Annotated in this window: 797 protein-coding genes, 7 tRNA genes, 1 other RNA gene, 22 pseudogenes and 2 riboswitches (2 of these 829 cut by a window edge); of the genes and pseudogenes, 428 read left to right on the forward strand and 399 right to left on the reverse strand. The window is 53.7% G+C overall.

Features of this window, described 5'->3' with window-relative positions; translation table 11 throughout:
* The 3 genes from SPI6313_RS10775 to SPI6313_RS10785 all read right to left on the reverse strand — a co-directional run.
* A protein-coding gene (locus SPI6313_RS10775) for an ATP-dependent Clp protease proteolytic subunit (RefSeq protein WP_072621002.1) crosses the window boundary here: on the reverse strand, positions 1-362 show its 5' portion. The gene continues 307 nt to the left of window position 1, outside the view; 362 of the gene's 669 nt are visible here — the first part of the coding sequence; the start codon lies at positions 360-362; the stop codon falls past the left edge of the window.
* Between the two features lie 206 nt (positions 363-568).
* The gene (gene grxC, locus SPI6313_RS10780) at positions 569-838 is read right to left on the reverse strand and encodes a glutaredoxin 3 (protein ID WP_072621003.1); all 270 of its coding nucleotides are present in this window, start codon (positions 836-838) and stop codon (positions 569-571) included.
* Positions 839-907: 69 nt separating this feature from the next.
* Entirely contained in the window at positions 908-2,179 is a 1,272-nt protein-coding gene (locus tag SPI6313_RS10785) for an aspartate aminotransferase family protein (protein WP_072621004.1), read from the reverse strand.
* A gap of 69 nt (positions 2,180-2,248) precedes the next feature.
* On the opposite strand from SPI6313_RS10785, the gene SPI6313_RS10790 reads away from it, so the two are divergent.
* The 4 genes from SPI6313_RS10790 (at position 2,249) to SPI6313_RS10805 (ending at position 7,305) form a co-directional block, all read left to right on the forward strand.
* The gene (locus SPI6313_RS10790) at positions 2,249-3,292 is read left to right on the forward strand and encodes a potassium channel family protein (RefSeq protein WP_072621005.1); all 1,044 of its coding nucleotides are present in this window, start codon (positions 2,249-2,251) and stop codon (positions 3,290-3,292) included.
* Positions 3,293-3,381: 89 nt separating this feature from the next.
* Positions 3,382-4,779 (forward strand): magnesium transporter, encoded by a 1,398-nt coding sequence (mgtE, locus tag SPI6313_RS10795; RefSeq protein ID WP_084668985.1) that lies wholly within the window; start codon positions 3,382-3,384, stop codon positions 4,777-4,779.
* A 99-nt stretch (positions 4,780-4,878) separates the two neighbouring features.
* Positions 4,879-6,396 carry a SagB/ThcOx family dehydrogenase gene (locus SPI6313_RS10800; protein ID WP_072621007.1) on the forward strand — a complete coding sequence of 506 codons (1,518 nt, stop codon included), beginning with the start codon at positions 4,879-4,881 and terminating at the stop codon, positions 6,394-6,396.
* Between the two features lie 6 nt (positions 6,397-6,402).
* Entirely contained in the window at positions 6,403-7,305 is a 903-nt protein-coding gene (locus SPI6313_RS10805) for a cell division protein FtsX (protein WP_072621008.1), read from the forward strand.
* A gap of 213 nt (positions 7,306-7,518) precedes the next feature.
* On the opposite strand, the gene SPI6313_RS10810 is transcribed toward SPI6313_RS10805, so the two are convergent.
* Together SPI6313_RS10810 and SPI6313_RS10815 are read right to left on the reverse strand one after the other, a co-directional pair.
* On the reverse strand, positions 7,519-8,775 hold the full coding sequence (locus SPI6313_RS10810) for a type II toxin-antitoxin system HipA family toxin (protein WP_072621009.1): 1,257 nt from the start codon (positions 8,773-8,775) through the stop codon (positions 7,519-7,521).
* Complete coding sequence (locus SPI6313_RS10815) at positions 8,772-10,394, reverse strand: DUF262 domain-containing protein (RefSeq protein WP_072621010.1); 1,623 nt, start codon at positions 10,392-10,394, stop codon at positions 8,772-8,774. The genes SPI6313_RS10810 and SPI6313_RS10815 overlap by 4 nt, the downstream gene beginning before the upstream one ends.
* 526 nt (positions 10,395-10,920) lie before the next feature.
* Between SPI6313_RS10815 and SPI6313_RS10820 the strand changes: the two genes are divergently transcribed.
* Together SPI6313_RS10820 and acsF are read left to right on the forward strand one after the other, a co-directional pair.
* Entirely contained in the window at positions 10,921-12,105 is a 1,185-nt protein-coding gene (locus tag SPI6313_RS10820; protein WP_072621011.1) for an NAD(P)H-quinone oxidoreductase subunit H, read from the forward strand.
* A gap of 212 nt (positions 12,106-12,317) precedes the next feature.
* Positions 12,318-13,394 carry a magnesium-protoporphyrin IX monomethyl ester (oxidative) cyclase gene (acsF, locus tag SPI6313_RS10825; protein WP_072621012.1) on the forward strand — a complete coding sequence of 359 codons (1,077 nt, stop codon included), beginning with the start codon at positions 12,318-12,320 and terminating at the stop codon, positions 13,392-13,394.
* 97 nt (positions 13,395-13,491) lie between these two features.
* Here acsF and SPI6313_RS10830 read toward each other — a convergent pair whose 3' ends face one another.
* The 4 genes from SPI6313_RS10830 to SPI6313_RS10845 all read right to left on the reverse strand — a co-directional run bounded on the left by SPI6313_RS10830 (position 13,492) and on the right by SPI6313_RS10845 (position 16,505).
* Positions 13,492-15,237, reverse strand: a complete 1,746-nt coding sequence (locus tag SPI6313_RS10830; RefSeq protein WP_072621013.1) for an FAD-dependent oxidoreductase — start codon at positions 15,235-15,237, stop codon at positions 13,492-13,494.
* A 99-nt stretch (positions 15,238-15,336) separates the two neighbouring features.
* Positions 15,337-15,831, reverse strand: coding sequence for a hypothetical protein (locus tag SPI6313_RS10835; protein WP_072621014.1), 495 nt, complete (start codon positions 15,829-15,831; stop codon positions 15,337-15,339).
* A gap of 5 nt (positions 15,832-15,836) precedes the next feature.
* Positions 15,837-16,169, reverse strand: coding sequence for a DUF760 domain-containing protein (locus tag SPI6313_RS10840; protein ID WP_072621015.1), 333 nt, complete (start codon positions 16,167-16,169; stop codon positions 15,837-15,839).
* Between the two features lie 102 nt (positions 16,170-16,271).
* Positions 16,272-16,505, reverse strand: coding sequence for a hypothetical protein (locus SPI6313_RS10845; RefSeq protein ID WP_072621016.1), 234 nt, complete (start codon positions 16,503-16,505; stop codon positions 16,272-16,274).
* 100 nt (positions 16,506-16,605) lie between these two features.
* Here SPI6313_RS10845 and SPI6313_RS10850 point away from each other — a divergent pair, with 100 nt between their 5' ends.
* Positions 16,606-17,079 (forward strand): hypothetical protein, encoded by a 474-nt coding sequence (locus SPI6313_RS10850; RefSeq protein WP_072621017.1) that lies wholly within the window; start codon positions 16,606-16,608, stop codon positions 17,077-17,079.
* A gap of 153 nt (positions 17,080-17,232) precedes the next feature.
* On the opposite strand, the gene SPI6313_RS10855 is transcribed toward SPI6313_RS10850, so the two are convergent.
* The 12 genes and pseudogenes from SPI6313_RS10855 to SPI6313_RS10915 all read right to left on the reverse strand — a co-directional run bounded on the left by SPI6313_RS10855 (position 17,233) and on the right by SPI6313_RS10915 (position 31,535).
* Positions 17,233-17,577: a hypothetical protein gene (locus SPI6313_RS10855; protein ID WP_072623093.1), complete on the reverse strand. Its 345-nt coding sequence runs from the start codon at positions 17,575-17,577 to the stop codon at positions 17,233-17,235.
* A gap of 114 nt (positions 17,578-17,691) precedes the next feature.
* Positions 17,692-18,651 (reverse strand): orange carotenoid protein N-terminal domain-containing protein, encoded by a 960-nt coding sequence (locus SPI6313_RS10860; protein WP_072621018.1) that lies wholly within the window; start codon positions 18,649-18,651, stop codon positions 17,692-17,694.
* A gap of 443 nt (positions 18,652-19,094) precedes the next feature.
* Positions 19,095-21,608, reverse strand: coding sequence for a substrate-binding domain-containing protein (locus tag SPI6313_RS10865; RefSeq protein WP_072621019.1), 2,514 nt, complete (start codon positions 21,606-21,608; stop codon positions 19,095-19,097).
* 426 nt (positions 21,609-22,034) lie between these two features.
* Positions 22,035-23,110, reverse strand: a pseudogene (locus SPI6313_RS22340) (IS630 family transposase).
* 70 nt (positions 23,111-23,180) lie between these two features.
* Positions 23,181-24,143 carry a hypothetical protein gene (locus SPI6313_RS10880; protein ID WP_072623094.1) on the reverse strand — a complete coding sequence of 321 codons (963 nt, stop codon included), beginning with the start codon at positions 24,141-24,143 and terminating at the stop codon, positions 23,181-23,183.
* Between the two features lie 138 nt (positions 24,144-24,281).
* A complete protein-coding gene (locus SPI6313_RS10885) occupies positions 24,282-25,358 on the reverse strand; it encodes a glycosyltransferase family 4 protein (RefSeq protein ID WP_072621020.1) in 1,077 nt (358 codons plus the stop codon).
* A gap of 649 nt (positions 25,359-26,007) precedes the next feature.
* Entirely contained in the window at positions 26,008-26,484 is a 477-nt protein-coding gene (locus SPI6313_RS10890) for a DUF1348 family protein (RefSeq protein ID WP_072621021.1), read from the reverse strand.
* A 95-nt stretch (positions 26,485-26,579) separates the two neighbouring features.
* Positions 26,580-27,023, reverse strand: a complete 444-nt coding sequence (gene cynS, locus SPI6313_RS10895) for a cyanase (RefSeq protein WP_072621022.1) — start codon at positions 27,021-27,023, stop codon at positions 26,580-26,582.
* Positions 27,024-27,082: 59 nt separating this feature from the next.
* Positions 27,083-27,976 carry an ABC transporter ATP-binding protein gene (locus SPI6313_RS10900; RefSeq protein ID WP_072621023.1) on the reverse strand — a complete coding sequence of 298 codons (894 nt, stop codon included), beginning with the start codon at positions 27,974-27,976 and terminating at the stop codon, positions 27,083-27,085.
* Complete coding sequence (ntrB, locus tag SPI6313_RS10905; protein WP_084668987.1) at positions 27,973-28,812, reverse strand: nitrate ABC transporter permease; 840 nt, start codon at positions 28,810-28,812, stop codon at positions 27,973-27,975. The genes SPI6313_RS10900 and ntrB overlap by 4 nt, the downstream gene beginning before the upstream one ends.
* 42 nt (positions 28,813-28,854) lie before the next feature.
* Positions 28,855-30,498, reverse strand: a complete 1,644-nt coding sequence (locus SPI6313_RS10910; protein WP_072621024.1) for an ABC transporter substrate-binding protein — start codon at positions 30,496-30,498, stop codon at positions 28,855-28,857.
* A 248-nt stretch (positions 30,499-30,746) separates the two neighbouring features.
* On the reverse strand, positions 30,747-31,535 hold the full coding sequence (locus tag SPI6313_RS10915; RefSeq protein ID WP_072621025.1) for a response regulator transcription factor: 789 nt from the start codon (positions 31,533-31,535) through the stop codon (positions 30,747-30,749).
* Between the two features lie 496 nt (positions 31,536-32,031).
* On the opposite strand from SPI6313_RS10915, the gene SPI6313_RS10920 reads away from it, so the two are divergent.
* Positions 32,032-33,231: a PAS domain-containing sensor histidine kinase gene (locus SPI6313_RS10920; protein ID WP_072621026.1), complete on the forward strand. Its 1,200-nt coding sequence runs from the start codon at positions 32,032-32,034 to the stop codon at positions 33,229-33,231.
* 104 nt (positions 33,232-33,335) lie between these two features.
* Here SPI6313_RS10920 and SPI6313_RS10925 read toward each other — a convergent pair whose 3' ends face one another.
* Both SPI6313_RS10925 and alr read right to left on the reverse strand, forming a co-directional pair.
* Positions 33,336-34,346, reverse strand: coding sequence for a pentapeptide repeat-containing protein (locus SPI6313_RS10925; RefSeq protein ID WP_072621027.1), 1,011 nt, complete (start codon positions 34,344-34,346; stop codon positions 33,336-33,338).
* Between the two features lie 467 nt (positions 34,347-34,813).
* Complete coding sequence (alr, locus tag SPI6313_RS10930) at positions 34,814-35,974, reverse strand: alanine racemase (RefSeq protein WP_072621028.1); 1,161 nt, start codon at positions 35,972-35,974, stop codon at positions 34,814-34,816.
* A 208-nt stretch (positions 35,975-36,182) separates the two neighbouring features.
* On the opposite strand from alr, the gene SPI6313_RS10935 reads away from it, so the two are divergent.
* From SPI6313_RS10935 to SPI6313_RS10945, 3 genes are all read left to right on the forward strand, one after another.
* Positions 36,183-36,965, forward strand: coding sequence for a response regulator transcription factor (locus SPI6313_RS10935; RefSeq protein ID WP_084668988.1), 783 nt, complete (start codon positions 36,183-36,185; stop codon positions 36,963-36,965).
* A 471-nt stretch (positions 36,966-37,436) separates the two neighbouring features.
* On the forward strand, positions 37,437-38,606 hold the full coding sequence (locus tag SPI6313_RS10940; protein WP_084668989.1) for an RNA-guided endonuclease InsQ/TnpB family protein: 1,170 nt from the start codon (positions 37,437-37,439) through the stop codon (positions 38,604-38,606).
* 14 nt (positions 38,607-38,620) lie between these two features.
* Entirely contained in the window at positions 38,621-38,848 is a 228-nt protein-coding gene (locus tag SPI6313_RS10945) for a hypothetical protein (RefSeq protein WP_072621029.1), read from the forward strand.
* On the opposite strand, the gene mazG is transcribed toward SPI6313_RS10945, so the two are convergent.
* Both mazG and SPI6313_RS25100 read right to left on the reverse strand, forming a co-directional pair.
* Complete coding sequence (gene mazG / locus SPI6313_RS10950) at positions 38,832-39,647, reverse strand: nucleoside triphosphate pyrophosphohydrolase (protein ID WP_072621030.1); 816 nt, start codon at positions 39,645-39,647, stop codon at positions 38,832-38,834. The genes SPI6313_RS10945 and mazG overlap by 17 nt on opposite strands.
* A gap of 420 nt (positions 39,648-40,067) precedes the next feature.
* A pseudogene (locus SPI6313_RS25100) lies at positions 40,068-40,538 on the reverse strand (YebC/PmpR family DNA-binding transcriptional regulator); the annotation flags it as partial.
* Between the two features lie 243 nt (positions 40,539-40,781).
* On the opposite strand from SPI6313_RS25100, the gene SPI6313_RS10960 reads away from it, so the two are divergent.
* Both SPI6313_RS10960 and SPI6313_RS10965 read left to right on the forward strand, forming a co-directional pair.
* Complete coding sequence (locus SPI6313_RS10960; protein WP_072621031.1) at positions 40,782-41,138, forward strand: nucleotidyltransferase domain-containing protein; 357 nt, start codon at positions 40,782-40,784, stop codon at positions 41,136-41,138.
* A gap of 112 nt (positions 41,139-41,250) precedes the next feature.
* On the forward strand, positions 41,251-41,628 hold the full coding sequence (locus tag SPI6313_RS10965) for a HEPN domain-containing protein (protein WP_072621032.1): 378 nt from the start codon (positions 41,251-41,253) through the stop codon (positions 41,626-41,628).
* A 139-nt stretch (positions 41,629-41,767) separates the two neighbouring features.
* Here the strand turns inward: SPI6313_RS10965 and SPI6313_RS10970 are convergent, their stop codons facing one another.
* The 4 genes from SPI6313_RS10970 to SPI6313_RS10985 all read right to left on the reverse strand — a co-directional run bounded on the left by SPI6313_RS10970 (position 41,768) and on the right by SPI6313_RS10985 (position 46,161).
* Positions 41,768-42,346, reverse strand: coding sequence for a Uma2 family endonuclease (locus SPI6313_RS10970; RefSeq protein ID WP_072621033.1), 579 nt, complete (start codon positions 42,344-42,346; stop codon positions 41,768-41,770).
* A 207-nt stretch (positions 42,347-42,553) separates the two neighbouring features.
* On the reverse strand, positions 42,554-44,335 hold the full coding sequence (locus SPI6313_RS10975; protein ID WP_072621034.1) for a bifunctional serine/threonine-protein kinase/formylglycine-generating enzyme family protein: 1,782 nt from the start codon (positions 44,333-44,335) through the stop codon (positions 42,554-42,556).
* A 66-nt stretch (positions 44,336-44,401) separates the two neighbouring features.
* Positions 44,402-45,010: a Uma2 family endonuclease gene (locus SPI6313_RS10980; RefSeq protein WP_072621035.1), complete on the reverse strand. Its 609-nt coding sequence runs from the start codon at positions 45,008-45,010 to the stop codon at positions 44,402-44,404.
* A 68-nt stretch (positions 45,011-45,078) separates the two neighbouring features.
* On the reverse strand, positions 45,079-46,161 hold the full coding sequence (locus SPI6313_RS10985) for a hypothetical protein (protein ID WP_139276614.1): 1,083 nt from the start codon (positions 46,159-46,161) through the stop codon (positions 45,079-45,081).
* Positions 46,162-46,292: 131 nt separating this feature from the next.
* Here SPI6313_RS10985 and speB point away from each other — a divergent pair, with 131 nt between their 5' ends.
* The 5 genes from speB to trpE all read left to right on the forward strand — a co-directional run bounded on the left by speB (position 46,293) and on the right by trpE (position 50,962).
* On the forward strand, positions 46,293-47,195 hold the full coding sequence (gene speB / locus SPI6313_RS10990) for an agmatinase (protein WP_072621037.1): 903 nt from the start codon (positions 46,293-46,295) through the stop codon (positions 47,193-47,195).
* Between the two features lie 86 nt (positions 47,196-47,281).
* Positions 47,282-48,004 (forward strand): UMP kinase, encoded by a 723-nt coding sequence (gene pyrH, locus SPI6313_RS10995; RefSeq protein ID WP_217650572.1) that lies wholly within the window; start codon positions 47,282-47,284, stop codon positions 48,002-48,004.
* Entirely contained in the window at positions 47,991-48,539 is a 549-nt protein-coding gene (gene frr / locus SPI6313_RS11000) for a ribosome recycling factor (RefSeq protein WP_072621039.1), read from the forward strand. The genes pyrH and frr overlap by 14 nt, the downstream gene beginning before the upstream one ends.
* A gap of 126 nt (positions 48,540-48,665) precedes the next feature.
* Complete coding sequence (locus SPI6313_RS11005; protein WP_072621040.1) at positions 48,666-49,334, forward strand: hypothetical protein; 669 nt, start codon at positions 48,666-48,668, stop codon at positions 49,332-49,334.
* A 110-nt stretch (positions 49,335-49,444) separates the two neighbouring features.
* The gene (gene trpE, locus SPI6313_RS11010; protein ID WP_072621041.1) at positions 49,445-50,962 is read left to right on the forward strand and encodes an anthranilate synthase component I; all 1,518 of its coding nucleotides are present in this window, start codon (positions 49,445-49,447) and stop codon (positions 50,960-50,962) included.
* 85 nt (positions 50,963-51,047) lie between these two features.
* Here trpE and SPI6313_RS11015 read toward each other — a convergent pair whose 3' ends face one another.
* Positions 51,048-51,842 carry a Uma2 family endonuclease gene (locus tag SPI6313_RS11015; RefSeq protein WP_072621042.1) on the reverse strand — a complete coding sequence of 265 codons (795 nt, stop codon included), beginning with the start codon at positions 51,840-51,842 and terminating at the stop codon, positions 51,048-51,050.
* 256 nt (positions 51,843-52,098) lie between these two features.
* Between SPI6313_RS11015 and SPI6313_RS11020 the strand changes: the two genes are divergently transcribed.
* Positions 52,099-53,190 carry an AAA family ATPase gene (locus tag SPI6313_RS11020; RefSeq protein WP_217650573.1) on the forward strand — a complete coding sequence of 364 codons (1,092 nt, stop codon included), beginning with the start codon at positions 52,099-52,101 and terminating at the stop codon, positions 53,188-53,190.
* 10 nt (positions 53,191-53,200) lie between these two features.
* Complete coding sequence (locus SPI6313_RS11025; RefSeq protein WP_072621043.1) at positions 53,201-53,902, forward strand: DUF3226 domain-containing protein; 702 nt, start codon at positions 53,201-53,203, stop codon at positions 53,900-53,902.
* Between the two features lie 20 nt (positions 53,903-53,922).
* Here the strand turns inward: SPI6313_RS11025 and SPI6313_RS11030 are convergent, their stop codons facing one another.
* The gene (locus SPI6313_RS11030; RefSeq protein WP_072621044.1) at positions 53,923-54,618 is read right to left on the reverse strand and encodes a MotA/TolQ/ExbB proton channel family protein; all 696 of its coding nucleotides are present in this window, start codon (positions 54,616-54,618) and stop codon (positions 53,923-53,925) included.
* Positions 54,619-54,787: 169 nt separating this feature from the next.
* Here SPI6313_RS11030 and pth point away from each other — a divergent pair, with 169 nt between their 5' ends.
* The 3 genes from pth (at position 54,788) to SPI6313_RS11045 (ending at position 57,018) form a co-directional block, all read left to right on the forward strand.
* Entirely contained in the window at positions 54,788-55,381 is a 594-nt protein-coding gene (gene pth, locus SPI6313_RS11035) for an aminoacyl-tRNA hydrolase (protein ID WP_072621045.1), read from the forward strand.
* Between the two features lie 97 nt (positions 55,382-55,478).
* Positions 55,479-55,934 carry a hypothetical protein gene (locus tag SPI6313_RS11040; protein WP_072621046.1) on the forward strand — a complete coding sequence of 152 codons (456 nt, stop codon included), beginning with the start codon at positions 55,479-55,481 and terminating at the stop codon, positions 55,932-55,934.
* Between the two features lie 370 nt (positions 55,935-56,304).
* The gene (locus tag SPI6313_RS11045) at positions 56,305-57,018 is read left to right on the forward strand and encodes a pentapeptide repeat-containing protein (RefSeq protein WP_072621047.1); all 714 of its coding nucleotides are present in this window, start codon (positions 56,305-56,307) and stop codon (positions 57,016-57,018) included.
* A 132-nt stretch (positions 57,019-57,150) separates the two neighbouring features.
* Here SPI6313_RS11045 and SPI6313_RS11050 read toward each other — a convergent pair whose 3' ends face one another.
* The 4 genes from SPI6313_RS11050 to SPI6313_RS11065 form a co-directional block, all read right to left on the reverse strand.
* Entirely contained in the window at positions 57,151-57,573 is a 423-nt protein-coding gene (locus tag SPI6313_RS11050; protein WP_072621048.1) for a ferredoxin, read from the reverse strand.
* A 3-nt stretch (positions 57,574-57,576) separates the two neighbouring features.
* A complete protein-coding gene (locus SPI6313_RS11055; protein WP_072621049.1) occupies positions 57,577-57,960 on the reverse strand; it encodes a DUF1257 domain-containing protein in 384 nt (127 codons plus the stop codon).
* A gap of 44 nt (positions 57,961-58,004) precedes the next feature.
* Complete coding sequence (locus tag SPI6313_RS11060; protein ID WP_072621050.1) at positions 58,005-58,229, reverse strand: DUF2997 domain-containing protein; 225 nt, start codon at positions 58,227-58,229, stop codon at positions 58,005-58,007.
* A gap of 220 nt (positions 58,230-58,449) precedes the next feature.
* On the reverse strand, positions 58,450-59,190 hold the full coding sequence (locus SPI6313_RS11065; RefSeq protein ID WP_072621051.1) for a creatininase family protein: 741 nt from the start codon (positions 59,188-59,190) through the stop codon (positions 58,450-58,452).
* 251 nt (positions 59,191-59,441) lie between these two features.
* Here SPI6313_RS11065 and SPI6313_RS11070 point away from each other — a divergent pair, with 251 nt between their 5' ends.
* From SPI6313_RS11070 to fldA, 5 genes are all read left to right on the forward strand, one after another.
* Positions 59,442-59,852, forward strand: coding sequence for a RuvC family protein (locus SPI6313_RS11070; RefSeq protein ID WP_072621052.1), 411 nt, complete (start codon positions 59,442-59,444; stop codon positions 59,850-59,852).
* The gene (locus SPI6313_RS11075) at positions 59,834-60,118 is read left to right on the forward strand and encodes a PqqD family protein (RefSeq protein WP_072621053.1); all 285 of its coding nucleotides are present in this window, start codon (positions 59,834-59,836) and stop codon (positions 60,116-60,118) included. The genes SPI6313_RS11070 and SPI6313_RS11075 overlap by 19 nt, the downstream gene beginning before the upstream one ends.
* Positions 60,119-60,193: 75 nt before the next feature.
* Positions 60,194-61,561 (forward strand): 8-oxoguanine deaminase, encoded by a 1,368-nt coding sequence (locus tag SPI6313_RS11080; RefSeq protein WP_072621054.1) that lies wholly within the window; start codon positions 60,194-60,196, stop codon positions 61,559-61,561.
* A gap of 368 nt (positions 61,562-61,929) precedes the next feature.
* Positions 61,930-62,958, forward strand: coding sequence for a chlorophyll a/b binding light-harvesting protein (locus SPI6313_RS11085; protein WP_072621055.1), 1,029 nt, complete (start codon positions 61,930-61,932; stop codon positions 62,956-62,958).
* A gap of 133 nt (positions 62,959-63,091) precedes the next feature.
* Positions 63,092-63,604, forward strand: coding sequence for a flavodoxin FldA (fldA, locus tag SPI6313_RS11090; RefSeq protein WP_072621056.1), 513 nt, complete (start codon positions 63,092-63,094; stop codon positions 63,602-63,604).
* Between the two features lie 268 nt (positions 63,605-63,872).
* On the opposite strand, the gene SPI6313_RS11095 is transcribed toward fldA, so the two are convergent.
* From SPI6313_RS11095 to SPI6313_RS24765, 3 genes are all read right to left on the reverse strand, one after another.
* Positions 63,873-65,525, reverse strand: coding sequence for an iron uptake porin (locus tag SPI6313_RS11095; RefSeq protein WP_072621057.1), 1,653 nt, complete (start codon positions 65,523-65,525; stop codon positions 63,873-63,875).
* A gap of 103 nt (positions 65,526-65,628) precedes the next feature.
* Positions 65,629-66,396, reverse strand: a complete 768-nt coding sequence (locus SPI6313_RS11100) for a hypothetical protein (RefSeq protein WP_072621058.1) — start codon at positions 66,394-66,396, stop codon at positions 65,629-65,631.
* A 6-nt stretch (positions 66,397-66,402) separates the two neighbouring features.
* The gene (locus tag SPI6313_RS24765) at positions 66,403-66,525 is read right to left on the reverse strand and encodes a hypothetical protein (protein ID WP_281248388.1); all 123 of its coding nucleotides are present in this window, start codon (positions 66,523-66,525) and stop codon (positions 66,403-66,405) included.
* A 44-nt stretch (positions 66,526-66,569) separates the two neighbouring features.
* On the opposite strand from SPI6313_RS24765, the gene SPI6313_RS11105 reads away from it, so the two are divergent.
* The 5 genes from SPI6313_RS11105 (at position 66,570) to SPI6313_RS11125 (ending at position 70,894) form a co-directional block, all read left to right on the forward strand.
* The gene (locus SPI6313_RS11105; protein ID WP_072623097.1) at positions 66,570-67,496 is read left to right on the forward strand and encodes an Rpn family recombination-promoting nuclease/putative transposase; all 927 of its coding nucleotides are present in this window, start codon (positions 66,570-66,572) and stop codon (positions 67,494-67,496) included.
* A gap of 89 nt (positions 67,497-67,585) precedes the next feature.
* Entirely contained in the window at positions 67,586-68,485 is a 900-nt protein-coding gene (locus SPI6313_RS11110) for an Rpn family recombination-promoting nuclease/putative transposase (protein ID WP_072623098.1), read from the forward strand.
* Between the two features lie 313 nt (positions 68,486-68,798).
* Positions 68,799-69,032: a hypothetical protein gene (locus SPI6313_RS11115; protein ID WP_072623099.1), complete on the forward strand. Its 234-nt coding sequence runs from the start codon at positions 68,799-68,801 to the stop codon at positions 69,030-69,032.
* Positions 69,029-69,484 (forward strand): HNH endonuclease, encoded by a 456-nt coding sequence (locus tag SPI6313_RS11120; RefSeq protein WP_072621059.1) that lies wholly within the window; start codon positions 69,029-69,031, stop codon positions 69,482-69,484. The genes SPI6313_RS11115 and SPI6313_RS11120 overlap by 4 nt, the downstream gene beginning before the upstream one ends.
* 219 nt (positions 69,485-69,703) lie before the next feature.
* Positions 69,704-70,894: an RNA-guided endonuclease InsQ/TnpB family protein gene (locus tag SPI6313_RS11125; RefSeq protein ID WP_072621060.1), complete on the forward strand. Its 1,191-nt coding sequence runs from the start codon at positions 69,704-69,706 to the stop codon at positions 70,892-70,894.
* A gap of 55 nt (positions 70,895-70,949) precedes the next feature.
* Here SPI6313_RS11125 and SPI6313_RS22915 read toward each other — a convergent pair whose 3' ends face one another.
* Complete coding sequence (locus SPI6313_RS22915) at positions 70,950-71,267, reverse strand: hypothetical protein (RefSeq protein ID WP_139276615.1); 318 nt, start codon at positions 71,265-71,267, stop codon at positions 70,950-70,952.
* 637 nt (positions 71,268-71,904) lie between these two features.
* Between SPI6313_RS22915 and SPI6313_RS11130 the strand changes: the two genes are divergently transcribed.
* Positions 71,905-73,680: an iron uptake porin gene (locus SPI6313_RS11130; protein WP_084668990.1), complete on the forward strand. Its 1,776-nt coding sequence runs from the start codon at positions 71,905-71,907 to the stop codon at positions 73,678-73,680.
* A gap of 54 nt (positions 73,681-73,734) precedes the next feature.
* On the opposite strand, the gene SPI6313_RS11135 is transcribed toward SPI6313_RS11130, so the two are convergent.
* Positions 73,735-74,034 carry a (2Fe-2S) ferredoxin domain-containing protein gene (locus SPI6313_RS11135; protein WP_072621061.1) on the reverse strand — a complete coding sequence of 100 codons (300 nt, stop codon included), beginning with the start codon at positions 74,032-74,034 and terminating at the stop codon, positions 73,735-73,737.
* 149 nt (positions 74,035-74,183) lie between these two features.
* Positions 74,184-74,642 carry a molybdenum cofactor biosynthesis protein MoaE gene (locus SPI6313_RS11140; protein ID WP_072621062.1) on the reverse strand — a complete coding sequence of 153 codons (459 nt, stop codon included), beginning with the start codon at positions 74,640-74,642 and terminating at the stop codon, positions 74,184-74,186.
* A gap of 376 nt (positions 74,643-75,018) precedes the next feature.
* Here SPI6313_RS11140 and SPI6313_RS11145 point away from each other — a divergent pair, with 376 nt between their 5' ends.
* The 4 genes from SPI6313_RS11145 (at position 75,019) to SPI6313_RS11160 (ending at position 78,921) form a co-directional block, all read left to right on the forward strand.
* Positions 75,019-76,005 carry a protein kinase domain-containing protein gene (locus SPI6313_RS11145; protein WP_072621063.1) on the forward strand — a complete coding sequence of 329 codons (987 nt, stop codon included), beginning with the start codon at positions 75,019-75,021 and terminating at the stop codon, positions 76,003-76,005.
* 58 nt (positions 76,006-76,063) lie between these two features.
* Positions 76,064-76,753, forward strand: a complete 690-nt coding sequence (locus tag SPI6313_RS11150) for a cyclic nucleotide-binding domain-containing protein (protein WP_072621064.1) — start codon at positions 76,064-76,066, stop codon at positions 76,751-76,753.
* Between the two features lie 27 nt (positions 76,754-76,780).
* Positions 76,781-78,088: a DUF58 domain-containing protein gene (locus tag SPI6313_RS11155; RefSeq protein ID WP_072623101.1), complete on the forward strand. Its 1,308-nt coding sequence runs from the start codon at positions 76,781-76,783 to the stop codon at positions 78,086-78,088.
* Between the two features lie 233 nt (positions 78,089-78,321).
* Entirely contained in the window at positions 78,322-78,921 is a 600-nt protein-coding gene (locus SPI6313_RS11160) for a GDYXXLXY domain-containing protein (RefSeq protein WP_072621065.1), read from the forward strand.
* A gap of 35 nt (positions 78,922-78,956) precedes the next feature.
* Here the strand turns inward: SPI6313_RS11160 and SPI6313_RS11165 are convergent, their stop codons facing one another.
* Complete coding sequence (locus tag SPI6313_RS11165) at positions 78,957-80,051, reverse strand: sensor histidine kinase (RefSeq protein ID WP_072621066.1); 1,095 nt, start codon at positions 80,049-80,051, stop codon at positions 78,957-78,959.
* Positions 80,052-80,115: 64 nt separating this feature from the next.
* Between SPI6313_RS11165 and SPI6313_RS11170 the strand changes: the two genes are divergently transcribed.
* A complete protein-coding gene (locus tag SPI6313_RS11170) occupies positions 80,116-80,760 on the forward strand; it encodes a hypothetical protein (protein ID WP_072621067.1) in 645 nt (214 codons plus the stop codon).
* A gap of 92 nt (positions 80,761-80,852) precedes the next feature.
* Here SPI6313_RS11170 and SPI6313_RS11175 read toward each other — a convergent pair whose 3' ends face one another.
* The 4 genes from SPI6313_RS11175 to SPI6313_RS11190 form a co-directional block, all read right to left on the reverse strand.
* Entirely contained in the window at positions 80,853-81,068 is a 216-nt protein-coding gene (locus SPI6313_RS11175) for a hypothetical protein (RefSeq protein ID WP_072623102.1), read from the reverse strand.
* Between the two features lie 68 nt (positions 81,069-81,136).
* Positions 81,137-81,454 carry a hypothetical protein gene (locus SPI6313_RS11180; RefSeq protein ID WP_139276617.1) on the reverse strand — a complete coding sequence of 106 codons (318 nt, stop codon included), beginning with the start codon at positions 81,452-81,454 and terminating at the stop codon, positions 81,137-81,139.
* A 290-nt stretch (positions 81,455-81,744) separates the two neighbouring features.
* Positions 81,745-84,363, reverse strand: a complete 2,619-nt coding sequence (cphA, locus tag SPI6313_RS11185; protein ID WP_072621069.1) for a cyanophycin synthetase — start codon at positions 84,361-84,363, stop codon at positions 81,745-81,747.
* A gap of 134 nt (positions 84,364-84,497) precedes the next feature.
* Positions 84,498-85,364: a cyanophycinase gene (locus SPI6313_RS11190; protein WP_072621070.1), complete on the reverse strand. Its 867-nt coding sequence runs from the start codon at positions 85,362-85,364 to the stop codon at positions 84,498-84,500.
* Positions 85,365-85,445: 81 nt separating this feature from the next.
* Here SPI6313_RS11190 and trmD point away from each other — a divergent pair, with 81 nt between their 5' ends.
* From trmD to SPI6313_RS11215, 5 genes are all read left to right on the forward strand, one after another.
* Positions 85,446-86,174 (forward strand): tRNA (guanosine(37)-N1)-methyltransferase TrmD, encoded by a 729-nt coding sequence (gene trmD / locus SPI6313_RS11195; protein WP_072621071.1) that lies wholly within the window; start codon positions 85,446-85,448, stop codon positions 86,172-86,174.
* A 124-nt stretch (positions 86,175-86,298) separates the two neighbouring features.
* Positions 86,299-87,468, forward strand: coding sequence for an RNA-guided endonuclease InsQ/TnpB family protein (locus tag SPI6313_RS11200; RefSeq protein WP_084668993.1), 1,170 nt, complete (start codon positions 86,299-86,301; stop codon positions 87,466-87,468).
* A 122-nt stretch (positions 87,469-87,590) separates the two neighbouring features.
* A complete protein-coding gene (locus SPI6313_RS11205) occupies positions 87,591-88,367 on the forward strand; it encodes a DUF3747 domain-containing protein (protein WP_072621072.1) in 777 nt (258 codons plus the stop codon).
* 86 nt (positions 88,368-88,453) lie between these two features.
* Entirely contained in the window at positions 88,454-89,380 is a 927-nt protein-coding gene (crtE, locus tag SPI6313_RS11210) for a geranylgeranyl diphosphate synthase CrtE (RefSeq protein ID WP_072621073.1), read from the forward strand.
* A gap of 17 nt (positions 89,381-89,397) precedes the next feature.
* The gene (locus tag SPI6313_RS11215) at positions 89,398-89,862 is read left to right on the forward strand and encodes a divergent PAP2 family protein (protein WP_072621074.1); all 465 of its coding nucleotides are present in this window, start codon (positions 89,398-89,400) and stop codon (positions 89,860-89,862) included.
* 53 nt (positions 89,863-89,915) lie between these two features.
* Here SPI6313_RS11215 and SPI6313_RS11220 read toward each other — a convergent pair whose 3' ends face one another.
* The 3 genes from SPI6313_RS11220 to SPI6313_RS11230 form a co-directional block, all read right to left on the reverse strand.
* On the reverse strand, positions 89,916-90,593 hold the full coding sequence (locus tag SPI6313_RS11220) for a hypothetical protein (protein ID WP_072621075.1): 678 nt from the start codon (positions 90,591-90,593) through the stop codon (positions 89,916-89,918).
* A 139-nt stretch (positions 90,594-90,732) separates the two neighbouring features.
* Positions 90,733-91,917 (reverse strand): aldo/keto reductase, encoded by a 1,185-nt coding sequence (locus SPI6313_RS11225; RefSeq protein ID WP_072621076.1) that lies wholly within the window; start codon positions 91,915-91,917, stop codon positions 90,733-90,735.
* A gap of 250 nt (positions 91,918-92,167) precedes the next feature.
* The gene (locus SPI6313_RS11230; protein WP_072621077.1) at positions 92,168-93,208 is read right to left on the reverse strand and encodes a tetratricopeptide repeat protein; all 1,041 of its coding nucleotides are present in this window, start codon (positions 93,206-93,208) and stop codon (positions 92,168-92,170) included.
* Between the two features lie 62 nt (positions 93,209-93,270).
* Between SPI6313_RS11230 and SPI6313_RS11235 the strand changes: the two genes are divergently transcribed.
* From SPI6313_RS11235 to SPI6313_RS11255, 4 genes are all read left to right on the forward strand, one after another.
* Positions 93,271-94,395: an RNA-guided endonuclease InsQ/TnpB family protein gene (locus tag SPI6313_RS11235; RefSeq protein WP_072621078.1), complete on the forward strand. Its 1,125-nt coding sequence runs from the start codon at positions 93,271-93,273 to the stop codon at positions 94,393-94,395.
* Positions 94,396-95,149: 754 nt separating this feature from the next.
* Positions 95,150-95,647 (forward strand): HNH endonuclease, encoded by a 498-nt coding sequence (locus SPI6313_RS11245; RefSeq protein WP_072623103.1) that lies wholly within the window; start codon positions 95,150-95,152, stop codon positions 95,645-95,647.
* Positions 95,648-95,729: 82 nt separating this feature from the next.
* Complete coding sequence (locus SPI6313_RS11250; RefSeq protein ID WP_072621080.1) at positions 95,730-100,262, forward strand: ankyrin repeat domain-containing protein; 4,533 nt, start codon at positions 95,730-95,732, stop codon at positions 100,260-100,262.
* A gap of 139 nt (positions 100,263-100,401) precedes the next feature.
* Positions 100,402-101,109 carry an HAD family hydrolase gene (locus SPI6313_RS11255; protein ID WP_072621081.1) on the forward strand — a complete coding sequence of 236 codons (708 nt, stop codon included), beginning with the start codon at positions 100,402-100,404 and terminating at the stop codon, positions 101,107-101,109.
* Here SPI6313_RS11255 and SPI6313_RS11260 read toward each other — a convergent pair.
* A complete protein-coding gene (locus SPI6313_RS11260) occupies positions 101,101-101,721 on the reverse strand; it encodes a CPP1-like family protein (protein WP_072621082.1) in 621 nt (206 codons plus the stop codon). The genes SPI6313_RS11255 and SPI6313_RS11260 overlap by 9 nt on opposite strands.
* Positions 101,722-102,028: 307 nt before the next feature.
* Here SPI6313_RS11260 and SPI6313_RS11265 point away from each other — a divergent pair, with 307 nt between their 5' ends.
* Positions 102,029-102,748 (forward strand): response regulator transcription factor, encoded by a 720-nt coding sequence (locus SPI6313_RS11265; RefSeq protein WP_072621083.1) that lies wholly within the window; start codon positions 102,029-102,031, stop codon positions 102,746-102,748.
* Between the two features lie 212 nt (positions 102,749-102,960).
* Positions 102,961-103,275, forward strand: a pseudogene (locus SPI6313_RS11270) (RNA-guided endonuclease TnpB family protein); the annotation flags it as partial.
* 7 nt (positions 103,276-103,282) lie between these two features.
* Here SPI6313_RS11270 and SPI6313_RS22345 read toward each other — a convergent pair.
* Positions 103,283-104,108 (reverse strand): IS1 family transposase gene (locus tag SPI6313_RS22345; RefSeq protein WP_139276619.1). Its coding sequence is split into 2 segments (ribosomal slippage): positions 103,283-103,760 and positions 103,759-104,108, totalling 828 coding nucleotides; the frame shifts between segments, so codons are not numbered across the junction.
* Between the two features lie 68 nt (positions 104,109-104,176).
* On the opposite strand from SPI6313_RS22345, the pseudogene SPI6313_RS11285 reads away from it, so the two are divergent.
* Positions 104,177-104,992, forward strand: a pseudogene (locus SPI6313_RS11285) (RNA-guided endonuclease InsQ/TnpB family protein); the annotation flags it as partial.
* Between the two features lie 65 nt (positions 104,993-105,057).
* Here the strand turns inward: SPI6313_RS11285 and SPI6313_RS11290 are convergent.
* Positions 105,058-105,678: a TetR/AcrR family transcriptional regulator gene (locus SPI6313_RS11290; RefSeq protein WP_072621086.1), complete on the reverse strand. Its 621-nt coding sequence runs from the start codon at positions 105,676-105,678 to the stop codon at positions 105,058-105,060.
* A gap of 123 nt (positions 105,679-105,801) precedes the next feature.
* Between SPI6313_RS11290 and SPI6313_RS11295 the strand changes: the two genes are divergently transcribed.
* Positions 105,802-106,986 (forward strand): HlyD family efflux transporter periplasmic adaptor subunit, encoded by a 1,185-nt coding sequence (locus SPI6313_RS11295; RefSeq protein ID WP_072621087.1) that lies wholly within the window; start codon positions 105,802-105,804, stop codon positions 106,984-106,986.
* Positions 106,987-107,096: 110 nt separating this feature from the next.
* Here the strand turns inward: SPI6313_RS11295 and SPI6313_RS25380 are convergent, their stop codons facing one another.
* Positions 107,097-107,297: a hypothetical protein gene (locus tag SPI6313_RS25380; RefSeq protein WP_072621088.1), complete on the reverse strand. Its 201-nt coding sequence runs from the start codon at positions 107,295-107,297 to the stop codon at positions 107,097-107,099.
* A 27-nt stretch (positions 107,298-107,324) separates the two neighbouring features.
* Here SPI6313_RS25380 and devC point away from each other — a divergent pair, with 27 nt between their 5' ends.
* The 3 genes from devC to SPI6313_RS11315 all read left to right on the forward strand — a co-directional run bounded on the left by devC (position 107,325) and on the right by SPI6313_RS11315 (position 110,599).
* Positions 107,325-108,491 carry an ABC transporter permease DevC gene (gene devC / locus SPI6313_RS11305; protein ID WP_072621089.1) on the forward strand — a complete coding sequence of 389 codons (1,167 nt, stop codon included), beginning with the start codon at positions 107,325-107,327 and terminating at the stop codon, positions 108,489-108,491.
* Between the two features lie 13 nt (positions 108,492-108,504).
* Positions 108,505-109,239 (forward strand): DevA family ABC transporter ATP-binding protein, encoded by a 735-nt coding sequence (locus SPI6313_RS11310; protein WP_072621090.1) that lies wholly within the window; start codon positions 108,505-108,507, stop codon positions 109,237-109,239.
* A gap of 97 nt (positions 109,240-109,336) precedes the next feature.
* Complete coding sequence (locus SPI6313_RS11315; RefSeq protein ID WP_084669197.1) at positions 109,337-110,599, forward strand: eCIS core domain-containing protein; 1,263 nt, start codon at positions 109,337-109,339, stop codon at positions 110,597-110,599.
* 28 nt (positions 110,600-110,627) lie between these two features.
* Here SPI6313_RS11315 and SPI6313_RS11320 read toward each other — a convergent pair whose 3' ends face one another.
* Positions 110,628-112,616: an ATP-binding protein gene (locus SPI6313_RS11320; RefSeq protein ID WP_072621092.1), complete on the reverse strand. Its 1,989-nt coding sequence runs from the start codon at positions 112,614-112,616 to the stop codon at positions 110,628-110,630.
* 424 nt (positions 112,617-113,040) lie between these two features.
* Positions 113,041-116,328, reverse strand: coding sequence for an EAL domain-containing protein (locus SPI6313_RS11325; RefSeq protein WP_072621093.1), 3,288 nt, complete (start codon positions 116,326-116,328; stop codon positions 113,041-113,043).
* A gap of 1,065 nt (positions 116,329-117,393) precedes the next feature.
* On the opposite strand from SPI6313_RS11325, the gene SPI6313_RS11330 reads away from it, so the two are divergent.
* From SPI6313_RS11330 to SPI6313_RS11350, 5 genes are all read left to right on the forward strand, one after another.
* Complete coding sequence (locus SPI6313_RS11330; RefSeq protein ID WP_072621094.1) at positions 117,394-118,776, forward strand: aldehyde dehydrogenase; 1,383 nt, start codon at positions 117,394-117,396, stop codon at positions 118,774-118,776.
* A gap of 120 nt (positions 118,777-118,896) precedes the next feature.
* A complete protein-coding gene (locus SPI6313_RS24770) occupies positions 118,897-120,579 on the forward strand; it encodes a tetratricopeptide repeat-containing S1 family peptidase (RefSeq protein ID WP_072621095.1) in 1,683 nt (560 codons plus the stop codon).
* Between the two features lie 204 nt (positions 120,580-120,783).
* Complete coding sequence (locus SPI6313_RS11340) at positions 120,784-120,954, forward strand: ribbon-helix-helix domain-containing protein (protein WP_072621096.1); 171 nt, start codon at positions 120,784-120,786, stop codon at positions 120,952-120,954.
* A gap of 109 nt (positions 120,955-121,063) precedes the next feature.
* A complete protein-coding gene (locus SPI6313_RS11345; RefSeq protein WP_072621097.1) occupies positions 121,064-121,288 on the forward strand; it encodes a DUF433 domain-containing protein in 225 nt (74 codons plus the stop codon).
* Positions 121,285-121,617 (forward strand): DUF5615 family PIN-like protein, encoded by a 333-nt coding sequence (locus tag SPI6313_RS11350; RefSeq protein WP_072621098.1) that lies wholly within the window; start codon positions 121,285-121,287, stop codon positions 121,615-121,617. Before SPI6313_RS11345 ends, SPI6313_RS11350 begins: the two co-directional genes overlap by 4 nt.
* Before the next feature lie 258 nt (positions 121,618-121,875).
* Here SPI6313_RS11350 and SPI6313_RS11355 read toward each other — a convergent pair whose 3' ends face one another.
* Positions 121,876-122,445: a COP23 domain-containing protein gene (locus SPI6313_RS11355; protein ID WP_072621099.1), complete on the reverse strand. Its 570-nt coding sequence runs from the start codon at positions 122,443-122,445 to the stop codon at positions 121,876-121,878.
* A 247-nt stretch (positions 122,446-122,692) separates the two neighbouring features.
* Here SPI6313_RS11355 and SPI6313_RS11360 point away from each other — a divergent pair, with 247 nt between their 5' ends.
* Together SPI6313_RS11360 and SPI6313_RS11365 are read left to right on the forward strand one after the other, a co-directional pair.
* Positions 122,693-123,175, forward strand: a complete 483-nt coding sequence (locus tag SPI6313_RS11360; protein ID WP_072623104.1) for a GNAT family N-acetyltransferase — start codon at positions 122,693-122,695, stop codon at positions 123,173-123,175.
* A 9-nt stretch (positions 123,176-123,184) separates the two neighbouring features.
* Positions 123,185-124,801 carry a serine/threonine protein kinase gene (locus tag SPI6313_RS11365; RefSeq protein WP_072621100.1) on the forward strand — a complete coding sequence of 539 codons (1,617 nt, stop codon included), beginning with the start codon at positions 123,185-123,187 and terminating at the stop codon, positions 124,799-124,801.
* 250 nt (positions 124,802-125,051) lie between these two features.
* Here SPI6313_RS11365 and fabI read toward each other — a convergent pair whose 3' ends face one another.
* Positions 125,052-125,831, reverse strand: a complete 780-nt coding sequence (fabI, locus tag SPI6313_RS11370; protein ID WP_072621101.1) for an enoyl-ACP reductase FabI — start codon at positions 125,829-125,831, stop codon at positions 125,052-125,054.
* A gap of 128 nt (positions 125,832-125,959) precedes the next feature.
* Between fabI and SPI6313_RS11375 the strand changes: the two genes are divergently transcribed.
* Positions 125,960-127,111, forward strand: a complete 1,152-nt coding sequence (locus SPI6313_RS11375) for a S1 family serine peptidase (protein ID WP_072621102.1) — start codon at positions 125,960-125,962, stop codon at positions 127,109-127,111.
* A 23-nt stretch (positions 127,112-127,134) separates the two neighbouring features.
* On the opposite strand, the gene SPI6313_RS11380 is transcribed toward SPI6313_RS11375, so the two are convergent.
* The gene (locus tag SPI6313_RS11380) at positions 127,135-127,860 is read right to left on the reverse strand and encodes a 2-phosphosulfolactate phosphatase family protein (protein ID WP_072621103.1); all 726 of its coding nucleotides are present in this window, start codon (positions 127,858-127,860) and stop codon (positions 127,135-127,137) included.
* A gap of 201 nt (positions 127,861-128,061) precedes the next feature.
* Here SPI6313_RS11380 and ftsH point away from each other — a divergent pair, with 201 nt between their 5' ends.
* The 3 genes from ftsH (at position 128,062) to SPI6313_RS11395 (ending at position 135,424) form a co-directional block, all read left to right on the forward strand.
* Positions 128,062-129,960, forward strand: coding sequence for an ATP-dependent zinc metalloprotease FtsH (ftsH, locus tag SPI6313_RS11385; protein WP_072621104.1), 1,899 nt, complete (start codon positions 128,062-128,064; stop codon positions 129,958-129,960).
* Positions 129,961-130,132: 172 nt separating this feature from the next.
* Positions 130,133-131,482 (forward strand): cytochrome P450, encoded by a 1,350-nt coding sequence (locus SPI6313_RS11390; protein WP_072621105.1) that lies wholly within the window; start codon positions 130,133-130,135, stop codon positions 131,480-131,482.
* Between the two features lie 321 nt (positions 131,483-131,803).
* Positions 131,804-135,424, forward strand: coding sequence for a PAS domain-containing protein (locus SPI6313_RS11395; RefSeq protein WP_139276620.1), 3,621 nt, complete (start codon positions 131,804-131,806; stop codon positions 135,422-135,424).
* A gap of 22 nt (positions 135,425-135,446) precedes the next feature.
* Here the strand turns inward: SPI6313_RS11395 and SPI6313_RS11400 are convergent, their stop codons facing one another.
* A complete protein-coding gene (locus tag SPI6313_RS11400; RefSeq protein ID WP_072621107.1) occupies positions 135,447-137,459 on the reverse strand; it encodes an alpha-amylase family glycosyl hydrolase in 2,013 nt (670 codons plus the stop codon).
* Between the two features lie 75 nt (positions 137,460-137,534).
* Positions 137,535-138,221, reverse strand: coding sequence for a riboflavin synthase (locus SPI6313_RS11405; RefSeq protein ID WP_072621108.1), 687 nt, complete (start codon positions 138,219-138,221; stop codon positions 137,535-137,537).
* Positions 138,222-138,390: 169 nt separating this feature from the next.
* On the opposite strand from SPI6313_RS11405, the gene SPI6313_RS11410 reads away from it, so the two are divergent.
* The gene (locus tag SPI6313_RS11410; RefSeq protein ID WP_072621109.1) at positions 138,391-139,758 is read left to right on the forward strand and encodes an AAA family ATPase; all 1,368 of its coding nucleotides are present in this window, start codon (positions 138,391-138,393) and stop codon (positions 139,756-139,758) included.
* Positions 139,745-140,383: an HNH endonuclease family protein gene (locus SPI6313_RS11415; RefSeq protein WP_072621110.1), complete on the forward strand. Its 639-nt coding sequence runs from the start codon at positions 139,745-139,747 to the stop codon at positions 140,381-140,383. Before SPI6313_RS11410 ends, SPI6313_RS11415 begins: the two co-directional genes overlap by 14 nt.
* On the opposite strand, the gene SPI6313_RS11420 is transcribed toward SPI6313_RS11415, so the two are convergent.
* The gene (locus tag SPI6313_RS11420; protein ID WP_072621111.1) at positions 140,380-141,051 is read right to left on the reverse strand and encodes a cysteine hydrolase family protein; all 672 of its coding nucleotides are present in this window, start codon (positions 141,049-141,051) and stop codon (positions 140,380-140,382) included. The genes SPI6313_RS11415 and SPI6313_RS11420 overlap by 4 nt on opposite strands.
* 82 nt (positions 141,052-141,133) lie before the next feature.
* Between SPI6313_RS11420 and SPI6313_RS11425 the strand changes: the two genes are divergently transcribed.
* Positions 141,134-142,213 (forward strand): tocopherol cyclase family protein, encoded by a 1,080-nt coding sequence (locus SPI6313_RS11425; protein ID WP_072621112.1) that lies wholly within the window; start codon positions 141,134-141,136, stop codon positions 142,211-142,213.
* A gap of 158 nt (positions 142,214-142,371) precedes the next feature.
* Here the strand turns inward: SPI6313_RS11425 and SPI6313_RS11430 are convergent, their stop codons facing one another.
* The 4 genes from SPI6313_RS11430 to SPI6313_RS11445 form a co-directional block, all read right to left on the reverse strand.
* The gene (locus tag SPI6313_RS11430) at positions 142,372-144,333 is read right to left on the reverse strand and encodes a bifunctional aldolase/short-chain dehydrogenase (RefSeq protein ID WP_072623105.1); all 1,962 of its coding nucleotides are present in this window, start codon (positions 144,331-144,333) and stop codon (positions 142,372-142,374) included.
* 142 nt (positions 144,334-144,475) lie between these two features.
* Complete coding sequence (locus SPI6313_RS11435; RefSeq protein WP_072621113.1) at positions 144,476-144,682, reverse strand: DUF2283 domain-containing protein; 207 nt, start codon at positions 144,680-144,682, stop codon at positions 144,476-144,478.
* Complete coding sequence (locus SPI6313_RS11440) at positions 144,679-144,939, reverse strand: DUF4258 domain-containing protein (protein WP_072621114.1); 261 nt, start codon at positions 144,937-144,939, stop codon at positions 144,679-144,681. Before SPI6313_RS11440 ends, SPI6313_RS11435 begins: the two co-directional genes overlap by 4 nt.
* 12 nt (positions 144,940-144,951) lie before the next feature.
* On the reverse strand, positions 144,952-147,318 hold the full coding sequence (locus SPI6313_RS11445; RefSeq protein WP_072621115.1) for an AAA family ATPase: 2,367 nt from the start codon (positions 147,316-147,318) through the stop codon (positions 144,952-144,954).
* Between the two features lie 154 nt (positions 147,319-147,472).
* Here SPI6313_RS11445 and SPI6313_RS23535 point away from each other — a divergent pair, with 154 nt between their 5' ends.
* From SPI6313_RS23535 to SPI6313_RS11465, 4 genes are all read left to right on the forward strand, one after another.
* A complete protein-coding gene (locus tag SPI6313_RS23535; protein ID WP_175551121.1) occupies positions 147,473-147,616 on the forward strand; it encodes a hypothetical protein in 144 nt (47 codons plus the stop codon).
* Between the two features lie 137 nt (positions 147,617-147,753).
* Positions 147,754-148,065: a hypothetical protein gene (locus SPI6313_RS11455; protein ID WP_072621117.1), complete on the forward strand. Its 312-nt coding sequence runs from the start codon at positions 147,754-147,756 to the stop codon at positions 148,063-148,065.
* Between the two features lie 72 nt (positions 148,066-148,137).
* Entirely contained in the window at positions 148,138-148,368 is a 231-nt protein-coding gene (locus SPI6313_RS11460; protein ID WP_072621118.1) for a DUF4327 family protein, read from the forward strand.
* Between the two features lie 34 nt (positions 148,369-148,402).
* Positions 148,403-148,627 carry an NfeD family protein gene (locus SPI6313_RS11465; RefSeq protein WP_072621119.1) on the forward strand — a complete coding sequence of 75 codons (225 nt, stop codon included), beginning with the start codon at positions 148,403-148,405 and terminating at the stop codon, positions 148,625-148,627.
* Positions 148,628-148,757: 130 nt separating this feature from the next.
* Here SPI6313_RS11465 and glmM read toward each other — a convergent pair whose 3' ends face one another.
* Entirely contained in the window at positions 148,758-150,218 is a 1,461-nt protein-coding gene (gene glmM, locus SPI6313_RS11470) for a phosphoglucosamine mutase (protein ID WP_072621120.1), read from the reverse strand.
* 184 nt (positions 150,219-150,402) lie between these two features.
* A complete protein-coding gene (locus SPI6313_RS11475) occupies positions 150,403-150,681 on the reverse strand; it encodes a DUF7734 family protein (protein ID WP_072621121.1) in 279 nt (92 codons plus the stop codon).
* A 131-nt stretch (positions 150,682-150,812) separates the two neighbouring features.
* On the opposite strand from SPI6313_RS11475, the gene SPI6313_RS11480 reads away from it, so the two are divergent.
* The 10 genes from SPI6313_RS11480 (at position 150,813) to SPI6313_RS11520 (ending at position 159,771) form a co-directional block, all read left to right on the forward strand.
* Positions 150,813-151,043 carry a type II toxin-antitoxin system CcdA family antitoxin gene (locus tag SPI6313_RS11480; RefSeq protein ID WP_072621122.1) on the forward strand — a complete coding sequence of 77 codons (231 nt, stop codon included), beginning with the start codon at positions 150,813-150,815 and terminating at the stop codon, positions 151,041-151,043.
* A 116-nt stretch (positions 151,044-151,159) separates the two neighbouring features.
* Complete coding sequence (locus SPI6313_RS11485) at positions 151,160-152,890, forward strand: GAF domain-containing hybrid sensor histidine kinase/response regulator (RefSeq protein ID WP_072621123.1); 1,731 nt, start codon at positions 151,160-151,162, stop codon at positions 152,888-152,890.
* Positions 152,891-152,986: 96 nt separating this feature from the next.
* Positions 152,987-153,157 (forward strand): hypothetical protein, encoded by a 171-nt coding sequence (locus SPI6313_RS23540; protein ID WP_175551122.1) that lies wholly within the window; start codon positions 152,987-152,989, stop codon positions 153,155-153,157.
* A 70-nt stretch (positions 153,158-153,227) separates the two neighbouring features.
* A complete protein-coding gene (locus SPI6313_RS11490) occupies positions 153,228-154,283 on the forward strand; it encodes an acyl-CoA dehydrogenase family protein (RefSeq protein WP_139276621.1) in 1,056 nt (351 codons plus the stop codon).
* 47 nt (positions 154,284-154,330) lie between these two features.
* Positions 154,331-154,897, forward strand: coding sequence for a Uma2 family endonuclease (locus SPI6313_RS11495; protein WP_072621125.1), 567 nt, complete (start codon positions 154,331-154,333; stop codon positions 154,895-154,897).
* A 57-nt stretch (positions 154,898-154,954) separates the two neighbouring features.
* Positions 154,955-155,980, forward strand: a complete 1,026-nt coding sequence (locus SPI6313_RS11500) for an ABC transporter permease (RefSeq protein WP_072621126.1) — start codon at positions 154,955-154,957, stop codon at positions 155,978-155,980.
* 219 nt (positions 155,981-156,199) lie between these two features.
* Entirely contained in the window at positions 156,200-157,156 is a 957-nt protein-coding gene (locus SPI6313_RS11505; RefSeq protein ID WP_072621127.1) for an SPOR domain-containing protein, read from the forward strand.
* Between the two features lie 50 nt (positions 157,157-157,206).
* Positions 157,207-157,863 (forward strand): PspA/IM30 family protein, encoded by a 657-nt coding sequence (locus SPI6313_RS11510; RefSeq protein ID WP_072621128.1) that lies wholly within the window; start codon positions 157,207-157,209, stop codon positions 157,861-157,863.
* A gap of 76 nt (positions 157,864-157,939) precedes the next feature.
* On the forward strand, positions 157,940-158,977 hold the full coding sequence (locus tag SPI6313_RS11515; RefSeq protein ID WP_072621129.1) for an ABC transporter ATP-binding protein: 1,038 nt from the start codon (positions 157,940-157,942) through the stop codon (positions 158,975-158,977).
* Positions 158,974-159,771 (forward strand): ABC transporter permease, encoded by a 798-nt coding sequence (locus tag SPI6313_RS11520; protein ID WP_072621130.1) that lies wholly within the window; start codon positions 158,974-158,976, stop codon positions 159,769-159,771. Before SPI6313_RS11515 ends, SPI6313_RS11520 begins: the two co-directional genes overlap by 4 nt.
* Positions 159,772-159,817: 46 nt before the next feature.
* Here SPI6313_RS11520 and amt read toward each other — a convergent pair whose 3' ends face one another.
* Complete coding sequence (gene amt / locus SPI6313_RS11525; RefSeq protein WP_245788719.1) at positions 159,818-162,454, reverse strand: ammonium transporter; 2,637 nt, start codon at positions 162,452-162,454, stop codon at positions 159,818-159,820.
* A gap of 476 nt (positions 162,455-162,930) precedes the next feature.
* Positions 162,931-163,578 carry an ATP phosphoribosyltransferase gene (gene hisG, locus SPI6313_RS11530; RefSeq protein ID WP_072621132.1) on the reverse strand — a complete coding sequence of 216 codons (648 nt, stop codon included), beginning with the start codon at positions 163,576-163,578 and terminating at the stop codon, positions 162,931-162,933.
* A 117-nt stretch (positions 163,579-163,695) separates the two neighbouring features.
* On the opposite strand from hisG, the gene rppA (SPI6313_RS11535) reads away from it, so the two are divergent.
* Positions 163,696-164,373, forward strand: a complete 678-nt coding sequence (rppA, locus tag SPI6313_RS11535) for a two-component system response regulator RppA (protein ID WP_072621133.1) — start codon at positions 163,696-163,698, stop codon at positions 164,371-164,373.
* Positions 164,374-164,680: 307 nt separating this feature from the next.
* Positions 164,681-167,506 carry a sensor domain-containing protein gene (locus tag SPI6313_RS11540; protein ID WP_072621134.1) on the forward strand — a complete coding sequence of 942 codons (2,826 nt, stop codon included), beginning with the start codon at positions 164,681-164,683 and terminating at the stop codon, positions 167,504-167,506.
* An 11-nt stretch (positions 167,507-167,517) separates the two neighbouring features.
* Here the strand turns inward: SPI6313_RS11540 and SPI6313_RS11545 are convergent, their stop codons facing one another.
* The 3 genes from SPI6313_RS11545 to map form a co-directional block, all read right to left on the reverse strand.
* The gene (locus SPI6313_RS11545) at positions 167,518-168,108 is read right to left on the reverse strand and encodes a chromophore lyase CpcT/CpeT (protein ID WP_072621135.1); all 591 of its coding nucleotides are present in this window, start codon (positions 168,106-168,108) and stop codon (positions 167,518-167,520) included.
* Positions 168,109-168,112: 4 nt separating this feature from the next.
* Complete coding sequence (locus SPI6313_RS11550) at positions 168,113-169,264, reverse strand: esterase-like activity of phytase family protein (protein WP_072621136.1); 1,152 nt, start codon at positions 169,262-169,264, stop codon at positions 168,113-168,115.
* Positions 169,265-169,333: 69 nt separating this feature from the next.
* Complete coding sequence (gene map, locus SPI6313_RS11555; RefSeq protein ID WP_072621137.1) at positions 169,334-170,167, reverse strand: type I methionyl aminopeptidase; 834 nt, start codon at positions 170,165-170,167, stop codon at positions 169,334-169,336.
* 151 nt (positions 170,168-170,318) lie between these two features.
* On the opposite strand from map, the gene SPI6313_RS11560 reads away from it, so the two are divergent.
* Positions 170,319-171,446, forward strand: coding sequence for a hypothetical protein (locus SPI6313_RS11560; RefSeq protein ID WP_072621138.1), 1,128 nt, complete (start codon positions 170,319-170,321; stop codon positions 171,444-171,446).
* Here the strand turns inward: SPI6313_RS11560 and SPI6313_RS11565 are convergent.
* Together SPI6313_RS11565 and SPI6313_RS11570 are read right to left on the reverse strand one after the other, a co-directional pair.
* Entirely contained in the window at positions 171,443-172,237 is a 795-nt protein-coding gene (locus SPI6313_RS11565; RefSeq protein WP_139276622.1) for an ABC transporter permease, read from the reverse strand. The genes SPI6313_RS11560 and SPI6313_RS11565 overlap by 4 nt on opposite strands.
* Positions 172,234-175,194 carry a UPF0182 family protein gene (locus SPI6313_RS11570; protein ID WP_072621139.1) on the reverse strand — a complete coding sequence of 987 codons (2,961 nt, stop codon included), beginning with the start codon at positions 175,192-175,194 and terminating at the stop codon, positions 172,234-172,236. The genes SPI6313_RS11565 and SPI6313_RS11570 overlap by 4 nt, the downstream gene beginning before the upstream one ends.
* Before the next feature lie 94 nt (positions 175,195-175,288).
* Here SPI6313_RS11570 and SPI6313_RS11575 point away from each other — a divergent pair, with 94 nt between their 5' ends.
* Both SPI6313_RS11575 and hrcA read left to right on the forward strand, forming a co-directional pair.
* A complete protein-coding gene (locus SPI6313_RS11575) occupies positions 175,289-175,642 on the forward strand; it encodes a rhodanese-like domain-containing protein (protein ID WP_072623107.1) in 354 nt (117 codons plus the stop codon).
* A 65-nt stretch (positions 175,643-175,707) separates the two neighbouring features.
* The gene (gene hrcA / locus SPI6313_RS11580; RefSeq protein WP_072621140.1) at positions 175,708-176,802 is read left to right on the forward strand and encodes a heat-inducible transcriptional repressor HrcA; all 1,095 of its coding nucleotides are present in this window, start codon (positions 175,708-175,710) and stop codon (positions 176,800-176,802) included.
* Between the two features lie 130 nt (positions 176,803-176,932).
* Here hrcA and SPI6313_RS11585 read toward each other — a convergent pair whose 3' ends face one another.
* Both SPI6313_RS11585 and SPI6313_RS11590 read right to left on the reverse strand, forming a co-directional pair.
* Positions 176,933-177,343, reverse strand: coding sequence for a DUF4278 domain-containing protein (locus tag SPI6313_RS11585; RefSeq protein WP_072621141.1), 411 nt, complete (start codon positions 177,341-177,343; stop codon positions 176,933-176,935).
* 90 nt (positions 177,344-177,433) lie between these two features.
* Positions 177,434-177,616, reverse strand: a complete 183-nt coding sequence (locus tag SPI6313_RS11590; RefSeq protein WP_072621142.1) for a DUF4278 domain-containing protein — start codon at positions 177,614-177,616, stop codon at positions 177,434-177,436.
* A gap of 214 nt (positions 177,617-177,830) precedes the next feature.
* On the opposite strand from SPI6313_RS11590, the gene SPI6313_RS11595 reads away from it, so the two are divergent.
* Positions 177,831-178,259 carry a VOC family protein gene (locus SPI6313_RS11595; RefSeq protein WP_072621143.1) on the forward strand — a complete coding sequence of 143 codons (429 nt, stop codon included), beginning with the start codon at positions 177,831-177,833 and terminating at the stop codon, positions 178,257-178,259.
* Between the two features lie 227 nt (positions 178,260-178,486).
* On the opposite strand, the gene SPI6313_RS11600 is transcribed toward SPI6313_RS11595, so the two are convergent.
* Both SPI6313_RS11600 and SPI6313_RS11605 read right to left on the reverse strand, forming a co-directional pair.
* Complete coding sequence (locus tag SPI6313_RS11600; protein ID WP_072621144.1) at positions 178,487-179,119, reverse strand: hypothetical protein; 633 nt, start codon at positions 179,117-179,119, stop codon at positions 178,487-178,489.
* 53 nt (positions 179,120-179,172) lie between these two features.
* The gene (locus SPI6313_RS11605) at positions 179,173-179,967 is read right to left on the reverse strand and encodes a type 1 glutamine amidotransferase (RefSeq protein WP_072621145.1); all 795 of its coding nucleotides are present in this window, start codon (positions 179,965-179,967) and stop codon (positions 179,173-179,175) included.
* A 311-nt stretch (positions 179,968-180,278) separates the two neighbouring features.
* Here SPI6313_RS11605 and SPI6313_RS11610 point away from each other — a divergent pair, with 311 nt between their 5' ends.
* The 7 genes from SPI6313_RS11610 to SPI6313_RS11640 all read left to right on the forward strand — a co-directional run bounded on the left by SPI6313_RS11610 (position 180,279) and on the right by SPI6313_RS11640 (position 187,403).
* Positions 180,279-180,974: a response regulator transcription factor gene (locus SPI6313_RS11610; protein WP_072621146.1), complete on the forward strand. Its 696-nt coding sequence runs from the start codon at positions 180,279-180,281 to the stop codon at positions 180,972-180,974.
* A gap of 207 nt (positions 180,975-181,181) precedes the next feature.
* Entirely contained in the window at positions 181,182-181,538 is a 357-nt protein-coding gene (locus tag SPI6313_RS11615; RefSeq protein ID WP_084668995.1) for a CZB domain-containing protein, read from the forward strand.
* Between the two features lie 65 nt (positions 181,539-181,603).
* Complete coding sequence (gene rarD / locus SPI6313_RS11620; protein WP_072621147.1) at positions 181,604-182,515, forward strand: EamA family transporter RarD; 912 nt, start codon at positions 181,604-181,606, stop codon at positions 182,513-182,515.
* Between the two features lie 120 nt (positions 182,516-182,635).
* A complete protein-coding gene (locus tag SPI6313_RS11625; protein ID WP_072621148.1) occupies positions 182,636-183,520 on the forward strand; it encodes a ParA family protein in 885 nt (294 codons plus the stop codon).
* 149 nt (positions 183,521-183,669) lie between these two features.
* Positions 183,670-184,560, forward strand: coding sequence for a ParA family protein (locus tag SPI6313_RS11630; RefSeq protein WP_072621149.1), 891 nt, complete (start codon positions 183,670-183,672; stop codon positions 184,558-184,560).
* Between the two features lie 306 nt (positions 184,561-184,866).
* Positions 184,867-186,123 (forward strand): Zn-dependent hydrolase, encoded by a 1,257-nt coding sequence (locus SPI6313_RS11635; RefSeq protein ID WP_072621150.1) that lies wholly within the window; start codon positions 184,867-184,869, stop codon positions 186,121-186,123.
* Between the two features lie 59 nt (positions 186,124-186,182).
* Positions 186,183-187,403 (forward strand): M20 metallopeptidase family protein, encoded by a 1,221-nt coding sequence (locus SPI6313_RS11640; protein ID WP_072621151.1) that lies wholly within the window; start codon positions 186,183-186,185, stop codon positions 187,401-187,403.
* Here the strand turns inward: SPI6313_RS11640 and SPI6313_RS11645 are convergent.
* The 5 genes from SPI6313_RS11645 to SPI6313_RS11665 all read right to left on the reverse strand — a co-directional run bounded on the left by SPI6313_RS11645 (position 187,359) and on the right by SPI6313_RS11665 (position 193,211).
* A complete protein-coding gene (locus SPI6313_RS11645) occupies positions 187,359-189,377 on the reverse strand; it encodes a GAF domain-containing sensor histidine kinase (protein WP_217650578.1) in 2,019 nt (672 codons plus the stop codon). The genes SPI6313_RS11640 and SPI6313_RS11645 overlap by 45 nt on opposite strands.
* A 677-nt stretch (positions 189,378-190,054) precedes the next feature.
* Positions 190,055-190,693, reverse strand: coding sequence for a class I SAM-dependent methyltransferase (locus SPI6313_RS11650; RefSeq protein ID WP_072621153.1), 639 nt, complete (start codon positions 190,691-190,693; stop codon positions 190,055-190,057).
* A complete protein-coding gene (locus SPI6313_RS11655) occupies positions 190,690-191,850 on the reverse strand; it encodes a nucleotidyltransferase family protein (RefSeq protein ID WP_072621154.1) in 1,161 nt (386 codons plus the stop codon). The genes SPI6313_RS11650 and SPI6313_RS11655 overlap by 4 nt, the downstream gene beginning before the upstream one ends.
* A 70-nt stretch (positions 191,851-191,920) precedes the next feature.
* Positions 191,921-192,676: a segregation/condensation protein A gene (locus SPI6313_RS11660; RefSeq protein WP_072621155.1), complete on the reverse strand. Its 756-nt coding sequence runs from the start codon at positions 192,674-192,676 to the stop codon at positions 191,921-191,923.
* Positions 192,677-192,767: 91 nt separating this feature from the next.
* Positions 192,768-193,211 carry a KTSC domain-containing protein gene (locus SPI6313_RS11665; protein ID WP_217650579.1) on the reverse strand — a complete coding sequence of 148 codons (444 nt, stop codon included), beginning with the start codon at positions 193,209-193,211 and terminating at the stop codon, positions 192,768-192,770.
* A gap of 135 nt (positions 193,212-193,346) precedes the next feature.
* On the opposite strand from SPI6313_RS11665, the gene SPI6313_RS11670 reads away from it, so the two are divergent.
* On the forward strand, positions 193,347-194,714 hold the full coding sequence (locus SPI6313_RS11670) for a YcjF family protein (protein ID WP_072621156.1): 1,368 nt from the start codon (positions 193,347-193,349) through the stop codon (positions 194,712-194,714).
* Between the two features lie 30 nt (positions 194,715-194,744).
* On the opposite strand, the gene pheT is transcribed toward SPI6313_RS11670, so the two are convergent.
* On the reverse strand, positions 194,745-197,159 hold the full coding sequence (gene pheT, locus SPI6313_RS11675; protein WP_072621157.1) for a phenylalanine--tRNA ligase subunit beta: 2,415 nt from the start codon (positions 197,157-197,159) through the stop codon (positions 194,745-194,747).
* Between the two features lie 495 nt (positions 197,160-197,654).
* Between pheT and SPI6313_RS11680 the strand changes: the two genes are divergently transcribed.
* Positions 197,655-199,292 carry a serine/threonine-protein kinase gene (locus tag SPI6313_RS11680; protein ID WP_072621158.1) on the forward strand — a complete coding sequence of 546 codons (1,638 nt, stop codon included), beginning with the start codon at positions 197,655-197,657 and terminating at the stop codon, positions 199,290-199,292.
* A 45-nt stretch (positions 199,293-199,337) separates the two neighbouring features.
* Complete coding sequence (locus tag SPI6313_RS11685) at positions 199,338-199,964, forward strand: tetratricopeptide repeat protein (protein ID WP_072621159.1); 627 nt, start codon at positions 199,338-199,340, stop codon at positions 199,962-199,964.
* 155 nt (positions 199,965-200,119) lie between these two features.
* Here the strand turns inward: SPI6313_RS11685 and SPI6313_RS11690 are convergent, their stop codons facing one another.
* Positions 200,120-200,977: a fructosamine kinase family protein gene (locus SPI6313_RS11690; RefSeq protein ID WP_072621160.1), complete on the reverse strand. Its 858-nt coding sequence runs from the start codon at positions 200,975-200,977 to the stop codon at positions 200,120-200,122.
* 38 nt (positions 200,978-201,015) lie between these two features.
* On the opposite strand from SPI6313_RS11690, the gene SPI6313_RS24775 reads away from it, so the two are divergent.
* Positions 201,016-201,147, forward strand: coding sequence for a hypothetical protein (locus SPI6313_RS24775; protein ID WP_281248390.1), 132 nt, complete (start codon positions 201,016-201,018; stop codon positions 201,145-201,147).
* Here SPI6313_RS24775 and clpP read toward each other — a convergent pair.
* From clpP to SPI6313_RS11715, 5 genes are all read right to left on the reverse strand, one after another.
* Complete coding sequence (gene clpP, locus SPI6313_RS11695; protein ID WP_072621161.1) at positions 201,135-201,731, reverse strand: ATP-dependent Clp endopeptidase proteolytic subunit ClpP; 597 nt, start codon at positions 201,729-201,731, stop codon at positions 201,135-201,137. The two genes, SPI6313_RS24775 and clpP, sit on opposite strands and share 13 nt — an antisense overlap.
* A 77-nt stretch (positions 201,732-201,808) precedes the next feature.
* Entirely contained in the window at positions 201,809-202,741 is a 933-nt protein-coding gene (locus SPI6313_RS11700; protein WP_072621162.1) for a hypothetical protein, read from the reverse strand.
* 615 nt (positions 202,742-203,356) lie between these two features.
* A complete protein-coding gene (locus tag SPI6313_RS11705; protein WP_072621163.1) occupies positions 203,357-204,442 on the reverse strand; it encodes an ATP-dependent 6-phosphofructokinase in 1,086 nt (361 codons plus the stop codon).
* 110 nt (positions 204,443-204,552) lie between these two features.
* Positions 204,553-205,059 (reverse strand): gamma-glutamylcyclotransferase, encoded by a 507-nt coding sequence (locus tag SPI6313_RS11710; RefSeq protein ID WP_072621164.1) that lies wholly within the window; start codon positions 205,057-205,059, stop codon positions 204,553-204,555.
* Between the two features lie 110 nt (positions 205,060-205,169).
* Positions 205,170-206,381 (reverse strand): glycosyltransferase family 4 protein, encoded by a 1,212-nt coding sequence (locus SPI6313_RS11715; RefSeq protein WP_072621165.1) that lies wholly within the window; start codon positions 206,379-206,381, stop codon positions 205,170-205,172.
* A gap of 45 nt (positions 206,382-206,426) precedes the next feature.
* On the opposite strand from SPI6313_RS11715, the gene SPI6313_RS11720 reads away from it, so the two are divergent.
* Positions 206,427-207,371: a glycosyltransferase family 2 protein gene (locus SPI6313_RS11720; protein WP_072621166.1), complete on the forward strand. Its 945-nt coding sequence runs from the start codon at positions 206,427-206,429 to the stop codon at positions 207,369-207,371.
* 1 nt (position 207,372) lies between these two features.
* Here the strand turns inward: SPI6313_RS11720 and SPI6313_RS23545 are convergent, their stop codons facing one another.
* Complete coding sequence (locus tag SPI6313_RS23545; RefSeq protein WP_175551123.1) at positions 207,373-207,516, reverse strand: hypothetical protein; 144 nt, start codon at positions 207,514-207,516, stop codon at positions 207,373-207,375.
* Between the two features lie 43 nt (positions 207,517-207,559).
* Here SPI6313_RS23545 and SPI6313_RS11725 point away from each other — a divergent pair, with 43 nt between their 5' ends.
* Both SPI6313_RS11725 and SPI6313_RS11730 read left to right on the forward strand, forming a co-directional pair.
* Positions 207,560-208,336 carry an LmeA family phospholipid-binding protein gene (locus SPI6313_RS11725; protein ID WP_072621167.1) on the forward strand — a complete coding sequence of 259 codons (777 nt, stop codon included), beginning with the start codon at positions 207,560-207,562 and terminating at the stop codon, positions 208,334-208,336.
* Between the two features lie 20 nt (positions 208,337-208,356).
* Complete coding sequence (locus SPI6313_RS11730; protein ID WP_072621168.1) at positions 208,357-209,079, forward strand: GerMN domain-containing protein; 723 nt, start codon at positions 208,357-208,359, stop codon at positions 209,077-209,079.
* A gap of 29 nt (positions 209,080-209,108) precedes the next feature.
* Here SPI6313_RS11730 and SPI6313_RS11735 read toward each other — a convergent pair whose 3' ends face one another.
* The 5 genes from SPI6313_RS11735 to petM form a co-directional block, all read right to left on the reverse strand.
* Positions 209,109-210,641 carry a CHAT domain-containing protein gene (locus SPI6313_RS11735; protein WP_072621169.1) on the reverse strand — a complete coding sequence of 511 codons (1,533 nt, stop codon included), beginning with the start codon at positions 210,639-210,641 and terminating at the stop codon, positions 209,109-209,111.
* A gap of 35 nt (positions 210,642-210,676) precedes the next feature.
* The gene (locus SPI6313_RS11740; protein ID WP_139276623.1) at positions 210,677-211,582 is read right to left on the reverse strand and encodes a hypothetical protein; all 906 of its coding nucleotides are present in this window, start codon (positions 211,580-211,582) and stop codon (positions 210,677-210,679) included.
* A 149-nt stretch (positions 211,583-211,731) separates the two neighbouring features.
* A complete protein-coding gene (gene thyD / locus SPI6313_RS11745) occupies positions 211,732-212,655 on the reverse strand; it encodes a thylakoid membrane protein ThyD (RefSeq protein ID WP_072621171.1) in 924 nt (307 codons plus the stop codon).
* A 100-nt stretch (positions 212,656-212,755) separates the two neighbouring features.
* On the reverse strand, positions 212,756-213,124 hold the full coding sequence (gene psb28 / locus SPI6313_RS11750) for a photosystem II reaction center protein Psb28 (RefSeq protein ID WP_072621172.1): 369 nt from the start codon (positions 213,122-213,124) through the stop codon (positions 212,756-212,758).
* A 140-nt stretch (positions 213,125-213,264) separates the two neighbouring features.
* Positions 213,265-213,378, reverse strand: a complete 114-nt coding sequence (gene petM, locus SPI6313_RS11755) for a cytochrome b6-f complex subunit PetM (RefSeq protein WP_072621173.1) — start codon at positions 213,376-213,378, stop codon at positions 213,265-213,267.
* 110 nt (positions 213,379-213,488) lie between these two features.
* Between petM and pdxA the strand changes: the two genes are divergently transcribed.
* Positions 213,489-214,505: a 4-hydroxythreonine-4-phosphate dehydrogenase PdxA gene (pdxA, locus tag SPI6313_RS11760; protein WP_072621174.1), complete on the forward strand. Its 1,017-nt coding sequence runs from the start codon at positions 213,489-213,491 to the stop codon at positions 214,503-214,505.
* Here pdxA and SPI6313_RS11765 read toward each other — a convergent pair.
* Entirely contained in the window at positions 214,493-215,497 is a 1,005-nt protein-coding gene (locus SPI6313_RS11765) for a glycerate kinase (RefSeq protein ID WP_072621175.1), read from the reverse strand. The genes pdxA and SPI6313_RS11765 overlap by 13 nt on opposite strands.
* Positions 215,498-215,703: 206 nt before the next feature.
* On the opposite strand from SPI6313_RS11765, the gene SPI6313_RS11770 reads away from it, so the two are divergent.
* Entirely contained in the window at positions 215,704-217,053 is a 1,350-nt protein-coding gene (locus SPI6313_RS11770; protein ID WP_072621176.1) for a proton extrusion protein PcxA, read from the forward strand.
* Positions 217,054-217,112: 59 nt separating this feature from the next.
* Complete coding sequence (locus tag SPI6313_RS11775) at positions 217,113-218,807, forward strand: AIPR family protein (protein WP_072621177.1); 1,695 nt, start codon at positions 217,113-217,115, stop codon at positions 218,805-218,807.
* Here the strand turns inward: SPI6313_RS11775 and sodX are convergent.
* The 5 genes from sodX to SPI6313_RS11800 form a co-directional block, all read right to left on the reverse strand.
* Complete coding sequence (sodX, locus tag SPI6313_RS11780; RefSeq protein ID WP_072621178.1) at positions 218,788-219,144, reverse strand: nickel-type superoxide dismutase maturation protease; 357 nt, start codon at positions 219,142-219,144, stop codon at positions 218,788-218,790. The genes SPI6313_RS11775 and sodX overlap by 20 nt on opposite strands.
* A gap of 114 nt (positions 219,145-219,258) precedes the next feature.
* Entirely contained in the window at positions 219,259-219,720 is a 462-nt protein-coding gene (gene sodN / locus SPI6313_RS11785; RefSeq protein ID WP_072621179.1) for a superoxide dismutase, Ni, read from the reverse strand.
* Positions 219,721-219,870: 150 nt separating this feature from the next.
* Positions 219,871-221,493, reverse strand: a complete 1,623-nt coding sequence (locus tag SPI6313_RS11790) for a D-Ala-D-Ala carboxypeptidase family metallohydrolase (RefSeq protein ID WP_072621180.1) — start codon at positions 221,491-221,493, stop codon at positions 219,871-219,873.
* A 229-nt stretch (positions 221,494-221,722) separates the two neighbouring features.
* A complete protein-coding gene (locus SPI6313_RS11795) occupies positions 221,723-223,294 on the reverse strand; it encodes an NAD(P)H-quinone oxidoreductase subunit N (RefSeq protein ID WP_072621181.1) in 1,572 nt (523 codons plus the stop codon).
* Between the two features lie 243 nt (positions 223,295-223,537).
* Entirely contained in the window at positions 223,538-224,923 is a 1,386-nt protein-coding gene (locus SPI6313_RS11800) for an N-acetylmuramoyl-L-alanine amidase (protein ID WP_072621182.1), read from the reverse strand.
* 166 nt (positions 224,924-225,089) lie between these two features.
* On the opposite strand from SPI6313_RS11800, the gene SPI6313_RS11805 reads away from it, so the two are divergent.
* The 3 genes from SPI6313_RS11805 (at position 225,090) to SPI6313_RS11815 (ending at position 227,836) form a co-directional block, all read left to right on the forward strand.
* Complete coding sequence (locus tag SPI6313_RS11805; protein ID WP_072621183.1) at positions 225,090-226,295, forward strand: ABC transporter ATP-binding protein; 1,206 nt, start codon at positions 225,090-225,092, stop codon at positions 226,293-226,295.
* Positions 226,296-226,570: 275 nt separating this feature from the next.
* The gene (locus tag SPI6313_RS11810; RefSeq protein WP_072623110.1) at positions 226,571-226,777 is read left to right on the forward strand and encodes a glycogen debranching protein; all 207 of its coding nucleotides are present in this window, start codon (positions 226,571-226,573) and stop codon (positions 226,775-226,777) included.
* Between the two features lie 105 nt (positions 226,778-226,882).
* Positions 226,883-227,836 carry an alpha-E domain-containing protein gene (locus tag SPI6313_RS11815; protein WP_072621184.1) on the forward strand — a complete coding sequence of 318 codons (954 nt, stop codon included), beginning with the start codon at positions 226,883-226,885 and terminating at the stop codon, positions 227,834-227,836.
* Positions 227,837-227,915: 79 nt separating this feature from the next.
* Here the strand turns inward: SPI6313_RS11815 and SPI6313_RS11820 are convergent, their stop codons facing one another.
* Positions 227,916-228,791: an Npun_R2479 family HD domain-containing metalloprotein gene (locus SPI6313_RS11820; RefSeq protein WP_072621185.1), complete on the reverse strand. Its 876-nt coding sequence runs from the start codon at positions 228,789-228,791 to the stop codon at positions 227,916-227,918.
* Positions 228,792-229,237: 446 nt separating this feature from the next.
* Positions 229,238-229,453, reverse strand: coding sequence for a hypothetical protein (locus SPI6313_RS11825; protein ID WP_139276760.1), 216 nt, complete (start codon positions 229,451-229,453; stop codon positions 229,238-229,240).
* Positions 229,454-229,662: 209 nt separating this feature from the next.
* On the opposite strand from SPI6313_RS11825, the gene SPI6313_RS11830 reads away from it, so the two are divergent.
* Positions 229,663-231,609: an ABC1 kinase family protein gene (locus tag SPI6313_RS11830; protein WP_072621186.1), complete on the forward strand. Its 1,947-nt coding sequence runs from the start codon at positions 229,663-229,665 to the stop codon at positions 231,607-231,609.
* Between the two features lie 58 nt (positions 231,610-231,667).
* Here the strand turns inward: SPI6313_RS11830 and SPI6313_RS11835 are convergent, their stop codons facing one another.
* Both SPI6313_RS11835 and SPI6313_RS11840 read right to left on the reverse strand, forming a co-directional pair.
* Positions 231,668-232,078, reverse strand: a complete 411-nt coding sequence (locus SPI6313_RS11835; RefSeq protein ID WP_072621187.1) for a site-specific integrase — start codon at positions 232,076-232,078, stop codon at positions 231,668-231,670.
* A 347-nt stretch (positions 232,079-232,425) separates the two neighbouring features.
* Positions 232,426-233,004: a Uma2 family endonuclease gene (locus SPI6313_RS11840; protein WP_072621188.1), complete on the reverse strand. Its 579-nt coding sequence runs from the start codon at positions 233,002-233,004 to the stop codon at positions 232,426-232,428.
* Positions 233,005-233,248: 244 nt separating this feature from the next.
* On the opposite strand from SPI6313_RS11840, the gene SPI6313_RS11845 reads away from it, so the two are divergent.
* On the forward strand, positions 233,249-233,494 hold the full coding sequence (locus SPI6313_RS11845; RefSeq protein WP_072621189.1) for a UPF0175 family protein: 246 nt from the start codon (positions 233,249-233,251) through the stop codon (positions 233,492-233,494).
* Positions 233,491-233,988, forward strand: coding sequence for a PIN domain-containing protein (locus tag SPI6313_RS11850; RefSeq protein ID WP_072621190.1), 498 nt, complete (start codon positions 233,491-233,493; stop codon positions 233,986-233,988). Before SPI6313_RS11845 ends, SPI6313_RS11850 begins: the two co-directional genes overlap by 4 nt.
* A 254-nt stretch (positions 233,989-234,242) precedes the next feature.
* Here the strand turns inward: SPI6313_RS11850 and SPI6313_RS11855 are convergent, their stop codons facing one another.
* Complete coding sequence (locus SPI6313_RS11855; protein WP_072621191.1) at positions 234,243-236,816, reverse strand: MinD/ParA family ATP-binding protein; 2,574 nt, start codon at positions 236,814-236,816, stop codon at positions 234,243-234,245.
* A 719-nt stretch (positions 236,817-237,535) separates the two neighbouring features.
* On the opposite strand from SPI6313_RS11855, the gene SPI6313_RS11865 reads away from it, so the two are divergent.
* On the forward strand, positions 237,536-238,510 hold the full coding sequence (locus tag SPI6313_RS11865; RefSeq protein ID WP_072621192.1) for an integron integrase: 975 nt from the start codon (positions 237,536-237,538) through the stop codon (positions 238,508-238,510).
* Between the two features lie 39 nt (positions 238,511-238,549).
* Here SPI6313_RS11865 and SPI6313_RS24780 read toward each other — a convergent pair.
* A pseudogene (locus SPI6313_RS24780) lies at positions 238,550-238,750 on the reverse strand (Uma2 family endonuclease); the annotation flags it as partial.
* Positions 238,751-238,927: 177 nt separating this feature from the next.
* Here SPI6313_RS24780 and SPI6313_RS24015 point away from each other — a divergent pair.
* Complete coding sequence (locus tag SPI6313_RS24015; protein WP_217650582.1) at positions 238,928-240,052, forward strand: transposase; 1,125 nt, start codon at positions 238,928-238,930, stop codon at positions 240,050-240,052.
* 20 nt (positions 240,053-240,072) lie between these two features.
* Here SPI6313_RS24015 and SPI6313_RS11880 read toward each other — a convergent pair.
* Positions 240,073-240,492 (reverse strand): annotated as a pseudogene (locus tag SPI6313_RS11880) (Uma2 family endonuclease); the annotation flags it as partial.
* Positions 240,493-240,543: 51 nt separating this feature from the next.
* Positions 240,544-242,553 (reverse strand): amylo-alpha-1,6-glucosidase, encoded by a 2,010-nt coding sequence (locus tag SPI6313_RS11885; protein WP_072621193.1) that lies wholly within the window; start codon positions 242,551-242,553, stop codon positions 240,544-240,546.
* A 230-nt stretch (positions 242,554-242,783) separates the two neighbouring features.
* Between SPI6313_RS11885 and SPI6313_RS22930 the strand changes: the two genes are divergently transcribed.
* A complete protein-coding gene (locus SPI6313_RS22930) occupies positions 242,784-243,278 on the forward strand; it encodes a PPC domain-containing protein (protein WP_072621194.1) in 495 nt (164 codons plus the stop codon).
* 15 nt (positions 243,279-243,293) lie between these two features.
* A complete protein-coding gene (locus SPI6313_RS11895) occupies positions 243,294-243,764 on the forward strand; it encodes a M67 family metallopeptidase (RefSeq protein ID WP_072621195.1) in 471 nt (156 codons plus the stop codon).
* On the opposite strand, the gene menD is transcribed toward SPI6313_RS11895, so the two are convergent.
* Together menD and SPI6313_RS11905 are read right to left on the reverse strand one after the other, a co-directional pair.
* The gene (gene menD / locus SPI6313_RS11900; protein ID WP_072621196.1) at positions 243,761-245,527 is read right to left on the reverse strand and encodes a 2-succinyl-5-enolpyruvyl-6-hydroxy-3-cyclohexene-1-carboxylic-acid synthase; all 1,767 of its coding nucleotides are present in this window, start codon (positions 245,525-245,527) and stop codon (positions 243,761-243,763) included. The genes SPI6313_RS11895 and menD overlap by 4 nt on opposite strands.
* Positions 245,528-245,530: 3 nt before the next feature.
* The gene (locus tag SPI6313_RS11905) at positions 245,531-246,433 is read right to left on the reverse strand and encodes a tetratricopeptide repeat protein (protein WP_245788726.1); all 903 of its coding nucleotides are present in this window, start codon (positions 246,431-246,433) and stop codon (positions 245,531-245,533) included.
* A 588-nt stretch (positions 246,434-247,021) separates the two neighbouring features.
* Here SPI6313_RS11905 and SPI6313_RS11910 point away from each other — a divergent pair.
* Positions 247,022-247,891 carry a hypothetical protein gene (locus SPI6313_RS11910; protein ID WP_072621198.1) on the forward strand — a complete coding sequence of 290 codons (870 nt, stop codon included), beginning with the start codon at positions 247,022-247,024 and terminating at the stop codon, positions 247,889-247,891.
* Between the two features lie 288 nt (positions 247,892-248,179).
* On the opposite strand, the gene SPI6313_RS11915 is transcribed toward SPI6313_RS11910, so the two are convergent.
* From SPI6313_RS11915 to SPI6313_RS11960, 10 genes are all read right to left on the reverse strand, one after another.
* Positions 248,180-248,299: a photosystem II reaction center protein J gene (locus SPI6313_RS11915; RefSeq protein WP_072621199.1), complete on the reverse strand. Its 120-nt coding sequence runs from the start codon at positions 248,297-248,299 to the stop codon at positions 248,180-248,182.
* Positions 248,300-248,335: 36 nt separating this feature from the next.
* Positions 248,336-248,455: a photosystem II reaction center protein PsbL gene (gene psbL, locus SPI6313_RS11920; protein WP_072621200.1), complete on the reverse strand. Its 120-nt coding sequence runs from the start codon at positions 248,453-248,455 to the stop codon at positions 248,336-248,338.
* 9 nt (positions 248,456-248,464) lie between these two features.
* Complete coding sequence (gene psbF / locus SPI6313_RS11925) at positions 248,465-248,599, reverse strand: cytochrome b559 subunit beta (RefSeq protein ID WP_072621201.1); 135 nt, start codon at positions 248,597-248,599, stop codon at positions 248,465-248,467.
* Between the two features lie 35 nt (positions 248,600-248,634).
* A complete protein-coding gene (psbE, locus tag SPI6313_RS11930; RefSeq protein WP_072621202.1) occupies positions 248,635-248,880 on the reverse strand; it encodes a cytochrome b559 subunit alpha in 246 nt (81 codons plus the stop codon).
* Positions 248,881-248,966: 86 nt separating this feature from the next.
* Entirely contained in the window at positions 248,967-249,980 is a 1,014-nt protein-coding gene (locus SPI6313_RS11935) for a photosynthesis system II assembly factor Ycf48 (protein WP_072621203.1), read from the reverse strand.
* Between the two features lie 38 nt (positions 249,981-250,018).
* Positions 250,019-250,399, reverse strand: coding sequence for a rubredoxin (locus tag SPI6313_RS11940; protein WP_072621204.1), 381 nt, complete (start codon positions 250,397-250,399; stop codon positions 250,019-250,021).
* A 117-nt stretch (positions 250,400-250,516) separates the two neighbouring features.
* Positions 250,517-252,520, reverse strand: coding sequence for a DICT sensory domain-containing protein (locus tag SPI6313_RS11945; protein WP_072621205.1), 2,004 nt, complete (start codon positions 252,518-252,520; stop codon positions 250,517-250,519).
* Positions 252,521-252,678: 158 nt separating this feature from the next.
* The gene (gene ribBA / locus SPI6313_RS11950) at positions 252,679-254,340 is read right to left on the reverse strand and encodes a bifunctional 3,4-dihydroxy-2-butanone-4-phosphate synthase/GTP cyclohydrolase II (protein WP_217650583.1); all 1,662 of its coding nucleotides are present in this window, start codon (positions 254,338-254,340) and stop codon (positions 252,679-252,681) included.
* A gap of 156 nt (positions 254,341-254,496) precedes the next feature.
* Positions 254,497-255,084 (reverse strand): Uma2 family endonuclease, encoded by a 588-nt coding sequence (locus tag SPI6313_RS11955; protein WP_072621206.1) that lies wholly within the window; start codon positions 255,082-255,084, stop codon positions 254,497-254,499.
* 283 nt (positions 255,085-255,367) lie between these two features.
* Positions 255,368-255,440, reverse strand: a tRNA-His gene (locus SPI6313_RS11960).
* Positions 255,441-255,584: 144 nt separating this feature from the next.
* Between SPI6313_RS11960 and SPI6313_RS11965 the strand changes: the two genes are divergently transcribed.
* The gene (locus SPI6313_RS11965) at positions 255,585-255,974 is read left to right on the forward strand and encodes a DUF4359 domain-containing protein (RefSeq protein WP_072621207.1); all 390 of its coding nucleotides are present in this window, start codon (positions 255,585-255,587) and stop codon (positions 255,972-255,974) included.
* A 4-nt stretch (positions 255,975-255,978) separates the two neighbouring features.
* On the opposite strand, the gene SPI6313_RS11970 is transcribed toward SPI6313_RS11965, so the two are convergent.
* On the reverse strand, positions 255,979-257,229 hold the full coding sequence (locus SPI6313_RS11970; protein WP_072621208.1) for an ArnT family glycosyltransferase: 1,251 nt from the start codon (positions 257,227-257,229) through the stop codon (positions 255,979-255,981).
* Between the two features lie 494 nt (positions 257,230-257,723).
* Here SPI6313_RS11970 and nifJ point away from each other — a divergent pair, with 494 nt between their 5' ends.
* From nifJ to SPI6313_RS12010, 8 genes are all read left to right on the forward strand, one after another.
* Complete coding sequence (gene nifJ, locus SPI6313_RS11975; protein WP_072621209.1) at positions 257,724-261,302, forward strand: pyruvate:ferredoxin (flavodoxin) oxidoreductase; 3,579 nt, start codon at positions 257,724-257,726, stop codon at positions 261,300-261,302.
* Between the two features lie 135 nt (positions 261,303-261,437).
* Positions 261,438-262,454, forward strand: a complete 1,017-nt coding sequence (locus SPI6313_RS11980) for a dihydroorotate dehydrogenase-like protein (RefSeq protein WP_072621210.1) — start codon at positions 261,438-261,440, stop codon at positions 262,452-262,454.
* Between the two features lie 404 nt (positions 262,455-262,858).
* Positions 262,859-264,199, forward strand: a complete 1,341-nt coding sequence (aroA, locus tag SPI6313_RS11985; RefSeq protein WP_072621211.1) for a 3-phosphoshikimate 1-carboxyvinyltransferase — start codon at positions 262,859-262,861, stop codon at positions 264,197-264,199.
* 86 nt (positions 264,200-264,285) lie between these two features.
* Positions 264,286-265,194, forward strand: coding sequence for a DMT family transporter (locus SPI6313_RS11990; RefSeq protein ID WP_072621212.1), 909 nt, complete (start codon positions 264,286-264,288; stop codon positions 265,192-265,194).
* Between the two features lie 67 nt (positions 265,195-265,261).
* On the forward strand, positions 265,262-265,771 hold the full coding sequence (locus SPI6313_RS11995) for an RNase A-like domain-containing protein (protein WP_072621213.1): 510 nt from the start codon (positions 265,262-265,264) through the stop codon (positions 265,769-265,771).
* A 2-nt stretch (positions 265,772-265,773) separates the two neighbouring features.
* Complete coding sequence (locus tag SPI6313_RS12000) at positions 265,774-266,070, forward strand: hypothetical protein (protein WP_072621214.1); 297 nt, start codon at positions 265,774-265,776, stop codon at positions 266,068-266,070.
* A gap of 125 nt (positions 266,071-266,195) precedes the next feature.
* Positions 266,196-267,320, forward strand: a complete 1,125-nt coding sequence (locus SPI6313_RS12005; RefSeq protein WP_072621215.1) for an RNA-guided endonuclease InsQ/TnpB family protein — start codon at positions 266,196-266,198, stop codon at positions 267,318-267,320.
* A gap of 220 nt (positions 267,321-267,540) precedes the next feature.
* Entirely contained in the window at positions 267,541-268,029 is a 489-nt protein-coding gene (locus SPI6313_RS12010; RefSeq protein ID WP_072621216.1) for a hypothetical protein, read from the forward strand.
* A 159-nt stretch (positions 268,030-268,188) separates the two neighbouring features.
* On the opposite strand, the gene SPI6313_RS12015 is transcribed toward SPI6313_RS12010, so the two are convergent.
* The 8 genes from SPI6313_RS12015 to SPI6313_RS12050 form a co-directional block, all read right to left on the reverse strand.
* Entirely contained in the window at positions 268,189-268,524 is a 336-nt protein-coding gene (locus tag SPI6313_RS12015; protein WP_072621217.1) for a RuBisCO small subunit-like domain-containing protein, read from the reverse strand.
* A gap of 48 nt (positions 268,525-268,572) precedes the next feature.
* Positions 268,573-268,947, reverse strand: coding sequence for a RuBisCO chaperone RbcX (gene rcbX, locus SPI6313_RS12020; protein ID WP_072621218.1), 375 nt, complete (start codon positions 268,945-268,947; stop codon positions 268,573-268,575).
* A 93-nt stretch (positions 268,948-269,040) separates the two neighbouring features.
* On the reverse strand, positions 269,041-270,453 hold the full coding sequence (locus tag SPI6313_RS12025) for a form I ribulose bisphosphate carboxylase large subunit (protein ID WP_072621219.1): 1,413 nt from the start codon (positions 270,451-270,453) through the stop codon (positions 269,041-269,043).
* 610 nt (positions 270,454-271,063) lie between these two features.
* Complete coding sequence (gene ccmN, locus SPI6313_RS12030; protein WP_072621220.1) at positions 271,064-271,741, reverse strand: beta-carboxysome scaffolding protein CcmN; 678 nt, start codon at positions 271,739-271,741, stop codon at positions 271,064-271,066.
* A 64-nt stretch (positions 271,742-271,805) separates the two neighbouring features.
* Positions 271,806-273,803 carry a beta-carboxysome scaffolding protein CcmM gene (ccmM, locus tag SPI6313_RS12035; protein WP_072621221.1) on the reverse strand — a complete coding sequence of 666 codons (1,998 nt, stop codon included), beginning with the start codon at positions 273,801-273,803 and terminating at the stop codon, positions 271,806-271,808.
* Positions 273,804-273,870: 67 nt separating this feature from the next.
* A complete protein-coding gene (gene ccmL / locus SPI6313_RS12040) occupies positions 273,871-274,179 on the reverse strand; it encodes a beta-carboxysome shell vertex protein CcmL (protein ID WP_072621222.1) in 309 nt (102 codons plus the stop codon).
* Position 274,180: 1 nt separating this feature from the next.
* Positions 274,181-274,516, reverse strand: coding sequence for a carbon dioxide-concentrating mechanism protein CcmK (locus SPI6313_RS12045; RefSeq protein WP_072621223.1), 336 nt, complete (start codon positions 274,514-274,516; stop codon positions 274,181-274,183).
* A 71-nt stretch (positions 274,517-274,587) separates the two neighbouring features.
* Positions 274,588-274,899 carry a carbon dioxide-concentrating mechanism protein CcmK gene (locus SPI6313_RS12050; protein ID WP_072621224.1) on the reverse strand — a complete coding sequence of 104 codons (312 nt, stop codon included), beginning with the start codon at positions 274,897-274,899 and terminating at the stop codon, positions 274,588-274,590.
* Between the two features lie 857 nt (positions 274,900-275,756).
* On the opposite strand from SPI6313_RS12050, the gene SPI6313_RS12055 reads away from it, so the two are divergent.
* From SPI6313_RS12055 to SPI6313_RS12065, 3 genes are read left to right on the forward strand one after another with little or no spacing between them, the layout of a single operon-like run.
* Positions 275,757-277,661 carry an NAD(P)H-quinone oxidoreductase subunit F gene (locus SPI6313_RS12055; protein ID WP_072621225.1) on the forward strand — a complete coding sequence of 635 codons (1,905 nt, stop codon included), beginning with the start codon at positions 275,757-275,759 and terminating at the stop codon, positions 277,659-277,661.
* A gap of 42 nt (positions 277,662-277,703) precedes the next feature.
* Positions 277,704-279,248, forward strand: coding sequence for an NADH-quinone oxidoreductase subunit M (locus SPI6313_RS12060; RefSeq protein ID WP_084669199.1), 1,545 nt, complete (start codon positions 277,704-277,706; stop codon positions 279,246-279,248).
* Positions 279,249-279,252: 4 nt separating this feature from the next.
* Positions 279,253-280,380 (forward strand): CO2 hydration protein, encoded by a 1,128-nt coding sequence (locus SPI6313_RS12065; RefSeq protein ID WP_072621226.1) that lies wholly within the window; start codon positions 279,253-279,255, stop codon positions 280,378-280,380.
* An 11-nt stretch (positions 280,381-280,391) separates the two neighbouring features.
* Here SPI6313_RS12065 and SPI6313_RS12070 read toward each other — a convergent pair whose 3' ends face one another.
* The 4 genes from SPI6313_RS12070 to SPI6313_RS12085 form a co-directional block, all read right to left on the reverse strand.
* Positions 280,392-281,402 carry a ParA family protein gene (locus tag SPI6313_RS12070; protein ID WP_072621227.1) on the reverse strand — a complete coding sequence of 337 codons (1,011 nt, stop codon included), beginning with the start codon at positions 281,400-281,402 and terminating at the stop codon, positions 280,392-280,394.
* Positions 281,399-282,070 (reverse strand): ATP-binding protein, encoded by a 672-nt coding sequence (locus SPI6313_RS12075; RefSeq protein ID WP_245788731.1) that lies wholly within the window; start codon positions 282,068-282,070, stop codon positions 281,399-281,401. The genes SPI6313_RS12070 and SPI6313_RS12075 overlap by 4 nt, the downstream gene beginning before the upstream one ends.
* Positions 282,071-282,231: 161 nt before the next feature.
* Complete coding sequence (locus SPI6313_RS12080) at positions 282,232-282,813, reverse strand: AlbA family DNA-binding domain-containing protein (protein ID WP_217650584.1); 582 nt, start codon at positions 282,811-282,813, stop codon at positions 282,232-282,234.
* Positions 282,814-282,861: 48 nt separating this feature from the next.
* Complete coding sequence (locus tag SPI6313_RS12085; protein ID WP_245788733.1) at positions 282,862-284,043, reverse strand: GNAT family N-acetyltransferase; 1,182 nt, start codon at positions 284,041-284,043, stop codon at positions 282,862-282,864.
* Positions 284,044-284,170: 127 nt separating this feature from the next.
* Between SPI6313_RS12085 and psbP the strand changes: the two genes are divergently transcribed.
* Together psbP and SPI6313_RS12095 are read left to right on the forward strand one after the other, a co-directional pair.
* Positions 284,171-284,716, forward strand: coding sequence for a photosystem II reaction center PsbP (gene psbP, locus SPI6313_RS12090; RefSeq protein WP_072621229.1), 546 nt, complete (start codon positions 284,171-284,173; stop codon positions 284,714-284,716).
* A gap of 7 nt (positions 284,717-284,723) precedes the next feature.
* The gene (locus SPI6313_RS12095) at positions 284,724-286,502 is read left to right on the forward strand and encodes an ABC transporter ATP-binding protein (RefSeq protein WP_245788998.1); all 1,779 of its coding nucleotides are present in this window, start codon (positions 284,724-284,726) and stop codon (positions 286,500-286,502) included.
* A 327-nt stretch (positions 286,503-286,829) separates the two neighbouring features.
* Here SPI6313_RS12095 and SPI6313_RS12100 read toward each other — a convergent pair whose 3' ends face one another.
* Entirely contained in the window at positions 286,830-287,954 is a 1,125-nt protein-coding gene (locus SPI6313_RS12100) for an RNA-guided endonuclease InsQ/TnpB family protein (protein ID WP_072621231.1), read from the reverse strand.
* Between the two features lie 406 nt (positions 287,955-288,360).
* On the opposite strand from SPI6313_RS12100, the gene SPI6313_RS12105 reads away from it, so the two are divergent.
* Positions 288,361-291,360, forward strand: coding sequence for a CHAT domain-containing protein (locus SPI6313_RS12105; RefSeq protein ID WP_217650585.1), 3,000 nt, complete (start codon positions 288,361-288,363; stop codon positions 291,358-291,360).
* 148 nt (positions 291,361-291,508) lie between these two features.
* Positions 291,509-292,675: a pyridoxal phosphate-dependent aminotransferase gene (locus SPI6313_RS12110; RefSeq protein ID WP_072621233.1), complete on the forward strand. Its 1,167-nt coding sequence runs from the start codon at positions 291,509-291,511 to the stop codon at positions 292,673-292,675.
* A 24-nt stretch (positions 292,676-292,699) separates the two neighbouring features.
* Here SPI6313_RS12110 and SPI6313_RS12115 read toward each other — a convergent pair whose 3' ends face one another.
* The 4 genes and pseudogenes from SPI6313_RS12115 to SPI6313_RS12130 form a co-directional block, all read right to left on the reverse strand.
* Positions 292,700-294,565: an ArnT family glycosyltransferase gene (locus SPI6313_RS12115; protein WP_072621234.1), complete on the reverse strand. Its 1,866-nt coding sequence runs from the start codon at positions 294,563-294,565 to the stop codon at positions 292,700-292,702.
* Positions 294,566-294,622: 57 nt separating this feature from the next.
* Positions 294,623-295,789: pseudogene (locus SPI6313_RS25105) on the reverse strand (RRXRR domain-containing protein).
* Between the two features lie 305 nt (positions 295,790-296,094).
* Positions 296,095-297,405 (reverse strand): hybrid sensor histidine kinase/response regulator, encoded by a 1,311-nt coding sequence (locus SPI6313_RS12125; RefSeq protein ID WP_084669000.1) that lies wholly within the window; start codon positions 297,403-297,405, stop codon positions 296,095-296,097.
* A gap of 100 nt (positions 297,406-297,505) precedes the next feature.
* Positions 297,506-300,919 (reverse strand): GAF domain-containing protein, encoded by a 3,414-nt coding sequence (locus tag SPI6313_RS12130; protein ID WP_139276628.1) that lies wholly within the window; start codon positions 300,917-300,919, stop codon positions 297,506-297,508.
* 1,606 nt (positions 300,920-302,525) lie between these two features.
* Here SPI6313_RS12130 and carB point away from each other — a divergent pair.
* Complete coding sequence (carB, locus tag SPI6313_RS12135) at positions 302,526-305,768, forward strand: carbamoyl-phosphate synthase large subunit (protein WP_072621236.1); 3,243 nt, start codon at positions 302,526-302,528, stop codon at positions 305,766-305,768.
* A gap of 122 nt (positions 305,769-305,890) precedes the next feature.
* Here the strand turns inward: carB and SPI6313_RS12140 are convergent, their stop codons facing one another.
* Positions 305,891-306,097 (reverse strand): hypothetical protein, encoded by a 207-nt coding sequence (locus tag SPI6313_RS12140; RefSeq protein ID WP_072621237.1) that lies wholly within the window; start codon positions 306,095-306,097, stop codon positions 305,891-305,893.
* Between the two features lie 358 nt (positions 306,098-306,455).
* A tRNA-Arg gene (locus SPI6313_RS12145) sits at positions 306,456-306,529 on the reverse strand.
* Between the two features lie 66 nt (positions 306,530-306,595).
* On the opposite strand from SPI6313_RS12145, the gene moaC reads away from it, so the two are divergent.
* The 4 genes from moaC to coaBC all read left to right on the forward strand — a co-directional run bounded on the left by moaC (position 306,596) and on the right by coaBC (position 309,026).
* A complete protein-coding gene (gene moaC / locus SPI6313_RS12150; protein ID WP_072621238.1) occupies positions 306,596-307,090 on the forward strand; it encodes a cyclic pyranopterin monophosphate synthase MoaC in 495 nt (164 codons plus the stop codon).
* Between the two features lie 53 nt (positions 307,091-307,143).
* The gene (gene gatC, locus SPI6313_RS12155; RefSeq protein WP_072621239.1) at positions 307,144-307,443 is read left to right on the forward strand and encodes an Asp-tRNA(Asn)/Glu-tRNA(Gln) amidotransferase subunit GatC; all 300 of its coding nucleotides are present in this window, start codon (positions 307,144-307,146) and stop codon (positions 307,441-307,443) included.
* Between the two features lie 161 nt (positions 307,444-307,604).
* Positions 307,605-307,817: a protein IsiD gene (gene isiD / locus SPI6313_RS12160; RefSeq protein WP_072623116.1), complete on the forward strand. Its 213-nt coding sequence runs from the start codon at positions 307,605-307,607 to the stop codon at positions 307,815-307,817.
* A gap of 3 nt (positions 307,818-307,820) precedes the next feature.
* Positions 307,821-309,026 carry a bifunctional phosphopantothenoylcysteine decarboxylase/phosphopantothenate--cysteine ligase CoaBC gene (coaBC, locus tag SPI6313_RS12165; protein ID WP_072621240.1) on the forward strand — a complete coding sequence of 402 codons (1,206 nt, stop codon included), beginning with the start codon at positions 307,821-307,823 and terminating at the stop codon, positions 309,024-309,026.
* On the opposite strand, the gene SPI6313_RS23555 is transcribed toward coaBC, so the two are convergent.
* Positions 309,003-309,158 carry a hypothetical protein gene (locus SPI6313_RS23555; protein ID WP_175551127.1) on the reverse strand — a complete coding sequence of 52 codons (156 nt, stop codon included), beginning with the start codon at positions 309,156-309,158 and terminating at the stop codon, positions 309,003-309,005. The two genes, coaBC and SPI6313_RS23555, sit on opposite strands and share 24 nt — an antisense overlap.
* Before the next feature lie 117 nt (positions 309,159-309,275).
* Between SPI6313_RS23555 and SPI6313_RS12170 the strand changes: the two genes are divergently transcribed.
* The 7 genes from SPI6313_RS12170 (at position 309,276) to SPI6313_RS12200 (ending at position 316,847) form a co-directional block, all read left to right on the forward strand.
* Positions 309,276-310,133 (forward strand): NACHT domain-containing protein, encoded by an 858-nt coding sequence (locus SPI6313_RS12170; protein ID WP_072621241.1) that lies wholly within the window; start codon positions 309,276-309,278, stop codon positions 310,131-310,133.
* 14 nt (positions 310,134-310,147) lie between these two features.
* On the forward strand, positions 310,148-312,757 hold the full coding sequence (locus SPI6313_RS12175; protein WP_175551128.1) for a HEAT repeat domain-containing protein: 2,610 nt from the start codon (positions 310,148-310,150) through the stop codon (positions 312,755-312,757).
* Entirely contained in the window at positions 312,754-313,023 is a 270-nt protein-coding gene (locus tag SPI6313_RS12180; protein WP_072621243.1) for a UPF0175 family protein, read from the forward strand. The genes SPI6313_RS12175 and SPI6313_RS12180 overlap by 4 nt, the downstream gene beginning before the upstream one ends.
* The gene (locus tag SPI6313_RS12185; RefSeq protein WP_072621244.1) at positions 313,007-313,444 is read left to right on the forward strand and encodes a PIN domain-containing protein; all 438 of its coding nucleotides are present in this window, start codon (positions 313,007-313,009) and stop codon (positions 313,442-313,444) included. Before SPI6313_RS12180 ends, SPI6313_RS12185 begins: the two co-directional genes overlap by 17 nt.
* A 37-nt stretch (positions 313,445-313,481) precedes the next feature.
* Entirely contained in the window at positions 313,482-313,871 is a 390-nt protein-coding gene (locus SPI6313_RS12190; protein ID WP_072621245.1) for a hypothetical protein, read from the forward strand.
* Between the two features lie 256 nt (positions 313,872-314,127).
* Positions 314,128-315,837 carry an urease subunit alpha gene (ureC, locus tag SPI6313_RS12195; protein ID WP_072621246.1) on the forward strand — a complete coding sequence of 570 codons (1,710 nt, stop codon included), beginning with the start codon at positions 314,128-314,130 and terminating at the stop codon, positions 315,835-315,837.
* Between the two features lie 185 nt (positions 315,838-316,022).
* The gene (locus tag SPI6313_RS12200; RefSeq protein ID WP_072621247.1) at positions 316,023-316,847 is read left to right on the forward strand and encodes a sterol desaturase family protein; all 825 of its coding nucleotides are present in this window, start codon (positions 316,023-316,025) and stop codon (positions 316,845-316,847) included.
* A 13-nt stretch (positions 316,848-316,860) separates the two neighbouring features.
* Here the strand turns inward: SPI6313_RS12200 and SPI6313_RS12205 are convergent, their stop codons facing one another.
* Together SPI6313_RS12205 and SPI6313_RS12210 are read right to left on the reverse strand one after the other, a co-directional pair.
* A complete protein-coding gene (locus tag SPI6313_RS12205) occupies positions 316,861-317,697 on the reverse strand; it encodes an SWIM zinc finger family protein (RefSeq protein WP_072621248.1) in 837 nt (278 codons plus the stop codon).
* Between the two features lie 90 nt (positions 317,698-317,787).
* Positions 317,788-320,940 carry a DEAD/DEAH box helicase gene (locus SPI6313_RS12210; RefSeq protein WP_072621249.1) on the reverse strand — a complete coding sequence of 1,051 codons (3,153 nt, stop codon included), beginning with the start codon at positions 320,938-320,940 and terminating at the stop codon, positions 317,788-317,790.
* A 330-nt stretch (positions 320,941-321,270) separates the two neighbouring features.
* Between SPI6313_RS12210 and SPI6313_RS12215 the strand changes: the two genes are divergently transcribed.
* A complete protein-coding gene (locus tag SPI6313_RS12215) occupies positions 321,271-322,185 on the forward strand; it encodes a TIGR04168 family protein (protein ID WP_072621250.1) in 915 nt (304 codons plus the stop codon).
* Between the two features lie 13 nt (positions 322,186-322,198).
* Positions 322,199-322,283, forward strand: a tRNA-Ser gene (locus tag SPI6313_RS12220).
* A 188-nt stretch (positions 322,284-322,471) separates the two neighbouring features.
* Here SPI6313_RS12220 and trpA read toward each other — a convergent pair.
* From trpA to SPI6313_RS12235, 3 genes are all read right to left on the reverse strand, one after another.
* The gene (trpA, locus tag SPI6313_RS12225) at positions 322,472-323,266 is read right to left on the reverse strand and encodes a tryptophan synthase subunit alpha (RefSeq protein ID WP_072621251.1); all 795 of its coding nucleotides are present in this window, start codon (positions 323,264-323,266) and stop codon (positions 322,472-322,474) included.
* 82 nt (positions 323,267-323,348) lie between these two features.
* A tRNA-Ala gene (locus SPI6313_RS12230) sits at positions 323,349-323,421 on the reverse strand.
* 36 nt (positions 323,422-323,457) lie between these two features.
* Complete coding sequence (locus SPI6313_RS12235; protein ID WP_072621252.1) at positions 323,458-324,177, reverse strand: HAD family hydrolase; 720 nt, start codon at positions 324,175-324,177, stop codon at positions 323,458-323,460.
* 121 nt (positions 324,178-324,298) lie between these two features.
* Here SPI6313_RS12235 and SPI6313_RS12240 point away from each other — a divergent pair, with 121 nt between their 5' ends.
* From SPI6313_RS12240 to SPI6313_RS12255, 4 genes and pseudogenes are all read left to right on the forward strand, one after another.
* Complete coding sequence (locus tag SPI6313_RS12240) at positions 324,299-326,587, forward strand: heavy metal translocating P-type ATPase (RefSeq protein ID WP_072621253.1); 2,289 nt, start codon at positions 324,299-324,301, stop codon at positions 326,585-326,587.
* Positions 326,588-327,340: 753 nt separating this feature from the next.
* On the forward strand, positions 327,341-328,324 hold the full coding sequence (locus tag SPI6313_RS12245) for a PAS domain-containing protein (protein ID WP_175551129.1): 984 nt from the start codon (positions 327,341-327,343) through the stop codon (positions 328,322-328,324).
* An 85-nt stretch (positions 328,325-328,409) separates the two neighbouring features.
* A pseudogene (locus SPI6313_RS23560) lies at positions 328,410-329,533 on the forward strand (RNA-guided endonuclease InsQ/TnpB family protein).
* A 34-nt stretch (positions 329,534-329,567) separates the two neighbouring features.
* Positions 329,568-330,053: pseudogene (locus tag SPI6313_RS12255) on the forward strand (transaldolase family protein); the annotation flags it as partial.
* Here the strand turns inward: SPI6313_RS12255 and SPI6313_RS12260 are convergent.
* A complete protein-coding gene (locus tag SPI6313_RS12260; protein WP_139276762.1) occupies positions 330,050-330,409 on the reverse strand; it encodes an ArsR/SmtB family transcription factor in 360 nt (119 codons plus the stop codon). The pseudogene SPI6313_RS12255 and the gene SPI6313_RS12260 overlap by 4 nt on opposite strands.
* Positions 330,410-330,528: 119 nt before the next feature.
* Between SPI6313_RS12260 and SPI6313_RS12265 the strand changes: the two genes are divergently transcribed.
* The 11 genes from SPI6313_RS12265 (at position 330,529) to SPI6313_RS12320 (ending at position 341,457) form a co-directional block, all read left to right on the forward strand.
* Positions 330,529-331,218, forward strand: coding sequence for an MBL fold metallo-hydrolase (locus tag SPI6313_RS12265; RefSeq protein WP_072621255.1), 690 nt, complete (start codon positions 330,529-330,531; stop codon positions 331,216-331,218).
* 48 nt (positions 331,219-331,266) lie between these two features.
* Positions 331,267-331,806 (forward strand): rhodanese-like domain-containing protein, encoded by a 540-nt coding sequence (locus SPI6313_RS12270; RefSeq protein WP_072621256.1) that lies wholly within the window; start codon positions 331,267-331,269, stop codon positions 331,804-331,806.
* 961 nt (positions 331,807-332,767) lie between these two features.
* Positions 332,768-333,277: a bidirectional hydrogenase complex protein HoxE gene (gene hoxE, locus SPI6313_RS12280; protein ID WP_072621258.1), complete on the forward strand. Its 510-nt coding sequence runs from the start codon at positions 332,768-332,770 to the stop codon at positions 333,275-333,277.
* A gap of 12 nt (positions 333,278-333,289) precedes the next feature.
* A complete protein-coding gene (locus SPI6313_RS12285) occupies positions 333,290-334,915 on the forward strand; it encodes a NuoF family protein (protein ID WP_072621259.1) in 1,626 nt (541 codons plus the stop codon).
* Positions 334,916-334,963: 48 nt separating this feature from the next.
* The gene (hcp, locus tag SPI6313_RS12290) at positions 334,964-336,610 is read left to right on the forward strand and encodes a hydroxylamine reductase (protein WP_072621260.1); all 1,647 of its coding nucleotides are present in this window, start codon (positions 334,964-334,966) and stop codon (positions 336,608-336,610) included.
* Positions 336,611-336,674: 64 nt separating this feature from the next.
* A complete protein-coding gene (locus tag SPI6313_RS12295; protein ID WP_072623118.1) occupies positions 336,675-337,493 on the forward strand; it encodes a DUF6920 family protein in 819 nt (272 codons plus the stop codon).
* A gap of 95 nt (positions 337,494-337,588) precedes the next feature.
* Entirely contained in the window at positions 337,589-338,305 is a 717-nt protein-coding gene (gene hoxU / locus SPI6313_RS12300) for a bidirectional hydrogenase complex protein HoxU (RefSeq protein WP_072621261.1), read from the forward strand.
* A 66-nt stretch (positions 338,306-338,371) separates the two neighbouring features.
* Positions 338,372-338,776 (forward strand): hypothetical protein, encoded by a 405-nt coding sequence (locus SPI6313_RS12305; RefSeq protein WP_139276630.1) that lies wholly within the window; start codon positions 338,372-338,374, stop codon positions 338,774-338,776.
* A gap of 41 nt (positions 338,777-338,817) precedes the next feature.
* On the forward strand, positions 338,818-339,366 hold the full coding sequence (locus SPI6313_RS12310; RefSeq protein ID WP_072621263.1) for an NADH-quinone oxidoreductase subunit B family protein: 549 nt from the start codon (positions 338,818-338,820) through the stop codon (positions 339,364-339,366).
* A gap of 55 nt (positions 339,367-339,421) precedes the next feature.
* The gene (locus tag SPI6313_RS12315; RefSeq protein WP_072621264.1) at positions 339,422-339,958 is read left to right on the forward strand and encodes a YbjN domain-containing protein; all 537 of its coding nucleotides are present in this window, start codon (positions 339,422-339,424) and stop codon (positions 339,956-339,958) included.
* Positions 339,959-340,032: 74 nt separating this feature from the next.
* Positions 340,033-341,457 carry a Ni/Fe hydrogenase subunit alpha gene (locus tag SPI6313_RS12320; protein WP_072621265.1) on the forward strand — a complete coding sequence of 475 codons (1,425 nt, stop codon included), beginning with the start codon at positions 340,033-340,035 and terminating at the stop codon, positions 341,455-341,457.
* A gap of 180 nt (positions 341,458-341,637) precedes the next feature.
* Here SPI6313_RS12320 and SPI6313_RS12325 read toward each other — a convergent pair whose 3' ends face one another.
* From SPI6313_RS12325 to SPI6313_RS12340, 4 genes and pseudogenes are all read right to left on the reverse strand, one after another.
* Complete coding sequence (locus tag SPI6313_RS12325) at positions 341,638-342,324, reverse strand: response regulator (protein WP_072621266.1); 687 nt, start codon at positions 342,322-342,324, stop codon at positions 341,638-341,640.
* 63 nt (positions 342,325-342,387) lie between these two features.
* Positions 342,388-343,053 (reverse strand): annotated as a pseudogene (locus SPI6313_RS12330) (sensor histidine kinase); the annotation flags it as partial.
* A gap of 173 nt (positions 343,054-343,226) precedes the next feature.
* Entirely contained in the window at positions 343,227-344,351 is a 1,125-nt protein-coding gene (locus SPI6313_RS12335) for a BtaA family protein (RefSeq protein ID WP_072621267.1), read from the reverse strand.
* Positions 344,352-344,363: 12 nt separating this feature from the next.
* Positions 344,364-344,846: a 2TM domain-containing protein gene (locus SPI6313_RS12340; RefSeq protein ID WP_072621268.1), complete on the reverse strand. Its 483-nt coding sequence runs from the start codon at positions 344,844-344,846 to the stop codon at positions 344,364-344,366.
* Between the two features lie 589 nt (positions 344,847-345,435).
* On the opposite strand from SPI6313_RS12340, the gene SPI6313_RS24025 reads away from it, so the two are divergent.
* Both SPI6313_RS24025 and SPI6313_RS12350 read left to right on the forward strand, forming a co-directional pair.
* Positions 345,436-347,346: an RICIN domain-containing protein gene (locus SPI6313_RS24025; protein WP_072621269.1), complete on the forward strand. Its 1,911-nt coding sequence runs from the start codon at positions 345,436-345,438 to the stop codon at positions 347,344-347,346.
* A 239-nt stretch (positions 347,347-347,585) separates the two neighbouring features.
* A complete protein-coding gene (locus tag SPI6313_RS12350) occupies positions 347,586-349,349 on the forward strand; it encodes an ABC transporter ATP-binding protein (RefSeq protein ID WP_217650591.1) in 1,764 nt (587 codons plus the stop codon).
* Between the two features lie 514 nt (positions 349,350-349,863).
* Here SPI6313_RS12350 and gcvT read toward each other — a convergent pair.
* The 3 genes from gcvT to SPI6313_RS12365 form a co-directional block, all read right to left on the reverse strand.
* A complete protein-coding gene (gcvT, locus tag SPI6313_RS12355; RefSeq protein WP_072621271.1) occupies positions 349,864-350,991 on the reverse strand; it encodes a glycine cleavage system aminomethyltransferase GcvT in 1,128 nt (375 codons plus the stop codon).
* An 88-nt stretch (positions 350,992-351,079) separates the two neighbouring features.
* Complete coding sequence (locus tag SPI6313_RS12360; RefSeq protein ID WP_072621272.1) at positions 351,080-351,565, reverse strand: acyl-CoA thioesterase; 486 nt, start codon at positions 351,563-351,565, stop codon at positions 351,080-351,082.
* 125 nt (positions 351,566-351,690) lie between these two features.
* Entirely contained in the window at positions 351,691-352,233 is a 543-nt protein-coding gene (locus SPI6313_RS12365; protein WP_139276631.1) for a hypothetical protein, read from the reverse strand.
* Positions 352,234-352,418: 185 nt separating this feature from the next.
* Between SPI6313_RS12365 and SPI6313_RS23565 the strand changes: the two genes are divergently transcribed.
* Together SPI6313_RS23565 and fusA are read left to right on the forward strand one after the other, a co-directional pair.
* Positions 352,419-352,568, forward strand: a complete 150-nt coding sequence (locus SPI6313_RS23565; protein WP_175551130.1) for a hypothetical protein — start codon at positions 352,419-352,421, stop codon at positions 352,566-352,568.
* Between the two features lie 329 nt (positions 352,569-352,897).
* Positions 352,898-354,988, forward strand: coding sequence for an elongation factor G (gene fusA / locus SPI6313_RS12370; protein WP_072621274.1), 2,091 nt, complete (start codon positions 352,898-352,900; stop codon positions 354,986-354,988).
* 80 nt (positions 354,989-355,068) lie between these two features.
* On the opposite strand, the gene SPI6313_RS12375 is transcribed toward fusA, so the two are convergent.
* Positions 355,069-355,854: a Uma2 family endonuclease gene (locus SPI6313_RS12375; protein WP_072621275.1), complete on the reverse strand. Its 786-nt coding sequence runs from the start codon at positions 355,852-355,854 to the stop codon at positions 355,069-355,071.
* A 122-nt stretch (positions 355,855-355,976) separates the two neighbouring features.
* Positions 355,977-356,374, reverse strand: a transfer-messenger RNA (tmRNA) gene (ssrA, locus tag SPI6313_RS12380).
* Positions 356,375-356,475: 101 nt separating this feature from the next.
* Here ssrA and SPI6313_RS12385 point away from each other — a divergent pair.
* The 4 genes from SPI6313_RS12385 to SPI6313_RS12400 all read left to right on the forward strand — a co-directional run bounded on the left by SPI6313_RS12385 (position 356,476) and on the right by SPI6313_RS12400 (position 360,301).
* Positions 356,476-357,672 (forward strand): serine hydrolase domain-containing protein, encoded by a 1,197-nt coding sequence (locus tag SPI6313_RS12385; protein ID WP_175551131.1) that lies wholly within the window; start codon positions 356,476-356,478, stop codon positions 357,670-357,672.
* Between the two features lie 526 nt (positions 357,673-358,198).
* A complete protein-coding gene (locus tag SPI6313_RS12390) occupies positions 358,199-358,855 on the forward strand; it encodes an XAC2610-related protein (protein WP_139276632.1) in 657 nt (218 codons plus the stop codon).
* 28 nt (positions 358,856-358,883) lie between these two features.
* Positions 358,884-359,108: a hypothetical protein gene (locus SPI6313_RS12395; protein WP_072621278.1), complete on the forward strand. Its 225-nt coding sequence runs from the start codon at positions 358,884-358,886 to the stop codon at positions 359,106-359,108.
* Positions 359,109-359,173: 65 nt separating this feature from the next.
* The gene (locus tag SPI6313_RS12400; protein WP_072621279.1) at positions 359,174-360,301 is read left to right on the forward strand and encodes an acyltransferase family protein; all 1,128 of its coding nucleotides are present in this window, start codon (positions 359,174-359,176) and stop codon (positions 360,299-360,301) included.
* Here SPI6313_RS12400 and SPI6313_RS12405 read toward each other — a convergent pair.
* The 4 genes from SPI6313_RS12405 to SPI6313_RS12420 form a co-directional block, all read right to left on the reverse strand.
* A complete protein-coding gene (locus SPI6313_RS12405; protein ID WP_072621280.1) occupies positions 360,296-361,606 on the reverse strand; it encodes a recombinase family protein in 1,311 nt (436 codons plus the stop codon). The two genes, SPI6313_RS12400 and SPI6313_RS12405, sit on opposite strands and share 6 nt — an antisense overlap.
* The gene (locus SPI6313_RS12410) at positions 361,603-362,511 is read right to left on the reverse strand and encodes an alpha/beta fold hydrolase (RefSeq protein WP_072621281.1); all 909 of its coding nucleotides are present in this window, start codon (positions 362,509-362,511) and stop codon (positions 361,603-361,605) included. Before SPI6313_RS12410 ends, SPI6313_RS12405 begins: the two co-directional genes overlap by 4 nt.
* Before the next feature lie 80 nt (positions 362,512-362,591).
* Positions 362,592-363,935, reverse strand: a complete 1,344-nt coding sequence (locus tag SPI6313_RS12415; protein WP_217650592.1) for a serine hydrolase — start codon at positions 363,933-363,935, stop codon at positions 362,592-362,594.
* Between the two features lie 67 nt (positions 363,936-364,002).
* Positions 364,003-364,410 (reverse strand): response regulator, encoded by a 408-nt coding sequence (locus SPI6313_RS12420; protein WP_072621283.1) that lies wholly within the window; start codon positions 364,408-364,410, stop codon positions 364,003-364,005.
* Positions 364,411-364,551: 141 nt separating this feature from the next.
* On the opposite strand from SPI6313_RS12420, the gene SPI6313_RS12425 reads away from it, so the two are divergent.
* The 5 genes from SPI6313_RS12425 (at position 364,552) to rsmG (ending at position 372,973) form a co-directional block, all read left to right on the forward strand.
* Positions 364,552-367,092 (forward strand): DNA gyrase/topoisomerase IV subunit A, encoded by a 2,541-nt coding sequence (locus tag SPI6313_RS12425; RefSeq protein WP_072621284.1) that lies wholly within the window; start codon positions 364,552-364,554, stop codon positions 367,090-367,092.
* A gap of 142 nt (positions 367,093-367,234) precedes the next feature.
* Complete coding sequence (gene argC, locus SPI6313_RS12430) at positions 367,235-368,290, forward strand: N-acetyl-gamma-glutamyl-phosphate reductase (protein WP_072621285.1); 1,056 nt, start codon at positions 367,235-367,237, stop codon at positions 368,288-368,290.
* Positions 368,290-370,992 carry a CBS domain-containing protein gene (locus SPI6313_RS12435; RefSeq protein ID WP_072621286.1) on the forward strand — a complete coding sequence of 901 codons (2,703 nt, stop codon included), beginning with the start codon at positions 368,290-368,292 and terminating at the stop codon, positions 370,990-370,992. The genes argC and SPI6313_RS12435 overlap by 1 nt, the downstream gene beginning before the upstream one ends.
* 45 nt (positions 370,993-371,037) lie before the next feature.
* Positions 371,038-372,222: a serine/threonine-protein kinase gene (locus SPI6313_RS12440; RefSeq protein ID WP_072621287.1), complete on the forward strand. Its 1,185-nt coding sequence runs from the start codon at positions 371,038-371,040 to the stop codon at positions 372,220-372,222.
* The gene (gene rsmG / locus SPI6313_RS12445) at positions 372,215-372,973 is read left to right on the forward strand and encodes a 16S rRNA (guanine(527)-N(7))-methyltransferase RsmG (RefSeq protein WP_072621288.1); all 759 of its coding nucleotides are present in this window, start codon (positions 372,215-372,217) and stop codon (positions 372,971-372,973) included. The genes SPI6313_RS12440 and rsmG overlap by 8 nt, the downstream gene beginning before the upstream one ends.
* 89 nt (positions 372,974-373,062) lie before the next feature.
* Here the strand turns inward: rsmG and SPI6313_RS12450 are convergent, their stop codons facing one another.
* Positions 373,063-373,548 (reverse strand): hypothetical protein, encoded by a 486-nt coding sequence (locus tag SPI6313_RS12450; RefSeq protein WP_072621289.1) that lies wholly within the window; start codon positions 373,546-373,548, stop codon positions 373,063-373,065.
* Positions 373,549-373,584: 36 nt separating this feature from the next.
* Positions 373,585-374,010 (reverse strand): hypothetical protein, encoded by a 426-nt coding sequence (locus SPI6313_RS12455; protein WP_072621290.1) that lies wholly within the window; start codon positions 374,008-374,010, stop codon positions 373,585-373,587.
* 246 nt (positions 374,011-374,256) lie between these two features.
* On the opposite strand from SPI6313_RS12455, the gene SPI6313_RS12460 reads away from it, so the two are divergent.
* On the forward strand, positions 374,257-374,676 hold the full coding sequence (locus tag SPI6313_RS12460) for a hypothetical protein (RefSeq protein WP_072621291.1): 420 nt from the start codon (positions 374,257-374,259) through the stop codon (positions 374,674-374,676).
* Positions 374,677-374,730: 54 nt separating this feature from the next.
* Here the strand turns inward: SPI6313_RS12460 and SPI6313_RS12465 are convergent, their stop codons facing one another.
* Positions 374,731-374,979, reverse strand: coding sequence for a type II toxin-antitoxin system RelE/ParE family toxin (locus tag SPI6313_RS12465; protein ID WP_217650593.1), 249 nt, complete (start codon positions 374,977-374,979; stop codon positions 374,731-374,733).
* A gap of 382 nt (positions 374,980-375,361) precedes the next feature.
* Between SPI6313_RS12465 and SPI6313_RS24790 the strand changes: the two genes are divergently transcribed.
* The 4 genes from SPI6313_RS24790 (at position 375,362) to SPI6313_RS12485 (ending at position 377,200) form a co-directional block, all read left to right on the forward strand.
* Positions 375,362-375,493 (forward strand): hypothetical protein, encoded by a 132-nt coding sequence (locus tag SPI6313_RS24790; protein WP_281248396.1) that lies wholly within the window; start codon positions 375,362-375,364, stop codon positions 375,491-375,493.
* A 26-nt stretch (positions 375,494-375,519) separates the two neighbouring features.
* On the forward strand, positions 375,520-375,855 hold the full coding sequence (locus tag SPI6313_RS12475; protein WP_139276633.1) for a type II toxin-antitoxin system HicB family antitoxin: 336 nt from the start codon (positions 375,520-375,522) through the stop codon (positions 375,853-375,855).
* On the forward strand, positions 375,852-376,274 hold the full coding sequence (locus SPI6313_RS12480; protein ID WP_072621293.1) for a type II toxin-antitoxin system VapC family toxin: 423 nt from the start codon (positions 375,852-375,854) through the stop codon (positions 376,272-376,274). The genes SPI6313_RS12475 and SPI6313_RS12480 overlap by 4 nt, the downstream gene beginning before the upstream one ends.
* A 428-nt stretch (positions 376,275-376,702) precedes the next feature.
* The gene (locus SPI6313_RS12485; RefSeq protein ID WP_175551132.1) at positions 376,703-377,200 is read left to right on the forward strand and encodes a tetratricopeptide repeat protein; all 498 of its coding nucleotides are present in this window, start codon (positions 376,703-376,705) and stop codon (positions 377,198-377,200) included.
* Here the strand turns inward: SPI6313_RS12485 and SPI6313_RS12490 are convergent.
* A pseudogene (locus SPI6313_RS12490) lies at positions 377,104-377,367 on the reverse strand (IS66 family transposase); the annotation flags it as partial. The gene SPI6313_RS12485 and the pseudogene SPI6313_RS12490 sit on opposite strands and share 97 nt — an antisense overlap.
* Positions 377,368-377,378: 11 nt before the next feature.
* On the reverse strand, positions 377,379-378,206 hold the full coding sequence (locus SPI6313_RS22355) for an IS1 family transposase (protein WP_084668882.1): 828 nt from the start codon (positions 378,204-378,206) through the stop codon (positions 377,379-377,381).
* A gap of 72 nt (positions 378,207-378,278) precedes the next feature.
* Between SPI6313_RS22355 and SPI6313_RS12500 the strand changes: the two are divergent.
* Positions 378,279-379,283, forward strand: a pseudogene (locus SPI6313_RS12500) (CHAT domain-containing protein); the annotation flags it as partial.
* An 82-nt stretch (positions 379,284-379,365) separates the two neighbouring features.
* On the opposite strand, the gene SPI6313_RS12505 reads toward SPI6313_RS12500, so the two are convergent.
* On the reverse strand, positions 379,366-380,850 hold the full coding sequence (locus tag SPI6313_RS12505; protein WP_139276634.1) for a hypothetical protein: 1,485 nt from the start codon (positions 380,848-380,850) through the stop codon (positions 379,366-379,368).
* 94 nt (positions 380,851-380,944) lie between these two features.
* Between SPI6313_RS12505 and SPI6313_RS12510 the strand changes: the two genes are divergently transcribed.
* The 4 genes from SPI6313_RS12510 to SPI6313_RS12525 all read left to right on the forward strand — a co-directional run bounded on the left by SPI6313_RS12510 (position 380,945) and on the right by SPI6313_RS12525 (position 384,383).
* A complete protein-coding gene (locus SPI6313_RS12510) occupies positions 380,945-381,370 on the forward strand; it encodes a hypothetical protein (RefSeq protein WP_139276635.1) in 426 nt (141 codons plus the stop codon).
* A 63-nt stretch (positions 381,371-381,433) separates the two neighbouring features.
* Entirely contained in the window at positions 381,434-383,719 is a 2,286-nt protein-coding gene (locus SPI6313_RS12515; RefSeq protein ID WP_072621299.1) for an ATP-binding protein, read from the forward strand.
* Positions 383,707-384,033 (forward strand): hypothetical protein, encoded by a 327-nt coding sequence (locus SPI6313_RS12520; protein ID WP_217650595.1) that lies wholly within the window; start codon positions 383,707-383,709, stop codon positions 384,031-384,033. Before SPI6313_RS12515 ends, SPI6313_RS12520 begins: the two co-directional genes overlap by 13 nt.
* A 2-nt stretch (positions 384,034-384,035) precedes the next feature.
* Complete coding sequence (locus SPI6313_RS12525) at positions 384,036-384,383, forward strand: type II toxin-antitoxin system PemK/MazF family toxin (protein WP_072621300.1); 348 nt, start codon at positions 384,036-384,038, stop codon at positions 384,381-384,383.
* An 82-nt stretch (positions 384,384-384,465) separates the two neighbouring features.
* Here the strand turns inward: SPI6313_RS12525 and SPI6313_RS12530 are convergent, their stop codons facing one another.
* Positions 384,466-384,693 (reverse strand): type II toxin-antitoxin system HicA family toxin, encoded by a 228-nt coding sequence (locus tag SPI6313_RS12530; RefSeq protein ID WP_072621301.1) that lies wholly within the window; start codon positions 384,691-384,693, stop codon positions 384,466-384,468.
* Positions 384,690-384,890, reverse strand: a complete 201-nt coding sequence (locus SPI6313_RS12535; protein ID WP_072621302.1) for a type II toxin-antitoxin system HicB family antitoxin — start codon at positions 384,888-384,890, stop codon at positions 384,690-384,692. The genes SPI6313_RS12530 and SPI6313_RS12535 overlap by 4 nt, the downstream gene beginning before the upstream one ends.
* 279 nt (positions 384,891-385,169) lie before the next feature.
* Between SPI6313_RS12535 and rlmN the strand changes: the two genes are divergently transcribed.
* From rlmN to SPI6313_RS12595, 12 genes are all read left to right on the forward strand, one after another.
* Entirely contained in the window at positions 385,170-386,195 is a 1,026-nt protein-coding gene (rlmN, locus tag SPI6313_RS12540; protein ID WP_072621303.1) for a dual-specificity RNA methyltransferase RlmN, read from the forward strand.
* Positions 386,196-386,245: 50 nt separating this feature from the next.
* Entirely contained in the window at positions 386,246-387,760 is a 1,515-nt protein-coding gene (locus SPI6313_RS12545; RefSeq protein WP_072621304.1) for a CPBP family intramembrane glutamic endopeptidase, read from the forward strand.
* The gene (locus SPI6313_RS12550; protein WP_072621305.1) at positions 387,757-388,554 is read left to right on the forward strand and encodes an HAD family hydrolase; all 798 of its coding nucleotides are present in this window, start codon (positions 387,757-387,759) and stop codon (positions 388,552-388,554) included. Before SPI6313_RS12545 ends, SPI6313_RS12550 begins: the two co-directional genes overlap by 4 nt.
* A gap of 308 nt (positions 388,555-388,862) precedes the next feature.
* The gene (gene rpmI, locus SPI6313_RS12555) at positions 388,863-389,063 is read left to right on the forward strand and encodes a 50S ribosomal protein L35 (RefSeq protein WP_072621306.1); all 201 of its coding nucleotides are present in this window, start codon (positions 388,863-388,865) and stop codon (positions 389,061-389,063) included.
* Positions 389,064-389,115: 52 nt separating this feature from the next.
* Positions 389,116-389,463 carry a 50S ribosomal protein L20 gene (gene rplT, locus SPI6313_RS12560; RefSeq protein WP_072621307.1) on the forward strand — a complete coding sequence of 116 codons (348 nt, stop codon included), beginning with the start codon at positions 389,116-389,118 and terminating at the stop codon, positions 389,461-389,463.
* Positions 389,464-390,051: 588 nt separating this feature from the next.
* Positions 390,052-391,113, forward strand: coding sequence for a DUF3326 domain-containing protein (locus tag SPI6313_RS12565; RefSeq protein ID WP_072621308.1), 1,062 nt, complete (start codon positions 390,052-390,054; stop codon positions 391,111-391,113).
* On the forward strand, positions 391,110-391,703 hold the full coding sequence (locus tag SPI6313_RS12570) for a CPBP family intramembrane glutamic endopeptidase (RefSeq protein ID WP_072621309.1): 594 nt from the start codon (positions 391,110-391,112) through the stop codon (positions 391,701-391,703). Before SPI6313_RS12565 ends, SPI6313_RS12570 begins: the two co-directional genes overlap by 4 nt.
* 137 nt (positions 391,704-391,840) lie before the next feature.
* Positions 391,841-392,968: a calcium/proton exchanger gene (cax, locus tag SPI6313_RS12575; RefSeq protein WP_072621310.1), complete on the forward strand. Its 1,128-nt coding sequence runs from the start codon at positions 391,841-391,843 to the stop codon at positions 392,966-392,968.
* Positions 392,969-393,270: 302 nt separating this feature from the next.
* A complete protein-coding gene (locus tag SPI6313_RS12580) occupies positions 393,271-397,485 on the forward strand; it encodes a DEAD/DEAH box helicase (RefSeq protein WP_072621311.1) in 4,215 nt (1,404 codons plus the stop codon).
* A gap of 28 nt (positions 397,486-397,513) precedes the next feature.
* Complete coding sequence (locus tag SPI6313_RS12585; RefSeq protein WP_084669010.1) at positions 397,514-398,248, forward strand: lysophospholipid acyltransferase family protein; 735 nt, start codon at positions 397,514-397,516, stop codon at positions 398,246-398,248.
* Positions 398,249-398,275: 27 nt separating this feature from the next.
* A complete protein-coding gene (locus SPI6313_RS12590) occupies positions 398,276-399,094 on the forward strand; it encodes an alpha/beta fold hydrolase (RefSeq protein ID WP_072621312.1) in 819 nt (272 codons plus the stop codon).
* A gap of 148 nt (positions 399,095-399,242) precedes the next feature.
* Positions 399,243-400,367 (forward strand): RNA-guided endonuclease InsQ/TnpB family protein, encoded by a 1,125-nt coding sequence (locus tag SPI6313_RS12595; RefSeq protein ID WP_072621313.1) that lies wholly within the window; start codon positions 399,243-399,245, stop codon positions 400,365-400,367.
* Between the two features lie 104 nt (positions 400,368-400,471).
* Here SPI6313_RS12595 and SPI6313_RS12600 read toward each other — a convergent pair whose 3' ends face one another.
* The 6 genes from SPI6313_RS12600 to SPI6313_RS12625 all read right to left on the reverse strand — a co-directional run bounded on the left by SPI6313_RS12600 (position 400,472) and on the right by SPI6313_RS12625 (position 405,418).
* A complete protein-coding gene (locus SPI6313_RS12600) occupies positions 400,472-400,996 on the reverse strand; it encodes an SLOG cluster 4 domain-containing protein (protein ID WP_072621314.1) in 525 nt (174 codons plus the stop codon).
* Positions 400,993-401,772 (reverse strand): MBL fold metallo-hydrolase, encoded by a 780-nt coding sequence (locus tag SPI6313_RS12605; protein WP_217650597.1) that lies wholly within the window; start codon positions 401,770-401,772, stop codon positions 400,993-400,995. Before SPI6313_RS12605 ends, SPI6313_RS12600 begins: the two co-directional genes overlap by 4 nt.
* A gap of 238 nt (positions 401,773-402,010) precedes the next feature.
* On the reverse strand, positions 402,011-402,982 hold the full coding sequence (locus SPI6313_RS12610; RefSeq protein ID WP_072621315.1) for a GDP-mannose 4,6-dehydratase: 972 nt from the start codon (positions 402,980-402,982) through the stop codon (positions 402,011-402,013).
* Between the two features lie 99 nt (positions 402,983-403,081).
* Positions 403,082-403,402, reverse strand: a complete 321-nt coding sequence (locus SPI6313_RS12615) for a DUF6679 family protein (RefSeq protein WP_072621316.1) — start codon at positions 403,400-403,402, stop codon at positions 403,082-403,084.
* A gap of 328 nt (positions 403,403-403,730) precedes the next feature.
* Complete coding sequence (locus SPI6313_RS12620; protein WP_072621317.1) at positions 403,731-404,654, reverse strand: alpha/beta fold hydrolase; 924 nt, start codon at positions 404,652-404,654, stop codon at positions 403,731-403,733.
* A 44-nt stretch (positions 404,655-404,698) separates the two neighbouring features.
* Positions 404,699-405,418 carry a hypothetical protein gene (locus SPI6313_RS12625; protein ID WP_072621318.1) on the reverse strand — a complete coding sequence of 240 codons (720 nt, stop codon included), beginning with the start codon at positions 405,416-405,418 and terminating at the stop codon, positions 404,699-404,701.
* Between the two features lie 411 nt (positions 405,419-405,829).
* On the opposite strand from SPI6313_RS12625, the gene SPI6313_RS12630 reads away from it, so the two are divergent.
* The 6 genes from SPI6313_RS12630 (at position 405,830) to SPI6313_RS12655 (ending at position 410,198) form a co-directional block, all read left to right on the forward strand.
* The gene (locus SPI6313_RS12630; RefSeq protein ID WP_072621319.1) at positions 405,830-406,342 is read left to right on the forward strand and encodes a GNAT family N-acetyltransferase; all 513 of its coding nucleotides are present in this window, start codon (positions 405,830-405,832) and stop codon (positions 406,340-406,342) included.
* 74 nt (positions 406,343-406,416) lie between these two features.
* A tRNA-Pro gene (locus tag SPI6313_RS12635) sits at positions 406,417-406,490 on the forward strand.
* A gap of 346 nt (positions 406,491-406,836) precedes the next feature.
* Positions 406,837-407,586, forward strand: a complete 750-nt coding sequence (locus SPI6313_RS12640) for a Tic22 family protein (RefSeq protein WP_175551133.1) — start codon at positions 406,837-406,839, stop codon at positions 407,584-407,586.
* A 14-nt stretch (positions 407,587-407,600) separates the two neighbouring features.
* Positions 407,601-408,488, forward strand: a complete 888-nt coding sequence (gene prmC / locus SPI6313_RS12645; RefSeq protein ID WP_072621321.1) for a peptide chain release factor N(5)-glutamine methyltransferase — start codon at positions 407,601-407,603, stop codon at positions 408,486-408,488.
* Positions 408,489-408,787: 299 nt separating this feature from the next.
* Positions 408,788-409,381, forward strand: coding sequence for an L-threonylcarbamoyladenylate synthase (locus SPI6313_RS12650; RefSeq protein WP_072621322.1), 594 nt, complete (start codon positions 408,788-408,790; stop codon positions 409,379-409,381).
* A gap of 10 nt (positions 409,382-409,391) precedes the next feature.
* Positions 409,392-410,198, forward strand: coding sequence for a sensor histidine kinase (locus SPI6313_RS12655; protein ID WP_072621323.1), 807 nt, complete (start codon positions 409,392-409,394; stop codon positions 410,196-410,198).
* A gap of 34 nt (positions 410,199-410,232) precedes the next feature.
* Here SPI6313_RS12655 and SPI6313_RS12660 read toward each other — a convergent pair whose 3' ends face one another.
* The 3 genes from SPI6313_RS12660 to SPI6313_RS12670 are packed head-to-tail and all read right to left on the reverse strand — an operon-like array spanning position 410,233 to position 412,771.
* Positions 410,233-411,381 carry a beta-ketoacyl-ACP synthase gene (locus SPI6313_RS12660; protein WP_072621324.1) on the reverse strand — a complete coding sequence of 383 codons (1,149 nt, stop codon included), beginning with the start codon at positions 411,379-411,381 and terminating at the stop codon, positions 410,233-410,235.
* Between the two features lie 6 nt (positions 411,382-411,387).
* Positions 411,388-412,188 (reverse strand): peptidylprolyl isomerase, encoded by an 801-nt coding sequence (locus SPI6313_RS12665; protein WP_072621325.1) that lies wholly within the window; start codon positions 412,186-412,188, stop codon positions 411,388-411,390.
* Between the two features lie 16 nt (positions 412,189-412,204).
* Entirely contained in the window at positions 412,205-412,771 is a 567-nt protein-coding gene (locus SPI6313_RS12670; protein WP_072621326.1) for a photosystem I assembly protein Ycf4, read from the reverse strand.
* Positions 412,772-413,262: 491 nt separating this feature from the next.
* Here SPI6313_RS12670 and psbD (SPI6313_RS12675) point away from each other — a divergent pair, with 491 nt between their 5' ends.
* The 3 genes from psbD (SPI6313_RS12675) to gpmI all read left to right on the forward strand — a co-directional run bounded on the left by psbD (SPI6313_RS12675) (position 413,263) and on the right by gpmI (position 417,446).
* On the forward strand, positions 413,263-414,318 hold the full coding sequence (psbD, locus tag SPI6313_RS12675) for a photosystem II D2 protein (photosystem q(a) protein) (RefSeq protein WP_072621327.1): 1,056 nt from the start codon (positions 413,263-413,265) through the stop codon (positions 414,316-414,318).
* On the forward strand, positions 414,302-415,687 hold the full coding sequence (psbC, locus tag SPI6313_RS12680; protein WP_072621328.1) for a photosystem II reaction center protein CP43: 1,386 nt from the start codon (positions 414,302-414,304) through the stop codon (positions 415,685-415,687). Before psbD (SPI6313_RS12675) ends, psbC begins: the two co-directional genes overlap by 17 nt.
* Positions 415,688-415,847: 160 nt before the next feature.
* Complete coding sequence (gpmI, locus tag SPI6313_RS12685; protein WP_072621329.1) at positions 415,848-417,446, forward strand: 2,3-bisphosphoglycerate-independent phosphoglycerate mutase; 1,599 nt, start codon at positions 415,848-415,850, stop codon at positions 417,444-417,446.
* Positions 417,447-417,930: 484 nt separating this feature from the next.
* Here gpmI and larB read toward each other — a convergent pair whose 3' ends face one another.
* The 8 genes from larB to rpsT form a co-directional block, all read right to left on the reverse strand.
* Entirely contained in the window at positions 417,931-418,740 is an 810-nt protein-coding gene (larB, locus tag SPI6313_RS12690; RefSeq protein ID WP_072621330.1) for a nickel pincer cofactor biosynthesis protein LarB, read from the reverse strand.
* A 103-nt stretch (positions 418,741-418,843) separates the two neighbouring features.
* The gene (locus SPI6313_RS12695; RefSeq protein WP_084669201.1) at positions 418,844-419,716 is read right to left on the reverse strand and encodes an undecaprenyl-diphosphate phosphatase; all 873 of its coding nucleotides are present in this window, start codon (positions 419,714-419,716) and stop codon (positions 418,844-418,846) included.
* A gap of 121 nt (positions 419,717-419,837) precedes the next feature.
* Positions 419,838-420,182 carry a metal-sensing transcriptional repressor gene (locus SPI6313_RS12700; RefSeq protein ID WP_084669012.1) on the reverse strand — a complete coding sequence of 115 codons (345 nt, stop codon included), beginning with the start codon at positions 420,180-420,182 and terminating at the stop codon, positions 419,838-419,840.
* A 57-nt stretch (positions 420,183-420,239) separates the two neighbouring features.
* A complete protein-coding gene (locus SPI6313_RS12705) occupies positions 420,240-424,181 on the reverse strand; it encodes a DNA-directed RNA polymerase subunit beta' (protein ID WP_072621331.1) in 3,942 nt (1,313 codons plus the stop codon).
* A 91-nt stretch (positions 424,182-424,272) separates the two neighbouring features.
* Positions 424,273-426,231, reverse strand: coding sequence for a DNA-directed RNA polymerase subunit gamma (locus SPI6313_RS12710; RefSeq protein WP_072621332.1), 1,959 nt, complete (start codon positions 426,229-426,231; stop codon positions 424,273-424,275).
* Between the two features lie 76 nt (positions 426,232-426,307).
* Positions 426,308-429,637: a DNA-directed RNA polymerase subunit beta gene (gene rpoB / locus SPI6313_RS12715; RefSeq protein ID WP_072621333.1), complete on the reverse strand. Its 3,330-nt coding sequence runs from the start codon at positions 429,635-429,637 to the stop codon at positions 426,308-426,310.
* 129 nt (positions 429,638-429,766) lie between these two features.
* Positions 429,767-430,561: a TatD family hydrolase gene (locus SPI6313_RS12720; RefSeq protein ID WP_072621334.1), complete on the reverse strand. Its 795-nt coding sequence runs from the start codon at positions 430,559-430,561 to the stop codon at positions 429,767-429,769.
* 123 nt (positions 430,562-430,684) lie between these two features.
* A complete protein-coding gene (gene rpsT, locus SPI6313_RS12725) occupies positions 430,685-430,984 on the reverse strand; it encodes a 30S ribosomal protein S20 (protein WP_072621335.1) in 300 nt (99 codons plus the stop codon).
* Between the two features lie 267 nt (positions 430,985-431,251).
* Between rpsT and hisD the strand changes: the two genes are divergently transcribed.
* Together hisD and SPI6313_RS12735 are read left to right on the forward strand one after the other, a co-directional pair.
* Positions 431,252-432,562 (forward strand): histidinol dehydrogenase, encoded by a 1,311-nt coding sequence (hisD, locus tag SPI6313_RS12730; RefSeq protein ID WP_072621336.1) that lies wholly within the window; start codon positions 431,252-431,254, stop codon positions 432,560-432,562.
* Between the two features lie 298 nt (positions 432,563-432,860).
* On the forward strand, positions 432,861-435,008 hold the full coding sequence (locus SPI6313_RS12735) for an adenylate/guanylate cyclase domain-containing protein (protein ID WP_072621337.1): 2,148 nt from the start codon (positions 432,861-432,863) through the stop codon (positions 435,006-435,008).
* A 68-nt stretch (positions 435,009-435,076) separates the two neighbouring features.
* On the opposite strand, the gene rnc is transcribed toward SPI6313_RS12735, so the two are convergent.
* From rnc to metG, 6 genes are all read right to left on the reverse strand, one after another.
* The gene (rnc, locus tag SPI6313_RS12740; protein ID WP_072621338.1) at positions 435,077-435,796 is read right to left on the reverse strand and encodes a ribonuclease III; all 720 of its coding nucleotides are present in this window, start codon (positions 435,794-435,796) and stop codon (positions 435,077-435,079) included.
* Positions 435,797-435,905: 109 nt separating this feature from the next.
* Positions 435,906-436,694, reverse strand: coding sequence for a hypothetical protein (locus tag SPI6313_RS12745; RefSeq protein WP_072621339.1), 789 nt, complete (start codon positions 436,692-436,694; stop codon positions 435,906-435,908).
* Positions 436,695-436,842: 148 nt separating this feature from the next.
* Positions 436,843-437,892 (reverse strand): cysteine hydrolase family protein, encoded by a 1,050-nt coding sequence (locus tag SPI6313_RS12750; RefSeq protein ID WP_072621340.1) that lies wholly within the window; start codon positions 437,890-437,892, stop codon positions 436,843-436,845.
* Between the two features lie 276 nt (positions 437,893-438,168).
* Positions 438,169-439,311, reverse strand: coding sequence for an LPS export ABC transporter periplasmic protein LptC (gene lptC / locus SPI6313_RS12755; RefSeq protein ID WP_245789001.1), 1,143 nt, complete (start codon positions 439,309-439,311; stop codon positions 438,169-438,171).
* A 22-nt stretch (positions 439,312-439,333) separates the two neighbouring features.
* Complete coding sequence (locus tag SPI6313_RS12760) at positions 439,334-439,984, reverse strand: LabA-like NYN domain-containing protein (protein WP_084669014.1); 651 nt, start codon at positions 439,982-439,984, stop codon at positions 439,334-439,336.
* A 217-nt stretch (positions 439,985-440,201) separates the two neighbouring features.
* A complete protein-coding gene (gene metG / locus SPI6313_RS12765; protein ID WP_072621342.1) occupies positions 440,202-441,803 on the reverse strand; it encodes a methionine--tRNA ligase in 1,602 nt (533 codons plus the stop codon).
* 364 nt (positions 441,804-442,167) lie between these two features.
* On the opposite strand from metG, the gene purD reads away from it, so the two are divergent.
* From purD to SPI6313_RS12785, 5 genes are all read left to right on the forward strand, one after another.
* Positions 442,168-443,553, forward strand: a complete 1,386-nt coding sequence (purD, locus tag SPI6313_RS12770) for a phosphoribosylamine--glycine ligase (RefSeq protein WP_072621343.1) — start codon at positions 442,168-442,170, stop codon at positions 443,551-443,553.
* Positions 443,554-443,641: 88 nt separating this feature from the next.
* Entirely contained in the window at positions 443,642-445,648 is a 2,007-nt protein-coding gene (gene nblS, locus SPI6313_RS12775; RefSeq protein WP_072621344.1) for a two-component system sensor histidine kinase NblS, read from the forward strand.
* 355 nt (positions 445,649-446,003) lie between these two features.
* Entirely contained in the window at positions 446,004-446,177 is a 174-nt protein-coding gene (locus tag SPI6313_RS23570) for a hypothetical protein (RefSeq protein ID WP_175551135.1), read from the forward strand.
* On the forward strand, positions 446,170-448,851 hold the full coding sequence (gene adhE / locus SPI6313_RS12780) for a bifunctional acetaldehyde-CoA/alcohol dehydrogenase (RefSeq protein ID WP_072621345.1): 2,682 nt from the start codon (positions 446,170-446,172) through the stop codon (positions 448,849-448,851). Before SPI6313_RS23570 ends, adhE begins: the two co-directional genes overlap by 8 nt.
* Before the next feature lie 284 nt (positions 448,852-449,135).
* Positions 449,136-450,854, forward strand: a complete 1,719-nt coding sequence (locus SPI6313_RS12785; protein ID WP_217650598.1) for a putative bifunctional diguanylate cyclase/phosphodiesterase — start codon at positions 449,136-449,138, stop codon at positions 450,852-450,854.
* Here SPI6313_RS12785 and SPI6313_RS12790 read toward each other — a convergent pair.
* Complete coding sequence (locus SPI6313_RS12790; protein WP_072621347.1) at positions 450,838-451,530, reverse strand: NUDIX hydrolase; 693 nt, start codon at positions 451,528-451,530, stop codon at positions 450,838-450,840. The two genes, SPI6313_RS12785 and SPI6313_RS12790, sit on opposite strands and share 17 nt — an antisense overlap.
* A gap of 231 nt (positions 451,531-451,761) precedes the next feature.
* Between SPI6313_RS12790 and SPI6313_RS12795 the strand changes: the two genes are divergently transcribed.
* Together SPI6313_RS12795 and SPI6313_RS12800 are read left to right on the forward strand one after the other, a co-directional pair.
* Positions 451,762-452,961: an ABC transporter substrate-binding protein gene (locus SPI6313_RS12795; protein WP_072621348.1), complete on the forward strand. Its 1,200-nt coding sequence runs from the start codon at positions 451,762-451,764 to the stop codon at positions 452,959-452,961.
* Between the two features lie 77 nt (positions 452,962-453,038).
* On the forward strand, positions 453,039-455,084 hold the full coding sequence (locus SPI6313_RS12800) for a HAMP domain-containing histidine kinase (protein WP_072621349.1): 2,046 nt from the start codon (positions 453,039-453,041) through the stop codon (positions 455,082-455,084).
* On the opposite strand, the gene SPI6313_RS12805 is transcribed toward SPI6313_RS12800, so the two are convergent.
* On the reverse strand, positions 455,081-455,569 hold the full coding sequence (locus tag SPI6313_RS12805; RefSeq protein WP_245788753.1) for an SAM-dependent methyltransferase: 489 nt from the start codon (positions 455,567-455,569) through the stop codon (positions 455,081-455,083). The two genes, SPI6313_RS12800 and SPI6313_RS12805, sit on opposite strands and share 4 nt — an antisense overlap.
* A gap of 103 nt (positions 455,570-455,672) precedes the next feature.
* A complete protein-coding gene (locus SPI6313_RS12810) occupies positions 455,673-456,641 on the reverse strand; it encodes an NF038130 family PEP-CTERM protein (protein WP_072621351.1) in 969 nt (322 codons plus the stop codon).
* A 410-nt stretch (positions 456,642-457,051) separates the two neighbouring features.
* Between SPI6313_RS12810 and SPI6313_RS12815 the strand changes: the two genes are divergently transcribed.
* On the forward strand, positions 457,052-458,176 hold the full coding sequence (locus tag SPI6313_RS12815) for an RNA-guided endonuclease InsQ/TnpB family protein (RefSeq protein ID WP_072621352.1): 1,125 nt from the start codon (positions 457,052-457,054) through the stop codon (positions 458,174-458,176).
* A gap of 233 nt (positions 458,177-458,409) precedes the next feature.
* Here the strand turns inward: SPI6313_RS12815 and gatB are convergent, their stop codons facing one another.
* A complete protein-coding gene (gatB, locus tag SPI6313_RS12820) occupies positions 458,410-459,897 on the reverse strand; it encodes an Asp-tRNA(Asn)/Glu-tRNA(Gln) amidotransferase subunit GatB (protein WP_072621353.1) in 1,488 nt (495 codons plus the stop codon).
* Positions 459,898-460,004: 107 nt separating this feature from the next.
* On the opposite strand from gatB, the gene SPI6313_RS12825 reads away from it, so the two are divergent.
* Positions 460,005-460,703, forward strand: coding sequence for a hypothetical protein (locus tag SPI6313_RS12825; RefSeq protein WP_072621354.1), 699 nt, complete (start codon positions 460,005-460,007; stop codon positions 460,701-460,703).
* A 25-nt stretch (positions 460,704-460,728) separates the two neighbouring features.
* On the opposite strand, the gene SPI6313_RS12830 is transcribed toward SPI6313_RS12825, so the two are convergent.
* Together SPI6313_RS12830 and crtO are read right to left on the reverse strand one after the other, a co-directional pair.
* Entirely contained in the window at positions 460,729-461,148 is a 420-nt protein-coding gene (locus SPI6313_RS12830; protein WP_139276636.1) for a hypothetical protein, read from the reverse strand.
* Positions 461,149-461,238: 90 nt separating this feature from the next.
* Entirely contained in the window at positions 461,239-462,939 is a 1,701-nt protein-coding gene (crtO, locus tag SPI6313_RS12835) for a beta-carotene ketolase CrtO (RefSeq protein WP_072621356.1), read from the reverse strand.
* Positions 462,940-463,245: 306 nt separating this feature from the next.
* Here crtO and SPI6313_RS12840 point away from each other — a divergent pair, with 306 nt between their 5' ends.
* Positions 463,246-463,581 carry an STAS domain-containing protein gene (locus tag SPI6313_RS12840; RefSeq protein ID WP_072621357.1) on the forward strand — a complete coding sequence of 112 codons (336 nt, stop codon included), beginning with the start codon at positions 463,246-463,248 and terminating at the stop codon, positions 463,579-463,581.
* A gap of 21 nt (positions 463,582-463,602) precedes the next feature.
* Here SPI6313_RS12840 and SPI6313_RS12845 read toward each other — a convergent pair whose 3' ends face one another.
* The gene (locus SPI6313_RS12845; RefSeq protein WP_072621358.1) at positions 463,603-464,745 is read right to left on the reverse strand and encodes a PP2C family protein-serine/threonine phosphatase; all 1,143 of its coding nucleotides are present in this window, start codon (positions 464,743-464,745) and stop codon (positions 463,603-463,605) included.
* A gap of 670 nt (positions 464,746-465,415) precedes the next feature.
* On the opposite strand from SPI6313_RS12845, the gene SPI6313_RS12850 reads away from it, so the two are divergent.
* The 3 genes from SPI6313_RS12850 (at position 465,416) to labA (ending at position 467,497) form a co-directional block, all read left to right on the forward strand.
* Positions 465,416-465,853, forward strand: a complete 438-nt coding sequence (locus tag SPI6313_RS12850; RefSeq protein ID WP_072621359.1) for an ATP-binding protein — start codon at positions 465,416-465,418, stop codon at positions 465,851-465,853.
* A gap of 58 nt (positions 465,854-465,911) precedes the next feature.
* Positions 465,912-466,724, forward strand: coding sequence for a sulfurtransferase (locus tag SPI6313_RS12855; protein ID WP_072621360.1), 813 nt, complete (start codon positions 465,912-465,914; stop codon positions 466,722-466,724).
* Between the two features lie 254 nt (positions 466,725-466,978).
* Positions 466,979-467,497, forward strand: a complete 519-nt coding sequence (gene labA, locus SPI6313_RS12860; RefSeq protein WP_072621361.1) for a low amplitude/bright protein LabA — start codon at positions 466,979-466,981, stop codon at positions 467,495-467,497.
* Between the two features lie 25 nt (positions 467,498-467,522).
* Here the strand turns inward: labA and SPI6313_RS12865 are convergent, their stop codons facing one another.
* Both SPI6313_RS12865 and SPI6313_RS12870 read right to left on the reverse strand, forming a co-directional pair.
* Positions 467,523-469,370 carry a WD40 repeat domain-containing protein gene (locus SPI6313_RS12865; protein ID WP_072621362.1) on the reverse strand — a complete coding sequence of 616 codons (1,848 nt, stop codon included), beginning with the start codon at positions 469,368-469,370 and terminating at the stop codon, positions 467,523-467,525.
* A 56-nt stretch (positions 469,371-469,426) separates the two neighbouring features.
* Complete coding sequence (locus SPI6313_RS12870) at positions 469,427-471,325, reverse strand: adenylate/guanylate cyclase domain-containing protein (protein ID WP_084669202.1); 1,899 nt, start codon at positions 471,323-471,325, stop codon at positions 469,427-469,429.
* Positions 471,326-471,545: 220 nt separating this feature from the next.
* Here SPI6313_RS12870 and SPI6313_RS12875 point away from each other — a divergent pair, with 220 nt between their 5' ends.
* Positions 471,546-472,493, forward strand: coding sequence for an aldo/keto reductase (locus tag SPI6313_RS12875; RefSeq protein ID WP_072621364.1), 948 nt, complete (start codon positions 471,546-471,548; stop codon positions 472,491-472,493).
* 70 nt (positions 472,494-472,563) lie between these two features.
* Here the strand turns inward: SPI6313_RS12875 and priA are convergent, their stop codons facing one another.
* Positions 472,564-475,134 (reverse strand): primosomal protein N', encoded by a 2,571-nt coding sequence (priA, locus tag SPI6313_RS12880; protein ID WP_072621365.1) that lies wholly within the window; start codon positions 475,132-475,134, stop codon positions 472,564-472,566.
* A gap of 609 nt (positions 475,135-475,743) precedes the next feature.
* Here priA and SPI6313_RS12885 point away from each other — a divergent pair.
* On the forward strand, positions 475,744-476,868 hold the full coding sequence (locus SPI6313_RS12885; RefSeq protein WP_072621366.1) for an RpoD/SigA family RNA polymerase sigma factor: 1,125 nt from the start codon (positions 475,744-475,746) through the stop codon (positions 476,866-476,868).
* A gap of 142 nt (positions 476,869-477,010) precedes the next feature.
* Here the strand turns inward: SPI6313_RS12885 and sufR are convergent, their stop codons facing one another.
* Positions 477,011-477,670 carry an iron-sulfur cluster biosynthesis transcriptional regulator SufR gene (sufR, locus tag SPI6313_RS12890; RefSeq protein WP_072621367.1) on the reverse strand — a complete coding sequence of 220 codons (660 nt, stop codon included), beginning with the start codon at positions 477,668-477,670 and terminating at the stop codon, positions 477,011-477,013.
* Between the two features lie 348 nt (positions 477,671-478,018).
* Here sufR and sufB point away from each other — a divergent pair, with 348 nt between their 5' ends.
* The 5 genes from sufB (at position 478,019) to SPI6313_RS12915 (ending at position 484,347) form a co-directional block, all read left to right on the forward strand.
* Positions 478,019-479,464: a Fe-S cluster assembly protein SufB gene (gene sufB, locus SPI6313_RS12895; RefSeq protein WP_072621368.1), complete on the forward strand. Its 1,446-nt coding sequence runs from the start codon at positions 478,019-478,021 to the stop codon at positions 479,462-479,464.
* 127 nt (positions 479,465-479,591) lie between these two features.
* On the forward strand, positions 479,592-480,383 hold the full coding sequence (gene sufC, locus SPI6313_RS12900; protein WP_072621369.1) for a Fe-S cluster assembly ATPase SufC: 792 nt from the start codon (positions 479,592-479,594) through the stop codon (positions 480,381-480,383).
* A 26-nt stretch (positions 480,384-480,409) separates the two neighbouring features.
* Complete coding sequence (gene sufD / locus SPI6313_RS12905) at positions 480,410-481,741, forward strand: Fe-S cluster assembly protein SufD (protein ID WP_245788755.1); 1,332 nt, start codon at positions 480,410-480,412, stop codon at positions 481,739-481,741.
* 41 nt (positions 481,742-481,782) lie between these two features.
* Positions 481,783-483,045: a SufS family cysteine desulfurase gene (locus SPI6313_RS12910; protein WP_072621371.1), complete on the forward strand. Its 1,263-nt coding sequence runs from the start codon at positions 481,783-481,785 to the stop codon at positions 483,043-483,045.
* 192 nt (positions 483,046-483,237) lie between these two features.
* Positions 483,238-484,347, forward strand: a complete 1,110-nt coding sequence (locus SPI6313_RS12915) for a tetratricopeptide repeat protein (RefSeq protein WP_072621372.1) — start codon at positions 483,238-483,240, stop codon at positions 484,345-484,347.
* 262 nt (positions 484,348-484,609) lie between these two features.
* On the opposite strand, the gene SPI6313_RS12920 is transcribed toward SPI6313_RS12915, so the two are convergent.
* The 3 genes from SPI6313_RS12920 to SPI6313_RS12930 are packed head-to-tail and all read right to left on the reverse strand — an operon-like array spanning position 484,610 to position 486,296.
* The gene (locus SPI6313_RS12920) at positions 484,610-485,383 is read right to left on the reverse strand and encodes a lipoyl protein ligase domain-containing protein (RefSeq protein WP_245788757.1); all 774 of its coding nucleotides are present in this window, start codon (positions 485,381-485,383) and stop codon (positions 484,610-484,612) included.
* A 3-nt stretch (positions 485,384-485,386) separates the two neighbouring features.
* The gene (locus tag SPI6313_RS12925) at positions 485,387-485,845 is read right to left on the reverse strand and encodes a YbjN domain-containing protein (RefSeq protein ID WP_072621374.1); all 459 of its coding nucleotides are present in this window, start codon (positions 485,843-485,845) and stop codon (positions 485,387-485,389) included.
* A gap of 49 nt (positions 485,846-485,894) precedes the next feature.
* Positions 485,895-486,296 carry a RidA family protein gene (locus SPI6313_RS12930; protein WP_072621375.1) on the reverse strand — a complete coding sequence of 134 codons (402 nt, stop codon included), beginning with the start codon at positions 486,294-486,296 and terminating at the stop codon, positions 485,895-485,897.
* A 400-nt stretch (positions 486,297-486,696) separates the two neighbouring features.
* On the opposite strand from SPI6313_RS12930, the gene SPI6313_RS12935 reads away from it, so the two are divergent.
* Positions 486,697-487,158 (forward strand): hypothetical protein, encoded by a 462-nt coding sequence (locus SPI6313_RS12935; RefSeq protein WP_217650600.1) that lies wholly within the window; start codon positions 486,697-486,699, stop codon positions 487,156-487,158.
* 115 nt (positions 487,159-487,273) lie between these two features.
* Here SPI6313_RS12935 and SPI6313_RS12940 read toward each other — a convergent pair whose 3' ends face one another.
* Positions 487,274-488,269: a nucleoside hydrolase gene (locus SPI6313_RS12940; RefSeq protein WP_072621377.1), complete on the reverse strand. Its 996-nt coding sequence runs from the start codon at positions 488,267-488,269 to the stop codon at positions 487,274-487,276.
* 419 nt (positions 488,270-488,688) lie between these two features.
* Here SPI6313_RS12940 and SPI6313_RS12945 point away from each other — a divergent pair, with 419 nt between their 5' ends.
* Positions 488,689-489,063 (forward strand): group I truncated hemoglobin, encoded by a 375-nt coding sequence (locus tag SPI6313_RS12945; RefSeq protein WP_072621378.1) that lies wholly within the window; start codon positions 488,689-488,691, stop codon positions 489,061-489,063.
* A gap of 199 nt (positions 489,064-489,262) precedes the next feature.
* Here the strand turns inward: SPI6313_RS12945 and SPI6313_RS12950 are convergent, their stop codons facing one another.
* From SPI6313_RS12950 to hmpF, 11 genes are all read right to left on the reverse strand, one after another.
* On the reverse strand, positions 489,263-491,155 hold the full coding sequence (locus SPI6313_RS12950) for a flotillin family protein (protein WP_072621379.1): 1,893 nt from the start codon (positions 491,153-491,155) through the stop codon (positions 489,263-489,265).
* Between the two features lie 6 nt (positions 491,156-491,161).
* Positions 491,162-491,884, reverse strand: coding sequence for an OB-fold-containig protein (locus SPI6313_RS12955; RefSeq protein WP_217650601.1), 723 nt, complete (start codon positions 491,882-491,884; stop codon positions 491,162-491,164).
* A gap of 252 nt (positions 491,885-492,136) precedes the next feature.
* Positions 492,137-492,916, reverse strand: coding sequence for an HpsJ-like protein, cyanoexosortase A-associated (gene hpsJ-A, locus SPI6313_RS12960; RefSeq protein WP_072621380.1), 780 nt, complete (start codon positions 492,914-492,916; stop codon positions 492,137-492,139).
* Positions 492,917-492,973: 57 nt separating this feature from the next.
* Positions 492,974-493,648: a cyanoexosortase A system-associated protein gene (locus SPI6313_RS12965; protein ID WP_072621381.1), complete on the reverse strand. Its 675-nt coding sequence runs from the start codon at positions 493,646-493,648 to the stop codon at positions 492,974-492,976.
* Entirely contained in the window at positions 493,645-494,493 is an 849-nt protein-coding gene (crtA, locus tag SPI6313_RS12970) for a cyanoexosortase A (protein WP_072621382.1), read from the reverse strand. Before crtA ends, SPI6313_RS12965 begins: the two co-directional genes overlap by 4 nt.
* Before the next feature lie 246 nt (positions 494,494-494,739).
* On the reverse strand, positions 494,740-495,516 hold the full coding sequence (locus SPI6313_RS12975) for a cistern family PEP-CTERM protein (RefSeq protein WP_072621383.1): 777 nt from the start codon (positions 495,514-495,516) through the stop codon (positions 494,740-494,742).
* 434 nt (positions 495,517-495,950) lie between these two features.
* The gene (locus tag SPI6313_RS12980) at positions 495,951-496,595 is read right to left on the reverse strand and encodes an S-layer homology domain-containing protein (RefSeq protein ID WP_175551136.1); all 645 of its coding nucleotides are present in this window, start codon (positions 496,593-496,595) and stop codon (positions 495,951-495,953) included.
* A 218-nt stretch (positions 496,596-496,813) separates the two neighbouring features.
* Entirely contained in the window at positions 496,814-497,995 is a 1,182-nt protein-coding gene (locus tag SPI6313_RS12985) for an NAD(P)/FAD-dependent oxidoreductase (RefSeq protein ID WP_072621385.1), read from the reverse strand.
* Between the two features lie 154 nt (positions 497,996-498,149).
* Positions 498,150-499,544: an AtzE family amidohydrolase gene (locus SPI6313_RS12990; protein WP_072621386.1), complete on the reverse strand. Its 1,395-nt coding sequence runs from the start codon at positions 499,542-499,544 to the stop codon at positions 498,150-498,152.
* The gene (locus tag SPI6313_RS12995; RefSeq protein ID WP_072621387.1) at positions 499,541-499,729 is read right to left on the reverse strand and encodes a DUF4089 domain-containing protein; all 189 of its coding nucleotides are present in this window, start codon (positions 499,727-499,729) and stop codon (positions 499,541-499,543) included. The genes SPI6313_RS12990 and SPI6313_RS12995 overlap by 4 nt, the downstream gene beginning before the upstream one ends.
* Positions 499,730-499,783: 54 nt before the next feature.
* The gene (gene hmpF / locus SPI6313_RS13000; RefSeq protein ID WP_072621388.1) at positions 499,784-501,553 is read right to left on the reverse strand and encodes a pilus motility taxis protein HmpF; all 1,770 of its coding nucleotides are present in this window, start codon (positions 501,551-501,553) and stop codon (positions 499,784-499,786) included.
* Positions 501,554-501,915: 362 nt separating this feature from the next.
* Here hmpF and SPI6313_RS13005 point away from each other — a divergent pair, with 362 nt between their 5' ends.
* From SPI6313_RS13005 to SPI6313_RS13025, 5 genes are all read left to right on the forward strand, one after another.
* Complete coding sequence (locus SPI6313_RS13005; RefSeq protein ID WP_072621389.1) at positions 501,916-502,998, forward strand: response regulator; 1,083 nt, start codon at positions 501,916-501,918, stop codon at positions 502,996-502,998.
* 160 nt (positions 502,999-503,158) lie between these two features.
* On the forward strand, positions 503,159-503,527 hold the full coding sequence (locus SPI6313_RS13010; RefSeq protein ID WP_072621390.1) for a response regulator transcription factor: 369 nt from the start codon (positions 503,159-503,161) through the stop codon (positions 503,525-503,527).
* Positions 503,528-503,594: 67 nt separating this feature from the next.
* The gene (locus SPI6313_RS13015; protein ID WP_072621391.1) at positions 503,595-504,128 is read left to right on the forward strand and encodes a chemotaxis protein CheW; all 534 of its coding nucleotides are present in this window, start codon (positions 503,595-503,597) and stop codon (positions 504,126-504,128) included.
* Between the two features lie 83 nt (positions 504,129-504,211).
* Positions 504,212-507,139 (forward strand): methyl-accepting chemotaxis protein, encoded by a 2,928-nt coding sequence (locus tag SPI6313_RS13020; protein WP_072621392.1) that lies wholly within the window; start codon positions 504,212-504,214, stop codon positions 507,137-507,139.
* 8 nt (positions 507,140-507,147) lie between these two features.
* Positions 507,148-507,942 carry an MlaE family lipid ABC transporter permease subunit gene (locus SPI6313_RS13025; RefSeq protein WP_072621393.1) on the forward strand — a complete coding sequence of 265 codons (795 nt, stop codon included), beginning with the start codon at positions 507,148-507,150 and terminating at the stop codon, positions 507,940-507,942.
* 22 nt (positions 507,943-507,964) lie between these two features.
* On the opposite strand, the gene SPI6313_RS13030 is transcribed toward SPI6313_RS13025, so the two are convergent.
* Both SPI6313_RS13030 and SPI6313_RS13035 read right to left on the reverse strand, forming a co-directional pair.
* On the reverse strand, positions 507,965-508,207 hold the full coding sequence (locus SPI6313_RS13030) for a hypothetical protein (protein WP_072621394.1): 243 nt from the start codon (positions 508,205-508,207) through the stop codon (positions 507,965-507,967).
* Positions 508,208-508,222: 15 nt separating this feature from the next.
* Positions 508,223-508,444 carry a DUF167 domain-containing protein gene (locus SPI6313_RS13035; RefSeq protein WP_072621395.1) on the reverse strand — a complete coding sequence of 74 codons (222 nt, stop codon included), beginning with the start codon at positions 508,442-508,444 and terminating at the stop codon, positions 508,223-508,225.
* 99 nt (positions 508,445-508,543) lie between these two features.
* Here SPI6313_RS13035 and hypD point away from each other — a divergent pair, with 99 nt between their 5' ends.
* Both hypD and lipA read left to right on the forward strand, forming a co-directional pair.
* Positions 508,544-509,653, forward strand: a complete 1,110-nt coding sequence (gene hypD / locus SPI6313_RS13040; protein WP_072621396.1) for a hydrogenase formation protein HypD — start codon at positions 508,544-508,546, stop codon at positions 509,651-509,653.
* Positions 509,654-509,781: 128 nt separating this feature from the next.
* Positions 509,782-510,717, forward strand: a complete 936-nt coding sequence (gene lipA / locus SPI6313_RS13045; RefSeq protein WP_072621397.1) for a lipoyl synthase — start codon at positions 509,782-509,784, stop codon at positions 510,715-510,717.
* A gap of 87 nt (positions 510,718-510,804) precedes the next feature.
* Here the strand turns inward: lipA and cysK are convergent, their stop codons facing one another.
* The 5 genes from cysK to psbD (SPI6313_RS13070) all read right to left on the reverse strand — a co-directional run bounded on the left by cysK (position 510,805) and on the right by psbD (SPI6313_RS13070) (position 516,410).
* The gene (gene cysK, locus SPI6313_RS13050; protein WP_072623126.1) at positions 510,805-511,773 is read right to left on the reverse strand and encodes a cysteine synthase A; all 969 of its coding nucleotides are present in this window, start codon (positions 511,771-511,773) and stop codon (positions 510,805-510,807) included.
* Between the two features lie 20 nt (positions 511,774-511,793).
* On the reverse strand, positions 511,794-512,225 hold the full coding sequence (locus tag SPI6313_RS13055; protein ID WP_072621398.1) for an RrF2 family transcriptional regulator: 432 nt from the start codon (positions 512,223-512,225) through the stop codon (positions 511,794-511,796).
* A 385-nt stretch (positions 512,226-512,610) separates the two neighbouring features.
* Entirely contained in the window at positions 512,611-514,332 is a 1,722-nt protein-coding gene (locus SPI6313_RS13060) for an iron uptake porin (RefSeq protein ID WP_072621399.1), read from the reverse strand.
* Between the two features lie 264 nt (positions 514,333-514,596).
* Complete coding sequence (locus SPI6313_RS13065; protein WP_072621400.1) at positions 514,597-514,878, reverse strand: 4a-hydroxytetrahydrobiopterin dehydratase; 282 nt, start codon at positions 514,876-514,878, stop codon at positions 514,597-514,599.
* Between the two features lie 476 nt (positions 514,879-515,354).
* Positions 515,355-516,410: a photosystem II D2 protein (photosystem q(a) protein) gene (gene psbD, locus SPI6313_RS13070; RefSeq protein ID WP_072621327.1), complete on the reverse strand. Its 1,056-nt coding sequence runs from the start codon at positions 516,408-516,410 to the stop codon at positions 515,355-515,357.
* Positions 516,411-516,757: 347 nt separating this feature from the next.
* Between psbD (SPI6313_RS13070) and SPI6313_RS13080 the strand changes: the two genes are divergently transcribed.
* From SPI6313_RS13080 to SPI6313_RS13100, 5 genes are all read left to right on the forward strand, one after another.
* Positions 516,758-517,030, forward strand: coding sequence for a UPF0367 protein family (locus SPI6313_RS13080; RefSeq protein ID WP_072621402.1), 273 nt, complete (start codon positions 516,758-516,760; stop codon positions 517,028-517,030).
* Positions 517,027-517,707, forward strand: coding sequence for an energy-coupling factor ABC transporter ATP-binding protein (locus SPI6313_RS13085; protein ID WP_072621403.1), 681 nt, complete (start codon positions 517,027-517,029; stop codon positions 517,705-517,707). The genes SPI6313_RS13080 and SPI6313_RS13085 overlap by 4 nt, the downstream gene beginning before the upstream one ends.
* A gap of 81 nt (positions 517,708-517,788) precedes the next feature.
* Positions 517,789-518,814 carry an ABC transporter ATP-binding protein gene (locus tag SPI6313_RS13090; RefSeq protein ID WP_072621404.1) on the forward strand — a complete coding sequence of 342 codons (1,026 nt, stop codon included), beginning with the start codon at positions 517,789-517,791 and terminating at the stop codon, positions 518,812-518,814.
* A gap of 84 nt (positions 518,815-518,898) precedes the next feature.
* A complete protein-coding gene (locus SPI6313_RS13095) occupies positions 518,899-519,777 on the forward strand; it encodes an ABC transporter permease (protein WP_072621405.1) in 879 nt (292 codons plus the stop codon).
* Between the two features lie 90 nt (positions 519,778-519,867).
* A complete protein-coding gene (locus SPI6313_RS13100; protein ID WP_139276764.1) occupies positions 519,868-520,371 on the forward strand; it encodes a DUF427 domain-containing protein in 504 nt (167 codons plus the stop codon).
* Between the two features lie 106 nt (positions 520,372-520,477).
* Here SPI6313_RS13100 and SPI6313_RS13105 read toward each other — a convergent pair whose 3' ends face one another.
* On the reverse strand, positions 520,478-521,995 hold the full coding sequence (locus SPI6313_RS13105) for an iron uptake porin (protein ID WP_245788766.1): 1,518 nt from the start codon (positions 521,993-521,995) through the stop codon (positions 520,478-520,480).
* Between the two features lie 615 nt (positions 521,996-522,610).
* Between SPI6313_RS13105 and SPI6313_RS13110 the strand changes: the two genes are divergently transcribed.
* Positions 522,611-523,762 carry a HetZ-related protein 2 gene (locus SPI6313_RS13110; protein WP_072621408.1) on the forward strand — a complete coding sequence of 384 codons (1,152 nt, stop codon included), beginning with the start codon at positions 522,611-522,613 and terminating at the stop codon, positions 523,760-523,762.
* Positions 523,763-523,804: 42 nt separating this feature from the next.
* Here SPI6313_RS13110 and SPI6313_RS13115 read toward each other — a convergent pair whose 3' ends face one another.
* Positions 523,805-525,001 (reverse strand): response regulator, encoded by a 1,197-nt coding sequence (locus SPI6313_RS13115; protein ID WP_072621409.1) that lies wholly within the window; start codon positions 524,999-525,001, stop codon positions 523,805-523,807.
* Between the two features lie 161 nt (positions 525,002-525,162).
* Entirely contained in the window at positions 525,163-525,834 is a 672-nt protein-coding gene (gene lipB, locus SPI6313_RS13120; protein ID WP_072621410.1) for a lipoyl(octanoyl) transferase LipB, read from the reverse strand.
* Positions 525,835-526,257: 423 nt separating this feature from the next.
* Between lipB and hpf the strand changes: the two genes are divergently transcribed.
* Positions 526,258-526,884 (forward strand): ribosome hibernation-promoting factor, HPF/YfiA family, encoded by a 627-nt coding sequence (gene hpf, locus SPI6313_RS13125; RefSeq protein ID WP_072621411.1) that lies wholly within the window; start codon positions 526,258-526,260, stop codon positions 526,882-526,884.
* 118 nt (positions 526,885-527,002) lie between these two features.
* On the opposite strand, the gene malQ is transcribed toward hpf, so the two are convergent.
* The 8 genes from malQ to SPI6313_RS13170 all read right to left on the reverse strand — a co-directional run bounded on the left by malQ (position 527,003) and on the right by SPI6313_RS13170 (position 537,258).
* Complete coding sequence (gene malQ, locus SPI6313_RS13130) at positions 527,003-528,505, reverse strand: 4-alpha-glucanotransferase (RefSeq protein WP_072621412.1); 1,503 nt, start codon at positions 528,503-528,505, stop codon at positions 527,003-527,005.
* Between the two features lie 141 nt (positions 528,506-528,646).
* The gene (gene nuoK, locus SPI6313_RS13135; RefSeq protein WP_072621413.1) at positions 528,647-528,958 is read right to left on the reverse strand and encodes an NADH-quinone oxidoreductase subunit NuoK; all 312 of its coding nucleotides are present in this window, start codon (positions 528,956-528,958) and stop codon (positions 528,647-528,649) included.
* A 48-nt stretch (positions 528,959-529,006) separates the two neighbouring features.
* Complete coding sequence (locus SPI6313_RS13140; protein ID WP_072621414.1) at positions 529,007-529,603, reverse strand: NADH-quinone oxidoreductase subunit J; 597 nt, start codon at positions 529,601-529,603, stop codon at positions 529,007-529,009.
* 86 nt (positions 529,604-529,689) lie between these two features.
* Positions 529,690-530,295 (reverse strand): NAD(P)H-quinone oxidoreductase subunit I, encoded by a 606-nt coding sequence (gene ndhI, locus SPI6313_RS13145; RefSeq protein WP_072621415.1) that lies wholly within the window; start codon positions 530,293-530,295, stop codon positions 529,690-529,692.
* Between the two features lie 26 nt (positions 530,296-530,321).
* On the reverse strand, positions 530,322-531,440 hold the full coding sequence (gene nuoH / locus SPI6313_RS13150) for an NADH-quinone oxidoreductase subunit NuoH (protein ID WP_072621416.1): 1,119 nt from the start codon (positions 531,438-531,440) through the stop codon (positions 530,322-530,324).
* 161 nt (positions 531,441-531,601) lie between these two features.
* On the reverse strand, positions 531,602-532,852 hold the full coding sequence (locus tag SPI6313_RS13155; protein ID WP_072621417.1) for a response regulator: 1,251 nt from the start codon (positions 532,850-532,852) through the stop codon (positions 531,602-531,604).
* A gap of 430 nt (positions 532,853-533,282) precedes the next feature.
* Positions 533,283-534,111 (reverse strand): IS1 family transposase gene (locus SPI6313_RS22360; protein ID WP_139276489.1). Its coding sequence is split into 2 segments (ribosomal slippage): positions 533,283-533,759 and positions 533,761-534,111, totalling 828 coding nucleotides; the frame shifts between segments, so codons are not numbered across the junction.
* A 726-nt stretch (positions 534,112-534,837) separates the two neighbouring features.
* Complete coding sequence (locus tag SPI6313_RS13170) at positions 534,838-537,258, reverse strand: response regulator (protein ID WP_072621418.1); 2,421 nt, start codon at positions 537,256-537,258, stop codon at positions 534,838-534,840.
* Between the two features lie 5 nt (positions 537,259-537,263).
* Here SPI6313_RS13170 and SPI6313_RS13175 point away from each other — a divergent pair, with 5 nt between their 5' ends.
* The 6 genes from SPI6313_RS13175 to SPI6313_RS13200 all read left to right on the forward strand — a co-directional run bounded on the left by SPI6313_RS13175 (position 537,264) and on the right by SPI6313_RS13200 (position 544,768).
* Positions 537,264-537,476: a hypothetical protein gene (locus tag SPI6313_RS13175; RefSeq protein WP_072621419.1), complete on the forward strand. Its 213-nt coding sequence runs from the start codon at positions 537,264-537,266 to the stop codon at positions 537,474-537,476.
* A gap of 49 nt (positions 537,477-537,525) precedes the next feature.
* Positions 537,526-538,086, forward strand: a complete 561-nt coding sequence (locus SPI6313_RS13180) for a hypothetical protein (protein ID WP_139276638.1) — start codon at positions 537,526-537,528, stop codon at positions 538,084-538,086.
* Positions 538,087-538,135: 49 nt separating this feature from the next.
* The gene (locus tag SPI6313_RS13185; protein WP_217650602.1) at positions 538,136-539,065 is read left to right on the forward strand and encodes a UbiA family prenyltransferase; all 930 of its coding nucleotides are present in this window, start codon (positions 538,136-538,138) and stop codon (positions 539,063-539,065) included.
* Positions 539,038-541,767 (forward strand): PEP/pyruvate-binding domain-containing protein, encoded by a 2,730-nt coding sequence (locus tag SPI6313_RS13190; protein WP_245788767.1) that lies wholly within the window; start codon positions 539,038-539,040, stop codon positions 541,765-541,767. Before SPI6313_RS13185 ends, SPI6313_RS13190 begins: the two co-directional genes overlap by 28 nt.
* Before the next feature lie 283 nt (positions 541,768-542,050).
* Complete coding sequence (locus SPI6313_RS13195) at positions 542,051-543,598, forward strand: bifunctional pantoate--beta-alanine ligase/(d)CMP kinase (RefSeq protein ID WP_072621422.1); 1,548 nt, start codon at positions 542,051-542,053, stop codon at positions 543,596-543,598.
* 243 nt (positions 543,599-543,841) lie between these two features.
* A complete protein-coding gene (locus SPI6313_RS13200) occupies positions 543,842-544,768 on the forward strand; it encodes a polysaccharide deacetylase family protein (protein WP_245788769.1) in 927 nt (308 codons plus the stop codon).
* Between the two features lie 73 nt (positions 544,769-544,841).
* Here SPI6313_RS13200 and SPI6313_RS13205 read toward each other — a convergent pair whose 3' ends face one another.
* The 5 genes from SPI6313_RS13205 to glpD form a co-directional block, all read right to left on the reverse strand.
* Positions 544,842-545,174 carry a hypothetical protein gene (locus SPI6313_RS13205; protein WP_072621424.1) on the reverse strand — a complete coding sequence of 111 codons (333 nt, stop codon included), beginning with the start codon at positions 545,172-545,174 and terminating at the stop codon, positions 544,842-544,844.
* A 37-nt stretch (positions 545,175-545,211) separates the two neighbouring features.
* Complete coding sequence (locus SPI6313_RS13210) at positions 545,212-545,640, reverse strand: hypothetical protein (RefSeq protein WP_084669020.1); 429 nt, start codon at positions 545,638-545,640, stop codon at positions 545,212-545,214.
* Positions 545,641-545,736: 96 nt separating this feature from the next.
* Entirely contained in the window at positions 545,737-546,201 is a 465-nt protein-coding gene (locus tag SPI6313_RS13215; protein WP_072621425.1) for a hypothetical protein, read from the reverse strand.
* A gap of 210 nt (positions 546,202-546,411) precedes the next feature.
* Positions 546,412-546,834, reverse strand: a complete 423-nt coding sequence (locus SPI6313_RS13220; protein WP_072621426.1) for a DUF4332 domain-containing protein — start codon at positions 546,832-546,834, stop codon at positions 546,412-546,414.
* 49 nt (positions 546,835-546,883) lie between these two features.
* On the reverse strand, positions 546,884-548,548 hold the full coding sequence (gene glpD, locus SPI6313_RS13225; protein WP_072621427.1) for a glycerol-3-phosphate dehydrogenase: 1,665 nt from the start codon (positions 548,546-548,548) through the stop codon (positions 546,884-546,886).
* Between the two features lie 255 nt (positions 548,549-548,803).
* On the opposite strand from glpD, the gene SPI6313_RS13230 reads away from it, so the two are divergent.
* Entirely contained in the window at positions 548,804-549,955 is a 1,152-nt protein-coding gene (locus tag SPI6313_RS13230) for a hypothetical protein (protein WP_139276640.1), read from the forward strand.
* Here SPI6313_RS13230 and SPI6313_RS13235 read toward each other — a convergent pair.
* Together SPI6313_RS13235 and SPI6313_RS13240 are read right to left on the reverse strand one after the other, a co-directional pair.
* Positions 549,952-551,862: an MASE1 domain-containing protein gene (locus tag SPI6313_RS13235; RefSeq protein WP_072621429.1), complete on the reverse strand. Its 1,911-nt coding sequence runs from the start codon at positions 551,860-551,862 to the stop codon at positions 549,952-549,954. The genes SPI6313_RS13230 and SPI6313_RS13235 overlap by 4 nt on opposite strands.
* A gap of 224 nt (positions 551,863-552,086) precedes the next feature.
* Positions 552,087-552,833, reverse strand: a complete 747-nt coding sequence (locus tag SPI6313_RS13240; protein WP_072621430.1) for an HAD family hydrolase — start codon at positions 552,831-552,833, stop codon at positions 552,087-552,089.
* A 109-nt stretch (positions 552,834-552,942) separates the two neighbouring features.
* Here SPI6313_RS13240 and hemE point away from each other — a divergent pair, with 109 nt between their 5' ends.
* The 3 genes from hemE to SPI6313_RS13255 all read left to right on the forward strand — a co-directional run bounded on the left by hemE (position 552,943) and on the right by SPI6313_RS13255 (position 556,645).
* On the forward strand, positions 552,943-554,004 hold the full coding sequence (gene hemE / locus SPI6313_RS13245; RefSeq protein ID WP_072621431.1) for a uroporphyrinogen decarboxylase: 1,062 nt from the start codon (positions 552,943-552,945) through the stop codon (positions 554,002-554,004).
* A 92-nt stretch (positions 554,005-554,096) separates the two neighbouring features.
* Positions 554,097-555,269, forward strand: coding sequence for an NAD-dependent epimerase/dehydratase family protein (locus SPI6313_RS13250; protein ID WP_245788772.1), 1,173 nt, complete (start codon positions 554,097-554,099; stop codon positions 555,267-555,269).
* Positions 555,270-555,478: 209 nt separating this feature from the next.
* On the forward strand, positions 555,479-556,645 hold the full coding sequence (locus SPI6313_RS13255; RefSeq protein WP_072621432.1) for an RRXRR domain-containing protein: 1,167 nt from the start codon (positions 555,479-555,481) through the stop codon (positions 556,643-556,645).
* 130 nt (positions 556,646-556,775) lie between these two features.
* Here the strand turns inward: SPI6313_RS13255 and codA are convergent, their stop codons facing one another.
* Complete coding sequence (gene codA / locus SPI6313_RS13260; protein WP_072621433.1) at positions 556,776-558,032, reverse strand: cytosine deaminase; 1,257 nt, start codon at positions 558,030-558,032, stop codon at positions 556,776-556,778.
* 143 nt (positions 558,033-558,175) lie between these two features.
* Entirely contained in the window at positions 558,176-558,766 is a 591-nt protein-coding gene (locus SPI6313_RS13265; protein ID WP_072621434.1) for a hypothetical protein, read from the reverse strand.
* A gap of 204 nt (positions 558,767-558,970) precedes the next feature.
* Here SPI6313_RS13265 and SPI6313_RS13270 point away from each other — a divergent pair, with 204 nt between their 5' ends.
* Positions 558,971-559,666 carry an ATP-dependent Zn protease gene (locus SPI6313_RS13270; protein WP_217650603.1) on the forward strand — a complete coding sequence of 232 codons (696 nt, stop codon included), beginning with the start codon at positions 558,971-558,973 and terminating at the stop codon, positions 559,664-559,666.
* Here SPI6313_RS13270 and SPI6313_RS13275 read toward each other — a convergent pair.
* Together SPI6313_RS13275 and SPI6313_RS13280 are read right to left on the reverse strand one after the other, a co-directional pair.
* Complete coding sequence (locus SPI6313_RS13275) at positions 559,652-560,761, reverse strand: NAD(P)/FAD-dependent oxidoreductase (protein ID WP_072621435.1); 1,110 nt, start codon at positions 560,759-560,761, stop codon at positions 559,652-559,654. The genes SPI6313_RS13270 and SPI6313_RS13275 overlap by 15 nt on opposite strands.
* Positions 560,762-560,912: 151 nt before the next feature.
* Positions 560,913-561,812: a peptidoglycan-binding protein gene (locus SPI6313_RS13280; RefSeq protein ID WP_072621436.1), complete on the reverse strand. Its 900-nt coding sequence runs from the start codon at positions 561,810-561,812 to the stop codon at positions 560,913-560,915.
* A 131-nt stretch (positions 561,813-561,943) separates the two neighbouring features.
* On the opposite strand from SPI6313_RS13280, the gene SPI6313_RS13285 reads away from it, so the two are divergent.
* Positions 561,944-562,738: a Tab2 family RNA-binding protein gene (locus SPI6313_RS13285; RefSeq protein WP_072621437.1), complete on the forward strand. Its 795-nt coding sequence runs from the start codon at positions 561,944-561,946 to the stop codon at positions 562,736-562,738.
* Positions 562,739-562,905: 167 nt separating this feature from the next.
* Here SPI6313_RS13285 and SPI6313_RS13290 read toward each other — a convergent pair whose 3' ends face one another.
* Entirely contained in the window at positions 562,906-564,024 is a 1,119-nt protein-coding gene (locus SPI6313_RS13290; protein WP_072621438.1) for a hypothetical protein, read from the reverse strand.
* 370 nt (positions 564,025-564,394) lie between these two features.
* Between SPI6313_RS13290 and SPI6313_RS13295 the strand changes: the two genes are divergently transcribed.
* From SPI6313_RS13295 to dnaB, 3 genes are read left to right on the forward strand one after another with little or no spacing between them, the layout of a single operon-like run.
* Complete coding sequence (locus SPI6313_RS13295) at positions 564,395-567,631, forward strand: valine--tRNA ligase (RefSeq protein ID WP_072621439.1); 3,237 nt, start codon at positions 564,395-564,397, stop codon at positions 567,629-567,631.
* A gap of 33 nt (positions 567,632-567,664) precedes the next feature.
* Positions 567,665-568,114 carry a hypothetical protein gene (locus SPI6313_RS13300; protein WP_072621440.1) on the forward strand — a complete coding sequence of 150 codons (450 nt, stop codon included), beginning with the start codon at positions 567,665-567,667 and terminating at the stop codon, positions 568,112-568,114.
* A gap of 36 nt (positions 568,115-568,150) precedes the next feature.
* Entirely contained in the window at positions 568,151-570,832 is a 2,682-nt protein-coding gene (gene dnaB / locus SPI6313_RS13305; protein ID WP_072621441.1) for a replicative DNA helicase, read from the forward strand.
* Between the two features lie 37 nt (positions 570,833-570,869).
* On the opposite strand, the gene SPI6313_RS13310 is transcribed toward dnaB, so the two are convergent.
* From SPI6313_RS13310 to SPI6313_RS13320, 3 genes are all read right to left on the reverse strand, one after another.
* A complete protein-coding gene (locus SPI6313_RS13310; protein ID WP_072623131.1) occupies positions 570,870-572,213 on the reverse strand; it encodes a cytochrome c biogenesis protein in 1,344 nt (447 codons plus the stop codon).
* A gap of 87 nt (positions 572,214-572,300) precedes the next feature.
* Complete coding sequence (cobO, locus tag SPI6313_RS13315; protein ID WP_072621442.1) at positions 572,301-572,915, reverse strand: cob(I)yrinic acid a,c-diamide adenosyltransferase; 615 nt, start codon at positions 572,913-572,915, stop codon at positions 572,301-572,303.
* Positions 572,912-573,625: an LmeA family phospholipid-binding protein gene (locus SPI6313_RS13320; RefSeq protein ID WP_072621443.1), complete on the reverse strand. Its 714-nt coding sequence runs from the start codon at positions 573,623-573,625 to the stop codon at positions 572,912-572,914. Before SPI6313_RS13320 ends, cobO begins: the two co-directional genes overlap by 4 nt.
* A gap of 199 nt (positions 573,626-573,824) precedes the next feature.
* Here SPI6313_RS13320 and SPI6313_RS13325 point away from each other — a divergent pair, with 199 nt between their 5' ends.
* A complete protein-coding gene (locus SPI6313_RS13325) occupies positions 573,825-574,622 on the forward strand; it encodes a pseudouridine synthase (protein ID WP_072621444.1) in 798 nt (265 codons plus the stop codon).
* Positions 574,616-575,425, forward strand: coding sequence for a helix-turn-helix domain-containing protein (locus SPI6313_RS13330; RefSeq protein WP_072621445.1), 810 nt, complete (start codon positions 574,616-574,618; stop codon positions 575,423-575,425). Before SPI6313_RS13325 ends, SPI6313_RS13330 begins: the two co-directional genes overlap by 7 nt.
* A gap of 43 nt (positions 575,426-575,468) precedes the next feature.
* Here SPI6313_RS13330 and dnaG read toward each other — a convergent pair whose 3' ends face one another.
* Complete coding sequence (gene dnaG / locus SPI6313_RS13335) at positions 575,469-577,427, reverse strand: DNA primase (RefSeq protein WP_072623132.1); 1,959 nt, start codon at positions 577,425-577,427, stop codon at positions 575,469-575,471.
* Between the two features lie 130 nt (positions 577,428-577,557).
* Here dnaG and tftA point away from each other — a divergent pair, with 130 nt between their 5' ends.
* Positions 577,558-578,907, forward strand: a complete 1,350-nt coding sequence (gene tftA / locus SPI6313_RS13340) for a hormogonium tapered terminus morphoprotein TftA (RefSeq protein ID WP_072621446.1) — start codon at positions 577,558-577,560, stop codon at positions 578,905-578,907.
* A 44-nt stretch (positions 578,908-578,951) separates the two neighbouring features.
* Here tftA and SPI6313_RS13345 read toward each other — a convergent pair whose 3' ends face one another.
* Positions 578,952-579,860, reverse strand: coding sequence for a methylenetetrahydrofolate reductase (locus SPI6313_RS13345; RefSeq protein ID WP_072621447.1), 909 nt, complete (start codon positions 579,858-579,860; stop codon positions 578,952-578,954).
* 70 nt (positions 579,861-579,930) lie between these two features.
* Positions 579,931-580,941 carry a tryptophan--tRNA ligase gene (gene trpS, locus SPI6313_RS13350; RefSeq protein ID WP_072621448.1) on the reverse strand — a complete coding sequence of 337 codons (1,011 nt, stop codon included), beginning with the start codon at positions 580,939-580,941 and terminating at the stop codon, positions 579,931-579,933.
* 302 nt (positions 580,942-581,243) lie between these two features.
* Between trpS and purB the strand changes: the two genes are divergently transcribed.
* Positions 581,244-582,539, forward strand: coding sequence for an adenylosuccinate lyase (purB, locus tag SPI6313_RS13355; RefSeq protein ID WP_072623133.1), 1,296 nt, complete (start codon positions 581,244-581,246; stop codon positions 582,537-582,539).
* A gap of 42 nt (positions 582,540-582,581) precedes the next feature.
* On the opposite strand, the gene SPI6313_RS13360 is transcribed toward purB, so the two are convergent.
* The 3 genes from SPI6313_RS13360 to SPI6313_RS13370 form a co-directional block, all read right to left on the reverse strand.
* Entirely contained in the window at positions 582,582-583,049 is a 468-nt protein-coding gene (locus tag SPI6313_RS13360) for a PIN domain-containing protein (protein WP_072621449.1), read from the reverse strand.
* Positions 583,046-583,312, reverse strand: a complete 267-nt coding sequence (locus tag SPI6313_RS13365; RefSeq protein WP_072621450.1) for a UPF0175 family protein — start codon at positions 583,310-583,312, stop codon at positions 583,046-583,048. Before SPI6313_RS13365 ends, SPI6313_RS13360 begins: the two co-directional genes overlap by 4 nt.
* Before the next feature lie 105 nt (positions 583,313-583,417).
* Entirely contained in the window at positions 583,418-583,573 is a 156-nt protein-coding gene (locus tag SPI6313_RS13370) for a PCP reductase family protein (protein WP_072621451.1), read from the reverse strand.
* Positions 583,574-583,829: 256 nt separating this feature from the next.
* Here SPI6313_RS13370 and SPI6313_RS13375 point away from each other — a divergent pair, with 256 nt between their 5' ends.
* Positions 583,830-584,177 carry a type II toxin-antitoxin system RelE/ParE family toxin gene (locus SPI6313_RS13375; protein WP_072621452.1) on the forward strand — a complete coding sequence of 116 codons (348 nt, stop codon included), beginning with the start codon at positions 583,830-583,832 and terminating at the stop codon, positions 584,175-584,177.
* A complete protein-coding gene (locus SPI6313_RS13380) occupies positions 584,174-584,467 on the forward strand; it encodes an XRE family transcriptional regulator (RefSeq protein ID WP_072621453.1) in 294 nt (97 codons plus the stop codon). The genes SPI6313_RS13375 and SPI6313_RS13380 overlap by 4 nt, the downstream gene beginning before the upstream one ends.
* Before the next feature lie 2 nt (positions 584,468-584,469).
* On the opposite strand, the gene dusA is transcribed toward SPI6313_RS13380, so the two are convergent.
* Positions 584,470-585,456 (reverse strand): tRNA dihydrouridine(20/20a) synthase DusA, encoded by a 987-nt coding sequence (dusA, locus tag SPI6313_RS13385; RefSeq protein WP_072621454.1) that lies wholly within the window; start codon positions 585,454-585,456, stop codon positions 584,470-584,472.
* 122 nt (positions 585,457-585,578) lie between these two features.
* Here dusA and SPI6313_RS13390 point away from each other — a divergent pair, with 122 nt between their 5' ends.
* The 5 genes from SPI6313_RS13390 to SPI6313_RS13415 all read left to right on the forward strand — a co-directional run bounded on the left by SPI6313_RS13390 (position 585,579) and on the right by SPI6313_RS13415 (position 589,385).
* Positions 585,579-585,785, forward strand: a complete 207-nt coding sequence (locus SPI6313_RS13390; RefSeq protein ID WP_139276765.1) for a Uma2 family endonuclease — start codon at positions 585,579-585,581, stop codon at positions 585,783-585,785.
* Positions 585,786-585,824: 39 nt separating this feature from the next.
* Positions 585,825-586,954, forward strand: a protein-coding gene (locus SPI6313_RS22365; RefSeq protein WP_139276586.1) for an IS630 family transposase whose coding sequence is annotated in 2 segments (ribosomal slippage) — positions 585,825-586,242 and positions 586,242-586,954 — 1,131 coding nt in all. Because the reading frame shifts where the segments join, the coding sequence is not laid out codon by codon here.
* A gap of 34 nt (positions 586,955-586,988) precedes the next feature.
* Positions 586,989-587,405 (forward strand): Uma2 family endonuclease, encoded by a 417-nt coding sequence (locus SPI6313_RS13405; protein WP_245788774.1) that lies wholly within the window; start codon positions 586,989-586,991, stop codon positions 587,403-587,405.
* A 153-nt stretch (positions 587,406-587,558) separates the two neighbouring features.
* Positions 587,559-588,794, forward strand: coding sequence for an LL-diaminopimelate aminotransferase (locus SPI6313_RS13410; RefSeq protein WP_072621457.1), 1,236 nt, complete (start codon positions 587,559-587,561; stop codon positions 588,792-588,794).
* 132 nt (positions 588,795-588,926) lie between these two features.
* Positions 588,927-589,385, forward strand: coding sequence for a DUF2214 family protein (locus SPI6313_RS13415; protein WP_072621458.1), 459 nt, complete (start codon positions 588,927-588,929; stop codon positions 589,383-589,385).
* A 177-nt stretch (positions 589,386-589,562) separates the two neighbouring features.
* Here SPI6313_RS13415 and pyk read toward each other — a convergent pair whose 3' ends face one another.
* Positions 589,563-590,975: a pyruvate kinase gene (gene pyk / locus SPI6313_RS13420; protein WP_072621459.1), complete on the reverse strand. Its 1,413-nt coding sequence runs from the start codon at positions 590,973-590,975 to the stop codon at positions 589,563-589,565.
* Between the two features lie 245 nt (positions 590,976-591,220).
* Here pyk and SPI6313_RS25110 point away from each other — a divergent pair, with 245 nt between their 5' ends.
* Together SPI6313_RS25110 and SPI6313_RS25115 are read left to right on the forward strand one after the other, a co-directional pair.
* Positions 591,221-592,090 carry a response regulator gene (locus SPI6313_RS25110; protein WP_072621460.1) on the forward strand — a complete coding sequence of 290 codons (870 nt, stop codon included), beginning with the start codon at positions 591,221-591,223 and terminating at the stop codon, positions 592,088-592,090.
* 653 nt (positions 592,091-592,743) lie between these two features.
* The gene (locus tag SPI6313_RS25115; protein ID WP_342751671.1) at positions 592,744-593,358 is read left to right on the forward strand and encodes a WD40 repeat domain-containing protein; all 615 of its coding nucleotides are present in this window, start codon (positions 592,744-592,746) and stop codon (positions 593,356-593,358) included.
* Between the two features lie 17 nt (positions 593,359-593,375).
* Here SPI6313_RS25115 and SPI6313_RS13435 read toward each other — a convergent pair whose 3' ends face one another.
* From SPI6313_RS13435 to SPI6313_RS13445, 3 genes are all read right to left on the reverse strand, one after another.
* Entirely contained in the window at positions 593,376-594,449 is a 1,074-nt protein-coding gene (locus SPI6313_RS13435; RefSeq protein ID WP_072621462.1) for a hypothetical protein, read from the reverse strand.
* A gap of 183 nt (positions 594,450-594,632) precedes the next feature.
* Positions 594,633-595,112: a tRNA (adenosine(37)-N6)-threonylcarbamoyltransferase complex ATPase subunit type 1 TsaE gene (tsaE, locus tag SPI6313_RS13440; RefSeq protein ID WP_072621463.1), complete on the reverse strand. Its 480-nt coding sequence runs from the start codon at positions 595,110-595,112 to the stop codon at positions 594,633-594,635.
* An 88-nt stretch (positions 595,113-595,200) separates the two neighbouring features.
* Positions 595,201-596,616 (reverse strand): gluconeogenesis factor YvcK family protein, encoded by a 1,416-nt coding sequence (locus tag SPI6313_RS13445; protein WP_072621464.1) that lies wholly within the window; start codon positions 596,614-596,616, stop codon positions 595,201-595,203.
* A gap of 173 nt (positions 596,617-596,789) precedes the next feature.
* Here SPI6313_RS13445 and ruvC point away from each other — a divergent pair, with 173 nt between their 5' ends.
* Positions 596,790-597,293: a crossover junction endodeoxyribonuclease RuvC gene (ruvC, locus tag SPI6313_RS13450; protein WP_072621465.1), complete on the forward strand. Its 504-nt coding sequence runs from the start codon at positions 596,790-596,792 to the stop codon at positions 597,291-597,293.
* Between the two features lie 211 nt (positions 597,294-597,504).
* Here the strand turns inward: ruvC and SPI6313_RS13455 are convergent, their stop codons facing one another.
* On the reverse strand, positions 597,505-597,897 hold the full coding sequence (locus tag SPI6313_RS13455; RefSeq protein ID WP_217650605.1) for a hypothetical protein: 393 nt from the start codon (positions 597,895-597,897) through the stop codon (positions 597,505-597,507).
* Positions 597,898-598,105: 208 nt separating this feature from the next.
* Between SPI6313_RS13455 and SPI6313_RS13460 the strand changes: the two genes are divergently transcribed.
* Both SPI6313_RS13460 and SPI6313_RS13465 read left to right on the forward strand, forming a co-directional pair.
* Positions 598,106-599,776: a CTP synthase gene (locus SPI6313_RS13460; RefSeq protein WP_072621466.1), complete on the forward strand. Its 1,671-nt coding sequence runs from the start codon at positions 598,106-598,108 to the stop codon at positions 599,774-599,776.
* A gap of 30 nt (positions 599,777-599,806) precedes the next feature.
* Positions 599,807-600,241, forward strand: a complete 435-nt coding sequence (locus SPI6313_RS13465; protein WP_072621467.1) for a hypothetical protein — start codon at positions 599,807-599,809, stop codon at positions 600,239-600,241.
* On the opposite strand, the gene cobM is transcribed toward SPI6313_RS13465, so the two are convergent.
* The 4 genes from cobM to SPI6313_RS13485 form a co-directional block, all read right to left on the reverse strand.
* On the reverse strand, positions 600,238-601,029 hold the full coding sequence (cobM, locus tag SPI6313_RS13470) for a precorrin-4 C(11)-methyltransferase (protein WP_072621468.1): 792 nt from the start codon (positions 601,027-601,029) through the stop codon (positions 600,238-600,240). The genes SPI6313_RS13465 and cobM overlap by 4 nt on opposite strands.
* Positions 601,030-601,378: 349 nt before the next feature.
* Positions 601,379-602,341: a protochlorophyllide reductase gene (locus tag SPI6313_RS13475; protein ID WP_072621469.1), complete on the reverse strand. Its 963-nt coding sequence runs from the start codon at positions 602,339-602,341 to the stop codon at positions 601,379-601,381.
* 152 nt (positions 602,342-602,493) lie between these two features.
* Positions 602,494-603,240 carry a D-Ala-D-Ala carboxypeptidase family metallohydrolase gene (locus SPI6313_RS13480; protein WP_072621470.1) on the reverse strand — a complete coding sequence of 249 codons (747 nt, stop codon included), beginning with the start codon at positions 603,238-603,240 and terminating at the stop codon, positions 602,494-602,496.
* 181 nt (positions 603,241-603,421) lie between these two features.
* Positions 603,422-604,417: an RNA-guided endonuclease InsQ/TnpB family protein gene (locus SPI6313_RS13485; protein ID WP_072621471.1), complete on the reverse strand. Its 996-nt coding sequence runs from the start codon at positions 604,415-604,417 to the stop codon at positions 603,422-603,424.
* A 35-nt stretch (positions 604,418-604,452) separates the two neighbouring features.
* Here SPI6313_RS13485 and tnpA point away from each other — a divergent pair, with 35 nt between their 5' ends.
* On the forward strand, positions 604,453-604,869 hold the full coding sequence (gene tnpA, locus SPI6313_RS13490) for an IS200/IS605 family transposase (protein WP_425443092.1): 417 nt from the start codon (positions 604,453-604,455) through the stop codon (positions 604,867-604,869).
* Between the two features lie 295 nt (positions 604,870-605,164).
* Here tnpA and treS read toward each other — a convergent pair whose 3' ends face one another.
* Positions 605,165-608,512: a maltose alpha-D-glucosyltransferase gene (gene treS / locus SPI6313_RS13495; RefSeq protein WP_072623136.1), complete on the reverse strand. Its 3,348-nt coding sequence runs from the start codon at positions 608,510-608,512 to the stop codon at positions 605,165-605,167.
* A gap of 294 nt (positions 608,513-608,806) precedes the next feature.
* Here treS and SPI6313_RS13500 point away from each other — a divergent pair, with 294 nt between their 5' ends.
* Positions 608,807-609,802 (forward strand): aldo/keto reductase, encoded by a 996-nt coding sequence (locus tag SPI6313_RS13500; protein WP_072621472.1) that lies wholly within the window; start codon positions 608,807-608,809, stop codon positions 609,800-609,802.
* A 200-nt stretch (positions 609,803-610,002) separates the two neighbouring features.
* Here the strand turns inward: SPI6313_RS13500 and rppB are convergent, their stop codons facing one another.
* On the reverse strand, positions 610,003-611,373 hold the full coding sequence (rppB, locus tag SPI6313_RS13505; RefSeq protein ID WP_072623137.1) for a two-component system sensor histidine kinase RppB: 1,371 nt from the start codon (positions 611,371-611,373) through the stop codon (positions 610,003-610,005).
* Positions 611,370-612,065 (reverse strand): two-component system response regulator RppA, encoded by a 696-nt coding sequence (gene rppA / locus SPI6313_RS13510; protein WP_072621473.1) that lies wholly within the window; start codon positions 612,063-612,065, stop codon positions 611,370-611,372. Before rppA (SPI6313_RS13510) ends, rppB begins: the two co-directional genes overlap by 4 nt.
* Positions 612,066-612,219: 154 nt before the next feature.
* Between rppA (SPI6313_RS13510) and SPI6313_RS22960 the strand changes: the two genes are divergently transcribed.
* The 4 genes from SPI6313_RS22960 (at position 612,220) to arsH (ending at position 616,511) form a co-directional block, all read left to right on the forward strand.
* Positions 612,220-612,420, forward strand: a complete 201-nt coding sequence (locus tag SPI6313_RS22960; protein WP_139276641.1) for a hypothetical protein — start codon at positions 612,220-612,222, stop codon at positions 612,418-612,420.
* A 180-nt stretch (positions 612,421-612,600) separates the two neighbouring features.
* Positions 612,601-614,574: a copper resistance system multicopper oxidase gene (locus SPI6313_RS13515; RefSeq protein ID WP_072621474.1), complete on the forward strand. Its 1,974-nt coding sequence runs from the start codon at positions 612,601-612,603 to the stop codon at positions 614,572-614,574.
* Entirely contained in the window at positions 614,571-615,431 is an 861-nt protein-coding gene (locus tag SPI6313_RS13520) for a copper resistance protein B (RefSeq protein WP_084669022.1), read from the forward strand. The genes SPI6313_RS13515 and SPI6313_RS13520 overlap by 4 nt, the downstream gene beginning before the upstream one ends.
* A 477-nt stretch (positions 615,432-615,908) precedes the next feature.
* Positions 615,909-616,511 carry an arsenical resistance protein ArsH gene (gene arsH, locus SPI6313_RS13525; protein WP_072621476.1) on the forward strand — a complete coding sequence of 201 codons (603 nt, stop codon included), beginning with the start codon at positions 615,909-615,911 and terminating at the stop codon, positions 616,509-616,511.
* Positions 616,512-616,587: 76 nt separating this feature from the next.
* On the opposite strand, the gene SPI6313_RS13530 is transcribed toward arsH, so the two are convergent.
* The 3 genes from SPI6313_RS13530 to SPI6313_RS13540 all read right to left on the reverse strand — a co-directional run bounded on the left by SPI6313_RS13530 (position 616,588) and on the right by SPI6313_RS13540 (position 619,681).
* Positions 616,588-617,700, reverse strand: a complete 1,113-nt coding sequence (locus SPI6313_RS13530) for a mechanosensitive ion channel family protein (protein WP_072621477.1) — start codon at positions 617,698-617,700, stop codon at positions 616,588-616,590.
* A 3-nt stretch (positions 617,701-617,703) separates the two neighbouring features.
* Positions 617,704-618,804, reverse strand: coding sequence for a mechanosensitive ion channel family protein (locus tag SPI6313_RS13535; RefSeq protein WP_072621478.1), 1,101 nt, complete (start codon positions 618,802-618,804; stop codon positions 617,704-617,706).
* A gap of 229 nt (positions 618,805-619,033) precedes the next feature.
* The gene (locus SPI6313_RS13540; protein WP_072621479.1) at positions 619,034-619,681 is read right to left on the reverse strand and encodes a methyltransferase domain-containing protein; all 648 of its coding nucleotides are present in this window, start codon (positions 619,679-619,681) and stop codon (positions 619,034-619,036) included.
* Positions 619,682-619,738: 57 nt separating this feature from the next.
* Between SPI6313_RS13540 and SPI6313_RS13545 the strand changes: the two genes are divergently transcribed.
* Positions 619,739-620,623, forward strand: coding sequence for an alpha/beta fold hydrolase (locus SPI6313_RS13545; RefSeq protein WP_072621480.1), 885 nt, complete (start codon positions 619,739-619,741; stop codon positions 620,621-620,623).
* A gap of 115 nt (positions 620,624-620,738) precedes the next feature.
* Here SPI6313_RS13545 and SPI6313_RS13550 read toward each other — a convergent pair whose 3' ends face one another.
* A complete protein-coding gene (locus tag SPI6313_RS13550) occupies positions 620,739-621,152 on the reverse strand; it encodes a hypothetical protein (RefSeq protein WP_245788780.1) in 414 nt (137 codons plus the stop codon).
* Between the two features lie 166 nt (positions 621,153-621,318).
* Positions 621,319-621,460, forward strand: a riboswitch (cobalamin riboswitch).
* A 60-nt stretch (positions 621,461-621,520) separates the two neighbouring features.
* On the opposite strand from SPI6313_RS13550, the gene SPI6313_RS13555 reads away from it, so the two are divergent.
* From SPI6313_RS13555 to galE, 5 genes are all read left to right on the forward strand, one after another.
* Positions 621,521-622,162 carry a HupE/UreJ family protein gene (locus tag SPI6313_RS13555; RefSeq protein WP_072621482.1) on the forward strand — a complete coding sequence of 214 codons (642 nt, stop codon included), beginning with the start codon at positions 621,521-621,523 and terminating at the stop codon, positions 622,160-622,162.
* 111 nt (positions 622,163-622,273) lie between these two features.
* Positions 622,274-623,311 (forward strand): cobalamin biosynthesis protein CobW, encoded by a 1,038-nt coding sequence (cobW, locus tag SPI6313_RS13560; protein ID WP_072623138.1) that lies wholly within the window; start codon positions 622,274-622,276, stop codon positions 623,309-623,311.
* A 56-nt stretch (positions 623,312-623,367) separates the two neighbouring features.
* Complete coding sequence (gene dcm, locus SPI6313_RS13565) at positions 623,368-624,723, forward strand: DNA (cytosine-5-)-methyltransferase (RefSeq protein WP_072621483.1); 1,356 nt, start codon at positions 623,368-623,370, stop codon at positions 624,721-624,723.
* A 167-nt stretch (positions 624,724-624,890) separates the two neighbouring features.
* Positions 624,891-625,379, forward strand: a complete 489-nt coding sequence (locus SPI6313_RS13570) for a TdeIII family type II restriction endonuclease (RefSeq protein WP_281248406.1) — start codon at positions 624,891-624,893, stop codon at positions 625,377-625,379.
* Between the two features lie 109 nt (positions 625,380-625,488).
* Positions 625,489-626,487, forward strand: coding sequence for a UDP-glucose 4-epimerase GalE (gene galE / locus SPI6313_RS13575; protein WP_072621485.1), 999 nt, complete (start codon positions 625,489-625,491; stop codon positions 626,485-626,487).
* Between the two features lie 133 nt (positions 626,488-626,620).
* Here the strand turns inward: galE and SPI6313_RS13580 are convergent, their stop codons facing one another.
* The 5 genes and pseudogenes from SPI6313_RS13580 to SPI6313_RS25390 all read right to left on the reverse strand — a co-directional run.
* Positions 626,621-628,183 carry a mucoidy inhibitor MuiA family protein gene (locus tag SPI6313_RS13580; protein WP_072621486.1) on the reverse strand — a complete coding sequence of 521 codons (1,563 nt, stop codon included), beginning with the start codon at positions 628,181-628,183 and terminating at the stop codon, positions 626,621-626,623.
* A 9-nt stretch (positions 628,184-628,192) separates the two neighbouring features.
* The gene (locus SPI6313_RS13585; protein ID WP_072621487.1) at positions 628,193-629,548 is read right to left on the reverse strand and encodes a tetratricopeptide repeat protein; all 1,356 of its coding nucleotides are present in this window, start codon (positions 629,546-629,548) and stop codon (positions 628,193-628,195) included.
* 2 nt (positions 629,549-629,550) lie between these two features.
* Positions 629,551-631,119 (reverse strand): rhomboid family intramembrane serine protease, encoded by a 1,569-nt coding sequence (locus SPI6313_RS13590; protein WP_072621488.1) that lies wholly within the window; start codon positions 631,117-631,119, stop codon positions 629,551-629,553.
* Between the two features lie 55 nt (positions 631,120-631,174).
* A complete protein-coding gene (locus SPI6313_RS25385) occupies positions 631,175-631,630 on the reverse strand; it encodes a sensor histidine kinase (RefSeq protein ID WP_425443127.1) in 456 nt (151 codons plus the stop codon).
* Between the two features lie 477 nt (positions 631,631-632,107).
* Positions 632,108-632,467, reverse strand: a pseudogene (locus SPI6313_RS25390) (response regulator); the annotation flags it as partial.
* Positions 632,468-632,751: 284 nt separating this feature from the next.
* Between SPI6313_RS25390 and SPI6313_RS23575 the strand changes: the two are divergent.
* Positions 632,752-633,978 (forward strand): transposase, encoded by a 1,227-nt coding sequence (locus SPI6313_RS23575; RefSeq protein WP_175551102.1) that lies wholly within the window; start codon positions 632,752-632,754, stop codon positions 633,976-633,978.
* A gap of 134 nt (positions 633,979-634,112) precedes the next feature.
* On the opposite strand, the gene modB is transcribed toward SPI6313_RS23575, so the two are convergent.
* A complete protein-coding gene (gene modB / locus SPI6313_RS24795; protein WP_072621490.1) occupies positions 634,113-635,900 on the reverse strand; it encodes a molybdate ABC transporter permease subunit in 1,788 nt (595 codons plus the stop codon).
* Entirely contained in the window at positions 635,897-636,667 is a 771-nt protein-coding gene (gene modA / locus SPI6313_RS13610; protein ID WP_084669023.1) for a molybdate ABC transporter substrate-binding protein, read from the reverse strand. Before modA ends, modB begins: the two co-directional genes overlap by 4 nt.
* Positions 636,668-636,956: 289 nt before the next feature.
* On the opposite strand from modA, the gene SPI6313_RS13615 reads away from it, so the two are divergent.
* From SPI6313_RS13615 to SPI6313_RS13625, 3 genes are all read left to right on the forward strand, one after another.
* Positions 636,957-638,030, forward strand: a complete 1,074-nt coding sequence (locus SPI6313_RS13615; RefSeq protein ID WP_245788784.1) for a glycosyltransferase family 4 protein — start codon at positions 636,957-636,959, stop codon at positions 638,028-638,030.
* 126 nt (positions 638,031-638,156) lie between these two features.
* Entirely contained in the window at positions 638,157-638,447 is a 291-nt protein-coding gene (locus SPI6313_RS23580; RefSeq protein ID WP_072621492.1) for a Uma2 family endonuclease, read from the forward strand.
* Positions 638,448-638,781: 334 nt separating this feature from the next.
* Positions 638,782-639,891 (forward strand): trypsin-like serine protease, encoded by a 1,110-nt coding sequence (locus tag SPI6313_RS13625; protein ID WP_084669024.1) that lies wholly within the window; start codon positions 638,782-638,784, stop codon positions 639,889-639,891.
* A gap of 38 nt (positions 639,892-639,929) precedes the next feature.
* On the opposite strand, the gene SPI6313_RS13630 is transcribed toward SPI6313_RS13625, so the two are convergent.
* The gene (locus tag SPI6313_RS13630) at positions 639,930-641,696 is read right to left on the reverse strand and encodes a M61 family metallopeptidase (protein ID WP_072621494.1); all 1,767 of its coding nucleotides are present in this window, start codon (positions 641,694-641,696) and stop codon (positions 639,930-639,932) included.
* 222 nt (positions 641,697-641,918) lie between these two features.
* Here SPI6313_RS13630 and SPI6313_RS13635 point away from each other — a divergent pair, with 222 nt between their 5' ends.
* The gene (locus SPI6313_RS13635; RefSeq protein WP_072621495.1) at positions 641,919-642,293 is read left to right on the forward strand and encodes a DUF1499 domain-containing protein; all 375 of its coding nucleotides are present in this window, start codon (positions 641,919-641,921) and stop codon (positions 642,291-642,293) included.
* Between the two features lie 264 nt (positions 642,294-642,557).
* The gene (locus tag SPI6313_RS13640) at positions 642,558-643,997 is read left to right on the forward strand and encodes a polysaccharide biosynthesis/export family protein (RefSeq protein WP_175551140.1); all 1,440 of its coding nucleotides are present in this window, start codon (positions 642,558-642,560) and stop codon (positions 643,995-643,997) included.
* Positions 643,998-644,317: 320 nt separating this feature from the next.
* On the opposite strand, the gene SPI6313_RS13645 is transcribed toward SPI6313_RS13640, so the two are convergent.
* A complete protein-coding gene (locus tag SPI6313_RS13645) occupies positions 644,318-645,181 on the reverse strand; it encodes a universal stress protein (RefSeq protein ID WP_072621496.1) in 864 nt (287 codons plus the stop codon).
* A 22-nt stretch (positions 645,182-645,203) separates the two neighbouring features.
* Positions 645,204-646,685, reverse strand: coding sequence for a SulP family inorganic anion transporter (locus SPI6313_RS13650; RefSeq protein ID WP_072621497.1), 1,482 nt, complete (start codon positions 646,683-646,685; stop codon positions 645,204-645,206).
* A gap of 179 nt (positions 646,686-646,864) precedes the next feature.
* Here SPI6313_RS13650 and SPI6313_RS22970 point away from each other — a divergent pair, with 179 nt between their 5' ends.
* From SPI6313_RS22970 to SPI6313_RS13670, 4 genes are all read left to right on the forward strand, one after another.
* Positions 646,865-647,233 (forward strand): hypothetical protein, encoded by a 369-nt coding sequence (locus SPI6313_RS22970; RefSeq protein ID WP_072621498.1) that lies wholly within the window; start codon positions 646,865-646,867, stop codon positions 647,231-647,233.
* The gene (locus SPI6313_RS13660) at positions 647,188-649,953 is read left to right on the forward strand and encodes a CHAT domain-containing protein (RefSeq protein ID WP_084669026.1); all 2,766 of its coding nucleotides are present in this window, start codon (positions 647,188-647,190) and stop codon (positions 649,951-649,953) included. Before SPI6313_RS22970 ends, SPI6313_RS13660 begins: the two co-directional genes overlap by 46 nt.
* Positions 649,954-650,053: 100 nt before the next feature.
* The gene (locus tag SPI6313_RS13665) at positions 650,054-650,320 is read left to right on the forward strand and encodes a YciI family protein (RefSeq protein ID WP_072621499.1); all 267 of its coding nucleotides are present in this window, start codon (positions 650,054-650,056) and stop codon (positions 650,318-650,320) included.
* Between the two features lie 149 nt (positions 650,321-650,469).
* Positions 650,470-650,793 (forward strand): hypothetical protein, encoded by a 324-nt coding sequence (locus tag SPI6313_RS13670; protein WP_072621500.1) that lies wholly within the window; start codon positions 650,470-650,472, stop codon positions 650,791-650,793.
* A 619-nt stretch (positions 650,794-651,412) separates the two neighbouring features.
* On the opposite strand, the gene SPI6313_RS13675 is transcribed toward SPI6313_RS13670, so the two are convergent.
* The 3 genes from SPI6313_RS13675 to SPI6313_RS23585 all read right to left on the reverse strand — a co-directional run bounded on the left by SPI6313_RS13675 (position 651,413) and on the right by SPI6313_RS23585 (position 652,910).
* A complete protein-coding gene (locus tag SPI6313_RS13675; protein ID WP_072621501.1) occupies positions 651,413-651,793 on the reverse strand; it encodes a hypothetical protein in 381 nt (126 codons plus the stop codon).
* 185 nt (positions 651,794-651,978) lie between these two features.
* On the reverse strand, positions 651,979-652,497 hold the full coding sequence (locus SPI6313_RS13680) for a hypothetical protein (RefSeq protein ID WP_072621502.1): 519 nt from the start codon (positions 652,495-652,497) through the stop codon (positions 651,979-651,981).
* Between the two features lie 239 nt (positions 652,498-652,736).
* Positions 652,737-652,910: a hypothetical protein gene (locus tag SPI6313_RS23585; RefSeq protein ID WP_175551141.1), complete on the reverse strand. Its 174-nt coding sequence runs from the start codon at positions 652,908-652,910 to the stop codon at positions 652,737-652,739.
* A gap of 35 nt (positions 652,911-652,945) precedes the next feature.
* On the opposite strand from SPI6313_RS23585, the gene SPI6313_RS13685 reads away from it, so the two are divergent.
* Entirely contained in the window at positions 652,946-653,905 is a 960-nt protein-coding gene (locus SPI6313_RS13685; protein ID WP_072621503.1) for a ribonuclease Z, read from the forward strand.
* A 365-nt stretch (positions 653,906-654,270) separates the two neighbouring features.
* Here SPI6313_RS13685 and SPI6313_RS13690 read toward each other — a convergent pair whose 3' ends face one another.
* Entirely contained in the window at positions 654,271-654,798 is a 528-nt protein-coding gene (locus tag SPI6313_RS13690) for a phosphoribosyltransferase (RefSeq protein ID WP_072621504.1), read from the reverse strand.
* A 100-nt stretch (positions 654,799-654,898) separates the two neighbouring features.
* On the opposite strand from SPI6313_RS13690, the gene SPI6313_RS13695 reads away from it, so the two are divergent.
* Both SPI6313_RS13695 and nfi read left to right on the forward strand, forming a co-directional pair.
* Entirely contained in the window at positions 654,899-656,584 is a 1,686-nt protein-coding gene (locus SPI6313_RS13695) for an MFS transporter (RefSeq protein ID WP_072621505.1), read from the forward strand.
* Between the two features lie 2 nt (positions 656,585-656,586).
* Positions 656,587-657,249 carry a deoxyribonuclease V gene (gene nfi / locus SPI6313_RS13700; RefSeq protein WP_072621506.1) on the forward strand — a complete coding sequence of 221 codons (663 nt, stop codon included), beginning with the start codon at positions 656,587-656,589 and terminating at the stop codon, positions 657,247-657,249.
* Positions 657,250-657,263: 14 nt separating this feature from the next.
* Here nfi and SPI6313_RS13705 read toward each other — a convergent pair whose 3' ends face one another.
* The 7 genes from SPI6313_RS13705 to SPI6313_RS22370 all read right to left on the reverse strand — a co-directional run bounded on the left by SPI6313_RS13705 (position 657,264) and on the right by SPI6313_RS22370 (position 664,176).
* Positions 657,264-657,674 carry a hypothetical protein gene (locus SPI6313_RS13705; RefSeq protein WP_072621507.1) on the reverse strand — a complete coding sequence of 137 codons (411 nt, stop codon included), beginning with the start codon at positions 657,672-657,674 and terminating at the stop codon, positions 657,264-657,266.
* A 191-nt stretch (positions 657,675-657,865) separates the two neighbouring features.
* Entirely contained in the window at positions 657,866-659,137 is a 1,272-nt protein-coding gene (dcm, locus tag SPI6313_RS13710; RefSeq protein ID WP_072621508.1) for a DNA (cytosine-5-)-methyltransferase, read from the reverse strand.
* Between the two features lie 12 nt (positions 659,138-659,149).
* Positions 659,150-659,323: a hypothetical protein gene (locus SPI6313_RS25395; protein ID WP_425443093.1), complete on the reverse strand. Its 174-nt coding sequence runs from the start codon at positions 659,321-659,323 to the stop codon at positions 659,150-659,152.
* 385 nt (positions 659,324-659,708) lie between these two features.
* Positions 659,709-660,872: a glycosyltransferase family 4 protein gene (locus tag SPI6313_RS13715; RefSeq protein WP_072621509.1), complete on the reverse strand. Its 1,164-nt coding sequence runs from the start codon at positions 660,870-660,872 to the stop codon at positions 659,709-659,711.
* Between the two features lie 51 nt (positions 660,873-660,923).
* Complete coding sequence (locus SPI6313_RS13720; protein ID WP_084669027.1) at positions 660,924-662,324, reverse strand: MFS transporter; 1,401 nt, start codon at positions 662,322-662,324, stop codon at positions 660,924-660,926.
* A gap of 156 nt (positions 662,325-662,480) precedes the next feature.
* A complete protein-coding gene (gene recO / locus SPI6313_RS13725) occupies positions 662,481-663,278 on the reverse strand; it encodes a DNA repair protein RecO (protein ID WP_072621510.1) in 798 nt (265 codons plus the stop codon).
* 34 nt (positions 663,279-663,312) lie between these two features.
* Positions 663,313-664,176 (reverse strand): outer membrane beta-barrel protein, encoded by an 864-nt coding sequence (locus SPI6313_RS22370; RefSeq protein WP_084669028.1) that lies wholly within the window; start codon positions 664,174-664,176, stop codon positions 663,313-663,315.
* 278 nt (positions 664,177-664,454) lie between these two features.
* On the opposite strand from SPI6313_RS22370, the gene SPI6313_RS13735 reads away from it, so the two are divergent.
* A complete protein-coding gene (locus tag SPI6313_RS13735) occupies positions 664,455-664,781 on the forward strand; it encodes a hypothetical protein (RefSeq protein WP_072621511.1) in 327 nt (108 codons plus the stop codon).
* Positions 664,782-664,922: 141 nt separating this feature from the next.
* On the opposite strand, the gene SPI6313_RS13740 is transcribed toward SPI6313_RS13735, so the two are convergent.
* Positions 664,923-666,869: an ATP-binding protein gene (locus SPI6313_RS13740; RefSeq protein ID WP_072621512.1), complete on the reverse strand. Its 1,947-nt coding sequence runs from the start codon at positions 666,867-666,869 to the stop codon at positions 664,923-664,925.
* Between the two features lie 154 nt (positions 666,870-667,023).
* On the opposite strand from SPI6313_RS13740, the gene SPI6313_RS13745 reads away from it, so the two are divergent.
* Positions 667,024-667,680, forward strand: a complete 657-nt coding sequence (locus SPI6313_RS13745; RefSeq protein WP_072621513.1) for a RibD family protein — start codon at positions 667,024-667,026, stop codon at positions 667,678-667,680.
* Here the strand turns inward: SPI6313_RS13745 and rimM are convergent.
* Positions 667,677-668,207 (reverse strand): ribosome maturation factor RimM, encoded by a 531-nt coding sequence (rimM, locus tag SPI6313_RS13750; RefSeq protein WP_072621514.1) that lies wholly within the window; start codon positions 668,205-668,207, stop codon positions 667,677-667,679. The two genes, SPI6313_RS13745 and rimM, sit on opposite strands and share 4 nt — an antisense overlap.
* A gap of 325 nt (positions 668,208-668,532) precedes the next feature.
* On the opposite strand from rimM, the gene ggpS reads away from it, so the two are divergent.
* The 7 genes and pseudogenes from ggpS to SPI6313_RS13790 all read left to right on the forward strand — a co-directional run bounded on the left by ggpS (position 668,533) and on the right by SPI6313_RS13790 (position 676,302).
* Positions 668,533-670,041, forward strand: a complete 1,509-nt coding sequence (ggpS, locus tag SPI6313_RS13755; RefSeq protein ID WP_072621515.1) for a glucosylglycerol-phosphate synthase — start codon at positions 668,533-668,535, stop codon at positions 670,039-670,041.
* A gap of 190 nt (positions 670,042-670,231) precedes the next feature.
* A complete protein-coding gene (locus tag SPI6313_RS13760) occupies positions 670,232-671,278 on the forward strand; it encodes an amidohydrolase family protein (protein ID WP_072621516.1) in 1,047 nt (348 codons plus the stop codon).
* Between the two features lie 108 nt (positions 671,279-671,386).
* Complete coding sequence (locus tag SPI6313_RS13765; protein ID WP_072621517.1) at positions 671,387-673,366, forward strand: CHAT domain-containing protein; 1,980 nt, start codon at positions 671,387-671,389, stop codon at positions 673,364-673,366.
* A 105-nt stretch (positions 673,367-673,471) separates the two neighbouring features.
* Positions 673,472-673,669, forward strand: a pseudogene (locus SPI6313_RS25120) (type II toxin-antitoxin system antitoxin SocA domain-containing protein); the annotation flags it as partial.
* A 66-nt stretch (positions 673,670-673,735) separates the two neighbouring features.
* Positions 673,736-675,187, forward strand: coding sequence for an IS66 family transposase (gene tnpC, locus SPI6313_RS13775; protein WP_072621518.1), 1,452 nt, complete (start codon positions 673,736-673,738; stop codon positions 675,185-675,187).
* A 17-nt stretch (positions 675,188-675,204) separates the two neighbouring features.
* On the forward strand, positions 675,205-675,486 hold the full coding sequence (locus tag SPI6313_RS13780; RefSeq protein ID WP_072621519.1) for a hypothetical protein: 282 nt from the start codon (positions 675,205-675,207) through the stop codon (positions 675,484-675,486).
* A gap of 510 nt (positions 675,487-675,996) precedes the next feature.
* Entirely contained in the window at positions 675,997-676,302 is a 306-nt protein-coding gene (locus SPI6313_RS13790; RefSeq protein ID WP_139276643.1) for a type II toxin-antitoxin system PemK/MazF family toxin, read from the forward strand.
* A 217-nt stretch (positions 676,303-676,519) separates the two neighbouring features.
* Here the strand turns inward: SPI6313_RS13790 and SPI6313_RS13795 are convergent, their stop codons facing one another.
* The gene (locus SPI6313_RS13795; protein WP_072621520.1) at positions 676,520-677,068 is read right to left on the reverse strand and encodes an NUDIX hydrolase; all 549 of its coding nucleotides are present in this window, start codon (positions 677,066-677,068) and stop codon (positions 676,520-676,522) included.
* Positions 677,069-677,135: 67 nt separating this feature from the next.
* On the reverse strand, positions 677,136-677,627 hold the full coding sequence (gene folK, locus SPI6313_RS13800; RefSeq protein WP_072621521.1) for a 2-amino-4-hydroxy-6-hydroxymethyldihydropteridine diphosphokinase: 492 nt from the start codon (positions 677,625-677,627) through the stop codon (positions 677,136-677,138).
* A 278-nt stretch (positions 677,628-677,905) separates the two neighbouring features.
* Between folK and SPI6313_RS13805 the strand changes: the two genes are divergently transcribed.
* The 5 genes and pseudogenes from SPI6313_RS13805 to SPI6313_RS13825 all read left to right on the forward strand — a co-directional run bounded on the left by SPI6313_RS13805 (position 677,906) and on the right by SPI6313_RS13825 (position 686,251).
* On the forward strand, positions 677,906-678,832 hold the full coding sequence (locus tag SPI6313_RS13805; protein ID WP_072623144.1) for an AEC family transporter: 927 nt from the start codon (positions 677,906-677,908) through the stop codon (positions 678,830-678,832).
* 630 nt (positions 678,833-679,462) lie between these two features.
* Positions 679,463-680,915, forward strand: a pseudogene (tnpC, locus tag SPI6313_RS13810) (IS66 family transposase).
* A gap of 99 nt (positions 680,916-681,014) precedes the next feature.
* Positions 681,015-682,742 carry an ATP-binding protein gene (locus tag SPI6313_RS13815; RefSeq protein WP_084669029.1) on the forward strand — a complete coding sequence of 576 codons (1,728 nt, stop codon included), beginning with the start codon at positions 681,015-681,017 and terminating at the stop codon, positions 682,740-682,742.
* Positions 682,743-682,826: 84 nt separating this feature from the next.
* The gene (locus tag SPI6313_RS13820) at positions 682,827-685,829 is read left to right on the forward strand and encodes a response regulator (RefSeq protein WP_072621523.1); all 3,003 of its coding nucleotides are present in this window, start codon (positions 682,827-682,829) and stop codon (positions 685,827-685,829) included.
* 47 nt (positions 685,830-685,876) lie between these two features.
* Positions 685,877-686,251, forward strand: coding sequence for a response regulator (locus tag SPI6313_RS13825; protein ID WP_072621524.1), 375 nt, complete (start codon positions 685,877-685,879; stop codon positions 686,249-686,251).
* A 251-nt stretch (positions 686,252-686,502) separates the two neighbouring features.
* Here SPI6313_RS13825 and SPI6313_RS13830 read toward each other — a convergent pair.
* Together SPI6313_RS13830 and mnmG are read right to left on the reverse strand one after the other, a co-directional pair.
* Positions 686,503-686,769: pseudogene (locus SPI6313_RS13830) on the reverse strand (AAA family ATPase); the annotation flags it as partial.
* 3 nt (positions 686,770-686,772) lie between these two features.
* Positions 686,773-688,695: a tRNA uridine-5-carboxymethylaminomethyl(34) synthesis enzyme MnmG gene (gene mnmG, locus SPI6313_RS13835; protein WP_072621525.1), complete on the reverse strand. Its 1,923-nt coding sequence runs from the start codon at positions 688,693-688,695 to the stop codon at positions 686,773-686,775.
* 150 nt (positions 688,696-688,845) lie between these two features.
* On the opposite strand from mnmG, the gene SPI6313_RS13840 reads away from it, so the two are divergent.
* From SPI6313_RS13840 to SPI6313_RS13845, 3 genes are read left to right on the forward strand one after another with little or no spacing between them, the layout of a single operon-like run.
* On the forward strand, positions 688,846-689,124 hold the full coding sequence (locus tag SPI6313_RS13840; protein ID WP_139276644.1) for a hypothetical protein: 279 nt from the start codon (positions 688,846-688,848) through the stop codon (positions 689,122-689,124).
* 18 nt (positions 689,125-689,142) lie between these two features.
* On the forward strand, positions 689,143-689,340 hold the full coding sequence (locus tag SPI6313_RS22980) for a hypothetical protein (RefSeq protein WP_139276645.1): 198 nt from the start codon (positions 689,143-689,145) through the stop codon (positions 689,338-689,340).
* A 45-nt stretch (positions 689,341-689,385) separates the two neighbouring features.
* Positions 689,386-689,616: an HNH endonuclease gene (locus SPI6313_RS13845; protein WP_072621527.1), complete on the forward strand. Its 231-nt coding sequence runs from the start codon at positions 689,386-689,388 to the stop codon at positions 689,614-689,616.
* A 311-nt stretch (positions 689,617-689,927) separates the two neighbouring features.
* Here SPI6313_RS13845 and SPI6313_RS13850 read toward each other — a convergent pair whose 3' ends face one another.
* The 3 genes from SPI6313_RS13850 to SPI6313_RS13860 form a co-directional block, all read right to left on the reverse strand.
* Entirely contained in the window at positions 689,928-690,821 is an 894-nt protein-coding gene (locus SPI6313_RS13850) for a PDDEXK family nuclease (protein WP_139276646.1), read from the reverse strand.
* Positions 690,822-690,871: 50 nt separating this feature from the next.
* The gene (locus SPI6313_RS13855; protein ID WP_072623146.1) at positions 690,872-691,945 is read right to left on the reverse strand and encodes a RuBisCO accumulation factor 1; all 1,074 of its coding nucleotides are present in this window, start codon (positions 691,943-691,945) and stop codon (positions 690,872-690,874) included.
* Between the two features lie 63 nt (positions 691,946-692,008).
* Positions 692,009-692,626 (reverse strand): hypothetical protein, encoded by a 618-nt coding sequence (locus tag SPI6313_RS13860; protein ID WP_072621528.1) that lies wholly within the window; start codon positions 692,624-692,626, stop codon positions 692,009-692,011.
* 208 nt (positions 692,627-692,834) lie between these two features.
* Here SPI6313_RS13860 and SPI6313_RS13865 point away from each other — a divergent pair, with 208 nt between their 5' ends.
* A complete protein-coding gene (locus tag SPI6313_RS13865; RefSeq protein ID WP_072621529.1) occupies positions 692,835-693,413 on the forward strand; it encodes a DUF2854 domain-containing protein in 579 nt (192 codons plus the stop codon).
* On the opposite strand, the gene SPI6313_RS13870 is transcribed toward SPI6313_RS13865, so the two are convergent.
* From SPI6313_RS13870 to SPI6313_RS24470, 4 genes are all read right to left on the reverse strand, one after another.
* Positions 693,410-695,215, reverse strand: a complete 1,806-nt coding sequence (locus tag SPI6313_RS13870) for a serine/threonine-protein kinase (protein WP_072621530.1) — start codon at positions 695,213-695,215, stop codon at positions 693,410-693,412. The two genes, SPI6313_RS13865 and SPI6313_RS13870, sit on opposite strands and share 4 nt — an antisense overlap.
* Before the next feature lie 54 nt (positions 695,216-695,269).
* Complete coding sequence (locus SPI6313_RS13875) at positions 695,270-695,650, reverse strand: response regulator (protein ID WP_072621531.1); 381 nt, start codon at positions 695,648-695,650, stop codon at positions 695,270-695,272.
* Positions 695,651-696,127: 477 nt separating this feature from the next.
* Positions 696,128-697,189, reverse strand: coding sequence for a mannose-1-phosphate guanylyltransferase (locus SPI6313_RS13880; protein ID WP_072621532.1), 1,062 nt, complete (start codon positions 697,187-697,189; stop codon positions 696,128-696,130).
* Between the two features lie 285 nt (positions 697,190-697,474).
* On the reverse strand, positions 697,475-697,618 hold the full coding sequence (locus tag SPI6313_RS24470) for a hypothetical protein (RefSeq protein WP_245788787.1): 144 nt from the start codon (positions 697,616-697,618) through the stop codon (positions 697,475-697,477).
* On the opposite strand from SPI6313_RS24470, the gene SPI6313_RS13885 reads away from it, so the two are divergent.
* Positions 697,617-698,870, forward strand: coding sequence for an LCP family protein (locus SPI6313_RS13885; protein WP_245788789.1), 1,254 nt, complete (start codon positions 697,617-697,619; stop codon positions 698,868-698,870). The two genes, SPI6313_RS24470 and SPI6313_RS13885, sit on opposite strands and share 2 nt — an antisense overlap.
* Positions 698,867-699,391 (forward strand): pentapeptide repeat-containing protein, encoded by a 525-nt coding sequence (locus SPI6313_RS13890; protein ID WP_072621534.1) that lies wholly within the window; start codon positions 698,867-698,869, stop codon positions 699,389-699,391. Before SPI6313_RS13885 ends, SPI6313_RS13890 begins: the two co-directional genes overlap by 4 nt.
* 354 nt (positions 699,392-699,745) lie before the next feature.
* On the opposite strand, the gene SPI6313_RS13895 is transcribed toward SPI6313_RS13890, so the two are convergent.
* The 3 genes from SPI6313_RS13895 to SPI6313_RS13905 all read right to left on the reverse strand — a co-directional run bounded on the left by SPI6313_RS13895 (position 699,746) and on the right by SPI6313_RS13905 (position 703,577).
* Positions 699,746-701,998 (reverse strand): CHASE2 domain-containing protein, encoded by a 2,253-nt coding sequence (locus SPI6313_RS13895; RefSeq protein ID WP_072621535.1) that lies wholly within the window; start codon positions 701,996-701,998, stop codon positions 699,746-699,748.
* 93 nt (positions 701,999-702,091) lie between these two features.
* Entirely contained in the window at positions 702,092-703,000 is a 909-nt protein-coding gene (locus SPI6313_RS13900; protein ID WP_072621536.1) for a DUF928 domain-containing protein, read from the reverse strand.
* Positions 703,001-703,148: 148 nt separating this feature from the next.
* On the reverse strand, positions 703,149-703,577 hold the full coding sequence (locus SPI6313_RS13905) for a VOC family protein (protein WP_072621537.1): 429 nt from the start codon (positions 703,575-703,577) through the stop codon (positions 703,149-703,151).
* Positions 703,578-703,619: 42 nt separating this feature from the next.
* Here SPI6313_RS13905 and SPI6313_RS13910 point away from each other — a divergent pair, with 42 nt between their 5' ends.
* Positions 703,620-704,138, forward strand: a complete 519-nt coding sequence (locus tag SPI6313_RS13910; protein WP_072621538.1) for a GNAT family N-acetyltransferase — start codon at positions 703,620-703,622, stop codon at positions 704,136-704,138.
* 36 nt (positions 704,139-704,174) lie between these two features.
* Here the strand turns inward: SPI6313_RS13910 and SPI6313_RS13915 are convergent, their stop codons facing one another.
* On the reverse strand, positions 704,175-705,650 hold the full coding sequence (locus SPI6313_RS13915; protein WP_175551142.1) for a polysaccharide deacetylase family protein: 1,476 nt from the start codon (positions 705,648-705,650) through the stop codon (positions 704,175-704,177).
* Between the two features lie 231 nt (positions 705,651-705,881).
* A complete protein-coding gene (locus tag SPI6313_RS13920; protein ID WP_072621539.1) occupies positions 705,882-707,891 on the reverse strand; it encodes a serine/threonine-protein kinase in 2,010 nt (669 codons plus the stop codon).
* Between the two features lie 265 nt (positions 707,892-708,156).
* Here SPI6313_RS13920 and SPI6313_RS13925 point away from each other — a divergent pair, with 265 nt between their 5' ends.
* Positions 708,157-708,789: a Uma2 family endonuclease gene (locus SPI6313_RS13925; protein ID WP_072621540.1), complete on the forward strand. Its 633-nt coding sequence runs from the start codon at positions 708,157-708,159 to the stop codon at positions 708,787-708,789.
* A 75-nt stretch (positions 708,790-708,864) separates the two neighbouring features.
* Here SPI6313_RS13925 and treY read toward each other — a convergent pair whose 3' ends face one another.
* The 5 genes from treY to SPI6313_RS13950 all read right to left on the reverse strand — a co-directional run bounded on the left by treY (position 708,865) and on the right by SPI6313_RS13950 (position 716,410).
* A complete protein-coding gene (treY, locus tag SPI6313_RS13930; RefSeq protein ID WP_072621541.1) occupies positions 708,865-711,723 on the reverse strand; it encodes a malto-oligosyltrehalose synthase in 2,859 nt (952 codons plus the stop codon).
* Positions 711,724-711,776: 53 nt separating this feature from the next.
* Positions 711,777-713,591 carry a malto-oligosyltrehalose trehalohydrolase gene (gene treZ, locus SPI6313_RS13935; RefSeq protein ID WP_072621542.1) on the reverse strand — a complete coding sequence of 605 codons (1,815 nt, stop codon included), beginning with the start codon at positions 713,589-713,591 and terminating at the stop codon, positions 711,777-711,779.
* A 159-nt stretch (positions 713,592-713,750) separates the two neighbouring features.
* Entirely contained in the window at positions 713,751-714,629 is an 879-nt protein-coding gene (locus tag SPI6313_RS13940; protein ID WP_072621543.1) for a hypothetical protein, read from the reverse strand.
* A gap of 185 nt (positions 714,630-714,814) precedes the next feature.
* A complete protein-coding gene (locus SPI6313_RS13945) occupies positions 714,815-715,315 on the reverse strand; it encodes a cupin domain-containing protein (RefSeq protein WP_217650610.1) in 501 nt (166 codons plus the stop codon).
* Between the two features lie 177 nt (positions 715,316-715,492).
* The gene (locus SPI6313_RS13950) at positions 715,493-716,410 is read right to left on the reverse strand and encodes a sulfotransferase family protein (protein ID WP_072621544.1); all 918 of its coding nucleotides are present in this window, start codon (positions 716,408-716,410) and stop codon (positions 715,493-715,495) included.
* 189 nt (positions 716,411-716,599) lie between these two features.
* Here SPI6313_RS13950 and htpG point away from each other — a divergent pair, with 189 nt between their 5' ends.
* Positions 716,600-718,546 carry a molecular chaperone HtpG gene (gene htpG / locus SPI6313_RS13955; protein ID WP_072621545.1) on the forward strand — a complete coding sequence of 649 codons (1,947 nt, stop codon included), beginning with the start codon at positions 716,600-716,602 and terminating at the stop codon, positions 718,544-718,546.
* Positions 718,547-718,649: 103 nt separating this feature from the next.
* On the opposite strand, the gene SPI6313_RS25400 is transcribed toward htpG, so the two are convergent.
* Positions 718,650-721,493: an NACHT domain-containing protein gene (locus SPI6313_RS25400; protein WP_072623149.1), complete on the reverse strand. Its 2,844-nt coding sequence runs from the start codon at positions 721,491-721,493 to the stop codon at positions 718,650-718,652.
* Between the two features lie 259 nt (positions 721,494-721,752).
* Here SPI6313_RS25400 and SPI6313_RS23590 point away from each other — a divergent pair.
* Positions 721,753-721,881 (forward strand) — tRNA-OTHER (locus tag SPI6313_RS23590).
* Positions 721,882-722,318: 437 nt separating this feature from the next.
* Positions 722,319-723,914 (forward strand): TROVE domain-containing protein, encoded by a 1,596-nt coding sequence (locus SPI6313_RS13965; protein WP_072621546.1) that lies wholly within the window; start codon positions 722,319-722,321, stop codon positions 723,912-723,914.
* Between the two features lie 353 nt (positions 723,915-724,267).
* Here the strand turns inward: SPI6313_RS13965 and cheB are convergent, their stop codons facing one another.
* From cheB to SPI6313_RS14000, 7 genes are read right to left on the reverse strand one after another with little or no spacing between them, the layout of a single operon-like run.
* On the reverse strand, positions 724,268-725,317 hold the full coding sequence (gene cheB, locus SPI6313_RS13970) for a chemotaxis-specific protein-glutamate methyltransferase CheB (RefSeq protein ID WP_072621547.1): 1,050 nt from the start codon (positions 725,315-725,317) through the stop codon (positions 724,268-724,270).
* On the reverse strand, positions 725,304-726,146 hold the full coding sequence (locus SPI6313_RS13975; protein WP_072621548.1) for a CheR family methyltransferase: 843 nt from the start codon (positions 726,144-726,146) through the stop codon (positions 725,304-725,306). Before SPI6313_RS13975 ends, cheB begins: the two co-directional genes overlap by 14 nt.
* A 17-nt stretch (positions 726,147-726,163) precedes the next feature.
* Complete coding sequence (locus tag SPI6313_RS13980) at positions 726,164-729,310, reverse strand: HEAT repeat domain-containing protein (RefSeq protein ID WP_072621549.1); 3,147 nt, start codon at positions 729,308-729,310, stop codon at positions 726,164-726,166.
* Between the two features lie 48 nt (positions 729,311-729,358).
* A complete protein-coding gene (locus SPI6313_RS13985; RefSeq protein WP_072621550.1) occupies positions 729,359-731,395 on the reverse strand; it encodes a methyl-accepting chemotaxis protein in 2,037 nt (678 codons plus the stop codon).
* Positions 731,364-731,825 (reverse strand): chemotaxis protein CheW, encoded by a 462-nt coding sequence (locus SPI6313_RS13990; protein WP_072621551.1) that lies wholly within the window; start codon positions 731,823-731,825, stop codon positions 731,364-731,366. Before SPI6313_RS13990 ends, SPI6313_RS13985 begins: the two co-directional genes overlap by 32 nt.
* On the reverse strand, positions 731,822-733,819 hold the full coding sequence (locus tag SPI6313_RS13995) for a chemotaxis protein CheA (RefSeq protein ID WP_084669033.1): 1,998 nt from the start codon (positions 733,817-733,819) through the stop codon (positions 731,822-731,824). The genes SPI6313_RS13990 and SPI6313_RS13995 overlap by 4 nt, the downstream gene beginning before the upstream one ends.
* A 12-nt stretch (positions 733,820-733,831) precedes the next feature.
* The gene (locus SPI6313_RS14000; protein ID WP_072621553.1) at positions 733,832-734,203 is read right to left on the reverse strand and encodes a response regulator; all 372 of its coding nucleotides are present in this window, start codon (positions 734,201-734,203) and stop codon (positions 733,832-733,834) included.
* Positions 734,204-734,496: 293 nt separating this feature from the next.
* Here SPI6313_RS14000 and SPI6313_RS25140 point away from each other — a divergent pair.
* Positions 734,497-734,794: pseudogene (locus tag SPI6313_RS25140) on the forward strand (hypothetical protein); the annotation flags it as partial.
* A gap of 52 nt (positions 734,795-734,846) precedes the next feature.
* Here the strand turns inward: SPI6313_RS25140 and SPI6313_RS14005 are convergent.
* On the reverse strand, positions 734,847-739,574 hold the full coding sequence (locus SPI6313_RS14005) for a PAS domain S-box protein (RefSeq protein ID WP_084669034.1): 4,728 nt from the start codon (positions 739,572-739,574) through the stop codon (positions 734,847-734,849).
* Between the two features lie 632 nt (positions 739,575-740,206).
* Positions 740,207-741,109, reverse strand: a pseudogene (locus SPI6313_RS22375) (IS630 family transposase).
* Here SPI6313_RS22375 and cas5d point away from each other — a divergent pair.
* The 10 genes from cas5d (at position 741,100) to SPI6313_RS14065 (ending at position 758,961) form a co-directional block, all read left to right on the forward strand.
* The gene (gene cas5d / locus SPI6313_RS14020; protein WP_084669035.1) at positions 741,100-741,543 is read left to right on the forward strand and encodes a type I-D CRISPR-associated protein Cas5/Csc1; all 444 of its coding nucleotides are present in this window, start codon (positions 741,100-741,102) and stop codon (positions 741,541-741,543) included. The pseudogene SPI6313_RS22375 and the gene cas5d overlap by 10 nt on opposite strands.
* Positions 741,533-742,318, forward strand: coding sequence for a CRISPR system precrRNA processing endoribonuclease RAMP protein Cas6 (cas6, locus tag SPI6313_RS14025; RefSeq protein WP_139276647.1), 786 nt, complete (start codon positions 741,533-741,535; stop codon positions 742,316-742,318). Before cas5d ends, cas6 begins: the two co-directional genes overlap by 11 nt.
* Before the next feature lie 282 nt (positions 742,319-742,600).
* Positions 742,601-744,322 (forward strand): diflavin flavoprotein, encoded by a 1,722-nt coding sequence (locus SPI6313_RS14030; RefSeq protein WP_072621558.1) that lies wholly within the window; start codon positions 742,601-742,603, stop codon positions 744,320-744,322.
* Positions 744,323-744,331: 9 nt separating this feature from the next.
* Entirely contained in the window at positions 744,332-745,429 is a 1,098-nt protein-coding gene (locus SPI6313_RS14035) for a TIGR03032 family protein (RefSeq protein ID WP_072621559.1), read from the forward strand.
* Between the two features lie 142 nt (positions 745,430-745,571).
* Positions 745,572-747,560 (forward strand): DUF4114 domain-containing protein, encoded by a 1,989-nt coding sequence (locus tag SPI6313_RS14040; protein ID WP_072621560.1) that lies wholly within the window; start codon positions 745,572-745,574, stop codon positions 747,558-747,560.
* Positions 747,560-748,327 carry a biotin--[acetyl-CoA-carboxylase] ligase gene (locus tag SPI6313_RS14045; RefSeq protein ID WP_217650611.1) on the forward strand — a complete coding sequence of 256 codons (768 nt, stop codon included), beginning with the start codon at positions 747,560-747,562 and terminating at the stop codon, positions 748,325-748,327. The genes SPI6313_RS14040 and SPI6313_RS14045 overlap by 1 nt, the downstream gene beginning before the upstream one ends.
* A gap of 202 nt (positions 748,328-748,529) precedes the next feature.
* A complete protein-coding gene (locus SPI6313_RS24030; protein ID WP_217650612.1) occupies positions 748,530-750,008 on the forward strand; it encodes a M23 family metallopeptidase in 1,479 nt (492 codons plus the stop codon).
* Between the two features lie 174 nt (positions 750,009-750,182).
* Positions 750,183-755,945: a translocation/assembly module TamB domain-containing protein gene (locus SPI6313_RS14055; protein WP_072621562.1), complete on the forward strand. Its 5,763-nt coding sequence runs from the start codon at positions 750,183-750,185 to the stop codon at positions 755,943-755,945.
* 426 nt (positions 755,946-756,371) lie between these two features.
* Entirely contained in the window at positions 756,372-758,060 is a 1,689-nt protein-coding gene (locus SPI6313_RS14060) for a sensor histidine kinase (protein ID WP_072621563.1), read from the forward strand.
* A gap of 73 nt (positions 758,061-758,133) precedes the next feature.
* Positions 758,134-758,961, forward strand: a complete 828-nt coding sequence (locus tag SPI6313_RS14065) for an ABC transporter substrate-binding protein (RefSeq protein ID WP_084669036.1) — start codon at positions 758,134-758,136, stop codon at positions 758,959-758,961.
* 87 nt (positions 758,962-759,048) lie between these two features.
* On the opposite strand, the gene argS is transcribed toward SPI6313_RS14065, so the two are convergent.
* From argS to SPI6313_RS14080, 3 genes are all read right to left on the reverse strand, one after another.
* Positions 759,049-761,103, reverse strand: a complete 2,055-nt coding sequence (gene argS / locus SPI6313_RS14070; protein WP_072621564.1) for an arginine--tRNA ligase — start codon at positions 761,101-761,103, stop codon at positions 759,049-759,051.
* A 100-nt stretch (positions 761,104-761,203) separates the two neighbouring features.
* The gene (locus SPI6313_RS14075; RefSeq protein ID WP_072621565.1) at positions 761,204-761,932 is read right to left on the reverse strand and encodes a cytochrome b/b6 domain-containing protein; all 729 of its coding nucleotides are present in this window, start codon (positions 761,930-761,932) and stop codon (positions 761,204-761,206) included.
* 106 nt (positions 761,933-762,038) lie between these two features.
* Complete coding sequence (locus SPI6313_RS14080) at positions 762,039-762,590, reverse strand: Npun_F5560 family protein (RefSeq protein ID WP_072621566.1); 552 nt, start codon at positions 762,588-762,590, stop codon at positions 762,039-762,041.
* Between the two features lie 117 nt (positions 762,591-762,707).
* On the opposite strand from SPI6313_RS14080, the gene SPI6313_RS14085 reads away from it, so the two are divergent.
* Together SPI6313_RS14085 and SPI6313_RS14090 are read left to right on the forward strand one after the other, a co-directional pair.
* Complete coding sequence (locus SPI6313_RS14085; protein WP_072621567.1) at positions 762,708-762,926, forward strand: DUF1049 domain-containing protein; 219 nt, start codon at positions 762,708-762,710, stop codon at positions 762,924-762,926.
* A gap of 15 nt (positions 762,927-762,941) precedes the next feature.
* Positions 762,942-763,697, forward strand: coding sequence for a hypothetical protein (locus SPI6313_RS14090; protein WP_072621568.1), 756 nt, complete (start codon positions 762,942-762,944; stop codon positions 763,695-763,697).
* On the opposite strand, the gene SPI6313_RS14095 is transcribed toward SPI6313_RS14090, so the two are convergent.
* From SPI6313_RS14095 to SPI6313_RS14135, 9 genes are all read right to left on the reverse strand, one after another.
* On the reverse strand, positions 763,694-764,335 hold the full coding sequence (locus SPI6313_RS14095; RefSeq protein ID WP_072621569.1) for an LON peptidase substrate-binding domain-containing protein: 642 nt from the start codon (positions 764,333-764,335) through the stop codon (positions 763,694-763,696). The two genes, SPI6313_RS14090 and SPI6313_RS14095, sit on opposite strands and share 4 nt — an antisense overlap.
* A 105-nt stretch (positions 764,336-764,440) precedes the next feature.
* A complete protein-coding gene (locus SPI6313_RS14100) occupies positions 764,441-765,076 on the reverse strand; it encodes a C-phycocyanin alpha-cysteine-84 phycocyanobilin lyase subunit CpcF (protein ID WP_072621570.1) in 636 nt (211 codons plus the stop codon).
* Entirely contained in the window at positions 765,073-765,885 is an 813-nt protein-coding gene (locus tag SPI6313_RS14105; protein WP_175551223.1) for a C-phycocyanin alpha-cysteine-84 phycocyanobilin lyase subunit CpcE, read from the reverse strand. The genes SPI6313_RS14100 and SPI6313_RS14105 overlap by 4 nt, the downstream gene beginning before the upstream one ends.
* A gap of 21 nt (positions 765,886-765,906) precedes the next feature.
* Complete coding sequence (locus SPI6313_RS14110; protein WP_072621572.1) at positions 765,907-766,182, reverse strand: rod-capping linker protein CpcD; 276 nt, start codon at positions 766,180-766,182, stop codon at positions 765,907-765,909.
* Positions 766,183-766,361: 179 nt separating this feature from the next.
* A complete protein-coding gene (locus SPI6313_RS14115) occupies positions 766,362-767,216 on the reverse strand; it encodes a phycobilisome linker polypeptide (RefSeq protein WP_072621573.1) in 855 nt (284 codons plus the stop codon).
* 116 nt (positions 767,217-767,332) lie between these two features.
* Positions 767,333-767,821 (reverse strand): C-phycocyanin subunit alpha, encoded by a 489-nt coding sequence (cpcA, locus tag SPI6313_RS14120; RefSeq protein WP_072621574.1) that lies wholly within the window; start codon positions 767,819-767,821, stop codon positions 767,333-767,335.
* A 104-nt stretch (positions 767,822-767,925) separates the two neighbouring features.
* On the reverse strand, positions 767,926-768,444 hold the full coding sequence (locus SPI6313_RS14125) for a C-phycocyanin subunit beta (RefSeq protein WP_072621575.1): 519 nt from the start codon (positions 768,442-768,444) through the stop codon (positions 767,926-767,928).
* A gap of 533 nt (positions 768,445-768,977) precedes the next feature.
* The gene (locus SPI6313_RS14130; RefSeq protein WP_084669207.1) at positions 768,978-769,994 is read right to left on the reverse strand and encodes a succinylglutamate desuccinylase/aspartoacylase family protein; all 1,017 of its coding nucleotides are present in this window, start codon (positions 769,992-769,994) and stop codon (positions 768,978-768,980) included.
* 359 nt (positions 769,995-770,353) lie between these two features.
* Positions 770,354-772,042 carry a M14 family metallopeptidase gene (locus tag SPI6313_RS14135; protein WP_072621576.1) on the reverse strand — a complete coding sequence of 563 codons (1,689 nt, stop codon included), beginning with the start codon at positions 772,040-772,042 and terminating at the stop codon, positions 770,354-770,356.
* Between the two features lie 344 nt (positions 772,043-772,386).
* On the opposite strand from SPI6313_RS14135, the gene SPI6313_RS14140 reads away from it, so the two are divergent.
* A complete protein-coding gene (locus SPI6313_RS14140; protein WP_084669037.1) occupies positions 772,387-774,555 on the forward strand; it encodes an ATP-binding protein in 2,169 nt (722 codons plus the stop codon).
* Positions 774,556-774,744: 189 nt separating this feature from the next.
* Positions 774,745-776,169 carry a diguanylate cyclase domain-containing protein gene (locus SPI6313_RS14150; protein WP_072621578.1) on the forward strand — a complete coding sequence of 475 codons (1,425 nt, stop codon included), beginning with the start codon at positions 774,745-774,747 and terminating at the stop codon, positions 776,167-776,169.
* Between the two features lie 2 nt (positions 776,170-776,171).
* On the opposite strand, the gene SPI6313_RS14155 is transcribed toward SPI6313_RS14150, so the two are convergent.
* Together SPI6313_RS14155 and rpaB are read right to left on the reverse strand one after the other, a co-directional pair.
* On the reverse strand, positions 776,172-776,825 hold the full coding sequence (locus tag SPI6313_RS14155; protein WP_072621579.1) for a cofactor assembly of complex C subunit B: 654 nt from the start codon (positions 776,823-776,825) through the stop codon (positions 776,172-776,174).
* Between the two features lie 13 nt (positions 776,826-776,838).
* Positions 776,839-777,567, reverse strand: coding sequence for a response regulator transcription factor RpaB (gene rpaB / locus SPI6313_RS14160; RefSeq protein WP_072621580.1), 729 nt, complete (start codon positions 777,565-777,567; stop codon positions 776,839-776,841).
* Between the two features lie 327 nt (positions 777,568-777,894).
* On the opposite strand from rpaB, the gene radA reads away from it, so the two are divergent.
* A complete protein-coding gene (gene radA / locus SPI6313_RS14165) occupies positions 777,895-779,364 on the forward strand; it encodes a DNA repair protein RadA (RefSeq protein ID WP_072621581.1) in 1,470 nt (489 codons plus the stop codon).
* A gap of 103 nt (positions 779,365-779,467) precedes the next feature.
* On the opposite strand, the gene SPI6313_RS14170 is transcribed toward radA, so the two are convergent.
* A complete protein-coding gene (locus tag SPI6313_RS14170) occupies positions 779,468-780,052 on the reverse strand; it encodes a Spy/CpxP family protein refolding chaperone (protein ID WP_072623154.1) in 585 nt (194 codons plus the stop codon).
* Positions 780,053-780,254: 202 nt separating this feature from the next.
* Between SPI6313_RS14170 and era the strand changes: the two genes are divergently transcribed.
* On the forward strand, positions 780,255-781,202 hold the full coding sequence (gene era, locus SPI6313_RS14175; protein ID WP_072621582.1) for a GTPase Era: 948 nt from the start codon (positions 780,255-780,257) through the stop codon (positions 781,200-781,202).
* A 224-nt stretch (positions 781,203-781,426) separates the two neighbouring features.
* On the opposite strand, the gene SPI6313_RS14180 is transcribed toward era, so the two are convergent.
* Together SPI6313_RS14180 and SPI6313_RS24475 are read right to left on the reverse strand one after the other, a co-directional pair.
* A complete protein-coding gene (locus tag SPI6313_RS14180) occupies positions 781,427-781,705 on the reverse strand; it encodes a TMEM165/GDT1 family protein (RefSeq protein ID WP_072621583.1) in 279 nt (92 codons plus the stop codon).
* 26 nt (positions 781,706-781,731) lie between these two features.
* Positions 781,732-782,100, reverse strand: coding sequence for a TMEM165/GDT1 family protein (locus tag SPI6313_RS24475; RefSeq protein WP_072621584.1), 369 nt, complete (start codon positions 782,098-782,100; stop codon positions 781,732-781,734).
* A gap of 90 nt (positions 782,101-782,190) precedes the next feature.
* On the opposite strand from SPI6313_RS24475, the gene SPI6313_RS14190 reads away from it, so the two are divergent.
* Positions 782,191-782,523 carry a hypothetical protein gene (locus SPI6313_RS14190; protein ID WP_072621585.1) on the forward strand — a complete coding sequence of 111 codons (333 nt, stop codon included), beginning with the start codon at positions 782,191-782,193 and terminating at the stop codon, positions 782,521-782,523.
* A 57-nt stretch (positions 782,524-782,580) separates the two neighbouring features.
* Here the strand turns inward: SPI6313_RS14190 and rpsN are convergent, their stop codons facing one another.
* Together rpsN and SPI6313_RS14200 are read right to left on the reverse strand one after the other, a co-directional pair.
* Positions 782,581-782,883 (reverse strand): 30S ribosomal protein S14, encoded by a 303-nt coding sequence (gene rpsN, locus SPI6313_RS14195; protein WP_072621586.1) that lies wholly within the window; start codon positions 782,881-782,883, stop codon positions 782,581-782,583.
* A gap of 38 nt (positions 782,884-782,921) precedes the next feature.
* Complete coding sequence (locus SPI6313_RS14200) at positions 782,922-783,644, reverse strand: pantothenate kinase (protein WP_072621587.1); 723 nt, start codon at positions 783,642-783,644, stop codon at positions 782,922-782,924.
* Between the two features lie 30 nt (positions 783,645-783,674).
* Here SPI6313_RS14200 and SPI6313_RS14205 point away from each other — a divergent pair, with 30 nt between their 5' ends.
* Positions 783,675-784,163 carry a GNAT family N-acetyltransferase gene (locus SPI6313_RS14205; protein WP_072621588.1) on the forward strand — a complete coding sequence of 163 codons (489 nt, stop codon included), beginning with the start codon at positions 783,675-783,677 and terminating at the stop codon, positions 784,161-784,163.
* A gap of 279 nt (positions 784,164-784,442) precedes the next feature.
* Here SPI6313_RS14205 and SPI6313_RS14210 read toward each other — a convergent pair whose 3' ends face one another.
* Both SPI6313_RS14210 and SPI6313_RS14215 read right to left on the reverse strand, forming a co-directional pair.
* Positions 784,443-785,072: a hypothetical protein gene (locus SPI6313_RS14210; protein ID WP_072621589.1), complete on the reverse strand. Its 630-nt coding sequence runs from the start codon at positions 785,070-785,072 to the stop codon at positions 784,443-784,445.
* A 221-nt stretch (positions 785,073-785,293) separates the two neighbouring features.
* Positions 785,294-786,499 (reverse strand): phosphoglycerate kinase, encoded by a 1,206-nt coding sequence (locus tag SPI6313_RS14215; RefSeq protein ID WP_072621590.1) that lies wholly within the window; start codon positions 786,497-786,499, stop codon positions 785,294-785,296.
* 142 nt (positions 786,500-786,641) lie between these two features.
* Here SPI6313_RS14215 and SPI6313_RS14220 point away from each other — a divergent pair, with 142 nt between their 5' ends.
* The 5 genes and pseudogenes from SPI6313_RS14220 (at position 786,642) to SPI6313_RS14240 (ending at position 788,749) form a co-directional block, all read left to right on the forward strand.
* A complete protein-coding gene (locus tag SPI6313_RS14220) occupies positions 786,642-787,052 on the forward strand; it encodes a universal stress protein (protein ID WP_072621591.1) in 411 nt (136 codons plus the stop codon).
* A 152-nt stretch (positions 787,053-787,204) separates the two neighbouring features.
* Positions 787,205-787,275: transfer RNA gene (locus SPI6313_RS14225), tRNA-Gly, on the forward strand.
* A gap of 182 nt (positions 787,276-787,457) precedes the next feature.
* Positions 787,458-788,114, forward strand: a pseudogene (locus tag SPI6313_RS14230) (IS1 family transposase); the annotation flags it as partial.
* 200 nt (positions 788,115-788,314) lie between these two features.
* Positions 788,315-788,509 (forward strand): hypothetical protein, encoded by a 195-nt coding sequence (locus SPI6313_RS23595; protein WP_072620593.1) that lies wholly within the window; start codon positions 788,315-788,317, stop codon positions 788,507-788,509.
* Positions 788,510-788,551: 42 nt separating this feature from the next.
* On the forward strand, positions 788,552-788,749 hold the full coding sequence (locus SPI6313_RS14240) for a hypothetical protein (protein ID WP_072621592.1): 198 nt from the start codon (positions 788,552-788,554) through the stop codon (positions 788,747-788,749).
* 209 nt (positions 788,750-788,958) lie between these two features.
* Here SPI6313_RS14240 and dxs read toward each other — a convergent pair whose 3' ends face one another.
* On the reverse strand, positions 788,959-790,869 hold the full coding sequence (gene dxs / locus SPI6313_RS14245) for a 1-deoxy-D-xylulose-5-phosphate synthase (RefSeq protein WP_072621593.1): 1,911 nt from the start codon (positions 790,867-790,869) through the stop codon (positions 788,959-788,961).
* Positions 790,870-791,179: 310 nt separating this feature from the next.
* Positions 791,180-792,205 (reverse strand): phosphoribosylformylglycinamidine cyclo-ligase, encoded by a 1,026-nt coding sequence (purM, locus tag SPI6313_RS14250; protein ID WP_072621594.1) that lies wholly within the window; start codon positions 792,203-792,205, stop codon positions 791,180-791,182.
* Positions 792,206-792,573: 368 nt separating this feature from the next.
* On the opposite strand from purM, the gene SPI6313_RS14255 reads away from it, so the two are divergent.
* From SPI6313_RS14255 to SPI6313_RS14270, 3 genes are all read left to right on the forward strand, one after another.
* Positions 792,574-793,512: a septal ring lytic transglycosylase RlpA family protein gene (locus SPI6313_RS14255; protein WP_072621595.1), complete on the forward strand. Its 939-nt coding sequence runs from the start codon at positions 792,574-792,576 to the stop codon at positions 793,510-793,512.
* A 1,119-nt stretch (positions 793,513-794,631) separates the two neighbouring features.
* Positions 794,632-795,498 (forward strand): DUF928 domain-containing protein, encoded by an 867-nt coding sequence (locus tag SPI6313_RS14265; protein ID WP_084669039.1) that lies wholly within the window; start codon positions 794,632-794,634, stop codon positions 795,496-795,498.
* 338 nt (positions 795,499-795,836) lie between these two features.
* Positions 795,837-799,457: a CHAT domain-containing protein gene (locus tag SPI6313_RS14270; protein ID WP_175551145.1), complete on the forward strand. Its 3,621-nt coding sequence runs from the start codon at positions 795,837-795,839 to the stop codon at positions 799,455-799,457.
* Between the two features lie 23 nt (positions 799,458-799,480).
* On the opposite strand, the gene SPI6313_RS14275 is transcribed toward SPI6313_RS14270, so the two are convergent.
* Complete coding sequence (locus tag SPI6313_RS14275) at positions 799,481-800,179, reverse strand: 4'-phosphopantetheinyl transferase family protein (RefSeq protein WP_072621599.1); 699 nt, start codon at positions 800,177-800,179, stop codon at positions 799,481-799,483.
* Positions 800,179-800,871 carry a Bax inhibitor-1/YccA family protein gene (locus SPI6313_RS14280; RefSeq protein WP_072621600.1) on the reverse strand — a complete coding sequence of 231 codons (693 nt, stop codon included), beginning with the start codon at positions 800,869-800,871 and terminating at the stop codon, positions 800,179-800,181. Before SPI6313_RS14280 ends, SPI6313_RS14275 begins: the two co-directional genes overlap by 1 nt.
* Positions 800,872-801,022: 151 nt before the next feature.
* On the opposite strand from SPI6313_RS14280, the gene SPI6313_RS14285 reads away from it, so the two are divergent.
* Entirely contained in the window at positions 801,023-802,288 is a 1,266-nt protein-coding gene (locus tag SPI6313_RS14285; RefSeq protein ID WP_072621601.1) for a tetratricopeptide repeat protein, read from the forward strand.
* A gap of 179 nt (positions 802,289-802,467) precedes the next feature.
* On the opposite strand, the gene SPI6313_RS14290 is transcribed toward SPI6313_RS14285, so the two are convergent.
* Positions 802,468-804,090 (reverse strand): DUF2079 domain-containing protein, encoded by a 1,623-nt coding sequence (locus tag SPI6313_RS14290; protein WP_072621602.1) that lies wholly within the window; start codon positions 804,088-804,090, stop codon positions 802,468-802,470.
* A 315-nt stretch (positions 804,091-804,405) separates the two neighbouring features.
* On the opposite strand from SPI6313_RS14290, the gene SPI6313_RS14295 reads away from it, so the two are divergent.
* Entirely contained in the window at positions 804,406-804,627 is a 222-nt protein-coding gene (locus SPI6313_RS14295; RefSeq protein WP_072621603.1) for a ferredoxin-thioredoxin reductase variable chain, read from the forward strand.
* Positions 804,628-804,742: 115 nt separating this feature from the next.
* On the opposite strand, the gene SPI6313_RS14300 is transcribed toward SPI6313_RS14295, so the two are convergent.
* Positions 804,743-804,964 carry a hypothetical protein gene (locus tag SPI6313_RS14300; protein ID WP_072621604.1) on the reverse strand — a complete coding sequence of 74 codons (222 nt, stop codon included), beginning with the start codon at positions 804,962-804,964 and terminating at the stop codon, positions 804,743-804,745.
* Positions 804,965-805,122: 158 nt separating this feature from the next.
* Here SPI6313_RS14300 and SPI6313_RS14305 point away from each other — a divergent pair, with 158 nt between their 5' ends.
* Positions 805,123-805,713, forward strand: coding sequence for a Uma2 family endonuclease (locus SPI6313_RS14305; protein WP_072621605.1), 591 nt, complete (start codon positions 805,123-805,125; stop codon positions 805,711-805,713).
* Between the two features lie 37 nt (positions 805,714-805,750).
* On the opposite strand, the gene SPI6313_RS14310 is transcribed toward SPI6313_RS14305, so the two are convergent.
* The 9 genes and pseudogenes from SPI6313_RS14310 to SPI6313_RS14350 form a co-directional block, all read right to left on the reverse strand.
* Positions 805,751-806,440, reverse strand: coding sequence for a Uma2 family endonuclease (locus SPI6313_RS14310; RefSeq protein ID WP_072621606.1), 690 nt, complete (start codon positions 806,438-806,440; stop codon positions 805,751-805,753).
* A gap of 13 nt (positions 806,441-806,453) precedes the next feature.
* On the reverse strand, positions 806,454-807,692 hold the full coding sequence (locus SPI6313_RS14315) for a DUF4365 domain-containing protein (protein WP_072621607.1): 1,239 nt from the start codon (positions 807,690-807,692) through the stop codon (positions 806,454-806,456).
* Between the two features lie 297 nt (positions 807,693-807,989).
* Positions 807,990-808,604, reverse strand: coding sequence for a Uma2 family endonuclease (locus SPI6313_RS14320; RefSeq protein WP_072621608.1), 615 nt, complete (start codon positions 808,602-808,604; stop codon positions 807,990-807,992).
* 42 nt (positions 808,605-808,646) lie between these two features.
* Complete coding sequence (locus tag SPI6313_RS14325) at positions 808,647-810,014, reverse strand: aromatic ring-hydroxylating dioxygenase subunit alpha (protein WP_072621609.1); 1,368 nt, start codon at positions 810,012-810,014, stop codon at positions 808,647-808,649.
* A 284-nt stretch (positions 810,015-810,298) separates the two neighbouring features.
* Positions 810,299-810,535 (reverse strand): annotated as a pseudogene (locus SPI6313_RS14330) (transposase); the annotation flags it as partial.
* 349 nt (positions 810,536-810,884) lie between these two features.
* Entirely contained in the window at positions 810,885-811,949 is a 1,065-nt protein-coding gene (locus tag SPI6313_RS23605) for a transposase (RefSeq protein WP_217650614.1), read from the reverse strand.
* 134 nt (positions 811,950-812,083) lie between these two features.
* Positions 812,084-812,275 (reverse strand): transposase, encoded by a 192-nt coding sequence (locus SPI6313_RS14340; protein ID WP_072621611.1) that lies wholly within the window; start codon positions 812,273-812,275, stop codon positions 812,084-812,086.
* 224 nt (positions 812,276-812,499) lie between these two features.
* The gene (locus SPI6313_RS14345) at positions 812,500-812,949 is read right to left on the reverse strand and encodes a helix-turn-helix domain-containing protein (protein WP_072621612.1); all 450 of its coding nucleotides are present in this window, start codon (positions 812,947-812,949) and stop codon (positions 812,500-812,502) included.
* A gap of 37 nt (positions 812,950-812,986) precedes the next feature.
* Entirely contained in the window at positions 812,987-813,199 is a 213-nt protein-coding gene (locus tag SPI6313_RS14350) for a PDDEXK family nuclease (RefSeq protein WP_072621613.1), read from the reverse strand.
* 275 nt (positions 813,200-813,474) lie between these two features.
* Here SPI6313_RS14350 and SPI6313_RS14355 point away from each other — a divergent pair, with 275 nt between their 5' ends.
* Both SPI6313_RS14355 and SPI6313_RS14360 read left to right on the forward strand, forming a co-directional pair.
* A complete protein-coding gene (locus SPI6313_RS14355) occupies positions 813,475-814,422 on the forward strand; it encodes a trypsin-like serine peptidase (protein ID WP_072621614.1) in 948 nt (315 codons plus the stop codon).
* A 126-nt stretch (positions 814,423-814,548) separates the two neighbouring features.
* Complete coding sequence (locus SPI6313_RS14360) at positions 814,549-816,744, forward strand: phosphoketolase family protein (protein ID WP_072621615.1); 2,196 nt, start codon at positions 814,549-814,551, stop codon at positions 816,742-816,744.
* A 380-nt stretch (positions 816,745-817,124) separates the two neighbouring features.
* On the opposite strand, the gene SPI6313_RS14365 is transcribed toward SPI6313_RS14360, so the two are convergent.
* On the reverse strand, positions 817,125-818,351 hold the full coding sequence (locus tag SPI6313_RS14365; RefSeq protein WP_072621616.1) for a WD40 repeat domain-containing protein: 1,227 nt from the start codon (positions 818,349-818,351) through the stop codon (positions 817,125-817,127).
* Between the two features lie 176 nt (positions 818,352-818,527).
* Here SPI6313_RS14365 and SPI6313_RS14370 point away from each other — a divergent pair, with 176 nt between their 5' ends.
* Positions 818,528-820,309 (forward strand): M48 family metalloprotease, encoded by a 1,782-nt coding sequence (locus SPI6313_RS14370; RefSeq protein WP_072621617.1) that lies wholly within the window; start codon positions 818,528-818,530, stop codon positions 820,307-820,309.
* Between the two features lie 187 nt (positions 820,310-820,496).
* On the opposite strand, the gene murA is transcribed toward SPI6313_RS14370, so the two are convergent.
* A complete protein-coding gene (murA, locus tag SPI6313_RS14375) occupies positions 820,497-821,801 on the reverse strand; it encodes a UDP-N-acetylglucosamine 1-carboxyvinyltransferase (protein ID WP_072623155.1) in 1,305 nt (434 codons plus the stop codon).
* A gap of 110 nt (positions 821,802-821,911) precedes the next feature.
* Positions 821,912-822,082 carry a hypothetical protein gene (locus SPI6313_RS24040; RefSeq protein ID WP_217650615.1) on the reverse strand — a complete coding sequence of 57 codons (171 nt, stop codon included), beginning with the start codon at positions 822,080-822,082 and terminating at the stop codon, positions 821,912-821,914.
* Between the two features lie 492 nt (positions 822,083-822,574).
* Between SPI6313_RS24040 and SPI6313_RS14380 the strand changes: the two genes are divergently transcribed.
* The gene (locus SPI6313_RS14380; RefSeq protein ID WP_072621618.1) at positions 822,575-824,848 is read left to right on the forward strand and encodes a putative PEP-binding protein; all 2,274 of its coding nucleotides are present in this window, start codon (positions 822,575-822,577) and stop codon (positions 824,846-824,848) included.
* Between the two features lie 4 nt (positions 824,849-824,852).
* On the opposite strand, the gene SPI6313_RS14385 is transcribed toward SPI6313_RS14380, so the two are convergent.
* From SPI6313_RS14385 to ndhN, 4 genes are all read right to left on the reverse strand, one after another.
* Entirely contained in the window at positions 824,853-825,599 is a 747-nt protein-coding gene (locus tag SPI6313_RS14385; RefSeq protein WP_072621619.1) for a DUF1995 family protein, read from the reverse strand.
* Between the two features lie 218 nt (positions 825,600-825,817).
* Positions 825,818-826,393, reverse strand: a complete 576-nt coding sequence (locus tag SPI6313_RS14390; RefSeq protein ID WP_072621620.1) for a thioredoxin family protein — start codon at positions 826,391-826,393, stop codon at positions 825,818-825,820.
* A gap of 368 nt (positions 826,394-826,761) precedes the next feature.
* Entirely contained in the window at positions 826,762-827,481 is a 720-nt protein-coding gene (locus SPI6313_RS14395) for a salt stress protein, Slr1339 family (protein WP_139276649.1), read from the reverse strand.
* Between the two features lie 118 nt (positions 827,482-827,599).
* Positions 827,600-828,073 (reverse strand): NAD(P)H-quinone oxidoreductase subunit N, encoded by a 474-nt coding sequence (ndhN, locus tag SPI6313_RS14400; protein WP_072621622.1) that lies wholly within the window; start codon positions 828,071-828,073, stop codon positions 827,600-827,602.
* A 617-nt stretch (positions 828,074-828,690) separates the two neighbouring features.
* Between ndhN and rplC the strand changes: the two genes are divergently transcribed.
* The 31 genes from rplC to prfA all read left to right on the forward strand — a co-directional run bounded on the left by rplC (position 828,691) and on the right by prfA (position 846,059).
* Positions 828,691-829,326: a 50S ribosomal protein L3 gene (rplC, locus tag SPI6313_RS14405; RefSeq protein ID WP_072621623.1), complete on the forward strand. Its 636-nt coding sequence runs from the start codon at positions 828,691-828,693 to the stop codon at positions 829,324-829,326.
* Positions 829,327-829,365: 39 nt separating this feature from the next.
* Positions 829,366-829,998 carry a 50S ribosomal protein L4 gene (rplD, locus tag SPI6313_RS14410; RefSeq protein WP_072621624.1) on the forward strand — a complete coding sequence of 211 codons (633 nt, stop codon included), beginning with the start codon at positions 829,366-829,368 and terminating at the stop codon, positions 829,996-829,998.
* A complete protein-coding gene (locus SPI6313_RS14415; protein WP_072621625.1) occupies positions 829,991-830,293 on the forward strand; it encodes a 50S ribosomal protein L23 in 303 nt (100 codons plus the stop codon). The genes rplD and SPI6313_RS14415 overlap by 8 nt, the downstream gene beginning before the upstream one ends.
* Before the next feature lie 57 nt (positions 830,294-830,350).
* Positions 830,351-831,181, forward strand: a complete 831-nt coding sequence (gene rplB, locus SPI6313_RS14420; protein ID WP_072621626.1) for a 50S ribosomal protein L2 — start codon at positions 830,351-830,353, stop codon at positions 831,179-831,181.
* A 40-nt stretch (positions 831,182-831,221) separates the two neighbouring features.
* Positions 831,222-831,500: a 30S ribosomal protein S19 gene (gene rpsS, locus SPI6313_RS14425; RefSeq protein ID WP_072621627.1), complete on the forward strand. Its 279-nt coding sequence runs from the start codon at positions 831,222-831,224 to the stop codon at positions 831,498-831,500.
* 12 nt (positions 831,501-831,512) lie between these two features.
* Entirely contained in the window at positions 831,513-831,875 is a 363-nt protein-coding gene (rplV, locus tag SPI6313_RS14430) for a 50S ribosomal protein L22 (RefSeq protein ID WP_072621628.1), read from the forward strand.
* Between the two features lie 13 nt (positions 831,876-831,888).
* Positions 831,889-832,611, forward strand: coding sequence for a 30S ribosomal protein S3 (rpsC, locus tag SPI6313_RS14435; protein WP_072621629.1), 723 nt, complete (start codon positions 831,889-831,891; stop codon positions 832,609-832,611).
* 53 nt (positions 832,612-832,664) lie between these two features.
* Positions 832,665-833,084, forward strand: a complete 420-nt coding sequence (rplP, locus tag SPI6313_RS14440) for a 50S ribosomal protein L16 (protein ID WP_072621630.1) — start codon at positions 832,665-832,667, stop codon at positions 833,082-833,084.
* 2 nt (positions 833,085-833,086) lie between these two features.
* Positions 833,087-833,317: a 50S ribosomal protein L29 gene (rpmC, locus tag SPI6313_RS14445; RefSeq protein ID WP_072621631.1), complete on the forward strand. Its 231-nt coding sequence runs from the start codon at positions 833,087-833,089 to the stop codon at positions 833,315-833,317.
* A gap of 6 nt (positions 833,318-833,323) precedes the next feature.
* The gene (gene rpsQ, locus SPI6313_RS14450; RefSeq protein ID WP_072621632.1) at positions 833,324-833,572 is read left to right on the forward strand and encodes a 30S ribosomal protein S17; all 249 of its coding nucleotides are present in this window, start codon (positions 833,324-833,326) and stop codon (positions 833,570-833,572) included.
* A 26-nt stretch (positions 833,573-833,598) separates the two neighbouring features.
* Complete coding sequence (gene rplN / locus SPI6313_RS14455; protein ID WP_072621633.1) at positions 833,599-833,967, forward strand: 50S ribosomal protein L14; 369 nt, start codon at positions 833,599-833,601, stop codon at positions 833,965-833,967.
* Positions 833,968-834,321, forward strand: a complete 354-nt coding sequence (gene rplX, locus SPI6313_RS14460) for a 50S ribosomal protein L24 (RefSeq protein WP_072621634.1) — start codon at positions 833,968-833,970, stop codon at positions 834,319-834,321.
* A gap of 52 nt (positions 834,322-834,373) precedes the next feature.
* Complete coding sequence (gene rplE, locus SPI6313_RS14465) at positions 834,374-834,919, forward strand: 50S ribosomal protein L5 (RefSeq protein WP_072621635.1); 546 nt, start codon at positions 834,374-834,376, stop codon at positions 834,917-834,919.
* Between the two features lie 32 nt (positions 834,920-834,951).
* Complete coding sequence (gene rpsH, locus SPI6313_RS14470) at positions 834,952-835,353, forward strand: 30S ribosomal protein S8 (RefSeq protein WP_072621636.1); 402 nt, start codon at positions 834,952-834,954, stop codon at positions 835,351-835,353.
* Between the two features lie 35 nt (positions 835,354-835,388).
* On the forward strand, positions 835,389-835,931 hold the full coding sequence (gene rplF / locus SPI6313_RS14475) for a 50S ribosomal protein L6 (protein WP_072621637.1): 543 nt from the start codon (positions 835,389-835,391) through the stop codon (positions 835,929-835,931).
* A gap of 3 nt (positions 835,932-835,934) precedes the next feature.
* Positions 835,935-836,297: a 50S ribosomal protein L18 gene (gene rplR / locus SPI6313_RS14480; protein WP_072621638.1), complete on the forward strand. Its 363-nt coding sequence runs from the start codon at positions 835,935-835,937 to the stop codon at positions 836,295-836,297.
* A gap of 29 nt (positions 836,298-836,326) precedes the next feature.
* The gene (gene rpsE, locus SPI6313_RS14485; RefSeq protein WP_072621639.1) at positions 836,327-836,851 is read left to right on the forward strand and encodes a 30S ribosomal protein S5; all 525 of its coding nucleotides are present in this window, start codon (positions 836,327-836,329) and stop codon (positions 836,849-836,851) included.
* Between the two features lie 44 nt (positions 836,852-836,895).
* A complete protein-coding gene (rplO, locus tag SPI6313_RS14490; RefSeq protein ID WP_072621640.1) occupies positions 836,896-837,345 on the forward strand; it encodes a 50S ribosomal protein L15 in 450 nt (149 codons plus the stop codon).
* A 112-nt stretch (positions 837,346-837,457) separates the two neighbouring features.
* Positions 837,458-838,792 carry a preprotein translocase subunit SecY gene (gene secY / locus SPI6313_RS14495; RefSeq protein ID WP_072621641.1) on the forward strand — a complete coding sequence of 445 codons (1,335 nt, stop codon included), beginning with the start codon at positions 837,458-837,460 and terminating at the stop codon, positions 838,790-838,792.
* 64 nt (positions 838,793-838,856) lie between these two features.
* Complete coding sequence (locus SPI6313_RS14500) at positions 838,857-839,411, forward strand: adenylate kinase (protein WP_072621642.1); 555 nt, start codon at positions 838,857-838,859, stop codon at positions 839,409-839,411.
* A gap of 141 nt (positions 839,412-839,552) precedes the next feature.
* The gene (gene infA, locus SPI6313_RS14505; protein WP_006276978.1) at positions 839,553-839,777 is read left to right on the forward strand and encodes a translation initiation factor IF-1; all 225 of its coding nucleotides are present in this window, start codon (positions 839,553-839,555) and stop codon (positions 839,775-839,777) included.
* 83 nt (positions 839,778-839,860) lie between these two features.
* Positions 839,861-839,974 (forward strand): 50S ribosomal protein L36, encoded by a 114-nt coding sequence (gene rpmJ, locus SPI6313_RS14510; RefSeq protein WP_015178722.1) that lies wholly within the window; start codon positions 839,861-839,863, stop codon positions 839,972-839,974.
* Positions 839,975-840,044: 70 nt separating this feature from the next.
* Complete coding sequence (rpsM, locus tag SPI6313_RS14515; RefSeq protein WP_072621643.1) at positions 840,045-840,422, forward strand: 30S ribosomal protein S13; 378 nt, start codon at positions 840,045-840,047, stop codon at positions 840,420-840,422.
* Between the two features lie 75 nt (positions 840,423-840,497).
* Positions 840,498-840,890, forward strand: coding sequence for a 30S ribosomal protein S11 (gene rpsK, locus SPI6313_RS14520; protein ID WP_072621644.1), 393 nt, complete (start codon positions 840,498-840,500; stop codon positions 840,888-840,890).
* 58 nt (positions 840,891-840,948) lie between these two features.
* On the forward strand, positions 840,949-841,890 hold the full coding sequence (locus tag SPI6313_RS14525) for a DNA-directed RNA polymerase subunit alpha (protein WP_072621645.1): 942 nt from the start codon (positions 840,949-840,951) through the stop codon (positions 841,888-841,890).
* 53 nt (positions 841,891-841,943) lie between these two features.
* Positions 841,944-842,303, forward strand: a complete 360-nt coding sequence (rplQ, locus tag SPI6313_RS14530) for a 50S ribosomal protein L17 (RefSeq protein WP_072621646.1) — start codon at positions 841,944-841,946, stop codon at positions 842,301-842,303.
* Positions 842,304-842,309: 6 nt separating this feature from the next.
* Positions 842,310-843,140, forward strand: a complete 831-nt coding sequence (truA, locus tag SPI6313_RS14535; protein ID WP_072621647.1) for a tRNA pseudouridine(38-40) synthase TruA — start codon at positions 842,310-842,312, stop codon at positions 843,138-843,140.
* A gap of 21 nt (positions 843,141-843,161) precedes the next feature.
* Entirely contained in the window at positions 843,162-843,605 is a 444-nt protein-coding gene (rplM, locus tag SPI6313_RS14540) for a 50S ribosomal protein L13 (RefSeq protein ID WP_072621648.1), read from the forward strand.
* 13 nt (positions 843,606-843,618) lie between these two features.
* Positions 843,619-844,026, forward strand: a complete 408-nt coding sequence (gene rpsI / locus SPI6313_RS14545; RefSeq protein ID WP_072621649.1) for a 30S ribosomal protein S9 — start codon at positions 843,619-843,621, stop codon at positions 844,024-844,026.
* Between the two features lie 45 nt (positions 844,027-844,071).
* A complete protein-coding gene (gene rpmE / locus SPI6313_RS14550; protein ID WP_072621650.1) occupies positions 844,072-844,320 on the forward strand; it encodes a 50S ribosomal protein L31 in 249 nt (82 codons plus the stop codon).
* Positions 844,321-844,952: 632 nt separating this feature from the next.
* A complete protein-coding gene (gene prfA / locus SPI6313_RS14555; protein WP_072621651.1) occupies positions 844,953-846,059 on the forward strand; it encodes a peptide chain release factor 1 in 1,107 nt (368 codons plus the stop codon).
* Here prfA and SPI6313_RS14560 read toward each other — a convergent pair.
* Positions 846,056-846,865 (reverse strand): hypothetical protein, encoded by an 810-nt coding sequence (locus tag SPI6313_RS14560; protein ID WP_245789003.1) that lies wholly within the window; start codon positions 846,863-846,865, stop codon positions 846,056-846,058. The two genes, prfA and SPI6313_RS14560, sit on opposite strands and share 4 nt — an antisense overlap.
* Positions 846,866-846,984: 119 nt before the next feature.
* Here SPI6313_RS14560 and SPI6313_RS14565 point away from each other — a divergent pair, with 119 nt between their 5' ends.
* Both SPI6313_RS14565 and fmt read left to right on the forward strand, forming a co-directional pair.
* Positions 846,985-847,782: an OmpA family protein gene (locus SPI6313_RS14565; protein ID WP_139276650.1), complete on the forward strand. Its 798-nt coding sequence runs from the start codon at positions 846,985-846,987 to the stop codon at positions 847,780-847,782.
* 17 nt (positions 847,783-847,799) lie between these two features.
* On the forward strand, positions 847,800-848,798 hold the full coding sequence (fmt, locus tag SPI6313_RS14570; RefSeq protein ID WP_072621654.1) for a methionyl-tRNA formyltransferase: 999 nt from the start codon (positions 847,800-847,802) through the stop codon (positions 848,796-848,798).
* Positions 848,799-849,055: 257 nt separating this feature from the next.
* Here fmt and SPI6313_RS14575 read toward each other — a convergent pair whose 3' ends face one another.
* Positions 849,056-849,523: a hypothetical protein gene (locus tag SPI6313_RS14575; RefSeq protein WP_072621655.1), complete on the reverse strand. Its 468-nt coding sequence runs from the start codon at positions 849,521-849,523 to the stop codon at positions 849,056-849,058.
* Positions 849,524-849,697: 174 nt separating this feature from the next.
* On the opposite strand from SPI6313_RS14575, the gene hetZ reads away from it, so the two are divergent.
* A complete protein-coding gene (gene hetZ, locus SPI6313_RS14580; protein ID WP_175551147.1) occupies positions 849,698-850,816 on the forward strand; it encodes a heterocyst differentiation protein HetZ in 1,119 nt (372 codons plus the stop codon).
* A 16-nt stretch (positions 850,817-850,832) separates the two neighbouring features.
* Complete coding sequence (locus tag SPI6313_RS14585) at positions 850,833-851,927, forward strand: hypothetical protein (protein ID WP_139276652.1); 1,095 nt, start codon at positions 850,833-850,835, stop codon at positions 851,925-851,927.
* A gap of 291 nt (positions 851,928-852,218) precedes the next feature.
* On the opposite strand, the gene gor is transcribed toward SPI6313_RS14585, so the two are convergent.
* The 3 genes from gor to SPI6313_RS14600 all read right to left on the reverse strand — a co-directional run bounded on the left by gor (position 852,219) and on the right by SPI6313_RS14600 (position 855,593).
* Positions 852,219-853,571, reverse strand: coding sequence for a glutathione-disulfide reductase (gor, locus tag SPI6313_RS14590; RefSeq protein ID WP_072621658.1), 1,353 nt, complete (start codon positions 853,569-853,571; stop codon positions 852,219-852,221).
* 136 nt (positions 853,572-853,707) lie between these two features.
* Positions 853,708-855,189, reverse strand: a complete 1,482-nt coding sequence (gene cobQ / locus SPI6313_RS14595; protein ID WP_072621659.1) for a cobyric acid synthase CobQ — start codon at positions 855,187-855,189, stop codon at positions 853,708-853,710.
* Positions 855,190-855,197: 8 nt separating this feature from the next.
* The gene (locus tag SPI6313_RS14600; protein WP_072621660.1) at positions 855,198-855,593 is read right to left on the reverse strand and encodes an Npun_F0494 family protein; all 396 of its coding nucleotides are present in this window, start codon (positions 855,591-855,593) and stop codon (positions 855,198-855,200) included.
* A 132-nt stretch (positions 855,594-855,725) separates the two neighbouring features.
* On the opposite strand from SPI6313_RS14600, the gene SPI6313_RS14605 reads away from it, so the two are divergent.
* Positions 855,726-856,160 carry a peroxiredoxin gene (locus SPI6313_RS14605; protein ID WP_072621661.1) on the forward strand — a complete coding sequence of 145 codons (435 nt, stop codon included), beginning with the start codon at positions 855,726-855,728 and terminating at the stop codon, positions 856,158-856,160.
* An 89-nt stretch (positions 856,161-856,249) separates the two neighbouring features.
* On the opposite strand, the gene SPI6313_RS14610 is transcribed toward SPI6313_RS14605, so the two are convergent.
* Positions 856,250-856,591 (reverse strand): hypothetical protein, encoded by a 342-nt coding sequence (locus tag SPI6313_RS14610; RefSeq protein WP_072621662.1) that lies wholly within the window; start codon positions 856,589-856,591, stop codon positions 856,250-856,252.
* A gap of 245 nt (positions 856,592-856,836) precedes the next feature.
* Here SPI6313_RS14610 and rpsU point away from each other — a divergent pair, with 245 nt between their 5' ends.
* Positions 856,837-857,016, forward strand: coding sequence for a 30S ribosomal protein S21 (gene rpsU, locus SPI6313_RS14615; RefSeq protein ID WP_072621663.1), 180 nt, complete (start codon positions 856,837-856,839; stop codon positions 857,014-857,016).
* A 161-nt stretch (positions 857,017-857,177) separates the two neighbouring features.
* Here rpsU and SPI6313_RS14620 read toward each other — a convergent pair whose 3' ends face one another.
* Positions 857,178-857,702: a thylakoid membrane photosystem I accumulation factor gene (locus SPI6313_RS14620; protein ID WP_175551148.1), complete on the reverse strand. Its 525-nt coding sequence runs from the start codon at positions 857,700-857,702 to the stop codon at positions 857,178-857,180.
* Positions 857,703-857,945: 243 nt separating this feature from the next.
* Here SPI6313_RS14620 and SPI6313_RS14625 point away from each other — a divergent pair, with 243 nt between their 5' ends.
* From SPI6313_RS14625 to SPI6313_RS14645, 5 genes are all read left to right on the forward strand, one after another.
* Positions 857,946-858,590, forward strand: a complete 645-nt coding sequence (locus tag SPI6313_RS14625) for a hypothetical protein (RefSeq protein ID WP_072621665.1) — start codon at positions 857,946-857,948, stop codon at positions 858,588-858,590.
* A gap of 435 nt (positions 858,591-859,025) precedes the next feature.
* The gene (locus SPI6313_RS14630; RefSeq protein ID WP_217650616.1) at positions 859,026-861,074 is read left to right on the forward strand and encodes an OmpA family protein; all 2,049 of its coding nucleotides are present in this window, start codon (positions 859,026-859,028) and stop codon (positions 861,072-861,074) included.
* Between the two features lie 20 nt (positions 861,075-861,094).
* Positions 861,095-861,619, forward strand: a complete 525-nt coding sequence (locus SPI6313_RS14635; RefSeq protein ID WP_072621667.1) for a Rab family GTPase — start codon at positions 861,095-861,097, stop codon at positions 861,617-861,619.
* Between the two features lie 128 nt (positions 861,620-861,747).
* The gene (locus tag SPI6313_RS14640) at positions 861,748-863,151 is read left to right on the forward strand and encodes a PAS domain-containing sensor histidine kinase (RefSeq protein ID WP_175551149.1); all 1,404 of its coding nucleotides are present in this window, start codon (positions 861,748-861,750) and stop codon (positions 863,149-863,151) included.
* Positions 863,139-863,750, forward strand: coding sequence for a TIGR04282 family arsenosugar biosynthesis glycosyltransferase (locus SPI6313_RS14645; protein ID WP_072621669.1), 612 nt, complete (start codon positions 863,139-863,141; stop codon positions 863,748-863,750). The genes SPI6313_RS14640 and SPI6313_RS14645 overlap by 13 nt, the downstream gene beginning before the upstream one ends.
* 17 nt (positions 863,751-863,767) lie before the next feature.
* Here SPI6313_RS14645 and SPI6313_RS14650 read toward each other — a convergent pair whose 3' ends face one another.
* Together SPI6313_RS14650 and SPI6313_RS14655 are read right to left on the reverse strand one after the other, a co-directional pair.
* Positions 863,768-864,757 (reverse strand): Gfo/Idh/MocA family protein, encoded by a 990-nt coding sequence (locus SPI6313_RS14650; RefSeq protein WP_072621670.1) that lies wholly within the window; start codon positions 864,755-864,757, stop codon positions 863,768-863,770.
* A 200-nt stretch (positions 864,758-864,957) separates the two neighbouring features.
* Positions 864,958-865,137, reverse strand: a complete 180-nt coding sequence (locus SPI6313_RS14655) for a hypothetical protein (protein ID WP_072621671.1) — start codon at positions 865,135-865,137, stop codon at positions 864,958-864,960.
* Positions 865,138-865,580: 443 nt separating this feature from the next.
* Here SPI6313_RS14655 and argJ point away from each other — a divergent pair, with 443 nt between their 5' ends.
* Together argJ and SPI6313_RS14665 are read left to right on the forward strand one after the other, a co-directional pair.
* The gene (gene argJ, locus SPI6313_RS14660; RefSeq protein ID WP_072621672.1) at positions 865,581-866,849 is read left to right on the forward strand and encodes a bifunctional ornithine acetyltransferase/N-acetylglutamate synthase; all 1,269 of its coding nucleotides are present in this window, start codon (positions 865,581-865,583) and stop codon (positions 866,847-866,849) included.
* 360 nt (positions 866,850-867,209) lie between these two features.
* Positions 867,210-868,022, forward strand: a complete 813-nt coding sequence (locus SPI6313_RS14665) for a creatininase family protein (RefSeq protein WP_072623156.1) — start codon at positions 867,210-867,212, stop codon at positions 868,020-868,022.
* Between the two features lie 140 nt (positions 868,023-868,162).
* Here SPI6313_RS14665 and SPI6313_RS14670 read toward each other — a convergent pair whose 3' ends face one another.
* Positions 868,163-868,354 (reverse strand): DUF2949 domain-containing protein, encoded by a 192-nt coding sequence (locus tag SPI6313_RS14670; protein WP_072621673.1) that lies wholly within the window; start codon positions 868,352-868,354, stop codon positions 868,163-868,165.
* Between the two features lie 67 nt (positions 868,355-868,421).
* A complete protein-coding gene (locus SPI6313_RS14675; RefSeq protein WP_245788794.1) occupies positions 868,422-868,586 on the reverse strand; it encodes a hypothetical protein in 165 nt (54 codons plus the stop codon).
* A 286-nt stretch (positions 868,587-868,872) separates the two neighbouring features.
* Positions 868,873-868,996: riboswitch (Glutamine riboswitch) on the forward strand.
* A gap of 55 nt (positions 868,997-869,051) precedes the next feature.
* On the opposite strand from SPI6313_RS14675, the gene SPI6313_RS14680 reads away from it, so the two are divergent.
* Positions 869,052-869,270, forward strand: coding sequence for a hypothetical protein (locus SPI6313_RS14680; RefSeq protein ID WP_084669043.1), 219 nt, complete (start codon positions 869,052-869,054; stop codon positions 869,268-869,270).
* Positions 869,271-869,356: 86 nt separating this feature from the next.
* Here SPI6313_RS14680 and gloB read toward each other — a convergent pair whose 3' ends face one another.
* Positions 869,357-870,130, reverse strand: coding sequence for a hydroxyacylglutathione hydrolase (gene gloB, locus SPI6313_RS14685; protein WP_072621675.1), 774 nt, complete (start codon positions 870,128-870,130; stop codon positions 869,357-869,359).
* Positions 870,131-870,164: 34 nt separating this feature from the next.
* Here gloB and SPI6313_RS14690 point away from each other — a divergent pair, with 34 nt between their 5' ends.
* Positions 870,165-870,371, forward strand: coding sequence for a hypothetical protein (locus tag SPI6313_RS14690; RefSeq protein WP_072621676.1), 207 nt, complete (start codon positions 870,165-870,167; stop codon positions 870,369-870,371).
* A gap of 103 nt (positions 870,372-870,474) precedes the next feature.
* A pseudogene (locus SPI6313_RS14695) lies at positions 870,475-871,248 on the forward strand (polyprenol monophosphomannose synthase); the annotation flags it as partial.
* A 396-nt stretch (positions 871,249-871,644) separates the two neighbouring features.
* On the opposite strand, the gene SPI6313_RS14700 reads toward SPI6313_RS14695, so the two are convergent.
* The 3 genes from SPI6313_RS14700 to SPI6313_RS14710 all read right to left on the reverse strand — a co-directional run bounded on the left by SPI6313_RS14700 (position 871,645) and on the right by SPI6313_RS14710 (position 880,789).
* Positions 871,645-872,712 carry an ABC transporter permease gene (locus SPI6313_RS14700; RefSeq protein ID WP_072621678.1) on the reverse strand — a complete coding sequence of 356 codons (1,068 nt, stop codon included), beginning with the start codon at positions 872,710-872,712 and terminating at the stop codon, positions 871,645-871,647.
* Positions 872,713-872,863: 151 nt separating this feature from the next.
* Positions 872,864-877,942, reverse strand: a complete 5,079-nt coding sequence (locus SPI6313_RS14705) for a diguanylate cyclase domain-containing protein (RefSeq protein ID WP_072621679.1) — start codon at positions 877,940-877,942, stop codon at positions 872,864-872,866.
* A gap of 93 nt (positions 877,943-878,035) precedes the next feature.
* Positions 878,036-880,789, reverse strand: a complete 2,754-nt coding sequence (locus tag SPI6313_RS14710; protein WP_072621680.1) for a bifunctional acetate--CoA ligase family protein/GNAT family N-acetyltransferase — start codon at positions 880,787-880,789, stop codon at positions 878,036-878,038.
* A gap of 894 nt (positions 880,790-881,683) precedes the next feature.
* On the opposite strand from SPI6313_RS14710, the gene SPI6313_RS14715 reads away from it, so the two are divergent.
* A complete protein-coding gene (locus tag SPI6313_RS14715) occupies positions 881,684-885,007 on the forward strand; it encodes an ATP-binding protein (protein WP_175551150.1) in 3,324 nt (1,107 codons plus the stop codon).
* Positions 885,008-885,070: 63 nt separating this feature from the next.
* Here the strand turns inward: SPI6313_RS14715 and SPI6313_RS14720 are convergent, their stop codons facing one another.
* The 4 genes from SPI6313_RS14720 to SPI6313_RS14735 form a co-directional block, all read right to left on the reverse strand.
* Positions 885,071-885,976 carry a D-Ala-D-Ala carboxypeptidase family metallohydrolase gene (locus SPI6313_RS14720; protein WP_072621682.1) on the reverse strand — a complete coding sequence of 302 codons (906 nt, stop codon included), beginning with the start codon at positions 885,974-885,976 and terminating at the stop codon, positions 885,071-885,073.
* A gap of 850 nt (positions 885,977-886,826) precedes the next feature.
* Positions 886,827-887,027, reverse strand: coding sequence for a hypothetical protein (locus SPI6313_RS14725; protein ID WP_072621683.1), 201 nt, complete (start codon positions 887,025-887,027; stop codon positions 886,827-886,829).
* Complete coding sequence (locus SPI6313_RS14730) at positions 887,020-887,286, reverse strand: BrnT family toxin (protein WP_072621684.1); 267 nt, start codon at positions 887,284-887,286, stop codon at positions 887,020-887,022. The genes SPI6313_RS14725 and SPI6313_RS14730 overlap by 8 nt, the downstream gene beginning before the upstream one ends.
* A gap of 103 nt (positions 887,287-887,389) precedes the next feature.
* The gene (locus tag SPI6313_RS14735) at positions 887,390-888,382 is read right to left on the reverse strand and encodes a GntR family transcriptional regulator (RefSeq protein WP_072621685.1); all 993 of its coding nucleotides are present in this window, start codon (positions 888,380-888,382) and stop codon (positions 887,390-887,392) included.
* Positions 888,383-888,472: 90 nt separating this feature from the next.
* On the opposite strand from SPI6313_RS14735, the gene SPI6313_RS14740 reads away from it, so the two are divergent.
* Complete coding sequence (locus tag SPI6313_RS14740) at positions 888,473-889,225, forward strand: dienelactone hydrolase family protein (protein WP_072621686.1); 753 nt, start codon at positions 888,473-888,475, stop codon at positions 889,223-889,225.
* The gene (locus tag SPI6313_RS14745; protein WP_084669045.1) at positions 889,222-890,223 is read left to right on the forward strand and encodes a S1 RNA-binding domain-containing protein; all 1,002 of its coding nucleotides are present in this window, start codon (positions 889,222-889,224) and stop codon (positions 890,221-890,223) included. Before SPI6313_RS14740 ends, SPI6313_RS14745 begins: the two co-directional genes overlap by 4 nt.
* Positions 890,224-890,312: 89 nt before the next feature.
* Here SPI6313_RS14745 and SPI6313_RS14750 read toward each other — a convergent pair whose 3' ends face one another.
* The gene (locus tag SPI6313_RS14750) at positions 890,313-891,845 is read right to left on the reverse strand and encodes a methyl-accepting chemotaxis protein (protein ID WP_072621688.1); all 1,533 of its coding nucleotides are present in this window, start codon (positions 891,843-891,845) and stop codon (positions 890,313-890,315) included.
* A 342-nt stretch (positions 891,846-892,187) separates the two neighbouring features.
* Between SPI6313_RS14750 and SPI6313_RS14755 the strand changes: the two genes are divergently transcribed.
* The 5 genes and pseudogenes from SPI6313_RS14755 to SPI6313_RS14780 all read left to right on the forward strand — a co-directional run bounded on the left by SPI6313_RS14755 (position 892,188) and on the right by SPI6313_RS14780 (position 897,908).
* Positions 892,188-893,444, forward strand: coding sequence for an ABC transporter ATP-binding protein (locus SPI6313_RS14755; RefSeq protein WP_072621689.1), 1,257 nt, complete (start codon positions 892,188-892,190; stop codon positions 893,442-893,444).
* A 312-nt stretch (positions 893,445-893,756) separates the two neighbouring features.
* Positions 893,757-894,832, forward strand: a pseudogene (locus tag SPI6313_RS22385) (IS630 family transposase).
* 11 nt (positions 894,833-894,843) lie between these two features.
* Complete coding sequence (locus SPI6313_RS14770) at positions 894,844-895,578, forward strand: class I SAM-dependent methyltransferase (RefSeq protein WP_072621692.1); 735 nt, start codon at positions 894,844-894,846, stop codon at positions 895,576-895,578.
* A 166-nt stretch (positions 895,579-895,744) separates the two neighbouring features.
* The gene (locus tag SPI6313_RS14775) at positions 895,745-896,659 is read left to right on the forward strand and encodes a class I SAM-dependent methyltransferase (RefSeq protein WP_072621693.1); all 915 of its coding nucleotides are present in this window, start codon (positions 895,745-895,747) and stop codon (positions 896,657-896,659) included.
* 7 nt (positions 896,660-896,666) lie between these two features.
* Complete coding sequence (locus SPI6313_RS14780) at positions 896,667-897,908, forward strand: glycosyltransferase family 4 protein (protein WP_072621694.1); 1,242 nt, start codon at positions 896,667-896,669, stop codon at positions 897,906-897,908.
* Here the strand turns inward: SPI6313_RS14780 and SPI6313_RS14785 are convergent.
* On the reverse strand, positions 897,889-898,089 hold the full coding sequence (locus tag SPI6313_RS14785) for a hypothetical protein (RefSeq protein ID WP_072623158.1): 201 nt from the start codon (positions 898,087-898,089) through the stop codon (positions 897,889-897,891). The genes SPI6313_RS14780 and SPI6313_RS14785 overlap by 20 nt on opposite strands.
* 74 nt (positions 898,090-898,163) lie before the next feature.
* Positions 898,164-902,504, reverse strand: a complete 4,341-nt coding sequence (locus SPI6313_RS14790; RefSeq protein WP_072621695.1) for a helicase domain-containing protein — start codon at positions 902,502-902,504, stop codon at positions 898,164-898,166.
* A 956-nt stretch (positions 902,505-903,460) separates the two neighbouring features.
* Here SPI6313_RS14790 and SPI6313_RS14795 point away from each other — a divergent pair.
* From SPI6313_RS14795 to SPI6313_RS14815, 5 genes are all read left to right on the forward strand, one after another.
* Positions 903,461-904,096 (forward strand): hypothetical protein, encoded by a 636-nt coding sequence (locus SPI6313_RS14795; protein ID WP_072621696.1) that lies wholly within the window; start codon positions 903,461-903,463, stop codon positions 904,094-904,096.
* A gap of 39 nt (positions 904,097-904,135) precedes the next feature.
* Positions 904,136-905,224 carry a DUF1822 family protein gene (locus tag SPI6313_RS14800; RefSeq protein ID WP_072621697.1) on the forward strand — a complete coding sequence of 363 codons (1,089 nt, stop codon included), beginning with the start codon at positions 904,136-904,138 and terminating at the stop codon, positions 905,222-905,224.
* A gap of 24 nt (positions 905,225-905,248) precedes the next feature.
* Positions 905,249-907,084 (forward strand): CHAT domain-containing tetratricopeptide repeat protein, encoded by a 1,836-nt coding sequence (locus SPI6313_RS14805; RefSeq protein WP_072621698.1) that lies wholly within the window; start codon positions 905,249-905,251, stop codon positions 907,082-907,084.
* A 240-nt stretch (positions 907,085-907,324) separates the two neighbouring features.
* Positions 907,325-908,089 carry a phosphate/phosphite/phosphonate ABC transporter substrate-binding protein gene (locus SPI6313_RS14810; protein WP_175551152.1) on the forward strand — a complete coding sequence of 255 codons (765 nt, stop codon included), beginning with the start codon at positions 907,325-907,327 and terminating at the stop codon, positions 908,087-908,089.
* A gap of 195 nt (positions 908,090-908,284) precedes the next feature.
* Positions 908,285-908,479: a hypothetical protein gene (locus tag SPI6313_RS14815; protein ID WP_072621700.1), complete on the forward strand. Its 195-nt coding sequence runs from the start codon at positions 908,285-908,287 to the stop codon at positions 908,477-908,479.
* 17 nt (positions 908,480-908,496) lie between these two features.
* Here the strand turns inward: SPI6313_RS14815 and SPI6313_RS14820 are convergent, their stop codons facing one another.
* The gene (locus SPI6313_RS14820; protein ID WP_072621701.1) at positions 908,497-909,009 is read right to left on the reverse strand and encodes a TIGR02652 family protein; all 513 of its coding nucleotides are present in this window, start codon (positions 909,007-909,009) and stop codon (positions 908,497-908,499) included.
* Between the two features lie 234 nt (positions 909,010-909,243).
* Between SPI6313_RS14820 and SPI6313_RS14825 the strand changes: the two genes are divergently transcribed.
* A complete protein-coding gene (locus tag SPI6313_RS14825) occupies positions 909,244-909,744 on the forward strand; it encodes a hypothetical protein (RefSeq protein ID WP_072621702.1) in 501 nt (166 codons plus the stop codon).
* 2 nt (positions 909,745-909,746) lie between these two features.
* Here SPI6313_RS14825 and SPI6313_RS14830 read toward each other — a convergent pair whose 3' ends face one another.
* Complete coding sequence (locus SPI6313_RS14830; RefSeq protein ID WP_072621703.1) at positions 909,747-910,538, reverse strand: LmeA family phospholipid-binding protein; 792 nt, start codon at positions 910,536-910,538, stop codon at positions 909,747-909,749.
* A gap of 972 nt (positions 910,539-911,510) precedes the next feature.
* Between SPI6313_RS14830 and rpsB the strand changes: the two genes are divergently transcribed.
* The 6 genes from rpsB to SPI6313_RS14860 all read left to right on the forward strand — a co-directional run bounded on the left by rpsB (position 911,511) and on the right by SPI6313_RS14860 (position 919,487).
* Positions 911,511-912,344 carry a 30S ribosomal protein S2 gene (gene rpsB / locus SPI6313_RS14835; RefSeq protein WP_072621704.1) on the forward strand — a complete coding sequence of 278 codons (834 nt, stop codon included), beginning with the start codon at positions 911,511-911,513 and terminating at the stop codon, positions 912,342-912,344.
* Positions 912,345-912,641: 297 nt separating this feature from the next.
* Entirely contained in the window at positions 912,642-913,409 is a 768-nt protein-coding gene (gene tsf, locus SPI6313_RS14840) for a translation elongation factor Ts (RefSeq protein ID WP_084669048.1), read from the forward strand.
* A 109-nt stretch (positions 913,410-913,518) separates the two neighbouring features.
* Positions 913,519-914,559, forward strand: coding sequence for a hypothetical protein (locus tag SPI6313_RS14845; RefSeq protein ID WP_072621705.1), 1,041 nt, complete (start codon positions 913,519-913,521; stop codon positions 914,557-914,559).
* A gap of 180 nt (positions 914,560-914,739) precedes the next feature.
* Positions 914,740-915,075 carry a hypothetical protein gene (locus SPI6313_RS14850; protein ID WP_217650619.1) on the forward strand — a complete coding sequence of 112 codons (336 nt, stop codon included), beginning with the start codon at positions 914,740-914,742 and terminating at the stop codon, positions 915,073-915,075.
* A gap of 8 nt (positions 915,076-915,083) precedes the next feature.
* Positions 915,084-916,340, forward strand: a complete 1,257-nt coding sequence (locus tag SPI6313_RS14855; protein ID WP_072621707.1) for a glutamate-5-semialdehyde dehydrogenase — start codon at positions 915,084-915,086, stop codon at positions 916,338-916,340.
* Positions 916,341-919,487, forward strand: coding sequence for an alpha-mannosidase (locus tag SPI6313_RS14860; RefSeq protein ID WP_217650620.1), 3,147 nt, complete (start codon positions 916,341-916,343; stop codon positions 919,485-919,487).
* Between the two features lie 41 nt (positions 919,488-919,528).
* On the opposite strand, the gene psbN is transcribed toward SPI6313_RS14860, so the two are convergent.
* Positions 919,529-919,660, reverse strand: coding sequence for a photosystem II protein N (psbN, locus tag SPI6313_RS14865; protein WP_072621708.1), 132 nt, complete (start codon positions 919,658-919,660; stop codon positions 919,529-919,531).
* Positions 919,661-919,905: 245 nt separating this feature from the next.
* Between psbN and psbH the strand changes: the two genes are divergently transcribed.
* Positions 919,906-920,109 (forward strand): photosystem II reaction center phosphoprotein PsbH, encoded by a 204-nt coding sequence (psbH, locus tag SPI6313_RS14870; RefSeq protein ID WP_072621709.1) that lies wholly within the window; start codon positions 919,906-919,908, stop codon positions 920,107-920,109.
* Positions 920,110-920,202: 93 nt separating this feature from the next.
* On the forward strand, positions 920,203-920,526 hold the full coding sequence (locus SPI6313_RS14875) for a TatA/E family twin arginine-targeting protein translocase (protein WP_072621710.1): 324 nt from the start codon (positions 920,203-920,205) through the stop codon (positions 920,524-920,526).
* Positions 920,527-920,671: 145 nt separating this feature from the next.
* Here the strand turns inward: SPI6313_RS14875 and SPI6313_RS14880 are convergent, their stop codons facing one another.
* Entirely contained in the window at positions 920,672-921,919 is a 1,248-nt protein-coding gene (locus SPI6313_RS14880) for a WD40 domain-containing protein (RefSeq protein WP_139276656.1), read from the reverse strand.
* A gap of 43 nt (positions 921,920-921,962) precedes the next feature.
* On the reverse strand, positions 921,963-922,746 hold the 3' portion of the coding sequence (locus SPI6313_RS14885) for a DUF790 family protein (protein WP_072623161.1). Its footprint extends 452 nt past the window's final position; 784 of the gene's 1,236 nt are visible here — the last part of the coding sequence; the start codon falls outside the window, past its right edge — the gene reads right to left on this strand; the stop codon is at positions 921,963-921,965.

Genomic DNA, 922,746 nt, shown 5'->3' on the forward strand with positions numbered 1-922,746 from the left:
AACGCAGCCATGGATGCAGAAAATCCCATACTGACGGTCACAATATCCGCTTGAACTGACTGCATTGCGTCATAAATTGCCAAACCCGCGTAGACTGATCCTCCCGGAGAATTGATGTAGAGATAAATATCTTTCTCTGGATTTTCTCCATCTAATTCAAGGAGCCGAGAAATAATTAAATCAGCCGTTCCATCGCTAATGCCACCACTTAAAAAAATCACTCTGTCTGTGATTGACTCTTCATCCTCTACCTCGTCACAGGGTTCATTGTCATCAGGCTGAGCGGTGATCGGGGAAGGGGTGAAGGGCGATCGCTCGGTCGAAGGATGGATGCTCGTTTTTCCCTCACTGGGTGTATTCATCAATAGACTCAGTACAACGCTGAAAATCGCGACGAACGGTAGTTGTTTCCCCATGTTCAAAGATGCTCCATGCTACTTATCTAGCTATTATAAAGTGCTTCTTGGAGCGAAATTTGCTCAGGGGTTACGAAGCAAGCATGATCCAAGCTTAAAACTCTCTGATGTTGTGATCAGAGAGTTTTAAGGGGTTATGATGTCAACCTGGATTATGCAGCTAATTGCTCAAGGCGGGCATCGAGTTCGCCGGTGGCTTCGAGGTCATAGAGATCATCGCAGCCGCCGATATGCTCGTTATTGATGAAAATTTGCGGCAGGGAGCGGCGGCCGTTGGCCCGGTCGGACATTTGATCACGGGCGATCGCATCCCCATCAATGCAATATTCGGTGTATTCAACCCTTTTTTGATCCAGGAGTCGCTTCGCCTGAATACAGAACGGGCAACTGCTCCAGGTGTAGATTTCAATGTTGGGAGCCATGGCAAAGTTGGTAAATCGTGAAGTTATGTTACAAGCTACTGTAATTTTAACGAATTTTGGGCCCACTTCCTAGGCGAGAACGGCGGCGATCGCCCGTTCAAACGCCGTGCCTGCCTCCTCTATTTCCTCCGCAGAAATGATCAACGGCGGCACAAAGCGCACCACCTTCGGCCCCGCCGGAACAAGGAGTAACCCCTCATCCATCGCGGCTTTGACGAGATCAATTGAGGTGATCTCACGTTCGGCGTTTAATTCAATCCCGTTGATCAACCCCCAGCCGCGCACCTCCACGAAGAGATCGGGGTGTTGATTGGTGATGGCGCGGAGGGTTTTGCGCAGTTGTTCGCCACGGGCTTGGGCGTTTTGGAGTAGGCCTTCAGCACTGATGGTTTCCGCCACGGCGAGGCCAGCGGCGCAGGCGAAGGGGTTGCCGCCGAAGGTGCTGGCGTGGTTACCGGGGCCGAAGCGATCGCAACTGCTCTTACACATCATCGCGCCGATGGGAATGCCTCCCGCGAGGCCCTTGGCACTGGTGAAGATATCCGGTTCAATCCCCAGATTTTCATAGCCCCAGAGTTTACCGGTGCGGCCCATGCCCACCTGCACCTCATCCAAGATCAAGAGCAAGCCGTTATCATCACAAATCTTGCGCACCCGCAGGAAATATTCTAAATCCCCCGGCCGCACACCGCCCTCGCCTTGCAACGGTTCGAGCATGATCGCCCCAACTCGGCGGTTACCTTCGTCGATGTCACCGATCGCATGTTCTAACGCTTCAATATCGTTGTAGGACACATATGCAAACCCCGGCAACAGTGGATCAAAGCCTTTTTGGTATTTTTCTTGACCGGTGGCGGTGACCGTGGCGATCGTCCGGCCATGGAAACTGGCTTTAGCAGTCAGAATCACCGGGTATTGAATATCTTGCACATCGTGGGCGTATTTCCGCGCCAGCTTAATCGCCGCTTCGTTGGCTTCTGCGCCAGAATTGCAGAAGAAGACGCGATCGGCGCAGGAATTATCCACAATCCATTGCGCGAGTTGGCCTTGCTCCCGGATATAGTACAGATTGGACACATGATGGAGCTTTTTGATTTGCTGCGTCACTGCTTTGACCAGGGCCGGATGGGCGTGGCCGAGGGTGCAAGTGGCGATGCCTGCGACACAATCTAGATAAGCGTTGCCATCGGTATCCCAAACCCGACAGCCCTCGCCCCGATCAAGCGTAATGGGAAATCGACCGTAGGTGGTCATCACCACCTGATCAAACTGTTCAGGACTGAAGGCAGAGGGTTCCGTGCTGATGGGGATTGGGGCTTGGAGGAGGGTTTCTGGACTCACAAGGATACTCCTGAATGATCACAAACATGGCTTCTTTATAAGAATGGTAGTCCGAAAATTCGTCCTTGCATGAACACCGAGCAAAACTATCAACGTCTCAAGACACAATTACTCGTCGGAATTGCGGGCCTGGGGGGGATTTTCCTGCTGGGAACAGTGTGGTATGCCATGGTGGAGGGCTGGTCTTGGACGGATGCGGCCTATATGACGATGATCACCCTGTCAACGGTGGGGTTTTCGGAGATTGAACCCCTGGGGCAGGAGTCGCGTTTGTTCACGATCGCCCTCATCTTCCTCGGTGTCTTAAATATTGGCTATATTGTCAATCGCTTTACGGAAGCCGTCATTCAGGGCTATTTTCAAGACAGACTCCGCCAACGCCAACGCCAACGCTTGATCGAAACACTCCACGACCATTACATTCTCTGCGGCTATGGGCGCACGGGCCACCAGATTGCGCTGGAATTTGCCGCTGAACAGATTCCCTTTGTGGTTGTGGATTTGCAACCGGAGGCGATCGCCGAAGCCCAGGCCGATGGCCACATGGCGATGCAGGGGGATGCAACCCTGGATGATTGCTTGATTACGGCGGGGATTGAGCGGGCGTTATGTTTGGTGGCGGCGTTACAGTCCGATGCGGAAAATCTCTACACGGTGCTGTCGGCGAAGACGTTGAATCCGAATCTGAGGGCGATCGCCCGTGCCAACACGGAAGAGGCCGTGAAAAAACTGCGGCGGGCCGGGGCGGATGCGGTGGTGTCTCCCTACGTGACCGGGGGGCGACGGTTAGCGGCGGCGGCCCTGCGGCCGCGGGTGATGGATTTCGTGGATGGGATTATTACCGGCACGAATCGCTCGTTTTATCTGGATGAATTTCTCCTCGACCCCAACCAATGCCCCTGTGTGGGAAAAACCCTGAGCGAGACAAATCTACGGGGCCAAACCGGGGCGCTCGTGTTGGCCATTCGCCGCGCTGATGGGACGCTCCTCGGTGGCCCCATGGGAGACACCTATCTCCACGCTAATGATTTGTTGATCTGTATGGGCACATCGGAGCAATTGCGGCAACTGTCGCGCCTGTTGGCGGTGTCGCGGCCCTACTGGTTAAAGTGAGGGCGATCGCGCAGAATCCCCCGAATCGGTTAAATGATCTGAAGTCAGCTTAAGATAGATGACAAATCATCATGATTTGAGCCTGAATTTTGGTTGATAGTAACCCCGTCCAAACCATTCCCCGCTACGAGTTGCGTCAGCTAGTGCGATCGCAGCTCCAAATGCTCTTAGAACAAGGGAATTTACAAGGAGCGAAGGCCCTCCTGGTGCCGGTGCAACCCGTGGACATTGCCGAAGCGATCGAAGGGTTGCCCGAATCCATGCAGGTGATTGCCTTTCGGCTCCTGTCCAAGGATGAAGCGATCGAAGTTTACGAACATTTAGATTCCTCGATTCAACAGGCCCTAATCCAAGAATTTAAACGCCAAGAAGTGATCGACATCGTGGATCACATGTCCCCCGACGATCGCGCCCGTCTTTTTGATGAACTCCCCGCCAAAGTTGTGCGCCAACTCCTCGCCGAACTCAGCCCCAAGGAACGCCAAGCCACCGCCCTCCTCTTGGGCTACGAAGAAGACACCGCCGGGCGGATCATGACCCCCGAATACATTTCCCTCAAAGAAAATCTCACCGTTACCCAAACCCTCGATCGCATCCGCACCCTCGCCAACGCCTCCGAATTAATCTATTACCTCTACGTCACCGACAGTTCCCGCCGCCTCACCGGGATTGTCTCCCTGCGGGACTTGGTGATCTCCTCGCCAGAGAAAACCCTAGGGGACATCATGACCCGCGATGTGGTCAGCATGACGACGGAAATGGATCAAGAAGAAGTGGCGCGACTGATCCAACGCTACGACCTCCTTGCCTTGCCGGTGGTGGATAAAGAGCAGCGGCTCGTGGGGGTGGTGACGGTGGATGATGTGATCGACATCCTCGAACGGGAAGCCACGGAAGATATCTATGCGATCGGGGGGGTGCAGGCAGAGGGGGATAATTATTTTCAGACGAATTTGATCACGGTGGCGCGGCGGCGGGTGTTTTGGCTATTGGTGTTGTTGGGGACGAATACGGTGACGGGGTTGATTATTCAAACCCAAGGGGCGGCGTTGGAGGTGACAGGGCAAGCGATCGCGATCGCCGCCTTCATTCCCCTCCTCACCGGCACGGGCGGCAACATCGGCGCACAATCGTCTACCGTCGTCATTCGGGGTCTCAACACCGACGAACTGCGGGCCCTCGGCCCTTTGCAGGTAATTCTCCGTGAAGCCATGGCCGGATTATTGTTAGGGGCATCCTTAGGCACCTTAGCCACCCTCTGGGCCCATTTTTTGATGGGAAAAACCTTGGCCGTTGCGGGCGCAGTGGGCAGCAGTTTAGTGGTAATTTCCCTGCTAGCCTCGGTGTCGGGGTCTGCTTTACCGTTTCTCTTTCGCTCCCTCAAGCTAGACCCTGCCTTGATGTCGGCCCCCTTCATCACCACAGCAGTTGATGTCTTGGGGGTATTGATTTACTTTAATATTGCTCGTTGGATTTTGATGGGTTAGCGTTTGGGGCAACGCTTCCGTTAGGCTATGTCATCCCCTCGTCTTCTGTTATGGCCGAGTCTGAATCTCTTCTATTCATGCTTTGATTGCAGCTAAACTATGGACTCCTTCGCTATCCACTATCACGAACGCACCAAATATAATCCGGAAACCATTACCCAACGCAGTAAACGCATCAATTTCGCCAATCAACCGTCTCCCTTCAAAGACTACAAAGTCGGGCAACGCTATGACCTCAAACCCTACCTCAAAGGCTCGGCTCCGGACAGGGCTGATCCCGATGGGGCGGTGTGGTGGCGGTTGTCGCAATTGCTTTTTCGTAGCTATGGGATTACGGCGAAAATGGTGACCTTGGTGGGGCCACCGTTGTATTTGCGATCGGCTCCGTCGGCGGGGGGACTCTATCCGGCGGAGGTGTATCTACTCTCGAAGGGAACGCCGCAACTGCCGGCGGGTTTGTATAACTATCAATCGAGCGATCATTCGTTGATTCGTTTCTGGGATCAACAGGTGTGGCCGGAGTTGCAGCGGGTGTGTTTTGAGCATCCGGTGTTGGCGGTGACGGACTATGCGATCGTCACGTCAGCGATTTTTTACCGCTCCGCTTGGCGTTATGAAGACCGGGCCTATCGGCGGATTTTCCTTGATACGGGGCATCTGTTGGGCAATTTAGAATTGGCGGGAGCGTTGACGGGCTTTCGTCCCTACCTGATTACGGGGTTTCAAGACCAGGCGATTAATGAGTTGATGTATTTTGATGGGGCGTTGGAGGGGGTGTTGACGGTGGTGCCGCTGGTGGATGAGCGCGATCGCCCGTCCCCCGTTGCCTCCCCCTTTGTGGCCCTGCCCTCCCCCATTCACGACAGCTATGCCCCGGTTGATGATGGCGAACTGCTCTACTACCTTCACCGCGCCACGATCATCCACACCCAAGCCGACCCCGATCCGGAAGTGGTGACGAATCCGGATGACAAGTACAATTTTCCCTTTTGTTTGAAAATCAGCATGGCTACGGAGCCGATTGATTTTGGTCCCAATCTCCAAAGCCTTGCCCAGGCCATGGCCAAGCGCCGCTCGACTCGCACCTACACTGGGGCGGATTTAAGCCTTGAAGAATTGCGATCGCTCCTCCATTTCACCTATCAACCCCAGGATTACCAAAGCCAAGGCCTCGACCCCTCTCCGGACTATTGCGATCGCAACTTGCTCGAAACCTTCGTGGTCGTCTCTGGGGTGGATGGTCTCGATGCCGGCTGTTATTACTACGCCCCCAAAGCCCAGGAATTGCGCCAAATTCGCTTTAAAAACTTCCGCCGCGAGTTGCATTTTCTCTGCCTTGGACAAGACCTGGGGCGCGATGCCGGGGCGGTGGTGTTTCACACCGTAGACTTGAAGCGGGCGGTGCAAAAATACGGCGATCGCGCCTATCGCTACCTCCACCTCGACGCAGGACACCTGGGGCAACGGCTCAATTTGGCCGCGATCGCCCTCGATCTGGGGGTCAGTGGCATCGGTGGCTTTTTCGATGACCAAGTCAACGATGTTCTCGGTATTCCCCCCGAAGAAGCCGTCGTCTACATCACCACCCTTGGCCGTCCCCGCTCCCGCGATCAATAACCGCCCATGCTTGCCAACCTCACCAAACTCACCTATCTCCTCCGCGAAACCTGGGCCGGATTGCAGCGGGGCGGCTGGATGAACGGCGCAGCGATTAGCACCGTGACGGTGTTGCTCTTTCTCTTTGGCCTCTGTTTGCAAACCTCCTGGCAACTGGATGCCCTCTTTGACCATTTCGGGACGCAGCTAGAGGTGTCGGTATATCTAGAACCGGAGGTGGCGGGGGCGGAACTCCTGCCGACCGTGGAAACCCTGCCGACGGTGGAGGCGGTGCGGTTGGTGACGAAAGAAGAGGCCTGGGATTCCCTGCTGACGGAATTGGGGGTGAGCGATCGCACCCTCGCCACCCAGCAACTCGAAGGCAATCCCCTCGTGGATGAATTGAAAGTCACGGTGATCAATACCACCGTGATCCCCGCTGTGGTGCAGCAGTTGCAGGGGTTAGAGGGCGTGGATCGGGCGGTATATATCAACGAAGCCAGCGAACGATTTCGGCAAATTCAGCGGGGCTTAAATTGGGTCAGCATCGCGATTACGGTGGTGTTATCGTTAACAGCGATCGCCGTGATCACCACCACCCTCAACCTGATCGCCCTCGCCCGGCAGAATGAACTGGAAATCATGCAACTCGTCGGCGCAACCAAGGCCTGGATTCTCTTACCCTTCGTGCTTCACGGTATTTTCTTCGGGGCCGTGGGGGGTGCGATCGCCCTCCTCCTGATCACCCTCCTACGCACCCTGATCCAAGAAATTCTCATGGCCCAAACCGGCTTCCTCCGCTTCCTCGCCGAAGGATTCACGATCAACGCCGTTCAGCACAGCCTCCTCTCCCTCGTCGTCCTCAGTCTCGGCATCTCCATCGGCACCGCTGGCAGCCTCTTCGCCATCCGCCGCGTCTCATTCCGTTGACCCCCGCCTTGCGATGGGTTCGGCGCGATCGTATCCCCACAAACATTCAGCGGTCTAACGGTCGCGCTCACCGGACGCAGATAACCTTTGCAACTCAGCCAAACGTATTGGTACGTTCCGGTGCAGCGCGGTTGTTAGGGGACATCAGTTTATAAGAAACATTAGATCCAATTGCATTAAAATTTTACACAGAAGTAGAATTCATTCTGCTCTTTATGTAGGCCACTTCATTTGAAGCACATACGGGCGCAATAGCGGCACTCGCCCCCAGAAATCCTGAAGGTGTTGTAAATGAGGTAGAGGAAGTAAGGTCGAGGCTGGTGAGTTATTCCACGCATCTACTAATTGAACTAACGTTTCTTGAACCGTTTCAGTCGTCTTGATTGGATCAGCGCCAGCACGTTCAGCAAGTGACTCGAACCGTCTCAGTTCTAAAGCAAACCAGTTTTTCGTACCTGCCAGCTTAAGAGCAAGCTCAGATTTCACCTCTGGCCATGCAACCGTACATACCTGATCGTACATCGGTGCAAGACTTGGAGATTGCTTATCTAAATATATCAGTGACCAATTTTTCAAATGAGCGTCTGCATTTCCAGAAGCAATAACAAATGTAAGCCGACGGATGAATTCATCGTATGCATCATTACCAAGAAGTTGTTTAATTAATCCAGCACACTGTTCATATTTTAGGTGGTCATACTTAAGTTCAGGTCGCAAGTTAGCAATCTGAGCAAAGTCTTCTTGGTGAATGCGGAGTCCCTCTCGTCTGTCGTACCGACGAATCACAAAAACACGCTCCCCAAAGTCAGTATGCCTTCTCAGAGAAGCATTAACTGTTTTGGCATCTTGCAAGTGACATTCTGGTACATCAAACCCAGCAGATATTGCCCACTGCATAATGGCATATTCATTCTCGACCGTAAATGGAAAGCGTGTTGAGCCTAATTTGACAATCCATTCACCATCTTGATCCCTTGCAGGCAGTGTGATTCTCTCTGGATCGCGTAAAACAGAGAATTTCATTTGAACACCAGCTAACGAAAATCGAAGTCCAAGTTCCTTATTTTTCTGGACATTCTCATCATTTTCTACAGAAACAGGGACTTCTAAGTCTTCTTGAACTAGTAAGTCATCTTCATCTACACGAAGTATTTCTACTGCACCAGGTAAGTCACACCCCACAGCCTCCAGTAAAGCTAGATCGTCACTGGGATTAACTCCCAAATTTTTTTCAATAAGATCCCGTAATGCACCATGCTCCGGAATTAAATTAGCAAAAAATGAAGGGAGAGAACGATTTTTACCATAGTAAGTACGAAACAAATCGTCTTCAAAAGACTGGCTTAGTACTGGGCGATCTAACATGGACAAATAAGATTCAGTGAAGCGAAACGCGATCTGTCCATTGGTAGTCTGACTCAGATAGCCAATTATTTTTCCATGGAGACTGACTCCTAATGTAACTGTCATTCCTCTTCTCCTGTTTGTTGCAAGATATAGTTAATACTTGGTCGATCACTCATGTCCCAAGCCGCCAAGCGTGAGCTAAAAGAATCAACTGTCTCTATAAGGAGTTTGCCACGGCATGATAAAAATTCATCAAACTTTCCATCCCTGAGAAGTTCAGCAGCATTTCGATTAACGCAGTGTGATTTAAGTATTTCTGAATCCGGTCCCTCTCTATTAATGAGATCAATAAGCTCTTTTCGGACTCCTTTAACAATAGGGGGCAGAAGAATCCGATTTGATGCTTCAGTACCAACTGAGATAATTTTACGGAAGGCATTGAGATCATATTCTTCAATTAATTCAGCAATATCAATAGGCTTTTCATTTTCAGGATGAAGTGGATGAAGTGAACTTAAAGCTACAAGAATAATTCGGCTATCTGCTGCACGAGCATCAAATTTTTGGGGCAAGGTATAATCTAGCCCTTTTGTACGAGGGATCTGGACTAACAGCTTTTGCATGGTTTTTTCTGGTTCATTGCCTTCGATAGCATCTAGGCTGTGTCGAAGTAAAGTTCTTTCATCAACCGACTTTATTCCCAATAGAGTTCGCCACGTCCACCGAACAAGTAAGGTTATTGTTCTACTATTAGGTTCTGGATAGAGACCAAAAAACTTCGTAAGAACAAAGAACGGAAGTGAACGTGGTAGTAATCTAAGATGAGGAATTTCAGCGTGTGTTTTGAGAAAAATTAGTACTTGCCTAAGTGCAGGTAACGCCTCGCTGACTGCATCACGAAGTATCTCAGGATCTCGACGATAATGCTCTGAAATGCTTCGGGTAGCATCTAGACCTTTGAAAGCCATAATGGCAGAAAGCAGTTGATCTTCCGAAGGTCGCCCGATACCAAGAGCCTTCAATTCATCTGCTAAACCGCTAAGGGTAGATGGCTCATCCGACTTTCGTCCAAAAAGTGCATCATGAATGTCCTGCCATTTCATCTTCTTACCCGAATCATTGATTCGGTAAAAGATATCTCGAAGAAGCTTCTCGTCTCCTGTTTCAACAACATAAAGTGGAATTTCGTATTGACGAATTCGTGCTCCAGCGTCAAAAACGGACTTTCGCAGTTCTGAATCTTTAGCATGCTTCCAATTAAAGACCCACTCGCTTAAGGTCGATGCATCTAATAACTGTGTAACAGGTACCCATGTTGAGGAAAAAACACCACTTCTGGGTGGAACATGAAATATTTGCTCTTTAGCATCAAAGTAAAGAACCCAAGGATCATCAGGAGTTGCTGGCATTTCTTTATCACGTGCCAATCCAGCAGCAAGCGCAGTCAAACGTTGTTGTCCATCGACAACCCATAATGCTGAATTTGACTCTGGTGCATCGACTCTAACAGAACCATATCGTATGACAGAAGCAGGAGCATACGCTCTTCTCATCAAAAAAGAGCCAACAGGATACCCTTGATAGATGCTGTCAAAAAACAATTTCACGTCCCCTGATTCCCATCGGAGTGGGCGCTGAAAATCGGGAACTCGTATTAAGCCACGCTTAATTTCGCGAATTAATGCCTCAACCGTAAAAGTCTCTGCTTGGAGATGAAGCCGTTTTTTTTCTGATGCGGTCATAATTTCCCAGAAAGATCCTCAATTAAAGCGACTGTTGAGGTTCGTTTGTACTCTATATAGCTGTATTATATAAGTTTTACCTCAGCAGGTGGTAGGTTTCACATTCTGAGAAGGAATGACCGAGCTTAGTGTCACCCTAACTATGTATTAGACCGCGATCGCAGGATAACTCCCCTCAGCAGGGTGTTGTCAAGTATGTGCGATCTAACTCCGATACTATGGGTGATTCCAGCGATCGCAAGATAACACCCCCCTATGGGGATTTCTACCGCAATCAGAGTCAGTGCGATGAAAACACCACAGCAGCAGCCCAAGCGCCTCGACTGCGTCGGAACCACCGGCAGCCTCTTCGCCATCCGCCGAGTATCATTTCGATAAGGCATTCAAATCACCCAACACCCCGCCTCAATGGCCATCAAACGGATCGCAAGGCCCAGAGCTTTCTATAATGGTCAAAGCATACACCGACTAAAACATCGGGGTTACCGCCCCGCATCGCACATCAACAGAGGGAAACCGCCGATCTATGGCACAGATAGAAACCAGAACCGAACCCATGGTCTTGAACATGGGGCCACACCATCCCTCGATGCACGGCGTTCTACGACTCATCGTCACCCTCGACGGGGAAGACGTTCTCGACTGTGAACCCGTGATCGGCTACCTCCATCGAGGGATGGAAAAAATCGCCGAAAACCGTTCCACCGTGATGTTTGTCCCCTACGTCAGCCGTTGGGACTACGCCGCCGGAATGTTCAACGAGGCGATCACCGTCAACGCACCGGAAAAACTCGCGGATATTGAAGTCCCCAAGCGGGCGCAATATATTCGCGTCATCATGCTCGAACTCAATCGCATCGCCAACCACCTCCTGTGGCTTGGTCCCTTCCTCGCAGACGTGGGTGCACAAACCCCCTTCTTCTACATCTTCCGCGAACGAGAATTAATCTACGACCTGTGGGAAGCCGCCAGCGGAGCACGGTTGATCAATAACAACTATTTCCGCGTCGGTGGCGTTGCCGTCGATCTGCCCTACGGTTGGCTGGATAAATGTATCGACTTTTGCGATTACTTCCTGCCCAAAGTGGATGAATATGAAAAGTTGATCACCAATAACCCCATTTTCCGCCGCCGCATCGAAGGCGTGGGCACCATTGGCCGCGATGAAGCGATCAACTGGGGTCTGTCGGGGCCGATGTTGCGCGGTTCCGGGGTGAAGTGGGATCTGCGCAAGGTGGATCACTACGAATGTTACGACGATTTTGACTGGGATATCCAATGGGAAACCAGCGGCGACTGTATGGCGCGGTATCTGGTGCGGATTCGGGAAATGCGTGAGTCGGTGAAAATCATTCGCCAAGCCTGCGCCGGGATTCCGGGCGGCCCCTACGAGAACCTGGAAGCGAAACGGATGATGGAAGGCCGCAAGTCCGAATGGAACGGCTTTGATTATCAATACGTGGCGAAAAAAGTGGCTCCGACCTTTAAGATTCCGTCGGGTGAGCATTATGTCCGCCTCGAAAGTGGCAAGGGCGAACTGGGTGTGTATATTGTCGGCAATGACAATATCTTTCCCTGGCGTTTTAAGGTGCGTCCGCCCGATTTCAATAACTTGCAAATTCTGCCCCAACTCCTGAAGGGGGTGAAAGTTGCGGATATTATGGCGATTTTGGGCAGTATTGACGTGATTATGGGATCGGTGGATCGCTAGCTAGACCCTCTCCTCCCCTCGTGCCGTGGCAGAACCATGACCTGAGGGGAGAAGAGCGATCGCACCGCCTTAAGTAACAGTTCGTTACATTTAGTGAATGAGTAATTAACCCCACTCAAAAGCCTTGTTACACTGAAACACAGCCCACGGGCCGCCTAGACCTGCCCATCCTAGGTCATCTCACCAAACATTAGCATTTCTCGTTTAATACTATGGTAGCGACCGCTGAACAAGCCAAATTTGATGAAATCCGTCCGGGGGTAAAATCTCCCGCCAAAGAAACGATTCTCACGCCTCGGTTTTACACCACAGACTTCGACGAAATGGCCAAGATGGATCTATCCGTCAACGAAGACGAATTAAGAGCCATCATCGAAGAATTTCGCACTGACTATAATCAAAAGCACTTCGTTCGTGATGATCAATTTGCCCAATCGTGGGATCATATCGACGGTGCGCAACGCCAATTATTTATTGAATTTTTAGAACGGTCTTGTACCGCTGAATTTTCTGGGTTCTTACTTTATAAAGAATTGGGCCGTCGTCTCAAGACCAAAAACCCCCTCTTGGCCGAAGGCTTCACGCTGATGTCGCGGGACGAAGCACGTCATGCGGGTTTCCTCAATAAAGCGATGTCTGATTTTAATTTGTCGCTGGATTTGGGCTTTTTGACCAAGAGCCGTAGCTATACCTTCTTTAAGCCGAAGTTCATTTTCTACGCGACTTATTTGTCGGAGAAAATCGGCTATTGGCGTTATATCACGATCTATCGTCACCTTGAACAACACCCAGAGGATCGCATCTATCCGATTTTCAATTTCTTTGAAAATTGGTGTCAAGATGAAAACCGCCACGGCGATTTCTTTGATGCCTTGATGCGGGCGCAACCGAGCATTCTCAACGATTGGAAGGCGAAACTGTGGTGCCGGTTCTTTTTGTTGTCGGTGTTTGCGACGATGTATCTCAATGATATTCAACGCAAGGACTTTTACGCGGCGTTGGGTTTGGATGCGCGTGAATACGATAAGCATGTGATCGAGAAAACCAACGAGACGGCGGCGCGGGTGTTCCCGGTGATGCTGGATGTGAAGAATCCGACGTTCTACGAGTCCTTGGAAATCTGCGTCAAGAATAACGAGAAGTTGACGGCGATCGCAGCATCTAACGCCTCTGGTGTGGTTAAGTTCTTCAAGAAACTCCCCCACTACATCAGCAATGGCGTGCAGTTGGCGAAGCTCTACTTCATGAAGCCGATTGATTCTCTCCAAGCCATGGGTGCGGTGCGTTAAGCTCACGACTCGAACTATCACCAGGGAAACAAGGGGCTTTGGCCCCTTACCTGCATTTCAAACGGGGCATGATTGCGATCATGCCCTGTTTTGTGGTTTAGGGGCGATCGAGTTTTTCGACGACAATCCAGCGGCCGGAGGGGTTGCAGCGGCCCCAGAGGTGGACGGATTGGCCGGAGTTGAGGGTTTGTAGTTTGGCTTTGACTTCGGGGCGGGTGGTGATCACTTGCCAGGTTTGGCCCGCGTGGGTGAGGTGATATTGGTGGGGGGCGGTGATGGTGATGGGGGCGGCGATCGCTTCTCCTGCTTCAACTTCACTCGTAAATGCTGAGTCAATCGGCGCGTTACCATCAGCGGGATAAGCATCGGGCTGGTCGAGGTAATGGCGTTGCCAGTGGCCCCAATGGGGATGATTGGGGGGGAGATTGAATAGAGGAACAACGGCAGCGGGGGCGATCGCATCTCCGATCAACGCCTCTTGCAGCGATCGCACCGCCAACTCCACCGGATCACAACCCCGCTCAACACAGAGCGCCGCCGCCATCCCCGCCGCTTGTCCAATCCCCATCACCATTGGCTGTAAGCGGGTCGAACCGTTGGCAATGTGAGACACGGAAATATTTTTTTCACAGACCAAGAGGCCCCGCACCTGCTCCGGCACGATCGCACCGTAGGGAATCGTAAACGGTGTCCCCGTCCAACGTCCGCCCCACTGGATCGATTTCGGTTGGAGGGGAAAGTCAAAACCGGGGTAGTGATGATCATTGGCATAGTTGCCGAAGGCGATCGCTTGCACTTGATCCTGAGCTATTGGTAGAGCCGCGACAGATTCCCCCGCTTGGGGCAAAATATCCGCCTCGGTGATCGTCGTGAGTCCCCGGAGGCGGCGGCTTTCGCGGTAGTAGGGTTGGAGGGCGAGGGCGGGGTTGTTGGGATTGGGGAAAGCGTGAGCGGCGAGGCCGTAGCGATCGCCCAGTTCCGCCTGAATATGGTGGGCAAAGGCGAGGCTCATGGCCTGGGCTGCGCGGCCAAATTCAGCGCGGGCGGTATCGGATGCGATCAATCGCTCTAACCCAACACCGTAATCATTGCCCTGAATCGGCCAGTTGAGCATGAACTGACCCCCCGGCAAGCGGCCATAATCGAGGAAATGCGACCCGCCGTAGTTCGCCCACGCTCCCCTGAAACTGTCGAAATCCACCCCAGTCGGGCAGGGAATCGCGGGGGCGGTCTGGTTTGCGCCGTAGTCTTGGAGATAGGCGACCCAGGTGGGAGATTGAACGGGATAGCGATCGGTGAGGTCGTTCCACGCCGGGGGCGCACTGGGTTCGTTAAATTCCGATTGCAATTCCCAGCCCCAGCGGTGGGGAACGTCTCCCAAGGCGAGGAGATCGCCGAGTTCTGTCCCGTCGAGGGTGATGGAGGCGGTGATCCGATAGTCAGGAAAATTGACGGCAGTGATGCGATCGCCCTTCCGTTCCACCCCCGTCGGTTCCTGGCCGCGAATCCAATGCAAATTCGGCAACGCCGCCACCCAATCCGCAAAAATCGCCGCCCCGATCCGGGGTTCATAACTAAACAGACTCACCCAACTGTGATCGAGTCCCCCCGGTTGGCGATCGCGCAACGCTGCTAAATACGCCCCCCATAACCCCGTTTGCCAGGCCGTCAACTCATGGCCATCGGGAACCGAAACCCCCGCCGCCGTCAGCATTCCCCCCAACCAATCCCCCGCACTAACGAGAATTGTGTTTGCTCCCCGTCGCGCCGCCTGAATCGCCGCACAGGTTCCCCCCGTACCGCCCCCCACCACCAACAGATCTGCCGTTAACTGCTCTCTCATCGCTCTCTCAAAATCTCCAATCCTGAACCCTAACACCAAAAAAGGCGCGAATCATCGCACCTTCTTCAATTTCAGCCTCAATTGTAGAGCGATCGCCCCTTAAAAATTGGTCAATTCGTCGTTTTCGTCGTAATAAAACGGACGCACGCGGGCAGTAAACCCAGAGGCTTTAAACTGCTTGAGTTGTAACGGGGGCTTTTGGCGAGCGTCAACGGTGATCCGCACTTCAAACGTACTTTTTCCGGGGGGAACTTCCGGAATTAAACCCACACGAGTCCGGTTTTGAAAGACAGAATTACCATTGCGGTCATAAATGCGCCCGAATACATCCGCATCGATGACGTATTTATTGGTGGAGTTGGTAGCAGTGCCGGTGATGATGTAGCAACTGGCGGCCTCGCTGCCCATACTGGTCACCGCCCCTTCGGAGAATTCGGCGGGGCATTCGTGATAACTGAGATCGGACAGGTCAACGCTAGTGAGGGCGATCGCTTCCGGGGCGATCGCGCCACTTACCCCCAGGGCAATCAACAACACACCACAGACCGAAAGCAGCGATCGCAGCCACGGCCGCAAAAATTGGCGCAAATTCATAAGGGTTAATCTCCGTGCAGGGTTCCGGTATTGTCGAGCGACGCATCAAGTTCCATCCGCTGCTCCATGCGCCGTAAAAAATAGCCTGTCATCATCGCCGAAGCCAACAGATTGGCCATATTTTCCCGGTCTGTGACGATTTGCACATTAAAGTCTTCCGCAGGCAGTAAACCCACCAATCCTTGCACATTGTGGGTAATAATTTGTCTGACTTCCGATGTTGCCGACTGCGCTACCTGCTCTAGAACTTCAGGACGTTGCTGCTTGAGATACTGCAACAGCAGATTAATGTCGGCTTCGTCCGTGTCGAAGTTAAAGAGGTTGGGGTCTAATACCATCAGGTTTGATTCTAAGAATGGGGTGACTTCTTGGTTCTACTTTGACATATTCCCGGTGTGGATGGCAAAGCAGCCACAGGGGGGGGTTATCCTCCGCAGAGGCTAGTCTTGGGGAGGCTGGCGGGGGTCAGGGGGTGAGGCGCGACCCTGATGCAGCCAGGGGAGACGAGGGCGATCGCCAGCCATAACGGACGATGGTTGCAATGCTTGGGTTGGTTTTGCCGACTCGAATTGCATGACCCTGGTCTCGATGGAGGGCAAATCTTGCCCGCAGTATAGCATCATCAGGGTCATCCTGTGGGAGGCGATCGCGATCGCCCCCGTCTCCTCATCCATTCGCGATCGGGGTCGTGTTTTGCAGCTGGGATCAAGGAGGGTCAAAATAGTAGAGGGCTGCCCACAGCGCAGCCTGTGAAATGTTGAGGGTTATATCCTGATGTCGTTATCCCCTGCCCAAATCGCCCAGATCCACGCCGAAATCGATGCGCTGACCGATCCGTCCAGTCACCGCTACGGACAATTATTGCAATGGCAGACTGTCCTAAACCCAGTTTGGCACTATGGCATTGGCTTATCGGATACCCATATTTTCGACACGGGCGGCTTATTACGTCCGTTTGAAAGTCGCAACGGAACACGGGTTTTAGGGATTGATTCCCTAGGGTTTTCGCCAGAGGACACCATTGAACGTGCGAAACAGGCTCTGATCGTGTTTGCAGCTTGGAATTACAATCTTTTGGGCTGGAACTGTGAGCACCTGGGGCGACTGATTGCCACGGATCAGCCCCGCTGTTATCAGAGCCGTCCGCTATGGTGGCTCTGTAATCTAACACCGACGGGCGACCATAAAACAGCCCACCGCATTTTTCGCGATCACTTGCGCCAGGTTGATCCGAATCTGTTACGTTGAGGGGCTGATTCTTTGCGATCGGGCTTGCATGGAATCCGCATCATCATTGAGCCGCTAGGGAGTGAGACGCTCCCACTCCAGTCAGATCAAAGACGTGAAGGCGTGCGGGCATCTTGGCCGCTCGTGGACTGTTTGGCGCTCACCGCTGCCGGTTCACAGCGATAGTGTCATGAGGGCCGAGATCTTGGCCAGTTTGTTGGCTTCAAGGCCGGCCAGTTCATCTAGGTTTAACCAGCCTTCTTGGATCAGTCGAGCAAATAAAAAGATCAGCGCATCGTATTGATCCTCATATTTGCCGTCTAGATCATGGCGGCGGGCACTTAAAAAATCGTGTAAATTCCAGAGGGTTTCCAGGGATGAAATCGCACTGGCCGTGTCTCGGACATAGGCGAGTAGGGCGGCAACTTCCCGTTCACGGGCGCGATCGCAGGCATGACGCGCAATCTCTTGTTCTGTGGGTGACCACTGGTGTTCTTGTGGGGGGGTTGTGGGGGGCATGACGGGAATGATGTACATGAAATCCGAAACACTAAGCGGCGGGGCGTGAATGCTGGTGCGATCGCACTAGCACACCAGCATCCCGCCCAGAAGCCTAGTTCAGAAAAAAGAGACTTAACGCACCAAGTTGAGTAATTCTTGGGGTGACGCTAACAGATCGATCGCCACAAAAAAGATGTTGTTTTGGGAATCCAACAAAAACCGCCACGCCATATTCATGCCCACACTGGCCCCAAACCAAGGCGTTTGCACTTTTCCGGTCACCTTAACCTGGGTATAGCCATTTTCTGCGGGTTCAGAAACGCCACGTTCCGGGAGCAATTGCAAGTTTTGGCATTCTTCCTTAAAAAAGCGCAAGATCGCATCGGTGCCAACAATCGGTTTTTGAAACGGAGGTTGCAGCGCCCCATCGGGCAAAAACAATTTAATATTGGCATCGAAGTCATTAGCGTTCATGTTGTCCATGTACATGAGCACGACTGGATTATCAATACCGTCAATTTTGACCCGTGTCCGCTGGGACATTTCCTTCGGCGGTGCGACGGGTTCAGTCACCGGAGTGTAGCTGCCGAGTTTGCTGGTGTCATAGCCCATATCAACCACGGTATTGCGTAACACGGTAATCTGCTGACCGGGATCTAAACTCCGAATCGTTTGGAGCACAGCAGAAGCATTGGCCGAAAGTTTATAGTCTTTGGGAATCGGAGCGACAATCCCTTGATCCATCCATTCGCCCAGACGATACCAAAACCCCAGTTTGATATTGGCTGACCAGATGGCATAGGTTCGACCGATCGGGGTATCAGCGCGATTCGTCAGGTCGCACATCACCTGAGTTTGTTCGAGGGTGGTCATCTGCCGAATTTCGTTTAAGGTCGATTCAGCAAACTGCATATTGGCCGCACCGGGAGCCGCGACGGTAATGCTTTTTCCCATTTCCAAATAGGCAAACCAAATTAAGGCTAATTGATCTTCTGCACTGAGTTGATTAAACCGCGCAATGGTGGCGGGAACCATATCAGCAGTGAGGGTATTCGGAAAGATTCCGCGAGCGGATTCAATGGTAAATGACATCGTTAAATACTCCTAGAAGAATGTGAGTGGATACTGAACTGAGTGAATTGAAGCCACAACGCGATCGCGTGGCTGTCGCTTGCCCGAATTGATTCAGGAGCTAACACGATATTCAATTGTTAATCCACGCCCTCAGAATATGGGCAGGGTGAAGCGTATCGAGAGCTTCAGGGTTTTAGTGTCTTTTGATGGTCTTGATTCGTGACTTCACCCTTGGATGATAACTTAAGAGCCATGTCCGAAAAGTGGTTTTTCCCACCTTAGGAACATGGAATTCTGCCGATGTTGCATCTGTAATTGATTATACCAGGGGGTGCTGGCTTCAGTCTGGAAACCGAAAAGAGGCTGACAATTGCGATCGGCTGATCTGAGTCGTTTTGTTCTCGTGTTGAGGCTCAGTCGGGAAGACGTGCCGGTATTTTGCAGTGCCGAGGGGAGGGGGGTTAACGCACTGTGGGCAGGATGGCTTCGGGGGGTTGGTTGGCGTTGATGTCGATTTCGCGCAAGGGAACGAGGCCGGCATCCTGGAGGAGGAGTTGGGCTTCGTCGGTGCGGAGGAGGTCGGCGAAGGTTTCGCCGATGGGGGCGCGGCGGTTGTCGCGGGGATAGATCAGGGCGATGGGGTAGGAGAGGGGGTATTGTTCGCCTCGGATGGCGGGGATGTTGGTTTTGTAGCTGCCTTTGTCATTGCAGAGGTCGGTGCCGGGGGTGATGGGGTTGCTGTTTTTGTCGAGGAGGGGGGAGACGGGAGCAGATAGGCCTGCTGTGAGGGCGAGGGGATAGACGGAACATTGACCAAAGATGCGACTGAGGCTGCCGAAGGCGATCGCACCAATATCGCGTTCTTCAAAATCTTGGAGCACGGCATTGAGGGTGCGGAAGGTGGAGAGGCGGGTGATGTCGGTGTTGATCGTGCTGGTGCGGGTGCGTTGGGTGGCGAGGCGGCGGAAGGTGTCGATGGAGTCTTGATCGCGGAGGATCTGGGTTTCAAAAATTTTCACGGCTTCTTCGTCGGCGGGAATGTAGAGTTTGACGGGCAGATCGGGGCCGCCCAATTCATTCCAGTTGATGATTTCGCCGGTGTAGAGACGACGCAGATCATCGATAGAGAGTGCGCCGTTGAGTTGGGTGGGGAGGCTGCGATCGCGCGTCTCATAACTAAACGCCACATAGACAGCGATCGCATCATAGGCCACCCGCGAAAACCACAAATCCGCCGGCAGGTCTTGAATCAGGCTACTAATCGCAAACTCAGCATCCTGTTGTTGCACTTGCCGGAGGGCCTCACTGGCGGACGGTTGCGGTCGATAATCAAGCAAAAATCGATCAATCTCGACTAATTCTCCATCCGCCTCATCCGTGGGGGGTGGGGTTGCCGCCGCCGGATCGGGTGCTGCCGGGGTAGGGTCGTCTTCTGAGGGGGGATTGATGCGATCGGCAAGAATTTCCCCTAAGCTTTTGCCCTTAACGATCAGGTTTTGCTGTTGCCAAATATAGGTCCAAATCCCAGGTTGCTCACCGGTAAAGATGTATTCACCATTGGGAAACCCATCCACCTGCTCAATACAACAGACCACCGGCCGGGGAGGGGCTTCGGAGGTTTGCTGCCGTCGAAACCACCACACCAACAGCGCAATCAGCGCCAACCCCAACACCCCACCGAGCATCCACCACGCGATCGGGGGGATTTGGCGTTTGGGTTTGGGTTCGGTGGCTTCCCCTTCGGGCTTGACGGCGTGGGGCACATCATCGGGCAAGGTGATTTTCAACAGGGCCTGACGGGCCAAACTGGCCGATTCAAACGGCAGGGAATTTAACCCCAACAGCGACAGGACAAAGTAACGGAAGGGTTGGGGCAAATTCGGCGGCCAATTGTCCCCAAAGGCGGGGTCGAGGGGTTGGCGGGTTTCGGGGTCAAATTGCCGACCGGCCATGAGATAGAAGGCCACATGACCTAAATCGCGCAGGTCGGTTTCCACAGAGGGTTCTTTGGGTTCGAGGAGGGGGGGTTCAAAGATGTTTTCCCAGAGGGCGGGGTCGCTGAGGTAGACGTAGAAGCCTTGGAAGGTGGGAACGATCAGGACGCTATCAATGGAGATGTTGCCGTGATGGATGCCGGGGTGGATGATGCCGGAGGGAAGGCGGTATTTTTGGCCGTGGAGGCCTTCAAGGGTTTGGAGCATTTGGAGGAGGACGGTGCGCACTTGGGCGGCGGACATGGGCCCGGTAGCGGTGAGGTATTGGGTGAGGGTGGGGAAGGTGTCGAGGGTTCCGTCGGTGACGAGATAGGCGCGGTTTTCCCCCAGGGGGGCGATCGCATCACTGGGGCTGACGACCCGCAAATCCTGATGGCGACCATCGGCGAGGTGAATGCCGGTCACTTGGTTGAAGCGATCGCGCCGCTTGACGACGTCTTGGGGGGTAAAGTAGCGATCGGGCAGAAGAAATTCTTTAATCACCACCGGCTGGCGATCGCTCAAATCAATGCCATGGTACAACCGCCCCCAGTTACGCACTTTTAAAAAAGCTTCAAATTGATACTGCCCGCGCCGCCCCTGAAGCCGGGTTTCCGGGGGGATCAGGGTGGGAAAGGTGCAGCGCAGGCATGCCGTCGCGCCGGGATTTTCCGCTAGGGTTTGGGCAGGCCATTCACAGGCGAAGGGGTTACCGTGGACACAACGATAGGCGGAATAGAGGGGCGGCGGCGGCGCGATAATCTCAGCCTCGACAGCTTGAGCATCGGTCATCTGCTCAGCCAAGGTGGTGAGAATTTCCTCTTTCACCTGGGGGAATTCTGGCAACGGCAGCGAGATACTTTCGAGCACACTGGGCACAATCCAGCGGTAGCGAGGCGGCAGGAAACTAAAGGCGCGATAGGAGGCTTGGGAGACGAGGATGTTGATGCGATCGCTCGCCCCTGACATCTCCCGATTTTTAATCTCGTTTAAAATACTCATCCCACCTTCCCGTTGTGCAATAGCCACAGTACCCTCGATTTTGCCACAGGATCGAGAGACAGAGCGAAGATTGACGGTGGAATTATTACAACCCAGAACCTAGCCTGCCATAATTCATAAGCAGATTGAATCGATAGACAAGTCGTGTCGTTTGGTCATCTTAACTCCCTCAAAACATATCGCTCACCTGAGTACAGGACAAAAGTTGAAATGTACGACGGAATCTTGATTTTGATGGGGTGGGAGCAGCCTGCTCCCTATTTTGTCTGAATCCCAGCGGGCTACAGACTATGGATTTTGATGGAGCGTGTTGAGTTTTGCGATTGTTCCACCCAACCTACAAAATCATCAGGGTTTCAGCCAAAGCCTGATTTTTTGTCCTGTACTCAGATCTTTCCCTAAGTAGCTCAGGCAAGAAAGAGTGAACTATGTAACAGAATATTGAGGTTGTCGCAGATTGACATATTCAGTGGAGTGAGCGTTTTGTTGTGCCCGAGCATCAAGTCCAAAAATGACCTCACAAGCCAACTCCTTCTCTGACTCAAACATCTGACCAACCAACTCATCTCGCTTGAGATGCTGCCACTCCAACTCAATAGGATTCATCTCTGAACAGTAGGGGGGCAGGAAGAAAAGATAAAGCCCCTGAGCTTGCCAAGTAGCAATCTGGGCTTGAACAAGCTTGCTGGTATGAATGGAGCCGTTGTCCAGCACAATGACCCTTATCCGTCCGGTTTTCGAGAGGATGTCAGCGGCACTCTGGGCTTGCTGGTTCATCAAGGCGATGAAGTCATCGCTCTTAAAGCTGCCTAAAACCAGAGAGTAGATGAAGGTGACCAATGGCTGCCACAAACCGATGATGCTGAGCCTCTTGCCTCGCTTGCGAGTCTGCTCCTGTCGTTTTTGCTCACCTCGGAAGTAATCGCTGTAACTGGCGGCACTCCATAAACAACTGCCGGATTCGTCGCCGTAGAGCAAGTCAATCTCCCCTGCTGCCGCAGAGAGTTCGAGCATCTCTAAGTCTGCTTGCTTAATCGCCCGCGTTGCTGGGTCTTGGCGCTCTCGGTGACTCTGACGTGTCCGCTTCCATATCACCCCCTTTTTTTGAGCACCTGACGCAGATGGTCTGGGCTCAAGGTAATGCCTCTGTATCGTTTGAGTTTCTTGGCTAACTGTACGCTGTTATAGGTTCGCTTTTCTTCACGCAAACAGGTTTCTAGGTACACCATGTCGGCTTCTGTCCAGGTGCTCTTTTTTCCTCTTCCTGGTGCATCCCAGAGTCCGCCTAAGCCCTTTTCCTGCCAACGTTTGAACGTTTTCCTCACTGTCCCTACATTCCAGTGCAAGTGTTGGGCTATCTTTTCGACGTACCATCCTTGATGGCTGAGTCTCAGAGCTTCTGCACGGTCTTTGACTCTCTGTATTACTGTGGTTGCTTTCCTTAGCTCCCACAGGGTTCTTTCTTCCTCTGGGCTTAGAAATACTCTCATCCTTGCTCCCATAAGTACACCTGTTCTTTATACTCACTCTTTACATCTCTCAATCTACCTCTCTTTTTCTACCCTGGCCTACTTACTTTCTGAGCACTACCCTTAAGATATACTTTCTGAAAAGATATAATTTTCGTGCCACCTTTGCAGGAAAACTGCGATCTGAAAGGCGAAAGAAACGCAAATTTTCGTATTCGTAGTCTACAACAATATCTTGCGGATGAGACACTGGGACATCCATCGCATAGACAGGTAAATTTGCCCTGATGTCAGTTTTCGTACTTGTATTAGTAGACTCTTGATCAAAACCAACATTAGAAATCAAGTTCCTTGATGGAACAATAGACACCATAGAACTTCTCAATCCCAAAAATAACATTTGATAGTCCCATGCATTATTTCTTTTTTCATAGGTTTCATTAAACGATTTTTCGTACATTTTAAATCTTTTCGGATTTTTGAGATTTTCCTTGACTTTATCTCGTTCTTCACTATCTTCCCACAACTTCATATCCACATCATACATTTGCCAAACCCTCTGCCAAGATGCCCACCCCCACGGTGAAAAATGATTGGAATAGAAATAGCTGTGACGTTTAGGTTTCCATTGCGTTAAATGATTAGTGCCGCAAATGGCTAAAACCCTATCTTCGTAACGATACTTTTGCAAAAGCGCCTGTGAAAAATGAAAGAAAGATGGATGGGGCAAGCAGTCATCTTCTAGGATTATGGATTCTTCGCATATGCTAAAAACCCATGAAAGTCCCGTTTCAATCCTGTTTCTACAACCTAAATTGATATCAGAGAAGTTCTTCAAAACTTCACAGTTCCAATCTACCGTGTCAATCAGGGCACGAGTCTTTTCGCACCGTTCAGTTTCTCCTGGACGATCGAGTCTAGGGCCATCAGCAATCACTAAAAGCTTTCGAGGTCTAGCCTTTCTGATTGCCTCAAGTATAGTTCTTGTTTTCTCTGGACGATTGAAGATAATCAGAGTGATGGGTGTTGTTAACTCCCAAGATTTTGGCGTTTCAGTATCAACCATCTTTTCAGTTTCCAGAAGCAAAATATTTACACAATCCATTAACTAAGCTGATCAGCATCTAAACTGCATGTCAATGAGCCTGAAGCCCTTGCTTTAAGGGGATCGCCCTGGAAATTTAAATGGCGATTAGCTTAATCCTTAACTGTCATAGGCAGCAATTGTCTGCTGCGCTACAGAATCCCACCCCCAGATCTTCGCTCGTTCTAAATTATGATTTCCCATAGCCAGAATAACGTCACGCTGATCAACGGCTGCTTGCATCGAGTGGCAAAGCGCATGGGGATCGCTTTGCTCAAACAAAAAAGCACCCGTTTTACCCGGTACATCTTTAAAGAATCCAATTTTTGGGGCTATACAAGCACGTCCAAAAGACATGGCCAAAACTGCGACACTAGAAGTCGTAAAGACCTTATAGGGAACAGTAACGACATCGCAAGCATTCAAATAAAATTGAATATCTTCATCCGGAATATAATCCCCTATAAACAGAACATTATTCATGTTCTTGAGTTGAGTCATGATTTCCTCAACAAGCCCTTGTTCTCCTCCTGGTTTTCCTGCAATGATCAAATAAGATTCTTGAATATTTAACTGCTTGAAAGCATGAATAGCATCTAGTATTCCTTTGTATCTGTATAATCCTCCAAGCAATAGGAAAACGAATTGATCAGGCTGAATACCTAGCCTCTCCCTCGATTCAAGAGGGTTAGTGTTATTTTCATAGTAATCAATGAAATTTCCATGGTAGATTGTGAAAACTTTTTTTTCTCGCGCCTTACTGAGAGAAAAGTCTTTTATGATCTCATGTTTTGTTGCTTCACTATGAACAATAAAACCATGAAGACAGATACCAATGAGCTTCGAGTGGTATTTGGGGATATCACCTGAATCTGTGCCTAGTTTATCTTGCCATTCATGGACAGTCCAGATTGTCTTAATACCTAGCAATCGTAGAATTATGATCTGGGTAATAAAGATCAGAAGCTTAATGAGTTTGGTTAAGGGCGATCGCGCTCGAATGAAAGGTAGGAGTGCATGAAGATGCAAAATATCTGGACGAACCTGTAGAACCTTGAAAATAAAAAATGTTTGCCAGGAATCTTCGTGAACTACGCAGCCATTTTGCTTGATGTGGTTTACTAACAATTCCCGGTAAGGGTTGCTGAACCATTCAAATAAAAATACAACACTGGGCTTTTTTGCTGTTGAAATCATACTTAACCTCGGCAATTGAGTTCACACGTTCTACATTAAGAGTAAACTAACAGGATATGCTCATGATGCTGGGGGCGAGAGGCAGGTTTGTTCCAGTCTAATTGAGTCCAGTATATGGTAGGAATCTTAGGGCAGGGCAAAAAACTCAAAATGGATGTCGGAAGGGTGTTTGCGGGAAATCAGCAAACCGCCACTAAACCCTTAGACAAGCCTGTTTGAGAACAACTGCAACCTCACGATGGCATGGAGCGAGGCTGCTCATTGATCGCGCTGTTCCTGATGGTATGATGCCGGAATTTCGCAGGTTGACACAGAATTCAAGAGTGACCGGGTGATAGTGCTCAACTGTCGATTTCCCTCCCCCTTATGATGGAGGTTAACTATATTAATCCGGATTAATCCGGTCATTGAAAAAGGCTCTAAACCTCTAGCGAGCATCTTGCTCGCCGGGTTGACTGACAAAATTAGCCAGGTCTTGGCAAGTCCTCACCCTAGCCCTCGCCCTCTGGGCAAGGGCTATCAACTTTTGTCAGTCAACCAGGATGCTCGCATTACGGAATTACCGGATTATTTCCTTAAGTTTCATAGTAAGGGGGCTGCCGGTTTCCCGAAGGGTTGATGTGAAGGGGCGACGCTTGCGACCGTAGCACTATGCCGGGGAGTTGATCAGGCCGGGGTGATTGTCGGGGCGGGGGGCGGTGGTGTCCCAATGGAAGCGGCGATCGCTCTCGGCAATGGGGCGATCGTTGATGCTGGCTTCGCGGCGACGCATCAGGCCCGCCTCGTCAAATTCCCAGTTTTCATTGCCGTAGGCCCGATACCATTGCCCCGCGTCGTCGTGCCATTCGTATTGAAAGCGTACTGCGATTCGGTTGTCGCCAAAGGCCCACAGTTCCTTGGCGAGGCGATAGTCTAATTCTTTGTCCCATTTGCGGCGCAGAAATTCCCGAATCGCAGCGCGGCCTTGGAAAATTTCCGCCCGGTTGCGCCAAAAACTGTCTTCGGTGTAGGCGAGGGCGACCCGCTCCACATCGCGGCTATTCCAGGCATTTTCGGCCATGCGCACTTTGGCGATCGCAATCTCACGGGTAAAGGGGGGGACGAGTTGAGCAGGGGTGAGGGTCATCGGTTGAAGTCCAAACAAGATAGAGAAAAAAAGGGACTGTCAGCGATCGCTAACAGTCAGACCAAATCAGGAGATTAAGATTGCAACGCAGCGAGCTACCACTTCTTGTAGGGCAGGAACTTACCGCACATGATGATTTTGACGCGATCGCCCTTGGGGTCTTCTTCTTTTTCCACATCCAAGGTGAAATCGATCGCACTCATGATGCCATCACCAAACTTCTCATGCACCACCGTTTTCAACGGCATGCCATACACCTGCATAATTTCATAGAGACGATAAATCAGGGGATCAGTGGGAATCACCGGCTCCAACGAGCCTTTCAGCGGGCATTCCGTCAGCGGTTCAATCAGCGACGCATCAGCCCCGATCGCTTCAACGATTTTCGTCGCCTCTTCCACCGAAGCACTGGCTTGGCGATAGACCACCGACGCGATCCACACCTCATCACAGCCCAGCTTCGCTTCCAAATCCGCAAAGCTCAAGCCAGCGGCTTTCTTGGCAGCCAACAATTTTTCCGTCACGTCAGAAATTGCCATAATTCAAAAAAATCCTCTTCATAGGGTATTCACAACAGATCACGCAGGAACGTACCGCATTAACGGCCCCGCACCCGCGCTTCTTCCACGGCACGAGTCTCGCGGAACAGATGGCTTTCCATCTCCGCCTTGAGATCGTGGTAGGCCGGATGTTGATCCAGGGTTTCCCGGTTCCGGGGGCGGGGGAAGGGCACATCGAGAATTTCATCCACCCGGGCCGCAGGCCCCCGCGTCATCATGATGATCCGATCGGACAGGAGCAGGGCTTCTTCAATACTGTGGGTAATCATGATTACCGTCTTGCGCTGCTGTTCCCAAATCCGTTCGATCTCATCCTGGAGAAAGCCCCGCGTCAGGGCATCGAGGGCCCCAAAGGGTTCATCCATCAGGAGCATTTGCGGGCTAATGGCCAAAGCGCGGGCAATGCCCACCCGTTGGCGCATCCCCCCGGAAATTTCGTGGGGGTGTTTCTTTTCCGCCCCCACAAGGCCCACGAGTTGGATATGTTCGGTAACGGTGCGTTGAATGTCGCGGGGCGATCGCTTCGGATACACCGTCTCCACCGCAAACCGGATATTCTCCTCCACCGTCATCCAAGGCATCAGGGCATAGTTTTGAAACACCATGCCGCGATCGGGCCCCGGCCCCTGAATGGGGTGATTGTTGAGCAGAATTTGACCCTCGGTGGTAGACGATAGCCCCGCGATCATGTTGAGCAGCGTGGACTTGCCACAGCCCGACGGGCCGATAATCGTTACGAAGGTATTGGGTTCAATATCCAGGCTGATATTCTCGATCGCCACAAAATCTTTGGACGTTTTGCGCGAGAGTTTACTAAAGATATCCTGCTTACCGGGAAACACCTTAGTAACATTGCGGATTGAAAGCTGGGCCGTCGGCGACCCGCCATCCATGGGTGTAACTTTATCAAGATTCAACGGCGTAGCACTCATGAGTTTCGACCAAATGTGACAAACTTTTCAGCAGCGGCAAACAGGCTATCGAGCAGCAAACCCACCAGCCCAATAATGAAAATCGCCACCAAAATATTGGGGATATAGAGGTTATTCCACTCATTCCAAATGAAATAGCCTAACCCCGTCCCCAGCAGCATTTCCGCCGCCACAATCACCAGCCAGGCAATCCCCATACTGATCCGCAAACCAGCGAGAATATTCGGCAAAGCCGCCGGAATAATCACCTTGAAGATCGTGCGCAACCGGGACGCGCCTAGGGTTTCCGCCACCTCTAGATATTCCTTGTTGACATTCGCCACCCCAAAGGAGGTGTTAATCAACGTTGGCCAAATGCTAGAGATGAAGATAATGAACACCCCGGTTTGCTCCGAATCCCGGAGGATATAGAGTCCTAAGGGCAGCCACGCCAGGGGTGAAATCGGCTTGAGCAGTTGAATGTAGGCGTTAAAGCCTTTGTTGGCAACAGGGGAAATGCCAATCAAAATGCCCAGGGGAACCGCCACGAGAGATGCGAGTAGATACCCGATCGCTACCCGTCGCAGACTAATCAACAGATTCCAACCAATGCCGAGATCATTGGGGCCATTGTTGAAAAATGGATTCGTGATCCACCACCAGAGTTCCTCGATGGTTTTGGTGGCCGTGGGAACGCCTTTCGTGAAGAGACCATTGCGAGCGCCAAACTCCCAAAAGAGGAGAAAGACAATGAGCGATCCCACAAACAGCAGGAAGGCGCGGACATTTTCACTCAAGCCGGGTGAGTCTAACGCACCTTTTTTGCTTGACCGGGCTTTTGATTGACTGCTTGCCATAGTTGAAATAAACCTCCGAAGTGAATGGATAAGCCGCCTAATTTACACGCCGTATTCGTCGATTTGCTCTTGCACGTAGGTTTCCGGATCAGCGGGATCGAAGGTGTCAAACTTTAATTCTTCGATGCGGTAGATCTCGGACGGCGGCGATTGACCCAGTTCTTCGGCGAGTTCGCGGGCGAGGTCGGTTAAGAATACGTCTGTGCCGACGGTGTCATAGCCGGTTTCGGGGATGACTTTGGGGGCGAGGTCGTCGCCTTGGAGATCCCAGCGCACGAGTTGTGAGGAAATCCAGTTGGCGAAGCTCTGCCAAGGATAGGGGTCAAAGTCGATGCGATCGGGGATGCTCAGGGTGTTGCCGTTGCCATCTTCAAAGTCCCCGGTGAGAACCGCTTGCACCACTTCGACGGGCTGGTTGAGGAAGGCGCGATCGGAAATCGCTTCGGCAATTTCGATCCGGTTGGCGGGGTCGCTGGCGTAACCGGCGGCCTCGATGATCGCTTTATTGAGGGCGCGGAAGGTGTTGGGGTTGGTTTCGATCCATTCGTCGCTGGCGGCAAAGGCACAGCAGGGATGACCGGGCCACAGTTCTTTCGTGAGCATGTGGATGAAGCCGGCTCCTTCATAAACTGCGCGTTGGTTAAAGGGATCGGGCATTAGATAAGCGTCAATGTCCCCGGCGATCAGTTGGGCGATGCTGTCCGGTGGGGGAACGGGGCGAATTTGCACATCTACATCGGGATCGATGCCGCCGGTGGCGAGGTAGTAGCGCAGCAGCAGGTTGTGCATCGAGTAGGGGAACGGTACACCGATGGTGAAGCCTTTGAAGTCGGCGGGGCCGTTGATGTTTCCTTTGTGGCGTTCGGCGATGGTGATCGCTTGGCCGTTGATGTTTTCAATGCTGGCGAGTTTGACCCCGAAGGCGGCGGAACCGAGGCCGAGGGTCATGGCGATGGGCATGGGGGCGAGCATATGGTAGGCATCGAGTTCGCCCGCGATCGCAGAATCCCGCACCGCCCCCCAACTGGGCATTTTCACCACTTCGGCGTTAAACCCATACTTTTCATAAAATCCCAGCGGTTCCGACATAATAATCGGCGTGGCGCAGGTAATGGGAATAAAGCCAATGCGCAGGTCGGTTTTTTCCAGATTACTGGTATCGACGGGTTCCGCGTCATCCTCCGTTGGAGCATCGCTCGAACCACCATCCCCGCAACTCGCAAGGCTCACCAACGCCGCCCCGATCGCCATGTTGCGCAGGAACTCGCGGCGGGTGGGTTGCCCATTGCGAATTGCATCCCCGAAAAATTGACCCGCTTGGGGGCCAAAGGCCGCTGCGAAGGCATTATCTAATCCCCCCGCTTGGCGACAGAGATCCAAAATAAGTTTTTCGCGCTTCGGGCTACCGCGTCCCACTCGTTTGAGCAAAAGCGTCTTCCGAAGTTCATGGGCATTCACTGTATCAGCGGCCCGCAGTTGATTTTCTTTATAAATCCCCATTTTGACCAGATCATCGACCATCTCGATGGGATCTTGGGGCATTGTTTGCATAAATTCCCAGTGGTCAAAACTGGAATGTTGCTGTCCGCAAACAGTGCAAAGCGATTGCAAGTTAGACAGCGTTCCATAACGCCCAGGCGAGCGCGTTAAATTACTCAGTACGTTCTGTGCCGAATTCAAAACCATAGCGAATGTTCACCTACAACCAAAATTACCGAAAACTCAACAAACAGGATCAGAATTGGCCATTAATATTGTTGGGTAATTTAACAGGAATTCCGGGGGATGGCATTGGATTTTATTCGGAGAAAATTAGGACTTTCTTTGTGGATGTTTAATATTCCGAGAAACAGGAGATTTGTGTTAAATGAGATACAGAATTCATCCTAAATATCTGCGTTAATAGAGTGCTATTTTATAATCCTTCTCTCCAATTAAGGGTTAATCTGCTGTCGCCAGCGGAGCGGAGAAAGTCCGTGAATCTGTCGAAATTGGCGGGTAAAGTAGCTTGCATCAGCATAGCCACAGGCATCGGCAATTTTACGAATGGATTGACTAGTGGTGCGCAGCAGTTTGCAGGCTTGGGTCATGCGCCGCTCAATGATCCACTGTTTAACGGTGCGTCCGGTTTGTTTTTGGACGAGATGGGTGAGATAGGCAGGAGAATAGCCAGCGGCTTGGGCGACATCTTCGAGGTGAATGGCTTGGCTGTAGTGGGTTTCGATGAATTGAAAGACGGATTGGAGTTGGGAATAGTCGGGGAAGATGGGGTCGGTGGCTGGGTTGTCTGGGGAGGGGAAGGGGTCGCGATAGGGGGCGGGTTGGGGCGATCGCCCGTAGAGTTTGCCGAGGTCTTCTTGGCGTTTGAGGCGTGTGGCGATCGCGGCTAAAAATTGCTCTACCGTACAGGGTTTAGTCAGGTAATCATCCGCCCCCAACTCCATGCCCTGACGGAGATCCGCCATGGCCACTTTAGCCGTTAAGAAAATGAAGGGAATGATCGCCGTATCTGGGGATGATCGCAAATTAGCCAACACCGCATAGCCATCCATATCCGGCATAATGATGTCACAGACAATCAAATCCGGCCGACATTGGTGAGCGAGCTGAATCCCTTCGGCACCGTTGCGCGCACCATGGGCTTCAAAGCCTTCAAATTGCAAAGACTTTAGGAAAATATTTCGGGTTTGGGTTTCGTCTTCAATAACAAGGATGGTCTTCATTTTGAGTTCAAGACATTCATGGGATGTGCGATGGTAATTTTGAGCCTACGTTAACGGGAGAGGTTCAACGCCCAAAACTATCGTCACCGATCAACTCTGAATGCACAGCGTCGTCCACCATTCATGACAGAGAAATTCAGGAGAGAAAACACCCCCAAACGGGTCTTCTTACCGGCCAACTGTCCCTGCGTTTATCTCTCTCCAGACTCCTCCTCAACTGCCAATAAGGCGCAGCTTGTCGAGATGATGTTGAGACTGTGCAGTGAGCAGACTCCGGCGATCGCGATCGCCACATTGACAATTTCACCCTCATTTAACGTGCAATTAAGAACCACAAAATGTAATAGATTATACTTTCCTGAACAAAAATCAGGGGTACTTTCACAACGCATCTTGCACCTGAGGGAGATTTCCGCCCTTAATATCTAAAAAATGACTCAATTCGCCCAATCAGGCTATTGACGATCCGCACCACAATTTCTCTTGGCTGTTCATTATGTCTGTCCCCCCCTCGAAACCTGTTGCTCAGGAACTCCAAGAACTTCGCCGTCAACATCAACTGATTTTGAATGCCGTCGGGGAAGGGGTCTATGGCCTTGACCTCGATGGCAATGTCACCTTTGTGAACCCCGCCGCCGCTGTAATGATTGATTGGCCCATTGATGAACTGATTGGCAAGTCCATGCATAAGGTGCTGCACCATTCCTACGCCGATGGGCAAACCTATCCCCGCGAAGCCTGCCCCATCTATGCTGCCTTACAAGACGGCAGCACCCACCGCGTCACCAGTGAAGTGTTTTGGCGCAAGGATGGGACGAGTTTTCCCGTGGAATATATCAGTACGCCGATGCGGGATGAAGCGGGGCAGTTGATTGGGGCGGTGGTGACCTTTCGCGATATCACGCAGCGACGCTGGGCAGAAGACATCTTGCAACGCACCAATGAAGAGTTGGAATTACAAGTGCAACAGCGCACGGCGAAGCTGCGCCAGGCGAACCAACAATTGCGGGAATTGAACGAGGTGCGATCGCGCTTCATCACCATGGTCTGCCACGAATTCCGCAACCCCCTCAACAACATCGCCCTCTCCGTCTCCTCCCTCCAACGCTACGACAGCCAACTCACCCCCACCGAAAAAGCCGACTACCTCACCACCATCACCGGCAATGTCGAGCGCATGACCCAGATGATTGACGATATCCTCGTCATCGGCAAAATCGAAGCCAACGTCCTCGAAGTCAAACCCCAACCCATCGATCTCGTCGAATTTTGCAGCCACATGCTCCGGGAACGGGAAAATCTTCGCTTACCCGTCCCGATCGAATTCAGATGCCAAAGCCGCCAACTCATCGCCCACCTTGATCCCCGTCTCGTCCGCTCCATCGTTGAAAATCTGCTCTCCAACGCCCTCCGCTACACCCCACCCCATCAAAAAATCTGGCTCAAATTAACCAAACGCCATCAACAGGTGATTCTCACCGTTAAGGACGAAGGCATCGGTATTTCTCCTGACGATCAAGCCCATTTATTTGAACCCTTTCACCGAGGGGCTAATGTCAGCAATATTCCCGGCACGGGTTTAGGATTGAGTATTGTGCAGCAGTTTGTGCAATTGCAACAGGGCACAATCAAAGTCAAAAGCTGCGTCAATCGTGGCACAACCTTTACGGTGCGATTGCCCACGACCTTATCCTAACCCCAGACCCAAACGCGCCGGATCGGGCTGCTCTGTGCATGGGTGCGATCGCAGGGCACAGGAGCACCGCGCAAAAAGCCCATCGAGCCAGTCCCCAGAGCGGTTTAGATCCCGGAATACAACGACCCATCCGGCATCGTTGCCCCCAGTAAACAGGCATCCCGGAGGTCTGTCCCGGTTAACTTCGCATCCCGTAAGCTTGCACCCCGGAGATCTGCCCCTTGGAGACAAGCACCATCTAAATTTGCACCCCACAGGTAAGCACCCCGCAAATTCGCCCCGGTTAAATCTGCCCCGGAGAAATTGACAAGATTTAAATTGGTATCTTGCAAATCGGCATTGGTGAGGAGAGCGTCCCGGAGATTGGCCTTCATCAGATCGGCTTTGATCATCTGACTACCCCGCAGATCGGCTTGGCTGCAATCTGCCTGCTTCATCATTGCGCCCTCTAATTGAATGCGCCGCATGACGCTGTCGCTGAAATCCGCTCCGGTTAATTCTGCATTTTGTAACTGAGCGCCGCTGAGTTTGACACTGCTTAGCTCTAGACCGCTGAAATTAATATTGGGCAGTATCAAGCCATTCATCCAAGCTCCTTCCAATTTTACGCCGTTGAGTTGTGCCCCTTGGAGGTTTGCACCGCTGAGCCGCGCCCCGCTCAAGTTCGTCCAGTTTAAGTTTGCGCCTTGCAGATTAGCCGATCGCAAATTAATCCCATTTAAATTCGCGCCACAGAGATTGACACCCGACAGATTAGCCCGAAAAAGGGTGACCCATTTTAAGACGGCTCCGCTCAGTTTGGCTCCCTGGAGGTCTGCTTTTGCCAAATGAGCGCCTTTGAGATTGGCTTTGGTGAGGTCGGCTTCGCACAGTTGAGAATTGGCGAGTTTGGCAAAGGTGAGGTCAGTACTGTACAAAAATGCTCCATTCAAATTGGCTCCTTGGAGAAAACACCGCTCCAAATAGGCGCGAGCTAAACTCGCTTCTTTCAGGAGTGAACCGGCGAAGTTGGCATGGGTGAGTTGAGCACCAATTAAGTTGGCATAGGGCAAATCAGAACCGCGAAAGTCGCGATCGCCTGAAGCATACCGTTTTAATAGAATATGGGCATCCATTGGAAATTGACTCCATGAAATAAATTGAGATAGATAGCAAATTATCGAGGGTTTAAGAACAAGCGTTGGTGTGGCGGAGTCGGGATAATGACAAAATTCAACATAACATCAGTCTGTTTTAGCCTTTTATGCTTGGGTTTGAATGGGTTCCTCTTGAGTGGGTCTAACTGATAGCGATCCTAAATCAATCGGAGATCTGATCTCCTCATCAACAACGGGCTTAAGCCCCTTGCCTGTTCATGAATCAACCCTTGCCTGCTTATGAATCAAATAGGATTGCTATGGCAACGTTAAGACTAGGTAATGGGACTTTTTTTGCTGTTAAATTATTTGATTTTCCGGGTCTTGAATCTCTTGGATTCTACTTTCTAGCATAGACGAATCATGTTGAATTCTGGTCATCATCAACTCACTTACTGACCAATCTTGATGTTTTGTAATCAAGCATGACTATTGTTAATAAAAATTCAATGCAGATAAACGCGGGGCAGGCGTGGTTTAAACCCACAGAGAATTTCCCAGGAAATCGTGCCGATCGCATTGGCCCAATCGTCGGCGGTGATCTGCTCGCTGCCGTCTTGGCCGAGGAGGGTGACACAATCACCGGGTTGCACGTCCGGGAGTTCGGTCACGTCTACCATCAGTTGATCCATGGTGATCGCGCCGATTTGGGGGACGCGCTGCCCCCGGATTAAGACCTGCATTTTGTGGGTGAGGAGGCGGGGTACACCGTCGGCGTAGCCAATGCTGACGACGGCGAGGCGCAGGGGGCGATCGCTGACATAGCGATGGCCGTAACTGACCCCCGTTTGGGGTGGAATGGACTTAACCTGAGTGACTCGTGCTTTCACCGCCATCACAGGGCGCAGGGTAAGGGTGGGGCTGAGATGGGGCGCAGGGTAAAGACCGTAGAGGGATAGACCAATACGCACCCCGTCGTAATGGAGGGCGCGATCGCCCAAAGTCCCGGCGGAATTAGCAAGATGCACCATGGGAGGATAGAGGCCATGATTGCGGAGTTCGGTGAGGACGGCCTCAAAGCGATCGCGCTGAATCTCCATAAACTGAGGGTCGGGATCATCCGCCGTGGCAAAGTGAGAATAGACACTGGCCAAATGCAGCGAGGGCAACTCGTGAACCGCTTGCACCAAGGACAGGGCATCCGTCCAGCGCGTCCCCAGGCGAGACATGCCCGTATCAATATTGAGATGGACGGGGAGGGTTGTCCCCCGTGGGGTCAGGGTGTCGGCAAAGAGGGCGGCTTGGTGGGGCGTGCAGAGGGTGGGTTCAAGGTGATGATGGGCGATCGCTTCGATTTCCGCCGGGGTGTAAATCGCCCCAAACACCAAAATCGGGACGTGAATTCCCCCTTGGCGCAGGGCAATCCCTTCTTGGGGAGTGGCAACGGCCAGACGCTGCACCCCCAAACTCACCAGCACCTCCGCCACCGGCACCGCCCCATGGCCATAGGCATCGGCTTTGACCACCGCCATTAAGATCGCGCCCGGTGCCAAATGTGCGAATAATTGCTGCACATTGTGCCCCAAGGCAGTGAGATCAATTTCCACCCAAGCCCGCTGCTGTGCCGTCCCAATTTGCTGGGGAGAGTTTAACTGTTGCTTTACCATAAAACTTCACTCCTTAGCGCGATCGCCGCTTGGCATAACGGCGATGAATTTCATTCAGGGAAACCGAGTTAGGGCATAGTCTAACCTGAATATTGGAGACATCAAACCCTGAAAAATCACAGGATCGAGGGTAACCAGTGTTACAACAGTTCAAAATTGCATTTGTTATGGTAAGGACACATTAAAAATTTTTCGTAGGTAACGCTTCGTGGGATCAAGTCAAATACTCATCGTCGAAGGCAATCCACATTTGCGATCGCTGCTGGGGTGGCACTTGCAACAAGCTGGGTATCGTATCCAACAAGCTGCAAACCTCCAGCAAGCGCGAGACATTCTCCTGCGCAACCAACCCCCCCTCGTGATTCTTGAGCCGGATTTACCCGATGGCAATGGCCTAGAACTCTGTCAATGGTTGTTGCAACAGCGTCAATCCCTCGTCTTGTTGTTATCGGCCAAAGATAGTGCCCATGATGTGGTGACTGGCTTAAAAGCCGGAGCCGATGACTACTTGAAAAAACCCTTTGGCATGCAAGAACTCATGGCACGGGTTGAATCATTGCTGCGGCGTTGTCGTGTGACCAGCGTGCCCCTCTTGCTCAACTATGGTGATCTGAGCATTGACTTAGTGCAGCGGCGGGTGCATCTTTACGGGCGCTACATCGACCTCACCCCCCAAGAATTCAGCCTCCTCTACGTTTTAGCCCAAGCCGAAGGCATCCCCTTGAGCCGCACAGAACTGCTCCATCGCGCTTGGCCCGATGCGATCGACAATCCCCGCACCATCGACACCCATGTGCTGTCCCTGCGCAAAAAACTCGTCCCGGACAGCGATCGCATTGAACGCACCAGCCTGATTCAAACCGTGCGCAATGTGGGCTATCGCTTTAACCCCGATGCCCTCAAACAGATGGAACCTAGCGACTCAACCCCCCCCACAATGCCAGAACCCCATCGCAACAGTGAGCCATTAGCCGCAGGCTATACCGTCTAGTCCAATCATCGATGCATGAGCCGGCTCGTTTTGGAATGATTGTGATCAGGGATGGGGTGCGATCGCTCATTGTTAACCCCCTCTTTACTACAGCTTAAATCTGGCCCATTGAAGTTATCAAACACCGCATTTCTGACCCTCATCACCGTCTTGAATGCCGGCCTGTTAATTTGAGGATAATACTTAACAAACCAAAGGATTAATCAATCCAATGCTAGAATCACGCCAGAAATTCTAGCCTCCAGGCATAATGAGCGATGACCTATCGAATTTTATCCTTAGACGGCGGTGGCTTTCGGGGCGTAATGTCAGCGCGGATTTTAGTAGCACTAGAACAAGAAGTCCGTCAGCAATATGACTGCACCTTACAGGAATAGACGATAGCTTGAAAGCCCTGTGGCTTTAGCCCAGGGATGAAAAGCAACGGCGGCTTTAGCCGCATTCTTACGCTGGACATGCTAGCATAAGAGAATGATAGTACTTGAGTTCAAAGCACGGGTAAAGCCTGCCCAGGCTACCGCTATAGACGATGCTATCCGGACATCTCAGTTTGTCCGTAACAAAGCTGTGCGCTATTGGATGGATAGCCAAAAAGTCGGCAAATACGACCTTAGCAAGCTCTGCAAGGACTTGGCTGGGGAGTTTCCCTTTGCTAAGAAACTCAACTCCATGGCCCGTCAAGCAGCAGCAGAACGAGCCTGGAGTTCCATCAGTCGCTTCTATGAGCATCGAAAAAAGGGTATTAAGCCCGTAGGATTCCCCAAGTTCAAGAAGCATTCCCGCTCGGTGGAATACAAAACCTCTGGCTGGAAACTGCTGGGGCCGAAGCGTATCAAATTCACCGATGGCTTCGGGATTGGGGAATTGCGGTTGATCGGCACCTACGATCTGGCCCGCTATGACGAATCCCTAATTAAGCGAGTTCGCCTCGTTCGTCGTGCCGATGGCTACTATGTTCAGTTCTGCATCCAGGTGAATGTTCAGGTGCAGAGTGAGCCGAGTCAAAAAGCTGTTGGCCTTGACCTCGGTTTGCGCTATTTCATCGCTGCCAGCGATGGCACTGTGGTGGAAACGCCGCAGTTCTATCGTAAGTCTGAAAGGCGGTTGAACAGAGCCAATCGGCAGAAGTCCAGAAAGTACCGTAAGGGGGCAAAACCACAGTCGAGGAACTATCACAAGGCCAGGAACCGGTACGCCCGGAAGCATTTAAGGGTAAGTAGGCAACGTAATGAGTGGGCGAAGAGCATCGCCTACTGCGTCATCCAATCTAACGATTTGGTGGCCTATGAAGATTTGAATGTGAAAGGGTTGGTTCGCAATCGGCATCTGGCTAAGTCGATTAGTGATGCGGGATGGTCAACGTTTCGCTGTTGGTTGGAGTATTTTGGCAGGAAATATGGGAAGGCAACGGTGGCCGTTCCTCCCCACTATACGAGCCAGGATTGCTCAAACTGCGGCAAACGAGTCAACAAGGCACTCTCAGTCAGAACCCATCACTGTCCGCATTGCGGCTATGAGGCTGACCGAGATGTGAATGCTGCCATCAACATCCTGCGCCTTGGACTCACTACCGTGGGGCACACGGGAAGTTATACGCTTGGGGAGATTGGGCCTCTGGCTGAGTTGGAGCAATCCTGCTGAGTTAAGTCCGGTCGATGAACCCAGAATCCCCGTCGCTTCAGCGCGGGGAGTGTCAAAGTTTGGACAAAAAGTTGGCGGATATTGACAATCCGGGGCTTTATGACGAGTATGTGGCGTTTGCGGAACGGTATTTGCAGGGTCAAACGGGACGTTCTAGCGATTTGGCGCGGGTGGGGATGAGTGCGGCGATGCCGCCCCAAGAGGCGATCGCTCACTTCGTCACGGCTAATCCTCCGGCTTAGGGGAGCCTTGGCCAAGCTGCCGTTTCGCTTGGTTCCAGAGGGCATCAAGGGCGGCGAGATCGTAGTCGGTGAGGGGGCGATCGGCGTTGTCTTCCATGGTTTGCAACCGTTGGATAAAACGGTGATTCGTGCCTTGGAGAGCCTGGGATGGGTCAAGCCCTTGCCAGCGGGCGATTTGAATCAGGGCAAAGAAGAGATCCCCCAGTTCGGCTTCTTGGTGGGCTTTGTCTCCAGAGGCGATCGCCTCCTGCAACTCCTGCCACTCCTCCTCCACCTTTTCCCACACATCCTCAATCCTGTCCCACTCAAACCCAAACGCCGCCGCCTTTTTCGAGATCTTCAAACTCGCCATCAACGGCGGCAACCCGTGGGCGTAGCGTTGAAACCCATCGCTCATCCGGGCGGGCGCATTCCCCTTTTCCTGGGCTTTAATTTGCTCCCAATTGTGGCGCACCGCTTCCACCGTATCGGCCGTGTCTTCACCAAACACATGGGGATGGCGGCGGATCAATTTCTCGCTAATCCCATCGGCAACATCCGCGAGGGTAAACTGTGCCTGTTCCGAAGCAATTTGAGCCTGCAACATCACCTGCAAGAGCAGATCCCCCAATTCTTCGCACACATCCGCCGTCGTCCCGGTTTGCAACGCCGCCACGGTTTCATAGGCTTCTTCGATCACATAGGGGATTAGGCTTTGGGGGGTTTGGGCTAAGTCCCAGGGACAGCCGCCGTCGGGGTCACGTAACCGGGCGACAACCTCGATCAGGCGTTGGAGAGCAGGCAGAGCAGAGTTTGACATGGGATCAGACGGCACTTCTCTGCAATGATACGATACAAATCTGCTGTTCGTTGCGCAGAAGACGAGTCACAAGGGGTACTTCTCACAAATGCCGCTCAATTCCACATCCTCATAAATCAACCCTAAATCACAGCGAAACTCTAAACGATTGAACTCTAATTGACACTGTTCTAAATCCTCGTCACTGTCAGGATATGAGGTTAATTCCCACTTACTCGCTGCGTTTTTGGTGTAGCGATCGCATCTAATTTGAGTGGCATCGATTAAGACATATTCTGCAAGGGTGGGAATCTGGCGATAAAAGGCGATTGAATCTGTGCAATCATGATCAGTCTCCATGAACGACAAAGAATGAGCCTCTCCCCATCCTAGCGTTTGGCATGGGAATGGGCAGTTAAGAGCCGTCGCCTGTTGTAGTGGACTTTCCGCCTCTGCTGCCAAAGCCACCTCTAACAAGGTTTCTTCCTCAATCACCCCCGCCAGACAAACCACCCCCTTTTGATCAAACATCCAACTCACACAGCCGGTTTCCCCCAAGTTGCCGCCATTTTCACCAAAGGCGACGCGGAGATCGGCGGCGGTGCGATCGCGGTTATCGGTGAAGGCTTCGATCAACACCGCTACCCCCCCAGGGCCATAGCCCTCATAGCGGATGGCTTCGTAGGTTCCTGCACCCTTGGCGATCGCCCGCTCAATATTTTCATTGGGAATCCCCGCCGCCTTGGCCTTTTCAATAGCGGTGCGCAGTTGCATATTGCCATCGGGGTCGGGTAAACCATTGCGGGCCGCCACGATGATCGCCCGTGAGAGTTGGGTAAAGGTCTTACCTTTTTTGGCATCGACCCGCGCTTTTTGCCGTTTGATCTTGGCCCACTTGCTATGTCCCGCCAAGGGTCTCTACCCCTGTTAACCTACTCCCAAGATTTTAACCCGTGAGATCCCCCCTGCCCCCCTAAGCCTCTTCGGGGATGTGCCTTCAGCATCTAATGATGAGGATATCATGGGGGGAGGCGGAAGCCCTTGAGGGGAACGTCACTGGGCAGAGCCAAGTAAGCTAATCTCGTATCATGGCTCTGCTGTTGGTCAGTGAGGCGGAGAACTTTTTTCTGAAGATTCACTATTTTTGAAAAAACCATGCAGCATAAAAATTTATCATTGGTTCTGAAACAAGTGACAGGGGCATTGATTGATCATTATCAAGATCGGATGGAATCGATTATTTTATACGGTTCACAGGCGCGGGGGGATGCTAGGGATTATTCAGATATTGATTTGTTGATTATTTTAAAAACATTGGATCATCCCTACGATGAAATTGATCAGACTACGGATTTAATGAGTCAAGTTTGTTTAGATTATGATGTTGTTATTTCTTGGTATTTCATTTCTTTGGAGCGATTCAATGCCCAAGATTCTCCTTTTATGTTCAATGTTAAAAAAGAGGGAATTGTTTATAAGCCATTAACACTAAGTAGAACAGGCAAGATTTAAAAAACCATAAGCTCTGGGCTGATCATGCTAGAAAACCCGTTATCACTTCAATTCAGCATTTGTTACAATCCGTTGCATAGCGTGTAAGATTCACCCTGGTCTACTTATTGCCATGAAATCCAAGTCTCAAAGTTTGATCTTTAAGGCACAGGAGAGTTATCGGGCGGCTCAGGTTTTAGCGGAACAAGGATTTTATGGTTTTGCTGCATCACGGGCTTATTATGGGATGTTTTACATTGCAGAAGCTTTTTTGTGGGAGCAGGATTTGGCTTTTTCAAGTCATGGGGCGGTGATTGCGGCGTTTGGTAGGGATTTAGCGAAAAAGGGGATTGTTCCGTTGGAATTTCATCGTTTCTTGATTAATGCACAAAGTAAACGGGCGATCGCAGATTATGGGGTTGATGATGAAGTCAAAATCAGGGCAACAGATGCTGAGATTTTATTGAATCATTGTGAACAATTTATTCTTTTTGCAACCCAAAATTTATAATCCTCATTAACCATGGACTTAACCCCGACTAGAGAAGGAAGAAGCCAGAAACCGGGTTTCTTGCATTGCCTCATTTTTCCACTGCAACCTCACAGAAACCCGGTTTCTGATCCCGGCGTGGTATGAGCATTGTTGGCGATTATGGGAACGGATGCCCCAAAACTTCAGCAGCGGTTAAATTGAATTCTGGAAAGTTGGGAGATGGGAGGCGGTCATTTTGGCTAAATGTTCCGACTTCTTGATAAAAACTATTCTGCAATTCTAGAATCAAAATTCTTTGGGTTTGAGGATCAACAATCCAGTATTCAGGAATGCCACAATCCTGATATTGCTGTCTTTTGGCAATATAATCGCGATGGCGTTGAATGTCTCCGGGACTGACAATTTCAACCACCAATAAAGGGGGGAGCATATCGAGACGGAGGGTATTGCGGCGGGTGAGTTGTTGAATGTGTTCTTCGCGAATAATGGTCAAATCAGGATAGCGGTTTCTGGGTTCGCCGCGTACTTCTAATTCGAGTCCCTGGCCTCGGACGCGATCTGTACCCAGAAGGGAGGCAAAGATAAAGAGGAGGCGGGTTGCAATTTGGACATTGAAGCCAGATTCTGGTGGCATTGCAATCAGTTCTCCATTGAACAGTTCATGAAGTTGCTCAGAATCATGCTCATATTCTAGGTATTCTTCAAAGGTATCAAACCGAGGTTTGGTGATTAACATAGGGAAGATTTTACCTGGTGGAAGATTGGCGATCGCTACTCATTAATTCACCGATAGTATAACCCGATTTTCCCTAGCCCACCAGAAACCGGGTTGTTTATTCCTTCTCGTTTTTGGCGGACATTTTGACAAAAACCCGGTTTCTTAAAAAAATAAAAAAAGGCGCTTCGCGCCAGGAAGAGGGAAAGAGGGAAAGAGGGTAGAGGGCTAAGGAGTTCTGGGGGCGACGACACGAAAACCGATGTCGAGGTTCCCGTCGTCGCGGGGGTAGGAGTCGCGATAGGCAGAACGGCAGTGCTTCGGGTTGGGGTACCAAGCACCACCCCGCAGCAGCTTGCTTGACGTTGATTTATTGTTCAACAACCTTTTTAACCAGTCTTTATTGTTTTGAGAATAATTGCCACTATCTATCCATGCTCTCCCATCTTTTGGTGCTCCCTGATAACTCCCATGCCAATCATCTAAGCACCACTCCCACACATTTCCATGCATCTCATGGAGTCCCCACGGGTTGGGCGCGTTTAAACTCCCCACCGGGATCGTTTTCTTTCGATATTCCCCTTTTTTGCCCTGGCCATAGGTGTAGTTACCGTCATAGTTGGCGACTTGGGGGGAGAGGGTGGGGCCGAAGTGGAAGGGGGTGGTTGTTCCCGCTCGACAGGCGTATTCCCATTCTGCTTCACTGGGCAGGCGGTACAGTTTCCCTGTGGCTTCGCTTAACCGTAGACAAAATTCGATACTGTCTTTCCAACTTACCTGTTCTACGGGGTTGTTTTTGCCTTTGAAATAAGCGGGATCGGCACTGAGGGATCGCACCACTTGGGGCAGTTGGGCGACGATTTGCCATTGGGCTTGGGTGATGGCGGTGCGACTCATGGCAAATTCCGGCACAATTACTCTATGCGAGGGGCCTTCATCATCTGATCGCCCTGCTTCATTGTGTGGTGATCCCATCATAAATTCCCCCTCCGGAATCCTCACCATCTCTAGGTTTAATCCCTTAGTGTTTTCCAGATAGCCTTGATTTTGTCCCTTTTGTCGTTGAGCAATCCCCCCACGTTCATTCAGCGTGATGATCTCGTAGTGGTAGGTTTGAACGTTTTGTGATGATTGTTTCTGAACAGGTTGGAGATCGGCTAAAACCTCCGCTGTGGATTGATACCGTTTTTTTGAAGCCCCTTCAACCAATCGATCTAAAATTTTCCCTAGCTCATTACTGACCCGATTGCCATTTAGATAATCTCGCCAAACCCATTCCCCATCATGAACGGCATATAAATCAAAGGGACTCACCTGCGTCAGTAAATGTAAACAAGTCACCCCCAAACTATAGAGATCACTATTAAATCGTGCCTTTCCCATCCCTTGCTCTGGCGCACAATATTCCGCTGAACCAATTTGAGTGCCGGTAACAGTCCGCTGTACCTGCTGCAACACCTTCGCCGCCCCAAAATCCACTAGGACTAATTTTTGATCAGCCTGACGACGAATAATGTTATCCGGTTTAATATCCCGGTGAATCACATTTTTACTATGAACAAACTCCAGAATATTCAGCAAGTCTGTCAATAATGCCCGAATCTGTTGCTCTGAAAATACCCCATGATCTGCCAGTTCTTTCGTGAGCGTGATCCCATTGATAAACTCCTGAACTAAATAAGACTGATCATGTTCGACAAAATGGGCGAATAACTCCGGAATTTGGGGATGTTGCCCCAAAATTTCTAACTGTTGCGCCTCTTGGTCAAATAGTTCTAACGCCTTCGTGAACGTTGCCGGATCTTGGGGTGAAAACTGCTTAATCACACAAAACGGCTTCGAGGGCTTATCCTCATCCACCGCCAAAAACGTCCGCCCAAACCCCCCCTGACCAATCACCGCCTTCGCCCAATACCGCCCCCGCAACAGCAACGGCTTACCGCATTTCTGGCAAAACTGGTGGCCGTCCGGGTTCGGCTGACGACAGGCAGGATTCAAACAGTGGCGCATGACGGGACAGAGAACACGATAGGCTCATTTTAAACCGAACGGATGGACTTCACACAGAAGATACTCTTACTCGCTGTCTCGATTACGATCGCGCCCCAATTCCACATCTTCATAAATCAACCCTAAATCACAGCGCAACTCTAAACTACTGAACTCTAATTGACACTGTTCTAAATCCTCGTCACTGTCAGGATATGAGGTTAATTCCCACTTGCCCGCTGCGTTTTTGGTGTAGCGATCGCATCGGATTTGAGTGGCATCGATTAAGACATATTCTTCCAGGCTGGAAATTTGGCGGTAAAACTGAAACTTTTGCCCATAATCAAAGGTTCCGGTACTCGGAGAAAGCACCTCAATAATCAGCCGAGGGTGATAGATTGCGTCGATCGCGGTGCGATCGCGCTGATCACAACTCACCACCACATCCGGATAAAAATACGGCCCCTGCTCAGAAACTCGGACTTTCACATCTGAAACGTTAACGCGGCAACCTTTACCCCGCAGGTGCGACCGCAAGACGCTATATACATTCAACGCAATATCATTATGGGGCAACGTCGATCCGGCCATGGCGTAAACCTCCCCATCAATATACTCATGCTTAATCAGTTGCTCGGTTTCCCACGCCAAATACTCCGCCACCGTCATTCGAGGCGATTGAATCTGTGCAATCATGATCAGTCTCCATGAACGACAAAAAATGAGCCTCTCCCCATCCTAGCGTTTGGCATGGGGATGGGCAGTTAAGAGCCGTAGACTTGGAAATATTGTTCGAGGACGGAGGCGATCGCTTTCGAGCGGCGCAACTGATCGCCATAGACACATTCCCATTCCGTCACCGGCCGCCGTTCCCGCGCACAGATGCCCAACAGCCCAGAGGCGCGATTCTGTCCCCCTCGAAGATCTAGGGCATTGTTGCCATTGAGATAAAACGACGCGGTTCGGGCCCAGGCCATGGCTTCTACGCCTTGTAAGCCCCCTTGATAAGCCATGATTAACGCTTGGGGGAAAACTCGCGAATGAACTGGGCTGGCTTGGTTATACAGATCGGCGGTATTAATGACGGCTTCGATATCTTCATCAGGATTAATGCCCGCATTGTAGAGATCTTGAAGATTGGTAGGGAGACGATCTACAGCCCGTTGACTACACATCTGCTCTGCTGTGGCGATGTTTCCACCGCTGCGGCCTTGGTCGCTACAGGGGCCGTAATTGGTGACGCGCTCGCCCCAGGAGAGGTTGCCGGGGTCGGTGTGTCCGAAATAGAGGGGGGTTTGTTCGACGTAGAGTTTATTGGCTTCGACAAAGACGCGATAGTTCCCCTCCGCTTTGCCGATCGCTAACATCCCCAAGGAAATTGGTTTTTCAAACAAACGGGAATGGCGCACAATGCTTTGACTGAGGTTGAAGCGTTGCTCTGGTTGGGGGGTGGGGGCGATGGTTTCGTAGTCTCGGTTGGCGGGGGGTGGTGGAGTGGGGGAGGTGGCGGCGGCGGTTAAGGGGAGGTCGGGGATGGCGGCGTAGTTTTCGTAGGTGGGGGGCGGGGCGAGGCGACTGTTGGGGATGGGGGGGAGGTTGGGGCGATGGGTGGCGTTGCGATCGCTGCCATTGCGATCGCTCGCCGGACGATATTGACCGCTGGCGATCGCATCGGACGGTAGCAGATATTCCGGGTCAAAGGGGACAACCTGGGCTTGGGGCGATCGCGCTCCGTTCCCCGCTTGGGGTTGAGTCTGGAGTTCGGTGCGGAGAAAGAACCCGACCGAGGCAGAGCCGATCAGGCCAAACAGTGCCATGCGTGCGAGCCAAGCCCAGTATGATGACATAAGGTTTTTTGGAGTGAGCATTACCAAGCGCTTATTCTAACGTAGCGAGACCCGTTGACACTGTTTCTACGGTCATCTCTGCAAATCCGTCTTGTTTTTGCCGTCAAGCCGAGGGTTCAACGCAAATTCTGATGAATGATTTTCCCCGCTATTTTATTGATGCGGCCACGGCCGTACCGGATGACGATGTTGAGGTGATAATTGTGCCCGTGCCCTACGAAGCCACCACCACCTATCGCAAGGGCTGCCAAGAGGGGCCGATCGCGCTCCTCGCTGCGTCGGACCAGTTGGAACATTACGATGTGGAGTTACAACAAGAACCCTGTTTCGCCGTGGGGATTGGGATTCATGATGCGATCGCAGACAGTCGCCACCAGCCCGACCTGCTCCCCGAAACCATGGTGCAGCAGGTGGAAGCCGCCTTAACTCCCCTCCTCCAAGCGGGCAAATTTGTGATCACCCTCGGCGGTGAACATGGGATCACCGCTGGCGTAGTCGCTGCCTATCAGCAGGTATTCACGGAACCTTTCACCGTCGTGCAAATCGATGCCCACGGAGATTTGCGCCACAGTTACCAGGGGTCGATCTATAACCATGCCTGTGTGATGCGGCGGATTGTGGATCGGGGGATTCCCCTTGTGCCGGTGGCGATTCGGAGCATTTGCAAAGAAGAGGCGGATCTGATCGCATCGCAGCAGATTCCGGTGCAGTGGGATCATCACATCACCGAAAATTCCCAATGGATCGAAGATGCGATCGCTGCCATCCCCACCGATCGCGTCTTCCTCACCATTGACTTCGACGGCCTCGACCCCGCGATCATGCCCGGTGTGGGAACCCCCCAACCCGGCGGCCTCAATTGGGCCCAAACCACCCGATTTCTTCGCACCCTTTTCACCCAACGGCAGGTAATCGGCTGCGATGTGATGGAATTGGCCCCTCTCCGGGATTCTGTGGTTTCAGAGTTTATTGCGGCGAAGTTGGTCTATAAATTGATTGGCTACTATGCCCTCAGTCGGGGTCGGTTGGGTTGAGGCGATCGCACCCCCAGCGCGACGCGGCGCGAAAACCTGCTATGGTAATTGAGGCAAATCAATCCAACGCAAGTTGCAGGCAACCGATGGCATACCAGAGAGTCTTACTCAAACTGAGTGGGGAAGCTTTGATGGGGGATTTGGGATACGGCATCGATCCCGCTGTTGTTGCTGGCATTGCGCAAGAAATTTCGGATGTCATTAAAAGTGGGGTCCAAGTGGCGATTGTGGTGGGGGGCGGCAATATCTTTCGCGGTGTGAAAGCGTCTGCCGCTGGGATGGATCGGGCAACAGCAGACTATGTGGGGATGCTGGCAACGGTGATGAATGCGATCGCCCTCCAAGATGCCCTCGAACGGATTGACATTGCGACCCGTGTGCAAACTGCGATCGCCATGCAAGAGGTGGCTGAACCCTACATCCGGCGGCGGGCCATTCGCCACCTCGAACGGGGTTTGGTGGTCATCTTTGGGGCGGGTTCAGGCAATCCCTTTTTCACCACCGACACCACTGCGGCCCTTCGAGCTGCCGAAATTGATGCGGATGTCATCTTCAAAGCCACCAAAGTCGATGGTGTTTATGATGCTGATCCCAAAACGAATCCGAACGCACGCCGCTATACCAGCCTCACCTATAACCATGTGCTGAGTCATGATTTACGGGTGATGGATGGGACAGCGATCGCCCTTTGTAAAGAAAATAATATTCCCATTGTTGTTTTTGATCTCTCGGTGAACGGGAACATTGTGCGCTCCGTTCAGGGAGAACCAATTGGAACCATCGTAGGAGGTAACTATGAAGTTAGCTGACACTGAACAACTGATGCAAAAAGCGATTGAAGCAACCCAGCGGAACTTCAACACGATTCGCACCGGCAGAGCCAGCACCAGCTTGCTCGACCGGATTAGCGTCGAATACTACGGGGCAGAGACCCCCCTCAAACAAATCGCCAACATTAGCACCCCCGAAGCCACCACTATTTTGATCCAACCCTACGATCGCAGCAGCATGGGCGCGATCGAGAAGGCGATTCAAATGTCTGACCTTGGCTTGAACCCCAACAACGACGGGGCGGTAATTCGGCTCAATATTCCACCCTTAACGAGCGATCGCCGTCAAGAATTGGTCAAACAGGTGAAAAACCTCGCCGAAGACGGCAAAGTCTCGATCCGCAACATCCGCCGGGATGCGATCGACAGCATCCGCAAACAGGAAAAAAGCAGCGACATTTCCGAAGATGAATCCCGCAGCTTACAGGATGACGTGCAAAAATTAACCGACAAATACACCGGGAAAATCGAAGACCTGCTCGCCGTCAAAGAAAAAGACATCACCACCATCTAAGCGTGGCCGTCGGCTCATCGCCATCCATCCGTAGGGGCTTAGTGACTAAGCCCCTACAGGAGTAATTCAGGCTAGAATGGCTGTGATTTATGCTCTGCTGATTCTCCCTACCCTAAAAAGACCGCCGTGCAACCCCAACGCTTTCCTGAGTGCAACCACCCCATTGTCAAAGCACTGTTTCGCTACAGTGACCAAGACTTACTCACTCTGTTTCAGCGTCACCCCGAACAGGGACGCTATTTCGTTGCGTTGTTTTGCCGCTACAATCCCATCGTCTACACCCTGATTTCCCACTCAGCGCGATCGCCCGTCCAAGGTGACTATCTGTTTGCCCTCACCTGGCGGCATATCTTCTACGAAATGCGCGGCCTAGAATTGCGCGGCGCGGCCGCCGTTGAAGCCACCTCCTATCAAAACTGGTTAATCAACGTCACCGCCCTTTGCATCAACCAAGCCAATCTTCCTCCCGTCGAATCGATCACCTACGACCTCAACAGCACCTCACCCCCCCTGTGGTGCTACCTTGAACAGGGCCTCGACCTGCTCCCCCCCGTGATTCGGCTGATCCTCCTCATGGCCCGCACCTTCCAATGGAGTCCCACCCGGATCGCCGCCTACCTCCAAGCCGAAGGCGATATGCTCTCCCCCGCCCAAGTCCAAGACTATCTCCAAGAAAGCTATCGGATGCTGACCGTGAATCTCCCCGACGACATTCGCACCATTTACCTCGGCGAAGACCCTGCCGCCGCCAATGGCGAAGATCCCGCCTCGTTAGCGACCAGTGATTCTCGTTAGGGCGATCGCACCGTCTTCCCTCCCACCATTCCCCCATGAGCGTAGGCCCCATTGCCCTACACTTAAACTATTGGTTTCCTGAGTCCTCCGTCTTCACGTCCCCAGCACCGATGATTTTCCCCGAACTGTCTGACTTTAAAGCTCTGGCCAAGCAGGGCAATTTTATTCCGGTTTATCGTGAGTGGGTGGCGGATCTCGAAACCCCGGTTTCAGCCTGGTATAAGATTTGCGCGGGCCAGCCCTACAGCTTCTTGCTGGAATCCGTCGAAGGCGGGGAAAATATTGGCCGCTATAGTTTTTTAGGCTGCGATCCGGTGTGGGTGCTGACGACGCGGGGCAACCATACCCGCCAAACCCATCGTGATGGTCAGGTGCAGCATTATGACGGCAATCCCTTTGATAGCCTTGCCCACTGTCTCGCGCCCTATGATCCGGTGACTTTGCCGGAATTACCGCCGGGGATTGGCGGCCTGTTCGGGTTTTGGGGCTATGAGTTGATCCATTGGATTGAGCCACGAGTGCCGGTGCATCGGGCGAAACCCGATGATCTGCCCGATGGAATTTGGATGCAGGTGGATAATTTAATTATTTTTGATCAGGTGAAGCGGAAGATTTGGGCGATCGCCTATGCCGACCTGCGCGATCCGGAGGTGGATGTGGAGGCGGCCTATCAGGCGGCCTGCGATCGCGTCACCAAACTCGTTTTAAAACTCCAACTGCCCCTCCCCATCGAAGCCCGCACCATCGAACTCGCCACCGACAACGCGCCCCCCATCGCCTACACCAGCAACACCAGCCCCGCAGCCTACTGCGCCAACGTCGAAACCGCCAAACAACACATCCATGCCGGGGACATTTTCCAAGTCGTCCTCTCCCAACGGTTGCAAACCACCTACAGCGGCAACCCCTTCGACCTCTATCGCTCCCTGCGGTTGGTGAACCCCTCCCCCTACATGGCCTATTTCAACTTTGACCAATGGCAGATCATCGGCTCTAGCCCAGAAGTGATGGTCAAAGCGGAAAAACTCCCCACGGGCGAAACCCAAGCGATCGTCCGTCCCATCGCCGGAACACGTCGCCGGGGCAAAACCCACGCCGAAGACCTCGCCTTAGAAAAAGACCTCCTCGCCGACCCCAAAGAAGTGGCCGAACACGTCATGCTCGTGGATTTGGGGCGCAATGATTTGGGTCGCGTCTGCAAGTGGGGTACGGTGAGTGTTGATGAGTTGATGGTGATTGAACGCTATTCCCATGTGATGCACATTGTCAGTAATGTGATCGGCAAGTTACGCGAGGATCAAACCGCCTGGGATTTACTGAAAGCCACCTTTCCCGCCGGGACGGTGAGCGGTGCGCCGAAAATTCGCGCCATGGAAATCATCCACGAACTGGAACCGGAACGGCGCGGGCCCTATTCCGGGGTCTACGGCTATTACGATTTTGAGGGGCAATTGAATAGTGCGATCGCCATTCGGACCATGGTCGTCCGTCCCCAAGGCAACGATCAACATCAAGTCTCGGTACAGGCGGGCGCAGGTCTCGTGGCGGACTCCATCCCCGAATCCGAATACGAAGAAACCCTCAACAAAGCCCGCGGCCTCCTCGAAGCGATCCGCTGTCTACAGTAATCGCGCCGCTCGTGGTGAGAAAGGGCGATCGCTGGATTTCGGGCCTTGAATCGTTTTGGGCCCAAGGGCTGGGCTGCGATCGCTCTCAAAGCGTCTCTGGATCAACACCCAATTCCCGCAACTTGGCCCGTAACGCCGCTTGTTTTGCCTCGGCTTGATCTGCCCGTAGCCGCTCTTGTTGCTCCCGTGCTTCTGCCTGCTCGGCCCGTTGTCGTTCTTGTTCTGCCCGCTGCCGTTCCTGCTCTCGCGGCAACAAAACCAACTGCTCATTGGGGAAGTAAAACCGCAGCCAATGGGTCGTCTCTTGCAACACTGAACCGTACCAAGTTCCCAACCACAACCCTAAAGCTTCACACCAAAGCCACCCCGTTTCATTGGGTTGTAAGGCCACAAATACATTGCCACGCCGCTCCCAACCCAGCAGCGAGGTTGCGTTAAATGGGTCAAAGACAAAATAATGGCTGGTACTAAATCGCTGCTCGTAAATCTCTTTTTTAGTGGTGAGGTCAACTGCTGCGGTGGAGGGTGACATTAACTCCACAATCACATCGGGATACTTACCGTCTTCTGCCCAGACGACCCAGCCTTGACGCTCTTTTTGCCCGTCTACATTGAGCGCCACAAAAAAATCAGGGCCGCGAAAATCACGATTCTTAATCTGTTCCAAACTGTAATACACAAACATATTGCCACTCGCATAAAAATCTTCACGGGGGGCGAGGGCAGCATAAACAGAATCGATGAGCAGGTTCATCGCGAGACGGTGACGATTACTTTCCAAGGGGACTCCATCATCAAAAACGAGGTCAGTGGGGGGGAGTGAAGGAACCCAACTATCGGATGTGTTGGTTTGAGGCGTAGATGGAATCGGCGGAGTCATGGGGTTCACTCCAGTTGATTTGTTCTGCTCGATTATAACGTGACGGTTTGGGGGCGATCGGCAAAATCACACCCACTTAGAGGGCCTAGCCGTAGTCCGATGGGGGGGATCTGCGGTGGGGGAATAGGTGGGCTGGCGGTAGTTGCGGCGGTAGAGGTTGGCAAAGAGGAGCAGTGAAATCCCTGACCGATCAAGAGGTGCGATCGCTCTCCTCCCTCACAGATCGGTCAAAAATATCCTACAGTAAACAGCAGAGATGAAGACTCCGCATAATCTAGAAACAATCACGATGCTTGAATCCCTTAGCATTAAAAATTTCCGTTGCTTTGAAAATCTCGACGTTCAAGGCTTCAAACGAGTCAACCTCATCGGCGGCAAAAACAACGCCGGAAAAACCGCCCTCCTCGAAGCCCTCCTCCTCTACTTTTACCCAACCCCTCAATCCATTATCGAACTCAAAAAGCTTAGAAAGGAAGCGATATATTCTAAAAAAAACATCCTCAAATCAGTGTGGGATACATTTTTTTATAACCGTAATGCTACCCAAGATATTGAAATCCAAGGAGTTGGGTGGCAAAACAAAAAAAGAAATGTCAATATCTCTAATGCTCTCTATATTCAGCAAAGTCTTTTTCGGGATTCTGAGTATGAAATAGAAAATCAACTATTTCAAGATTACACAGAATCAGTTCTAAAAATAAGATTAAAGGTAGACGGTGCAGAAGATATAAATTCTAGTATCAATGCAAATTCAAAAAAAATATTTTCGCCTACTGCTTCTGATAGATTGCAACCCAAAATCAATACTTCTTTTGGAGTAAGCAATCGAGTTATTGCACAACACTATGATTTGATTAGATTTCATGACCGAAGCAATGATGTTTTAAAGATACTGCAAATTCTCGATCCATCCATCGAAAATGCCGAAACATTTTCTATGGACGAGCCAACACTATATCTGACTCGCAAAAATCAGCAAAGACTACCTATCTCTTTGTTTGGTGATGCTGTTAATCGTGTCGTTTCTATTACTCTTGAATTGCTAGATAGACAGCATAATGTTTTGCTGATTGATGAGATTGAGAATGGGATTCATTACAGTAGCCAGCAAGAGTTTTGGAATGCTTTGTTTAATTTGGCCAATGAACTAGATACGATGATTTTTGCGACGACCCATAGTTTAGAGATGATTAAAGCCTTTGCGCGGGCTGGCCATGATCATCCGGGGGATGGGGCTTATTTTGAACTCGCACGGAGTCCAAGAGATAATCAAATTGTCGCGATTAATCGAGATATTGAAACCCTAGACTATGCCCTAGAACGTGGCAAGCCCATTCGAGGGGAGTAGCTCTTGAGCAATGACTAATATTCTTATCGTTGAAAGTAAAAACGATCAATATTTTCTACAATATCTCATCGAATACCTCAATTATAAAATTGATGTCGAAGCTCCGATCTGTATTGGTGATGATGACTATGAATGCTTGAATGGTTTGAACGAACAAAAACTAATTCAAACCTTGAAAGACTTGGCCGCGAGTCTGCAAAAGCGAGACATTCAAAAAATTGGAATCATCATCGATCAAGATAATTATTCAGAACAAGAGCGGATTGAATTTGTTAATCGCTGTTTAGAGGCTGTGTTTACCCCATCGCAACGCCTCACTCAATCCTGTGAACTGGTTGAAATGGGAATTAATGAAAAAATCACCTTTGAGTTAGGCTGCTATTTTACCAATGTCAATCAACACGGTGAATTAGAAACGCTCCTCAAGACAATCAAAGCCCAATCGTCGCCCCATGCCGATTGTTTAGAGTTTTGGCGGGATTGTGTGGGGCAATCCGGGCAAGCGATCGCAGACAAAGAGTTTGATAAGTTTTGGTGGTCTATTTATTTGCGATACGATACTTGCTCTAAGCAAGATCGTAAGCAAGCAGAGCGGAAATGTTCGATGAAACATTTCGAGACTGTTTTAAAGAAAAAAGGATCGCGTATCTTGAACTTAGAGCATCCGATTTTAGCTAATCTCAAGTCTTTTTTGAGTCTCTTTGATGGGTAGATGATGAGGCAGCGCGATCGCTAAGACTCAGCAGCATCAGAGGATTCATCTGGGTAGGGCTGTGTGGGTTTTGGGGAATAGGTGGGCTGGCGGTAGTTGCGGCGGTAGAGGAGTTCGAGTTGGCCGCCTGCGGTTTGGATCAGGGAAAATTGCCGTCGGGCCAGGCCACGAAAAAGGTTGGCGAAGAGGAGAGTGAGAATGGCGAGGGTGAGTCCGGCAGCGGTGGAGATCAGGGCTTCGGCAATGCCCCGCGTCACTCCTGCGGTTTGGAGCATCGTTTGAGCGCCGAGGTTGAGATTCACAAAGGTGCGCATCAGTCCCAGGATTGTCCCCAACAGTCCGAGGAGGGGGGAGACGGTGATGATGGTTTCAAAGACGGTGTTAAAGCGTTTGAGCAGGGGCATTTCGGCTTGGGCGGCGGTTTCGAGGGCGAGGCAAAATTCTTCGGGGGTGGGCTGGGGGAGGATCAGGGCGTTGAGGAAGATGCGGGCAATGGGAAGGGTGGGTTTGCCTTTGAGATAGGCGATCGCCCCTTGGGGATCTTCGCGATAGGCCCCCAAAACGGTCAACATAAACCGCCGCTGCTGCTGATGAATGCGCCACCAAAACCAGAGGCGCTCGCCAATCAACACCACAGCCACCATCGACAGCAGCAACAGGGGCAAAATCGTAATGCCACCAATGGTCACGATAGTATTAAACGTAGTCGCTAACATCCTGAATTGCCTGAGCGTTGTCCCAATGGTACAGAGTTTTCTCGCGCAAAAACAAACATTTTTCCCTGCGTGGGCCCCGCGTTGCCGACTCAGTCAGGTGATTCTTAACCGTCTCGCCAAACTGGACTAAATTCGCTACAGTGAGCGATCGCACCCCCTTTTTTGTCCCATGCCTGTTCCTGTTCAACTCATCGTCGGCCTCGGCAATCCGGGCCCCAAATACGATCGCACCCGCCACAACATCGGGTTTGACTGTGTGGATCAACTGGCCCAGCGGTGGGCGATGCCCTGGCAGGAGAACCGCCGATTTAAGGGCTATTGCGCCACCGGACGCGGCCCCACTGGTGAGAAAATGTATCTCCTCAAACCCACCACCTACATGAACCGTTCCGGGGAATCGATCCGGGCGGCGTTGGATTGGTACAAGCTCCCACCGGAATCGGTGCTGACGGTCTATGACGATATGGATTTACCCGTGGGACGATTGCGGCTGCGCTTGTCGGGGTCGGCGGGGGGACATAATGGGATGAAGTCCGCGATCGCCCATCTCGGAACCCAAGACTTTCCTCGGCTCCGGTTGGGGATTGGCGGCTCTGGCCCCGAAAAAGAGACGATTTCCCATGTTTTGGGTCGCTTCACCCCCCAAGAAACCCCGATTATTAAAGAAGTGCTCAATTTAGCCACCGATGCGGTGACCGTTGGGTTAAAACAGGGATTAGAAAAGGCGATGAGTCTCTATAACCCGCGCCAAGCTGAGCTTTAGACCGCAAGGCTCGCGGGGCAAAAGGGAACAAAGGGGCGCGATCGCTGATCTATAGCACTAAATCCCTCACCCTAGTTCACCCTATTCGAGTTGACCTATGCGTTATTCTGCCGCTGCTGTCCTTCTTTCGGGTTTGATGGCGATCGCCGCCGCTCCCGCCCATGCCGATGACACCCTGCCCCGCTTTGACCCCAACGCCGAAGCTGTCGAAATCCCCGTCCCCCCACCGGCCACCTCAGAACCCATCGTTTTAGAAGCACCCGCCGCCCGTCCCGCCCTCAGCCCCGAACTGCGTAGCGCGTTAGTGACGATTTTTAGTAGTGGCCTAGAGCAAGCCCTCAGCGGTGAAGCGGTCGAAGTGCCACCCGGTGTCACAGGGATGGTGACAGAATCGGTGGTCAATGAATTTGAGCGCATCGCCACCAACGACAGTGCGCCCAACGGTGTCGCCGCCTTTGCCCGTGCCCTGCGTGCCGCCACCCAAGGCGCACCCACCGAGCAAGTGACGCAGGAGATCAAAGCGGCCTTTCAAGCGATTCTTGATAGTATCTAGGGCGACACTGGATCTGAATCGGGCTAAAACGCCAATCGGCTTGAAAAAATGGCGATCGCATTGTTCTGCTGAAGTGATTGCGGCTGAGGGTGCGATCGCCTCTCTAAAATCCACCACTGATACCAACCTCCCGTTGCTAAACGGGAGTTGGTATCAGTGAGCCAGAGGCTCACACTCTTAGAATTCTCTGTAGCGCGAGCTTCTAGCTCGTTGCTTTGATCAAAGGAGGAGCAAACGAAGGCTAGGTCAACATTAGAACGTTTTGTATAAGCAGTGACCAAAATGCCAGGAAAGCTTAGAATTAACTGGCAACTCGTGGCAGGTACTGATAGAATGCTTTGTGACTTTTTAACCCCACCCACGACATCCTATGGTTGACAACACCGGAGATATCGAAAGACTCCTAGAGACAAAAAAATGTCAAGGTGGCGACCTCAGCCACGCAAATCTGAGCAACTTTGACCTCAGCGGTGCAGACTTAAGCGGTGCAAGCCTCTATTGCACCAACCTCAGCGGAGCAAACCTCAGTGGTGCCAACCTCAGCGGTGCAGATCTTAGCTACGCGAACTTCGTTAAAACGGATCTCACCCGTGCCAATATTCGGGGCGCGGATGCCAAAGGAATTAACCTCTTCGATGCTAACCTGAACGGAACCAACCTCAGTGGGACAGATTTAACCTTTGCCATGTTGGTGAATGCCACCCTCAGCGAAGCGAATCTGCGGGCGGTCAAGCTCGTTGGTGCGAACTTAATCGGGGCTAAACTCAACAGTGCTAATCTCAGCAGTGCCGATTTAGGCGGGGCCAACTTAAGCACGGCTAATCTCGTCGCGGCGAAGCTCTTAAGCACTGACCTCAGCGAGGCGAAGCTGGTACGAGCGGATCTGAGCGATGCTAATTTGGTGGGTGCAAACTTGACCGATGCCAACCTCTCCAACGCCAATCTGCTCAATACCAATATGTCGAGTGCCTTGCTGATTGGGGCGTATTTGATTGGGGCGAACTTAATCGGGACACAATTAGAAAATACCAAATTAGATGGCACGATTGGATTAACCACGGAAGGGCAATTAGTGGTGAGCTAGGTTTGTTGATTACTTGTGCGATCGCTCCTCACCCGACAGCATCACAGACAATTAAACTCACAGACAAGCAAGGAGAGGTGTTGACCTCTCCTTACTTGTGCTTGGAAATTCAATGCTGTTTCAATGCGGGGGCTACTTTTTTTTGCGATCGCGCTTCTTGCGCTGACTATGGGCCGCATCCACCGGAAAGCCAGCGATCGGAATCACCTGATATTGCCGTTCCTGCTCCAGGTGCTTCAGCTCCGTATAGTCCACCCAATGAATACAATTCACCGGACAAGTATCCATCGCCTCCGTCACCAGTGCCTCCGGATCACCATCCTGGCGGATGGCCCGCGCCCGGCCATAATCCGGCTCAATATAAAACGTATTGGGCGCAGTATGGGCACAATGCTTACAGCCAATACAGGTGATCTCATCCACATAGACCCCCTTTTGGCGCACATCCCCCCCCAACTCCGGCTCAAAACCGCTGCGCTCCGGGGCATCCCGGAAAATGCCCCCCAGTTCCGGTTCTAAACCTGTTTGGTCTGGATATGCGTCAAATTCGGTCATTCCTTAGCTCCAGCGTTGAACCACAAGACGGATCGAACCATCTTGATTTTTATTCTCTTCCGTAATTTGGAAGCCTTGCTTTTGGGTCTCGGTTAACACCGTGTGATAGGCGTAACGCTGCGTCACCCGCTGCACAAAGCCATCCACCGACAAGGGTTGCTGCCAATATTGCAGATCCGCCACCATCTCATAGGCTTGCCCATTCCAGCTAAAGCCGATGTCGTAGTGATTGTCTTGCTCAACCACAACATCAGCGGTATGGGTTTGGCCTTGGTAACCACGCACGGCACTCGGCCCATCTTTCCAATCAATCCCCATGTCACTGAGGGCAGATTTCAAAGACGTTAAGTTCCGGATTTGAGTTTTGACAGTGCTGAAATGGGACATAGTGGGCTAAACCTAAATCAAAAAGTGGATAAAGTACAAAAACATTAAGCAGACCAGCTATCCCAATCGAGTTGCTGATTTTGAGCGGTTTGGGACTGCTGTTCCGGCTGCGCGTAATAGTCAGACGTTGGCTCAGTGGCCACCACCCGACCCAATTGAGCTTCGATCGCAGCGGTGACCTCTTGGCATGAACGGCCAATGATGCCGGTGACCGTTTCTTGGACACGGCCATCAGGATAGATGATGAATTCTAATGTTTCCATGCTCATGGCTCGGACGATCCTCTTAGTAGAACTACATCACTCACCGCTAGGAAAGTAATCCTGCTTCCTTTAGGATCTAACTCACTTAGCATCAGAAGGTGGGTTTATAGTTTTCAAATCTTAACAAAATTTAGGATTAGGGGGTGTCCCTACTCTGAATTGTTAGCCAGTTTCCAAATTCCGTCAAGGTTCAGACCGCGATCGCTAATCACGCGCTAATCACGCGCTAATCACGACCCAGAAATTCGAGGTAACTTTTGCTGAGATCCTTCACCGCCGCCTCATAGAGCCGTTGGCCATGCTCCGGTGTCGCTAGGGCTGGGTTTGATCCCATCCGGCCATCGGGGTAATTGCGGCGAAATTCTGCCGCGCCGTAGATGGGATGGCCAGAATTGACCGTGGGACTGAGGGGGGCGGTTTTGATCGCCTCCGGATAAACATATTGAGTGAGGGCGACTTCGCTGGGGGTGGCGTGGGAGCCTTCTTGATCGCCGTAGAGTTCTTTGGCGAGGGTGTAAACGGAACGACTCATGAACCAATTGCCCACGGTGCAGCGCAAAGGATCGCCTTCGGTGAGAGGGTCAAGGGCATCGTAGGTTTCAGCGAAGGCGGCTTTGAGGGTGGCGATGTTGCCGCCGTGGCCGTTGAGGAAGAAAAAGCGGCGGAATCCGGCTTTGGCGAGGGCGGTGAGGGAATCCCGAATCACTAAAATTAGGGTGCTGGGTCGCAGGCTCATGGAGCCGGGAAAGGCGGTATGGTGCAGGGCCATGCCCACGTTAATCGTTGGGCCGACGAGGGCGTGGGTGGCTGCACCGACTCCTTTGGCGATCGCTTCAGCGCAGATCGCATCCGTGCCGATTAAGCCCGTGGGGCCGTGCTGTTCCGTGGAGCCGATGGGGATGATGATGCCCTTGGAGGTGTTGAGATAGGTTTCAACTTCGGGCCAGGTGCTGAGATGAAGAAGCATGAAGCAAACTCAGAAAAGATAGGGGGATTTAAATTCAGGCGTTACGTTTTGTTAGCTTTAGCGTAACAAATAGACACCTTGTCCGAGGCTTGGGCTGGTGGGGGTGAGGTTTGCCGGGGTGATGAGATGTCAGGATTTTCGGGGGCGATCGCCCGCTTACCTCCACCAGCAACACCGTGATCCCACAGTACAATGGCAGTACAGTGGCGTTATTTTCACCCCACCATTCACCCACCATTCAAGCTACGGCTATGATTCTAGGCTTCGACCCCGGACGGGATAAATGCGGTATTGCCCTCACTGATGACAGGGGGCGTTTAGTCTCCCATCAGGTGGTCACCTCGGAGGGCGTGGAATTAATCCTGCGCCAACTCCAAACCGACTATGAGATTACAACGCTCGTCATCGGCAATCAAACCACCTCCAAACTGTGGACAGCCAAACTCCGCCTCTGGTTTGCCGATTCCGTCACCCTTGCCCCCGTGGATGAACGCAACAGCACTCTCGAAGCCCGCGATCGCTACTGGCAAATGTTCCCCCCCAAAGGTCTCGCCCGCCTCATCCCCCAAGGCCTCCGCACCCCCCCGCGCCCCGTGGATGACATTGTCGCCATCCTCCTGATCGAACGTTATCTAAGCACCCTATGTCCCACCCCTCACTAACGAGCAATATCAAGCTCTCCCCGGATGTCCTGATTCAAGAACTCGCCGGAGAATCCGTCCTCCTCAACCTCAAAAGCGAAGAATATTTTGGCTTAGACGATATCGGAACCCGGATGATCGCCGTCCTCGACCAAGCCGAGTCGATCCAAGCCGCCCACGATATTTTGCTCACGGAATACAACGTCGAATCCGCACAACTCACCCATGATCTGCTCCAATTCGTCCTTCAACTGACCCAAAACGGTCTCGTTATTGTGAATGACTAAGGGGCAAGGATGATCACGCCATGGCTGGGGGGATAGCTCTGGTATTCTGGCTAAATTGTGATTCTGGTGCGAGCCATGGGCACGTTGCTTGTTAAAAATATTCATACCCTGGTGACGATGGACGGCGATCGCCGCGAAATTCGTAACGGGGCGATGTTCCTGCGCGATCATGTCATTGACCAGGTGGGAACGACGGCAGAGCTACCGGATGTGGCGGATCGTGTGTTGGATCTGGGCGATCGCCACATTGTCTTACCCGGTTTCGTCAATACTCATCACCACTTTTACCAAACCCTCACACGGGTGATTCCTGCCGCCCAGAATTGTTCGCTGTTTCATTGGCTCGAAGCTCTCTATGGGGTGTGGGGAAATTTAACCCCGCAGGCGATCGCCACCAGTGCCCAACTCGCCGCCGCCGAATTGATCCTCTCCGGCTGCACCACCGCCAGCGACCATCTTTACGTTTTTCCCAACGGGTCGCGCCTCGATGACGAAATCGAAGCGATCGAAGCCACAGGGCTGCGGTTCCACGCTAGCCGGGGCAGTATGAGCATCGGCAAAAGTAAGGGGGGCTTGCCACCGGATGAGTTTGTGGAAGCATCGGAGGCGGCGATTTTAGCTGATAGTCAGCGGTTGATCGAAACCTACCACGACAACCGCCGCCATGCCATGCTGCGGATCACCCTTGCGCCTTGTTCGCCCTTTTCAGTGTCGCCGGACTTGTTGCGGGAGTCGGCGGCGTTGGCGCGATCGCATCCCGGTGTCCGCCTCCATACCCACCTCGCCGAAAATCACGCCGATGTCACCTATAGCCGCGAAATGTTCAAGATGACACCGGGGGAATTTGCCGCGTCGGTGGGGTGGCTCGGTGATGATGTGTGGCACGCCCATTGTGTGAAGCTCGATGATGATGCGATCGCCGAATTTGGGCGCACCGGTACGGGGGTCGCCCATTGTCCCTGTAGTAATATGCGCCTGGCCAGCGGCATGGCTCCGATCCGGAAAATGCTCGCCCACAATGTCCCGGTGGGCTTAGGGGTGGATGGCTCGGCTTCCAATGATGGCTCAAATCTGCTCAACGAGGCGCGACAAGCGATGCTAATGGCGCGGCTCCGGGAAGAAAATGCCGCAGCGATGACAGCGCGGCAGGCCTTGGAGTTGGCCACCATTGGCGGGGCAAGGGTTTTGGGTCGGGATGATATCGGTGCGATCGCACCCGGCATGGCCGCAGATTTTATCAGTTTTAACCTCGATCAATTGGCCCTCGCTGGAGCGCACCATGATCCCGTTGCTGGGGTGGTGTTCTGTCAAGTGAACCAAGTGGATCACAGTTTCATCCACGGCCGCCACGTCGTCGAAAATGGCCAGTTTTTACCGCTGGAATTACCCCACCTGATTGAACGCCATAACCAAGTGGCGCGATCGCTCGTCGATGGCGCATAGGTGCAATGGGATTAGCGATCGCGCAGTCGCTCCGTTGACCCCCCAGTCGTCGCGGCTAAATTTAGGGGGCTGATCCGTGCATTAGTTACTGCAACTTATTATTATTAGTGAATTAATTTAATACGCTGCGATCGTCAGCACCACCCTCAAAACCCGATCCGGACAATGGCAATGGTCTTGGGGATGCCCTGTGAATTCATTGATTTCACAGGGTTTAAGTAAACTTGTTCACTCCGATGCTGGCGGTGCGATCGCCGCCCTTAATAAAACTTAACTTGAATTTATTGAGAATAATTCTAAACTAGCAATGGCGAGCTAATTGAGAGTAGTTCGCATTAAACAACCAAAACCATCTCGATAATGACGCAATGCAAACCTACGACAACCCAAACGTAAACTATGGCTGGTGGGCAGGAAATGCCCGCTTCGCTGACCAGTCCGGGCTGTTTATTGCCGCCCACATGGGGCAAGCCGCCCTGACCACCTTCTGGGCGGGAGCCTTCACCCTATTTGAACTGTCTTTTTTTGATCCCACCCTGCCGATGGGAGAGCAAAACGTGATTTTGCTGCCCCACTTGGCAACCTTGGGCTGGGGTTTAGGAGAAGGCGGTATAGTAACCGACCCTTATCCCTATTTTGTGATTGGGGCACTGCACCTGATTTCCTCCGCTGTTCTTGCGGCGGGGGCCCTGTTTCATGTGCTCAAAGCCCCCCCGGATTTAACCACCGCTGAAGGCCGAGCCAAAACATTTAACTTTAGTTGGGATAACCCCGCCCAACTGGGAATGATTTTGGGGCATCACCTTCTTTTCCTCGGTGCAGGGGCGCTGCTGCTCGTCGGCAAAGCGATGTCCTGGGGCGGTCTATACGATGCCACAACACAAACGGTGCGCCTCGTGACCCAACCCACCCTTGATCCCTTGGTGATCTATGGTTACCAAACCCACTTTGCAACGGTTAACAGTTTAGAAGACCTCGTCGGCGGGCATATTTTCGTCGGTGTGATGCTCATCGGTGGCGGAATTTGGCATATTCTCGTGCCACCGATGGGCTGGGCCAAAAAGGTACTCACCTTTTCGGGTGAAGCCATTTTATCCTATTCCCTGGGCGGTATTGCGCTCGCGGGGTTCGTCGCAGCCTATTTCTGTGCGGTGAACACCTTAGCCTATCCCCCTGAATTTTACGGAGCACCGTTGGAATTGAAGTTAGGCATCGCGCCCTATTTTGCCGACACCGTGGATTTGGGCTTTAATCATCACACCTCACGCTGGTGGTTAGCGAATACCCATTTCTTCTTAGCATTTTTCTTCTTGCAGGGTCATTTGTGGCATGCTTTGCGAGCGTTAGGATTCGATTTTCGTCGAGTTGAACAAGCCCTAAGTTCTACAGAGCTATAAAAATATCAGCCACTCAACCGGCAATACTTTGACCATTTCTCCTCCCTGGGGTGTGCCTAAAGAATGCGGCTTAGGATCACACCCCTTTTATTCCCTTGATTAACGTTATACCCATCACAATTGAATTGAAACCATGGCAAAAATTGGCTTATTCTACGGCACTCAAACTGGTAACACCGAAGAAATTGCAACCCAAATTCACACGCTCCTAGGGGGTGATGCGGTGGCTCGTCTCCATGATGTGGCGGACTGTGAAGCATCAGATTTACTGGATTATAATTGTTTGATCATCGGTTGTCCCACCTGGAATACTGGCGAATTACAAAGTGATTGGGATGGCTTGTATGGTGAGCTAGATGATCTAGATTTCAGTCATAAACAGGTGGCCTATTTTGGTCTAGGGGATCAAGTAGGCTATGGGGATAATTTCCTCGATGCGATCGGTATTCTTGAAGCAAAGATTGCGAAATTAGGCGGCCAAACGGTGGGTCAATGGCCCGCAGCAGGCTATGAATTTGATGCTTCAATGGCACTACGAGGTTCACAATTGGTCGGTCTGGGCATTGATGAAGACAACCAAAGTGATTTAACGGAAGAACGGCTACAGTCTTGGGTGAATCAACTCAAGCGTCAATGGTCAGTGTAATTCATGATTTAAAAAGTGCGATCGCACCTCTCTAAACCTGGGTAACAACTTAATATAATTCCTCACACCGATCCTTCACCTTCCGTCCCTCTCTAATGCTAGATGAGGGACTTTATTTCAGTTGATTGTAATGTGGGTGCATCTCAGTTATGCAATCCCTCACCCAACCCTCTCCCTCATGAGATGGCTTTGTCCTGTTGTCCTGTGTTCAGCCCCTTGTTATTGTTGAGTCGGGTTCGCATTTCAATCTGCACAGTCAAATTGCAGATTAAAACTCAAATTGACTTTGAATTGAGAGGATAAACACATCATCATTACTCTCGTTTTGATTGAGGGCGGGGAGCCAAATTAAACCGGGAATGATCCGAATTCGGTCATTGAGTTGATAACGGTAGGCGGCTTCGATGTGCCAGACATTATCGGTGTCGAAGAGGGGGACGCGAGAACCCGCCACTTCGAGGCCGCGCAGGGTGGGTTCACTGCCGACTAGCAGCATTCCCATGTTGCCGGGTTTGCCCAGGTCGGGGAAGGAAAGGGCGATCGCATAGTTCCAAATGTCCCCATCTCCCACCTCAATCAGCCGCGCTTTCGTCAGTCCCACCCACCCCGATAGGGCGAAAAAGTCGCTGGGCTGTACCATGGCCTCGATGCCGTAGGAATTACTCACCACAGGCGTATTGAGGGTGGTGTCAGAGAAGGAGCGGCCCGCATTAGCATTGAGGGCGAGGGGGATTAGGTTGGCGGCGAATGATCCCGTAGCCGTGCCGCTGCCACCGAAACGGAATTCATTGGCGGCATTGTAGGCGTGAACCCAGGAGAGGCCGAGTTTGGCGCGATCGCCCCCCAGCACCACCTGACCCAGAACCGAATAATTCCCATCCACAAAGCCCCGATCCGGTGTCCCCGCCTGATTAGCGAGATAGCCCAAATCCACCTGCACCCCATCACTAAGGCGAACATTCAACCCCACCCCGGAACCATCGCCCCCGATGCCGTAGATCGGATTCCGTTGCCCAAACCGCGAGATGGCAATACTGCCCCTGTCTTCATCATCAAGATAAGGGTTTACCGTGTCGGCGTAGCGATAGTGCGACCCCCCGGCCGCGAAAATGCTCAACTCGGCTTGTTTTCCGAGGGGAAAACTATAACTGAGCAGATCGATATGAACGCTGCTGCTGTTGCGATTGACGAGGCTGCTATCCATCGCCAGGCGGCCATCGTTACTGAAGAGGAGATTAGCGGGATTGTCGCCGCCGGTTGTGCCGCTGTCGGCGAGGACGGGGGCGTTGTTGCTGCCGACGAGCCGGGTGCGGAGGCGATCGCGCCCCGTAAAACTGGTGAGCAATTCGATCCGGGCGCGGTACTGCATGATCGCTTCTTTTTCGATTGCGGCAGTGCTGCGGGTAATATTGCGCACCGCATCACCGCCGAATTCGTCATTAAACGCAAAGGTGACATCGCCGCTTAACTTCGTCGTGGTGGAAAACTGACTCGCTTCGAGTTCCTGCACCCGCGCTTCCATGCCATCGACGCGACCCCGCACGATCGCCAACTCCCTATTAAACTCACGAATCAATTGATCCAAAACCGCCATGTCTTCTGCTAGCACCGCATCGGCTGTGGTGGCGGCTAACTGCCGTTCGATCTGCTGCAGGCAGGCATTGAGAGCGGCGGCAAATTCGTACCGGGACAGAGCGCGTTGGGCTTGCCCTTGCGGAGCAATATCGCCCCGAAAACTGCCATCTGGATACCCCGCCAAGCAGTCATAATTGCGCACCAGTTGATTCAAGGCACTGTAGGCCCAGCTATCCGGAAAAACATCTTGAAACTTTGAGACAGCGGGGGTTTGGGCTTGGGCAAGGTGCGGATTCAGCAGCATCGACCCACTCAGCAGGGCAACAGCAACGGCTTTGAGCATCATGGTTGGGGCAGGGTATGTCAGGTTTAATCTGATTAAACCTCAAATTACTACCCGGCCCGGAAAAATCCCTAGAGTGAGAGGGTAAGACCTGTCTATCCCCACCCTACTGATACAGCCCCGGACTCCACTCCGGCATGATCCGGGTATGAACCCCATTCGATCGCAGCGTGGTTTGATTTTGCGCCGCCATAACCCCAGGCAGATTCGGTGTCGTTTGAAGATTCAATGCATCCGCCGCGTTGAGTTCTGGAATGTTTGTCGGTAACGTGCCCGCAGTCGAGGCGTTACTAGGTTGAACCAGAGTAAACCCATCCGGAACCCCAGATGTTAGGGAGATAATCCCCGCTGTTTCCGCAGGGAGCGTCACGGTGTTATTGCTGCTAATCCGTACATTCCCTTGGCCACCAAAAAGCCAAAGATCTAAGCTTCCTGTATAGGTATAGGGTTGTCCAGACGCACTCCAGCCGGAAATATCAACACCATTAACGAAGATCCAAACCTCTATATTGCCGTTAGAGTTACTGATATACAGCTTATCCGTAGAATTACCAACCCGATCAATCACTAACGGGTCACCATTCCGTCGACTCACATGGTCTTGATCAATCCCTTGGTTCGGATCAAACGTCCATTTCGAGGCGGTGCCGATAACCGCTGCCTGTTGCCCTCTCGAAACAACAGTGGCTGATTGAAATCCCGGCAGCGTCACAATCCCCCGGCTGTTCGTCAGGGTGACTTCAGTGGTATTGAAGCCACGCACATCCTGATAAGTCAGTGCATTGACCTGTGCCGTCGCAGGATTCGCAATCCAGAAAGAACTCAGCCCGCCGATCGCAGCGGCCAATAAAGTTACACGTTTTTTAAGTTGCATGGGTCTTCAAAAGATATTTTTAAGTCCATCATAATATTCGACACTGTCCGCCTTCAAGCCCTGCCCATCAACGCGATCGCCCCCCCGCGCCACCCGACTGATAAACGTCTGGTCTGGGTGTGTCTCCATCTATAATCGAACAAGAGTATCTGAGAGCGTTCTCGGCCATGGCGATGTATCAGTTCACCGAAAAATACATCAATCCCTTTACCGACTATGGGTTTAAAAAAATCTTCGGGGAAGAACCGAATAAAGACCTCTTGCTCGATTTCTTGAACGAACTACTCAAAGAAGAACAGGGTGAAATCACTTCACTCAACTACATCAAAACTGAGCAACTAGGCACGACTGCCCTCGATCGCAAGGCAATATTTGACCTCTACTGTGAAAATGAACGAGGGGAAAAGTTCATTGTTGAGTTGCAAAAGAGCAAACAGGTATTTTTCAAAGATCGCACCGTGTATTACACCAGCTTTCCAATTCAAGAGCAGGCGAAACGGGGGGAATGGAACTATCAGCTCCAAGCGGTGTATGCGATCGCACTGCTCGATTTTGTTTTTGAAGCGGATCAAGATGACCCCGAAAAATACCGCTATGATGTGAAGCTCACGGACATTGAAACCTGCAAGGTGTTTTACGACAAGCTCACCTTCATCTATCTTGAAATGCCCAAGTTCAACAAGACGGTGGATGGATTGAACAGTCGATTTGACAAGTGGCTGTATGTGTTGCGTAACCTCACCCGCATTAATGAAATTCCCACACCCCTCCAGGAGTCCATATTTGAGAAGCTGTTTGAAGTGGCAGAAATTGCCAAGTTTAACCCGGAGCAGGTGCGCAGCTACGAAGACAGCCTCAAATATTACCGTGATTTACAAAATTCCATTGATACGGCCCGTCGGGAAGGGCGCGAAGAGGGGCGCGAAGAGGGGCGCGAAGAAGGACGCGAAGAAGGACGCGAAGAAGGGCGCGAAGAGGGGCGAACCGCAACCCAGCTCGAAATTGCTCAAGCTCTGCTGGCTAATGGGATGGACGAAGACTTAGTTCTCCAGGCGACGGGATTGACGGCTGCTCAATTGGCTCAATTGCGCTCTGAGTGATCCTCACGAGCTTAGGAAGAACGTTTTGTCCGGATGCGTCTCTACCTATAATAGAACAAGAGTATCTTAGAGCGTTCTCGGCCATGGCGATGTATCAGTTCACCGAAAAATACATCAATCCCTTTACCGACTATGGGTTTAAAAAAATCTTCGGAGAAGAACCGAATAAAGACCTCTTGCTCGATTTCTTGAACGAACTACTCAAAGAAGAACAGGGTGAAATCACTTCACTCAACTACATCAAAACTGAGCAACTAGGCACGACTGCCCTCGATCGCAAGGCAATATTTGACCTCTACTGTGAAAATGAACGAGGGGAAAAGTTCATTGTTGAGTTGCAAAAGAGCAAACAGGATTTTTTCAAAGATCGCACCGTGTATTACACCAGCTTTCCAATTCAAGAGCAGGCGAAACGGGGGGAATGGAACTATCAGCTCCAAGCGGTGTATGCGATCGCACTGCTCGATTTTGTTTTTGAAGCGGATCAAGATGACCCCGAAAAATACCGCTACGATGTGAAGCTCACGGACATTGAAACCTGCAAGGTGTTTTATGACAAACTCACCTTCATCTATCTTGAAATGCCCAAGTTCAACAAGACGGTGGATGAATTGAACAGTCGATTTGACAAGTGGCTGTATGTGTTGCGCAACCTCACCCGCATTAATGAAATTCCCGCACCACTTCAGGAGTCCATATTTGAGAAGCTGTTTGAAGTGGCAGAAATTGCCAAGTTTAACCCGGAGCAGGTGCGCAGCTACGAAGACAGCCTCAAGTATTACCGTGATTTACAAAATTCCATTGATACGGCCCGTCGGGAAGGGCGTGAAGATGGGCGTGAAGAAGGACGCGAAGAGGGGCGAACCGCAACTCAGCTCGAAATTGCTCAAGCTCTGCTGGCTAATGGGATGGACGAAGACTTAGTTCTCCAGGCGACGGGATTGACGGCTGCTCAATTGGCTCAATTGGCTCAATTGCGCTCTGTCTGATCCTCACGAGATTAGGAAGACGTTATAGGGAGGAGTTGATCGTGTGTTGGCATTCTTTCTGGATTTTGGTTGCTATGAATCGCGTAGACCGACCGACAGCGCCCCAAAAAAAAAGAGAGCAAGCCGCACCCGCGACCTGCCCGCAGAATTATGGTGAATGACCTGGCAAACTCCTAACTTATTTACTGATACAGCCCCGGACTCCATTCCGGAATGATGCGGGTGTCAACTATCGTTAAAGTTGGCAGGAAGCACGATCGCAAATCCCGCTGCATTCTCTACAATGAGAAAAAACGTATTTTTCTTCGGTTCTATGCTGCCCACGCTTGCTAAACCCTCTAAACTCATTAGCCAAATTCGGCTGACCGCAGTTGATCAGTGGATGCTGTTTAGGTTTGATGACCTGTTACAGACACGGATGGAGGAGCTATTAGAGCGAAAAAAAGCAGATGTGCTGACTCCGGAAGAGCATCTTGAGTTGGAATCAATCGGTGAGATGGATCGAATTTTCACCCACATCAACGCTATGTTGGTGGCGCAGACATGACCACCGATACGGTGCTCCGGCAGTTGGTGCGTGAGCGGGCTAGAGGGCTATGTGAATATTGTCATTCTCCAGAACGCATTAGTGCTAATCGTTTCACCTTTGACCATGTTTTGCCTCGCTCTTTAGGCGGTTTGGATGAACTGGAAAATTTGGCTCTGGCTTGTCGCCGCTGCAATGAGCGTCGGTATAACTTTGTGGGTGGAGTTGATCCGGTGACCCAAACGGTGCAGCCGTTATTTAATCCGAGAACGCAAGATTGGGCAGAACATTTTGCTTGGACAAAGAGCGCGATCGAGATTGTGGGAACCAGCGCATCAGGACGAGCAACGGTCAGTCGGCTGGATCTGAACGATACTCGCTATCCGCCCGAAGAATCAATCCAAAGTGCCAGAGCATTGTGGCGACAGGTGGGTATTCATCCGCCGCAAGGTGATCCGATTCAGGAAAGCTGAGCCCCATAAAAAAGAGCAAGCCACCCAATCGACTTGCTCCCCACGGCTGGTAAATGTCCTAATCCAAAATCAAAAAATTATCAAAAATGTGAGCGGAAGACTCCCGTTAGATCCGAAGGGTTAGCGGGAGATGAAAGCGAACTCACCCCCATCTGAGCGAGAGCGAATCCATGAAGAAGTACACTTGCTTTCTCCGGTTCGATTTCCTACCATGAATCCATGCTGACATTAGAGTTTAAGGCTTACGGCAAACCGAAGCAACTCGCCCACATTGATGAGGCGATTCGGACGGCACAGTTCATCCAGAACAAGTGTCTCCGATTTTGGCTAGATAATCCAGGGGTCACTAAATATGACCTCAATAAATACACAGCCATCCTCGCCAAAGAGTTTCCGTTTGCCGCCAATCTCAACAGTACTGCTCGTCAATCTGCTGCCGAACGGTGTGGGTCAGCGATCACCCGTTTTTTCAAAAACTGTAAACAAAAGATTCCGGGAAAAAAGGGATTTCCTAAATTCAAAAAGACCACCCGTTCCGTCGAGTTTAAGCAGTCAGGCTGGAAACTATCCGAGAACAGAAAGCGGATTACCTTTACCGATAAGAACCGGATTGGTTCGTTAAAGTTAAAAGGAACCCGTGATTTACATTTTTACTCGTTAGACCAAATCAAGCGAGTTCGGTTGCTGAAAAAAGCAGACGGATACTATGTGCAATTCTGCATCAAGGTTAACCGAGAGGAATCCGTTGAAGCAACCGGGAAAAGTATTGGTTTAGATGTGGGACTCAAAGAGTTTTACACCGATTCCAATGGCATCTCGGAAAAGAATCCTCGCTTTTTCCGTCAGGGGGAACAGGACATTAAACGTTTACAAAGGAGGGTATCGCGCCGGGTAAAAGGGTCAAATAATCGCCGGAAAGCTAGACAGCGGTTAGGTCGCCGTCATCTCAAAATAAGTAGGCAACGTCAAGATTTTGTCGTGAAATTGGCAAGATGCGTCATCCAGTCTAACGACTGTGTGGTCTATGAAGATTTGAGAATCAAGAATATGGTGCGAAACCATTGTTTAGCCAAGTCGATTAATGATGCCAGTTGGTATCAGTTTCGTCTGTGGTTGGAATATTTTGCTCAAGTGTTTGGCAAAATAACGATCGCAGTTGCACCGAATGGAACCAGCCAAGACTGTTCTCGTTGCGGGACAATCGTGAAAAAGTCCCTTTCGACTCGGACTCATGTCTGTCGGTGTGGTTGTGAACTAGATCGCGATCACAATGCCGCGATTAACATCTTGCAGAAAGGAATGGGTACGGTAGGGCATACCGGAACCAACGGAGAGAAACCGTTAAACGCTTCGGGAGAAATGACCTCTACTCTGGTTGGAGCAATCCTGTCAGAGCAAGTCGCTTCGTAGAACGAAGAATCCCCCGTTATAATCTTTGATTTAACGGGGGAGTGTCAACAATTAATTACTGGTACAAACCGGGACTCCATTCCGGAATGATGCGGGTGTGGATGCCGTTAGGGCGGAGGTTCTGGCCGCCCGGTGCAGTATTGGCGGCGGGGTTGTTTTGGGCGTTGGGGTGGTCGGGTTGGGTGGTGGGTTCGGGCAGGGTGAGGCGAGTGGCGTTCAACTCCGGTACATTGAGCGAAGGGGTGGGGGTAAGCGTAGGGGTGGGGGTAAGCGTAGGGGTGGGAGGTGCATTAAAATTGAACCCCACCGGGAAGGGGCCTGTTCCATTCGCATCGTAAAGAAAACCACCCCCTGGAGGAATTGGAAAATTCACGGTTCCCGAATCCACAACAAGAACCGTAAAACGGACAGCGGGAGTGGTAAATGGGAGGCCCTGAGAATCAAACCCCGATATAGATAAAGTTGTAAAACCGTTGAAGGTCTCAGCCCAGGTGCAAATCGTACATATGACCCCCCCCGGAAAAGAGTTTACGGTGTCAGTGTTGATAGCAAAAGTGACGCTTAATCCCGATGTCGAGAATCCGTCGAGAGGGCCGATGGCAGAGGGAAGTGTAGTAACGCCCCGATTATTCGTGAGAACCACCTCGCGCGTGGTCGGATTGTAGGAGCTGAAGGACAGAGCATTGACTTGAGCCAAAGCCCCATCCGTTACCCCACCGAGGGAGAGCACACCGCAGCCGAGAACAGCAGAGAGAAGAATTTTGTATTGCATGGTTCATTGGTCAAAATGTTTCACAAGTATAAACGGTAAAAAGTACAAACGGTGAAAAGTATATGCGGTGTTGTTTTCCGCTGCACAGGGTAAAATTTCCGAAATTCTTTGCTGCGAAAGTTGATGCCGAACCCATAAGTAATAACACGGTAAACCGTGCTATGTTTCAGTTCGATTAGGTGTTTAATCCCCTACATCAAGCAAACTAAACTTACTTTCCTTTCCTGCGTCACAATATATGACCCGCCCTAACTTAGTATCGCTCTTTCGCGCCCTTAGCCTCAGTTCAACCGCCTTCATTGCCAGCACCACCGCCGCCCAAGCCCTGCCCGAACTGCCCGAACTCCCCGCCGCCAGCACCACCGCCGCCGAACTCGGCAGTAGCACGGTAAGCGATCGCGACCTGAGCCAGTTCACCCCCACCCCGCAACCGACCTTTGGCGACCTCAGTTCCACCGCACCGATGGGCCAACTCACCGGAGTGAACCAACTCTCCGACGTGCAACCCAGCGACTGGGCCTACGCCGCCCTCAGCGACCTAATCAGCCGCTATGACTGCCTCAAAGGCTACCCCAACGGCACATTCCGAGGAAACACCGCCCTCAGCCGCTACGAATTCGCCGCCGGGTTGAACGCATGTCTGCAAACCATGGAGCGTCTCCTCGCAGAAACCGCCGCCAACTTTGCGACCCAAGAAGACTTCGAGATCCTGCGTCGCCTCTCCCAAGAATTTGAAGCCGAACTCGCCCAACTCGGCACACAAGTAGACAACCTCGAAAGCCGCACCCAATTCCTCGAAGATAACCAATTCTCCACCACCACGAAACTCTACGGGCAAGTGGTGATGGGGCTGCAAGGCCGCTTCGGTAACTCCGTGGACTATCGCAACAACACCACAGGCGCGATCGGCAGCGATGGCCGCACCGATACCGCCGACCCGAACGACGAAATCAGCCTCGGTTACAATGCCCAATTCACCTTCCTGACTCAGTTTGCGCCCGGTAGCTATCTCCTCACCGGCATGCAGGCGGGCAACCTCAACACCAGCGTCACCGAACCCGCTGACTATGGCTTAGTGAATAATAATTTCACCCGATTGGGCTATGAATCCGACACCGAAAATAGTGTGCTATTTAGTGATGTCAACTATCGCCAGCGCATTTCGGATAACCTAGCGGTGATTGTGGGCCCGGCGGGGGTGAATGCGGTGAACGTGTTCCGGGGGCCGTCGCGGGTCGAAAGTGCAGGGTTTGGGCCAATTTCGCGCTTCGCCCAACGCAACCCGATTATTCAATTGGGGGGAACCAGTGCCGGGATTGGGTTTGATTGGCAAGCCACGCCGATTCTGAGTTTGCAGGGGGTTTATTCGGCAGCATTTGCGAATGTGGCGAGCCAAGGTTTGCTGGGTAAATCCTATACTTTGGGGTTACAAGCTCTCGTCACTCCGACTCGTAATACTGATATTGCCTTGTATTTTCTCAATGGTCAATCGGGGGCGAGTCAAGGGTTTTTAAATACTTTTGTGGGGGATGAACAAGTTTCCTCGATTAATGGGGTTGATTTAGAAACAAATGCGTTTGGGATTACGGCAAATTGGGCGGTGAATGATGCGATTACTTTGGGCGGTTGGGTTGGTTGGACAACGTCCCATCAATTGAATTTTGACGGGTCAGCCCAGACGAATAATTGGATGATTTCGGCCCAGTTTCCCGATCTGTTAGGAGAGGGAAATTTAGGGGCGATTTTCTTTGGTGTGCCGCCGCGCATTACCGAGAGCAATATGAATATTAATGGTCAACCGCTCGGTAATATTCCAAGCTTTTTTACGCGGGGTAGTACGGCGTTTAATGGGGGACGTTCGGATACGGCGTATCACCTGGAGGCGTTTTATCGGTGGCGCTTGAGTGAACATATTACGATTACGCCGGGGATGATGGTGGTGTTTAATCCGGGTCATAACGACAGTAATGATCCGGTGGCGATCGCTGCCCTCCGCACCACGTTCTCGTTTTAAGGCGTTGTCAATTCGGCCAGAGTGGGGGGGTTAGGTTTTGGTGGTTTGCGATCGCTAAACTGAAAAACGGGGATGGATGCGGGGGTGAAGTTTCGCTTCGACGGGTTCGCCGTTGTGGAGGTGTTCGGTGACAATTTGCGGCACGTCTTCAGGCGTGAGGCGGCAATACCACACCTCATCGGGAACGAGGCGAGCATTGGGGGCCATGTTGCACTGTCCGAGACAGTCCGAGGCTTCGACCACCACATCATCGGGAAGATCGGCAGCTTGGAAGGCGGCGAGGACGGCTTTGCCATTGTGACGGATGCAGTTGACGTTTTGACAAACGAGGAGAGTGCGGGGTGAGGAGGTCATAGGATACCAGAAGTTGAGGTTAGGGCAGCCAGTGATGGTTTGGCAAGGGTAGTGTGAGCCTCTGGCTCACGATGCGAAACCAATCACTGAGATCACGATGCGCTAGTGGGTAGCGAGCTAGAAACTCGCACTCCAACAAGATCAAGGCATTAGCCGGGTTCGATCGCTTCACAGGCTCCGATGCTCACCCATTCACTGCTGCCGTCTTCAAAGTACTCCTTTTTCCAGATGGGGGCATTGTGCTTCAGGGTGTCGATCGCATATTGACAGGCGGCAAAGGCTTCGCCACGATGGGGGCAACTGACCGCCACGAGGACGCTGATATCGCCAATGCTGAGGCGGCCGGTGCGGTGCTGGATGATGATGCGATTGGTGTCGGGCCATTGTTGGCGAATCGTGACGGTAATGGCGGCAAACACGGCGATCGCCATCGGCTCATAGGCTTGATATTCTAAGTAATCCACCGGGCGGCCGTCGGTTTGCGATCGCACCGTGCCACTCATCACCACCACGGCCCCACTAGCCGGATCATCCGCCTGGTTGTACACCGTCTCTAAGGCCAAGGGTGCAAAGGTGACAGAAACGCGATCGCGCGGATCACAATCCATTCCATGCACGGGGTAAACTAAACCAGGCACCATCCTGAAATTTTTGTTAAAAACATCCCTCACACTATAAATTAAATGAAATTAAATATCATGGCAGTATTCGTACTGAGTCTTCCAGTTCGTCAGACCAGCCCCTTCGGCTTGCTCACAAACACCCGATAAAATACTTGTGTTTATCAATCCCCGTCACATCACAGCTTGTCTTCCCCGTTCCGTTCAGCCGCTGATGGTTGTGAAAATCATCGCTTGCGGGTTGAGGAGGTTACATCATCACCGGGCTTTCAATCCATGCCGCCTGTGACTGTGATGGGTAAACTCCGGCACTGTCGGTGAAGTGGGAATCAATGTCAATCCACCCTACGGTTGATGTCAGGTTATGACCTCTTTAAATCAACGCTATAGCATTGTCCGAACTCTAGGTCATTCGCTCCAGGGTCTTTGTGCATCTACGCTGGCGAATGATCAAATCACCGGGAATCTGGTGGTGATCAAGGACTTTAAGATTCCAGAACATCAGCAGGGTGAACAGTGGTTTACCCGCTATCAACAGGTGTGCGATCGCTTTCAATCGGTTCATAGTCGCCGGATTGTGAAATATCTCCACACCCACAAAACCGGCACGGGTTTTTCCCTGATCCGCGACTACATCCCATCAAGTGCGTTGGATCTGGCCCCACAACTGTCCCTCCGCGAAATCCAAAAAATCGCCACTAACGTCCTCGATACCCTGATTCATCTCCAGCAGCGCGATGACGGCTGTGTCCATGCCAACCTCAAGCCCTCGAATATTTTCGTTGATGAAAATTTCACCACACAGTTAACAGATTTTGGGTCGCCATTGATGACCACCGCCCCAATGCCCCCCAATGACTTACAAAATTTGGGCAGCACATTACTGAGCCTCCTCAACCGCGATCCCCACAGTCAAAAACGATTAACCACCGATGACGTGACGGCGGCGCGGCTCTCGGATTCCCTCAGCACCACCCTGCCGCCCCAGTTCCAGGAATGGCTCCAAACGTTGCTCAACCATGACCCCAACTATCATGACTATTCCCTCCATCAAGCCAAAACAGATTTAGAGGGGTTACAGTGGAATATCCGCACTGCAATGAGTCATCAGGATGCCGCCCCTGGATTGTTGCAACGACGGCTTTTTGGACGGGTGCAACAGTGGTTGACTCAGGTGCGATCGCGCCCCGCTAACCCCGATGGGATCTTGACCCGGTTAGGAGAACCCCATTGGACAGAGGCCGATTTTCAGCAACTCTTGAAGGAACTAGGGGAAGCAGGCTATGGTTGGCTTGACCCTGACCAGGTGCGGCATCAGCTAGAGCTTATGAAACAACGACGAAACCTCTAAAGGGTCGGGGTGAATCGGTGCGTCGCTTTGTCCTTTCAGAATGTGTAGGTTGAACAGTATGGAACCACCCAAGATTGGCGAAATTTTGCAACAGGAGTCTACGATTGTCCAGCAGATGATCCTGCGGCCGTTAGCCGCCGGCGAGGTGCTGTTTCGACGGGGGGATCTCGGCACGGCGTTTTATGTGATCCAATCCGGACGAGTGCGAATCTCGACGGTGGATCGTCAAGGACAGGATATTATTCTCAATACGATGGAAGCGGGGGAGAGTTTTGGGGAATTGGCGTTAATTGATCAGCTACCCCGGACGGCCACGGCGATCGCGATGGAACCCAGCACGGTGCTGCAATTGGAGCGCGATTGCTTTTTACAAGCCATCTATGATTCGCCACTGTTGATGCAGTGGGTGTTGCAGTTGATGGGCGATCGCGCTCGTCACATGACGGAATATATTGAACACCTGGGCTATTGGGCGAACCAAATGATCGAAGGGAGCTATCGCCAAGCCTTGACGACCATTGAATCGGTGACCACCCATACCGACGAGCGGGCCTTGATCGCTGCGTCGGATTCGTTGGCGAAGGTGACCGAGGCGGTGCAGTCGCGGGAAGAATTATTACGCCAACAGATGCAGCAGCCATTGGTGACGATTGATCCCGTCAAGCGCGATCGCGACGTGCGCCAAATCACCGACACCCCCTATTTCCAAGAATTGCTCACCCTCTCGCGCCAGCTACGGCGGGCTTGAGGCAATGGCGCAGGAGGGCCGACGATGATCATTCCCAGTCTGCGGAGTTACGGCCTCTTCGGGCTGGGGGCGATCGCAGTGGTGGCCTTGGCCCAACGGTTTCCCGTTGACCAGGTAACAGCCGTGATGCTCCTCTATGACCTGGGGTTGCTGGTGCTGATGGGCATGGATGGGAATCGGGCACGACGACAGCGGGCGACTTTGGCGCGGCTCCCGCTGGGGCGGCTTGCGGTGGGGCGAGATAATCCCGTGACGATGACCGTGACGGCGGGCAACTTTCCCGCCCGGTTGAGGGTCTGCGATCGCCCCCCATCGACCTTTCCCGTTTCAACGCGACAGTTTCACCTCGACCTCGCCCCCCACGCTCACCAAGAACTCACCTACATGATCCGCCCCGATCGGCGCGGGGTTGTGCCCTGGGGCAATCTCCAAGGCCGCCAGGTGGGTCCCTGGGGCTTGGCGGCGTGGGATTGGCAAGAATCAGCGGCGACGGAGGTGGCGGTGTATCCGGACTTGATCGGGTTGCGATCGCTCTCGATTCGCCTCGCGTTGCAAAATACCGGCACATTTCGCCAAGCCCGCACCCTCGGTCAAGGTACGGAATTTCAAGAACTACGGGAGTACCGCACCGGGGACGATCTGCGCTTGATTGATTGGAAGGCAACGGCGCGGCGATCGCAGCCCCTCGTGCGCGTGTTAGAACCCGAACGCGAGCAAACCCTGATCATTCTTCTCGATCAAGGCCGGTTAATGACCGCCCAAGTCCAAGGGTTACAGCGGTTTGATTGGGGGATGAATGCGGCGCTCGCCTTGGCCATGGCGGGGCTGAGTCGGGGCGATCGCGTCGGCATCGGGGTCTTTGATAAAACCCTCAACACCTGGCTCCCCCCCGAATGCGGCAACCACCGCCTCGCCCCCCTGATCGAACGCCTCACCCCGTTGCAACCCACCTTCACCGAACCGGACTACTTCGGCACGGTTCAACAGATCATCCGCCACCAAAGCCGCCGCGCCCTGATCGTCCTCCTCACGGACATCATCGATCGCACCGCCTCCGCCGAACTCCTCGCCGCCCTCACCCGCCTCACCCCCCGCTATCTCCCCTTCTGCGTCACCCTCCGCGATCCCCAAGTAGACCGCTGCGCCCACCAAACCGCCACCACCCTCCCCGCCGCCTACGAGCAAGCGATCGCCCTCGACCTCCTCGCCCAACGCCAAGCCGTCTTCGCCACCCTCAAGCAACAGGGTGTCCTCGTCCTTGATGCCCCCGCCGATCGCATTACTGAACCCCTGATCGACCAATACCTCCGCCTCAAAACCCGCAGCCGCCTCTAGTACCATGACATTGAGCTTTAGACTCATTCCGAACCCGTTTTAACGGGTTGACGCTATGAGCCAAGAACTTTAGTTCTTGGCGGTAGTGGGCTTCCTCGCGATCTTGCGGTAGTTCAGACCAGCAAGGCAAACTGGCTGAAAGGGGATGGGTAATGTCCCGCGATGGGGTACAAGGAAACCATGCTGCGATCGCTAGACGGTTGCAGCGATGTCATTTGATTGGAGGATTTCCCATGGCTACAACCCCAGCTTCCTGGCGATTTTGGCTGCCATTAGCGGCGCAAATGGCGTTAATTATTGGCCTGCCAAGCCAGGCGATTTTAACCTATGTTGCCGGGGAAACAGTAATGCTTCAAACCGTGCCCGTTGATCCCTACGATCTCTTGCGGGGCTATTCCCAAACCCTGAGCTACCAAATTTCTAATCTGGATCAGTTGCGGACGTTGCCGGGGTGGAATGCGGTGTATCAAGCCCAGGAACAACAGCCCGATCGCGCCGTCTCCTTTTATCTCACTCTCACCTCTCCCGTTGAACCGTCCACCACGGAACGCCCCGCCCCCTGGCAGCCCGTGGCCATTGGCCTCACGCCCCCGGAGGATCTCAACGCGGATGAGGTGACGTTACAAGGGGTGTTGCAGTACAACCAAGTGACCTATGGCCTGGAACGGTACTATATGCCCGAAGATCAGCGCGATCGCATCAACGACGAAATCGCCGATCTCAATCGTCGTTTTGGCAACAATCCGCCGATGGGGGTAGAAATTCGGGTGCGGGAAAAGGGGGCATCCGTACCGGTGACGCTCTGGGTGGGCGATCGCGCCTATCGCTTCTAATCTCGGCGCAACTCTCCACCGCAAAACCGCAACAGCTAGGCAACAGGGAGGCAAAACTTAAAGGTGCTGCCCCGGTCTAGCTCGCTTTCGACTTCAATCTGGCCGTTTTGGAGTTCCACCAGACGGCGGGTAATCGCCAACCCGATCCCCGTGCCGCCAGAGTGGAGCGATCGCGATCGATCCGCCCGCCAAAACCGTTCAAACACATAGGGCAAATCCGCCGCCGCAATCCCCACCCCCGTATCAATCACCGCCACCCAGACGCACTTATCCGCCCCCCAAGCTTTGAGCGTAATCTCGCCTGCTTCTGTATAGCGCAGCGCATTCCCCACCAAATTCATCACCACCTGTTCCGTGCGATCGAAATCCGCCCACACCATCGGCAAGTCCACCGGGCAATCCAACCGCAACCGAGGATTATCATCAATCAACTGATCTTGAAACCGTTCCACCATCCCCCGCAACAACGGCAACAACTCCACCCGTTGCAGTTGAATCGGCAAATAGCCCGCCTCCGCCTTCGATAGTTCCTGTAAATCGTGGGTTAAGCGTTCAAGACGTTTCGTTTCTCGTACCAAACGCAGATAAAGTTCCGGCGACGGTTCTAGCCCCCCATCAGAGAGTTCTTCTAGATAACCGCGCATCACCGTTAAGGGCGTGCGCAACTCATGGGTCAAGTCGCCAATCAGTTCCCGGCGGCGTTTTTCCACCCCCTCTAAACTGTTGGCCATCCGGTTAAAACTTTGGGCCAGTTCATTTAATTCGGGGATTTCTGTCGTCGGCATTCGTTCTTGGAGTTGGCCCGATGCAAATTTTTGCGTGATGGTCGCCATGGTTCCGAGGGGTTGGGTGATGCGCTGGGAGAGCCACAAACTCAGGCCGCCCGCCGTCGTGCCGCCAATGATCACCGACCAGAGGCTGCTGCTATTCCAGGCACTTTCAAACCCGTCGATTAAATAGGTACGCGCCGATCGCACCGTCACTAAACCCCGTTGCTCCAACTGCTCCAAGCGCAACACAAAAAAACGGGGCGAGGAAAATTTAGCAATCAACGTGAACGTCCCTAGCCCCACCACCATCACCAAGAGATGGGAGAGCAGCAGCCGGGTACTGAGCCTAAATCGTGCCATTGTCGTGGAACTCCATCGCGTGCCGCTTCGTCAGAACTACCCAACCCCTACAGTAACGCTTCCCATGATCTCATTCACCTGGCGCAACACCACCGCAACCCTTCTCACCGCAACATTGAGCGTGGGCGGCCTCTTGCCCCTTCTAGATTCGGCAACGGCGCAACGGTTGCCGGATATTTCGCGGGCCACGATTCCGGCGGGGACAACCTTGCCGATGGATTCCGCTGATCCGGAAACAGAGAAAATTTTATTGACGATGGATGAGGAAGAACCCTTACCCTATACTCTGGTGCTGTCGTCGAATGTGCGCGATCGCAATGATCGGATTCTCCTCGCCAAGGGAACGGTGATCGAAGGCTATGTGGAAGTGACAGAGGATGAAGGGGCACGGTTTATCGGTCAAGAAATTCTCGTGGGCCCCAATCGCCTCGTGCTCGATGGCAATTCTGACTATGTCACCACCACGGAAACGGTCAAAAAAGGAGCCGATGGGGATGACATTCTCCGGGGGGCTGCGATCGGGGCGGCAGCCGCTTCGGTGTTGTCCGTGCTGACGGGTGATAATTCGATTTCCATCGGTGAAATTTTGGGCGGTGCTGGGGCTGGGGCGCTGGGCGGCTTGCTTTTAGGTCGCAAGTCCGTGACGTTCTATTCGGTTGATCCCAATGAAGATTTAGATGTGACGCTCACCAATGATTTAGCGTTGTAAGTCTTGCTCTCTGGGGTTCGTTCATCCTGCACTGGAGTTGTTGCCAATTCCAGTGCAGTTTTTCTCTGGGGTCAGAGTCTCTAGAGGTTTTCCTACCGCAAGCCGAGCCAGGTGAAGAAGTCTTGGTGGGTGATGATTTCGAGGAGCATCAGGGCGGCGAAGCCAATCATGGCGAAACGACCATTGATCTTTTCGGCATAGAGGTTAAAGCCGAAACTGGGGAGGGGTTCGTTGGGAGTTTCGGGGTTTTGGGGTGTGGTTTCAGGCTCGTGGGGGGATGTTTCGGGGGCATTGGGTTCGGAGGTCATGGCAAAAATTGAGACGATATCGCTTTTAGTGTACGGGTCGAGGGCGATCGCTGTCATGTTCTTTCGGGTTAGCGGCTACCGGCTGCCCGCCGACAATCGCGAATCATGGCCACAATTGTTTCCGGGAGGGGGCTGCCTTGTTCAACGCGGCGATAGATGGTTCGGTATTCTTCGTAGTTGTATTGTTGGGTGATGCGGCGATAGGTACATTCACAGACCGCCCGCACCTCAGCCCCCCGACCATAGGCACAGCTATTGATGAAGCTACTCCGCTCTTGAACTGGGTAGGATGACGCATTGGAGACGGTTTGAGCCTGAGAGAGGGTCGGGAGTGCGATCGCGATCGCACTCATCAAGGTTACAAGGAAAAAAGTAGGGCGTTTCATAGGAAAATCACAGCAGTCACGAAACAACACTCGGTATCTTCTTTGACGTAGAAAAATGGATCGGGTTCACAGTCCACGCCATTCGTATCCACAGCAGGTACCGTATTTTTTGCTTCTTCACACCACCATCAAGCGCATCGGGACATCCAGTTTCAGCAGATTGACCGAGCTTCCTTGATCTTAACAAGCGATTCTCCGGATGGAGAATCGCTCAATGGTGTGATAACCGGAGGTTTTACCCAGGAAAATCCCCATGCGATCGCTCCTAATTTGTGATGCAGCGGCGGATCTTAGCGGGGTTGGCGGGCTTCGATCAAGGCGATCGCACTCGATACACTTTCGGGCGTAATCACCACTAATCCTCCATCTTCCACTTCATCTAGCCCCACCGCGATCGCTTTTTCTTCATTCAAAATCACCTCATAGCGAGCATCGGGCTGGGCCTGGGTAATCCCCCGCACGATCAGATCCGCCACGGCTCCCTCGGCCCGGCCACGTCGATCTTGGTCTTCTTTGACCAAAATGCGATCGAACATATCCGCCGCAAGGGCACCCAACAGAATCAGATCTTCATCGCGGCGATCGCCCGGTGCGCCCACAATGCCGACCCGCTGACCCTGCCAGTTTTTGACAAAGCCACCGAGGGCCTCGTAGCCCGCCGGATTGTGGGCATAGTCTACGAGGGCATGGTAGCGATCGAGATCAAACAAATTCATCCGGCCCGGCGTTTGTTCCGACGACAATTGGAAGGTGCGCACCCCTTGGCGAATCTCCTCCACATCCACCCCTTGGGCAAACGCCGCCAAACAAGCCGCCAGAGCATTGGCAATCATAAACGGAGCCATCCCCGCCAAGGTAATCGGAATATTTTTCGCCTCCTCAATCCGGAGCGTCCAATTCCCCTCCATGATCGAGAGATAGCCATTTTCATACACCGCCGCCAACTTACCCCGCCGCAGATGATCTTGCAGCACCGGATTGTCCGGGTCCATGGAAAAATACGCGATCTTCGCCTTGGCCCGTTCCGCCATTTTCGCCACCAGCGGATCATCAGCGTTTAACACCGCATAACCACTGGGCGCAGCCACTTCCGCGATCACACTTTTCACATGGGCCATCTGTTCGACGGTATTAATGTCGCCAATCCCCAGGTGATCCGCCGCCACATTCAGCACCACCCCCACATCACATTGATCAAACGCCACACCCGATCGCAAAATCCCCCCCCGTGCCGTTTCTAAAATCGCCACCTCGACGGTGGGGTCTTTGAGAATCACCTGGGCACTTTGGGGGCCCGTGGTATCGCCTTTTTCCACCAGGTAATTCCCCACATAAATGCCGTCGGTGGTGGTAAACCCAATGGTTTTACCCGTTTGGCGGAAAATATGGGCAATTAAACGGGTGGTGGTGGTTTTGCCGTTGGTGCCGGTGATCGCCACGATGGGAATCCGGGGGGACGCACCATCGGGAAAGAGCAGATCCAATACGGCGGCTCCCACGTTGCGGGGTAGCCCAGCACTGGGGGCCGCGTGCATCCGAAACCCAGGGGCGGCGTTCACTTCCACGATCACCCCATCGGTCTCTCGCAGGGGCTTGCTGATGTCTGAGGTGACCACATCAATCCCCGCAATATCGAGGCCGATGGTTTTCACGACCCGCTGGGCGATCCAGATGTTTTCGGGGTGAATTTCGTCGGTGCGATCGATGGCGCTGCCGCCGGTGCTGAGGTTGGCCGTGGCCCGCAGGTAAACGCGCTCACCGTCGGGGGGAATGCTGTCGAGGCTATAGCCTTGGCGGGCGAGGACATCGGTGGCGGTTTTGTCCAGTTTGATTTTGGTGAGGACGTTGTCATGGCCTTCGCCCCGGCGTGGGTCTTCGTTGGTGCGATCGATCAATGCGCTGATCGTGTGGTGATCATCACCCACCACATGGGCCGGAATCCGTTCGGCGACGGCCACCACTTTGCCGTTGATGACGAGAATGCGGTGATCGCTGCCTTGGTAATAGCGTTCGACGATGACGGAGTGGGTTTTGGAGGCTTCGCTGGCGAGGTCGTAGGCTCCTTCGGCTTCGTCCCAGCTATTGATGTCGATGGTGATGCCGCGGCCATGGTTGCCGTCGAGGGGTTTGAGGACGATGGGGTAGCCGCCCACATCGTCGATCGCATCTTGCAGTTCATCGATATAGCGAATGACGGTGCCACGGGGAACGGGAATGCCAGCATCCCGAAGCATGAGTTTCGTGCCTTCTTTGTCGCAGGCGAGTTCGACGCTGAGGATGCTGGAGTGGTCGGAGAGGGTGGCTTGGATGCGTTTGGAGTTGGCCCCGTAGCCCAGTTGGATCATCGCTCGCGCACTGAGGTTGAGCCAGGGGATTTTCCGGGCTTCGGCTTCGGTGATGATGGTTTCAGTGCTGGGCCCAAGGGATGCGTTGGCGGCTAATTCGCGCAGATCGGCTAAGTCCTGTTCGAGTTCGGAGTCCGGATAGGTGCCGGTGTCTACAATGCTTTGACAGAGGCGGACAGCGGCGCGGCCCGCGTAGCGGCCGGCCTGCTCATCGACATATTCAAAGACGACATTGTAAACGCCGCGATCGCCCGTTTCCCGCGTCCGCCCAAACCCGGCTGTCATCCCTGCCATTTCTTGGAGTTCGAGGGCCACATGTTCGATGATATGCCCCATTAATGTCCCGTTTTGCACCCGTTCGAGAAAGCCACCCCGATACCCCGGTGAACAGTAATGCTCGATCAGGCTGGGCAGAACATCACAGAGACCATCATAAAAACCCTCAATTTGGTTGGAATACACCTCGTCGAGATCTTCAAGATCAAGACGCATCACAATCAGCTTCGGGTAGCGAATACTCCAATAGTTCGGGCCACGTAGGGTGAGAGTCTTGAGGATTTTCATAGGGGATTAAAAATAGGATGAGGAAGACGCACGGATTTCGCCATGGGATAGTGTCTCTTGTGGAAAAGTTGCCAGACTGTTCATAGAGAACAGTTTCCCAAGGCGGTGTCAAGACCAGGCTCGATCAGGCTTGCCTAGGCTGATTTTTCGCCGGTCATGGGGGTGAGAGGACGACGTTGATGAAGATGGAAGCGATCGCCGTGACACAAAATATGGAGGCGCAAACTATGGAGGCTGAGGGGATCGCTCACGCTCACATCCAGTTGATTGGTGTGGGACAAAGACTGCGGATCAACAATGGTGATATTGCCTTTGCCAATCACCTCTAACCAGCCATCATGCTCGAACATGGCGCAGGTATCTTCATCAATGCCGATGCCGAGGCGATCGGGATGAATCGCCACCGCCGTCAGCAGTCGCGCCATCCGATTTCGGTTATGAAAATGTTGATCGACGATCACTTCCGGGATGATTCCCAAGCCCATGGTCATGTCCACGAGGGCACGGTTGGGCGATTCGCCACTGCCGCCGCCGCCAATCATATGATGGCCCATCACCGCTGCCCCGGCACTGGTGCCGGCCAAACTGAGATCCTGTTGCTGCACGCGCTCCCGGACACGCTCCATAAATGGGGTTTCCGCCAACAGCCCACAGAGGCGGAGTTGATCGCCACCGGTCATAAAAATGCCGGTGCAGTCTTCAAGGTATTCTAGGTAGTAGGAATCTTCTCCTTGGCTGCGTTCACGAATATCGATTAGTTCGACCCGCTGCGCCCCCATGTCGGAAAAAATTTGTCGATAGCGATCGCCAACTAAGACAGGTTCCCGCGATGCCGATGGAATGATGCCGATGACCGCATCACTGCCCCCGGAACGGTTGAAAAAGGTATGTAAAATTTCTCGTCCATGAACCTTGTCTTCCGCACCACCGATCACGAGGATTGCGGTCTTTGTTGGTTTTGGCATCTGGGTCTTTGGAGAATACGATTCGGTTTGCAGCATCTATGGTATCGCTTTTCAGCCGAACACATAACTATCCAGTTTATCGAAAACCCTGAATTTCGCGAAATCCCCATCCAGTCTATGCGTTTCGATCTAATCACCCTATTTCCCGACTTTTTCACCTCCCCCCTGCAATCTGGGCTGCTGGCCAAAGCTCTCCAGAATCAGATCGCTGAGGTAATCTGTACCAATCCACGGGACTTCACCACCGACAAACACCACCGCGTCGATGATGAACCCTACGGCGGCGGCGTGGGGATGCTCCTCAAGCCCGACCCGATTTTTGCAGCGGTGGAATCTCTGCCCTGCTTGCCCCGTCGCGACATTATCCTGATGTCCCCCCAAGGGGAACCCCTCACCCATCAACTCCTCACAACCCTGAGCCACGACTACGATCAACTCGTCTTGATTTGCGGACATTACGAGGGGTTTGATGAACGAATTCGCCATTTAGCGACGCGGGAAATTTCCCTGGGGGATTTTGTACTGACGGGGGGAGAAATTCCGGCATTAACCCTGGTTAATGGCGTGACACGCCTCCTGCCGGGCACGGTGGGTAAAACCGAATCCCTGAAAACGGAAAGCTTTGCCACAGGGCTGCTAGACTATCCCCAATACACCCGCCCGGCTTCGTTTCGGGGGTGGGACGTGCCGGAGGTGTTGCGTTCTGGCAACCATGCCGCGATCGCACAATGGCGAACCGAACAACAACACCACCGCACCCGCCAACGTCGCCCCGATCTCTGGGCCACCTGGCAACGCCAAGCCCAAAACCCGCCGGCTGATCCTGACTCGTCCGGTTCACCTTAACCCTTGGGTGTAGTGTGATTACCTGAATAGACGATAGCTTGAAAGCCCTGTGGCTTTAGCCCAGGGATGAAAAGCAACGGCGGCTTTAGCCGCATTCTTACGCCAGATATGCTAGTACAAGGGAATGATTGTACTTGAGTTCAAAGCACGGGTAAAGCCTGCCCAGGCTACCGCTATAGACGACGCTATCCGGACATCTCAGTTTGTCCGTAATAAGGCGTTGCGCTATTGGATGGATAGCCAAGATGTGGGCAAATACGACCTTAGCAAGCTCTGCAAAGCGTTAGCTGAGGAGTTTCCCTTTGCTAAGAAACTCAATTCCATGGCGCGTCAGGCTTCAGCAGAACGGGCCTGGAGTTCCATCAGTCGCTTCTATGAGTATGGCAAAAAGGGTATTAAGCCCGTAGGATTCCCCAAGTTCAAGAAGCATTCCCGCTCGGTGGAATACAAAACCTCCGGCTGGAAACTACTGGGGCCGAAGCGTATCAAATTCACCGATGGCTTCGGGATTGGGGAATTGCGGTTGATCGGCACCTACGATCTGGCCCGCTATGACGAATCCCTAATTAAGCGAGTTCGCCTCGTTCGTCGTGCCGATGGCTACTATGTTCAGTTCTGCATCCAGGTTAATGTTCAGGTGCAGAGTGAGCCGAGTCAAAAAGCTGTTGGCCTTGACCTAGGGTTGCGGTATTTCATCGCTGCCAGTGATGGCACTGTGGTGGAAACGCCGCAGTTCTATCGTAAGTCTGAAAGGCGGTTGAATAGAGCCAATCGGCAGAAGTCCAGAAAGTACCGTAAGGGGGCAAAACCACAGTCGAGGAACTATCACAAGGCTAGGAACCGATACGCCCGGAAGCATTTAAGGGTAAGTAGGCAGCGTAATGAGTGGGCGAAGAGCATCGCCTACTGCGTCATCCAATCTAACGATTTGGTGGCCTATGAGGACTTGAATGTGAAAGGGTTGGTTCGCAATCGGCATCTGGCTAAGTCGATTAGTGATGCGGGATGGTCAACGTTTCGCCGTTGGTTGGAGTATTTTGGCAGGAAATATGGGAAGGCAACGGTGGCCGTTCCTCCCCACTATACGAGCCAGGATTGCTCAAGCTGCGGCAAGCGGGTACATAAGGCACTCTCAGTCAGAACCCATCACTGTCCGCATTGCGGCTATGAGGCTGACCGAGATGTGAATGCTGCCATCAACATCCTGCGCCTTGGACTCACTACCGTGGGGCACACGGGAAGTTATACGCTTGGGGAGATTGGGCCTCTGGCTGAGTTGGAGCAATCCTGCTGAGTTAAGTCCGGTCGATGAACCAAGAATCCCCGTCGCTGTCTTCGCGGGGAGTGTCAAAGCCCGAAGCGTGATGGTCCGCTGTCATTTGTTGTATCGAGATTGTTGTATTGAGGTAGTTTTTAATGTTCAACCTGCGCCATTGGTTCACCGCCCTCGCCGCCTGCGGCCTCTGTCTCACCAGTCCTCTGTTGACCCCTCCCAGTTCTGCTGCGATCTTTGACAATCAACGGGTTGATGAACGCCGCTTTATCTTACTCGCATCCCCCTTTGGCGTGGAAAAACGCAGCTATCAGTTACTGATCGTCGAACAACTGTCCAACCGTCGGCCCTGCTGGCAAGAATATGACGGCGAACCGACACGGGTTGATCCTCTCCTTTTTAACTTTGACTTCAGCGACATCTGTAACCGCCTCACCGACAGCAACGGCTACTCGTTGCGCATTGGCAGCGAAGACCTCGGCTGGCGCTTTATTCTCTCCGTCGTGCCCCAAGGTAACGAGTTGGTATTAATGGCCAATTCCCCCCGCGAACCCAACGTTCGGATTCCCATTGGCCGCACCCGTGGCCTCGCCGATGGCTATCTCAAAATCCATCTCGATGAGGGTTGGGAACTGACCCGCCGCACCTATCAAAATCGCCCCTTGGGTCACATCTATTTAACCGGTGATCCCCAGTTGGTGTCCGTGCCCAGTGGTGGCCCTGTGGGGATTAATAGCGGCCCCCTGCCGTCGGACTCTTTGCCCCCGGCGGAGCGCGAAATCATCATTACCCCCCTTCCCCCCCGCACGGCCCCCGTCCCCCAACCGCCCCAACAACGTCCATTACCCACACCGCCCGTCGATCCTACACCGAGCGATCGCCCCCTCCCCCCGCCAGAGCGACGCATTCCCACCCTCTAACCCTCGCCGGACTCTCGCCGTTTGGTGGGCGGTTCCCAATCCCTGTAGAATGAGGGGAGCAAATTTTCCATGGGTTACTTTTGGGCATGGTCACAACGGATGAACAACAAGCCGCAACCCCAGCACCAGACTTTGATCTGGCTGCTTATCTTCAGCAGCAACAAACTAAAGTAGAAGCAGCATTGGCGGCCTCTGTCCCGACGGCAGAACCGCCCAAAATCTACGAAGCGATGCGCTACTCGCTGCTGGCGGGGGGGAAGCGGTTACGGCCCATCCTTTGTTTGGCAACCTGTGAACTGCTCGGCGGCACGGAGGCGATGGCCATGGCTACCGCCTGCGCCCTGGAGATGATTCACACCATGTCGCTGATCCACGATGATCTACCCGCGATGGATAATGACGACTATCGGCGCGGTAAGCTGACGAACCATAAGGTTTACGGCGATGATATTGCGATTTTGGCGGGGGATGCGCTGCTGGCCTATGCCTTTGAATATATTGCCGACCAGACCTCCGATGTGCCGCCGGCCCAAGTGTTGAAGGTGGTTGCCCATGTGGGGCGGGCTGTGGGGGCGGCGGGCTTGGTGGGGGGCCAGGTGATGGATTTGGAATCGGAAGGAAAACCCGATGTCACCGCTGAGATGCTGACCTTTATCCACACCCATAAAACCGGGGCGCTGCTAGAGGCTTGTGTGACCTGTGGGGCAATTTTGGCCGGGGCGGGGGATGCTGATTTACAGCGATTGTCGCGCTATGCCCAAAATATTGGCTTGGCGTTCCAGATTATTGATGACATTTTGGATATTACGGCGACCCAAGCTGAATTGGGGAAAACCGCCGGGAAAGATTTACAAGCGCAAAAGGCGACTTATCCTAGTTTGTGGGGGTTGGAGGCTTCGCGTCAGGAGGCGGATCGTTTGGTGACGGAGGCGATCGCACAACTCGACCCCTACGGCCCAGCGGCTGCTCCCCTCGCTGCGATCGCTCACTTCATTACGGCGCGTAAGAATTAGAGGGCAACGGAAACACAATGCAAGAGTTTAATTCGATCCTCAGTAACCACGTCCTACTGGTGGCCATTATTGCCTGTCTGATTGCTCAGGTGCTGAAGTTAATCATCAGCTTGATTCAAAAACAGCGTTTGGATGTGCGTCACCTGTTCAGCACCGGCGGGATGCCCAGTTCGCACTCGGCGCTGGTGTCTGCCCTGGCGACGGGGGTCGGCCAAGCGAAGGGGTGGAATAGTGCGGAGTTTGCGATCGCATCTATCTTTGCGGTGATCGTCATGTACGATGCCGCCGGAGTCCGCCAAGCCGCCGGGAAACAAGCCCGCATCCTCAACCAAATCCTCGACGAAATGTTCCAAGAAGGCAAAGAACTCAACGAAGAACGCCTGAAAGAACTCCTTGGCCATACTCCCTTTCAAGTCTTGATGGGCCTGGCGTTGGGAATTAGCATCTCCCTTCTCGCCGGTATGATGGCCACGCCCGTGTAGTGCGAAGCCCTCTCCTGTGGGAGAGGGCTTCGCTTCGCGTTTCTAGATTCGGCTTAGATGCGCTGATCGAGGGTGGTGGCGAGGGTTAATAATTCCACAAGGGGCGCTTGATCTTGGGGATACATGATCGCCGTGAACAGCCCCACAGTCCCCCGCCGGAACGTGACGAGATCGCTACTGAATTGGGTATCGTAGAGGGTCAAACCGAGGTGAATCCCAGCGGCGCGATCGCCCACCCCGTTCACCGTTTCTAGGGTTTCATAGCGGGTGAGAGCAATGCCATCCATCGGGGCGAGGCGTTGTTGGATTAATTCGGTGATTTTGATTTGCTGGTCCGGCTGTTGGGATTGGGTCAGGTAATAGTCAAACAGTTCCGGATCGCTAACTACGCCATTGAACCCCACCACCACTTGCAAGCGGGTGGGGTGAATATAGACGTAAAAGTCTTCGGGACTGACACCGCTTTGCTGAAACTGACCGCTGAGGGCTTCGAGTTGCTGCACCATTTGCGCGGCGACGGCGGGGGGCGGCTCGATAAAACCTTGGGGCAGATCCGCCAGAGTTAACTTGAGCGCAGCCTCGGCGGGGGCTTGGGCGATCTGTACTGCCGCGATTTCAGCAGGGGGGGTGATGGGGCCGGGATCAATGGCGATCGCCGGCGACCCCTGCAACAGGCCAGGCAAAACCAGCGCACTTAAACCAAGACCACATAGAGCTAGAGGGTGTTGCATTGTATTCGGGAGAAGTAATGGACTGAAGGCGAATTGAGATCATTCACACTGACGATCTAAGGTGCGATCGCCCTGGAATATGTTCCCACGCTAGCAAACCCCTCAGCCCAACGGCCGCAAATTCCGCACCCTGTCGCCCTTAACTTTGGGACAATCGCTGCACCGTTTCGCCCCCTAAACGACGGGCGGCATCTTCTAAGAGTGCCGGGATTTTTTGACGGTGGGGGCTATGTTGGAGCGATCGCTCGATGCGACTCCGATCGATCGGATCACTCGCCTGTTTACCGGGGAACCAATGTCCCCCATTATTCAACAGGTTATACCGCGCCTTCCCATAGTCCACCATGTCATAGGCGATCGCTAAATTGCGCAACCATAAAATCGTCTTCACCCCAATCTCATCCGGCACATGGTGGGGATCAGGCAACCCCTGATCCCACGTTTCCACCCACTCTTTCCCCAAACAGCGAATCGCCTCCTGCTCCAACCGCTCCAAAATCGGCGGCAACAAGTCCCCCGCCTGCGCCAACACCGGCAACGTCTTTAAATGTTCATCAAAATCCGTCGGCCGCGCTGCCCCCACCGACAGAGTATGCACCTCCGGATGGGACAAACAAAACAGATTATTAAACACCATCGGACTCAAGGGCGCACAAAGCTCCACCAACTTCGGCGGCGGTGCATACAAGTGACCCCCTTTGTCGGACGGACTGATAATAAATACCCCCATATCCTGCCCTTGGGCCGCCTCAATCGCCGGCCAATTGCCTTGATTAATGTAGTACCAATGCAAATTCACATAGTCAAACAGCCCCGTTTCAATGGCCCGACAGATCACATCCGTCGGCCCGTGGGTCGAAAACCCCACATGGCGAATCCGTCCCTGGGCTTGGAACTCCCGCACCACATCCAAACAGCCCCCCGGCCGGATCGTATCCGTCAAATTGTCCGGTGTATTAATGCCGTGAATCCCCAGCAGATCAACAGAGTCCAACTGCAACAACTGGAGGGATTTTTCTAAGGTGTCACGAAACTCCTGCGCATCCGGCTTAGGTGACACCTTGGTTTGTACGATGATCTGCTCACGGGGTAACGTCGGTAAAATTCGCCCCAATTGCAGTTCCGATGTGCCATAGCCCCGCGCCGTCTCAATATGATTAATCCCTAATTCCAAAGACCGGCGAATCGTTGCCTCTAGATTCGCCTGACCCTCTGGGGGAATTTCGGCCCAGGGCTGATCTTGCCATTTGTGTTGATACCGCATTCCCCCGCAGGAAAAGACGGGCATGGATAATTCAGTGCGACCAAAACGACGATATTGCATCAGGATTCACGATCTAAAAAACTCTACATTTAACGAGAGACTCAACGCCAGATCACCCTTGGAAACGTGACCCCAGCCCCCTAAAAATGGGGCAATTCTCGCAAACTCCCCACCGTTGAAAATGCTCCCCGAATTATACCGCACGGTCATTAATGCCCTCCGTGGCGGGTCGAATCCGAGGGTTGGATTGCTGCGGAATCTGGTTGCTTACCCTTCGACAGGCTCAGGGAGCGATTGTGTTGGGTGGAGGTTAGGGTTTGGAAGCCCAGGGTAGATCGAGGCTGCGACGGAGGGTTAGGGCTTGGTTTTGATAGGCGATCGCCTGCTGTGATTCTCCCTGTTGGGCGCTGAGGTGGGCTAACCGTTCGAGGACAACAATTTGGCCCAAGGGCGTTTGGGAGGCTTCATAGTGCTGAAGTGCTGTTTGGTAGGCTGACTCGGCCAGTTCCCACTGGTTTTGCTGCTCATACAGGCGGGCCTTTTGTTTAAAAATATGGCCGATGGAGACGCTGGATTCGCCAGAGTCTTGATTTGCTTGAAACCAGATCACGGCATCGTTGTAGGCCGCTAGGGCTGGCTCGGTTTGGTCAATTTCGGCGTAGAGATTACCCAGATTTTGGGACATGATTGCCGCGCTGCCCCATAAGTCCATGGCTTGAAAAATCGGAATGAGTTGTTTTTGGTAGGGAATGGCGGCCGCAAATTGGCTTTGTTTGGTATAGGCGAGGACGATGAAATTGAGAATATAGAGTTCTGCATAGTCTTGGTTACGAGAGGTGCGGGCTTGTTCGACGGCGCGGTCGAAGTAGGATTGGGCGCGATCGCTCTCCTGCCCGACTAAATAAAACTCGCCAATGGACGCTAGGATCAATTCCAAGGGATAGGGCACACCCCCCGCATCGGGCTGCCCAAATCGCTCCAGAACGGCCTGAGCTTCATCACGGTAGCGACGAGCGCGATCCGGTTGGCCCTGGGCTTGATACAGGGCGCTGATGTTTTCGAGGCTTAAGACTTGATTGGTAATGTGGGGCGCTTGGGGGTCTGAGGTGTCATGGCGGGCAATCTTGAGCGCCTTTTGAGAGGCGGCGAGGGCGGGTTCAACCTGGCCCTGTTGTTGATGAATGGTTGCGATGCGATTCAGCACTTCGGGCGCTGAATAGGAATTTATCTCAGTTCGGTCATAGAATTGGACGACTTGCTGATAGGTTGTGAGGGCTAAATCGAGGTGGCCTTGGAGTTGGTAAACGAGGCCAAGTTTACGAATGTAAAGCGTAAAGCCCCCGTTTTCCAAACGGGGGATATAAGCGAAGGGCTGAATTTATTCAGCCGTGATACCGAGGTATCATAGCAACCATGAAAACGCTCAAGTTCAAGCTCTACCAGCATAAGCGGAATAGATACCTCAAGCGGACAATCAATGCCGCAGGGCGTATCTACAACCATTGTGTTGCCCTCCACAAACGGTACTACCGAATGTGGGGCAAGCACTTGAACTGCGCCCGACTGCAAAAACACATCGCCAAGCTTCGGAAACGGAACCCCTGGTGGTTGCAGGTGGGTTCTCAAGCCGTACAGGATATCTGCCAACGAATTGAGAAAGCCTATCAACTGTTCTTCAAACACAAAGATAGAAGCGTTCGACCGCCCAACTTCAAGAAAACCCGAAAATACAAATCCTTCACCCTCAAGCAAGCTGGGTACAAATTCCTCGGTGGCAACCGGGTCAGGATTGGGAACAAAGTCTATCAATATTGGAACTCTCGCCCCATTGAGGGCAAGGTCAAGACCGTGACGATTAAACGAACTCCCTTGGGAGAACTGTTCATGATTGTCACGGTAGATACCCTGTCAGAACCCCAAGTCAAAACCGAGACAGGTAACATTGCTGGTTTTGATTTTGGACTTAAGACGTTTCTGACCTGTTCTGAGGGATTCAAGATTGATGCCCCCTTGTTCTTCAAGCAGTCACTTAACTCGGTTCGCAAAGCGAGTCGAGAGTTGTCCCGTAAGCAAAAGGGTTCAGCCCATCGGGAACGTGCCCGATTAAACTTAGCCCGCAAGCATGAAGATATTGCCCATCGACGGCGGGACTGGTTTTGGAAGTTAGCCCATCAACTGACGAATCAGTTTGATATGCTGTGTTTTGAAACCTTGAACCTCAAGGCGATGCAGCGGCTTTGGGGGCGTAAGGTGAGTGATTTGGCGTTTCGGGAGTTTCTGCAAATCCTGGAGTGGGTGGCGACGAAGAAGGGGAAGCGGGTGGTCTATGTTGAGCGCTGGTTCCCTTCGAGCAAGACCTGTTCAAGTTGTGGTCATATTTTGGAGCATCTGGATTTAGAGACTCGCCATTGGCGGTGTCCCAGTTGCTCGGCAGAGAATGACCGGGATGAGAATGCGGCGATGAATATTAAAGTGGCTGGGGCTTCAGCCATTGGGTTAGGTGATGTCAGACAGGCGTTGCCTGCTATTGCTGTTTGATCCCAGAATCCCCCGTTTTCTAAACGGGGGAGTAAGTCAATCAAGGTTTCAGTTTCGGCCCATGAACTTTCGATGCTGCGTTCAAGGGCGAGGCGGTCTTCGTAACTCTGACGGGCTGCCTCGAAGTCACCGAGGGCTAAATAGGCTGCGCCGATCTTATCTTGGGCATCACGGATGAGCCAGGCACTGAGGGTGGCATCAGTGATGGTTGTCACTCGTTGATAATAGGGGATAGCGTCTTTGAGGTGTCCTCGGAGGGCAAAATGATCGCCGACGCTGAGGAGGGTGAGGGCGGCGCTGTCGGGTTCGCCTTGGTCGATGAAGCGGGTGTAGCGTTGTTCGTAGAGGGCGATCGCGTCGGCGGTGAGATCCATGTTTAACAACATGTCCGCAAACACAATCATCTGAGCATCAGGATTGTCTAAATCCGGCCAGACTTGGGCGTGAGTCGTGGGGTGATCCAACGCGATGGCAGCCGATCCGACCCACGGAGTTTCCCCCCAAAACAAGGTAGTAACAACCACAATGGCAGCATAGTTCTGAAGACAAGATCGCAAATCCATGGCTAAAAATTTCCTGGTTTCGGGTGGATTGGCCATACCCACCATTTTAATGCTGGGATTGGGGCAGATTGCGATCGCGCCAGGATTGTTATCTCCCGGCAGAGTTGGCCCCCGAATTAGAGACCTATGCTAACATTTGGGGTAAATTTCCATCACCCACCTATCATCAATCCTGGTTGCAGAGGGGCCCCATGAGCAAGGTTCTGGTGCTAAACGCTTCCTATGAACCACTCAACATCACGAGTTGGCGGCGAGCGGTTGTCTTACTGCTGAAGGGCAAAGCAGAACAACTTGAATACACCACCACGGAACTCTATACCCGGTTTCCCCATCCCACCGTGATCCGGCTGCGCTACTATGTGCGGGTTCCCTACAAAGAAATCCCCTTGACCCGCCGGAATATTTTTGAACGGGACAATCACACCTGTCAATATTGTGACTATCGGGGCGACAATTTAACCCTGGATCATGTCAGTCCGCGATCGCGCGGTGGGCCCGATAGCTGGGAAAACTTGGTGGCGGCCTGTGTGCGGTGCAACGTCAAAAAAGGGAGCCGCACCCCGGACGAAGCCCAAATGCAGCTTAAATCCATCCCCCGCCGTCCGTACAGTAGCCTGCATTTTGAAATTGCTCGGTATATTCGCAGTGGCCGCAACATTGAATGGAAAAAGTATGTGATTGGGGTCTAAGCAGTTCTGCGAGTCCCATCTCTGCCACGCCCTTGCTACAATCAGGGTTTAAATCACGATCGCAAGAGAGCAGTAGTCAACAATGCAGGTGCAGGTTTCGGATCACTGGAACGTTGGTGAAACCCTCCTTAACCTGTATCGGGTCGCTGAAGTTCTAGGAGAACAGGAATCGGGATTCACCTATCAGGTTTACCATCGCCATTGGCATCAAGCGATGGTGGCGAAGGTCTGGTCGCCGCCCCAACAGACCAAAGCCACGGTCGAAGCCTTTCGGAAACGGTGTAAAACCTGGCTCAAATTGGGACTGCATCCCCATCTGGCTAGTTTTTACTATGTGCGGCAATGGCAAGGGAAGTTAATTATCTTCTCTGAATATTTGGCGGCGGGAAGTCTGCAAACATGGATGCAAACGGGGCGATTGTCCCGGAGTGCGGATGCGATCGCCCTCCCACAAGTTTTAGATATCGCCATTCAATCCGCCTGGGGGTTAGATTATCTCCACCGCCAAGGCTTAGTCCACGGCAATCTCAAGGCCTCGAATCTTCTCCTGGATGGACAAGGCACGGTGAAGTTGACGGATCTGCATTATCCGACCGTGGGGCGGCCGGTGGATGACCTCCGCCAGTGGGTGAAAATTATTCTCGATCTCGCGCCGGGGCCGGAGTTTTTGCCCGCCCCGCTGAAGACGCTGTTTCAACAATGCCAGACCGACCGCCCCCCGACCCTGCAACAGTGTATCCAACGGCTCATTGGGCAGTACCATGAACTCTGCCATCGCCCCTATACCCGCCAAGCCCCCACAGCGAAACATTGGCAGGCGGAGAATTATAATAACCAGGGCGTGGCGCTGATTGACCTGAATCGGCCCCAGGATGCGCTACGGCTTTGGGATAAGGCGCGACAGGTTACCCCCCACCATCCGGCGGCCACCTATAACCGGCTACTCTGGCTGTGGCGATCGCGCCAAATCACCGAATCCCAGATCTGCCAAGTGTTGGAAACCTTTCCGCCCACAGCGGCGGATCTGGTGGGTTTGCTGCATTTAGAACGTAATGATCCCCGGTCGGCCAAGGCAGCGTTTGATCGCTACCGGCTTCATACTCCGAACCTATCGCCCCCCCTCCAAGCCGCCTACACCCTCGCCCAAGAAACCAACCCCCCAACCGATGATGCCAACGGGCAAGTGCTCCAGCGGGAGGCGATCGCCACTCTGCACTACAGCGATGACGGCCAGTACGCCATTTGGGGCAATCAAGACGGCAGCCTAGTGTTGTGGGAATGCCGCACCCTACAACACCACCGCCTTTCAGGACATCCGGGGGAACGGATTACCCTGACTCAATTTAGCCCCGATCGCTGCTACGTTATTTCCCTCGCCCATCACCCCGAAACCAATAGCCAAACCCTGAAACTGTGGAGCCGCATGACGGGGAAATGTCTTTGCACCTTTCCCCAACTCCAAGAATGGGAAGTCCTGGCCCCAACCCCCACCGCCGTGCAGCAACGCTGGAGTCCGGATAGTCGGTTTTTCCTGCGCAAGACTGCGACGATGCTGCAAATTATGGAGGTGGCGACGGGGGCCTGTTTGTTTGTTTGCCATGGGGATGGCACGGCGATCGCCCTCACGGTCCAGGGTTCCTATGGGGTCACGGTCAGTTCGCAGCCGCGTCTGTGGGATATTTACCGGGAAACCTGTTTAGGCACGATCGCCCCTGACCAAGCCGTGAGTGCGATCGCCCTTCATCCCGATGGTCAGCATTGTCTGACGGCCACCAGTGCGGGGGAAGTCACCCTGCGAACGCTCCAAGGCCAGGTGGTGATCACCCTGACGGGAACCCCGGCGGGAATTCATTCGGTGGGGATTAGTCAGGACGGCCAAGTGTGCCTCGTGGCGGGGCAGCGGGTGGAATTGTGGTCTCTGGAAACGGGGCAATGGTTGCGATCGCTCACGGATCACCCGTCCAGCGTGGCATCCCTGCGCCCCGATGGGAAACAGGTGCTCGTCGGTGGCTCACAGCTTACCCTCTGGATGATCGACCAACAACAGATTGCCTACCAAGCCCCCTTCCGCCTCTGCACCGCCCAATCCACCACCACCCAATCCACCACCCTCCAGCAGTATCAAGAGGGCATTGCCAAAGCCGAAGCCGCCCTCCAGCAATCCCACTGGATCGAAGCTTGGCACCAGTTAAAGGCCGTGCGATCGCTCCCCAGTTATCGCCAAGACCGCCGCGCCTTTGACCTCTGGACGAGCCTCTACACCCACCTGCCCAGGCCAGCGATCGCCCATTGCTGGGAACTGCAAACCTTCACCGCCCACATCGGCAGCATCCACACCGCCCGCTTCAGCCTCGACGGCCAAGCCTTCACCGGCAGCCAAGATGGCCTCGTCAAACGCTGGCACATCACCCCCGATCGCACCCTCAGCCAAGTGGTCGGCAACCCCAAAGGCTACCTCGACTGCTGCGACATCAGCCCCAACGGCAAAAGCGTCGTCACCAGCAGTCGCACCAGCGGCCTCCAACAGTGGGATGCGGACACCGGCGATCTACGCCAAACCCTCGATACCCAATCCCTCTACTGTGTCAGCCTTGCCCAAAGTCCTGACGGTCACTACCTCATGGGCGGCACTGCCCAAGGTGAACTCACCCTCTGGGATCTCACCACCGGCCGCCGTGTCCGCTATTGGCAAGCCCATAGTCGGGCGGTGCAAGCCCTCTGTTTTAGTCCGGATAGTCTGTACTGTGTTTCCGCTGAGGCGGGCAATACCTGGAAACGGTGGGAAATCGCCACGGGGACATGCCTCCAAACCGTCACCACCCCCCAATCCAACCTCACCTCCATCGCCTACAGTCCCAATGGTCACTACCTCGTTTCCACCAGTCAAGACCAAACCTTAATCCTGTGGTCGGTGGGGTTAGGGCAACGGCTGCACATCCTGCGGGGCCACAGTGGAGCCGTCACCGCCGCCACCTTCAGCCGAGATAGTCACCACATCCTGTCCGGCAGCACCGACCAGACGGCCCGCCTCTGGAATGTGTTGAGGGGTGATTGTGTCTTTACCCTCGATGTACCGGGGACAGCGGTAACGGGGGTCGCCCTCAGTCCAGACAGCCGCTACGCCTTGACCACCATGGCCAATGGCTATGGCAAACTTTGGGCCCTGGATTGGCAATTATCGGAACAGCCCCCAGCGGGTTGGGATGAAGGGGTGCGCCCCTACCTAGAGACCTTTTTAACCCGCCAAACCCCCTACCAAGCAGATCCTGCGGCTGAAACACCACCGGTGTCCTGGCGACAACGGTGGCAAGATTTTCCCTGGGGCTTTTTGGGGGTGTGGTGGGGGCTGGTGTGGGCGTTGACGGCGGCGGCTCTGGATATTTTTAGTGGGGTGGGGGTGACACCCCAGGCGTATTTGCTGGCGGTGGGGGTGATGCTGTCGATTTTTGGGTATTTTTGGGGACGGCAGGTGGGGAATCCGTCGGTGCAGTTGGGGGCGTTGTTTGCCTCTGGGGTGTTGGTGCTGGTGGGGGCGGTGGATGCGACGGTGCGCTGGTCGTCCTTGGGGGCGGTGGTGTGGGGGGCGATCGCCGCCTTAATGCTGTCGGGGGCGGCGTTGGGGTTGCGCCCGATTACGGTGGTGTCAGCACCGCCGGGGTTGCGGGTTTGTCAGGCCCTGCGCCGTTATTGGGGGGGCTGGGGCGGTTTGGGGATTTTAGCGATCGCCACTGGGGCCGGGATGGCGATGGAGGCGCTGATCACCTGGGGAGGGGTGGCTCCTGTGATCGTGGCGGGGGTGACGGTGGGGATTGTGGCGATCGCCCAACTCTGGCATCTGATTCGGACCGGCATTCACAGCAAAAGCCTCAGCCAAGGGGTAATCTTGGCGGCACTCTTCACCCTGACGGCCTATAAATGGGCCGTGCCGAGCTATCTCGGCATTCTCCCCGCTCACCTCTGTAGCCACCTCGAAACCCTCGACCCCTACCTAGCACGGGGCGGTAATCCCAATGGGATTTTTCTCCATAACAACCGACTGCCCTTAACCCACTGTGCGATCGCCGCCGAACAGTTTGACCTCGTTGAGCGCCTCCTCACCACTGGCGCAAATCTCAACCACACCGATGCGGAGGGGCGAAGTCTCTTGATCCTCGCGGTGGAGGCCGATCAACTGCCGTGGGTGGCATCCTTGATCGCTCAAGGGGCTGACGTGAATCAGCGAGACCCCGAAGCCCGTACCGCTCTCCATCACAGCCAACAGGTGGCGATCGCCCAAGCCCTGATCGATGCCGGTGCTAACATCAACGCCCTCTCCCCTGACCATGGCACACCCCTACATTGGGCGATCGCCTCCAATCAGCCCGACCTCTTTCAACTCCTCCTCACCGCCGGGGCTGACCTCAACGCCATCTGTGCAGACTGCGATGCCACCACTCCCCTCCACACTGCCGTGCGCCATAATCGCATCCCCATGCTCAAAACCCTCCTCGATGCCGGCGCAGATCTCAACCAAACCGATCACAACGACCAAACCCCCCTCGAATACGCCCAACGCCAAAACCGCACCGAAGCCGTTCGCCTCATCGAGCAAGCCCTGGAGCAACAAAACTCCTGATCCATCCCATCACCGCCCATCCTCCCCAAAAAACTAGCTTTTGTTGTACAACGAAAGCTAGATTGCCGCAATCTTGGGCATCCTTCACCGGCAACCCATTCAACCCTTAACGTCTATTGACAAGGAACATCCAAAACCGATGCTGAGGCTGATCACTGATTTCGATGGCCCGATTATGGACGTATCCGAACGGTACTATCACGTCTATCAACTGTGTCTAGAACGCGCCAAAGCGCCAGACCAACCCGTCACCCTCCTCTCCAAACCGGACTTTTGGCGGTGCAAACGGGCTAAAGTCCCCGAACGCGCCATCGGGCAGCGTTCCGGCCTCAACCCTGACCAAGCCCGCCACTTTGCCCACCTGCGCCGAGAACTGGTGCATCAAGTGCCCTATCTGGTCTACGATCGCCTCATTCCCCGCGCCGTGGAAAGTCTCGAAATCCTCCAGGCCTACGGGATTGATCTCGCCATCCTCACGATGCGCCGCGAGCAAGAACTGAGCATCCCCCTCGACCGCTACGATCTGGGCCGTTTCTTCCCCCCTTCCCAACGCTACTGCATCGGCAACACCTACAGCAAAACCGGGGATGTGAATGATAAACCGCTCTTGATGGCCCAGGCCCTCGCGACACTCCCCCCGGCGGAAAAAACCTGGATGATTGGCGATACTGAAGCGGATATTGTGGCCGCCCAGACCCACAATATTCCCGTGATTGGCGTGTTGTCGGGAATTCGCGATCGCGAACGTCTCGCGGGCTACTACCCCGATCGCATCGTCGCTGACCTGGCCGCCGCCCTCGAAATCATCTGTCCGCCCCTGTCGCTGACGCGATCGCCCCTACCGTAGGAAACTACTCACCAGCCAAAAGATCACCAACGTCACCACATTCACCACTTGGGCCGCAGATAACCCCCCATTACCCAGGGGAACCCCGCTCAAATTGGCCAACAGTGACCCGATTGTCGTGCCCACCACGATCGCCAACAGCGAAATCAACAGCGCCCGGCCAAACCGCTTTTCTTTACGGGTGATGAAATAGACATTCCCCACCAGCCCAAAGGTAAACACCAAGGCCAGCACCGGATCATTGGGACTTTGGGCCAAGAGCGTCAACGCCGCTCCCACCCCAAAGACCATCGCCGGAATCACAATGTCCCACTGGGAAGGGGTGTCTAGATAATCTTGGAGCCAAGACGGCGAGGGGGATGACTCCGCCACGGGGGCCGGCTTGGGTTTTTTTTGTTCCGGAAAACGGATGCCTTCGGGCACTTTGATTTTTCCTTCTTGGCGGAGTTTGAGGCGATCCATAATGATCGCATCGTAGGCCGCTTCGATCTTTTCGACCTGCTTGCGATCGCTACTATATTCTTGACTGAGGCGACTCCGGGCAGATTGGATCTCGTCAAAGGATGCTTCTGTCGCTACACCCAGGATTTCATAGGAGTTTTGTTCGCTCATCTCTTGGAATACCTCTGAAGATCAGTTCACGAGGGTCGGCCGACCCGTCCATCTCAATGGGATGGTGGCAGACTAGCGGTTGCCCGCATCAGCTTTTCAGTAGTGTAGCCCGAACCGTCTCAATCTGCGACAATCGTTGAAGCGATCGCAGTGCTTCCCTGTCTCGAAAACTGTACCTTGACCGTCCAATCTTCTCACTTCTCCGTACTCCACCGTATTTTTGTCTAAAATTCTGAGTACACTCGTAATGTGAACACCCAGAATAACGCGCAAAAATGGTGTGTTTGAATTTTCCTAAAGAGTAACTATGGCGACCGACCCCACCACCAAGATCCTCATCGTGGATGACGACCCGGCGATCCGTAATCTGGTGCATCGCTTTCTTCGCCAGAAAGACTATCACGTCGAAGCTGCCGCTGATGGGAAATCGGCCCTAGAACTCTTTGAACGCTTCAACCCCGCCCTGGTCATTCTTGACGTTAACCTTCCCGATGCCCTCGGTTACAACCTCTGCGAAGAGATGCAAAAGCGTACCGATGTCTTCGTCCTCATGCTCACCAGCCGCACCGACACCGAAGACAAAGCGATCGGCTTTCGCAAAGGCGCAGACGACTACCTCACCAAACCCTTCGACCTCCAAGAATTAGAACTGCGGGTCAGTGCCATTCTCAAGCGCATTCGCCCCGTCAGTCAGCCCGTCACCCAAAAACTCCTCCAGTTTGAAAACCTCACCATTGATCCCCTCCAACGCGCCGTCCAAGTCAACGGCAGCGAAGTCCCCTTCACCACCTTAGAATTTGACCTCCTCTATTACCTCGCCAAAAACCCCAACCAAGCCCTCAGCCGCGCCCAGTTAATCAGCGAAGTCTGGGACTATGACGAATCCTCCCTCGGCGATCAGCGGGTTGTGGATGTCCACATCGGCCAAATCCGCAAAAAAATCGAAGCCAACGCCTCCCAACCCTCCCTAATCACCACCATTCGCGGTTTTGGCTACAAGTTCAACGTCGCCAATGCCGACGCTTAACACACCCACCCCCCCGATCGCCTAGTAACAGCCGATTGAATCGCCCAGCGATGTGGACGGCCTCGCAGCCCAACGGGACAGCCGAACAGACCAAAGCGGAGCACTATAATAAGAATTACGAATGTAAAGCGTAAAGCCCCCGTTTTCCAAACGGGGGATATAAGCGAAGGGCTGAATTTATTCAGCCGTGATACCGAGGTATCATAGCAACCATGAAAACGCTCAAGTTCAAGCTCTACCAGCATAAGCGGAATAGATACCTCAAGCGGACAATCAATGCCGCAGGGCGTATCTACAACCATTGTGTTGCCCTCCACAAACGGTACTACCGCATCTGGGGCAAGCACTTGAACTGCGCCCGACTACAAAAACACATCGCCAAGCTTCGGAAACGGAACCCCTGGTGGTTGCAGGTGGGTTCTCAAGCCGTACAGGATATCTGCCAACGAATTGAGAAAGCGTATCAACTGTTCTTCAAACACAACAAAAAAGGCGTTCGCCCGCCAAACTTTAAGAAGACCCGAAGGTAGTGCATTAGATTATTGTGGGGAAGGAGAGGATATCCTGCCAACTCCAGCGATGGTCAGTCAATCCTGCTCGTTGTGCCGCCGTGCTCTTGTAGCGACTGTGCTGCCAGATCCAGTTGAAATAACTCACCACTAAACGCACCGTCACCTTTGTCTGCTGCCACAGTTTGCCAAACTTGTTCTGTCGTCGATGCCACCTACCCGTCTGCTGCCTGATAATTCCATTGGTACGCTCCAACCGTTGCGTTTGGTCTTTGCCAATGTAGTGCTCAATTTCCAGCGGCAGTACCCGCTCATATCCTCCCCAGTTGTCACTATTCCATTGCTGGCAATGGGTCTTTCCCTCCGTGCTCACCACCAGTTCTTCAATCAGTTCATCGGTGTGTTTCCCCACTCGTGCTGTCAAGATTAACCCGCTCGAATCTGCCAAACTCATCGCAATCCAGCAATCGCCTACTTCAACTTCTTCGGGCAAGCATTGTTTGTTTTTTCACGAATGACCACATCTCATCAGCACTCACGTCCTCCGTTTCCACGCCCTGCACTTGGTCGTTATGAACCAGCAAAGCTTTAGCACTGGCGGCACGAATAATACTGACCACGGTGTTATAGGCTAATCCGCTGATGCGGCTGACTCCTCGCAAGCTAGTGCCTTCACTGTGGGCTTGAAGTACTTGCTCAATCTGCTCCGGAGTAACATGGCGATAGTAGTAGAGGGTGTCAAAACTCTCGGCAAAGGTTTGCTGGCAGTGAGGGCAGAAGTAGCGTTGATGACCATTGGGCATTTTGCCGTGTTTGTGGGTTTTGGGATGACCGCAGAGCCGACATTCCATAGTTTTAGTGCAGTGGTAACGATTCCTCTACTTTACCAAACCCACATCATTTTGACGCACTACCGACCCGAAAATACAAATCCTTCACCCTCAAGCAAGCTGGGTACAAATTCCTCGGTGGCANCGGGTCAGANNTTGGGAACAAAGTCTATCAATATTGGCACTCTCGTCCCATTGAGGGCAAGGTCAAGACCGTGACGATTAAACGAACTCCCTTGGGAGAACTGTTCATGATTGTCACGGTAGATACCCTGTCAGAACCCCAAGTCAAAACCGAGACAGGTAACATTGCTGGTTTTGATTTTGGACTTAAGACGTTTCTGACCTGTTCTGAGGGATTCAAGATTGATGCCCCCTTGTTCTTCAAGCAGTCACTTAACTCGGTTCGCAAAGCGAGTCGAGAGTTGTCCCGTAAGCAAAAGGGTTCAGCCCATCGGGAACGTGCCCGATTGAACTTAGCCCGCAAGCATGAAGATATTGCCCATCGACGGCGGGACTGGTTTTGGAAGTTAGCCCATCAACTGACGAATCAGTTTGATATGCTGTGTTTTGAAACCTTAAACCTCAAGGCGATGCAGCGGCTCTGGGGGCGTAAGGTGAGTGATTTGGCGTTTCGGGAGTTTCTGCAAATCCTGGAGTGGGTGGCGACGAAGAAGGGGAAGCGGGTGGTCTATGTTGAGCGCTGGTTCCCTTCGAGCAAGACCTGTTCAAGTTGTGGTCATATTTTGGAGCATCTGGATTTAGAGACTCGCCATTGGCGGTGTCCCAGTTGCTCGGCAGAGAATGACCGGGATGAGAATGCGGCGATGAATATTAAAGTGGCTGGGGCTTCAGCCATTGGGTTAGGTGATGTCAGACAGGCGTTGCCTGCTATTGCTGTTTGATCCCAGAATCCCCCGTTTTCTAAACGGGGGAGTAAGTCAACTGAATCTATTTTGGTCGGGCGAGGTTAGGGCTGGGGTGTGGTGATCAGGGTGACGAGGGTATCGATGAGGCGGGCGGGGTCGAGGGGGATAATTTCAGCGCCGGGGAGGAGGTGTTGGGTGATGATGAAATGCGCGATCGCACCCACGAAAATCCGTGCTGTGGCTTCGGGGTCGGGCACATCTAAATGGGGGCAATGGGTGAAATAGTAGGTGAGAGAGGCGAGGGCGACGGCGGGTAGTTCCCGGAGGAAGGTTTCGGCGAGTTCGGGGAAACGTTCGGATTCGGCGATCACAGTGCGCATTAGTCCGAGATATTCGGGGTCATTGGCGGGGACTTGCAGCATCGTGGTGGCCAAGGTGCGCAGGAACGACTGAGGCGGTTCGTTGACCATTTTGGCCACCTGTTCCGGTTCAAAAATACCCGCAAATTTACTGCGCACCAAGCGTTCAATGATGGCCACAAACAATTGATCTTTGCTTTGAAAATGGTTGTAGACCGTGGCTTTGGAGACGCTGGCCGCTGTGGCGACGCGATCCATACTGGCGGCCGCATAGCCCCGGTTGAGGAATTCCGCGATCGCTCCATCGAGGATCACATCACGTTTATCAGTGGAATTGGAAGAGCGACCAGAATCAACAGGCATGGGTGGCAGAAATTGAGCTTGACAACTCCATACTAAACTGTTTAGTTTAATAGCAGGAACTAAACTAAACTGTTTAGTTTTAAGATTATTCCTCAATGTTACTCCTGTTGGAGGTTGCCCCCGATGTCTTCGCTCCCCCTCACTCCCCCCACCTCTAAACCCTGGCGACGCTGGACGGGTTTGGGTTTAGCTGTCCTGGGCTTAACGGCGGGCGGGCTGTATTGGCAACAACAATCGGTGGCGGATGTGCCCGCCGCGTCGCCGATTCAGGTGGTGGAACGGGAGACGGTGACGGCGTTGGGGCGTTTAGAACCTCAAGGGGAGGCGATTCAAGTCCAAGCGTCCACCGCGAGCCAAGAGCAACGGATTGCAGCATTGCGGGTGGGCCTGGGCGATCGCGTCTCGGCGGGGCAGATTATCGCCGTCCTCGATGGGCGCGATCGCCTCGCTGCCGCCGTCGCCGAAGCCCAAAGCCGGGTCCAGATTGCGATCGCCCAACTCAACCAAGTGCAGGCGGGGGCGAAACCGGGGGCGATCGCGGCTCAACAGGCCACGATCACCCAAATCACAGCCGATCGCGCCGCCCAACTCCAAGCCCAGCAGGCCGTTGTGGCGGAACGGGAGGCGGAGTTAGAAAACGCGATCGCAGAATTTCGCCGCTACGATTCCCTCTATCAAGATGGGGCCATTTCCGCCCTCGACCATGACCAAAAACAACTGGCCCGCGACACCGCCCAACGCCGCCTCGAAACCGCCCGCGCCGAACTAACCCGCCTCCAAACCACCCAAGCCCCCGAACTCCAAGCCGCCACCGCCACCTTGGAGCAACTGGCCGAGGTGCGCACCGTTGATGTGCAGGCAGCCCAAGCCCAAGTTGCCCAAGCCCAAGCCGCCGTGCAGCAAGCCCAGGCTAATCTTGAGCAGCTTGATGTGCGATCGCCCCGTGACGGCGTGGTGTTGGATGTCTATACCCAGGGCGGCGAGGTGATTAGCCCCGACGGCATTATTGAACTGGGGCAGACGGCGCAGATGGTGGCGATCGCGGAAATTTATCAAAGCGACATCCAAGCCATCCGCCCCGGCCAAACTGCCAGGATCACCAGTGCCGCCCTCCGGGAACCCCTCACCGGAACCGTCACCCAAATTGGAGCCAAAGTCCAACAGCAAGAGGTGGTCAACACTGACCCCAGCAGCAACATCGATGCCCGCGTCATCGAAGTGACGATCCACCTCGACCCCGACGCGAGCGATCGCGCCCGCAGTTTTACCAACCTTCAAGTAGAAATTGAAATTGCCTTGGGGGATTAAATGCTAATCCAGATCTGAAATGAGTGAGCCAGAGCCTCACACAACCCCTGACCGGATTGATCCCTCTGTAGTGCGAGCGTCTAGCTCGCTCCCCTCGTTCAGACCCAGCATTAGTGAGCCAAGTAGTGAGCAACCCCTGACCGGATTGATCCCTCTGTAGTGCGAGCTTCTAGCTCGCTCCCCTCGTTCTCGCTCCCCTCGTTCTCGCTCCCCTCGTTCTCGCTCCCCTCGTTCTCGCTCCCCTCGTTCTCGCTCCCCTCGTTCTCGCTCCCCTCGTTCTCGCTCCCCTCGTTCTCGCTTCCCTGATTCACTCTCGTTCAAGCCAACCCCGTACCCCCATGCTCAAAACCCTGCGCCGCCGTACCTGGCTCGGTTGGCTCCAACTCAGCCACGAACCCAGCCGCCTCCTCGTTGCCCTGGCGGGCATTGCCTTCGCGGATGTGTTGATGTTCATGCAGTTGGGGTTCCAAGCCTCCCTCTTTGACAGCAATACCCGCATTGCCCGCAGCTTTAAGGCCGACGTGATTCTCGTTAGCCCCAAAGCCAAAAATACTCAAAACCTATCCACCTTCAGCCGCCGTCGTATCTATCAAGCCCTGGATGTGCCCGGTGTGCGTCACGGTATTCCGCTTTATTCGAGCATTCTCACCTGGAAAAATCCCCAAACCCGCCAAGATACCTTGATTCAATTGGTGGGATTTGACCCGGATGATCGGGTGTTTGAGTTGCCGGATTTGAATGCCCAGCAAGATAGGTTGAAACTGCCGGATCATGTGATCTTTGATCGGCGATCGCGGGGTCAATATGGTGAGGTCTTAGCCACCGTAGACAGCGGCCAAATCGTCACCACCGAAGCCGAAGGGCGCACCCTGACGATCACCGGTCTGTTTAGCTTAGGCGCATCCTTTGGGACAGATGGGATGCTGATGGCCAGCGATCAAACCTTTTTACAAATCTTTCCCCGGCGCAATGTGGGCAGCATCAGCCTCGGTCTGTTGCAACTCGAACCGGGAGCCGATCCCGATGCGATCGCCGCCCAACTCCGTACCCTGTTGCCCAGTGATGTCAATGTCCTTACCCAAACCGAATTTATCGCCGCCGAGCAAAACTATTGGCAACGGGAAAGCCCGATCGGGTTTATCTTCACGATGGGGACGGCGATGGCGTTTATTGTCGGGGTGGTGATTGTCTATCAGGTGTTGTCTACGGATGTGAACGCCCATTTGCAGGAATACGCCACGTTTAAAGCGATGGGCTATCGTCATGCCTATTTGTTGGGGGTGATTTTTGAAGAAGCGGTGATTTTGGCGGTGTTGGGGTTTGTGCCGGGGTTTGTGTTGCCGCTGGGGTTGTACCGGATGGCGGCCAATGCGACGGCACTCCCGATCGCGATGACGGTGCATCGGGCGGTGGTGGTGTTTGGGCTAACCTTGGTGATGTGTTTGATGTCAGGCGCGATCGCTACCCGCCGCCTCCAAGCCGCTGATCCCGCCGATATGTTTTAAGGATGGATAAATCATGACCCAAACTTTTCAAAATGAACCCGTGATTGCGATCGCTCACCTCAGCCACTATTTCGGCACGGGCGACCTCCGCAAACAGGTGTTATATGACATCCACCTCACAATCCAAGCCGGGGAAATCGTGATTATGACCGGCCCCTCTGGTTCCGGCAAAACCACATTGTTAACCCTGATGGGGGCATTGCGATCGGTGCAAGGGGGGAGTTTGAAGTTTCTTGGCACGGAACTCTGTGGCGCAACCAATCGGCAACAGGTCGATGTGCGTCGCCACATCGGTTATATTTTCCAAGCCCACAACCTCCACGGCAGCCTCACCGCCCTGCAAAATGTGCGCATGGGGTTAGAACTACACCCGCAATATTCCATTGCAGAGATGCACGATCGCGCCGCCCATGCCCTTGATACGGTGGGATTAGGCGATCGCATCACCTACTACCCCGCTAATCTTTCCGGCGGTCAACGCCAACGAGTGGCGATCGCCCGCGCCCTCGTCAGTCAGCCCAAACTCCTCCTCGCCGACGAACCCACCGCCGCCCTCGACCGCCAATCCGGCCGCGATGTGGTCACCCTGATGCAACGCCTTGCCAAGGAACAGGGCTGCACCATCCTCCTCGTCACCCACGACAACCGCATCCTAGACGTGGCCGATCGCATCGTCGAAATGGAAGATGGCCGCCTGATCCGCGCCGATGCCCAAACCAGTGCCGCCGCTGGGGTTAGTGAGTCATAGGAGTGGGTGCGATCGCACCCACTCTAGACCTTTGGCCACTGAGCAACGGTCACGCTTTCGTTTATAAAGAGACTCAGATACTCTCTGAGAAATGCTCATGAGTCGCCAATATCACGCCCCCTCTCGCGCTGCCGCTCAAAAAAAGGCTCCCCAATTTACAGCCCCTTCTGTCGCTCGCCCCACCGTGCAAAAAAAGAGCGCGGCGAAATCCCTCCCCCCATGGAATCCAGAAGGGCCCACCGTTGACCCCCTAGCGCGACTCAGCCAAACCCCATCCATCCAAACAAAATTAACCGTCGGGGCTGCCAACGACAAATACGAACAGGAAGCCGATCGCGTCGCCAAAAACGTCGTGCAACGCATCCATTCTCCCCTCGCTGATCCCAGTACAGAATCCATCCAGCGAGAAACCCTCGACGAAGAAGAAGACCTCCAAACTAAACCCCTCCTCCAACGCCAAACCGCAGCCGATGGCGGTGACGTTTCCTCAGACTTAGAATCAAGCATTAAAAAAGCGAAAGGTGGCGGTCAATCTCTCAATACCAACCTGCAAGCCAAGATGGGGGAGGCAATGGGAGCCGATTTTAGCGGTGTGAAAGTGCATACCGATTCCCAATCTGACCAACTCAATCAAGCCGTCCAAGCCAAAGCCTTCACCACCGGCAGTGATGTGTTTTTCCGCAAAGGGGAATACAACCCCGGCAGCAAAGGCGGTCAGGAATTGATCGCCCATGAATTAACCCATGTGGTGCAGCAAAATGGAGGCGCTGTTCAAACGAAATCAATTCACCATACCGATGCCTCTAATGAATCAGTGCAGAGACTGAAATGGTCAGAGGTGTATACGGGGTCAACATCAGTGGTTGGCATCAGTGAATCACAAATGCCTGAGGGTGTAGAAGCTGAAACAGGTGAACAAGAAACGATAGATAGGAATGTTTGGGCCGGTCAAACCAAAAAGGGACGTTCAGGGTTTTTATGGCACAAAGACTCTACCTTGGAAATACAATATGATATTAAGTCCATGAAGCAGTATAAAATCATCGATCCAACGGTTGTATTCTTTACTGCTGTCAGGATATCTGCCCTAGAGCCAATCAAAAAATTTGGGATAGATCCAAACTTTGGCAATGCGGAAAAACCGGATGGTTCAACACAATACAATGTGAGGGGATTTAATTATTTTGGCAAAGACAAGAAAATCCCACAAATATACGGCAGTAACTATTTAGAACCCGAACCTTGGAAGATCATTAGTTTCTCATTGCCAGAAGGAACACTGATTGAACGAGATCCTGAAATTCCCAATGGACTCCGGACAACTCATCATATTCAACCTTCAGAGATTAAGAGTTGGTAGGCTGATGGAGGTCAGGATGAGCATTTGGTCACTTTGTATCTTCCCAGTCGCGGCGGTCAATGGTGGAGAGCGATCGCCCTTCTTTGAGAAACTCGGTTTGGGTGGCGCTGAGGAGATGTTGCATCGTCACGGGTTCGTTGGCATCGGCGGCTAAAAAGGCGGCATTGAGGGCGATCGCTTTAATCACGCCGCCGGTAATGTCCAGTTCTGCCAACACGCCATAATCCAACGCGGCTAAAGGTGTTTGGGGCGGAAATGCCCGCTGCCAAATGCGTTGCCGTTCGGGCGTTTTGGGATAGGGGAAATTGAGCACGAAACGGAGCCGCCGGAGAAAGGCTTGGTCAAGGTTGTCTTTTAAGTTGGTGGTGAGGATGGCGAGGCCTTGGTAGGTTTCCATCCGTTGCAGGAGATAGCTCACTTCGATATTGGCGTGGCGATCGTGGCTATCTTTCACCTGAGTTCGTTTGCCAAACAGGGCATCCGCTTCGTCAAAGAGAAGAATCGCACCGCCCACTTCCGCCGCGTCGAAAATGCGTCGCAAATTCTTTTCCGTTTCGCCAATAAATTTACTCATCACCGCACTGAGATCAATGCGGAATAGATCCAAGTGCAATTCATTGGCGAGAATTTCGGCGGCGGTGGTTTTTCCCGTGCCGCTGGCTCCGGCAAAGAGCACGCTTAAACCGAGACCGCGCTGAGTTTTACCGGAAAAGCCCCACTGTTGATAGACCTTGGCTTGTTGGCGAACATGGGTGGTGATTTGGTGGAGAATGGCGGTTTCCCGTTCGGGCAAGACGAGATCATCCCAGGTGGATTGGACATTAATGCGTTGGGCGAGGGCTTCGAGTTGGGGGCGGGCTTGGCGGCGGCAGAAGTTCCAGAGGCGATCGCGCGTTTCGGGGGTGCTCGCGGGGGATTCGCTTTGAATGGTGGCGCAGGCGGTGCGAATCATGGCCGCAGAGAGGCGAAATTGTGAGGCGAGTTGGGCGAGAATGGGGCGCGATGCGTCATCCTCTGGGGGCCACGCCTGCTGCCATAGTTGCAACTGCTCGGCATACAGCAAGCCCTCCACTTCAAAGGTAATCACGGCGGGATGGGACAAGCTGAGGCGGGTTTCCGTGCTGACGAGAACGGGCACATTCACCGTTTCTAAAAATGCATCGATCAGGGGGGGGCGGGCCCGCTCTGCCGTGACTGGGACGGATTGGGCATCTACGATCAATAAACTGGGGTTGAGGGCGTACCACCGCTGCCACCGCAGGATCAGACGCTGGAGATCGGCGCGATCGCTGGGAATTGCATCACTGGGCAGGCGGTAGAGGGAGAGACCGAGGTGCTGGCCGACATGGGCAGCGATCGCGGTTTGGATTTTGGTGTATGTGCCGCAAAGTTGAATCAGGGGCGAACTATTTTCACCGTTTCCCAAAACTGCGACGATTTGATTGAGGATGTGGCGATGGGACGGTTGGAGCGGGTCGGTGGCTGGGTTAGCGAGGGGAGTGCAGACGCTAGAAAGCACGGGATCATGATAGGGCTGATCCATGAGGTAATGCAGGATCGCTTCGTCAATTTGGAGCCGTGCTCTGGGGATTTCAGGGGTATCGGCATTGTGGAGCAGTTGCCAACGGCGCAGGGGACGATGGTCTAAGATGGCATCCCAATGGGGGTCGGGGAAGCATTGGCAGGCGAGTTGAAAGGTGAGATAGGGGGTTTCGGGGTTTTGGTGCGCGATCGCCAACTGTTCCCCAATATCCGGATAGAGGGCCTGGGCGGCACAACAGAGCAAGATCACCCCTTCAAACCGCGATAATCCAAAAACTGCGCCGAGGGTTTGGAGGGTGGGCGCGGCTGCCATAGCTTGATCTAAGGTCTGGGGATCAAAGGCTTCGGGTGAGGGGGTTTCGAGGTGTTGACGCTGGGCGAGGTAGTGATTGATCAAGGTGCGCAGGAGCGCGATCGCCTGCATCAACGCCTCAATTGAGGTGAAGGATTTGGACGGCTCGGAGGGATGGGGCATCGGTATCTAGCGGCACAACCGGGAGATCTGATTGACTGACAAAACTTTGGAAATCCTTACCCCCTGGGTGTTTCAGCGATCACCCTGGCAAGCAAGCATAACCAAGGACTGGTAAGGCTTTTGCCGATCTGTACTCAACACCGAGATGGCTCAAGATCAGGGGCATCCAATTCTCTAACGCTAAACCCCTTTCCTGGTAAGGGGTTTCGGGATTCAAACATGATCTTTTGTCAGTCAATCAGCCGGGAGATACAATACGGAAGCAACAACAATCACCACACTGACCCTTGTTGCACACTGTATCATCCTTAAAAATCATTTATTTTTAAGACATACTAAGCAGAGCGATCGCCCCCTTCGTCCCCCCCTAATCCCCCGATTTTCAAGGGCTATTGAACGATAGGCGATGGGTGAATGGTTGTCTTCACGAAGCAGCAGCGGCAGAAAGACAGGCCTGCTGTAACATCGCACCCGCCAGAGCAGCCGGGAGGGGACGAGACCAAAAATAGCCTTGACCATACTCACAGTTCAGGGTTTTTAAATAGTCCAACTGTGCTACGCTTTCCACCCCTTCCGCCACAACGGTCATACCTAAGTTATGGGCCAAGGTCATGATCGTTTTGACAATTTCCGATGAGCCGCCGGGGTGGCGGATGGGTTGGATGAAGGAACGGTCAATTTTAAGGGTGTCGAGGGGAAAATGGTGCAGATAACTGAGGGACGAATAGCCCGTGCCAAAATCATCAATGCTGAGTTGAATGCCCCGTGCTTTGAGGGCTTGGAAGGTGGTTTGGGCTGTGTTGGGATCTGCCATAATCGCCCCTTCGGTAATTTCGAGCTTGAGCAGGCGGGGGTTGATTTGGGTCTGTTCGAGGAGGGTGTCGATTTGTTGGAGGAGATTGGGTTGGGTGAATTGTTTGGCGGAGAGGTTGATGTTGATGGTGATATCAAGGTCACTGCCCCAGTGGTCTTGCCAGCGGCGCAGTTGGTGACAGGCTTTGGCCATGACCCACGCACCTATGTCCAGAATCAGGCGGGTTTCCTCGGCGACGGGAATGAATTGATCGGGGGAGATCAGGCCGCGTTCGGGGTGATGCCACCGGAGGAGGGCTTCAAAGCCGATCAGTTTGCCGCTCTTGAGGCAGACGATGGGTTGATAGACAAGGGCAAATTGATTGTGTTCGATGGCGAGGCGCAGATCGGTTTCAAGTTGGAGCCGTTCTACGGCGGCGTTGTGCATGGCATGGTTAAACAGGGCGTAGTGGCCTTTGCCGTTGGCCTTGGCTTGATACATGGCGGTGTCGGCATCGCGGAGTAGTTCTTCGGGGTGGTGATAGTGGGGATGGCTGAGGGCGATGCCGATGCTGACGTTGGAGAAGATGGTGTGGTGGTCGATGGTGAAGGGTTGCAGAAAGAGGTCATGGATGCGTTGGGCGATCGCCACCACGTCGGCTTCATTGCGCACTTGGGGGATCAAAATCGTAAATTCATCGCCCCCAAGTCTCGCCAGGAGATGGGACGGTTCCAGGCAGGTTTGGAGACGGTGGGCGATCGCCACCAGAAGATGATCCCCCACGGTATGGCCGAGACTATCATTCACCATCTTGAAGCCGTCGAGATCCAGAAACAGGATCGCAAAGGGTTGAGTCGGGCTTGCCGGGTAGGTGTTGATCGAGTCCTGGAGGCGATCGCAAAAATAGGTGCGATTCGGCAGATCCGTCAAGGTGTCGTAAAACGCAAAGTGGGCCAGTTGGGTTTCCGCCTGTTTGCGATCGGTAATATCCGTCACCATCCCTAACGCCCCCAGATAATCCCCCACCTCATTCACCAGGGGACTGCTGGAAATTAACGCCCAAAAATCCGTACCATCCCGCCGCTTAAACCGAAAATCGTGGCTTTCTGCGGTGCTCTGGTGTTGGGCGGTGAACTGTTGTTGGGCAGCGGTGCGACTGTCGGCATCCATGAAGTCAAAAAACGACCGACCGAGCATTTCTGCCGGGGTATAGCCCAACATCTCGGCCATCTGGGTATTCACAAAACTCGTGATATTCAATTCATCGAGAATCCAAATCCCCTCGGCGGCGGTTTCCACAATGCGGCGATATTGTGCTTCGCTGGCCTGGAGTGCGAGTTCGGCTTGGTAGCGTTGGGTGACATCATTTTGAATTCCGACGAAGTGGGTTGCCTCGCCTTGGTCGTTAAAGACCGGTGAAATAAAGAGTTGATTCCAAAACGGGGTTCCATCCTTGCGATAGTTCCGCAGCGTCACATGGCAATCTTGCCGGTGGGAGATGGCAGTGCGGATGGTTTGCACGGCTTCGGGTTGGGTGTCGGGGCCTTGGAGGATGGCACAGTTCCGCCCCAGGATTTCCGTCGTCTGGTAGCCGGTCATCCGCTCAAAGGCGGGGTTGACGTAGATGACTGGGTTGCCGGGTTGGGTGGCGTTGGTGAGGATCACCCCGTTATGGCTGGCAGAGATGGCGCGATCCATTAACCGGAGGCGTTCGTCGGCCTGTTGACGGGCGATCGCGGTTGATAGGACATGGGCGATCGCCTGCAAAAAATGTGTATCGTGCTCCGTAAACGAACGGGGTTGATCCGTATGCACCCCAAACACCCCAAACGCCTGTTGGGCCTTGGGCCCCGCAATCACCACATTCACCCCCGCCTGAATCTGATGCTCTTGCAACAGGGGCGTGATGTCAAAGCGCGTTTCCGTCTGCATGGCTGTGATGATCACCGGCTGATCCACCGCTAGGGTGTAGCCAGCGTAGGAGTGCCGTCCGCCGCTCATCACAGTTTGACCAGCTTCGCGCTGCCAGCCCCGCCCCGCCCGAAGTAAAAAGGCCTGCTGACTCTCCACCTGTTCTAAGATATAGCCAAATTTCACCCCTAGGGTTTGGGTGGCGAGGTGAACCGCTTGATCCATGAGGTGGTCAAGATCCTCCGCTGCGATCGCCCCTTGCCCCAGCTTGGCCACGATCGCCTGTTGCCGCAACCGGGCATGGAGTTGGTAATAGGTTTGGTCGCGATCGCGCAACGAAGCCGTATAGGCCGTCACATCTCGCACCACCACCACCACTTCCCGTTCATTCACCGCACTAAAGCGGGCTTCATAATCGCGCAGTTGTCCCGCCTGGGGAGCTTGATAGGTGAGGTGTTGCACCGTTTGCGTGCTCAGAGCCAGGGTGAGGAGTAGGCTCACCTCCGCCGCCGGTAAAACCTGCTGAATCAACTGTCCCACCCATGAATCGAGCGATCGGGTGATCTGATCCTGAGCCGGATAGGCGGCCACAATCGTGCCGTTCTCCTGACAGCGCAGAATTAAATCCGGCAACGCCTTTAACAGCAACGTTTCCATCGTCGGGGGGGGCGGCGTGACATCCTCCACCCGCAACCACAGTTGCTTTGGGGTAGCGGTGCGCACCGGATGCCACTGGAGCCAAAAGTGATGACCTTCGGCGTGGGTATGGCGGGTTTTAAAGGGGGCGATCGCGTCACCCCGTTGCAACCCTTGGAGAGTTTTGAGAATGATCGGCTGCGTTTCGGGGTCGCTCAGGGTGAGGAGCGATCGTTGTCCTAAGGTGCTCAAGGGATGGCCAAACTGACGCGCCCAAGCCTCATTTAAATAATCAAAATCGCCTCTTTTGGTGACACTAGCCCACAGATCCTGAGACTGATTAAACAGAGTCAACAGGTCTGGCCAGACCATTCGCTCCGATACTGCGGCCAATTCTGGGACAGTGTGACTGCGTGATCTTACCCAGAATAAGAGACCCAAAATCAGAAAAAAACTACCGGGGATCATGGTAAACACGACAAGGTATTCGTCAATCAGATTCAGGTTGGGGATTAATAATCCTACAAATACTGTCACACCAATGAGTACAGTCCAACCTCGCAGCGCAGCAACGACTATATCAGTTGATTTTGTAACGGGTGGACAAGAATGAATCATGCTGGGGACGTTTTTTGAATAACGCTTTCAATACATTCTAGGGGAAATATTAAGTCACAGAAGCTGTATTGTATAGTTATTTTGCATAATATTTAGTTTTGTAAGGTCATGGACTGTGTATTAATTTCTGACCCGCAAAATCCGCCACAAAATTCCTCGGAGTCCGAGGCGAATTCTGTCCTGGAATCTCTACGATTCCCTGTCGAAACCGGGTGTCAGACCCAAGATAACAATCATTAATCTGATGGAATGGGGATTTAATCTCATAAAAAAGAGAGCTTAAAAACTAAGAAAATCTAAACAAACCTGAGTACAGGACAAAAAATCAGGCTTTGGCTGAAACCCTGATGATTTCGTAGTTGGGTGGAACAATAGCAAAACTCAACACGCTCCCTAAAAATCCATAGTCTGTTGTAGTGCGGGCATCTTGCCCGCTGGGATCAGACAAAATAGGGAGCAGGATGCTCCCACCCCATCAAAATCAAGATGCCGCCGTACATTTCAACTTTTGTCCTGTACTCAGAAACAAACAGCAAAGCTGCGCTGTTCCTGCCCCCTGAATGGTGCTTTTTTCGACACACCACAGGAATCTGAGCGACAGTGATGACTCAGGTTTGATGAACAAGCGTAACGGCCAATCCCGGCGCGGCGGTCAACAAACGGGGCTGAAATCAGGAAAAATCGCTGATGCGGTGCTCTGGTGGAGAATGGGCGGCGAGAAACCCAGGGGAAATTGTTTAAAATGGCCGGCAAAACAATCCCCGTGGAGCCGCTTGGCTGCGGGCCACATACCGTTCTGAGTTCTGACGAATCCCCACTATGCTAACGACCCAAGCCACGCTACCCCTGATCGAGGCCCAACACCAGTTTTTTCAAACCGGAGCCACCCTCCCCTATGAATTCCGGGCGCGGCAATTAACCGCCCTCCTGGACGCAATTCAGAGCCGGGAGGCGGAGATTTGCGCGGCGTTGCATCAGGATTTGCATAAACCGGCCTTTGAGGCGACGGTGACCGAAGTGACCTATGGCATCGAAGAGATTCGCTACACGCTGAAGCATTTGAAGCGTTGGATGCGATCGCAGCGGGTCAAGACAGGCTTGGTCTTGTTTCCGGCGCGGGGGGAGATTCGCCCGGAACCTTTGGGGACGGTGTTGATTATTGGCCCGTGGAATTATCCGTTTCAGTTGGCGATCGCGCCTCTGATCGGTGCGATCGCCGCCGGGAACACCGCTATCCTCAAACCCTCCGAACTGGCCCCCCACACCTCCCGCCTGATCGCAGACCTGATCGCCGCCACCTTCCCCCCCCACTACATCACCGCCGTCGAAGGGGATAAAGACATCACCCAAGATTTACTCCAACACAAATTCGACCATATTTTCTTCACCGGCGGCACGAAAATCGGTCAGATCATCATGACGGCAGCGGCGCAACACCTCACCCCCGTCACCCTAGAACTCGGCGGCAAAAGCCCCTGCATTGTCACGGCGGATACGCCCTTGGCGGTGGCGGCGCGGCGGATTGCCTGGGGGAAATTCATCAATGGCGGTCAAATTTGTGTTGCGCCGGATTATCTGCTGGTGCCGACGGCGATCAAGGCGGAATTAATCGCTGCACTGAAACGGGCGATCGTCACCGCCTACGGTGAAGATCCGGCCCAGAGTCCGGACTATTGCCGAATGATTAGCGATCGCCACTGGCAGCGGTTGGTGGACTTGATCAACCCGGCTCAGGTGGTCCACGGAGGCGAATCCGATCGCGACACCCGCTATATTGCCCCGACGATTTTAGACGGGGTGACCTGGGATGATCCGATCATGGCGGATGAAATTTTCGGCCCGATTTTGCCGATCTTGACCTACGACAGTTTGGACGATGCGATCGCTCAGATCAACGCCCACCCGAAACCCCTCGCCCTTTATCTATTCAGCAGCGATCGCGCCACCCAAGACCAGGTTTTAACCCACACCTCCTCCGGCGGCGTTTGTCTCAACGACACGATCATGCACATCGGCTCGCCAGAATTACCCTTCGGCGGCGTGGGCGACAGCGGCATCGGAGCCTATCACGGCAAATATTCCTTTGACACCTTTTCCCATCACAAAAGCGTCCTCAACCGAGGCACTTGGCTTGATCCTGCCCTCCGCTATCCCCCCTACGCCGGAAAATTGGCCTGGTTCCAACGGCTAATGAAATCCTGATGGCCCGATGCTAACCCCACCACCAGAGGATCAGCCTTGTTGTGATGGCGATCGCGGCCCAATCATGCCATAACTGTTCTTCGATAATATTGGTGGTATGAGTTCATGGGTTGAGTGGTTATGGTGTGGCAATCAGCGCGAACGGGTTTGGGTGGGTTGATGGTGTTGGGGTTGGTGGGGTGCGCGACGTTGCCGGACTGGATACCGGAAAGACGAAAACCCCTGGAGCGGGATGTTTTGGTGGCGCAAATTAAGCCGAGTGTGGTGCGGATTACCTATGGGGATCAACGGGGGCAGGGGACGGGGTTTATTATTGCGGGGGAGGCGGGGCTGTGTACGGTGGCGACGGCGGGCCATGTGGTGAAGCCGAGTGAGTTGATTTCGGTGTGGACGCATGATGTGGATACGGTGAATCCGGGGGGTTTTCCAGCGCGGGCGGTGCAGTCTTCGGGGAATGGGATGGATTTGGCGATTATTACGTTTGATGCGCCGGGGGAGGGGTGTCCTTATCCGGCGTTGACGTTGGGGGATTCGGGGACGATCCAGACTCTTGATGAGGTTTATGTGTTTGGTTTCCCGGAGGGGGGGGAGCGGGCGTTATATCAGCAGCAGGTGGCGACGGGGGAAATTTCGGCGGTGGATGGGGGCAATGCGGAGGGCTATGACATTACCTATGGGAGTCAGACGGCGGCGGGGATGAGCGGGGGGCCGTTGGTGAATGTGTGGGGTGAGGTGGTGGCGGTGCATGGTCGGGAGGAGGCGGGGTTCCGGTTGGCGGTTCCGATTGCGAAGTTGCAGGGGGAGTTGGCGGCGATGTTGGCGCAGTTGCCGGTGGTGGCGGAGGGGACGGCAAAGGCGTTTTATGAACAAGGGATAGAACGATTTAATGATGGAGGATATCTGGAAGCCTTAGAATTCTTTGCAAAGGCGATAGAAACAGAACCTAATTATTTAGAAGCTTGGTATAGTTCTGGATTGGCTTTATTTCAACTAAAAAAATATGATGAAGCCAATACTGCTTATACAGAAGCCCTGAAAATCAGTAATACCAATCCAGCAATATGGGATAGTCGCGGAGCAGCTCTTCTTAAACTCAGAGAATATCAAGAAGCTTTGAATGCATACAATACTGCTATTACCATTGATTCTAAATATGCTAATTCTTGGTATGAACGTGGTAGAATCTTAAGGAGATTGGGAGATTATAGTGAAGCAATTAATTCTCAAGAAAGTACTATCAATATCAACCCTGATAACCATAATGCTTGGTATGAGAAAGGCTTAAATTTTGAGAGCTTAGGTGATTATGAAGAAGCTTTAAAAGCTTATGAGAATGCTATTGCAATTAATCCTAATCACTCTGAATCTTGGCTGTCAAAAGGCTTTACATTAAGTAAACTTGAGCAAAACAACAATGAAGTCATATATGCATACCAAAAAGCTCTACAGATAAATCCCAAAATCTCGACAGTTTTACAGTATCGTCTAATAGACTTAGAAGATACGTTAATGAAAGTGCATCTACTTGTTAGTGATTTAGAGAGCCGCCAAGATAGAAACTACAGTGATAGTGAAATCCGCGAAATAGAGTCCCTTTATGCTAGCACAGAAAAATCGTTTTTGCTACTATTAGAGAACCTCGAAGTTCTGAATAATCAATCAGAAAATATGCTAACCCTGATGTCAGATTCTGATGTTGTGAATTTTCGTAGCGATCTGGAAGTAACTAATCGTCTTTTACAAGAATTTGAAGTTGAATTCTACATACTTTCATCAAGAAAAGATGATTTGCGCACTAACTAACCTTCATTCTTCAATATATTTATATCCGATCTCAATATTAGTGAGAAAAAAAGTAGAGTGGGTATTGCCCACCACCAATAACCCTCATTTATTGACAAAAACTTTAACCCCCCTTAGCCAATCTTGCTAACCATCCTCCAAAAACTCAACCCATCCCCCTAACCTTGTCTAACCGTACAATCAACCCACACCCTCTCAACACCCATGCAAATCACCCTCAACGAACAACAAACACAATTCATCACCACCCAACTCGCCAGCGGCAACTTCACCCACCCCCAAGAAGCCATCACCACCGCCCTTAAACTCCTCGAAAAACTCCAATCCGAATATCCAGACCGGCTCACCGAAATCCTTACCCAACTAGAAAAGTAGGGTGGGCAATGCCCACCATCAATAACCCTAATCATTGATAGCAACCCTAACCCCCATTAGCCCATCCTCCTAACCATCCTCCACAAACTCAACCCATCCCCCTAACCCCATGGACTACCAAAACATCATCACCATCGAACCCGACAAACGCAGCGGTAAACCCTGCATTCGAGGCATGCGCATCACCGTTTACGACATCCTCGAATACTTCGCAGGCGGCATGACCGAAGCCGAAATCCTCGCAGACTTCTCCGAATTAACCCCCGAAGACATTAAAGCCTGCTTCACCTTCGCCGCAGAACGTGAGAAAAAACTCTTTGTCCGTGCATCATGAAACTTCTACTCGATGAAAACTTATCTGATCGCATTATTGCCCAAATCAGCGATCTTTACCCTGAGTCTGCCCATGTGAAAACCTTAGGACTCACAAATACAGAAGATTCAACCATCTGGGACTATGCCAAAACTAATGGTTTTACAATTGTTTCCAAAGATGCTGACTTTCATCAGCGTAGTTTAGTGTATGGCCATCCACCCAAATTCATCTATCTTCGGATTGGCAACAGCCCAACTCGAATAATCATTACGCTTTTACGAGATCAGTTCGAGATTATTCAAGAATTTTTAAACCGCCAAGCAGAAAGTATTCTAATACTCTCGTAGCCCCCACCCAATACCCCGCATTGATCGCCAAACCTTGCAAAATATCCTCCAAGCCTACGGCAACACCCTAAACCCATGGACGACCAAACCATAATCACCCTTGAATTTGACTTTATGGCCCACCGCGAATAGTGCAACATCCAAACCCACCAAGCCCTTCACAGCAAACCCTACAGCGATTCACTCAACTACTATCGTGAGCACCTTGCCCAGAGCCGACTCGCTCAACTGTGGCAAATCCTCAACGACACCCCCTAACTAATCCTCCGCCAATAGACCCGCCAACGGAATCTGTGCTGGTTGCTCCACCGTAATCTCTGCCGAAGTCTGATAACTGGCCGGATTCCCCGGCATCAACGCCCCCGCCACCCGCTGCAACGCCACCAACGCCTCCGTCTCATCCCCCGGCACAAGCGTCACCACAGGCGGACAATTTTGTGTCGCCTTAGTTCGCGCACAAATCACCCACTGATTCGGCGTTTTCTCATCCGGACGATACTCAAACGAAATTAACCCCGCCTCCTTGTAAAGATTCATCCGATCCGCAATCTCAATACAACGAACATCCGTATTCCAACCATCCCCCATCTCATGCACCATGTACAGCCACTCCTTCGGCTGCTTGTCAGGATTCTTCTGATACAACACCGTCCAAACCTGCCGAGCCATCGCCGGATCAGGATCAGGCCGCAACGCGCAAATGAACTGACTCTGAGGCGTAACCTGTAACGGCACTCGCCCCGAATACACCGTCCAACCCAACGTAATCACCCCCAACACCAAGCCACCAATCCCAATCCAAGCCGCATTATGTTCGTGAGTCGCCATGATTTTTAGAAAAATATTGATGGGTTAGAACTACAATCTCAACCTATTTTATTCCATAGGATAGGTTGGCTATGTTGAGGGTGTGAGGTTGCTGATGAGCGGTTGGGTTGTGGCTTTGTTGCACTTTGGGTGATGTTCGCAGCAAAGGCAACAGGATCGTAGGATTCTCCCTGTCTGTTTTCGTTCCATTGCTGCCATGCCCGATAATGGAACGTTGACCGCTGTTATTTCGCCAACATTTGGGATTATGACCCTTTACCTGCGCTCTGCTACGCCTGCCGATGTGCCGACCATTTTTCAACTGATCCGAGCCTTGGCCGACTATGAAAAACTGAGCCACGCCGTCACGGGGACGGCGGCGGATTTAGAGACCCATCTGTTTGGGCCCCATCCCTGTGCAGAGGTGGTCTTGGCGGAATGGGAGGGGATTGTGGCGGGGTTTGCTCTGTTTTTTCGGAACTATTCCACGTTTTTAACGCGACCGGGGTTGTATTTAGAGGATCTATTTGTCTTGCCGGACTATCGGGGGCGGGGTGTGGGGAAAGCGTTGCTGAAACATTTGGGGCAAGTCGCGGTAGAACGGGGCTACGGTCGGGTGGAGTGGTCGGTGTTGGATTGGAATCAGCCTGCGATCGCCTTCTACGAACGCATGGGTGCAACGGTGTTACCCGATTGGCGGATCTGTCGGGTCACGGGGGAAGCCTTGCAGACCCTCGCCCAGGCTGATTAGAGCGTTGCGATGACCTCTGTGCCGCGCCATTGCGTTAATCCCCACTGTCCTGCCCCGTTTCCCCAACCGAGTCAGCATCGGTTTTGTCAGCGGTGCGGCACGAGTTTGGAGTTGCGCGATCGCTTCATTCCCCATCAACGCTTAGGGGCGGGTGGTTTCGCCACGATCTACACCGTTTGGGATACCCAACGCCAGATCGAACAAGTCCTGAAAGTTCTCACCAACCCCGCCCCCAAAGCCCTCGACCTCTTCACCCAAGAAGCGATCGTGCTGCGCAGCCTCTCCCATCGCGGCATTCCCCGTGTCGATGCCGACGGCTTCTTTGAAATTCCCACCCCCGACCTCACCCTCTACGGTTTGGTGATGGAAAAAATCAACGGCCAAACCCTCGAAGCCCTCCTCCTTGACCAATACCCCGAAGGCTGCCCCGAACCCCTCGTCCTCGATTGGTGTCGCCAAGCCGTCCGCATCCTGCGCCTCCTCCACCACCGCCACATCATTCACCGCGACCTCAAACCCTCTAACCTGATGATCCGCGCTGAGACGGGGCAACTGGTGATCATTGACTTCGGCGGCGCAAAACAGGTGGGGGTGGCCACGGCTTCGACGCGCCTCTTTTCGGCGGGCTACAGTCCCCCAGAACAGGTGGTAGGGGCAGCGGTCGATCCCCGTGCTGATATCTATGCCTTGGGGCGCACCCTGCTCCATCTCCTCACGGGTCAACCCCCCGAAGCCTGGCCCGAAACCCCCCAAGGGACGCTTCAATGGTCGCCCCGCTGGCCCATTTCTCCCCCCGTGGCGCAGTTGCTCACCCGCATGATCGCCCCCAATCCTGCCGATCGCCCTCCGTCCCTCGCCCAGGTACAACGGCAGTTAAAGCGCCTCCATCCGTCCCCCTGGCGGCAGCAATGGCGGGCACAGTGGCAACGATGGCGGCGGGATTGGCGACGGTTTCAGATCCGGGTGCTGGAGCCGGTGGGGGCAGCGTTGCGCCAGAGTATCGAGCAGTGGATCGGGGCGATGCTGGGGGCGATCGCAGGCTCCCAGGTGGGCTATTGGGGGGGACGGATCGAGGCGATCGGGCCACGGGCGGCGGCGGCGTTGACCCAGTGGCTCCAGGTACAATTACCGGGGGTGATGGTGGAGGTGGATGGGACAATGTGGGTGTTTGCCTTGGCGGGGTGGGGGACGGGGTTTGGGTTGGCTTGGGCGAGGGCGGGTCGCTATGGGCCGGGTTGGGTGGGGCTGCTGGGCCTGTTGAGCTATGGGCTGGGGTGGTTGTTTTGGTTGGGGATGCCTTTTGGGGTGTGGTGGCGGTTGGGGGTGTTGGTGGTGGTGGCGGTGGGGCTGTTGGTGTTGAGTTTGGGGATACCGCGCGGGGCGATCGCAGCGGCGGGGCTGGCGGTGGGTTTCGTGGTGGCGGGGGTTGGGGCTGTGTCGTGGGGATTTGGGATGACGGCGGCGGATTGGTCGGTGATTTTGAGTTTTGAGGATGCGATCGCTGCCTACGGCTTTTGTGCCCTGGTGGCGGGGTTGTTGAGTCTGGGGGTGAGCGGGGCGGTCTATGCGATCGCGCCCTTGGGCCAATGGTGGATGCGATCGCATCACCGCCAAAACTCCCCCTGATCCCAAAGGTGGTTTTGGAATCAGTGAGCCAGAGGCTCACACGACCCTTGCGAGATTAAGCTTCTGTAGTGCGAGCTTCTAGCTCGCTCTGGATTGCCAGTTTGTGAGGGAAAGCAGCAGTGCGAGCTTCTAGCTCGCTCTGGATTGCCAGTTTGTGAGGGAAAGCAGCGGGCAAGATGCCCGCACTACAGTCGGAACCTCAAGGAGTGCGAGCGTCTAGTTCGCTACTTGCTTCACCCTTTAGGACGGACTACATCCCCATAATTTCGTAGCCCGAATCCACATAGAGAATCTGACCCGTCACCCCACTGGCTAAATCGCTACAGAGAAACGTGGCCGCGTTGCCCACTTCTGTCTGAGTCACCGTGCGGCGCAGAGGGGCGGTGGCTTCCACATGGTGGATCATGTCGAGAATGCCCCCCACAGCGGAAGAGGCTAAGGTGCGAATCGGCCCGGCTGAAATACCATTCACCCGAATATTTTTGGGGCCTAATTCCGCTGCCAAATACCGTACCGACATTTCTAACGCCGCTTTCGCCACGCCCATCACGTTGTAGTTAGGAATCACCTTCACACCGCCGAGGTAGGTGAGGGTGACGATCGCACCCCCGTCATTCATGAGCGGTCGTGCAGCTTGGGCGAGGACGGGTAAGGAATAGCTGCTAATTTCCAAGGCCGTTTTAAAGCCATCGCGGGAGGTGTTGATAAATTCCCCGGTTAAATCCTCACGCTGGGCAAAGGCGAGGCAGTGGATCAGGATGTCAAAATTACCCCAGGTTTCTTTCACCGTTGCAAAGGCCGTCGCCACCTGTTCGTCATTTTGGACATTGCAGGGCACAAACACCGACGGATTCAACGGTTCAACGAGGGTGCGCACTTTTTTTTCAAACTTGCCCGCCTCATCGGGAAGGTAAGCAACGCCAATTTCAGCCCCGGCGGCGTGGAGTTGTTGGGCAATCCCCCAGGCGATGGAGCGATTGTTGGCGATGCCTGTTACTAAGGCTTTTTTTCCTGTTAAATCCAATAACATAGTTGCGTTTAAATCCTTAAAGTCTAATGATGTAGCCGTACAGATCAGCCCAGTATTCTAGGGTATCAGGCTTGGGTGACGCGATCGCAGACGCTAAAATCAGGGGCGACACCCTTGGAAAAGTCCCGATGCTAGAACTGTTGGCCCTGAGCGTTTTTTTAAATCCCGAAGCCCCGCCCTACCAAGTCAATCCTGGCCAGGGTTACGATGGCGTGGTCTTGCTCAACATTGACGGCGACCGCACCGTCTGCACCGGCGCACTTCTCACCAGCGGTCGCCACATCCTCACCGCTGCCTCCTGCTTTGAAACCCAAGCCCCCGGCACACCCTCCACCACTGCCGACAGCGATCGCGTCACCGTCACCTTCCATCTTCCCGCCATCGCCCCTGATCCTGCCGACCCTAATCCTGCCGACCCCGATCCTGCCGACCCCGATCCTGCCGACCCCGATACCATCGTCACCTCCCGCCAGGCCGCCGCCGTCCACATTCACCCCCGCTGGGACAACAGCCCCCAACGCAACCATAACCTCGCGATCATCGAACTCAGCAACCCCGCCCCCGCCCAAGCCGACCGCTACGCCATCTACCGCAGTTCCGTCCCTGGCATTGACGAAATCAATCGCACCTTTACCCGCATCGGTTACGGCATCGCGGGCAATGGGGTACAGGGGGAGGTGAGCGGCTCGATCATCCAGCGCAAGTTGATGGGCGGCAACCGTTACGATGCCTTTGGGGACTTGCTCAATACGCCCCCCAAGGGTGCAGAGGCGAACCCGTCTACGGTGAATGCGATCGCCCCCAATACCCAACTGCTCTACGATTTTGATGGCTTCAGCCGTTCGCGGGATGCCCTCGGTCGAGAATACCAACTCTATGATCTAGGGGTGTTGCGGCGCGATACCGCCTTCTCCGAACTAGACGATCGCCTCCTCGAAGTTCGCCCCCCCTTACCCGTTGGCCTAGAACTAGACGACTCGGACTCATCAGAACCGGACCCCAACACCCCCAACCTCCCCCCCGCCCAACTCGCCCAACTGCAAAACCCCTCCCTTCCCATCGGCCTCCCCTGGGAATCCGGCACCACCCAAGGCGACGAGGGCAGCCCCGCCTTTATTGATGGCAAAATCGCCGGGATTGCCTCCCAACGACTCCGCCCCCAAACCGAGGGCATTGACATCACCGACGAACTCGACGGCAGCGTCGGTGAATATTTTCTTGATACGCGAGTTTCCGCCTATGCCGATTTTGTTGATGAGATTTTAGGGAAATCGCCGTAATTCCTGAAGGTCTATGCAGCTGGTTAAGCCCGCTTGAGCACGCCTTTTTCGCATTGTTGGGGCACAACATCGGTGATATCGGTTTGGGCGCAGTAGCGGATATCATCGAGGAGATCTAAGCGCATCAGGCGTTGGCCGTGGCTGGCGTGGCTAAAGAGGGTGACGAGATCCTCTTGCCACTGTTGATAGAGTGCGATCGCGCCGAGGGCTTCATCATTCCCCAACATCTCCCCCCCAGCCGCTTCATAGAACGGCAACGCCACCGCCCCCGCACAAACCGTATCTTCCAGGGAATAACTCCCCTGCCAACCCGACCCCACCAGCCACACTGTTTCCGGTTGATGATCCTTAAGGGCATTGACCACCGCTTGGCGGTTAATCTGCGCGGCAGTGAGCACTAAGGGCGCATCCTCCACACATTGCAGGGCACGAGTGCCGTTGGTGGTACTCAAAAAGAGGCGTTTATCCTGGACGAGGGAGGCGGTACAAGCGAGGGGAGAGTTCCCTAGTTCAAAGCCATCTACCTGTTGGCCGCCCCGCTCCCCGGCCCGGAGTCGCTGCTCAGCGGGCCAGGCCGCGCTGACTTGGGTGAGAATGTCTAGGTCGCGGAAGGCTTGCACCGCTTCCGCTCCGGCGGCGAGGGCTGTGGCGATCGTCGTGGTGGCGCGGAGCACATCGATCACCACGGCACAGTCCGGGAGGTGATCGGTCGGGGTCAGTTCAGGGGTGTGATAAACAAAGATTTTCACGGGCGTTGGGGGATAAAAAGGGAAAGGGCACGCTTATCTTACGCGAGAAACATACCGAGTGTATAGTCTATCCTAACGAGTTGTATCATTTATGATTCCCTATCCTTCAGGCTCTCCCTCAAGGGCAACCTGCGGAAATCCAGTGAGAAACTTTAAAATAAGACTTGTAATCGTCACACCTTACCGAGTATCCCTCATCGCATGAAGAAGCACTTTTACCCCAGAGCGTCGGCGGCGACTCGCAAGCGTTGGCACGTTGTCCTCGGCCTGACCTTGGCGAGCTTGTTGCAGTGGACGATGCCCCAAGGCGCGATCGCCCAAGACGAACAACCCAATACGCTCTCCTACAGTCAACTCTTGAAGCAAGTCGATGAGGGCAAAGTTCAAAGCATTGAATACGACCCTGAAACCGGCATGGGGAAAGTCACCCTCGCCGGAGAAGGCACACAGAGCTACAGTGTAGACCTCTTCCAGGACAACCCAGAACTGATCCAACGGGTGCGGGCCAACAATATCGATTTCTCGGTCAAACCCTCCGCCGACCACAGCGCCACCGTGGGACTCTTGGCGAACCTGGCCCTGTTGGTGATTATTTTTGCGGTGGTGGTGATGGTGTTGCGCCGTTCTGCGTCCTCGTCGGGTCAGGCGTTTTCCTTTGGGCGATCGCGGGCCCGCTTTCAAATGGAAGCCAAAACCGGCATTGTCTTCGACGACGTAGCCGGCATTGACGAAGCCAAAGAAGAACTCCAAGAAGTCGTCTCCTTCCTCAAAGAAACCGAACGCTTCACCTCCATCGGCGCTCGCATCCCGAAAGGTGTCCTCCTCATCGGCCCCCCCGGAACCGGTAAAACCCTCCTCGCCAAAGCCGTCGCCGGGGAAGCCGGTGTTCCATTCTTCAGCATTTCCGGCTCAGAATTTGTCGAAATGTTCGTCGGGGTTGGGGCCTCACGGGTGCGGGATCTGTTTAAAAAAGCCAAGGAAAATGCCCCTTGTTTGATTTTTATTGATGAAATCGATGCCGTGGGTCGCCAACGGGGCGCAGGCATCGGCGGCGGCAATGACGAACGGGAACAAACCCTAAACCAACTCCTGACGGAAATGGACGGCTTTGAAGGGAATACCGGCGTGATCGTGATTGCCGCCACCAACCGCCCCGATGTCCTCGACACGGCCCTGCTGCGTCCCGGTCGGTTCGATCGCCAGGTCATGGTGGATTTACCCGATCGCAAAGGTCGCCTCAAAATCCTCGAAGTCCACGGCCGCACCAAAAAACTCGCCGCCGATGTGTCCCTCGAACTCCTGTCCCGCCGGACTCCTGGCCTCGCCGGGGCAGACCTAGCCAACCTCCTCAACGAAGCCGCCATTCTCACCGCTCGCCGCCGCAAGGACGAAATTTCCGGCCAAGAACTCGAAGATGCCCTCGATCGCATCACCGTCGGCCTCAAAATGAAGCCCCTCCTCGACAGCAAGAAAAAATGCATGACCGCCTACCATGAACTCGGTCACGCCCTCCTCGCGACCCTCCTTGAACATTCCGACCCCCTCAACAAGGTGACGATTATCCCCCGTTCCGGCGGCATTGAGGGCTTCACGGATCAAGTGCCCGATGAAGAAGTGGTGGATAGTGGCCTGTATACGCGGGCGTGGATTCTCGATAAAATCACCGTGGCTCTAGGCGGCCGAGCGGCGGAAGCCGAGATTTTCGGGGATCTCGAAATCGACAGCGGTTCTGCGAGCGACATCAAAAAAGTCACGGATCTAGCCCGGCGGATGGTGACGCTTTACGGAATGTCTGAACTGGGACAGGTGGCCCTCGAAACCCCCAACGGTCAACAGGTGTTCTTGGGTGGGGATGATTGGAATCGCTCGGAATATTCTGAGGCCGTGGCGGCGAAAATTGACCACCAAGTGCGCAATATTGCGATGCACTGCTACGATCGCGCCCGCCACCTGATTCGGGAACATCGCCCCTTGATGGATCGCTTAGCCGAAGCCCTGCTCGAACAGGAAACCATCGAAGGTCAGGACTTCCGCAAGATCGTCGCGGAATACACCCAATTACCCTCAAAGCAACGCAAGTTAATGTTGGCGAAATTGTAACTTCCGGGCTTCGACTCCGCTCAGCCCTCGGTTCTGAACTTGTTGTGTGAAAGGCAGCGCACCCTGAGCGGAGTCGAAGGGTAAGTGTCCGGGCTTCGACTCCGCTCAGCTCTCGGTTGTAGCCCTCGGTTGTAGCCCTCGGTTTGGTCTATTGTTTCGAGTTGAGTTAACCATGTCGATCGCCTCTCTTCCCCCTGGCCCTACCCATCCGGGTCTCTGGCAAACCCTTGAGCTTGTCCGCGACCCGATCGCATTTTTTGACCGCTACCAACGGCAGTATGGTCACACCTTTACAACGCGAGTGTTGGGGCCGAAGTCGCCCCCGGTGGTGTTTACCGGAGACCCAGAGTTCGTGCAGGGGGTGTTTACTGCGCCCATTGATACCTTTGCCCTGGGGAAGGTGACCCATGTGTTTCGCCCCTTAACCGGCGATCGCTCCTTGATCATGCTTGACGGGGCGGAACATCTGCGCCAACGAAAATTACTGATGCCGCCGTTGCATGGCGATCGCATGAAAACCTACGGCGATCTGATTGTGGCCATCACGCGCCAGGTCTTGGCTCAGATTCCCACGGGGCAGACACTGGATCTGCGATCATCCCTGGCGGATATCACCCTGCAAATTATCCTGCGGGTGGTGTTTGGCGTGGAACCGGGGCCGCGCTACGATGCGTTAACTCAGCGGATCAGTGCGCTTCTTGATGCGATCAGTGATCCGTTCTATTCCAGCCTGTTCTTTTTCCCGGTGTTGCAGCAAGATTTGGGGGCGTGGAGTCCCTGGGGGCGATTTTTGCGACAGCGGGAGGGGATTGATCGCCTCGTCTATGCAGAGATTCGCGATCGCCGCGCCAGTCAGGAGGACAACCCCGATCGCGCCGATATTCTCAGTCTGTTGTTAACCGCCCAAGATGAAGCGGGCCAGGGAATGAGCGATCGCGAACTCCACGATCAACTAATGACCCTGCTGTTATTGGGTCACGAAACCACCGCCTCAGCCCTAGCCTGGGCGATTTTATGGAGTTACGAAGACCGCGATCGCCGCACTCGGTTGCAAAACGAAGTCACCGACGCGCCCCCCGATCGCCTCGCCGCCCTCCCCGACCTCAACGCCGTTTGTCACGAGGCCCTCCGCATCTATCCCATCGCCCTGATTGCTCAACCCCGCATTGTGAAAGAACCCTACGCCCTGGGGGATTATATCTGCGATCGCGGCACAGTGTTGATTCCCTGCGTTTATCTCGCCCACCGCGTCCCGGCAACCTATCCCAACCCCACCCAATTCAATAGCGATCGCTTCCGCACCGGCAAATTCAGCCCAGCGGAATTCTTCCCCTTTGGCGGCGGCCATCGGGGTTGCATCGGGATGGCCTTTTCCCTGTTTGAAATGAAACTGATCCTCGGTACGATTCTCCAACAATCCGACCTGCACCTCATTCCCCCCGACCAGATTCGACCCCAGCGGCGCGGCATCACCTTCGTCCCGGCGGGCGGTGTGACGATGAAACGCACAATCCCGGTTTAAGGGCTACCTTGGGGCGATCGCAACCCAGAAACAAAACCCTCATTATAATTAGTGATTAAGCATGAATGCTCACTGATTATTAATTGCGTTTGAGTCTGGCGAGCATGATGAATTATTTTGAGACTGCCCGATCTTTTCGTTCTTGATTAATCCGAATTATTGTTCTGAGCAGTCAAAAAATCGCCCATCCAGAATCATGATTTTTCCATGTAATGGGCTTGATTTCAAAACGTTATAACCCTAATTCAGCCAAAGGTGCAGATTAAAACTTCTCAGCGTTGGGGATTTTTGGTTTTTCTTGAAGGTAATGGAGAACAGTTAATGGTGCTAGATAATCATCTCTATATCCCCCACGGTCATTGTTATTTGTGGCAAAAACCTTTAGTATCTCTGCATTTTATTTCCGATGGCTTGATTGCGATCGCATACTATTCAATCCCGCTGTTATTGTTGTATTTTCTATCCCAGCGGCGAGACGTGCCCTTTCCCCGTGTCTTTATCCTCTTCAGTGCCTTTATTGTGGCCTGTGGTACAACCCATCTGCTCGCGATTTGGACGCTATGGCATCCCATTTATTGGATTGCGGGAATGGTCAAGGCGATCACCGCCTTTGTGTCGGTCTGGACGGCCGGAGCGATGGTGCAGATTATTCCCGCCGCCCTCACCCTCCCCAGCCCCGCCCAATTGAGCGCCATCAATCTGCAACTGGCGGCGGAAATTCAAGAACGCAAAAGCATCGAAGCTGAAATTCGCCGCCTCAACGCCGAACTTGAGCAGCGAGTCAGCGATCGCACCGCTGCCCTCCGTGAAAGTGAACAACGATTTCGCCGCATGGCAGACCATGCCCCCGTCCTGATTTGGGTCACCGACCCCACCGGACAATACACCTATTGCAACCAAACCTGGCTCATCTTCACCGGCTGTAGCCTAGACGAAGAACTTGCCCAGGGTGGGTTAAGCCATGTCCATCCCGACGATATTCAGCACTGCCGCACCATTCAGGAACAAGCCCTCACCGAACAAAGCCCCTTTGAACTGAACTATCGTCTGCGCCGGGCCGATGGGTGTTATCGCTGGTTGTGGGGTCAAGGCGTGCCGCGTTTCACCGACCACGGAGAATTGATTGGCTATATCGGCTCCTGCATTGATATCCATGACCATGAATTAGCCAAAGCCCGCCTGGATAGCCTCCTCAACAGCTTGGATGATGTGATTTGGTCGATGGAAACCCAGATCGGGCAGATGGTGTATGTTAACCCCGCCGTCGAGAGGGTATTTCACTATACCGCTGCTCAGTTTTATGCTGATTCAGACCTCTGGTTTCAGATCATTCATCCCGATGATCGCGACACCCAAAAACAATATTTACAAGCCTTATCCCCTCTCGACACGTACGACCATGAATATCGGTTTTATCGACCCGATGGCGAATTGCGCTGGGTGCGATCGCGAGCCAAAGCCCTCCGTAGCGAAGACGACCAAGTGACCCGCATTGATGGCATCACCACCGACATCACCGACCAAAAAATCGCCGAACAAACCGCCCAAATGCTGATGCAATCCATTCCTGATTTGTTGATTCGCATGAATCAAAGGGGCGACTATCTCGAAGTGATCAACCAAGATAATCTGATCCTTTGCCAACCCCACCTTTTAAAAGCAGGGCATAACGTTGCCGATGTCCTGCCGGCAGCGATCGCCGCAGAACGGATGGCCTGTGTTCACAATGCCCTCGCTACCCAACAGACACAATCCCACGAATACACCCTCAACATTGATCACCACATTCGTGAACAAGAAGCCCGTATTATTCCTCTCCCCAATGCTGAAGTCCTTGTGGTGATTCGAGACATTACCGAACGCAAGCGCAATCAATTAATCCTAGAACAGCAACTCCAGCGCACCTTACTCCTGCAACAAATTACTGATGAAATTCGCCATAGTTTAGACCCGCAAAATATTTTCCGTACCACCACACAACTCGTGGGCACAATCTTCAAAGTCGATCGCTGTTTAATCCATAGTTATGACACCAACGCCCATACCGAAATTCCCTTGATGGCTGGCTATCATACCCCCACCGTCACCCTGTTAACGGATCAAAAAATCGCCGTAGTTGGCAACCCCTCCATTGAGCAACTGCTCCAAACTGAGGACGTGATTATTTCAGAAAACGTGCTGGAAGATTCGCGCTTAGATGCGATGCGATCGTATTTTGAGCAGTCTCAGGTTAAATCATTTTTGGCGATCGGAACTTTTTATAAAGATCAACCCAACGGTATTATTTGCCTTCATCAATGTGACCATTATCGTCAGTGGAAAAGCACCGAAATTGAACTCCTAGAAGCCGTCGCCGCCCAGGTGGGCATTGCCCTCGCCCAAGCTCACCTGCTCACCCAAGAAACCGAACAGCGCAAAATCCTCAGTCAGCAAAACATCGCCTTAGAAGCAGCCACCAAAACCGCCAATGCCGCCAACCAAGCCAAAAGTGAATTTCTCGCTAACATGAGCCATGAAATTCGCACCCCAATGAATGCAATTCTTGGATTTTCCTACTTACTCAATGACAATATTGCTGATTTACAATGTCAATCCTATATCCAATCAATTTTAGCAGCCGGTCGAACCTTACTCGCCCTGATCAATGATATTCTTGACCTCTCTAAAATTGAAGCCGGAAAATTACCCATTGTTTACGAAGTGGTCAATATTCCCGGCATTATCGAGGAAGTCTGTCAGATTTTTTCCCAAAAAGCGATCGATCAAAACTTACAACTCAAGACGAACATTGCCACCCCCATTCCCCCTCGGCTAGAGTTCGATCCCATTCGCCTGCGCCAAATCCTGTTTAACGTCGTGGGCAATGCCTTAAAATTCACGCCGTCAGGCTCCGTTACCATTTTGGTGAGTTTTGAACAAACCTCCGAGGCGGCTGGTACATTGTCCCTCCAGATTCGAGATACCGGAATTGGCATTGCACCGAGCCAACAGGATCATATTTTTGGGCCGTTTATCCAAAGTGACAATACCATCTCACGGCAATATGGGGGTACTGGACTCGGTCTGAGTATTACTCAACGGTTAACTGAATTGCTGGGGGGGACAGTGCAGCTTCAGAGTGTTGTGGGTGAGGGGAGTTGTTTTAGTTTTCAATTTTCGGGGGTCAAGGTTTTAAGGTCGTCCCTGTTGGGGGAGCGATCGCTGAACAGCCATGGTAATTTGAATCAATTTCCACCCCTGTCTGTGTTGATTGTGGATGATGTGTCTTCCAATCGGGAAGTGCTATTAGGCTATTTTTCCCATACCCATCATCAAGTCAGTTGGGCTGGCGATGGGCCAAGTGCGCTCCGCAAGATCCATCTGTTCGCAGTCCCGGATGTGATGTTACTGGATCTGAATCTGCCCCAGATGCATGGCATTGAGGTGTTACAGGTGCTGCGTAATGACCCTGTAACGGCTGACTTGCCGGTGATTGTGGTGACGGCGGTGTTGGATCAACAGGATAATCCAGAGTTACAGGCATTATGCGATGCGATTATTATTAAACCCATTAGTTATCTAGACTTATGGCAAGCATTGCAGACTATTTTGGGTCGGGAGACTGCGCCGACTTGGCAAGGTGATGCGGCTGTGGCGATGCCTGCGATCCACCATGTTGCAGAGTGGCCGGGCTTAATTGAACAGTTGCGCCAAGAGGAACAGTCGGGTTGGCCCCGTATCCTCCAGACGATGGTGATTCAGGATATTCAGGCGTTCAACGCTAAGCTGTTGCGGTGGGGTGAGGACTATCACTGTCCTCAGGTTGTCTATTATGCCCAGATCTCGGCAGCCTATCTGAATGAGTTTGACCTTGATGGGTTATCGAGTCATTTACAGCAATTTCCTCAACTTCAGACTCAGGTGGATCGGTATTGGCGGTGTTTGTGCCAGGTGTCGGAGTGAGAGGGCATGGTGGGGGTTGAGGTTAGGCATCGATGAGGGTGTAAACTTTGGCTTCCCAGGGGAAAATCGGTTCGCGGCCGATCCATTCCGTAAAGATCATGCGGTCTTGGGTGACTTCCCACCAGTGTTTGCCGGAGGGGGTTTGGGGCCAGGCGTTGACACGATATTCAGAGCTGGGGGCAAAGGGGTCTGGTGTGCCGTAGGCGGAGAAGTTGGCGACGACGATGACGGCGTTTTCTCCCATGCCCCGTTGCCAGACGATGACTTGTTTGCCTTCGGTGTAGTCAATTTGGAGGAATTGGGTGTCGTTGACGGCGAGGCCGGGGGCTTGGGTGCGGAATCTGACGAGGCGGGCGACGTAGCGGAAGAGGCGTTGTCGCCAGGGGTCTTGGCAGCGATCGAAGTTGACGGGATCGATTTGTTTGTGGTGGCTGTGTTCGTCGCTGAGGTCGAAATCATGTTGATCGGCGAATTCATCTCCGGCGAGGATCATCGGGATGCCGACGGCGGTAAGGAGACAGACGAAGGCGAGTTTGATCCGTTGTTCGAGGTCGGTGATGCCTTGGTTGAGGAGGTAGTTGTAGAGGCGTTCGTTGCCGAAGCCGCCGACATCGTGGGAGGTGAGGTAGTTGATGGCTTGGGTTCCGTCGGTGAAGCCGAGGTAACGACAGTCGATCAGTTTGCGGACGCTCCATTCAAAGCTGCGATCGCCCGCTGCCGGTTGGCCTAAAATCACTTGGCGGGCGATCTGTTTGAATTTCTCATTCCAGAGGCCATCGAGGCGGTTTTGGTGGATGAGGGCAATGGGAACCGAGAGTTCTTCCCCGACGACGAGAAATTGCTCGTCTGCGCCGCCGCGATCGCGCCAATAGGCCCGCGCAAAATCCCGAAATTCCTGCAAAAAGTCATAATTGCCGACATTGTTCACACTGTCGAGGCGCACGCCGTCGATGTGGTATTGCTCCAGCCAATGGGCGATGTAGAGTTTCATGTATTCGCGGGCGGGGACAAACCAGTCTTTTTTGCCAGAGAGGGGATGATAGCCCTCCACCCAAAAGTTGTATTTGAACAGATCGCCGCCGAAGCCGTCGCGATCGCCCTGCTCCGGATCATTCACCCCCCACTGCACCATGAAATCCAAAAAATTAATATTCCTGTAGGGGTTATTCCGCGCAAAGGCCATCACCGCATCAATAAACACCCGCATCCCCAAGCGATGACAAGCCGCCACCAGAGCGATTAAATCCGTCATCGCACTTGAGGCTTCTTGACTGGCGGAGCGGCCGAGATCATCATCGGCCGCGAAAAAATTCGCCGTGCCGTAGCCCCATTCCAGCACATCATCACTATCGGCCGGGGGCAAGAGTTCCAGGCAGTTTATCCCCAAGGTTTTCAGGTGGGACTGACCCGCTGCCACGGCCGGAACCTGGGCAAAATCAGGGGCGATCGCCTCCGGTTCCACCAACGCCAAAATATCCCGAAAACAGCCGATGCCTTTTCCCCCTTGGCCCGTCTGTGTCCAACGGGTGGGCAGTTCGTAGATCACCAATTGATTATTTTTCGGCAGTGCCGCCGTCGGGTGCGCCTCATTCCATATCGCCGTTTCGCCATCGGCATTACAGGGGATTAACTGCCCCCGGCCATAGCGCACCACACTGGCCGGATCACCACTGGCCACGCCGCCCTCATTGGGAGGAATTGGCGCAAGACGCGAGGGCCGCCGATCCACCGTAGCCGCGAGGGGATCGGTGCAATACAAAATTTCATTTGGCCCCGTAAATCCATAGGGGTTCACATTTTTCACCTTAAACCAATAGGCATACACTTGACCCTCGATCAGTTCACAATCCGCCGCCGCCACTTCCCACAACTCCGGAAAGTCAGGATTAGGCGCGAGGGGAATTTCGCGCAGCCCTTCACGGGTGGGAATGATGCGTGCAAACAAACCCAGCAACAAACGCGGAGCGGGTTCAGTGCAACCCGGTCGCCACAAAATAAAGTGAGTTTTGCGGCGCAACAAAAGATCTGGAATCATGACGGTCTGCGGGTGGGTTGAGGCGTTAGCTTCACGATCTTAGGCTGGGGATTGGACGAATCGCAATCCATTGCCCTAGGAATAACCATGTTCGGTTAAAAAGTCGAGAGTGATTGCATCAGAAGGTGTTGCGGTTTGTGGGGTTACCCGGAGCAATCGCTCGACATACTTGCCTAAAATATCGCCTTCAAGGTTGACCCACTGCCCGGCTTGAAGCTGGGCGAGGTTGGTGGCGTGGTAGGTGTGGGGGATGACGGCGACGGTGAACTGGCTCGCGTCGGGGTCGCAGCGGGCAACGGTGAGACTGATGCCATTGACGGCGATGCTGCCTTTGTTGACGAGATAGGGCGCGATCGCACTCTGCCATTGCTCCCGTTCTTCCGGCACAATTCCAAAGGTCATTTCCCAGGAGGTGGCGGTTTGCACCGCTGCGAGCAGTTGCCCCACCCCGTCTACATGGCCGGTGACAAAATGCCCGCCGATTTTACTGCCGACCCGCAGGGAAGTTTCTAAATTAACGGGGTCACGATCGCGCGATCGCGCTCCTAAACAGGTGCGCTGGAGGGTTTCGGGAGATGCGATCGCGATAAACCCCTGGGGCAAATACCGATCCACCGTCAAACACACCCCATCCACCGCCACACTATCGCCAATCTCCAACCCTTCGAGAATCGCTCCCGCCGCCCCCATCACCTGAATCTTCAACTGATCCGCCCCCGCCGCCTCAACCGTCCCCAATGCCTGCACAAGTCCCGTAAACATAATGTCCGATTAAACTACTGCTATCGGCTCCATTTTCCCATTGATGCCCCAAGGATAAACATCCATCCTGTTCCGTCGTGACTCATAATGGGAAGTGAGCAAAGCCCCATGGTGTTGAGATGGGCGCGGTCAGGATTCACGCCTTGCAACGATTGAACTAGGATTTACGATGGAAATTCGACGGGTTATTCTCAAGAATATTGGGTTCCTCGAAAATCTGGATATTCCCCTCGCTCCCACAGAAGAAACGTCTGGCAATATTACCATTTTTGTGGGGAATAATGGAGCGGGAAAAACCTCTATTTTACAATCAGTTGCGATCGCTCTGAGTTGGTTCATTGCTCGTTTACGCACTGAAAAATCCAACGGCAACCCAATTCCTGAAGAAATTATTCGTAACACAGCAACCACAGCAAGTATTGAAGTCAATATCGATGATTCATGGCATAAATCAGGTTCCAGTGAACCTGATTCGCAGCATTATTTTAGCTGGAATCTTGCTAAAAATAGACAGGGACGCAACCCACAATTCACAAGTAATCTTACCGGCTGCACACGCCTCGCCCATGGCTATCGTGAAACTCTAACGCATGATGATCAGGTCAGCTTGCCATTGGTGGCATTTTATCCCGTTGAGCGGGTGGTGCTTGATATTCCACTTAAAATCAGAACCAGACACACCTTTTCACAACTAGATGCCTATGATAATTCAATTAGTCAAGGGGTTGATTTTCGGCGTTTTTTTGAATGGTTTCGAGAACGAGAAGATATTGAAAATGAATCAGGAATTTCTGATCATATCTTACGGCAAATGGAACTGTTTCGAGAATCTGATAGCAAGGTCTGGCAACAATTAAATGAACTAAATGCTTCAACAAAAGATCGACAATTAACAGCCGTTCGCACCGCGATTTATCACTTTATGCCGGAGATGAGTCATTTGAGGGTTCGCCGTAAACCTCGCCTGCACATGGCAATTGATAAAAATGGCGAAACTCTGAATGTGGCTCAACTATCCCAAGGTGAAAAATCGCTCATGGCACTTGTCGGTGATATTGCCCGCCGCCTCGCCATGCTCAATCCTGCCCTTAAAAATCCCCTTGAAGGGGATGGGATTGTTTTAATTGATGAGGTTGATTTGCACCTTCATCCGTCGTGGCAGCGGAGTTTATGCGATCGCTTCATCAACACATTTCCCAATTGTCAGTTTATTTTGACCACTCATTCACCCTTAGTGATTAGCGATCGCAAAGATGTCTTGGTCTACATCTTGAATAATGGTCAATTGCATCAATTACCCTCTCCCTACGGCCAAGATGCCAACACTATTCTTCTTGATGTGATGAATACCAGCATCCGCAATGAAGCGATCGACACCCAATTAAATGATCTCTTTGATGCAATTCAAGATTCCCGATTCCCTGAGTCCCAACAGCTATTAACATGGTTAAGCGCTGAACTTCCCACAAATCATCTCGAATTAATCAAGGCTAGGTTATTACTGCGAAAACAAGAAATTCGTCATGCGAACCATTAAAAAAGGATCAGAACCTCAAGCCCTCAATACATGGAAACGACTGCATCCCCAACGTTCATATTCTGAGCTTAATTCAGATGTTCGGCAGGCTATTCGACAACAGGCTCTTGATGAACAGTTTTATTTGTGTGCCTATTGTTGTCAGCGAATTTCAACAATCAAGGATGGTCATAATGAACATCTAGAAGCACAACGTCTAAACCCTCAACGCACCCTTGATTTTACGAATATTGTCGTCAGTTGCAATACCCTAAACCAATGCGGCAAGGCTCATCAATCCCAAGCATTACCGTTAACGCCTCTGATGGCGGCCTGCGAGACGGAACTCCGGTTTAAGATTAGCGGCCGGGTGGAGGGGGTGAGCGATCGCGCCTGTGAAACAATTCGCATTTTAAACCTGGGAGATGATGAAAAAAATAACCGCGCCCTGATTGAAAAACGTAAGCAACTATCCAATGCTTTACTGTGGGCTAATAGTATTGATCCTCATGAAGGTCTAGAGGATGAGGCGTTATTAATGTTGCTGATGGCTGATCTAGCCCAGCCCCAGGGGGGGCAGCTTGAAGCGTTTGCCCCTGTGGTGATTAGTATTGTGCGGGGGTGGTTGCAATCTTTGGGATGTTAAAGCGTTGCGAGTCCGGCTAAAACCTCGGTGCTGGGGGCAGTCCAGCCGACGATACCTCCTTGGGCGGTGACCATGTTGAGGGTGGCGGATTTGAAGTCGGGGAAATAGCTGGCGGTGGCATCTTCGATCAGGAGACATTCATAACCGCGATCGCAGGCCTCGCGCATCGTCGTTTGGACACAGACTTCCGTGGTGACCCCTGTGAACAGGAGGTGAGTGATGGCGCGTTGTTCGAGTTCTTGACTGAGGGGGGTGTGATAGAATGCGCCTTTGCCGGGTTTTTGGATGACGATTTCGCCGGGTTGGGGAGTGAGTTCAGGAATGATCGCGTTGCCGGGTTCGCCTTGGATCAGGATGCGTCCCATGGGGCCGCGATCGCCAATAGTCAAGCTACCCTTGCCCCGCTTCCGTTTTGCAGGGGGACAGTCGGACAAGTCCGGGCGATGGCATTCGAGGGTATGAATCACGGTGATGCCCAAGGTGCGACAGGTGTTTAACAGGGTTTGCACTGTGGGGACGATCGCTTGTAGTTGGGTCACGTCATTGCCCAAGGCTGCCCCAAACCCTCCCGGTTCGAGAAAGTCACGTTGCATATCGATAATTACCAACGCCAATTGTGACAAGGGTGGCAGCGGATAGGGGTAGGGTTGGGCCAGGATTTCAGCCATGGGTGCATCCAAATTGCAGAAACCTTTAGCATAGGACAGACGGTTGAATTAAAACCGTACAATTCACGACGAGACGGCAACTATGATCCCCAACCCTCTCCAAACGCCCCACAGCGGTTATCACTGGGATGGCAGTGATCAACGGTTTTTTGAAGGGTGGTATTACCGGGTGACGCTGCCTCAGTTGGGGGAAACGATCGCGTTTATGTATTCCATCGAAGACCCCCAGGGCGGCCAACCCCATAGCGGCGGCGCGGCGCAAATCCTCGGCCCCCAGGATGGGTATGTGTGGCGATCGCTCCCCGATGTGGATCTCTTTTGGGCGGAGTGCGATCGCCTCGCCCTCGGTCATTGGCGCACCCCCGGCCTACCCCGCCACGAACTCCCCCCCGACCAATTTCACGCCCACAGCACCGAAGGCTACCAAGCCACCGCCCACCTCAATCAGGGCTATCTCTGCGATCCCGCTACTGGGTTCTATTGTCGCTGGGACTATGCGATCGCGCCCCTGTATGGCTGGGGTTCGCCCCGTTTCCCCCAACAATCAACAGCGGGCTGGCTCTCACAATTCCAAATCTTTGAACCCGGTTGGCAAATCCTCATGGCCCACGGCCTCGCCAACGGTTGGATTGACTGGAACGGTCAGATGTATTTCCTCCACCAAGCCCCCGCCTACAGCGAAAAAAATTGGGGTCGCGCTTTTCCCCGTGAGTGGTTTTGGCTCAACTGTAATAGTTTTGACGGTGAGCCGGATTTGGCACTGACGGCGGGCGGTGGACGGCGGCAAGTGCTGACCTGGGCGGAATCTGTGGCGATGGTGGGGATTCACTACCGGGGCCAGTTCTATGAGTTTGTGCCCTGGAATAGCCGTGTGAGTTGGGCGATTGACCCCTGGGGGCGGTGGGTGATGGGGGCGGAACATTGGCGGTATCGGGTGGAATTGGTGGGGACGACGACCCACACCGGGACACTGCTGCGAGCGCCGACGCTGGGGGGGATGCAGTTTTGCTGTCGGGATACGATGCGGGGTGACGTGACGCTGCGCCTGTTTGAAAAGCATTGGAACGGCCATGAATCGCTCCTGTTGACGGCGACGAGTTCCACCGGTGGCCTAGAGGTGGGGGGCAAACCCTGGCGGGAGGTGTGGCGATCGCGTGCTTGAGTTTTCAAGGTTATTGATAACCCTATCCATATTGGAGGTCTAGCCCTCTAAACCTCCCACTGGGTGGGATATCTCCCCCCCAGACCCCCGGCTCAGGGGCGATCGCACCATGCCACCCCGTTAGGCGATCCCGTCTGTTGCGATCGGGGGGGCTGGGGCTAAATGACGCGATCGCTGCCACCATCGATGGGCACTTGGGCGGCGGTGGTGGCGGCGAACAGGGGGCCGCACATGGCGATCGCCATCTCGGCAACAGTGGCGCTGGTTACCTCCACCTTGAGCACATTATTCGTTTTGTAGTCCTGAATCGACAGACCGTAATGGTCGGCGCGGGCTTGGAGCACCTCATCCGTCCAAATCCCCGTATCAAACACCCCGTTGGGATGCACGATATTAATCCGAATCTGATCGCCGCCCCATTCCAACGCCGCCACCCGGACGAGTTGCGTCAGGGCTGCTTTCGCCGCCGAATAGGCCGCCACCCCAGGGCCGGGGGCGGGGACATTTTTCGAGCCAATCACCACAACGCGACCGCCTTGGGGGGCGAGTTTCAAAAAGGGATGGCATTCCCGCAACAGCATTAAATTTGCGTCCAAATTGACGTTCATCACCTTGCGCCATTGGGCCGTGTCGAGGGATGCGATCGCACAACTGGGCGGAAAAATCCCCGCATTGAGCACCACCAGATCCACGCCGCCAAACTGACGCACGGTTTTTTCCAGGGCTTGAGCGATCGCCCCTTCATCGGTCACATCACAGGTGATCCCGCAAAAATCCGCCCGGTCATGGAGCGATTCAATCGCTGGATTGAGATCCAACCCCACCACCGCCGCCCCCTGTTTGAGCAGTTCCGCCACGCAGGCCTTGCCAATCCCCGACGCGGCTCCCGTCACGATCGCCACTTCCCCGGTAAACTGCGGCGGTTTCCCCCCCTTCCGCAATTTCGCCTGTTCCAGATCCCAATATTCCACCGCAAAGATATCCGCCGCTGGGAGGGCTTGATATTGGCCCAACTTTGTCGCTGTACTGATCACATCAATCGTGTGGTCGTAGATATCCGCGACAATATTCGCCGCTTTGACCGACTGCCCCACGGCACACAGCCCCAATTCAGGATCGAGTACCACGCGGGGCGCAGGGTCGAGCATCGTTAAATCAGCGTGGGCGTGGGTTTTAAAATACTCGGCATAGTGGGCAGCATAGGCAGCCACATTCCGGCCAATCAGGGGGAGGCGTTTGGTGCGGATGACGTGATCCGGTGTGGCGGGCCCCTGTTGGCTGATGGTCGTGATGTCGTCCCGTTGGGCAAAGGCGAGGGTTTTCGGGGTGCAATGGTTGCGGAGAATGACGGGGCATCCGGCAAAGCAAGACAATTCAGCGCGGAGTTGTGCGAGGTCGTGGCTGAGGGCGCGATCGGGGATCGAGGCGCTGGGAGTGGGGAGGGTGGCGTTTTGTTGGGTGATGTAGTCCTCGGCGAGGCTCACCAGATGGATCATCCGCTCGTAGGACTCCTGGGCCGTCGCCCCAAAGGAGAAAATGCCGTGATTCATCAACACCATGCCGATGGTGTGCGGGCCCGCTTCGGCTTGGAATTTGGCGGCACAGACACGGGCGAGATCAAACCCCGGCATCACGTAGGGAATGATCACGACGCGATCGCCGTAAATCTCCGCAATCCGTTCCCACCCATTGGGCGTATTCGTAATCGTCACCACCCCATCCGCATGGGTATGATCCACATATTTATAGGGCAACGTCGCATGGAGAATCGTTTCCACCGACGGCGAGGGGGCGCTGGCGTTGGTCATCTGGGTTTTTAATTCATTGACCATCTGCGGGTCAGACAAACGCTCAAGCTCAGCCAGTTTCAACAAATGCGCCATGCGCACGGGAGCAAACCCCGCCGCTTCAATGGTGGCGAGATCCCAGCCGCTGCCTTTGACGTAGAGAATCTCTTCCGAGTCCCCCACCACATTGGTTTCCGTCACCTTCACTGAGGTATTCCCCCCGCCATGTAAAACGAGGCTGGGGTCTTGCCCCAACAGGCGCGAGGTATAGACCCGGAGGGCTAAATCAGTGGTGTATTGGGCGGCTTCGGCGGAGTTCCAGCGGCTTTGCATCGTCAGTTGGGGGGCAAGGAGCAATAGGTGAAATTGCCCCTCAGTGTATCAAAGAAGGTTACAATTACGCCGTGAATGCTTGACCAAACTATTTTTGAATCGCATATCAAGCCCCATTGGTCGTCTGCTTCCGGTGGCTGGTCTAAATCGTTTTCGGGGCAATCATATATTCAATGGCTTGTGGGTTATCAATACGCTTAGATGCTTGTAGGATTTCAATACCAACAACATTTTGACTAGAGTCAAGATCTAGGATGATTCCCGGTGTTTCTTCATCGCTTTCTTCAATATCCACATCTTTCAACGTAATCCGAAGAACATCAACTTCGGAGTCATATTTGATTTTCATGGGTTCCTCCAATATTTTTTAATTTGACTGGTTCGATAAAGGGTAATAACAACAGCCGGATCAACAGTGGTATTGATGAAAACACGAAGCAAATACAACTTTCCAGTGCCAAAGTCTATTTTGGATTGATAAATTGTCACTTCCGAATCTTGTTGAATGATTTGTTCTGGTTGTTCTAAAACAGCTTCAATGAAAGGAATGGGGATTTTTCTCTTCTTGGCTTCACCTAACGCATGAATTGAAAGTCGAAATTTCATTGGTTACTGTTCTTATGTTTTTGGATGCACTGGCTCTGGATTTTTTTTATGGATATTCTGATTCATAGAATTTTGGACTCGTTCGATTTGTCTGGGGGCATCGATTTTTTGCCAGAGGGTGATGGATTTCTTAAAGTATTCTTGGCTGTTGAGAACGTCGCCCATAGCTTGATAGGTCAAGGCAATTTGATAATAAGCTTCAGCAAGATCGCACTTAGCATCAATTCTTTTTAAAATATCGATAGATTCAGTGTGATAACTTAAAGCAGTTTTGAAATCAGATTGTGTATAAATTTCGCCTAATCCCATTAAACCTTTCGCCTTGACCTGTAGATAACTTGTTTTATTTGCAAATGAAATAGCTGCACTATATTGCATTTTGGCATTATCAATCTTTCCAAGTTTATGGTAAATTTTTCCAGAAAAAATATGATGGTATCCAAAACTCCATGTCGATGAATATACATAAAGATTGTTTTGATTAGTGTCAAGGCGACTTCTCAGATTTTCAAACAAATTGATTGATTTTTTAAGTAGTATCTCAGCTTGCTTTTTGTTATTGAGGGATGAATAACAGAAGGCCATAAAAGAACGATCTACAAACCTATCTTCTGGAAACATATCTTCAAACCTTTTACAATCTAATCTCAAAAGCTCTATAGCCTCTTTGAATTCTAGCAACTCTACTTTGCATAATGCTTGGTTAAAAAAAGAAACACCATACAACCTATTTAATTCTTTATTTTGGCTTTCTTTATGTTGTTCATCAATGATTTGCTTTGCAATTTTTGCTGATTCTATGTGAGAAAGTAGTGAAGATTGAAGATTTCCCATCATCCAATATGTGTCTCCCAGAACATTATACATCTGTCCCAAAGAAAGGCTTGAGCTGACTTGATTTTTGATCGCATTTATCACTTGTTTTATTTTCAAAAGCAAGCCTAATCGATAAAACGAACTACCCAATGACTCATCAAGGTCATAAATATGTCTTCTATTATTAGTAATTATATCGGCTGCACTATTAAAATCTTTTATATTTAAGCAATGATAATATGCTTCAAGTGCAGTGATTGCATCTTCTTCTGTATTGATTGACTCAACACTGTCTGTCCAAAATTTTGCTGCTAGTCGATTAGATGTTTTCCAATCCTCACTATTTCTTAATCGCTCAATCGCTTGCTCTTTAATTAGGGGATGTAACCGATATTCACCATCAATATGATCCACTAAAGCCAGATTGCGTAACGTATCAATTGCCTTCTGTGCTTTATTCTGAGGAACCTCCCACAACAAACAAAATAATCCCTCTCGTGGAACCGTTGGCACATCTTGATACCGAAAACATCCCATCCGACAAAGCAGATTATATGCATTAGGATTAACTTGCTTCAAGCGATCAAATTGTTGAGTGATTAGATTTTCCATTGCTTGCTCAACAGCCAACCCATCGGAAGTTTGATGCTCCTCCCAATATTTTTTAATATTGCCTTGATAATTCTCTGCAATTCGCCCGCGCAAAACCTTCATCCCCAACGCATTGCCACGATAAGATTTGCGCATCTCCGCCAACACAGGAGAATCAATAGTTAACTTTTTCTGACCAAAATAATCCCGCCACGCTTCCATATCTAAACATTCCAGCCGGTAAGGCTCAATATTGAGATTTTCATTTACTCGCTCCCGACTCGTGATCAGCGTAAAAGACTTTAACGACACATTGGATAAAACTCGTAATAACTCTACATATTCGCGATGTTCTGGAACTAACTGTCCCTTTCCATCAAGGGCCGGTTCCAAATTGTCCACCAAAATGCCAAACGCTTCTGACTGGAGTTTATGACGAAGGCGATCGCACAACACCGCAAAATCCCCCCGCGACTCCTCCCCCAAATCCTTTAACTTTGTCTCTAACAACCCAGCCGCAGAACCCACTGCCTGCCTTTCCTTCGCCACATCGAACCGCACCAACCGCCCCGGAAACCGTTCTGCTAAATATCGCTCCGCTAGCACTGTTTTTCCAACACCTCCATCCCCCTGTATCAAGACACAGTTTTTCCCCGCTTGGCGCAACTGGTCGAGATGAGTAATTGCATTTTTCCGACCAATAAAATCGTCGTCCTGTTTGAATAGTTCTGGCTTGTATTGTTCAAACAGTTTAATTAATTCAGGACGTGCCGAACGCTTATCATCATCACCGTCAGACTTTAGACCAAAATCAATACAAATGTTTCTGATGTGTACGTTTACTGTTGCACACTGAATATTTAAAGAATTAGCGACTTCTTGAGTGTTGCGATTTTTCAAAAATTCAAGCAAAACCCGCTTACGTTTTTCTGGTAGGCTCTGGAAAATTCGCTCGAAATTTTTTTTGTCCATTTTTCACACCCGTCCATGAATATTTAGCCAATGTTTATGGATGTTTAGCGAATATTTAGAAATATTCAGAAAAAATCTTACGTTTGTGTATTTTCATCTTTAAGGTACGGACGCTTAACTGAAAGTAGTTCAACTCATTCAAGGAGAAACCATTATGGCTTCTGAAAGCGTTTACACCGGAAAAAGCATCTATGGTGGCTACTACGCCAAAGACTCCAAAGGCAATCTTGGCCGTGGCAAAAGCGAAAGCAACGCCATCAATGCCTTGAAGATGGCCCAGAACAAAAAACAGAAATAACACATTAGCACTGTGTTAAAGAGTCTATCTGGCTCAACTTTCAGTATAAAACCGATGACTTCGTAATGCATCAACTTCAGGGAGTGGATTTGTCTACTCCGTTCCCTTCCTTACACCCTCACTTAGGATGACGCACGATGAAACTTCCCCAATCTCGTACCCATCAACCCAAGCCACCTCACTACGGTCTTATCTCCCTCCCGCCCCATACCCACCCCCAACGCCCCCTAACCTCTGCCCCTACTGATCACAATCGACGCATCCAAACTCCTGAACAACAACGGCGACACCAAATCCAACTGCAAACGATGAACACCCAAAAAGCTCATCTGCGCGATCGCCTCTGTCAACGCCTCCAAAAAGCCTACGCCAATGGCGATCGCCCTCTGCTCCGGGCGTTGCGACAAGAATGGCAGGCACAATTCCCTGAAACTCCCTGTGCGTTCTAAGCCCTCAATGCGGGGAAAGCTCCGAGCCTTTCCCCAAACCATTCCCTCAAACTCTATGACCGAGGACAAACTATGGTTGCCACTCCATTACCCCAAACCTACACCCTCTCCGCACTTCAAGACGATGCTCGCACGTTAGTTCAACAGGGCAAAGTGAGTCGGAACGAACCGATTTATACGTTACTGGCTCATCTACCTGATCGTGAACATACCAGCTTTGAACGTGAGTTGGCTCTTCATGACTATTTGCTGCGCGATCGCATTGCCGATCTGATCCCTCAAGAACGTTGGCAAAACGACTAAACCTCTCTAAATCCCTCATCCCCTGAAAATACTTATGAATACCCGTTTCCTCGTCAATCAACCCCAGTTCTTCCCAACCCCGATTCCCGGTGTGATTACCGACACCGTCACCCTTGATCAAAAGGGCCGAATTCGCTTCCAAGGCTCTTTTTATCCTGCCCAACTCGCTGAGCAGAATATGAGTGATGAGCTTTCACCGGGCACGACGGTTCAAGTTCTCGGTCGGCTTGGGATTACTCTTCTCATCCGCCCGGTTTAGGAGGAACCTCAGTTCAACAATTCTAAAATTCCCTCTACCAAAAGATAGAGGGAATCTTAGGGTTTTATGACCTATGGAATCGAGACATTTCAACCGCAACCTAACAGTAAGAGCATACCTTTTTCAACGCCTAACCGAGGTGGGTTTGGACGGATTGGACGAGGTATTGCGTCCAGTGTTCGACGGCATCGGCGTCGGCGGCTTCCACCATGACGCGGATCAGGGGTTCGGTGCCGGAGGCGCGGACGAGGACGCGGCCTTGCTCGCCAAAGGCGGCTTCGGCGCGGGCGATCGCAGCCTGTACCGGTTCGCAGTCTTGCCAATGTTGACGGCGATCGCGACAGTCCACGCGCACATTTTGCAACAGTTGCGGGTAGGTTTGGAAACTGTTGTCCCGGAGTGCCGCGAGGGATTGCCCCGACTCTTTCACCAAGGCGGAGAGGTGGAGCGCCGTTTGCAGACCATCGCCGGAAAAACTGTGGTGATGGCAGAGGATATGCCCGGACTGCTCACCGCCCAGGGCTGCCCCCGTGGCAAACATCGCCGCCTGGACGTTTTGATCGCCGACATCGGTGCGGTGGAATTGACCGCCGAGAGCTTGCCAAGCCCGTTCAAACCCAAGATTGGCCATCACCGTCCCGATCAGCAAATGATCGGGCAATTGCTGCCGCTCCATCAGGTATTTACCCCAAAGGTAGAGGATATAATCCCCATCGATGACGCGGCTGTGGGAGTCAATGGCCATGACGCGATCGGCATCGCCATCAAAGGCAAAACCGAGGTCGGCTTGGTGTTCTTGGATGGCGGCTTGGAGGGTTTGGAGATGGGTCGATCCACAGTTGACGTTGATGCGATCGCCATCGGGATGTTCATGGAGACAAATCACCTCCGCACCCATGGCGCGGAACACTTCGGGGGCTAACTGCACCGCAGCACCCCAGGCCAAATCAAGGATGACCTTTAACCCGCTGAGGTCAGAGGTGGGGAGCGATCGCTGCAACGCCTCGCAATAATCCTGGGCCAATGTCACGGTATGTTGATGCTTACCCCACTGCGTCCGCGTCACGGTGAGATCACTGCGACCCCGCAACGCCGTTTCAATTTGTTGGCTCGTGGCCTTCGTTAACTTTGTGCCGTTATGGTTAAAAAATTTAATGCCATTATCTTCGGGCGGGTTATGACTGGCGGAAATCATCACCCCCCCGATGGCCGCCGTGTGGCGCGTCAGGTGCGACACACAGGGCGTGGGACACAGCCCCACATTCCACACCTCTAAACCCGCCGTCGTCAGCCCCGAAGCCAGGGCCGTCGCCAACATATCACTAGAATTGCGCGAATCCTGGCCGATAATCACCGGGCCCACCTGCCCAGCTTGGGATTGTAAAATTCGGCCCGCCCAATAGCCCACTTCGAGGGCTAACGTGGCGCTCAATAATTCCCCGGCCTTGCCGCGAATCCCATCGGTGCCAAAGAGAGGCGTTTTCGGGAGACTGTCGAGTTGGGCTAAGGAGCCAATGCCGTGAATGCTCGGCTTGGATGTTTTGCCCCTTGACCCTTGTGCGTCTTGGGAGCGAAGCGGTGATGTAACCATAATTTAATTTTTCCTCACTCACACCAGAATGTTGATTGACCCGAAGTCAACCCTCTATAGTTGAAAACTTTATCCTAATTGCTGCTGTAATGATGTACAGGGGACACAACAGGACTTCAGCATGATCGAATCGGGAGGATGGGAGGACGGTGCGATCGCCCCATCCCCACCATCATGCCCCTGATTATAGAAGCGACTCCATTTCAGCCCAGCTTAACCCTTGGGCAAGGTAGCGGGGATGATCCGGATTGTAGGGACTAGCTACCCGATCGATCGTCTGAATCACTGCGGTTTCTGACAAGACGGGCACATCGGGATCAACCGCAGTCGGGCGCAGCAGCGAACTCGAAAATCCCTTAAAGATGAGAACAATATCCTCCTCTCCCTGATCCGTTGCCGTAACGATCAATACTTCTTCTGGATGCACTTCTGTGTAAGACTCCAGACGCTTCACAATTGACATAAGCCCCTCAAAGGATAAAAATGCACTTCACACTGTAATGATTGCAACATTTTTGCAAACGAACCATCCAGAGAGTCCCTAGAATTTTTGTACAATAGTAGAACCTGGTATCAAATAAAGTTATTAAAGCAATGAACGATCCTGCCACCCAGTCCCCCCGCCTTGCCGACAAAGTTGAAGTTGCGATTCAACTGGACTCTGATCTTGTCGATCAACTCCATCATCTCAGCAGTGACCCCAGCCGGATTATTGAAACGGCGATTAAGCAATGGCTACGGGGCGATCGCGAACAAGATGACGAACTATCCCGCACCTTCCGACGCAATCCCCCCGTCCCCCCCCGTGGCGAGTGGAACGACTAATCCCCCCCCTCGATCCGGAATGCCGTCCAGACCCCATGGGCGGCAATTTCCGGGTCAGCAGAAGGTTTCCGAGTATGATGAGAATGTAAACTGCACTAACATTACGATTGTGTGCCATGGATGCGGCTTCTGCACCCCAACATCCGATTCGCTGGCAGGATCTAGGGGCTGAATTGGCCTTCACTCAGGACAGTTCAGGTCGCTACTCTTCGTTCTATTGGCAATGTCAGTTGAAACGACCTGATGCGTCACCCTCCGTTCTGACCCATCAAAACCCTGAACACGAAAAACTCAAACCCGTTGCGGCTGATAATTATCTCGAAACCATTCATCGGGTGATGGAACGGCGTGTTCCGGAAAATTACCACTGTCTCTTTGTCTATGAGGACAAAACATTTCCGGTGGAACTCGCGATCAGCCCGATTCTCAAGCATGAGGGACGAGTGACGGAAGTGCTGGTGATGGGGCGATTGTTGGAGCAGGATGGCCTCACCCGCACGAATCGCCTCACGGGGACATTGCCCCACAATAATTACAATGACTTGGTGACTCAGATTGCCCGCAATATTCGGCGCAACCCCTACCAAAATCTGTTAACCAAGATTTCGCGCAATATTCGCCTCACCCTTGACCTCGAAACGATTTGGCAGCAGACGGTGGATAGTTTGGGGGCAGAAGTGCGGGTGACGCGCTGTTTGATTATTGCCTACGATGCAGAAACGCAAACATTCCGGGTGGAGTCGGAATATTGTGAGCCGAATTATCGGTCAATGTTGGGGGAACGGTTTCCCATCGATCGCACACCGTATCTAGAGCAGGCGATTTCGGTGGATGAGCCGCTGGCGTTCGACTATATTCAAGACTCGTCCTTTGAAGAGCGATCGGTGTTGGTGATTTCGACGTTTTATCAAAATAAGCGCAATGCGTTGATTTGTTTGCAGCAGTGCGATCACCGTCGTCATTGGAATGATGCGGAGATTGAACTGGTGCGGGAGTTGGCGGCCCATGTGGGGACTGCGATCGCCCATGCCACCCTCTATAAAGAACTCGAAGAAGCGGGAATGCGGGCCGAAGAAGCCTCCCGTCTCAAAAGTGAATTTCTCGCCAGCACCTCCCATGAACTCCGCACCCCGTTAAACGGGATCATCGGGTTCATGAAACTGATCCTTGACGGCATGGCCGATGACCCCGCCGAACAGCGGGAATTCCTCGAAGAAGCCCACCGTTCCGCCCTCCATCTCCTCAACCTGATTAACGACATCCTCGACATCGCTAAAATTGAAGCCGGTCGGATGGAGTTGAACTTTACTGAAGTTCCCCTCGAAACCCTCTTTGAGGATGTGGAGAAGAAGACCCGTCCGATGGCACAACAGAAAAACCTCAGCTTTGAGATTCAAATGCCGCCGTCCCGCGAGCCGATTGTGCTCTATGGCAACTATCAGCGGCTCTTGCAGGTAATGCTGAATCTGGTGGGTAATGCGGTGAAATTCACCCATGAGGGGGGGATTACCATCAGCGCCGAGGTGGTGAAAAGGCAGATGTTTGTGGATGGGAAAGAGTTTCCCGGTTTGGTGAAGGTGCGGGTGGCGGATACGGGGATTGGGGTTCCCCTTGATAAGTTGGATATGCTGTTTAAGAATTTTAGTCAGGTGGATATTGGCCGGACGCGCTCCTATGGGGGGACGGGTTTGGGGTTGGCGATTTCCCAGCGGTTGGTGGAGACGATGGGGGGCAAGATTGATTTTTTCAGTATGGGGGAAAGTCTGGGATCGACGGTGACGTTTGAGGTGCCGATTGTGCAGATTCCGTTGATGACTAGGGGCAAGAAGGCGAAAAATTCACTTTGAGAGTGGGATGAATCACGCGATCGCACCTCAAAAGGTAGCATTTTATACAGAAAATATTCTATAATAAGGGGGTTCAGCATTATAGGAGTGTTCATTATGCGTACTTTAAAATCGATGTGGTCTGTGCAACGGTTGTGTCATCTCAGTGAAAGTTTGGGCGCAGCCTATGGTGAAACTCCTGAGCCGACTCAATCACGGTCAACGGGTTGGACGACGGATTCACTGCTGAAATTGGGTCAAGTGATGCAAGAATCGCACTTGCTCTAGGTTTAGACTGCATGCCAAGATTGAGGATGCGATCGCTACAATACAAAAGCGTTCTTTTCAGGCTTGTGTTGTGACTTCTCGCGTCTTGTCCCCCCAATTTGTTGAATTAACCCCACCCCCGGAACGGATGGAGCGAGAGGCGATCGCTCTCCGCCGGGGGTGGTGGGCGTTGGGGGCGCAGGGTTGGTTAGCGGCGAAAGTGGCGACAGCATGGGGTGGTTTGGGTTGGAGCGATCGCGCCTTCTACGACTATCAATTAGACCTCACCCGCCATTCCGGAACCCTAGCTTTTCTTCAAACCCAACACCAAACCGCTGCATCCTTCATCGCCAACGGCCCTAATTCAACCCTGAAAACCGCGATGATTCCCGCCATGGCGCGGGGTGAGGTGGGCGTGGGGGTGGGCTATTCTCACTTGCGGCGATCGGGGGAACCGGTGCTGCGGGCGATGCCAACGGATGACGGGTACAAGCTGACGGGCGCGATTCCTTGGGTGACGGGCTGGGAAATTTTTGAGCAGGTGGTGGTGGGGGCGACGCTGCCCGATGGCGGCGCGGTGTTTGGTTTGCTACCCCTTCAGGATGAACCGGGATTGCAGTATTCGGAACCGATGCCCCTCGCGGCGATGAATGCGACCCAAACCGTCAGTGCTCAGTTGACCGCTTATCCATTAACCAGCGATCGCCTCCTCGCCCACCATCCCCCCGGTTGGATTCACCGCAAAGACCGCCAAGGCATTCTCAACGCGACGGCCTTCGCCTTGGGCAATGCGCGATCGGCGTTGGATGTAATCGAGGCGCGATCGCCCGATACGGCCCTGTTCGATTCCCTCGTCACCGCTTGGCAACACCTCTACGACACGATCATCACTGCTAAAACCGATCCCACCACGACCCCAGAACAGCACTACTCCTGGCGCGGGGAGGCGATCGCCTTTGCGGGACGGTGTGCCCATCTGGCCATCACGATTTCCAAAGGAGCCGCCAACAGCCTCGACCATCCCGCCCAACGCATCTATCGAGAAGCGATCATGTTCACCGTGACGGGACAAACCCCGGCCCTGATGGCTGCCACGCTGGATGCGATCGTGCGATCGACCGATCCGAATCAGCCCAAGCCTGAATGAATATAGTACGATAGAACCAAGCTAAACATCACCCAGGTCTAGAGACTATGGTTGCAAACCTCAACCCCAAACACCATTGGACGATCGCCGATTTAGCCTTTTTCCCCGATAACGATCATCGCTATGAAATTATCGCAGGAGAGTTATACGTGACCCGCGCTCCTCACTGGAAACATCAAAACGCCATCAACAACCTTGGAACCTATCTCACCCTTTGGGCGAAACAGCATCAACAGGGCAAAGTCTTGACCACGCCTGGTTTGATTTTTTCGGGGGAGGATAATGTGATTCCAGATTTGGTGTGGATTAGTGATGAACTGTTGGCGACTGCTGTGGATGAGTCGGGACATTTTACGGCGGCTCCGGAATTGGTGGTGGAAGTTCTGTCCCAAACGCCGAGGGATATCATGCGCGATCGCCAAGTGAAACTCAAACTCTATTCGCGGGTGGGGGTGCGGGACTATTGGATCATCGATTGGCAGCAGCAACGGATTGAACTCTATCGGCGATCGCAAGCCCACTTAGAACAAGTCAGCACCCTATTCATTGAAGATCAACTCACCTCACCCCTGTTTCCAGACTTCACCCTTGCCGTGGCTGACATTTTTAGCTGATCGGGGGCGATCGCAGTTGGGGTATTGTTAAACACAGCGATGTTCCCCCCCCCTTGCATGTCCCGCGCCAAAGCCCTCCAGTATTACCTCCTGACCCGCATCTTGCTCGCCCCCTTGATGCTGCTCACCATCGTTTCGGTGGTCTTTCTCCTCCTCCGCGCCACCCCCGGCGATCCCGCCGATGCCATCCTCGGCAACCGCGCCCCCGAAGCCGCCAAAGAAGCCCTCCGCGAACAACTCGGCCTCTCTCAACCCCTCCCGATCCAATACCTCAGCTATCTGATTAGCCTGCTCAAGTTCGACCTCGGCACGTCGATCACCAGTCGCGGTTTACCCGTGTGGGATGTCATCCGCGATCACTTCCCCGCCACCGTAGAATTGACGTTTTATGGCATGGTGATCGCCGTTGTTTTGGGGGTGAGTATTGGGATGTTTGCGGCCTCGCGGCCGAATACGGTGTTTGATGCGGGCGGGCGATTGTTTGGCATCATTACCTATTCCCTGCCGCTGTTTTGGATGGGGATGGTGTTTCAACTGATCTTTGCGGTGCAGTTTAAATGGTTCCCGTTGGGAACGCGCTTCCCGATTAACCTTGACCCTCCTAGCACGATCACCGGACTCTACACCCTCGACAGTGTGTTAACGGGGAATTGGAGCGCGTTGATCACGGCGTTTCATCATCTGGTGTTGCCCTGTTGTTCCTTGGGGCTGTTGTTGAGTGGGATTTTTGAGCGGATTGTCCGAGTCAATTTAAAGCAGACCCTCCGAGCGGACTATGTGGAGGCGGCCCGGGCGCGGGGCATTGGCGATCGCACCATCTTAATTTCCCACGCCCTCAAAAACGCCATGATCCCCGTGATCACCGTCCTGGGGCTAACCTTCGCCGCATTACTAGGGGGCGCGGTGTTGACCGAAGTGACGTTTTCCTGGCCCGGCTTGGGCAATCGTCTCTACGAAGCGATTTCCCTACGCGATTACCCCACGGTGCAAGGGATTATGGTCTTTTTCGGGGTGATTGTCGTCTTTGCCAGTATTGCGATCGATCTGATCAACGCCTACATTGATCCCCGGATTCGCTATTAACGTGTTGGGAGTAAGGGGCTGATGGAGGTTAACCATTCAATCCGGTCATTGAAAAAGGCTCTCAACCGCTAGCGAGCAAGATGCTCGCATGACGGAATTACCGGATTATTTCCTTAAGTTTCATCAGCCGCCTTGTTTTGCGGGTGATTATCGGATCTGAAGGTCTGGTGTATCCTATTGAACAGGATGACCCTTGGTATCTTTGGATGATTCTGCACCATGACTGACCCGCAAACTAACCTCCATCCCACCTTAGCGACGGCCCTAGCTTGTCTTGATGTTGATGTGGATACCGAGTTGGCTCGCTACCGTCGTCAGCGGCAACAGCATGAGCCGGTTCCCGCCGCGCCGCCGTCCGAGGTGGCAGCGATGACCCCCACAACGCCCACCAGCAAGGGGAAAGATCACGACATTGCCAACTATACTCAAACGCCCCAACGTCAACCCGACCCCGCCACCAGCCCCCAGGACTATCTCGCCTCCTCCGAAAAACTCCTCAAGACCCTCGACCAGGAACCGACCCAACCCCAGCGCAAACCCTGGTTAAACCCCCTGAATGTGGGCGCGATCGCAATGCTCGGCGTGGCGATCGCCCTGATTGTCTTTGCCCTCCGTGAACCGGCTCCCGTGGCTGAACCCGCCGACACAGGCGAGAGCGAAACCACAACGGCCACCGTTCCCTCGGACGTGGGGCCGACGGGGGAACCGCTGGACGTGACCGGCCCGGACTTGGCCGATGATGACACCGACTCCGACCCGAACACCACCGCCGCCGAGCCAAATCCTGACACGGGGGATGCGGGGGATGAGACTGCACCCATGCCCGGCCGGCCGTCGGATCTCACCTCTGCCCTGCTTCCTGATCCCAATTCGCCGATTCCTAGCCCCGATGCCACGCCGGCCACCCCCGAACCTGATCCGGAATCGCTCCCGAATGTGGCCAGTGCTCCCCCTGATAATGACCCGTACTATTATGTGTTGGTGAATTACGCGGGGGAAGCGTCGTTACAACAGGCGCGATCGGCGGTGTCCGATGCCTATCTACGCCGGTTTCCCCAGGGGATTCAGGTGCAGTTGGGGGCGTTTGACAATGCGGCCGATGCGCAACGGTTGGTGAATGCGGTGCAGACTCAGGGGATTGTGGCGCAGATTTACCAGGCTCAAGACTCAGACTAAGGGGTTAGGATGACAAGAAGAGCGGGGCGAGAGTTAAGGGGGAAACAGCGATGAATTTGTTGGGGCGAGCGTGGCAAGTGGTGCAGGCGAATGTGAATCATTGGCTCACCGCAACTGAAGATCCGGCCCAGATGCTAGAGCAGATTGTGGGGCAGATGAGCCAGGAGTTAACCCGGTTGCGGCAGGGGGTGGCGCAGGCGATCGCCACCCAAAAACGCACCGAACGCCAAGCCCACCAAAACGAAGCCGCCGCCGCTGATTGGCATCAACGGGCCCAGCTTGCCCTGAATCAAGGCAATGAAGCGATCGCCCGCGAAGCCCTCACCCGTCGCCAAACCTACCTCGACACGGCGGCACTCCTGCGCACCCAACTCCAGACCCAAACCGCAACGATCGCCCAACTCAAACAAGACCTCCACCGCCTCGAAACCAAATACCATCACGCTCGCCTCAAGCGCGATATGGTGTTAGCGCGGCTCCAATCGGCCCAAGCCAGTCAACGCTTGCAAACCCTTTTAGCCGATACGGAGGACAGTCCCTGGGCGATGTTTGACAAGGTAGAGGCGCAAATTTTAGATCTTGAAGCTCAACGGGACGTGACACAATTGGGAACGTCGGGGCTTGAGGCGCGGTTTCAAACGTTGGAGCAGCGCGATCGCGTCGAAGCGGAGTTAAATCGTTTGAAACTGGAACAGGACAAACCCTAGGCCGACCTTGTGAAGCAATAACCATGGACAGACGAGACAACGGACAACAGGCTGCTGTGATGAGGGCAATAGATCAATGATTGAAGTTGAACACCTCAGCAAACGCTATGGCCCCCATCCCGCCATTGATGACGTTTGTTTTACCGTCGAACCGGGGGAAATTCTCGGCTTTCTCGGCCCCAACGGGGCGGGAAAAACGACGACGATGCGCATTTTGTCCGGCTACCTGCCGGCGACGGCAGGAACGGCACGGGTGGCGGGCTACGATGTCCACAGCCAATCGATGGCGGTGCGGCAGCGGATCGGTTATTTACCGGAAACGCCGCCCCTGTACGAAGACATGACGGTGCGGGGCTATCTCTTTTTTGTGGCGCGGCTTAAGGGGGTCTCGGCGGGCGATCGCGCGGCTCAAGTGGATCTCGCCATTGTGCAATGCAACCTTGAAACGGAACAAGATACCCTCATTTGTCGCCTCTCGAAGGGGTTCCGGCAGCGGGTCGGCTTGGCCCAAGCGATCGTCCATAATCCGCCGGTGATTATTCTTGATGAACCCACCGTGGGCCTCGATCCGCGTCAAATCATCGAGGTGCGCCACCTGATTAAAGGCCTTGCGGGGAATCATACGATCATTCTCTCGACCCATATTTTGCCGGAAGTGAGCATGACCTGCGATCGCGTTGCGATTATCAACCATGGCAAAATCGTCGCCACCGATACCCCTGATACCCTGATGGAAGCATTGGTGGGGAGCCTGGGCTATGCGGTGGAGGTGAGTGGGGCGACGCAACTGCTCACCCAAAAGTTAAACGCGATCGCCGGCGTGCGCGATGTGCAACTGTCGCCCTTGCCCGATTCGGCGCGAATGATTCTGCACATTCATTGCCAAGGCCACAGCGAACCGGGAGCCGCGATCGCCAGCACGATCATCAAGTCCGGCGGCCAACTCCACGCAATGCAACGCACCCGCCCCACCCTCGAAGATGTCTTCCTCGAACTCACCACCGAAGAGGAACCCATTCCCCCCGCCGCAGACCTCGAACCCGACGGGGAACCCATTCCCCCCGCCGCAGACCCCGAACCCACCCCCGAAGCTGCCAACCCAGAGCCAAAATGACCATTTTTGTTAACATCCTTGCCATCTTCCGCAAAGAACTGCAAAGCTACTTTCTCTCTCCCCTGGCCTATGTGGTGGCCGGTGTCTTTTGGCTGCTGTCGGGGATCGTGTTTGTGTATTTGCTCTTGAGTGATCAGGGCATTATCCAAGAAGTGGCCCTCAGTGAACAGTCCGGCATTCCCATGCCGCCGGTGGATGTGCCCTATCTCTTCCTGCTTCGCTATTTGGGGATCATTGGTTCGCTCACCTCCTTCATCGTGCCGTTGCTCTCCATGGGACTTTACGCCGAAGAACGCAAGGCCCACACCCTCGAACTCCTCGCCACTTCGCCGGTGTATAACTGGGTGGTGGCCCTGGGGAAATTGGCGGGGGTGGTGGTGTTTTACATCACGTTGCTGATGCCGATGTTGGTGCTGGAATTCGTTGCCTTTGCCGCCGCCGATCGCCCCGTTCCGCCCGCTGTGCCGCTGTTGGCCCATTTGGCGTTAATTCTGCTCGCCACGGCCCTATTGTCCTTGGGAATGTTCCTCTCTACCCTCACCAGCAGCACGATCATCGCGGCCATTCTGACCTTTACCCTGGTGATTGCCTTGGCGATGGTGGATCTGGTGGCGGAGCAGTTGGGGCAACCTTTTGAAACAGCGATCGCTCACCTATCGTTGATCAAACATTACGACACCATGGTGCAAGGCGTTTTCGACAGCAGCAGCCTCTTCCTCTTCGCCAGCTACATCATCCTCGGCATTTTCCTCACCGCCCAGTCCATCGAACTCCTCCGCTTCCAGCGATCATAAGATCCCATCTGGAGTGTCATCCCGGTACGGGCAGCGTCTCTCGCCGCTAAGGATCGGAGGATGCGATCGCCCCTTCCGGCGTTTGCACCATCGGAATTTCCACAATAAATTCCGCCCCCTGGCCCACCTCAGACTGACAGATCATCCGGCCGTGATGCCGTTCCACCACCACTTGATAGCTAATTGACAAGCCCAACCCCGTCCCCTTCCCCACCTCTTTCGTCGTGAAAAAGGGATCAAACAATTTTGATTGCGTCTCTGGCTTAATCCCCATACCATTATCTAAAATCCGAATCCGCAACCAATCCGCATCGATCATTTGGGTATAGATCCAAATCGTCGGATGCTCACCATCCACAAACTTCCCGCGCTCCCAAGATTCCGCCAACGCATCGATCGCATTGGCCAATAAATTCATAAACACTTGATTTAACTGTCCGGCATAACATTCGACGCGGGGTAAATTCGCATAGTCTTTCACCACCGCAATCGGATATTCCAGCCGAGGAATCGCCGCCTTGAGCCGATTTTTTAAAATCATTAAGGTACTTTCAATCCCCTCATGAATATCCACCTGTTTCACTTCTGCCTCATCTAAGCGGGAAAAGGTGCGCAAGGATTGGACAATCTCTTGAATCCGTTCTGTTCCCATCAAGAGAGAATCTTGTAAGTTGGGCAAGTCTTCTTTGAGGAAATCTAATTCAATGTCTTCAATGAGGTCTTGGAGGTCGTCGGGGATTTCAGGAAATAAGGCTTGATAGCGATCGATGAGTTGAATTAAATCTTCGGTGTATTTTTTGGCATAGACCAAATTACCGGAAATAAAGTTAACGGGGTTATTAATCTCATGGGCGACTCCGGCCACCATTTGCCCAACACTGGACATTTTTTCACTTTGAATCAGTTGGGTTTGGGCCCGTTGGAGTTCTTCGAGGGTGCGCTGGAGTTTGACGCTGTGTTGTTTGTGGCGAATGGCTTCTTCGGCCTGTTTGCGTTCGGTGATGTCGCGAAAGGTTCCGGTAAAAAACGATCGCGCCCCTAAATTTGCCTTAGTTAAGGTCACTTCCAACGGAAACACCACCCCCCCCGCCCGATGGCCAATCATTTCCTGCTGACCATTGTTGAGCAGACGTTTCAAGAGGGTGGCGCGATCGCTGATCGTTTCAGCAGACCAGCCAACCAGATCCGCAATCGACAGCGTTAACAGTTCCTCGGCTGAATACCGAAACACTTTTTCAGCACTGGGATTCGCCGTCAGTACCTGTAACGTCGAAGTATTAAAGGTGACAATTGCATCCGTTGCCGTGCTCACAATCGCATGGGTCTGTGTGATCGCCTCTTCCATCGCCGTCATCACCTGGTTATAGCGAGAGGCAATATGTCCCACCTCCGTAAATGGCGTGACGGGAACCCGTGCGCTGAGATCTTGGGTGCGGGCTTGATAGTCCATCACCTCTAGCAGGTCATACACCTCCGTTTTGGCATCATGTTCTGAGACATTCAGACCCTTGGTTTCATCATCGGCAGAAACCCGCAGCGGAAAGATCCGATTGGTAATGTTCAAAATGATCCAAGTCAAGCCAAACGCCCACAGAAAGCCCACCGCGACCCCTAGCCCTTGCACCCCAATCTGCTGCCAGCGTCCCAAGTCAGTCCCCAATAAATCCAACTGCCCAAAGAACCCCACCGATAGAGTCCCCCAGGCTCCCGCCCCGCCATGCACTGCCACGGCATCCACCGCATCATCAATGCGCCATTGGTTGAGGAGATAAATCACGATGATCATGGCGGCGGCCCCACCGGAACCGATCAAAAACGCGAGGGGGGTGCTGACGGCATGGCAGGAGGCCGTAATGGCGACGAGACCGGCAATGGAACCATTGACGAGGGATTCCACTTTGGGGAGTTTGCGCCGCTTCCAGCCGATGATGGCTGCTGTGATCATGCCGCCGGAGCCGGCAATGACGGTATTGACGATGATGACGGGCACTTGGGGGGTGAGGGCTAGGGTGCTGCCGCCGTTGAACCCCAACCAACCAAACCAGAGCAGCATCGCCCCCAAGACGGAGAGGGGCAGGTTGGAGCCGTGGATGGTTTGAGGGGTTTTGTCTTTGGGAAAACGGCCGAGGCGTGGGCCGATCACCATCAGGGTCGCTAGGCCAATCCAGCCTCCGACGCTATGCACCACGGTTGATCCGGCAAAGTCTACAAAACCCAAATGACCGAGCCAACCGGAACTTGTACCTTGATCCACACCATTCCAGACCCAGTGACCGTAGATGGGGTAGATGAATCCAGAGGCGATCGCAGAGATCACTAAATAGGCATTGAATTTGAGACGTTCCGCCACCGCCCCTGAAACGATCGTGGTCGCGGTGCTACAAAACATCATCTGAAAGAGGAAAAAGGTGGCAATCTGAGGGCTGCCCGTAAAATCCAATAAAAAGCCGGTCTGTCCAATCACACCCCACTGACTGAGTCCAAACATTAAGGCATAGCCAAACAGCCAAAAGATGGTCACGGAAATGCCAAAATCAGCGAGATTTTTGACCGCAACATTGATGTTGTTTTTGGATCGTGTCAGTCCAGATTCAAGACACATGAAGCCTGGCTGCATCAAGAAGACCAGGCCGGCAGAAACAATCACCCAAAGAATGTCAGTCACTGGCGTTGTAGGAGTCACGGTTATGTTGCTATTGTGTCGGGTATGCTACGGAGATGTTGTGATGTGTTATACATTAATTCTGTGGGAGAGAATCAATCGTTTAACAATACTGAATTATTCTTTTTCGACTAAAAATAGAACCGAAATAATAGAATCTGAGCGTGAGGGAAGGGAGAGAATTGATCCGCTGGATGGTTTGTTTTTCGATCATTTTGCATTCCGAAAAAACACGTAACTGGTCGATACTCTCAGGCCGCCTCACTGCTTTATACGGGATTCAGGCTTCGGCAACAGGAGAGTTTGCGGGCCGAGAGCCGATCAAGAGGGTTGGGGGAATTCTACCGGTCACTGAAACGGCGATCGCTGCCCCCACCGATACCCTGGCTACGGCTCTTATGCACAACATTCCAACGTTGACCTTGCCTGTGTCTAATCCCCCCTTGCCGTCAAGGCAGCGAACTAGAAGCTCACTCATCCCCCCTCCACATTCAAGGTTATGGATAAGCCGTGAGGGTGGCTTCGCGAACGGTGCTGACAATGGCGTTGAGTTGCTCAAAGTTGACCCGATAGCTGAGGGGGTGGGCGATGAGATGGGCGGTACTTTCAAACAACACATCGATTTCCACTAAGCCATTTTCGAGCAGGGTGCGGCCGGTGGAAACGAGATCAACGATCGCTTCTGACATGCCGGTAATCGGCCCCAATTCCACGGAACCGGAGAGGGGGATGATTTCCACCGGGAGGTCGAGTTGGCGAAAATAGTCGCGGGCACAATGGACGAATTTTGAGGCGACGCGACCATGGGGCGGCAATTCCAGTGAAGACTGATAGCCGCTGGTTTTGGGCACGGCCACCGAGAGCCGACAGCCGCCAAAGTGGAGGTTTGCTAGTTGGGCGACGTTGGGTTTTTTCTCCCGTAGCACGTCGTAGCCGACGATGCCGAGTTGGGCTTGACCATATTCCACATAGACGGGCACGTCTTGGGCGCGGACGAGGAGGGCGCGGGCGGTTCCGGTGGGGTCGGTGATTTGGAGTTGGCGGGTTTGACCGTCGAGGAAGAGGCTGAAGTCAAGCCCTACGGATTGAAAGAGGCGGATGCTGTCTTTGAGGAGTGCGCCTTTGGGGAGTGCGATCGTCAGCATAGGAGAAAATAGCAGAATAAGGAGTGAGTCATGGGGGCTACGGTGGATACAACGGGGCCTAAGGGTTCAATATACCGTAGTTCAGGATGATTCTTGGGGATTGAATCAGGAGACCAAATGCGAATTTTATTGGTGGATGATGAGGTGGAGTTGACCGCGCCCTTGAGTCAGGCGCTGGGTCAGGAGGGGTATCAGGTGGATGTGGCCCATCGGGGCAGTGTGGGGTTGGCGTTGGCCCAGGCGGAGGGGTATCAGTTGTTGATTCTGGATTGGATGATGCCGTCGCTGTCGGGGTTGGAGATTTGCCAAGCGTTGCGATCACACGGCGATGAAACCCCGGTGCTGTTTTTGACGGCGAAAGATACCCTGGATGATCGGGTGCAGGGCCTCGATGCGGGGGCGGATGACTATTTGGTAAAGCCTTTTGAATTGCGGGAACTGTTGGCGCGGGTGCGGGCCTTGTTGCGGCGATCGCCTGCCCAGTCTTCCCCCCGCTTCACCATTGCCGATCTCGAATTCGACCCGGATAATCGGGTCGCCTATCGGGGCGATCGCCAAATTGATCTCTCAGAAAAAGAAGCGCAATTGCTCTGTTACTTTCTCCAACACCGGGGTCAAGTGCTCACCCATATCACCCTCCAAGCCCATCTCTGGGGCCCCACCGCCCAACCCAACAGCAATGTATTAGCGGCCCTCGTCCGACTCCTGCGGCGCAAACTTGAACATCCCCCCGAAACTGCCCTGATTCATACGGTGTACGGCAAGGGCTACCGCTTTGGCGAAGGAGAACGATGAGCCGCCCCCAGATATAGCAGGGGTCGAGATCGGTAGGACAGGCAAGGAGCTGAAGCCCCTTGTGCCTAAACATACCGTTGTCCGAACCCTCTTTTCCCATTGCTATAGCCCGCTGAGGGAGAGATAACCCACCCTAGTTGTCAGTATGATTACAGATACTCTTCTTTTTCTCTCCCAAGATTATCGAAAAGATAATCAGTATACTGAGAGGGATGCACCCCTCCATCTGGAACCGTTTGATTAATCATAGCCCTATGCTTCTTGGAGAGCAGAAAAACCCTTGAATGTGCTGCTTGGAACTCTTGCGATGGTCGGAGTTTCTCCAGAATTACTGGGGAGTAGTTTCTGTTTAGTCCTGGGCTTTGTCCTGGGTCGCTGGATGCGATCGCGCCCAGCGAACCCTCTGCCCCCCTCGCCCCCCCATGCTCCCCCTCCACCAGAGAGCGGATTAACCCCCCCGCGCCCCTTACCCATCTCCACCACCCTGGATTTAACAAATGATCCAGAGTTAGTGCAAACCCTCTTTGAAGCCAACCCGGCCTTTTTTCTCGCCCTCACGCCTGACGGAAAAATAGCGGCGATGAACACCGCCATGCTCGTCACCTTGGGCTATGAACTCGACGAAGTGCTTGGCCAAGACTACATCAAACTCTGTGTTCCCCCTGAAGAATGGGATCAGGCGGAAGACTTTTTGCTCCAACTCAGCGCCTCTCTGGGCTTGAGTTTATCGGTGAATCAAGTCTTAACCCAGGACGGGGACACCCTAACGGTGGAATGGCAAGCAAAACCGATTTTGAGTCGCGATCGCACCACCTGCGAATTCTTCTTCATGGCCGGCATGGATGTCACCGAACGCGAACGCGCCGAAGCAGAACTGCACCTCCTCCATTGCATTACCCATTCCGTCAGTGTTGCCGCCGACTTTGACCAAGCCCTGCGGGAAGTGTTGGGGATGCTCTGTGAAACCACCGGCTGGGAATTGGGTTCTGTGTGGGTTCCCCATCCCAGCCAAACCCATCTCGAACTCAGCCCCGTTTACTACATTAATTCCACCCTCAACCCCATCACCCAAGACCACCTTACCCAGTTTTGGCACCAGAGCCAAGGGTTTACCTTTGCCATGGGGGAAGGACTGCCGGGCCAAGTTTGGCAAACCCAAACCCCCCGTTGGGTTCCGAATCTGGCCCAACAGGAGCGATCGCCCTTGCCCCGCCAAGACATTACGAACCATTGGGGGATTCGCGCCAGCCTCTTCGCCCCCATCATCGCTGACCATCAGGTGTTAGCCGTCCTGGAATTCGTCATGAGCAAAACCGGCCAAGAAGACCCCCGCTTTGTAGAACTCATTTCCTCCGTCGCGATGCAACTCGGCGGTGTCTTTCAGCGTAAACGGGCCGAAGCCATGTCCCAAGCTGCCGAAGCTAAATACCGCAGCATTTTTGAAAATGCCGTTGAAGGGATTTTCCAGATCGACACTCGCGGCCAGTACCTCAGCATCAACCCCGCCATGGCCCATATCTACGGGTACGACTCCGCCGCCACCTTCTTGGCCGTGCAATCCGAAAATTCTCACCCCCCCTACGTCCAACCTGAACGCTACCAAGAACTCCTTTTGCAACTCCAGATTCATGGTGAGGTGAAAGAATTTGAATCTCAGATCTATCAACAGGATGGGCGGGTGATCTGGATTTCTGAAAATGCGCGGCGGGTGGTGGATAACTTGGCGCAAGATGAGCAAAATCTGCCCCAGGTCTATTACGAAGGCTGTGTGGTGGACATTACCAGCCGCAAACGGGCTGAAGAAAATCTGCGCTACAGCGCCACCCATGATACCTTAACGGGGTTGTGGAATCGGGCCTATTTTTTGCAACAGGTCAACCAGGCGATTCAGGCGGCGCAGTCTCATGAGGCTCAGTTTGCGGTGCTGTTTCTGGATTTGGATGGGTTTAAGTTAGTTAATGATAGTTTGGGGCATTGGCTGGGGGATACGCTGTTGGTGACGATCGCCCGCCTATTGCAGGGGTGTTTGCGCCCGACGGATACCTTGGCCCGTTTGGGGGGGGATGAATTTACGATTCTGATGACCCCCCTGCCCACACCGGAGGCGGCGATCGCCCTCGCCAACAAAATTATCACCACCCTCTCCCAACCCATGCAGATCGGCGGTCATACGGTTTTCAGCGGCACGAGCATCGGCGTTGTCATTGATCACACCTGCTACACCCAAGCCGAGGAAATTCTCCAAAATGCCGATATTGCCATGTATCGCGCCAAAGCCCAGGGCAAAAATCAGGCCGTCTGTTTTGATCCGGCGATGCGACAGACGATTATGCGTCGCCAAAAACTAGACACAGACTTACGCAGTGCGATCGAACGTTCAGAATTATGTTTGTACTATCAGCCGATTGTGGATTTACAAACCTATCAGTTAGCGGGGTTTGAAGCCTTGGTGCGGTGGCAACATCCCGAAGAAGGCTGGTTATCGCCCGCTGAGTTTATTCCCCTGGCGGAGGAGCGGGGCCAAATCCAAGCCTTGGGGGCGTGGGTGCTCAAGGAGGCCTGCCAACAGGTGCAGGCATGGCAGGAGGTGTTTAACCTGCCGCTGCAAATTAGTGTGAATTTATCGAGTCGGCAACTGACCTGGGATTTGAGCGATCGCGTTGCCACGATCCTCGCTGAAACGCGCCTATCGCCCCATCATTTGAAGCTCGAAATCACCGAAACGGCGTTAATGGATGATCCCGAAACAGCGATCGCCATTCTGCGACAACTCAAAACCCAAGCGATCCAACTCTGTATTGATGACTTTGGCACGGGCTACTGTTCCTTAAGTTATCTCGATCACTTTCCCCTCGATGTCTTGAAAATTGATAAATCCTTTGTAGACGATATCCACTATCCCCGGAATGCTGAAATCGTCCGGGCGATCATCGCCTTGGCCCAGGGTCTGAACCTAAGCATCATCGCCGAAGGTATTGAATCTGAACCCCAACTCCACACCCTCTGTACCTTCTGTTGTCCCTACGGCCAAGGCTATTTTTTCTCGCGTCCCTTGAATGTCCAGAACACCGTCGCACTGCTCCATCGCGTGCAACAGGGATTCTCGTTTCTTCCGTCCTCTCTCCGTCGCTAGCCCACCACCGCCTAGGCGATCATTTCAGCGGCGAAACTCGTCCAGCGCTTAAACCGAAATGCCCCCGCCACGGAACCCCACACGGCGGCATCAGTGTCTAGATCGCGCCCCCGATCCCAACTTTGAAAGAGAGCCTCATCAATTTCAAAGGTGCTGTCGAGGTAGGTTTCTTGACCCTTCCGCACGACACGACAGGCTTTCCCCGGTTCCACATTGCCCTTAAAACTATGGCCCGTCCATTGCACGATCATGTTACAGCCAGGCATCAGAGTGAGGCGATCGCCCGTCAAGGCCGTTAACCGTTCCGGCTCCCGACTCGCCCCCCAAAAGTCCTTCTCATCCTTGACGAGAAAATTTTCAATCTCGATGTGATCCCCGACGGTTTTCAAATTCAGCACCCGCAGCCGATAGGGACTATTGAGCATATAGTCGTAGGCCTGTTCCACCATTAAGCTGATCCCGTCGAGACCCGTGGCCGGTGCTTTGCGCATACAGACACGAATATGGGCAAAAAAGGGCGGATTTTCGTAGGCTTGCTCTTGGTTGCTGAAATCCGCCGCCATCCAGCGGGCTAGGGTCAAAACATCGGTGGCATGGGTCATAGCACTAGGGGGTTAATTGTCCTTCCATTAAACGGAAAAAGAGGAAGTGTGTCACCTGTTCCGCGCTGAAATTGTCATCACTGACGAGGACGAGGAGGGAACTGCCATCGGCTAAACGGGGGCCGAGGGTCATGCCTTCGAGGTTGTCGAGGGGGATGTTGAGGGTGCTGAGATCGAGGAGGAGTCGTTTTTTGAGGGGGGCGACGGTGGTGAGTTCACCGCCGAGGGTGGCGATGCGGGAGGTGTCGGTGGCGTTCCCAGCGACCACTTGGAAGAGGCGGGCGGTGTAGCCGTTGAGGGTGAGCGATCGCTCCAAGGTCAGGAGATGGCCTTCTTCATTCAGGGTGAGCAGATCGCTCAAACCATGGGAGAGGGAACCCTCTGGGGCGGGTTCGAGGAGATAGGCATTTTCCGACACCAAGACCGGATCACCAAAGGGATTAATCAGATAATGCAAGAGCCGAATGCGATCGCGCCCATCGGTGTCGGTGCGGCGCTCGTCTTGGGTGAGGTGGGATTCTGGCGCGGTGAAGAGGCGAAAGGGATCGTCTGGTGAAAGCCCTGTCCACTGCACATCTAAGGATTCTAAGCCCAGATTATTTCGGATGCCGTGGGGTGGATCGGGGTCACGGATCGGGGTGGCGGGGAGAAAGCGGGCGGGGAGTCTGAGCGATCGCAGGGCTTGGCCCGTACTGGGGTCAAACTCTTGAATCCAGGGGGCAATATCGCGGTTGAGGTTGCCTTCACTGCTGATCATCAGAGTATGGCGGGGGGTGAAGGCGATGCCTTCCGGGTCGAGGGTTCCGGGGGCGAAGGGTTCGCCGTTGCTGTCTTTGAGGGTGATCACTTGGTCGAAGCTGATCCGAGCGATCGCGCCGTCCGCGTCGTTCTGTTCAATCTGAAACCGATAGGCGCGGGCGGGGGCTTCGTTGCTGCGATCGTCGGAAATGGCATAGAAGGTTTCGGTGGTGCGATCGTAGGTCAACCCCGACAATCCGCCGATGGGTGTGCCGTCTAATTCCTGTTGAGGCAGCGTCACCGAATTGATCAACTCCGCCTGCAAAGGTAAAAATTGCCGTTCCTGCGCCACACTGGGGGCGCAGGCGGTTAGCAGTACACAACAGAGCAGCACTATTAAACGCACCATAATCTTCATTTCAAAATGCTTGTTCCGTTGATTTTGCCATAATCCACCGCTGCTCTGTGGAGGGCAGCTGGGGAGCACTCAGGCTTGAAAGGGGGTGCGATCGCTCAAAATTTCATGGCCGTTGGCGGTGACGAGCACCGTATGTTCAAACTGGGCGGAACATTTTTGATCGGCCGTCACCACTGTCCAGCGATCGCGCAATGTCCGCGTCAGCTTCGACCCCGCATTAATAATCGGCTCAATCGCTAACGTCATCCCCGGCTTGAGCACCTCGTTCGGCAGTTCATCCGTGCGAGCATGGAACACCGCCGGCGGTTCGTGCAAATTGCGCCCCACCCCGTGACCCGTAAAATCATCCACAACGCTGTAGCCGTAGGGCATAACATAATCTTCGATCGCCCCGGCAATATCTAGCAGTCGATTCCCCGGTTTCACCTGGGCGATGCCTTGATAGAGGGCTTTTTCCGCCACCTGCATCAATTTCAGTCGATTCGGTTTAACGCGACCGACTGCGATCGTGATACAGGAATCGCCATGGTAGCCATCCTTAAACGCCCCCGTATCCACTTTTAAAAGATCCCCATTACGAATCACCGCCTTCCGGCTGGGAATCCCATGCACCACCTGATCATTTAAACAGGCACAGATCGAAGCCGGAAACCCATGATAGCCCTTAAAACTCGGTGTAGCTCCCTCGGCGCGAATCTGTTCTTCGGCGTAGGCATCAAGATCGGCGGTGGTCATCCCCGGCTGGACGCGATCGGCAACCCCTTGCAACACCTTCGCCACAATCCGACTCGATACGCGCATCCGTTCAATTTCAACGTCAGATTTCAATTCAATGCCGCGCCGGGTACGGCGGAGGGGCGGCAGGGCTTGACCAGGGGAAAACAGATTAGAGAGAAAGTTCATAAACTAGGAAAATCGAGAAAGCGGCAGCGTTCTCTAGTGTACCGACTTCTCTTGAACTTTTTGGGTCAGGATAGCGAAAACTCGTGTTATTGTAGTCCCAATTTTAAGCATTCACTTTATTTTTAAGCGGCGTTTTTACCCAATTACAACCATGACAGCTATTGAAATTTTTCCGGTGCAAACCCCTGAACAGTTCGAGCAATTTTTTGCAGTGCCCTTGCAAGTGTATCGGGATGATCCCCATTGGGTGCGACCGTTGGACAGCGGGGTGCGCAAACAATTTAGCCCAGAGAATGCGTTTCTCACCTATGGGGAAATTCAGCCCTTTGTGGCGATTAAGGATGGTGAACCGGTGGGGCGAATTGTGCCGTCGATTAATCGCCGTTTGATCGAGCGGGAAGGGGAACAAATCGGGCTGTTTGGTTTTTTTGAAGTGATTGACGATGACGATGTGGCGGCGCAACTCTTCGCAGCGGCGGAACAGTGGTTACGCGATCGCAATATCACCCGCATCCGTGGCCCGATTGATTTTTCCACCCACAATAGCTGTCTTTTCCTCGCTGATGGGTTTACCGATGATCCCCACATCCTTACCCCCTACAATCCCTCCTATTACATCGACGTCATGACCCGTCTGGGTTGGGAAACGGCGAAGGATGCCTACGCCTACAGGATGGACTTGAGCAAACCTCTCGATTCTCGCTTTGAGCGATCGTATCAAATCGCCTTAAAATCCGGGATTACCTTCCGTAATTTGCACATTAAAGGGGAAGCCTTCGAGCAAGATTGCCGTACCTTATACAACCTCTTTACAACGATGTTTGCAAATAATTGGAGTTCAAGCCCGCGCACCTGGGACGAGTTTTGGGAAGAGGCCCAGGATCTAAAAACCTTGGTTGATCCTGATATTTTTCCCGTTGCGGAAGATCAGGGCAAAATGATCGGATTTTGTATGGCGTTGCCGGATTACAATATTGCTTTAAAACAGGTCAATGGCAAGTTGAATTGGTTGGGAATTCTCAAGTTTCTCTGGTATCGCCGCCAGATCGATCGCGCCCGTGTGATCGCCATTACAGCCCTCCCTGAATATCGCCGTAAAGCTGTGCCGCTCGCGCTCGTTCACTTGCTGATGGCACAGGGTACAAAACCAAGCAAACCCTACAAAACCGCCGAGCATTCCTTTGTCTGGGAAGATAATAAACCGTCACGCCATCTAATCGAAGTGACGGGGAGTGCGATCGCAAAAACCTACCGCATTTTTGAGAAAGCGATCGCCTAAGCTCCCATGCCGGAATACTGTTTCAAGCCGCGCCGCCAGAGGAGGCGATTGACAAAGAAGAGACCAATACACCAAAGAGCGATCACCAAAAAGCCCCGTCCGAGATCCACCGGAAACCCAACGAAAATCGCCGCCGGAAAATAGAGGACATAGGGAAACGGGGTCCATTGCACAATCCGCAGCATCGATTCCGGGAACACATTCAGTGGTGCAATATACCCTGAAAAAAACAAGTAAAACAAAAAGAAAAACTGTTCTAAGGCACTGGCGCGTTCTGTCCAAAATGCCATCATTGCCAGGGAATATTGCAGCAAAAACCGCAGCAAAAACGCCGCCAACGTTGCCGCCACACCCCACAGCACCGCCGCCCACCCCGGCCACACAAACACCTGGGGATATAAGGCATAAATTAGCCCAATTAAAATCAACAAAAACGGCAGCCGTGCCACCCGTTCCGAGAGATGACCCGCCACATGGTGCCACACGGGATCAATGGGTTGCAGCAGCCGTAATGAGAGCTTTCCCTGTACCACTTCTTTTTCAAATTCCCACACCACCCACACCAGGGTAAATTGCCGCACCAAAAACACCGTTACAAAATAGCGGGCAAACTCCAAACTGGTTAGCCCAAATTGTCCCGTCCCCGCTGCCTCAATCCAGACTCCCATTAAGATCAACGGCAACGAACCCGACAACATCCAAAACAAAAGTTCGGCGCGATATTCCACCATATAGGCGTAATACACCGAGAGGAGGACGCGGCTTTTTTTCACAATCCAGCGAATTGTCATGGGGCAACGGTGGGGGAGGGGTCTGGGGTAGAGGGGATTGGGGTGAGGAGTTCGGCGGGGGTATCGACGGAGCGGCGAATCACTTCTGGGGTGTCGGGGGTGGGGGAGGGGGTGAAGAGTTCTTGGAGGGCTTGGTCGAGGGTTTTGGCCATGACGATGGTGTTGTCGTAGGCGACGATGACGCGGGCGAGGGTGGGGACGCTATTTTGTTCGGCTTCGAGGTAGAGGGGTTCGACATAGAGTAGCGCATCTTCGATGGGGATGACGAGGAGGTTGCCTTGGACGGCTTGGGAGCCTTGGGTATTCCAGAGGGAGATTTGTTGGGAGATTTCGGGGTCTTGGTTGATCAGGGCTTCGATTTGGGAAACGCCGAAGACGAGTTTTTGTTTGGGGAATTGGTAGAGGAGGAGTTTGCCGTAGTTGTCGCCGTCGGAGCGGGCGGCGAGCCAGGCGATTAGGTTGGGGCGGGCGACGGGGGAGTAGGGATGGAGCAGGACGAATTCGGCGTTGTTGGCGGTGGGGAGCCGCATGATCAGGTGATAGGATTCCACGGGTTGGGTGGTGTCGGCGTAGATTTCTTGGGGGATGGCCCATTGGTCTTCGCGGTTGTAGAAGACGCGGGGTTCGCGCATGTGGTAGGTGAGGAGGCGTTCGGATTGGGTGTTGAAGAGGTCGGCGGGGTAGCGGAGGTGCGATCGCAACGCGGGCGGCATCTGTTCTAAGGAGCGGAAGAGTTGGGGAAAAATCTTATGCCAGGTTTGAATGATCGGATCGGTGGGGTCAGCGATGTAGAAGGTGACATCACCGTTATAGGCATCGACGACGACTTTCACGGAGTTGCGAATGTAGTTGTAGGGGTTCTCGCCGGGATCGGAGTAGGGGTAGCGATCGCTCGTCGTATAGGCATCGATCATCCAATACAAATAATTCCCCTCCCCCGATGTCTCCGGCTGATCCTCCACATCCGCCACGACTAAATAAGGATCGCTGTCATAGCGCAAAAACGGTGCAATTTCCTGCAACCGTCGGGTAATCGTGCGGCGGAACAACAGCCGCGTTTCCGGCGTGAAGTTTTCCGTAAACAGCATGGGCCAATCCCGCAAATAGGCCGCAAACACCCAACGCCGCCACAGGGAATCTAAAGCGATTCCCCCCGTACCATCGTAGGTATTCAGCACATTATCCGCCCCGCTGGGAAAGTCAAATTCCTGCACCTTCGTGGAGGTCAGAATATGGGTGTGGGTCAGTTCGCCAAAGTAAATCCGCGGCCGACCGAGGGGAATACTCCCCGGCACGAGGTCATCCGCGATTTGTAGCTGCCCCGCATCGGCTTCCGTGCCAATATCCTGTACATCGTAGGCCGGTAGCCCCCCTTCCCCGACACGATTCACAGGCGACAGGGTGAACCCGTAGCCGTGGGTGTAGACCAAATGCTCGTTCACCCAGGTTTTGGTCACGCCTTCGACTTTGTCGTAGTCCAGTTCGCGGGGGGCGATGATCATCTGTTGGGTTTGAGTTTCGATCGTACCGTCGTCGAGATAGCGTTGGATCGTGTAGCGATCGATGTCGGCATCGTTAAAACTGTAGTAGAGGCGAATTTCTTGGAGTTGGCGGTTGGCTTGGAGGAGGGGGCGGGTGTCCCAGAGGCGGATGTTGTCGATGGTGGGGGGGTTGGCTTCGATTTGGGCGAGGCTGAGGGTGTCTTGGGGGTCGAAGGTTTGGGCCTCGATCGCATCGAGGCCGAAGGCGTTTCGGGTGGCGGCGATGCTGCGGGTGAGGTAGGGGGTTTCTCGTTCGAGTTCGTTGGGCTGAACGTTAAAGCGTTGCATGGCGCTGCTGAGGGTGAGGCCCAGGAGGGAGGGGATCAGGTAGAGGATGATGATGTTGCGGCCGACGGTGAGGAGGCGACAGTCGCGGGGACGGCGGCGGGAGGTGGATTGCCAGATCAGCCCGATGCCGATGCCCAAGGCGATGCAGCCCAAACCGATTTCCCAGGGGAGTTGGAGATTGACATCGGTGTAGCCTGCGCCGTAGACTGCGCCCCGTGTGGAGTAGACGCGCTGAAAACAGGTGACAACGTGCTGAAGGGCGATCGCACCCATCATCACCCCACCCAAGCGGTAAAGATGGCGCAATTGGGGCGGGGAAAAGCCCGGAAACCGTCCTTGGGACAGGCTATCACCGGACAGGAGATAGACCAGCAGGCAGGCGATCAGGGTCACAAGCGCCAACCCAGCAAACCAGAGGGACATCAATTCAATCACCGGCAGGCGAAAGAGATAAAAACTAATGTCCAGGTTGAAGAGGGGGTCACGCTCATAGAACGGGGTGGCGGACTGCCAGGTGAGGAGGCGCGTCCAATGGTTGGTGGCTAAATAGCCCAAGAGCACCACTACCACTAGCCCCAAGCCACGCACCATCCACTGCACCCGCACGATGATGCCCAGGGCGATCGCTGCCACAATCAGCCAGAGCCGAGTGTGATCGGGGGCAAACAGGGCAATCAGCGATCGCCAACTCAGCGTCGGCGGCAGATCCGGGGTCAGGGTGGGAACCGATGACCCCAGCCACCCGTATTGAAACGCCACGTAGGCATACTGCACCGTCAGCCAGCCCAAGAACACCGCCAAACTGACGGTAATCGGCAACAACCAGCGCAGGGACAGGGATTGGGCCTTGGGGGGAAGGGGCAGCGGGCCCAGGGGGCGATTGTCCACCGGCGCGGGGTGGGGGTATTGGTGGCGATCGCACCAAGCCAAATTTTTAAAATAAAACAGCGCCGAAAGCCCACTTACCCCCACCCAGAGCAGCACCTGAGTCTGCATCCGCGTCCAAAACGCCGCCTGGTAACCCACCTCTTCAAACCACAGAATTTGCGCGATCAGAGCAATGCCGCGATCGGCCAACAGCAGCCCCACCACGATGAACCCTAGGATTATTCCCCGTTTACCCACCATACTCCTTTGCCCTGATCCCGATAGAATGGACGAATCGACATCATCTATCATTCGTCATTGCGCGTTTAATATTCTCTACAATTTTGACTCTCCCATGCACAGCCATTCTGACCCCCTTCCGAGTATTTCCGTCACCGATCTGGCCCAACGTCTCGCCGCAGGCGATGATACGCTCCAACTCATTGACGTGCGAGAAACCGAAGAAATCGCAATGGCAAGTCTGCCTAATTTTCAAGTTTTCCCCCTCAGCACCTTTGCCCAATGGTCAACGACGCTCCCCCAAACCCTTGATCCCCATGCAGAAACCTATGTCCTGTGCCACCACGGTATGCGCTCGGCGCAAATGTGCCAATGGTTACGGAGCCAAGGATTTACCAATGTTACAAATATAAGGGGCGGCATTGATGCCTATGCCAGTCTGGTTGATCCAGCGATCGCTCGCTACTGATTCATCCCCTCTTGTCCGTAGCCTCACCGAATAATAAATTTTTTTAATCTCCCAAGACTTTGACTATGCCAGGTCACGATCAACTCAGTGAGCGACAACAACATATCCTGTGGGCAACGGTGCGGCGGTATGTTGCCACCGCCGAACCGGTCGGCTCCAAAGCGTTAGCCGACGAGTACGATTTTCAAGTCAGTTCCGCCACGATTCGTAATACCATGGGTCGCCTCGAAAAGGTGGGCTTGCTCTATCAACCCCACACCTCCGCCGGGCGTGTCCCCTCGGATTCAGGCTATCGGGTCTATGTGGATCAATTGATCACCCTTAATGATCTGTCGGGCCAGCACCTCCGCGCCCTCTATCAGCAAAAACTGGACTGGCAAACCTATCACCTCGAACAGATTCTCCAACGGGCCGCGCAGATTCTCGCCACCCTCAGCGGCTATATTGCCCTGATCACCCTGCCCCACAACACCAACCAAACCATCCAGCATCTTCAGGTGTTGCCGATTAACGACACCCAAGGAATGTTAATTATTGTCACCGATGCCTACCAAACCCAATCGGTGCTGCTGGATTTGGAAACGCTGCTGGGATTAGAGGCGATCGCCGACGATGACGATTGGGCGATCGAAGATGAACTGCAAATCCTCTCCAACTTCCTCAACCAAAAATTGCGCGGCCAAGCCCTCGCCACCCTCCAACAGGTCAACTGGCAAGAACTCGGCGAAGAGTTTCGCCGCTATAGCAACCTCGTGCAGCAGGTGTTAACCGAGGTTCTGCGCCGCTGTCAAACCCCGACGGTGATGCCCATCTTGATCCACGGGTTCGCCGAAGCCCTGCGCCAACCGGAATTTTCCGAAGTGCAGCAGATTCAAGCCCTCCTCCATCTTTTGGAAAAAGAACAAGAGCAACTCTTTCCCCTCATGTTCACCGCGCCAGCCCCCACCCCGCAGCGGGTAACGGTGCGCATCGGCTCGGAAAACTCCCTCGAACCCCTCAACAGTTGCACCCTCATTTCTGCCCAATATTCCCATGGCACAACCCCCGTGGGCAGTGTGGGGTTAATTGGCCCAACACGGATGCTCTACGAAAATGCGATCGCCCTCGTTGAATCCACCGCCCAATACCTCACCGACTCCCTCACCAACGGCCTCGCCTAACCGGAGCGATCGCCCTAACCCACCGATTAACGTAATGTCATGTCCCTAGAACACATTGCCCCAGAATAAAAGCCCAGACAAGCTGGGCTTTAGAGTCAACGGCAGCAATCAGACGGATTGACATCTTTAGTTAAGATGCAAGCTGTTCTGATTCCTGTTGGAGTAGCGAGACGAGGGAATCATCGCCACGGTTTTGTGCCACTTGAATCCGTCGCTCTAAATCTTGTTTGATGTTGTCGAAGTGAACAGCAGAAAAAGCGTTTTGGGCCTTGGGGGCATGGGGTGGGGAAGAAGAACAGTGGCAAGAGCGAGCGATCGCCGCCAATTGTGCTTTGATTTTAACCTCGGTTTGAATTTCCGGACAGCGTTGATAAGTCACGCCGCGATAGCACAAATTAGACTTAGGCTCTAGAGCGGGAACATGGCGCGGATAGCGTAAATGATACGCTTGACTGCGGTATTTCCCGCTCAACTCACTTTCACTCACCTCCAAGGAAAGAGAATGGCAATTATGCTGAACGCCACGATAACAAAGCTGCATAGTGATTTAAATCCGTGATTGCTAAAAAAGTTTGAATGAGTTAAAAACGATGGGAACTTAATGCAACCCTGACCCACATCGTCACACCATTTAATGTGTGTAGCGAATGCCGCGATAGATCAATTGGTGATCCTGCTGAAGGGTTTGAGCATATTGACCATAGCGATGAACACGCCAAGGAGCGCCACGATACTGTCCGGCAACTTCGCCTTCTTTAACATCCACTGTCGTATGTTGAGGCTTATAAATGACGCCACGATAAGATAACTGCATTTCTCTTCCTCCGCAAACAATTCTGTATCTAATCTAACAATTTACCGCCGTTGACCGGCTTAATGTTACGAAAATTTGACATAGTGGAGCGATCGCCCCAGCCAATCAGGCCCTCATCCAGGCAATCCCCACGGGCCAGTTTATGCCCCGATCGTCAACCACTGGCCCCAAACTTGTTAGGCTAGATCCATTTTCAAGATCCACCTCGAACGCTATGACCGCATCTTTATTTCACCTGGCGATCCCCATTAACGACATTGACCAGGCTAAAACGTTCTATGTGGAGGGTCTCGGCTGCACAGTTGGGCGCGAATCCCCCCAAGCGATAATCCTCAATTTCTGGGACCATCAAGTGGTGGCCCATGTCACCCCCGATCCCCTCACTCCCCAAAAGGGCATCTATCCCCGTCATTTTGGCCTCATTTTCCCTGATGAAGCCGATTGGGAAACCACCCTCGATCGCGCCAAAACCCACAATCTCCAGTTTCGGGAATCGGAGAAACGCCGCTTTCCTGGCAAGGTGACGGAGCACCGTACTTTTTTCCTCGAAGACCCTTTTTATAATCTTCTGGAGTTTAAATACTATTGCCACCCGGAGTCGATTTTTAGCCCTCAGGAGGGGGCACAAGTGGGCGATCGCTAACCCTCACCCCAGTTAATTCCCTCGTGCAAGGGGCGAAAGCACCCTGATCTGCTCACCACGGAACAATAGGCAAGGCGGCTGATGAAACTTACGGAAATAATCCGGTAATTCCGTCATGCGAGCATCTTGCTCGCTAGAGGTTGAGAGCCGTTTTCAATGGCCGGATGAAATGGTTACCTCCATCAGCCCCTTGATGTCTTAATCGCATCCGCATCACACTGGGGAGCTTACTTTTCGTTGGTGAGGGGGATAAAAAGTTTTTGTTTGGCGGCGTATTGCCAGGCAATGCCGTCGGGGTCTTTTTCTCGGCTCCAGTCGGAGAAGCTGCTGTCGGATTTGCGCTTGGTGAGGGTTCCGGAATGGACATCGAGGCGTTTGGCGAGTTCCGCTTGGATGAGGGCTTTTTGGGGGGTGGGATCGCTAGGGGTGAGTTCTTCCGGGGTGAGGGCTTCGGGATCGCTGGCTGGGGTGCTGGTGTCAAAGATTGCGCCTAAGGCACTGGCGGTGAGGAAATAGTAAAGTGTGCCACGCTCTGGGACGACTTTGCGCTGGGCTCCGTATTCGTTGGCGCGATGTTCGAGGAATTGTTGGGCGGTGTTGAGGGCAAGATCGCAACGGAGGGAAAGATCAACCGCTGTGAGGCAGCCTTTATTTTCTTTGAGGAGGGCATTAAAGGCAGGATTGATGCGATCGCCCAAGACTTTCCATTGATATTGTTGCCAAAGCCGCAACGCAATACTGAGGGCAACAATGGCAAGCAGAATCGGCCAGGCGGAGTAGAGAAAGACAACAAACAATGCAAACGGAATAATCAGGATCAAAATTCCGGTAGTGCCTCGATCGATTGCCTGTCCAGCCATGATTCTCATCTAGTGCGAAAGTGCAATAGAGGCAAGTGCCCCTTGCCCCTAGTTTACGCTGTCTTGAGCAGACTGGATAACTCTAATCGTTTAAACAGGGCGGCTCTTGCCTGAATTGCAAGGGAGTCATCGAGTTTCTGCAACGTCACCTGGCGATTGTACTTTTGCAGCAGGGCGGTTTGGATCAGCCAGTCGGCGAGGAAGGGATTTTTGGGCAAGAGGGGGCCGTGGGAATAGGTGGCGATCGCATGGCGATGCAACGCCCCTTCCCAGCCATCTTCGCCATTGTTGCCGTAGCCAATCATCACTTTGCCGAGGGGTTGAGTTTCGCCTAAATAGGTACGGCCGCCATGGTTTTCAAACCCCACCACGATCGGCGGTTCGGGCCAGAGGGGTTCGAGGGCGGCAACTAATTCAGGGGAGACTAATTCAAAGGCAACATTGCCAATACACCGGGGTGTATTCAAGCCGGGATGTTTGGTGACGAGATCGAGCAACCCTAGGCCGTCAATGCGTTGACCGATGCCGGGTTCATAATACTTGCCGAGGAGTTGCGGTGATCCACAGGTAAACACGCCGGGGATGCCGTGGTCGAGTTGCGATCGCAACTTCGCCGCCTTCTCCCCTTGCAGGTCGCGCATCACGATTTCTTGCTGCCGATCCTGCGCCCCGCCCCCGACGATCACATCCACCTGATCGAACTGCTCCGGGGTGGCATTTTGATCTAAACGGACAACGGCAACATCAATGTTGCGCCATTGGCAACGCTGTTGCAGACAGATCACATTGCCGCGATCGCCGTAGGTGCTCATCAAGGTGGGATAAAGCCAACCAATCCGCAGTTCCATACTGTACCCAATCCATTTATTTCAAAAAGTGTGCCACACCCCCTGCCGAAAACCAAGCCTACCCCTGTCTTGGTTAGGCTAGCGCGATCGCGCTCCTGTCCAGTGGTCGCCAATGCTTTCCCCACCCTCTAAAAATCCTAAACCCACAAGACTGATACAAACTCCTGGCCCATCTCTCCGTTTTTCCTTGAGGCAAGGGGCTTAGTCTCCTTGTTTGCCTGTCTCGCTGCGTAAGTCCTGACCCAACTGCTACAGTAAAAGGATCACTAGCGATCCTGAAAACTCTTAACCTATCCTCCGCCCCTCTGACTATGACCGACATTCCTAAACTCTTATTGGTAGATGATGAACCGGGCCTGCGCGAGGCCGTGCAGATCTATCTTGAAGATGACGAAGAATTTGCAGTGACGGCGGTGGCCAGTGCCGCCGAGGCCTGGGTGATGTTGGAAAAAGAGACCTTTGATTTGGTGATTTCTGACTTGATGATGCCCCAGGTGGATGGCTATCAGTTTTTGCAGCAACTGCGTGAGGATGACCGCTTTAAGAATTTACCCGTAATTTTTCTGACGGCGCGGGGGATGACGAGCGATCGCATTCAAGGCTATCAAGCTGGCTGTGATGCCTATTTGCCCAAACCCTTCGAGCCGGATGAACTGCTAGCGATGGTGAAAAACCTGCTGGCGCGGCGAGCCGTGGCCGAAGCCAGCCAAGGGGACAGCGCGAAATTAGAAGCGATCGCCCGCGAACTCGCCAGCATCAAAGGAATGCTCGATCAACGCCCCGGCATCACCCAATCCGCATCGCCCATCCATATCGACCTCACCCCCCGCGAGCAAAGTGTCTTAGACCTCGTTGCCCAAGGGTTAATGAATAAAGAAATTGCCAGCCATCTCGAAACCAGCGTCCGCAACGTCGAGAAATACGTCAGTCGGCTGTTCAGTAAAACAGGTACAAACAGCCGCACCGAACTCGTCCGCTACGCCCTCGAACATGGCTTAACCCATTAAAAAACCGCTCTATAGCGATCCTCAATCAATCGTAAATCCATAATCCCCGCTAACAAGGGGCTTAAGCCCCTTGCCTGTTCATGAATCAAATAGGATTGCTATATCAAAATTCTTGAAGCATTTCTGTAGCTTTTAAGGATATTTTCAGATGCTCAAGGGTGGCAGGTTAGGGTGGAACTAAAGGATTCAAGCGGTGGATTAAAACCCATGATTGACTTCACCCTGGCGAAAACGAAACATGCGATGTGGGGCCTACAATTGAGCACCTATATCGGTAGTGATAATGCAACCCCTCCTGCTTCTTGCCTCACCTCCTATCGGCAATGCAAGCTGGGTACGTGGTTGTACAGTGATGGCTTGTCGAGCTATGGTCATTTTCCGAAGATGCGAGATCTCGAACGAGTGCATCGGCAACTTCATGAGATGGCCCAGGAGATTGTGACGCTCAAACAGCACAATCAAGTTGCTGCTGCTCAGCAAAAATTGATCGAGATGCAGACCGTGAGTAATGAGATTTTGCACTTACTCGATCGTGTGAATCAGAAGTTTAGTGAGTTGCGATAGGATGGTCACTCTGTGGACAATGCCCATGCTGGCATCCAATTGACCCTAACCCACACCATCACGCAATGAACCGGACACCCGCCTCAACAACCCTGACGGGAGTTTTCTATGCTGTCTTCGCCTACGGGGCTTGGGGACTGCTGCCGATCTATTGGAAATTGTTTGGCGTGATTCCGGCGGTGGAGGTGTTGAGCCATCGGATGATTTGGTCGATGGTGTTTCTGCTGAGTATTTTGACGGTGCAGCGACGCTGGCCGGAATTGCGGCAGGTGTTGCGATCGCGCCGCCAACTCCTCGGCCTATTCATCACCACCAGTTTACTCGCGTTCAATTGGGGCATCTATATCTATGGCGTGAACAGCGATCGCGTCGTCGAAACCAGCCTCGGCTATTACATCTGCCCCCTCGTCACCATGCTGCTGGGGTTGGTGGTGTTGCGAGAACGCCTGAATTGGGTGCAGTGGGTCGCGGTGAGTTTGGCCGGGGCGGGGGTGGTGATCTTCATTCAAGATTTGGGGCAAGTGCCTTGGATTGCCCTAGGGTTAGCCTTTTCCTTTGCACTGTATGGATTGCTGCGCAAAATGATTGCGATCGCGCCCTTGGTGGGTCTCGCCGTGGAAACCCTGATGATCGCGCCCCTGTTGCTGATTTTAGTGGGGGCCTGGGAACTACAGGGCCTGGGACATTTCACCGCTACCCCCGGCATCACCCTCGCCTTTATCGGAGCCGGAGTCGTCACCTCCATGCCGCTACTGTGGTTCAACAACGCCGCCAAACGCCTGCCCCTCGTCAGCCTCGGCTTTTATCAATACCTCGCCCCCACCCTACAATTAAGCATCGGGGTCTTTCTCTACCACGAACCCTTCACCACCACCCACGGCATCACCTTCGGCTGTATTTGGGCCGCCCTCGCCCTCTATTCAGCCAATACCGTGATGCTCAACCGTGTCAAACTCCACGAGCAGTCTTCAGACTAAATCACCCTCACCCAACCTGCGGCCACGGGACTATCCATTCCGTAGGGGATTGTGCCAAGATGAGCATGATTTAATTGCGGTTGTTCCGTTCCACCCACGCCATCTGCCACACCAATACCCATGGGATATGTTGTTTCAATCGTCAATATGAAAGGGGGCGTGGGTAAAACCACGGTCACGGTCAACATAGCGACCTGTTTAGCGCGGGATTATCAAAAACGGGTGTTGATCGTTGACCTCGATACCCAAGTGAACGCCACCTTGAGTGTGATGTCCCCCCTGGACTTTGCCAAGCTCAAAAAAGAACGGCGCACCCTCAAAACCCTGGTGAATCAAACCATTCAAGCTGATATTGGCCAGCCCTTGAGGATTCAAGAGGTGATTTATCGTGATGTTTGTGGTGTGCCGGGGCTGGATATTTTGGCGGGGGATGTGGAACTGTTTGATGATTATTTGCTGTCGGCGTTGATCAATACGAAGGCGATCGCTAACCAGCAGAATTACGAAAAAACCTGGAATCGCGTCGAAAACTACCTGATGCGGATGATCCTCAAACCCGTGATTCGCAACTATGACGTAATTTTGATTGACTTCCCCCCCGGCGATAACCTGATCACCCGCAGTGCCGTCCTCGCCAGTCATCTTTACCTGATTCCGGCCCGCGCCGAACCCTTGTCCGTGGTGGGGATCGGCTTGCTGGAAAGTCGGATTAAACAGTTGCGGGAATGCGATCGCACCAAAATTAAAATGATCGGCCTCGCCTACACCGCCCGCGGCCAAGCCAGCAACATGGAACTCAAAGTCAAGCACCGCCTTGAAGCCGAATTTGGCCCCGCCAACATTTTCGCCACCGAAATCCCCCAAAACGTCGATGTGGCCAAAGCCGTCGAAGACTATCAACCTGTCGTGATCAACAACCCCAAAGCCCCCGGCGCTCGTGCCTTTCGCAAACTCACCGCCGAATTCCTTCAAAAACTCGCCAAAACCGTGCGCGGCAAAAAATAACCCCAACCCCAAACAGATTCCGGTACAGTGCTAAAGGTTCAAGCAATCCGTTTTTTTGCCGGAATAAAGTCCGCCTAACTCTAGGTAAACAAGGGGCTTAAGCCCCTTGCCTCCCTCCCTTTCTGCCTTTATATCTCTGCCTTTACGCCATGACCCTTGTTTTCAGCACGATTAATATGAAAGGCGGTGTCGGCAAAACGACCCTCACCGTTAACCTCGCCACCTGCTTGGTGCGTGACCATCAAAAACGGGTCTTAATTGTTGATTTAGACTCCCAAATTAGTGCTACGTTGAGCGTTTTATCTCCGCAAGACTTCGGGAAATTACGACGCGGCCGCCGCACGCTGAGTTACCTCATTGATAAAGTCATTCGCCCCTATATTGTTCGTAAGTTTTCCACTCCGGATATGATTTTAAAATCGGTCTGTGATCTGCCGGGGTTGGATTTATTGCCGGGTGATATTGAACTATACGACGAATATATTGTGGCGGAAACCTTGTATAAACGCACCGCCGAAGCAGCAGATTCGCAAAAGTTTGCTGAAGTGTGGGTCCAGTTTGAAAAGAAGCTCATGCAGTCAATTTTAGAGCCCATTCGCGATCAGTATGACTATGTTTTGATGGACTGTGCGCCTGGGTATAATCTTTTGACGCGGAGTGCGATCGTTGCTAGTGATTTCTATCTTTTGCCTGCCCGTCCTGAGCCTCTTTCTCTGGTGGGTATTCAATTGCTTCAACAACGTATCGCAAAGCTCAAAGCGCAATATGATCCAACCTTGACTGCTAACTTATTAGGGATTGTGTTTATCCTGTCGGGTGGGTTATTTAGTGGACGCTATTATAGTCAAGTGATGCAACGAATTAAACAGGATTTTGAACCCAACTATCTGTTTGATACCACAATTCCGATGGATGTGAATGTGGCAAAGGCTGTTGATGGCTTTACGCCAGCGGTTTTAAGTACTCCCAATTCATCTGGATCGCGGGCCTTTGGCAAGCTGACGGGGGAATTTTTAGAGAAACTTTTGAGCGTAACTTAGGCTACTCCCTGGAACTCGCAAAACAGCGTAGGCTAGGGGGAGAGCCAAACGTTATCGGGTGGGCTGTTTTCGGTTCAACGTCTAGGGGAATTGATGGTCAAAGCGTTAATCGGGCCGTGATTCTGGGTAAGGGTTTGAGGCTTTTTGTGATCTTGCCATGCGCGATCGCTCCATTCCAGTTTGACCTTCAGATCCCTTGAAACGGCTGGCGGCGTTGTGTTTGTTCACCCGATAGGATAGGCGCTTGATAGCGATGTTCATCCTGGCTGATTTGTTCCATTATTCATCTACCCCCTCACTCCTTTTATGACGACCACACCCCGCATGAGTTTGCCCTTGGTGAATTGCGATCGCCTCCTCCAAAGTATTGATGATCTGGCAAATGTTGGCCGTTTGCCCCAAGGTGGGGTGCGTCGCATTGCCTATAGCCCCGAAGATTGCCAAGCCCGCCAGTGGGTACAGAACCAGATGACCCAAGCGGGGATGACCGTGCGTATTGATCCGGCGGGGAATGTGATCGGCCGCTATCCGGGTCAGCAGGATCATCTGCCGGTGTTGGCGACGGGGTCGCATCTTGATACGGTTCCTTGCGGGGGGCGGTATGACGGGGCGTTTGGGGTGTTGGCGGGGCTGGAGGTGGTGCGATCGCTCCATGACCGCAACCTCCATCTGCGCCATCCCCTAGAGGTGATTGTCTTCACCGACGAAGAAAGCAGCATGATCGGCAGTAAAGGCATATCCGGGCGGGTGTTTCCCGATCCTGACTATTACCGCCGTCCCGATGGCGAATCGATTCAGGACTGTCTAGCGCGGGTGGGGGGCAATTGGGATCAGATTCACCTCGCCCAACGCCAACCCCACGAAATCGCCGCCTTTCTGGAATTGCACGTTGAACAGGGGCCGATTCTCGAATCGATGGGGAAAGCGATCGGCGTGATTGAAGGGATTGTCGGGCAACGCCGCTATCAGATCAGCGTCGAAGGGCAAGAAAACCACGCCGGAACTACGCCGATGTATATGCGCTGTGATGCGCTTGTGGCCGCGTCGCGGGTGGTGTTGGCGGTGCATGAGGTGGCGAATACACCAGGGCAACAGGTGGCCACGGTGGGGCAGATTCAGGTGTTTCCCAATGCGGTGAATGTGGTGCCGGGTCGGGTGGAAATGAGCTTGGATATTCGGGATTTGTCCAGTTTGCACATCGATCGCCTCTTGGAGCAGTTGGATTTGCATGTGCAGGAAATTGCGATCGCCACCAACACCAAAATTCGCTTTGAACGTCGTCTGCGCAACGAACCCGCCCTGGCTGAACCCCACCTCCAGGAGATCATCGCCACCGCCAGCCAAGCCCTCGACCTGTCCTACACCTACCTCCCCAGTCGTGCCAGTCACGATGCCCAAGAACTCGCCGTCATTACCGATATGGGCATGATTTTTGTGCCGAGCGAAAACGGGTTGAGTCATTCCGAGTTTGAATACACCTCCCCCGAAGAATGTGTGCAGGGGGCGAATGTGTTATTGCATAGTCTGATCCAGTGCGATCGCTACTACAGCGACACCCATTAAGATCAAACCGTTCAACGTAGTCAACTCAGGCTGCCCATTCCTCACTCTTTAATCGTCCTATGGTTTCCACATTTCCGATCGCACCCACCCTGGATCTATCTAAGGTGCGCCTTGACATTCGCAACCTGCAACGAGACCTCGTGCAATGGCGGCGGCAGATTCATCAACAACCGGAACTCGCCTTTGATGAACGCCAAACCGCCACCCTGATCGCGGCAAAGCTCACTGATTGGGGTATTGATCATCAAACAGAAATCGCCAAAACTGGCGTAGTAGCAACGATCGCAAGTTCCAATCCCGGCCCCGTCCTCGCCATTCGGGCGGATATGGATGCGCTCCCCATCCAAGAAGCGAATGATGTTCCCTATCGTTCCCAACAAGAGGGCAAGATGCACGCCTGCGGCCATGATGGCCATGTAGCGATCGCCCTCGGAACGGCCTACTATCTCGCCCAGCATCGAGATGCCTTTTGCGGCACGGTGAAATTCATTTTTCAGCCCGCCGAAGAAAGTGTCGGGGGCGCAAAACCGATGATTGAAGCCGGCGTATTGCAGAATCCGGACGTGGACGGGATCATCGGGTTGCACATTTGGAATAATTTACCCTTGGGGACGGTGGGCGTTCGCAGCGGGCCATTAATGGCGGCGGTGGAATGTTTCCGCTGCACGATTTTAGGCAAAGGCGGCCATGGTGCAATGCCCGACCAAACCATTGATGCCGTTGTCGTCGCCTCCCAGGTCGTCAATGCCCTCCAAACCATTGTCTCCCGCACTATCAAGCCCCTCGATGCTGCGGTGGTGACCGTGGGCGAATTTCATGCCGGCACAGCCCTCAACGTCATTGCCGATACAGCCCGCCTCAGTGGAACCGTGCGCTATTTCAACGCCGACCTAGAGGGAACGATTGGCGATCGCATCAACACCATCATCGGCGGCATCTGCCAAAGCCACGGAGCCACCTACGACCTCAACTATTGGCAACTGTATCCCCCCGTGATCAACGATACCGCCATGGCCGAACTCGTGCGCTCCGTCGCCGCCGACGTGATCGAACCCGACCTTGGCATTGTTCCCGACTGCCAAACCATGGGCGGCGAAGACATGTCCTTCTTCCTCCAAGCCGTACCCGGCTGTTACTTCTTCCTCGGCTCCGCCAACCCCGCCCAAGGCTGGGACTATCCCCACCATCATCCCCAATTTGACTTTGATGAAAGCGTTCTTTGCATGGGTGTGGAATTATTTGTGCGGTGCGTTGAGCGCTTTGGGCGTGAAGATCGGTGAAGCTGAAGGAGTGGGGTGAAGCGTAGGGTGACGATGGGGAATGGTAATCCGGAACTCCGTCCCTTGGCCCAGTTGAGAGTCAATCTCAATCTTGCCATGGTGGCGATCCACCACAATCTGATAGCTAATCGATAGCCCCAGACCCGTGCCTTTCCCAATCGGTTTCGTGGTGAAAAACGGATCAAAAATCTGGTTTTGGGCATTCCTCGGAATACCATTGCCATTGTCCCGAATGCAGATGTGGATCATCTGCCCCTGTTGGGCAGTGGCAATGGTTAAGCGGGGTTGAAATGCCGGATCGCCCTTGGCTCGTTCTTCTAAGGCATCCATGGCATTACTCAAAATATTCATGAACACCTGATTCAACTGCGCCCCATAACATTCAATGAGGGGCAGGGTTCCATAGTGTTTGTCCAGCTTAATGGGTTGATGGCTTGTTTTACCCTTTAAGCGATGCTGCAAAATGAGCAAGGTGCTGTCAATCCCCTCATGGATATCGATCGCTTTCATCTGAGACTCATCTAGGCGGGAAAATGTCCGCAGGGAAAGCACAATTTGCCGGATGCGCTCTGTGCCCATCCGCATGGAATCTAGAATTTTCGGCAAGTCTTCAGCAACAAAGTCTAAATCAATCTCCTCGGTGCGCTCTTGGATCGCCTGGGGGGGGACGAGGTAATACTCTTGATAGAGCCGAATCAGGTCGAGTAAATCTTGGGTGTAGTTGTCAATGTAGGTGAGGTTGCCAAAAATGAAATTGACGGGGTTGTTAATTTCATGGGCGACCCCGGCGACGAGTTGCCCCAAGCTGGCCATTTTTTCGTTTTGGATCAGGTGGGTTTGGGTTTGTTGGAGTTCTTTGATGGCGAGGGCGAGATCGGCGGCTTGGGTGCGGGTGGTGTCGAGGAGTTCAGCCTGTTGGAGGGCAATGCCCAATTGCATGCTGATTTGGGTGAGAAGTTCGACTTCGTAGGGTTGCCACTGCCGAGGGGTGGAGTTTTGGTAGACGGCGAGGAGGCCCCAGAGTTTGAGGGATTGGAAGATGGGGACAATGATGTAGGCGCGGGCTTGCAGTTGTTCGATCAGTTCAACGTGACAGTCGGAATATCCAGCTTTGTAGATGTCGTGGATCACGGAGGGTTCGTTATCGCGGTAGCGGCCGCCGGCGGTTTCTTGGAGATAGGTGTCGGCGATCAGGGGATGGGATTGGAGGAGCGATCGCCATTCCGGGGCCATGGATTCCGCCACAATCTGGCCACTCCAATCCGGGGCAAAGCGATAAATCACCGATCGCTCGACGGTTAACAGTTGGCGGGTTTCTTGGGTGGTGGTTTCAAAAATGGTTTGGATATCGAGGGAGCGGCGAATTTTATCGACGGTGGTGGCGAGGGTGCGTTCCCGCTCCATGGTTCCGGCCAGTTGTTCCGTTTGGGCCTGGAGTTGCTGTTGGTGCTGGTGGTTTTCGAGGGCAAGGCTGAGGATTTGGGCGAGTTGTTCGGTGAGTTCAATCTCCTCTTGCGTCCACGATCGCGCCCCCTGACAGTGATAAATTCCCAGCAATCCCCAGAGGTGATCATTTTGGCGAATCGGCACAATCAATTGGGCGCGAATTTGAAAGGTGCGCAACATTTCGAGGTGACAGGCACTAAGTCCGGCGGCTTCCACATCTGCGATCGCGCTCATCGTTCCCTGGGCATACCGCTGCATTAAATGATGCCCAAAATAGGAATCCTGCACCGTCACCAACAGCCCAGGAGTCCAATGGGGATCAACCGATTCAGCGATAAACACCCCATGGCCATCCCAACTCGATTCAAACTGAAAAACCCCCACCCGATCCACCTTAAAAAAGGCCCGCACATCAGTCACAACATCAGCAAACAAGGTGGGGATTGATTGGGTATGATGGATCGCCGCAAAAATATTTTGGAAGAGTTGATGGGAGGCACTCCAATGGGGTTGATCCAAGTCACTCATCTGAGATAGTGGGGTTAGAGCAACGGTGCGCTCGGTTTGCAGATTTTCCATGACTAATCAATCGCGAACCATCGCCGGATAAGGATGAACATTGAAGCAGAGTACAACGCTAGACAAACGGTAGACATTGAGGATGTATCGTCTAGATTTATCCTAAGATGCAGCATTCCGAAAAGCGAGTAGCTTTTCGTTTTGTAACAGAATCCCATCACCCTCTGCATTCATAATTAAAGTTATGTGAATATTGATCCCCATTCTGTTACGGGAGTTTTAGCGCTTGTTCATACATTACCCTCACCCCAAACCCCTTTCCCTATGGGAGGGGGGCTTCTGATCTGGATATGATGATTTCTGAACAAGCTGTAGCAATGTTATTACCTATGGCGACAGATTATCCCTCAGCAGAGTAATCCCTATTTTCTGGCTTGAATGGCTTCCCAAGACTCAACCAGTAGAATCTGTTGCGATTACCTAGAATGGGACAAATTACCTAATTTCGTCAATCCTTAAAATCCGTATTTATACGGATTAATTGTAATAGTTTATCGTGTATTTGATTGCACCAAAAATTGCTCAAGATCAGCCATCAACAACTATCAATCGCTTTAACAACCAGGGTGCTTGAGGTGATGCGATCGCAGTCTTTTCCCTGCCACAACATCCCTCAATTTTCCCCGTTAATTGGGGTCGGCCTGCGGTTTTTTGCCCACCAACAGGGCCATTTCTAGCCACTTCCAATAGCAATCCACATCATTAAACCCCAACTCCCAGAGCCAATTTAATTGCGTCTGCACATCGAGGAGTTGATTCGACGGGTCATCTTCGTGCTCACCGTAGCCAATGGATTCCAGAAAATGGCGATGGAGCGCGGGGGTTGGCGAGGAAACATGTTCAAGATTACAGAAAATGCCACCGGGTTTGAGTTGGGCGAAGATTTCCCCGTAGAGGCTGCGCTTGCGATCGTCGCTGAGGTGATGAATGGCAAAACTAGAGACGATCGCATCAAACGACCCCAAGGCGGGCAATGGCTCATCAAGGTTATGGGCCACCACAGTCACGAGGGGATCATCCCCAAAACGGGCGGTGACTTTTTCGAGCATCGTTGGGGAAAAATCCAGGACGACACATTCCATGAAGGGGCGATCGCACTTCAGCAACGCCGCCAACCGACCATCCCCCGTCCCCACATCCAACACCCGCCACACATCGAGCGGCACATGATCCAACACCACCCGCTCCCCCTCAGTACGATGGGGAATCCGATCCGCCCGGCTTAAATAGCTCAAGGCGTGCTCTGCTGAAGTCCATCGATTCATTGTTCGCTTAAGAGATCTTCCATATCTTTGCGTTCTGCCGGTTCCGACAAGGGCAAGCTTTGGCGCGTATCGGTAATCAGCCAATCCAACGCCGCCGCCTTCACATCAATCGCCGCCCCATTTTTATCCACACAGTAGCGACCAAACACCAGCTTATCCACCAAACGCACCCCCGGCCCCAGGCGCGAATATTCAAAAATCACACTATTATCCACCGTCGCCCCAGCGCAAATATGACAACTGGGGCCAATCATCGACGGGCCGATAATCGTCGCCCCATCTTCAATCCAGGTCATGCTGCCGATATACACGGGCCCTTGAATGTTCACCTTGTCCCAGTTCACCTGAACATTCAGCCCCGTGTAAACCCCCGGCCGTTCTTCCCGGCCAGGGATGCCCACGTTTTTAATTTCACCGGTCAAGACCCCGCGCACCGCCTGCCAATAGTCGGGGACTTTGCCAATATCCACCCATTCAAAATCCATCGCCACGGCATAGAACGATGCACCCATCTCCACCAATTTCGGGAACAGGTCGCCGCCAATGTCGTAGACTTCTCCGCTGGGGATGTAGTCGATCACTTCCGGCTCGAAAATATAGATCCCGGTGTTGATCATCGTGCTGAGGGCTTCATCAACGGCGGGCTTTTCTTGGAAGGCTTTCACTCTGCCGTTGTCGTCAGTGACCACGACTCCGTAGCTAGAGACCTGCGCTTTGGGGACGGTTTTGGTGATGATGGTGGCGATCGCCCCCCGTTCTTTATGCCAGCGCACCGCTGCGGTCAAGTCCAAATCAATCAGCGCATCCCCACACAGCACCACAAACGTGTCATCAAAAAAGGGCTTAAACTCCTGAATCCGTTTAATGCCCCCCGCTGAACCGAGTGCTCTCCCCACAAGCTGACCATCAACAATATTGCCTTCAAAGGAATAGCCCAATTCCACCCCAAACCGCTGGCCATCCCGGAAATAACCTTCAATCTCATTCGCTAAGTGGCTCACATTGGCCATGATTTGCGTGAAGCCATGTTTGCGTAACAGTTCTAATAAGAACTCCATGACCGGCTTTTGCAGGATAGGAATCAACGGTTTGGGGATGGTGTAGGTAATAGGGCGAACCCGTGTCCCCTTCCCTGCTGCCAGAATCATGGCTTTCATGCGTATCTATCCTCGTGAATTATCTCAACAGGTTATGCGATCCGATTTTATCCCATCTTCTGAAACCCACTTAGGTGATCAGGGGTTTTATCGAGAGGTCTTGGTAAAAGTCGGTTTGAGAAAGTTCGACCTTTGATTGGGAACTGAGGAGCAACAGCGCCCAAAATACCCCCACTCGTTCATGGGTGGTGGCGGGCTTGGTTTGGGCCGCAGACCACCATTCGACCAGTTGTTCAAGCAGGATGGTGGTGTCGGTGTGGTCGGGGTTATGGGGGAGGACTTCGCGGACGAATTGCTCTAGTTGGGCGGCCATTGCCGTCAGGTTTTCGTCGTGGGCGAGTTGGGTAATGTGTTTGACGGCTTCTTTGCGGGTGTAGCCCCGTGAGGGGGAGCGCGATCGCAAGGGTTTACGGTCTAGCACTGCACCCATTTGTTGTATTTGGGCGATCAGTTCCTGGAGGGTGACGCGGCGACGACGCAGGGGCGGCGCAGTGGGACGGCGGCGAATGTGGCGTTCCATCCGGGCGGGTAATTCCCGTTCCATCGGTTCGAGATCATCGCCAAAGTCTTCGGGTTCGTCGGGTTCGGGGTTTTGATCGGCTTCGAGGGTTTGGGCTTTGAGCAGCACCAGCATCGAGGCCCAGAGGAAGGCTTGACCCGATTGGGGCAGGTCGGCGGCATCGGGTTCGAGGGCTTGGGGACGGACAAGGTTTTGGAGGTAGCGATCGATCACGTCAATCACCTGCACATCCCAGGGGTCAATTTCTCCCCGTTGGGCGAGGTCAAGAAGGACGGCGATCGCTTCTTCGGCTAGATTTTGCGGCACAGGGCAATCTCAACAGATACAGGCAGGAGCGGCGCAACCCGCCCACTCCTCCCGATTTTACGCACATCTGAGGGTTTTGGGTGCAGGGGGGTTAACTAAGACGCTCGGAAGGATACGCACCTTTGATCACCTGATTGTAATAGTGACCGGGCGATCGCGTTTGGCACAGTTCCTCCCACACCTCCGGCTCGACTTGGTCGTATTCATACACCGCCCCATTGTGAAACTCGATTTGCAATGATTCGGTTTCCGGGTCATAGCTGAGGGAACGGGTGCAGTGGGAAGCCGGTGTGGGTAACGATTCCGGCGCGTCCAATGCCGGGATTGCCCCACTGACCAAGTCCGCCACCTGTTGCAACCCTTCATAGGCTTGGATCGGGGCTGGGACGGCGAGATATTCGAGATCTGCACCGCGATCGATTAACAGCCCTAACCCATGGTCGTCATGGGCGATCGCAATCAAATTACTCAGATCAATTTTTTCAAACTGCATCGTGAAGAGGGGAGAAAGGATACTTGAAATTATAATCAACATTGATTGAAAATTCAACATCTACGTCAGACTTGCTCACGGGTCGCCTGATCTCTGGACTTCAATCCAGCCGGGGAGCGCGAAAGGGGGGCAGTCTCCCGGTAGGATGGAAGGAAGACAGTTGCGGGAGACAAGGGCATGGGGGTTCGGGTTCGGAAACCGATTTTGATTGGGGGCGTGGGGTTATCGTTTGCGCTCTGGGGTTGGATTTCCCTCCAGGATTCGCTATTGGATTGGGGGACGGTGAGCCTCTGGGGGCTGATGGCGATCGGGGGTGGGCTATGGTGGTTCCGACGCGATCGCCCCTCCCTCCCCACCGTAGCCAAACCGCGATCGCCCCTCACAGCGGCCGACCTCACCACCGCGAAAACCCACCTCAACACCCTGCGCCAACTCCTCGCCACTGAATGCCCCCAGGTGGATCAACGGGTCTGGGATCAGGGGTTGGCGCAATTAGAACAAGGCGACTCGTCCCCCTTCACCGCTGCGATCGTCGGCTCCCCATGGGTGGGTAAAACCGCCCTCCAGCAGGCTTTACCCCATGATCCCCACTGGCACAATGTCGAAACCGCAACACCGACCGCGCAAACTGCCGCTCTCCTGTATCTCGTCAATGGCGACCTCACCGCCGCTGAATTGCAGCATCTCCAGCAATGGCAACAACAGCATTACCCGATCCTGCTGATTCTCACCAAGCAAGACCAATATCCTGAAGAGATGCGGGCCATCCTCCTCGATACGCTGCGCCAGCGGGTGCAGGGATGGATTGCAGCGGCGGATGTGGTGGCGATCGCCGCCGCCCCCAGTCCGATCACCGTCCGTCAACATCAGGCCGACGGCTCGATCCGTGAATTCCAAGAACCCCGCCCTCCCGAATTGGACAGCCTCCTCCCCCGCCTCGCTCAACTCACCACGGAAACAGAGGCGATCGCCCGCGCTCAACAGTGGCGGCAGGTGATGGCGATCCAAACGGAGGTGAAAGCGGCCTTAAACGGAGCACGGCGCGATCGCGCTCTCCCGATCCTCGAACGCTACCAATGGATCGCCGCCACCGCTGCCTTTGCCAACCCTGTCGCCGCCTTGGATCTGTTGGCTACTGTTGCGATTAATGCCCAATTACTCGTTGATCTCGCCCAACTCCACGGCCAACCCCTCGCCCTTGACCAAGCCAAGCCCGCCGCCCGTTCCATCGGGGAACTTCTCCTTAAACTCGGCGCAGTGGAACTTTCCACCCAAACGATCACCGCTGTGCTCAAAAGTAGCCCCGTCACCTATGCGGCGGGGGGGTTAGTCCAAGGCATCAGCGCGGCGTACCTAACGCGGATTGTGGGGTTGAGTCTGATCGACGCTCTCCAACAACAAGACCCCACCCAACCGCCATCGGCCCTCAACTGGGACAGCCTCAGTCAAGGGATTCAAGGCGCGATCGCTCAAACCCAACAGACGGGCAGGGTGGCGAGTTTTGTGGCGCAGATGCGATCGCGCCTCCTCAGCCAAGGGACGTAGCTTCTCATCATCGATAGGATGCGCTTAACGTTAACTCCGCAAGGTGACGTTGAATTGACTCACGAGGGCATCACGAATGGCTTGATGAACGGGGTCAACGTCGTCATCGGTGAGGGTGCGATCGCTGGCTCGGTAGGCCAAACTAAAGGCTAAACTCCGTTGCCCGTCGGGGACGTTGTCACCCCGATAGTCGTCAAAGAGTTCAACACCGGTTAGGAGGGTTTTGCCGGTGGTAAGCATGGCAGCACTGAGGTCGGCCACGGTGAGATCGACGGGGGCAAAGAAGGCTAAGTCGCGCTCAACGGCGGGGTAAAGGGAGAAGCCCCGGAAATCGGCTGTGCCTTGGGCGGCGATCGCCGCTAACAACACCGCTGCATCAAGTTGGAACACATAAACCGCTGCGGGCAAGTCGCGATCGCGCCGCACTTCCGGATGGAGTTGCCCAAAAATGCCCAGGTTCTGATCGCCGATGTGAAGCGATGCCGTCCGGCCGGGGTGAAGTTGGGGCGCGTCGGCGTGGGGTTGGTAGGTGACGGGGATCTTGAGGGCGGCGAAGATACTTTCGAGCACCCCCTTGGCCTCGTACCAGGTGAGGGGTTGACCCTTGCCGCCCGTAGCCCAGCGGCCCATGACATCGCGATCGCCGCCGAGAATGCCCGCGATCGCATCCCGTTCACAGAGTTTTTTCCCATCTTGATAGAACACACGACCCCACTCAAAGCCATTTAACGCCCCATTCCCCCGCGCTTGGTTATAGACAAAGGCATCGATCAACCCAGAGATTAACTCATAACGCAGGGCGGAATATTCACTGAGCAGCGGGTTTGAAATTGTGATTTGGGCTTGCTCCGGCTTCACCAAGGAATAATGCACCAATTCCGTTAACCCAGCGGCGCGGCAGAGACTGCGGATCTGTTGACGGGCTTGGGTGGCGAAGGGAACCATCCCCGGTTGGGTTTTGTTGGGGAGGGTGTCGCAAAAATGGTCATAGCCGTAGAGCCGCGCCACTTCTTCGATCAGGTCAATTTCTCGCTCTAAATCTCGATAACGGTAGGGGGGAATCGTCACCATCCATTGCTCCGGGGCGGTGGGGGCTAATTGACACCCCAAGGCGCTTAAAATCCGCTCCACATCCGCAGCGATAATCTCGCCAGTCTTGACGGGGCCGAGAATCTGCTGTAACCGGGCCAAGCGGAGGGGAATTTGGCGGCTCCATTGGTCGGGAGCGGGGCGGCCATCGTGACGGCCTTGGGCGGTGACTGTGCCGCCAGCGAGATCGAGGATCAGGGCGATCGCACGATTTGCCGCCTGTTCGAGTTCCGCTTGGTTCACCCCCCGCTCGTAGCGGGTCGAGGCTTCGGTGCGCAAACTTTGGGCGCGGGACGATCGCCGAATCGCCACGGAATCAAACAGGGCCGCTTCGAGGAGTAGATTCACCGTGCCGCCGTGGACTTCGCTACTGGCTCCCCCCATCACCCCGGCCAGGGCCACCGGGTGATCATTGGCGGTAATTAATAAATTTTGGGGTTGGAGGGGGCGGTCTTGGTCGTCTAAGGTTTTGAGGGTTTCCCCCGCCTGGGCGAAGCGAACCCCAAGGGTGAGGGCTGCGGAGTGGGTGATCGCCTCCAGGCGATCGCAATCAAAGGCGTGCAACGGCTGCCCCCATTCCAGCAGCACATAGTTAGTAATATCCACCACATTATTAATCGGTCGCACCCCTGCCGCTTGGAGCCGGAACTGGAGCCAATCAGGAGAGGGTGCGATCGTCACCCCTGCGATCATCGTGCCGAAATAGGCCGGGCAGGCGGCGGATTCAGTCACCTGTACCGTGAGGCGATCGCTCACCGGAGCCGTCACCGCCGGAATATCGGGTAACGTCACCACCGCATCCGTCAACGCCGCCACTTCCCGCGCAATCCCCACCACACTCAACGCATCGGCCCGGTTCGCCGTCGAAGTCACATCCAGCACCACATCATCCAACCCCAAGAGCGGCCGCACATCATCCCCCGGCGTTAAATCCGGCTGCGTAAACACGTGAATTCCTTCCGAATCCTTTTCAAGACCCAATTCCGACAGGGAACAAATCATCCCTTCGGACTTGATCCCACGTAACTTCGTTTTCTTTAACTTCAGGTCAATGGCCGGCAAATAGGTTTTCGGCAGTGCCACGGCCACCTGTTGCCCCGCCGCCACATTTTTCGCCCCACAGACGATCGTAGACGGCTCCGCTGCACCCACATCCACCGTACAGACACTCAACTTATCCGCATTGGGGTGCTGTTCTCGCGTCAGCACCTGACCCACCACCACCCCATCAGCCCAGGTGCGGCGGTCTTCAATACCCTCCACTTCAAACCCAGCAATGGTCAGAGTTTTGGCAAGTTCTTCCGGAGTAAGGCTGAGGGGAACGAATGTCTGTAACCAGTGAACGGAAACCAGCATGAGTAATGTTGTTTCTTGAAAAAGACCCGACTATCCATAGTACCGTTTTGCCCTGCGTTCCGACACAGATGCCCAAAACTTGCGTTTAACCCTGTTGCGGCTCCGGGATGTCCGTGGGGCGATTGAGGGAGATCAGGATGGTTTTAGGACTGTTGTGATCAAGGGCGATCGAGGATCAGGGATTATCTTGGCCAGTGATTATTTCAGTGTCTGTATTTATACTGAATATTTTCGCTGTGGAAATGAATAGTAATGGTGTATTTTTCTGGCCAAAATAAACGAAACTATTTGTTACAGAATGATGCCGAAAGGAAGACTCGATGCGGCAGAGCAAGAGACTTTGAGGAAAAGTAGGATATGCTATTGATGAGAGAGGAGTTGAGGTGTTGATCACCTTAACAGCACTGATTGGTGGGGACTAGAACTGAGGGGAATGACCCCTACCCCTTACTCAATACTTACTCTTGACAACGCTGCTGCTTTTGAGAACGCTGCATGAGTTACTGTCTCAATCCCTCCTGTACTCAACCAAAGAACCCTGATTCGGCCGAAGTTTGTCAGACTTGTGGTTCTAAGATGTTGATGCGCGATCGCTATCGTGGAGTCAAGTCTCTCGGCCAAGGAGGCTTTGGAACCACCTTCCTCGCCTTAGATCACGGCCTGCCGGGGCATCCCCCCTGCGTGATTAAGCAACTCCGTCCCTCTAGCAATGATCCGCAAATCTTCCAGATGGCGAAGGAGCTATTTGAACGGGAAGCTGAAACCCTGGGCAAAATTGGGAATCATCCCCAAGTTCCCCGCTTGCTAGACTACTTTGAATATAACAAGGATTTTTATCTCGTCCAAGAATATGTAAAAGGGCTGAATCTACAACAGGAAATTAAGCGTCACGGGCCGATTATTGAAGCCGGAGCACGGCAATTTCTGAGTGAAATTTTGCCGATGATTCAATACATTCATGAGAATAAAGTTATTCACCGCGACATTAAACCGGCCAACTTAATTCGGCGTGAACAGGATAAAAAGCTCGTCTTGATTGACTTCGGTGCGGTCAAAAATAAGGTTAATCCCCAAAATTCCACCAATAGCTCTGATCAAACGGCTCTCACGTCCTTTGCGATCGGGACTCCTGGCTTTGCACCGCCGGAGCAGATGGCGTTACGCCCTGTTTTTGCCAGCGATATTTATGCGATCGGGGTGACTTGTATCTATCTCCTTACGGGAAAGTCGCCGAAGGATCTGGACTATGATCAAAAAACCGGGGAAATGCTGTGGCGCAAGGATGTGGATATTTCCGATAATTTTGCCAATGTTTTGAAAAAAATGTTGGAGGTTTCGGTTCGACATCGCTATCAAAATGCCCAAGAGGTTTTGAATGCGCTTGATATGGAGCCGTACATGGATGACTTGGCGAAGTCGTTGGTGACGGCCCCGAATCCGAATCCGGGGGGAAATCTTGCCAGTTCTAGCGATGATGAAGTGATGCCGGCTTCGTCGCCCACCCTGTCGGCCACGGAGCGCCTAGCGATGAAGCTCCGAGAACGACGGGCCCGCCGTCAAAAGACGGGCGGGGGTGCAAATATGGATGCAATGGGTGGGGGGAAATATCCTGGCCGGGGTTCCAGTGTGGCGGGACGCAGTACCGCGAGTCGGCTGCCGGATTCTGCGAGCGGTAATCCGGGGAGTCGGCGGCGGGCGGCGGCGCGGCTGGATGTGGAAACGGTTTTGACGGCTTATACGAAGGGGCGGCGGGATTTTGCCCAACAGAATCTGAGTCAGTTGAAGCTGATGGAGGCCAATTTAGAGGGTGGAATTTTTCACCAGTCTAAGTTGCGCAAGACAAATTTACAGAAGGCAAATTTGGCGGGTACTGATTTTGGCCGGGCGAGCTTGGCGGGGGCGAATTTGCGGGATGCGAATTTGGGGCGGTCTTATATGGCGGGGTCGGATTTGGAGGGGGCGGACTTGCGGGGGGCGGATCTCAGCCATGCGAATTTAAGTCGGGCGAATTTGCGGGGGGCGAATTTGTGCGGGGCGAATTTGACGAATGCGAAGATCTCGGAGGATCAACTGGCGATGGCAAAAACGAACTGGTCTACGGTTTTACCTCATGGTCGTCGCGGGTTTTGGTAGGAAAGGGTGGAATAATGGTGATAGCAAATTAAGCAACAATTTTGCATGAAACGTTTTCAGATTTGGTTATTTTCGATCGCGCTTGTGATTGTCACGGGTTTATCTAGTTTTCAGTGGGGGATGGCTTCAGCCCAGGCCCAGCAAGTGACGGTTAATGATGAGTTTACTCGTATTGCGGAGCAATGTTTAACGGCTTCCGATGCGTCGGCGGCATTGCAAGCGTGCGATCGCGCCCTTACGATTAATGATGAAGATCCAATGCCTTGGTATGGCAAAGTCAAGGCCCTCAGTACCTTAGGGCGTACCGCCGAAGCCGATGCCGCTCTGCGGCGGTTTGATTTTGTCGGCCGCTATTACAATGGCATGTTGCGGCCGATCCAATTGCTGCAACGGCGGATCTTGCTGGCGGATCTCGTGGGGAGTGCTGAGCGAGCGGCTGAATTGGATCGCGAAATTGCCGAAGTGAGTGGCCAGTTGAACAGTTTAAGTGGAGATGAGCGGACTCAGGCTCAAGCCTATCTCCAACGCTTGCAAAGTATCCAAGAAGATTATCAACAGGTGCAAAGCAATCCTGAACTGTTGCAACAACTGGAAAGCAATATGATTCAAACGATGGTCGAATTGCGGCGGGGGTTTGTGGAAGCCAATGCCCGCTTAAATGCGGCGGACTAAGATTTTAAACTGCTACTCTGGATAATTCCTCTCATGCCCACGGGGTGAGGGGATTTTTTGTGCGGTGCGATCGCGAGGGAGACAAGGGGATGAAGCCCCTTGTCTGGCGTGTTTATAGATATGTAAGATGGCTTGCGTTTAGGTTGTTACGGAGCTCAAAGCTGATCAATCATCCGGGCCGCTTGTCCCCCGTAGCCACCGCCGAACAGGTTGAAGTGGTTGAGGATGTGGTAGAGGTTGTAGAGTTTTTTTCGTTGGGGATAGCCGGAATCTAGGGGAAACAGGGCTTCATAACCGCTGTAAAAGGCTGCGGGAAAGCCGCCAAAGAGTTCCGTCATGGCAATGTCGGTTTCGCGATCGCCCCAATAGAGCGCCGGGTCAAGAATGACGGGAACACCATCCACAGTACAGGCCGCATTCCCCGACCAGAGATCGCCGTGAACCAGGGCAGGCTGGGGGTGATGAGCGGCGAGGAGGTCGCGTACCTTTGCGATCACGGTGGCGGTGGCCGGAAACGAACCGCCGCGCCGCTGGGCGAGGCGGAGTTGAAACCCGATCCGATGCTCGGCGAAAAAGTCCGCCCAAGAATCTGTCCAGGTGTTGACTTGGGGGGTGGAGCCGATGGTGTTGTTTTGATCCCAGCCGAATTGATTGGAGCCGGTCGCCTGGTGGAGGGCGGCGAGGTCTCGTCCCATTTGCGCCCAACTTTGGGAAGCTCCCCGGCCAAAGTTGAGCCATTCCATCACAATGTAGCTGGAGCGCTCGGCCACGCCAACGCCGATGGGGTGCGGGACGCGAATGGTGTGGGTGGTGGCCATTTGACGTAGGGCCAGGGCTTCAGCCTGGAACATGGCTTCTTGGTGGGCTGCGTTGAGTTTGATGAAGTAGCTGCGATCGCCGTCACTCACTCGATAGCCCTGATTGATGCAGCCCCCACCCACGGATTGGCGATCCTGAATCGTGAATGGCTGATCTGTCCAAGTGGTAATCTGTTGGGCAATTTGATCCCACATAGTCCTCCGGTCTTACGGTGTGGTGCTGTTTCCCTCCCGTGCTTGATCCGTGCGACGGGGATACGCGGGGAAAACGGCTCAAAATTAGCGTAGCGCAGGTTGACCTGCGCTACAGCTTTGAAGATCTCAAGCGGGAAGCGCGATCGCCCCCCTGCCCCTACACCGGTTGACTCGCCGACGGTCGCCGATCAATCACCTCATCAATCAGCCCATAGTCCTTCGACTCCTGCGCCGACATGAAAAAGTCGCGGTCGGTATCCCGCTCGATCCGGTCGAGGGGTTGCCCGGTATGGTTCGCCAAATGTTGATTGAGCAAGGCTTTGAGATAGAGAATTTCCTTGGCTTGAATTTCAATATCCGTCGCCTGACCTTGGGCCCCGCCGAGGGGTTGATGGATCATAATCCGGGAATGGGGCAAACTACGGCGTTTGCCCTTCGCGCCCGCACTCAACAAAAAAGCCCCCATACTCGCCGCCAAACCCACACAAATCGTGGATACATCGGGGCGAATTTGATTCATCGTGTCAAAAATGCCCATCCCCGCCGACACGGAGCCGCCGGGAGAGTTGATATAGAGGTAAATATCTTTTTCCGAATCATCGGCTTCGAGAAAAAGGAGTTGAGCGACGATCAGGTTCGCTAACTCATCGGTGACGGGTTGGCCGAGAAAGACAATCCGTTCCCGCAGGAGACGGGAATAGATGTCAAAGGCGCGATCGCCACGCCCGGAGGATTCAATAACGGTTGGGATCATCGTCTATCCTGCTTCTGGTTCCAGTGGTTTTGTTCGATTTTAGCGAGTTCTCAGGGCAAACCGGGGAAACGTTGAGATTACGCCCCTTTGATCCGCCGTCGGCTTGTCTTCTCTTTGGTTATCGTCGCCGGTGGGTTCGCATAGCGGCGCACCACATTATTAAACGTTTGGGCGACGCAGGTGCCGGTGGCCGCACTGACGATGGAGATGGTGAATTCAATCGTGTGCTCCGGCGTGGTGACGCGATCGCACGCCTCCCGCACATTATTTTCAATCCGCTTAAATAAATTACGGGCATATTCATCCACATTCGCCAAGCTCACCCCCGGCAAACAGCCCATCGACACCATTTTTTCAAGCAAATCAATCTTATTAATAATCAACGTCACATTCAGTAAATTCTTACTATATACCGTCGCAAACACAATCTCTAAAATAGCCGGCACAATATATTCCATATGCTGCTCAACCCGTTTACGGATCTTATTTTCCGTATCCGTTGACAGCCATTCGATCAATTCTTCGGTATTTAACGGCTGATTATTGCGTTCAATCCGAGGCGCAATATCAACGATAAACAGCACCCCATTCACCAAGCGCTTACCCGGATCTCCAATCACCTGAGACGAGACATTCAGGGTATTTTGAGACGGAGACTGACCCTGATAGTCCGAAATAATCACATTACATTTGCGCTTCGTTTCAAGATCGATATAGCGCTCAGACGCATAATAGGCAAAATCCTTCGTCGATTGTTCCGGGCGAATATCTCCCCCTAACCAACTCTTAATCAGCGTCGTTTTACCACTACCGCCCCGACCATAGAGATAGAAGCGACAGGCTGGTTTTTTCAGAATTGCATCACTGCGAAACCCTTCCACTAAATCACTATAAAAATCGGTCGTTGAACCCACCGAAATAATTACCGTCACAGCAACAAGCAAAATACTGATCAAGATAGGGCCGGTGATATCGCTAAAGCCACTACTGATAAATAGAACAGCCGCCATGGCACACAGTACCAATACGACGAAAATCAATATTCTGCGTCCTGTCATGTTGTCGTCAAGAATTTGCAAGGGTTAGCCCAATCAAAGGGTCAGGATTGGGAAGAAGCCAAGTCATGGATAAGCCAGGGGACGAATGTCAACCGCCAGAATCATCGATCAAGATCATTCGGTCGTTTGGTTACACCTGTATCCTCTGGTGCATTGACGGAGAACGAATAAAATGCCATGTCATTGGGTGACTATGACGAATCGCTAGGATTGCGTCTGAACGAATGCCATAAACTCAACAATCTGCTGAGCCCCTGGATTGGTCATTTTATCGGCGCTTACGGTGAAAACTAGATCTCCCATCTCACATCAACACTAGGCTTGATTGTATTCTAGGATAAATGGGGAATAACCTCTCGGTATCCATTTGCCAAGAATTTAAGTGAATATACGAGAATATTGGTGAATTCTGAAACGAGATGAGGGGCTTTCACTTCGAGCATGGATCATCCCTTGCCCTTTATCAACCTATTGCTGTGGGTTGAGGTGCGATCGCACCTCAACCCACACATTGCGACAGGCTCCACCGGTGAGGCAGAGTGGCGCAATGCCGGATGATCGTTGTGGTTAGCGATCGCCGAGACAAATCCCCAACCCCCGCGCTGTGGACACAAGGGTGTCTTGGAGGTCAATAGTGCGGTAGGTCTTGATCGCATCCAGGATAGGAACGCCCATGACTTGGTGATCTTTCCAGGTCACCATCATGTCCGATTTGCCGTCAGCAATCAGATCCACTGCGCCCACCCCGAAGGCAGAGGCGAGAACGCGATCGGTGGGGGAGGGGATGCCGCCCCGTTGAATATGGCCGAGGACGGTAACGCGAGTTTCGGCGTTGGTGTGCTGGGTGATGGCGTTGGCTAGATATTGACCAATCCCACCGAGGCGACATTCGCCGAACTGCTCGATTTTCTGGAGTGTTTCCCCTTCGGCATTACAAACTGCTTCAGACACAATCACCACGGAAAAATTAAACCCGTTTGCTTGCCGTTCGCGGATGGTATTACAGATGGCTTCGAGTCTGTAGGGAATTTCCGGAATCAAAATAACGTGAGCCCCCCCGGCAATCCCGGCATTGAGGGCGATGTGGCCCGCATCCCGCCCCATAACTTCGAGGATCATGACGCGATCGTGACTAGCGGCGGTGAAGTGGAGGCGATCGAGGGCATCGGTGGCGATGTCTACAGCGGTGCTAAACCCGATGGAGAGTTCGGTTTCGCCCACGTCATTGTCAATGGTTTTGGGGATGCCGATCAGGTTAATGCCACCCTGTTGCGCAAGTTTCCTGAGAATTGCGAGGCTGCCGTCGCCACCAATGCCAATCAGGGCATCAAGATTCAGTTGGTGATAACCTGCAATGATTTCTTCGGAGCGGTTTTTTAGGGTTCCGTCCGGCATGGGAAAGGCAAAGGGGTTGCCTTTGTTGGTGGTGCCGAGGATAGTACCGCCTTGGGTACGGAGGGGATCGACTTTGTGGAGTTTGAGGGGCATGATCTGGGGGGGGCGCTGCATGAGTCCGTTGGTTGCGCCTTTAATCCCAATGACATCCCAACCATAGTGGGCTGTGGCATGCTTCACAACAGCACGAATGATGGTGTTTAAGCCTGCACAGTCACCCCCGCTGGTTAGGATACCGATGCGTTTGTGTTCTGTCATAACCAGAGCTCCGTGAGTGGTTGACGGTAATTCCGTTTTTATTGTGGGGGTGGATTGCCCGGTGGGGTGGTTTTGGGCAATTTTATTTTAGATTTTGGTGGGGTTTGGGGTTAGGCGGCAAGTTGGATCGGGGGTTGCTGCTGTTGGAGCGATCGCATCTGGCTAAACAGTTGCCAACAGTAATACTCCGGCAGGCCACAGGTGACCGCGCCACGCAGCACAACGTTGAAATACCAATCATTGGGGGCAAGTTCGGCACTGAGTTTGTGGACAACGACATAGGTGCGCACATTGTCCACCCGTTGGCCTTTGTGTTCAACGCTGATGAATTCATGGCGATAGCCCTGGGTGGGGATTTCTTCGCGCTGATCAAGGCGATCGCTCAACCGCCAGGGCAGGCGATACAGCACCCCAATCACGTGATGGTTGGGATCAGGAACCACATCCAACACCCCGCAATTCCGCCGTTGGGAGCGACGATTAAACCCCAAACGATAGCCCGATAGGGTGGCGGGGCCAAGGACGTAGGGATGCATGGGTTCACCGAGCGATCGCTTCAAATCCACCGGACACATGCAAGATCCATAGGCAAAATAATCAAAGGTTGGCTCACTCATAACAGTCGGCTAGACGATTTAACGTAGGGGACAGTTTTTCACCGGATACCACAGGGGGTGGGTTTCGTTCTGCGTCCTGTAATACACCATACCGTCTTAACTCTCGACAGTTAGGGCGATCCAGACGTTCCGGTTAAAACCGCTTCATAGCGTGCGCCCGCCACCGCCCAGGTGAACTCTCGCTCAATCAAGGCGCGACCGGCAGCGGCGATCGCTCTCCGCTGCTCCGGATGCTGCAACAACGCTGTAATGGCGGTGACGAACTCTTCCACTGTGTTGGCCCGAAGCGCGGCATGGGGATCAGCCGTGAGGCCTTCGAGGGCGCGATCGCTCCCCACCACCGGAACCCCCGCCGCCATCGCCTCCAGGGTTTTATTTTTAATCCCGAACCCGCTGCGCATCGGAATCACGCAGACCGTCGCCTCCTGCAATGCGATCGCCATCGAGGGGACTTTTCCCGTCACCGTCACCCCCGGCAACGCCCCCAACCCTTGCACCGCCGCCACCGGCCGCGCCCCCACCAACTGCACTGTGATCTCCGGCAACCGTTGCCGCACCGCTGGCAAAATCTCCCGGCAGAGAAATTGTGCCGCGTCGATATTGGGTTGATTGTCCATTGCCCCACAGAAAATCAAGGTTGTTCCCCCCGGATCAGCCTGTCGCACGGGAAACAGATCGAGATCCACACCGTTGGGAATCACCGTCATTGATGAGCCGGGGCTGAGGGTTTCAAAGTGGGCGCGATCCTCTGGGGTCGTCACCACTAGTTCGGAAAACTTGTGACAAAAATGGTGTTCGTAGCGTTCTAAGAGGGGGAGGTTGAGGCGATCGCGCCAGTCCTGTTCCGCCGTTCCCATCACCAACTGTTGCCGACAGGTTGCCGATAGGGAACTGTGAATATTCACCACCGTCCGTAGCCGATGCTGCCAGCCTGGGCGCACATACACTTCATTGCCACTATGCTCGCAGGTCACCACATCAAACACCCCGGACTCCACCTGATCCGCCACCCAAGCCGCCATCGGAGCCGCGCAATTACTCCGCACATGGGCGGGAATCCCCGTCAGCCAACTCTGGGCAAAGCGGCCCAGTTTGGCGGTCATCGTGGCCGTGGGGGCAGGGGGCTGCTTAAACACCTGCAACTCGGCAACATGATCCCGCAACGCCGCAATCTCTGCGGGGGTTGTGCCGGGAGCGCGTTGGGTGGCGAGGGTGATGGTGTGGCGATCGCCCAAATACCGCAACAGATTGAACGTGCGGACCTGAGTTCCCCCCTGGGTGGGGGGATAGGGAAACGTCGCGGAAAGCATCAAAATTCGCATCGCTAAGATGGGGTATAACCAAAGTGAACCGCAATTAATCCGCCCGTGCCGACTGTCAGCGTTTGCATTCCGACCTATAACCGCGCCGAATTGCTGCGCATCGCCATCGAAAGCGTTCTAGAGCAATCCTATCAAGATTGGGAACTGATCATTTGTGACGACGGCTCCTCAGAACCCACCCCCACCCTGATGGCACAATACACCGCCGATCCTCGGATTCAGTACCTCCGTCATCCCCAAAACATCGGCAAAAGCAACAATATGCGCTCCGGTTTTTTCGCCGCCACGGGGCAATATTTCCTTAAATTTGACGATGACGATCGCCTCACTCCTGATTTTTTAAGCCACACGATCGCCGTTTTAGAGTCCCATCCCCAAGTAGATTTTGTCGGCACGGATCACTGGATTATTGGCGCAGACAATCAGCGTCATCTTGATTTGACTGAGGAAAATTCGCGCCGCTGGGGGCGGGCCACCCTACCGCCAGGGATTGTTAAAAATCTCCTCGTTACCGTGTTTGAAAAACAAAGCTTTCAAGTGGGGGCAACTTTATTTCGCACCAGGGTATTAAAAGAAGTCGATTTTATGCGACCCGGCTTAACCAATTGCGAAGATAATGATCTCTTTGTACGGTTGGCATTGGCGGAAAAAACGGCTTACTATTTACCGGAACGTTTGATGGAGTATCGTCGTCATCCCGAACAAAATACCCTAGGGCGGGCGGTGGTCTATCTGCGGGATAAATGTGCGTATTTAGAGGCGTTTCAATTTGACAGTGATAAGCTCGAAGCAGTGCGGCGATCGCGCCTTGATGAAACCCGCTTACTCTTAGGCTTACGCCTGATCGAAACCGGCGAAACCCAGAGCGGGCAGGATTTATTAACCCAAGTCCCCCCCTCCCCTAAGGCTGCGATCGGTCAGGTTCTATCCTATGTTCCCCAATCGTTACGCCCCACTTGTTTCAATCTGTTGCGGCAATTACGGGGGTAAATTACACCAAATCAAACGGAGTAGGGTGGGCAATGCCCACCACCAAACAATGCCACCAAAATCCCCAGTCATCCAGGGTATGGCGATCGATTTTAATCCCCTTAAAACGGGAGACATTGTAGAAAGTAATCACGATTTTAATCATGGTGGGCGATGCCCACTCTAGGAACTTTTGAGGAGTTAGAGTGATGGAATTTTTAACAGTTTTATTGGCGGGCTTGATTGCAGGAATTGCGCCGACGGGATTTATTTTAGATACGGTAATTGAGCGGCAATTGCAGAATCGTTTACCGGGTAGTGATGAAATTGTCGTGCGGATTGATAACACCCCTAGTTATCAAGTATTGGGTGGAAACGTGGATCGAATTCGGTTGGCAACGGAGGGGTTACAGTTGCGGCCCTATTTGCGGGTGAGGGAATTTGATCTTGAAACTGATCCGGTGTCGGTGAATTTGAAGCAGTTGCAACAGGGGGGCAATCCGCGCCAGAGTTTACGATCGCCCCTCACCCTCGGCACGCGCTTGGTCTTGGATGAAGCGGATATTAATGCGGCGTTGGCGGCTCCGGAATTTCGGGAACGCTTACAGGGACTCGTGACCCGGTTGAGTGGTAGTTTGCCGGGGAATCAAACCTACACCCTGCAAGCCTTGACGGTGGATTTTCAAGCGTCGGGGCGGATGGCGATCGCGGCGACGGTGCAATCTCCCACCGCCACCCTCCTGGTGGAATTTGCCGCCGGGCTGGCCGTGATTGATGGCACACAGGTGGAATTTACCGACCCGACGATTAGCCTCAATGGGGGGCGTTTGTCGCCGTTTGTCGAAGCGATCGTGGAAGAAAACCTGCAAAACCGGATTAATTTAGAGTCCCTCGACCCCCAGGGCATCCTAGCTCGCATCCTACAATTGGAAGTAGAGTCCGAAACCCTCACCCTTGCCGGTGTTGTTCGGATTAGCCCTCAGTAACGCCCTAGGAGACCCCGATCATGCTGTTGCCCCGTTCCTTTAACCACTGGCTCATTGTTGCGATCGCAGCGAGTGCGATCACCTTGGGCAGTTGTACCGATTCCCCCTCTGGTGAACCTGCCGCCGAACCTGACCCCGAACCCACCCCCACCGAAACCGTCGAAACGCCCGCCGACGAAGCGGAACCGGATGCACCCCCCGCCGATGCAGATGACAACGCCGACGCAGGCACAGAAGATCCGGGGGCTGCGATCGCCCCCGCCAATGCCCCCAACAACGCCCCGAAATTTGACCCCGATCTTACCGTCAGCACCACCGATGCCGCCGTCTATTGGCTTGATACCAACAGCAACACCCTAGAACTCGTCGAAGCCCCCCTCGAAACCACCGCCAAATCCGAAGCGAATCTCGATATCGTCCTCACCGCCGCCCTCGAAGCCCTCCTCGATGGCCCCGATGCGGAAACCCACAGCACCACAATCCCGGTAAGCACCCGCCTTGAAGGTGTAGAGGTGAAAAACGACGGCGTTCACATCAACCTTTCCACAGATTTCACCAACGGCGGCGGCACGATGTCCATGACCGGGCGCGTCGCTCAAATTCTCTACACCGCCAGCAGCATTGATGCGAATACGCCCGTGTGGTTATCGGTGGAGTCTGAACCCTTAGAGGTGCTCGGCGGTGAGGGTTTGTTGATTCGGCAACCGTTGACCCGCGCTACCTTTGAAGAAGATTTTCAGTAGGGAATTGCGTCAACCCCTCGCATCTGTCGCTAATTCCAATACCCCACCAATTGAAACCCTGACCAAATCATCGGATGTTGGAGATCTTGGCGGGCTTCGAGTTGGAGGCGGGGCGGCAGGGGGAGGCGTTGCCCATTGGACAGGATGAGGGTATCGGCGGTGAGGCGAACTTGACCGCGAAGCAGGTTGATCTGGGCTTGGCGGAGGGCTTGGGATTTAATCGGGGTTTGGCGGAGTTGGAGATAATATTCGCTCATCAGGGCGAGGGTTCCGAGGTCGCTGACCCGCCACAGACTGGCCAAAGCGGACTTCACCCCCAATTGCACCGCCAGCCCCGCAAAACCGAGTTCACTGGCGCGATCGCCCACCGCCGTTTCGCAGGCACTGAGGATCAGCAGTTCCACCGTCGGATAGGCCGAGTCGATCCAACCGAGCGATCGCACCAATTCCCGCAATTCCGTAAAACTAACCGTGCGATCGGCAAATTGAAGATAAGCAGGTTGAGGATTGGCGGGGTTAAATTCCGCATGGGTGGCGAGATGGATTAACCCAAATTGATTCGCTTGGTTCGCGGCCATGAAATTCGCCACGGTGAATTGCTCATCTTTAAAGAGTTGATGCTGCCACCCTAAACGAGTAATAAAATCCAGTTCCAAATCCACCGCTGGCAAGTCAGAGTTTTGAGTAAATTTTGAGGCTCCCATGGCGAGTAATGACTGGGATCGAATGTCTTGATAGCCTGTATCTACGAGGCCAAAACTCGGAATAATCCCCACCCCATACTGTTCAATTAAAAACTCCTCACCATCATACAGAGCCGCCAAGGGTAACAATCGTAAATCCTGATCCAACGAAAAGAGTAAATGCTCAATGTCTTGATCATCAAGAATGGGTTTTAAGGGGGCGATCAACAGGTCATAAAGGGCAGTGGCGGGCCGGGTATATTGATCGCTGCTGAGGCGGCGATTGGTGATGTTGCGGCGGAGGGTGCGGGTTAATTCCACGACTTGTGCGCGTGTTTCGACGGGGATGGTAATCGACTGTACAGAACTGATTTTTTGCTGAAGTGTGGAGGTGTTAGTTATGGGCGTAGTGGGGGGCGTAATCGCAACCAATTGCAGGGCGGTGGGGAGTTGCACGACATAAATTAAGGCGGTTTTGTTGTTGGTTTCTTGCCAGGTGGTATAGAGGGTATTAAGAATAGTTTCTAAGCTGGGGACTTCTCCACAACGGTCTAGGTCTAAAAGGTTGCAAAATTCAAAGGCTTGGTATTCTTCGAGGAGTTGGACGGCTTCGGTGGTGGAAATTTGTTGGATTTTGGTTTCGTAGGCGACACGATCCACTTGTTCGCTGAGGGTGTTGGTGTTGGTGAATTCTTGGACTTGGGGGTCTTCGGTGTCGATCGCGGGCATGACGTTGACGGGGTTGGGAGCGGTCACGTCGGATTGATTGCCGGATTGGCCGTGGCTAGGGGCGATCGCAGTCCCACCCACCATCATCAGACTCAGCATGAGTCCAAACCCCACGGTACGGGACGGGTGCAAACATCGACGCTGGTTCATCACAACTCTCCGCAATTTGACAGAAGATGGATTGCCTAAAACGAAAAACTATAGCTCGCTGAAAATAAGAAGCGCACCCCATCCCCCGCACTGCCCGTGAGATCGCTCAAAGCCGGCACAATCACAAAAGGGTGATCGGGAAACGGCACGAACGCCATGCCGATGGTTAAATCTTGCCCCGTCCATTCGGCGATCGCACTTGACCCCGCCGTCAGCCGCAGCGCCACACTCCCAAACAGTCCAACGCTACTTTCGTTCGCCAACACATCCGCCTCAGACCGAAATTGACCGTTACCAATCCCCACCGACAGATAGAGTTGACTGAGGGGATCGGTGATTTGGGGGCGGAGGGTGAAGCGTTGGGTGGCAACGCCGTAGAGGGAGGCTTCGCTGTCGGTGTCGCCAAAGCGGGCGATGGACTGCATCCCCGCCGCCACAACAAGATCGGGATTCAGTTGACGGTGCAGTTTAAAATTAAACGCCCCATCACTCCAGGGGCTATCCAAATCCACCAAAACCAGCCCTAATTCTAGCCCCACCGCTTCGCGGCTATCCCCAAAGCCAATTTTGGCCCCGATCACCCCATCCCCTCGGTCACTAAAGCGCGATCGCGCCTGCACCCCCACCCCCACCGCCAAATCCCCCTCACTTGCGCCATAGGCCGACGGCGTAATAATCGCAATATTGGGGGTAATGCGCCGCTCGGTCGTAGATTGGGTGTCCGGGTTGCCCTGGGGCACGAGGGGTAGGATTTGGGGCTGAAAGGGTTGGCGGGGCACAGATTGACGATGGAGGGGGAGGGGTGGGGTGTCGGGATTCCCTTGGCTGAGGATCGCGGGTTTGGCTTTGTGCTCCGGTTTTTGGAGGGAGTCGAAGGCGGTGGGCTGGTGGGGGAGGGCTTGGGCCGCCATTGGTAGCGCGATGGCAAGCCCCATAAGCATAGCAAGGGGAGACAGGACGTAATATCGACCCCAGAAACGATCAGACAAGACAGTCATGATGCACAACACAGAATGAAGAATTAGCCTACATGCATAATCCTAATCGGATTGAGAGTGTATTGCCTCACCAGCTTCCGGCAACCAACCAATCACGCCGCGAGCACGTCTTGAATTGCGGTTTGGGCGGTGGGGTATTGGTAGGTAAACTCTAAGTCACTCACGGCCTTAGGTAACACCTGCTGCCCTTCGAGCACCACGATCGCACCATCACCGAGTAGGGTTTCAATCACAAAACTCGGTACGGGCAACCACGACGGCCGCCCCATTTCCTCACCGAGCACCCGGCAAAAGTCTTCCATGCGTAGCGGATTCGGAGCCGTGGCATTGTAAACCCCGCTCATCTGCGGGTCTTGGATGGCCTTGAGGATTAAATTCACCACATCTTCACGGTGAATCCAGGAAAACCACTGTTTCCCCGTCCCAATCGGCCCACCGGCAAAGAGTTTAAACGGAGGAATCATTTTGGCGATCGCCCCCCCATTTCCCAACACAATCCCAAACCGAAAAATCACCGTGCGCACCCCGGCCGCCTCTGCCTGCTGGGCCGCCGCCTCCCAGCCTTGGCAAATCGACGCGAGAAAATCATCCCCCGGTGCGCTGGTTTCGGTAAACGTCGCCGTCTCACTCGTGCCGTAATAGCCAATCGCCGACGCATTGATCAAAACGGGCGGCTTGGGGTCGGCTTGGTGAATCGCCTCGACAATCTTTTCCGTCCCTTCAATCCGGCTCGTCTTAATCTCATGCTTGCGGGCTGCGGTCCAGCGTTCCTCTGCGATCGGCGCACCGGCCAAATTCACCACCGCATCACAACCCGCGATCTGTTCTTGCCAGGCTCCCGATTTTTTCGGCGTATATTCCACAATGTCCACCGTCGGAAATGCCGCACTGGGAAATGTTCGCCGGGCTTGTTCTCCATGACGCGAAAACACTACCACTTGATGCTGATCTGCCGTTAGTTTTTCGACTAGACGACTACCGACAAATCCCGTTGCTCCGGTAATTGCAACCTTCATATTGCTCCCAACTTAATCGCTACTAAAATATTGATGATGTTAAATGGTTAGATTGCCAGCTTTTGAAAACCGAGGGCGTTAAAAACGGTCATTCAGCCTGTTATCGATCTTCATATCCCATTCCGTTCGCTTCTGCATATCGCTCTAGAAATCGCATCACCCGATCCCAGTCTTGAGGCGATTCGATATCAATTTGACAGTCTGCACCTAGAATGTCATCTTCTTCATCGGGGCTAACGCGAAAGCGAAAGGAGGAGGGGGTTGCATTGATTTCCCCTTCTTCATCAATTAGGTGAACTGTGCCGGTAAATCGTTTCGTAAAACTGTTAAAGAGATCAACGGCTTGGAGGGTTTCAAATTCTAATAAAATATTCCGAATTCCTGATGTTTTACCTTGCCGTAGTCGAATGTTTGTGAGTGTTTCAGGTATCCCTTCAAAGAACTCAATGCGAGGTTCCACTGTGGCCATGGGTTTGATTGCTGAAATTGACAGGAGGGTTAGCGGTTTGGAGGTCTAAACTGTTTGTTAATCTTGATGATCACCAATATCAAAAAATGGAAAAGGGGCGCAAGAGTTGCGCCCGATGTTTTCCGGTCTCAACTGCCAATTTATTCGGCTTCGCCGCCTTGGAGTTTTAAAAGGAAAAAGCCTAGTCCTAACCCCACTAAGATGAGGGTGAAAGACAACACAGCGGCGTTAATCATGAGATCGTGAGCGTTCATGCTGTTAAACTCCGTAAATGATCGATTGATAATGAAATAATGAAATTTCGCTTAATGTTCCATTGTAGGGGAAGTTGGAAGCGGAACCATGGTTAATCGAGGGGGGAGAGATGAAACGATCGCAGCTAATCATTCCAGTGGGAGATCCGGCGGGGATTGGCCCGGAAGTAGTCTTGAAAGCCTTGGCCGATCCGGCGATCGCGTCTCGGTGCGGGGTGACGTTGGTGGGGACGCGATCGCACCTCGAAGCGACCTATCACGCCCTGAAACAGGCCGATCTTGCTGATCCGGCTCAGTTTCCTGTGATTGATTTGCCCCTAGACAGTGCCGCGATCGCAGGGGAGGGCAGTGCTACAACGGGGGCGGCGAGTTTTGCCTATCTTGACCGGGCGATTACGGAAGCGATCGCCGGGCAGTACGCGGGCATCGTTACTGCCCCGATCGCGAAACATCTGTGGCAGGCGGCGGGGCATGATTTCCCCGGCCAAACGGAGGTTTTGGCGATGCGGGCGGGGGTGGAGCGGTTCGGGATGGCGTTTGTGGCGCGATCGCCCTACACCGGTTGGCCATTGATCACCCTGTTGGCCACCACCCATATCCCCCTCCGCACCGTTCCCGATGCGCTCACCCCGGATCTGATGGGGCGTAAACTGGATTTGCTCCTGGATTGTTTAAGCCGCGATTTTGGCATCCCTGCGCCGACCGTTGCGATCGCGGGACTCAACCCCCACAGCGGCGAAGCGGGTAAACTCGGCACGGAAGAACAGGACTGGCTCATCTCCTGGCTGGAGCGAGAACGGCGCGATCGCCCCACGGTCAAGCTCATCGGCCCCGTTCCCCCCGATACCCTCTGGGTCAAACCCGGTCAAGCCTGGTTTCGCAATGCCCAAACCCCCGGCCTCGCCGATGCCTATCTCGCCCTCTACCATGATCAAGGCTTAATTCCGGTGAAATTAATGGGCTTCGACCAAGCGATCAACACCACCATCGGCCTCCCCTTTATCCGCACCTCTCCTGACCACGGCACAGCGTTTGATATTGCCGGGCAGGGGGTGGCCAATCCCGCCAGCATGAAAGCCGCGATTCTCCTCGCGGCGGAACTGGCCGAACGTCGTCAGGGGCGATAGATGCGGCCGAGGGTGCGATCGCGCTCAATTTCCACCACCAGATCCGTGAAGAGGGGATTTCTTGTTAGGGGTGTGATGAACAGGTCCGGGTGGAGGGCTTGCCAAAAGTAGGCGACAAATTGCTCAATGTCCGCGTCACTCATGCCGGGTTTACCCTGGGCGATCATCTGGTGTTCGGCCTCTTTGCGCCATTGTTGGCTCAATCGATAATCCACGGGATGGAGGATGAGGAGGCGATCCAAGCGATGCCAGAGGGGCACATAGTCGAGGAGGCGATCGTTCATGTCACGGGCAAAGGTGCGATCGCGCTCCGTCACAATCGGCTCCGGCGGATCATCAAACACCCTCGGATCAACCGGTCGCACCCCCACACACCACCCCTCAAAAATCACCACATCTACCCCATCGATCACCTCCGGCGCGGCCTTATCCCCCAACCCCCCGACGGCGGATTTATCAAAGCGCGGCACCAACACCGGCAGACGGCGGTGAGCTTGGCGCAGTGTATCGAGCAAGTCAATCCCGATCGCCACATCATGGGTTCCCGGTGGCCCCCGCCAAATTAAGCGCGGATCGGCTTGCTGGAGTTGTTGGCGTTCAAGGTAGGACTTGTAGAGGTCATCAAGGGAGAACTGCACCGAACGGCAATCGAACGAGTCCAAAATCAGGCCAAGAATGCGGGCGAGGGTGGTTTTGCCCGTGCCTTGACCGCCGAGCATCCCTTGCACGACGGGACGGCCCAGGGTTTCGCGATCGCGAATCAAGGTTTGCGCCAGAGGTAGCCAGAGATTCCACAAATCGGCGGCAATGCGATCGCGATCGGTGAGGCCGAGGGCGTGGCAGTCCGGCAGGAGAGCCGGAAATAGGGTGCAAAAGTGGTGCGATCGCGCCTCAAATTCCGCCGTCAGGGGTGCGATCGTAAACGCCCCCGCTGGATCAGCCTGGGCCTGTGCCGTGGTTAGGTAGCGTTGCACCTCATCCGCCTGAAGCATAGCAAACACATTGATCTAGGGTAATGATTGTGATTGTATCGAGTCGTTGGGTTTGTTTAGATTTCCTCAATCATTAGGCAGTCCGACCCGAAAATAATTTGCTAACATACCCTGTACATCTTGACCGATTGCTCAATCATTCAAGCTGATCCAGAATCGGTGTTGTGCTTTAGAATCCTGGACTTCAGCACCCAATTTTCGCCCCTATGAAACTCCGTAATCTTGTTCGGAACGTGAGACGGTGGTATGTAGAGACCCCAGAGCGGGCCTTAGATGAAGCATATCAGGCAGCATTGAAAATTAAAGCCATCGAGGACGAGCATTTTCAGGGTCAAGCGGTGGGGTTCGCGACGGCATCGGACTACAGCGATCGCGTCCTCTCCTATTTCAAAGCCGAAGTTAAAAACAACATCACGGCGATCAACGTGCGCCTCGCGGAATTTCGCGCCACACGGATCTTCTTGGGGGGGAGCGATCGCCCCACCTCCCTCTTTTACGACACCACCATCCAAGAACGCTCCGCCATCATCATCGAAAAACTCAACTTCATCGACGGCATCCTCGCCCACTACACCCCCCCCACCCAGCCCGACCCCAAAAAAGCCCTCTCCCTCACCACCATCCCCCCCCAATCCCAAGCCGCTGTTCCCCAAGATCCCCAGAAAAAAAACTTTTGGGGCAAAGCATCCCCCCCGGTTCCCGTCCCGCCTAGCGATCGCCCCGCCAAACCTAACCTCTCCAGCGCCGCCGAAAAAACCGGAGCCGTCCCCCGCTCCATCCTCAACACCTTCAGCCGCGTCAAACGGGAACTCGACCCCCAATCCCTCGGCACCGAAGGGGAAGTGGTGCAAAAATTTCGCCAAGCCCGCGATCGCACTGCGATCGCCGTTAAATTCCTCCTCCTCTTGGTGATCATCCCCCTCCTCACCCACCAAATCACCAAAACCTTCCTGATTGCACCGATCATCGAACAAAACTTCTTCTCCCACACCAGCGACATCGTCTTTCTCAACCAAGACCTCCAAGCAGAAGCCTTCGTCGAACTAGAGCAATACGAAAAAAGCCTCCGCCTCAGCACCATGCTCGGCCTTACGCCCCCCCTTTCCGAGTCAGAGCGTGAAGAAAAAGTTAAAGAGAAAGCGATCGAAGTCGCCGAGGAATATCGCCACGCAGGAGCCAATGCTGTCTCCAACATCTTCGCGGATCTCTGTTCTCTTCTCGCCTTTGCCGGGGTCATCGTCGCCAGTCGCCGCGAAATTCAAATCCTCAAAGACTTCATTGATGAAATCATTTACGGCCTCAGCGATTCCGCCAAAGCCTTTTTAATCATTCTCTTTACCGATATGTTCGTCGGCTTCCACTCCCCCCACGGTTGGGAAGTCATTCTAGAAGGCATCTCCCATCACTTCGGCCTCCCCGAAAGCCGCGAATTCAATTTCCTCTTCATCGCCACCTTCCCCGTGATCCTCGACACAGTTTTAAAATACTGGATTTTCCGCTACCTCAACCGCATTTCCCCCTCCGCCGTCGCCACCTACAAAACCATGAACGAGTAGCAACGTGCAGCGTGCGACAGGATTCCGCTTAACCAACACCGCCAGCCAAATATGACTGTATGAATATCAACGCTTCTATCATTGATCAGCGTCTTGCCTCAGTCATGGAGACGATTCGCCCACAAGCCATTCAAGAACTAGGCATTCGTGATGAAACTCGACTGAAATCATTGGCGTTTGTCTACCTCTGTGTGCAAACCCTTTTAGATTTAGAAGCGGATGAGACGTTTGATTGTTTAACCGAGGGAGGTGGGGATTTCGGGGTTGATGCCATGCATATTTCTGAGGAATTAGATGGAGAATTTACGGTCAGTTTATTTCAGGCTAAATACAAGTCTAAATTAACCGGAGATGCCAATTTCCCCGAAACTGGGATTACCAGTGTGATTAACGCGATTCAGTCTCTGTTTAATCCCGCCGCCCGCCTTGATGCGATCAATCAACGTTTGCTTGTGAAAGTCGAAGCCGCCCGGAGTTTAATTCGCGATGGCTATATTCCGCAGGTGCGGGTGTTGGCCTGTAGTAACGGTTTAAGCTGGAACGCCGCAGCCCAGGAGGCGATCGCACGAGCCGGATTTGGGGAGCAAGTGACCTGGGAACATGTTAACCACGATCGCTTGGTGAAAATTCTGCAAGCATCGCGGCCGGTGCGGGAAACATTGCAACTGAGTGGGAAAGCGATCGTTGAAGATATGAATTTTAGCCGCGTGCTCGTGGGAAAAATTGCGGTCACTGAAATTGCTACTCTCATTGAGCGACATGGGGAACGTTTACTAGAGCGTAATATTCGCCGCTATTTAGGCTTACAAGGCAACCGCGTCAACGAGGGAATTCGTGAAACATTGATGAGTGAGGAAAAGCAGAATTTCTATTTTTACAATAATGGCGTGACGCTGACCTGTGATAATTTTTCCTACAACGCTTTGCAAAGTGGTGACTATCAGGTGCGGGTTGAGAATTTACAAATCATCAACGGCGGTCAAACCTGCATGACGATTTTTAAAACGGCTCAGGAACCCAATTTGCTCTATCACAACACCCACGCTTATGTTTTGTTGCGCCTGTATCAACTCCCCCCGGAAAATGAAGAGTTAGTCCAACAAATCACCTATGCAGCGAACAGTCAAAATCCCGTAGATCTCAAGGATTTACGAGCTAATGATCAACGACAACAACAGTTAGAACTAGATCTTGAGCAGTTGGGGTTTACCTATCGGCGGAAGCGTTCTCACACCAGTGTTCGGCCCGCTGATATTACGTCAAGTGTTGCGGCGGTGGCGGTGCTGGCCGTGTGGAGACAAAAACCCCATCAGGCTAAATTTTTCTCCCGTGAGCATTTCGGCAAACTCTACGATGTGATTTTTACTGACCAACTGAATGGAACCCAAGTGGCGATCGCGGTTCAACTATATCGCCTGGCGGAAAATCGCCGTAAACGCCCTGATCCTGATGACCCGCTGTTTGTGCGTTATGCCTCCTGTTTTATTGCGATGCAAATGGGGCGGCGCGTGCTGGCGGCGTTGAACTGTTCCCTAGACATGGTGAGCCATCACCAATTCAAACCCGCTCAACAGTTGATTGAGCAACAGGGTGGGGCCTATTTTACGGCGGCAGTCCAGGATATTCAGCGGGCATTGCAGCGGCTTTACGGCTCACAAGACCTGTCCTTGCAGCAGCTTGCGGCAACGTTTCGGCGGGGCGATTTGATCAGTATTCTTCAGGCTGAGGAACGGGTTAGCGAAAGTGGCAGGTGATGCGGCCGAGGAGGTGCGATCGCGCTACGGGGCCAAACTGGCGGCTATCGGTGCTTTCCCCTGGATTGTCGCCGTAGATCCAAAATTCAGCGCCGGTGGGTGTGGGTAGAATTTCCCCGACCCGCTTCACCATCTGCAACGCGGGCCGGTGGGGATGCTGCACGATCGCAATGTCCCCGACCTGGGGCGATCGCTGCTGATAGGCCCTCGGATTCACCAGCACCTCGTCCCCCGGCTCCAACAGGGGCAGCATCGATCGCCCCTCAACGCGCCACCGCCGCCGCCGCCGCAACAGCCACAAGCTAAATTCCCAGCCCGAACAATCCGGTAATGCCATGCGATCGCTCCCCCATCCCCAAAAAAGCAGGGATAGCCCTGCGACTATCCCTTCGGATCAATCCGATTAAATCACTTGTTCAGACAGCACAACGCCGCCTGAGGGTTAAGCGAGTTAGCTAGCGGTGACCCATGCCACATCTTTGCCTTTGCTGCTCCAGAACATGGTGTGAATCTTTTGAACCGCCGCCATCAGTTCTTCAGCGTGCTCTTTGCTCACTTCCACTTTGCACGCGGAGCAGAGTTTGGTGGCTTTCCAGAAGGTGTCGTGGAGGTCGGGGAATTGTTCGAGATGAACCGGCTTGAAATAGTCCGTCCAGAGAATGAGCAATTCTTCTTTGGTTTTTTGGGCTTGCTCTTCTTTGATGGCGATGTAGCGCGAGAGGGTGTTTTGGTACTTCACAGCATCACCGTCAGATTGCAAGTCCAAAATCTTCTTGGTCATGGATAATACAGCTTCAGCCGTGATCCGAGCCGCAGACGGATCGTAAACGCCGCAGGGGCCGTCACAGTGCGCCTGAACAGCATCGGTGGCCGGTGCTGCTTGCTTGAGGGTGGAAATGATGTGCTTCAGCATAGAAATTGCGTTGAGATTATGGGGTTTAGTGGTGTTGAAGGATTAAATTCAACAGGGTGGAAGAGGTGTAAGGTATCCCCCATCCCCCCATCTAGCTTAGTGTGCTGGGGTAAACCTCGACAAGGGGGGCAGGGTTTCGAGGGGGATGGCCTAATGGGTCCAGCGGGCGCGATAGCTGCGGGCATCAATGTGGCAGAGGTGGGGGAACCGGGTATAGCGACCGAGACCGCCGGGCCACCAGGGGTCAAGGAGCCAATAGAGTTGATTGCCGCTTAAGCCTTCGCAGACGAAATCGATCGCATCGCCGACAATGTGGCGGCTGTCACTGACTCCACCCACGGCGCGGTTGATGTGGGGCGGGCGATACCAACTGGTGACGAGGAAGGGACGATTGACGCGATCGCGGGCCTGTTGGGCGAGTTTGGCCACCCGGACGATCGCATCTACGGTGGTTTGGCTCGTGGGCATCCGCGTGCCGCCTTTGGTGGCTTCCGTCCAGGTAAAGTTCCCGTTGGGGACAATGCTGAGGGTGAGTTCAATGGTTTGGGGTGTCCAGCGATCGGGGCGTTGGGGCACGATCAGGGCGGGGGTTTCGATGGCGGGGGGATCTTGTTCGAGGCGTTTGAGGTCGTTGGTGAGGGCGCTGAGGGTTTGCTCACGGGTTTTTAGGCCGCGCCAGAGTTGGACGAGGCGGATCAGGGCTTCCCGTTGTTGGTGGGTTTCGCGGTAGGCGAGGGGGATGCGGCGCACAAAGTTGAGCAGTTCGCGATCCAGTTCGGTGGCGATCGCACTTAATGCCCCTTGATCCGACCCTGCCGCGTTCAGTCGTTCCGGGTCAATCCCCAAGGCCGCCAGAGCCGTCTGCCGCGAATTTAACTGCCGCCAAACCCGAAACCCTTCGGTGAGGGCGTTCCGTTGCGCCCCGGTGCCTTCGTAATAGCGGGGGATGCGTTGGGTAAAGTCGAGGAGGGCGGGATCGAAAAGGTGCAGGTCAGAATCCGGGCGGGTGCTTTCGGCCAGGGAGGCGATCGCAGCGGCACGACTTGGCAATTGTCGCCAATATTGCGTCAACCGCAGCAGGGCTTCCCGTTGGTGGGGAAAACCCGCGTAATAGGGCGAAATCCGTTGAATAAACTGCTTCAGGGCAATATCAAGATCATCCTCGGCAAACTGTTGAATCGATTGCTTCGTTTCCCGTGCCAACGATTCCACCGCCGCCCGTTGGCTGTCCAGTTTGCGCCAAATCCGCACCACTTCAATTAAGCCGCGCCGTTGGTGGGACAAGCCGAGATAATATTCCGGGATGCGTTCAATCAGGGTGAGGAGTTGCGGATCGAGTTCGGCTTGAGAATCGGGTGTCCATTCCTGTTCGATGTCGTCGAGATAGGCATTTTTCAACGCGGTCGGGTCGCAGGTGGCGAGGGTTCCGACGGCGGTATCTTCCACGGCGGGGGTATAGCCCCCGGCAATCACGGCCAAGACGCGATCGCTATACCGCCCCTGCACCGTGTCCCAGAGGTCGCTACTTTTCCAACCCTGGTCAATGAGGCGATCGGTGAGGGTGCGGATCGTGTTGGCGGCGTATTGGACTTGGAGGGCAAAGGTATCGAGGGGCGGGTCAGTATGGGTGAGGCCTAACCCAGTATCGTCATTTTCGAGGGTGGGCGATCGCTGCACCTGATCCAATGCCGCCAAAATTGATTTGTGAATCCCCGTGCGCTCGGCCTCTAGCACATAGTAGTAATTGCGTTGATCGAGGGTCAAGATCGCCATATCCCGCTGCTAGTCCTAAAAGTGAAGATGCCATCATCCAAAATCCGGAACCTGAACCCAAAATGCGGAGGAGTGAGCTTGTCGAATCCCGATCGCTCTAACTGCGACAGGCTCACCCTTCACTATTTTGAAAGTGTTCACGGCGGATTTAGGATTCAGAGTGCAAAAAAAGGCCTGACCGGAATCAAGCCTTTTTATGATACTGCTAGAGTCCTACGTCCGTTAGACCTTATTCTGAAAGTTCATCGGGAGGCGAAGAAACCTGAGCCACCACCTCTAGAGTAGGAATATTAACCCCTTGGAACAGATCCGTTTGGGTAATCGAGTTATTCGCCAAAGTCAGCAGCGGATTCGACAAAATCCCCGCCAAAGAGGTGGCAACCAACGAAAACACAATCCCCACTTGTAAGGGGCGCATTCCCGTTAAATTCCAGCGAATCGGGGGGTAATTTTGCACCGCATCGGACATTTCTTGGGGTTCTTTCACCACCATCATTTTGATGACGCGGATGTAGTAGTAAATCGAGATCACACTGGTGACCAAGCCCAGCAACACTAAGCCATAGAGACCTGCTTGCCAACCGGCCCAGAAGAGATAAATCTTGCCGAAGAAGCCCGCCATGGGGGGAATCCCACCGAGGGACAACAGGCAAATGCTCAACGCCAAGGTTAAGAGGGCATCTTTTTGATAAAGACCGGCGTAGTCGCTGATTTGATCCGTCCCCGTGCGCAGGGAGAAGAGAATCACACAGGTGAACGCGCCCAAGTTCATGAACAGGTAGATCAGCAGGTAAAACACCATGCTGGCGTACCCGGCTTCGGTGCCGGCGATCATCCCCAACATCACAAACCCGGCTTGGGCGATGGAGGAATAGGCGAGCATCCGTTTCATGCTGGTTTGGGCGAGGGCGACGACGTTGCCCAGGATCATGCTGAGGATGGCGAGGGCGGTGAAGATGAAATGCCATTCCACCGTGACGGATTCAAAGGCGGTGAGCAGCATCCGCAGGGCGAGGGCAAACCCAGCCGCTTTGGAGCCGACGGAGAGGAAGGCCACCACCGGAGTAGGGGAGCCTTCGTAGACATCGGGAGTCCATTGGTGGAAGGGGACAGCGGAGATTTTAAAGGCAATCCCGGCGATGCTGAAGACGAGGGCGATCGCTAACCCCAGGGCTTGGCCACTATCGCCTTGGGCTAACTGGGCCGCAATTTGGGTGAGGTTCGTTTCTCCACCAGATAGCCCGTAGAGTAACGACACGCCATAGAGAAAAATCGCTGAACTGGCCGCGCCAATCAGGAGATATTTTAAGGCGGCTTCGTTGGAACGGGGGTCACGCTTGGTGTAGCCCGTCATCAGGTATGAGGAAATACTCAAGGTTTCCAAGGACACAAAGATCATCACTAGGTCATTGGCCCCAGAGAGGAACATTGCGCCGAGGGTGGCGGTGAGCATGATCGCCATGAACTCTGCGAGGGAGGTTCCTGATTGTTCGATGTAGCGGATCGACATCAGGATCGTGATCACCGTGGACAGGGCGATGATGCCTCGAAAAATGACGCTGAGGTCATCACTGTTGAAACTGTCAAAGAAGGCAAGGGGGTTAGGATTATCCCATTGCAAGACGAGGGCGGCGACGGTGGCGAATAGGCCCGCGATCGCCACATAGGGAAGCCAGGATGACGCTTTGCGCCCCACAATCAGATCAATGACCAGCACAGCCATCAACGTGACGATCACCAGCCCTTCCGGAAGAATTGCCCCAGCATTAAGCTGCGCGGCAAGATCGTTAGACAAATCCATAAAAATTTAAGCCGTTTTCGCGAACACTGCACGGTGCGGGCCCCAAGCCCGTCCATGGCAAATTGTATCGTGTTGCGGGGGAGGTGTCGCAATTCCGCCGCAGACCCACGGGGGTAAACGGGATAGGGATCGGCAGACGGTCAAGGGCAGCATTACACCGTAAAACCGTCTGCTGCTGGGCATTGCCCACCCGACGGGAGGCGATGCAATGACAGTGATGGGAATTTTTTATCGCAGGGGTGATCAATAGTTATCGCTGACGTAGCGGAGGATGCCGTCAGCGATCGCCCGCGCCATCTGATCCCGAAATGCCGGATCAGCCAAACGCGGCGCATCCTGGGCCCCGGTCACAAACCCCACTTCGACTAAAATCGATGGCATTGCAGTATTGCGCAACACATAGAACCGCGCCTGTTTCACGCCTCGATTCCCGATCCGGATTTGGTTCAGGATCGATTGATGCACCGTGTTGGCAAAGTTACGGCTGCGGCTACTGAAGAAATAGGTTTCAACGCCATTCACATCGGGGCGGCTCATGCTGATTGCGTTGGCGTGGATGCTGACGAACAGGGTGGAGCGGGCCCGATTGGCCATCACCGCCCGTTCTTGCAAACTGATAAATCGATCATCGGATCGCGTCATCAACACACTCACTCCCGCTTCCGAGAGAATTCGCGCCACTTCCAAGGAAATCGGCAAGACCACATCTTTTTCCTGAAGACCCCCAATCCCGATCGCACCGGGATCGCGGCCGCCGTGGCCGGGGTCGATGGTGGTGAGGATGCGGGAGTTGGGGACGCGAAAATCACCGGGATTAGCGGTGGGTTGCGGGGGTGTAATCCGCTCTGGGGGCGGGACGGGAATTTGGACGACCTGTTCATCGCTGGGCAGGGGGACGGTGGTGCGATCGCCGTTGAGCACCTGGCCCCCACTGGGGACGATCGCAATCCCCGCCCGACTCACCGCCGCCCGCCAATCGGGGCCATCGGCAGCAACGGTGAGGCGGATCACGTCGGGTTCAAACCGGATCGTATCCACGCCGTAGCGGTTGATCAAAATAGTTTGGTCTTGGAGATTGTCGGGGATGCGATTACCGCGAATTGACACCGCGATTTCCTTGCGATCGCCACTGCGGCGCACCGTCGCTTGGGGTTGGGCTAGCTCCGCCAACCGCACAAAAAAGCCATTTTGAGTCACTTGAAAATTATCCAACCCTGTCACTGGACTTTGGTTGAGATCAATCCGCTCCGGTGGCGGTAACGTCACTTGCCACTGCCGATCCGATGTGCCGCGAAATTCCACCCGTTCCGGATCGAGGGTGTAGCCGGGGGCGAGTTCAATCACCAGGCGGGTGGTACTGGCGTTAAATTGACCAATCCGCACCTCGCGAATCGTGCCCCCGACTCGTTGAGTCACGGTGGGGCGGCTGAGGATCGTACCAGGTAAATCAATAATCAACCGGGCCGGGTTGGCAATCAGTTTGGCAGTGGGTTGTACCCCGTCATCAGTGGTAAACCGCAATTGATTGGCACGATTATCAAATTGCCAGGAGGTCAGCCGACCGGCTTCGGCAGGGGATGCCCAAAGGACAAGGCCCAAGAGCGAAAGTGTCAACCAGCGTAATGTCACAGGAATGACTCCAGTATTGAAAGTGTGTGTGAGTGAGTCGGATGAGAATTTCAGATCATAGCCTACCGTGAGAATCCAATATTTCTCATGGGGGGGATGGGGATTTTCGCCAGAGACTCCCGAATCACACTAAAATGAACGACGGTTCCTAGGGGCAAAAAGTACGGTGGCAGAGGTTGTTCTTGACAAGATTTATAAGCAGTTTCCGAGCCAATCGGGAGCAAAAAATCAGGCTGTCAATGTGCTGCGGGGGATTGATTTGCAGATTCGGGATGGTGAGTTCATGGTCTTGGTGGGGCCGTCGGGCTGTGGCAAGAGCACGTTATTACGGATCTTGGCGGGGTTAGAAACTCAGACGGCGGGTAGTATCACGGTGGGCGATCGCACCATTCACACCCTCCCCCCTAAAGACCGAGATATCGCCATGGTGTTCCAAAGCTACGCCCTCTATCCCCATCTGACGGTGTTTGATAACATCGCCTTTGGCCTGCGGCGCAGCATCACCCACCCCAACACCAAAGCCGCATTGAACCATTGGGGGCGAGAGTGGCTAGGGGCGGCCACGCGGTCATTGCCGGCGGCGCTGCGCTATCAATCGGACCAGGAGCGACAGGTGGCCGCCCGCGTGCAGGCGGTGGCGCAACAGTTGCAGATTGAAGAATTATTAACCCGGCTGCCGAAACAGCTTTCGGGGGGACAAAAGCAGCGGGTGGCCTTGGGGCGAGCGATCGCCCGTAATCCTCAAGTGTTTTTGATGGATGAACCCCTGTCGAATTTAGACGCAAAACTCCGCAACGAAACCCGCGCCCAAATCGTCCAACTCCAGCGCAGCCTCGGCATCACGACGATCTACGTCACCCACGACCAAACCGAAGCGATGACCATGGGCGATCGCATCGCCGTCATGAACGGCGGCGAACTGCAACAGATCGCGCCCCCCCTCGAACTCTACAACAACCCCGCAAATCGCTTTGTGGCGGAGTTTATCGGGTCGCCGCCGATGAATTTTCTCCCGGTGCAAATCAGTGCGCCGAGTACCCTAGTTTTAGGACAATTCCGCTATACCTTGCCCCCCGAATGGGGCGATCGCCTCGCATCCTACGGCGGCCACACCCTGCTCCTCGGCATTCGCCCCGAACACCTCCACCTCAGCCCCGCCGCCACCAAAAACATCGCTGTCAAAGTCGAACTCGTCGAAGCCCTCGGCAATGACACCTACCTAACAGCGCACCTGATGGAATTTCCCCAAGCCCCGATCCGGATTCGCATCCCCCCCGATCATCCGGTGCAATTGGGAGACGTGCTCTGGTTTGCGATCGCCCCCGATAAAATTCACTTCTTCGACCCCAAAACCCACCAGCGTCTCTGCTAACCCCGCCATCCCGCCTCAACACCCCAACCCAAAACCCCCAGCATCCATGATCGGGATTGTTCCCCCTTGATGATCACCCCAGATCAGAAATATAGCGGTAGTCAGGTTGCTGAAGACCAGGGTGTGTCTAGGAATAAGGGGCTTAAGCCCCTTGCCGGTCCTAACGATATCGACCACTGCGATCGCGCCCCTGAGTCGGGGCGCGATCGCCTGCCTCGAAAAATCAGCGTGAACAGGCTAGGATGAAATACGCTGTGGATCAGTCTCACCTCCTTATGACGATTTGGATTAATGAACAACTCGACCCGTCGGGCATGGTCCATGCCTGCATTGCCTGCTGCGATCAAAAAGCCGCTGAAGATTGCCATGCTTCGTTCGTGGACAACTTGACGGACAGCCAGAAAGCGGCGGGATGGACGGCCCAACTGCGGACGGTGGAATCGTGGGATGATGTGCCAGTCAATTCCCTAAAACTGGGTTAGAGCACCACTGAATCTGGGCAAAAGGGGCTGTTTGTTCTTGGTTAACAGCTCCGTTGAGACAATGCCATTAGGGTAAAGTTGAGAAAGATTTACCCGATGTTGGTTATGTTAAGTCGTGTTGCGAATTCGATCTATTGGCTCAATCGCTACATTGAGCGGGCGGACAATATTGCGCGGTTTGTGGATGTGAATTTGAATTTGATGCTGGATTTGCCCAGTCATTTAGCGCAGCAATGGCATCCGCTGGTGATTACGACGGGCGATTCAGAGTTTTTTAAAGCGCGTTACGGTGAAGCCACGGCTGAAAATGTGATTCAATTTCTCACCTTTGACCCGGACTATCCCAACTCAATTCTCTCGGCGTTGCGGGTGGCGCGGGAAAATGCCCGCTCCATTCGTGAAATTATCTCCTCGGAAATGTGGGAGGACGTGAATAATTTTTACCTGATGGTGAAAGATGCCGAGTCGGTTAAGCATATTGACATGATGCCGGATCTGTTTGCCCAGGTGAAGCGCTATAGCCATCGGTTTGCGGGGGTGATGGATGCGACGATGACCCATAACGAGGGCTGGCATTTTGGCAAGATGGGGCGTTTGTTGGAGCGGGCGGACAAAACGATGCGCATCCTGGATGTGAAGTATTTTATTCTGCTGCCGTCGGCGGATTGGGTGGGAACGCCCTTAGATCAATTGCAGTGGATCGCGCTGTTGAAGTCGGCGAGCGCCTATGAGATGTATCGTAAGCAGCAGAACCGGATTAATCCGACAGCGATCGCAGAATTCCTGATCCTCGATCGCCACTTCCCCCGCTCCATTAACTTCTGCATTTCCCAAACCGAAAAATCCCTCTACGAAATCACCCAAACCCCGATGGGAACCTGGAGCCGCTCCCCAGAACGCGCCCTAGGACGATTATCGGCACAATTAGGATATCTAGTGATTGAGGATGTCATTGAAGACGGCCTCCATGAGTTCCTGGAGCAAATGCAAGGGTCAATCAACACTATCAGCAATGAAATTGCCCTGACGTTTTTCAATACTGAACCCGTCTTGGCTTAGCACGCCTGCGCCCCTGAGCTTGTCGCTTGTGATTCCCCCGGTTCAGCCTGTTCGCAGGACAAACCGGGGAACATTCGGCCTATGCGGCAACGGAATCCTGCGTGGGTTTTTGGGTTTCGGGATCTTGTTCATGTTCAACCCGGAACACCGTAGCGTAGAGATTAGCGATAATCTGTTTACCGGATTGGGTGAGGTTGAGGAATTTCAGCGCCGTCGGTAGGTAAGGGTGAACCGCTTTCCAATAGAAACTAGGGTAGTTGGCGCGGAGATCCCCCGGTGTTTTGTAGCCTAAAAATTGATTGGTGCCGATTTCTTCAAACTCATAGAAAAGGGCGGGAATTTTTTGAAGATAGCGGGGATCACTGAGTTGGCCGATTAAATCTGCCGCTCGCACCAAACCAGGATAGTGATAGGTGTCTTTGTGGTCTTCATCGGCGGGAACAGGAAAGCGGGTGAGTTCGATACTTTCTTTGAGTAATTCCGCATCAATCAGTTTGTGACCCCCAAACCGCTCTTGGACAAAGAGTTTGCCGCGATCCACATGGTAGGGGGCAAGGCTGGCATCGCTAGCACCGGGGGGCAGTTGAATTTTACTGTCGCCGATGCCGGTGGCGTATTGGTAATGGAGGGGGTCGTCGGGTTGGCATACGCCTTTGACGTAGCCGATGTCATGGCAGAGCAGGGCGATGTGAAAGTGTAGCCAATCTTCAGGGGTGGTTCCGCCTTCTTTAATATGTTTGCCGCGCAGAATTTCTTGACCGACGAGGGTGACAAAAATGGTGTGTTCAACGTTGTGATAGAGAGCATCGCTGTTGGCGATATTTTCCAGGGCCATGGCTGCTGCCCAGGCAATGATCTCGGCATATTCCGATTTCCACCCCCCATAGGTGCGGCGATAGCCTTGGGTGAGTTGTTGGACAAGGTTGTCAATGAGGAGATTGGTTGCCAAGAACATGGTGAATCGGCGTGATAGGGAAAGATTATTGCTTATTTTAGCGTGGGAGATTCGGGGCTACGCTAAACTGTAGCGTAGATCATTTTTTCGTTCAGGGAATGAAATCCTTTGGCTCGGAGGTGCGAGGAGTTTCGTGTTCGAGAACGGTGCGATCGCACCTTGGCCGATTCATCCAGATCGCCCGTGAGCACCCTAATCGAGTCCCTCTGCTCCCATCTAAATCGCCCTTCCTCACGGTCTGACTCTGGTGATTATCCTTCGGTTCCTAGCAAATTCACCGTGATGACCGCCGCCACATCATCCACCCCAGCGGGGCCAATCCTCCACCCCCAGCCACCTATTGTCCCATGACCAAACGCCTCCCCAGCCTTGAACTCCCCCCATCCGACACACCCCCATCGCTCGACTTTTTAGGAATAGTGAGTGTCATGCATGGGGAAATCTGTCTAGAGTTCAGGAATATGTTCGTTTTCGTATTGTTCAATTAACAGACTAATAATTTCCATCAATGAAGCCAGGGGATGTTGTTCATCTTCCTCGACTTCATCGATGAGTTGATCGAGCCAATCAACTAGATTTTGGTACTCGTCCTCATTCGAGGGGGTCTCTAATGCGTTAGCAAAAGGCTGCCACAATTTTTGTGCTTCAGGAATAGTTAGCATCATCATGGCTTCCATTTACCTCGATACATATTCAGCATAGGTGAAGACGTGTCTAGGGAAACCGGATGAGGCGCGATCGCACCCTCCCCCCGGAGATCGCCCAACGGAGGAACAGGGTCAAAGATCCGATTTTGGGTTGAGGGGCTGAAGATCCGGGAAAACAAATTGTTACAATATATTTCAATCCTTAATGCGCACCGGTAGAACCCATGGCTGAGGCTTCCCTTTCATCCCTTCAAGAACAATTCACCGTCCCAAGCGATCAAGACCCCATGCGGCGCGAGATTGGGCATTACGATCCCGACGCGATCATGTCCTATTACCGCCAGCGACCGTTCCAGGTGTTGGGGCGACTGTGGGATATCTTGGTTCCTTTCCTCTGGTTTGGGGTGCTGTTGTGGTGGGATAAGGTAACCGGATCGGCGCAGAACAAGAAACGCCGTCGAGCGGTGCAACTGCGCGACACCATCACTAAATTAGGGCCGACCTATATCAAAGTGGGGCAAGCTCTCTCGACGCGCCCCGACCTCGTGCCGACGATTTATATGGAGGAGTTGGCGCGGTTACAGGATCAATTACCGCCCTTTGATAATGCGATCGCCTATCAATTTATCGAAGAAGAATTAGGCGATCGCCCCGAAGCCATCTACGCCGAACTCTCCCCCAAACCCGTCGCCGCCGCCTCCCTCGGCCAAGTCTACAAAGGCAAGCTCAAAACCGGCGAAACCGTCGCCGTCAAAGTCCAACGCCCCGACCTTCTGCGCTGCATCACCCTCGATGTCTACATCATGCGTAGCCTCGCCCTCTGGGCCCAAGCCAATATCAAACGCATCCGCAGTGACTTAATCGGCATCGCTGACGAATTTGCCGGGCGCATCTTCGAGGAAATGGACTACAGCCAAGAAGGTCGCAACGCCGAAGAATTTGCCCGCCTCTACGGTTATCTCCCCGAAATCTACATCCCCTCGATCTATTGGGACTACACCGGGCGACGAGTGCTCACCATGGAATGGATCGAAGGCACCAAACTCACTAACATTCCCGCGATCCAGGAAAAAAATATTGATGCCACCTACCTCGTCGAAGTAGGCGTAGCCTGTTCCCTGCGCCAACTCCTCGAACATGGCTTCTTCCACGCTGACCCCCACCCCGGCAACCTCCTCGCCACCCCCGACGGCAAACTCGCCTACCTCGATTTCGGCATGATGAGCCGGATCAAACCCTATCAACGCTACGGCCTGATTGAAGCGATCGTCCATCTCGTCAACCGTGATTTTGAAGCCCTCGCCCATGACTATGTGAAACTCGACTTTCTCACCCCCGACACTGATCTAGAGCCGATTATTCCTGCCCTCAGTCAGGTGTTTGGTAACGCCCTGGGGGCCAGTGTGGCGGAGTTGAATTTTAAGAGCATCACCGATCAAATGTCGGAAATGATGTATGAATTTCCCTTCCAAGTTCCGGCTTATTATGCCTTGATTATTCGCTCATTAGTGACGCTCGAAGGGATTGCGATCGGCATTGAACCGGATTTTAAAGTGCTCAGTAAAGCCTATCCCTACGTTGCAAAACGCCTCCTCACCGATCCATCCCCTGAATTACGCAATTCTTTAAAAGGTCTTCTGTTTAAAGATGGTGGCTTTCGCTGGAATCGCCTCGAAAATCTCCTCCGCAATGCCCGCAATTCTGCTGATTATGATTTCGAGCAGGTGTTATCTCAAACCTTAGATTTTCTCTTTTCCGATCGCGGTACGTTCATCCGCGATCGCCTCGCTGATGAAATCATCCAAGCCGTGGACACCTACAGCCGCCGCACCTTCTTCAATATGTCGTCCCTCATGCGGCAACAGGTGGGGCTGAAGGCGATGGAAATGCCGGGAGATTTACAAGAAGATGACGGCCAGAACAATGTTGAACACCTCAAGAATATTATTGAGATTCTCCGCGAAACTCAAGGCTTTGACCCCATGGCGATTTTGCCGCTGATCCCTGAATTGCTGGCGAAACATGAAATGCAGGAGATGGGTCAACAGATCGCCAATGGCTTGGTGCAACGGGTGGCGGCTCGGTTAATTCGCCAATTTTTACTGGAGGATGCACCGATGAAAACGGTAACGGTGGAACCCATCAGACGGCGATCGCTCCCGGCGGCGTAACATTTAAGGCTCAGCCGACACCCAACAGCGGGCAGTCGGCCTTGAGCCAAAAATCAGCCTATTTCAATCCAGATACTGCCTTTTCATTTTTGATACCTTTTTCAGTATCTAAAAATTGAAAAAACTTTTTGACTGCGACTTTAATATCATTGTCAGTGGAAGAGTCCCAAACTTTGCGGCGATACCATTTTTTGAAGTGAGAGTTTGCCATGCCTTTCGTGACATCTTCCAATTTTTCGACATCTGTATAACTACACAAGAATTCGATAAACATTTGAATGATGTGACTGTGTTTACGAACTGTTCTAGGTGTGTATTTTTGTGACAGATAGCCTGAAAACTCGGATTCTAAACTCTCAAGATAGTCTCTAAATGGCTTTCGTTTCGCTTCAGCTTCTTCTAATGCCTGAAAATATTCATCCATCTTATCGGCTGGAATCATGATTTTTCCAGTAAATACTCTTGGCATATTCAGGACTCCTTTCTCTTAAAATACAGCTATTTTAGCCGATGACCACTGAAAGTCAAACTGATTCACCGCGATCGCGCCCGGCGGTGTAACAGCACACCTATTCCCCCAGATAAAAAATCCCCATACTGAAGCGAGATCCTGCTGCGACGAGATTACTTTACCTTGAATGCATGGCTGTGCTTGGAATACTAAAGATTGAATTATGTCGCCCCGATTGACGATATAGCAATCCCAGGTGAAATGTGAGATCAGGATTTAGCTTGTATCAAGAGTTTTACCCTTGCATCTCTCACGAATCAGTTCGGATTGCTATATCGTCTCGCAGAGAATCTACCTTACTGCTTTTAAGCGTCAATCTCAATGTTTTCATAGAGGGCAATGATTTCGATTTGAACGTCAAGCGAACTCAGGGACAATATAATATTTGGATCATCATATTCTGATAGCAGCCATTGATTAGCGGTCGTTTTGACGTAGTGTTCTACGTGAATACTGTACTGGTCAATGAGAAGATATTCGCGGAAGCTTTCAACGGTGCGGTAAGCAGAAAACTTTTCGCCGTGGTCATAGTCTTGGGTTGATTTGGACAACACTTCAGCAATAAAGCAGGGATTGGTCACGGTGTCGGTACGCCCAGTTTGAAGCTGTAAGGGTTTTTCGACAACCATCAGATCGGGATAGGTGTAAAGATTGCGATCGGGAATCCACAACCGTTGGTCGGCTCCGAAGATCCGGTAGGGTTTGCCTCGCACAGCAGATTTGAGCAGGGTTGCAAGATTGATTGCAATTTCGTTGTGGTCAGGTGTGCCTCCTGTCATACGTCGAATTTCTCCGTTGACATATTCATGGCGTTCCTCCGAAACCGTTTCAAACTCCAGATATTCTTCGCGGGTATAGGTGCGTTGCTCAAGTGCCTGGGTCATGGTGTCTTCAACCTCCCTTGTGCTCAACAGTATCTAGCATTTGCTGGATGATTTCCATCGTGCGATCGCTCCCCGCTGCTTAACATCACGCCGATTCCCCCTCTCTCTCTACATCCTTTTCAAGCCTTTTGTCCTGTACTGAGGTGAAGCAGCATAACGGTGAAGTTAGCTGGATCGGACGGAACACAGCCATTTGCTGTCTTAGAAGCATAAAATAGTAAGAGTAGCAGCGAGGAATTTAGGCATGAGCGTTATTGTCCCTGACGAAATTTTAACCGCAACTCGCATGAGTGAGACTGAAATGCGTCAGGAAATCGCTATTATGCTCTTTCAACGGGAAAAGCTTACTCTTGCTCAAGCCAGCCGATTTGCAGGAATGCACCGTGTTGCCTTTCAGCACCTACTTGCTAGTCGCCATATCCCAATGCATTATGGGGTGGAAGATTTTGAACAGGATATTCAAAACCTGCGGGAGATGGGCAGATTGTGATTATCGTCAGCGACACATCACCTATCAACAACCTTGCTGCAATCAATCACCTTCATCTTCTTAATCAACTGTATGGAACAGTTTTTATTCCCGAAGCTGTTTATCGAGAACTAACCGACCCCAATTTTCCCGTAGCAGGTGCGACTGAAGTACAAACCTTTGACTGGATTCAAACTCGTGCTGTTAGCGATCGCATCTTAGTCGAAGCACTGAGTAACGAACTGGATATTGGAGAAGCCGAGGCGATCGCTCTAGCGGTCGAAACTCAGGCTGATCAAGTTTTGATTGATGAGCGCCGAGGTCGCTTGATAGCAAATAAACTGAAGCTTCAATACACAGGAATTTTAGGAATCTTGGTTGAAGCGAAAAGCCAAGGTTTGATTGCTGAAGTAAAGCCTTTGATGAATGCGTTGATTGATGAGGCTGGATTTTGGATAGCAGAACCTCTACGTAACAGCGTTTTACAGCTTGTCAACGAAATCGATGCACCTTGACCTTGACGCTAACAGGTGGGCTTTGCGAATGTCCCACAAGTAGGATAGAGCCAGCTAACGTTCCCCTTCAGCGGCGGCAATTAATCTTGAACTTAGCACCAGTGTTACCCTCCCGTCCGCTGCAAGGGGGTTGTTGGGATGCTGTCGAACCTTGCTGTATATATGCTCAGCTTAGGACAATTACACTGTAAAATTGGAGCTTATTGCAAAGAAGTATTCATACATTTAGAGTGAGCTTCTCAGCTTACATTTGGCTACTTTTTCCCTCTAACATATTTCATCTTTAAGGATGATTTGAAAAGGCGACCAACACGAAGTTGCCCTGGATAATCTGGACGGTCTTCAAACATTCCTACGTTTTTCATTCTCTCAATTGCAGTTCTAATGTCTCTTTTATCTATGTTCACCTTGGAAGTAAGTTCTGAGACACATTCATCTAACTTAAATGGTGTCTTTAGACCTTCAAAAGCATCTAACAATGCCTTAATTCTTGTTTGATTCTCAGAAAAATCATCTGACAAGCTTACCAAATAATTTAATTCAGACTGAAGTTGACTGAGATATTCTCTAGATGCTGCTTCATGAGCAATAAAGATAAGACTTTGACTGATCTTTCCCCCTTCGGTTTGCGATCCTTGGAAAGAACCAACATCAGTTGGCTGAGGATCAGCAATTACTTGAAGAAATTTATCAAAAACTCGTGGATAATACCTCAATTTATCACTGGTACTAATTTCAGGTCGATCACTTGCGCTATCAGCAAAATACGTTTTGAGAAATGTTTTTGTCGCGAGATTATTTCTACGTATTTTTTCAGGAAAGGCTTTCATCAAAAGGATTTCACAATCCTCAGTTGGTAGAGAACCTTTAAGAATATCAGTTCTATTTTCTTCTATGTCTTCAACCAAGCTTGGAAACTGTTCCTTATACCACTGAATTCGAGATATCCGCGACAAAATGAAGTTGAAGATTTTTTGTGTATCCCAACTTAAATATAGACTTTTACCATGAAGCTGTTGTTCAATGTTTTGGAAGCCTCGTCCTACTAAATCACTTCTTATAAAAAGTTTGAGATGTATGTACTTAGATAGCCTGGAATCTGTTTCAACAGTTTGTATAAACCGGAAAAGGGCTTCAGCATAAGTAAAAATCAGCTTGGCGTTAAACGCTGTTTCAAGACCATCGATTAAAAAAGTGCGTTTAGAGTTTCCCTCTATTTTTTCAAGAATTCGCAAAATTGGATCATCACTTGTAGGTTGCTCCATCTCTTGAGAAAACAACCTTCTTAGCTCATCAGTAGATGTTTCAGGTACATCAATCGCAGCAGATAGTAGATGCCACCATAATTTTTCAGGAGTGTCTTTATATAATTCTGCTGCTCTTGTTAGTTCTGGACTAGGAGACTTTAATCCTTTATCATCTCTACTGTTTGAGTCAACTAACAGTGGTTCACCAACCCCAGCTTTTGAAAGCTCTCGAAGTAAGCGAGTCTTACCTGTTCCCTTACGCCCTAAAACATAGGAAATTGAATTGTTAGGAACACTGAGTTCTCGAAGAGCTTCTGTCTGAATTAAGTCGCCTTCATCAGATGCACCACTTGGACTGAGTAATAAAGTATTTTCGGCAATATTTTCAGTTGTTTTATAGCTAACATTAAGAATACTACGAAGCTTGTTGAGTGATTCAATGCTCAGACCAGATAACTGATTCTTCTCTGGTAGTCTGCTCTGCCTGAAAGCGCTATCATACGACCAGACAATCCAATGATCTTCAAGCTCAACAGAAGAAATTTCTGCCTCTTCTTCAAAACTGTCTGAGATTTCGGCAGCTTCAGAGATTGCTTCAGCAAGAATATCTAACAGCGAATCAATCTGCATATTATTCCGCTGCCTGTATGAATCTAAATTTTCATCATCTGGCTTCCATGAAACAAAAACACCAGGATTGGCAGAGTTAGTTCGGAGGACTGATTTTATAAATTGTTCAGCAGGTCGCCACTGTTCATCAAGACGAACACAAACAACTGTCGGACCAAGAAGTGTATTCATCCAAGGTAAGGTTACTGGTGAAAGTCCTGATCTGTGATCTATTAATAGAGCGTCATATTTCTTCTCTATTGCAAATTCTACAATCCGTTTAGCAGCATCCTCAATGATCATAGGTTCTAGCGCACACCGAAGAGCAAATGCAGATGCGTCAATATCAAATTCTGCTGACTTTGGTCTACAAGCCAATAAATCTACATATCCACTTCCTTCGGGTGTCCTAACACGTTCAGGAATAATATCGGATGTAGATTGAATAACCCCTAAGAGAGTACCAGATAAAGTTCGAGAAGTTCGAGCGTAGAGTATATCAAGAGAGGGAGCTTCAATATCGCTATCAACTACAAGAACTTTCCATCCATCTTCTGCCAGAGTAGTTGATAGAAGTCCAAGAAGGGTTGAACGAGCTTGCCCACCCTTGTAGCCATAAAAGTGAATAACTTTAATTCTTGTAGATGGCTCTTCTGTAGAACTTGTTTCTTTTAATTCCTGATCGATGAGAGCACTCAACCAATGGTGTCCTCGATCTTTATTATCAGGATATTCTTCTAAAAATTCATCAGCAGTAAGTAAACGCAACGAAAGTAAGGAATTTCGTAAGATCCTTCGTAGTTCTGCCACGCTAATTTTGATCGAACGGCAGAAATCCAGTTCACGCTCATCTAGTTCTAGCTCAGTAAATCTAGAGGATATACATATTAGATGAACATATGGAAATCGAAATACTGTTTTGATTTCACCAACTTTCTTTGCTGCTCTTAGCAGCTGATTTGCATTCATCATAGACTTATTCCCCTACTGATAAGGCTAGTCTTAATATCCTTTATGATTTCTAAGGCTTCTTTTAATTGGCTGTCTGTAGATTTTCCAGGAAAATCAGTTTCATGCCTTAAATATCTGATATCAGGGTAACGGTTAGCATCAACATTAACCTCAGATCCATCTCTGTGAGTGCAGTATAAAACGGAGAGCTTAGATTCTAGTTGTGTCCCTAGAGAAGTTTCGCCCAGATCAGTAGTCAGCCAATCGATGATACAGTGTCCCCTTTTCCATGAACCAGATTGATGGAAGTGATCTTTTATCGCAAGCTCTAGCACTATTAAGGAGCAGTAGAGACATAAAAGAGGATTACTAGGATTCGACCCCCCAACCTTGAAGGATTGTTGATTGTAGCTGTGAGGCATAGTAATTAGAACAAGAATTTGAACCGGCAACTCAGAGAGGCTGTCTGGTATTAATTATAACCACTGAATAGCTTGGGCTATGACAGCGCACGTATTTTGAACTAGTCAATCTCTCACTCTCGTCAACAATCTTCAAACTACTGTCCTCACCAGGATATGAAGCAGCCCAACTATGAATTATACGGATTTTTTCCATCTAATCACCCGTATAGAGATTTTCTTAAGATTTCATCTGCATAACACCCCAAGAGAGGGGATTATACGGAAATTTTCCGTATAATCCCCGTATGAGCGTTTTATACGGATTTGTTTGTCCCGATGAATACTCCCCAACCGCCAAAGAAATTGTTAGACGTGGTTCGAGAGGTGATCCGCCTCAAACACTACTCCTACCGTACTGAGCAAACGTACATCGATTGGATTAAGCGGTACTTGCGCTTTCACAACAAGCGTCCCCCTCGCGAAATGGGCGTGCCAGAGATTCAAGAATTCCTGACTCATCTTGCAGTGGAAGGTCAAGTTGCCGCCTCAACACAGAATCAAGCCCTGAGCGCACTACTGTTCCTCTATCGAAATGTCCTTCAGATTGAGTTAGGCAATGTTCGAGATTTCTTGAAAGCCAAGCGCCCCAAACGGTTGCCCACTGTTCTCACCCCGGAAGAAGTCCAAAAAATAATTCAACATCTGACCGGAGTAGAGCGGCTGGTGATTCAATTGCTCTATGGCAGTGGCTTGCGCTTGGCGGAGGCGTTAAACCTGCGTATTAAAGACGTGGATTTTGCTCAGCACCAGTTCATCATCCGAGATACCAAAGGTAACGAAGACCGAGTGACCCCTTTGCCCCAAAGCGTACAAGCTCCTCTACAGATCCACCTCAAAAGCGCTCGTCAACTGCATCAACAGGATCTAGAGCGAGGGTATGGCTCTGTGTATCTGCCCTTTGCCCTGGCAAGAAAATATCCCAAGGCCGATCATGAATGGATTTGGCAATATGTGTTTCCGTCCTATTCGTTCTCTCAAGATCCGCGCTCAGGGGTAACGCAACGACATTATTTAAGCGAAAGCAAAATCCAGAAAACCTTAAAAAATGCAGTTAGACAATCAACTGTGGAGAAAAGAGTGAGTTGCCATACTTTTCGACATAGTTTTGCCACTCATCTTTTGCAAAGTGGCTATGACATCCGTACTGTTCAGGAATTGCTCGGACGTAAAGATGTGAAAACAACGATGATCTATACCCATGTTCTCAATCGTGGGGGGCGTGGGGTTCAAAGTCCGCTGGATCGACTGTAAACAGTCAGTCCTCGCTAAGTTCAGTAAACCGTATTTTCTTCATGCCCAAACCCGCTTTAGTACCAGCGTAAACCCTGGCAAAATTGGATCTCCAGACAATGCGATTGGATGGTCTAACACCTCAACCGCTTGACCCGGACGATAAATGTCCACCCGCTTGTTTTTCGGGTCAATCAACCAGCCCAACTGCGTCCCATTCTCTAGATATTCCTGCATCTTTGCTCGGAGTGCCTGGAGGCTGGTTGACTGACAAAAGTTGAGAGTTAGAAGTCGAAGTCTTGACTGAGAGGGTTTTTCAGGGGTCGAGGTCATAACAGGGGAGCCAGCGTTCTAAGCTTAGATACCACTCAAAACAACGAACGCTGTGAAAAAAACTCCCCCCTCTACGATGCCTTAGCCCCTTGGCTGAGTCAATCGGTGTCCTGGGCACATCGGGCGCATCTGACCACCTGTGTGTGGATGGTAGCCGCCTTGATTCAGCGCGGTGAAGTCAACCTAACCCGCTGGCTACCCTACCTGCCTTGTCGTGGGCACCAAGCTCAAAGCAAGCAACGTCGGGTCAGCCGCTGGCTACACAACAGTCGCATCAATGTCCATCGGCTGTACAAACCGCTGATTCAAGCAGCGCTTGCCACTTGGAATGAGGACTGTTTGTATCTGAGCTTAGACACCTCAATGTACTGGGACAACTATTGCCTGGTGCGTTTGGCTGTGGTGCATCGAGGCCGAGCCTTAACCGTGGTGTGGCGAGTATTGGAACACAAAAGTGCCTCCATCGCTTTCAGCGACTATCGAGAGCTGCTCTACCAAGGCGCGAACCGATTGCCCCAAGGGGTGAAGGTGGTGTTGCTGGCCGACCGAGGCTTTGTCCACCTCAAGGCGATGCAGATGCTCAGTCAAGAGTTGGGCTGGCACTATCGCATTCGTCTCAAGCGCAACACCTGGCTCTGGCGGGCTGGTAAAGGCTGGCAGCAATTGAAAGACTTCCATCTCCAACGGGGGGAAGCCCTTTGTCTACACACCGTCAAACTCCACAAGCAGGAGTGGTACGGACCGGTTCATGTTGCCCTTGGCTACAACAACATCAATGGTGAGTTTTGGGCAATCGTCAGTGATGAACCCACTAACCTACAGACGTTCCGCGAATATGGCTTGCGCTTTGATATCGAGGAAGCGTTTCTCGATGACCAATCTAGCGGTTGGAATCTCCAGAAATCAGAACTGCGCTCCGTCTGCGCTCTGTCTCGCCTCTGGTTCCTCCTCGCGGTCGCGACGCTCTATGTCACGGCTCAAGGGGTCGTGGTGGTGGAGTCCGGAGACCGTCGCCGGGTAGACCCCCACTGGTTTCGTGGCAACAGCTATTTCCGCATCGGTTGGGACTGGATCAAAACCGCTTTGGAGCAAGGTTGGCAGCTCATTAGGACGGTCTGTTTTACCCAGGCTCGTGACCCTGAACCCGCTATGGCTTCTCGAAAACAACACGACCGTCGCACCTATCAAATCGAGTTCAACATACGCACATACCAGTATGACCCTGACTAAGTTTTGTCAGTCAACCAGGCCTGGAGGTTGTCGGTTTTAGAGCGCAACTCAATGACAAAATCCGGGCACAAGGGAATAAATCCATCCTGCTGTTCAGGAGTGAGGGCATCCCAGCGATCGCACCGTACCCAAGCCGCATCAGGAGAACGGTTCGCACCATTGGGGAGTGCAAATCCGGTGGACGAGTCAAACGCTCGACCGAGAGTATCGTTCGCCTCAAACCAAACACTGAGTTGACCCGTGATGCTGAGGTTACGATGACCCGTATTGCCACCCGTGGGAGGATTCACAATTAATTCTCCGGTTGCCGTTCTTTCAAGATGAAGGTCACGATTGGCCGCTGCCAGCAGAGCAAACTGCTCCAGTGTCACATGCAGGGTTAACGCCTGGGGAAGCTGGAGTTGGAGGGGTTGAGCGTGAGGGAGAGCTTGGATGACCATCGTTGCTGCGCAGGATTCACCACTGTTCTAGTCTAGCGGGCGTGGGTGGGTTTAATGGGTTGCCAATACACGCCACACCCGCAGCACTTCCGCCACTGTCCAGGCTTGGGCGATCGCACCACGGGGGGTAAAGGGGGCATCACCGTCGAAGATTTCGCTGAGGCTGCCGACACAAGCGGCGTTGAGGTGGTGGAGCATTGGGGTGAGGAGGGCTTGGGCTTGGGCGCGATCGCCATAGACGGCGAGATGGGCTTGGACGTAGTGACCGAGGAGCCAACCCCAGACTGTGCCTTGGTGGTAGGAGCCGTCCCGTTGGAGGCGATCGCCCCCATAGATGCCCACATAGTCGGGATGATTGGGGGCGAGGGAGCGTAAGCCGTGGGAGGTGAGGAGCGATCGCGCCACGGTATCGACGATTAATTTTTGTTCGCGGGGGAGTAACAGCGGCAATCCCCCGATCGCCGAAAGTTGACTCGGCAGCGACACCGCAAAAATTTGGTTGGGGCGCAGGGTGGAATCATTGCCCGTCGGTGTGTCGAGCACATCGAAACAATAGCCCGTTTGGTAGTTCCAAAACCGATTAAACCCGATTACTGTTTGTTGGGCCATCTCTTGATAGACCTGCACCGGTTCCCCCAACAATTGCCCGAAATACTGCATGATCACGAGGGCGTTATACCAGAGGGCATTGACTTCGATGGGTTTACCGATGCGCGGCGTGACGACCCAATCATCCACCTTTGCATCCATCCAGGTGAGTTGTTCTCCCGGTTCTCCGGCGTAGAGCAGGCCGTCTTTGGGGTCAACCTTGATGCTGTAGCGCGTGCCGTGGATGTGCCAATCGATCACCTCCACGAGGGCGGGGAAGAGTTCGGCGATCAGGTCTTGGTCTTCGGTGTGGGTATAGTAGGCGCGGAGGGCCTCGAAGTACCAGAGGATTGCATCGACGGTGTTGTATTGGGGGGCGTTCGTGCCGTCGGGGAAGAGGTTCGGCAGCATCCCGTGGTCGAGGTATTGGGCGAAGGTGCGCAGGAGTTGACGGGCGATCGCCGGCCGTTCGGTGCTGAGGGTGAGGCCGGGTAGGCTGATCATCGTGTCCCGTCCCCAGTCGCCAAACCAGGGATACCCAGCGATCACCGTTTTGCCGTCGGGTTGGTCAGGGAGCGATCGCGCCACAATAAACTGATCCGCCGCCAAGATGAGGGGTTCAATCTCGGAACGATGGGGGAGGGGGAGCGATCGCCAAGGTTCAAGCACCTCCCGCTCGTAGGTTGTCCGTCGTTCCCAGGCGGCGGTGATGTTGAGGTCAGGGTTGGCGTTGGTGGTCAAAATCAAGGTGCAGGATTCCCCAGTTTGCAGCGTCACACTGACCAAGGCCGGATTGAGGTGATCTTCGGCATCGGTTAACCCCCGATACCGCTCTTGGGCCAGATCAAAATCCTGATGCCACGCGGGCCGAATCGACCACTGGGGCGCGGTCCCTTCGCTGGTCATCACGAGGGCGAATGGTGTCGCTCCCTGAAATGCCGTAATTTGTAAGCCCTGGTCGTGGGGCGTGATCTCCATCGGCCAATCGTCGGTGTGGGTATCGCCGTGGAAATCGCGGTAATTGACAAAGGGTTTTAATGTCAAGGCAACGGGTTCACTGGCATGGCGGACGCTGTAGCGGATATAGGTCGTGTTTTGGCCCGGTTCCATCCAGATCCGTTGTTCGAGGCGCACATCGGCACAGGCATAACTCCAGACGGGGGTTGTGCCTTCGAGGTGAAATTGTTCGAGGTGGAGATAGCCGTGGGGGTCGATGGTTTGGTCGGCCCAGCGATTGGTGAAGAGGGGAAAGGTGTGGCCGCCGTATTGAATGCTGGTGTCTACCTTGCTGACCAAGAGGGTACGGCCTAGGGGCGGGTTGAGGGCGGCGATCAGCAGGCCATGGTAGCGACGGGTGAGCAGGCCGGCGATCGTGCCAGCGGCGAAACTGCCCGTGCCGTTGGTGACGAGCCATTCCCGCTGTTCAGCGATCGCTAATTCACCACATTCAGCGCGTCCAAATGCAATACCCATGAGCGTTCTCCTTCCCTGAAGCGTTAAATAATAAACGTAATGCTGATCCGGTGAGCCGTCTCGGCGATCGGGAACAGCCCCCTTCAACTCACTGTAGTTCACCACTAGCGGCCCAGGAACAACGGTCGGCAGAATTCGCCGATGTAAACCTTAATCACTGAATCTGGCACAGTGCCGAATTCGTGGGACATAATAAACGGGTTAAGGCATACGGCACCAAAATCAAACCTATGAAATCTGCGTTCAATCGTCCCCTACCCCTAGCGTTGTTGACGGGTATCGCTGCATTGGGGTTGGGCGCTCTCACCCCCCCAGCACTGGCGGGCGCATTCTGTGGCCCCACCGCAAAATCCACTGTTCAACAAAAACAGCAATGTCAACGGCCTACCCTCACCTCTGGCCAGGATTTCTCCGATGTACTGACAGATCAAGACATTCCCACGGGCGACGGGGGGTTCTTCCGGGATTATGAAGTGAATCTGCAACCGGGGGATAATGTAGCGATTGATCTCGTCTCCAATGAGTTTGACCCGATTGTGCTGCTGCTCAACCCCGACGGCACACCCCTCGGCGATAACGACGATGCACCGGGCGGCGGCACGGATTCGCTGCTGTTCACGCGAATTAAGGAGGCCGGAACCTATATCGTGCGGGTGCGCTCCTTTGGCGATACCGGCGGCGGTGAATTTACCTTAACGGTGACGCGCCTCGTTCCGGTGCGCTAAGGGTGATCCGTTGCGATGGGACTATCACTGTCAACGCTGCAATACGATACCCTCTGCGCCCATGGAGCCGCCACCTATCCAGAGGAATGCTGTGGGGTGTTGGTGGGACGGGGAGAGGCGATCGCACCGGTCATTGAGGTTGTGCCCTTGGTGAATGTGTGGGGACGGGCTGCGGTGACCGAATCCCTCGCGGCCGTCGCGTCGGAACCCCGGTCGGACAGTCGGCGGCGGAATTTTGCGATCGCGCCAGCAGACTTGCTCCGGGTGCAGCGGCAGGCCAGCGATCGCCACCTCACGATCATCGGTATCTACCATTCCCACCCCGACCATCCCGCCATCCCTTCGGAGTTTGACCGGGCGATTGCCTGGCCGGACTACGATTATCTAATTCTGTCGGTACACCAGGGCCAAACCGTGGCCGTGGAAAATTGGCGGCTCAATGATCATGGTGAACTCGCCAGCAGCCCGCTCCTGTTCACCCCTTAACAGCCCGGCCAATTCTGGAGCCATTGACGGCGCACCTGGGCATCGGTGCGGCGCTGGGTGGGAATTTCCAGCAGGCGGATACCAGGAGGAACGGGGGCGGTGAGATGCTGCGCCAGGTTGTCCCAATCGGTAATCCGGTGATAGGTGATGTGATAGGCGGCGCAGAGGTGGGCGAAGTTGACCCGTTGGGGGGTGACGAAAAATTCAGTAAAGGGGGGATCGTAGGCCGCGATCGCCAACTGTTCAAAAATACCGCCCCCGTCATTATTCACCACCACAATTGTGAGACTGCCCGTGAACTGGGGCGTTAACAGAAACCCGTTCGTGTCGTGGAGCAAGGCTAAATCCCCCGTCAGCAAGACCGTGGGGCGATGATCCTGGGCAATGCCCAAGGCGGTAGATAGCGTACCATCGATGCCATTAGCCCCCCGATTGAAATAGGGGACAATGCCGCGATCGCTCGGTGGCCAAAACGTTTCCACATCCCGCACCGCCATACTATTGGCAATCAAAATCGGGGTCTGGGGCGGCAAGTGGTGGGCCAAAATCCAGGGCACTTTCGCCGCGATTAGGGGTTCTGTGGCCGCAAGGGTGCGATCGAGGTATTGACGCGCCGCCGTTTCCGCCTGCTGCCACTGGGAGAGATAAGGGCTGACGGTCAAGGTGGGGGTGGTGTAGTTAATCTGTTCGATCGCAACGTGCAGAGGGTGGCTATGGCCGTGGAGGGGGTCAAAATTATCGGGGCGTGGGTCGAGAATCCAACGGGGGGCATCGGTGGCGGTGAGCCATTGCCGTAGGATTTTGCTCGTGGGCAGTTCCCCCAGTTGAATCACCCACCGGGGCGCGAGATCGTGGGCTAAGGTGCGATCGCGCAGAATCAAATCATAATGGCTGATTAACTGGGGATTGAGGGCGGCATGGTGACGCAGGGGGGACAGACCCTCGGCCAGCACCGGATAGTGGAGGGTGGCGGCGAGGCGTGCCACCGCCCGACAGTAGGCCACCGGGTCGGCGGGTTCGGCGAGACCGGCAATAATCACACCCTCGGCGGGGGGATGGGGGGGCAGTGCGATCGCAGTCGGGGCATGGGTGGGCGCGGGCGGTGGGGGTGTCCCATCCAGCGACCATTGGGCCACTTGGGCGGCGAGTTCCGGTTGTCGCGTGGGGGCGAGGGGTTCGCGGAAGGGTAAATTGAGATGCACAACGCCGGGATGGGGGTAAAGGGCGCGATCCCAGGCGTGGTGGGTCATCTGTCGCCACGATCGCACAATCTCCACATCCGGGCTAGGAATCGGGAATTCCATGTGCCAATTGGGATAGGAACCGAACAGTTTCAACTGATCAATGGCTTGGCCCGCGTGGCAATGGCGCAATTCCGGGGGACGATCTGCCGTTAGGATCAGGAGGGGAACCCCCGTCATCGCGGCTTCAATCACCGCTGGATAGAAATTTGCGCCCGCCGTGCCGGAGGTGCAAACCAAGGCGACGGGACGGCGCGATCGCTTCGCCACGCCCAAGGCAAAAAAAGCCGCCGATCGCTCATCTAAACAGGGCAGCGTCGCCACGGTTTTACAGGCCGCAAACGCCACCGCCAAGGGAGTCGAACGGGAGCCGGGACAGATTACCGCCTGCCGCAAGCCCCGTGCCGCCAAGGTTTGCACCAACATTGACCCACAGAGGGTATTACTATTGCGATCATCCAAGTCCCAAGATGCGATCGCCTGCTGTTGATCTCCGTGCTCTGATCCGTCCCCCTGCGCCATGGATTAGTCGGTGCTATCCCCATTCGGGTCGCTCTCATCCACAGTTGGAGTCTCTGGAGTCTCGCCCCTCGATGCATCAACATCGGCAGGCGCTTGATCCGCGATCGCCGCTGCACTGCGTTTAATCGGGTCTTTATAGCGCGGCGGGGCGAGAGACAGGGCCAAACTGTAGAGGGTTTGGGCATCTTCGGTGCGGCCTTGGGCGTTGAAAATTTCCGCCTTCGCCCATACCGGCCGAAAATCCTCGGCATCCTTGGCAATGACTTGATCGTAAACCGCGAGCGCTTCCGTTAAGCGTTCTTGCTGTTCATAGACCCGTCCGAGCAACATTTGCACCGAAGCCACATCAATCGAATTGGGTTGGGCGGCGTTGGCTTGGGCGGCGGTTTTTAAGGTCGTTTGCAGCAGGCCGATCGCCCATTCCGGACGGTCTTGTTGCAACTGGAGCGCCACCATACTTTGCAGGGCTTTAATGTAGCCGGGATGGTTATCCAAGGCGGTTTCATAGGCTTGGAGGGCCCCGGCTAAATCGCCAAAATACTGCCGGGTTTGCCCCAACAACAGCAGATAATCCGGCTGCTCTGGGACGAGGGTGGCTAAACGTTCGAGGGGTGCGATCGCGCCGTCGAGATCCCCCTGTTCGACGCGCACCTCCACTAACCCGCGCAACGCCGTCACATTATCCGGCTCTCGTTCTAGTACCAATTCATAGCCCTTCGCTTCCGCCGCCAGGTCATTATCCACCACCGGCACGGCGTTGGGCGTGGGCGATGGGGTCACCTGCGCTGGCACAGACCGATTGCGCCACAGCCCCACCAAGGGCACGAGCGACCCCCCCACAAAAACCACCAAAATGAGGACGAGAACAACATAGACCCACAGACGACGCGATTGTGTCTTTTTCACAGCCATTTTTAAGACAACGCAGAATAAAAAACGGACATCTGGCGCACCCCCTGAGGAGACCGCTCCGCCGGTTGAGCGGAATGCTGAGACTCTCACCAACAGCATGAGGCGATGTCTAACCCCACCTGATCAGAGCCTAGTCGATGCGAGGCCATCGGCCCAACCCTGCTAGGGTAGCAGTCTCATCATTGTACCGTTGGATCATCCTTCAACCACGATCGGCGTTAACACCACACTCCCCTGGTCTCCCCACCGTGCGCACGGAATTGTCGGTGAAATCATACGGATTCCCCGCCCCATCAACCGCATTAAGTACAATCATGACAACAATGGACAGTCTTCCATCAAAATCAATGCGACCAATGGTGAGACCCCCCTAGTCACGCAGGGGACTTTCTCACTCACCATGTAAAGTAGAGAGAGACCGTACCCATACGGCTCTTCTTCACTGGTTCGAGACATCAGGAGACACTGGCTCCCCGTACCTCATGTCGAGGTGCGATCGCTTTGCTCCCCGATCACAACTTTTGTGATCCTCACACCCGTTGCGTATCTCGCCAGTTGTCGAGCTTAGGATCTAGCACGATAATGAACAATCAAGCCGCCTCCGTCGAACAGTCCACATCCATCTCATCTACCAAACCCCCTCGCTCCCAGCCCATTCCGCCGCCGAGTGAACCACGACAGTATCGGGCCATCGGTCTAGTCCATGGACGCTATGTCCCATCGGAGGAACAACACACCAAAGGCATGGTGGTCACCGATGATGGGAGCGAAATTGATGCCGTACTCCTAGGGCGCGTCATTAGTTTGATCAAAAATCACCTGGATCTCGAAAAACCTCATCTTTGGGTTGTCTATCCGCGCACCCGTCAGCAGGAAGAAGAACTCCATGTGCAAATCGCGGGAGTTTGGGAGCCGGAAAAACTCCACCCCAACCCAGAAAGCTTAGAACCACAAGATGCCGAGGCCAGTGAAACCCCGGAAGATCCCAAAATCAAGCGTCCGCTCCGGCCCGTAGACCCGCCGAGTCCTTCGGAACCACGCTGTGAGGATGGTTATTTTTCCGTGCGGGGGGAAGCGGTTTTCTGTTCTGCTGAACAGGAGTTGGTGATTATTAAAATTCAGCAGACCTCTCGCAATCCTGAGGAAAAGCGCAAAAAATCCTTTAAGCTCCACCTCAAAGGCGTGTTGCCCGAAGAACGACCCCTGCGCCATTTTTGGGATATTCATTTAGTCCGGGACGGGCAACATTTAGCGATTCAAGAAGCCAATGATATGGGCTTTATGCCCAAGCCCAAGCCCCGCAAAAAGTTTGATAAGAAACCGGGGGGCGGCTTTCAGAAGCGATATTCGAGTCGGCCGAGTAAAGTGGTTAAGCCGGGAGAGGGAGGGCCGAGCCGCGTTGCTAAACCCATTCCCAAAAAACGGAATTCCTCCCCGGATAGTGGAGATTAATCATCAACGCTGAGGTGGTGCGATCGCGCTTCCATCCTCGTGAATGATGATGATCGGGGCGAATAATGCTTCTTCCCGATGTCATCGTTCTTGGTATAGCAGTGGCAGAGATCGTTGGGGCAGGCAAGGGGCTTCAGCCCCTTGTTCCTAGATCTACTGTGGCCCTAACCCTCGTTCTCGTTGCTACATTGGCAAAACCCGCCGCTCTCCCTTGGGAAAACGGCGGGTTTTAACTGTAGAGTGCCATCTAAAGTCGCAATGTGCAATCGATGGCGGGCGGCCTGTTAATTACAACGAGGAACCCAAACCGGCGTAGGCACCGTAAAAGAACAGCCCCACAATACCAATTGCACCCATACCGGCAACAACGCCAACCACCCAAAGGGGAATTCGCCCATCTGCAAACATCTGTCTATCCTCCTAATTTGAAATCCTAAACTGTGATTAGTTAAAGAAGTAGCTCGAAAACAAAACACCCAAAACGAAAATTAACAGCAGTCCTAAGAATAGGGAGGTGCGGTTGAGTTCAACGGGTTGCTTGTTGGGATTATTAGAACGATCCATGGAGGCCTCCTAGCGTTGAATAAATTGCATTGCGGCGATCGCACCCAGGAAAAATACCGAGGGTACAGCCAAGGTGTGAACTGCTAACCAGCGCACTGTAAAAATGGGATAGGTTACAGGTTGGTTTCCGGACGGATTGGTCATAGTTTATAACCCTTGTTTTTGAATAGAGATGTTGACTATTTATTGAAAATTTCGATCTGCTTTGTTGCGTCATAGCGATCAGACACAATCGGCATTTCTTGACGATCTTGGGTGAAATATTCATTCGGACGGGGAGTACCGAATGCATCGTATGCCAGTCCTGTGCTGACAAACAGCCACCCTGCAATAAACAGCATCGGAATTGTAATACTATGGATCACCCAGTAACGAATACTGGTGACAATGTCGGTAAATGGCCGTTCTCCGGTTTGTCCTGCCATGTGAAAGTGTCTCCTTTGACAAACATTAAAGTCTACTGTACACCATAAAGAATCGCTTGTTCGGAGAACGCACGATTCCGATGGAACTATGCGATTTCATCACTGGGTTCATAGCGCAGTAACGCGCCGCGATCGCCCAAGATGAAACCATGGTCTGCATCGAGAAAAACGATGCGATACAAATTAGCGGGGACGCTTTCCACCTGACGATCTTTTTGCCAGGTTTCCCCCTCATCAAAACTGACGAGGAGATTACCACTGCCGCCGGATACCCAAAGTTCATCCGGAGTCCGGTAGGCTACATCCAGTAGTCCCCAACTGGTGGAAAATTCGGGGTAAATTTCGTCCCCCCATTCCTCATCCTCTGCCCCAGCATCCGGTTGTGAAAATTGTAACTGACCACCGCGTGCGATGAGCCATTGCCGACCGTCCTCAATGAAGCCCATATTTTGAAGCCGACGGGAGCTTGTGCGCTGGTGGGGAGCCCATTCATCATCCCCCGGATGCCAAGTGGAGTAGAAGTTTCCTTTGGCGGAAACGGCGAGATAGTCACCCTGGGGCGATCGCGTCATATTCCGCACCACCCCGACCGACCCTTGCACGAGGGCGTGCCAATTATTGGCACCGTCATCGGTGCGATAGATCGCCCCTAGATCCGTGGCAAGTTCAGCACTGTCCGGGCCGAGCGCCGTAATCATATAGGGGGAGCCGGGGAGCTTACTACTGAGGATAACGCGAGTCCAATGGGCCCCGCCGTCATTGGTATGGAGAAGGATCGACGGTTTTCCGACAATCCAGCCCTCTTGGCCGGCAAAACTGACCGACAGAAAACTCACCTTTTCCTCGCCGAGGTCAATGATCCGGGGTTCCCAGGTTTTGCCGCCGTCGGTGGTTTCAAAAATGCTCGACCGGCTGCCTACGATCCAACCATGGTCTGGATTGTCGGTGAAGCCCACATCATAGAGGCTGGCTTCAGTGGTGAGGTCAATCACCTGCCAGGGGTTGGAGCTAATACTAGGGACACTGCTACAGGCCACGCAGAAGATGGCGAGGAGGGTAATTATGAGAAGTTGCTTGAATTTACTTAATATGAGGTTCATAAGGTCATCGGTTAAATCGGCCGGGTTGCACGCCGCAGTTAGCGTAGCCCGTAGAGACTGAGGAAAAATAACACGCCCACGGCCAAGGCTCCAAAAATGAGCAGGTTTTTTTGATTGGGGGTGAGGGTGTTAACCCCAAAACCATAGGTCAGGTTTTCTTGAAAACCAGAGGGAGCATTGGCCGCGCCAATGTTCCGGAATTGAGTTCGACGCACGCCGCAGACTGGACATTTCCAGGTTGCGGGCAGATCGACGAACTCTGTACCGGGGGCAACGTTGTTGTTGCTGTCCCCTTTTTCCGGTTCATAAACGTAGCCACAACTGAGGCATTCGTACTGGGGAGATGCTTGTTCAGCGAGGGTCTTTTCCTGAGCACTCGGATTGTCAGTACTCGGATCTTCGTGAGCACTTGGACTCATGGTGTGGTTTTTGTGAATATTAAAAACTTTGTTACAAATTATCGCATAGTTTTAACCCAATTCGGGGCTTGTTGCCGGTTCAGGTTGAGGGGATTGTTCGGGGATGAGGGAAACGGGCTAGGAGGTGCGGCGCGATCGCCGGGGTGAATTGGAACTCGATCGCACACGGGTGACGGGGAGGGTGGTGGCGATGGGAATGGTGAAGTTAAATCGACTGCCTTGGTCTTTACCGTTGGATTCGGCCCAGATTTGTCCACCCCAGCGTTGAATGATTTGCCGACAGATGGCGAGGCCGAGACCCGTGCCGCCGGTGGTGCGTTGGAGAGCGCCTTCTTCTTGGTAAAACCGGTCAAAGACGGTTTCGAGGCGGTTGGGTTCGATGCCGCGGCCGTTATCGGTGATGGACAGGGTGATTTGTCCGGCTTGATCTTGGCGGGCGACGAGGATGATGTTGCCGTCGGGGGGGGTGAATTTACAGGCGTTGTCGAGGAGTTTGGCGAGGACTTCGACGAACCATTCTCCATCGGCTTGGACGAGGGGGAGGTCGGGAGCGAGTTGAATGTCAATATTGGGGATGCGGCTGCCGTGGTAGCGCGATCGCACATTGCTCACCCCCAATTCAACGCATTCTTCGATCAGCAGCGGTTCGGGGTTCCATTCAACGCGGCCGCTTTCGAGTTGGGAGAGGGTGAGAAAGTCTTGGATTAACTTGCGCATCCGTTCGGCATCGGCGAGGGCGGTGTTGAGCATGACTTGGCGCAGTTCCGGGGACATGTCCGGTTCAGTGGCAAGGCTTTCGAGGCAGACTTGGATCGTGGAGAGGGGGGTGCGCAGTTCGTGGCCGGTGATGGCGACGAGGTTGGAGCGGGTGCGATCGAGGGCGGCCAGTTGTTCGTTGAGGTCTTCGAGGTTGGCGTAGGCTTCGGCTTGGATCAGGGCAACGCCCACTTGATTGGCGATCGCTTCTACGAGACTGATTTGCTCCCCCGTCCAAGGCAGATGATCGGGCCGGCATTGGTGCAGTTCAATCATCCCCAAAAAGCGGTCTTGATAAAACACCGGCACCATCAACCAAGACCCAATGTGATGGCGTTGGGCCATGGTGCGCACCGCGTCGGTGATGGCTTGATTGTCGGGGCTGAGATCTTGAACAAAGAGAGATTCCAGTTGAGTCGCCACCTGTTGAAACAGTTCGTTATCCGTCAGGGCCCAGGTTTTGCCCAGGAGGGAACCGATATCGGTGTTGAGAAATTCATGGCTGATGGTGGCGGTATTGTCCGTGGCACTACAGCGGTAAATGATGCAGCGGCAGGCTTCGAGGCCGTGACCCAGTTGCTCAACGGCGACTTGAAGAATTTCTTCGGGGTCAAGCGATCGCCGAATGGCGGTGGTCATCAGATGAATGAGGCGTTCTTTTTGCTCTTGGGAGGCAATGGCGCGATAGGCTTTAATCAGCTTGTACTGTCCCACTTGGAGATAGCTCACCAGTCGATTCACAAAGGGGTCGGGGTAGTTGATGGGTGATTCATCGGCCCCCGCGATCGCCAAGGTGAGATCGCAACTATTGTTCAGATAGCGAGCCTTGGCGGCGGCGATTTTATCCGTCAGTTCAGGGCGGTAGTGGAGGATGCGATCGAGCAGGATGATGGCGGCGGCACAACTAGCTTGGCGATTAAACGTCCAAATCCCCTCAAAGCGGCGATTAGAATCCATATCCAAGCCGAGGGTTTCCGGCTCAAGGGTGGTGCGTTCTCGACAAATGAGACAGTTGGCGTAGCGATCGCCAATCACCACCAAATGCCATTCTTGGCTGAGAGCATCGTTAGGATCAAACGCAACCGATTCATAAAGACCAGAGCCATGCTTGAAGTCTGTTTCTGGGGCGGCCAACACATAGACCTGATCGCTTTGTTCACCAATGCGACGGTAACGGTGGGCTTCTTGGCGATAAAACCGTTCCTGTTGAAAGGTGGCAATAATCAAGGGGCCGTCGGTATGGGCGAGAACTTGATCTTCCATCGCATGGGACAACGCCACCAATGACGTTTTAAAAAACATCTGCGGCCGCCAGTCTGGTAAGACCTGCATTAGTTGCGCCAAGACCGAGCTTGAAATACTCATCGCCGTTTAAGGGGTGCTGCCGTTGCCATTTTAGCGGGGAGAGTCCTGCTCTCTTAGTGAAGGACGTTTAATCTTCCCATAATCCTACAAAGATCCCTAGGTCGGATTTTGAATTAGATTCAGTTATTAAATATTGAATTTAATATTAAAAAAAATCATCAACCAAACCCGTAGATGGTTTGGGTGGCCAGGGGGTCTTGCAACACCGTAGAGGGCGATCGCCCGGCAGGAACCTGATGGCGAGACAGGTTGACTTGTAATTTCATCAAGGGATCTTCGCCCGTAGCGAGCAGGAATTGTAACTGATCAATGCGGGGCCAAAGCACCAACTGATCGAGCAATTGTCCCAAGGCTAAAAGATAGGGATGGGTAGGGTCATTGTACCAGTCTGCGGTCGCCAGTCCCGGTTGATCAAACCCAAGGTGGGCCACTAAGGAGGGTCGGCCAAAGAGGGCGATCGCCACCGGCCGCGCTTCTTCTTGGAGGATCAAATTGGCAGATGTGGCCAGCGATCGCAGCTTTTCGAGCAACTCATACCGCTCTTGTACCCCCTGCACCCGATCCACCCAAGTAATCGCGATCGTCACCAAATAGGTCTGCAACAGCAAATGACCCAGCTTTTCCGCCTTCGTCGCTAAATACGCCGCATTGTAGTCCGTCGCCTCAATCAACAGCGGCAAGCGATCCACCATCTCCAGCCCGTACCCCTTCAGCCCCGCAATCTTCCGGGGATTATTCGTAATCAGACGAATTTGCTGCACGCCCAGATCATTCAACATCTGCGCCCCCATACCGTAATCCCGCAGATCCGCCGGAAACCCTAGCCGCTCATTAGCCTCCACTGTATCCAGCCCCAAATCTTGCAGGGAATAGGCCTTCAGTTTATTCACCAAGCCAATCCCCCGGCCCTCTTGGCGCAGGTACACCACCACCCCCGCCCCCGCACTTTCAATCATTTTCAACGCCGTTTGCAACTGCATCCGACAATCACACCGCAACGACCCCAAAGCATCCCCCGTTAAACATTCCGAATGCATCCGCACCAACACCGGCTGCGTCGGAAACTGGGCCGGGTCACCTTTGACGATCGCAATATGTTCCGTATTGTCCAAGGTATTGCGGTAGGCGTAGAGGTGAAAATCGCCGAATTGGCTTGGAAACTGACACACCGATTCGCGATGGACGAAGCGATCGTGCTGGAGGCGATAGCTAATCAAGTCCGCAATACTAATCAGCTTCAACTGATGTTGACGGGCATAGTCAAACAGTTGCGGCAGCCGCGCCATCGAGCCATCGGGATTTTGAATCTCACAAATCACCCCCGCCGGATACAGACCCGCCAACCGCGCCAAATCCACCGCCGCTTCCGTATGGCCCGCCCGTTTTAACACGCCGCCCTGTTTGGCCCGCAGCGGGAAAATGTGACCCGGACGGCGCAAATCATCGGGACGGCTGGCAGGGTTAATGGCGATTTGAATGGTTTTGGCGCGATCGTCAGCCGAAATCCCTGTAGTCACCCCCAAATGGGGCGCAGCATCAATACTCACCGTAAACGCCGTTTGGTTCGGGTCGGTATTTTTCGTCACCATCAGCGGCAAATCCAACTGATCAAGCCGTTCCCCCGTCATCGCGAGACAAATTAACCCCCGCGCCTCAACGGCCATGAAGTTAATCATGTCAGGGGTGGCAAACTGGGCAGCGCAAATGATATCGCCTTCATTTTCGCGATTTTCATCATCCACAACTACCACGGAGCGGCCCGCCTTAATATCAGCGAGGGCGGCATCGATCGAATCAAACTGAAAAGAGAGAGGGGGCAAATCCAACACGGAGTCTGAGGTAGCGTTTGCGTAACAAGTGCAAAATCATTCTAACGGACTCCTGAGTAGGGCTTGGCGTTACGACAAACCCACGATAGCTTGAAAGCCCTTGGGCTTGAGCATAGGGATGAAAAGCAACGGCGACTTTAGGGACTGTCAACAGTCGCCTTGCATGACATCGGAAACGGTGAGGTGAAGGTCTGGAAACATCGGAGAATCGATCACCGTATCACCCACAAATTTGGTGGCATCGTACCAGCCATCACTGAGGGTCAAGATACTGATTTGGCCTTCGAGGGGATCGACAATCCAATATTCCGGGATATTGAGTACGCTGTATTCCGAGCGTTTGGTGCGGTAGTCGGTGCTGCGGGTGGTTTCGCTGACGACTTCGATCACCAGTAAGGGCGCAGGCTCACCGGCTCGAATGACGGCTTCGCGGGTGTGGAGTTCTCGCCATTGGTGACGGGGGAGAATGAAGAGATCAGGAATGCGAACGGTATACCATTGGTGGCTCCGAGGGGATTGCAAGCCGATCACCATGGGCTTGACAATCAAATCCTGTTGGAGGCGTTCGATTTCGAGCCGCAGTTGCATATTGAGATAGTCAATGATTTCGCCGTGTTGGCCGGTTCCAATGGACATGGGACTTAGTTCTCCATTCACCAATTCGTAGCGAGTGTCAGTATTGTTTCTGTAGTGGATGTAGTTATCCAATGTGATGGGCGCAAGGGTTGTCACCATAGCAGACCGATAAGAGACAAGGGTCAATTGGCGGATATTATCGCCAGATATGTCTTATTTTCGGGGGACTGAGGGGGAAATCCTGATGATTTTGCAGCGACTTTTCCAGGCAAGCCCCCAGACTCTGAGCCGCACTGCCGCAGAGAGAACTCTGATTTGACCGGATGGGAACCTGATGCGAGGGATCTGGGTCAGGGGGAAAATCTCAAAACCTATGGCCAGATCGCGCAAATTTCGATTTGACCATCTGCGGATCTGTGTTGAATCGTTATGGTATTAAGAGGGCGAATGACGGGGATCGAACCCGCGAATGGTGGTACCACAAACCACTGCCTTAACCACTTGGCTACACTCGCCATGCCATTAGAGATTATAACAGGTAATTGAGGAATTTTGATCAATGGTGTTGGATTCAATGGGGAACAGGGTTGAGACGGCAGATCACAGGACTAGGGCAAGCCTGGATTAACGGTCGTAACTTTTTTCAAGGACAGTTTTTTATGAAATTATGGCAAGCTACCGTCACGAGTGCGGGGATTATTATCGGGGTGCTAGGGGCGGGGTTGACGATGACCAATCCGGGGCGCAGTGCCTATGAGGACTATGCGGTGGAACAATTAGCCCTGTACCTCAATGACAATCTGTGTCAGGATTTGCCGGAGCAGTTACGTCAATTTTCCCAACAATGTCAGTCGTTGGGCGATACGCTCTTGGATACGGCGCGGCCACAACTGCAACAATTGCTCGACAGCAATACGGATCGGGAAAATTATTTGCTGTTTAGTATCTATCGCACGGAGTTGGCGTTACCGCCGATGGTGACGGGTTATCAGTTTGAGACCTTGGGGATTCTCAATCAGTTTTATATCTATCGGATGGAAAAACAATAGGGCATTAGCCTTGGGGGAGAGTGAGGAGGCGCACGACGTAGAGTCCCCACAGGAGCAGGGGCAGAAATTGCCGATCGCCGAGGGCCATGAGTCGCGCCACCATGGTGTAGGTGAGGGCGATCGCGCCGCCGGCCAGCCCTAAGCGCAGGAGTGGGGGCTGTACTGGTTTGAGGATCAAGATTGCGACCAAGACGGAAAAGACGGTGACCCCACTGATCCAGCGTGAGCCGCGCCGCCAGCGGGAGGTGAGTTTACCCTGTTGGATTTGTTCCTGGAGATCCCAGAGTTGGACTGTGGCGAGAATGGCGAATAGGGGCAGCACCAGGAGCAGCGGGTTTTGGCTGGGGAGGATCAGCCCAAAACCTAGCCCCACGACCAAAAGCCAAATCCGCAAGAGCAGCGACCAACTCCAGCGCGATCGCTGTAGGGTCTGTTGACAGCCGCCCCACACCAACGCCAAGCCACTGAGGGCAAACCAGCTTTCTGTGAGCCAGGGATGGTGACCGTAGAGCACGATGGAGGTGAGGCCCTGATCCACCGTGATGATTGGCCCAGCCTGACCCACAGCCGACCCAATCCACGGTAGATTACCCACGCCAAGGCCCAGCCAAAACCAGGGGTGATGGAGGAGGCGGGGGGTATCGGCGGCGTAAAAGGTGAGGATGCCTAAGGTCATGATCAAGGCGCTGCCGGGTTGGGTGAGGGCGAGGAGGTTGAGAGCGGCGGTCATGCCCCAGAGCCACCGCCAATCGCGGCGCGATCGCAACACCGTCCATAACAAAAGGGTTTCCCAGCACCACAATGCCCCCAAGGGCTGGGCAATGCGCCCCCCGTTCACCGTGGGCAACAGCACCAGATCCACCACCCCCGCCAAAATCGCCATCCAACGGCCCGGAAACAGTTCACGGGTCACACCATAGAGCAACACCACTGATCCCGCTGTCAATAGGGCCGTGGGCAATCGCAACATCATCAAACTGGCCCCCCACAGTTGCGCCGCCCCCACCACCAAATAGGGCACGAGGGGAGCCTCGTGCCAGGGGGAATGGGTCATCAGGGGATCAGCCCAGAGGGTGGTGAGGGTGGTGGTGCGGGCGAGGCGATAGAGGTCGGTTTCGAGACCCGGTTGTAGGGGGAGGGAGGATAGTGACCAACCGAGGGCGATCGCACTGAGAAGAAATAATCCCAGTAAACTGAGGCCTTCTTGCCACAGGGGTTCGTAGCGATCGCGCCGGGGTGCAGGAGAGGGGGCCATGGGCTGGGGACAGAGGATGAATGTTCGGGAGCGGGAATGAACCGCAGGGGGTCTGGATACAGCGTAGGCGGAAACGGGATTTTGGGGGTGGGGCGTTCGCGTCGATGGGTTAAGGCGCGATCGCAATTGGAGTCACGCCGCCGAACTTCACTGTTGCCGAGTTTATTTTGTAAGTAATTGTGATCAAATATTTCATTACATTAAGCGTCGATCAAAGATTAAAAAACGCTAAGTATTTACGTCTTTAAAATTAGTCTGGTGTCATCATAAAGATACGTGAGCAATTGGATGAGAGTCCAGGACAGCAGACTGTTTGTCTGATCAGTTCTTAATGATTTGACCCAACAAAACAACTCTCGTGTTGCTTAATTTCTCATTCCATATCCCACCCTTAATTTTTATTGCCAAACTAGCGAAATGTTTATGGTTGCCACATTTTTTTGGTGGACAACATCATTTGGTTTGGCATGGACGTTCATTCAGCAGGTCTTACTATGACGACCAAAACCTATGCCACCCTCGACGGCAACGAAGCCGTTGCGCGTGTCGCCTACAAACTCAACGAAGTCATTGCGATTTATCCCATTACCCCGGCCTCTCCAATGGGGGAATGGTCCGATGCGTGGATGAGTGAAGGTCAAACCAACCTATGGGGAACGATACCGTCCGTGGTGGAAATGCAAGCGGAAGGGGGGGCGGCGGGGGCCGTCCATGGGGCCTTACAAACCGGGTCACTGACCACCACCTTTACCGCCTCACAGGGTCTTCTCCTGATGGTGCCGAACATGTATAAAATTGCCGGGGAACTGAGTCCCTGTGTGATTCATGTGGCGGCGCGATCGCTCGCGGCCCAAGGCCTCTCGATTTTTGGTGATCACAGCGATGTGATGGCCGCCCGCGCCACGGGCTTCGGGATGATCTGCTCGGCTTCCGTCCAAGAAGCTCACGATCTGGCCCTTGTTTCCCATGCGGTCAGTTTAGAAACCCGAATTCCCTTCTTGCACTTCTTCGATGGGTTCCGCACCTCCCACGAAATTCAAAAAATTGAACTGCTAGAGGATGCACAGATCAGCAGCTTGATCGATATGGATTGGGTCTTTGCCCACCGCGATCGCGCCATGACCCCCGATCGCCCCGTCCTGCGCGGCACAGCCCAAAACCCCGATGTCTATTTCCAAGCCCGCGAAAGTGTCAACCCCTTCTATGATGCCTGTGCTGATGCGGTGCAAGCGACGATGGACAAACTCACAGCCCTGACGGGACGCACCTATCAAGCCTTCCAGTATGTAGGTGATCCCGACGCGGAACGGGTGATCGTCCTGATGGGATCAGGCTGTGAAACGGTGCATGAAACCGTGGACTATCTCACCGCCCAGGGGGAAAACGTGGGGGTGCTTAAAGTGCGTCTCTATCGTCCCTTTGATGTGGTGAAGTTCAAAGCGGCTTTGCCTGATACGGTGAAGGCGATCGCCGTCCTCGACCGCACCAAGGAACCCGGCTCGGCCGGTGAACCCCTCTATCAAGACGTGCTCAATGCCCTCGTGGAAACCTGCGACGGCATGATCCCCAAAGTCGTCAGCGGGCGTTACGGCTTGTCCTCGAAAGAGTTCAACCCCGCCATGGTCAAGAGTGTCTTTGACAACCTCAGCGCGGCCAAGCCCCGCAACCATTTCACCGTCGGCATTGACGACGACGTGACCCATACCTCCCTCAGCTACGACCCCAGCTTCTCCACGGAGCCGGACAATGTGGTGCGGGCGATGTTCTACGGCTTAGGCTCCGATGGGACGGTGGGCGCGAATAAGAACTCGATCAAAATTATCGGGTCAGCCACGGACAACTACGCCCAAGGCTATTTTGTCTACGACTCGAAGAAATCCGGGGCGGTGACGGTGTCTCACCTACGCTTTGGGCCGAATCTGATTCGCAGTACCTATTTGATCAACCAAGCCAACTTTGTCGCCTGTCACCAATCGATCTTCCTGGAAAAGCTCGAAATGCTCAAGGATGCGGCCCAAGGGGCAACCTTCTTGCTCAACAGTGCTGATGGGCCGGATCAAGTGTGGGGTAAACTGCCCCTCGAAGTGCAAGAGCAGATTGTCCGTAAGGGTCTGAAGTTCTACGTGATCAATGCCTTTAAGGTGGCACGGGACAGCGGTATGGGCGGCCGGATCAATACCGTGATGCAAACCTGCTTCTTTGCGTTGTCGGGGGTGTTGCCCAAAGAAGAAGCGATCGCCCAAATCAAGAAAGCGATCGAAAAAACCTACGGCAAGAAAGGGGCCAACATCGTCCAGATGAACCTCACAGCCGTTGACAATACCCTGGAAAATCTCTTTGAAGTGCCGATTGGCGATGCTAACTCGCCCCTGCGCCGCCTGCCTGCGATGCCCAGCAATGCCCCGGATTTTGTCCGCGACATCGAAGGCAAAATGTTGATTAAAGAAGGGGATGATCTGCCCGTCAGTGCGCTGCCCTGCGATGGCACCTATCCCACAGCTACGTCGAAATGGGAAAAACGCAACGTGGCGCAATTCATCCCCACCTGGGACCCGGATGTCTGTGTGCAGTGCGGCAAATGTATGATCGTCTGTCCCCACGGTACGATTCGCGGCAAAGTGTACAGCCCGGATCAGTTGGGCAATGCGCCGGCCACGTTTAAATCCACCGAAAGCCGCGATCGCGACTTCACCGGCCAAAAATTCACCATCCAAGTGGCCCCCGAAGACTGCACCGGCTGCGGCATTTGCGTCGATGTGTGCCCCGCAAAAAATAAATCGCAACCGTCGCGCAAGGCGTTGAACATGGCAGATCAACCGCCCCTGCGTGAGCCGGAACGGGAAAACTGGGACTTCTTCCTTGACCTGCCCAACCCCGATCGCAACAGCCTCAAACTCAACCAAATTCGCCAACAGCAACTCCAAGAACCGCTGTTTGAATTCTCCGGAGCCTGTGCCGGGTGTGGGGAAACGCCCTATCTAAAATTGGCCTCGCAACTGTTCGGCGATCGCATGGTGATCGCTAACGCCACGGGTTGCTCGTCGATCTACGGCGGCAACTTACCCACCACCCCCTGGGCCACCGATGCCCACGGCCGCGGCCCCACCTGGTCAAACTCCCTCTTTGAAGACAACGCCGAGTTTGGCATGGGCTTCCGGGTTTCCCTTGATAAACACGCTAGTTTTGCTGCTGAACTGGTGGCAAAACTAGCCCCGCAACTGGGCGATGATCTCGTGTCGGGATTATTGAACGCTCAACAGGTGGACGAAGCGGAAATTTGGGAACAGCGCGAACGGGTGGCAACCCTGAAGCAACACCTCGGCAACATCGGCGAAGGTGATCCCGCCTATGCAATGGCGCGGCAACTGCTCACCCTGGCGGACTATCTGGTGAAGAAATCCGTGTGGATTATCGGTGGGGATGGCTGGGCCTATGACATTGGGTACGGTGGCTTGGATCATGTCCTGGCCAGTGGGCGCAATGTCAATGTGTTGGTGATGGACACGGAAGTCTATTCCAATACCGGTGGGCAGTCCTCGAAGGCAACCCCACGGGGCGCGGTGGCAAAATTTGCAGCGGGTGGTAAACCCTCCGCGAAGAAGGATCTCGGCTTGATTGCCATGACCTACGGCAATATTTATGTGGGGTCGGTGGCGATGGGGGCGCGGGATGAACATACGCTGCGGGTGTTCCTCGAAGCGGAAGCCTACGATGGCCCGTCGTTGATCATTGCCTATTCCCACTGCATCGCCCACGGCATCAATATGCAAACCGCGATGAGCCATCAAAAAGCGATCGTGGACAGTGGCCGCTGGTTGCTCTATCGGTACAATCCGGATCTGGTGGCTCAGGGTCAAAATCCGTTGCAGTTGGATTCGCGGGCACCGAAGCGGCCGGTGGGTGAAACCTTCAACGCGGAAAACCGATTCAAGATGTTGACGAAGACCAAACCCAGCGAGGCGAAAGCGTTGTGGGCGGAAGCTCAAGCAGATGTGGACACCCGTTGGCAGATGTATCAATACCTTGCTTCGCGGCAGATGGCGAACTCTGAACCAACGGAGAGCGTCGAATAGGGTATTGCAGTTGTGAGCCTGACGAGGGTGCGATCGCACCCTCGTCCTTCCTCCCCATTCCCGCTTCATGCCCTGCCTGAATCACCCCGGTGATTTTCCGAATCGTTCCCGGCATACTCTACACCCAAAGCAATCATGGACTTAACAACGACCTATTTAGGTTTGACGCTGAAATCCCCCCTCGTGCCGTCAGCCGCAGCCCCCCTCACAGAAGACCTTGACAATATTAAACGCCTTGAAGATGCGGGCGCAGCTGCGATCGTCCTCCACAGCATTTTTGAGGAGCAACTGAGTCAAGAAGAATACGAACTGCACCATCATTTAACCTACGGCACCGAAAGTTTTGCCGAAGCGTTGAGCTATTTTCCAGAGCCGGACACGTTCCATGTGGGAGCAGAAACCTACTTAGAACACATCCGCTTGGCAAAGGAGATGACGGAGATTCCGATCATTGCCTCGCTGAATGGTTCGACCCTAGGCGGTTGGACGCATTTCGCCCAACAAATGGAGGCGGCGGGCGCGGATGCCTTGGAGTTGAACATTTACAACATCCCCACCGATCCCAATCAAACCGGGGCTGATGTGGAGGCGAATTATGTAGCGATCGCCCAAGCGGTGAAATCGGAAGTCTCGATTCCCGTGGCTCTTAAACTCAGCCCCTTCTTTAGCAATATGGCCAACATGGCGAAACAGCTAGACGAAACGGGCATTGATGGCTTGGTGTTGTTTAACCGCTTCTATCAACCGGATATTGATATTGATGAATTGGTGGTGCGCCCGAATATTCTGCTCAGCACGCCCCAAGCAACGCGCTTGCCGATGCGGTGGATCGCGCTTTTGTTTGGGCGGATCAATGCGGATTTGGCGGCCACCAGTGGCGTGCAGCATGGCCGCGATGCGCTCAAGTTGTTGATGGCGGGGGCGAAAATCACCCAGGTCTGTTCGGCACTGCTCCGCCATGGCATCCCGTACCTGAGCACGATTGAAGCAGAAATGCGCCATTGGATGGAAGAGAATGAATATGAATCCGTGAGGCAAATGCAGGGCAGCATGAGCCAGGTGAATTGTCCCGATGAAAGTACCTTTGAGCGGGTGCAATATATGAAGGGGATTCAGTCCTACCACCCGGATCAGTTCACCGTGGCTCCGTAGGGTTTTTTGCCCTCACCCCTAGCCCCTCTCCCGCTGGGCTACCGCTTATACACAAATCAATCTCAAGTTCCAAAACTCGCGTGATCCCCCCTAGCCCCCCTTTTCAAAGGGGGGAATCGGAAAAAGTCCCCCTTAAAAAGGGGGATTTAGGGGGATCAATCGTGATCCCCCCTAGCCCCCCTTTGAAAAGGGGGGAATCGGAAAAAGTCCCCCTTAAAAAGGGGGATTTAGGGGGATCAATCCCAGGTTAGGTCAGTATTTGGAGGTTATGTATAAGCAGTAGCCCCCAAGGCGAGGGGAATTAATGGCTCCCCTTCCCCTGTGGGAGAAGGGGCCGGGGGATGAGGGAGCGATCGCAGACTGGTACAATCAAAAGACCTAAAATTGCTGCCCTCAAAACCTGTATGTCCACCGTTGCCCTGACTGCGATCGCTGATCACCAAACCCTCACCATCACGCCCCCCGCCACAGCATCCCTTCAGGGCACGATCACGATTCCCGGCGATAAATCCATTTCCCACCGGGCGTTAATGTTGGGGGCGATCGCCTCCGGAACCACCACCATTCACGGTCTTTTATTGGGGGAAGATCCCCGCAGTACAGCGGCCTGTTTTCGGGCAATGGGGGCGCGAATTTCTGACCTCAATACCGATACGGTCACCGTGGAGGGTGTGGGCTTGGGCAGACTAGATGAACCCGTTGATGTGCTCAATGCGGGCAATTCCGGGACAACGCTGCGCCTCATGCTCGGTCTGCTCGCCTCCCATCCGGAACGATTGTTTACGGTGACGGGGGATGGGTCATTGCGATCGCGCCCCATGTCCCGCGTCATCAAACCCCTCAGCCAAATGGGGGCGCAGATTTGGGGCCGCAATACCCACAACCTCGCCCCCCTCGCCGTCTACGGTCAACACCTCCAAGGCATCACCTATCATTCCCCCATCGCCTCCGCCCAAGTGAAATCCTGCATTCTCCTTGCCGGCCTCTCCGCTGAAGGGCAAACCACCGTGATCGAACCCGCCCTCTCTCGTGACCACAGCGAACGGATGTTAAAGGCATTCGGGGCAGATTTAACCGTAGACCCTGAACAATTGAGCGTCACCGTGACGGGACATAGTGGGGAATTAACCGGGCAGACGGTGGTGGTGCCGGGGGATATTAGTTCGGCGGCGTTTTGGTTGGTGGCGGCAGCGATTACCCCCGGATCGGATTTGTTGATTGAAAATGTGGGGATGAATCCGACCCGGACGGGAGTATTAGAAGCCTTGGTGATGATGGGGGCAGATATTACCGCAGAAAATCCCCGCATCGTCACAGGGGAACCGGTAGCGGATTTGCGGGTGCGTCACTCTGCGTTAAAGGGTTGTACAATCGCAGGCGATATCATCCCGCGTTTAATTGATGAAGTGCCGATCCTAGCGGTGGCGGCGGTGTTCGCAACAGGGACGACCGTGATTAAAGACGCTGAAGAATTGCGGGTTAAGGAAAGCGATCGCCTCGCCGTAATCGCAGCGGAACTGAGTCGCATGGGCGCAAAGGTGACAGAACACCCCGACGGCCTCGAAATCACCGGCGGCACGCCCCTCAAGGGCACAGATCTAGACAGCCACACCGACCACCGCATCGCCATGAGTTTAGCGATCGCCGCCCTCAACGCCAGCGGCACAACCCACATCTACCGCGCCGAAGCCGCCGCCATTTCCTACCCCGATTTTGTCACGACGCTGCAACAAGCTTGGCAGTAAATCAAGGCTGCCGCCATCCCAGGCAAGGGGCTTAAGCCCCTTGTTTCTTCGTGATGATCAGGATTCAGACTTCATCGTTCACCTTCATGGCTCTATCCCCGATGCCCCTGAAAATTCCGCCGATCGCCCTGCCCCTCGGCGCTAGTTTGCTGTTTGCCGGGAGTTTTATCGCGGGTAAATATACCACCGCTGATCTGCTACCCCTAACCACCTCCCTCTGGCGGTATCTGGCGGCGCTCCTGTTTCTCACGGGGATGGCGTGGCGGTTGCCTAGTCTCAGTTTAACGGTGGCACGGCGGGATCTCCTGCCCTTAAGTTTGCTCGGTTTATCGGGAATCGTCGGCTACCATTATTTTTTCTTTAGTAGTCTGCGCTATACCGCCGTAATTAACACCGCGATCATTAACGCCACCAATCCGATCATCACCAGCATTGCCGCTGCGATCATCCTGGGGGAAACCCTGGCATTCAAAAACTACTTGGGGGGTGCGATCGCCTTCCTCGGTGTGATCCTCCTCCTCACTGGCGGCAACCTCCAAAACCTGATCACCCTCCAATTCAACCAAGGCGATGGCCTGATGCTGCTGGCGGTACTCTGCTGGGTCGCCTATTCGCTGCTCCTCAAACGCCTCTCCCGCCGTTACTCTGGCTTTACCCTCACCTACTACGCCGCCCTCTTTGGCGTGATCTTTCTCCTCTTGCTCGCCGCCCCCGAACACCCGATCACCCAACTCCGCACCAGTGCCCTCTCCTCCCAACTCGGCATCCTCTACATGGGGATCGGCACATCAGGCCTGGGCTACCTGCAATACAATCTTTCCGTGATTGCGATCGGAGCGACCCGCACCGCCTGCATTATCTATAGTTTCGTGCCGATTTTTGTGGCGTTGCTGTCGTTGCTCTTTTTTGGGGTTGCGATCGCACCTCTAATGCTCCTGATCATGGCCTTGATCATTGCTGGAGTGAATCTGATGCTCACCCCCACCCCTGAGTAGTGCCCCAGGATTAGATCGCGGCAGGCCCAGACTAAAATAAAAGAATTAATCTAAATGTCTTGAGTCTATGTCTACCCAACGTCGGAATTCCCTAGCCTTGGTGGTTAGGGCTGTTGGCCTGTCCATTACCTTCTCTCTATTGTCGGCCGGAGCAGCGAGCAAAGCAGTGCTTGCCCAATGTGTCCCTGCTACATTTCCCCAAAATTGGTTGCAACAACAAGAAGCCCAAGGCGGCCACACGATCGCCCGTCATGTGGGCCGCACCAACCAACAGCTTATCGATCGCCTCCGCAACAGCTCCATCAGTGCCGCCAGTACCTATCCCAATTTGGCCACTGCCTCCACCCATGTTCAAGCCGCCCTCACTGCCAACGCCACAACCCTAAATAATTGGGTGACGGGGGCTGCGATCGGCGAGAAGCGGGCCGTGAGCTATGCAGCGGGGGCTACGGTTGGCCGAGTTGCCGGCCGTCCGGCTGCCCTGAGTAACATTGCCAGCAGCCGTAATCTCCTGGCCGTGATGACGAAAACGGCCAATGGAACCTGTTTGTTGCTCACATCCTACCCAACCCGTTAAGCATGAGCGGTTTACCCGGCTATGAATCCCTCTACAGTTTTTTGTGTGCTGAGTTTGCGGAGGCGGATTGGGAGGGACTCAGTGATGAAGCCGTGTTGCTCAATTGCCTCGCCCCTCAACTTCAGCCCTGGCATCGCACCGTGATTGCAGAGGGGCGGGCTGTGTTGGCGGCCCAGCCGTTCCCGTGGGAGGCGATCGCCCACTATGCCAATCGGCATTTCGAGACGGAAGCGGCGGCCAGAGCTTGGTTAACTCAGATTCTTGATGGGCTGGAGCAGCATTTATCCCTAAACCCGTAAAGAGTGACAGTCCCGGAAACTACAGCTTTTACGAATGTAAAGCTTATATCCCCCGTTTTCCAAACGGGGGATATAAGCGAAGGGCTGAATTTATTCAGCCGTGATACCGAGGTATCATAGCAACCATGAAAACGCTCAAGTTCAAGCTCTACCAGCATAAGCGGAATCGATACCTCAAGCGGACAATCAATGCCGCAGGGCGTATCTACAACCATTGTGTTGCCCTCCACAAACGGTACTACCGAATGTGGGGCAAGCACTTGAACTGCGCCCGACTGCAAAAACACATCGCCAAGCTCCGTAAACGGAACCCCTGGTGGTTGCAGGTGGGTTCTCAAGCCGTACAGGATATCTGCCAACGAATTGAGAAAGCGTATCAACTGTTCTTCAAACACAACAAAAAAGGCGTTCGCCTGCCAAACTTTAAGAAGACCCGAAAGTACAAATCCTTCACCCTCAAGCAAGCTGGGTACAAATTCCTCGGTGGCAACCGGGTGAGGATTGGGAACAAAGTCTATCAATATTGGCACTCTCGTCCCATTGAGGGCAAGGTCAAAACCCTGACGATTAAACGAACTCCCTTGGGAGAACTGTTCATGATTGTCACGGTAGATACCCTGTCAGAACCCCAAGTCAAAACCGAGACAGGTAACATTGCTGGTTTTGATTTTGGACTCAAGACGTTTCTGACCTGTTCGGAGGGGTTCAATCTTGATGCCCCCTTGTTCTTCAAGCAGTCACTCAATGCAGTTCGCAAAGCAAGTCGAGAATTATCTCGCAAGCAAAAGGGTTCAGCCCATCGGGAACGTGCCCGATTAAACTTATCCCGCAAGCATGAAGATATTGCCCATCGACGGCGGGACTGGTTTTGGAAGTTGGCTCACCGCCTGACGAATCAGTTTGATATGCTGTGTTTTGAAACCTTGAACCTCAAGGCGATGCAGCGGCTTTGGGGGCGTAAGGTGAGTGATTTGGCGTTTCGGGAGTTTCTGCAAATCCTGGAGTGGGTGGCGACGAAGAAGGGGAAGCGGGTGGTCTATGTTGACCGCTGGTTCCCTTCGAGCAAGACCTGTTCAAGTTGTGGTCATATTTTGGAGCATCTGGATTTAGAGACTCGCCATTGGCGGTGTCCCAGTTGCTCGGCAGAGAATGATCGGGATGAGAATGCGGCGATGAATATTAAAGTGGCTGGGGCTTCAGCCATTGGGTTAGGTGATGTCAGACAGGCGTTGCCTGCTATTGCTGTTTGATCCCAGAATCCCCCGTTTAGAAAACGGGGGAGTAAGTCAACTTAGTAAGTAGAGCAGGTAAGATTTAGAACACCAGAATTTCCGAGCTAATTTGGACAAAAGCCTCATCATTACTCAATCCTGGGCTTTTGTTACAATCTGTTACATAGCGTGCAAGATTCGCCCTGGCCTACTTAACTCAGCACATCGCAAACCCAAAAGAACCCATCGTCATAAAAGCATGAGTAGTCTCTCTCAAGAAGCAGTAGAAGCATTATTTGACAGGGTAGCCCATCGATACTTTGCGCTCTCTCTTCCTAATGAACCTACATCAGACCAAAGATTAAGACATCAAAAACAACTAGATCAGTTTGCCAGAGAATTTATTCGGATTCAGCGAAACTTGTCTGATCAATCTGAACAAAAATTTTTTGCTCTCTACTTCACCGGAACCATTCGATTTAATCAAGAAAAGTATCAGGCTGCATATCGATGGTTAACAAAAGCCAAACAGCTTTATCCTGAGCAAGCGTATATCTTTATGGATATGTATGCAGGATGTCTACATATCCTTTTAAGCCGTAAAAAACGGCACGCAGAGGCATTGGAGACAGCCTATCATTATTTTCATGAAGGAATTTTAGCTGCAAAATCTAATACGGATCAAGAGACATATCAGCGCCTTAAAGAAGGGTATGAATATTTCTTTGACAAAGAGTGTCCTTTTTAGAGTTTAGGCCTACTTTGGGCTTTAGATTGAAAGTTTGTAACCCAATCGGTTAATACATTGAATCCAAAATTAATACATTGAATCCAAAAAAGGAACTGAGCGATTCAGTTCCTTTCTTTTTTGATGAATTTGGCGCGATCGCGTCAAACGCAATTCAATCTAGAAGCGGCTCACACCGGGCTTGTACACGATGAAGCTCACCGTTTGACATTGCTTGATGTTGTCAAAACCCACCACACGAATATAAGAATCCGCATACTCTTGACGGCATTCGCGCACTTCATTCAGCACATCTTGGGGGCTGTGAGCACCAAACAACGGCAGCTTCCACATCGTCCAGTGGTGATCGCTGGGCTTGGGATCTTTTTCAAACTCAACCGCCGGGATATAGCCTTGATCCAACATATATTGGATTTGCAGCGCAATTTGCTGATCCGTCAACGGGGGAAGATAAGAAAGAGTTTCGTAACGCTTCTCTTTGGGTAACGTCTTCATTGCCATGGGTTAAGACCTCATTAAAGTAAAGATGGGTGCAAAAAATCCCTAATCAGAGGGAGATTCGGTCGAAGCGGACGGGTCAGGGTCAGACCGGGTTAAGCGTTCCAAGACTTGGCGGCGATGTTCCGTGTTCGAGAGTTGAACCGCATCACGAACCATCCCCGGTAAAAAATCAACAATCTGCTCCGTTAAGTCAGCCCGCACCGTCAAAATCCGTAACACTAACTCTTTATGCTCTAGCATTAACCCGTCTAGATAGGCTTCCCCATCTTGGAGTTTGCCAGCGGAATAATGAGTCAGCCAAATGGCTTGGGGAGGGTTGGTCTCGGTCAGTTGATTGATAATTTCTCGCACTGCCTGGTAGGTGAGGTAGCTTTGCAGCATCTGCACCGTATCGTGGGCAAGATCTTTAGGGTTCATGGGCAAAACTGGTTCCGACCCGACCGATTGTAGGTGGAAATACTCAGGATAAACGGTAACGGTTTTACCCGTTCGTTTATCCTGTTTGCCAACCTAGATGGTATCCATTGCTTCAAACTCGAACTTGATTTCTTTCCACAGTTCGCAAGCCGCAGCCAATTCAGGACTCCAGCGGCAGGCTTCGCGGATCACGTCGTTGCCTTCGCGAGCGAGGTTACGACCTTCGTTACGAGCTTGAACACAGGCTTCTAAGGCAACCCGGTTGGCGGTTGCACCCGGTGCATTCCCCCAAGGGTGACCGAGGGTACCACCCCCGAACTGTAAGCAAGAGTCATCGCCGAAGATTTCCACCAAGGCGGGCATGTGCCAGACGTGAATCCCACCGGATGCCACGGGCATGGTGCTGGGGAGGGAGGCGTAGTCTTGGGTGAAGAAAATACCGCGTGAACGATCTTCTTCCACGTAGTCTTCACGCATCAGGTCAACAAACCCCATGGTAATGCCGCGTTCGCCTTCGAGTTTACCGACGACGGTACCGGAGTGGAGGTGATCCCCACCGGAGAGGCGGAGACATTTGGCCAACACGCGGAAGTGAATCCCGTGGTTCCGTTGACGGTCAACCACAGCGTGCATGGCGCGGTGGATGTGCAGCAACACACCGTTACGACGACACCATTTGGACAGGCTGGTGTTGGCGGTGAAGCCACTGGTGAAGAAGTCATGCATGATGATGGGAGTGCCGATTTCTTTGGCGAATTCGGCGCGTTCCATCATTTGCTCACAGGTGGGAGCGGTGACGTTGAGATAGTGCCCTTTGATTTCGTTGGTTTCGGCTTGGGCTTTCTCGATCGCCTCTTGGACGAAGAGGAAGCGATCGCGCCAACGCATGAAGGGCTGAGAGTTAATATTTTCGTCGTCTTTGGTGAAGTCCAAACCACCGCGCAGACATTCATAGACTGCACGACCGTAGTTTTTGGCAGACAGACCCAATTTGGGCTTAATCGTACAACCCAAGAGAGGACGACCATACTTGTTCAGTTTGTCGCGCTCAACGGTAATCCCGTGGGGCGGGCCTTCAAAGGTCTTGATCAACGCTACGGGGAAACGAATATCTTCCAAACGCAGGGCACGTAGGGCTTTAAACCCGAACACGTTACCGACGATGGAGGTCAAAACGTTGGTGACAGACCCTTCTTCAAACAGATCGAGGGGATAGGCCACAAAGCAGAAATACTGGTTATCTTCACCGGGAACGGCTTCGAGGTCATAGCAACGACCTTTGTAGCGATCCAGGTCGGTCAAACCGTCGGTCCATACGGTAGTCCAGGTTCCGGTGGATGATTCTGCTGCCACAGCCGCACCAGCTTCTTCAGGAGGAACGCCCGGTTGCGGGGTCATCCGGAAGCATGCGAGCAGGTCAGTGTCTTTGGGGGTGTAATCGGGGGTGTAATAGGTCAGACGATAGTCCTTTACGCCCGCCTCAAACCCAGGTTTGGTTTGTACCATATCCTCAAATTCCTCCTTTAAATAAGTCGTGGTGAGGCTTACGTTTAACAGTGATTTCTACTCACAACTGCGGGCCGGTTGGCGTGACTGTGACGTGACGAAGGGAGGAGCATCAAAGCGGAACCTTTTGTTCGTTTCCGTATCAAACAGTAACAACTCAGCCCAAGTTGGCGTTCAAAGAATTTCTGTTTAATGACAAGTTGTTTATGTCACGTTTTAGCTTATCACGAAGGCTCAACCTTTTTAGGAAAAGTCTAGGCAATTTTTTGAATCGGATAATTGTGATTCCTTTTCGGAGACATTAAGAAAATTAATATTTTATTAAAAAAAGATTACTGGTGTTTTTTTAAACAAAGAAAATCGCTCAAATCCTTGCTAGCTAAGGGTTTGAGCCAAGTGGCTAATGTTCTAGGACGGAATGAATTAGGACAATCTTGCGTAGACTAAGCCAAAGTCCAGGGGTCTAAGAAGAAGCTGATTGGTAGCGCGGGGAGCATTCCACGACGATGCCCAGATCTATGGCGATCTATGGTTACAAATGTTTACAATTTTGATAGTATTGACTCTCGTTTTTCTCAAAAAAACAATAACTATAGATCCGATCTTAAGGCTATTCCTGCTGACGACTCTGAATCTGTTCATCGTGGGGAAACAGGGTAATCAGTAATTGATTAATCATGACTTTACTTTTCTTCAATCGCTCCGATTGTTGCTGGGTGGATTCATCCGGCGTTGCGATCGCAGCAGACTGATCAACGTGAGGTGAAGATTCAGGATGATGGTTAGGCGGTTCGGGAACAGGAGTCGGTTCAGGGGGTGGGTTGGGTGTTGGTTCGGGTGGTGCTGTCTCAAGAGACCAAGGATCGGATTCAAGATCTGAGGCTTGCGATTCTGGGGACGATGCAGATGCAGCAACGGGGTGAGGGGGCCGATTTTGATCGGATGGCGCACCGAGGAGGCTACCGGCGAGGATGACATCCATGGCGGAGACAGAGGTGGCGTAGAGGGTAGACAGTCCACCAATACAACTGTTGGTGCCGATGTGACAGGGGCCAACAATTAAAACTCCTGGGCCAAGACTTGCGCCTTCGGCGATCGTGATTTCACCGTTGCCGGCGTTGAGGATCACGCCCATGCCGATACAGGCTCCGGCTGCAATTTCAATCCGACCTTGGGGGGCTGCTAGCAAAATTGCACCGGGAGCGATCGCCGCACTGGGATGAATAATGACATCACCGACAACCCGGACATGGGGCAGTGAACAAAGGTGCAAAGGTTGCAAAGGCATGACCACGGTGGGAAAAATGGCAAAACACCAAAGTCAGCCGCGCTGACTTTGGTGGGAACGAGGCTTACGGGCGTTGGATGATTTTTTCCAACACACGCCGCTTCGCTTTGGCATCAATTCCGAGTAACCGCACATATTCCCCGGCATGTTCGGCTAAACACCCTTCTAAGTGGTTGAACACTTCGGCTTCGCGGGTGGCTGAAATGGGAGCACAGGGTTTCCAGGACTTGGCGCGGAAGTGACGTTTGTCGGCATGTTCAGTGCCGATGGTGTAGCCTTGACGCAACAGATTCCGCACTTGATCTTGTACCTCAGGATCAAGTTGGGTGCTGGTGCTGGCTCCAGTACGGCTGTAACCGTTGCTGGCGGGGGTACTAAAGGCGGTTGCTTTCCCGTTGCTGCTGGCTTTGGGGGCGGTGCTGTCGTCAGGGCGTTGAATAATCACCTCTTTGATGCGGCGATTTGCATCGAGGTCAACGCCGATTAAGCGCACATATTCCCCTTGGCAGTCGCTCAAAATTTGCGACAGTTGGGCCATCACTTGGGCTTCACTAGTGCCGCTCAAGCCTTCACAGGTGAGCCAAGATTTCGAGCGATAGCGGCGCTTGCTGGCATGCTCAGCGCGAATCGCTAGACCTTGACTGAGCAGTTGGCGAACCTGTTGGGTCAGGTCACCGCTGCCGTTGGCACTACCGTTGAGGCTGATGCTGGCTTTGCCGTTGACTTTACCGTTGGCTTTTGTCGCACCGGGGACATCATCGGGGCGTTGGATGATGGTTTCGAGAACACGCCGTTTGGCGTTGGCATCAATTCCAATCAGGCGAACATATTCGCCTTGGTGGTCTTGGAGACAATTATTGAGTTCTGCGATCGCATCCGCCTCCCGTGTCGCCTTAATTTGCGGACAGGTCTGCCAAGATTTCGAGCGATAGCGACGCGCATCCGCATGCTCAGTGCCAATCCGATAGCCTTGGCGCAACAAGTCACGGACTTGGGTCGCGACATCACTCGATAATGCACCCACCGCCGCAGCCCCAGCCCCTCGACCCGTCGGCCGAGATGACACAACGACGCTTTTCTGGCGCTTACGGACAGGGGGCGCACCATCGGGACGTTGAATAATTTCTTCGAGAACCCGGCGTTTCGCATTGGTATCCACACCAATCAAACGCACATATTCCCCCGGAAATTCCCGGAGGCGGGATTCAAGTTCAGCCAATACCTGATCATCGCGACGGCCTTGGATTGATTCCGCCGTCAGCCATGACTTCGATCGATAACGCCGCGCATCAGCATGTTCTAGGCCAAGGCTATAGCCTTGGCTCAGCAAGGATCGCACCTGTTCAATTGTTTCTGGACTCAAGCTCATAGTTCCTACCAAATCATGATCGTCAGCAGTGGGAGAATAGCCATTCCCCGGTTTAGAGTGCAGTTCATCCACTTCGTTGCGAATCGGCAAAATGCAAGAAGGGTCTTCCGCACAGCGATAGCCCGTCAATAAGGCCTCATTCACCTCAACCACATGATGGGCAAACGCCCGATCATCTTCATGGACATCAGGCAAGCGATCCGCCTGCTGTTGATTGGTGATCACAGCCCCCGACGGCACATATTTACCCGCCGGAATTTCCACATCCTGAATCAAGGCATGCATCATCACAATGCAGCCATGACCCACACGGGCATTAAAGACCGTTGAACGAAAACCAATAAAGCAATTATTTCCGATATACACCGGCCCATGGATCAAGGCCATGTGGGTGATACAAGTATCCTCCCCAATCCAGGCGGAGTAGCTTTGACCATCATCCCCCACAACCCGGCCTTTTTCGAGGCCATGGACGACTACACCATCTTGAATGTTAGTGCTCGCTCCAATGTGGAAGGGAAAGCCTTCATCTGCCCGAATCGATGTTCCAGGGGAAATCAGTACATTTGCACCTATTTTGACATCACCAATGATGTTTGAAAAGGAGTGAACGTAAGCAGATTGATCGATATCTGGTTCGGCTAAATCTCTAGACCACGGGGTAGGGGGAGCCGCCCGCCGACGAACGACCATAGTCCTTTTCCTCTAATGTTGAATGAATAATAGTTGAGTGAAGGTGTCACACACCGAATGCTCTGTGCTACAGGCGGTACTCGCCTTTCTTGCTATAGAGCAAGCCTTTATCCACCGATACAGTGTCAATAATGCCAACGACAAGGGCATCAATTGGTCGTTGGTCTTTGTCTCCCGCAGGATTGGGGGCGATCGCACGGCGACTCACCAGCACCCACTCCCCCATCCCTGCACCCACTTGGTCAGCAGCGACTTCATAGCGGGGCAACAAGTTACCGTCATGGTCAATCATTTGCAACAACAGCAACTTAATCCCCGTCATTGTGGGGAGCTTTTGGGTACTCACCACTGTGCCCATTACTTGCGCGAGTTGCATCCTAAACTCGACGCATCGGAGGATTCACACTTTCACGGAATTGCTCCACCGCTTCGGTGTAGCGAATCGGGAGCACATACTCCAAGTTTTCATGGGGACGCGCAATGATGTGGGTAGACAGCACTTGACCCCCATCCACACGCTTCACATTTTCAATCCCCGCCGACACAGAAGCCTGTACCTCGGAAACATCGCCCCGCACAATCACGGTGACCCGTCCAGTCCCGATTTTTTCATAGCCCACCAGGGTCACACGAGCGGCTTTCACCATCGCATCCGCTGCTTCTACCACAGCCGGAAAACCTAAGGTTTCAACCATTCCAACAGCAATCGACATAATAATTATGCTCCAGATATCAATAAAGAGAGTTTCACAAACGATGGAGAGGAACGAAATTCAGCAGCGCATTAATAGGTGCGGAACTGTTCCACTTCTTCGGTGTAGCGAATGGGAAGGACATACTCCAAGTTTTCGTGAGGACGCGCAATGATATGGGTTGACAGCACTTGACCACCGTTGACGCGGGTCACATTTTCTTTCCCCGCTGCCACCGACGCTTGCACTTCCGACACATCACCCCGGACGATGACCGTGACACGACCTGAACCAATCTTTTCGTAACCCACCAGGGTCACCCGTGCCGCTTTGACCATCGCATCAGCAGCTTCTACAACGGCCGGAAAGCCAAGGGTTTCAATCATTCCTACTGCAATGGACATTAGTTAGTCTCCTTAGTACGCACGTACATAAAAATGTATTTAGAATGGGCAATAGTCCCACAACTCCGAAGAACTGCGAGGTGGACTCAAAATTCTCTTGGCAATCAAGTGAGGCGCATCCATTGGACAGGCACAGACCTGCGAGCGTGACCAACACGCTGCTTGAGTGAAATTCCAACGAATTCAATCATCAGCCTGTCGATACAATTCTTGAGAATGAGATTCTTGAGGTTAGGATTGCGAGCCAAGAATCTTGGTGTTATCCAGATCAAACTCGCCCTAGTTAGCAGAGCTAAATAGAGACGGGGGTGTCCGTTTAGAATATCTTCAATTCTTGACCTACTCAAAAGCATAGGAAACCTTTGCACCTTTGACAATATAAATCTTTATGATTTTTTTAAATCTTATGGTTAATAAAAATTAATGTGGTTGCTGTTTTTGTCAACCTCGTGCCAATCCTGTCTGGCCAAGCTCTGAGGGGAACGGGACAGGGTGCTTTATAATTTTTTTAGCTCTGGAGAGACCACACGATAGATGTGGTTCGCAAACAGAGTGGTGGTGCGTTCTCGGCTTGACCGTCGAGTCGTCCAGTTGAAAATTCTGGCTCGGCTGTTCCACCGATCGGCCCTTGCTTGTGGTAGATCTGCCAGATTTGCCAGCGGGACAGTTCCACCGATCGCAATGCCGACCATCCTATGTCCTACCGCTGTGCTTGGCCGTCCGATGGGAACGCTCACGGGGGAGGGATGCGACTCAGGCCGATTCACGGTCAGACTATCCCGGTTGAATCCCTGCGATCGCGTTCCACCATGACCAGAATTTTTCATTCATGATGCTGCCCAAGTTATCCCGTCCCTATGGTTGAGTTGCTTCTCCAAAATATCTGGCTGATCCCGATTTATGGGTTGATTGGAGCAATCCTGACCCTGCCCTGGTCTTTCGGCTTCATCCGCCGCACGGGCCCCCGGCCAGCAGCCTACGTTAATCTTTTGATGACGCTGCTTTCCTTTCTCCATGGTTCGATCGCCTTTAATGCCATTTGGACTCATCCCACCCGACAGGTGATGTGGCAATGGTTACAGGTAGCGGATCTGACCCTGACGCTCAAAATCAATATTTCGCCCATTAGCTTGGGGGCGTTGGAAGTGATCACCGGGATTAGTCTCTTGGTGCAACTCTATGCCTTGGGCTATATGGAAAAAGATGCCTCCCTGGCGCGGTTTTATGGCTTGATGGGGCTGTTTGAGGCAGCGTTGAGTGGGTTAGCGATTAGTGATTCTCTGTTGATGAGTTATGGCTTGCTCGAAATTCTCACCCTTTCAACCTATCTGCTCGTGGGATTTTGGTATGCTCAGCCCTTGGTGGTGTCGGCGGCGCGGGATGCGTTTTTAACGAAGCGGGTCGGGGATATTTTGCTGCTGATGGGGATTGTGGCGCTGTCGAATTATGGGGAGGGGTTGGATTTTAGTCAGTTGGCGAGTTGGGCGGATGACTCAACGTTACCGCCATTGACGGCGACGCTGTTGGGGTTGGCGTTGATTGCGGGGCCGACGGGGAAATGTGCGCAGTTTCCGTTGAATTTGTGGTTGGATGAGGCGATGGAGGGGCCGAATCCGGCGGGGATTATGCGGAATTCTGTGGTGGTGAGTGCGGGAGCCTATGTGCTGATCCAGTTGCAGCCGGTGTTTACCCTGTCGCCGGTGTCGGAAATTGTGCTGATTACGTTGGGGACGGTGACGGCGGTGGGGGGGTCGCTGATGGCGATCGCCCAAATCGACATTAAACGCACTATGTCCCATTCCACCAGTGCCTATATTGGCTTGGTGTTTATTGCGGTGGGCCTGAACCATGTGGATATTGCCCTGTTGTTGCTCTTTACCCATGCGATCGCCAAAGCCCTCCTCTTCATGAGCGTCGGCAGCATCATCCTCACCACCAGCAACCAAAACATCACCGAAATGGGCGGTCTCTGGTCGCGGATGCCCGCCACCACCACCGCCTATGTGGTGGGAGCCGCCAGTTTGATCACCGCCTTTCCCCTCGGTGAATTTTGGACATTGCGCCGTTGGCTCGATGGGGCTTGGCCGATTCCCCCCTGGCTCTTGGTGATTCTGGGCTTTGTGAATATTCTCAGCGCCATGAATTTGGTGCGGGTCTTTCGCCTCGTCTTTCTCGGCCCCAAACAGCCGAAAACCCGCCGCGCTCCAGAAGTCCCCTGGCCGATGGCGTTTCCTCTTGTTACCCTGACGTTGGTTGCCCTGTTGATTCCCACGGTTCCGATCCGGTGGACGCTCTGGCTCAGTGCTGGCGCACCGATGCTCCAAGTCCCACCCCCCTGGACGATTACTTGGGGATTACCGATTCTGATCGCGTCCGGGGTGATCGGGCTACTCCTCGGTTTCTGGATTCCCCTCCAGCGCACCACCGCTCGACCCACCCAAATGGGACTGCGCTTTTTCCAAGACCTGTTTGCCTATGACTTCTATATCGAACAGATCTATAAACTGACGGTGGTGAATCTGGTGGCGAGTCTGTCGCGGTTGGCGGTGTGGTGCGATCGCTACATTGTCGATGGCGTGGTGAATTTGGTGGGATTGGCGACGATTTTCGGGGGGAATACTTTGAAATACAACACCTCTGGGCAATCTCAGTTCTATCTACTGACGATTTTTCTGGGGGTAGCGGCTTTGTTCTGGTTGATTTTTAGTGGCCAGTGGTCCATCGTCACCTCGGTGTGGTCACTGTGGTTTGCGGGCGGTTGATCGGGGATTGGTGCTGTTTTAGATGGAGATGGGTTGACTATGCTGTTGAGTGCTTTAATTTGGATTCCGGTGCTGGGGGCGATCGCGATCGCCCTCCTGCCGCAATCCGTACCCAATCTCTGGGCGCGACGGCTGGCCTTAGCGATCGCCCTCCTCGTCCTGCTCCTCTTAATCCCGATCACCCTCGGCTTCAACCCCGACCACCTCGAACCCCAATTCAGCGAATATCTGCCCTGGATTGGCGTGCTGGGCCTGAATTATCACCTCGGCCTCGACGGCCTTTCCTTTCCCCTCGTGCTCCTCAACGGATTTTTAACCCTCGTCGCCATCTTCTGCACCCGCGCCGAGATTGATCGTCCCCGCTTCTACTTCAGCCTCATTTTGCTCCTCAGTGCCGGAGCCGCCGGAGCCTTCCTGGCCCAAGATTTACTCCTATTCTTCCTCTTCTATGAAGTGGAAATCATCCCCCTCTATTTCCTGATCGCAATCTGGGGCGGCGGTCGGCGCGGCTACGCAGCGATGAAATTTTTGATCTACACAGCCCTGTCGGGCATCCTCGTCCTCGCCTCGTTTTTGGGGTTGGTGTGGGCCAGTGGGGCGAAAACCTTCGACTACGAACCCCTGCGCCATCACTCCCTCCCCATGGAAGTGGAAATGGCATTGCTGATCATGCTCTTGATCGGCCTATTCATCAAAATTCCGATTTTCCCCTTCCATACCTGGCTCCCCGATGCCCACGTGGAAGCCTCAACCCCGGTTTCTGTGCTCCTCGCGGGGGTGTTGCTGAAGTTGGGAACCTATGGGCTGATTAAATTTGGTGTGGGCCTCTTTTTCAAAGCCTGGATCATTTTGGCTCCGGGCTTGGCGATCCTAGCGACGATCAGTGCCCTCTATGGGGCCTTTAGTGCGATCGCCCAACAGGACATGAAAAAAGTCGTCGCCTACTCCTCCATCGCCCACATGGCCTATATTCTGCTCGCCGCCGCCGCCTGTACCCCCCTGAGCATGACCGCCGCCGTCTTTCAAATGGTGAGCCACGGTTTAATTTCTGCCCTGCTCTTTGTGTTGGTCGGGGTGGTGTATCAGAAAACCGGCACGCGGGATGTGACAATCCTGCGGGGCCTGCTCAACCCAGAGCGAGGCTTACCGATTACCGGCAGTTTAATGATTATCGGGGTGATGGCCAGTGCAGGATTACCCGGTATGGTCGGGTTTATCGCCGAATTCATGGTATTTCGGGCCACCTTCGCTATTTTCACAATTCCGACCCTGATTTGCTTGGTCGGCACCGGCTTAACGGCGGTGTATTTTTTATTGATGGTGAATCGGGTCTTTTTTGGACGCTTGCCCGACAACTTGGCGGCCATTCCCAGGGTGGCATTTCAGGATCATTTACCCTCCTTAGTCTTGACGGCATTGCTGGTGATCTTTGGGTTACAGCCGGGTTGGGTGGTGCGCTGGAGTGAAAATCAAGCCACGGATTTTGTTGTGAGTCCGGAACTGCGCCGCACTGCACTACAGGACGTGCGATCGCCCGGCTTCGCTCCCCCCATCGCCCCCACCCTCTCTACCCTTTCCTCTGACTAAGCCCATGCTCACCGCTCCCCCAACCCCATTTCAACCCAACATCAACGACTTCATCGCCCGCCTCGAACAGGGCCAAGCCCTCCTCCATGACAGCCCGGAAAATGTGATCGAAGTCGTCGGTGTGCTCAAAAGTTACGGCATTGTCCTCGATGCCTATTCCCGCAATCTGATTTATATTGCCAATCATCAGTTTTTGCGTCTGTTTCCGTTTTTTAAATATGTCAACGGCGATCGCAGCCTGCCCCGCCTCCTCAAACATTGGTGGCACGATCGGATCAACTACGAATACGCCGAATACTGCATGAAAGCCATGTTCTGGCACGGTGGCGGCCGCCTCGATACCTTCCTCGACACCCCCGAATTCGCCACCCTCGCCGCCGCCGCCATCCAAGCCCGCTGGCACGGCAACCCCGCCATGCTCACCCTCCACAAACTTTTCCCCGACTACCTCCCCGAACAGGTACGGCAACTCTGCTACTACAGCGCCCTCGGCCAATTTTGGCGCGTCATGAGCGATATTTTCATCGACCTATCCGATGCCTACGATCGCGGCGAAATCCACACCATCCCAGATGTGGTGGCCCTCATCCTCAACGGCCTCGTCGCCGATGCCAGTCGCCCGATCACCTACCAGGTCGAACTCCGCGGCCAAACCTACGACCTCCTGCCCCCCTCCCAGGGCCTCACTTTCCTGATGGACACCGCCGTTCCCTACGTCGAAGCCGTCTTCTTCCGAGGCACTCCCTTCCCCGGCACGATTTCCTACAACGCCCAAGCCTACCAAATCCCCCAAGATCAGGGACAATTCGCCTACGGTGCGCTCTATGCCGACCCCCTTCCCATCGGTGGCTCCGGCATTCCCCCCACCCTCCTGATGCAAGACATGCGGCATTATCTCCCGGACTATCTCCACGCCATCTATCGCGATCGCCTCCGCCAAGAAGACGATCTGCGCGTCCAAATCTGCGAAAGTTTCCAAAAATCCATGTTCTGCGTCACCACCGCCGCCATCCAAGGCCTCGCCCCCCACCCCTTTTCCACCACCGACCCCACCGAAAAAGCCGCCAACCACGCCTATCTCAAAGGCTGGCTCCGCCGCCTCCAAGAATCCCGCCTCTCCCGCGTCGCGTAGCTCAGTTCAAATTAAAATGTGGGCAATTTCAGATCGATGCGCTCTGCAATCATCTGAGCTAAGGATTTGAAATCGTGATACACATTTTTGACCGCTGCCAGATGAGACCCAATCGCTCCATCCGCAGGCTTGAGATGGAACATGGGCTTATGGGACTCTTGAGCCATTGGCATCAAGCTTTGATAATGCTTGAGCAGTGCTAGACGATGGGGATCATGGGATGGGTTTTGAAATTCTTGTACCTGATGATGCAGCACATCGAATTGATAGGTACTTGGAATGCGCTCAATCCATTTTTGAAACGCCTGCACTGGACGATCAAAACGAACCCCATGTTGCAAGATGACGTATCCAACGGGTTGCATTTTACCGGTGGGTAGATCGAGGTGCTGAGGGACTGGGTTTTTTGGAATCCGTTCTTGCCATTCTCTTCGCCACCGCCTAACTGTCGGCCCCAAATTCTTTAGTCCTTGTAATGAAAATAAATCTGGAGAAAGGGGTATCACAACATAGTCTGATGCAATCAAGGCTGCTCGGTTAATCGCGCCTAAATTAGGCCCTAGATCAACTAAAATAACATCAACATGTTTTTCGGGGGCTGGCTGGCTTAAAATGCGCCAAAATGCTGAAATTACACGAAAAGATCGCTCTTTTCGATCCAAACAATCAGACCATTGAGACGATAAATCATCTTCAAATCCTGAGAGCTTTAAGTCTCCAATCAGAAGATTCAGATCATCATCTATTTTTTCAAGAGTTGGGGTATTAATGTCACCGATGCCACTAATTAAAGGTTGAACACATCGAAAAATAGTATCGTAGCGATCACTATGATTATTTTCCCAAATTTCTTCGAGTCGATCCTCGTCTAAAAATGCTGCGGTTAAGTTGGCTTGTGGATCTAAATCAGCAGCAATGACGCTCAAGCCTAAATCAGTATACATCCAGGCTAAATGATAGACCAGGGATGTTTTACCAACACCACCTTTATTATTAAAAAATGCAATGATGGGTGGGTTCATACTGGCTTCCTCACAATCACAGATGTGTATGAAGTTTCGAGCACAAACTCTGGGGCTGGATTCCCATTTTTGGTTAGGGCACGTTTCGCGGATGGAATCCCATAACCAAAGCGTTGTACGTAACCTAAATCTTTCATAACTCCGGCGAGATGAGGATTGCGATAATCGGTTACACCCTGACCAAAATTTTCAGGCGTGACCTGCCCAAATAAACCGCCTGGGTTAGAAATTTCAATGCGATCGCTAAACCAGTACACCCTCACGGGCGCATTTGTTTGATCGTAGGAACGATGCATGATCGCATTGCGCGTGAGTTGCCAGAGGGCCTCAATCGGATAGTCAGGTTTTTGGATTTCACGGGCGTAACTGGTGATATCTGAGGCAATAGAAATGTTGATTTTGATGGTTTCATCTAACACTCGTAAGATATCCAGTAATGAGCCGGTGATTTCTTTTTGATCTCGAATGGGATCACCGAGTTCAGTGCCGTCAATTCTCAGGAATTGGATGTAATTTCCAGGGATGAATTGTCTAGCGTCGTTGCCAATGACGAGAATTCCCAATACCGTGGGATGACATTCCGGTTCAGGCGTTGTAAAACGAACAGATATTAGTTGTTGAGCTGGTTGACTGACAAAAGATTGTGCCCAAACCTCAAAAACCCTCACTATGCCTGGATTTCAGCGTTTTATAATCGGAGCCCCCTTATCGTGAACCATCTTGGCACTGGATTGGAATTGGCAGAAGCCTTGCCAGTACTCAGTTATGGCTCTCTACAGAGGTGATCGCTGAGATGCCTATGGGACAAGAGTTTTCAAAGTTTTGTCAGTCAATCAGGTTGTTGAGTGAGCGATCGCTGATTTGCTTCGAGAACATCCGGAGCTAATGCTGAGGTTAAATAGTCACGTTGAAAACTATCTAAATTGAGATTCTCAATCAATGCATTCGTCAACGGATATAAATCAAAGGGTAAGTCTTTAACACGTCGTTTTTCGTTGAGGCGGCGTTCTTCTTCAGGGGTCGCGATCGCTCGCCTTGGCCCAACCCGTATCCAGGTTCGCCCATCAAATCTGACTGGTGGGGCATCCGAGGGTTCCACGAGCACAACAGCTAATTCACAATGGTTCAGGCATCGCTTATTGACTTGGAGGGCTGGAAACGGCAAGATTTTGCCATCAGACCGTAGATTAGCAAGACTGAGCAGCAGATCATCAGTAATGGATAAATGAGCACAAGTTCCATCATCATTTACACCAATAAAAAGAACGCCAGGTTTTTGATAATTGGGTAAATCATTGGCAAAGGCACAAATTGCCTGTCTGATTTTTTTGCTGTCTGAAGGCGAGGCTTTGCGTTCTACTCGATCAGACTCTAGATCATTGAGAAATGCGATTAACTCTTGATCGTCCATCGGTTTTTTTAACTATCCTCAATTATGGATACTTTAAAAGCATCTAATTTAAATGTTTAGTTTGATTTCTTGTTTGTTGAAGGGGAGATCGTTGTTGATCGCGTCGATTTCCTGTTGTTCCATGTCGTTGATTTCGGGAATGTAGGCGCGGAGGATTTGGCTCATGCGGGGGTCGTAGAAGCGGTGGAGGCTGTGGTTGGGGGTGGCGGGAAAGCCGCGCCGCCGTTTGTGACGACCCCCTGCGCCGGGATCGTACAGGGTTATGCCTTGGCTGATCGCCCATTCGATCGGTTTGTAGTAGCAGGCTTCAAAATGGAGGCAGTCGTATTCTTCAAAACAGCCCCAATATCGCCCGTACATTTGGGTTCCTTTGCGGAGACAGAACGACATTCCGACGGGTTTGGGGTCGATTTGGTCTGCGGGGTAGGCGACGAAGAGGACGATGCGATCGCTGTAATTGGGATACAGTTGCTCGAAAAATTTGCGCGTCAGATATTTACTACCCCAATAAAACTTTTCGCAGGTGCTGCTGTAGAAGTTGTAGATATTGGAATAGAGGTGATGGGGGATTGCGTCCCCGGTTAGGGTTTCAATACGGAGGTTCGCTTTTTGGACGGCTTTGCGTTCGCGTTTGATGTTTTTGCGTTGGTTGGAATTGAAAATTTTTAAATAGTCGTCGAAGGTTTGAAATTCGTGACTCTTCCAAATGTAACTGTGGTGGAGCCAACTGCTCAGGCCGCATTGTTCCGCGAGGGGTCGCCAATCGGGATCAACAAAGAGAAAATTCACCCCAGAAAGTTGGTTGCGATCGCAAAATCGATCAATTTCGCGCATCATTTGAGCCGTCATCGCCGCTTCATCCTCACCGGGAGCGATTAAAAACCGATAGCCCACCGTCGGAGTGATCGGAGTCATGCCCACCAGTTTCGGATAGTAGGAGCCGCCTAGACGATGGCATAGATCTGCCCATTGATGGTCAAAGACAAATTCGCCATAACTATGGCCTTTAATATAGAGGGGAGCCGCGCCGATCAGGGTGCGATCGCGCCATAGGGTCAGGTGACAGGGTTGCCATCCCGCCCGCGCCGTCACACTGCCGGAGGTTTCGAGATTATGCAGCCACTCCCACTCTAAAAACGGAGTCGCCAAGGGTAAGGCGAGGTCATCCCAGGCGGCTTGGGGAATTTCCGCGAGATGACTATGCCAAGACAAACGATATTGAGCCGCCACGATCCCATCCAATAAAAATCACGCTTTTAAGGTAGCGTATGGTGCTGGGTTGCGGGGGCGATCTGAGGAGATGGCGTGATCTGCCCTTGGTACAATCAAGACAGTCCAACCGATCGCACGATTCACCATGTTTCGACCTGTCCGATTTTTAGGTTTCTTGCTGGCTGTGATCCTGTGCTGTACGGGTTGCACAAGCGCGATCGCCGGATTGCAACCCTACCATAACGGTCAATATCAGTTCCTGTATCCTAGGGGCTGGGTGGCAGTGGATGTGCAGAATGCGTCGCCGGGGGTGGCGCTGGTGCTGCGGGATATGGTGGAACGCACGGAAAATGTCAGTTTGATTATTAGTGACGTTCCCGCTGGGCAAAGTCTCGCAAGCCTTGGCACACCGACGGAGGTGGGCTATCGCTTTTTTCAAGAAGCCAAAGAGAATCCCCTCAAGCGTCAGGTGGAATTTATCAACGCCGATGCAGCGGAAAACGCGGGGGAAACCTATTATCGGCTCGAATATGCGGTCACCTTTCCCGATGGTCAACAGCGCCATAATCTCGCTGATGTGGTGATCCACAACCAAAAACTCTACACGTTTAACCTGTCTACGCCAGAGCGACGTTGGCAACGGTGGAGCGATCGCTTTCAAGCGGTGGTGAATTCGTTCCAGGTGTTATAAACCCTTGGTGCTCCAGGCCATCCGCCCCCGGTGGTACGTTGTGCAACAGGCGTTACTCCTGATCTGGCACAGTGGCAAAGGCTGGGCGATCGCTCAACTGAGTCTGGCGCTGCTCCAAGGACTCTTACCCTTTGCCAGCTTGCTGCTGATCCAGCAATTGATCGACACCTTGACCCAGCCGGAGCCGAAGCTGGGCGGGTTGGGGTGGCTCGTGTTCGGGTTGGGGGCGGTGCAACTGGTGACGGCGGCTGGTAGCACCGTGGCGGGAGTGGTGAGTGATGCACAACAGCAACAGATCACCGACTATGTGCAGGATCTGTTGCACGCGAAATCGATCGCCCTAGACCTGGAATATTACGAAAACGCCCAATATTACGAGAGCCTCCACGCCGCCCAACGAGAAGCCCCCTACCGTCCGACCGCTATGATGAATCACCTCACCAGTTTGGTGCAGCAGGGGGTGGGGTTGGGGATCATTGCGGGGTTGTTGGTGTCGCTCCATGGGGCGATCGCGCCGCTGTTGGTGCTCACGGTGTTGCCCTTTGCGATCGCTCGCACCCACCACAGCCGCCAACTCCTGCACCACTGGCGACAGTGGTTACAGCAAGAACACCGCGCCAACTATTTCAGCCACCTCCTCACCGACGGCAACCACGCCAAAGAGATCCGCCTTTACGATTTGGGCGATCGCTTTCACCACCGTTTTGCTCAACTGCGGCGCAGGGTCCGCCTGGAAAAACTGCGCTTGTCCCAGCGGCGGGCCAAGGCGGAAATCATCACCCAAGGCGGGGCTGCGATCGCCATCTTCGCCCTGATCGCATTCCTCACCCTCCGCACCGCCCAAGGCCACCTCAGCCTCGGCAGTTTCGTCCTCTACTACCAAGCCCTCAATCGCGGCCAGGACAGCCTACGGACATTCCTGAAGAGTCTGGCCAGCCTCTACGAGCACAGCCGCTTCTTGATCAGCTTTCAAGACTTTCTCGCCCTCCCCACCCAAATTCACGAACCCAGCCAGCCCTACCCCGTCCCCACCCTAATCACCAAGGGCATCAAATTTGAAAACGTGACCTTTCACTACCCCAACCATGCCAAACCGGTGTTAGCGGGGTTAGATTTTGAGATTCCAGCCGGGCAGACGGTGGCCCTCGTGGGAGCGAATGGGGCCGGGAAAACAACGTTAATTAAGCTCCTCTGTCGCCTCTACGAACCGACGGCGGGGGCGATTACCGTCGATGGGGTGGATCTGCGGTGTTTTAGGGTGCGGGACTGGCGGCAGCAGTTGGGGACGGTGTTTCAGGACTATGGGCGCTATAACCTGACGGTGTTGGAGAATGGGACGTTAGCCGATCCAGCAGCAGAATTATCAACCGTGCGCCGCTGGGCGGCTCAGTTGGGACTCGATGGGAAAATTATGGGGTTTCTCCAGCAGTACGAGACGATTTTGGGGAATCAGAGTGTGGCGGGGGAGGAGTTGAGTGTGGGGGAGTGGCAAAAAATGGGGTTGTTGCGGGCGTTGGTGCGCTCGGCTCCGGTGTTGATTTTAGACGAGCCGACCAGTGCCATTGACCCCCAAGCGGAGGCGGATTTAATTGCGCAATTTCACGCCTTGAGCCGCGATCGCACCACCCTGATGATTAGCCATCGCCTGTCTACGGTGAAAGATTGCGATCGCATCTATGTCCTCGCTCACGGCCGCATCACCGAACAGGGAACCCACACCGAACTTCTCGCCCAGGGGGGAATCTATGCCCGTCTCTTCCACGCCCAAGCCCAGTTTTATCAATGAATCTCCCCAGCCATCCCCATCTGTATTTGTTTTACTAAAATAGTGCGGGAGTCTGAAAGCCCCGTCAATTGATTGCGGGGATGAAAGACGGCACGAGCGACGTTAGTCGCCCTCCTTGGGCTAGTCGTGTTAGGCTGCTATCTGGGATTTCAAACGTCCAGGAACGATCACAAGGCCAAAAACCGACAGGCCTGGAAGCATTTCAAGGGTAAGCAGGCAGCGTAATGAGTGGGCGGATTGCCTGCGTCATCCAATCTAACGATTTGGTCGCCTCGGAAGACTTGAATTTGACTTACTCCCCCGTTTAGAAAACGGGGGATTCTGGGATCAAACAGCAATAGCAGGCAACGCCTGTCTGACATCACCTAACCCAATGGCTGAAGCCCCAGCCACTTTAATATTCATCGCCGCATTCTCATCCCGGTCATTCTCTGCCGAGCAACTGGGACACCGCCAATGGCGAGTCTCTAAATCCAGATGCTCCAAAATATGACCACAACTTGAACAGGTCTTGCTCGAAGGGAACCAGCGGTCAACATAGACCACCCGCTTCCCCTTCTTCGTCGCCACCCACTCCAGGATTTGCAGAAACTCCCGAAACGCCAAATCACTCACCTTACGCCCCCAAAGCCGCTGCATCGCCTTGAGGTTCAAGGTTTCAAAACACAGCCCATCAAACTGATTCGTCAGTTGATGGGCTAACTTCCAAAACCAGTCCCGCCGTCGATGGGCAATATCTTCATGCTTGCGGGCTAAGTTCAATCGGGCACGTTCTCGATTCGCTGAACCCTTTTGCTTACGGGACAACTCTCGACTCGCTTTGCGAACCGAGTTAAGTGACTGCTTGAAGAACAAGGGGGCATCAATCTTGAATCCCTCAGAACAGGTCAGAAACGTCTTAAGTCCAAAATCAAAACCAGCAATGTTACCTGTCTCGGTTTTGACTTGGGGTTCTGACAGGGTATCTACCGTGACAATCATGAACAGTTCTCCCAAGGGAGTTCGTTTAATCGTCACGGTCTTGACCTTGCCCTCAATGGGGCGAGAGTGCCAATATTGATAGACTTTGTTCCCAATCCTGACCCGGTTGCCACCGAGGAATTTGTACCCAGCTTGCTTGAGGGTGAAGGATTTGTACTTTCGGGTCTTCTTAAAGTTTGGCAGGCGAACGCCTTTTTTGTTGTGTTTGAAGAACAGTTGATACGCTTTCTCAATTCGTTGGCAGATATCCTGTACGGCTTGAGAACCCACCTGCAACCACCAGGGGTTCCGTTTCCGAAGCTTGGCGATGTGTTTTTGCAGTCGGGCGCAGTTCAAGTGCTTGCCCCACATTCGGTAGTACCGTTTGTGGAGGGCAACACAATGGTTGTAGATACGCCCTGCGGCATTGATGGTCCGCTTGAGGTATCTATTCCGCTTATGCTGGTAGAGCTTGAACTTGAGCGTTTTCATGGTTGCTATGATACCTCGGTATCACGGCTGAATAAATTCAGCCCTTCGCTTATATCCCCCGTTTGGAAAACGGGGGCTTTACGCTTTACATTCGTAATACTGGGGTTAATCCAAGGTTAATGATTAACCAATAAGATGGGAAAAACCGGGGAAAAGGTGTGGAAAACGGCGATCGCTTGGGGAAAAGTCGTCCGCATGCGGGGGATGAATCGTGAAGTTGAGGCGGAATGAGCCGCCACGCCCTCGCCTAACGTTGAGCTAGATTGGGCAGAATCCCTCAGACTTAGATCATGGGCGGAGGGCCAATTCAGATTATGTTAAAAAGAGTGATCCGAATGTAGCTTAATTGAATGCCCTGCTAATGTTGCAATTCCCGCTGCAATGGTTGAGGGATCTGATTCGTGCCATGTTTAATGCCGAATCCCCGACCCCCCATCCCACTGAAATCACCCCCCTGACCAATGATGGGTATGAATCCCTGTTCTACCAAATGTTAGAGGGGGTGGCGCAGGGGTGGCAGTGTGATGATCTGGTGAATCGCTTGGGGATTCGTCAACATGATCCCTGGTTTGTGTCGTGGCTCCATCGCTACGGCAAGAGTTTGCTGCGTCAATCACCCCAGTATCTCAACCGGGAGATGGCTCTGCGGATGGTGCGGTTGGGGAATTTGGGCTGTGGAGAGTTGGGGGATGTGTCGGCAGGGTTGGGACGACGCTTGTTGAATATGAGCGATCGCGCTGCCCTCAACGCCCCGCAAGCCACGAAGCCCGCCACGGTGCTCACCTCTGATGATCCCCACGAACTGTTTAAATACGGCCTCGAACTCTACACCACCGGCGAACTCGATGGGGCGATTTCCCTCTGGCGCACGGCGTTAGAGCAGCGACCGAAGTTTGAGCAGGCGGAAAATGCCTGCGGAGTCGCGCTGTATTATCAGGGACAACGGGCCGAGGCCCTGGCGCAGTTTGAACAACTCCTCAGCCACCATCCCGATTCTGATTTAGGGCATTTTAACCAGGGTAATTTGTTGCTGGGGTTGGGGCGATTTAGGGAGGCGATCGCTCATTTCACCCATGGTATTGAGCAGGGGCAAGATCTCAGTTACTATGCCTATCTGGGGCGCGGCCATGCTTACCATCGCCTGGGGGATCATGCCCTGGCCTGGCGGGATTATGAGGCGGCGATCGCTCTCCGGCCGGATTGGCCCTGGGGCTATACTGGCCGGGGGATGGTGACTCTGGCCTGGGGAGATGGAGAGGCCGCGATCGCCGACTTTAGCCAAGCCCTGCACCATGACCCCAATGATTACTACGCCTACCACGGTCGGGGTCTGGCTTGGCAAGCCTTGGGGCGACACCAAGCCGCCGTCGAGGACTTCACCCAAGTCATCCTCCTCGCACCCAACCTGCATCAAGCCTATTACAATCGCGGCAACAGCCACGCCGATTTAAGCCACTATGGCAAAGCGATCGCCGACTACAAAGAAGCCCTCGCCCTCCAACCCCAATCCGTCTTCGCCCTCAACGGTCGCGGCCTGGCCTTGAGCAAAATCGGACAAACTGAGGCCGCCCTCGCTGACTTCACCACGGCTCTGGCGCTAGATTCTGACTGTTGGCAAGCCTGGGTTAATCGTGGCTGGACACTCTACAACGCCCCCGACCAGGGCCCCACCGCCGCCCTGCAAAATTGGGAAACCGCCATCAATGAACTGCAACACCTCAGCCACGATCGCGCCCTGGCCCTCGGAACCCTAGCCCATGCCATTGGCCAAGTGTTTGGACAGGTGGCCCAAACGCAACCGAAGCAGGCGCGACCGCTGCTAGAACGTGCGATCGCTGCCCTCCGCCGCAGCCTCGACTTTCTCCAAGATCAGCCCAACCTTGAAGCCTACTACCTAGAGGTGATGACGGATCTGATTGTCACCTATCAGCGCACCGGCAGCATCCTCAACACCAAAAATCACCTCAACATTGCCCTGCTGATCATCAATCAACTGCAACTCAACGCCATCAACGTCAGCCAAAAACGGCGCTGGTTGCATCAATTGCGGGGGATCTATCAACTCAAAGTTGAGCAACTGTCCCAAGCCATCGACCCCAAACAGCGGCTCCAAGCGATCGAACTGGCCGAAGAACGGCGCAACGCACTGCTCCAGAGTCAACTCAATCCCGACTGGGACGGTCAGATCCTGCCGCCCCCCACCTATAGCCAGATGCAACAGTTGCTCACCGAAGAAACCGGGCTGCTCTATTGGCACATTAGTCCCGCCAGCATTACCCTGTTTGTCGTGCTCCATCGACAGCCTTTACAGGTGATCCCAGGCAACTACGACCAACTAAACCAGTTTCGGGATTGGTGGCAGCAGTGGTCGAGCTTGGAATTTGTCAGTGAGCAGCACAGCCAACAGCCCGAAGATGATCAGCATTGGCGCAATCAACTCTTGCCGCGCTTGGCGGAACTCGGTGAGATTTTGCAGTTGGCCCAGGTGTGGGAACGGTTGCCGGAAGACCTGACCCATTTAATCATCGTGCCCCATCAGAAATTGCATCTCGTTCCCCTCCATTTGGCGATTAATCATCCCCAGTTTGATCATCTTGCCTATGTGGTGACCTATCTGCCGTCGGTACAGATGGGGTTAACCCTGCTACAACACCAGCACGAGCGCCCGTTGCCGGCCTTGCGATCGCTCCTCACCATTGCCGGATCGGCCGGGGTTTCTCCCCATGCCGCCGCCGAAGTTGCGATCGTGGCTCAGTTTTTTGAGCATGACTCGATCGACCCAGGCCAAGCCACGCCCGCCCAGGTACAGTCTGCCTTGGCTACAGCGGTGGAACTGTGCCATTTTGCGGGGGATGCTTGGTGGGATGGTACATGGGGCGAAACCTCAGGCTTGCAGTTGGCGCAGGATCGCCAGGTTGCGATCGCTCAACTCAAACACCTCGACGCACCCACGCCCCCCTTCGTCTGTCTGTCGGGCCACTGGCTCCAGTTGGGGCCAGATTTTCACCTTGACCTCGAAGGCTTAGGGTTCCCAACGGTCTTTCTCCACAAAGGGTCTAGCCATGTGGTGGTGAGTCTCTGGCCCGTGGCGGAAATATCCACGGCGTTACTCATGGGGTATATGTATGCACTGTTAAAGGACAACATCACGCCTGCGATCGCCCTCCATCAGTCCCAAAACTGGCTGCAAACCTTAACCTATCAAGACCTGCTGCACCACTACGAGACCCTCCTCAAGCACCTGACCCACGCCGCCCCCCCCGGCCTTGACCACCTCAAAATCGCCCAGAACCTCGCCCAAGCCAAAGCCGAACGCCTCGGCCCAACGGTCTGCCCCTACGCCCATCCCTACTATTGGGCGGGTTTCACGATCACGGGCCTGCCCTACGGCCTCCATACCCCCTAGTCCCTTCGCCCTCGGTGGAGAAACCTTGGGCATTCCCCCATCCCGACTTCATCTAAAAAAGTATTAAAGACAGCAACACCTCCGGCAACTCACCCCATACACTGGGGAGTTAATCCCTATTTATGCTGTGTTGAGAGGCCGCTTTACCGTGAAATTAGCCACCCGCATCAATCAAGTTCCTGCATCGATGACATTAGCCATTTCCGCCAAGTCCAAGGCGATGAAAGAGGACGGCATTGATGTGTGTAGCTTTAGTGCGGGGGAACCGGATTTTGATACCCCCGACCACATTAAAGCAGCGGCGAAAGCGGCCCTCGATGCGGGTAAAACGCGCTACGGCCCGGCGGCGGGGGAACCGAAATTACGAGCAGCGATCGCCCACAAACTCCAAACCCATAACCAACTCCCCTACGAAGCCGCCAATGTGATCGTCACCAACGGCGGCAAGTTTTCCCTCTATAACCTGATGATGACCCTGATTGAACCGGGGGATGAGGTGATTATTCCCGTGCCCTATTGGGTGAGTTATCCGGAAATGGTGAAGCTTGCCGGCGGTACGCCGATTTTAGTCGAAACCACGGCGGCATCGGGCTACCGGATTACCCCGGAGCAGTTGCAGGCGGCGATTACCCCCCAGACGAAACTGTTTGTTCTCAATTCGCCCTCGAACCCCACCGGCTCAGTGTATCCGCCAGCGGAGATCCGGGCGTTGGCGGATGTGGTGGTGGCGGCGGATATTCTCGTTGTGTCCGATGAGATTTATGAAAAGATTCTCTACGATGGGGCGGAGCATTTGAGTATTGGAGCGGTGAGTCCGGCGGCGTTTGAGCGGACGATTATTAGTAATGGGTTTGCGAAGGCCTACGCGATGACGGGCTGGCGGTTGGGCTATGCGGCGGGGCCGTTGCCGTTGATTCAAGGGATGAATAAGATGCAGGGCCACAGCACGTCCAATGTCTGCACGTTTGCGCAGTTTGGGGCGATCGCTGCCCTCGAAGGCACTCAGGAGCCGTTGGAGATTATGCGGGCGGCGTTTACGGAACGGCGGGCCTATGTGTTGGATGCGATCGCCGCGATTCCGGGCATTTCCTGCACCCGGCCCGATGGGGCGTTTTATGTCTATCTTGACATCGCTAAACTCGGTGTCCCGGCCCTGGAATTTTGCGATCGCTTCTTAGACGAGCATTTTGTTGCCTCCGTCCCCGGTGAAGCCTTTGGTACCCAAGGCTGCGTCCGGTTCTCCTATGCCACCAGCCTAGACTCCATCAAAAAAGGCATGGATCGCCTCCAAACCTTCGTGGCTAAACTCGCCTAACCCAATCCCAGAACCAACCCAGGTTTAGGGGGAAGCGATGTCATTGCGTTCGGCAATCACGGCGCGGGGGACGCGGACGAGTTGGTACGCGCCCTCTTGGTCGAGGGTTTGATAGTCCTGGGGCTTGAGGTAGAGTTCGTCGATGATCACCGGGTTGGCGAGAATGAGGATAGAGGTGGCATCGTCTGGGGGATTGTCGCGGGTGCGTTTGACGTAGGTGGCGGCGTGGGGAGCGTGGGAAAAGTAGTGAATGGGGGTTTGGGCGTAGAAGGAGACGCTGGGTTTGCGAAAGCCAATCATGAAGAGTTCTTCGGTGGGTTGTTTTTCGTGACCGGCGAGGATGGCCAGGTGGCGGAGGGGGGCCTGTCGTTCCTGATCGACGAGGATAAGGGTGGGAATCATCGTGAAGCTGAGGAAGCAGAAAAAGCCGATCACCTGGGCCACAATCACCCAACGCCAGGTTTTGCGATGGAGGAGCAAGAACGCGATCGCAATTCCCAAGGCGATCCAAATACTGCCGCCGATTTCCGGAATCAGGGATTGGTCTAAGGTCTGGGAAAAGTTGGGGGCGGCGGTATCGGGGCCGAGGAGGCTGGGGAAAATCCACCAAAAGACCCCGGTGGCGATCGCAAATATCGCACTGAACACCCCCGTGATTAAGATTCCTGCCGTATGGCGCGGTTGATGGGCCATGGAGGGCAACTTGTTCAGGGACAGTTCATAACTCCAGAGTTGCGCCACGAGGATCGCCGCCGCTGGCAGCAGGGGCAAGGTGTAGCTGGGGAGTTTGGTGACAGCCACGGTAAAAAAGCCAAAGATCACAATCACCCAAATCACCGCTAACAAACCCAGTTGAGCTTGGCGGGGTTGAGCGCACCAAAAGCGGCGTTGCCAGAGGTTGAGGCGAGCGATCGCCAAAGGCAGGGAAACCGACCAGGGCAAAAACCCCACCAGCACCACGAGGAAATAGAAATACCACGGCGCTGAATGTTGATTCACCACACGGGTAAAGCGATCGAGGTTGTGATAGCCAAAAAAGTCATTGATATAGGATTCTCCATTGGCTTGGATCACCAGCACATACCAAGGAATCGTGATCACCGCAAAAATCAGCAGCCCGCTCCAAACCTTGGCCTCCTGCCACACTGTGAACAAATTGCCCGTGTAGAACAGAAAAACCAGGATCACCAGGCCCGGAATGACAATGCCGACGGGGCCTTTCGTGAGCACCGCCAGCGCCATCGCCCCATAGCAGCCTAAATACCACCGACTCGGCCAAAAGCCACGCCGCACCTGACCTTCATGCCTCACATAGCCCCAAAAAAAGCACAGCAGCGACACCCCGATACAGGCATTAAGGAGCATATCCGACACCCCCGTGCGGCCCCAGGCGAACATTTGCACATTGAGGGCCAGCATCGCCGCCCCTAACCAGGCCGCGATCCACCGTTGCCGCAGGCTGCGACGGCTGTCGGCTTGATCCACCTGGCCAGCGCGGGGCGTGGCGTAGCCGAAACGATACAGCGTCAAAAAAAGACCGAGGACGAGGGCGATCGCAGCCAGAGCCGACGGCAAACGCACCGTCCATTCATTCACCCCAAAGGCCAGATACCCCAACGCCATTAACCAATACACCAGGGGCGGCTTATCAAACCGCGTCACCCCATTAAAATACGGTGTCACCCAGTCCCCCGTGACCGTCATTTGGCGCGAGGCTTCGGCAAACAGAGGCTCCGTCTCATCCACGAGTCCAACACTACCTAACCCCCACAGAAACGCCATCACACAAATCAGGCTGAGGGTGATAATCGAAAACCAAGCAGCTTGGCGAGGTCGCTGCTCAAAGGTCTGCCACCACTGCCACAGTCCAGATTTTTCACTGCCGTTCATCAAAAACTCCTTGTGGAAACCCCCACCTCGCACCGCAGGTGGGGGAGGAAACAAGCGTCAGGCAGCGGGGTTAAATGCCCCACTGACTGACAATCTCTGCGGGCAACTGACCAAAATACCCGTGGCGCGATAGAGTAGCTCAACCTTGGCAGCACTAAACTGCCCAATACGCTTCCAAGTGAACTCAGAAACAGAAACTTGCCGAGTTGTATCCCCACTCACATAGCCCACCGAGACACGACCTGCCATCTCAGCCCGCACTAGATCCCCCTTCCGGAATCCATGGCGGGTTACTGTGCCCCCATATTTGCGGCGTAGACCCTTCTGACGGGGAACCATGAGGTGCAGTTGCCTGCGACTGATGGGTGGCCGTTTAATCACCACAAATGGGGCAGATGTGAGCTTAACCTCTCCAAACCAAAGATAACCGTGACTGCGTTTCCGGTGGAAGGGACGATACCCGATGAAGTATCCACAGGCTAAAGCGATACCATCTACCGCATGGGTTTGGGGAATTTGTTCTGCTTTGTCCTGAGACTTCTTTAATCCCAAAGCAGAGCGAAGTTGAGCGGTGCCATTGCCATCCTGCTGCACCCGTAGCGACTGTANACGGGGGCAATCTGCTCCATTTTCTCAATGGCGTAGGCTTGCCCCACCATGACCGGAGAGAAACCTTGCCCAGATTTTGCTCCCTTTCGACCTGAGGTTAAGTCCACGTCGGCGCGAACTTTCTCGTAGCCAATGGTGGCAATGGGGAATAGTTGGGACAACTCCTGAACAACTCGAAACTCTAGGTCTCGGTTGGCTCGGATACTGGGGGGCACTTTCTGCTGTTTACGGTTGTTAAATCGCTTTTGGCGATGATTTCGTAGCTGGAAGGGTAACTCTCGATTAATCCGCCGACTGCGGCGAGAACGCCGTAGCATTCTGCGATGATCCATCCGTTCACGCACCCTGGGGTAGGGGAGTTCTAGGGTGGGACTGGAATAATGTCGCTTGAGCGGATTGAACGGCAATCCCTGAATAGAGTTTGCCGGGATCGACCCCGACCACGATGGGCTGGGTATTACGACCCGATGGCTCCGCTTTTAGGCGCACTGCCTTGATCCGTAGATTGGTTTTCACCCATTGGGCCTTGCCCTGCGCTACCCACCGTTGAGCGCGACTACTCTTGGTGGGCATGGCAGGAGTACCATCAGGGTTTTGGACTGGGATGCGTTGCATGGAAGATAATTCCAAAACTACAGGTCTCTTCAGCCAGTGAGTACGGTGTTTCTGGGCTGAACCCACTCCCTGAGATTCCAGGGCCTTACAAATAATCCGATTTAGAGAAGCAACCGGAAGTGTTGCCGTACTAACCTTGGTGGCCTATTCGCAGCTACGACCGGGTTATCTCCGGTCACTCCCCCACCTCGGCGGATGCCAGGTGGGGGTCATTGAAGCTGCTGCTTACTGAAAAGTCAAGCTATTCTAACAGGTTGCCTCGACGAGAGGGACGAGGTGTTGACGCTTTCACAGGGGGCACGTACTTAGGTGTCTTTGAGGCCTTCGGTGGGCAATTGAATGATCACCGTTGTGCCTTGGCCGGGTTCGGAGTGAATCTGAAGATCGCCGTGGTGGTCTTCAACGATGATTTGATAGCTGGTGGCGAGGCCGAGGCCTTGGCCGCTGCCGATGGGTTTGGTGGTGAAGAAGGGTTCAAAAATATGCGATCGCGCCGCTGCATCCATCCCCACGCCATTATCCTGAACGGTGATGGTAAAGCCGGTCTCTGTGGCATCAATACCCAGGGTCAAGGTGGGTGCGGTCTGATCCGTTTTGGCACGGAGTGCATCGATGGCATTGGTGATCAAACTTAAGATCACCTGGTTAAACTTACGGGCATAGCAGACTAGGTTGGGGATGTGCTTGTAATGCTTGACCACTTGAATCGGTGGGTCTGCCTGGAGACGCTGGTTCACTAACATCAGGGTTGTGTCAATGGCTTCGGCAATGTTGATCGTTTTGACATCGGATTCATCGAGGTGGGCAAAAATGCGCAGGGCGAGGATCAGCGATCGCAGCCGCTCCGTTCCCGACCGCATCGATTGCAGCACCTGGGGTAAATCGGCTTGGATAAACTCCAGATCCATCTCCTCTAAAAAGTCCTGCAAACTAGGCGACGGATTCGGTAACTCCGCTTGATAACGAGCGATCGCCTCAATCAACAGCCCCGCATAATCCGCCACCGGTTCAAGATTGCCCGCAATGAACCCCACCGGATTATTCACCTCATGGGCCAACCCCGCCACCAACTGCGCCAACCCCGCCAACTTCTCCTGCTGGATCACCTGGGCTTGGGTCTTTTGTAACTCCAGTAACGTGTTCTCCAACTGTCCATTGGTGGTTTTCAGAGTCTCATTTTGCGTCGCCAACTGCTGATGCAACTGCGCCAACTGTAATTGATGATTGACCCGCGCCAACACCTCTTCCAGCAGAAACGGCTTCGTAATGTAGTCTTCCCCCCCACTCTGAAACGCCTTCACCTTATCCTCTGCCTCATTGAGCGCACTCAAAAAAATAATTGGCACTGCCGCCGTTTGGGGATCAGCCTTCAACTGCTGACAGACCTGATAGCCAGTCATATCCGGCAAATTAATATCCAACAAAATCAGATCCGGCAGGAGAGATTTCACCGCCAGCAACGCCATCTTGCCATTAATCGCCTTGCGCACCCCATACCCTTGACCCTGCAACATATCAGACAAGAGCCGGAGATTAGCCGGGGTATCATCCACAATCAGTAAATCAAGGGTAGGGGATGGATTAGAGGGTGAATCCAGGGTTATAGGGGTCATCATAGGAGGGACTATCAAAATTCTGGAGCGTCAATGGCGGGATAGATTTAAAGCATTAATCAAACGAGTTTTCAATTAACTCCCTTGTACAGAATACCAAGGCTTACATCGGGGAACTCTCGTCTACATCAGAGGAGATGGGGAGTCCTAGCACCGGTTCGATCAACTCCACGATCGCATCAAAGCGAAATTGCACGGCTAATTCCGTCAGATAGAACATTAAGCTGGCACATTCCGGGGGGATCGCCTCAACAAGCCCAAAAATAGCCGTGTCATTCCCCTGGAGCGCAGCTTGATACACCTGATCAAGCCACTCGTAGGGCATTTGATCTAAGGTGGCGCGATTAAACTCGATGCTTGAGTGGGTCGCGTCATTGTCGAGGGATGATTCGAGGGGTTCAGGATCAGCGTATAGATACTCCACCTGGAGATGGGTGCGAATCACTTCAAAGAGTTCGGTTTCTTGGAAGGGTTTGCGGATAAAGTCATCACAGCCCGCCGTGAGGACATCTTGGCGATCTTCTTCAAAGGCACTGGCCGTTAACGCGATGATCACGATGTCTCGGCCCTGTTGTTGAGCGCGGCGGCGGATCGTTTGGGTGGCGACATAGCCATCCATGACGGGCATGCGCATATCCATCAGAATTAAGTCCGGTTTCCAGGTTTCCCACTGGGCGATCGCTTCTTCACCATTGGTGGCTTCGCAGAGTTCAAACCCCAGACGGCTGAGGAGTTGATTGAGCAGGAGCCGATTGTTGGGTTTGTCTTCGGCGATCAAAATCCGGATTTTGGTTTGACCTGGAACAAGGCAGGCCACGGGACGGGCTTCGAGTTCAGACCGGGCCAGCACGGTGTTGGCTTCGACAGGGGTAACGGCGATCGTAAAGCTAAAGGTGGCTCCACAGTTCGGTTGGCTATCGACGGTGATCGTGCCGCCCATCAGGTTGATGAATTTTTGACTGATCGGGAGTCCTAGGCCAGTGCCTTCTTGGGATTTTAACCCCACCGTGGTTTGTCCGAAGGCGGTGAAGAGTTGGTCATGTTCGCGTGGATCAATGCCGGGGCCGGTATCGGTGACGCGGAAGGTGATATGGCCGGCATCGTTCGATCTGACGTGCAGGGTGACTTGGCCCGCAGTGGTGAATTTGACGGCATTGTTGAGCAGGTTAATTAAAACCTGGCGCAATTTTCCTTCGTCGGCACAGATGTATTGGGGGACATGGGGCGATCGCTCCAAACTCAGAATCAAGCCTTTATCCCGCACCTTTAACTGAAACATTTGATAGAGGCCCTTCAACAGTTGATGAAGGTCAAAATTATGTTCCATTAGTACCGTGCGGCCCGCCTCAATCTTGGACATTTCCAGCACATCATTAATCAGGGTTAACAGATGTTCCCCCGACTGATTGATAATGTCGAGATATTGTTTTTGCTCCGCCATCAGCGTCGCCTCGCGGGTCAGGAGTTGGGTAAAGCCCAAAATCGCATTCATCGGGGTGCGGAGTTCGTGGCTCATGCTGGCGAGAAATTCACTTTTGGCCCGGTTAGCAGCTTCGGCGGCCTCTTTGGCGCGGGCCAGTTCGCGGGCTTGCTGCTGACTTTGGGAAAAGAGTTCCGCCTGTTGGACGGCGACCCCTAACTGCGTACCAATTTGGGTGAGAATTTTAATTTCCGATTCATTCCATTGGTGGGGCCCGCTGTTGTGGTAGGCGCAAAGAAGTCCCCAGATTTTTTTGCTAGCAAAGAGGGGGACGATCAGGTAACTGCGGGCTTGGAGTTGTTCGAGCAGTTCAATGTAGCAGTCGGTAAATCCGGCTTGGTAGATGTCGGTGACACTGTGATAGGCTACGCCACGCCGATAGATGTCGCCTTCGGTGTCTTTGAGGTAAGTATCTTCGACTAAAGCGCGGTCGGAGCGTCCGATGCAATCGACGTTTTCGGTGGCTTTCCGGGTGATCGGTGGATTGAGTTCTACGTCCACCACCGGCTGCCATCCGGCGGCGAGGGATTCGGCAACGAGTACGCCGCTCCAGTCGGGGTTAAAGCGATAGATCAAGACGCGATCGCACTCCAGCGCATGGCGCAGTTCTGCCGTCGTATCCCGGAAAATCGTTTCTAGATCCAAGGTTTGGCGCATTCGAGAAACGACGCGGGCGATCGCCTGCTCCCGTTGGGCGGTTTTGCGGAGTTGCAGTTCAATCTGTTTGCGCTCGGTAATGTCATGGATAATGCCCACGAGGCTCGCTTCGTGGTTCTGGCCTTGAAACGCAATCCGCTTTGTGGTGATCGTGCGCATCCGGTTTTGAGCATCGGTGAGGGTCGTTTCCTCTTCTTGTTCTTCCCCGGTTTCAAACACGAGTTCATCCTGATACCAGATTGCATTGGCTTCGAGGGTTGGCAACAGATCGTAGTTAGTTTTCCCTAACAGTTCAGTCGGCGATCGCCCCACCCAATCACAAAATGCCGTATTCACCATTGTTAAACGATGGTGACGATCTTTCACAAACATCGGCTCGGTGATGGCATTCAACACCCGCTCTAAAAACTCTTGGCTGGCTTTGAGGGCGGATTCTGCGATTGTCTTTTGAGCAATTTCCGTCGCTAAGGTTTCATTAATCATCACGAGTTCATTCGTCCGATTTTCCACCCGTACCTCTAGCTCCGCTTTATTTTGGGCTAAATCTATTAACGCCCGTTGACGCTGCAACTCTGTTGATGCCCGCGCCGCAAAAATTGTTAAAACTCCTTGGGATTGTTCGTCGAGAATTAACGGTTGACGATGGAGCAAACATAAATTTCCCACCACTTCCTGGTCACTATTAAGCAGTGGCATCCCCACATAGCCTTCGGCATTCATCGGCGCTAAGAGCGGATCATTGGGAAACAAAGCTTGGACTTTTTCGGGCACTGCACAAATTTCCTTTGTTTCAAAGGTGATGGCACAGGGCGTGTCGGCGATCGCATACACAATATTTTCACTCAAACACCCATGGGCCCAAATTGCCAAGGTTTGCAACTGGGGTTCAGTGTCAGTTTGTTGCAATTCCGACACCAACACATAATCCACCTGGAGTGCCGTAGCCAAATTTTCCACCAACGCATTGAAAAAATCCTGCCCTGTGGAGGATGCTGTCCCTTCTACCAGGCGACGGAAAAACCCCTCCATCCGCTGACGCTCCTGGATTTCGTCCTGGAGAGCAGCATTGATGCGTTCGAGTTCTTCCGGTGTTCGCAGGGCCAAAAATTGGGGGATGAGTTGCCACAATTCAAAGGCGGTGTAACAGGAAATCAAGGCCGTCAGCAACCGTTCAAACCCTGAGATCCAATAATTTGGAAACCATAAGGTCCAAATATCAAGGGTGTGACCAATGCCACACAGGATAATAAATGCGCCAAACAGTACCAAGACACGGGTTAACTTCAACTCCGGACGTTGGGCCACAAAATAGATCAGCATTGCCGGAATCGAAAAATAAGCGATCGCAATCAACGCATCACTAATTACATGAAGACTCACCAATGGTTTTTGCCACAGGTAACAAGAGCCATGGGGCATATAAGTTGATAGCATTAATGTCCGTAATAAGAAATCCCACATAAAACTTGAATAATAATGAATTCTTTGTACCGAGCAATCCAAGCAAAGTTGAGGAAACTCAACCCTCAAAAACCCAGAGCTTGAGCTATTCCTGACCCTGATTGCATCGAAGATGGCGATCGCTGACCTGTTTCAACCCTTCTCAATATTCCATATTGCTTTTTCTGGCCCATGCAACAGCATTAGCCACGGACTCCTAAGCATCAAACAATGAATAACTTCGACTTGGAAGGCCCTACCGTGTTTCCGAATTCAGGTGTACTTTTGCGACACAATAATGTTTGTTTCTCAAAGTGGTATTGCCAAAATTCCAGCAGTGGTGTGAGGAAATAGCACACGATCACAGTTTAACCCCTTACATCCAGCGATCAAACGGCTCAATGTGGTAAGAATTTCAATGAAAAGCCAGTAAGTCAAGCGGAACTGATGGAGAGTCGCAAACAAATTGTGGTTGACGACATTGAATGGTGATTGAATTTACAGGGGGGGCTGACCCTTCAGAAACAATTGAGCAATCCTATCTTGAGCAGAGATTGATGACTCACGCTTCTATTTTAATGGTTTCAACCCGAAGATGAGCAGCCGGACGGGAAGCGATCGCCCGTTAAGCCCCACGTTTGGTAAGGATGCATCCTAGTTATGTCGCCGTTATGTCGCCCTCACCCTAAATCCCTCTCCCAAGCTGGGAGAGGCGATGCACTGAGTCTGCCGAAGTGGACTTTGAATCTGGCTCCCCTGCTTCCTTTTTGAGAGAAGGGGCTGGGGGATGAGGGCGATCGCTCGGTTGAATCTGCACCATTGAGATGTATAGCACTAGCCAGAGCGGTTAGGACCTTCAGAGACTCTAGAACCAGGGGATTAAGCCCCTTGCCTGTCCTAACGCACTTGTTGATTGCGATACCCCTTGTTGACACTCCCCGCGCTGAAGCGACAGGGATTCTTGGTTCATCGACCGGACTTAACTCAGCAGGATTGCTCCAACCCCGCCAGAGGTCTAATCTCCCCAAGCGGATAACGTCCCCTGTGCCCCACGGTAGTTAGTCCAAGGCGCAGCATACAAACCCGCTTCACTATCGACTCAGCCTGATGCCGATCCCAGACTAACCCGTTCACATGCAAGTCTTCCGAGGCGACCAAATCGTTAGATTGGATGACGCAGTGGGCAATCCGCCCACTCATTACGCTGCCTGCTTACCCTTAAATGCTTCCAGGCCTGTCGGTTTTTAGCCTTGTGATCGTTCCTGGACGTTTGAAATCCAAGATAGCAGCCTAACACGACTAAGCCCAAGGAGGGCGACTAACGTCGCTCGTGTCGTCTTTCATCCCCGCAATCAATTGACGGGCTTTCAGGCTCCCGCACTATTTTCGTAATCTTTGATACTGCAAGCATGGTCTGATCAACCCCCAACAGGCAAAAACATCAACGGAATGATCGCCGCTCGTGAAAAGATTCCGCAATCCGCCAATCACCCCGAATTCGTTGCTATAGAATGATTGGGATTTAAACACCTATGCTCTACGAACTATGCCTCGTCGCAGTGACCTAAAAAAAATTCTGCTACTGGGGGCTGGCCCCATCGTGATCGGGCAAGCCTGTGAATTTGACTACTCCGGAACCCAAGCCTGTAAAGCCCTCCGCCAAGAAGGCTACGAGGTGATTTTAGTCAATTCCAACCCCGCCACGATTATGACCGATCCCGAAACAGCGGATCGCACCTACATCGAACCCGTCACCCCGGAGATTGTCGCCAAGGTGATCGAAAAAGAACGCCCCGACGCGCTGCTCCCGACCATGGGGGGTCAAACGGCCCTCAATGTGGCCGTGACCTTGGCAAAAAATGGGGTTCTAGATCAGTATGGCGTGGAGTTGATCGGGGCGAAGTTGGAGGCGATCGAAAAAGCAGAAGATCGTCAACTCTTTAAAGAAGCCATGGCCAAAATTGGCGTGCCGGTCTGCCCGTCGGGGATTGTTAGCAATATGGATGAAGCTCGCACCATTGCAGCGGAAATTGGCAGCTATCCGCTGATTATTCGCCCGGCGTTCACCTTGGGGGGAACGGGCGGCGGCATCGCCTATAACCAGGAAGAATACGAAGAGATGGCCCAAGTTGGGATCGATGCCTCGCCTGTATCTCAGATTCTTGTGGAACAGTCGCTGCTGGGCTGGAAGGAGTACGAGCTTGAGGTGATGCGGGATCTGGCGGATAACGTGGTGATCATCTGTAGTATTGAGAACTTTGACCCGATGGGGGTACATACGGGGGATTCGATCACCGTGGCTCCGGCCCAAACCTTGACGGATAAGGAATATCAACGGCTGCGGGATGCGTCGCTGAAGATTATCCGAGAAATTGGGGTGGAAACGGGGGGATCGAATATTCAGTTTTCGGTGAATCCGTTAACGGGGGATTTCATTGTGATTGAGATGAACCCCAGGGTGTCGCGTTCTTCGGCGTTGGCCTCGAAGGCCACCGGGTTCCCGATCGCAAAATTCGCGGCGAAACTGGCCGTCGGCTACACCCTCAATGAAATTTCCAACGACATCACCAAGCAAACCCCCGCGTCCTTTGAGCCGACAATTGACTATGTGGTGACGAAGATTCCCCGCTTTACCTTTGAGAAGTTTCCCGGTTCGGAGCCGGTGCTGACGACCCAAATGAAGTCGGTTGGGGAAGCGATGGCGATCGGGCGGACGTTGCAGGAGTCGTTCCAGAAGGCGTTGCGATCGCTCGAAACCGGCCGCTATGGGTTTGGCTGCGATCGCAGTGAAGCCCTGCCCACCCTCTCCCAGGTGGCGGCTAACTTGCGCACCCCCAACCCCGATCGCATCTTTAGCATTTACCACGCGATGAAGCTGGGGATGTCCGTGGAAGAAATTCACGATCTTACTGCCATTGATGTTTGGTTCTTAGATAAGTTGGCGGATCTGTTGGTGACAGAACGGCTCTTGAAGCAAACGCCCCTGGCCGAAATTACAGCGGTGCAGATGCGCCAAATTAAACAAAAGGGGTTTAGCGATCGCCAAATCGCCTTCGCCACCAAAACCACCGAAGACGAAGTGCGCACCCATCGCAAAGCCCTTAACATCGTGCCCGTCTACAAAATGGTGGACACCTGCGCGGCGGAGTTTGAAGCCTTCACCCCCTACTACTATTCCACCTACGAACCCGACGAAAGCGAAGTCACCCCCTCGGACAAACCGAAGGTGATGATTCTCGGCGGCGGGCCCAACCGCATCGGTCAAGGGATCGAGTTTGACTATTGCTGTTGTCATGCGTCGTTCTCCCTCAGTGAGGCGGGCTTTGAGACGATCATGGTCAATTCCAACCCGGAAACGGTGTCCACGGACTACGACACGAGCGATCGCCTCTATTTTGAACCCCTCACCAAAGAGGATGTCCTCAACATTATCGAAGCCGAACAACCGGCCGGGGTGATTATTCAATTCGGTGGTCAAACCCCCCTGAAATTGGCTGTACCTCTGCAACAGTATCTCAACGATACCCCCGACTGCCCGACAAAAATCTGGGGAACCTCCCCCGATGCGATCGACACCGCCGAAGACCGCGAACGGTTTGAAAAAATCCTCCAAGAATTGGAGATTCTCCAGCCCCCCAACGGCCTCGCCCGCAGCTACGAGGAAGCCTTGGTGATTGCCAATCGCGTTACCTATCCCGTGGTGGTACGTCCTTCCTACGTTCTCGGCGGTCGGGCGATGGAGATTGTTTATTCTGATCCTGAACTGGAACGGTACATGACCTTTGCGGTGCAGGTGGAACCGGATCACCCGATTTTGATCGATAAATTCCTCGAAAATGCGGTGGAAGTGGATGTGGATGCGATCGCTGACAAAGACGGCAATGTCACCATCGGCGGCATCATGGAACATATCGAACAAGCCGGGATTCACTCCGGCGACTCCGCCTGTTCCCTCCCCTACACCACCCTCACCGATGCCGCCCTTGAGACGATCCGCACCTGGACGGTGAAACTCGCCAAAGCCCTCAACGTCATCGGCTTGATGAATATTCAATTTGCCGTCCAAGGCAACACTGTCTACATCCTCGAAGCCAACCCCCGCGCCTCCCGCACCGTGCCCTTCGTCTCGAAAGCGATCGGCGTGCCCTTGGCGAAAATGGCCTCGCTGGTGATGTCCGGGAAAACCTTAGCCGAATTGAATTTCACCCAGGAAATCATCCCTAAACATGTGGCCGTTAAAGAAGCGGTCTTACCCTTTAAAAAATTCCCCGGCTCCGATACCCTCCTGGGACCCGAAATGCGTTCTACTGGGGAGGTGATGGGCCTTGATACTCAATTCGGCACGGCCTACGCCAAGGCGGAACTGGGAGCCGGTGAGGTCTTGCCATTGACGGGGACGGTGTTTGTGTCAACGAGCGATCGCGACAAGCCCCTCGTTGTCCCTGTGGTGAAGGACTTTATCGAGTTGGGCTTTACGGTGATCGCCACGGTGGGAACCTACCAATTCCTGAAAGATAATGGCCTGGAGGCGGAATTGGTGCTGAAACTCCATGAAGGCCGCCCCCACGTTTTAGACGCAATCAAAAACGAACAAATTCACCTGATCGTTAACACCCCTTCGGGTCAAGAGGCCCGCGAAGATGGGATGCTGATTCGCCGCACCTGTTTGGCCTATCAAATCCCCTTGGTGACCACGATCGCCGGGGCGCGGGCTACCACTGCCGCGATCCGCTCCATGCAGCAGCAACCCCTAGAGGTGAAGGCGTTGCAAGACTACATCATGGGCTAGGCGATCGCGTTGGCTTGGCTCTGTCCCAAAACCTGGATGAAGCCAAGCCACCTTTCGCTGTCTTGGTGTTGAGGGGGTGAGCTTGATCCCAAAAAAGTCATGGGAACCAAGCGTTTAAACTCTCAGAGGGAAACTGATTTGACCGGTAGCAGACGCGATTGTTGACGAACATCTTGAACCATAATCGCCTGTTGAAGTCGGACAAAGGCTTGAATATCGTCACGACCGTATTTTGTGGCTTGCAGAAGATGACGGAGATGGTTCTCGTCTTCACAGCTTAGATATCCTGTTGCGATCGCATCATGCACTAAATTTTGAATTAAACCCATCACCCAGAACTCCAGTTTCAGGTTGTTTGATGATTACCCTATTCTCGAAGATATCTCTAGGAGAAAAATATTAAATTATGCACTCCTGACCAAAAATTTATCATTGTTGATGAATATTACGACCCATGCTCAACCTTACTCAATCTTTCGCAAATTCCCGTAAGGTAGTAGATGAAAACTCAATGTAGAGACAATTTCCATCGGATCATCAAATTCAGAATAGCGGCATTGAACAGCAGAGCATAGTATTGGAAAATACAAATTTTTCTCCCCTGCGCCATTGGGTTTTCGCGCCATAACCCTAAAACCCCGTCGGGTTAATTCCGACAGGGTTCTAGGGTTATTTTGAATCGATTAACGGGCGAGAAGGGATTCGAACCCCTGACACCGTGGTCCGTAGCCACGTGCTCTAGTCCACTGAGCTACACGCCCTTGGGTTGCTCGCATTTTGTGCGACAGTTATTAACTGTAGCATAGGCAAAATCCCAACGCAACCCAATGACTGAAAATACCTCCTCCCTCACCCATCTCAACGCGACCGGCGCAGCGCAAATGGTGGACGTATCCGATAAACCCGTGACCAAACGCACAGCGATCGCAGCGGGTCAAATTCGCATGACCGCCAACACCCTCACCGCCATCCTGGCCGGCAACAGCCCCAAAGGTGACGTGATCGCCACGGCCAAACTCGCCGGTATCATGGCCGCCAAACAAACCGCAAACCTGATCCCCCTCTGTCATCCCCTCCCCTTAAGCCAAATCACCGTCGAACTCACCCCCGATCACGACCTACCGGGCTACCAAATTCAGGCCACCGTCACCACCAAAGGCGAAACCGGCGTGGAAATGGAAGCGCTCACCGCCGTCTCCATCGCCGCCCTCACCCTCTACGACATGGCCAAAGCTCTAGAAAAATCGATGCAAATCGAGCAGATTCGGTTAATCTCTAAAACCGGAGGCAAATCCGGCGACTACGCCGCCCACCCCGCCTAAACGGATACCATGACGCGATACTATTGATCAACGGACATCCGCAGACTTTAACCATGGCCAAACTCGATCGCAGCGATGTACAAAAAGTGGCAGACCTCGCTCGGCTGCGCTTAACCGAAGCCGAAGAAATTGCCTTCACCACCCAACTCAGCAGCATCCTCGACTATTTTGAACAGTTGAGCAACCTCGACACCGAAAATGTCGAACCCACCACCCGCGCCATCGAACTGAGCAACATCGTTCGAGCGGATGAACTGCAACCCACCGTAGACCCAGAAATCATGCTCCAAGAAGCTCCGGAGCCGGAAGGGGAATTTTTTCGCGTGCCGCAAATTCTCGGCGGCGAGGAATAAAACGGGCGCTTCAACCGGGGTCACGGTCAGAGGAAAACCCGAACCACGACGGTGGTAGATTAACGCCTCTTAACAGGTGCTTTGACTTTTCAGATCTAGCCTGCTTAAGATGGGTGTGGGGTTATCTAGAGTTTTAACTCTAGGGAGGTACGGCTATGACGATGACAGTAAGTATGCCGACAGCAGATACTGTATCTGCAATGACGGCGGATGATGTGGCGGCATTGGCGATTCGTTTAGAACAAGATGACTATCCGACTCCGTTCGCAGCGTTGACGGATTGGCACTTGTTGCGGGCGATCGCATTTCACAATGCCAAACTGGTTGAACCCTACCTCCATCTTCTGGATATCGAGGAATTTGACGAAGGGTAAACCATGGGTCACCAGATCCTAATCGGTATAGGCGGCGGTATCGCCGCCTATAAAGTTTGTACGGTCATTTCTACCCTCGCCCAGACGGGGGTAGAGGTGCGCGTCATTCTCACCACCGCCGCCACCCAATTTATTACCCCCCTCACCGTCGCCACCCTCAGCCGCCACCCAGCCTACACTGATGCTGATTTTTGGCAGCCCAACCGGGCACGACCGCTTCATATTGAATTGGGAGAATGGGCAGATCTATTCCTGATTGCTCCCTTAACAGCCCATACCTTGGCGAAACTGGCCCACGGTTTCGCGGACAATCTCCTCACGAACACTGTTCTCGCCTCCCGCTGTCCGATTCTCCTCGCTCCGGCCATGAATACGGATATGTGGGAACAGGCCACCGTGCAGGAGAATTGGCGGCATTTGTTAACGCAACCGCGCTATCACGGCTTGGCGACGGGGGTGGGGCGGTTGGCCTGCGATCGCGTCGGAGCCGGTCGGATGGCAGAACCGGACGCGATTTTACAAGCCTTGGAATCGCTACGCCTCACCCAAGGCCGCCAACCGTTGCAAGGTAAACGGATCGTAATCACGGCGGGCGGCACGCGGGAATTTCTCGATCCGGTGCGTTTCATCGGCAACCCTGCCACGGGCAAAATGGGCATTGCGATCGCCCAAGCTGCGATCGCCCGTGGTGCGATCGTCACCCTCATCCACGGCCCTGGCGCGTTACCCACCGGCCTAGGGGAATCGCCCCACTATACCGGGGTGGCGGTCACCACGGCGGCAGAGATGGCGATCGCTCTCGATCGCGCCTTCCCCGCAGCGGATTGGGTGATTATGGCCGCAGCGGTGGCGGATGTGCGCCCGGCGAACTACGCCCCCCAAAAGTTAGCCAAGGCGGATCTTCCCGCTGCCCTCCCCCTCGCTCCCGTGCCGGACTTAATCGCCACCCTGAGCCAACGCAAACAGCCCCACCAAAAGTTAATCGGCTTTGCGGCCCAAACCGGGGACATTGTGCCCCCTGCGATCGCAAAACTCCACCGCAAAGGCTTAGATGCGATCGTCGCTAATGCGATCGACCAACCCCAAGGCGGGTTTGGCAGCGATCAAAACCAAGGCATTTGGATCACAAAAACGGCACAAATCCCCCTCCCCTTGGACAGTAAATTAGCCATGGCCCACCGCATTTTAGAGCAGTGCGATCGCCTTTAATGGGGGGTGCGATCGCACTTCCTGTGGATGGATGCAATACATTCCCGTCCCATTCCGCCACCAATTGAGCAAAATCCGGCTGTGCTTCAAATTATCGTTGAGGTCAGTATTTTTTTGGCAACTTGCCCACACAAATGAGCAACAGAATACCTAAACCCCTTGCTATAATCGCGATAAATGGCTTGGGCAATATCCTCGTTTGGGCAAGTTTCCCCAGCCCAGAGAACGTTTTAACCGCAGATCATCATTATGGTGGAAAAATCGGGTCAATCCTTCAGAAAAAGCAGTAAGTATGATAAAAATAGCGCACTAGATTTTCATTCCTACTTAAAATCGATTTCCAATGACGAAAACTATAAAGAATCACAAGAAATTTATACGTCTATCCTAGTCAGAGATGATCAACACACGCAGGCTAATAGCCTAGCGCAGCACTCGTTACGGTTAAAATTACGAATAAAAAGAGTCAATTTTGAAGCAAAGCAAGATAGTTGTTATCAAGAAATATCATCACCACAAAAGAAGGTTGAGCATTGGGATGTATTGGCAGGACTACGACACTATGCCAAAAATCATGTGTTGTTAGTTGGTAAGCCTGGATCAGGAAAATCTACGGCACTCCGACAGTTGCTTTGGGAAGAAGCACATAAGGCACGCCAAGATTCAAGCAATCGAATTCCTGTGTTAGTGCGATTACGTCGTTGTACTGAAACCATTGAAAAACTCATTCAAGATGTTCTATTGGGTCATGGAATAGATCTCAAAATTGACCAAATCAGAAAATCAATTAAAGATGAATTTTTGATATTGCTAGATGGTCTGAATGAATTACCCGAACACTTGAGAATAGAAGTCGCTAATTTTCGCGATCGCTACCCGGAGACTCCAATAATCGTCTCAACCCGAAATTTGAGCCTAGGTGGCACACTGGGTATCGAAAAAGCCTGGTTGACTGACAAAAGATTGTGCCCAAACCTCAAAAACCCTCACTATGCCTGGATTTCAGCGTTTTATAATCGGAGCCCCCTTATCGTGAACCATCTTGGCACTGGATTGGAATTGGCAGAAGCCTTGCCAGTACTCAGTTATGGCTCTCTACAGAGGTGATCGCTGAGATGCCTATGGGACAAGAGTTTTCAAAGTTTTGTCAGTCAATCAGCGAAAAAGCTCTCGAAATGCTTCCCCTAACAGCATCCCAAACACAAGAGTTTATTCAGAGATATCTAGGAGAAGAAGGCGATCGTCTCTTTCAGCAGCTTCAGGGTGAAAGGCTACAGAAATTTGCTGAAACGCCGCTGTTATTGTGGATGCTGTGTCGGGTATTCGCTCAGAATGGTAAGGTTCCTAACAATCTAGGACTCGCATTTCGGGAGTTTGCCCAACTCCATGACCAAAAACTTCAAGAGGATGCCCCAACGGATTCTAAAGATGAGTGGCATAGGTTGTTGCGTCGTCTAGCTTTTGTGATGATGCAGGGAAAAACGTTAATTGATCCTCAGTTATCAATCCCGAAAGAGGAAGTAGAAGACTGTTTAACGAAATATTTACAGCAAATAGGTAGATCTAATCCCAGAGAGGATGCTGAACGCGGGCTTAAGGATTTACTGAAATACCACTTAATCCAATCGGTCATTCAACCCAATCTGGAAGAACATATTGAGTTTCGCCACCAACTCATTCAGGAATATTACGCGGCAGAACATCTGCTTAGACTGTTGCCGAATATTACAGATGAGCAACTAACGCAAAATTACCTTAACTACCTGAAGTGGACAGAGCCTATCGCGTTGATGTTGGCTCTCATCGGGGATGAAAAACAGGCGTTACAAGTTATAAAACTGGCATTAGATGTAGATTTGTGGTTGGGTGCAAGGTTAGCAGGTGAGGTGAAGGAAGAGTTTCAGCAGAAATCCCTCAATATTGTCAACCAAACAATAGCAGACAATAATTTTCCTGATTGGATGACAGTTGCCATACTTGGGCAAATTCAAACTGAGCAATCGAAACAATGTCTTGTTAAATATTTGAATCACCAAGAAATTAAGATTGTCCGCAAAGCTTGCCGATTTATAGGCGAGACTAGTGATTTTAAAGTAATAGATATCATTTTTTCAAGGCTTGAGGACGTTGAAAAAAATTTCCTGAATCACAAATTTTTTGGAGGATCTGATCAAATCGGTGAGCTATGGGCAATGTTGACTGAATCACTTTCATATCTTCAGCCTCAAAAAGTCATTTATTTTTTACGAGAAAGACTAATAGAGAAGAAAATAAAAAATTGGTATTTTTTGCATCAATTTACGAAAGCACCTCAGTTGCTCATGAGACTTGACGGTGAATCGGTATTGCTGATGTTGCTTGAAGACTTAAAAAGATTGCAAAATGACAGCAAAAAGCCTATGCCACCAGATTTTTTCAATAAAAGTCCTGATAGTTTTATTAGATCGCTCATAATGTCTTCACCAGACAGAATAAAAAAAGAGTATCAAAATGCTTTCGACAATGATAAATCTCTAATATTCAATCTTATAAGTTGTTCATCTAATTATGAATCAGTAGTAGATGCTCTTATTCAAGCCTTAGAAAATGAAGAAAGCATAAATTCAAAAAAACAAATCATTAAGCTGATTAGCAATTCACACCATGATCAAATCAATAAGATCTTGATTAGACAGTTATCTCATCCTAATTTCAAGGTTAAAGCCGAGGCTTGTCAGCAACTTATCAATCGCAATCAGAAAAATCCTGATGTTATAAACGACCTCATGCAATTACTTGATCATGAGAACTGGGAGGTTGCATGGTCAGCAGCATTTGTTTTGGGTAGCTTAGGCCATGAACATTCTATTTGTAAGCTAACTGAAGCAATGCAAACAGAAGCTAAGAAATATAAATACACAGTATTACATCGAATGACAGCAAAGGCTTTAAGTAACCTTAATTCGCAACTTACTGCGCCTATTTTAATTAAATTCATTGATGAAAATCATCAAAAAAATAATGAATGTTGTACTGGTATTGTTTGGGAGTCTGCTTTTTCTTTGAGCAAGCTTGGTTGTCCAGAAGCAATTCCTGTTCTTTTGAAGGCTGCTCAATCAGGTTTGTCTAAGGAATGCAAGGAAGCTATTCAAGGTCTTGCCAGACTTGGCGAGGTAGAACACTTACAAGCAATTTTGAAATCAAAATCAGTTGGATGGCAAACGGCTGCTATTGAGCTTGTTGATCTTGAAGAAAATAACGCCTTTGATGATTTAATTTCTCCTTTACAACAGGCTTTGATTGAGCCTGATACTGCATCATCTAATAAGATAATTGAAATGCTATCTAAACTTGCAGGATCAGAAACTATTGATTGGCTCATTGATGCCTTAAAAAATCCTTATCAGCATACCCACGATCAATTTTTTGCTAATAGAGTTGCATTCGTGTTGTCCAGAGCAAATCTAGATATTTTACAAAAACGCTTAACAGATTTAAAGCAGTTAATCACCAACCATCACATTGAACAGCTTTTCTGGCTGATTCCCACTATCCAAAACCGTTGTCAGTTCTATAACTACGAGATTTACCAAGCCCATCTAATAGCGCAGCAAGCCGATCGCCAAGCAAGCCAGAAGAGCGATCGCCCCTCCTCAAACCCAGTTACCTATGATCTAAGAAACGCCACAATTGGCAATTTTGCCCATGAAGTCCACGGCAACCAAATCACCAAAGCGGAGGAACGCTCATGAATATTCCCATTCCCGAAGACCTAGAACACCGGCTTCAGCCCCATCTTCCCCAACTCTACCAACGTGCCCTTGAAGCGATCGCCCTCGAAGCCTATACAAACTGCTTAATGAGCGCGGCTGAAGTCCAAGCCTTGCTTCATCTGCCTTCCCATCTGGCCACCGATGCCTTTCTCAAACAGCATGGAGCCATCCGATCTCTTACCCTAGAAGACATTCAGCAAGACATTCAGACCCTAGATCGAGTGCTTCATGATCGTTCTTTGTGACACTTCTCCGATTTGCTATCTTATTCTCATTGGTCAAATTAACTTGCTCCCGCAACTCTTTCAAGCCATCACGATCCCTACTGCGGTTCGTGATGAGCTTTTGAACGAAGATGCTGGCCAATCAATTTATACGTGGATTCAGCATCCTCCCCCATGGCTGCATACTCAAACCGTTCCTCAACCGCTGCTCTCGTTGCCCGATCATCTCGGTGCTGGAGAGCGGGAAGCTATCTCTCTCGCCGTCTCACTGCAAGCCGATTTAGTGATCATTGACGATCTGGATGCTCGAACTGCCGCGCAAAAACTAAACCTTTCCATCATTGGTACACTTGGAATTCTGTACCGCGCCGGAGTTAGAGAACTCATTGACTTTCCAGCGGCGATCGCTCAACTTCAAAAAACCTCATTTCACGTTTCCTAAACTCTCGTTCAACAACTTCTTGAGGATTATTACCACCATGGCCAACGCCCCTAAATTTGATCTTCGTGGTGCAAACATTGGCAACCTTGCCGATACGGTGCAAGGTGATCAGATTGCTCACATTCAGAATCAGTCTGAGCAGAATTTTGAAATATTGTTGACAGACTACAAGCAATTTATTGATCAACTTCAGCAGAAATACCCCACATTGACGGATCTAGCCACCGTTTCTCAGATGATTGAAGTTGAAACACAGCTCATCAAAGCACAAGATCCACAACGGTGTCAAAACTTCCTGAACCTCAAACGACTTGTGAATGGTGGACAAAAAGCAGGACTTAAAATTGGCGAACACTTTGCGGAAAATAATGTTTGGGCAAAAGGGGCGATCGCATTTCTCGAAGGTGTGAGTGAAGATGTAACGTAAGAGTATTTACAAAGGGGATATTTTACCTTGCTTTTCCGAGTTTCAGCGTATCCCGAACCTCAGGACAGGACAAACACTTGTCGGTTTTTTGGCTCGTACTGAAGCCGAGCGTGACAAGGGGGGTATGGTGTGGGGATTTGGCATCCGGGCGTATCCTTTTATTTTGCGTTGGAGATGCCGATCGCCTTCTTTGCTACAGTACCCTCTAGGGCTAATTTGCTATGCTTACCCCGCTTGCCGTTGAGGAGATTTGACGATGAATTACCGCATGGATCGCCGCGCCTACGCTGAAACCTTTGGCCCCACGGTGGGCGATCGCGTTCGTCTGGCCGATACTGACCTGATTATTGAAGTGGAGCGGGACTTTACCACCTACGGCGATGAGGTGAAATTTGGCGGCGGTAAGGTGATTCGGGATGGGATGGGGCAATCGCCCGTCTCTCGCGCTGATGGGGCGGTGGATGTGGTGATTACCAATGCGCTGATCTTGGATTGGTGGGGCATTGTCAAAGCCGATGTGGGGATTAAGGACGGGCGGATCGTGGCGATCGGGAAAGCGGGCAACCCCGGCATTCAAGACAATATTGATATTATTATCGGCCCCAGTACCGAAGCGATCGCTGGTGAAGGGCATATCCTCACGGCGGGCGGCATTGATGCCCATATTCACTTCATTTGCCCGCAGCAGATCGAAACGGCGATCGCATCGGGGATCACCACGATGATCGGCGGCGGCACGGGCCCCGCCACGGGAACCAACGCCACCACCTGCACCCCCGGCGCGTGGAATATCGCTCGGATGTTGCAGGCGATCGAGGCCTATCCCCTCAATTTTGGTTTTATGGGGAAAGGCAACAGCAGCCAACCCCAAGGCCTCGTCGAACAAGTGGAGGCGGGGGCGATCGGGTTGAAACTCCATGAAGATTGGGGCACAACTCCGGCGGCCATTGATACCTGCCTCACCGTGGCCGATCAATTTGATGTGCAAGTGGCGATCCACACCGACACCCTCAACGAATCCGGCTTTGTGGAAGACACGATCGCTGCCTTTAAAAACCGCACGATCCACACCTACCACACCGAAGGCGCAGGCGGTGGCCACGCCCCCGATATTATCAAGGTCTGTAGCGAAACCAACGTCCTCCCCTCCTCCACCAATCCCACCCGCCCCTACACTACCAACACCCTCGAAGAACACCTCGATATGTTGATGGTCTGCCATCACCTCGATCGCAGCATTCCCGAAGATGTGGCCTTTGCTGAATCCCGCATCCGCCGCGAAACCATTGCCGCCGAAGATATCCTCCACGACAAGGGCGCGTTTAGTATGATTTCCTCCGATTCCCAAGCCATGGGGCGCGTCGGGGAAGTGATTATTCGCACCTGGCAAACGGCCCACAAGATGAAGACCCAGTTCGGCGCGTTGAGCGAAGACAGCGATCGCCACGACAACCACCGCGCCAAACGCTACATCGCCAAATACACGATCAACCCTGCCATCACCCATGGCATCAGCGACGATGTGGGGTCGGTGGAAGTGGGTAAACTCGCCGATCTTTGTCTCTGGAAACCGGCCTTTTTTGGGGTCAAGCCGGAAATCGTGATTAAAGGTGGTCTGATCGCCTGGGCCCAAATGGGCGACCCCAACGCCAGCATTCCCACACCCCAACCGGTGTATATGCGGCCGATGTTTGGCAGTTTTGGCGGCGCAGTGGGGGCAACCTCGTTAACGTTTCTCTCCCAGGCAGCGATCGCCGCCGACATCCCCCGCCAATTCGGCCTCAATAAGATGATCGCCCCCGTCCACAACATCCGCACCGTCACCAAGGCGGACATGAAACTCAACGCCTACCTTCCCCAGATCGAAGTAGACCCCGAAACCTACGAAGTCCGCGCCGATGGGGAATTACTCACCTGTGAACCTGCGATCGCCCTGCCCATGGCCCAACGTTATTTCTTGTTTTAAGACTACAGTGCTCATGTCGAGCATCCGTCAAATAAAATATACAGGCAAGACGATTCATCCTCTTAATTTATGAGGTTAACCGCACCAATGCGTACCTCATTGATGCGAAAATTGCTATCGATGAGGCATTGTGCCGGGTGCATCTCAATTCATGAGATGAGAAAGACCCAAAAACTTGTTATAGAATGATGAGAAAAATTCTTAGTTTCTTACCAAGCATTGAATTTTATTTCAAAGTCACTATTATCTGTACCCTTTTACAGCAAATATTCGCGTATTTTTGGGCAGATAGTCACATGAATTTAATAGCTCAAATTCTGCTGTACTGGCTCATTGGCTCCCTCTCATTTTATAGCCTTGGCTTCCTCATCGAAAACGGCATCAAAAAAAATCATGCCCTGACCCAAAAGCTAAGTGCCAGAGTCGTTACCGTCAAAAAACAATCATTCCCGACCTTTACCCTCAATGGAATTATCCTCGGCGAGATCAAGGCTTGTATTGCAGCCTTAATTATTCTAACTCTCGCCCCAGAAGTTCATCGAGGGAATAGCCTATTCTTGAACTTTGGATGGTTCTTGATGAGAATCATCTGTGCAGACTTGTGCTTCTACATTTCCCATCGATTATTACACCGAAAATCTTGGCTCAAGATTCATCTTAAACACCACGAATTCCAAGATTCATCGAGTTTTGTTGCTGGTCATAAAAGCCTTATTGAATATATCATCACAACTCTGACTGATATTTTACCTATCTTGATCTTTGGCTATGATTTAACTCAAATTCTTTCCTGGATTATTGTGGGTAATGCTTACAATTTAGAGGGTCACAGTTCACTGTCAATTTTCTTCATTTCATCCGATTTTCATGACCTGCACCATACATCTTTTCAGGGAAACTATGGCATTCAAGACTTTTGGGATCGTCTATTTAACACCCTCAAATCACCCACAAAACAGCTCCGCCCCATTTTTCCAACCAATTATCTCAGCTCTAATGATGCCGGTTAAATTCAGCACTGGATTATAGGCAGTCTTTATTTTTCGTTCGCACCCGATCATAAAGATCCGCCATCACCGCAACAAATGAATGACTACGTTGCCAAAATGCTGGATCATCTCCCATTTTTTTGATCAAAATGGCGGCAATCAGTGGTTGCTGAGGAGGAGAAATCGTCGTGGGTAAAGGTTCATCACCCTGCCAAAAATCACGCAGGTTATCAAGAGAGGCCGATGTCAGTTGAGGGCGAGTATAGTATGATTCACGGGCAAGCGGCGATCGCACCTCTGCCTGTAATTCGGCCGTCAGTGCTTGGCCTAAGGATGATTTTGCTAGCTCCGTCGTGAGAGATTCCCGCGATAAACCCCGCAACTCAAACAATAAAAAGGGATCTTGATCTAATTGCAACGCAAGGCGATAAAAAATACCGGCAATATGTTTACACGGATCGCCCCAATCCGGACAGGAACACTGTGTATAGACCGCAGAAAAATCGTGGGGTAAAAGCTGCAAGCCCAAGGCTTGAAACGGTTCTTCAATAGAGTCTGGCATTTCATTGAGCAGCAACCGCGAAATCAAACTCGCCTTTGAGGTTAACCGTGCAATGACAGTTGACCATTGTTCGGGGGTAATGGGAGATAATTCAATATGGATATCATACAGAGGTTCTGTGTAAACATTGAAATAGGGATTAATTGAACCTCGAACCTGCGCGAAAATCTTCCCGTCTTCAATCTCAAGACATTTGACTTTATTGCTTCTCGCATAGGAACGTCCCCGTTGGAGACGACCGCGATCGCCACATTTTTCAAGAGCGGCTAAAAACCGCTGTCCCCACCATGTTCGACTGATCTGTGCCATTGTTCCCTACTCCAATTCGATTGAACCAACCGTATTTTTGAATGTTGAAATTTGAAGGTTTAAGTGCGACGAAATGAAATCACTCAAGCCTTACATGATCGCATTTTTACTCAACGCAATGAGCGTCCGAAACGCATCATTATCTAATTCTGTGAGCCAAGATTCATCAGCCCCAACCACTGCGCCAGCTAGTTTCTTTTTATCCTCAATCATCTGATCAATTCGTTCTTCTAAAGTCCCGATGGCTACGAATTTATGGACAAAAACATGTTTTTCTTGACCAATCCGAAAGGCGCGATCGGTGGCTTGGTCTTCCACCGCCGGATTCCACCATCGATCAAAGTGAAACACATGATTCGCCTTCGTTAAGGTAATCCCAACCCCTCCCGCTTTAATCGAGAGGATAAAAATTGACGGTTCAGTCGCAGGATCTTGAAACGCGGCGATCATTTGCTCCCGTTTTTTAACAGGAGTTCCCCCATGCAGAACATAGGTATTGTAGTGGCAGTGGTGGCGTAAATAGTGATCTAGGGACTCGGCAATTTCACGAAACTGGGTAAAAATCAAGAGACTTTCGCCCTCTGCGATCACTTCTTCCACCATATCCGTTAAGCGACTGAGTTTATGCGATCGCGCTGCTGTGAATTCACTATTATCTTGGAGAAATTGGCGGGGATGGTTGCAAATCTGCTTGAGGCGCATCAAGGTCGATAAAATGAGTCCTTTGCGTTGAATGCCCTCAGTGGATTCTAACTGTTGTTCGACATCCTTAAGCACCGCTGCATAGAGAGAGGCTTGCTCTTGGGTGAGGTTACAAAATAATTTTTGCTCGATTTTATTGGGTAGATCCTTAATAATGCTTTGATCAGTCTTGAGCCGACGTAAAATAAACGGTTCAACTAAGTTTTTCAGGGTTTGAGACTGAACTAGACTATTTTCTTTTTGAATCGGTAGCTCAAAATTGCGCCGAAATTGAGCTTGCGTCCCTAAATAGCCAGGGTTGAGAAATTGAAAAATAGACCACAAATCTAAGAGGCGATTTTCGACGGGAGTGCCGGTTAATGCGAGGCGATACTGTGCCTCTAGTTTGAAAATGGCTTTAGTTTGGTTTGCTTTTGGATTTTTGATGTTCTGAGCTTCGTCGAGAACAATTCGCTGCCAGGTCAAGCTCGATAAACGCTTAAAATCCTGACGAGCCAAGCTATAGGAGGTAATCAAAACATCAACCTGATCACAGAGTTCTTGAAAGGCTTGATCGGTTTTGACGCGATCGCTGCCATGATGAATGACTGTGCGTAGCGTCGGGGCGAACTTCTTAATTTCCCGTTGCCAATTGCCCAAAACAGAAGTGGGAACAATCAAAAGAGTGGGCGCAAAACTCAGCCCATTAGCCTGGGCTTCTTCTTGATCTTGGACTAATCGCGCAATGACTTGTACGGTTTTTCCCAGCCCCATATCATCGGCTAAACATCCATTGAGTCCTAATTGTTCAAGATATTGCAGCCAGGCTAAGCCACGACGCTGATATTCGCGTAAATCCCCCTGAAATTGGGTGGGACTTTGCACGAGTTCCAGTTGGCTTTTATCGTGCAAACGTGCCATCATTTGACCGAGAGAATCTTCGCGATCGCAGTCTACTTCTACACTGTCATCAGCCTTAGCCGTGAGTTGCATAAAGTCCAGCAAACTCAGTTCAGGATGTTCTTGGTGTTGCGTTTTCCAAAACTCCAACATCTGGGCCATCTTTTGGGGATCTAATTCGATCCACTGGCCCCGAAACTGAATTAAGGGGGTTTTGGTTTGAACAAGCTGTTGCCATTCCTGCTCAGAAATAACATGATCGCCAATGGCTAATTCATAGTCATACTTAACGATGGTATCCATGGAGAAAAAGCCTTTTTTGTCGGCTTGACTGGGAGATTTAGACCCTCCATTGGCTCGCAAACGGACTTTGGCCCGTTGACGGCCTTCTGGAGTCCACCACGCTGGCACAATCACGGAATAGCCGGCACTTTCTAAAATCCACGCCGATTCTTTCAGAAACTCAAACGCCCCCTCCAAATTCAGACTAATCCCCATGGGCTGATCCGTTTCTAAGCCTCGCCAAATGTCGGGATAAATTCGAGCCGCATAGCCTAGATCAAGTAGTAAATATTGTTCAAAGGAGTCCCCAAACTGCTGTTGTAAAATCTCTTTCTGACTGCCTTTTAAGCGCCAATAGTCGAGCAAACTAATTCGTAATGAGGGATCATGCTTGGCTGCTACTTGAAACTGAAGCTGCCACGGATCTTCCGAGTTTGCCGGTTCGTGGAGTTGAAAACAGAGAGAAAAACCAGAATTTTGGTGATTTTTTTCGAGGCGATCGCGCCAATTTTGCCAATCTTGATACTGTTGAACAGATTCGGGAGATCCGGGTATATAGTTTTGAGTTAAGCAGTCCTCAAGAATCGAACCCTGATAGGTTTTTTGAAAGGATTGGGGGCGGGGAGTTTGAGTAACAATAGAGGTTAGCCAACATTCAGCAAAATGGTGGAGGAGCGTGGCGCGATCGTGGAATTGGGGGCGGGGCGGTTCTGTGGCGAATCCTGCCGTACAAATCGCGGGCATACAGGCGGTAAAGTGGGCGATATGGTGTGAGTAGCGATCGCCAACCCAGTCCCATCCCCCGTAAATTTCAACGCTCGATAGAGTCTTTGCAGTCTTCTGTTTTGTTTTTGTTTGGCGGGTCTCGTGATATTTCAAGGCCGGGATATATTGCTCTTCAATTAAGAGTGTTTTCAACCCCTGACTGTAGTGATACCAAAACCACAAATCAGATCCCAATTGCACCTCTGCTAAACCATGCAACGCCAGAAAGTGCAGATCATTAAGCACGCGCACAACAGTTTTGACAGTCTTGCCTGTGGGATAGGCTTCGATTTGCCAGTAGTCCAACGTAAATGCTTCGGCACTTTCTTGTTCTAGATAACGAGACAGTTCAGGGGAGGGGAGCGGCTGCTGGTCAGCGCTGGGGAGTAGAAATGAACAGCGTTGAATCTGCGCCTCTGGCTGGCGTGGATTGAGGAGAGCTAGTCCTAACTGTTGGTGCAGAAAATCGGTGAGCTTGCTATGTTGTAAATGATACGGATGGATGCGATCGCGCCTACTTTGCGATTTTGTCGTTTCTACCCAAAGATAGAAATTTCCCCCTTGAACAAAGGTGTTGTTATCCTCAGGAATCCAAGTTCCATGTAGAACGTGCATTTTCTCTGATGATTAAATGAATATAAGCATTATGGCGGGTTGACTGACAAAAGATCAATGCCGGGTTGACTGACAAAAGTTGATCGCCCTCACTCCCAACTCCTCTCCCAGAGGACGAGGGGAGCCGATCCATTTTTCCAGTTCCCTCTCCCCTAGGGTGAGGGCTTTCTGGGATCTGGCTAATTTTGTCAGTCAACCAGGTCGCGATCGCTGATTTTTGGTGCTCTGAACAGGAGAGCGATCGCGCCATTCCGACTTCCCCTGTATTCGTTCAAACTTCAGGGAGCCACCACAGTAAAATATGGATCTGTCCTTCTACCGTCTTGAGTCATGACCCCCTCCACTTCCCTAAAGCTTGCGATCGTTGGTGATGTGCATGACCAATGGTCAGCGGCGGATAATGCGGCCGTGGTGGCGCTGGGGGTGGATTTGGTGTTGTTTGTGGGGGATTTTGGCAATGAGGCGGTTGATGTCGTGCGCTGTGTGAGTGAATTGTCCGTGCCCTATGCGGTGATTCTCGGTAATCATGATGCTTGGTATACTGCGTCAGCCTGGGGACGAAAAAAAGCTCCCTACAATCACGCCCTTGAAGATCGGGTGCAGGAGCAGTTGACGCTGTTGGGAGATGCCCATGTGGGCTATGGGGTGCGGGATTTTCCGGCGTTGAATCTGTCGGTGGTGGGGGGGCGGCCTTTTAGCTGGGGCGGGGATCACTGGCTGAATCCGGAGTTTTATCAGGAGCGGTATGGGATTGATGGGTTCGCAGCGTCGAGTCGGGCGATCTGTGCAGCGGTGGAGCGGGCCCAATGTGACCGGATTATTTTTCTCGCCCACAATGGCCCAACAGGGCTAGGCAATCAACCGGAATCGATCTGTGGCCGGGATTGGAAGCCGATTGGTAGTGATTTTGGTGATCCGGATTTGGCGGCAGCGATCGCCTTTGCCCGCACCCAGGGCAAACCGATCCCCCTCGTGACCTTTGGCCACATGCACCACACCCTCCGGCATCGGCGCGATCGCCTCCGCGACATCACCCAAACCGAAGCCGAAACCCTTTACCTCAACGCGGCCCGTGTGCCCCGTATCATCAACACCGGCCAGGAACAACAGCGTAATTTTTCCCTCGTCACCCTCACGGCGGGCCAAGTCACCGCCGCCGATCTCGTCTGGGTCGATGAACAGGCACAGATTCACCACCAAGAACCCCTTTACCCCACACCGCAAACCGTCCAAGGCTTGCTATGATATTAAACACCTTGGAGAGGTGGCAGAGTGGTCGAATGCGCTCGACTTGAAATCGAGTGTAGCGTGAGCTACCGTGGGTTCGAATCCCACCCTCTCCGTTTTCGCCCGCAAGCCCTGGCATCATGGCACAGATAAAATAGTGAATTAGCTGAGGTGGTGCGTTACGGCGGATTGCTGAGTTACAGTCATAACATAGGTTGCAGCCGCCTAACGCACCCTACTGGACTAGCATCATGGCACAGATAAAAGAGTAGATTAGGTAGTGGACTACAATCAAGCGATCGCCCTACGCTAACGCCGCTTTCAAACTGCGGCAAAAGGTATCGATCGCGGCGAGGCCTTCCTCTGGCGTTCCTTCGGCCAAACGTTTCACGACGGCACTGCCCACAATCACCGCATTTGCGCCCCAGTCTTTTAACTGCTTGGCGTGTTCCGGTTGAGAGACACCGAAGCCAACGCCGACGGGCTTTTGAGTGCTTTTTTGTAGTTGGGGGAGGAGGTCTTGGACGCGGGAGGCGATTTCAGTGCGAGCGCCGGTTACCCCTGTGACGCTGACGAGATAGATGAAGCCTTGGGATTTTTGGGCGATCGCATCAATGCGTTCCGTGGGGCTGGTGGGGGCCACAAGGAGGATCACTTCAATGCCGTGGGCGGTGGCACTTTCGAGGACTGCGGTGGATTCTTCAAGGGGTAAATCTGGGATCACCAACCCTTTCACCCCCGCCTCGGCAATCTGCGCCATAAACACATCAACCCCCCGAAAATAGATCGGGTTGTAGTAGGTAAAGAGAATAATCGGGGCGGTGAGTTCAGCATGGAGCGATCGCACCATATCCAGCACCTTTTGCAGCGTCACGCCCCGTTGTAATGCCCGCGTCGCCGCCGCTTGAATCGTCGGCCCATCGGCGAGGGGGTCAGAATAGGGCACACCCAATTCAATCAAATCTGCACCGGCCGCATCAAGCACCCTTAAGGCCTGGGCCGTGGTTTCTAAATCCGGATCACCCGCCGTAATGAAGGGAATTAAGGCGCATTGATTATTTTCTTTCAGGGTTTGGAAGCGCTCAGAAACCGAGGTCATGCCACGTTTAGGGAAGGGATAATTTGGACTCTTGATTGTACCATTTTCCCTGCCCGGCTCCCCTGATTCTGGGCTGAATGAATGGAGGATAGGGGAGTCGAACCCCTGACCTCTGCGGTGCGATCGCAGCGCTCTACCAACTGAGCTAACCCCCCGTCGGTGAATGATCATACCATTCTCACCCTCAATCTTCAAACTGAAAAGGCCGCATCCTGTTGGGCAACCACCCTTTCCACCCGCTCTAGTTCCAACTCGGTGAATTTATCCACCGTCCAGTTGGCCTGACGTTGCAACATGTGAAACGGGTAAGTATGGGCAATGCCCACCACCTGGATACCGGCCGCCTTAGCCGCAGCAATCCCCACGAGGCTATCTTCAATGGCGAGACAGCGTTGGGGTTCGATCTGGAGGTGGGGATATTGCTGCTGAGCGCGTTCCACGGCCAGATAATAGCTGGCGGGATCGGGTTTACTCGTGGCGCAATCGTCCTCAGTGACGATAATGCTGAAATATTGGGCAAGCTGCGATCGCGTCAACACCAGATCCACCGCCGCCCGGTCTGTCTCCGTCACCAACCCCAAGACCAAATCAATGCTATGGAGTTTTTTGATAAACGCGGCAACACCCGGATAGAGAGGCAACGTGTCGAGGGTAGCGAGGCGATCGCAATATCCCTGCGCCTTTTGGGTCATCAACTGTTGCAAATAATCATCGGACACCACCCGCCCCCGTTGCCGCAGTAAATCCCGCAGACAGGCGCGATCGTTCCGTCCCAAGCAAAACCGTTGATAATCTGCCAGATCCGGCCGCAAATTTTCCGCCAGCAAAATCTGTTGAATCAACTCCCCATGGATTGCCTCATCATTAATGATCGTGCCATTGAAATCAAAGAAAACAGCTTTCAGCGTCATGGCTGGTGCAAGAAACAAAAATCACTCTCCATTCTACGGGAGGGAGCAAGAGACTGACCCCCTCTTGACTCTCTAGCGCACTGGAGAGTTTAGGCTTAAAAAAATCCCAAACACCAGCACCATGAAACAGCAAACTCTTCACCTCGATGGCATGAGTTGCGCAGCCTGCGCCCGCGCCATTGAACGGGTCATCTCTAGCGTTGAGGGGGTGAGCGATTGCACCGTCAATTTTGGCGCGGAACTGGCCCGCGTGAATTACAATCCCGACACCACCGGCCTAGAGCAGATTCAAGCTGCCGTACAGCGAGCGGGCTATGATGCAACCCCCCTCAATTCATCCCGGCAATCCTCCGAGGCGATGGATGCAGCCCAAGCCGAGAAGGCCCAACAACTCCGACGCAAGCTGATCCTCGGTGGGGTGGTGAGTGGGATTTTAATGGTGGGAGGATTGCCGATGATGACAGGGCTACACCTGCCCTTTTGGCCGATGTGGCTGCATCATCCTTGGTTCCAGTTGATCCTCACGACTCCTGTAATGCTGTGGGTGGGGCAATCTTTCTTTAAGGGGGCGTGGGCGGCATTGCGCCAGGGTCGGGCGGACATGAATACCTTGGTGGCCTTGGGCACAGGGGCGGCCTATGGGTATTCGCTGTTTCCGACGATCGCACCCCAATGGTTCACCACCCAAGGGTTAACGCCCGATGTCTATTACGAAACCGCCGCCGTGGTGATTACCCTGATTTTGCTCGGTCGCGCCCTCGAACATCGCGCCAAGGGGAAAACCTCCGCCGCGATTCGGCAATTGATGGGATTGCAGGCGAAAACGGCGCGGGTGATTCGGGATGGGGAAGCGCGGGATATTGCGATCGCATCTGTGGAAGTGGGTGATATTGTCCTCGTCCGGCCAGGGGAGAAAATTCCCGTTGATGGTGTGGTAACTCAGGGAAAATCCACCGTTGATGAAGCCATGGTTACAGGGGAAAGCTTGCCGGTGGAAAAACACCCCGGCGATGAGGTGATCGGCGCAACCATCAATAAAACCGGCAGTTTTCAATTTGAAGCGCAGCGGGTGGGCGATGAAACGGTACTGGCGCAAATTGTCCAACTGGTGCAGCAGGCCCAAGGCTCCAAAGCCCCGATCCAACAACTGGCGGATCAGGTCACGGGGTGGTTTGTGCCGGTGGTGTTGGGGATTGCAGTGCTCACCTTCGGCCTCTGGTCTGGCCTGACGGGGAATCTATCCCTGGCGTTGATTACCACCGTTGGGGTCTTGGTGATTGCCTGCCCCTGCGCCCTGGGTCTGGCGACTCCGACCTCGGTGATGGTGGGCACGGGCAAAGGGGCAGAGTTGGGGATTCTGATCAAAGGGGCGGATAGTTTAGAACTGGCGCACCACGTCCGCACGATTGTGCTCGATAAAACCGGGACATTAACCGCCGGTCAGCCCTCGGTGACTGACTACGCCACCGTCAAAGGCACGGCAGAGGGTCAGGAGTTGCGTCTGTTGGCCCAGATGGCGGCGGTGGAAGCCCAATCAGAACATCCCCTGGCGGCGGCGGTGGTGGACTATGCCCACCGTCAAGGGGTGGAGGATTTACCCCCGGTGACGGAGTTTGAGGCGATCGCAGGCTGTGGCGTGGTGGGTCAGATCAACGGCCAAACCCTGCGGATCGGCACGGGGCGCTGGTTGGCTGACTTGGGGTTAGACTGCGATCGCCCCCAAGTCAACGGCCAACCCCTCGCCCACCTCGCCCACCGTTGGGAACAAGGGGCCAAAACCGTTGTTTGGGTCGCCCAGGATCAGGAAATTCTCGCCATTGTTGCGATCGCCGATGCCCTCAAACCCTCCTCAGCCCAAGTGGTAAAACGCCTCCAGCGCATGGGATTAGAGGTCATTCTGTTAACCGGCGATAATCAAAAAACCGCCGAAGCGATCGCCGCTGAAGTGGGCATTGATCGCAGCTTTGCCCAAGTGCGCCCCGACCAAAAAGCCAAAATCATCGAGCAACTCCAACAGGAAAAATCCAGCCGGAAATCGGCGGCGATCGTTGCCATGGTGGGCGATGGCATCAACGACGCGCCCGCTCTCGCCCAAGCCGATGTGGGGATTGCGATCGGAACCGGCACTGATGTCGCCATGGCCGCCTCCGATATCACCCTCATCTCCGGCGATCTGCAAGGCATCATCACCGCCATTCAACTCAGCCACGCCACCCTCCGCAACATCCGCAGCAACCTCTTTTTTGCCTTTATCTATAATGTGGTCAGCATTCCCATTGCTGCTGGGGCACTCTATCCCCTCACCGGTTGGCTCCTCAGCCCTATGGTGGCCGGGGCAGCGATGGCCATGAGTTCTGTTTCCGTGGTACTCAATGCCCTACGATTGCGACGTTTTCAAGTCAAGACCTAGTGAATAAAACGTGACTGGAAATCGGTTTGAATGGGCCTCGCTCGTCATTCAAACCGATTTTTTTATCTTGAATTTTTTAAATCAGAAAAATGTTAAAAAATTCAAAAAAATGCAGCATACCTGATCTTCAATGACACTTAGAACCTAGGGCAAGAATCCGGTGAGAGGGTGGGCGATCGCATTGCAATCGCTTTAGACTGGCTCCGTATTGATTGAAAATGTTACGAGTCACAAATAATTTCATCGGATGAGATGAAAACAGTGGACAATGGGGCAATGGGGTGTATCTGCATTGCATCCGGTAGATAGTCGCGTAGAGTATGATCACCTGCTCTCTTGGAAGTATTGGCATTGTATAGTCTGCCATTAAACATCAATCAATCCATCAATACACAGCTATAGATACAGCGATCCTAAATCAATCGGAGATCTTATCTCCTCATCAACAAGGGGCTTAAACCCCTTGCCTGTTCATAAATTAAATAGGATTGTTCTAGGGTGTTAGTCGTCCAAAAAGATAACCTTGTTTAAGTCTTGAATCTTCAAGGTTATTATACTTTTTTTGACACCATGAATTATTGTTTTTGGCTCATTTTATCGTGGTTAGATTTCATTCCGATCAAAAAACAATGGTCTCCTTTTTTAATTACTAATTTGGTTCCGTGGATGCCAATCCATAGTATTTGGATTTTGAGTGGCTTGTCTTTGGCTAGTGTGGTGGTATTTTTGATGGTTTGGGGATGGCGTAGGTACATGATTAATAAAGTCCCTAAACGATGGTTCTGCGGTCTTCCTAATCGGCGCGATCGCATCATCGCTGACCGATTACCAGAGGAACTGATTATCATTGATGAGAGGGGTACGATTCAATTCATCAATCAAGCGGCACAAAGAGAATCAAAATTAGCATTCCAGGAAAAAACTCAGCATTATCAAGCCATTGTAGAAACAGCGTCAGAAGGGATCTGGCTCATTGATATGAATAACCGAACATTATTTGTGAATCAACGGATGGCGGAAATGTTGGGCTATGACATTGAAGAGATGCGGGGGCGATCAATTTTTGAGTTTATGGATGAGGAAGGAAAGGCGATCGCTCACAAACAATTACAAAGTAGTCGTTTAGAGCAATTAGATCAGTGTGATTTGAGGTTCCAATGCCGGGATGGTTCTGCCCTCTGGGTGATTATTTCTACCCCGCCTGCCTATGATGCCAGTGATCACTATGTCGGGGCCGTGAGTCTGATGACAGACATTACGGAGCGAAAGCAGGCAGAAGCGATTCTGCAAGATAATGAGGAGCGGTTTCGCGCAATTTTTGAACAGTCGGGGGTGGGAATGGCAATTTTTACCCTGGAAGGGCATTTTTTCCGCGTCAATCAGAAGCTTTGTGATCTGTTGGGGTACAACCGGATTGAGTTATTGATCCAGCGTTATGAAGATTTGCTGCTCCCGGAGGATCGCCTTGAAACGCAGCGTTTAAGCCAGCGGTTATCTGATGGGATGGAGTCTTCCTACTGTCGTCCTCAGCGGTATCGATGCTCTGATGGCCGGTGGTTGTGGGGGGCAACAACGGTTTCCTTGATTCGCGATCGCGACAATGTGCCGAAGTATTTTGTGGGTGTGATTGAAGATATCAGTACGCAAAAGGCGGCATTACAAGAACGAGAGGCGGCGGAAGAGTTCCTACGGGCGTTGTTAAATGCAATCCAAGAAAGTGCGTTTTTACGAATGTAAAGCGTAAAGCCCCCGTTTTCCAAACGGGGGATATAAGCGAAGGGCTGAATTTATTCAGCCGTGATACCGAGGTATCATAGCAACCATGAAAACGCTCAAGTTCAAGCTCTACCAGCATAAGCGGAATAGATACCTCAAGCGGACAATCAATGCCGCAGGGCGTATCTACAACCATTGTGTTGCCCTCCACAAACGGTACTACCGAATGTGGGGCAAGCACTTGAACTGCGCCCGACTGCAAAAACACATCGCCAAGCTTCGGAAACGGAACCCCTGGTGGTTGCAGGTGGGTTCTCAAGCCGTACAGGATATCTGCCAACGAATTGAGAAAGCGTATCAACTGTTCTTCAAACACAACAAAAAAGGCGTTCGCCTGCCAAACTTTAAGAAGACCCGAAAGTACAAATCCTTCACCCTCAAGCAAGCTGGGTACAAATTCCTCGGTGGCAACCGGGTCAGGATTGGGAACAAAGTCTATCAATATTGGCACTCTCGCCCCATTGAGGGCAAGGTCAAGACCGTGACGATTAAACGAACTCCCTTGGGAGAACTGTTCATGATTGTCACGGTAGATACCCTGTCAGAACCCCAAGTCAAAACCGAGACAGGTAACATTGCTGGTTTTGATTTTGGACTCAAGACGTTTCTGACCTGTTCTGAGGGATTCAAGATTGATGCCCCCTTGTTCTTCAAGCAGTCACTCAACGCAGTTCGCAAAGCGAGTCGAGAGTTGTCCCGTAAGCAAAAGGGTTCAGCCCATCGAGAACGTGCCCGATTGAACTTATCCCGCAAGCATGAAGATATGCCCATCGACGGGGGGCCTGGTTTGGGAAGTTAGCCCATCAACTGACGAATCAGTTTGATATGCTGTGTTTTGAAACCTTGAACCTCAAGGCGATGCAGCGGCTCTGGGGGCGTAAGGTGAGTGATTTGGCGTTTCGGGAGTTTCTGCAAATCCTGGAGTGGGTGGCGACGAAGAAGGGGAAGCGGGTGGTCTATGTTGACCGCTGGTTCCCTTCGAGCAAGACCTGTTCAAGTTGTGGTCATATTTTGGAGCATCTGGATTTAGAGACTCGCCATTGGCGGTGTCCCAGTTGCTCGGCAGAGAATGACCGGGATGAGAATGCGGCGATGAATATTAAAGTGGCTGGGGCTTCAGCCATTGGGTTAGGTGATGTCAGACAGGCGTTGCCTGCTATTGCTGTTTGATCCCAGAATCCCCCGTTTTCTAAACGGGGGAGTAAGTCAATATCAACTCATGGCATCTACCCTAGATGACATGCTTCGGGAGGGTTATCAGGCGGCGGAGTTGATCGGATCGCAAACCGTGTTAAAAATTCCTGCGACTCCGATGGGGTTTCAGGCGTTGGCACAGCTTTCGCCCCAGATTTCCTGTTCTGTGACGGGAATTTACCATCCGGCTCAGGCGGCTGTGGCCGGTGAAGGGGGGGCAAAATATGCGATCGCCTACGTTAACCGTGCCACCCGCTTGCTCGGTGACGGCATTATTCTCGTCGCTGAAATGGCGCAAATTCTCCGCAACAGCCCGACGCGCATCCTGGCCGCCAGCCTTAAATCCCCCGACGAAGCCGCCGCCGCTCTCCAGGCCGGAGCCGATCACCTCACCTTACCCCTGACGCAATTACAGGCTCTGGCCACCCATCCCCTGTCCGAAAAAACCGTGCAGGAATTTGCTGAGGGTGGATGTGGATTGGAGATCAGACCTTAATCGCTAAAGCTGCGAAAGAGGCTGAAGGCTTCGATTTCTTGGTTTTGGCTCTCTAGGGCGGTGGCAATGCGATCGCAGACAATATCGCAAATTTTGAAAATGCTCGGATCAGCAATTTCGTAATAAACGCTCACCCCCTTAGGCTGGCGATTCACCATGCCCAATTGAGTTAAGAGCTTTAAATGTTTCGACACATTAGCTTGCCCTAACCCAGTGGCATCAATGATTTCCGTCACATTTTTAGAACCAGACTTCAAACAACACAAAATTTGCAGCCGGCTCACCTCGGATAACACCTTGAAATACTCGGCAATCCGATTGAGCACTGTGGGTGAAATCTTCGCGATCTGATTCATTCCACAATCCATGACATTAATATCCCCCAATAAAACTTTACGGCTCTTGATGCATTATCATATTACTATATGATAATATGATTTGTGCAAGACTCATACGCAACCCTCTCCATCTATATATGCTATTTCGCCAACTCTTCGATCCTGAAACTAGCACCTATACCTATCTCATCGCCGATCGCACCACCCGTGAGGCGATTCTCGTCGATCCGGTGATCGAACAAGTAGACCGCGATGAGCAACTTTTAACAGAACTTGGCCTCACCCTTCGTTACTGTCTCGAAACCCATATCCACGCCGACCACATCACCGGCACCGGAACCCTGCGCGATCGCACCGGCTGTTCTGGCGTAGCCCCCCGCAAATCCGGCATTATCTGCGCCGATGTGCCCTGTGATCATGGCGATCGCTTCACCATCGGCGACATCACCGTGACCGCGATCGCCACCCCTGGTCACACCAACTGCGACATGAGCTACTTGATCAACGACACCCACCTGCTCACCGGCGATAGCCTCTTCATCCGAGGCTGTGGCCGCACCGATTTCCAAAGCGGCGATGCGGGTCAACTCTACGACTCCATCACCCAGCATCTGTTTACCCTGCCGGATCATGTCCTCGTCTATCCGGGTCACGACTATCGCGGCCAAACCGTCTCCACCATTGGCGAAGAAAAGCAACATAATCCCCGCCTGGCCGGACAAAGCCGTGATCAGTTCATTACTCTGATGAGTGGTCTTGATCTCCCCAATCCGAAAAAAATCATGGAAGCAGTGCCGGCAAACCAACATTGCGGCCAAGTTGCCTAGACTCTCCACTTTTCGCGTTTCAACCCCTACCCTTCGGAGTATCCATCCATGACCACGATTAACACCCAACTCGAAGCGATCGCCCCCACCACCCTCCAGCAATGGTTAGCAGAAGATCGCGTCACCCTCGTTGATGTGCGCGAACCTTCCGAACACGCCGGCGAAAAAATAGCCGGGTCTCACCTCGTCCCCCTCTCCCGCTTTGAACCCGCTCAACTGCCCCACGAAGCCGGCAAGCCCGTCGTCCTCTATTGCCAAACCGGCAACCGTTCCACCGAAGCCGCCCGCCATCTCATCCTCGCCGGCTATGAATCCGTGATTCACCTCGACGGCGGCATCACCGCTTGGAAGCAAGCCGGACATCCCACCCAAGTCAACAAAAACGCACCGATCAGCATCATGCGCCAAGTGCAAATGATTGCCGGGAGTTTAGTTCTCACGGGGACTCTCTTGGGGGCCTTTGTCTCGCCTTGGTTCTTGATTTTGAGTGGGTTTGTGGGCGCGGGGCTAACCTTTGCAGGGCTGTCGGGAACCTGTGCCATGGCGATGCTGTTGGCGAAACTCCCCTACAACCAACGAGTGGGCTAACGCTCCTCGCCCACCGGGCTACTCCTGCCTGGAATCCTTTGTCGTGCGAGCTTCTAGCTCCCTATGGATTGGCCAGTTCATGGGGGAAAGTAGCGAGCCAGAGGCTCGCACTCCCATTCCGTTGACCTTCTGTCGTGTGAGCTTCTAGCTCGCTATGGATTGGCCAGTTCATGGGGGAAAGCAGCGAGCCAGAGGCTCGCACTCCCATTCTGTTGACCTTCTGTCGTGCGAGCTTCTAGCTCGCTATGGATTGGCCAGTTCATGGGGGAAAGCAGCGAGCCAGAGGCTCGCACTCCCATTCCGTTGACCTTCTGTCGTGTGAGCTTCTAGCTCGCTGCCTGTTAATAAGCTTCTAACTCTCTGCCCGTCTAGATTTGGCATCAGTGAGCCAGAGGCTCATAGTACCCTTGATGCAATTCTCAACGGGCCCGTGGGTGATCCCCTGTTATTCAATCCTTAATCTTGCTCCGATGCGATCGCAAAAGCTTTACGGCTTGACCCTCACCCCAAACCCCTCTCTCACGGGGCGAGGGGCTTCTGATCTGTACATGATAATTTCTGAACAAGCTTTAATTCAAGAACATTACTATCCTGAATTTGATTAAAAGATGGGTTAAAAAATGAGTATTGTTTGATACAAGATCAGCAATGTTATCAGTTAATAAAATATGTTGTGATTCAAAAACAACTTAATGCACTTTTATGCTGTAGCTGAGACTATCGTGAATAGTTTCAACCTCTTTTCGCAATAAATAGATTGCGAATCTTCACAATTATTTACTTAGACCTTGAAGATTATTGAATGATTCTAAACATCGCGGGAATTACTGGGGTTCAGTGACAAAATACGGGGAAGTATTCTCTCGATAATCGATTGATTTTGGTCAAAGTCAATGATTAGGAGTGAGCTTATTCTGCACTGAAATTGTGCATAGTTACTGTCCTACGAAGGGGAAGACCCATGTCCACCATCACCCCCACCCCTGCTGCCCCCAAGGCGCAACCGGATAAACGCTTCAAGATTCTCGACATCACCATGAAGCGGAATCACTATCGCCAAGATGCGTTGATTGAAGTGCTCCACAAGGCGCAAGAGTCTTTTGGCTTTTTAGAGCTTGATGTTCTTGAATATGTGGCGCGATCGCTCAAGCTCCCCCTGGGCCGCGTCTATGGGGTAGCGACGTTTTATCATCTCTTCTCCCTGAAGCCCAGCGGTAAGCACAGTTGCATCGTCTGTACCGGCACAGCCTGCTACGTCAAAGGGAGCGGCAAACTGGTCGAGGCGATCAGTGAAAAACTGGGCATCCAAGTGGGCGAAACCACGCCCGATGGCCAAGTATCCCTTTCCACCGCCCGCTGCATTGGAGCTTGTGGCATTGCTCCTGCTGTGGTGTTTGATGGCGAAGTGAAGGGCAAACTCGATGCGGATGCGGTGCTCGCGCGTCTGGCGGTCTTGGCTGAAACTGAATAATCTGGAGGCACGATGGATTTAGTTGAACTGAAAGCATTGGCGGCGGCCGAACAGGCCAAGTTTAAGCCGGTGCGCGTAAATTGTTGTACGTCCACGGGTTGCCAAGCGGCTCAATCATTGGAGATTAAAAAGAATCTGGCGAAGGCGGTGAAGGATCGCGGCCTGGGCGATCGCGTCGAAGTGGTGGGAGTCGGCTGTATGGGGTTCTGTGGTCGTGGCCCCTTGGTGCAAATTTCCACCGATGACCAACTGTTTGAAGCGGTCACCCCCGACCAAGCCGCCGGGATTATTGCCAGCATCGACGGTGGCATCACTGATGCTGAGGTGGGCGATGTGAACCATCCCTTCTTTAGCCGCCAATTCCATATTGTGCGCAAAAACAGCGGCAAAATTAACCCCGATCGCATCGAAGACTACATTGCCAGCGGCGGCTATCAAGCCCTGTACAAAGCCCTTTTTGAACTATCGCCCGACGAAGTGGTGACGGAAATCACCCAAAGCGGTCTGCGGGGTCGCGGCGGCGGTGGCTTCCCGACGGGGGTGAAATGGGCCACGGTGGCGAAAATGCCGGAGGGTCAGAAATACGTGATCTGTAATGGGGATGAGGGTGATCCGGGGGCGTTTATGGATCGCTCCGTCCTCGAAAGTGATCCCCATTTGGTGCTCGAAGGGATGGCGATCGCAGCCTACGCCGTCGGTGCCGACCATGGCTATATCTACGTCCGCGCCGAATATCCCCTCGCCATCGATCGCCTCAACAAAGCGATCAAACAAGCCAAACGCTACGGCATCCTCGGCAGTCAAATTTTTGACTCCCCCTTTGACTTCAAAATTGACATTCGGATCGGGGCCGGAGCCTTTGTCTGTGGGGAAGAAACGGCGTTGATCCATTCCATCGAAGGCAAACGCGGCAACCCCCGCACCCGCCCCCCCTATCCAGCCCAAGATGGTCTCTGGCATTGCCCAACGCTGATCAACAACGTGGAAACCTACGCCAATATTTCCACCATTATTGAAAAAGGCTCTGACTGGTACAGCCAGATCGGCACCGAGGGCAGTAAGGGCACGAAAATCTTCGCCCTCACCGGCAAGATCCGCAACAACGGCCTGATCGAAGTGCCGATGGGGATCACCCTGCGGGAAATTGTCGAAGAAATGGGCGGCGGTGTCCCCGATGGCACGATTAAGGCGGTGCAAACGGGTGGCCCGTCCGGCGGTTGCATTCCGGCACATCTGCTCGATACCCCCGTTGATTACGACTCCCTGACGAAGGTGGGGTCGATGATGGGGTCGGGCGGCATGGTGGTGATGGATCAGACCACGAGCATGGTGGAAGTGGCGCAGTTCTATATGGACTTCTGCCGCGAGGAAAGTTGCGGCAAATGTATTCCCTGTCGAGCGGGGACGGTGCAACTGCACAGTATGCTGACGCGCTTGTTGGCGAAACAGGCGACGGCGGCGGATTTGGAAACCATGGCCTCACTCTGCGCCATGGTCAAGGAAATGAGCCTCTGTGGTTTGGGAATGACGGCCCCGAATCCGGTACTGAGTACCTTGAACTATTTCCGCTCGGAATATGAGGAACTGTTGCAACCAATGCCCGCCCAGCCGCAAAACGCGGCAGTGACGGCATCCTAAGGCGCGATCGCAGCCTCATCTACATCAGCAATCGGAGAGTTGAACAAAATGTTTTGTGAACAATGTGAACAAACCGCCAGCGGCCAAGGCTGCCATCAATGGGGAGCCTGTGGCAAAAGCCCGGAGGTGAACGCGGTTCAGGATCTGCTGGTTTATGGCCTGCGGGGCCTGTCGGTGGTGGCGATCGCCGCCCGTGATCACAACATTGATACCACCGATGCCGATATCCTCCTCGGCGATGCCCTCTTTTCGACGATGACCAACGTCAACTTTGACCGGAAACGGTTTATCACCTTAATCCGGCAAGTGATCACCCTCCGGGAACTGCTCAAGCTGCAAGTCCAAAACCACAATGGGCGCAAGACCTTCTGGCCCGACATTTGCAACTACGAGCCGGATTGGTCAGAAAGTCTCGTGGAGCAGGGCTTGGCGAAGTCCCTCGAACGCCTCCAAAAAGTCGGGCAGAATCCGGATATTTTTGCCCTCCAACTCACCGTTTTGTATGGCGTGAAAGGGTTGGCTTCCTATGCGTTCCTAGCTTCGGAACTGGGACAACATGATCCGGCGGTTTACCACTTCTGCGAAGAGGCCCTCATTGCCTTAGATCGCACGGATTTAGACCTGATGGCCTGGGTGAACTTAGCCCTGAAGGTGGGCGAGGTGAATTTTCGGGCAATGGAACTCCTGGATGCGGGCCATACGCAAACCTACGGCCACCCAGTTCCGACCCCGGTTCCCCTCAATCCGCGCCAAGGCCAGGCGATCCTTGTGTCCGGCCATGACATTAAAATCCTGGCGGCGTTGTTGGCGCAAACCCAAGATACGGGGCTAACGGTGTACACCCACGGCGAACTGTTGCCCGCCCACGGCTACCCGAACTTAAAGGAAAAATATTCCCATTTCTACGGCCATTACGGGACGGCGTGGCAAAACCAAACCAAGGATTTTACCAAGTTTCCGGGGGCGATCGTGGTGACCACCAATTGCCTGATGCCGCCCCATGAAACCTACGATGACAAGCTGTTTTCTGTGGGGAGTGTGGGCTATCCGGGGCTGATTCATCTGGGGATGTCGGATGGGGTTCCGGATTTTAGCCCGGCGATCGCAAAATCCCTCGCCATGCCCGGCTTCACGGTCAATGATCCGCCGCGCTCGGTGCTAACCGGGTTTGCCCGCAATGCGGTGCTGTCTGTGGCCGATACGGTGGTGGATGCCGTGAAGGCGGGGAAAATTCGCCATTTCTTCCTCGTCGGGGGCTGCGATGGGGCCAAGCCCGATCGCAACTACTACACCGAATTTGTCGAAAAAGTCCCCGATGACTGTGTAGTTTTGACCCTCGCCTGTGGGAAATTCCGCTTCTTTGATCAGCAGTTGGGCACGATTGGCGACTTGCCGCGCTTGCTCGATGTGGGGCAATGTAACGATGCCTACAGTGCGATTCAAATCGCCTTGGGCTTGGCTCAGGCGTTTGACATGGGGGTGAACGATCTGCCCCTGTCGATGATTTTGTCTTGGTATGAGCAAAAGGCGATCGCTGTTCTGCTCACCCTCCTCCATTTGGGGATCAAAGACATTCGCCTAGGGCCAACCTTGCCCGCCTTCTTGACTCCGAATGTCTTTGCCCTGCTCTCCGAACGGTATAACCTCCAAGGCATTACCACCCCCGACGCAGATCTAGCCGCCTGCTTAGGGTAAACCCTAGGGGCGGATCGGGATTATCTATTCCCGATGCCCCGTTATTCTCATGGAGTTCTTGCAAATGATGTATTTCAGTTTAATCAGTCTGGGTGTAGGGTTGGCGGTCATGATCGCCGGACGGCGGCTGTGGCAAATGTGGCAGATCCACAAACTGCGGCGATCGCTCACCACCGCCAATGAATTGATCGTGTTCACCCCCGATCTCGTCGCCAACCTGCCGCCCCCAGTTCAGCGCTATTTACTCCATGCGATCGCCCCCGGCACGCCCCTCGCCAACGCCGTCCAACTCGACATGCAAGGCAGCTTCAAAACCAATATCAACAAACCCTGGTTGCCCCTCAAAGCCCGCCAATGGATGACCGCCCTTTCCGGCTTCGTCTGGCAAGCCAAAATCGGCAAACCCCAACTCCAATTCATCGGTGCAGACTCCTACTGCAACCGCCAAGGCCGCGTCCACTTTGACCTCTGGGGCGCGATTCCCCTCGTCGATCACCATAGCGACGAAATTAGCCGCTCTAGCCTCGGTCGCCTCGCCATTGAAATGGTGTGGCTCCCCTCGGCCCTCCTTCCCCATAACGGAGTTACCTGGCACGCCCTCAGTGAACACCACATCTGTGCCGAATGGACGATGGACGATGAACCGATCTGCCTTCAACTCACCATCGACAACCAAGGCCGCCTCCAGCACGCCGAACTCTCGCGCTGGAACGAACAAATCCACGGCTACAGTCGCTTCGGCTCTAGCTTTGTCAGTGAGCGCACCTTTAACGGCATCACCATTCCCACCCAAGTGGCCGCCGGTTGGAATGTTGATAGCCCGGACTACCACGAATTTTTCCGCGCCGTGGTTCACGATGCCAAATTCTCAACGACAGTCTAGCCCCCAACCCTGGGGGATGTTGCTGCTATTCCCTGTCCTAATGGGGTGATCCCTTACACCCCTATCACCCTTAAATCCCTTTGCAGGAGAGAACTATGTCAATTACGACCCTGAAAATTAATGGTCAAGATGTTGTGACCGAAAGTGGTAAAACTGTTCTGGATGCGGCCCAAGAGGCCGGGGTTGCCATTCCCACCTTGTGCCACCTTGAAGGGGTGAGCGAAGCTGCTGCTTGTCGCCTCTGTGCCGTGGAAGTGAAAGGCACACCAAAACTATTGCCCGCCTGTGTCACCCCGGTGAGTGAAGGGATGGAGGTGGAAACCAATACCCCGAAACTCCAGGACTATCGCCGCATGATTGTGGAACTCTTTTTCGCCGAAGGGAATCACGTTTGCTCGATCTGCGTGGCCAATGGGAACTGTGAGCTACAAGATGTGGCGATCGCGGTGGGGATGGATCATTCTCGCTTTAGTTACCGTTTCCCCGATCGCGGCGTGGATCTCTCCCATCCGATGTTTGGCATTGATCATAACCGCTGCATTCTCTGTACGCGCTGTGTGCGGGTGTGCGATGAAGTGGAAGGGGCCCATGTGTGGGATGTGGGCAACCGGGGCGAGGCTTGCTATATCGTGTCGGGGATGGATCAGCCCTGGGGCGAGGTGTCCGCCTGTACGGCTTGTGGTAAATGTGTGGATGCTTGCCCGACGGGGTCGATTTTCCGCAAGGGCACGACAACGGGAGAAAAGGTGGGCGATCGCGCCAAATTGGAATTTTTAGTGAACGCTCGCGAAAAACAAGAGTGGTCACGCTAAAGATGAAGGGTGTTAATCCCAATCCAGGGGACTGTATTGGATCTGAATTGTTCACCATTACCGCTTATGTCTTCACGTTCTGATCTGTCTGCTCTCTATTCATCTCCTGTGCCCTTCACGCTATCTACCCGGCACTATGGTAGTCAGCCTGAACCAGAAACCCAATTTTTGATGGCCTTGGACTTGTGCGAAGACTTTTTTGCCATATCCGCCGCCTGTACTCCCACCGATGGCATGCAACTCCGTCATGCGGTGGAACTATTGACCCCCCTTTTAGCAGGGACAGAACTTTGGTTTGTACTCATCGATCGCTACATAACCCGGATTCAACGGCTGCGATCGCAACTCCGAACCTTAAGCGGTACATCCCAACCCGGACAAACCTGTTGCATCAATCAACACTGTGCTTGTCCCCTCCATTGTGACCCCAGCGAATACGCGCAACTCCTAGAGGCGCTACTCTCAGTCTAGAGAACTTCTTCATTCCTGATTCAAATTCACGAGGACTCATTATGTCTAAAATTCGCTTTGCTACGGTTTGGCTTGCGGGCTGCTCCGGCTGTCACATGTCCTTTTTGGATATGGATGAATGGCTGATCGACCTCGCCGCCCAAGTGGATGTAGTCTATAGTCCCGTCGGGTGTGACCTCAAAGACTATCCCGACCATGTGGACGTGTGCCTCGTGGAAGGCGCGATCGCCAACGAAGAAAACCTCGAACTCCTGCGCCACGTCCGTGCCCGCACCAAAACCCTAATCTCCTTCGGTGACTGTGCCGTCACCGCCAACGTCCCCGCCATGCGCAACATGCTCGGCGGCGCAGAACCCGTCCTCAAACGCGCCTACCTCGAACTCGGCGACTCCACCCCCCAACTCCCCCACGAACCCGGCATCGTCCCCGAACTCCTCGACCAAGTACGCCCCATCCATGAATGGGTTCCCGTCGATATCTTCATGCCCGGTTGCCCCCCCAGCGCCGATCGGATTCGCGCCACCCTCGAACCCCTCCTACGCGGCGAAATGCCCGTCATGGAAGGGCGAGACATGATTAAATTTGGGTAATTGGCCCAGTACCCCATTTCCAGCATTCAGTTTCTTCATTGGTTAATTTGACTTCATGACACTTTTTGAGCTCGTCACCGAGACAATTCAAACAGATGATTGGTCGTTTCATATTCTGGAATCCGAAGCGACAATCATGATCGAAATAACCTTGGAATCTGGGCAGTTTCGAGGCTATTTCTTGATCGATGAAGAAACAGAATGGGTACAGTTTAATCTCGTCTTGCCGGTGACCGTGCCCGCGGACAAACTATCTGTGGCTTGTGAATTCATTTGTCGCGTCAACTATACGTTGCTGGTCGGTCACTTAGATATCGATCTTGATGATGGCGAAGTTCGCTATAAAACCAGCGTGATTCTCCATGAAGCACCTAGGACACTCAACACCATCCGTAATGTAATCTATCCCAATTTGATGATGGTGGATCACTACTTTCCCTCATTCATGAAAGTGATCTATGGAGATGCAGATCCCGCCGAGATCCTTGATGATCTCGATGATGAATTTGACGACGAATTCGACGATGAATTTGATGATGATGACCTCCAAAACAGTGATCATCAGCACTTTGATCCCCATGATTTGAATTAACGCCACCGACAGCACCCAAACACCGCCATCCTCAATCTTGACTCTCCTATTCACCTATTCTCCCCACAAAGACCATGGCTAAAACAGTTGTTATTGATCCCGTCACTCGCATTGAAGGTCACGCCAAAATCTCGATCTTTCTCGATGATGCGGGCGAAGTTGAAAATGCGCGATTCCATGTGGTGGAATATCGCGGCTTTGAAAAATTTTGCGAAGGTCGGCCCTTTACCGAAATGGCGGGGATCACGGCGCGAATTTGCGGCATTTGTCCCGTGAGTCATTTACTCGCCGCCGCGAAAACGGGCGATAAACTCCTCGCGGTGCAAGTGCCGATCGCTGGGGAAAAACTCCGCCGCCTGATGAATTTGGGGCAGATTATTCAATCCCATGCCCTTTCATTTTTCCACCTCAGCAGCCCGGATTTTCTCCTCGGTTGGGATAGTGACCCGGCGAAGCGGAATGTGTTTGGGCTGATTGCCGCTGATCCGGACTTGGCGCGGGCGGGGATTCGGCTGCGGCAGTTTGGCCAGACGGTGATTGAAAAATTAGGGGCGCGGAAAATTCACGCCGCCTGGACGGTTCCGGGGGGGGTACGATCGCCCCTCTCCGCAGAAGGTCGCCAATGGATTTGCGATCGCCTCCCGGAATCCCTCGACACCACCCGCACCGCCCTGCGGATCTTCAAAGACCTCCTCGATCGCTTCCACACCGAAACCGAACAGTTCGGCAAATTTCCTTCCCTCTTTATGAGCCTCGTCGCCCCCAACGGCGATTGGGAACATTACGGCGGCGCGATCCGCTTCAAAGACAGCGAGGGCAACATCATCGCCGATGGCCTCAGCGAAGACGATTACCAAGACTATTTAGGCGAAGCTGTTGAACATTGGTCCTATCTGAAATTCCCCTACTACAAGCCCCTGGGCTATCCTGACGGCATCTATCGCGTTGGCCCCTTGGCGCGGGTGAACAATTGCGATCGCTTCGGAACCCCCGAAGCCGATGCCGAACTCGCCGAATTCCGTCAACGGGCCGGGGCGATCGCTACCTCCTCCTTTCTCTATCACTACGCTCGCCTCTTGGAAATCCTGGCCTGCTTAGAACGAGTTCAGCGTCTCATGGATGACCCGGATATGATGAGCGATCGCGTTCGTGCCAAAGCTGACATCAATCAAACCGTGGGCATCGGGGTCAGCGAAGCCCCACGGGGAACCCTCTTCCACCACTACCAAGTAGACGAAAACGGCCTCCTCGAAAAGGTCAACCTAATCATCGCCACAGGCCAAAACAACCTGGCGATGAACCAAACCGTCACCCAAATCGCCAAACACTACATCCACGGCAACGAAATCCCCGAAGGCATGCTTAACCGCGTCGAAGCCGGAATCCGCTGCTTTGACCCCTGCCTCAGTTGCTCCACCCATGCGGCGGGCCAAATGCCCCTCCATGTGCAACTGCTGCGCCCCGACGGTTCCGTCCTCGATGAGGTGTACCGCGACTAAGGGCGATCGCGCCTGAACCGCTCCCGCTCATCCCGAATCAGGTGAACCCCAGCGAATTCACTGGATAGCATCAATAGCAACTCAAGCCAGAAACCCTCTGAATTCAGAGGGTTTCTGGCATTCTGCTCAAGAGCCATCCCGGTGATCCACCCCACCAGAAATCACCCCGAATCACCAGCTTTATTTTGAGGGAGTTTCACCCGGTGGAAGCAACCCCATTTGAATGGCCCAGATCGCAGCCTGGGTGCGATCGCGCACCTCTAATTTTTGCAAAATCGTATGGACATGAACACGCACCGTTCCAGGCGCAATATAAAGAGCATCAGCAATCTCCCGATTGCTCTTGCCATGGGCGACTAAGGACAAAATTTCCTGTTCTCGTTTCGTTAAAGGATTCGTCGCCGCCGTTGATGACTCCTCAGTCACAAGGGGGGATGCTTGCTGAAACACCGATTGAATTTCCTGGGACGCGATCTCATCCCACCACGATGCCCCCACTGCCACCGATCGAATTGCCAAGATGAGAACTTCGGCGGCCACCCCCTTGACACAATAGCCCTGGGCCTGGGCTTCAATTAAACGGTTAATCAAGGTAGGCTGGGAATGAGACGTGAGAATTAAAATAGGCAATTTGGGCTGAAGTTGTTTAATTTGGCGGCAGGTTTCGATACCGCCAATACCCGGCAACCCCACATCTAAAATCACCATGTCAAAAACCTGTTGATGAACAAAGGCGATCGCCGTTTCCCCATCTTCGGCCTCAGCCACAATCTCTAAACTAGGTTCCTGGGTGAGCCGGGTCACCAACCCTAACCGGAACAGTTCATCATCTTCAACCAAAAGAATTCGGATTGGCGAGAGCGACATCGGAAACTATCCATAACACCAGGGCATGATTTGAGGGTGAAGCTCGGCAAAGGATGAGAAACATCACAATTCGATCGGCACCCAAAAGGCAACAACAGCCCCGCGAGGCGATCGCTGCTCTGCCCATATTTTACCGCCATGGGCTTCAATAATCTGACGACTGAGGTAAAGCCCTAAACCCGCCCCTTTCGCTTGGCGATCGCCGTTCCCTTGATAAAACCGCTCAAATAAATGGGGTAAATCATGCTCAGAGATGCCCTGTCCTTCATCTAATATTTGCACCTGATAAACATTGTTTTTAAGAGCAATAAAAATCTCTACTTTTCGCCCGCGTAGAGAATGGTGAATCGCATTCGTAATTAAATTATTAAACACGCGGTGTAGCTGAAACGCATCCCCATTAATCCAATAGGCTTGGCGAAAATCAGAGTCACCTTGACGCAGACATAAATGAACTTGTCGAGACGTTGCGAGGGGGGTTAATTGCAAAATCACCTCTTCCGCAATATTCGTGAGATTCACAATGCTGCGGTGGAGTTGTAACCCATTCAGATCATTCCGGTAAATATCCATCAGCATTTCGACCAGTTGCAAGGTCATGCGATGGCTGCGGATCATAATGGCGATCGCCCGTTGTTGAGCGGTGTTGATCGTGCCAAACTGTCCAGCCTGAAACGCATTGAGGGTTTCAATCGCTCCTAAAAGAGGCGTTTTTAAGTCATGGGTCAGCTTCGGTCTCACACTATGTTGATATGGGAAGCATCCCAGTGATGCAACCCCAGCAAAAGACTAGCCTGTGAACCCTGTTTAGTGGTTGCAGGAGAATACGCATTGTAGAGAACCGCTAGTCTTAATGCAGCAACCCAAGCGCAGGAAATTCGATCGCTCTGGCCAGAGATGGACTACCGCCCTTCCTCTGCTAAAGTGCTCCGAGATTCGACGACGAAATCACGGTAGAAGAAGGCGCGATCGCTCCCTTTTAACGCATTGCTCAAATCAAAGCGGGGCGTAATGTGATCGTACAGTGCCGGCGGACAGCGGCGCGGCACAAACAAATTCCAATAGGCCCAGCGTCCCCCTAGTTGACTCCGAGCCGCAATTTGCGCCAAGGTGCGGGCGTGGTTTGCCGCTGACATATATTCAAAAATATTGCTGAGGTTGAAGCGATCAATCGGGGGGCAATCGGGGCGATCTAGATATTCTTCCACGGCGCAGCAATGCCATTCGAGGCGATCGAGGTGGGCGCGGATCGGCTCGAACTGTTCCGGGCGGAGGGCGTAGGGGAGGGCGGTGCGGTGTTCGCCCGTGAGTATCCATTGCAGATAGGGATTCAGGGCCGGATCAAGGGTGGTGAGGGCGTGGCGCAGTTGGGCGGCGAGTTGGGGGGTGGGGTTGCCGTCCACGTAGCGAAAAAAGCTGGGATCGCGCCCCCAGCGTCCGATCAGTGGTTGAGAAAAAAAGAGGTTAAATCCCCAACGCCAACGCCAATGATTCCAGGTGCGATCGTAAAACTGTTGACGGTCGGCGGGGGATTTGGGGGTGAGGAGGGATGCGATCGCCCCCTCATTCTGCAACAAGGGCAATAGGTAGCAGCGAAACCGCGCCAAATATCGCTCAAACTTCCCCACCGTCCCAAACCCCGCCCCAATCAACCATCGCCGCCGATCCCAAAACCCTTGCACATCCGCCGCGAGATCCCCCCGACAGCGTTGATACCACGCCCACCGCTGGGCCGCCGTTCCCGATCGCGACCCCAAAAACTGCAACAGTTCCCCATAGTCTAACCGCCGATAGGCCGCCACCCGCAGGGCTAAACAGGCCAACTGAGCCGGATTGAGATCGACAGCGATCGCTCGTTTTGGCCCCCGACTCAACAACGCCAGGGTATTATCCCCCGCCGATGCGATGGACAGGCAAGTGTGATCCGGCTGCACCTCCAACGCCGCCAGCAACAAATCCGCATCTTCCCAACATTGGGCGTAGCGGATCTGGGAAAAGTCCGCTGTTTGGGCGATTTCCGTGGGCATGGTGGCGCGACGCTAACCCCGAAAAAAGGATCGAATTGACTGCCATGCCGTGTTGAGGGTCTGTTGCAGTTGGCGGCGACTCTCCCATTGAGCCAGTTCGCGCTCATAGGCGGGGCCTTTGGGTTGAAAAATTTTCCAACCGCCCAACACACTCAAGGTCACCAACACCACCACCAAATACCGCGACCAGCCCAACCCGCCGCCACTGAGCAAATCCAGACTCATAAAAAAGCCCGCGAGAATCATATATTTCACGGCTTTATGGCGAAATTGGGCGAAGCGGTAGCGGTCGAACTCTTGGCGTTTTTCGGTTTCGAGGCGAGATAAACGCCAATCTTGTTCAGCGGCTTCGAGGCAGGTGAGGGGAATCTCAAGTTCTTCGGCGATTTCGAGGAGTTGGGTGCGTGTGAATTCACCCTCGCGATCGTTGCGGGCGATCGCTAATTGCAAAATCTGTTGAATGTCGTCCGATTGATAAATTTGCGGCGCGGTCATACCCGGATTAAGGCAACACAGGACAATGGTTTCATTATAGAAAATGTGACAAGAACAGGACGAAAATCACCATTTTCATCGATGCCACTCAATGGAGGCGTGCGAGGGAGTATTTATGTTGTGTAACCCTTTTCGCCCTGACCCATAATTTGTGCAACCCCTCAACCCCTCACCCAACCCTCTCCCGCAGGCCACTGCTTATGCATAACGTTCAAATGTTGGCCTACGTTGCGATCGATCCCCCTAAATCCCCTTTTAAAAGGGGGACTTTGAGCAGTTTGTGTATAAGCGGTAGACCGCAGGAGAGGGCTTTTAGCTCCCTTCTCCTGCGGGAGAAGCGATGCCCTGAGCTTGTCGAAGGCTTGCCCTGAGCGAAGCCGAAGGGGGGGGCTGGGAATGAGGGCACTAGATGGCAATCAGTCTGAATCTGCAATAAGTTGGGATGCACCCCCATTGCTCGTACCTTGGTCATCTGAAAAACCTTGAAGTTGACAGCCATGGCTCATTATCGACTTCCCCCTAAACAACTAGCGGAACAACATACATTCGTATCTAGTCAACTATTTTTGATATCCTTCAAAAAAATGCTATGAATCATAGATTTTTCAAACGAAAGCACATTTATGGAGCCATCTTAACTCTATTGTTTTTGATCACAACCTCCCTCACCTTAACTAGCAACGTATCCGCCAAGAGCATAACAGTTCATTCATGGATAACAACCCCCGATCAACATCAATTATTGCAACCACAAGATGACATCTCCTTCACCTCAAAAAAACAGCCCAGCCCTTTAACCATTAATCTCAACCCCAACACAAAATATCAACAAATGGATGGCTTTGGGGCCGCATTAACTGATTCCTCTGCTTGGCTCATTGCGAATAAATTATCACCCACTCAACGCAACGCCTTATTAAATAATCTCTTTGAATCCGATGATGGAATTGGGTTAAACATTCTTCGCCTGCCTATGGGAGCATCAGATTTTGCTCTGAGCAATTATACATATAACGATCACAACGGTTTTCCAGATCTCGACCTTAGTGATTTTTCGATACAACATGACACTGCATATATCATCCCCACTCTTCAGCAAATCAAACAAGTCAATCCAGCGATGAAAGTCATGGGATCGCCATGGAGTGCGCCAGGTTGGATGAAAACCACTCGTACAAATAAGTGTCTGGATGTACAAGACTGGTCAGAAAATGATGGTGGAAATATACAACAGTGGGATTGTACTGGCAATTCAAATCAAGCTTGGCAACTCGAAAAAAATCAACAAACAGGTCACGATCAGATTATTTCTGCCCATAGTAAAAAGTGTCTAGATGTACAAGACTGGTCAGAAAATGATGGTGGAAATATCCAACAGTGGGACTGTACTGGCAATTCAAATCAAGCTTGGCATCTTGAACATAATCAACAAACAGGTCACTATCAGATTATTTCTGCCCATAGCAAAAAATGCCTAGATGTACAAAACTGGTCAGAAAATGATGGTGGAAATATCCAACAGTGGGACTGTACTGGCAATTCAAATCAAGCTTGGCATCTTGAACATAATCAACAAACAGGTCACGATCAAATTATTCCAATTCACAGCAAAAAAACAGAGCCAAATGGTGGATTAAATCGTGGAATATTAAAGCCTCAATTTTATACTGCTTATGCAGACTATTTTACGAAATTTATCCAATCCTATGAATCCTATGGCATTCCCATCTATGCAATTTCTGTCCAAAATGAGCCTCATCATGAATCTGATTATCCTACTATGAGGTTTGAGTCCGGCGACATGGCACGGTTCATTAAAGACTCGCTTGGCCCTAGTTTTTTATCGAATAACATAAAAACCAAAATACTCATCTGGGATCACAACTGGGATGAGCCCAACTACCCCATATCCATACTCAATCAACCTGAGGTCAGAGATTACATTGCAGGTTCGGCATTTCACTGTTATGCAGGCGATGTCAGTAATCAAACCATTGTCCACAATTCCCATCCTGATAAGGACGTGTATTTCACAGAATGTTCAGGAGGGGGTTGGGAACGAGATTTTGGAAAAAACTTATCATGGCAAACCAAGTATCTTACTATTGGAGCGACTCGAAACTGGGCTAAAACTGTGCTGCTTTGGAATCTAGCCCTTGACGAAAATAATGGCCCTAAAAATGGAGGATGTCAGGATTGTAGAGGAGTGGTGACGATTAATAGCAATACAGGGTCTATTGCGAAAGAAGTGGAATACTATGTCCTTGGGCATATTAGTAAGTTTGTCGATCCGGGGGCATACCGAATTGAATCAAATTCATTTGCAGGAAGACTTGAAAATGTTGCTTTTCAAAATCCTGATGGCTCATTAGTTTTATTGGCACTGAATCCCAGTAGTGAATCACAAATGTTCAACGTTCAGTGGTCTGGAAAATCATTCACCTACTCATTATCGGGTGGGTCAGTGGCAACATTGATCTGGAACATTTCACCGTCTTAATACCCATTCTGAAAAGGGGTCATCCCACTTTTTAGACATTCTTTCAGGACAGGGAAGGAGCAGAAATTTCACCTCAGAAATCCGGTAAGAAAAATCTAATTCACGAAGGGCTGATGATGAGAGAAAGGGTGATGCCGCTGATGCCCAGTTGATGCTCCTAGGGCGCGATCGCATCACCCTCCCACCCAAAACTGCCAGTCTTAACGCTACAGTAAACAGGATTTACCTGCGTAATTATCGTGACTGCCGCTCCTCTTCATCCCCTCCAACGCCTGCTGCACTATAGCCAGCGCTATCGCCTGCTGATCTGGCAAGCTACCGCCGCCTCAGTTCTTAACAAAGTCTTTGACCTCGCGCCGCCGGTCTTGATCGGGGCGGCGGTGGATGTGGTGATAAAACAACAGGATTCCCTGATTGCCCGCTGGGGAGTGCGCGACACCTTTACGCAATTGTTGATTTTAACGATTTTGTCGGCGGTGATTTGGGGGTTGGAATCCCTGTTTGAATATGCCTATGAGCGGCTCTGGCGCAATTTAGCCCAAAATATGCAGCACGATTTGCGCCTCGAAACCTATGGCCATGTTCAAGAGTTGGAGATGAGCTTTTTTGAGGACAGCAGTACGGGCGGGTTAATGGCGATTTTGAATGATGACATTAACCAGTTGGAGCGATTTTTAGATATTGGGGCCAATGAAATCCTGCAAGTGACCACTACGGTGATTGTGATTAGTGCGGGGTTTTTAATCCTTGCGCCAACGGTGGCCTGGATGACGATGATCCCGATTCCGATTATTATTGTCGGCTCGATCGCATTTCAGAAAAAACTCGCGCCGCGCTACGCCAAAGTGCGGGAAAAAGTGAGCCTGTTAAGTGGGCGGTTGGCGAATAATCTCAGCGGGATTACGACGATTAAAAGTTTCACCACGGAAGCCTATGAATTGGATCGCTTGGCCATGGAAAGTGAAGCCTATCGCCAAAGTAATCGCCATGCGATCGCCCTCAGTGCGGCTTTTGTGCCGTTGATTCGGTTGGTGATTTTGGGTGGCTTTACGGCGACGCTGTTGATCGGGGGGATGGAAACCGTGGAGGGGCGGCTAGCGGTGGGAACTTACAGCGTCTTGGTGTTCATGACCCAGCGGCTGCTGTGGCCCTTGACGCGATTGGGCCAAACCTTGGATCAATATCAGCGGGCGATGGCATCCACGCAACGGGTGATGAGCTTGCTCGATACGCCGATTCGGATTGCCTCCGGAAACCAACCCCTACCCCGCGTGGACGGTACGATTCAGTTCGATCAAGTCACGTTCGGCTACCAGGTCGATTACCCCATCATCGATCAGCTTACCCTGACGATTCCGGCGGGTCAGACCATCGGCATTGCCGGATCAACAGGGTCGGGAAAAAGTACCCTGGTGAAGCTCCTGCTACGGTTCTACGAAATCCAGTCGGGCATGATTACGATTGACGGTCTCGATATTCGCGCCATTCACCTTCATGATCTGCGGGGGGCGATCGGCCTCGTGAGCCAGGATGTGTTTTTGTTCCATGGCACGGTGCGGGACAATATTGCCTACGGGAGTCCGGATGCGACGTTTGGGGAAGTGTGCGAGGCGGCGAAGTTGGCCGAAGCGGAGGAGTTTATTCAGCAATTGCCCCAGGGCTACGAGACGATCGTGGGGGAACGGGGGCAAAAACTATCGGGGGGACAGCGGCAACGGTTAGCGATCGCCCGCGCCATCTTGAAAAATCCGCCGATCCTAATCCTCGATGAAGCCACCTCCGCCGTGGATAACGAAACCGAGGCCGCCATCAGTCGCGCCCTGGCCCACATCACCCAAAACCGCACCACGATCGCGATCGCCCACCGCCTTTCCACAATCCGCCACGCCGATCGCATTTATGTGATGGAACAGGGCCGCCTCGTGGAACAGGGCGATCATGATGAGTTAGTCGCCCTCAACGGGATCTACGCCAACCTCTGGCGCGTCCAAACCGGGGAATAGTGGATCGTCTGCGCCAAGGTAATGGATTAGGTTGCGCTTGGAGATATGAAGGGACTTGACTCGGTGCGGTTATGAAGAGAAGCCGCGCCGAATCGATCTGAGGTGTACGGGAGCATTTTTAAGGTCTCATAGCCAAAAGAGCAATCCGGTTCTGCAACACGTACTTCCTAATCTCAATGTGGATACTGTTTAGAGATACATTACGCCGAAAACTCAGCCTAAGCATTGCTCTCTGTTCACTATTTGAGGAAGATTGTCTGCAATGTTGGATTACTCTTTGGTCGATTCAACGAGACAGATAGAAAATGAATATGTTTAACCTCATTTTACTAGTGGATAGAACCTTGACTGTTTTATCTGTCAGGGAAGCATCACCTGCTTCAATTACTAATGTAGCACCTTCACCCTAGAGATCGAGCGGGTGCAACTAAAGTTTACGCACCCTGAGTATTAACATTCAAAACTGTTGAATCACGTTAATTTGGGGGAGACAAATCCCGGAATTATGCTAATGCTAGCGGCGATGGGGGGAGCGATAAAACGGTTTTTTCACCACTGTTGCGGGGTAGGATTTACCCCGAATTTCCACGTTAACGGTATTGCCCGGCTTGGTGAGGGCTTTCGGCACGTAGGCGAGGGCGATCGCTTTCCCCAAGGTGGGGGACAACGTGCCGCTGGTGACAACCCCCACCGTTTCCCCCGCCACAACCACGGGGTAATCATGGCGGGCAATATGTCGCCCGGCCATTTCCAGCCCCACCAAACGCCGCTCCACTCCTGCCGCCTTTTGTGCCGCGAGCACGTCCCGCCCGATAAAGTCAGGATTGCTGTCGAGATGTACCAACCAGGCGAGACCGGCTTCGAGGGGGGTGGTGGTTTCGGTAATGTCTTGGCCGTAGAGGGCCATGGCGGCTTCGAGGCGGAGGGTATCCCGTGCGCCGAGGCCGCAGGGTGCAACGCCGGCAGCAGCGAGAGCCTGCCAGAGGGCTTGGCCGGTGGGAATATCCACCATCACTTCAAAGCCATCTTCGCCCGTGTAGCCGGTGCGGGCGATAAAGGCGGCTCCGTCTAAGATTTCGGTTTGGCAATGGCCGAAGCTAGGAATGGCGGTTAAATCGGCTTTGATTAGGGGTTGCAGGGTGGCGATCGCCTCCGGCCCTTGGACGGCAATTAAGACCCGATCCCCAGAGACATCCTCAAGGGTGACGGGGCTGCCGCTGAGGTGTTCGGTGATCCAGGCGTAATCCTGCGATCGCGTCGCCGCATTGACGATGATCACCCCCTGTTCAGCACCGTCTGCCGTCGTGCCTTGGTAATAGATAATGACATCATCAATAATGCCGCCGTCCGGATTGAGCAACACCGTATATTGTGCTAATCCTGGTGTTAGGCGATTTAAATCCGACGGCACGAGCCGCTGTAACTGTTGGCGGGCAGTTTGACCCTGCCAGAGGAATTTGCCCATGTGGGAAATATCGAACATCCCAACCTGGGTACGCACGGCTTCATGTTCCTGCTTGAGTCCGGTAAACTGTACCGGCATTTCCCAGCCCGCAAAGGCAGTAAAGCGGGCATTTTGCGCGGTCATGAGGTCAAACAGGGGAGTACGCGAGAGATGATCTGAAGATTGCACTGATACCATCCGGTCAAAAAATGAGCTTAAACTGCTGGGATGCCGTGGCGAAACGCTGGGCGATCGCGGCTTCCTCATCTTATCGAGTTGCGTGGTTCTATTGTTTCGAGAACTTCACTAAAGCGTCGCGCATCGCTGGGGGTAATCGGCGCATAATTTTGCCCTTGTCCCGATCCATAGCCACGAGGGTCACAAAGGCCGATACACAGAGTTCGTTGGTGTCTAAATTTTGAATTTGATAGGCCCAGTTGATCCGCACGCCTTTCATTTCCATCATGCGGGTTTTGACCATGGCCACCTCGCCCATGCGCAGGGAGCGATGATACCGCAGAGACATTTCCACCACAGGTAAATCACACCCCACCCCCACCAGATCCGCGAAGTTGATGCCGAGCGATCGCAAACATTCCACCCGCGCCTCTTCCATCCAAGCCACATAGGCCCCATGCCAAACAATGCCGCCATAATCGGTATGGTGGGGATGAACGCGGACGACATATTCAAACCACTTATCTGTTGTGGCGTGGAGGGCGTGGTCTTCAATGATGGCGGTAGTGGGAGGGAGTTGCTGTTGTTTATCCATGACTCATGACGCTAGCCGGACTGTGGATTTTAATGTACCGTATCCCGTTGAAGTGAAGAAACCCCTCTTTGGAGGGGTTTCGATGCGTTACTCTGGCGATGCCATGGGTCAGATACAGCGATGGGCTAGTTGCTGGCGCAGGCTTCAAGGAGGCTCTGTTCTAGATCGCTGACGGTGGTGAAGGCGTGGAAACCCTGTAACGTCACTTGCCGCTGCACTTTGCCCGCGACTTCCGTCGGTGGGGTATCCAGGGCGATCGCATAGCTCGACGTATCAGGATGATCCGGAATTGCGATCGCCAACTCCAGCGCATCCTCCGTCACCTGTCCCGTAAAGCAGGCATATTCCGAACGGGGCCGGTAAATCGCCCCCCGCACTTGCCCATCATCCACCGTAAACACCAAATAATCTTGCGCCAATTGATCCCGCTGCGTCGCGACACCATAGGCATGAATACCATCTTGCAACAACGACGATGCAGACATCGATTCCGGCTCAGGCTGGGTAGTTTGGGTAGTTTGGGCAAGCTGGATCGCGTGGCTTGTCTCATCCATCGCCTTCACCACCTCAGCCCCTGCCACATCCAGCAGCAACCCTTGACCCAGCACAGCGATGAGCATCGCACCCATCCATTGCCATTGTTTTTTCGTTGCGTTAAAACCAAACATATTCATTCTCACTCCCCGCGAAGAACACACCAACAATTCACACCAAAAACCGAGAGCGTAGAAGCTCGCACTTCCATCTCGTTCTCTATTAACCCCAAGGCCGGCATCCTTGATTTCGGATGTTACGCCCGGTGTTTTCCATACATTTACTCTATCGCTCTTCGCCAAACTGCGGAAAATGAGCTATGGGAATTTACGGACATCGACACCAGGACACGAAAAGACTCAAACCCTTAAAAACCGAGGAGTTGAGCGATCGCACTCCTGCCCTAGATTCCCGTTTACCCCCCGGTCTTGACCATTATTTTTTCAAAAAACGCTACAAAAGTTCATGATTTTGCTGTCAGATCACGACCGTCAACAAATTCAGATCACAACACCTCCTGGGGGGATATCACGAGCCCTGAACTGACAGCAAGGAAGAGTGCGATCGCCCCCCATTCCCAGTCAAATCCCATCCCATCTACAATGTTGGTACTGAAACGCTTTACAATTGTTCAAGAATTATCGTTATCACCCTTGCGGTCAAACTGACGTTTGATCCCCTCCACGGTGTCTACAGTCAGTCAGCGAGGGTCTAGAGACGGTTAACCAATTTCTCTAGAGTACCCCTATTCAAGGTAGTCACGAACGGTTGTCGCACTCAAACTAGAAGAACGTAGATATGAAGAAAGACATTACCCGCTATCGGAACATCGGCATTTTTGCCCACGTTGATGCCGGCAAAACCACCACCACAGAACGCATTCTTAAACTAACAGGCAAAATCCACAAAATCGGCGAAGTTCATGAAGGGGCGGCAACCACTGACTTCATGGAACAGGAACAAGAACGCGGGATCACCATTCAATCCGCCGCCACCACCTGTTTTTGGAAAGAACACCAACTCAACATCATCGACACCCCCGGACACGTGGACTTCACCATCGAAGTCTACCGCTCCCTGAAAGTGCTCGATGGTGGTGTGGGTGTGTTTTGTGGCTCTGGTGGGGTTGAACCCCAATCAGAAACCAACTGGCGCTACGCCAACGACTCCAAAGTTTCGCGGATCATCTACGTCAACAAGCTTGACCGCACGGGCGCAGACTTCTATAGCGTCGTCAAACAAGTCAAAGACATTCTTGGCGCACAGCCCCTCGTTATGACCCTCCCCATCGGGATCGAAAACGCTTTCGTCGGTGTTGTGGATCTCCTCACCGAGAAAGCCTGGGTATGGGATGACTCCGGTGATCCGTTGAACTACACGATCCAAGACATTCCCGCTGACATGGCCGATGATGTCGCCACCTACCGCGAAGCCCTGATCGAACTCGCCGTTGAACAAGACGACGAGGTCATGGAAAAATACCTCGAAGGCGAGGAAATTGACATCGACACGATCAAAACCTGCATCCGCAAAGGAACCCGTGATCTAGCCTTTTTCCCCACCTATTGCGGTTCTTCCTTCAAAAACAAAGGGGTACAACTCGTCCTCGATGCTGTTGTGGACTATCTCCCCAACCCCCTCGAAGTCAATCCGCAGCCCATTGTTGACCTCGAAGGCAACGAAACCGGCGAATACGCCAAAGCTGATTTTGATGCGCCCCTCCGGGCCCTCGCCTTCAAAATCATGGACGATCGCTTCGGCGCTCTCACCTTTACCCGCATCTATTCCGGGATGTTAGCCAAAGGTGACACCATCCTCAACACCGCCACGGGTAAATCCGAGCGGATCAGTCGGATGGTGGAAATGCACGCCGATACCCGCGAGGAGATTGAGTCTGCCCACGCTGGGGACATCGTTGCGCTGGTGGGAATGAAAAGCACCCAAACGGGCCACACCCTCTGTGATCCGAAAAACCCCGCCACCCTGGAACCAATGGTTTTCCCGGAACCGGTGATTTCCATTGCTGTCAAGCCGAAGAAAAAAGGCGCTGACGAAAAAATGGGGATGGCCCTCAGCAAGATGGTGCAGGAAGATCCCTCTTTCCATGTGGAAACCGACCAAGAAAGCGGCGAAACCATTCTCAAGGGGATGGGAGAATTGCACCTAGATATTAAGGTGGACATTCTCAAGCGTACCCACGGTGTGGAAGTGGAAGTGGGCAAACCCCAAGTGGCTTACCGCGAATCGATCACCAAGCGCCTCGAAGACAGCTACACCCACAAGAAACAGTCTGGGGGTTCAGGTCAGTACGGCAAGATCGATTACATTCTGGAGCCGGGCGAAGTGGGCAGTGGCTTCCAGTTTGAATCGAAGGTCACCGGGGGGAATGTACCCCGCGAATTTTGGCCAGCGGTGCAAAAGGGTTTTGCGTCCAGTATTGAGCAAGGGCCGTTGGCTGGATTCCCCTGTGTGGACTTGAAGGTGACGTTGACCGATGGAGCTTATCACGCGGTGGATTCTTCGGCGATCGCCTTTGAAATCGCCGCCCGCGCTGCCTACCGTCAATCTCTCCCCAAAGCAGGCCCCCAACTCCTAGAGCCGATCATGGCCGTGGATGTGTTCACCCCCGATGACTACATGGGTGATGTGATCGGCGACCTCAACCGTCGTCGGGGCCTAATCAAGTCCCAAGATGCTGGCACCATTGGGGTTCGCATCAAAGCGGATGTGCCCCTCAGCGAAATGTTTGGCTACATCGGCGACCTGCGCACGATGACCTCCGGCCGTGGTCAATTCTCAATGATCTTCGCCCATTACGCCCCCTGTCCTGCCAACGTGGCCGAAGAAGTGATCAAGGAAACCAAAGAACGCCAAGCCGCGTTAGCGTAATCGCTCGTTAACTAGTTGAAAAAGGGGGTGCGATCGCACCCCCTTTTTCATAGGATGAAGTGATCGCTTTCGCCTTCTCTTCACGTCACATCTTCAAGAGGTAATGATAGGGTTTGGGCGATTTGTTCGGGGGTGAGTCCGAGGGTGCGCAGATGTGCGATCGCGCCCTGTTGAGCCTGTTTTAATTGCTCCAGTTCCGCCTTGGCCGTTTCAGCCTCAGCCTTGGACGTTTTCGCTTCAGCTTGGGCGGTTTCCGCTTCAGCCTTGGCGGTTTCCGCTTCAGCCTTAGCCGTTTCAGCCAACTTCCCTAATTCCACATAACTTAAAAATAAATCGCCATTGGGCTTATAAATATGTAGCGTCTCGGATGTGATTTCAAAGCGGATTTTCAAGAGGGGACTTTCCCAACCGTTCAGTTCTGGAATGACGGTAAATGCTTCCTCGTGCCGTTGCCATCCCGTTAAATCATTATGATCCGGATCGTAGAGATAATATTCACTGACTCCAAACTGGTGATAAAACTCCCACTTTTTCGCCATTTCTCCCAAGCGATTCCCTGGGGATAAAATCTCAAAGACCACTTGGGGCGCGATCGCACCTTCTTCCCATTGTTTATAAGACCCGCGATACCCTTTCGGGCGACCGAGCGCCACCATCACATCCGGAGCGCGACGAGTGCGATTATCCCCTTCCATGGGATACCACAACAAATCCCCCGCGACAAATACATTCGGATCATCCGCAAACAATAGTTCTAAATTTTCTTTGATCGTGACAATCCAATGAAACTGTAGGGTGTTATCCGACATGGGTAAACCATCACTATCCGGGTAGACAATTTTCGAGCGTTGCAGTTCTTGAACCATAATTTGCTCTTGACTGGGATGATCATCCTAATTATAAAAAATGGGCCAAAATTTCGTTCCTGTTGCTTGGATTATGATTCATCACGCCCAAAACCCCCCAGACGAATCTGAGGGGTTTTGGGGTATGGAGCCGAGCAGAGTCGAACTGCTGTCCGAACTGGCTATTTACCTTCTGTTCGTTCACAGGTTTAGCCCTTTTGATCCGCAAGGCGGGAGTAACTAATTATTCCGAGTTACGCGGAGTCTCTAGTAAAGTTCTCGCAAAGCCTCATGACTAGATGCACTTGGCTCGCATATCCGTTAAGGGTTATCCATTAGCATTAACGGAGTCAACTAATGAATGCTCGAAACCTAGTTTGGTTTATGGACTAAGCAGCAACAGGTGCAGCTTTACGAGCGAAAGGAACGATGTTGTTCGCAGTTACTTTTTTGGTTGAACTCTTGATTTGCGAGAGGGAGTTCGCTCTCGACCTGAATCACAGGGCGGCTTTCACCAACCCGTCGAAACCTTTACGGCCCCGTGTGTTGTTGTTTCATTATAGAAAGGTTTGACTCGGAATGCCAAGGGGGAAGCGATCGCACCACTTGCGCACTTCTGCGGCTAGGGTAGAGACGATTCCTTTGGTTGAACTGATTTTGATGATGTACTGTACTGTCCCTAACCGATTGATCGCCGCCGCCTTAATCGTTATGGTGGCTGGATGTGGAACCGCTACGGAGACGATCGCAGAGGGCGATCGCACCCTCTCCCCCGCCGCCCAAGCCCAACTGAGCGCAAATTTGAGCCAGTGGGTGGCTGAGTACCAAGCCCAAGACGAGATCCCTGGGGTGGCGGTGGCGTTGGTGATCAATGACGAGATTTTGCTGCTGGAAACCTGGGGCGATCGCGACCTAGCGCAACAATTACCCGTTACCCCCCAAACCCTGTTTCACATCGGCTCGACCCATAAATCCATGACGGCGCTGCTGGGGGCGATCGCCGTTGATCGCGGCCTGCTGGCGTGGGATGCGCCGCTGGTGGAGACGTTCCCGGAGTTGACCCTCGCCGACCCCGATGCCACCGAGAACCTGACCTTGCGCCATCTCCTCAGTATGCGCAGCGGCATCCACAGTGATGCAGAAGATGATTTTGAGGTGGATACAGCCACCCCGGAAGACCTTGCCGACTATATCGCCGATCTTGATCTATTTAGTGCGCCGGGTGATCAATTCAGCTATAGCAACCTCTCGGTTTCCCTGGCGGGCTATCTGATTGCCCTGGCCGAACGCCCAGACCAAGACCCCTTCCCAGCCCATGCCGCCCTCCTGCAAAGCTGGATTCTTGACCCCATTGGTATGGATGATGCGGTGCTGCAACGCAGTGATGCGCTGCGAGGCGGAAATGTGGCGATTCCCTATCGTTGGGATGACACCGAGGGAGATTGGGTCACAGCGGAGCCTGAAGATTTTGATGATGATGTGCTTGCGCCTTCGGGGGGATTAAAGGCCAGTGTGGAAGACATGGCGGCCTATTTGATCACTCAAGTTCAGGGGGGGGTGACCCCAGGGGGCGATCGCATTGTCTCCGCTGCTAACCTTGCCGCCACCTGGGAACCCCGTTGGGGAACCTATGCCATGGGCTGGGAAGTGGCAGACTATCCCGATCTGTGGGTGTTACACCATGAGGGCCTGTACGATAATCAGTTGAGTATTATCGGCCTGTTGCCAGACTATGGATTAGGGTTTGTGGTGTTAACCAATAGTGCGGAGGCGGCAGAAAATTTGATCGCAGATGTGACCGATTATCTGGTGGAACAAGTGGAACGCCTAGAAGACTAAATCAGCAACGGAGCGGCGCGAATCTCGCTTCTCCCACAGGAGAAAGGAGCCAAACGCCCTCGCCCCGTGGGGGGTTGGGTGAGGGATTGCATAACTGGGATGCACCCCAGAAATTCCTCGTTTTTTGAGCCTGAATTGTCGTGATCGAGAAGGTAACGTTTTTTTGCGATCGCTTGATGATCGCTTAATCCACTTGTTAGGATTTAGACATGTTCAAAAGGCAGAACCAAACAGCCTAATCAACCCACAAAAAGCGAGGTAAAACGCTGTTAGATACACTGTCAAATTCGATCGCAAAAGCGGCACAAAGCAAAAACGCATCCAACCCTAATCATTAAAATAATTGGAGTATCTCGACAGGTTTCTGTCAGGCTCGAATAATACTGAGGAATAATGGGGGAAGGGATCTGCAAGTTTAGTTTTGGGCCGCTTTTGGTCTGCTTGCAGTGGACTATTTAGTAGTCGTCCCTCGGAGCATCTACGAGCATCACGACCCTAGCCCATTCGATATCAATATCCATTGATCATGATTCATGCTCGTGTCTTATCGGGAATGTGGGGAGGGGTAATGGCGATCGCCCTCCACAGTGCCAGCGCCGCCGCCCAAGACGACCTGCGCATTCATATCCACACCCAAATTCACCCGGATTTCCCGCCCAGCGCGGTGGTGTTGCAGGGTGAAATTCGCGATCAACAGGCTGAAATTCGCCGCATCGAAATCTATCACACCAGCGATCGCACCACCCCCCACCAACGCATCACCGGCATCGCCACCCGTTTTCCCGACCTCAGCACCGCCGGACTCGTGATCGAAGACCTCAATTTTGACGGTTATCAGGATCTGCGACTGCCGGAATTTCTCCCCGCCTCCCCCAATATTCCCTATCTATATTGGCTCTACAATCCGGAAACAGCCCAGTTTGAGCGGAACCATGCTTTAGAAATGATCACCAGTCCGGTGGTGGATTCAGAACGACAACTGATCACGTCCTTCAGTCGGGTTAATGCCGTGACCTATGTGATCAGTGACTATCGCATGGAGGGCGATCGCCTCCAACTCCTGCAAGAGCGCACCGAAATCTATGATAGAAAGGGGCGAAAGCGCGTGATTGTCAAAATGTGGCAGGACGGTGAATTCGTGATTGTCAGCGATCGCCTCGAACCCGCCACCGCTGATCCCTAGTTGCTAGCCGTGATTCCTTGGATTAACCATGACTCACCCCTCTAATGAACGCAAAGTTGCTGACGCTGCCTTTCAACAATCCTTGGCAGACCTTGAGCAACTCCTCACCGAAGCCGATCCCCCCCAAGCCAAGCAGAACAGCAAAACCCCACCCCCTGCCCCCCCACCCTCTGCCGTTTCCCCCCAGCGGCGCACCTCCCCCAACTCGGCCCACTGGCACGACCCCGCCCCAGACCTAGACCTTGAACCGTAAGCCGTTCCCGCGATCGTCCTGCCGGAATGAAAACTATCACCCGTCCTTTTGGTTAACCTGCACCGATGACGCTAAATCCAACCCCGGCAGCGGCAACCCCTGCCCCCGCCAACAATCGCATTCTATGGATTGATAACATTCGCGCCCTAGGCATTCTCCAAGTCTTATTTGTCCATACAGGGCGGTTTCGGGCGGATTGGTTTGTCTATGTGTTTTCCTTTTTCATGCCCCTGTTTTTCTTTTTATCGGGGTTATTTGTCAAAGACTCCTTGCGCGAGAAACCCTTTGGCCCCTTCTTGACAGATAAATTCATCCGGCGACTCGTGCCGTATTTTGTCTTTAATGGGGTGAGTTATCTCTTTTGGCTGCTGTTGATTCGGCCCATGGATGCCGGGTTACCCGATACGCCGCCACCGATCCAGCCGCTGGTGGGAATTTTTTATGGTGTGGGGGGCTATGGATGGCTTCAGCACAATATCAGCCTCTGGTTTTTGATCTGTTTATTGGTGACGGAAATTGCGTTTTATGGCTTGATTCGGTTGCCGTCTAAACGCCATTTAATCGCAGTTTTGGGGATTTGTGCCGGAGTGGGCTATGGGATTTTTTTCCTCACCAAAGACCTCACTTATCAACTCAGTTGGATTCCCTACCCCTTGCAATACCGCCTACCCTGGTGTTTGGACTTGATGCTGACGGCGGTGGTGTTTTACGGGGCGGGGTATCTTTGTCGGAACTACGTTTTGAGCGATCGCTTTACCCAGTGGCATCGGGGTTGGGTCGTGGGGGGTGCGATCGCCGCCTACATTATCGGCACAGAAATGAACAGCACCGTCAATTTCATTTTGGGCAACTACGGCAACTTTGCCTATTTTTACCTCGGCGCATTCGGCGGCATTTTCGTCTGGCTCCATCTCTCGCGCTGCATTCCCCCCAACCCGGTGCTGAAGATCATCGGCCAAAGTTCCCTCACCATTTACCTGCTCCATCTCCTCATCTTTCCCCTGATTACCGGCGTGCTCATCCTCGGCTTGAATATTCCTAACGAAGCCCTCAAAGGCGTATGGTGGGCGGCAACCCTCTACACCGGCATCACCACCGCCGTCTTGATTCCGCTGCATTATCTCTTGGTGCGCTATACCCCTTGGCTGGTGGGCCAACGCCGTCCTGCGCCGCGCCCGCTCCCGTCCTCATAATTGCGGTGGCGCAGATGACCCAAAAATAAATCGGAGTTGGATCGTCCAGTCCTGCTCCTGGCGTTGGATGTCCACCTGTTGGATAAATTCGCGCAGATAAAACCGCCGTTCTGCTTCGGAGAGATCCCACCAAAATTGGGGTAAGGAGACGGTTTGCGTGATCGCCCTTAAATTTTCCGGCGGCAATTGGGCCAGTTGAGCGCGGGCGGCGGCGATTTCCGTTTGGAGCTTGTAGCGGCGCAGTTGGGCGGTTTCCGCATCAAGAATGCCAGCAGTTTCCAGGTCGGGCAATTGGGCGAGAATGGTTTGTTTTTGGGTAATCTCGGCCGCAATGGTCTGATGGAGGCTGTTGAGTTGGGGTGCGTTGATCCCGGCGACGGCTGCCGGGAGTTCCTGACAAACGGTGGTGATCACCGCTTGGAGCATTGTGCCATAGGCGATCGCGCCACATTTCGCCGCCGCCCCACAGGCCACCGGACGCAGATACAGATAATCCGGCTTCTGCTTGCCCCGCTGCGTCGTGCGCGTCACCCGATAGCGCGACCCACAGGCCCCACAGACCACCAGACCCGCCAGCGATCGCGGCGCACTAGCCGTCCGGGGCGGCAGGCGACGATTCCGCCGCAACAGGCGATCGATCTGGGCCGCCTCATCCCGCGTCAACAGCGCCATGTGAGTATCCGCCACCGTTTCGCCATTGTGGTAGGTAATATCACCGCGATACACCGGATTCGTCAGCCAGCGCCGCCCCGTCGTCACCGCAATTTTTTTGCCGTACTTCTTCTCTAAATAGCGCACCGCTCCCCGCAGCGACCCAAACAGCAAAAACTGTTCAAAAAAATCCTTCACCACCGGGGCCGTACTGCGATCGATTAAGTAGCGATCCTGGCCGCGTCGATAACCGTAGGGGGCCTTACCCGGTGGGGGTTTGGCATGGATGCGGTTGCGGGCGTGGCCGTGGCGGATACGGCGGCTTTGTTGGTGGGCTTGGATTTGGTTGAGCAACACCATCAGGTCGGTGGTTCCCCCCTGGCGATAGTCCTGTTGAATCGCAATGATTTCCACCGCTGCCGCTTCCAGACACGCCATTACGTGGCTGATGGCTGCGAGGCTGTTGCCGAACTCCTCCAACCGCCGCACTAATAAATATTGGGGTGGGTCTGTGGTGCAACGATCCAGAAGCCGGGTCAGTTCAGCGCGATCGCCACAATCTTGATACACCCCATCCACCTCTACCCCCCACATCCCCGGATCGGGGCACGGCTCCAAGAGTGGATCGCTGTAGAGATAGGCCACGATCCTCATGGGGTGTGAATGGGGGGAGCATGACGAGCAAGCCACGCCTGTAAGATCGGGTTCACCAACTCCGGCGCTTCGTCCTGGGGACAATGGCCCACGTTAGGCAGGGGGATGAACTCCTCAATGGCTGCGGCTTCCACCAATTGCCGACCGAGGGTAATGGGTTCCCAAGGGTCAGCCTCACCCCACAGCACGATCGCCGGACAGGGTAGATGGGGGAGTAAATCCTCCGGCAGGGGGCCTTGGGAATAGGTGGTAAAGGCGGCAAAAACGGCCGCAGCACCGGGATCGGCGGCGGGTTTCAGTAACATCGTCACCAGTTCATCGGTGACGGCTTCGGGGCGGCGGTAGGCTTGGAGCAGGGCGCGGCGCACATTCTGGGGTTGGGCGGCCAATTGAAAAAAGAAGGTGGAAAACCAGGATTGTTTGAGCAGGCTTTGGAGCAGGGGAACGCTGAGCCGTTGGTGCCAGGGTTGGGTAGCGCGGTGGCGTTCGTGGAGGAGACGCAGGGAAAAGTTGAGGGCGGCCACACCGAGGACGCGATCGCTAAAACTCACCGCCGTTTGCATCGCCACGATCGCCCCGATGGAATTGCCGATCAAAAACGCCGCCTCGCCCACCACCTGATCACAAAAATCCGCAATCTGTTGCGCCCAGGTTGCAAAGGTGTAGCTCAAGGGCTGGCCGGGGGTGGGTTTCGCCGACCCGCCAAACCCCAATAAATCAATGGCATAGCAACGGCAGTCCATCCCCAACACGGGCAAAGTATGCCGCCAATGGCCCCAGGATGCGCCGAACCCATGGATCAGCACCACCGCCGGGCCGCGATCGCCCACCTGTTGATAGCAAATCGGGAGGTCGTGCCAATGCCAGGTGGCGGCGGGAGTGTCTAAGGGAAGGGGTAGGGTCATGGGTGCGATCGCGAGTTCAAAAACGTTACTTAACTTAACGTAGCGCGAAACGTAGCGCGAAAATCCCCTCACGTTCCGGGTTAATTGCGGGGATCGGCATTGATGGGGTTAGTGGGGTTGGGGGGACGGTTGGGGGGGGTGGGGTTTGCCGGGGGCGGGTTGAGGAAATGTTGATAGGTAGCCCGCGAGAGGTCTTGGATCAGGATGCGGGCGCGATCATCGTTATGGGGACGGCCCACGAGGGCGGCGATCGCATAGCGTTTCCCCATCGGCGTATCCACAATCCCCACATCCCCCAGCATTGACCCAATATCCCCCGTTTTATGGGCAATGACGGCCTGCTCATCCAGGCCCTGGGGCAGCAGATCGCGGTTTTCCACCTGCTGCATGATGCGGATCAGTTGATCCCGCGATCGCAGTGACACCAGCTTGCCATCGTGAACCATCGCCAATAGCGTCACCAAATCCAGCGGGCTGGTTTCATTCGTTCCGGTCAAATCCGGCAGGAGATTTTGAATCGAGGTTTGTTTGAGGCCCCAATCCCGGAATCGTTCATTGAGTAACGGTGCGCTCCCCAACCGCTGAATTAGCATATTCGTCGCGGTGTTGTCGCTGATTGTGATCATCTTCTCGGCCGTTGCTTCGAGGCTGTAGGTTGTGCCGGGCGTTTCGTACTGCATCGTGCCCGAACCCGATGCCATCATCTCCGTCGTCATCACCAACGGTTCCGACAAGTCCACCAAGCCCCGATCCACCTCCTGGAAGACGGCGATCAAAATCGGTAATTTAATCGTGCTGGCGGCGGCCATGGTGGCCGTGCCGTTGAGATTGACAAAATCCCCCGTATCCAAATCCACCACGAACACACTGGTCTGGAGATCAGGCTGTTGGGCGGCGATCGCATCGAGGGTTCCTTTCAATCCCGTCAATTCTTGGCCCAACTGCAACGGGGGCACGGTATCCGCCGGGCTGGGGGGTGGGGTGGCAGTGGAAGGCGACTCATGAAAGCCGAGGGTAGCCGACAGCGTCCCCAGAACGACCCCCGTACCCACAAGGGCGATCGCCCCACGACTCACCCACACCGCCAAGGTTTGCAATGGGCCCTGCGGTGTTGGTGCGGGGCGGCGCGGGGGAGATGAACGACGGGGGGCGATCGCCGGGGGTGGGGGATTGGTGCTGGGGAGAGGATCGCTCGATTTTGGAGCAGGGGAGGGAACAACTTTCAGATGGCGGGGGCGTTTAGCCTCGGTGGGGGAAGCCGAGCGCAGGGGTTCGAGCTTCGGCCGCCGTCGCCGCAGAGGGGTAACCGGGGGAGGCGGTGAAGGGGGAGGATTCACCCCAGCAGAGCGCAGTTGAGTTTCTTTGGCCGCCGCTTCGCGGGCCATGCGTCGCCGCCGTCGTCGCCCTAACTCTTCTGATGCCATGCTAAACTCCCTTCTTCACCCAACATCTCATCCTGTTGATTTCAGCGTAGACCCGTAGACCCTGTTTCTACCCCTGCGGGGCATTGCCGAGGAGCGTCAGGATTTTATTGACAAACTCTTGGTGATCCACCACGGGCTTGGAAATGTAGCCATCAGCACCACTTTGTTGTAAAAAGCTTTCGCGATCGCCCTCCATCGCGTGGGCAGTGACTAAAATAATCGGTAAATCCGCCGTTTTCGGATCGGCTTTTAAAATTTGAGTAATCTTCAAGCCATCCACGGCCTTACCCTGATAAACGCTGTGGGACAAAGAGACATCCATCAGGATAATGTCCACTTCGCCCGCCTGGGCAGCGCGCATTACTTCTTCTACATCCTCTGTGCCGCGCACGTCCAAACCGCCGCGTTTCGTGAGAATCTTGGAAAATACCCGCAGGTTAATCGGATCGTCTTCTACAATCAGAACGGTTGTCATAAGGTGTCAATCGGGGGAGCAAAGGCGCGAAAGGGTTGATGATCAAAGCGATATCTGACGAGCACCCCTACATGTAATATTCCCACTCAGAGGGAAATCCGTCACCCTCCACTGTAAGCGATCGCAAGGAACCCAGAACCTATGGCAAAACAGCTCGACCTCCTCGAAGCCGGTAAGATCATCCCCATCGCCCTCCACAGCGAAATGGAACGGTCTTATCTGGAATACGCCATGAGCGTGATCGTAGGTCGCGCCCTCCCCGACGTTCGCGACGGTCTCAAGCCCGTTCATCGTCGCATCATCTACGCCATGCACGAACTGGGCTTAACCCCCGATCGCCCCTACCGCAAATGTGCCCGCGTCGTCGGAGATGTCCTCGGTAAATATCACCCCCACGGCGACCAATCCGTCTACGATGCCCTGGTGCGGATGGTGCAAACCTTCTCCTCCCGCTACCCCCTCCTGGCCGGGCATGGCAACTTCGGCAGTGTCGATAATGACCCCCCCGCTGCGATGCGCTACACCGAAACGCGCCTCGCCCCCGTTGCCCACGATGCCATGCTCGCGGACATCAGCGAAGCCACCATCGACTACGCCAACAATTTCGACAATTCCCAACAGGAGCCTTGCGTCTTGCCGGCCCAGTTGCCGCTGTTGTTGCTCAATGGGTGCTCTGGGATTGCCGTGGGCATGGCCACCAATGTACCGCCCCACAATTTAGGGGAAGTGGTGGATGGTTTAATTGCCCTGATTGACCGTCCCGATCTGTCCGATGCCAAACTATGGGAGATCATCCCCGGCCCGGACTTCCCCACGGGGGGCGAAATTGTCGATCGCAACGGGATTGAAGATGCCTATCGCACTGGGCGCGGCAGTATTCCGATGCGGGGCGTGGCCCATTTGGAAACGATCCAAGTGGGGACGAAACGCCGCCGCAATAAACAAGTGCTGGTGATCACTGAGTTGCCCTATCAGGTGAATAAAGCGGCCTGGATTGAAAAAATTGCCGACTTGGTGAATCAAAATCACCTCGACGGCATTTCCGATATTCGGGACGAGAGCGATCGCGACGGAATGCGCGTCGTAATTGAACTCAAACGCGACGGCAACCCCCAAGAATTGCTGCGGCAACTGTATAAAAAAACGCCGTTGCAAAGCAATTTTGGCGCAATTTTTCTCACCCTCGTCAATAACAAACCCTGTCAACTCAGCCTGCGCGAAGTCCTCACGGAGTTCCTCAACTTCCGAGAAATCACCCTCACCCGTCGTTACCGCAACGAACTCGACACCGCCCAAACCCGCCTCCATCTCGTCGGCGGTTTGTTAACGGCCCTGAATAATCTGGATCAGTTGGTGGAGATTCTGCGCCATGCCCCCGATGGCACGACGGCGAAAGGATCGTTACAAGCTGCCTTTGATCTGTCCGAGCGGCAAGCGGATTCGATCCTGGCGATGCCGATGCGCCGGTTAACGGGCCTCGAACGGCAAAAACTAGAGCAGGAAGTGCAGGCATTACAAACCCAGATCGAACAACTGGAACGCTTATTGGGCGATCGCCACGAACTGTTAAAGTCCCTCAAAAAAGACCTCCGCGCCCTGAAGCGTAAATTTGGCGACCCGCGCCGCACCCGCATCCTCAGCACCACCCCCGCCGCCCCTAGCCGCCCCTCGTCCCCAGACAAATCATCCCCCGCCCCCAAACCCAAGGCCACCAAAACCAAAACCCCGATCACCCTTGAGCCTCTTTCCCCTGCGCCCCTTTCCCCAACGCTGCCCAAGGATGCGGTGCTCGAAGTGACCCACAAAGGCGGCATCTGGTGGCAATCGCCCCCCACTCCGCCGAAACGGCCCCGCAAACTTGAGGATCTCCTCGTTTTGCGGGCCGAGATTGGGACGCGATCGCGCCTCTTGGTGCTCACCGCCAGCGGCAAGGTGTATCCGGTGGCCATGTCTGACATTCCCTCCAGCGGCAGCCCGACGGCGGTGATTCAACTGATGCCCAGTAGCGTCCAGCAAAAGCGCGATCCCCTCACCCATTACCTCCTGCCTCCGGAGGATCTGAGCCGCCATGATCTCGTGGTCTTGACGCAGCAGGGACGGATTAAACGGTTGGCGGGGTCGGAGTTTGAGGAGTTGACCAATCGCGGCGCGGTCTTGCTGAAACTCAAGGATGAGGATCAGGTGCAGTTGGCCCAGTGGGCCAAACCGGGCCAGGAATTAGCGATCGCCACCTCCGGCGGTCGGATTCTTCGCTGTCCCATTGATGATCAACAAATCCCCGTCATGGGCCGCACCGCCCAGGGCAACCAAGCCACCCGCACCCGCCAAGGGGAAGCCATTTTAGGGGGTGCGATCGTCGAAGCGGATCATGATTTAATCCTCGTGACGCGCCAAGGCTACGCCAAACGCTTGGGAGTGGCGGAACTTCGCCTCGGTGAACGGGGCAACATCGGAATCCAGGCCCTCCGCTTCCATCCTCAAGATCAGCTTGTCGCCCTCGTTGCCACGGCGAACCCCACGGGCCAGGTGGGCTTACTCACCAGTGAAGATCGCTTATTCTGGCTCAACCTCACCAGCGTTGAACCCCAAGACAAAGAAGCCATGGGCCGCCGCCTCAAAGCATTGCCGCCCCACGAAATGATTCGCGGGGCGATCGGTTCGATTGTCTATGGGTCGAATTAGGGGCACCGGTGCAGCGATCGCGCTGCCGTGGGGATGAGGCTGAGGGAGATGGTGTCCGGCCGAGGGGACGGGCCAGAATTGCAGGATTAATACTAGAATGCAGCCATTGTTGCGATAGATCAGCGAAAGCGAAAAGAGTGATATGAGCGAGTGTCTAAAGGTTGGGATTGTGGGAGCCTCTGGCTATGGCGGGGTTCAACTGGTGCGGATGTTGCTCGACCATCCCAATGTGGAACTGGTTTATGTGGGAGGGAAAAGCAGTGCGGGGCAACTTTTTTCAGAACTGTACCCCCATTTTGACCAGCAGTTTGATCTCAAAATCGAACCCATTGATGTGGAGGTGATTAGCGATCGCTGTGATGCGGTTTTCTTGGCTCTCCCCAATGGTTTGGCCTGTGATCTCGCGCCGCCTCTGATTGAAAAAGGCTGTAAGGTGTTAGACCTTTCGGCAGACTATCGCTTCCAAGACCTCAACACCTATACCGCTTGGTACAAAAAAGAGCGCACCGATCACGCCCTGAATGAAACAGCGGTGTATGGGTTACCGGAACTCTATCGCTCGTCGATCCAGGAAGCGAACTTAATCGGCTGTCCGGGGTGCTATGTGACGGCGAGTTTGCTCGCGATCGCACCTCTCCTCAAGCAAGGTTTAATTTTGCCCGAAACCGCAATTATAGACGCGAAATCCGGCGCATCGGGGGGCGGTCGGCAGGCAAAAGTGGGGATGCTCCTCGCTGAAGCCGGGGAATCCTTCGGAGCCTACGGGGTTGCTGGCGCTCACCGTCACACCCCAGAAATTGAGCAAATTTGCAGCGACCTAGCCGGGAATCAGATGCGGATTCAATTCACGCCCCATCTACTCCCCATGGTGCGGGGCATTCTCGCCACGGTCTACGCCACCCTGCGCGATCCGGGTCTCGTCCGTGAAGACCTGCTCACGATTTATAAAGCCTTTTACCGCTCCTCGGACTTCGTCAAAGTCCTGCCGGCGGGAACCTATCCCCAAACCAAATGGGCGGCCGGTACTAACCTTTGCTATCTCGGTGTGGCGGTGGATCATCGCACCGATCGCGTCATTGTCCTGTCGGCCATTGATAACTTGATCAAAGGGCAATCGGGGCAGGCGGTGCAATGTCTCAACATCATGATGGGCTGGCCGGAAACCCTAGGCTTGCCCACCCTGACGTTTTATCCCTAATGGATCTGATCCTCTGTCATCAAACGGCGGATTTTGATGCCCTGGGGGCGGCGGTGGGTCTGACGCGGCTGCAACCGGGGGCTAAGGTGGTGTTAACGGGGGGAGCGCATCCGGGGGTGAAGCGGTTTTTGGCGTTTCATCGGGATGAGTTGGCGTTGATGGAGCGGCGCAGTGTCGATCCCCAGCGCATCCGGTCGGTGACGGTGGTGGATACCCAGCGGCGCGATCGCCTCGGCATGGCGGCCCCCTGGTTGGAGTTGCCCCACCTGCACCATATCACCGTCTACGATCACCATAGGGCAAGCGATTGTGATATTCCGGCCACGGTACGCCATGTGGAGGCCGTGGGAGCGACGACGACGCTGATGGTGGAGCAACTGCGCGATCGCGCCATCCGTCCCACAGTCTCCGAGGCCACGGTGATGGCCCTGGGGATTCACGTCGATACCCTCTCCCTCACCGCCGCCCAAACCACCCCCCGCGATATCCGCGCTTGGGCGTGGCTGTTGGAACAGGGGGCGGATCTGACGGTGCTGCGGGACTACCTCGATCCGGGTTTAACCCCACAATTACAAAAACTCCTGGCGGTGGCGTTGGATCAACTCCAAACCACGACGGTGCAGGGCTATGCGATCGCGAGTCTCCTCCTTGAAACCCCCGACTTTATCCCCGGCCTCTCCAGTTTGGCGGAACGGTTAATCGACCTCACCGAAAGCCATGCTCTCCTGTTGGGCCATCGCTACCAACGCCGCAACGGCACAGAAAACCGCTTAACGGTGATTGGGCGATCGCGCATTCCCCACACCAATCTCCACAGCCTTTTCCAACCCTGGGGCGGCGGCCACAGCCAAGCCGCCGCCGCCGCGATCCACAACCCCGATCCCGACTGTTTCGATCGCCTCCTCCAGGCCTTCCTCGACCAAATCCCGCCCCCCCTCACCGCCCGCGATCTGATGTCGTCCCCCGTGCGCACGATCCGCCCCGGCACGACGATTAACGATGCTCAACGCATCCTCTTCCGCTACGGCCATTCTGGTCTGTCGGTGGTGAATCCCCAGGATCAACTCGTGGGCATCATTTCCCGGCGGGATCTGGATTTGGCATTACATCACGGGTTTGACCATGCGCCCGTGAAGGCCTACATGAGCCGCACCCTCCACACGATCGCCCCCGACACCGCCCTACCGGAAATCGAGCACCTGATGGTCACCTATGACGTGGGGCGTTTACCCGTGCTCGCGGGCGGGCAATTGGTGGGCATCGTTACCCGCACTGATGTGTTGCGCCAACATTTAACAACTGCCCTCCCTGGTGATGATCCGCGCCCCGATCCGGTGTCCCGCTGTCCCCTGCTGAACCCGCGTTGGCTGTTTGTGCCCGTGATTTGGGATTTTTTGCAACGGTTGGCGGCGGCGGCCACGGAACGGGGCTGGCATCTCTACATTGTCGGCGGGGTGGTGCGCGATTTGCTGATTCAGGGTCAGCGATCGCACCCGTTGCCCCTGATGCAGGATTTGGATTTAGTCGTCGATGGGTTCCACCAGGCCGCCCAAGCGGAAGCCGGGGTAGAGCTTGCGAAAGCGGTGCAGCAGTGGTATCCCCAGGCGCGGCTGTCGGTGCATGGTGACTTTCAAACGGCGGCATTGTTGTGGCATAAAGACCCGGTGTTTGGGTCTTTGGCGGTGGATATTGCCACGGCGCGGACGGAGTTTTACCCCTATCCGGCGGCGAATCCGGAAGTGGAGGCGAGTTCGATTCGTCAGGACTTGTATCGGCGGGATTTTACGATTAATGCCATGGCGTTGCGGTTAACGCCGCCCCGTGAGGGGGAAGTGTTGGACTTTTTTGGGGGCCTGTTGGATTTGCGATCGCGCCAAATCCGTGTCCTCCATGCCAATAGTTTTATCGAAGACCCCACCCGCATCTATCGCGCCGTCCGGTTTGCCGTGCGCTTGGGCTTTACGATTGAACCCCAAACCGTGGACTACATTCGCTACGCAATCAACAGCGGCGTTTATAACCGTTCCCTCAGCCATTACCCCAAAGCCCCCGCCCTCACCACCCGCCTCCGCACCGAACTGCAATCCAGCCTCACCTCGCCCCAGTGGCAGCGGGCGGTGCAATGGCTGAGTGAGTTGGGGGCGCTGCGTTGTCTCCATCCTGATTTATCGTTAACGCCCACCTTGGCCCGGCAATTGCGTCAGTTGGATCGCGGCTTGGCTCGGTTTGATCCGAATCAAACCCTAACATGGTGGCATTTACGCTTAGAGGTGCTATTGACGCAGTTGCCCACCGCCGCCGCGCTACAAGTGGCGAACCAATTACAGTTACCCCAAGACATGAGCCAGCGGTTAGAACGGTTGCAGGCGCGGCGATCGCATCTCGAAGCGACCCTGCCCCAGGGCGATCGCCCCAGCCAAATCGTCGCCCAACTTCACAGCGATGATCTACCACTGTTGGTGTTGATCCTGGTACAAGCATCGCGGCCCGTGCGGCGCATTCTTTGGCAATACCTCACCCACTGGGCCCAGGTAAAAGCCCCCCTCAATGGCAATGATTTAAAAACCTTGGGCTATGCACCGGGGCCGCGCTATCGAGTCATTCTCGATCAGCTATTGAGTGCTACCCTAGATGGCGTGGTTCAGACTCGTGAGCAGGCGATCGCGTATCTTCAGCAGCATTATCCGCCGGAGACCGCCTAGCCGGATAACTTCAGTAAGCAAGATCGTGGTAGTGAGAGAGATTGGATGAGTAACGACTATAAATACAGCCTCAAACCAGCCATTGGCCAGGGCATTTTTGCCACCACCTACCCAGCGATTGAGGTGAATTCTAATCGCCCGGTCATGGTGAAAACCTTGGCGGCCAGCTTGGGCGACCATGAACAGTTTGGCCAGTTTCGCAAACAGGTGTTATCCCTGACGAAAAAGCTCGCCACCTGTACCCATCCCCACTTACCCAGCATTTGGGAAAGCTTCACCGAAGACGGCTACCCCTATTGGGTGAGCGATCGCATTCTTGGCCCCACTCTCCTCGATAAAATCAACGCCGACGGCCCGATCGAACCGGTTCAGGCGGTCCGCTGGTGTGAGCAGATCGGAGGGGCGATCGATGCCCTCCATCGCGCCGGGCTGAAGCACCTTGACCTCCAACCCCACAACCTGATCTATCGCCCCGACACCCGCGATGTGATGGTGGTGGATGTGGGCATCACCAGCGACCTCACTCCGGAACTCCGCCGTACCCACGCCACGATGCTCGCGCCGGGCTACGCCGCCCCCGAACAATACCAACCGAAAGGTGCGCTCAGTGCCCAAGCCGACCTCTACAGCCTCGGCGCTGTCCTGTATTTCTTGCTCACCGGCACGAACCCGCCCCCGGCTCCCCTCCTCGATCACATTTCGATTCAAGATTGGCCGGAATGGCCCGAAGCTGTCCCCCTGCCCCTGCGGGCGGCCATTTTCGCGGCCTTGAACCCCGACCCGAAACAACGCCCTCGCCACGTTTCCCCCTGGCTCCACCAACTCCAGCAAGCGATCGCTCCCCCGCCCCCGCCCCTCGACGAACTCGAAGCCACCGAACCGCCGCCAGCGATCGCCCCTGTGATCACGTCCCCACGGCAAACCCCACCGGCTCCAGTGCCCCAAGGCACGATCGCCGTTAAAAAAGTCACGGTCAAAAAAGAAGCCACGCCAAAAACGGCGCAGAAACCCCCCTCCCGTCAACCCCGACCCGCCAAAACCAAACGCCTCACGCCTCAATTTCCTGTCGGGGCGTTGATGATGACCAGTGTGATTGCGGCCTCGGCGGGGGCGGGGTTTGGCCTGTCCCTGCGGCTGAATCGTCCCTCGGAAGCGGGATCGACGTTCTGGCATGTGGAACAGTCTTTCCCGCCCCACGATCAGAGCGACGACGCAGAAACCAATGACTAACACGCTGCCGGATTTACCCACCTTGCCCACGGAGAGCCTCACCCTCTGGCAAACATCGCTCCAGTGGCAGCCCACCGCCGCGCAACACCAACAGCTAGAACATCTCTATCAGGTGATTTGGCTGGGAAATCGCCATGTGAATTTAACGAGTTTGCTCACCCCTGAAACGTTTTGGGAAAAGCATTTGTGGGATTCTGTGGCGGGGTTGTTGCCGTTGCAGGCGTGGGGCTGGACGGAACGGCCCCAACGGGTGATTGATATTGGGACGGGGGGCGGCTTTCCCGGTTTACCCGTGGCGATTTTGTATCCCCAGCATCGGGTGACGTTGTTGGACTCGACCCAAAAGAAGGTGCAGTTTTTAGGCGATGCGATCGCGACTCTCGGCCTCAACAATGCCGAAAGCATCACCGGCCGGGCCGAAGCGGTGGCCCATGCCCCAAGCCGCCGCGAACAGTATGATGTGGCGTTGATTCGTGCGGTGGCTGCGCCGCCCGTCTGTGTGGAATATGCGTTACCGTTTTTAGCGGTCGGGGGGATCGCGGTACTCTATCAAGGCCATTGGACGGAGGCGGATAGCGATCGCACCCAACACGCTGCGGCCCAAGTGGGCGGCGAACTCCTCCACATTGAAGCCCTGACCACTCCCCTCAGCCAGGGCGATCGCCATTGCATCTATCTCAAAAAAATCGCCCCCACCCCCCACGCCTACCCCCGCACCATCGGCGTTCCCAAAAAAAATCCCCTCGCCTAGTGGACTGTCCACTAGTTTTGGAGATCGCGTCTTACCGGATTATTTTCTTAAGCTCCATACGCCCCTTGTCCCCCGATCAAACATCACCTTCACGGCGCGGCTGGATTGGGCAGCGGCATCGGGGTCGGCATCCCCTGGGGCGAGGGCACGGGTAACGGCGGCATCACTGGCCGGGGCGGCTGCAACAGGGGATGAATCACCGTAATATAGGCGACACTCACCACCAACAGCCCCATCAACCAGAGAATGCTCCGCCGCGACCCTTGCGATCGCTGTTCCGCCAGAAAAACATCTAACTTGCGTTCGGTGCGGTGGAGTTGGGTTTCAAGGTGTTGCAACTGGGCTAGGGTCTGCTGTTCGGAGGTGCTGAACCATTGCCCAAATTCCTGACGTTGACGACGATGGAGCCGAGTCAGGCGATCGTGCAGTTGGTGAAATTGATAATCCATCGGGGTGGAAGCCGGGGGCGTGGCAGCGGCGGGCGGACTCTCCCAGGGGTTTGCCTCGACAAATTCCGCCTCAAAAATGGGGGACGGATGAGGGCGACTGCCGTTTGTCGGGGGACGAGAGTACATGGGCAAAAACTCCTAAACAGAAGGGAACAGAGAACGTTAGAGGCCGTAAAACCGGAACTGGACGGGAGGCGCATCCCCTTGTTGCTTCGCGTCAAGACTGCGATCGCCTTCAACGTGATAGCGGTAATAGCGAATATTAGCCTCGACCCAATAGCAGGCGGGTTGTCCAAGATACGCCTGAACATCAATGAGGTCAGCAAACTGAACGCCTTGACTGGTTTGCTGTTGGAGGGTTTGGGCCGTAGCAAGGGGGATCGGGGTGCTGGTTTCGGGGGCGGCGCAGGTGGGAATTGTGGTGGCGATGAATTGAGTGGTATCAGCAGTGGGGGCGGCTTGGCCGAGATTGAACCAGGGCGATAGGTCAAACGCCCGCTCAGAACCGGCGATCGCTGCCCCGATGATGCCTGCGATCGTGATGCACACCGCCAAGATAATCGAGCCTTTCAAAACGTGATCGAGCATAGCTAATGACCTCCGCGACTCTTTAATAGTATAAGTGTACCACAAAAAGCCATGACCATCATCTCCCCCGATCATTGACCCCAACAACAAGCACCATCACTTGAGCAGCGATCGCACTGTCGAGATGCCCTGAGGGGAATTGCGATCACAACGCTCCCCAATGTTTCGCCCAACTGCGAAAACAGGGATTGAGCGTCCTGTAAATCAATAAGGTTATTTTCGGTAAAATTCAGAGGATTAAAAACAATGCGTTTAGCGATGAAATTGTGGGGCGGAGTCTTGACCGGGGCGTTGTGTGTGGCGTTGCCGGGGTTTGATGGTGTGCAGCCGTCACAGGTTGCGATCGCGCAGACCGTCGAAGATCGCCACGCCGAAGCCGAGCGTTTGATGAAAGCCGGGGGGGAAGACCTCAAAGCGGGCAATTACCAAGCAGCACTGACCGGTCTGCACCAGGCCTACGCTCTCTATCGAGCCAGCGAAAATGTCGCTGGCTTAATCCAAACCTCGTTACTGTTGGGCTATGCTCACGCCGGTTTGGGTGAAACGGAACGAGCACGCGGCATTTTTCAAGGCTTGTTAGATTTGGCGATCGAGTCAGAGTTTCAATGGCTAGAAGACCAAGCCCGCAAAGGGTTACAGATTGTACAACGTGCCGCTGCTCAATAGTTCCGTGCTGTGGGGCGACTGGGTGGCGGGGGTTTTGCGGGTGGGGTTGCCGGGTTAGTTGTCTGGCAGGGGTGGGCGTGAGGCGTGACGAATAGGCAGAATCCTGACCGTCGGCGGGTTTTGCTGGTCGAGGACAGTGAACAGAATCCGATAGGCATTGCGTCCCTTGCCATAGATGAGTTGCCGAATGTCTTGGCTAAATTTGTCATTTTCTGGTGCAAGGGAGCAGCGATTGGGCATCGTTGTGAGGGATTGAATCTTGCGAAGGAGGTGAACATACCAGCTTTTTGCTGCGAGATCCACAGGAAGGCAGCATCAGCCTCCGACTCAGCAATGCTGGCGATTTGGATGCGGTAGCTCATGGGGTGGGCGGCAGGCTGTGTTTCTGTTGCTGCTCGGCAACAAAGTCATCAAAGTTCCGATAATTGCCTGTTTCAAAGTTGTCTAGGCCCTGTTGAATACCTGAAATTGCGTCTGCGGTTTCTTGGGCTTCCCAGGTGAGGAGTTGGGCGGCGAGGATGTTGATGTCTTGCCCTTGGTCTTGGTTGAGTGGGGATGTTGTTCTGAGATCGTAGCTTTGCCTTCAATTCATTTGGTTCAACAATTTTTGACCAAATTGCGAAAACGGGGGTTGAGCGTCCTGTAACTGGATACGGTTGTTTTGTGTGGAATGGGAGGATTGCAGATGATGCGGTTATCGGCAAAGTTGTGGGGCGGTTTGGTGGCGGGGGTTTTGCTGGTGGGGTTGCCGGGTGGGGTGATGGGGTTGGATGGGAGTGCGATCGCCCTCCCAATGTTGGCTAGAATCGGGGAGTAGTCGATCGGGGCAGACCTTGAATGATTGTGAGTACGTCACTTCAAACCCACTCAATTCCAACCTATGCGGTGATTGAAACTCCAGCGGCAGGGGAATTTTTGGCAACGGTTTTAGGTTGGCCGAATGTACAGACGCGAGGCGGCAGTCGTCAAGAAGTTCTCGCCAAGCTCCAGGCGTTGGTGACGGAGCGTTTAACCCAGGTTGAACTCATTCCCCTGGCATTACAGATTCCTGATTCTCCTCAAGGTCATCCTTGGTTGGAGTTTCCGGGGGTTTATCAGCACGATGAGCAGTTTGATGCGGTGATGGCGGAAGTGGCGGCCTACCGAGCGTCTCAAGATCCTGGGGCTGGGTTGGTGTGAGTTTGTGGATTTTGGATACGGATCATGTTTCGCTGTTTCAGCGAGGACACCCGCAGGTTGTGGCACGGGTCAGCCAAGTCCCAGCCGTGCAGTTGGCGATCGCGATCGTCACGGCAGAGGAGTTGATTCGGGGTTGGCTAGCAGTCATTCGACGGGCTAAAACGGTGTCGGAGTTGGGTCAAGGGTACACCCAGTTTGGTCAAACCCTAAGGTTTATCAACACCATTCAGGTGGTGAATTTTGACCCAAGCAGTGAGCAAATTTATCAGGAGTTACAATCTCGTAAGTTGGGGATTGGTACTCAGGATTTGCGCATTGCAGCAATTGCTGTGGCGGCGGAGGCTATTGTGGTGACACGAAACCAGAAGGATTTTGCGAAGGTGTCTGATTTGGTTTTGGCAGACTGGACAGTGGCTTAAATCGGCCATAGACCCATTCACCCCCCGTAACTATTTTCCTGCTCAACTGCGAAAACGTGGGTTGAGCGTCCTGTAAATGAATAAGGTTGTTTTGTGTGAAATGGGAGGATTGGAGATGATGGGGTTATCAACAATGCTGTGGGGTGGCAGTGTTTCAAGTTAACCCGCCAAGAACTGAAGTTCTTGGCTCATAGCGAAAACCCGTTAAAACGGGTTCTGGGAGTGGGCTTTAGCCTACTTTGGCTATGAGCCGGGGATTTGAATCCCTGGCGGGTTGGGTATTTCACGGTTAAGTTCACGCTGATAGATGTCCCCGCCGGTCTTGGTTTGTCGCTCATCGCAATATTTTTTCTGTCCAATTGCGAAAACGGGGGTTGAGCGTCCTGTAACTGGGTAAGGTTGTTTTGTGTGGAATGGGAGGATTGCAGATGATGCGGTTATCAACAACGCTGTGGGGCGGTTTAGTGGCGGGGGTTTTGCTGGTGGGGTTGCCGGGTGGGGTGACGGGGTTGGATGGGGGGGCTGTGGCACAGACCATTGAAGATCGAAACGTGGAAGCGGCTCGTTTATGGGATGAGGGACATGAATATTTTCAAGCAGGTAATTACCAGTCTGCTCTTGAAAAACTGCAACAGGCTTACGCTATCTACGAAGAGATTGAAGATCTAGGTGGAATAATTAGCACTTCTTTACTAATGGGAGACGTTTTCATCGGTCTAGGCGAAACTGAACGAGCACGTAGCATTTTCCAAGGGCTGTTGGATTTTGCCATTGAGACAGATTTTGAACGATTGGAAGAACAAGCACGACAAGGTTTACAAGTAAGGATTCAGGTAGCAGGGATGAGGGAAGGCATGGAGACTTGCTCAGGAGAAGCCGTCGCCATCAAAGCTTGTTTCAAGAAACTCAACACCGAACGCCCTTGAGTCCGACAAGTCTGAATCACACTCAGTAACCTTGCCGTCTGGGCAAAACCTGCCATCGAACGCGAGCCACCACAAACCTTACGCTTGGTTACAGCCAACCGCAACGAGCGTTCCGCACGATTATTATCCGGGGGAATTTCTGGATGGGACAGGAAATACCACCACTGATGGTAGTGCATTAGATTATTGTGGGGAAGGAGAGGATATCCTGCCAACTCCAGCGATGGTCAGTCAATCCTGCTCGTTGTGCCGCCGTGCTCTTGTAGCGACTGTGCTGCCAGATCCAGTTGAAATAACTCACCACTAAACGCACCGTCACCTTTGTCTGCTGCCACAGTTTGCCAAACTTGTTCTGTCGTCGATGCCACCTACCCGTCTGCTGCCTGATAATTCCATTGGTACGCTCCAACCGTTGCGTTTGGTCTTTGCCAATGTAGTGCTCAATTTCCAGCGGCAGTACCCGCTCATATCCTCCCCAGTTGTCACTATTCCATTGCTGGCAATGGGTCTTTCCCTCCGTGCTCACCACCAGTTCTTCAATCAGTTCATCGGTGTGTTTCCCCACTCGTGCTGTCAAGATTAACCCGCTCGAATCTGCCAAACTCATCGCAATCCAGCAATCGCCTACTTCAACTTCTTCGGGCAAGCATTGTTTGTTTTTTTTCACGAATGACCACATCTCATCAGCACTCACGTCCTCCGTTTCCACGCCCTGCACTTGGTCGTTATGAACCAGCAAAGCTTTAGCACTGGCGGCACGAATAATACTGACCACGGTGTTATAGGCTAATCCGCTGATGCGGCTGACTCCTCGCAAGCTAGTGCCTTCACTGTGGGCTTGAAGTACTTGCTCAATCTGCTCCGGAGTAACATGGCGATAGTAGTAGAGGGTGTCAAAACTCTCGGCAAAGGTTTGCTGGCAGTGAGGGCAGAAGTAGCGTTGATGACCATTGGGCATTTTGCCGTGTTTGTGGGTTTTGGGATGACCGCAGAGCCGACATTCCATAGTTTTAGTGCAGTGGTAACGATTCCTCTACTTTACCAAACCCACATCATTTTGACGCACTACCGGCGCGATGAGGATTTACGCCTTGATGATTTGGTGCAATTTACCCGCGATTCTCTCGGTGTGCGTGGTCTGGACTTACGCACCCTGAATCGCCTCGTTGCTGCCGTCGATCGCGACCAATTTAAACGCAACCTCTACACCGAAGCCCAACTCCTGACCAAACTCCACGAAATCTTAATCGCACCCATCGCCGACCTCCTCCCCGAAAATCCCGAAGATCGCGTCGTCTTCCTCCCCCAAAGTTCCCTCTTCCTCGTCCCCTTCCCCGCCCTCATCGATGCCAACGGCGATTACCTGATCGAAAATCATACGATTCTCACCGCCCCCTCCATCCAAACCCTCGAACTCACCCGCGACCAAAAGAACAAACCCAGCGGCCAAGGCGCACTCATCGTCGGCAACCCCACCATGCCCAGCGTCGCCGCCGAATTTGGAGCCGAACCCCAACCTCTCACCCCACTCCCCGGAGCCGAACGGGAAGCCCTTGAAATTGCCAACCTCCTCAACACCGACGCACTGATCGGTAACGAAGCCACCAAAGCCGCCACCGTTGCACAGATGCAAAATGCCGAAATCATTCACCTCGCCACCCATGGATTGCTGGATGATATTCGCGGCATGGGAAGTGCGATCGCCCTCGCCCCCGACGCTAATTTTCAACCCGCCCCCGGCCAAACTAACGGCCTGCTCACCGCCGAAGAAATCTTCGACATGGACTTAAAAGCGGATTTAGTCGTGCTGTCCGCCTGCGATACCGGACGGGGGCGGATTACCGGGGATGGGGTGGTGGGGTTGTCGCGATCGTTTGTTTCCGCTGGAGTGCCCAGTATTTTGGTGTCCCTCTGGGCTGTACCTGATGCCCCCACCGCCGAACTGATGACCGAGTTTTATCGCCAGCGGGCGGCCACGGGGGACAATGCCCAAGCCCTGCGCCAAGCGATGTTACAAACGATGCGAACTCACCCCGACCCGCGCAACTGGGCGGCGTTTACCCTGATTGGCGAGGCAGATTGATCAGCTTGAAAATCAACAGGATCGGACACTTTGCGCCGAGTTGAGCCGTTTGCAACGTTGGGCGGAATTTTAGCGTGTGGAGTTAATGACGCGATCGCAGCAGTAGCGGCAAGACTTGCCAACTGAGGAATGCGGTGATCGTTCCGATAGCGAGACTCGCCACCAAAATCAGGAACAGCGCGATCGCCCATCCCCCCAAATCCCCCGCCGATTGCGACACCAAAAGACGCGGCGCGAGCACAGAACTCGCCACCGGAGTCACCCCGATCCCCAGAGTCGCCGTCACCACAACCCGCTCAATGTGATGCTGTCGATAGGACTGCTCCAGTTGTAGCATTCCCGTCATCACCCGCAGCGAATCTTCCAAAAGACGTAGGCCGGGGCTGAGTTGGTGGTAGTCCCGTTTCATCGGGCGGAGATAGCGACGAATCGCGAAATTTTTGAAGCGTTCTAAATATTGGGTGTCGGCTTGGCCGCCCAATTTGCTGATCAAACGGCAACGGTCTTGATAGCTTTCGAGATAACTTTCGATGGCATGGGTGTGGGTTTCAAACTCATTGAGGGCCTCCGCATATTGAGAGAGGAGCACCAGACTATGGCGTAGTAACTTCGCCAGGGGATCGAGGTGGAGTTGGGGCCGTTGTACCTGGAAATTCATCTGCTGGTTGATGCTGCGGATGTCTTGGTAGTAGCGGATGAGGTCGGTTTTCAGGGTGCGGGTGCGTTGGTGTGACCAGGTGGCGCGGTGACGATAGAGGCCGAGGGTGAGGAGGTGATGATAGAGTTTGTCGAGGCGTTTGAGGCTGGCGCGACAGTCGAAAATGCAGATGTAGAGGTGAAAGGGGTCGGGGCGATCGCAATCCGCCGAGCGCCACAGTTCAAAAAATGTCGCGTCTAAGATCCGACCTTGGCCAATTAAATCATCGGGCCAACTGGGCTGACCCGTGAGAGCAAGAGAATGATAACAGTCCTTCGCCACATAATCCGGATTTTGATCCTCATCAGCTAAACGACCCACCAACAGCCACGATCGCCCAAAGATACCGGGTTGCGCATCGGGGGCTTCGGTTTCGAGGAGATGGCTTTCGGTGAGGAGGCGTTGTTTGATGTCGAGATAGCAGTCAATGGATTTAGGGTGATACGTCCATTCAGCATCTTCGCTATCCATGCAATTAATTTGCAGGGCGTAGGCATCGCCGAAAATGCGCTGGTAGAGGTAGCCGTTTTGGGGCGGTTTGAGGCGTTTAGGTTGTTTGTCGCCAAGGTCTTCCCGCTCCGGACGGCGATCGCGCCCGCTATAGAGCAACAAATTCAACGCAGGATAAATTAACTGGGTGGAGTCATTATTCATGGCACGGGCGGGGGAGAAGACCGGAGCCAGCAAGTCAAACTGACCCACATGACCTATTGCTTTCTTTCGGGAAAGGAATCTCTCCATCCGGAGGCTTGGGGCGCAGCGGCTGGGGGATGGATGCGATCGCTGTGATGGCCGCAGAAATTGGGGTGGTTTCACCATCGGGTTAGGGTTGCGGTCGATTTCGTCCTGTGGGAAAGGGCGCGATCGCATTTGCCTAACCACCTCAGATCAGCGATCGGTTCTGGTTAGTCTCTCGCCCTAAAATTTCGGGCTATCCTGAGAGGTGATGAGTCTAAACATGAGCATGGTTGATCCAGTGACAGCGGGTATTGTCGTCGGCTTTTTGGCGGATAAGGTTTTGGGTACGGCGCTGGAGAAGTACACCGAGGGCGCGGTGGAAAAAATCAACGGGTTGTTGGGTAAGGTGTGGGACAAGTTACGCGGCAATCCGAAGGCGGAAATTGCATTACAGGCATTAGAACGGCAGGATTTATCGGTGAAGACTCGCCTAGAAACCTATTTGCTGGATGCGATGGAGGATGATCCGGCGTTTAAGGATGAAATTGAAGCGTTGGTGGGCGAAATCGAATCCGGGAAGCGTCAATCTGCGGATGGTAATACGATGATTTTGTCGGGTCAGGGATCGAAGGGTGCGATCGGCAACAATAACCAAATTGCGGAGACGATTACTAACACAACCAATTACAACGGGGTCATGCCAGCGGATTGACTGAAGTCGCCCGACGCTGATCGGGTTCCGAATCAATTACCTAAGAGTCATACCCGTGCGTTTGTGGGGCGCGATGATGAATTAGAAAATCTGCATCAACAGTTGCAGGCGTGCGATCGTGTGGCGATCTCGGCGGTGTCGGGGATGGGCGGTGTGGGCAAGACGGAGTTGGCGTTGCAATATGCCCAGGGAAAAACGGCAGCCTATCCAGCGGGGCGGGCTTGGTTTCGGGTGCGCGGTGGGGATTTGGGGGCGCAAATTTTGACGTTTGGGCGGGTGCAGTTGGGCTTGGAGCCACCGGATGAGTTGGATGATGTGGCGGCACAGGTGCAATGGGTCTGGGCACGGTGGCGACCACCGACGGGGGCGGCGCTGTTGGTGTTGGATGATGTGAGTGATTATGAGGAGATTCGGGCGTTTTTACCCCAGGATGTCCGGTTTAAGGTGGTTTGCACGACCCGCTTACAAACGCTCTCGTTAGGGTTTGAGCCGTTGCCGTTGCAGGTGTTGGATTTGGAAGATGCGCTGGATTTGTTGCGGTCTTTGGTGGGGGCGAGTCGTATTGATGCTGACTTGGCGGCAGCCAGCGCGATCTGTGAATGGTTGGGGCGGTTGCCGTTGGGGTTGGAGTTGGTGGGGCAATATCTCCATGAGCGCAGCAGTTTGAGCCTGGCGAAGATGTTGGAGCGGTTGCAAAACAAGCGGCTGGAGCAGAAGGCTTTACAGGGGCCAACCTATGAAACCACTGCCGAGCAAGGGGTGCGGGATGCGTTTGAGTTGACCTGGCAAGACTTAACCCCAGAAGCGCAGACGGTGGCTTGTGTGTTGAGCGTTTTTGCGTTGGCTCCGATCCCTTGGGCTTTGGTGGAGATGAGTTTGAGTGATTGGGATGAGGAGGATTTAGAGGATGTGCGCGATGGGGTGTTAGTGAAGCAGAGCTTAGTGCAAGTAAACACTGAAGAAACCTATCAACTACATCCATTAATCAGAGAGTTCTTACGCACTAAGACAAAAGTATTATTTTGTGATTCAATTCTAAATACAAAAATTAGACTTTTGCGTAATGTTATCCTAACTAAACCTCTAATAAAGAAATGGCTTGAAAATCTTTCATGTCTGAAATGGGATGCAGAAGATGAAATTGATTTTGACAATATGCCTGACATCGATATAGGCAAGAACATTTTGTCAAGTTATGAAGGCTATAGCGAGCTGCTGGCTCCATTGTCAAATAGCTTTTTTTGTACAAAAATTCTTTCTCAAAATATGAAGCTTGGGGTATTATCTTATCAAAAAAATAATTTTAGAAAACTGCTAACAGCTTTCCTTGAAAATCGGCAAGATTCCACAGAAAAAATCACAATAATTCCCCATAAGTTTAATGCACTGGAAACTCTCTTTGAAGAAACATTCAAAGATCAAAAGAGACATCCTCTTTATAAAGAATTCTATACTTATAAGTGGTGTAGATATAAAATAGAAACTATCAATCCAAATGTTTTATTTTGGTGCAGCTACGCACATTCAGACTTTGTGAATGATTTAACAGAGCTAGTTTTTGATGTTAGGCTGCCTACTAGAGATCCAAATTTAGTTTTCGACTCTGCATGGTGTGCTGCTATGTACCTGTGCAGAGGAAACCATTTTAATTGGTTTTCTTTTAGAAAATATGTTCAAGAAATACCCATCTCGGATATAAAAAATTCTTTGGAAAGTATAAACTCACAAAGATTTTCTATCCCAATGAAATATTGCATAGAAAACCTAAAAAACTACACTCAAATGGACAAAATTGATTGCTTGAATTTGCCCAAAGAAATTTCTCGGTTTCGTGAGAGAAATTTTCCCGATAAATATACAATTTTGAACTATGTAAATTATGTTTATGGAGAAGCATTAAAAAGTTACAATCGCATTGTCTCCGAGCTATTTAGTGGCTTTTCCACTGAGCTTTTAGATAATTCTATATTTTCATGTAATCTTGTTGGAATCATAGTACCTCCAAAAACACAAAAAGATTCTATTGAAATTAAGTATTATGTGGAAATAAATAATACTTGTAGTTATCCGACAGCAAATTTCTCTTTGAGTGAAGATGGTGAATTTGAAGATAAGCCTCGCTACGAAGCTGCAAGAAAAGCATATTCATATTCCAGGGTAAAAAAATCACTATCAGGCTTTAGCTACTCTCAAAAACAAACGCCTTTCAGCACAAGCTGGTTGGGTAACTATCCGATTACTGGCTTAGTTTACAAGTGGCTAATTGATGAACTCTCTAAATCAAATTGGATACAACCACACAAAACAAACCTCCAGAAATATGCAAGCTTTCCCTGTTGGAATCCCTAACTGTGGCGTTTAAAGCGATCGCCCCCTCACCCAAAACCTCCGACCACAAATCCGCGATAATCCCCCCCAACCCTAACCCCACCATGAACCTCTCCCCCACCGCCCGCGAAATCCAAGCCAAACTCTCCCAACTCAGCCTCAGTGAGCAAACCTGGCTCATGGAATACCTTGCCCAACAGATTCGCCAAACCCTCACCCCCCAGCCCGACTGGACAGACGACCTCACCGTTATGGCCGCCGACCCCCAAATCCAAGCCGAACTCGCCGCCATCGATGCAGAATTTGCCCCTACAGAAATGGATGGGCTGGCATAGCGATGAGCATCAAACGAGGTGAAATCTACTTTGTTAACTTGAATCCCACCCAAGGACGTGAGCAAGCAGGCAATCGTCCTGTTTTGGTCTTGTCCATCAACACGATCAATAATCTCCCACTGGTGATCACAGTCATTGTGGGAACCAAAGGCGAGAACATCAAGCAAAACTTTCCGACCAATGTTCGAGTCACATCAGAAGAAAGCGGCTTACCGATTGAAACCGTTTTTCTGGGCTTCCAAGTCCGTTCTTTGGATCGCAAACGATTTCCAGCACAAGCCGCAGGACGATTATCAGCGAACAAAATGCAAGACGTTGAAACCGCTGTGAGGTATTGTCTTGGGATCTGAAAACGCCCACCGCCTTAACGATCGCTCCCTCACCCAAAGCCTGCGATCGCAAATCTGCGATCATGAGGCTCGAAATTGAGAGCTACAACAACTCCAAAAACTGCTCCACCTCGATCTGAGCCTGCTTCAAAATCTTTGCCAAGGTTGAACGTTTCACGGGCTTGTGAGCCGGAACCGTGATCTTCAAGGTTTCCTGCGGTAGCGTTTTCTCTAACCGAATGTGACTCCCCTTCTGTCGCACCACACGCCAACCATCCCGCTTTAAAGCCGCGATGATTTTTGAGTACGACAAGCTAGGAACCTTGCTCATATCACTAGCTCTCGAATAATGACACCATCCTGAACTGCGAGATCATCCACGGGTTCTAAATACAGCTCAATGGCTTCCTGAATATTACTCAACGCCTCATCCACATCATCCCCCTCACTAATGCACCCCGGCAGCGACGGCACAAAAACCGTGTATCCCCCTTCATCACTCGGTTCTAAAACAACCTGTAGCTTCATGAGTCCATCTCAACAACGCCAGTATTTTTCAATCCTAAAGTAAAACTCAACAGCACCGCTCAACCCAACCTAACCCTATCTCTACAGGATTAATCATGACTCTGCCCAACCCCATCCTCAACGATCGCACCCTCCTGCTCTACCCCGACGAAGAACGATCGCACCGCTGACAAACATCGGGCTTTGACGAGATTGGCGACGGGTCTGTGGCTCCTCCCGAAGAAGCGATCGCAAACCTTTTAAAATGGGAGAGCATTGTCCGGACTTTTGCCCCACCCCATGACTCAACCTCTGCTTACTCTTTCTCGCGACCAACTCACCGACTGGGTACAAGCCCAGGGCCAACCGGCCTACCGGGGCCAACAACTCCACAATTGGCTCTATCAAAAAGGGGCGCGATCGCTCCTGGATATTTCCGTGTTTCCCAAGGCCTGGCGGGAAGAATTCGCCCATGTGCCCATTGGTCGCTCCACCATTGCCCACACCAGCATCGCCTCGGACAAAACCCGGAAATATCTGCTCACGTTGGCCGATGGTGCGATCGTTGAGGCGGTGGGGATTCCCACGGAAAAACGGTTAACGGTGTGTGTCTCGTCCCAGGTGGGCTGTCCCATGGCCTGCAATTTTTGCGCCACGGGCAAGGGCGGGTATACCCGTAATTTGAAGGCCCATGAAATTGTCGATCAAGTCTTGACGGTGCAGCAGGATTTTCAACGCCGCGTTAGTCATGTGGTCTATATGGGGATGGGGGAACCGCTGTTAAACCTCGATGAGGTAGTGAAGTCTCTCCATAGCCTCAATCAGGATGTGGGGATTGGGATGCGATCGCTCACCGTCTCCACCGTCGGCCTGCCCCGTCGGATCACGCAACTGGCCAAACATCAACTCCAAATCACCTTCGCTGTCAGCCTCCACGCCTCCAACCAAGGCCTGCGCAAACAACTGATTCCCAGTGCCAGCGCCTACCCCCTCAAAGCCCTCCTCGCCGACTGTCGCACCTATGTGGAAACCACTAAACGCCGCGTCACCTTTGAATACATCCTCCTCTCTGGCGTGAACGACAGCCCCGCCCAAGCCCAAGAACTCGCCAACCACCTCAAAGGCTTTCAATCCCATGTCAACCTGATCCCCTACAACCCGATCAGCGATGCGGACTACCAACGCCCCACCACCAAACGGATCACCCAATTTAGCAACGTCCTCAAAAAGAACCACATTGAAAACAGTGTGCGCTATTCTCGCGGCCTCGAAGCCAACGCCGCCTGCGGCCAACTCCGCACCAGTCAAGCCGTTGCGCCAGTATAATCCTGCCTTGAGTCTTCTGCCTTCGTCCTTCATCCCTCTGCCTTGAACCCATGACCCTTAAACGTCTTGCCCTCGTTCTGATCACCGTGCTGGTTGCGGCACGGGTTTTACTGTCCCTTGTCGGGAGTTTGAATGAACCCCAAGTTCAAGGCAGACTTGAACTGTATCAAAGTAATTTAGTCCTGACGGCGGCGGAATTTGACCCGGACTCCGATCAAGTTAACCAATCCCTAACTCAGATCATCGGTGATGCCCCCTACACCAACGCTCTGAAGCAATATCAAGCGGTGTACGACGCGACGGCGCAGTCGATCCAACAGTTGCGCGACCAAGCGACCGAGTCGGCGGTGTTGGTGAATAATCCGCAAACGGTGCAGTTTGAAAGCGCGATCGCTCAAGACCAGCAATTCCTCCATCGTCTCGCCCTGCATATTGGCCTGATCAACGCCCACCAGCAGGACATTGAAGCCGCCCAACACCAATGGCAGGACATCCCCAAAACCGCCACGATCAGCGACATCACCACCACTGCGCAGATCCTCGCCCAACTCTGGAACGAGTCCCCCTCGGATCTCCCGGCGGAAACCGCAACGATTGTCCAAGACAATCTAGACGGGTGGTTTGAGGATGAAGCCCTAGGGCGGTTCTATCAGGTGACGCAACAGGAGGAGGCGATCGCGCAACTCACCCAACACCGCCAAGACCGCGCCGCCCAAGCCCTGACCCGCCTCGCCGCGATCACCGTCTTGCCCGCTCTAGGGGGAATCGCGGGGGTAGGCGTGATTCTCTTTTTAATCGGGCAATGGGTGGTGAAACGAGACACCGCCCTCCTCGCTCAACCCTTCGCCAGCATCGAAGTGCCGTGGGATGGCGAAACCACGGTGCAGGGTCTTGTGGTGGGATTTTTCTTCTTTAGTCAAATTGTCCTCGCCACGGCTTTACCGATTGTGACGGCATTGCTCGGCCTCAATCCCAGCGGTTTTGATCTGCGAGGAAAAGCCCTCTACATCCTCCTCAGTTACGCCTTGATGACTGGGGGCGGCTTGACGATTTTGTATTACACCTTGCGGCCCTATTTCCCGCTGCCGGAGGGGTGGTTTCAGGTGAAGTTAGGGGGACGCTGGGCCCTGTGGGGGGTGGGGGGCTATTTGGTCGCGATTCCCCTGGTCTTGCTGGCTTCGTTGCTTAATCAGCAATTGTGGCAAGAGGGGGGCGGTGGCAACCCGATTATTCTGCTGGCGTTGCAGTCTCAGGACACCTTAGCGTTGGTGATTTTCTTTTTAACGGCTTCCTTGGCTGCGCCGCTGTTTGAAGAAATTATGTTTCGGGGCTTTCTGTTGCCGTCCTTGACGCGCTATCTGCCGGCCTGGGGTGCGATCGCAATCACCAGCGTCCTCTTTGCCGCTGCTCATTTGAGTTTGGCGGAAATGATCCCGCTCACGGTGTTGGGGGCAATTTTGGGCGTAGTCTATTGGCGATCGCGCAATCTCCTCGCCTCGATCCTGCTCCATAGTCTTTGGAATAGCGGCACGTTGATCAGTCTCTTCCTCCTAGGGCGGTCATGACCCTAGGACCCATCAGCGAGATCCCCCCAGAGCACGGGCGAGCCATCCCCCTGATCGCCACCGATATGGACGGCACATTGACGATCGCTGCAAAATTCACCCCCGCATTACTCCACACCCTCGAAGCGGCTCAAGCTGCCGAATTGCCGGTGTTAATCGTGACGGGGCGATCCGCCGGTTGGGTCAGTGGCTTGGTGCATTACTTGCCGATCGTGGGGGCGATCGCCGAAAACGGCGGCATCTTCTACGATGCTGACCACCCAGACGGGGAGGTACTGAGTCCCATCGGCGATCGCACCCTCCACCGCCACGCCCTCGCCGTTCAATTCGCCGCCTTACAGCAGCAATTCCCCCACCTCCGCCCCGCCGCCGATAATGATTTTCGGGTCACGGATTGGACGTTTGATGTGCAGGGGTTAAGCGAGACCGAAATCACCACCCTCGCCAACCACTGCACCGCCCACGGTTGGGGCTTCACCTACAGCACCGTGCAATGCCACATCAAACTCCCCCAGCAAGACAAAGCCCAGGGTCTCCTCCAGGTGCTCGCCCGCCATTTTCCCCACCTCGACCCCGCCACCATCCTCACCGTCGGCGACAGCCCCAACGATGCACCCCTGTTTAACCCGGCTCATTTCCCCCAATCCGTCGGCGTGGCCAATGTACGGCCCTATTGCGATCGCCTCCCCCATGTCCCCACCTACGTCACCACCCAACCCGAAGGCCACGGCTTCGGCGAACTCCTCAATCATCTTCTGCCACTGAGAGCCAACCCCTCATCATCAGGAATTTAAGCGGCCGGCCTTCGACAGGCTCAGCCCTCGGTTGTTGATCTGTCGCCTGACGCTCTTGGATTGAGAGGAGGAAATAGGGCGATGCTCCATCAAAATTCATCTTCTGGAGTGCGGGCATCTTGCCCGCTGGGATGCAGACCAAACAGGGCGCAGGATGCTCCCACCCCCTTCAAACTTCAGATTTTGTCGTACAGTTCAACGTCTGTCCTGTACTTAGAGAGAGGATAGGTTTGCCCTGATCGCGGGGCTTGCTTGATTGGAAATCTCTAGGGTATGATAGGAGACTGTGTCATATTGAACCAAGAGTCATGCCGAAACTCAAAACCAAAAAAGCTGCTGCCAAACGGTTTCGGGCCACCGGGACAGGCAAAATCCGCCGCCGCAAAGCATTCAAGAACCACATTCTTGAGCACAAAAGCGCCGAACGGAAGCGTCGCCGCCTCTCCAACTTATCCCTCGTCCACGAGCGGGATGAAGAAAACGTGCGCTTGATGATGCCGTACCTCTAACTCAGACGCAGCACACCATTAATCCATTATTGAAACACCATAAACAAGCACTATGGCAAGGGTAAAACGGGGTAACGTCGCCCGCAAACGTCGTAAGAAAATTCTTAAGCTGGCGAAAGGGTTCCGAGGCTCTCACTCCCGGCTGTTCCGGATGGCGAACCAGCAGGTGATGAAGGCATTACGCAATGCCTACCGCGATCGCCGTCGCCGCAAACGCGATTTCCGTCGCCTCTGGATTGTGCGCATCAACGCCGCCGCCCGCCAACATGGCGTGAGCTACAGCCAGTTGATTAATCAACTCAAAATCGCCAATATCGAAATCAACCGTAAAATGCTGGCGCAGCTAGCCGTTGTTGACCCCGATGCCTTCGCAAAAATTGTCGAAGTTGCGGCTAAATAACCCCATCAATTCATTGCGGGCATTACGATTTGACACTCCCCGGCCTAAAGGCACGGGGATTCTTGGCTCACCGAGTCCACTTACCTAGGATTCCTTGCGAAGTCCTACATAGAGGTGGTTCTCTCCCCAAGCGTTACTTTCGGTGTGCCCCACCGTAGTTGGATTGCTCCAAAGTTTGTTTGGATTGGCAGCAATATTTGCCAAAAACTGATTCGTCTAGTCCCTGTGAATCTTTTATCTACTTGCAGGGAGGTCTAGAACAATGAAGTAGAACCCCATAGATTCAATTGCCAAGGTTCAGTAGCTACGAGTTAGGTAGCATCGGGTTTTTCAAGCGGTTGATTACCCTATCCGCTATGCTAATCATAAACCATAAAAAGCCGTCCTGGAAGGACGGGGCTTTAGACCCATGAATTTTGGTAACCCCCTTTAGAGTTGCTCTTGTAGCAACTCTTTTTTAATGGTGGCTGGGGCTGAGGATATGAAGAAATATAGGAATCGAGGCGAGATACGCAGGGGAATGAGCCGACATTGATAAAATGGGGAGCGATTTCCTCCCTTGTAGTGAGAGCATTTGTTTTGAAGGGTTTGTCACGTCCGTTAACTGCTGTGGTCATCGTACCAACAGGGATTGGGGCCGCCATTGGGGGCTATGCTGGGGATGCGTTGCCCGTGGTGAAGGCGATGGCGCAGGTGTGCGATCGCATCATCACCCATCCCAACGTCCTCAACGGGGCGCAACTCTACTGGCCCACCGCTGACACCCTTTATGTGGAAGGCTACGGCTTAGATCAATTTGCCGCTGGTCAGTGGGGCTTGCAACCCGTTCACCAAAACCGGATCGGGGTGATCCTCGACCAAGGCATTGAAGACGACCTCAAAACCCGCCATATCCAAGCGATCGAGGCCGCCCGCGCCACCCTCGGCCTTCCGGTGACAGACTATTTAACCACCGATGCCCCCCTGGGGGTCTCCCTCCAAACCGCCGCCTCCGGGACGAGTTGGGGCACGATCGCGAATCCTGACAGCTTACTCCGGGCTGCGGAGGTGTTACTCGGTCAAGCCGGGGTGAATGCGATCGCCGTCGTCGCCCGTTTTCCCGACGACATCGAACCCAACGCCCTCCAAGCCTATCGCCACGGGGCCGGCGTTGACCCATTGGCCGGAGCCGAAGCGGTAATTTCCCATCTGGTGGTGCGCCAATTCCGTGTCCCCTGCGCCCATGCCCCCGCCCTCGCGCCGCTCCCCGTTGATCCTGACGTAGCCCCCCGCTCCGCCGCTGAGGAATTGGGCTATACCTTTTTGCCATCGGTGTTGGTGGGGCTGGCCCGTGCGCCCCAATTTGTGCGGCCGGTGCAGTCTCGCGCCCCGGAACAGGTGTGGGCGGATCAAGTGGATGCGATCGTGGTGCCTGCCTCGGCCTGTGGCGGTAGTGCCACCCTGAGTTTGAGCGATCGCCTCGTGATCGCCGTCGAAGCCAACACGACCCAAATCCAAGTCCCCCCGGAATCCCTCGGTATTCCGGCCCTGCGGGCCCGCTCCTACTTAGAAGCGATCGGCATCCTCGCCGCCTACAAAGCCGGTCTCGATCCGGCTCACCTCAACCCCCACATTGCCCCCCTGCGTCCCACGACCCTACTGCACCCGTGAACAGTTCTCCCTCACCCGCCCCCGAACCCCTCAGCCGGACTCAAGTGCTCCTCGCCATGGGAGTCACCGCCACCCTCCTGCTCGTGGTGGCGAAATTGTGGCAGTATTTCGGCGATATTCCCCTGCTCACGGTGCGGTTTGAATGGATTGCCTTGGGGTGGGGCGTGGTGGTGATGGCGGGGATTGTTGCCATTAGCGGGCTGTTGCATTGGTTGTGGCCTGCCTATCGTCGCAGTGCCATGGTGTATTTAGAACTGGTGATTAAACCCCTGGAATGGCCGGATTTATTATGGTTGGGGTTGTTGCCGGGTTTGAGTGAAGAATTACTCTTTCGGGGGGTGATGTTGCCCGCGTTGGGGTTGAATATGGCGGCAGTGATTCTATCGAGTGTGTTGTTTGGGGTGCTGCATCTCAGCGGTTTGTCTCAATGGCCCTATATGCTTTGGGCGACTGTGGTGGGGGTCATTTTCGGGGTAAGTGCGATCGCGACCGGCAATCTCCTCGTGCCGATCATCGCCCATATTTTGACTAATTTCTGCTCCGGCTGTCTGTGGAAATGGAGCGATCGCCATCCTAGTCCCAAGTCTTGAGGATCGGGCAAAATTAGGGGGCGATCGCCCCCATCCGCCCCCACCCTCCCGAAATCCCCGAAATCCATGCGTTAAAATTCTTGAGGAACAGCGTCCCCTGCTTCCCCGGATTCGCTTACACCACAATACTCAGATTTATGAACAAAATTATCTACAGTCTACTGGTGTTCATTCCCATCTCGATCGCTTCCACGTACCTAGGATGGGGATCAGCCGTCACCTTCATCACCGCTGGCCTGGGCATTATTCCCCTCGCCGCCCTGATGGGACTCGCCACCGAAGAAGTGGCCGTCGTTGTCGGGCCGAACCTCGGTGGACTCCTCAACGCCACCTTTGGGAACGCCACTGAATTGATCATCGCCCTCGTCGCCCTCAAAGGCGGCCTGATCGAAGTAGTGAAAGCCACAATCACCGGCTCCATTATCAGTAACCTGCTGCTGGTGCTAGGGTTCTCGATGCTCCTCGGCGGTCTCCGGTTCAAAGAGCAGGAATTTCAACCCACCGCCGCCCGGATGAATGCCTCAACGATGAACTTGGCGGTGATCGCCCTGCTTGTCCCCACAGCGGTGGAATATACCTCTAGCGGTGTAGGTGAACTGACGCTGCAAAAATTATCCGTGGCCGTTGCAATCATTTTGATCCTGGTGTACTGTCTCACCCTACTCTTTTCAATGAAAACCCATACCTATCTCTACGATGTGGGGATGGCTGATCTTGAAGGCGACAACACAGCGGGCGAGGGCGAAGCGGGCGAGGGTCATCCAGAGCACAAAAAACCCAATGTTACCCTCTGGCTTGGGGTGTTGCTCTTGGTGACGCTATTGGTGGCTGTTGAATCAGAATTTCTGGTGGATAGCCTCGAAGAAGCCACCTCTAGCCTGGGGTTAAGTGCTCTCTTTACCGGGGTGATTTTGCTGCCGATTATTGGTAACGCGGCAGAACATGCCACGGCGGTCACCGTCGCCATGAAAGACAAAATGGATTTATCCGTGTCGGTGTCGGTGGGGTCAAGTCTGCAAATTGCGATGTTTGTCGCACCAGTGTTGGTGATTACGGGTTGGTTTATCGGTCAACCGATGGATCTCGATTTCAACCCCTTTGAACTCGTGGCCGTAATGGTGGCGGTCTGGGTGGCGAATTCCGTCAGTTCCGATGGAAAATCCAACTGGCTCGAAGGGATTCTCCTCTTAGCGACCTATATGGTGCTGGGGTTCGCCTTCTTCTTCCATCCGGTGGTGGCTGGTTTAGGCGCTTTGGGCGGTTAAAACACCCCCAAAACTAAAATAGGGTGCATCTCAGTTAGGCGAGTGTGCCCTCATCCCCTAGCCCCTTCTCCCTCCTTGGGAGCAGGGGGGTTTCCACAGTGAAATGCACCCACAAAATACTTTGGACGTTGAAAGGCTCAAGCTTGCAAGCTTGAGCCTTTCAATTTTTGGGTTTTGTGAGTTCGGATTATAAGATCGTGAAGACGTTCTCAGGATTAATGTTTGATCATCGGGGATGGTTAAGCTGATAATTGTTGAGCATCGAGCATTTAACGCAACTCTTCATCCTTGGGACTCTGGCCATGGCTTCTGACCTTTCCCTCCAATCTTCTCCTTTACAACAACGCTATGCACAGCTCAACCCAGCCCAGCGGGCCATGGTGCAATTCTTTGCGATTTGCCATACTCCCGTGAATCGCTCCAAAGCCTGTAGGTGCTGGAATGTTGCAGCCATCCATTTGCCATTTGACCCACCCCTGTCCCCATTAAAGGCACATACCTTCAGTGCCCGGATCAACGAGCTGATCAAGCAGGGAATGTTGGTGCAATCTCAGAGCAGTGGGATTCGGTGTCTGCCGGAGTTACAGGAAGTTGTGGTGCGGGATGCGGTCAAGCGGCGCACGTTTGAGCCAATTGTCAATGCGATCCATGCCCAATTTCCGATCCGGCAACATTACAACAAACAGCGAATTTTTCAATCCGAACAAGAATGGCTGCGTGAATTGCGGATTGCCATCTATCGCGAAAATTCAGCAGACATTGATACATTATTCGAGGAGCGTCGGATAGCCTATTGGACACCGAAACTGACCTTCTCTGATGTCTTGCGGTCAATGCTCAAGCATCCCTTTGATCCGGACTGGATGCAGCGGCTTTCGCCTGAGTTTGTTCAGTTGGGTCTCGACCTGATTTTGACGGAAGCAGCCCAGCAGTGCCAGGAGGTTGAGGCGGTTTTTGAGTGGCTCGAAGAATTGTACGCGACCCAACAGGTGACCCCGGATATCGTGGTGCTCTATGGGGAACAGTTATGGCTGCGGGGCCATTTACATGAAGTCTGGGAGCTTTTAGCGAAGACTGAAGCACATCCCCCGTCTTATCGGCGGTTGGCGTTGCAGGGCGCGATCGCTTTCCTGGATGGCCAAACCACCGAGGCGATCGCCCACTACCAAGACAGCTTAAAACTGGTCGGTAAATCCAACGCGGCACAAATGGAGTGGTTTGAGATCCCCACCACAGTGCTCTATTTATTTGCCCTGTTAAAAGACGGCAGCCCCGCTGCTTTGCAACTGGCCCACGGATATTGCACGATCATCGAACGGGGATCGGCTCAATACTGGCTACACCACAGTGTCAAACTCTTTTCAAGGCTGCTGAAAATTCAACAGGGCCAAAACTCGCTCGTAGCGGATTTGGCGAGCGAGTTTTTTGACTACAACCTGCCGACGGTTGGGGTGGCTACTCTGCTCGAAGTCTACAGCTTGTACTGGCTCAATGTGCCTGAACTTTCCCAATGGCTGACACCGCAACTGGTGCAGGCCTATCAGCAGGCATCGACGGCAGACTACGGTTGGCTCGCCCTCGAACTGGCAGACTTAATCGTGCGCTTGGACGGCGCGGAAATTTATCAGGAAGTGGCCGCCGGGTTGCGCGAAACGCTCAACAGTCAACCCCTGATCGAGATTGTGCAGCATCGAGAATTGTGGGAGCTTTCCCTCGATGCGCTGACTCAATTAACGTCTCCTGATGCCCCCGTTGAGAGCGATCGCGCCTCTCACTATCGTCTGGCGTGGCGATTACAGTTTCGTTCGCTGGATAACTGGCAACTCAACCCCGTCGAGCAAAAATTGAGCCCCAAAGGCGGTTGGACTAAGGGTAAATCTATCGCCTTAAAGCGGTTTCAATCGGTGCGTGAGATGCCCGACTACCTCACAGAACAGGATCGAAAGATTGCTAAAACCTTGCAAGTAGAGTCCGAATATCGCCGCTACGGTTCAGGAACCCCCAAGTATTTCTTTGGTGATCAGGCGTTACTGGCATTGGTGGGGCATCCGCTGGTGTTTTGGGCTGATCTAGACAATGTGCGCGTTGATGTGGTGGCGGGTGAACCGGAGTTGTTTGTGCAGCGTCTGGCCAATGAACGGCTTCAGATCAAACTGGCTCCTCCGCTTGCGGACGATGGGGAGGTGATCGCCGTCAAAGAAACCCCCACCCGGCTGAAGGTGCTCGCGATCAACGAACATCATCGCCGCATCGCGCAACTGTTGGGCGAGAACAATTGTTTAGATGTGCCAGCCCATGCCGAAGCAAAGGTGTTGCAGGCGATCGCAGCCATTTCAACCCTCGTCACGATTCAGTCTGACATCGGCGGCGGCGTGGCGGCAGAAGAAGTCCCCGCCGATGCAACTCCGCACGTCCATTTATTACCGGCGGGAGAGGGGTTAAAAGTGTTCCTATTGGTGCGTCCCTTTGCCGATGGCGGTTCCTACTATAAACCAGGTCAAGGTGGAACAACGGTGATCGCGGAAATTGAGGGCAAACGGTTACAAACCCGGCGGAATTTAAGTGCCGAAAAGAAACAAGCTACGGCCATCAAACAGGCTTGCCCAATTTTGCAACAATACGAAGCCAAAAAGGGGGAATGGATCATTGAAGAACCGAGCGATTGTTTAGCCTTATTGGTACAACTGCAAGCCTTGGGCGATCGCGTCATCATCGAATGGCCCGAAGGTGAAAAATTCCGTGTCTCGCGTCAGCTTGGCCTAGGAGATTTTAAATTTAATATTCGTCAAAAAAACGATTGGTTTGCGGCCAGTGGTGAGGTGCAAATTAGCGACTCCCAAGTGTTAACGATGCAGCAACTGATGGCATTGTTAGACGAGTCCCCTGGTGAGTTTGTCAAGCTTTCCGATGGGCAGTTTTTAGCCCTCACCGAGGAATTTCGCAAACGCTTAGCAATGCTCAAGCGTTTGGCCGAACCCAAGGGGAAAGGCCTGCGGATTAATGGTTTGGCGGCTTTAGCCCTTGATGGCATGGTGGACGATGTCGAGCAGCTCAAAGTCGATCAAGCCTGGAAGCAACATATTCAGCGCATCAAAACTGCGCAAAGCCTCGAACCCCAAGTACCACCGGATTTAAACGCCACCCTCCGGGACTATCAACTAGACGGGTTTACCTGGTTGGCACGGCTGGCGGCGTGGGGTGTGGGGGCCTGTCTGGCCGATGATATGGGCTTGGGGAAAACGCTGCAAGCGATCGCCGTCATCCTGACACGCTGCGAGGCGGGGCCCACCTTAGCGATCGCGCCCACCTCAGTCTGTATGAACTGGATTAGTGAAGTAGAAAAATTTGCCCCCCGGTTACGGGTGAAAGTCTTCGGCAGTGGCGATCGCCAACAGATGCTCGACAGCCTTGAACCCTGCGATCTTCTCGTGTGCAGTTATGGCTTACTCCAACAGGATGAAGTCGCTAAAATGCTCGCTCAGATTCAGTGGGCAACCATTGTCTTAGATGAAGCCCAAGCGATCAAAAATCAAGACACAAAACGTTCGCAAGCGGCGATGGCGTTGCAGGGAAACTTCAAGATCATCACCACCGGTACACCGATTGAAAATCACTTAGGTGAATTGTGGAACCTATTTCGCTTTATCAATCCTGGTTTATTAGGCTCCCTTGAGAGTTTTAATCAACGGTTTGCCTATCCCATTGAACGGGATCAAAATGAAGATGCACGCAATGCATTGCGGCGTTTAATTCAGCCATTTATTTTGCGACGCACCAAAGATAAAGTCCTCAAAGAATTGCCCTCCCGCACGGAAGTCACCTTACAAGTGGAACTCAGTACCGAGGAAATCGCATTTTATGAAGCCCTGCGCCGCGATGCGATCGATAAACTCACCGACAGTGATGCACCAGCGGGTCAAAAACATTTGCAAGTGTTGGCGGAAATTATGCGCTTGCGGCGGGCCTGTTGTCATCCCAAATTAGTACGACCCGAATTGGGGATACCCAGTGCCAAGCTCAAGCAGTTTGGCGAAACCTTAGCTGAATTGCTCGACAACGATCACAAGGTGCTGGTCTTTAGTCAATTTGTCGATCATCTCACCATTCTTCAGGACTATCTCGATCGCCAAAACATCGCCTATCAATATCTCGACGGCAGCACCCCCGCCAAGCAACGCAAACAGCGGGTCGATGCGTTTCAAGCAGGTGATGGTGATGTGTTTTTAATTAGCCTCAAAGCGGGGGGGACGGGTCTGAATTTAACGGCGGCTGATTTTGTGATCCACATGGACCCCTGGTGGAATCCGGCGGTGGAAGATCAAGCCAGCGATCGCGCCCACCGCATCGGGCAACAACGTCCGGTCACGATCTATCGCCTCGTCGCCCAAGGCACCATTGAAGACAAAATTGTCGCTCTCCACCAAACCAAGCGCGACTTGGCCGATAGTTTGCTGGCCGGTGCTGATTTCAGCGGCAAAATTTCCACCGATGAGTTGCTCTCCCTCATTCAACATTAGGATGGGGAGGATCACCCTTTCCTGTTGTATGGATTCTCGACTGTTTGCCGATCTTCCCCTCGTATTATCCCAAGGACTGTTATCGAGCTTGGGGATTGCGATCCAGGTTGACCATCGGGAACGCTGCCCCAAAACTGGCCCAGTTTTGGTGATCAGTAACCATCGCAGTTTGCTCGATGCGCCATTGATCATGGCGGCGATCGCCCGTCCGGTGCGGTTTGCCTGTCATCACTACATGAGCCACGTGCCCCTATTTAAAGACCTCGTGGCGGCCTACGGAGCCTTTCCCCTTGATGCCCCCCATACCAATCCTCCCCAGTTTCGTCAGCAAGCGATCGCCTTCCTCCAAGCGGGGCAAGTGGTGGGACTTTTTCCCGAAGGGGGCGAGCCGATGGTGACCCTCTCCTCACCCCAGGCCATACAAGGGTTTCATCGTGGTTTTGCCCATCTGGCCTATCAAGCTCCTGTCCCCTTGGCGGTGCTGCCGATCGCGATCGCCTCCCGGCGCGAAACCTGCAACCCCCGCTTTGCCCCCTTCTCAATCTTTCATTTTTTCGCCCCCGACGAACCCCTCTTTGATCGCCCCGGTTGGCATCCCTCGGTACAGTATCAGCAGGTCAAAATTACCGTTGGCCGCCCCCTTTGGATCACCCCCGAAACCCGCCAACAGTACCACGGTCGCGCCGGAGTCCGCCTCGCGAAAACCCTCACCCGCACCTGTCATGCAGAAATCGCCCAACTGTTGCATGATAGTTATGCGTGACCCTGCCCCGTTGTTGATCCTGAACCCATGCCCCTTTCCGAGACTCTCCAGCTTCTACGCCCCCTTCCCCCCCAACCCGATGCCCCCCTATTAATCATCCTGCCGGGCATGGACGGCACGGGATCGCTCTACAAAAGTCAACTGGCCGGATTGCGTCCTTATTTTGAGCCTTATTGTCTGCGGATTGACGCAGAGGATCGCACCCCTTGGCCGGATTTAGCAGCGGTGGTGACGGCTCAAGTTGAGACATTGCGGGCGGGGCGACCGGTGTATCTTTGCGGGGAGTCGTTTGGGGCCTGTTTGGGGTTGCAGATGGTGGTGCAGCATCCCAATTGTTGCGATCGCCTCATTCTGATTAATGCAGCAACGGCGTTTCAATCCCCCCTGGGCACGTCTTGGGCCATGGAACTGTTGCGCCATTTCCCGACGGCGCTTTACCATGGGGCAACTCTAGGGCTGTTGCCGTTTCTGATTACAGAGCATCGTGTGCCGGACTATAACCGTCATGATTTGATCGCGGCAATGCAGGCGGCAACCCCCGGCGGGGCAGCGTGGCGGGTGACGTTGCTCAGTGAGTTTGACCTGAGCGCAGCAGAACTCCAACGCATTCCAACCCCCACCTTGGCCATTGGGGCGGGGCGCGATCGCCTCCTTCCCTCCGCCCAAGAAGCCCAACGCCTCGCCACCCTCATCCCCCAGTCCCAAGCTCACATCCTGCCCGACAGCGGCCATACTTGTCTCCTGGAACCCACGGTGCAACTGGTGGACATCCTCGCCGCCTGTCAATTTCTGCCGGATCAAACCCCTGTTTTAGCTACGGCCAGCACTATGACACCGCTAAAATAGTGAATTGAGTAGGGTGTGTTAGCGAAGCGTAACGCACCGGAGAAAAAGGTTTTACGAATGTAAAGCGTAAAGCCCCCGTTTTCCAAACGGGGGATATAAGCGAAGGGCTGAATTTATTCAGCCGTGATACCGAGGTATCATAGCAACCATGAAAACGCTCAAGTTCAAGCTCTACCAGCATAAGCGGAATAGATACCTCAAGCGGACAATCAATGCCGCAGGGCGTATCTACAACCATTGTGTTGCCCTCCACAAACGGTACTACCGAATGTGGGGCAAGCACTTGAACTGCGCCCGACTGCAAAAACACATCGCCAAGCTTCGGAAACGGAACCCCTGGTGGTTGCAGGTGGGTTCTCAAGCCGTACAGGATATCTGCCAACGAATTGAGAAAGCGTATCAACTGTTCTTCAAACACAACAAAAAAGGCGTTCGCCTGCCAAACTTTAAGAAGACCCGAAAGTACAAATCCTTCACCCTCAAGCAAGCTGGGTACAAATTCCTCGGTGGCAACCGGGTCAGGATTGGGAACAAAGTCTATCAATATTGGCACTCTCGCCCCATTGAGGGCAAGGTCAAGACCGTGACGATTAAACGAACTCCCTTGGGAGAACTGTTCATGATTGTCACGGTAGATACCCTGTCAGAACCCCAAGTCAAAACCGAGACAGGTAACATTGCTGGTTTTGATTTTGGACTTAAGACGTTTCTGACCTGTTCTGAGGGATTCAAGATTGATGCCCCCTTGTTCTTCAAGCAGTCACTTAACTCGGTTCGCAAAGCGAGTCGAGAGTTGTCCCGTAAGCAAAAGGGTTCAGCCCATCGGGAACGTGCCCGATTAAACTTATCCCGCAAGCATGAAGATATTGCCCATCGACGGCGGGACTGGTTCTGGAAGTTGGCTCACCGCCTGACGAATCAGTTTGATGTGCTGTGTTTTGAAACCTTGAACCTCAAGGCGATGCAGCGGCTCTGGGGGCGTAAGGTGAGTGATTTGGCGTTTCGGGAGTTTCTGCAAATCCTGGAGTGGGTGGCAACGAAGAAGGGGAAGCGGGTGATCTATGTTGACCGCTGGTTCCCTTCGAGCAAGACCTGTTCAAGTTGTGGTCATATTTTGGAGCATCTGGATTTAGAGACTCGCCATTGGCGGTGTCCCAGTTGCTCGGCAGAGAATGACCGGGATGAGAATGCGGCGATGAATATTAAAGTGGCTGGGGCTTCAGCCATTGGGTTAGGTGATGTCAGACAGGCGTTGCCTGCTATTGCTGTTTGATCCCAGAATCCCCCGTTTTCTAAACGGGGGAGTAAGTCAACTCTCCTGACTATTGCACAAATTAAAACGTGTCACGACATCAGGGCGATCGCTGAACTTGAAAATCAACCGTCTAATTCCTCGTCTAGTGGTTCCATCGAGGGGACGAGGAGGGTGCGAAGCTGCGCGATCGCTTCGGCCACCGTTGCCGCAATTTGCAGTTGAACCCCGCCGTATTGTTGAAAAAAGGCGATCGCCTTGGGATTACACCCCAACAGAATCACCGCTTTACCATTTTTCAGGGCCAATGCCACCTCGGACGCTGTGCCTAACCCCATCCCACAGGCCACGATCGCATCGGACGATAAAACATTGATATTATTGCGCCCATAGCCCAGATCGGTATTAATCACCACCTCAACATTCGGGTCGGCGAGGGTGCGATCGCGCCCCGGCAAAATGCCAATCGTCATGCCCCCGGCCTGCTTCGCGCCCCGATTCACCGCCGCCATCACGCCACTGGGTCGCCCGCCCGTTAACACCGCCCAGCCTGCCGTGGCGATCGCCCGCCCCAAAGCCCCAGCCAGTTCACAATCCGCCGCCGTCGCCCCCGCACCAGGCCCCATCACGCCCACCACACGCCCTCTCATGGGGATACCACCTTGGAAGTGAGGGGGATGGGAGTGCGATCGCCCGGTATCGGTTCCATCACTTGGGTGGTTAAATCCTGGGCTTGGAGAGTGCTTTGGAAGGATGCGATCGTGCCGTTGCTCTGGATTAGGTTCGTCAAGATTCCCGTGGCCACCACGTCACCCCCCGCCGCCGTGGGAAGAATGAATTGGGGCGCGATCGCCTTCACGAGGGGCAGCGCCGTACTCGCGCCCTGAATAACTGGCCCCAAAAGCGGCAAGGCCAAATCGATCAACGGCGTGATCACCACATCAATCGAGCCGCTGGCCTGCACCGTTTGCGAGTGCATGCCGTGGGGTTCATAGTAAAGCCGCTGCTGGGTGCTTGAGTTTGTGATCACGTAGCCGTTTTCCGTCACGGTGGGCCCTAAGGATGCACCGGGGACGGCTTGGATTTGAAGTGTATCGCCCTCCCAGGTTTTCCCCGGTTGAAGAGCGGTGATCGTTTCGTAGCCGAGTTTTTCGACCACCTTGGCCGCTGTGGGAGACGCGATCACGGGAATGGCGCGATCGCACTGTGCCAAGGTCGGCGGATGGGCGTGATCTTCAATGCCTTGGGATAAGAGAATTAGATCAATATTGTCGGGAATGGAGCGGGGCGATCGCCGTTCCGTCTTAAAAAACCACGGCGCATTCCCAAACACCAACGGCCCCACAAACCACGGATCAACCAAAATCCGCAGCCCGCCCCATTCAATCAACCAACTATTGACATCTAAATATGTGAGATACAGCATCTTAAATTCTGTTCAATCCTGCTCAATACCGAAGTGTGACGCGATCACAGTGGCAATCCGTAACCTAACGTAAGCTTCGGTTACGGCGATTTTTGGACAATTTCGCGAGAGAATCAGCCGTCTAAGGAACGAAAAAATCAGGTGTTCAGCTTATCCCGACTTACGTTAACCTAACAAAAAATAGAGCCCCTGAGCCGAGGACTTGGCCCCAGACAGATTGACCTCCGCAAGACTGCCTTTACCGTTTGTCCGCCTGCAATAATTCCAAATCGTGCTTCACCATCACTTCCACGAGGCGATCAAAAGAATGCTCCGGTTGCCAGTTTAATTTCTGCTGAATTTTGTCAATACAGCCCACCAACTGTACCGGCTCATCGGGGCGATAAAACGCCGGATCGACGGAAACATACTGCTGCCAATCGAGACCCACCGTATTAAACGCACAGGCCACGAGATCGCGCACCGAATGGGTCGTGCCGCTGCCGATGATGTAATCATCCGGCTCATCCTGCTGCATCATCAACCACATCGCCTGCACCGCATCAGGGGCATAGCACCAATCCCGCCGCGCATCGAGGTTACCTAGTTTCAACGAATCCGCCAGGCCAAGCTTAATCTTGGCAGCGCCTTGGGTAATTTTGCGAAAGACGAATTCCGAACCCCGGCGGGGCGATTCGTGGGTGTAGGTGATGCCGCAACAGGTGTAGAGGTTGTAATGTTGGCGGTAATTGACCGTCAGCCAGTGGGCGTAGGTTTTGGCCGTGCCGTAGGGGTTGCGGGGGCGAAAGGCGGTGTCTTCTCGTTGGGGCGATTCAGCGGGTTGGCCAAAGACTTCACTGCTAGAGGCTTGGTAGAAGCGGGCATCGGGTTTACAGCGACGAATGGAATCGAGTAACCGCGCCACCCCTAAGCCGGTGTATTCAGCGGTGAGGGAGGGCTGAGTCCAAGAAAGGGGGACATAACTTTGGGAGGCGAGGTTATAAATTTCATCGGGCTGGGCCGCGTCGATCGCATCCATCAAGGACGGCTGATCCAGTAAATCTCCCGGCAGGATATTCACCGCACTGAGGAGGTGACTAATCCGCTGGAGGTTACTCGAACTTGAACGCCGCACTAGGCCGTAGACGCTGTAGCCCTTCGCGAGTAAAAACTCGGCCAAGTAGGAACCATCTTGGCCGGTCAGTCCGGTAATTAATGCCGTTTTACGCATGGAGGGATGAGGGGTCTGGAGTCGGGGGACAGGGATCAAGAATTGGGAGAAGGAGCGATCGCGCAACCCGCAGCCAGGTCACAGAGATACGCCAGCGCCTTATCCAGACGTTTTATCATTCCCTTCCTTTGAATTGGGGTGGATCTGTTCCGCTTCATGACAATCCTCAGAAACAAGAATTTCGGTATTACCCCGAGGGACAGAGGCTAGCTTCTGAGAAATCGCACCAATACTTTCAAGGCGCACCATCTCTTCCCAAGAACTCACCTCGTCATCTTCATCCGTTTCATACCGAATCGTCACCAGATCGCCTTCAATATCGACAATGTGAGCCGGTTCGATCCATCGTTGTTGATCCCGCAAGAACACACTAACTTCTCGACCATCTGCACACAATTGATAAATCTTGCGGTGTAGCATAGGTGACCTCTCCCAAGCAATTTCTGTATGTTGAGCTTTTGTTTGTAGATAATGGCAATGGCAACACGGCAGCCATTCCGTCTGTACCGGACATCATACATTGCTAGGCAGTTTAACGTAGAACGATGGTAAACTCTCACAATCCTATGGCCAGTTTAAGGAATATCTGAATCGTGATTGTCTACAGTCAGAGCATTCCATCGTTCGGGGATTGCACTCGAATATCCATGAATTGACGCGACGGAGTTGGTGTTACAGCGCAGCTAGACGACAGCCCGTATAGCGGCCATTGTGCCACACTCTCGCCCTTCTGTTGCCCCCGATCGCATCATTCTTCACAGGCGATCGCCGGATCGGAAAGGGCCGCCGGGGGAGCACCGGCATCCCCGTGATGGCGCATCAAAATATCGAGAATATGCCGATAGACAATCGGGGTTTGCTCCACCATCGACAGATGCCCACAATCGGGAATTTCAATCACATTGTCCCGCTGCTGTTGAAAACACCCATGAAAACTCGCCAAATGGCGGACATACTGTAGTTCCATCACTTGATCTTGCTGTCCGGCCAGAAAATACACCGGTTGGGACAATCGAGCCACCAATTGGGGGAGGCGATGCACCTCCGTTTCCGTGGTGGTTTCGAGCAAAGCCCCCAGAGCAGCAGCGCGATCGGCCCGGACAAAATCTAACAGCCGCTGTCGTCCCCAATGGCGTTGGAGCGATCGCGCCACCATCATCCGCGCAAACACCCAATCCAACCCCGGCACACAAGTCAGCCACCGCGCCCGGTACTTGACAATCTGCTGCCCCGCCTGCCGAAACCGCTCAAACTCCTCCTTTAAAAAAATCCCCCCCCCCGAATTCAGACAAATCACCCCCCGCACCCGCTGCGCATCACACTTCGCCCCCCACAGCGCAATACTGCCCCCCAACGAATGACCAATACACCACACCTCCCGCAGCTCAAGATGATCCAACAACGCCATCAAATCACGAGCATAGGCTTGAAGCGTGTACGCCGGTTGCTCCCTTGACTCTGAACCGGCCGAACCCAGGCCCGCCGACCGACCAAACCCCCGCAAATCGTACAACAAACATCCATAGTCCCCCGATAACTGTTCCACCAAGGGCCGCCAATATTCATAACTCAACAACCAGCCATGGATAAATACCAAAACTGGCCGATCTGACTGCGATGCAGGGGTGAATTCGTAGGTATGCGAAACCCCAAAAAGCTCAATGGTTTCCATAGCGATATCCTAGCCTGAAGCCTCCCCCTCAGTCTAGAAACCCCCTACTCTCCCAGCAATCGCTGTCGCACACTCTCGGCGATCTTTTGCCCCAGATATTCCGGAATCAAACTCTCATTCGGGCCCAGCAAATACAAAATCAAGCGAGTTCGCCCCCGCCACACCAACAAATTCGCATTCACCACCAGCAAATCCTCTTGCCAAATGGCATACATTACCTTATAGAACAAACCCGGCTGGTTATCCGCCTCAATCAACAACGCGGGCAAGTGAAACACCGGATCAACATAAAACTCCGTCTCCACCTGCTCCAGCCCCGCATCTAGATTAAACTCCACCGCCAGCATTTCTTCCACTTCAAACCGGCCCGCCAAGGCTTCTCGAATCGCACGACAAACATTATCCGCCGTCTTATCCGATAGTGCCTTATTCCCCCGCGACACCACAAGTTTGATGAACACCAGCATCGGTGGCTTAATCTGACCGTATAGATTCAGACTGTGAATCGTTAACCCATAGGCCGCCAGAACGCCGAAAATATCACTCAGGAGAAACGATTGATTACGATAGGCAAAATGCAGCGCACTTTTGGAGCCTTCGGGCCGCACTTCAATAATGGCCAGCTTGTTCCGGTAGAGGCGATAGGCAAGACGTAAATTTTGCAGTTGAATTTCACTGCTTACGAATTGTTCATAAAACTGCGGAAATGCTTGGTTGAATCGTTTTAGAAGGCTGAGAGTGGATGGTTTTAAACCCGCCGCCATAGTCGTCTCAATCGCCGTAAGGGGAACTAAAAAGGAGCATGATGAGGATTCCAGACAGGTTCATCATCTCAATAGCATCAGTCTAGTCTAAACAACGCCATCGACGCGGGATGGAATTTTGGAGGAACCGCCGGAAAATTGGGACAACGAAAATGCTCAGTCTTAAGGCCGGGATAGAGAAGCTCAGACTCTAGGCTCAGCATGAGTGTCGGGAGTCTGTTACTTATGCTATCATCTTGCCTATTGTGTCCTGTCCGAATCCAGGTCATCACTGGGGCTTTAACCGTGTTGATTTCTGTGAGGCAGAATGTGCTAGACGGTTGTCCTCAACCTACTCTGCACAGGCTGAACGGGGTGAGACCACGACGGATAAATCGTACAATTAGGCATTGATCAATCTGCCACATTGGCATGGGTTTTTGGAAAAGTTTATTTAGCCAATCAGATTCTGTCGCGACGCCTCAACGTCCTAATCCTGTTGAGGCTGTGGGGGTTATGCCTCAAGAGTCGCGGGTTGTGTTCAGCACGGAACGTGAACTTGATTTGTACGAGTTGGAAGAGTTGTGTGATGCGGTGGGATGGTCTCGTCGCCCCCTACGGAAGGTCAAAAAGGCGATTCAGAATAGCTTTTTGGTGGTGTCGATGTGGGAGCAGCGCGGGGCGAAGCGGCGTTTAATTGGGTTTGCACGGGCGACCTCTGACCATGCCTTTAATGCCACGATTTGGGATGTGGTGGTTCATCCGGATTATCAGAGTCGGGGGTTAGGGAAGGCACTGATGCGCTATACCCTGAAGAAACTGCGGGGTGAGGATATCAGTAATATTACGCTGTTTGCTGATCCCCATGTGGTGGATTTTTATCGCCGCTTGGGCTTCATTCTCGATCCGGAGGGGATTAAGGGGATGTTTTGGTATCCGGATTAACGGCAGGGGTGGGAAGTTGCTAGGCAAGGTTGAAGGTGATTCGCTATACTGTTCACGTTAGAGTGAAATGATTACGGGATGTAGCGCAGCTTGGTAGCGCGCCTGCTTTGGGAGCAGGATGTCGCAGGTTCAAATCCTGTCATCCCGATTTTTGATATTGAATGGGAACTGCTGAGTTGGGGATCGATTTCGCTGTCCTTTTGAGGGGTTCGGGTTGATTCTGGCTGGGGGGAGACGGAACATTCTGAGGGGGGTTAGGTCTGAGTAGGTGAAGGCAATGCTGCCTTATTTTGATGATTTGGGTGGGTCGTTGCTGATGGGATCGTGATGCTGAAATAATGTGTTTAGTTTTGCAGGTTGCATGATCTATCTGAGATGGACGGGCAGGAAACTGACACAGGAAAAGGGTACGATCGCAAGCAATTCTTTACTGTAAATATCACGTTACTGAATTTTATTTCGTACTGAATCTAAGAAGAATGAAGAGGATTTCCATGAACAAGAGATTGATGCGCTGGGTTATGTCGATGGGATTGGTGGGTTCGACCCTCCTGTCTGCGATCGCACCGGCTTTAGCCTTGACCCCGGCTGAAATTGAAGAGCGTCTCGAAGCAATTCCCGTGTTTACTGTCACGGATGAAAATGGTGCGCCCCTCGTGGCCCGTGTGGAAAATCAACTGTTTGCCGGGGTTTTTATCGATCCCAATGATGCGGATGCCTTTCGCCAACGGGTTCTAGCCGGTAATGGTAATTTCAATGGTGAGGTGCAGGTGATTCCGGTATCGATGAAGGAAATCTATACCATTGAGCGTCAACGGATGCTCGCTGCCCAAAATGGTGGTGCGTCCGAAGATGATGTGGATTTTGTCTATATTCCCGATCAACGAGAGGTGGAGCTGGCCCAAACGCTGCTACCGGCGGATCGTGAACTGCAAGGCGTGCCCCTGTTCGCGGTGCGGGTGAACGATCCCGCCAATGCGGCCAATAGTGTCTATCTCACCTTGGAACAGGAAAATGGCGAGCCGATTGTCCCCTTCTATTTTTCAAAGCAACAGGCTGATGCCTTAGCCCAACGCTACCGGGAAAGTTCAGCTTTACCCGCGAACTCGGATCAAGTGACGATTGAAGTCAGCACCCTTGAACTGATCTTGGCCAATTGGGAACGGAGTAACCAACCGGGCTTGCAGCAAATTTTCTTGGTGCCATCGAGTGAAGCCCTCCAACGGGTGAACGCTGGTAATTAAGCGATCAAAAGGTAATGATCACTGGACAAGACCTTTGGGATTGGCAGCAGCAGGCGAAACAAACGGCTGCTGCTGTTTCTGTTGATCCGGGGGAAGTGGATTGGCTGATTCAGGGGTTGATCGGCTTGGATCGGTTGAGTTTGCGATTGGGAACCTATCGGGGGCAGGGGGCGATCGCAACGCAGTGGGATCGGGCAGCGTTGGATCGGCTGTGGCAACAACGGCTAGAGGCGCAAGTGCCGGTGCAATATTTAGCGGGGCAGATGGTGTGGCGACATTTGCGGCTCACGGTGGGGCCGGCGGTGTTGATTCCCCGACCGGAAACGGAGCTGATGATTGAGATTGCCTGTGAACAAGTGGCGCAATCCTCCTCGTTAGCAACGGGAATCTGGGTGGATTTGGGCACGGGCAGTGGTGCGATCGCGCTCGGATTGGCCCAGGCGTTGCCGGGGGCGATCGTGCATGGGGTGGATTGCAGTGCGGCGGCGTTAGGGATCGCCCGTCAGAATGGCGAATTGAATGGTTTGAGCGATCGCATCACCTGGCATCACGGCCAATGGTGGACCCCCTTGCACAATCAAGCCGGAACCATCGCCGCCATGGTATCCAATCCCCCCTACATTCCCAGCCGCGACCTGGCCCAATTACAGCCCGAAGTTCGCGACCACGAACCCCATCTCGCCCTTGATGGGGGAGATGACGGCTTAACCGCCCTGCGCCATCTCATCACCACTGCCCCCCAGTTCCTCAAACCCGATGGACTGTGGCTGGTGGAATTAATGGCGGGCCAAGCTCCCACCGTAGCGGATCTCCTCCGGGCCCAGGGACAGTATCACCGCATTCAACATTATCCCGACCTCGCCGGAATTGAGCGATTTGTCCTCGCCTATACCCTGCCCTAATGCAGATTCAACCAGATTCTGGGGGATTTAAATGGGACTGCTTCTCGATCTAGATATTGCAATCAACAAGGGCATAAGGACAGGCAAGGGGCTTAAGTAGGAGGGACTAATCATTTGTAAAATGCCGCAAGTTTTTGAACCGTCAAACCCTCGTCCAGTATGGGTTACACAGATTAAGCTATTTTACATTTAATTGAGCTTACCTACTTACGCCCCTTGTTCTAGAGTCTCTGAATGTCCTAACCGCTCTGGCCATTGCTATACAATGGATTAGCTATTTTTCTGGTGCGAATTGCTGTATGTATCTTTCCTCTCTCGCCACATTAACGCAATGGGTTCAAGCCGGGGATGTGATCACCTTTCCGACGGATACAGTGCCCGCCTTGGCAACCCTGCCCCACCAGGGTCAGAAAATTTTTGACACGAAGCAGCGAGCCGCTGATAAGCCGCTGATTCTTTTAGGGGCGGCGTGGGAAGATTTTCTACCCTATCTGGCGGGGACGACGGCAGAACGGGAGCAATGGCAAGCGATCGCCGCCCACCATTGGCCCGGCCCCTTAACCCTCGTCCTCCCGGCCACGGACGCTGTTCCCCTCGCCATGACCCCCCAGCAGCCCGGCACGATCGGCATCCGCATTCCCGCCCAAGACTTTGCCCTCGACCTTCTGCGCCACACCAAACCCCTCGCCACCACCAGCGCTAACCTCTCCGGTTCGCCCCCTCTGACCACCTTAGCAGCGATTCATGAGACCTTTCCCGCCGTCGGCGTACCGGGCCCGGAGCTAATACCCACCCTTGAGACGTTGGGCAGTGGTCAACCGTCAACTGTTGCAAAATGGATACAGAACGATTGGCAAATTCTGCGTCAAGGTAGCATCGTTTTAAGCCACTGACACAATTAACATGGATGATCTTCAGACTATCGAGTCTCTTTCTGCCGATTTAGCGACGATGACCCTCGCCTATGAACAGGCGATTCATCTGGGGCAACTCAAAAGTGGGTTTCTCGCGCGCACGTCCCATGAACTCCGTGCCCCCCTCAGTAGCATGATGGGGTTACATCAACTCATTTTGTCGGATCTCTGCGAAAGTCCCGAAGAGGAGCGCGATTTTATTCGGCAAGCCCATGAAGCCGCGCAGCGGCTCCTTAAGTTATTAGATGAAATCATCTATGTGTCCAAGCTCGACTATGGTGCGAACCAGATCGAGGTGCATCCTCTGGCCATTCAAACGGTGTTTGCCGGGATTGAGCGACTGACGCACCTGTTGGCAACGAATCGGGGCTATGGTTTAACAATTCCGGACATTGATGACGAACTTTATATCATGGCCGATGAGAAAAAATTTGTGCAGGCGATCGCCAATATCATCAGTGCAGCGATCGCACTGATGAAAGAAGGGGAACTCTCCCTCAGCCTTGAACCCCACGCCGAAACCGTTGACTTGGTGTTACAGATTCAGTCGCCCCATACCATTTGGGAAGCAAACCCCGCTGATGCGCCGTTGCCTCCTCTGGCCACAGCCGATACAGGCTATAGGTTACCGACTCCCCTCCCGTCAGCGGCGATGACGTTTCACCTAAGCCGCACCCTCATCCAGCACATGGCAGGCTCTCTCACCCTTGAAGCCACCCCCGCCGCCGGAGATGCCCTCACCCAAATCCGGTTTCAAATCCCCACCACCGAACCGGAACCGGAACTGTTGGATTAGTCTCACCTTTAGGGTCGCCGTCAAAAGGCAATAATCATTCACGCTGAACCCCGTAGTTGCGAGAATTTGGAGCGGAGATGATCACGGCGGCATTTTGACCCCCAAAGCCAAAACTGAGGCAGAGGGTATGACAAATGGGGGCGGGGGTTGCCTGACGCACGACATTCAGGGTGGGAAAGGCAGGATCGCGGATGCCGACGCAGGGGGGGAGGATTTGCGATCGCAACGCCAACGCACAAACAGCAACACCCAACGCCCCCGACGCTCCCAAGGTGTGACCCGTCGCGCCCTTTGTCGAACTGATCGGGAGCGTCGGGGGAAACAGTTGCGCAAGCACCGCTGCTTCATGGCTATCATTCCGCTGGGTGCTGGTGCCGTGGGCGTGGATATAGCTAATCTGGTGGGGGGTTAACTGAGACCGATGGAGGCAGTGCTGAATCGCTTGGCGTGCCCCGTGACCGCTAGGATCGGGGGCGCTGACATGGTGGGCATCGGCAGTGAAGCCCATGCCGCGAATTTCGGCGTAGATGGGGGCGTGACGGGCAACGGCGATCGCCGTTGATTCCAAACAGAGCAGCGCCCCCCCTTCCCCTAGGGCCAAGCCTTCCCGGTGGCGATCGAAGGGATAACAGCCAGTTTGAGCCAAGGCACCCATCTTGGCAAACCCGGCGAGGGTAAGGGGGGTAATCGGGGCTTCCACGGCTCCGACAATGACGCGATCGCACTCACCCCGGTGAATCAGGGCATAGCCTTGGGCGATCGCCCACAACCCCGTCGCACAGGCGGCCATGGGAGCCTGCACCGGGCCCCGACTGTGAATCCGAGCAGCACTGTGCCACGCGGCAGCATCAAGGCCGTGGGTCTGCCAACTGAGCAACGGCGATCGCTCACCCCCGGCCGCTTCCCAATCCCCCTGACAGCCCCGACTCGACCCCACCACCACCCCACAATCCGGCAGCGGTAGCTCTAGGTGCGCATCGGCCACCACAGCCGCAACCAGGGGAGAGATTAAATCCGTTAAGCGCTGGGGCGTCGCGCCGATCATCGCCAAGGGAGCCGGCGGCAATACGGAAAACGGCTGCTGGAGGTGAATGGCAGATTCACCCTGCAGCAGCCGTTGCCAGGTTTGGTCTTGATTCCCCAAGGCTGAGGACAGGCCAATACCGGTAATCACCACGCCCATCGCGGCTTAGGGTTGTTGGAGGTTCTCCAAACCCTCGGTTACTGTCGCAGATTGAATGCGATCGCCTTGTTCAATGCCATCCACCACATCCATCCCCTCAGTCACTTGACCAAAGACCGCATAACTCCCATCCAAAAACGACAGGTCATCCAAGGCAAAATAAAACTGGGACGAGGCTGAATCGGGCATTTGCGAGCGAGCCATAGCGATCGCGCCCCGCGTATGCTTCAATTCTGGCCCCGTCGCGCCAGAGAGCACCGCACTGTAGGTGGGTTCTGATGCCCCAGCCGGAGTAATTTCCAACGGAATATAACGAGGTTTGCCGGTATCCGGATCAACAAAACTCCCCGTCCCTAAACGGCTAGCGGGAAAATTCGGATCTTTGCCCTGGGGGTCTCCGCCTTGGGCCACAAAGGGCTGGGGTTGAGTCACGACGCGGTGAAACACCAAATTATCGTAAACCCCCCGCTGCACGAGATCCACAAAATTACCCGCAGTAATGGGGGCATTGTCTCCATCAATTGCGATCGTGATCGGTTGATCCTTCACCGTCATCACAACCGTCGCCTTGCCATTTAGTCTGGGTAAATCACTCATATCATTACTGGATTGTTCTGTAATTGTGCCGGTTTCGGCTGGGGTCGCATCGGCAGCCGTCTCACTGGCGCTGGTGGCGGCGGCAGTCGATAGCGTTTCTGAACTTGAGGGCGACGTAGTGGTCGGGGTGCTACACCCCACCACGAAAAGGGCCGTGAAGAGCACCGCCCACATCATGACCCACCGTTGTTGTCTGAACCAAACAGTCATCATCAGCTTTCAGTGTTTAGAGGCCTTCAAGGGGAACACCCAAAAAGCGAGCCAAGGCAGCCCCTTGGTTTTCCAATTGGGACAGGCTTAAGGGTTCGCCCACACGGGTTAGGGGAATATCACGGCTGGACTTGACCCGCAGGTAAAGGGCACGTTTGGGGTTGAGTCCTTCGCGAATTTCAGCACGGATCGATTGCACATCATCAAGGGCGTAGGTGACGTTGATCTGACGATTTTTACCGGGGAATCCCCACCGGAAGATCGTCACTTGCTGTGCTACCTTATCGAATTCGTTATACCCCCCTCCGACATCCAGGATAAACATAATGCCTTGGTAAAGGGCAATTAAGCTGCCAATCACACCATAGAACAGGAGGGCAATCCCCTGGGGAATGAAAATTAATTGGGTCGTATCCGTGACGGGTAATAGGTTTTTGTGCAGATAGCTCGATAGGCCAGCCAGGAAAAACCCGATGCCACCAATGGCTGAAATAACCGCCCAAAAGATGTTGCTGATCCGGCGAGAGCCTAGCACGGTTTGCCGCAGGACTGACTCTGTGGGGGATGATATCGATGCGGTCATGAAACCAAATTTCTCAAAGATGCTATGGGGTTAGAGTCCAATTCTACCACTGGATCTGACCTGTGCTGGGGTCGGTGTATCCGAAGACTGTTTTTGGTGCCTGGGGAGGCGGAATGGCAGATTTCTGAGGAATGATGTGTCAATTTGTAAAATTTTCGGTAATAATGTTTTAAGTGCGGGAAAACCGAACCTCTGTTCAGGCTAACCGCATAGAGCAGTTCCCTATTGAACTGGCTGCACTGTTTAAAAACACAGATCCGAGAGTTGGAGATTTTAGTCTCAACTAGACGATCGACTCTGCTTGCGCTCCGCATTGTTATGGGGTTACCTGCGCAACTCGTACCTGTTGATTTGTGTCTTAAATCAGCCCGATTTTTGAGCTGACGCTGATCGGCGCGCTGAGGGGTAAATCACCTAAAGTTGCGATCGCAAGCGGCCCAATTTATAGGAATCTTGCCTTTAATTCACCAAGCAAGAGGATTTTTGAATTTATGACCATAGCTGTTGGAAGAACACAAGAGCGAGGCTGGTTTGACTCAGTCGATGACTGGCTCAAACGCGATCGCTTCGTCTTCATCGGATGGTCTGGTTTGCTGCTGTTCCCCTGCGCCTACATGGCCCTGGGCGGCTGGCTGACCGGCACCACCTTCGTCACCTCCTGGTACACCCACGGACTGGCATCGAGCTACCTCGAAGGCTGCAACTTCATCACCGTCGCCGTGTCATCGCCCGCCGATGCCTTCGGTCACTCCCTGCTGTTCCTCTGGGGACCCGAAGCCCAGTGGAGCCTCACCCGCTGGTTCCAAATCGGCGGACTGTGGCCCTTCGTGGCGCTCCACGGCGCATTTGGGCTGATCGGCTTCATGCTGCGTCAGTTTGAAATTGCACGCCTCGTGGGGATTCGTCCCTACAATGCGATCGCCTTCAGTGGTCCGATCGCCGTATTCGTCAGCGTCTTCTTGATGTACCCCTTAGGACAATCCAGTTGGTTCTTCGCCCCCAGTTTCGGGGTTGCGGGGATTTTCCGGTTCATCCTGTTCCTGCAAGGGTTCCACAACTGGACGTTAAACCCCTTCCACATGATGGGAGTTGCCGGGATTCTGGGGGGTGCATTACTCTGCGCCATCCACGGAGCCACGGTAGAAAACACCCTCTTTGAAGACAGCGACCAAGCGAACACCTTCCGCGCCTTCACCCCGACCCAATCGGAAGAAACCTACAGCATGGTAACCGCCAACCGATTCTGGAGCCAAATCTTCGGAATTGCGTTTTCTAACAAACGGTGGTTGCACTTCTTCATGCTGTTTGTCCCCGTCACGGGCCTGTGGATGAGTTCCATTGGCATCGTTGGCCTCGCCTTAAACCTGCGGGCGTATGATTTCGTCTCCCAAGAAATCCGCGCCGCCGAAGACCCTGAATTTGAGACGTTCTACACCAAGAACATTCTGCTCAACGAAGGGATGCGGGCCTGGATGGCTCCGCAAGATCAACCCCACGAACGTTTTATATTCCCTGAGGAGGTTTTACCGCGTGGTAACGCTCTCTAGTGCTTCAACCATCAACCAAAGCCGCGATCTAGAATCTACTGGATTCGCGTGGTGGGCAGGCAATGCTCGCTTAATCAATCTTTCCGGTAAATTGCTGGGTGCCCACGTCGCCCATGCTGGCCTAATCGTGTTCTGGACGGGCGCAATGACTCTGTTTGAAGTGGCTCACTTCACCGCAGACAAGCCTATCTACGAACAAGGCTGTATTCTCATTCCCCACTTGGCCACCCTTGGCCTCGGTGTGGGGCCCGGTGGTGAAGTGGTGGACACCTTCCCCTACTTCGTCGTCGGTGTGTTGCACCTGATTTCCTCCGCTGTCCTCGGCTTGGGTGGGATCTACCACGCCATCCGCGGCCCGGAAACCCTCGAAGAATATTCTGATTTCTTTGGCTACGACTGGGCAGACAAAAACCAGATGACCAATATTATTGGGTATCACCTGATTCTGTTGGGCCTTGGTGCTCTGCTCCTGGTGTTCAAAGCGATGTTCTTTGGTGGTGTCTATGACACCTGGGCTCCGGGTGGTGGTGATGTCCGGATCATCAGTAACCCCACCCTGAACCCAGCCGTGATCTTCGGCTACCTGCTGAACTCTCCGTTTGGCGGCGAAGGCTGGATCATTGGTGTTGACAATATGGAAGACATCATTGGTGGTCACATCTGGGTCGGCTTAACTTGCATTGCAGGCGGCATCTGGCATATTTTGACCAAGCCCTTTGGTTGGGCGCGTCGCGCCTTTGTCTGGTCGGGTGAGGCTTACCTCTCCTACAGCCTCGGTGCGCTGTCCTTGATGGGCTTCATTGCGTCCTTCTTTGTTTGGTTCAACAATACCGCCTATCCCAGTGAGTTCTACGGCCCCACCAACGCCGAAGCGTCTCAAGCCCAAGCCTTTGTGTTCTTGGCGCGTGACCAACGCTTGGGGGCGAATATTGGTTCGGCTCAAGGCCCCACGGGTTTGGGTAAATACCTGATGCGATCGCCCACGGGTGAGATCATCTTTGGGGGTGAAACGATGCGCTTCTGGGACTTCCGTGGTCCCTGGTTAGAGCCGCTGCGGGGCCCCAACGGTTTGGATCTCGACAAACTGCGCAATGACATCCAACCCTGGCAACTGCGTCGGGCATCGGAATACATGACCCACGCGCCCAACGGTTCTCTGAACTCGGTGGGGGGGATCATTACCGAACCCAACTCCTTTAACTATGTGAACCCCCGCGCGTGGTTGGGAACCTCCCACTTCGTACTGGGCTTCTTCTTCTTGGTTGGTCACCTTTGGCATGCTGGACGGGCCCGTGCGGCTTCGGCTGGTTTTGAAAAAGGGATTGATCGTGAGACTGAACCGGTATTAGCAATGCCTGATCTAGACTAGGTCTTCACATTCATTTTTCCACCACTCTGTGCCTAGCAAAGTGCGTGAAGCCCCTGTCTCAGACAGGGGCTTTTTGTGCTTCTGATGACAAAAAAACAACGAGAGTTGAGGGGGCAATGGTATCATCATGGCGTTGATAGGTACAAATAAGGTAAGCACTATGACACCAGCATCAGTCTCTCCTGCGGTGCTCATAATTCTAGATGGCTGGGGGTATCGGGAGTCTGCCGATGGCAACGCAATTCGCACTGCATCAACACCCGTCATGGATAGTTTATGGGAGACCTACCCGCATACCTTGATCCACACATCGGGCAAGAAGGTCGGATTACCGGATGGGCAAATGGGCAACTCTGAGGTTGGCCATTTGAACCTTGGGGCCGGGCGGATTGTGCCTCAGGAACTTGTGCGCATTTCCGATGCGGTGGAAGACGGTTCATTTTTAGAAAATCCGGCGTTGGTGAAGCTGTGTCAGTCGGTGCGGCAGTCGGGCGGCAAACTCCACTGTATGGGACTCTGTTCAGAGGGTGGGGTGCATTCCCATCTGTCCCATTTATTTGGGCTGTTGGATTTGGCTAAGGTTCAGGGGATTGAGCAGGTGTGCCTCCATGTGTTTACGGATGGTCGGGATACAAAGCCCAATGAGGCGATCGCAGTCCTGCAACAGATTCAAGACCAGATTGATGCTGTGGGTGTGGGGACAATCGCGACGATCAGCGGTCGGTACTATGCCATGGATCGCGATCGCCGCTGGGATCGGGTCGAACAAGCCTATCGAGTCCTGACCGAGGACGACGTGATCGATTCCCGTTCCGCCCTGGACATTATCCAAGACTCCTACAACGCAGGGATTAACGACGAATTCATCCTGCCGGTGCGGATTGCACCGGGAAAAGTTGAGGCCAATGATGGCGTGATCTTTTTTAATTTCCGGCCCGATCGCGCCCGCCAACTGACGACGGCTTTCGTTTCCCCCACGTTCAAAGACTTTGAGCGAGTTCATATTACGCCGCTCCATTTCCTCACGTTTACCCAGTACGATCCGACGCTCTCGGTTGATGTGGCGTTTGAACCCCAAAGCTTAACCAATATCCTGGGTGAAGTGATCGCAGACCATGGGTTACGCCAATTTCGCACCGCCGAAACGGAAAAATATCCCCACGTCACCTACTTTTTTAATGGTGGCTTGGAGCAGCCCCTCGCCGGAGAAGACCGGGAATTGATTCCCAGTCCGATGGTGGCGACCTACGATCGCCAGCCCAAGATGTCCGCCGAACAAGTCACGGATGTGGCCTGTGCGGCCTTGGCCAAGCGGGAATATTCCCTGATCGTGATCAACTATGCCAACCCCGATATGGTGGGTCACACCGGCAACATGAACGCCGCCTTAGAAGCGATCGAAACAGTGGATCGCACCTTGGGGCGCTTACTCGAAGCGATTTCCCGCGTGGGAGGGACGGCGATGATTACGGCTGACCATGGCAATGCAGAATACATGTGGGATGAGCAGGGTAAACCTTGGACGGCCCACACGACGAACCGAGTGCCCTTGATCTTGGTTGAAGGGGAAGGGCTGAAAATTCCGGGCTATGGTGCGGATGTGCAATTGCGTGAAGATGGGCGGCTTTGTGACGTGGCCCCGACGCTGTTGGAAATCCTACGCCTCCCTCAACCCCCTGAAATGACGGGGCGATCGCTCCTTCAACCAACTCCGGTAGAGTTGAAACCCAGTCGTACCCCGGTGAAAGTCTCGCTTTAAGCCCGCCCCCGGTTGCCCCCTTTAACCTCAATCCATCGACGGACAACGAAAACGTGCTGCAAGATCAAGCACGTTTTCTGGAGGCTGGGGACGTGGGCAGGATTGCCCTGTCATCCCATCTTATAGCAATCAACAAAGGCACTAGGACAGGCAAGGGGCTTATGGAGGTTCACTATTTAATCCGGTCATTGAAAAAGGCTCTAAACCTCTAGCGAGCAAGATGCTCGCATTACGGAATTACCGGATTATTTCCTTAAGTTTCATAAGCCCCTTATTCCAGAGTCTTCTAAATGTCCTAACCGCTCTGGCTAGTGCTATAGCAATGCGATGCCCGCAGCGAATATTTCCCTAGCTCTCTAGATCAGCATTTCGCCTTGCCCTGGGCAAATAAAAACCGCCCCAATGATTTAGGCGGTCTGATCTAAGCAATCGGAGGGTAACGTTTAGTGTAGGCTGGGGCTTTCGCACCGGGTTGTTACCGATGTTACGAATTGGGCGGAGATTCGGGTCTTGAGGGGCGAGATTGAGCGAATTTTTCAGCGGTGCGGAGAATTTGACCGGCGAGAATGGCCGCCCCGAAGCCATTGTCAATATTGACGACCCCAATCCCGGCAGCACAGGAATTGAGCATCGCCAGCAAGGGTGTTAAACCGCCGAAACTTGCGCCGTAGCCGATACTTGTAGGCACGGCAATTACGGGGCAATCAGCTAGACCCCCGACAACGCTAGGCAACGCTCCTTCCATACCGGCAACGACGATCAAGACATCGGCCGTGGCGATCGCATCTTGATGGCGCAACAATCGTTGAATTCCCGCCACGCCCACATCCCAAAGACGCTCAACCGTAAAGCCCATTAACTCGGCGGTGACGGCGGCTTCTTCGGCAACGGGCAGATCCGCCGTGCCTGCCGTTAATAGGGTAATCGTGCCGGGACGGTGGGTCTTGGGTGTGCCTAAGGCGCAAATGCGGGCGGTTTCGTAGTAGCGCAACGCTGGCAATTGGTGTTGCAACTGGGCAAACACAGCGGGCGTGATTCGGGTGGCCAGGGCGATCGCGGGGTGACGTTGCATCGCCTGGAAAATTTGCACAATTTGGTCGGGGGTCTTGTCTTGGCCCCAAATTGCTTCGGGGAAGCCGGTGCGGGCTTGGCGCTGGTGGTCAAGCTTGGCAAAGTCGGCGATCGCCTCATAACCCGTCTCGGCTTGGCCCAATTTTGCCGCTGCCGCTTGGGGGCTTAGATAGCCGGCGGATACCGCCTCTAGAATCGATTGCAGCGCATCCCGTTGTCCCATTCCTCACCCATCCAAACCATTGAACCTTTTGGATCATACCGTTAATCCCTCCGCCGCCTCAGACCGGGTCAGTATCCCAATCGCCGTGAGGGATGGGACGGATCTAGAGCCACCCCATCCCCAATGCCCCCAGAATCACGATCCCAAAGGCCAGGCGATACCAGACAAAAACCCAGGTATCTTGTTTTTGCAAAAACTTGATCAGCCAAGCGATCGCCAAGTAGGAAAAGAACGCCGCCGAAAGCGTCCCGACGATCAGCGATAACCAGGCGGCATTGGGAACCCCCACATCGATCACGTCACTTTTTAACTGCACGAGGCCGGCGAGGGTAATGGCCGGCAGTCCTAAGAGGAAGGAAAATCGAGCCGCCGTCGCCCGTTCTAAGCCCATGAACAGACCCGCCGTGATCGTAGACCCCGACCGGGAAACCCCAGGCATTAGGGCTAAGGCTTGGGCGAGTCCCATCCAAATCCCGTCCAGGGTGGAGAGTTGTTCAAAGGTGCGCAGGCGTTGGCCGAGTTTTTCCGCTAAGGCCAGGAGGAGGGCCATGAGGATGGAGGCGATCGCAATCGAAGCCAAACTCCGAATCGGCGAATCATCCAAATCCGGCACCAGAACTTTCAGCAGGAGTCCAAACACCACAATCGGCACGGTTCCGATCGCAATTCCCAGGGACATGCGCCAAGCTTGGGATTGAAAATTCCGCGTCCGCAGGGACTGGATCGTGCCGGTGATCAATTCAGACAGATCCGCCCAGAAATACCACAGCACCGCCCCAATGCTGCCCAGTTGGATAATGGCCGTAAAGGTGACACCGGGATCACCCCACCCCAACACCACCGGCACAACCTTAAGATGGGCGGTACTGCTAATCGGGATAAATTCCGTCATCCCCTGCACAAACCCCAAAACAATCGCCTGAAAAACCGTCATTTGGGCTAGATCGATTGTGTCTGGAGAGGCGATCGCGATCATTGTCGGGGGAAGCGATCGCGCCTGAGCATGGAGGGCGGAAAATGCGATCGCACAGCCTAAGCCCGTTGCAAACTCCCCCACCCCACTCAACCATCGAATCACCAAACGCTGGCGACTCTCCCTAGGGTAAGAAGCGATCGAGCGCCGATTTAAGTTCCTCAATTTCTGCCTCCATATTGCCTTCTTGAGCTGCGCGCACCACACATTCCGTCAGGTGATCATCCAAAATCATCCGAGCCACGCGGTCTAACGCGCCCCGCACCGCCGCAATTTGCACCAAAACCTCTGGGCAGTGGCGATCCTCCTGCACCATATTCTTAACCCCCCGAATATGGCCCTCAATCCGAGACAGTCGATTGATAATTTGCCGTCGAACCTCCGCGTCATGGACGTGGGGGTGAGCATGGGCCGACGTTGAAGCCGAAGACGAATTTTCTAACACAACTTTGCCTGTTTTACACAACATCTCAAGATCACAAGGAGGGACATCCCTCCTTGTTAGACGGCCGGAATCAATTCAGCACTACTCTTCTTCGTCAAGCAAGAAAGACGGCGAAGCCTCTGAATCTGGACTCTCGAGCTGATAAGCACGGGCCGTTTGATCATCAAGCACCATATTTTCATCCAAGGCGCGACTTTCACGGGGAAAATCACCATTGGCACGCCCACCGTAGCCTTCCGTCAAGGTTCGCGACGGCGCAGTGACACTAAAATCATTGCCGTTTTCCACATCAAACCCACCCCCAATCGGCAGATCTTCCGTGGCATTAAACCCAGTTCCCGCCGGAATCAAGCGGCCAATGATCACGTTTTCCTTGAGACCCCGCAGCCAATCAGATTTCCCTTCAATGGCCGCTTCAGTCAAGACCCGTGTCGTTTCTTGGAATGACGCTGCCGAGATGAAACTATCGGTATTGAGCGATGCCTTCGTAATCCCCAACAGAACCGGCGTATAGCGAGCCGGAGCACCCCCGGTGATCCCCATGGCATCGTTGACCTGTTCCACTTGACGCAGTTCGATCAACTCACCCGGTAACATCGTCGTATCGCCACCATCATCAATCCGCACCTTCGAGGTCATTTGTCGCACAATCACTTCAATGTGCTTGTCCGAAATATCAATCCCCTGGGACTGATACACCCCTTGCACCTGATCCACCAGGAAAAGCTGGGCTTTTTCCAGGGCAATCAACGCCGCTTGATAGTCGCCAATTTCTTCCTTGTGATATTCAAAGAAGGTTTCGAGAATTTCATGGGGGTTAGCGGGGCCATCGGTGAGGGGCTCAGCAATATTCACCTCTTGACCGTCAGACACCAAGGCGTTTTGACCGGGGCTGATCGGATAGTCGCTAATCGTGCCATCACTTTCGACGACCTTAATATCCACACTTTCATCGGCATCGTACACCACCTGACCCACCCCCGGACGACGGGCCAGGACGCAAGCTTCACGGGGGCGGCGGGCTTCGAGCAATTCCTCAATCCGGGGTAGACCCTGAATGATATCCCCGGTTTTAGAGCGTTCAAACACGAGCAGCACGAGGTTATCCCCCCGTTGCACCAGGTCACCATCGCCCACCTGTAACAACGCCCCGGCAGAAACCCGATAGGGACGCGCCCGCCGCAGGATGAGTTCACGATCCGTGATGGTCAACACTTGACCGGATTCAAAGGTGCTGACCCCTGGCGCTAACTCCTGACTGGCAACCACCAAATCGCCTTCTTTCACGATCGGGTCAGCATCAAGGGATAGGGTGATCAGGTCGGTGTTTCGGGTGACCAAAATCCGGCGCATGGCTTCGGTTTCGGTTTGAATCCCTTGGATCAGGCCCCCTTCTTTACATTGGATCTCCGTGCGAGCCACCACTGATCCCGGTGCGATTTCGTCCCCATCTTGCACCACCACATGGGTGCGTGTGCCGCCGCTGGTGGTGTCGGCATCCATATCCCGCCGAATCACCAGGGATTCCAGGACAACGATCTGAAGTTGATATTCGGTGTTGTCGTCGTCGGGATCGTGGGGAATCAGTTCGATATCCGCGCTCATGGTGGCGACATCGCCGTGCTCATTGGCCACTTTGTCTTCGATTTCGAGGACGAGTTGGGTGCTGAGGAGTTCAACGCCATCAACGGATTTCACCCGTTCACCGTCTTTGAAGAAGAGGCGCTGGATGGCACGCAGCCCCATTTGCTGACCGGCATCGCCGTTGATCGAGTCCTGGGAGGGAACATCGGGTTTGTCGGAGATTTGATATTCGACGACGGGACGCAGCAGCAGGGCGAGACCTTCGGGGGTATCGACATATTCACCGTATTTCAGTTCGCTGACGGTGAAGCCGGGGAAGAGTTCGGTGCCGGGCTGGAGCAGTTGGCCATCGGCATCAACGGCGGGAGGTTCGTCGAGCATATGGAGATCCCCGGCTTTGATCACCATTTCCCGGAGGATGTCGTTTTTCTGCACCACTTCGACGATCCCGGCGGATTGACAGAAGATGTCTTTGGCGACTTCGGTGCCGGCTTCGACATATTGCCCTTCTTCCACCATTAGGAGGGAGATGTCTTTGTTGACTTCGTGGCATTCTTCGGGAATCCAGAGCAGAGTGCCGCCCTGGATGACCTCGTAGCCTTGTTTTTTACCGCGTGATTTGCCGGTTTCAACGCCGGCATATTTAACGGTTCCCCCGGTTTGGGTGCGGTAGTGGTCGTCGTTGAGTTCGGCGATCACTTGGTGGTTTTGGACTTTGGTGCCGGGGGTGGCTTTGAGGAAGAATTGCTGACCGTGGGCGGTTTGGATGATGTATTGTTCGCGGGTGCCGGAGGTGGCACGGCGGACGCTGGCTTGGTCGAGTTGGACGGAGGCGGTGATGATCTCGATTTCCCGACTGCCGGAGGAGAGACGGACTACGCCGCCGTGGATGGTGCGCAGTTGGGTTTGGGCGAGGACATCGCCGAATTCGACGCGATCGCCATTTTTCACCACGGGTTCTGCACCGGGCAGGAGGTTGTAGACTTCCCCGGCTAAGACCCAGAGCAAGCCCCCCCGTTGGGCGATGTGGGTGATGTTGCCTTGACGGTCGGTTTTTTCTTCGCTGACGAGGCGATCAAAGCGGATTTCCCCGGAAAGGTCGGAGGCCACGTCTTTGGTGGCTTTTTCCGTGGACTTTTGCCGTTTGGTGAGGGAGACTTCGGCGAGGAGTTGACCGGCTTCGACGGTGTCGCCTTTGGTGACGAAGAGGAGGGAACCGGCGGTGAGGGGGTAGGTGAATTTTTCGCCGCTGGTGCTGGTGAGGATCAGATCACCGGGGACTTCGACTTGTTCGCGATCGTCCCCGTGGCGGGTGCGGACGGGCCGGGTGCGGAGTTTTTTGCCGAATTGGAGTTTCCCGGCGGCATCGGCTTTGAAGCTCCGGGCCACTTCGCCGGTGAAGACCCCGCCGGTGTGGAAGGTGCGCATTGTCAGTTGGGTGCCGGGTTCGCCGATGGATTGGGCGGCGATGATGCCGACGGCTTCGCCGAGATCGACGAGTTTGCCGTGGGCGAGACTCCAGCCGTAGCAGTGCTGACAGACGGAGCGGGCGGCTTCGCAGGTGAGGGGCGATCGCACTTGGATCTTCTCAATTCCCGATTTTTCGATGGCATCGCCGAGGTCGTCATCAATGAATTGATTGCGGGTGGCGATCACTTCGCCGGTTTCCGGGTGAATCGCATCTTCTGCAAGGGCACGACCCATGAGACGAGTGGAAAGGTTGATCAAGATGCGATCGCCATCTTTCATCGCCTCAGCCGTCACACTGCGTTGCGTGCCACAGTCCGACTCCCGCACGATCACATCTTGGCTCACATCCACCAACCGCCGCGTTAAATACCCAGAGTCCGCCGTCCGCAACGCCGTATCCACTAAGCCCTTCCGCGCCCCATAGGAGGAGATGATGTACTCCGTCACCGTCAACCCTTCACGGAAATTCGTCTTAATCGGCAGGGCGATAATCTCCCCTTGGGGATCAGCCATCAAGCCCCGCATCCCCACCAACTGCCGCACCTGGGACAGATTCCCCCGCGCCCCACTAAACGCCATCATATAGACGCTATTGAGAGGCGTATTATCCCGGAAATTCCGCACCACCTCATCTTTCAGTTCTTCAGAGGTGACATTCCAGGTATCAATCACCTTTTGGAACCGTTCCACTTCGGTAATTTTCCCAGTCCGGTAACGCTCTTCGGTAATCGCCACCTCGGCTTCCGCTTCGGCAAGCATCGCTTTTTTCACCGATGGCACTTGTAAATCATCGACACTAATCGAGACCCCTGCCCGCGTCGCATAGCGGAACCCCATTTCCTTGAGGTAATCCGCCACTTGGGAACACCGCGCACTGCCGTAGTTGGTGTAGGCCCAAGCAATCAGCTTTTTGAGCTTCCCTTTATCAACGATATGGTTAAAAAATTTGGGTGTGGGTGCTTTTGACATGAGTTCAATCTGTGATGGGTGACGAAGGTTGATCAAGAATGGGGCAATCCCGCGATCGGTGCGGACAGGGGCCCCAGGAGACTAACGGGGGTTAAAGGCCGAGAGCATCTGCGATCGTTTTGTTGTAGATAATCCGACCGGGGGTCGTGTACACATATTGGAATTGGAACGGTTCACCTCCCTGGTTATCCACGGTGCGGATTAAGCGGGTCGGCAGGTAGTGGGATTCACCCCGGCGTTCGCCATAGCAGCGTACCCCCTCCACATCCGTTGCGGTCACAGCAATTTCTTCCTCTGCCGCGCTCACCAAAATCTCCCCGCTATAGCGTAGCCAGAGGTATTGGTGAATATTGAGATAGCCCTGTTCAAAGGCCCGCAACACATCATCCATGGAAGCAAAGCGGCGTTCTACACCGGACTTGATGCGATCGATCACGTCCTCACCCGTAGCCACCAACGACTCCCGCTCAAACTTCGGATTTTCCGCCGTCAGGTAATAGCACCCCAAGACCATATCTTGGGACGGAGCCACGATCGGCTTACCCGTTGCCGGGGAAAGAATATTGTGACAAGCCAGCATCAACAGTCGCGCCTCGGCCTGGGCTTCGAGGGAGAGGGGCACATGAACCGCCATTTGGTCTCCGTCAAAGTCAGCGTTAAAGGCTGGACAGACCAGGGGATGGAGTTGGATGGCGCGACCCTCAACTAAAATCGGCTCAAAGGCTTGAATCCCCAAACGGTGCAGGGTTGGGGCACGGTTGAGCAGGACCGGGTGACCCGCGATCACATCTTCGAGCACATCCCACACGGCACTATCGCCGCGCTGAATTAGTTTTTTCGCCGCTTTGATGTTGTTCACCAGGCCACTTTTAATCAGCCGATGGATCACAAAGGGCTGAAAGAGTTCGATCGCCATCTCGCGGGGCAACCCACACTGATAAATTTTCAGCTTCGGCCCCACCACGATCACGGAACGTCCGGAGTAGTCCACCCGTTTCCCTAACAGGTTTTGGCGGAAGCGGCCTTGCTTCCCTTCGATAATGTCCGAGAGGGATTTTAAGGGGCGATTGTTTGCACCCACCACGGTACGACCCCGCCGCCCGTTGTCGATCAGGGCATCAACGGCTTCTTGGAGCATCCGTTTTTCGTTACGGACGATGATTTCCGGGGCGAGGATTTCCTGTAATCGCGCGAGGCGGTTGTTGCGGTTGATCACCCGGCGATAGAGGTCGTTTAAATCCGAGGTGGCAAAGCGACCGCCATCGAGTTGCACCATCGGGCGCAAGTCCGGGGGAATCACGGGAATATAGGACAAGACCATCCAGTCCGGCCGGGCCCCGGTGGCGATGAAGTTATCAATCACCCGCAGGCGCTTAATCAGCTTGGCGCGTTTTTGTCCTTTGGCTCCGGCGATTTCTTCCCGGAGTCGTTCTGCTTCTTCTTCGAGTTTGATTTCTTCGAGCAAGCGTTGGACGGCTTCGGCTCCGATGCCCACTTCGATGCCTTCGAGTTGGGATTCTTCTTCGTAGAGTTGCTCTTCAATTTCGAGCCATTGATCTTCCGTGAGCAGTTGGCGATAGCTGAGGTTGCTGGCGTTGCCGGGGTCGAGGACGACGTAGGCGTTGAAGTAGACGATCTGTTCTACATCGCGCAGGGCCATGTCGAGCAAAATGCTCAAATAACTGGGAATCCCTTTGAGATACCACACATGGGTGACGGGGGCGGCGAGTTTGATGTAGCCCATGCGGTGACGACGGACGCGGGATTCGGTGACTTCCACGCCGCAGCGTTCGCAGACGATGCCGCGATGGCGGACGCGCTTGTATTTCCCGCAGTGGCATTCCCAGTCTTTGGCGGGGCCAAAGATCCGCTCGCAGAACAGGCCGTCCATTTCCGGCTTCAGGGTGCGGTAGTTGATCGTTTCGGGTTTGGTGACTTCCCCGACCAGTTGGCTGTTGGGGAGGGTGCGTTCGCCCCATTGGCGGATGCGATCGGGGGAGGCGATGCCGATTTTAACGTAGTCGAAGCGTTGTTCTGTTGGGGGTTTCATAGGGTATTCACAAAGGGGGCGTAGGGAATGGGGGAGAGGTGGGGGAGAGGTGCGATCGCACCTTCCCCAATGCAGCTTAAACCTCGTCTTCCTGGAGGTCTTCCGTCGTCAAGGACTCATAGGTGGGGCGACTGGGCGTACGGCGGCGCTCCACATCCGCCATCAGATCCACCTCGGTATCATTGCTATTGCCATCGGTGGCCGTATCCACCTTATGCACCGCAATATCCAAGCCCAAGGACTGAAGTTCACGCATCAACACCTTGAAGGATTCCGGCGTTCCCGGCCGGGGAATCGGCTTGCCCTTGACGATCGCATTTAACGCCTCGTTGCGACCCTGCATATCGTCGGACTTCACCGTCAGCAACTCCTGCAAGATGTAGCCCGCGCCATAGGCTTCTAGGGCCCAGACTTCCATTTCGCCGAACCGCTGTCCGCCCTGTTGCGCCTTCCCACCCAAGGGTTGTTGCGTCACCAAGGAATACGGCCCCGTCGAACGGGCGTGAATCTTATCATCCACCAGGTGAACCAGCTTCAGCATATAGGCGATCCCCACTGTTACCGGACTATCAAAGGGTTCACCCGTGCGGCCATCCCGCACCGTGATTTTGCCCGGATTTTCAGGGTCAAACACCCAATCTTTCCCAGCCCGTTGGGTGGATTCTTCGAGCTTGCCATGCACCGCCGTCCGGGACGCTTCCTCCCCGTACATTTCATCAAACGGTGTCATCTTAAAGCGCACCCCCAGATTCTCCCCAGCCCAGCCGAGCAAGCATTCAAACACCTGGCCCACATTCATCCGGGACGGCACACCCAGCGGGTTCAAAACAATATCCACCGGGCGACCATCGGGGAGATAGGGCATATCTTCCATGGGCATAATCCGGGAAATAATCCCCTTATTTCCGTGGCGACCCGCCATCTTATCCCCCACTTGGATCTTCCGTTTTTGGGCCACATAGACCCGCACCACCATGTTGGCACCGGGGGGAAGTTCATCCCCCTGTTCCCGCGTAAAGACCCGCACATCCACGACGCGGCCTTTTTCACCGTTGGGAACCCGCAGGGAATTATCCCGCACATCCCGCGCCTTTTCCCCGAAAATCGCCCGCAGCAGTTTTTCTTCCGGGGGTTGGTCGGATTCTCCTTTCGGGGTCACTTTCCCGACGAGAATATCGCCAGATTCCACCCAAGCCCCGATCCGGATAATGCCGCGCTCGTCTAAATTGCGCAGGGCATCCTCCCCGACGTTGGGAATTTCGCGGGTGATTTCTTCGGGGCCGAGTTTGGTTTGACGGGCCTCGATTTCGTATTTTTCAATGTGAATACTGGTGTAGACATCGTCCATCACCAAACGTTCACTAATCAGGATCGCATCCTCGTAGTTGTAGCCTTCCCAGGGCATATAGGAGACAAGAATATTTTGCCCCAAGGCCAGTTCGCCCCCTTCCGTGGCAGACCCATCAGCGAGGACTTGACCCGGCACGACCGGCTCATCTTGATACACCAAGGGCCGCTGATTTAAGCAGGTGTCTTGGTTGGAACGTTGATATTTTTGGACTTCGTATTCCACTTCATCGGGGAGTCCATCGGGGTTGGCCTCTATTTCTTCATCGCTCCAACTGACGCGAATTCGCACCCGTTCCGCATCCACATAACTTACGGTGCCGTGGTGACGGGAGACCACCACCATCCCGGAGTCACGGGCGGCTTGGGCTTCGAGACCGGTTCCCACCAAGGGACGCTCAGGGCGTAACAGAGGCACGGCTTGGCGTTGCATGTTGGAGCCCATCAGGGCGCGGTTGGCATCGTCATGTTCGAGGAAGGGGATCAGGGACGTTGCCACCGAGACGATCTGCATCGGGGAGACGGCGATATAGTCCACTTGTTCGGGGACGGTGGTGGAAAATTCTTGCCGGTAACGGACGGGGACGCGATCGCCCAGAATCTTTCCTTCATCATCGGTGGCCACATCCCCCGGTGCCACTTGCAAGTCATCCTCTTGATCGGCGGTTAAAAATTCCGGATCTTCTTCATAATGAACATAGCCATTTTCCACCCGGTAATAGGGGGTCTCAATGAAGCCATATTCATTCACCCGCGCATAGGTGGCGAGGGAACCAATCAACCCCGCGTTGGGGCCTTCCGGCGTTTCCACCGGACAAATCCGCCCATAGTGGGAGGGGTGAATATCCCGCACCGCAAACCCCGCCCGCTCGCGGGTGAGACCGCCGGGGCCCAGGGCCGAGAGACGGCGTTTATGGGTCAATTCCGCCAGGGGATTGGTTTGATCCATAAACTGTGACAGTTGCGACGAGCCGAAGAACTCTTTGATCGCCGCGACGAGAGGTTTCGGGTTCACCAAGGATGCCGGCGTGAGGGAACTGGCTTCAGAAACCGTCATCCGTTCACGAATGATCCGCTCCAGGCGATTTAAACCCACCCGCACCTGGTTTTGCAACAATTCCCCCACGGAACGGACGCGACGATTCCCCAAGTGATCGATGTCGTCGGTGTAGCCCGCATCAAATTCCAGGTTGATCAGGTAGTTGATCGCCGCCATGATGTCCTCGTTGGTGAGGACACGCACGGTGTCGGGGGTGTTGAGGCGTAGTTTTTTATTGATTTTGTAGCGGCCCACTTTGCCGAGGTCGTAGCGTTTGTTGTCGAAAAAGCGGGATTCGAGCAGTTGGCGACCGCCGTTTACCGTCGGGGGTTCACCGGGACGAAGCTTGCGGTACAACTCCATGAGGGCTTCTTCTTCGCTGGGATTGCCTTCTTTATCAAGGGTTTTTTGATAAAAGTCGGGGTGGCGTAATCCGTCCATGATCTCGTTGTCGCTGAGACCGATGGCTTTGAGGAGCACCTGGGCGGAGAGTTTCCGGGTTTTGTCGATCCGCACCCAGACGAGGCTGTTTTTGTCGGTTTCAAATTTGAGCCAGGCCCCTCGGTTGGGGATCAGGGAGGCGGAGTAGGTGCGGCGACCGTTTTTGTCGGTTTCGGCTTTGTAATAAACACCGGGCGATCGCACAATTTGATTGACGATCACCCGCTCAGCCCCGTTGATGATGAAGGTGCCGCGATCGGTCATCAACGGCAAATCCCCAATAAACACCTCCTGCTCTTTGATCAACCCCGTTTCTTTATTGATCAAGCGGGTCGGCACATACATCTGCACCGAATAGCTCGCATCCCGCCGTTTGGCTTCATCCACGTCGTATTTGGGTGCATGGAGCTTGTATTTGTCCCCAATAAAGTGCAGTTCCAATTTACCGGTGTAGTCGGTAATGGGGGAAAAACTTTTCAGTTCTTCGATCAATCCCGTTTCTAGAAACCAACGGAAGCTAGACCGTTGAATTTCAATTAAATCGGGTAACAGGTTGTAGGTTAGGTTCGTCTTAGTCATGTGGTTTTGGGGATTTGGACGGCTAAGAAAAGGGGGATCAGCCTAAAACCCCACCGCTAGAGCGCCAGGCTAACGGTAGAGACAAAGGTATCCAGTTGGGACAGGCAAAAAACCGACATAGGTTAGGGGCTAAGCACCCAAAGGACTGGCGGGTAGGCGGAACAGGTGGCGGGCGTTGGCGGTGGTGGTGGCAGCGAGATCCCTGAGGTCTACTTCGCGGAGTTCGGCGAGGGCCGCTGCCACGTAGTAGACGTTACTGGGTTCATTGCGTTTGCCGCGACGGGGCACGGGAGCCAAGAAGGGGCAATCGGTTTCCACCAGAAGGCGATCGCTGGGCACACCTTGGGCCGACGCTTTGATCGCGTGGGCGTTTTTAAAGGTGACAATGCCGCTAAAACTAATGTAAAACCCCAGATCCAGAAACCATTGGGTTTCCGTGGGGGTTCCACTCCAGCAATGCATCACCCCGCGCACGGGGCCGCAGGTTTGCTGCACCTCAAGCAACAGATCGCGCATTGCTGCCGCTGCATCCCGGCAGTGGATAATCACGGGTAAACCAAGTTCCACAGCAAGTTCGAGTTGTTGGCGGCAGACCTGCCGTTGATGGTCTTGGTTGTCGGCTTTGAAAAAGTCGAGACCCAACTCGCCGATCGCCACCACCCGCCCATCGGACTGAGCACAGTTCCGAATTTGGGTGAGACTGTTCGCAGTCCATCGATTGGCATCCAAGGGATGGAGGCCGACGGCAAAGGAGAGTTCCGGAATACGATCAGCGATCGCACGAATCTCGTCAAATTCATCGGGTTGAACACAGGAATGCACCAATTGCACAATCCCAGCTTCGCGCCACCGTTCCCGCACAGCATCAAGATCTGCGTCAAAAACATCAAAATTGAGATGAACGTGAGTGTCCACTAGCTGCATTGCAACCCAGGGGTAAGTGATCAGCCGTGTCAAGCTCTAAACACAGCAGAGTTGTCCGCTTTGGGAAACGGACAGATTACACGGTGAAGCGGGGCTCCTGCGAGTAACCGCACGCAATACACCCTAGGCAGGGGCTTCGGCAGCAGCGGCTTTCCGATAGCGTACCAAGCGGGCCTTCCGCCGGGCTCCCGTATTGGTATGGAGCACACCACGCTTGACGGCTTTATCGATTTTGCTGTACACCCGTGCTTGGGTGGTGTCCACGTTCACCAACTCTTCAGGAGTTGGATTCGAGGTATAGGCATCCACCGCCGCGAAGTACCGCTTGGTTAGGGTCTTCACAGCAGATTTGTAGGATTTATTACGGAGACGGTTACGCTCAGCAATTTGAATACGTTTGATAGCAGATTTAGAGTTAGCCACGGTCGTCTTCTTGAAAAGGTCGCTGGGTTTGCAGGTACAATATTAAACACTTACAGGACATATTAATATATCACTTGCACAATCAACCCTGCAACTTGATTGGAGAAGACCCGAAGCGCGACTCCTAAGCCCGCCTCCCGCACCCAAGAATCTATCCACGTTAAGCTAGACACAAGATTCTGAAATTCAACTCTGAACGCTAGACCTGTGGTCTAGACTCTCGGAGTTCACTCAACGTTCCCCCTATCGCCAAGGCATTGTCACACTATGCTGCGAATTATTACTGAGGCAACTGAGGCCCGTACCGAACTGAACCGGATTAGCAAGCGGACGCATAGCAGCGCCATGCTAAGCCAAGAGGAGACTGTGCGCGACATTCTCAAAACGGTTCAGGAGAATGGGGACGCGGCTTTGCTCGACTACACCGAAATGTTTGACGGTCATCGCTTCACCCTAGACCAACTCCGGATTTCTGGGTCAGAACTCGATGCAGCCTATCAGCAAGTGTCGAAAGAGTTGCTCGATGCGATTATCCTAGCCCGCCAAAATATTGAAGCCTTCCACCGCCAACGGATGCCCAAGTCTTGGGTGCAATTTGGTGACCATGATACGGTTTTGGGCAAACGCTATACCCCCGTGGATCGGGCTGGCCTGTACGTACCGGGGGGGCGGGCATCCTATCCCAGCACGGTGCTGATGAATGCGATTCCGGCTAAGGTCGCTAATGTGCCTCGGATCGTGATGGTGACTCCACCGGGGGAGGGGGGTAAGATTAATCCGGCGGTGTTGGTGGCGGCCCAAGAAGCGGGCGTGACGGAAATTTATCGGGTGGGGGGTGCGCAGGCGATCGCTGCCCTCGCCTACGGCACAGAACGCATCCCCAACGTGGATGTGATCACCGGCCCCGGCAATATCTACGTCACCCTCGCCAAAAAAATGGTCTACGGCACCGTGGGCATTGACTCCCTCGCTGGGCCGTCTGAGGTGCTGGTGATTGCCGATCGCTACGCTTCCCCCGTCCATGTGGCCGCTGATCTCCTCGCCCAGGCTGAACATGATCCCCTCGCTGCGGCCATCTTGATCACCCCCGATCCTGACCTCGCGACCCAAGTGCAGCAGGAAGTGACGCGACAACTTGAACATCATCCCCGCCGGGTGCTGACGGAAAAAGCGATCGCCCACTACGGCGTGATTATCGTCGTTGATTCCCTCGCAACGGCGGCCGAATTCTCAAACCTGTTCGCCCCGGAACACCTCGAACTCGAAGTCGAATCCCCCTGGGATCTTGTTGAGCAAATCCGCCACGCTGGGGCGATCTTCCTCGGCAACTCCACCCCCGAAGCCGTGGGCGACTATCTCGCCGGCCCCAACCACACCCTGCCCACCTCCGGCGCAGCCCGCTACGCTTCGGCCCTAGGCGTGGAAACCTTCATGAAGCATTCGAGCCTCATTCAATATTCCTCCCATGCCCTCAATCGCGCGTCCGGTGCGATCCAAGCCCTGGCCAACGCGGAAGGCCTCCATTCTCACGCTGAATCCGTGCGGCTCCGCCTCGAAAAAAATAATGAGGGGGGATGAGCAATAGATCACGAACCACCCCAGGCTTACTACTGCTGATACACAATGTTCTAATAGTTGACCTAGCCTGTGTTTGATCCCCCTCTCAGTCAGGGCAGCGAGCGAGAAGCTCGCACGACAGAAGATTCCAGACAGGGTAGTGTGAGCCTCTGGCTCACTCATCCCCGCTCCAGAGTAGCGCGATCGCATCTCACGCAATCCATCCCCCGATTAAAGTATCCTGATGGGATCAACGATCAGGGTCATTGCTGAGGTATAGCCCCCTCGATCGATTCGCCCTTGTGTTGCCCCTCCTGGAATGAAGCGAACTCGCCTGACACCGCTGCCCCTCTGGATTGTTCTGATTGTGCCATTTATCGCTCAATTAGCGATCGCGATCAGCATTGTTGGCTATCTTTCCTGGCACGCAGGACAACGGGCAGTGAACGATCTCGCCTCCCAACTGCGCAGCGAACTCACCGAACGCATCCAGCAACGTCTCCATCACTACATCCGCACCCCCCACATCATCAATCGCCTCAACACCACCGCCGTCAATGAAGGCGCTCTCAACATTCGCAACACCCAAGGCGGTTATCAATTCCTCCAGCAAATCAAAGTGTCCGCCCTGATTAATGGCATCTACTGCGGCAATTCCCAGGGGGAATTCTTCGGGGTGACGCGGCGCACCCTGGGGGGAAACTTTGACCCGCGCAACTTTCAAATGATGGTTAGCAATGCTCGCACTGACTATCAATACCAACTCTACGACACCGATAACCGGGGCAACCTCACCCATCGCCTCCAAACCATCGGCCCCTACGATCCCCGCCAACGGCCTTGGTATCGGGCGGCGCTTCAGGCCGGTCGGCCCACCTGGAGTCCGGTCTATTTAGATTTTTCCTCCCAACTCCCGACGGTGACGGCCAGCACGCCGATTTACGAAGGGAATGCGATCGTTGGGGTCTGTGGGACTGATGTGGTGCTGTCGGAAGATCTACAAGCCTTTCTCCAAGAGTTGCAAATTGGTCAATCGGGCGAGGCCTTGATCATGGATCGCCAAGGGGCACTGCTATCGAGTTCTACCGACGATACCTTTGCCGTCAGTGAGCAGCAAAACCTACGCCAATTGCAAGTGGTCGAAAGTGAAAGCCCGTTGGTGCGGGCCACGGTCAAGCATTTACTAGAGCGTTTCGGATCATTTGAAAAGATTCACGGTGCTCAACAGTTGGAATTTTGGTGGGACGGCCAATTGCAATTTATTCAGGTGGCTCCGTTTCAAGATGGGCGCGGCCTAAACTGGCTGATTGTGTTGGTGGTTCCTGAGGCGGATTTTATGGGGCGGATTCATGAAAATAGCCGCAACACGATCGCTCTCTGTCTGTTGGCGTTAGCGATCGCCACCGGGATCGGAATTTTTACCTCTCGCCTGATCAGTCGTCCGATGGTGCGCCTCATCCGCGCCACGGAAGAAGTGGCCGGGGGTCAATTGGAACAAAACGTCTCCACCCGTGGCATCCGCGAACTCCTCAGCCTGGCGAAATCCTTCAACAGCATGGCCACCCAATTAAAAGCCTCCTTTGCAGATTTAGAAGACCAACGCAACTCGTTTTTGCGGTTTGTTCCGGCGGAATATTTGGGGTTTTTGCGCCGGGATAGCTTGGTTAATGTGGCCTTAGGGGAGCATGTCAGTACAGACATGGCGATCCTGTTTTCGGATATTCGCTCCTTTACCACCCTGTCGGAGCAAATGACCCCCTCGGAAAATTTTGCCTTTATTAACCGATATTTGGGCCAAGTGTCCCCCGCGATTCGGGATCATGGGGGCTTCATTGTTAAATATTTGGGGGATGGGATTATGGCGGCGTTTCCCCGTGGGGCGCGGGATGCTGTGGATGCTGCGATCGCTCAACACCAATGCGTCCAACGGTATAACCAAGACCCCATCCCAGCGAACCCCGTCCCGATTCAAATTGGCATTGGCATTCACTTTGGGCGCATTATGGTGGGGATTGTGGGCGAAATGGGGCGGATGCAGGGGGATGCCTTTTCTGATACGGTCAATCTGGCGGCCCGCTTGGAAGGCTTGACCAAGTTTTACGGTGTAGCGGTGTTGATTTCCGAGACTGTTTTAGAGGCGATCGGCCCGGATCATCCCTACTCCGTGCGCTTTTTAGATCGAGTGATTGTCAAAGGGCGCAACGAAGCGATCGCCATTTACGAAGTCCTCGATGCTGCCGATGTTCAAAGCCAACAGTTGAAAGCCAAAACCCAACCCACTTTTGAACAGGGAATCGCCGCCTATCAACAGGGTAATCTTGAGGCTGCGATCGCCGCATTTCACACTGTCCTCGATCTCAATCCCCAGGATAAAACCGCCGCCCTCTACCTCGAACGTCTCCAGATTCTAAAAAATAACGGAATTCCTGAAAATTGGCAAGGAATTTGGCAATTTACGGAAAAATAAATCGCACTTTGGCGGTGGACAAGATGGAGTATATCAATGCGTTACGGTGTGTCAAAATTCAAGCGATGTCATGATATTTGACTAACAGCTAAAAAGGCTTCTTTGGCGGCGGCTTGTTCGGCGGCTTTTTTGGAGGGGCCTTTACCATACCCTAGACATTGTTCATTGAGCCAGACTTCAGCAGAAAATCGTTCTTGGCGCGGGGTGGGGGCTTGGTTTTCTTGGACGCGATAGTCGGGGAGTTTTTTGTATTTGCCTTGGGTCCATTCTTGGAGGGCATCTTTATAGTTACAAAAGGCCGGATCGGCGCGAACTTCGGCGGATTTTTCCCGCAGAATCGGTTCAAACCAAAACCGAATTAAACTCATGTCCATGGTGCTGCGATAAAACGCACCGAGGACGGCTTCAAAGACATCAGCGAGGCGGATTTGTTGGGAGTTGCGACCGGAGGCGAGGCGATTGCCGCTCATGAGCAAGTAGCGATCGAGACCGTATTCTAAACCCAGTTCAGCGAGGACGCGATCGCTCACTAACACCGAACGAATGGCGGCAAACTCGCCAACAAATGCATCGGGATAGGTTTCGAGGAGAATGTCAGAGGCCAGCAAGCGGACTACGGCATCCCCGACAAATTCCAACTGCTCATAGTTGGCGTGGCGATCAATGCTGGGATGAGTGAGAGCTAGATTGAGCAACTGGAGATCAACGGGGGCATCGGCGGCTAACCCAAACCGCTGCATGAGGGTGTGGAGTTGTTTTTCCCGACGCGGATCAGTGAGGGTGGACATAAACAGATATAAGTTGAAGCTAACCTTTAATTATAGCAATTGAATCAGCTTCAAAAGTCCTGATTCATCAATAAATCAGGACTCCGATCGGGTCTCCTCTCAGACTGTGTTAGCCCCCAAAGCCGCCGAGGGATTGGCGCAAACCGGGTGAGCCTTGGCTGAGGCTGAGGACGGATTGGGAGAAGACTTGGAAGGCGTTGCGAATTTCGCGATCGCTGTTCCCAGGGGTCAGAATCCATTCATCCCGAATTCCCATGGTTTGAAACACCGTGCGAAAATCAGTGCCTTGGTCTTCGATGCCCATCGCTGCCACGATGTGCTTTTCCGCCCGCAACATATCCCCCACGAGATGCTGAACGTCACTGGCCCGCGATCGCTGGGAATGCTCATCGGCTCCATCGGTAATGATCAGGGTCAAGGTCCGCACCGGCACGCCATTATCTTCAAATTCTTGGGTCTTCGCGAGCACCGTCCCCAACAGCACGACGGTTTGATCATACAGGGGCGTGCCTTGGTTGGGGTTATAATTTTGCGGGGTCATGCGCACGGCTTGATCTAGGGGGCAGTAGGGATACAGCACATGACCATTGAGGTAGCGGGTGTGAATCAATAAATTATCCTTTTGCTGGGTCGCCATCAACGCATCAATGACGCTGTTATGACCGCCGCGCACGGCCTGGGCATTGCCCCCAAACCGAATCGAGCCGGAATCATCAGGCATAATCGTCACCAGCACCACTTCACTGGCACTGACATCATTAATATTGACCCCCAAACCGGCTTGAATTTCCGCGCCAATATCAATGACATTCAAGGCGTGCATCGATGCAGTGGAGAGAGATCCTTCGGCGTGGGCGGTGTTAAAAAGAGCGTTGAGATTGGGTGCAGAGTTGGACATGGAAACCTCCAAAAATGGGGTGTGGATGTGAGTGGTGATGAGCTTGCAGCCGTAGCGGTGAGCGATGACCGGAGGGGGTCGCTCAAGTCGGTGCTGGGAGCCGGGGCGATCGCACCCAAGCGGAGGAGGTGCGATCGCTCCTGTCGTCTTACAGATCAAGCCCCGGCCATTGTTCAATTGGATCAGTAGACTTCACCAGATGCATTCCTGCATCGGCAAACCGTTGAAACGCGGCATTTCCCTGATCCGTAAAGTCCACGACACCCGGCACAACGACCGGAGATGTGCAATCTTCCAGGAGATAGACTTTTTGTGCCAAGGTCGGATCTTGGGCTTGGATTTCCGTCAACAGATCATCAATCGTCCAGGCCACACAATGGCTCTTCGCCTGCCCCGCAATCACCACCGCATCAAAATCCAACAGCTTTTGAATAAAGCGCGTATTTTTCTGGGCAATGGGACGACCATCCGCCCCGGTTAGCACCTCCGGGCGCAGTACCGAATAGTTTTCCGTCAAGGGATTACCGCCTTTAATTTCAAAGCGGGTTTGACTATGACGTGCGATCGCATGGAAAAACATTGCCTCTTCCACTGCCGATGCGATCGCATGACCAATCCCCCCCAACATCGAGTGATAAGGCCACACCGTCAGCGGATATTTCCCCTCATCGCTCAACCGTTTGACATAGTGCAGCGCGTGCTTTTGCAGTGCCAGATAATGCCCCCCCGCGAGGCTATAGGTCATCCCTGGATTCACCTTCCAGACCCCATTGCAAACATCCTCATAGGTGATCATCGTCGCCGCTGGGGTGGGGTGTTCTCCCGCATCATTCACCCAGAAAATCGGGTGAAAAATCTGCATCGCCGTATGGGTGTCAAGGGTCGGCGCAATTTCCGTGATTCGGTTGAGATTGCGATAAATGAACTCACACAGTCGCCCATTATCATCAATGGCCCCCGTCCCCGATCGCCCCCCCACAAATAATTCAAACTCCGGCAAACAGAACGTATTTTGCACATCGATCGCCATCAAACACAGACGAGTCGTGTCTTTGGCCGCAGGGGTGATGCCGTGGAGTTTCGCCCAGTCTTGGGCCTGCTGTGCCCGGTCTTGATAGGGAACGCGCCACACCTCGCGGAGGCTCTGAGGGTTAAAGAAGGACGGAATCGGCAATTGAGTGGTGATGGTCAGGCTCATAGTACCTCTCGGTGGGTAACTCGTTTGCAAGTCAGCTTTGTGTGCTTACTTACACTAACCAAGATAGTGTCTAAAAAACACAATGTCAAGTCAAAAAAACACGTCCCCCATAACCTGCTCCCTCAATGCTCGACGTGACGGTACGTTACTTTCCTGTAGGGTGGGTTAGGCGGATTAAACTCCTGCCATCACTGCAATCTAGCAATCCGCCGTAGCCCACCGCTTCCGGTGCGCCGTGATCTGACAAGCATCCTAATTTTTGGCGTTGATAGGGCGCTAGGGAATGATCGTCGTCATGACACGGCTATTATTGCTGCCGCCCCCAGTGACCACCACCCGCTGATTATTGAGAGTTCCCACCGCCCGCGACCCCATCAGATGGAGGGGAGGATCAACTTGTTTATAAATCACATCGCCGGTGGCTTCGACTCGTTGGGGGCCAATATTCCAAATGATTTGGTTGGCATAGAGGTCGGAGTCTTGGCGGGCATTAATTCCCCTCGCGCCGCCGGTGACGCGAATGACCTCATCTTTGAGGTTGGCTAGACCACTATTCGCGGTGAGGGTGGTTTGATCCTTGCGATCGATGATGGTGACGGGTTGATCCGACAGGATGGTGCGGGCGGTGAGATTCCAGAGGATGGAATTGGAGGCAATTTGTAGGGGAGGTTCAACGGAGCGAGATTCGACGTTCTTTTTGAGAATGACGGTATTTTGTTCGAGGTTGAATTCTGCCTGACCGGCAGTGATGCGATCGCTCACCACGGGCGCGGGTTTTTCCCCATCATCGGCCTCAGCCTCAGCCGTTTCCGAGGGCGGATCGTAGCGGTCGATCATCACGGCGCGATCGCTTTTAATCCGTTTTTGCGGCAACTCCCACACCAATTTTTCCGTGCGCACCTGCACCGGGGTTTTGGTCCCCGTCAACACCACCTTTTCCATCGCCTCAACACGTTGATCTCGACTCCAATACTGCGCCGTCGTCGCCGTCACATTCAGATCTTCATCATTCCCCTGGAACGAATCTTGGATCTTAATCAACCCCTGATCCGGAAACCAATCCAGCACATCACCCCGCAGCACCATGCCATTCCGGGGGTCTGTCGCCACAATATTATCCCGCAGCTTAATATGCTTCCCAGAATCCGTAATCTCGCCAGCATCCGCTTGGATCTGCACGACCACTTCACCCGCTTGCAAAAAGTTGCCCGTTACCGCCGTAAGCACAGCATTTTTGGACTCATCATTGTAAACAACCCGCTCAACATTCACCTTCCAAACAATCTCGCCCTGTTCATCGGCATTTTCCAAGGTGGCATTCGTCAGAATTAATTGCTCCTCGTACACCGCCTCCTGAGGGGTTGCCTCAGAGGACGTGGGCCGTTCGGGCGGACGACAAGCCGTTATCCCCAGGGCCACAGCCAAGAAACAGCACCCCACGCTAATTCTTATCGGGTAACGTTTTCTCTTCATTAACAACTTTGATGCCCGGAAAGCTACGGGGATAATGGTTTGATGAGTTAGGTGAAGTCGAAGGGTGGGGATGTTTCGGTTGCTTTTGGATGTCTTCTTTAATTTGGTCTAAATCAATATAGCGATCAGCCACGTTGATTAAACTATCGCTGGTCATCGATCGCAAACTCACCACTTCCACCCGTGCGCCGCGATAGCTAACCGCATCCACCGCATAGGCTAGATCGCCATCTCCACTGACGAGCACCGCCGTGTCGTAGGACTGCACCAGGGACATCATATCCACGGCAATTTCCACATCAAGGTTGGCTTTTTTGGAGCCATCGGGCAACTGTACTAAGTCTTTGGCAATGACCCGGTAACCATTGCGCCGCATCCACAACAGGAAGCCCTGCTGCTTTTCATTGGTGCGATCCACGCCGGTGTAGAAGAACGATCGCAACAGACGAGATCCTCCCGTCAAGCGGTAGAGCAGTTTTGTGTAGTCAATCTCTAACCCTAATTGGAGCGCCGCATAGAAAAGGTTAGACCCATCAATGAAAATGGCGACACGTCCCCTATTTTCCAGTACCTGTTCCGGTGGAAATACTGGATCTTCACCAAAATAATCTTCAATCATTCGTGATAAGCCTCGTTTGTTAAATGTTAAAAATGTGTTAAAAAATTAAGAGAGAGTCTGCTTGAAAATTTAATGAAAAATGATCGATAAAGTTAACCCCATTGTAATTGAGTAATTGTCGAATTGGGGCTAATCGATCAAGATGGCGTTTTGTAAATCGAGGACAGTGTTTGCTTCAGCTTTGGGTAGACCCCTTGATTAAAAAAGCGGAACTAACCTACGATTCGGCAATTGGGAGGGACTCTAACTTAGCAAAGACAGGACTCGGCGTTGCTAAAAGCTGTCCGCCGGGGAGATGTCCCCACTGACAATGCAGGGCAAAGGGGGCTTGGGTTGAGAGGCTTGCTTGGTGGTTAAATTCAATGTCAAATCCGAGTTGTTGATAAATTTTGCTGCTGAGATTGGGGATGATTGGAGCCAGCAAGTAGGCGGCGAGTCTCACTGATTCTAGAACAGAATACAAAACTTGTTCAACTTCGGTTTGTTGTCCTTGTTTGTAGAGACTCCACGGGGCTTGGTCATCAATAAACTTATTGCCGGTGCGAATCAGGTTAAAGATGTCTTCACAAACTTGATTGAACTGATACTGTTCATAAGCAGGGATGATGCGATCGCTTAAGCCCCGTCCCAATTGAGCGAGGGCATGGGTATCACTATAGATGCTGAGATCTACCGTTGGGACTGTGCTCTGACAATATTTTTTCATCATGCCTAAGGTGCGATTCAGGAGATTTCCGAGATCGTTGGCGAGATCCGCATTTAAGACGTTAATAAAGCGGGTTTCACTAAAGTCACCGTCTTGGCCCACTTCAATTTCTTTGAGAAAGTAATAGCGCACAGCATCAGCGCCATAGCGATTGACAAGGTCGATGGGGTCGATGGTATTGCCGAGACTTTTGCCCATTTTGCGCCCATCTTTAGTCAGGAAACCATGACCAAAAACCTGCTGGGGGGGATCAATGTCGGCGGCCATGAGCATGGCGGGCCAATAAACGGCGTGGAAGCGCAGGATGTCTTTGCCGATCAGGTGGGTGTGGATGGGCCACCAGTGGCGGAGGGCGTTGTCTAGGGTGGGGTCTGCGTCGGGGTCGAGGAGGGCGGTGATGTAGCCGAGGAGGGCATCAAACCAGACGTAAAGGGTGTGGGTGTCATCGTGGGGAAGGGGAAATCCCCAGGTGAGGTTGACTCGTGAAATGGAAAAGTCTTGCAGGCCTTGGGAGACAAAGTTGAGGACTTCGTTGCGGCGGGAGGCGGGTTGAATGAAGTCGGGGCGATCGCGATACAGCGCTTCGAGGCGGTCTTGATAGCTAGAGAGGCGAAAGAAGTAGTTGTCTTCGTCGCGCCATTCCACGGGTTTGGTGCTGTGGATGGGGCAGTGGTGATCGGGGAGGAGGTCGCGTTCTTCTTTGAATTCTTCGCAGGCGACGCAATACCAGCCCTGTTGCTTGGAGAGGTAGATATCGCCTTTGTTCCAAACGCGATCGAAAAATTCATTGACGATCGCCTGATGGCGAGGGGCGGTGGTGCGGCTGAAGCGATCGTATTGAATGTCTAGTTTGGTCCAAAGTTGGTCAAAGTGGGCGGCGATTTGGTCGCAGTGGGTTTGGGGATCAATGCCTTGATCTTCGGCGGCGCGTTGGATTTTTTGGCCATGTTCATCGGTGCCGGTGATGAACAGAACATCCTGACCCCGCAGGCGTTGAAAGCGGGCGATCGCATCAGCAATCATCGTTGTGTAGGCACTGCCAATGTGAGGGGCGGCATTGACATAGTACAGGGGTGTGGTGATGGCAAATGCAGGGCGATCCGGGGAAGACATGATGGCGATGTTCAGGGTGAGTTTAAAAATGCGGCATAGATTCCAGCATTCATGACTGAGAAAGTCTAATCCTACCAAAAAGAGGGTTGGAAACCGGTTGATCTCATCAGGAAATCTGGGAAATGGAGGCAGGGTTCTAACGGGTTGGCTGGATAAAAACAGTGGGATAGGGGGCTTGGGGGAGGGTCTGGCACAGGACGGAGGAGAGGAGCCGCGATCGCAAAATCACAGCGTCATACTTGCAATGGTTTTGTTGTGATTCTCTGGCTGCATTTTAGTTGGAATGAACGAAAAGACTCACAGATAGAGTTAGAATTCATCACGACACTGTCTAGTTTTGATCCAGAGGGCGCACGTAAAAGCTATGAAAATCATGATTGTGGGGAGTGGGGGACGTGAACATGCGATCGCACTCAAATTGTCAGAATCCGATCGCGTTAAACAAATTCTCTGCATTCCCGGCAATGGCGGCACCGCCACCGTGCCCAAATGCCAAAACATCGCCATGAATGTCAGCGATTTTGACGGCATTGCCCGTTTTGCCGGCGTGCAAGGCATGTCCCTCGTGATTATTGGCCCCGAAGTTCCCCTCGCCAACGGGATTGCCGACTATCTCCAAGCCCAAAATATTCCCGTTTTTGGCCCCACCAAAGCCGGGGCCCGCATCGAAGCCAGCAAAATCTGGGCCAAAACCCTCATGGCCAAAGCAGGTGTGCCGATGGGCAAGGGCGAAAGCTTCACCAAACCCGATGCCGCCAAAACCTACATCAAAACCCAAACCGCCCCCCTGGTCGTCAAAGCCGATAGCCTGGCCGCCGGCAAAGGGGTGATCGTTGCAGACACGATCGCCGCCGCCCTCGAAGCTGTGGATCTGCTCTGGGAGCAAGGCTTTAAAACCCTCGTCGTCGAAGAATATTTAACCGGGGAAGAGGTGTCAATTTTTGCGATCACCGACGGTCAAACCTTCCGCACCTTAATCCCCGCCCAGGATCATAAACGGATTGGCGAAGGGGATACGGGGGAAAATACCGGTGGCATGGGGGTCTATGCCCCGGCTCCCCTGGTGACTCCGGCATTAATGGAACGAATCGAGCGGGAGATTATTGCCCCGACCTTGAGCGCATTACAGGCGAAAGGGATTGACTATCGCGGGGTGCTCTATGCGGGCTTGATGATTTCGGAGTCTGGTGACCCGAAGGTGTTGGAGTTTAACTGTCGGTTTGGTGATCCGGAAACGCAGGTGGTGTTGCCGCTGCTGAAAACGCCCTTGGAAACGGTGGTGTTGGCCTGTGTGCATCAAACCCTGGACAAACTACCCCCCTTGGAATGGGAAGCGGGCTGCGCGGTTTGTGTGGTGGCAGCGGCGGAAGGGTATCCGGGTAAATATCGGCGCGGGGATGAAATTACCGGGATCGAGGCAGCGGCAGATCGGGGGGCGTTGGTGTTCCATGCGGGGACGCAGCGCCGCCAAAAACAGGTGCTCACCAGTGGAGGCCGGGTGTTGGGGGTGACGGCGTTGGGGGATGACTTTGAGGGGGCGATCGCGAAGGCCTATGATGCGATCGCCGCCATCGAATTTGAAGGCATGTATTATCGCCGGGACATCGCCCACCGTGTGCGCCCCCAACCAGACCCGGAGCCGACCCCAGCAGAAAGCCTTGGAGCCGCAGCCGTCACCCCCGCGTCAGAGGACGAAACAGCGATCGCCACCCCCCCCAGCCCAGCCGAAGACAGCCCCCAACCCGACTAAACCCACTGGATCTTCAGAAAGTTCCGATATAATGAAGCCCAATATTCTCACAATTAATCACCTCTCAGCCCTTGTCCCCAGGTAAGCCTTGTTAGCGTTCTTCAAACAGATCCGCGCCATTCTTCATCAGTGGTGGTCAGAATTCACCCTGCAAACTCGGCTCATGGCCGGGGCAACCCTTGTCGTCTCATTAATTATGAGCAGCGTCACCTTCTGGGCAGTCAACACCATCCAACACGACGCACGGCTCAATGACACTCGCTTCGGGCGCGACTTAGGACTCCTCCTCGCCGCCAACGTCGCCCCCCTGATCGCCGATGACAACCTCACAGAAGCCGCCCGTTTTTCCAGCCGCTTCTACAGCAGCACCTCCTCCATTCGCTACCTCCTCTACGCCAACGAAGCCGGCAAAATCTTCTTCGGCATCCCCTACAGCGAAGCCGAAGTCCAAAACTCCCTCACGATCCAACGCCGAATTCAACTCCCAGAGCAATACGCCACCAACACCACCCTGCCGCTGGTGCGCCAACATCTCACCCCTGACGGCCCCGTCACCGATGTCTTTGTCCCCCTCCACCATGAAAAAAAATACCTGGGGGTACTTGCGATCGGGATCAACCCCAACCCCACCGTCGTCGCCTCCTCCAACCTCACCCGTGATGTCACGATCGCCGTCTTCATTTCGATCTGGGCCATGGTCTTGCTCGGTGTCGTTTTCAATGCCCTCACGATCACCAAACCGATCAAAGAACTCCTCGTCGGGGTCAAAAACATTGCCGCCGGTAACTTTCAGCAACGCATTAACCTCCCCCTCGGTGGCGAACTCGGTGAACTAATCTTCAGCTTCAACGAAATGGCCGAACGGCTCAAATCCTACGAAGAGCAAAACATCGAAGAACTCACCGCCGAAAAAGCCAAACTCGAAACCCTCGTCTCCACCATTGCCGATGGAGCCGTCCTTCTCAACACCGACCTTGATATCATCCTCGTCAACCCCACCGCCCGCCGCATCTTCAATTGGGAAGGCAAAGATGTGATCGGCGACAATGTGCTCCACCATCTTCCTCCCCCCGTCACCGTCAAGCTCACCCGTCCCCTCTACCACGTCACCCACATCAAGTCCCCCCTAATCCCCCTCACGGAAGCCGCTGAACAGTCCGCCGCCGATGACCATAAACACCGCGATGGGGATGAATTTCGCGTCACCCTCTCCTCTCCCACCGAACGCACAATTCGGATTCTGCTCACCCAAGTGTTTGACCAACATCGCGAATCCGTGAAAGGCATTGCAATGACGATTCAAGACATTACCCGCGAAGTGGAACTCAACGAAGCGAAAAGCCAATTTATTAGTAATGTCTCCCATGAATTGCGCACGCCGTTGTTTAATATCAAATCGTTCATTGAAACCCTGTACGAATACGGCAGCGAACTCACCGAAGGGGAGCGGGAAGAGTTTCTCAAAACGGCGAATAATGAAACCGATCGCCTCACGCGGTTGGTGAATGATGTGTTAGATCTTTCCCGGCTTGAATCGAGTAATGCTTATCAGTTAGAAGCGATCGAAATCTCCCGCCCCATTGAGCAAACCCTCCGCACCTATCAACTCAATGCGAAGGATAAGGGGATCGAATTGCTGCAACAGATCAGCCCCGACTTGCCGCTGGTGTTGGGGCATTATGATTTGATTTTGCAGGTCTTGGCGAACCTGGTGGGGAATTCCTTGAAGTTCACCGCATCGGGGGGCAAGGTGGCGATTTTGGCCTATCTTTTGGATCAAAATGCGCCTTTGCCCAACCAGCCCCAAAAAGTGCGAATTGAGGTGGCAGATACCGGAACCGGCATTGATCCCGATGACCAAAATGCTATTTTTGAACGATTTTTCCGGGTTGAAAATCGGGTGCATACCCTAGAGGGTACGGGGCTAGGACTGTCGATTGTGCGTAATATTATCGAAAAGCACCATAGCCGGGTTCATCTTATTAGTGAAGTGGGTGTTGGCAGTACGTTTTGGTTTGAATTGGAAGTGTATAGTGACGAGAATGCCTTGATGGAAACGCCGATGTCCCTCGCACCGGCCCAGTCTTCACCGTAGGGGTTTGGGGGCGATCGCGATCGCGGATCGCAGTTTCCATCACTACGAGATCCAAGGATTCCCCTCAATCCCCCTGAAAAACAAGGGGGAGATGGCGTTCTCATCTTTATCGCAGTTCGCGTAAACCTTAAGCCCATCTTCAATCTTGATGGGTTGGCGATATTCTACGCGACCATGGCGGTAGCAACCGCCGAAGCGATCTCAACACTAATGATCAAATGTATAGCAATCAACAAGGGCCTTAGGACAGGCATGGGGCTTAAGTCCCTTGTTCCAGGGTCTCTGAATGTCCTAACCGCTCTGGCTAGTGCTATATCTCACGATAACGGGTATCTCTGCATCACACGATCATGCAATGGCTGACTCGCCGCCATTGACCGAGGCGGACATTGAGTTTCTCCTCTGGGTGATCGGGTTTTGCCTTGACTGTTTAGCGATCGCTCTACACGATGAAGCCAAGTCCAGCCTAGGCCGCCTTTCTCGCCACCAGACCGTATTTAGTCCTCCCAACATCATTACTTATGTCTAGTTTTGTCACCACAATCCCAGAACTTGAAGACCTGATTCAACGGGTTAAAACTGCCCAATCCACCTATGCCAGCTTCAGCCAAGAGCAGGTAGATGCGATTTTTAAACAAGCTGCCCTCGCGGCCAATACCGCACGAGTTCCCCTTGCCAAACTGGCCGCCACGGAAACCGGCATGGGGGTGACCGAAGACAAAGTGATTAAAAATCATTTTGCGTCCGAAATTATCTACAACAAATATAAACACGAAAAAACCTGCGGCATTATCGAAGTGGATCAAGCGTTCGGGATTCAAAAAATTGCCGAACCCGTGGGACTCCTAGCCGGGATTGTGCCCACCACCAACCCCACATCCACGGCCATTTTTAAAGCCTTAATCGCCCTCAAAACCCGCAACGGGATCATCTTTTCGCCCCACCCCCGCGCCAAGAACTGCACGATTGCCGCTGCTAAGGTGATCCGCGATGCTGCCGTGGCCGCCGGTGCGCCCGCTGATATTATCGGCTGGATTGATGAGCCTACTGTGCCCCTGTCCCAAGCCCTGATGCAGCACACCAAGATTAATTTAATCCTCGCCACGGGGGGGCCTGGCATGGTGCGGGCGGCCTATTCGTCGGGAAATCCATCCCTGGGGGTGGGGGCTGGCAATACCCCGGCGCTGATTGATGAAACCGCCCATATTAAGCTGTCGGTGTCGTCGATTATTCTCAGTAAGACCTTTGATAATGGGATGATCTGCGCCAGTGAGCAGTCGGTGATTGTGGTGGATTCGATCTATGAGGCGGTGAAAACGGAATTTCGCCATCGTGGGGCTTATATTCTCACGCCGGAGGAGCGCGATCGCCTCGGAGCCAAAATCATCGTTAACGGTCGCCTCAATGCGGATATTGTTGGGCAACCCGTGGAAAAACTCGCCGCGATCGCCGACATTCAAATCCCCCCCGAAACCCGTGTGTTAATCGGAGAAGTGGAGGAAGTCAGCCTGGATGAACCCTTTGCCCAGGAAAAACTGTCCCCGATCCTGGCCATGTATCGCGTGCCGGACTTCCTCGCCGGGGTCGATAAAGCCGAAGCCCTCGTGGAACTGGGGGGCCGCGGCCATACCGCCGTCCTCTACACCTCCCCCGATAACCTCGACCATATCCGCCGCTTTGAAAACAACGTCCAGACGGCGCGGGTGCTGATTAATACGCCCTCGTCCCAAGGTGCGATCGGTGACCTGTACAACTTCCGCCTTGACCCGTCCCTCACCCTCGGCTGCGGCACCTGGGGCGGCAACTCGATCAGCGAAAACGTCGAACCCCATCACCTCCTCAACATCAAGACCGTCGCCGAGCGGCGCGAAAATATGCTGTGGTTCCGCGTCCCGCCGAAAATCTACTTCAAACCGGGGTCGCTCCCAGTAGCCCTGCGGGATTTGGCAGGCAAAGAACGGGCGTTTATTGTCACCGATAAACCGATCTACGACTTGGGCCTAACCGCCTCCCTCGAAGATGTCCTCGATGATATGGGGTTGAAATCCGAAATTTTTAATGATGTGGAGCCTGATCCCTCGTTGGAAACCGTGAACCGGGGCCTAGACCGGATGCGGCGGTTTAATCCGGATGTGATTATTGCGATCGGGGGTGGTTCTCCCATGGATGCGGCGAAAATTATGTGGCTGCTGTACGAGCATCCGGAAATTGAGTTTGAAGGCTTGGCGATGCGGTTTATGGATATCCGGAAGCGGGTCTACGACTTGCCACCCTTGGGGTCTAAAGCTGTCCTCGTGGCGATCCCCACCACCTCCGGCACCGGCTCCGAAGTCACGCCCTTCGCCGTGGTGACCGATCGCCAGAAACAGATTAAATATCCCCTGGCAGACTATGCCCTCACCCCGACCATGGCGATCATTGATGCGGATCTGGTGCGCCATATGCCCAAATCCCTAACGGCCTTTGGCGGGGTGGATGCGTTGACCCATGCTCTGGAGTCCTATGTGTCGGTGTTGGCCTCGGAATATACCAATGGCCTGTGTTTGGAGGCGACGCGCTTAATTTTCAAATATTTACCGGCTGCCTACCATGAGGGGGCGGCGAATCCGAAGGCTCGCGAAAAAATGCACTATGCCTCAACGATCGCAGGCATGGCCTTCGCCAATGGTTTCTTGGGAATTTGTCACTCCATGGCCCATCAATTGGGGGCGATGTTTGGCATTCCCCACGGCATGGCTAATGCGTTGATGATCACCTATGTGATCCGCTATAACGCCACCGATGCACCCTTTAAACAGGCGACATTCTCTCAATACAAATACCCGAATGCGAAATGGCGCTACGCCCGCATCGCCAGCTATTTGGGGTTGCCGGGTGAGGATGAAGCGGCGAAGGTGAATCAACTGATCATCGCCATTGAGACCCTAAAACAACGGGTGGGTATTCCCACGAGTTTGAAGGAGGCCTTGGGCGATCGCGCCTCAGAATTTCAAGCCCGTTTAGAGGAATTGGCCGATCAATCCTTCGACGACCAATGCACTGGCTCTAACCCCCGCTATCCCTTGATCAGCGATCTTAAGTCTCTGCTGATGGATGCCTATCACGGTCGCCTCTCGGAAGAATTCGCCACCGAGATCAACGCTGCCCTCGGTCACGTCGAACACCCCACGGCAATTGGTCAGGATCTCCATCCGGTATCCTAATCCTTGACCGCTCTCGCCCCTTGCCCCCAGGTAGACGGGCGGGAGTTGTTCCGATGGCGGGCTGATCTGTCGATAGGATGGCTTCCCCTGGCCTGTGGCGGGCGAGGATGGTGATTGCGGCCCTATTGCGTGGTGAAATCCAACGCCAGGAAGTGATTCATGGGTATTGTGTTGAGATTGACCGTTATGATGAAGCCAGCCCCATCACAAATGATCAAGGGTGATTTTTGACGTGGTCAGCTATGGATAAGGATCGGGTTCGTGAGTTATCAAGCGCTCTCGCCGTGTCTGAGCGCCGACGACAGGAGACACAACGTCTATCTGGAGTTGGATTTTGGGAGCTTGACCACAAAAATGGCGATCTTTATTGGTCTGAAGAGATTTACGCCATTTATGGCTTAGACGGTGAAGCCCTAAGCCCCGATTATGGACTTTTTTTGGACTTGATTTACGATGACGATCGTGATTTTGTCCATCAGGCTTATCAGGCTTCTATCCAAGAGCAAACGGAGTATTCCCTCCGGTATCGCATCAAGGCTGCGGGGACGGTGAAATGGATCGAGGCGCGAGGCGTGACCCTCTACGATGAGCAGGGGAACGCGGATCGGTCGATCGGGACGGCTCAGGATATTACGGAAATTATCACCGCTCAGCAAAAAATCGAGCATTTGGCGTACCATGATGCCCTCACGGATTTGCCCAATCGTAAGTTTTTTGCCGATCGCTTAAATGCAGCGGTGCAGACGGCGCGTCGCGATCGCATCCCTGTCGCGGTGGTATTTATTGACCTAGACAATTTCAAGCTCATCAACGATCGCCACGGCCATGCCGTCGGTGATGAAGTCCTGGTCGGAGTTGCCCACCGATTACAGCGGAGTGCAGGCCCTAAGGACTTCTTTGCACGGATTGGGGGCGATGAGTTTGCGGGGGTGTTGGTGAATGAGGCGGACATCAATGCAGCGGTGCGCCGTCTGCAATGTGCGATCGAAGATGTCTATGGAACACCCGTGGGAACCTTTGAGATCACCGCCAGCATTGGTGTGACCCTCTACCCCACTGACAACGTTGAGCCAGAAGTCTTGCTGCGCCATGCAGACCAGGCCATGTACGAAGCCAAGGAAAATGGGAAATCGCGCGTCTGTTTCTTTGACACCGAAACCCACCAACTCAAATTATCGCGACGTGACCTGCTCAGGGCGATCGCAACGGCCATCCGTAATGATGAATTCGTTCTCTACTATCAACCCAAAATCAGCCTGCGTGATGGTGTTCCTGTGGGCGCAGAAGCACTTCTGCGGTGGTTTAACGGCGATCAGTCCTATTCCCCCACGGAGATCACCACTGCCATTCAAGATACAGAGTTGGAGTGGGAACTGGACAACTGGGTGATTCGCACTGCCCTCGCCCATAGCAAGCTGTTGGATCAGCATGGGGTCGCTGGCCCCTTCAGCGTCAACGTCAATCCGAGAACGATTGAGAATCGAAACTTCCCCGATCGGTTGGCGGCATTATTGACGAGCGCGAAGGTGTCTGGTGAGGTGTTGGAGATCGAAATTTTGGAGGTTGCATCGATTAAGAATTTTGACCGCACCCGTACCATTCTCCAGCAGTGTAAGGCCCTGGGGGTGCGGGTGTCCTTGGATGATTTTGGGACGGGCTATTCATCTTTAACCCATCTCCACGCCCTGCCCATTGATGTGTTGAAGATCGATCAACGGTTCATCAAAGAGCTTCACCGCGACTCGAAAAGTCTGGCACTGGTACAGAGTATTTTAGCGATCGCCCACGCTCACCACATTAATGTGATTGCCGAAGGGATCGAATCCGATGCGATCGCCCACATTCTCCAGCAGTTTGACTGCGCCTGTGGCCAAGGCTACGCCCTCGCCCGTCCCATGGCCATCAACGACTACATCGCTTGGGCCCAGCATTGGGAGCCTGCCCCCTTTCAAGCGCGATTAAATCACGCCTCACCCCCAAACGCGCCTAGAGTTCAAAATTAAACCCCTGCTGTTTTAACTCTTGGTATTGTTCCGGGTCGAAGGCGTAGAGGCGAGCGGCGCGATGGGCGACATCGGTTTGCCATTCTTCGAGGGCGGTGAGGAGTCCCATTTTGAGGATTTTCTTGCGAAAGTTGCGTTTGTCGAGGGGCTTGCCGAGGACGGTTTCGTAGAGGTGCTGAAGTTGGGAGAGGGGGAATTTTTGGGGCAGGAGTTCAAAGCCGATGGGTTCGTAGCGGAGTTTCCCTTTGAGGCGTTGGAGGGCCTGTTGGAAAATGTGGAGATGGTCGAAGGCGAGGCTGGGCAGGGCATCAATGGGAAACCATTTGGCTTCGTCGGCATCGGTGGTGGCGTTGATGGTGTGTTCGGTGAGGTTGACGAGGGCGTAATAGGCGACGGTGATGATGCGATCGCGGGGATCACGTTCCACTGCCCCAAAGGTATAAAGCTGTTCTAAGAAAATATCCTTGACACCGGTTTCTTCGCCGAGTTCGCGTCGGGCCGACTGTTCGAGGGTTTCATCGGGACGAACAAAGCCGCCGGGTAAGGCCCATTCCCCTTTGAAGGGGGGAAGGTTACGCCGAATCAGGAGCACTTTTAAACTGTTTTGCTCATCTAGCCCAAAGACAACACAATCAACGGTCAGGGCCGGGCGGGGAAAATCGTAACAATAGGCCATGGGCGAGGGTCTCTAAACTGACCCGATTAAGCCTAACGCTGATTTTGTCCCGATGCAACTGTGCTAGGGTGGAGTCATTTTGACATCCTCTTGCCGTGTTTCCCCAGAGGTTCCCCGGATCAACCGAGGATTTTGTGGGCTGGAGTACGGCGGTGCGATCGCCGTTTCGTCACAATGATTAGGCATCGCTTTAAAACAAACCTATCCACGTTCCTGAGGGGTTTGATTGCTATGGTTTCTCCCCATCCAATTTCACGCCTGACCCGTCGGCAATGGCTGCGCTACAGCGGCTTGGTGGCAGCATCGATGGGCACAACGGCAGTTTTGAATAGTTGCGCCCGCTGGCAGCCCCCCGTTGATGATCCCGTTGTCCGGGTGGGATATTTGCCGATTACCGATGCTTCGGCCTTGTTGGCGGCCTACGATAAGGGCTTTTATCGGGCGGAGGGCTTAGAAGCCTCGCGGCCCAAGTCTTACCGTTCCTGGGCGGCGATCGCCCAAGGGTTTATGGATCGTGAGGTGAATGTGATCCATATCCTGATGCCAACGGCGATCTGGATGCGCTATGGGGTGCAGTTTCCCGGTCGGGTGGTGGCCTGGAACCACACCAACGGGTCGGCCTTGACGGTGCTGCCGACGGTGAATCAGGTGACGGATCTTGGCGGGCGATCGCTGGCGATTCCCTCATGGTACTCAATCCATAATGTGGTGCTGCAAATGCTCCTGCGTCATCACGGCCTGACCCCCATGATCCAAAAACCAGGGGACAGGGTGGCCGCCGATCAGGTGGGTTTACAGGTGTTGTCGCCCCTCGATATGCTCGATGCGCTCCAACTCGAAGCGATCGCCGGCTACATCGTCGCCGAACCCTACAACTCCGCCGCCGAAACCCGGCAAAGCGGTAAAATCCTGCGGCTGACGGGAGATGTGTGGAAAGACCACGCCTGTTGTGTGGTGCTGATGCATGATGATGACGTGCAAAACCGGCCCGACTGGACACAACGAATTGTGAACGCCGTCGTCAAGGCCCAACAGTGGGCCCAATGGAATCGACCGGAACTGGCGCATTTGCTCTCCCAAGCCGGGGGCAACTATATGCCCCATTCCCTCGCCATCCTCGAACGGGTGCTGACCCATAATGATCATGATTTTTATCGCCGCCAAGGAGCGATTCAACATCCGGAATGGCGATCGCGCCGCGTTGACTTTCAACCCTACCCCTTTCCCTCCTACACCGAAGCCCTGATCAAAGCCTGCCAAACCACTCAATTCGCAGAGGACGTTCCATGGTTAAATAGCCTAGACCCCACCCAGTCCGCCGCAGAATTGGTTGATCCATCCTTCGTGCGGCAGGCCTTGGACTCCGTGGGCGGTCCCCAAGCCTTTGGGTTGGCCCTGGATTTAAACCGCACTGAATTGATTCAAGTGTAGGGCGGGGGTGCAGAGCCACCCATACCCCGTACCCGCCCACCGTCCGTTACTCTTGCTCCCTTGGTTTTGCGTTCACCATGACAGCACCCTCCCTGCGTCAAGCCTTGCGCCCCTCTTGGTCGCTGACCCAATTCATTCAATTCGGCTTAGTGGCGATCGCTGTGCTGACGGTCTTGATGGTAGGAGGGAGTTTAACGGTCTTAAGTTATCAAGCCCACCTAGACGAGGCCTGGCAACTTCAGCAAGCACGAGTCCAAGCCGCCGTCGGCGACATTGAATCCCATCTCAACGGGCTGCAATATCCGTTTAACTACTTCAGCAAAGTCCGAGGTCTGAGTCGGATTGAACCCGATGCTCAACAGCGTTTCCTCGAAGGCTTAACCCGGACAAACCATGCCTATGAAGTCGTGGCTATCTTTGATCGTCAGGGTGAATTCCGGGCGGGGGTCGCCCCCTATCAAGCCGGAGATGCGGAGCAGGCATTTTTGATTTCCCATCGGCAAATGGTGCGGCGTGTGCTCAATCGCTCGGAACAGCTTCTGAGTCCGGTGACGTTAGATACTGATCGCCAAACCCTTTTGGTAACCATCGCCACGCCCCTCTATGATGCGTCCGATCAACTCGATGGGGTGTTGCTCGCATCGGTCAATTTAGAAGGCCTGAATGGGATTATTGCCCAAACCTCCGTTGGTCGGAATGGGTCGATCTACATTGTCGATCGGCGTCAGCGCGTCCTGACCAAAACCCGAAATGTTGAGACGGCTCACCACACCGGTCAATTAGAGCGTCTCCCGAATGCCATTGCTTCCCGTATTTTGCACAGCGATCCCTCTAATCGATTCAAGATCTATCAGGGATTGCAGGGCCAATCGGTGTTGGGGGTGACGGCGTTGGTGTATAGCGTTGGGTGGTATGTGGTGGTGGAGTTGCCGGTGATGGAGGTGTATGCTCCGGTGTGGAAGTTGATGACGATGATGCTGTGGACGGGTGGGGGGGCGATCGCGATCGCGATCGCCGTCGGGCTTGGGATCACGCGCCGCATCGTTAAGCCGCTGCATCGCTTGACCCACGCCGCCGAAGCGATTAGTGATGGGGATTTTCAAACCCGTGTCCAGATTGACCAAACCAACGAACTCGGCACATTGGCCACGGCCTTCAATGTGATGATGGAACGGATGGAGGCGGCGTTTGCGGATCTTGGGACGAAAAATCAAGAACTGGGCAATGCGCTCCAGGAGTTAAAAACTACGCAACTCCAACTCATCCAAACGGAAAAAATGTCCAGCTTGGGGCGTTTGGTGGCGGGGATTGCCCACGAAATCAATAATCCGATCACCTTCATCCATGGAAATCTACTCCACGCCAAATTTTACGCCACGACCCTGTTGGAATTGGTTCACCTTTACCAAACCTACTATCCTGAGCCTCATCCGGTGTTGGCGAATGCCTTGGTCGAAGCTGAGCTTGACTTTATTGAACAGGATTTTCCCCAGTTGATTCAGTCGATGCAGGACGGCTCGAAGCGGGTGGAGGCGATTGTGACCTCGTTGCGGAATTTTTCGCGCTTGGATGAGGCGCAGTTGAAAGTGGTGGATGTGCATGAGGGGATTGAAAATACGCTGCTCCTGCTCCAAAGCAAGCTTCAATGCAATCTTGATGGGCCGCCGATCGCCCTCCAAAAAGACTACGGCATGTTGCCCCCGGTGGAGTGCTACCCGGCGTTGATTAATCAGGTGCTGTTTAATCTGCTCGAAAACGCGATTCTTGCCCTCAATCCCTACTGCAATGCTCAGGGCGATCGCCAACCGACAATCACGATCACGACGGCGCATGAGTTGGGCGGCCGTGATCGGGAAACGGGGTCAGCAACGCCAGGGATTATGATTGCGATCGCAGATAACGGAGTCGGCATCCCGCCCGATGTCCAATCCCAAATGTTTGACCCGTTTTTTACCACCCGACCCATTGGCCAAGGCACGGGCTTGGGGCTGGCCCTGAGCTACAAAATCATTGTGGAAAAGCATCGCGGCTCTATTGATTGCCAGTCCACCCCAGCGCAGGGCAGTTGTTTTCGTTTTTGGCTGCCCATCGATCATTCATTATCCGGACTAAAGAGGGTTTAAAGTTCCCAGCAGTACAGCGTTGCGGGTTCTTCCTCCGCTACGGCGGTACAGGTGCGCGTCGGCGGCCAATCCCCCAGGTCAAAATCGCGGCTGATGATGCGGCTGCCGGGCTGGAGGTGTGCTTGGAGGCGGGGGCGGAGGCGGAGGTTGAGATGGGGGAGCAAGTAGAGGAAGACCACCGTGGCGGGGTGGAGGTCGCAGTCAAAGAGATTACCCTGGCGGAACTCGACGAGATGGGCAACATTGGCGGCGATCGCCTGCGATCGCGCTTTTGCCACCAAGGCCCCATCCAATTCAATCCCCACCCCTAGGGTTCCCCACCGTTGGGCCGCTGCGATCAACACGCGCCCATCCCCACACCCCAAGTCATACACCACATCCGTCGGCCCCACCCGCGCTAAGTACAGCAAAGTCGTCACCATGGCGGCAGGGGTGGGAATATAACCAATATCAGGGCGATCGCTCACAGCACCAGACGATTGCAACTCCCCCATTCAACAATAAAACGCGCCAGGGTTGATCTAGCGCGTTTCAGTTTATGGGTTAGTTCAATGCCATCAATTCAGGGGGTTAATCCGTCGGTAGGGTTTAGGCAGACTTGCGCCGGGTGGAAGCGATCGCACCCCCCACCACCGCCAAGCCCAACAGCAACGAAGGCTCCGGCACCGGTTCCGATTCCGCCGGAACCGCTTGGGCCAAGGTGTAATTCCCCGTGTGAGACACATTATCCAGGGGATCAACCACACCAGATTGCGTGGCCGAGAAACCAAATTGGTAGTAACTATTGCCTTTATAGGACACCTTCACCAACTCGCTGGCTTGGATCGGGCCGCCAGCCAAGGTTGCCACCACCGCTAATTCCGTGCTGTTCAAGAATGAAAAGAGTTGCGGCGTTGCATCGTAGTGACCCGCAAGAACGATATCAAGACCGCCCTCCGCATTACTCGCCACAGACTGCACATTGGGATCACTGAACCGCTCAAAACCACCACTGGTCAAGAAGCGATCGAACAGGCTAGCCGTTGTCGGGGCCATTGCTGCGGCTTGGGTTGCTGCCAATTGGGCTAACACCGGGTTACCCGTTTGACCCAACACCGTTTGATAAGCAACACCACTCACGGCCTGAGCAATACCATTATCCGTGATGCCGTAGGCCGCAAAGGCGGCATCAAACCAGATGTTGGCTAAATCATCATTGCCGTAACTCGTGGTGGCATTCCCCGCGCCAAACCAGTCCGCAGCAGTGAGGCTGCTGATCACCACATCAAACCCATCCACTTGGCCGGTGAGGGTAATGGCATTGTTGAAGTCGGCGGTGTTGGGGGTGTTGGTGTTGCCGCCCAGTTCCACATTACCTAAACCATCGAGGGACGTTTGCCAGTTGGTAGCGGTGTTGGCGACTTTGAAGGTTTCATTACCAGTAACACCGTAGGTGAGGTGAGTCCCACTGACGCTCGCGCCGGTGAGGGTTCCCGCTAAGGCGGGGGTGGTGGCGAATGCGCCTAAACCCAAGGCTAAAGATGCACCGAAAAGAAGAGATTGAACTGCGTTTTTCATGACTACCATAACCCCAATAAACAGAATGTTCCTGTCGCTGTGACCAACCCAAACGAAAACTATGCCGGCACAATACTGTATGCCCTATCTACCATCAAACCCTGTTTCTTCGATTTGTAGGTGAAGTTTCCGTAAAATTTTGCCCCATTTTTGTCTAGTAGCGATGAATTTTTGGGAATTGAGGCTCGATGCGGCATTCCGAAGAATTGGCCATGGTTTGCAGGGCCAGCTTTTCGGAGTTGAGGGCGTTTAGCCGTTCCTGCCTCACGTCGAGGCCGTGAGGCAGTGACAGCCCTAGTGCAGAGTCAAGACTTACGAATGTAAAGCGTAAAGCCCCCGTTTTCCAAACAGGGGATATAAGCGAAGGGCTGAATTTATTCAGCCGTGATACCGAGGTATCATAGCAACCATTGAAAACGCTCAAGTTCAAGCTCTACCAGCATAAGCGGAATAGATACCTCAAGCGGACAATCAATGCCGCAGGGCGTATCTACAACCATTGTGTTGCCCTCCACAAACGGTACTACCGAATGTGGGGCAAGCACTTGAACTGCGCCCGACTGCAAAAACACATCGCCAAGCTTCGGAAACGGAACCCCTGGTGGTTGCAGGTGGGTTCTCAAGCCGTACAGGATATCTGCCAACGAATTGAGAAAGCGTATCAACTGTTCTTCAAACACAACAAAAAAGGCGTTCGCCTGCCAAACTTTAAGAAGACCCGAAAGTACAAATCCTTCACCCTCAAGCAAGCTGGGTACAAATTCCTCGGTGGCAACCGGGTCAGGATTGGGAACAAAGTCTATCAATATTGGCACTCTCGCCCCATTGAGGGCAAGGTCAAAACCCTGACGATTAAGCGGACTCCCCTCGGAGAAATGTGGATGATTGTCACGGTAGATACCCTGTCAGAGCCTGAAGTCAAAACCGAGACAGGTCAAATTGCTGGTTTTGATTTTGGACTTAAGACCTTCTTGACCTGTTCTGAGGGATTCAAGATTGATGCACCCTTGTTCTTCAAGCAGTCACTTAACTCGGTTCGCAAAGCGAGTCGAGAGTTGTCCCGTAAGCAAAAGGGTTCAGCCCATCGGGAACGTGCCCGATTAAACTTATCCCGCAAGCATGAAGATATTGCCCATCGACGGCGGGACTGGTTCTGGAAGTTGGCTCACCGCCTGACGAATCAGTTTGATGTGCTGTGTTTTGAAACCTTGAACCTCAAGGCGATGCAGCGGCTCTGGGGGCGTAAGGTGAGTGATTTGGCGTTTCGGGAGTTTCTGCAAATCCTGGAGTGGGTGGCGACGAAGAAGGGGAAGCGGGTGGTCTATGTTGACCGCTGGTTCCCTTCGAGCAAGACCTGTTCAAGTTGCGGTCATATTTTGGAGCATCTGGATTTAGAGACTCGCCATTGGAGGTGTCCCAGTTGCTCGGCAGAGAATGACCGGGATGAGAATGCGGCGATGAATATTAAAGTGGCTGGGGCTTCAGCCATTGGGTTAGGTGATGTCAGACAGGCGTTGCCTGCTATTGCTGTTTGATCCCAGAATCCCCCGTTTTCTAAACGGGGGAGTAAGTCAATATTCGGATCGTCTTGGATGTCCAACGCTCAATGGGGCGGTGCGTGACGCTTCACTAACAGCACCCTACGACGATGGCACAGCTAAAATGGTGCTTTATTGTAGGGTAGTTTAGGTGGCTTAAATATGGACTATAACTGCAATTTAGCAATTCACCGTAACCCACTGATGGAGATATGTCATGCTACTAGGGTTTAGCCCTTGAGCTTTTTGACTAGGAGTTGGTTGGTGAGTTTGGGGTCGGCGCGGCCGCTGGTTTGTTTCATGATTTGACCCATGAAGAACCCTTGAATCTTTGTTTTGCCGGCGCGGAATTGTGCCACTTTGTCGGGGTTGGCGGCGATCAATTCGTCGATCATCACTTCGATCGCGCTCAGGTCGGAAATTTGGGTCATGCCCTTGCTTTCGACCAGTTTCGCGACGGAATCGATGGGGGTGGTCAGTAGTTCCGGCAGGATGTCTTTGGCGATTTTGCCGCTGATTGTGCCATCCTCGATCAGTTGGAGGAGTTCGGCGAGGGTGGCGGGGGTAAGGGCGAGATCGGCAATGGTGAGTTTTTCGCTGTTGAGGTAGCCGAGGATGTCGCCCATGAGCCAGTTGGCGATTTGTTTCGCGTCGGCCCCAAGGGCGATCGCACTTTCAAAATAGGCCGTCATTTGGTGATCATCGGTGAGCACCCGTACATCATAGGGCGAGAGGCCCAGATCGGTTTCGTAGCGATCGCGTTTCGCCGCCGGCAGTTCCGGCAGTTGCGATCGCCACTGTTCTAACTGTTCTTTGGACACCTCAATCGGCGGTAAATCCGGCTCCGGAAAATAGCGATAATCGCTTGACCCTTCTTTTTTACGCATACTGATCGTGCGTTGGCTACCCTCTTCCCAGAGGCGGGTTTCTTGGTAGAGGGGTTCCCCGGCTTCGAGGGCCTTGGTTTGCCGTTCGATCTCGTAGTCGATCGCCTTTTGGATCGCACTAAACGAGTTCATATTTTTAATCTCAATCTTGGTGCCGAATTCTTTTTGACCCACGGGCCGAATCGAAATATTCACATCACAACGCAGGGAGCCTTCTTGCATATTGCCGTCGCTGATTCCCAGATAGCGCACAATCCGCCGCAATTCTTGGCCATATTCCGCCGCTTCGGCTCCGGTGCGAATATCCGGTTCGGAGACGATTTCGAGGAGGGGAACCCCTGCCCGGTTAAAATCCACCAGGGAATGAGTGGAACCGGAAAGGCGATCGCTCCCCGCATGGACTAACTTGCCCGCATCTTCTTCCATGTGCAGGCGCGTGATGCCGATTTTTTTGCGGGTTGCGGCTTTCGTGACGGGATCGACGAGTTCAATCTCTAACCAACCATGTTCAGCAATGGGTAGGTCATATTGAGAAATTTGGTAATTTTTGGGTAAATCTGGGTAAAAATATTGCTTACGATCAAATTTGCTGTAGGGGGCAATTTGGCAATTGAGTGCTAAGCCAGTTTTGACGGCAGATTCCAACACTTTTTCATTGAGTACCGGCAAAACACCCGGATACCCTAAGCAAATGGGCGAGATGTTCGTGTTCGGCGGCGCACCAAATTCCGTCGAAACCGGGCTAAAAATTTTGGTTTTGGTGTTGAGTTGACAATGGGTTTCTAGGCCGATAACGGCTTCGTAGGTCGTTGAGGTCGCTGTTGCTGGCATAACAATAAAACTTCGTTGGCTTAAAAATTCGTTGGTTTCCGCGTCGTGCTCTTATTTTAGCCCTTCTGTTCCCTGCAATTGTTCTGTATTGGCTGAATCCTCCCGTTATGAAACGTCCCTCTTTAATTCCGTTAGAGCCAACGTTTGGCCCGTCAACCGCGCTGATTATGATGGGGGGTGAATGTGGCCATGCGCCAGAAGGGATGACTAGCACGGCCTGGCGATCGCTGATGCGTGACTTGGGCTGGGCGGGGGCGATCTATCAATTGCAGTGGGATGATGAGTTGAATCTCACCCTAGGGACGCTGACGCAGCAGGAGCCTGCCGAGGCGATCGCCCATTGGAACCGCTGCCGCAACCAATTCAAGCGCATCGGCAAGAGTTTTTTGCCCAAACTGATTTGGGAGTTAAACGTGACGACTGTGTCCCTCTGGGCAATTTCCCACGGGACACAGGTGGCCTACTATGGGCTGCGGGACTGGTCGGAGGCGGATATTCAACTGCGGGATGCGGTGTTGTTGGCGGGGACGGTGCGGCGCGATCGCGGCAAAGACTGGGGGCGGGTGGCGAATAATCTTGAGGGCACATTATTCAACTTCTACAACACCGAAGACCTGATGCTAAAGCGGTTTAGCCAGCTTTTAGACTGGAAACGCAGCCCCTGCGGGATTAAGCCGATCCGCGAAGAGTGCGATCGCCTCCTCAACATCGACGCAGCCCCCCAAATGACCACCGCCAACTACACCCCCGACAACTGCCGCGCCGTGCTCACCCACACCCTTCAACCCCATTGGCGGCAATCCTAAAACCCCGCAATAGTCATCTGATCCATTAGGGACAAAGCGCCGCTGTCCATTCTTGCGATTCGCCCCGCCGACATCGTTGTTGTTGTCCGACCCAAATTAATTGCCAACCGTATTCGTGATGCCAGACAAACTCTAAGCGTAAACGGATCGCGGCAATGGAATCATCGGCTAAACCGACCACCGTTACGGTTGCGATCGCGCCCCCGTGAGCATCATAGTCAAGCCGCACGGATTCTGATTGCCGACCTTCGGTTTCACGAGTGAGATCCGCGAATAATTCCAAGGCCGTTGCTTGGGGAGTATCACCAAGAATGCCGTAACGCTGGGCGTAGTCCTGGGGCGAAATCTCCCGATAGTGCGATCGCGCCACCTCTGCCTGAGCCACACCGCCAAACAGTAGCCCCAAACTCACACTGGTGATACCTAGAAATCGTCTTAAATTCATGAGAAATTAAGCCTATCAAAACTGTATTGGGTGCAAAAATTTTGCCTAATCGTGTAGGTAAACAATAGGATTAGTCGATCTTCCACAGGATCACCCGCCGGATACCCCCAAGGCAGCTTTCACGAGCGATCGCACATAGGCCTGCGCATCCCCTAAGCGATGAACTAACGGATTTTGGGACTGCATGAACACCCGCGCACAGTTGCGCCCCGGCATTCCCGAAATCGAGCCGCCCGGATGGGTTCCCGCTCCCGTTAGATACAGCCCCTCAATCGGCGTTTTATAGTCCGCAATTTCCGGCAAGGGGCGGAAAAAGATCATTTGATCCAAGGTCATGTCCATGTGATAACAGTTGCCCTTGTAAGATCCCAGCCGCTGGGCCAGTTCCGCCGGACTTTCCACCCGTCGCGCCATGATTGAGCGTTTCACATTGGGGGCATAGGTGGCGAGCTTATCGATGACGCGATCGGCCACTTGTTCCTTCACCGCATCCGTCCAGCCCGTGCCATCCAGCCCCGTCCCCTCTGCGCCTTTAATTTGGTACGGCGCGAAAAATTCAATCCAGAGGGTGTGTTTACCCTCCGGAGCCATGGAGGGATCGAGAATCGTCGGACAGACCGCGTACAGGGAGGGGTCGCGATCGGGGATTTCGCCAAAGGTACAGAGGGCGTGGGCTTTTTCCACATGATCCACGGAATCGGCGATCAACACTGACCCCACTAAATATTCATCGCTGTGGTTGTAGGCTTCAAAGCGGGGGGCTTCGGAGAGGGCACAATCAATTTTCAGGATCGTTTCGTTGTTGTTGACGATGCGGCGATCGAGGCGATCGCGCAACTTCGGATCAGCCGCGCCAATCTCATCCGGGGCCACCAAATTCAAAAACAGCCGCCGCGCATCAATGTTAGAAATCACGCCCTTAATCGCCCGGAACTCGCTACCGTTGGCCACTTCCACGCCAATCACCCGCCCATCATCAATCAGTAGCCGTTTCACCGCCTGCTCGGTGAGGATTTTGCCCCCCTTGGCGGTGACGAGGTTGACGAGGGCCTGGGTTAACGCTCCCGTACCGCCTTTGGGGCGAGACATCCCCGGATGGTGGCGCATGGCCATCATCATCGCACCGACGGCGATGCCTTTTTGAGACGGCGGCGCACCAATTTCGGCGGCGAGGCGAGCCAGGGGAGCCTTGATCGTTTCGCTGTCAAACCATTCTTCTAGTAACTCGGTGGGGGAGGTGATCATGTTGCGGACAAAATCCAGCACCTTGTTGCGCGATCCCAATACCGCTAGGAGGTCTTTTAAGTTTTCCAGGCCGTAGTTACCGAGGATGTCGAGAATTGCCATCGGGGGCGCGTTGAATAGGGGCGCGATCGCCCCCCCCAACTGCTGCCAATAGCTCGCGAATTCCGCATATTTGACCGCATCCCGCTCGCTATAGTGGGCAATCCCCGCGCAGGTTTTTTCAATCGATTTATGGGCTAAAAATTGGGAGCCATCGGGCAGCGGGCAATAGACCACCGGATCACAGGGTAAATACTCTAGGCCATACTTCCCCAGTTCCAACTCCTCCACCACCGGGCCGAGGTGGATAAACTCATGATCAATAGCACAGAGATTAAATTTAAAGCCCGGCGCATCGACGGGCATGGCTTCTTCGGTGGTGGCAGCACCGCCGGGGACGGGGCGTTTTTCGAGAAGGAGCACGCTATACCCAGCTTTCAGGAGGTAGGCGGCACAGACGAGGCCGTTATGTCCTGCCCCAATAACAATGACATCGTAGGTTTCCATGATGATTTAACTGGCACAACGAGAGGGAGAGCAATGGGACGTGCGATCGCAGTTTCTGAATCATCGGTCATCAACCCAGGGATCGAACCCCGCTGTTATCCCGTCAACTTGGTTCAAAACCAAAACCCTGCACGACCAAGCAAGTGGTGTAGGCTTAAGATCACTGCCGAATTCAAAACGAAGAATTAATCTCCCTCAATTCAGGCGAACTCGCTTACTTGGAGTCTAGTCCAAAGCGGTTCTTCTCGCTATACTGGCAACGTTCACCCTTGCCAAGTTACAGCTTGCGTTTTAAAGTAACACCCTATGAATCCAGCAATTAAAGTGGTTGAGCCGTCCGGCATCTTAGATGGCACGAAGGCGAATGAATTTCGCCAAGAAATTAGCGATCATGTGTCCAACGGGGTAGAAATGATCCTAATCGACTTTAAAGATGTCACCTTCATGGATAGCTCAGGGTTAGGTGCGTTGGTGCTTGCCCTCAAAACCGTGCGGGCCGCCAAACCTCACAAAACTCAAATGTGTCTCTGCTCGATCAACGAACAGATCAGAATGTTGTTTGAGTTGACAAGCATGGATCGGGTCTTTGATATTTACGACACCCGCGATGACTTTGAAGCCCAAATCAACGCACCGCAATAGTGCGTCGCCCTCCATCGTGAGCTAATGGGCAAAGTTAATTTCGAGCAATGATAAATCATCATCAAACGCCAGATTTTGGTTAATCACCTTCATCTGCGCAATAATTTGGTCAAGGTTGCGATCGGGGCTTAAACGATAGTCCTGTAACTGACGGGTGAAGCGGTCTAGGCCCCACAGTTCCCCATCGGGTTGGGGGAGTTCATAAATCCCATCACTGAATAAGTACAGGCTCGAATTGGGCGCAACTTTGCAGACGGCTTCTTCATAGACCACGTTGGGAAACATGCCCACCGGGAAGCCAGGGGTTTTCAAGGGTGAGGTGTGGATCGTGCCATTCCGTTGGGGGGAGAGCAGGAGCGCGGGGGGATGACCCGCACTGGCGTAGGTGAGTTGGCGATTTTTTTGGTTATAGACCCCGTACCAAATCGTGAAGTATTTATCGTTGCGGGCGGTCATTTGAAAAATTTCATTCAAACCGGCGAGGACTTCTCCCGGTTGACGGTAGTTGACTTGCTTGAGGGCTTGCGATCGCAACAAATTCAGCACCGACACCGACGGCAACGCCGCCCGCAACCCATGGCCCGACACATCGAGCAAATACATCACCGCATATTGATCATCGAGCCAATAATAATCAAAACTATCCCCCCCCAACTGACTCGACGGAATAAACCGCATATCCACCACCAACGGCGGCGACGGCGACGGTTCTGGCAACAACGAACAGACATAATCCGCCGCCTCCGCCAATTCGGTCTCTAGCAACTGCTTCTGTCGCTGCAAATCATTATTAAGTTGATAGAGCCGCAGCCCGGAGCGAATCCGCGCCTCTAACTCAAACATCTCAATCGGCTTACAGAGAAAATCATCCGCCCCCGCATCCAACCCCTCGACTCGATCCTCCACAGACCCCTTCGAGGTGAGCAGAATAAAAAACGTCGTCGCCAACTCCGGCAACGACTTGACATGACGGCAGACATCCAAGCCGTTCATCTTCGGCATCACCCAGTCACAAATCACCATCGCCGGGTGTAATGCCTGCACCTGCGCTAACCCATCTGCCCCATTGCTCGCCACCGTTACCTCGTAGCCACGACTCGCCAGCGTCCGCTTTAACAGCATCTGAATCGCCGGGTCATCGTCAATAATTACAATATTCTCCATAGCAGAGCCATTATTCTGAGTCATCGGGAACGCGGGGAATCATAATTCGCGGCTTCATTTAGATTGTAGGATTTTGCTTGGACAGATGGCGTTTCAGTACGGGACAAAAAATCCGGTTTGGGCTGCAACCCTGATGATTTTGTAGGTAGTGCGGGCATCTTGCCCGCTGGTGTCAGTCACAATAGGGAGCAAGATGCTCCCACTCCATCAAACTCAATATTCCTTCAACCTTTGTCCTGTACTGAGAGATGGCGTAACCCATTCTACGGTGATACTTCAAGATTGCTTTCCACTTCACGTTAAACTATGGGAGAGTTTTTCTGGGTACAAACGAAGTCTAATCCGAAATCCGAGCCCATAACCCCACACATTAACTCCGATTCCCAGGCAGGGAGCCAAAAGATCTTGCCCTCCTAGGAGCGATTCGGTGAGGGGGTGTGAAGGGGGACTGTAGCGGATTGGGGATAATATTGTCCAATTGGGTGGAATAACATTCCACCATCCTAGGTTAATTGACATCCTCTCCAGCCGAAGGGCACGGGAATTCCCAGTCTAGGGAGATCTAGCGCTAACGTCCTGGCGAGTCAACAGCGCCTCGAAGGTTGGCCTGGAATGGTGAGGCTTGTAACCCAGTGGGTTTGGTCAGCAATTTTGAACGGGAGTTTTCCGATTGGACGTTCTGCATCAAAGCACGCTCACGACTCAAACTCGATTAAAGCAGCTTGACCCTGTTTTGGCCTGGTTTAATGCGAGTTATAGTCCTGAAATTGACTCCAAAACTTGGATTCAGTGTGAGTTGGCTTTAGCGGAGGGCTTCACCAACGCTGTTCGCCATGCCCATGAGGGGTTAGCCGCGACGACCCCCATTGAGCTAGAGGTGCGACGTTATGGCGATCGCATCGAAATTCGCATTTGGGATCACGGGCCCCCCTTTGATCTCGAAGCCTGTTTAAATAAGGTGAATGCCCAAGCCGGTAACAGCAGCGGCGGCGGCGGACGAGGCATCGCGATTTTGCAAAAAATTGCCGATCACCTCAGTTACCAGCGCACCGAGCACCCGCAAAACTGTCTCTTAATTGTGAAACATTATCGCCGTTCATCCGGATAAGAGGAGGTGCAGCCGACAACACCAGCCCCTTCTGTATCATTAAAAATGTTTTATTTCTATGAATCCTATTATTTCCACGGCTGCCCTGGGCGATCGCTTGGCTGATCCGAATCTCGTTGTGATCGACTGCCGTTTTCAGTTAGCCGATCCCCAGTGGGGACGGACTCAATACCAGCAGTCCCATCTTCCCGGTGCGTATTATCTTGACCTCAATACCGATCTTTCCGCCCCCGTGGCATCCCATGGCGGTCGCCATCCCCTTCCCGATCCCACCGTCCTTGGGGAAAAATTAGCGGCAATGGGGATCATCTGGGGCAAAACTGCTGTGGTGGCCTACGACGATGCCCACTGTGCCTTTGCGGCGCGGCTGTGGTGGCTGTTGCGGTACTACGGCCATGGGGCGGTGATGGTTTTGGATGGGGGATGGCCCGCATGGGTGGCGGAGCAGCGTCCGGTCACAGCGGCGACCCCTGAATCGCGATCGGGGTATTTTGTCCCGCAGGTACAGCCGGATTGGTGTATGGAGCGGGAACAGGTGCGCCGGGGTCAAGACAGCGGCACGTTGACCCTTGTGGATGCACGGGATGCCGATCGCTACCGAGGCGATCGCGAACCCATTGACCCGATCGCCGGCCATATTCCAGGGGCGGTCAATCGACCCTGGCGCGAGGCGACGACGGCGGCGGGGTATTGGCGATCGCCCTCAGAACAGCGTCAGCGTTGGGATGGGATCGATTGGGAGGGGACTGTGGCGGTGTACTGTGGTTCGGGCGTGACGGCCTGCGTGAATTTGCTTTCCTTGGCGATCGCAGACCTCCCCTCGGCCCAACTCTATCCTGGCGGCTGGAGTGACTGGTGCTCCTTTTTGTAAGGTGCAATTTTGTAAGGTGCGATCGCCCCTCCCCTCAAATTTACTCACGGGGCTAGAGCGTTGTGGGATACTTTTAGAGCGTCGTCATCATCAAACGGCCAAGGCTGCGATGTGATCTGACCAGCCTGGGTTGAGACGGACTGAGCCGATAAGTATGACCCCTCAGCCCTGACAATCCCGATCATCTGAATCTATCTCTGACTATATCTAGATTATTTATTGGATTTTTTTTAAATTAATTAGGTTGTTCTTTTATGTTTTTTCCGCAAAATCGTTTATCTATTTTTGTTGACGGGAATAATATGTTCTATGCCCAACAAAAAAATGGTTGGTTCTTTGATCCCCGTCGGGTTTTAGAATATTTCAAAAGTGAACCCACCGTAATGCTCGTCAATGCCTTTTGGTATACCGGCTTAAAAGATCCCCAAGATCAGCGCGGCTTTCGAGATGCTTTGATCAGCCTGGGCTACACGGTACGCACGAAAATTCTCAAGGAATATTATGATGATTCGTCGGGACGTTATTCCCAAAAAGCGAATTTAGATATTGAAATTGTGGTGGATATGTTTAACACCTGTGAGCAATATAATCGCGTTGTTTTGTTTAGTGGCGATGGCGATTTTGAGCGGGCGATTGAACTGTTGCGATCGAAAAATACCCATATCACTGTAGTCTCCACCGAGGGCATGATTGCGCGGGAATTACGCAACGCCACCGATTGCTATATCGACCTCAATGAAGTGCGCGACCATATCGAAAAAATCGACTATTAAGGCGTAAGGGGCGGCGCGATCGCATCTAGGCCGGTTGCCAGACGCGGATCGTGTCGTCGCTGCTGCCACTCACTAACCAGAGGGGGCTAGAACCGTTGCCTTGGCGGGCTTGGCCGAAGGCGAGGGAGGACACCGCCGCAGAATGGCCGGTCAAGGTGTCGATCGGCGTGCCGCTGCCCAAATCCCACAAGATGATGCGACGATCCCAGCTTCCACTGGCTAAGACGCGACCATTGGGACTGAGGGCGATCGCTAACACCGCATCACGATGACTCGACAGCGTCGCCACCTCGCGCCCATCACTCACCTGCCACACCTTAATCAGCGTGTCATCACTGCTGCTGATCACATAGGCCCCATCGGGACTAAAGACCAGATCATTAATTGTGCCGTGATGGCCAACGAGGGTGCGGAGATTTTCCCCCGTGGCCAAGTCCCAGAGTTTAATCGTCTTGTCGTCGCTGCTGCTGGCCAACAGGTTCCCTTTGGGACTCATCGCCACGGACTTCACCCCGGTGAACCATTCCGAATGACCCGTCAGGGTGCGCAGCAATTGACCCGTGGAAAGATTCCAAATGCGCACGGTTTTGTCATCACTGCCGCTGATCAGGGTTTGACCATCGGGGCTAAAGCGGATGGATTTCACCGTCCCGGCGTGACCATTGAGGACATGGGTGGCGCGACCGGGGGACAGGGGCCAGAGTTTGATTGTCTTGTCATCGCCGCCGCTGGCCAGCAGTTGACCATCGGGGCTAATGGCGACGGTTTTCACTTGGGCAACCCCGCTTGACCCATTGGGCTGGCCAATGGTACGGAGGACTTGGCCGGTGGAGAGGTTCCAGAGTTTGATGGTGTGATCGTCGCTGCCGCTGGCGAAGGTTTGACCGTGGCGACTGATGGCGATCGCATTCACACCACTGCTGTGGGCATCGAGGATATAGGCGCATTGCCAATGGTGTTGCTCGCTGTGCTGACCATTGCGGGCGATCAGGAGGGGGGCGGGAGCCGGTTCAATGGCGAGGCTACCGGAGTCGGAGTCGGGGGGAACGGTGGCTTGCAGGCGGGCGATCGCTGTGCGCAGGTCTTGGAGTTGTTGATCGGTGTCTGGGTTGATCTGTTGAACCTGGGTTTTGAGGCTGTCTAGATCGTGACGGACGGGATCAAGCTGGTCTTGGATCGCCCGGTCAATTTTTTCGTCAAGCTGGGCGGTGAGGGTGGCTTGGTAGTCGGCGGCGATCTGCTGTACCTGTGTTGAATCGAGGCTCGTGGTGTCCGGTAGGGTATTGAACCGTGCTTGTAGATCTGCGATCGCCCCTTGAATCTCCGTCAATTGGGTTTCCGTCGCCGGATTCACCTGCCCCGCCAGCAATTCCAATTCTGCCAAATGTTCCCGAATTCGATTGAAAAACTGTTCAATCTGATCCACTGCGGATTCTTTGGTTTGCAATTGATTTTCTTTGAATTCCCGCAGTTGTTGTTGGGTGCGGGTGTCCAATTGTTGGGTCTGGGTTTTGAGTTGTTCGAGGCTATTTTTGAGGGGATTGATCGTTTTTTGAAGTTGAGCGATCGCCTCTTTACCCTGCTGTGATGAATCTTTCGTGCTGCTTTGGAGCGTGGTAGTAGCCTGTTCAAGTTCGCCGAGGCGTTCTTCGATCGGATCAATAATTTGGTGGAGATGCGTTAAGCCCGACAGTTGTTGTTGCTGTCCAAGTTGATTAATCCGGTTGCGGTTATCCATATTGAGGCCCACCGTAATCGTCAACGGCACCGCCGCATACACAACTTGTTGGGTGGCCGCCGCTGCGATCGTTCCCACCACAGAACCTGCTAAAAAAACATATTTTGTAATCTCAAGCCAATAGCGTCGGGTCATAACGGTTGGGGCTGTGCAATAGGGGTCATGATTTTAATATCACGATTGTACCCAGTTTAGGGATCTTGCAACGGGGGATGATCAGAGCGGGGACGAATCTGTAACGGTTTGGTGGGCGATCGCTCTTCAAAGACGGCGCGATCGCCCACCAAAAAATAGGTAATCATCTCGCCTTTGCCCTTCACCTCAATCGGGCCACGGGGCACACAGTCAAAGCGAGATTTCACCAACGCATAGGTCACCGGCGAGAGTTGAATTTGCCCTGCTTCTCCTTGGGACTCCATCCGCGAAGCCAAATTCACCGTATCGCCCCACAGATCATAGGTAAACTTTTTCATCCCAATCACCCCCGCCACCACCGACCCCGAATGTATCCCAATTCGCAGTTTGAGGGTTTCCCCCGTGCGGGCATTAAACGCCTTCAGCACCGTGATCATATCTAAGGCCATGGCGGCCACCGCCTCCCCATGGTAGGGGTTCGGTTCCGGCAATCCCCCCACCACCATGTAGGCATCGCCAATGGTTTTAATTTTTTCGAGTTCGTGGCGATCGCTCAACTGATCAAACTCCGAAAAAATTTCATTGAGCATCTCCACCAACCGCTTCGGCGGCATCCGTTCAGCCACCTGGGTAAAATTCACCAAATCCGCAAACAATACCGTCACCTGCTCATAATGTTCCGCGATCACGCTCTCCCCCACCTTGAGCCGTTTCGCGATCGCCTGGGGCAAGGTGTTGAGCAGCAACCGTTCCGACCGCGCCTGTTCCACTTCCAACTCCTGCAAACTTTTGCGCACCGAAATTTCTGCCAACTCCAACTGCATCACCTTTTCTTCCCACCCCGCATAGAGGTCTTGCAGCCGTGCCGTCATTTGATTAAACGCCTGCGCCAACACCCCCACCTCATCATTGGTCATCACCGGAGCCATTTGCCGAAAATCCCCATCCGCCACCCGAATCGCCGCCTCTTTAATCGCTAAAATCGGCCGAGTAATCTGCAAGCTAAACCAAGACACCCCCGCCATCACCAACAGCACCGACCCCGACCCGACAATGAAAATCCCCCAGGCCAACTGTCGCGCCGGTCGAAAGGCTTCCGCTTGGGTAATTTCCACCAGCAGCGCCACCTGTAATTCATCCACCCAGCGCGAATAGCCAATCACCGGCACACCGGCATAGTCTGGGTACAGACCGCCGCCGTCCTGTTGACTGATCGCTTTGTCGATACCCTCGGAATGCACGCCCCTGGGATAGTCATCTTTACCAAAGCGATCGCCAGACACAAACGCATTGTAAGCATCCACCAAGTAGCTCGTTCCACTTTGCCCCAAGCCCACCCGCTCCGTCACAATCCGATCCATTTGCTCCAAATTGAGATGCACCGCCAGCACCGCCACCACTTGCCCCCGCGCATCACCGAGGGGCGTGGAAATCGTGATCGTGGGGCGATTGGTCACCGGCGACGGATAGACGCTTTGCACGTAGGTGTTCCGCAGCCCTTCGGTGAAATAGCTGTCTTTGACGCGATATTCTCCTTCATGCTCTGGATTGGTGGACAGGACGACGCGCCCGCCCTTTTGGTCGAGAATCATGATCTCCGCGAGTTCTGGGCGACTGGCGAGGGTGGAGGTGAGGAGGCGTTTGGTTTCAATGTAGGCGGAATCGAGGCTGGCCCGATCGCCCGCTGTGGGATTTTGCAACAGGGCCGGGAGGCGATCGCGCACTTCATTGAGTTGGGCGATCGCCGTCGTGGCTTCCTGCTGATTTTCAATCCACAGGGTAATCGCATCAGCCTTGAGGAGTGCCGACACCCGCAACCGATCAAATACCAACCGGGTGATCAGTACTCGTGCTCCCAAAAAGGTCAACACCCCAACACTAATCACCGTCAGGAGAGACAGGAGCGAAAAATAACTGACCAAGCGAATCCGCAGGCTTTTTGACCAAAATTGCACGGTCAATCTAGGAGGCGACGAGCCGTAAATTATGCTTTATTCTAGCCTTTGTTTTTTCACCGTCGAGGGGTGGAGCGAACAACAGCGCATCAACCCGAATCGGCAAGAGTTCGATTGCACCTCGCTTGACTCTGCTCTCCCGCCTAATCCGCAATCTTCGCCATAATTAAGTGGAGATGTATGGATTCTATAACACAACTCTGAGATGACGATACCTGAGATGCAAATGGTGCAACTGGGCCCCCAAGGGCCAAGGGTTCCCGCTTTGGGGATTGGCACATGGGCCTGGGGAGATTCCCTGTTTTGGAACTATGGCGATGATTACGGTGCGCCGGAGGTGGAGGCGGCGTTTGAGGCGGCGATCGCAGCGGGGATCACCTTTTTTGACACGGCGGAAGTCTACGGCTTAGGCAAATCGGAAACGCTCCTCGGTCAGTTTTGCCAGGCGTGCGATCGCCCCGTCCAACTCGCCACCAAATTCGGCCCCGCGCCCTGGCGGTGGTCTGCCGATGCGGTACATGAGGCCGTTACCGCCAGCCTCAAACGGTTGCAAAAACCCAGCATTACCCTCTACCAAGTCCATTGGCCCTTCACTTTCTTCCTCAGCCAAGAAACTCTCTTAAATGCCCTTGCCGCTGAAGTGAAACAAGGCCGAATCGAAGCCGTCGGCGTGAGCAACTATTCCACCGCCCAAATGGTCGAAGCTCAGGAAATCCTCGATCGCCAAGGCATCCCCCTCGCCGTCAACCAAGTGCAATATTCCCTGCTCCACCGCCAGATTGAACGCAACGGCATCCTCCGCCATGCCCAACAAGCGGGCATCACCATTCTCGCCTACAGCCCCCTGGCCCAAGGGTTACTGACGGGCAAATACACCAGCGATCGCACCCCCAGCGGCCCCCGCCGTTGGGACAGTCGCTTCAACCCCGACGGCCTCGCCCGCATTGCCCCCGTCCTTGATCTTCTCCACCGCTACGGCGACGAATACGGCAAAACCCCCAGCCAAGTCGCCCTCAATTGGCTGATCGCCCAAGACGGCGTGATCCCCATCCCCGGCGCAAAAAATGCCCGCCAAGCGGAACAGAATGCCGGAGCCTTGGGCTGGCGTTTGGGCGATGATGCGATCGCGCAACTCGACCAAGTCACTCGCCCATGGTTAGGGGAATAAACGCCATTTCCCACAATCGACCGTAGGGGTGCAACGGTTACGGACAGTGGTTGAAGGCGGGCGATCGCTCCTAATCAAAATACAGCGGGTCGATATTTAAAGACAGGATCACGGTTGAAGGACAGAGGGCGTACAGGGGGGAAAAGTCCGGCAGTGATGGGACGTGGGGCGGCAGTTTGACCACAAGATGCCAGCGGAACCGCCGTTTAATTCGCATGATCGGGGCGGGAGCGGGGCCGAGAATCTGGATTGAGGGGGGGAGGTCTGAGGATTGATCCCACTCAGCGCAAAGTGATCGCGCCCACTCAGCGCAAAGCGATTGAGTTTCCTCAGCGCAAAGCGATTGAGTTTCCTCAGCGCAGAGCGATTGAGTTTCCTCAGCGCAGAGCGATCGCGCCCACTCAGCGCAGAGCGATCGCACCTTCATCGCCACCAGTTCCGCCGTCGATCGCACCACCTCCTGATCCAACCCACTCACCCGCACTAATACCAATCGACAATAGGGCGGATAGTAATGTTGGTGGCGTTCCTGTAACGTCGCTGCCATGAAGGCCGAGTAATCGTAGGCTTTGACCGCCTGCACCACGGCATGATCGGGGCTGTAGGTTTGGAGAATCACCCGCCCCGGTTCCTCGCCGCGTCCGGCCCGCCCGGCCACCTGGGTCAGCACTTGAAACGCCCGCTCCGTGGCGCGGTATTGGGGCAGATGAAGTAAACCATCCGCCGCGACGATGCCCACCACGGTCACCTGGGCCACATCTAACCCCTTCGTGAGCATCTGGGTTCCCACGAGGACATCAGCATGACCCTGGGCGAAGCGAGTGAGCAAGGCCCGGTGAGCGCCTTTGGTGCGGGTGGTGTCGCTGTCAAACCGGAGTAGCCGTAACTGGGGAAATTGGCGTGCTAATTCCGTGATCACTCGCTGAGTGCCGCTGCCGAATTGTTTGAGGTAGGGGGAGCTACAGGCGGGGCAGTGGGGGGGCTGGGCTTGGTGATGGTTGCAGTAGTGGCAGATCAGGCGGGGGGTTGCCTGGTCGTGGGTGTGGTGATAGGAGAGGGAAACATCGCAGTGGGGACAGTGGAGGACTTCGCCACAACTACGGCAGGAGACAAAGGTGCTGTGGCCGCGACGGGGGATGAAGAGGATGCCCTGTTGGCCGTTGGTTTGCATTGCGGTGAGGGCGTGGTGGAGGCGATCGCTAAAAATCGACCGATTGCCCCGCTTTAATTCGACCCGCATATCGACGATTTCCACTGGGGGCAGGGGGCGATCGTGAATCCGTTGGGGTAGGGTGAGATACTGCGCGGGGGGATGGTGGGCGGCTTGCCAGGTTTCGAGGGCGGGGGTGGCCGAGCCGAGAATCAGGGCGCATTGCGCCAATTCGGCCCGCCATTGGGCGACGGTGCGGGCGTGATAGGTGGGGCTGGGCTGCTCTTGTTTAAAACTCGCATCATGTTCTTCATCCAGGATGATCATCCCCAGATTGCGCAACGGGGCAAACACCGCCGATCGCGTCCCAATCAGCACATGGGGGCCGCTGTCTAACATCGTGCGCCAGGTATCATACCGTTCCCCCTCGGATAAGTCGCTGTGATAGACATAGACGCGATCGCCAAATCGGGCCCGAAACCGATCGGTTAATTGGGGCGTGAGGCCAATTTCCGGCACGAGGACGAGGGCCGATTGACCGGCGGCTAAACGAGGCGCGATCGCCTGTAAATACACCTCTGTTTTTCCCGATCCCGTCACCCCATGGAGCAAAAAGACTTGAAACCCGGCGCTGGATGCGATCGCCCCTAACACTGACTGCTGCGCAGCAGTCAGCACCTTGGGGGCATCCCGTTGCTGACCCTCGCCCTGCTCTAAACGCAACACCTCTTGATCTTGAATCACCACATAGCCTTTGGTTTCCAACTTCTTGAGGGTGTCCGTCGTCGTGCGACACAAGGACAGAAACTCCATCAGCCACATTTGCCCCCCCTGACGCTGCAAAATTGTCAGGATTTCCTGTTGTCGTTTCGTGAGGTCTCCGGCTGGGCCGGTGGCTTGGAGGAGGGTAATTGCTTGGCGTTTTTGGGGCTGACTGTAGCGCGGCGGTTCGAGATAGCTGCGCACCCAGTCCCGCGCCATCAAGTCCCGCACGCCTTTGTCGGCTTGGCGCACCTTCTGCTTCAGGTAGCGCATACTGTAGTCCCCTTCGGGCTGTTGATCGAGGAGAGCGAGCACGGCTTGGGCGGGGGCCGAACAAAACGTTTCCGCACCGGGAGGGAGGCGATCGCGCCAGAGTTGAATCCGCCGCTGGGACTTCCCCAACAGACCCGGCGGCAACGCGGCACGCACCACCGTGATCAACGGCGTACAGTAATCGGTCGCCACCCGCTGCAAGAGGGTGAGATAGTCCGGGGCTAAAAATCCCGGTGCGATCACCCCTAGCACAGGCCGAATCTGATCCGGGGCAATGTCCGGCGGGAGAATTTCCCGCCGCTGGAGTACGATCCCGCCCAACTGTTGCACCCCAAAGGGCACTTGCACCACATCCCCCGGAGCTACGGCAAACTCTAGCGGGATCTGATAGGTAAAAACCGCCTGCACGGTGGGACAATCCACCAAAATATCGACCCACAGCGGAGCGTGTTGCATCACGACAATCCTCATTATGGGGCGATCGCTTGCAGCCGACCGCCTCTTTTGCCTCCTTCAGACTGTAGCAAATGATGCGAAATTCCCACGGCAGTTTGTATCAAAGACTGCATTGTCCCCAGGAAAAACAGTTCCACAAGTGATGATTCAGGAACATAAATACAACCGTTTAAATTTAAATATCCTGAAATTTTCTGGCAGCCGGAAAATCAGATGTTAAGCTAGAACCCAACTTCTCCCACCTCGTTCTTCTCTGGGGTTCGTCCTCTGTAACCCACTCATCATAGGATTAACACCGTTGAAATCAGGACAGGATGACTTAATGTTAAGCGAAAATCTTTGTCTGTGTTTTGTAATTAAGAAAACAAATTGAACAATAAATTCTGGTAGCCTAATGAGCAGCTTCTCTGGCAATCTCAACTGATTTATGGGCAGGCTAGGGGCTGTGGCCCCTTGTTAATAGAAGTCCAAGACTTACCATTGATTGAGAATCCTATAGCTCCTGAAATTCGTGGGATAGAGTCATGACCAGCCTTCCGTTTTAACCCAAATTTTCCCCTTAATAACCCCCTTTTAAGAAATCTTTCTCTGTCACTTGAAATAACACCTATGAATGTTGCTGAACTGAACACCCCCGACACCGAAATGCTCCTCGCCGCCCCTGAGTCGGCCCCAGCCGACCCGTTGGAGACTGAGCCCCAAGGATTAGAGCCGGCTTTGGTGGATATTACCTTTTCTGACCAAGCTGATGATTCAGTGCGATCGCAACGCAACTACCGTAAAAGTGATTTAGACGACACGGTTGGAGCATTTTTCAAAGAAATGGCCCGCTATCCTCTGCTCAAGCCCAATGAAGAAATCGAACTGGCGCAGCGGGTCAAGTTTTTAATTCAAGTGGAAGAAATGCGGGACAGTTTGCGCCAGGAGCAGCAAACACCAACCAAGGCGGCGGTAGCGATCGCCCTCGGCCTCAGCGAACGCCAACTCGACCAGCAACTCTACCAAGGGCGGGTCGCCAAGCGCAAAATGATCCGCTCCAATCTTCGGCTTGTGGTATCCATCGCCAAACGCTACCTGAATCGGGGCGTGCCTTTCCTCGACCTGATCCAAGAAGGTGCGATCGGGCTGAACCGGGCCACGGAGAAATTTGACCCCAACAAAGGCTACAAGTTCTCCACCTACGCCTATTGGTGGATTCGCCAAGCGATCACCCGCACGATCGCCAACGATGCCCGCACGATCCGCCTCCCGATCCATATCGTTGAAAAACTCAACAAACTCAAAAAAGCCCAGCGCGTCCTCAAACAAACCCTGAAGCGCAACCCCACCGAACTCGAACTCGCCGCCGAACTCGATGTTACCCCCGAACAACTGCGCCAACTGTTTCAACTGCGGCGGCAGTCCCTCTCGTTAAACCACCGCGTCGGCAAGGGCGAAGACACCGAACTGATGGATCTCCTTGAAGACAACGACCTCAAGCTCCCCGAAGACCAAATGGGCGAAATCATGATGCGCCAAGAAATTTGGGAGGTGTTGAGTGATGTCCTCACCGAGCGCGAGAAAGACGTGATCACCCTCCGCTACGGCCTCAACAGCACCCAACCCCACACCCTCGAAGAAGTGGGCGGCCTGTTTAACCTGTCCCGTGAGCGAGTGCGCCAAATCCAAAGCAAGGCCATGCGCAAACTCCGCCGTCCCCAGGTGGCGCGTCGTCTCAAAGGCTGGTTGTATTAGCACGCGCTCCGATTAGACACGGTTTAGACATGGATCAAAACAAGGGGCTTCAGCCCCTTGCCTCTCTAGCCGCACAAACAAACGAGGGACAGCCGCGAGGGCTATCCCATAAAAATGGCTCAGGCTGTCAGGAATCAGGCTATTAAAGGGAGGCCTTGGCACGAATCAGATAGCCGCAACGGTGTTCACCGTCGTTGAGCCATTGGGTGCGCTCCACGGTGCAATCGGGGAGAATTGCCTCGAACATTTCCAACTCGTGGCCGCAGACAGAGGGAAACGATTCTGCAACTTCGGAGATGGCGCAATTGTGTTCGGCGAAAATGTACTGTTGGGGGGTGTCGCTGTCGGGGTGTTCTACGGGGTGAATTTCGGCCATGTAGCCTTCGGCTTGGCGAATTTGCACCAGGGCTTCAACACGATCGCGCAGTGACCCAGGGCCAATGCGATCGCGATACGCCAACGCTTTGCGCTCCCATTGTTTCCGAAGCACGACCCCCACCTGTTCTCGGCCCACGGTTTCCATCAGCGTATCGATCAGGGCAACCGTAAATTCTCCATAGCGATGGGGGAACTGTTCGCGCCCTTCACGACTGAGGGAATATTGATGTTGGGGCCGCCCCATGCCATTTTGGATCGCCTCATAGGCCAAGAGGCCATCGTCTTCGAGATCCTTTAAATGTCGCCGAATTGCTTGGGGACTAATCGCCAGGGAGTCTGCGAGGTTCTGGGCAGTGGCTTGCCCGTGTTTGAGTAAATGATGCAGAATGTCTTGCTTGGTCGAAGCGTGCTGCGTCGTCACCATTGTGTAAAATGTTCCTTGGACTTTGACAACGTCTCTGTTGTTAATGTAGCCTAAGATCAGTTAAACAACCAAATTGTTGTTTAACATGCAGCGGTGACGATCAGCAGCGCCCATTCTCAAGCAGCACCACGGAAGATTTGTGACTTCAAACAAATCCCCTTGCTGTAGGAGGGTGCGATCGCTGACGATCATACCACCCCCGCCCAGAACACCACTGTGGGACTCTCCACATCCCGTCGAATATCCGTGAGTCAACGACTTCACCCAGTCTCGACGATAATTGAGTATCCCCAATCCAGACCAGAGCACAATCCACCCCGACTTTAGCTGCGGAGAACACTGAGTTTCATGAGTGCAACCTCTGTCAAAACCCTCGTCAATCAACCCTACAAGTATGGGTTTATCACCGACATCGAAGCTGACAGCCTTCCCCCAGGCCTCAGTGAAGACGTGATCCGGCTCATTTCTGCCAAGAAAAATGAGCCAGAATTCATGCTCGAATTTCGCCTTAAAGCCTATCGGCATTGGCTAACAATGGCCGAACCCGACTGGGCCCACGTCGGCTATCCCCCGATTAATTATCAAGACATCATTTACTACTCAGCGCCGAAAACCAAAGACGGTGAAAAGCTCAAGAGCCTAGATGATGTTGATCCCGCCCTCTTAGAAACCTTTGAGAAACTGGGGATTCCCCTTTCCGAGCAAAAGCGCCTGGGTAATGTGGCCGTCGATGCCATTTTTGACAGCGTTTCGATTGCCACCACATTTAAAGAAAAACTCGGCGAAGCAGGGGTAATTTTCTGCTCCATTTCCGAAGCCCTCCAAGAACACCCGGAACTGATTAAAAAATATCTCGGCACGGTGGTTCCCACGGCTGATAACTATTTTGCGGCGCTGAATTCGGCGGTGTTTAGTGATGGTTCCTTTGTGTTTGTGCCCAAAGGGGTCACCTGCCCGATGGAATTGTCCACCTATTTCCGGATGAATAGCGGCGATACGGGACAGTTCGAGCGCACCTTGATTGTGGCTGAAGAAGGGGCCTCGGTGAGCTATCTCGAAGGCTGCACCGCGCCCATGTACGACAGCAATCAACTACACGCTGCGATCGTGGAACTGGTGGCCCTCGATGATGCGGACATTAAATATTCCACCGTGCAAAACTGGTTTGCTGGCGATGAAAGCGGCAAAGGCGGAATCTATAATTTCGTCACCAAACGGGGACTGTGCAAAGGGAAAAACTCAAAAATTTCCTGGACTCAGGTGGAAACCGGATCGGCGATCACCTGGAAATATCCCAGTTGTGTCCTCGTGGGTGATAACTCCGTCGGCGAATTCTACTCCATCGCCCTGACGAACAATCACCAACAGGCGGACACCGGCACGAAGATGGTGCATATCGGCCGCAACACCCGCAGCCGGATCATCTCGAAAGGAATTTCGGCGGGGCAATCGAAGAACAGCTATCGCGGTCTAGTCAAGATGGGGCCCAACGCGAAAGGGGCGCGGAACTATTCCCAATGTGATTCGATGTTGATTGGCGATCGCGCCGAAGCCAACACCTTCCCCTACATCCAGGTAGACAACAACACCGCCAAAGTTGAACACGAAGCCTCCACCTCCAAAATTGGTGAAGACCAACTCTTTTACTTTGCCCAACGCGGGATCAGCTCCGAAGACGCGATTTCGATGTTGATCAGCGGCTTCTGCAAAGACGTGTTCAATCAACTGCCGATGGAATTTGCTGCCGAAGCGGATAAACTCCTCAGCCTCAAACTTGAAGGAACCGTGGGGTAACGCGAAATCTCATACCAGGGATGTCAGCATGGCATCCCCTGAGCCTTCTAGACGGCAGGTCTTCAGCATCACCTGTGAAGACCCCTTTTTTTGACGAAATCTTATACATCCGGATAGCGAGACCATTATGATTCGAGACAATAGCCCGGTGATCTTATCGGTTAAAAACCTGACCGCCACCGTTGACGGTACACCCATCCTGAAGGGGGTCAACTTCGAGGTTAAAGCGGGCGAAGTTCACGCCATCATGGGGCGGAATGGTTCCGGAAAAAGCACCTTCTCCAAAGTGCTCGCGGGTCATCCCGACTACGAAGTGACCGGCGGCGAGGTGATCTACCACGGCGAAAATATCCTCGACCTCGAACCCGATGAGCGGGCGTTAAAAGGAATCTTCCTCGCCTTTCAATATCCCCTCGAAATTCCAGGGGTGAGTAATTTAGATTTTCTCCGGGTTGCCTATAATTCTCGCCAAAAGGCCCTGGGCCGCGAGGAAGTCGATACCTTTGATTTTGAAGATCTGATCGAGGAAAAACTCGGCATTGTCCAGATGGAGGCGAAGTTCCTCGATCGCAGCGTCAATGAAGGGTTTTCCGGCGGGGAGAAAAAGCGCAACGAGATTTTGCAAATGGCGCTCCTCGAACCGAGTTTGGCGATTCTGGATGAAACGGATTCCGGGCTGGATATTGATGCGCTGCGGATTGTGGCCCATGGTGTCAATCAACTGGCAACGGCGGACAATGCCACGGTGATGATTACCCACTACCAACGCTTGCTTGACTATATCGAGCCGGATTTTGTCCATGTGATGCAGGCGGGGCAGATCGTGAAAAGTGGTGGGAAAGAGTTGGCCCTGGAACTGGAAGAGCGGGGCTATGATTTCTTGGATAACCACGAGGCTGAGGCGGGAGTGACGGCATAATGGTAGTATCTGATTCCCCTTCCACCATGCGACAGACTGACGATTATCTCAGTGCCCTTTTGCAGCAAAGTCAAGCGCAAACCGTGCGGGTGCGTTCCGAGATTTCGGGATGGTTGCAGGAACTGCGCCAAAAGGCGGCCTATGAGGTGGCCCATCAAACCATGCCGACGCGCCGGGATGAGGAGTGGCGGTTTACGGATTTGACGGCGTTGAAGGCGATCGCCTTTTCCCCTTCGGCTCCGGCGGCACTCGAACCGGATGCGATCGCGCCCTTCACCCTCCCCGAAGCCACCCACAGCCAAATCGTCTTTGTGAATGGGGTCTACGTCCCGGAACTGTCCGACACCACCGCCCTCCCCGATGGCGTGTTTGTCGGCAACCTGATGACCCTCCCCCTCGATCGCTGTTACGACGCGATCAAATACATCGCCTATCAAAATGACGAGTCCGAAGTGTTCACCGCCCTCAACAGCACCGGTTTTCCGGATGTGGCCGTGATTTGGGCCCAAGCTGATGTGGTGGTGGAGCAGCCCATTCATCTGCTCTGGGTGACTCTGCCCAGTGATGATCCGGCCTTTATTCAACCGAGGGGCTTGATTGTGGCTGATCCCGGCGCTAGTCTCCAGATCGTAGAACAGTACGCCGTTGCGACCCCGCTCTGCTCCGACATGACTCCCCTGCCACCCTACCTCAACAATTCCGTGGTGGAAGTGTTTGTCCAAGAGAATGCACGGGTGAACCATACTCGGTATCAGCGCGAAGCGGGCAGTGCTTTCCATATCGGCAAAACGGCAGTCTCCCAAAAACAGGACAGCCACTATACGATCAATACGGTCAGTTTAGGGGCGCAACTCTCCCGCCATAATCTCGGCATTTGGCAACAGGGGCCCAACACGGAAACAATGCTCAATGGTCTCGCCTTGGTGGATCATACCCAGGTTGCCGATACCCACAGCTTGATTGCCCTCAACCATCCCCATGGCGTGACGGATCAACTCCATAAATGTATTGTGGATGCGAAGGGCCAAGGGGTGTTTAGCGGTAAGGTATTAGTCCCCCAAAATGCGCAGCAAACCCAAGCCGCTCAGTTAAACCGTAACTTGCTACTGTCGCCCCAAGCGCGGGTGAATACGCAGCCGCAATTACAGATCACGGCGGATAATGTCAAATGCACCCACGGGGCGACGGTGAGCCAAATCGATGCGGATGAATTGTTTTATCTGCAAAGTCGAGGGATTAGCCAAGATCAGTCGCGGTATTTGCTCCTTGATGCCTTTGCGGCGGAAGTGTTGGAGCGAATTCCGGTGCCGTCGTTGCGCCATCGCCTTAGTCAATGTGTGGCTTGCCGCACGGAATGAAGGTGTCTCGTTAATTAATCTTTTGAAATTCTGCGATCGCTATGGTGTTCCTCGATAATTCGACCCTTGCCCGTGAAGTCCGTGGGGATTTTCCCATTTTGGATCAACAGGTGCATGATAAGCCGCTGATCTATTTTGACAGCGCGGCCACGTCCCAAAAACCGCAGGCGGTGATTGATGCCCTCGATCATTACTACGCCTTGGATAATTCCAATGTCCATCGTGGGGCCCATAGCCTCAGTGCGCGGGCGACGACGGCCTACGAGGCGGCACGGGATAAGGTGGCGGCGTTTATCAAGGCGCGATCGCGTAATGAGATTGTCTTCACCCGCAACGCCAGCGAAGCGATTAACCTCGTGGCCTACAGTTGGGGAGCGCAGACGCTCCAAGCCGGAGATGAGATCATTCTCTCGGTGATGGAACACCACAGCAATCTTGTGCCCTGGCAGATGTTGGCCCAACGGACGGGGGCAGTGCTGAAACATGTGCCCCTGACGGCCACAGAAGAATTTGATCTTGAGGCGTTTGATGCCCTCTTGAGCGATCGCACCAAACTCGTTGCCGTCGTCCATGTATCCAATACCCTCGGCTGCGTCAATCCCGTCGCGGAAATCATCGCCCGTAGCCATCGCGTTGGGGCGCGAGTCTTACTTGACACCTGCCAAAGTGTGCCCCACATGCCCATGGATGTGCAGGCCCTCGATTGTGATTGGCTCGTGGCATCGGGTCATAAAATGTGCGGCCCCACGGGGATCGGCTTCCTCTACGGTAAATTAGACCTCCTCGAAGCAATGCCGCCCTTTTTGGGCGGGGGCGAAATGATTGAAACGGTGTTTTTGGATCATTCCACCTATGCGGGGTTGCCCCATAAGTTTGAAGCGGGAACGCCTGCGATTGGAGAAGCGATCGCCCTCGGAGCCGCCGTCGATTATCTCAGCGGGATCGGCATGGAGCGCATTCACGCCTACGAGCAAGACTTGTCCAATTATCTCTACAGCCAATTGAGCGCGATCGAGGGTTTGCGCATCTACGGGCCGAACCCGAATCGCAGCGATCGCGCCGCCCTCGCGGCCTTTAACGTCAAAGGATTCAACGCCAGCGACCTCGCCACCTTACTCGATCACGAAGGGGTTGCAATTCGTGTCGGTCACCACTGCACCCAACCCCTCCACCGCCTCCTCGGCATCACGGGCAGTGCCCGCGCCAGTCTCTACTTCTACAACACCCACGCCGAAGTTGATCAGTTCATCGCTGCCCTGCAAGAAACCCTGGTCTTCTTTCGCAGCATGAACGCGATGGATTGATGCCAGCGTTTCCCTTGTTGTCCTGAACCCATTCCCCAAGCTGATGCAGCGAGGGGAATTGTTTTCTACGGTTGACGATTTGACTAACATAGTGCTGCAATAAATGGGGCATTTTGTTAACCTTTTTCACAAAAATGCTAGGATTGCAACGTTCAACGTCCAACTCTCTCACTCTCAAGATTATCTAAACTCATGGTGAAAATTGCTGTTTTAAGGCTTACGAGTGCTTTGGGGTTATCCATGGTGATGATGACCGCCGGACTCTCCGCACAGGCGAACGGGGTTGTCGCCCCCTACAAAATTAGCCAAGCGACCGCTGCAAATACGCAACTGCGAGATCTGCTTCGTCAAGGACGAGAATTGTCCGACGCGGGGGACTATGCCGCTGCGATCGCCATCTACGAGCAAGCCGCCCGCCTCGACCAAGGCAACGCCCGCATCTATTCCGGGATTGGCTACCTGCAAGCCAGTGAAGGCAACTACGCCGATGCGATCGCCGCCTACCAAACCGCCATCCGCCTCGACGGCAACAACCCCAGTTTTTACTACGGTCTCGGCTACAGCCAAGCCAAAGCCGGTCAATACCGTGCCGCCGCTGCATCTTACCAACGCGCGATCGCCCTCGACTCCGACGACACCCTCAGCTACCAAGGCCTCGCCGCCGTGCAACTTCGCCTGGGGGACTACGATGCCGCCATGGCCACCTATAACCAAGTTTTAGCCAACAATCCCGGCGATCGCGCCCGCATCTACGGCATGATTGGCGCACTCCTCCTCGAACAAAACGAACCCGCCAAAGCGGCTGAAATTCTCACCACCGCCGCCCGTGAATTTCCCAGCGAAGTCACGATTCATCTCCCCCTCGCCGTCGCCCAACTCCAACAGGGCAACTACGACGCAGGGATCAAAACCCTGCAAACTGTCAACCGCCTCGATCCCAACAATCCCGAAGTTCACCTCCAACTGGGCAAAATCTATCAGTTTCAACAGCGCTGGGATGATGCCGAAGCAGCTTTCCAACGGGCTGCGTCCCTCAATCCGGCACAGGGTGAAGTGCGCCTTGCCCTCGCGGAACTGAGTATGCGCCAAGAGCGATATTTAGAAGCCACCGCCACCTATCGCCTCGCCACAGAACTCGACCCCCAAAATCCCGCCGCCTTCCTAGGACTAGGCCAAGCTCTCCTGGCCCGCAACCGCGAGCAGGACGCTAAAACCGCCCTGGAAATGGCGAAAAGACTCTACACCGCCCAAGGGAATACGGCAGGAATTGCGCAGGTTAACGCGATTCTCGACGATCTGTAGGCCATTGCTGCCAAAACACGCTGAGCGATCGCTCGCCTGTTGCTAGGCAAGGAACTGATCCCAAAGATAAAATCATTCAGGCAAGGGGCTTTATGAACGTTAAAAATTTAATCCCGTAATTGTGTAGGGTGGGCACTGCCCACCACAAGCCAGCTTTGGAAATCACGTCTTACCGGATTATTTTCTTAAGCTCCATTAAGCCCCTTGCTCTGTAACCTGCGTGAATGGCTCTCAAGCCCGCTTGTCTAGTGACTGGCTCCGATCATGCCTCTGCTGCTACAAGGGTAGGCGAGGCCTTTGTGTTGAAAAAATGTTGATAGTCGGGGGTGAGGCTGTCCCAATCGGCATCACTGAGGGGGATGAGGGGTAAGGCTTGCTGAAATTGGGTTTGGGCGGCGGTGTGGAGAGCCGCGATCGCCTCCTCCACCGTTACCCCTAGGGCAGGCGGTTGAATCCAGTCCCCAAACACCTGATGAAACAGCCCCGGATCAGGGTCAAGGCGGATCGACCCCTGCTGAAGAATGGTTTGGCCATGGCGGAGTTGCGCACTACCGATCAGCTTGTAGCCTGTGGGTGTGACCAGATCCGCAGCGGTGGCGGTGCTGAAACAACTGGGGTGATGAATGTAGCCCCGTTGCGCGTCGCCAAAATCTAACCTAACGCCCAACCGTTGCCACCCCACCCGCAAAAACTCACAGAGTTGCGTGTAAATCTGTCGCCGTTTCCCCTGTAGCCCCTTCACAATCAGGCTGTAGCAGAGGTCGCCCTGATGGAGCACCGCCCGGCCGCCGGTAGGACGACGCACAAGATCCACCGCTGCCCCGCGCCAGGTGAGCGATCGCCACGCATCGGGCCAGGTGTGTTGATGGTAGCCCAGGGAAATCGCCACGGGTTGCCAGCGGTAGAAACGCAGCAGGGGGGACGGGAAATGCGATCGCTCCACCGCCCGCACCAAGCCATAGTCCAACGCCATTTGGGACGCGCCCGCCGTTGCCCACACCGGCACGGTGCGCCCCATCATTGGCTGCTGATTCACAACCTATTGACCGTATTCCGCCTGGAGCAGTTCGTCATTGTCATCGGCGATCGTCGCCACCAACGTAATCGCCCGTGACACTTCCTCCGCTGACAAATCCACCACTGCCCGCTGGGACAACACCACCACCTGATCGTTACAAATCCCGAAACAGGTTTCAAAGGTTTCGGCCCAGTTCATTGCCATCAACTTTTTCATCAAAGCCAATTCGTCCTTGGCCGGTAGCTTGAGCACGGGCGACCATACCGTTAACAGATCATCCGTCTTGTCTCCGGTGAGTTGGACAAACACCTCAACACTGCCATATTGAAATTTCCACAGCGTCCCGTTATCGCTATGGTTCACCATCGCGCTATTATTCTGCTCCAGACTGGAAATCACCGTTTCGATCATGTCGTGAAGGTTGGTGGCTTCGTCCTGATCGCTGACATCGGTGGCTGCGAAGGTTTCTACATTTTCCATTATCAAACCATCTCCTCGGTGCAATGCAGTATGCATTCTCTAGCCTAGCCTATGGTTTCGCTGTCTCCCCACAGTAGACAATTAAATCAATTTCCACATTGCCATGGCCTGCAAGTCCGACAACACCCACCGTTGTCCGGCAGGGCAGTTGACCTTCCTTAAAGTAGGAGGCATACACTTGATTGACGGTGTCAAAATCCCGCAAATCGGTAATGAAGACCCGCGCCATGACGGCTTGATCTAAACTGGCTCCGGCTTGATCGAGGACAATAATCAGGTTATCCATGACGCGCCGCACCTGGTCACCAATGGGGCCGAGTTCCATCGCGCCGCTTTCGGGGTCTTCGGAGAGTTGGCCAGTGACAAAAAGAAAGTCCCCAGCCCGGATGGCATGGGGGAAGGGGCCAAAGAGGGGGAGGCGGCCATCGGGGATCACAATACGCTCAAACATAGATATTTCGTGCAATGGTTTAACTTCACAGCCTAAAGGGATGGGGATAGAAACACAAGGGACGCGGGACGCAAAGCTACTTCCGGCATTCACTCCCTCGGATCAATGCTCATGGTTTCTTAACACGGCAGCGACCCGATCCGCGTGGGGTGGGGTGCGATCGCATCTCGCCTGAGCATGGGCCGACGATCGCAACCAGGGGCGATCGCCTCTCCTCCCTTCCCCCAACTCCTCTGGAGCCAAAATCCCCCATCAACCCAGATTGTTCGGATCGAGGTACGGTTACCTCTATCGCCAGAAAGAAGTCGATCCGGGGCAAAGTCGCTAGGATGAGAAAAATTAACGAACGGTTCTGGAGCCATCTATGTCTGAAGCGAATTTTTCCCAAGACACCCAACCTATGGAATCTTCTGCATCTGATGTTAGTCCTGAGACCAAGGCTCTCGTTGAAGACAAGATGCCGCAAGAGTCCGACGAAATTAAGCATCACGTCATGGCGTTGATTGACGCTATCAAAAAGCAGGCCCAAACTCAGATCGAAGCGGCGGGGGATGTGACCCGTGATGTTTATGTGACAGCGATGCGCCAAGCCCAAGATACCCTCAAAAATACGGGCTTACTGCTCGACGACCAGCGAGAAAACCTGGATCACTCCATCGAGGGACTGGAAAATACAGCAGCGAAAAATTGGGAATTGCTGGTGAATGATATGCAGAAGTTCGGCGATCGCGTTGATCGAGCCGTGAATGCTGCCTGGCAAATCCTCACCGAACCGGAAGAACCCAAAGCCCCCTCAGAACCCACGACAGTCGAAATCACCGATGCGGAAAGCTCCGAAGAACAAGAAACCCCCGTTTCTTAGGTAGAATTAGCCCGCCTCTTGCCCAGCACCCCAAAACCGAACCTGTACGCGCCCAGGTTCGGTTTTGGCCCTGCGGGTTTTCAAGGATTGGCGTTGTTTGTGGTGTTCATGGGGCTTAATGGTTGACACGAGCGACTAAACTTTGCAGGTCTTGGATCAGGCAGGCCATGAAGTTTTCGGCATCAATATCAACCGCCACCCAAGCATTGAAACCGAGCTTGATACTGTGGCGATGATCAATCAGGGTTTGGCCGGTGGTAAATTTGCCTTGGGTTTCGACCATGACTTGAGCGCGGCGGAAGGTGAGTAGTTCAGGATAGAACAGGTAAGCGATCGCCACGGCATCATGAACCAAAAAACCGCGCTGCCCCCGCGTTTCGCGATATTCCAAAGCTGTTTTTGTTAAAAACTGGGCGAGCATTGCCATGAACTGGCTGAGCTTGCTATCCGGTGCGGGGGAAATCACCTCTTGAATCATCTCTGGGGTGAAAACGAGGTTACGGGTCACATTGAGGGGCAAGATCACATGGTCATCGCGACTGATCAAGACCTGCCGGGCGGCCTTGGGGTTAAAGGCGATATTAAACTCCGCCATCGGGGTAATGTTGCCGGGGGTATTGAATGCACCGCCCATGATCACGATTTCTTTGGCTTTTTTGAGGATGCCGGGGCATTGATTTTCCGCGATCGCTAAATTCGTCAAGGGGGCGATCGCCACCACCGTCACTTCCCCCGGATAGCGGTTCAACAAGTCAATCAGCAACTTTTCCGACAGCGGCGCATCTGCAAACCGTCGCCGTCCGGGGGGCAACGTTTGGGAAAGATTTCCCATCCCGTCCGACCCATGAATGTGGCTTGCATCCGCCACCAACGGCTCCGGCAACTGCATCCCACGCCCCACCACAATATCGTCCACATCACTGAGGCGCAGCACCTGACAGGCCGAATTGAAGGTATTGCGGGCCTGCACATTCCCCGTCGCGGTGGTAATCGCCAACAGATTAACCATATTCTGCTTGAGAAAACTCAACAACCAGAGGATAGAAAAAATATCATCTCCACCGGGGTCAGTATCCAAAATTAATTTACGTGCCATGTCGCGGTCAGTCATAGGACAAAAATCGAGCACCCTTGGAATGATCCCCTGATCTTAAAAGATTTCAGCGCCAACCATCCGATCAAATCCTCACACCCCGACCCTGGGGCTAGTTTTCTGTTCGCGCTGGTGTCAACACATCCGCGAGATTTTGCGATCGCTCCCCAAGGCATCGATCACCCCTGACCCCAGCAGAGCGCGATCGGCCACACCACAATGGAAGGAAGAAAATTGACCCATGCCAGAGCAGCATCCGGTGAGTCAATGGAGGAAATTCCACCATAGAGAGTGTTTCTTAAAAAATCCTAAAAAATTCATTTTTAGACGTGGCAACATTCTAATAAAAAGCTTAGAAAATAGAGATAAACATCCAAAGCACGTTAATTTTAAACACAGTGTTTTTTGCACAATCGAATCCAAAACTGGAGAAACCAATGGCAACATTATTTGAGAAATTGGGTGGCGCAGATGCTGTTAATGCCGCCGTTGATAAGTTTTACGAGCGAGTCTTAAATGACGATCGCGTCAAGCATTTTTTCGCAGATGTGGATATGAAAAAACAAAAAGGCCATCAAGCCGCCTTTTTGACCTATGCCTTTGGGGGTGCGCCTCAATATGACGGTCGCACGATGCGGGCTGCCCATAAAAAACTGGTGGAAGAACAGGGTTTAAAAGGCGAACATTTTGATGCGATCGCTGAAGATCTCGTGTTGACTTTACAGGAAATGGGAGTCGGCCAAGATCTGATTGATCAAGTCGTGGCCGTTGCCGGTGCGCCCCAACACCGTAGCGATGTGCTGAACGATTAAGATGCGATCGCACCATTGATCCTGAATATATTCAAAAAAAAGCTGAGTTTCTTTACCATTGAAACTCAGTTTTTTTTAAGGAATAAAATACCAAATCTATAGCAGTCCTTAATCAGATCAGGACAGGCAAGGGGCTAAAGCCCCTTGTTTCTCAAAGCTAAAGGTTTCAAACTCAAATAGGATTGTGATCGCTTGAACATTATGAGGTTTGATCGAGCGCATTCGGGGGAACAATCGTAGGCTGTTCGGGGTTGTCCAGATTGCTACGCTCCGGAGGCGTAGAATCCGTTGCCTCCTGAGCCAACAACGTTTTAACCGTCTGCACCAACGTGGTTAACTTCCCTTCATCCAGCAGCGAATTAATCAACGCCAAACCACTCGTAGACAGCATCAATTTATTCACCTCATTGATCGACCCCGTCCCGGCTTCTCCATTCCCCCCCATGCCCGGAAATGCATAGATTTGGGGATTACCGAGGACACCGGGCTGCGGGGCGAGAGCTTTCGCCAGTTCGGGCAGTTGGTCGGCGATCAGGGGGAAGAGGGTTTCAATCAGGGTGGCGGTACGGTTGGCATTGCTCAGGGCGTTTTCCGCTTCGATTAAGGCCCGTTTCCCTTGGGCATCGGCCAATTCTTTGAAGCGGTTGGCTTCGGCGAGGGTGCGGATTGATTCGGCTTCGAGTTCGGCGGCTTGGCGGGCGATTTCCGCTTGGCGACGGCGACGGAACACGTCGATTTCCACCACGTTTTGATCAGCAATTTGTTTTTCTTGGGCGGATTGTTCAGCTTGAATAATCGACAGACGGCGCGATCGCTCCGCTTCTTCGACGGCTTGGGCGGTGGTGACGGCGGCGAATGCCGTGGCTTTTTCTGCTTCGGTGGCGAGCCGTTCCCGCTCTTTATTAATCACCGCAATCATCGATTCCTGTTGGGCGATCTTCGACTCTTGATCCGCTTCGGCGACTTCAATTTGGGCCCGGAGTCGGGAGGATTCCACGGACTGATCTTGAGCGATTTTGTTGCGTTGAATTTTGGCGGCTTCTTGGTCTTGGGCTTCTTGGATTTCGCGAGCTTTTTGAGCTTTGAGGGCTTCGATTTCTTGGTTTTGGGTGAGGCGGAGGGCTTCGATTTCCTTGGCTTGGTTGAGTTTGGCGGCTTCCCCTTCTTGGGCGATCGCCAGCGATCGCTTCTGGGCCGTTAATTCCTGTTCTTCAATCGTGACCTGCGTGGTCAGTTCTACCTCGCGTTTTTGCTGGATTGAACGCTGGATCGTTTCCGTCCGTAGCCTCACCCCTTGGGCATCGAAGAAATTATTTTCGTCGTAGGTGTCATTCTCTTCAATTTCAGAGATGGCAATGTTATTCAGCGTTAACCCCACCTTGCGCAAATCCTGCTGAATCAGGTTTAACACTTCATCGGCGAACCCCAATTTATCCGAGTCAATTTCTGCTAAACTCTTGCGTTTTGCAGCGGCTCGAATCGCATCATCGGCGCGTTTTTCCAGGGCATCCTTAATATCAACTTCGGAAATTTTCCCCTGTTTTGAAAGTCTCGCTGCTGAGGTGCTCACATCTAATTCCACCGCATTAATGCAGACATAAAACGTGACCCGCATATTAGCCCGCAAATAGTCCTGCGTCCGCACCGCTAAGGGGCCCGTCCGTTCGACATCAATGGAAATCTCCCGCAGGGGGACGCGGGTTAATTCATGAAACCCCGGCAGAACAATGCAGCCCCCATTTAAAATCACACTTTTTTTCTTAGTAAACAGTCCCCCGGTACGCACAAAGGCTTCGTTATTGGGGGTGATGACATAAAATAGTTTGTAGGCCCATAATGCCGCGAGCAAAAAGAGAATAATACTCACTAACCCTGCCACCCCAATTAAGAGTGTTCCCCCCATATTCATGAGGGTTTCGGTGACGGGGGTGGAAGGGGAAGCCTGGGCGAGAATGATGGGTTGGGTTTCGGTGGTGGTTTGGCGGGGAAGGTGGGGCGATCGCGCTGTTAATGACGGTTCAACCTCTGTCGTCATGCTTTCTAGCTCCGCCAACGGGGGCAGGGTTTGTAAAAAGTGAAACCAGAATTTCATCAGGTCTTAGCTCCGAGTGTCTTGGATAGGATTACTTTGGCTCAACCAGCGGTCAGCGTCATTGCTGTCTTGGGCGATCGCAATGTAGCCATGTTGACCTTGTTCAATGATCAGCACGGTTTGACCATGGTGCGGGGTGACGGTGGCCCAATGGGGTAGGGCCGCGCTGACGGTGACGAGGTTGTGATCGGCATCAGTGACATCCACCTGGCCCACTTTGCCCTCGGTGAGTTTGGGGAGTCTGGCACTGGTGACGATACCTTCGCAGCCAATGAGGCGATCGCTACTGGCATCTTGGCCAAAGGGGGCAAGGAGTTGAGCGATCGGCCGTGAAATGACGCTACCGAGATACAACGCTGCGATCAACGATCCCCCAAAGACCACACCGCCCCAGCCGAGGGCCCGGCTTGGCATCACGCCCAACCCCAACCCCAGCAACACATTAGCCACCCATCCCAACAGTCCCCAGAGGCTTAAATCCGTGGCCAGCAGCAAAATTAAAGGCGTGCGGCCAATGCCTAACCAAGCCAGGAGCGGAATAAACCCCGTGGCATTGTCTACCGCATCGGTATCGAGATTGAGCCAATCATCACGACTAAAATCGAGGTCATCATCGCCCCCGCCTGCCGCCATGACAAAAATGAAGAGCACAAGGCCCAAACCAAGCAGAATCCAATAGGGGAGGTTTGCCAAACTATAAAGCATCGGGTGGTGTGCGCTACTTTCCATAGCTTAAACAGCAGTGTTTTGAATCCCAAGGAATCCCTACGATTTTTAATATTTAGCGGGGATGGTCGGGAGAGTATGACACCGCTAAAATCAGGCTGGGTGATGGTGTGTTACGCTTCGCTAACAGCGCCCTACGGCCATTACACAGCTAAAAAAATGATTGATCGTAAGGTGGGTTAGGCGGGTTAAACTTTCGCTATCACTACAATCTAGCAATCCGCCGTAACCCACTAATCAAGGTGTGTTATGCCACTAGGAACGCGATCGCGCCCAGCCGGTTAATTTCCAGATCAACGCCAGCAACACACTAGCAATTAACGCCCCCAGATTCCACTTCACCCCATTTTTCAGCAGGGCGAGGCGGCGTTGTCGGAGGGTGGCTTTGCCTTGGGATTCGGCGGCGGCGGCCATTTGGGCGACGGATTCCCGGAGTTGCGTTTTCAGCGGGTCGATCTGTTCAGGGTCTTCGATGGTGATGCTGCGGCCTTGGCTGTCCAGTTGTTGAATCACTTGGGCCATGGCTTCGGGGGTGTTGGCGTTGTCGATCGCGGCTTGAATTTGGGTAATTTCTGTGGCTTGTTGGTCAAGCCGGGTTTGAATGTCGGCGGTGGTTTGGCGATCGAGGCGTGCCGTATTGAGCAAGCCCAGGGGAATCATTAAAAAGAGCAGAAGGCCAGCCACCAAGCTGAACCAAGACAAACTGGTTAAACAGAAGGGTTCCCAGCGCGATCGCGCCCGTTTCCCGCCCCAAAACACCAACACCGCCCCCACCAAACCAATGGGGACAACGCGCTCAACAACCCCCCCCAAGGCCTGCAACTCCCAGGTGGGGTTTAACAGTTGCGGGGGGATGAGCAAATCTACGGCTGTGATCAGAGTAAACAAAAGTAAGCCATAGCCAATGCAGTGGGCCAGGGCCAGGGAGGGTAATTGACTGCGGGAAAATTCCCAGAGTTCATTCACCCGTGGATCGGAGGGAGTGACCGAGGATTGCTCAGCCGGGATGGGGTCAGGGTCAGGGAGAGCAGACATAGAAAATCATCAAAAGAGTGGACATCATCATACAGGTCGAGCGGTGGCAAGCCTGAGTTAGAGGGGTGGAAAGGTTTGGCTCCAGTGCGATCGCCATTCGGGCCAAACTGACTCTAAAATTGCATAGGCATCGTCCGGTGAACGCCCCTCTAGGGGGAGCCGTAACGTTGTCCACAAACAACGATAATCCCGGAGGGGACTCTGTCCCATCATCCACTTCCACAGGTGCGACAAGCGCCAATCAATCACATCGGCCCCCCGTGCCAGTTGAGGGTAGAGAATGACACTATGACCACGGGGACGTACACAGGCGTGTAGTTCGACGTGATCTTGGCGCGTGACGACCCCGTAAAATCCCTGCTGATCCGTTTTGTGAATCTGAATATTGATCAGGGTCGGGCTATACATCCGAAAATAGGTTTCATTGACAAAGGGATGGGTGACATAGGCGACGGTGGCTTCTAGGGTGCGATCGCCCTGTTGATAGCGGTATTGGTATGCGTCTGGGGCAAGGCTCGGATCAAGGGTGCTGGGGTCGTAGGGTTCGGCGGTGACGAGTTGCCAACGCGAGAGTGTCACGGCATCGGGATAGTCAAGGCCGGCTTGGGTGGTGAGGCGAGGCGGCGGCGGGAACAACAGCGATCGCACCACCACAGCCCCCACGCCCAGCGTCAACAGTCCTAACAGCCCGATTCGCAGCCCTGACCCCAGGAATTTCGGCGCGTTCGTCATCCCACCCGCTCCGGCGGCGGCGGTAAGCGATCGTGATCCAACATCAGGGCATAACTCCCCCCCAGCAAGCACACGGCCATGAGGGCAAACAGCAATGACCCCTCGCCGGTATGCCAGTAGTCAAAGGCCCCGCGATTGCTCGGCCCGGTCAGCATGGCTAAAATTGCCACTCGAATTCCGTTGGTGATGAATGCGATCGCCACGGCTAGCAAGGGCGTTAAAACCTGGAACCAACGCCGATAGAGCGGAAACATCAACAAACACAACACCGACAAGCTCAACAGGTAAAAAATAACATCCAGCCCAGAGCAGCCCATATTCACATCCACCCGTCCCGACGCGGATGTGATGTACGTCCCCAACCGCTGCACCTCAAACCCGGAATACCACAGGAGAAACGTACTAAACTTCGCGGTAATCGGTGAAAAATCCACCATCGGCGTTAAGACTACCTTGGGCACACCCAGGCAAAACAGCACCGTTAACTCGCGCCAATAACACCACAGCTTGCCCGCCCCCGACGTTAAGCAAAGCCACCCCAACGCCATCCCAAAGGGATACACCCCCAAAAAATTGGAAGTGGGCAGAGCCAAACTCCTAATCAGCATCGGGAGCAGAATGATCAGACCCACGAGGCTAGACACCATCCCAGAATTCAGGGGCAAGGCTTGACGCTGTTGCCAAAGGCGCGAACCCACCGCAAACCAGACGATCGCACTCACGGCTAGAAAATTAATATTGCCCGTGCGCCAGGTCAACGTGAGATGAATGGCAATTAAGCCAAAGGCGATCGCACTGAGGAGCCATCGAATCACATAATCCCAATGTTGCCCAACGTTAACCATACGCCTTACTCGATCTTGATCAAAACTGTCAATTTGCGCCTATCTTAGCAACTTCTACCCCTCTGCTTCTGCTCCTAAAACCCTAGGCAAAACGGCTGGGCAGAGCATGGGTCGCTCACAAAAGGATCGCCCCTTCATCTTGGGGTAAATGAGGGGCGATCGTGGCGTAGTTCTAGCACATTGTCATTATCTAGCCCGACTTAACGATTGCTTCAATGCTGTTTAAGTTGGGCGATACCAAAACAACTAAACAGCAGTTCGTTGTTGATGTTTCCGCTTGAGCAATGTACCGAAGCCTACCGCTGCCGCTGTGCCTAGGATCGTCAGCGGTTCAGGTGCAGCCTGCCCTGTTCCGGTGCCACTCCCACCGTTGATGCCATAGTAAGCACTGTCAATACTTTGGTAGCGAACCCCAAAATTAGACATGTTGAACGAGGTGATTTCTTGGTTAAAGTCTAAGGTGATTTGGAAGGTTTCCATCGTGCCATTCCAGATGCCGCCGCCGCCACCACCATTACAGTTTTTGGTGGAGCCGCCATCATTGAAACAGACATCAATATCTACTCCACCATTGGCTTTAATATCTTTACCGATGACTGTGGTATCGAATGCCCCGGAAACATCAATGTCCGAAAAATCAGGATCAATTTGAAATCCAAAGACACTGACGCGATAACTTTCAAACAAATTAGAATCCGGCTCAGGAATATTAAAGGGGGAATAAGCTTTCAAGCCCACATAGCCTTCCACATCAAGGATGACCTGGCTTGTTCCGTTGCCACTGATGAATGACGAAACATGCATGCGGAAGGTTGAAGCGAGTCCTGAGAGGTCTTGCCCTTCGACATTGCCGCCGACATTGATATCAAGCCAGCGCCCCACATCCCCAAACCCTTCGGCATCTAATGGGTCATTGGCGTTTTTGAAAATGCTGATCGAACCATCTGGACTAACGGTGAAGGCTTCAGCGGTGGGAGCCGTGAGGCTAGCGATCGCACCACCGAGGATGCAGGCTGAACCCATTAGCGAGAAAGCCCGGTGACGATTGGGAAGTAGGCTTAAAAGGTGATTAATCATAGTGGCTGCTGCACTCAACAAAGAAGATAAAAGCGATTCACAACGACAGACACCATTCAAGATATCGGTTGTGAGGATGTTGGAAAGCAGAAATTAAGTCTTTAAAGAGTTAAAGCTAGATACTGCTTCAAACGGGGAATTGAGCGCTTGAAGCCTTGTCCTACACCCATCCAGAAACTTTCCACCCTTAATCTAGTTAAAGATACTGATATTGACAATAGTCTTCTGGTGTCTTTACCGTATCTTTACAGAATACCGAGGTCAACTATCTTTTTGTGAACCTCGCAAATATACGGAGGTGCGATCGCAGTGAACCGATGATGCAGCTTGATGCTGGAGGATTGACAGAGACGACCCCAGGGACGGCGATCGCGCCGAGGCTAAAAGGGTAAATTTTGCAAGGGAGGACGATTGAAGGAATTGGGCGGCCGAGCGGCGGGATTTCCCACCACATAGTTCAAGGGCACTAGGCCAAGACTGCCTTGGGCCTGACAGAGAGAGGCCGCAATCTCACCCCGACTCGCCACCTGTTGGGGCTGAAATTGACGCACAGACGGGAAGGAAACGACCAGATTATCCTCAATGGCAGCCGCCACCATCTCACGGGCATAGGGGGGGATTTGGTCGGCATCGTTCAAGGCACGCCCCAGAATGGTTTCAGGTCTTTGGGAGGGAAAATAGGCATTGAGGCCAGAGGCGATCGCTAACACCAGATGGAGGCGGATCACATTCTCTTGGGGGGAAAATGTCCCCACGGGAAACCCAGAGAGAAAATTTGTTTCGTAGGTGTAGCGGATTGGCATGATCGCCCAGTTGGTATCGGTGACATCGGCGTAGGTGTTGTCCTGATAGGTGCGGATGAACGGGGATGCTGGAAAGGCACGGGCGAGGATCGTGGCAAATTCGCTGCGGGTCATGGGCAGACTGGGGCGAAAACTACCGTCGGGGAAGGTGGGCATAATCCCTTGCCGAGAGAGATATTCAATACATTGGCGGGCCCAATGGCCGTTAGTATCCGTGGGCATGGATTGGGCAAGGCTTGGCGCAGCCAGGAGGGTGCTTGTAATCAGTGCGATGAATCCCGTAAGTTTTGACCCGATGTTCATATCCGCGTGGCAATCAATGGTGTGAAGGAGAAGGCTCCCGCTTCAGAATAACTGAAGAATTCCGGAATCTTCGACTTGCGATCGCGAATTTTTGACCATCCCGGCAAAATTCCCGCCCCTACCCCTCATTCTGGAGCTCAATGAAAACCCAGCTGGGGAATCACCTCATCCTCGCCTGTGAGGGCCCAGGTGGCAAAGTGGCGGGCAAGGGAGGGGGTTACAACGAGGGTATTACTAAATCCAGAAAAAAGGCTGAGATTGCCATGATCCCGGAGATGACCGACCTGGGGCAGGGGGTTGCCGCTGAAGGCCACAAGGCAGTGAAACCATTGGGCGGCGCGGGGGGCGAGGGTGGGGAAGAGTGGGGCGAGGGCTTGGCGGAGTTGGGTTTCGCTTTGGACTGGATCGAGGGGGGCATCCAGGCTGGTGAGGGTGTGGCTGGCTTGGCCAAAGAGGATGCGGCCATCTTGGAATTGCACGGCACCGGGGTCAAGGATGGCGGCGGCGGGTTCATGGCCGGGTTCGCGCCATTGAGGGCGGACGGCGGGGGCACTGGCGGCGGCTTCGAGGTGAAAGCGTTGAACTAGGGCGGGCATGATGATGTGGTGGAGGTGCAGGCTAGGGTCAGGGGCAAATTCGAGGCCCGCTGCATGGGTGAAATACAGGGGCGGGTCGATGCCGAGGGGTTTGAGGAGGGGGCGGCTCCAGGCTCCGGCGCAGAGGGTGATTTGGGGGGCGTGGTAGGTGACGGGGCTGGTGGCGGCGTGGGTGGTCACGCCGATGATGCGATCGCCGTTTCGATTCCACTCTAAAACCGATTCATTGCGGATGCTGCCCCCCAAACGGACAAAGGCGGCCCGATAGGCGGCGGTGGTGCGGATCGGGTTGATCTGAGCATGGGGGATGCGGAGGGCGGCGGCGATCGCTGCCGGGTTCAGTAACGGCTCTAATTCCCCGGCTTCGGCGGGAGTGAGACGGGTAAAGGGATGATCAAAGGTGGCTTGGTGGGCGGCGATCGCGTCGGGGTCTTGATCGGAGGTAATGAGCGCCAGGAGGGGGCGATCGCAAAATTCCGTCTCGCTCCCCAGTTCCGCCGTCAATTGCCGATGGATAGCCAGGCCCTCCTGTGCCAATTGACGCACCAGGGGCGTTGTCCCCAGCCAATAGCCCAGCCCACCATAACTGTAGCGGCTCGCCTGTTGGGGTTCCGGGATGCGATCCAACAGCAGCGTTTTCACCCCCTGTTTCGCCAATTCATAGGCGAGGGCCGCCCCGGTAATTCCACCACCAATCACAATCCAGTCGTAATGCTTGCTCATCGCCGATCTTAAACGTCGTTACCCTTTGGCCGTCACAGCTTGTTCACCCATGACCCTCACCCCAAACTCCTCTCCCACGGGGCAATGGGCTTCTAATCTCTACGGGATGATGTCTGAACCCGCTGTATTGCCGCATTCTGTTAAGAACTCCTTGTTAGGTCGCGACAGGAGCCGCGATCACCCCTTGGCGCTCTAGACTCGCCGCCACCCGTAAGAGATAGGCTTCATTATAGGGAGCCGCTATCAACTGTACCCCAATGGGTAAGCCCTGATCTCGCACCACCGGCACGGTCAACACCGGCAACCCAATGAAGGACAGCGGTTGGGTGAAGCGACCGAGATAGGGGCGCACATCCACCGTCTGCCCGCCAATCACGGCCTCTAATTGGCCAAGGCGAGGGGCAACACAGGGGGTCGTGGGGGCTACGATCACATCCACATCTCGGAAGATGCGGCGGACTTGATTGCGATACCAGCGGCGAAAGCGTTGGGATTGGATGTACCAAGCGGCGGGGAGAATCGTGCCAGTGAGGAAGCGATCGCGCGTTGCCGGGTCAAAATCATGGGCCCGCGATCGCAGGTTTGCCAGATGATGGGTTGCCCCTTCGGCGGCGGTAATCAACATTGCCGCCGCCCGGGCCCGTTCCGTTTCCGGCAAAGTCACCACAGCATCAGCATCAAGGGCCGCCGCCACTTGTGCCACCGCCGCAAAGATTTCCGGGTCGGCCCCCGTTTGAAAATAATCCCCCGCCTGGGCGATGCGAATTCCCGGAAGCCCTAAGTTCAATTGCGGCAACACCGGATCAGGCGGATGGCGGCTGCACACCGGATCAAAAACATCATCCCCCTGGAGAAAATCAAACACCGTCGCCACATCCCGCACCGATCGCGCCATCACCCCAATATGATCCAAACTACTCGAAAACAACACCGTGCCCGCCCGCGACAGGCGGCCAAAGGTCGGTTTCAAGCCATAGACCCCACAGAGAGCCGCCGGCACGCGCACGGAGCCATTGGTATCCGACCCCAAACTAATCGGCACCAACCCCGCCGCCACCGCCGCCGCCGATCCCCCCGACGATCCCCCCGCCACCCGCTCCGGATCATGGGGATTATGGGTCGAACCGTAGTGGGTGTTTTCCGTCACGAAACCGTAGGCGTATTCATCCATATTCAACGCGCCGAGGAGGATACCCCCCGCATGTTTAAGGCGGGTGATCACGGTGGCATCTTGGCCAGCGGGTTCATCTTCAGCGTTGATTTTCGCGCCGGCCAGGGTGGTGACCCCGGCAATATCAAACAGGTTTTTCACCGCAAAGGGCACACCACTGAGGGCACTCCAGCGATGGCGGGGGTGGGGGCTGTGGTCGAGTTGGCGGGAGGCGAGGAGAGCCTGATCCGCGAGGACGGCGGTGAAGCAGTTCAGGCCCGGATCGCGCTGGTGAATCTGGGCCAAGTGATGCTTAACCACAGCTTCGACTGTGGTTTGTTGGGTTTGGACGGCGCGGGCAATGGCCACTGCATCGGCAGTGGCGAGATCGAGGGTCATGGCTCAAAGGTCGAGACAACTTCGAGATCATCGGGGAGGACAAACTCCATGACCTGGGGGGCGATCGCTGCCAACCGCTCCATCTGTTGGACGACACTGCGGCGATCGGCATCGGACACCGTCAGCCCCATTAACTGCACAGTTTGTTCAACATAGAGGGTCCAGTCAATCTCGGCATTCAGCATGGCTATCTTGATTCAAGGGGACAGGACAAGGGAAAACGGGTCGAAGCACAGCCATTAGCCCGCACTGTTGAGATTCGCGATCACAGCTTGCAGATTACCAATGGCTTCTTGCTGATAGGCTCCTGTTTGTTGCGCTTGCTCAAGCAATACTTGGAGGTGTTGGCCATGACTGCGTAAGTCTTGCGTGGACTCGTTTAAGGGTTCGACCAACTCTTCGTAGAGGTTCACTCGTCCCCACAACAGGGTCACCGTGGCTCGATTTTCCTTGAGTTGTTCTTCGAGCGATCGCACCTGATTTTGGTGTTCATCATAGGCATTAATTTGGTCTTGCAAATGGGCTTCCGCTGCGGTGACCTGAGTCTGGATTGCTTCGATTTCGCCCTCAATCGTTTGGATTTCCTCCGCCAACTCCACCTGCTGCGCTTCCAATTGCGCCAAGACCGGCATCAAATCCACCCCAGCCGCTTCATTGTCAGGGTCAGGAATGCCCTGGCGTTGGCGCAACGCCTTGAGATACTGCTTCAGGGTCGTTTGTTTTTCTGCCAGGGTGCGCCGCTGCCCCACCAGGGTTTCATCGAGCAATTTACGCTGTTCCTGCTCATCGGCCAGTTCTTCTTCGAGGGCCGAGCTATCGTAAACATTGGCCGCCTTGAGTTTTGCTTCGAGTTCCGTCACCGCCTCGCGCTGTAACTTCAGTTCTTCCTCTTGATCGGCGACAAATTGACCGAGGCGATCGTACTCCTTTTGCAGATCATCCACCCGCTGATTGAGATCCGCCAAGGACATCGTTTGTAACGCTTCCAGGTCAAGTCCGCCTTTATCCTCCCCATCACTGGGCACGACCCCCTGGGCAAGGTCGGCTAAGGCTTGATAGACTTCAGACTGTTGTCTTTGCTGGGCTTGGAGGGCTTCGAGGAGCGATGTTTTGAGGCTGAGTTGAGACTGATGGTGGGTTAAATCCTGCTTGGCTTCGTCGAGGGACATCCGCAGGGCTTGGAGATGTTGATGCTGGGTTTCCCAATCATTCGCTTGCCGATCAATCTCTTGCTGCTGCTGTTGAGCATCGGCCCGCTGTTCATCCAGTTGCCGACTGTAGTAGTCACAATTGTCCTGTTGATTGCTCACCAGGTCGAGGGTGATGGTGATTTGCTCGGCGAGGGATTCGAGGGGTAGGGGATGATCCGCGAGGTAATTCGCCAACTCCTGGAGTTGTTGGGACTGTTCCGGGTCAATGCCGACGGCTGCTACGGCGGTGCTTTGGCTGGATTCTTGTTGTTCGGCGAGGCGCTGTTGTTCGCCGCGCAGGTGGGCCCAGGCTTGTTCGAGTTCTTGGGTTTTGCGCTCAAATTCTTCGCGGATGCGATCGGCTTCGGCGCGGGCTTGTTCGAGTTCCTCGGAGCTTGCGCCTCCTCCCCCGCCGCCTTCTTCAAGGGCATTCTCAAGCTGTTCGAGTTCAGCCTCAAGCTCCATTTCTCGCTTATTGAGTTCTTGGGCTTGGAGCGTTAAGGACTGTTTCCAGCCTTCGATTTCTTCTTCTTGCTCTTTGAGTTTTTCTTGCAGGCGGGAGTAGCGTTGAAGATCCCGGATAATTTGAGGGGCTGCGGGTTCAGGGGGGCCTTGGGGTTGACGATTATTATTGAGGTTAATCGCGATCAGAACGCCGGACTCAAAGGAATTGGCTTCTTCGCATTCAATCGCCTCATCACCGGGTACAGCAGTCCAGCTTTGGTCATTACGCTGGCAGGCCAAAAGTTTGATTTCCGTGGAGACTTTCGCCATGAAGCCGCCACTTTTTTGCTTTCTTACTTCTGCGAGATACAGCACGCTGACCGTCCTCTCAATGTATCGTTTGCTGGGTTCATGATCACTGTAGTACCTTTTCGGGTCGGCTTTTCCTGTCCGATGGTATCGGTACGGTTGTTTCAGCTTGGATTGGGTAATGAAATTAAGCGTACCGCTACTTTCCCCATTTTAATCAGAGTCTCGACAATTGGAAGCATTCTGCTGGGGTGGACAAAATGGATGGTATCACCTTGGATGATGGCCCAGACTGTTCCTATGGTACTGAGCTTTTTCCATAATGAATGTTCACAGAGGATGAAAGAATGTTTTTGCTAAATGGGATGGTTAGATGAGAAGACTGAGGATGAGGGAGGCGAGGACTGTGGGTGGCGCGAAGGGTGATCATGCTTGAGGGATGGCTGGCGGATTGGGATTTGGGGATGGTGCTGGGGATGTTGGCGCAGCGCCAATGGACGGGGACGGTGACGACGATCGCATGGGATCGCAGTACGGGGTCGCCTCTGCGGTTTTGGCTGACCCAAGGGCAGTTAACCTACGGCGCACCGATCGATCCGGCCTTGGAGCACGATCGCACCTTGGACTATGGACTCGCCCCAGAAACTCACGCCGGTCTGCCGGGGGGCTATGGCGGCCTCTGGCGAGCGATGGATCAAGGGGCGATCGCCTTTGCGGATCTGCGTCCGCTTTGGCGCAGCATGATCCTGGAATTGCTGTTTGAAGGGTTCGGAATCCGATCGGGTCGGTTTGTGGCGGTTCCCGGTGCGCCCCTATCGCCCAACCTCGGCGGCTGGCCGATGGCCCCGCTGCGATCGCAGATTCGCCGTACCCGTCAAGCCTGGCATCACCTCGCCCCCCTGATCACCTCCCTGGACCAATGCCCCCGCGTCACCGATATCGAGGCCGCCCATGCCGCCCTCACCCCCACTCCCTACGCGGCGATCGCTACCTGGGCCGATGGCCGCACCTCCCTGCGCCAACTCAGCCGCCGCCTTGGGGGCAATACCCCCGTCACCATCGGTCGCTGTCTCCACCAAGGCCATCAAGCCGGTTGGCTCCACCTGCCCCCCGCGCCAGAGCCTGGCCCCAGTGCCCCCCCCAGTATTCTCTACGTCGGCGATGACCCCGACCTCAGCCAACCCATCGCCCTCGACCTCCGCGCCCACGGCTACGACATTTGTGTCGAAGCCAACCCCTTCACCGCCCTGAACTATATTTGTGACACCCTGCCGGATCTGATCCTCTGCGATCGCCGCTTACCCAGTCTGCCCGGCTCCACCTTCGCCGCCCTCGTGCGCCAACTCCCCCAGGGCGATCGTATCCCCTTCATCCTCATCCAATCCCCCCAGACCGCCGCCGCCGAAATTCTGGACTCCAGCCTGATCACCTTGACCAAACCCTGCACAACCCGTATGCTTTTAACGCTAATCCCCCAGCACCTTCCCCCTAAAAAAAGGCTCAGGAAATGAACTGAACCGATTATGATTGGGAAAATCCCGGTTGAGGGACAACTCAGCAACAGAGTAGGCTAAAGATGGGCGATACTTTATTAATGTATGAACCAGCATCAGTCCAGCGAACATTGATTCACAGGCTGCCACAGGTTTCATCAGGATTAGGTAGGGAGATATGAGTAGCAAAGTTTTGGTGGTCGAAGATAGTCTAGCCCAGCGACAAATGATTTCAGACCTCCTCAAAGGGAGTGGCTTAGACGTCGCCGTCGCGAGCAATGGCGCAGAAGCCTTAAAGCTTGTTAAAGCATACGATCCCGATATCGTGGTGCTGGACATTGTCATGCCGCAAATGAACGGCTATGAACTCTGCCGTCGGCTCAAAAGTGATCCCAAAACCCAAAATCTGCCCGTCGTCATGTGCTCCTCTAAAGGACAAGAATTCGATCGCTATTGGGGAATGCGTCAGGGTGCCGATGCCTATATTGCCAAGCCCTTCCAACCCGTAGAACTGATCGGAACCGTGAAGCAGTTACTCCGAGGCTAGGCCACGCTGAATTCAAGCAGAGAAGCGGCTGAGATGATCCATCATACAGATCAGGCAACAGAAGACTATGGGATGGAATGACCCCGGACAACTCCGGAATAGCGAGGATCTTGCCTCTGATATTGAAAATATTGGCACTCCCGAAGGTGAACTTCACCTGCGTTTCTTCCTGCCTTCTAACATTGAACTCGCTCTGCCCGCCACCGGGATTCGTGAAGTGATGAATCAGTCTCCCGATCGCATCACTCCCATTCCCAACGCCTCCCCTCTGCTGCTCGGCACGATTAATATTCGGGGGCAGGTGATTTGGGTGGCAGATCTCGGTCAGTTCCTAGGAGATCCCGTCGCCCTGAGTACACAGCGGGCAGAGATTCCCATCATCGCTGTTGAAGACCAGGATATGATTTTAGGGTTGGCCATTAGTGATATCGGGGAAATGGCTTGGCTCGACAGTGAGCAACTCACCGCCACCAGCGGGATTCCCAGCAGTATGCTCACATTTATGGTGGGAGAATGGGTTCCGCCCTATCAACAACTCGAACAACCCCTGCGTTTACTCGATCCGGTGCGCATTTTGCGGTCGGCGCGGTGGGCTTCTTAGGGGAAATCGAGTACAACAGAAGACAATGACGTTCAGGTACTATCCTACGGGTAAGCAGTTAGCTGCAAAGGCGGGAGAACTTTATGGCACAAGAGACGGACTACGCGCAAGAGTACGGGCAAGCAGAGCGTGCCTATGCCCTTGGTCAGTATGAAAAAGCCGCCTCCATCATCGATCGCCTCGTCATGGACTATGATGACGATCCTGCTGTGCAACTCTTGCGGGGTCATATCTACTGCTACGGTCTCCATGACTATGCCACCGCCCAAGAACAGTACGCACGGGTCAAAGAACTCACCGACGATCAAGACTTTATCAATTACGCCGAAACGGGGATCGAGGATGCGATCGCTGGCCTCAGTGATGACCCCGAAGACTATGGCGACACCAACGGCAACGGCAGTCTAAATAACTTCGACTCCTACGACAATACCAGCACCTTTGCCGACAATGCCTTTGATAGCGAAGCCTTTCAATCGGAATTTGCCGACGACAGCGCCTTTGCCGACCTCAGCGACTCCGGTCTAGATGACGACATCACCGACTTTGAATTTGACAACCAACTCCTCGAAAGCAATCCTCAGGCCACCGACAATTTCTTTGGCACCGATGCCGAGGATGACCCCTTTGGCATGGACGATGATTTAGATGCCACCCACTTCATGAATCCAGACGAGGATGACCCCTTCAGCATCCAAGACGATGCCGATTGGCAAACCGATCCCGACGCAGAAGCCACCCAGTTCATCACGAACTCTCCCTTTGATGACATGCAAATGGAGGATTACCCCAACTTCGATCCAGGGGATTCTGACTCCACGTTCGTGATCCCGCCCTCTTCCACTCATGGCGGGAGCAATGCCATGGACGAGGATCTCCTCTTCGATCAAGCCCTCGACCATGATTATGGCGAGGATGATTTTGCCATGGATGATTCGGCCTTTGCCACGACGGATCAGATGCTAGATGATGATTATCCTGAAACCCTGTTGATGGATTCGGGAGTTCCGGATGAAGACAGTGCCTTTGGTCTAGATGAGGAGTTCATTGAAGCCAATGCCGGGATGCCCCTGGATGAAGCGGACTATGACCTTGAAGAGGATGGCATGAGTCCGGAACTGGAGGCGGATTTTGACGCGCCAGGGGATGATAATTTTACCTTCGACGATTTCGATGATAATGCTTTCCAAGATGGGGGGTTTGATGACTTTGGGGATACCACCATTGGCCCTGATTCCTTTGCGGGCACAACGGGGGGAGACTTTGGCGAGGAAGACACCAGTGGTTTCTTAGATGAGTTTCCGGAAGTCTTCAACAATGAGCTTAACGACCTCGAAGACATTTCTGAATTTGATGTCGACGGGATCGGCGGGACGATATCGGATTCTGCCTTTGCTGAAGTGGGCTTTGATGAGGAGGTTGATCTGAGCGGGTTTGCATCACCTGGGGCGAAGCTGGGCCGGGTGGGGGCTGATCGAGACGGAACTGGATCGGGGGATGAAACGCCGACGAATTTTACCCAGACGAGCGATCGCTTCCTAGAACCCACCGTCGATGTGGACGCGGGACGCATGGCCTGGTTTGCCAACTTCCCCCTCGTCAAAAAGCAATGGGTTACCGCCGTCGCTGCTGGCGTGGCCTCTGCTCTGGCGGTCTCGTTGATCTCGTTTGTGAGTTTCAGTCGCACCCCCGAAGATCAGAAAAAGGTGATTATTCCCTACATGATCGGCTGGAATACCCTGATGACCCTCGTGGCGGGGGGAAGCGCGGGCGGTGTTGTCTGGTTCCTGGGCCGCGAAACCCTCCAGCAAATTCATCGCTCCACCACCGATCTGCAATCTCAATTTGAAGCTGTTTCCCAAGGTGATTTCAACGCCAAAGCCACCATTTATTCTGAAGATGAATTTGGCCATCTTGCCGCTGGTTTTAACGAAATGGCGCGGGTCATTCTCACCACCACCAGCGAAGCCCAACGGCGGGCCGAAGAAACCGAGCAGCAAAAAGAAGATCTCCAACGCCAGGTGATTCGCCTCCTAGACGACGTGGAAGGCGCGGCACGGGGAGACTTAACGGTGCGCGCAGAAGTGACCGCCGACGTGCTCGGTGCGGTGGCCGATGCCTTTAACTTGACGATTCAAAACCTGCGGGAGATTGTTCAACAGGTACGGGCAGCGGCGCGGCAGGTGAACAAGAGTTCCTCGGAAAATGAACAGTTTGCGCGGGGTCTCCAAAGTGATGCCTTGCGCCAAGCGGAAGAATTAGCCGTGACCCTAAACTCGGTGCAGATGATGACCGACTCGATTCGCCGGGTGGCCGAAAACGCCCGCGAAGCGGAAGAAGTGGCACGGTCAGCCGCAGCGGTGGCCCTCAAGGGCGGCGATGCGGTAGAACACGCCGTGGTGGGGATCGTCCAGATTCGGGAAACGGTGGCGGAAACGACCCGGAAGGTGAAACGCCTCGCGGAATCGTCTCAGGAAATTTCGATGATTGTGGCGGCGATTTCCACGATCGCATCGCGCACCAACCTCCTCGCCCTTAACGCTTCGATTGAGGCAGCGCGAGCCGGGGAAGCCGGACGTGGGTTTGCGATCGTGGCAGATGAAGTCCGTCAACTCGCCGATCGCTCCGCCAAAGCGTTGAAAGACATTGAGCAGATCGTGTTACAGATTCAAAGTGAGACCAGCTTGGTGATGCAGGCCATGGAAGAAGGCACACAGCAGGTGATCGACGGAACGAAACGGGCCGAACAGGCGAAACGATCTCTCGAAGATATCATCCAAGTGTCCAACCGGATTGACGCACTGGTGCGATCGATTACCGCCGACACCGTTGAACAAACCGAAAGCACCTTAGCCGTGGCGCAGGTGATGCAGTCGGTGGAACTCACCGCCCAAGAAACCTCCCAAGAATCCCAAAAGGTGGCATCTTCTCTGCAAAACCTGGTGAGTATTGCCCGCGACTTGCTCACCTCTGTGGAACGATTCCGGATTGACGATACTGATACCAACTAGGAACGATTATGGCGGATGGAGTCAAGAGGAAGTCAAGCTTGGGGCTGTGGAGCCAAAGGGTGTTAGCCGCCATTTTTCTCGCGGGTCAGGCCATTTTTCACCTGTTTAAAATCAAAATTAATCGCCGCAATACCCTAGAGCAATGTGTATCGGTGGGGCCAGGGTCGTTGGTGATCGCGCTGGTGACGGCGGCCTTTGTGGGGATGGTGTTTACGATCCAGGTGGCGCGGGAGTTTTTGTATTTTGGGGCGGGGAGTGCGGTAGGGGGCGTGTTAGCGATCGCCCTCACCCGTGAACTCGCCCCCGTCCTTACCGCCGTCGTGCTTGCCGGTCGCGTCGGTTCCGCCTTCGCCGCCGAAATTGGCACCATGCGCGTCACCGAGCAGATCGACGCTCTGCAAATGCTCAAAACCGACCCCATCGATTATCTTGTCATTCCTCGCATCATCGCCTGTTCCTTAATGCTGCCGGTGCTCACTCTCCTATCGTTGCTGGTGGGCATTATCGGTGGCTTAGTTGTGTCCCATAACCTCTACGGCATCAGTCAAACCGTCTTTTTAGACTCCGTGAAAAATTTTGTCTCTCTCTGGGATATTGTCAGCGCCATGCTGAAGGCGGCGGTGTTTGGGGCAATGGTGGCAGTGATTGGCTGTAGCTGGGGCTTAACCACCACGGGCGGCGCGAAAGGGGTCGGCGAATCCACCACCACCGCCGTAGTCACCTCGCTCCTCGCCATTTTTATCGCTAACTTTTTCCTCTCCTGGGTGATGTTCCAAGGCACGGGGAATTCGATGACGGGTTAAGCCCTCCCCACTGCCCAACGGATTAGGGATTCGCTTGTGGGGGAAAAACCCCTAAACTGCGGCGGCGATCAATCCAAAGGCGGGCGCGGCGCACAGCTTCTTCGCGTGTCCAAGCTTTGGGGACGGCGATCGCATCCCCCCAGTCATAGGCCACCCACGCTGTATAGATCCTCACCCCCTGCCAGGTTCCCGGCGCGAGTTGGATCGTGTAGCCGCGATAGGGAAACGACAGGGTGATGTGGACGATATCAGGATCGGAGATCATGGTTGCAGGGTGGGGTTAATCGGGCCATTCTACTTGTTTAATCCGGGCGTGATGGCCACGGGTGATGGCGATCGCTGACTTGGGGACTCGGTAGGTTTTGGCCAAAAGTTGGATCAATTCCTGATTCGCTTTGCCATCCACCGGCGGCGAGGTCAAGTGGATCACTAAGCTGCCGTCGGCGGCTTCCGTGAGGCTTTGGCGTTTGGCATTGGGTTTCACGTTGATTAATTTTTTCATGGTTTTGGGGCAAAACTCAAAAACAAGTGGAAGATTCCCCGCGCTTCCCGTCGAATCTCGTTAGGATCAACGCGAGATCAAGCGTGGGATTACGGTTCAATGAAATATGTACAGGAATATCGAGATGGAACCCTAGCGCGGCAATATGGGGAGGCGATCGCCCACCTCACCACGCGCCCCTGGACGATCATGGAAATTTGCGGCGGCCAAACCCATTCGATCGTTAAATACGGCATTGATACCATCCTACCGCCAGAGATTCGCCTCATCCATGGCCCCGGCTGCCCGGTGTGCGTCACGGATATGAGTATTATTGACCAAGCGATCGCCCTCGCTCAACAGCCCGACGTGATTTTTTGCTCCTTTGGGGATATGTTGCGCGTCCCTGGCACGGAGCATGATTTATTGAGTATCAAAGCCCAGGGCGGTGATGTGCGAATGGTGTACTCGCCCCTCGATGCGGTGCGTTTGGCTCAGGAGAATTGCGATCGCCACGTTGTCTTCTTCGCCGTCGGCTTTGAAACCACCGCCCCCGCCACCGCCATGGCCGTCCACCAAGCCCACAGTCTAGGACTCAATAACTTTTCCCTTCTCGTCTCCCATGTCCTCGTCCCCCCTGCCATGGCCGCCATCTTGGACGATCCCCACTGCCAAGTCCAAGGCTTCCTCGCAGCGGGCCATGTCTGCACCGTCATGGGCTATCAAGAATACGAACCGATCGCCAACCGCTACCAGATCCCCATCGTCGTCACCGGTTTTGAACCCATCGACATCCTCCAAGGGCTTTATCTCTGCATTCAACAACTCGAAGCCGGTCAAGCCACCTGCGCAAACCAATACGCCCGCTCCGTCCAACCCCAAGGCAACCCCCACGCCCAAGCCCTGATCCAAAAAATCTTCGCGATCGTCTCCCAACGGTGGCGCGGCCTCGGCGCGATTCCCCACAGCGGCCTAGGATTAAAACCGGCCTACGCCGCCTTTGATGCCCAACTGCGTTTTGCGGATCTCCTCGCCACCCAAACCCCCGCCCCCATCCCCACCGAATGCATTAGCGGCGACATCATGCGCGGCGTGAAGAAACCCCACGAATGCCCCGCCTTTGGGCGAAACTGCACCCCAGAGCGGCCCCTCGGTGCGCCGATGGTGTCCTCGGAGGGAGCCTGCGCCGCCTATTACCGCTATCGCCAACCCGATGCGATCGCCTCTTAAGCATGACGATGATCGAGGGCTTAGAAGCTCAGCACCTACAACGGCGATGTGTTGGGGTTGTGTCGGGATTTGGAGGTCAAATTCCGACGGTCTGGCCTGTGGCAATTTGGTAGGATAAACAGTACATCATCGTTAGTCAACAACAGGTAAAGCGCGTGGTAGTCAAGCCAGAATGGTTACGAGTTAAAGCACCGCAACGGGAACGGATCGGCAGTGTGACAGAGATTCTGCGCGATCTTGACCTCAATACGGTTTGTGAGGAAGCGTCCTGCCCGAATATTGGCGAATGTTTCCACGCTGGAACCGCCACCTTTTTAATCATGGGCCCCGCCTGTACCCGTGCCTGCCCCTACTGCGATATTGATTTTGAGAAAAAGCCCCAAGCCCTCGATCCCACCGAACCGATTCGCTTAGGGGAAGCCGTCGGCCGACTCAAGCTCAATCATGTGGTGATCACCTCGGTAAACCGCGATGATCTACCCGATGGCGGCGCGTCCCAGTTTCAACGCTGCATTGCAGAGGTGCGCAAAATTTCGCCCCAGACGACGATTGAAGTGCTCATTCCCGATCTCTGTGGCAATTGGGACGCATTACAGGCCATCCTCGCGGCCGAGCCGGAAGTGTTGAACCACAATACGGAAACTATTCCCCGCCTCTATCGCCGCACTCGCCCCCAAGGGGACTATGGGCGATCGCTCGAACTCCTGCGCCGCACCCGTGAGCTTGCCCCCTGGACGTATACCAAGTCGGGGATCATGGTGGGGCTAGGGGAAACAGACGAGGAAGTCCGTGCCACAATGCGCGATCTGCGATCGGTGGATTGCGATATTCTCACCATTGGTCAATACCTCCAACCCTCGCAAAAACATCTGGGGGTTGAAGAATTTATCACGCCAGCACAGTTTGACGCTTGGCGAGAGTACGGGGAGGATCTGGGATTTTTACAGGTGGTGTCGTCGCCGTTGACCCGCAGTTCTTACCATGCGGAAGAGGTACGCCGCTTGATGCAGGAATACCCCCGCGCCAAAGGGGTGATGCGATCAGTGATGTCTACGGTGCAGTAGTGGCAAAAATGCGGCGATTTTCGAGGATTAGCACGTCCTAAACCCAAGCAGGCAAGGGGACAAAGCCACCTTGCCCGCAATTAATCGTTAATTCGCGCCCACGAGAGCGACTTCAGGGGTATCGAGGTCTTGAAACAGGGGCGTGCTGAGGTAACGCTCTCCAAAGCTCGGTTGAATCATAACGATCAGCTTGCCTTTGTTTTCCGGGCGTTTCCCGATCGCGATCGCAGCACAGAGCGCCGCCCCCGTCGAGATTCCGGAGAGAATCCCCTCTTCCCTTGCTAGTCGTCGGCCGTAAGCGATCGCCTGATCATCGCTCACCGTCACCACCTCATCAATCAGTTCTACCTTCAGCACCTCCGGCACAAACCCCGCCCCAATCCCTTGGATTTTGTGGGGGCCAGGATTCCCACCTGAAAGGACCGGGCTGCCCGTGGGTTCGACAGCGATCGCCTTAAACTCAGGCTTGCGCTGCTTCATCACCTCCGCAACCCCCGTAATCGTTCCCCCCGTACCCACACCCGCAATCAAGAAATCAATCTGGCCCTCCGTATCCTGCCAAATCTCCTCCGCCGTCGTGCGCCGATGAATATCCGGATTCGCATCATTGCGGAACTGCTGCAACATATAAGCATTGGGTGTCGTTTCCATAATCTGCTGCGCCCGCCGAATACAGGCACTCATTCCCCCCGTGCCCGGCGTTAGCTCCAACGTTGCCCCATAGGCCCGCAACATCGCCCGACGCTCATTACTCATCGTTTCCGGCATCGTCAAAATCAACTGATACCCCTTCGCCGCCGCCGCCATCGCCAGCGCAATCCCAGTATTTCCCGACGTGGGTTCTACTAAAATCGTCTTGCCTGGTTCAATCTCCCCCGCCGCTTCCGCCGCATTGATCATATTGACCCCAATCCGATCCTTCACCGAGGCCGCCGGATTCATGCCTTCAAGCTTGACCACAATATCCGCGACACAGCCTTCCGCCTGAGGAATACGGTTCAAACGCACGAGGGGTGTCCGCCCCACTAACTCAGTCATATTGTTTGCAATCTGCATGATTCCCTCCCATTGGGGCATTAAATATAGTACATGATATTCATCTGTCGTCGCGAGTCACGTTTGTCTGATAAATCTTGTAATGTGTAGCGTTTCAACACCTCACGCACACTCCCACAGACATCCTGCCAAATCTCCTCAACCACGGCACTTTCCACCGTCTCCACCAGCGGCTCTTTTTTCTGATGCTCGGTACCGTCCAGGCAATTCACCACATCAAATAGCGTGATTTTCCACGGCTCTTGAATCAATAAATAGCCACCCTTTGCCCCGCGCTGACTTTGAACAAACCCACCCCGCCGAAGAGTGGCTAATAATTGCTCAAGATAACGCTCTGGGATCTGTTGTTGAGCGGCAATTTGTTTGATTTGTAAGGGTTCTTGTTGTGGATAGTGACCCGCTAGTTCCAATAACGCGAGCAGAGCATATTCAGTGCGACAGGAAAGTTCCACGACAGTTTAAGGAGTTGGGGCGTTCTGTCCAGTATACCCCTATTCCCCACTGGGGTTTGCAGGATTCACGGTACTTAGCAAATCTTGAATGTTATAGCAGTGATGTTGCTATTTAGGACATTTATAGCCGAGGGCTGAGCTTGTCGAAGCCCGCTTACCCTTCGACAAGCTCAGGGTGCGTTACTTGAACGTCCTAACCTAATCTCTCCTTGCTATATGGCCTTGTCTGTACAGCTTCAAGCCCGGTGAATTGATGATGAGCAGGGGCTAACGCTTTCTTGTCTTGAGCTTGTGTTGTGTCTCGGTCAAGATAGCGAAAAAAAAGTGGACTGAGATAACTCAATCCACTTTTTTTCAATCAACTCATTCAATGAGGGTCAGAAATTTAGAACGAGAACGTCGTCCGGAGCGTACCGATGACGGCATCGCTGCTGTCCCCTGCACCTTGGTTCGGATCGGTGAGCCAGATGACACCAGGGGTGATGCTGATGTTGTCGCTGAGTTGATACTTGTAGAAGGCCTCGATGTGCCAGGAGAAGTCCTTATCAAAGTCAGCGTTATTCACGTTGACACCTTCAATGCCCCGCAGAGTGGGTTGAGCACCCCCGAAGATACCGAGGACGCTGCCTTCTTTACCGAGGTCAGGGAAGGCAATCCCACCGCCGAAGGTCCAGATTTCGGCATCACCCCGGCTGATCAACCGCGCTTGGGTGAGGGTCGCAAAACCGCTAACGGAGATGCTGTCGCTCGGACGGAAGGCCATTTCAGCCCCGAAGGAGTTGCTGACGGTACCCCGGCTAGTTACCTCAGGACCAAGAGTGCCATTGAAGAGGCTAGAGGGGTTATTGGCTAGGCTTGTGCCCACAACGCCAGAGTTGGGAGACGCGCCTGCACCAAAGATGGAGTTGGTGCTATTTGTACCTTCGTTGGTGTGGTAAGCGTGAACGAAGGTGAGACCAAGGCCGAAGCGATCGCTCACGTTCGCGTTCAACTGACCGAGCATGGCGTAGTCGCTGTTGATTGCACCTTCAGAAGGATCAGAAGCATTCCCGGCGAAGTAACCCAAGGTCACGGTACTGGGGCCGAGGATGCTTTCGATGGGGGTGAAACCAAAGCTTAGGGCTGCACCTGTGCCGCCACCAATTCGGTAGATCGGGTTTTCAGAGGCGAAGGTAGACAGCGCACCATTGCCGCCGTCGTAGTCTTCAAAGTAGGGGTTGAGGGTGGGAGCAAAGTCACTCCAGATCCCGCCCGTGGCAGCAACGTAGGCTTGGGAGTTGCCGAAGGGGAAGTAATACGCCAACCAATCCACATTGACGCTGTTGCTGTTGGTGGAATCACCATTGAGGTTAAAGGTTTGGGTTCCTTCAAAGCCAGTGGTGGCACCAATCGTAGGCAGAATGGCGAGGTTACCGGTGGCGAGGCGGGTGACTAAGCGGTCTTCGCCGGTGAAGCTGGTGTTGAGTTCGAGGCGAACGCGATTACCAAACACCGCATCACTGAGGCTATTCGTCACGCCAGAAGCCGTGCCAGTGCCATCACTGAAGTCACTGGTGGCGGCAAAGATCACTTCACCCGCTAATTTGGTGGTGGTGGAGAATTGGTGATCTTCGAGGAACGCCACACGACCTTCGAGGGCATCAACGCGGGTGCCGAGGGTAGCCAACTCAGCTTCAAATTCTTGGATGAGGCGTTGCAGGGCTTCTAGATCCGAACGGGTGACAAAATCAGCCGTCGAAGCGGCAATCAAACGCTCAATTTGTTGTAAACAGGCATTTAAACCCGCTGCAAATTCGTAACGGCTCAGGGCGCGACCACCACGATAGGTTCCGTTGGGATACCCTTTCAAGCAGTCGTAACGGCGCACAAGGTCATCTAAGGCTTGGTAGGCCCAGTCGTTAGGAGACACATCGGTAAATTGCGCCGCACCGGGTACACCTTGGCCCATACTGCCGTTGGTGTCTTCCGTGCCGTATTGGTTGATCTGATCCAAGACTTCGTCGTTGGAAACCGTTTGAGCAACAGCACCGGTGGCTGTTGAGAGGGCGATCGCTAAGCCCAAGAATGCCGGGCTGACGCGGTTCAATGTCCGAAAAAAGTTTGCCATGGTATTTTCTGTCCTCACACCTTCAGTCGAGCTACGCAGTATGCAGATAGATTCACTACTGCGCTTTGTTAGACTACTACATCTTGCCCAACTGTCGGACAAGATTACGCCATTTATTGTAACTGGAATAGATCGGGTTTGCTACTGTTTCGCGGGATGCTGGGCAATTGCCGTCAATTGGCCGATGGGATTGCGATCAATGTGACAAACGGATCGAGTCGGCGCAACGCCTAGATCTCCCATCACAATCTGGGTTGATTATACCTAGACTAAGGATGCGATCGCCGCCGCCAGACTAAAGTCTTTTTCAGTCAACCCACCCGCATCATGGGTCGAGAGACTGACCGTCACTTTATTATAAGAAATACTGAGATCCGGGTGATGTCCCGCTGACTCCGCCGGTTCAACCAGACGATTGACAAAATCAATCGCAGTTACAAAGTCTTGAAACACAAACGTTCTTTGGATCGTATTTTCAACCTGTTGCCAATCGGGAAGCGTCTTCAGGTGCTCTGTGATTGCTGCACTATGTAATAACGATGCCATAGGATATTTACTCAAAAACTACGCCAAATACTATCCGCTCCCACAGGGCGTATGCTTCCAGGAAACATATCAATTGTGGGAGCGGTCTAGAGGGTCTTCGTATGCTGTCATTCTGACTGCTGGAAGGAACTCTGGGATTGATAGACCGTGCTATCAATGACTAGAGAACAGCCCCAGCGCACAGCCGATGATTTTCAGCGTGAAGACCCATGCATTTACTACTATCACTCATGGGCATCACCTCCTTAAATCCTGTTAGGGTTAGTTTCAAAATGAACTTATGGATAAGGTAGCACAAATTTTTAGTTTGGGAAGGGGGTCGTGCGATTAATCTCGTGATCTCTCCTTCTCTCAACCTATCTGTGCTTTCTATTGCCAAACACGAGAAAGCGGATAGAGAATGACACTCTATCCGCTTTCACTTATCTCAGGTTGGATGGGTTGAAAATTAATCTATTCCACAAGCCCAGGACACTCTAGAGAGCGTTACCGCGAGGCAGCACTTCTTCAGGGAAGATGAAGCGTTCGTGGGGTTGATCTTGCGGAGCCATCCAGGCCCGCATCCCTTCGTTGAGCAGAATGTTCTTGGTGTAGAACGTCTCAAATTCAGGGTCTTCGGCGGCGCGGATTTCTTGGGAGACGAAATCATACGCCCGCAGGTTTAAGGCGAGGCCAACGATGCCAATGGAACTCATCCACAGGCCCGTGACGGGGACAAACAGCATGAAGAAGTGCAACCACCGTTTGTTAGAAAACGCAATTCCGAAGATTTGGCTCCAGAATCGGTTGGCGGTTACCATGCTGTAGGTTTCTTCCGATTGGGTCGGGGTGAAGGCGCGGAAGGTGTTCGCTTGGTCGCTGTCTTCAAAGAGGGTGTTTTCTACCGTGGCTCCGTGGATGGCGCAGAGTAATGCACCCCCCAGAATCCCGGCAACTCCCATCATGTGGAAGGGGTTTAACGTCCAGTTGTGGAACCCTTGCAGGAACAGGATGAACCGGAAAATCCCCGCAACCCCGAAACTGGGGGCGAAGAACCAACTGGATTGTCCTAAGGGGTACATCAAGAAGACGCTGACGAATACGGCGATCGGACCACTGAAGGCGATCGCATTGTAGGGACGAATCCCCACGAGGCGTGCAATTTCAAACTGACGCAGCATGAAGCCGATCAGCCCAAATGCGCCGTGGAGCGCCACGAAGGGCCACAGTCCGCCGATTTGGAACCAACGGGTGAGGCTCCACTGGGCTTCGGGTCCCCAGAGGAACAGCAGGGAGTGACCGAAGGCATCGGCGGGCGATGACACGGCGACGGTGATGAAGTTGCAGCCTTCGAGGTAGCTCGATGCCAGTCCGTGGGTGTACCAGGAGGTGACGAAGGTGGTGCCGGTCAGCCAGCCGCCCAGGGCCATGTAGGCGCAGGGGAACAGCAGCAAACCAGACCATCCGATGAAGACGAAGCGATCGCGTTTGAGCCAGTCATCGACTGAGTCAAACCAGCCTCGCTCTTGTGTTCTTCCAACAGCTATGGTCATTCGATTAAAATCTCCGAAAAGTAAACAGACAAGTTCCCCCTAGGGGAGAACGTTGAGAAAATGTAATAAGGGCAGCACAGAGTATATCTGCACCTAGAATCAAGAAAATTTACGTTTCTTCATTTAATTATAATAAATCATCCGTTTTTTGCACGGCTATTCTCAGAATTAAACAAAACCTTAAGATATTGGGGATCACATCGATCAGGTCGTGTTTGAGAATGGACGGTGTTGATCCTAAGGGGTGCAGAGGGTTCAGGGCAAGCTGGGAATCGACTCGTGGGAACCAAGATTCCCGCCATGTTCGATAATGGTTCTGGTAAGCCTGTAGTATCCCCATTTTTTTCATGTTCAGCATTGACGTAATTTTGAAGTATTCGCCGATCCCTGTTGCCGTGCAACGCAAAGAAAAAGACGCAGCCCATGGGGTTTATCACCAGATTCGCGAAGCGATGCAAGCGAACCCGCCCTATCCGATTGAATTGTCCTGTGAGAAGCAACCGGATAAGTTGGTGACGATTATGAGCGACCAAGTGAGTGCTGTGGTGGTGGCAGAAAAGACGGCCGGATCAACGGGTCGGGTGACGGGCTTTTTGGGCATTGGGAGTGAAGGCAGTTGAGGGAGGTCACCTCAACGGGACAAGGGCCAGCGATCGCAGTTAATCAGGTCAATTTTGGCTGGCGATCGCACCATCCCATCTTGCAGGATTGTTCCTTGAGCATTCCTCGCGGTGAATTTTGGATGTTATTGGGAACGAACGGCAGCGGTAAGTCTACGCTGCTGAAGCTCCTGGCTGGCCTTTTAACCCCCCAAATGGGAGCGATCGCCGTACAGCAGCCCGTGGGCTTTGTGTTTCAAAACCCCGATCATCAGTTGGTGATGCCGACGGTGGGGGCAGATGTAGCCTTTGGTTTGGTCAGTGAACGCCTGTCGGAGGCGGAGGTGGTGACGCGGGTGCGGGAGGCCTTGGCGGCGGTGAATTTATTAGAGTTTCAACGCCGTCCGATCTATGCCCTCAGTGGAGGGCAAAAGCAGCGGATTGCGATCGCGGGCGCGATCGCCCGCCATTGCGAAGTGCTAATTCTCGATGAACCCACCGCCCTCCTGGACCCCGATACGCAAATCGAATTGGTGCAGCAGGTGCGGCAACTGGTGAAAAATCGGGGCTTAACCGCCCTATGGGTTACCCATCGCCTCAATGAGTTGGACTATTGCGATGGGGCGGTGTTGCTGCAACAAGGGCGAATTGTGGATCAAGGCGATCCCCAACGGCTCAAGCAGGCCCTGATGCATTAGGTGCGATCGCACCCCCGCCGTCTTCAAAATCCGTAACGTTTTAGAATAAAAAGACATGAAAACCCTGTCACTCGTGAAGCTATGACTGCTGCTGTTGTCATCGACCATCTCAAAAAACGCTACGGCGACACCGAGGCGGTTAAAGATATCTCATTCACCGTCGAGCGGGGGGAAATTTTCGGACTCCTCGGCCCCAACGGTGCGGGCAAAACCACCACCATTCGCTGCCTCTGCACCCTAGCTAAACCCGACTCTGGACGGATTGAAGTGTGTGGGGTCTCCGCCATTGACCAACCCCGCCAAACCCGACGGCGCTTAGGCTATGTCGCCCAAGAAGTGGCCCTTGATAAAGTGCTCACCGGGCGCGAACTGCTCGAACTGCAAGCCGCCCTCTATCATCTTCCCAAGGCCACCGCCAAAGAGCGGATCAACCAACTGATCGAACTGCTTGATCTCAGCGCCTACGCCGATCAAAAAACGGGGACCTATTCTGGGGGGTTGCGCCGTCGCTTGGATTTAGCAGCAGGCTTACTCCATCGGCCTGAGTTGTTAGTCTTAGATGAGCCGACGGTGGGCTTAGATATTGAAAGCCGCTTCATTGTGTGGGAGTTTTTGCGCCAACTACGAGATGCCGGGACAACGGTGCTGATGACGAGCCATTACCTCGAAGAAATTGATGCGTTGGCCGATCGGTTGGCGATCATTGACGGCGGGAAGGTGTTGGCGGAGGGGACGGCCTCGGCGTTAAAGGATCGCGTCGGGGGCGATCGCGTCACCCTGCGGATTCGAGAATTTGCCACCGATGCCGAAGCCGCCCAAGCCCAAGCGACCTTGCAGGATTTACCCTTTGTGGAAAGCGTGATCATCAACACGGCCCAAGGCAATTCCCTTAATTTGGTCGTGCAACGCAACTGCAACCCCCTCACCCAAATTGAAAAAACCCTCAGCGAGATCGGCTTGCCCACCTTTAGCCTCGCCCAATCGCGCCCCAGTTTAGATGATGTTTATCTCGCGGCAACAGGTCGCACCCTGATGGATGCGGAATTGGCCGCCGCCAGTTCACGGGATCTCAAGAAAGAGAAAAAACAGGCCATGAAAGCATCCTAACCCTCCACAGGCAAGGGGCTAAAGCCCCTTGTGATCTAGCATCAGACTCGCGATCAAGACTTACACATTTTGGAGCAATTCACTATGAGTCAATCCGTTTCACCCACCCCGTTTAACCTCGCACCCACTGCGGCAGACGCACCGGAACCGAGCGCGATCGCTGAATTCACCCAAGAAACCCTCGCCCTCACGAAACGTTTATTCATCCAACTTCAACGCCGCCCCTCCACGCTAATGGCGGGGGTGATTCAGCCGTTGATGTGGTTGGTCTTATTCGGAGCCCTCTTTTACAATGCGCCCCAAAATCTCTTTGGTGAGGACGTGAATTATGGGCAGTTCCTCGCGCCGGGGGTGATCGTGTTTACGGCATTTTCCGGGGCGTTGAATGCCGGTCTGCCGGTGATGTTTGACCGCGAATTTGGCTTTTTAAATCGGTTGCTTGTTGCGCCCTTGTCTTCGCGTTACTCGATCGTGGCGGCCTCGACGATCTACATCATTAGCCTCGCGTTCTTGCAAACGGCAGTGATTGTGGTAGCCAGTGCGTTCCTCGGTGCGGGGATGCCGAGCCTGTTCGGGTTGGGAGCGATCGCCCTGATCGTTTTCTTAATCGTTCTGGGGGTAACGGCACTCAGTTTAGGCCTCGCCTTTGCCCTGCCCGGTCACATCGAACTAATCGCTGTGATTTTCGTGACGAACTTGCCCCTACTCTTCGCCAGTACCGCCCTTGCCCCCCTATCATTCATGGCCCCCTGGCTCCAGTGGATCGCGGCACTGAATCCCCTCACCTACGCGATCGAGCCGATTCGGTATCTCTATTTCAATAGCGATTGGTCGTTGGGGAGTGGGGTGATGGCGGCTCCGTGGGGTGAGATGAATTTTGCGGTGATGGTGGCGGTGTTGCTTGGGTTTGATGCGATCGCACTCCTGCTGATTCAGCCCCTTCTCCGGCGACGTTTTGCCTAACGCCTCGTCTTAAAGTCTTTACACTAGACAGCAGCGATCCAGTGCGATCGCTGCTGTTTTCAATTCATCCTGTTTATTCCTGAATCAATGATGTTTTCTCCTCGTCCCCAACGCATCGAACCCCAACCCGGCCAAGAATCAGTCTGGGACTATCCCCGCCCTGCGATCGCGCAACCCAGCACTAAACATATTCAAGTGGTCTGTAACGGTGTGGCGATCGCCGACAGCCGCAACACAATCCGCGTCTTAGAAACCAGTCATCCCCCGGTTTACTACATCCCCATCGCCGATGTGCAGATGCAGTATCTCAGCCTGACAGATCGCCATTCGTTGTGTGAATGGAAAGGCGTGGCGAACTACTACACTATCACCGTCGGTGATACCGTCTTGCCCAATGTCGCTTGGCAATACCCCGAACCCACCGAAAGTTTTAACGCCATTCGGGATGCGATCGCTCTCTATCCCAGCCGGATGGAAGCCTGCTACGTCGATGGCGAAAAAGCCCAAGCCCAAGCCGGCGACTTCTACGGCGGCTGGATCACCTCTGATATCGTTGGCCCCTTCAAAGGCGGCAGCGGCACTTGGGGCTGGTAGACCAGAAGGCTCTAATTGTTGAGCATCAAAAAAGGGAACAGTTGAGACTGTTCCCTTTACATATTATTGATCCTTCAAAATCTTGCTGAGAGCGTCATACCTCAGTTTAGAAGCTGAAGATCGTCCGCAACACAGCGGCATACATCGTGTCGTTAACTTTACGACCTTCAGGGTTGAAGACAGCGTAGAACGCCGGAGCCAACTGAATGTTGTCGGTCACATCGAAGCGATATTCAATATTCGCCATCAACGCGGAAGCATCGTCATCAGGGGTTGCACCTTGAACACGAGCAGCGGTGGGCAATTGACCAAAGCCGAGGCGCAGCACGTCAGCTTCTTGGAAGAGGTCGGGGAAGGACACGTTGAACGCCCAGTTCCAGATATTTGCTGATTCACCTTTGTTCACCAAAGCGGTGAGGCCATCGGTAGCCAGTGCACTCACTTCAGCAAACGCTTCGGTGTAGCCAATCCAACCACTGACGTTGACGCTGTCGCTCACATCATAAGAAGCGGAGAGATGGTAGTGGTTCGCTGAGGTTGCGAGTCCAAGACCGGTCGAATCCCGGAAGGGTTTTGCCGCTTTACTGGTTCCAGCACTACTCAACCCGATGGTAGAGCTAATGTCTCCATTAGCATCCCGCGTATCACCGGGCGAAAAGGTGCGGGCATAACCCACAGCCAATTGCAACTTACCTAGGTCTGCGTTCAACTGAATCGGCAGGGCAATATTGCCGGCAAACAACCCGCGAGAGGCATCGTTTGCTTGGGAGCTGAAGAACCCTAAGTCAATGCCAAAGGTGTCATTGATCATGTAGTTTGCCCCAACCCCAGCCGTTCCAGTCCCGTGGGTATCGTGGAAGGCAGTGTTGTAGGCATTGCCAAGGGGTACATCGTCGTAGGAGTAGGGAGCGGTGCTGCCCACATCTAACACATCATCAATCAAGGCACCTCGTGCAAACACGTGCAGCATGAGCTTATCGCTAGCAGGGAAGCGATACCACACCTTGTCAACATTGACTTCGTTATTTTCACTGCCGTATATGTTCAGGTTCGCGTTGCTGGTGCCAAGGTTGCCCCCAGAGAAAGAACCATTAGCGGCATTGCTGGTATCCAGGCGAGTGCGTAAGCGGTCTTTCCCGGTGAAGCTGGTGTCGAAGGCTAACCGAGCGCGGTAGTTGAAGGTCAGTTCGTCGTTTACGGGTAAACCAGCGGTACCGCCCCAGGGTACACCAAGGGTCCAGACTACTTGACCGGCGAGTTTGGTGGTGGTGGAGAATTGGTTATCTTCGAGGAAGGCAACGCGGGATTCGAGGTTATCGACACGAGTACCGAGCATGGCGAGTTCAGCTTCAAACTCTTCCATGAGGCGGCTCATGGTTTCGAGGTCTTCTTTCGTGGCGAAATCGGCGGTGGTTTCCGCGATGAGACGCTCGATTTGTTGAAGACAAGCATTTAAACCGGCGGCAAATTCGTAGCGGGAAAGAGCGCGGTTGCCTCGGTAGGTGCCGTTGGGATACCCCTTGAGACAGTCGTAGCGGCGCACAAGGTCATCGAGGGCTTGGAATGCCCAGTCACCGGGGGAAACATCGCTGAATTGAGATGCACCGGTCAGGCCTTGGCCCATGGAACTGGTGCCTTCGGCGCTGTAGGCTTCAATTTGCTGCAACAGGTCGTTCGCAGAAGTTTCGCTGCTGAAGCTTTGAGCCAGAGCATCACCGGAAACTAACAGGGCTGCACTGAGCGCAGCCGGCGTAACGAATAAGGCTTTTTTCAAATTCTTGGACATTGACTTTCCTCACACTATGGCCGTGGAATACACGATGGTTAACGTGTTTGAGAGCTTTAGTTATACCAACTAATCGTGACTTGCAACTTTACGACATTCCTAAAGATATGCAATTTAGCGATTAGGTCGATGGAACTTGAGCATGAGTAATGTGACTCATATGGGCTAGATGTTAATTATTATGTTGAAGTCTGTCAAGCTAAACGTAAGTTTTTCTTGACGTTCCTTGTATTGGTTGCTGGGTTTTGGTTGGGGGGAAGTGGTGGCGATCGCAGGCCTCGCCATGATTTTGCGAAGAGCACGGACGGCAGGGGAACACCCGGAAAGAATGTCTGATCAGTCTGATCAGTTTGAATCGGTCTGAATCAGTCTGAAGACCGTGATTTAAGATCTAGGGAGAGGGCTGGTGATTATCTCGCAGGTTAAATGAGTATAAGTACTGATAATCTTGACATGACACAGGACACAGTGGCAACAGAGTGGGTTGAGGGCTTGGTGGATCATTGGCGATCGCATCTGGAGGCTGAACACCCGACACTGCGCCTGGCCAAACGTCAGAGTATTGTGCAGTGGCTGCTGGGTGATGATGTGGATCGCCTGTTAGAACTAGATGCCACCTACCGACGGATTACGGCCCAATCGATGGAATACCGCTATCGGATTCTCTGTCAGCGATATTTAAACAAAAGTCCGGGAAAGGCGTATCAAAACCTGATTCAACGTTTGGGGTCATTGATGGTGGTGCGCAACAAAATCCGCACGTGGGTTGCCCTGAGTCGCGATCGCCATCGTGCTGTTGCGGATGTGTTGCAGGAGGTGATTCAGGAAATGCTCAACAGCGATCGCTACCTGCAAACCTCCATTGCGTTTATTGCCCAATGCACCCCGGAGCCAACGCTACGCAATGCCCTGCTGTTGGCCAGCATCGAAGAATATTGCATGCGCCCGATCCGCAACCAACCCTTGCTGGTGTATCGGTTTGTCAATTATCTACGGCGATCGCAACGGGGGGGCATGACCCAAGTGCCCCAAGCCGAACGGATCAAAATGATTTCCGACGAAATCAGCCTCGATGAGGGGGAATCCTCCGTCAGCCTGTTTGATACAGAAGCGGTGAGCGATTACCAAGCGGCGCAGGAATGGGAAGAGCAGCAGGTGACGCGCCAGGCGGTGCAACAGGAATTTGAAGACTATTTGCGGGAGCATGTCGAACCCTTGGCGGTGGATTGGTTGCGGCTCTATTTACAGGGCAATTCCCAAGACGCGATCGCCCAAGACCTGCAACTTCCCGTTAAACAGATTTATCGACTCCGGGAAAAAGTCAGCTACCATGCCGTGAAAATTTTTGCCCTCAAAGGCCGTCCGGAATTAGTGGCCAATTGGCTGCAAGTGTCTATCCATGACCATAACCTCGGTTTAACGTCCTCTCAATGGCAACGGTTTTGGGACGAATTAACCCCACAACAGCAGCAACTAGTTGCCAAGCTCAAAATGTCCGAACCCATCGAAAAAATTGCCAACGATCTGAACCTCAAGAAATCTCAAGTCATGTCAGAGTGGGGCAAAGTTTACCAAAAGGCCCAGGAGCAACGCATCGCAGATTAGTGTTAGGTCAGTTACCTCAGGGCGGGTATGGTGGTGAATGGTCTAGGCGGAGGTAAACCCCAGGGAAGGGTTGATCGGTTGTGTTGGTTTGAGGGGGGCGATCGCCATCGGCTTGGCCAGCAGATATTTTTGGGTGAGGGTCTGTACACCTTCCGTCTTGAGGGGTTTTAAAAGTAGTTCATTGGCCCCCACCATTTTCGCCCGCACGTAGTCCACAATGCTTTTGCTCCCTGTCATCAACACCACGGGCACGTTTTGCAGGGAAGGAACCCGCCGCAAGTGGGAACAGAGTTCGTATCCGTTCATCACCGGCATCACGAGGTCAATCAGGAGTAGATCCGGTTGATGTTGCATGAGGCTGGGCAGAGCTTGCACCGGGTCGGAAATGCAGAGGCTCCGAAACCCTAATTTCGTCAAAATTTGTTCGAGTTGATAGCACGTTTGGGGGCTGTCATCAATGCAGACGATGAGGGGACGATGGGAAATAGCGCGTTGGGTGGCGATCGCGGTTTGAGCGACGGGGGTTTTACAGTCGTTGAGGGCATGAAATTTCATCAGCCCTTGCTTGAGGTAATAGTCTAACAAGCGGGTCACCGCTGCAAAAGACTGCTTGAGGACGACCATTAAATCCCAGATTGTGCGCTGACCGTTGAAGATCGACTGGAGTTTGAGCACCGTTTCGCCAGGGGAGACCTCTCGCTCCGGTTCGATCAGCAAGGATGGCGCACTGTAGAGATCTAGGGGGGTCAAGCCAATGCTGCGCCATTGCGCTTGGGCATCACGAACCTCATTGAAAATGGGTTTGAGGGCTGCGATCGGTAGCGTCACATCTGCACGGGCAATGCTCTCCATTTCCCATCCCCCTTTCCATTGACAATTCACCTCGGATTCAAGGGTCATCGCCACCAGAATTTCAGAGAATATCGACTCAATGATCCGCTGTGCTTTAGTAATACTGAAGGTCTGTTCCGTGACCCCTTGGAGGAGGTAGTAGTATTCCCAGGGTTCTTTGGGTGTGACGGGGATGTTGGGCATCGTACAGTGATGCTTTTTGATCGCCCGTTGCCAGCGTCGCACCCGATGCTGAGGATGGATGGCGTAGGCGATCGCCCCTTGATAGATATAGACACAGCATCGCTGCTGGCGAGTTGTCAGGACAAGTTGACCCGTGACCGCTTTTTGCTGAAGCGTAGTGAGAATTTGGTAAACCTTGATCAGGGCAGTGTGATCAACCGTCATAGTGACAACTCACCGTTTATTGAACAAAAACGAAGTTGGCTTAAGTTTAGATACGAGTTGTGAAAATGTTGTGAAAGTATGGCCCCGCGATCGCCATCCAGCCGGATCGCGATCGATCTAGATGAATCGATAGTCACTCCCCCGATCGCTCCCCAAGGGCTTCAGACTACCGGTAAACCCACCTGGGGCAGAAGGCGACAGTGAAAAATCTGCTCAAAGGCGAGGATCACCTGGGCCCGTACCTGCGCCATGGTTACCTCCGGCACAAACTGCACCAATGATCCCACGGCGCGATCGCGAATCCCACAGGGCACAATCTGCTCAAACCCCGCTAAATCCGGGCAGACATTGAGGGCAAACCCATGCATCGTGATCCACCGCTTCACCTTGATGCCGATTGCTGCCACCTTCACCCCCTCCACCCAAACCCCCGTTAACCCCGGAACCCGCTCCCCCTGTACCCCAAAAGCGGCCAAGGTTTGAATGATCACCGCTTCCAATTGGCGCAAATACCAATGGAGATCCGGCTGATGGCGACAGAGATTCACAATGGGATAGCCCACCAACTGCCCCGGACAATGGTAGGTCACTTCGCCGCCGCGTTCGGTGCGATGCAAAGCAGCAGGGCTTTGGGCTGGGTCAAACTTGAGATGGTCTAAGGTGCTGCCGGTTCCGAGGGTATAGACCGGCGGATGTTCGACTAAGAGGAGTACATCGGCAAGGGCAGGATTATCTAAGCGGGCTTTGAGGAGCGCTCGCTGCCACTGCCAAACCGTCGGATACTCCCAACAATCCAGTAGGTAGAGGTAACAACCGGGTAACGAGTCCGTCATAAGCGTGAAGATGGAAGCGGCATCTTGTCAAGGACTATCACAGGATGCAAAGGATGGTAAAGAGAAGTCAAGAGGTTACGTTCTCCAGAATACAAAGTGCTAGGGTAAAAGTATAGAGATCAATCATTAAGGAGTAAGCCAGAGTCACCCTTAAGGATATTGAATCATGGTTGCAAAGTTGAGTTCAATCGTGATGATGAGGTTAGCCTCTCATGAGCATCGTTCCACTCATTCATCCTTAAACGTTGGCACAGTAGCAGCAAAAGAGGTCAAAACATCACAACCCCTCGGATGATCCTGTTACTTCACGACTGTTGATCGGAACGCCTGTATAAGTTTTTACTGTCGTCCACCTAGTCCATATTTAAATTTAATTTACTAGACTGGTTCGACTTCCATCCTACACAATGGAGTAGTTCAAATATGAAGCTTTTAATCCAGGGCAATAATATTACTGTTACGGATTCGATTCGTGATTATGTGCAACAAAAGCTGGAGAAAGCTGTCAAACATTTTCAAGGTATCACCACTACGATTGATGTGCATCTTTCCGTAGCGCGTAATCCCCGCATTAGTAACAGTCACTCCGCAGAGGTGACGGTTCATGCCAATGGGACGGTGATCCGTGCGCAAGAAAATAGCGCCGATTTGTATGCCAGCATTGACCTTGTTGCAGATAAGATCACGCGGCAGCTTCGCAAGTATAAAGAGAAGCACCTGCATAAAACTCAATCCCAGCCGAAAACAGCAGTGCGCCTTGATGAGCAGGTTTTAACAGAAGACCTGATTGGCGATCGCGCTCCGGAACTGCCGGCAGAAGTGGTGCGGATGAAGTACTTTGCGATGCCGCCCATGTCCGTTGAAAATGCCCTGCATCAGCTTCAATTGGTGGATCACGACTTCTATGTGTTTCTCAATGAAGAAAGCAATGAAATTAATGTGATCTACAGTCGGAACCATGGCGGTTTTGGGGTGATTTCTCCCCGCAATGGTAACCATGCCAACAATGGCAAAGCCCCCGCTGATTCTGCATCCCACATCAACGCATAACCCAGCGGCAGAGGCATCCAAAAAAAGGAGAGCGATCGCTCTCCTTTTTTTGGGATTACATCCAGATTACCCCGCAATCCCATGATCTCAAAGTATTAGATCATAAGCATTCAGCACATTAGGGCAGTCGAGCGTAGAGTTCCGTCATCCGTCGGAGGCGATCGCGCAACTCCGGCTTCAGCATCGACTCTTCATAACGCCAACCCCAATTGCCCTGGGCTGCACTGGGCATATTCATCCGCGACTCTGTGCCCAAGCCCAACACATCCTGCAACGGATAGATGGAAATCTGACCCACCGAACTCATCGCCATCCGAATCATCGCCCATTCGATCGGCTCCGGAGGTTCTCCACCGAGGTAATCATAAACCCGCTGCTTGGCTTCCTCGTCGCGGGCATTAAACCAGCCCACCGTCGTATCGTTATCGTGGGTTCCCGTATACACCACACAGTTTGAGCCATGGTTAAAGGTCAAAAAGGGATTACCGGGCCCCGAATCAAAGGCAAAATGCAGCACCTTCATCCCCGGAAACTCGAAGCGATCGCGCAGGGCTTCCACTTCGGGGGTAATCACCCCCAAATCTTCGGCGACAATCGGCAACTCACCGAGATCCGCTTTGAGAATCTCGAAAAATTCCGCCCCAGGAGCTTCCACCCATTCCCCGTTCGTGGCTACCGTTTCGCCCCCGTCCACCGACCAAAAGGACTCAAAACCTCGGAAATGGTCAATCCGCATCAGGTCTACATAGTTCAGCATCCCTTCAATGCGATTCACCCACCATTTAAATTGCGTCTGTTGGAGGACTTCCCAGTTGTAGACCGGATTGCCCCAAAGCTGACCCGTCGCACTGAAGTAGTCCGGGGGAACACCAGCCATTTGCGAAGGTTCGCCCGTGTCGGGATCAAGACAAAAGATATCCGGGTTCGCCCACACATCAACGCTGTCATGGGCAACATAGATCGGAATATCTCCGAACATCTGCACTCCGTTGTCGTTGGCGTATTGCTTCAGGGTGGACCATTGTCGGAAAAATTCCGACTGCATATATTTATGGAAAAAGATTTCGTCGTGGAGTTGCTCTTTGGCGAGGCGGAGGGCTTGGGGATCGCGGTTTTTTAGGGGTTCGTCCCATTGATGCCAGCTTTTCCCGTTTTGGGCGGTACGAATGGCCATGAAGAGGGTGTAGTCATCGAGCCAAGCGGCTTGGGCTTCGCAAAATTCGGTAAAGACTTTTTTCCGCTCTGGGGTTGCTTTGCTGAAGAAGGTATGGCTGGCTTTGCGCAGTAGGGGCAGTTTGATCTTGATGGCGGCTTCGTAGTCCACCTGGTAGGGGGTGAAGGTGGGCAGATGGGCGAAGTCTAGTTCACTGAGGAGGTTTTCGGCGACGAGCCATTCCAGGTTAATCAGCAGGGGGTTCCCGGCTAGGGCGGAATAGGACATGTAGGGAGAATTACCGAAGCCGGTGGGGCCGAGGGGTAAGACTTGCCAAATTTGCTGCCCGCTGGCGGTGAGGAAGTCTACGAAACGATAGGCTTCCTGACCGAGGTCACCGATGCCGAAGCGACCAGGAAGGGAGGTGGGATGGAGGAGGATGCCGCTTGCTCGCCGCGAAAATGCCATAGCGTTTCTAATGATGTGTCGATAGTAGCGCGATTCTTTTGCACTGTACGGCCTGATCCGTTGAGAAATCAAGGATCAGGCCGGAATTGGGGGGATATGGGAGGGGTGGGGGTGCGATCGCCCTGCACGGAGTTCACCGATTTACCATTTGAGCAGGTTAAATTGCTCCATGTCCACGGTGTCACGATTGCGATAGATGGCCAAAATGATCGCCAGGCCCACAGCCGCTTCAGCAGCAGCCACGGTGATCACAAAGATCGAGAACACTTGCCCCTTAATCCCCTCTGGATCGAGAAAGTTAGAAAAGCTCATCAAGTTTAAGTTGACCGCATTGAGCAAAAGCTCCACAGACATCAAGACGCGCACCACGTTCCGGCTGGTGACGAGACCATAAATTCCGATGCAGAACAGAGCCGCTGCTAACAAAAGGAAAAATTCAAGTTGAAGTTGCATAAATCCAAAAAAGAAGTCGAGGGTGTATGAAGCGGGAAGGGGTCGGGGTTAGCGATCGCTAGCCGTACCCGTTAGCTCCCGTGGCCGTTCCGGCAAGGTGAGCGCATCTTGGGTATCCGTCGCCATCTTCTCAGGAATAAAATCACGACGTGCCAGGATAATCGCCCCCACCATCGCCATCAGCAACAGCACAGAGGCCAATTCAAAGGGCAGTAGGTAATCACTAAAGAAATGCTTGCCGATTTGCACCACAGTGCTAGTCAGCACCACAGTGGTATCCACCACCCACGGTGTTGCCAACACCATCGTACTCAGGAGCGCAAACAGCCCCACGCAGACCAACGCCGTTGCCCCCTGTCGCAGCCATCGATTCCCCACGGGTTTGAAGGCTTCCTGCTTATTCACCAACATGATGGCAAACAGAATCAGCACATTCACCGCGCCCACATAGACCAGAATCTGCGCAGCCGCCACGAAGTCAGCATTGAGCAACACGTAAAGGCCTGAAATACAGAGAAAAACACCACCCAGCAAGAAGGCGGAGTAGACAATTTGGTCAAGGAGGACAACACCCAAGGCGGCAGCAATCATCAAAATGCCTAAGAGGGCAAAGGAAATCAGTTGAACATCTTCTGCTAAATTCACGCGAAATTATCTCCTAGAGGGGGTCGATGGGGGTGGGGGCATCGCAGACGACACCGCCCACAGAGACGGGATATCGAGGGCAGGGCTTAATCGCTTTTGTCCGTGTCATCAGGGCTAGGCTGGGCAGCGATCGCTTCAGGCCGTTGACCCGCTCGCTGCGCACCAGCCGGCAAATCATGGCCATCCACCACGCCCTTCGGCAGATAGGCAAACTCTCGAATCGGGGTCACCATCGGATCTTGCGTCACCTTGTAGGGCAAGCGTCCGAGGGCGACGCTGTCGTAGTTGAGTTCGTGGCGATCGTAAGTTGCCAACTCATACTCCTCCGTCATCGAGAGGCAATTCGTCGGACAGTATTCCACACAGTTCCCGCAGAAGATACAGACCCCAAAATCAATACTGTAGTGATTGAGCTTTTTCTTCTTCGTTTCTTTATCAAATTCCCAATCCACGATCGGTAAATTAATCGGGCAAACCCGCACACAGACTTCGCAGGAAATGCACTTATCAAACTCATAGTGAATCCGACCCCGATACCGTTCGGAGGGGATGAGTTTTTCGTAGGGATATTGCACCGTAACCGGTCGCCGCTGCATATGGTCAAAGGTAACGGAAAGACCCTGACCAATGAACTTTGCAGCTTGAACCGTCTCTTTGGCGTAGTCCCCGACTTGTTTGAGAAAGTTAAACATGAGGTTTCAGGGTAGGTAAACGAACATTAGCCACCAAAGGCCACCGGAAACACCAGCTTGAGACCAGCGGTGAGCAAAAGATTAACCAACGCAACCGGGAGTAAGAACTTCCAGCCAAGGTTTAACAGTTGGTCAATGCGCACACGGGGGAGCGTCCAGCGTAACAGGACCGCCAGGAAGACCAACACGTAGGCTTTGAGGATGGTCATGATGATCCCCAAGGATGCCGTCAGCATTTGTAACCAGGGGGTGGTTTCGCTGACTCCGAGCCAACCGGCGAGTTGATCGAGGGGAACGGGAAATTCCCAGCCGCCGAGGTAGAGGATGGCGACGATTAGAGCAGACAACACGAGGTTAATGTAAGACCCCACATAGAAGAGCGCAAATCGCATCCCAGAGTATTCGGTTTGATACCCAGCGACGAGTTCTTCTTCGGCTTCGGGAAGGTCAAAGGGAAGCCGTTCGCATTCGGCTAAGGCTGCAATCCAGAAAATCAGGAATCCCACCGGTTGCCGCCAGATATTCCAGCCCAAGATGCCGTAGCCGGATTGCTGTTCGACGATGTCGATGGTGCTGAGGCTGTTGGACATCATGACGACCGCTAACACCGCCAAGGCCAGGGGAATTTCGTAGCTGATCGACTGGGCAGCGGCGCGGAGTCCACCGAGGAGTGAGTATTTATTGTTGGAGGAGTACCCGGACATCAGCAGGCCGATGGGGGCAATGCTAGAGAGGGCGATCCACAGGAAGATCCCGACATTGAGGTCGGTGATCAAGAGGTTTTGTCCGAAAGGGACGATGAGATAGGAGAGGATGACGGGAATCACCACCAAGATGGGACCGAGGGTAAAGAGCCACGGGTCGGACTTGTTGGGGGTGACATCTTCTTTGAAGACGAGTTTAAGGCCATCCGCAACGGGTTGTAGGACACCGAGGGGGCCGGCAAATTCGGGGCCAATCCGTTGTTGTGCCGCTGCTGAGACTTTGCGCTCTAGCCAAACGGTGACAAGGACTCCGACGACGGCTCCGATGACCACGAGCACCATTGGAAGGGGTATCCAAAGGGCACGGGCGACATCCTGAGGGAGTCCGAATTCGGTCAGAGTCTGGATAAAGCTTCCTTGCAGATCGATTCCTGAATTCATGGATTTCAGCCGTTAACAGCGTTAGACGCAGGGATAATTCCTGCCGTGATTACTGATTATTCAGTATATCGTGGGACGTTGCCTGGTCTGACGTGAAGTGAGGGCGATCGCAAATATCAACCATGAGTTTGGCTAATCGATCCCAGTTGTTCGGCAACCGGTTAACCAAGACCATGTTTCGTTAAAATCCCCAAGACCTTCGGGCCATTAATCGGCTTACTCAAAAAGTCCGTCGCCCCCACCACCTTGGCCCGCACCCGATCCACTAAACCATCATTGCTGGTCAAAATCACCACCGGCAAGTCTTTAAACTGACCCACCCGGCGAATTTGGCTACAAATTTCATAACCGTTGGCAATGGGCATCATGAGATCGAGTAACACAAAATCCGGCTTCTTCTGCAACAGCGTCGGCAGGGCCTGCACCGCTTCTTGAATCCAGATCACCTCATAGCCTGCATTTTGGAGTAAGTCTTGGAGAGCATGACCGATTTGGGGGCTGTCATCAATGCAGATTACCCGGCCTTTGGAGGGGACAGATGCTTTGTCGGGCCGGGTCTCGGTGCGGGGTGGGAGGGCGGGATCGGGTGCGGCCTGGGGGGCGGGTCCAGGGATGTCGTTAACTTCGACGAGACCGATGTAGTGTTTCCGAATGTAGGGCAGGAGGGATTTTGTGATGCTAACTACATCACGTTTGAGCAAGATGGCAATATCCCGTAGGGTGCGCTTGCCGTTGACCAGTTCTGCCAGTTGTTGGTAGACCTTGGGGGGGGTGGAGCTTTGGAGGTGACCGTGTTGTTTGATGACGGGGGCAAGGTTGGGCGAACAGAGGGCGAGGCCGGCTTGGGCCCATTGCTCCCAATCAGCTTGGGCAATATCGAGGGCGGCGTCAATTTCCACAGTCCAAGAGCGCGGCAAAATGGCGGTGTCAGCCGTTGAGGGACGCACACCGAGGCGGGGTGTGATGCTTAAGGGTTCGGTGGGGTTGCTGGGGTGGGCGGGAGATTGTTCGACGGCATCCCCCAGGAGCGCGAGTTGGAAGGCTTGGGAAATTTCAAAGAGCACCTCTGTGACGATACCGTGAATAATTTGCATGACGGTGTCGGTGTTGGCGAGTTGGCGGGTGGCCAGCAGGGTGAGAATTTGGTAGTCCCAGCATTCAAATTGGTCGTTTTGGCGGACTTTGATTTGTTGGGCGGTTTGGGTGAGTTGGTGGCTGAGGAGTTGTCGCCGCCAACGTCGCATGCTGTGGGGGCCCCCGGATGCCCAAGCGAGACGACCCAGGGCTAGGTAGAGACTCCAGGTTTGGTTGGGGGCAATGGTCAGATCAATGCGTCCAGTGAATTGATGACTCTGGAAACAGGCAAGTTGCGATCGCAATTGACCAGTACCACCCCTGGACGAATTCTCCATAACCTGTGCTACTTCGGATGGATGAGATAACGAGCCAGAACCTCGCTGCTGTGTCATAACAGGTACAGGGGAAAGAGAGCAAGTTGAGGACGCAGGGCTAGTCACAGGACAACAAGATTTGAGGCTGACGTTTAAGCTGAAGAATTAAGTAGTTTTAATTCCTTTCGTTACTAATTTTAACGCTAAAATTCATCAACCTGTCAAAAAGAAAGTAACGATATGTAAACATATCGTAATATTCATATCTCTTAATGTTTTCGCTTTATTCGTTCGACCGCGTGATCTATCAACAACACTATTTCTGTGAGGATTTCAAAGCCAAGGATGAACAGGTATCTAAGCTTAAAATGAGGTCACATTGAAACGGGATTTTTGCGGTCTCAGCGAACACCTTTTTCCCTGGGTTGATAGATGATTAGACGGTAGTGCATTAGATTATTGTGGGGAAGGAGAGGATATCCTGCCAACTCCAGCGATGGTCAGTCAATCCTGCTCGTTGTGCCGCCGTGCTCTTGTAGCGACTGTGCTGCCAGATCCAGTTGAAATAACTCACCACTAAACGCACCGTCACCTTTGTCTGCTGCCACAGTTTGCCAAACTTGTTCTGTCGTCGATGCCACCTACCCGTCTGCTGCCTGATAATTCCATTGGTACGCTCCAACCGTTGCGTTTGGTCTTTGCCAATGTAGTGCTCAATTTCCAGCGGCAGTACCCGCTCATATCCTCCCCAGTTGTCACTATTCCATTGCTGGCAATGGGTCTTTCCCTCCGTGCTCACCACCAGTTCTTCAATCAGTTCATCGGTGTGTTTCCCCACTCGTGCTGTCAAGATTAACCCGCTCGAATCTGCCAAACTCATCGCAATCCAGCAATCGCCTACTTCAACTTCTTCGGGCAAGCATTGTTTGTTTTTTTTTCACGAATGACCACATCTCATCAGCACTCACGTCCTCCGTTTCCACGCCCTGCACTTGGTCGTTATGAACCAGCAAAGCTTTAGCACTGGCGGCACGAATAATACTGACCACGGTGTTATAGGCTAATCCGCTGATGCGGCTGACTCCTCGCAAGCTAGTGCCTTCACTGTGGGCTTGAAGTACTTGCTCAATCTGCTCCGGAGTAACATGGCGATAGTAGTAGAGGGTGTCAAAACTCTCGGCAAAGGTTTGCTGGCAGTGAGGGCAGAAGTAGCGTTGATGACCATTGGGCATTTTGCCGTGTTTGTGGGTTTTGGGATGACCGCAGAGCCGACATTCCATAGTTTTAGTGCAGTGGTAACGATTCCTCTACTTTACCAAACCCACATCATTTTGACGCACTACCGATTAGACCAATGTCCAAATCAGGTGTAACCCTTCTATCAGCTAATCGCCATTTAAATTTCCAGGGCGATCCACTTACAGCAAGGGCTTCAGGCTCATTGACATGCAGTTTAGATACTGATTAGCTTCACCCTTCTATAGCAAAACTTTGGCAATGTTATAGGTCAATTTACTGTGATCCTCGTTTTTTGAGCCGTTTATTTGCTCAGATCAGGCCACAGGACTCAGGCTGTTTCTGGGCAAGATATCTGCGATCGCAAGATTGTATTGAAAAGAGAAGAGTACCCCGTAGTAAAGAGAATGGGATGGGGCATAAACCCAATTGAGCAATAGGGCAGGTTCTCCACCCAAAGTGTTTTTTTTAAAGAACACAAGATGGGGTTATCGCTGTGAAATTCCTATGAAGTTATGGCGGGGTTTTACAGGGATAAATTGTAATTTTCATCAAATCTTTACAGTGATCTGGACAATGTTATGAGTTTTTGGGAGAGGGGCTGGGGCTGGTTGACTGACAAAGTTAGCCAGATCCCGGAAAGCTCTCACCCTAGGGGAGAGGGAACTGGAAAAATGGATCGGCTCCCCTCGCCCTCTGGGAGGTTGGGGGTGAGGGCTATCAAGTCAGTCAACCAGGGGGCTGGGGTTGTGATCGGGGGGCGATCGCCCTCATGCTTCAGCGGTGATCTGCTGGTCAAGGGTGGCTTGATAGAGTTGGGCTAAGGTAGTGCCGTCGTCGGGATAGAGAGATAACCCTGCGGCCACGCTGACGGGAAGAGCGAGTTGCCCTTCGAGGAGAAAGACTTCATGGGAAAAGAGGTGCATCAAATCTTGAGCGGCTTGGATGCCGGTGGGGCGGGTGATGCCGTAGAGGCCAATGATAAATTCGCCGCCGCTCCACCGGGCGACGATGTCTTCGGGGGAACAGGTGTGTTTGAGGAGTTGACCGAAGCGTTGGAGGATGCGATCGCCCACATCATGGCCATAATCGCAGTTGATCTGCTGGAGGTCTTGGATAGTGAGGGTGATAAAGCCAATGGTCTGATGTTCTTGGGTGGCACAGTGGAAAAACCGCTGAAAATCCTGCTCCGAGCGATAGCGGTTCGCCACGCCGGTGAGGGGGTCTTTTTCGGTGAGGTCGCGGAGCAGGCGACTGCGTTCGAGGCGGTTAAAAATGCGGGTGACGAGTTCCGGCTCGGTGACGGGTTTGCAAATGTAGTCATCTGCACCAAATTGATACATTTGCTGGAGGGTGGTGCGATCGCGGCTCGCCGACAAAAAGACAATGGGCAACTGTGACCATTGGGGATCATTACGCACCACTTGGCAGAGTTCCAAGCCATTGATATAGGGCATATCCACATCCAATATCAGCAGGTCGGGCGACACCTGCTGGAGGGTTTCCCAAAAGTTGCGCGGGTCGTTGAGGGTCTGGACCTCAATCCGCCATGGGGTAAGCATCGTGGTCAGGCTGTCCAGCAAAATCTCATCATCATCGACGGCTAAAATGGTCGCTTCGCAGGCCGTTTGCTGCTGGAGGTGCTGGGTAATGATGCCCATCAGTTGCACCGGTGCAATGGGTTTGACCACAAAGCCCGTCACCCCCAGACGCGCCACGGAAACACGGTTATGAAAGGTGTTTTGAGTGGTTAACACCAGGGTGATCGGCGGTCGTTCTAGGGCGCGGAGATGTTCTAGGATGACCAGTCCGGCGGTTTTGGTCCTAGGAAACGTGAGTTCTAGTACCACGAGGTCGGGAATATGGCCGGTGAATTGGGGGTTTTGCCATTGTGTGATGGTGGCGATCGCTGCCTCGCAGGTCGCCACATAGTCTAGATCGAACGGCCATTGCTGGGCTTCCGTTTGCACAGCCTCGATGTAGGGGGTGTCGGGGTCGATGATTAAAACATGGGGCGATCGCTCCGTCGGAATCGCCCGTGGGGTGACGGGGAGGATCGGGGCAGGTTCCGCCACGACTGGATCGGAGGGGAGTAGCTCAGCCAGGGCGGTGAAACTAGCGCGGAGGGATGGGGCTGGGGGGGCGATCGGTTCCTTGAATGCCTGTTCTAACTGTCGGGCGAGGTCTGACCCGGCGGGTAAACCAAACATCCCCAACGACCCGACTAATTTATGGGCTTGGCGTTCTGCATTGAGGCGGAGGTTTTCGTCTAACTTGCCCGCTTCAAGGGCAGCGATCGCCGCCTCTAGCACCGCCATCCGGGCCAAAATCGGCTCCCGAAACTGCATCCATAGCTTTGTGATCGCCCCTTGCAATGCCGCCGCCTTTGCTGGATCAGAGGGGGGTGCAGGCGCGATCGGTGGCGCAGGCGCGATCGGTGGTGCAGGCGCGATCGGTGGCGCAGGCGCGATCGGTGTGGCCACTGGACTCGACCCCAACGACTCAGCCTGCACCATGTCCGGCAACGCCTTCAAACAATAGCCCACCCCATACACCGTCTCAATTGCACCATCCGCCCCCACCGCCTTCAACTTGCGCCGCAACCCCTTAATATGGGCCCGCACCGTCTCCTCCCCCGGCGGATCATCAAACGACCACAAATGCTCCAGAATCGCCCCCTTCGTAAACACCTGCTTTGGGTGGCGCAAAAACAACTCCAGCAAGTTATATTCCTTCGGCGACAGCGTCAACAACTGCTCATCCCACTTCACCTCACAAGCACTGGGGTCAAGCTGCAACGGCCCCCAGGTCAAAATCGGCGCACTTGAATCACTCTGCCGCCGCAACAAGGCCCGAATCCGCGCCAACAATTCAGGAATCGTGCAGGGCTTCACCACATAGTCATCCGCCCCCGCATCCAATCCCACCACCTTCGACTCACTACAATCATTCGCCGTCAACAACAAAATCGGACTATTAATCTGCTCATTGCGCAGCCGCCGACACAAATTAATCCCATCCAGTTTCGGCAAGCTGACATCCAACAACATCAGGTCGTAGGTAAAACTTTGGGCATAGTCCCAGCCTTCTTCACCGTCGTAGGCCGTATTCACAACATAACCCTGCTGACTCAGCATGGTGCTAAGGGTTTCTGCCAAAACGTGATCATCTTCAACCAGTAATAAGCGCATGACATATGAATGAAATCAGCGTGTTGATCATCGGTGCGCAATCCCCTCGGCTCCTGCCCCATTATCGCAAGATTCTGGAGTCTCACGATCCCGACTTCTGGACGGTATTGCTTCTTACCCTTCAGACGGTGGGACGACAGGACAGCATGACCCATGATGACGATTTTGGCCTAGCTTCATCCGGTTATCTAACGCCAGGCAGAGGATCAACGGGATAATGTGGATCATCACCCATGGGGTCTAGAGTGACAGGAAGGAGGGCAACACATGAACAAATCATTACAGGTAGGACTGGGGTTAACGATAAGTTCCGTGCCAGCACTGTTGGTGGGGGTGGGAGTGACGCTCATGGGCGCGACGCTGCTGGTTGGGACTGTTCAGGATGCTTTAACGTTGATTGGCCTGTCCATTGTCTGCACGTTTGGGGTCAGTCTGGTGGTGTGGTTGCCGCTCTGTTGGTTGGTGGGTCTGGTGGTGATTTGGGGGCTGATTTTGGCATATTGGCTGATCCATCGCCTCTGGGGGATCACAATCCCCTGGTTGGAGCGTCGTTTTCCGGAGGATTCACGACTCCGATCGCCCTTGAGACTCGGAGCCGCGATCGCATCTTCCCCCAGCGATGAGGCCGAGAATCCCCATGACTCCAAGCCAACAACGCCCACCCTCACCCATGGCCAACAAGCTTTAAGCCTCTACATTCGCCAGGCCTTGGCTAAAGGGTACAGCTTAGATAAAATTCATCATCGGTTACAGCACGAGGGATGGACACCGAGGGATGTGGAGGCGGCTGAAGCGTCGATTCCGGAGTTGACCGCCGAACGAGGATAAACCGCAGGATGGAGCAAGGTAACGCAGCAGGGTCGAGTCACGGGATCAAATGGCAAAACAACAAATGGTAGAAAATTTGGGATGGCAACGGTGGTGGATTTACCAGCAGGAGCGGTTTCCGGTTGTGAGTAACGGCATTCTGATTGTGATGTTTAGTAGTGCGATGGTGAGTTATGGGGCGGTGGTGCAGGGGGCAGTGCCGACGGTGCGATCGCAACTGGTGGCCTTCATTATTTTCTTTCTGGCGTTTCTCCAATTGCGAATTGCCGATGAATTTAAAGATTACGAGGACGATTGCCGTCATCGCCCCGAACGGCCCGTCCCCCGTGGTTTGATTCACCTCACAGAATTGCAATATCTCGACTGGGCGACGCGCTTAATTCAGGTGATTTTTTCGGTGAATTTAGATCCCAAACTCGTGGTCTTGTTGGCCTTGATCTGGGGCTATCAGTTCCTGATGCAGCGGGAATTTTTCCGGCGCGATTGGCTCAAGCAACACCCGGCGCTCTATCTCCTCAGCCATAATGTGATCCTGCCGATCTTGGGTCTTTATGGCATTGCCTGCGGTGGGTGTTCGGGGGCGGGGGCGTTTCCCTGGGCGGCGTTGTGGTTGTTGCCGGTGAGCAGTTGCCATGGGGTGGTGATTGAGGTGGGGCGCAAGGTGCGATCGCCCCGCGAAGAACGGCCCGGCGTGGAAACCTATACGGCCCTTTGGGGGCGAGAAAATGCGCTGCTGGTGTGGTTAATCGCCGTTGGGGGCGGCGGTCTCACAACCTTGCTCGCGGCGTGGCAACTGCCCACGGCCCAAGGCACGGCCAGTTTGTTATTAATCGCGGGCGGGGTGATCTGTTGGTTGGCCTATTTGTTTTTAAACGCTCCGTCCCCCCGCAGTGCAAAATTAATCTATCTCGCCTCGGCCCTGTGGGTGCTGGTGAGCTATAGCTGTTTGGGATGGATGCCCTTGGTGGCGGCGTTATGAAATATATTGTCCAACTCACAGAACGGCCTGTGATTGCTTTGATGGGGCGCAAGGCCAGTGCGATCGCCCGTCTCGCCCAACAGGGGTTTCGCGTCCCACCGGGTTTTGTGGTCACACCTGCCGCCTTTTGGGATAGCCTCACCCGTGATCAAGAAGACCAACTGCGATCGCTCTTCCCCCAGTCCCCCCACACCGCCACCACGCTGCAAACCCTCTTGGCCGATGTCCTCCCCAGTGAGGTGGTGCAGTATGAATTACTCCAGGCGATGGCGGCGGTGTTTCCCTATGGGGGACAGTTTGCGGTGCGATCGTCGGCGTTGGATGAAGATGGTGTGGAGCGATCGCTGGCCGGTCAATTGCACACCTCCTTAAGCGTGGCGGCGGCGGATCTTCAGCCCCAAATCGCGGCGGTATGGCGGTCGGCCTATCAAAACAACGTGCTCCTCTACCGTCATCGCCAAGGCCAAACCGATCTCCCCCAACCCCCGGCGGTTTTGGTGCAGCAGATGTTAAACCCGGTGGCGGCTGGGGTGGCCTTCGGGGCTGATCCGGTGACGGGGCGGCGTAATTTGGTGATTATCAATGCGGTCTATGGGCTGGGGTCGCTGTTGGTATCCGGGGAAGAAGATGCGGACACCTTTTATCTCAATCGCCAAGGGGATATTTTGCAGCGGCAAATTGCCCGCAAACCCCAAGCCCATTACCCCAATCCCACGGGCAAATCGGGGGTGTTTGCCCAGGCGATCGCTCCCGATCAGGTGACAGAACCGGCCATTAGCGATCGCCAAGCCCAAGCGATCGCCGCCCTCGTCCAACGCACCGGTCAAGAATTCGGCCTACCCCAAGATATTGAATGGGCGATCACCGACAACGGTCAACTGTACCTCCTCCAAGCCCGCCCGATCACCGCCCTGCCCACTCCCCAAGCCCCTAGCGGCAGCTATCGCCTTTGGGACAACAGCAACATTGCCGAGAGCTACAGCGGTGTCACCACTCCGTTAACCTTTTCCTTTGCGCGGCGGGCCTATGAGGAGGTGTATCGTCAATTTTGCCGCTTGATGGGGGTGAGTCAGAGCCGGATCATCGCGAGCGATCGCACCTTCACGACGATGATCGGCCTGATGCAGGGGCGGATCTACTACAACCTGCTCAGTTGGTATCGGGTGCTGATCTTGCTGCCGGGGTTTCGCCTCAATCGGCGGTTTATGGAGCAAATGATGGGGGTGAAAGAATCCCTCCCGGAGGAGATTATCACCCAAATGGCCGGGAAACCCTGGTGGCAAGATGGGATTGAATTGGTGCGCACCCTCTTCGGTTTGGGCTGGAATGCAATCCTCTTACCCTGGACAAAATACCGCTTCTATCGCCGCCTCGATCGCGCCCTTGGCCCCCCGCAAACCAGTTTGTACCAACGACTATTACGCCAAACACCCCCACCGCCGCCCCGCCTCGACCAACTGGCCGCCGATGAATTAGTCGCCCATTATCAAGACCTAACCCGCCAACTTCTGCCCCGCTGGGATGCGCCGATTGTCAATGATTTTTTGGCGATGATTTGCTATGGTGTGCTCTGTCGGTTAACCCAAACTTGGGGCGGCGATCGTGACGGGATCTTACCGAATCTGCTCCTAGTCGAACAGGGGGCGATGATCAGCACGGAACCGGCACGACAATTGCGGGAAATGGCCCGCCGGGTGGCCCGCGATCCTGACCTGATCACCACGCTGCAACGGGACACGCCGACGGCGATCGCCACCGCATTAACCAAACATCCAGAATTAGCCGCCGCCTATCACCAGTATCTCGACCAATTTAGCGATCGCTGCCTTGATGAATTAAAACTCGAAAGCCCCACCCTGGCGGAAAATCCCCTGCCCCTGTTGCGATCGTTGGGTGCGATCGCCTCCCAAATGCACACCGCTCCCACCCCTGAAGCCACCACGTCCCTGCCCCCGCCGGAACTTCTTCACCTGCGCCGCCTCCTCCGCCGCAGCCCGTTAAAACGCTTGATTTTTGCTGGGGTCTTGCACCAAACCCGCGCCCGGCTGCGCGATCGCGAAAATCTCCGGTTTGAGCGCACCCGTGTCTTTGGTCGCGCCCGCCAAATTTTCCTCGAATTGGGTAAACGCTTTTTCGTGTTGGATCTGCTCCATCGACCCGACGATATTTTTTATCTCAACGTTGAAGAAATTATCGGCATCTTAGCGGGAACGAGCACCTGTAATCGGATCAAAGGTCTTGTGGCCCTGCGTCGTAGCGAATTTGAGCACTACCGGGAAACCCCGCCGCCGCCCGATCGCTTCGCCACCTACGGCATCCCCCACGGTGGCATCAATACCACCAACACGGCCCGCCCCCCCTCCGGTTCCGTCCAACAGGGCCTCGGCTGTTCACCGGGAATTGTGCGCGGCGTGGTGCGAGTGGTGCGCGATCCCCATAGTCTTTTGACCCAAGAGCAGCCTTTAGCACCGGGGACGGTGTTGGTGGCAGAACGCACCGATCCCGGTTGGATTTTGTTGTTTCCGGCGGCGGCGGGGCTATTGGTGGAGCGGGGGAGTTTGCTGTCCCATGCGGCGATCGTGTCGCGGGAGTTGGGGATTCCGGCGATTGTGTCGATTCCGGGAGTGACGCGCTGGCTCAAGGATGGCGATCGCGTCGAATTCAACGGCAGCACCGGACGAATCGAACGCCTGCGGGATTAGGCGATCGCCCTATCCCAACTCCGATACGCCCCAAAAGAGCTAGATAAAGATAGTGATCTAGAAGCTCACCCTACAGAGGGTCAAGACAACAACGCTAGGGAGTGTGAGCCTCTGGCTCACTCATTCACAATCTAACCTCATTGGTGATCTGACCTCAGTGGTCCGCTGTGGGTTCATTGAACCAAATCTGGTCTTAAAACAATGCCAGCGTTTTTGGGTTGGAATCTCAAGGGGGGATACCCTATACTGAGCGGTTTGTAATCAATGATGAAAGGGGGTTATTGTGCGCTTGCTTCAAACGATCGCGGGTCTACGGGCTTATCTGGAACAGCAGCAACCGGGGCAATCCGTGGGGCTGGTTCCCACGATGGGCGCTCTCCATGCGGGACATCAATCCCTGATCGCAGCAGCGCGGGCGGAAAATGATCTCGTGGTGGTGAGCATTTTTGTCAATCCGCTTCAATTTGGCCCCCAGGAAGATCTCACCCACTATCCCCGCACCCTAGACACCGATTGTGAGCAGTGCGATCGCCTCAAGGTCGATGCCGTCTTTGCCCCCAGCGCCGCAGAAATGGGCATCGATGCCCACCAGAGCGAACCCACCACCGTCCAGCCCCCCACCGCCATAATTACCGGCCTTTGTGGTGCGCAACGCCCTGGCCATTTCCAAGGGGTGGCGACGATTGTGGTGCAGTTATTCAACCTTGTCCAACCCACCCGCGCCTACTTTGGCCAAAAAGATGCCCAACAATTGGCGATGATCCGCCGCATTGTCCACGATCTCAAACTGCCCGTGGAGATTCGCCCCGGTGCCATCGTCCGGGAACCGTCGGGTCTCGCCTACAGTTCCCGTAATCAATACCTGAGCGCAGGCGATCGCGCCCAGGCCGCCACCCTGTGGCGCAGTCTCCACAATGCCCAAACCGCCTTTCAAGCGGGGCAACGTGGGGCCCAGCGGTTAATCGCCCAGGTTCGGTGTGAATTAGCGACGATTCCCAATAGTACGGTGGACTATGTGGAACTGGTCGATCCTGAAACCCTTGCACCGTTGGAGCGGGTGGAAGCGGCGGGATTGTTAGCGATCGCCGTTCGTCTCGGCTCCACTCGTCTGATTGATAACATCGTGCTGCGACAACGGCGGCCGATTATTGCCATTGATGGCCCGGCGGGGGTGGGTAAATCCACCGTGGCCCGCCAATTGGCGCAGAATCTCAACCTGCTCTATCTCGACACCGGGGCAATGTATCGGGCGATTACCTGGCAGGTGTTAGCCGCAGGGATTGACGTGACCGATGCCGTGGCGATCGCTGAACTCGCCAGCCATGCCCAGATCCGATTCCAGGCCGATCCTGAAGGGGGACAACGGGTTTTCATTCATAACCAAGACGTGACCCAGGCGATTCGTTCCCCCGATGTAACCTCCCGCGTGTCTGCGGTGGCCAGCCATCGCGCCGTGCGTCAACAACTCGTTCACCAACAACAGCAATGGGGTCTACAGGGGGGGATCGTGGCCGAAGGGCGCGATATTGGCACGGCGGTGTTTCCCGATGCGGAGGTGAAAATTTTCCTCACGGCCTCGGTGGCAGAACGAGCGCGACGACGGTGGGTAGACCTCCAACAGCAGGGCTACGAACAGGATGTAGAAACCGTTGAACAACAGCTTCAAGAGCGCGATCACATCGATAGCACCCGCGAAACTGCCCCCCTCCGCCAAGCCGAAGATGCGATCGCCCTCTGTACCGACGGGTTAACAATCCCTGACGTAATTACACGGATTACTCAGCATTACGAACAAATTTGTAAACCTTCCCCAACATTCCAAATGATTTAGGGCAAAATAATAAACTTTCCGGATATGATCGGGGGCAGAATGGGCATTAAGACAAGTAGCGTGACTAATCATTCACCACGTTATTTCCTCAATTGCCTAAACGATTGCTACGTTTGATCTTCTCCATAATTAACCACTTTATACTCCGTTTACCCCGATCTTAGTGTGAGTAGCTCAAAGTCATCCCCATCCCTATGGCAGCGGTTGAGTCCATCAAGAACACGCCGTGTTCTTAGTATTACTTTGGCCGCATCTAGCATCAGTCTTTGTGCAGGGCTGAGTATCCCTGCGGGACGTGCCGCTCAAACCTTCGTGCGTGGTTCTACGGACTATAGCGGTTTGACGAGTACCTTCACGGAATTACCCACCTTAGCCACTCAAGCCTGGAATCAAAAGTTACTGACGGTAGCCCAGGCAGAGCAGGCGAAAGATTTTGCGGTTCCGGCTCAATTCCAAGGCAAAACGATTCGCTCTGTGCCCTTACCCAGTGGCAAGAAAGTGATCGCGTTAACCTTTGATGATGGCCCGTCTGAGAAGTACACCAACGATATTCTGTATATTCTGGAACAGCACGGGGTGAAGGCGACATTTTTCCTGTTGGGTCGTAATGTGCAGAATTTTCCGGCGCGAGCGAAACAGGTTCACCTCAAAGGTCATGCGGTGGCTAATCACAGTTGGAGCCATCCCTACGCGAAACAGTCTCCGGCCAGTTCCGCGTCTCAAATTGACAATACGGATGTGTGGATTGAACGGGCAACGGGGGTCAAGCCCAAGTTTTTCCGGCCACCGGGAGGATATTTGCATACAGGTTTGGCCCAATATGCGGCCCAAAAAGGGCAAGTGGTGGCAATGTGGTCGGCGGATTCCAAGGATTACTATGCGTCGGCTCCGAGTATGGTGCAGCGGATTCTCAAGGAGGCGACACCGGGGGGAATTGTCTTACTCCACGACGGCGGCGGCGATCGCACCCAAACCGTGATCGCTCTTCCCACGATTATCAAGAACCTCCAACAACAGGGCTATGCGTTTGTGACTCTGCCGGAATTGTTGACGATGCAGGATGAGGAAATGAAGGCGATCGCCGCTCAAAAAGCTGCCGAAGCTCAAAAAGCCGCCGAAGCCCAGCAAGCACCCCCACCACCGGCTCCCCAGGCTGCTCCTGCACCCTAACAACCTTCAATAACCCCACTATCAGGAGCGATCGCACTGCGATCGCTCCTGTTCTGCGACAAGATGAGCCGCGTTATTCCTCGCCCGCGTCGGTTTCGGCAAAGTCGGCGGGATCGTACCAGGTGGCAATAGGGCGGAGTTCTGGAGGGATGATGGTGTCGTAGGGAAATTGGAGATTGGTTTCCGAGAGGCCAAGATAACCGGCGGTGGTGAAGCTAGTCAGCAGGCGTTCCAGGGCGACCCAGACGATCGCATCATATTCCCATTTCCCGGCGCGGGGGGCGTAGCAACTAATCGAGCGCAACGCCCAGAAATAGGTATTACGCACCACTGACCCCTGTTTTTGGTATCGGGGCAGGTCGGCGGCATGAATGAAGAGAATATTATCAGCGATCGCAGCTCGCATCGTTATCGTTAACCCGTCTCACATCAAGGGCATCGGTTCACGGTTGCACGATTCGTTCAAGTTGACGAATATTGCTCGCTCGTCCCACCACTGTCCCCGAACGCCGATCCAAAACCACTAACATTTTGCCCGCAAACCAAGCCCGCCATCCGGGTTGAGTATAGATCCAGTACCCGTCTTCTGTGACACTTTTTTCACAAAAGCCCAACTCAGCTAAGGCTTCATCTAGCCCCGTTTGCGCTTTTTTCGCACTGATAAATTGCAGGGATAGGGTGCGGCTGCGGTTCATGTAGAGTCCCACAACCCCGGTGCAAAGACCAATAATCAAGCCCAATTGTAGGGTGGCGCGATCGTTGAAACCCAGCCCCAATTGATAGGCAAACACCACATCAGCGAAAAGGGTGGCGGTGGCGAAGTAATACAAAAACGTGAGCGGGGCGCTGGGGCCTTTGGGAATCGTTGCCATGGGATTGGGGTGAATCTGCCCTGAAATTCTACCGTGGATTGCTTCGGCTCAGTCAAGCCGGCGTGATTGCTTGATCTGGCGGTGAACGGGTGAAAATTAGTCTGGCGATTGGCAGCTAGCGAGGAGGGCGCGATCGCTGTCCTGAACCGTTTCAATCGGATGAAAACCGACAAGGTTCAGTTGACGCTCTAGGGACGGTTGGGTACTCGCCAGGACAGAGGTTTGAGAACGGGCGATCGAATAGATGAACGATTCGCCACTGTGGTGATCCACCATATTGAGGGCAAGGTGATCGGGGTGGGCGGTGGCGGTGAAACAGTTGTAGTCGGAATTGAGTTGATACACCACCCCCGATAATTTGCCTCCATCCACCGCCAGCAGTAGATAGGTGGTGTTCAGACGTTCGCGTTCCATCTGCTCACCGTAGAAATAGGTTCCCGTGGTTAGGAGTGGAGTAGCTAGGGGGGATGGGTTGGGCGCATGGATGACTTTGCTGGGTTTTTCGAGGGTGGCGATCGCCGCTGGAACCGGACCGCCCAGATTAATCCAAGCCCCTAACATGAACAGAATTGAAGATAGACAAGAACGCAACACCATGATGCAAACCCTTGGGACGGTAGAGGTAAAAGACTGACAGTGAACTTCGGCTGGTCTGCCAAGCTCAGACCTTGTTGATCGGACGTACGCCAAAATAGAATCAATTGATACAGATTTAATCCTTACTCCAGTGTATCCGAGGGTTTTCGCTAAAAAAACAGCTTAATCTCGCAATTAGTCCGCCAAACTGAGGGTTTTTGCTTCGCTCACCCACTGTTGTACCTCGAAGATGGTGGGACAGAGGTCACGCCGTTGGAGGGTGGCGACGTGAAACCGCAAGAGTTGCGCGTGGAGGCGGTGGGCGGGGGTTTGGCTGAGTTGCTGAACCGAGGCGATTCCCCCATGGAGGAGTAAGCCGCAATGGACACAGCCCACCGTGGGGAGACGAGCTAGATCCGCCATGGCTCGCCATTTGCGGAGGGATGGCAGGGGGATGCCAAGGCGGTGGGCGATCGCAGCTTGCTGCGGGGGAGTGCGAGAAAGATCCAGTAAATCTACCGTTGTTTTAATACCAGCTGTATGCATCTTATTGGCTTCAGCAAGGGGTAATCCTGGCAATTGTTCCACCGCCCAAGTACAGCTTGAAAATGAAGCCATGCATTCCCCCTGCTTTCCAGATTGATATGAGCAGACCAGACGATCGAGATCAGACCGCAACGGGTTCCGGATTGCATTGATAATCCGGGATGCAGTTGGCTGCCATGAATTGATGGTACGCGGTAATGTTGCGATCGCAGCGTTCACCGTCCCAACCGCAATAGCGTTGGGCAATGTCGGCTAACACCGGCAGGGTATCGAGGCCATAGTTTTCGAGCATAGCGATCGTCGTGCGGCGGCGGGTGATGTCCACAAAGGTTTCGGCCATTTCCGAGCGGAACCCGTAGACAATCTGCGCCTTGATGTCGGGCAATTGAGGATGGATCAACTCGGCCAATTCCGGCGATTCATCCACCAACGCCAACACCTGCGCCCCTTGGGAGCCGTAGAGAGTAAACAGATGATGGACTGTTGCGGTGGAGACGCGATCGCCATATTGCTCCACATGGGCTTGAATGCGATCGTCCGTGGGCAAAATGCACCCCGGCAGCGGCTGCGTCAAGGTTGGACAAGGGGGAGCCATCCGCCCCATTTTCCGATAGGCCGCATCTACCATTTCTTCCCCCACATGGCGGAAGGTGGTGAGCTTGCCGCCGATCAGCGAGATCAAATTCTTAACCCCTTCTTTGGTGTGGTCAAACAAAATATGTTTGCGCGTTAGCTCGCCGGGATTTTTGCCTTCCTGATAGGGCAGCGGCCGCACTCCAGAATAGGTAAACGTCACCTCATCCCGGCCCAGATTCGCCGTCGGAATAATCAAGTTCGTTTCTTTGAGCAGATAATCCACTTCATCGTTATCCGCTTTCAGGGGGTCAAGTTCACCCTCAAAGCGAAGATCGGTAGTACCAATCAGGACATGGCCCAACCAGGGCACGATGAAGAAGGGGCGGCCATCGGTTTTCGCTTCCACATAGAGCGCGGAATCTGGCGCACCGGGGAAGGGTTTGACGACGATATGGCTGCCTTTAGTGCCGCCGATTTTGCGGGTGGAGCGCAGAGCATCGGGGGTGAGGTTCAACACCTGATCCACCCAAGGGCCAGCGGTGTTGATCACCACGGTATCGTCGTGGGTTTTGAGGGTATAGGGTTGGCCAGAAAGTTGATCCTGGCAATGAACGGCGGTGATGCGATCGCCGTTAACATCAAAATTCGTCGCCGCCATGTAGTTACAAACCGTCGCGCCCGCACTTTGAGCCTCAAAGATATTTTCTAAACAGAGCCGCTCCGCATAGGCAGCTTGGGCATCGTAATATTGCGCCCCGCCTTTGAGGTTTTCCCGATCCATGGTGCGGAAGAGTTGTTGAAACTCGTCTTTGGGGAGCATCCGGTGTTTGGGGACGGATTTATCGTAGCTGAGAAGGTCATAGAGACACATCCCGGCTTGAATTTTCCAGTAGGGGCGCGATCGCCCTTTGTAGATCGGCACAGTCAACAGCAACGGCTTCACCAAATGGGGAGCCATCCGCAGGAGCACTTCCCGTTCCCGCAAGGATTCCCGCACCAGTGGCACTTCAAAATATTCCAAATACCGCAGCCCACCATGGACTAACCGAGTTGACCAGCTTGATGTGCCGCTGGCAAAATCCCCCCGCTCAATCACAACCGTTTTCAGGCCACGGAGGGCTGCATCACGGGCTACACCAGCCCCATTAATACCACCTCCGATCACGATCAGGTCGAAGGTTTCCTGTTCAAGATGGGTAAAATTTCGCATTATAAATCCCAGTGGTTGATAGTTTGAGATGACAAACAGATCCCATGGGACAGCGGGAAAGGTGGATCTAGTCCTATCCCCTGTCCCGAATTCACCTGTACCTTAGCGTACTTCCTGCGGTTCTGTCGGTTTGGTGAGCACAGGCCACTGATGGGAGAACTTTTCCGGATCAGGTCTGACGCTGGGGGTTCGGAGCGGCGGCGATCGTCCCCCCACGGCTTAAAATTAGGTCAATCTTCAGCAGGCGAATCCCCCATGACAAACGTAACAAGTGAGTGGACAACAATGATTGGCTCAGCGGGGGAGGATCGTGCTCAGGCGATCGCCACGGATGCGGCCGGTGTGAGTTATGTGACGGGGTATCAGGTGAGCGAGGGTGAGGAGGAAACCACGCCGCGTCGCTTGGCTTGGGTTGCGTCCTACGATGCTCAGGGAGCGTTACGGTGGCGACAGGGGATTGAGAGTGATCATGATTTAGAACCGAGAGCGATCGCCCTTGATCCCGGTGGCTTAATCTATCTCGCGGGCACGGCCTACGCCCGTGATCCGGAAGCCACCAACGCCCCCACAGCAGAAACCTGGCTCGCTCAACTTGACACCCAAGGCACAGTGCAATGGTTTCTCTTCCTGTCGAGTATTCATCCCCAACAACCCAGTAGCCTCACCCTCGATCCCCGTGGCGATCTCTACCTGACGGGATTTATCACCCCCTCGGGCCAACCGGGGGAAGCCTGGTTAGGGAAATATGCCCCCAATGGCGATCGCCTCTGGTGGACATCTCTGGGCCAACACCACGACACCGCCACCACCCGCGTTGTGATCGGCGAAGACCCCACCGCCCGCACCAAATTCGCCAAAATCACCGTTTATGTGGCGGGCAATACCCTGATGCCCATTGCCGATCGCGCTGATGCCCATGATAGTTGGCTGGCACGGTACAGCAGTGAGGGGATTCAACGCTGGATCGTGCCGATTGGGGATGCGATCGCCTCTCCCTGTGCCACCCTCCAGGTTAATCACGAAAACCATGTCTTTCTTGCCGGAACCACGACCCAGAGTTTGACGGCTGATCCCCTCGCTGAACACGCCCTCTGGTTCGCCCAATACGCCCCCGATGGCACACCGGTCGCCCTGCAACAATGGGCCGATGTGGGCTGTTTAGCGACATTTGTGGCAGAGGGCGATCGCTCCTATCTCCTTGGCTCCAGCACCGACACCACAGCCTGGCTCTCGGAGGTGACTCCCACCGGGAGAAATCTTGCGCCGGTCTCTCTGGGGACGAACGGCCAATTTTGCATGGATGCAACCCTTGCCTCGCCCGCGCAGCTTTATGCCATCGGCTACACTGCCATCGCTGAACAGCCCCATCAGGCTTGGATCAAGGGCGTAACCTTAGCCCATGACTAAGCCTCAGTGAGGGGCGATCGCATCGTTTGGGTCAGGGGCAGTTCGAGGGTAAAACACGCGCCTGCGCCGGGTGTGGTGTCACAGGTTAACGCGCCGTGATGGTTTTTGACGACCATTTCATAGCTCGTGTAGAGACCAAGACCCGTACCCTGGCCCACAGGTTTGGTGGTGAAGAACGGGTCAAAAATGGACGTTTGATCGGCGGGGGAAATACCGGGGCCATTGTCGGCGATCGCAATAGTGACGCGATCGCCTCTGAGCGCCGTCGTAATGTGGATGGTACGCGGTTCGTCCCCATCCAGCCGACCAAGGGCATCAATCGCATTAGACAAAATATTCATGAAAACCTGATTGATTTCCCCCGCATAACATTCAACATCTGGCACTGTTCCATAGTCTTTGATCACAGTAATCGGGGGAACTGTACGGTCTAGATGATCCGCATAAAAGCCATCTAGGCGATGTTGCAAAATGAGCAACGTGCTATCAATGCCCGCATGAATATCTACCCATTTTAATTCCGCTTCATCCAAGCGAGAAAAATTGCGCAAACTCAAAACAATCCTATGGATGCGATCGGCTCCAGACTTCATTGAGTCAAGCAGTTTAAAGATATCTTCCTTCAGAAAATCCAAATCCACCGTTTCGACAAAATCAATAATATCCGGGTCGGGATCAGGATGTTTTTCGCTATAGAGATCAATAAGATTGAGGAGGTCTTGGACGTAGTTTTGGGCGGGGGTGAGATTACTATAAATAAAGCTGACTGGGTTATTGATTTCATGGGCAATTCCAGCGACTAATTGCCCCAAGCTGGTCATTTTTTCGCTCTGGATCAGTTGGATTTGGGTTTGTTGGAGTTCCTGGAGGGCTTGGGCGAGGGAGTTGGCTTTTTCTTGGAGGCGGATTTCTTTGCGTTGGAGGGCTTCGTTGGCGATGGAGAGTTCTTGGGTGCGTTCCATGACGCGGGTTTCGAGTTCTGCTTTGGCTTGTTTGAGTTGGGCGGTGGCGCGGCGGCGTTCTTGGAGGACAGCCATGAGGACAAGGGTGGTGACGGAAACAACGCCGATGTAGGACTCTAGGAAGAGAAGCGATTGGGTGAAGTCGTCACGGATGAAGGAACTGCGTTCGAGGACTGTTCCGGCGATCGCAGTTAATCCGGTGACGGCGATCGCCAAGGTTGTCCCCTGTTCCGAAAAGCGAAAGGCCGCCCACACTAACAGGGGAATAATCAGATATTCCACCGGATGCCCATACCAAAAAGCGAGGCTCCCCACCAGGCAAAACAGCAAGCCCCAACTGAGGATTTCGAGGGAAAATGAGCGACGGTTTGAAGGTGAGACGAGGAGCAGTGTTTGGGGTGGACGTTTCCAGGTGAGGAGCAAGGGAGTGAAGATCAGCACACCCGCCAGATTAGAAATCCACCAAGTGAGCCAGGCTGAGCCAAACAGGTTCCATGCCACCCAACCCCCCACACAGAGGGAAAGCACGCCAATGGTGGCGCTGATCCCTTGGGCGAGGATGCCCCCAAAGGCCACGAGTTGAAAGATTTGCGGCGATCGCTTCAGGGGATACCGGGTTTTGGCGAACCGGACGATCAACCCTGTGCCGATCAGGGGGGTGAGGGTGTTGCCGATGGAGGTGACAGCGCCAATGCTCAGGCTCACGGGGGAAGGATTGGTGAAAATGGAGATGCCAAAGGAACCTAAAAGAATCCCTGGCCAGATCTGAAAACCCCAGCGGAGGGTTGCCGCGAGGGCAATGCCTGCCGGAATCCAAACGGCGGTTACATCCCCCGGTAAGACGGCCAGTTTTAAGCCCAGCAGCCCAAAACCGCAGTAGCTCACCATGATTGCTGTGACGAGGGCGATATAGCGACGACTACCGAAACGAGGACGGACAACCATATCAAAAGGAAGGGGGGAGGGAAATGCTCGTGATGCGGAGGAATGGGGAAGATGCGGAGGATGGGACTGCTCAAGCAAAGCATCCAGTTCAATCCTGATTTTATCCTTGCGGGGTTTGCGATCGCTTGTGATCAGTAATAGATAAATCTATATAGCGGTCAGCGATCGCAAGTCGTCCCGTTTTGGGGTTGTGTTAGGTGAAAAATTGTAGTAAGGAAATCGGGTTAGGCGGCGAGGATCGTGATCTCGGCGAGGGATGCGATCGCACTATCCACCGATTCCCTCGGTACTGCCGCCCCATTGCCCCAACAAATTCCCACCACACCCCCAGCCCCTGCCGCCCGTGCCATCTGCCAATCAAAGGCCGAATCTCCCACCATCACCGTCCGCTCTGGGGCTACGTTGAGCAATCCACAGGCTTTGAGGTACAGAGCCGGATCGGGTTTCGCGAGTCCGTCGTCTTCATGGCCCAACTCCAGCGCAAAAAATGGCTGTAATTCGGCATAGCGGACAAATTCCTGCACCTCCACCGTCACCGCCGCCGAAAGCACCCCCAAGGCGATCCCCGTCGCTGCCAGGGATTCAAGGGCCGAGCGTACCCCTGGAAAACACGGGCTAGTTTGGGCATTGCGGGGCACGTATTGATGGGAATCTTCAAAGGCTTGGTGGGCGATCGCCCGCGCTTCGGCCCAACTGCGGCCAGTTTCGGCAATGTAGGCCGCGGCGGCGATTTCGTTTTCCTTACGACTGCCGACGGTCATTAACCCTTGGGGATCGAGGCTGTCGCCTTGCACGCCGAAGGCCATCAGCAACGGTTCCCCCACGCCGGGGATTTGGGCATCAATGAGGCGCGATCGCTTCTGGGCCAATTCCCGTAAATAGTTGGCCGAATGTTCCAAGGTGCCATCTTTATCGAAAATAATCGCCTCGATCCCGTTAAACTGGGTCGTTCCACACTGTACGGTTACCAAATTAAACTCCTTAACAATCTGTTACGGGATATCTTTCCCCTACAAGCAAAATGATAAGCTGGCAAATGCACTGAAAATTTAGTATTAAAACATTACAAACGGAGCAAATATGACGGGGTCGGAATTACCACATTTACTGCGGGTTGCGCGGGGCGAAGTGCTCGAACGTCCGCCCGTTTGGATGATGCGCCAAGCCGGACGCTACATGAAGGTGTATCGGGATTTGCGCGAGAAGCATCCCGGTTTTCGCGAACGTTCGGAAAATGCCGACCTCGCCATTGAGATTTCGTTGCAACCCTGGCGGGCCTTTCGTCCCGATGGTGTGATCATGTTTTCGGATATTCTCACGCCGCTGCCGGGGATTGGCATCCCCTTTGACATTGTGGAAAGCAAAGGGCCGATGATCGACCCGCCGATCCGGACAATGGAACAGGTGGAGAAACTCACCCCCCTCGATCCCGATGCGTCGCTACCCTTCATCCGCACGATTTTAAGCACCCTGCGCCAAGAGGTGGGCAACGAGTCTACGGTGTTGGGCTTTGTGGGTGCGCCTTGGACCTTGGCGGCCTATGCCGTGGAGGGCAAGAGTTCTAAAAATTACGCCGTGATTAAGAAGATGGCGTTTTCGGAGCCGACGGTGCTCCATGGGTTGCTCGCGAAGATTGCCGATGCGATCGCCACCTATACCTGCCATCAGATTGAATGTGGGGCGCAGGTGGTGCAGATGTTTGACTCTTGGGCGGGGCAATTGAGTCCTCAAGACTACGAAGCCTTTGCCCAACCCTATCAGCAGCGCGTCGTGGATCAGGTCAAGGCGAAACATCCCGATACCCCGTTTATCCTCTACATCAGCGGTAGTGCTGGGGTGTTGGAACGGATGGGCAAAACGGGGGTGGATATTATTAGCGTTGATTGGACGGTGGATTTGGCCGAGGCGCGGCAACGGTTGGGCCCGAACATGAAGGTGCAGGGCAATATTGATCCGGGGGTGCTGTTTGGCTCCAAGGATTTCATTCGCGATCGCATCCTCGACACCGTGCGCCAAGGCGGTGGCCAAGGTCACATTCTCAACCTCGGCCATGGTATTCTCCCCGGTACACCAGAGGAGAACGTGGAGCATTTCTTTGCGATCGCCAAGCAAGTTGATCAACTGCTAGCGGTTCACGCCTAATTTAACCCCCTTTTCGTCAATAGGAGAGGTTGCTTCCCCACCGGGCTGCACCTCTCCTATCGAAATTTAGTTCCCCCTAAGAGTTCAACGCCGTGATCCCTGAGCCTGTTCATCCCGATTCCGTGACCCCCGAACCCGTGACCCCCCCAGCGGTGCAGTCCGAACCGGCCAAGGCTGATCCCATCCCCCCGCAGCCGGTGAACCCGCCCACCCCTGACCCGTTGAGCCACCAAACCCCACCGCGCCCCGCCCAAAGCAAGCGTATTTTTATCACCGGCGGCAGTGGTTGCATTGGTCACTACCTTGCCGAAAGCCTGATCGAAACCAGCGATCACGAACTCTTTTTTCTGATTCGTAACCCCGACAAAATTCAATTTGATTGTGATGCACGTCCCGGCATTCACATCATTTACGGGGACATGAACACCATCGATGACCAAGCCCAACTCCTCAAAACCATTGATGTAGCGATCCTCACTGCCAATGCTTGGGGTGGGGCCAAGGAAGTGTTTGATGTCAACGTCGCAAAAACCCATCGGTTGATCAACCTCCTCGACCCCGATCGCTGCCAGCAAATTCTCTATTTTTCCACCGCCAGCATTCTCGACCAAGAAAACAAACTCCTCGAACAGGCCAAGCAGATTGGCACCGAGTACATTCGGTCGAAATACAATTGCTATACCCAATTAACGCGATCGCCCCTCGCCGACAAAATCACCGTCCTCTTTCCCACCCTCGTCTTTGGTGGCAGCAGCACCAAGCCCTACTCCCACATTTCCGGCGGTCTTGCTGAGGTGTCGAAATGGATCGGGCTGGCTCGCTTCTTCAAGGCCGATGCTAGTTTTCACTACCTCCACGGCCGCGATATTGCCGCCGTGGTGCGCCATCTTGTTGATCATCCCCTCGCCAAGAATGTGCAGGACGAGTTAAACGATATTCCTCTCAAACAGGTCATCCTGGGTAATCCTGCCCTCACCGTGAACAACGCGATCCGCGAACTTTGCCTCTATTTTGGGCAGAAAATTTATTTTCAAATCACTGTGTCCTTGGGGTTGGCGAATCTGTTGATCAAGGTGTTTCGGATTCAAATGGCGGCCTGGGATCGGTTTTGTCTGACCTATCGCCACTTTACCTACCAAAACCCCGTCAACCCCGCCACCTTTGGTTTACCGGTCTTTTGCCCCACGCTCTCTGATATTTTTCTCGCCACCGGCATTAAGGGTAAACGGATGCCAACACAATCTCAACCTGACACCCTTCAATGACCCCCACCTGGCATCCGCCGAGGTGGGGGAGTGACCGGAGATAACCCGGTCGTAGCTGCGAATAGGCCACCAAGGTTAGTACGGCAACACTTCCGGTTGCTTCTCTAAATCGGATTATTTGTAAGGCCCTGGAATCTCAGGGAGTGGGTTCAGCCCAGAAACACCGTACTCACTGGCTGAAGAGACCTATAGTTTTGGAATTATCTTCCATGCAACGCATCCCAGTCCAAAACCCTGATGGTACTCCTGCCATGCCCACCAAGAGTAGTCGCGCTCAAAAGTGGGTAGCGCAGGGCAGAGCTACATGGGTGAAAACCAATCTACGGATCAAGGCAGTGCGCCTAAAAGCGGAGCCATCGGGTCGTAATACCCAGCCCATCGTGGTCGGGGTCGATCCCGGCAAACTCTATTCAGGGATTGCCGTTCAATCCGCTCAAGCGACATTATTCCAGTCCCACCTAGAACTCCCCTACCCCAGGGTGCGTGAACGGATGGATCATCGCAGAATGCTACGGCGTTCTCGCCGCAGTCGGCGGATTAATCGAGAGTTACCCTTCCAGCTACGAAATCATCGCCAAAAACGATTTAACAACCGTAGAAAAAAGAAAGTCGCGCCCAGTATCCGAGCTAACCGAGACCTAGAGTTTCGAGTTGTTCAGGAGTTGTCCCAACTATTCCCCATTGCCACCATTGGCTATGAGAAAGTTCGCGCCGACGTGGACTTAACCTCAGGTCGAAAGGGAGCAAAATCTGGGAAAGGTTTCTCTCCGGTCATGGTGGGGCAAGCCTACGCCATTGAGAAAATGGAGCAGATTGCCCCCGTCTACACTCGCTACGGGTGGCAGCAGGATGGCAACGGCACCGCTCAACTTCGCTCTACCCTGGGATTGAAGAAGTCTCAGGACAAAGCAGAACAAATTCCCCAAACCCATGCGGTAGATGGTATCGCTTTAGCCTGTGGATACTTCATCGGGTATCGTCCCTTCCACCGGAAACGCAGTCACGGTTATCTTTGGTTTGGAGAGGTTAAGCTCACATCTGCCCCATTTGTGGTGATTAAACGGCCACCCATCAGTCGCAGGCAACTGCACCTCATGGTTCCCCGTAAAAAGGGTCTACGCCGCAAATATGGGGGCACAGTAACCCGCCATGGATTCCGGAAGGGGGATCTAGTGCGGGCTGAGATGGCAGGTCGTGTCTCGGTGGGCTATGTGAGTGGGGATACAACTCGGCAAGTTTCTGTTTCTGAGTTCACTTGGAAGCGTATTGGGCAGTTTAGTGCTGCCAAGGTTGAGCTACTCTATCGCGCCACGGGTATTTTGGTCAGTTGCCCGCAGAGATTGTCAGTCAGTGGGGCATTTAACCCCGCTGCCTGACGCTTGTTTCCTCCCCCACCTGCGGTGCGAGGTGGGGGAGGAAACAAGGAGTTTTTGATGAATCCAGTACCGAGGACAACTGAATGCGAGTCCATGTCCATACCTCACAAAATTGATGGGGCTTCAGCGATTATGCGCCATGCCATTGGCATTGGGGGGGTTGGGTTTGGGCAAGGAGATGGCCGCGACTGATCACCTGGGTGACGGTGGCGCGACGACGCAGGGCATCGTAGGGATCGATCGCATCCAAACAGATTAAATTCGCAGGCTTGCCGACTTCGAGGCCGTAGCGATCGCCCACATGCAAGGTTTTCGCTCCGTGGCGCGTCACCATGTCATAACAGGCTTCCATCTCGGCGCGTCCCGTCATGTGGCAGGCATGGATCGCCATGGATGCTGGATCGAGCATATTCCCGGTTCCCAGGGCATACCAGGGGTCTTGGATGCAGTCATTGCCAAGGCTGACGTTGATGCCGTTTTGCCAGAGTTCTTTAACGCGGGTGATGCCCCGCCGTTTGGGGTAGGTGTCGCCGCGACCTTGGAGGGTGATGTTAATCAGGGGGTTGGCGATGATGTTGAGTTGGGCGCGGCGGAGGGTTCCCATTAATTTTGTGGCGTAGGCGTTGTTGTAGGAACCGAAGGCGGTGGTGTGGCTGGCGGTGACGCGATCGCCCAACCCCGATCGCAGCGTACAGGCGGCCATCACTTCTAAAAATCGCGATTGTTCATCATCAATTTCATCACAATGGAGGTCAATTAAGCGATCGTGCTGGATAGCTAGTTCAAACAGCCGTTCTACCGATCGCACCCCATCCTCGCGGGTCAGTTCGTAATGGGGAATGCCGCCGATCACATCTACCCCCAGGGCGATCGCCTCCTCCATTAACCCCTCATTCCGGGGCGAACCGTACAGCCCATCCTGGGGAAACGCCACCACCTGCACCGTCACCCAATCCCGCACCGCCTCTCGCACCGCCAACAGCGATTTTAATGCCGTTAATGTCGCCTCACTCACATCCGCATGGGTGCGCACAAACAGCACCCCCTGACTCGCTTGGGCTTTGAGGGCGGCGATCGCTCGCGCCTGCACATCTTCTGACGTGAGGGACTGTTTCCGCTCCCCCCATATCCGAATCCCTTCAAATAACGTGCCGCTCTCGTTCCAGCGCGGTTCTCCCACGGTCATTGCTGAATCCAGGTGAATATGAGATTCCACAAAGGGAGCCGAGACCATTTTTTCGGCGGCATCGATTTCCACGGGGGCGGTATTCGTCAGGTGGGGTTCAATGGCCATGATGCGATCGCCCACAATCCCCACATCCACCGCCGCACTGAGGTGATCCGTCCACAGTCGCGCCCGCCGCACAATCAGATCAAAATCCGTCATCTTGCTGCCCTTACCATTCAGTTTTGATCATTGTGGCGTAGAGAGGAGACCGGGAAAAGTGAGGGGTGAACAACTCGAAACAAGGATCGCCCCCCATCTCACGGGGAGCGATCGCTGGTTTGAGAACGTGACCCGATGGCGTTCTAGGCTTGGGTTTGGTCGGCTTGTGCCGCATCGAGGGCGCATTTCGCCACCTTGAACAGCGATCGCGCCTGTTCCACCGGAGAAAGCGTATCCCAGGCTTGATCGGGTAATTCAACCTCTGGCGCACCACTACGCATCGCAGAGGCCAACGGACGGGCAAACACCTGAAGATCATCCACAGACCAATCCGTTAACAGCGGTTTCACGCATTCCACTAATTGTTCAATGGGAGAGAGACCGGCTGTAGCGAGGGTTTGGGCTTGGGTGGCGATCGCGGTTAACCAATCCGTCGGAATTTTCCCAGCAAATCTAGCCTGTAAACTCTCGATCAAGGACGCGGTAGGGGTTTGGGGCCAACAGGATTCCACTTGGGCAAAAAAGGCTTGGGCGCGGCTGTCCCATTCCACCGCCGGAATTTCCGCAAAGCCGGGCACTTGGGTTTCAATCTCATTACCATACTGTTCAGCGGTGGTTAACGGCCATCCGTAGGGGTAGGCGGTTTCAGCAGTGAACAGGTCTGCCAGTAGGTCACTGACGGCATCACGGTGAAGGTCTTGCCGGGTTGCTGGGTCAATACGAGGGGTGTTCATGGGCTTTCTCCTAGTTCCATCCGCAGGGGCTGCGGTCACGTTCTGGGGGGATCTACACCGTCAGATTAGCCCGTTCCGTAGTCATGACCAACTTTTTTTTGCCCTTAGCGATCCACAATCAAGGAAATTGCCGAGAGTAGCAAGGATTCATAGCGGCGCGTTAGGCTAAAAATCGTACTTTTTCCGACCGTATCGAGGGATCATATGCTGCAACAAACCACATTGAACCTGATCGCCATTGGGGTGTTTTTGATGGTGTTGTCGGTATTGGTGGGGCCTCTGATCCAACTGCCGCCTGCGATTCCGGCGGGGGTAACGCTGGCGGTGATGGTGCTTTATGCAGCGGATACCTTGGCATGGCAGGGGCGCGTCGGGTCGCTGCTGGTGGATGGGGTGGCGCGGTTTTCCTCGGAGCATCGCGATCGCATTCTCCACCACGAAGCGGGGCACTTCATCACCGCCTACGCCTACGACATCCCGATTTTGGGCTATACCCTGTCGGCCTGGGAAGCGTGGCAGCAGCAAAAACCGGGGTTTGGCGGCGTGGAACTCGACGGCAGTTTACCCGATGCGATCGCATCTGAGGGAGCGATCGCCCAAAAACAATGGCTCGATCGGATCTGTATTGTCTGGATGGCAGGAATCGCCGCCGAACGCCTTTGTTATGACAGCGTTGAGGGGGGCAATGATGACCGTCAGCGAATTTTAGAGACTCTCTCTCTCACGGGGCAATCCCTCAGCGGCGCGGCGGTTAAGCAACAATGGGCCGAACTCCAAGCCAAAACATTAATGGAACGCCACCGCCCCGCCTACGATGCTTTGGTGGCGGCCATGGCCGATCGCGCCTCCGTGGCAGACTGTTGCCACGCTCTGGCTGAGGCGGGGTTAGCTAAAGGGTGAAAGTTTCTTTTTCAACGCCGTCATCGCCCGATCCAATACAGCGGAATAGGTGAGTTGACCGCAGAGAATTTTGCTCATCAGGGTGGTGGCGAAGGGTTGTTTAATCCCCACGGTGTAGGCTAGTTTGGGGAACTTGTAGAAAATACCGCTCACCCGTTGGGCCAACACCATATTTTCGCCCCAACTCGCTTGGATCACTTGGCTATAGTTGGCGATCGCATCACCATCCCCCGCCTGGGCAGCGGCGATCGCTTCAGCGGCTTTCACCCCACTCCACAAGGCCGGGCGAATTCCTTCGGCGAGGAGGGGATCAGCTAAACCAGCACTATCCCCCACCAGTAGGGCGTTTTGGGTGTGGAGGGGGGCTTGGTGAGTCCAGAGATTCATCGCAGCGGGTTGAATCGTGGCGGTGCGATCGCCAAGGTAGTGCCGCAATTGTTGCTCTAGGTCGCGCTCTTTGCCTTTTCCTTCCATGGTGGCGGCACTGACGACGGTGCGATCGCCCTGGGGAAAATTCCAAATAAACCCATTTTTCACCTGACCAAAATCAAATTGGGCCAAGGTGGGTTCTGATGGTGCGTCGTTGAGATAGGCTGAGGCGGCGATCGCCGAGCGTCCACAGCCTTTTAGCCCCAGCAGCTTGGCACAGATACCCATCGCCCCATCCGCCGCAATCACATAGGTGGCCGTCAGGACTTCCCGATTGGTCGTCACTTGCCACTGGTTCCCGTCAAAACTCAACCCCGTCACCGAGGTTTGATCCTGCACCGTTGCCCCGACGGCCTCCGCTTGCTTCAGCAAAAAGGGATCAAACACCTCCCGCTGCACCATCCACATCGGCTCCGTGCGCAACCGCACCTGCACCGGATCACCCTGTTGCCAGGTAAAGCGCACTTGATCCACATGAGCCGCGATCGCCGGTTCAAAATCAAAATCAAACCAGGCTGCGATCGCCGGCGACACCCCACCCCCACAGGGCTTACTCCGGGGTAACGCCGCTTTTTCCAACACCAGAACCGAAAGTCCCCGTTTAGCCAGGTGATAGGCCGCCGCCCCCCCTGCTGGGCCAGCGCCCACAATAATACAGTCTGTCATTCAGTGATCCTCTCGTTGAAATTCTCTCCGTCCTCCGCTTCATCCTGAGGACGGAAATTCTCGACCTAACGAAAGTTGTTCGTTAGAGGGGTGACGGGAAACGGTATGAGCCAGTTGCCCATCATCCCCTTGGAGCCTCAGCCTGGGTCAACTACATTTGTTGAATAAAGCGACTAGATACATATCGACCCGGTGCAATTTGCGCCCAGCCGTTGGCCTGGCCAATCACATTCACCCGTGTTCCGTTGGCCAAGGTTTGGGCGACGGAATATTGCTCACCGGGGCCGGTGCGGACGTTGAGGGGTTTGGAGTTGGTGTTAATCCGGTATTGACCTTGGGCGATGCGGGGGGTCGTGGTGGTAGGTGCGGGCATTGGGCTACCCCGTAAGGCGGCTATGGTGCGGGGGCCCACCACACCATCCACACTTAACCCGGCGTTTTGTTGAAAGCTGCGCACGGCGATGACAGTATCGTCGCCATAGTAGCCCCGGCCACTGCCGTCAGCACCATAGCTGATTGAATAGCCTTTGTTGCGCAGGAGGGTTTGCACTTCGGCCACCTGTTCGCCTTTTGACCCTTTGCCGAGGAGGCCAGTGCTGCCGCCGCTGGTGGGACGGGATGGAGAGGGGCCGCCCACGCCGCCCGATGTGCCGCGTAATTTTGCCCAGGTATTCGGCCCGACGACTCCATCAACGGCGAGACCGGACTGTTGTTGAAATTTTCGCACGGCATCGGTGGTTTGGGGGCCGAACTTGCCCCGGCCGCCACCGTTGGCACCGTAGCTAATTTGAAACCCTTTGTTGCGCAGCAGGGTTTGCACTTCGGCGACGCTGTTGCCAGCATCACCAGGGCGGAGCACTTGGGCCAGGGCGGGGCTGGTGACGGTCATCGCCCCGGCTATCAGACCCATGGACAGCATCGTTAAAAAGAGGCCGTGGGAGAGCGATCGCCACTGGGTCGCCTGCCAGAGTTGAATTTCACTGTAATCGTAGGTGATCCCTGCATCCACCTCATGGGCTGCATAGGCATCGGTATAGGCCAAAATATCCATAAAACCACATCCAACAAACACTAATCTCTGCACCCTTCATCGTAATCGGAAATTCCTAAGAATCAAGGTTCTATGCTGGGAGAGTAATCCTTTGTTATCTGAATCCGGTGATTCGTCCCGTCCTGAAAACTATGGCTATTTGGCAAGCTGATTTATTCCGTTGTCCCCCATCCCAGGCTGCTGATCAGCCTTTGTGGTATCTGCTCCTCACTACTCCTCAGGGGGATTTAAAAATTGACACGACGATCGCACAGGGGGCGGTGAATGGGGATTGGGTAACGGCACAGTTAGGCGCGGCGGGGATTGCGGGGACGCTGGAGGTGTTTCGACCCCAAGCGGTGGGGCTGTTGGGGGTGGCGGCGCAGCGGTTGGGGTTGACGCTGCGGGAAACGCGGCGCACTGGGGGGATTAAGCAGGTATTGTTGCAGCGTTGGGGGCCGCAATTGTTGCAAATCGAGTCTGCGCCGCCCCAAGGGATTCCCGATGCGCTGTGGGGCGATCGCTGGCGGTTTGCCTCGATTCCGGCGGGGGATTTGGATCTGTGGCGCGATCGCCCCATTCCCTATCAACTGTTTCCCAACGCTTTGGATGATGTGGCGCAATCCCTCGATCCGACGGCCCAAATTCCGGGGGTGGTGGTGGAAGGCGGACGGCGATCGCGCTCCCTCGCCCAATGGTTAGACAAGGCGAATCCCTTCGCGCTCCATTACATCCCCACGGAGGCGGGACAATCGGGGGGGCTAATTTTAGAGGCGGGTCTGTGCGATCGCTGGGTGTTCATTACCTTTGAGGATGAGGACATGGCCACAGCAGCAAGCCACTATCAACACCAGTTAACCGCCAGTCGCGGCCTCCATTTTCTCTTGGTGCAACCCGATGATTCCGGGATAACCTTTACAGGGTTTTGGCTGTTGTGCGATCGGTAAGCGGTGGCGCGTCCTGTCCCAAGGGGTTACCCCGATCCGCCAAGAACTGAAGTTCTTGGCTCATAGCGAAAGTGGGCTGAAGCCCACTCTGGAACCCGTTTTAACGGGTTTTCGCTCTGAGGCGGGGATTTCAATCCCCGACGGGGGGTTTGGGGTGAGGGGAATGGTTAAACCATCAGGAAATATTGCGGATAGTGACGCATTAACCAGGCTAAACCACCGAGCAACACCGCTAACCCCAAGAGTCCCCAGGCAAACCCGGCCTTGTGCCAGGGAATTTCTGCATATTTTTCCAAGAGGTAGAGGACGAAAAACGTGCCGCCGATCGCTTGAAATTGTTGAATTCCCAACACCCCGCCGCCGTAGATGGCCAACAGACCAGAGGCGATGGTGACGCATTGGAGGGCGACGTAATGCCAGGGTTGACCGTGGCGATACCAACGAGACGACCAAATGAGCAGGCCCAAGCTATAGACGAAAGTGCCAACAAAGAGAATGCCGGGCTGGAAGAGGGCGGCAGCGGGGAGGGTGAAGTGTCCTTGGTGGAGGGGGATATAGAGGGCGATGAAACCAAGGGAACTGAGGACGGCGCGGGGGAGGGCGGCGCGGCTACGAAACCCCAAAGTATAGAGACCGGGAAAGATAGCGATCGCAAACCCCAAGGTGGCCTCGAAAGCCAGCACCGTGATGAACCCTAAAATTTTGCTATCTTGCCAGATCGCCGTCGCGCCCCAGGCCAGGGTGAGGAGGAAGGCGCAGACGGTGAAGGGATCACAGCCCAGTTTTGGATAGATTGATTTCACCGCGTTGGGGTGGGCAACATGAGACCACGCTAAACTCGCTCCTAACCCTAAGCAGCCGGGCAAGGCTCCAAATTCATCAGGACTGCCCACCATTAACCCGATTGATCCGGCGTAGGCTAAGGCTTCATACACCACCACGGGAATCATCATCAGAAGTGCGACTAAATACAGCCCCACGAGCCACCCGATCGCAAGAATGAGGAGGACACTGGCGATCGCCCAAATCACATTGGCAAAGGTCACCACGCCCCGCAGTTTTTGCCAAAGGCTGCGGGGGTATTGTTGGGGATGGGTGCGGTAGTAGGTGCGTTGGCTGGCGGCCACCTCAGGGGTGAGGACGGCGCGGGCTTCGAGGTCGTTGATCACCTCTAGGGCCGCGTCGCGGGTGATGGGGACAGCGTGGGCGGTGGGGGCGAGGCTTCCCGACGACAGGGTGAGGAAAAAGACCAGCACCAGCGTGAACAAAGAACGGAGTCGGAACATGGGTAGAGGGTGGGGCGTGAATGGGATACTTGCATCTTGCAAACTGGGGCGAGGATTCTGGCGGGACTTAGGCCAGTTTGGCGATCGCCTCTGGTGATTTCCCTCCTTTCACCGAGCTACTGCCGATACACAATGTTCTAATGTTGACCCAGTCTGCATTTGATCCCTCTCTCCGTCAGGGCAGCGAGCTAGAAGCTCGCACTACAGAGAATTCCAGCAATGGTAGTGTGAGCCTCTGGCTCACTCAGACTCGATCCAGATTCGCAACTTGATTTATGGATAAGCAGTAGCTTTCACCGAAGAAGCGAAAGACCTGTGGCAAAATTGATAATACATTCGCGCAAAAATTATTCTTTTCACGCCATCCCGCATGACTGCTAGTATCCCGACCCTCGCCCCGCAATACGATCCCACCACGACCGAATCCAAGTGGCAAACCCATTGGGAAACTCAGCAGGTCTTTCATGCCCACCCCAATCCCGGCAAAGAGAGCTACAGCATTGTGATTCCGCCGCCGAATGTGACCGGGCGGCTGCATATGGGTCATGCGTTTAATACGGCCCTGATTGATACCCTGGTGCGCTACCACCGGATGCTAGGGAAAGATACCCTCTGTTTACCGGGAACCGACCACGCCAGTATTGCCGTGCAAACCATCCTCGAACGGCAATTGCGCGAAGAAGGGACCAACCGCGATGCGGTGGGGCGGGAGGAATTTCTCAAACGGGCGTGGGAGTGGCGATCGCAATCTGGAGGTGCGATCGTCGATCAACTGCGTCGCCTGGGTCTGTCGGCGGACTGGAGCCGCGAACGCTTCACCCTGGACGAGACCCTCTGCGAAGCCGTGGTCACCGCCTTTGTCAAACTCTACGACGATGGTCTGATCTATCGCGGTAATTACCTCGTCAACTGGTGTCCCGCCTCCCAATCCGCCGTCTCCGATCTCGAAGTCGAACCTAAAGAAGTAGACGGCCACCTCTGGCATTTCCGCTACCCCCTCAGCAATGGTTCCGGCTTTGTGGAAGTGGCCACCACCCGCCCCGAAACAATGCTCGGTGATACCGCCGTGGCGGTCAACCCCAAAGACGAACGCTATCAAGGTCTGATCGGGAAAATGCTCACCCTGCCGATTTTGGGGCGACAAATTCCCGTCATTGGGGATGACTTGGTTGATCCGGAATTTGGCACGGGCTGCGTGAAAGTGACCCCCGCCCATGACCCCAACGATTTCGAGATGGGGCAACGCCACAACTTACCGATGATCACGATCTTGAATAAAGACGGCACAATCAATCCGTTGGGGGGGAAATTTGCCGGACAAGATCGGTTTGAGGCGCGTAAAAATGTGGTGGCAACCCTTGATGAATTGGGGGCCTTGGTGAAAGTGGAGCCCTATCACCACACGGTTCCCCATAGCGATCGCGGCAAAGTCCCCATCGAACCCCTCCTCTCCACCCAATGGTTTGTCAAAATTGACCCCCTCGCCCAAACCGCCCTCACAGAACTCGATCAACACAACTCCCCCCAATTCGTCCCGGAACGGTGGACAAAGGTGTACCGCGATTGGCTCGTGCGCCTCAAGGATTGGTGTATTTCGCGGCAACTGTGGTGGGGGCATCAAATCCCCGCCTGGTATGTGATCAACCAAACCAACGGCAAAATCACCGACCAAACCCCCTTCATCGTGGCCCACAACGAAGCCGAAGCCTGGGAAAAAGCCAAGGCTCAGTACGGCGAGGATGTGCAGTTAGAGCGCGACCCGGATGTGCTCGATACCTGGTTTTCGTCGGGATTATGGCCCTTCTCCACCATGGGCTGGCCCGCCGAAACGGATGATTTGGCGGCCTATTTCCCCAATGCCACCTTGGTAACGGGGTTTGACATTATCTTTTTCTGGGTGGCGCGGATGACGATGATGTCCGGCTATTTCACCGGCAAAATGCCGTTTCAGGATATCTACATCCATGGGCTGGTACGGGATGAGAACGGCAAGAAAATGTCAAAATCCGCCAATAACGGCATTGATCCGCTGCTGTTGATCAATAAGTACGGGGCCGATGCGCTGCGCTACACCTTGATTAAAGAAGTGGCCGGGGCGGGGCAAGACATCAGCCTCCAGTACGATCGCAGCACCGATGAATCGGAATCCGTGGAAGCCTCGCGCAACTTTGCCAATAAACTCTGGAATGCGGCGCGGTTTGTGATGATGAATCTGGAGGGACAAACGCCTGTCGCCCTGGGGGTGCCCGATGCCTTGGCATTGGAATTGAGCGATCGCTGGATTCTCTCCCGCTTTTACCACACCGTCACCCAAACCCGCGACTACCTCGAACAATACGGCCTCGGCGAAGCGGCGAAGGGACTCTACGAATTCATTTGGGGTGATTTTTGCGATTGGTACATTGAACTCGTGAAACCCCGTCTCCGCGATGGGGCTGACCCTCAATCCCGCCACAGTGCCCAGCAAACCCTCGCCTACGTCCTCGAAGGAACCTTAAAACTGCTCCACCCCTTCATGCCCCACATCACCGAGGAAATTTGGCAAACCCTCACCCAGGCGGACGGGGTAACCCTCGCGACACAACCCTATCCCGTCGTGGATGAAATCCTCGCCCACCAACCAGAGGACGAGGCCCCGCCTAGCTCCGATGCTGCTACCGCCTCGGACGAAACCGCCGCAGAACGCCCAGAGCCTGAGATCAAAATTCCAGTACGCGAGGAATACGACAATCCGGTGATTCAGTTCATCGCCGATCTTCCCTATTTCTTCAGCACCTTCACCGCCCAAAATCAGCGCCTCCTCCTCGCCGTGGCGATCGCAGGCGTTGGGTTTGTGAGTTTGAAAGTGCTGGCGAGTCTGCTCAATACCCTCGATAAAATTCCGTTCATTGCCCCCGGTTTCCAACTCGTAGGCTTTGGGGTGATTACCTGGTTCGTGATCACGCGCCTGCTGCGCAGTGAACCCCGCCGCAAGAGTTTGCAGCAGGTGCAAAGCCTCTGGAAGAGTGCGATCGGGAATGTGGAAGAACAGTGGGCCAAGGTGACACACAGTGACCCTAGCGAACCCGCTGCGACTTCTGCCCCCGCCACTGCGCCCGTTCGTCCCTATACCTTGGTGAACCCCACCTTAGAAACGGACTTTGCCTTGCTGATTGGCACAATCCGCACGGTGCGAAATCTCCGCGCTGAAGCCGATATCAAACCCGGTGTCAATGTCCCGATTTTGCTCCAAAGTGACCAAGCCAGCGAGCGCGACATTCTCACCGCTGGCCGCTACTACATCCAATCCTTAGCCAAGGGTGAAACCGTGACGATCACCTCGGCACTTTCCGAAGAATCCAGTAACCGCTCCTTTGGGAGTGTGTACGGGACGGTGCAGGTGCTGATTCCGTTACAGGGCTTGGTGGATTTGGATGCATTGCGCGATAAGCTCACGAAGAAGTTAAGTAAAGTAGAGAAGGAGGCGGAAAGTCTGACGGGTCGCCTCAATAATGCTAATTTTGTCAATAAAGCTCCGGAGGAGGTTGTCGAGGGTGCGCGACTAACGTTAGCAGCAGCGAATAAGCAGGCCGAGATCCTTCGCGATCGCCTCATGCGCCTTCAATAACTGCCCCCTGTTCACCCCTGACTTATCGCCCGTATGTTGTATTTAGCCCAAGTGCGAAAATATTCAAGCGTAGACGGGATGGTGCTGGCTCTCTTAGCGGAGCAGACAGCGGAGCAAACCTGGGTTGTGCAACCGGCTGAACCCTTGACCGTCCACCCGGATGATCTCCCCCCCATGACCCCCACTACACCGGGCATGTTAGTCCTTGTCGAACTGGATCACAATGCCAGTCCGGTACGCATTCGTGATGCCCAGGACTGGATGCTCAAAATGTTAACCTCTTTTTCGGACTACTCCAGTCGTCTCCACTGGCTCGAAGCCCAAGAAGACAAAATCGAACAGTGGCGACAGGAATTAACGATCAAGAGCCAGGAAATGAGTATTAAAAACCTGGAACTTGAAACCCGTCGCGAACGGTTTGAAGCGGAACAGGCGGAACTCGAAAAACGCTGGCAGGCTATTCGCGATCAAGAAGAGGCCTAATCAATTCATCTGGGTATTGGACTGCGGGACACGATAATGGCTGATGATTTTACGGCGTTAAGTCATGCCCTGCCTCCGCAAAATGTGGAGGCAGAAGAGTCAATCTTAGGGGGGATTTTACTCGATCCGGAGGCGATGGGTCGGGTGGCGGATCTCTTAACGCCAGAGGCGTTCTATAACTCGATTCACCGCCGCATCTATACCGCTGCGCTGACGGTGCATCGTCAGGGCAAACCCACCGATTTGATGACGGTGACCAGTTGGCTCCAGGATCAAGGGGAGCTAGAGGGGATCGGCGGGACGGGAACCCTGGCGCAGTTGGTGGATCGCACGGTGTCGGCGGTGAATATTGACCGCTATGCAACGCTGATTGTGGATAAGTATGTGCGGCGACAGTTGATCGCGGCCAGTTATGAGATTGCGGAGTTGGGCTACGACACGACCCAAGAACTAGAGCAGGTGTTGGATCAATCGGAGCAGAAGGTGTTTCGGTTGACCCAAGAGCGGCCGCAGCAGGGTTTAGTGCATATTTCCGAGTCCCTGATCCAAACCTTTGAGGAGATTGAAAACCAACAGGACGAGACAACGTTACCGGGGTTATCCTGCGGATTTTATGATTTGGATGCGATGACGAGCGGGTTTCAGCGATCGGATCTGGTGATTATTGCCGGGCGGCCCTCAATGGGAAAATGCCTCACCGGGGATACGGAAATCGTTTTGGCGAACGGTGCGGTGCAAACCCTGGCGGACATTTATCGTCATCAAACGGCGGAGTTATTGACGTTGGGCGACGATTGGCGATTCCATTGGACGCAGCCATCGGTGTATGTGGATGATGGCATCAAGCCCGTTTTTGAGGTGAAAACCCGCACCGGGCGGCGGATTGAAACAACGTTATCGCATCCATTTTTAACTATTCTTGGATGGCGATCGCTTGCCCATCTCACCGTCGGCCAAAAAATCGCCGTTCCTCGTCATCTTCCCGTCTTCGGTACAACCCAAATTCCCATAGAACAGATTCAATCATTCATAGCATCCAACCTAAAAACAATACCATCGGTTATTTTTACCCTTCAAAAATCTCAAGTTGCACTATTTTTAAAGTCTCTTTTTGTTATTGACGGCTGGGCGATTGTTGTCAACCAGAATCAGCCAAAAATTGGATATACCACAACAAGCGAAACTCTAGCCCGCCAAATTCAACATCTGTTGCTACGCTTTAACATTATCGCCTGTCTTAAAAATACGTCTCACGATCAACATTATCCTGTGTGGCAACTCGATATTACGGATCGTCAATCATGCGGGACTTTCATCGCTGAAATGGGTCTTTTCGATCGAGAGATTGGCCTAAATGCAATCAACTTAGACGATCCGGAGATGCAAGCAATCGCGACGAGTGATGTCTATTGGGATGAAATTGTCGCCATTACGCCCAAAGGCAATAAACAAGTCTACGATTTAACCATTCCCGACCATCATAATTTTGTTGCCAATGATATTTGTGTTCATAACACCAGTTTTGCGCTCAACGTAGCCGCAAATATTGCCAAAATTCATCAATTGCCGATCGCAATTTTTAGCTTGGAAATGTCTAAAGAACAACTTGCCCAGCGGTTGCTCGCGGGGGAGGCGGCGGTGGAGAGTAATCGTCTGCGATCGGGGCGGATTGATTCAACGGAAATGGATCGGATCACGGCTGCCATTGGGACATTATCCGAATTGCCAATCTATATTGACGACAGTGCAACCCTGTCGGTGTTGCAGTTGCGATCGCAAGTTCGCCGCCTCCAAGCCGAGAAGAAAGGCCAAATCGGGGTAGTGCTGATCGACTATTTGCAACTGATGGAGGGAACGACGGATAACCGAGTGCAAGAACTCTCGAAAATGACGCGATCGCTCAAAGGTCTCGCCCGTGAAGTGAATGCCCCGGTCTTGGTGTTGTCCCAACTCAGTCGCGGTGTCGAGTCCCGCACCAATAAACGCCCGATGATGTCGGATTTGAGGGAATGTGTCACGGGTGACACTCTCGTTTGGTTGGCAGATGGGCGACGAGTTGCGATCGCGGATCTAGTGGGACAAAGGCCCGACGTGATCAGCATGAATGAGCAGGGCCGTTTAATCCAAGCCACAGCGGATTGTGTCTGGAAAGTGGGCATGAAGCCCGTGTTTGAACTGACCACCGTCAGCGGTCGCAAAATCAAAGCCACGGGTAAACATCGGCTCTATACCTTCAACGGGTGGCAATCGGTTCAAGCGTTAAACATCGGCGATCGCCTGGCTGTGGCTAACTCTATACCGATGTTAGTTGCTGGTGAAATCAGTCACGTTGCAGTCACGCTGACCCGCGCTCGTGGGGACAGTAACGCGAATCGTCGCAGCAGGACGGGATTGCCAAAATACGCCACATCAACGCTAGATTGGGACGAAATTGCTGCGATCAAACCTGTGGGGGTTGAGCCTGTTTATGATCTGACCGTGCCTGGGCCAGCGTCGTGGCTGGCGGATGGGATTGTGTCTCATAATTCCGGAAGCATTGAACAGGATGCAGATTTGATCTTGATGTTGTATCGCGATGCTTATTACAATCCTGATTCCCCCGATCGCAACGTGGCCGAAGCGATTATCGTCAAACACCGCAATGGCCCCACGGGGACGGTGCGCCTCCTGTTCCGGCCGGAGTTGACCCAGTTTGAAAATTTGGCGGGTGAGATGTGAGGCGATCGCCCTCGGCGTAATCCCCTTGTGATCCTGATTAGCTCACCGTTGCAGTGGGTTGGGGATCGGATGGGGCGGGGGTGGGTTCGAGGGATTCAATGATGCTGACCAGTTCGCGCTCAAAGAGAATGTGGGAGCGGTTGGTTTTGCCGCCGATAAAGAAGCGATCGCCCGCCTGAAGTGCCCAAATTTGCGAATGGGACACATAGCTCATCACCACCCCCACCATTAACAGCCCAAACCCGGCATAGACCAAGGGCACACCGGGATCGGCCTTAATTTGCAGGCCCGTGCTGCCGATTACCTTCACCACGCTTAAGCGTAGATCCTCATCCAATTGCAGCGCCGTGCCTTCGCGCACCGCACCGAGGGGATTACCATCCTGGCCATAGACCAAGAGCAGCCCTTGTAAATCCCGCGCCACCAAGGACACCCCCGTGCTCATGTCGGGCTTGGTGGGAACCCAGGTTCCCCAAAAACGACCACTGCTGCCGGTTTTCAAGGGAGCCATGGGCAGTTGAAAAATGGGGCTATTGTTGACGCGCACCTGCACGCCGTCAATGCCCCAATTGGTTTGGTAGAGGGTGACACCGCGATGGCGCAGGGGATGGTTGACGGAAATGGTTTGGCGATCGCGCTCAGTGCCCTCTTGATCCACCACGGACAAATCCGAATAAAACTGATCAATATTGCCCTCGGCGGTGTAGTCAATCCAGAAGCGATTCACCTTGATTTCCCAATCGTGGGGAATCTGGGAGGCGGAAAAGGGCCCCGCATCGATCACATTGGTGATCCCCCGTTGAGCACCGCTGGGGATCACTTCCTGGGCAAAAAAGCCACTCAACGATCCCCACACGGCCCCGGCCAGAATCAACAACATACTGACATGCACCACAATCGGCCCAATCTTGCCGATCAACCCCTTGCGAGCATAAAGACGGTGATCCTCTTGAAAGAGGGTGTAGCCCTTGGCGGTGAGGAGGGGCGCGAGGGTGGTGAGGGAACCGCTGCTCAGTTCGGCACTGAGGGCGAGTTTTTCAAAGGCTTTGGGCTGGTCGTAGTAGTTCCAGCGCCGGGCGGTTTTGAGGGCGGGCCATTGGCGGAGATAGCTGCAAGCGGTGAGGCTGGCGGCGAGCAAGACCAAGAGGGCGAGAAACCACGGGGTGCGGTAGACATGATCAAGGCCGAGCAAACCAATCACCCGCCAGGTGAGAAAGCCGAAGAGGGCGGGATGTTCGGGGTAGTTGCTTTGGTAGTAGCCGATGCTTTGGCCCTGTTCGATCACAGTGCCGCTGATGCTGAAGAGGGCGATCGCTAATAACAAGACAATGGCTAACCGCAGATCGGCCAAAATTCGGAGGCTTCGACGCAAAATCATCATGGGGCGAGGGAGGGTAAGGAGAGGAGGGCAGGGGGGCAAATCTCGATCCTAGCAAGATTCACCCCCCTGCCGGTGCGATCGCGCCGGTTAAAATTCGAGGCCCGCTTGGGCTTTGATCCCCTGCTCTTTAAACGGATGTTTAAGCAGGGTCATTTCCGTGGCCAGATCCGCCCGCTCAATCAAGGCCGCTGGCGCACCCCGCCCCGTCAGGATGACATGGGAATCCTCCGGTTTTTCGGCGAGTCCCGCCAACACCGTTTCCACATCGAGATAGCCCAATTTCAGGGCAATATTCACTTCATCGAGGAGCACAAGACGATAGGCAGGATCACGGATGAAGTCTAGGGCGGTGCGCCAGGCTTCCTGGGCTTTGGCGATGTCGCGATCGCGGTCTTGGGTATCCCAGGTAAAGCCTTCGCCCATGGCCCGAAACACGAGTTGATCCCCGAACCGTTCGAGCACCGCTTTTTCCGCCGGTTCCCAGGCCCCTTTAATAAACTGCACGATCGCCACCTGATAGCCATGGCCCAGGGAACGCATCACCATCCCCAAGGCGGCGGTGGTTTTGCCTTTCCCGTTCCCGGTATGGACGATCACCAGACCTTTTTGGTTATTCGCTGCGGCAATGCGTTCGGCTTGGACGGCCTGGCGACGCTGCATTTTCTGTTGGTATTGTTCCGCCGTCAAATTCTGATCGGTCATGGGGTCTCTTCTGCTGGGGTGATGGTGAGGCCGCCGGTGAGGACAATCTGATCTGGCGCGATCGCTAGCTCATCGAGTTCCACCTGAGGCCCTAGGTCAATCGTAAAAGCTGGCAGACTCTGGGTAAAGCGATCCGTGCTCAGGGTGAGGGGATTTAAACAAAGGGTGTGGGGATCGCCCAAGCTTAACCCACCTTGCAGGGTAATGCTTCGGGGTGATCCGGTAGCGGCGGGGAGCGATCCCGCTAGGGTGAGTTGGCCTGTGTCAAGGGTGACATGATGCCAGGCGATCGCCTCTAGGGCTAAATCTTGCGGGTCATGGGCGGGGATCACCAGGGCTACGGCATCCCGGAGGCCGGTGGCGAGGAGATCGGAGGCGAGGGAGGCTTGTAAATCTGCCGCCGTGAGCCGCACTGATCCCCGCACCGGCACCGGTTCTAAGAGGCGGAACGGTTTGCCTTTGAGCATTTGCCCCACGTTGATCCGGATCATGGCTCCGGTTAAGCTGGCGTGGCGAATGTGAATGCCTTGATAGCTGGCATGGTCGGCGCTGAGGGCAATGTGGGGGATAAACCCGGTGAGCAGTTGGCGGTTTTTGCTGGTGATCTGCACCTGGAGGTTTTCGACGTGATCGAGTTGCGATCGCAACCACAACGACAAAGCTGGGGACAGAACATGACTCACCCAGGTGGATGGCGGCTGTGTAATCATCAATAAATTTGATTTACGGTGTTTGGATTTTAATTTTTCCTGATTTGTCAACCCAATTTAAGCGGAAATTGGCTGATTTACGCTGCGAGTCCAACGACTGTTCCAGAAATCTTGTAATATTTGTACATAGTTAAAGTCCATACCGCGCTATAACTACAGACGTGAACCGTTGTACTGAATCAATGTCATTGCCGACTCTATGTCCGAACGAGTCCAGAAAATCTTGGCCCGACAGGGGAATGTTTCGCGGCGGCAGGCGGAAGACCTAATCCGTGCCGGGCGAGTGTGCCTCAACGGTCAGGTTGTGGAACTCGGCCAAAAAGCTGATCCGGATTGCGATCGCCTTACCCTTGACGGTCAAGTCATCACAACGGCATCTGCCCCCAGGCCCATCTACCTGTTACTCAATAAACCCCGTGGTGTCGTCTCCACCTGTCTTGATCCCCAAGGGCGACAAACGGTCATTGATTGTGTCACTCCTCCAGGGAAAACCCGCCCTCGTATTTATCCCGTCGGTCGTCTTGACGCAGACTCAACAGGTGCTATCCTACTAACGAATGATGGTGATTTGACCCTCAAACTCACCCATCCTCGCTATCATCTGCCCAAGACCTACCATGTTTGGGTCAAGGGTCAACCGAGTGCGAACAGTCTGCACCAGTGGCGCACAGGAGTCATGCTTAACCATCGCAAAACTCAGCCCGCTCAAGTGACTGTTCTCGACGTTACCCCCCAGAAAACGCGGCTCTGTATCATCTTGCACGAGGGTCGTAATCGCCAAATTCGCCGGGTTGCAGAACAATTGGGATACCCTGTTCTCGCCCTCCACCGGGTTGCGATCGGGACGCTCAAACTCAACACCCCCCAGACCAAGCTTCTCTCACCGGGTCAGTATCGCACGGTCAGTTCCGCTGAGATTATGCAGCACTTGTTACCCAGTTCCTCGTCTTCTTCCTTCAACTTGCCGATCACTACTGCGGAGAATTCTGTATGCTAACCCCAAATAATCGCCTGACCTCCGACCAAGGGGAAAAGCTCAGAGAACTGGGTCTTTATCTCCATGAGGTGCGCGGACAGCGATCGCTTTCCCTGGATGCACTATCCACCAAAACCCGCATCCCCACGCGCCTGCTCGAAGCGATCGAAACCGCCAACAGCGATGCACTGCCTGAACCCATCTACATTCGGGCCCTGATTCAGCGGGTTGGCGATGCCCTCCAGGTCAATGGAGCCGAACTCGCCGCTGCTTTTCCAGTGGAAACCACACTCCAATCGATCAAACCCACCTGGAAGCCGGTGTCGTCCTCACAGTTGCGCCCCTTTCACATGTACATGGTGTACATCATTGTCTTGATTGGCGCTGTGAGTGGTTTGTCTCTTTTGATTCGTCCCCCGGCTGCCAATGTGGCCCAAGACGCTGAACCCCCGACGGAAACGACCGCGAACGACACATCCCCCACCCAACCTGTGGCGGATGTCCAAGATACTGCTGTGAATACATCGGCAGAATCACCTCAGCAGCAGACAGAAACCCAGATTTCCAGCGATCAAGTGGTGGTCTCGATGACCCTTCAGGATGATTGTTGGTTGCGGGTGGTGGCCGATGGCAGTGTGGTCTTTGAAGGCACATTGCCGAAAGGAGAAAAACGCACCTGGGAAGCGAAAGAGCAAATCACGGTGATGGCGGGGAATGCTGGCGGCGTGGTGGTTGCGATTAATAACGAAGAAGCGAAGCCGTTGGGGAATCCGGGATCGGTGGAAACCGTTACCTATCGCCCCCCCACGGAAGCCCCCTCTTAAGCGAATAACCGGCTCCATCGACTTGTCGGCTGCAACGGTGTGATTAGTCCGGGGCAAGCTCGATCACGTCGAGGAGGGAGGCGCAGCGTTGTTGATCGAGTTCGCGGATTTTTTGGTCGTTGCGGTAGAACTCGTTGAGATAGTAGGCGTGGGTTTGGGGATCGGCTTGGGGGTCGAGGGTTTGCCAGCGATTGAGGCAATAGGTGCGGTTTTTTTCGTAGCTGACCCGTTCGAGGGAGGCGATCGCAGCTTTCACCAAAAGTCCCGCCCGTTCGATGTCGCGGCGGCGATGTTCGCTGAGGTGGAAGAGGTGTTGCACATTGTCGAGGGATTGCTCGGCCTGGAGGGCTTGGGCTTGGAGGGCTTGGAGTAGGCGGGGGTGGCGTTGGTCGGGGTCGAGGCTGAGGATCTGTTGCCACAGTTGGCGGTGATGGGAGAGGCTAAACATCAGGTCGCGCTGATCGAGGTCGGTGATGATTGTTTGGCGTTGGCCGGGACAATGGAGATAGAGAAAGAGGAGCAGTTCTTCGGCCCGTTCGAGGAGGTTGCGTTGAGAAACGTTGTACAACCGTGATGTCGTATCGTTGGACTGGTCTAAATTAGAGGGTTTTTGTGTTGCATAAGTTTGAACCCTATGTTTTTTTCTATCTGTTTCAATTCTTGCACGAAGATCTTGTGTGTACCATGTGTACAGACTTTTATCTCCTAGACTCAAAATTTCCACACAAAGCGTCACATATTTTGATCGGCTCTTGCGAAGTTTGATTTTTTTTAGAATGCTCAGCATTCCCTGAAGAACTTGTTCAAACTGATCAGGCTGCTTTAGATCCTTGCCAACTGCAAGTTGCTCTAATTGCCAATCCAACCACAGGGGAGCGGTTTGCAGTTGGTGGCGATATTGCTCCACCGCATCGGGTCGAGAGAGTAAAAACTCGTCGGCATCTTTGCCCCCCGGTAAATTGAGAATCCGCAGTTGAATTTGACCCGTATAAACGAGGGTTTCAACTTCGCGGATCGCTCGCTCGGTGGCTTTGCGACCTGCTGCGTCGGCATCGAAATTGAGGACGATTTGCTTAGAGTCAGTGTAGCGGGAGAGGTGTTTGAGTTGTGCTTCTCCGAGGGCGGTTCCCAAGGCGGCCACGGCGTGCTCAATCCCAGCGGCATGGAGGGCGATCACGTCAAAATAGCCTTCGACGAGGACGGCTTGATCCTGTTGCGCGATCGCTTTCTTCGCCCGATCCAGCCCGTAGAGGGTTTGGCCCTTACTAAACACCTCCGTTTCTGGGGAGTTGAGGTATTTGGGTTCATCGTTGCCCAGGGTGCGACTGCCGAACCCGATGATCCGGCCTTGGTGGTCAGCAATGGGGATCATGAGGCGATCGCGAAAATAATCATAATACCCCTCCCCCTGTTTGCGGGGTCGCACCAGCCCCGCCTGTTCCACCAACAGCACCGGGTAACGCTTCCCCTCCACCAAATACCGATACAGTGCCTCCCAGCCCCCCGGCGCATAGCCCAAGCCAAAGGTTTGGATCGTCTGATCACTGAGGCGGCGTTTTTCCGTTAGGTAGGTGAGGGCGATTTCACCCTCTGGCTGGCGGAGGGCATGCTGATAAAAACTAGCGGCTACTGCCAAAATCTCGTAAAGCTGTTCCCGTAGGGATAGCTGTCGCTGAAGTTCCTGACGCTTCTCCGGTGCAAGGGTCTTAATCGGCACTTGATACCGTTCCGCCAAGCGCAGCACCACATCCACAAAGGACTGCTGCCCCACCTCCATCAAAAACTTAATCGCGCCGCCCCCCGCCCCACAACCAAAGCAGTAGTACAGTTGCTTCGTGGGCGAGACGCTAAAGCTCGGTGTTTTTTCATCATGAAACGGACAAAGACCCAGATAGTCCTTCCCCTGCTTCTTGAGCACCACATGCTCCCCCACCACGTCCAGAATATCGGCGCGATCTTCCACATCTTGAATCGTATCGGGATGAAGGCGGGGAATATCCATGAGAACCGCAAAAGGGAAAAAAGCCGAAAATCTCTGAGTTTCCAGCCAAAAGATCATAGACTAGCGGAGAGCTAGCTATTCTGTATTATTAACTTGAGTTGATTGCTTTAAAGGAACAGAGCGAAGGATTATGGGTAGGATTTTTGTTTCAGCAGGACATGGTGGCTTGGAAAATGGAGGCTGGGACCCAGGCGCGTTGGCCGGGGGAACCACCGAAGCTCAACAGATGATCTTACTGCGAGATGTGATTGTGCCGGAGTTGCGATCGCGTGGCTTTGAAGTCCTCTCCGTTCCTGACACCCTCAGTCTCGACCAAAGCATCAGTTGGATCAACTCCCGCGCCCGGCAAGGGGATGTGGCCATCGAACTTCACGCCGATTCCTACTCGAACCCCATCGCTCGCGGTGCAACGGCCTACTACATCGCTGGCAACGCCGAACGGAAAAAGCACGGCGACATGATCCTCCTCGCCCTAATTCGGCGTTTGCCGCAATTACCCAGTCGCGGCTCCAAACCAGACACCGCCACGGGGGTCGGCCGGTTAGGCATTTGTCGCCAAGTCGCCATTCCCTCCCTCCTGCTCGAAGTGGGCTTCCTCAGCAATCCAGACGATCGCGCCCTTCTCCTCAACCGTCGCCGCGACATGGCCCTCGGCATCGTCGATGGTCTCGAAGCCTGGAGCCGCGAAATCAACGGCAAAGCCCCCAGCCTCGAACAAAGTCACCCCGTCGTCAATATCCGCATCAACGGGCAAAACTACGGCGAGCAGGGCATTTTAATTAACAGCAATGGCTTCATTCCCGTTGACCTCGTGGATCGCCTCGGAGTTAACCTCACCCAACGCCCCGAAATTCGCCTCGTCCAATATCGCGGCGTGGTCTATGTGAAAGCAATCGAACTACGGGAATTCAACATCAACGTCGGTTGGGAAAATAGCACCCGCACCGTCGTGCTACGCTCCATCTCGCAAATTTGTCCTGGGATGTTTGACCGCATCGTCGGCTACGGTAATACCTCTGAGGTACAGCTAATCATGTTCCTCAAAGCCAACAACGAAAACGCCCTCGCTGAATTTCCCGACCTGCCCAAACTCTACCGCGAAGAAGCCACCGTTGAAGGGATCAGCTACGATATTGCCTTCTGTCAAATGTGCCTTGCAACCAATTTCCTCCGGTTCGGCGGTGATATTAAACCCTCCCAAAATAACTTTGCCGATCTTGGTGCGGTGGGGGGCGGTGCGCAAGGAGCGACCTTCCCTAGTGCCCAAATCGGGGTTCGCGCCCATATTCAACACCTCAAAGCCTACGCCAACCTCGAACCCCTCGTTCAAGAAGCCGTCGATCCCCGGTTCCGGTTTGTGACGCGGGGGATTGCGCCCCTGGTGGATCAACTGTCGGGGCGATGGTCGTCTGATCCCCAATATGGTCAAAAGATTCTCGCGATTCTCCGCCGTCTCTACGAATCTGCTGATCTGTTGTAAGTATCGCAGGCAAGGGGCTTCAGCCCCTTGTCGGGTGATGTGGGTTAAACGCAGGCGGGGATTGGATCTTGGATGGGTGCGATCGCAGCCTGATCTAAAATTTGTGGAATCAGATCCTCGCGACGCACCGCCATGAGATGTACCCCATGGCAAAGACCTTGGGCCAGTTTCACCTGTTCGGCGGCAATTTTAACCCCTTCCTGGAGTGGGTCAGCGGCGGCGGCGAGGCGGTCAATAGTGGACTGAGCAATCTGAACACCGGGCACACAGCGATTGATGAAATTTGCATTTTTAGCGGATTTCAACAGGAAAATTCCCGCCAAGACCGGACGATTCAACGGAGCGGCGATTTCCGTCATGAAGCGATCTAAACAGTGAAAATCACTAATTAACTGACTCTGGAAAAACTGCGCCCCAGCTTCGACTTTATGCTCAAACCGCCGTTGCAGACTTTTCCAACTGTGGATTTGGGGGTCAACCGCTGCGCCGGGAAACAGATCCAAATGACCATCGGTGAGTTTTTTATCGTTGTAGTCAAAGCCGTCGTTAAGTTTGTGGATCAGTTTCAAGAGGCGCACGGATTCTAGATCGAAGACACTGCGGGCGCGGGGATGATCTCCCGCTTTGACGGGATCACCCGTGAGGGCGAGAACATTGGTTAATCCCAGGGCATGAGCACCCATCAGATCTGCTTGCAGGCCGATGACGTTGCGATCGCGACAGGCCACCTGATAGATCGGTTCAATCCCTGCCTGTTTCAAAATTAACGACGCAGCCAAGGACGACATCCGCAACACCGCCCGACTGCCATCGGTGACATTGACGCTATGGACACGCCCCTGTAAACACTGCGCCATCTTGAGCATGTGACTCGGATCGCCTCCCTTGGGGGGCATCACTTCAGCGGTAATTAAAAATTCATTCTGTTCAATGGCGCGACGTAAACGGGACATTTATTTTTTTCAGGGGATGAGGATCAATAAAACTTAATTAAGTCTTAATGATAATCCTGTTTGCTGGTGATTAAAGGGGCACAGAGAAACCCATCGCGGCTTTAACCTTGGCCAGGACGTGATTCGCGCTCGCTGCGGCTTTTTCCCGTCCATCGCGGAGAATGGCATCGAGGGCGGCGCGATCGCTCATAATCTCGCTGTATTTTTCCTGGATTGGCCGCAGGGCCTCCACCGTCGTTTCTGCCAACAAGGGTTTAAATTGTCCCCAACCCATTTCGGCACAGTCCGCCGCCACGGCCTCGCGGGATTGACCAGAAAGGAGATGATAAAGGGTGAGCAAATTGTTACATTCGGGGCGATCGGGGTTGTCGAATTCGAGGCCCTTGGTGGGGTCAGTTTTGCAGCGTTTGATTTTTTTTGTGATCACCTCCGGCGGGTCAAGGAGACTAATCCGGCTCAGGTCCGAGGGGTCGGATTTAGACATTTTCTTCGTGCCATCGGTGAGGCTCATCACCCGCGCCCCGGCTTTCTGAATCAGCGGCTCTGGCATTTTTAACACCGAATTTTCGCCCGTGCCAAATTGATCGTTAATCCGAATCACCAGATCGCGGGTCAGTTCAATATGTTGCTTTTGGTCTTCCCCCACGGGCACAAGATCGGCATCGTACAGGAGAATATCGGCGGCCATTAACACCGGATAATCCAGCAGGCCCACGCTGACGTTTTCCCCTTGTTTCACGGCTTTTTCTTTGAACTGGATCATCCGTTCGAGCCAGTTGACCGGGGTGATGCAGTTGAGCAGCCAGGCGAGTTCGCTATGGGCGGCGATGTGGGATTGAATGAAGATGGTGGAATGGGTGAGATCAATGCCACAGGCGAGATAGAGGGCAGCGATCGCATAGGAATTATCCGCCAACACTTTGGGATCATGGGGCACGGTAATCGCGTGGAGATCCACCACACAAAAATAGTTATCGTACTGGTCTTGGGCGTTGACCCAGTTCCGAATCGCCCCTAAATAATTCCCTAGATGTAGATTGCCGGTGGGTTGCACCCCAGAGAGTACCCGCTGTTTCGCCATGATCAATTCTGTATCGCTTGCGCGTTTGCCCTTTGTATTATGCCAGGATTAGGACGAATTGTTAGCCACCGTCAGCACCGCCGGGGATTCAAATCCCCGGCTCATCACGAAAGTAGGCTCAAGCCTAATCATCCAGAACCCGTTTTAACGGGTTTTCGCAATGAGCCAAGCACTGAAGTTCTTGGCGGTGGTCGGCTGTTATCCCACCCAAAATCTGAAAATGAATCGGGGGAAAGGGTGGGAGCGTTGCCCCCCGAATAGTAAAATTAATGGGCTGTATTGATTTTGATGGAAGACAGACTGTGATTGAACGCTACACCCTGCCAGAGATGGGGCAACTATGGACAGATGCCTACAAGTTCAAAACATGGCTGCAAGTAGAAATCGCAGTCTGTGAAGCCCAGGCCGAACTGGGTTACATTCCCGCCGATGCAGTGGAAGAAATTAAGGCCAAGGCGAATTTTGACCCCGATCGCATCCTCGAAATTGAAGCGGAAGTGCGCCATGATGTGATCGCCTTTTTGACGAATGTCAATGAATACGTGGGTGATCCCGGTCGCTACATTCACCTAGGGATGACCAGTTCCGATGTGTTGGATACGGGGCTGGCGTTGCAGATGGTGGCGAGTTTGGGCCTAATTCTCGAAAAAGTGGAAGAACTGACCCAAGCGATTCGCTACCAAGCTCAACAGCATCGCTATACCGTAATGGTGGGGCGTTCCCACGGTATCCATGCCGAGCCGATTACCTTTGGGTTTAAGCTGGCGGGCTGGTTGGCGGAAGTGTTGCGGGGGCGCGATCGCCTCGTCCATTTGCGCGAAGAAATTGCCGTCGGGAAAATTTCCGGCGCGGTGGGAACCTATGCGAACCTTGATCCCCGCGTGGAAGCGATCGCCTGCCAAAACCTCGGACTCATCCCCGACACCGCCTCAACCCAGGTAATTTCGCGCGATCGCCACGCCCAATTCCTCCAACAACTCGCCCTCCTCGCCGCCTCCCTCGAACGCTTCGCCGTCGAAATCCGCAACCTCCAACGCACCGACGTTTTAGAAGTGGAAGAATTCTTCTCCAAAGGGCAAAAAGGCTCCTCCGCCATGCCCCACAAACGCAACCCGATCCGCTCCGAACGTCTCACCGGTATGGCCCGGATCATTCGCGGTAACGCCATGGCCGGCCTGGAAAACGTCGCCCTCTGGCACGAGCGGGATATCTCTCACAGTTCCGTGGAGCGCGTCGTCATGCCCGATAGCTGCATCCTCACCCACTTCATGCTCAACGAAAGCACCAAGCTGATTCAAAACCTCTTGGTCTACCCCGAAAACATGAAGCGCAACATGAACGTGTACGGCGGCGTAATCTTCAGTCAGCGCGTCCTCCTCGCCCTTGTGGAAAAGGGCATGAACCGCGAAGAGGCCTATCGCGTCGTCCAAGGTTGCGCCCACACCGAATGGAACGTGGAAGGGGGCGATTTCCGCAAACAAGTAGACGCAAGCGAGGTGATCAATCAACACCTCTCCCCCGACGAAATCGCCGCCTGTTTCGACCCCCAACACCACCTTCGCTACCTCGATGAGGTCTACCAACGCCTCGCGATTTAGCGGATGAATCTCCGCACTGTAGGGGTTTGGTTGCCAAACCCTCTACCCGTCGAGGAGTTGATCCAGGAGTTGGTTTGAAACCCGAAAGTTAGTCTGCCGGAGTTTCTGAACCACCTGGGACGGCTCAATGAGTCGCCGCTTTGCTGCAACGTTCAGGATTCCCACCACACCAGCGACGGGAATACCCAGCCGTTGAGCCGTTTGACGGGCGGCTTTTTCATCCACGATCAATACGTTAGCTTGATACTCCAGCGCCAGAGCGATCACGGCTTGTTCTCCAGAATGAAGGTGCTGCAATACATCGGGAATGTTGTGGGGGGTTGGCACAATGTCTAGCCAATCGGGGGCTTGCTGAATCCAGTCTCGAACTAGACTGGGCGCACCTTCTGCCATTAACTCAGCGACGATCGCATCAGCAATCACAACACGCCCAAAAAGCTGCGGCAAGAGGTGAATCTCGCCAATCATGATTAAGTAGCGCAGCGGTGACGTGTCAGCGATCGCAATCATTCCGGCAAGCAAGCTTCAAGGGTTGCCACATCCGCCTCTAGATCATCAGTGGTGTAATCGATCAGGGCATGGTGTTGTTGCAAAAAGTCCTCAACGGCCCAACGAGACGGCAATTGGAGCAAGGCTTGAACCTGTGCCGTGGTCAACGTGTTGCTGCGGTAGGCTTCGAGGGCGATCGCTTCGAGAATGCGACGGGGGAGATTGTCCCAGTGTTGGGCAAGCTGTTGGGCGATCTCTTCAGGCAGTTCAATGGCAAGTTGCATGGCTGGATCATCAAGAATATTGCTTTAACCATAGCCAATGGGTCAGACAATAGCCCGATCGCACCCCAAGGCAGCGACCCGACCCACTCAGCATGAGCGCGATCGCTAGTTAAATTTCGCTTTTGCTTGGGCGTAAATTTCCGGTGTGATCAGGCTTTCGCCCGCCTCAGCAGCAAATTTCTCGATCTTCTTCCGGGCGGCTGGACGCACAAAAAAGGGAATCTCTTTCAGTTTGGCTTCAGCGGCTTCAGTCCATTCCATGGTTGTTTTGAGAGAGGCGTGAGCATTGATCGCCTCAATTATCACTGATTTAGGATGACAACGTGCAAGTCAGTGAGGACAGGCTAGGGGCTGAAAAGACCCTTGTTGCGATCGAGCTTGGATATTCTCATCAACTTGTCTATTGTCTAGATCAGCACGGGATCAAGGTGGGGAACAAGCGCGATCGCATCACTCACTACCCCGACTTCAATTGGCTGGCAGGCATAAATCTATGTTTTTTGGGTAAGATTTTGGCATGGAGGCTAAACGACTACCTGCAAGATTTTACCGAACGGATCAGGGCAATGAGCCTGTTCGTAAATGGCTCAAGCAACTGACTCCCGCAGAGAAACTTGTGATTGGGACTGATCTCAAGACAGTGGAATATGGTTGGCCCATTGGCATGCCGACTTGTCGCCCGATGGGTAAAGGTTTGTATGAAGTTCGCTCAGATCTACCGGATGGAAAAATTGCGCGAGTTTTCTTTTGTGTACATCAGAATCAGATGATTTTACTGCATGGATTTATTAAAAAAAGTCAGAAGACTCCTAAACAGGATCTAGATTTAGCCATTGAGCGCAAAAAGGTTTTGGAGGCACAATGAACAAAGCAACCCATATTGGGTCTACGTTAGATGATTTCTTGGTTGAGGAAGGGCTGCTCGACACCGCTAACGCTCTGGCTATCAAACGTGTTTTGGTGTGGGCGATCGCCCAGGAAATGGCAACAAAGGGTCTGAGCAAAACAGTGATGGCGCAAGCGATGAACGCCAGTCTCATTGACTTAGAACAGCTATTGAATCCCGATAATACAGAGATTACTCTCCAAATGATGGATCGAGCTGCGATCGCTCTGGGAAAGCGTTTAAAAATCGAACTGGTGGAAGCAGACTAAGCCTAGATCAGCACGGGATCAGGCTGCGGCACAAGGGCGATCGCATCTCGTACCACCTCCACGCCAGCCCCCGGTTGGTAGGCCTGTTCGGTGATATAGCGTTTCCAGGCTTTCGTGCCGGGTTGGCCGCTGAATAATTGCAGCAGGTGGCGAGTGATGTGGCTGACTTTGTGACCTTGGGCGACCCAATTTTCGATGTAGGGGAGCATGGATTCGATCACCTGATGACGGGAGGGGATCGGGTGGGGGTCGTTAAAAAAGGCGCGATCGCACTCTGCAAATAAATACGGATTGTCATAGGCCGCCCGGCCAATCATCACCCCATCGACGTGATTTAACTGGTCTTGAATTTGGGCGAAGGTGGTAATACCGCCGTTGATTTCAATAATCAGGTGGGGAAAATCCTGCTTCAGTTGGTGAACCACGTCGTAACGCAGGGGCGGCACGGTGCGGTTTTCCTTGGGGCTGAGACCTTGGAGCCAGGCTTTGCGGGCATGGATGCTGAATTGTTCACAACCGGCATCGGCCACGGTTGCCACAAAGCGTGTTAAATCCGAGTAGCGATCGCAGTCATCCACGCCGATCCGATGCTTCACCGAAATCGGCAACGCCACCGCCCGCTGCATCGCCGTCACCGCCGCCGCCACCAATTCCGGCTGCTGCATTAAACAGGCCCCAAAATTCCCACTCTGTACCCGACTACTGGGACAGCCCACGTTGAGATTCACCCCGTCATAGCCCCAGTCCGCCGCAATCCGCGCACATTCAGCCAAATCCTGGGGATTGTCGCCCCCCAATTGCAAAATCAGGGGATGTTCGTCGGGGTGAAAATCAAGGAGTTTGGCGCGATCGCCGTGGAGAATCGCCGCCGTTGTCACCATTTCCGTATAGAGCAACGTATGGCGGGAGATTTGGCGCAGAAAATACCGATAGTGGCGATCGGTGCGCTCCATCATCGGCGCAACACTGACAGGATAAACAACGGGCATCACAATTTCAGCAACTCTGCCTTAACAGTGTAGCGGAGGGCGATCGCTAGATTCATCGGGTCAAACCCTGCCCTAGGAGCGGATTTGTTACGATGGGACTTGTTCCCTTCCTCGTCGTCACCATGGTTGCTCTCACGTCGCGTCTCTCCCTGGCAGAGTTTTTAGAGTGCTGCCCGGATGATGCCCGCTACGAACTCGTCAATGGAGAGATGGTTAAGATGGAGCCGATTCGCGCCCATAAAAATGTGTCTCGTTTCCTCGTCAAGCAGTTTGATCACCTGAGCGATCGCCTCAACCTAGTGCTTAGTCAAAGAGATAGTGCCGAGTGAGAAGAGTAAGATGAAGTCAGTGTTCAAACCAAGGCTGACATGGTCAAAAAATACGTTGTGCGCTTAAGTGACGAAGAACGACAAAACCTCCAGGAAATTGTCACCACGGGGAAACGAGCTGCGGCTCTGATCAATCATGCCCGAATTCTCCTCAAAGCCGATTGCCAGCAATCCCCCGGTTGGCGAGATCAGGATATAAAAGAAGCCCTTGATATTAGCCTGAGAACTATTGAGCGAGTGCGGAAACGATTTGTCGAAGAGGGGCTAGAGGCAGCCTTAAGCCCTCGCCCCCATCCCCGTCGCCCCCGAAAGTTGGATGGCACAACGGAGGCACACTTAGTGGCGTTGTGCTGTAGTGAACCGCCCGCAGGTCAGGGGCGATGGACGTTACGTTTATTAGCACAGCAGATGGTGGAGTTGGACTATGTCGATGACATCAGCCATGAAAGCGTGCGGCAACTGCTAAAAAAAACGAACTCCAACCCTGGCGACAAAGCTGTTGGGTAATTCCACCGAGCCAAAGCGCAGAGTTTGTCTGGCATATGGAGGCAGTCTTGACGGTCTATCAGACGGATTACACCCCAAACATGCCTGTGATTTGCATTGATGAAGCGAGCAAACAGTTAGTCAAAGAAACCCGCCTACCCATTCCGGCTCAACCGGGGCAGCCCGAACGGGTGGATTATGAATATGAGCGCAACGGGACAGCCAACCTGTTTATGGTCTGTGAACCGATGATTGGGTGGCGGCGCGTGACGGTCACAGAGCGTCGCACCGCAGTAGATTATGCCCACTTGCTCAAAACGTTAGTGGATATCGATTACGCCCAAGCCCAAAAAATCATTGTCATTCAGGATAATCTCAATACTCATTCCCCGGCCTCACTCTACAAAGCCTTTGAACCGGCAGAAGCACAACGCATCTTGAGTCGATTGGAATTCTGCCATACCCCCAAACATGGCAGTTGGCTGAATATGGCCGAGATTGAACTGAGTGTTTTGAGTCGTCAGTGCTTAAGTCGCCGGATTCCTGATCAGGAGACACTCAAGCGTGAAGTGGATGCCTGGCAAGACGAGCGCAATCATCAGGAAACATGGATTGATTGGCGATTTACAACGGCTGATGCCAGGCTAAAATTACAACATCTCTATCCGTCAATTGATTGTTGACTGGACACTAGACTATGTTATTGACAAAGATATTGTGGTGCGGACGATCTCAGAGCAAGGTATTGAGCAGGGTCGAAAACCGGATGTTACAGTAGTCTCAGCCAAGGTTTGGAATGCCAATGCCATGACCTACGGAGCGATCGCAGAACCACCCCAGTTAGGGGTCGAAGTGGTCTCCACCAATTGGGATGATGACTATATCGATAAGCGGGCTGAATACGAGCGGCTGGGCGTTCCGGAATATTGGATCATCGATTATCTGGCCGTAGCCAGTCGGGCTTATTTGGGCAATCCGAAGCGGCCGACGGTGTTTGTCCATCACTTACAAGGGGACGGAACCTACCACACCAAGCTGTTTCGTGACACAGAGGCGATCGCCTCCCCCACCTTTCCCGATTTACAATTGACCATGGCGCAAATCCTCACCGCCAGCCAACTCCATCGCTGGTGAGTTTCGGTAAGCGATCGGGTGGCGCGATCGCACCGACTCACCCTGCTCAATCGTGCAGAGGGCATGGGGCTAACACGACGAGCGATTCTGTTGCGACAGAAAACGAGATACAGTGAGTAACACTGTTTTTTTCGACTCAACGCATCCATCGACATGGTCAAAATTAACGAAAACTATCTCAAACTGAAGGCCGGGTATCTCTTCCCGGAAATTGCGCGACGGGTTGCCACCTTCACCGAGGCGAACCCCGATGCCCCGATCATTAAACTGGGGATTGGTGATGTCACCGAACCTTTACCCGAAGCCTGCCGCGCTGCGATGACCGCAGCGGTGGCGGAAATGGGCGATCGCGCCACCTTCAAAGGCTACGGGCCCGAACAGGGCTACGCTTGGCTACGGGAAAAAATCGCCGCCCACGATTTCCAAGCGCGGGGCTGTGATATCGATGCCTCGGAAATCTTCATCTCCGACGGCTCGAAATGCGACACGGGGAACATCCTCGATATTTTCGGCAAAGATAATGCGATCGCAGTCACCGATCCCGTCTATCCCGTCTATGTGGATACGAACGTGATGGCGGGGCATACGGGCGATGCCACCGAAAGCGGTAAATATGGCGGTTTGGTGTATTTGCCGGTGACGGCGGAAAACAATTTCACCGCTGAAATTCCCACGGAAAAAGTAGACCTGATCTATCTCTGTTTTCCCAACAATCCCACCGGAGCCACAGCGACCAAAGAACACCTCAAAGCCTGGGTGGACTACGCCAACAGCCACGGCTCGATTATCTTTTTTGATGCGGCTTACGAAGCCTTTATTACTGATCCTGATCTGCCCCATTCCATCTATGAAATTGAAGGTGCTCGCACCTGCGCGATCGAGTTTCGTTCCTTCTCGAAAAATGCCGGGTTTACGGGCACTCGTTGCGCCTTAACCGTCGTACCAAAATCCCTCACGGTCACCGCTTCTGATGGGTCTGTTGTCGAACTCCATAAACTCTGGAATCGTCGCCAATCCACCAAATTCAACGGGGTTTCTTACATTATCCAACGAGGAGCCGAAGCTGTTTATGCTGAAGCGGGTCAAGCGCAAACAAAAGCATTAGTGAGCTTCTATTTAGAGAATGCCAAAATCATTCGGGAACAACTCATCGCCGCCGGATTAAGCGTCTATGGCGGTGTGAATGCGCCCTATGTTTGGGTGAAAACGCCTCAAGGGTTATCGAGTTGGGACTTTTTTGATAAACTCCTCCATACGGTGAATGTAGTCGGCACACCTGGCTCTGGTTTTGGGGCAGCAGGTGAGGGCTATTTCCGGATTTCGGCGTTTAATAGTCGTGCCAACGTGGAAGAAGCGATGCAGCGAATCACAACTAAATTCAAGGCATAGTTTATGATGAGCACATGAATGCTGAATAGTCATCCAGTGGGGCGGGGTTTTCCTGCCCTCTATTCATGAAACGTCGGCTTTTTTTGAGTTCAATTTTGTTCAATTTACCCATTCTTTTGAAGTGTTGATCCTATGCCATTAAACAGTGCGATCGCAGCCTATATCCATTACCTCAGTTTTGCCCTCATCTTTGCCTCCTTAACCCTCGAACACCAAACCTTTAAACCCGAATTAACCGTTAAAGAAGGCTGGCGGATGATTATCGCTGACACCCTCTACGGGATTGCGGCGATCGCAATTCTCGTCACCGGGGCGTTGCGGGTAATGTATTTCGGCCAAGGCCCCAGTTTTTACAGCCAAAACCCGATCTTTTGGGTCAAAATCGGCATTTTTATCGCCGTGGGTTTGCTCTCGCTTTATCCCACGATTTCCTATCTCCGCTGGGTAAAAGGCTTGCGGGACGACACCGCCCCCGTCATTGGTGAAACTCAAGCAAAGGTGATTACAGGAATTATCCGAGCGGAGTTGTTAGGTTTCGCGCTGATTCCTCTGTTTGCGTCGTTAATGGCGCGAGGGATTGGGTTGACGTGATGCTAGGAAAAAAAGTCCTGGATGGGAACCATCCAGGGCTTTTTGATTGCAGAATTTGCCTCGTGAGCTAGGGAATTATACCCGAAGGCAGTCCTGTGACCGGGTCAGCCGTTGGCAATGCTAGGGGCGATCGCAGGACTTTTGATCAATCATCTTTTGAGATGAGGAGAGAAGACCTTAAATCCCCGCCACGGTGTGGATTTTGAGGAAATTCGTGCCTTGGGTCATCTGCACCGGACTGCCTCCTAAAATTAAGACTTGATCCCCCGGTTCTGCCAGTTCATATTGCGCGAAAACCTCCTCAATCCGGTGCGCCAACACCTCCACGGAGTCCACGGGGCCTTTAATTAAGATGGGTGTGACTCCCCAGATTACGTTGAGGCGTGTGTAGACTTTCGGCTCTGTGGTTAACGCTAGGATCGGGGCTTTGGGGCGTTCTGCTGCGACTAGTTTGGCGGTGTATCCCGTGGAGGTGAACGCCACAATCCAGCGCAGATTGAGGATTTTGTCCACAACGTTTAAGGCTTCGCTGAGGGCATGGGTAGCGGTATGTTCGGCGGGGGGCAGGTTGATGAATTCAATCATCGGCTCGACTTCTGTGGCAATCTGACCCAACATTTTCACCGCCTCGACGGGATAGTCTCCCACGGCGGATTCGCCGGACAACATGACTGCATCGGTGCCGTCGATAATCGCATTGGCCACATCGCTGGCTTCGGCGCGGGTGGGTTGGGCGTTGGTGATCATGCTTTCGAGCATTTGGGTGGCGGTGATCACGGGGATGCCTTGTTGGTTGCAGGCGTGGATGATTTGTTTTTGGAGCATGGGGACTTTTTCGGGGGACATTTCGACCCCAAGATCCCCCCGTGCCACCATGATGCCATCGCAGATATGCACTAATTCATCGAGGTGGTCAATGGCTTGGGGGCGTTCGATTTTGGCGATGACGGGGACATCGCTGGCTCCCTGTTCGGTGAGGAGGGTTTTGAGGGCTTGTACGTCGTCGGTTTGGCGCACGAAGCTTAAGGCGACCCAGTCGATGCCGTGCTTTAACCCAAAGGCGAGGTCTTGCTTGTCTTTGTCGGTGATGGAGGGGAGACGGAGGGCGAGTTCGGGAAAGTTGACCCCTTTGCGGTTTTTGAGGGTTCCGCCTCGGATCACTTGGGCGGTGACGATCGCATTTTCCACGGTGAGGACGGTTAACTCTAATTTGCCATCATCGAGCAAGATCCGATTGCCGGCGATCGCTTCTTCGGCGAGGGAGGGATAGTCAATGGGAATGGTGACCCCGTCCGCCGCATTGCCCAAGGTTACGGTTTCCCCGGCGGTGAGGATCACGTTATCCGGCAATTGCACCACCCGGATTTTAGGGCCTTGGAGATCTTGCAACAGTACCAATGGATAGTGCAACTCTTGGGATACCTGCCGCAGGGTTTGAATCGTGACGGCGTGATCGTCATAGCTGCCGTGGGAAAAATTGAGCCGAGCGACCCCCATGCCCGCTTTGATGAGGTGGCGAATGGTTTCAGGGGAGCGACTCGCAGGGCCAATGGTGGCAACAATTTTGGTGCGATGGGGAACTAAAAACATAACTTGGCCTCGTGATGATCTTAGAGAGACAGACGATACAGCCTCACTGTAAGGGATGAACCTGGCTCTCCCCTGAAATCTAAAAGGATTGTACGGATTTGGCGGGGGGCGATCGCAGGAGGGTGGCGACGGGATCGAAGGCAGTCCATCGGTGGGGTGTGCGATCGCTCCTGATCCTCGCTCCTCTTCTTGGCTAGGCATCCTAAATTCGTTAAACTTTGTCCAAGGCAGAATCAGGGCAAGCGATGGCAGATCATAAAGTGCTTCTTTTAGACAGTGACGCGGCAAGTGTTGCAGAACTGCGCGGGATGATGCCGGGTGGTAACTTTGACCTGGTGACGATTGGGGATGGCAAAGCTGCCCTAAATGTGATCAAGACAGAACTGGCCAATATCCGCTTCATGGTGCTGAAATTTAATCTGCCCAATGTCAGCGGCTGGAAGATTCTCAAAAAAGCCAAGGAACACCCCAAGCTCCGCACTATTCCGATGCTCTTAGTCGCAGACCCCAACGATCCCGTCGCCAAAGCCCTACCCGAACCCCACACCACCTTTGCGGTCATTAACCGCCCGTTTAATCGCAAACAATTCCAAGGGGCGATTAAAGAAGCCATGCGCCGGGCGAACCAAGACCCCGCCCCAGCACAAGTGAAAAAACGAGCGGCTCCTCGTCCGGCGGCGGCCCCTGTCGTGACCCCGCCGCCGCCGCCCCGTGCCAAAGCTGCACCGCCCCCCCCGAAACCGGCGGCTGCACCGCCGCCACCGCCCCGTGTTAAGGCTGCGCCCCCTCCACCGCCGCCGCCCCCACCGAAACCCGCTGCCCCTCCACCCGATCGCGTGATTGCCGCCCCGCCGCCATCTCCACCGATCCCGGCTCCGCCCCCCCCACCACCGATCGCCGCCCCGCGCCCCCCCCACCCAAGCCCGCTGCCCCCCCGCCGCCCAACGTGGAACCCGACGTGGCGGCAGTGGCAAGTCATGGGGCGATGGCGGGCGCGATCGCACCGCCGTCCGCACCGCCGGGGCCAGTCCAACCTGACCCCAGTGATCCCTTTTTCATCGACGTGGCTCCCGAACCCGCCGCGCCCCCTGATCCGAATAATCCCTTTGCCGTGACAGCGGCTCCCGGTTCAGCCGCCCCAACGTCTGATCCCAAAAGCCCCTTCCGTGCCCTTTCCGCCGATGAAATCGCGGCCTTAACCGCCCAAGCTAGCCCCGAACCCGATGCAGACCTAAACCCTTTTTTTGTTGAACCGCCTCCCCCTAGCTCTGCCGCGCCCCAGGACGCGGATGATCCCTTTGCTGGTGCGGTGAGTGCGGCTCCTACGGTTTCTCCCTCGGCTCCATCACCTGCGCCGAGTCCTGCTGAGGTAACGACTGCGCCTGTGGGGGCTACCGATGCGGATGAATTCGCGGATGAATTCGCAGATGAATTTGCGGATGAATCGGCAGCGGATGACGGTGTTGAAGGGGATGAATTGGCAGCGAATGAATTCGCAGCGGATGAATCGACCACCGCCGATTTAATCCCGCAGCCGGCGATCGCCTCCGATCCAGACCCTGACCCCCCCAGCGAAGATGCACCCGCAGACCCAGCGGTAAGCGCATGGGAACCCATCAACTATGCGGCTTTTGATTGTCTCCATATTCACCTTGATCAGCGCGATCGCGGCGTGACAGGCCTCGCCATTAGTCCCGATGGCGGTCTGCTCTATACCTGTGGCCCGGAAACCTACCTGAGCGCCTGGGAGTTAGCCACGATTACCAAAGTGTTGCAGTTTGACCTGTTCTCCAAAGGCGCAGACTGTTTAACCATTTCCCCCGACGGCAGCCTGCTGTTAACCGGCGCGAGCCAGAGCAACATTAAATGTTGGGATGTCAGCAGCGGCCAACTCTTTGACACCTTAAATGATTCATCCATGGGGGTGAATGGGTTAGCCATGACCTGGGATGGCCAACGGGTGATCACCAGTTCCCCCCACAGTAATTTGAAAGTGTGGGACTTTACCAGTGGCGATCTGTGGGGGCCGATTAATGATGCATCCTTTGGGGCGACGGGGGTGGCGATCGCCAACGACAGCCGCACCATTCTGAGTAGTTCCCTCACCAGCAATATCTGTTTTTGGGATTTGGAAACCGGAGAACTCCTCGGCCCCCTCAATGATGAATCCTTCGGGACGACAGCGATCGCCCTCAGCCCCGACAGTCAAGCCGTGATCAGCGGCAATCAACAGGGCATCTTAAGTATTTTCGACTGGACAACCGGCAACCCGATCCGCCTGATCAAAGCCCATGATCAACCGATTACCGCCGTGGCCGTTAGCCCCGACGGTTGGGTGATTGTCACCGCGACCCTGACAGAAATTAAACTCTGGGGTTGCTAGACCCCGGCCAGCACCCCCTAACGAACCCTGGGAAAACTGGGCAAGTTCACCGCTGCGATCGACGGGACTTTTTTCGGAGCGCGATGGGTCGGGGCGGGTTTCGGGGGCGGGGTTTCGCGGGGTTGAATCGCTGCCTGGCTGCGGGGTAAGGGCATCACACTGCGGCGGACTGCGTGGAAGTCCGGGAGGTTCAAGTTTGCAAACTTGCCTGGGGGGGCAGCCGCCGGAGCGGGAGCGTCAAAGACGGAAACAGCAGGAGTTTCAGGAGCCGGGGGCATTTCCACCGCCCGTTCTTCCTCCTCGTCAAAGAGACGCGCCGCCCAGGTGGGGGGAGCGGGCTGCTGCGATCGCTGATTTGACCAGGGTTGAATCGGAGAGGGTTTCATCTCTTCTGGGGGCGGTTGCAGTTGGGTAAGCGGGGATGGCGATGCGATCGCAGGTTCATCCGCACGAATAACCGAATCGGTTCCGGCTTGACTCCCTTGCCCCCAGTCTCCCGCCTCGGACTTCTCTAAATAACGACCAAACAACAGTTGAAACTGCTGCGTGTGGGACTGCTGCCGATCGAGATGCTGACGCAGAGCTTGGGAATTATCCGCCGCCTCATGGAGTAAACTCGCCTGCTCCGTATAGGTTTGACGCGCCAAAATACATTCTTGTTCAAGGCGCACAATTTGAGCCTGGGCCAATTCCAACTGTTGCGAGAGGTTTTCAATCAAAACATGCTGCCGTTGTGCCACATGGTGAGACGCTTCCAACTCTTGAAAGAGTAAACTCATCTGCCCTTGGGCATCGAGCAACTCTTCACCTTGCTGCACCGTAACCCGCTCCCGCTGTTGGGAGGAGCGTCGTTCGGCTTGGAGCGATTCTTGGGTTGTGGCCAGGGCTTGCTCTAAATCCGCTGCCCGTTGGAGCAGTTCACGGTTGCGCTGACGCAGTTTCCGGGCCAGGGTGAACCAATCCGTTTCTTGAATCGGGTTCAGGGTTTCCTGGTCACCCTCGGTGGCGGTGCTTTCAACCGTGACGGTGGGTTCAGTCTCCCAAGTTTGCGGCGTTTCAAACTGCTGAGACTGGGGGGTTTGTTCGCTCATGGCTTTTTTCTCTCGATGGGCTAGGCCAGCACAATGCACCCAAGATTGGCGCAGAATTCTCTACCAGAATAATGCAAAACCTCAGAAAATTGATGGTCTACGCGCCTCAGGCTCGATAAATGTTGATCCTTGTGCCATGGAGAGCGGGAGCGATCGCGCCATCTCACCCAGCCGATCCCACGCCTAAACCAAGGTATCAGGGCGAAACTCCGCCGCCCACGCCAGAGGAACCGGGCCGACCCAGGTAAGGGTAATTTGGCGAGATTGTTCGACAGTGTGGAGGTGAATGTCAAGGTAGGCGGGGGGTGGATCGAGGAGGCGTTCGGCCCATTCGATCGCCATAATGCCCGGCTCCACTTCGACACCGTCCCAATAGAGTTCGGGGTAGAGGGTGGCGACCCCAGCCGGATCGAGGCGGTAGAGATCGAGGTGATAGAGGGGGAGGCGGCCGTCGGTGTATTCGTTGATTAGGGTGAAGGTGGGGCTGAGGATGGGGTCAGCAATGCCGAGACCTTGACCGAGGCCCTGAATCAGGGTAGTTTTCCCTGCACCAAGATCCCCAGACAAGAGGAGAACCGTCGGGGGAAGTATGTGCCCCAGGTGTTGGCCGAGGGCGAGGGTGGCGGCCGCGTCGGGGAGGTGGAGGATGTGAGTCGGGGTCATATGGCAATCCTAAATTAGATCAGGACAGGCAAGGGGCTTAAGCCCCTTGTTTCTCAAGGCTGAGGATTTCACACCTCATATAGGATTGCTAGAGATTAACGATCGCTTCATCTTGGAGGCTTTTGAAGCCGTGGGTTTTACCATACCATCGGAGCAGGACGCGGGCGAGGCGTTGGTGGTCGTGGCGGACGTAGCCGTGCTCGTCTTCGGCCATGATATTGGCGGCGATGATCCGGCGACCGAGGCGGCTAATGTCTTCACGATCGCAAAACACCGGATGCGCTTTTTCCTGGGCGTAGCGGATCAGGGTATGGGCCGAGGGCGATCGCCGATTCACCACCACCGCATCAAAGAGGCGTTGACCACAGGCGCGATCGATGGCGCGGATATGGTCGGCCACGGTGTAGCCATCGGTTTCCCCCGGTTGGGTCATGATGTTGCAGGCATAGATGCGGGGGACTTTGGATTGAGCGATCGCCTCGCGAATTTCCGGCACGAGGAGATTCGGAATCACGCTGGTGTAGAGACTACCGGGGCCCAAAATAATAAAGTCCGCTTCGTTGATGGCCTTAATCGCAGAAGGGAGGGCGGGGGGATTATCGGGAGTGCAGCCAATGGTAGCGATCCGGCCCTGGGCGTGGGGAATTTGGGATTCCCCTTCGATGCGGCGGCCATCTTCCATTTCGGCCCAGAGGCTCACATCGCTGAGGGTAGCAGGGAGGACACGACCGCGCACGGCTAATACCTTAGAACTGGCGGCGATCGCCCGTTCTGGATCACCCGTAATCTCCGTCATCGCCGTCAGGAACAAATTCCCAAAACTATGGCCCGACAAGCCATCCCCCGAATTAAATCGATATTGAAACAACTCCGTCAGCAACTGTTCTTCCGCTGCCAAAGCCGCCACACAGTTACGAATATCCCCAGGGGGCAAAATCCCCATTTCCCGCCGCAGTCGTCCGGAGGAGCCGCCATCATCAGCCACGGTGACGATCGCAGTAATATTCGCACTGTATTCTTTTAAGCCCCGCAGGATCGTTGATAAGCCCGTACCGCCCCCGATCGCGACAATTTTCGGCCCCCGGTTGAGGCGACGATGGGCCAAGAGGCGATCGATCAGTTCTTCGCCTTCGCCCACCTGTAACACTTCGGTAATTGATCCCAAACTGCGGGTTTGGCCCCACACTAAAAAAATCAACCCCAAAGCCAGGGCCAGTGGGCCAGAAATGGAATTGGGCATGACGCGGGCGATCGCTTCTAAGAGATCCGAAATAAACCCAATCAAGCGATACACTGGCGTGAGTCCCACCCAAATCGCCGTACCCAACACGGCCAGCAATGTTCCGGTGATACTCAACAACAACCACCGCTTAATGAACAAGCCCGGCGCGAGCCATTTCATCCACAGGTTGACCTGCTTCGGTGTCCGCTGGCTCACAGTTGCCCAGTGCTGCTTATCCACCTTGATATTGCGCAAGGCTTGCTCAATCAACCCAATAGACATAACGATCACAAAAAAGAACAGTGCTCAATCGATGATTTCGCTTGAATAATAACCTAAATGCACCAAACTCCCCGGTTACTGCTCAACGGAACTCTCTTTAGTTAACCTGATCAAAGGTGAGAGCTTGGCTCACCCCTTAGTATTTCTAATCTTTCAATGTTGCTAACTCCGGAATGATTTGCGATCGCACCCCTCCACCCCGCCGCATTTTAGGCATTGATCCGGGTCTAGCGCGGGTCGGGTTTGGCATTATTGACATCGATGAAGATGGGGCAACGCTGCCCCGCTTGGTGGACTGTGGCATTATTCAAACTGCGGCGAAAACGCCCTTGGGCGATCGCCTGATCACCCTCTATGACGATCTCCATACATTGATCGAGCAAAGTAAACCGGATCTTGTGGCCATTGAAAAATTATTTTTCTACCGGATGGGCAATACGATCACCGTGGCCCAGGCGCGGGGGGTGATTTTATTAGCGATCGCCCAAAGCAACCGCCCGATGGTAGAATTTACCCCCGCCCAAGTCAAACAAGCCCTCACCGGCTACGGCAACGCCAAAAAGCCCGAAGTCCAAGCCGCCGTTACCCGTGAACTCGATCTCGACGCGATCCCCCAACCCGACGATGCCGCCGATGCGATCGCGATCGCCCTCACCGCCCATTATCAAAACCTTTAACGAAAAATACCGTTCTGCTGCTTGCCGTCCAATCAGCACCCTGAACAGCGATCGCCATTATCCCTCAACCTTGTCAACGTTCAAGCTCTTGGCGCAAAACGGGTTCAAACAAGGCAAGCGATCTTCAATTGCTCATCTGGCAAGACTTTCATGGCTTGGTAGATAATGCCATATTCATCACAAAGCGTTAGAGTTTGTGCCATAGCCCAAGTTACGAGATTTGAGCTATTTCACGATCCTGATGAGAGAGAATGTCTTGGTATAGAGAGGCTGCAATCTCTTGATACGCTTGATTAATCTCATCGCAATTAACAACTCGAAAAAGAGTGAAGATAGCTTGCTCAAAAATAGGATCTTCATCAACTGCCAAGATCACGCTTAGATTTTTTGAAAGCCTTAAGGTATATAGAGAGGATTCATCTTCATTCAGTCCTGAGATCAGAAGAGGGCGACGCAGTTTTTGATAAACGGAACCTTTTTGGGTTGGAACTAGAGTTGCACAGTCATTGATCTTTTGGACTGCGATCGCTTTCTCGTCTTGGCTTAGCTTGTCAAGATCCTGTTCAAAGCTTCTCGTTGACTCAATTAAAACGTCCACGCTCATGAACCATCCATCTGTACTAGATACTTGCACTCACCCCTTAGCATAGCAAGAAACCCTACCGGGAGCAGTCCAACGACATCCCAACTGACCCCACTCCAGCCCGTGGGGTGATCTCGCCCAACCCTTAACAATTCTCACGGATTGCCCCTCAAGGCCGTATGGCACAATGAACGGGTGAATCTTCGTTCCCGATATAGTTAAAGGTCTTATGTCTAAATTCGTCTTCGTCACGGGTGGCGTTGTATCCAGCATTGGCAAAGGCATTGTGGCAGCCAGTTTAGGGCGGCTGCTCAAGTCCCGTGACTACTCCGTTTCCATCCTGAAGCTCGATCCCTACATCAACGTAGACCCCGGCACCATGAGCCCGTTTCAGCACGGGGAAGTCTTTGTCACCGAAGACGGAGCCGAAACTGATTTAGACCTTGGCCATTACGAACGCTTTACCGACACCTCCATGTCCCGGTTTAACAGCGTCACCCAAGGCTCGGTCTTTCAATCGGTCTTAAATAAAGAACGGCGCGGCGACTATCAAGGCGGCACGGTGCAGGTGATTCCCCACATCACCAATGAAATTAAAGAACGGATTCGCCGCGTTGCCAAAAATACCCATTCTGATGTGGTGATTACGGAAATCGGCGGCACGGTGGGGGATATCGAATCACAGCCGTTTCTGGAAGCTATTCGCCAATTCCGCAAGGATGTGGGGCGTAACAATGTGATTTATATGCACGTCACCCTCGTGCCCTGGATTAATGCAGCGGGGGAAATGAAGACGAAACCGACGCAGCATTCTGTCAAAGAGTTGCGATCGATCGGGATTCAGCCGGATATTCTCGTCTGTCGGTGCGAGAAACCGATTGAGGCTGGGATTAAGGAAAAACTATCGGAATTTTGTGATGTGCCGGTGGCATCGGTGATCACCTCCCCGGATGCGAGCAGCATTTACGAAGTGCCGCTGATTCTTGAAACCGAGGGCCTCGCCCGGCAAAGTCTGGATCTGTTGCACATGGAACAACGGGAGCCGGATCTTCAGAACTGGCGCACGTTGGTGGAGCGAATGAAGGCCCCGCGCCATCATCTCGAAATCGCTTTGGTGGGGAAATATGTCAAACTCAGCGATGCTTATCTTTCGGTGGTGGAGGCGTTGGGTCATGCGGCGATCGCTGCCGAAAGCGAAATCAAACTTCGCTGGATTAGTGCCGAAGACATCGAAACCAAGGGCGCGGCCCACTATCTCCAGGATGTTCATGCCTTGATTGTCCCCGGTGGTTTTGGGATTCGGGGGGTGGATGGCAAGGTGATGGCGATTCAATATGCCCGTGAACATCAATTGCCGTTCCTCGGTCTTTGTCTGGGGATGCAATGTGCGATCATCGATTGGGGTCGCAATTTGGCCCATCTGGATGCGGCCAACAGTGCCGAGTTTGATGAAAAAACCCCCAACCCGGTGATCAACCTCCTGCCGGAGCAGCAAGATGTGGTGGATCTGGGCGGCACGATGCGTTTAGGGCTGTATCCCTGTCGGATTGCGCCCGATACCCTCGCCGCTCATCTCTACGGTCAAGAGGTCATTTACGAGCGCCATCGCCATCGCTACGAATTTAACAATGCCTATCGCAATCTATTCTTAGAGACGGGCTATCGGATTAGTGGCACGTCTCCGGATAGTCGGTTGGTGGAGATGATTGAATATACCCATCATCCGTTTTTCGTGGCAACTCAGTTTCACCCCGAATTTAGCTCGCGTCCGAGCCGTCCTCATCCTCTGTTCCAAGGGGTGATCCAGGCTGCGTTAGAGCGGGCGGGTCAGGGAACGGAACCAGCGAGTTATGTGTCTTTGAATCCGACGGAACCCCATCCCGTCGAACTTGCTAATTGAATTGTCTCACTCAGGGGGAGTGCGATCGCAGTGACGCATTGGGTCAAAATTCCAGAAGCTCGGCAACACTACCTAATCGATTTGGAGCAGGTTACCGCGTTTGTTTGTTCCAAAAATGGACGGTTAACCCTGTGGTTGCCGGACAGTCGGATGCCGATGGTCTTGACCCGTGGGGGCAACTTAGGCACGTACGATCGCATCCTCACCTACGCCCACGCCTTACCCAAACCCAACACGATGACCCCCTGGTTTAAGCTTGATTACGATCGCAGTATCTACATCATCAACCTGGCGAAAATCAGCAGTTTTTGCTATGGCCCCGGCCAAAAAATCACCTTTTGGCTCCCCGATGCAGGGTTGCCGATCGTCCTCACCCACCACAGCAACCCCGCCAGCTATACCACCCTCTGCCAATTCATCGAGCAGCAGACCGGGGAACGGTTAGAGGATGGGGGCGAGGTTTAACGGTTGGCCTCTGCTGGGCGGGGTCGAAACAGGTGAGTGTGATCGGGGTGGTAGAGTTGCGATCGCGCCACGCCAGCCCCCAAGGCCGGACTAATTAAATACATCGTCGTGCGGATCAAGTCTTGATCGTGGGACGTGGCGGCCATGTCACTCAAGGGCACAACGATGATTTTTTCATCGGGCCAGCCCACCCGATAACAGATGGCCACGGGGGTATCGGGGGGGTAGTGCTCCAACAGTTGGGCTTGGGCTGCGTCCACATGGCGGGCGGCGAGGTAGAGGCAGAGGCTGGCCCGATGGGCGGCGAGCGATCGCAATTCCTCCGCTGCGGGCACGGCGGACGCTTGACCACTGACCCGCGTCAAAATAATCGTCTGCACCAAGTCCGGCACGGTCAATTCTGCGCTCAATTTCGCCGCTGCGGCCTGAAATGCACTAATCCCCGGCACGAGTTCAAAGGGAATCCCCGCCTCTGCCAGGCGGTGCATCTGTTCATGGATCGCACTGTAGAGGGTGAGATCCCCGGAATGGAGCCGGACGACGGATTTACCGGCTCGGACGCGATCGCACATTAACGGCACCACTTCCTCTAAGGTCGTGTGACCTGTGGCGATTAACTCCGCATCGGGTCGCGTCCCTTCTAAAATCTGCATCGGTACGAGGGAATTCGCATAGAGAATTACATCCGCCTGGGCGAGAATCCGCTGGGCTTTGACGGTTAATAGTTCTGGATCACCGGGCCCGGCTCCCACGATATAAACAGCGGCTTGGAGAGAATCAGAGGACATGGGCAACGTACAGAATAGAGGGTGATGCTGTTGCGGATCAATCGTGCCAGCTTTGGGACTCGCGATCGCCACAACAGGCTTTTTATTATAGGGAGTTTAATCGCTCTGCATCGATCCTGACGCTCCGATCAGTCTCGGTGTTGGCGCTGTGCCATCCGGGTTAAGGTTTTCCGTAATTAGCCATCCTCAGCAAAATAGGCTGATAGACTCCCAGCAGTCCAACGCTCAACATGACAGTGCGTTACGCTGCGCCAACAGCACCCTACTGGCGGGCAAGATGGGGATAACGAGCAGCGGGCAAGATGCCCGCACCCCTTAAATCCTTGGATATGACTGGAGCAGCGATCGCCTAGGCCAAGCCCACCAGCTTTAGGCTGAGATCCCACAACTCTTCGGCTTTTTGTTCATCGCTCGCCTCGTCGGAAATCTCCTGGGCAAAGGAACGGCGGCCCGGCTTTTGGCGGTTGCCCCAACTCCAGTACATCCCCGATTCCTTCAGTTCAGGATCGTACACCGTCGCGGCCACCCGTTCGCCCGCGAGTTCTTGGGTGACATAGCCGCCGGTAATATTTTTCTGGAACCAGGGGAAAATGGTTTGGAAGAGACCGTAGTGATTGCGGAAAAGGGGCGTATCAGCAACACAGCCAGGATAGAGCGAGGTGAACGTGATCCCCGTTGAGGCGTGATAGCGGCGGTGCAGTTCCCGCATTGTCAGGACGTTGCACAGTTTACTGTCTTTATACGCCTTCCCGGATTTGAATTTTTTGCCGTTGATCATCGAGATGGGTGCTTTAAAGCCATCTTTAAAGCCTTGGAGATCGCCTAAGTCCGGCGGGGCGGGGATGGGGATTTTGCCGCCGAGTTCTTTGGGGTTGGCGGTGACGGTGCCGAGGATGACGAGGCGTTTATCGGGGACGTTGGACTGGGCAAAGTCCGCCAGCATGGAGTTGCAGAGGAGGAAGTGGCCGAGGTGGTTGGTGGCAACGCTGATTTCGTAGCCGTCGGCATTGCGTAGGGGTTCGTCAAGGAGGGGATAGTACACCGCAGCGTTGCAGACGAGGGCGGTGAGGGGACGGCCGAGGCTGCGATAGTTGCTGACGAAGGCGCGGACGCTTTGGAAGTCGGCGAGATCAATGGGGAGAATGGTGTAGCGATCGCTGGGTATTCCCACCGATTGGGCAGCGGCTTTCGCTTTTTCAAGATTCCGACAGGCCATTACAACATGCCAACCCTCTTGTTTCGCGAGGGCTTTGGCAGCGTAAAGGCCAACACCAGAGGATGCGCCAGTAATGATTGCGGTTTTTTCTTCCATGGGGATTAACAGGCGATGAATCGTGATTGAGACGTTTTTTATGATCTCACAGGGATGCGATCGCCCCCGTAATTGTTACAAAGGGTTAAATAGAGAGGTGCAAAACAGTTACACCCCAAAACAGTAAAACAGTTAGCAAGATTCAGCACGGCTTAGTAGTTGAAATACACCCGCGAACCTGGGCGAATATCCATGTGCCAAAACCCTTTACTGGGGCCGGCAATGCCCACGCCTTTAATCTCCGGGATCGACTTAATCACACTCAACAGCGTGGAATAATCGCCATTGAGGGGGCGCACATCCAACGCCCGCCCATATTTATGCTGAGAGCGACCCGCCCCAATGGCCAGATTCGGCGGCCGATAGGCGCTATTGATTGCGATCGGTGACCCAAATTTCGATCGCACCTTCCCAAACACCTTCGCCATTTCCATCATATTGCGCACCACCTGATCCGCACTGCCAAAATCCGATGTGCTGATCGGCTTGCGACTTAACCCCGCCGTCATTTCACCCCAGGTGATATTACTCCCCGGCACTACCATTTCATTTTCATAAATCAACCCCACCACCGGGAAGGTGGCCGATCGCCCCGACTTACTGCCGGCACTGGCGTTCGTGGTCGTGGGCACATTATCCACTTGATCGGAAACGTCATGTTTTTCTTCCACATCGGCCAAAATGTCGATGGTGCTTTGGCCAATGTCTTCGGGATACGCCAGATAATAATCCTTTTTAAACGCAGCAAAGGCGGCCAGGGTTTTCGGGCCGACATGGCCATCCACACCGCTTTTTTCCAAGTAGCCCGCTAACGCCAATTGCCCTTGAATCCATTTCATCGTGTCTCGATCTTGGATCGAGTTCAGGGGGACGGAACCGCTAATCGTAGGTTTACCCATCTTGCAAGACCTCGTAAAGGTTAATGTTGATTATTTCACGGTTGACGCTTTCAACACTGGGGTTTGATCCTGTGCCGTCGAGGGTTTTGGACAATATTCAGCGTTGAACTATTGTGACTGTGAGGATGTCGCTTCCAGCCTTTGACTTACTCCCCCGTTTAGAAAACGGGGGATTCTGGGATCAAACAGCAATAGCAGGCAACGCCTGTCTGACATCACCTAACCCAATGGCTGAAGCCCCAGCCACTTTAATATTCATCGCCGCATTCTCATCCCGGTCATTCTCTGTCGAGCAACTGGGACACCGCCAATGGCGAGTCTCTAAATCCAGATGCTCCAAAATATGACCACAACTTGAACAGGTCTTGCTCGAAGGGAACCAGCGGTCAACATAGACCACCCGCTTCCCCTTCTTCGTCGCCACCCACTCCAGGATTTGCAGAAACTCCCGAAACGCCAAATCACTCACCTTACGCCCCCAAAGCCGCTGCATCGCCTTGAGGTTCAAGGTTTCAAAACACAGCACATCAAACTGATTCGTCAGTTTGCGAACTGCATTGAGTGACTGCTTGAAGAACAAGGGTGCATCAATCTTGAATCCCTCCGAACAGGTCAGAAACGTCTTAAGTCCAAAATCAAAACCAGCAATGTTACCTGTCTCGGTTTTGACTTGGGGTTCTGACAGGGTATCTACCGTGACAATCATCCACAGTTCTCCGAGGGGAGTCCGCTTAATCGTCACGGTCTTGACCTTGCCCTCAATGGGGCGAGAGTGCCAATATTGATAGACTTTGTTCCCAATCCTGACCCGGTTGCCACCGAGGAATTTGTACCCAGCTTGCTTGAGGGTGAAGGATTTGTACTTTCGGGTCTTCTTAAAGTTTGGCGGGCGAACGCCTTTTTGGTTGTGCTTGAAGAAGAGTTGATAGGCTTTCTCAATCCGTTGACAGATATCCTGTACGGCTTGAGAACCCACTTGCAACCACCAGGGGTTCCGTTTACGGAGCTTGGCGATGTGTTTTTGTAGTCGGGCACAGTTCAAGTGCTTACCCCAGATGCGATAGTACCGCTTGTGGAGGGCAACACAATGGTTGTAGATACGCCCTGCGGCATTGATTGTCCGCTTGAGGTATCGATTCCGCTTATGCTGGTAGAGCTTGAACTTGAGCGTTTTCATGGTTGATATGATACCTTAGATTGTAGATAAGAGCAATGCATCTACAAACAGTGAGAACTAACTATCGCCATTACAATCACTCCCTTGGACTTGCTACTGTTCATCTGGTTTGGATTCCCTGTCGCCGCAAACGCGTCTTTGAGCGCAATCAACCGCTCAAGTTGCGTTGCATTGATATTTTTCACTCTGTTGCACAGGATAAGGGCTGGATTATCAAGGTTCTGGAGGTGGCATCAGACCATGTTCATCTTTTGGTCGAATATGATCCTCACCATTCCATTGCTCAAGTCGTCAAGGCTTTTAAGGGGCGATCGTCTCGCTTGCTCCGTCGTGAGTTCCCTGAGCTTTTGAAGTTGCCCAGTTTGTGGACTCATTCTTATCTGTTCGATACGACTGGCAAGGTGAGTACCCAGAAGGTTTTGCAGTATATCAATGACCCTCATCACGGCTGAATAAATTCAGCCCTTCGCTTATATCCCCCGTTTAGAAAACGGGGGCTTTACGCTTCACCTTCGTAATTCTACAGAGAATCCCTCAAGAGAATGAGCATTCTCTGTAAAAATTAATCTTCTGTTGATCCAGAACCCAAGCAGTTCCCCCCAGTGGGGGATTGAAATCCCCGCCTTAGAGCGAAAACCCGTTCACACGGGTGCGGGAGTGGGCTTCAGCCCACTTTCGCTATGAGCCAAGAACTTCAGTTCTTGGCGGAGCGGGGCTTGGCAAACTCATCTTCACAGCTCTTGGGTTTTAACCTTCGAGTAATTGCAGAATGCGTTGCAGGGTGATTTCAATCCAGTCGGGGTGTTGTTCGAGGTCGTCGCTGAGTTCTTGGAGGACTTTTTCTAAGAGGTAGGCATCGAGGATGATTTGGCATTCCTGTTCGGTGGTGGGGAGAAATTGACCCGGTTGCGCGATCGCCAGGTAATGCTTCAGAAACACAACGCTCACCCAGCGATACCAATAGTCCGCCCATTGCTCCATGTAGCCCTGTTGTTCCGGGCGAATTAGGCCGCTGTCGAGTTCTTGGCGCAGGCCGATGCTGACGGCGTAATAGAACGATTGCACCATGCCGGCCACATCCCGCAGGGGCGATCGCTTCATCCGTCGTTCGCTCATCGGGCGGTTGCTCTCCCCTTTGAAGTCGATGATCACGAAATCTTTCCCGGTGTAGAGCACTTGACCGAGGTGATAGTCACCGTGACAGCGCGATCGCATCGCCGTGATTTTTTGGTTCAAGACCCGTTGGAAGCGATCGAGAATTTGATCTTGGCGATTCAGCACCGTTTGCACCAGGGTTTGATCCGGCTCGGAAAATTGGTTGAGGCGTTTTTTCAGAGTGAGCATCACCTGACCCGCCAAATTCCGGCTGTATTGATACACCGATCGCTGATAGAACGAGGTGAAGGGTTCCGGGGCAAACGCCGCCTCGCGGGGTTCTGAGGCCAGGGCGAGATGCAATTCCGCCGTGCGCTGGCCGAGGAGTTCCACCGCGCCGAGGTAAGAGCCGATATGGTCATACACCACTTCGGGGATCTCCAATTCTTGGGCAGAGGCGATCGACACCAGGGGGAAGGTGAGGTCTGCGATGGGAATCTGCGACACCAACACCTGCTCAAAATAGCCCCGCAATCGGTCGAGGGTGAAATTCCACGCTGATGTGGTATCGGGCACATAGCCGCGCAGGATGCCGATGGACATGGCGGGTTGATTGGGGCGACGGTATTCCAACGCGCCGAAGACGGGCGCGGTGAGGCTCGATTGTTGTTCGGTGAGGAGTTGGCTCACTTCGAGGTCGGGGTTAATCGTGTCTTCGAGGCTGCGGTAGAGTTTAAGGATCAGTTGATCGCCGTAGACGATGGAACTGTTGTCCTGTTCGCCACGGTAGGGATGGGGGTCGAGGGGGGACGCGCCTAAGTCTAGGGTTTTGAAGGCGTTGGTGGTGCTGGCGACGAGTTGGCCATGGCTGCCTTTGTAGCGGCGTTTTTTAGCGATCGCCTCCAACAAGACCGGCAAAAATTGCTCATCTAGGAGCGCATCAAATAGCCAGCCGGTGGTGACATCAGCCGATTTTGCGGCGGTTTTGCTGCGTCCCTTGGCCGGGGCGGGGGTGAGTTGGAGTTGAGCGATCGCACCGTCCGGCGTAGCCAATGCCCCAAAGGTCAACGGCATACTATAGAGTTCCGGCAGCCCTTCGGTATATTCCACCTCCAAAATCACCAACTCCACCTCACAGCGGGCACTGTTGAGCGCGATCGTGTCCTGCACCGTCACCCCTTGCACCGTGCGCCCTTTGCCCCGGAACCAAGGACAGGTGCGCAAATAACTACTCAACACCGTATTCAGGACCGGCTTAAACTCTGGCTGGGTTAGGAGCGTTTGCCAAGCTCCTTGAATTTCGAGGCTGGGCGGTTCATGCACCGCTTGCGGTGACCCCTGCACCACGTCCACCGGCTGCAACAGGAACCAATAGAAAGCATGGGGCGCAATGCTGAGGAAATAGGGCGCTTTCGCGATCGCTGGGAACGGGTTGCGCCCGAAAATTTCCACCGGCACCATGCCATGGAACGGCGTTAAATCCAACTCCACCGACTGGACAAACCGCGACAGGTTCGCCACGACAAGGATATGCTCGCCGCCATAGGTGCGCGTGAACGCCAACACCTTGCGATTTTCCGGATAAAGTAGCTCGAACGTGCCGCGCCCAAAGGCCTGGAACCGCGCCCGCACTGCCAAGAGCCGTTTCATCCACCACCACAGGGAGGAGGTATTGGCCCGCTGGGCTTCGACGTTGATCGCTTCGTAGTGATATTCCGAATCGAGGACGACCGGGAGATAGAGGCGGTGGGGGTTGGCGCGACTGAATCCGGCATTGCGATCGGCGCTCCACTGCATCGGCGTGCGCACCCCGTCGCGATCGCCCAAATAAATATTGTCCCCCATCCCCAACTCATCGCCGTAATAGAGCACCGGCGTACCCGGCAGGGACATCAACAAACCATTCATTAACTCAATTTGGCGGCGATCGTTCCCCAACAAGGGCGCAAGACGGCGACGAATCCCCAAATTAATCCGCGCCTGGGGATCTTGGGCATAGGTGCGATACATATAATCGCGGTCTTCATCGCTGACCATTTCCAGGGTTAACTCGTCATGGTTGCGCAGAAACAACGCCCATTGGCAGTTATTGGGAATCGATGGCGTTTGCTTGAGAATATCTGCGATCGGAAAACTATCCTCCATCCGCAACCCCATAAACAAGCGCGGCATCAGGGGGAAATGAAAATTCATGTGGCATTCATCCCCCTTCCCGTAATAGGTCGCCGCGTCTTCGGGCCATTGATTCGCCTCCGCCAGCAGCAAAATATTCGAGAAATTATCATCCACATGCTGGCGCAGTTTCTTTAAAAAGTCGTGGGTTTCGGGGAGGTTTTCGCAGTTGGTATCGTCCTGCTCATACAGATACGGCACCGCATCCATCCGCAGGCCATCGACTCCCATCGCCAACCAAAAATCCACCACATCGAGCACCGCCTGCTGCACCGCCGGATTGCGATAGTTAATGTCCGGTTGATGGGAATAGAACCGATGCCAATAGTAGGCCTTCGCCACCGGGTCCCAAGCCCAGTTTGAGGTTTCAAAATCTTGGAAAATAATCCGCACATCGGGGAAGCGTTCCGGGGTATCGCTCCACACATAAAAGTCGCGTTCAGGACTGCCCGCCGGGGCGTGGCGGGCCCGCTGGAACCAAGGGTGTTGATCAGAGGTGTGATTGACGATCAATTCAATAATCACCCGAATGCCCCGCGCATGGCTTTCGTTGAGGAGTTCTTGGAAGTCTTCGAGGCTGCCGTAGATCGGGTTAATGGAGAGATAATCGGCGATGTCGTAGCCGTCGTCGCGGAGGGGGGAGGGGAAAAAGGGCAGCGTCCAAATGGCGGTCACGCCGAGATCTTGCAAATAGTCGAGTTTTTCCGTCAGACCACGAAAGTCGCCGATGCCGTCGCCGTTGCTGTCGGCGAAGGATTTGACCGGCACTTCATAGATTACGGCATCTTTAAACCAGAGGGGATCATCATTGAGGAGGGTGGTTTGCATTGTGGCCAGGGGCGGAATGGAGGTGGAGTGCATCCGAGTTGAGTCCATGAGGTGCGATCGCACCCATTCTATCGTGCTTAATCGGTGCGATCGCGCGATCGGATGCTCGCTGTTCTGCAACGCAAACGAGGCAAATCAGGTTAATCACAATAAAACACAATGTTTATTCATATTCAGTTACCAATAGCCCCGATTTACTTCAATTCTCACGTTTAACATCCTTCTCACCCCGCCCAATGTTGCAAACAATAACGCATCGTAGAAAAATCTTAACTGTTGCCCGTCTTTCTCACCATGACCCATGCCCCTACCGCTTCGACCCCTGTGATTCATTTCCCCGAAATCGGCTGCGGCACATGGGCCTGGGGCAATCAAATTCTCTGGGACTACACCCCCGCCATGGATGACCAATTGCAAGCCGTGTTTAACTATGCCGTCGGGCGGGGAATGACGTTTTTTGATACGGGGGATTCCTACGGGACGGGGAAGTTGAAAGGCCAGAGCGAGAAACTTTTGGGGCGGTTTGCGCGAGAGTATCGCGGCGCGAATGCAGAGAAAATTTGCCTCGCCACGAAACTCGCGCCCTATCCCTGGCGCTTGACGCAATCGGCGATGCTCAAGGCGGCATCAGCTTCGGCGGCACGGTTGGGGCGACCGATTGATCTGGTGCAACTTCATTGGTCAACGGCGAATTATTTTCCCTGGCAGGAGCGGCCGTTACTGGATGGGTTGATGGATCTCTATGAGCGGGGCTTGGTGAAGGGGGTGGGCCTGTCCAATTTTGGCCCGCAACGCTTGCAATGGGTGCTGCCACGTTTCCAAGCCCGCCACATCCCGATCGCGTCCCTTCAGGTGCAATATTCCCTCCTGGCCACGGAACCTGTGCAGGGGTCGGGGTTAAAGGAATTGTGCGATCGCAACCACATCCAACTGATCGCCTACAGCCCCCTCACCCTCGGCCTCCTCACCGGGAAATATAGCCCCGCTGGCCCCTTCCCGAAAGGCTTACGCGGCTATCTCTGCCGCAAAATCCTCCCCGGCATGGCTCCCCTCACACACGCCCTCGCAAAAATCGCCACCGAACGCGATAAAACCCCCGCCCAAGTCGCCCTCAACTGGTGCATCTGCAACGGCACGATGCCCATCCCCGGCGCGAAAACCCTCGCCCAAGTGCAACAAAACGCTGGAGCCATGGGCTGGCGACTCCACAGCGGCGAAGTTGCCGCCCTTGATGCCGCTGCCGCCCAACTCGATCAAGTCATGGTGCAAAACATTTTCCAAAGCCGTTAAGCATCCTATCATCGGAAATCTGACCTGTGAGCCGATCGGAGTGGGAGCGTCTCGCTCCCTTGCTGTTTAGCGTCTCGCTCCCTTGCCCCCCTGAGGCGGCTCACTAGCGGGCAAGATGCCCACACTCCTGCAATCCTGTGAGCTGATCGGAGTGGGAGCGTCTCGCTCCCTTGCTGTTTAGCGTCTCGCTCCCTTGCTGTTTAAGGATGATGTTGATGTGGACACTCGCTAGGGTTACGAGCGAGGGGGAGACGGAGGAGAAAGCAACTACCCTGGTTGAGTTGGCTTTGAACGGTGAGGGTTCCATGGTGGTGATGGGCGATCGCTTGAGCGATCGCTAACCCCAACCCTGCCCCGCCGTGGGTGCGTGAGCGATCTTGATCTACCCGATAGAACCGATCAAAAATTTTGCTTTGGTCAGAGGGGGGAATACCGCAGCCATTGTCTTGGACTTGGATTTCAGCGTGGTGTTGCTTGGCGGTGAGGGTGATTAGGATTTTCCCACCGGCGGGGGTGTATTGAATGGCGTTCATGATGAGGTTGCTGATGAGGCGATAGAGAGCATCGCTGTGGCCCTGTACCCAGAGCGGCTGGGCTGTGCCTTGGGTGTGTAGGGTGAGTTGGGCAGCGATCGCTAGGGCGGCCATTTCTTCGATTAAGTCCTCGATGATTTCCGTGAGGCAACAGGGCTGTTGCTGCGTGAGGTTGGGTTGTTGTTCGAGGCGGGACAGCAGCAGCAAATCGGCGACCAGCTGACTGAGGCGGAGGCTTTGACGCTGGACAATTTTGAGGATATCGGCCCGGCCATGATCGGGCGATTCTGCCAGTTGAGCCGTTTCGACGGTGGCGAGGATCGCTGCGATCGGGGTGCGGAGTTCGTGGGCGGCATCGGCGGTAAACTGCTGGATTTGCTGATAGGCCTGGTCAATGGGTCGCATCGCTAACCCCGCCAGGCGACTACTGGCGATCATGACAATCAGCATGGCGACGGGGATACCGAGGATTAACGCCCAGCGCACATTCGAGAGATAGAGTTCCGTGTCTTGGAGCGATCGCCCCACCTGCAATGTGCCCCAGTCTTGGCGATCGCGGGTATGGAGGGCGATCGAGAGCTGATGATAGGCCTGTTGGGTGGAGGGGTCGCGCACCGTTTGCCAGGCTTGGGGGTTGAACGGCTGCACAATGCTGGCGGGAACCTGGCCGGCGGTGGCCACCAGTTGGCCCGTTGTATTCCAGAGGCGCACATAGTAGTTGCCTTGGTGCAGGGCGCTGAGGTGATGGGGGGTTTGGGGTGGAAGGCGGTTAGAGCAGGGTTTTTGAGGTTGACAGAGGTTGGGGAGCAGTCCCGTCAAGATCGGGTCAATGCGCCCCGGATCTTGGAGTTTCCATTGCAAACTGTCATGGAGGGTTCCGGCGACCGATTTGAGTTCTCGATCAGCGGTGATTTGGTGGGCATGGGCGATCGCCTGATAGACCCCAAACCCCAAACCGGCCAGAATCACCCCCATCACGCCACTGTAGGCCGAAGCGAGTTGACGGCGCGATCGCGCAAAGAGGCGTTGACGATTCATGGGCATTCCCCAAAGCGATAGCCCACCCCATGCAAGGTTTCAATGGGTGCAGCGATGCCCAGGGTGGCGAGTTTGCGCCGCAGCAGTCGCACCTGGGCGGCCACCACATTACTGAGGGTTTCGGTGTCCAGTTCCCACAGTTGGTTCCGCACTTGCTCCGTGGTGAGAATTTGATGGGGATGGCGGAGGAAATATTCTAGGAGTTGAAATTCTTTGTTGGTGAGTTCCACGCTGGAGGAAGTGCCGTTGGTGTGGTGGTAGATGGCTTGACGGGTGGCACAGTTGAGCGCGAGTTGTCCCACTTGCAAAATTTGGGGTTCGAGTTGGGGCGATCGCCGCTGCAACGCCCGCACCCGTGCCAAGAGTTCCACCATCTGAAACGGCTTGACCAGATAGTCATCCGCTCCGGCATCGAGGCCCTGAATTTTGTCAGCCATGCCATCCCGCGCCGTCAACATCAACACCGGCAGGGCGCTGCCGCGATCGCGCAATTGCTGAATCACAGCCAAACCCGACAATTTCGGCACTAACCAATCCAGCACCGCGATCGTATACACCAAATCTGAACGAGTCAGATAGTTCCACGCCATGGAACCATCCAGCACCCAATCCACCACATACCGCTCTTGGCTTAAGGCCTGTTTAATCGCGTGACCCAAATCCGGTTCATCTTCCAGGAGCAAAATTCGCATCGTTCCGTTGGGTTAACCTGCGTCCGATTGTCCCCCAAACCGCTCAATTTCACCCCAATTTCATGCATGGTTTCAGGATTTCCCATGGATTTCATGTTGATTTCATCCCAAGCTGACACAGTGAGAGTATTCACACCACTTCGAGGTTCAATCCATGATGAAATCAATCTTAGCCAGCGTTGCTCTAACTTCCGTATTAGGCGTAACCCTAACCCTTGTTCCTCTCGGCAATCCTGCCCAAGCATCCGACCTGAACAACAGTAGCGATCGCTTCACCTCAGACCTACAAAATAGCTGTGGCGACCACGGCGACCACAGCGACCACAAACCCAAGCCCCGACGCGGTTCCCGCTAGACGCGCCTCGTTGCCTGCCCTTGTCTCGGCAGGCAATCAACCCACGAGGGTTTTCAGTTTAGTCCCGGTGCATCTCGTGATCAAGCCCTGATCCTGTAGACGTGCCCACGTTCTATCCCCCTACCCTATCCCAATGATTAAGTATCACCACAGTCTCGGAGGCGCGTCTGAGATATTGCTATGACTGTTCCCTCTCTCACACGCCGAAACTTACTCCGCATTGCGGCGGGCTTGGGTCTGACCGTCGGCGTTCATTCGTTACTGCCTGCCCCGGCTCGTTCCCGTGCCACGGTTTTAGGGGAGTTAACCCCCCTCGATCGCTATCCCGATCGCGTCGATCTTCAAGTGTTGGATCATGCGGTGAGGATTGGCGATCGCCCCAGCAACGCGATCACCGTTAACGGCACAATGCCCGGCCCCATCCTCCGCTTCAAAGAGGGCCAAACCATCACCCTCAACGTCACCAATCAACTGGATACCGACACCTCAATCCATTGGCACGGCCTGATTCTCCCCGCCCAAATGGATGGCGTGCCGGGGGTCAGTTTCCACGGCATCAAACCCGGTCAAACCTACACCTATCAATTCCCCCTCAATCAAAACGGAACCTACTGGTATCACAGCCACAGCGGCCTCCAGGAACAGCAGGGCCATTTCGGCGCGTTGATTATTGACCCCGCTACTCCGGAGCCGATGGAGTGCGATCGCGACTACGTTGTCATGCTCTCCGACTGGACGGACACCAACCCCCGGCAAATCCTTAACAACCTCAAAAAAGTCAGCACCTACTACAACTACCAACGCCGCACGATCGCTCACTTCACCGCAGACCTCGCCTGGGGACAAATGCGCATGGATGCCACTGACATCGCCGATGTCACCGGCGCAACCTACCGCTACTTGATCAATGGTCAGCCCCCCGAAACCAACTGGACGGCCCTCTTTCAGCCAGGGGAAAAAATCCGGCTACGCTTCATCAACGCCTCGGCCATGACCTTTTTTGATATCAAAATCCCCGGCCTGAAAATGACCGTCATCCAAGCCGACGGCCAAAACGTCCAACCCGTCACCGTCGATGAATTCCGGATCGCCGTGGCTGAAACCTACGATGTCATCGTTGAACCCGACCACAATCACGCCTACACCATCTTTGCCGAAACCATGGATCGCAGCGGCTATGCCCGTGGCACGCTGGCCCCTCAATTGGGGATGACGGCCGCCCTACCTGCGCGGCGCGATCGCCCCCTCCGCACCATGGCCGACATGGGCCACGGTGAACACGGCGCAGGACATGACGGCCATAAACAACGCGCCCCCAAACAACACAGCGACCATTCCGGCCACGAAATGCCCACCAAGCCCCAACCCGCCGATCATTCCGGTCACGATGATCACTCCGGTCACGATGATCATTCTGGTCACGACATGGGAACGATGGATCATTCTGGCCATGATGATCACTCTGGCTACGAAATGCCCGCCCCATCCCACCCCGCCGATCATTCCGGTCATGATGATCACTCTGGTCACGATATGGGAACGATGGATCACTCCGGTCACGGTACGAGTGAACCCAGCGATCGCAACACCGGAGCCGCCCTGAATGGCCCCGAACCCCACGGCCCCGACAGCCACGGCCCCGGCAATGCGGGTGTACCGATGCTGGTGAGTAATCGTCTCCATGAACCGGGCATTGGCTTGGAGAATACGCCGAATCATCGCGTTTTGGTGTATACCGACCTGCGGAGCTTGGAGCCGGGTTATGACACCCGCGCACCCGAACGGGAACTAGAGCTACATCTCACGGGCAACATGGAGCGATATATGTGGTCATTTGATGGCCAGAAATATTCAGAATCGCCGATTTTGACGTTTTATTATGGGGAGCGGCTGCGGCTAACCTTTGTGAATGACACGATGATGGAGCATCCGATCCATCTCCATGGGATGTGGATGGAGGTGGAAAATGGGGCGGGAGCCTACCGGCCGCGTAAACATGTGTTGAATGTGAAGCCAGCGGAAAAATGTTCGGTCTTGGTGACGGTGGATGCAACGGGTAACTGGGCGTTTCATTGTCATTTGCTCTACCACATGGAAGCGGGCATGATGCGGACGGTAATGGTGGTCGATCGCCCTGCCGGAGGTGCAGCATGAGCCGACGTTATAGATGCTTAAGCGGTGTGATTTTGGGGGCGGGGTTGTGGGGATGCCCCGCGATCGCCTCCCCCCTCCCTTCATCAGACCCCACGTTCTACCTAGATCCAGCCCCCTCCACCGAGGCCGCACATTTGCACCTCTCGACCCCTGAACCTGACCAAGTCACCCCGGAACTGCCGCCCCTCCCCGATATCCATCCCCACGGCGATCGCACCTATTGGTTTTTGCGGGTGGAACAGTTGGAATATCGCGTCAATGAAGGCGATGATTCCTTGAATTGGGATCTAAAAGGTTGGATCGGGGGAGACTATACGCGCCTGTGGTTGAAAGCGGAGGGCGAGGTCAATCTTGATCCCGATGAAGGGGGAGAATTTGAGGTGCAATTGTTGCATTCTCGGCTGATTTCGCCATTTTTTGAGGTGCAAGCGGGACTCCGTTACGATCGCGAATTTGGAACACAACCAGAGCGCGATCGCCTGTTCGGAGTCATCGGACTGCATGGATTAGCACCCTATTTCATCGAAACCGATGCAGCCCTCTTTATCAGCGAATCTGGGGATTTATCCGCCCGCCTCACCGCAGAGCGATCGCTGTTACTCTCCCAACGTCTCATCCTCCAACCTGATCTTGAAATCAATTTAGCCGCCCAAACCGTCGAAAAATTCGGCGTTGGTTCGGGGTTAAATGATGTGACTGTTGGGCTGCGTCTGCGTTATGAATTTACGCGCCGGTTTGCGCCCTACGTGGGGGTTAATTGGTCGCGCAAGTTTGGCGCAACGGCCACCTTTGCCCGTGCCGAACAGGAAGAAGTGGATAATTGGGCGATCGTTGGGGGAGTTAATTTATTATTTTGATGAGCGGGAACAAAAAGCCCTCCCTTGGGTGAGGGTTTTCACCGAGGAGATACAGCCTGCCGTGGCACAGCTTTGCAATCAATCAACTGAAAATATATAGCAATCCTCTGAGTACAGGACAAACGTTGAAATGTACGGCGGCATCTTGATTTTGATGGGGTGGGAGCACCCTGCTCCCTATTTTGTCTGATCCCAGCGGGCAAGATGCCCGCACGACAGACTATGGATTTTGAGGGAGCGTGTTGAGTTTTGCGATTGTTCCACCCAACCTAGAAAATCATCAGGGTTTCAGCCCAAGCCTGATTTTTTGTCCTGTACTCAGAGCAATCCTAGTTGATTCATACCCCACAAGGGGCTGAAACCCTTTGTGGGTGAGGATCATAGATTTACAATTGATCAAGAATCGTGATAGCACCAGTCAGATTGAACAACTGGCGCAAGAGATGCAACAATTTTTTTGATGTTTTTTTTGGTGCTATGAGTTTCGACCATCCTCCCCGCATTCTCTTTCTCTATGGCTCCCTGCGGGAGCGTTCCTATAGCCGCCTCCTGGCGGAAGAAGCCGCCCGGATTATTGGCGATTTGGGGGCAGAAACCCGCTTTTTTGATCCCCGTGGCCTGCCTCTCCATGGGGCTGAACCCGCTACCCATCCTAAAGTTCAGGAATTGCGGGAGTTGGTGGCTTGGTCCGAGGGACAGGTGTGGTCAAGCCCGGAAATGCACGGCAATATTTCTGGGTTGATTAAAACCCAAATTGATTGGATTCCTTTAGAAATTGGCTCGATTCGGCCCACCCAAGGGAAAACATTAGCGGTGATGCAGGTTTCTGGGGGGTCGCAGTCATTTAATGCGGTGAATAGTTTGCGGATTCTGGGCCGCTGGATGCGGATGTTCACGATTCCGAATCAATCTTCGGTGGCTAAGGCCTATCAGGAATTTGATGAGGAGGGCCAGATGAAAGATTCTCCCTTCCGCGATCGCCTCATTGATGTGATGGAAGAACTTCACAAATTCACGCTGTTATTGCGGGACAAAGTGGAGTATCTCACCGATCGCTACAGTGAACGCGCCAAGCCCTAGCCTAGGTGGCATCAGTGGCATCAGTGTATTCTTTTGAGGAGTGGGAATGAAAACCCCTCAGCTAGGAGATACAGCCTTACAACGTCACCGGAGAATCAACGTAGATGGTGGGGTCGGGGGTGGTGAAGTCGAGACCATATTCAGCTAACCGTCTTGAGATGGTTTCGTTGGCGAGTTCGAGTAAGCGTTTACGAAGTTGAATGGAGTTTTCACTTGATCCGAGAATAAAAAATGTGACTCGCGCCCGACTATTATCCTGTTCGTCGGTGTCCGTGAGTTGAATCCGAGTGCTACCGGGATCAATACCAACGAGGGCATCGGTGCTTTCTTTAATGACTTGCTCCACTAAGGCTTTTTCTTGCACTTGTAAGCTGTTTAAAAAGTTGAGATAAAGCAACACCATCACTTTTTTGCCCCGTGTGATGTTTTCGATTTCTGCGTCGGCCATGGATGAATTGGGGACGATCACGAGGGTATTTTTAGCCGGGGTGCGGATTTTGGTGGATCGTAAACCGATGGATTCGACGCGGCCAAACAGACCATTGGGGAGGCGGATATATTCGCCTTTGACGTAGGGGCGATCGAGGTAGAGAACGATGGTTCCGATGATTTGGGAGAGGGCACTTTGGGCGGCGAAACCGACGGCGGTGGCGGCAACCCCCAAACTGGCGACGAGACCGATGAGGTTAATGTCTTGGCTTTGGGCGTAGGCGATCGCAGCAATCAAACCAATCATCACGTTAATCACCGATTCAAAGGGGAGAATCAATTCATCGGGATCAAGGCCCATTTTTTGGACAAAGGCGATACCATAGACCTGCAAAAAGAGGTGAATCAAACGTGAAATCAGCCAGGCGAGGCTAATGGTGACGGCGAGTTCCATAATGGGGCGAACAAAGTCATACACGCCCCCGTAGGCGATCAACCAACTGAGGGAAATATTAATTAAGAGTAATGTGCCGGTGACGCGGATTTCGTGGCGGATTGGGTCGATCCAGCGATCGTAAATATCCCGTCCCTGTTTGGGAGCGAATCGATAGGTAATCAGCCGGACGACGGTAGGAGTGTAGCGACCGATAATAATTGCGGTGATGAAGAAGCTGAGAAAGACAATGGCATTAAGTAATTGATGCTGATCTAGCCATTGGATGATTTGGCTGACAACGGGGGAAAATTGCGCGAAGTCCATAGATTAAATCGTGATAGGGGAATCAACATTCAGCGTCCGTTCTTCCAAGGAAAATTCAATACCGTAGTCAGTGAGTTGCCGCGTCACATTTTGCTTGGCCATATCTAACACTTGGCGGCGTAAATCCATGGAAACATCCCCAGACCCCAGGATGAAAAAGTTGATTTGCGCTTGGGTTTTGATGGAAACACCTGGCTCTATTAAGTTCCGAAAAGAGACTTCGGTGCTGCGCGGATCGATGCCCAGAATGTCTTGGGTACTGTTGAGAATGATCTGACGGACGAAGGCTTTTTCTGAATCTTCAATCTGACGGTTAACGGTGAGATAAAAGAGAGAAATTACTTTTTTCGCGCCGGTAAAGTTTTCGATGTTGGCGGAGGCGAGGGAACTGTTGGGGACGATGACAAGCGTACCTTTACCGGAGGTGCGGATTTTGGTGGATCGCAGGCCGACGGATTCGACGCGGCCAAACGTACCATCGGGCAAACCAATGTAGTCATCGACGACAAAGGGGCGGTCTAAATAGAGGACGATGCCGCCGAGGATTTGCTCTAGGGTTTTTTGGGCGGCGAAGGCGATCGCTAACCCCCCAACGCCTAAACTGGCCAGCAGTCCGACGATGTTTACTCGATGCACTTGGGCGAAGATAATCACGACAATGACGACGAGCAAGAGATTCGCGATCGCTTTCGTCACATTCAGCACTTCACTATTCACTTTGCGCTGACTTTGGATCGCATTATCGAGGAGATATTCATCAAACAGACGACGAAAAAAGCGAAATCCAAAAATAATTAATAATGTGCCAAAAATAAACCCCAAGGCGGTTTCACCGAGCCACCACCAATAGTTAAGGGGAATATACACCAAGGTGACATCTCCCACGCCCAACAGGGTAATGAGCAGAACGAGGAGCAAGTCGGGGGCGATGAGTTGTTGATAAATGACGGTGGTTTGACGGGGGAGGCGTTGGAGGAGTTGGTTAATGAGCGATCGCACCAACAAAATCAACAACACAACCCCCAAACTCGCACCGATCCCAATCAAAACTTTGGTCAGCAGTGCCGTGGGAATCGTCAGTTCAGTGGGAGCAGTGGCATCCATAGGGAGGGATCAATAGATAAATAAAAAAGGAAACGGAGACTCGGCGAGCGGGGCGATGGCATCATCATCCCATCAGATGCGGAGCCATGGACGGCCCAGGGGACGGTGTGACTCGGATTCACTGCCCTGGTGTGGAGTCAGTCTTTCCTGTTTTACGGCCCGTGTGGGGATCGGCGCATCTATCAAAATAGTGGTTTTTGTCCGTCCGATGCTCTCACCCTGGGCGGATTTAGGGCGATCGCTTCGTGGCCACAACGGCATAAAAGGGATCATGGCCGCCCATGCCGATCAGTTGCAGCAGGGCGGGGACGGGGGCGATGTGGGTGATCAGTTCGGGTTCGGTGAAGTCGGGGATGGCGCGGATATAGCGCTGCACGAGTTGGACTCGGCTCGATTCGCTGCCGTCGCGCCAAGCAGCGATCGCTTTTTGATAAAACATCCGATTGGAAAAACTGATAATTGCAACACCACCGGGCTGCAAAACCCGCGCTAGTTCCGCAAAGATGCGATCGGGATATTGCAGATATTGCACCGAGACACAATTTAAAACAGCAGCAAATTCCCCATCTTCGTAGGGTAGCGCCGGGTTTTCGTTGAGATTTTGAACAATATAATGATCCAGGCGCGGATTTTTCGCCAATTCTGCCGCATTGAGGCCATGGCCTTCCACATGGGCAAAGGGGAGATCCTCCGGCAAATGGGATACCCAACTGCTCATTAGGTCAAGGATGCGGCTGTGGGGGGTGAGGCGATCGCGATACAGTGCCGTTAACCGAGCGATGAATGGATCATCCACATGGGTGACAAACCGGGGGACATCATAAAATAGGGCATCGTCGGTGGGGTCGAGTTTGGTGCGTTGTTCCGGCATTAACATGGCGATCGTCGGTAAAATAGGGGGAACGTTACAGAACTTTAAAAAACTTTACTTAAAATGGTAACAACACCGCCACCCCCTGTGCTGAACCCCCAAACCTGGCAATGGCAGGATCACACCATTTGCTACACCGTCGCCGGGACGGGGCAACCACTGCTGCTGATCCACGGCTTCGGCGCATCGATCGGCCATTGGCGGCACAATATCCCGGTGTTGGCGGCGGCGGGGTATCAAGTCTATGCCTTGGATTTATTGGGCTTTGGCGGTTCGGATAAGCCCGCCCTGGACTACACCGTTGAGCTTTGGGTGGAGCAGATTAAAGACTTTTGGGCGGCCAAAATTCAGCGTCCGATGGTGATGGTGGGCAATTCCATCGGCGGGCTGTTGAGTTTGATGGTGATGGCGGACTCTCCTGAACTGACCCAAGGGGGGATTTTGCTCAACTGTGCCGGGGGCTTGAACCATCGCCCCGATGAGTTAAATTTACCGCTGCGGGTAGTGATGGGGTTATTTACGAAATTCGTCAGTTCACCACTGACGGGGCCGTTTTTGTTTAATCAAGTCCGCCAAAAGGGACGGATTAAAAATACGCTGTATCAGGTGTATTGCGATCGCGCCGCCGTCACCGATGACCTCGTTGACCTGCTCTATCAACCCGCCTGCGATCGCGGGGCGCAACAGGTCTTCGCCTCCGTTCTCACCGCACCCCCCGGCCCCAGTCCCGCCGAACTCCTGCCCCAAATCCAGCAACCCCTCCTCGTCCTCTGGGGCGAAGCCGACCCCTGGACCCCGATCAGCGGTTCCAAACTCTATCAAGATCAACCCACCATTACCTTTCACCCCATCCCCAACGCGGGCCACTGTCCCCACGACGAAGCCCCCGATCGCGTCAATCCCTTGATCCTCGATTGGCTCGCCACCCAATTCTCCCCCTCACCCTAAATCCCTCTCCCAACTTGGGAGAGGGACTACCCCGCAGGTTCCCCTGCTCCCAACCTGGGGGCAGGGGTTGGGGGATGAGGGCAGGGTTTGAGTCTTGACGTTAATCCAGCCAACCTTAAGCCGCTCGCACCAACGCCACCCGACCAAAACGCGGATCAATCTCGATACTAATCACTTGCAAAAGTTGGGATTGATCGCCCTGAGAGAGGGAGTGCAAAACGGATTGCCCTAGGGGTAGATCAAGGCATTCTCGAAATAACTGATGCCGATAGTATTGGGGTAAAAATTTATCTTCCCCCACACGTAACGAGGCCGCATTATAAAAGGCGAGTTGTCCTTCGTAGTTGAGAATGCCAGCGGGCCGATCCAATTGCTCACACCATCGCAAGGCCAAAAACCATTTCGCCTCGGATAGTCGGCAGTACACCCGCTTTGGATTAGGATGCTCTAACACGCGATAGCCGTTCTCACAAGAGACAATTGTGCCTCCCAAAAAGCCAAAAATCGTTCCGACTGCATCATTCATCATGGTGTTATGGTCGCTGTCCTAACGTTGCACCGGATTATGTCGTCCGTCACTTAAAGCCGTCCGTCACTCAAAACACACTCGTCATTCACCTCTTCAAGCTTACGGATAGACCGGGGGGATTCGCGCAAAATCACTAAAAGAGTTAATAAATTGGTCAATTATGCTACAGTGATGGCACTCAATCGGCTCTGGTCGGGATCAGCGATCGGATGAGAAGGGGAAAGCCTAGTGAAAAACTAGCACTGTCGCGCAACTGTGATGGGTTTTAGGCCCTTAGTCAGGATGCCCGCCGATGTGAGGAAAGGGTCTGGTATTTTGAGAGTTCAATGTGGTTTAAGGACTGCGCGAAACAGTCGGAGATGATTTAGATGAGTCAGATGCAGCAACGAATGCGGATTTTGGGTCTTTGTGGCGCGATCGCCCTCCTCTTCAAGAGCCAAGCCGCCTACGCCCACCATCCCTTTGGGGGCACAACTCCCACGACGGCATTCACAGGCTTTTTATCCGGGTTGGGTCATCCGGTAATTGGTGTGGATCATTTTGCCGTTGTGGTTGCAACGGGTCTGCTAGCCGCCCTCTATGGTCGGCGCGGTTTGGTGATTCCTTTGGCGTTTATTATCACGACGATGCTCGGAACGGGGCTGCATTTACAGGCGATGGATTTACCCTTTGCGGAAACTGCGATCGCAGTATCGGTGCTGAGTGTTGGCGTTCTCTTGGCGATTCCCCAACGGTTGCAATGGTTGGCGGTGGCGGCGATCGCTGCCCTGGCCGGTATTTTCCACGGCTATGCCTATGGTGAAGCGATCGTCGGGGCAGAAATGACCCCCTTGGTGGCTTATCTGTCCGGATTTGCGACGATTCAAGGCGCGATCGCCCTCAGTGTCGCCCTCACCGCCCAACAACTTTGGCAGAATCTTGATACTACCAAAGCCCTCCCCCTCCGCTTCGCCGGCTTTACCTTGGCGGGTGTGGGGTTAGCCTTCCTCTCGTCGGCTGTGCTCGGTTAATTTCCTTCAACGCACGTTAATCCTCAAAAGGGCATGAGCAGATCATGTCCTTTTGTGTCTCGATTGCGCGGCATAATCCAGCCAACCTATCCTTTACCCCTCAACGAAACGATGCATAAAATTCCTGTGACGGTGATTACTGGTTTTCTCGGTGCGGGCAAGACAACCCTCGTGCGCCATCTGCTCCAAAACAACGAAGGCCGCCGCATTGCGGTGTTGGTGAATGAATTTGGTGAGGTGGGGATTGATGGGGATTTGCTGCGATCGTGTCAGGTGTGCGATGACGAGGATGATCCGCATACCAATATTGTCGAACTCACGAATGGTTGCCTCTGCTGCACGGTGCAAGAGGAGTTTTATCCCACCATGCAGGAATTGTTGAAGCGGCGCGATCGCCTCGACTGCATTCTCATCGAAACCTCCGGCCTCGCCCTCCCCAAACCCCTGATCCAAGCCTTCCGCTGGGACGACATCCGCAACGCCGCCACGGTGGATGGCGTGATTACTGTGGTGGATTGTGATGCCCTCGCAGCGGGGACCTTGGTGGGGGATCTTGATGCCCTCGAAGCCCAACGCCAAGCCGACCCCAACCTTGACCACGAAACCCCCATCGAAGAACTCTTTGAGGATCAACTCGCCTGTGCTGACATGGTACTGCTGACGAAAACCGACAGCGTTGATGCGGCAACGGCGGCCAAAACCCAAACCTGGCTCCAGTCTCAAATCCCAGCCGGGGTGAAGATTGTCCCCTGTGGCCATGGTCAAATTGATGCCAATGTATTGTTAGGCTTTAATGCGGCGGTGGAAGATCAACTAGATCAGCGTCCGAGTCACCACGATCACGAGGGAGAACATGATCATGATGATGAGATTAATGCGGTGCAGTGGGTGTGCGATCGCCCCCTCGACCCCGTCGCCCTGCTCGACCATCTCCAAACCCTTGTTCAACAGCACGAAATCTACCGAATCAAAGGCTTTGTGGCGGTTCCTAACAAACCGATGCGCCTCGTGGTGCAGGGCGTGGGCAACCGTTTCGACTCCTTTTACGATCGCCGCTGGCACGAGGGCGAACCCCACCAGACGCGCCTGGTGATCATCGGGCGGGAGTTAGTCGAAGCGGAGATAGTGCGATCGTTAGAGGCGATATAACCCGAAAATCCTCGGTATAATACCGCCATGAGTATCAATGTATTCTTGTATGGCCAATGGTCAGACAAATGACCCTAGACTTGTTTGCGCCCATTGCAACGTCACCGCCATCAACTCGGACGCACTTTGATTTTCAGTTTATTGACTTATTTGCAGGGATTGGTGGCTTTCGGATTCCGCTCGAAGCGTTGGGGGGAACGTGCCGGGGCTATGCCGAAATTGATAAAGACGCGATCGCAACCTACACCGCAAACTTCGCCGATGATCACGACATTCCACTGGGCGATATTACCCAACTTCACGTCCTACCGTCTGACATTGATCTATTGGTGGGCGGTGTCCCCTGTCAAGCCTGGTCAATTGCGGGGCGAACCTTGGGGTTTGATGATCCACGGGGTCGATTGTGGTTTGATGTCTGTCGGTTAGTGGCCCAGAGTCAGCCCCGGAGTTTCCTCTTTGAAAATGTGAAAGGACTCACAGAACCCAGGCATCGTCACAGCTTAGATTACATTGTCTACACCTTACAAAACAGTGGCTATGTGGTCTACTGGACAGTCTTGAATAGTTATGATTTTGGGTTACCGCAGGATCGCGATCGCTTATTTTTAGTGGGGATTCGTCAGGATCAAGCCCAAGCTAAAACCTTTAGTTTTCAAAACTTAGGCGCACCCAGTCAACGATTGTGCGAAGTTTTACCGGACTTGCCCCACGACATTGCCCCTAAACGTAAATTTGATCCTCATGTTTTATTTGGTCATACCATTCCGGCTGCCCGTGGGCGGTTCCAGTTTCCCGATCAGCTCAATGACTTTTTCCTGTTTAGCGATGTACGAGATGGCCATACAACAATTCACTCTTGGGATTTAATCGAAACCACAGCCAAGGAAAAAATGATCTGTTTGGCATTGCTCCAAAATCGCCGCAAAAAGAAATATGGTGCTAAAGATGGGAATCCTCTTGCCCTGGAGCATTTTCAATCTTTAATCTCTGATATCAACTCACAAGATTTAGAACAATTAGTCACCAAGAAAATTCTCCGCCCCGTTCAAGATCGGTTTGATTTTGTGAATTCGCGCATCTCCACCGGAATTGATGGCGTTGCACGAATTTTTCTGCCCCGTGCCCAAGCGATCGGTACATTAACAGCCCGTGGCTCTAAGGATTTTGTCGCGACTCAGATCCTCCCAGAGTGTGAGCCGCCACAATTTAAGCAGAATTTTATTGACCATATTTATCGCGATCGCCACTTTCGGAGCCTCACGCCCCATGATTATTTACTCTGTCAAGGGTTTCCAGAAACGTTTCAAATGCATCCAAATCCTGCGATCGCAGAAAAACAGTTTGGTAACGCGGTTTCTGTGCCGGTCGTCTATCAAGTCGCTAGGACAATCCTTCAGTGTTTGTATCCATAAAAAACTCCAATCCTCTCAAAGTCAAGATTCAAGGTGTGATTCTCAGTACAGGACAAAAGTTGAAGGAATATCGATTTTGATGGAGTGGGAGCATTCTGCTCCCTATTTTGCTACAAAATCATCAGGGTTTCAGCCCAAACCAGATTTTTTTGTCCTGTACTCAAGGTGTGATTACACACATGATGGAAGGAGTGTTGCAAAATGTGGCACGAAATCCGTACTGGCAACAAGAACTTCAGTTCATTTTGAAGGGTCGGGGTAAAATGATCCCGATTCAGGTGACTTGTGATCTCTGGCTTAGGCGGGGGCAAGACATTGTCACGTTTGAGTTAAAAGCACCACTGCCCAACAGTGACCAAACCAAAGTCACTAAGGAGAAACTTTTTAAGCTCTATGGGATTGATCAAACGCCGATTACGTCCGCCTTTTTTGCTTTACCCTATAATCCCTACGGGACGAGAGAAAATTATGCTTGGTCAATGCCCAAACGCTGGTTTGATATGTCTCATGATCCGGTGATTTTGATGGGGTCGGAATTTTGGGACTATATCGGTGGCACAGGCTGTTATGACGTTTTAATCACCGCAGTTGAAGAGTTGGGCGATCGCTACAAAACCCGGATTTATCACGACATTCTTAAACGAAACCCCCCATAGCTCCAATCCTTGCCCCATCGTAGTCCAGACCGCCAACCTGTGAATGCCGATCTCTGGAGCAGAATCCGGTAGATTGGGAACAGATTTCCCCTCAATCCCAAAGAAGACGATGGCACAAACAAAACCGACCATTCTTGTCACTGGTGGCGCTGGCTACATTGGCTCCCATGCAGTGCTCGCCTTGCAGCAGGCGGGGTATGGGGTTGTCGTTCTCGATAATCTCGTCTATGGTCATCGGGAGATTGTTGAAGAGACCCTCGGTGGTGAATTGATTGTGGGGGACACTTGCGATCGCGCCCTGTTGGATCGGTTATTTCAAGACCATGCGATCGCCGCCGTCATCCACTTCGCCGCCTATGCCTACGTGGGCGAATCCGTCACCGACCCCGCCAAATACTACCAAAACAATGTTTTTGGAACCCTCACCCTCCTTGATGCGATGCGGGCCGCAGGAATCAAAACCTTCGTTTTCTCCTCCACCTGCGCCACCTACGGCATTCCCGAAATTCTCCCCATCCCCGAAACCCACCCCCAACACCCGATCAACCCCTACGGCCAAACAAAATTAATGGTCGAAGCGATCCTCGATGACTACGATCGCGCCTATGAATTTCGTTCTGTGCGGTTCCGCTACTTCAACGCCGCCGGAGCCGACCCTGAGGGCCGCCTCGGTGAAGACCACGACCCCGAAACCCACCTGATCCCCCTCACCCTTGATGCAGCCCTCGGTCGTCGTGACGCGATCTCTATTTTCGGCACCGACTACCCCACCCCCGACGGCACCTGCATCCGGGACTACATCCACGTCACCGACCTCGCCACCGCCCATGTCCTCGGCTTGGAATACCTCCTCAACGGCGGCAAAACCAATGTGTTCAACCTCGGCAATGGTAGCGGTTTTTCCGTGCGCGAGGTGATCCAAACCGTTAAGGAGGTGACCGGGCGCGAGTTTGCCGTGATTGAACAGGAACGCCGCCCCGGAGATCCCCCCTCCCTCGTGGGCAGTTGCGCCAAAGCCCAACAAACCCTGCAATGGCAACCCCAGTACGGCGACCTTGAAACCATCGTCCGTCACGCTTGGCGGTGGCATCAACAGTGCCACAGCTAACCCTAACTTGGTTACTGCTATCCATACAGCGCACCCTGAGGGTCGTCGTTGGTGAAACCTCCCGTTAGGGATTAGGGTAAGCGGCCGGGCTTCGACGACCCTCAGCCCTCCACCCCGTGGGGATTGCTGGGGGTTACGATTCCAGGCCCGTGATCGTCAGGTCGGGAGGATATTCCACGGAAAACTGATAGGTAATTTCTTGGGAGGTGGTGGGAAGAAGTTCCAATTCCCAGGTGAGAAAGCCTGTTTCATCGGGGTCTACTTTGGGTTTGACGCGGTTGAGTTGGACTTTGAGTTTGTCGTTGCGGCTGACGGGGAGTTGGTCGGTGAGGTGAATCTGTTGGGGGTGGGGGGCGGTGTTGGTGAGGGTGAGGGTGTAGGTGTAGGTGATGCGGCGACGGTTGCCGATCAGGTTTTTGTCTACTTTGCGATCGCTCAATGTCCGCTGAATCTCCACGGTGGGATCAACGCCAAACTGTAACGGCAAGGTTTCCCCTGGGGCAACTGCTGCGATCGCCGCCGTCCCGATAAACATCGCATCTCGAAATAAATTCCCATTACCGGCCAACAGGGGCACATGGTCGGGCGGATTGATCGCCGTCAGGGCGATATAGACCTGATCACTGAGGGGGGGCAGGGCGATTAAATGCCAGGTGACATCGAGATCCGCATTGAGGATGGTGACGGTTTCCGCAAGGCCGGTGCTGGGGATGGTGGCTGTGCCCTGAATCCCTAGGGTGACCTTTGTGATGCCCTCGACCTCTTCTAATTCTGGTAAATGAGCGGGGCCATCGGTGGGGGGTCTGGGCTTGAGTTCTTGGGTGGCGGCTTGGTAGCGCGATCGCCCCGATCGCAAATTCACAAAAGGATTCAAGGGTAAATCCACATACCACGGCTCCAGACTGGGTAATTGAGAATCGGGGTAGGGGTGGGCCGTGGAGAGGGTCAGGGCCACATCGGGCCAGGGTTCGCCGGTATTTTGTTGCACTTTGGCGAGATAACTGAGGTTGAGATGGGGGTTTTGGCTATCCCAGCGCAGGTCATAGCAGGGCTGCCACGACACTTGATCAATGCGATAGCTCACCTCAAGGTGATAGTCCCCACTGCCGAAGGGATCGACAGTGAGCCACAGTTGCAAAGATTCCGGCGGGGGGGCGATTTGGTGCTGTTGGAGACGCTGGCGGAGGTCGTGGAGTTGCTCGTCTAGGGTGCGATCGCCCTCGTCCAACTCCGTCAATTCCATCTGTCCCGCTAAATACTGCTCCCGAAAAAACGTCAGCACCCGTTCCGTTTTCACCAGGCTGACATTCTCTTGGGCCAACTCCTGGGCAAAGGTTCCCGCGCTCTGTTCACTGAGGTTTTGGAGGAATCGCCGTTGCAGTTGTAGGGCTTCGCGTTCGGCTTGGTGTTGGCGCTTTTGGGCTTCGAGGGCTTGGATTTGGGCGGTGAGGGCTGCGGCGGCATCGGAATCGGGTAGCGCGGGGGTGATCCGATGCAGTTCGACCCCCAAGAGCAATACCTCGGCACTGCCGTGACCTGTCACGGTGATTGAGTCTGGATCAAGGCGAGTGGGGAGATTGGGAACGATCAAAATTCGTTCAGTGCCCGTTAAGGCGATCGCCCCTTGGCGCGTCACTTGGGCACAGTCTGGATAGACCGTCACATGACGAATCTGAGTCAGCACAGGATAATTCATCGCCGTCCCCTAAAAGCTTTCACCGGCCACTATCTCCAATTGTTCCTCAAAATATGCTTCGCGATGACCGAGGCGGTTGGCAATCTCTAGCCCGGCTTGGAGCGCACTCAAGGCCTGGGGGTAGTTTTTCAGTTCTCGGTATAACTGGGCCATCCGGTCATAGGTTTGCATCATGGTGTATTGATCATAGGCGTATTGGGCGGCCTTGAGTTGTTCGCGGTAGAGGGCGATCGCTTCATTGAGTTGGCCGTAGTCGGTGTAGAGGGCTGCTAGGGTTTCCAGGGCTTCGCTGGCGTAGGCGTATTGCTGTGCCGCCCAAGCGAGGGTGAAGGCCTGTTGATAGAATTCGCTCGCCTGTTCCCCGTCACCTAGGGCGGCGTAGTTTCGAGCAATGGACAGGCGCAGGGGGGCGAGTTTTTGGACGAAGAGGGGTTTGGCGAGATAGGCCGTAAAGAGGTCTTCTTTGGTGGCGATCGCCTCTGTCCATTGGTCGGTTTCATCATAGAGGCGGGCCAATTCTTCGAGGTACACCTGTTCATTGGCCAGATCCGCCTGCGATCGCGCCCCGGTGAGCAGGTCTTGATAGATGGCGATCGCCTCGGAGAACTTAAACCAATCCCGATGCAACCGCGCCACATTTTCCAACACCGGCTGCCGCTCGTCAAAATCCGCCCCCAACGTTGCCAACTGATAGCGATACATCAACACCGCCTGGGGGTACGATCGCACCGCCTCGTAGGCCTCGGCCAGGGGTTGGATCAGGGGCGAAGTGAGATCCGGCGGTGTGGGGGGCGGCTCATCGCGATCGCGTTCGGCATCGGGATCGATGGGGTCAAGATTCGCCTCGGTTTGAATCGTGCTCAGACGTTCGGTAATCGCCGCCACATCCCCGTTGCGGCTCTGTTCCCAAGCGAGGCGACCCACCCGCGTTAGGGCCTCAATTTCCGCCAACGGCCCCAAAAATCGCCGCAGCCGCAATTCCTGAAACCATAGCTCGTAGGCGGTTTCCGGGGCATCGTTATCGAGGGCCACCTGACCCGCTTGGGCCAGGTCATCTAAGGCGGTTTCGAGGGCGATCGCTTCCGCTGCATTCAAGGGGGGCGGGGTAAAATTGGGGTCGCGATCGCGTTTCTTTTTGCGGGCTTCGGTTTGGATCGCCGCGCGAATCCGTTCCGGCAGCAGGGGATCAGCAGTGATCGGTCGTTGGAGGGGATGGATTAATTCGGCTTCCTCGTCCTGCTCTGCTTCGATGGCCGGATCATCACTCTGGGCCCAAGTGGGCGCGATCGCTCCCGGCGCGATCCCTAACCCCAGGATCATCACCCATCCCGCTAATGCCAAACCGCTGTATTGTCGCTGTGCCATCGTTACCTCCTGTCCTGTGATCCGACGCTTAACATGATTCCCAAGGCCAGCCCCCAAATCAGCCCTAAGGCGTGGGCCAAACCGCTCACCTCTGGAATGAGTCCATCGACGACCATTTGCACGGCAATGATTCCTAAAAATAACCGTAAGCGTTGGCGAGCGATCGCGCTGCCCTCCTGCCACCAGCCCCGCACCAAAATCGCCACAATCACCCCCAATAGTCCCATAATCGCCGCCGAAGCCCCCACCAACCGCTGCCACTCGGTGCCCTGCTGAAGCGCGATCGCCGTATACACCATCATCGCCCCCACCCCCGACCCCAAATAGGCCCACAAATATCGCCCCAACCCCAATTTAAGCTCCACAAACGGGCCGAGAACCACCAACCCCAGCATATTGGTCACCAAATGCACCGCCCCATAATGGAGAAAATTCGCCGTGATTAAACGCCACCATTCCCCCTCGCGCACCAGGGCGGGAATCAAAGCCCCCAGACGATCGAGGGCGGCGGTGTTTTGGCTGCCGCCGTGGGTGAGTTCGAGGCCAAAAAAGACCAGATTGATCACCAAGAGGGTATATGTTCCGTAGGCGGGATAGTGTAAATGGCTGATTAAGCCGCGCCCGTAGCGTAGTTCCTCGCTGATCTGGGTTTCGATGCGGCGCAGGGTTTGCCAGGAGGCCGGGGTGAGGCTGGGGGCGAGGGCAGCGGGGGGATGGTGTAATCGCCAGGCGATCGCAGCCTTTAGCGTCGGGTCAGAGGTGCGATCGCGCCACGCCGACAACTTCAGCGCCACCGGTTCCCCCGTCACCCCCAACGCCGTCCACCGCCAAAACTGTTTCATTTCTGCCCGCCCCGCGACCAACCCTTGATCCAACAATTGATTGACCCCCGCCGTCTGCCCCCCAAAGGCCAACGCCATCAACCGCGCCATCTGCAACGGTGCGCAGTGGTTGCCCTGTTTTAAATAGGGTTCGTAGCGCGTCACACTCCACACCAAGCCATTGAGATCCCCCGTTTCCCCCAAGGCCCGTAGAAAGCACAGGATCAACTGGGGGTTGCGGATTAACTCCCGTTCCGGCACATGGACTTGTATCCAGTGCAGCAGGTCATGCCAGCGGGCTTCCATCAACAGCAGCAGGGCGCTGGCATGGCGATTGAAGGGATGATCGGGGCGGCTCTGGGTGTTTAGCATCCGGATTGCCTGGGTGATTTGTCCCTGTTGCCCCACTTCTAACGCCCGCAGAATCACAGGCTGCTCCCACCAACCATCGAGGGGATGGAGCCAGCGAATCACGGTCATGATCCGCCGGGCGATGCGGTACTGGGCTTGGCTGATCCGATGATGAACCTGGGCTAAACCGAAGACCGGCAACAGGATCAAGCTCCCCCACAGTCCCCCGCCGATGAACCCCGCCCACGGGGGAGCCAGGAGACTCAACAGGCTCATGATGCCTAGAATCAGCCCCGCGACGATCGCCCAGCCCCGGTTAGAATGCGATCGCCAGGCTCGGAGCAAAAAGGTGACACAGGAAAAACACACCATCCACACCAAAATTTGATTGAGATCCATGCCCTCGTCCAAAGACTCCCACGGAGTCGATTAACCGCTATCCTACCCCGGTTCTTCACGCCTCGCCGAGGGGCAAGGTGGTGGGCAAGTGGATTGTAAAGGCTGCGCCCTGACCCGGTTGGGAGGTGACGGTAATCTCGCCCTGGTGGGTATCGTGAATGATTTGGTAGCAGATCGACAGACCGAGGCCGGTTCCCTGGCCGATGGGTTTATTGGAAAAGAAGGGGTTAAAGAGGTGGGCTTGGGCCTGTTCATTGATGCCGATACCGTTATCGGCGATCGCAATTTCGAGGGTGTCGGGATCGAATTGACGAGCCGTGAGGGTGATTTGGGGCGCGATCGCCGGCTCCTGCTCCAGACGACTGCGGATCGCGTCGATCGCATTCACCAACAGATGAAAAAAGACTTGATTCAGTTGCGCCGGATAGCAGGCAATCGAGGAGATCGGGTCATACTGTTTCACCACTGTAATCGCGGGTTGATCGTCAGGTTCAAGGCGCGATCGCACCATTTCCAACGTACTTTCTAGCCCCTCCACCACATCCGCCACCTTACACCCCGCCTCATCCAATCGCGAAAAACTCCGCAGCCCCACCACAATTTTCCGAATCCGATTCGCCCCCGTCCGCATCGAAGTCATAATCTTCGAGAGATCTTCGGTTAAAAACTCAATATCTAACTCCTCAAGCTGTTCAGCGATCGCCGGAACCGGCTGCGGATAGGCCTCTTGATAGCGAGACAATAAATCCACTAAATCCTGCACATAATCCATCGCAGGGGTGAGGTTGCCATAGATGAAACTGACCGGATTATTAATTTCATGGGCAATTCCCGCCACCAATTGCCCCAGGGCGGTCATCTTTTCATTTTGAACTAATTTTAATTGGGCAGATTGTAGATCATTTAACGCCACTTCCAGTTGATGATTCCGTGATTCAACTTCTTTCTGCAACTGTCGAATCGTTAACTGATTAGAAATACGGGCGAGCACTTCATCCATCTGAAATGGCTTACTAATGTAGTCCGATCCGCCCACCTGAAATGCTTTCACCTTGTCCTTAACATCACTCAAGGCACTGAGGAAAATAATCGGAACCATTTGCGTTTTGGGGTCTGCCTTTAAGGCTTGACAGACTTGATAACCATCCATTTCTGGCATATTAATATCCAGCAAAATTAAATCCGGGGTAATACTCTGGGCAGCCCGTAACGCAATTTTGCCACTAATGGCAGGGCGGACGGCATAACCCGATTCTGTCAGCATTGAAGACAGAAATCGAATATTGTCCGGAGTATCATCAACAACGAGAATATCAGCGGTGGGGACAGCAGAATCAGATTCAATCATGGAGTTTTCAGAATGTTTCGCCCGAAACAATGTTGACAATAATAGCTCTCTTGCATGACTCTATCATTATCTTTTTTTGCTAAACAAAGAATATTTATCCCAGACCCCAGCGGGTGGTTGACTGACTTGATCGCCCTCACCCCCAACCTCTTTCCCAAAGGGCGAGGGGAGCCGAGTCATTTTTCCAGTTCCCTCTCCCAGAGGGCTAGGGCTGATTGACTGACAAAAGAAGTGGTAGGGATAGCTAAAGAGGTTGCCCTGACTGAAATACAGAGAATTAAGAAATGGGAGTCAGTCCTCTAGAATTGAGTTACCACAACAAAACTCTGGAGAACTGTGAAAAAAACTCCCAAATTTACAATGCCCTGAAAACCTGGTTGGGTCAAGACATCCCCTGGGCGCATCTGAGCCACCTGACTACCTGCATCTGGATGGTCATCGCCGTCATCCAAACCGGAGCAGTCAACCTCACGAAATGGCTGCCGTATCTGCCCTGTCGAGGATTGTTTGCCCAAAGTAAACAGCGGCGAGTCCGACGCTGGCTGGGCAATAGCCGCATCAATATTCATCGACTCTACAAACCCATCATCAAAGCCGCCTTAGCCGATTGGCAGGATGAGGTGATGTACCTGAGCTTAGACACCTCACTATTTTGGGATGAGTATTGTCTGATTCGGGTGGCTGTGGTGCATCGCGGTCGTGCTTTACCCCTAGGCTGGCGTGTGTTGGCTCATCCCAGTGCCTCGGTTGCCGCCAACACCTACCGAGAACTGCTCCAAGATGTCGCTCGACTCCTACCGCAAGGGGTGAAGGTGGTGCTGCTGGCTGACCGTGGCTTTGTGCAGACGGAGACTATGACGCTGGTGCGCACCTTCGGCTGGCATTATCGCATCCGCATCAAAAGCAATACCTGGCTTTGGCACTCTGCCAAGGGCTGGAGCCAACCAAAAGCGTTTCATCTCAAACCCGGTGAAGCCCTCTGCTGGCACAACGTCAAACTTCACAAAGGTGAATGGTATGGTCCGGTTCATGTCATTTTCGGTCGCAACAATGTCAATGGCGAGTTTTGGGCGGTTGTCAGTGATGAACCGACCCACCTCCAGACTTTTGCTGAGTATGGTCTCCGGTTTGATATCGAGGAGGCGTTTCTCGATGACCAGTCTGGGGGTTGGCACCTCCAATCTTCCCAACTTCGCTCAGTTTGTGTTCTTTCCCGTCTCTGCTTCATTCTGGCTCTGGCGACTCTCTATGTCTCAGCTCAGGGTCTTGAGGTTGTCCAATCGGGCAAGCGTCGCTGGGTTGACCCCCATTGGTTTCGCGGCAATAGCTATTTTCGTATCGGTCTTGAGTGGATTCGTACTGCTCTCCTTGAGGGCTGGCGCTTGATTCGGCTTGTTGCTTTCTTTTCTAATTCTGACCCTGAACCGGCTATGGCTTCTCGTCCTCAGCATCGGCAACGCTCTTATCGCCTTGAATTCCAGTTTTGCTCTTTTTCTTACTCCCCTGACTGAATCTTTTGTCCGTCAATCAGGGGCTAGGGTGAGGGATTGCCTAACTGGGATGTACCCGACCCCAGCTGAGACCCTGGTGTGCGCTAACGGGGTCGGCGGCGGTGCGATCGCGCTTCGGCTTCTTCTCATTGGGGTCACGGTTGGGTCAAGGGTTGCCAATGGTGGGGGGAAATTTGGAGAGAAAAGGGCGGCGGGGCGGTCTGGAGTTGGTGCCATTGGTCGAGGCTGAGGGTGCTTTGGAGGTGGATGTCCGTGGGCGATCGCGGCGGGTGATGGAGGGTGAGAAAGGCGGTGATTTGGTAGGGGGTGGTGTGGTGATGGGCAATCCAGCAGGGAATGCCGGGGCCAGTAGGTCGGAGGGCAAGACCCAGATGATAGGCCGTAATCCCGATCGCTTGGGGACGGTCAGCGATCGCCCTGGGGAGGGTAATGTTCCAAGCCGGAATCTCCAGGCCATCGGGGACAACCTCCACCGGCGCGATATTTTCACACCCGATCAACCGTGCCACCCGCACCGATTGGGGATGGTGCAAAATCTGCTCCCGTGGCCCAGCGGCGATCATCTGACCGTGATCCAAAATAACCCAGTGGGGACAAAGGCGATAGGCTTCGGTGGGGTTATGGGTGACGAGGAGGGTGATGCCGCCGTAGTGGGCGAGGAGGTCGTGCAGTTCCTGGGCGAGGCGATCGCGCAAATGGGTATCCAACGCCGAAAACGGTTCATCCAACAGCAGCACCTCCGGCTCGCTCGCCAGGGCACGGGCGAGGGCGACCCGCTGCCGTTGTCCCCCCGAAAGCTGATGGGGATAGCGGGACTCAAACCCCTCTAGATGCACTGTGGCGAGCATCTGAGCAATGCGATCCGAACGGTTCGGGGTCGATGGTGCGGCAGGAATCCCAAAGGCAATATTGGCCGCCACCGTGAGATGAGGAAAAAGAGCGTAGTTTTGAAACACCACCCCCACCCGCCGCGCTGCACTGGGCAGATTAATCCGACGTGCCCCATCAAACCACACCTGATCCCCGACGCGAATCTGTCCTGAAACCGGCGTTTCTAACCCCGCCAGACACCGTAACAGCGCACTTTTGCCCGCCCCCGATGCGCCCAAAATACCCACGGGTTTCCCCCGTTGAGCGGCCACGCTGACCTTAAGGCAGAAGCTGCCGTACTGTTGGTGGAGGGTGAGGGTGAGATCGGCGTGGGATGGGGGGGGAAGTAGGGGGGCGATCGGGCTGGGCCTGTTGGGTGGTGGGGCGATCGCGGGGCGTTGGTGGGGTTGGCTCCAGAGGTTGAGGAGGGTAATCACCGAGAGCGCCAGGGAAAGAATCACGCCCGACCAGAGCCAGGCGGTGGCGGTGTCGCCGGTTTCGACGGCGGTGTAGAGGGCGAGGGGGATGGTTTCGGTTTGGCCGGGAATGTTGCCGGCCACCATCAGGGTTGCGCCAAATTCCCCCAGACCACGGGCGAAGGAGAGCAAGGCCCCGGCGAGGATGCCCCGACCGGCAAGGGGAAGCACGATCGCACGAAAAATCCGCCATTCCGATGCGCCCAAAACACGGGCTGAGGCGATCCAATGGGGATCGAGTTGCTCGAAGGCGGCGAGGGCGGTGCGATACATCAGGGGAAAGGTGATGATGATGGCGGCGATCGCGCCCGCCTGCCAGGTAAAAATGAGATCCAACTTCAGCCAATGTAACCCTTGCCCCAGCCAACTGCGCCGCCCCAACAGTTGCAACAGTAAAAACCCCACCACCGTCGGCGGCACGATCAACGGCGCGATTAAAATCCCATCGATCAGCCCTTGATGTTTACCCGGATGCCGATAAAGTCCATAGGCCACCATCACCCCCAAAATCACCGTCAGCACCGTTGCCACCCCCGCGATTTTGAGGGAAATCCACAGGGGGGAGGCCAGGCTCATGATGGGCGATCGCTCCCCGGTAGCGGCATAAACCCATAGCTCTGAAATGTTCGTTGGGTATCGGGTTGGAGCAAAAAATCAAGGTAGGTTTGGGCGGCGGCGCGATCGCGGGTCGTGGTCAAGATGGCAGCGGGGTAGAGAATCTCTGGATAGGTTGCAGGATCAAGGGTAAAGGCAATCTGCACCGCATCGGACGCTTGGACATCGCTGCGATAGACAATCCCCGCATCCACATTTCCCGCCGCCACAAACGCCAACACTTGGCGGGAATTTTGGCCAAACACAAGCTTCTCTTGAATTTTCGGTAATAGTTGCGTTGAGGTGAGCATCGCTTGGGCATATTGACCGGCGGGAACCGTGCGAAAATCTCCCACGGCAATCCGTTGAATCTCCGGTTGGGTGAGGTCTGGTAATTGGGTGAGGATGGGGCGATCGCTCGGCACAATCAACACCAATCGATTTTGGGTAATCGTGCGGCGGCTATCGGAGTGAATCTGATTCGTGCGCTCTAACCGATCCATATATTGGGGGGTGGCTGAGATGAATAGATCCAGCGGTGCGCCCTGTTGAATCTGTTGAGTCAGTTTACCGGAGGCGGCGAAATTATAGTTAACAGCAATGGTGGGATAGGTGGTTTGAAAGGCAGGCGCGATCGCTTCTAACACATCCGTCAAACTCGATGCCGCCCCCACTAGCAGCGTCGTCGTCTCCGGCTGTGGACATCCCTGCAATCCAAAGATCAAAATCCACAGCCCGATCACTCCCATGATCCAGGGTCTCAAGTGCGATCGTGTTCTCAGGTATCCTTGCTTCACGGTGATTTTTAAGACTCTCAATCGTTCAGGGTAACGAGATTTAGACCCGATCGGCAAAGCAACATCCCCCACTCTCAGGCCCCCATCACATCAACCCAAAAAATCACCGCACGATCAATCCTCCTCTGCTCGCTGCATCCCACTATCTTGCTCCCCAGGGTCACAAAATTGGGGGAAGATACAACGGATCTTCCATTCCCCTGATATCCTTGGGTGTGTTTGTTATCTGGGGGATTGTGCATTGGTTCTGGTTAATCTCTCGTTTTTATCGAAGAAACCGACGGGTATTTCCACCTATGCCCGCAACCTATACCCCTACCTCAAAACCCTAGACCCGATTCTCCTCACCCCAGAACCGGAACCGGACTATCGATGTTACCCCGTATCCGGTCGGATGAGTCCGGATCACGGCATGCTCGGCCACGGATTGCGCCTGCTGTGGACTCAGTTTCGTGTCCCCAGCTTATACCGTAAACTGCGTACCCGGCTGCTGTTTTCCCCGATTCCCGAAGCCCCGATCTACAGCCATTGTCGCTATGTGGTGATGGTGCATGACCTGATTCCGCTGCGGTTTCCGAATCCGCGATCGCGCCTCAGCTATTACCACCGTTTCATCCTCCCCCAAGTCATCCGCCAAGCCCGCCACATTATTTGTAATTCCCAATCCACCGCCAACGATGTGGTGGAGTTTTTCCGCGTCCCCGCCCACCGCGTCACCCCGATTCCCCTCGCCTACGATCACAACCATTTCCATCTGTTGGACTTGCCCACCCGCACCGAACGCCCCTATTTCCTCTACCTTGGCCGCCAAGACCCCTACAAAAATGTCCAAAGTTTGATCTATGCGTTTGCGGCCCTGCCCAATCGTGATGAGTATGAACTGTGGCTGGCGGGGCCGACGGATCAACGCTATACCCCCCAATGTGAGCATCTGACGCGGGAATTGGGGATTCGGGATTCGGTGAAGTTTATGGAATATGTGCCCTATGAAAAATTACCGGCCCTGTTGAATCAAGCGATCGCCCTCGTCTTCCCCACCCTCTGGGAAGGGTTCGGCCTGCCCGTGCTTGAAGCGATGGCCTGCGGTACGCCGGTGATCACCTCCAATGTGTCGGCGTTGCCGGAGGTGACGGGGGATGCGGCAATTTTGATTGATCCCTACAATGTGCCGGAGTTGACGGCGGCGATGGGTGCGATCGCCACGGATCTCAACCTCCGCGACAATCTGATCCAACTCGGTCTCCTCCGCGCCAGCGAATTCAGTTGGGCCCGCACCGGCCAACAAACCGCCGAAGTCCTGTTTCCCTTCACGTAACCGCTCTTACCCTCACCCTCAATCCCTCTTCCAGCGCAGGAGAGGGAGGTTAAACAGTGGGCAATCTGTCGCTTGATTTTCGAGCATTGGGATTACATTGAGAGATGAGTCTACCTCCGCAAACCCATGACCCAGACTGTGATTATCCCCGAACATCTGCAAGTCACTCCGGAACAGTTCACCCAGATTGCGATCGCCAATGGAGACCTACGCCTCGAACAAACCGTCACCGAAGAACTAATCATCATGCCCCCCACGGGAGGAAATACCGGCAAACTTGACGTACTCCCCCGCATAAATGACGGGGGATTCTGGGTTCAGACAGCAATTGCAGGCGTAGCCCGTCTTATCTTGCCTCGCCCGATGGACAACGCCCTGCCCATAAGGTGCTCACCCCGGAATTTTACGTCGCGCTAGCGAACGCTTTTACTGTATCACCACCGAATCAATTCGGTTATTCGCTTATATCCCCCGAATAAAATTCAGGGGGCTTTACGCATCACGCTCGTAAGCGTCCGGGCTTCGACTCCGCTCAGCCCTCAAACTACCTTTTTAGCTGCGTCGTGGCAGTAGGGTGCTGAAGCGCGAAGCGTAACGCACCGTCGCGTTGAGCTTCAAACCTTCACGACTAAGCCCTGCGGAAGCGATTAATTGATGGAATGTTGTGGTTTTCAGATGAGAGGCAAACGGTGCATAAAACCAGCAGGCTCCTCTAGATATCTCTATAGAGAAAGCCTTATTCCTCAATATCATGTTTATAAAACGCTCTATCCTACGACTTTCAAGTCAATTGTCGTCTCCAGTCCTTCAATTGACGACATTGCTCGGTTTCCTGTTGATGGGATCATCAGTGCATGCTGGAACGATTCGCCACGATACCAGCGACGCAGCCTATCGCAATCTTGCCCACGGATTTTCCAGTGTGGGATATTTGAGTGCGCGTAACTCAAACGGGGCCTGGGGATGTTCAGGCACATTGATTGACCAACGTTATGTACTCACGGCGGCTCACTGTGTTGAAAATGGGGGCTGGATGAACCAAGGCACATTTTGGTTAGGTGACCAAGCGCACAGTGTCAATTGGATTGGTGCTCATCGTGATTGGTTTAGTACGGGTCGCAGTTTGAGCGCAGGTGTGGATTTAGCCGTTTTAAGTTTGGTGAGTCAGGCCACAAATGCCAGTTCTGCAAAACTGTATTCCAGTCGTGATGAAGATCTCAAAAAGGGAACCTACGTCGGCTATGGAATGACGGGAACGGGGGATACCGGATATTACCTGAACTCTGGTATTAAACGGGCAGGACAAAATACGATGGGTGTGGGATCTCGCCTAAACTATAGCGATCGCCTCCTGGTGTCTGATTTTGACGATCCCCGTACGGCTTGGTCTCACCCTTTAAGTCAATCTCATAGCTTGGAATACCAACTCGCGCCAGGCGATAGTGGTGGCGGTATGTTTATTGATGGTCGTCTAGCGGGTGTCCATTCATTCATTAGCTCCTTTGATGGTCAAACCAATGGGGATTATCAAGACTATTCCGCATCCGTTCGAGTGTCATCCTGGACGAACTGGATACGGGGAGCGAGTTCATACTTGTCTCAACTGCAAGGACGGACTTCGCCTCAGATTTCGGCTAGCCCTGGAGTCACACATGACGGTGAAGGGTGGAACCAGCAAGCTCTCGCCCCCCTAGTTGAACAATACAATTGGTTTGACGACCGTCATCAAGTGACGGGCATTATCACAGATGTTGACTTTGAAGAATACGCAAAGCCGGTTCCTGAGCCGAGTATGATGTTCGGCTTGCTTTCTGTGGGAGTTCTGCTCTGGAAAACTCGTAAACACAATTCCAAAGCGTAGCGATCGCGCTCACCCAATTGCACCGTGCAGCGACCCCATCAGAGAGTGAGCCAGCCGGAGAGGAGGGCTTTTTGGGCGGGGGTGGGGGCTTTGGTTTGGGTGATGCGGTAGGCGGTGGGGAGGGGGTCGCCGAGGGTGATCGGGACGTGACAGAGTTGGTCTTGGTGGAAGACGCTGAGGGTGACGCGATCGCCGGCTTGATAGTCCTGTAAGCGGGTCTCGAATTGGTCGGCGGTGATGCGCCAACCGTCGAGGGCGAGGAGTTCATCGCCCGCATCTAGATTCGTTTCCCCAGCGGGGCCATCGGCGGCGACAAAGGCGATTTGAGTGGTTCCGGCTTCGGTTTTGACCTTGATGCCGAGATTGGGGGTTTTGCCGGGAACGGGTTTGAGGGTCAGGCCGAAGGGGTCGAGGGCGGCGGTGAGGGGGGCGTTGAGGTCATCGAGGCCGTGGAGGTAGCGATCGCAAAATTCACTTAAGTCACAATCCGCCACGGACTCCAACACCGCCAACAGTTGCGCCGGGGTATAGCCCCGCTCCGGCTGCCCGAACTGCTCCCACAATTGCCGCAGCACATCATTGAGCGATCGCTGATTCTCAAACTTGGCCCGAATCTGCAAATCCAGCAGCATCGACACCAATTGCCCTTTGAGGTAATAGGACATTTGCGAATTATCACTATTGGCATCGCGGCGATAGAGCTTAATCCAGGCATCAAAACTCGATGCGCTCAAGGGTTGCACATTGCGGCCTGGGGTGAGGAAGTAGCGGGTCACATCCCGGCTCATGCTTTCGAGGTAGGTATCCATTCCGTAAATGCCCGCCCAGTGGGGAATCAGCAGATCGTAATAGCTGGTGACTCCTTCGCAGAACCAGAGGGATGGGGTGTAGTTTTCTTGGCTGTAGTCGAAGGTTTCGAGGGCGTGGGGACGGATACGTTTGACGTTCCAGAGGTGGAAAAATTCGTGGGCGACGAGTTGGATGAAGCGGTAATATTTTTCGCGATCGCGCAGCCCAAAGCGCGAATAAATCAACGAACAACAGTCCTTATGCTCCAAGCCGCCAAAACTATTCGCCGTCAAATGCAATAGGAACGTGTAGCGATCGTAGGGTAAGCCGCCGAAAATTTTCGCTTCGGTGCGGATGATCGCTTCGGTATCTTTAATCAGAGCGGCGCGATCGTAATTGCCATCCCCCCAGATCACCCATTGATGGGGCTTGCCTTCCGCTTCAAAGGCGTAGATGGTTGCGGGGCCGATCTCAAAGGGACTATCAACAAGGGTGTCAAAATCCGCCGCCTGGAAGGTGTTCTGTCCTGTGCTGGGGAGAGCGGTGATCACTGTCCAATCGGGCGCGGGGGGGTCGATTGTGACGGCGATCGCACAGTCTTCATGGCCAGGAATGTAGCAAAAGATCGCCGCCCCGTTGAAATAGCCGTGGGTTGCGTCGAGATGGTTGGTACGCACGGTGAGTTCATTGGCGTAGACCTGGTAGCGCATCGTGATTTCGGTGCTGTCGCCACAATCAATCTGCCACTGATTTTTGCTGACCTTGCGCCACGGCAGGGCCTGCGATCGCGCATCCGTCACCGTCACCGCTTGCACATGCCGCGCATATTCTCGCACCAAGTATGATCCCGGTGTCCAGACGGGCATCGTCCAAAGTAACGAGGATTCTGCCCACTGGGAAACCGTTAACGTCACCTCAAAAAGATGGGTGGTGGGTTTGGGCATGGCAACTTGATAGTGCAAGTTGATTTCGGTGGTCGTGGCAGAGTGATCAAAAAGAGCAGTGGCGTTGGTCATGAACTTACAACGAAGGGGCTAGGGGGTGTGAATCGAGCAATCCGGCATGATTGAGCAACAGGCAAGGGGCTGAAATCCCCTTGGGGCAAGAACCTGAAATGACCATTCATGGAGGATCGCCCTCGTGGGAATTCTCTACATGATGCACTCCTGACTGTTTTCGCAGTATATCGAGCAATCTCCGCTTCTACAATGATTAGGAATTCAATGTGAGGAGACTTTATGTTTGCCGGTCAACGTCCGAAAAATTTAGGGGTGCGCGATGGGAAATTAACCCCCTGCCCTGGTACGCCCAATTGTGTCTGTAGCCAAAGCGAGAAGCCAGGGGAAACAATCGATCCGTTGCCGTGGGTGGCGATCGCTGATCTCCGCGCCGTCATCGAAGGGATGGAACGCACCACCATCGTGGAAGCCACGGAGGATTATCTCTACGCTGAGTTTCAGAGTAAGTTAATGGGCTTTGTGGATGATGTGGAATTTTTCTGCGATCGCGCCGCCAACGTGATCCAGGTCCGTTCCGCCTCCCGCCTGGGTAAATCTGACCTTGGGGTCAATCGCCAACGGGTCGAAGCGATCCGCGCCCAACTCGCAGGCTAACCCCCTTCACCCCCCCCTAACCCCCCTTTTCAAGGGTGGGAACTCGATCAAAGTCCCCCTTAAAAAAGGGGGATTTAGGGGGATCGATCGCAACTTAGTCCAACATTGGAACGCTATGTATAAGCAGCAGCCCTAGAGAAGATTTTTAACGTTATTCCTTCCCAGGCGGACGCAGAGTCGGTTCCTGTTGTGCATCCATGGGCGATCGCCAAACCCGAAGCCTACAATGGCCCTAATTCCCGCTCATTTGTGATCAACGTCACCATGGCAATGCACCGGCTCTTCACCCATCCCATCACCCCCACCCTTGTGGCCAGCCTCTTCACCGCCGCCACCGGGTCGATGCTGTTCACCCCGCCCCTCTGGGCCCAAGCCGATCCTGCCACCCCCACCAAAGCCCCCAAAGTGGAATCCGACCCCAACGCCGTGGAGATTCCCGTGTTACCCCCGCCCCTCTCTCCCATCGAGTCGGACAATTGGCCCGATATCCTCAACCCCAACCCACAAGATCGGCCCACACCCATCCCCCTCAACGCCCCTGATCCTGTGTTTACTCCCCCTGCTCCGACCGTTAACGACCCCGCTCCAACGTTCCCCACCTCCGATCCTGCTTTTAACGACCCCGATCCAACCATTAACGACCCTGCTCCCCTGCCCGCACCCCTCGCGCCCGCCCCACCCGCCACCTTTGGCCCCGATGCGGACATCCCCCCCACCGGCTACGATCCCCCCCCCTACCGCGATGTGCCCAGCAACGAATTCAACCGCTACCGGATTGGGATCGGGGATGTGTTGGCGGTCACGGTGACCGGGTTTCCCGAATTTAATACCCAGGTGGAGGTGAACCTGGAGGGTCAGGTCTTAATCCCGATTTTGGGGGTGATTTCTCTGCGGGGCTTGACGATTGAAGAAGCCCAAGCCCTCTTGAGTTATGAACTGGGGAATCGCTACCTCCGGCAGTCTCCAGAGGTGATTCTCGCTCTGAATTTCCCTCGCCCGGCCTTGGTGACGGTGACCGGGGAAGTGGTGGAACCGGGGTTTTATGAACTGTCGCCGGGGTCGAATCCGTTTGATGCCCTGTTTCGGGCGGGGGGCAGTACGACCCAGGCGGATTTGCGATCGGTGATTGTTCGCCGGACGCTGATCGACGGCACCGTGATTGAGCAAACTATGGATCTGCTTACGCCACTCCAAGGGGGCCAGCCCTTGCCGAATATGTTTTTGCTCGATGGGGATGCGATCGTGGTTGCACGCTTGGATGTGGGCGCGGAGCAAACCTACGATCGCCGCCTCGCTGCCCGGTCTAACCTCGCCCAAGCCGCGATCACTGTGCGCATCCTCAACTATGCTGGTCAGGGCCTCGGCTCGCTGCAACTGCCTAACGGCAGCACCTTCCTTGATGCCCTGACGCAAATTTCCCCCAATGCCACGGATGCCAATCTAAGCGCGATCGCCCTCGTTCGTTTCGACCCCGAACAGGGGCGGCCCGTGTCCCAAATGCTCAACGGTCGGCAGGCGTTATTAGGGGATCTGTCTCAGGATGTGCCGCTGCAAGATGATGACGTAATCGTGATTGGGCGATCGCTGATCGCCAAAGTCAGCAACGCCCTCAGCGTCTTCACCCGCCCCTTCCGGGATATTTTGGGTTTTCTCCTCTTCTTCCGGGAAATTGGCGACAGTGCCGACTCCATCTTCAGCCCCTAATCAACCCGTCCCATCGCCTTAGCCCGCTAAACCGGGAATTTCCATCCGTTGAGGCGGGGGCAACTCTGCCCCCATGATGCTACTGCTGAATCCATAACCCAAGTTACGAATCTGGGCGGGGGATGAGTGAGCCAGAGGCTCACACTACCCTGCCTGGAATCCTCTGTAGTGCGAGCTTCTAGCTCGCTGCCTTGACTACAGAGGGAGATTAGACACGGGGGCAACCCAATACCTCAAAGAAACGTGGAAGTCAGGCTTTATGCCTTGACTACAGAGGGAAATTAGACACGGGGGCAACTCTGCCCCAATTGTGAGGGGGGTTAACGAAATACGAGTACCGGAATGGGGCTACTGCGCAAAATTTGCGCGGTGGTGCTGCCGATGACTAAATGGCGAATCCGACGATGGCCGTAGGTTCCCATCACCAGTAGGTCGATCGCGGCTTGGTCGATGTATGCAGCGATCGCAGCTTCTGGATGTCCCACTTCCACAACACCGACGGCCTCAACGCCCGCGTTTTCCGCTTGTTGTTGAGCAGTATGGAGGCGAGCTTGGGCGGTGGTGTCCGATCTAGACTTGGCCACGGTGATGATGTGCAGCGGCAAGCCTTGAAAGGCGGGGGAAGTGAGCACAAATTGCAGTGCTTTTTGCCCGATCGCACTGCCATCATAGGCCAAGAGAATCCGGGCAATGGGCTGAAACTGGCGTGATGTGACCAAGCACGGCCGACGACTGGCCCGAATCATGCGATCTAAATTCGCCCCCAAATGCGTTGTGGCGAAATCCTCCGCCGCGCCGCGTCTGCCGAGAATCACCAAGTCCGTCGTTGTTTCGAGTTCAGGGAGGAAATCCACCAAAACTCCCGTTTTATGCATGGTTTGGATCGATGTGACCCCCAATTCCTGGAGGGTGGTGGTGGCCGATCGCAGGATAACCTTGGCCTGTTGATGGCTCAATTTCGCTTTTTGATGTTCGAGATCCACCAAGGCTTGCAAGAGGTGATCCGAGGCATCAATCCCGATGCTGCCGCTCAAGTTTGCCGCCTCAGCGCGGGCTTGTCCCCGCACATCGGTCACATGCAGCACTGCGATTGCCGCACCGAGGCGTTGGGCAAACCAAGCACCATACTGATACACACCAGAGGCAAACCCAGAACCGTCCGTACAGAGTAGAATTCGTTTCATGTCACCCCAGTCTCCTTAATGGTTATTCAGATGTAGCCTGTTGTACCGCTTGGCGTTGAGAGGGCAACCCGATTTTGGCCACGAGGGTTTCACTGGCCGCATTCAGTCCGACTAGCTCCACCTCTGCCCCCAGACGGCGAAACTTGGTCATGACGCGATCGACCATTTCCACCGCGCCTTGATCCCACAGATGGGCTTGGCTGAGATCCAAAGTGACGCGATCGACAAAAACCGTAAAGTCAAAGGCATGAAAAAATTCCTCTTTGGACAGGAAAAAGAGTTGTCCCGATACCCGGTAAATCTGATGGCTGCCCTGATCCTCGACCTGACAATGTACCGTGACCAATTGCGCGATCTTGCTCGTAAAAAAGACCGTGCTTAAGACAATGCCCGTCGCCACCCCCAGCGCAAAGTTACGGGTGAACACCGTCACTAGCATCGTGGCAACCATGACAATTGTTTCGCTGACGGGAACCCGCCGGATTTGCCAAAAAGACGACCAACGGAATGTCCCGATCGCCACCATAAACATGATCGCCACCAGGGCCGCCATCGGCATTTGGCGCACCCAATCCTGCAAGCCCAAAATCGCAAACAGCAGCAAAACGCCCGCCGCTAAGGTCGAAAGCCTCGTGCGGCCGCCGGACTGCACATTAATAACGGATTGGCCGATCATGCCACAGCCCGCCATGCCCCCGAAAAATGCCGTGACAATGTTGGCAAGGCCTTGACCTTTGGCTTCTTGATTTTTGTCGCTGGGTGTATCGGTCAATTCATCGACGAGGGCCGCCGTGAGGAAGGAGGCCAGTAAACCGACTAGGGCCAAGGTTAAGGCATAGGGCAAAATGATGGTTAATGTTGTCCAGGTCAAGGGAACTTGAGGCAGGGCAAAGGTCGGCAATGTGGTGGGTAATGCTCCCATGTCGCCTACGGTGGGCACGTCGATTTTGAGGGCGATCGTGCCGATCGTCATGACGGCCAAGGTGACCAAGGGCGAAGGGATGACCTGTGTAAAGCGGGGCAGAATGTAGATGATGCCGAGGGACAGGGCGGTTAAAAGATAGACAATGGGATCTTTGCCGATTAATTGGGGTAACTGGGCGAGAAAAATGAGGACGGCCAAGGCATTGATGTAGCCAATCATCACGGCCCTGGGCACATACCGCATCTGACGGCCGAGCTTCAACACCCCAAACAGCACTTGAATCATGCCCGTTAGGAGGGTGGTTGCGAATAGATATTGCAGCCCGTGCAGCTTGACTAAGTCAATCATCAATAGGGCCATGGCCCCAGTTGCGGCGGAGATGGAGCCGGGACGACCGCCAAAAATCGCAGTCATCACCGCGATGATAAATGAAGCATATAGCCCCACTTTGGGATCAACACCGGCAATGATTGAAAATGCGATCGCCTCCGGAATCAATGCCAGTCCGACCACTGCTCCAGCTAGGAGGTCAGCCCGAACGTTCGAGAACCAGTCTCGCTTCAGAGTTTTAAGATTCAAGGTCTTTTTCGTTGTGCAGTACAGAGATTTTGAATCCGATCTGTTGAGATCGTGCCGTCATGGCTACAAATGTCCGCGCTAGGGTGGACTAGACGGCGGCAATGGATCGGTGGATGTACTGACAGCTAAAAACAGGGTCAACGTTTAAATTCTTAATGCTCGCTCATAGAGACTCTGCATTGTACCATGCCGCTCAGTCGGTGGGCACGCAGTCCGATGGAGCCGGTGACGCAGCATTCCTGAATTTGACCGCGAATCGATTGGTGATGCAGACCATGGATTTTAGCGATCGCACCAACCAAATCGGGGATGCTTGTTCCAGTGCAGGGAACAGCCACTTTACGATCACAGGGCGAGGCGGACTGAGCGAAACCCTCCAGCCGATGTTGGGCAGCGGCGCTGGGGAATGGCAAGATAGTCGTAGGCTCACCGCCCTGGCATCTACCCCCCTCAACCTTGAACCATTAAACGCTCAAACTCTCCCTCAACCCAAACCCATATCATGGCTTACCGCACTCGTTCTCCCCACGGCTCAAAGGTGTCAATGATGCACCATTTCCCGCGCTACAGTCGGCATGTTTATCATCGGGTGGGGCGTTGGCTGGTGTTCGCTGTGGTGGGTCTGATTCTGGTGTTGGGGATTCAGGGGCCGATGCAGGCGCGATCGCTCCCCTCTTTACCCACGGTCTCATCCCTCCTGGCCCAAGCTCCACCGCAGGCGATCGCACCGATCGCCTCCCTTGATCACCTCGAACGTCAATTAGCCGCTGCGATCGCCCAGGGGGATCGCGTCGTCCAAGCCCAAACCCTTAATCATCTGGCCCAAGCCCATCGTCAGGCGGGTAACTTCCGCCAAGCCCAAGACGCGATCGCCCAAAGTTTAGCCCTGTTTCCGGCGTTAAAACAGCCGCGTCTTTATGCTCAAGCCTTGACGATTCAGGCCAGTTTAGAGCGCGATCGCGGGGCCTACAGTGCGGCCCAAGGCTATTGGGAACAGGCGGTGCGTCTCTATAACGAAGGGGGCGATCGCGAAGGGGTGCAGGGTACTCGCTTGAACCAGATCAGCGCCTTGGCAGCGATGGGGAATGTGCGGCGGGCCTGTGGGTTAGCGATCGCTCAATTTGAGGTGGGGGATGGGCTGACCCAATGTGATCAAATCGCCGCCTTGACCGATGCCGAGTTTGTGGTGTTGCGCGATCGCTTCGCCACCCAACTGCACCACCCCCTCGCGGCGCAACTCCTCACCCGATTGGCCGCCACCTTGCAATACACGGGGCGTTTAGAGCGATCGCGCCAACTCCTCGACCTCAGCCTCAGCACCCTCGACCCCCAACAACAGCCCCAAGCCGCCGCCATGGCGCATCTCGTGCTTGGCAATATTCATCGCAGTTTAGAGCAACCGGACGAGGCGATCGCCCAATACAAAACCGCCGCCGAGCTTGCCACCCCGCTCTCTGCCTCGTCGCTCTGGCTCGATGCCCAGATCAACCACACCCGTCTCCTGCTCACCACGAAGCAAGTTCCCGCCGCCCGCGCCCTCGCCCCGGCCATCCTCAGCCGCCTCCAAACTGAACCCCTCAACCATCGCACCCTGATCGCACGGCTGGTTTTCGCTCAGCACTGGCTTGACGTACCGAACCCCTCCCCCCCAGTGGATCGCGCCACCCTGGCCCACCTCGTCGCCGACGGTATCCAAGCCGCTCGTCAACGGGGCGATCGCGCAGCAGAAGCCTACGGCCTAGGGATTCTCGGTTCTGCCTATGCCCAGACCCACCAAACCGACACCGCCATTCAGTTAACCCGCGATGCCTTGGCCCTAGCGCGTCCCCTCCAAAGCCCAGAATTAATCTATCCGTGGGAATGGCAACTCACCCAATTGCTGGAAATTCAGGGGGATCTAGACGGTGCGATCGCAGCCAATGAGCGAGCCGTTGACACCTTGGAAACCTTAGAAAATGACCTCGTTTCCTCGAACCGGGACAGTCAATTTTCCTTCCGGGAATCCGTCGAGCCGATCTATCGTAATTTAGTCTCCTTACTGCTCACCCCCGACACCCGCCACACGAAAAATCAGACCCAGGCCAACGGCAACAACGGCATGATTAGCCAAGGGAACCTGCGCCGCGCTCGCCAAGTGATCGAAAACCTGCAAGTGGCGGAATTGAATGACTTTTTCCGGACCCCCTGCATTTCCGCCCGCACCACCGAAATCGACCAAATTATTAACCAAGGCGATCGCAGCACCGCCGTGTTGTACCCGATTCTGCTCGACGATCGCCTCACCGTCATCCTCTCCCTACCCGGTGATAATCCCCAAGGCGATGCCCTGCTGCGCTACAACATCGCCGGAGCCAATCCCGCTACGATTAGCCGCACCGTTGACCAACTGCGCCGCACCCTGGCGGGGAATCTGCCCGAAAGTCGTGTGTATGGCCCCGCTCAAACCCTCTATGAATGGCTGATCGCCCCCTTTGAGGCGGACTTACAAGCCCACCAGATCGAAACCCTCACCTTTGTCCTTGATGGCCCCTTACGGCGGTTGCCCATGGCCGTCTTGTTTGATGGTGAGCAATATCTGATCGAAAAATACAACCTCGCCATTACGCCGGGGTTGCAACTCGTGCCGCCGCGATCGCTCCAGTCCGTCGAACTTTCCCCCCTCGTCGCCGGTCTCAGCGAAGCCCGCCACGGGTTTGAAGCCATTCCCGCCGTCGTCGATGAAGTCAAACACATTCGCGACAGTTTCCCCAACAGCAAACTCCTGTTCAATGAAAGCTTCACCACCGCCAACCTCCTTGACGCGATTCAAACCAACCCCTTCCCCATCGTTCACCTCGCCACCCACGGCGAATTCAACGCCACCCCCACCGACACCTTCCTGCTCACCTGGGACAACAAAATCAATGCCAACGAATTTTCCCAAGTCCTTCAATCCCGCGACCTCCAACAAAACAGCCCCCCCATCGAACTGTTGATCCTGAGTGCCTGCCAAACCGCCCTAGGGGACGATCGCGCCGCCCTCGGTCTCGCCGGTCTCGCCGTCCGCTCCGGTGCGCGGAGCACGATCGCCAGTCTCTGGTCAGTGAGCGACGAATCCACCGGCCTCATGATGCAAGAACTCTATCAAATCTTGCTTCACTCCCCCGAACAAGACACCCTGAAACGCGCCGAAGTGCTCCGCCGCGCCCAACTCAGCCTCTTGCAGTCCGACGACTTTCACCACCCGTTTTTCTGGGCTCCCTTCATTCTGATTGGCAGTTGGCTATGAGGCGCGATCGCCCCCCGCTCAACCCGATCAAAGAGTCTTCACATTCTCCCTCCCGATCCATCGCTATCATGAAGGTCGCAACTATTGTTGAGTGTTTTCCATGCCTTGGTTTGTCAAACTTGAAAAAGGGATCGTCGAAAAATCAATCTTTGATCGCCATGTTCCCGCCCATCGTGACTATGTGCAGCAATTAATCGCCAACGGTCACCAAGCGAAAACAGGCTACTGGGGCGACTATGGCGGCGGGATGCTGTTGTTTTGGGCAGACTCTCGCACGGCAGCGGAGGCGATCGTGCAAAATGATCCCCTGATTCAAAATCAATGCGTCCAGTATGAACTCCATGAATGGTGCATTGTCGTGCAATAGATAACAGGTTGCATAGGTAAATATGCACAAATAATTCGCATATCCCGACGCTGAATGTAAAATCATCTTAAAAGTCGCTAACGAATTGAGAAATATCGTCTACAAGATAAGCAAGGCCATTGCCCCGTAAACCCTGATTGAGGAGCCTTATGGATAACGAACCGCAAAAGTATTGCATGAAATGCACCCTTACCTTTGGTGATATTTATGGTCAGATCATTATCTGGTTAATTGTCATTTTTATCTCCCTAGCCACAACGTTAGCCCTCTGGAGTAGTACTCGCCAAGCTTACGCCTTCTTAACAATTGGGATCATCCTCGTGCTCTCTTTGCCGTTCTTGGTTTTTGCCTTTGTGACCACATTGTTGAATCATATTGAGTTTGTTCCTCTTGAGGAAGAACAAACTACCAATCAGCTATCTTTGGACAATCCGCGATCGCTGAGCCAAAAAGCAGCCCCATCCGCCGGATAGGGTGGCAATATTGTTCAGTTCCATTCAACCGTTTAGTCTGTAAGACATACCTAACTGAAAAGGAGGCTATTCCTCCTTTTTTTTGTAGAAAATTGGGAGCATTTAGCGTGACATACTCCAGACAGCGATACAAGTATACGCTTCTGGCTTCTCCCACCTACTGCATCTGTAACGATCTTTATTTCTAGAGCGTAGGATTCGAGCTTTTTAGACTCAAGCCCTCACCGAACCCTCTCCCACGGGGCGATTATCCATTTGAGTACAGGACAAAAAATCAGGCTTTGACTGAAACCCTGATGATTTCGTAGGTTGGGTGGAACAATAAGCAAAACTCAACACGCTCCATCAAAATCCATAGTCTGTAGTGCGGGCATCTTGCCCGCTGGGATCAGACAAAATAGGGAGCAAATAGTCTGTAGTGCGGGCATCTTGCCCGCTGGGATCAGACAAAATAGGGAGCAGGGTGCTCCCACCCCATCAAAATCAAGATGCCGCCGTACATTTCAACGTTTGTCCTGTACTCAGATTATCCATAACCCAAGTTACAAATCTGGAGGGGGTATGAGTGAGCCGTGGTTGACCCTCAGGATCATTGGCTCACATTCTGGTTAGCGATCGCTCAAGAACGGGGGGGATTATTCTCTTGGAATTGGAACTTGAGGTGTGATTGTGAGATATGATTCTGTAATTTTTCAGCCTTCGCAAGCATGGCATGGCTTCTTTTTTCAAAGACGGCATGAATTCCCCGCATAATCACATTTTCTCGTTGCAGTTGACGCTCGGCAGATTCATAATTGATATGGGACAAATGCGGGGGATTTTGCCCTTCATCAAATACAGCATAAACGTTTGGGATTCGACTGAGGACATAGGCTAAAAGCTCAGGAATCAGATCATGCTGCTGGAAGTAGTGTTGAATACATTCGGATTGTGTTGCAAGGATATGTTCAATATCGTCTTGCACGAATAAAAGGGTCATATTGACCAGGTTCTTGCCCATTGCGTTTTCTCCAGACTTATCAAGAAGTCTGAATGACTGTATCGCCAAGTTCCCATTATAGGGGGAATGGGTGCATCTGAGACATGGGAAAATGATACCTGTTGTCGGGAATTTGAGGTATTTGTCTGGAATGAAACTGAGTATTTTTGCTTAATGGGATTGTGATGATTTTGGGGATTGTGGCGTTAGTTTCGGACTAGGGTTTGGGGGGAAGGGTGAGGCGGGGGAGCGATCGCACCTGGACGCTTCCGTAAACTGTAACGAGCCAGTTCAATCGTCTGGGGAAAGACACCTACGAGATTCCCCAGCACATCATCGGGGATTTCAGCGATCGCCCGTCGGCCAAAATATTGCCGCATCATCACCACAATCCGCCGCGCCCGCTTCAGGGGAACCTCACAATCAACAGCCTTCTGGGTCGCTTCGATCCATTGGCGGCGCACATGAAAGGCCCGATACTTGCGCTCAAAGGTTTCCGGATAGGTCAACGCCGCCCGGCCAATGGGAATCAACCGCGCACAGTCTAGATCCACCACACCGCCCACAATTGCCCCCGGCCCCACCACTTCGGCGAAATGAGGATGGCAAATAATCATGCCGTTGCCCCGTCGCGCTTTGACGTAGAACACTTGCCCACTCCGCAATTGATTGAGGACTTGCGTGGGACGAAAGAGGGGGTTTATGCTCAGTGCGTATTGGGACATCGTTCGTTCAAGACTGAATTGTCATTTCAAGATTCAATCACAATCGGTGGATGGCGTTGGCTCAGTATCCGATTCGACCGGAGGAAGATACTGGACGATGAAACTGCATTGGTTTGCATCGGAATGCGTCTAAACGCCTTCGCCGATAAGACCCTATCTCTATTTTAAAACGTGCTCACAAAATAAAAGACCGCGTATCTGTTGATCTTCTCAGTTATATTTTTGTCACAATAGACACATTATAACTCAGTAGTTTCAAGGAGATCGGAAGCCGTTGATGACCCTGACCCGAAGCGATGGGGACTCTGGGCCATGATCATAGCGTAAGCCTTGAGGGATGCCGCAACGATTTTGAGGGGCGAATTTGCGATCGCTCCCCCCCAAAGCAAGCCAGAATCCCAAAAGTCTGGCATGATCAAAACTGCATTCCTTTCAGCGGATCAAACCTGTGGACGTGACCTTTCTCGGAACTAGCTCTGGTGTGCCAACGCGATCGCGCAATGTCTCCAGCGTCGCCCTAAGACTCCCCCAGCGAGCTGAAATTTGGCTCTTTGACTGCGGCGAAGGCACTCAGCACCAACTCCTCCGCAGCGACATCAAACCCTCCCAAATTCGCCGCATCTTCATCACCCACATGCACGGCGATCACATCTACGGCCTGATGGGCTTAATCGCCAGTTGTGGCCTCGCCGGTTCGGGCCAACCCATCGACATCTACGGCCCCGCAGGCCTCGCCGACTACATCGCCGCCTGTAGCCGCTACTCCTACATGGACATCAGCAAACGGGTGACAGTACATCGCATTCAACCCGGCTTAGTCTACGAAGATGCCGAGTTTAGCGTCCACTGCGCCAAGCTCAATCACCGCATCCCCGCCCACGGCTATCGCATCGCCGAAAAAGACCGCCCCGGCCGGTTTCGCATCGAACAGGCCCAAGCCCTCCAGATTCCCGCCGGGCCCATCTATGGTGCGCTCAAACAAGGCAAGACCGTCACCCTAGACGATGGACGCACGATCCACGGTGCGGATCTCTGCGACCCCCCGGAGACAGGGCGAACCGTGATTTACTGCACAGATACGGTGTTTTGTGATGCGGCGGTGGATTTAGCTCAGGGAGCGGATCTGTTGATTCACGAGGCGACCTTTGCCCACCACGATGCCCAGATGGCCTTTGATCGGCTCCATTCCACCTCGACCATGGCGGCCCAAGTGGCACTGTTGGCCCAGGTGAACCAGTTAATCATGACCCACTTTAGCCCCCGCTATGCACCGGGCAATCCGATCCAACTGGGGGACTTGTTGGCTGAAGCCCAGGCGATTTTTCCCCAAACCCTGTTAGCCAAGGACTTTTTAACCTACAGCGTGCCGCGCCATCGTGAGAACATCGTGGCTAATGCGCTGGGATAAACAGACTCATCTAGTCTCAGTGAGCCAGAGGCTCACACTCCTTGAAACCCGCTGTCGTGGGGGCTTCTAGCTCGCTGCTAGTCGGGAGCAAGTCTCAGTGAGCCAGAGGCTCACACTCCTTGAAACCCGCTGTCGTGGGGGCTTCTAGCTCGCTGCTAGTCGGGAGCAAGTCTCAGTGAGCCAGAGGCTCACACTCCTTGAAACCCGCTGTCGTGGGGGCTTCTAGCTCGCTGTTCCTGGGCTAATGCTGTGACGATACGCTTGGATCGGTGGGTTACGGCGAATTGCTGAATTGCAGTTATGACCTACGTTTTAGCCGCCTAACCCACCCTACGATAAAGCACTATTTTAGCTGTGCCGTTGCACTAGTTGGTGGAGATTGCTCCCTCATACTTTGCGGCTATCTCGGCGATCGGAGTTGCTTCGTAGTATTCAAAGGGTTGATGAATCCAAGGATTATCACTGAGGTAGTCCACATAGTAATCCGGCTTGAAGACTGAACAGGACTTATACCAGAGCACTGCTGTGCGAATGTCGCGGATTGTGTCGCCGTAGTGATCTAGTAACCACTGTTTCGACTCGCGGAGACTCACGCCAGAATCAGCTAAGTCATCCACCACGAGGACGCGATCGCCCAGGGTCTCTGTCGTCATCGAGAGATGATCCGAGAACCGAATTTGACCCCGTTGGCGGTTGCCTTCCCCCTGGTAAGACGAGGCGGACATCACCGCTAAGGGATAGTGATACAAGCGGCACAACACATCCCCCACCCGTAAGCCACCCTTGGCAATGCAAACGATCTGGTTAAATTGCCAGTCAGACCGGTAGAGTTGCGCGGCCAATTGCTCAATTTTTTGGTGGTAATCTGACCAAGACACATAAAGATCTGACATAGTCCTGCGTATAGTGATAAGGAACAACAATTCCAATAGAGTATGACAAACTCTTTAACAAAGATTGTGTTGCCATACTGTTGATAGTGAACCCTGTGCTATGACCTCATCCCCTTCGTCGGATTCTCCCCTCGCTGCTAGTCCGGATCATGTGGTGGAGCGCCTCAACTTCACGACAAAATTAGCCTATGGTGCTGGCGATTTAGGGCCAGCGATCACGGCTAATGTTTTAGTCTTTTTCCTGCTCTACTTTTTTACGAATGTGGCGGGTCTCTCGGCAGGGTTGGCCAGTTCGGTCTTGGCGATTGGGAAAATTTCCGATGCGATTAATGATCCGATTACGGGGATTTTGAGCGATCGCACCCGTACCCGGTGGGGTCGGCGGTTGCCCTGGATGGTGGGTGGCGCGATTCCCTTCAGTGTCTTGTTTTTTCTGCAATGGCTCGTGCCGGAATTTAGCCCCGATCCCGCCGTCAATCAATGGGGTTTATTTGCCTATTATGTAATCGTCGCGATCCTCTTCAACCTGGCCTATACCGCCGTTAACCTGCCCTACACCGCCCTCACCCCCGAACTCACCCAGGACTACAACGAACGCACCGGCCTGAATAGTTTTCGGATGGCGTTTTCCATTAGCGGTAGTATTTTGTCCTTGATTTTGGCGCAGATTCTCTTTGGGCTGTATCCCGGTGATCCCTTGATGCAATATTGGGCCCTGGGGCTGTTGTGCTCTTTGATTTCCGTGGTGGCGATTCTGTGGTGTGCGCTGCGCATCCGCGAACGGGGGGCTGATCCGATCATTCCGGCATCAATCCGGCAGGGGTTGGGCTATGGGTTGATCGGGGCCGGAGGGTTAGGGGTGTTTTTGGGGGTGAGTTGGATTGTGGGTGGGGCGAGTCGTTGGGGGATGATTGCGGCGGTGTTGCTGGGGGTGTTGGGGGTTGCCTTTGGGATCACCCTGGTGTTTTCCACGCCGGAGGCTCATTTGGTGGGTGAGGTGGCTCAGAAGGCGCGATCGCTCGCCGCCGCTGCTCCCAATGTGCCGATCCTCACCCAATTGAACGTGGTGTTAAAAACCAAGCCGTTTCTGTTTGTGATCGGGATTTACCTCTGTTCTTGGTTGGCGGTGCAGTTAACCGCGTCGATTTTGATTTACTTTGTGGTGAGTTGGATGAACCTCCCGGAAGAGGCCTTTCCGGGGGTGGCGATCGCAGTTCAAGGCACAGCCCTCGTGATGCTCTTTGTCTGGAAACAAGTGAGCGATCGCGTCGGCAAAAAAATCGTCTACGCCCTCGGCACTAGCATCTGGATCATCGCCCAAGGCGGCCTATTTTTCCTCCAACCGGGCCAAGTTACCGCCCTCTATCTCCTCGCATCCCTGGCCGGTTGTGGGGTCTCCGTCGCCTATCTGATCCCCTGGTCAATGGTTCCCGACATCATTGAATGGGATGAACTCAACACCGGCCAACGCCGCGAAGGCGTTTTCTACGGGTTTATGGTGCTGTTGCAAAAATTCGGCCTCGCCCTCGCTCTTTTCCTCGTCGGTCAGGGTCTTGACTATGCCGGATTCGTCGAACGCGCCCCCGGTGAACCATTACCCGTGCAACCCGACAGTGCCCTCACCGCCATTCGCCTCGTGGTCGGCCCGTTTCCCATCGTTGTCCTCCTCTTGGGGTTGATCTTGGTGTATTTCTACCCCATCACCCGCAGTGTTCATGATGACATTCGCCGCCAACTGGCCGAACGCCTTGCCCAACAGAAACTGCAAGCCGAGGAGAACGCATAACCATGAAAGCCAAATTGGATCATCCGTTGTCGCCCACCGTTGCCGAGGCGAAAGCAATGCAAACGGAGTTGCGATCGCAGGTGATCACCTGCGATCGCCTCAATACCGTGGAACGGGTGGCGGGTCTGGATGCCGGGTTTGATCACGTCGCAGGCATCACCCGTGCGGCGGTGGTGGTGTTGAGTTTTCCCGCGTTGGAGGTGCTAGAAGAAGCGATCGCCGAGATTCCCACCACCTTCCCCTATGTGCCGGGCTATCTCTCCTTTCGGGAAGTGCCCGCCCTGTTAGCCGCCTTAGAGAAACTCACCCTCACCCCGGATCTGCTGCTCTGTGATGGCCAAGGCTACGCCCATCCACGCCGCTTTGGGTTGGCCTGTCATTTGGGGGTATTGTTGGACTGTCCGACGATTGGGGTGGCGAAGTCGCGGTTTATCGGCACCCATGGGGAACCGGGGCCAGAAAAAGGGGATTGGGTTCCATTGATGGATGGGGATGAAACGATTGGGGCCGTGGTGCGATCGCGCTCCCACACCAAACCCCTCTACATTTCCATCGGCCATCGCCTCAGCCTTCCCACCGCGATCGACTATGTGCTGCGCTGCACCCCCAAATACCGCCTCCCCGAAACCACCCGCCGCGCCGATCGCCTCTCGAAAACGGCCTAACCGGGCAGCGGTCGTTATGAAGCGATCGCGGTCAATCCGTTAAACACCGGGGATGTTTGCGAAGCCATCAGCACCAATTGCGCGGGAATAGTTGCCGCTTTGGCCGTGAGACGGATGGCCGGAGGGAGTTGAACCTGAGTAATGGTGTGATCCTGGGGGCGCACCCAGCCACAGGGAAACCAACGACCCCACCCGTAGCGGCATTCCTGGGGATTCAAATGCACCATCACCACACAACAGCGATTTGACTGTTGAGGCGACATCATCGCGGGATAGAGCACACCGTGAATACCATAATCACAATTGTGGCGGAGTTCGCGAGGTTTAAAGTGGGCTTGGAGAGTAATCAAGGGGGTGCGATCGCGCCCATGGGGGCCAATCGACGGTTGAGTTGCACAGAGGTGGAGGAGTGTTAAGTGAGCCATAGTTCAGGATGCACAAGACCAACGGTACATCTTAACGTTAATGGTGCGATCGCCCCACCGACAAGATCAGCCATTATGCCGAGGATCTGATCTTGACAATCCGGAAATCATGATCAATGCAGCCTCAGCAGACCATGCCCATCTAATCCCAGCAAGAAATCTGCCCTTGTTACTTTTTTTGGCTGTTTTTATCAGTCTATTATGTTGTGCTTGATAAAATCTTTTAATACTGCTTTTACAACAGGAACAGATACACCATTTCCCATTTGTTTATAAACAGCATCATCATTATCTAGTAGCTTATAGCTGTCGGGATAGCCTTGTAACCTGGCGCATTCTCTTGGCGTTATACGTCTAGGAATATTATTTTGCACGATACCCAATCTGTTCGAGTCGGAAGCAGTAAGAGTGATAGAAATACCATCAGGATCAAGAAACTTAAAGATCTCAAATGACATATTTCCAGAGACCGGGTCATATTTACCTTCATGACAACCTAAATATCCTTTTTTTATCAATGACCTGGTTACTTCTTCAAAGTTTTCATCATGATAAAAAGTCAAGATTTGATCTTTAGTTAATTTTTTGCCATCTTGATTTTTTCCGAATTTTTTTTTCCTGCGATTCTCAATAAGCAAATTCATGAAATTGATTTCTTGCGAAGTACATTCACCTTTTAATCCTAGCTGCCAAGAGTGTAATGACTTTCCTCCTCTGTAGTCTATGAGTCTATAGCCATGAAGCTCATTAAAGTTATTGCCTATTACCTTTCGCAGTTTTTCAATAAAATCCTCAGAACAAGAATATTTTGGATTAGGACTATCTTCCAATATATCTCTCACCGTTAAAAATTGTGCTTCTTTATCGTCAAATAGAGACATTTGATACCATTCTTTATGTCTTTTGAATTTATGTGTGTCAGATGCTCCTTTATTACTATTGATTGTTAATCTAACTGCTTGCTTGAAAGCACCTAAAATGTAAACTCTGACTCTGTTTTGAGGCACACCATGATTGCTAGAATTAAGCAGTCGATATTCAACAGAATAATTTAGTTTTCTTAATCTATTAAGGATAGTCTCAAAAGTTCTGCCATGATCATGTGTCATCAATCCTTCGACATTTTCTAACAAAAAGTACAATGGCCTTTTTTGCAGCAATATCCTTTCTATATCAAAAAACAAAGTTCCTCTTGTATCAGCAAACCCTTGCTGATTACCCCCATAAGAAAAGGGCTGACAAGGAAAACCAGCTAGCAGAAAATCAAAATCTGGAAACTCCGTAACTTTAGTTATGTCAGAATGAGGATTGACACCAAAATTGATCTCATAAGACAAGCAAGAATCTTTATTGATCTCAGAACTATACACACACTCATAATTAATACAAAGTTCATTGCAAGCCTGCTCAAACGCTAATCGTATTCCACCTGTTCCTGCAAATAAATCTATAAACTTCATCAAGTTCCTTGCCTATCAAATACTTGAAAGGGGGATTTTTTTTGATAAAGAAATGATCTTCAAAAAATCATCTTGGGTTTTGAGTAATTCAGGAACAATACTAATTGATGCATTTTGTTGATTTAAATGATCAGGCCACCAGAAGATAGCATGATTCTCTAATTCTTGAATGCTCCGATTGTATTTCATCTATCATCCTTCTGAGTACAGGACAAAAAATCAGGCTTTGGCTGAAACCCTGATGATTTCGTAGTTGGGTGGAACAATAGCAAAACTCAACACGCTCCCTAAAAATCCATAGTCTGTTGTAGTGCGAGCAGCTTGCCCGCTGGGATCAGACAAAATAGGGAGCAGGATGCTCCCACCCCATCAAAATCAAGATGCCGCCGTACATTTCAACTTTTGTCCTGTACTCAGATCATCCTTATTCTTTGCTTGATTATTCTCAATTCATTAACTGCTATTCCAATATAGCAATATTCACTTACTTACTTGAGTAACCACAATAAATAAAAATCGTTAAAAATAAGGCATTACGCTTGGCTTTAGATGATATTTCTATTTTCCATTTTCCCTAGGGAGAACCCCATTGACTGTAGTTGTATTCCACCAACGGCACTTCCACCACCTCACTGTAGAGGTGTTCAAGGCGGGTGATGTTGTAATGGAGCGTGTAGCGATCGAGCACTCGTTCTCGTGCCTTTTGGCCCAGCAATTTCACTAATTCCGGATGATCGCGGCAAATCGGCAACAGGGTTTTTAACTGGCCCGTCACATCATGGGTATCCATCACCATCCCCGCCCCCTGGTCAATCACTTCCCCATCCGCTCCGGCATCGGTGGCAATGCAGGCCACCCCGCAGGCCATCGCCTCTAGAAGTGCCAACGATAGCCCTTCCACCAACGACGGCAAGATAAACACATCCGCCGCCCGCAAAATCTCAATTCGTCGCTGCTCGTCCGCCTCGTAGCCGTACCAGATGATTCCATCTTGGGGGCCGTAGAACTGTTTCAACGAAGCTGCTAGGGGGCCATCACCCACGATCAGGAGTTTCGTTCGGGGGCCCATGGGGGTCTGTTTCCAGGCTTTTAACATCGCTTCCACATTTTTTTCCGTTGCGATCCGTCCCATGTAGACGTAGAGACGTTCGGCATTGAGGCGGGTTTTGAGGGGGGAGGAACCGGGGAAGTATTTTTGAATATCCACGCCGTTGGGGATGATCGTGACGCGGCGATCGGGTACACCTAAACGGACGAGGAGGTCTTTTTGGATGTTGGAAAAGACGATGACGCGATCGTAATTAGCCAGAAAGGGGGCGTAAAACTGATAGGTGAGGTATTGGGTGCTGGATTTGAGGTTGCGGATTTTGCTGTCAAAGGGGGGGTGGAAGGTGGCCACGAGGGGAATATTCAACGTGGTGCAAATGTCTGGCAGGCGGAAATCGAGGGTAGAAAGGGTGAGAGAGGCATGGACGAGATCGGGCTTGAGGTGTTGGAGCGATCGCATCAAAACCCGACTCGATTTTAGGGTCGGAATCGTGTAAACCTGGGATTTGTAGAGAAAGGGCAGGGCGATTTCCGCACAGGACGAGGCCACCGGAGCGTGAGCCGAATCCGGTTGGGCAAAATGGAGAAAACTGACCGGATGCCCACGGTCTAAAAGTGCATTGGTAACCTCTCGGCCATAGGTGACATTGCCACAAAACGGCGTTTTTTTTCCCAACCAAGCAATGTGCATGCATTCAGAGGAGTGGGCGCAGACTGTTCGTTAAGGAACGCAACATTTGCCCTAACTTTCCGTAACATTTGTTGATGTTGATGGTACCACGCCGCTACGGGAAATAGACCAACTCAGCAAGCCTCCGAGCAAGACAAGGAGAGCTAAAGCGTTTAAAACCGGCTGTAATCCCCAAATTGCCGCCGCTACCCCGGCTAAGGCGAGGGGAAGGGAGAGGGCAATATTCACGGCGTTGTTTTGCAACCCAAAGACTTTGCCGCGCATGGCCTCTGGCGTTTCCGATTGAATCGTGGTTTGCATCGGCACGCCCACGAACGCGCCACAGAAGCCCAGGGCAGCGGTGGCCAGGAGTGCGCCCACCAATTGGGTACTCCACCAGGACAGGGCGAATAACGAGAGAGCCATGCCTAAGCTGCCGAGGAGGGTGAGGGAGAGATGGGGGAAGCGTTGACCCCAATGGCCCAAAATGAACGCCCCGATCGCCATGCCCACGCCCCCAGAGGCGAGGAGAAACCCGAATTGCTCCGGTTTGAGGCCGGGAATATCGGCGGTGAGGGGGACGGCAAGGACAGCGAGGGCGGCAAAGACGCTAAACAGGATGATTAACTGCACCATGGCGTTGCGGACATGGTGATGGTCTTGGAGGTATTGCACGCCGTCTCGAATGTCTTGGAGGACGTGGGGCCGTTCAATATCTAAGCTGTCGGCGGTTTCGCCGGTTTTGAGGCAGAGGAGCAGGAGACCGGCGATCGCATAGGCTCCGCCGACGAGCAATTCCCGCCCAAATGTCCAGTGAGGATTCAGGCTTTGGATGCTGCTTTGCACGAGGGCGAGGAGGGGTTCACCGACGGCAAAACCGACGATCAGCAGCACCATCATTGTGGTGGTGTAGAGGGAGTTGGCGGGGAGGAGTTGCGATCGCGGCACAATCAACGGAATCGCCGTCTGTTCTGCCGGGGCAAAAAACTGCGTCAGGGTAGAGACCAAAAACGTAATCACCAACAAGCCCACAAAGCCGATGGGAACCGTCCACACCTTGCCCCAATCCTGCGTTGCCCACAGCAAACCAGGAATCAACAGCACCAAACCACCGCGCCACAGATTCGTCCACACCAACACATCCCGCTTCACCCAACGATCCACATAGACCCCCGCCAATGACCCAAACAACACCGCCGGAATCGTAAAGGCAATCATCACCGCTGATACCCAATTACTAATAAAGTCCTCGTTGGCGTGGAAATGGCTACTGATCAAGGCGATCATCAAGACTAGATACACCTTGTCGGCTAATTGCGAAAAGATTTGCCCACTCCACAGGACAAGGAAGCGACGATTGCGGAGGATGGGGCCAAAGCCGGGGCCATGGTCGGGGGTTGGATCTGTTTCAGAATCACGGTCAGGGGATGCCATGGGCAATTCCATTGCATCGGTGTCGTCGAGGGTGCGCATAAGACTGATTGAAACAACAGAGTGCCGCGTCAAGATAAACGATTTGGGTTTTTGTAGGGTGCTGAAGCGCGAAGCGTAACGCACCGTCCTATTGAGTTTTGGCGATTCAATATGATTCTCAAACTTGGTCTTGATACGGCAAGAGCTTAAACGTTTTTAAAACTCTTCTATGAATAAGGTATCAAGTAATGCAGCCGAACGAATGACATTGCCGAAGTGATATTGCGTATATTGCCGGAGGATGCGTTCGATGCCGCGCCAAGCGAGGGTGCTGCCAAGCTGGGGGGAGGCGATTAAGTCGGGGTGGGTTTGGCTGAGTTGTTGGAGGAGGTAGGTTTCGAGGTTGGTGAGGTAGGCGTGGCAGCGGATCGCGGCGGGGGCGGGCAGGAGAACGAGGCCGCCTTGGTCGAAGTCCAGCCCCACCCGCCAGCGGGGGTTATCGAGGGGAGGCGCGATCGCTGCCCCCGTCACGCAACAGAGATCCCATTGCGGCGCAATCCCGCCCCAGTGCAGCAGATGGATCACGCCTTGGGTGAGTTGGGCGACGCGGGTATCGAGGGAGGCGGTGGGGTTGAGGTGGGTGAGGAGGGTGAGGTGTTGGAGCAGGAGGTGATAGAGGTCGGCGGGGCTGTGGTCGCTCTGGGCGAGGGTGAGAACGAGTTCGGCCCAATATTGCGCGATCGCTAATTTGGCCAGGTCTCGACTGAGGGGCGCGAAGGATTCCCGCGTTTCCGCTTGGATCACCCGATCGAGCGATCGCCCCTGCACCACCAGCAAATCATTGACCACAAACAACTCTAGCCGCCCCCGCAGGGACGACTTCGGTTTTCGCGCTCCCGGCACTACGGCCCGCAGTAAACCGCGATCGGGCGAAAGGATCGTGACGAGGCGATCGCTTTCGCCCATGGCCATCCCCTTCAAGACAATGCCCGTGGCGGTATAGGTGCGACTCATGGCGATCGCCCCCAGCGTTTAACCAAAACAACCCCTAGCGATTGGAGAAAATATAACCCACCCCAATCACCAGGCCAAACTCCGCATCATCGCCCAAAAAACCCACATTCAACCCGGCATTGGCGACCCACTTATCGTTAAATCGCACATCCAGGCCGCCGGTAATCATCGGGCCCACGTTATTGTCCACCCCAGCATCCGCTGCCGTGTCATTGGTGGTGAACACCACGCCACCCCCCACGTAGGGACGGAGTAAAGCAGCTTCAAAGGGGTCTACATTGGGCACGGTAAAGTCGTAGGTGACCGGCACGAGGATCGCCACATTTTCCCCAATAATAGCCCCGGGACGGAGCGACAGATTATCCCCGATCGCAATTTTGGAAATGATCGCAAAAGAGGTATCGCCAATATCAGTATCACCCTCTAGCCCTAAATTGATCCCCGCTCCCACATAGCTCCAGGGTCGATTCACAAAGAGATTACGATTCACCTGGGCGACTTCTGGGGGGGCTGTCGTGGCCGTGGTGGGAGTGGTGGGCATCGTGTTGGTGCTGTAACTGGTCAGCGCGATCGCTGAGGTTTTGTCGGTGGCCAGATCCGCCAGACTGAGAAATTCGACCTTTGCGTCGTTTTTGGCGGGGGCTTGGTGGTGGGTGGGAATGGCGGTGCGGGTGGGAGGCGCGATCGCTGAAGTGGGCATCGCTTCAGGCACAGGGATCACGGTGGGGAGTGGCTCCGTCAGGCCACTTTCCGGAAAGGGGAGCGGGGTCGCGACCGCCTCAGCGGTCATCGGCCCTTCCGGGAACGGGAGCGGTTCGGCCTGGGCCATGGAAGGAAACACGATGGAAGCAATCACACCGGAACTAATTGCGATCGCGGTTAATACGGTTGAGTTCATTCTGGTCACTCCTCATGCGAAAAATACGTGCAGGATACACCTTGCTCCTAGTGTACGTGCCAACGCCCAATTCTGAGACCGAGCAATGGCCAGGATCGATCCTATCCCGATCAAATGATGACACCGAATCAGATGCGTCTGTTCTCCCCTCGCCTGGCGTAACAGACACGGCAACAGGGCCTCAGTCACGCGGCTCTCATCCCGACGCTGACCTTGTCGGTACAGCGCGGGACTTCCCACCGATTAGCTAAAATGAAGAAAAATGCCGTCCTTGCGCTATGAATTCACCCGACTTCCAACACCAAAAACGCCGCGTTGAGACTAAAACAGAGCCAACGCCCAAGGCGATGCCCATGGGAACCTTTCGGATTAACTTCATCCTGAACCAAGCCCAGCGGTGGTTTGACGGTTTGCCGCCGTTGGGCAAGTTGTTCATTGTGCTATTGGGAACCTTTGTGGTGCTCTCGATCCTCAATACCGTGCTGCGCATTTTGAGTGCGTTGGTGGTGGTGGGGGTGATTGCGATCGCCGTTTACGCCGGCTATCAATTTTTCAAAACCGCCGAGGCCGAGCAATCCCCCCCGCCGGATTCTGGCCAGTCCTAGTGCCGTGTCAAGGAGTAGTTTTAGAATCTTATTGAATCGCCCAAACTCAATATAACGGTGCGTTACGCTTCGCGCTTCAGCACCCTACGAGTATCCTGATTCTTGGCATTGACACGGCACGAAACTAACCCGGCTAGGGGCCTAGCGTTGGCGCTGGGCGGTGGGCAGATAAAGCGTCACCGTCGTGCCTTGATTGACACCGGCACTGGTTAACTCGATCGCCCCGCCCATGAGTTCGAGCAAATTCCGGGCGATCGCTAACCCCAACCCCGCCCCATTCACCTGAGGATTCATCAAGACAAAGGGGCGAAACAGTTTTTTCTGCTGTTCGGGCGCAATCCCCACCCCAGTATCTTGAATCGACACCACCGCCCATTGCCCGCTAGAACTGTGGAGATTTTGTAGCAGCGGCGGCAACGACACATTAGACCCTTGTACTCCTGAATGCATCGCGATCGCTGTCTTGATCGAAATGTGGCCAGCGGGGGTGAATTTAATCGCATTGTCTAAAATACTCAAGAAAACCTGGCGCAATTTCACCGGATCAGCATAGATGAGAATATCATCGGGCCAGGCTTGGATGTCCAACAGTAGCCCCTTCTCCGCTAGGGACATGGTTTCTAAGGCGATCGCATCTTCGAGCACCGTCATTAAGGGAACGCGCTCAATCTCCACATCTAACTGACCCTTTTCCAACTGGGATAAATCCAAAATATCGTCAATGATGCCCTTGAGAGTGAGCGTGGACTGCCGAGCTTTTTCTAAGAATTCTTGTTCCTCGGCATGGGTGTCACAATAACCATCTTGTAGGATTTGCAACGAGCCAATAATGCCGTTTAACGGGGTACGGAGGTTGTGGGAAACGGTGGATAAAAATTCACTTTTGAGTTGATTGGCTAACTGCGCTTCTTTCCAAGCGCCTTCGAGTTCTTCTGCCCAGCTAATTAAGCGGCGAATCATGTTATTAATCGCCCCGGCTAACTGATTGAATTCCTCAATCTGAAAGTTTTTGGGAATGCGTTCGTTGATGTAAAGTTGTTCTTCTTGGAGAACATAGTCGCGTAATTGTTCTACGGGTCGCGCCATGTCGCGGGCGATGAGGAGGATGGCTCCCACGGTGAGGCCCATCATGGTTACGGTTAAGAGAATCAGCCCGGTGAGGAGGGTGTGGTGGATCTGGCGGATGGGCTTGAGGGTGTTGGCGAGGGGGGCGATCGCGAACACGACCCAGCGTTCCCTGGTGTTACCGATTAGGGGGTTGGCAATGACCTTGTAACCGGCGATCGATCGCGCCCCATTGTTTTCAAAATCCACCAACTCCATCACCCCCATCTCACCCACGAGGGATTGATCTAAAATCTCTTGGATTGTTTCGCGATCGTCATCAGACCATTGGGCAATGGATCGGCTGCTTTGACCCGATGACCGATGTAGCACTATTGTACCGGTGTCGTCGATGATGACCGGATAGCCCGCGAAGGCGTTGGCGCGGTCAGCCAACGAATGGGTAAAGGTGGCGCGGGCCACTAAGGCGAGATTACTCGCTGTGGGATTGGCTGCGATCGCCTCCATCGGCAGCGCCAACGCCACGCTAAACCTAGGTTCGCGATTGGGCGATGGGGGAAGGGGAGCCATGATGGGATCAGGGTGCTCCGGGGACGGTGTGGCAAACACGGGCCAAGACGGGGAGGCGGGGGGTGCAATGCGCTCCTGGTGACAGGTGCTCGCGAGGACGGTGCGGGTTTGGAGATCTTGGAGTTGTAAACAATCCAGCGCCGGATGGAGGGATTGGCTAATCGTGGTGAGGGAGGCTTGTACGTCCGATGAGGTGGAACTCAGGGCCGCGAAACTCTGCCGGACTAGGGTGAGTTCGCGGTTAACTTGGGTGATTTCGTACTCAATATCGTAGCTGTAGCGATCAGCACTGGCGGTTAAATGATTTCCCACGGATTGCCGCATGGCCATGCGTGCTTGGCGGTAGGTCATGCCATAGGTAATCATGACACCAATCACAAAGGCGGGAACCGTCAAAAACAGCAGTCGGATCAGGAGCAGACGGCGAAAGGAAGAGGGAGAGGGCTGTAGCATACCGCAACATGCGCAAAAAAAGAGTCACCAAAGGAAGACGCGATCGCCGTCAAGGGTCATATAGATCCTTACCCATCATCATAGGGGAGGGATTCTCTCTCCGTTGAGATTCCACCGAATCCACAAATAAATTTAATCGGGAGGACAGGGGCCGATGGTTCATCCTTACTGCACCGTAGTTTTAGCAATTACCGCCGATGGCAAACTGAGCGATGCTCCCCTGAGCCCAGCTCGCTTTGGATCAGCGACGGATTTGGCCCACTTAGAAGCTCAGGTGGCCCAAGCGGATGCGGTGCTGTTTGGGGCCGGCACATTACGGGCCTATCAAACGACGGTGACGGTGCGCGATCGCACCCTCTGCACCCAACGCCACAAGCGCGGCCAAACGCCCCAACCGATCCATTACGTCTGTTCCCGGCAGGCTGACCTTGATCCCCGCTGGCGATTTTTTCAACAACCCACCCCACGGGGCTTAATCACCACCACTAGGGGCGCGACTCATTGGCAGGGACGGCCAGAATTTAACGCGATCATCACCACAGGAGAGGCGATTGACTGGGGTCAGGTGTGCTCAATCCTGGGGGATCAGGGGATCGAGCGGGTGGCGGTGTTGGGTGGGGGGCAAATCGTCGGATCGCTACTGCGTGGCGGGTGGGTGGATGAACTGTGTTTAACCCTTTGCCCCCTGATTTTGGGGGAGGGTGTGCCGTGGCTGGCGGAGCAGTTACCGGCGGGGGTGGGGTTGGAGTTGTTGGCCTGTGAGGCGATCGCGTCGGAAGTGTTTTTGCGCTATCGGGTGATGCGGGGCTAAATCAGGCCCGGCGGTGGGGTGATTTCGAGGCGATCGCCCTCTAGATCCACCACGGGCACGATCGCTTTCACAAACGGGATTAACACCGTTTTGGTCGGGTCATCGGCACGGCGCACTTCGAGCAAATCATTCCCCGCCGATCGCAGATCGATCACCTCACCGACCACCTCGCCGCTGGCTTGATCAATCACCGTCAGCCCGATCAGTTCCGCCACATGAAATTCACCCTCTTCAAGTTCCGGCAATTCCGCATCACTGACCAAGAGCGTCGCGCCGCGTAGGGCTTCGGCTTGGGTGCGATCGCTCACCTCCGCCAACCGCACGATATAAAGGTTTTTCCCCGGCACGGGCCGACCCCGCACCAACTCCACCACCTCCGGCTCTGCCCCCGGTGCGCGTCGTAACCAACGCTGCCCCGGTTGGGTAAATCGCTCCGGAAAATCCGACAGAGACAACACCCGCACTTCGCCCTGTAACCCTTGGGCCGAAACGATAGTGCCAATTTCTAACCAGTCTGCATCAACCATGAGCGATCGCGAATTTTGCCTAGCCAGAATAGCACGAAGCACCACCCATCCACAGCATCGCGCTCCGAGTCCTCTGCCTAGTGAGAGATATTAGCATTACTGATCTGAGTCTTGGGAAAGATTCAGATTCTCAAACCGTTTTGCCATACTTAGGTTTAAGACAATTAACCGAATCTCTTGTCAACACGCCTGACGCTGCTTTACAAAGCTCGCATTTTCAGAACTCAACCGGTAGCGGAATTGCAAATCCCCTAAGTCTGTCTGCGTCAGTCCCGTCAAATTATTGAGATCACACGTTACTCATTTATCCCCTAATATCCGCACCATGAAATCCTCTTTGGTCATTCTTTACCACCGTGAACCCTACGACGAAATTATCGAAAACGGGGTTGTTCGCTATCGCCCAAAGAAAAGTCCCAATGGGATTATGCCCACCCTCAAAAGCTTTTTTGGTCACGTTAATCGAGGTACTTGGGTCGCTTGGAAACAGGTGACAGAAGAACAAAAATCCACCTTTGAAAATCGCATCACCGTCGAAGAAGAAAATAATAATTACAGCGTGCTCCGGATTCCCCTCTTAGCGGATCAGGTCAAACACTTTTACCACATCACCTCAAAAGAAGCCTTTTGGCCCATTTTGCACTCTTTCCCCTGGCAGTTCACCGATGAATCGTCAGACTGGGAAAACTTTAAAACCATTAATCGCCTCTTCGCTGAAGCTGCCTGTGAAGAAGCCGCCGAAGATGCTCTGATTTGGGTGCATGACTATAATCTCTGGTTGGCTCCGCACTACATTCGCCAACTAAAACCCGACGCGAAAATTGCCTTTTTCCATCACACTCCCTTCCCCTCGGTGGATATCTTCAACATCCTGCCCTGGCGGGAGCAAATTGTGGATAGTTTGCTCTGCTGTGATGTGGTGGGCTTCCATATTCCTCGCTACTCGGAAAACTTTGTCAATGTGGCGCGGAGTTTGCGCCCCGTCGAAGTGCTCAAGCGCGAAGATCCCCCAGCCCACATGACTAAAACCGGGACGGCTTTGGCTGAACCGGAAATGATTTCTCAACTGGGGTATAACGGTCGAGTCGTCAATATCGATGCGTTCCCGGTGGGGACGAACCCGGAGCATATCCTAGGGGTGTTGGCGCGGCCCGAAGCTAAGCAACGCTTAGCGGCAATGCGCGAAGAGTTTGGCGATCGCAAACTCCTGATCGCTGCCGGTCGTGTGGACTATGTCAAAGGTAATAAGGAAATGCTCCTCGCCTTTGAACGTCTCCTCGAACGTCGTCCGGATCTCCACGGCACGCTGAATTTCCTCGTTACCTGTGTCACCCCTGCCGCCGGGATGCGGATCTACGAAACCACCCAGCACGAAATTGAGCAACTGGTAGGACGGATTAACGGGCGATTTTCAGAACTGGGCTGGACTCCGGTGCTGCTGTTCACCGAACCCCTCAACGCCATTGACCTGATGTGTTACTACAAACTCGCCGATGTTTGTTGGACAACGCCCCTCCGCGATGGTTTAAATTTGGTGGCGAAGGAATATGTGGTGGCTCATAAGGAGGATACTGGGGTGCTGCTCCTGTCGGAATTTGTCGGCGCAGCGGTGGAACTGCCGGAAGCGTTGCTGACGAACCCCTATTCTCAAGAGAAAATGGATGAGTCGATCGAGTTGGCCCTGGCGATGCCCGAAGCGGAACAGCGGGAACGGTTGGCGAAAATGTACGCCACCGTCACCACCTACGATGTGAAATATTGGGGCGATCGCATCCTCAAGATCTTTAAAACCCTCCAAGCCGACGCGGAAAAAGTGCCCCAAGGCGTAGCCTAGTTCTCCACTGGGTGCTGAACCTGCACTGCATGATAACCCCGGATTCTCGATAGGAATTCGGGGTTTCGTGGTGTAACTTTCGTCTCACGTTCCCGGAGTTTCCCGCACGATTCACCCAACATCTTGGTTAACTTGTGCCAGCGGAAAAAATATCGCACACTGAAGATACCTCTCGCTGAATACAACCGTTATGGCTCTTTATGCAGAACTCCATCGTCATTTAGGTGGTTCCGTGGTTCCCCGCATTCTTTGGCGATATTTTCAACGCTATGAGCCGGATTTGTCCCAACGGTTTCCAGACTATGACCCCTTTGAAGATTTCTACACCCGCCCCCGCGAGACGTTGGATGAATATTTAGAGCTGCATACCTTAGTGGAAAGTGTGCAAACAGAAAACACCTTGCCCTATTTCATCTATCGCCTGTTACGGGGGGCCTATGTCTTTGAAAATCTCGCCTATTTAGAACTGCGTTATACCCCCTATTACCGCACCGATCACGATCGCTCTGAAGCCGAACGCATTGACCAAATGCAGCGCATTGTGGAAGTGGTGGGCAAAGCGATGCAGGGGGTGGAACATCCGATCATTACGCCGCAAATTTTATGTATGCATGTGCGGCTTCCCTATGCGGTGAATCGGGCGATCGTGGATTTAGCGATCGCCAATCCCGATCTCGTTTGTGGGGTGGATTTGGCGGGGGGCGATAACCATTATGGCGATCGCATCGAGGAGTTGGTGACGTTGTTTGACTATGCGCGATCGCACGGTGTGAAGACCACCGGCCACCTCTACGAAACCGCCGACGGTTGCCATCCCCAATTGCTGCCCTATTTACAACGCATCGGCCACGGGATTCAAATCCCCCTCCAACATCCGGAACTGCTGCGGGAAGTGGCCGCCAATGGTCAATGTTTAGAGGTGTGCCCCACCACCTATTTTCAAACCGGCGCGTTAGAGGATTTATCGCAATTAAAAACCGTGTTTCAACGCTGTTTTGATGCGGGGGTGGATGTGGCGATTTGTACCGATAATGCGGGGCTGCATAATGTGCGCTTGCCCTTTGAATATGAGAATTTATTGACCCACGATATTATTAATTTTCGGCAACTCCAAGCCTGCCAAGATGCGGCGTTTCGTCATGCCTTTGCCTGGCCCCATAAACAGCCGCCCACGTTGCTGTTAAATACCCTGCTCCAAGAAGAACCGCCCGCCGATGCCACCTCAATTTATCCCTAAGTTGCAGGGTTTTAAAACTGGGATATAAGCGGTTAAGCTTGGGAGGCAAGGGGCTGAAGCCGCCTTGTCTGCTTTGATTGGCTTGTTCTTTACTTCCTCAGTGTTGCCATGGTGCGATCGCCCCTGATCTCTTTATCCTTAATCGCCACCCTGTGGGGACTGCCGAGTCTGATCCAGCGGCTCCCGGCGGCGATCGCTGCCGAAACCAATCCCCTTGTGGAGTTAACCCAGCAGGGCCTACAGCAGCTAGAGTCTGGCCAATTTGAAGCGGCGTTGCGTACCTATCGACAGTTGTTAGACCAGGCGGAACGGGAGGGGAGCGATCGCGCCCGTGATGAGGCTCGCCTTGGCCAGGCCAAAGCCACCCTCCTCGCCCAACGGTACAGCGAGGCAATCCCGCAGTGGGAGCAGATTGTCACCCATGAACGCCAGACCCCCAACCACAGCGGCTTACCCCTGGCGTTAACAAATTTGGCCCTGGCGCAGTTTGGGGCGGGACACTATCGAGGGGCGGAAACAGCCCTGCGGGAGGCGGTGACCGCGTGGGATAGCCTGCGGGCGAATTTGGCGGATCTCGACCAAGTGACCCTCTTTGAACAACAAGCTCACACCTATCGCCTCTTGCAAAAAACCTTGGTGGCCCAGGGAAACACCGATGCGGCGCTGGTGGTTGCCGAAGCGAGTCGGGCGCAATCCTTGGTGGAACAGTTGGTGCGCAAGCATCGCCCCACGGCCGCGCCGCCGCTAGATCTTGAAGCGATCCGCACAGCGGCTAGAACGGAAAAGACAACCCTGGTGATTTATGCCTTGGTGGGGGATGAGGTGCGGGTTTTGGGCACAGAAGCCAATGAACCGACGACGCTCTACAGTTGGGTGGTGTCGCCCCAGGGTGCGATCGCTTTTCACACCCTCGATCTTGAAGCGGCGGGCATTGAGTCACTGCGTACCTTTGTCCGCCAAACCCGCACCCAACTCATCGATCGCTTTGGCCGAGGACGAGTGACCACAACGCTCCCCGGTGACGGCGCGGCGGACTATCTCTATCAACTCTTGATCGCGCCAATCGCGGCCCATCTGCCCCGCGATCCCGCTGCTTCGGTGACAATTCTGCCCCAAGATGCCCTGTTCCTCGTCCCCTTTGCCACGCTGCGCAATCCTGCCGGAAATTATCTAATTGAATCCCACACGCTGCAAGTTGCGCCCAATGTGCAGACCTTAGCGATCGCCGCCACCACCCCAGAACGTTCCTCCCAAGGAACCGCCGTGATCGTTGGCAACCCCACCATGCCCACCCTGCCCCAACAGGATCGCCCCCTCAGTGCCTTACCCGGCGCGGAACAAGAAGCGATCGCCGTGGCGAACCTCCTCAACACCACCCCCTTTCTAGGATCACAGGCCAGCTTCACCCAGATTCAGCCCCACCTCGCCACCGCCTCCGTACTCCACTTCGCCACCCACGGCCTGCTCTCCTGCGTGGACACCCAAATCGACCCCAACGAAACCCTGCGCTACGAGTTGCGCTGTCCTGACTCCCAACTGGATTGGTACGGTAATGCGATCGCGCCACCTGCCAGCACGGCCCGTGAAAATAATGTGTTTGTCAATCCCGGCGCGGTGATTGTGGGGGGCAATGTGTTTGTGGGTGGGGAGGCGGCGGAAACGGCCCTCGCCCGCGAAAAAGTGGTGCGCGTGGATTTGCCGGGTGCTCTCGTTCTCACCGCTGATGATGAGTTTGCCACGAGTGATCTTAAGGATGGCTTTTTAACCAGTCGGGAAATTGTGGCCTTGGATTTAACGGCGGATTTGGTGGTGTTGAGTGCCTGTGATACCGGACAGGGAAGGATTACGGGGGATGGGGTTGTGGGGTTGTCGCGATCGTTTTTGGCGGCGGGGGCGGAAAGTGTGGTGGTGTCGCTCTGGGCGATTCCGGATATTCCGACGGCGATGCTGATGACGGAGTTTTATCGCAATCTCCGCAGCAATCCGGATAAGGCCGCCGCCCTCCGCCAAGCGATGCTCACCACCATGGAACAATACCCCGATCCGTTCAACTGGGGCGCGTTTGTGTTCATGGGCGATCGCACCTGAATAATCGGCTACCCTCTTGAAAACTGATATAGTGTTAGAACGCTAGCAAACTCCCTAAATACCAACAAGGGATAAGACTACTTCTAGCTTATTGAGGGTAGAAACATGCTAGAACAATTAATCCTCTACTTTGTTTGTAAAACCAAAGGGTACATTACCAAGACTCAATTAGTAAAGTTTCTGTACCTGGCTGATTTGTATTCTGTGAAATGGACGAAAAAACAGCTTACTGATCTTGATTGGTGCTACTATTTGCGTGGCCCTTGGAATCAAGAGATTGACACCACCCTGGAAAAGCTAAATGTTTTATCGTAAGGATTCAGGTGGGGGGGGGGTTGACAAATCAGAAAAAACAGCTAGGTTAGCACAATGAAGCCCATCGAGATTCCCCCAGCCGTCGAACGAGAGCAACTGAGACAAGCATCATCAGAGGTGCTGGTGGAACTGGTGTTGCGGCAACAAGAGATTATTCAGCAACTAGTCTGGGAAATAGAGCGGCTCAAGAACAACGCCAACAGCGATAGCGAGAGTTCATCGAAACCCCCATCAAGCGACATCCACAAACGCTCAGAACACCAACCCCCAAAAAAAGAGCCACCAAGCCAAGGAAAGCGTAAACCCGGTGGGCAACCCGGTCATCAGGGAAAAACTCGCAAAGGGTTTGGCAGAATAGACCGCTACGAAATGGTGCGAGCGCAAGTGTGTGGGTACTGTGGGAGCCAAGAGTTGAGCCTAGTCCCCCGAAAAACGCGCCGCCATGAAGTAGCCGAGTTAATCCAACCCGCCATAGAAGTAGTGGAGTATGAGCAGCAGTGCTGCTGTTGTAGCCGATGTGGACAGGAAACATGGGGAGAGTTACCGCCGCCAGTGCTGGGAGGTCAAAGCTTAGGAGCCGGACTGCAATCCCTGTTGGTGTGGTTGGGGAACTACGCTCACATGAGCTATGAAAAGCAGCAGGAATTCCTAGAGGAACTGGGGAATATCACCGTGGGAGTAGGGACATTACAAGCGACCAATGAAAGGGCATCCCAAAGCGTTAAGCCGACAGTAGAGGAACTGGGAAACTGGGTGAAACACCAAGACTATGCCCAAGTGGATGAAACACCATGGCTAGTCAAGGGAGTGAAAGAGTGGATGTGGGTAGTGTGCGGGGTGGGTTTTTGCCTCTTCCACGCCGCTGATACTCGTTCAAGGGCGGAATTAGAGACCCTATTAGGTCGAAGCTTTGATGGTGTACTCGTCTCTGATGACTTCAGTGTGTACAACGGTTATGAGGTGAAAGCCCAGCAGAAGTGCTTGGCTCATCTAAGGCGGCACTTCAAGAAAGTCTGCAAGCTCAGGCATGGAAAAAATCCAGAGTTGGCGAAGGCATTCCTGGATTTGATTGACACAGCCTTTGAGCAGCATCGTCAGTGGCGTGAAACCGAGGATGGGGCTGCCTATCATCAATGGGCGGCGGGCTTTATCTATGAGGTGAAGGCGGCTGTGGAGCATTGGCTCCCCCTGGCTGGGCATGAGGCGGGCTTGTTATTGCGCTCTCTACGCGATAAGGCAAATCAGTGGTGGTATTTCCTGTCCCATCCAGAAATTCCCCCGGATAATAATCGTGCGGAACGCTCGTTGCGGTTGGCTGTAACCAAGCGTAAGGTTTGTGGTGGCTCGCGTTCGATGGCAGGTTTTGCCCAGACGGCAAGGTTACTGAGTGTGATTCAGACTTGTCGGACTCAAGGGCGTTCGGTGTTGAGTTTCTTGAAACAAGCTTTGATGGCGACGGCTTCTCCTGAGCAAGTCTCCATGCCTTCCCTCATCCCTGCTACCTGAATCCTTACGTTTTATCAGTGCAAAAAGAGGGTGAAGCATCGTTGATTAAAGTGAGAGATGAATCGTTTTCGCCTGATTTTGATTTCCCAATCGGTCTGCAACTAATGCTAGATAATATCAGGAGAGAGTGGGCGGGATCAGGTCCTGAAAAGTTTCGAGAGCTAATGAAATTTGTCTATGCAACGGCTCCAATGATAGAAGCACAAAAAAAGCATAAACCGGAAGACAAAGCATCGCTCGATCTCCAATTAGAACACAAAAAAAATGTTGACAGAATTAGGGAGATAGAAGTTGGCTGAAAAGAGGAACCAACGCCCTCGTCAGGGTTGGATTTACATGATCAGTCCCTATCAAGTATCGCTGCGATGTAGGCGTAATCATGTTCACATTTATAACTTACATGAACCAGGGGAAATTGAGTGCCAAACACCCTCTTGTTCGGAAAAAATCAACTCCAGTCGAGTGTTTCGTGGCACTCACCCACACATAATTTGGACAAGTGATCAATTCCAAGATGAGTCAGGCTATATCCAAACGTTGTAAGGATTCAGGTACTTGAAACGCAGTCACAGCAAGGCTTTCAAAATCGAGGTGAGTTCTAAACTAACAGTTCATTCTCAATAATTACGCAAGACTAGGGGTTACAGCCTTGTTTATTGAGAATAATAAAATAGCTCAAAATAGCTGAAACCCATACTGAGCAGTGCTTACAGCCAAATCCTCATGACCTGAATGCTTACCAAACGTTTACAGTAATTCCACTAACTTCCCAAACGACTTGAACAGGTTTATCAACAACCTATCCAATCATGCATACATCCAGAAATGGCCTACAAAAAAAGTCCTATGCACTCGTGCATCAAATCTGTACAGTGGATGGAAATTGCTTCAAGGGAACTGCCGGGAGTTGGTTAGATCGAATAGGACAATTAGATCGGAAAGACAAAAATGAAATCAACAGACGATTACAGTTTTTTCTCAACATCAGTGAATCTCCCAGTAATGACTGGTTTAAGAACAATGCTAGTCCAGAGTTAGTAGAAAAAATTTATGGTTATCTACCAGATGTAGAAAGAAAAGAATTGCTGGAAAGTTTAATAGACGATGTAGAATAACTGAAAAAATGGTTTGATTCATGAATCAAACTCAGAGGCTATTTAAGAAGTCAAAATTCAGATCCAAAAACAAGATTTGCTCAATGAAAAAAAGGGGCTTAAGCCCCTTGCCCTTCCACTAATAACACTTTTTAAACGGCCTCTCAGAATTCTGTAACTAATGCCAAAAACATAGTGAGAGATAAAAAATGGTGTGAATTTCACAATCCAGGCACAGTTAAAAATACGGCTTGGCGAGAAAATAACTCATCACGGATTTGGCATCAAAGGCGGTGGGATTTTGGCGAACTTGGGTTTCAAATTCATCCGGGGTGAGTAAGACCACTTCAATTTCTTCATCATCATCTTGGCTGGGGGGCGTGGCGAGTTTTGTTAAACCTTGGGCGAGGAACGCATAGATATATTCATCGGAATAGCCGGGGGCGAGGGGAAATTTACCCAGATCGCGCCATTGGCTGGCTTGGTAGCCGGTTTCTTCTTGGATTTCGCGCTCGATGGTGATCGCGGGGTTTTCGCCGGGTTCGATCGTGCCGGCGGGAAATTCCAAAAGGCGACCCGACACGGCAAACCGATATTGATAGACCATCACAAGCTGACCCTCTGGGGTGACCGGAACCGCTAGAGCACCGCCGGGATGGCGAATGCATTCCCAATCGCCTTCGACCCCGTTGGGCAGGCGTAACCGATTGACATCAAAGGCAAATTTGCGGCCGTGGTAGTAGAGGCGTTGTTGGAGAAGTTCGGGGGCTTGGTGTTGGGGTTGCATGGCTGGGCGGATCGCTCTTGAGTATCGGGTTAATTATCAGGGGCGGGGGTGGCGTTTGGGAATGAGGTTAGACGGGGGCGAGGCGTGTAATCCCGCTACAGTCCACCTGGGCGAGGAGTTCGGCGACGGTGGTTTGGGTGACGGGATCGCGCCAGTGGGGGGCAATGTGGGCGAGGGGGGCAAGGACAAAGGCACGATCGCGCATCCGGGGATGGGGAACGGTGAGGTTCGGCAATTGCAAAATGCGATCGCCGTAGAAGAGTAAATCTAAATCCAGCGATCGCGGCCCCCACCGCACCCGACGAATTCGTCCAAAATGCTGCTCGGTGCTTAACAACACCTGAAGTAGATCCGCAGGGGATTGATCCACATCAAAAATCGCACAACCATTCACATAGTCCGGCTGGGGCGGGCCGACGGGAGCCGTCTTATACCAGGGTGATACTGCCGTTAGATAAAGTCCTGGCGTGACGGACAACAAATCAATGGCTTGGTTGAGAATCATGGTTGAATTCCCTAGATTGCTGCCCAAGGCGATCGCGACGGAACTCACACTCATGACATCTAATTAACCTATTCAAACGTTTGCGACTGTTGAGAGCTTCAGGATCTATTATGATCGTGGCTCGTGAAAATCCAGAGAGCCAAGTTGTCACCCCATCACTAAAATACTCGGATCAATCAATGCAGATTGCTCGATGGACTTCAATTGTTATCACACATTGAAGCTCTGAACATCAAATCATGGGCGGCAAAACTCAGCCAGCGCGATCGCATTCTCAGCCATCAACCCTAAAATTTGCTGGCATCATGGGCAACAGTGCAATCGTTGAACCCATGACCTTTTGGCTTGCTCTCACAGAACTCTACGGAAAACTAGGCGCAACCGTCTTGGTTGGCTGGATTTTGGGGCAGTATTTACCCCGCAGCGTTGCCCATCAGTTGGGGGTGTTTTTGTTTTGGATTGGGGTTCCCTTGGGGGTGATGATTTTTTTACGGCGGGCGGACTTGTCCGGGGCGATCTGGGTGGCTCCGGTGGTGGCGTGGGCGGCGATCGCCCTCGGTGCGGGTCTCGCTTGGCTCTGGTCACGCTATCAACCCTTTCCCCACAGCCGATCCACCGGCACGTTTATGCTCGCCTCCATGTTCGGCAATACCGGCTATCTCGGCTACCCGATCATCTTGACCCTCTTGGGCGAAGAATATTTTGGCTGGGTCATTTTTTACGATCTCTTCGGTACGACTATCGGAGCCTACGGGTTCGGCAGCCTCTTCGCCTCTTGGTTTAATCCAGAAATGCCCCAACAATCGCCCCGAATCGCGGTGCTCACGGCCCTGCGCAATCCGATTTGGTGGTGCTTTGGGTTGGGGTTGGGGCTGCGATCGCTCACCTTCCCCCTACCCATTGAGCAGGGATTGCACACCGTGGGCTGGGCGGTGATCAGTGCCTCGTTGGTGTTGATCGGGATGCGCCTCAGTCAACTCACCTCCTGGCAGCATTCACGCTCCGTGGGGGTGAGTGTGGCGATCAAAATGCTGTTGGTTCCCTTGGGGTTGGGGGTGGGCTTGCGATCGCTGGGGTTTCAGGGGGCGTTACTGTTGGCGCTCGTGTTGCAGATTGCAATGCCGCCCGCCTTCGCCACGTTGGTGGTGTCGGAAGCCTACGATCTGGATCGAGAATTGGCCGTCACTGCGATCGCCCTCGGTTCCCTCGCCTTACTCCTCACCCTACCGCTCTGGTTACTGATCTTCCCCGTGCCATAGCAGTCGTCTGTTTCTGCAAGGGTAACCGTCCCTGGTATTTAACGAATTTTGGTCGTCTCAACGATTTCAATGGTCAAATCATGAGTTTTCGATCACTGCAACCCTATGAATTTGATGGGGACAGTTACCTGCAATGGGATGCACCCATTTTTTTGCGGCTTGAGGCTTTTATTATTCTCTTTTCCCAGACAGCATATCCCTCATGAATAGCTTGATCCATGGCAGTCTCGCCCCAGACCTAGACCCTCTCTAGTGGGGTCGCCGTTGCGTGCGAATTTTGTTAACCTTTTGGAGAAGAGTTTGATTGAGATTGTAAATTTTGTTGACCGTTTAGAGAAGGGCTTGATTGAGATTGCGAATTTTGTTGATCTTTTGGATGAAGGTTTGATTCAGATTATAGTCATGCTTATCAAACGCTTTCTCTGCATTTTTCGTCACAGCTTTATCCTATGCTAAACACCATATTCATGGGTCTTCCAAATTTAGGGTGAAAGACAAAATAAGCCAACGAGATTTCAGCAATTTCAGCGATCAGAATCCTGTTTTTTGTATTATATTAAACATTCTATACCTGTAAGGATTCAGGTGGGGGGGGGTTGACAAATCAGAAAAAACAGCTAAGTTAGCACAATGAAGCCCATCGAGATTCCCCCAGCCGTCGAACGAGAGCAACTGAGACAAGCATCATCAGAGGTGCTGGTGGAACTGGTGTTGCGGCAACAAGAGATTATTCAGCAACTAGTCTGGGAAATAGAGCGGCTCAAGAACAACGCCAACAGCGATAGCGAGAGTTCATCGAAACCCCCATCAAGCGACATCCACAAACGCTCAGAACACCAACCCCCAGAAAAAGAGCCACCAAGCCAAGGAAAACGTAAACCCGGTGGGCAACCCGGTCATCAGGGAAAAACTCGCAAAGGGTTTGGCAGAATAGACCGCTACGAAATGGTGCGAGCACAAGTGTGTGGGTACTGTGGGAGCCAAGAGTTGAGCCTAGTCCCCCGAAAAACGCGCCGCCATGAAGTAGCCGAGTTAATCCAACCCGCCATAGAAGTAGTGGAGTATGAGCAGCAGTGCTGCTGTTGTAGCCGATGTGGACAGGAAACATGGGGAGAGTTACCGCCGCCAGTGCTGGGAGGTCAAAGCTTAGGAGTCGGGCTGCAATCCCTGTTGGTGTGGTTGGGGAACTACGCTCACATGAGCTATGAAAAGCAGCAGGAATTCCTAGAGGAACTGGGGAATATCACCGTGGGAGTAGGGACATTACAAGCGACCAACGAAAGGGCATCCCAAAGCGTTAAGCCGACAGTAGAGGAACTGGGAAACTGGGTGAAACACCAAGACTACGCCCAAGTGGATGAAACACCATGGCTAGTCAAGGGAGTGAAAGAGTGGATGTGGGTAGTGTGTGGGGTGGGTTTTTGCCTCTTCCACGCCGCTGATACTCGTTCAAGGGCGGAATTAGAGACCCTATTAGGTCGAAGCTTTGATGGTGTACTCGTCTCTGATGACTTCAGTGTGTACAACGGTTATGAGGTGAAAGCCCCAGCAGAAGTGCTTGGCTCATCTAAGGCGGCACTTCAAGAAAGTCTGCAAGCTCAGGCATGGAAAAAATCCAGAGTTGGCGAAGGCATTCCTGGATTTGATTGACACAGCCTTTGAGCAGCATCGTCAGTGGCGTGAAACCGAGGATGGGGCTGCCTATCATCAATGGGCGGCGGGCTTTATCTATGAGGTGAAGGCGGCTGTGGAGCATTGGCTCCCCCTGGCTGGGCATGAGGCGGGCTTGTTATTGCGCTCTCTACGCGATAAGGCAAATCAGTGGTGGTATTTCCTGTCCCATCCAGAAATTCCCCCGGATAATAATCGTGCGGAACGCTCGTTGCGGTTGGCTGTAACCAAGCGTAAGGTTTGTGGTGGCTCGCGTTCGATGGCAGGTTTTGCCCAGACGGCAAGGTTACTGAGTGTGATTCAGACTTGTCGGACTCAAGGGCGTTCGGTGTTGAGTTTCTTGAAACAAGCTTTGATGGCGACGGCTTCTCCTGAGCAAGTCTCCATGCCTTCCCTCATCCCTGCTACCTGAATCCTTACCTATACCTTAATCCCGAAGACCCATATTTATCAATACACTAGTGACAGTTCTAACTTTCATGAGTCTAACCATCACAATCTCAGAAATCTGATGCCTAACACTGGTGAGAGAACCGCTACCAAAGCAGTGAAGTTAAAAAAAATTGTTACGAAAAAACAGATCAAGGCTGCTCTTGAAGCTGCGATCGCTGCCCTTGATCCAGATATTTGTATCCTTGATCTGCAAAACTGTGTCATCTTGGGGATGCCCACTGAGAATCCCTCCCCCAAATTTCCAATTATTGTCGATCAGCAAACCTGGGGTTGGGTGGCCGGGGCTGACTCTGTGGCCAGTTTAGTGCCGTTAATCGGTTGCATTGTGCAACAGGAACTTCAAAAAAAGTCTCTCGCCAAAGAACTCCTTGAACGCTACCAAGAGCTAGATTTATTTTATGATCTCTCCACTCAAATTACCGCCAGTCTAGACATCACTGCTATTGCTGAATTAGCGATCGCTGAACTCAAAACCTTGATTCCGGCCACCAGTGGCGCGGTTTTTCTAGTGGGATCTGATCGGCGATCGCTAGAACAATTGGCCAATTTTGGTTCCCCTTGTTCTCCCCAGGACTATCTCTATCCGGGGCAAGATTTCATCACCCAGTTGGCGCAACTCCATCACGGCAAGATCATCAATGATGCTCAACAAGCACTACCAGGGGGCATCTGTGGCAATGCGTTTCATGCTCTGATCCATGTGCCGCTCAATGGTAAAGACCGCGTGCTGGGCTTCATTGCCCTGGGAAGTACCGTCCCCGAAACCTACACCACCGAGCACCTCAAGACCCTGGAAATTTTTGCCAGTCAAGTGGCGATCGCGATCGAAAAAGCCCTCCTCTATCAACAGAGTCAAACCGCCGCCCAACAGGCCCAAGCCCAAGCCCAAACAGTCCAGCAAGCCCTCCAAGACCTCAAGCAGACCCAAGCCAAGCTGGTACAGAGTGAAAAAATGTCCAGTCTCGGCCATACCATTGCGGGTGTTGCTCATGAAATCAATAATCCAGTCGGTTTCATCAGTGGCAACCTAGAGTTGCTCCAGCGGGATAGCCACGATCTACTGGAACTCCTCGCACTCTACCAGCAGCATTACCCCGATGCCCATCCTGACATTCTCGCCAAAGCAGAGGAGATTGAGATTGAACTGGTGCAGTCAGAATTAGTCGAAATTGCGAGATCGATGCAGGAAGGAGTGAGACGGATTAAAGAAATTGTCTTATCACTGCGGAATTTCTCGCGGATTGACAGCCGGCAAACCCAAGCCGCCGATCTTCACGAAGGACTCGATAGCACCCTAATGATTCTGCGCCATCGTCTCAAAATTGGCGATCATCGCCCGGAGATTGAGGTGATCAAAGACTACGGTGAGTTGCCCATCGTATTGTGTTATCCCGGTCAGCTTAATCAAGTCTTCATGAACATCCTCAGTAACGCGATCGATGCCCTCGATGCCGTTCAAACCCAGCCACAAATCCAGATTCGCACCCGTGCAGTAGGCGAAAACCAAGTCTCCATCTGGATTAAAGACAACGGCAGCGGCATGCCCCCGGACGTAATCGATCACATCTACGAGCCATTCTTTACCACCAAAGGGGTGGGCAAAGGCACGGGACTCGGCATGGCCATCAGTCAGCAGGTGATTCGGGACACCCATCAGGGTCGCCTCGACTGTACCTCTCAACCGGAGGTCGGCACAGAGTTCTGCATCACCATTCCCATCAACCCCACCACCTCCGGGGTGGATGCAGCCACAACGATTCCTGATTCACCCTACAAAATGGTGTAGATCAACCACCAGATTGACAGGGAATCCTTAGCTTGACGGACTGCATCTCGGTTTAACTGCTACAACCCCGCTATTTCGTACCTCATGAATCAGCTTAATCCCGTCCAACTCTCTGACTCCGATCGCGTCCGCAACCGGGTGCTTCCTCCCTTGATTGGGGTCATTCTTCTGCTCCAAGGAATTTTTATCTACACCTTCTTCAATCAACAACAGCAGCGTCTCAAAAGTCTAGAGCAGGATACCCAGGAACGAGTTGATAATCTGATTGAGCAAGAGCAGTTTAATACCCTGAATATGCTTAATGCGGTGATGACCGCCATGGTTCGAGATCAGCATTTAATGGAGGATGTTCAAGCCCAAGACTACCAAGCGTTAGAAGCGTTTAACCGGCCCGTCTTTGAAAAACTCCGAACCGAAGAAGAGATTACCCACTTTTATTACCATCAGCCCAATCGCCTGGTGGGTTTGCGACTCCATTCTGACCAGCGGGGCGACCTCAACAACCGCACCACCATCCTGGAAGCGGAAGCAACCGGGAAGCCCTCAGCGGGGCTAGAACAAGGGGCAACCGGCAATGCTGTCCTCCGCTCTATCTATCCCTGGTTTGCCGATATTCCGAGGCTGGATGATCACAAGGACTGGTTTGCCGGGCAAGAGGGTCGAGAACTGGTGGGCTATCTTGAACTGGGGGTCGAGTTTGAAGATGTCCTGCAACGGGTAAAACGGGTTTTGAGGGTAGAATTGGCTCTGGCGGTGGACAAAACCTATCTGGACCAGAACTTGTGGGAAGCCAAAGCCACACAATTAGGCATTGATCCGGGTTGGGACAACTATCCCCAGTTGGTCGTCACCAATAATACCTTTGGCGAGTTACCGTCAGAAGTGGCGGCAGTCTTGAATCAACCTGAAACGAGCGCTATTGCCCAATCTATTCGCTACAGCCAAGACAATCAGGATTATCAAGCCATTTTCATTCCCTACGAAAATGTAGAAGGGGAAACGATTGGTTATGTGATTGCCTTCAAAAATATTACGACTGCGGTGCGCCCGGCCAGGGCGGCTATGGTACTTGCCAGCGTTCTTTCTGTGCTGCTCTCGACGGGTCTCATTGTTCTGTTCTATCACCTCTTGGGCCGGGTACAAACGGATCTCGCCCAGAGTCGCCAGAGCTTAGTGACTGCCCAGGCCGAACTGAAAGCCCTCAATGAAGAGTTAGAAGATCGGGTGCGTGCCCGTACCGCTGAAGTCCAAGCGACCAGTGCTGATCTCCAAGCGATTATCAGTAACCTTGCTGATGCCCTGTTGGTGGTGGATCTGGACGGCAACATTACCCGCTACAACCCTGCCCTGACCCAGATGCTTAACTTGGGCAACCTCAACCTCATGGGCATTAATTGCCGGGAGTTGGGCCAGCCACAACTGGTGGAGATCATTGAGCAATGCCACACCCATGCGGATCAAGTGTTGGCCGCCGAGGTGGATCTCGGCCAGCATCATGTGGGTCAAGCCGTGGCCACCCCGATCGCCATAGTGGATGAGTCGGGGATCGCAACCCAGGTGGGAACAGTCGCTCTAATTCGGGATGTCACCCAAGAGAAAGAAGTCGATCGCATGAAAACCGACTTTATCTCCACCGTCTCCCATGAATTGCGCACACCGTTAACCTCGGTGTTAGGTTTTGCGTCGATCATTCAAGAAAAACTCGAAGAGGGGGTCTTTCCACAACTCTCGACGGAAGAGCGGAAAACCCAGCGCACCGTGCGTCGCGTCCGGGACAACCTCAATATTATTGTCTCGGAAGCCGAACGCCTCACAGCTTTGATTAACGATGTGCTTGACATCGCCAAGATGGAAGCGGGCAAATTGGAATGGAAAATGGAACCTTTGCCGATGGGTGAGGTGGTGGATCGGGCGATCGCGGCGGTCTCCAGTCTGATGGAGCAGAGTGGTTTGCACTTGGTCACGGATATTGACCCTGAATTACCGGAAATCAGCGGCGATCGCGATCGGCTCATCCAAGTAGTGATTAACCTCCTCTCCAATGCGATCAAATTCACCGAAAATGGTACGATCACCTGTCGGGCAAAGCCCCATGACCACAATATCCACTTAGCTGTACAAGATACCGGTATGGGCATTGCCCCTGAAGATCTGGGCAAGGTTTTTGACAAGTTTAAGCAGGTGGGCGAAACCCTCACCGACAAGCCGAAGGGAACGGGCTTGGGCTTGCCAATCTGCAAACAGATTGTGGAATATCATGGCGGGACAATTTGGGCCGAGAGCGAGTTGGGGGTGGGCAGTACCTTCCAATTCACGTTGCCGCAGTGCGATCGCACCTCTACGCCGGATAAAATCACTAATTTTGATTCCCTCGTCCGTCAACTCCAGACCCGCACCACCACAACAGCACAGATCACTGAACCAGCCAACCAGAAAAAAATCCTAGTCGTGGATGATGATTCGAGCATCCGGGAACTACTGCGTCAGTTCCTCGCCGCCCAAGACTATATCGTTTTTGAGGCAAAGGATGGCCTCGCTGCCGTTGAGCAAGCCAAGCGTCACGCCCCGGACTTGATTATTCTGGATGTGATGATGCCCAAAATCAATGGCTTTGATACCGCAGCCATTCTCAAAAATGATCCCCTAACGCTCAACACCCCCATTATTATGCTCTCCATCTTTGAGGACAAAGCACGGGGCTATCGGTTGGGGATCGATCGCTATCTCACCAAACCCATTGAAAATCAGGCATTGCTAGCGGAGATTGGCGGTTTGCTTTCCCAGGGCCAATCCAACAAAAAGATCTTGGTGGTGGACAGCAATGCCTCAACCCTGGCTAACCTCTCCCAGGTCTTGCAGGCCCAAGGCTACCAAGTCAGTGAAGCGGCCAACAGCGCCGAATGTATCGAAAAAGCTCTATCGGTACGGCCTGACACCATTATTGTCGATTCTGGTTTGTCCCAACAAACGGACTTAATGACCACCCTCCGCTTTGAAAAAGGACTGGAAAATGTTTTCTTCATCTTACTCGGTGATGAAAATCAAGTAGAGGAGTTCAAGACATTGACTGCTGAGCAGGAAATCTGAATATCCGTAACCCATAAGATTAAGCTATCCCTCAGAGTGACAAAGGTATGAAGAAGATCTTGATTGTGGATGATGAACCTAATATTCGCATTTTGCTCGAACAAACCCTAGAAGATCTTGAAGATGAGGGAGTTGAGTTACTGATTGCAGAAAATGGCCAAGAAGCCCTAGAGGTGATTCAAACCGAAATACCGAATTTGGTTTTTCTAGATGTGATGATGCCCAAAATGAACGGCTTAGAGGTCTGCCGTATGGTTAAACAGGAGTTGGGTTTAATGCAGGTTTACATCATCATGCTCACGGCAAAGGGGCAAGAGTTTGATAAACAAAAAGGGCAGGAAGTCGGCGCAGATTTATATATGACAAAACCATTTCGTCCCAAGGATATCCTTGCTAAGTCCAGAGATGTGATTGGCTTGTAATCATGCCACGATCGCGATCCTCAATCCCTCAAAACTCTCTCCTGTCGGGTGAGTTCTTCCGGCTCCTCGTGGGAGAAGGGCGATTGATATGCTGATTAAAAACTATAGCGATCCTAAATCAATCGGAGATCAGATCTCCTCATCAACAAGGGGCTTAAGCCCCTTGCCTGTTCATGAATCAAATGGGATTGCTATATATAACCACGGAAGAGAAAAAAATATTGCAGCATGAACTCAAGTAAGCTGATCAGCTTATTCTGTTCCTGGGCAGTGGCGATCGCGCTGCGAATGTCTTTAATCCCGGCTAAAACGGCGTTTAGGCTGATGAAATGGGCTTTGGTGGTGTTGGCGATAATCCGGGCGAGGGTGGTTTTGCCGGTTCCCGGTGGGCCATAGAAAATCAGGGACGAGATCTGATCGAGGGCGATCGCTCGTCGCAGCAAACGACCCGGCGCAATAATATGCTCTTGCCCCACATAGTCATCCAGGGTTCGCCGTCGCATCCGGTCAGCAGCAGGGGGTTACTCTTTCCCCGCGATCGCCGCTGCTCCTTGGCGCGATCGCACCTCCAAATGCACCAGCAACGCATTCACATCCGCCGGATTCACCCCACCAATCCGCGACGCTTGGCCCACCGTTAAGGGGCGCACCTTTGCCAACTTTTCGCGGGACTCCATCGAGAGGGTAGAGATGGCGAAATAATCGAGATTTTCCGGGAGTTTTCGGTTCGCACTGCGGGCCACTTGGTCGATTTGGGTTTGTTGGCGTTGGATATAGCCCGCATATTTAATCTCGATTTCCGCACCTTCTTTTTCTGCCTTGTTTAGCTCCGAATTACCTAGCCCGTAGCGTTCCAAATCGGCGTAATGAATCCCCGGCCGTCGGAGTAGATCCGCGAGGGCGATCGCGCCTTTAATCTTTTGGTTGGTGTCCGCCATAATCTGCTGACCCGTCGGCTCATGTTCTTTAACCCGATTAGACGCGAGACGATCTTTTTCGGCGGTAATATTCGCATATTTACGTTGGAAAAGATCCCAGCGGCGATCGCAAATCAAGCCAATGTCACGGCCCAACGGTGTTAATCGATAATCCGCATTATCCGATCGCAAAATGAGCCGATATTCTGACCGCGAGGTCAGCATCCGATAGGGTTCGCGCAGGTCTTTCGTACACAAATCATCAATCAGTGTGCCGATATAACTCTGTTCACGGGGGAAAATAATCATCTCTTTTCCTTGGGCAAAGCGCACCGCATTCACCCCCGCCACGAATCCCTGGGCCGCTGCTTCTTCATAGCCCGTCGTGCCGTTAACTTGACCCGCCGAAAACAGCCCCTCAATTTTTTTCGTCATTAACGTCGGGTAACATTGCGTCGCCGGTAAATAGTCATATTCCACCGCATAGGCAGGGCGCAACATCGTGCAGGTTTCCAACCCTGGTAAGGTGCGCAATAGCTCTAATTGCAATGTTTCCGGCAATCCCGTCGAAAAGCCTTGAATATATAATTCCGGAATGTCGCGCCCTTCTGGTTCAATAAAGATTTGGTGCGATTCTTTATCCGCAAAGCGCACAATTTTATCTTCAATTGACGGACAATAGCGCGGCCCTTTCGAGTCAATAAAGCCGCCATAAATCGGCGTTAAATGCAAATTATCCCGGATTAATTGATGGGTGGCCGCCGTGGTGCGCGTCAGGTGACAATTCATCTGCTCCCGCTCGATCCACACCTCCGGATCAAAACTAAACCAGCGCACCTCTTCGTCTGGGGGTTGCACTTCCATGACGCTAAAATCTACACTGCGGCGGTCAACCCGCGCCGGTGTGCCCGTTTTGAGGCGATCGGTTTCAAAGCCCATCCGGTTTAGGGTTTCCGTCAAGCCCACGGCGGCAAATTCTCCCGCTCGGCCTGCTGGCATCGATTTATTCCCAATCCAAATCGTGCCGCCGAGGAATGTGCCTGTGGTCAACACCACCGCCCGCGCTGCAAAGCAGGTTCCGAAATAGGTCTGCACGCCTAGCACTTCATCATTGGGGCCGAGAATTAAATCCGTGGCCATGCCTTCGCGGATCACTAAATTTTCTTGATTTTCCACAACGCGGCGCATCACTTGGGCATATTCCCGCTTATCGGTTTGGGCGCGGAGGGCCCAAACGGCGGGGCCGCGGGAGGAGTTTAAGACCCGTTTTTGGAGATAGGTGCGATCGCTCATTTTGCCGATCTCGCCCCCCAATGCATCGATCTCGTGGGTGAGTTGCGATTTCGCCGGGCCACCCACCGCCGGATTGCAGGGCTGCCAGGCAATCTTATCCAGATTCAAGGTCAACATCAACGTCCGACACCCCAACCGCGCCGCCGCCAATGCTGCCTCACAGCCAGCATGGCCAGCACCAATGACGATGACCTCAAATTCATCTTGAAAGTCCACGGGGGTTGCAACAGTCATGGCGACAAACAATACAGATCAGTCCCCTATTGTAGCGAGATTTTCCCCGGCCCTGGCTATGATTTCACCCGTGCAAGGCGGTCGGATGGCAGACAGCGATCGCCAATCGAAATACAATATAATGTCAAAAGTACAGTGGAGAATACATTCATGACAACACAGCGAATCTCTCCCGTTACCATGAAAATCCTGAGTGAAGGTGAAGAAGTTCTCAATTTTTGGCCGACAGATTTAGGCTATCGAATTGTGATCAAAAATGCCAATGGTGAAGTATCATTGCATTCCGTCCGGCTTGATGAACAGCAAATTCCTCGCCTTGACTTAGAACCTGAATTAATCATTACTCGCAAAGATGATCTGCATGACGGGCCTGAAATTCAGACTGAAATCAATACGCCCGATGGCATGATCAAAGTGACATCATTTTAGGATAATGGATTGTCAACCATGACTCAACCTGAAAAAAGAGATCGTGCTATCCATGTTCGCATTGATCGTCTGACTGAATCGGAGCAAGAGCAGATTTCCTCTGAAATTAAACGCGCAAAAAAAAGAATTGCACCCGACTCACGGGGAACAATCGTTGAAGGGAGTATGCAATCACTCCCGGCACAAAACTCGCAGTCACTAGACTCTGAAGAATAATTACAACTTCACGCCCTTCCTGAATTTGATTTTGAGCATGAGTTTATGGCAAAAAAAAGACCCTATGAGCATCGTAAGGTTCAAAAAGAGGTGAAAGACATTGAAATGTATCAATGCATTGTTTGTAATATGGTTGATGCCAAAGCTCACGGCCATCATTTAATTCCTTACAGGGAAGGGGGAGCAGCCAATTTACAAAATATGGTGACAATGTGCCCTGATTGTCATCGTCGATATCATGCCGGAACACTCAATATTGATATTGAACGTTTTTAGGTTCAGGGGTAATGAAACTACCGTATATAGCAAAGAGAGACTAGGTTAGGACATTCAATCAGCGCACCCTGAGCTTGTCGTTGGCGAAGCCTCCCGTAGGGATTAGGTAAAGCGGCCGGGCTATCTCCTGGGTCGGCGCTGCGCGAACGACAGGCTCAGCCCTCGGCTATAAATGTCCTAAGCAGCAACATCATTGCTATAACCGATAGCGTTATCATGACCGATGAAAATTCTACCGCTCTCCTCAGACGAAATATTAAGGGAAATCGATGAATTTCGTGATTTTAAGAAGTGCTATTCACTGCACTAGATCACGTCACATTGATGCCGAATTTATGGAGGAGTTGGGGGAGATGATCATCGAGGGTTTGGATGTGGTGGTCGGTGAGTTCGATGAGTTTGAAATGGTGGGTTTGATAAAGGGCTTGTTTTTCGGTTTTGCGCTTTTGGTAGGCTGGGTCATCGAGGTAGCCCCAGTATTCGATGTAGACTTTGCAGGAGGGAATATAAAAGTCGCAATACACCTCCGCTTCAATGGGTAAACGACGCTCGTAGGCGTGGACAATTTCCGCCATGTAAAGCCAATTATCAATCATCACTTCGGCTTTGGAACGTACCCAATGACCATCGGTGGTGCGAAATTTTGCACCGCTGCGGAAGGCTTCACGGAAGTTAGAGTCAGTCTGACGGGTTGGGGTGGCAGGGTTGAGAATGAGGGAAGGGGGTTCGGATTGGGGGGTGGGGTCTGGGCTGGAATCGGGTGCGGCGAGACTGGCTTCGTATTGGTTTTTTAAACTGGTGAGAAAGATGCGATTTTCGAGAATTTGAGCGTCCCAGAGGACGTAGGATTTTCCGGTTTTGGGGTGGCGGTGTTGGGTGGCTCCGAAGGCGAAACCCCGCTCGGTGGCAACCCAGCCGTGCCCCTCTTTTTCCAGGAGACCGAGTTCAGAAAAGAGGCGATTTACGGCATTGCGGTGAATGGTTTGGCCTTGGCTTTGGAGGATTTTACTGATCTGGGTAGCGGTGAGGCGATCGGGGGTGGACGATGGGGGGTCAATGGTGGGGGTGGGTTTCGCGATCGCCCGTTCTCGCCTTGGTTTAGTGGGTTTGGATACAGCTTGGTTTTTTTTCCAGCAGGAATAACAGAAGGGATGATCGGGGTTTTTAACGAGGTTGGTACAACCGGGAGTGGAGCAGGGTTTCATCGGACAGTAGAGAAACAAAATAACGAAGATAGGATACAGTGCGATGGGGGTTAATCGTCCATTTGCCAGGGTTGGGTGAGGTTGCCTTCGTCGAGGATGCGTTTGGGGCGGAGGATGAGGACGATTTGGCCGAGGATGGGGACGGTGGGGGCTTCGCTGAACCAGTGCATTTCGGCGCGATCGCCCTGATCCGTGAGCCAATAGGCGTTGCTGTGCCAGTCTTGAACGGCGCGATCGACAATTACCACCACCTCTTCGGTGGGGCCGTCGGGGGCGTTGGGGAGTTCGTCGCTGCGGCAGAGAATTGCGATCGCATCTTGGGCCTTGAGCACCGCTTGCCAACCGGGAATTGGCACACATTGCGTTGGGGTTGTGATCGTCGCAATTCGGAACGGTTCAATTTCTTCAATTGCCGCCACACCCTGGACTTGGGCCGCCGTCAGGGGCATTTGACCCGCAACGGGGATGAGGCGGGGGAGTTCGTCTTCTTGTTCTAAGCGAAAGAGGGGGAGGAGGGGCGCTCGCTGCATGGGGGTGACGGTGAAGTCACTGAGGAGGGCTTCAATTTGGCGGCGGGCACTGTCGGAATGGGCGAATTTTAACCCCTGGGCGATGAGGCGCGATCGCTCCTGAAGATCTTTCTTGGCCCGCGCCAACCGCCAGGCTTGATAGGCCACCGCATCTCCCGGATGGGTCGTGAAGCCGGTGGGAATCGTGCCGGACTTGCCAAAGGCTTTCATGGCTTGGGCCAGTTGCCGCGCTTCATCCACATCTAAACGTTTTTCCATGGCCAACGCCGCAGCGGCCAGGCGTTGGGACTGATTTAAAACCCGCAATTCATAAAGCACATCGCTGCGCGGCCCTTGGCAATAGGTTAAAAGATCGGCGGCGGCTTCCTGTTGGACGAGACTGTCGAAGACTTGGGCGGCCACAATGGTCAGGTTTTGATAGGCGGCCTCAATCCCCGTTTCTGAAAAAATACTTTGGGCAGAATAGCCCGCTTTTTGCAATTGTTGACAGCCTTTGCCCCAATCGACCCAACTGCCTTCCTTGCGTCGGAGTTGCTGCAAGAGGGTTTTGATTTCGTCGTCACTGAGGGGCGTGCTTTGGGGAGAAAATTGCATGGTCATTCTGTGAGGAGGCTCCAGATCCGATCATACCCTGTGGCGGGGAGGGATTCGCGGGGACTAGGGGGAGGGATTGTTGGAGATGGGGCGAATGTTGGTGGGGGTCTGGTCTTGGATGAATTCGGAGGCGGCGGGTTTGAGACGATAATCGAGCCAGAAAAAACTACTACCAAAGAGGGCGATCGCCCCCACGAGACAGCCCGCCAACATCCGCACCCGCGATCGCAACTGTGCCATTTCGAGGCGATAGAGGGTCATTTCCCGGCGATAGGTGAGGGCTGTTTGGGGGGGTAAGGCGTTCAAGTCCCCTAACGCTGCTAGTTCTTGGGCGGCGGCGATGTCGATGGTCTGTAGCGGCGGGTCGGGTTCCGGTTCAAACAACACCAGGGAATGGAGCCACTTGGTAATTAACTGCGCACCATTTTTCTGAAACCACCACATTCCCACGCGGCGGGCCACGGGGCGCGACCCCCAAAAGATGGAGCGGAGAACGGGATGGAGCGATCGCATCTGGATGTGATGGTGCAAAATATTCGCCGTGCCGATGCTGTAGATGCGATCGAGGATGTATTTCACGGTGACATCTTCCCGCTCAACCAATTGCTGCAAGGTCAGCGCGATATCCCGCACATTTTCCTGTTCCTGTTGTTCCTGTTCTGGCGATTTAGCACCGGGCACAATCGACTTCCTCGCATTGGGTTTTGCAGCATTAGACTCTACTCCCTAGGCTATTGATATTTTTCGGGGCTGTCAATTTTCCTGTTACAGGACTTTGCAAACCCTTCCCAGAATGCGGTATCACTGAGGACTAGCACCCTTGTTGCCGATTTTAGAATTGATCATCAAAATCATCGAATTCATTAGTTTTTAAGGACGGGTATGGATCATGTTGGGTAAATTTTCGTTAGCGCGATTTGGGTTAGTGGTGGGGGGATTGCTGACCCTCGGCGGATTTGTGGCCTATGGGTTGGGCAAACCAACGTTAAATTTAATTGGGTTTTTCTATGGGATTCCGGTGTTGTTGGGGGGGTTAGCACTGCGGGCGGCGGAATTGCGCCCCACGCCCTACCGGGAAGCCACACCGCCAGAGATTGAAGCCCTGCGCGATCGCCAAGCCACCGCCACCCAAAATCAAATTCGCAAGGATGTCACTCGCTACCGTTACGGCCAAGAGGCTCATTTAGACGAATCCCTCGAACGCTTGGGCCTGAGTCCGAGTGATGATGAGCGGCCCATTTTACAGTCGTTGTTAGAGACGGAAATTGATGGGGCCTATGCCTTGGTGTTGGAATTTAGTTCGCCCTTTGTGGGGCTGGAGATTTGGCAGGAGCGGCAGGAAGCGATCGCGAAATTCTTCGGCCCCGATATTCGTGTCACCCTCGAACCCGATCCCGACGATGAAGATGGGGTTTTTGTGGCCTTAATCGCGACCCCGCCCGCTGCCGTCTCGGCCACGGAGGCCTAACCCCCTGATCCCAGCATCCAGATCCGGATCGTCTTATCCTCCGATCCGGTGACGAGCCACTGTTCGCGGCGATGGAACGCGATCGCAGTCACCGCCCCAGCATGGCCCGTCAAGGTTTGCACCGTTGTCCCCGTGCCCGGATGCCAGAGGGTGATCGCGCCGTCATCATGGCCACTGATGCAGAGATTGCCTTGGGGATGGATCGCGATCGCAGTCATGCCCGCTCCAACCGATTGCCAGGACTGTACCGCTTGACCCGTCTGCACTTGCCACACCCGGATCGTCCCGTCGAGGCTGCCACTGTACAGCAATTGCCCGCTAGGACTGAAACAGAGGGCGGTGACGGTGTGATCATGGCCCGTCAGGGTGTGGCGCAGGGTTCCGGTTTGGCCGTCCCAGAGGTTAATCCTGCGATCGGCGCTGCCACTGGCGAGGATCTGACCCGTTGGGCTGAGTTGCATGGATGCGATCGCACCTTCATGGCCTGTTAAGGTGTGGTGAAGGGTTCCCGTGGCCCGCTCCCACACCTGAATTACCCGATCCGCTCCCCCACTGGCCACCCGCTGCCCATCGGGCCACACCACCAACGCAGTCACCCATCCCGGATGGAGTTGATGCACCGCCACGGTTTCGCCCCCCTCCCAACAGCGCACCGTATAGTCCCAACTGCCACTCAGCCACTGCTCCGTGCGCGGCACATATTGCACCGCCGTCACAATGCTGCGATGGCCAGGATAGTCTTGGGCGATGGGGTTGAGGGTATCGGCATCGAGAAACCACGATCGCACCCGACAGTCCGCGCCGCCGCTGAGGATTTGGGGCAAAACGGGATGAACAGCGATCGCGTTCACACTCCCTCCTCCCGTTAAGATCTGCCGACAATGCCAACCGGGGCGCGTTGTCACCGCATCCGGTGGCGAGAGGATAATCGTCGGCAGGGTTTGGCCCGGATGGAGTGCCCCATAAACCGCCGCTGCTGAGGAGAAGCGATCGCTCGGAGTCTCCGCCACCAAGCGAGTCAACACCGCCACCAACACCGCCAACGCTTCATCCTGTGGCTGGGTTAAATAGTCCGTCCATCGCGCCAATCCCCCCAAACCGCTGATCAGATCAAAAGGCTGCACCCCCGTCAACAGATGAATCCCCACCAACCCCACACTATACAGATCACTGGCTGGAATCGCCCGACCCCGCAACTGTTCCGGCGCAATATAGGCCGCCGATCCTACCACCGTTCCCGTCGTTGCTAGGGCTGTTTTTCGCGTCACCGTCGCCGCGCTGAAATCCAGCAGCATCAAGGTTCCATCCGGTTGGCGGCGCAGGTTTTGGGGGTTAATGTCCCGGTGAATTAAGCCGTGCTCGTGGAGGACTTGCAAGAGGGGCAAAATGTCATCAAGAAACTGCACCACCTGCGCCACCGTGCCGGATTCTTGATCGATGGGCGTGCCGGTGATGAAGTCTTGGATCAGGGTGGGGCGAAAATTGGCGATCGCCGGAGCCGTCTCAAAATAGTCCAGAATACGCGGCAACTGGGGATGTTCGCCCCAAGGTCGCAACTGATCAACCACCGATTGCACCTGCTCCGGATCACGTTCAGCGATCTGTTTGAGCAAACAGGCCGACGCTGGCTCTGGCGCAAGGCAATCCTGGCCGCGAAAGGTGCGCCCCTGGCCCCCCGCGCTGAGGTCTTCCAGGGCAATGTAGCGATCGCCCAGCCGCAACGACGACCCACAGCCCACACAAAAGCGATGGTGGGGCGCATTCTCTCGGTGGGTACATTGGGGATTGAGGCACAATGCCATAGCAAGCTGGAGGTGCGATCGCTTCTAGTATGCCATTGTCCGGCCGTGGGGCGATTATGCGATCGGTTCCACCGTATGCAGCAACCTATGAACCGTCTGGAGTAATTGGCGCGGCTTAAAGGGTTTGCACAGATAGGCATCCGCCCCTTGATCCAGCCCCTTGGATTGTGCCGTGAACGAATCCTGTGTTGAGCAGAGAATCACTTGAATATCTTGGGTGCGGCGATTATTTTTCAAAAACCGACAAACTTCATAGCCATTGAGATGGGGCATCACCACATCCAAAATAATCATATCCGGTAGCTCTTTGCGCACCTCTTTCAGGGCATCTAAACCATTGCCCACCGCTGTCACCGTGAACTGTTGAGTCATCAACCAATGGGCAATCAAATGACGCTGAGTACGGCTATCTTCCACGACAAGGATATGAGCCATCGAGTCCCTAGACCAAAATGTGAATTACATAACAGCATCCGAACCTAGCCCAAACTATCAGGGATAATTCGGTGCATGATCCAGCGATGAACCCTAATCTGCATCGTCGGCGCAATGATTTGCGCGTGATTGTATCTTTCAGTTTACCCTAGGTGAATGATCCCAGAAGCCCTGAAATTGCTTGGGAACAGTCTAAGCGAATACCCTGAAAACAGCCTCAGCCGAATGACTCAACCTCGACCAGCCGTGCGAGATATCGCGTTGAAAACACACAAAAACTTATCAATCTTGATTGTCATTCCCCTGCGTCGCGTTACGGATTATCAACACAATGCTCGTCTGTTGACCCCAAAACAAGAGGTCAGACAATCACATCGTGATTGAAAGTGACCCTAGTGCCGAGTCAACGCTAAGAATGAGGATACCCGTAGGGTGCTGAAGCGCGAAGCGTAACGCACCGCCACGTTGAGTTTCAGACTAGAGCAGTGTTTCTAAGGTTGGATTGCCCTGCATTTGTTTGAGCATTGCTTTAATGTCTTGGGTGCGACTTTTATGAACGATTAGCGTGGCATTGCGATCGCGCACCACCACCACATCTTCTAGGCCGATGGTCACCACCACCTCATCCGGGCTGCTGTTGTAGATAATCGCCCCCGTGGTATCTGCGCCCAAATGTTGGCCAATCACCACATTCTCGCCCTGTTTTTCGTTCAACCGTTCCAAGGCATTCCAATCACCGAGATCATCCCAGCCAAAATCAGCGGGCAATACATAGGCCAACTGGGTTTTTTCCATCAAGGCATAATCAATACTCTTCTTGTCCAAGGTTCCGTAGGCCGCTTTACCCTGACTGCGGAGGGGTTCGAGAATTTCGGGGGCGTGCTGGGCGAGTTCTGCGAGCACCACGGCGGCGCGGAAAATAAACATGCCGCTATTCCAGCTAAACCGGCCCGTATTGATAAACTCCTGAGCCGTGGCCGCGTCGGGTTTTTCCGTGAAGCGCGACACCTTGAACACCGCAAGATCCCCATGGGTTCCGGCGCGATCGCCCTGCTCAATGTAGCCGTAACCCGTGGAGGCATAACCCGGTTGAATCCCTAGGGTGACGATCGCAGCTTGACTCGTGGCCAATGCCCCCGCTGCGGCTAGGGTTTGTTGATATTTGGCTTGATCCCCAATCCAATGATCCGCCGGGAAAAAGCCGATCAACGCCTCCTCACCGTACCGTTTCGCAATCTCCAAGGTGGCCCAGGCCACAGCGGGGGCGGTGTCGCGGCCCTCAGGCTCCACAAGTAAATTCGCCTCCGGCAGTTCCGGCAACTGTTCGCGCACCCCATCGGCCACCAACGCCGAGGTAATCACCCACAGTTGATCCCAGCCTCCCGCCATCGGCAGCAGGCGATCTGCTGTGGCTTGTAAGAGACTGCGATCGCTCCCATCTAAACAGAGAAATTGCTTCGGACGGTGGCGACGGCTCAGCGGCCAAAATCGCTCCCCCTTCCCCCCTGCCAAAATCACCGGAATTAAAGATTGAGTCATAACTAAACGCGCCGTTCTCGAATGCTCCCATCCTAGCCTTTCGGGAGTCGTCCACTAGTTGCGATCGCCGGGAAATCTCGAAAAAAAATCCGGAAACAATTCGCAACCAACGCTATAATGCGCCATGAGTAGCAATTTTTCTCGGTATCTAGTGTGTCTGTCATCGTTGATGTCCCTAGAGAACTGAATTGTGGTGGTGAGGTTAAGTGTGAATAACAGCGTGAAAAGCCGTTCTCAAGATAGGACTAGTGTGATCACAAGCGATAAAGTCAGTTCTGGGTCCGATCAACAGACCACCGAGGTATCAACTCCAGTCAAACCATCCCCCCAGACCCGCCCCGCCATTCCAGTGGGTAAACGGATACTCTGGAGCAGTGCATTTTTAATCACAGCCAGTATTTCGGCAACTGTCGGGGCCACCGTTGCCATGGTCAGTCCCCTCCCCTCCGCCTTAAAAATGTTCAACGTCACGGATGAAATCGCCGCCGCTGGCCCCTCTCACAGCGAAGCTGCATCGTCCCAGCATGGGCAAATTCCGGCCATGTTCGAGTATAAAATCGAACGCCCGGTCAATATCTTAGTCATGGGAATCGATCGCGTCCCCGATGCTGAAGTAGGCAGCGAGGAAGCCTTTGAAGGCCATACGGACACCATGATTCTGATGCGCTTCGACCCGACGGATCAATCCGTGCGGATGTTGTCTGTGCCCCGCGACACCCAAGTCTTTATCCCCGATGTGGGGACAACCAAAATCAATGCTGCCAATGTCTACGGCGGCGCAGGGCTGGCGATGGATGTGGTGGGCGAAACCCTCAATGGGGTCACCATCGATCGCTATGTGCGAGTCACCAATGATGCGTTTCGGGAATTGGTGGATCTCGTCGGTGGAGTTGAAGTCTTTGTGCCGCGGCCCATGGTCTACGAGGACAAAACCCAGGGGTTAACCATTGATCTGCGCAAAGGTTGGCAAACCCTAGACGGCGACGAGGCGGAACAGTTTGCCCGGTTCCGGATGGATGAATATGGTGATATTGGCCGGGTGCAACGGCAACAGGTGCTGCTCAAGGCGATGCGCGAACGGCTTCAGAGTCCGGCGGTGTTGCCGCGCTTGCCGAAGGTGGTGCAGCGGATGCTGTCCTTTGTGGATACGGATTTGAGCATGGAAGAATTGCTCGCCTTGGTCAACTTTGGGATGGCGTTGGACAAAGAAGCGGTGAAAATGGTGTTGCTGCCGGGTCGTTTTAGCGAGGAATTTGAGTTTGAAGGGGTGAGCTATTGGATTATGTCCCATCCGGGACGCGATCGCGTCATGCAAGACTTCTTTGAAGTGGAACCGGGCTATGACATGGGCGATCGCTCCCTCCAATCCGTGCGCATCGGCCTGCAAAACGCCACCAGTGATCCAGACCTCCTCACCCAAGCCGCCGACCACCTCGCAGCACAGGGTTTTCGCAATGTCTTTTATTCCCAGTCCAAATCGCCCCGTCTCCTGCGCCAAAGTGAAATCATTGTGCAACAGGGCAACACCGATGCCGCCGATGCGATCCAAGATGCCCTTGGTTTTGGGGTCATCCAAGCCGATTCAACGGGGGATCTCGCCTCAGAAATTACCATTCGGGTAGGGTCTGATTGGTTTGATCAACTCCCTGCCGCCCAGGAGTCAACAGACGAGGAATCATGAAGCAAGGGTTACGACGGCTAATCATCGTGGTACTGCTGGGGGTGCTCACCCTCGGCTGGTGGTTGTTAGAGGCACAACCGGCCTGGGCTGCGCCGCCCCGTGACCCCAATGCCAATGCCGTGAACTATACCCTCACGGATGTCAGCGGCCGCGATTTTTCGGGGCAAAATCTGGCGGGGTCATCCTTTGCCGGGGCAGAAGTGCGGCAGGCGAATTTTCACGCAGCGAACCTATCGGGATCAATTCTCACCAAAGCGGTGTTTGAGGAATCGGATCTTTCCGGGGCCAACCTGAATAAAAGTTTTGCCGATCGCGTCACCTTCAATGGTGCGGATCTCACCAACGCGATTTTCACCGAAGCGATCGCCACCAGCACCCACTTTTACCAAGCCACGATCACCGGAGCCGACTTCACCGACACCATCCTCGATCGCTACGAAATCGTCCAACTCTGCAAACGCGCCAGTGGCACGAATCCCACCACCGGAGTCGCCACCCGCGACAGCCTCAACTGTCGTTAACCCATCTCATCAACATCATCATGAAACAACTAGGGAGTGAGACGCTCCCACTCCGGTCAGATCAGAGGATTTAAGGAGTGCGGGCATCTTGCCCGCTAGCAGTTAAAATATGCCATGACACGACAAGCTTGACTGAGTACAGGACAAAAAATCAGGCTTGGGCTGAAACCCTGATGATTTCCTAGGTTGGGTGGAACAATCGCAAAACTCAACACACTCCATCAACATCCATAGTCTGTCGTGCGGGCATCTTGCCCGCTGGGATCAGACACAATAGGGAGCAGGATGCTCCCACCCCATCAAAATCAGATGCCGCCGTACATTTCAACGTTTGTCTTGTACTCCGAGCCGTAGCTACCCCTGAGCCGTTTGATACAGTTGGGTCATCACCTTCAAGACCGCAGGTGGACGAGAGGTAAAGAGAATGAAAAAGGTGTTGGCCTCGCTAGGTTCATCTATCACCTTGGCGTAGATGTCATCACTACCGGCGGGGTCATCGGGGAGATCGGGGATCGCTAGTTTGAGGTTGGTGAGGGGTTCGGGTTTGGATGCGATCGCATCCCCGTCTAACCGGACTTCAGCCCCCTTTTCCGAAAGCTGCACCAACTGACCCTTCGTCTGTTCCGTGCTGATATGTTTGCCATCGAGAGCCGTGAACAGCATCATTAAGGGTTCGGCCAGGGGGCGATAGTCTTCCTTTACCTTGGGCAGATAGAGGTTGTAGGGCGCACCGATGCCGCCGATTGTGTAGATTGTGATCGGATTTTTCACCCCCTTCGGCATTACTTCCATCGTGCCGTCGATTTGGATATCCGCCCCGGCTTCCTTCAGGGTGGGTTCTGAGGTAAGGACTTGGCCGCCCGTGGTGTAGGACTCGATCCGATAGGTGAGGTTGACTTGAGAGCCGACAACGCCGTATTTTGTGCGCTTTTCGGAACCGATATTCCCCACCACCACTTCGCCGGTATTGATCCCGATGCCCATTTCTAACTTCGGCAGGCCCCAGGCTTCAATCTGCACATTGATTTCCGTCATCGCCAACTGCATCGCGATCGCACAGGCGATCGCCCGCCGCGCATCATCCTCCCGTTCCGTCGGCGCACCGAACAGCACCAAAATCCCATCCCCCATAAATTCATCAATCGTGCCTTGATATTGGGTGATGATGTCCGCCATATAGCTCAGGTAGAAGTTGAGAATCTTCACCACTTCTTCCGGGGGGAGCCGTTCCGATAATGCAGTAAAGCCCCGTAAATCTGACGTGAGGATCGTAATCTTGCGCCGTTCGCCCCCCATTTTCAGCCCTTCGGGGTTTTCCAGCAGCGTTGACACCACCTCGGCGGTAAGGTAGCGGCCAAAGGTACGCCGAATATCCCCCGCCGTCCGCGCCACATAGGCCGTAATTCCCACCGTCGCGGCCACGAAACCCAGCAACGGCGGCACAACGGGAATCCACCAGGACTGCATCAACGCCCCATAACTACTGCCGATCAACAGCACCGCCGCGCCCCCTTGCACCGAGACCACTTTAAGAATCCCAACGCGGGTTTTTTCCACATGACGCAGGAGCCAAGCCGTAACAGCCCCGGCACTGATCCAGAAGACAATCCAGAGGATTTCGAGGGGTTCGGGCCAGGTGCGGATCAAGGCGCGATCGTCTAAGACGGCGCTGAGAAGTTGGCTCGTCATTTGGGCGTGAACTTCCACCCCCGGCATCGGTTCCGGGGAGGCGAGTAAATAGTTACCGTAGGGGGTCATGAATTGATCGCGGGCCGTCGCGCCCACGGCCCCGACGAGGATGATCCGATCCGTGGCCCAGCCATCGGGCAAGTTCCCCTCTAACACAGTGGAAAAGGAAACACGCTCAATGGTTTGCGCCCCACCTTGGTAGTTGAGCAAAATTTGATAACCGCCGTCATCGGTGCGAATATAGCCGCCATCGTAGCGTTGGAAGGGTTTTAAGACGGTTTCGCCAATTTGCCACCAATTGTCTGTATCCGGGGCAATGTCGATCAATTTGCCCTCTGCTTCGAGGTAACGTCCGGCGAGGAAAAGGCTCAGGGTGGGGATGATCTCGCCCTCTGGGGTTTGCACATTCACCAAGGCACGACGTACCACCCCATCGGAATCGAGGATCACATCATTGGCACTGACTTGGCCGCGTTCTTGGAGGGCGGGAGGGGGATCGACGGTTTCGAGTTCGCTATCCCCGGCGACTTTTTGAATGCCGATCAGGTTGGGGGTGGTTTCAAAGATTGCGATGAGGTCTTCGGAGCCGGGATCGATGGGTTGATCGCGATAGTCATCGAGGCCAATGACGCGGGGATTTTGTTGGCGGAGTTCGCGGATCACTTCGGCATAATACCCGTCGGGAATGACTACTTTGCCGAGGTTGCGATAGTCGTCTTCGGTCATGCCGACGATCGCAATCCGATCATCGGGGGGTTCGACGGGCCGCAGCCGCATGAATTGATCATAAACCGCTAACTCCCAGCCCTGAAGCAGGCCCGCCCACCGCACGAGAATCACTAACAATGAAGCGGAGGGGGCGGCGACGACAACCCCACGCCAATGCCACAGGTTTTTTTTAAGCTGAGTCCAAGTCATGGCGGCTGAGTTGCGCGGGTTCTATTTCATCAAAACAAGAGACGATGCGATCGCATCATCTCTGATCTTAATTCTTAACGAAACCGACCCAGTTTAAAATTCCGGCACCGCTTCAACAAAACATTGCGGGTCCCAATTGGGGGCAGCTTGGGGCGAATTCGGATCAACCACCTCATCCGCAAAGGGCACATCGGCTAAACAGCCCAGTTCCTGCGACTCTAAAAACTCCACCCAATCACTACGATCGAACTGGCGCAACTGGGCCGAAAACTGTAACGCTTCATTCCAATAGGCTTGGTTTGCGTAGGCGGTGGCTTGTTGTTTCAGTTCGCCAGCATTCAAGGTGGTGGGATCGGGAATTGTTGCACCGGCAGTACAACCGAGGGGACTGCCATCTTCCAGACTGCACGAAATCAAGCCGCTGATCACTTCTTCATTGCCAATGCTGTTTTCACAGAGCATGGCTAATGTCCATTCGTACACGGCCCCGGCTTCGAGGTTAACCCCTTCGAGGCGATAGTTGACGATGCGCGGGCCGGTGGTGGTGCTTTCGGGGGCGGGCAAAATGTTCGCGTAAACTTCTTCGTAGCGGTAGCGGGTGCGGCCGGTGGGGTTGGCGAGGGGGGTGCGTTTTTGGACGACGATTTCCACGCCGGACGAACTGTTCCGGGGCATATAGATCGTCAGGGTGGGGTCAGGGTTGAGGCTGGTGCCGATGTTGCTAATCGGCATCAGGGCGGTGAGGGGGGTGAGGGGGTCGAGTTCACCATCTCCATTGAGGTCTGCTAGTTTGGCCACACAGGCTTCGGAGCCGCGCTTGGGTGCTCCCCCGGCGGTGCGTTGGGGTGCGCCGCTGCCGGAGGGGGTTGAGGAGGGGAAGCCCAAACTGAGCAGCAGCGGGTCGAGGGGATTGGCTTGGGCGGGGAGGATGAAACTGGGAAGGCTGAGGCTCAGGAGGGCGGGGGCGATCGCAAGCCAGCGCAGCGGAGTTTTAAAAGCCATGATTCTCACAGTAGGGCAGAGTGTGGATGCAATGTCATTGTTAGTTTTAAGGATAACCTGATGTTTTTCGGAATCCAGGGTGATCGGGGACAATTTCAAACATTGAACCCTCTGGATTCTGGATGGGTTGCGATCGCTCCCCTCACCGTTAGGACTTTCCTTCGGCAAGCTGCCGTAATACTTCAATCGGCAAGCGATCGCAGTCTTGAATAAACGCAACCTCATAGACGCTCTGGCCAATCATTTGTTGCTCTGGCGGTAATAAAATTGATAACTGATGCCCGATCGCGGCGAATCGGGGTGTGATCTCCGCCAGCCACGCGCTGAGGCTGGGGGCCGCATCGGTCAGGTCAAAGGAGAGGTGATAATAGCCCACATAATGCTCGTCCCCAAAGGCATCGGGGGCGGGCTTCGGTTCGGGGATTTGAATCAATTCCAGCCGCCCCTGTTGCCCCGTCAGCCAGCAGGCGAGGGTGTAGCCCGTGGTGAAGCGATCGCTCACCCTAAACCCCAGAATTTCGTAGAATGCGATCGCCCGATGAATATCCGCCGTGCGAATTGAAACATGGTGTAGCATTGAAACCTCCTCACCCGCTCATTGTGCCCAGTCACCACACCTATGCTAATTGCTCACACCCCTCGCCTGTGTTTACGCCGCTTTTGCCCGGAGGATCTTGACCCCTTGGCGTTGATCTTGAGTGATCCGGAGGTGATGTATTTTTCCCGCACCCGTCAACCCCTCAGCCGGGCCGAAGCCGCTGACTTGATCCACCACCAGAGCCGCCCAAATCATCCCCATGGACTCTATGCCGTCACGGCCCAGGCTTCGGGCGAATTACTCGGCTATTGTGGCCTGATTCATCAACAGATCGACGGCCACACCGAGATCGAAATCGGCTACCGTTTGGGGCGATCGCACTGGGGCCAAGGGTTCGCCACCGAGGCCGCCTGTGCCGTGCGCGACCATGCCGCCCGCCTCGGTATTCCCCGCGTCATTTCCCTAATCGAGGCGGCTAATGAGCGATCGCGCCGCGTCGCCGAAAAAGTCGGGATGCAGTGGCAGCGCGAAATTGTGATTGATGCGATCGTCGTACAGGTCTATGGCATGGACTTAGTCCAGGAGGGGACAAGGGGCTAACGCTACCTTGTCTGAGGAACTCTGGGGAATTTTTTGCTACTGCACCAACGCTTCCCCCCGGCGATAGAGTTCCCGCGCATAGTCCGTCCAAGTCCCCTGTCCCCAATAGCGAAAACAACTGGTTTCCACCAACATCACATAAAGCAGCGCCTCGGTATAGTCGCGGCTCTGGGTTACGGTTGGATCGGCTGCGATCGCTGCGTCAAACTTGGCGTGAAACATCGCACTGAGGCGGTTCATCGGCTCTAAAACATTTTCATAACCACTCACCCAACTGAGGTCATTCGTCCAAGATGCGCCCTCCATGTGAAATTGATGATCGTCAGTTTTGAGGGATGCGATCGCCCCCGCCACAGCCTCCGGTGTTGGCTGCTCCCGATCCACCCGTGCCCAAATCTTATGCTGTTGCACCGCCTGACACACCGGATAATCCGCCGCCGTAATCCCCGCCGCCGCCAACAATTCCAAATATTCCGTCCCATTAATCCCCACCGTGCTGCTATCCTGCTGAATCGCCTGCCACGCCGGGAAAAATCCCCCCGGAAACTCATTCATCATCACCCCGCCATTCTCCCCATCGGCGATCTGCGTTCCGCAACAGGGCACAGCTTGGCCGCCTAGGGTTTGACGACCCCGCGTTTTGGCCTCATGATAAGGCTGCATTTGCGCCACTAATTTTGTGTCCGATCCTTGGGTTTTAATCAGTGCCGTGATGCTGATCGTTTCGCCGTGGGAATTCGTCGCCACCAAACGATTGGGTAAATATTTATCATCATGAATTAGCCCCGCACCATCGAGCCGTTCGACGGAATGTTCCTGCACCATCAGCCAGCGATAGCCGCAATCTCTCAGGGCTTTAATGTATTCAAATAACGTGTCAGGATGGTTCGGTAAATGCATTTCCGGCGGCGAAAATCCTTTCACCCGCGCTAGGGCTTCCGGGCCAAAAATGGCCGCAAAATACTGTTGCCAGGCTTGAATTTGCAGCTTCACATCCGGAATCGGAGTGGACGGTACAACCCCGTGACTCCAGAGGGTTCCCAACCATTCCACATGGGGCCAATACCGGTCATCAAGGGTGATTTTTTTGAGATTATCAATAATGTCCTGGCGACCCATTTGCATCAAGCCCCAGAGCAGATTTCCGGAATAGTCCAACATGATCCGAGGATTGCAGCCTTGGGCGATTAAATCCGGGATAAAGTCCCCCATGCGGCTATAGCAATGGGCGAAGACGGTGGCGTTGTGGTTGTCGCCATTGTGGGGATTTTCAAGCATATTTTGGAGATTACAAATCAAGCCGCCATTCTGTCCCGCTGGGATGGTGGGTTGATGCATGTGGAGGGCACAGGCAAAGCTGGATTTGAAGGTGTCTAGGTTGAGATTTGTGCGGTTTAAAAAGATGGGCTGATCGTGGTTGGTAATGCGAGCGATCGCAGCTTCAGATCCGCAAATATTCGGCAAGCCTTCCCGTTCTAAACTGAGATCAATCTGATCTTGAAGCGTTGCCATAATTAACATTCCTGAGTATTTTTGGTGATGATTGATCGTCGGGCGCAATGCCAACCGTTGAGCACAACCCAGGCTGCGGAAGCCCATGATTGTCAAGAATTTCAACTATTCTCAATGCTTTGACCACTGCTCCAGTATTCAGCAAAAAATGGGGTCTGGCCAACAATATTTGTGACGATTGGCCCTAGAGCGAGCGATCGCAGTCCCTTCAGCGGGCGATCGCCCCATCGATCAATCCACATTCAAGCGCAGGGCAAATTGGGTCGGCTCGCGGGTGAGCACATCAATGTAATAGGTTCCCCCTTGGCGGATCTTGCCCTGCCACGATAAGGTTCCCCGCGCCGATTCGAGCACCGCACCACTGGGATCACGCAGCCGCAATTCCACCAAGCCATCGGTGACGGCCACCGTGAGCACGCGCCCCGATTCCACCGCCACTCGATACTGCTTAAAGGCTTGGGGGGTGGTGCGTCCCCGCAGTTCTAAGGAGGTTTCTTCGGGTTCGGGGTTAATCTCTACCGGCTCAGGGTTGGGGGCGGGCGTGGGGGTTGGGGTTGGCGTGGGCGTGGGCGTGGGGGTTGGTGTGGGCGTGGGGGTAGGAATGGGGGGAGCCGTGGGGATGGGGGAGGGTTCCGGAGCACCCTGTACCATCACATCAAGGCGGTATTTGTATTGATCCACTGCGAATCCGGGTAAGGGGTTGAGGGTGATCGTGTAGCGGCCATCGCTGGGTAGGGTTCCTTGCCAACTGCGGACGCGATCGCTGCCACTGCCCACGGGCTGTCCCTGGGCATTAAGCACCGTCAGCACCACCCCATCACTCTCTAAGCGCGTCTCCAAGGCTTGGCCCGCTTGGGCATCAAAACTATATTCCGCTGAGCTATCGGTGGTGAGTTGTCCCCGTCGGGTCAGGTTACGACCCGGACGAAGAACGAGGGTTTCTTCCGTCACCGTGGGGGAAGGGGCTGGAGTGGGTGAGGGAGATGGGGACGGGGTTGGGCTGGGGGGCGTATCGGGAATGTCTGTGGTGGGGGTAGGGGTGGGGGTGGGAAAGTCCTGGGGTTCGTCGATCGCTCCCGTATCGGGGGAGCGATTGAGCAATAGGGTAATTAAGCCCCACGTTCCCAAACCCGCAGCGAGACTAATCACCAAGGTCAACCCCAACAGGGCGAGGGGCGCGGGGATCGTTGACCCTTGGCGCGGTGTCCGAATTTGAGGGCCGGTGGTCGTGGGTTGTGATCTGGGTTCGCCTGCGGTGGTGGGGTTCGGCGATCGCCCCCCAACAACCATCGTGCCCATCTGCGACAGATCTTGGGAGCGCGGTTGTGGGGGTTGCTGTGGGGGTGGGGTTTGGGGGGGTTGCGGCGGCGGGGAGGCAACGGGGGCAGCCGGAGCGGGGGGCGGTGTGCCTAAATTTTGGATCGCTTGCTGGACGGCGAGGGCCGAGGGATAGCGTTGATTGGGGCGATCGCTCAACATCCGATCCAACACCGCCGCAAATTCATGGCTGACCTGCGCTTGATCCCGCCATCGCCAGCTAAAATTCACCTGATCAAACAAGGCTTGGGGGTCTTTCCCCGTCAACATCACGATCGCCGTCACCGCCAAACTATAGAGGTCACTACTGGGGTAAGCCTGGCCGGTTTGCATTTGTTCGCGGGGCGCATAGCCCACCTTACCCACCGTGGTCGCCGCCTGTAAATCGGGGGATTGAATCCGGGTGGCCAGTTCCTTCACCACGCCAAAATCAATCAAAATCGGCACATGATCCGGCGATCGCAAAATAATATTGCCCGGCGACACATCCCGATGAATAATCCCCTGCTGATGGAGATAGCCCAACACCGGCAACAGCGGTACGAACCATTGCCGTACCTCCGCCTCGCTGCATTGCTGCCCATTCTGCCGCCGGACTTCAAGCACATCTTGCAGCGTCTGCCCCTCCACATAGTCCTGCACCAAAAACAGCCGCCCCGCCTCCTCAAAGGTCGCCTGAAACTGCGGAATTTGGGGATGTTTAATCTGGTACAGCGTCGCCGCTTCCCGTTGGAACAGTTCCCGCGACTTCGCCATCACATAGTCCGAACTCTGGGACGGCACGAGTTCCTTGATCGCGCAACGCTCATTAAAACGGCCCCGATCTTCAGCGAGGTAGGTGCGCCCAAAGCCGCCTTGGCCAAGGGTTTGCACAATTAAATAACGCTGGTTTAACAGAATTCCCGGTGTCAGTGGCGATTGCATGGGAGATTTCAAAAAAATGCGGTCAAAGCAACAGTGTAGGCCGAACCCTCACCGTCTGCATGATCTTGCGCACCACACCCGGCACAGCGATCGCAACAATTCAGGGGCAACCTCTTCCAATCTTAAGCGATCGCCACGAGAGCAAGCCTGAGTGCAGGCCAGGGACGGCAATCTACAGGCTTCTAGATCGCTCAAGGTGCAGCGATCGCGCCCCAACGCCCCCAGTGCCAGAGGTTAAAATCGAGCGATAGAGTGACGAATCACCATGCTGCTAACCCAAAACCGGGCCGATCGCGTCCTGTTGCATCACCTAACCTGGCAACAGTTTGAAACCTTACTCACCTGTCTGGGCGATCAGCGAAATCGTCGGATTGCCTATGATGCAGGGACAGTGGAGATTATGACCCCATTACCAGAACATGAGTACTTCAAGCAGTCGATCAGCATTGCTATTGAAGATATTGCCGAAACGTTAGACTACAACTACGAAAGCTATGGCTCTGCGACTTGGCGAAAACCGCTCGCCCAAGCAGGTTTAGAGGCTGATAATTGTTTTTATTTTCAAAATGAACACCTCATCCGGGGGAAGCTAGATTTTGATCTCAGTCAAGATCCGCCGCCGGATCTTGCCCTTGAAATTGACCTCACCAGTAAATCCCTCGCTCGGTTTCCAATTTATGCCCGCTTAAATGTGCCGGAAATTTGGTGTTATGAAGCGGGAGAACTGCGCATTTATATATTGCAAGCTGGGCAATATCAAGAAGTCGAAATCAGCCCGACTTTTTCACAATTAAAAATTCGTGAATTACCCCAACTGATCGAAACTCACCGGATGCAAGGTCGGCGGGCATTACGGCAGGCGGTGCGGGACTGGACAAGAGCGCAAATTCAGCCATGATCCACCCATGAGTTGAGCCGTGAAGAGCAGTCTAATGGTGCTGATCACGGCTTTAGGACAACAGGAGTGCTGGGCTTATGATGAGGGTTGACCGTGGCGGCTCGTTACGACATCCGTTTCCGAATTGACATCATCCACAGAATTCACCAACAGAGCAACGGGAAAATGTGCCAAAGTATCCCGCAAAAACAGCGCGTCCTGACTGTTGAGGGTTTGACCGCTGATCAGATCGCACCAGTGGGACGGAGAGCCGGGGGGGAGGGACAGGCGGGTTTCGTGCCACACCTGCTCACCGAGGGGCAATTCTGTATCACTGACAATAGAGGTGAAAAAGCGAGGGGCGATCGCGATCGCGGTATGGTTGCCCCAAGTGCGCGTAAACGCCACCACATGATCCTGAAGACTACCAATCACCGTTAATTTTTGATAATCCCCCCGTTGAAACACCTCTACAAATTGCCGCCGCGCCTGCAACAGTTGATAAATCAAAAAGAGCTTGACGCGCCCATCCTCCGGTTTTTCGAGCAAGGTTTTTAGTAAATCAAGGGGATCTTTGTCCCAGGCTTTTTTAATCGCCCGCAGATACTTCGTGCGCAGTTTATAATCCACCGGGCGGCGATTATCGGGATCAACCAAACTCAGATCCCATAATTCCGTCCCTTGATAAATATCCGGCACACCCGGAGCCGTCATTTTTAGCAACACCTGCGAGAGTGAATTAAAGACACCGTAATGTTGAATCTTCCGTTGAAAGACACGAAATTCAGTTAAAAAATCATTCTTCGGACTCGGTTTTAAAATGCGCTCTGCAAACTGAGTAAAGCCATCCTCATACCCAGTATCCGGTTTGAGCCAAGCGGTATAGACTTTTGCTTCTCGAATCGCTTTAACAGTGTATTCTTTAATCCGCTCGACAAATTCATCATGATCAGTATCGGTGAAGGGAAATGTGCCGATCAAGGTTTGATAGAGAAAATATTCATCATTGGTATCTGGCACATCCAAACCCGTTTCCGGGAGACAGATTTTTTGCGCGGCATTTAAGGCTTGCCATTTGCGTAATTGAGCATCCCATTCATCGGGAATTTCGGAGAGGACGTTAATGCGCGATCGCACATCTTCACCTCGTTTCGTGTCATGGGTGGCGGTGGCGTTCATTGTGTGAGGCCAGTTGGCACATTTGAGGTGATTTTTTTGGTGAAATTCCTCCAAGGATACGCCGAAATAGAGGGGGTTTGACCCCACTTCATTGAGAGAAGTTAAACGGTTATAAATATACAGCACTGTATCTTCAATACCCTTCGCCATCAGGGGCCCAGTGAACTGTTGCAGGCGCATCACAAACAGTAACCATTGCTGCTGTTCTTCATCGCTCAAATAGTCGTCAAATTCCAGCAAGAGGAATTTTTCAATGAAGGTTAGTTCATTTAAGAAAACGGGAATATTTTCTTTGGCTTGCTGAATGACTTGGGTGATGTGGTTGCGATCGCTCGAACTAATATCATCGTTATTAATATAGGTACGGTACACGGGAAACAGCGCCATCACCTCGACGAGGGCGGATTTCAAACCGTAGAGGGTGAAATCACTGGCGTAGCGGTAGCGGATCGAGACCTGTTTGAGGAAGTGGGCCAGGTTATCAATATCCCCGGCCAGGTGTTTGCTAATAATCAGGCGTTTTTTCTCGTCAATGAGGCGATCGCAGTCAATCGATGCACCAATGAAGCGGTGATAAATGTCGGTGAGAGTCTGCTCATTTTCCTGTTGACAGAATATCCCATTGACTAAATTGAGGAAATCATAGCCCGTCGTGCCTTGGATCGGCCAATTGAGGGGAAGTTCTTCGTGGGTTTCGAGAATTTTCTCAATGGTGAGGTAGGTATGGTTGGCGCGATCGCGCAGTCGGAATAAATAGGTGGAAGGATCGAATAAACCATCAATATGATCAATGCGAAGCCCGTGAATTTTGCCCGCTTCGATCAGTTCAAAAATGAGTTGATGGGTACTTTGGAAAACGTCTGGATCTTCAATGCGGAGGGAAATGAGATCATTGACGGTAAAAAAGCGGCGATAGTTTAATTCTTCATTTCCCACCTTCCAAAATGCTAACCGAAAGAATTGATCTGAGAGTAATTCTTCAAGGCGATTAAAACTTTCTGGAATTCCGACTTGACCATTAAACAGCTTGATATTCGTCGCAATGAATGCGTGAATATCAGCGTTATCATTCCACAACTCCCAGAGCATACTTTTAATAAAGGCGATCTGGTCGTAGCGTTCGCTGCCCTCTTCCCCGGATGGAATATATTTCAAGCCGTATAAAACGCCGAGAAACTTCACAAAGTCGGGATGTTTGCGGCCGAGAGTTTGGCGGAGTTGCCCCAGGTTATAGGCTAAAACAGCGGTGTAAGACTCAATCCGAATCGGAAATTTCAGATCGTAGTAATTAACACTAAACCCCTGTTCATCGTATTGCAGTTGGAGTTCACCACTTTCGAGGCAATCCCCATAGAATTTGCCTAAAAACGGGGCGAGCACTTTACCGCGAATGCCTTCGTAGGGGTGATCCCATTGAATGTCAAAGTAGTTTTTATATTGGGAATCGCTGCCGTTTTCTAAGACATCCATCAGCATTTGATTTTGACTATCAAAGGCCATGTGGTTCGGCACAATATCTTGCAGCCATTTGATCTGATGGTCTTGGAGTTTGGCGGTGAGGTCTTCAAACTGTTCCGCGCCGCCGAGTTCGGGGTTTAACTGGGTGGGATCGGCCACGTCGTAGCCGTGGGTGCTGCCGGAGCGGGCTTTGAAAATGGGGGAGGCGTAGAGGTAGGGAATGCCCAATTCAGCGAGATAGGGGACGATCGCTTTGGCGTGTTTGAAGGTGAATTGGGGGTTGAATTGGAGCCGGTACGTGGCGAGGGGCAAGTGCATCATGGGAGTTAAACGCGTCCTAAAGCGGCAATGATACGGGTTAAGGGTGAGAGCTAGGATTGACTGTGGTATAACACAACGGCACGGGGTGCGATCGCAACGTCATCCCCCCCAACACATTGATCGGGGGCATCGCTGCCGGGGCCGTGCCATGGGGCGATCGCAGAATCGAGTTGCAGACTCCACGATCCCGACGGGGCAGTAATGGGAAGGGGGCGATCGCTGAAATTAAACGCGAACCAGACGCGCTCCGCCTGCCACTGTCGCTCAACGAGTAGGCTCGGATGCTCTGGATTGGGGGTGACTTGAATGTGGTTTAAATCCAGATGATGGAGGGGTTTGAGTTGGTGGCGCAGTTGGATCAGGGTTTGATAGAACTGTCGCAACAGGCCGCCTTGACCGCTCCAATCCCAACTCAAGACAGACTCTTGAAACACCGCCTCACCTTGGGGGTCGGGGATTTTATCCTCTGGCCAGCCAAAGGCTTTAAATTCTTCGGCGCGTCCCTGCCGTACTCCGTCGATCAACCCTGGATCGCTGTGGCTGACGAAATATTGAAAGGGGCGGGTTTCGCCGTATTCTTCGCCCATGAAGAGCATCGGCACAAAGGGCGAGAGGAAAAGGAGCGCCGCCGCCAGTTTCAGCCCTTCAAAGTCTGTCAGTTGGGAAAGGCGATCGCCCAGTAACCGATTGCCGATCTGGTCATGGTTTTGCACACAAACCACAAAGTTTTTGCCCTGACAGCCCTGGGGATCGTTGCCGTGGTTGCGGCGACGGTGGGGCGCATATTGGCCCGTATAGATATAGCCTTGGCGGTAGCTGGTGGCCAATTGCTCCACGGTGCCGAAGTCGCAATAGTAGCCCGACTGTTCCCCGGTGATCAGGGTGTGGACGGCGTGGTGAAAGTCGTCGCACCATTGGCTATCGTGACCAAACCCGCCCGTGTCGCGGTCTTGCAAGACCCGCACATCATTAAGATCACTTTCGGCGATCAAATAGCGGGGATAACTCGCCGCGCTCAGGTCAGCCACCGCCGCCCCCAATGCCTGCAAAAAGGGCCGGGCACTAAAGTCATAAATCGCATGGACGGCATCAAGGCGCAGCGCGTCGATGTGGTAGGTGTCGAGCCAGTAGCGGGTGTTTTCGATGAAGAAGTTGCGCACCTCGTTGCTGTCGGCTTGGTCGTAGTTGATCGCGTCGCCCCAGGGGGTGCGGTATTGGTTGGTGAAATAGGGGCCGTAGGGCCAGAGATAATTCCCTTCGGGGCCGAAATGGTTATAGACCACATCGAGAATGACGGCAATCCCCGCTGCATGGCAAGCGTTGACGAGGCGTTTTAATCCCTCTGGCCCGCCGTAGGACTCCTGCACGCCGTAGAGATAAACCCCGTCATAGCCCCAATTGCGCGTCCCTGGAAAGGGGGCAACGGGCATCAGTTCGATCGCATTCACGCCTAAGTTTTTGAGATCCTCAAGGCGAGTAATGATCGCGTCAAACGTCCCCGCTGGGGTGAAGGTACCCACATGGAGTTCATAGATGATGTAGTGATCTAAGGCGTGATTGCGCCAGTCGTGATCCGACCACGCGATCGCACCGTGATCCACCACCATTGAGGGGCCGTGAACGCCCTCCGGTTGGGCATGGGCGGCGGGGTCGGGGCGTTCGAGGTCGCCATCGAGTTGATAGAGATAGCGGCTGCCGGGGGGGGTGTCAGGTGCGATCGCACTCCAATAACCCCCCGATTCCGGCGCGAGGGGAATGATGCGATCGTGCGGAGCCACTAGATGCACTGCCACCGCCTCACGGCCAGGAGCCCACACCCGAAACTCGCAGCGATTTTCTCCGATGTACCAACTACCCACACGCATACTCAACACACCTAATGATTCACAATATTGGCCAATGCTTGATTGAGTCGATTGTACTCAATCTGTCCATTGACCGATGCAGGGGTGCGATGCGGATTCCCCTCCCATCCTGCCGGACGTGGATCAAGCCTTGACTTATTTTTGCCAATCTCGCCAGGGTTAACAGCCTCGGATCAACCGCCAACCGCGTCTAAGGCCATAACCCAGACTCTTAAGGTTCAGATGAGGACTCAGAAACCGCCAGCCAACCGCCTGCAAGCGACGCCAATAAAATCCCAGGGTATAGATGCCATCCCGCCACCGTCGTCCCCAGGAATTGATCTGAATCCCGCCTGGATCGAGGCGTATCCCGTGGAGGTTGTAGTTCGAGACATTGAGAGGATTCAGACGAGTCAGATGCGCTCGTTGGGCCAGGGTTTCATAGGCCAGGCCAGAGCGGTTTTCGGGTTTCTCGGTTTCATCAATCCATTCCCATAGCATCCAGGTGAGGCCAGCGGCTTCAAATTGAGCGATATTCTGGGAAACTCCCTGCGATCGCAGATACAAGCCAATGGGAATTTCCGCCCAGATCCCATGTTGCCAAACCCATTGCGAATCAAAACAGGCTTTGAACGCCCAAGACTCTCCCGTTAAACACGAGATTTTGACAACTCGGCCCACCACACCACTACCAACATAGGCGACTCGCAAGGTTAACCGATGACCCCGACAGCAGAGATGGTAGGTGGTTGACTTGGGCGGGGCGAGAAACCATCCAATGGGGATGGCTAGGGCATCAAAGAACCGCTGCAATTCTCTCACTGGAAACGACTGTGACAGGGCAAGGGGAAGCTGGCCAAAATAGAGGCGATCGCACCTCCAGGCGTAACACGTCTGTTGACAGAGGCGATAGAACTGCCAGGGGGACAGGAGTTGACGGGCGGCGATGACTTCGATGAGGGCTTCGGGGCGAGCGGCGATCGCCTCAAAATTGGGCGAAGTGTTGTTGGGTTCCTTGAGCGTCAATGGTGAGGGCGAAACGTTTAAGGGGGCGAACATAGGCGGCGGTTCACAGTGACAGACTCAAGACTTGAGCGAGATCGATAATCTGCAAGGGTTCCGCCTCCATTTGGGTTTGTCGGCGTTGATGAATAGTATCGAAACTCTAAGACCGCCGGAATTCAGTATTTAGTATATCGAGCGTTGAGAGTTCGCTGTGGGTTAGGATTGGGCGATCGCCGTGATCACGGCGATCGCTTCACAAAATCAGCCAACTCTGGCCACAGTTCCGGAAACTGCGCCCGAATTTCCGCCGCCGTCGCCACCCGCATATCCCGATAATCAAACCCCGGAGCCACCGCCTCCCCCAACAGGCCATACTCCCCTGATTCCAAAATGGCCGCCTTCCAATAGCCCCCCGGCACGAGGAGCTGCGGCACTTCCCCCCGCGCCCCATCTAAGCCCAAGGTCACCCGCTGTAACTGCCCTGCCAAATCCACCAAAATATAGGTGATCGGATCACCCGTGTGGAAATAATGCATAATATCCGATCGATTTTGATGGAGATGATCCAGGGGGCGATCGTCGGTTAAGAGGTAATAAATCGAGGTCATCATCGCCCGATTTGTTCCCTCGCGTGGGGTCGAAATTTCGTCTGTGGATCGATAACTTTCCGCAAAATATCCCCCTTCAATATGCTCGATCAATCCTAATTTTTGAATCCAGTCTTGTTTTTTCATCGTCATAAAAGATCCTGTCCGGTCACGATCTGAACCCATTAAACCCCAAATTGCCACGAGGCCCGCCATCGCCAAGAACTAAAGTTCTTGGCTCATCGCGAAAATGGGCTGAAGCCCACTCTGGAACCCGTTTTAACGGGTTTTCGCTCTGAGGCGGGGATTTCAATCCCCGACTGGAGTGGCTTAATCCACGGTTAACCAGTGGGAGAGATCCCGGTGGATGAGGTCTTGGGTGGCGAGAATATCAGCTTGGAAACGGGGTAAGACTTGGCGGCGGAGTTGGGGGGTGAGTGTGGGGGGGGCTGCCACGTTGGCGCGGTAGGCTTTGGCGGCGAGGGGTTGACGGATGCGGGCCGGAATCAGGGGGCGCAGCATTTTTTTAATCCAATTATCTTGGGTTAAAAAATCATGAATGCTGACGTTTTTTTGGACTTGTTGGGTAGTGTTGTGGCGTGTGCCCATATCCGGCTGAAAGGTGGGATCAAGCTCTAAAAATTCAAATAGACTGGCGAGAAATTGCCGGGGCTGTTGTCGCCAATCGTCGTAAAGATAGATTTTTAATTGTTCACGGGGAAAGATGGACTGATAGCGTTGGAGTTGTTCGGCATATTGGCCGACGGCGTGGTAGTGCCAGGCGGGGGAAAAGTTTTGCGCGATGCGATCGCCCTCCGCTGCCAGGGCCTCACGAAAATCACTCAACCACTCCCGCCCATCGCGCCGCAAATGGAGAAAATGGGAGAAGGCGCGATCGATGGGATTGCGCAAAATCGCCACCAGTTTCGCCTCAGGGGTGTAGCGGTGAATCCGTTCCGGCACGCCCGGCCAATAGAGATACATCGTTGAAGCCTCGCCCCGTGCGATCGCCCCGGTTGCCCCGTCAAACAATGCCTGATACGCCCCCCACTCATTTACCGATGCCGTGGTGAGGGAGCCGCGCTCATCCCGTGGCCCGTTGAAGTGCAAACTATGGCCCTCGAAGGCGAAAAAATGCGGCTCCTTAACGGCACTCATAAACACCTGGGGATGCTGTTGCAGATAGGCATAGAGGGCGGTGGTTCCGGCTTTGGGCGCACCCAGGAGCAGAAAATTCGGTTCAGTCATGGTGAGAAGGGGGCAAGAACGTGAGGGTATTGAAGTGCGATCGGGTGTTCTAAATTTTGCGTCACAGCAGGACTTTCGCCCGGTCAGGTAGGGTAATCCGCATCCTCATTGGGGGGAAATCCTTGCGTGATAATGATCAGCGACGATCCACAATACAAGTCTAGAACCCGTTAGCGACAGAACGAAACTATGGCAACCGTACTCGAACAAGGCAATATTACGATCCATACCGAGAATATTTTTCCCATCATCAAGAAATCCCTCTACACGGATCATGAAATTTTCTTGCGGGAGTTAATTTCCAACAGTGTGGATGCGATCGCCAAATTAAAGATGGTCTCCTATGCCGGTGAAGTTGACGGCGAATTACCCGCTCCGAAGATTGAAATCACGGTAGATGCCGACGCTAAAACCCTTTCCGTCTCCGATAACGGCATCGGCATGACTCCCGATGAAATCAAAAAATATATTAACCAAGTCGCCTTTTCCAGTGCCGAAGAATTTATTCAAAAATACCAAAAAGACCCCGACCAGCAAATTATCGGTCACTTTGGTTTAGGGTTTTATTCTAGCTTCATGGTGGCGAAGCAAGTGGAAATTGAAACCCTCTCCCACCGGCCCAACTCCCCCGCCATTCACTGGTCTTGCGACGGTTCCCCCGCCTTTGAACTCACCGAAGGAACCCGCACCACCCCCGGCACAACGGTGACCTTAACCCTGATGGATGAGGAAACTGAATACGCCGAAGCAGCTCGCATTAAACAGTTAATTAAAACTTACTGCGACTTCATGCCTGTGCCAATCATGATGGGCGAAGAACGGCTCAATCAAGAAAAAGCCCTCTGGAAGGTTTCCCCCCAAGATTTAAAAGACGAAGACTATCTTGAATTCTATCGTTATCTCCACCCCTTCCAAGAAGACCCCTTACTTTGGGTTCATCTCAAAACAGACTATCCCTTTGTCCTCGATGGTATCCTCTATTTCCCCCAAATCCGTCCTGATGTGGATGTAAATAAAGGACAAATTAAACTGTTTTGTAACCAAGTGTTTGTCAGTGATAATTGTGACGACATTATCCCGGACTTCTTGCGGCCCTTGCGCGGCGTGATTGACAGCACCGATATTCCGCTGAATGTGTCCCGGAGTGCGTTGACGAGCGATCGCACCGTCCGCCGCATCGCTGACTATATCTCGAAAAAAATCGCCGATCGCCTCAAACAAATCTTCCGCGAAGACCGCGCCAAGTTTGTCCAGTGCTGGCAAGATGTGGGCACATTCATCAAGTTCGGCTCCCTCAAAGACGACAAATTTAAAGAGCAAGTCGCCGACATCATCATCTACAAGAGCACCCATCAAGAGGACGCGCCCCAAGTGGAAGTCCAAACCGAAGGGGATGATGAATGGCAAGACACGCCCACCAATGACGGCTATACCACCCTCAAAGACTACCTCGAACGCAATCAAGAAAAACACGAAAACCGTGTGTTCTATTGCACCGATGCCGGTTCCCAAGCGCCCTACGTGGAACTCTACAAAAATCAAGGGATGGAAGTCCTGTATATGGATTCCTTCATTGATACGAATTACTTTATTCCCTTCTTGGAGCGGGAATATTCCGAAGTAAAATTTGCGCGGGTGGATGCAGAACTTGATCAAAGCTTGCTCAATAAAGACGAGTCGGAAATCGTTGACCCCACCACGAATAAAACCAAGAGTGAGGTGATCAAGGAGTTATTTGAAAAAGCCTTAGAAAACAGCAAAATCACGATCCGGGCTGAATCGATTAAGTCCGAAAATCCCCAAGGCACGCCCCCCGCGATGGTGATCATGCCGGAAGAGTTGCGCCGCATTCAAGAGATGACGGCCTTGATGCAACAGAAGGATATGGAATTTCCCGATATGCACACGTTGCTTGTGAATACGGCGCATCCGATGGTACAAAATCTGCTCAATTTGTCCCAAAGTAGCATTGTGGATGGGTCGGGTGAATCCCCCACGGCAACGCTAGTTAATCAAATGTGTCAGCACATTTACGACTTGGCATTGATTTCCCAAAAGCCTTTTGATGCGGACAATATGAAGGCATTTGTGGAGCGTTCTAATGTGCTGCTGACGAAGGTTTCTGAGCGGCTGTAAGCCCATCGCCAACGGGTTAAACCATGGCATGGTGCTGATGCAATGGGGCAGGGACATCCTGCCCCATTTTTTTGTGAAATTGTAAGGTGAACGGGTTCGATCGCTACAGCACCAAAAATTCGTGATAGGCCAGGGCATCGGTGCAATACCACAAGAGGCGATCGCACTCATGACGCTGCACCGAGGGGGGAAGCTGGGCGATCGCAGTCTTTAATGACCCCACGATTTGGGCATTGTGTTCGGTTTGAGCGACGGATTTAATGTCCTTGGCGAGGCGTTTGTAGAGGGCGGCGGGATGGCCGGGGGTGATCAGGAGACAGAGGAGAGTGGCGATCGCGTCAGCCACTATCGCATCGGGGTGATCCGGTTGGAGGCGGGCGAGGCGGCTGGCGTGGCGGCGTTGTTCGGTGGGGTTGGGGGCGGCGTGGAGACGGGCGGTGATGCTGGCGATCGCACGTTCGGAGGGGGGTTTGCTGGGGTGGGATTTTGTCGGAATCGGTGGGGGTGCGCCGTGCTGGAGGCGGTGGAGATTGTCGCGGATTTGGGACAGGAGGCCGGGGGGTTGGACGGTATCGCGGAGGGTTTCGAGGGTGGCGATCGCGTCGGGATGACCGGGGATAAATTTACCCAAACTATAGGCAGCCTTGCAGCGGATTTTCGGCGGGTGTTCGGGTGGAAGCAAGTCGGTGAGGGTGGCGATCGCGTCGGGATGCCCCGGCTGCACTCGGCCGAGGCTGTCGCTAAATTGCCAGCGGCGATAGGCATCGGGGGCCGTTTGGAGCAGATCGCACAACGTCGCCACGGCGACGGGATGGCCGGGTGCGAGACTTTTGCCCAGGGTGTAGGCGGCTTGCCAGCGGGGAAAGGGGTGGGTTTGGGTGTTGAGGAATTCCACCAGGTGAGCGATCGCCAAGGTGCGATCGGTTTGCACCACCACTCGCCGGGCCAGGTTCAAGCGCGGCACAGAATGACCCTGGGGCATTGTCGCCGAAAATGTCGGGCCAAATCGCCAGTCTAGGATCACCCCCATTAGATCCGCCGCCTGCTCTGAATCGGGAAATTCCGCCAACAGCAACGCCGCGAGTCCTTGGGCGCGATCGCGATACAGTCCCGCGCCATGATCATCGAAGGATCGCAAGGCTGCGATCGCCTCTTCCTTCTCCGTCGCCGCCATATCCTCCCGCCCCATCCACAACCGCAACACCTCCCACCAGCGCGGATTCAACGCCGGATAGTCCGCCGCCGGATCGAGCCAAAACGCCGCCCCCGGAATCACCTGCGCTGCAAAATACGCTTGGAACAGCGGATGATAAAACCGATACACCGGATCAGCCGTGGCCGCTCGAATCCCCACCGGATCGAGCCAGCCCACTTGTAACGCCAAGGGCAGCAAATCGGGATCAGCGTGAAACGCCCGCTGTACCACAGGATCGGGGAGATGATAGCCCAAGGACGAATCAGCAAAGGCATTAAAGGCAAGGGTTGCCAAGACCCCATTGAGGCGTTGGCGTTGGGCGGGGGTGGTGGGGAAGCGGTCTTGCTGCCAACTGTAGAGGGCGGTGACAAATTGGGCGTACAGTTGGGCTTGGCTGCGGGGAAATTGCCCCTCATTGAGCGACCACGCTCGACAGAGCAGGGCTAATCGCAACGGATTGCCCACCGCGTCCCGGATGGTGTGGTGTTGGGGATCGTGGAGGCGGGTCTGTAATTGTTGCCCGCGTTCGGGTTGGGCGGCAAACCAGCGATCGATAAATTGCCCCCCTTGATCCGGCTCCCCATTCCTGGCCAGACTGAACCGCCGACAGCAATAGGCCGTAAACCCATCGAGGGCATTTTTCGCCCCCTCCCATCCATGGAGCCGACAGGTGAGCACCACTGACACACCGCCCAACACCCCCCGCAACTGTCGCCCCAATTGCGCCAAAATTCGGCTACTGTCCCCGGTCATTTCATCTACGCCATCCAAGAGCAGCCAAGCGTTGCCCGTGGTCAGCAGTTGGGATAATTCAGCCTGTAACGTGGCGGGAATGTGGAGGGATTGGGTGGCCTGTTGGAGCCAGTTTTGCAACAGATAATCCGGGAGGGATTGACCCTGAAGATCCGCTAACGTGACCCAGATGGGATATGCGCCCCGGTCGAGGAGTTGGGTGGCGAGGCTTTGGAGAGTGGTGGTTTTGCCCGCTCCGGCTTCCCCGACGATCGCCCACCGCTGGCGGCCCGTTGTGGTGTTGAGCAGTTCAGTGAGGGTCACGATCGCACCGTCCTCCTCGCGTTCTTCTCCATCGGCATCATCCTGAAGGCGATCGCGCACCGGTCGCGGCACTAATGCCAACGGCACATAAAGATCCTGATGGTCAAACCGCATCCCATCGGGGGCGGTGAGGGGGTTGGTGGTGAGGCGGTGATAGTTTTGGGCTTCGAGGCTAGTGCGACAGCGCGATCGCCATACCTCCCGATCATGATCCCGCATTGGATCGAGATCGGCAGCTTGATCGGCATCGGCTCGCGGCTCGCTGCGTTTTCCTGTCACCTGTTTCGACCTCACCGGGCGGCGGTCTTCCCATTCCTGAACAAAACGCCGGAGGTTAGCGGTGCGATCGCGCCGTCCATGCCACAAATTAATTGAAAAATGCCACAGTTCCGACCCGCTCACCTGGGGCCGATGATCGCTCAAAATCTCCAAAAAATCCCCCCAACGGTGCAACGCTTCCCGAATTTGGGCGCGGCTGAGGGGTTGTAACGTGTGACGGCACAGGGTTTCGAGATGGCGTAATTTCGTCCGCACCACGAGCCGCTGCTCCGTTTGCCATTGGGTTTGGATTTGGGGACGCAACCGCTCCAACAAAGCCAAGTCTAGATCCAATTCATCATTGGCATAGTCCAGCAACACCGTGAAGAGGTGGAGCGATCGCGCCTGAGCCGTGGGGCCATAGTTGGGTCGGGCCATGGGTGCGGTGAAAGTGTGGGGAATCCCCAGGGTTGAAACGATCCCCAAGGTCTGTAATCCAGCCTACCCCAAGGATTCACCCGATTCCAACCCGATTCGCCTTGGGGCAGTTCCCCCGCCTACTTTAGATACAGAGCCAAGACGGAGCAACACCGCAACGTCCCACCTCTCAAACCCAATGCCTCAATGAGAGCAAACACGAGGGTTAGCGGAGTCGAAACCCGACCAGCACCTCTCATCGTTGCAATTGGCATCACCTGTGGCGGCTAGCTCAACCAGTAGAGCACCATCCTTTGCCCTCCGGGGCCGAAGATTGAGGGTTATCGCTTTGGAACGAACCCCCCTTAATCGTCGGAGATGCGGGTGCAACTCCCGCGTCGCTACACCAATGGCAGGTAGTTTAAGCAGTCAAAACATCTCCCATCCTTGTTCATTTTTTCGCCTGTTGGGCCGTCGAATGAGGGTTATCGCCTGTTAAGCGGAAGATGCTGGTGCAAGTCCAGCCCTGCCAGTTGATCCCCCCTGCCCCCCTTAATAAGGGGGGAATGTTCAAAACCCCCTTGTTAAGGGGGTCGGCGCAAGCCGGGGGGATTCTTCCGATCGCAAGTCAAAGCCCTGAACCCCCTTGTTAAGGGGGTCGGCGCAAGCCGGGGGGATTCTTCCGATCGCAAGTCAAAGCCCTGAACCCCCTTAATAAGGGGGTCGGCGCAAGCCGGGGGGATTCTTCCGATCGCAAGTCAAAGCCCTGAACCCCCTTGTTAAGGGGGTCGGCGCAAGCCGGGGGGATCGTTTTTTAAATTCGCCCTGACGGGCTGGAGGTTTACGATGACGTATCAATTTTTTACCCAAGGTCAAACCCCCCAAACCCAACCGATTCCTGGTCGGGAGATGATTCAAGGGCGTTCGGGGGGCTGGATGTTTCAGGCCGATGATTGGCAAGTGTTGCGCCGTTGTTTATTAATCGGCACGGCGAAGAGTACCTACTACGCCGATAAGCATGAGTTAACGGGGGATTTTATGGGGGTGTTAAAGGGTGCGATCGCATCCGACCCCGATCGCGTCGCCCAAGAAATTCTCTATGCCTCCGACGGTCGCGCCCTGAGCAACAGTGCGCCGATCTTCGCCCTCGTGTTGTTGTCCATGGGGGAAAGCCCCGCCGCCAAACAAGCCTTTGGGCGCATTTTTCCCCAAGTGGTGCGCACCGGCAGCCATTTTTATGAATGGTTGAGCTATACGAAATCCCTGCGGGGGTTTGGGAAAATTGTGCGGCAGATGGGGACGGCGTGGTTATCACGGCCCGACGTGAGCGCCTTGGCCTATCAACTGTTGAAATATCAACAGCGTCATGGGTTTTCCCACCGCGATGTCCTGCGGCTGTTCCACGTCAAACCGCCCACCCCGGAACACGATCGCCTCTTTGCTTGGGTGACGAACGGCTGGGAGAATCTCCCTGGTCAACCGCCGTCTAAAGCCCTGACGCAAATCTGGTGGTACGAATGGCTCAAACGCCACCCCGATCGCACCTCTGAAGCGATTAAACAAGGTCGCCTCACCCATGAAATGGCCGCCCCTGTGGGTCAGATGAATCAACAAGCCTGGCAATTGTTGTTTGAGGAGATGCCGATCGGGGCATTATTGCGGAACTTGGGGTCTTTGACCGCGTTGGGGGTGCTGCGAAGCGATCGCAAACAGGGCAACCTAAAACGGGTGAACAAAGTCTTGTGCGATCGCCGCCACCTCCGCCAGGGACGCATCCACCCCATCGACATCCTCAAAGCCCTGAAAACCTACCAATCCGGCGGCAAACTCGGCAAAAGTCAAAAAACCTGGGAACCCATTCCCCAAATCCTCGACAGCCTCGATCGCGCCTTGGCTCTGTCCTTCCAAGTCCTCGAACCCACGGGGAAAACCTTCCTCCATGCGGTGGATGTGTCCGGCTCGATGTCCTGCCATACCGTCGGTTCCATTGGCTTAACCTGCTGCGAAATCGCGACCGTGATGGCTCTGGCTACGGCCAAAGCGGAAGCGCATTACATGATTCGCGGTTTCTCGACCACCTTCCGCGATTTGGGGATCACAGCGCGGGATAGCTTTAGCGATGCCATGGCGAAAGCCAGCCAGCAAAACTTCGGCGGCACCGATGCCTCGGTAGCCTACGACTGGGCGATCGAAACCCGCTATCATGCCGATATTTTCTGCTTCTGGACGGACTGCGAAAGCTGGGCAGGTCGTCAACATCCCAGCCAAGCCCTGGCCCGCTACCGTCAAGCGGTCAACCCCAAGGCCAAAGCGGTCTACATCACCCTCGCACCCTACCGGATCTCCCTGGTCGATCCCCTCGACCCCCAATCCTGGGATGTAGCCGGGTTTGATCCCGGTACACCGCGCCTGATCCAACTCCTGGCCACGGGGGAACTTTGACATACTCCCCCGCATAAATGACGGGGGATTCTGGGTTCAGACAGCAATTGCAGGCGTAGCCCGTCTTATCTTGCCTAGCCCAATGGACAACGCCCTGCCCATAAGGTGCTCACCCCGGAATTTTACGTCGCGCTAGCGAACGCTTTTATTGCATCACCACCGAATCAATTCGGTTATTCGCTTATATCCCCCGAATAAAATTCAGGGGGCTTTACGCATCACGCTCGTAACACTCTCGTCCTACCTGCCCCGCTCCATAATTGGAGCGGGGCATTTTGCAACTGAGCGAATTTCTCGGCGTTGTCTCCCCAGATCATGGCGATCGCTCAATCATTGGGCTTTGCGGTTGACGATCAAACCAGGCGGCAGAGGTGGGCGGCGAGGGCAGGCAGGGGGATGGCTCCGTCACTGAGGCCGGCTTCGACCACGGAGCGGGGCATACCGTAGATCACGCAGCTTTCGGGGGCTTCGGTGAAAATGCGTCCCCCTTGGGATTTAATCCAGGCGGCTCCCTGTTTGCCGTCGCTGCCCATGCCGGTCATGACAATGCCGACGGTGCGATCGCCATACACTGCCGCCGCCGACTGAAACAGCACATCCACCGCCGGGCGATGGAGTTGGTCAAAGGGATGTAGGGTCAGTTGGGTGGTCACGATGCCATCGGGTTGACGTTGGAAGCGGAGATGTTTACCGGCGGGGGCTAGGTAGACTGTGCCGGCGGTGAGGGGCATCCCGGCGGTGGCTTCGATGACGGTGAGGGCGGCCTGTTGATTGAGACGATCGGCATAGAGGGCAGTATAGCCCACGGGCAGATGAAGCACGATCGCAATGGGAACGGGAAAATTGGCGGGGAGTTGGGGGATCAGAGCATTGAGAGCTTGGGGGCCGCCCGTGGAAATGCCCAGGACGATGATGTCTGGGCTGTGAAGCTGCCGGGGATGGGGTTCGAGGACAGGGAGAGGGGGAAGGGGAGCGATCGCCCTCGGAAACACCACCTGGGCCGCTGCTTTCACCTTCGCAATCATGTCCTGGCTGATCTCCAAAATGGTGGCATTGGCTAAGGCGGTGGGTTTATGGACAAAATCCACCGCCCCCGCTTCCAGGGCCGCCAGCACCTGTTGACTATCGGTGCTGGCGATGCTGACCACCACCACCGGCAGAGGCCGCCGGGCCATCTGCACCGCTAAGAATTCCAACCCCCCCATCAGGGGCATATTCAGATCCAACGTCACCACATCCGGCCGGAGCCGCTCCACGAGTTCCAGGGCTTCGGTGCCATCGTGGGCAATCCCCACCACGTCAATGAAGGGACTGCGCAACAGCATTTTTCGCAATGATTTCCGGATATAGGCTGAATCATCGACGATTAGAACTCGGATTAAGGGGGTCTTAGGGTTTGGCATAGACAAACGTATCCTGAATCGAGGTGAGCCGAAACGGGGTATTGACTTTTAACAACGATTCCGAACTACTGACGAAGAGATAAGCGGGGGACGGCATGGCACAGTAGAACTGATCGATCACGGTTTGAATCGTGGGCAGGGAAAAGTAGATAAACAGGTTCCGACAGAAAATCACCGAGGCACAGACATAGGGCTGAATGGCGGCTTGATCTAAAAGATTAGCGGTGTCCCAGTGGATGCGCTGGTGAATGGTCTCGTCAATGCACCAGCCAGGGGCGACGGGCTGAAAGTATTTGTGTTTGAGGGTGAAGGAGAGTTGACGAAAGGCGCGATCGCGGTAAATTCCGGCTTTGGCCTGGTGAATGGCCCGGGCTGAAATATCCGTGCCGTAGATCTGAATCGGGAGTTTGTCGAACCAACCGGCTTCGGCGAGGGCGATCGCAATACTCAGCGGCTCCTCCCCCGTGGCACAGGCCGCACTCCAAATCCGCAAGGGTGACAGGCAACGGCCGGAATGAGAGTGGTAATGGTGCGGCACAATCACATCCGTCAGCAGCCGCAGAGCATCCGCCTCCCGCCAAAAAAAGGTCTCCGGCACCGAGAGCACATCCGCGAGCATCTGCCATTCTGCCTGGGCATGGGCATCATATTTGAGGTGATAGTAATAGTCGAGAAAAGACCACACCCGACAATGTTCGAGGCGGGGTAATAATTTGTCAGCCAAAATGTCCCGCTTGCTTGGGTCGAAATAAATCCCAATCTGACGACGAATCAGATCGCGCAAAATAACGAACGTTGTATCAGTTAAACGAGGGGGAGAGTCAAACAAGGGTAGAGTCAATCGGGTTAATGACGAAGATGGGTTTGTACAGTTTGGCGAATCCGCAGCGAAGGGTCTTGAGACAGGTGACAACCGGCGGATGGGGGCGGGAATTGTCCTAAGGTGATTAAGGCGCGAACCACTGCAAGCCGCAACGCTGCGTCCGGATTTTTGAGGCTATGGATCAGGTGTTGGGAGGCGTGGGGATGTTTGAGGCGGGTCAAGATGTCGATGGTGGCAAAACGGACGCTGGTTTGGGCATGGTGCAGACCGAGGGCGATCGCATCAATATAGTCTTGAAATTCGGCGCGATCGCGGCCAGGGTGGGCATGGGTGAGGGCCGAGCAGCAGGCTTCTCGATGGCGGGGCTGGGCGGTGAGGTCTAGGAGAGTGGCGATCGCCGTGGGTGTGCCAATCTGTACCAAAGACTGCATCGCCGCCTGAATCAGGGCCGCATCCGACGTGGTGGTCACCAACCAATCCAAAACCCCCGTGGCTTCGGGGCCGCCCCGACTGCGCAGGGCATGGATCGCCGCCAAACAGCGACTGGGGGGCCCACGGTGGATCACACTCAGCAACGGAGCGATCGCGCCTGGATCGGGCAATTGTCCCAAGGTAGCGATCGCCTCTCGGGCCACATCATCCATTGGATGCACCGTCAAATCCGTTAACACCGGGATCGCCTCAGCCGGGTTAAAGATGCCCAGCAGCCCCACCGCCCCCCCTTGAACCTGGGAATGCGCATCCGTGCGCACCACCGCCAGCACCCGATCCCACAGGGTCGAAATCTCCGCCATCGTCAACAGGGGGGCGAGTTTACCGATCGCTTGGGTCGCGTGATACCGCGTCTGGGGGTCAGGGTCGTGCAGTCCGGTCATCAACAGCGGCAGGATAGCGGGATCATCCAATTCCCCCAGGGCACACACCGCCGCCGCACGGATCGAGGGAGCTGGATCATGGAGCGCAGCGGTCAACGCCGGCAACACCGCAATCGCCTCACAATAGGGCAGATGCAGGATCGCCGCGCGACGAACCGTTAGATCAGGGTCTTGGGTGGCCCCGAAGAGAGCATGCTGACAGTCCGGAAAGGCAAAGTAGCCAGCAATCTGGACCGCCGCTTCGCGCACCACCGGATTCGGGTTGGCAAAGCGGGGTAACAGGGCCGTGGCTAGGTTGGAATGGCCCAGGGAATTCAACGCCGTGATTGCCCCCAGGCGCACCGCCCCATGTTCATGGCCGAGGAGATCGAGGAGGGCGTTGAAGGCGATGCGATCGCCAATCTGGGCCAGGGCCATCGTTACCGCCATCACCAAATCCGTCTCCCCCGTCAGCAAAGGCAACAACACCGGCACAGCGGGCTGATAGCCCATTTGCCCCAACAGAGTCACCGCGACACAGCGAGTTTCCAGAGTCCAGGTATCGAGATGCTCCACCAACAAGGGCCCTAAATGCTGGCCCCGCTGCCGAATCGCCGCCACCACCAGGGTGCGAGTCTGGGATCGGGGCAACAGCGTCACCAACAGTCGGTCAATCTCTTCCCCCGGCAACCACCCCAAGAGGCGCGTCACCGCCATTAACGTCTCCCCCTGCACCCGTTGGGCCGCCGCGATTAAATTGGCACGCCCCACACTATTCAGGGTGGTCACGGTCAATTCAATAATGTAGTCCCCCTCGTCGTAATGGGCTTGATAGCGGTGATAGATTTTCTCAATGGCCAGTGCCACCTCCTCCACGGCAGAACTTTCGTCCCGATTCAGACAGCGCACCAAGGGCCGCATCACCAAACTATCGCCAAAATTCCCCAGGGCATTGACCACCGGCCCCAACAGCAGCGGCAGTTGGAGGAGGGGTGTTAGGTAGGGGGCAACGCTGGGGTCACCAATGCGGTTTAAGGCTTCGAGGGCGGGGAATGCGAGAAAAAAGTCCTCAGTGACGGCAATGTCCGTGAGGGCATCCACGGCGAGGGGATCGGCTAGCTGGCCGAGGGCTTCAATGGTGTGGTAGCGAACATTGAGATCGGGATCATCCAAGCAGCCCAGGAGCGGGTCAACTGCCCGTTGATCGCCCCGTTCCCCCAGGGCCAAGGCCGTGTAGATGCGCACATTGGGGTCGCGATCGCTTAAACAGGGAATCAGCAGCGGCACCGGATCAAGCTGGCCCAGGGTCAAAATTTGCAGGATGCTATTGAGCAGATTGGGGTTGTGGTGATGGCGGCGGAGGAGGTGAATCAATTCCGGCAGTAGGTCTGGGTCTTGATGGAGGGCCACCTGATCGACAGCTTCTTGGCGGATTTGCCAATTGAGGGTTTTGTGCAAGAGGGACAGTAAGGGCTGGTGGAGGGAGGTTGCCACTGAGTTGGAGCGGGAGAAGGGGGTGTGACCGGCTAACTGACAGAGGGTGATGAGGGTTTGGAGAGCCGGAAAGGCCAGGAAAAAGTTATCGGCGGTGGCCAGAGCCATCAGCGCCGGCATCGCCTCCACGGCCTGGAGGTGGCCGAGGGCTTCGATGGCGTGGTAGCACACATTGACATCGTCGTCCTTTAAACGGGCGATCACAGGGGCGATCGCCCGCGCATCCCCCCGTTCCCCCAGGGCCAGCACACTGTACATCCGCACCTCTGGATCGGTATCCTCCAAACCCACCAGCAGCGCCGGTAAGGGGTCTACCTCACTGGCTACCAACGTCTGGAGAATGGTATTGAGGAGATTCGGATTGTGGTGTTCGCGGCGCATCAAGTCCACCAGTTGCGTGGTGAGGTCGGGGAGATGTTCGGCGCGGGCGGTGGGTAAACAGGGGGGCGAGGCAGAGGGGAAGTGCAGCGCGATCGCCCCTCGGATTTCCATCGGGGTGGGAACGGTGATTAGGGTGATGATTGTCCCGACAATCTGGCGGCAGTGGTAGAGGGGCGCGATCGTCACCCGTTGGGGCATGGGGAGCTGATGGAAAGAGGGAGACGCAGCAAAACAGGGAATCAAATACGGATGCTCGACAGGGTTAAGCACCAGGGTTATGCCCAGCGTCAGCACCCGTTGAAAGTCCGTGGCCAGGTGACGCACCTCCCAATCGGGGATCAACTCCGGCAGGGGGCAGCCCTGGCCAACAGTCCAATGGGGGAGCGTGGTCTCCCAGGCCTGAATCGTGAGCGCTGTATCTGTGGTTAAAACCGTAATCATGTCTTGTCCTGAATTGCTATCTCAAATGATCGGGGAAGCCGGGCCGCCTCAACCCTGGCAGGAATTGAGTTGCCCTTGCAGGTCTGCCGTGGTCTGGTGGGTGGCCTGGATGATGCGGTGTCTCTGGATCATGCCGGTTTGGATGGTGTCGAGGGCGGTGCGCAGCGATCGCCATGCCTGGGCCTGCTCCCGGTTGTGATGGGAAATCTGTTGAATTTGCTGGGCGATCTTGACGATCGCCGCACTCATTTCCTGTACCGTGCGCGTTTGTTCGGCGATCGCCTTCGCCCCTTGGTTCGATTGCAGGCGAATCGTCTCCACCGCTTGGGTAATCTGCTCCGCAGCACTGCTTTGGTTTGCCATGGCTTGGGTCACCTGTTGAATTAAATGGGTGAGGCGGGTGGCGGACTGGCTCACCTGCTGACTAGCGGTGGACTGTTCCGTCACGGCCCGCATCGTCGCGATCGCCACGGTGCGCACCGTGGCGATCGCCTGTTGAATCTGCATCGCCCCCTGTCGCTGCTCCTCCATCGCCTGCCGCACCTGATTCGCCAACTCCGCCGTTCCCCGCGCCGACTTCATCACCCCCCGCGCCGTTTGGGACTGTTCCTCCATCGCCCGATTCACCTCCTGAGCCAACTGCCGCATCTGCACCGCATCCCGCAGGGTTTGTTGGGTCGTCCTCGCCTGGTTCGTCATCGCCTCAGACACAGTATTCGCCTGCACCGCCGTCGTATTAATGCCATCCAACGTCCGTTGCACCGCCACCAACTGTTCCGCCGTCGCTTGGGTAATCTGTTTGACTAAGCCCGTCGTTTCCTCCACGCCGCCCAGAATTTTCTGCAACGCCATCAAACCATTTTCCCCCAAGCGACTACTCTCGGTGGCCACCTGTACCCCCTCTTTGGAGGTGCTCACCGCTTCCGTCACCACCCGCTGCAACCCCTGAATAATCGTGCTAATATCCGCCGTCGCCTCGGCCGCCCGATCCGATAAACTGCGAATTTCCGTCGCGACCACCGCAAAGCCGCGCCCCGCCTCCCCCGCCCGTGCTGCCTCAATCGAAGCATTGAGCGAGAGCAGATTCGTCCGCTCCGCAATCAGGTTAATCGTATCGACAATGGAGCCAATTTCCGTCATCCGCTGCCCCACGTCCTCAATGACCGTTGCCGTTTCCACCATGGAGTGCCGCACCCGTCCCAAGCCGTGGATGGTCTGCTCCACCGTTTGCCCCCCTAATTCGGCCTCTTGGGCGACCCGGCGCGTGGTTGTGCTCGCTTGCTCGGTGAGGGCGGCCACCGATCGCAGGGAGCGATCGAGTTCTTCCGCACTGATGGCGGCATCCTGAGCCGCGATCGTGATGTGTTGGGTATTGGCGGCCACCCCCTGCACCGACGCATCCATCTCATTCATGGCACTCACCACCCCTTCGACACTGCCGGTTAAATGCTCGGAGGTGGCGGACACTTCTTCAATGGAGGCGGCCATTTCGTTGATCGAGGTGGTGGTGATGGCGGCGGCTTCGCTGAGACTATCGGCGGTGGTGGTGACGCTCTGGATCGAATGGCTCATCTCTTCGGTGGAGGCGGCGATTTGATCAATGGAGGTGGCGAGGGTTTCGGTGTCCTGGCTGATGCTTTGCACCGAGGCGGCGATTTGGGTGACGGAGGTGGTGGTTTGGGTGGCAGTGGTGGCCATTTCGGTGGCGGTTCTGGCCACTTGGTGGATCGAGGCGGTGGTGTTTTGGATCGCGGTGGCGGTTTGCTGGACTTCGGTGGCGAGGCGATCGCTACTGTCGGACACTTCTTCGAGGGAGGCGGACATCTCATTCCCCGCCGACACTAGCTCTTCGGTGAAAACCGCCACCGACTCCACGGTTGCCGTGGTGGTCTGGAGTGTTTTGTCCATCTGGTCGAGGGCGATCGCCCCGGCGGCGACGGCCTGCTGCTGGGGTTCGATGCTCTGTTGAAGTTCGGCGGCATGGCGGTGCAACGTTGTCAGCAGCGGTGCGATCGCCTCCATGCGTTGTTTCGGTTTGAGGCCGGTGCGGGGGTTAGATTTCGTTTTTTTCGGATGACGAGCCATGGTGGTGGGTGATGATGGTTTCAGGATTGAGCAAAAAAACAAGCCGTTGATCGAGGTGGGCAACCCCATCGAGATAGGGCAGAATGCGATCGCCGATCGCCGCTGGCGGAGGATGAATGCTTTCCGGATCAAGGGTGACGAATTCGCGGCAGCTATCCACAAGCACCCCCACCCGACGCGCTCTGTGGATCACAATCACCAGACGACTCCGCAGGGTCACCGCCATGGACTCTAGACCAAACCGACGACGCAGGTTTAACACCGGAATCACCTGACCCCGCCACATCACCACCCCCGCCACATCCGGGGCAGTATTGGGCACGGGGGTAATTTGGTCGATCATTTCCATTTGCTGCACATCAGCGGCAGCAATCCCATAGGTGGTCTCGGCAAGTTCAAAGAGAATGTAGGCAGAGGACACAATGATCACGGTGCTGGCGCACGATCCGAAGGGGCGAGGAGGGTTTGGTGAATCAACGACGCGACATCTAAAATCAAAATGATTGTCCCGTCGCCTAAGGCCGTTGCCCCACTAATCCCCGACCCTTGCACCAGGGGATCTTGAAGGGGGCGCACCACAATTTCAGATTGCGACACCACCCGATCCACCAACAGCCCTAGGGTGAGCGCCCCAACCGCCACGACAATCACCACCAGGGTGCGATCCGGTGGCGGCGGCGGCAGGCGAAAGTGGTGATGAAGCGCGACGAGGGGTAACAGGCCATCGCGGTAGGGTAAGAGGGCGGGGGCGGTGGGGGCGGGACGGTCTTGGGGGGCGAGGGGGAACAGTTCGCGGAGGGTGGCTTGGGGTATGGCAAAGGTGCGATCGCCCACCGTCACAATCAACGCATCAGTAATCGCCAAGGTCAGGGGCAGGTCAATCCGAAAACAGGTTCCCTGTCCTGGGGTACTGCGCAGACTGAGATGCCCCCCCAACTCCTGCACCGTCGTGCGGACGATCGCCATTCCCACCCCACGCCCACTGGTGAGATCCGGCTGATCTTGGGTGGAAAAACCGGGGGTACAGAGCATCGACAGGAGCAGATCCGGGTCGAGGGTGTCTGTGGTCAGGGGTGAGGGCGGGGCGAGGTGGAGGGCTTGCGATCGCGCCACAATCACCGCCGGATCAATGCCGCCGCCATCCTCTTCAATTTCAAGGCTGATCCGTTCCCCGGCGGTGGAGGCCCTCAGGGTCAGGGTGGCACGATCGGGCTTCGCGCGATCGCGCCGCACCGCCACCGGCTCAACCCCATGACTCACCGCATTGCGCACTAGATGGATCAGCGGGTCAATCATCCGATCCACCAACACCTTATCCAACTCCGTGCCATCCCCCTCAAGCACCACCTGCACCGCCTTCCCCATCGTTCGCGCCAACTCCCGCGCCGCAAACTCCAACCGCTTAAAGGTATCCGTCAACGGCACGAGGCGCACCCGCAACACCCCCGTCCGCAACTCCCGCAATTGCTGTTCAAGGGTGCGGCTGATCCCATTTAGATGTTGCCAGGTGGCGATGGGAACTTGACCCCGCAACTGTTGAATCTGACTCGACAACTGCACCCGACTCATCACCAACTCCGCCACCTGTTCCATCACCTCATCTAACTTGTGCAGATCCACCCGCACCAGAGTCGGGGCGATCGCCGCCGAGGATGCAGTCGCGATCGGAGGTGCGGTTAAATCTGGAGCCTCAACACCTCGATCCGGCCGCTCCGGTGCGGTGTAGGGGTGTACTTCCACGCCCGATAATTGCCAGGGGGGCGGGGGGTCTACTTGGGGATGGGCAACGATAAACCGAAAGGTGACCCCTTGGGTGGGGCTGGATTGGGGGGTGACGGCTAAAATGGTGCCTGGGTCACTGAGGCGATCGCGCACTCGATTCACCGTAATTCCCGCCTCAACGAGGGCCGAACTGGGGGTAAAGATCACGATCCAAAGGCGATCGCCCCGATCTTGGGCCGCTTGGATCTGCTGCTCTTCCGCCTCACTAATCACCAGGGGCGACAGGGGCGATCGCAGCGGAGCCGTCACCGCCCCAATCTCCGCCAACACCGGCGCTAGATCAGGCATCTCCGTGTGCCGTTGACAGGCCCGCAACACCCTATCCAACACCGTCACCCCACGGATCAACGCTTCAAACCCCGCCGCCGTCAAGGTCACCTCCGGATCGCGCAAGTGACGCAGATAACTTTCGAGGGCATGGGCGAGGGTTTCCGCCCCTTGCACCCCCACCATTCCCGATAAGCCTTTGAGGGAATGCAGCGCCCGGAACAGGGGTTGCAAACTCGCAGCAGTGAAGCTCGATTGCTCGATCTGCGGTTCTAACCTCAACAGTTGCGCTCGAATCGTACCTAAATGTTCATCACATTCGGCAAGATAGTCCTCAAAGAAATCATCGAAAAAATGGCTATCGGGTTGGGGCACAAAAATCTAAGGTTAAGCGGACGCAAGGAGGTGTTGAATTTGTTGGGCAAATTGGCGGGGTTCAAAGGGCTTTGTGATGTAACTCGCGGCTCCGGCGGCGATCGCATCCCGTTTCGATTGCTCATCACCTTTCGTGGTGAGAATGACCACAGGAGGCTGATGATGGCCAAAATGATTCAAAACAAAATTCAGCACTTCTAAGCCATGCATATCTGGCATATTCAGATCCAAAACCATCAGATCGAACGGTGCGATCGCTAACTGCTCAATCGCTTCTAGGCCATTACTCGCCTCGCCAAAATTAAGATTGGGAATTTGACGTAACGCCGCCATCACCATCTTGCGCATCGTTGCAGAATCATCTACCACTAGAATCTGTTGCATCACTATCCTAGTAATTGGGTCAATATATTGAATCAAGATGATGTTTGTAAGTTGAAACGGATGGGATTTACAACTGAGGGTTGAACGCCAGACATTACAGGAACTTTCAACGCTATCTAAAATTGTACGAGGTTACCCTAGGGGGACGATTGACCCGTTAAGAGTCTTTACGAAAATAGTGCGAGAGCCTGAAAGCCCCGTCAAGTTATTGCAGGGATGAAAGACGACACGAGCGACGTTAGTCGCCCTCCTTGGGCCAGGGGTGTTAGGCTGACGATCTTGGATTGCAAACGTCCAGGAACGATCACAAGGCTAAAAACCGACAAGCCTGGAAGCAGTTAAGGGTAAGCAGGCAGCGGAATGAGTGGGCGGATTGCCTGCGTCATCCAATCTAACGATTTGGTCGCCTCGGAAGACTTGAATGTGAACGGGTTAGTCTGGGATCGGCATCGGGCTGAGTCGATAGTGAAGCGGGTTTGTCTCCTGCGCCTTGGACCCACTACCGTGGGGCACAGGGGAAGTTATCCGCTTGGGGAGATTAGACCTCTGGCGGGGTTGGAGCAATCCGGCTCGGTTAGGTCCGGTGGATGAACCCAGAATCCCCGTCGCTTCAGCGCGGGGAGTGTCAAGTCTTGACACTGCCCTAGGCCCGCCGCCCTCGCAGCCAGTAGGTATTCATCAAGCCCCGACCTTTAATCAACACTTCACCCCGATTTTCCAAGAAGAATTGATCTTGAATTAACCCGTGGGTTGCTTCCGTGACTTGGATCATGTCGGCAATGCCTTGGCTTTCCATCCGGGAGGCAATATTCACCGTGTCGCCCCAGAGATCATAGATAAACTTATTAATTCCGATTACCCCTGCCACCACCGGCCCGGTGTGAATCCCCATGCGGAGGCGGAAGGGTTTACCGTTCGCCCAGCGGAATTGGGTTACCGCAAGTTGCATATCCAGGGCCATATCCGCCATCGCGACTGCGTGATCCGTCGTTGTGTCCGTAATGCCCCCGGCTACCATATAGGCATCCCCGATCGTTTTGATCTTTTCGAGCTTGTACCAGGCGGCGAGTTGGTCAAATTGGGAAAAGACGGTGTTGAGCAGATCCACCACTTCCGTCGGGGAAATTTGGGCCGAGAGGGATGAAAAATCAACAATATCAGCAAACAGAATGGTCACATGATCGTAGCGATCGGCGATCGCCCCCTCATTGCGCTTGAGACGTTCAGCGATCGGCTTCGGCAAAATCCGCAACAGCAAATTCTCCGACCGTTGTTGTTCCAACTGGAGCGCATCTTCGGCGGCCTTCTGCTGGGTAATATCCGCCACCGTCCCCTCGTAATACAGCGGCTCCCCTTGATGATCACAGACCAACCGCGCATTTTCCGAAGTCCAAATCAACGTCCCATCCTTCCGCTTCACCTGGGTTTTAAACCCCGTGATTACCCCATCGCGCTCTAAAACCTCGCGGAACTGCGATCGCAATCCCGCATCCACATACACCTGCGTATCAATATTCCAAACCCGCGCCGCCATCTCCTGGAACGACTCATAGCCATACATCTTCACCAGCGCCGGATTCGCACTGATATAGCGCCCATCCGTCGTCGTCTGAAAAATCCCCTCCGCCGCATTCTCAAAAATACTGCGATACTTCGCCTCCGCCTTCGACAGCGCATCCAACACCTTCCGCCGCTCCGTAATATTCCGCGCCACCCACATCACCCGTTGTTCCGGCAGCGGTGAAATCGTCGCCGCAAACCACACCTCCTCATGGTTAATCGTGAGGCTGTATTCCACATTGATAATCTCGTTTTGGGTTAACGCCTCTTGAATATGCGCCAAAAACAGAGCCGCCTGGGACGGGGGTAACACATCCTCAATCGATCGCCCCGTCAACACATCAGCCGGGGAATAGAGCGGCTCAGAATTGGTGCTGACAATCTTCACATACCGCCCCCGCTGATCAAACACCGTAATAATATCCGTCATCGCCGCAAACAACGCCCGCAACTCCGCCTCCGACGTTCGTAGCGCCGACTCGATACTTTCCCGCTGCCCGATCTCCATGATCAACTGCATATTCAGCTTTTGCAGTTCAGCCGTACGTTGTTGCACCCGGCTTTCCAGTTCTTCATTAATTTCCAGCAGCGTCATCTCTGCCTGCTTGCGATCGGTAATATCCTCTACCGTGCCCTCGTAGTAAAGAATCATGCCCTGATCGTCATAGACCGATCGCGCATTTTCAGAAATCCAGCGAATCGCCCCATCCTGCCGCCGAATTTGTGCCTCAAAACCGACAATATGCCCCTCGGTCACCAACGCATCGATAAAGGCTTGACGTTGGGACGGCTCAACATACAACTGCGCCGCCACATCCGTAAGTTGATGCACCAACTCATCCGGACTCTCAAAGCCGTAAATCCTCGCCAGAGCAGGGTTAGCACTGAGATACCGACCATCGGCAGTGGTTTGGAAAATCCCTTCCACCGCATTCTCAAAGATCATGCGGTACTTTTCTTCCGCCTGTTGCAACGCATTGAGAGCCTGTTGACGCTCGGTGACATCAATTCCCACCGCAAACGCCGCTTTGCCATCATCATATTTTTGGGATGCAATCAAATAATTTCGGGATTCCCCCTTGACGATCGCTTCCACTTCCCGAAAATCATCCTGGGCCGGACTCGCAAAAAACTCCCGCACAAACTCATTAAAATCCCCACTGGCCTGCAAAAAGCCAATATCCTGACCCACAAAGGCATCGGGTTCAAGGTTAAAGGTGCTGGCCAGTTGGCGATTCACCCCCATGTAATGGAGATCCGAGCTAATCCAGGACACAATCCCCGGCACGGCTTCAAGGACGGCTTGGAGTTGATCTTTCGAGCGAGCCAAGTCATCCAGGGCCCGTTGGCGATCGGTGATGTCGATCCCGACGGTGAACGCCGCTTTGCCATTGTCATATTTTTGGGCGGCAATCAGATAGTTATGGGTTTCCCCATCGACGATCGCTTCCACTTCTCGGAAATCATCATTGGACGCACTGCCGAAAAATTCCTGCACAAAATCGTTAAAGTCATCGCTGGCCTGGAGAAAGCCAATCGGTTGACCGACAAAATCCGCTGGGGTGAGGTTGAAGGTGCTGGCCAGGTGACGATTCACCCCCATGTAATGAAGATCCGAACCAATCCAAGACACGATCCCCGGTACGGCTTCGAGGACGGCTTGGAGTTGTTCTTTAGAGCGGGCCAGATCGTCGATCGCTTCGATCCGTTCGGTGATGTCAATCCCCACACTAAAGGCGGCCCGACCGTGATCGTACTTCTGCATCACGATCAAATAGGTGCGACGGCGGCCATCCACGAGGGCTTCAATTTCTTGAAAATCCTCCATGAAGTCACTGGCAAAAAAGCCGCGCACCACATCAATAAAACCATCGCTGGCGTTGAGGAAGCCGATGTCTTGGCCGATGAATTCGCGGGGTTCTAACCCAAACATTCCGGCCAGGTGACGATTCACCCCCAGGTAGCGCAGATCTGCACTGATCCAGGACACAATCCCCGGTACGGCATCGAGGACAGCTTGGAGGGCGGTTTCGGCCTGTTGGCGTTCGACGATTTCATCCACGAGTTGATCGTTGGCAGCGATTAAGGCTCTGGTGCGATCGGCGAACTGTTGGCGCAGGTCATCGAGGGAGGCTTGACGTTCAAGCTCCATGAGTTTCTGTTCGGTGATGTCGCGGATGACCCAAATCACCTGTTGATGTTCAGGGATGGGGGCGAACTGAATGGAAAACCACCGCAAGCCGTTGGCTTCGTGGTAGGTGAGGGGGCTGAGGGATGGGCTGAGGGTTCCGGTTTGGATGCTGTGGAGGACGGTGGTGATCTCAGGGATGAGGGTGTCGGGAAAGAGGGGGGCGATCGCTTGCCCGATCTGCTCCGGGCTGACTGGTAGGGGGCCATGGGTGGGCAAGATCCGCAAAACACACCCGTCCAGATCGGTGGTGATCACGGTTTCTTCCATGACATTGAAGAGGGTGCGCAGTTCAAGGCCGTAGTCCCGGATCGTGTTGCGCAGTTGACGATGGCGGCGACGGCTTTGGCTGAGTTGGTCCGTGAGGATGGCGGCGTTGGTGGGGGATGGGGGTGACTGCCAGGGCAGCGGCGGGATCGGGTGGGGTGACTGCCAGCAGGGGTGCAGATGGCCGTTGGCGTGACAGCGGGCGATCGCACCGCCCCAACTGAGGTGATGGTTGGGGTGGAGTTGCACTAAGCCCTGGGGGCCGATGTAGCTCTGGCCATAGGCGGCTTGCCGTACCGCAGCGGTGTCGAAGGATTGCGCGGTTTCGACGGCCTGTTTCCAGAGAAAAACTTGGGTATAGGCTGCGATCGCCGCATCGCTAATTAGGTGGGGATCATCCCATTGGGCGAGGAGGGCTTGATTTTCGGGAGTGGGGGCAGTGACATCGTAGTGAGTGACGACGCGATGGCCGGCCGCTGTGGGGCGATCGCCCACGGGCAAGGTCAACGACAGCACCAGCACGTCCTCCGGGGTCAACCCCGCCGCCGAGAGAGCGTGAAACAGTTGGCTGTGATCCTGAGTCCGGGTGTCAATAATAATCTGGGCGGTGCTGGTGTGGATCTGTTCGAGCAGATCTCCCCAACAGCTATCGGGGCCGAATTCCTGTTCCCCCACAATGTTGAGGCCGTACTCGTTACTTTGGGCATTCCACAGGGTACGGAGTTGGCGCGATCGCACCGAATCCGACCCCAGCAGATAGCACCGTTGCATCGTCCCCTCAGCCTGCACCCCCCCTAGGGCTACTGCCACGGTTTGATTAGGGCAACTGCCGGTGTAAAACACCTGGGGATGGGTCAGCGGGCTAGGGGTGGCACAGGGTTGCCACAGCAGGCGATCCAGAGTAGCCAAGGCCGTGAGGTGAGCGGCTTCACTGTCAGGGTTGGTTGCTAAATGACCTGTGCCAAAGAAGGTAGCGATCGCCGGATTGCGCTGCCCCCAGGCCTGTAAATCTTCAGCCCCCTGGGTAGTATCCAAAGCCACGGGTTGCACATCATATTGGAGCGATCGCCCCAAGACCCCGCCGTGACGATTAATCATGTCAATCGCCAAACAGGTAGCTGAGATCAGCGGATCAGCGGTGCTCAAGACCCGATCCGCCGGAGGGGCTAGAATGCCCACAGTGATCAGGGGTGAGGTGGACGGTGGGATCTCCATGGAGTTGGACAGGATCATATCCTCTGGGTCAACCGGATCAGGATGGATGGAAGCAGCGTCATGAACGGAAGGGAACGGTAGTGCATTGTGCTCAGAATAGCGTGCCTGTTCTGTCACACTCGGATATTCAAAGCCTGACATGATGATTAGATTGCAGGACGGGTTGGAGTCTGCAACAACTCCTTATGTTGTGGATACACCCTGATGGCCCCTGTGTCGGGATAATCTCTAGTTTCTGCACCCCAGTTCACAGTAGGCTACATCACTATGCCTTAATCTACGCAACGGAAGAGACAGTTTAGCCTGACGTTTGCTCCCATTCATGATAGCTTGCTTGAATTTTCTCTCCCTGTGAGGAAATCGGTGAGCCGCTGATAACGTTTTTCCTCACGGCTTTATCCTCACTTCTTCCATCTTATAGTGTTGCCAGAGGACTCCCGTTATACCGACGACAGGAGGTTAACGGTGAGATGAATGGCAACACTTAAAGATGGAAATCCTCGGTGAGTTTGAAACCCTCAGCCTTGGGAAATAAGAGGGTTAAGCCCCCTTGCCTGTCCCGATCTGATTTAGGGTTGCTGTCGTGGCACGTCTGCAGTTGTGCCATAGCTGCGATCGCTGAAATATCTTGACGTGGTGCGTTATGCTTCGCTAACAGCACTCTTAATACCTGATTTTAGATTTTAGCGGTGTCAATCTAATAATGGACAGTCTGTTGAAACAGTATATAGCGTTTTCGTGACTCATGAGGCACAGTGGCAACAATGTTTGTACTAGTTGCGAAGATTATCAACCGTTACTGGTCTGATCGCATCCACAAGCCCATCAATTAACTCTTTGTATGTCCTTTCTGCTTTTTTTCTGAGTATGCTTTTTACTTTTTACCACATATTTTCAATGGGTGAATAACGTGGCAAAAAGATTAACTCTGTTCCCTTTTTTTAATACAATCTCTCACTATTTCTCCTTGATGAATTCGAGCATTATCCATTAAGATTTTCATTCCTTTCTTTAGGTTTAGCAAAACTTTTGTGACGATAAATGCTTCAAATGTTATTCTATCTACACTTCCTAAGAGTGGATGACAAACCCAGACGTTCTCTAGCCCTATGGCACCAAGTATTGAAACTCTTTTTTCTCTTCTTAGTGGCTTACTTCCTTGACACCTTTTTCCCTTCTTTGCACGATCATATAAACGTAACAAAGCAAGGTCTACTCCCGATTCATCTATGAATATCAGTTCTTTTCCTGGAACTTCTTTCATTTTTTCTCGAAACTCTCTTCGCTCATTCTGAATTTCCTCTCGTTCTTTTTCTACTGCATGTAGTGTTTTTTGCTGTGTACTTTAACTCTTGAGTGATTTTCCACAAGGTTGTACAGCCCACTTTGACTCCCGTAACATTTTCTAGTAACTCACACAACTCTCGTAAAGTAGCATCATTGTTCGATTCAATAATTTCTACTAAGATAACAAGATGTTCATCAGATAATTTGCGAGGTGGACTTCCTCTTTGACGCTTTGGGGTAATATCACCAGTCTCTTGATATTGTTTTAGCAGCTTTTGTATAAAGCTTTTGGCTACATTGAAGCGTCGAGCCAGTTGACGAATAGAAGGTTTTTCCGAATAATAAGTTTCTATTATCTTTTGTCTGAACTCAATCGAGTATGGAATCATTAATTACACTCCGTACTATTATTTCTTTTTTCCATTATGTACCTTATGAGTTGCGAAAATGCTATATATTCCGTACTTTTGTGATTACGGAGAACGATCGCACCCTGCCCCACTGGATTCGCCTTGGGAAATGGTCGTCTAAAATTCGGGTTGATTCGACGCTGATTCCAGCGGCCGCAATCCAAGCAAAATCGGGGAGCTACCGCTGTGAACAGCCACTCAACCCGCTCGATTTAGGCGCGGGGCAAACCTTGCAACTTTATAACCGAGTGGTGATGCCGCCGACGAGTTTGGTGAGTCAGTCCCAACTGACGGGGGACTATTGGCAGATTAATTGTGGGGCATTGCGTGACGCTGACCCCTATTTACCCCAAACCCTTAATCTGCCCCAAGGCTGTTCCTATGGTGCGGAGGTGTTGCACCATGTCTCTTGAAGCGATCGCCTATTCAGTGGTGGTGGAGTTAGCGGTGGCTAAAACACGATCTAAGCTGCCGCTCCTGAGTCATGCTCTCCATGCTCAAGTCTTGGCATGGATTGCGCTAGCCGATGCGAATTTAGCCAAACAACTACACATGGCTCAAGTGTCGCCTCTCTCCATCTCCCCACTCCGAGGAAAATCTCCCAAACGAGATATCAAGGCGGGCGATCGCGTCTATTTTCGGGTCGGCATCTTGGCCAGTCCTTACGCTCAAGCCCTGTTAAGCGGGATCGAGCAGTGGGGCGATCGCGCCTTAACCCTCAACAATCATCCATTCCAGATCGTTAGCGTCCTAACCCTGCCCGGTAGTCATATCCTCGCCGGAGCAACCCCCTACGCCCTACTACACCAAACCCAAGCCGTCACTACCCTAACCCTTGCATTCCAGTCCCCCACCAGCTTCAAGCAAGGGAACAACAACATCCAGCCCTTGCCCCTACCCGAACTTGTTTTTGGAGGATTACAACGGCGTTGGAATGCCTTCGCCCCCGAAGCACTCCGCTTCGAGCGGATCGAATGGCATGGTTGGGTGAGTGCCTACACCCTCAAAACCCATCGATTGACCATCAAAAACTCCACCCAAATTGGCGCTCAAGGTCAGATTAGTTATGAGTTTCGCGATCCAGTCCAAGCCAAACGCGCCGCAATACTCGCTCAGTTTGCCTTCTTTGCAGGTGTGGGACGGAAAACCGCGCTGGGTATGGGGCAATGCCAATCGCTATCTACCTGAGCTTGTCGTTGGCGAAGCCTCCCGTTAGGGATCGGGTAAGCGGCTGGGTTCCGACGACTCTCAACCCGCTAGAACTTGGGGTTCACGTTCCGGATATCGTGAGATTTAGGAATCACCATGGCTTTAGCTCGGTGAGGATATCATTCCTATCAGCAGAATCAATCCAAAAAACTCGCTGCGATCGCCCAAGGTCGATCAGCCTGTCCTCTACACTAGAAACCATTACAGAAAAACTTAAAATCACCGCATTCGTTTAGACCTCCACCCCCCTCCCCACTTGTTATGGCTGACGTAAAACCCCGTGATGTCCAAGTCCTCCCCATTGCTGCCCAAACCCGTGTGCTGCGATCGCGCACCTGGGATCGCCTCAAATTTGAAATTGAATATGCCCTGCGCAAAGGCACAACGGCCAATAGTTACCTGATCGAAGGCGATCGCACCGTCCTCCTTGACCCCCCCGGCGAATCCTTCACCGACATTTTTCTTGCCGCCCTCCAAGACCGCCTTGACCTGAAAACCTTAGCTGCGATCGTCCTCGGCCACATCAACCCCAATCGCGGCAAAACCCTCGAAAAGATCCTCACGATCAACCCCGCCATCACCGTCATTTGCTCCAATCCCGCCGCCATTTCCCTCCAGAAAATCCTGCCAGAAATCGCGATCAACTGCTTCATTATCAAAAACGACGAAACCTTCGACCTCGGCCAAGGGCATCACCTCCAATTCATCCCCACCCCCAGCCCCCGCTGGTCTGACCACCTCTGCACCTACGATCCCGCCACCGAAATTCTCTACACCGATAAACTCTTCGGGGCCCATGTCTGCGGTGATCAAATCCTTGATGAAGGCTGGCAAGTCTACAGCGACGATCGGCGCTATTATTTCGACTGTTTGATGGCTCCCCACGCCACCCAAGTAGAAGCCGCCCTCGAAAAATTAACCGACTACCCCGCGCCCCTCTATGCCCCTGGCCATGGTCCCCTGATTCGCTACGGCCTCAGCGAGTTAAAGCAGTCCTATCACACCTGGCTCGCTGACCAGAAAGCCAAGGCCAATCGCGTCGCGCTGATCTATGCGTCGGCCTATGGCAATACGGCGATCGTGGCCCAGGCGATCGCGCGCGGCATCACCAAAGCCGGGGTTGCAGTCGAAGCGATTAACTGCGAATTCACCACCCCCGAAGCGATTAAAACCGCCGTTGAAACCTCCGCCGGGTTCATTATGGGGTCGCCCACCCTCGGCGGCCATGCCCCCACCCAAGTCCAAACCGCCCTCGGTATCGTCCTCGCCACGGCGGATCAAAGCAAGTTAGCCGCCGTTTTCGGTTCCTATGGCTGGAGCGGGGAAGCGATCGATATGCTCGAACAAAAATTCCGTGATGCCGGCTATCGCTTTGGGTTTGACCCGATTCGCGTTAAATTCACCCCCACGGACAAAATTATTAAATATTGCGAAGAAGCCGGCACAGATTTCGCCCAAGCCCTGAAACGTCAACAAAAACAACGCCAACCCAAAGGCTCTGTTACCGATTCCCAAGCGGCGCGACTAGAGCAGGCCGTGGGCCGGATTATCGGCTCGCTCTGTGTGGTGACGGTGCAGCGGGAGGAGTTACAAAGTGCGATGCTGGCCTCTTGGGTGTCTCAAGCATCCTTTGCGCCCCCTGGCTTGACGATCGCTGTGGCCAAAGACCGCGCCATTGAAGACTTCACCTATGGGGGCGATCGCTTCGTTCTCAACATCCTGGCCGAAGGCAAACAACTGCGCAAACACTTCATGAAAAACTACGCCCCCGGCGAAGACCGCTTCGAGGGAATCAGCACCGAACCCGCCGACAATGGCTGCCCGATCCTCACCGATGCGTTGGCCTATTTAGAATGCCGCGTTGAAAATCGCATGGAGTGCAGCGATCACTGGTTGATCTATGCTGTAGCAGAAACCGGCAAAGTGTTGAACGAAAACGGCACCACCGCCGTCCATCATCGCAAAACCGGCAGCTACTACTAAACCGCCTTCATGAGTGAACCCAATCCCCCCCTCGCGGTCAGTTGTTCCCGCCATGCCTTAAATTGGCTGGCGGAACAACGGATCAGCCTCACCTTCACCACCTACCAAACCAACCGGATTTTTTTCCTGGGCATGAAACCCGATCAGACCCCCTCGATTTTCGAGCGAATGTTTGATCGACCAATGGGACTTTATGCCACCCCAGAGCGGATTTATCTCGGCTGTCGGTTTCAGGTGTGGCAACTGGACAATTGTCTCCAAGCCGGCGAAACCCATAACGGCTACGACAAAGTGTATGTGCCGCGTGTGGCCCATACCACGGGGGATGTGGATATTCACGATCTTGGCTTGACCCGCACCCAGCGCGTCTTATTTGTGAATACCCTCTACAGTTGTCTGGCGACGATCAGCAACCATTACAGTTTCATCCCCCTCTGGCAGCCGCCGTTTATCACCAAGTTGGCCCCAGAGGATCGCTGTCACTTGAATGGCTTGGCCTTTGAAAAGGGTCAACCGGCCTATGCAACGGCGGTGAGTCGGTCGGATGTGGCGGCGGGGTGGCGACAGAAACGCCATCAAGACGGCTGTGTGATTGATATTCGGCGCAATGAGGTGATGTTGGATACGCTTTCGATGCCCCATTCGCCGCGTCTGTACCAGGATCGCCTCTGGGTACTCAATTCGGGGACGGGGGAGTTTGGTTATATTGACCCAATTTGGCAGCGGTTTGAGGCGATCGCATTTTGTCCGGGATATTTACGCGGTTTGGCCTTTCACAAGGACTGGGCGATCGTGGGAACATCGAAGCCACGGGGCGATCGCACCTTTTCGGGCCTTGCCCTCGATGATGCTCTCACTGCTAAAAATGCTGAAGCTGTCTGTGGCCTGATGATCATTAACCTCAAAACGGGCAATATAGATCATTGGTTACAGCTTGAAGGCGTGATCACGGAGCTTTATGATGTCCAAGTTCTCCCCGGTGTTGTCCGTCCTATGGCTCTCGGTTTCAAAACCGACGAAATTTGCACCCTAATCACCATGGGAGCACCCCCGGCGGAAAAGAAGCGATCGCAACTTTTCACAGAAGGCGATCGTCCCTCACTCTAAACGCCCAAAGGTTATACTTTGCTCATCAATGATGGTCTACGCTGTTATTCTCTAACAAGATAAATTTTAAAGACCCCACCGCTCAACCCCTCCCTCACCTCAACCCCCGTCCATTGCCAACCCTCTACCTCCTTCAAAAGCCATGGTTCAAAAATTTATTGTTGAAAATGAATCTAACGTCACGGCCGTCGAGGGATTTGACCTCAAAGTCCCCACCTTTGTGGACTGGGATGGAGATGGAGATTTTGATCTCGTCATCGGCCATAACAAGGCCTCCGATGCTCCCGCCAACGCCAGCGACGTTAACGACAGTGCCCTCCTCTACTTCACAAACGACGGCACCGGGGTTTTCACGAGGCAGACCGGTAGCGCTAATCCGTTTAATTCCCTTGAAATTAAAGACACTGGCAACCCAGCCCTCGGTAATGCCTTCACTGGGGGGCCGATTCAAGGGGCGATCGTAGACTTCTTCGATGCCGATGGGGATGGCGATCTAGATATGCTCGTCGGCGGATCATACGGCAACCTCTATTTTTACGAAAACGATCCCGCCGCCAACAGCACCACCCAACCCTTCGGCACCGCCCTGCCCACCGGCGAAAACTCCAACGTCACCGCTACGGACAACAAGCTGTTAGGGGAAATTGTCGGGACGACGGCCTACGCCGCGCCCCGCTTTGTGGATATTGACGGCGACAAAATCCCTGAGCATCTCTTTATCGGTCACTACAATGCGATCGATTATTACATTAATGACAGTAACACCAGTGAAGTCAATTTTGTCAAACAAACAGGGACAGCAAATCCCTTCAATGGCATTGATTTAACCGATTCCGAGCGGGATAATAATCGTGTTGTACCCTACTTTGCGGACTTTAGTGGGGATGACATTTTTGATGCGTTTGTTGGCTCAGAAGATGGGAGTATTCGTTATTTCTTGAACACCGGCACGAATACAACGCCTGTGTTTGAAGAGCAATTTGACGAAAACAATCCCTTTAATGATTTGATCATCGGTACAGGGGATCAAAAGCGGATCGCCCCGGCCTTTGCAGATATTGATGGGGATGAAGCGATCGAGGCCTACGTTGGTACAGATGGTACGAGTGACCCGATTTTTGCCTTCGAGAACTTCACAGAAACGGGAACGAACCCCACAGATTTCCTGTTTTATGATGATATATCGCAGCGCTTTGTCTTTGGGCCATCGGGGGTGAGTGGTAGTAATTTAAAAATGGATATTGAGGGAGCACCTTCCTCCCGAATTTCCAATATTAAACTCATCTTGAAAGATAAGGTGGGCACACCCCTTGCTAACGGAACTCTGGATGCTTTTTTCCTGTTGCCGGGGGGCTTTTTGCCGAACAACTTTGCGGCTCCCAGCCCGGTTATTATTGATGAAGTCACACGGGCATTAGGGGGGTCTGATGTGACGGGGGTTAACTTTGAATTTGGCGTGCAGTTATCCGGGTCAAGCAGCTTAACCTTGTTTGACCAGATCACCTCGTCGAGTACGGGAGTGTGGCAACTCCGATCGAGTAGTGCTGAACTCAGCGGCCTGACGATTACCCTGCGGCAAACCACCGAAATTGATCCAACGTCTAGTAATGGTGTGGTGTGGCTGTGGAATGATCCCGGTGTAAACGGGGGGGTTGAGGTGATTGATTTAACGGGGGCATCCGGGTTAACGGCAACATTTTCGCTCTTTCGGGAGGCGGTTTTTAATAATGTGTTTGGTCTGTATCGGGTGGATGATCCGCTGACGGGGGCGATTAATGGGTTAACGCCGGGGAGTGCTGGCTATGCCCGCGCTGCGATTGAAAATCGGGTGGCGGGTCTGGATTTAACGGTGAATAATAATTCCACCAGTGGCGGTAGTGCTACAGGGTTTGGGGGGGCGTATTATGCGCCGTTTATTCTGGCGGGGGCGACGATTGATGAGTTCCTGGCGGATAATCCGAATAATGAAATCGATCGCAAAAATCAAGCCTATTTTGCCTATAATGCGGCGAATCCGGATGGTCAAGATCACCTGATCATGCTGGGGAATAATATCTTCGGGTTTGAGGATCTCTCTGGTGGGGGTGATTTTGACTATAACGATATGGTAGTTCAGATTGATTTTGCCTAGTGGATTGGTTCGATCGCGCCCTATTTGAGGCGGCTTGGTTAACGCTGGCGGGCGGGGCTGAATTGCCTCGGTTGCGGGTGGTGGAGCAGGTGGATTCGACGAATCGGATCGCCTGGGAGTTGGCAGCCGAGGGGGTTCCTGGGGGCGCGATCGCGCAATCCCAAACGGCGGGCCGGGGGCAATGGGGGCGGGTGTGGCAGTCTGAGATTGGCGGGTTGTATCTCTCTTGGGCGATCGCGATTTCCACCCTGCCGCCGCTGCTGGTGACGCTGCTCAGTGCTGGGGGCATTGCGCGGCAGTTGCGCGATCGCGCTGTGCCGGTGTGGTTGAAATGGCCCAATGATATTCTGCTGCATGGGCGTAAATTGGGGGGAATTAAAACCGAGGTGAATCCAAGGGAGGCGATCGCCGTCGTGGGGGTCGGTCTCAATTGGTGTAATCCTGTTCCGGCAACGGGGATCGCCCTCGCCACCGATCCGGATGCTAGGGTAGCGAGTTTGGAAGAGTTAGCAGCGATCGCGATCGTCGGCATTCAACAGGGCAACCACTGGGGCCAGACGCGACCAATGCCGGACGTGCTCGCCGACTATTGGGAACTTTTAGAAACCAAACATCGATCTGTATCCGTAGCCGGAGCGCCCGGTCAAGTGATCGGCATTACACCCACGGGAGAATTACGGGTACGCTTACAGGGAGGACAAGCCCACACCGAGTTGAATTGTCCACCGGGAGCCGTGCAAATTGGTTACCCTGACCCGTTCCCTTGATCCCCATGCCCCAAAGATTCAGCCGCATCCTTCTAAACTGACGACCGCGCCCGTCATAATTCGTAATCTATGGCGTAAAATGCGAAATCGTATCCCAACACGTCAGTCCATCCATTCACGACACCCTCGACAAGGAGAGATCATGCGCCAAACCCCACGTCCACTGTACGGACTTCTTCGCAATGCCCTGCTGATGCGTAGCGTGAGCTGGATCGGAGGGTTGAGCCTCCTCAGCGGTGGGTTGGCTTGGTCCCAAACCGATACCTTTGTGGATAATCTCGGTGGTGTCGCTGCGCCGGTTCCAGTGGCCCAAACCCCACCCCCTGCGCCCCAACCGGTGCAAACGGAATTGGTGAAGCCGGCCAAAGTGGAGACCGCTGCCCCTGCGCCCGCGCCCCAACCGGTGGCCGCGCCTGCACCCAAACCCCAGCCCGTGGCCGCCCCTGCCCCTGCGCCCCAACCCACACGCACGGCAACCCCTCAACCATTACCCGCGCCAACGGTATCTGTGCCGGATCGCCAGCCCGCTTCGATCCCGGCGGCATTACGCGATCGCCCCCCCGTGGCCAACCAACCGAGACGCGCCACCCAAACCTATGTAGATGTGACCACCTACGGGGCTGAATCCCCCGCCACCGCCGCCCAACCCTCCAACCGACCGCAGCTTCGGCCCCAAGTGGTGGTGAGCGATCGCCACAACGGCTGTCAAACCCAAGTCAGCAACGGCCGCCTTAGCCAAGCTAGTTGTGGTGTAACCCCAGAGCGCACCGTACGCCGTCCCACACCGCCACCCGCCATGGCCGTACCGGGTCGGCTCCAACAAGCCCCCCGCCTCGCTCAACAGCGACCCCCCGCTCCCCTCCAGCGCCACAATAAACCTGGCCGCAGCTACTCGATTCACGAAGTCCCCCAAACGCCCCTCGCCTACCTCAACCGGGGTCAGAAAGCCCTCAGTCGTCCGGCGGCCTATCCCAACAACAACAATCGCGGCCTGCTCTTCCCCCTCGCCATTCCCAGTTCAATCAGTTCGACCTTTGGCTGGCGGCTGCATCCCATCTTTGGGGAATGGCGGATGCACACCGGCACAGACATCGGTGCGCCCCAAGGTACGCCTGTGCTCGCCAGTTATCACGGGCAAGTGGCGATCGCGGAATACACCGGCGGCTACGGTCAACTGGTCATCCTCCGCCACGAAGACGGAACCCAAGAATCCCGCTACGCCCACCTCTCGGAAATGTTCGTCCAAGCCGGCGAATGGGTCGAACAGGGCGACGTGATCGGCCTTGTGGGTAACACTGGCAACTCCACCGGGCCCCACCTGCACTTTGAATGGCGACACCTGATCGGCGGCGATTGGGTTCCCGTCGATGCGGGGCCGCACCTGAAATGGGCCATGGCTGAAATGCAGCAGGTAATGACCAGCGGCCTCACCCCCGAAGAACGCGCCAAAGCCGAACTGGGTAAAATTGCCCTCGGCAGTGGTACGTTAATGCTCCCCAAAGCCGACGAACTCCAACCCCAAAAAGCCCTGGATGATGTCGGTTTTGCCACCGAAGCCGGAGACACAACATCGCCCATCCCCATTCAACCCGCCACTCAACCCCTCTATCGCCTTGATCCCCAATCGGGTCAAGCGATTAAATCCACCCCTAATCCTGCCCTCCTCAGTCCAAACCGATAACGGGAGGCAACGGGGGAATCCTGTCAGCGGGGAAGCTTCGGTCAGCCCAGGCCAATTGGTGTAACTCTCGTCGTGAATTCACCTCTAAGGTTGTGGAATTGCGCTCACCGGCAGCGGTTTCACCCGTTTTGGGCCCGTTTTGTGTTAAACCGTCTGGAATGTGGTGCTTGACCGATGACAGACCAAACTCCTGAGACTCAACCGAATCCCCCTGAACCCCGTCGCCGCCGTTGGATCTGGTGGCTCATCTTTGGGATGGCGGGTTCTGGCTCGGCGTGGATCGTGCTGTGGGTTATCGTGCAGCAACTTGTGCAACCGTTTATTGCCCAACAAGTCGCTAACACCCTCGAACGGCCAGTGGAGTTAGGTGCGGTCACTCGCCTATCTCCCACCGCCATTCACTTCAACAAGACTCGCCTCCCTACCACCGCCGACGATGCGGATTATGCCACCACGGAAGCCGTCGCCGTTCGGTTTAATCCCCTTAAGGTGATTTTTGAGCGGCGGCTTGAACTGGATATCACGTTTGCGGATGCCACGGTGTATGTGGAGCAAGACCGGGATGGTCAATGGATTAATATCCCGACGATTGAAGAGGGAAACTTGCCGATCAAAATCCGGGTGGTGGCGGTGCGGGTGGATGGGGCGATCGCATCAGTGGTGCGCCGTAATCCCGATCAGAGTCAGCGATCGCCCCTCGTCGCTCAGGTGAACAGCGGCAATTTATTGATCAATGGCGGTTTGGACGATCTGCAAGTCACCCAATTGCAAGGCAGTCTTGCCGAAGGGGGGCGGTTTCGGGTGCAGGGGGAATTGGGGCTAACGTCGGGGTCGTTGGATACCTTGACGGGAACCTTAGCCGCGACGATGCAAGGGGTCGATATTCCCCAAGTGATGCGGCTGATCCCGCCGTTACCCCTCAACACCACGATCCAGACGGGAACGGTGGGGGCAAATGTCACCCTCACCTTACAGGGGAATCCCTTTAGTTTGGCAACATTGCCCACCCTAGAGGGCGTGGGCCGGGTTCAGGATGTGACGGTGCAGGTGGAGGGGGTGAAATCGGTGGCGCGGTTGGCTAATGCCAAGCTGCGGTTTCAGGGGGATCAGGTGTTGCTTGATGGGGCGACGGCGCGGCTGGGCAGCGTGCCTGTGGGGTTGGGTGGGGCGGTGTCCTTGAGTGGCCAGAATGATCTGCAAGTGAGCCTAGAGCCGGTGGAGGTGACGCGGCTTCTTGATGCGGTGTTTGAAGATTTGGAGTTACCGATCGCACTGCAAGGGGCGATCGCGATGACGGCCCAAGTGCGGGGGCCGTTGGAGGATTTGGGAATTGGGGGACAGGTGCAGGCGGCCTGTGTAACGGCCTCGCCCTGTCTGCCGTTGCGGGTGGATCGGGTGGGGGTGCGATCGCTCAACGCCGACTTCATTGCCTCGGTGGCACAACAAACCCTCAGTGTCGAATCCTGGACGTTGATTCCGGACTTTGGCGGCAAGGTGACGGGGAAAGCGATCGCCACCCGCAAAGACCCCGAAAACCCCATCGCCCTCCTTGAAACCCAATGGGAGCAAATCCCGATTAATCGCGCTCTCCAAACAGTTCAAGTTGCGACCCCCGTTGCCCTCGGCACCACGTCCGGCAACGCCACGGTGAGCCTTCCCCTCAATAATTGGCAAGCCGCTCAGGTGTTGCTCAGTACGGATCTCCTCGGCGGTCGAGTGCAAGTGGGCAATGTGGGCTTGACAGAGAACACCTGGCAAGCCACTGTTTTTGCCCAACAGTTGCGCCTACCGCTGGATTTGCCCTTGGGGGCAACCGATGCCCGCCTGCGGGTGGGGGGACGGTGGGAGGCGCTGAATTTAGAGGCGATCGCCATCACCGGCCAAACCCAAACCACGATCGGCGCAGGACGGCTAATCATCCCACAACTGCAACTGGCCGGGGGGCAATTCGTCGCCCAACTCCAAGCCCAAAATGTGGCGGTGCAACCCTTTGCGGCGCAACTTCCGGCGCAACTACAAGCCTTTCCCTTGGGCAATTTTAACGGTCAAATCACCGTTGCGGGAGCCTTGGCGGGGCTGCGGCCGACGCGCTTGGTGAGTCGCGGCGCGATGGGGGTTGGCATTGCGGGCGGGACGGCGCAGCTTTTGGGGTTAGGGTTGCAGGGCGATCGCCTCACCGCTACGCTCCAAGCCCAGAATTTAAACACGGCGCAACTGGCGCAACTGTTTCCGCAACTGCCGCTGAATCGCTCGGCCCTGGGGCGATTGGCGGCAGAGGTACAGGTGGCAACGCCTTTTAGTGCGCTGTTCCGGGGTGGCTTGTTGGGGATTTGGGATGGGTTGCAGGTGCAGGGAACGGCGATCGCATCTGCTTTGGGGGGAGGGACGGGGAATGTGGCGTTTACCCTCCGCGATCGCAACTGGACAGCCCAGGTGCAGGGTGAGGGGATCAACTCGCGGCAACTGTTACCGCAACTTCCGGCCGCCTTGGGGCAATCCTTGCAGAGCCGCGTCACCATGACCGGCGTGATTCCCCGTCGCTTCACGGTGGAAACCCTGCAACTCCAAGGCCAGGGCACAGCCCAGATGGGGCGCGATCGCCTCGCCATCCCACAATTTAGCCTGCGCGATCGCACCCTCACCGCTCGCCTCTTGCCGGACAATATCACCCTTGCCCCCTATTCCAACCTGTTACGGGGACAACTCACCGGACAATTGGATGTTCGGTTACCCCTGTTTGATCTCGCCCAATTCCAAGCCCAAGGCGCGGTGCGATTCAGTGAGGGGTTAATCGCCGTGCGCGATCCGATTGATGCGGAGTTTGGTTGGCAAGACGGGCGGCTCACCCTGAATCGATTGCAGGGGGGTGAACAATTGACGGCCCAGGGCTATCTTCAGTTTAATGTGCCTCGCCTGTTGCGGGGGCAACTCGATGCGGCGGTGGTGCAGCGGGTGGATTTGGGGGTCATCGCCCAGAATTTGGACTTGGCCGCCTTGCCGGAGGTGGCGGCCCAATTTGTCACCCTCCCGACGGCGGCGGCCTGGGCAGATTTGCGGGGCTTGACCAGTTTTGAAGGCCGGATTGCGGGGACATTAACCGCGCCCCAGGTTGAGGGAGATCTCAGCTTGGTGAATGTGGCGGTGAATCAGTTTCAGCTTGACCCGATCTTGACGGGGCCGGTGTCGCTGCAACCGGGGGGCAGTGAAATCGCCCTGCGGTCTGAGCAGGAAGACGGCGATCGCATCCTCGTCACCCTCAACGCTAACTATCGCCCCACCACCTTTGATCTCCGCCTGGATCAACTGATCGCCACCGGGCGCACGGAAAACAACATTCTCACCGCGTCCCTGACTCAATTTCCCCTCGCCCAAGCCAAACCCTTTTTACCCAACGGCCTCCTGCCACCCCTGATCGCTGCCCAACCCCTCGCGGGGGATCTCACCGGAAAATTTACCGTTGATTGGCGCAATTGGGGCGTGGCGGGGTCTGTCGCCATTGAAAAACCCGTGGTGGGGCAACTGCGGGGCGATCGCTTCACGGGGGATCTGCAATATGTGGGGAATGCGATCGCGCTGCGGGAGGCTCGCTTGCAAACCGGCAGCACCCTCTACGAGATCAACGGCAGCCTGATCCCCACCGGGCCAGAGCCACGGGTGGACGGTACTGTGGCGATCGAAAATGGCCGCGTGGAGGATATTTTTGCCGCCTTAGACCTGGTGAAATTTTCCGACCTGCTGCGGATTAGCAACACCTTCGGCCAGCCTGCACTGGGTCAGGCGGCGGATCTCAATACCTTGGGGGTGGGTCGTCCCGATGATTCCCTCGGCGATCGCCTCAGTCGATTGTCAGAAATTCGCGCTCTCAACGAACTACGCCGCCAAGACAGTATCGATGCGTTGCCGTTTCCGGGTTTGGATGCGATCGCCGGTTCCTTTAGCGGAGCCGTTACCCTGTCCGGTGCATTAAGTGAGGGCATTGGCGGCCTCAATGCCCAAGTGGAACTCAACGGCAGCGATTGGCAATGGGGCGCATACCAAGCCGATACCGTCACCTTGATCGGCAGTCTAGCCGAGGGAATCGTGACCATTCGCCCCTTGGAACTCCAAACCGCCGAAGGCGTGCTAGCCCTGGCCGGAGTCTTCGGCAATGATGAAATTACTGGCCAGTTGCAAATCAACGACTTCCCGATCATCACCCTCCAAGATCTGCTCCCCCTCCCACCTGCCATTGGTTTTGGCGGCACAATTAATGTAACAGCCACCCTAGGGGGCGATCGCGCCAACCCCCGCCTGCTCGGCCGCGTCAACATCCTAGGGGCCAGCGTCAACGAAACCCCCATCGACACCGCCACCGCCAACTTTAGCTACAACAACGCCAAACTCCGCTTCAGCGCCACCAGCACCCTCATGGCAGACGGAACCCCCCTCACCGCCGCCGGCCAATTTCCCTATCAACTGCCCATCCCCGGCACTCTTCCCCCCAGCGATAACCAAGCCACCCTCACCGCCAGAGTCCAAGACGACGGTTTGGCCATTCTCAACATCATCAGCCGCCAAAACCTGATCTGGCAAGGCGGCAGCGGTGATGTCAACGTGGATATTCGCGGCCAGGTTAACCCCGATCGCTTCGCCCTCGAATCCCTCGTCGCCGACGGCAGCATCACCATCACAGACGGGGTACTGGGGTCAAAACTCCTCCCCGAAACGATTACAGACCTAGATGGGGTCATTTCCCTCAACTTTGACCAGATTGATATTGAGTCGATCACGGGGGACTTTGGGGGCGGCTCCCTCACCGTGGCGGGCAGCCTTCCCACCTTCCAACGCCAAGCCCTAGAGAATCCCTTAACCGTGACGTTGGATCAGTTGGCGATCGCTCTTCAGGGCGTTTTTTCCGGCGTCGTCGGCGGCTCAGTCCAAATCCTCGGCACCGCCCTCGCCCCCGAAATCACCGGCAACGTCAACGTCACCAACGGCAATGTTCAACTCCTCGGCGCAGCCTCCCTCAGCGGTGCCGCCGGTGACAGCCCCACCGCAGAACCCAGCAATGGTTTTTTTGAATTTCGTGATCTACGCCTCATCCTCGCCGATGATTTCCGGATTCGGCTCTACCCCATCCTCGATCTCGTCGCCCAAGGAGATCTCGTCTTAAACGGCAGCTTTAGCGACCTACAGCCCGATGGTGTCATTGATCTCAATTCCGGCTATGTCAATTTATTTACCACCACCTTCCGCCTTGACAGCAACTACAACAACGTAGCCGTGCTCAACCCCCTCAACGGCCTTGATCCCTTCTTAGATTTACGCCTTGTCGGGTCTGTGATTGAAACAAGTCGGCGCACCTTTGCGGTGGAATCCCTCTCCGCTGAGGTCAGTGATAGTCCGGTCGGTGTCGGAGGCATTCAAAATCTAACGGTACGAGCCGATATTAACGCCACCGCCTTTGAACTCGCCGAAACCCTCCGCGCCACCGCCCAAAGCGGCACACGTCCCCGCCAACAACTCATCGACCTCAGCAGCAGCCCCGCCCGCAGTGATACAGAAATTCTCGCCCTCCTCGGCGGTAGTTTTATCAACTCTGTTGCCGGTGGTGATAACACAGCCCTAGTGGGAGGGTTAGCCAACATTGCCGGGACAACCTTGTTTGGAGACTTGCAACAGACGATTAGTGATGCGTTGAGCTTAAGTGAATTTCGGGTCTTTCCGGCTCAAGTGTTGAATGAAGACAGCACAACGGGAACCTTGGGAATCGCCGTGGAAGTGGGCAAAACGATCGCTAATGATTTTTCCCTTTCCGTGTTGCAGTTTATTACCCCACCCGGCCAAGAAACCCGGTACAACATCCGCTATCGCATCAATGACAACTTGACGATTCGCGGCTCTACGGATTTCCAAGGAGATAGTCGCGGCTCGATTGAGTTTGAAACACGCTTTTAACCGACATATCCCAGGGGACTCAATCAAGAATGCGTCAGTGGTTAAGCGGCTCGTTAATCATCCTGTACAGATTAGAAGCCCCTCGCCCCGTGGGAGAGGAGTTTGGGGTGAAGGTAATGGGTGAACAAGCGGGATCGAGAGTTAATATTGATCTTGTATGGGTCAACTTGACCTTCCACAATACCCCCTAGGGGGTCTTTTGTCTCATTGAGTCAACTCTAGATCAATGAGTTAGTTTTGTCTCGTTGGGTAAAGGTCTTTTGATGATCACAAAATGATAGGGGATCTACCAAAATGTTGAATTAAACACAGTCCCTTAAAACCAACTCCGATATGCTCGAAGACTCACCTGTTTTAATGCGAACGTCTTGCACCATAACGTCTTCATCCTCTTCACCATCAGCGTTACATTATTCAAACTTTCCCTTGTCTTTCCTCACCCATCAGTTTCATCGCTTAAAGATCGGTCAGAAGATCTATTTGGGCTATGGCATCGTTTTGAGCATTGCAGTGATTGGTACGATGGTCGGCTTGATTGTCGGGAATCGTGTCCATCATCAAGCCCAACAACAACTCAGTAATGCCACTCAAGAAGGCCGACTCCTAGCTCGCCTGCTCTTCATCACCAGCCAATTTCAACCCCAGCAGGAATTTGTACCGGTACTGCGCAACCCCCAACGGTTACAGCAAGCAATCGAACAATTTTCGACCCGAGTCACCACCACTGAATCCATTTTAGAGACACTCACGAGCCATCGAACCTCTCAACACAGTGTCCAAACTCAACAATTTTTGACAGCCTATGAGCGCATCTTTCAAGACTATGTCACCGCCCAAACTGAAACGTTAGCTCAACTTGAAGCGGGGATCGACAATACCATAGATATTGATCAAGCGATCGCAGCCTTAAATCAATTTGCCACAGCGCCGGACGCAATTCGTTTTTTCCGCTATTCCAGGGAAATTGATAGCTTACTCGATGCGGCTGCGCAAGAAATCACGATCGCCGAAGCCAACTTTGAGCGGGCGAATGATTTACGGTCAAGTATTATCTTAGTGAGCATCACTCTCTCGGTGATGTTGGCTTGTTTATTAGCCATTGTAACGGGAAGAGGCATCATCAATCCGATTCGCCAAGTGACAAACGTGGCCCAAACAGTGACGGAAACGGGTGATTTTCAGCAACGAGTCCCTGAACAATGGGGACAAGATGAAACGGCTATTTTAGCCGCTGCATTGAATCAACTCATTGCCTGGGTTGATAAATATACTCAGGAATTAAACCAAACTCAAGCTCAACTCATTCAAACGGAAAAAATGTCAAGTTTGGGTCAGATGGTGGCTGGTATTGCCCATGAAATTAATAATCCTGTTAATTTCATTTATGGTAATTTGCCCCATGTGTCTACCTATACTATTGATCTCCTTGACCTTGTGGACTCTTATGAAGAGGAAATGCCGCAGGCAACGCCCACCATTCTTGAAAAACGAGATGAGAGTGATCTTGATTTTTTGCGAGAAGATTTACCTAAGATTTTACAGTCCATGCAAGTGGGTGCAGATCGGATTCGACAATTGGTTTTATCGCTGCGCAACTTTTCCCGCTTAGATGAATCGGAACTAAAACCCAGTGATATTCATGAGGGCATTGATAATACGTTGATCTTGCTCAGTAATCGCCTCAAGCGTGGCATTAAGGTGACGAAAGACTACGGTGATTTACCCTTAGTGGAATGTTTTCCAGCGCAACTCAATCAAGTGTTTATGAATTTGATTAGTAATGCGATTGATGCTCTGCTCGATGATGATTCAAAATCTCAGAAAGAAATCACGATTAAAACATCCTGTGATCAGGGTAGGGTGAAGGTTGCGATCGCTGATAATGGCCACGGCATTCCGGAGGCATTACACCATCAACTTTTTGATCCCTTTTTCACGACGAAGCCGGTGGGGAAAGGTACGGGGCTTGGTTTGGCGATTTGCTACCAAATTATTCAGAAGCATGGCGGCCAGATTCGCTTGGTGTCTCAACCCAATCAAGGCACAGAATTCACCATTGAGTTAGCGCAAACTTTCAAGCCATCTACATCTGAAACCGTTGATTCTGCGGCTTAATCGCGATCGTTCATGCCATTCCTTTTAATCCTTACGTTCTCTTGATTATTCTTTGCATAACAGATCTAGTACCATGAACTCTAAACTCTATTCTCGGCGTTTGTTTTGTCAGTTGGGTATTGGTTTTACCCTGAGTGTAGCGATCGCTGCCTGTAATACTCCATCGGAGCCGGAACAGACGGAAGCAGCCCCGTTAAAAGTGGGCTTGAATGTGGGGAATGTCCCCTGGGAGTATGAAGATGAGGCGGGGGAATTAGTGGGGTTTGAGGTGGATTTAATTGAAGCGATCGCCACAGCTTTAGATCGTGAAATTGAATTCATTGATATGCCGTTTATTGACTTATTCCCAGCCCTACTCTCGGAGCGCATTGATGTTGCGATCGCATCCATTACAATTACCGAAGAGCGTCTTGAAACCTTAGATTTTGCCCAGCCCTACTATGACAGCGACCAATCATTAACGGTGCGATCCGATAGTGAGATTGAGCGTCTAGAGGATATGGCGGGCAAGGTTGTCGCGGTTGATAATGGCTCGACGGGTGATCAATGGGTAACTGAAAATCAAGATCGCTATCAGTTTGCTGAAATTGTTCGGTATGAAGGGTTAAATCCTGCCATGGAAGACTTAGCCGCAGGTGCGTTTGATGGGTATATTTCCGATCTGCCAGCGACGACCTATTATGTTCAAGATCATGATGATTTAGCGGTTGTCGAACGCATTCCGACAGGAGAACAGTACAGCATGATGTTTGCGAAGGGTAATCCATTGCGGGATCAATGTAATGAGGTGATTTCGACGTTGAAACAAGACAATACTCTGGCCGCAATTCATGAAAAATGGTTTGGTGTTGCGCCTGATCCTGATACATCAACGGTGGTTGTAAAACCCGTGCCGGAGTGAGCATGAATCTTTGAGATTTCTGAAGATAAAAACCTCCCTGAAGGAGGGAGGTGGAAGAGAACAAAGCATTGCTGGAAAAATTCGGGGCTACATCCGATCTAAAACAGGAATGCCGAGGAGGGATAAGCCCAATTCTAGGGTACGGGCGGTGAGGGTGCAGAGCATTAATCGTGAGGTGCGGACGGGTTCCTCGGCTTTGAGGACGGGGCATTGCTCAAAGAATTGATTAAACTTTTGGCTCAATTCAAAGAGGTATTGACAGAGGCGATTGGGTAACAAATCCTGTTCCACTTCCGTGAGCACATCTTCTAATTGCAAAATATGTTTGGCGAGGACTAATTCTGCTGCTTCGGTTACTTGGATGGCAGCGGCGGGGGATGGTTCTGGGGGGGCAGGGTCTGGGGTGAAGTCTAAAAATTGCGATCGCCACTGCCGCAATTGTGCCCATAATTGTTGCCGGCCTCGGTACAACAGGAGCCGCCGGAACCCAAACCAGAGGGTACAGCCAAACCCGATGAGGCGCATTGTTTCCGCCAGGAGGGGTAGGGTATGTAGTTCGTGGTGAACCCGAATCGAGGCATCGAGGGCAACAAAGGCCGCCACTGCGATCGCAACTGTCCAGGCAAGCACCGACCACCGCACCCCAGAGGATGCGCTCTCTTCCTGCCATGTCGTCAATGCCCCAACCCCTGCCCGCGCTTTGCGAGTAATCCCTTGAATGCGCACATAGGCATAGAGGAGATAGGGGGAGGTGTTGCCCTGGAGCGAGAGCATTTTGTCGTAGCTGAAAATGTAGTTACTGGTGCGGTTTTGGCTGAGGTCGGCATATTTGACGGCACTGAGTCCCACGGTTTTCGCCACCTGTTGTTTAAAGGCTTCGGTTTCGGTGCGGCCTTCGGCGGTGAGACGTTGATCCAAATCTGCATAGGTGCGTCGTACGGCTTCATCTAAGAGATCCTGAAGGCGCACCGTTTCCCCGGAGCGGGTTTTTAACTTTTTGCCATCTTCCCCCTGCACCAAACCAAAGGGGACATGGATGATGTCAATCTGTTCCGGCAAGATCCCGGCTTTGCGGGCCACTTGGAAGACTTGGGTAAAGTGGTTCGCTTGACCGGCATCGGTGACGTAGATGATGCGATCGCCCTCATCCTGACGAATCCGATACTGCAACGCCGCTAAATCCGTCGTCGCATAGTTAAACCCACCATCGGACTTTTGCACGATCAAGGGTAGGGGTTTACCGTCCTTATTGGTGAAGCCATCGAGAAACACACATTTCGCCCCTTGATCTTCTTCGAGCAGCCCCGCCGCCTCTAGGGTTGTGATCACATCCGGCAAAAGCGGATTATAAAACGACTCGCCCCGTTCCGTCAGTTGAATATCCAACAAATCATAGATCACCTGAAATTCCCGCCGGGACTGCTCACAGAGTAATTGCCAAGCTCGCCGCGCCTCTTCATCCCCCGCTTGTAGCTTCACCACCGCTTCCCGTGAGGCCTGCTGAAACTCGGCATCCGCATCAAAGCGTTGTTTGGCTTTTTTATACAGTGCCACCAAATCACCGAGATCCAAGGCATCGGCGGTGGTGAGGGCTTCGGGATAGGCTTCTTTTAAATAGGTGATCAACATCCCAAACTGTGTCCCCCAATCCCCCACATGATTAAGGCGCACCACCTCATGACCGCGAAACTCTAAAATTCGCGCAATGGAATCCCCGATGATCGTCGATCGCAAATGACCGACGTGCATTTCCTTGGCAATATTGGGGCTAGAAAAATCGACGATCGCTCGCTGTGGTGTTTGCGTCGGCTCCACTCCCAAACGTGGATCGCCATACCGTTGCGTCAGTTGCGCCGCGATGAATTGGGGCTGAATCCGGAGGTTAATGAAGCCTGGCCCGGCAATTTCCGGCGGTTCGCAGAGGTGATCCAGTTGCACCTGATCGAGGAGGGTTTGGGCAATGTCGCGGGGTTTGCGTTTTAAGGGTTTGGCGAGGGGTAACGCGGCATTGCATTGATAATCGCCAAATTTAGGATTACTCGCGGGCACGACGAGGGGCGTGGGCGGTTCGACTTCATCGCCGAACGCTTGATGAAATGCTGCTAAAAATCGGGTGTTGAGTTGGTCTTGAATCGAGGTCATGATCGGCTATGACAAGGGCAGGGTACGAAGCACGCTCAAAAGTTGCACGTATGGAGATCGTATCCTATCACCTGGTTGCCTGCGCTCAAGATGCTGCGGCCTAGCTGGTGGGGCCGAATTCTTTCCACAAGGATAATCCCCAGCCCAGAATCACCATCAGCAAGACGGTGGTTTCAAGGATTTTTAAGGGGAGCGATCGCGATCGCCACGCCTGGGCAATATTTGACCGCCACTGTTGCCGCCAGGTCATCGCATGACCCCACCATAAACGCGGGCTATCCTTCGGGCGATAGGGCCAGCGCCACACCGAAACGAGGAGCGGCACGCCCCCCACCTTTGCCGTCATCAGCAGATGAAAGGCGATCGCCCCCAGCATCACCGCCCAGGACAGCAAATGGGCAAAATACCAAAAATGATCCAGTTCTCCCTGGGGTAACCATTTCTCGCTCATCATCTTGCCGGAAAACACCGCAAACCCCAGCGCCACTAAAATCATCGTATTCGCAAAGCGGTGCAGGGTATACCAAGCAATGGGGGCGGGAATTTGTCCCACTTTGGCGAGAAAATCTGGCTGCACCAGACGCTTAGACCCCCGATGCACAGCGTAGATCAGCAACACCGGCAACAACAGCAACGACCACAGGCCAAAGGTGCCATGAATGCCTTCAACCTCCTGCCAACGGGGCCAGCCTAAACTACCCCAGCGGCGATCGTAGACTTCATAGGTCCAGTAGGCGGTGACCATTGCGCCGAGGGTCGCCAAGCCAGTGCCAGCATGGATAATGCGCAGGAGCAGAGGTTGATAGAGGTGGGAAAACTTCGCAGACATGACAATCCTGAAGATGGATGTCTTGTATTGTGGCAGATTCTCAGGCTAGCTTACTATCAGTAGATTCTCGAATCTTTTTGGGCCTGGCACAGCGGGGGCGGACTCGCTACACCGTGCCGAAACTGGGAATCGGGCCGGGGGTGGGTTTACCAAAGGCGGGAAGATCGACTTTGTTGGTGGTGCGTCGAGTTTTCACAGCGAGGCGGTAGCTGACGCTTTGGAGTTCAACATGGAGTTGGCGATTTTCCCGCTGGATACGTTCGATTTTGTCTTTGATCGGTACCATGCGCTCTTCAAATTTACGGCGGTAAATCGTGGGCATTTCTTGGAGGGCGTGTTCGAGCATGCGGCTGCGATCGCTCAATTCCTGCACCGAATGCCGTAACTGGTGGATTTCTTGATCGCGGCTGGTGATCTGCTGTTGATAAAAGGTGACTTGTTGCTCCACTTCTTGCAACTGTTCTCGGAGCATGCGCATTTCAGCCTTGTGACGGTCGGAGACATCGGGCTGGGGCATAAATTGCGTGTTGCCCTTGACCAAGCGGAAAAGTTCTTGGGAAAGTTGCTGTACCAACTGGTCACGGGTTTGCAGTTCGTCTTTGAGGTGGTTGATTTCGCTGCGCAGACTGTTAACGTTGGTGGGTTCGGGGTTACTCACGGCAATATAATGACCTGAATCGGGGTTAATGTGGGCAAGCTAGAATATTTACGGTCTATTTTAATGGCTTTGCTTAGAATTGCACATCAACAGCGACTATTCTGAATCGAGGTGGGAATGAGGGCGATCGCAAATTTACTCACAGCAATCCTGATCGGAGCTTGGCTGATCGCCGTGGCCACCCTCTCGATTCAAAACGTGACCCCCCTTGCCGTCCGGTTTTTAAATCTTCAGTCTGTGGAGATTCCCTTTGGGGTTTTGCTGACCTTTGCCGTGGTGGTGGGACTGGTGGTGGGGATGGTGCTACCGATCTTCGCGTCCCGTTCGCCTCGCTAGGGGGTGCTGATGAAAATGGTGGTGAAGCCAGTCGCCGCAACCCAACGCACCGTCACCCGCAGCGAACGACGGGGACAACGCCACATTATTCGGATCACCACTCTCCCCCCTGTTGCCACTCATGCCCGGTCTGAGGGTGTCCGTCAACGGAGCCAAAATAATCCCCGCTGGCGGTTGTTGTTGGTGTGGTTGATCGTCAGCGTGTTGGTGAGTGGGGGCGGGGGCATTAGTGGCCTATGGTTGACGGAACGGTTTCCGGATCAAGACTGTCAAACGCCGATCCCGCTGCGATCGCAGAGTAAGCAATTGTATTGTCAGCAGGTGATGGCGGTGGCGGGGGATCTGGATGTGGGGCTTGAGATTCTGACGGAGGTGAGCCAATGGTCGCCCCAACATCCCCTCTATGCGGATCAGGCGGAGTTATTGCAGGTTTGGTCGGATTGGGCGATGGATCGGGCGGAACAGCGGTTAGCGGCGGGGGATCTAGAGGGGGCGATCGCCATTATCCAGCAGATCCCCGATCACAGCCCCCGCTATGGTGTGGCGCAGACCCATATTGCCCAATGGCGGACGGCATGGCGGGAGGCAACGGAACGAGAACAGACGTTTGAGGGCGCGATCGCCCGTCAAGATTGGCAAGGGGCGATGGATCAAATCTATGCCTTGTCCCAATCGCCCCTTCCCTATTGGCGATCGCAACGCACCGATCAACTCTTGATCCAACTGCGCCACCACAAAGCCACCCAAATAGATCAAAAGAACCCAAATTAACTCGGCAGCACATCTTTGAGGGCAGTGCGAGCGGCGAGGTGGTTGCGAGTTGAGGTGAGAATTTCGGTTTCCCGGTCAAGACGGTCTTTGGTATCTTGCATTTCGAGTAAGACCTGTTGCTCCGCCGCGACTCCGTAGAGATTACTCGCCACCCAATAAGACAGTTCAAGGGGGAGGTTGGGCAGATCGTCGGGTAGTTCGATTTTTTGGTCGGTGAGTTTGGCTGAAAGATGGACCACATCTTGGAGCAGTTGCTCCACATCGGTGGCCAAGGGGCGTAGATCCTTCTCGGTGGGATGGTCGTCAATCCATTCAACGAGGCCGACCCGATAGGGTTTTTCGCGCACATATTCCAAGACACGGAACCGCTGCTGACCCAAGGTGATCACTTTCATCCGGTCGTCTTGGAGACGCTGGAAGTGAATGATTTCGGCACAACATCCAACCCCTGAAATTTGCCCCTGAATCGGATCAAACATTAAGACTCCGAAGCGGCGATCGCTTTCCAGAATCGTATTCATCATGATCCGATAACGGAATTCAAAGATATGGAGAGGCAGCGGTCGCCCCGGAAACAACACAACATCGGGCAGGGGAAACAAAGGCAATTCGCGAACAGCGATGGAAGAGGATGTCATGACCCGAATTAGTGATGATCGAATATCTAACAATGCAGTCTGTTCATACTTTAACGAATTCTCTGATTCTCTTGCCAAAACAGCATGCAAAATCCGTTCTGCCCCTCAGGTGAGCGCTTGAATCGCCCAGGATAAGCGGGCTTGGACACCAATTTCGGGTTCTTGGGGGAGGCGATCGCCCAAGACCGCCAGCACCGGATCGCGCCAGTGGGGTTGACGCTGGGCTAGTTCTTGCAGACCGGCGATCGCGCCATAGCGCACCACCCATTCCTCATCGGTAAGCACCGTGGTCAGGGCGGTAAAAACCTTCTGCTGGGCCGGATGTTGCGCCTCAATCGGTAAAGCCGACCAATTTAAAAAACCCAACCCCTTCGCCGCCGCCCGCCGCACACTCAACGCAAAATCCGCTTGGGCCGCATCTAACAGGGTATCGAGGGCACGGGGATCGCCAATTTGGGACAGGGCGCGGTTCGCCCAGGCACGCGCTCCGTAGTCATAGCCATCCAGGTTATCGAGCAGAGTGGGAACCGCGATCGTGCCAAAGCGCACTAAGCCGTCCACCGCCGCCACCGCTGCCCCCGGATTATTAAACCCCAACACTTCAATCAGTTTCGGAATCACCGCCGGATCATGACTTGCTCCCAAGGCCCGCACCGCCCCGACCAAGGCATCGGCAGAACTGGCATTGTCAATGGCTGTCAATAGGGGCTGAATTGAATGGGTTGTGGTGTCAGAGGTCATAGCAAGCTATCCATGAGGGCCATCACCTGTTGACTCTCCGCCGTTAAGGAGGGCGAATCAGCGGACTGTTGGCGGAGATGATTTTCTAACAGGCCTTTGAGGGCGATGAGTTTGAGGCTGTTTTCGGCGAAGGTTTTGGCGATCGCCTCTGCCCCGGCCAGATAGGTGGTCGCACCGAGATCAATCAAGGCCGAACGCCGCAGGGGAAGTTTATTGGCTTGGAGGCCGCGCACGAGGCGATCGCCGTAGTGGGGGTCTGCCGTCAGTTGGTACAGGGCCCGCGCCGCCGCGAATTGCACTTTTTCCACAGGATGTTCTAAAAACGGCTCGATCAGTGGGATCGCCGTTGTCGCCCCCAACGTACCCAAGGCTTCGATTATTGCTTCGTAGGGGTGGATGAGATGGGGTCGCCCCGGTACGGCAGTGGCAACATTAATCCCACCCGTTAAAAAGGCGCTCAAGGGTGCGATCGCTGCTCCATCCCCCTGCATCTCCAGCGACTGGGCAGCGGCTTCCCGCACATAGTAGTCGTCACAGTCTAAACAGGCAATTAATGCCGGAACAATGCGCAGGTCTTGCACTTTTCCCAAGGCCCGCGCTGCATTCCGTCGCAATGGATAGCCCCCATCGGGAGAGCGATCGAGTTCATCCCCCAGCGCCGCTAAAAGCCCCTCAATCGCGGCTGGATCTTGCACTCGATGTTTTCCTAACCACCAAGCTGCATAGTAGCGATCGCCCAAATGCTCCGTTTGTTGAAGATTGGCGATCGCCTGTCCAGCGGTATAGGGACTGGTATTGGACTCATCCACCGCCATAGTTATCCTTACGATTTATTCTTCAGACGCTGCGGGTTCCGAAGCTGGCGCAGGCGCTGCTCCGTCCACCGCTTCAATCTTGACAATCTTACCGCCTAACCGGTTGATGCGCTGCATCTCATCACTCATGCGACGATAGGGAACGGTCAAAACAACGGTTCCACTACGGCGAATTGCATATTGTTGGCTACTCGTCGCCGCATTTTGACGGAGCCCCGACACTTCCACCCGGTAGATCCGACTGCCGGAATTTTCAAGGGTGGCTGTTCCTAAAGAGGCTTGGTTATACATTTTAAAAACTCCGTTTCAATAGTTATGACTCATCAACTGACATACTAGTATTGATGGCAAGCGATCGCTTACCATCAATACTCTGGATCACCTCAAGAGCGAACGCGACGGGTAAACATCAAAAACATTGAGCCTGTTTGTGGATGGCAATGCCCGGCTGCGATCGCCCTTGTGACTCCTTAGGCAGGACGGACACTGACGATCTTGCCGCCTGAACGGAGAATTTGTTGGATGCGATCCGACAAATTCTCATAGGGCACCAAGTAAGCCGTATTGCTGCGACGAATCACCGGGCGCAACTGGCGACCAATCATCTTCGTCGCTTCAACCCGATACATCCGCGCCCCTTGATTGCCCACGCCACCAAAGGATTTTTGGGGAACAGCATAGGACGCATTTTCATCCGTAGGATCGGCGATCGTAGCCGATTGACCCACCGCCAGTTGACGAATCAACCGCGCATTGGGGCCGCCCACTTGACCGCGATCGTTATTGGCATAGCCACGATACAGATTGAACATGCGCGTAAAGCCCACCGTACGTGACCCTTCTTCAACGGAAAAACCCGTGAAATAGGGAACCACACTGTCGCCAAACTTCCGAGCATACTCTTCACTTTCAAAGTAAGAGTCAATCTCCGCATCATACCCTTCGTCTTCGCAGAGATTGGTATGATACGCCAATTCCTCTTGATCCAAAGGAGCACGTCCTAAGAGATGTTTAAAGTTCAACTCAACAAAACGTTGGTTGTTATTGGCGAGGAAAAACTTTTCTTTATATAAATCGGATTTCGCCAACGCCCGGACAAAGTCACGCACGCTGATATTTCCCTGCCGCAACAGAGACTCTGCTGAGGTCAGCCGTTGGGCTTTCATCACGTAGTCGTTTCCGAACACTTGACGATAAGCCGCACGGAACACCAGTTGAAGATCGTCTTCCGTCCAGTTCGGACGCAATTCAACATAGGTTCCGTCAAAGGCATCGAGACCCAGCCGTCCGGCCGCAGCCAAATTGGAAGCAACTAATGTAGGCATAAACACCTCGTTCTACTACAACAAATGGCTAAAACAATGCCCGGATAAATTGGCAACTGCTAGCTGTGTGTGCCAACACTCGCCGAATTTTCCGGGCAGAAGATTGAGATAGAAAACTAGCTCAATGCGTTGATCGCGTAATCGATGTAGGTGTTAGCTTCATTAGCAGCTTGACCGCTGAGGCCATGGCTAGCTTTGATGAATTTGAGAGCTTCAACATACCAGCTCGGAGAAAGCTCGAAAGAGCGGTTGATTTCATCCAAACCTGCAATCAGGTATTCATCCATGGGGCCGGTGCCACCTGCAACGAGGCAGTAGGTGACCATACGGAGGTAGTGGCCGATATCACGAGCGCACTTGTCTTTACCGCGTTGGTCAGCCGCGTACTGAGCGCCCTGCATTTGAGTGGTGTAGGGGAAGCGTTGGTACACAGCGTTTGCTGCACCATTGATCAAGTCGGTGGACTTGGCGGTCAAGGCGCGAGCAGCTTCCATGCTAGCAGCGGCACGTTCAAAACGACCGTTGGCGGCTTGGAGTTCGGTGTTGCCCAAGAAACGGCCTTGGGAATCAGCGGTAGAGATCGCTTCGGTGATAGGGGTTTTCATCGGTCTAGGATTCTCCTAAATTCTGAGTGATTGGTTTCTTTTGCTACGGGGAACAGTCCCCAAACTGTGAATCTTGTTGCTAGGGCACACAAGACCCAAAAAGCTTAAGCTACAGCAGCAGCAGCGCGGTCAAAGTAGCCGGCCACTTCGGACATCAGTTGGCTGCAATCGCCGGGGGTGATGCCGTTGGGGTCGTTAGCAGCGGAAACGGCTGCATCTTTCATTTTGGCAACGCCAGCAGCAACAGAAGCACCAGGAACGCCCAGAGCTTGGTAGGTTTCGCGCAGACCGTTCAAGCAACGATCTTCGAGCACGCTTGCATCACCCGCTAAGGTTGCGTAGGTGACATAGCGCAGGATGATTTCCATGTCGCGGAGGCAAGCAGCCATGCGACGGTTGGTGTAAGCATTCCCACCGGGGCTGATCAATTGAGGTTGCTCGGCAAAGAGAGCGCGAGCAGCGTTGGTGACAATCGTAGAAGCGTTGCTGGTGATCCGGTTAACGGTATCTAAACGCTTGCTGCCGGCTGCCACAGTAGCGGCCAAGGCATCAAGCTGCTCGGTGCTCAAGAATTCACCACGAGAATCGGCTTGAGAAACAACCCTTGTGAATGCGTCAAACATTGAGTTAATCTCCTAATGTTAATTTGTGTTTTGATTACGACTAGATTCGTTTTTTGCAAATCTAGTAGTTTCAATACTGGTTGGTTTTAAATGATGACCAAACAGCTAAGTTTTACTCTACTCGCTTGTTATCTGTTTTGCCTCTGTTCTCTCAGAAATGTTACAGACTTGTAATGATCGAGTGAGTATAAGTACTTATCACCTTGAAGTCTGAGAATTTCATAACTGTTTATGAGAAAGGAGGTAATCCCTTGGAGTATCGCAAAAGCTTGCACTTGGCTTACTCTTTAAACCTTCCGGTTATCTTTATACACTGTGAGTGGGGTGAATCGCAGTTACGTTTTGTTAAGATTTAAAACCCCTCATTACTTCAGGTTTATGAGAACCCTGTGTCGGTGGGGATGGTAGATTCTTGCACGGATTTTTGAGGGTGGGGTCTGGCGGAGGAGAATGCTGATTTGAGGCGATGGGTTGGGTGGGTTTTTGGACTGGGTTGATGGGGGCTATGGCAACTAGTTGTGCTTGTTGGCTCTCTAGTGGGTTGGCTCTGGGGTGGGATGATCCTGCGCAGGGTCTGCGATCGCCTCCCCGATCGCAAGATGCACGATCGCATCGCCTTGGTTCACTAAGGGTTTTTGGGTGTAGCCGATGACTACGCCTGCGGCGGTGGCCCGCACCAGAGAGGGGTGTTCTCCGAAAACATCGGCAACAATGCCAATCACTTGCCGTTTGGTGACGTGGCTGCCTAACTGTACCTGAAGGCGGAGCAGTCCACTGCGAGCGGCGCGAATCCATTTAGTTTTGTGGGCTTGCACTACGGGGGCAGCGGAAGGGTCGAGGTTGGGTGAAAGGGGGCACATCTGTAATGCGGCCATGACCCGCAGAATGCCGGTAACCCCGGTATGAATTGCCTCTTGGTTGAAGCGCATCGCTTCGCCGGCTTCGTAGAGGAGGACGGGGATGCCGCGTTTGCCGGCGGCTTCGCGGAGGGAGCCGTCGCGGATGTTGGCGTGGATCAGAGCGGGGGGGGCGAAGGCTTGGGCGATCGCAGCCGTGGCGGGGTCATCGAGGTTGGCACGAATTTGGGGCCAGTTGATCCGGTGGTCTGAGGCGGTGTGGAGGTCGATGCCGTGGGTGCTGCGGTGGACGACTTCGGTCATGAACAAATGGGCGAGGCGCGAGGCCAGGGAGCCATTGGCAGCACCGGGAAAACTGCGGTTTAAGTCGCGGCGATCGGGCAGATAGCGGGATTGGTCGATAAAGCCAAAGATATTGACAATCGGGGCGGCGATGATTGTGCCCCGGACGCGCATACAGTCGAGCCGTTGCAAGACTTGTCGAATAATTTCGACCCCATTCAACTCGTCGCCGTGGAGGGCTGCACTGAGCCAGAGCGTGGGGCCGGGTTCGTGGCCGTGGATGATGGTAATGGCTAGGGAAAGCTCGGTTTGGGTGGGGAGGCGAGCAATGGGGATGGCAATGCGGTGCTGGCAATTGGGGCTAAAGGCAAAGGCTGAAGCGTATTCGGGGTTGGAAAGGGATGGGGTCAAGGCATTGAGGTCGCTGATTGAAGACAACGCGCCATAAACTCTACGTCTCAGTGTACCGAATCGTTGCGAAGAATCGCTCTAGTACAGCGTCAATGCTAAGAATCAGGATGCTTGTCGGGTGCTGAAGCGCGAAGCGTAACGCACCGTCCCATTGAGCTTTGGACATTCAATACGATCCGAATATCAAGATCACCCCTCTCCGTCAGGGCAGCGAGCTAGAAGCTCGCACTCCAGCGGATTTCAGGCAGCAGCGAGCTAGAAGCTCGCACTACAGGGGATTTCAGTAGTGTGAGCCTCTGGCTTATGTATACCTGCTCCAGACTCGGAACTTGGCTTCTGTATAAGGAGTAGATTACGCCTTATGCCAGGGTGAGGGAGCTGGTCACTTGACCGGCGCGATCGCACTGTACCGTCACAGTCACCTCTGCCCCCGGTGGGCCACAGACAATCCATTCGGCCTTGGCGCGATCGCTCGTTTTATCCCCCCAGGAGGAGGGCGCGGCGGGAGTGTGCGATCGTCCGGTTAATTCACCCAATGCCAAGCGGGGCGAGCCTGTCACCAACGTTACCCCCTCCGGAATTTGAATATCCGCCCGACAGCCCCGTGTTTTTTGGCGCGTCTTCGCCTGTTCCGTGACGTAGGTGGGCAACCAGCCGGAATTTTCCACCACCACCCGCACCCGATAACAGTCATTCCCCAAGGGGGTGACATCGCTGTGATGGAGCGTCAACAGGGGGGAAATCAACAGATGCCACACCAGCCATTGGGGAAACCGTTGGATCTCCGCTTGCAGTAGATGGGGCGGCGGATTGCGCCAACTGTAAAAATCATGCCATCCCCCCAGTTCCACCGGGCCAAGTTGGGGATGTTCCACCGGATACCAATCGATATAGCCGTGGCCCTGGAGTTCGCGATCGCTCCACGCCAACAGCTTCAAATCATCCGCCAACGGATGCTCATCAAACCAATCCAGGAAGTGATAATTCTCAATCCCCGCCTGCTGCATGGGACTCCAAATCTCCACCGTCCAGGCCAACAACCCCTGCTCCAGATAGGCCCAATCATCAAACGCCCCCGTCACCGTCCCCTGGCCCGCCGTCCGAAACTCGTGATACACCGACACCGCCGGATAGCCCGTGATCGCCGTCCCCTGGGCCCCAATCTGCTGATACAGTCGCAAATCCGCCGGGGCCATCGTCTCATCCGCCTGAAAACTAAACGGCCGCAACAGCACCCCGCTCATCGTATGGAACGAAACCGCCCCCGTTAAATTGCGCTGCTGGGTGACAAATTCCACCGCCGCCCGCACCTCCGGCTCCGAGGTAGGATAGGGCCCCGCCCCCCGTTGCTCCGGCTCCGGTCGCCAGGCCGCCGGAAAATTGCGGTTAAAATCCAAGCCCTGGGGCGGCGAATTTCGGGGAATCAACACACCGTCATAGGGGTCAATTTCCCCCTCCGGTAGCAGCCGATAATATTCGCCCCCTGTTTCGATCGGGTCACGACGTATCAGCCAGCGGGGATCAGGGGGGTAGGCTTTCCAGGCTCCATTGGGGTCAGGGATGCGCATCGTGAGGATACGCCCATCGCCATCAATATCGCAGGGGGTAAAGCCGGCCGGCAGGGGATCAGGGTCGGGATAGTAGCGCGTACCGGAGCGGAGATAGCGGGGGGAAGCGGCGAGGGCGAGTTCTGCGCCGTCGGGATTGAGGCGGGGGCAGATGTAAAAGGCACGGGTGTCTAAACAGCGGGTAATGTCTGGGTCGCGATCGTATTGGGTGACGAGGGTATGGATTAGGTACAGGGCAGCGGTGGAGGGGGCGACTTCGGTGGCGTGGATGTTGCCGTCAACCCACAGGCTGGGTTTTTGGGCTGCGTCCCCGGTGGCTTTGTTGGTGATGGTGATCAGGTCAATCCTTCGGCCCTCGTGGCTTTGACCGATGCTCTGGTGGTGAATGAGGTGGGGGTAGGCGGTGGCGTAGTCTTGGAGGAGGGCTTGGAGTTCGGCGTAGCGATAGTAACGGTCAAAGGTGGGGTTGGGTGGAGTCACGGTGTCTGAAGGGGATCAACGGGGTGGGTGGATGGGGGGAATTCCTCAACAGGAGGGAATAATCTGGACAGGGCGATCGCAATCTCCCCAAAACTTTGGTGTAGCATAGATTGTAAACTCCAAAGTTGCGAAGGTCTCTGTACCTGTTGCGGTATGGCGTTGATCCCATGGGTTAATCACAGCATTGTTGTGGACGGACTCTACACCTAGTGCCGTCCCCAGGTCTAGCCATAGAGCTAGTCATCATTTTCATCAGACCGTAAGTTGTTTTTTCTGCTTTACCGTCTCAAGATCATTTTCTGTCGCGATGAAGTTGTCCGTTGCGCTCTAAGCCGTCATTCAGCATGAAAACTGATGTATTAAATACCCTGACTAATGAAGAACTGCTGCATCGGATTCAACTGCTCCAGCAAGAATTGTTGGATCGGGGTATCGATTCAAGCTCTCAGGACGACTGCCTTCCCTCTGTTTCCAGTCTCTATATCTCTGAATTGGAGCAAGAACTTGCTGCCAAAAATCTCCAACTCGCCAGTTACATGAATCAGGTGGAAACCCTGACGGCGGCGGTGGCAGCGGTGGAAATGCGCCAGTTCACCAGTCAACGGCTGCAAACGATGATGGAGCGGACGGATGAGCTGGGCAAGTTGGCGAGAGGGTTCCAGCAGATGATTAGTAATTTGCAATCCCGCGAACAGCAATTGGCGGAGGCCAAAGAACAATTAGAAGCGGTGCTGAATGCTGTACCGGGAACGATCGCTTGGATTAGTGCCACGGGTCACTATATTGGGGTGAATCGGCATTTGGCGGAGATTGTGAATTTAAGTCCTGAAGATTTTGAGGGCCAGGAGTTAGGTTTTCTGAATAGTTCGTCGGATTTCACCCAATTTATCAATGCGTTTTTAGAAAGTCCGGCAACCTCGTTGACGACGGAAATGCCGATTCCGGTGCGGGGGGAAAAATGCCATTATCTGCTGGTGGCTCAGAAATATCACAATAATCAGGCGATGGTCTTGGTGGGGATTGATATTACGGAGAAACAGCAATATTTTGACCATTTAGAACAGCGGGTGGCGGAACGGACGGCGGAATTGGCGATCGCTAAAGACCGGGCAGAGGTGGCGAATCAGGCCAAAAGTACCTTCATTGCGAATATGAGCCATGAGTTGCGATCGCCCCTGAATGCGATTCTCGGTTTTGCGCAGTTGATGATGCGATCGCCCCACCTTGACCCGGAACAACGGGAAAATGTCACGATCATCAATCGCAGCGGTGAACACCTCCTCAACCTGATCAACCATGTCCTCGATCTGTCCAAAATCGAAGCGGGGAAAACGGCTCTATTGCCCAAAAACTTCGATCTCTACTGCCTCTTAGAAGATGTAGAAGATATGTTCTATCTCCGCGCTGAAGATAAAGGCCTCCGGCTGAGGTGCGATCGCACCGCCGCCGTCCCCCGCTACATCAGCACCGACGAAGTCAAACTGCGCCAAGTCCTGATCAACCTCCTCAACAACGCGATCAAATTCACCCACCAAGGCGAAGTCTTGATCAGCGTCGATGCCGAAACTTACCAGGGCGATCACTATCAGATTACCTTTGCCGTCACCGACACCGGCCCCGGCATCGCCCCCGAAGAACTCGACCAACTCTTTGAAGCCTTCGGTCAAACCCAAGTCGGGCGCGACTCCCAGGAAGGCACGGGCCTCGGCCTCCCGATCAGCCAAAAATTCGTCCAACTAATGCAAGGCGAAATCCAAGTTGAAAGTGTCCTCGGCCAGGGTAGCCGCTTCTCCTTCACCATTCCAGTACAAAGCGTCCCCGTCACCCAAGTCAGTTCACGACCCATCAAGTCCCGCGTCATTGCCCTCGAACCCCACCAGCCCGCCTATCGCATCTTAGTCGTGGATGACAAAACCAGTAATCGCCTCTTGCTCGTCAAACTCCTTGCCTCCCTGGGGTTTCAAGTTAGAGAAGCGATGAATGGTCAAGAAGCGATCGCCCTGTGGGACGAATGGGAACCCCATCTGATCTGGATGGATATGCGAATGCCGATTATGGATGGCTACGAAGCCACGAAATACATTAAACGCACCGTCAAAGGCAACGCCACCGCCGTCATTGCCCTCACCGCCAGCGTCCTCGAAGAAGAAAAAGCCGTCGTCCTCTCCGCTGGCTGTGATGACTTTGTCCGCAAGCCCTTCCTCGAAGACACCATTTTTGACACCATGGCCAAACATTTAGGGGTGCGATATCGCTATGAAAACTACACCGCCAACACGCCAGCCACCACCAACACCAGTCTTGACCCCACCAAACTCCAAGCCCAACCCTTACACTGGCAGCAGCAACTCTACCAAGCTGCAATGGACTGTGACGATGGCCGTTTAAAAGAACTGATCGCTGAACTGCCCAGTCATCATGCTCGCCTCAGCGATATGCTGCTGACCTTGGTGAATCAATATAGTATGGATGAGATTCTAGAAGCAGTGCATCCCGATGCCAGTATCCCCTAGCCGCTATTGCTGAAGGCTGGCATTGGGCAAACTCTGTTGGCTTGTCCAAATTTAGCGACGTATAGACTGCCGACAATGGGTTTTTCTGCGGGCGATCGCCTCTCCCAATCCCATGGATGATTGAGATTGAAATGATGTGCCCGGATCAACTTCCCCAGTCTTAGCTGAATTCCTATTTCCTTACCCATTATGTTGACTGTCAATAACACCGCTAGCAATATCTTGATCGTGGATGATCTGCCCGAAAATCTTCGGGTGCTCTCCCAAATGTTAGAAAATCAAGGCTATAAAGTTCGCAAAGCCATTAACGGCAAAACCGCCCTACGGGCCGCCTGTTCTACCCCGCCGGATCTCATTCTTTTAGATATTCAAATGCCAGAAATGAATGGCTATGAAGTCTGTGAGCAATTGAAACAAAACAGCATCACCACAGACATTCCAATTATTTTTGTCAGTGCCCTTGATGAAGTATTTGATAAGGTGCGCGCTTTTTCTGTCGGCGGGATTGACTACATCACCAAACCCTTTCAAATCGAAGAGGTATTAGCCCGGATTGAAACCCAGTTAACCATCCAAAAGCAGCGCCAACAACTACAGTCGGAAATCCAACAACGCCAAGAAGCGGAAGAGGTACTGTATCAATCCCGGGCCATCTTAGCCAGTGTTCTCAATTCATCGCGGGATGGAATTGCGGCGATGCAGGCGGTGCGAGATAACCTATCGGGGGAAATTCGGGATTTTCGGTGCTTGGTGGTGAATCCGGTGATTGCCCAGTTGTTGGGACATCGCAAGGAAGAATTAACTGGAAAAACGGTTTTAAAACAGTTTCTGACTCGGTTTCAACCGGAGCTATTTTATGAGTTTGTCTCGGTGGTGGAAACGGCAGCCCCGTTGGAGCAGGATTTTCATTATCTGCTGGATGATCATGTGCGGTGGTATAACGTCACGGCGGTTAAATTAGGGGATGGATTTTCGGTGACGGTTCGAGATATCACCCAGCAAAAGCAAATGATTCTATCACTTCAGGATGAGAATCAAGAATTAGCAGAATTATCAACGATTGATGGCTTAACGCAAGTGGCTAATCGTCGTTATGGGGATATTTATCTGCATCAACAATGGCAGCATTTAATTGAACATCAGCGATCGCTCGCTTTAATCCTCTGTGATGTGGATTGTTTTAAACAATACAACGACACCTACGGCCATCAAGCGGGGGATGCCTGTTTAATTCAAATTGCCCAGACGATTAAAACGTTCTTGCGACGTTCAGAAGAGCTTGTGGCTCGCTATGGTGGTGAAGAATTTTTAATTATTTTGCCCAATGCCAATGTGACGTGGGGGATGCAGGTGGCGGAATTAATCCGCACCTCGGTGCTAGAGTTGGCCATTGAACATCAAGCCTCGGTAGTGGAATCGGTGGTGACGGTCAGTTTAGGGACGGCGGCGATGGTTCCAAGCCCAAGCACGACGATGGAACAACTCATCGCAGCGGCCGATCGCGCCCTTTACGAAGCCAAGCAATCGGGGCGCAACTGTACGGTGATTGACCAAGCCACCTTAGAGTCCTTCGACCCCTTGCTGCTCAAGCATCAGGATGATGAAACCGAGTGAACCTAGGGGGTGGGAAATGCGATCGCTAAGGTATGGGCGAGCTTGTCGGCAATCCCGGCAATCCAGCGTTCGTCCTGCTGGGTGTAGCTGCGGGGGGCATTGGCTCCGAGGATCAGGGCCCCTTGAGATCCGAGGGGTTGGCAGATGAGGCCTTGGGTATTGGCCGGGAGATAGTCAAATTCAATCCGGCCAGGGTAGAGCTTGAGGGCGACGAGATAGATCGGTTTTTCCTGTTCCATCACCCGTTTGAGGATCGCTTTCGGGGTGACATCGGGCTTTGGGGGAAGAATGCCGCGCCGTAATAAGACCTGATCTTGGTAGTAGATGACGAGCGATCGCGTCACGGTATTGGTGAGCAATTGATGGGAAGCCCAGGCCAATTCGGTTTGCAGCGTGTCGGGTAAATCCGAGGCAAACTCAAACACCTCATCCCCATCGAGTTCCACCGCCTCCGGAGAGCGCGGCTGCACCTGTTGCCACAGCAGCCCCACCAAAATCAGCACCGCACTGAGTAAAATTCCCAACGCATCGGAGCGCGACTGCGGCGTACTAATCACCGGGGTTAAACCGCGATTGATTAACAGCGTCAACCCTCCTAACGCGCCCGCCACCAAGGGCAATGCGCGCAGCACCCGATTCGGATCAGACTTCGCCATAGCTTACTCTGGGCTACTCCTCACCCGGTTCGAGAATGCGTTGAAACAAATACCCCGTCCCCCGCGCCGTCAAAATGAGTTCCGGATTGCTTGGATCATCTTCGAGTTTGGCCCGCAGCCGCGAAATATGCACATCCACGACGCGAGTATCCACATGGCGTTCTGGGGTGTAGCCCCAGACTTCTTGCAAAATCTCCGATCGCGAAAAGGCCTCGCCCGAACGGCTGACCAAGAGTTCTAAAAGGCTAAACTCCATCCCTGTCAGCCGGATGCGTTCATCACCTTTGTAGACTTGGCGTTTGTTGGTGTCGATTTTGATCGAACCCACTTGAATCACGCCGGAACTGGGAATACCCGACGCACCATTTTTATCGACACGGCGTAGCACGGAGCGAATTCGCGCTTCAAGTTCCTTCGGGGAGAAGGGCTTGACCACGTAGTCATCGGCACCGAGTTCGAGGCCGGTGATGCGATCGGCCACATCACCTAAGGCGGTGAGCATGATGATCGGAATATCGGATTCTTTGCGTAGCTCTTGGCACACACCATAGCCATCGAGCTTGGGCATCATCACATCCAAGACAACCAAATCCGGTTCCGTAACGCGGAAGGTATTGATTGCTTCTTCTCCATCAGCAGCCGTGACCACGTCATAACCGATCATGGATAGACGAGTTTCCAAAATGCGCCGGATACTCGCTTCATCATCAACAACAAGAATTTTTTCTTTATGAGTCTCCAATGAACTCAACACTCCTTCTCTGATCTGGGACGGTTGGGGGCAATCAATATCGCTAGCATTAGCGGTAGTGTTGCGCCTGATTCTGTAACGAATTTTATACGAATCTTATCCTGTCTGGGCGAAATCTCAAGGCCGGATCGGTTTTTTTTGCCAAACTGTCGCATATTTTAAGATTCTTTTCAGGGTTAGGCTGCGATGATTTTGGGGGATTTCTAACCGCAATTGTGAGGAATGCGATCGCTCCATCGTCACCCTCTTCCCCGGATCATCAGCCCAGTGAACACGCTACAGTAAACCCAATTGTTGCGGTGACTGTGGTGGTAATTCATGGCTAAGGCCCGGACGGTTTATCTCTGTCGTGAATGTGGAGCGGAACATTCCCAATGGTTTGGGAAATGCCCCAGTTGCGGGCTGTTCGGCTCTTTGGATGAGCAGGTGCAGGCGGCCAAGAGTGGGGCAAATCCGGGGCGGGCGGCGGGGCGATCGCGTTCCACAAAAAGCCGTCCCACCCCCCGTAGCGCGAAAAAGTTTTCCGAAATTTCCGATGAGGCGACGCTGCGGCTCACCTCTGGTTATCGGGAGTTTGATCGGGTGTTGGGGGGGGGAATTGTACCGGGATCGCTGGTGTTGATCGGCGGTGATCCGGGGATTGGGAAGTCAACACTGTTGTTGCAGACGGCGAACCAAGTGGCCCAGGGCGATCGCGTTCTCTACGTCAGTGCGGAGGAGTCGGGACGACAGATTAAGTTACGGGCGATGCGGCTCCAGGTGGATGATCCGGCCGTGGCGACGGTGATTGATGAACACCTCTATATTTTGCCGGAAACGGATCTAGACGATATTCTCCGAGAGATCGAAACGCTACAGCCCCAGATCGCGATTATTGACAGTATCCAAACGGTGTATTTTCCCGCCCTCACCTCTGCGCCGGGGTCGGTGTCCCAGGTGCGCGAATGTACCTCGGCCTTGATGCAGGTGGCGAAACGGTCGAATATTGCGATGTTGTTGGTGGGTCATGTGACGAAAGAAGGGGCGATCGCTGGCCCCCGTGTGTTGGAGCATTTGGTGGATACGGTGCTGTATTTTGAGGGCGATCGCTACGCCTCCCACCGCATTTTGCGATCGGTAAAAAACCGCTTCGGGGCCACCCACGAAATCGGCATTTTTGACATGGTGGAACAGGGTTTGCGGGAAGTCCCCAACCCGTCGGAATTATTCCTCGGCAATCGCGAAGCTCCCACCCCCGGCACGGCCACCATCGTTGCCTGCGAAGGCACACGCCCCATCGTCGTCGAACTCCAAGCCCTCGTCAGCCCCACCAGCTACGCCTCACCGCGCCGCTCCACCACGGGGGTAGACTACAGCCGTTTGCAGCAGATCCTCGCGGTGTTGGAAAAGCGGGTAGGGGTTCCCCTCTCGAAATTGGATGCCTATGTGTCGTCGGCGGGGGGCTTGGTGGTGGCGGAACCGGCGGCGGATTTGGGAATTGCGATCGCCGTCGTGGCCAGTTTTCGCGATCGCCTCGTGGATACCCACACGATCCTGATCGGCGAAGTGGGTCTCGGTGGCCAAATCCGCCCCGTCACCCAATTAGAACTCCGCCTGCGGGAAGCCCAAAAACTGGGTTTCAAACGGGCGATCATTCCTGAAAACCAAGCCTACAGCGAGGATCTGGGGTTGGAGATTATTACCGTCGGGAAAGTGATTGATGCGATCGTGGCCGCATTACCCACCCATGCCCGTTACGATGCCTCCCCCGCCCGCGAAGAAGCCGCCGCCCGCGCCCGTCCGTCGTGATCGACAAAACCACTCCATCCCATCGGGACAGAGTGGATCATCATTATGAGGCGTTTTTAGGGGCTTAATTCATCGGGCGTTGCCACGGGCCACCCCCTGGACGTTATTGCATGTCAGGGCGTTGACCGCGTTGGCCCCGTTGACCCCCACCGTCTTGGCGGCCCATGCGATTTTCTTTGAGTTCCTGCATTTGGGCCCGTTGTTCAGGGGTCAACACATTACGGATGGCGAGCATGGTTTCAAAGCGGCGATCGCCCATTTCTTGGTGCAAGGCTTGCATTTGGTCGTGACGTTGGCGCAGTGCCGCATCCGTCGCATCGCTCGCCATCAGGGTTTGCATTTGTTCGTGGGCCGCCTGCATTTGAGTCCGCATCGCCTCCGAATCCGCCTTGGCTTGGCTGTGGATCGCTTCGATTTCGCTGCGTTGGGCATCGCTTAACCCCAATTGCTCCGCAAACCGTAACATCGGCGGTGTCTGATCCATCCCAGGGCCGCGATCGCTCCCCGGCCCACGGCCTTGCATATCACCACCCGGCCCGCGGCCCTGTCCTTGGGAATTCGGGCCCCGTTGGGCAATTTCTTGGGGGGCGGCGTTGGCGGATTGGATGGGAGGGGTGAAGGTCGTCCAAGCCGCGAGGGGCAGCGCAATTCCGGTAATGGCCAGTAATGTAGCGGTATAACCTTTCATAATCATCTTCCTTGGGTCAATTCACGATAAACTATCGATCCGAACATCTTCATCCTACGGAATCTCACCTGCGATTCCCTGAGTCTCCCGGTTCAATTGATCCGGGCGGCCATAGCCATCAAGGGTGAGCTAAACCCGTGACCTTTGTCCCATGGCAATGGATGGGTTCGGGTTGTAATCCAGAGGGGGAGCTATCCCAACGATGACTGACGAATTTGCACCTTCCATGATTGTCCCCACCGCGCCGCCGGATTTTAAATCGGGGTTTGTGGCGATCGTGGGCCGCCCCAATGTGGGCAAATCAACCCTGATGAATCAGTTAGTGGGGCAAAAAATTGCGATTACCTCCCCCGTGGCCCAAACGACTCGGAACCGCTTGCGGGGCATCCTCACCACAGACCAGAGCCAAATCATTTTTGTTGATACCCCAGGGATTCATAAACCCCACCACGAACTAGGGCGGGTCTTGGTGCAGAATGCGCGGACGGCGATTACGGCGGTGGATGTGGTGTTGTTTGTGGTGGATAGTGCGGTGGAGTTGGGCGGAGGCGATCGCTTCATTGTCGAACTGCTCAAAAAAAGCCCAACCCCGATTATTCTCGGTCTCAATAAACAGGATCAACAGCCCGACGACCCCGACACCGTGACACAGTTGGATCACAGCTATCGCGCTGTGGCCGAGGAAAACGGCTGGACGGTGGCTAAGTTTTCCGCCCTGACGGGGGAAGGGTTGGCCGGATTGCAGCAGGAATTGAGCGATCGCCTCGCCCCCGGCCCTTACTATTACCCCCCCGATCTCGTCACCGATCAACCCGAACGCTTCATCATGGGTGAACTGATCCGCGAACAACTCCTCTTGCTCACCCGCCAAGAAGTCCCCCACTCCGTCGCCATCACCATCGATCGCGTCGAAGAAAAACCCAAAATCACCCATGTTCACGCTGCCATTAACGTGGAACGCCCCTCCCAAAAGGGCATCGTCATCGGCAAAAGTGGCACGATGTTAAAAGCGATCGGCACAGCCGCCCGTGAACAGATCCAAAAACTGATCGCCGGGCAGGTGTATCTTGATCTGTTCGTGCGCGTCCAACCAAAATGGCGACAGTCACGCACCCGGTTAGCAGAATTGGGCTACCGGGTTGAGGATTAACCCCTACTTGCCGTGGAATTGCGAATGAGCCAGAGGCTCACACTCCCCGACCTGAAATTCGCTGGAGTGCGAGCTTCTAGCTCTTCAGAGCTTCTAGTTTTTTTGAGTAGGGTGGGCATTGCCCACCAATCAAGGGTTTTGGCGTTCTCGAAATGTCCTAACCACTAATATCGCTGCTATACAATCTGGATTTCGGATTAAACCGTCAATTTAAAACCGTCGATTTAATCGTCGTCATCGCTCATCAAAATCCGCAGGGCGAGGAGGGCAAAGCCGATCGCAGCCCCAGCCTTGAGGAGTTTTTCCGGGAGAATCGTCGCCACGCCTTCCCCGATTAAAACACCGACGAAACTCGCAAGAATCAACGCCGCCACCGTGCCAAAGAAGACCGCACGGGGAGATTGGGAACTGCCACTGAGGGCGATGGCTGCCAACTGACTTTTATCGCCAATTTCTGCGATGAATACCGTGATGAAACTCAAGCCGACCAGTTGCCAATCCATAGATTCTCAATTCAAGGGTGAAATTTTCAAAGCTGCACAATATCCCAGAGCAACAGCACCGACACCGTTAACAAGGTCATCGCCGCCGCGAGATCCATCACCTTCGGGGAGACCCGTTTCGCCAACCACCACCCCAACGCCACCCCGATTAAGCTCGTCGCCACGAGGGCCGTGGCGGCTCCGGTAAACACCACCCAGGGTTTTTGGGATTCAGCGGTGATCAGCAGGGTGGCGAGCTGGGTTTTGTCGCCCATTTCCGCCAATAGGATGGTGATGAACGTGCTGCCACAGGTGGCCCAAAACGCACTACGTCGGGGCGTGACGGCGGGAGTCTCGGTGTCCTGGGGGGCCGATGCTACAGTAGAGTGATTAGATGAAGGCTCGCTCGCAGTCACGTTAAAATTTCGTTACAGTCGGGCCTCAGTATACCATTGCAGACTTCGGATCTTTGCGGTCTTGATTGGCAATCTACGAGGAGGTTTTTTATGGCCGAGACAATTCCCCCGATTACGTTACCCCCGGTTCAAGATGCGGATCAAGAGCGTCAATGGCTCAAAACGACCTTGCATCATTGGTTAAATACGGAGTTTTTGCCGGAATTGGTGAATGAAAAAATCGCCGATCGCGCTGCTCAGATCTATGCGCGGCAGCGGTTAGAGGGCGAGAATGATCTCGGTGCGTTGGTGATTGCGTTGGTGACGGAGTTGCAAGCCTTTGATTTTAGTCAGAGCTTTTATAGCGAGTTTGCGATCGCTAATGCCGTCAGTGATTTAATTCTCGATAGTTTAGGGATTGACCGCTGTTGCGGTGCGGGCTAATCCCAAAGAAGCGGCAAGGACGGGAGGTGGGGTTAGCCAAACACCCCCCAAAATCCCTTACCAGCTTGATTTCACCACACCGGGCAAGAGGCCTTCGTGGGCCCATTCGCGAATCACGTGCCGGGACAGACCAAAATCGCGGTAATACCCTTTGGGGCGACCGGTGGCCCAGCAGCGGTTCCGGACGCGCACCTTAGAACTGTTCCGGGGTAAGCGTTGGATTTGGCGGTGTAATTCTAATTTTTCGAGGGGGGTGGCAGCGGTGCGGAACTGCTCTAGTAAGTCAGCCCGTTTGACGGCGTACTTTTCAACGATTTTTTTGCGCTTTTTCTCGCGCTCGATCATGGACTTCTTAGCCATAACTCCTGTTGAGGGGGTATTTTAGACAGCACCCTCCATCATACCATCCTCGCTTGAGACTCGATCAGTGTGACTAATCCCGATAGCACAAGGGTGGGTTCGGAGTACAGATCCGGCAGGGTGGGGGTGAGATGTCGATAGAGCCATTCACCATCGCCGCCGGTCAAGACGACGGGACTGTGGGGATAGTGCGATCGCCAGTCTTGAATAAAGTCACGTAAGCCTGCCAAGAGGGTGTAGAGCGTGCCGCTGGCGATCGCTTCAACGGTGGTGTGGCTCCAGCGGGGCGGCAGTTCAGGGGGACAGATTACCTGGGGCAGTGCTCCGGTCTGGGTGGCTAAACTTTGAAACTGCAAACCAATCCCCGGCAAGATTGCGCCCCCCACCAGGGCTAAATCCTGATTCACCCCCGTTAAGGTTAACGCCGTGCCGCTATCCACCACCAACACCGGCACACCGTAGCGTTCTGCGGCTCCGTAGGCGGCGAGGGCGCGATCGCAACCCAGCGTGTCATACTTATCCCGCAACGGAATATCCACCAAATTCACCTGCCGGGCGTGGGGATAGGTACACCACAGCAGCGTTTGATCCGGCACGACCGAGGCAAACCGCAGGGGACAGGCTTGCCATGCCGCTGGCATCACCACGGGCGGTGTAGTCTGACTATGGGGTTGATGCCAACTGGCAACAATGGTGTTGTGGGTCACTCCGCAAAAATGCAGCCGCGAATTGCCAATGATTAATCCAACCCATTTGTCCATAGTTTGTGTTCACGCTGTATCCTTTCTATCATGACGATTCGCGTTGCAATTGATCCCGATTTTGATCAAATTTGGCCGTTTTGGCACACCATTGTCGCTGCGGGTGAAACTTACGCCTATCCGCGCCAGAGCACGAAACAAGAAGCCTATCGATTTTGGATAGAAATTCCCCAGCATACCTATGTCGAGGCCGAGGCGGATGAAATTCATGGCAGCTACTACATCAAACCCAATCAACCAGGGCCGGGAAGTCATGTGTGCAATTGTGGCTACATGGTGGCTCCGGCGGCGCGGGGCCGGGGTGTGGCGACGCGCCTCTGTCAGCATTCGCTCCAGGTGGCGCGGAAGTTGGGGTACAAGGCGATGCAGTTTAACAGTGTGGTAGCGACAAATACGGGGGCGGTGCGGCTCTGGGAGCGGCTGGGGTTTGCGATCGCCGGACGGATTCCCCAGGCCTATGATCATGCCACCTTGGGGTATGTGGATCTGTTAGTGATGTATCAATGGTGGGGGGATTAGGAGGCGGGGAAGATCCGTAACCCGATCGGTAGGACGAGGATTGACTTACTCCCCCGTTTAGAAAACGGGGGAGTAAGTCAACAGCCTACTACCGAGAAAAATTGGAGGCAAAGACTTTTAACTTGGTTGGGTCGAAAATTAGGTGCTTTTAGAAAAATAGAGTCGGCGATCTCTATTGAATCTGGTTAAGAAAGCGATCGCAGAGCCGAACCTAATCGCCACCTCTGAGAGAGGGATGGGAATTGCGATCGCCTGATTTTCAGCCTTGTGGACTCAATCTCAATCGGAGGATGGGCGGATGGCGGCTTTCGCCTGGGCTGCACATTGTTCAAACACATAGGACACCGCCCCAAACACAGAATCCAGATTTTCGATGTTGTAGCCCGTGTGATTTTTCGTGAGCTGTCGCCCTTGCAAACGGGCAAACTCCCAACGATTGGCGTTGGCCACGATGCCAAAGAGTGTGATGTCTGGGGAGTCATTGAGTCGCTGGAGTGCAACCAATTCCGCTGCACATTGTCCCCAGCCTGTGGCGAAGTTGTCCTGTTTAGCTTCAACCACCGCAAAACAGGGCCGTTCCAAAATGACTTTACCCAAGGGCGATCGCTGCGCCACCAAATAATCGGGCTGTCCAGACAGTTGCTCATCGACACGCACCGTGCGATGACTCCAAAGCATGAGTATATCTTTGTGCTGCTTCCAAACCTCGCGCAGGATCGGATAAATAAACGCTTCGCAAATCGCCGCCTCAGAATTCTCGATCACGACTTCAGCACGGTTAAACTCTAGCTCGGCGCGCATGTAGTCGCTCAGGGCAAAGGCTGTGGGCTGAATAAAGTCGGCTTCTGAGTAGAGAATGCTGAATTCTTGGAGAACATCTGCGATCGCTTTATAGGTAGTAAACGGCATGGTGCTCAGTGATTGGTCAAATCTCCTTGGGTCTGAAGCCTCGCCCTTGAGAGCGAAAGTCAGGGAGCATCTGCTTTATTCATTCATGCACATTCTTTCATCGATGTTGCCCTCATCCCCAGCCCCCTTCGGCAAGTTCAGGACATCGCTTCTCCCGTGGGAGAAGGACGCTAAACGCCCTCGCCCCTGAGGGAAAGGGTGAGGGGATGAGGGTTGACGGCTTAGGCTTCGTCGAGGGCTGCGATACCGGGGAGGACTTTGCCTTCGAGGAGTTCGAGACTCGCCCCGCCGCCGGTGGAAATGTGGCTCATTTTCTCAGCCACGCCCACTTTTTCCACGGCTGCCACGGAGTCACCGCCGCCGATGATTGTGATCGTGCCCTTGGGGGTGAGGTCAGCGAGGGTGTGGGCGATCGCTTCCGTCCCGGCTGCAAACGCCTCAAACTCAAACACCCCCATCGGCCCATTCCAAATCACACACTTGCACTCCTCAAGGGCCGCTTGGAACGTCTTCACCGAGTCCGGGCCAATGTCAAGACCCATCCAACCATCGGGAATTGCTTCCACACTCACGGTTTGGGACTTCGCATCGGGGGCGAAATTATCCGCCACCACCACATCCGTGGGCAGCAACAGATTCACGCCTTTTTCCTTCGCCTTGGCTTCGAGTTCCTTCGCCAATTCGAGCTTGTCTTCTTCCACTAACGACTTACCCACAGCCAAGCCCCGCGCCTTGTAGAACGTGAAGACCATGCCGCCGCCGATCAAGAGCGTATCGCACTTATCGAGCAGGGTTTCGATCACGCCGATTTTGCTCGACACCTTCGAGCCACCGATGATCGCCGCGAGGGGACGCTGGGGATTATCGATCGCATTTTGGAGATAAGCCAGTTCTTTTTCAATCAACAACCCGGCAACGCTGGGGCTGAGGTACTTCGTCACCCCTTCCGTCGAAGCATGGGCACGGTGTGCCGTCCCAAAGGCATCATTGACATATAAATCAGCGTTAGCCGCTAATTTTTCCGCAAAGGCGGGGTCATTAGCTTCTTCTTCGGCGTAGAAACGCACATTTTCCAAGAGCGCCACATCACCATTGCCCATGCCTGCCACCACACTAGACACCGCATCGCCGATGCAATCGCTGCACATCTTCACCTCTTTGCCGAGCAATTCACCCAGGCGAGCGGCTACAGCGGTGAGGCGCATCCCTTCATTCACCTTGCCCTTCGGACGACCCATGTGGCTAGAGAGCAACACCTTCGCGCCTTTGTCAATCAGAGTTTGAATCGTCGGCAGGGCAGCTCGAATCCGGGTATCATCAGTGATCGCGCCTTGATCATCTTTGGGCACATTGAAGTCAGCCCGGACGAGCACGCGCTTACCGGCCACGTCTGCATCTGTTAAATTTGCTACCGTTTTCTTAGCCATCTTAAATATCCTCCTAAATTGCGTTCTATTCTATTGATGTATGACTGTGCGATCAGACTAGGGATTTTGGGCTGACTCGCTGTGAGCCGCGATCGCTTCCTAGCCGATTTTACCGGAGTAGGTGTACTGGAGATACCAAACCATGTTTAAAACCATCCTCTTTCCCATCGATCAAAGTCGAGAAACCCGCCACGCGGTCGAGACTGTAGCGAATCTCGTCAAAACCTACGAGAGCCGTTTAATCTTGCTCTCGGTGGTGGAACCCCCTGACGCGGAAGCCGAAGCCCCCAGCGAAGTGATGACCTCCCATGAGACCGTGGCGAAACTCCTGGCGGGGGCAAAAACCCTCTTCACGGAGCAGGGCATTGACGCGGAAACCGTCGAACGGGAGGGCAAAGTCTCCTTCACGATCTGCGATGTGGCTGATGATATGACGGCTGATTTAATCATCATGGGCTGTCGCGGCGCGGGACTCACCGACGAGGGAGCCTCCGAAAGCGTCACCAACCGCGTCATTAATCTCTCGCCTTGTCCGGTGTTGATCGTGCCTTAACGCGATCGCCTTTGGGGTGATGTCTGATCCCTAGAGCGCGATCGCGCAGCTACCTATCGCGCAGCTACCTATCGCGCAGCTACCTATCGCGCAGCTACCTATCGCGCCCCCTTGTCGCCCCGGCTCAAAATCTGCTATATTCGGTAGTCCATGCGGGTATAGTTTAGTGGTAAAACGAAAGCTTCCCAAGCTTTAGTTGCGAGTTCGATTCTCGCTACCCGCTTTTGAAACTGAGTGACTGCTTGTTTCTGCTCTAACGTTAATGAGCATTTTGTCGTTGATTTTGGGTCTGGTTCTATTCTCTCTAACTGATGACAGGCCCTAGCACAACTGGACAAACTGGTAGTGCGTCAAAATGATGTGGGTTTGGTAAAGTAGAGGAATCGTTACCACTGCACTAAAACTATGGAATGTCGGCTCTGCGGTCATCCCAAAACCCACAAACACGGCAAAATGCCCAATGGTCATCAACGCTACTTCTGCCCTCACTGCCAGCAAACCTTTGCCGAGAGTTTTGACACCCTCTACTACTATCGCCATGTTACTCCGGAGCAGATTGAGCAAGTACTTCAAGCCCACAGTGAAGGCACTAGCTTGCGAGGAGTCAGCCGCATCAGCGGATTAGCCTATAACACCGTGGTCAGTATTATTCGTGCCGCCAGTGCTAAAGCTTTGCTGGTTCATAACGACCAAGTGCAGGGCGTGGAAACGGAGGACGTGAGTGCTGATGAGATGTGGTCATTCGTGAAAAAAAACAAACAATGCTTGCCCGAAGAAGTTGAAGTAGGCGATTGCTGGATTGCGATGAGTTTGGCAGATTCGAGCGGGTTAATCTTGACAGCACGAGTGGGGAAACACACCGATGAACTGATTGAAGAACTGGTGGTGAGCACGGAGGGAAAGACCCATTGCCAGCAATGGAATAGTGACAACTGGGGAGGATATGAGCGGGTACTGCCGCTGGAAATTGAGCACTACATTGGCAAAGACCAAACGCAACGGTTGGAGCGTACCAATGGAATTATCAGGCAGCAGACGGGTAGGTGGCATCGACGACAGAACCTGGTTGACTGACAAAAGATTGTGCCCAAACCTCAAAAACCCTCACTATGCCTGGATTTCAGCGTTTTATAATCGGAGCCCCCTTATCGTGAACCATCTTGGCACTGGATTGGAATTGGCAGAAGCCTTGCCAGTACTCAGTTATGGCTCTCTACAGAGGTGATCGCTGAGATGCCTATGGGACAAGAGTTTTCAAAGTTTTGTCAGTCAATCAGCGACAGAACAAGTTTGGCAAACTGTGGCAGCAGACAAAGGTGACGGTGCGTTTAGTGGTGAGTTATTTCAACTGGATCTGGCAGCACAGTCGCTACAAGAGCACGGCGGCACAACGAGCAGGATTGACTGACCATCGCTGGAGTTGGCAGGATATCCTCTCCTTCCCCACAATAATCTAATGCACTACCGACAAACTGGAAGATGAAGCCCTGTGGTGCTGGGTGCATCAACCCATTGCCGCCGCGCAGAGTCAACGCATCGAAGCATTGCTAGAACGATCTACTCCCTTAACCCCCCAAGAACAACAGGAAGTAGTGACCCTCCAAACCGAGTGCGATCGCGCCATACTCTGTAAAGCCCAAGCCGCCGCCATTCTACGGTGGCGGGGTCATGGGTTAAGCATTCCCCAATCGGTCTAATGTCTCGATCTATCCCGTGTGCATGAATCGAATGGTGATGGTTAGGTCTTTTGAGGGCGATCGCGCTCCCACGAAAGTGGTTGCGGGCAACAGATTGGCAAGCCAAAACTGAAGATGGTGATGCGATCGCACCATCGTAAAAAGGCAAGGGACTTCAGCCCCTTGCCCAAGATGCAGCGAGCAAGACAGCACCCATGCGGTTTTTTCAACTACGCCACAGACGAGGGTTGCTTCGACTTGAAGAAGGAGACGAGGAGCTGCTCGGCGATTTGGGAACCGGTTAAGCCCAGGTCGGTTTTGGATTCATTGGGGGTGGCGTGATCGACGAGGATATCGGGGACACCGAAACGTTTCACGGGGACGTGAATATCGTGGTCTTGGAGGGCTTCGAGCACCACAGAGCCGAAGCCGCCAGGTAAGCAGCCTTCTTCGAGGGTGGCGACTTTGCCGATGCGTTGGGCTAAGGGGGCGATCAAGTCCCTGTCCAAGGGTTTGACGAAACGGGCGTTGATCACCGTCACGCCGATGCCATGTTCGCCGAGGAGTTCCGCTACTTGGAGGGCGGTTTGTACCATGGAGCCGTAGCCCAAGAGCAAGAGATCGTCACCACTGCGGAGGATTTCCCCTTTGCCGATTTCGAGGGGTTCCCAGCCGTCTTCCATCAGCGGCACGCCGATACCATTGCCGCGAGGATAGCGCATGGCGATCGGGCCGTCGGTGTAGTTCACGCCAGTGACGACCATTTGCTGGAGTTCGGCTTCGTCTTTGGGGGCCATGATCACGAGGTTGGGCAGACAGCGCAGGTAGGCGATGTCGTACATGCCTTGGTGGGTGGGGCCGTCTGCACCGACGATACCGGCTCGGTCGATGCAGAAGAAGACGGGGAGTTTTTGAATGCAGACATCGTGGATGACTTGGTCGTAGGCCCGTTGGAGGAAGGTGGAATAGATGGCGACGACGGGGCGGATGCCTTCGCAGGCCATCCCGGCGGCGAGGGTAACGGCGTGTTGTTCAGCAATGCCCACGTCAATATATTGCTTGGGTAGTTTTTGCTGGAGTTTGTCGAGGCCGGTGCCGGTGGCCATGGCGGCGGTGATGCCGACGATTTTGGGGTTATTGGCGGCGAGGGTGGTGAGGGTGTGGGCGAAGACTTTGGAGTAGCTGGGGGGGGTGGGTTTTTTCTTGGGGTAGGCTTTGCCGGTGGCGAGGTCGAAGGGGGATTGGGCGTGGTAGCCGACTTGATCGTTTTCAGCGATCGCATACCCTTTGCCCTTGGTGGTGGAGACGTGAACGAGGACGGGCCCCGGCATTTTGTGGGCTTGGTGGAAGGTGTCGATCAGTTCTTCGAGGTTGTGGCCATCGACGGGGCCGAAATATTTAAAGCCGAGTTCCTCGATCACAGCGCCGACTTTGGGCACGGTGAGGCGTTTCATGCTTTCTTTGAGGCGTTCCATGTCGGGGGTAATGGTGTCGCCGACAAAGGGCAGGTGGCGTAATTGTTCCTCAAGGTTGGTGGAGAGGAACTGCATCGGGTCGGAGAGGCGCACTTTGTTGAGGTAGCGGGAGATCGCGCCGACGTTGGGAGAAATGGACATTTCGTTGTCGTTGAGGACAACCATGAGGCGGGTGTGGGGCAGGTGGCCGGCGTGGTTAATGGCTTCAAGGGCCATCCCACCGGTGAGGGAGCCGTCGCCGATGATCGCGACGCATTTATAATCTTCGCCGGCCAAATCGCGAGCGATCGCCATCCCCAATGCGGCGGAAATACTCGTGGAGGCATGGCCCGCCCCGAAGTGATCAAACCGACTTTCGGAGCGTTTGAGATAGCCCGCCACGCCGTCTTTTTGGCGCAGGGTGTGGAAGTCGTTATAACGTCCGGTGATCAATTTGTGGGGATAGGCTTGGTGTCCCACGTCCCACAGGACTTTATCCTGATCCAAATCCAAGGTTTGGTACAGAGCGAGGGTGAGTTCCACCACGCCCAAACCGGGGCCGAGATGTCCACCACTAGCAGCGATCGTTTGCAGATGCTTTTCCCGAATTTGCCGCGCAATTTCTTCCAGTTGCCGGATGGAGAGGCCGTGCAACTGATTGGGGTGAGTGACTTCGCTTAAGTGCATATTTATTTATGTTCTGTTCTGTAACGCAGGTTTAATCATCCTAATAATCAACTGTAACTGGATTTGCTCCTGCTGCGGGGTATCTCGTGATGCGATCGCGCCTTTCCGGAGCCGCACCATTGAGTGACCCGAAATTCAGACCAATGAACGATAGGACTGGTGTACGATAATTTTTATTAGTTTATTTGTACTCGTTGCTATCTTTAAAATAGGTGCGATCGCGCCGTTGATGGTGGCGGGTATTGAGTGGGCTGTAGCCCACTTTACGCTCTGAGCCGGGGGATTTAAATCCCCGGCTTGCTGTTCCGTTTCACGCTGCCCACGCCAGCGATCCATCACCGGGAATCACTTCCCCGATCGCGATCGCTGCCATTCCCTGGGCCGTGAAATGAGCGATCGCCCCGTCCACCTCGCTAGCGGGCACAATCACCCCATACCCCACCCCCATATTAAAAGTGTCGAACATCGCAGCCTCGGACACGTCACCGGCCTGGGTGAGCCATTGGAACACGGGGGGCACAGTCCAGGCGGTGCGATCGACGCGGATCGATTGGCCCGGATTGAGGCAACGCGGCAGATTTTCCGGCAGACCGCCGCCGGTAATGTGGGCCATGCCGTGGATAGCGAGGCCCGCAGCGAGGGCGGTGCGGATCGCGGTGACATAGATTTGGGTGGGAGCGAGGACAGTGTCCAGGAGGGATGCACCGCCGAGGCCCGCCGGGCAGTCGTACCAGTCGTAGCCTTGGGTGGCGATGATTTTGCGCACCAGGGAGAAGCCGTTACTGTGGATACCGTTGCTGGGGAGTGCGATCGCCACATCCCCCACCTGCACCTGTGACCCATCGAGGCGATCGGCCTTTTCCACCACCCCCACACAAAACCCCGCTAAATCATATTCCCCTGCACCATAAAAGCCCGGCATTTCCGCCGTTTCGCCCCCCAACAGCGCACAGCCACTTTGGCGACAACCTTCCGCAATGCCTGTCACCACTTCAGCCAGTTGTTCCGGTTCGAGTTTGCCGGTGGCGATGTAGTCGAGGAAAAAGAGCGGCTCCGCTCCCGTCGTCAGAATGTCATTAACACACATGGCAACGAGGTCAATCCCCACCGTGTGATGTTGATTGACACTGTGGGCGATTTTGAGTTTAGTCCCCACGCCGTCCGTTCCCGACACTAAAACCGGCTCACGATAGCCAGAGGGCAATTGAAAGCAACCCGCAAATCCGCCCAATTGGCCTAGGACTTCTGGCCGTTGGGTACTTTGCACATCTTGCCGAATTTTTTCAACGAAGGAGCGACCTGCGGCGACATCAACTCCGGCTTCTTGATAATCCATTGGTGTTGACCCAATTCTAATGACGAGAACAGAGGCTATTTTAGGATCGACTGGCCAAAAAATAGCCGCACATTCTAAAAAAATCTGATGACGAGATCTCCGCAAATCTCCTTATCAGAATTTCAAATCAATGACTTTTTATCCCCTCTCAAAATGAGACAACCCTAACAACCATCAGGGATTAGGCTATCAGAAATCTGTTGAATGTTGAGCGGCAGGGGAGAAATTTTAGGCTCTACTGTTTTCCGTTACAAAAATTCATGGTAGGCTGTGGCAGTTCTGAATTAGGAAACGTTTAGACCTCGTGCATTGCACTTGAGGGAACCCGTTTAAACCCACTTGTGGAGATGACACGATATACACAGCCTATGACTAAGCAACTTTGGAGTAGCGTCACCGCTACTGTACTAACCACTCTGATTGGCACAGCTAGCGCAGCAACGGCGCAAAGCTCTCTCCAAACCGATGCGATCGCTGTCGAAACCACAGCATCTGAAACCACCACAGTGGCGATCGCCCCCAGTCCCACCGAAATCTATTCCCACACGATGGGAACGTCACCCGCTGTGACGCTCTACGTTCACAACATTCCCGTGTTGACATTCCTCGGTGAGTCCGAGCCTGAAACCGCTGCATCTACCTTTGGCTTTCTCACCCCCGATCAAGTGATCAACGGCGATCTCGCCCTCTCAGAAACCGATCCCCTCTGGCGGGCTGCGATGGTGGGCGATCGCATTAACCAACTTTCCCCCGAAGCGGCTGCCCAATTGACGCTGAAATGGAATCAAGACCAAGAAACCTACCTCGTGATGTTGAATGACGAAGCCATCACGTCAATTGACACAGAGCATATTTTGCCTGACAGCACCAACAATTGGGATCAAGATGCTCTCCAAGTGACGAACCGTCTGCGGCGTTTATTGGGCGGTGCAAGCCCCCTCGCCATGGGCAATATTGTCCCCAGACCTCGCTACCGCGCCACCGTCGAAACCAACACATCAGCCCAACCCACCGGCCAAGCCCAACGGGGCATGGCATCCTGGTATGGCCCTGGTTTCCATGGTCGCCGCAGTGCCAGCGGTGAACGGTTTAACCAAAATGCCTTAACCGCTGCCCATCGCACCCTTCCCTTTGGGACTCAGGTGCGGGTTACCAACCTCAACAGCGGTACGTCCGTTGTGGTGCGCATCAACGATCGCGGGCCATTCACCCGTGGTCGTGTCATTGACCTTTCTAAGGCTGCGGCAGGGGCGATCGGGATGCTCGGTAGCGGCGTGGCTCCTGTTCAAATTGAGGTGTTGCGCTAACGAGTCCCATTCTGCCGACTCACTGCGCCATCGCAGTTAAAATTTCCACAACTAAGGCTAGGGTTTTGCCCCTAGCCTTTTTGGGTTGGGATTGGGAAAACAGGACAAGCTCCCTTGTACCGCGTCCATTGAAGAATTAGGATGCTTGTCGTGTCACGACATACGTTGATCGGTGGGTTACGGCGGATGGCTAGATTACAGTGATGGCGGGAGTTTAATTCGCCTAACCCACCCCACAACAAAGCCTAATTTTAGCTGTGCCGTGGCAGTAGGGTGCTGTGAGCGAAGCGGAACGCACCGTCACATTGAGCGTTGGACGTAATCCGGTGGTTTGTCGCTCTTGTTGGGGTTGGGTCTCCAGACTTTCATCCTTAGCATTTCCGAAGTAAGTTTCAGCCATTTTGCGCAATTTTAAAGCCTAATTTTAGCTGTGCCGTGGCAGTAGGGTGCTGTGAGCGAAGTGGAACGCACCGTCACATTGAGCGTTGGACGTAATCCGGTGGTTTGTCGCTCTTGTTGGGGTTGGGTCTCCAGACTTTCATCCTTAGCATTTCCGAAGTAAGTTTCAGCCATTTTGCGCAATTTTAATGAATCATCAAAGCTAGGAACAAGGCAGTGAGTGGATAGATTCTTGCAATCGACTGAAGGGAAAACCAGTGAATCTGCGTGGCTGCCGTCTTGTGGTGGATAAACGTGAACGGGTGCAATGACAGCCTCAAGAATTCCAACAATTTTTTCATAAGGGCCAAAGAGTTTTCGTCTATTGTTATGGTAGTGGTAGTCAGTAAACTCACGAATGTCAACATTGTGATGTTTGTTCGTTCAGCTCAGTGCCTTTTCGGTATGACAGATTATGAATTTAACGTTCTAATTCTCAGTGCGATTCTGTTCTGAAGCTGTAGCGATCGCTCACTTTTATTTTTCAGTATGTTCGTTCATCTTCTAATGATCACAGCACACCTGCATCGAAAATGGTCCGGATAAGTGCCTGAGCATGATGATGATGTGATTGTGTCACTCTCTCGTTTTGGACAACCCAGCCTTTGGTTCGGTGCAGCACTGGCTTTCCGAAATAGTACAAATCCTTTAGTCAAGATTATTCAAGGAGTTTTTTAGGCAATGTCCTGTTCTCCCTTATTCACATCCTGGAAACCCTCCCTCGCTGCCCTTTGCTGCACCGCTCTGAGTACAGGCGCTGTATGGATGGTTAATCCAGTGGCGGCTCAAATGTTTAACCCCCCCGATCGCGGTGCGCCGCGAAGTGCAAGCGATGGCGGCACTCGTGGGTCATTTGTTCCCCCCGATCGCGGTGCGCCTAGCAGTGCGAGCGATGGCGGCACTCGTAGCTCGTTTTCTCCCCCCGATCGCGGTGCGCCTAGCAGTGCGGGCGATGGCGGCACTCGCACAGGGCTTACCTTGCCTTCCTACCTGAAGACCTTGGTTCCTGCTGGTGTAATGCCTCTCACCCTCTCGGCGCGGCCGGAGTTCTATGCCTACGTCCCCGTGTCAGCGGCACAAACGGTAAAATTCACCCTCTATCGCCATAACCTGGACACCGGGATGGATGAATTGTTGGTGTATGAGATGGAACAGGCAGCCCCGGACACCAGCGGCATTATGACGTTTAACCTGCCAGAGGGCGATCGCTACGCCTTAGAACCCGGAGCAGTCTACCATTGGTACGTGAGTCTCGTGCTGAATCCCGATGATCCCACCGCTAATATTGCGATCGATGGTTGGGTGCAGCGGTTATCCGAGGATGATGCGATCGCCCAACGGGTGAAGCAGCTTGACCCGGCCACCAACCCCGCCGCCTACGCGGATGCAGGGCTGTGGTACGAACCCCTCCAAGCCTACGCCCGCGATCGCCGCACATCCACACCCGCCTATCTGTCCACACACTGTAACAATGCCACAGATAACTGGTCCATCTTGCTCAACTCCGCCCAACTGTGCGAGTTCTCAGCCGCCACCTTCATTCAATAGACCATCGATCATGATGACAAATGATCTTATTCTCTGAACAAAGCATACGGATCATTGATTGACCGTCTCGGAGAAAGGGGGAGAAGTGGTAGGTCACAATCACTTCTCCCCCTTTCTCAACAAATAATCTTAAGATATCCGACAGGTCATTCGATTGAGTGAGGGGGTATCCAGATGAGCGATCAGACCGAAACTCAGAGCGTGGGTCTGTTGAGGCGATCGCAACAGACTTCCAACTTTCCCCCGTTGACCACCTCCTCCGTATGAAGAACCATCCCCATGAGTTTCACCATAACACTAGTCTCATCCAGCCGTCCGCTCCCCTCGATCACTCTGCCGTGAGCCTAGCGTCTATCAAGCCTTCCCCCTACCATCGCCCAGCCACCACCGCCCTCACCCTCCTTAGCCTCCTCCTTGCCCCCCTCCCCGGAGCACCAGTCCTGGCCCAATCCATCACCGCAGCACCCGATGGAACCGGCACCACCGTCATGCAAAACGGCAACCAATTTACAATTCAGGGCGGCACAACCATTGACCAAAACCTCTTCCATAGTTTTCAAGACTTCGGCCTCAGTGCCAGCGAAACCGCTCAATTTTTGAGCAATCCCAGCATCCGCAACATCTTGACCCGCGTCGTCAGCGGTAACCCTTCAATTATTAATGGTCTGCTCAGCATCATCGGCGGCAACTCAAACCTGTACCTCATGAACCCCGCCGGTATTGTGTTTGGCCCCAATGCCCATCTCAACGTTCCCGCTGATTTCCTCGCCACCACCGCCACCGGCATCGAATTCGCCAACGGCACATTTCACGCCTACCAAAACAACACCTACGCTGATCTGGTCGGGTCACCCCAAGGCTTCATCTTTAGTGATACCGACAGTGGCACGGTGATTAATGCAGGGCAGTTGCAGGTCAACCCTGGGCAACACCTAGGCTTGGTCGGCAAAACCGTGATCAATACCGGACAACTCAGCGCACCAGGGGGCACAATTCAGATCGTGGGCGTTCCCAATTCATCTCGGATTCGGATTTCTCAACCCAATCAACTCCTCAGCCTCGAAATAGACCCCAACGCCGCCACCCGTCCCGGTCACATCACCGCCCTAGAATTACCCCAACTGCTCACCGGCCCTGCGGATCTTGCCAGTATTGCGCTCAATGACGATGATAGGGTGCAGCTTAATGGGTCTGATCTGGCCGTGCCGGTGTTACCCGGTCTTGTGGCCCTGTCCGGTGAGCTTGACACCCAGACCACAGATGCAGCCCAGACCCCAATGATTCAGGTTGAGGGCGATCGCATTGCCCTCACCGCCGCCACCCTTGACGCTTCCGGCACCAACGGCGGCCAAATCACCATCGGCACCGACGCAAACCGGGTCATCGTCGATCAAGCCAGCACCTTTCGAGCCAACACCACCGCCCCCGAAGGCAACGGCGGTGATATTTTAATCTGGTCCAACGAAGCCACCGCCTTCCTGGGGTCCCTCGAAGCACGAGGGGGCAACCAAGGCGGTGATGGTGGATTCATCGAAGTATCATCACGGGATAATCTCGCCTACAACGGTCAAGCCGACCTCACCGCCCCCCATGGTGAAATCGGAACCCTCTACCTCGATCCGACCAAAATCTTCATTGTGGGCGCGGCCCTCGCGATCAACGACGGTGAATTACCCAGCATCCTGCAAAACAATAGTCCCGGATCTATATTCACCCTCTCTGATACGGCGCTCAATGCTCAATCAGGCACGCTTTTATTAGAAGCAACGGATGAAATTAAGATCGATAGTTCTGCCAATCTCAATTTCTTGAGTCCCAATGTAATCTTGCGAGCAAATTCGATTATTTCCGATGCTCCCCTGACCGGGACGGCATTCACATTCGAGGCTCAAGATAAAATTGAATTACGAGCACTGATCACCGCCCAAAATGTAAAACTCAGCGCGAACGGTATCACGATCAATAACCAATCAGGAGGCGTTGGCATCAACACTGGTTCATTAACTATTGCAGCCAATGCTTCAGCAATTAAATCCCCCATTGAAGGGACAGGCTTATTAAGCCTGAGTACTTTTACCATGAATCAGGATATTAGTGTTGGCCAAAATAGTGGCACACCAGCCTGGGATTTATCCACAGCAGAGATCAGCCAATTTCAAGGATTTAGCTCAACCCAATTAGGAAACCCAAACAGCACCGGAATCATAGAATTGGTCGAAAATCCTGCCACCGTTGACTTTATCAATCGTGCGCCCTTGACAATTGTTGGTGCGCAGGAACTGATAGGGTTTAATCAAGATACAAACTGGTTACTGCAAGGAACTCAACAGGGTCGGATGAGTAATGCTCAAGTCTCTTTTGGGTTTCAGAATGTCCAAAAAATCCAGGGCGGGACTGCATCCGATACATTTATTTTTGGTAATGCTGTGAATTTTGGCGGTGTGTTAGACGGGGGGACAGGAAAAGACACGTTAGATTATTCAAACTACGGTAATTCTGCACAAGTGGATTTAGTGAATAATTCTGCCACTGGAACCCTGGGAGTCTTTCAAATTGAAGACTTTAAAATGACGGATAATGTGGTCTCGCCACGACTTTCATTTCCGCCCTTGACTCAAAGCATCGTCCGTAAAAGTCCTAAATTTTCATCAAGTTTCGATCGATTTGAAGCGAGGGATTTATTCGATTCTCAAGCTCAAGATGAGACGAGAGGTTACGATCGCACCCTCATCCATAACTCCATTTTGGGTGATGATCTAGAAGCAGCGATCGCCGCCTTGGATCAATTGTATAGTGCTGAATTTGCGGAACAACTCGGTATTGAGTTACCACAACGCACCCTGAGTGTTTTAGAAATGCAGGGGATTTTAAAAACTCGCAGTGAAGCCACAGGCATTAACTCCGCGATCATCTATGCTTTTGTCCGACCGGATCAACTGGATTTACTCCTCGTCCCGCCGGTGGGTCAACCCATTACCTATACTGTGCCGGTGAACCAAATCGAGTTATTAGAGACTGTCCAAAGCCTCAGACTTGAAATCGGTGATCCGGTACGTCGTCAAACCGTGAGTTATCGCCCCGATGCTGAACAGCTTTATCAATGGTTAATTGCGCCGTTAAAGGCAGATTTAAAACGCTTTGATATTCGATCGCTGGTGTTTAGTTTAGACGCAGGCTTGCGGGCAGTGCCGATGGCGGCATTGTATGATGGCAATCAGTTTTTAATTGAACAGTATAATCTAAGTTTAGTACCGAGCTTATCCCTGACCCAAACCCATTACACAAATCTGCAACGTTCTTCGGTTTTGGCGATGGGGATTGCTGATTTTCAAACTCAATCGGATTTACCGGCTGTGCCGGCAGAATTGGCAGCGATCGCAACCGCTAGCGCCCGTTCAACCACTCTATTCAACGATCAAGTCACCTTAGCCAATTGGCAACAAACCCAACAAAACCCAGTTGATATTGTTCACCTTGCCACCCATGCCGAATTTCAAGCGGGCCACCGGGAAAACTCCTATATTCAACTGTGGGATCAACCCCTGACACTGGAGGCGATTGAAGTGATTCCCTGGGCACAGCAGCGGGTGAATTTATTGGTGTTGAGTGCCTGTCGGACGGCATTTGGCAGTGAGGAGGCGGAGTTTGGGTTTGCCGGTTTGGCGGTGAAAACGGGGGTGAATTCGGCGTTGGCGAGTATTTGGTATGCCAATGATTTGGCCACCTTGGCATTAATGCAGGGTTTTTATCAACAACTGACCCAAATGCCTACGAAAGCGGAGGCGTTACGGCAGGCTCAATTAGCATTATTAAACCGTAATACTGTGTTGCAAAATGGCCGTCTTATTAGTGAAACCGGCAGTATTGAATTGCCGCCGGAATTGTCTCGGTTTGGCGATCGCACCCTCAGCCATCCCTACTATTGGTCGGGGTTTACCCTGATCGGCAGTCCGTGGTAGTGGGTGATGATCCTGAGATAATTTTAGTGAATCACCGTGGATAAATCGGCGATCGCATTCAGCCAATGGTATTCAACAGCATCGGGCTGGCGTTGGATTGCGAACGCACCGCGCAGGTTGGGCAGCGGGGGTAAATCGGCGAGAGACCAGGGCGGCGCGGTGGGTGGGTGGAGAGCGAGGATTTGCGGGGGGGCGGTGTGGGATATTTCTACAGTTTTTAAGCCGGTAAGCCCTGCTCCGGTGGCTTTTAAATAGGCTTCTTTGCGAGTCCAGAGGGTGAAAAAGGCAATCTCTTGCTGGGCGGGAGGGAGGGCAGCGATCGCATCAGCTTCGGCAGGGCAAAAAAAGCGACGGGCTAAGTCGAGAGCATTGGGCAAGGGGCGGAGGGTTTCGAGGTCAATGCCGACGGGGTGATGGGGATGGAGAGCGATCGCGCCCCAAGCGCCGGAATGGGTGACGTTAAATTGCCAGGGGGATGCGGTGAGTTCCGGTTTGCCGGTGGGGGTGGTGGTGAAGGTAATGTCTTGGGGGGCGCGATCGATGCAGGGGCTAAGGAGATGGCGTAAACAGCCCCGTGTTAGGGTGAACTGTTGGCGATCGCGCTCGTGGTGATAGCGGTGGGCGCGGTGTTGTTCGGCGGGGTTTAAAACGGCAAAGAAGCGATCGTATTCAGGGGCGATCGCTTCAAAGTTTAATAACCAAATCTGGATCGGTGCGGCCATTACTCCCGCGAAGATAACGCCATCACAATCCGCAGAATATACAAAAACAGCAGTGCAACGGACGCAAAGAGTTCTAAGGATGCCGCCACATATTGATCAGTGCGGTAATGGTGCATCACTTTTGATGTGTCATAAAGAATCGCCGCCGAGGCAAAGACCACCATGACCGAGGAAAAGAGCAGCCCCAATTGAAAGCCAAAAAGAAAACTACAAATGATCACCCCGATCGCAATAAACCCGCCGATTTTTAAAATCCCACCGAGGAACGTGAAATCTTTTTTGGTTGTAAAGGCCACCAGTGTTAATCCCCCGAACAGCAGCAGCGTTAAGATTCCGGCGGTGGGGATGACGGTGGGATCATAAAATGTGGCGGCCATGTAGAGCAACGGTGCGAAAAAGACCGCCTGAGCCACCGCATAAAGACCAAGTCCCATATATTGCTGATTGATCGATTCGGTTTTCGTGGCGAGTTCGCGGGCATACCACCCGACTAGGGAAAAGATTGCTATCAAAGCAAACCCGCCAATCATGCCGGTCGCAATCAGCAGGTTAAACAAGACTTCTGCGATGCCGGTGGTAAAGAGGAAGAATTCAACGACAATGAACCCACCGATCGCAGCGGCGAGATGGGCGTAGGTTTTTTGGATAAATTCGGCCCGCTGATCGGGGCGTTTCTGGGCGACGACAATCATAGACCAATCCTTGAATGTGGAGGATATCAAACGAAACAAGATAGCTACCCCTATGATAGCGATCCGGTTTTTCCGTTCACAAAATCAGGATGGTTGGCGTTCTGGGATGGGCTGGATTAGACTCCAAAAGAGCACCATTGTAGGGAAGACTATGGATGATGTTTTGCGCGGGGGAATTGAGCAACGACAGCAAGGCGATTTTACTGGGGCGATCGCTACCTTTACCGCAATTCTCCAAGACTATCCCGACCTGGCGGCGGCCTATGGTCAACGGGCGATCGCCTATTTTGATGCGGGTCAACTCCACGGCGCGATTTCCGACTATACCCAAGCCCTCGCCCTCGATCGCGACAACCCGAAACTGTATTACGGTCGGGCGGTGGTGCGGTTGGCGTTGGGGAATATTCCCGGTGCGCAACAGGATGTGGAGGCGGCGATCCAGCGCGATCGCACCGATGCGGCATCCCATGAACTCCAAGGCACGCTCTACCGTAAACAGGGCAATGTGACAGGGGCGATCGCTAGTTTTAAAACCGCTGCGGATCTCTATCTCAAGGCTAAAGATGCCCCTGCCTGTCGTCGCTGCCTCGACAAGATCACCCCCCTGAAGCCCAAATCCGCCGCCCCACCGCCGGTTAACAGTCCCGCAACTCCCACCTCCCACCCTGCCGCCCTGATCTACCCGCAACTGATCGCCCGCATTGAAGCCGGGGAAGCGGAAACGGTGCGGCAGGAATTGGATTGGTTGCTGCACAATGGGGCGGAGGATGGCAACGCCTATCGCTGTCGAGGCTGGGCGCAGCATTATTTATCGCAGTCTTTCGCGGCACTGTCGGATCTGAATCGGGCGATTCAACTCAACCCCCAGGATGCGATCGCCTTCTGTTATCGGGGCCAGGTGCGGTGTCAGTTGGGCGAGACGGGGGGCGCGTTGGCAGATCTAGAGGCGGCGTTGGCGTTGAACCCAAACGCGGCGGGGTTCTGGGTGGCGAAAGGGGATATCTACCACGCCCAACAGGCCCACGGCGACGCGATCGCAGCCTATACCCACGCCCTCGAACTCGATCCCCACAGTGCGATCGCCTACGTCCACCGCGCCCAAGCCCAGATTAAACAGGAAAACCTCCGCCCAGCCTGCGACGACTACCAACAGGCCGCCAGTTTATACTGCCAACAGGAAGATTGGCCCCGCTATCAAGCCATCCTCGACCACCTCAAAACCCTCCAAGGCGCGGGGCTTTCCTCTTCAGCCCCACAACCGGACACGCCCCGCCATCAAGCCCTCCTAGCCCTGGTGGGGGGCCAGTGGGGCATCGCGGAGCGGCTAATTCAGCAGGCCAAAGCGGAGTTTCCGGGCCGTTCGGAGGTGTGGTATTTGGAAAAAGTGATCGCGGATCTAGAGCGCGATCGCCCCTAGAGGGTGTCATCAGAAGCGAGCTAGAAGCTCGCACTACAGAGAATTCCAACAATGGTAGTGTGAGCCTCTGGCTCACTCATACTCGATCCAGGTTCGCAACTTGAGTCTGTATTTGATCCCTCTCTTCGTCAGGGCAGCGAGCTAGAAGCTCGCACTACAGAGGAGGACAGATCCGCTCCCTATTCCACTTGCCAACGGGTTTGTAGATCTGCAAGCCACTGTTGACGGAGTTGGGGATCTGAGGGTTGATCTCGTTGCAGCACGATCACCCCATCTTGATAACGGGTAATGCCATAATTGTCCTGAATCCGAGCTTCGAGCCAGGGGGCAAATTGACGGAGGCGATCGCGATCGTCCACAAAGGCCACCTCATACTGTGCCAACTGGTGCAAATCCGCCACGATATACTCCACATCCACCACCTCACCCGCATCATTACGCAGTTGCCACGCGGGCAAACTTAACATTTCCCGCCGACTGGACAGATGGGGCACGATCGGATTCGTGGCTGAGACACTGGCCGTCGGCGGAATCTCCCGCAAGACGGCGTTGATCTGGGCAGCATGGGGCCATTGCGTCCAGGGCTGGACGGCAACCCAGGGCTGGACGGAATCCGGAATCAGCCAGGACAGGGCACGGTGGGGGTTTGCGGTAATGGTGAACAGGATCGATAAGCCGATACAGGCGATCCAGGCTTGGCGAAACCATTGTTTTTTGGCGGCGTTGGGATGGGCAGACCACCAGAGAATCGCACCGTAAAAAATCCCCGGCACGACATTGAGGGCAAACCGCATACTTAAGGACAAGGCCCAGGGATCATCACGCAGGAACAAGATCAGCAAGGGGCAGCCCATCAGTACCCAGGCCGAGGGGGAGATCAGGGGGATGAGGGCGAGGGGGAGGGCTTGGTCAATTAGGTAGTTGAGCGTGCCGCCGAGGGGGGTAAACATTTGCTGGAGGACAATGAGCGGGTTGCTGATCATGCCCCAGAGGACGGCGAGGCTGGAGGTGCTGTCGCCGTCGATGTAGGGGGCGAATTGATCGACGAGAAAGCGTTCGCCCACATCGGCGGAAAAGAGGGGCATGATGTAGGTGGTGACGGCGATCGCATAGGCAAAACTCACCCCACAGGTGACTAATCCCACCGCCATCTGCCGCCGACTGGCGATCAGATACAGCCCCACACTAAACAGCAAAATCCCCGCATCTTCGCGCACCGCCAATACCAACATCCCACAGATCCCAAACCAAAGCCAGGCCCGTTTTTCCAGGGCTAAAAACAACCCAAACATGAATAAGGGCAGTTGGCAGAGGTCTTGGAAGTTGCCGAGGGTGGGGCTGGCAACGGCGCGACTGGCGTAGAAACTGACCATGATCAGGGTGGCGAGGCGGGGGGAGAGGCGTTGCCTCGCCAGTTGATAGAGGACAAGACCGGCGGCGGTGACGATGCCGACGGCAATCAGGAGTAGGGCGGTGGAGTTGCGGGCGATCGCATAGATGGGAACCCACAGCAGCAACGCCGGGGTGAAATGTTGCCCCAAGCGATGGTAGCCCACCTCCGCCACGGGCAACGAGATCGACTCCATCGCCGACAGCGAGCTTTGAAACCAACGCCCATGACTGCTATTCCAAAACACTTGGTTAAAAATACCTTGGTCAAAGGAGGTATAGGAGGGCAGATAGCTATGGTGACGATGGAGCACCAACAGCGCCATGATGCTGAAGAAGAGACCCGCTGCGATCGCACTGCCTCGACTAAAAGATTGCACCCAGACGTTTAGCTTTTGAGGCAATTGCACCATAGGAACCAGTGGAAATGATTAATAAAGAGCAGCCAAACCGAGGCCCATCAACGCCCCAACTCTCAAAGCCGGGCAAGCCTCACTCCCCAAACGGGCGATGGATTGATCAACCTTTCCCATTAAATCAAGCCTTGGCCCTCTTGCGGGGTGATCTGCTGAATTCTGACATCCTGTCGTTGGGATTCTGTCTGTGGCCGCTCCTGTGCAAAAATGGGGAACAGACTTCATGCTCAGACTGAAACATTTTTTGCCCCATGATGGGTCAGACGCTCATCCTGCTGGCATTTGCTCAACCCAAGGAGGAAAACACTGTCTATGAACGTTGGCGATCGCATCCGTGTTAAAGAATCAGTGGTGGTCTATCATCACCCTGAACATAAAAAAGCAGCCTTTGATATTAAAGGCCTCGAAGGCGAAATCATCGCCATCATTACCGAATGGCAAGGGAGACCCGTCAGCGCCAACTTTCCCATCCTCGTCAAATTTGAAAAGAAATTTCGCGCCCATCTCCGCGAAGATGAAGTGGAAGCCCTCTAATTCACGATTCACCGTTTTGTCTCGGCGGTGGCTCCGTTTGACGCTGGCACACTCTCAATCCTAACGGCTGACCCCTAGTGATGGATGCGCACCAATTGAGAGGGGCGCGATCGCCTCACCGTCGTCCCCGCACAAACCAGCCAAACACATTCCAATCCCCCCGCATTCGCGCCAACTCCTGCCGATGTTGCGCCGCCGTCGCCCGATACCAACGACAATAGTCCTGAAAATCATCCCGATACGCCACCTCATGGCGAAACTCCTGCGCCAATTGATGGGGCGCGAAAAACTCAGCCGGGGGCGGGGCCGGCACAATGAAGTGAAACGATTCAGCCATGGGCTACACAGTCTTGGATTCCAACCCCTCTAGCTTAGCCAGAATCGCCGCCGTGGGAGACAACAATTCCCCGCCCCATTCCCTTGCTGCTTGCCATTCAGATCGCCGATCAAGGCAAACCCTATAATACATTCAGGCTTTCTGAACCTCACATTCCTATGACAGCAACGCCCCTTGCGCCCACTGATCTACGGCTGCTCAGCACTGCGGACTATCATCAGATGGCAGCGGTGGGGATTTTAGCCGAGGACGAACAGGTTGAACTGATTAACGGACAAATCATTCAAAAAATGCCCAAAGGCCCCGCCCACAGTGCATTATGCAAAATTCTGGAAAAATTACTAGAGCAGCACCTCGGCGCACAGGGACTCGTGCGCGTCCAAGATCCGCTCACCCTCGATCGCTATTCAGAACCAGAACCGGATCTTGCGGTGGTCAAACCCCGCCCTGATTTCTATGCTCAGCAACACCCCCAGCCAGAGGACGTTTACCTAATCGTCAAAGTAGCAGATTCAACCTTAGACCGGGACTTGACAGTAAAGGCCAATCTCTACGCAGCGGCAGGAATCGCCGACTATTGGGTGCTGAATGTGTCTGCCCAGCAATTACACATTTTCCGCAACCCCCAAGCCGATGGCTATCAACAGCAACTCATTCTCAAAGGCCAAGAAACCATCGATATTTCCGCCTTTCCCAATCACGAACGCATCTCAGTACAAGCCTGTTTCGGCTCGCTCTTTCGTCGCTGAGTTTTTAAGTGTTTGGAACGGATTGGCGCGATCGCGTTCAGGATGATGATTCGGTTACGTTCTCTGTTGGTTGGGTTCTCACCCACTGCCGCAAGGCTCTTACCATGGCATTGTCATCCTGTTCTCGCTCGGCAAGCTCAAGCCATTGTTGAATAATTTCTGCTGTCACCAGGGGGAATGTCGGTGAGCGATCGCACTCTCGATATTCAGATAGTCCATCTACGGTGACAAGTTGATAAAACTGAATGGTTGTTTGGGTCGCTCTCCACACTTCCCCAACCCCCAGATCTTGATAGATTTGCAACCGACGGCTCGAAGAACTATAAATATCGACTTCAATAATCAGGTCGGGCGGTGGAGCGATCGCTAAATCGATTGTCTTGCCTCGAACTTTGGCGGCATTTTGGATATAAAACCCAGCGTCGGGTTCTGCGCCTTTTTGTAGGTCTTCCCGATTGAGTGTTACTGAACCCACACCCCGAATGGGCAGGTCAAGTTCTTCAGTGAGAGCTGTAACAATGCGTTCAAGTAGATGTTTAAGAATCTCGTGAATATCGGAGGGCATGATAATTTCTAAGCTGCCGCGATCGTAGGCAAGACGAGTGGATCGCCCACTGCCTAAGTCGGCTAATAATGCTTGATAAGTTGACCAACTCACATTAGGCAGCAGGATTCGCTGGGTGGTTTGTTCAAGGAGATTTTTTGTGAGAGTGTGCGATCGTGTCATGAAGACCTTAAAACTATTGTATTTCTTTCACTGCGAGCCTAAATTTCGCATTAGATTCTTTGAAATAATTTAATTGGCTTCTTACATTCCAAATAAAATTTTCCTCTGTTCGATTATTATTCACTCCATATTCGCCTAAAAATATGTATACATTGTGTGCATGCGCAATCATGGTTTGAAATTCCTGATCAACACGTTTACACTCATATGGAGAAAGACCTATATCAGTACCCTTATAATATATTTCTGTTGCTTTCTCATAATCTTCACTCAAAATATTTAATAGTGTTTCAAAGTCATATTCTTTTTCGTCGTATTTTCCAAGTATTGACTCAGCATCAGATAATAAATCACAAATTTCATTTGTAAGCTCAAGAACTTGCTTGACAAAGTCTTCTTTATTAATTGTATTTTTATCATTAACCTGAGACCAAGTTAAGTAACTATAATTCCACTTAACCTTAATTCTGTTGGATATCTCTTCTCCACCTATTGAACTTGGTTCACCGCCTAGAGGAATGTTTTCTGAGAACCATTCCGTCTGACAGATAAAGTTATTGTTACTTTCATCCTCTGCTGAAGGATATATAAACAACCAAACAACGTGTGCTGGTTTATTGTGCCAATACTTTTGAGTTATTTGATTTCGATAGTATTTGTAGTCAATGGCTTTGATAGTAAGACTCTTTATAAGATCAATGATTTCTGACTGAGTATGTTCTTTATTTAAGATTACTCGTAATGAATATCTTTTTGCCAATCTATGACTTAAATCTTTAACATGAAAAATCGTATAATCTTTGTGAGTTGTGAGTTTATTGACTAAACGTTTCAGGTCTACATCCATACCAGGATTTATTCGCTGGTTTTCTGGCACCATAATTTTCCATCCTTGACCAGTGGGTATTACGTTTTCTGATTTGATAGCTTGCCAGTAAGAAATACGGGTTTCTGGGTTGTGTAAAATAATCAAAACAGGCAAAGAATGCTTTATCCAGTATTCTAGATGTTCACTATCTCCTCTAAATATAAAACCTTGCGATTTTGATTCTTGAAACCAAGAAATACCTGTTTTTATTTGCAAGGCTATTAACTTTCCTGTGACTGTTTTTCCCTCTACAAATTCAATTTGTGCATCAATTCCATAATCACTTATTGGTTGTTCTCTAAAAATATACCCTGCTCTTTCAAATTGTTCTCCAACAGCCTGGACACCGATTCTATCTGTTGTTGAATTATGATGTATTTTCATAAGGTATAGGGTAAATATTGTTTATCAAATCAGGGTGTCAAGTTTTTTTGATTTTTCAGGGTATGTCACCACGCTACCTTAGATTATCAGGTAAATTTGAGTAAAGTCCCTGACTGGCTAGAGCTTGACGCAACTGAAACCGCCTATCCTTATTCATTTTTAGCAAAAATAATTTTGGTGTGTCCTGTTGTGTAGGCACGGATTTTTAGGAAGCTCATAAGGGTATTCATTGGTCGTGTTGTTATGAGTTGTTGAGTGGGTAATATTTATAGAATATTGATTTAGTTCTCTCCGTATCTAATTATTACGTTCTGGTAAAAATTCACTTAAAGCGATCGCACCCCATTTTTGTCCCGCAATCACCACCGAAACCACTCCCGTTTCGTCTAGGGTTTCAGACTGTTGATAGTCCGATCGCCCCTCTTGAGTGATGGGGTTGGTGTAAATTGTTAAACTCCGTTCCGGTAAATTAATCAGCCAATAACACGGGATCTGGGCCTCCGCATAAAGCTGTTTTTTGAGGGTACGGTCGCGCTCCAATGTTGTATCCGCAATCTCAACGACTAAACCCAAATCGGCCCCGCTTGGATGGCGATCGCTGTAGTCGCGAGGGTTACCCTGAACGATCATCAGGTCTGGTTCTGGCTCACTGGTTGCGAGAGTGATGGGTTCCTGGCTATCGGTGTACCAACCTTCGGGCGTGACGGCTTCCAGGAGAGTGCGAAGGAGTTTGGTCACGAGCCGATGAGGGGGTTTTTTGGGCATTTTTAGAGTAAGGAGGCCATCGAGCAACTCCACGCGATCGCCAGCCGTGAGAATCCCAGTAGCGATCATTTGGTGGTACTGCTCAATGCTTAATCGCCAAATGGGTTCGGTTGGGATGGTTGCGAGGGGTGTTTGAGGGGCGGGCATGGTCGGCTCAGGAGATCCTGCATCGATTTTAAAGGTTTACGCTCAAGCACGGGTGTTGCGACTGGGGGGATATTCGCCTTGGGTGAAGCGATCGCACCATTGCCCCACTTTCCACCAGGCGAAGGCCGTGATGGCGATCGCGCCTGAGATTGCACCCGTTAACCCTAAGGGTGCAGTGATGGTTGCAATGGGGAGAGCAACCCAAAGGAGGAGGAGTGCGATCGCGCAAGCTTGGCGAATCCGTTTGAACCGCTGCAACGCGGTGCGGCAACTTTGGCACTGTTCCGTGTGGGAATGGTAGCGTTCTAAGAGAAATTCATGGCGCAATTCCGGCGGATCAAACGTCGTATCGGGGAACGGTTCGCCGTGATTTTCCACCCAGCGACGATAGGCCGACACAAAGCGGTCTGATCCGGTGGGGAGATAGCAGGTTTGGGCGTAGTTGGCTTGGGATTTTTCCAGTTCGCGTTCTTGGATGTGGAGGAAAATTTGGTCATCTTCGAGGATGCCCATTTGGTTCAAGTGGGAAAACCAGCGGGGCGTGAACTTAAACACAAAGCGCGGTACAGCCGATTTAAACCGGAACGGCAGCCGCACCAACGCTCGACACTTTCCCTTCGCGATCGGCGTTGCATAGAGAACCGTCATCACCTGACCAAAGGGGCTTTCGGCAATGTCGTGCCACATCAAGCCCGGCGCAATGAAGGTGGTTTTTTGGGAACCGAGTTTGCCTCGGCGCGGGCCTTCGGGCCAAGCTCCCGTAAAACCGGATTTTTCCACAGCACTGACTTCGAGGTCAAATTCTTTGGCGTTGGCGCGGTTGCCAACGCGGGGGTGATGGGTGAAGGACACATGGCTGGTGTCGAGGACGTTTTCGAGGAGCGTCGTCACATCGTAGGGCAGGTCGCGGGCAACATCTACCATCACCCATTCGGATTCGTTGTGGTCGAGGGGGGTGACGCGGGGGATGGGTGTTGTGGGGGCGTTTTCGGGTTGACCGGCGTAGACGAAAAGCATCCCCTGGACGACTTCGCTGGGGTAGTGACGGATGGCGGCGCGGGGGCTGTGGTGGGCGGTTCCATGTTCGGGCTGGAAGGGAATGCGATCGCACGCTCCCGTTTCGGTAAAGGCCCAGCCATGATAGGGACATTCTAAGCAGCCATCTTCGGTGATCCGCCCTTCGGACAATGCCGCGAGACGATGGGAACAGCGATCGCTCAACACCACCCACTGCTCTGTTTTTTCCTGCCACCAAATCACCAAGGGTTGCTCTAACAGGACAAACCGGGTCGGGCGCGATCGGTCTAAATCCCCAACAAACTGCACCGGATACCACGCCTCATCCCAATCGAAGGGGTCAAGGGAGGCGAGTTCAGAAGACGAGGCCGGGGATAATGCGTCTGATACCATGGAACACTTTCAGCAGAACAGGAACAAAGGGACTGCCCCAGTGAGCAGCCTTCCCCTTAGCTTAACGAATCTTTACAACTCAAGCCTCAAATCAAGCCAGTCTCCTGGTTAAAATGCGTCTCTTCTCCCCGTTTGCCCTTCCCCTCGATCCCCTCCACTGTTCATCTTGTTAGGTTGCGGGCAATAGATACAGCCCCGGTTTAGCATCAGCCGGGGGTGATTTTTCAAGGAATTCTAGATAGTGCAATAATTTTGGTCATCAATCAGACCGAGCTGATCAGCATCTAAATTGCATTGACTGAGTTTCCTTTATTTTTGATAGTCCGATGCCACTTAGTCACTAGTTCTTTCTCATTTAGTAATTTATGCAACAAAATCTCTAACTCTTGAATCGAATCAAAAAATCGGTTCGCGATAAATTCTTTCGCTGAATGCCACACCAGTTCTATCAAGTTGTAGTCTGGACTGTACTCTGGTAAGAACTCGATCATTAAATTCGGTATCTCTTTTTTGATTTTTGATCAAAACTCTTTTGTTTTATGGTAAATATTCAGGTCATGATAATTTGGCTGTAAGCATTGCTCAGTATGGGTTTCAGCTATTTCGGGCTATTTTGTTATTCTCAATAAACAAGGCTGTAACCCCTAGTCTTGCGTACTTATTGAGAATGAACTGTTAGTTTAGAACCTGATTGACGGACAAAAGATTCAGTCAGGGGAGTAAGAAAAAGAGCAAAACTGGAATTCAAGGCGATAAGAGCGTTGCCGATGCTGAGGACGAGAAGCCATAGCCGGTTCAGGGTCAGAATTAGAAAAGAAAGCAACAAGCCGAATCAAGCGCCAGCCCTCAAGGAGAGCAGTACGAATCCACTCAAGACCGATAACGAAAATAGCTATTGCCGCGAAACCAATGGGGGTCAACCCAGCGACGCTTGCCCGATTGGACAACCTCAAGACCCTGAGCTGAGACATAGAGAGTCGCCAGAGCCAGAATGAAGCAGAGACGGGAAAGAACACAAACTGAGCGAAGTTGGGAAGATTGGAGGTGCCAACCCCCAGACTGGTCATCGAGAAACGCCTCCTCGATATCAAACCGGAGACCATACTCAGCAAAAGTCTGGAGGTGGGTCGGTTCATCACTGACAACCGCCCAAAACTCGCCATTGACATTGTTGCGACCGAAAATGACATGAACCGGACCATACCATTCACCTTTGTGAAGTTTGACGTTGTGCCAGCAGAGGGCTTCACCGGGTTTGAGATGAAACGCTTTTGGTTGGCTCCAGCCCTTGGCAGAGTGCCAAAGCCAGGTATTGCTTTTGATGCGGATGCGATAATGCCAGCCGAAGGTGCGCACCAGCGTCATAGTCTCCGTCTGCACAAAGCCACGGTCAGCCAGCAGCACCACCTTCACCCCTTGCGGTAGGAGTCGAGCGACATCTTGGAGCAGTTCTCGGTAGGTGTTGGCGGCAACCGAGGCACTGGGGTGAGCCAACACACGCCAGCCTAGGGGTAAAGCACGACCGCGATGCACCACAGCCACCCGAATCAGACAATACTCATCCCAAAATAGTGAGGTGTCTAAGCTCAGGTACATCACCTCATCCTGCCAATCGGCTAAGGCGGCTTTGATGATGGGTTTGTAGAGTCGATGAATATTGATGCGGCTATTGCCCAGCCAGCGTCGGACTCGCCGCTGTTTACTTTGGGCAAACAATCCTCGACAGGGCAGATACGGCAGCCATTTCGTGAGGTTGACTGCTCCGGTTTGGATGACGGCGATGACCATCCAGATGCAGGTAGTCAGGTGGCTCAGATGCGCCCAGGGGATGTCTTGACCCAACCAGGTTTTCAGGGCATTGTAAATTTGGGAGTTTTTTTCACAGTTCTCCAGAGTTTTGTTGTGGTAACTCAATTCTAGAGGACTGACTCCCATTTCTTAATTCTCTGTATTTCAGTCAGGGCAACCTCTTTAGCTATCCCTACCACTTCTTTTGTCAGTCAATCAGGTTTAGAACTCACCTCGATTTTGAAAGCCTTGCTGTGACTGCGTTTCAAGTACCTGAATCCTTACGTTTTATGAATACTTGCATTGTCTAAAACAAGAACAATTTTACAGCCATCTTTTTCAAAGTCTTCTGCCTTTTTATCTTCCCCAGCCCATTCATGTTTTAGATGTTCATAAAACTGTTTTAGTACATGATAAAAATTTTCTCCTGTCCTTTTTTTCAGAAAGTCTACATACCGTTTCTTATCAGACAAACGTAAATCCCTATCACATTAATTTTCCCTTTTATCCGTTTTCCTGATACTTTTTTTTCGCTTTCCTTTCTTTGTCCAGTTTTTTCCCCTAATTGGTTTCAATCCAAAGCCAGTTTCATCCTAAAACCATATCTGGAGACGTTCTGACGATTCTTTTGCTATTTTTACATATTCATTCAATTTTGTTCTAAATAATGCTTTTTTTTCTGGATTTTGCTGATCTTCTAAGCTGTATTTTGACCAAATGTACACAAATTTGTTTTTTTTAGAATCCTTCTGACTTGACTAGAACTCAATTCAATTCCAGTCTCTTGCTCTAAATGCTTTGCTAATCTCTCTGCTGTCCACCTTCCATATTCATACCCAAATTCTTTCGGCTCTTTGTTGATGATTTCTATTAATAATTCTATATACTCAGGTGTGGCTTTATGAAAATTTCCTTTCATTCTTTCGTCAACCAGGCTTTCCAAATTATTCGGATCTCCATGAGTACACCAGTAGGCAACTTTTCTTAATGAGCAACCCAAAAAATCGGCAATCTCTTGATATTTTTTGCCATCATTTCTTAATAAGAGCATCAAGATTCTTTCTCGAATATCTGGATTCTCCTGATACTTGAGTTCATGCTGCAATATTTTTTTCTCTTCCGTGGTTATATAGTTTTTAATCGGCATATTGATATGGTATTGTTTTTGTACTATTATATGTAATTTAGATGCTGATTAGCTTATCCGTGCGGTTGGGGACTGTTTCAATGGGTTCTGGCAATAGCATCACATCAGGATAGGGGTAAAGGTTGACTGCGGGAATTGCTAAGTGTTGATCGGTGATGAAGACGCGGTAGGGTTGACGCTTGAGTGCAATGCGCAACCCACTGGCTAAATTGAGGGTCGGACGATTATGGGCGGGGTTTCTTCCTGTCATGGGAATAATCTTTTAATGTATTCATGACGGTCGGATGATTCGACCTCCTGAGTTAGATAGTCTGCGGGGCTATAGATGATTTTTTCAACGGCTTGCATCAGAAGGGGTGGTGGCGGGAACCGGTGAGCGTTGCGTTGCAACTCTCGCCCATTTTATCCTGTCTATCCGAGAGGGGCGATCGCAACCCACCCCGTTACCAAAACTGAAACCAACTGGGTTCGATCGGAACCATCGGCTACATTGAAAATATTGATGTTCTGTTGTGTGAAATTCCCATGAACAATCGTTTTGTTGCTGCGATCGCGCTGGTGAGCCTCCTCCTTGCTGTTGCACCGTTACCCCTGCGAGCCGAAAACGGCGATCACACAATTGGCGAAGGATTTGTGCCGGATTCCCTGTCCGTGAGCGATAACCCCCTCAGTGGGACTCGTGTGGTGATCAACGAAGACGAACGCAAACCTGTTCTCACCAATGCCTATCCCTACTCCACCATTGGCCGCGTTGACCTCTTAACTCCTCGTGGTCGGTTGACGGGGAATTGCACCGGAACCCTGATCGGACGGGATCTCGTGTTGACCAACTCCCACTGTATCGCCGATGAAAACACCGGAGATGTGTTGTTCCCCCCAGAGCAGATCCGGTTCCGCCCCAATATGATTCAGGGTGAAGCGGAGATCATCGGTGTGACCGAGTTTGAATATGGCTGGCAAGAGGCTCCTGGTGAAGCCGCAGCGGATTGGGCGATTCTCAGGCTTGACGAAGCGATCGGCGATCGCTTCGGCTATCTGGGTTGGGTGGCACTGGATTTTGACAATCCCCGCGTGATTGACGCGATCGCGAATCAAATCCGGCTTGCGGGCTATTCAGGAGATTTTCCCGGTGCGGCCCAAGAACGATTTTTCGGCCCGGCAGGAGATACGGCTGGCCAGCATGCTGGGTGCAGTGTGGTGGATATGGCGGCGGCGTTGAATGTGAATCGGCGGGCGTTGGCTCAGTTTGCGGGTCAATTGTTCCATGCCTGCGATACGAATCCAGGGGCATCGGGCAGCGCCTTGATCGGTCATTGGGAAGATGGTGTGTATGTGGTTTTGGGGCTGCATGCGGGGGCGAATCAGTTTGATCAACCCTTGAATATTCTGGGTGAGGGGCGATCGCAGGCCATCAACCGGGGCGTGCGGGTGGAACAATGGGCCGCCACCGCCGCCCGGATGTGGCGGGACTAATGCCCACGGCGGGGGAGGGGCAGAGCGTCAGCGATAATCAGTGACTTAAGCAACTGTGAAGTTGTTTTAGTCACCAGTGCTTTAAGATTGTTTTAACGATTTGTCGAACAACTTAAGGATCAATTCATGTCTGTAGCCACTGCCACCCCCACATTCTGCGACGGCATTCAATATTTTGCGGAGACATTGCCAGGCTTTGACCAATACGGCGGCGAGGCAGCGATCGCACCGGGACAAACCGCGATCGCCTCCCCCAGCGACCCCAAGGCCGTCTATCAAACCCTCTTGGCAGCCGATGCCCTGCGCTATCTCACCCTCCAAATCACCGCCAGTAAGCAATCGGGCCACCCCGGCGGTTTTGCCAGCATTGCCGATGGAATCGCAGCCTTGGTGATGCTCGGCTACAAAAACATCACCACCGAAGTCGGCCACCACGCCCCCGGCTTCTATAGCAACGTCTTCCTCGATCAATCCCTCGAAGCGATGGGGATTAACACCGTGCAAGGAATGCGCGATCGCTTCCGCGAAACCCACGGCCTCCTCGGTCACCTCTCCGGACAAATCCCCGGCCTGCTTAACCCCGCTGGCCCCCTCGGCCAAGGGCAACACTTCGCCATGGCCGGCGCGAAACTCAACCCCGGCGTGCTCTTCCCCGTCACCATCGGCGACGGCGGGTTAGGCGAACCCTACATCATGAGCAGCTTCGGCCACTTCAACACCGCCTACCCCGACACCACCAACTTCCTGCCGATCCTCGTCTGGAATGGCTACAGCCAAGAACACCACAGCATGGTATCCACCAAAACCAACGCCGAAATGCTCGCCTATTGGCAGGGCAACGGCTTCGCTGAGGTGATTCTCCTCGATGCCAAAGACTACGACGATGCTGATCAACCGGGTGATTATGTGGACAGCACCGCGTTTTCCTTTGCAGGTCGCCTCAAATTTACCCAAGCCCTCCTCGAAGCCACGGACAAAGCCGCGAAATCCGCCCTCGGTGGCACGCTGACGGTCTTGATCGTCAAGCAACTCAAAGGCGCAGGCGTTCACAAGCGCGGCGCGAAATCCCATAACCTCTATCCCGGTGATTCCGTCGAAAAAGACTACATCATCGCCGCGCTCCAAGCCCGCGCCCTCACCCCCCAAGCCTGGGAATTGGTGCGCACCAACTACGTCCGCGCCAACGGTGGCCCGGCCGCTCAAACCGCTGTGACGGAGAGCGTTCGCCCCGTACCGGAGTTGGGTAGCGTCACCCTGCAAGAATTTCCCCTGGGTGATAAACAAGTGTCCACCACAGCGATGGGTGCAATGGTGGTGCAGGTGGGTCAAGCTGACCCGGATTTTGTCGTGACGAATGCCGACGGTAACGCCGCTTCGGGGATTAACAACATCAATGTGGGCTTGAAAATTGTTCACCCCACCACGGATGCGGACTATTTCCAACAGCCCCAAGGCCAAGTCTATGAACCCTTGAGCGAGGATGCTTGTGCGGGGTTGGCGGCGGCTCAGGCGTTGTTTGGGGCGCGATCGCTCTGGTGCTCCTACGAATCCTTCGCGATCAACGGTCTCCCCATTTGGCAAACCGTCACCCAAGCCATGGCCGAACTGCGCCGCCCCACCCCCGCCACGGTCTGCCTCTTCACCGCCGGCGCTTTGGAACAGGGGCGCAACGGTTGGACGCACCAACGCCCCGAAGTGGAAAACTATTTCGCCGCCATGATGCGCAACGGCAACGTTTTCCCCCTCTTCCCCTGCGATGCCAACAGCACCCAAGCCTGCTATGAATGGGCACTCCAGCAGGTGAACAAAGGCATCACGATCACGGTGTCTAAATCCCCCCTGCCGATTCGCTCAACGGTGGAGCAAACCCGCGACGCTCTCACCCATGGCGCGTTTGTTCTCCAGGAAACCCCCGGCGAAAAAACCGTCGTTTTCGCGGTTTTAGGCGATATGACCCTGATTCCGGCGCTCGATGCAGCCGAGCAACTTAAGGCCCAGGGCATTGGTTCAAAAGTTGTGGTGGTAGTGAGTCCCCGCCGTCTCTATCGGCCGTCAGATGTGGCGGCGGATCTATGCAGTGAATCGGATCAGGGTTTCCTCTCCGCTGCGGAGTTTGCGGCGCTGTTCGATGGGGATGCGGTGTTGGCAATCACGGGCGGTTCTGGTGCAATGTTGGAACCAATCCTGCTCCGTTCGACGGCTCCTCGCGATTTGTTTGCCTGGAAGCGGGGCGACACGGCGGCCAGTGCAGCGGCGGTGATGGCGTTTAACGGTCTGACGGCGGCAGCGTTTGTCCAACGGGCGACGACGCTTTTGAGTTAAGTGTAATCGTTGGATGGGATGGGGTAGAGTCTACCCCATCCGTTGCGATCGCCACCGGCCATCGACGAGCAGCCGGTGCGAGCATTCCATTCTGGGCTTTCGAGTTAGTTGCAGAGACAGGATTTACAGTTTTCACCGTTTTCGTCGCAACATTGGCAATAGGGTGCAGAGGCGAGGCTAGAATCGGGACATAAAGCCGTATTATTTAAGCCAATTGTAGAGACCATGACAATTAAATAACCGAAGAGTTTAAATTGCGTGAACATACAGATACCCTGACTTGAAAAGATTTCTTTCAAGATATCTCGTTGTGGATTCTTTGGGATGAGGGGTGAGGTCTTCCATGGGTATGAGGTAGACACCTCAAAGCCTTGCTAGCACTAATCTTTCACACCCCAAACATTGATTTTGCCATCCATACTTCCACTGATGATTTGAGTGCCACCCTGGTTACTGGCCAGCGAAAGTACGGAGCTTTGATAGCCGACTAAGGTGTGTTGAAGTTTGCGGGTTCGGAGGTTCCAAATATTGATCGCAGCATCTGATCCACTACTCATGATGGTTTTGCCATTATTACTGAGACAAAGGGCGTGAATTTCATTCAAATGGCCAATGAAACGATGCTGAAGGGTCTGGTGTTTAATATCCCAGAGGATCAGGGTTTTGTCGGTGCTGCTGCTGATCAGGGCGGATTGTTCGGGATGCCAGACAAGGCTGGTGATGCTGTTGAGGTGGCCGTGGAGGGTGGCGATCGCGCGTCCGGTGGCTAAATCCCAGAGCAGGATCACCCCGTCGGCGCTGCCACTGGCGGCAAAGCGTTGATCGGGGCTGAAACAGACGGCTTGGATGACGCTGTGATGGCCGATGAGGTGCTGGCGGATTTGGCCGCTGTCACTGTCCCAGAGGGTGAGCATACCATCAACGCCGCCGCTGAGGATGGTCTGTTGGTCGGGACTGATGGCGATCGCTTTCACGAAACTGTTGGGACTGGTGAAAATGCGTTGCAGTTGGGGGGTGGTGAGATCCCAAAGTTTGATGCTGCGATCCATGCTGCCGCTGGCGAGGGTAGTGCCGTCGGGGGTGAGGGCGATCGCAGAGACCCAATCCGAATGCCCGACAAGGGTGTGGCGCAGTTGCCCGGTGGGAACGTGCCAGAGTTTGATCGTTTTATCGAGGCTGCTGCTGATCAGGGTTTGGCCGTCGGGGCTGATCGCGAGTCCGGTGATGGGTTGGCTGTGGGCTTGGATGCTGAGGAGGTTACTAAACAGGGGCCAGGGATTGAACGATCGCAACGTCAGCAAAATTTTCACATACCACCGCTCCTGTTCGAGGGTGTCTGCGATCGTCACCGCCCAGTCTTGCAGCAGTTGATAAGCTGTCCATTGGACACGGGGACTGTGATCTTGCAGGGCATTGAGCACGAGAGCCACGCCGCGATCGCCCTGTTGCATCGCTTCAACTAGCGCCGCCCGTCGCACGGCTTCTTGGGGGTTCCGGAGGCGCGTTTGCACACCGGAAAAGCCCCCTAACACCAGGCCATCCGGGGTTAGGGCTTGTCCCCCCAAGACCACATCATGGGCTTCAGGTTGAGTCTGAAAATGATTCATAAGTCTGCCGCTGGAATCTCACCATCCCCGCCGATGCCGGGTGCTCAATCACCCTCCATCTTCACACAAAGTCTTCCCAACGCGGATTGTAACCGTTGTGATCCAAGCGGCAACAACTGGGCGGTTTTTACGTCACGATGGGGCATAGTTGTGTTGAATGTTGAAAGAGTTGCCCTATGAAACTGGCTTGGTCTATCCTCCTGCTTCCCCTCGGTTTCATCAGTGCTGAAGCGGCGATCGCACTCGAACCGCCGCTAGAGTCCGATGAAATTGCGATCGCGGCTTCCCCAGCGACCCCAGCGGCAATTCCGAGCATCATTACCCCACCCTCCCCCCAAGACATCCCGACAGCGATCGCGTTCGAGCCGGAACCGTTGGCCGTAGCAGTTCCCGCCGAGCCGATGCCGAGCGAACCCAGACCCACGGCCCAAGCAGAACCGGACGCGACCGCTCCCCCTGTCGATGAGGACATCGACGCAACCCCAGCGGAGCCGGAAGCCGAGGCAGCCATTTCAACCATTCCCCTCAAAAGTCCCGATCCGTGGGGGGAAACGGGGTTTGGGTCGTTTGCATTGACTCCGGATGACCGCGCCCGTCATGAATTGCTGCGTCAGGGCGATCGCGCCTTTGGGGCCGCAGATCTGCCGACGGCGGTGGAGTTTTATCAAGCAGCCAAAGAGCCGTTTGCCTTGGAGCAGTCCGGCGAACACGCGGCCCACGTTGCCGCGATTACCGATCCTGACCTGCTATCCCCCGCTGCTGGGGTCTATTGGCGCACCCACCAAGAGGGCGTTGCCGCGAATTTAACCAGTAAGATTTTCGCGCCGCTGGATTTACTCCTTGAAGAGCAGCCGGAATTTATCCCGGCCTATGTGAGCTATGCCCAAGAATTGCGCGATCGCAACCAAAATGAACGCGCCATAGAAATTCTCGAACAGGCCGCCAATCGTTACCCGGATCAGCCAGAGCTACTGATGATGACGATTGATGCCAAACGGGAAGCGGAAGAATGGCTCGATGCGTCATTGTTGGCGCGTCAGTTTACGATCCTCAATCCGGATCATCCCCAAGCGGAAGCCTTTAGCCTGATTGCCGATGAGACCTTTGAACGCTATGAGCGGAAGTTACGGAGCCGGATTCGGGGCAATGCGATCGCCAATATTTTGACCGGAATTGTGGGGTTTGCGGTGACGGGGAATATTTTCGGCCCCATCTCCGCTGTGGAAACCGCTATTATTCTCCTCGATGGGGAAGAGAAAATCGGCGATCGCATCGCCAACCGCGTCAAAGAAGTCGCGCCGATGGTGGATGATCCGCTGCTGCTGGGCTACGTGGACGAAATCGGGCAAGCCCTCGCCCAAACCACCGGCCGCGACGAATTTACCTATGAATTCAACATCATCCTTGATGACACCCTCAACGCCTTCGCCCTCCCTGGCGGCAAAATCTTCATCAACGCCGGAGCCATTCTCGAAACCGAAACCGAAGCCGAACTCGCGGGCCTGATCGCCCACGAAATTTCCCATTCCGCCCTGTCCCACGGCTTTCAACTGGTGACCAAAGGGCAATTCACCGCCAACCTCGCCCAGTATGTCCCCTTCGGCGGTCTCGCCACGAATCTACTCGTCTTCGGCTACAGTCGCGGCATGGAACGGCAGGCAGATCGCCTTGGCACTCGGATGCTCGCCGCCAGCGGTTATGCCGCAGATGGGGTGCGGAACCTGATGGCCACCCTTGACGCGATGAACAAGCCCAGCCCGCCCGCATGGTTATCGACGCACCCGGATACGAGCGATCGCGTCCAATACCTCGAAACCTACATCCTCGAAAACGGCTTAAACCGCTACAGCTTCGAGGGCATCGATCGCCACACCCGAATGCGACAACGGGCCCTAGACCTGATCAACGAATATCGCCAAAGTGCCGACTATCGCCGCCGCCGCGATCGCCGCCGCTAATCACGCCGCTCCAGGCTGAATCGTCTTTATTCTCTTGCCAGAGTGATAAGCGTGGTTTACAACGCCGAACCCTGAAAAAACACGTCCAGTCCCTCAAACTTCCGCAGGCTTCACCCATCCTCATCCAGCACCCTTAATGTATTTAGCGTGAAGCCGGTGAAAGTCTGAATTGATCGGGAAAAACGGTCTACGCTTCGGCGTGATCCAGTGCAGCGACGCGCTCTAACTTGGCCCCAATGCCTTGGAGTTTCGTTTCGAGGTTATCGTAGCCGCGATCGAGGTGATGGAGACCTTTCACAATCGTTTTGCCATTGGCCGCCAAACCCGCCAACACCAACGCCGCCGAAGCCCGTAAATCCGTCGCCAGCACCGGCGCACCGGACAGGAAGGGCACGCCTTTGATAATGGCGTTTTGCCCCTTGACCCGGATATCCGCGCCCATCCGCACCAGTTCCGCCACATGGCGCATCCGGTTTTCAAACACCGTTTCTGTGATGACGCTGTTGCCTTCCGAGAGGGTCATCAGGGCCATGAACTGCGCTTGCATATCCGTGGGAAACCCTGGATAGGGGAGGGTTTCAATGTCCGTTGCTTTGCGACAATTGGGAATAATCCGCAGTTGATTCAGACCTTCGGCCACCACGTCCGATCCCATTTCCCGCAGTTTAGCCAGGACGGGGCTGAGATGGTCGGGGATCACGGGGCCGATGGTTAGTTCCGATTGGGTGATCGCACCGGCAACGAGGAAGGTTCCGGCTTCGATGCGATCGGGAATGATGGCATAGTCCACGCTGTGAAGATAGGGAACCCCAGAGATGGTGATTGTATTGGTTCCTGCACCGCGAATTTTGGCTCCCATGGCGCGGCAGAAATTGGCGAGGTCGGCCACTTCGGGTTCTTGGGCGGCGTTTTCAATAATGGTCTCACCGTCAGCGAGGGTGGCGGCCATCATTAGGGTTTCCGTTGCCCCGACACTGGGATAGTCAAGGTAAATATTGCCTCCTTTCAAGCGTCCGCCGGGCACGTCGGCATGGACGATGCCGTGTTCAATGCGAACATGAGCACCGAGGGCTTGTAGGCCTCGCACATGGAGATCGACAGGACGCGCTCCGATCGCACAGCCTCCCGGTAGGGGGACGCGGGCTGTCCCCAGGCGAGCCACGAGCGAGCCGATGATGAAGAAACTGGCGCGGAGTTTCGAGACTAACTCGTAGGGGGCTTTGGAGGTGCTGATGTGTCGGGTGTCGAGGGTGAGGCGATCGCCTTCGTGCTGGATTTTAATCCCTAGGGATTCAAGCACTTGGTTCATCCGTTGAATATCCGTCAGGTTAGGGACATTGCGGAGAACGCAATCATCCGGGCACAGGAGGGTGGCAGCCATAATGGCAAGGACTGAATTTTTTGCCCCGCTGATTTTGACGTGACCGGAGAGGGGATGTCCTCCGACAATGTGCAGCGTCGGCCCCGAATCGGGGGTCTCGACGGATTGCACTGGGGTCGGCTCGACGGAATTAGCGGCGGTTTTTTCCACAATTAACAAGGGGGTGGTTAGTGTCTGGATTTTGGGTTTAAATTTTACAGCAAAGTCGAAAAAAGTCTAGTTCACTGAAATTTTGTCAAGGGTGATATTAAGAAAAGCAAAAGACCATGGGGATACATGTTTTCTCGATTGCGCTGGGTGTTTTCTGGCAACCCTGAAATCATGGCATAAAGGCTTGAATCAGTGATGATTATGGGGTTTTGGGGGTCGATATTGCCCGGAATAGCATGCATGGTAAGGTTGGTCACAGCGTCCTTCGGGCAGCATTCTAGCCGAGACGGTGGGATGTTAATCCGGTTTTTGCGCCTTGCTAACCAGCCGTGCTTAACCCAAAGGGGTAAAATTGCAGCGTACCACAGGAGGATCTCAGGCCACCGGGGTTAGGGCAACGATGGACCAGACTGCGTTGAATCGATGGATCGATCCCACTGAATCAGCCGGGGCGGGATGGTGCGATCGCACCTTGGGACCGTCTTGCCCAACGAGCATGTTCTGTACAATCGATAGGGTATGGGAGGGGGTGGGATTTTCGATGTCGGGCTGAGGTGTAAAGCTGGGCTGAGGGCGGGTGACAGGGAGAGCAGGCGGGAAGGGTGAGGTAAGACTCTGGCGCTCAGGGTAGAGACGGATATACTGCCATGGGCTTGATCCCTTCAATTTGCACTATTGTCGGGGCGATCTGTCGCCTATCGTTAGATCGCATATCGTTTCACATGCTTAGACCGATGCATATCGTTTGGTTGGATCGTTCTTCTGTTTTGGGTCGTGAAGAGGTGGGTGATGTTGCCGCAGCCTTGAGTCGGTTGGCCCATGAGGGTGAGCGGATTGCCCCGGCGATGGTGATTGCGGTGGATGGGTGGACGGATTGCTTGGGGGCGGTCAGTGAGCAGGAGCCGTTGTTGTTGGGGTTGTTGGATGGGTCGCTGCATTTTGATAGTCGTCAATATCAGGTGGTGCGTCATATTGCCCAGAAGGTGCGTCAACAGATCCAAGGGTGGGAGGTAACGCCCCAGTGGTTGATGACCTTGGGGGAAGGGTTGGCGGGGTTGGGCTGTGGGGTGGTGCGGGTGCTGCCGTCGCTGGTCTATGGGGAGCATTGCGGGGTGGCGGTGGAACAGATGCTGCGATCGCCCTGGTGTTTGAACCATCCGAGGCTGGTACAACGAACCATACAAGCAGTGTGGAGTGAGGTATTTGCGGCGCGAAATTTGCTCTATTGGCATCGTCAAGGGGTGGCGATCGCACAATTGCGCCTGGGCGTGATCATCCAAGCCGCTCCACCAACGGCCATGACGGGAACCCTAACCCTCACGGATCAGCAATGGCAGCTTGAGGTGATCCATGGCGTGCCCGATGTGACCTTGGGCTATGGGGTGGGAGCAGAGGTGTACGGCGGCAGCGGGGAAAAGGAAACAACCTGGTCACCGAGCCAGCAAAAGCGGGCCTGGTTAATTGCCTCGGTTCCGACAGTGCCGGTGTGTGTCCAAGATGTGCTCTGTCCAGCAATGGCAGAGGGGCAACCCCTGCTATCCCCACAGCATCGAGATACTTTAGTCGCGATCGCCCACCGCCTGCGCCAACAGGGCCATAATCATTGTCGCCTCACCTGGATGATGCCCGATGGGTTTATCACCATAACCGGTTATACACCCTATCCCCCCATTGGTCGTCCGGACTCCCACCCAATCCACAGCACAGGCGTAGATCCCAAAGCCTTGGTCACGGGAATCTGTGCATCCTCCGGGTCTGTCTATGCTCCGGTGTTTTGCATTGATCACGAAGATCTCCTCCCTCAGACATTCCCCGATGGGGCGATTTGGGTGGCGGCAACGATGGCCATGGCCTGGTTACCCCATTTACATCGGGCAGGGGGGTTGGTGCTAGAGCAGCCGCAGATGACGAGTCATGGGGCGTTAGTGGCGCGGGAATTGGGAATTCCGGCCTTGGTGGGAGTTCCCCAGGCATTACAACGCTTGGCGACGGTATCTCAGGCCTGGTTAGACAGCGATCGCCACGGGATCTTTCTCAACGCCCTCGCCCCCATCCCCCAGGACACTCCCCCGATCGCCCCCGCCCCCGGCTCCACCCAAACCCAAGTTTGGCTCAACCTCAACCAGCCCCACCTCCTGCATCGCTGGGCGGACTTGCCCATTGATGGCGTGGGGTTGATTCGGTCTGAATTAATGATGTTGTCCCTCTTCCACAGCCATCATGGCGGCCCGGCCGCCCTCGATCCGGATTCAATTCAGCGTTGGCTCGATCGGCCGGAGCAATTGATCCGGCAGTGGGTGGCCTGGTTGCGTCCGGTGGTGGCGGCGATGGCTCCGCGCCCGGTGTTCTATCGCTCGACGGACTGGCGATCGCTGGAATTTCCCCCCTTACCCCATCTCCCCACGGTGGGGGTGAATCCCTTGCTGGGCCTGCGGGGAACCGCCGTCTATGCCCACAATAGCCAACTGTTTGACATTGAACTCCAAGCAATTCACACCCTGCAACAGGACTATGGTAATGTGCGCATAATTTTACCCTTTGTGCGCAGTGTCGCGGAATTCCAAGCGGCTCGCGATCGCCTGCTAAAAGTGGGACTGTGCGATCATCCCCAGTTTGAACTGTGGTTAATGGCAGAAGTCCCGTCGATCCTGTTCCAACTCGCTGACTATCAAGCCGCCGGGGCCCAGGGTGTGGCCATCGGGCCGCGGGATTTAGGGCAGTTGCTGTTGGGGTATGAGGCCGATGCTATGGCGCTGTCCCTGCCTCCGTTGACGGATCATCCGGCGGTGTGGAGTGCGATCGAATTCTTGATCCTGACGGCCCATCGTCTGCGGTTGCCGGTGTCCCTCTGTAGCTCAACATTAAATTTACAGCCACACCAGTTAAAACGCTTGGTGGCAGCGGGGTTAACGGCGATCTCCGTGGAACGGGATGCGATCGCCCCCATCCGCCGCCACCTGCTCCATCTCGAACAAACCCTCCATCACCCCCCGTTTCCGTCCCCCTAATGCCCTATTGGCTCAACGCCCGGAACAGTTGCTGCAAACTGCCGAGCACCCCCATTTTTTTCGGCTGCACTGCCCCCGGTTCGGCATTGCCTTGGGCATGGCGGAGAAGAATACGCTCTAAGCCTTCTCCGGCGGGGCGTTGGGGTTCTTCTGCGATTAGTTCATACCCTTCCTCTGCCTCGGTTTCAGCAGCTAGCCACACTTGCCACAGGCTAGGAAACTGCCGAAACACCACGCCCCCCTCGAAGGGTCGGATGTAGTAGGCGGTTTCGAGGGTGCTGAGGAAGCGATCGCGCAACTGCCGCGCCGCATAACCAATCCCCACCGTCGCCACACTTTCCAACTGAGGAATCAAAATCACCACCGGCTTCCCCTCCGTGGCGTTGCAGAGTTTTTCCACCGCTTCCACTTCCACCGACGAGGGACATACCACCAGATAAATCTCATCAGTATCGCTAATTTTGGTCGTCACGGGGGTGAAGCGGCTCCCCAGATCATTAACCCGAAACTCCGTCTCGCCCCAATCTCGCCGGGCCAACGCTGCCGCCCCCGTATCGGCAAACAGCACCTTCAAACCACTGCCATAGTGGGCAAACAGTTCTGTATATTGGCGAGCGATCGCCTGGGCTTGGAGCGCAATTTCAGGAAACACCAGATCCACCTGAATCCTTTGGCAGCCACTCTCTAGGGCGGTCAGGGTCGCGGCTTTTGACTGTTGAATCGCGTCTTCTAAAGAGGTTGGAATCGTCATGTAATTTAAAAATTGATTGGATTTAAAGACGGTTGGAATCGGCTTCCATTATCCGGGATTATCACCCCTAAAGGCCAGTTAGCCATCACCCCAAGAGTAGGGATGGTTTCGATTTGCCGATCCGCCTCAACCCCATCGGCCCAATGGCCCCCGATCAACCCCCCACCCAATCCCACTATCTCGATGGGATCTCTGCACCGACTAAATTCAGGCTGGTGTTAAAGTTTCGGTGCGTTGCCGGGTTTCCACTTGATGTTACAGCCGATACTCGGTTTTTGATCGGGGGGGACAGGTTGATTACTTAAGACGGCATCGATCGCACTGCGCAGATCTGCCCCTGTGACGGGCTGGTCATTACCGGGGCGACTGTCATCGAGTTGACCACGATAGACCAAGGTGCGATCGCGATCAAACAAGAAAAAGTCCGGCGTACAAGCAGCGGTATAGGCATGGGCGACGGCTTGGGTTTCGTCGTAACACACCGGGAAGGTGAACCCTAGGGATTCGGCCATGGCTTTGAGGCGATCGGGGGAATCTTGGGGGTAATGTTCCACATCGTTGGAGCTAATGGCGACAATACCCAGGGGGCGATCCTGATAGTCGCGGCCGAGTTGGGCGAGTTGGTTTTGGATCTGCTTCACGAAGGGGCAATGTTCACAAATGAACATCACTAAGAGGGCATGGCGATCGCTAAAATCGGCAAGGGAAATGACCCGATCAGAAACGGTATCCGGGAGGGCAAAATCTGGAGCGGGTGTGCCAAGGGGGAGCATGGTGGATGCGGTACGAGCCATAGAAGATCTCCAAAGGTGCAGGGCAACAGTGGCAAGTGTAGCAAAGGGAAGGGAGCTAGACGCTCAGGATTGCGATCGCAATCCCGTCAGAGCAGGGAGATTCCGCTGGCAAGAATCGGCAACACCCTAGTTGCGATCGCCCCGCCCATCGTTGCACGATGTCCCCTCATGTCATGGCACAGCTAAAATAGTGTTTTCCTGTAGTGCACTATTTTAGCTAAAATAGTGCAATAGAATTTTGATTTTTTTTCGCATTGTAGAGAATTTCAGCGATTTTCTAATACACAGCTTTAGCTGAAACAGTTCATTGGATTAAAACGGCAATTCAGCAATCCGTCGTAACCCACCGATGCAGATGGGTCGTGATCCTAAGGCTGAGTCCAAAGGGCTTCGAGGTAGTCAATAGCAGCATCCTGTTTGGATGGATAGTTGTAGGCAAATTCTTCAAACCACAGCCCTTCATCGGAATAGGGGTCGAGGTCTTTCAGCCAAGCGGCGGCTTTTTGAGCGATCGCTTTGCGGCGTTGTTGCCGTTCCCATTCCCGTTGCCGATGTTCCCGCAAGATCGCTTCCTGTTGCTTGATCTGGGCAGCGGTGTCAATCTGTTTAAACTCGCCTTTGAGATCATCCAGGAGATGGTCAATCTTCGGGTCAGGGGGGGGAGGGCAGCGGTTGGCCTCAAACTCCCGCTTCATTTGGGTAATCACGCCATCCGTTGCCGCTGAGGTTTTGCGGGTGGGTAGTTCGATCGGGGGTAAGGGTTTCTGGCTAAATTCGGTTTGCAAGTCGGCGAGGAGGGCTTGCACCTCATCGGTGGGGGGAGTTGGCGATCGCAGCTCACGTGCTGACGGCTTAGCCCCTTGGCGTTGGCGAAACTCCCCTTGCACTTCAGCTAAAAGATCCGCCACCGTTGCATCCGCTTCATCCGGGGGGGCAGGGCGACGCTGTTGCCGGGCAAACCCTTCGAGATCAAGCTCATCCGGGTCTGCCGGGGTTTGTTTTTGGGCAAACTCCGCCTGCAATTCCGCCAACAAAGCAGCGGGATCGTCCGGTTGATGATTGGGTTGTCCTGGCGTTTGTGAACTCACTGCGCGTTCAACCTCCGCAAGTAATACATCAATCCTCTGATCATCGGCCTGATCCGAATCCTCTGAGGGTGGAAAGGATGACTCTGCTGGCTTCATCATCGCCGCGCCCCCACCTGGACTAGGCTGCGATCGCCTCTTGGAGCGGCAACCATCGGAAAGAGCGATCGCCCCCCAACTCCAGCACCACCTTAATTCTCGGTTCCGTGCGCGGCAGATTGATCAAATACTCGCGCTCCTGATTCGACAACACCATTCCCTCAATAATCCAAAGCACCAAGCCCTTGGAATTCGGCGGCAGATTTTCGAGCTGCGTCAGAGCGATCGGCGGCACATAGTAGATTTCCCCCACCATCGCCCCTTGGCCGATCGTCTTCTTCCCCAAGTGCGGCGGACGTACCCCATGGATACCCATCAGATAGGCCGCCACATCCCCCAAGCCTCTAGCCGTCAGGTTCAAAGTCTGATACCCCGCCGCCCGGAGTCGCCGCTGATACCGACCTTCGTAGCCTCCTTCTAAGGGCGCATAAATCCCCACGGCTCCGGACTGCTCTAAGCCTTTGATAAACGCTTTACCCGTTGTCAACAGTGCCATATCTTCTTTTCCAATTCTTCACTAACGTATGAATGTCGCTCAGATTGCAATGCGCTCTCTTTATCTTATATTAAGCAACAAGCAACCCCGCGCTAAAGCCCCAGAGCTTCCCAACGGATCAGGCGGTTAACCGTAGAACCTCCATCGGCATGGGACTGCGATCGCGCCCATTCCCCGACCGCTGCGATCTCAACCCTTGTCTCGGCCTCCTCCAAGTTTGCAGTCTTGACTTGGTGTGTCAAAACCGTTATAGTAAGCGATTGTGACCTTAAACGCGGCCATCTAGTAACAAGCGTTACTAAATCCAAAGCGTTCAAAGCGTACTCACCCACGGATACTGAAAGCTCATAACCCTTGCGTTTCAAGTCCAGAGTACCCAACGGGTCTAGGGAACAGCGAACGAATGCTCCTGTTCTCCACCACAACCTGCCCCCATCGGGCTAAAACCAAGACACTTCAATTTTGTTTCCGTTCACCCTCAAGCAGGTCGGACGGACTGAATCTGTCTGAAGGGCAGCGATTCACCGACGCTTATTCGTCTCGTCATTGGTGCGACCTCCCGGTTTATCAGTTTGTTTTATTTAACGTGTTGTTTAGAGAAAGAGAGGGCTAAACCCGTGTCTGTCGGTATCCTCGGCACCAAGCTAGGCATGACCCAGATTTTCGACCGAGAATCTGGCGCTTCGATTCCCGTTACCGTCATTCAAGCGGGACCATGCACTATTACTCAAATTAAACAAAAGCAAACGGACGGCTACACAGCAGTCCAGATTGGCTATCAGGAAGTTAAAGAAAAAGCCTTAACCAAGCCTGAACTCGGTCATCTCAGCAAAGCGAACGCTGCTCCCCTGCGTCACCTAAAAGAATATCGCCTCGACGATGTCAGCAGTTTTGAACTGGGTCAAGCCTTAAGCGCCGATATTTTTACCCCCGGTCAACTCGTTGATGTGTCGGGTAAAACCATTGGTCGCGGTTTTGCTGGGTATCAAAAACGGCATAACTTTAGACGCGGACCCATGTCCCACGGTTCCAAAAACCACCGTCTCCCAGGCTCCACGGGGCCCGGTACGACTCCCGGTCGGATTTTCCCAGGGAAGAAAATGGCAGGGCAATACGGCAACACGAAAGTGACCATTCGCAAATTGCAGGTTGTCCGCGTTGATACTGAAAAGAATCTGTTGCTCGTTCGCGGTGCGATTCCAGGAAAGCCCGGCAATGTGTTGAGCATCGTGCCTGCAAATATCGTCGGCTAGACGGTTCGGTCTGTATACAGTGGAAAGACAAGTTAGACAATGGTTAATTGTGTTGTAAAAAATTGGCAGGGTGAGGCGGTCGGCGAAACGACGTTAGATCTCCCTGTGGCCAAAGAAGAAAATGCGGCGCATATCGTTCACCGCGCTCTCGTGCGCCAACTGGCCAATGCGCGGCAGGGAACCGCATCCACGAAAACCCGTGCGGAAGTGCGCGGGGGTGGACGCAAGCCCTGGCGGCAAAAGGGAACGGGTCGGGCGCGTGCCGGGTCGATTCGCTCGCCGTTATGGCGTGGGGGTGGGGTCATTTTTGGGCCGAAGCCTCGCGACTATAGCCAAAAAATGAACCGCAAGGAACGCCGTTTGGCGTTGCGCACGGCGTTTAATAGCCGGATTGAGGATTTGGTGGTGGTGCAGGACTTCGCCGCAGAGTTAACCAGCCCGAAAACGAAGGATCTGGTGACGGCGTTGGCGCGTTGGGATGTGACCCTTGAGAAGCGGGTGTTACTGATTACCCACGAACCCCATGAAACGCTGTATCTGTCGGGGCGCAATATTGCCAACCTGACGATGATTTTGGCCACAAACCTCAATATTCACGATCTGTTGACGGTGAGCAAAATTGTGGCAACGGATGCGGCGATCGCCAAAATTCAGGAGGTGTATTGTGACTAATTACGACCCCCGCCAACTGGCGGATATGATTTTAAAGCCGGTGGTCACGGAAAAAGCCACGATCATGCTTGAGCAAAACAAGTATGTGTTTGATGTGCTTCCGAAAGCGACCAAGCCACAAATCCGGGCCGCGATCGAGTCTCTCTTTGATGTCACGGTCACGAAGGTGAATACGCATCTGCCCCCCCGACGCAAAAAGCGGGTCGGTAAATTTATTGGGTATAAAGCGCAATATAAACGCGCGATCGTCACCCTAGCAGAAGGGGATGAAATTGTCCTCTTCTCCGATGTCTAAGACCAAAACCAGCGACATCTCGTCGCGCAGTAAGCCTTGCAGAGCACGTAACTGAACATGGGTATTCGTTCTTTCAGACCAATGACTCCGGGGACACGGGAAGCCAGCGTATCTGACTTCGCCGATATCACCAAGTCCAAACCGGAAAAATCTCTTACTAAATACAAGCACCGGAAGAAAGGCCGCAATAATCGCGGTGTGATCACCAGTCGGCGACGGGGGGGCGGTCATAAACGCCTGTACCGTCAGATCGATTTCCGACGCGATAAGCGCAATATGCCCGCGACCGTGGATGCGATCGAATACGATCCCAACCGCAATGCGCGGATTGCCCTTGTGGTTTATGAGGATGGCGAAAAACGCTATATTCTCTGCCCCGATGGCTTGAAAGTGGGCGCGAGCATTATTGCTGGGCCGGATTCTCCCTTTGAAACGGGGAATGCGTTGCCGCTCTCGAATATGCCCCTGGGGAGTGAGATTCATAATATTGAACTCTTGCCGGGTCGCGGTGGACAAATGGTGCGCTCCGCTGGAGCCGCCGCACAATTGGTGGCGAAGGAAGGGGATTATGTCACCATTAAACTCCCCTCAAAAGAAGTCCGCATGGTACGCCGCGAGTGCTATGCCACGTTGGGTCGAGTGGGCAATGCTGAGGCCCGGAACTTGAGCCTAGGGAAAGCGGGGCGGATGCGCCATTTAGGTCGTCGTCCCCAAGTGCGCGGGAGTGCAATGAACCCGGTGGATCACCCCCATGGTGGGGGTGAAGGGCGCGCGCCGATTGGTCGGAGTGGCCCGGTAACGCCTTGGGGTAAGCCTGCCTTGGGACGGAAGACGCGCAAGAAGAATAAGCCGAGCGATCGCTTCATCATCCGCCGTCGGAATGCCTAATCCTCAACCACATTGTTAACCACTCAAACCACAAGTACCTATGGGTCGTTCCTTAAAAAAAGGGCCATTCGTGGCCGATAGCCTGCTTTCCAAAATTGAAAAGCTCAACGCTAAAAATGAAAAACAGGTGATCAAAACCTGGTCACGTGCGTCCACGGTGTTGCCCCAAATGGTGGGTCATACCATCGCTGTCCATAACGGTCGTCAGCATGTGCCCGTCTATGTCAATGAACAGATGGTGGGCCACAAACTGGGCGAATTCGCGCCGACGCGGACGTTCCGGGGTCATGCCAAAAGTGACAAAAAAGCGAGACGCTAACGGGAGAAAATCATGGCAGTAGATACCAGAGAAGAAGTAAAAGCGATCGCCCGCTACATCCGGATGTCCCCCAACAAAGTCCGGCGCGTCCTCGACCAAATTCGAGGCCGCTCCTATCGTGAGGCATTAATCATCCTTGAATTCATGCCCTACCGCGCCTGCGGCCCGATCTTGAAAGTGCTACGGTCTGCCGTTGCCAATGCCGAACATAACAACGGTTTAGATCCCAGCACCTTAATGGTCAGCAGTGCCTATGCCGACCAAGGCCCCAAACTCAGACGCTTCCGGGCCCGCGCCCAAGGTCGAGCCTATCAAATCCAACGGCCAACGTGTCACATTACCGTTGCCGTTGCCCCCGCCCTAGACGACGAATAAGAGGAACACAACCGTGGGACAAAAAGTACATCCAACTGGCTTTCGCCTTGGCGTTATCAAAGAACACCGGTCTCGGTGGTTCGCTGACCGCAAGCGCTATCCAGAACTACTCCAAGAAGACCACAAAATTCGTGAACATGTCCAAGCGAATCTCAGCAATGCAGGGATTTCTGACGTGCGCATCGAACGCAAAGCCGATCAAATCGACCTCGAAATCCATACCGCCCGTCCGGGTGTTGTCGTGGGTCGTGGCGGTAGCGGCATTGAAGCCCTCCGCACTGGACTCCAGCAACTCCTCGGTGGCACCCGCCAAATTCGCGTCAATGTGATCGAAGTGGCCCGCGTTGATGCGGATTCGGTCTTGATTGCCGAATATATCGCCCAACAACTCGAACGTCGGGTTTCCTTCCGCCGGGTTGTGCGCCAAGCCATTCAACGGGCCCAACGGGCTGAGGTGCAAGGCATCAAAATCCAAGTGGGGGGTCGCCTCAACGGGGCAGAAATTGCGCGGACTGAATGGACGCGGGAAGGCCGTGTCCCTCTCCATACCCTCCGGGCTGATATTGACTACGCCTACCGCACGGCTAAAACCATTTACGGCATTCTGGGGATTAAGGTTTGGGTCTTCAAAGGCGAAATCATCCCAGGTCAAGAAGAATTGGCGGCAGCCACACCGAGCCAACAACCTGCGCGTCGTCAACGCCGTAACCGCCAGTTTGAAGACCGCTCGGAATAAGCGGTGATGCACCGGGCCGGAATGTTACGAGTCATTTTTAACACAAGCACATTATGTTAAGTCCCAGAAGAACAAAATTCCGCAAACAACAACGCGGTCGGATGAAAGGGCTAGCGAAGGGCGGCACGACGCTGAATTTTGGCGATTTTGCCCTCCAAGCGATTGAACCGTCCTGGATTACCTCTCGCCAAATTGAGGCTGCTCGACGCGCCATGACTCGTTATGTGCGCCGGGGTGGCAAAATTTGGATTCGCATTTTCCCGGATAAGCCGGTGACGATGCGTCCGGCGGAAACCCGGATGGGTTCCGGGAAAGGGTCGCCTGAGTTTTGGGTGGCTGTGGTGAAGCCGGGTCGCATTATGTTTGAGATGAATGGTGTGTCTGAGGAAGTGGCACGAGAAGCGATGCGTCTGGCTTCTCAGAAGCTCCCGATTAAGACGAAGTTCATCACCCGTAAGGAGGTTGAAAGTTAACGATGGCACTACCTAAGGTTGCAGATGCGCGCAAGCTCAGTGATGAGGAATTATCAACGGAGATTGTGAGCGCGAAACGAAAACTATTTGAGTTGCGGCTTCAACAGGCGACTCGTCGTCTTGAAACCCCCCATGAGTTCAAACACACGCGCCATTGGATCGCTCAGTTGCTCACCGTTGAACGGGAGCGGCAGTTAACTCAATCTACCCCAACTACTACAGCAGAGGAGTAAGCAACGATGGCGGTTAAAGAACGTGTGGGTTTGGTGGTCAGCAACAAGATGGATAAAACGGTTGTTGTTGCGATTGAAAACCGTGCCCCTCATCCGAAGTACGGCAAGATTGTCGTTAAAACGAAAAAGTATAAGGCCCACGACGAAGACAACAAGTGTAATGAGGGCGATCGCGTCCGGATTCGTGAGAGCCGCCCCCTCAGTCGTACCAAGCGTTGGACGGTCACTGAAGTTCTCGAAATCACGAATCGGTAAGCATTCCCTAACCCTGTTCAAGAGCAATGATTCAACAACAAACCTATCTCAATGTTGCCGATAACAGCGGCGCTCGTAAGCTGATGTGTCTGCGAGTGTTGGGTAAAGGCAATAGCCGTTATGGCGGCATTGGCGATCGCATTATCGCCGTGGTCAAAGAAGCAATCCCGAACCAAGGGGTTAAAAAGTCCGATGTGGTCACGGCTGTCATTGTGCGAACCAAGCAATCCCTGCGTCGGGATAGCGGCATGAGCATTCGCTTTGATGACAATGCAGCGGTGATCATCAATAACGATGGGAATCCGAAAGGAACCCGCGTCTTTGGCCCGGTTGCCCGCGAATTGCGCGATCGCAACTACACCAAAATTGTCTCATTGGCACCGGAGGTCATCTAAATGGCAAAAGCAAAGCGCAACGCACCCAAAACAGCCCAGAAAATGCACGTCAAAGCAGGAGACACCGTCCAAGTGATCTCCGGTCGTGACAAAGGCAAAGTCGGGGAAATCATCCGGTCAATCCCCTCCGACAGCAAAGTAGTGGTCAAAGGGGTCAACATTCGCACCAAACACGTCAAGCCCCAACAGGAAGGCGAATCCGGTCGAATTGAAACCTTTGAAGCCCCCATTCACAGCTCCAACGTCATGCTCTATTCCAATAAAGAGCAAGTGGCGAGCCGCATCAGCTACACCGTCAACGCTGACGGTCGCAAAGTGCGGATGCTCAAAAAAACCGGTGAAATCATCGATTAGTCCACCTATTTGGCCGCCTGACCAAGCCCAGGTTGCCCCATGAATACCCATCATGTCCCAACGACTTAAGCAACTCTACCAAGACACCATTGTCCCCAAGCTCACCGAGCAATTTGGGTACACCAACGTTCACCAAGTGCCCAAGGTGCATAAAATCACCCTCAATCGGGGTCTTGGTGAAGCCTCTCAAAATGCGAAAGCACTTGAATCGTCATTAAGTGAACTCGCGATCATTAGTGGTCAACGTCCCGTCGTGACCCGTGCGAAAAAAGCGATCGCCGGCTTCAAAATCCGAGAAGGAATGCCCGTCGGCGTAATGGTAACCCTCCGCTCCGATCGCATGTACGCTTTTTTGGATCGTCTAATTAGCCTAGCGCTGCCTCGCATCCGTGACTTTCGCGGCATCAGCCCCAAAAGCTTCGACGGGCGAGGAAACTACAGCCTCGGCGTTCGTGAGCAACTTATCTTTCCAGAGATCGACTACGACAGCATCGATCAAATCCGAGGGATGGATATCTCCATCGTGACCACCGCCAACACAGACGAAGAAGGTCGCGCGTTGCTCAAAGAAATGGGCATGCCCTTCCGTAATCAATAGAACCCCGTTACGAAGGAGGAACACACACGCTTATGGCGGCCAACGACACTATTTCCGACATGCTCACTCGCATCCGTAACGCCGGAGCCGTGAGACATAGCACCACCAACGTCCCCTCGACTCGGATGACACGCGACATCGCCCGTGTCCTCAAAGACGAAGGCTTCATTGCCGACTATGAAGAAGCAGGCGAAGGCGTGAAAAAACAACTCACCCTTTCCCTCAAATACGCGGGCCGTACCCGCAAGCCGATCATCAACACCCTGAAACGGATTAGTAAACCCGGTCTCCGCGTTTACAAAAACCGCAAAGAATTGCCCCGTGTCCTTGGTGGCATCGGGATTGCCATCATCTCCACCTCCAGCGGCATCATGACCGATCGTGAAGCCCGGCAGCGCGGTATTGGTGGTGAAGTCCTCTGCTACATTTGGTAGCCCCCCGCTTATCCCCAACCTCGGAGTAAACGCTTATGTCTCGGATTGGCAAACGTCCAATAACCGTTCCTGATAAAGTTACTGTCACCATCGACGGCAACCATGTCGCCGTCAAAGGCCCCAAAGGTCAGCTTGAACGCCAGATTCCCGGCATGGTTGACATCCATCAAGATGGCAACACCATCACAGTGGTGCGTCACAACGAAAGCCGCAAATGCCGCGAGCGTCATGGCCTGTCCCGCACCCTGATCGCCAACATGATCGAAGGCGTGTCCAACGGCTATGAAAAGCAACTGATCATCCAAGGGGTAGGGTATCGTGCCCAAATGCAAGGCACCACCTTAGTCCTCAGTGTCGGCTACAGTCACCCTGTTGAAATTCAACCCCCCGAAGGTGTGCAGTTTGCCGTCGCCGAAAAAAATACTCAAGTGGTGGTCAGCGGCATCAACAAAGAAATTGTGGGTAACGTCACCGCTCAAATTCGGGCTGTACGCCCCCCCGAAGTCTACAAAGGCAAAGGGATTCGCTACAAAGGCGAAGTGGTTCGACGCAAAGCTGGTAAGGCAGGGAAGAAATAGATCATGAAAACAACTCGTAAAGCTCAACTGCACCGTCGCCACCGGCGACTGCGGAAAAAAGTTAGCGGCACAGCCACTCGTCCTCGCTTGGCCGTCTTCCGCTCCAACAATCATATCTATGCTCAATTAATTGATGATGTGCAGCAACATACCCTTGCCGCTGCATCTAGTCTTGATAAAGAACTCAAGACAGATCTGCCATCGGGGGCAAACTGTGATGCATCCACATCGGTGGGCACATTGATCGCAGAACGTGCCAAAGCCAAAGGCATTCAGCACGTTGTTTTTGACCGGGGGGGAAATCTCTACCATGGTCGTGTGAAGGCCTTGGCAGAGGCTGCCCGTGAAGCGGGTCTCGACTTCTAAATCGGTGATCTTAAACAAAGTAAGTAACGATGGCAAAAACAAAAGGTAAAAAAGGGAACCGCACCAAGAAAGAAGAACTCTTTCAAGAGCGGGTTATTCAAATTCGCCGGGTCAGCAAGGTTGTCAAAGGCGGTAAAAAGCTCAGTTTCCGGGCAATTGTTGTCGTCGGTGACGAAAATGGCAAAGTCGGCGTTGGCGTTGGCAAAGCCGCAGATGTGATTGGCGCAGTGCGCAAAGGCGTTGCGGATGGCAAGAAGCAGTTAGTCGATGTGCCGTTGAATAAGGCGAACTCGATCACCCATCCTGCTCGCGGCGTTGCTGGCGGTGCAAAGGTGATGATGCGCCCAGCGGCTCCCGGTACTGGGGTAATTGCTGGGGGTGCTGTTCGTACCGTCTTAGAATTGGCGGGCGTGAAGAACATTCTGGCGAAGCAGCTTGGATCGAGCAGCCCCCTCAATAATGCGCGGGCGGCTGTGGATGCTCTCGAAACGCTGCGGACGTTCCGGGATGTGGCCCAAGAGCGTAATGTTCCCATTGAAAAGCTTTATATCTAATTGTCCGAATCAAGGTTGAAGGGTCAAGACTCTGAACAAAAATCATGAACATTAATGATGCTACGCCCAAGGCTGGGTCAAATAAACGCCGCCGTCGTGTGGGCCGCGGAATTGCAGCGGGCCAAGGGGCCAGTTGTGGTTTCGGAATGCGGGGTCAAAAATCTCGCTCTGGTACCGGCACGAAGCCGGGGTTTGAAGGGGGTCAAATGCCCCTGTATCGGCGTGTTCCGAAGTTAAAACACTTTACGGTGATTAATCCGAAGCTGTTCACGATTGTGAATGTGCGGCGCTTGGCTGAGTTGCCGGCTAATTCTGAAGTGACCTTAGCGTCATTGATGGATTGTGGCATTGTGACCGCCAATGATGGCCCGTTGAAACTGTTGGGCGATGGTGAATTGTCTGTGGCGCTAACCGTGAAGGCGGCGGCTTTTACCGCTGGTGCTCGGCAGAAAATTGAGGCGGCGGGCGGTAGTTGTGAAGTTGTCGCTGGGTAAGTCATACTAGATCAGCGTTCTGCCGTCAGAATGTTTAGTTCGTGGGGATAATTTTAAACTCCTGCGATCGCTCTTAACTTCCCCAAACTCTGTATCAATGAGGTAACCCTTCATGGTTGTCAGCCGCGATAAAACACCAACGGCGCAAGAAACCTTTATGCAAATGGCCCAAGCTGCGGGGCTACGAGGTCGTCTCTTAATCACAATTGGCCTCCTCGTGCTCGTCCGCCTTGGCGTTTATTTACCGGTTCCCGGTGTCGATCTAGCTCGCTTCAGTCGCGAAGTCCAAGACACGCCGTTAATTGGTTTTTTAGATGTATTTTCCGGCGGAGGACTCTCCTTACTCGGTATTTTTGCCCTTGGCATCTTACCGTTCATTAATGCCTCCATCATCATGCAATTGCTCACGGCGGCGCTCCCGTCGTTAGAAAATTTGCAGAAAAATGAAGGGGAAGCCGGCCGACGCAAAATCTCTCAGATTACCCGCTACGTTGCCCTTGGCTGGGCTGCACTGCAAAGTGTGATGCTCACAACCTGGGTACAAAGTTACGCCTACGAACCGGGCCCGGTCTTTTTTGTTGAAACGGTGATTGCCTTCACCGCCGGTTCAATGTTCGTGATGTGGATTTCTGAGCTGATCACGGAACGGGGCATTGGGAACGGTGCGTCCCTGCTGATTTTCGTCAACATTGTGGCGGTGCTGCCGACCATTTTGGGACAAACCGTAGGGGTCGCTCAACAAGGCGGACGTGATGAAATTGCCAAAGTCGTGATTTTGCTGCTGGCCTTTTTGTTGATGATTGTGGGGATTGTCTTTGTCCAGGAAGGGACACGCCGAATTCCGATTATCTCCGCTCGTCGCCAAGTGGGTCGCCGTCTTTACCGTGAACGGACAAACTACCTACCCCTCCGCCTCAATCAAGGGGGGGTGATGCCGATTATTTTCGCCTCAGCGGTGTTATTTTTACCGGCATCTTTGGCACAGTTTACCCAGGGTAAAGAGGGATTCTTGGGGGATTTAAACCAGATTTTAGCCCCGGTGTCCAATGCCATTCGGATGGATGGCCCCACACCTTGGATTTACGTGCTGGTCTTTTTCACCTTAATTCTGTTCTTTAGCTACTTCTATTCATCGTTGATTGTGAATCCGGTGGATATGTCGCAAAACCTCAAGAAAATGGGGTCTAGTATTCCGGGAATTCGTCCCGGACGCGCCACCAGTGAGTATCTAGAGCGGGTGATTAATCGCCTGACGTTCTTAGGTGCAGCGTTCTTGAGTGTGGTGGCGACGGTGCCGACCGCTGTCGAAAGTGCCATGGGGATTCAAACACTGCGGGGGTTGGGATCTACATCCTTGTTGATTTTAGTCGGGGTTGCCATTGATACGGCGAAGCAGATCCAAACCTATGTGATCTCGCAGCGCTATGAAGGCATGGTGAAGAAGTAACGCTGCCTTCTGGACTTCCGTTGGTGTTGAATCGTTGTTTGGGAAGAGATAATTCGCGATCGCTATGAGTAAACGTTTGATTTTTTTAGGGCCGCCAGGGGCCGGGAAAGGCACCCAAGCTGAACGCTTGGCCGCCACGGCGAACATCCCTCATATTTCCACTGGAGAAATAATCCGAGGGGCGATCGCCCACCAAACCCCCCTAGGTCAAAAGGCAAAAGCCTACGTTGATGCCGGAGACCTTGTGCCCGACAGTCTGATTCTCGACCTGATTCGAGAGCGGCTGAGCCAATCCGATACTCAATCCGGTTGGATTCTCGATGGGTTTCCCCGCAATGTCAGTCAGGCTCAATTCCTCGACCAATTGCTTACCGAACTTCATCAAGATGGGGTCTGTGTGATTAGTCTCACCGTCCCTGAAGATGTGCTTGTCAATCGGTTGATGAATCGTCAACGGAAGGATGACAACGAAGCCACCATTCGCCATCGCTTGGTCGTGTATCGCCAAGAAACCGCACCTGTGATTGAGTTTTATCAGGATCGAAATTTACATATTGTCGATGGCGATCGCACCCCCGACGAGGTGGGTTCAACCTTGCAAATGCTTGTTGCAGACTAGTCTAGAACATCATTTGTTACGATAGCGGGGATTATTACTCGACCGGGAACCAGGCTAACTTCAGCCCATGACCTTGATCACCCTCCCCCGATATCCCCAGAATCACCACCTTTATTGTCAGCGAAGAGAGGAGTTTACAGTTTGTCCAAACAAGATCTCATTGAAATGGAAGGCACGGTAACAGAATCGTTACCCAACGCCATGTTTCGAGTTGACCTTGACAATGGGTTTAACGTTCTAGCCCATATTTCCGGGAAAATTCGTCGCAATTACATTAAAATTCTGCCCGGCGATCGCGTCAAAGTAGAACTCACCCCCTACGACCTCACCAAAGGTCGCATCACCTACCGGCTCCGTAAAAAATAGTCCCTGTGACAAGCACACAATTGTCTTGCACACAAGCACCCTATTTGATACAATTAAGAGCTTGCAGTGTCACCTAAGCACCCATGAAAGTTAGAGCATCCGTAAAGAAAATTTGTGAAAAATGCCGCGTCATTCGCCGACGAGGCAGAGTCATGGTGATCTGCACTAACCCCAAGCACAAGCAGCGTCAAGGTTAGAGAGATCTTCACCGCATTTTAAACCTTATTCCAATTGACCACCAAGATAGCACACTAGGGAGAAACAAGCGTGGCACGAATTGCTGGTATCGACCTACCCAGAGATAAACGTATTGAAATTGGTTTGACCTACATTTATGGAATCGGCCTGTCCCGCTCCCATGAAATTCTTGCCGCCACCGGTGTCAATCCCGACACCCGCGTCAAAGACCTTGCCGATGAAGACGTTACCAAACTGCGTACCTGCATCGAGAACTACCAAATCGAAGGGGATTTGCGCCGTTGGGAGTCCATGAACATCAAGCGACTCGCTGACATCGGCACCTACCGCGGCCGTCGGCATCGCCAAGGACTGCCCGTCCGCGGCCAACGGACACGCACCAACGCACGCACACGCCGAGGTCGTCGTCTCACCGTTGCCGGTAAGAAAAAGGCGGCTAAGAAGTAGGGTCAATCTTTACCCTCTACCGCACGCCTCTTGACGCAATTTTTTTGATTCAATCATTACATTTCGACAGAAACCATGGCACGACCAACCAAAAAGGGCGGGACAAAAAAAACAAAGCGCAACGTCCCCAATGGTGTAGCCCACATCACCTCCACTTTTAACAACACGATTGTGACCATTTCCGACACAAAGGGCGATGTCATTTCCTGGGCCTCTTCCGGGTCTAGCGGGTTTAAAGGCGCAAAAAAAGGTACCCCCTTTGCGGCCCAAACCGCTGCTGACAGTGCGGCTCGCCGAGCGATTGAACAAGGCATGCGTCAACTCGAAGTCATGGTCAGTGGCCCTGGCGCAGGTCGGGAAACCGCAATTCGGGCACTCCAAGCTTCAGGATTGGAAATCACCTTAATTCGGGATGTTACGCCTATTCCCCATAACGGTTGTCGCCCTCCCAAACGTCGCCGCGTCTAGGCCAAGATTTGATCAAGCGGGTACCGGAGATAGAGCTAAGGAAGGGAGTTTGTAAGGCGTGATACAGTTTCAAATTGAGTGCGTTGAGTCCAAAACGCACAAAAATCAAAGTCAATACAGTAAGTTTGTTCTTGAACCCTTAGAACGGGGGCAAGGCATTACTGTAGGGAATGCACTTCGTCGTGTGTTGCTTGCAAATCTCGAAGGGGCTGCGGCCACTGCGGTTCGCATTGCCGGGGTCAGTCATGAATTTGCGACTATTTCAGGGGTTCGAGAAGATGTTCTCGAAATTCTGCTGAATATGAAGGAAGTGGTGTTCCAAAGCTTTGCAACCGGGCCACAAATCGGTCGCCTTGTCGCCACAGGACCAGACACGGTTACTGCCGGTCAGTTTGATCTACCGTCTGAAGTGCAAGTGGTGGATAAAAACCAGTACGTGGCCACTTTAGCCGAAGGCGCACGGCTCGAAATGGAGTTTCGGATTGAACGGGGGAAAGGCTACCAGTCTGTGGATCGCTCTCGTGACGAAGCCACTGCCCTTGATTTCATGCAGATTGATGCGGTGTTTATGCCGGTCAGCAAAGTGAACTACGTGGTCGAAGATGCTCTGGTGGACGGCTCGATGTCGAAGGATCGCTTGATTTTAGACATCTGGACCAATGGGAGCATTAAGCCCGAAGAAGCGTTGTCCCAAGCCGCAGGCATTGTGGTGGAATTATTCAACCCCCTCAAAGATCTCACTCTAGAAGCGATTCAGGAAGATCAACAGGAGGATGAAGACCCCACGAGCCAAATTCCCATTGAGGAATTGCAATTGTCGGTGCGGGCTTATAACTGTCTGAAGCGAGCCCAAATCAACACGGTGGCTGATCTCTTGGACTATTCCCAAGAAGACCTTTTAGAGATCAAAAACTTTGGTCAAAAGTCGGCAGAAGAAGTAATCGAAGCGTTACAGCAACGATTGGGAATTACACTCCCGCAGGAAAAATCCAAACCCTAGGTTAGGGAATGGAGCCAGTTTGATTGTTTTTGTAGTTTACATGAGGAGGTATTATGCGACATCGGTGTCGTGTTCCTGAACTAGGGCGACCGGCGGATCAACGCAAGGCAATGCTCCGGGCATTGACGACTCAGTTGATTCGCAATGGTCAAATCAAAACGACGAAGGCACGGGCGAAGGCGGTGCGTTCGACGGCGGATAAGATGATTACCCTGGCGAAGGATGGGTCGTTAGCGGCTCGTCGTCAGGCCTTGGGCTATATCTATGACAAAAAACTGGTGCATAACCTGTTTGCCAGTGCGAAGGATCGTTACGGCGATCGCAACGGGGGCTACACCCGGATTGTGCGCACGGTACGCCGTCGCGGTGATAACGCCGAAATGGCGATCATCGAGTTGGTGGGCGAAGCCTAGAGATCGGTGACCTCTGAAGGACAAGCGCAGGCCTCCACCGAACGAGTTGCCCTCGTCATTCAGTACCTCGGAACTCACTTCCATGGCTGGCAACGCCAACCCAACCAACGCACGGTTCAAGCGGATATTGAAGATGCGATCGCCAGTGTGCTGGGCTATCCGGTTGCCATCCATGGCGCGGGTCGAACCGATGCCGGCGTTCATGCGGCAGCACAGGTTGCTCACTTTCAAGTGGACAGCCCAATTCCAGCCCACCGCTGGGCCAAGGTGCTCAATAGTCGTCTGCCAGATGACGTGACGATCCGGGCTTCAGCCTCAGTCCCCCCTCGCTGGCATGCGCGTTTCTCTGCCCTGTGGCGACGGTATCGCTACAGCTTTTATACTGATCACCATCCCAATCTGTTTGTGCGTCCTTACTGCTGGCATTATTATCAGTTACCCCTGGATGCCGACCGGATGAATCAGGTGCTTGATCCGTTGCTGGGTCGTCACCATCTTGCCGCGTTCCATCGCTCCGGCTCTGACCGTCAGCATTCTTGGGTGGATGTGCAAGCGGCGCACTGTTACCGACGCGGAAAATTCCTCCATGTGGAGATTCAGGCGAATGGTTTTCTGTATGGGATGGTACGCTTATTAGTTGGGCTCCTCCTTGAAGTGGGGAACGGAACGCGATCGCCTGAAAATTTTACAGATATTTGGGTCAACCAACGGCGTGACTTAGTCAAGTATGCGGCTCCCGCCCAAGGTCTGTGTCTCTTACGGGTTGGCTATCCTGAAATGCCCTTTCCGCAAGAGGTATGGTTTGACACCCAACCCCTATTTATGTTCAACCCTTAACCTGGATTTGCATCCCTCATTATGGAAAAAACTGTTTTACCTACCCCGGCTACTGTTGAAAAAAAATGGTATGTCGTTGACGCAGCCGATCAACGTTTAGGTCGTCTCGCGACCGAGATTGCCAATGTTCTGCGCGGTAAAAATAAAACCTACTTCACCCCCCACATGGATACCGGGGACTATGTGATTGTTGTCAACGCTGAAAAAGTGGCAGTCACGGGTAATAAAGGCTCTCAGAAGCTTTATCGTCGCCACTCCGGTCGTCCGGGGGGGATGAAGACCGAAACCTTCGACCACCTCCAAGCTCGGATTCCGGAACGAATCGTCGAGCAGGCGGTGAAAGGCATGCTGCCCAAGAATGCCTTGGGACGGAAGTTGTTCACCAACTTAAAAGTCTATGCTGGGCCGAATCACCAGCATCAAGCCCAACAACCGGAAACCCTCACCATCAAAACCCACGCTTAGGATCTATTAGATTATGCAAGACAACAGCGATCGCGCCGTCTATTGGGGCACTGGCCGCCGGAAAAGCTCCGTTGCCCGTGTCCGCCTCGTTCCCGGCACCGGCCAAATCAAAGTCAACGACCGCCCTGGCGATAACTACTTCAACTACAACCCCAGTTATCTCGCCAGCGTCAAAGCCCCCCTTGAAACCCTGGGCTTAGAGGCAGAATACGACATCCTAGTCCGGGCCCATGGTGGCGGTCTCACCGGTCAATCCGATGCGGTTAAACTCGGTGTCGCCCGTGCCCTGTGCAAACTCGACCCCGACAATCGCCAACCCCTCAAATCCGAAGGGTACTTAACCCGTGACCCCAGAGCCAAAGAGCGGAAAAAATACGGCTTGAAAAAAGCCCGTAAAGCACCTCAGTTCTCGAAACGGTAATCTATCCGTTATTGCCTTGGTACAGTTAGATAGGACTCGTCAATCATGCCCAAACCTGAGATTCATCCGGAGTGGTATCCCGACGCTAAAGTGATTTGCAACGGTGAAGTTGTGATGACCGTCGGTTCCACCCAGCCCGAAATCAACGTTGAAATTTGGTCGGGAAATCATCCCTTTTACACCGGAACGCAAAAAATCATTGACACCGAAGGTCGGGTCGATCGGTTTATGCGGAAATATGGGATGCTCGACACCACGACCACCGAAACTGAGACCGATACCGAAACGAAATAGCCCTGCGCAATAGTTGACAAACCCAGCAGAAATTCTGCTGGGTTCGTTGTATCTCAGAGGTTTAAGCCCAAATCTGAACGGTAGGCCCCAAAATAGCGAAGCTAGAAGGCAGCGAGCTAGAAGGCAGCGAGCTAGAAGGCAGCGAGCTAGAAGCTCGCACTACAGAGGATTTACAGATTAGGGGAGTGTGAGCCTCTGGCTCACTCACATCACTAATAAGCGAGCTAGAAACTCGCACTACATGGGATCAGATTAGGGAAGGGTGAGCCTCTGGCTCACTCATATCACTAATAAGCGAGCTAGAAGCTCGCACTACATGGGATTTACAGATTAGGGGAGTGTGAGCCTCTGGCTCACTCACATCACTAATAAGCGAGCTAGAAGCTCGCACTACATGGGATCAGATTAGGGGAGGGTGAGCCTCTGGCTCACTCATATCACTAATAAGCGAGCTAGAAGCTCGCACTACATAGGATTAGATCAGGGAAGGGTGAGCCTCTGGCTCACTCATATCAGATCCGGACTCGCAAACTGCATAGTTTAGGTTTGGGATATGGAGTATGGATTTGGTATTCGTTTCCCCGTCGTTGAGCGTTACGATTCAAAAGTTAGAGTTGTCCGGAGATAGCACCATGGCAGAAGCCTATTTACTCGATAAATTAAAATCGGTTGAGCAAACGTTTCAAGAGCTTTCCCTCCGTTTGGCTGACCCTGATGTGGTGACAAATCCGGATGAACTGCAACGGGTCGCCAAAGCCCGCGCCTCCCTAGAAGAAACCGTAATTGCCTATGAGGCGTGGCAAAAAGCGACTCTCGAATTGAAAGGGGCGCGGGAGATTTTGAAAGAGTCTCAGGGGGATGTTGAGATGCAGGAAATGGCGCAGCTTGAAGTGCGAGAACTAGAAGAGCAGATTGAAACCCTGGAAAATCAACTCAAGGTGTTACTCCTGCCCAGTGACCCGAATGATGAGAAAAATATCATGCTGGAAATTCGAGCGGGGACTGGGGGAGATGAAGCCAGTATTTGGGCGGGGGATTTGTTGCGGATGTATTCGCGCTATGCCGATACCCAGGGCTGGAAAGTGGCTCTGGTGAGTGAATCGCTGGCGGATATGGGGGGTTTTAAAGAGGCGGTTTTAGAAATTCAAGGGGTGCGGGTTTATAGTCAGTTGAAGTTTGAGGCGGGGGTGCATCGGGTGCAGCGCGTGCCGGTGACCGAAGCAGGGGGACGAGTTCATACTTCGACGGCGACGGTGGCGGTGATGCCGGAGGTGGATGAGGTGGAGGTGGCCATTGATCCAAAGGATTTGGATATTTCCACGGCGCGATCGGGCGGGGCTGGGGGCCAAAATGTGAATAAGGTGGAGACGGCGGTGGACTTGATCCATAAACCGACGGGGATTCGGGTGTTTTGTACGGAGGAGCGATCGCAACTCCAGAACCGCGAACGGGCGCTGCAAATTTTGCGGGCGAAACTGTATGAGATGAAGCTCCGCGAGCAGCAGGAGGCGGTGACTTCCTTGCGGCGATCGCAAGTTGGCACAGGGGCGCGATCGGAAAAAATCCGCACCTACAACTACAAAGACAACCGGATCACCGATCATCGCCTCGGCCAGAATTTCAGCCTCGCCAATGCCCTCGATGGAGACATTGATCTCGTCATCCAAGCCTGTATCTCCCAAGACCAACAGGAGCGCCTCGAACAACTGGCTAGTGCGTCTGGCGATGACCTCAACTAGTTGACCTGAGCGCCAGACCAGAGGGGTTGCTGGGTTTGACCGTAGACGGTGGGTTGATCCCCGGCGGCTAGTTTGGTTTCGGCTTCGGTCACACTCCAGAGCAGCCATGGGTCATCCCCTAGCACTCCAGCCCGGAACAACACGGCATGGGGATTGAGATGACTCCACCCCAACAACACCGCGTTGGAATAGTCAATGCCACGGGGGGACAGGGTGGTGGTGCGTTGGCTGTCGCGCTCCCAAATGACGGCGTAGTCCGAAGCAATAGAGGTACTGAGGAGGCCTTCAAATTGGCGGGCGAGGAGGCGATCGCCTGATTCTGACCACGACACCGGGATGAGGAGCGAAGCCACCCCCGATGGCCCTGTGCCGGTCGCATCATGGCCATCGAGGTCAATGGCGAGGGGAGACGAGGCGGTGATGGTTTGTAATTCTCCCGTTTTGACCGTTTCGAGAAACATGACGCTGCTGATCGTGCTGCGGAAGAAGCGATCGTCGATGCTCATCTGAATACGGCTGTAGGTGATATACGCACCATCCGGGGAGACAATGGCGGGGCTGCGATAGTAGCGGATGTCCGCATGGGACAGTTGGCGCAGTTCCGCATGGGTGTTGAGAATCCAAGTCCAGGGGATCGGGTAAGGACTATTGAGGGGATCACTATTGGCATCGGGGGTGAATACCGTGCCGGGTTCTCCCCGTGTCAGGGAGGATGGAGTTGAGTCTACCGTCGTGGCTGAAGTGGGGATGGAGAGAAAAAGCGTGGGCTGAGGGTAGCACCAGGCGGGGGGTAAGACGGCTTTCACTGTCAAGATAGGGTGCAGGAGAATTAAGACATGGGGTGATCATAGGTCTGTGGGGATTCAAAAGTCAAAGGAGAGACGGTGTAGGATGGAATCTGGACTCTTTCGGCTCAAACTTGGATGTGATACAGCCTACGGATCAGAGCAAGAACCGTCACAACTATTTACCTACTCAACCCCCGGCGCGTTCATGGCCGGGTTGGCTTTGGGATGGCACATTGCGCTTCATGCTGCTGGGGTTTGGCAGTACCTTGGCGATGGCGTTGGGGGTGGCGATCGCCCTCAACCGTGAACCCAATGTTCCCGCGTCTCAACCGTTCCTCGCTCAACTGTGGGACGTAATCCAACGCCCCGCTCCCGTTGCCTCCAGCCAAACCACGGCACTGTCCCAACCCCTCAGCACCGAAATTGAGCGAGTTGATGCGCAATGGCAACAACTGCGCGATCGCATTACCATTCTCGAAAGTCAATTGGGACTCTCCCCCACGGAAGCACCCTTGCGCGATCGCATCGCTCAGTTGCAGGAAACCGTCCAAGCCCAGGCCACCCCCCCCTTATCCCAAACCGCCAACCTTCCTGGCCAACGCCTCCAAATCACCCTCCCCAATGACCTCCTTTTTAACGAGGCCAATACGATTTCCGATTCTGGAACCACCATTTTGGATGCGATCGTCAGTGATCTCACCGCCTACAGTGGCCAAACCATCCGCATTGCCGTCCATACCAATCACCACAGCGACCCCACCCGCAACCGTGAACTGTCCTATCAACTGGCGCAAACCGTGGAAACCTACCTCAAACAAGAAGTGTCCGCCCGTTGGGTCGCCATCGGCTACGGCGATCGCTACCCCATCACCCCCGACCCCAGCAGCGATCGCGAAGCCCAACAAAACCGCCGTCTTGAAATCGCCATTGATTAGCCCATTTCGCCATCATCATGCTCAAACTCGTCTTTTTCGGCACACCTGAATTCGCCGTCCCCAGCCTCAAGCGCCTCATCGCCGATCCGGATTTTGACGTGGCCGCCGTCGTCACCCAGCCCGACAAACCCAGAGGGCGCGGTAAACGCCTCATCCCCTCCCCTGTCAAAGCCGCCGCCGAAGCTGCCGCTCTCCCCGTTTGGCAACCCCGCCGGATCAAAAAAGATGCCCCCACCCTCGATCACCTCCGCAGCCTCAACGCCGATGCCTTTGTGGTAGTCGCCTACGGCCAAATCCTCTCAACGGAAATCCTGAAGATGCCCCGTTTGGGTTGTGTCAATGGTCACGGTTCACTCCTGCCCGCCTATCGGGGGGCAGCTCCGATCCAATGGTCGATCTGTAATGGGGAAACCGTGACGGGGATGACGACGATGTTAATGGATGCGGGCATGGATACCGGGCCGATGTTACTCACCTCCCAGGTTCCTATCGGTCTGCTGGACAATGCCCAAACGATGATGGCCACCCTGGCTGACGATTGCGCCGATCTCCTGGTCAAGACGCTACCCGGATTAGCCACGGGCGCGATCGCCCCCATCCCCCAAGATGACACCCTCGCCACCTACGCCCCTCTGCTCAAAAAAGCCGATTTTCAACTGGATTGGGCCGGCAGCGCGATCGCCCTCCACAACCAAATTCGCGGCTTCTATCCCAATTGTGTCACCCCGTTTCGGAACACCCCCCTCAAAATCCTCGCCACCGTCCCCCTGCTTCCTGACGCTTGTGAACACCTGCCCCCAGAATTCCAGCCCCTCCAAGCCCAAATCCAAGACCTCCCCCCCAGTGCCCCCGGTACGGTGGTGAAGGTGATTAAAAAATACGGCCCCGTGGTGCAAACCGGGTCGGGTTTACTCCTGCTGCGCGAACTCCAACCCGCCGGAAAACGAGTGCAATCGGGCTGGGATTTTGCCAACGGGATGCGCGTGCAGGCGGGCGATCGCTTTTCGATGGTATAACTCTAAACGTCCAATGAATCAATCATTTATCTCATTCTGAATCGAGACTGTCCCATGAATTTCGCTCGCGTTCGAGATAATCATCTACTGCACCAGCCGTTTCAAATCTAGTGGTCAGTGGCGCTTGTTTCAGCATTGCAAATACAGATTGTTTTTGATCAGCATCAGATTGACATAGCATCGCAAATGTACCGAATAGACTCAATCAAAATTACTCAATGCTGCGGGATCAGGGTTTCGCCTGTTCCCATCGATCACTAGGCGAAATCGGCGGGGGGGGAGGCTTTGGTTTTGAGGAATTGTTGTTGGACGAGGCTTTCGAGTTCGGTGCGTTTGATTTCTTTGCCGGCGGAGAAATCGCCGGATTTTTCAAAGAAGACGAGGCTGTCTACAGTTTTGAGGGCGAAGAGTTGAAACAAAACATGGGTGACGGGGAGGGAGACGGGGCGCAAATCAGCTTCGGCGCGGCCATTAAAGAGCATCGCGTCTTGGGGGGAGGCGAAGGCGTAGACAACTTTTTTTTCTAAATCTGGTTCGGCCCGATTGCTGAGAGTGGTGAGCACCCAACGCTTTTGCTGGTTTTGCACCACGTAGTAGTTGGGATATTTCATTTGGCGGGCGTAGGCGCGGAGCACTGGAATTACGGCTTGGGTCAAGAGTTGAGGGGTTTTGCCATCCTGGGGGGCGTTGCGGAGGAGTTGCTGAAGTTGTGGCTCAATATCCATAGATGATTCCGTATAATATCGGGCAATTTTCCGGTGTTTTCCGACTGACAACCGGGGAATTTCCTCGTATTTTAAGGGTATGGGAAACCAAACAGGGGCATCACGACTCTTTAAATCAGGAAGACGCAGCGATCGCGTCCTGTGTGACCAATCCCTATATTGAGTGATCCCGACGTGGAATTTATTATCCAATCGCTTTATCAAGATCTTCACCACCAGACTAAGGCTACGAAAAGCCACTGTTGGGACGTTGCGCAGCGTTTAGCGACGGAGGTTGGGCGGATTTGCCAGGAAAGTCAGCGGATTCAGACTTCTGGTGAGGTGGAAAGTTGGGCGCGGACGTTGGCGCAGCATCGCTTAAAACAATGCTTGCGATATTACAAGCTGGGGTCGAAGCGGGGGCGGGTGCAGTTACAAAGTTTGCTGAGTTCGATTGTGTATCGCTACATTTTGCCGCCCCAGGGGTCGAGTAGTTATCAGGGGCGGGTGGCGTTGATTGAGGATTTTTTGCAGGGGTTTTATCTCGAAGCGTTGAATTTGTTTCGGCGGGAGACGGAGTTACCGGCGACCTATACGCCGCGATCGCTCCTTCAACTGGCGGAATATATGGCGTTTTGCGAACGCTATGCGAAGCGGCGGATTCCCCTACCTAGACGGCGATCGCAACAGTTGATCATTCTCCGCGCCCAAACCTTTTCGCAAAAACAACCGCCGGAAGCGTCGGTGGATATGGACAGTGCGGCGGAAGGGGGCTATGGGGGGAGCGATCGCGACCATGGCGATCCCCTCGTGCAGCAACTTCGTCTGATCTTGAGTGATGGACAGCAATCCACGCCGGAAGGCAGCCTCCACGACACTGTGATTGACGAACTCTTGCGCTATTTTGAAGATCGGAACCAGGTGGATTGTGCAGACTACTTTATCCTGCGGCTGCGGGATCTTTCGGCACAAGAAATCGAGGCTATTTTAGAAGTCACGCCTCGCCAGCGGGACTATCTCCAACAGCGATTCAAATATCACTTAATTCGGTTTGCGTTATCCCATCGGTGGGAGTTGGTGCATCAATGGCTAGGGGCGGATTTAGACCATAATTTAGGGCTGACACCGCAAGAATGGCACAATTTCTATCATCAACTGACCGAACAGCAGCAACAGTTGTTAAAACTCAAACAGGACGGACTGGATGCGGCAGCGATCGCAACTCAATTGTCCTTAACGGTGACACAAACTGAAAAACAGTGGTTTAAACTGCTGGAAATGGCGTGGGATATTCGGAACCGCTCAGTATCCTGATCAGGGGCATCTCCAAATGAATAGTAACATGAACAACAATTTGGATGGGTTGTATCACGAACTGCTTGCCAGTTTTCAACAACAGTCCAAACAGCAACACTTTTCTCTCAACCAGGGTAGCGATGTTGCCATGCCTGACTCTGACCTCACCCCCCTAAGCGAGGATGCTCTCTGGAGTGACTCGTTGACCTGGGATGACCCTGAGTGGGATTTGGCTTCTTCTGATGGTGGTGAATCTGCTCAAACCCCTCAACCTTTCCCGCTGGGAGACTTTTCAACCGTGCAAAAACGTTTTCAAACTTTGCTAAAACAACGACTGTACACTGAGATTCAACATAATCCGCCCCGCTTTCCGTGGGAAAGCAGTGCCGATCGCTGTACGTTAGACTACAGCGACGATACGACCCAAAGTCTATCGACGGCACAACGCATTTGGTTACCCCATCTAGCGGATGTTTTACCCGTTGCCTTGCCGCCGCTGGTCTTGGCACAGCTACTCGAAACCTGTAATCAGGTGGTGGGATCGATTCGTCCCCAAGCGGCCAAGATGGTGAATGCGGTGCAACCGTTATTTCCGGACTATGCCCAAACCCTGAATGAGGTGATGGGACGGATTCGCTTATCACCGAGTCTTTGTCCGACGCGCTTTTCGGCGGCAGAGCAACAGCATCAACGCGATCGCCTCGCGGCCATTCTGCCGACGGACTACTACGAAGCTTCCGTGGAACAGCAGATGGTGATTGCGCTGCTCGTCGCAAAACAAGTGCTCGACCTGCTGGCCGTCACTTTGTCCCCCAGTCAGCCCCAGGTGGAACGCCTGTGGATGACCAACGCGGGGATCATTCGGTTAGCGATCAATTATGACCCGGAGACAGCGCGGGGGGGCGACTGGATGAGTCAGACCCCACTGCGAGCGCGGGTGCAATTGCCCGGCGCTGGAACCCTCGCCCTAACGACGGCGCAAGAGTCGATTACGGCGCAACGGACGACGGCGGGCTATTTGAGTGTTGAACTGTCGAATTGGGATATCGAGACCTGTTACTTACTGACCGTAGGACTCGATCGCCCCGTGCCAAGTTCCCTCAAATTCGCAATTACTTGTCAGGTGTAGGCAGGGGCTGAGATGTAACCGCCTACCCCACAATCCCTCACCCGTAGGAGCTACTGCTTATACATAATCTCAAGTACCTAAACTCCTATGATCCCCCTCAATTCCCCTTGAAAAGGGGGACTTTTTCCGGTTCCCTCTTTTTTAAGGGGGGTTAGGGGGGATCGATCGCAGGTTTGGTCAATACTTGAACGTTATGTATCAGTAGTAGCCCGTAGGCGAGGGCTAATGGCTCCCTTCTCCTGCCAGGAGAAGGGCTGGGGATGAGGGCAAATGATTGCGGTGTGCAACCGGCTAGCGCATCGTGACGAATTCTTCGCCGGAACTGGGGTGAATGCCGACGGTGGCATCAAAATCGGCTTTGGTGGCTCCGGTTTTGAGGGCGATCGCCACCCCTTGGATAATTTCCGCCGCATCGTCCCCGACCATGTGCGCCCCTAACACCTTGTCCGTGTTGGTATCCACAATTAACTTCATCAGGGTTTTCTCCTCTTTCCCCGGCAGCACATAGTACATGGGGCGAAACTTGCTGCGATAGACCTTGACCGCATCGCCGTATTTTTCCCGCGCTTCCGCTTCCGTGAGGCCCACGGTGGCAGCTTCGGGGGTGGTGAAAATTGCAGTGGGCACATTTTCGTAGCTCATCAGCTTCGATTGACCGCCGAAGACGGTATCGGCAAAGCTGCGCCCCTCTTGGATGGCAACGGGGGTGAGGTTGATGTTGTCGGTACAGTCGCCGACGGCGTAGATGTGGTCTTCAGCGGTTTGGCTGTATTGATCCACTGCGATCGCACCATTCACCACTTCCACTTTCGTATTTTCCAACCCCAAATTATCCAAATTGGGACGGCGACCCGTAGCGGCCAAGCCCACGGCATCGGCAACGACGGTTTCTTCCCCTTCAGGGCCCTTGAGGGTAACCGTTAAGCCATCTTCACCAGGGGCAATGGCCACCGGTTCAGTCTGGGTGAGGAGCTTCACTCCATGGGCTTGCATCGACTCCTGCACCATGGCACGAATGTCATCATCGAAGCCCCGAAGAATATGATCGCCCCGAATCACCTGGGTCACCTCCGACCCCAGCCCATTCAAAATACAGGCAAATTCGCAGCCAATATAACCCCCACCTAGAATCATCAAGCGTTGCGGCTGTTCCGGGAGGTGGAAAATTTCATCCGAGGTAATGGTGTGCTCAATCCCCGCGATCGAACTGGGTTTGACGGGTTTTCCCCCCACCGCGATCAGGATTTTATCCGCCGTCACTGTCTTCTCCCCCACCATCAACGTATGGGAATCGACAAACTTCGCATAATGGGGCAACAATTCCACTTGGGAATTATCCAGCATCCGTTGATAAATCCCGTTGAGGCGGCCCACCTCACCATTAACCGCATTCATTAACGTCGGCCAATCAAATTGACCATCCGACACGGTCCAACCATAGCCTCGGCTATCTTCAATCAAGCCGGGAAAATGGGACGAATAGACCATTAACTTTTTCGGGACACAGCCTCGATTGACGCAGGTTCCGCCTAAGCGTCCCACTTCAGCCACACCAACCTTCGCGCCATATTCGGCGGCCCGTCGTGCGGTGGCAATGCCTCCAGAACCGCCACCAATCACGAATAAATCATAGTCGTAGCTCATGCAACCTCCAGGTGTTCATTCAAAATCAAGCTTCTTCAGTGTGACATTTTGCTTGAGGTCAGGACTAGGGGGAGAGCCGTAAGTGGGGCGATCGCATCTAACCATAGCGTTTTTCTCCATCCGATTCCGGCCACAATTAGGACAAAAGGGGCTGGAGGTTGAGATGATCTTCCACGAGGGTGGCGAGGCCGTTGAGCATGATTTCCCGCTGTTCTCGGTAGTTGGACACCCCGGTGGGGAGTGAGAGCAGGCCCCGCCGTTGGCGCAGGTGGTTAATCCAGGTGCGCCGCCAGGGGCCATTATCAAAAATGCCGTGGAGATAGCACCCCCAGATCGATTGACTGGGATCGACGAGGCCGAGGCTGTCGTCATCAAAGAGGGCTTGGGGTTGATCGGCAGCATCACGGCGGCGGTGGAGCCGTTGGGTTTGGCCCTGGTGGATTTCGTAGCCTTCGATGGGAAGACCGGCGTGGGGATAATTGGAAAAGCAGGTGCGCTGCTGGACGATTTTGTCGCGGGTGATCGTGGTTTGGATCGGGAGGAGTTGGAGGCCGGTTTGTTCGCCGGCTTCGCCTTCAAGGCCGTGGGGATCGGCGATGCGATCGCCCAACATTTGAAAGCCGCCACAAATCCCAAACACCGTCCCCCCGGCGGCCACATAGTCTTGAATTTTTTTCGCCATGCCGCTGCTGTGGAGGGCGTTGAGATCACTCAAGGTGGTTTTCGAGCCGGGCAGGATCACCGCATCAGGGTAGCCCAGTTCCCCGTCGAGATTGACATATTTCACCCCCACCGTTGGTTCGGCTTCGAGGGGGTCAAAGTCGGTGAAGTTGGCAATGTGGGGGAGGCGGATGATGCTGATCGTGGCTTCCTGTTGGGTTTTATGCGATCGCCGATCCAACAAACTCAAGGAATCCTCCGCCGGAAACAGTTGATTACTCCAGGGGATCACCCCCAGCACCGGAATCCCGGTGTAATTCTCCAGCCAGTCAATCCCCGGCTGCAAGATTGACAACTGCCCCCGAAATTTATTGATCACAATCCCTTTAATCAGCGATCGCTCATCCGGGTCAAGGAGGGCTAACGTCCCCACCACATGGGCAAAGGACCCGCCGCGATCGATATCCACAATCAAAACCGTAGCCGCGTTGAGGTATTTCGCCACCCGCATATTAGTGAGGTCGCGGTGTTTGAGGTTAATTTCCGCCGGACTGCCCGCCCCCTCGCACACGATCACATCAAATTCCGACGCTAGACTGTGCAGGGATTCCGTAATCGCCTGCCAGCCCCGATCAAAATACTGCTCGTAATAGTTGGCCGCCGTGGTCGTTCCCACCGCCTGGCCGCGAATAATCACCTGAGAGGTGCTGTCGCCTTGGGGCTTGAGCAGGATCGGGTTCATTTCGACCCAGGGTTTGACCCCCGCTGCCCAAGCTTGTACCGCTTGGGCATAGCCAATTTCGCCGCCGGAGGGGGTGACGTAGGCGTTCAGAGCCATGTTTTGGCCTTTGAAGGGGGTAACGCGACAATTCTGGCGGTTGAGAATCCGACAGAGGGCGGTGGCGAGCATCGATTTTCCGGCATGGGAGGTCGTGCCGACGACCATAATCGCTTTCATGAATGGTTTTAGAGGGGGAGACGGAACCAGCGGTGTATCCAGTTGAGGAAGCGATCGCCCCAGGTGGCCGGGGGGATGCCTTGGGCGGAATCTGACCAGGCTTGGGTTAATTGCCAGCCCAACGGCGTGAGGCGAAAACTATCGGTGATGCCCTGGCCATCCACTTCACGACGCACCAGCCCCACCTGAATCAACCACATCATCTGACTTTCGGCCTGCCATTCCGTCAGGGGGGTGCGGGTATAGGCCTGGGTAACGCCCGCTGTTCCCGCTAGGGCATCAAGGGCGACGCTCGTGGTGCGAATCGCGAGCAGCAGCGCGAGGGTAAAGGGGGAGCAACGCAGGGCGCGGGCGGCGCGATCGCAAATGCGGGCAGAATAGCGAATGGAGGAAGAAGAGGTCATGGTGCTTGCAAACGGCTAGACGTTCAGGATAGATCATGAGGCCCTAGCAAAAGGGCGATGAAGCAATTCTATAAATATTGTAAAATCCAAACTAGAAGACAATCATGGCAACCTAACCACGACATCAACGTTATGACTTTAACCGTAGGAACGAAAGCGCCCGCTTTCACCACCACCGATGATCAAGGGAACACCGTTTCCCTCAGTGACTTTGCCGGCAAAATTGTCGTTCTTTACTTCTATCCTAAAGACGATACGCCCGGCTGCACCAAGCAAGCCCAAAGTTTTCGGGATAATTTTGCAGCGTATCAAGACAAAGACATGGTGGTCTTGGGGGTGAGTCGTGATGATCAAGCCTCCCATCAGCAGTTCAAAGAAAAATATGGTCTGCCGTTTACCCTCCTCACGGATGTAGAGGGTGCGCTCACCACGGCGTACGATGTGGACGGCGGCGGCTACGCCAAGCGTGTCACCTATGTTATTGATGCCGAAGGGACGATCGCCCAAGTGGATGCGGCGGTGAAAACCGAAACCCACGCCCAAGACGTGCTAGCCAGCCTGGGTTAAGGCGCGATCGGGTCAACTGGCCACTAAAAAAGAGAGCGTGTTCATAGGACACGCTCTCTTTTTTGTCGGGATGAATCGCAATGCTCCCATTATTCCGGTTGGACGGATTCGGGGGTTTCGGTTTCAGCGGCTTGGTTTTGCTGTTCCTGTTGGCGTTGGATGGCTTCGAGTTGGCGGCGGCGAAAGTCTTGGCTGGCTTCGTTGAGGCTTTCGTTTTGGAGTTCGGGGTCAAAGGTGTTGTTCATTTGCCGCGCCCGATGGATGAGGTCAAAGGGGTTGAGACCGCCTTCAAAGAGGGTGTCGCGTTCGTTGGTTTGGAATTCGCCGGTTTCGGGTTCAACTTGGCTGAGGGCGGGCAGAAGGCAGCCACTGCCCAGGGTGAGGAGGGCGGTGGACAGGAGCAGGGCGGAGCGGTGGAGGGGGTTAAGCATCGGTTTTAAAGGTGCGATCACACTAGCGTCATCTCATTAACCATAACAAACACAGCCTCCTCGACGGAACAGGATCGGCAGTTCCCAACGGAGTTGTGATGCCTTATGGTAGCGTGGCCGTGCCGACATTAATCCCATCAAACCTGGAGGGTTGAGATTAAGGGGATCAAAAGGTTCGTGCCCCTCGTTGGCAAGGAGGTCTTTTTGGTTATAAAGTGGTAGTTAAACCCGTAGGAGGACAAAGGATGACTCAGGTGACAGTTGGAGAAAATGAAGGCATTGAATCTGCATTACGACGGTTTCGCAGAGAAGTATCCAAAGCTGGAATTTTTGCAGATATGAAACGTCTGCGCCATTTTGAAACGCCACAAGAAAAGAAAAAGCGCAAAGCGATCGCGCGTCGGCGCAAAAAGCGGTTTAGCTAACATCAACCGCTCTCAAGCGCTTCACCATCCAGAATTTCGGTATCAGGGGTATAGATAGACATACCCCTTGCTGCTGTCTGTGAACATTGAGCGATCGCCCCCAAGCAAAAAAGCCACCGAAGTATTAACCTCGGTGGCTTTTCGCAACGAGAGTCATCACCCTAGCGGGCGAGTTCCGTATTGAATTCGTTATAGGAACGACGCTCAAAATCTTTCTCGACTTGAACCGGCAAATCAAAGATTTCGCGGAACACCCGATCCATCGCTTCGTAGGGAACCACACCGGTTGCATTGAACCGCACCGTTCCCTCCCCATCCAAAATCACCGTTTGGGGGACACCCTGTTGATCGTAGTAGTATCCGGCATCTAAGGGGCCGAAGGATTCACTGGGGTTGATTTCATCGACGCTGATGGGTAAAAAGGAGGCGCGACGGCCATAAAACTCTTGCAAGCGGGAGACCACGATCGCAAACTGCTTACAGTCGCTGCTATCGTCCACGTAAAATGTCAGCATCGTCGGACGTTCCTGGCCCTGGGCTTGGGCGAGGGTTTCATGGACGGGCACGAGGGAGCCATTGCCGGCATAGAGGACGAAAATATTCCCGTCGTAGCGATCATTATCAATACTCGCCGCTGCTGTGGCCGGCAGTCCGATAAAACAGAGAACCGTAAAGAGTACAATCAAGGCTGATCGTATGATGTCAATGAGCGATCGCCCTAGGGATTGGAAAAATATAGACACGTTGAGATATCCTCGATGCTTGAAGTTCTGCTCTATCATGGGGTACGTTGCCGCTCGCACCGCTCTTTCCCCAAGTTTGGGGCAGTTTGTTCAATCTTAGAGCGATCGACAACGCAGTAAGATAACTTAATATCATCAAGGGTGGACTAAACTCAATGCCCTGCCTATATTGCATGAGGAGTAGTGATGGCTGAAATGAATCAACAGGATATGCGCGATCGCCTAGGAAATGTTGACCAAATTAGAGATATTCTGTTTGGGACCCAACTGCGAAATTACGAACAACGCATTGAAAAACTCGAAGCAGAATCAGCCGAAATGCGCCAAGAAATGCACAATCGGTTTGATCAGATGCAAAACTCGTTAACCGGTGAACTAAAAAGTATCGCAGATTCCCTGGAAAAGAAGCTGAAATACTTAAGTTTGACCACCCATGATGAAACCACAAAATTATGGCAAAAGCTCGAACAATCGAACCAAAAAAACTATACAATCCTCGAAACTCTCAATAAAACCTTCAGCACCAAAACATCGAGTCTGCGAGAAGAACTCAACCAAACTCAAGAACAGTTCCAGCTTGAAACCCAAACCCTGAAAGCGAAGATTTTCGAGGAACTCGAAAAATGCTTCTCGACCCTCCGGGATGCCAAGGTCTCCCGCGTTGATCTCGCTGAAGTGTTGTTTGAACTCTGTATTAAGGTCAAAGGCACTGAATTTGTCCCGGATCTTAAAGAAGCGATGGAAAATCATCTCCAAACTGATTTTCTCTTGCCGGAAGAGGAACAATCACCATCACAAACATCCCAGTCTTCTGGGATGACCCAAGGATAAGAGCGAAGACGGTGAGTGTGACATCATGCGAGGGGGTTACGACTCAGCTATTTACAGGTTTTGCTGTCTTGCGAAACTAGGTCTTTTGTTGAAGACTATTGGAGAATCGTAGTGCAGAATAACCCAATGATCATGACCGGGGCGAAGGGTTAAAATGCGGCTGGGGTGGGTGCAGGCTCCTCAAGCATGGGAGGATCGCGTTAGTGTGGTGCGATCGCTGTTCAGCATTGACTGAATCCGAGACCGTTGTGATTCTGTCCTGAACAGACTGTGTCAGTCAGAATAGTTACCCTGAATTTGGCACAATGGTTCAGTATAGATAGTACGATCACGAACCGTGCATGATTACACCCCTGTCGTTGAGTAAGGGCAGCTATGCCTTTTCCCTCAGAAGATCCGATTTCTCGTCCCAACCCTGATTCCCAAACACCCTCAATGCCATCCCCTCTTCCCCAAGCTGATGCTTCACTTGGGGAATTATTCCAGTTTTTAACAGAACATGATCTGCCCCAGCATCCAGATCGCGATCGCCCCCTTGCGGATGCTGGGGCACTCTTTCACTCGTCCCAACCCAACAGACAGGGCCCCATCTCCGATGAGACCAGTGAGCGGCTCCGGTTGCTCCTGCTGGATCTCCTGGCCATTGATCAACAGAATGCCACCGATACCCCAGCAGAGACCCAAGACGAACTCTCGCGCCAACTGCGTCGCCTCGAACATCGGTGTCGCGATCCGCGCGTCATGGGGCAGGTTATCTATCCAATTTTTGCGACCCTCCTGCAACAGAAAATCGCCCAATCCCCGGACGAAATTGTACCCGCCCTGGCCACCATCATCGATCAGGTCTTAGCGACCCAAAGCCAGCGCGATCGCACCGCCCTCAGTAAAGCCCTCGCCGCCGCCATTCCCGGCGCGATTTCCAAACAAATGGGGGATGCCCCTCATGAAGTGGTGCAAGCGATCGCCCCCGCCATGGGTAAAGCGATCACCGCCCAAATCCGCCTTGATCGGGACTCAATGGTTGATGCACTCTACCCCGTCATTGGCAACACGATTTCCAAATACATGGGGGAAGTGGTCAGCCAAATCAATCACCGGGTTGAACAAACGTTCAGCCTCACCGGCTTGATGAATCATCTGTCCCTGCGCCTCCGGGGGATTTCCGACGCTGAACAAATCCTCCGGGATGCGATGCCCTTTAATGTCCAAGCGGTGTTTCTGATTCACAAAGACTCCGGACTCGTGATCGCCGAAGTGCAGCAATCGGGAACAGCAGCCCTCGAAGCCGATATGCTAGCGGGGATGCTCACGGCAATTCGTAGCTTTGCCGGGGAATGTTCCACCGATCCCCGCCATCAATCGGAACTGACGCAAATCGACTACGAAGATTTTCAAATCATTATGGAAGTGGCGGGCTACTGTTACCTGGCGGCGGTGACCCAAGGCGACCCACCGGCGATCTTTTCGATCAAACTACGCCAAACCATGAGCGCGATTATTCTCAATCATGGCTACGGGGATGCGATCGAACAGTTTGACGGCAATCCCAACAGCGTACCGGAGTCGATCCCAGAACTCCTCCATGACCTCCTTAATGCTCCCCAGCAGATCGAACGCTCACCGGTCGAGCGTCGCCCTCTGCCGTGGGGGTTGGTGCTGACATTGGGGTTTGTCTTGGTGGCGGTGGGGATTCCCTTGGGGGTGATGAAATATCAATGGTGGCAGGCGCACCAGTTGACGGCACAACTGCGCGACACCTTTGTATCAACCCCTAGCTTGGCGCTGTACCGGATTCAGCCGGTTGTTGAGAATCAGACCATCACGTTAACAGGACAGGTTCCCAGTCTGGTGTTACAACAACAGGCTGCTGACATTACCCGTCAACTAGCTCCGGATTTCACCGTCGATAATCAGGTGAGCGCCGTGGATGCTCCCCCGGAGCCAGAGGCGATCGCAGCCGAAGCCCAACGCCTCACCCAAGGCCTCGCCCAAGTCCTCGCCACCCCCATTACCAGCACCTACGACCCCGATCTCCAGCAACTCCTCGTCCAAGGCAGCGCCCTCAGTGCCGACCAAACCGCTCAACTCACCGAAAGTTTACGCCGGATTCCGGGGGTGCAGTCTGTGGTGTTGTCCCTCGATAATCAAGGATCACCCCTAGCCCAACGGGTCTATTTCACCCCCAACGGTGTCGATATTAGCCCCCAAGAATATAGCCAAAAACTCACGCCCCTGATTCGCTACCTGCGCGACAATCCGACGGTGAAACTCCGCATCATTGGCCATACCGATCGCAGCGGAACCGAGCAAATTAATCAACAACTCGCACCCCAGCGAGCGGCTGCGGTGCAAGCGGTGTTGAGTCAAGAAGGGATTCCGCTATCCCAGCTAGAGACGGTGGGGATGATCGATCCCCCTCCCCAAGTGAGCAATGCCGATGCACTATGGTTAAGTCGGTGCGTGCGCTTTGAAGTGGTTAACTAAACTAAAGTCTGAACAGTGTCATGGGTACTATTTCTAAGAAAATTTGTATGGTGGGTGACTTTGGGGTGGGGAAAACGAGCTTGATTCGGCGGTTTGTCGAGCGGGAATTTAGCGATCGCTACCTCTCGACGGTGGGCGTGAAAATTTCCCGCAAAGTCATTCCCCTCACTCCTGATCTAGATCGTAATCTTGATACCCTCAAACTCCTGATCTGGGATCTTGAAGGACAGACCAAATTCAAAGCTATTACCCCCTCCTACCTCCACGGCTCCGAAAGTATCTTGGTGGTTGCCGATGTAACCCGCCAAGAAACCATTGATAACATCCAAAACCATATTCAACTGTTTCTCGGTATTAATCCCCAGGGATCGATTGCGATCGCCCTCAATAAAATTGATCTCCTCGACAGTGACGAACAGTCATACCTCAAAGAATCGATTCACTCAACCTTTACAACCACAGTGGGAGCGTATTTCACGTCAGCAAAAACAGGCGAAAATGTAGACACAATCTTTAATGCGATCGCTCAAAAAATGGTGCCTTAATGTCCTAGAGTTTTAGTTCAATATTTAATGGTATGACTCCTCCGCTACAGACTCTGAATCTTCCGAGTTTTATTGAATACATTATTATTGACGCGAACTTTAGGCTCACTCACCTTGCATCTCATACCGTGAGCCATTGTCACGCAAACCTCAACATCAACGATGATGTGCGCAATGCTTTTCAAGAACTAGTGGGCATCGAACAGATTACCCAACGTATTTTAGCCAATCAACAACCCGGCTTCACCCTTCAAGAGGTCATTCACTATTCCTCCCAGCAACCCGATTCCGGCATTTATCTCACCTTGAATCTGCAACGATTAGATGAGCAACATCTAATTATTTTCATCGAAGATGTCACGGAAACGGCTCTGTTACGCCAAGCCTTAGTGCAGCGGGTGAATGAAACAGAACTACTGTTAAATGCGCTGCAATTGTCCGAAAATTATAATCGTCGCATTATTTCATCAATGGGCGATGCACTGTTTACCATCAATGCTTCAGGGGATTTGAAAACCATTAATGCCGCCGCTCTCACCCTCTTCGGCTATGGTGAAGCAGAGTTAAAAAATCAACCGTTAGCCACCTTATTTCAAAACCAAATCCCCGCCTCAATTTCCCCTGAATCAATCCTCAAAAATCCCACCTTAGAGAATTACGAAGTGACGTGCCATACCAAACAGGAAAACAGTATTATTGTGTCGTTCTCCTGTTCATTTGTCCATTCAAAAGAGAATGATTTACCCATTTTTATCTATATTGGTCGTGACATCACGGCTCGCAAAAAAACAGAGCAAAAAATCAATCAAGCTCTAGCCCAGGAAAAAGAATTAAATGATCTCAAGTCTCGCTTTATTGCGATGACATCCCACGAGTTCAAAAATCCCCTATCCAGTATTTTGATGTCGGTGGAATTGCTCGAAGAATTTGCGGATAATTGGACTCTGGAAAAGCGGATGACGCATCTCAAGCGGATTCGGCAATGTACAACACAGATGAATGATCTGCTCGAAGATATTTTAGTGCTGGGGAAAGCCGATACGGGGAAACTGGAGTTTCAGCCGCGGCCGTTGGATTTGGGGAATTTTTGTCAGGAGTTGACGGAAGAATTGCAGTTTTTAGCCGGCGATCGCCACGCCATCACCCTCCACCTTCAATCCCCCCTTGCGCCTACCTATGCCCTGGATGAAAAACTATTGCGCCAGATGTTGGTGAACTTAATTACCAATGCGGTGAAATATTCACCTCAGGGGGGTGTGGTGGATTTTCGGGTCGCGGTGGAGGGGGAGAGCCTGTGGTTTGGGGTGCAGGATCAAGGGATTGGGATTCCAGAATCGGATCAGCCACGTTTGTTTGAATGTTTCCACCGATCGCACAATGTTAGGGATATTAAAGGGACGGGGTTGGGCCTTTCAATTGTGAAGCAAGCGGTGGAATTACACGGCGGCACGATCGCATTTCAAAGTGCGATCGACCAAGGCACGACCTTTGAAGTGCGCTTACCCCTGCATCTAACTCCATGGAACAGTTAATTATTTTCAGTCGCTATCCAGAACCCGGACGCACGAAAACCCGCCTCATTTCGCGCCTTGGTGCGGCTGGGGCGGCTGAACTTCAGCGCCGGATGACGGAACACACGCTCCGGCAGGTGCGGGCTTTGCAGCGGGTGCGATCGGTGGATGGGGTGGTGGCGTTTACGGGGGCAACCACTGACCAGATGCGGGCGTGGTTGGGGGATCATTGGCAGTATTCGCCCCAAACGGCGGGGGATTTGGGGCAGCGGATGGTGGCGGCGATCGCCCACAGTTGCCAAGCAGGAAGCGATCGCACGGTGATCATCGGTATTGATTGCCCAGATCTCACCTCGGCAATTTTGACGGCGGCCTTTGAACAGCTTCAGACCCATCCGGTGGTGTTGGGGCCCGCCCAGGATGGGGGCTATTATTTGGTGGGGTTAACGGAGCCGCTGCCGGCTCTGTTTACGGGGATTGATTGGGGGACGGATCGGGTGTTGGCCCAGTCACAGCAGGCGATCGCTGCCCAGGGAAAAACCTGCGCCATCCTGCCCACCTTAGCGGATGTGGACTATCCCGAAGACTTACCGATCTGGGAAAAATACGCCCCATCCTAAACCCGATCTCGCCCCCCTTAGACGGTCTCCACTGCCACCGTTTTCCCTAGACGGGCGGCCTGTTGCGCTGCCGCCGCCACCCGCAGGGCATAGAGGCTTGCACTGGGCTGGACGTAGAGGGGGCGACCGTCACAGAGGGAGTCCACCACGGCGCGGGTGTCCTGTTGAAATAACCCCCGCCGACTGCCTAAATCAAGGGAGGTCTGGGCCGCGCCCTGAATCAAGGTGCCGCGATCATGATCGAACAAGAGTGTGCCGCGATCGCCATGGAGTTCAAAGACGCGCATCGGGTAGGTGAACGCATCGCCTTTGCCATAGGTGACGGTGGCAAGTAAGCCACTGTGAAAGGTTAACTGGGCCATACAAAGACAAGCGGTGTATTCCGAGGGCGAATCGCTAGCCCAATAGCGCGTCTGACAACTGACCGTTGCCACCGTGCCAAAGAGATCCGTGAGGCGATGAATCCGCGAGAGGGCAGCCACTAACGGAAACCCAAACTGGTCGTGGTTGTAGCTCCAGCGTCCGGCGTGGGGCGTTTGGGGGTTGAGGGTGACGTAGCGGGCGTAGTGGGTTGTGCCGAGGGCGGGGCAATGGTCACGCATGGCGAGGTGTAGACCGCCCAAGAGTTCAATATGTTCGATATGCAGCAGTCGATCCTGTTGGGCGGCGATCGCCAACAACTCCGCCGCCACTGCCGGATGAAAACTCAGGGGATATTCACAGACCACATGTTTTCCCGCTGCGAGTGCCCTGCGGGTGATGGTGTCGTGATCTTGATTGCGCGTCGCTACAATGACCACGTGAAGACCGGGATGGGTGATCAGATCCTGCCAATCGGTGTAATGGGTGGCTTGGCAGTCTGGATCGATGGCCCGCATCCGTTCGGGGGAGGCGCTGGCGATCGCAGCGAAGGTGGCGCGATCATCCGATGCGATCGCCTCAACCCGCCGCTTCGCCACATAGCCCGTCCCCACAATACCCATCAAAATGGGGGGAGTTAGACCCATGAGAAATTTAAACTGTCAATAACAAACATGAGGAATTTAAATTATTCATCACAAAATCAAAGTGATCGTGATTGAGACAGCCATCGCACCAGACCAACCTCCCCAAGACAAAACAGGATGGTTTTTTCCGGCCCAACCCTCAGCGTGATTGATTAAAATGCCACGCAAAATCATCAAGATCAAGGCTGAAACGAGCGGATTCAGTGGTGATGCTGTCCCTGTTGAGCACAGTCCTTTTGCCAACATCGTTCCAACGTTTGCAGTCGATAAATATACAGAAAACGACTGATACCAAAGGCAGTCCGCGCCGAAGAATCAAACAAGGGTTGATTGAGGTAGTGCCACACAAGGAGGCTAAGTTGCTTGAGCTTAAAGACCATGGTACTAACTGAATTTACATCAGTAGGAATCAGTAAAGTTAAATAAAGTAGTTCCAATGTTCATCCGGGTGGACGCTGAAGATTGGAGCGGAGTCTAGACGAGGACGGGAAGTCCGTCAGCATGACTCCAGTGAGTGGAGGGGGTCACAGGTCAGAATAGACCCGATTGACTCCAGTAATCTGGCCAGTTTTGATGGCCCTTAACTACTAATGTGCCTCAATTATTTCGAGTTTTGCTCAACTCAATCGTAGAGAATTATGAAGGATCATGGGAAATCCTTGTAATTGTTCTTTGCAAATCGTCGAACGGTGCGAGATTGTCCGAAATGCTCAGGGGCTTCCCCTGAGTTGATCCGTGCGGAATCAGGTCAACCGAGATCATGATTCGGGATCATCCTGACCTATAATTTTGTCTTATCTGACATCACTGAAGGAGATCACCAATGTCCGATTGGCAACGGGTTGACGGGAGTGTTACCGCCCCACGGGGTTTTCAAGCGGCCGGGATTACCGCTGGCTTAAAGCCGTCGGGTTCACCGGATTTATCCCTCATTTATTCGGAAACAGAAGCGATCGCCGCCGGTGTCTTCACCACCTCCACCGTGCGGGCGGCCTGCGTCGATTACTGTCGCCAACGTCTCCAAGCGAAAGCCAGTGCTCGCGCCATTTTGTGCAATGCGGGTCAAGCCAATGCTGCGACCGGTGAACAAGGCTGGCAAGATGCCCTCGAAACGGCTCAATTACTCGGTCAGCAGTTGAAAATTTCCCCCGACACCATCCTCCTCGCCTCCACGGGAGTGATCGGTCAACGCATGAAAATGGATGAGTTTCGGGCTGGGATTCCAACCCTCGTCAATGCCCTCAGTCCAACAGGGGGCGAGGCGGCAGCGGGCGCGATTATCACCACGGATCTCGTCCCCAAATCCATTGCCCTTGAAACCATGATCGAAGGGCGGCCCGTGCGCATTGGCGGGATCGCCAAGGGGTCTGGAATGATTCATCCCAATATGGCGACGATGCTGTCCTTTGTTACCTGTGATGCGGCGGTGTCTACGTCCCTGTGGCAAGAGATGCTGCGGCGGGCGGCGGATAAGAGTTTCAATCAAATCACCGTCGATGGGGATACGAGCACCAATGACAGTCTGATCGCCTTGGCTAATGGTCAATCGCGGACGACGGCGATCACAGAGCCGGGGCCGGAGGCGGATAAGCTCGAAGCGATGTTAACGGAGGTGTGCCAATATTTAGCGAAGGCGATCGCCCGCGATGGTGAAGGGGCTACCTGCCTCGTTGAAGTCACCGTCACGGGAGCGCCCAGTGATGCGGCGGCCCGTAAAGTGGCGAAAACCATCGTCGGCTCATCATTGTTTAAAGCTGCGATTTTCGGGCGTGATCCCAATTGGGGACGGATTGCGGCGGCAGCAGGTCGAGCCGATGTGCCCTTTGATCAAGACCAGTTGCGGATTACCCTCGGTGATTTTCGGTTGATGGATGCGGGGCAACCGTTGCCGTTCGATCGCGCCGCTGCGAGCCAATATATTAAAGACATTGCTGCCCAATCAGGGGGCGAAGTGGCGGGCAAAATCTACCAATCCCTTGATCATCCGTTACTCATTACGGTGGACTTGGGGAGTGGTTCCGGTGCTGGGGTGGCGTGGGGTTGTGATCTCAGCTATGACTACGTCAAGATCAACGCTGAGTACACCACCTAAGCCCGCGCTCTTCGCTGTTGACGCTTCTACGCTGAACCTGGGGCGATCGCACCCTGATTCGTTCACACCTTGATCTAATGAACCGCCTGCGATCGCCCCTCCCCCGCATCCTTTACGAGCGTGATGCGTAAAGCCCCCTGAATTTTATTCGGGGGATATAAGCGAATAACCGAATTGATTCGGTGGTGATACAATAAAAGCGTTCGCTAGCGCGAAGTAAAATTCCGGGGTGAGCACCTTATGGGCAGGGCGTTGTCCATTGGGCGAGGCAAGATAAGACGGGCTACGCCTGCAATTGCTGTCTGAACCCAGAATCCCCCGTCATTTATGCGGGGGAGTACGTCAACCCTCACCCTTCCCATGCTGCACGGCTTCATCCCCCCCCATCGCTTTTTCCCCTATCTCACCTGGACGGAGATCGAAGCATTACCGGATAAAGAAAATATCGTGATTGTGCAGCCCGTGGGCGCGATCGAGCAGCACGGGCCCCACTTACCGATCGCGGTGGATTCCGTGATTGCGGCCGGTGTCCTGGGCCGGGCCCTAGGGGAACTCGATCCAACCATTCCCGCCTATGCCTTGCCGCCCCTGTACTACGGCAAATCTAACGAGCATTGGCATTTTCCCGGCACAATCACCCTATCCGCCACGACCCTCTTGGCGGTCATTCGTGAAATGGCGGCGAGTCTATACCGGGCTGGGTTTCGGAAATTAGTGCTCTGTAATGCCCACGGTGGCCAGCCCCAAGTGATGGAAATTGCGGCGCGGGACTTGCATCAGGAATACGGCGATTTTGCGGTGTTTCCCCTGTTTGTCTGGCGTGTACCCCATAATGCCGGGCAATTTTTGAGCGATCGCGAACGCGCCCAGGGTATCCATGCCGGGGATGCTGAAACGAGCATCCTCCTGGCGTTATTACCCGATCAAGTCCACATGGATCGGGCAGTGTGTGAATATCCCCAGGGTTTACCCGCCGGGGGACTCTTGAGCCTCGAAGGTCAGCTACCCTTTGCTTGGGTGACACAGGAACTGAGCCGCAGCGGTGTGATTGGGGATGCTACAGCCGCCACTCGTGACAAGGGTGAAGCGATCTTAGCCTCGGTGGCGGCGGGCTGGGTGCAAGTGCTCACGGAAATTCATCACTTTCAGCAGCCCAAGATCCCACAGCATTAAGGGCCAAGTCCCGGCAGCGACGGGGTGGCGCAGGATTCAAAATCTAGGCTACGGGCGCACAAAAGGTTGAGGCAATGAGAATCACGCCGAGGCGATGGAGTTCCGTTGCAGGGCGGGATTGAACGGGGCGATCGCTGCAACTAAGCCGTTTCTAACCAATCAAACATCCGGTCAATTTGTTCGAGGGTCACCAGCCCATATTGCCAGAGAATCATCGGCAAAACGTTGGGGGTGGGGTCGTGGCGGCGGGTGGCGATCGCTAAGGATTCAGCAGGAATCGCGAGTTCATCTTGGAGAAATTGAATAAAGCGGTGAGCGAGGAGAGTTTGCATTGTTCTAAAACCACAGATTTAAAAAAAGTTAAAAAGAGAATGAAGCAGAAATGCAGGGGAGAATTCTTTAGGATTCGTCGGTGATTTTCACTTTGCCCCGTTGCACTGAACGCAGCAGGCGATTCACTGCCCGCACTTCCTCATCACTGAGGGCCTCTTCTAAGACAGCGGCCATCAATCCATATTGATCTGTTTTTTGCAATCGTCCTGTCTGACGAGCGGTAGCAAGCATCTCAGCGACAGAACCCGGAATAAGCTTAACGGCAGGAAGCATGATAAGTCATAGAGCGCGGTGAGGTTATCCTTACTATCCTTGATCTTTCCCGGTTGGGGGGTGATAGCTCCCCCCCTAAGGATGTGAATTTGATCGGGGTGGGCTGTGACAATGCTCGCGAGGCACGTGTGATGGATTACAAGGAAATACTGTGATTAAAATCACCAACTCTTGACACAGCATCGGCGGGAAACATTGACAAAATTAAAGCGTCCATTGTATCAATAGTTTAGACACGTAAAAGATCGTTCATTTCCCCACTGTCGTCTGACGTTACAATCCTGAAACATTCCCATTCCGAGGGGATTCAATAAGGCAGCGCCAGGTGTGGAGAGACGGAAGTAGGTTTGATGCCGAAGGAACGCACCGCATCTTTAAAATTTACGTCTTTAAACAATCTACAGCTTACGAGATTAAAGGACTATGATGCTTGCGCCTCTATTCATCAGTTTGTCGGTGGCTTCCGCTGCGTTGCTACTCAAAGTCAAAACCCAAGAAGAGATCGTTCGGGTTGCTGCGGGTGGCGTGGCTATTCTCTGCTTGTTCCTCAGTTTATATTTTGCACCGTTGTGGATTAAAGCTCTGCTCTTGACCATTCCGCTGTTGGGAGGGCGTTTGAATTTCACGGGCATTGCAGAGTAGCGATCGAACGTTTGCCTGCTAAAGAATTGAAAGACCCGCTGTGACGGGTCTTTTTTTTGCGGGCAGGATAGAGGCGGCCTTGCCATTTAAAAGTGGTCTTTTTGGCTCCGGAGGCGGCTGAATGTTTCCCTGGGGTTTGGGGTGTTCATGGCCTGTTGGAGGCGGGGGTCATGGCAACGGAGAAAGAGGTTGGTTTGTTTTTCGAGACCAAGCTGGGTGGGAATGGTGGCTTGGTGACGCTGACGGAGGGCGATCGCCTCACGATAGCGGCTCTGACTGGGGGAATCTTCCGGCAAAACCGAGAGGGCAAAGGTCAAGTTACTGACGGTGTATTCATGGGCACACCAAATCCGGGTGGAGTCGGGGAGTTGGCATAGCTGTTGTAGTGACGTGAATAATTGCGTGGCAGTGCCATCAAAAATGCGACCGCAGCCCCCCGCAAAGAGGGTATCGCCACAAAAGAGATCGCCGGGTTCGTCTGGGGTCAGGGGCGGAAAGTAGTAGGCAATATGGGCGCGGGTGTGGCCGGGGGTAAAGAAGACCTCAGCGGTGCGATCGCACACCGTGACGCGATCGCCCCCCTGCAAAAACACCTGCTGCTGAGGGATACGCCCCCGATCGTTCGCCCCCCCGTACACCACCAGATCGGGAAACTGTTGAACGAGGGCAGGATTGCCCCCCACATGATCCCCATGGTGATGGGTGTTTAAAATTGCCACCAAGGTAGCATCGTGCTCCCTCAACCAGCGCAACACCGACTGAGCCTCAGCCGGATCAACCACGGCGGCGGTGCGATCAATGGGATTGTGCAGGATAAAAACGTAATTGTCAGACAATACGGAAATTCGTACAATGTCCATCACAAGCTCATACAGCGACATTGCCCCCATTGTAATGACATCTCCTGTCAATCCTGATGATTTACCCCTTGAGCATCGCATTGCCTATTGCTTGGAAACGGGTCAAATTTCTCGCAAAACCTATTTCCAGTTTGTGACGTATTTTCTCTCTGAGACATCGGCCACCAGCCAAGAACGCCAAGGGATCAACCAAATCTTGGATCATGTGCAGACCGGGCACATTACCTTCATCGTGTCCTGATCTGAAGACCGCCTCTAGATTGGGGGGAGTCACCTTGCTAAGATGGCGTGATGCTTGATGAGATTCTGGTCTGTGCATTTATTCTTTTTTTGACCCCCATTTTATGACTCCCATCCTCTCTTCGCCCCCCCAACAGTATGATGTGCCGCTGCGATCGCTGATCGTCCCCCCCCTCACCCAACCGCGCTATCGTCTGTCCCTAATCATTCCCACCTATCAGGAATGCCAAACGATTCAGCCCCTCCTGCACAGCCTCACAGGGCTTTTAGATGCGGCCTGCCCTGGGCAATATGAATTAATTGTCGTCGATGACAATAGCCCCGATGGAACCGCTGCTGTGGTGGAATCCCGGTTAGAAGACTATCCAGCGGTGCGGCTCATCTGTCGGACGCAGGAGCGGGGCCTATCCACCGCAGTGATTCGGGGTTGGCAACAGGCCCAAGGGGAATATCTTGGGGTCATCGATGCCGATTTACAACATCCCCCCGAAATTCTGCTCAAACTCTACCAAGCCCTAGAGTCTGGGGCCGATTTAGCCGTGGCGAGTCGCCATGTGCCGGGCGGGGGGGTGAGTGATTGGAATCTGGGGCGGCGGGTGCTGTCGCGGGGGGCGCAGGCTTTAGGGTGGTTAATTTTGCCGAGGGTGTTGGGGGCGGTGTCTGACCCGTTGAGTGGGTATTTTATGGTGCGACGGGAAGCGATCGCCTCCCAACGGATGAACCCAGTGGGGTACAAAATTTTGATCGAAGTCTTGGCACGGGGTCAGTGCGATCGGATTCAAGAAGTCAGCTATGTTTTCCAAGAACGCCAAGACGGAGAAAGCAAAGTCACCTATCGCCAATACCTCGAATACCTCCAACACCTAGCCCGACTCCGCTGGGAACGCTGGTTTTGTCAGCACCCAACCCCGTCGGCAAAACGTCCGATCAAATCCAGCTAACCCGTCACAGCTAAAATCGTGCTTTATCGTAGGGCTACTGCTTATACACAACGTTCTAAGGTGGATCTCGCCTGCGTTTAAACCCCCTCTGTCGTCAAGGCAGCGAGCTAGAAGCTCGCACTCCAGAGGATGCCAGGCAAGGTAGTGTGATCCTCTAGCTCACTCATATTCCCTCCAGATTCGTAACGTGGGTTATGTATAAGCAGTAGCTCGTCGTGCTGAGACACAGCTAAAATAGTGCTTTATTGCAGGGTAGATTAGGCGGCTAAAATTTAGGCTATAACTGCAATCTGGCAATCCGACTCAACCCACTTTTTAAGACGTACCACGACACTAGGATTGCAAATCGCGGGGATCGAGGGCATCGCGAAGACCATCACCGAGAACGTTAAAGGCCAAGACCGTCAGGATGATCAGTAGGGCGGGCGACCAGATTAGCCAGGGTTGCAAGACCAAAATGGAGGCATTGGTGGCCAGAGAGAGGAGATTTCCCCAGGAGGGATCGGGCTGCTGAATGCCCAGGCCGATCAGACTTAGCACCGACTCCGCCACAATGAAGCTGGGAATGGACAGGGTTGCCGAGATCACCACATAGGTGGCGGTTTGGGGTAGTACATGGCGCAGGATAATCGTGAAGGAATTGGCCCCGATCGCTCGCGCCGCATTGACAAAATCCTGCTCCTTCAACGACAGCACTTGCCCCCGAATCACCCGCGCTAGCCCCGACCAACTCACAAAGGACGTAATCACGACAATGAGCAGAAACCGTTGGGAGCTACTCAGTCCCGGCGGCAGGATGGCCGCTAGGGCAACGAGGAGGTAAATGGTCGGCACGCTCATCAGGACTTCTACGATGCGCATCAGGACGGCATCGAGCCAACCACCGAAGTAGCCGGAAATGCCCCCAATTAGTAGGCCTAGGGGAAAGGAGATCGCAATCCCCACGAGGCCAATGCTGAGGCTGATTCGCCCGCCGAAGAGCAGGCGGCTGAATTGATCGCGCCCCTGTTCGTCGGTGCCCAGGAGGTTGATGCGGCCGGGGCCGGTGGTGCCGAAGAGGTGGCGATCGCTCGTCATCCCCGGTAACAGGCTGTAGGGTTCCCCTTTCACGAATAAACGCAGGGGTGAGGGTTGACTGCGGTCAATGTCTAAAAGGCGATCGCCCGTTTCGAGATCCGTCGGCCCTTGAGTCGTGGGGTACACATGGGGCCCAAACCATTGCCCCGCTTCCGTCTGCCAGTAGATTTGCGTCGGCGGCAGGAGCGATCCCCCCACTTGGGAACTGTAGGGATCATAGGGCGCGATGAAGCCCGCCAAAAGCGCACTCAGATAAAAAACGCCCAGAATAATCGCTCCAAAACGAGCCAACTGATTATGCTTGAGTTTGCGCCACCAATCCATAGTCTGTATTACGTCAAGAAAGTGAATGTGAAATTGGGTCGATGCGGGACAATGCCATGGGCTATCCTGTCCTTTAGGGTAACCTTTGGGCCGCCTTTCCCATGATCTGCCGCTATAAAAAGAGTGGCATCCTACAGCCGATCCCATCCCGTTAGGCCATGACCCAGCGGTTGCGGCCTTGGTGCTTAGCACTGTAGAGGGCGCGATCGGCGGCAAGTAAAAACGCATGGGGCGGCTCCTGGCTCGACGGCAGCCAACAGACCACCCCCAAACTCACCGACACCCATTCCGACACTTCCGACATGGTGTGGGGAATTTGCAAGCGGGCCACCTCCTCACCAATGCGCCGCGCCACGGTAATCGCCCCGGATGCGGGGGTATCCGGCAAAATCACCGCAAACTCTTCCCCCCCATACCGCGCCACCAGATCCGCCGGTCGTTTTACCGCCCGTTCTAAGGCTCGCGAGATTTCAATCAGACAATCATCCCCCTGTTGATGACCATAGCAGTCGTTATATTGCTTGAAATAGTCCACATCGCAGAGGATTAAACTCAGCATGACTTCTTCCTTGGCGGAGCGCTGCCACATTTGGTCAAGATATTCATCAAAGTGGCGACGATTGGCGAGGTGGGTGAGGCCGTCGGAGCTAGCCAGGCGTTGGAGTTCTGCATTCACTTGGGCGAGTTCGGTGGTACGTTCGGCGACCCGTTGCTCAAGGGTGTAGGTGTAGTTTTCTTGGGCGGCGTAGAGGCGGGCGTTTTCGAGGGAGATAGCGGCTTGGGAGCAGAGAAGTTGCACGAGTTCGAGGCGGGCGGCACTGAAGGCTCCGGTGGCGAGATTATTTTCGAGGTAGATGATGTTGAGGAGTTTGCCTTGGTGGATCAGGGGGGCGCAGAGAATGGAGCGGGGTTTGTGCTGCATCAAATAGGGATCATGGCGTTGGTAAAAGGGGGATTGGGGGTCGTGGGGGGCTTGGCTGGCGTTGTCGAGCACGATGCTTTTGAGGGTGCGAACGACGTAGACGAGGATCGAGAGGGGGAGGCGGCCGTCGGGGGCAATATGTTGTAGGAGTTGGACGTTGGGGGGGTCGGCTTGGCCTTCCATTTCGATGCGCCATTGGCCTTTGTCTTCGCTGAGGAGGTAGGCCCGTTGAGCGCCGGTATTTTCGAGGAGGGTTTGCATGAGGCGGGTGAGGAGGCGATCGAGGCGGATTTCGCTGGAGAGGGTTTGGGAGGATTTGATTACGGTGGCGAGATCAATTTCGCTGCTGATGTGGTTGCTGGTGATGGTGGAAGGGAGGTGTTTGGTTTGGGGGGCGTAGGTGGTGAGGAGGGTGGGATAGGTGCGATCGAGGTGGTGGACTTTGGCGATCGCACCCCATTGCTGATAGGTGTAGCGGGCTTCTTGGAGATAGGTTTTGGCGATTAAGGGTTTGTGGGTGCTGAGATAGAACCGGGCGGCGCGTTCGTAGATGAGGGCGATTTCGCTGCGGTAGTTTTGGGGAGTGGCGAGGGTAATGGCGCGATCGTACTGCTCGATGGCTTCGGCCACATTGCCGAGGTGGCGCGATCGCTCCGCCTGCACGAGGGCGAGCCGATGGCCATAGACCGCCGGGCCAGTCTTGGCCCACTGCCGCAGTTGGGCTTCATGCTGTTGGGCCCGCTGCCAGAGGGATTGCAAATGAGGGGCCATCCCCGCTTTCAGGGTTGCCAAGGCAATCAACGCATCATAGAAACACCATAGGCCCTGCCCGATTGTGCCGCGAACCACCTGTTGATATTGCTCCGCCCGTTGGGCATGGAGTCGCGCCGTTTTCAGGTCATCAAACCAATAGCACAACACCATCTTGTTAAAGGCATACCAAAATTGACCTGTTTGATCCGGTAGCCTCAGTTTTGCCGAGGGGAGTTGGGTGGCATGGGGGACAAGCGCATCATACAGTTGGGTGTCGTGGACTAGGGTGGTGGGTTCGTTGCGATCGGCGGCGTTGGTTAAGGTGTTGATGCTGGCAAGGTTGAGGCGGAGGTGAGCGATCGCGCTATCGGTCAAGGTTTGACGGCTGTACTCGATCACCTGTTGGAGTTCTGCGGCTAAGGGGGGGAGTTCTTCGAGACCCAAATAATAGCGGTGGCGATAGCGGGTCAGCAACGCGGCCGCCGCTGCGGTGAGATCTCCCACATCTAAGGCCGTCTGATAGGCGGTTTTCAGGCCATTAACCAGGGCAACACTGGGCAGATGCCAATGGCGCAAATAGGCACAATCGAGCCAGAGGAGATGTCCTTGCACCGCTGGATAGGCAAGCCGATCAACAATGGTCATCGCCAATTGACTCAGGGACTGAGCCAGTTTAGGTTGGCGCAGCCCAGTGCCTAACCACACCGCAAAATGGGCATAGCCGACGGCTGAATCTGGGCTGTAGCCGTGGCGTAGGGAGGCTCGCACCTGTTGTAGGCTGAGGAGATGATACAAATTGTGATTGGTGATCGCCAGGGCTGGCAGGGCTGTGGTGATCAAGGCTAACGCGGCGGCGATGCGAGGGTTGGCCAGGGCGGGGCGTGTTTTTAAGGCCGTGGTGGAATAGCGACGTAATTGCGCCACCGTCAACCCCAAGGCCAAGCACAATTGGAAGCGGTGGGGCGATCGCGAATAATGAATATCCAAGCGCCGCAACACGGTCAAGAGGGTATCAATGGCCTCGCTGAGGTGGCCCTGGGTAATATGGGCCCGGATTTGAATATCGTAGGCGGGGACTTGATCTAAGACATGGTGACTGTGGAGTAACAGGGTTTGTACATAGTCTTGCATGATCTCATATTGTCCCAAGCTATAGGCATTGGCGGCCCCGTGGGTATACAAATGGCGGGTGAGGTCGTATTGACTCAACCAACGATTGGGGGCGAGGAGCTTGATACCCATTTGGCAATAGCTGAGGGCGGCGGCGTAGGCGGTGGAGGCTTGGGCCTGTTGGGCGGCCTGGAGGTTGAGTTCAGCGCCTTGTTGCCGAATGGAGGTGGTGCTGAGGATGGGATAGCCTAGGTTGCAATGGTCTGCCACGATGAACACCTCTCGCTGGAGTTCTTGGGGGGTGAGGGTTTTGATGAGCAGCCGGGCGATTTTGTAGTGGGCTTTGACGCGCTCATGGGTGGCGAGGAGTTCATAGGCGGCTTGCTGAATGCGATCGTGGCGGAAGCGGCAATGGTCGCTGGGGGGGTGGATGCTTTCGGGGGTGTGGGGTAGGAGAAGGGTGTGGGTGATGGCGGGGGCGAGGGTTGCTTGGAGTTTCGGTAGCGGCTGTTCGAGGACTTGGGCGAGGCGACGGATATCGACGGTGTTGCCGAAGCAGGCGGCATAGCGGAGGGCGCGTTGGGTGGGGGGGGGCAGGGTTTGTATGGTGGCGATCATCAGTTCTACCACGTTGGTGGTGCTGGCTTGGCTGGCGATCGCTTCGAGATCCCACGTCCATTCTTGTTGGTCGTGATCAAAGGCGATCGCCCCTTGACGCACCACAGTCATTAAAAATTCACGGGTAAAAAACGGATTCCCCCCGGTCTTGGTCTGAATCACCTCTGCCAGGAGAGCGACATGGCTGGCATCCTGGGCGAGGGTGGTGGCAATCCAGTCGGTAATTGCCAGGGGAGGTAAGGGGTCGAGGGAGAGGGCATCAATGAGGATACCCTGCTCTTGGAATTCGCTGAGGGTGCTGATCAGGGGATGGGTGGGGCTGAGGTCATGATCGCGATAGGCTCCGATGACAAGGAGCGATCGCTGTTGTGGATCGTTCAGGAGCACCCTCAGCAGTTGGAGAGTGGCACTATCCGCCCAATGGAGATCATCGAGAAACATCACCAAGGGACGCTCCGGAGCACAAAACACCGCGAGAAATTGCCGCACGAGGCGATGAAACCGGTGTTGGGCTTCGGCCAAACCAAGGGGGACAACATCGGGCTGCGGCCCCAGGATCAAGGCTAAGTCCGGGATCAGGTCAATTAAAACCTGGCCATTTTGACCGAGGGCGGCCTGGAGGTGCGATCGCCACTGTTGCAGATGGGTCTCGGACTCCGTTAACAGTTTGTGCACCAGTTGCTGAAGGGCTTGCACAATCACATCGTAGGGGCGGGTGCGTTGGAGTTGATCACATTTCCCCGTCACCAAGATCCCCCGCGCCAGGGTAATCGGGCCATACAACTCCTGAACGAGGGCCGTTTTTCCCACCCCCGCCCCGCCGCTGATCGTCACGAGGGCCACCGGCAAGGTTTGACGCACCACCGCATCAAAGGCTTGCTCTAGGGTGGCGATCGCCGTCTCCCGCCCAAACAACGTCGCCGGCAATTGAAACTGATCAAACCGATCCCGCTCCCCCAGGGGAAAGGCGGCAATGGTTTGATCCCGCTGCCAATCCGCTGCACAATGCTCCAGATCCCGAAGCAACCCCCTTGCGGTTTGATAGCGGTCATTCACCGACTTCGCCATCAGCTTCATCACGATCGCGGAGAGCGGCTCCGGAATGCGGCCATCGAGATGGTGGGGCGGGGGCGGCGTACGGGCAATATGGCAATGGAGCAACTCCAGCACATCCTTGGTGGGGAAGGGCAACTGTCGGGTCAAGAGATGGTACAGCGTTGCGCCGAGGGAATACAGATCCGTCCGTGAATCCAAATTACAATTGAGCCGCCCTGTTTGTTCCGGGGAAATATACGCGAGGGTTCCGGTGATCGTCGTTTGGGAATCGAGGGACGGCAACCCCACGTGCCACCGCGTTGCTAGGCCAAAGTCAATGATTTTGACTTGGCCTGTTTTGCCGTTGTAGATGATATTGCTGGGGTTAATATCTCGGTGAATAATCCCGGCGCTGTGGATGTCGTGGAGGGTGGCGGTGACGGCAATGGCGAGGGTTAAGACCTCATCAAGGGGAATCGGGTGCTGGGCGAGATGTTCGGTTAAGGACTGGCCGCCAATATCTTCAAAGCAGATAAAGAGGCGATGTTGATAGGGCTGAATATTGTAGGTGCGAATCACACCGGCACTGGTGAGGCTGCGGGTGATTTCGTATTCTTGGCGGTAGTGATGGAGTTGTTGAGGGGTGGGGTATTCCTGTTTGAGGAGCTTGAGTACCATGGGGACTCGCTGCGAGCTTGGGGCAGAATTGTCTTCCCACAGGACTCGATAGATGAGGGATTGCTGACTTTCATAAATAAGCTGACGCAGCAAAAAACCAGGGTGATCAAACATGAGCGTGGTGACGGGGAAACGCCTCAGCAGGTGAGCTTTTGGGTGGCCAAACCGGACACCGAATCGGCCCACCGTGCTGAATGCGATCGCATCTTACAATGTCAAGACGGCAAGCACCGTATCCGGAGATAAATGTTGCAACCGGAAACCGACAGTTTGGCAGACTCGTTGCATGCCCGTGTTTTCCGGCAGGATGTTGGCCATCAGTTGGGTAAAGTTGCGATCGCGCCCAATGGCGACTAATCGTTTCAGAAGCTCGGTGCCGAGGCCCTGATTTTGACAGCGATCGCTAATGATCATGGCAAATTCCGCTTCATTCACCCCATGCAATTGGCTAATACGGGCAACCCCTAGAAATTGATGTTCGCCGGTTTCAGGGTCTTTATAGTCTGCCACAAGGGCGATTTCGCGATCGTAGTCAATAAAACAGATTCGGGAGAGGCGATCGTGGGCCACCCGACTTTTAAGGGACATCAAATGGAAATAGCGCAGGTAGATGCTTTCCTCCGACAGGGGCTCGTGGAACTTGACCACAAGGGGTTCATCTTCAGGGCGAATGGGCCGAATCACCACATTCGTCCCATCTTTGAGCGTCCACGGCGCAACATAATTGAGGGGATAGGGGCAAATGGCCGGTTTGGGTAAGTCGGCTTCCGGGGTTTCCGGGTCATGCAACACCACCCGCGCATCCAGGGCCACCAGGCGATCGCTGCCCACCAGCAGCGGATTAATATCCAGTTCCTTAATCCACGCCTGTTCCACCACCAACTGGCTAAAGCGCACCAGCAACTGTTCCAACATATCGAGATCCACCGCCGCTTGACCCCGCACCCCCTTGAGGGCGGTGTAGATTTTGGTTTGCTCGATCATCCGACGAGCCAAGGTGGTATTGAGGGGCGGCAGGCCCAAGGCGCGATCCTTAAATACTTCCACCAGTGATCCGCCTGTGCCAAATAACAGCACCGGCCCAAATTGAGCGTCCAGGCTGCTGCCAATGATGAGTTCATAATCCCCTTGGGTCATTTGCAACATCGGCTGCACCGTCACCCCTTGGAAATGTTCCGCGCCCACTTTTTCGGTGACGGATTCTTGAATGCCGTTGTAGGCTCCCCGTACGGTTTCGGCATCTTGCAACAAGAGGCGCACACCGCCCACATCGGTTTTGTGGGTGATGGTGGTGGAGTTGAGTTTGAGGACAACGGGATAGCCGATCGCTTCGGCTTGGGCGACGGCTGCGTCGGCGGAGGTAGCGATCGCCGTCGCCACCGTCGGAATCCCGTAGGCATCGAGCAACTGTTTCGACTCGTATTCCGTCAGTAAGTTACGCCCTTCAGCCCGCACCGCTGCAATCATCGCCGTGACGCGATCGCGCTCCGGAGCCTGCTCCTCATCCATCGTAATCATCGGCGTTTCATACAACCCCTGCAAATTGTAGGAATACCGCCACATATAGTTAAAAACATGGGCCGCCGTATCCGGAAACGGCAACGTAAAAATCCGTGCATGGTTCAGCAACTGCTCACCCGGCGTAATCCCATCCCCCCCCATCCAACTGGCCAAAATCGGCTTCGCCGGTCGGCTCGGATCTTGGAGAATCTCCACAAACTGCTTCGCCGTCTGGGTCGGGTCGGTCATCGCTTGGGGCGTGAGAATCGCCAAGAGTCCATCACTATTCGGGTCATCGAGGGTAATTCGGATCGCTTCTGCATAGCGATGGGGATCAGCATCGCCCAAAATATCCACCGGATTCCCATGACTCCAATGGGGCGGCAACAATTCATTCAGTTTCGCCGTTGTTTCCGGCGACAACTTCGCCAACTTTCCCCCTTCTGAGATCAGCGCATCCGTGGTCAGCACCCCCGGCCCTCCGGCATTAGTCAAGATCGTGAGGCGATTGCCCTGTGGACGGGGCTGCTTCGCCAACACCTCCGCCATATTAAACAGGTCGTCAATCGTATCCACCCGCAACACCCCACACCGCCGGAATGCTGCGTTGAGCACCTCATCACTGCCCGCTAGGGCCCCCGTATGGGAGGCCGCCGCCGCCGCCGCTGCCTCGGTTCGTCCTGCCTTGATCACAATAATCGGCTTGGTGCGGGCCACTTCCCGCGCCGCCGACAAAAACGATCGCGCATTGCCGATGCTTTCCATATAGATCACAATGCTATGGGTATCGGGATCATCGCCGAGATAATCAATCAGATCCCCCCAATCCACATCCAACATCGACCCAATGGAAATAAAGGCACTAAAGCCCACATTTTCCCGGAAACTCCAGTCCAAAATCGAAGTACAGAGGGCCCCGCTTTGGCTGATGAACCCCACATTGCCAGGACGAGCGATCGCACTCGCAAACGTCGCATTCAACCCCGACACCGGACACATCACCCCCAAACAGTTCGGCCCCACAATCCGTAAATTTCCCGCCCGCGCCTTCGCCAAAATCTGCCGCTCCAGCTCGACCCCCTCGGCCCCGATTTCCTTAAAGCCCGCCGAGATAATAATCGCCGCCTTCACCCCCGCTGCCACACATTCATCAATCACCTGGGGCACTGCCAACGACGGAATCGCAATCACCACCAAATCCACCGACTCCGGAATCGCCGCCAAATTCGGATACGCCTTAATACCTAAAACACTCGCCCGCTTCGGATTAATCGGAAACACCGTCCCACCAAAGGGATGGCTAATCAAATTCCAGAGCAGAGTCCGCCCCACACTCCCCGGTTTTTCACTCGCTCCGATAATCGCAACAGACTGAGGTTGAAAGAATGCTTTCAATGGCTGTTGATCGTAGTGCAACACATTCTGAGCAGGATCTGCGGTTTGCATAGAAGAACTCATCATAACGACTTAGGGATAGACAGACACGAACAGTCATCAAACTCAACAACATTTGTTGTGTTGGTTACCATTTGAATCAAAATGAATTGATCCTGACTGTGGCTAGGCTCATTCTACTGATTCCCCCAGATAATTCCCAAGATTCCCTATGATTCTTTTAACAAAGTCAAAACGAAGCTATCTCAATCATCATCAGTGTTTAAGATTTATTTAATATTTTATTGCGATTTTATTGAAGCTCTGCTTTGACAATTTAACATCATCCTGTTCCCACAATCCCAACGGTAATCCCCCAGCAGAGCCATACTGAAGTGCCAAACCACATCACTCAATCATCGATCCATCCCATGCCCTTCATCTCAACCATGAACTTTATCCGTCTGATCAGAGTAATTCAATGACGACAATACAACCAGGCAAACATACCAAAAAAAGATGCTAATCCTCTCTTGAATCAGCATCAATCTATGAGATTTAATCCATTTAATCGGCTCCTAAAACGTTAGCAGTCTTGAGTTATTTCAACGAGAGTTAATATTGTGCGATATAATTACTAAACTTATCGGAATAATTTGATCAGAATGATTGTCACAGTCTATCGGGTGGATCTCTTGTGTCCAATCTGGCGATCCTCAATCATCCTCAGTCCAGCCATCTGCAACGATCCGATGATGGCAGTCCCTTGGACAGGTATTCGCTGATGGTGCTTGAAGAGTATCACGAGAGCCTGAAATCAATCCAGTTTCATGACCTAACCCCTGCGACCCCAGCAAATCAATGTTGAAACGGCCTTTTTCACCTATTTCACTCCGTTTATTCTTGATTGTTCCTCTCCTATTGCAAATCATTGTAATTGTTGGTTTAACGGCTTATGTTTCCTTGCAGAATGGTCGGCGCATGGTCAATCAACTCGCACGGCAATTAGCCACGACTATCGGCGATCGCACCAAAAGCGAAATCAATCAAAACCTCGTCGTGCCCCTCACCTTACAAAAAGCCTATTCCGCTAGCCATAAAAGTGGACAACTCGATGTGCAGAATCTGGCGAGCCTAGAGCGCTTTTTTACGCGACAACTCCAAAGCCAAACCCTCGTCACCGGGTTATCTTTTACAACACCAGCCGGAGATTTTATCGGGGTCGAACAGATTCAAGGCAGAACCCGACTCCTCCGGGTGCGCAATGCCGAGACCGCGCCCAATCAACATATCTACCGCCTCACCCCTAGCGGCGATCGCGCCGACTTCATCGCCGCCAATGTCTATGATCCCCGCAAAACCCCTTGGTACAACCAAACCATTCAAGGTTATCGTCAGAAGTGGAACTCCGTTTATCTGGACAAAAGACAATTAAAAACCAGCCTTTCTCGGCCTGTGTATAACGACCAGAATGATTTAGTAGGAGTTCTCAATATTGAAATATCATTAAATCAAGTTGATGATATTTTTAATGAACTATTTGCCGATGAAGACACTCATTTTTTTGTCATTGATCAAGATAACTATCTGATTGCCACCTCAACCCAAGAAGCACTCTATCAAAAAAATCATCGATTGCAGGCTGGACTCAGTCAATCATCCTTGATCAGGCAGGTTTCTCATCAGCTAAAAAACACAAGTCGCCGTCGCTTATTCCGACGCAACACATCAGACTTCATTCGCATTGAAAACCAAAAATATTATATCTATACCACTCCCCTTGATAACCTCGATTTAAAGTGGGCTTTAGTGGTGATTTTACCAGAAACTCGATTAGGACATCATCTCGATGCAATCACAACCCACACCATCATTCTCTGTATTGGTGCGCTCATTATTACAATAATTCTGGGCACGTTTACCACGCGAATCATTGCAGCCCCATTGCTCAATTTAGTGAGTGCTAGTCAGAAAATTGAGCAGTCTGATGGACAGGATGCCCTCAGCATTGAACCGAGTTGGATTCGAGAACTCGAAATTCTCAGAGCTGCATTTCTCAAAATGCACCTGAAGATTCGGGAAACATTGACAAAGCTCAATAGTCGTCAGGAAGATTTAGAATCTTATATTGAAGATCAAAGTAACCTCTTTAAGGCAATTTATGAAAATGCAGGGATTGGAATTGGGTTAACCAATCTAGAGGGTTATATTATTGATAGTAATCCCGCATTGCAAAAACTGTTGGGCTATGACGGTGATGAATTAAAAACATTACATTTTTCTGAATATACCTATCCCGATGATTTGGGTGCTGACACCTCCCAAGTGGCTGAAATCTTTGCGGGAGAGCGGGATAACTTTACCATGGAAAAACGCTATATTCGCAAGGACAAAAGTGTTGTTTGGGCCCGGATGACTTTATGTTCTATTCGTAAAAATGGTCAGCTTGAATATACATTCTGCATGACTGAAGATATTACGGACTGGAAGCAAAGTGAGGCGAAAAATAAAGCGATTTTGTCTGTCCTTCCTGATCTAATTTTACATGTGGATTATGAGGGAAGATATTTAAACTATTATGCGATGCAAGATAAAAATATTATCGATCTAGCGACGACGGGTAAACAGCGAATTGGCCATTTTTTATATGAATTTTTGCCGGACGATGTGGCAAAACGGCATTTGTATTTTATTCAGCAGGCAATCCTGACCGATACGCTGCAATGCTACGAGCAGGAAATTAAAATTAATGGGCGATCGCAATACGAAGAGGTCCGCATTGCCCATAGTGGTAGCAATGATGCGGTGATGATTATTCGTGATATTAATGATCGCAAACGGACGGAATTATTTTTACAGCAGGCAATGGAGGCAGCCCAGGCAGCAAATACGGCAAAAAGTCAATTCTTGGCGAACATGAGCCATGAACTGCGGACACCGTTGAATGCCATTCTTGGGTTTACGCAAGTGATGGCACGGGATAAAAGTTTGAGTCTAGAGCACCAAAATTATATTCACATTATTAATCGCAGTGGTGAACATCTTCTCAATTTAATCAATGACATTCTAGATTTATCCAAAATTGAAGCAGGTCGGATTAAGCTGCAACCGGAAAGCTTTGATCTTCAAAATCTGTTCCAAAGTTTGACGGAATTGCTCAGTGCTAAAGCGCAGGCGAAGGGAGTTGTGTTGCGCTGTTGTCTTGATGAAGATGTTCCAGTGCTGCTCTCAGGTGATGTGAGTAAACTCCGTCAAGTGTTGATTAATTTGTTGGGTAATGCGATTAAGTTTACGAATCGGGGGAGTGTGGTGCTGCGGGTGCGCAATGAGACTCCTGACCAAACGCCTGCATCGCTACAATTTACGATTACGGATACGGGACAGGGAATTTCAGAATCTGAAATTTCGCTTTTGTTTCAAGCGTTTGAGCAAACGGGGGCGGGGGTTCAATCCAACAGCGGGACGGGGCTGGGTTTGGCGATTAGTCAGAAGTTTGTGATGTTGATGGGGGGAGAAATTGGCGTTAAAAGTACCTTGGGTCAGGGTTCAACGTTTTACTTTTCGCTGACGTTGCCGCCGGGTCAAGTGGAGGATGTGCGGGTGCAGGCTTCATCGTTGCCGGTGGTGGGGTTGGCTCCGGATCAGCCGATCTATCGCATTTTGGTGGTGGACGATCGCTGGGAAAATAGCCATTTGGTGGATCAGTTGTTGACGAAGGTGGGGTTTGAGGTGCGGACGGCGGCGAATGGGGAGGAGGGGATTGCGGTGTGGGAGGAGTGGCAACCGCATCTGATTTGGATGGATATGCGGATGCCGGTGCTCGATGGCTATGAGGCGACGCGACGGATTAAGGGGACGGAGCTGGGACGCAAGACGGTGGTGATCGCGCTGACGGCGAGTGCGTTTGAGGAGCAGCGATCGCAGGTGTTGGCGGCGGGCTGCGATGACTTTGTGCGCAAGCCGTTTCAGGAGGCGGTGCTGTTTGAGAAGATGGCGCAGTATTTGGGGGTTGTCTATATTTATGGGGAAACGGGACTGATGGAGATGCCGCAAATTGGCATAGAGGAGGCGGAGGAAGTGGATCTTGTGGCGTTGCTCCAGGTTATGCCGGCGGCATGGCAGTCTGACCTCTTAGCGGCAACGATCGCAGCGAACTCGACCCAAATTTTAGACCATTGTGAGGCGATCCCAGACGAGGCGATCGCGCTCCGTGACCAGATTCAGCATTGGCTCGATGAGTTTCGCTTTGACCTGCTCGAAGACTTGCTCGTTGCGTCCTCCGCTTCAACCTCGGAAACGGTCTAACGGCGGGTGGAGGGGCGATCGCGCCTCGATGCCCGTCCATCCCGATGCCTGAGCAATCGCCCATTAGCTGCCGTAATTCCACCGGGCGCGATAGCCGCGATTATCCAGGTGGGTGAAGGTGCGACCGTAGCCCAAACCGCCGCGCCAGAAGGGGTCAAGTTGGCGTTGCACCTCCTGGGGCGATAACCCGGCGGCGACAAAATCAACCCCATGGCCTTGGATGTGGGTGGAACGGCTGGCCCCACCGATGGCACGATTGACCGCAGGCGGACGATACCAACTGGTGATCGTGATTGAGCGACCACCGAGGCGATCGCGCACCTCTTGCATCCGGGCAGCCATGTTGACAATGTTGTTAGTGATGCGTTCATTTTCCGGGAGGCGTGTCCCGTTTTTGGTAGCTTCACCCCAGGAGAAATTCCCCCCAGGGATGATCGGTGTATCTGTGGTGAGTTGGCCTTTCCCGGCGATCCGAATCAGTTTACCGCTGGGTTGTGGGGGGGCGGGGGGATCTTGGGGGGGCGCGTAGGCTTCGATGTGGAGGGTGTCCACATGGCCTTCAAACACATACCACTCGGTGCGATCGCCCAAGGGATTTTCCAGTTCCACCTTCAGATGTGACCCCAGATCCGTAAAGGTTTTCACCGCTAATTCTCGCTGGGACACCGCAAGTTTGTCCTCATCACCGAGTTGAGTAGAGCTAATCGGTTTTTGTTTGAAGATGGTGTCTTGGTTAATCACCAGCGTTCCGGACTGGGAAATGACCACATGGCCTTCAAAGACATACCAGTCGTTTTGGTCAGCGATCGCCTTATCCAACGTGATTTTGTAATGCGCCCCTGATTTATCAGCACTGCTAATCCCGTACTCTCCTTTCTCCACCGTAACTTTTTCCCGATCACTCAACTCCGTTGACTGCACCGGCTTCGCCTTAAAGATTGTCGTTTGATTAACAATTAGGGTAGACATCGTGAAAATTGTTGTCCAAAAATTACATCGTCTTTAACTCTAACGCTGTTCCCCAACGTCCCGGCTTCCCCCTTCAGCATTTAGACCGAATCTTCAAATTTCTTGACATACTCTCCCCACGGCAACTTGGCCCAAGCTCAGCCACTTTTTATGCGTATTCTGATCAGCGGTTTCATTCGTGACTTCAAGCCAACCCTCGACAGATTCAGTGAGCATTACCATAAACTATTGATGGGTTCCACCCCAAGCATGGCAGCCAGGCAGTACCGACACAGAACCACACCACACCTTCCTGCCAAATAACTGCTTCAATTTTCATCGTTATTTTTTTCTATTCTTAATCCATCACCTTCTAATTGCTTATCGAGATAATTCACCAAATCTTGCTGTGGATAAGGATCGCCCCAATTTTTTGATTCTTCGATCAAGGCTAAGATTACGGTATTCACTGTCTTACTATCATCTTTGATAGATTCTAAAATATGACTTACATAGCCTGCTCCTGAGTACAGGACAAAAAATTAGGCTTGGGCTAAAACCCTGATGATTTCCTAGGTTGGGTGGAACAATCGCAAAACTCAACACGCTCCATCAAAATTCATAGTCTGTCGTGCGGGCATCTTGCCCGCAGGGACTCAGACAAAATAGGGAGCAGGATGCTCCCACCCCATCAAAATCAAGATGCCGCCGTACCTTTCAACGTTTGTCCTGCACTCAGATCTGTCTCACCAGAAATGATTTTGGTTAAAGTTCTAATCATGTGCTTTGAAAGCATACTTCAAAAACCCTCCTATGATGTTTGCAAACTAGTTTTTTGCCATAGCACATTAAAACCATGTCTCTGCGTTGCCTATGAAAGCTGGTTTTCTTTGGCATACTCCCGTAGGGCATGATTCACCGCTTCAGCATTTGGAAAAATGCGATGTCGATCAGGTTCAATCATGACAATATTTGTCCCGGCTTGATAGCGATGGATGTATTTTCCCCGCTGACCGGAGCGAATTAAGTCTTCAGAATATTCAGGTCTGAGGGTATCTTTTTCATTATTCATCGGCTTTGCGTTCTCTTCGGGTCATCGGTCGTGCTGAGATAATACGAATGGAATCTGCCCGTTCAGTCAACGAGACAACGATATAACTTCCCTTCAAGGATAGGCCCAACAGTAGATATCGATCCTCATCCTGAGCATGATCCGGATCATGAACACCAGCAGAATACGGATCAGCAAACACCTCAGTGGCTTCTAAAAATGAGACACCATGTTTGAGTTGGTTACTTTGTGCCTTTACCTTGTCCCATTCAAACTCCATTACCGATTAATTAGTTGAGTGTGTCTCACCGCTATCAAAACCATAACGATCGCCTAATTACGATCGCATCTTGATTGTCGCATCATCAATGTCAGGGCGATCGCTACCCGATGCCCAATTCACGTTTGAGGAGGTTGATCGATTTTTCGCCGATATAGTTTTCACTGCGGACGAGTTCGGGGTGGCGGATCAGTTCGTCGCGGAGTTTGAGGATGGCTTGTTTGACGATTTCGTAGCTGGCTTTGTCGGACAGGATGGTTTGGGAACTGCGGATCAGGGCGTTGAGTTTGTAGGTGTCTTCCACTTGGGCGGAAATGACGAGGATGTCGTCACCGCGCAGGCTGTGGGCGAGGGTTTCGGCGATGTTGAGGATGCCGGTGCTGAGGCTGACGAGGCCTAGGGTGGTATTTTTGGGCAGGGTCTTCATCAGGGTGAGTTCTTTGGTGTAGTCGCAGATATCGACGGGGATGACGCGGACGGAGCGGGGGGCGGCGATGTCTTCGGCTTCTTTGATGAAGTAGCGACTGGTGACGACGGTGCCGGAATGGGTTTGAGTGAGGACGGTGGGGAGTTCTTCGAGGGGGACGAGTTGGACGGGCATTTGCAGGGAGGCTTCGAGTTCTTGTACCATCAGTTCTCCGGCTCCGAGGTCGCGGGCGGGGACGGTGACGAGGACGCGGGCACTACAGCGGAGCCGCCAGTCAATTTCGGAGAGGAAGAGTTCGCGGGCTTGGGAGAGGGTGCAGCCTTGGGTGAGGAGGTTGTCGAGGCTTTGTTGGATCAGTTTGTAGGCATCGGGGTATTTTTCGAGGATGGGCGATCGCAAACTCGTGCCGCCTTCGTGGCCTTGGGGTTTGACGTAAATTCCCGACCCGGCTTGGGATTCCACGAGGCCGGTGTCTTCGAGTTGGCGATAGACTTTGCTGACGGTGTTGCGGTGCAGGCCGGTGATTTGGGCGAGTTGGCGGGTACTGGGGAGTCGATGTCCGGGGGGATATTGACGGGATGCGATCGCAAATTGGATTTGGTCGAACAATTGCCGCGAAGCCGGAATATCGCTATCCGTCTGAATGTGAAACTGCACCGTATTAGCCATAGGACTGTGGAAAAATAACCAGTAGAACGCCAGGTTTCTCTATGTTCTAGTGTAGGCTGTACAGAGAAATTTTCGGAGAATCCACGCCCCATGTCTGCCCTTGCTGTCAAAACCGAGGCTGTCCAGGTGATGAACGGTACTCTTGCCATTGATGCCTATGTCGCTCAACCCACCACGGGCGGCCCCTATCCGGGCATTATTGTCATTCAAGAAATTTTCGGGGTCAACGCCCATATTCGCAGCCTTGCCGAGCGGTTGGCGGCCGAGGGGTATGTGGCGATCGCCCCCGCCCTCTACCAACGCACCGCCCCCGGCTACGAAACCGGCTACAGCCCCGACGAAGTCACCCAAGGTCGCCACTACAAAGACCAAACCCGCGCCGACGAACTCCGCAGCGACATCCAGAGCGCGATCCGCTACCTCTACCAATTGCCCACCGTCAGCCCCACCGGAGTGGGTGCGATCGGATTTTGCTTCGGTGGTCATGTAGCCTATCTCGTCGCCACATTGCCCAACGTAAAAGCCACCGCCTCATTTTACGGCGCGGGCATTCCCACCTTCACCCCCGGCGGCGGCGACCCCACCCTGAGCCACACCCCCGACATCAGCGGCACGATCTACGCTTTCTTTGGCAACGATGATCCCCTCATTCCCCATGAGCACATCGACCAAATCGCCGCCGCCCTCCAAACCCACCAGATCGACCATAAAGTATTCCGCTACGATGGCGCAGGCCACGGCTTTGTTTGTGATCAACGAGACGACTACAATAAAGAAGCAGCCAACGCCGCCTGGCAAAACGTATTAGAGTTATTTAAATCTCAGTTATCGCTACTGTCATGACCTCTCCCTCATCTCAACCGTCCTTTTCCATGGATGACTTCGCCCAAGCCCTCGAAAAAGAGAGCTACACCTTTAATTTTGAACGGGGGAGTGTTGTCACTGGGAAAGTATTTGAATACACCTCCGACGGCGCGTTTGTGGATATTGGCGGCAAAGCGGCGGGGTTTATTCCCATTGATGAAATCGCGGTGACGCGGGTTTCCAATCTCGAAGCGGCTCTACCCCAAGACGAAGCCTTGGAATTTTTGATCATTCGTGACCAGGATGCCGATGGCCAGGTGATTCTGTCGCGGCGACAATTGGCAATTCAGCAACTCTGGCAGGATTTAGAAGCACTTCAGGATGAGGGGAAAACCCTAGAAATGCAGGTGACGGGGAGTAATCGCGGTGGGCTGATGGGCCAGGTGTATGGGTTGCGGGCGTTTATTCCGCGATCGCACCTCCTCGAACCCGAAAAACAACTGCTCAGCGACGGCAAAGCCGATGTCCTCACTGGCCAAACCCTCGTGGTCACCTGTCTCGAAGTCTCCCAAGAACGCCGTAAACTTGTCCTCTCCCAACGCAACGCCGCCCGCACCAGCGCCATGAAGACCATCGAAATCGGCGCACTCCTAGAGGGAACCGTGGTTAATTTGCAACCCTACGGCGCATTTGTGGACGTGGGAGGGTTAACCGGCCTACTCCATGTCAAGCAAATTAGCCGTAACACCATCCAAGCCCCCAGCACCGTCCTCAGCATCGGTCAGGCGATCAAAGTCGTGGTGCTCGATGTGGATGAGCAGAAAAATCGGCTGTCCTTCGCCACCAAGGTGCTCGAACGCTATCCGGGGGAATTGCTCGAAAAATTTGACGCGGTGATGGCGGACGCAGAAGAACGACTCCAAGCCGCACAAACGCAAGAGGACACCCCGCCCGCACCCGCTGCAACCCCAGAACCCGCTACACCTGAACCGGAAGCGACTGCAACGCCTGACCCCGCTGTCGCAGAGGAGGAATAGAGCCGCAGGCAATGGTTTGAGCGATCGCGCTGGCTCTGGTGTCGCGGCTTAGGTGTTGTGATGTCAGCGGGTAGACGATCGCACCCTCTTCATCGGGCCGATTGGATTTGGAAAAATGCGATCGCCGCCTGTAATTCGGTCGCCTGCTCCGCCAAATCCTGAGCCGTGCGAAACAACATACTCGCCACCTCTGAATTTTGTTGGGTCACTAAATCCAATTGACCGATGGCCTGATTAATCTGCGTCGATCCTTGTAACTGTTCACGACTTCCATTGCTAATTTTTTGCACAAAAGTAGCCGTGTTTTGAATACTCGGCATCAACTGATTGAGCATGGTTTCCGCTTGGCTGACACTGCTCACACTCGATCCCGCCAGTTGATTAATATCCGCCGCCGCATTGCGCGTTCGTTCTGCCAACTTGCGAATCTCTAGCGCCACCACCTTAAAGCCATTCGTGCCATCCTGCGATCGCGCCGCCTCAATACTGGCATTCAACGCCAACATATTCGTCTGCACCGCAATCTCCTCCACCACCGAAATCTTTTGGATAATCGTGTGCATCACCTCAATCACCGCTAAGATGGCGTGGCGCGTCGTCTCCGCATCCGTCGCCGCTTGACTGGCGATCGCCTGCGTCTCCTCCGCGTGGTTCGTATTCGCTTGGATCGTTTCAATCATATGTTCAATGGACTTTGATGCTTGCTGGGTCGCCGCCGCCTGTTCCGCTGCTCCCGATGACATTTGGGTCGCACTGGCACTCATCCCTTGACTCCGTGCAAATACTGCCTCCGATGACAACTTCACCCGCGACACAATGCCCTGCAATTGACGCACCATCCGATCCATCGATGTCAACAATTGACCAATCTCGTCTTGGCGATTCGTGCCAATACTGACATTGAGATCACCCGACGCTAACCGATCATTGAGGGCGATCGCCTCCCGGAGCGATCGTGTAATTGAACGAGTCGTCACCACCGCCAAAGCAGCAGCCACCACCACCATCAACACCAGCCCCACAGTCCAGCGCAAACTTTGCAGCCGCTGCCGTTCTGCATCTTCCACAAACTCTTGCGCTTTATTGTTTGCAAAATCAGTAAACGCCTGAGTATCACGCAGGAGTTCATTCACATAGACCGCCCCTTCCCCCTTCGTAATCGCTGCCGCTTCTGCTATCTGACCCGCCTTCCGGAGTTGAATGACGCGATCGCGAATGGGTTTCCATCCCAAAAAATTGCGCTGGAGAGCCTCAATCTCACTGGCATCGCCCAAGAAGCGATCGAAAAGGATCGTAAACTCATCCAAAACCTCCGCCTCCAATCGATCCACCTGATCCGCCGCCGCATCAATCTCCGCCTCGGAATTCGCCAGCGCCACATCCTTCATCGAACGGTGCATCTTAACAATAGTAGACTCCAACTTCAGAACCGTTGTGCTCACCGTAAACGGATGATCGTACAATTGATTCGTCAATAGTGACAACCGATTCATACTCTGAACCGTATATCCACTTAGCCCCACCAAAACACAGGTAATCAAACCGTAACTCAACCCCAAACGGGTTCCAATATTCAAGTTGAAGCTCGAAAAGGAACGTGAGGCAAGAACTTTCATAATCATAGCTATTCCTTTCGACTACACAAGAGTGAATTATTTATAAAATCATTGAGATTTAGAAAATATCTATTCTTACAGACTTACGCCTTCCTTCAGTCTAAACATCACATTTTTTGCGTATCAGGACACTAAAATCTTAAAAATTCAATAACTATTTACACTGCGCCACCAACGGCTCACCTTCATTCGATTTTTAGCACACAGAGTATAGTGGAACCTCACCTCACCCCACCCCCGCCCCGCTCCATTCGCGCTAACATCCCTCCGCACCACAACACGCCGCCCCACCCTGAAGCCCGTAGTGTATGGTATAGACTTAAATACCCTTTCAACCTCAGTAGTCCTATGACCGATTGGGCGATCCGCGTTGACAACCTTGGCAAAAAATACACCATTCGTCACCAACGTCAACATCAAACCCTCCGTCATGCCCTCACCGACAGCCTGCGAAACTTGAAACGAGGGCGATCGCACCATCCAGCCGCCCCCACCCAAGAAGAATTTTGGGCCCTGAATAACATTTCCTTCACGATTCAGCAAGGCGATCGCGTCGGCATCATCGGCCGCAACGGAGCCGGCAAATCCACCCTCCTCAAACTCCTCAGCCGCATCACCGAACCCACCACCGGCAAAATTCACCTCCGGGGTCGCGTCGCCAGCCTCCTCGAAGTCGGCACCGGCTTTCACCCCGAACTCACCGGCCGCGAAAACATCTTTCTCAACGGCTCCATCCTCGGCATGGAACGCCAAGAAATCCTCAAGAAATTTGACGAAATCGTCGCCTTCGCCGAAGTCGAACGCTTCCTCGACACCCCCGTCAAACGCTACTCCTCCGGCATGTACGTCCGCCTCGCCTTCGCCGTCGCCGCCCACCTCGAAACCGAAATCCTGATCATCGACGAAGTCCTCGCCGTCGGCGATGCAAAATTTCAAGAAAAATGCCTAGGAAAAATGAAAAATGTCCAGCGAGAGGGACGCACTGTTATTTTTGTTAGTCACCAAATGGGAATGATCAATCAACTTTGCAATCATGCCTTTTTTCTAGATAATGGTGTCTTAGTAGAAGAAAACATACCTAGTATTATTATTCAAAACTACCTAAATCATATCCATCAAGAACAAAACAATCGATTCTTTAAGGCAAAAAAGAATAACCAAGATATTCAAATTATATCCGCAGAAACTGCAAGTCAGTCTGGACAGTCTAAAGTTCAGTTTAGTCATGATGAAGGTATTATTTTAAAAATCAATGTTTATGTCTTGCATCCTGTAGAGAATGCAACAATCGGTGTATTACTAAAAGATTATCAAGGGCGCAATGTTTTTACAACTCAATACAACTTAGAAAATTCCCAGAAACAGTCCACTGAACTACAAGCCAGCATGAAAATACCTGGAATGTTTTTAAGGCCCGGACGGTACTCATTCTTAGCAGCAGTCCATGTTCCAAACATTCGTGAAATTGATTGTGTTGAGGAAATCTGTAGTTTTATGATCTTCGATATTGGCTCAGAGTTCTCGATTTATAGTGATCAATCAGACCAAGGATGTGTCTTTGCAAACTGTCAATGGAATATTCACGAAACCTCCGTGATTGTGTAACTTATTGATCAATTAAATTCAAAAAAATCAAAGATCATAAAAATTCAATATTTCGAGTATCATCAAGAATCTTATTGACTCAAAAAATATATTTGAAAAATCTAGATCATGAAAAAAGTAAACTATCTCAATGTAGGATGTGGAGATAAATTTCATACGGCATGGACTAATATTGATATGTACTCTAACAGCCCCCATATCAAAGCATGTAACTTACTCAACGGAATACCCTTTTCTACTAAGTAGGCCAGGGTAGAAAAAGAGAGGTAGATTGAGAGATGTAAAGAGTGAGTATAAAGAACAGGTGTACTTATGGGAGCAAGGATGAGAGTATTTCTAAGCCCAGAGGAAGAAAGAACCCTGTGGGAGCTAAGGAAAGCAACCACAGTAATACAGAGAGTCAAAGACCGTGCAGAAGCTCTGAGACTCAGCCATCAAGGATGGTACGTCGAAAAGATAGCCCAACACTTGCACTGGAATGTAGGGACAGTGAGGAAAACGTTCAAACGTTGGCAGGAAAAGGGCTTAGGCGGACTCTGGGATGCACCAGGAAGAGGAAAAAAGAGCACCTGGACAGAAGCCGACATGGTGTACCTAGAAACCTGTTTGCGTGAAGAAAAGCGAACCTATAACAGCGTACAGTTAGCCAAGAAACTCAAACGATACAGAGGCATTAGCTTGAGCCCAGACCATCTGCGTCAGGTGCTCAAAAAAAGGGGGTGATATGGAAGCGGACACGTCAGAGTCACCGAGAGCGCCAAGACCCAGCAACGCGGGCGATTAAGCAAGCAGACTTAGAGATGCTCGAACTCTCTGCGGCAGCAGGGGAGATTGACTTGCTCTACGGCGACGAATCCGGCAGTTGTTTATGGAGTGCCGCCAGTTACAGCTATTACTTCCGAGGTGAGCAAAAACGACAGGAGCAGACTCGCAAGCGAGGCAAGAGGCTCAGCATCATCGGTTTGTGGCAGCCATTGGTCACCTTCATCTACTCTCTGGTTTTAGGCAGCTTTAAGAGCGATGACTTCATCGCCTTGATGAACCAGCAAGCCCAGAGTGCCGCTGACATCCTCTCGAAAACCGGACGGATAAGGGTCATTGTGCTGGACAACGGCTCCATTCATACCAGCAAGCTTGTTCAAGCCCAGATTGCTACTTGGCAAGCTCAGGGGCTTTATCTTTTCTTCCTGCCCCCCTACTGTTCAGAGATGAATCCTATTGAGTTGGAGTGGCAGCATCTCAAGCGAGATGAGTTGGTTGGTCAGATGTTTGAGTCAGAGAAGGAGTTGGCTTGTGAGGTCATTTTTGGACTTGATGCTCGGGCACAACAAAACGCTCACTCCACTGAATATGTCAATCTGCGACAACCTCAATATTCTGTTACATAGTTCACTCTTTCTTGCCTGAGCTACTTAATTCTTTTGATGTCGTTTATCATTCTCAAGTGTTAGAGCATTTCCCCAAGGAAAAAGCATCCTTTTTCATGAGTGAATGTTTTCGTGTCCTTAAACCAGGAGGAATAATTAGAGTAGTGGTTCCTGATTTGGAAAATATTGTTAATGAGTATATAAAGTGCCTTAATGAAAATCTGAGTAATTCTAATAAATATTCAGAAGCAAACTATGATTGGATTTTACTAGAACTATATGATCAGACTGTCAGAAATTATAGTGGAGGTCAGATGGTTGAGTTTTTACGACAACCTGAGCTTATTAATGAGGACTATATTGTAAATCGCATTGGGTATCTGGGTAAAAGTATTAGAGATTATTATGTAGCAACTGAAATTAATGAAATACAAACATCTTACTGGAAAAGAGTTGTAAAAAAAATAAAAAAAAATTCATTAGATGTATTTAGAAAATATTTAATTCCAAAAACAAAAAGTGAATTTTATTCAGAAGCTTACAAAGTTGGCTCATTCCGATTAGGAGGAGAAGTTCACATGTGGATGTATGATCGATTCTCTCTTTCACGACTATTAGATAAATGTGGATTTAAGTGTATTGAAATTCAAACTCCTCATAGCAGTAGCATTCCTGAATGGAGTGAATATGAATTAGATGTCAAAAATGACATCATATTTGATCCTACATCTCTATTTATGGAAGCTCAAAAACCGATGCACTCATAATCACAATCTTGATTTTTCTGCTATGTATATGTTTTTATTTTTATGGTCACATCAAAATAATAAAATAGTAGATAAAATGAGAATCCAAAAAAATACTCAAGCACAAAATTGAGTCATCTAACATGACTTTCAAGAAAACACTAAATTCAAGTACTTGGCATAAAAAATGATAAAAAGTCCGCTCAATAACTATGGTCATGTCAAGAAAATTGCTTCTTTTGAAGTCAATGAGTTAATTGAAGCCTGGCAAAAAAAGTATGCAATAAATATTACACAAGAAATAAAATCTCAAGATGAATTAATACTCTATGAATGTCAAGATAGCAAGATCAGATTTTTTGAGCCATTGAACTTAACAGGATCAGGTGAGTTTTACGAACAACTTCAAAAATTTCATTGGTATTATGTTCCTAAAAAGTGGGAATATGGTATTGCCATTAAAGATTTAACTAACTGTCAATCTATTTTAGAAGTCGGATGTGGAGAAGGTGCCTTCATTGAACAACTTCAAAAATACCATAATGCTGATATTCAAGGGGTTGATCTCAATCCAAAGGCAGTAAAAATTGCACAGAAAAAGCAATTACCAGTGGTACAGCAAGATATCAAGGAAATAGCTCAAGAAAAAGTAGAATATTTTGATGCGATTTGTGCATTTCAAGTACTTGAACATCTAGGCCAACCTCAAGAGTTTTTGAGTCTTACTATGAATTTATTGCGCCCTGGTGGATTACTTCTCATTTCAGTTCCTAACTGTGATTCATTTATGCGTGATGCTCAAGATGATCTTTTAAACATGCCTCCGCACCATTTAACTCACTGGAATACAGAGTCTTTATTTTATTTGACTAAGATTTTTCCGATTCAAATGAAACATGTTAATAAAGAACCTCTTGCTCTATATCATGTGGATTTTTACATTGATGTTTTACTCAAACGGTTACAGAGAAAAGGGTTCTCAAAAAGGTTAACGACTCAGATTTTGCATCGGCTCTTGAAACCTTTATTACAGACTTTTTCAAGTTTACGTCACTTGATTGTGGGACACACTCTCTATGTTTGTTACCAAAAGCATGAGTAGCTAAGTGATGAGAGTTGTTCATTTGAATCAGTCTGATATTTCGGGGGGGGCGGCGATCGCAGCCTTTCAACTTCACGAGTCATTGCGGCGATCGCAGGTGGATTCTCACCTCTGGGTGGGGGCTGTGCAGAGTGGGCATCCTCACATCACCCCGGTGCAACGGTGGACGTGGCTTGAAAATCAATTATCGCGGTTGAATCGGCGGGTGAGTTTAAATTATGTCAATTTAATTAGTAGTTTTACACTCGATCAACAGGCTTGTTATCAAAGAGCCGATGTGCTGAATTTACATAATTTACATACGGGATATTTTAATTATTTGGCATTACCGAGGCTGACACAACAAAAACCAACAGTTTGGACGCTCCATGATATGTGGAGTTTAACGGGCCATTGTGCCTATAGCTATGATTGCGATCGCTGGAAAATTGGCTGTGGATCGTGTCCCTACCCCCAGGAATATCCAGAAATTGAATTTGATAGTAGTGCATGGGAATGGCAGTTAAAACGGTGGGTCTATCAGCGATCGCCCCTAGAAATTATCACGCCGAGTCAGTGGTTAGCCGATCAAGTGCGGCAGAGTATTTTGGCTCCTTGTCCGGTGACTGTGATTCCTAATAGTGTGGATTTAGAGCAGTATCAACCCCTTAGTGCGGAGTATTGTCGTGAACTTTTAGGGATTCCGAAAACGGCATCGGTGTTGCTGTTTGCGGTGGAGAATTTGGGTAATCGGCGTAAGGGGGGCGATCTATTATTAGCTGCCTTGCAACAACTCGATGAAGCGACCCGTTCTAATCTGGTGTTGCTGACATTTGGCCAGGGTGGGGAGGGATTGAACCCAGGATTAAAGCTGCCGATGGTGCATCTGGGGTATGTCCAAAATGCGCGGTTAAAAGCGATCGCCTACAGTGCAGCGGATCTCTATCTGCTGCCCACCCGTGCGGATAATTATCCCCTGGCGATTCAAGAAAGTTTTGCCTGTGGTACACCGGTTGTGTCCTTTGCGGTGGGGGGTGTGCCGGAATTGGTGCAGCCGGGCAAAACAGGCTATCTCGCCCCACCGGAAGAGGTGGCGGACTTTCGGCGGGGCATTACAACATTACTGGGGCAAGATCTCCAATCGTATCGACAATCCTGCCGCGAATTTGCTGAACAACACTTTCAACCCCAAGACCAAGCCCAACGCTATCTAGCGCGGTATCACCACGCGATCGCTCGCGCTCAAGCCTTTAAATCTCGTCGGGGATGACCCATTGGGTGGGTTCGCTGAGTTTTTTGATCCGGGCGGCTTCGGCGATGTTGAGCATGTCGTCAAGGGAGGTTTCGGCCATGAATTTGGTGGCCTCTTGGACATAGGCGCGGTGGGGGCATTGATCCCCCAAAACGCACCCATTAACGCAGGCTACGGCACAGTTGATTTTGGGTTCCATTGTGATATTTGCGATCGCACCATTACAACGCTGAATATTGTACACGCTGGCTTTGGCCATCGTCAGGCGCAACCCTAGAAGGTCGTGGGCCAATGGATGTAGATCGGGTCGGGGTGGGGTGCGATCGTCAGTTCTAAATGGGAGGGATGCAATACGCCCTGATAGCCGCAACTGGGATGCTGAAACCGGAGGGGTAATTCGCCGCTGATTACCGCTTGGTTGAGGCTGATCTGTTGGGCGTGGCCATCGATGCGGAGGGTCTGTTGGCTGAGTTGGTCGCGGATTTGCACCTGGGCAAAGCGGGGGATGGCTTGGATGTGGAGGTGCTTCAGTTGGAAGCTGAAGCCGTCGGGGGGTTGGGGACTGACCTCCACATCGGGGGGGAGGCCGCTGATCAGGTGTTCGGGGGTGGTGTCAGCGGTGACGCTGATGCTCAGGGGTGGGGGGATGGTGAGGTCGAGAGCTTCGGCATCGCATTGCCATTGGGTGGCTTTTTTCTGGAGGTCGTTGCGGGCTTTGAGGGCGCGGCGGACGTTGCCTTGGCGGGTAAGGCTTTGGTCTTGTTTTTTCTTGGCGACGAGCCAGCGATCGCGGGCAAAGTCTCGCAGCAGAATGTTGGGGTCTTGGGTGAATTGGTCGTAAAAGCTGAGGCTTTCGGCGATCGCACCCACCCGTTCAAGGGCGATGCCAATTTCGGGCATCGAGAGGGCGATCGCGTCACTGTCCGCCGGGGGTTGTCCCCAATCCGGCGCGAGGAGAACATGATCTTTTAAAAATTGCTCATAGCGGCGGCGCAGATCCCGATGCAGGTCGCTAGGTTCGAGGTTGGCATGGGCGAGAGCTTGGACGAGATGGGCCGTGATGCCGAGGCTTTGGGCTTTGGGGGTATGGAGGAGAGCGGGGTAGGCTTCTAGATGGGCGATCGCCTCTTCCCACTGCTCGGCTTGGGTGGCGTTTTGGACCAGGGTTAGCAGTACCGTTTCGCCTTCCCCTTGGTCTTGGGCGGCGGTGATCACCTGGGTGATCAACTCCCCATCCTCAAGCTGTTGCCCATAGTCGAGGGCTTCGAGCCAACGGGATTGAGCAATCAACGCCAGGGTAATTCCCGGTAGCCAGTTTTCGGTATTGGGACAATTAGCCGCCCCCCAGGCGTTGAGGGCTTCTTCATGTTGCCCCGCTTGCACGAGTTCCACAAGGCCCGCCGGCAGTCCTCGCACGTGGGCCTGGGCGAGGTGATAGGCGGGGGTGTCCTGCTGGCCACAGCGGTTCCAGGTGGCGATCGCATCTTCATACCGAGCCGCGTAATAAAAACACTGGCCCGCCAGCGTATCCATCCCTTCATATTCCGCCCCTGCTAAATTGCGCAACACCTCCCCCCAGGCTTGCCACTGCTCAGCGGGCATCGTCGCGGTGGCCTGGACACAATGGGACGCGATCGCCTCCCGATAGCGATCGATCACCGCTTTCCACGGCCCCATAAACCGATAGTCTTCGAGGCGTTGGGAGGCGATCAGCGTCGCTAAAAATGCGGTGAATTGATCCACCGTGGCCACCGTCGGCTCCACCGTCGCCATAAACTGCACCAAAGGGCGCACCTCCGCCGGTTGCACCGTGAAATCATGGTCGCGAATCTCGCCCCAATCGCAATGGTGATACCACGCTTTTAGTTGCATCCAGCATTCCCCCTGCCAAAAACAATTCCAGGCTTCCACATCATCCCCCTGAGCCACAAACTGTTTGCCCGCCGCTTCATACTGTTCAGCAAATTTATGGCTCCACGCCTCACAGCGAGCCGCCTGCACCCTATCGCCTAGGCGTTCATAGGCTTCCTGGGCGCGGTACATCAGATCAGCATTTTCAGTGTGGAGGCCTTCATCAAAAAGGGTTTGGGCGATCGCCGGTAGATCATCGGCGCTAATCGTTGCCGTGCCGTCCCCGGTGCTGATCAGTTGAATATGGCTTTCCCACTGTTGGCGGTGCTTGGGATGGGCAGCGAGGAAACGATCCAACTCCGCCACATCGCTACCATGCCGCCACAATTGGCGATCGCCCTCCGGACTATCCACAATCACCAGCCGTTCCGTCGCCCGACTCGCCGCCACATAGAGCTTATTGAAAAAATACCGCGCCTCTTCCGAATGCTCGCTGTGGGGATTCCACGCCCCCGTGGGGCAAGCCTCGCCAAACTTGTAGATCACCACCTGTTTAAACTCCAACCCCTTAGCCGCGATCGCGCTCAACACATTCCACGGCGCTCCCCGTTTCCGGCCCGTCTGTAACACCCGCAACACCGGATCACGCCGCACAAAATCCGCCTCTCCCCCTTGGTCACAAGGCACAATCACGATCGTATCCTGGAACTGATGTTGCACCGTTTCATCCGTCACTTCTCGACCGACGATCCATTTTTGGGGCAATTGATCCCCTCCCTTGCGGGCCTGCTGGGGTTGAATTTCTGGCAGATCAAACAACACACTGCGCCACAGTTGAATCAGATTATTCACCCGCACAATCGGCGCAGCAGATCGATAATTGGACTCCAATTCTTCAAAATTCATCTCTAGATCCAGCATCCCCGTTGGTGACAGGGTGGTGATCACCTCGTTATAAAAGGCCGCCTTTAAACTTGACCAGCGGAACCCCGTCGGATTCAAGGTTTGCAACGGATCACCCGCAAAGGCAAAGGGCAAACTTTCCACATGTTGATGCTCTAGATCATATTGCGAAAACACCGATAAGCGCATGATCAATTGCAATTCTAAATGGGTAAAATCCTGGGCTTCATCGCAGAAAATTGCCGTAAATTCACCCCGGTAACATTTCAATTGCAACACGCGCCGAATCAGGTCTTGATCATCCCATTTGCCTTCGTCTTTGAGGGTGCGATCGTACCATTTCCACACCGTTTCATAGATTGCATCAAAATCCTCGACCGATACCGTGCGCTCTTTGCGGGGAATTTCCCGATAATCATCGACTTCTAAATAGGTATCCCGTTCATCCAAGTGATACCCCTTAATAAATGTCCGAATCACCTGCCAACAGACTTCTGGCGAATAGACCCGCCGCCGGGTTTTCAGATACTGCTGGCGAAAATAGTGAAATGAAACATAATTCGCATCATTGAACCGATTCCGTTCCACGAGGGGTAAACGATTGCGCAAAAAGGTACGAAAGGATTGAAAAAACGGACTAATATCCGGCAGGGCTTCGGATTGGCCCCGCCGTTCTAAAAAGCGATGGTGCGATGCGAGGAGGGGAATCACCCGTTCTTTCGCGACTTTGAGGAGGCGATCGTTGTAGGCGAGGAAGAGGGGGCGGGGAAAGCTGAGGCAGGGGCGGCCGGCTTCGGTGCAGTAGCGAAGATGGCGGTGGCAATAGTCGGCAAAGAGGTGAAACAGCATCGTGGATTTGCCGCTGCCGGCTTGCCCGTTGAGAAAGAGGGGCAGGGAGGGTTTTTGAGTCGAAACGTTGTGTAAAATCGCTTCTTCTTCGGCGGAGAGGGCAAGGTTGGCGCGTTCGTCGGTTTCGATTTCGAGCCAGTTGGTTTCGTCGGCGAGGAGGTAGTCGGGGTAGGCGCGGCGGGCGATGGTGGTGAGTTCGTCGAGGGTGGTGGGGGTTTGGGAACTGAAGAGGTAGCGGTTTTGTTCGCCATTGGGGTGATGGTGGCTAATTTTCCAGAGGGGTTCGAGGATGGTTTGGAGGGTGTCGGGGTCGGGGCGATCGCGAAAGGGGGCAATTAAAAAGAGCACCTGACGGGTGGGGTGATCGGCGGTGGTGATGCGGCTGTAGAGGATGGTGTGTGCGGGTTCGCAATAGAGCCGGATGCCGTCCCAGGGGGTGAGTTCGCCGCGATCGCCGTCAGCATCCGCGAGTTCGGTGATGATCCGGTTAAAGGTGCGCCATTCGCTACGGCAGTGGGGTTCAGCAAAGCGGGCCAGCCAGGCTTCGCTTTCGTAGATGACGACTCCGTTAAAGTCCATGCGGAGACTGGGGCGATCGAGCCAGCGGCGGAGGGATTCGCTTAAGGGGGGGGACGTGGGTTGGGGCTGGTTTGCGCTGTTGTTTTTTTGTTCATTTAACCAGTCCCACAGGAGACTATCGGGGATCTGGGTGTCTAAAATATTGTTGGCCCAGTCTTGGCGATCGCGCAAAAATTCCTCATAGTCGCGATCGCCCCGCCTGAACACACGCAACCAGCACAATATTGGTTCATTGCCAATTCGTCGTATGCGGGCAATGAGTCGTAGGTTGCTTTCCTTGCGTTTTAGGTAGGGATAAACACGCTCAAACCGCGATAGTACCTGCTCAAGGGGCATGGTTTCCAATTCACGACAGAGGCGATCCACATGTTCGGCGAGGCCAGCTTTTTCGTGAACTTGGGCATTGAAGGCGGAGGAGCGATAACAATACATCAGCAATTGTCCTGGTACAGATAGAAGGAATAGTCTAAGCGGAAAAGAGCGGGTCAGAAGTTTGGCCCGCAACACTCTATCTTAAGTGTTGCCAGAGGACTCCCGTTAGACCGACGACAGCAGCGATTCCGCCCCATCGGGGATTGCAATCCCCGCCTCAGAGCGAAAACCCGTTCACACGGGTCCACAGTGGGCATCGGCCTGGGCATCGGCCCACTTTCGCTATGAGCCAAGAACTTCAGTTCTTGGCGGATTGGGGTTCAGCACACTCATCCTCTGTCGTGCGAGCATCTCGATCGCTGCCCTGATCAGGGAGCTCTAAAGATAAGCTAGGTCAACGTTTGCACGTTATGTATCGTAGTCCCGTGGGAGAGGGGTTTGGGGCGAGGGTAATAAGTGCACAAGCAAGCTGTAAAGCCTTCTCATTTTAGCTGTGTCATGGCATTAGGGCTGAGCTTACCGAAGGAGCGGGGCTTGAGATCTATTGCTTGGGTAAATTCCGATCTACGAAAATTAGACAATCTGCGCTAGTATTACGCCTAATCGTCAGCCAATACGCTTAATGATCACGCCTGCCATGACTTAGCATGGGAGGCAGTTCGGAGAGTAAACGCCAAGAGGCAGAATTGATCAAGGGGCGTTGCTTTACCTAACAGGTATTGTTGAGAGCAAGTCTTTCCTCATTTTCAGTCATAATAAAACTATGGCTTGTTGCGATCGACTCTGACCCCATGGCTTCCTATCGTGGGCCAACGCTGCCAGTCACAGATGGGACGGAGACAGGTTTTTAGGTCTATTGTGAAGTTTTTCAAGACGGTAAAGGCAACGGTTTTGGCTCTACAATCCCATCAATTTCCTTCCCTACGGCAATGTTTGCGGGCTGTGGGGTGAAAACGGTACGAGTGATCATACATAAACGATGAATTGTTGTTACAAGCGCTTGCTGTAGAGGAATTATGACGACCCAGCCCCGCCGTCTTCTCCATGACTTATGCTGTCAGGCGTGCCATCATCCGAAAGGCAGTCGAGAACGTCGTGTGATCCTGTCGCGGTTGATTGAGGCCATCATTGAGTCTAATCTACTGTGGCGTGGGAATGAACCCTACTATGAAGATGCGCTGCAATTAACCTGGATCTATCTTAGTCGTAACCTGTGCGAATCGGAGACGGGCAAGCAGTACGATGCCAGGATTAGCAGTGTCACCACCTGGCTTAATGCCTATCTCAAGCGGCGCTTACAGGATTTTCGTGAGCGCGATCGCGATGAAAGCAACAGTCGCTATCACCCCACGGTCAATACCCCTGATCCAACGGCCTTGATTGTGGCGGAGGACGATATTCCACCCATTTTAGAAAATACTCGTCACTGGATCGAAACAGATCCAGAGGGAATTTTAAAGAGCATTGTTCTCAAGCAATATCCCCACATTACCTGTCAATGTCTGTTGTTGCGCCGCCTGCCCCCCGAAACCGCTTGGAAGGATCTAGCGGCTGAATTTGACTGTTCCATTTCAACGCTGGCTAGCTTCTATCAGCGCCATTGTTTTCCTCAGTTGCGAAAATTTGCTCAATCTGAGGGATATCTAGAGTAGAACGACTAATCTGTTATTCATTGTCATAGTGTCACTGTCATGGGAAATTTTTCCAGTCTAATTTTTCCAATTCCCTCTCGTCATTGGGCGATCGCCCAATTATTCACCTCGCAACAGGCCAACAGCTTGAAGGCGGCCCAAACCCAACTCAACACCTTAGCCGTCTTGGCGGTTCATGACTATTTGCAGATGCTGGATATTGCCACGGATCTGACCCAAAGCGATAGTTGGAACCCAATCATGCGGCTGATGGCGGATGTCGCCGATCTGAAGATCGTCGGCCAAGGTGTGGTGGAATGTCGGCCGGTGCGATGGTCTGTCGATGCAGCGGCTCGCCCCTCACACTGTCTGGTGCCGCCGGAAGTGTGGAGTGATCGGGATGAGTCTGGGGTGTTGAACCGGCTTGGGTATATTGTGGTGGGGATTGACTATGCTCAACGTCAGGCGACGTTATTGGGGTTTTGCGCCACGGTGAAGCAAGAGCGCTTGCCCTTGAGTCGTTTGCAGTCGCTGGAAACCTTCTTGATCCTGCTGGATCGGTTGAGTCCGGTCTCACTCTCGGCTTGGCTGCGGGGAGAGGCTGACCCGGTTTGGCAAGATGCGATCGCCCTCTTGCAGCGTGATTTCCAGGTTCAGGCCCAAGCCACCCTATCCATGGCGGTGGCCATGCAGCAACAATACCCCTGGTGGCAGCGGTGGCGCGATCGCCTCCTGACCCGCCGCCCCCCTGAGTTTGAACCGTCGTGGGCGCTCCGGAGTGCCTTGAGTCCCCCCGGAGAAACCGCCGCCCATCCCCTCGCCCCCGACAAGATTGCCAAGGCCAAGCACCTCCGCCTCGGGCCATCAGAGGACTCCCCCTGGGTTACCCTCGTCGTGGCAATCACCCCAGAAGCCCAGCAGCAGATTCAGGTGGTCGCTCAACTGCATCCGGTGGGGGGCGATCGCACCTTACCCCCAAACATCTCTCTGTCATTACACGAAAGCAGCGACGTTCCACTCTCACAAACCAAAACCCGCAGTCACGATCAAGGCATTCAGCTTCACCCGTTCCGCGTCCAGAACGGCACAGACTTTCAACTCCGGGTAACATTGGGAGAGTCTACCATTGTAGAAGCATTCACGATTTGAAGCATTTACAGTTGAGGTAAGGAAATGACACGAGTGGTGGTGCTCAATTTTGGCTTGGGAAGTCTAGAAACGGGCTTCCCATCCATCACAGCTCGTCTAGGACTATCGGGGCCCCTCCTCACCCAAAGCATCGCTTCCCTGCCCCCCGCTCCCCACATCGTTCAACTGTATCGAAGCTGGCGCGTCCTCTACGATGCCCTGGCCAGCTATCCCGTCCGGCAACTCTCCACCCCTGGCATCAGCATCGAAGCCACGGGAATTACCCATATTTCCACCACCGACTTTGAAAACCTCAACACCAAACTGATCCAAGCCCTCAACACCTGGCTCAACCACACAGCCTTTCGCCCCATTGAACGCCACCTGCGCACCCACATCAGCCCCACGGAAACCTTTCGGATTGTGATTGAAAGCGATCAGGAATTGTTGTGGCGTTTGCCGTGGCAAGCCTGGGAGTTACTCAAAACGGACTACCCCTACGGCGAGATTGCCCTCAGCCCCCCCAACTACTCCGCCCCGGTCTTATTTTCACCCCCCCCACGACGGCAGAAAGTACGTGTGCTCGTGATTCTCGGTGACAGTCGGGGCATCAATGTGATGCACGATGTTCGCGTCCTGAAACAATTACCAGGCATCCAATTAACAACCTTAGATGAACCGAGCCGAGCGGAAGTGATTCAGGCCCTGTGGGCCAAGCGTTGGGATATTTTGCTCTTTTCTGGCCATAGTTCCAGTCATCACGATGCGACCCATGGCACGCTGTTTATTAATCCCACCGCGCATCACAATAAAATCACGATTACCGAACTGCAAGAAGCCCTCAACCATGCGGTTCAGCAAGGGTTACAACTGGCGATTTTTAACTCCTGTGATGGACTAGGCCTGGCCCGCGATCTGGCCGCTGCCCAGATTCCCTTGCCGCCCTTTGTGGTGATGCGGGAAGCCGTGCCCGACTGTGTCGCCCATACGTTTCTGAAGAGCTTTTTGCGGACATTTGCGGAGGGATATCCCTTTCATTTGGCGGTGCGCTATGCCCGTGAACAGTTACGCAGCCTAGAGGATAAATTACCGGGCGTGTCAGGCTTGCCGATTATTTGCCAACATCCGGCGGTGATCCCGCCTACATGGGCAGAATTACGCGGTCAGGAGATCAAGACGGCTCAGACGCGGCCCCTCCCTTGGCGGCAGCGACGGTATGGCTGGGGTATAGCGTTGGTCAGTGCGTTGGCGGTCTATGGTTTTTGGGGTGGGATGCTAGCCCAGCAGTTGAACCAATGGGGGAAGGCGGCGGCCCAGGAGGATCACCTCGTCACCTCGCGCTGGTTTTATCAGGGAGCGATCGCCCTGGCTCCCCTCGGATCAGAAGCCTACTACAACCTAGGTCGTCTCTGCGAACAAAAGCAAGAGAATTTAGACTGTGCCTTCAATGCCTATCGCAATGCTGCGAACCGGGGATCGGGTGCTGCCATTGTTAAGAGTGCTCAACTCTCACTGCGCACTCAAGCCCACCGTGTTGAAGAGGTCATTGTGATGACCGAGCGGTGTTTAGATAACCCTCAAATTCAGGTGAAAGCTGAATGTTTCAGCACTCGTGCTTGGGCGTTGTGGGAAGATAATCGTCCTCAAGAAGCGAAATTTTGGACACAAAAATCCCTACGGTTATCTCTGACTAATCCCCATGCCCTCTGCCTCTACGCTCAAATTTTAGAATCTGAAAAGAATCCATCCCAAGCACGGGTTTACTGGGAGCAAGTGATCAAATATTCCCACTACCATACCGATGAACAAAACACCTGTTTAAAAAAAGCCTACCAACGACGTTCTAGTGTAAGCATTCAGGTCATGAGGATTTGGCTGTAAGCACTGCTCAGTATGGGTTTCAGCTATTTTGAGCTATTTTGTTATTCTCAATAAACAAGGCTGTAACCCCTAGTCTTGCGTAATTATTGAGAATGAACTGTTAGTTTAGAACTCACCTCGATTTTGAAAGCCTCGCTGTGACTGCGTTTCAAGTACCTGAATCCTTACGTTCTAGTTAACTGGTGCAGAGTCAAGACTTAATATTTGGCTCATCTTGAATGTCCAAAACTTAAGGTGACGGTGCGTTACGCTTCGCTAACAGCACCCTACTGTCATGACATAGCTAATTATTCTGAGTTGCGGGCTGCCCTCGCTCAGGCTTTGGCGACAGAGGTGGAATTTGTGCCGGTGGATGATCAGATTTCGGGGGCGGTGTTGTTGAAGGATGGTCAAATTGATTTAGCCTTGGTGGGGCCATCGGAATATGTGGTGATCCAGGCGCGAACCAATGCAGTGTCGGTGATTGGCATTACCCGCCCGAATTATCGCTCGGTGTTGGCCACAAGAGCCGAGAGTGAGGTTAAGGCGATCGCTGATCTCAAGTCCAAAACGCTGGCCCTGTCGGATGTGGGATCAACCAGCGGTCACTTGGGGCCGATCGCGATGCTGGTTGAAGCGGGTTTAGATCCGCAGCAAGATTTAACCGTGGAAATGCTCGGTGATGATGGCAGTACGGCGGCGCTGCGATCGGGGCAGGTGGAGGCGTGGGGAGGGTCGTTCACTGACTATGAGGACATGAGTCAGGCTGCACCGGAACAGTTTGTCATCTTGCAACGTGGGCCATTATTGCCCAGTGATGTTTTGATTGCGGGCAGCCATATTGCAGCGGATGTGGTAACCGCAATCCAAGCTAAAATGCTGGCCAATGAAGCGGCGTTAACGACGGCGATCGCTACCCATGAGCGTAAATATGAAGGATCAACTCTCACAGTCATGCAAGACCAAGACTATGATTCGATCCGCGCTGCCTACAGTGCGATCGGCCAAGGGAACTTTCTCAATTAGCAGGGTGAGCCTGTTACACCCTACGTGTCTGTGAATGGGGAATCTCCAGCTATACACGCAGTGTTAGCTGGATGAGCGTCAAAATCCCTCTGGCCCGAACCCTGTTGGGATGATGAAATCTTTGAGCCGTTGGATCAATCCCTCTATGATTTCCTCAATGGCTACCTTTAACCCCCTATCGTGACAACCCACCCTATGGATATTCCCCAACCCCTCCTCCAAAACCTGACTCTCTATCTCAGCGGTCGCCGGGCTGCCCATGACGCAGAAGCAGAATCGTTGCTCAAACAACTGACCATGGCAATGGAAACCGCCGAACACAGTGGCAAGCACACCGAAACGCCAGCAAGCCTGTTTTCAGCCCCTGCCGGTGAAGAGATCGGCTGTTGAGAGGACGGGTGATCGTCCTAGTCAAATAACCGAAAGTAGGGGTAACGCACGGGTACACCCGGCTCTTTTTCTAATTTGAAGTTGATCACATCCCAACAGGGATCATCACTACTGTCTGGGCTAAACACAACCGGTAACCCATACAGCCGGGGCACTTTTGCATCCGTGTCCGGACTACGCCAAGCACTACTCCGCTCTAGGTAAGAACTGACAAGGCTTTGATAACGGTGCGCGATCGTAACCTGTGTGGCTCGGTAGCCTTGGGTATAGAGGCGATCGAGGGCTTCATGAATTTCAAACCGAATTCCATCGGGATGGGTATGCTGGCGATACCATTCTTCGTTCCATTGCCGCCAATGTCGGCCCGATTGGAGATGGACTAATTCTGCTGTGTTGGGATCGGCTTCAAATGCGCCGTGGCGAGGACAAAGGTAGGTATCAGTGAGCATTAACGCCGGGATCGCTTGGCGACAGTGGGGACAATGAATCTCTGCCCCGAAGATCGGGTATTGCAAGGCCGGGTTAATCATAGAACCGTTGGAACCGTAGTCGTTTCTGTGCTGAGCAACCCTCTAACAGGAGCTAACGTGGTTTCATTATAGAGCTTCAAACTCAGCCCTGGGCGTTTCCGAACCATTACCGCTGTCGGGCTTCAGAAATGGGGGGGAATCCTCAAAACCAACGTAACAAAGTAGAGACGATCGCTCTGTTCATGCGGTGGCGTGAGCCAAGATAGGTCTAAAACGGGTATGGAGTGAAAACCAATGACCACAGAACACGATCGCGCTCTCCTCTTTCAAGAGGTGCAACAATTTCGCCAACGCTGGCTCTGGGCATTATTACTGGGGATTAATGGCGTTGTCATTGCCGTGACCCTCTATAGCGTGTTTGGCTCTAGCCCCGACCCTAGCCCAGTGTGGGTGTTGCTCTTGGTGGTGGGGGTAGCCTGCTTGAATACGGTGCTATTTGCGTTGATGAAGCTCAAAGCTGAGGTCAGCGAAGACGGGATTTTGATTCATTATTTTCCCCTGAAACGGCGTGAAATTGCTCGCGATCGCATTCGATCCTGCAAAGCTCTCACCTATCGCCCCCTCAGAGACTACGGCGGGTGGGGGATTCGGCGCGGCTGGTCGAGTGTGGCCTATACCGTGCAGGGCGATCGCGGTGTTTGGGTTGAACTCACCAGCGGCAGACCTGTGTTGATTGGTTCCCAGCGACCCGAAGCCTTGGCCGAGGCGATCGCCTCCCTACTTCCGCCGAGCTAACCTCAGCCTGTACGCGGCACTCGTTCAATTTGGGCATAGCCGCTAAAGTTCAAGGTCGCGCCTTTTGTTTCCAAGCGGTTGATCCGCAGCGTCACCCCATCCAGATTAAAGCGGTCAAGATCCACCATTTCATTGAGGATTTCCACCAAAATACCCATCAGAATTTTAGAGAGGCCCTGTTCTGCCGTGGGGATTTCATCAGCCATAAATTCAGCCGCTTCGTAGGTAATCCGCCGCCGTTTCGCCAAGCCCAACTCACAACTGAAGCAGATCGGCACAATCTTATTCGTGAGATTCGCCTTGGCGAATAACTTAATCCGATTGTCGGGCAATAGCTTGAGGCTGATCTCGTTAAACGATACCGGCTGCCCCCCGGAGAGATTCGTCAGTCGTTCATCGGTGAGGCCTTCGAGGCGTTGCCGGACAAGGGGGGCTGAAAACGCGCTGTTAATATCTTCTTCGGTTAGTTTGACGAGGGCCACCGCTTGCGTGGGTTGTTTCAGGGCAATTTGTCCCTTGAGCAGCGAGCCAAAGTCAATGGCAACAGCGTCGGTTTCAAAGGACAATTCAGCGGTGCGAAAGTCCCGCCGGATGACCAAGCCGTGACCGTTCATCTTGAAGCTATCAATACTTCCTTGGAGAAGCTTGCTAGAGGGGTTGCAGCGCACCTTGACATCGACCATGTCACTTTGAGTAAACAGATGCCGCAGGGTGTTGCTAGCAACGCTATTGAGGAGATCCTCTCCCCAATCTGGTTTTTGGGAGGAGTTCGAGCCGATAAAGCCACCAAACATAAAACTAAGGTCCGCGCTGCTCACAACGTTTGTTACAAAAATTTACTTCCTACCTTCCTTGTAACAGAATCTTAAAGATTCAGCAAAGAGTATGGTCATCGCTTGATGGGGGTTTGGGACGCGGGAACGGCGATCGCAGGAATAGCGAAAACGGAGCAATCGACCGCCCGTTAAGGTGTTGGGTATTTATACTCATTGCCATCCGTGAGATTTTTCCCATGGGAAATTAGGGTAAAAATTTTTTTCAACGGGAGGGCAAGATCCCACGATGGATTCACATGGGGCGGGAGTTGCGATCGCAGCTTATCCCTGTCCCTAGCATCCCACATCCCACCCCGCCGTGCCGCGAAAACACCCTAAAAATCTCCAATCACGTTCATCAGCCTTGTTAATCCCGGCCCCTCTTGCTGCACAGGATTGCCGTCCGAATTTCTGCCGCAGGAGTAAGCCAGAGCCTCTGTCGCAAGAGTGAGCCAGAGGCGCACACTCCCAGGGCTGGCATCCTCCGTCGTGCAAGCTTCTGTAGTGCGAGCTTCTCGCTCGCTACGGCCCTAACGAGAGAGATCAACTACTCACACTCCCAGGGCTGGCATCCTCCGTCGTGCAAGCTTCTGTAGTGCGAGCTTCTAGCTCGCTACGGCCCTAACGAGAGAGATCAACTACTCACACTCCCAGGGCTGGCATCCTCCGTCGTGCAAGCTTCTGTAGTGCGAGCTTCTAGCTCGCTACGGCCCTAACGAGAGAGATCAACTACTCACACTCCCAGGGCTGGCATCCTCCGTCGTGCAAGCTTCTGTAGTGCGAGCTTCTCGCTCGCTGCGGCCCTAGGGTCTCAAGCGCATCACCACCGCCCCACCGTGCTACCCTAGTAAAGTTGTCAAAAATCGCACATCTGAGATTTCGGGTGTTTCGCCCTGGTGGCGAAATGCAAGCTCAGATGGAGGATAAACCCGAAACAGGAGTACAAAAAACATGGCAGTCGTATCACTCGCGAGTCTCTTAGAGTCTGGCGTACATTTTGGGCATCAAACCCGCCGCTGGAATCCCAAAATGGACCCCTACATCTACACCGCCCGCAACGGGGTTCACATCATTGACTTGGTGCAAACGGCGCAACTCATGGGCGAAGCCTATGAATATATGCGCACCGCCGCCGAGAAAGGCAAAAAAGTCTTGTTCGTCGGCACCAAACGCCAAGCCGCTGGCATCATTGCCCAAGAATCCGCCCGCTGTGGTGCTTACTTCATTAACCAACGGTGGTTAGGGGGCATGCTCACCAACTGGGAAACGATCCGCACCCGGATCGATCGCCTCAAAGAACTCGAACATCTCGAAGAAAGCGGCAACCTCGACAAACGCCCGAAAAAAGAAGCCTCTGTGCTGCGGCGCGAGTTGATGAAGTTGCAAAAATATCTCGGCGGCATTAAAAATATGCGTCGTCCGCCTGATATTGTCGTTATCGTCGATCAGCGCCGTGAATACAATGCCATCCTCGAATGTCAAAAACTGAATATTCCCATCGTCTCGATGCTGGACACCAACTGCGATCCGGACTTGGTGGATATTCCGGTTCCGGCTAATGATGACGCGATCCGCTCGATCAAATTGATTGTGGGTCGTTTAGCGGATGCCATCTATGAAGGCCGCCACGGTCAACTCGATGTTGATGATGACTACGAAGAGTTTGACGATGAACTCGCCGAGGGTGAGTTTGACGACGAGGAAAGCGAGACCTTTGAGGCGAGTGGCGAAGAGGCGATCGCCGTGAACACCGAACCCGCCACCAGCGGCGACAGCGAAGAGTAACAGCAACTCTTCCCTTGTGTTCGCACCAACGCATTGGGGGATGCCTTGGCTCTTGTGGTGATGCACAATGCACGGTTAATGACGGTGACATGTGCTCCGATGAGGGCTGAGGCCATCCCTGACCCCACTGCCAATCCAGCCGTAGGGTGATAAAGCGTTGAATTAGGATAACCTTGATTCGGATCGGAATCGAGGCAAGAGCATCGGAAACGCTCCTTCAGCCTGTTTCGACAGGGCGGGAGTGGATGTCACAATAGTGAATGCATTCAGCAGGATATCCTTACCCTAAAAAACGTCATGGCAAAGAAAAACAAATCAGACAAAAAAGCTCCAAAAGCAGCAGCACCCGCAGCAGCACCCGCAGCAAAAGCAGAACCCAAAGCAGAACCCAAAGCAGAACCCAAAGCCGGAACAATATCTGCGGCCCTGGTGAAAGAACTCCGGGACAAAACGGGCGCGGGGATGATGGATTGTAAAAAAGCCCTCAAAGAAGCCGGGGGCGATATGGAAAAGGCCAATGAATGGCTACGGCAGAAGGGGATTGCCTCAGCGGAGAAAAAAGCGGGCCGCGTCGCAGCCGAAGGATTGGTGGGTAGCTATATCCATACGGGGGGCCGTGTGGGTGTGCTTGTGGAAGTGAATTGTGAGACGGACTTTGTGGCCCGCCGCGATGAGTTTCAAGAACTTGTTCGCAACGTGGCGATGCAGGTGGCGGCTTGCCCGAATGTGGAATATGTCAGGGTTGAGGATATTCCGACGCAATTTGTCGAAAAAGAGAAGGCGATCGAAATGGGTCGTGATGATCTCGGCAATAAGCCCGACAATATTAAGGAAAAAATCATTGAAGGACGCATTTCTAAGCGTCTGAAGGAAGTTTCCTTGTTGGATCAACCCTATGTGAAGGATCAAGGCATCACGGTGGATGAAATGGTGAAGCAGGTAAGTGGTCAGATTGGTGAAAAAATTGAGATCCGCCGCTTTAGCCGTTTTGTCTTGGGTGAGGGGATTGAGAAGCAGGAGACTGATTTTGCGGCGGAAGTGGCTGCCCAAACGGGACAAGCGTAAGGATTCGTCAGGATTCACCGCTGGATTTTGATGAGATGACAGTTAGGTTATGGGTTGTTTTGACTCATAACCTAATTGTTGATCGGTAGTGAAGTATGGGAGTGTTTTCATGAGTAAATCCCTCCAGAAAATTGAACGGGAGCTTGAGGCGATCGCAACTCAGTTTGCGGAGTTTGAGGGGCGATTTCGGGAGCAATATGGTCAATATCTGGTGAGTTTGGGCGCGTCTATTCAGCGTCAACTGATTTTAGTCACCTATCAGATTTGTACGAGTACTTATCCAACGGAGTTTTTGGCGTTGTCTGTGGGCGATCGCGAACAACTCCAACAGGCGATTCAAGTCCTAGGCCGGGAGGCTGCGACTCAGTTACCGGGCTTACTCGATCGCCCCTTGCGCTCCCCTCAACCCTCGTCCTCCTCCGGCAGCCCTATTTTTAATAAGTTGCCCATCAGCCCCGAACAACTCCAACTGCTCAAAGAAAAGTTACTGGAGCAGCGGGAGCAGTTTGAACAAAAGGCGAATAACGAGGATGAGGATGGGTCGATTGAGTTTATTACGATCGAGGCGGACTTGGATTTGTTGGCGGCGGATGACGAGGATGAGGACGATGACGATGACGACGACGACGATGATGATGACGATGATGAGACCGTAGATGGGGAGGATGAGGCGACGGAGGAGGAGACTGATGTGGGGCTTCCCCCCACGAATCCGGTGGAGTTTGCCCAGTGGCTGAAGCAGTTGGATGGCGCGATCGCTACTCAACTGAAAACCCTTTCGACCCAAGCCAATCGCCTCCTCCAATCGCAAGGGATTATGGCTCACAAATTGCCCCCGAAGGTGATTGAAGCGGCGATGCAGTCCGATGAAGGGAGTGTGGGTCAAATGCCCAACTTGCTGAATGTGTTGGTGGAAACGGAACAGGTTAAAGGCGATCGCGCCGCTGGGATGGTGCAGGTGACGGCAGTGCGGCTGCGGTTGGCGGAAATTGAATTTGCAGAACCTCAGGTGGCGGCCTACCAGAGTAAATTGCGGGAGTTGCGGGCCCAGTCCCATCGTCTGGCCAAGCAATACCACACCCTGAAGCGAGAAGAATCTGTCGCCACGGCTGAGGCGGCCTGGCGAGCCAGTTGGTATGAGCCATCTTAGGGTCACTGCGATCTGATGGTGGATCTGGGGGTGCGATCGCATAGATACAGACAGCAACGGCAAAAGTTCAATATCATATCAAAATGATCTCTGTCGTCGTTCCTGCTGTGCTGAGTGTCCCCTCCATCCCGCCCCATTGATCTGACCTGTGATTATCCCTGTCCCTGTCGGCGAGGTCGGTTGCAGCGAATTACGCTCACCGATGCCTTTGGGTGCGATCGCTGTCAACACCTCTTTGAAGTGACCGAGCAAGGGACGTATCTTGAGCAGATTGTCACCACCCGCCCCCAGCGACCCCGTTGGCGTTGGACTGGCAAAACCTGGAAGTCAGTGCCCCGCCGCGATCCTCTGCATAAATTCACCACATTAGAGTTATTTGGTCTATTGTTAGGGACGATTGTTTGTGTTTTGATCCTGAATCAAGCGATCGCAAACAACCTGATTTATGGTTTGTGCCTCTTAATTCTCCTAATCGTCATACCTGGGTTGATGTTCTGGTTATCTTACCGCCAATAATATAGACAATGTCTTCTAAACTTCCCCTCGCCACCGCCATTGCCCAACGGGTTGATGAGGCCTCCCTCCAGTTAGCTGTTAAGACAGGGTTAGAGCGTAGTCGTGGGATTCAAGCCATGGCCGAGGGCCTAGACGCAGCCCAGGCAGAAATTTTAGAAGCGAACACCTTGGATCTGGAAATTAGCCGCGAAATGGCGGTGTCTGACGTGTTGCAAGACTGGCTCAAGCTCACCCCAGAACGGCTGCAACAAGCGATCCAACTGCTCTATCGACTGGGGGAAAGTGCTGATCCGCTGCTGCGGGTGATGGGCGCACCCTATCCGATCGCCTCATCCCAAACCTATTGCCAACTGGTTCCCCTTGGGGTGATCACGCTGGTGTATGAAGCCTTTCCGGAATTGGCGGCGATCGCGGCGGGGCTGTGTCTGCGCACGGGAAATGCGTTGATTTTGCGAGGCACGAGCGAGGCGAGCCATACCAACGCCGTCATTGCCCAGGTGTTACAGCGAGCGATCGCCACGGCCCAACTGCCCCCCGGCACAATTGAATGGATTTCGAGCGAAGAAGGCATTTCCATGGCAGAGTTGATCACCCAAGACCCCTATGTCAACTTAATTATTCCCTACGGTCGTGCCAGTTTTGTCCAACACATTAGCCAACAGTCCACCGTCCCCGTCCTCCGCACCGCGATGGGCAATTGCTACCTGTATTGCTCGCCTTCCGGGGATTTAGACCTGGCGCGATCGATGATTCTCGATAGCCATGCCAGCGAACCCGATCCGGTGAATGCGATCGAAAAAGTGCTCCTCAATCAATCGCAATCACGCTCCTCTTTGATGCGGTTTTTTGTCACCCTCCAAGAGCAAGGGTTTAGCCTGCGGGCAGAACCGGAACTGGTTGAGCAGTTTTCTGAGTTATTAACACCCATGCAGCCCCAAGAGTGGAAGCTGGCATATTTGAAAAAAATCATCAGTTTTAAGCTCGTGGAGGATCTAGATGCGGCGATCGCTTGGATGAACCAACACAGCAGCAACCACGCCGATTGTCTCGTCACGGAATCCTACGCCGAAAGTCGCCATTTTGCCCAAAACGTCAATAGTGCGCTGGTGTATATCAACGCATCGCCGCGCTTTTCTCGCAACCCGAAACAGAGCGATTCGATTTTTCTGGGCATTTCCAACCAAAAAGGCCGACGACGGGGCCTGATTGGGGTTGAAAGCTTGATGACCATTAAGCAAGTTGTCCAAGGCCGCGGAGAGCTTTAGGTGGAACAGACTCAATCCTTAGCCCAAGATCACGCCCGTACCGTGATTGACGAGACGATCCAAATGCTCCGCGATCGCGCCCACCTCGATGTGCAATCCCAATGGCTCTGGCACGATGTGGATGTTGCCACAGTGCCTTCGTCCTTCAACCCAGCCACCTGGAACCCCGCTACCGTCAATGCCAAGGGCTATATTGTCTGGGAAAAAGGGCGACGAGTGCGCTGGCTGTGGCAATCCTTCACGCTGCCGGCAACCCTGAAGGGCTACCCCGTCGCCGGGATGGCGCTGCGGCTCTGTTTGACCTGGTGGGCTGAGGATGCGCAAATTTTCTGTAATGGCGAACAGGTCCAGGCGGGAGACTTGTTCGACTCCTCGGCGCGGGTTTTGCTCACGCCTAACGCTCAACCGGGAGCGGCGATCGCCGTCGCGATCCGTCTCGTTAGCCCCAACCATGACATCGGTGCTTTGATGCGATCGCACCTCCGTTACGAAGCCCCCCACCTCAGCCCCGATCACCCCCATCTCAGCACTGCCCTCGATCCCGGCTTCGTCGCCGATGAACTCGCCGTCCTCAGTCACTACCTCCTCACCTTCAATCCGGAGCAATTACCCCACCTTGAACAAACCTTAACCCCCATCCAATGGCCCCACGACCCCGATCCGGCCCAATGGCAGCAGCACCTCCAGCACCTCCACACCGCCCTCATCCCCTTCGCCGCCGACCTCAAAACCCGCACTTTCCACATCCTCGGCCATGCTCACCTTGATATGGCGTGGCTCTGGGAATTGGCAGAAACCTACGATGTTGCCGAGCGCACCTTTCAATCCGTCCTCAACCTCCAACAGGATTTCCCAGAACTCACCTTTTGCCACACCAGCCCCGCCCTCTACCAGTGGATGGAAACCCACCGGCCGCAACTATTCGCCGCAATTCAGGCAGCCGTCAAGGCGGGAGGATGGGAACCCGTGGGGGGAATGTGGATTGAGCCGGATGTGTTGTTACCCAGTGGCGAAAGTATTGCCCGGCAACTGCTCTACGGCCAACGCTACACCGCTGCCAAGTTCGGCAAAATCACCTCTGTCGCTTGGTTAACCGATAGTTTTGGCTTTTGTTGGCAACTGCCGCAACTCCTCAAGCAAGGCGGCATTGACTATTTCGTTACCCAAAAACTGCACTGGAACGATCGCACCGAATTTCCCCATGGGTTTTTCTGGTGGGAAGCACCAGACGGGACGCGCCTCCTGACCTTGATGTCACCGCCGAATGTGACCGGGGTGATGGATACCGACCCGATCACGATGACGAATTACAGCGTGCAATGGGAGCAACAAACGGGATTGCGGGATGTGTTTTGGTTGCCGGGGGTGGGGGATCATGGCGGTGGGCCGAGTCGGGATATGTTGACAGTAAGCCGTCGCTGGCAACAGTCCCCCTGTTTTCCACGGGTGAGGTTTACAACGGCGGCGCAATATTTAGGGCAATTGGCGCAACAAGAGGCGTTGCCGGTGTGGGCGGATGAACTGTATTTAGAACTGCATCGCGGTTGCTATACGGTACATGGGGATCAGAAGTGGTTTAATCGGCGCTGTGAGGCGGCGCTATTTGAGGCGGAATTGTGGAGCGCGATCGCCTCTCGTCTCGCCGCGTTTACCTACCCCCACGCCGACCTAGAGCAAGGGTGGAAACAGGTCTTATTCAATCAATTTCACGATATCTTACCCGGCACCTCGATCCGTCCCGTGTTTGAACAGGCGAATCCCCAGTGGGAAGCGGCCTTGACCACAGCCCAAGGGATTCAGCAACAGGCCCTAGAAGCGATCGCCTCGCATATCCCTCCCCCCCCCTGCCCCATTGCCAACGCCCAACCGCTGCTCATTTTCAACCCCCTCAACTGGCAACGGGACGCGGTGATTGAACTGCCGAGGGTGGGACAACTTTATGACGCAACGGGACAACCGCTGCCAACCCAGGCGAATCATGACGGGGGCGCGATCGCGTTTATTCCGGCTCTGCCCTCCGTCGGCTATACCCTCGTTTGGCTCGGCTCAGACCCCTTACCGCCCAACGCGCCCTGTCCAGCAGAACCCCGGTTAAACAACGAACACCTAGCCGTGATCATCGATCCGCACACCGGCAACATTCAGCAACTTTGGGATAAACAAGCCCAGCGCGAAGTCTTGCGCGGGCCCGGTAATCTCCTCCAAACCTTCCAGGATCAGGGTCAATATTGGGATGCTTGGAACATTGACCCTGCCTATGAGCAACATCCATTGCCGGGGCCGCAACTAGAGCAATGGCAGTGGTTGGAATGGGGCGAGGTGCGATCGCGTCTCCGGGTCACATTCCGATTCAACGAATCCACGATCACCCAAGACTACATCCTCAACGTCCACAGTCCCCGCCTCGATATCCGCAACCGCATCGATTGGCGCGAAACCCACGTTCTCCTCAAAACCGCCTTTCCCCTCACCCTCACCGCCGACACTGTCGAAACGGAAATGCCCTGCGGCACGATCTCCCGTCCCACCCGACCCCAAACCCCCGCCGAACAAGCTAAATGGGAAATTCCTGCCCTGCGGTGGGCGGACTTGAGCGATGGCAGCTATGGGGTGGCGGTGTTGAATGATTGTAAGTATGGCTATGATGTGAAGCCGAATCAATTGCGCTTAAGTCTGTTGCGGAGTCCTGTGTGGCCCGATCCGGATTGCGATCGCCACATTCACCACTTCACCTACAGCCTTTACCCCCACAGCGGCAACTGGCGCACCGCCCGCACTGTCCACCACGGCTACGAACTCAACCAGCCCCCCGCTGTTATCCCTCATCCGGGCCTGTCCGGTGGTTCCCTGCCACCCCAGGGCAGTTTCCTCACCCTGTCCGACGATAACCTGGTGTTGATGGCGGTGAAACAAAGCGAAGACGAGCCCCTTTGCTATCTAGTGCGTCTCTATGAAGCCAGCGGCGAGGCTGCCAGGTTCGATCCCCAGGGGTTACTGACTTGGCCCGTCAGCGATCGCGTCAATCTCTTAGAACAGCCCCAAGCTAACCCAGACTCCACCCTTACCCCCTGGCAAATTGCCAGTTTTCAGATCGAACCGGATGCGATCGTTGATGTGCCGCGATCGCCCACGCAAAAAAGGGATTGAAAACGGCTCAACCCCTAGAATCTGGTCAATTTTGAGACGGATTAATCTTCGTGGTCTTCAAAGGGATCATTCAGTTCGGCCGAGGGCGAGCCAAAGGAAATATAGATTGAATAGGCGGTGGCGGCGATGACAAGCGCACCAATGCCAACAATAAAAACTGTTTCAGATTCCATCGTTAAAGATTAAAATTATGATACCGATAGCTCTATAATACTACGAGTGATTGGATTCCAGGTTCTGTCCTTCGTGGGCAGGCTGTGATCATCTGCCTTTGCAGTCATGGCATCAACGGTAGACACCGGCTAGACGAGTCGCGTTTCATGTGCGATCGCTGCCCAACGTCCGCCCCGATCCGCTGTTCTCAGTAACAGCGAAGATGCCCCACAACCCTTAATAAACGCTCACTTGAGATTCATCTATGTCACAACGCACATGGTTGGGCGACCGGCTTAAGCCCCTCAATTCCGAATATGGTAAAGTGTCTCCTGGTTGGGGAACAACTCCGGTTATGGGAGTCTTCATGGTTCTCTTTCTGGTCTTTTTGCTGATTATTCTGCAAATTTACAACGCAGACTTGTTACTGAACGGGTTTGATGTTGATTGGACGAACCTCACGGACTAGTTCAATTCAGGTTATTCAATGGCTTGGTCTTGGCTTTTGTTCACCCTCCCGGTTTATCCGGGTTTTTTTGTTTGTACAGTTCACTCCTAGGCTATGAATATTTTTGGAATTGGCTTGCCGGAAATGGCGCTCATTTTTGTAGTTGCACTCTTGATTTTTGGGCCGAAGAAACTCCCAGAGATTGGCCGGAGCTTGGGAAAAACAATCCGGAGCTTCCAAGATGCCACCAATGAGTTTCAGAATGAATTTAAGCGGGAAGCCGAAAAAATCGAAGAGTCGGTCAAAATGAACGCTCAACTTGAATCGAAAACCTCCGCCAGCGCGACCCCGGTTGAAACCAGCGACGAGGAGAGGGAAACGGTTCACGCGGAGGAACCTTCAACGCAGGAAACCGAAGCAAACCCTTCGTCTTCCTAGTGTCACGACACATGTTAATTGGTGGGTTACAGCGGATTACTGACTTGCAGTGATAGCGGGAGTTTAAGCCGCCTAACCCACCCTATAATTAAGCATTATTTTAGCTGTGTCGTCACAGTGGGGGGGATTTTTTGGGGGGCGACCATTATGGGACAGCCCAGAGGCGAATGTGTTGATCCGCATGACAACTGAGGAGGGCGTGACCTTGGGCGGCGAAAATGAGTTGGGTGATGGGGCTGTTTTGGGTGTGGAGGGTGTGGAGGCAGTCGCCTTGATAGATGTCCCAAAAGCGAATCGTGCCGGTACGATCGCTACTTGCCAAAATCCGCCCTGAGGGTGAAAACGCTAGTTGATCCGCCCGGCCAATACTGAGTGATCGCAACCGTCCCAGCGGGGTGTTTTGCCGCAGATTCCAGAGGGTGATTTCGTTGGCCCAGTGGGCAGTCGCTAGGATGTGGCGGTTGGGGCTGAGGGCGAGGGTGGTGGCATGGCAGGGGAGAACGGCGGGACGGCGGCGGTGCTGGGGATACCAGAGTTGGACGGTATGATTGCGGTGGCTGCTGACAATCAGGCGGGCATCGCTGCTGACGGTGAGGGCGATCGCCCCCTGACGGCGGGAGCCTGGCCCCTGTGGGTTAGTGGCCTGCTGGACAGTGCCGCTGCGGAGATCCCAACGCTGTAATTGCCCCGTCACCGTCCCCGTCACCAGATAGGGCGCAGCCGGGGCGAGGGCCAGACACCGGATGCGATGATGGTGGTGGGGATAGAGTTGTTGGGTGAGTTCGCCCTCTTGCCACACTTCTAAGCGATTGTGCTCGCCATCAATCAGACGGACCAAGAGTTGACCCTGACTCCCCAATGCGTAGCGTTCCGGATGGTGATCGAGGCGGGGAATTTTGAGCAGAATCCGCCGGGTGGCTAATTCCTGGACAATGACATGGTGGCCGCGTTGATAGGCGATCGCTTGCCCGGTCGGACTCAAACTCGGCGCAGCCCCGACGGGAATTCGACAGAGACAATCAAATAAGGTATAGGGTAAAAACGTTCCCAGGAGCCTTTGAATCCTAGGATTAGGCTGATCGCGCAGGAGTCGATAGGCCGTGCGTTGTACCACAGAAGACTCATCTAATAACGCCCGAATCACCAACGCGACCCCCGGATCTTGGGGGGTGAGAGGGCGATCGCCGCCGTAGTACATCGCGGCAGTGACGGCTTGGCGGCGCTGTTGTGGGTCGGGGTCATGGAGGCGATGCTCTAGGGCCGGAATGCCCCCCAAGACCAAACCATGATCGGGGGCGGCGATCGTCTGACCCAGCACCGCATCGGTTGGTTGGGGAACAGCGATCGCCCCCTGTTCCGCGATCAACGACTGCCCTTGATTCTGTTGCCTCAATGCCACTCCTTACCCTCGCTGCAATGAACTGCGATCGCGCCCCTCAACCCCTTTTGTCCCCCCCACAATCCAACACCTCAAGCACCCCCTTCGGATTCAGCTTGTCCTTAAACCACACCACCTGCGCCGGAACCGTCGCCGGATCAACCCCCGCCTTCCCCAAATTCAGCCGCTCCGAAATTGCCAAAATCAAATTATCCACACCCGACTGCCGCACCTGACTAAACTTTTTGCGTAAATACTCCGGTCGCCAATACCCCACAATCTCCAAAATATAATCCCGCCCATCCGGATGCACGAGCCGAAAATCCGGAATCATCACACTCCCCGGAATCGGAATTAAATTCACCTCTCGCTCCAATTGCCAGTCTGTTTTCGTCTTTTGCCACCGCTTCACAAAGGATTCTTCGAGCAAACTATCGTAGGGCTTGCCCGGTGCATAATGGGTGACTAAATCACAGCGATCATTGAGGGTGAATCGACCCGTTCTAACGGTTTTTGTATAACTATCTTTATGGTGGAGGGTGGCGCTGAGACTCCACTTTTTGACATGGAGTAATGCGGGCAGCATTTTCGCAAAGGCTAACCCATAGCGCGTACTGGTTTTAAATAAGCTCGTCGGCCCATCTAAACTAATCGTAAACCCATGATCCACATCGCCTTCAATGTAGGTCATTAATTGAAAGAGTTTGAGATAGCGAAAGAGTAATTTATATTCCCCCGGCACATTGCGATGGGCGTTAATCATCACCTCACTGACTTTATAAAAAATCCCCTGCACTTGTGAGAGATTGTAACGATGGATCAGAGCTTCGGGAGTGGGAGGG

The organism is Spirulina major PCC 6313, from assembly GCF_001890765.1.
Classification (GTDB): domain Bacteria; phylum Cyanobacteriota; class Cyanobacteriia; order Cyanobacteriales; family Spirulinaceae; genus Spirulina; species Spirulina major.

Coding starts and splice junctions, on each gene's coding strand:
- grxC (WP_072621003.1), bottom strand. CDS start 838: ATGGCTCCCAACATTGAAATCTACACCTGGAGCAGTTGCCCGTTCTGT.
- SPI6313_RS10790 (WP_072621005.1), top strand. CDS start 2,249: ATGAACACCGAGCAAAACTATCAACGTCTCAAGACACAATTACTCGTC.
- SPI6313_RS10800 (WP_072621007.1), top strand. CDS start 4,879: ATGGACTCCTTCGCTATCCACTATCACGAACGCACCAAATATAATCCG.
- SPI6313_RS10805 (WP_072621008.1), top strand. CDS start 6,403: ATGCTTGCCAACCTCACCAAACTCACCTATCTCCTCCGCGAAACCTGG.
- SPI6313_RS10810 (WP_072621009.1), bottom strand. CDS start 8,775: ATGACAGTTACATTAGGAGTCAGTCTCCATGGAAAAATAATTGGCTAT.
- SPI6313_RS10815 (WP_072621010.1), bottom strand. CDS start 10,394: ATGACCGCATCAGAAAAAAAACGGCTTCATCTCCAAGCAGAGACTTTT.
- SPI6313_RS10820 (WP_072621011.1), top strand. CDS start 10,921: ATGGCACAGATAGAAACCAGAACCGAACCCATGGTCTTGAACATGGGG.
- acsF (WP_072621012.1), top strand. CDS start 12,318: ATGGTAGCGACCGCTGAACAAGCCAAATTTGATGAAATCCGTCCGGGG.
- SPI6313_RS10830 (WP_072621013.1), bottom strand. CDS start 15,237: ATGAGAGAGCAGTTAACGGCAGATCTGTTGGTGGTGGGGGGCGGTACG.
- SPI6313_RS10835 (WP_072621014.1), bottom strand. CDS start 15,831: ATGAATTTGCGCCAATTTTTGCGGCCGTGGCTGCGATCGCTGCTTTCG.
- SPI6313_RS10840 (WP_072621015.1), bottom strand. CDS start 16,169: ATGGTATTAGACCCCAACCTCTTTAACTTCGACACGGACGAAGCCGAC.
- SPI6313_RS10845 (WP_072621016.1), bottom strand. CDS start 16,505: ATGGATGAGGAGACGGGGGCGATCGCGATCGCCTCCCACAGGATGACC.
- SPI6313_RS10850 (WP_072621017.1), top strand. CDS start 16,606: ATGTCGTTATCCCCTGCCCAAATCGCCCAGATCCACGCCGAAATCGAT.
- SPI6313_RS10855 (WP_072623093.1), bottom strand. CDS start 17,577: ATGCCCCCCACAACCCCCCCACAAGAACACCAGTGGTCACCCACAGAA.
- SPI6313_RS10860 (WP_072621018.1), bottom strand. CDS start 18,651: ATGTCATTTACCATTGAATCCGCTCGCGGAATCTTTCCGAATACCCTC.
- SPI6313_RS10865 (WP_072621019.1), bottom strand. CDS start 21,608: ATGAGTATTTTAAACGAGATTAAAAATCGGGAGATGTCAGGGGCGAGC.
- SPI6313_RS10880 (WP_072623094.1), bottom strand. CDS start 24,143: ATGGTTGATACTGAAACGCCAAAATCTTGGGAGTTAACAACACCCATC.
- SPI6313_RS10885 (WP_072621020.1), bottom strand. CDS start 25,358: ATGATTTCAACAGCAAAAAAGCCCAGTGTTGTATTTTTATTTGAATGG.
- SPI6313_RS10890 (WP_072621021.1), bottom strand. CDS start 26,484: ATGACCCTCACCCCTGCTCAACTCGTCCCCCCCTTTACCCGTGAGATT.
- cynS (WP_072621022.1), bottom strand. CDS start 27,023: ATGGCAATTTCTGACGTGACGGAAAAATTGTTGGCTGCCAAGAAAGCC.
- SPI6313_RS10900 (WP_072621023.1), bottom strand. CDS start 27,976: ATGAGTGCTACGCCGTTGAATCTTGATAAAGTTACACCCATGGATGGC.
- ntrB (WP_084668987.1), bottom strand. CDS start 28,812: ATGGCAAGCAGTCAATCAAAAGCCCGGTCAAGCAAAAAAGGTGCGTTA.
- SPI6313_RS10910 (WP_072621024.1), bottom strand. CDS start 30,498: ATGGTTTTGAATTCGGCACAGAACGTACTGAGTAATTTAACGCGCTCG.
- SPI6313_RS10915 (WP_072621025.1), bottom strand. CDS start 31,535: ATGAAGACCATCCTTGTTATTGAAGACGAAACCCAAACCCGAAATATT.
- SPI6313_RS10920 (WP_072621026.1), top strand. CDS start 32,032: ATGTCTGTCCCCCCCTCGAAACCTGTTGCTCAGGAACTCCAAGAACTT.
- SPI6313_RS10925 (WP_072621027.1), bottom strand. CDS start 34,346: ATGGATGCCCATATTCTATTAAAACGGTATGCTTCAGGCGATCGCGAC.
- alr (WP_072621028.1), bottom strand. CDS start 35,974: ATGGTAAAGCAACAGTTAAACTCTCCCCAGCAAATTGGGACGGCACAG.
- SPI6313_RS10940 (WP_084668989.1), top strand. CDS start 37,437: ATGATAGTACTTGAGTTCAAAGCACGGGTAAAGCCTGCCCAGGCTACC.
- SPI6313_RS10945 (WP_072621029.1), top strand. CDS start 38,621: ATGAACCCAGAATCCCCGTCGCTTCAGCGCGGGGAGTGTCAAAGTTTG.
- mazG (WP_072621030.1), bottom strand. CDS start 39,647: ATGTCAAACTCTGCTCTGCCTGCTCTCCAACGCCTGATCGAGGTTGTC.
- SPI6313_RS10960 (WP_072621031.1), top strand. CDS start 40,782: ATGCAGCATAAAAATTTATCATTGGTTCTGAAACAAGTGACAGGGGCA.
- SPI6313_RS10965 (WP_072621032.1), top strand. CDS start 41,251: ATGAAATCCAAGTCTCAAAGTTTGATCTTTAAGGCACAGGAGAGTTAT.
- SPI6313_RS10970 (WP_072621033.1), bottom strand. CDS start 42,346: ATGTTAATCACCAAACCTCGGTTTGATACCTTTGAAGAATACCTAGAA.
- SPI6313_RS10975 (WP_072621034.1), bottom strand. CDS start 44,335: ATGCGCCACTGTTTGAATCCTGCCTGTCGTCAGCCGAACCCGGACGGC.
- SPI6313_RS10980 (WP_072621035.1), bottom strand. CDS start 45,010: ATGATTGCACAGATTCAATCGCCTCGAATGACGGTGGCGGAGTATTTG.
- SPI6313_RS10985 (WP_139276614.1), bottom strand. CDS start 46,161: ATGTCATCATACTGGGCTTGGCTCGCACGCATGGCACTGTTTGGCCTG.
- speB (WP_072621037.1), top strand. CDS start 46,293: ATGAATGATTTTCCCCGCTATTTTATTGATGCGGCCACGGCCGTACCG.
- pyrH (WP_217650572.1), top strand. CDS start 47,282: ATGGCATACCAGAGAGTCTTACTCAAACTGAGTGGGGAAGCTTTGATG.
- frr (WP_072621039.1), top strand. CDS start 47,991: ATGAAGTTAGCTGACACTGAACAACTGATGCAAAAAGCGATTGAAGCA.
- trpE (WP_072621041.1), top strand. CDS start 49,445: ATGATTTTCCCCGAACTGTCTGACTTTAAAGCTCTGGCCAAGCAGGGC.
- SPI6313_RS11015 (WP_072621042.1), bottom strand. CDS start 51,842: ATGACTCCGCCGATTCCATCTACGCCTCAAACCAACACATCCGATAGT.
- SPI6313_RS11020 (WP_217650573.1), top strand. CDS start 52,099: ATGAAGACTCCGCATAATCTAGAAACAATCACGATGCTTGAATCCCTT.
- SPI6313_RS11025 (WP_072621043.1), top strand. CDS start 53,201: ATGACTAATATTCTTATCGTTGAAAGTAAAAACGATCAATATTTTCTA.
- SPI6313_RS11030 (WP_072621044.1), bottom strand. CDS start 54,618: ATGTTAGCGACTACGTTTAATACTATCGTGACCATTGGTGGCATTACG.
- pth (WP_072621045.1), top strand. CDS start 54,788: ATGCCTGTTCCTGTTCAACTCATCGTCGGCCTCGGCAATCCGGGCCCC.
- SPI6313_RS11040 (WP_072621046.1), top strand. CDS start 55,479: ATGCGTTATTCTGCCGCTGCTGTCCTTCTTTCGGGTTTGATGGCGATC.
- SPI6313_RS11045 (WP_072621047.1), top strand. CDS start 56,305: ATGGTTGACAACACCGGAGATATCGAAAGACTCCTAGAGACAAAAAAA.
- SPI6313_RS11050 (WP_072621048.1), bottom strand. CDS start 57,573: ATGACCGAATTTGACGCATATCCAGACCAAACAGGTTTAGAACCGGAA.
- SPI6313_RS11055 (WP_072621049.1), bottom strand. CDS start 57,960: ATGTCCCATTTCAGCACTGTCAAAACTCAAATCCGGAACTTAACGTCT.
- SPI6313_RS11060 (WP_072621050.1), bottom strand. CDS start 58,229: ATGAGCATGGAAACATTAGAATTCATCATCTATCCTGATGGCCGTGTC.
- SPI6313_RS11065 (WP_072621051.1), bottom strand. CDS start 59,190: ATGCTTCTTCATCTCAGCACCTGGCCCGAAGTTGAAACCTATCTCAAC.
- SPI6313_RS11070 (WP_072621052.1), top strand. CDS start 59,442: ATGATTCTAGGCTTCGACCCCGGACGGGATAAATGCGGTATTGCCCTC.
- SPI6313_RS11075 (WP_072621053.1), top strand. CDS start 59,834: ATGTCCCACCCCTCACTAACGAGCAATATCAAGCTCTCCCCGGATGTC.
- SPI6313_RS11080 (WP_072621054.1), top strand. CDS start 60,194: ATGGGCACGTTGCTTGTTAAAAATATTCATACCCTGGTGACGATGGAC.
- SPI6313_RS11085 (WP_072621055.1), top strand. CDS start 61,930: ATGCAAACCTACGACAACCCAAACGTAAACTATGGCTGGTGGGCAGGA.
- fldA (WP_072621056.1), top strand. CDS start 63,092: ATGGCAAAAATTGGCTTATTCTACGGCACTCAAACTGGTAACACCGAA.
- SPI6313_RS11095 (WP_072621057.1), bottom strand. CDS start 65,525: ATGATGCTCAAAGCCGTTGCTGTTGCCCTGCTGAGTGGGTCGATGCTG.
- SPI6313_RS11100 (WP_072621058.1), bottom strand. CDS start 66,396: ATGCAACTTAAAAAACGTGTAACTTTATTGGCCGCTGCGATCGGCGGG.
- SPI6313_RS24765 (WP_281248388.1), bottom strand. CDS start 66,525: ATGGAGACACACCCAGACCAGACGTTTATCAGTCGGGTGGCGCGGGGG.
- SPI6313_RS11105 (WP_072623097.1), top strand. CDS start 66,570: ATGTATCAGTTCACCGAAAAATACATCAATCCCTTTACCGACTATGGG.
- SPI6313_RS11110 (WP_072623098.1), top strand. CDS start 67,586: ATGTATCAGTTCACCGAAAAATACATCAATCCCTTTACCGACTATGGG.
- SPI6313_RS11115 (WP_072623099.1), top strand. CDS start 68,799: ATGCTGCCCACGCTTGCTAAACCCTCTAAACTCATTAGCCAAATTCGG.
- SPI6313_RS11120 (WP_072621059.1), top strand. CDS start 69,029: ATGACCACCGATACGGTGCTCCGGCAGTTGGTGCGTGAGCGGGCTAGA.
- SPI6313_RS11125 (WP_072621060.1), top strand. CDS start 69,704: ATGCTGACATTAGAGTTTAAGGCTTACGGCAAACCGAAGCAACTCGCC.
- SPI6313_RS11130 (WP_084668990.1), top strand. CDS start 71,905: ATGACCCGCCCTAACTTAGTATCGCTCTTTCGCGCCCTTAGCCTCAGT.
- SPI6313_RS11135 (WP_072621061.1), bottom strand. CDS start 74,034: ATGACCTCCTCACCCCGCACTCTCCTCGTTTGTCAAAACGTCAACTGC.
- SPI6313_RS11140 (WP_072621062.1), bottom strand. CDS start 74,642: ATGGATTGTGATCCGCGCGATCGCGTTTCTGTCACCTTTGCACCCTTG.
- SPI6313_RS11145 (WP_072621063.1), top strand. CDS start 75,019: ATGACCTCTTTAAATCAACGCTATAGCATTGTCCGAACTCTAGGTCAT.
- SPI6313_RS11150 (WP_072621064.1), top strand. CDS start 76,064: ATGGAACCACCCAAGATTGGCGAAATTTTGCAACAGGAGTCTACGATT.
- SPI6313_RS11160 (WP_072621065.1), top strand. CDS start 78,322: ATGGCTACAACCCCAGCTTCCTGGCGATTTTGGCTGCCATTAGCGGCG.
- SPI6313_RS11165 (WP_072621066.1), bottom strand. CDS start 80,051: ATGGCACGATTTAGGCTCAGTACCCGGCTGCTGCTCTCCCATCTCTTG.
- SPI6313_RS11170 (WP_072621067.1), top strand. CDS start 80,116: ATGATCTCATTCACCTGGCGCAACACCACCGCAACCCTTCTCACCGCA.
- SPI6313_RS11175 (WP_072623102.1), bottom strand. CDS start 81,068: ATGACCTCCGAACCCAATGCCCCCGAAACATCCCCCCACGAGCCTGAA.
- SPI6313_RS11180 (WP_139276617.1), bottom strand. CDS start 81,454: ATGAAACGCCCTACTTTTTTCCTTGTAACCTTGATGAGTGCGATCGCG.
- cphA (WP_072621069.1), bottom strand. CDS start 84,363: ATGAAAATCCTCAAGACTCTCACCCTACGTGGCCCGAACTATTGGAGT.
- SPI6313_RS11190 (WP_072621070.1), bottom strand. CDS start 85,364: ATGCTGCAAACCGAATCGTATTCTCCAAAGACCCAGATGCCAAAACCA.
- trmD (WP_072621071.1), top strand. CDS start 85,446: ATGCGTTTCGATCTAATCACCCTATTTCCCGACTTTTTCACCTCCCCC.
- SPI6313_RS11200 (WP_084668993.1), top strand. CDS start 86,299: ATGATTGTACTTGAGTTCAAAGCACGGGTAAAGCCTGCCCAGGCTACC.
- SPI6313_RS11205 (WP_072621072.1), top strand. CDS start 87,591: ATGTTCAACCTGCGCCATTGGTTCACCGCCCTCGCCGCCTGCGGCCTC.
- crtE (WP_072621073.1), top strand. CDS start 88,454: ATGGTCACAACGGATGAACAACAAGCCGCAACCCCAGCACCAGACTTT.
- SPI6313_RS11215 (WP_072621074.1), top strand. CDS start 89,398: ATGCAAGAGTTTAATTCGATCCTCAGTAACCACGTCCTACTGGTGGCC.
- SPI6313_RS11220 (WP_072621075.1), bottom strand. CDS start 90,593: ATGCAACACCCTCTAGCTCTATGTGGTCTTGGTTTAAGTGCGCTGGTT.
- SPI6313_RS11225 (WP_072621076.1), bottom strand. CDS start 91,917: ATGCAATATCGTCGTTTTGGTCGCACTGAATTATCCATGCCCGTCTTT.
- SPI6313_RS11235 (WP_072621078.1), top strand. CDS start 93,271: ATGAAAACGCTCAAGTTCAAGCTCTACCAGCATAAGCGGAATAGATAC.
- SPI6313_RS11245 (WP_072623103.1), top strand. CDS start 95,150: ATGAGCAAGGTTCTGGTGCTAAACGCTTCCTATGAACCACTCAACATC.
- SPI6313_RS11250 (WP_072621080.1), top strand. CDS start 95,730: ATGCAGGTGCAGGTTTCGGATCACTGGAACGTTGGTGAAACCCTCCTT.
- SPI6313_RS11255 (WP_072621081.1), top strand. CDS start 100,402: ATGCTGAGGCTGATCACTGATTTCGATGGCCCGATTATGGACGTATCC.
- SPI6313_RS11260 (WP_072621082.1), bottom strand. CDS start 101,721: ATGAGCGAACAAAACTCCTATGAAATCCTGGGTGTAGCGACAGAAGCA.
- SPI6313_RS11265 (WP_072621083.1), top strand. CDS start 102,029: ATGGCGACCGACCCCACCACCAAGATCCTCATCGTGGATGACGACCCG.
- SPI6313_RS11290 (WP_072621086.1), bottom strand. CDS start 105,678: ATGCCTGTTGATTCTGGTCGCTCTTCCAATTCCACTGATAAACGTGAT.
- SPI6313_RS11295 (WP_072621087.1), top strand. CDS start 105,802: ATGTCTTCGCTCCCCCTCACTCCCCCCACCTCTAAACCCTGGCGACGC.
- devC (WP_072621089.1), top strand. CDS start 107,325: ATGCTCAAAACCCTGCGCCGCCGTACCTGGCTCGGTTGGCTCCAACTC.
- SPI6313_RS11310 (WP_072621090.1), top strand. CDS start 108,505: ATGACCCAAACTTTTCAAAATGAACCCGTGATTGCGATCGCTCACCTC.
- SPI6313_RS11315 (WP_084669197.1), top strand. CDS start 109,337: ATGAGTCGCCAATATCACGCCCCCTCTCGCGCTGCCGCTCAAAAAAAG.
- SPI6313_RS11320 (WP_072621092.1), bottom strand. CDS start 112,616: ATGCCCCATCCCTCCGAGCCGTCCAAATCCTTCACCTCAATTGAGGCG.
- SPI6313_RS11325 (WP_072621093.1), bottom strand. CDS start 116,328: ATGGTCTGGCCAGACCTGTTGACTCTGTTTAATCAGTCTCAGGATCTG.
- SPI6313_RS11330 (WP_072621094.1), top strand. CDS start 117,394: ATGCTAACGACCCAAGCCACGCTACCCCTGATCGAGGCCCAACACCAG.
- SPI6313_RS24770 (WP_072621095.1), top strand. CDS start 118,897: ATGGTGTGGCAATCAGCGCGAACGGGTTTGGGTGGGTTGATGGTGTTG.
- SPI6313_RS11340 (WP_072621096.1), top strand. CDS start 120,784: ATGCAAATCACCCTCAACGAACAACAAACACAATTCATCACCACCCAA.
- SPI6313_RS11345 (WP_072621097.1), top strand. CDS start 121,064: ATGGACTACCAAAACATCATCACCATCGAACCCGACAAACGCAGCGGT.
- SPI6313_RS11350 (WP_072621098.1), top strand. CDS start 121,285: ATGAAACTTCTACTCGATGAAAACTTATCTGATCGCATTATTGCCCAA.
- SPI6313_RS11355 (WP_072621099.1), bottom strand. CDS start 122,445: ATGGCGACTCACGAACATAATGCGGCTTGGATTGGGATTGGTGGCTTG.
- SPI6313_RS11360 (WP_072623104.1), top strand. CDS start 122,693: ATGACCCTTTACCTGCGCTCTGCTACGCCTGCCGATGTGCCGACCATT.
- SPI6313_RS11365 (WP_072621100.1), top strand. CDS start 123,185: ATGACCTCTGTGCCGCGCCATTGCGTTAATCCCCACTGTCCTGCCCCG.
- fabI (WP_072621101.1), bottom strand. CDS start 125,831: ATGTTATTGGATTTAACAGGAAAAAAAGCCTTAGTAACAGGCATCGCC.
- SPI6313_RS11375 (WP_072621102.1), top strand. CDS start 125,960: ATGCTAGAACTGTTGGCCCTGAGCGTTTTTTTAAATCCCGAAGCCCCG.
- ftsH (WP_072621104.1), top strand. CDS start 128,062: ATGAAGAAGCACTTTTACCCCAGAGCGTCGGCGGCGACTCGCAAGCGT.
- SPI6313_RS11390 (WP_072621105.1), top strand. CDS start 130,133: ATGTCGATCGCCTCTCTTCCCCCTGGCCCTACCCATCCGGGTCTCTGG.
- SPI6313_RS11395 (WP_139276620.1), top strand. CDS start 131,804: ATGGTGCTAGATAATCATCTCTATATCCCCCACGGTCATTGTTATTTG.
- SPI6313_RS11400 (WP_072621107.1), bottom strand. CDS start 137,459: ATGATTCCAGATCTTTTGTTGCGCCGCAAAACTCACTTTATTTTGTGG.
- SPI6313_RS11405 (WP_072621108.1), bottom strand. CDS start 138,221: ATGTTTACGGGACTTGTGCAGGCATTGGGGACGGTTGAGGCGGCGGGG.
- SPI6313_RS11410 (WP_072621109.1), top strand. CDS start 138,391: ATGGAAATTCGACGGGTTATTCTCAAGAATATTGGGTTCCTCGAAAAT.
- SPI6313_RS11415 (WP_072621110.1), top strand. CDS start 139,745: ATGCGAACCATTAAAAAAGGATCAGAACCTCAAGCCCTCAATACATGG.
- SPI6313_RS11420 (WP_072621111.1), bottom strand. CDS start 141,051: ATGGCTGAAATCCTGGCCCAACCCTACCCCTATCCGCTGCCACCCTTG.
- SPI6313_RS11425 (WP_072621112.1), top strand. CDS start 141,134: ATGATCCCCAACCCTCTCCAAACGCCCCACAGCGGTTATCACTGGGAT.
- SPI6313_RS11430 (WP_072623105.1), bottom strand. CDS start 144,333: ATGCAAAGCCGCTGGAACTCCGCCGAAGCCGCCCAATACACCACTGAT.
- SPI6313_RS11435 (WP_072621113.1), bottom strand. CDS start 144,682: ATGAAAATCAAATATGACTCCGAAGTTGATGTTCTTCGGATTACGTTG.
- SPI6313_RS11440 (WP_072621114.1), bottom strand. CDS start 144,939: ATGAAATTTCGACTTTCAATTCATGCGTTAGGTGAAGCCAAGAAGAGA.
- SPI6313_RS11445 (WP_072621115.1), bottom strand. CDS start 147,318: ATGGACAAAAAAAATTTCGAGCGAATTTTCCAGAGCCTACCAGAAAAA.
- SPI6313_RS23535 (WP_175551121.1), top strand. CDS start 147,473: ATGGCTTCTGAAAGCGTTTACACCGGAAAAAGCATCTATGGTGGCTAC.
- SPI6313_RS11455 (WP_072621117.1), top strand. CDS start 147,754: ATGAAACTTCCCCAATCTCGTACCCATCAACCCAAGCCACCTCACTAC.
- SPI6313_RS11460 (WP_072621118.1), top strand. CDS start 148,138: ATGGTTGCCACTCCATTACCCCAAACCTACACCCTCTCCGCACTTCAA.
- SPI6313_RS11465 (WP_072621119.1), top strand. CDS start 148,403: ATGAATACCCGTTTCCTCGTCAATCAACCCCAGTTCTTCCCAACCCCG.
- glmM (WP_072621120.1), bottom strand. CDS start 150,218: ATGGTTACATCACCGCTTCGCTCCCAAGACGCACAAGGGTCAAGGGGC.
- SPI6313_RS11475 (WP_072621121.1), bottom strand. CDS start 150,681: ATGTCAATTGTGAAGCGTCTGGAGTCTTACACAGAAGTGCATCCAGAA.
- SPI6313_RS11480 (WP_072621122.1), top strand. CDS start 150,813: ATGAACGATCCTGCCACCCAGTCCCCCCGCCTTGCCGACAAAGTTGAA.
- SPI6313_RS11485 (WP_072621123.1), top strand. CDS start 151,160: ATGGATGCGGCTTCTGCACCCCAACATCCGATTCGCTGGCAGGATCTA.
- SPI6313_RS23540 (WP_175551122.1), top strand. CDS start 152,987: ATGCGTACTTTAAAATCGATGTGGTCTGTGCAACGGTTGTGTCATCTC.
- SPI6313_RS11495 (WP_072621125.1), top strand. CDS start 154,331: ATGGTTGCAAACCTCAACCCCAAACACCATTGGACGATCGCCGATTTA.
- SPI6313_RS11500 (WP_072621126.1), top strand. CDS start 154,955: ATGTCCCGCGCCAAAGCCCTCCAGTATTACCTCCTGACCCGCATCTTG.
- SPI6313_RS11505 (WP_072621127.1), top strand. CDS start 156,200: ATGACTGACCCGCAAACTAACCTCCATCCCACCTTAGCGACGGCCCTA.
- SPI6313_RS11510 (WP_072621128.1), top strand. CDS start 157,207: ATGAATTTGTTGGGGCGAGCGTGGCAAGTGGTGCAGGCGAATGTGAAT.
- SPI6313_RS11515 (WP_072621129.1), top strand. CDS start 157,940: ATGATTGAAGTTGAACACCTCAGCAAACGCTATGGCCCCCATCCCGCC.
- SPI6313_RS11520 (WP_072621130.1), top strand. CDS start 158,974: ATGACCATTTTTGTTAACATCCTTGCCATCTTCCGCAAAGAACTGCAA.
- hisG (WP_072621132.1), bottom strand. CDS start 163,578: ATGCTGACGATCGCACTCCCCAAAGGCGCACTCCTCAAAGACAGCATC.
- rppA (WP_072621133.1), top strand. CDS start 163,696: ATGCGAATTTTATTGGTGGATGATGAGGTGGAGTTGACCGCGCCCTTG.
- SPI6313_RS11540 (WP_072621134.1), top strand. CDS start 164,681: ATGGTCGGAGTTTCTCCAGAATTACTGGGGAGTAGTTTCTGTTTAGTC.
- SPI6313_RS11545 (WP_072621135.1), bottom strand. CDS start 168,108: ATGACCCATGCCACCGATGTTTTGACCCTAGCCCGCTGGATGGCGGCG.
- SPI6313_RS11550 (WP_072621136.1), bottom strand. CDS start 169,264: ATGAAGATTATGGTGCGTTTAATAGTGCTGCTCTGTTGTGTACTGCTA.
- map (WP_072621137.1), bottom strand. CDS start 170,167: ATGAACTTTCTCTCTAATCTGTTTTCCCCTGGTCAAGCCCTGCCGCCC.
- SPI6313_RS11560 (WP_072621138.1), top strand. CDS start 170,319: ATGACAGCTATTGAAATTTTTCCGGTGCAAACCCCTGAACAGTTCGAG.
- SPI6313_RS11565 (WP_139276622.1), bottom strand. CDS start 172,237: ATGACAATTCGCTGGATTGTGAAAAAAAGCCGCGTCCTCCTCTCGGTG.
- SPI6313_RS11570 (WP_072621139.1), bottom strand. CDS start 175,194: ATGGTGGGTAAACGGGGAATAATCCTAGGGTTCATCGTGGTGGGGCTG.
- SPI6313_RS11575 (WP_072623107.1), top strand. CDS start 175,289: ATGCACAGCCATTCTGACCCCCTTCCGAGTATTTCCGTCACCGATCTG.
- hrcA (WP_072621140.1), top strand. CDS start 175,708: ATGCCAGGTCACGATCAACTCAGTGAGCGACAACAACATATCCTGTGG.
- SPI6313_RS11585 (WP_072621141.1), bottom strand. CDS start 177,343: ATGCAGCTTTGTTATCGTGGCGTTCAGCATAATTGCCATTCTCTTTCC.
- SPI6313_RS11590 (WP_072621142.1), bottom strand. CDS start 177,616: ATGCAGTTATCTTATCGTGGCGTCATTTATAAGCCTCAACATACGACA.
- SPI6313_RS11595 (WP_072621143.1), top strand. CDS start 177,831: ATGACCGCATCTTTATTTCACCTGGCGATCCCCATTAACGACATTGAC.
- SPI6313_RS11600 (WP_072621144.1), bottom strand. CDS start 179,119: ATGGCTGGACAGGCAATCGATCGAGGCACTACCGGAATTTTGATCCTG.
- SPI6313_RS11605 (WP_072621145.1), bottom strand. CDS start 179,967: ATGGAACTGCGGATTGGTTGGCTTTATCCCACCTTGATGAGCACCTAC.
- SPI6313_RS11610 (WP_072621146.1), top strand. CDS start 180,279: ATGACCGACATTCCTAAACTCTTATTGGTAGATGATGAACCGGGCCTG.
- SPI6313_RS11615 (WP_084668995.1), top strand. CDS start 181,182: ATGATTGACTTCACCCTGGCGAAAACGAAACATGCGATGTGGGGCCTA.
- rarD (WP_072621147.1), top strand. CDS start 181,604: ATGAACCGGACACCCGCCTCAACAACCCTGACGGGAGTTTTCTATGCT.
- SPI6313_RS11625 (WP_072621148.1), top strand. CDS start 182,636: ATGGGATATGTTGTTTCAATCGTCAATATGAAAGGGGGCGTGGGTAAA.
- SPI6313_RS11630 (WP_072621149.1), top strand. CDS start 183,670: ATGACCCTTGTTTTCAGCACGATTAATATGAAAGGCGGTGTCGGCAAA.
- SPI6313_RS11635 (WP_072621150.1), top strand. CDS start 184,867: ATGACGACCACACCCCGCATGAGTTTGCCCTTGGTGAATTGCGATCGC.
- SPI6313_RS11640 (WP_072621151.1), top strand. CDS start 186,183: ATGGTTTCCACATTTCCGATCGCACCCACCCTGGATCTATCTAAGGTG.
- SPI6313_RS11645 (WP_217650578.1), bottom strand. CDS start 189,377: ATGAGTGACTTGGATCAACCCCATTGGAGTGCCTCCCATCAACTCTTC.
- SPI6313_RS11650 (WP_072621153.1), bottom strand. CDS start 190,693: ATGAATCGATGGACTTCAGCAGAGCACGCCTTGAGCTATTTAAGCCGG.
- SPI6313_RS11655 (WP_072621154.1), bottom strand. CDS start 191,850: ATGAAAGCCATGATTCTGGCAGCAGGGAAGGGGACACGGGTTCGCCCT.
- SPI6313_RS11665 (WP_217650579.1), bottom strand. CDS start 193,211: ATGTTGATTATAATTTCAAGTATCCTTTCTCCCCTCTTCACGATGCAG.
- SPI6313_RS11670 (WP_072621156.1), top strand. CDS start 193,347: ATGGGGGTTCGGGTTCGGAAACCGATTTTGATTGGGGGCGTGGGGTTA.
- pheT (WP_072621157.1), bottom strand. CDS start 197,159: ATGCTGGTTTCCGTTCACTGGTTACAGACATTCGTTCCCCTCAGCCTT.
- SPI6313_RS11680 (WP_072621158.1), top strand. CDS start 197,655: ATGAGTTACTGTCTCAATCCCTCCTGTACTCAACCAAAGAACCCTGAT.
- SPI6313_RS11685 (WP_072621159.1), top strand. CDS start 199,338: ATGAAACGTTTTCAGATTTGGTTATTTTCGATCGCGCTTGTGATTGTC.
- SPI6313_RS11690 (WP_072621160.1), bottom strand. CDS start 200,977: ATGTGGGATCAAATTGCCCAACAGATTACCACTTGGACAGATCAGCCA.
- clpP (WP_072621161.1), bottom strand. CDS start 201,731: ATGATCCCAACCGTTATTGAATCCTCCGGGCGTGGCGATCGCGCCTTT.
- SPI6313_RS11700 (WP_072621162.1), bottom strand. CDS start 202,741: ATGGCGGCTGTTCTATTTATCAGTAGTGGCTTTAGCGATATCACCGGC.
- SPI6313_RS11705 (WP_072621163.1), bottom strand. CDS start 204,442: ATGACAGAACACAAACGCATCGGTATCCTAACCAGCGGGGGTGACTGT.
- SPI6313_RS11710 (WP_072621164.1), bottom strand. CDS start 205,059: ATGAGTGAGCCAACCTTTGATTATTTTGCCTATGGATCTTGCATGTGT.
- SPI6313_RS11715 (WP_072621165.1), bottom strand. CDS start 206,381: ATGCGAATTTTGATGCTTTCCGCGACGTTTCCCTATCCCCCCACCCAG.
- SPI6313_RS23545 (WP_175551123.1), bottom strand. CDS start 207,516: ATGATTAAAATCGTGATTACTTTCTACAATGTCTCCCGTTTTAAGGGG.
- SPI6313_RS11725 (WP_072621167.1), top strand. CDS start 207,560: ATGGAATTTTTAACAGTTTTATTGGCGGGCTTGATTGCAGGAATTGCG.
- SPI6313_RS11730 (WP_072621168.1), top strand. CDS start 208,357: ATGCTGTTGCCCCGTTCCTTTAACCACTGGCTCATTGTTGCGATCGCA.
- SPI6313_RS11735 (WP_072621169.1), bottom strand. CDS start 210,641: ATGAACCAGCGTCGATGTTTGCACCCGTCCCGTACCGTGGGGTTTGGA.
- SPI6313_RS11740 (WP_139276623.1), bottom strand. CDS start 211,582: ATGCTTATGGGGCTTGCCATCGCGCTACCAATGGCGGCCCAAGCCCTC.
- thyD (WP_072621171.1), bottom strand. CDS start 212,655: ATGAAGGTTGCAATTACCGGAGCAACGGGATTTGTCGGTAGTCGTCTA.
- psb28 (WP_072621172.1), bottom strand. CDS start 213,124: ATGGCCACAGTGGAACCTCGCATTGAGTTCTTTGAAGGGATACCTGAA.
- petM (WP_072621173.1), bottom strand. CDS start 213,378: ATGAACGCTCACGATCTCATGATTAACGCCGCTGTGTTGTCTTTCACC.
- pdxA (WP_072621174.1), top strand. CDS start 213,489: ATGAAACGATCGCAGCTAATCATTCCAGTGGGAGATCCGGCGGGGATT.
- SPI6313_RS11765 (WP_072621175.1), bottom strand. CDS start 215,497: ATGCTTCAGGCGGATGAGGTGCAACGCTACCTAACCACGGCACAGGCC.
- SPI6313_RS11770 (WP_072621176.1), top strand. CDS start 215,704: ATGAAACTCCGTAATCTTGTTCGGAACGTGAGACGGTGGTATGTAGAG.
- SPI6313_RS11775 (WP_072621177.1), top strand. CDS start 217,113: ATGAATATCAACGCTTCTATCATTGATCAGCGTCTTGCCTCAGTCATG.
- sodX (WP_072621178.1), bottom strand. CDS start 219,144: ATGGCATTACCGGATTGTTCGGGCTGGGAATTTAGCTTGTGGCTGTTG.
- sodN (WP_072621179.1), bottom strand. CDS start 219,720: ATGCTGAAGCACATCATTTCCACCCTCAAGCAAGCAGCACCGGCCACC.
- SPI6313_RS11790 (WP_072621180.1), bottom strand. CDS start 221,493: ATGGCGATCTTGACCCTCGATCAACGCAATTACTACTATGTGCTAGAG.
- SPI6313_RS11795 (WP_072621181.1), bottom strand. CDS start 223,294: ATGGATTTGTCTAACGATCTTGCCGCGCAGCTTAATGCTGGGGCAATT.
- SPI6313_RS11810 (WP_072623110.1), top strand. CDS start 226,571: ATGACGATTTGGATTAATGAACAACTCGACCCGTCGGGCATGGTCCAT.
- SPI6313_RS11815 (WP_072621184.1), top strand. CDS start 226,883: ATGTTAAGTCGTGTTGCGAATTCGATCTATTGGCTCAATCGCTACATT.
- SPI6313_RS11820 (WP_072621185.1), bottom strand. CDS start 228,791: ATGTTCTTGGCAACCAATCTCCTCATTGACAACCTTGTCCAACAACTC.
- SPI6313_RS11825 (WP_139276760.1), bottom strand. CDS start 229,453: ATGCTAACTATTCCTGAAGCACAAAAATTGTGGCAGCCTTTTGCTAAC.
- SPI6313_RS11830 (WP_072621186.1), top strand. CDS start 229,663: ATGGCTGAGGCTTCCCTTTCATCCCTTCAAGAACAATTCACCGTCCCA.
- SPI6313_RS11835 (WP_072621187.1), bottom strand. CDS start 232,078: ATGCCAAGAGTATTTACTGGAAAAATCATGATTCCAGCCGATAAGATG.
- SPI6313_RS11840 (WP_072621188.1), bottom strand. CDS start 233,004: ATGACCCAGGCACTTGAGCAACGCACCTATACCCGCGAAGAATATCTG.
- SPI6313_RS11845 (WP_072621189.1), top strand. CDS start 233,249: ATGAGCGTTATTGTCCCTGACGAAATTTTAACCGCAACTCGCATGAGT.
- SPI6313_RS11855 (WP_072621191.1), bottom strand. CDS start 236,816: ATGATGAATGCAAATCAGCTGCTAAGAGCAGCAAAGAAAGTTGGTGAA.
- SPI6313_RS11865 (WP_072621192.1), top strand. CDS start 237,536: ATGAATACTCCCCAACCGCCAAAGAAATTGTTAGACGTGGTTCGAGAG.
- SPI6313_RS11885 (WP_072621193.1), bottom strand. CDS start 242,553: ATGGGTATTGCATTTGGACGCGCTGAATGTGGTGAATTAGCGATCGCT.
- SPI6313_RS22930 (WP_072621194.1), top strand. CDS start 242,784: ATGAAATCTGCGTTCAATCGTCCCCTACCCCTAGCGTTGTTGACGGGT.
- SPI6313_RS11895 (WP_072621195.1), top strand. CDS start 243,294: ATGGGACTATCACTGTCAACGCTGCAATACGATACCCTCTGCGCCCAT.
- menD (WP_072621196.1), bottom strand. CDS start 245,527: ATGGCGCAGGGGGACGGATCAGAGCACGGAGATCAACAGCAGGCGATC.
- SPI6313_RS11910 (WP_072621198.1), top strand. CDS start 247,022: ATGAACAATCAAGCCGCCTCCGTCGAACAGTCCACATCCATCTCATCT.
- SPI6313_RS11915 (WP_072621199.1), bottom strand. CDS start 248,299: ATGTTTGCAGATGGGCGAATTCCCCTTTGGGTGGTTGGCGTTGTTGCC.
- psbL (WP_072621200.1), bottom strand. CDS start 248,455: ATGGATCGTTCTAATAATCCCAACAAGCAACCCGTTGAACTCAACCGC.
- psbF (WP_072621201.1), bottom strand. CDS start 248,599: ATGACCAATCCGTCCGGAAACCAACCTGTAACCTATCCCATTTTTACA.
- psbE (WP_072621202.1), bottom strand. CDS start 248,880: ATGGCAGGACAAACCGGAGAACGGCCATTTACCGACATTGTCACCAGT.
- SPI6313_RS11935 (WP_072621203.1), bottom strand. CDS start 249,980: ATGAACCTCATATTAAGTAAATTCAAGCAACTTCTCATAATTACCCTC.
- SPI6313_RS11940 (WP_072621204.1), bottom strand. CDS start 250,399: ATGAGTCCAAGTGCTCACGAAGATCCGAGTACTGACAATCCGAGTGCT.
- SPI6313_RS11945 (WP_072621205.1), bottom strand. CDS start 252,520: ATGAGTATTTCAAGCTCGGTCTTGGCGCAACTAATGCAGGTCTTACCA.
- SPI6313_RS11955 (WP_072621206.1), bottom strand. CDS start 255,084: ATGGTGACAACCCTTGCGCCCATCACATTGGATAACTACATCCACTAC.
- SPI6313_RS11965 (WP_072621207.1), top strand. CDS start 255,585: ATGAAATTATGGCAAGCTACCGTCACGAGTGCGGGGATTATTATCGGG.
- SPI6313_RS11970 (WP_072621208.1), bottom strand. CDS start 257,229: ATGGCCCCCTCTCCTGCACCCCGGCGCGATCGCTACGAACCCCTGTGG.
- nifJ (WP_072621209.1), top strand. CDS start 257,724: ATGACGACCAAAACCTATGCCACCCTCGACGGCAACGAAGCCGTTGCG.
- SPI6313_RS11980 (WP_072621210.1), top strand. CDS start 261,438: ATGGACTTAACAACGACCTATTTAGGTTTGACGCTGAAATCCCCCCTC.
- aroA (WP_072621211.1), top strand. CDS start 262,859: ATGTCCACCGTTGCCCTGACTGCGATCGCTGATCACCAAACCCTCACC.
- SPI6313_RS11990 (WP_072621212.1), top strand. CDS start 264,286: ATGGCTCTATCCCCGATGCCCCTGAAAATTCCGCCGATCGCCCTGCCC.
- SPI6313_RS11995 (WP_072621213.1), top strand. CDS start 265,262: ATGTCTACCCAACGTCGGAATTCCCTAGCCTTGGTGGTTAGGGCTGTT.
- SPI6313_RS12000 (WP_072621214.1), top strand. CDS start 265,774: ATGAGCGGTTTACCCGGCTATGAATCCCTCTACAGTTTTTTGTGTGCT.
- SPI6313_RS12005 (WP_072621215.1), top strand. CDS start 266,196: ATGAAAACGCTCAAGTTCAAGCTCTACCAGCATAAGCGGAATCGATAC.
- SPI6313_RS12010 (WP_072621216.1), top strand. CDS start 267,541: ATGAGTAGTCTCTCTCAAGAAGCAGTAGAAGCATTATTTGACAGGGTA.
- SPI6313_RS12015 (WP_072621217.1), bottom strand. CDS start 268,524: ATGAAGACGTTACCCAAAGAGAAGCGTTACGAAACTCTTTCTTATCTT.
- rcbX (WP_072621218.1), bottom strand. CDS start 268,947: ATGAACCCTAAAGATCTTGCCCACGATACGGTGCAGATGCTGCAAAGC.
- SPI6313_RS12025 (WP_072621219.1), bottom strand. CDS start 270,453: ATGGTACAAACCAAACCTGGGTTTGAGGCGGGCGTAAAGGACTATCGT.
- ccmN (WP_072621220.1), bottom strand. CDS start 271,741: ATGCCTTTGCAACCTTTGCACCTTTGTTCACTGCCCCATGTCCGGGTT.
- ccmM (WP_072621221.1), bottom strand. CDS start 273,803: ATGGTCGTTCGTCGGCGGGCGGCTCCCCCTACCCCGTGGTCTAGAGAT.
- ccmL (WP_072621222.1), bottom strand. CDS start 274,179: ATGCAACTCGCGCAAGTAATGGGCACAGTGGTGAGTACCCAAAAGCTC.
- SPI6313_RS12045 (WP_072621223.1), bottom strand. CDS start 274,516: ATGTCGATTGCTGTTGGAATGGTTGAAACCTTAGGTTTTCCGGCTGTG.
- SPI6313_RS12050 (WP_072621224.1), bottom strand. CDS start 274,899: ATGTCCATTGCAGTAGGAATGATTGAAACCCTTGGCTTTCCGGCCGTT.
- SPI6313_RS12055 (WP_072621225.1), top strand. CDS start 275,757: ATGGTTGAGTTGCTTCTCCAAAATATCTGGCTGATCCCGATTTATGGG.
- SPI6313_RS12065 (WP_072621226.1), top strand. CDS start 279,253: ATGCTCACCGCTCCCCCAACCCCATTTCAACCCAACATCAACGACTTC.
- SPI6313_RS12070 (WP_072621227.1), bottom strand. CDS start 281,402: ATGAACCCACCCATCATTGCATTTTTTAATAATAAAGGTGGTGTTGGT.
- SPI6313_RS12080 (WP_217650584.1), bottom strand. CDS start 282,813: ATGGACGATCAAGAGTTAATCGCATTTCTCAATGATCTAGAGTCTGAT.
- psbP (WP_072621229.1), top strand. CDS start 284,171: ATGTTTCGACCTGTCCGATTTTTAGGTTTCTTGCTGGCTGTGATCCTG.
- SPI6313_RS12100 (WP_072621231.1), bottom strand. CDS start 287,954: ATGAAAACGCTCAAGTTCAAGCTCTACCAGCATAAGCGGAATAGATAC.
- SPI6313_RS12105 (WP_217650585.1), top strand. CDS start 288,361: ATGTTTAATGCCGAATCCCCGACCCCCCATCCCACTGAAATCACCCCC.
- SPI6313_RS12115 (WP_072621234.1), bottom strand. CDS start 294,565: ATGAACGGCAGTGAAAAATCTGGACTGTGGCAGTGGTGGCAGACCTTT.
- SPI6313_RS12125 (WP_084669000.1), bottom strand. CDS start 297,405: ATGATGACCCCTATAACCCTGGATTCACCCTCTAATCCATCCCCTACC.
- carB (WP_072621236.1), top strand. CDS start 302,526: ATGCCTCGTCGCAGTGACCTAAAAAAAATTCTGCTACTGGGGGCTGGC.
- SPI6313_RS12140 (WP_072621237.1), bottom strand. CDS start 306,097: ATGGGTTTAATTCAAAATTTAGTGCATGATGCGATCGCAACAGGATAT.
- moaC (WP_072621238.1), top strand. CDS start 306,596: ATGACTGAAAATACCTCCTCCCTCACCCATCTCAACGCGACCGGCGCA.
- gatC (WP_072621239.1), top strand. CDS start 307,144: ATGGCCAAACTCGATCGCAGCGATGTACAAAAAGTGGCAGACCTCGCT.
- isiD (WP_072623116.1), top strand. CDS start 307,605: ATGACAGTAAGTATGCCGACAGCAGATACTGTATCTGCAATGACGGCG.
- coaBC (WP_072621240.1), top strand. CDS start 307,821: ATGGGTCACCAGATCCTAATCGGTATAGGCGGCGGTATCGCCGCCTAT.
- SPI6313_RS12170 (WP_072621241.1), top strand. CDS start 309,276: ATGGTGGAAAAATCGGGTCAATCCTTCAGAAAAAGCAGTAAGTATGAT.
- SPI6313_RS12175 (WP_175551128.1), top strand. CDS start 310,148: ATGGGACAAGAGTTTTCAAAGTTTTGTCAGTCAATCAGCGAAAAAGCT.
- SPI6313_RS12180 (WP_072621243.1), top strand. CDS start 312,754: ATGAATATTCCCATTCCCGAAGACCTAGAACACCGGCTTCAGCCCCAT.
- SPI6313_RS12185 (WP_072621244.1), top strand. CDS start 313,007: ATGATCGTTCTTTGTGACACTTCTCCGATTTGCTATCTTATTCTCATT.
- SPI6313_RS12190 (WP_072621245.1), top strand. CDS start 313,482: ATGGCCAACGCCCCTAAATTTGATCTTCGTGGTGCAAACATTGGCAAC.
- ureC (WP_072621246.1), top strand. CDS start 314,128: ATGAATTACCGCATGGATCGCCGCGCCTACGCTGAAACCTTTGGCCCC.
- SPI6313_RS12200 (WP_072621247.1), top strand. CDS start 316,023: ATGATGAGAAAAATTCTTAGTTTCTTACCAAGCATTGAATTTTATTTC.
- SPI6313_RS12205 (WP_072621248.1), bottom strand. CDS start 317,697: ATGGCACAGATCAGTCGAACATGGTGGGGACAGCGGTTTTTAGCCGCT.
- SPI6313_RS12210 (WP_072621249.1), bottom strand. CDS start 320,940: ATGCACGTTCTACATGGAACTTGGATTCCTGAGGATAACAACACCTTT.
- SPI6313_RS12215 (WP_072621250.1), top strand. CDS start 321,271: ATGACCCCCTCCACTTCCCTAAAGCTTGCGATCGTTGGTGATGTGCAT.
- trpA (WP_072621251.1), bottom strand. CDS start 323,266: ATGACCTCGGTTTCTGAGCGCTTCCAAACCCTGAAAGAAAATAATCAA.
- SPI6313_RS12235 (WP_072621252.1), bottom strand. CDS start 324,177: ATGACGCTGAAAGCTGTTTTCTTTGATTTCAATGGCACGATCATTAAT.
- SPI6313_RS12240 (WP_072621253.1), top strand. CDS start 324,299: ATGAAACAGCAAACTCTTCACCTCGATGGCATGAGTTGCGCAGCCTGC.
- SPI6313_RS12245 (WP_175551129.1), top strand. CDS start 327,341: ATGATTAATAAAGTCCCTAAACGATGGTTCTGCGGTCTTCCTAATCGG.
- SPI6313_RS12260 (WP_139276762.1), bottom strand. CDS start 330,409: ATGAATCAGATCGCGAAGATTTCACCCACAGTGCTCAATCGGATTGCC.
- SPI6313_RS12265 (WP_072621255.1), top strand. CDS start 330,529: ATGCTATTTCGCCAACTCTTCGATCCTGAAACTAGCACCTATACCTAT.
- SPI6313_RS12270 (WP_072621256.1), top strand. CDS start 331,267: ATGACCACGATTAACACCCAACTCGAAGCGATCGCCCCCACCACCCTC.
- hoxE (WP_072621258.1), top strand. CDS start 332,768: ATGTCCACCATCACCCCCACCCCTGCTGCCCCCAAGGCGCAACCGGAT.
- SPI6313_RS12285 (WP_072621259.1), top strand. CDS start 333,290: ATGGATTTAGTTGAACTGAAAGCATTGGCGGCGGCCGAACAGGCCAAG.
- hcp (WP_072621260.1), top strand. CDS start 334,964: ATGTTTTGTGAACAATGTGAACAAACCGCCAGCGGCCAAGGCTGCCAT.
- SPI6313_RS12295 (WP_072623118.1), top strand. CDS start 336,675: ATGATGTATTTCAGTTTAATCAGTCTGGGTGTAGGGTTGGCGGTCATG.
- hoxU (WP_072621261.1), top strand. CDS start 337,589: ATGTCAATTACGACCCTGAAAATTAATGGTCAAGATGTTGTGACCGAA.
- SPI6313_RS12305 (WP_139276630.1), top strand. CDS start 338,372: ATGTCTTCACGTTCTGATCTGTCTGCTCTCTATTCATCTCCTGTGCCC.
- SPI6313_RS12310 (WP_072621263.1), top strand. CDS start 338,818: ATGTCTAAAATTCGCTTTGCTACGGTTTGGCTTGCGGGCTGCTCCGGC.
- SPI6313_RS12315 (WP_072621264.1), top strand. CDS start 339,422: ATGACACTTTTTGAGCTCGTCACCGAGACAATTCAAACAGATGATTGG.
- SPI6313_RS12320 (WP_072621265.1), top strand. CDS start 340,033: ATGGCTAAAACAGTTGTTATTGATCCCGTCACTCGCATTGAAGGTCAC.
- SPI6313_RS12325 (WP_072621266.1), bottom strand. CDS start 342,324: ATGTCGCTCTCGCCAATCCGAATTCTTTTGGTTGAAGATGATGAACTG.
- SPI6313_RS12335 (WP_072621267.1), bottom strand. CDS start 344,351: ATGCCCACGGAAATCGCCCAAACAGCGGACTTTTCCCAGATCCGCTAC.
- SPI6313_RS12340 (WP_072621268.1), bottom strand. CDS start 344,846: ATGACCGCGCCGCAAATTTATCAATCGGACGACATTCAACAGATTTTG.
- SPI6313_RS24025 (WP_072621269.1), top strand. CDS start 345,436: ATGAATCATAGATTTTTCAAACGAAAGCACATTTATGGAGCCATCTTA.
- gcvT (WP_072621271.1), bottom strand. CDS start 350,991: ATGGTATCAGTGCAATCTTCAGATCATCTCTCGCGTACTCCCCTGTTT.
- SPI6313_RS12360 (WP_072621272.1), bottom strand. CDS start 351,565: ATGGATAAACAACAGCAACTCCCTCCCACTACCGCCATCATTGAAGAC.
- SPI6313_RS12365 (WP_139276631.1), bottom strand. CDS start 352,233: ATGTTTGGTTTTAACGCAACGAAAAAACAATGGCAATGGATGGGTGCG.
- SPI6313_RS23565 (WP_175551130.1), top strand. CDS start 352,419: ATGGGAATTTACGGACATCGACACCAGGACACGAAAAGACTCAAACCC.
- fusA (WP_072621274.1), top strand. CDS start 352,898: ATGAAGAAAGACATTACCCGCTATCGGAACATCGGCATTTTTGCCCAC.
- SPI6313_RS12375 (WP_072621275.1), bottom strand. CDS start 355,854: ATGGTTCAAGAACTGCAACGCTCGAAAATTGTCTACCCGGATAGTGAT.
- SPI6313_RS12390 (WP_139276632.1), top strand. CDS start 358,199: ATGATTCATGCTCGTGTCTTATCGGGAATGTGGGGAGGGGTAATGGCG.
- SPI6313_RS12395 (WP_072621278.1), top strand. CDS start 358,884: ATGACTCACCCCTCTAATGAACGCAAAGTTGCTGACGCTGCCTTTCAA.
- SPI6313_RS12400 (WP_072621279.1), top strand. CDS start 359,174: ATGACGCTAAATCCAACCCCGGCAGCGGCAACCCCTGCCCCCGCCAAC.
- SPI6313_RS12405 (WP_072621280.1), bottom strand. CDS start 361,606: ATGAGGATCGTGGCCTATCTCTACAGCGATCCACTCTTGGAGCCGTGC.
- SPI6313_RS12410 (WP_072621281.1), bottom strand. CDS start 362,511: ATGACCCTACCCCTTCCCTTAGACACTCCCGCCGCCACCTGGCATTGG.
- SPI6313_RS12415 (WP_217650592.1), bottom strand. CDS start 363,935: ATGGCATCAGAAGAGTTAGGGCGACGACGGCGGCGACGCATGGCCCGC.
- SPI6313_RS12420 (WP_072621283.1), bottom strand. CDS start 364,410: ATGACAACCGTTCTGATTGTAGAAGACGATCCGATTAACCTGCGGGTA.
- SPI6313_RS12425 (WP_072621284.1), top strand. CDS start 364,552: ATGGCAAAACAGCTCGACCTCCTCGAAGCCGGTAAGATCATCCCCATC.
- argC (WP_072621285.1), top strand. CDS start 367,235: ATGAGCGAGTGTCTAAAGGTTGGGATTGTGGGAGCCTCTGGCTATGGC.
- SPI6313_RS12435 (WP_072621286.1), top strand. CDS start 368,290: ATGGATCTGATCCTCTGTCATCAAACGGCGGATTTTGATGCCCTGGGG.
- SPI6313_RS12440 (WP_072621287.1), top strand. CDS start 371,038: ATGAGTAACGACTATAAATACAGCCTCAAACCAGCCATTGGCCAGGGC.
- rsmG (WP_072621288.1), top strand. CDS start 372,215: ATGACTAACACGCTGCCGGATTTACCCACCTTGCCCACGGAGAGCCTC.
- SPI6313_RS12450 (WP_072621289.1), bottom strand. CDS start 373,548: ATGTACTCTCGTCCCCCGACAAACGGCAGTCGCCCTCATCCGTCCCCC.
- SPI6313_RS12455 (WP_072621290.1), bottom strand. CDS start 374,010: ATGCTCGATCACGTTTTGAAAGGCTCGATTATCTTGGCGGTGTGCATC.
- SPI6313_RS12460 (WP_072621291.1), top strand. CDS start 374,257: ATGCGTTTAGCGATGAAATTGTGGGGCGGAGTCTTGACCGGGGCGTTG.
- SPI6313_RS24790 (WP_281248396.1), top strand. CDS start 375,362: ATGATGCGGTTATCGGCAAAGTTGTGGGGCGGTTTGGTGGCGGGGGTT.
- SPI6313_RS12485 (WP_175551132.1), top strand. CDS start 376,703: ATGATGCGGTTATCAACAACGCTGTGGGGCGGTTTAGTGGCGGGGGTT.
- SPI6313_RS22355 (WP_084668882.1), bottom strand. CDS start 378,206: ATGGAATGTCGGCTCTGCGGTCATCCCAAAACCCACAAACACGGCAAA.
- SPI6313_RS12505 (WP_139276634.1), bottom strand. CDS start 380,850: ATGCGATCGCGCCCTTTCCCACAGGACGAAATCGACCGCAACCCTAAC.
- SPI6313_RS12510 (WP_139276635.1), top strand. CDS start 380,945: ATGGTTGATCCAGTGACAGCGGGTATTGTCGTCGGCTTTTTGGCGGAT.
- SPI6313_RS12525 (WP_072621300.1), top strand. CDS start 384,036: ATGAGCATCAAACGAGGTGAAATCTACTTTGTTAACTTGAATCCCACC.
- SPI6313_RS12530 (WP_072621301.1), bottom strand. CDS start 384,693: ATGAGCAAGGTTCCTAGCTTGTCGTACTCAAAAATCATCGCGGCTTTA.
- SPI6313_RS12535 (WP_072621302.1), bottom strand. CDS start 384,890: ATGAAGCTACAGGTTGTTTTAGAACCGAGTGATGAAGGGGGATACACG.
- rlmN (WP_072621303.1), top strand. CDS start 385,170: ATGACTCAACCTCTGCTTACTCTTTCTCGCGACCAACTCACCGACTGG.
- SPI6313_RS12545 (WP_072621304.1), top strand. CDS start 386,246: ATGACCCTTAAACGTCTTGCCCTCGTTCTGATCACCGTGCTGGTTGCG.
- SPI6313_RS12550 (WP_072621305.1), top strand. CDS start 387,757: ATGACCCTAGGACCCATCAGCGAGATCCCCCCAGAGCACGGGCGAGCC.
- rpmI (WP_072621306.1), top strand. CDS start 388,863: ATGCCGAAACTCAAAACCAAAAAAGCTGCTGCCAAACGGTTTCGGGCC.
- rplT (WP_072621307.1), top strand. CDS start 389,116: ATGGCAAGGGTAAAACGGGGTAACGTCGCCCGCAAACGTCGTAAGAAA.
- cax (WP_072621310.1), top strand. CDS start 391,841: ATGAACAAAATTATCTACAGTCTACTGGTGTTCATTCCCATCTCGATC.
- SPI6313_RS12580 (WP_072621311.1), top strand. CDS start 393,271: ATGGCTTCTGACCTTTCCCTCCAATCTTCTCCTTTACAACAACGCTAT.
- SPI6313_RS12585 (WP_084669010.1), top strand. CDS start 397,514: ATGGATTCTCGACTGTTTGCCGATCTTCCCCTCGTATTATCCCAAGGA.
- SPI6313_RS12590 (WP_072621312.1), top strand. CDS start 398,276: ATGCCCCTTTCCGAGACTCTCCAGCTTCTACGCCCCCTTCCCCCCCAA.
- SPI6313_RS12595 (WP_072621313.1), top strand. CDS start 399,243: ATGAAAACGCTCAAGTTCAAGCTCTACCAGCATAAGCGGAATAGATAC.
- SPI6313_RS12600 (WP_072621314.1), bottom strand. CDS start 400,996: ATGAGAGGGCGTGTGGTGGGCGTGATGGGGCCTGGTGCGGGGGCGACG.
- SPI6313_RS12605 (WP_217650597.1), bottom strand. CDS start 401,772: ATGCTGTATCTCACATATTTAGATGTCAATAGTTGGTTGATTGAATGG.
- SPI6313_RS12610 (WP_072621315.1), bottom strand. CDS start 402,982: ATGCGTAAAACGGCATTAATTACCGGACTGACCGGCCAAGATGGTTCC.
- SPI6313_RS12615 (WP_072621316.1), bottom strand. CDS start 403,402: ATGCTACACCGCAAGATTTATCAATTGTGTGCAGATGGTCGAGAAGTT.
- SPI6313_RS12620 (WP_072621317.1), bottom strand. CDS start 404,654: ATGGAAACCATTGAGCTTTTTGGGGTTTCGCATACCTACGAATTCACC.
- SPI6313_RS12625 (WP_072621318.1), bottom strand. CDS start 405,418: ATGGCGGCGGGTTTAAAACCATCCACTCTCAGCCTTCTAAAACGATTC.
- SPI6313_RS12630 (WP_072621319.1), top strand. CDS start 405,830: ATGGGTTTTTGGAAAAGTTTATTTAGCCAATCAGATTCTGTCGCGACG.
- SPI6313_RS12640 (WP_175551133.1), top strand. CDS start 406,837: ATGAACAAGAGATTGATGCGCTGGGTTATGTCGATGGGATTGGTGGGT.
- prmC (WP_072621321.1), top strand. CDS start 407,601: ATGATCACTGGACAAGACCTTTGGGATTGGCAGCAGCAGGCGAAACAA.
- SPI6313_RS12650 (WP_072621322.1), top strand. CDS start 408,788: ATGTATCTTTCCTCTCTCGCCACATTAACGCAATGGGTTCAAGCCGGG.
- SPI6313_RS12655 (WP_072621323.1), top strand. CDS start 409,392: ATGGATGATCTTCAGACTATCGAGTCTCTTTCTGCCGATTTAGCGACG.
- SPI6313_RS12660 (WP_072621324.1), bottom strand. CDS start 411,381: ATGGGCGTGGTGATTACCGGTATTGGCCTGTCCTCAGCCTTGGGGAAT.
- SPI6313_RS12665 (WP_072621325.1), bottom strand. CDS start 412,188: ATGACTGTTTGGTTCAGACAACAACGGTGGGTCATGATGTGGGCGGTG.
- SPI6313_RS12670 (WP_072621326.1), bottom strand. CDS start 412,771: ATGACCGCATCGATATCATCCCCCACAGAGTCAGTCCTGCGGCAAACC.
- psbD (WP_072621327.1), top strand. CDS start 413,263: ATGACCATAGCTGTTGGAAGAACACAAGAGCGAGGCTGGTTTGACTCA.
- gpmI (WP_072621329.1), top strand. CDS start 415,848: ATGACACCAGCATCAGTCTCTCCTGCGGTGCTCATAATTCTAGATGGC.
- larB (WP_072621330.1), bottom strand. CDS start 418,740: ATGGGACAACGGGATGCGCTGCAATCGATTCTAGAGGCGGTATCCGCC.
- SPI6313_RS12695 (WP_084669201.1), bottom strand. CDS start 419,716: ATGATCGCGATCGCCTCTCCAGACACAATCGATCTAGCCCAAATGACG.
- SPI6313_RS12700 (WP_084669012.1), bottom strand. CDS start 420,182: ATGTTGTGTAAAACAGGCAAAGTTGTGTTAGAAAATTCGTCTTCGGCT.
- SPI6313_RS12705 (WP_072621331.1), bottom strand. CDS start 424,181: ATGTCAAAAGCACCCACACCCAAATTTTTTAACCATATCGTTGATAAA.
- SPI6313_RS12710 (WP_072621332.1), bottom strand. CDS start 426,231: ATGAAACCCCCAACAGAACAACGCTTCGACTACGTTAAAATCGGCATC.
- rpoB (WP_072621333.1), bottom strand. CDS start 429,637: ATGACTAAGACGAACCTAACCTACAACCTGTTACCCGATTTAATTGAA.
- SPI6313_RS12720 (WP_072621334.1), bottom strand. CDS start 430,561: ATGCAGCTAGTGGACACTCACGTTCATCTCAATTTTGATGTTTTTGAC.
- hisD (WP_072621336.1), top strand. CDS start 431,252: ATGCTGCGAATTATTACTGAGGCAACTGAGGCCCGTACCGAACTGAAC.
- SPI6313_RS12735 (WP_072621337.1), top strand. CDS start 432,861: ATGAAGCGAACTCGCCTGACACCGCTGCCCCTCTGGATTGTTCTGATT.
- rnc (WP_072621338.1), bottom strand. CDS start 435,796: ATGTCCACCCTCACTGATCCGCGTCGGGAAAAACAACTCCACACCCTC.
- SPI6313_RS12745 (WP_072621339.1), bottom strand. CDS start 436,694: ATGTCCAACTCTGCACCCAATCTCAACGCTCTTTTTAACACCGCCCAC.
- SPI6313_RS12750 (WP_072621340.1), bottom strand. CDS start 437,892: ATGAGCCTGACCATCACCACTCAATTGCCGATTCCGTCCTTCTTTAAC.
- SPI6313_RS12760 (WP_084669014.1), bottom strand. CDS start 439,984: ATGATTGAAGATTATTTTGGTGAAGATCCAGTATTTCCACCGGAACAG.
- metG (WP_072621342.1), bottom strand. CDS start 441,803: ATGTCTTCCCCGGATCGCCCTGCATTTGCCATCACCACACCCCTGTAC.
- purD (WP_072621343.1), top strand. CDS start 442,168: ATGAAAATCATGATTGTGGGGAGTGGGGGACGTGAACATGCGATCGCA.
- SPI6313_RS23570 (WP_175551135.1), top strand. CDS start 446,004: ATGGCTGACTCGCCGCCATTGACCGAGGCGGACATTGAGTTTCTCCTC.
- adhE (WP_072621345.1), top strand. CDS start 446,170: ATGTCTAGTTTTGTCACCACAATCCCAGAACTTGAAGACCTGATTCAA.
- SPI6313_RS12790 (WP_072621347.1), bottom strand. CDS start 451,530: ATGGCCTATTGTTACGATTTTCCCCGCCCGGCCCTGACCGTTGATTGT.
- SPI6313_RS12795 (WP_072621348.1), top strand. CDS start 451,762: ATGGTTTCTCCCCATCCAATTTCACGCCTGACCCGTCGGCAATGGCTG.
- SPI6313_RS12800 (WP_072621349.1), top strand. CDS start 453,039: ATGACAGCACCCTCCCTGCGTCAAGCCTTGCGCCCCTCTTGGTCGCTG.
- SPI6313_RS12810 (WP_072621351.1), bottom strand. CDS start 456,641: ATGAAAAACGCAGTTCAATCTCTTCTTTTCGGTGCATCTTTAGCCTTG.
- gatB (WP_072621353.1), bottom strand. CDS start 459,897: ATGCCAGCAACAGCGACCTCAACGACCTACGAAGCCGTTATCGGCCTA.
- SPI6313_RS12825 (WP_072621354.1), top strand. CDS start 460,005: ATGAAACGTCCCTCTTTAATTCCGTTAGAGCCAACGTTTGGCCCGTCA.
- SPI6313_RS12830 (WP_139276636.1), bottom strand. CDS start 461,148: ATGAATTTAAGACGATTTCTAGGTATCACCAGTGTGAGTTTGGGGCTA.
- crtO (WP_072621356.1), bottom strand. CDS start 462,939: ATGGAAACCTACGATGTCATTGTTATTGGGGCAGGACATAACGGCCTC.
- SPI6313_RS12840 (WP_072621357.1), top strand. CDS start 463,246: ATGAATCCAGCAATTAAAGTGGTTGAGCCGTCCGGCATCTTAGATGGC.
- SPI6313_RS12845 (WP_072621358.1), bottom strand. CDS start 464,745: ATGGAGAATATTGTAATTATTGACGATGACCCGGCGATTCAGATGCTG.
- SPI6313_RS12855 (WP_072621360.1), top strand. CDS start 465,912: ATGAATCCTATTATTTCCACGGCTGCCCTGGGCGATCGCTTGGCTGAT.
- labA (WP_072621361.1), top strand. CDS start 466,979: ATGTTTTTTCCGCAAAATCGTTTATCTATTTTTGTTGACGGGAATAAT.
- SPI6313_RS12865 (WP_072621362.1), bottom strand. CDS start 469,370: ATGACCCGACGCTATTGGCTTGAGATTACAAAATATGTTTTTTTAGCA.
- SPI6313_RS12875 (WP_072621364.1), top strand. CDS start 471,546: ATGCAAATGGTGCAACTGGGCCCCCAAGGGCCAAGGGTTCCCGCTTTG.
- priA (WP_072621365.1), bottom strand. CDS start 475,134: ATGCAACACGCTCCGCTGTGGGTCGATATTTTGGTGGATTGTCCCACC.
- SPI6313_RS12885 (WP_072621366.1), top strand. CDS start 475,744: ATGAATGTTGCTGAACTGAACACCCCCGACACCGAAATGCTCCTCGCC.
- sufR (WP_072621367.1), bottom strand. CDS start 477,670: ATGGTGACGACGCAGCACGCTTCGACCAAGCAAGACATTCTGCATCAT.
- sufB (WP_072621368.1), top strand. CDS start 478,019: ATGAGTGCAACCTCTGTCAAAACCCTCGTCAATCAACCCTACAAGTAT.
- sufC (WP_072621369.1), top strand. CDS start 479,592: ATGATTCGAGACAATAGCCCGGTGATCTTATCGGTTAAAAACCTGACC.
- sufD (WP_245788755.1), top strand. CDS start 480,410: ATGCGACAGACTGACGATTATCTCAGTGCCCTTTTGCAGCAAAGTCAA.
- SPI6313_RS12910 (WP_072621371.1), top strand. CDS start 481,783: ATGGTGTTCCTCGATAATTCGACCCTTGCCCGTGAAGTCCGTGGGGAT.
- SPI6313_RS12915 (WP_072621372.1), top strand. CDS start 483,238: ATGGTGAAAATTGCTGTTTTAAGGCTTACGAGTGCTTTGGGGTTATCC.
- SPI6313_RS12925 (WP_072621374.1), bottom strand. CDS start 485,845: ATGGAAAATGTAGAAACCTTCGCAGCCACCGATGTCAGCGATCAGGAC.
- SPI6313_RS12930 (WP_072621375.1), bottom strand. CDS start 486,296: ATGTTTGAGCGTATTGTGATCCCCGATGGCCGCCTCCCCCTCTTTGGC.
- SPI6313_RS12935 (WP_217650600.1), top strand. CDS start 486,697: ATGGAATCTTCTGCATCTGATGTTAGTCCTGAGACCAAGGCTCTCGTT.
- SPI6313_RS12940 (WP_072621377.1), bottom strand. CDS start 488,269: ATGACTGACCGCGACATGGCACGTAAATTAATTTTGGATACTGACCCC.
- SPI6313_RS12945 (WP_072621378.1), top strand. CDS start 488,689: ATGGCAACATTATTTGAGAAATTGGGTGGCGCAGATGCTGTTAATGCC.
- SPI6313_RS12950 (WP_072621379.1), bottom strand. CDS start 491,155: ATGAAATTCTGGTTTCACTTTTTACAAACCCTGCCCCCGTTGGCGGAG.
- SPI6313_RS12955 (WP_217650601.1), bottom strand. CDS start 491,884: ATGGAAAGTAGCGCACACCACCCGATGCTTTATAGTTTGGCAAACCTC.
- hpsJ-A (WP_072621380.1), bottom strand. CDS start 492,916: ATGTCTGCTCTCCCTGACCCTGACCCCATCCCGGCTGAGCAATCCTCG.
- SPI6313_RS12965 (WP_072621381.1), bottom strand. CDS start 493,648: ATGACGAACGCGCCGAAATTCCTGGGGTCAGGGCTGCGAATCGGGCTG.
- crtA (WP_072621382.1), bottom strand. CDS start 494,493: ATGGTTAACGTTGGGCAACATTGGGATTATGTGATTCGATGGCTCCTC.
- SPI6313_RS12975 (WP_072621383.1), bottom strand. CDS start 495,516: ATGGGTTCAGCCTGCATCCTCGGTGGTGCGATCGCTAGCCTCACGGCT.
- SPI6313_RS12980 (WP_175551136.1), bottom strand. CDS start 496,595: ATGCCCACGGATACTAACGGCCATTGGGCCCGCCAATGTATTGAATAT.
- SPI6313_RS12985 (WP_072621385.1), bottom strand. CDS start 497,995: ATGAGCAAGCATTACGACTGGATTGTGATTGGTGGTGGAATTACCGGG.
- SPI6313_RS12990 (WP_072621386.1), bottom strand. CDS start 499,544: ATGACCCTCGATCTCGCCACTGCCGATGCAGTGGCCATTGCCCGCGCC.
- SPI6313_RS12995 (WP_072621387.1), bottom strand. CDS start 499,729: ATGCTGAATGCCGAGATTGACTGGACCCTCTATGTTGAACAAACTGTG.
- SPI6313_RS13005 (WP_072621389.1), top strand. CDS start 501,916: ATGCTTGAGGGATGGCTGGCGGATTGGGATTTGGGGATGGTGCTGGGG.
- SPI6313_RS13010 (WP_072621390.1), top strand. CDS start 503,159: ATGAGTAGCAAAGTTTTGGTGGTCGAAGATAGTCTAGCCCAGCGACAA.
- SPI6313_RS13015 (WP_072621391.1), top strand. CDS start 503,595: ATGGGATGGAATGACCCCGGACAACTCCGGAATAGCGAGGATCTTGCC.
- SPI6313_RS13020 (WP_072621392.1), top strand. CDS start 504,212: ATGGCACAAGAGACGGACTACGCGCAAGAGTACGGGCAAGCAGAGCGT.
- SPI6313_RS13025 (WP_072621393.1), top strand. CDS start 507,148: ATGGCGGATGGAGTCAAGAGGAAGTCAAGCTTGGGGCTGTGGAGCCAA.
- SPI6313_RS13030 (WP_072621394.1), bottom strand. CDS start 508,207: ATGATCTCCGATCCTGATATCGTCCACATCACCCTGTCGTTTCCCTAT.
- SPI6313_RS13035 (WP_072621395.1), bottom strand. CDS start 508,444: ATGAAAAAATTAATCAACGTGAAACCCAATGCCAAACGCCAAAGCCTC.
- hypD (WP_072621396.1), top strand. CDS start 508,544: ATGAAATATGTACAGGAATATCGAGATGGAACCCTAGCGCGGCAATAT.
- cysK (WP_072623126.1), bottom strand. CDS start 511,773: ATGCAGATTGCAAACAATATGACTGAGTTAGTGGGGCGGACACCCCTC.
- SPI6313_RS13060 (WP_072621399.1), bottom strand. CDS start 514,332: ATGGCAAACTTTTTTCGGACATTGAACCGCGTCAGCCCGGCATTCTTG.
- SPI6313_RS13065 (WP_072621400.1), bottom strand. CDS start 514,878: ATGGCATCGTTATTACATAGTGCAGCAATCACAGAGCACCTGAAGACG.
- psbD (WP_072621327.1), bottom strand. CDS start 516,410: ATGACCATAGCTGTTGGAAGAACACAAGAGCGAGGCTGGTTTGACTCA.
- SPI6313_RS13080 (WP_072621402.1), top strand. CDS start 516,758: ATGTTCAGCATTGACGTAATTTTGAAGTATTCGCCGATCCCTGTTGCC.
- SPI6313_RS13090 (WP_072621404.1), top strand. CDS start 517,789: ATGACTGCTGCTGTTGTCATCGACCATCTCAAAAAACGCTACGGCGAC.
- SPI6313_RS13095 (WP_072621405.1), top strand. CDS start 518,899: ATGAGTCAATCCGTTTCACCCACCCCGTTTAACCTCGCACCCACTGCG.
- SPI6313_RS13100 (WP_139276764.1), top strand. CDS start 519,868: ATGTTTTCTCCTCGTCCCCAACGCATCGAACCCCAACCCGGCCAAGAA.
- SPI6313_RS13105 (WP_245788766.1), bottom strand. CDS start 521,995: ATGGGCCAAGGCCTGACCGGTGCATCTCAATTCAGCGATGTTTCCCCC.
- SPI6313_RS13110 (WP_072621408.1), top strand. CDS start 522,611: ATGACACAGGACACAGTGGCAACAGAGTGGGTTGAGGGCTTGGTGGAT.
- SPI6313_RS13115 (WP_072621409.1), bottom strand. CDS start 525,001: ATGACGGTTGATCACACTGCCCTGATCAAGGTTTACCAAATTCTCACT.
- lipB (WP_072621410.1), bottom strand. CDS start 525,834: ATGACGGACTCGTTACCCGGTTGTTACCTCTACCTACTGGATTGTTGG.
- hpf (WP_072621411.1), top strand. CDS start 526,258: ATGAAGCTTTTAATCCAGGGCAATAATATTACTGTTACGGATTCGATT.
- malQ (WP_072621412.1), bottom strand. CDS start 528,505: ATGGCATTTTCGCGGCGAGCAAGCGGCATCCTCCTCCATCCCACCTCC.
- nuoK (WP_072621413.1), bottom strand. CDS start 528,958: ATGCAACTTCAACTTGAATTTTTCCTTTTGTTAGCAGCGGCTCTGTTC.
- ndhI (WP_072621415.1), bottom strand. CDS start 530,295: ATGTTTAACTTTCTCAAACAAGTCGGGGACTACGCCAAAGAGACGGTT.
- nuoH (WP_072621416.1), bottom strand. CDS start 531,440: ATGAATTCAGGAATCGATCTGCAAGGAAGCTTTATCCAGACTCTGACC.
- SPI6313_RS13155 (WP_072621417.1), bottom strand. CDS start 532,852: ATGGAGAATTCGTCCAGGGGTGGTACTGGTCAATTGCGATCGCAACTT.
- SPI6313_RS13170 (WP_072621418.1), bottom strand. CDS start 537,258: ATGCGCTTATTACTGGTTGAAGATGATCACGTTTTGGCAGAAACCCTT.
- SPI6313_RS13175 (WP_072621419.1), top strand. CDS start 537,264: ATGAATGAAATCAGCGTGTTGATCATCGGTGCGCAATCCCCTCGGCTC.
- SPI6313_RS13180 (WP_139276638.1), top strand. CDS start 537,526: ATGAACAAATCATTACAGGTAGGACTGGGGTTAACGATAAGTTCCGTG.
- SPI6313_RS13185 (WP_217650602.1), top strand. CDS start 538,136: ATGGCAAAACAACAAATGGTAGAAAATTTGGGATGGCAACGGTGGTGG.
- SPI6313_RS13190 (WP_245788767.1), top strand. CDS start 539,038: ATGGATGCCCTTGGTGGCGGCGTTATGAAATATATTGTCCAACTCACA.
- SPI6313_RS13205 (WP_072621424.1), bottom strand. CDS start 545,174: ATGCGAGCTGCGATCGCTGATAATATTCTCTTCATTCATGCCGCCGAC.
- SPI6313_RS13210 (WP_084669020.1), bottom strand. CDS start 545,640: ATGGCAACGATTCCCAAAGGCCCCAGCGCCCCGCTCACGTTTTTGTAT.
- SPI6313_RS13215 (WP_072621425.1), bottom strand. CDS start 546,201: ATGTTAGGGGCTTGGATTAATCTGGGCGGTCCGGTTCCAGCGGCGATC.
- SPI6313_RS13220 (WP_072621426.1), bottom strand. CDS start 546,834: ATGGCTTCATTTTCAAGCTGTACTTGGGCGGTGGAACAATTGCCAGGA.
- glpD (WP_072621427.1), bottom strand. CDS start 548,548: ATGCGAAATTTTACCCATCTTGAACAGGAAACCTTCGACCTGATCGTG.
- SPI6313_RS13230 (WP_139276640.1), top strand. CDS start 548,804: ATGACAAACGTAACAAGTGAGTGGACAACAATGATTGGCTCAGCGGGG.
- SPI6313_RS13235 (WP_072621429.1), bottom strand. CDS start 551,862: ATGGTTGTCCGTCCTCGTTTCGGTAGTCGTCGCTATATCGCCCTCGTC.
- hemE (WP_072621431.1), top strand. CDS start 552,943: ATGACGGGGTCGGAATTACCACATTTACTGCGGGTTGCGCGGGGCGAA.
- SPI6313_RS13255 (WP_072621432.1), top strand. CDS start 555,479: ATGCAACGCATCCCAGTCCAAAACCCTGATGGTACTCCTGCCATGCCC.
- codA (WP_072621433.1), bottom strand. CDS start 558,032: ATGACGGATTTTGATCTGATTGTGCGGCGGGCGCGACTGTGGACGGAT.
- SPI6313_RS13265 (WP_072621434.1), bottom strand. CDS start 558,766: ATGAACACCCCTCGTATTGACCCAGCAACCCGGCAAGACCTTCACCGT.
- SPI6313_RS13270 (WP_217650603.1), top strand. CDS start 558,971: ATGCTGCAACAAACCACATTGAACCTGATCGCCATTGGGGTGTTTTTG.
- SPI6313_RS13275 (WP_072621435.1), bottom strand. CDS start 560,761: ATGACAGACTGTATTATTGTGGGCGCTGGCCCAGCAGGGGGGGCGGCG.
- SPI6313_RS13280 (WP_072621436.1), bottom strand. CDS start 561,812: ATGGATATTTTGGCCTATACCGATGCCTATGCAGCCCATGAGGTGGAT.
- SPI6313_RS13285 (WP_072621437.1), top strand. CDS start 561,944: ATGGCTATTTGGCAAGCTGATTTATTCCGTTGTCCCCCATCCCAGGCT.
- SPI6313_RS13290 (WP_072621438.1), bottom strand. CDS start 564,024: ATGTTCCGACTCCGTTCTTTGTTCACGCTGGTGCTGGTCTTTTTCCTC.
- SPI6313_RS13295 (WP_072621439.1), top strand. CDS start 564,395: ATGACTGCTAGTATCCCGACCCTCGCCCCGCAATACGATCCCACCACG.
- SPI6313_RS13300 (WP_072621440.1), top strand. CDS start 567,665: ATGTTGTATTTAGCCCAAGTGCGAAAATATTCAAGCGTAGACGGGATG.
- dnaB (WP_072621441.1), top strand. CDS start 568,151: ATGGCTGATGATTTTACGGCGTTAAGTCATGCCCTGCCTCCGCAAAAT.
- SPI6313_RS13310 (WP_072623131.1), bottom strand. CDS start 572,213: ATGATGATTTTGCGTCGAAGCCTCCGAATTTTGGCCGATCTGCGGTTA.
- cobO (WP_072621442.1), bottom strand. CDS start 572,915: ATGACCGATCAGAATTTGACGGCGGAACAATACCAACAGAAAATGCAG.
- SPI6313_RS13320 (WP_072621443.1), bottom strand. CDS start 573,625: ATGATTACACAGCCGCCATCCACCTGGGTGAGTCATGTTCTGTCCCCA.
- SPI6313_RS13325 (WP_072621444.1), top strand. CDS start 573,825: ATGTCCGAACGAGTCCAGAAAATCTTGGCCCGACAGGGGAATGTTTCG.
- SPI6313_RS13330 (WP_072621445.1), top strand. CDS start 574,616: ATGCTAACCCCAAATAATCGCCTGACCTCCGACCAAGGGGAAAAGCTC.
- dnaG (WP_072623132.1), bottom strand. CDS start 577,427: ATGGATATTCCCCGCCTTCATCCCGATACGATTCAAGATGTGGAAGAT.
- tftA (WP_072621446.1), top strand. CDS start 577,558: ATGGGTAGGATTTTTGTTTCAGCAGGACATGGTGGCTTGGAAAATGGA.
- SPI6313_RS13345 (WP_072621447.1), bottom strand. CDS start 579,860: ATGTCCCGTTTACGTCGCGCCATTGAACAGAATGAATTTTTAATTACC.
- trpS (WP_072621448.1), bottom strand. CDS start 580,941: ATGGCGAAACAGCGGGTACTCTCTGGGGTGCAACCCACCGGCAATCTA.
- SPI6313_RS13360 (WP_072621449.1), bottom strand. CDS start 583,049: ATGATTGCGATCGCTGACACGTCACCGCTGCGCTACTTAATCATGATT.
- SPI6313_RS13365 (WP_072621450.1), bottom strand. CDS start 583,312: ATGCAACTTGCCATTGAACTGCCTGAAGAGATCGCCCAACAGCTTGCC.
- SPI6313_RS13370 (WP_072621451.1), bottom strand. CDS start 583,573: ATGGAATGGACTGAAGCCGCTGAAGCCAAACTGAAAGAGATTCCCTTT.
- SPI6313_RS13375 (WP_072621452.1), top strand. CDS start 583,830: ATGGAGGCTAAACGACTACCTGCAAGATTTTACCGAACGGATCAGGGC.
- SPI6313_RS13380 (WP_072621453.1), top strand. CDS start 584,174: ATGAACAAAGCAACCCATATTGGGTCTACGTTAGATGATTTCTTGGTT.
- dusA (WP_072621454.1), bottom strand. CDS start 585,456: ATGCCCGTTGTTTATCCTGTCAGTGTTGCGCCGATGATGGAGCGCACC.
- SPI6313_RS13390 (WP_139276765.1), top strand. CDS start 585,579: ATGGTTGCTCTCACGTCGCGTCTCTCCCTGGCAGAGTTTTTAGAGTGC.
- SPI6313_RS13410 (WP_072621457.1), top strand. CDS start 587,559: ATGGTCAAAATTAACGAAAACTATCTCAAACTGAAGGCCGGGTATCTC.
- SPI6313_RS13415 (WP_072621458.1), top strand. CDS start 588,927: ATGCCATTAAACAGTGCGATCGCAGCCTATATCCATTACCTCAGTTTT.
- pyk (WP_072621459.1), bottom strand. CDS start 590,975: ATGTTTTTAGTTCCCCATCGCACCAAAATTGTTGCCACCATTGGCCCT.
- SPI6313_RS25110 (WP_072621460.1), top strand. CDS start 591,221: ATGGCAGATCATAAAGTGCTTCTTTTAGACAGTGACGCGGCAAGTGTT.
- SPI6313_RS13435 (WP_072621462.1), bottom strand. CDS start 594,449: ATGAGCGAACAAACCCCCCAGTCTCAGCAGTTTGAAACGCCGCAAACT.
- tsaE (WP_072621463.1), bottom strand. CDS start 595,112: ATGACCCCGACTCACATCCTCCACCTCCCCGACGCGGCCGCCACCCTC.
- SPI6313_RS13445 (WP_072621464.1), bottom strand. CDS start 596,616: ATGTCTATTGGGTTGATTGAGCAAGCCTTGCGCAATATCAAGGTGGAT.
- ruvC (WP_072621465.1), top strand. CDS start 596,790: ATGATTTGCGATCGCACCCCTCCACCCCGCCGCATTTTAGGCATTGAT.
- SPI6313_RS13455 (WP_217650605.1), bottom strand. CDS start 597,897: ATGAGCGTGGACGTTTTAATTGAGTCAACGAGAAGCTTTGAACAGGAT.
- SPI6313_RS13460 (WP_072621466.1), top strand. CDS start 598,106: ATGTCTAAATTCGTCTTCGTCACGGGTGGCGTTGTATCCAGCATTGGC.
- cobM (WP_072621468.1), bottom strand. CDS start 601,029: ATGTCCTCTGATTCTCTCCAAGCCGCTGTTTATATCGTGGGAGCCGGG.
- SPI6313_RS13475 (WP_072621469.1), bottom strand. CDS start 602,341: ATGGAAGAAAAAACCGCAATCATTACTGGCGCATCCTCTGGTGTTGGC.
- SPI6313_RS13480 (WP_072621470.1), bottom strand. CDS start 603,240: ATGGGTAAACCTACGATTAGCGGTTCCGTCCCCCTGAACTCGATCCAA.
- SPI6313_RS13485 (WP_072621471.1), bottom strand. CDS start 604,417: ATGAAAACGCTCAAGTTCAAGCTCTACCAGCATAAGCGGAATCGATAC.
- tnpA (WP_425443092.1), top strand. CDS start 604,453: ATGCATCTACAAACAGTGAGAACTAACTATCGCCATTACAATCACTCC.
- treS (WP_072623136.1), bottom strand. CDS start 608,512: ATGCAAACCACCCTCCTCAATGATGATCCCCTCTGGTTTAAAGATGCC.
- SPI6313_RS13500 (WP_072621472.1), top strand. CDS start 608,807: ATGACCCATGCCCCTACCGCTTCGACCCCTGTGATTCATTTCCCCGAA.
- rppB (WP_072623137.1), bottom strand. CDS start 611,373: ATGAATCGTCAACGCCTCTTTGCGCGATCGCGCCGTCAACTCGCTTCG.
- rppA (WP_072621473.1), bottom strand. CDS start 612,065: ATGCGAATTTTGCTCCTGGAAGATGAACCGGATTTGGGTCACGCGATT.
- SPI6313_RS22960 (WP_139276641.1), top strand. CDS start 612,220: ATGATGAAATCAATCTTAGCCAGCGTTGCTCTAACTTCCGTATTAGGC.
- SPI6313_RS13515 (WP_072621474.1), top strand. CDS start 612,601: ATGACTGTTCCCTCTCTCACACGCCGAAACTTACTCCGCATTGCGGCG.
- SPI6313_RS13520 (WP_084669022.1), top strand. CDS start 614,571: ATGAGCCGACGTTATAGATGCTTAAGCGGTGTGATTTTGGGGGCGGGG.
- arsH (WP_072621476.1), top strand. CDS start 615,909: ATGAGTTTCGACCATCCTCCCCGCATTCTCTTTCTCTATGGCTCCCTG.
- SPI6313_RS13530 (WP_072621477.1), bottom strand. CDS start 617,700: ATGGACTTCGCGCAATTTTCCCCCGTTGTCAGCCAAATCATCCAATGG.
- SPI6313_RS13535 (WP_072621478.1), bottom strand. CDS start 618,804: ATGGATGCCACTGCTCCCACTGAACTGACGATTCCCACGGCACTGCTG.
- SPI6313_RS13540 (WP_072621479.1), bottom strand. CDS start 619,681: ATGTTAATGCCGGAACAACGCACCAAACTCGACCCCACCGACGATGCC.
- SPI6313_RS13545 (WP_072621480.1), top strand. CDS start 619,739: ATGGTAACAACACCGCCACCCCCTGTGCTGAACCCCCAAACCTGGCAA.
- SPI6313_RS13550 (WP_245788780.1), bottom strand. CDS start 621,152: ATGATGAATGATGCAGTCGGAACGATTTTTGGCTTTTTGGGAGGCACA.
- SPI6313_RS13555 (WP_072621482.1), top strand. CDS start 621,521: ATGAGTCAGATGCAGCAACGAATGCGGATTTTGGGTCTTTGTGGCGCG.
- cobW (WP_072623138.1), top strand. CDS start 622,274: ATGCATAAAATTCCTGTGACGGTGATTACTGGTTTTCTCGGTGCGGGC.
- dcm (WP_072621483.1), top strand. CDS start 623,368: ATGGTCAGACAAATGACCCTAGACTTGTTTGCGCCCATTGCAACGTCA.
- galE (WP_072621485.1), top strand. CDS start 625,489: ATGGCACAAACAAAACCGACCATTCTTGTCACTGGTGGCGCTGGCTAC.
- SPI6313_RS13580 (WP_072621486.1), bottom strand. CDS start 628,183: ATGAATTATCCTGTGCTGACTCAGATTCGTCATGTGACGGTCTATCCA.
- SPI6313_RS13585 (WP_072621487.1), bottom strand. CDS start 629,548: ATGGCACAGCGACAATACAGCGGTTTGGCATTAGCGGGATGGGTGATG.
- SPI6313_RS13590 (WP_072621488.1), bottom strand. CDS start 631,119: ATGGATCTCAATCAAATTTTGGTGTGGATGGTGTGTTTTTCCTGTGTC.
- SPI6313_RS25385 (WP_425443127.1), bottom strand. CDS start 631,630: ATGGTGCGATCGCGCCTTGAACCTGACGATCAACCCGCGATTACAGTG.
- SPI6313_RS23575 (WP_175551102.1), top strand. CDS start 632,752: ATGGGAGTCAGTCCTCTAGAATTGAGTTACCACAACAAAACTCTGGAG.
- modB (WP_072621490.1), bottom strand. CDS start 635,900: ATGAGCCTGGCCTCCCCCCTGTGGATTTCCCTCAAAATCGCGGGGGTG.
- modA (WP_084669023.1), bottom strand. CDS start 636,667: ATGGGAGTGATCGGGCTGTGGATTTTGATCTTTGGATTGCAGGGATGT.
- SPI6313_RS23580 (WP_072621492.1), top strand. CDS start 638,157: ATGACCCAGACTGTGATTATCCCCGAACATCTGCAAGTCACTCCGGAA.
- SPI6313_RS13625 (WP_084669024.1), top strand. CDS start 638,782: ATGTTTATAAAACGCTCTATCCTACGACTTTCAAGTCAATTGTCGTCT.
- SPI6313_RS13630 (WP_072621494.1), bottom strand. CDS start 641,696: ATGACCAACGCCACTGCTCTTTTTGATCACTCTGCCACGACCACCGAA.
- SPI6313_RS13635 (WP_072621495.1), top strand. CDS start 641,919: ATGTTTGCCGGTCAACGTCCGAAAAATTTAGGGGTGCGCGATGGGAAA.
- SPI6313_RS13640 (WP_175551140.1), top strand. CDS start 642,558: ATGGCAATGCACCGGCTCTTCACCCATCCCATCACCCCCACCCTTGTG.
- SPI6313_RS13645 (WP_072621496.1), bottom strand. CDS start 645,181: ATGAAACGAATTCTACTCTGTACGGACGGTTCTGGGTTTGCCTCTGGT.
- SPI6313_RS13660 (WP_084669026.1), top strand. CDS start 647,188: ATGGCTTACCGCACTCGTTCTCCCCACGGCTCAAAGGTGTCAATGATG.
- SPI6313_RS13665 (WP_072621499.1), top strand. CDS start 650,054: ATGCCTTGGTTTGTCAAACTTGAAAAAGGGATCGTCGAAAAATCAATC.
- SPI6313_RS13670 (WP_072621500.1), top strand. CDS start 650,470: ATGGATAACGAACCGCAAAAGTATTGCATGAAATGCACCCTTACCTTT.
- SPI6313_RS13675 (WP_072621501.1), bottom strand. CDS start 651,793: ATGGGCAAGAACCTGGTCAATATGACCCTTTTATTCGTGCAAGACGAT.
- SPI6313_RS13680 (WP_072621502.1), bottom strand. CDS start 652,497: ATGTCCCAATACGCACTGAGCATAAACCCCCTCTTTCGTCCCACGCAA.
- SPI6313_RS23585 (WP_175551141.1), bottom strand. CDS start 652,910: ATGCCAGACTTTTGGGATTCTGGCTTGCTTTGGGGGGGAGCGATCGCA.
- SPI6313_RS13690 (WP_072621504.1), bottom strand. CDS start 654,798: ATGTCAGATCTTTATGTGTCTTGGTCAGATTACCACCAAAAAATTGAG.
- SPI6313_RS13695 (WP_072621505.1), top strand. CDS start 654,899: ATGACCTCATCCCCTTCGTCGGATTCTCCCCTCGCTGCTAGTCCGGAT.
- nfi (WP_072621506.1), top strand. CDS start 656,587: ATGAAAGCCAAATTGGATCATCCGTTGTCGCCCACCGTTGCCGAGGCG.
- SPI6313_RS13705 (WP_072621507.1), bottom strand. CDS start 657,674: ATGGCTCACTTAACACTCCTCCACCTCTGTGCAACTCAACCGTCGATT.
- SPI6313_RS25395 (WP_425443093.1), bottom strand. CDS start 659,323: ATGAAATACAATCGGAGCATTCAAGAATTAGAGAATCATGCTATCTTC.
- SPI6313_RS13715 (WP_072621509.1), bottom strand. CDS start 660,872: ATGCACATTGCTTGGTTGGGAAAAAAAACGCCGTTTTGTGGCAATGTC.
- SPI6313_RS13720 (WP_084669027.1), bottom strand. CDS start 662,324: ATGCGCACCCTCGACGACACCGATGCAATGGAATTGCCCATGGCATCC.
- recO (WP_072621510.1), bottom strand. CDS start 663,278: ATGAGTCGCACCTATACCGCCACGGGCATTGTCTTGAAGGGGATGGCC.
- SPI6313_RS22370 (WP_084669028.1), bottom strand. CDS start 664,176: ATGAACTCAACCGTATTAACCGCGATCGCAATTAGTTCCGGTGTGATT.
- SPI6313_RS13735 (WP_072621511.1), top strand. CDS start 664,455: ATGAATTCACCCGACTTCCAACACCAAAAACGCCGCGTTGAGACTAAA.
- SPI6313_RS13740 (WP_072621512.1), bottom strand. CDS start 666,869: ATGCTACAGCCCTCTCCCTCTTCCTTTCGCCGTCTGCTCCTGATCCGA.
- SPI6313_RS13745 (WP_072621513.1), top strand. CDS start 667,024: ATGGTTCATCCTTACTGCACCGTAGTTTTAGCAATTACCGCCGATGGC.
- rimM (WP_072621514.1), bottom strand. CDS start 668,207: ATGGTTGATGCAGACTGGTTAGAAATTGGCACTATCGTTTCGGCCCAA.
- ggpS (WP_072621515.1), top strand. CDS start 668,533: ATGAAATCCTCTTTGGTCATTCTTTACCACCGTGAACCCTACGACGAA.
- SPI6313_RS13760 (WP_072621516.1), top strand. CDS start 670,232: ATGGCTCTTTATGCAGAACTCCATCGTCATTTAGGTGGTTCCGTGGTT.
- SPI6313_RS13765 (WP_072621517.1), top strand. CDS start 671,387: ATGGTGCGATCGCCCCTGATCTCTTTATCCTTAATCGCCACCCTGTGG.
- tnpC (WP_072621518.1), top strand. CDS start 673,736: ATGAAGCCCATCGAGATTCCCCCAGCCGTCGAACGAGAGCAACTGAGA.
- SPI6313_RS13790 (WP_139276643.1), top strand. CDS start 675,997: ATGCATACATCCAGAAATGGCCTACAAAAAAAGTCCTATGCACTCGTG.
- SPI6313_RS13795 (WP_072621520.1), bottom strand. CDS start 677,068: ATGCAACCCCAACACCAAGCCCCCGAACTTCTCCAACAACGCCTCTAC.
- folK (WP_072621521.1), bottom strand. CDS start 677,627: ATGAGTGTGAGTTCCGTCGCGATCGCCTTGGGCAGCAATCTAGGGAAT.
- SPI6313_RS13805 (WP_072623144.1), top strand. CDS start 677,906: ATGACCTTTTGGCTTGCTCTCACAGAACTCTACGGAAAACTAGGCGCA.
- SPI6313_RS13815 (WP_084669029.1), top strand. CDS start 681,015: ATGCCTAACACTGGTGAGAGAACCGCTACCAAAGCAGTGAAGTTAAAA.
- SPI6313_RS13820 (WP_072621523.1), top strand. CDS start 682,827: ATGAATCAGCTTAATCCCGTCCAACTCTCTGACTCCGATCGCGTCCGC.
- SPI6313_RS13825 (WP_072621524.1), top strand. CDS start 685,877: ATGAAGAAGATCTTGATTGTGGATGATGAACCTAATATTCGCATTTTG.
- mnmG (WP_072621525.1), bottom strand. CDS start 688,695: ATGACTGTTGCAACCCCCGTGGACTTTCAAGATGAATTTGAGGTCATC.
- SPI6313_RS13840 (WP_139276644.1), top strand. CDS start 688,846: ATGACAACACAGCGAATCTCTCCCGTTACCATGAAAATCCTGAGTGAA.
- SPI6313_RS22980 (WP_139276645.1), top strand. CDS start 689,143: ATGACTCAACCTGAAAAAAGAGATCGTGCTATCCATGTTCGCATTGAT.
- SPI6313_RS13845 (WP_072621527.1), top strand. CDS start 689,386: ATGGCAAAAAAAAGACCCTATGAGCATCGTAAGGTTCAAAAAGAGGTG.
- SPI6313_RS13850 (WP_139276646.1), bottom strand. CDS start 690,821: ATGAAACCCTGCTCCACTCCCGGTTGTACCAACCTCGTTAAAAACCCC.
- SPI6313_RS13855 (WP_072623146.1), bottom strand. CDS start 691,945: ATGCAATTTTCTCCCCAAAGCACGCCCCTCAGTGACGACGAAATCAAA.
- SPI6313_RS13865 (WP_072621529.1), top strand. CDS start 692,835: ATGTTGGGTAAATTTTCGTTAGCGCGATTTGGGTTAGTGGTGGGGGGA.
- SPI6313_RS13870 (WP_072621530.1), bottom strand. CDS start 695,215: ATGGCATTGTGCCTCAATCCCCAATGTACCCACCGAGAGAATGCGCCC.
- SPI6313_RS13875 (WP_072621531.1), bottom strand. CDS start 695,650: ATGGCTCATATCCTTGTCGTGGAAGATAGCCGTACTCAGCGTCATTTG.
- SPI6313_RS13880 (WP_072621532.1), bottom strand. CDS start 697,189: ATGACTCAATCTTTAATTCCGGTGATTTTGGCAGGGGGGAAGGGGGAG.
- SPI6313_RS13885 (WP_245788789.1), top strand. CDS start 697,617: ATGGTCAGTCCCCTCCCCTCCGCCTTAAAAATGTTCAACGTCACGGAT.
- SPI6313_RS24470 (WP_245788787.1), bottom strand. CDS start 697,618: ATGGCAACGGTGGCCCCGACAGTTGCCGAAATACTGGCTGTGATTAAA.
- SPI6313_RS13890 (WP_072621534.1), top strand. CDS start 698,867: ATGAAGCAAGGGTTACGACGGCTAATCATCGTGGTACTGCTGGGGGTG.
- SPI6313_RS13895 (WP_072621535.1), bottom strand. CDS start 701,998: ATGACTTGGACTCAGCTTAAAAAAAACCTGTGGCATTGGCGTGGGGTT.
- SPI6313_RS13900 (WP_072621536.1), bottom strand. CDS start 703,000: ATGGCTTTTAAAACTCCGCTGCGCTGGCTTGCGATCGCCCCCGCCCTC.
- SPI6313_RS13905 (WP_072621537.1), bottom strand. CDS start 703,577: ATGCTACACCATGTTTCAATTCGCACGGCGGATATTCATCGGGCGATC.
- SPI6313_RS13910 (WP_072621538.1), top strand. CDS start 703,620: ATGCTAATTGCTCACACCCCTCGCCTGTGTTTACGCCGCTTTTGCCCG.
- SPI6313_RS13915 (WP_175551142.1), bottom strand. CDS start 705,650: ATGGCAACGCTTCAAGATCAGATTGATCTCAGTTTAGAACGGGAAGGC.
- SPI6313_RS13920 (WP_072621539.1), bottom strand. CDS start 707,891: ATGCAATCGCCACTGACACCGGGAATTCTGTTAAACCAGCGTTATTTA.
- SPI6313_RS13925 (WP_072621540.1), top strand. CDS start 708,157: ATGCTGCTAACCCAAAACCGGGCCGATCGCGTCCTGTTGCATCACCTA.
- treY (WP_072621541.1), bottom strand. CDS start 711,723: ATGCACTTGCCCCTCGCCACGTACCGGCTCCAATTCAACCCCCAATTC.
- treZ (WP_072621542.1), bottom strand. CDS start 713,591: ATGCGTGTGGGTAGTTGGTACATCGGAGAAAATCGCTGCGAGTTTCGG.
- SPI6313_RS13940 (WP_072621543.1), bottom strand. CDS start 714,629: ATGTTCGCCCCCTTAAACGTTTCGCCCTCACCATTGACGCTCAAGGAA.
- SPI6313_RS13945 (WP_217650610.1), bottom strand. CDS start 715,315: ATGACGATGAAAAAACAAGACTGGATTCAAAAATTAGGATTGATCGAG.
- SPI6313_RS13950 (WP_072621544.1), bottom strand. CDS start 716,410: ATGACTGAACCGAATTTTCTGCTCCTGGGTGCGCCCAAAGCCGGAACC.
- htpG (WP_072621545.1), top strand. CDS start 716,600: ATGGCAACCGTACTCGAACAAGGCAATATTACGATCCATACCGAGAAT.
- SPI6313_RS25400 (WP_072623149.1), bottom strand. CDS start 721,493: ATGGCCCGACCCAACTATGGCCCCACGGCTCAGGCGCGATCGCTCCAC.
- SPI6313_RS13965 (WP_072621546.1), top strand. CDS start 722,319: ATGACGTATCAATTTTTTACCCAAGGTCAAACCCCCCAAACCCAACCG.
- cheB (WP_072621547.1), bottom strand. CDS start 725,317: ATGCCAAACCCTAAGACCCCCTTAATCCGAGTTCTAATCGTCGATGAT.
- SPI6313_RS13980 (WP_072621549.1), bottom strand. CDS start 729,310: ATGATTACGGTTTTAACCACAGATACAGCGCTCACGATTCAGGCCTGG.
- SPI6313_RS13985 (WP_072621550.1), bottom strand. CDS start 731,395: ATGGCTCGTCATCCGAAAAAAACGAAATCTAACCCCCGCACCGGCCTC.
- SPI6313_RS14000 (WP_072621553.1), bottom strand. CDS start 734,203: ATGCAACAGATTCTAGTGGTAGATGATTCTGCAACGATGCGCAAGATG.
- SPI6313_RS14005 (WP_084669034.1), bottom strand. CDS start 739,574: ATGTCAGGCTTTGAATATCCGAGTGTGACAGAACAGGCACGCTATTCT.
- cas5d (WP_084669035.1), top strand. CDS start 741,100: ATGGAATCATTAATTACACTCCGTACTATTATTTCTTTTTTCCATTAT.
- cas6 (WP_139276647.1), top strand. CDS start 741,533: ATGTCTCTTGAAGCGATCGCCTATTCAGTGGTGGTGGAGTTAGCGGTG.
- SPI6313_RS14030 (WP_072621558.1), top strand. CDS start 742,601: ATGGCTGACGTAAAACCCCGTGATGTCCAAGTCCTCCCCATTGCTGCC.
- SPI6313_RS14035 (WP_072621559.1), top strand. CDS start 744,332: ATGAGTGAACCCAATCCCCCCCTCGCGGTCAGTTGTTCCCGCCATGCC.
- SPI6313_RS14040 (WP_072621560.1), top strand. CDS start 745,572: ATGGTTCAAAAATTTATTGTTGAAAATGAATCTAACGTCACGGCCGTC.
- SPI6313_RS14055 (WP_072621562.1), top strand. CDS start 750,183: ATGACAGACCAAACTCCTGAGACTCAACCGAATCCCCCTGAACCCCGT.
- SPI6313_RS14065 (WP_084669036.1), top strand. CDS start 758,134: ATGAACTCTAAACTCTATTCTCGGCGTTTGTTTTGTCAGTTGGGTATT.
- argS (WP_072621564.1), bottom strand. CDS start 761,103: ATGACCTCGATTCAAGACCAACTCAACACCCGATTTTTAGCAGCATTT.
- SPI6313_RS14075 (WP_072621565.1), bottom strand. CDS start 761,932: ATGTCTGCGAAGTTTTCCCACCTCTATCAACCTCTGCTCCTGCGCATT.
- SPI6313_RS14085 (WP_072621567.1), top strand. CDS start 762,708: ATGAGGGCGATCGCAAATTTACTCACAGCAATCCTGATCGGAGCTTGG.
- SPI6313_RS14090 (WP_072621568.1), top strand. CDS start 762,942: ATGGTGGTGAAGCCAGTCGCCGCAACCCAACGCACCGTCACCCGCAGC.
- SPI6313_RS14095 (WP_072621569.1), bottom strand. CDS start 764,335: ATGACATCCTCTTCCATCGCTGTTCGCGAATTGCCTTTGTTTCCCCTG.
- SPI6313_RS14100 (WP_072621570.1), bottom strand. CDS start 765,076: ATGACCTCTGACACCACAACCCATTCAATTCAGCCCCTATTGACAGCC.
- SPI6313_RS14110 (WP_072621572.1), bottom strand. CDS start 766,182: ATGTATAACCAAGCCTCTTTAGGAACAGCCACCCTTGAAAATTCCGGC.
- SPI6313_RS14115 (WP_072621573.1), bottom strand. CDS start 767,216: ATGCCTACATTAGTTGCTTCCAATTTGGCTGCGGCCGGACGGCTGGGT.
- cpcA (WP_072621574.1), bottom strand. CDS start 767,821: ATGAAAACCCCTATCACCGAAGCGATCTCTACCGCTGATTCCCAAGGC.
- SPI6313_RS14125 (WP_072621575.1), bottom strand. CDS start 768,444: ATGTTTGACGCATTCACAAGGGTTGTTTCTCAAGCCGATTCTCGTGGT.
- SPI6313_RS14140 (WP_084669037.1), top strand. CDS start 772,387: ATGAAAACTGATGTATTAAATACCCTGACTAATGAAGAACTGCTGCAT.
- SPI6313_RS14150 (WP_072621578.1), top strand. CDS start 774,745: ATGTTGACTGTCAATAACACCGCTAGCAATATCTTGATCGTGGATGAT.
- SPI6313_RS14155 (WP_072621579.1), bottom strand. CDS start 776,825: ATGGCGAAGTCTGATCCGAATCGGGTGCTGCGCGCATTGCCCTTGGTG.
- radA (WP_072621581.1), top strand. CDS start 777,895: ATGGCTAAGGCCCGGACGGTTTATCTCTGTCGTGAATGTGGAGCGGAA.
- SPI6313_RS14170 (WP_072623154.1), bottom strand. CDS start 780,052: ATGAAAGGTTATACCGCTACATTACTGGCCATTACCGGAATTGCGCTG.
- era (WP_072621582.1), top strand. CDS start 780,255: ATGACTGACGAATTTGCACCTTCCATGATTGTCCCCACCGCGCCGCCG.
- SPI6313_RS14180 (WP_072621583.1), bottom strand. CDS start 781,705: ATGGATTGGCAACTGGTCGGCTTGAGTTTCATCACGGTATTCATCGCA.
- SPI6313_RS14190 (WP_072621585.1), top strand. CDS start 782,191: ATGGCCGAGACAATTCCCCCGATTACGTTACCCCCGGTTCAAGATGCG.
- rpsN (WP_072621586.1), bottom strand. CDS start 782,883: ATGGCTAAGAAGTCCATGATCGAGCGCGAGAAAAAGCGCAAAAAAATC.
- SPI6313_RS14200 (WP_072621587.1), bottom strand. CDS start 783,644: ATGGACAAATGGGTTGGATTAATCATTGGCAATTCGCGGCTGCATTTT.
- SPI6313_RS14205 (WP_072621588.1), top strand. CDS start 783,675: ATGACGATTCGCGTTGCAATTGATCCCGATTTTGATCAAATTTGGCCG.
- SPI6313_RS14210 (WP_072621589.1), bottom strand. CDS start 785,072: ATGCCGTTTACTACCTATAAAGCGATCGCAGATGTTCTCCAAGAATTC.
- SPI6313_RS14215 (WP_072621590.1), bottom strand. CDS start 786,499: ATGGCTAAGAAAACGGTAGCAAATTTAACAGATGCAGACGTGGCCGGT.
- SPI6313_RS14220 (WP_072621591.1), top strand. CDS start 786,642: ATGTTTAAAACCATCCTCTTTCCCATCGATCAAAGTCGAGAAACCCGC.
- dxs (WP_072621593.1), bottom strand. CDS start 790,869: ATGCACTTAAGCGAAGTCACTCACCCCAATCAGTTGCACGGCCTCTCC.
- purM (WP_072621594.1), bottom strand. CDS start 792,205: ATGGATTATCAAGAAGCCGGAGTTGATGTCGCCGCAGGTCGCTCCTTC.
- SPI6313_RS14255 (WP_072621595.1), top strand. CDS start 792,574: ATGACTAAGCAACTTTGGAGTAGCGTCACCGCTACTGTACTAACCACT.
- SPI6313_RS14265 (WP_084669039.1), top strand. CDS start 794,632: ATGTCCTGTTCTCCCTTATTCACATCCTGGAAACCCTCCCTCGCTGCC.
- SPI6313_RS14275 (WP_072621599.1), bottom strand. CDS start 800,179: ATGGCCGCACCGATCCAGATTTGGTTATTAAACTTTGAAGCGATCGCC.
- SPI6313_RS14280 (WP_072621600.1), bottom strand. CDS start 800,871: ATGATTGTCGTCGCCCAGAAACGCCCCGATCAGCGGGCCGAATTTATC.
- SPI6313_RS14285 (WP_072621601.1), top strand. CDS start 801,023: ATGGATGATGTTTTGCGCGGGGGAATTGAGCAACGACAGCAAGGCGAT.
- SPI6313_RS14290 (WP_072621602.1), bottom strand. CDS start 804,090: ATGGTGCAATTGCCTCAAAAGCTAAACGTCTGGGTGCAATCTTTTAGT.
- SPI6313_RS14295 (WP_072621603.1), top strand. CDS start 804,406: ATGAACGTTGGCGATCGCATCCGTGTTAAAGAATCAGTGGTGGTCTAT.
- SPI6313_RS14300 (WP_072621604.1), bottom strand. CDS start 804,964: ATGGCTGAATCGTTTCACTTCATTGTGCCGGCCCCGCCCCCGGCTGAG.
- SPI6313_RS14305 (WP_072621605.1), top strand. CDS start 805,123: ATGACAGCAACGCCCCTTGCGCCCACTGATCTACGGCTGCTCAGCACT.
- SPI6313_RS14310 (WP_072621606.1), bottom strand. CDS start 806,440: ATGACACGATCGCACACTCTCACAAAAAATCTCCTTGAACAAACCACC.
- SPI6313_RS14315 (WP_072621607.1), bottom strand. CDS start 807,692: ATGAAAATACATCATAATTCAACAACAGATAGAATCGGTGTCCAGGCT.
- SPI6313_RS14320 (WP_072621608.1), bottom strand. CDS start 808,604: ATGCCCGCCCCTCAAACACCCCTCGCAACCATCCCAACCGAACCCATT.
- SPI6313_RS14325 (WP_072621609.1), bottom strand. CDS start 810,014: ATGGTATCAGACGCATTATCCCCGGCCTCGTCTTCTGAACTCGCCTCC.
- SPI6313_RS23605 (WP_217650614.1), bottom strand. CDS start 811,949: ATGGGAGTCAGTCCTCTAGAATTGAGTTACCACAACAAAACTCTGGAG.
- SPI6313_RS14345 (WP_072621612.1), bottom strand. CDS start 812,949: ATGCCGATTAAAAACTATATAACCACGGAAGAGAAAAAAATATTGCAG.
- SPI6313_RS14350 (WP_072621613.1), bottom strand. CDS start 813,199: ATGACAGGAAGAAACCCCGCCCATAATCGTCCGACCCTCAATTTAGCC.
- SPI6313_RS14355 (WP_072621614.1), top strand. CDS start 813,475: ATGAACAATCGTTTTGTTGCTGCGATCGCGCTGGTGAGCCTCCTCCTT.
- SPI6313_RS14360 (WP_072621615.1), top strand. CDS start 814,549: ATGTCTGTAGCCACTGCCACCCCCACATTCTGCGACGGCATTCAATAT.
- SPI6313_RS14365 (WP_072621616.1), bottom strand. CDS start 818,351: ATGAATCATTTTCAGACTCAACCTGAAGCCCATGATGTGGTCTTGGGG.
- SPI6313_RS14370 (WP_072621617.1), top strand. CDS start 818,528: ATGAAACTGGCTTGGTCTATCCTCCTGCTTCCCCTCGGTTTCATCAGT.
- SPI6313_RS24040 (WP_217650615.1), bottom strand. CDS start 822,082: ATGCATGCTATTCCGGGCAATATCGACCCCCAAAACCCCATAATCATC.
- SPI6313_RS14380 (WP_072621618.1), top strand. CDS start 822,575: ATGCATATCGTTTGGTTGGATCGTTCTTCTGTTTTGGGTCGTGAAGAG.
- SPI6313_RS14385 (WP_072621619.1), bottom strand. CDS start 825,599: ATGACGATTCCAACCTCTTTAGAAGACGCGATTCAACAGTCAAAAGCC.
- SPI6313_RS14390 (WP_072621620.1), bottom strand. CDS start 826,393: ATGGCTCGTACCGCATCCACCATGCTCCCCCTTGGCACACCCGCTCCA.
- ndhN (WP_072621622.1), bottom strand. CDS start 828,073: ATGGCACTGTTGACAACGGGTAAAGCGTTTATCAAAGGCTTAGAGCAG.
- rplD (WP_072621624.1), top strand. CDS start 829,366: ATGGTTAATTGTGTTGTAAAAAATTGGCAGGGTGAGGCGGTCGGCGAA.
- rplB (WP_072621626.1), top strand. CDS start 830,351: ATGGGTATTCGTTCTTTCAGACCAATGACTCCGGGGACACGGGAAGCC.
- rpsS (WP_072621627.1), top strand. CDS start 831,222: ATGGGTCGTTCCTTAAAAAAAGGGCCATTCGTGGCCGATAGCCTGCTT.
- rplV (WP_072621628.1), top strand. CDS start 831,513: ATGGCAGTAGATACCAGAGAAGAAGTAAAAGCGATCGCCCGCTACATC.
- rplP (WP_072621630.1), top strand. CDS start 832,665: ATGTTAAGTCCCAGAAGAACAAAATTCCGCAAACAACAACGCGGTCGG.
- rpmC (WP_072621631.1), top strand. CDS start 833,087: ATGGCACTACCTAAGGTTGCAGATGCGCGCAAGCTCAGTGATGAGGAA.
- rpsQ (WP_072621632.1), top strand. CDS start 833,324: ATGGCGGTTAAAGAACGTGTGGGTTTGGTGGTCAGCAACAAGATGGAT.
- rplN (WP_072621633.1), top strand. CDS start 833,599: ATGATTCAACAACAAACCTATCTCAATGTTGCCGATAACAGCGGCGCT.
- rplX (WP_072621634.1), top strand. CDS start 833,968: ATGGCAAAAGCAAAGCGCAACGCACCCAAAACAGCCCAGAAAATGCAC.
- rplE (WP_072621635.1), top strand. CDS start 834,374: ATGTCCCAACGACTTAAGCAACTCTACCAAGACACCATTGTCCCCAAG.
- rpsH (WP_072621636.1), top strand. CDS start 834,952: ATGGCGGCCAACGACACTATTTCCGACATGCTCACTCGCATCCGTAAC.
- rplF (WP_072621637.1), top strand. CDS start 835,389: ATGTCTCGGATTGGCAAACGTCCAATAACCGTTCCTGATAAAGTTACT.
- rplR (WP_072621638.1), top strand. CDS start 835,935: ATGAAAACAACTCGTAAAGCTCAACTGCACCGTCGCCACCGGCGACTG.
- rpsE (WP_072621639.1), top strand. CDS start 836,327: ATGGCAAAAACAAAAGGTAAAAAAGGGAACCGCACCAAGAAAGAAGAA.
- rplO (WP_072621640.1), top strand. CDS start 836,896: ATGAACATTAATGATGCTACGCCCAAGGCTGGGTCAAATAAACGCCGC.
- secY (WP_072621641.1), top strand. CDS start 837,458: ATGGTTGTCAGCCGCGATAAAACACCAACGGCGCAAGAAACCTTTATG.
- SPI6313_RS14500 (WP_072621642.1), top strand. CDS start 838,857: ATGAGTAAACGTTTGATTTTTTTAGGGCCGCCAGGGGCCGGGAAAGGC.
- rpmJ (WP_015178722.1), top strand. CDS start 839,861: ATGAAAGTTAGAGCATCCGTAAAGAAAATTTGTGAAAAATGCCGCGTC.
- rpsK (WP_072621644.1), top strand. CDS start 840,498: ATGGCACGACCAACCAAAAAGGGCGGGACAAAAAAAACAAAGCGCAAC.
- rplQ (WP_072621646.1), top strand. CDS start 841,944: ATGCGACATCGGTGTCGTGTTCCTGAACTAGGGCGACCGGCGGATCAA.
- rplM (WP_072621648.1), top strand. CDS start 843,162: ATGGAAAAAACTGTTTTACCTACCCCGGCTACTGTTGAAAAAAAATGG.
- rpsI (WP_072621649.1), top strand. CDS start 843,619: ATGCAAGACAACAGCGATCGCGCCGTCTATTGGGGCACTGGCCGCCGG.
- rpmE (WP_072621650.1), top strand. CDS start 844,072: ATGCCCAAACCTGAGATTCATCCGGAGTGGTATCCCGACGCTAAAGTG.
- prfA (WP_072621651.1), top strand. CDS start 844,953: ATGGCAGAAGCCTATTTACTCGATAAATTAAAATCGGTTGAGCAAACG.
- fmt (WP_072621654.1), top strand. CDS start 847,800: ATGCTCAAACTCGTCTTTTTCGGCACACCTGAATTCGCCGTCCCCAGC.
- SPI6313_RS14575 (WP_072621655.1), bottom strand. CDS start 849,523: ATGGATATTGAGCCACAACTTCAGCAACTCCTCCGCAACGCCCCCCAG.
- SPI6313_RS14585 (WP_139276652.1), top strand. CDS start 850,833: ATGAATAGTAACATGAACAACAATTTGGATGGGTTGTATCACGAACTG.
- gor (WP_072621658.1), bottom strand. CDS start 853,571: ATGAGCTACGACTATGATTTATTCGTGATTGGTGGCGGTTCTGGAGGC.
- cobQ (WP_072621659.1), bottom strand. CDS start 855,189: ATGAAAGCGATTATGGTCGTCGGCACGACCTCCCATGCCGGAAAATCG.
- SPI6313_RS14600 (WP_072621660.1), bottom strand. CDS start 855,593: ATGACCTCTTCTTCCTCCATTCGCTATTCTGCCCGCATTTGCGATCGC.
- SPI6313_RS14605 (WP_072621661.1), top strand. CDS start 855,726: ATGACTTTAACCGTAGGAACGAAAGCGCCCGCTTTCACCACCACCGAT.
- SPI6313_RS14610 (WP_072621662.1), bottom strand. CDS start 856,591: ATGCTTAACCCCCTCCACCGCTCCGCCCTGCTCCTGTCCACCGCCCTC.
- rpsU (WP_072621663.1), top strand. CDS start 856,837: ATGACTCAGGTGACAGTTGGAGAAAATGAAGGCATTGAATCTGCATTA.
- SPI6313_RS14625 (WP_072621665.1), top strand. CDS start 857,946: ATGGCTGAAATGAATCAACAGGATATGCGCGATCGCCTAGGAAATGTT.
- SPI6313_RS14630 (WP_217650616.1), top strand. CDS start 859,026: ATGCCATCCCCTCTTCCCCAAGCTGATGCTTCACTTGGGGAATTATTC.
- SPI6313_RS14635 (WP_072621667.1), top strand. CDS start 861,095: ATGGGTACTATTTCTAAGAAAATTTGTATGGTGGGTGACTTTGGGGTG.
- SPI6313_RS14645 (WP_072621669.1), top strand. CDS start 863,139: ATGGAACAGTTAATTATTTTCAGTCGCTATCCAGAACCCGGACGCACG.
- SPI6313_RS14650 (WP_072621670.1), bottom strand. CDS start 864,757: ATGGGTCTAACTCCCCCCATTTTGATGGGTATTGTGGGGACGGGCTAT.
- SPI6313_RS14655 (WP_072621671.1), bottom strand. CDS start 865,137: ATGGTCTTTAAGCTCAAGCAACTTAGCCTCCTTGTGTGGCACTACCTC.
- argJ (WP_072621672.1), top strand. CDS start 865,581: ATGTCCGATTGGCAACGGGTTGACGGGAGTGTTACCGCCCCACGGGGT.
- SPI6313_RS14665 (WP_072623156.1), top strand. CDS start 867,210: ATGCTGCACGGCTTCATCCCCCCCCATCGCTTTTTCCCCTATCTCACC.
- SPI6313_RS14670 (WP_072621673.1), bottom strand. CDS start 868,354: ATGCAAACTCTCCTCGCTCACCGCTTTATTCAATTTCTCCAAGATGAA.
- SPI6313_RS14675 (WP_245788794.1), bottom strand. CDS start 868,586: ATGCTTGCTACCGCTCGTCAGACAGGACGATTGCAAAAAACAGATCAA.
- SPI6313_RS14680 (WP_084669043.1), top strand. CDS start 869,052: ATGATGCTTGCGCCTCTATTCATCAGTTTGTCGGTGGCTTCCGCTGCG.
- gloB (WP_072621675.1), bottom strand. CDS start 870,130: ATGGACATTGTACGAATTTCCGTATTGTCTGACAATTACGTTTTTATC.
- SPI6313_RS14690 (WP_072621676.1), top strand. CDS start 870,165: ATGACATCTCCTGTCAATCCTGATGATTTACCCCTTGAGCATCGCATT.
- SPI6313_RS14700 (WP_072621678.1), bottom strand. CDS start 872,712: ATGGATTGGTGGCGCAAACTCAAGCATAATCAGTTGGCTCGTTTTGGA.
- SPI6313_RS14705 (WP_072621679.1), bottom strand. CDS start 877,942: ATGTTTGATCACCCTGGTTTTTTGCTGCGTCAGCTTATTTATGAAAGT.
- SPI6313_RS14710 (WP_072621680.1), bottom strand. CDS start 880,789: ATGATGAGTTCTTCTATGCAAACCGCAGATCCTGCTCAGAATGTGTTG.
- SPI6313_RS14715 (WP_175551150.1), top strand. CDS start 881,684: ATGGTCAATCAACTCGCACGGCAATTAGCCACGACTATCGGCGATCGC.
- SPI6313_RS14720 (WP_072621682.1), bottom strand. CDS start 885,976: ATGTCTACCCTAATTGTTAATCAAACGACAATCTTTAAGGCGAAGCCG.
- SPI6313_RS14725 (WP_072621683.1), bottom strand. CDS start 887,027: ATGAATAATGAAAAAGATACCCTCAGACCTGAATATTCTGAAGACTTA.
- SPI6313_RS14730 (WP_072621684.1), bottom strand. CDS start 887,286: ATGGAGTTTGAATGGGACAAGGTAAAGGCACAAAGTAACCAACTCAAA.
- SPI6313_RS14735 (WP_072621685.1), bottom strand. CDS start 888,382: ATGGCTAATACGGTGCAGTTTCACATTCAGACGGATAGCGATATTCCG.
- SPI6313_RS14740 (WP_072621686.1), top strand. CDS start 888,473: ATGTCTGCCCTTGCTGTCAAAACCGAGGCTGTCCAGGTGATGAACGGT.
- SPI6313_RS14745 (WP_084669045.1), top strand. CDS start 889,222: ATGACCTCTCCCTCATCTCAACCGTCCTTTTCCATGGATGACTTCGCC.
- SPI6313_RS14750 (WP_072621688.1), bottom strand. CDS start 891,845: ATGATTATGAAAGTTCTTGCCTCACGTTCCTTTTCGAGCTTCAACTTG.
- SPI6313_RS14755 (WP_072621689.1), top strand. CDS start 892,188: ATGACCGATTGGGCGATCCGCGTTGACAACCTTGGCAAAAAATACACC.
- SPI6313_RS14775 (WP_072621693.1), top strand. CDS start 895,745: ATGATAAAAAGTCCGCTCAATAACTATGGTCATGTCAAGAAAATTGCT.
- SPI6313_RS14780 (WP_072621694.1), top strand. CDS start 896,667: ATGAGAGTTGTTCATTTGAATCAGTCTGATATTTCGGGGGGGGCGGCG.
- SPI6313_RS14785 (WP_072623158.1), bottom strand. CDS start 898,089: ATGGAACCCAAAATCAACTGTGCCGTAGCCTGCGTTAATGGGTGCGTT.
- SPI6313_RS14790 (WP_072621695.1), bottom strand. CDS start 902,504: ATGTATTGTTATCGCTCCTCCGCCTTCAATGCCCAAGTTCACGAAAAA.
- SPI6313_RS14795 (WP_072621696.1), top strand. CDS start 903,461: ATGACGACCCAGCCCCGCCGTCTTCTCCATGACTTATGCTGTCAGGCG.
- SPI6313_RS14800 (WP_072621697.1), top strand. CDS start 904,136: ATGGGAAATTTTTCCAGTCTAATTTTTCCAATTCCCTCTCGTCATTGG.
- SPI6313_RS14805 (WP_072621698.1), top strand. CDS start 905,249: ATGACACGAGTGGTGGTGCTCAATTTTGGCTTGGGAAGTCTAGAAACG.
- SPI6313_RS14815 (WP_072621700.1), top strand. CDS start 908,285: ATGGATATTCCCCAACCCCTCCTCCAAAACCTGACTCTCTATCTCAGC.
- SPI6313_RS14820 (WP_072621701.1), bottom strand. CDS start 909,009: ATGATTAACCCGGCCTTGCAATACCCGATCTTCGGGGCAGAGATTCAT.
- SPI6313_RS14825 (WP_072621702.1), top strand. CDS start 909,244: ATGACCACAGAACACGATCGCGCTCTCCTCTTTCAAGAGGTGCAACAA.
- SPI6313_RS14830 (WP_072621703.1), bottom strand. CDS start 910,538: ATGTTTGGTGGCTTTATCGGCTCGAACTCCTCCCAAAAACCAGATTGG.
- rpsB (WP_072621704.1), top strand. CDS start 911,511: ATGGCAGTCGTATCACTCGCGAGTCTCTTAGAGTCTGGCGTACATTTT.
- tsf (WP_084669048.1), top strand. CDS start 912,642: ATGGCAAAGAAAAACAAATCAGACAAAAAAGCTCCAAAAGCAGCAGCA.
- SPI6313_RS14845 (WP_072621705.1), top strand. CDS start 913,519: ATGAGTAAATCCCTCCAGAAAATTGAACGGGAGCTTGAGGCGATCGCA.
- SPI6313_RS14855 (WP_072621707.1), top strand. CDS start 915,084: ATGTCTTCTAAACTTCCCCTCGCCACCGCCATTGCCCAACGGGTTGAT.
- psbN (WP_072621708.1), bottom strand. CDS start 919,660: ATGGAATCTGAAACAGTTTTTATTGTTGGCATTGGTGCGCTTGTCATC.
- psbH (WP_072621709.1), top strand. CDS start 919,906: ATGTCACAACGCACATGGTTGGGCGACCGGCTTAAGCCCCTCAATTCC.
- SPI6313_RS14875 (WP_072621710.1), top strand. CDS start 920,203: ATGAATATTTTTGGAATTGGCTTGCCGGAAATGGCGCTCATTTTTGTA.